This is a genomic window from Mesobacillus boroniphilus, assembly GCF_018424685.1.
Lineage (GTDB): Bacteria > Bacillota > Bacilli > Bacillales > Cytobacillaceae > Mesobacillus > Mesobacillus boroniphilus_A.
The window spans coordinates 288,358-1,211,103 of the sequence record NZ_QTKX01000001.1; the positions used below are offsets into that span (position 1 = coordinate 288,358).

Genomic DNA, 922,746 nt, shown 5'->3' on the forward strand with positions numbered 1-922,746 from the left:
CGACACTTCGGACTGGATGAATAAAGTTACTTTCTCAGGGTCAATCCCTGAAGCGATATACAATGCAGCAAGACTCTTGATATTTTTGCGAAGCTGTATACGGTCCTGCGGAACGGTGATCGCGTGCTGGTCTACAATACAGAAGTAACAGTTATATTCATCCTGCAGTTCTGTAAATTGCTTCATTGCGCCGATATAATTGCCAAGTGTAATTGTGCCGCTCGGCTGGATGCCAGAAAAAATAGTCTCCATAATAAATTCCTCCTATAAGTATATATATTGTGCTCATTTTGCTTGAAGATGTTTGCATGAAAATAAACTAACACCGCAGTAAGAAGACAAAAGAACACAAAAAAGACCATTCGTCCCTAATTTGTAGGGACGAATGGTCCGTGTTGCCACCCTAATTACTCACGAATGAGTCACTCTGCCCATGCCAGTGAAGCATGGATTCCTTTAACGCAGGATTACGTCTGGATTTACTTAAGTTCAAACCAGAAGCTCAAAAGTCCATTCCAAATGCCAGGCTGTTTGTTTCCACCAACCACAAACTCTCTGAAAGCCTTGAACAATTGTACTACTCTTCATCATTGCTTTTAAAGTTTTATTAAAAATGATTATAAATCAAATCCTCAAAGATAAGCAAGAATAACAGGAGGGTTTTTACAAATAATAAACGTACAGTGCAGCAAGCATCAGGATAAAGTCTAACAGTCCAACCATAAGAAGAGGGTTCGCATTGAGGGTGACCAGTTCGGATAAAGGCGTCATCTCATCAAAGGACTTTTTCTTCTCTCCTTCTTCTTTGCCAGCAAAAACGATCCTGAATGAATAAGAAATTGCATCAAAGAAACCTGAATTGACCGTATAGACGATAAGTGATGAAAAAAGCAGGATGCTTGCAATGTAAAAAGAAATATTTATATAACTGAGCAAAGTTATGCTCTGCTGATAGACAAGAGAGAGGATAAAAACCAGTACTTGTGAACCTAAAAATCCATAAGAAATTTTCCCAAATCTATTACGCATTTTTCTAAATCTCCCTTATATTGTTATTTCATGAAAGTAATTTATTGAATAAACCTTCGAAAAAAAACAAATATTACAACAGATTACTCCTTGATTTTGCTTGAGAAAGGCTTATAAGTCACCATTATACCACAAATCAAGAAGGGAATTTATTACTATTGTTTCAAAGTTGTAAATTTTTCTCGCAAAAATATTGAACATTTAAATTAATCTATGTATAATAGGGAATGTAAAAAGTTTTCAGAAAACATTAATAAAGAGGGGGCATAACTTTGAAAAAGTCAAAATTTTCATTGCTATTGATTTTGACTCTAGTATTCTCGTTAATCCTGTCTGCTTGTAGCGGCGGAGATAACAATGCTGGAGAAGAAAAGCCAGAAGATGGCGAAGGTACAACTGGCGAAACTGCTAACGTACCACAAGAATTAAGAATGTTGGATTCTTCTGAAATCCCAACAATGGACACAGTCCTAGCTGAAGGTTCTACAAGTTTCACTTACATAAACAACGTAGGTGAGGGTCTATACCGCCTTGACCAGAACCACAAGCCAGTTCCTGCACTTGCAGATGGCGAACCTGAAATCTCTGATGATAACCTTGTTTACACTTTCAAGCTTATCGATTCAAAATGGTCTAATGGCGAGGCTGTAACAGCTCACGATTTCGTGTATGCTTGGCAGCGTGCAATTGACCCTGCAACTGGTTCTCCTTACGGCCCTTACATGATGGGCGGAAAAATCAAGGGTGCTGCAGAAATCACAGAACTTGGTGCTGCTAAGAAAGAATACGACCTAAACACACTTGGCGTTAAAGCAATTGACGACAAGACTTTGGAAGTAACTCTTGAAAAGCCAATCGCTTACTGGCAAGACCTTTTCGCTTTCCCAACATTCTATCCTCAAAACCAGAAGTTTGTTGAAGAAAAGGGCGAAGCTTTCGCAAGCAATGCTGAAAACTTACTTTACAACGGTCCATTCGTAATGGAAAAATGGGAAGGTACTGACGCTACTGAGTGGGTACTTGCTAAAAACCCTGATTACCACAATGCTGACCAGGTTACACTTGAAAAGATCACTGTAAACGTCGTTAAAGATTCTAACTCTGCTGTAAACGCATTTGAAGCAGGCGAGACAGACATGACTGGATTGCTTTCTTCTGATATCGTTCCTTCATACGAAGGTGACGAGCGTATGCTTAGCTGGATGGAAGCTGTAGTATTCTGGATCAAAATGAACCAAAAGAACGAAGCACTTGCTAACGTGAACATCCGTAAAGCAATCGCAATGGGCTTCAACAAAGAAGACCTTACTAACAGCATCCTGAACAACGGTTCAGTAGCTGCTAACTACTTCGTACCAAAAGATTTCGTAACTCTTGATGGAGAAGATTTCCGTGAAAAGAATGGCGATATTATCTCTTTCAATGCTGAAGAAGCTAAGAAATATTGGGAGCAAGGTCTAAAGGAACTAGGTGTAGATAAGTTAGAACTTCGCTACCTTGGTGGAGACACTGAAGCAGCTAAGAAAACTGATGCTTACATCAAGAACCAATTAGAAACAAACCTTCCTGGCTTGACTATCAACCTTGAAAGTGTTCCTTTCGCAGTACGTCTAGAGCGTGACAACGCTATGGATTACGATCTTCAATTCGCAGGATGGGGTCCTGACTATGGTAACGCATTGTCGTTCACTGACCTTTGGATCACTGACGGCGGAAGTAACAGAATGGGTTACTCAAATAAGCAATACGATCAGTTGATTAAAGATGCTCAAGGCAAACTTGCTACTGATGAAAAAGCTCAGTGGGAAGCACAGCAAGAAGCTGAAAGAATCATGCTTGAAGAAGATGCTGGTCTAGCACCTGTATACCAACGTGCTGCTAACATCCTTCTTAACCCGAATGTTAAAGGACTTGCGATCTACAACTACGGTCCTGACTACTCATTCCAGTGGGTAACAATCGAAGGCGAAGAATAATAACTAAAGCAGTTTCTTATTTCAGAGTGTAATAATTCTGAGGGTAGAAAGAGAGTATATGTACATATACTCTCTTTTTCCCTGTAAAGCATTTGTCGAACAATAGGGAAAATTGAAATAATACAGGAGGTGCACCCATATGGCAAAATACCTGTTAAAAAGGGTACTTTACATGTTTTTGACTCTTTTCATCATTGCGTCCCTTACATTTTTCTTAATGAAAATTATTCCTGGTACGCCTTTTGCAAGTGCGAATAAATTGGGGCCTGCACAAATGGAAATCATGAAGGCGAAATATGGACTCGACCAGCCGGTACCTGTACAATATGCTAAGTACATTGGCAACTTGTTACAAGGGGATCTCGGTATTTCCTTCCAGTTCAATAACACACCGGTTACAGACCTGATGTTCAAACGGTTAGGGCCATCTATGCAACTAGGTGCCCAGGCGATGTTACTCGGAACGATAGTAGGAATTGTGCTTGGGATATTAGCTGCTTTAAGGCAGAACTCATGGGTCGATTATAGTTCTACTTTTGTCGCAGTATTAGGTAAGTCAATTCCTAACTTCGTATTTGCAGGATTGCTCCAATATTTTGTCGGAGTTAAATTGGGCTGGTTCCCAGTTCTTTTCTGGCGTGGATTTGAGTATACAGTTCTGCCTACTATTGCTCTCGCAATGCTTCCGATTGCCATTGCTGCCCGTTTTATGAGAACGGAAATGATTGAAGTATTAGGGTCAGACTATATCATGCTGGCTAAGGCAAAAGGTGCAAGTTTCTTCGAGATTGCATTTAAGCATGCTTTAAGAAATGCATTAATCCCATTGGTAACGGTTTTAGGACCATTGGCCATTTCATTGATGACAGGTTCATTAGTTATTGAGAAGATTTTTGCGATCCCTGGTCTTGGTGAACAGTTCGTAAAATCTATTACAGTAAATGATTACCCTGTAATTATGGGAACAACCATTTTATTTGCTGCATTATTTGTAGTTATCATCCTAGTTGTGGATATTCTTTATGGAATTATCGATCCACGTATCAGGCTGTCTGGAGGTAATAAGTAATGGCTGATTTTGAATCAAACATTCCAAAAGATCGTTTTAGGCCTGCAGAAATAGATTCGGCTAAAAGCGAGGAAATTAACAGGCCAAGCTTAACCTTCTGGCAGGATGCTTGGATGCGTGTACGTAAAAACAAAGGTGCCCTTGTAAGCTTAATTATTATGGCAATAGTGATCTTAATGGCTTTCCTTGGTCCATTGATCAGTGGAAAAGAATTTGATACTCAAAAAGTAGCACATAATAATTTACCTCCTAAAATACAGGGGCTTGAAAACATCAGCTGGCTTCCGTTTGATGGTATGAAGACCAACAAGGCCGGTAAAGAAATCGATATGTATGAAGTCAAAAAAGTTGATGAATACTATTGGTTTGGTACGGATGCGCTTGGACGTGACTTATTTACACGTGTATGGAAAGGTACTCAAATTTCACTTTATATTGCTTTTCTAGCGGCAGTGATTGATATGATCATTGGTGTTGCGTACGGTGCCATTTCAGGATACTATGGCGGACGATTGGATAATGTCATGCAAAGGATCACTGAAATCCTTGTAGGTATACCTCTAATGATCGTTGTTATCTTAATGATCCTTGTCTTGCAGCCAGGTATTATTTCCATTACCGTAGCCCTGACAATAACAGGTTGGGTAGGTATGGCCCGTGTTGTACGTGCCCAGACTCTTAAGCTTAAGGAACAGGAGTTTGTACTTGCATCTAAAACTCTCGGTAACAGTAACGGCAAAATCATATCTAAACACTTATTGCCAAACCTTGCTGGTGTCATTATTATCAATACAATGTTCACAATCCCAAATGCAGTATTCTTTGAAGCATTCTTGAGCTTTATCGGTCTTGGTCTTCAGGATCCATATGCATCGTTGGGTACATTGATTGATGAAGGTTTTAAAGTGCTAAGATTACACCCACATGAGATGATAATTCCAGCTGTTATCATCAGTATCATCATGATAACGTTCAATATGCTGGCAGACGGATTGCGCGATGCGCTTGATCCGAAAATGCGCGATTAAAGGGCAGGTGAATGTATTATGGAAAATATTTTAGAAGTTAAGGATTTAAATATCTCCTTCCACACATTCGCGGGCGAAGTTAAAGCAATCCGCGGTGTCAACTTTGATTTGAAAAAGGGAGAAACCCTTGCAATAGTTGGAGAGTCGGGATCAGGAAAATCAGTAACGACTAAAGCAATCATGAGATTGCTGCCTCCAGGAAATTCCGAAATCAAACAGGGTGAAATATTGTTTGAAGGTAAAGACTTAGCAAAATTGACCGACAAGCAAATGCAGAAAATCCGCGGGCAGGATATTTCGATGATTTTCCAGGATCCAATGACCTCTTTAAATCCAACAATGGCTGTTGGAAAGCAGATCATGGAACCTTTGATCAAGCACCAAAATATGAGTAAATCAGCGGCAAAAGAGCGTGCGGTTCAGCTGTTGAAGCTGGTAGGTATCCCGAAACCTGAATTACGTATCAAGCAATACCCGCACCAATTTTCAGGCGGTATGAGACAGAGGGTTGTTATCGCGATTGCTTTGGCATGTAATCCAAAGGTTCTTATTGCTGATGAACCGACAACAGCATTGGATGTAACAATCCAGGCGCAGATTTTGGAATTGATGAAAGATTTGCAGAAAAAAATTGACACTTCAATCATTTTCATTACTCATGACCTTGGTGTGGTTGCTAACGTAGCTGACCGTGTTGCTGTAATGTATGGTGGTAAAATTGTTGAAATCGGTACGGTGGATGAAGTCTTCTACAATCCGCAACATCCGTATACTTGGGGATTGATCAGCTCAATGCCAAGCCTTGATGCTAAAGAAGAAGAACTTTACGCAATTCCTGGTACACCGCCAAACTTATTGCATCCGCCAAAAGGTGATGCTTTTGCGCCTCGTAATGAATTTGCAATGGAAATCGACCTAGAAGAACAGCCTCCAATGTTTAAAGTGTCTGATACACATTATGCTGCTACATGGCTGTTGCATCCAGATGCTCCTAAGGTAGAACCACCGGAAGCTGTGAAGAGCAGAATGCGCAAATTCTTGGACACGAAATAACTGTAGGAGGAGGACTGGCTGATGGAAAATAGAGAAAAGCTTCTTGAAATAAAGAATCTGAAGCAATACTTCAATATGGGTCAACCGAATGAAGTAAAAGCGATTGACGGAATTACTTTTGATATCTTTAAAGGAGAAACTCTTGGATTGGTTGGAGAATCAGGATGTGGAAAGTCCACGACTGGCCGAACAATCATCAGGCTTTATGAAGCGACAGATGGAGATGTCCTTTACAAGGGAGAAAACGTACACGGCAAGAAGAACAAAAAAGATCTGAAGAAATTCAACAGAAGTATGCAAATGATTTTCCAGGATCCTTATGCTTCCTTGAACCCAAGGATGAAAGTATCCGATGTTATTGCTGAAGGCATCGATATTCACGGCCTGGCAAAAAGCAAGCAAGAAAGAATGGAAATGGTATATGAACTGCTAGAAACAGTTGGCTTAAATAGAGAACACGCCAACCGTTATCCTCATGAGTTTTCAGGTGGACAAAGGCAGCGTATCGGGATTGCACGTGCCCTTGCCGTGCAGCCGGAATTTATTATCGCAGACGAACCAATTTCCGCTCTAGACGTTTCCATCCAGGCGCAGGTTGTCAACCTGATGAAGAAACTGCAGCGTGAAAAAGGTTTAACATACTTGTTTATCGCGCATGACCTTTCAATGGTAAAATATATCAGTGACCGAATTGGGGTAATGTACTTCGGAAAGCTGGTTGAGTTAACTACTGCAGAAGAACTATACAAAAATCCGCTTCATCCATACACTCAATCCTTGCTTTCAGCGATTCCGCTTCCAGATCCTGAATCTGAGCGCACACGCCGACGTAAAACTTACGATCCAAATGTGCATCAGTATGCAGACGGTGAAGAAGTGAAAATGCGTGAAGTAGCTCCGGGGCACTATGTCTATTGCTCTGAAAAGGAAATGAAGCAATATCAGCAGCAATATGTAAAATAACTTTAACGATCTCTTATTTTGAGATCGTTTTTTCTTTTTTCTTGAATAGTTAATTTGGGAAATAAAGGTTATTTAAGTTGGAGGGAATAAATTCCAAATAAAAAAATTAATCTATAATATCTAAATCTGTCGAAAGTGGGTAAAATAGATTTATAGATAATAATATTAAATGATAGCTACTACTTTGAGTGAGCATATTTTTTGAAAGGAGAGGTGTTTGTGCAGTTTAAAAAAATCGCAGCAGCAGCATTATTGGCTGCCTCTTTTTCGCAAGCAGGAGGTACAGGATTTGCAGAATCAAAAGCACTAGAAACAGAGAAACTCCCGATCAGGGAACATCAATCATTGGTTAGGGAAGTACCTGAGCAGATGCCAAGATTCAAATTTGATTCAGGTTATACATTTGAATATCCTGATGCTGTAAGGGGAATTTATGTTACTGGGAACTCAGCAGGAGGAGAAAGGTTTAATAGTCTTACCAAACTAATTGATGAGACCGATTTAAATGCAATGGTTATCGATATAAAAGAAGACCATGGATATCTTACATATAAACCAGATGAAAATTCTCCTTTTAAAGATATCGGAAAGCCTTATATTAAAGATCCCGAAAAGTTGTTAAAGACTTTGGAAGAAAAACAGATTTATCCTATCGCAAGGGTAGTAGTTTTTAAAGATACAGCTCTTGCAAACAAGAAGCCGGAATGGTCATATAAAGATGGGAATCAGGTTTGGAAAAATGGCAGAGGTGAATCGTTCGTAAATCCATTCATAAAAGAAGTATGGGATTACAATGTACAGATTGCAATCGAAGCTGCAAAGATGGGTTTCCAGGAAATCCAGTTCGATTACGTCCGTTTCCCTGAGGGATTTGAAAAGAGGGATGCTACACTTCAATATTCCATGGGGGACTATAAGGATGTAGAAATGGATAATGTACAAAAACGGGTCAAAGCGGTTACTGATTTCGTGGCCTATGCTCGGAAAGAACTAAAGCCATACGACGTAAAAGTATCAGTGGATATCTTTGGATATACAGCAACACTTCCTGAAGCTCCAGGAATAGGACAGAACTTCTCGAAAATCTCCGAGAATGTTGATGTTATATCTTCAATGATTTATCCAAGCCATTGGACTTCGTATTTTGGGATTGCCAGGCCTGACACAGAGCCATACCGTCTCGTTGAGGAATACGCAAAAATGGAAAAACAAAAACTTGCTGAATTAAAGACGCCGCCTGTATCACGTCCTTGGCTGCAGGATTTCACAGCATCCTGGTTAGGCAGTGGAAACTACCTTGTATATGGAAAAAAGGAAGTCGAAGATCAAATCAGGGCATTAAAGGATCAAGGGATAAACGAATATTTATTGTGGAATGCAAGCAACAGATACTCACCCAATGTTGATTACACACCATAATTTAAAAAAGCCTGAAATGAGCAAAGTCATTTCAGGCTTTTTCATATCATTAGATTATCAATATGAAAATAAGTTATAATAATAGATGGGATGTGGATTACTTCTTGCTGCCGCCAACATTTTTCCAACCAGTTTGTAAACTAGTTGATTGATCGACGAATTCATTTCTTTTATTTCCACTAAAGAACCTGGTTCCTAATCCATTGGTAATTACACCAATTGTTGCGGTAATACCCACGATCAGTAAAGCAACGATAGTCAAATCCATTATGTAACCGCCCATGATAAACCTCCACCTTTTTTTTCACTTAGTCTAGAAAGTGACATTGTGATAAATATAATTCATGATCCCCGTATATCTTTATTTTAAAAGAATTGCCGGTGTATTAAAAGAACTTTATAAAGAAAAAATAATACAAGTATTTAGATCATGTTTATATAAGAAAAGCTGGGTGCTTATCGGGATGGAATAAAATTGAAAAGGAGATAAGCAATGCATTGGTATGAAAAATTAAATCAGTATTTCCCGATTGAGGAAATGAAATCAAAGGAACATATGGAGACGCTTTTAAAGGAACGTCCGGAAATTTATCATAAGGATGAAGGACCAGGCCATGTCCTTATGTATGTTGAAACAGATGATTTTGTTTTCATCGATTACCTTTTTGTTGCTAAGTCGACGCGAGGACAGGGACTTGGCCATAAATTGATCGAGAAGCTTAAGCAAAAAGGCAAGCCGATTATCCTTGAAGTTGAACCAGTTAATTATGAGGATACAGATACTGAAAAACGCCTTCGCTTTTACAAGCGGGAAGGCTTCGAGCATGCCAGGACAATAGGTTACAGACGTCGGTCGCTGGCAACGAAGGAAATTAATGAGATGGAAATTCTTTACTGGTCACCAGACGAGGCTTCTGAAGATTTAGTATATGAAGCGATGAAGAAGACCTACAATATGATTCATACTTATAAAGACGAAAAGTTTTATGGGGAATCATACCAACCAGTTGATGAAGTATTAACTGTGGAAGAGAAACGGGATGATTTACTCCAGGATATCTAATTCACGAGCGCAACCAGTGTTTCTAAATTGGTTGCGTTTTCATTTTTGTTGGTTTAATTGAGAATAAAACTTTTTTAAATATTTAGGTTTAAGTTTTGCGCACCCGGGTAAATATAATTAAGTTATGAAATTGAAACTCTTACGGACACACCTAGATGGAATTGTACGAATATTTATATAGATTGGATCAGAGGGTGATGAAAAATAATAAATTTCATTGAAACTTTTTTCAATTTCGTTCGTTATATATAGAGAAGAGTAAAATATCCTTACATAACTACCCGGAATAATTTATGAAAAGGGATACCTTTTATTTAATCCTTGGTGTATAATAAACAATATGAATTATAAAATTAAACTTATTATTATTTAAGAAATGACAGCTCATTCGCAGCAAATAATATATAAGTAAATCTAAGGGAGTGTGAATTACCAATGGTCACTTTATACACTTCACCAAGTTGTACCTCTTGCAGAAAGGCAAAGTCATGGCTTGAAGAACATGAGATTCCATATTCGGAAAGAAACATATTCTCAGAGCCTTTATCTATTGATGAAATAAAGGAAATTCTTCGTATGACCGAAGATGGTACGGATGAAATCATTTCTACCCGATCGAAGACTTTCCAAAAGCTTGATGTGAATTTAGAAAACATGCCTCTACAAGAACTTTATGAGGTTATCAAAGAAAATCCAGGCTTGCTTCGCCGTCCGATCATCATTGATGAAAAGCGCCTGCAGGTTGGATACAATGAAGATGAAATCAGACGCTTCCTGCCACGAAAAGTGCGTACTTTCCAATTGCGCGAGGCTCAGCGTTTAGTAAATTAAACTTAAACTTTATTGCTATAAGAGCTCCCTTTTGGGGGCTTTTTTTTCATGGAAGAATCCCCCTAATGTTCGACTGGCCGTGCAGACAAATTGAACTATTGGTGCTTTTCTGCTAAAATGTAAAGAATACTTTAAATTTTATAGTATGTTAAAGACCAATTACTTTTGGGGTAACTTGATCGATTGTAGTTGAAGGGACGAGAACCTGCGACAAAAGCAGCGCATTCATACGATCCCCGCATCATGTTCAACAGTAAGTCCACTTAGACAAACTCATTCATTAGCCTTTTATAAAAATGGGTGTATATTTTGTTTCCAAAATGGCTTAATATAACATAAAATGAAAGTACAAGATTCTTTATTTCTTTTTACACAGTCCCTTTGTAAATCAAGGTGATTTGGGCTTATTTATTAAGGGTAAATGATAAAGACCAACTGCTTTTTTGGGGGTATTTAGTCCCTTCAAATCTTTGCCTGGAAGGGAGAGAAAGCGAATGGAAATCGAGCGTATTAATGAAAATACGGTTAAGTTCTATATTTCATATATGGACATAGAGGAGCGCGGGTTTGACCGGGAGGAAATCTGGTATAACCGTGATCGCAGTGAAGAGCTTTTCTGGGAGATGATGGATGAAGTCCACGCCGAGGAAGAGTTTGCAGTGGAAGGTCCCTTATGGATCCAGGTTCAGGCTCTGGAAAAAGGTCTGGAGGTTTTAGTGACAAAGGCACAGTTATCGAAGGACGGTCCCAAGTTTGAACTGCCGCTTCCAAACGATAAACTAAAGGATCTGCCAGTCGATGAACGGATTGAAGAGCTGCTTGACCATCAATTCAACCCAAAAGGGATTGATGACGATGATTCTGCCTTCGAGGATGATTTAGAATTCCTGCTGTATTTCAAGGATTTCGAAGATGTCATCGCACTTTCAAAACGTCCGGGACTCGACAAAGTAAAAACAAGTTTATACAGCAATGAAGACAAGTATTACTTATACATTGAGTTCCCTGAGCAGGATTTTGAAGATGAAGAGGAAATTGACAATATACTAAGCGTTCTTCTAGAGTATGGGCAGGAGTCGACAGTTACGATTCACCGTCTCGATGAATACGGTAATAAGATTATTGGAGAAGATGTGTTTAGTGTCATAAGAAAACATTTTTCATGATTGCAGGCCGATTTCAGAGATGAAATCGGCTTTTTTAATCCAGCTCCAGCACTTGTCGGGGCGCTAGTGCTTTTTTGATATAATTTGTATGAATCCCTTTACTTAATAGAAACGTATATATAACGATAGTTCCCAACCCTGATTAAATGAAAAATCCAGAGAGAGAAAACAGGTGGTAACAATGAAGAACACAGTGCAGATCATAACGTTTTTATTAATCCTGGCAGGCATCTATTATTTGTTTTATGAAAAACTGGATGCAGCTTATCTTGGATATATCAGTATATTTATGTCGCTCACAGTCATCTTTATCAGCTTTGTGATATTTCTCGAGAATCGCCATCCAGCCCAGACATTGACCTGGATCGTCGTACTTGGCGGCTTTCCGGTTGTGGGTTTTATTTTTTATCTCTTATTCGGCAGGAATAAACGAAAAGAAAAGATGTTCCGGCATAAATACTTTCTAGATAAAAAAGCTTTTTCAAAAATTGAAGGGGACTCGGAAAGGGTCAACAAGGCAAGGATGCTCGATATGGAAGAGGACCATCGTCGCTTGTTCACCCTTGCCCAGAAGCTCGGGAACAGCCCTATATCCTTTGCTACCTCCACAAAGGTGCTGACAAATGGTGATGAGACATTTAGCCATATTCTTAGAGAGCTAAAAAAAGCTGCCCACCACATACACATGGAATATTACATTGTCCGTCATGATGAAATCGGTGAAGAAATTAAGGATGTCTTAATCAGCAAAGCAAGAAAAGGAGTAAGGGTCAGGTTCCTGTATGACTCTGTTGGTTCCTGGAAACTCTCGAAAAAATATATTTCTGATCTGAGTGAAGCGGGGGTAGAAGTGGTTGAATTTGGTCCTGTCCGCCTGCCGTTCCTGAACAGTAAGTTCAATTTCAGGAATCACAGAAAAATCATTGTCATTGATGGGACCGTTGGTTTTGTCGGTGGCCTGAATATTGGCGATGAATACCTTGGCAGGGACAAAGGCTTCGGTTTTTGGCGAGACACGCATCTAATGGCAAAAGGAGAAGCAGTAAGGAGCCTGCAGCTGATCTTCCTTCAAGATTGGTACTACATGACGAATAAAAGCTTTTTGACCTCGGATTATCTCTCGCCAGCCCTGCAGGATAACACTCATGGTGGGGTGCAAATGATTGCCGGAGGACCTGACAATGAATGGAGTGTCATAAAGAATATTTTCTTTTCGATGATTTCTTCAGCTGATAAGTCTGTTTGGATTGCGTCGCCTTATTTCATCCCTGATGAAGACATTTTCAGCGCAATTAAAGTTGCGGCCCTCAGTGGCTTGGATGTCAGGCTCCTTGTACCAAAGCGGCCAGATAAAAAAATCGTGTTCTTTGCTTCGAGGTCATATTTTCCTGAGCTGCTCGAAGCTGGTGTGAAGATTTATGAATACGAAAAGGGCTTCATGCACAGCAAAATCGTCATTGTCGACAGCGAGCTGGCTTCAATCGGGACATCAAATATGGATATGAGAAGTTTCCATTTGAATTTCGAAGTTAACGCCTTCCTTTATAAAACCAGCAGCACTGCGAAACTTGTGAAAGAATACGAAAATGATGTCCTCGACTCAACAGAGATTGTCATGGATGATTTTAGTAAACGCCACATTGGCTACAGACTTCTCGAATCCACGTCGAGACTCCTTTCGCCAATGCTCTAGAAGCCCGGACCCAAATCCGGGTTTTTCTTATTGTTTAGGAAATTATAAAATTATCTAGTTGTGGATAACTACATGTAGGGGGTCTTATCCAGCTCCAGCTTCAGCGCCTAGCCCCTCGAGTTGCTTGTCTAGCTGCGGCTCCTAACTCCTCGAGACGCTTCGGAGTTGGGCAGTCGCCTCCGCATTTCGATTTGTCTAGTTTCGCCTCCTAGAAACTCCGAAACTTCAACTCCGTCGGCAGAAGCAAAAAGCGCTTCTTTGTCGGAGTCTCCACTTTCTGCGTTTCTGGGCAGTCGGCTATACATTTCAATTTCGGTCAGCCCAATGAAGTCAAAGAACGACTTCACCGGCCGGCCCTCCGTGGCACACGATGTGCTAGACCCGCCAGCCACAGGACAAGGAAAGCTTCGAAGCGATTCATCGCACGACCAAAAGCGTTAGCTTTTGGGAGGTCGTGGCGCTATAAGGCGGGCAGCGCTTGTCGGGGCTGAACGAAGCGCTTGCGATTTTTGTTCTTATATGTGAACGTTTTATAAACTTTTTTCTATAAAAAAGGTATTAACTCAATTGGCTCGAATATTTCATGGTGAAAGGAGGCGCAAAGAATGTGCTAGTTGCGAATAAAAGCGATGGTGAAAGATTATCACTTGGTGAAAGGTGGGAAAAAAATGATTTAATTGAGATCAGGTTGAGAGAAAAATTCCACTGTCCGGAATGCGGTGAAGAAGTGGTCATGAAACTAGGGAGCAAGAAGATTTGGCACTTTTCCCATTTGGCAGGAGGCAGCTGTCAATTTGAGTATGACCGTGAATCTGAATATCATCTATCCGGTAAGCTAAAGCTTTATAATTGGCTGAAGAGGCAAGGAATCAATCCTAAACTTGAACACTTTGACCAACAAATGAAGCAGAAACCGGACATTGCTTTCGAGTTTCAGAATAAAAAATACGCGATTGAATTCCAATGTTCAGTCATACCCGCAGAGATTTTCGAAAAAAGAACCCAAACCTATTTTGATCATGGAGTCATTCCAATTTGGGTTGCTGCAGAGAGCCTGATTAAGCGTAAAACGAATCATGTTGCATCAATCAATAACTTCCTCTATCTTTTCATTCGGCGACCCGGGGACTCGTGGAATATTCCGGCTTTTTGCCCGATTACCGACCAATTCATAAATCTGCATGGAGCCATTCCAATCACTTCTAGAAAGACAATCACAAATTTTGAAGTACAGTCTCTAAATCAGTTATCAGTAGAGGAGCTTCTGAACCCAACTGAGAAGCCGTTCGCCTTCTTGAAGACCTGGCAAACTGAAAACCAAAGACTGAAGTCACGCTACTTAACTTCTCCTAGAGCATGGCAAAATCCATTCCTAAAAGAACTCTATAGAAATCACCTCAGTCTTCTTACACTTCCATCCGAAATTGGCCTGCCTGTCCACTCGAGTCCTAATATCGAAACACCTTCATTCATCTGGCAGACATATCTTTACCTCGATGTATTCCGGCAATATCAAAAGGGGGATATCATATATTATTCAAGGATCCGGTCAGCCTTTGATAAGCGTTTAAGAAGGAGAGAAATCAAACTTCGAATCTTGCCTGTTGCTGGGCAAAGAGACCATTGGTACGCTCTTGCAGAGTACGTATTTCTTTTAACAAAGGTGTCATACTTGGAAAGAATTGACTCAGGTACAGTGAAAGTGCTCAGGGAAATCATTATCCCAAATTCAATTGACGAACAAATCATTGCAGAAGCCAACTTTTTCACCAAGTATCAAAATGAAATTACAGAATCAATATTCCAATAACATGAAATGTGAAATACCTGCGTAAAATAAGGTAGTTACAATGGAGCCATTCAAAATGAAAAACTTTTTCCTTATTTAATTTTATTGAAGGAAATAAGAAAACATTAGCGAATATATGTTACTAGAAAAGTTTTTCGAATTCCGAAATGTTGTAAGGAGGATCATATGTCAAACGAATCTGCAGTAAAAAAATTACCAGCAAGGGATGAGGCTGCCACAGAGAATACGTGGAGACTTGAGGATATTTTTGCGAATGATGAGCAATGGGAAAAAGAATTTAATGAAGTTAAAGGCTTAATCCCTTCTGTTCAGGAGTATCAGGGCAAGCTTGGTGAAAGTGCTGAACAACTATATACCGCACTCCAATTGCAGGATAAATTGCTTGAGCGTCTTGGAAGGCTTTATACATACGCACATATGCGCTATGACCAGGATACAACGAACTCCTACTATCAGGGTCTTGATGACCGCATCAAGAATCTGTATTCTCAAGCGGCAAGCGGGCTTGCCTACATCGTACCAGAAATTCTCGCTGTTGATGAAGAGAAAATAAAAGGCTTCTTGAATGAAAAAGAAGAGTTGAAGCTTTATGAACATGCATTGGAGGAAATCAACCTTCAGCGTCCGCATGTCCTATCCGCTGAAGAGGAAGCGCTTCTCGCTCAGGCTTCAGAGGTCATGAGCTCACCTTCCAATACATTTGGTATGCTAAACAATGCTGATTTAGAATTCCCTTCAATCAAGGACGAGAACGGAGAAGAAGTGGAAATCACACATGGCCGCTACATCCGGTTCCTTGAAAGCGAGGATCGCAGGGTTCGTGAGGATGCTTTCAAAGCTGTTTACAAAACATATGGCAGCTTTAAAAATACCTTCGCCAGCACGTTGAGCGGAAATATCAAAAAAGATAATTTCAATGCAAGGATTCGCAAATATGACTCTGCAAGGCATGCCGCACTTGCTGCGAATAATATTCCTGAAAGTGTCTATGAGAACCTTGTGAATACTGTGAATGACAATTTGCACCTGCTGCACAGATATGTAAAGCTGCGCAGGAAGGTATTAGGTCTGGAAAAGCTTCATATGTATGACCTATATACACCATTAGTGAAAAATGTGAAAATGGAAATCCCATATGAGGAAGCTAAAGAGTATGTCCTAAAAGGCTTAGCGCCACTTGGAGAGGAATATAATCATGTTCTTCAAGAGGGCTTTGAAAATCGTTGGGTAGATGTATATGAGAATAAAGGAAAGCGCAGCGGAGCATATTCTTCAGGTGCGTATGGCACAAATCCGTATATCCTGATGAACTGGCAAGACAATGTAAATAACTTGTTTACACTGGCTCACGAGTTCGGACATTCCGTGCACAGCTACTACACAAGAAAGACACAGCCATATCCATACGGCAACTACTCGATTTTCGTTGCTGAAGTGGCGTCTACTTGCAATGAGGCGTTACTGAATGACTATATGTTAAAAACAATTGATGATGAGCAGAAGCGTCTGTATCTTTTGAATCATTACCTTGAAGGCTTCAGGGGAACCGTATTCAGACAGACGATGTTCGCTGAATTTGAACATATGATTCACCAAAAGGCACAGAATAACGAAGCATTAACAGCTGATTCACTGACAAAGGACTACTACGAGCTCAACAAAAAGTATTTCGGTGAAGAGGATATCATGATTGATGAAGAAATCGGTCTTGAATGGTCAAGAATACCGCATTTCTACTACAATTATTATGTATACCAATATGCGACTGGCTTCAGTGCGGCGACTGCGTTGAGCAAACAAATCCTTGAAGAAGGGCAGCCGGCTGTTGAACGATATATTGATTTCTTAAAATCAGGCAGCTCAGATTATCCAATCGAAGTACTGAAAAAAGCAGGCGTCGATATGACAAGTTCGAAACCAATCGAGGAAGCATTGAAAGTCTTCGAAGAAAAGCTAAACGAAATGGAAGCATTGCTTTCATAAAATAACGAAACCGGCCGAAGAGTTTGCGGCCGGTTTTTTACCTGCTAAAACTACCAAAAGTCAAAAACGACTCATAGGCTTAGTAGCCTCTTTGAAAGGAGCCTTAAAAGCCTTTGAACTTTTTTCGGTGATTTAAATATATCAGTAAAATAAATAATGCCAGAAACAGGATAGGGGATGTAAGATACAAGGGTAAGATATGCATTAATCCTAAAATATGAAGAATAAATGAAAAAAGTATGAACAGCGCCATAAGGGAAAGACCTATTTTATCCAATTGAATCACTCCGTATAGCTTTATAATTCATTTATATGCTTCAGTCCAGGCATTCATGAATGGGATTTGACAATATTGTGAAATAACACACAAGGATATTGTGATAGGGAGCATGGATATGATATATTTATGTCGTGAAGTTGATCACAAGCAAACATTTACCCCTTTGTTTGACCGTGAAAAATTTCTCCCATCCCCTTTGTTCGTATAAAAAATAGTGAAAAGGCCTTGCAGTTGGAGAGCTGCAAGGCCTTTTTCTGTGTATCGACGCATAATCCTTACATAATTAGGTGAAAAACAGAGGAAGAAGTGATGAAAACTAAGTATATCGACCACTTTACAAGATATATTGGCGAATACTTAATTTTTTCGACCACATTTCGAATTATATTGGCGAATTTTTAATTTTATCGACCACTTTTTCTATTATTTCGACCAAGCTCATTTTAATGTTCTTTATTTAATCCAGTTTCGAAACTAGGGGACGCCTTCAAATAAAAAAACCGTGCAAATGCACGGTCATCCTTCAAGATATCGCCAGAACACCCCATATTTAGCGGGGATTTGTTCGACTTTTTGTTTTAGCATTAATTTCTTTAATTCCTTCTCGGCCTGTTGAACAGTCATGTCATATACAACGGCGACTTCCTTAGAGGCAACCATTTTGTACTGTTTCAGAAATTGTTCAATGATCGGCGGCTTGGTCGCTTCAGGTTTTTCCTGCAGCATTTCTTCAAGAATCTGGACGTATACCTCATATGGGTAAAGACCGGTAATCTTAATGCCTTCCTCTTCAACATTCGCGTTAAAAAAGACGAATGTCGGGATTTCCTGGACATCCATTTCATTCGTTATTTTTAAATCGCACTGAAATGCTTTTGCGGCTGTTTCAGAATGAATGTCGGTTACGAATTCCTCTACGTCTAATCCGACGCTTCTTGCGCAATTCTTTAACACCTCGAAGTTCGAGACATTCTGTTTTTCAAGAAATAGGACTTCTTGAAGCTTTCTCAAGAATCTGATGCCTTTCTTTCTCCCCTGAAGCTCAGCTGATTTTATAGCAATTGAAGCCAAATAGGGGGATGACACTGGGTTTTCAAACCACAGTGATCCGTCACATGACATTCCTGTTCTGCTCGCTGTTTTTTCCCAAAGCTCCGCAATCGTTTCATAACGCTTTTTTCTGCTCATGTTCAATGTGGCAAGTTTCCCGCTTAAAACATGGCGAATAGAAAAATAATTGCCATATTCGATTTGGAGCTTTTTGATGATTGGTTCTAGTGCCCAGCATTCCGGACAGAGCGGGTCGACAAACATATAAATTTCTATAGGTTTTTTATCTAAGCTATGGCAAAACTCTGATAGGTCATAGCTCAAAAGGTTTTCCCGACTCAGTTTCATGTGTTATCACCAGTTTCATCATCTGGTGTATTGATCATATGCTGGGCGGTCAGATAAAGTCTTGCGTAAAAATCTTCCCTTACAGGTCCATCCAGCCCCACTTCATCCATGGCCTCAGCCATACAGGCAAGCCAGGCTGTCGCCCTGACCGGCGTGATTTCGAACGGCAAATGTCTTGCGCGGAGCATAGGATGGCCATGTTCATTGGTATATAAGGGTGGACCTCCTAAATATTGAGTTAAAAACTGCTTTTGTTTTCGCGCAGTTTCTGTTAAGTCATCCGGGAATATAGGAGCAAGATCAGGATGCATTCCAACGCGGTGGTAAAAAGCATCAACCAGCCGGTGAAGTGTCCCTTCGCCAATGGCTTCGAATGGTAAGGTCTTATTCTCAACCATATTGATAACTCCTTTTAAAATAGATTTTAGAAATTTCATTCTGCTTTGATAGTTATGCTATTTATTGTAGCAATGCTAAATTTATATCTCAAACAAATCGTCTTGAGTTCTATAAAAACTGGCTAATTAGTGATTGCTTTACTAATGTACACAAAAAGGCCGCCTGTTACCACTGACAGGCGGTCAAAACCAATGGGAATATTATCCTTTTAAAGCTGCCTTTTATCCGTAAAAGACATCCGTGACTTTCCGTACATAGTTTTGCGTTTCTTTAAATGGAGGGATTCCCCCATATTTGTCTACATTTCCCGGTCCAGCATTATATGCTGCAAGCGCGAGCTCTATATTATTGTCATACCTGTCGAGCATTTGACGAAGGTATTTACTTCCTGCGAGTATATTCTCCGCTGGATCAAATGCATTTTTAACGCCGAGGCCCCTGGCTGTCGCAGGCATCAATTGCATCAGCCCTGAAGCACCTGCATGGCTTACGGCATTTGGATTAAAATTCGATTCCTTTTGAATGACAGACTTAATGAGCTTGGCTGGAATATTGAAAATGGCAGCAGCCTTATCAATTATACCATCAAAATCAGCATTGCTTTTGGCAGCCACTTTCGTCAGTTGAATAGGCGGCAACATTTGCCCAATGTTCTGTTTTGCTAAATCAAAATTGTTAACTGCAATTTGCGCGTTGTCAAATAACTCTTCCAGCCTTGTTGCAGTGGCACCAAGAGCATTGCTTTGGTCACTAAGGATGCCAGAAAGTATTTCCTGAAAAAGGCCGTTTCCAGATTGGCTGGTTGGCTGGTTGAAGTTTTGAAGTGCCTGCAATTCAAGCATGACTTTTAACTGGTCAACATTCATCATGATTCTCCTGCCTGGTCTATTCTTGTAAAAGGTTATATTTTGCAGCGTAAAATCTTTTAATTTTATTATCGGTCGGTCTAATAGGGATTTTTAGGTCTTCCAATAATTTGGTGAAAACCTTATATCCTGCTGACTCATTCGTCACTTCATATTCTAGCTCATAATCTTCTGCATTTAAATAGTAACTATGGTCCAGAACAAGCAATCCTTCTTTGTACTCAACTTCGGCGCGCACGGTGGTGAGAGACCCGAAGTATTGTAAAGGCTCTGTATCTTCGATTAAACTTCCAACAGCGTCTTTTACTTCACCTTCTGGCAGCTTCCCGGTTGACAAAGCTTCCTCAGTCTGGCTAGTCGTTATCATCTGGTTCGTTTCTAGCAAACCCAGTTCGGCAGGCTGCTTTAAAGTCATTTCAAACTGGGATTCTTTTTCCCTGATTCGCAAAGCAGAACCATGATCCTTCAAGGTGAAGGAATTCGTATCAAAATAATGATTAATCTGTTTTTTGAATTGCTCTGGCTCGATTTTAAAGTATTTTTCAAGGAAGTGGAATTCTTCCTCTGTCAGCATGTTCTTGAATTCGATTTCGATATTCTGGCTCACATCTGTCCGCCCTTTCCAATAAGCTGATCTTATTATCTCGTTAAATCATGTTGGCTTCAATCCTTAGTAGAAAATGGTTCGATATGATAAAATAAAAAAGATTATGGAGGTTGAAGAAATGAGCCAAAAAATTTTAATTACAGATGCAAAAATAGAAAATAATGAGTTACTTCTGTCTACAGACATAGAGACAGACCTTGGAGATTTTGCCGCAACAGGGCAAATGCTTGTTGATTCCGATCAATTATCTTTTATTTATATTGTTGATAAAGAAGATGGATATCAGTATGTCACCATTCCAGTGGACACTTGGAGTGTTATTCAGGAAGGTCTCCAGGCTGGAATAGAAACGTTTTTAACAAATGATGGAGGCAAACTTAAATTGGAAAGCTTCCATGGTGAAATGGAATATTTGATTGCGAATATAACTGGCAACAGCAATTATGGAGAGGAAATGGTCACGAAAGTGGAACAGGTTTTTATCGCACCCTCTGCTTAGGCTTTCGTGAATAGAACCGGATGGGGTGACTGATGTGAAACACTGGGATCAATTTTTAGAACCTTATAAGCACGCTGTTGAAGAATTGAAGGTAAAGCTAAAGGGAATCAGGAGCCAATATGAACTCCATTCCGACCATTCCCCGATTGAATTTGTCACTGGGAGGGTAAAGCCTATAGCGAGCATTCTTGATAAGGCTCATCAAAAAGGCATTTCACTTGATAAGCTCGAATCAGAAATGCAGGATATTGCCGGCTTGAGGATCATGTGCCAGTTCGTGGATGACATCAAGACAGTGGTTGAATTATTGAGGAGCCGGAATGATTTTGAGATTGTCGAGGAGAGGGATTATATCTCGCATAAAAAAGCGAGCGGCTACCGCTCCTATCATGTCGTAATCCGCTATCCAGTCCAGACAATCCGGGGTGAAAGAAAGATACTGGCAGAAATCCAGATTAGAACATTGGCGATGAATTTCTGGGCAACAGTGGAGCATTCGCTGAATTATAAATATAAAGGGCTTTTTCCTGAGGACATTAAAATCAGGCTTCAGCGCGCAGCCGAGGCCGCATTCAGGCTCGATGAAGAAATGTCGACAATCAGGGGAGAAATCCAGGATGCTCAGGCTTTTTTTACAAGGAAAAAAGAAATGCAGCAGGATGGAAAGAAATAGTTTAAATCCGAAATGCAGGGGTGTTTGATTATATGAAATTTGCGATCACTTCAAAAGGGGATTCCAGGTCCAATACATTAATGCATAAAATGAGGACATATCTTTTGGACTTTGATTTACAATATGATGAAGACCAGCCCGATCTTTGTATCTCAGTGGGAGGAGATGGCACGCTTTTGTATGCCTTCCATAGATACAGCAGCAGGCTGGACAAAACAGCATTCATTGGAGTACATACCGGGCACCTTGGCTTTTATGCTGACTGGGTTCCTGAAGAAATTGAAAAGCTTGTCATTGCCGTGGCCAAAACACCATATCAGGTGATTGAATATCCGCTGCTTGAGGTAATCATCAGGTACCAGCATGGCGGCAGAGAAACAAGGTATCTCGCCCTGAATGAATCGACAGTCAAATCTGTTGAGGGCACCCTTGTCATGGATGTTGAAATCAGAGGCCAGCATTTTGAACGCTTCCGTGGAGATGGTTTATGTGTATCCACGCCATCAGGAAGCACAGCCTACAATAAAGCATTAGGCGGTGCGATTCTGCACCCGTCACTAAGAGCTATCCAGGTTGCGGAGATGGCATCCATCAACAACCGCGTCTTCCGGACAGTGGGATCGCCGTTGATCCTTCCTGATCATCATACCTGTACACTAAAACCGGTTAATAGACCCGATTTCCAGGTGACGGTTGACCATTTGACACTTCTGCATAAGGACGTTAAATCAATCCAATTCCGGGTTGCGGATGAAAAGATCCGATTCGCACGCTTTAGGCCATTCCCATTCTGGAAAAGGGTACATGATTCGTTTATTTCTGACAGTGACTAAAGAGCAGCTCAAGTAGCTAAAATGTTAAGAAACCAGCGTTTTAATAGACATTTCGGAGATGAAGAGCGTCTAAAATGTCTAAGAATCAGCGTTTAATAGACATTTTCGAGGTGGATATCGTCTAAAATGTCTAAGAACAAGCGATTAATAGACATTTAGGAGATGGATATCGTCTAAAATGTCTAAGAACAAGCGATTAATAGACATTTCGGGGATGGAGAGCGCCTAAAATGTCTAAGAACAAGCGATTAATAGACATTTCGGAGATGGTTATCGTCTAAAATGTCTAAGAACCAGCGATTAATAGACATTTTGGAGATGGATATCGTCTAAAATGTCTAAGAACCAGCGTTTAATAGACATTTCGGGGATGGAGAGCGCCTAAAATGTCTAAGAACAAGCGATTAATAGACATTTTGGAGATGGATATCGTCTAAAATGTCTAAGAACAAGCGATTAATAGACATTTTGGAGATGAAGAGCGTCTAAAATGTCTAAGAACCAGCGATTAATGGACATTTTGGAGACAGAATAAGGCCAAAATGTCAGAGATCTAGGGTGCAGATAGTGTTTCAATACTGGGGACACAATGTATTGAAGAGCAAGAAAACAAGGCAGACCAATATATTCCATATTCTGATTTTTATTGAAAGTATTTTTTAAAAGAAATGAGAACGACAGGAGTCGCTAATATGGCGAAAAACTTCACATTGGAATTTACAGCTGAGGCAGCTGACCAGGGCAAAATGGTTAGAGAATACCTCAAGGAAAAGGAAATTTCCAAATCAGCGCTTACTGACATAAAGTTCAAGGGCGGTTTTATTTCAGTGAACAGCCAGGAGGTAAATGTCAGGTACATACTGGATAACGGAGATCATGTCAGAGTGGAATTTCCTCTTGAAGTACCATCTGAGGGTTTGATGGGGGAGGAAATCCCGCTTTCGATTGTTTATGAGGATGATTATTTACTGGTGGTCAATAAACCATCAGGAATGAATACGATTCCATCGAGGGAGCATCCACACGGCAGCTTGGCGAACGGGCTTATCGGTTATTATGAAAGCAGAGGTATATCCGCAACGACCCATATTGTCACCAGACTTGACAGGGATACATCCGGTCTTGTGCTGATAGCGAAACACAGCCATGTCCATCATTTATTCAGCAAGCAGCAAAAATCCGGCGGTGTTAAGCGGAGTTATGAAGCATTAGCTGAAGGTACGGTACATGAGAATGAAGGTAAAATCGAAGAGCCGATTGCCAGAAAACATGACAGCATCATCGAAAGGGAAGTTAACCACGAGGGCCAATACGCCTGTACATTGTTTGAGGTAAAGAAGCGATATGGTGATTTTACACATATTAAACTGAGACTTCTAACAGGCAGGACCCATCAAATCAGAGTGCACACCAGTTATATAGGGCATCCTCTGCTGGGTGATACTTTATATGGCGGTACAAAAGACAAGATTTCCAGACAAGCTTTGCATTGCCGGGAACTAACCTTTTTCCATTCTTTTTTGCAAAAAGAATTACATTTCACAGCAAGCCTTCCAGAGGATATGAAGGAAGTGCTTGAGAAAGGCAGGTCGTTTTAAACGATTTGCCTTTTTACATTTCTCTCAGATTTTTCATTTTATATTTCCCCAGCCAAATACAAAACATAAGGAAGTAATAAATGAAATCTCAAGGAGGAAAGAACAGTTGAGCATATATAAACATGGAAAAATAATTACTTTATCAGCTGTCATGTTGTTAGGCCTTGCAGCCTGCAATAACAATAATGATGAAGCGATGGATTTACGTGACAACAGAATGACAACCCTTGGAAATGACCGAACAGGTTATTGGGACAATGACGCAAATAGAATGAAGCAACAAAAACGCAGAGCAGAAATAAATGCAGCTAAAAGAAATACTCTAAATGGCGAGGATGCAACAAGTGAAATAATGCAAATGCCAAATGGTAAAGGATTTATCACAATCGACCCGAACTCTTATAGCACGGGAATACCTAGTTCGAAATATCCTCATATGGAAATGAACAAGGGAAGGCTGAAATTGACGGAGGAGCAGCAAGCTGATCTAGATAAAATGCTTGCGGAATTACAACGCCGTACTGGTGTCGACATACCAGAATTGAACCAGGGAGCTGCACCTGCACCTGCACCTAACCAGGGAGCGGCGCCAGCCCCAGCCCCTACACCAAGAGCAGTTCCAGCACCTGATAAAGATACAGTCCCGGCACCTGAGCAGGGAGCAGCTCCGGCACCGGAAAGAGAAGCAGCTCCGGCACCAACTCAGGAGGCTGCACCAGCACCAGAGCAAAAAGCTACTCCGACTGGTACTGAAATCAGTGCTTTTGAAGCTAGGGTGATTGACTTAACGAATGAACAGCGCAGGAAAAATGGATTGGGAAATCTCCAGCCAGATACAGCGTTAAGCAATGTGGCACAGGAAAAATCGAATGATATGCAAGCTAAAAATTACTTTTCACATACAAGCCCGACATATGGTTCGCCGTTTGATATGATGAGGGATTTTGGAGTTTCTTACAAGTCTGCCGGTGAGAACATCGCCATGGGTCAGCGAAGTGCTGAGGAAGTTGTAAACGCATGGATGAACAGCGAAGGCCATAGAAAGAACATTTTGAGTCCTAACTTCACACATATCGGTGTTGGGCATACAAGTGAAGGGAACTATTGGACCCAAATGTTTATCAGCAAGTAACAGGAAAAAAGCTAACCAATTGGTTAGCTTTTTTCGATTTAGGGGTACTATTCTATCTCCCGAAATTTTTCAGGTACATATGGCATCGATGAAGGAACAGATACCAGCTCTATTTCTGGATATCGTAAAGCTGTCAATGCTCCTCCAAACACAGCTCCTGTATCTATATTGTAAGTATTATTAAGGACTCTTGGTTCTTTAACCGGTGTATGCCCATAAACAATGATTGTATTTCCTTGATAATTCCTCGCCCAATCACGTCTTACGGGTGTTCCATCTGCATTGTTTTGGCCGGTGATGTCACCGTAAAGGACAAAAGTTTTAACTTTTGAATTGTTTTTTCCTATGTAATCTTCACGGATACCTGCGTGTGCTATTACAAGTTTTCCCTGGTCGAGAACATGATATAAAGGAGCTGACTCATATAAGCCAACGAATTTGTCACGGAAAGAATCCTTTTGTGCCTGATTCAGAGACAAAAATTCAGAAACAGTCGTTTCGAGGCCATGTTTCGTTTGCACTTTGTTTCCTAGCAGGTACCGGTACAGTTTATTACAGTGGTTTCCTGGAACATAGAATGCAAACTTCCTATTCCTGACTAATTCCCAGACCAGTTCCGTTGTCTTTAGTGATTCTGGCCCTCGATCAGTCAAATCTCCGACAAAAGCAAGCTGCCTGCCATCAGGGTGAACAGGGACTCCGGAATTCCAATTGTAGCCTAATTTTCCGGTGAGTTCTTCAAATTCTGCGTAACAGCCATGGATATCTCCAATGATATCTATGTTCATATTGGGTCCTCCTTTTTATGTTATTCTTCCCGAAGTGGGAAAAAAAGAAAAGTTTAAATTGAAAAAGGGAATGTTATATAGAAGAGATTTTGTTCTTTGCCTATAAAGAAAGGCTGGATAAAAGTTACTACAATCAGAAGGTTCATCAATATGTTTACACTGAAAAAGAGAAGATAAAAGACAAAGAAATCAATAAATGCTAGTATAATGGAATGTACATAGAAGAAAGGGGGTAAGGTGGATGTCTGAAGAACGTCAAGAATCGGCATCTAAGCAGCAAATTAATACTGAGCTGCTGATGGAAGCACTTTACTCTGAGAAAATTGATGATTTCCGTGATGAATTTTTAGAGTTGCATCCGTACGACCAGGCAGCTTTTTTCGGTGAACTGAATGATGAAGAGCGCGCGAAAGTGTATAACTTCTTGTCACCTGAAGAAATGGCCGACTTATTTGAGAATCTGGAATCAGATGAAGAGGATTTTAAAGATGTACTCGCCCAAATGAATCCTAATTATGCTGCAGATATGCTATCAAATATGTATGCTGATGACGCGGTCGATGTCCTGAATGAGCTTGATAAAGACCAGGTCGTCAGTTATTTGACGATCATGGATGAAGAAGCAGCACAGGAAATCAAGGACTTGCTTCATTATGAGGAATACACAGCCGGTAGTATCATGACGACAGAATTCATTGCGATTTCTGCCAACCAGACTGTCAGGTCGGCTATGTATATCTTAAAAAAAGAAGCGCCCCAGGCGGAAACAATTTATTATATTTTTGTTGTCGATGAAGATAAAAGACTTGCGGGTGTTATTTCATTGCGTGACCTGATTGTTGCTGATGATGAAACAATGATTGCTGAGGTTATGAATGACCGTGTTGTATCCGTTTCTGTTGGAGAGGATCAGGAAGAGATCGCCCGGATGATGAGAGATTATAACTTCCTCGCTCTTCCGGTCGTCGATTTTCAAAACCATCTTCTCGGTATTATCACTGTGGATGACATCATGGACGTTATGGAAGAAGAGGCGTCAGATGACTATTCAAAGCTAGCTGGTATTGCTGATCTTGATACAGTAGACAGAAACCCGCTTGCGGCTGCGAAAAAGAGGCTTCCATGGCTGATTATCCTTCTCTTTTTGGGCATGTTCACAGCAAGCTTGATTGGAAGGTTTGAGGAAACATTGAATAAAGTAGCGATATTAGCGGTTTTCATTCCGCTGATCGCCGGAATGGCAGGAAATACGGGTACTCAGGCTCTTGCCGTAGCCGTCAGAGGGATTGCGACAGGTGACCTTGAAAAAGAAAGCAAAGTGAGCATTATCCTCAGGGAAGCTGGAACTGGCTTTATAACAGGAGCGATATGCGGAATTTTGGTCACTTTCATCGTTTATTTTTGGCAGGGAGAGCTATTTCTAGGCGTTCTAGTCGGAATATCAATTTTTATTACGTTAATCATCGCCACACTTGCCGGTTCATTGGTACCTTTGATCATGCACAGGTTAAAAATTGACCCGGCTGTAGCATCCGGCCCGTTTATCACTACTATAAATGATATTATTAGTATCTTAGTTTATTTTGGAATTGCTACTGCTTTCATGAGTTATCTTACTAAATAAAGGAGGGATGAGGATGGAACATCATGCTTCGATTACTTCGCTTGTAATCGTCATTATAGTTGCATTTTTAACACCAATTTTACTTCACCGTTTAAAATTGAATTTCATACCAGTCGTCGTTGCCGAAATCATCATGGGTTTGATCATCGGTAAAAGCGGCTTCAATATTGTACATGAAGATGCTTGGCTTGGAACCCTGTCTACATTAGGCTTCTTGTTCCTGATGTTCTTGAGTGGACTGGAAATCGACTTCTCAGCTTTTTCGGGAAACAAGAAGACCAATAATAAGAAGGCAAATGATAAAAAGGAACCAAATACATTTGTAGTTGCTTCCATTATCTTTGTTGGCATATTCATTGTATCATTGGGATTATCCTATTTATTTGTACTTGCTGGCTTCATTGAGAACGTCTTTTTGATGACATTGATCATTTCGACGATTTCTTTGGGTGTCGTCGTCCCTACTTTGAAGGATGCCCATTTAATGAAGACGAATATTGGGCAGACGATCTTATTGGTTGCGGTTATCGCAGATTTGGCAACAATGATCCTGCTAGCAGTCTTTGTCTCTCTTTATGACGGAGGAGAAGGAAATACATGGCTGCTGTTAGTGTTGTTCGCAGCAGGAGTTGGCTTGTACTTTATCGGGCGGGTCTTCAAAAATAGGACCTTCATCGATGCGCTATCCACTGGAACCACGCAAATTGGTACTCGTGCCGTATTTGCGCTGATCATTCTTCTGGTTGCCATCTCTGAAACAGTAGGTGCCGAAAATATCCTTGGCGCTTTCCTGGCAGGTGTGCTTGTTTCATTGCTCGCCCCCGACCAGGAAATGGTCCATAAACTTGATTCATTCGGCTATGGATTCCTTATTCCGATTTTCTTCGTTATGGTTGGTGTGGAACTTGATATCTGGTCCTTGTTCAGTGAGAAAAAACTGCTAATGTTGATTCCGCTGTTACTCCTGGCACTATTTTTATCAAAACTGATTCCAGTCTATCTGTTGAAAAAATGGTATGACACAAAAACAGTTTTGGCAGCAGGCTTTCTGCTGACATCTACACTTTCATTGGTTATTGCGGCCGCTACAATCGGTGAACGTATGGAAATGATTACACCGCAGATGAGCGGGACATTAATATTAGTTGCAGTAATTTCGAGTGTTTTGACACCGATTTTATTTAAGAAGCTGTTTCCGGAGGAAAAGGCAGAGGAAGTTAAAGTCAAGGTGGCATTCATTGGTGCCAATCAGATGACGCTTCCTGTCTCTCGAGCGCTGCAATCCTCCTTGTATGAGCCCGTTATTTTTCATACGAAACAGGAAAAAGCAGAAAAACAGATTGCTGACTCAGTCTTTGATATCATTGAAATGGAAAATTACGATATTGAAACCCTGGAAAAGCATGAGGTCTATAATGCCGATATCATCGTGATATCCACCGGGGATCCAGATTTGAACTCTACGATTGCTGTTAGTGCGAAAGAACAAGGAATCGAGCGTGTCATCGCCAGGATCGAAAGTCCGGATCTTGCCGAACAAGCCCAGGAAGAGGGTATTGAAGTATTCTCTGTCCTTCGTTCAACTGAATCACTGCTTCGAGCAATGATTGAATCGCCTGGAGTCATGACCATCCTGACCAACCAGGAAAATTCACTCCATGAAATCAGGATGCTTAATGATCACTTTGACGGTATGAGCCTAAGACGCTTCCCATTCACCGGGGATGTCATTTTTGTCCGTATTCTGCGTGAGAATGAATCGATTGTGCCTCACGGAGATACAGAGTTAAAGCTGAATGACCGTTTGATTGTGACCGGATCAAAAGAATATGTAGATGAATTGAAACGGGAGCTTGAATTCTGTTTCTGGTGTTAATTAAAAGTAAACCCGCCTTCCCGGCGGGTTTTTCTTTTCAAATTTAAAAATATAGTGTAGAATTAGCACTAGGTACTAATAACTTGTATTAACATTGGGGGAACGGTAAAAAATGACTCTTTCATTGAACGGAAAAACATACGTAGTAATGGGTGTTGCCAATAAACGAAGCATTGCCTGGGGAATTGCACAGTCACTTCACAATGCAGGAGCAAATTTAATTTTCACTTATGCAGGAGAGCGCCTGGAGAAAAGTGTCCGCGAGCTTGCTGAATCATTGGATCAAAACTATTTAGTATTGCCATGCGATGTTACGAGCGATGAAGATGTCGCAAAATGCTTCAAAGAGGTAAAAGAAGCTGTTGGCACAATTTCTGGCGTTGCCCACTGTATCGCATTTGCGAACAAAGAGGAACTCCAGGGAGACTATATGAATGTAACACGCGAAGGATTCCTGTTAGCTCATAATATCAGCGCCTACTCACTGACTGCTGTTGCGAAGGAAGCGAAGGAACTGATGCAAGAAGGCGGAAGTATTGTTACTTTGACTTACCTTGGAGGAGAACGGGCGATTCCGAATTATAATGTCATGGGAGTTGCAAAAGCATCCCTGGATGCAAGCGTCCGCTACCTTGCAGCTGACCTGGGGAAGGATAATATCCGCGTGAACTCAATTTCAGCCGGACCAATCCGTACTCTTTCTGCGAAAGGTGTAAGTGACTTTAATTCAATCTTGAGGGAAATCGAAGAAAGAGCTCCGCTGCGCCGCAATACCACACCTGAAGAAGTCGGTGACACAGCAGTATTCCTGTTCAGTGACATGTCACGAGGCATTACTGGCGAAAATATCCACGTTGACTCTGGGTTCCATATTTTATAGCATCAAGGCCCGCACATTTGCGGGCTTTTTCTTTTTGGGTTACCTAAATTGATTATTGTTTTTCATATAAGTCTTTTTTTATATATTTTTAAAATTCGCGGCTTTTTTCAAGGATATACCCGAAGATCTAAAAAATTAGCAAAAGCCTTACCTACAAGCTGTTTTTATTTTGATGGAGAAACCAATAAAGATTACGAAATCATACTTTGGTAAAAAGGCACCTACTTTTAGGCAAACGCATAAACATAAAAAGAGTGAAGTAATGGAGGTGCCATATGGGAAGGAAACGCAATCGGAAACAATCACCTTTGTTTTACATTAATCAACCAAATATTGAATTTCCTCAGCCTAATATGCAAAAAAGTTTTAACTATAAGGATGATGAGATTGTTGAAGATGAAGTATTGCCTGAAGACAACATCGTAACCGACGAAGTAGAAGGCCATGCGGAATCCGCAGAAATAATCGAAAATGAAGAGGTTAAAAAGAAAAAGAACTTTCATGATTATACCATTGAAGAAAAGATTAGACATTTAAAGCTTGTCCCTGCCGCTGTAGCGAAGTTGAAATATGAATTCGTTACGGTTGGAAGAACGTACAAAGGGTATTTTATGTCAATGGAAGGCGGAGCATTGATGATCCATTCGATCAGTCCGCGAAAGAAAAGTGTCAGTATCCCAGTAGAAGATTTGGTTGATATAAAAAGGCTTGGATTGTAAGGAAAGGCTTACCATCCTGGTAAGCCCCTTTCTTACATGATTATTCTGCTGAAGATGGACCTGGAAGACTAGATAAAGGCAATGCAGCTACTGGATCTAAGCATGTTACTGCACAGAAGCAATCAAGGTCAACTGTTAAGCAAATTCCAGTTCTGAAGAATTCATTGCGGGAGCCGCCAGTTTGAAGCTGATCGCATGGATCATCAAACCTTTTGCCTCTGTCCCCACGTGTAGTCAGCAATTCGATTTTAGCGCAGCAATCGGAATCTACAGAAGTTACCCTGAAGAAGAATGATTTAAAGCAATCTAGTCTTGTGCCTTCGCTGTTTGGCCTGATACGTGTACCAAAGCCTTCAAAAGGTACGCAGTCTCCACAGTAAAGAATTAGTGGAATTGTATCTAAATCGTTCGTTGGTGTTTGTGCGCCTGCAAGTAGCTCTCGAATCGACCTGTCGCAGCTAACGTCGCAATCAGTATCCACGCCATCTACTTCGTCTTGTGCGTCCGCAACTGCTCTCAGTACTTCACATACACAGTTGTCGTCATCACGATTTCTACCTTTGCAACCCATAAAATATTCATCTCCTTTTAGTTGATATGACCTATTGTCCTTAATAGAATATGAATCGCCCTCCCAATGGTGTGGGTGTTTGTCTAATTTTGAACAGGATTCCCATAAAAAAATGATGACAGGAGCGGACAGGCTCAAGCCTATACATAGGTATTTATCATGCATAAAATGAAATGAATCAAACTGGGAGGTGTAAAGATTGGAGAATTGGCTAGATTTATTCCTTCTTGTTTTTGCAAGCTTTCGTCTGACCAGGCTGATTGTGTACGATACAATAACTGAATTCCTGCGTGAACCTTTCCATGAAACGATTATTGAAACGCTTGAGGATGGAAGTACGGAAACTTATATAGAAATAAAGGGAGATGGGCTCAGGTATTGGATTGGCGAGCTATTAAGCTGCCACTGGTGCACTGGTATTTGGTCAGCTTCTTTCCTGTATGCTGGCTTTGCATTGTTACCGAAGCTAGCAATGCCAGTCATCACTGTGCTGGCAATCGCAGGAATCGCCTCGGTTATCCAGCATCATTTTATAAAAGACTGACATATAAACTTAGTGAGTCCGTCCAGAACCCCTTCGGATTCTTGTTCATAAACTATCGTATGGACTCTTTAATGAAGGGGTTGTAATAATGGAGGAAAAACAAAAAACGAAAAGCACCAAGGGTTCAACTGTATCCAAAAGTAATGCCGCAACCCGCCGAGTGCGAAAAAAACGTGGCTGTGGCTGCGGTAAAAAGAAAAAACAAGCATAAAAGCAGCGTCTGCCAAACTTTATTGGCAGGCGTTATTTTTTTTTGTAGATTACGTTGAATGGGGAATTCTATAGAGACCAATGAGGATGGTTTTTGAGATGGAAGTACTTAAAAAATCTTATTATGGCTATCAAAGCTTTTTAGCGCAAAGACGGCTCAAAAGCTATTTGCATTAACTGGAAATAAAACTCACTCTAAAAAATTCATAAATTGGGTTTTAAACGTGGAAAATAATTTTATCAGATGAACCATAGGAAGGGATTAATGATGAATATGAAACATGCTGTAAAGATTTTGGCGATTATAATTTTGCTAGGCAGTGGTACTGCTGGCTGCACTTCTTTTGGTAAAACTTCTCCGGAGAGCAGAGCATCGATGATTCAGTCAGTCAATCCTGATCCAGGAGCGACAAATGATTTGGATGAAAAGGATCTCAAACTGGCTAAGAAGGTCAAGAAGGATATCGCTGCACTTGATGAAATATATGATGTTGCGGTCATTGTAGGGAAAAAAGAAATATTAGTTGCATATAAGGTCAAGCATTTGAAGCGCTTCGGCATGAAGCGCATCGAGAAAGAAATCAATAAGAAACTTGAAAAGAATTACCCTGATGATGACTTCATTGTTTCTAGTGATTATAAGATTTTTATTGAGGCGGTAGAGCTTCGGGAGAGAATGAAAGACCCGTCCTTTCCGGATAAGAAAGCAGAGGAACAATTACAGCGGATTATATCGTTGAAAAAAGAGTTGACTTAAGAAAGGATGGGTGAAATGGGGGATAAACAAAAGCAAAAGATGACACCTGAGCAGCAACAGTATCAGCAGCTCGAACAGAAACATGAGCTTAAACGTCCGGTAGTAAAAAATTGCATCAAAGCATTTTTGGTTGGTGGATTGATTTGTACGATTGGTCAGGCAATAACCTACTTTTATATATATTTTTTTAATTTTACTGAACAAACAGCTGGTAATCCGACAGTTGCTACGATGATTTTCATTTCCATGCTGTTGACAGGATTTGGTGTTTATGACCGTATCGGTCAATTCGCAGGGGCGGGAAGTGCCGTACCGGTGACTGGCTTTGGAAACTCCGTTATCTCGGCAGCGATTGAACACCGAACTGAAGGCTTTGTCCTAGGTGTCGGTGGAAATATGTTTAAACTGGCAGGGACAGTAATCTTATTTGGTGTCTTTTCAGCTTTTGTCGTCGCACTCGTAAAAACTTTGTTGACGATGATGGGGGTGCTGTAAATGTTGATTGGAAAGCAATCATGGCAATTTGCGAACCGGCCAGTTATCGAATCATGGGGCTCATCCGGTGGTCCTTTTGAAGCTGAGGGAAAACTCTCTGCTGACTTTGATGTCCTTCATGACGATTTGTGGATGGGGGAAGATTCATACGAGAAAGCACATAGAGTTTTACTGGAAGAGGCAATCAAATCTGCGTTGCATAAAGGAAATTTCAATAAAGAGGATATGCAATTCATGCTTGCAGGGGATTTAATAAACCAGATCACGCCGACCAGTTTTGCTGCAAGGACGATGGAAATTCCTTATTTTGGCATCTTCGGTGCTTGCTCTACCTCAATGGAGGGCCTTGCGCTTGCATCATTTATTGTGAACTACCAGGGAGCAAAGAAAACTTTAACCGGTGCATCAAGTCACAATTCGGCGGCAGAAAAACAATTCCGCTACCCGACGGAATATGGCGGTCAAAAACCACCAACAGCGCAGTGGACTGTAACCGGAGCAGGAGCTGCCGTTTTAACAGACAACTCCAATAAACAGGGGAAAATCGTAACCACCTCTGCCACTATTGGGAAAGTAGTAGATATGGGGATAACAGATCCCTTTAATATGGGCGGGGCTATGGCACCTGCAGCTGCTGATACGATTATTTCTCACTTTAAAGATTTGGGTCGAGAACCGTCTTATTATGATTTAGTTGTCACAGGCGACCTTGGAAGGATTGGGCAGGCTACTACATACGAGCTTTTGCAGCAGTCCGGACTGGATATAAGGAAGGAACAATTTCAGGATTGTGGTTTGATGATTTATAACGATGACCAGCCAGTCCAATCTGGAGGCAGCGGAGCAGGATGTTCGGCTTCCGTTCTATACGGGCATTTATTAAATCAAATGCAAAAGGGTCTCTATAAAAAAATACTTGTTGTTGCGACAGGAGCTTTGTTATCACCACTTTCATTCCAGCAAAATGAAACCATTCCATGTATAGCCCACGCTGTTTCAATTGAAATGAACTAGAAAGGAGGAATCGCTTTGCTACCAATGTTTTTCTGGGCTTTTGTTATCGGAGGCTTGATCTGTGTATTCGGCCAGTTGATGTTTGACATTGCGAAATTGACACCAGGGCACACGATGAGTCTGCTTGTTGTTATTGGAGCTGTCCTTGATGGTTTTGGACTTTATGAACCTTTAATTGATTTTGCAGGAGCAGGTGCTACGATTCCAATCACAAGCTTTGGCAATTCGCTCGTTCACGGAGCGCTTCAGGAAGCTGAGCAGCATGGGCTGGTAGGTGTACTGACAGGGATGTTCGAAATCACGAGTTCCGGTATGTCGGCTGCTGTAATCTTCGGCTTTATCGGCGCTCTTATCTTTAAGCCAAAAGGTTGATTCTGTGTCTCAAGGGATGATCTAATGCCGGATATTCTTGGAACCATCATACGCTCCATCTTGCTGATCATAGGCTTATTCATCATTACAAAGCTTCTTGGGAAAAAGCAGTTATCCAGCCTGTCATTTTTTGAATATATCGTTGGAATCACTGTGGGCGACATAGCCGGTACTTTAGCGATGGATCCTGATTTGAGCTTGAGGGATGGAATTGCCAGCCTGATTGTCTGGTCATTTGTCCCTTTGGCGATTTCAACAATATCCTTAAGAAGCAGAGCATTTCGCAAAATAGTTGAGGGTAAACCAACTACCTTCATTGAAAATGGTAATATTCTCGAAAAGAATATGCGAAAAGAGAAATACAGCATAGATGAACTCCTGGAACAACTCCGCAAGAAGAGTGTATTCAAGGTAGCTGATGTTGAGTTTGCTTCGCTTGATTCGAATGGAGAATTGAGTGTTTTATTGAAGAAAGCTAAACAGCCTGTAAAGTATGAAGATATCGGAATTGAAATGGAAGAAGAGTCTGCCTCGGTGTCCGTTTTGATAGACGGTAAAATAATCGAGGAAAACCTTAGTCGGGCTGGTCTCGATAGAAATGCACTGATTGAAAAAATCCATGATAAAGGGTACAAGCTGCAGCAAGTTTTTTATGCAGAAGCGGATTCAAACGGAAACCTCAGTGTTGATCTGTATGATGAACATATTTCCTCCCATTTCCCAGACTTTGATAATATTTAACCCATGAATTATAAATGGGTGGGGGCTCGCCCATACATTTTCGATGTGCCTCACATATATTGCTATTGAGTAATAAAAAGTGAGGTGAAGAAGAATGGGCTACGGTTATGGTGGCTTTTGCGGCGGCGGCTACGGCTACGGCGGTGGCGGCTATTACGGCTCCACTTTCGTATTGATCGTCGTATTGTTCATTTTGTTGATTATTGTAGGAGCAAGCTTCTACAACTAAGAGAAAAGCAGAAAAAGCTGTTCCATTCGGAACAGCTTTTTCTGGCTTTTATAAGAAAGCATAAACTTTTTGCACCAAGATTAGTGTCTAGCTCCAGCGCCTAGCCAGATTTCATCGCTGTGAAAGCTTCTGCGAGTATCTCGCGAGAAGCGTCAGCTTCGAGCAGCTCGAGTCGCTTGTCTAGCTTCGGCTCCTAACTCCTCGAGAAGCTTCGGTTCTGCCAATGAAGTGAAAGAACGACTTCACTGTCAGGCCCTCCAGCGCTTGTCGGGGCTGACCAAGGCACTTGCGCTTTTCTTATTTTACGAGCTCTCTTTCACCATTTCCAGCATCCTTCATACAATAGAGTAGTTAAAGAAGGAGGCGTGATTTATATGGATAATAATTTCTTCAAGAATATAGAAAAAAAGACTGGCGTAAATATGAATGATGTATTTGAGTTAGCGAATTCATTACAAAATGCGAACTTTAAAGATGAGCAAACTGTAAGAGGCGTTATCCGCCGTGTTTCAAAAATGGCTAACAAGCCAGTAAGTAAAGAAATGGAAGACAAGATAGTAGAATCCATTGTTAAGGATGGAAAGCAGCTCGACTTTGGCCAGATTTCTAAAATGATTAACAAGAAGTAATTCTTGAATGCCAAATCAGGACCTGAGTTTATATTCCCAGGTCCTGATTTGGCATCTTTCTTTTTATATTGGATAAAAAACGGGAAGGATTAGCTTTTCTTCCACGTCTTCTTTGGGGAACGGAAATGAACAAGTTCTTTTCTGCCCTTGTCACTGCTACATAGAGTAGTCGGCGTTCTTCTTCGAGAGGCTGGAGGTCTCCATTACGATAAGCATCCAAGGCATATTCATGAGGGAGGCTTCCGTCTACGGTACCGGTTATATAGACATTTCTATATTCTAGTCCCTTGGATCGATGAATCGTACTGAGAGTAATGGCGTCAGTAAGATTCCTGCTGCTTCGTTTAATTTCCAGGTTCATGGCTGCCATATGGTCAGCGTGCTCAAGGAATTCTTTAACGGATTTAAAATTGCGCGCCGCCACTTTTAAATCCCGGATGTCATCCGATCCCTTTTCAAGCTGGTTGCCTTCATTTCCGCGCTTTTTGATAAAGTCCTGATATCCAAGATCCTTTTCGACTATATCAATCGCCGTAATTGGTGATAGAGATGACAGAGAGCGTACAATCGGAATGAGTTTTTTTAGTTTTTGTTCCTGGAAGGCAAAGCCGGTTTTTACATGAGTAAGTGCTTCAAGCATAGAACAATCGTTCAGGATGCTATTCGCCTGTAAATCTCGGAAAACCGACTGCTTTAAAAAGAGTGATGGAAGTATATTTTTGATTGCCTCAGGATCATCTGGATTCATACTTAGCCGCAAAAATGCCAGCATTCCTTTTACCATGAAACGCTCATAAAATGACTCAATATCCTGATCAAGACGGAAGGGCAAGCTTGAATTGGCTAGCCTCTCGAATACTGCGCGGCTAGCTGCGTTAGTCCTGAACAGGATGGTGAAATCACCCGGGCGTTCCCCATGTTCGATCCGCTCTTTTATATCTGTCAGAATCATCGTGGCCTCTTCTTCTTCATCATAAGGATGGAAGATAATCGGCGGGCACTCACCGGAAAATTGAGCTCGCATTTCTTTTTCATGACGAGTGAGATTGGCTGAGATTAAAGTGTTTGCTGTTTCGACAATCTCATGCGGCGATCGGTAATTTTGGTTCAAAATGATTAAATTAGTATGTTGAAAGTCTGTCTTAAACTTGAACAGGTAGGCAGGGTCGCTGCCTCTGAATGAATAAATCGACTGGTCGTCATCGCCAACGGCGCAAACATTTCCATGCTTGTCAGATAGCATTTTCATAAGTTCGTATTGAACTTTATTTATATCCTGGAACTCGTCGATTAAAAAATAGTGAAAACGATTTTGATAGTTTTTCAGTATTTCAGGCTTTTCCTTAAAAAGCTTATAGCAGCCGAGAAGCATATCGTCAAAATCGAATAAATTTTGCTTGTCTTTAGCAGCTTCATAGTCTTTATATAGCAAAGCCACCTTTTCTTCCCATGGAGATTCTGGCTTAACTTCATGTGGCATGACCATGGTGTTTTTCCATAAACCGATTTGCTGGAGAGCTAGGTCATAAGCAAACTCTTTGTCATCAAGCTGGAGTTTTCGGCCAGCCTCCTTTAAAATCTGTTCCCTCTGCCATTCTTTTTTCATAAGCTTGTCAGATGACCAAGTTTCACGTTCGTGAAAACAAAGGATTCGGTAGAAGATGCTATGGAAGGTGCCAGCGATCAGCTGATTGACCTTAGCGGGGGACATGCCCGGGTATAGGCCAATCCGCTTCTTCATCTCAGCGGCAGCCTTCGCTGTGAAGGTAACAAGCATGATAGAACCTGGATCAATTTTCTTCTCTTCAATCATGAAGGCGGTTCTCGCGGTCAGCACTCTCGTCTTTCCACTTCCAGCACCTGCCAAAATCAATAGTGGTCCTTCTGTAGAAACAACAGCTTTTTCCTGGTTGCCATCAAAATGGATCCCAGCTTCTTTAAGCTGTTTTAAATAGTTTAACTTTACCCCTGGCTTGGCCGGTGGGAGCGGAGTAAAAGGTGAAGGGATTTTTACTTCCCGAGGAAATACAAACTTTTCTTCTATTTCAGCTTCAGCCGTAATGGAGCGGGACTTCGGGATACGGAAGCCGTTTCGTTCGATATATTCTGCCTTATCGGAAGGCTGAACTGAAGGTGAGGATTCATTTTGTTCATTGCAATCTTCTTTTGCGGAAAGATGATGGTAGAAATGGGGCTTGTCCTTGATGCCGAGGTAAAGACGTACAGGTCCTCCGCATACAGAGCAGGTAAGCATTCCTTTTTTTCCATCATCATAGAGCTTTTGATAATCCTCACGGTTATATTGATCAAGGCTTATTATCTGATGATTACACTTGGCTGTTTTCATGTTTTCCCTCATCTCCGACCAAAAATAGCACAATCTTTATCATACCAGAATAGGATTTTTAACAAAAGGTGTTTTCTGCTCCATTAATCACTTTGCGAATTCTTATTTCAATGATTGATTCGAGGAAAAATTTATTCATTAGTAGTTTTATACGGTCATAAACAGGGAAAAGGAAAAGAAGAATATTGTGAGAATATAAATAATATTACTTGGGGGATATCAAAATGGGATACATTCTTCCAGTGACAAATTATCAATATATACAATATGCTGAGCGTGAAATTGGGACCGATTATGATCCATTTATGATTCAAAAAGTTAACAGGATTCGAAAAGAAGATCCGGTGGAAAAGGGACAGGAACAACAAGAACAAGCAGTAGGACCCCTGCAAAAGCGGAAGGACCAACAGCCTGTCGCACGCATGCAGCTAGCGGTTTCTGATACAAGCTTCTCTAATACGGATCGGATTTATAAGAAAAAGGTGAATCCTTTAGTGGTCAGCCAGGCATATGCTGAATTAACAGGAAAAGGAAGGCACTACAGTGAGTCAATTTAAACTCAGCTGTAGTGCTTTTTTGATATTAAAAAAACTCCACTCATATAAGAATGGAGTTTCTTCTTTAAATTCAGATGGATTTTTTCATCGTTTTATGCGGAATACCGGCATCCAGGAATTCTTCTGATACTGTTTCATATCCTAGCTTGCTGTAAAATGGGATGGCATGTGTCTGTGCGTTCAATTTCAAGGTTGATATGCCTTGTGACTTGGCATAATCCTCGATTTTATTCATGACGGCTACACCAGCACCGGTTTTGCGGTTCTCTTTTAAAACGCAAATCCTTTCTACCTTGCCAATCCCGTCCAATACACGAAATCTCCCTGCGCCAGCTGCTTTTCCATCATCATATAACACAAAATGGACAGAATCAGATTCGAATTGGTCAATTTCTTCTTCTTCAGGAACATTCTGCTCATGAATGAAAACAGTCTTGCGTACCTCGAAGGCGTCTGCTAATTCTTGTTCGTTGTTTACAATTTTCACTTCCACGTTTAATTATTCCTTTCCAAGCCTGAATGTTTCATATACTGTCCACGAACCATTATCCAGCTGGTACAGTAAGTGGATCCTGTCGGCTGTATCCTCAAATTGCACTTTTGTCATCCTTAATGAACCATATACATCAGAATGTTCATCGTCTGACATTTTCTGACCGACCGTGATATGTGGCACAAAGTTATACTCTTGATTTCCGTCAAATGTTGCATTTAGCTCATTATGAAGCTTTTCCAACTCTTCTGGTGAATCAACCTTCAAGTAGATTACGTTGTTAACGGGCTTAAAGGAACCAATCTTAGTGATCTTGATGTTGACTGGTTTGAAATTCCTGGCGATTGAATCGAGTTTATTCGCAATTTCCTTGATTTCTTCCTCTGTTGCTTCAAAGGGTGACTTTAAAGTTACATGAGGAGGGATCAACGCATAGTGAGGATCATAGCGCCTTCTCATTGAATTTGCAAAATCCTGGATTTTCTTTGATGGAAAAATGACAATACCGAATTTCATCTCAATACCCCCGTTTCATTAGTTTGGTGCATAACGATTAACTGAGATTACCTATATTATGATTTACCATTCATTATAACAAATTTTCTAAATATATAATATAAAGAAGCATATATTATGAAAACACTTGTCTTATTGCCCGTTTGAGGTCTGGCTGCCAATAAGTCCATGTATGGTTGCCGTTGAACTCATCATAAAAATAACCATAGCCTCTTTCTTTGAAAATCTTCGAAAGCTCCCGGTTAGGCGTTAAAAAGTCTTTGTTTTTGGAAGAGGCCGTTTTTACGACAGTTTCTTGATCTCCAACAGTATGGTAAATATGGAGCAATTCAGGTTGACGGAAGTCCTTCACTGCCGAAAATACTTCCTCATTTACATAAGGTGACTGAAGCAGTACTTTTCCAAATGTGTGCGGATACTGAAGCGCTGCTAGCAAGGAAACTGTAGCTGCGAGTGAATCGCCAATCAGTGCGCGGCCCATTCCCATTTGATAGGTAGGATATTGTTCGTCTAAATATGGTACAAGCTCATGAGCCAGAAAACGAATATAGGCTTGGTGCTGCTCTCCTTTTGGATGATACTTGCGCCTTCTATCCTCGACAGATTCATATGGTATTCCTACGATGATGACGTTTTCAATTTCCTTTTTGCCAAGGAGCTCGTCTGCAATTCTTCCGATACGGCCCAATTGGAAATAGTCCCTGCCATCCTGTGCGATAAGTAATGAATATTTATATAATGGAGAATAGTTGGCAGGTAAGTATACCAGCATGGTCACTTCTTCTCCAAGTTCCTTGCTTTGAAGTGTGATTTCTTCAATTTTGCCCATCGGAAAATCCATTAATTTACCTCCATATCTTTATACAAGGCTCTTTCCGCAAACTTTGTTGTTTGCACAACTTACCCGGTACAGAAGCTCCTCGAAAAGAGATCCGAACCTTTTAGGAATGCAGGGAAGTACAGGTAAGAAGACAACATTCACTGCGAAGAGAGCCTGATATTATTATCTTCTTTTGCCATCAAAATGATTTTAGCATATGTATTTTGAAAAATCTTTTATGGCAATCTATTTGTATCGGAAAAGAAAGATGGTGAGTAAGTAACATGTTTGACAATTGCGTGAAGTCTTATGGTAAGATTATGTGGAACAATTCTATTTCTATAAGGGGGATTTTTGATGAAAAAAAGAAAGTTTCTTTTGTTCACAGCCTTGATGCTGGTTCTTTCAATGGTACTGGCTGCATGTGGCGGAGGCGGCTCTGACGAAAAGGGCGGCGAAGAAGGACAAACTGAAGAAAAACCAAAATACATGAGCATCCTTACTGGCGGTACAGGTGGTACATACTTCCCATTGGGCGGATCATTTGCCAAAATTGTCTCTGATGCTACAGGCGTTAGCACAAATGCTGAAACAACAGGAGCTTCTGCAGAAAACATGCAGAGCATTAAGGACAATAAAGGTGAAATCGCATTCACCCAAACTGACATTGCTTCCTACGCAACAGAAGGAAAGTTAATGTTTGATGGAAACAAAATTGATAATATCAAAGCAATCGGAACATTGTATCCTGAAACGATCCAAATCGTAACAACAGAAAACTCAGGAATCAAATCAGTAGAAGATCTTAAAGGCAAAAAGGTCTCAATCGGTGCACCAGGTTCAGGTACGGCAGCGAATGCTGAACAAATTCTTGAAGTTCACGGTCTTTCACTTGATGATATCCAAAAGCAGGACCTGAGCTTTGATGAGTCAGTAAACGGTATCAAAGATGGCAACATCGATGCGGCTTTCGTAACAGCCGGAACACCTACAGCTGCTGTAGAAGAGCTTTCCGCAACAGAAAAGGTTGTTATTGTACCAATTGAAGCTGACAAAGCTGAAGAGCTTATCGCAAAGTATCCATACTATGCAAAAGAAGCAGTTCCTTCTGGAACATATAAACTGGGTTCTGACGTGCCAACAGTTGCAGTTCTTGCGATGCTTGTCGTAAAAGCTGATTTATCTGACGAGCTCGTTTATGACATTACAAAGTCAATTTTTGAGAATCTTGATCAGGTAACACATGCTAAAGCTAAGCAAATCAAGCCTGAAAATGCACTTAACGGTGTGGGCATTGACGTCCACCCAGGTGCCCAGAAGTACTATGATGAAAAAGGTATCAAGGCAGCTCAGTAATAATATGAACATGGCCGGACAATGTCCAATGAGGGCAATGTCCGGTCAATCATCTTTTCACAAAAAGCTGAAGAGGCTGACCACACGGGTGAGAACCCAGGCAGGATAGACCGAACTTCCAACCGGTCTATTTTTTACTGTTATAAGAAGACGCGTTATGCTTTCTCACCGACGATTCATAACGCATTGTCTGTTAAGGGGAGTAAGAAAAGAGCCAAGGCTGTCAGGATACATTAGGCACGTTAACTACAAATAGAAACAATCAATGCGCAAACATTAGAAAGTACTCCATCGGAGAAATTGGACAGGCGAGGCAAGTGTTATGAAAATAAACTGGATTAAATCAAAATTCTTCGTTCTGTTAACCCTCATCATTTTTTTATCAATGATCGTAATCAATATCCCTTACAAACAAGCTCTAGTTTTTCTTACACCTGAAAATAATGATATACTCTGCTATGTACCAATTAATGCAGGGGAAACCTTTAAAATAAAGTATAAGCATTCAATCCATCTGTCGGATGTAATTGAAAGCTACAAAGTTACTGAAACCCATAAAATCAGACAATACGAATTGGAGTATGAAGATTTTGCTATCGGTATGCCATCAGAAATTGCAGATGGTGAGAACTTTGAAATGAAGGATGGCAAGTACTATATAACAAATATGACCAGGGAATTTGCACAATTTGATTTGCGGCTGGGCCAAGTCCGGGCAAACCACACCCTGATTTATGAAGACATAACGTACCCGTTGTCAAAGTCGATTGAGCCAGGCTCACGGGTGCGGATAAAGATTGAGGCAATTAGTTTATTGAAGCAATTGGAAGGAGTGAATATCCTTGACGACAAATGAAGAAATGGTATCTCAAGAAAAACAACAAGAGCTTCTGGAGAAATATGATCCTGAGGCCGCAACTAGAAAATTGGCAGGCAAGATGGGATGGGTTGTTTTCTTCGGGCTTCTGGCTTTCTCAGTATTCCAGCTATACACCTCTATATTTGGGATACTAACTGCCCAACTGCAGCGTTCTATCCACCTGGGATTCGCTCTGGCACTGATCTTCTTGCTGTTTCCGGCAAGGAAGAAGAATCTTAAGGAAAAAAAGGTGGCATGGTACGATCTCCTATTGGCTGTGATTGCTGTTGCTGTCGGAGCCTATTGGCCATTGATGATCGACGAACTCGTTAATCGTGTCGGCCGTTTGACACCAACAGATTTCTACATTGGTATTGCCGCTATCCTCCTGGTCCTGGAAGCGACAAGAAGGACGGTTGGCTTGCCGATCATGATTATTGCAGGTTTATTCATGGCTTATGCCCTTTATGGACCTTATATGCCAGGATTCTTGGCGCACAGGGGTCTCGACCTGGAATCACTCGTCCAAACAATGTTCTTTACGACTGAGGGGATTTTAGGAACTCCTCTAGGTGTATCGTCAACATTCATATTCCTGTTCCTGTTGTTCGGTGCATTCCTTGTAAAAACGGGTGTGGGTCAATATTTCAATGACCTCGCAGTAGCCGTTGCGGGCAAAAGTACTGGTGGACCAGCCAAGGTTGCAATTTTTTCCAGCGCCCTGCAAGGAACAATCAGTGGAAGCTCAGTGGCTAACGTAGTTACATCGGGTTCATTTACGATCCCGATGATGAAAAAGCTTGGCTACCGCAAAGAATTCGCGGGTGCCGTAGAAGCTGCGGCATCAACTGGAGGGCAGCTAATGCCTCCAATCATGGGAGCGGCAGCATTCCTGATGGTTGAATTCATCGGCGGCGGAATAACTTATTGGGATATTGCCAAGGCAGCGACCATTCCGGCATTATTATATTTTACTGGTATCTGGATCATGACGCACTTTGAGGCGAAAAGGATCGGCCTGAGAGGTTTATCCGATGAAGAAATGCCTAATCGAAAAGAAGTACTTAAAAAGATTTATCTGCTCTTGCCTATCCTGATTGTTATTATATTGATGGTAAGCGGTATGAGTATCATGCGTGCTGCATTATGGTCAATTCTATCGACCGTCATTGTCAGTGCGTTCAGTAAAGAAACGAGAATCGGGTTCAAAGACGCGATCGATGCACTTGTTGATGGTGCGAGGACAGCCCTTGGAGTAGCGGCAGCTACAGCTGCTGCAGGTATCATTGTTGGAGTAGTTACTAAGACTGGCCTTGGCTTGAAGCTTGCAAATGGCTTGCTCGATCTTTCAGGAGGTTACTTGATTCCAACTTTGATGTTGACGATGCTTGCAGCAATCGTTTTAGGCATGGGTTCGCCAACCACGGCTAACTATGTTATCACATCAACAATCGCTGCACCGGCGATTATCCTGTTGGGTGTTCCAGATTTATCGGCTCACTTATTTGTTTTCTATTTCGGTATTATTGCGGATATCACGCCTCCGGTTGCGCTGGCGGCATTTGCGGCGGCAGGAGTTTCCGGTGGGGAACCGCTGCGTACTGGTGTGAATTCGGCCAAGCTGGCGATCGCCGCTTTTATCATACCTTATATGTTCGTGTTATCTCCTGAACTCCTGATGATCAATACAACCTGGACAGAATTAATTTGGGTGGTATTCACAGCTATTTCAGGTATGCTGGCAATTGGTGCTGGCATAATCGGTTACTGGCTGAGGAAATTGTACTGGTGGGAAAGAGTGCTGGGAATTGTAGGAGGTATTATGCTGATTTACCCAGAGGGTATGACAGACATAATCGGTCTCGGTCTTTTTGTCCTGCTTGTTGCACTTCAATTGATGATCAAGGATAAAGAATCAGTGAAACCAAAGGCAGCAAATTAATAAAATGTAAAAGGAGTCCTTACTAAAGGGCTTCTTTTTTTAGCTTGATTTAAGAAGCTTGCGTTTTTCAGGCATAACTGAAAGTATGTTTTCCTTTTTGAACAGGCGGTCTGCTTTTCTGAGAAAACAGAAAGCTTTAAAATAACGTTCATGCATTTCTTTTACGATAATCCGCCGTTGGGTAATTTGGTTATTTGCTGCAAGATAAATCATCTCCACAGGAAGGTTTTCACTAAGCGATTTTTCCAGAAGGGCATTCATGCGCTCTCACTCCTTATATTTTCTAATCTTATTATACCCGAACATTAGTTCTTTATTCAATCTTTTTTAGAACGTTTGTTCGTGATCTTGCGAAGAGAAATATGGTATAATTTAGAAAGGAGGTGTAATGATGGAGAATGAATTGCTTAAGGTTTTTGATCAACAGGGAAACTGGATAGGAATCGAAACGAGGTCGGAAGTACATAAAGCAGGACATTGGCATGAAACCTTTCATTGCTGGTTAACAGAGAGGATAGGCAACAAGGACTATCTTTTCTTTCAAGTCCGCAGTTCAGTTAAGAATGATTATCCCAATCTGTTGGATATTACGGCAGCGGGGCATATTCTTGCAAATGAAAGTCATGTGGATGGCTTAAGAGAAGTGAAAGAGGAGCTTGGGATTGACTTGGCCCTGGAGGATTTGCATTCGTTAGGGATTATCAAAGATTCATTGAACAGTCCTGGATTCATCGATAACGAATTATGTCATGTTTTTTTGTATGATCAACATCAATCTTTCGATAATTACAGTCTGCAAACAGAAGAGGTCTCGGGGATCATGATGGCAGAACTGACTGATTTTGAAAATTTATGGTTTGGTAAGGTACAGAAAGTAATAGTAGAAGGTTTTCTGGTAAGCGGGGATAATGAAAAGAAATTACATAGCATGATTGTGACCAAGAATGATTTTGTTCCTCATGAAAATACATATATAGAAAGTGTAATTGAGGCAATTAAAAAATTATAGATTAGGATATTTTTGCACGAAAATTATATTGACATTACAATCATTCCGGTATATATTAATAAATGTCCTCGTTAAAAACAGGACAAACTGGATAACGATTCCTTAGCTCAGCTGGGAGAGCGCTACCTTGACAGGGTAGAGGTCGCTGGTTCGAACCCAGTAGGAATCATACTAAAAAGCTTCAATCCTTTTCATAAGGATTGAAGCTTTTTTTGTTTGTTGAATAGTTATTGTTTCACATCAAATTTTGGCGGTATTTGCTTATTGAGCATTACCGCTTGTGGTGTATCAAAAAGATTAGCGGGCAGGTACTGTCTTTCTTGAGTGATTGGCTCATTTATTAAATAAAACTGCAATAGAATGGAAGAGGAACTTTTTATTTTATATAAATTACACTTCTTATCTAGACCTTAAGAAAAAAGGGGGAAGGGACAATATTCTTTTTTAATAGAAAAGTAATGTCGTCTATTGAAGTACTAAAAGAAAGTTTGCTGAGAAAGCAAAAAGTGACATTGGCTAAAAACCCCTCTGAAACAGAGAGAAAAATCATACAAGAGATCAAGTTTAAAACCGAGGAACTAAACAAGAACAATATTACTAGAACGAAAGCGTATCTTGATTTTTATAAAAAGCACCCGGAAATCCAGTGGGCTTTCCTGGCCCATATGGTCTCCCGGAATGGCGGATGGAACATGACGGATTTAAAAGCAGAGCTTTTAACAAGGCTGTTATCTAAAAAAGAAAAAAGCTCCTTTTTTTCATTCCTGGAACGAGGGAATTGGCTTATTTTCCATGATGCCTATCCACAGCTGCTGATTTATGAAGAAAGTGTTAAAAGGAAAAAACCGTTATTCAGGCTGCTTCCCCACTTTAATGTTTCCATCTTTATTGAGACGATTTGGGAATATTACTGGAAATCTTCAAATTCATCTCTGCTCACAATTGGCCTGATTATCAATGAACAGAACTATATCGAAAATAGAGTCATTCAAAATCAGAACTATATCAAAGATGTATTCAGTACCCTGGAGTTTGAACTACAGGATTTTTTGTCCTTCAATCAAATTCTTTTCCCCTACAATGACTATGGTGTGACTAAACTGGCTGGCCAGACAGTGAACCAGTTTGAATCATTGGACGAACGAATCCAATTAGGAAAGAGACTTTATGCCATCCTTTTTGATAAAGAGATATTGAATAAGGTAGAAGAGTGGGCAATGGCACATCCTCATTCGGGTTCAAGAAAAGATTACTGGCCTCATATATTTAACGATGTGCATGAGGGAATCCCAGGGCTGAAATATCAAATTAAATTGAGTTCATGTAAGCTAAAACCCGGGGCAAGAAAGATCTATAGCCCTACACTTCAAAATGTATGGAAAAACGTTAAACATCCTGAAGCCGAGGGAGGGGAATGGTTTAGTGATTTTAATGTATTGGAGTATCTTGACGGGTTAGATGATCCTTCGATTGGAAATATTGAATTTGACTATTGTCAAACACTTGAGAGGTTAGAGCTTGCTGCTTTTGCGAAAAAGATTATTTCGATTCTTGATTAAAACATTAAAATAGTAATTAATGATATAGGCTGATATTTCTAAATGGGATATAGGTATGACATAGAAAGGATAGGGAATAGACCCTATCCTTTTTCATTGTTTAGGAAATTATAAAATTATCTAGTTGTGGATAACTACATGTATGGGGTCTTAATCCAGCTCCAGCGCCTAGCCCCTCGAGTCGCTTCGGTGTCCTGCCAATGAAGTCAAAGAACGACTTGACCGTCAGGCCCTCCGTGGCACACGATGTTCAAAACCCGCCAGCCATAGGACTAGGAATGCATCGGAGCGATTCATCGCACGACCGAAAGCGAGGACGTGGCGCTATAAGGCCGGCAGCGCTTGTCGGCGCTGAACGAGGCGCTTGCGCTTTTTGTTCTTACTTATATTCTTTTAAGGTGATTGATCGAAAGAAATAACCTGAAAACTAATAAATTTGATTTTTTAATATTTTCAAACTATTTTGTTGATTCGCACATATTTTAATGATTAAATATATTTAAGTATGACACATATCAGATATGTGATATCTGATGAGGAGGGGGTGATGTTGTGAAGGTAGAGAAGATTTTAAATAAAAAAGTGTCTGAGTCGGTTACGGAGCAAATCGAGAAAATGATTGAAGCAGGGACATTTCTTCCAGGAGAAAAACTTCCGTCTGTCCGTGAACTTTGTGACATGTTCGGAGTTGGGCGTTCAGCGGTACGGGACGCTATTACCACCCTGAAAGGGAAGGGTGCCGTTACCGTGAAGCAGGGGGAAGGTACCTACATATGCAAGTTCGATTCCGGAAGGTTATTTAACAACCATCTTTTGCTTCCTAGTTCAGAAGACATCAGCCAGCTTTTTCAGGTCAGGAAATTGCTTGAGCCTGGTATCGCAGAAATTGCTGCGGAGAATCGTTCCGAGGCTGATTTGGAGCTGATGGATGCGTTGCTTTCTGGAGGCGATGATAATAGCTGGGAGGCTGATTATAATTTCCATCTGGCCATAGCCAGAGCTGCCGGTAATGAAATCCTTATCCAACTCCTGGAATTCATTTCAGCATCCATGCAAAAAACGATGATCGGATTTCATCAATTTATTAAAGAGGACAGGGAAGTTTTTGAAGAGATCACCGACCAGCACAACCGGATTTATCAAATGCTTCAAAATAAAAAGCCTGCAATGGCAAAGCAATTGATGCAGGAACATCTTGATTATGTAGAAGATTTACTTAAAACAAGTTCGGTTTTAAATGCTTAAAATACAAATTTCTTTGTTTCTTAATTAGAAACAGTTGGAGGGCTGCCATGATTACCGCCGGGCTTTTAACGGAGATAAAAACTTTTTTTCCTGAAACTCAAATATTGGAATCTGGAGACGATAAGAATCCTTTTGGTAATGGAGGGGTGTTAACGGTATTTCCGAATACTGAGGAGGAAATTGCGAATCTATTAAAATATGCCAATGAAACAGGCAAAAAAGTAAACGTCATTGGCGGAGGAACAAAAAGAGGTTATGGGGGAACAACCGAAAGTGCTGATCTTCTGTTGTCACTGTCAAACTACAAAGGCATTGTCGAGCATGTTCCCGGGGATATGACGCTTACAGTTAAACCGGGTACTCCCTTTAAGGAAATCCAGGATTACCTGCTGGAATTCAGTCAAAAGATCGCCCTTGATCCATTTCTCCCTGCCAAGGCGTCAATTGGAGGAATTATTTCAGCAAATGACAGCGGTCCAAAACGTCTTGGTTATGGATCGGCTCGTGATGCAGTTATTGGACTGAGGCTTGTTTATCCCGACGGCACTGTCATCCGATCAGGAGGAAAAGTAGTAAAGAATGTTGCAGGCTATGATATGAACAAGTTGTATATCGGGGCAATGGGTACTCTGGGTGTAATCTCTGAAATCACATTAAAGCTTCGACCTATAGCAAAATATGAAAGCCTTTTACTTCTTAAGTTTCCTGAAGAAAGTCTCGAAGATGCAAGGACTTTTGCAGTAAAACTCCTGGATACCGTAATTGAACCAGTTGCTCTGGAGCTGATCAATCCATCCTTATCAGCAAAACTCTTAAATGAAAAGGTTTACACACTTGCGGTCAGCTTTGAGGATGTGGAAAACTCCGTAAAGTACCAGGAAGACTTTTTCCAAAAGCTTAAGCCGTATGGAATCAGGCTCGACATTCTCCATAATGAAGAGGCAAAATCATTCTGGAATGAATTTTATGAAAATGCGCCAAGCAGTGCAGTGAATAAAGATGAAAATCAAACAGAAGCAATATTGAAGGTTGGCACTGTGAATATGAATGTTATCAAAATATTGCAAGAGTGTCAGGTCATTCAGGATTCCCATAATCTCCTGATAGAAGCACATGGCGGCTTGGGGCATGGACTGAGCCAGGTGGTGCTGAGGGGAGCAGAGGAAGATATTCCTTCTGCAATCCATTCATTAAGGGACAAAGCGGAAGAACTTGACGGATATGCTGTAGTTAAGCATCTGCCTCTTGAACTGCGCAAAAAGGTAAATGTATGGGGAGAAAAGCAGGCACACCAGTTTATTCTGGATGGAATCAAAACAAAGGTTGATCCAAATCGAGTCCTGAATCCTGGACGATTTGTTGGGGGGATATAATCGTGAGTTTAAGAGAGATAGACTTAAAGCAGGAGCCTGCATGCGAATCTAAAACTTTAGGAAATTATCTTTGGAGCGACCTGCCAGATGAAAATAAATGGGCTGACTGTGTCCATTGCGGCATGTGCCTGGAATCTTGCCCAACTTATGAAATTACCGGGCAGGAGCAGCATTCACCTCGAGGAAGGGTGCACTTGATCAAATCGGTTGCTGAAGGAAAGTTGACAGTGAATGAACAATTTATGGATCCTGTGTTTGCCTGTCTTGACTGTCGTGCCTGTACAACTGCTTGTCCAGCTGATGTCAATGTCGGAGGCCTGATTGAAGAAGCCCGTGGGCAAATTCGCCAGGCTATGCCATTGGATGGCTGGAAGGGTGCTGTGAGCAAGATGTTCCTTCAAGAGCTGTTCCCGCATCAAAATCGCCTGAATTCATTAGGAAGCATGCTGAAATTTTACCAAAAGAGCGGGATCCAGAAGGCTGTCAGGAAAACTGGGCTGATCAATATTATGCCAAAGCACCTGGTTGAAATGGAAGCAATCATGCCTGAGGTCAATGAACCTGTTCGTAAAAAATATAAGAATGTAGATGTGATCAAGGCAAAAACAGAGACAAAACAAGCAGTTGCGATGCTGACTGGCTGTGTAATGGACGTCATGTTCAGTGATGTCAATGAAGCAACCATTAATGTATTGACTCGCAATGGCAACGATGTCATCATCCCCCGGAATCAAACTTGCTGCGGGGCACTGCATGTCCATGCTGGTGACAGGGAAACAGGAAGGAAGCTTGCAAGGAAAAATATTGAAGCATTTAAGGATGCTGATAAAATCATTGTTAACGCGGCTGGATGCGGAAGTATGCTGAAGGAATACCATGAACTGTTCCGTGACGATCCCGAGTGGCATGACAGGGCTTTAGAATTCTCCCGAAAGGTAGAAGACATTTCTAAATACCTCCATGACACTGGATATGAAAAGCCGAAAGCCGAAATGAACGTCAGGATGACTTATCATGATGCATGCCACCTGGCCCATGGACAGGGGATACGTCAGGAACCGCGTGATATTCTTTTGGATATCCCAGGGGTTGAAATGGTGCATATGCCTAACTCTGACCGCTGCTGCGGAAGTGCGGGGATTTATAATATAACAAACCCTGATATGGCCGGTGCTGTCCTTGATAGTAAAATGGAGAATGTACCGGAAGATGTTGAAATGATCTCGATGGGCAATCCAGGATGTATGCTTCAGATGGCAGTAGGAGTGCAGAAGCATGGAAGAAACCAAAAAGTTGTCCATACGATTCAGCTGCTTGATTGGGCGTATCAAAAAGAAGACAGCCTGAAGGAGGAAAAGTGATGGCAAGGAAAGGCATTCAATCGAAGGATCCTCACGTTCTGAATCTCGCTAAAATCGTTGGCTATGACCCGGTCCGCAAGTCTATTCTTTATGAGAAGGAAGACCTTCTCGCCTATGATTGTGACGGTTTTACCCTCCATAAGCATCTGCCAAGGATGGTCGTTTTTCCGAAGAATACAGCTGAAGTCGCTGCAATCGTTAAATATTGCCATGAAAATGACCTTCCATTTCTTGCAAGAGGAGCAGGAACCGGTCTGAGCGGGGGAGCAATTCCGCTGAATAGAGAGGTCATCATCAGTATGGTCCGGATGAAAAAGCTTTTGAGTGTGGATTTTGAAAACAGGCGTGCAGTTGTGGAACCTGGTTTTGTCAATCTTAAGCTCACCAACTCCATTTCAGATAAAGGATATTACTATGCTCCGGATCCATCCAGCCAGTATTGCTGCACAATCGGCGGCAATGTAGCTGAAAACGCGGGAGGGGCTCACTGTCTGAAATATGGTGTAACGACTAACCATATTCTTGGACTTGAGGTCGTACTGCCCAATGGGGATATTACAGAAATTGGAAAAAATGGTGTCCCTGATCTGCCTGGCTATGACCTGCTTGGTTTATTGACAGGCTCTGAAGGCACATTAGGCATCGTTACAAAAATAACGGTGAGGATCTTAAAGAATCCTGAAGGGAAGCAAACCGTGCTGGCCTATTTTGACAAAGTAGCAGATGGCAGTAAAGCAGTGTCAGACATTATTTCAGCTGGAATTGTTCCCGCTGCTCTGGAGATGATGGATAAAACCGCAATTGAAGGAGTCGAAGCAGCCGCATTTCCTGTCGGACATCCAAAGGACATAGAGGCTGTGCTACTGATAGAAGTTGACGGTATTGCTGCTGGACTTGATGAACAAATCAACCAGATCCTGAAGGTGTGCAATAACAACAATGTCCGTGAAGTAAAAGCGGCCCAGAGTGAACAAGAAAGGGCTAGATGGTGGGCCAACCGGAAAACGGGATTTGGGGCTATGGGTGCAATATCACCTGATTATTTAGTACAGGATGGTGTAATTCCAAGAAGCAGACTCCCCGAGGTTTTAAAGCGGATCAATGAAATAAGTGAAGAATTTGGGCTGAGAATCGCCAATATTTTTCATGCGGGGGATGGCAATCTGCATCCGCTTGTTCTGTTTGATGCTAGAAAACCAGGGGAATCAGAGAGAGCTCTTGAAGCTGGGAGCCTGTGTTTAAAGGTATGTGCAGATGTCGGGGGAACGATAACCGGTGAACATGGAGTGGGGATTGAGAAAAGGGAAGAAATGCGATTTGTATTCACAGATGAGGAGATCCTGGCGCAAACAGAAATCAGACAGGTATTCAATCCTAAAAATCTATTGAATGCAGGCAAACTTTTTCCATCTCCGGGACGTTGTGTGGAAGTAAAGAAGGAAATTGCCGCGGCTTCAATATTATAAATATCAGAAAAATTATAAATAAAAAAATATTCATAAAATAGTTTGAAAAATCATCAAAATTCATGCTATGATTTTTTTAAAGAAATTTTGAAACAGCGTTTCGTAATAAGAAACAACACTCGAATTAGAAAAGGTAAAGGGAGGAAAGAAATCTCATGGCAGACTATGTAAAAGCGGGTAACTTACAGGTAGCAGCAGAACTCTATGAATTTATCAATTCAGAGGTTCTTCCAGGAACAGAGGTGGATCAGGAACAATTCTGGTCTGGTTTGGGCAGCTTAGTTCAGGATCTGGCTCCCCGAAATAAGGAGCTTTTGAAAGTACGCGATGAAATCCAGGATAAATTGAATGAATGGCATCGGGAAAACAATGATAATGTCAATTTTGAACAGTACAAATCGTTCCTAACTGAAATCGGTTACCTGGAGCCGGAATCAGAAGATTATCAGGTTACAACAGAAGCGGTTGATGAAGAGGTTGCTTTCCAGGCCGGTCCGCAGCTAGTAGTCCCGGTAAATAACGCGCGCTATGCGATCAATGCAGCAAATGCGCGTTGGGGAAGTCTGTATGATGCACTTTATGGCACTGATGCCATCAGCGAAGAAAATGGAGCTGAAAAAGGCCTTGGTTACAACCCGGTTCGCGGTGATAAAGTTATCGCCTATGGCAGGAATTTTCTTGACCAGGCTGCTCCATTAGCTGAAGGCTCCCATAAAGACGCGGTGAAATATGCCATTGTCGATGGAAAGCTTGCTGCTACTCTGGCCGATGGTACTACCACTGGTTTAAAGGAAGAGGGAAAATTGGCCGGTTACCAGGGAGATGCAGAAAAGCCAAAGGCAGTATTGCTTAAAAATAACCGTTTGCATTTTGAAATCCAGATTGATCAGAACCATCCGATTGGCAAGTCTGATAAGGCTGGGGTAAAAGATATCCTCCTTGAAGCAGCACTGACAACAATCATGGACTGCGAGGACTCCGTGGCAGCAGTTGATGCCGAGGATAAAGTTGTCGTTTACCGTAACTGGCTGGGATTGCAGAAGGGCGATCTTACTGCGGCATTTAACAAGAACAGCCGCAGTATGACCAGGACAATGAATCCTGATCGCCAGTACAAAGCTCCTAATGGAGAAGAATTTACTCTTAATGGCCGATCAGTTATGTTTGTGCGCAATGTGGGCCACCTGATGACGAGCAATGCTATCCTTGACGCTGAAGGAAATGAGGTTCCAGAAGGAATTCTTGATACAGTGTTTACAAGCTTGATCGCAAAGCATTCCGTTATTGGAAATACAAATTACCAGAATTCCTCCAAGGGTTCAGTCTATATTGTAAAACCAAAGATGCACGGTTCAACGGAAGTTGCATTTGCTAATGAGTTGTTTGACCGGACAGAGGATTTAGTCGGTTTGGAGCGCCATACTCTTAAAATTGGTGTAATGGATGAAGAACGCCGAACAACTCTTAACCTTAAAGCTTGTATCCGTGAGGTAAAAGACAGGGTTGTATTCATAAACACTGGATTCCTGGACCGTACTGGAGATGAGATGCATACTTCAATGGAAGCCGGCCCAATGGTCCGCAAAAATGATATGAAATCATCCGTATGGCTCCAGGCTTATGAAAAGTCCAATGTTGCAACAGGCCTTGATGTTGGATTCCAGGGACATGCTCAAATCGGAAAAGGAATGTGGGCAATGCCTGATTTAATGGGACCAATGCTTGAGCAAAAGATTGGCCACTTAGAGGCGGGAGCCAATACGGCATGGGTGCCATCTCCAACTGCTGCGACATTGCACGCACTGCACTACCACCAGGTTGATGTGTTTGAAGTACAGAATGAGCTGGCAGGCGAATCAAAGGATTACCGGGATGAAATTCTTCAAATCCCTGTTGCTGAAAACCCGCAGTGGACGGAAGAGGAAATCCAGGAAGAGCTTGATAATAATGCACAGGGAATCCTCGGTTATGTAGTCCGCTGGGTGGAGTCGGGAATCGGCTGCTCCAAGGTTCCTGACATCAACGATGTAGGGTTGATGGAAGACAGAGCAACATTAAGGATTTCCAGCCAGCATATGGCAAACTGGCTTCACCATGGAGTTTGTACAAAAGAGCAAGTGATGGAGACTTTAAAGCGAATGGCAAAAGTTGTTGATAAGCAAAATGAACTGGATCCTTCCTATCGTCCAATGGCTGAGGATTTTGACAACTCGGTAGCCTTCCAGGCTGCGTGCGACCTAGTCTTCCTCGGTTATGAGCAGCCAAATGGCTATACAGAACCAATCCTTCATCGCCGTCGACAGGAAGCGAAAGCGAAGTATGCTGTGAAAAACTAAATCCATTTCACAGGGGCATTCTAATTCGAATTAGAGTGCCCCTGTATCAATATTAAAAGTGCAGACCAATTTACGAGCCTGGCAAGAAATAAAAACTATGGCTGACATACATAACTAGATATTTTTGAATTGCAGAAAGGAGCAGTATTATGAAATTCGCTAGATTTACAGTTGATGAAAAGGTTTATTCAGGTGTCGTTACGAATGATGGCATTCAGGTAGTTTCGGGAGATATTTTTGGGAACTGGGATTATACAGGAGATGTCTTTTCAAGCGAAGAGGTCAAGTTCCTTTCTCCACTTGTTCCCAACCAAATAATTGGAATTGGAGCCAATTTTGTCGCAAATAAAGAGGATCTCCCAGCTGACCTCCCAGAAATTCCTGTGTTCTTCTTTAAACCAGTTTCTTCTGTCATTGGTACAGAAGAAGAAATTGTGATACCAGCAGGCACTGAGCAGGTGAAATTTGAATCTGAACTTGCCGTCGTGATTGGAAAGGAAGCAAAAGATGTTCCAGAATCAGAAGTTTTGGACTATGTGTTTGGATATACCATCGGCAATGATGTAACAGCCCCGAGCTTTTTCCATCAGGATGGGCATTGGACAATTGGCAAATCCTTTGATACCTTTACGCCTTTAGGACCTGTGATCGAAACTGAACTGGATCCTTTCAATATAAAAGTAAAGGCAAAATTGAACGGAACCGAAAAGCAAAACAGTCCTACTGAATTGATGATCGTTCCAATTCGTAAAATGATTTCTTATTTGACTAAGGTAATGACCCTTAAGCCAGGGGATGTAATCCTCACTGGCAGCCCTGTTGGTGCAGAGTTGGTGGGAGCAGAAGATGTAATTGAGTGCAAGATTGATGAGATAGGGACGCTTAAAAATATTTTTACAATTGTGAAGGAAAAAACAACTGCCAGCTGATCAAGCCGCAAAATTCAAGGGGCAGCAGTACATGAGGTGAGTGAAATGGAAAGGGAAAATGTTGTTAAATCAGTTAGCCGGGCACTGGATATCATTCAATTGGTCAGTTTGAAAAAAGGCGGATTGGGAGTAACAGAGATTTCAAAACAAATAGACATTAATAAAAGCTCTGTTTACAGAATACTGTCAACTCTTGCCCAATATGGTTATATAGAACAAGATGATGCGACAGGCCGTTATAAGCTGGGGTATAAATTTCTCGAAATCAGTTCTAAACTCCTTGATTCCATCGATTTAAGAGCAGAAGCAAGAACATTCCTCCAGGAGCTAGAGAATGAGACAAATGAAGTAATCCATCTTGTCGTATATGATCAGGGAGAGGTCGTCTATATTGAGAAACTGGAAGGAACTGAGACATTAAGGATGCACTCGAAAGTTGGAAAGCGGGCACCTATGCACTGTACATCCGTAGGAAAAGCAATCCTTGCTTATCAGCCCTCTGCCGTCGTCCATGAAATTATTGATCGTAAAGGTATGCCCATGCATACTGATAAAACGATTACTGATAAAGATATCTTGTTCGAGGAACTGATTCGAGTCCGACAATCGGGATATGCATTGGACCTCGAAGAAAATGAAAGTGGAATCACCTGTATTGCCGCCCCTATTTTCGATCATCTTGGAAAAGTAGTAGCTGCCGTCAGCATTTCAGGACCGTCAATCCGGATGACCCAGGAAAGACTTCAGCAGCTGAAACAGAAAATGGTGAATGTGGGATTACAGATTTCTTCAAGGCTTGGCTACTCAAAACAAAATCAACTGAATTAAGAAAAAGTATGAAAAAATTTGTTCGACATTATATCGGGCAAATTTTTTTTGTTTTTTCCCATATAAAACCGTGTATGTGATTTCACTTGAAGCATAAAAAAACCATCCAGACTTCTCACTGCTTGATTTTTGTATAAAAAACTAATATCCAGCTAATTTTGGCAAATGAAACCTGATGATTGAGAAAGGCTGCAAAATTTCTTTTATTAATATAATAATCTAAATTTTCTTAAAATTGTTGAAAATCCTGCTAGATAGTTTGTATAATAAGTAATAGGTGTTATATAACATAAATCTTATAGTTATATAACAATGTTGCGTCATCCGCAACGAAGGAATTTATCGTTTTTTATTATCAAACAAAAGGGAGATGGTTTTTGGTGAGTACTGGAATGTTAGCGTTTTTATCCCTTCTGCCGATTCTCGCGGTAGGAATTTTCCTGGTCGGGCTAAGATGGCCAGCAAGCAAAGCAATGCCAATTTCTTATCTGGTGGCAATTGGCCTTGCATTATTCGTATGGAAGGTACCTGGTGCCAATGTTGCTGCCGCCTCGGTTCACGGCTTGATTGTAGCAGGAACTCTTCTTTACATTATTTTCGGAGCGATATTGCTGTTGAACACTTTACAGGAAAGCGGCGGGATTAAAACAATCCGTCAGGGATTCACTGACATTTCAGCGGACAGAAGGATACAGGTGATCATTGTAGCCTGGTTGTTTGGTTCATTTATAGAAGGTTCAGCAGGATTCGGGACTCCTGCAGCAGTGGCTGTACCTTTGCTGGTCGGGCTGGGGTTCCCGGCTATGGCGGCAGTAGTGGCTGGTATGGTCATCCAGAGTACACCAGTCTCATTTGGTGCAGTCGGGACACCAATGCTAGTAGGCGTTTTCTCAGGATTATCCGCCGATACCGGAATTACAAATGATTTCCTGGGTCTTGTCGATGTCATTGCCGTAAAAGTTGCTCTTCTTCATATGATTGCTGGAACTTTAGTACCATTGTTTGTTGTTGCTCTAATGACAAGGTATTTTGGGAAAAATAAATCGTTCTCTGAAGGAATCAAGGTCTGGAAATTTGCACTATTCGCTTCCTTTGCTATGACGATTCCATATATTATTGTCGCAAACATTCTTGGACCAGAATTCCCATCCATGATTGGCGGCCTGGTAGGGTTGGTGATTGTCATTTTTGCGGCTAAGAAAGGATTCTTGATGCCGCCGAAGGAAGAAGTATGGGATTTTGAAGAAAAATCGAAGTGGAATCCTGAATGGATCGGAAATCTTGAAATAAAGGATATTACGCATAAGAGCGGCAGCATGAGCATGTTGCGTGCATGGACACCATATGTGCTCGTAGGTGTACTGTTAATCCTTACAAGGCTCAATTCACTTCCGTTTTCAGGTTGGTTTAAAGCATGGACCGTATCGCTTGAAAACATATTTGGCTCTGGTATTAGCTCCAGTTTCCAGCCACTATACTTGCCGGGAACCATTTTCATAATGGTATCCTTGATCACTTATTTCCTGCATGGAATGAATGCAAGCGCATACAAGAGGGCATGGGCCCTATCTGGCAAAACAATGATCGCTGCTTCAACAGCCCTTATTTTTACCGTGCCAATGGTCCAGGTTTTCTTAAATACCGGTGGCGGTGCTGCTGGTTTTGATAAGATGCCGATTGAACTTGCAAACGGAGTAGCTGCCCTGGCAGGGGATAATTGGCCACTGTTCTCGACCTTCATAGGAGGCATGGGGGCTTTTATCGCCGGCAGCAATACCGTCAGCAATATGATGTTCTCTCTTTTTCAATATAATGTTGGTTCGAACATAGGTGTGGATCCTACCTGGATTGTTGCTCTCCAGGCTGTTGGAGGCGCAGCTGGAAACATGATCTGTGTGCATAACGTTGTTGCCGCTTCCGCAGTCGTTGGTTTAGTAGGAAAAGAAGGTGCTGTAATAAGGAAAACGCTCTTCCCATTTACTTATTACGCATTGCTTACTGGTTCTGTTGGCTACTCTATCGTATGGTATTCACAGAAAGGCATCTTCAACATCGGCTCCTATATTGCCGTTGCCATTGCTGTTGCTGCCGTATACATCATTGCTACTAATAATAGAAGGTCTGGGCTCCTGATTCCGGAAACACCGCCGGTGGTTAAACAATAACCCAGAGAAAACAAAAAAATTAAAGAAAAGATGGGAAGCTGTACATTACTGTGCAGCTTTTTCATTTTTGTATATTTTAATTATAAAAATCATTAAAAAGTTATATTACTTATGATTTCGTCGTTAATATATTTTAACAGTACATATAAACTCTACAATTGTTACATGAAAAGGCATCAACAAAAAAGAAACAGCCTATATCAATGCTGTTTCTCCTTGTTGATTATTATTGGCTTGAATTTATGGATTCTGATGTTGTCCGTTGTGATTTGTATTATGAATAAAATCATCGAGCCAAGCTTTTCCTAAATGGGTTCCTGTCAGCAGATAAGTTGATAGCAAGATAAAGGCAAGAACCGGTTTTACGAAGTCTTTTAAGGATTTAGCGTAAGATGACGTTTGCTGCAAAATTTTAAATAGAAATATGGTGGAAATTGAAATTGTTAAAAAGATATTGATCAGGACCAGCGATTTTTCAGGTGGCAGCATTTCCCCAAGCATTGCCCCCATCATGCCACCCATAATACCGGACATAAGACCTTCGATTGCACCAGCAGCACTGAATAAAGCCCCCATTATTAAGCCAGCTGCTGCCCCTGTCAGCATTGATAGGGTGGTAGACAGAAATAAATCTCCTTGAAAAACGGCTCCAAGTAAAATGCCGCAAGTTAACCCAATGTTCATTCCCAGATACATTGAGGTAATCATCCCATTCATAACTGTCATATCCGCCTTGTGACGAAGAACCTGAACGATAGAAATGAGAATAACTGCAGCAAGGGTGAAAAAGACATAAGCATTGTACAAAAACATGGTTATCCTCCTTTTCTCCATCATATGAAAATGGTGGACAAACCATGCAGCCTGGCTGGATTTTGCAGTAAGTGTGAAGTTAGATTTCAAAAGGTAAGCATCAAGAGGGATATAGAGTTAAGTTGGGACCAGTACAAGAGGTGTAACTTTACATACTGCTTTGTACCGGCCTTTTTTCAGCCTGTAATCAACTGCCAACTACGTTTACCCTTGATTAAAAAGGGTACGAACATAAGAGAGGCGCAGAAAAATTTGATCACAGGAGGTAATGATATGGAAAAAAACAAAGCTCCTAACAAAGGATTGAATACTGAACAAAATAATGGTTTGACGGATACTCAGGAAGTCCTCTATGCGAAGGATTTTACTCGGGCAGTAAAAGCTGAAAACAAGCATAAAGAAGAAAATGAAAATAAAGGTAAGTAACTCCTTGATAAGGTGGTCAATTTAGACCGCCTTTTTTGGTTATTTTCAGTTTTGATACCTACTAATTTCCTAATGTTTATGTGTAAATACAGCGGGTAAGGGTTCTATGTAGGACAAAGTTCATCCCTTTTGTTTTTAGTATGCCTCTTCACACATTATTTCCTGTAACTCAATATTCCCGACTTCGAGGTATTTTGTCAGGTGATGTGACTAGAAAGGTGTAGAGAAGGAAAAGGAGATTATTCATTTACAAAGAGTGAAAAAATCAGAATGGAGGTAATAGTCTATGGAAAAGACAATCGTTGGAGGAGTATTCAGAGATTCAGAAGAAGCAGTTGGGGCGATTAAGAGACTTAAAGACATGGGGTTCGACACGAATGATTTATCAATCCTGGCGAAGGATGATGATAAATTAGAGGATATCGAAAACGAAACTGATGTTGAAGTAGTCGGAGATGACTCAGACCGTGGTGAAAATGCTGGCAAGGGTGCCGGAATTGGCGCAGGAACTGGTGGTGTGCTCGGTGGAATTGCTGGTTTGATTGCCGAAATCGGTCTCCTTACCATACCAGGAATTGGAGTCCTTGCTGCTGCAGGACCGCTCGCAACTACATTAAGCGGGGCCGCTATCGGTGCTGCTGGAGGCGGAATTGTCGGTGCATTGACGGGTGCAGGAGTAACAGATGATGACGCCAGGGAATATGAGAGGTACTTGAAGGAAGGCAATATCCTGGTGCTTGTTGAGGTGGATGATGAAAAAAGAGAAGATATCCATAGGACATTTAGGGACTCTCATTCATTAAACACTGACATGTATGTGACTTCCTAAACTTTAAAGGCAAGAGGCATTCCTTTGGATAAAGGAATGCCTCTTTTTAAATAGAAAAGCATCTGTACAAAAGAACAAAGGCTTTCCTTATTCTAGTTATCCGGTAAGCTTAGGCCATTTCCTATAGCGTAAAACATGGTAAATGGATAGTCCGTCACTGTAATTTCCGTTCCCATAATCGACAGGAACTAATGAAAAAGTTGCCAGCCAGACGGAAAAGTAGGAAAAACGGACAAATATTATGTGAGGTTCTAAAACCCCTTGTGAGATAAGCAGGTTTAGCAGCAAGACTGATCCAAGGTTAAATATCACTCCTCCTGCATGGACCAGGAAGTGGGTAAGGCGATTGTTCCATTTTAATTGCTCATACTCACAAAAAGCGTCTAAAAAATACATGCTATTTAAACTGAAGGGCCCCTTCTTGAAAATGTTTTTTCCACGGCCAAGAGAAAAACTGAATTTTCCTCCAAACATCCATGCGAAAAAGGAGTGGCCCATTTCATGTACAAGAGAAACAACTGGATAAATAAACAAAAGGGCCAAAAGAAAACCCAAAAAATCTGAAAAGCCGAACATAATTTAGAGACCTCCTTGCTTACTAAGATTAATTAACTATTCAATGTACAAGTTTTACCCAAGACTAGCTGGACTAAACGAGCATGGAAGTTGTAAAAAATGACACAATTTCCTTAAATCTTAAAAAATCACATTCTATGAAAGGAAAGGTGAGAAATGGATAACCGTAAAGATAGAAACTTTAAGTCCGTGGTTTTGACCGGAGTTGTCGGATTGATGATCGGAGCCATTCTGATGTTATTGATTGACCCGTTTTCTCCTGGAAAAGGATTTCTTTCAAAGGAGAATGCCGATGAAAAGATTACGATGAAAGCAAATGCAGATGAGGGAGAGGAAGAGCCATCAATAAAGGAAGCGGTTGCTGAAAGCATAAATACCGTTGTAAGTGTTGTTAAATATGAGGGTGGAAATATGTGGGAAGGTGCAGAGCCTGAAAAAGCTGGTTCTGGCTCAGGTGTTATTTATAAAAAAGAAAATGATAAAGCCTATATTGTAACGAACCATCACGTCATTTCCGGGGCTAGCCAAATCGAAATAAGTCTTGAAGATGAAACAAAGCTCGAGGCTAAACTGCTCGGCTCCGATCCATTGCTTGATCTGGCCGTTTTGGAAGTAGATGGAGGGGAAATTGAAAAGGTTATTGAAATTGGGGATTCAAGTAAATTGGAACCGGGTGCCACGGCTATTGCAATAGGGAATCCACTAGGCTTTTTACACGGTACAATTACAGCGGGAGTGGTCAGTTCACCGGACAGAGTTATGCCAGTTGATATTAACCAGGATGGAAGTATTGATTGGCAATCTGAAGTCATTCAAACAGATGCTTCCATTAATCCTGGGAACAGTGGTGGAGCACTGATCAATATCCATGGCGAACTGATTGGCATCAATTCTTCAAAAATTGCTCAGGAAGCAGTCGAAGGAATTGGGTTTTCGATTCCAATAGACGTAGCTATGCCGATTTTACAGGATTTGCAAGAGCATGGAGAAGTTCTTCGTCCATATATAGGAATCGTCCCCATTTCATTGACTGACATTCCTTCACAGTATTACAGTCAGACCTTGAATCTTCCAGAGGGAATTGAAGATGGAGTCGTCATAAGAGAAATTGTTTCTACCTCCCCTGCAGGCATGGCTGGTTTAAAGCAGTACGATGTTATTACGAAGCTTGATGATACAGAGATTAAAACTGGGGGAGAATTAAGGAAGTTCTTATATACAGAGAAAGAGATTGGTGACGACGTTGTAGTAACCTTTTACCGGAATGGAAAAGAGGAAACTGCAACTTTAACATTACAGGAGGACTTTGCACAAAATAATTAAGCAAATAAATGTTTACTCTTCTATGCCCATTCTTAAAAGCGCCAAGCTGGCGTTTTTTTGTTTTGGGAAATATAAAATTGGTTATGGTGCGGATGACTAAATTGACGCAGTGATAATCAATCTCCAATGCCTATTTCCTTGGTTCCTTCCATTGATACTGAGTTTTTAAATTGCTTCTTCAATTCTAATGAAAACGCCTATACGTTTCTTCCATGTAAGAATAGGATAATATTGTACTTTTATAGGCAGGAGGGGAGAAAATGTCCCGTGATAGAAAAGGTAAAGTCATTCATGTAGATAAACTTACAATCCATGCAAAAGAGGTTGAAATCATTAATGAAAGGTCCAGGGACCGCCATGATAGAAGAAGGAATCCTTGGGATTTCTTTGGTCCGAGGAGAAGAGAAGACAGACATGAACGAAAAAGAGAACATCATGAAGAGTCAGAAGACAGGCATAAAGAGGAAAGTAGTGACAGAGATAGAGGGCCCAGGTGGGTTTAAATTGTAAGGGCAGGATTCTCTAAGAGTCTTTTAAATGGTGTAATATGCAGATGCTTTCGGAAATTGAACTCTGGTTAATGGAATAAAGGTTAATAAAACAGGAAAACGCCGTTACGGCGTTTTTTTGTTGAGTAAATATTTTGTATACCAAAAACTTTCACTGCATAAATCACTGTTATTGATTCATAACTGAACACACTGTATTTTTTTATTCAGATTGAACCGCATTTAGTTCTTATCAGCAACATAAAAATGATAAGAGACAAAATTGCCATAGCAAGGGAGGCCTAGGGATGAGTTTGTGGGAACAAAGGCTTATGATCCCGGATAGTAAAAAAGCGAAATACAAGCAAGTACAAGGTGGCCGTTATTTTAAATTGACAGCGCAGCCTGGGCATCAGATGGTTTTGAAGGATGTTACTCTGGATATCCTTGTTTACAATGGATCTTCACCTGGACCTGTAATTATTGTGAACGAAGGGGATATAGTATATATAGAAGTAGAAAATCAATTAAGTGAAAAAACTGCCCTCCATGTACACGGACTTTCAAAAGCGAACGTCATGGATGGAATGCCTGATATAGAGCCTAGCCCATTTATTGAACCAGGAAAATCCTTTACGTATGAATTTCTTGCCTGGCAGAGCGGAAGCTTTTTCTATCATTCATCAAATCCGCTACAGGAAAGCAATGGATTGATTGGAGGATTCATTGTCCTGCCAAAGAACCAGATTGAAGTTCCATACCGTGACTATTTATTGTTTATACAGCAGTGGGAAATTGATCAGCCTCCTGTTGGCAAAATAGAAACTGGGGTATTCAAGCCAAAGAACTTTAACAGGAACCCCAATTTTTTTACGATCAACGGAAAATGTTTTCCTGAAACATCACCACTGACAACAAGGTATGGAGAACGTGTAAGGGTGAGATTGATCAATAATTCGAACATGTCGCATACTATGCATATTCACGGACATGATTTTGCAATTGTTGCAGAAGACGCGTTTCAGAGAAAGAAACGGATGATGGATACAATTAACCTGCCATCAGGCAAACGATTTGATATAGAGTTTCTGTCAGCAAATCCAGGGGTTTGGCCAGTGAACGGAACGAAGCCTTTTCATAAAACTAATAATGGTGTTTCACCAGGCGGTATGCTTACCCGTTTAATCTATAATTGAAAAAAATTTTACATGCTATCATACAAACAAATAATTGATTAAAAGAAAAATAGTCACTTAAGAATGAATGATAAAAATTACGTAACGGACAAACAGAAGCCAGTATGCAGGAAAAGTGGCCGATAGACCAAACTATCCATATGTAAACTCATAAACTAGAAACTTCATTATATATATAAACAGCTTGCAGACTGTTATTGTCTGCAAGCTGTTTCATTTCATTACCCTTTATGCTGGAGCATCAAGTTCGTCTTCTTCAATTCGTTTTTCGTGGTGCTCCACGTCTTTGCGTGCGTTGAAGCGATCCGCTTTCTCTAGTGTTACTGTGATGTTGAAGTCCGGAATTCCGGCGTACTTTTCATATCGTCCTCTTGGCAGCAAGAAGTTTCCTTCAGGGAAGTGGACTTGAACGTTGCCTCGTGAAATGTCCACGAATTTAGCTCTGCCCTGAAAAACACCGAAGCCGTTGTAAAGAACAATTCCTTCGCCTTCGGCAATGCTAAGGTCTTGTGCGTCTTCTGCATTCATCAGGACATCATACCGTCCAGCACCATTAAGTGGGTCGACCTCATGATAAACCATGGAATTGAACTGTTTTCCACGTCGGGATGTAACGATGAATTGTCCTTCCTTTTTTCCCAGATCTGGAATATCAACAGAAATCAGGTTTCCTCTTCCGTCCGGTGTAGGGCAGATACCATCTTCACAAAGCCATGCTCCCCCCCACTGGAAAACGTCTCCTGCCTTTTTAAGGTGTTGAATTCCGTCATAATTAGGGTTGGCTAATGCGATTTCATTGCGGATTTCCTGTGCGTCTTTGAAATCGACTAAATGAGCTGCTTCTGGCTTTACTCGTTTAGCTAAATCAATATAGATTTTCCATTCTGCCCTTGCTTCTTCAACCATGTTTCTATTTCCTTCAATTTCCGGGCTGAAATATACCATTCGTTCAGTAGAAGTTGATGTGCCGCCGCCTTCCTGCTCATAACGAGTCTTCGCAGGGAGAACAATGACGGCTTCCTTCGCATCAACTAGTGTTGAAGTATTGAGAATGATATCCTGGTGAACACGGATATCCAATTCAGACAATGCTTTTTCTACGAAATTAGGGTCTGGCATCGTTTCAAGGAAATTTCCGCCCGATAGATAGTACATTTTAATTTTGCGTTCATGTTCTTCAGGAAGCAAAATATTCTCCAGCGTTACTCCGACTATGTCTCCTTGCCAATTTGGAAGTTCGAATCCCCATAGATCTTCGATACGCTTAATATTTTCTCCATAAAAATCTCCGCCTGGAAGAACGAAAGGATCAGCACCCATTTCGCCGCTGCCCTGAACAGAGGAATGGCCGCGGAATGGCATAAGGCCTGCGTACTTTCGGCCGAGGTGTCCGCGCAGCAGTGCAAGATTTGCCACTTGTGAAATATTGTCTGTTGCGAATGAATGCATCGTTAAACCCAGAGCCCAGGCATAAACAGCGTTTTTACTATTGGCGAGCAATTGCGCCAGTTCAATTATGCGCTCTTTAGAAATACCAGAGGAAGCAACAATATCTTCCCATGCTTGCTCCTGAACCTTAGTTATTAATTCTTCATATCCATTTACATGTTCATTTACAAACTCATGGTTAATAGCTGAACCGTGCCTGATTTCTTCCATATCAAACCAGTGCTTCATGATTCCATGCATAAAAGCTATGTCGCCGCCGATATTAACCTGGTAGAAATCATCGGCGATTTTCGTACCAAAAAGAGCAGATTCGGGATTTGAAGGAATCCAGTACTCATCCATTGCCGGTTCTTTATACGGGTTTACGACAATGATTTTTGTTCCCTTTTTCTTTGCTTCAAGCATGTACTTAGATGAAACAGGGGAGCTGTTCGATGCTACACTGCCCCAGAACAACAAGACATCAGTGCCAATCCAGTCCTGGTAATTTGAAGTAGAAGCCCCAACGCCAATCGAACGTTTTAGAGCTGTTTTAGAAGGTGAATGGCAAATCCGGCTGGCATTGTCAATATTGTTTGTACCAAGAAAACGTGAGACTTTTCCCGCTACATAGTAAGATTCATTTGTAATCCCGCGGCTTGTCAGGTAAAAAGCGTACTGTTTTGGATCCAGCTTTTTCATTTTCTCAGCGATCATATCCATTGCATCATCCCAGGTAAGGCGAGAAAACTTCCGCTCACCCTTTCTGCGGATCATTGGATAAGGGATACGTCCCAATTTACGAAGCTGAGTGCTGTCATATTTCCTTAGTTCATCTATATCAGCATGAAGAATTTCCGGTTTTATTGCACCGGCAGTATTCAGCCTGAGAACATTCAATCTTGTTGTGCAAATATGGGGACCTGTCAAAGTCTGGTCATGAAGCCCGGATACACCTAACGCACAACCATCACATACTCCTTTAGTCAGGATGTTGGTGGCATAGCCGAAGTTATCCCTATTGTCCCAAAGGGTTTTCATAGTATCTCTTATATGTTTGGGCTTCACCTTGCCAAGCCCAAATGGAATTGGACTCACCCAATGTTTTGGAGCGGGCATAGCCGATTTTTTCTGAGGTCCTGGATGTTTAGTTTTTCCCAATTTGAAACACTCCCATTTATAACAATCTTTAAGTCTATAAAAAAAACCACCGTGAACCTGAAGCAGATGCTTCAGGTTTTAACGGTGGTTAGTCTTTAGCAGGTTCGCTGCCAAGTGCCATACCTTATTGACTGCTGAATTTTGCTTGAATATCCTCATCAAAAACGAAGATGGACATTCCAAAATCACGGTCAATATCTATATCTACAAATAGTTCAACAAAATTACAGCCGAGGAATTCCTCCATCTCAACCGGAGGGTTTTTCCGGTACATTTCTTTCACCATTTCAGTTCTGGCCGCTCTTAATGCCTGTTTTCCTTCATTTGCAGAAGCTATAAATTTTTCAACTGGTGAAAGATTCCCTTCCATTTCGCATATTGCCCACTGTTTGCAGAAGGTAGTGGTTATTTTGCTTGGTCCTTTACCCATATGCTTCTTCCGAAAGGATCGCACCAAATTGCTGAACTCAGCCTCGTATTTATTCATGATATCCTCCTGTCATCTATACAGGTTATAAGATGATTGGTATTTTACCATACGATGAGGCAATTAAAAAGAATTAACCAGCTAAACTTTCATTCGCTTCATTTTGTTTTCGGAGTCTATGGATGTCACGGCGAATTAAAATGGAAACCACGAGTGCGACTACGAAAAGTCCGCTAAAGAAAGTTAGGCTTGTTCCATAGCTACCAGTTGTATCTTTCATCCATGCTGCGAACATTGGTCCTGCCAGGCCTGCTGCTGCCCATGCAGTCAGGATATATCCGTGAATCGCACCGAGCTGCTTCGTTCCAAACATGTCACCGATGAATGCAGGGATTGATGCAAAGCCACCTCCATACATTGTATAGACTACTGCCAGCATAACCTGGAATAGAAAAGCTTCTTTCGTATGCGGCAGCAGCATGAACAATACAATCTGTGTCGCGAAGAAAATTGTGTATGTGTTAGGGCGGCCAATATAGTCAGATATCGATGCCCATGCGATCCGGCCAAAGCCGTTGAATAGACCTAATACTCCAACCAGTGCAGCTGCCTCTGCAGTCGAAAGACCAATACTTTCTTCCGCTAGCGGTTTTGCAGCTGAAAGGATGGCGATACCGCAAGTAACATTAATGAATAGCATGATCCATAAATAGTAAAAACGTGAAGTCTTTATTGCTTCATTGGCTGTCAGCTGAGAAAGGTCTTTCTTAACTTTCACTTTTCCTGATTCAGTTTTTTCCTTAAAGCCTTTTGGAGCCCAATCAACTGGCGGCCTTTCAAGGTACAGTGATGATAGTGTCATGATAATAAAATAAGCCGCACCTAGAATGTAAAACGTATTGGCAGTTCCAACAGATTTAATCAATGAATCCATTATTGGGCTGCTGATCGCTGCTGCGAATCCAAAGCCCATAATGGCAAGTCCTGTGGCAAGTCCACGTCTGTCTGGGAACCACTTTACTAAAGTGGAAACCGGGGCTATATAACCTACTCCCAGGCCAATTCCGCCTAGAACACCATAAGTAATATACAATAATGGCAATGAACCAAGGCTGACCGCCAGTCCTGAGCCTAAAATACCTGCTCCAAAAAAGGCTGCTGCCAGGAGTCCAGCCTTTCTTGGGCCGTGTTTTTCAACAAAATGCCCAAGGAACGCTGCGGATAATCCTAAAAATAAAATGGCAAGGCTAAATGTAAATTGTACTTGCTTGGATGTCCAACCGAACTCCTCGATTAATGGATTCGTAAAGTTGCTCCAGGCATATACCGACCCAATGGAAATATGGATTCCCACTGCTGAGGCTGCAATAAGCCATCGATTCTTCGTTTTTTTCATGCTTTTTCCCCTTTACTTTGTTTGTTTTTCCATATGACCAATGACTACAACAATGAAGTGGATGGAATCTTTTAAACTGCAAATAGTATGATTCCAAGCTCGATATGTATACTGTGGCTGTTCCCGTTCTTTCTGAAGAAACAGAAAACCGCCAATCTTTCCAAGCCCGAACCAAAAAATCAGGGCTTTGAGAGAAAAATTGACGGTTAGTACTAAGCAGGTATCGCTACTTACGGACCAACAGTTAATCGCTTACATTTCCGTTACACCTTAACCGACGACAGGATCGCTATCTCGAATCAAAATGTGACAGAATAGTGAACTTCGGGAAAATTTTATCACTTTAGAACTGCAGATGCAATATATTTAAGGCTGATAAATTAATTTTACACTATGAGCATGTTGTAAATTTTTCTTGAGAAAAAGAAAAGAGTGTGTTTAGATTTTAAGTATTCTCAAAATCTAAAATTTCAGGTGACGACTATGTTGGAAAATATGAGTGATAAATATACCATAACAAAATATCAGGATGGACAATTCCTGGATGTAGAGGATGTCATCGTAAATGAATTCCCGTTGACAATCTATGTAAACGACATGGAGTTTGCAACAATGGTGTGTACTCCCACACATTTTGAGGAAATGGTTGTCGGTTTTCTGGCATCCGAAGGGGTTATCCGTTCTTACAATGACGTCCATTCACTTAGCATTGATGAAAGCAGAGGTTATGCTTATGTAATGCTAAAAGTAAATATGACGACAAACCAGGAGTATTATTCCAAACGCTTTATCGGTTCATGCTGCGGGAAAAGCCGGCAATTTTATTTTCATAATGATGCCAGAACTGCTAAAACCTCGATGTCTAAAACGACTATAACAGCAACTCAGAGTATTGAGCTCATGAACCAGATGCAAAACAGCTCCCAGGTGTTTCTTGAAACAGGGGGCGTGCATAATGCAGCTCTTTGTTCACCTGAAGAAATGATAGCCGTACGCACAGATATTGGACGCCATAATGCACTCGATAAGTTATATGGATATAGTATTCTGAATAGGGTGCCTGTAAGAAATAAAATCATAGTATTTAGTGGAAGGATTTCTTCAGAAGTACTATTAAAAGCTGCGAAGATTGGGGTAGGAATCGTCCTGTCCAAATCAGCGCCAACGGACCTTGCAATCAAACTGGCTAAGGATTTAAATATTACCGCTGTAGGCTTTATCCGTGGGAATTCCTTTAATGTGTATTCATGTCCTGAGAGAATTATTGATTAAGGGTTTTGTAAATACATTCAATGATAAGATTTATTTTTAAAATATAGTATTATTTTTTATAAGTTTTTTACTAGACCAAACATACTAAAAGTCAGCATCCATTTATGGATCCTGGCTTTTTCTAATATAACGTATTATTTCCGCATAACTTGTCACATAAACAAGAATCAGGAGCATCTGCTAGCATGTGGCGGGAAAAGAGAGGCTCAGTAAGCTGAATGAACGAGATGCGAATATATGCTATGATTTCATGAATTATCAGATAATTTGAATTTTGAAAGAATATTACAGGATTGTTACAATTATATTCGTAAATATATTTCGGTGTATTGAGATTCACAAAGCCGGAAGGGAAATAAGAACTATTTTTAAAATAGTAGTTTACTATACACGGAAAGCGGGTATAAGTATTTTGGGTCTAATGTTACGGTTTTTTCATAACTTAGTTATGATAGCTGTTTAACAGAATAAATATTTTAGAAAATAAAGATTATGAGGGGGAGTTTTAAACAGTGAAGAAAATTTTATCATTATTCATTTTAATGGTGACCATGATAGGTCTCCTGGCTGCTTGTGGCAGCGATGAAAAAACATCTGGCAGTGAAGGCGGCATGGATTTGGCAGAGGAAGGCAAGTTCACTTTTGCTTCATCTGGTGAGTTCAAGCCATTTAGCGTAACAAATGGTGAAGGCGAGATGACAGGTTTTGACATCGATGTTGCCGAAGCAGTGGCAAAGGAGTTGGGACTGGAGCCAAATCAGAAGAAATTTAAGTTTGCTAGTATTGTAGAAGGTGTTAAGTCAGGGCGCTTCGATGCTGCTGTTGCCAGCCATACCATTAATGATGATCGCAAGAAGCATGTAGATTTTTCTACTCCATACTACTATTCTGGACCGCAAATTTTTGTAAGACCTGACAGCGATATCGAGAAACTTGCAGATTTAGAAGGACTGGAAGTTGCTGTATCAAAAGGTTCGACTTATGCAAAAACTGCTGAAGAAGTGACAGATAATATTGTGCTTTATGACAGTGACGTAACTGCTTTAGAAGCGTTGGCCAATGGAAGGCACGACGCTGTTATAACGGACTTTATTACAGGAAAAGAAGCGATTGGCGCGGGTTTGGAGATTGAAGGTAAAGAGCTCCTTGGCCGAAGCGAACAAGCAATTGCCGTAGCCAAAGACAACGATGAACTACTGAAAAAAATCAACGAGGCATTGAAAACGTTAAGAGAGAATGGAACGTTGAAAGAAATCAGTGAAAATTATTTCGGTGAAGATATCACAGTCAATCCGGAGGAATAAGTTGTCAATTGGAAGCGAATGTGCGGTATGACTGCACATTCGTTTCTGCTTAAAATGCTGTTTTAGTTTGATTAAGCAGCGATCTTTACGATTAGAGCGAATAAGAGCCCACAGGGAGTTGAATGAATATTGCCAAGTCTATCGCATGTTATAGAAGTCTTTTTTGACAGTTATGATATTTTCCTCAAAGGCATGCTGCTGACCTTGCAAGTTACAGCAGTATCAATTTTGATTGCTATTTTTATAGGTTTATTTTTTGCTTTTCTAAAAATATCTGGTATTAGAATCTTGGAATGGATTGCAAATGCCTATATTTATTTGGTCAGAGGAACCCCGTTGATCGTCCAAATCTTCATCTTTTACTTTGGAATGACTAATTTGAATATCTCCGCGTTCTGGTCTGTAGCACTCGGACTTGCTTTTCATAACGGTGCCTATATTGCGGAAATCTTCCGGGGAACCATCCAGTCGATCGACAAGGGCCAAATGGAAGCCGGCCGTTCTCTTGGTATGAGCAGGACCCTAACAATGCGAAGAATTATCCTTCCACAAGCATTCCGTCGTGCACTGCCTCCACTTGGGAATCAATTCATCATTGGTCTCAAGGATTCTTCCCTAGCAGCTTTCATTGGTATGTATGAATTATTCAATGTTGCGACAACAAAAGGAGCAAACAATTTTGATAATATGACGTATCTGCTGATCGTAGCTGTTTATTATCTATTCCTTGTTTACTTGATATCTGCTTTGGTTGGACTGCTTGAGAAGAAATTATCCGTAAGTGATTAAGGGGGAATTTGTTTTGGACGGAAGAGATATGATCAATGTTAAGAAACTGAATAAATCATTTGGCGACCTTCATGTATTGAAGGACGTTGATATAACAGTAAAAGAAAGCGACGTGGTCTGCTTGATTGGTGCAAGTGGATCTGGTAAAAGTACATTGCTGCGTTGCTTGAATTTCTTGGAAATAAACGATAATGGACAAATTATAATTGAAGGCGAAGAAATAAAAGCTGATACTCACGATTTGAACGAAGTGCGCCAGAAGATCGGCATGGTTTTCCAGCACTTCAACTTATTTCCTCACAAAAATGTGATTGAGAATATTATTGAGGCACCTGTCCATGTAAAGGGTGTCAGTAAGGCCCAGGCCATTGAAGAAGCAAGGGAGCTTCTTGCAAAGGTAGGGCTATCAGATAAAGAAAAGGTCTATCCATCGAAGCTTTCCGGCGGACAGAAGCAGCGGGTTGCAATAGCGAGAGCGCTGGCGATGAAGCCTGACATTATGCTGTTCGATGAACCAACATCTGCACTTGACCCCGAGCTGGTTGGAGAAGTACTTGCAACGATGAAGGAACTTGCGGAAGAGGGCATGACCATGGTGGTCGTGACACATGAAATGGGCTTTGCGCGTGAGGTTGCTGACTGGGTCGTATACATGCATGGAGGCCGGATTGTGGAAGTAGGCCATCCGGATGATATCTTTGAAAATCCAGTTGAAGAACGTACGCGTGAATTTTTAAGCAAAACTTTTTAATGAATGGACGCTTAGGTTCTCTAAGCGTTCATTTTTTAGCTTTATCGGACCTAGTGTTCTTTAGATGGAAATGGGATGTTAAAAAAATGTTTCACCATGGATAATAGAGGGAAAAAGATTGCAGAATAATTACATGGAAGAATGTCTATATTCACCATTCTCCTAATATATTCCTTTAGACCTGAGGCAATTGGAGTTTTTATACATAACTGAAAAATTACATATTTCTTGGAGGCTGACATGATCAAAAATATATTATCAAACTTTGTTTTTTCAGTGTCAGCTGCGGTGATTTTGTTGTTCGTCGTAGTTGGAGCCATTATGCCAAAGAAGTTTGGTGCGGTGGCTGGAGAGTTGTTTGGTTTTACAACAGTTAATTTTGGTTGGTTCTACTTGCTTGCAGTATTTATTATTGTGCTTTTCTTAATAGGACTAGCAGTAAGTAAATATGGAGCCATCCGGCTTGGCGGTGAAGGGGAACGACCTGAATTTTCCTTTTTTACCTGGATTGGAATGCTCTTTTCAGCAGGGTTTGGAGCCGGACTAGTATTCTGGGGAATCGCAGAGCCGATGAGTCATTTCTTCAACACTCCATTCGCCAATATCGAAGGAGAATCAAGGAGTGCTGCAAGAGTCGCAATGGGCTACTCCTTCTTCCACTGGGGGGTCAGCCAATGGTCTGTTTTTGCGATTGTTGGGTTAGTGATTGGGTTCCTTCAGTTCCGTAAACAAAAAAATGGTCTGGTATCTACAGCACTTGAGCCGATTACAGGTACAAAACCTGCAGTGAAAAACACAATTGATACACTTGCGGTCGTTGCAACTGTCATGGGGATCGCAACATCTGTCGGACTTGGTGTCCTGCAAATGAATGGCGGCCTTAATGCAGTTTTCGGTACCGGAAACTCTATCGCCATTCAAATGATCATTATTTTGGTGATCTTCATTGCCTATATGATTTCTTCTTCAACCGGGCTTGATAAAGGGATTGCGATGTTGAGCAACCTGAATCTTGGAATAGCCATTGTTCTCTTGTTATTCGTTTTGATTGCCGGGCCAACTGTTTTTATTATGGAAAGCTTCACGCTCGCGATTGGGGATTATTTTGCCAACTTCATTCAATACAGCTTAAGGCTGCAGCCATACCAGGAAGGAACCTGGACAAGAGATTGGACAATCTTTTACTGGGCATGGGCGATTGCCTGGTCTCCATTTGTTGGGGCATTCGTTGCCCGCGTATCGAAGGGCAGGACGATAAGGGAATTTATTTTTGGCGTCATGGTCATTCCGCCGGTGATTGCTTGTCTCTGGATTGCCGCATTTGGTGGAACGGCTTTATGGAATGATTTGAATTATGATTCAGGGATTGCTGAGGCAGTAAACGCTGATTTAACATCTGCTTTATTCAAAACTTATGAAGTGTTGCCATTGACTGAAATTCTATCAATATTATCCATCGTTTTGATTTTCACATTCCTGGTAACGTCAGCGGATTCAGCAACCTATATACTGGCGAGCATGACGACTTCCGGAAGTTTGAACCCGCCAAGATTTGCAAAAATTGTTTGGGGTTCGCTAATGGCAGCTATTTCTGCAGTCTTGCTATACGCAGGCGGCCTTGAGGCTTTGCAGACAGCATCGCTGATTGCTGCACTTCCTTTCACAGTCTTGCTGCTGCTATTAATGTTCGCGATTCTTAAGCTCTTGAAAAAAGAACCGCTGCCAATCAGGCCGGCAGACTTAAGACGTTTCAGGAGATTAGAGAAAGCGGCAAGTAATGAGCCGAAGAAAAATTAAAAATAACATGAATTTGTTAAAAAAACGCTGCCCTGTTGCAGCGTTTTTTTAGTGTTTGTGGCTTTTAAACAAAAATACAAGGTTTTTTTATCCAAATCTGCTTAGCTGTAGAGTTGTTAAGGTAGCAGGAATGACTTCAAAACTATTCGATGTATTTGGGGAAGTAACAGCATACTAATGGATTATAACTTTAAAAGTATTGTTTCTTTACCGATAACATATTTATACAAAGGAGGAAGATGAATGGAATTAACGATTTCGCAAATTAAAAAGAAGTCTCTGGCGTCTTTAAAAGGAAAATGGGGCATGGGTGTCGGGCTTACCTTAATTGTCTTTCTGATTACGACAATTGTGCCGACGATTGTAGAAGTGTTTTTAAGTGGCGGATTTTCCGTGTGGATTGACCAAACCGAACCTCCATTAATTGCCGACATGGTTAATCTGTTGATCTCGTTTTTGTTCATCCCAATGACAGTTGCCAGCTACTGGTTCTACCTGGTCATTGCCAGATGGAATGATCCCAAAATCTCAGATGTCTTTGCAGTATACAAAGAATGGGAGCTATCACTTAAGCTTATCGGAACATCTATCCTTGTTGGGATCTTCACGATACTATGGTCATTATTATTGATTATACCAGGCATTATCAAGGGGATTTCCTACTCACAAGTGTTCTTCCTGCTGAGGGATAATCCGCAGCTCTCTGCCCTTGAGGCAATCACAGAAAGTAAAATCAGAATGAAGGGCTATAAATGGAAATACTTCCTTTTGAACCTCAGCTTCATAGGCTGGGCGTTCATTGCCATTTTTACATTCGGAATTGGTTTCTTGTGGCTGACTCCGTACATAAGTACAGCAAATGCGACCTTTTATAATGAGTTAATCGCGCCACAGGACAATGAAGATGCAGAGACTCCAGACTTGGAGTTATAAAAAGTAACAGCATCAGCTTTTTTGGCTGGGCTGTTATTTTTTTGCTCCTTTTATAAGAATGGTTAGCGAAAACAAAGTGTACGAAAAAAAGGATAATCGTGGAAAATAGCGAATAGTATTACTTCTAGTCCACATAAGAAATGAGGGGAAGTATGGGATTCAATCGTTCTACACTATTTTTGATTGATCAGAAAGAGGGGTTCACGCTGACCTTCGGCCATTTGGTGTCAATGATGAACTATGCGCGGTCCACAACTTTGGAAGCAGTGGAGGGACTTACAATTGAGGAGCTTGATTTCCTTGTCCATGATGAAGCAAACACAATTGGTATGCTCCTTGGCCATATGGCTGCTGTTGAAAAAATCTATCAAATTATTACTTTTGAGAGAAGGAATCCAACAGAAGAAGAGGAAGAGGCATTAGGAGCAGGACTTGAACTCGGTGAAAAAGGAAAAGCAGCATTCAAAGGATTCCCATTAGAGTACTATCTTGGCGAACTTCAGGATGTCAGAGAGAATACGTTTCAAAAATTTCATACCCTGACTGATGAATGGTTGTTTGAGCAAACGAATTGGTGGTGGAACGAGCAGGGTAACAATTATTTCAAGTGGTTCCATGTGCTTGAAGATGAACTAAACCACCGGGGACAGATCAGAATGATAAAGAAGATTTATAGCAAGGAGAAGAGTGGTTTAGTAAAATAAGAAGACTCACATTTGTGAGTTTTTCTTTATATTGATTGAATTATCAGAAAATAATATAATGAAAGTAATACTAAGAAATGGAGGTGTGGTAATGAATAAACAATACAAAGAGTTTTTCTTTTTTCCGGATATTAGTATATTAATAGTACTCATTATCTCCGGAGCTGGTTTTTCCATATGGAGAGGTCCGACGATGTTTACAGCTATATTTTTCCTGGTGGGTATGATAACTTTTGCGTTTAGCGAATATTTGACACACCGTTTCTTTTTCCATCTGAAAGCACCGAAGAATCCATTGTTCCTAAAATTTATGAAGAGAATCCACTATGATCACCATTCTGACCCCAACGATCTCAAACTTTTGTTCCTGCCTTTGTGGTACAGCCTTCCTAATTTTTTTGTTCTGTCCTTACTATTTTACTTATTAACTAATAATCTGAATTTTACATTTGCTTTTGGAACCGGTCTCATGTCTATGTTGTTGGTCTATGAATGGAAGCATTATGTTGCCCATCGGCCAATCAAACCTAAGACCAAATTCGGTCGCTGGGTTAAAAAGGTCCATATCCTTCATCATTATAAGAATGAAAACTTCTGGTATGGAGTCAGCACACCATTTGCGGACTATCTATTCGGGACTTTTAGAAATGAGAAGGATGTAGAAACGAGCAAATCAGCGAAGGATTTGGAAAAGCGAGCATTATAACATCATGCCTGTTTCCTTTTGTAGGGAACAGGCTTTTCATTGTTTTGGTCGGAATAAAGAAAAAAGGAAGATTCAGCTATTTTTCTACAAATTTTTAAAAGTTTTGAAACTTATTTCCAAATTAATCGTATTACTATCAAGAAATAAATGGAATAAGGGAGGGTGCTTGTTTCGATTTTAGCAAGGGGTGATGGAAATGGAGCTGTTTGGCATGCCATTAGAAACGATGTATCTTTATGGATTGGTAGTTTCGGGTGCTGTCACGATTCTATATTTATTTTTTGGTGACGTACTTGAAGGAATTACGGAAGCTATACCTTTTGTTAATCCAACCTTGATTTTTTCTTTTGTGACAATTTTTTCAGCTGGAGGGTATTTAGGGGAAACTTTCACGAAACTCCAAAGTGTGTTGATTGCTGGTGCTTCAGCTATTATTGCTCTTATTCTTGTAACTTTATTGAATGTATTTGTGTTGATTCCCTTATCCAACGCCGAGGAGTCGCTTGTTTATAAAGAAAGTGACTTGCGAGGAAGGATCGGAACCGTTATCACTGGGATTCCGGTCGACGGGTATGGAGAGGTCCTGATTGAGAATATTAGCGGCCGTATTTCAAAACCAGCAGCCAGTTTTACAAAATCCGAAATTCCATATGGAAAAAAAGTTCTCGTCATTGATGTAGAGAATGGAGTACTGCAAGTTAAGTTGTATGAAGAACTAGAAACTTATATTTAGGGGGAAAAGGTATGGATCTTATGTTTATTGTTATTGGTTTTGTTGTATTTCTTATCATCGCATTAATCGCTGTGTTCATAACCAAATACAAGACGGCCGGTCCGGACGAAGCTTTGATTGTTACTGGCAGCTTCCTGGGCAGCCGCAATGTTCATACGGATGAATCGAACAACAAGATAAAAATCATTCGTGGAGGCGGTACGTTCATCTTTCCTGTATTCCAGCAATCCCGTCCACTCAGTCTCCTCTCAAGCAAGCTTGAAGTCACTACACCTGAAGTATACACAGAACAGGGTGTGCCAGTCATGGCAGATGGAACGGCAATCATCAAAATCGGCGGATCCATCAGTGAAATTGCCACTGCTGCTGAGCAATTCCTTGGTAAGACGAAGGAAGATCGCGAAAATGAAGCAAAAGAAGTGCTCGAAGGTCATTTGCGTTCCATTTTAGGATCGATGACTGTAGAAGAAATCTATAAAAACCGTGATAAGTTCTCTCAAGAAGTTCAGCGTGTTGCTTCACAGGACCTGGCAAAAATGGGACTTGTCATAGTGTCATTTACGATCAAGGATGTCCGTGATAAAAATGGATACCTTGATTCCCTTGGTAAACCGAGAATTGCCCAGGTAAAGCGTGATGCTGATATCGCGACAGCTGACGCGGAAAAAGAGACACGCATTAAGAAAGCTGAAGCGGATAAAGAAGCGAAGAAAGCTGAATTTGAGCGTGCGACTGAAATCGCCGAGGCTGAGAAAATCAATGGCTTGAAAATGGCTGAATTCAGACGTGAACAGGATATTGCGAAGGCACGTGCCGACCAGGCATACGATCTTGAAAATGCACGGGCTCAGCAAGAAGTAACCGAGCAGGAAATGCAGGTCAAGATCATCGAGCGCCAAAAGCAAATCGAGCTTGAGGAAAAAGAAATCCTGCGCCGCGAACGCCAGTATGACTCCGAAGTCAAGAAAAAAGCTGATGCAGACCGATACTCTGTTGAGCAATCCGCAGCTGCAGACAAAGCCAAGCAAATCGCTGAAGCAGATGCGAATAAATACCGAATTGAAGCGATGGCACGTGCCGAAGCAGAGAGAATCCGCATGGATGGACTTGCAAAAGCTGAAGCAGAGCGGGCACAGGGTGAAACAGAAGCTGAAATCATCCGCCTGAAAGGTATCGCTGAAGCAGAGGCGAAAGAAAAGATTGCCGAAGCGTTCGAACAGTTCGGTCAGGCCGCTATCCTCGATATGATTGTAAAAATGCTTCCTGAATACGCGAAGCAGGTAGCAGCGCCACTTGGCAATATCGATAAGATAACCGTTGTCGACACAGGCGGGAGTGATGCCAATGGAGGAGCAAACAAGGTAACCGGCTATGCAACTAATCTGATGTCAACGCTTCAGGAATCACTAAAAGCATCATCTGGCATTGATGTAAAAGAACTGATCGAGAACTTCTCAGGAAAAGCCAATGTAAGACACAGTATCGATGCATTGGCAGACGGAATTCGTGAGAACAAGACTGAAAACAGAGTTGAAGCTATGCTAAAGCAGGAAGAATAGGAAGAAAAACCGCCTGGGGCTTTGTCTCCAGGCGGTTTTATGCATTTAAATTCAGGGTGTAAAACTACGATTGAGACTGCGGCCGATTAAGGAGTTGAACGATTTCTAACACCTTTTAGCTTGAAATTTAACGATTGAAAAAGCCTTTTTAACTTGAAATGTTAACGATTGATATGGCTTGAAATCTGGAAGTATACGTGGATTCCTACACCGAACCTAGAAAGGCAACAGTGAAAGTTAACAAAATATTCACAAAAACAGAATGCTGTTTGGATTAGAATAATCTTAAAGAAAGGGAGTGTACTATGTTACTTAAAAAAAGAACTGAATCAAAGGAATTAATAGCACTGCGCTACTTGAACAAACGAATGGAGTTGAGCCCAAAGGATAAATTTCATCTTACGAATTTGGAAAAGGGGTATAGAGGGGAGATTGAATTTGACCGGCTGACTGAAAACCTCTCAGAGGAAAGGTATATTATAGATGACCTCCTACTTCAAGTGAATAATTCTTATTTCCAAATTGATAAGGTAATAATCTCTGGGGGATTGATTCATCTATTGGATGTAAAATATAACGAAGGTGATTATTACCTGGAATCAGACAAGTTCTACTCCGTGACGAGCGGCCGAGAGTTCAAAAATCCAGTTATACAATTAAAGAGAAGCGAGACGCTCTTTCGCCAGCTGCTTCAAAACCTCAAATTAAATTACCTCGTCCAGGCTTCAGTCGTTTTTAACAACCCAGAGTTCACACTTTACCAAGCCCGGATGGACCAGCCACTCATTTTACCAACCCAAATCAATCGCTTTTTAAAAGAACTTAACGAAACACCTTCTAAGATGGACGAGAACCATAAATTACTCGCCCAAAAATTGCTTTCATTGCACCACGAAAAAAATCCATTTACCACTCTGCCTGCATATGGTTATGACCAATTGGTAAAGGGTATGAATTGCAGGGCTTGTGGGTCGTTTAATACCTCCATTGAAATGCGGCATTTAGTCTGCGGCAAGTGTGGAAACTCCGAACTAGTAGAACAAGCAATAGTAAAGAATATAGAAGAATTCAGGCTATTGTTTCCTGAGAGAAAAATAATTACACAAAGCATCTACGAATGGTGCAACATGGCTATAAATAAAAGAAGGATAACCAGAGTGTTCAAGAAGTACTATAAAGCAGTCGGAAACACTTCGGATACTTATTACGAATGAAATATGAATGGTCTTTCTGTGCTCTTAAAGGCAATCAAGCAATACAGAGGATGGGATCAGGTTTGGACAAGACATGCATCAGAGCTACGATTTTGTCTGAAGTAGGTGTAGGTTCGGACAAAACAAGTAAGCAAAGAGTTAGTTTTGTCTGAAGTAGGTGCAAGTTCGGACAAAACCGGGAAGCAGAGCGCCAATTTTGTCCGAAGTAGGTGCAGATTCGGACAAAACAAGGAATCGCAGTAACAGTTTTGTCTGAAGTAGGTGTAGGTTCGGACAAAACAAGTAAGCAAAGAGTCAGTTTTGTCTGAAGTAGGTGCAGGTTCGGACAAAACCGGGAAGCAGAGCGTCAATTTTGTCCGAAGTAGATGCAAGTTCGGACAAAACAAGGAATCGCAATAACAGTTTTGTCTGAAGTAGGTGCAGGTTCGGACAAAACAAGGAATCGCAATAACAGTTTTGTCTGAAGTAGGTGCAGGTTCGGACAAAACCGGGAAGCAGAGCGTCAATTTTGTCAAAAGTAGGTGCAAGTTCGGACAAAACCGGGAAGCAGAGCGTCAATTTTGTCTGAAGTAGGTGCAGGTTCGGACAAAACCGGGAAGCAGAGCGTCAATTTTGTCCGAAGTAGGTGTAGGTTCGGACAAAACCGGGAAGCACAGCTTCAGTTTTGTCTGAAGTAGGTGCAGGTTCGGACAAAACCGGGAAGCAAAGCGTCAGTTTTGTCTGAAGTAGGTGCAGGTTCGGACAAAACCGGGAAGCAGAGCGTCAATTTTGTCCGAAGTAGGTGCAAGTTCGGACAAAACAAGGAAGCTTAGTCGAAAATTTGTTCAAATCCATCCAAGCCTTTCACTCCCGCAGGATCTAGTTGAATAACAGATAATAATAATGCCTGAGCTCAAAACAAGCTCAGGCGAAAACTTAATTATTCTTTTAAATCAGGCTTAAGGTATGTTTTGAAATAATCTTTTGCCTGAGGGTGCCCTGCTTTTTCAAATATTTCGACTAAATCGTGTCCAGATGCGTTCTTATTCTTATACTCATTGACATATTGCTTCAATGCTTTTCGAACTTTCCCAGCCTTGACAAGATAATCCAGTTCCATATACATATTTGAACCATGCAAATTCATCATGATAATATAATCATTTATATTTTTAAATTCACTTATAGGGCTGCTTAAGAACTGGCCTTCTCTTTGAATTCTTGATATTTCTTCCTGCTGTTTTAATTGTTCTTCTGCAGAGCTTTTAGCCGTATATCCTTTTTCTCCCATATATGTCTTCAAGGAATAGATTGCTAGACTTTCATTAACCCATGGTTCCTTATATCCCTGGCTTCCGACCATGCCTGACAGCCACTGGCGGATCACGCCATCTGCCATGCTGAGAGAACCAAAGTTATTATCTGAAAAATTATAACTAGGTGAGAAGATCATTCCCTGGTAAGCCATTTGTGGATTTCCTTCAGCGGTACGGATAATATCCAGTTCTTTATAAGGTAAAGCAGTACCATAGAACTCAGTAAAGAATTCAATAGATTGACCGGCCCCCATAGCATTGCTGTGTGCTTTCTCTTCCTTATCAGTGGCAGGGCGATACCATACGTTCACTTCAGTATCATCCTTTGTCATGAACTTTTGCATTTGATAATACTGTTTATCCAAAAGGACGAGGGCAAAATCGCGCACGTTTTCCACCTTGGCATTGTATTCCGTGGTTTCGCCTTGAGTCTCTACAATGGCATGTGATTCTTCAGCATTCGATAGGATCTCGAACTTAGAAGCAGCTTTAATGGTTACGTCATAATTTGCTGTTTCACTGTAAAACGGGAAGCCGATTGGTGAATAGGGATCAAGGTTCCAGCCATTTTTATCATATACAGCCTGTTTTGGAAGGAAGTTACCTAGCCATACTGCTGCATAATCATAGCTTGCATTACTATAATTCGTAGGCAGCTGGAAATTGAACTGAAGGTCAAGCTCAGCCGTTGCCTCCTTTTCCCAATCTTTCATTTGAATTTCTAAAATAGTTCCATCCACCTTGAAATCAGCTTTCTTGTTATTCACTTTGATTTCCTGGATATCGATCCAGCCTGGTACAGGTGATGGTCCACGAACAAATTCCCATTCCGGTCCATCAATTGGTTCTTTAAACTGGTTAGGGTACAAATGGAAATAGATTTTATCCTGATCGGTTTCAGTTGTATTTGTTGTTGAAACATGGAGGCTGCCCTTCAATGTTGCATCAGCATCCTGATAAGTCAGGTCAGCTTTATATATGACAGGCACATGCTCCTTGTTAGTAAAACTGTAACTAAAGAAGTCTTTATCCTCTTTTGATTCAGCAGAGGCCTCTACACTTTTTTCGGTTTTCTCTTTTGAGTCAGCTTTTTCATTCTCGCGATATTCTGCATATGAAAAAATACCGGCCCATAATACGATTGAAACCGTCAATATTGATGTGAAAACCGGCTTACTGTTGTCTTGAATATATTCAGCAGCCTTCACGACCACCTTTTCAACACTGCGATATATGCTGCAGCGAGTCAAATAACCTCGTACCGTCCTGAGTTTTTCGCGCATAAAATCACTAGTATATACCTTCTTTTCATGTTCCACTGGCGGCTGCTCCTGCAGGCCCATTAATACAAAACTCCTTGAAAGGCTTGCATTTTCCTTAGCATCATGAACTTCAGCGGTATTACCCCTATGTTTTACTGGCACCATTCCAGCGATCTGGTCCTCGACCCCTTTCTTCATCCAATTCACGACGATTGCAATGAATGCGATGAGCAGGATAGGACTGTAGAACATCCACGGCGCACGTCTTATCAGCCAGAAGTTCTGGCCGGCCATCCCTGCAAGTTCATTCGTGATTGTTCGGTATATCATCCGTGGTGTATCGGTCAGCGCTGTGGGATGAGGTCCGCCTAAGTACAAGGTAAAGATTCCAAGGAATGTTAATAGCTGCAATACTGATAAAACCTGCTGGGTTGTCAGTAAAAGTAAATGTGATTTGATATTTGGCCAGACATGTCTGACCAAAGTATGGAACTTGCTAGCACCCATCAGTTTTGAACTCAGAACGTACGGCTGTTTCTCTATTTCACCCATGATATCGAGGATGAAGTAATAGACTCCTGGCAGCCCGATTAATAGCAGAACTAGAATCTGGTATTCTAATATGACTTTTGCAGAAATTCCTACAGGTACTGCTGCTGCCGGGATGATCAAAATGATCCCAACCAGCAATGGGGGGATATACCGAAATGGCCAAAAGAAAGCGCTGAAATATTGCTTAAGGCCTGGATACCATAATGTCGTCAGCAGCGCCAGCAATGTCCCAGCCAAAAGGCGGGCAAGAGTGATTCCTAATACTGCTCCAAGGGTGTATTTAACACCGACAAGTATCAGGTTCACCATACTTCGAGCACCCAAATCTGTTCCAAGTGGGAATGTTAAGGATGGTGGAGCAGGTGGAGCTGCGACAAATTTGCCGTTTTCATCAAAAATCAATAGTTCGTTGCTCTCTGGTATAGGCTCCGTGAACCAGCTCACCACGAACAATAGAATAAGGATCGTTGCTCCGACTATTATATTCCGGTATTTTAGGTTGTTAATATATCTAAGTAAAGCTTTGAATCTTTGAAATAAGTATTTAGCCATAATGGCCAAACCGTTTTTTATCTTCTGAAAAGTTAACTTTCTAGTTTCCCTCGCAACCCAGGCTATCCCAATTTTTAAATTTTTATAGTTGATATATATAATAATAATTGTAATCAGCCCAATTGCAGTTGCGAAAATACTCCTTACTCTACTCATATATCGATCCCCCGAGCGATTCCGGCCTTTTTACCGTAAAAAGTGACTAATCTCTCCACAATGATGACTGGCATCATAAAGACTCCTACATAAAACAAAATTTTAGCCGGAGACACCCCGTGTGTCAGTAATAGCTTGTAGAGTTCCTGTATATACCCATCAAGGACAAACATGTGTTCAACGAGCACCAAGTTTGTCAAAACCAGGAAGATGATGGTTTTGAAGTGTATGAAAACAACCGGTATTATATTTCGGGTTAAATGGATAAATAGGAGCTGAATTTTCGATAGCCCTTTTGCCTGACCTAAGAGGATGTAATGTTTTTCGTATTCTTCCTCCATCACTTTTATCAGGAATTGTGCAAAAAACAGTAATGGAAGGATAGAGTTAATGATCATTGGGAAAATCAGCGGTTCTTTCCCGGCTAGCCCATACATTGTAACGAGGCGAAGATTAAATTCTCTGTAAATAGTGAACAAAAGCATCTGCATCATGAAAATAATGAGTAAATTAGGTAATCCCTCAAAAAAATTCAAGACATGTTTTACCTTTGTTCTTTGTTTATAAGGAAGGTTCATAAATAGATAGGCAATTAAGCTTCCTATAAAAACAGTGAACAATAGACTGACAAAAATAATTTCAAGCGAGTATGTATAACGATCGATGACAGTTTCCTGGTTCCAGCTTTCGAAAAAATTCCAGCTAGAAGGTTCGAAAAATTGTGCAGCTGTCGCTGCCAAAGCTTTAAAAAATGCGGCCAGTTTGAAGCCAAGATGCTCACTTCCCTCCACTCTGAATGCGAAAAGGCGAGGGAATGCCATAAAAAATAGCAGACCTGCAACAGAGGTCAAAAACAAAAATGTGTAATGAATGAACTTTTTCATATGCTCTCCTTTGGAAAATTTTTCTTTATTCAAGCTTTGACGTAGTAAGATTACAAAAGGTTTCAAGAATTTAGAAATATTTTTTAATAATTTTGTGATAATTGAAAAAATAATGTAATATAGTTTATAATAAACCGACTAGATAGTTTATTTAAAAGGAGGAAGTGACATGGAACAAAAGGTTATGAACCAAGCGATCATTTCTGCACTGGAAAAATTCACAGAATTAGATGAAAAAATCTCGCATTTTAATAGTATTTTAGGCTTGCTGAGCTGGGACCAAAAAGTAATTGCCCCAAAGAAGGGCCGGTCGATTTTTGCAAAAGCAAACGGAACACTTAGAACGGAAGCGTTCAAACTATCAGTATCAGAGGAAATGGGGGAGCTGCTCAGCATACTCTCTTCTAAAGAATCCGAGGACTACCTCGATGATGAAGCAAAGGCCAAGGTCCGGGAACGCAACAAGTTTTATCATCGTTCAAAGAGAATTCCTGCTGATATGATCAAGGAGTTTTCAGTGCTAACATCTCAGGCAAATGATGCCTGGGAAGATGCGAAGGAGACAAATGACTTCGAGAGATACCTTCCATATTTAGAGAAGATTGTGGATTTTAAGAGAAAGGCTATAGAAATTTACGGTTATGAAAACCATCCTTATGATGCACTGCTGGACGAATTCGAGCCAGGACTGACAGTAGAAAAGCTGGATCCTTTGTTTGTTAAACTAAGAGAATCCAGTTCGGAATTGCTTAGAAGAATTCAAAGTTCCTCCTACAAACCGGCTGCGGAAATATTTGATCAGCCATATTCAGTAAATCAGCAAAAAGAATTTAATCGTTATATTCTCCCATTGATTGGTTTTGATATGGAAGCTGGAAGGCTTGATGAAACGGTCCATCCATTTGCTCAGACTGTTAATACTAGGGATGTCAGGATTACGACCAGGTACTTAGAAAATAATGTCCGTTCGGCTATTTTCGGTACGATTCATGAAGCCGGCCATGGGATTTATGAGCAAAATATTGACCCGAAGTTCGAGGGTTCAGTCCTTCAGGAAGGAGCATCCTTTGGGATTCATGAATCACAATCCCGCTTCCTCGAAAACATGGTGGGGCGCAGCGAGCAATTTTGGAAGTACTTTTATCCGAAACTGCAGGAGCACTTCCCTGATCAGCTCGGAAATTTGGAGCTGGACGAATTCTACCGTGCTATCAATGCTGTACAGCCGTCATTCATCCGCGTGGAAGCAGATGAACTAACCTATAATCTGCATATTATGGTTCGATACGAAATTGAGAAGGCATTAATTGCCGGGGAAATTGAAGCAAAGGATCTGCCAGGGATTTGGAACGCGAAAATGAATGAATATTTAGGAATTACACCTTCCAATAACAGTGAGGGCGTCCTGCAGGATATTCACTGGTCATTCGGAGGATTTGGCTATTTCCCGTCATATTCTCTTGGGAATTTGTATGCAGCTCAGATTTTGCATAAAATTCAGCAGGATGTTCCTGAATTCTACGATAGTATCGAACAAGGAAATTTTGCGGTGATCCAAAATTGGCTTAAGGAAAACATCCATCAATATGGAATGTTGTATACACCGAACGAGCTGGTTGTTAAGGCTACCGGTGAAGAACTGAATGCTGACTACTTAGTCCAATACCTTGAAAAAAAGTATAGCAAGATATACAAACTCTAGAAAAAGAGGTAGTATGAATGGCTCCAATTGTTTCGGAAGAATACAAAGAAAAGAAGCGGCAGGAAATCTTGCAGAGTGCACATGCATGTTTTGCGAAAAAGGGATTTGAAGCATCTACTGTTGATGATATTGTTGCGCACTCTGGACTGAGTAAAGGGGCAATCTATAATTACTTCAAAAGCAAGGATGAAATCTATCTGGCCCTGATGGAACGCCAGACTAAAGAGTCAGGAACAAAATTCACGGAGGCAATCTCAGAGCGGCAAACAGCTTTGGATAAGCTCGATTACTTGATCAATGCTTATCTGGATAACGATCCAAATGACGAAGAGAACAAGGACCTTGCTCTCGTTCATTTCGAGTTCAGGCTATATTCTACCCGCAATCCTGAATTGAAGAGCACGCTGACTAAACGTTATAAAGATTTCTTTGTTAAATTGTTAGCAGGAATCATTAAAGAAGGTCAGGAAGCAGGAGAATTCAAAAATCAACTCGATCCTGGCACATATGCGGATATCTTTTGGGCGATGGTAAATGGTGTCACATTGCAGGCAACCATAATTGAGAAATATCAATATAAAGCCATTTTAAAAGAAATGCAAACGATGTTCGTTGAAAAATTAAAGGCATAAACAACAAAACCAGTGGGGAAAGTCTCACTGGTTTTTTGTATTAATTTTGTTTAGGTTTTATACAATGGTATAATGAGCGGTACGGAAGAATTTAAAAATGCTGGAGGCACTATGCTAACTTTTGAAGAAAAACTTGTAATTATTGAATCATTTCCTGAGCTTGAACGAAAAAATGTATCTTTAGGTCGTGTTAACTTCCATTTTGAAGATAGTATTTATGAAAAGAAAAATGTTGTTTATCATCTGCATCCAAATGGAAACGGATTTGTTTATGCAGAATTTTTAGGAGGCTATGACATCGATTCAAAGGGTATGGTAAATATCCGCGATTTTTCTGCGGAAGAACTTAGGACTGTCATCAGACAAGCCATTGAGTCTCTTTCACCAAATACCACTCTTGAATCTGCTATCATAGAAGATCATGAGGAAGAGCGCTGGGTTAACTTGGAAAACCATACTCTCATCCTCGTAAGCGAAGACGATATGTGGAATGTGTATGCAGGTTTGAATCTTGATGGGACATTTCTGTCCTATAATGAAGCTAAGCAATATCTAGAAGAAGAAGGATTCAGGAAGAGATAAGAAAAAGGATGCCATTGCAGCATCCTTTTTCTTTGTCCAATTTTCTTGAGTCATCCTAGATGGGTATAGTGTGTTTGCGTTTCTTACAGTTTGAAATTGCCTGTCAATTTCTCCAACTCCAATGCTGTCTGCTGGAGGATCTTTGTTGTTTCATTAACATTCTCCGCGACTGTCAGCTGCTCCTGTGTGGACTGATCTGCCTGGCCTGTGCCTGCCGCAATCTGCTGGGAAGCCTGTGAGACTGTATCAAGGGAGTTTGTTATTTGTTCAATGGCGATAACCTGCTGTTCAATGGCAGAAGCAATATTATTTGAGTTATCTTCGATTTCCAGTGTTGTTTCATAGATTTCATTAAGTGTGTTTTTTGCGTTCAAAGAAAGATCTTTATTGTATTGTACCGCTTCTCTTGTCTTTGTGATGTAGTCTACGGCATTACGGGTATTCTGGACATTTTCATTTACGATAGTAATAATAGTGGAAGCCGATTTCGCGCTTTCTTCGGCCAGTTTCCTCACTTCATTTGCTACAACAGCAAACCCTTTTCCATGCTCACCAGCCCTTGCTGCTTCGATGGCCGCGTTCAATGCTAACAGATTTGTCTGGTCAGAGATCGTATTGATGATTTTGACGAATTGTGTGATTTTGTCTGATTGCTTTTCAAGCACATTAATAATGTCAGCCAGCTGGTTCGTATTCTCATCCACAGCTTCAAGGCCGGAAAGCATTTCGTCGATTCTCACAGTTCCTTGTTTTGAAGTAATGGTGGAATTTTTAGCAATGTAGCTTGCCTGCTGTGCGGAAGCATTGATTTCTTCGATACCTGCATTGATTTCTTCCAATGTTGCCTGCATTTCTTCAATATTGGCGTTCTGCTCCTGCGTGCTTGCTGCTGCCTGCTGGTTAGCTGCAGTCAGCTCCCTGATTGCTTCAACAGAACTGGATGCCACTTTGGACAAGCCAACAGTTTCACTCGATACTTCCCTGGAGCTTGTTTGCACCTGTGAAACTAAAGTTCTAAGGGAAGCAGCCATCGTATTGATGCTTTCTGCCAATGCTCCGACTTCATCTTTTGTTTTAACCGTAATGTCTTTTTGAGATAAGTCCCCTTTTGCAATGTTTGCGGTAATATCCCTGATTTTATTCAATGGCTTGATTAGCCTGGAAACAAGGAAATACATTGCTGCACTTGATAGGGACAGGATAATTAGTGCTAAAATCCAAATGCCCGCAACTTCAGCATTAATCTTTTTATTAACTTGGGATACATCAAAGTCGACTCCGTAAAGGGCGATTGTTTTTCCGGCCATATCGGTAATTGGCGCAAATCCTGTCATTTTATCGCCATTATTCGATTCGTATATTTCAGTAGTTGTCCTTTTGTTTTCTTTAAAAGCTTCTAACGCAGCACGGTCAAAGGCATTGCCGCCCGAATAAGATGATCCATATGTTAGTTCCTTCGTCATCATGGCAGAACTCATTGTAGGGATTGTTAGTTTTTCTCCATCCAATGTAATCAAATAAAGGTTATGTATTAATGGGTTCTCTTTTAAAATTTGATCCATTTGTTTCTGGAGCGAGGTAATACCTGGATTATTTTTTGAAGGGTTCGCAATAATTGTTTTCGCTTTCCCCGCAGAAATCTGATCCGATAACAAGCTTGAAATCGTATTCAGCTCCGCTTCCATCGATTCTAGATTGCTAGTCCTGATGGTGTATTGAGCATAGATTGTTGTAGCCAATGCAAGGAGAAGCATTGAGATTATGCTTAAAGATACAACCTTTAGTTTTAGACTCATATTTCTGTTGGAATTTTTTTTGCTTGATTTCTTTTTTGTCACTGTTTTTTTGGCAATGCTCTTTTTCTTAGTGAAAAGCAATTTGTCCACTCCCTCTGTTCTTCATAGGCGATAAATTTTTTCGAGAACAATAATAACCCTGTAGGAAACCTTCAAGAATTGGATCTAATGCCTGAATATTGTTCTCATATTATTGTTATTTTCGGCAATTTTCAAAATTAGTTAAGGAAAAAGTACTATATTAGTCGTTTATTTTTTATTGACAGAGGTCCGGAGCTTATATATATTTAAGGTAATTAAATATTCTCTTTTTAAAGGGGAGTAGCTGCTACAATAAAGTCGTCATTCCGAGATGAAAGTCTCCGGCTTTATTGGCAACGTGGACGTTGTTAGCAAGACCTTTGCTGTTTTGATAAAGGTCTTTTTCTATGTCATTTTAGGCCTTTACCATGATGGTAAGGGTCTTTTCTTTTGGCCATGCGAAGGGGTATTTGGTTGACCAATCAATGGTTAGGAGGAAAAGAAAATGGATCTGACATTATTTTTAGAATATGGCTGGGTACTTCTTGTGCTTGTAGTGATGGAGGGACTTTTGGCAGCGGACAATGCATTGGTGCTTGCAATTATGGTGAAGCACCTTCCTGAGGACAAACGCAAAAAGGCTTTATTTTATGGATTGGCTGGGGCATTTGTGTTTCGTTTAACATCCCTTTTTGTGATTTCCTTCCTGGTCGATGTATGGCAAGTTCAGGCAATTGGGGCATTATACCTGCTCTTGATGTCTGTGAACCACATCATCAGAAAACTTGCTCTCAGGGATAAAAGAGAAGGTCAAGAACAAATACTGACCAAAGAAAATAAGAAGAAAAGCGGTTTTTGGATGACTGTCCTGAAAGTAGAAGTTGCTGACATTGCTTTTGCAGTCGATTCTATCCTTGCAGCAGTAGCACTGGCTGTTGTATTGCCCGAAACTCCTCTTCCAGACATGGGTGGGATGGACGGGGGACAATTCCTTGTCATTTTCGCAGGCGGGATGATTGGCTTGATTATTATGCGATTCGCTGCAAATATGTTCGTGGACTTGCTTGAAAGAAGGCCAGGTCTGGAAATCGCCGCGTTTGGTATTGTCGGCTGGGTAGGGGTAAAACTGGCTATTTTAACGATATCCCATCCAGCGTTAGGTATCTTGAATCCCGAATTCTCCCACTCAACAGAATGGAAACTCACATTCTATGCAGTGCTTGTGGGAATTGCCGCGGCAGGCTGGTTCCTGTCCACTGAAAAGACTGGGGAAACTGCCAAAAAGGTATCATGATGAAATGAGCTCTGAAGTATAACACATCTGCATCATTGTGCAGATGTGTTGTACTTCAGTTTTTTATTGAATCATTGGAACGTTTACAGCCAAAGTGAATGTCTGTTCACGGAAATTCCTTCGACAGATGCCACGGAGGCCATCAAGAATAAAGCTACAAGTGTATTCGAAAAGCAATAACCAATGCGAAAGTAGTCTGTATTTTGATATATTCTTGTTCGGCTACCAATAATAAGTGTGGATTGATTCACGTTTTTCCTCTATTATGCGTTAGCTATTTATTATAAGGGTATAATTTAAAAAATGGACAAAATCATGGTGCTGAAGGAACATTCCTTTGATCATCATTCCATTTTAATGGAGTAAATGTTTTCTAGGAGGTGACTGCCTTACGAATGTAGGGCTTGCCCATTGATTATGACTAATTTGCTTTTAGTAGCTTTATTAATCGCATTAACGGGTTTTTTCGTAGCGACAGAGTTTGCCATCGTAAAGGTGAGGAGTTCGAGAATTGACCAGCTTATCGCTGAAGGAAAGAAAGGAGCACATTCCGCGAAGCACGTGGTCACACATCTCGATGAATATCTCTCGGCCTGCCAGCTTGGCATTACAATAACAGCTCTCGGCCTGGGCTGGCTCGGGGAACCGACGGTTGAAGAGATGCTCCACCCTGTTTTTGAGAGCTTTCATCTTAATACGTCATTATCCAGTATATTATCGTTCGGAATCGCCTTTGCTTCGATCACTTTTTTGCATGTGGTAGTTGGGGAGTTGGCTCCAAAAACAGTCGCAATCCAAAAAGCAGAAGCAATCACCCTTGCTTTTTCAAAGCCAATCATCTGGTTTTATAAGATTATGTACCCTTTCATTTGGGTGTTGAACGGTTCAGCCAGGCTTCTTGTCGGCTTGTTTGGTTTAAAGTCTGCATCTGAACATGAGATTGCCCATTCCGAAGAAGAACTTCGCATTCTTTTATCAGAGAGCTTTGAAAGCGGTGAGATCAATCAAAATGAACTAAACTATGTGAATAATATATTTGAGTTTGATGAGCGAATTGCCAAAGAAATTATGGTGCCACGAACCGAGACTGTCACCTTCGATATTTCAGATGATATTGAAACGATTATTGATGTGATCCAAAAAGAGAAATATACACGGTATCCAGTGATTGATGGCGAGAAGGACAATATAGTAGGGATGATCAATATCAAGGAAATACTCACTGCTAAACTGACACAGAAGGATCTTCAAAAAGAGTCGATCTTGTCTTCATTTATTAAGCCTGTCATCAGAGTCATCGAAACGATTCCAATCCATGATTTGCTCGTCAAAATGCAGAAAGAGCGCATCCATATGGCTATCTTGATTGATGAATATGGTGGAACATCCGGACTTGTGACTGTAGAGGACATTCTTGAAGAAATCGTCGGAGACATCCGTGATGAGTTTGATGTGGACGAAATCGCCGAAATCAGGAAAGTAAATGAAAACCACTATCTGTTCAGCTCGAGAGTATTAATAGATGAAGTAAATGACCTGTTAGGCATCCATATATCTGAAGAAGACGTAGATACTATAGGTGGATGGTTCATGACAAAGAACATTGATGCCAAGATTGGTGATGAAATTGAAGAAGAAGGCTATGTTTTTAAGATTATCGAAATCGACGAATACCATATTGCCTATTTAGAGGTTATAAAAATAGACGAAGACTGAAAGCCGGACTAATTCCGGCTTTTTCTTTTGTAACATAAAAGTGTGGCTTATTTTGGCAAGTTCTAAATAGTTTGAGTGTGTGTCCATGCCGGGTAAGAATACACTACCGGGGTAACCGGATGAACCATACAATGGAATGGAGGGATTTTTAATGGCTAAAAAAGTAGTTGGCGTTTATGATAATCAAACAGAACTAATTGAAGCAATTGAAGAACATAAAAACCAGGGATATGCTGTTCAGGATTTCTCAATCATTGGTGATACGAACGATGTTACTACTGCACTTGAAAGCAGAACGGGTGTAACGACTGAAAATTTAGGAACGGATAATGATGTTCATAAGGAAGGCGGATTCTGGCAAAGCCTGATGACAGCTTTTGACGCAGACAGAAATCTGGGGGGCAATGAGCCGTCAATTTCCGATCGTCTGGTTGGTGTTGGCTTATCAGATGACGCGGCAAGTGAATATGAAGAGGATGTTCGAAATGGACGCATCATTCTTTTAGCTGAAAAGACTGTATCTGGATTTGATGCAGAAGGAACAGGCTATGTTACCGATACATCCGTAACAGGAACTTATGATGATACTGATGAGCAGACATTGAGGTTGAGAGAAGAGGGGCTTGATGCATCCAAGGAAAGGGTACAGGCAGGTGATGTAGAAGTCCACGATTCACTTAAGAATTCATCTGACCAAGACCGTGACGGTTTCAAAAATCCGTCTGGTGCATATCGTGACGGTTATAAGGATAGATAAAAATATCCTTGAAAATAAGAAAAGACGCCCATAAGGCGTCTTTTCTGCGTATTGAGGCGACTGACTGCACGCCACATCGTACATTTCCATAAAGGAGTGTCAGTCGACTTACACAATTCAGCTCATCGCTTGATTAATATAACACTTTGAAGAAGTATTAGCAAGAGAAATTTGCTGGAGGATTCTTCATGTTTCATGTTCTGCTTTTGCCGGGTAAAACAGTGGAAACAGTTATGGAAGGGACACACAACATGAAGAAAAATACAGCACTTGCTATTTTTATTTTAATTATAATCTCCATACTAGCTGCTTTCAGTTTATTTGACAAAGAGAAAGAGGATAAGCTGGTTGTAGCATTGGGTGACTCGCTTACATACGGGTATGGTGATGAAAACGGTTCCGGTTATATTGATACGCTTAAAACAAGATTGAACAAACAAAATAGTGAGGACTACAATTTTGCCAATGAAGCTATATATGGCCTTGAATCATCCGGAATCCTTACTCAGTTATCTAATATCATGGTGAGTAGTAAGCTCAATGATGCTGATTATTTTATTCTTTTCATTGGTACGAATGATTTGATCAATAGTAACGGAGGAAATTTAAAGAACCTGCAGCATGGTAAAATAGAAAGAGGACAAGAAGTTTATTTACAAAACCTGAGAGCAATCATTGATACTTTAAGGGAAAGAAACAATGAAGCGCCAATCCTGCTGCTGGGGATGTATAACCCCTATCCATACAGCGAAAGAATTGAATTTTTAATCCATGAATGGAACAATGAAATCATAAATACTATAAAAGAGGAAAAACAAATAGTTTTTATTCCAACTAATGACCTGTTTAAAGGCAAAGGCAAACAGGAGTATTTCAGCGACTCGCTTCATTTGAATGATAAAGGGTACAACCTAATCGCTGACCGCATTTTAGAAAAATATAAGTTCAACTAAGGAAATACACCTGGCGAAGATCATGTGCCAGGTTTTTTGGGGTTTTCATGAAACCAAGTATGTAGTGAATTCGTTATATATTAGACTAATAGAATAGCTGAAAGGAATTTTAATGTGAAAAATAAGCTTTTTGGGAACGCGTTCATCACTTTTTTGCTGATTTTGGTTGCGCTCCTGCTTTATTATCAATTCCTTACCAAGCCTGAAATTAATGAAAATGTTCCTTTGCCGCAGGACCTTCATCCAGTTGTCAAGAAGAATAAGGATGTGCTGATTCAGAGGGCAGCAGAGAGAGGGATCAGGGTCTTGGTGACTGATGGGTTCCGGAGTTTTGAAGAACAGAATCAGTTATATGAAAAGGGAAGGTCAAAAGAGGGTCAAATAGTCACACACGCTAAAGGCGGGGAGTCTTACCATAATTTTGGTCTGGCAATCGATTTCGCTTTATTGAATAAACAAGGAGAAGCCCTATGGGACACTACTTATGACGGGAATGGCAATGGTAAATCAGATTGGATGGAGATAGTAAGCATTGCTAAGGAGCTTGGATTTACTTGGGGAGGTGACTGGAACCACTTTAAGGATTATCCACACCTGGAAATGCGGTTTGGCCTGACAATCAATGACTTGAAACGTGGAAAGCGTCCACCGGAAGAAGCGCTGACAGCATCACAAAATTAGAAAAAGCATCGGGGCATTTGGGGCTCCGATGCTTTTTAGGGTTGTAATGATATGTCGAAAAGCAACAAGCAAGGAGAAAAGTAATTATTTTTGTTTGGAAATAGCCAACTCTGAATGTGGCTTGCCAACCTTAAGGAATTGCTTGATGACCAGTCCAGGTCCGCCGAGAACGAAAAGGTAACGAGCTTCGATTACCTGCTTCATTAAGGCAGCGAATAAACCGTTGATTTTCAAACCGAAGACTTTTCCCACGGCTGCTTTGTTACCGATGGAAGCAACTGTACCTTTGTGGTGGTATTCGAATGTTTTCAGCTGTTCACCTCTCAAGCTGGCAACTATATTTGGTCCACAAACCTCTGCCTGTTGAATGGCGACCTGTGCAGTCGGAGGGAGTGGGGTTCCTTCATCTTTCATGAACAACGCCGCGTCCCCGATGCAAAAGACATTTTCCATTCCTTTTACCCTCAAAAACTTATCAATCAAGATGCGGCCCTTCGAAATTGGCAAATCCATTTTTTCAAGGAGGGTATTCCCACGGACACCGCCAGACCATATCAATGTCCTTAACTGAAGTTCTTCGCCGTTGTCCAATATGATGGAAGTTGGAGAACATTCAAGTATCTTCGTTGAGGTCATCAGCTCAACGCCATTCTTTTTTAAATAGCTTTCTGTAAAGTGTATGGCCTCCTTGTCAAATCCTGGGAGAACAGTTGCTGAGGCTTCTATATTGATAATTCTTGTCGCCGATACAGGTATATCATATTGGAGGCAAAGCTTTGGCATCGCTTCTATAAGTTCGCCAATCATTTCAATTCCAGTAAAGCCGGCACCGGCTACAGCAAATGTCAATCTTGAAGGGTCAAGATCCTCCTTATAGGCAGCGAACTGCCTGAGTATATGATTGTATATTGCCTTCGTGCTCCTGAAACTTTTAATTTTAAAAGCATTTTCTTCAACTCCAGGAATGCCGAACGTACTCACATCAAAACCAAGACCAATCATCAGGTAGTCATAATCAATAATTTCACCAGACTCAAGGAAAACTTTCTTTGCAGTATTGTCTACGCCTTGTACAGTTCCTTTTTTGAATTGTATTTTATCTGTCTTAAGAAGTTCAGGTATATGTAGGGTGATTTTTTCATCTGAGGCAGTACCCGCACCAGTCTTATGAAGTTGAGTAGATATATAGTGATAATCATGTTTATTGATCAAAGTAACTTCAGCTTCGCCGTTACGTAAAGTTTTTTCAAGCTGACGGCTAGTTATGAGCCCGCCATATCCCGCACCTAAAATAATTATTTTTGGAGTTTGCATTGTTATTCCTTCTTTCTGACTGTTTATTGTGCAATCATTCACATACTTGTGTAAAAAAATAAATAATTCCATTGTAGATTTTATGAAACTTATTGTGAAATATTTCACAAATATTATCTACCAATAGATTACGATATTAATATATTTATATCAATACGTATTTTCGATTTAAATTCAACAAATGTTTGACAAAACATTAAATTAAATTCCGATAGAGAGGAGATGGAATAGTTCCATCTCCTGCTAGTACTTATAGGTTCAATGTTTCTGGCTCGCCGTTATCATTCATCAACCGAATCGTTTCGGGATTTATTTCAAGAATAATGTAATCAGGATCATTAGAACTCTTGATCCATTTCTCCATCTTGTTGTTCCAGAATTTATCCTTAAGGGACTGATCTTCCCGAATTGAAGCTTTTCCCTGTACCTCAATATAGGCATCACCCATTCCCTCTCCTTCATATCCGAGCAGGATATGGACATAAGGATTCCTTTTAATTTCATCCGCCTTATACGTTTCCTTGCTTGTGGGTGTGTAAAATGTCAAATCCTCACTGAAAAAGGTCATGTATCGAGAGTGCGGCTTATTCCCCACTACTGTCGCCAGCGTGCCAACCTTTGATTCACCGAGAACCTGAGTGATTTTTTCTTTTAAGTTTTGATTATCCATATAGATTCCTCCTTTTTTTGTACTTGTTTTTAATATTCTCTTTCTAAGACTTCATAAACCAAAAAAGCCCTGGGATTCCCAGGGCAGTTGTTATAACTCGTTGTCGATATCTACATTGTACTTCTTTTCGCTTGAAGATGAATCCTTTGAGTGATGGCCATCCTTTTCTTCATGTTTTTCCTGGTTAAGGTCCTCCATCGGAATCGGATCCACAGTCAATTCACTTTTAAATTTGTCATGGAGACTTTTCGTCCTCGTTTCATATTGCTCAGGATTGTCCATGTTTTGAGTATTATCAACTGGAATGTTTTTTTTATTTTCTTTTCCCATGATCCTCACCCTCTCCGTATTTTTAAAAAGGTATTTCAACTCATGACTTATTTATCAATATTTGACTCTTCCTGAGGTTTTACCGGATCTCTTTGAGGCTCGATATCCTTGTTGTGTGCCTTTTTTTTCTCCTGTTCAACTGAGCCATCGTTATTATTTTGATTTTTTTCTGGCATGATAAAACCTCCTTATCGCTTTGATAATAATAAAAATACCCCTTTATAGATAATTAAAACAATCATACTATGCCCCTATTTGCTTTATAGGCAAAATAAACTCAAAGGACGAAAGGAGTATATGCAGCCACGCGGAATCCCTGCAGGCTGCCAATGTGCTTGAGCCAATATTATTTCAAAATCCAGTCCAATGTCTTTTCAGCCATTCACCTTCATATAGTTAGAATGTATGTTTAACTAACGGAATATGGAGGGGGAGTGTGATGATTATCATCCGGTTTCCAGATGTGGCAAGCGGCCAGACGCTGCAGAATCTGTCTGGGAAACAGAAGGAAATATATGATCAACTAGACAATAGCCTAACGATGTTCGAGTATGACACAACCTTTCAGCTCCTTTTTGAAATAAAGCTTCGTGAAAATGTCATTGAAGCAGCATTGAGACTTAAAGATTCAGGAGCTGCCTTTACTTCCTTCAAGTATTCGAAGTTCAATCCTATATATTGGACGAAGGTGCCAAGTGGTTATCTTTTGAAGCCGAATGTCATTCCATCTGAGGCCATCACCGATATTTATGAAAATGGGCAGGAGTATGCTTTCGAGTGCTCCACGGCAATGGTTATCATTTTTTACAAAGCTGTTCTGGATTCAATCAGGTTGTCGGATTTCAACTATTTGTTCAGGGGGCTGCTCGTTTGGAATTGGAATTACGACCCAGATTTGGCCATCATCACTTTAGAAGGGAGTGAGTTTATCCCCGGCGATGTGGTCTACTTCATGAACCCGGATTTTGATAAGCCAATCTGGCGAGGAGAAAATGCAGTCGTACTTGGAAATGGATTATATTATGGACATGGCATAGGGATTGGTACAGCTGAGGAAATGATCAATGCACTGAATACGCTTCGAAAAAAAGGCTCAACTACCTCGGCATTCATGCTTCAGCAGCATAGCAGGCTGAATTTTAAATATTTGTCCCAATTTTCTAAGCGATAAAAAAAAATAGTAAAAGGCTGGCTAAATTGCTGGTCTTTTTTTCTATTTCTTTTTACTCATTTTTAAAAAAAGTAAATCTTGTATCATTTACGAGGCATAGTTTTAAAAAATGGGGGAATATAAAAAGAGACATATTATATACATTTCTAATTCCGGACGTGGAATTTATAGGCATGTTAAAAAGGGAGTTTTGGAAATGAGATTAACCAAGGTGCTTGAAGCACTCGGCGGCGGTTTGAAAAAATACATGAATGATGCTGATCCTGAATTGACTGGAATCCAGATGGATTCACGTAAAGTGAAGCCAGGAGATTTATTTGTAGCGATTACTGGCTTCCAGATAGATGGACACATGTTTATTAATGAAGCCATAGACAATGGTGCTTCAGCAGTTATAGGGGAAAATGAACTTGAACTTGCAATCCCTTATATTCAGGTATTCGACAGCAGGCTGGCACTCGGAAGGGCAGCGAGCGCATTTTATCAACACCCGTCGAGGAAGCATACGGTGATTGGCATTACAGGTACAAATGGGAAAACGACCGTTTCATATATACTAAAACACATTCTTGAGCATGCGGGCAGAAGCTGCTCTTTGCTGGGGACTGTGTCTTATATTATAAATAATGAGGTGTACAAGCCTTCCAACACCACTCCGGATGCTTTACAAATACAGGAGTTGGTTTCGAAAAGCAATGACGAGTTTGTTGTGCTGGAGGTGTCATCACATGCCCTGAAGCAATACAGAATTGAAGGGCTTGAGCTGGATTATGGGTTGTTCACGAATTTATCCCATGACCACCTCGATTACCATCCGACCATTGATGATTATTTCGAGGCAAAAACATTGATGTATAATTACATGAAAAAAGAGGGTTCGGCAGTTGTCAGCAGGTTGGGCGAATGGGGAGACAAGCTGACAAGTATATTAAGAGCTAAAGAAATACCGGTCTATTCAATTGGTTATGATGACTTGCATGATTTGAAAATTGAGGACATTAAATTGAATGGAGAAACCAGGTTTGACATCAAAATGGGGGGGATCACTTATTCTTTGACTTTCCCATCACCTGGTCTCCACAATGTCTATAACGCTGCAATGGCCTTTTTGACAGCTGTGAAAATCGGCATCAGTCCTGATTTGATTGCTGAGGCACTAAAAACCTTCCCAGGCGTGCCTGGAAGGTTCGAAATGATCTCCCATCCTGAAGGTGCTACTTTCATTGTCGATTATGCACATACAAAGGATGCGATTGAATACTGCCTGCAAGCAGCACAAGAGCATGAAGCAGTTAATATAAAGCATATATTCGGCTTCCGTGGAGAGCGAGACAAGACAAAAAGAGTGCATATGATCAAAGCGTCGGCCTCAATGAGTGATGAATTCACTTTGACCTTTGATGACCTGAACGGAATATCCGAAGAAGAGATGGCCAATGAATTAAAGGAACTGAATGAACGATATGGCATGAATAAAGGAAAAGTCATTACAGACAGGACCCTGGCAATTAGATATGCATGGGAAAACGCCAGGAGCGGGGAGTGGATCCTCATCACTGGAAAAGGACCAGAGGAGTATCAGTCCATGTATGAACTTCCTACATCATCAGATAAAGAAACATTGTTATATTTACAAAAAATGCAGAACAAGGAAAAGGTTATTGGTTGAATGTAAAGCAGGCTGGATAACAAGCAGCCTGTTTTTTTTCAGGGGAATTAACAATTACCCACCTGTCGTAAACTGACACAAATTATCCTTTTAATAATGACAATAATATGAAATGTGAAGTGCGTCACTCCAACATTTTTCCGGCATCTCTTATGATATAAGTAAGCAAGACAATTGACCTGACTACTGAGGGAGGAGGTACTCAATATGGATAAAAAAGAAATTTATAAAATGCTTGAAGAAGTAGAAGAACCACTGCTTGGAGTCGATATTGTGAACCTTGGCCTCGTATATGAAGTCTGTGTCAAGGATGATAAAGATGTCGAAATCGTTATGACTACGAGGAATGAAGATTGCATGCTTGCTGATTATATTGCCCTCTCTGCCCGTGAACATCTGGCTGGACAGATAAGTAATCTCGAGCATATTGATATTAAAATAGTCTCAGCTCCCAAATGGACAAAAGACCGCATGTCCATGTACGCAAAATATTTACTGGACCTGTAACTACCTATAGAATAAAGGTAAAGACTGTGCCACTGCCGCAGTCTTTTTCTAATGTATAATCGCCCAAACACGAAAAACATCCTTGGAATTTTTCCCATACCCTAATATAATCTTACGTTTAACCGAATTGTCTTTTAGAATAGAGGTTGGGGGAAACTGGAGGCAATTAGAATGGTATATAAAAAAATAGCTGGAATCAGCATGTGGCAGTTGAACAGGACTTTGAAAAAGCTGGCTTTCGCAAGAATGGAATTGGAAAAACAAATGCGGAAGGAATTGATTGTGGTTCTGCTCGAGCCGAAAAAAGAAAAAGTTCTTGCGACTGCGGAAGAGAAAAAAGAATTCGAGCAAGCGGTTCAGAAATTAAGCGGTTTTGAAACATTAAAACTATGTCTGCTGGAAGATTGCAAACCAGTGTATATGGAAAAAGTGAACAATAATGGTGTATCAAGATGGCTGGAAATCCCAGTCAAGCCATTGATTACATATGAATTTCTAAATGAAAACCAAGCAAGTCAGGTAAAAATAGGATAGGCCAAGCTGAGAAGAAGAGGACCAATTATGGTTCTCTTTTTTTTTGTGAGCTTTCCATTTTGTCCAGCACGTTCTTCTTTCTATATAAAGTATAAACTTTTTACACTTAGTTCAGTGTCTAGCTCCAGCGCTTGTAGGGGCTGATCAAGGCGTTTGCGCTATTCAGATTTGGGCTAGTATTTTTTTCGGTGTTTAATTGCACAAATGTCCCGAGCTGAATAGGATATAGGGACACAAAAAAAGGAGGTTGTTACGATGTCTGAAGGATGCGGCTATGGCGGCGGTTTCGCCCTGCTTGTAGTATTGTTCATTCTTTTAATCATAATCGGAGCGTCTTGGGGTTTCGGTTACTAAACTTCAAATAAGAAGACTTCATTAGGAGGTTTTATCATGTACGGATACGGCGGATGCTGTGGATATGGCGGTTACGGTGTAGGGGGAGCTGGATACGGCAGCGGTTTTGTCTTGATCGTTGTGTTGTTTATTCTCTTGATCATCGTCGGCTGCGCATGCTATCGCTAATGACACCATGGATAGAGGCTGTCTCAAAAGGTCATTGTATTGACCATTTGACAGCCTCTTTTTCTGTAACTTTCAAAAACAAGCTCAATGTATACTCGAACTAACCGATCTGACCGTTCGTATATTGGTTATTAGTTTATCCTTAAGATCACTATACTCCGTTATTAATCTCCTGAAGAAACTTCTGGTTAGTCAAATAGGACGATGAAAAAAAAAAGAATTTTTGTTATTTTTAAATAAATTGAAAATATTCCGAAAATAGTGATTCTTTTTTTGTGCTCGTTCGTCTAACTGTCTGTAAAAGGGGGGAGAATTTTGAGCGATCACTACAGCATTCATTTCCAGAAGGTATACGAGGAATACAGTGACAAGGTTTATGGCTATCTCCTGTTATTGACAGGAAAGAAGGAAGTCGCGGAGGATTTAACCCAGGAAACTTTTTTAAGAGTGTACAAGCATATCCATCAGTTCAACGGTGATTCACAAATTTTCACATGGCTAGTAAAAATCGCACGGAATGTTGCAATCGACCACTTAAGAAGAGGAAGGCGGCTGCGTTTTTTTTCATTGGATAAGTATGTCATCGAATCATCTCAGCCATCTCCGGTAGAGATCATTGTAAAAGGTGAGAAGACCTCACTTCTTTATAAAGGAATCAAAACACTGAAGCTAAACTACCAGGAGGTATTGATTTTAAGGAAAATTAAAGAATTTTCGATTAAGGAAACTGCATTGATCCTTGGCTGGAGCGAAAGTAAAGTGAAGATTACCACTTCCCGGGCAATGGCTGCCTTAAAAAAAGAGTTGAAGAGAAGAGGGGAAATAATTGAAGAAATCATTTGAACTAGAAGGTAGCTTCAGGAGACTTAGCCAAATTCCACGTTCTGAAATCCAAAAGCGAAAAACCTATAATTCAATCATCCAGACCGGAAGGCCAGAGAGGCCGATTCGCTACATATTAAGAAATTGGACAGGCAGTCTCCTAACGTTTGTGATGATATTGGTTTGTGCAGCATACCTTTTAACAGTAATCAAAAGTCCTTCCCATGAGGGGCTAGCCGCTCTCAATCCATCAGAGGTATTTGCCGAAAGTGAAATTGTCATTACGTATTTCACTAAATCTGATTCAGCGGACCACTTTAACCTTCACTCGAACTTGACAAGAAAAGGGATTTCCATCATTGATGAACCAAGTTGGCTGGGGATTATGAATAAAACTGTCAACGGCCTAAACAATGTGAAGAATGCACCGGAGATGGAAGGTGCCTATGATCTATTGTTAATCTATGAGGGCAGGAAACCAGATAAATGTAAGTTATGGGTTAACGATAATAATGTATATATCAAAAGATTGAAAGAACAACGGGTATATAAAGTAGAGGCAAGTAAAGCTGCCAAGGTGATCGCCATGATTGAAGATATGGAAAAACAGGTTCAATTTTGAACCTGTTTTTTTGTAACTTTTTATACTATCTTTAAAAAAACTTCAGAAATCATTTAGTCGTTGACGGGTGTGATAAGTATATGTTTGTACGTATTAAACAACTCTTTAAGGGTACGGTCCAGACGCAATGGCATTATCTGATGGGAATGTCAGTCACAGTTTTATTGCCAGCCATTTTTTTCTTCTTTTCTAAAAAACACTTTATTGTAGGCTAGAATATCCAATTGGTTATTAAAGGTTAATAGACACAGAAAAAAGGATGCCGATCTCAGCATCCTTTTTTATTGTTTTTTAATTCATGACTGGACAGGTTGTCAACCACACGCCAGATACGCAGGTTCTATATCCATTATGGTATACATACTTGGTACATTGCCAGCATGTATACCCTTCTGGATTAACCCCGGTTTTATCCTGATAATCCTCGACAGGACTGGCGTTCCTATTTTGATTTTGTGAAGAAGAGGCAATGACAGAACCAGAGAAAACGAGCAATAATACAAAAGTCAACATGAATAGTTTTTGCATGATTCATCCCCCTTTTTTTAAAAGAAATATCGTAATAGCAAACTTTGTAAAAATTTACTATTTATTATAAGTTACGGAATGGCCCATGGAATTAGAATAGGACAAATTGTTTATTACGTAAAAGCCCTCTTTAGTACTAAGAGAAGTGCTCGAGTTTTCCCAACAAAAAAGCCCGTTAAATTTCGGGCTGATTCGGGCTTTGCGTATCTTTTTTGAATGGAGATTCTTCTGTAATCGTATTGCTAGCTCCGTGATTTTCCTTCCAGTTTCGGAATCTTTCCAAGTCAACTGTGATTTGTTTTAAAACAAAACCAATTACGGCCGCATCATCGACGATCCCCAGCCCAATGAGGAAATCTGGAACTAAATCGATGGGGGACACGAAGTAAATAATCGAAGCGATGATGGTAACAATTGATCTTGTTGGGATTTTTCGATATTCTCCCCGGCGCCAGGCACCAACTAATTCAAACAGTAGCTGAAGATTGTCCCAAATATCTCCTAGTGAACCTTTATGATCATCCGCCTTTTTGCTGGCATCCTTCAATAAAATATCAGTTTTCTCAGGTCTTTTTATATACTCTTTTGCCTTGGTTTCAAACTTTTTATAACCTTCTTCGAGTTTCTTTGTGCCTAACATTCCAAACACCCTTCCTGCTAAAATTCCTTATCTCTTATTTTTACCCTTGCACTTCTTTTAACAAAACATCACTAACAACTGGTAAATTTTTATCCTAATAGACAACACTATTCAAAAGCCGGTTTGAAATCAGTGGTTTTGGGAATTTTAAAGGGTGATTAAAAACAGTTGACTAATCATGTATATACAAGTAAAATGAAAACGTACACAACATGTATATACAAGTGTTTCGGGTTGGAAGTTAATCTTTTTTTTATAATGAATGAAAACGGTAACAGGAGGAGAGTAATTATGGATCGACAAGCAGTTGAACAAATTGTTGAAGCTGTTGGAGGTAAAGAAAACATTGCCGCTGCCACCCATTGTGTTACAAGGCTGCGTTTTGCCTTGAAGGATGAAGGTAAAGTTGATAAGGAAAAGCTGGAGAATATTGATCTTGTAAAGGGATCGTTTTCTGCAAACGGCCAATATCAGGTAGTTATTGGACAGGGTCTGGTTGATAAGGTATACGCAGAAATGGTTGCGATTACTGGAATTGGTGAAGCGTCAAAAGAAGAAATCAAGAGTGCTGCAGCGCAAAACTTGAATCCTCTTCAAAGGGCAATCAAGACGCTGGCAGATATCTTTATTCCAATCCTGCCTGCAATTGTTACTGCCGGTTTGCTCATGGGTATCAATAATATCCTGACTGGAAAGGACATCTTCTTTGAAGGACAGGCATTGATTGATGTTTATACTGGCTGGGCAGATTTTGCCAGCATCATTAATTTAATTGCAAATACAGCCTTCGTGTTTCTGCCAGGTTTGATTGGTTGGAGTGCGGTTAATAAATTCGGCGGAAGCCCGCTTCTTGGTATTGTTCTCGGACTCATGCTTGTGCATCCGGATTTACTGAATGCATGGGGCTATGGTGCAGCCCAGCAGGAGGGTGGAATCCCTACTTGGAATTTATTCGGTTTAACAGTTGAAAAAGTTGGCTATCAAGGGCAAGTCTTACCTATATTGATTGCTTCATATGTCCTTGCAAAAATTGAAATTTTCCTGAGGAAGCGCATTCCAGATTCAATTCAATTGTTGACTGTTGCGCCAATTTCTTTGTTAGTAACAGGATTCCTTGCTTTCATCGTCATCGGGCCCATTACGTTTATGATTGGAAATGTAATTACCGATGGTGTGGTCGGGATTTTTGATGCAGCACCAGCAATTGGCGGGTTATTATATGGTGCTATGTATGCTCCACTAGTGATTACAGGTATGCATCATACTTTCCTTGCTGTCGATTTACAATTGATTGGTACAATCGGAGGCACTTTCCTTTGGCCGATGCTTGCGCTGTCAAATATCGCTCAAGGATCAGCTGCATTTGCAATGATGTTTGCAGAGAAGAACAATGAAAAACTAAAAGGTCTTTCTTTAACATCTGCGATTTCAGCATGGCTTGGTATAACTGAACCAGCGATGTTCGGAGTTAACCTACGCTATAAGTATCCATTCATAGCAGCAATCATTGGGTCTGCTATCGGTGGGGTTATTCTTACCCTGCGTGGAGTTATGGCGACATCAATTGGTGTAGGTGGTTTGCCAGGATTTTTATCTATCTATACCGAATATTGGGGAACGTTCTTCATCGGGATGGGAATCGCGCTTGTCGTACCATTCGTACTGACATTCATTATGGCTAAGACAAGAAAGAACAAAGAGTCTAATCGCAACTAGAGAGTAAATCCTGATGGAGGTGGATGTTTTATATGACTGAACCATGGTGGAAAAAGTCGGTTGTCTATCAAATCTATCCAAAGAGTTTTTATGATACAACTGGCAATGGAACAGGCGACCTACCAGGGATTATCGCCAAGCTTGATTATTTGAAAGAGCTGGGAGTGGACGTAATATGGCTAACGCCTGTTTATGATTCACCGCAGCGAGATAATGGGTACGATATTAGAGATTATTATCATATTTATGAAGAGTACGGCACGATGGAAGACTTCGATTGTCTGCTTGAGGAATCACATTCACGCGGTATCAAGATTATCATGGATTTAGTTGTGAACCACTCATCAATTGAGCATGAGTGGTTCCAGGATGCCCTGAAATCAAAGGATAGTCGTTACCGAAACTATTATATTTGGAAAGATCCTAAGGAAGACGGAAGTGCTCCGACTAATTGGGAATCCAAATTCGGCGGGAATGCATGGAAGTATGATGAGGCTACAGGACAATACTACCTTCATTTGTTCGATGTGACCCAGGCCGATTTAAACTGGGAAAATGAACAGCTCCGCAATGATGTATATGAGATGATGCATTATTGGTTCAAGAAAGGTATTGATGGCTTCAGGCTTGATGTCATCAACTTGATTTCAAAGGATCAGGACTTCCCTGATGACGATGGAACTGTACCACCTGGTGACGGTCGCAAGTTTTACACGGATGGGCCTAAAATCCATGAGTATTTGCAGGAGATGAATCGTAAAGTCCTTTCTAAATATGACAGCATGACGGTTGGTGAGATGTCTTCAACTACCATTGAAAACTGCATCAAATACTCGAATCCAGAGCGGGACGAATTAAGCATGACATTTAACTTCCATCATTTAAAGGTCGATTATGAAAATGGTGACAAGTGGACTCTTGCAGATTTTGATTTCCTTGCCCTTAAACGAATATTATCTTTATGGCAGGTTGAAATGCATAAGGGCGGGGGATGGAACGCTTTGTTCTGGTGCAATCATGACCAGCCGAGGGTCGTTTCACGATATGGAAATGATGGTGAGTACCACCGGGAATCGGCGAAAATGCTGGGTACTGCAGTCCACATGATGCAGGGGACACCTTATATTTATCAGGGCGAAGAAATCGGTATGACCAATCCTTATTTTGAAAGAATCGAGGATTATCGCGATGTTGAATCCTTGAATATCTATAAAATCAAAATGGAAGAAGGCATGTCTGAGGAGGAAATCCTGAAGATTCTACAGAGCAAGTCACGTGATAACTCCAGAACGCCTGTCCAGTGGAATGCAGAAAAGCATGCAGGATTTACAAGCGGGACTCCATGGATTAATGTTGCGAGGAATTATCAGACTGTAAATGTTGAAAATGCACTCGCTGATGAAAACTCAGTTTTCTATCATTATAAAAAGCTCATTCAACTGAGGAAACAGTATGACATTATTACCTATGGCGATTACCAGCTAATCCTTGAAGAACATCCTGACTTATTTACATATATTAGGAATGGGCAGGATGAAAAGCTGCTTGTCGTAAATAATTTTTATGGGAAAAACACTGTGTTTGAATTGCCTGAGTCTGTTCAGCTTCAGGACTATAAGGCTGAAATCCTGCTTTCCAATTATGAAGATGCTGCTGCAGATGTATCGAGGATCACTCTGCGCCCTTATGAATCGATTGTCTATCATTTAACTAAATAAATCGTTGGTGGAGGCCAGAGAGCCTCCACTTTTTTTGAAGGATTTGGAAATTGAAGAGATTAAGGGTGATGCCGTAGAGATTATCTTCAAATCCGTAGAGATTAAGAGTGAATTCATAGAGATTAACTGTAATTTCATTGAAATTAACACCAAATTTATAGAGATTAACAAAGGTTACATAGCGATTTAGGTACAAAACGTTCATGATTTCATCGGTTTCGTAGAGATCAACTTGCTCCTTAACTTTTACCAGTGTGCTACTGCATGTTTGATGGCCTTTTCGTGGTGGAAAAAGTAAATATACTAATCCAAAACGAAATGAGGTCTTCAAAATGATTCCGATTCAATCTAATATAGACGGCAAAGAGCTTACTGTAGGTGAATTGAAGCAAAAGCTTGGGCCGCTTGGCTTCAATGTCAACGGTCAGTGGGAATATGACCATGCATATATTGACTACAAGATGAACGATGACCATGGTGACCGCCAGTACGTACGGATTCCATTCAAGTCGACTGGTGGACCATTGGATGATGATGGCACATTCATTCAGATTGGGACGCCATTCCTGCTTGATCATCAATTCCAGACAGATGTTGATGAGGAAGGAAATATCGGAGCATTGACCGGTTCTTTTGACCAATTTAAATCGCCTGCAGACAAGGACGCTCCATTCCCAAAGGGACTAGTGGAAAGAGGTAAGTCACTGATCAATAAGGCAGAGCGTGCATTGACTACATGATGGTAAAGTATTGACAGCTTCCAGTACATAGGAAGCTGTTTTGTTTGGAGCAATTTTTTCAGGGTAATCGATGCAGAACGTTATTTTCCTGACGTCTAGTTACTATGAAAAAAATGATATACTGGTTATCAAAAGTTACGATTCGGAGCGTGAAGATTGCCATGGAATATAAATTATATTATCAGGATGCATACTTAAAAAAATTTTCTGCAGAACTGGTTATTCAAAAGGTAGACGAGTCTGGGAGTATATATGCAATCCTTTCACAGACTGCTTTTTACCCGACAGGTGGGGGGCAGCCATTCGATACTGGATTTTTAAATGGCATTGAAGTAGTTGATGTTGAGGAGGTTGGCGGTGAGATTCGCCATTACATAAAGGAAGAATTGACGGAAGGCACTCGTATCGAAGGGACGATTGACTGGGAACGCCGATTTGACCATATGCAGCAGCACGCTGGACAGCATATTCTTTCCGCTGCGTTCGAGGAGATGTATGGATACAAAACGGTCAGCTTCCATCTTGGGAAAGATACACTGACAATCGATTTGGACACAGATAATCTTTGTGCTGATGAGGCTATAAAGGTGGAGGAGCTTGCTAACCAGGTGATTCTCGAAAACCACCCAATCATCACTAAATGGGTTGATGAAGAGGAATTAAAGCAATACAGGCTCAGGAAAGAGCTATCCGTGTCAAATAACATCAGGCTCGTCATAATACCAGACTTTGACTACAATGGCTGCGGTGGAACGCATCCATACAGCACTGCTGAAGTTGGCTCACTGAAAATCCTGGGATGGGAAAGGCAAAAGAAAATGGTGCGTGTCGAGTTTGTTTGCGGGCAAAGGGTGCTGAATAAGCTTGGCCAAAAGCATGAAGCCATCAAGAAACTCACAGCCCTGCTGAATGCACCAGAACAGGATATGGGTGCAGCAGTAAATAGACTACTTGTCCAAAAGAAAGAACTAGAAAAATCAATTGAAGAGATGAAGGATCAATTATTAAATTTTGAAGCAGCCGAGATTATTGGATCTGGAAAGAACAAAATAGTCACTCGAGTATTTCAGGATAGGAGTATCCAGGAACTTCAAAAGCTTGCCAGGCTGATGGTTTCGAATGCTGAAGATAAGATATTCTTGCTTGCCTCAGAAAATGGGGACAAGCTGCAATTCGTTTTTGCAAAAGGTAAGAATGAAGAAGGCAACTTGAAGGAATGGTCAAAACATGCTCTATCCATCATTGACGGTAAGGGCGGAGGCAACGAAACGCTTGTACAGGGTGGAGGCAGATTGATTTCAGGTGAGGAATTCATCCAGGCGATTTCCGAAATTATCCAGTAATTTGACTGCAAGATTCAAAACAGAGACATCTTTAAGGTAAAAAGTTCTAGTGCTTAAGAGGTGATTTTATCAAAAAAACTGGGGTTTTGATTGTTCTTTTCAAAAAAAATGAAAAAACACCGACTTATAACCTAATTTTTACAGTTTGATTGGTTACAAATGAAAGTTTTACCATTTAAAAATAGGTTTAACTCCCTCATAATGGAATTCAACCAGAGAAATAGGGGGAATCAGAATGTTTGAAGTTGAAAGAGGATCTGTAGAAGAGGCAATCATGATCCTGCAAAATCTCGGTCTTAAAGTGAATGAATACGAGAAGACGAATTCAATGATTCCGGTAGAAAAATATAAAGAGTTATTGGAATTCACAATTGCTGTAGCAAGGAAAACGAATGATATTACTTTAACAATAGATGAAATGATGGATGATATAGAAACGAGAATGTAAATGGATACGGAAAGAGCAGCCAGATGAACTGATGGCTGCTCTTTTTGCTTGGATGGTCAGAAACCAATTTGTCTTGCGCTTGTCGGGGCTGACCAAGGCGCTTACGCTTTTCTTCCTTTATTGAGTTTTATCGATATATTCGAACAGGAAGGATTGTCCGTTTCGGTAAAAACGTGGATCGTAGACTCCTAATCTATCTCCATCGTCAACGATCACGACAAATGGTGACCATTCAGTAAGCGTCTTAGCTTCAGGTTTCTCGGAGAATAAAACATTAAGATCCGCATTTTCGGCGGAAGTAAGCTCAGCTTGAAGCTTTCTTTCTATGAATAGATTATCCTGAAAAATTTTGACTTCACTGTCATTTTTTGCGATTACCGTATATGTCCATGGAATGAAGCCTGCCGAAAGGGCAATCTGCTCATAATCGTCCTCATATTGATTATAAACCATCCAGCCTTGGACACTCTGGATAATGACATGCAGAGCAATGAAAATCCATGCAAGTTTGAAATAGGATGGACTTTTTACTTTATTAAACTTTGAAGCAACAAACGCTGTTCCGAGGATCACCCAGAATACGAAATCAATGATGGGGATTGTCCCAAATGTGATTCTTATATTGGAAAATGGCTCGAGATAGCCGGTTCCCCAGGCGTTGAATAAATCACTTGTATTATGGATGATCACCGCCAGCCAGCCAAGGAAGAATAGTTTTGCATCTTTTACTTTAAATAGAAGGAAAGATAGTAAAATAAATAAAGCGGCCCATAATGGCGTCAGGAATATCGAATGGGTGATGCCGCGGTGCCACATCTGGTAAAGACCTTCACTATCCCAGAGTTGTGAAATGACATCGATGTCCGGGATCTGGCTTGCGCCGACCGCGGTGAGTAAATAAGCACGTTTCTGCGTTTTTTTCATATGTTTTTTATCAACGGCGCCATATAAGGCTAAACCGAAAAGCGTATGCGTAACTGAATCCATGCAGCACCTCCTGAAATACATTATAATCTCAACAGGAAATAATTTAAAAGTCCTGATATGCAATTGCAGGATTGCAAACTTACCGCTAGAAAGATAAGATTAACTTTGTAGTAGAGAAAGTATAAATTTACACTTCGAGAATTGTCCAGCTCCAGCGCCTAGCCAGTTTTCATCCTTGGGTTGGCTTCCTCGAGTATCTTGCGAGAAGCGTTAGCTTTGAGCAGCTCGAGACGTTTCGGTCCGCCCAATGAAGTCAAAGAGCGACTTCACAGGTCAGCCCTCCAACGCTTGTCGGGGCTGACCAAGGCGCTTGCGCTTTTCTATGAGGAATTTTGCCTTTAAACAGAAAGGAAACATTTAATGATGAAAAAATTAAAAGATGAAGTACAATCGCGAAGGACATTTGCGATTATTTCCCACCCGGATGCCGGGAAAACGACACTAACGGAAAAGCTATTGCTCTTCGGCGGCGCTATCCGTGATGCTGGTACGGTAAAAGCGAAAAAGACAGGGAAGTTTGCGACGAGTGACTGGATGGAAATCGAGAAGCAGCGTGGAATATCCGTTACTTCCAGTGTCATGCAATTCGATTATGATGGGGTGAAGGTGAATATTCTTGATACACCAGGCCACCAGGATTTCTCTGAGGACACCTACAGAACATTAACTGCGGTCGACAGCGCCGTGATGATCATAGACTCAGCAAAAGGTATCGAGGACCAGACTTTAAAGCTTTTCAAAGTTTGCCGCATGAGAGGAATTCCGATCTTTACCTTTATCAACAAACTTGACCGCCAGGGGAAAGCACCTCTTGAGCTGCTGGCTGAATTGGAAGAGGTACTTGGAATTGAATCGTATCCAATGAACTGGCCGATTGGCATGGGTAAGGAGTTCCTTGGAATCTATGACCGATTCAACAACCGGATTGAACAGTTTCGTGTTGATGAAGACAAACGCTTTGTTCCATTGAACGAAGAAGGAGAAATCGAGGGTGAGCATTCTCTGAAAGAGTCTTCATTATACGACCAGACTTTAGAAGAAATCATGCTGTTGGATGAAGCGGGAAATGAATTCTCAAAAGAACGGATTTCAGATGGAACATTGACACCTGTATTTTTTGGAAGCGCCTTGACGACTTTCGGTGTACAGACTTTCCTTGATTCATACCTGCAATTTGCGCCGGCACCACAGCCGAGGAATTCGACAGCAGGGGAAATTGATCCCCATTCAGAGGAGTTTTCTGGTTTTATCTTTAAAATCCAGGCGAATATGAACCCGGCCCATCGTGACAGAATTGCCTTCCTCCGCATCTGCTCAGGCAAGTTTGAGCGAGGCATGACCGTCCAGCTTAGCCGTACAGGGAAATCAATGAAACTTGCACAGTCTACGCAATTCATGGCTGATGATCGCAGTACTGTTGAGGAAGCTGTAGCAGGTGACATCATCGGGCTTTACGATCCGGGCACATACCAGATTGGTGATACGATTGTTTCCGGCAAGGAAGGATACCAATATGAAAAGCTTCCACAATTCACACCAGAACTTTTCGTAAGGGTTTCAGCAAAGAACGTTATGAAACAAAAGCACTTCCATAAAGGAATCCAGCAGCTTGTCCAGGAGGGAGCCATCCAGCTATTCAAGACATTGAAGACGGAAGAGTACCTTCTTGGTGCTGTAGGTCAGCTCCAGTTCGAAGTATTCGAAGCAAGGATGCGCAATGAATATAATGTAGAAGTCCTTATGGAAAGACAGGGCTCCAAGATTGCCCGCTGGATCGAAGGTGACGATGTAAACGAAAACCTGTCCAGCTCCAGGAGCCTTCTTGTCACTGACCGTTATGACAAAAAAGTATTCTTATTCGAAAATGAATTTGCCTTAAGATGGTTCCAGGACAAGAATCCAGAAGTAAAACTTTATAATCCTATGGATGCTTCATAAAAGCTAGGGCCGGTATTGTTGAATACCGGCTCTTTTTGTATGGTTATGGATTTGTGAGATATTGGTATCAGATAATAAGTAAGGTGCTCGAAGAAAGACAGTGAACATAGCAAAGTTTCACTTTATAAAGTATTATCTATTGACATTTTCTAAAACAGATACTATATTAATATTATTCTATAACGCTTTTATGCATAAAAGCGTTTAAGTATAAAAGTTAAGTATAAAGTGCCGGCAGAAATTAGTAGAATCTCCATGAGCAGCACAAAGAAACTGGATGGTTGCTGAAAATCCAGGCAATGGCTGATTTGAATTACACCTGTCGCATATAGGCACTGTTAATGAAGTGGGCAGATATTATTGTTTGCCAATTAGGGTGGTACCGCGGAGCTCCTTCGTCCCTAGACTCAGAGGAGCTTTTTGTATTTTACTACTAATTGGGGGAATCATCATGTTAAACCAAAGCCAATCAACCACGCTGAAAACTTCTGAGGCTGCTGCTGTTATATTATTGCTTCTGACGGGAATCGGTTATGGCATGATAAAACTAGAACTAATGCCACACATTCCGGTCGTGATAGGAATCGGGTCATTGATAATTTATGGATTGCTGAAAAAAATCAAGATGGCTGAGCTTGAACAAAGTATGGTTGACGGTGCCAAGGCTGGCCTTGGAGCGGTGCTGATTTTTTTCTTTATTGGGATGCTGGTCAGCAGCTGGATTGCTGCCGGGACCATTCCTACTTTGATCTATTTCGCATTTGATTTAGTGACTGGTAAATGGTTTTATGCGATTGTCTTTATCGTCACATCTGTTGTTGGGCTAAGCATTGGCAGTTCACTGACTACCTCCGCTGTGATCGGTGTAGCATTCATCGCGGTTAGTGAAACGCTAGGATTCTCATTGGCAATCACGGCCGGGGCGGTAGTTTCGGGAGCATTCCTTGGTGATAAAATGTCACCGCTCTCGGATACAACAGTCCTGGCGTCTTCTACTGTAAAAGTAGACCTATTTGAACATATTAAAAATATGTCCTGGACAACGATACCTGCGTTCTTCATTTCACTCGTCATGTTTGCCGCCTTGTCGCCAGAACTGAGTTCAGCTGACTTCACAAAACTTGGAAACTTGCAGAATACTCTCGTGGAGTTGAATCTTGTACACTGGTACTCGCTCATTCCGCTTGCTGTCATTGCGATACTTGCAGTGAAAAAAGTGTCTTCTATTTTGACACTTGGAGCGGGAACGCTCTCCGCGATGGCAATCAGCATGATGGTTGTCCCGCAAAAGGACTGGGGCCAGCTACCGGGAATTTTATATTCAGGCTATGTTTCTGAGAGCGGCAATGAGCAGCTGGATTCCCTGTTGACCCGCGGAGGCCTTGAGAGCATGTTTTTTTCAGTCTCGCTCGTACTCCTTGCTTTAAGCATGGGCGGATTGTTATTCAAGCTTGGTGTTCTTCCGGCTTTATTGCGAGGGCTTGCCAGCAGTCTGGAAAAGGTGCCTGTTCTGGTTGGATCGACAGCTTTATCTGCGATTGGGATTAACTTTTTGATCGGTGAGCAATATCTTTCAATTCTTATAACAGGTAACACATTTGCAGGCCACTTCGAAAAAGCTGGACTGCATCCAAAAAATCTCTCTCGTGTCCTGGAGGATGCCGGGACAGTACTTAATCCACTTGTTCCCTGGAGTGTGTGCGGCGTTTTCCTTAGCAGCGTCCTTGGAGTCAGCACAATGGATTATGTACCATTTGCGTTCTTTTGTCTGCTGTCACCGGTATTGACACTGGCAGCAGGATTTACTGGAATAACCTTAACGAAGACAGGGAAAAATGCGGTGGCATAAGCTGCCGCTTTTTTTGTATTTTTACTGATTTTGATTATGTGCCCGAAACCTCAAAAATACATCTAAGTTGGGGCACATTACCCTATAAATAAAATGGGTGGTAATGTTAATACCTAAAAGTTTCAATAATCATTTGTTTCCGATAAAATGAAAGGTATGCTCATGGGATACAAATGTTAAAAATTGTTCCTTAAAATTGCATACTGGATAGTTGAATAATCCATGGTGCTTCACTATATTAATGATTGTACAGTAATAAACGTCCGGTCAGTCACTGTGTTTTATCGCCGAAAGGAGTTAGCGTATGAAAATCAGCAATTTTTCGATCAGAAGGCCTGTTTTTACATTAGTGACCATGTTCTTGGTCCTGATTCTTGGGGTTGTTTCATTGATGAGGATTCCTTTGAAACTGATTCCAGATATAAATCCTCCTGTTGGGGTAGTTGTGACCAATTACCAGGGAGCGAGTCCAGAGGAAGTCGTCGAAAAGGTGACCAAGCCACTTGAAGCTAATTTGGCTACTCTGCCAGGGATCAAGACGATGACGTCTACCTCACAGGAGGGGGCCAACCTTATCCTGATGCAATTTTCCTGGACAACCAATATTGATGATATCCAGGATGAAGTCATCCAAAGGCTGGATATGACGCCTATACCGGACGACGCGAATAAGCCGAGATTCATGAAGTTTGATCCGTCTCAATTTCCGGTCATCCAGCTATCATTAAGCTCTGGGCAGGATGAATCTGCGCTAAGGGAGCTGGCGGAAGAGCTAGAACTCGAGCTCACCAAGGTTGAAGGTGTAGCAAGTGTCAATTTATCCGGTACTTCCGTGCAGGAAGTAAGGGTTGAACTCGACCAGGATAAACTTAGAAGCTATAAACTGAGCCAGTCTGATATTGTGGACTTGATCAGGGCTAACGATGTGTCGATGCCAGGTGATACGATCTTGACGGATGGCAAAGAACTGACCACCAGAATCATCAGTACTTTGGATTCATTAGATACGTTGAAAAATCTGACAGTATTCAATAATCCCGTGACAAAGCAAAAGGTCACATTAAAGGATGTTGGAAAAGTTGAACTGCAGAAACAGGATGATCATACAATTACGAGGACGAACCAGACTCCTTCCGTCCTGTTGAGTGTCCTTCAGCAATCCGATGCCAACACTGCAGAAGTTTCTGAAGCTTTTCTCGAAGAGTTGGAGGTATTGCTTGAAAGGGACAAATACGCTGGGATAGAGTCGGAGGTACTCTTTGACCAAGGTGACTACATAAAAATGGCAATCGGCAATATTTCAAGCTCCCTGATTATCGGGGGATTGCTTGCGATGGCCGTTCTGTTCTTTTTCCTTAGAAATGTGAAGAGTCCGCTCATCATCGGAATTGCTATTCCGTATTCCGTCATCTTCACCTTCGTATTGATGTTCTTTGCTGATTTTACTTTGAATATCATGACACTTGGCGGGCTGGCACTTGGAATCGGGATGCTGGTTGATAACGCCATTGTCGTCATTGAAAATATTTATCGCCATCTTTCAATGGGCAAAGACTCTAAAACCGCTGCAAGGGATGGAGCTAAGGAAGTAGGAGCTGCCATTACTGCTTCAACTTTGACGACTGTAGCAGTGTTTTTGCCGGTTGTCTTCATCTCAGGTATCATCGGCGAGCTGTTTACAGAGTTTGCATTGACGATTTCATTCAGTTTGTTTGCTTCATTAGTGGTTGCATTAACCGTTGTTCCAATGTTAGCCAGCAGACTGTTGAAAGCTCCTAAGAAAAATATCGAAGCGAGAAGACAGCGTTCTGGCTCAATGAGAGGGTTGGAAAAATCGATCAGATGGGCACTTCGCCATCGATTCATTGTCATATTGATCACTTTACTGATGCTTGCTGGAGGCGGTTATGGCGTGACAACCGTGGGTACCCAGTTTATTCCTCCTACGGATGAAGGATTCTTCAGCATCAGGGTGAATCTCGAAAATGGAGCCGCTCTATCAGAAACTCAAAAAGTCATGGCTGCACTCGAAGATAAATTGAAAGGTGAAGAAAATGTCGATGTATATGTAAGCTTGGTTGGCACTACTCAAGAGGCTTCATTCAGGGGCACGACGAATGCCAATATCGGGGAACTATATGTAAAGATGGATGAGCTTGAAGAACGGGAAATCAGTACCTTCCAGTTTGTCGATGATGTAAAAAAAGAACTGGAACAAGCTGCGGAAAGTGCAAACAGTAGTGCTGAACTAAGTTTTAATATGCAGTCCACATCCGGGTCTGCTCCGAACACACTGACTTTCAACGTTCGCGACTCCAGTGAAAAACGGCTAAATGAGTCAGTTGATCAAATATATGATTCACTGAGGGAGCTCGAGGATGTTAATGAGCTGACTACAAGCCAGAATGAAACAGTCGAGGAAATCCAGATAACGGTTGACAGGGATAAAGCACTGACCCAGGGACTAGCGCCAGCGCAAATTGCCATGATTGTCAATAACGTGACAAGAGGGAATATGGCGACACAAATGCCTGGTGAAGATGGTGAAATTCTTGGTGTATATGTAGAATATGATAGTGAAGTAACGAAAAATATTGATGAGCTGAAACAGCTGTTAATCAAGAAGCCTGATGGTAACTTTGTCACTCTCGGCCAAGTTGCCAATATTGAGACCGGCAGCGGTCCTGTCAAAATTCAGCGAATCAATCAACAGGGTGCAGTTGAATTCACGATGAAATACAAATCCTCAACGAACCTTGGTGATATATCCAAGAAGGTGGATGAGAAGATAGAAGAGCTTGATTTACCAGAGGAAACTGAAGTTATATTCAGTGGAGACAGAGAACTGCTCGAATCATCAATTGATGATCTTGTATTGGCATTCGTTCTGGCTATCATCTTGATTTATCTCGTAATGGCGGCCCAGTTCGAGTCATTGAAGTATCCATTTGTCATCATGTTCACGGTCCCGTTGATGGTAATCGGTGTCGCACTGGCACTGACGGCAACGGGAACACCAGTCAGCTTGACAGTGGTTATCGGCATCATTGTGCTTGCGGGTATCGTTGTTAACAATGCAATTGTGATTGTCGACTATATCAACCAGAAGAAAGAGCGCGGTTTGATTCCACACGAAGCCATTGTCCTTTCGGTAAAAGACAGGGCACGCCCTATCTTGATGACGGCGCTGACGACCATTCTTGGGCTTCTCCCGCTTGCGCTTGGCGTCGGAGAAGGAACTGAAATCAACCAGCCAATGGGAATTACGGTCATTGGCGGCCTGATTAGCAGTACATTCCTCACCCTGTTTGTCATTCCGGTGGTTTATAGTTTCTTTGACAGGGATTATCGAAGGAGAAATAAAATGTATGCAACACCAGATGGACATCTTGTACCGGCTTATCTGCTACAAGAGCATTCAGAATCAGAATATGGAACCTTAGGTGAAGAGGGGCCGACTACCTTTCAAAGGGGAAAATACACTAAAGAAGAAATGGCCGGCATGTTAGAAGAGCTCCTTCGCCAAATAAAAAGCGAAGAAGATTCAAATCAAGATTTTAAAAGACGAAGGTAATTGCGAGATGCTTGGCTAAGATTAGCAAGCATCTTTTTTTCGAATAAGAGGGCTCCATGAAAAGAGAGGGGGTTTTCTTTGGGTAGTTCACACAGTATTTATTGTATTTTTCAGAATTATCAGCAAAATAATTGCCCTTGGAAGCGCTTATCGTTAAAATATAGCTAATTAACGGTGAGGAGGACATTAATGGAGTACGGATACTTTTTTACAGGATTTCCTGGATTCATCAGCAACCAATTGATTCGAGAAGTTTTGCGCAAAAATGATGGCAAAGGAAAATTTCATGTATTGGTACTGCCAAATATGGTTGAAAAGGCAGAGACTGAGAGAGTGGCAATCATTCAGGATTTTAGCCTGGATGAAAGTCAGTTTGAGATTATAAAAGGGGATATTACGTTTTCTGGCCTGGCGATTGACCAAGAAAAGCAAGCTCAGCTTGAGTCAGCAGTAACACATATCTTCCACCTGGCAGCTATATATGACCTCGCGGTTCCAAAGGGAATTGCGTACCGTGTAAATGTGGATGGAACCAGGAACGTGAATGAATGGGTGAAGACCTTAAAGAATCTCAAGCGCTATACGTACTTCAGCACCGGATATGTTGCCGGCAAAAGGGAAGGTATATTGTATGAGGATGAATTAATCAAGCCCCCCGGTTTCAAAAACTACTATGAAGAGACTAAATATGAAGCCGAAGTCCTTGTAGATGCATTGAAATCTGAGGTTCCTGTCACTATCATCCGGCCAGGAATCGTGAAGGGGCATTCAACAACAGGGGAAACCATCAAGTTTGATGGACCGTATTTCATCATGAATTTTATCGACCGCCTTAGCTTCATGCCATTCTTGCCAAAGCTCGGCAAAGGAGATACTGTTGTCAATCTTGTGCCAGTGGATTATATTATTGAGGCAACAACCTATTTGTCATTTTCAGATAAAGGGGCAGGGAAAACATATCATCTTACAGACCCTAAACCATACAAGGTGTCTGAGCTTTATGAAATGATGATGTACGAATTATTGAAGAAGCAGCCAAAAGGTGCTGTACCATTGGTGCTGGCAAAAGGAGGACTCAATTTCCGGGTGATCCGGCGGTATCTTGGGGTCGAAAAAGAAGCGCTTGATTATTTTACATGGAGAGGCAGTTTCGATTCATCCCAGGCACAGGACGACCTAAAGGATTCAGGAATCAATTGCCCGGATTTCAAAGAAGGGATTGCAGCAATGGCGGCTTTCTACCGAGAGAACAAACATAAAACTCAATACCAAATCGACATAATATAAAAACTCAATTTTTTTGGCAGGTGAATGAACGTGCATTCAGTTGAAGAAGTAAGAAAGATGTCTGTTGTGGCACCAGCGACAGGAGAGGTTATTGCCGAGATTGAAGAAACTCCTGTCCATGAGGTTCCAGTCTTCTACCAGAAGGCTAGGGAGGGTTTTGAAAATTGGAGCGGCCTTACCATCTCTGAACGTAGCGGATATTTAAAGAAGCTAAAGCAGCTGATGGTCGATGAAATGGACCAAATTGCCAAGGTCATATCAGATGATACAGGCAAGGTGTTAACCGAGTCCATTGTGGCCGATATCATGCCGACACTTGATGCAATCGATCATATTATCAGTCATGCAGAAAAGGTTCTTAGCAGGAAAAAAGTAAAAACACCTTTATTGCTAATCGGCAAAAAATCCTTTATTGAATATATGCCGCGTGGTGTTGTCCTTGTAATATCTCCCTGGAATTACCCTCTGCAGCTGGCGATGGTCCCGATGATCAGTGCTCTGGCAGGAGGCAATTCTGTAATTTTGAAGCCATCAGAAGTAACCCCGCTTGTTGGAAAGTGCATTGAGGACTTGTTCCGTCGCTCAGGCTTCCCGGAAGGAACAGTCCAGATCGCGCATGGCGGCAAAGAAGTTGGTGCTGCTTTTACTTCAGGTAAGCCAGATTACATCTTTTTTACAGGCTCGGTACGTACAGGGAAAATCATCCAGCAGCAGGCTGCGAAAGATTTGATTCCGACAACTCTCGAGCTTGGCGGTAAGGACCCGATGATTGTTTTTGAAGATGCAAACCTCGATAGAGCAGTGAAAGCAGCTGCCTGGGGTGCTTTTACAAACAGCGGTCAGGTTTGCATGAGTGCTGAACGGTTATATGTGGAACGGTCAATATATAGCAAGTTACTTGAAAAATTGAAAGAAGAAGTCAATTCTCTTCAGTTGGGGAACGATATTGATTCAGATGTCGGGTCAATGACTTTTCCAGCCCAGAAAGACGTGGTGAAAGCTCAGCTCGATGAAGCACTTGAACGGGGAGCGAAATTGGAGACTGGGCTGAAGCCTTCTGATTGGAAGGGAGATATGTTCCTGCCGCTTACAGTCATTACTGGAGTAGAGCAAGATATGAAAATCATCCAAGAGGAATCCTTTGGCCCGTTGCTCCCAGTTGTCCCATTCGATACGGAAGAGGAAGCAATTGCCTATGCTAATGGAACCGTGTTTGGACTAAATGCAAGTGTCTGGACCAGTGATAAAGCTAAGGCTCGTCGTGTCGCTTCCAGACTAGTGTCAGGAGCTGTCGTCATCAATGATGTGCTCATTACAGTTGCTAACCATGGTCTTCCATTTGGAGGGACCAAGGAAAGCGGAATTGGCAGATATCATTCTGAGGCGGGATTAAGAATCTTTTGTCATGAAAAAGCAATCATGGAAGACATGGGTTTCATGAATTCCGAAATTCAATGGTACCCTTATAAAGGCAAATATCCATTGTTTTTGAATTTATTCAAAAGCTATTTTGCCGACAAAAGAGATTGGATCACTTTTGCGAAAAACTATATCGCCCTTTTAAAGAGCAACAAATAATTACAGCCGTCTCGTTACTCGGGGCGGTTTTCTTTTGGAGCTAGTTTAACAGAAGGAGAAGTGCTATCTTTTCCGTGGTTATGATTTTAGTTGATAACAGGATCATATTTTCACGAAATAAATTTAACAATTAACTGGAAAAATGATAATTCAAAGCACAATTTGGACAATCTAAAACAAGTAGCAAGATGTACAGGGATTTTTAAACCATCGAACTATTAAGGTGTCCTTTTAATACTGTTGAAAATTCAGCATTAAAAATAGCACCAACAATATGACTAAAGGATGAAACATGACGTGGCGATAAAAAAGAAATTAACCAAACTAGAAGCGGTAATGTGGAGCATCGCACTGCCAGGGTTTGCCCAGTTACTGACGGGAAACCTTGTAAAGGGGATATTTTTTGTCATACTGGAGTTCCTTGTTAACGTTAATAGTAATTTTAACAAAGGAATAATGTATAGCTTCCTTGGTGAGACAGAAAAGGCTATGTATGTCCTGGACTATCAGTGGCTGATGTTTTATCCATGTTTATATATGTTCGCCATGTGGGATGCATATAGGAGCGTCATGCCTGAAGGAGAAAAAATCACCTTCTTGCCTTTTGTTTTTTCTGCCTATTTCGTAACTGTTGGTTTGATGATATCCCCAAAGGTTAAAATATTTGGTGTATTTCCAGGACCAGTTTTCCTTCCAATGCTTTTTGTCATTCCCGGAATGCTTACCGGATTCCTGATCAGGAAGTTATTGCTTAAGTTTTATTACCACTAGAATTCAGGGGTTAACCTATACATAGGCTTAACAATGAGCCCTTTCTGCTGGGAGTACTCATATGTGTGAATTTCAACAGGAATAATTAATAACTACATTACAATTTATTGGTAATAAAAGGTTAAATGAGAAAGGTTTTATTTGTTCAAATGGTAATTGCTTGATTTTTAATGTTTTTAATAACTAAAATCCCTTACAAAACCTTATATAACAACAATCTTCTTCATACTTCGGTCATATTTTGACTGAAGCTTTTTTATTTTTTCCCAAAAAACCCCCATAACATAGTAAGCACATACGTAACCATTTAGTGATTAAAGCGGCCGCTCCTAAAAACATACGAGGTGAACTGAGAATGAAGAAACTTTCTAACCAAGAGATGAAAAAAATCGCTAAGAGTACATTGGCTCTAGTGCTTGCTGGAACATTTACATTTTCGCCAGTTGCAATGGCGGAAGAGAACAATTCTGAGATCGAAACTGTAGAGTTGCAAAATGTCAGCACTGAAGAGATTGAAGAAGTAAAGACACAGGTCGATGAGCTTGAAGAAACGAATCCATCTTTGATTCCTGGTGACTTCTTCTACTTTGCTAAAATCGCACTGGAGAAAATAAGGCTTGCTTTTACAATTGATGATGCTAAAGAAGCAGAATTACTTGCTACATATGCAGCAGAACGCCTTCAAGAGGCAAGTGCTTTGTTCGCTGAGGGTAACGAAGAAGAAGCCCTTAAAGTAATCGAAGCTGCTGTTGAATACATGGAATCTTCACAGGAAATTGTAGATGAGGAAGTATCAAAGGAAGAAGAAACAAACACTGAAGATGGAGCAACCACTGATGAAGACACAGAAGGAACAGATTCAGAAGAGTCAACTGAAACTGGTGAAGAGCCTGCCGATGATTTAGTCGCTGAAGAGCCAAGTGATCTAGACGGGGAAGAAGAGTCAGTGGAAGAAGAAGTTGAAGGTGAAGATCCTTTCGAAGAGATTGAAGGAATGCTCAGGCAGAATATCGTTGCATTGAAAGCTGCTATGGAACACGTTGGCAATGACAATGCGAGAGCACAGCTTCAAAAGAACATTGATAAAACATACGCTAAGATGGCAAAGAAATTAGCTAAATTAGAAGAAAAATATGCTGAGGAGCCTGTTGAGGAAGAGGAAAATACTGAAACAACTGAGCCAGTTGAATTAGAACCAGTAGTTGAATCAGACCTCTTGCCTGCAGATGAAACAGCTGAAGTGCCTGAAGAAACAATGCCTGCAGATGATGATACAACGGTTGTTCCAGCAGTAGTTTCAGTAAAGGCAGAAAAAGAAAAAGCTAAGCAAGAACGCAAGGAAGCTAAACAGCAAAAGAAAGAAGAAAAACAACAGGCTAAGCAGGATAAGAAAGAACAGAAATCAAACAAGCATGGAAATAAAGGCAATGGAAATGGCAACGGAAAAGGTAACGATAAAAACTAATGCAAAATGAACAATAGACTCGAAAAGGTAGCCGTAATTGGCTATCTTTTCACTGCCTAACCACAGAAAGAGAATTTGACAGTCTATGATATAATGTGGGAAGAAAAGAGGTGAGGCTATTGCTAAGTTTATTGTTCATGGCAAAGAAAAAGCGCAGGCCACTGGAAGAAACCGTAGAAAAAATCCACCAGGGGGATGCTGCTTTAAGAGAAGAATTGATTGATTCTTACAAGCCATTTATCGCGAAGACTGTTTCGTCTGTCTGCAAGAGATACATACATGAGTCTGACGATGAATTTAGCATTGGCCTCATCGCATTTAACGAGGCAATTCAGAAATATTCATCTGAAAAAGGAAATTCTTTATTAAGCTTTGCAGAAGTCATGATCAAGCGAAGGGTGATTGATTATATCCGCCAGCAAAGCCGGAATCAAAACCTGAGCTTCCACATCTCAAATGACCCGACTGAGGAAGAACAACAGCGGTCGACTATTGAAGATGAGCTATCTCTAGATGAGTTCAGAAAAAAAACAGAACAGGAACTTAGAAGAGAAGAAATCATGCAATTCCAAGCGGTATTGAAAGAATTTGACCTATCTTTCCAGGATTTGCTCGAGCAGTCGCCTAAGCATGCAGATGCTCGTAAAAACGCAATGCTTGTTGCAAAATCAATGGTTGAAGACGAGGAATTGAAGAATTTCCTTCTCGATAAAAAACGCTTGCCAATCAAGCAATTAGAAGACATGGTCAAAGTCAGCAGAAAAACCATAGAGAGAAACAGAAAATATATTATTGCTATCGCACTTATATTAATTGGGGATTATGTCTATTTAAAGGATTATATTAAAGGGGTGTTAGAGACATGAGAAAAGGGGTTATCCTTGAAATCAATGATCTTTACCTAACATTGTTGACCCCCGAAGGCGAGTTTTTGCGAGCCCGAAAGCATCAACAAGATTATCAGTTAGGAGAAGAAATTCATTTTTTTCCCGAAACAGAAACTGTTAAAAGAAAGAAATTCAATTTATCGTTTTTAAATAGCTTCAAGGCAAGGACTATTGCACTTGCTGCAGCATTTATGCTGATCATGTCTGCGCTTCTTCCGGCCTACCACGACGGACAGGTTTACGCGTATATGTCTATTGATGTGAACCCTAGCATTGAACTGGCAGTAAACGATGATTTAAAGGTCCTTCAAATGATAGGCTATAACCCTGAAGGGGAAGAAATCATTGGTGAAATAAAGGGCTGGAAAAAAAGAGATGCAGCCGTGGTCGCAGAGATGATCATTGAGGAAATCGAGGAAGAAGGTTTCTTAAAAGAAAAAAATGACATTGTCATCGCAACTGTCCACAATAAACAGGCAAAAGAATCAGTAGATCAAAAACTAGAAAAAAAGATATCTGAAATTAAAAAATCAACACAAATGGAAGACCTGAATGTTAAAGTGATGGAAGCAACAATGGAAGACAGGGAGAAGGCACAAAAGCAGGGTGTTACTACTGGTGTATACAAAGAAAAGCAAAAGGATATGCCGAAGCCTGCAGAAAAGCCGGTTGAAAAGAACAAAAAAGCCAACCCAGAACCTGCAAAGAAAGATCCTGCTCCAGCAGTTGTTCCACAGCCTGAAAAGAAGGAACCACCAGGTCAGGAAAAGAAAAATAATCCTGCAATTCCAGAAGGAAATCCGAACAAGTCGGATACACAGGCACCTAAAAAAGGCAATGGGAATAAAAATTCTGGTTATAACAGTAATAGCCAGGGTAACAACAAACATGCTTATAAAGGCAATAAAAACAGTCAAGACCGACACCAATATAAAAATGGAAAAAAGTCTAACACTCAGCAAGGCCCAAAAAGTGACAGCAGGGGACAAGCTGAGAAAAACAAAGACAATCGCAGAAGTATGAAATAGCTAATTTTAAAAGTCCGGAACCTACATCCGGACTTTTTTCCATGTTCATATTCAATTGTTTGTTTGATAATGGATATCCTAAATACGATAACCAATATTCTTGTACATTATTGCTGATTTTGCCCAGATAGCTGTGCCTGAGCCTGTTGGACAAGGCGTTTTGTGATCTCTCCGCCTACTGAACCATTTGCTCTGGAAACCGTATCTGAACCGAGGTTAACTCCGAATTCCTGAGCAATTTCATATTTAACCTGGTCCATGAACTGTTCCACTCCAGGAACCAGCAATTTATTTGAATTTCGAGCCATTATTATCAACTCCTTTGATGGTATACAGAGAGAAATTTTCTCTGTATAGATAGTTTGAACAATGCAGGCAAGTTCATGAGTGGTAATCTTTTATCCATTTGGATAATGTTTACCGTATAGTATCGGGAGAAACTGCAAGAAAGTACTTTATTAATCAGATGATATTCTTTATCATAGGTATGTATATGATTCAGGGCTGAAAGGAAGCAATTATGTGGATTAATATTAGAAGAAGGTTAGACAAATTATCTCCTGCGCAAATTATCGTTGCGTATTATTTGATTGCGGTAGTAGTCTCGATGAGCTTATTAAGTTTACCTATTGCCATACAGCCCGGGGCAAAATGGTCTTTCATGGATGCGTTATTCACTGCCGCAAGTGCCGTAAGTGTTACCGGTCTTTCAGTAATAACGGTACGGGATACATTCACTGTGCCGGGAATCTTTATCCTTATGTTTGTCCTGCAGTTCGGCGGGATTGGTGTCATGGCACTTGGAACCTTCTTCTGGTTGATCATACGGAAGAAGATTGGACTTAAGGAACGCAGATTAATCATGATGGACCAGAACCAGACCTCGATGTCAGGCCTCGTCAAAATGCTAAAAGAAATTCTTGTGATCATTGTCATTATTGAAATAATTGGTGCGCTGCTATTAGGATTATATTTTTTACAATACTTCCCGACATGGCAGGAAGCTTTTCTCCATGGTTTGTTTGCATCTGTTAGTGCTACAACCAATGGAGGGTTTGATATTACCGGAGCCTCATTGATTCCATATGCACAGGATTATTTTGTGGTTACAATCAATATACTCCTGATTACACTTGGTGCAATTGGATTCCCTGTATTGGTTGAGTTGAAAAGTTTCATTTTTAGGAGAAAAAAGAGTGCTCCATTTCATTTTTCACTATTCCTAAAAATCACGACTCTAATGTTTCTCGTTCTCCTGATTTTTGGAACTGTTTCTATTTGGGCTTTGGAATATAATCATTTTTTCTCTGATAAATCGTTGCTGGATTCTTTCTTTTATGCGTTTTTCCAATCCACGACAACCAGAAGTGGTGGTTTGTCGACAATGGATGTAAATGATTTTACAGATCCGACACTGTTCCTGATGGCAGCTTTGATGTTTATTGGAGCTTCTCCAAGCTCTGTCGGCGGAGGAATCCGTACAACAACCTTTGCGCTGAATCTCTTATTCCTCTACCATTTTGCACGCGGAAGAAGAGCGGTAAAAATTTTCAACAGAGAACTGCACCAGGATGATGTTATAAAATCTCTGGTTATTTCAATTATGGCTGTGCTAATATGTTTCCTCGCCGTCATTATCCTAATGGTGACAGAGAATCAATCACTATTGGCCATTATTTTTGAAGTTGCTTCTGCATTTGGTACAACAGGCTTATCCATGGGAATCACCCCAGATCTTTCGACTGTCGGTAAAATGGTCTTAATCATCCTGATGTTCATCGGAAGAGTTGGAGTTATATCCTTCCTGTTGATTATTGGCGGAAAAACAGAGAAAGAAAGCATCCATTATCCAAAAGAGCGTGTAATAATAGGCTGATGGTTGATATCAAAAAAATCCGGGAAATCCCGGATTTTTTTGTTCTTCTTTAAAAATGCTTCGAAGAATGTCCCATCTCTATAGATTGTAGTCGCCCACCATGGTGATTATGTTGTCTTAGTCCTGGCCTTTGCTTGCATCTTTTGTAGGGTGCATGAATGGATAGGCTTGCGGTTTTCTCTTTTCCTCAAGAAGTTCCCTGTTTTCAGCAGTATTCCATCCTATATCGTTCGTCGGGTGCACCCATTCATCACCGGCCATTACTGCTGGATCCGTATCATCGGTCCATTTTTCCAGCGGTGAGTTTTCTGATTCATAAAGACTGTCTCCAATGATGACGCCATGCTCATTTTTGAATGGAGCTTTCATTTCGATACCTGTATCCTTGAAGCTGGGAGCGTTAATTTGGTGAGGCAGGGTTTCCTCAATATCTATTGGTTTTAGCTCCCGTTCTTTTTTTGTCATTGCAGCTCCTCCTTTTTAATTTATTTTTTGTTTGATGCCGTTTTTTATAAGACAGTTCATTTTGTAAAATTAGGTAATCAAATCAGTACATAGCAAATCGCCGATTGAAAAAAATAGTAGTATGGAGGTGGTTAGAATGGCTAAACGGAAGGCAGAAAGAAATGCTTTGGCTAAATATACAAACACACCTAAGAAAAATCTTCAGGAAAGCGAATTTTCTGCAGAATTTGCCCATGGGGAAGATCCAGGCAAATTTGCAAACAGAAATTCAAAGCAGGGCAGGAAAGGAAGATCGTGATGAAAAAGCATGAAGGTCGGCACCAAAAGCCAATGAACGTTGAATTTGGCATGGAATTTGGCGATATAAATGCTGTTAAGTTTCATGAAATCCCTTTTAGTGGGAAAAAAGCGAAAAGCAAAGCTGATAAAGAGTGTAAATAACATTAAGTAGAGTCAAAAAAAAAGCCGGCTGTATTAAGCCGGCTTTACATCTTGCGCTTTAAAAGTGAAAAATTGAGGGCGATCCAATTTAGAATCAAAATAAACAAGCATATAAGAAGGGGAGTGCTCAATTTCTCCATCTTCAATAAACTTTTCCAAATCAATAGTTATATCTTCAAGCAGCGTATGCTTATATAATTCTTTTTCACTAATGTTCAATTCGGAGTACTGATGGCCAAGGACCTCAGGATTATGAATGATGCCACGGTACAATTCAGAACGTTCCTGTTTGTCCAAACTAAGTTCCCACCAGGGCTTTCGCGGCTTGTATTTCATGCTTGCAAGGTAATCATACTTCATCAAGCTCTCAATTCCTTCTAGATTTTCCACACCTATTTCCTGCAGGAAATGGAATAGCCTCTTGAATAAGTCTTCGAGCTGATGGCCAATTCGAGACCAGCCCCTCATCTCCCAATAAGAGCCGAAATCCTGGAAGAAATCAAATGGTGATGGGAATACCTTTGTGACTAGATATTCAACGGTTCGATCCATCCTGTGGTCATTCCAATATTTTTCGAGTACATCTTCAACCTGCTTGATCTTGATGATGTCGTTGAAATCGAGGACATTATTCCCAAGGATTTCATATGGAGAATGATCCATATATACATAATTTTGCTGGTCAGCTCTCAGTCTCAATCCCGTCCCTCTGAGCATCTTCAGGAAGCCAAGCTGCAATTCTTCAGGCCGCATTGCAAATACATCATTAAATGTTTTTTTGAACGATTGATAATCTTCTTCTGGTAAACCGGCAATTAAGTCAAGGTGCTGGTCAATCTTGCCCCCTTCCTTAACCATTGTGACAGTCCGCTTTAGCTTATCGAAATTCTGTTTTCTCATGACCAACTCATTTGTATAATCATTGGTCGACTGAACCCCAATTTCAAAGCGGAACAATCCGGCAGGCGCTTCCTGGTTCAGGAATTCAATAACCTCAGGACGCATGATATCGGCTGTGATTTCGAATTGGAACACCGTGCCAGGCAGGTGCTCATCAATCAAGAACCGGAACATTTCCATTGCATAGCTCCGGCTGATATTAAACGTCCTGTCGACGAATTTAATGGTCTTTGCCCCATTCGCCATTAAATAACGTATATCGTCCTTGATTTTCTCCCTGTCAAAGTAACGGACACCTACTTCAATGGAGGAGAGGCAAAACTGGCAGCTAAAGGGGCAGCCGCGGCTTGTCTCAAGATAAGTTACCCTCTTGGAGAGATGGGGTAGGTCTTCTTCAAAACGATATGGAGATGGAAGCTCTTTCAACTCCAACTTATTCCGTTGGGGATTCATTCGGATGCTCTCGTCTTTTCGATAGGCTATCCCGGGGACTTCTGAAAAGTCAGTTCCTGAAGCTAGTGCAGAAAGAAGCTGCTTGAATGTCTGTTCACCTTCACCGATGACGATAAAATCAAACTCTGGCACTTCCTGCATCCAATCCTGAACGTCATAAGTAACCTCTGGGCCCCCTACAATAATTTTAATTTCAGGGTTGATTTTTTTAATCATCTTGATGACTTTAATTGTTTCTTCAATATTCCAAATGTAGCAGCTGAATCCAATGACATCAGGTTGCTTTTGAACCAAATCAGATACAATATTGATTGCGGGGTCTTTGATTGTATACTCAACGAGCTTGACATCAAACTCTGGATTAGCATATGCCTTAAGATATCTGATCGCAAGATTGGTGTGTATATATTTCGCGTTTAGCGTTGTTAAAACTATGTTCATTGAAAAAATCTCCTTTGTATAAATCCAGCAGCAAATCAACTTTTAATTATATCTCAGTTTGGACAAAAAAGACAGCTTGAATGCAGTTGAAGAAAAAGGAAAAGAGGCTGTTTAAAAAGTAGCTTTTCAAACAGCCTTGTTTTTTCTTGTTAAATGGCATTGTTGATTTCCTCTCCACTTACTTCGCTTTCCTGGGAAGAATTTTGTAAAAGCCCAATTGCCGGCTTTTACAAAATTCTTCCTAGGGCGTGCCGGGGAGCCTCCTCGAAATTGCCCACGCACGATGGAAATGCGTTAGCATTATCGGAGGAGTCTTCGTGCCTTCCGCTTGAGCCAACATAAAGTGAGTCACTTAATATAGGGCATAGAAAAAGAGACTGTTTGGTAATTTGTATACCTTTTAACAGTCTCTTTTTAGTCTACAATGCTATTTGTCTAACTACTCAACAGCTTTCTTCTATAAAACCTCAGGATGGCTGTGAAGCGGGTTTTAAGGCGGTTGATCCGTGAGGTTTTAAACTCGATTAACGGTTGTGCTATTGCTGCTGCGTACTTGCTGGACAACAGGAAAGTGAGCAGCAGTGCGATGACTGCAAGCAAAAGGATTCGTTCAGGACTATGGAAGAAGTTCTGAACTTCGCTTTCGCGGAAGGTTCGTACAAAAAAGCCGTGCAGCAGATATACGTAAAGTGTATTTTTTCCAAGGTCTGTAAAGAAATATTGCTTCTTAGGAACAATTGTCAAGAAGCTGAACACCATCAGCAAGCTTAATAAGTAAAAGCCCAAACGAGTGAACATGCTTGATAATGAAGCTGCTTCCATCAATGAGTAAGGTTTAGAACCAAGAAGCCATTTATAGTCTATATCTGGATTAAAATAGAATCCTAAAAATACTATTGCGAAGCTTAACAGTGCTCCAACCTTGAAGGCTGGACTTGTCAATGTTTTTATATGGTCCTTCGTCAAATGGTACCCGAGCAGGAACAACGGAAAGAAGACAAATGTCCTTGAAAGGCTCAGATAGTTGGATATCCAGTCTACATACCCGACACCTAATCCCAATCCAAAAGCAATCAGCAGTCCAGCCGGTGCGTTAAGTTTTGTAAAAGCAATCAGCATAACGTTCCAGCAGAATAAACTGATCAAAAACCATAGAGACCAATGCGGGTTCAGTGGATCCATAGTAAAAGTGGACTTGCTGTAAAGGAAATAATAGAAAATAGAATAGATCAACTGAAAAATAAAGTATGGCAGAATTAACTTTTTGGCAATTTTCATTACATAGCCTTTTTTATTGAAGCCTCTCGCAAAAAATCCAGAAACCAGGATGAAGGCAGGCATATGGAATGTATAAATGACTTTATAAACATTATAAATCATTTCATTGTCTTCAATGAACGAGCGCAAAAGATGGCCAAATACGACGAAAAAAATCAAGATGAACTTGGCATTGTCAAAGTAGTAATCTCGTTGTTTCATATTTCCTCCCTTAATTAGAGACCCCCAAAATACTAACCCTTTTATACCCCAACTAGGATAAATACAAACTAGGCTAATTGCTCAAAATTAAGGAACTAGTTCCTGATTAAGAAAAAAACGCTTCTGTACTAATACAAATTTATCTCTGTTATATAAAAGTATTTCATTATAAAATACGGCTTAACTAGAATATTTTTGGGCGTGTTCCAATAAAAAAGTTCAAATGTTTGATATATGTCACAGCTTAATGATCGTAAAGTCTATAAAATTATTAGTGGGGAATGTTTAAATTCAATTACCTTTTAACTAAATTGGGGAGGGAGATTATGTCTATCTTACCGAAAAAGAATGAATTAGGATTTTATGAGATACGACTTGAATCGATTGGAGGGCTTGGCGCAAACCTTGCAGGGAAGATGCTTGCGGAAGCAGGTGTTCTTGGCCTCGGGTTGAATGGTTCCAACTTTTCTTCTTATGGATCGGAGAAAAAAGGATCGCCGGTGAAAAGCTTTGTCCGTTTCTGTGAACCTGATACTGAAATCAGGGTCCACAGTCCAATAGAAGAACCGCATGTTGTCGGCGTATTTCATGAGGCACTTTATAAAATGGTCGATGTAGTAAGTGGTTTGCGTCCAGATGGAATCCTACTGGTGAATTCGACGAGAGATTTTGATGACATCAAAAAAAATCTTCATCTGGAGCATGGGACACTGGCAATTGTTGATGCGCTATCCATCGCTGTTGAGGAAAAAACGAAAGTAAATACTGCGATGCTTGGTGCATTATACCGTATTATTGATTTCCTCGATCCCGAAGCGATGAAAAATGTTATCCGCAAAACTTTTGAAAAGAAATATCCTCATTTAGTTGAGCCGAATATCAGAACGTTCGAGAGAGGCTACAATGACGTTCAATTTAAAACATACGCACCAGAAGAAGGGGCTCAGGGCAAGGAATTCAAGCGTCCAATGCCGCTTCTAGGATATGAAACACAGGAAATCGGCGGAGTGATTACTGCCCAGGCAAATAGCATCCTCAAGGATTTAAGCGGTTCGAGACAGGGATTCCTGCCTCAATTCAATCAGCAGGACTGCATCAACTGCGCCGCATGTGATACTGCATGTCCTGATTATTGCTTTGTATGGGAAGAAGGAGAGGACAAACGCGGCAGAAAGCAAATGTTCCTAAAGGGAATCGATTATCAATATTGCAAAGGCTGCCTGAAGTGTGTAGAGGCATGTCCAACTTCTGCGTTGAGCGAGCTGAGGGAAATGATCGGCTATGCTGAGGAGAATCAAGTAAAACATAACTATCCTTATGTGACTGGAGGGGTTTCTTAATGTCCATTCTTGAAGAAAACGTGAAGGCAATGAGTACAGCAGAACAGGTGACAACCTTTGAATCCGGAAATGAAATGGCGGCGATGGCTGCAGCTCAGATCAATTATCATATCATGGGCTATTTTCCGATTACCCCTTCTACAGAAGTAGCACAGTATCTGGATATGATGAAATCCAGGGGAGAGCATGATATCAAACTGATCCCTGCTGATGGAGAACATGGTTCCGCAGGTATCTGCTATGGTGCAGCGGCAACCGGAGCCCGCGTGTTCAACGCAACGAGCGCGAACGGGTTGATGTATATGCTGGAGCAGCTTCCAGTCCAATCGGGAACACGATATCCAATGGTCTTGAACCTGGTAACACGTTCAATCAGCGGTCCGCTTGATATCCGCGGCGACCACTCAGATTTGTATTTTGCGTTAAACACAGGATGGGTGATCCTCACTGCCAGGACACCGCAGGCTGTTTACGATATGAACATTATGGCACTGAAAATAGCTGAACACTCAGATGTGCGGCTGCCTGTCATGGTTGCTTATGATGGCTTCTTTACATCCCACCAAAAGCGCAAAGTGAACTATTTTAGTGATCGGGCTGTAGTCCAGAGATTTGTTGGCGAGGCACCGACTGAATATAATTTTGCCAGGGACCCAAAGAAACCGTTGACAATCGGAGCACATATGAATGGCGACGATTTGATCAACAACCACTTCCAGCAATCGGAAGCGATGTATAGAGCGAAAGATGTTTATAAAGAAGTGGCAGCAGAATATGCAAAACTATCAGGACGAAACTATGATATTCTTGACCTTTATCAAATGGAAGATGCTGACGTCGCGCTGTTCCTGTTGAACTCAGCAGCAGAATCTGCCAAGGATGTTGTAGACAGACTTCGTGAGAAGGGAATCAAGGCTGGTGTCATCAGTCCTAACATCATCCGCCCATTCCCTGCACAGGAAATCAGGGAAGCACTGAAAAATGTAAAATCAATTCTTGTAGGTGAGCGTGCTGATTCCTACGGTGGACATGGACCTAACCTGACGCACGAAATTAAATCTGCGCTACAGGAAGACAAGAATAATGCTACAATCGTCCAAAGCAGGGTGTTTGGACTTGGCGGCAAAGACTTTTATGCGGATGATGCTGAAGCATTTTTTGGCATGGCGATAGACGCTATGGAGAAAGGATACGCAGAAAAGCCATTCGACTACTACGGACATGTTGCTGGCGATCCAGAAATAGCATTGAAGCAGGTCATTGAGCCACAGCATGGTGATGTCTATAATTCAGGACTTATCCAGGTAACAAGAGATGAAGAAAAGAATAAACTGAATGTAAAAATTCCGCCTTTGAGAGCCTTAACTACAAAGCCGAAACGAATTGCATCAGGCCATGGCGCATGTCCTGGCTGTGGAATCTTCGGCGGACTGGAGCTATTCTTTAAAGGAATTGAAGGAGATCTCGTCATTCTTTTCCAAACGGGCTGCGCGTACGTTGTTACAACAGCGTATCCTCATACATCCCATAAGCAGACGACGATCCATAACTTGTTCCAGAATGGTGCGGCAACATTATCAGGAACGCTCGAAGCATTCCTTGAACTGAAACGCCGCGGTGAAATCGAAGTGTCAGCAGATGCAACCTTCGTAATGGTAACCGGCGATGGCGGTATGGACATTGGAATGGGATCGGCTATCGGTACGGCACTTCGCGGACACAAGCTGATCATGCTTGAATACGATAACGAGGGGTATATGAATACCGGTTCCCAGCTTTCATACTCCACTCCTTTTGGGCACATGACGAGTACATCAAACGTAGGCAAGGCACAAAAGGGTAAGACTTTCCACCATAAAGATACAGTCCAGATCATGGCTTCTACCAATATTCCTTATGTATTCACAGGAACGGAAGCATTCCCGCAGGACCTTGTTAAAAAGGCAGCGAAGGCACAGTGGTATGCGCAAAATGTAGGGACTGTATACGGCAAGCTTCTGATAACATGCCCACTCAACTGGAAATCGGAAGACCGCTTTGGCCAGACCATTGTCGAGGCAGCTGTGAATTCGAACTTCTTCCCGCTTTATGAAGTAGAACAAGGAATTACGAACATCACATACGATCCAGAAGCGAAAAGCAAGAAGATTCCATTGGCAGATTGGCTGAAATTCATGGGTAAAACCAAGCATTTATTAAAAGAAGAAAATAAGGATATGCTAGTGGAATTTGAAGAAGAAGTCGAGAAAAGGTGGCAGCGCCTAAAGGCTAAGCACGAAAACGAGTATTTATAAGACAAGAGAAGCCAGGAAAACGAATCCCTGGCTTCTTTTTTGATGGCAGTTGTTTTAAGTTATCCAGGAAATAATCGCGGTTTTGAAGGAATTTCCACCTTTCATGTAGAAAACACTAGAAAAATGGGAATCCGACAAGGAGGCTTTTTGGTGAGTAGTGCTAACATGGCAGATGAGATTCAGGCACTGAAAGATAAATTAGCCGCTTTAGAACGAGAAAATTCCTCTTTAAAAGAGTGGAAGGATAAGCATCAACGGGCAGCCAATGACTTTTCTGTTCAAATTCCCGCTGACGGCCCAGCAACAAATTTTGATGAAAGATTCATTGAAGACCAGGGTTTATTAAAAAACTTATTCCTAGAAACACTCGATGGGATAGTGTTTTGGGGCAAGTGTGGAAAAATCATTGCTGCAAATGAAGCAACCTGCAAGATTTTCGGACTTACTCATGAGGAAATGTTACAGCATAAAATTTCTGACTTCATTTATCAAAAAGATGAGAAATATAGCGAGATGAAACAAATTATCTATGAAAAAGGTGCGTTGCGTGAGGAAGCGTTTTTTCTGCTGCCAAATGGGGAGAAGAGACTGCTCGAATTTACTGTCAAGCTCAATGCTGGGGACGGCTATCATATGACAATTGTCCGTGACGCAAGTGACCGTTACCATATGGAACAACAGCTCCGGAAGAGTGAAGAACGATTCAGGAGAATTTTTGAAGGTTCGATTGAGGGAATGATTCTTTGGGATGAAAATTGCAAAAACTATGAAATTAACCCCTCTGGAATGGCGAAACTTGAGTTGGAGCCGGAAGACCTTGAGGAGAGGAACTTTCGGAAGCTTTTCATGAATCTTGGGCTTGCAGAAGAACTAATCGAAGAAAAGCTGCAAGCACTGCTTCGGAAAGGGAGGCTGGACGGAAGGATTACCATTCCATATGAAGAAGGCAGGATGAAGCATTTTGAATACAGTGTCAAACATCAATTGGTCGATAGCTTGAATCTGATTGTTTTCAAGAATATCACCGAAAAAATAGAGATGGAAGCCCAGCTGCATAAATCAGATACGCTTAATTTGCTTGGGGAGCTTGCAGCGGGCATTGCCCATGAAATCCGCAACCCAATGACCGCGCTAAAAGGTTTCATCCAGTTGCTCGAAAACAGTACAGGTGATGCTTATTCATTATATTTCCAGGTAATCAAGACTGAACTTCAAAGGATTGACTCGATCATCAACGAGTTTCTGATTTTGGCCAAACCTCAGTCTATAAAATATGAATATACCGATATTTCAAAGATCATGAATGAAACTGCTGCCCTCCTTACTGCCCAGGCAGTGCTCCATGATGTGCAGATCAAAACCATTTATGACGATGATTTGCCAGAGCTTATGTGCGAACCTAATCAATTAAAAAAGGTTTTTATCAATATTATAAAAAACGCGATAGAAGTCATGCCAAAAGGTGGCTTCGTGACTGCGACGGTCGGTCAAGCACCCGGGAACAGATTACATATCTGCATCAAGGATGAAGGCGAAGGAATACCTGCAGATAAGGTAAAAAAGCTTGGGGAACCTTTTTACACCACTAAGGAAAGGGGAACAGGCCTGGGGCTGATGGTTAGCTTTAAAATCATTGAAGAACACGGTGGCACAATCGAAATAGAGAGTGAAGTAGGGCACGGAACGATCTTCCATATTTATTTGCCAATAACCAAGGAAACGTCTGATTGAAATCCAATCAGGCGTTTTATTTCGTTAAAAGCAAGAGACGCTAACCCTTTCGGAGAGAGTGATTATTTAAAAATAAATAAATTTGCAAATTTCCCCCTTTAAAAATAATGCGGAATGAATTATATTAGATATATACCTAATTAGATAATCATTAAATTAAATGGAGTGGTTTTATGCAACTGGACAGAATAGTCGCTTTCCATAAAGCGATGGGGGACCCAACAAGGATAAGGATTGTGGCGTTACTAGCCAATGGGCCGCTTCATGGACAGGCGATTGCAGGAAAGCTGGGCCTTACGCCTCCAACGATCACACATCATATCAAGAAATTGCGGGATATCAATGTCATCTACGAGCGCAGGGACAAGAATACAATTTACTTTCACTTAAATGAGTCAGTAATCAAGCAACAGGCGAAGACGCTTGGGAAGTTAATCGAGAAAAAGGAAGGGGAGATGGAAGCGATGATTGAACAAAATATCGAAAGGCAAAAGGTTATTGAGAATTTCTTGACGAAAGATGGTAAATTAAAGAATATTCCGGCACAACGAAAGAAGAAGCTGATGGTATTCGAATACATGGTTCGAGGCTTGAAAGCCGGGAAAAAATATCCGGAAAAGGAACTAAACGAATATATCACGAAGTTCCATGAGGACTATGCGACAATCAGAAGAGAATTTATCATTAATCACTACATGTATCGTGAAAATGGGATTTATGAATTGAACCCTGAAGAGATGTGGGCAAAACCAGAATGATTTATTATGAACAGAAAAACCGCCTCAGACATTGTCTCTGGGCGGTTTTCTTGTTGATTAGAAAATTAAAAAATAATCTCATTGTGATAACTATAATTAATTTTCTTAATCCAGCTCCAGCGCCTAGCCCCTCGATCGCTTGTTTAGTTTCTGGTCAGTCGGCTATACTTTTCGATTTCGGTCCCCCCAATGAAGTCAAAGACCGACTTCACCGGTCGACCCTCTAAGGCACAGGACGTGCATACCCGCCAGCCACACGATGTGGCGTTTTAGGCGGGCAGCACTTGTCGGGGCTCAACGAGGCGCTTGCGTTTTTTGTTCTTAATACAATTCAGGCCGGCGGTCGGCGAAGATTGGAATTTTGCCTCTTGCTTCCTTAACTTCCTCAAGATCGATTTCTGCCAGGAGGATTTCTTCTTCTTCTCCACCCTCTGCAATCACGTCTCCCCATGGCCCGATGACCATGGAATGGCCAGCGAATTTATTGTTAGGGTCTGAGCCAGCACGGTTACAGGCTATTACAAAGCATTGGTTCTCAATCGCTCGGGCGATGAGCAATGCTCGCCAATGTTCTAAACGCTGGATTGGCCATTCAGCGACAACAAACATCGCTTCAACATCATGTAGTGCATGGGCACGGACCCATTCCGGGAACCGGATATCATAGCAGATCAGCCCGGCAAATTTGTGGCCTTCCAAAGAAAATAACCCTTTTTCCTTTCCAGCAGCAAGATACAGATGCTCATCCATGAGCTTGAACAAGTGAAGCTTGCTGTATATTCCTGCCTGCTCACCATTTTTGTCGAAAACAAGCAGTGTATTTTCAATGCCTGCTTCTGTTTTATTGGCAACAGAACCACCTATAAAATGGGAATTGTATTTCACGGCTGCATCCTTGAGAAACACTTTGGCTTCTTGTGCTTTTTCATCTGCAGTGTTTTTTAAATTCTCCAGATCATATCCGGTAGTCCAGAGCTCGGGAAGTACTATGATATCATGCTTTTGAGCATTTGCCTGGTCGATCAGTTCAGACGCTTTTTTGTAATTTTGCTCAGGATTCCCAAAAGCAATGTCCATTTGCAGGCATGCTATTTTAAATTTCATTATTCATCACCGCCATACTTTCTGAAAATTATATCTTTACAAGTTACTATTTACGTTATATCATTTGTGACTAGAATTTCAAATTAAAATTTTTAAATACTAATATATTTCCTAAGCAGGTGAGAACATGGAATTCGCACAATCAGATTTACTGAAAAGCCTGCCCAAGCAGTTTTTTGCTTCACTCGTTCAAAAAGTGGGCGCGTATACTGAAAAAGGGGCAGACATTATAAACCTGGGACAGGGAAATCCTGACCAACCAACTCCACAGCACATTGTTGAAAAGTTAAAGCAAGCTGCGGATAACCCTATTAATCATAAGTATTCACCTTTCAGAGGATTGCGCTCGTTAAAAGAAGCTGCAGCAGCATTTTATAAAAGGCAGTATGGAGTCGATCTCGATCCAGAAGAAGAAATTGCCATCCTATTCGGGGGCAAGGCTGGCCTGGTAGAAATACCTCAATGCCTGTTGAACCCTGGAGACTCGATTCTTGTTCCTGATCCCGGCTACCCTGACTACTGGTCTGGAGTCGAACTGGCAAAGGCTAGGATGGTTACCATGCCACTCCGAGAAGAGAATGGCTTTCTGCCCGATTATACTGAATTAAGTGCGGGGGAATTGGATAAAGCAAAGCTGATGTTCCTGAACTACCCTAATAATCCTACAGGTGCAGTTGCCGACAAAGAATTTTTTGATCGGACAATCGAGCTGGCTCGAAAAAATGAGATTTGTGTAGTACACGATTTTGCCTATGGAGCAATTGGCTTTGACGGGAACCAGCCACAAAGCTTTTTACAGTCAAAAGGTGCTAAGGACGTAGGAATCGAGATTTATACTCTGTCAAAAACGTATAATATGGCTGGATGGCGTGTTGGGTTTGCTGCAGGGAACAAGAGTGTGATTGCTGCGATCAACTTGCTTCAAGACCATATGTATGTCAGCTTGTTTGGTGCAGTCCAGGAGGCGGCAGCAGAGGCTCTGTTAGGATCGCAGGAATGCGTTGCTGAGTTAAATGATCTATATGAATCGAGAAGAAATATACTCATTGACGGTCTTACGAATATTGGCTGGCAGGTGACTGCTCCGAAAGGCTCATTTTTTGCCTGGCTGAATGTGCCTGAACCGTTCACTTCGGTGGAGTTCGCGGATTTCTTGCTTGAAAAAGCACATATAGCTGTTGCGCCAGGTGTAGGGTTTGGTGAACATGGTGAGGGTTTTGTAAGGGTTGGCTTATTGACTTCCGAGGAGAGATTGTATGAGGCAGTAAGTAGAATTGAAAGCTTGGGAATTTTCAAAAAATAGTTGACATTGATTTATGAACCTGACATAATCCTAATTAACAAATTTACTTTAACCAATTAAATAACTTGATTAAATTATTTTCTTATCAAGAGCAGGCGGAGGGACGAGCCCGATGAAGCCCGGCAACCGATCCAGCATTTAGCTGGGCACGGTGCTAATTCTTGCAGCGAAAGCTGAAAGATGAGAAGAGTTTAGTGTATTTTCTAACCTCTTCTTTGTGAAGAGGTTTTTTTATTATTTTTTGCACTTTGATTAATGTCTAGCTCCAGCGCCTAGCCCCTCGAGTCGCTTGTCTAGCTGCGGCTCCTAACTCCTCGAGACGCTTCGGTCCTGCCAATGAAGTCAAAGACCGACTTCACTGGTCGGCCCTCCGTGGCACACGATGTGCTAGACCCGCCAGCCACACGACGTGGCGTTTTAGGCGGGCAACGATTGTCGGGGCTGGACAAGGCGCTTGCGCTTTTCTAACAGAAAGGGATTGATCTTAATGAGTGAAATTACAGCGACATATATAGTCCATGATGCTAAACATAACCCGGAGAAAAAAGCAGAGGGAATCGCCCTTGGATTGACAGTGGGATCCTGGACTGACTTGCCTGAACTGGACCAAAAACAATTAAAAAAACATAAGGGGAGAGTTGTATCTGTAGAAGGTTCAAGCCTGGACAGCAATTCAGAGACGGTGGCAACAATCAAAATCGCTTATCCTGCCCTCAATTTTTCACCAGACCTGCCGGCAATTTTAACAACGGTATTTGGAAAACTTTCGCTTGATGGCAAGGTTAAATTGGTCGACCTTGAATTTGGAGAAGAATTAAAAAAAGAATTCCCTGGTCCCCGCTTTGGAATTGAAGGAATCAGGAAAAAGCTTGGTGTACACGACCGGCCATTGCTTATGAGTATCTTCAAGGGTGTCATCGGACGTGATATGGACTTTCTGTTAAAACAGCTGAAAGAACAGAGCCTCGGAGGAGTTGACCTGATCAAGGATGACGAAATCCTTTTTGAAAATGAGCTTACTCCTTTCGAAAAGAGGATCGCTCTTGGGAAACAGGTTCTGGATGAAGTCTATGAATCTACTGGACACAGAACCTTATATGCTGCCAACCTGACAGGAAGAACATCACAGTTGAGGGACAAAGCGAGAAAAGCGGCTGAACTTGGAGCCGACGCATTTTTGTTCAATGTATTTGCCTATGGCTTGGATGTTTTGCAGGAACTTAGGGAAGATGACGAAATCGGCATTCCAATCATGGCTCACCCTGCAGTAAGTGGCGCGCTTACATCGGCAGATGAATATGGTTTTTCACATTCCTTGCTTCTGGGAAAATTACTCCGTTATGCCGGAGCAGACTTCTCGCTGTTTCCGTCACCTTATGGAAGTGTTGCGCTCGAAAAGCAGCAGGCAATATCAATAGCTGAGGCACTGACTGCTGAGGATCAATTTAAAAGGACTTTCCCAGTTCCATCAGCAGGCATACATCCTGGAATGGTCCCGCTGCTTGTAAAAGATTTCGGAGTAGATTCTATTATTAATGCAGGTGGAGGCGTTCATGGCCATCCTGGTGGAGCCAAGGGCGGTGGCAAGGCATTCAGGCAGGCAATTGAAACAGTGCTTCAAGGAAAATCACTTGAAGAAGGCGCCCTTGAGCATGATGAGTTAAAGACTGCTATAAGTCTTTGGGGTTCGGCTGAGGCGGTGGCAAAGTGAGGCAGCCAGTGATTTTTTGCGACTTTGATGGAACAGTGACCGAAAAGGACAATATCATTGCAATCATGAATGAATTTGGGCCTGAAGGCTGGGACGGATTAAAAGAAGCAGTTCTTAACCGCACCATTTCTATAAGGGAAGGGGTAGGGAAAATGTTTTCCCTCCTTCCAGTCACCTCGAAGAAAGAAATCGTTGAGTTTGCGGTCCGGAATGCGAGGATTCGCCATGGTTTTCAGGAATTCCTGGATTATGCCAGCAAGGAAGGAATACCAGTATACATCGTAAGCGGCGGCATTGATTTTTTCATAGAACCTATCATTCAACAATTTGGCCCAATAGATGGCGTTTACTGTAACAGTTCTGATTTTTCTGGAAAAACAATAAAAATTGAGTGGCCAAACAGCTGCGATGATCAATGTTCAAATGATTGCGGCTGCTGCAAACCATCAATCATGAGAAAGCTGGAACAAACTGGAGCTTATAAAATCGTCATCGGTGACTCCGTGACGGATCTTGAAGCGGCAAAAAAAGCAGATTTTGTGCTGGCTAGAGATTACTTGAAAGATAAATGTGAAGAGTGGGAGATTCCACATAGACCATTTGAAACTTTTTACGACTGTATTGAAGCTCTTAAAACTGAGACAGGGGTGAAGGGATGAGCATTTTAGAATCGAAGTGGGAAGAACTGGCGGATGTAAAGGCCGAACTGGCAGAGCGTGATTGGTTCATGGGAACTAGCGGCAACCTTGCGATTAAAGTGAAAAGCGACCCGGTGCAATTCCTTGTGACGGCAAGTGGAAAGGATAAGCGGAAAAGAACTGATGAAGACTTTTTGCTTGTTGACCAATACGGCCGGCCGGTGGAGGAAACACATCTGAAGCCTTCTGCCGAAACACTGCTCCATGTCGAGGTATACAAGAAGACAAATGCTGGATGCAGCCTCCATGTCCATACGATTGATAACAATGTCATCTCCGAAGTCTATGGAGACAGGGGCGAGGTGCAATTCCAGGGACAGGAATTAATTAAGGCTTTCAATATTTGGGAGGAAGATGCCGTCCTCAAAATTCCCATTATTCCAAATTATGCGCATATCCCAAGCCTTGCTAAGTCATTCTCAGAGCACGTAAAAGGGGATACTGGCGCAGTCCTTATCCGTAACCATGGCATTACAGTCTGGGGCAGGAACGCATTTGAAGCTAAAAAAATTCTCGAAGCTACTGAGTTTTTATTCCGTTACCAGTTAAGATTACTCGAGCACAAGCCATTCCAATTGTTCAAGGTAGTTTAACTCAGGATCTTTAGAGCAGATTCCATTTGGTAAATAATACACATTTTAAAAAAGGAGAGATTCACATGGCATTTATCGTAAAGCAAAACACACAGGAGAGAATCGTTGATGAGCAGCAGGTAGAAGCTTTTCTGAACGCACAGGAAGTTATCTATGAAAAGTGGGAGATCAATAAGCTGCCAGCAAACCTTCAGGAAAAGTTCCTGTTAACTGACGAGGAAAAACAGCAAATCCTTGAAGCGTTCAAAACGGAGATTGAACACATTTCCGCACGCAGAGGCTACAAGGCCCAGGACGTCATTTCATTATCAGACAATACACCGAACCTTGACCAGTTGCTTGCGAATTTCAAGCAGGAACACCATCACACGGATGATGAAGTAAGATTCATTGTCAGCGGCCATGGAGTATTTGTCATTCAGGGCAAGGACGGAGAGTTTTTTGAAGTATTCCTTAATCCAGGAGACCTGATCTCTGTTCCTGAAAACACTCGTCACTACTTCACGCTTCAGGATGACCGCCAGGTAGTTGCGGTAAGAATTTTCGTTACAACTGAGGGCTGGGTGCCAATTTACGAAGAGGAAAAAGTCAGCCAGTAAGCATCACAGATCGCAAACTTTGTCGAAGAAAAAAATTTTTGCTATGAAAATTGTCTTATTTTGCGATACTATTTACAATCAAACAAGCATTTGCAATAATTCTCAAGTAAACTTTTATTTGTTTAAGGAATTAAAGTAGTAGAGGAGATATGGAAGTGTATCAATCGCAAAATGCTTTGTTGAAGGAAATTGATCGCGTTAGGGAATTGATGGTGGCTGCTGCTATGGAAACTGGATACACGAGTGACGAAACAATCTATCGAAGCCAGGAACTAGACCGTCTCATCTATGAATATCAAACTTTATGCAAAGAGACAGAAATACAGCGTCAAAAAGCAAAGGTTTTATTTAGACAAATGATTCTGCTCACAAAGAAACAATATATCTTATCACTTGCATAATTTTTCAATCGTACGTTTGGATAAATAAGCCACTGCCTGAAAATCGGCGGTGGCTACATTGTTTCTAAAGGAAGAACAATGAATAACAGGCTGACTATAAAGAAATAGGTGGCAGACCTTTCATTACCGTCCCCATTCCACCTGCCCATTGGGCTGCTGCCCTTCATTTTCCTGGAGGTGGAAGTGTTCTGTGAAAAAAAGAATAAATTCCCCATATGTCCTAATCCAATCAACAGTACCCAGAGGAAGCTCCCCGATCATAAAGCACCAAAGTTCTTTCCAACTCCTGCCGAGGCAGTTGTACTTAATTTTAACAATTTGCTCAAATTTTCACGAGAATACAACTTTGTGTGATTTTTATCATATTTTTATATGCTTATTTTATATATTTTTAACATAGATAGGTTTTTATCATCATTTTGCTAACGCACCCCAACAAGTTTACTTCAACTACATTACCATTTTATACATTAGTTTATTTTTGTTCATGAATGTTTTAACCTCATTTTTTACAAACCTTTGTTATCTACTTTTTTAATTGTTGGTACTATGCTTGTAATGCGATTCATATATCGTACTACATAGCATTTTATTTATATAAGGCTGTGTGAAAAGTATTTGACTGGATGGAACTCCAAAAAAAGTCATATTAGCCTTTATTGAAGCTGTTTTCACCATACACGTTTTCTGAAAGGGCAATTGCAATCTAATCAGGAGGATTTTCTTGGTATCAAAAATTCCTTCCTTATTATATTTCCCATCTTTTATGGAAAACGGTTTTTAAACGAAAACAGCTAAAAGTAACCGCTTACAAGTTAATAGTTTTTCATTTTGAGGAGGGGAAAAGAGAGTATGCACATTGTCGTATGTGTCAAGCAAGTGCCCGATACAAAGATCATCAAAATCAATCCTAAGACTAATACTCTGGACAGGCGAAGCGCACCAGCAATTTTGAACCCTTATGATGCTCACGCCGTACAGGAAGCAGTCAAGATCAGGAACAAAACAGGCGGAACGATTTCTGTTCTTTCAATGGGACCGCCACAGGCTGTAGCTGTTATTAAGAAAAGTGTTGAAATTGGCGCAAATCAGGGATACCTGATTTCAGACAGGGCGTTTGCGGGTGCAGATACCCTGGCTACAAGCTATGCGCTCTCCAAAGCGCTGGAAAAAATATCGAAGGATAATCCGATAGACCTGGTCATCTGCGGTAAGCATGCGATTGATGGTGACACAGGACAGGTAGGACCTGGAATTGCACGCAGGCTTGATATACCGCCAATTACGAATGTTATTGAAGTTTCAGAGGTTAATAAAGAAGAGAAATATGTTCATATCAAACGTAAGCAAATAGATGGATACGAGGTTCTTCAATCACAGCTTCCTTGCTTACTGACTGTCGAAAAGGAGATTAATGACATAGAGTATGCGCCGCTTACAAATATGATCAATGCAGCACGATATGAGCCGGTCATCTGGTCTGTGAACGATCTTGAGGATGTTGATAAGACCCAGCTGGGATTAAAAGGATCTCCAACGATTGTCGGCAAGATGTTCAGTCCGCCAAAGCTTGAAGGCGGAAAGAGAATTGAAGGCAACCCTGATTCTCAAGTAGAACAGCTTATGGGAATTTTAATGGAAAGAAAAGATTTATTGAAATTAAAAACAGCCAACTCTTGATTCCGATAATAAAGGGGGAATAACAGAATGGAAGAAAACCAGGGCGTCTGGGTATTCATTGAAGTAAATGATGGAACGATTGAAGGGGTTTCACTGGAATTGCTAGGTGCGGGAAGAAAGCTTGCAGACAAGCTGGAAGTGCCGCTTTCCGGAGTGATGCTCGGGCAAGGCGTCATGCCTTTAGCTAATGAAGTTATCTATGCTGGTGCAGATCAAGTATATGTCGTTGATCATCCGGTCCTTAAGAATTACCGGACTGAATCATATATGAAGGGTGTCTGTGTACTGGCTGAAAAATATAAACCGGAAATCTTCCTTTATGGAGCAACACCAAATGGAAAAGACCTGGCGAGTGCTGTTGCAACGGATTTAAGTACAGGTTTGACAGCAGACACGACGATGCTCGATGTCGATGTTGAGAAAAGATTGCTAGAGGCAAGCCGTCCTGCGTTTGGCGGAAATATAATGGCAACCATTCTATGTAAGAAACACAGGCCGCAAATGGCAACGGTAAGGCCTAAGGTGATGAAAGCCCTCGAACCAGATGAAGGCAGGAAGGGAATCATCATTGAAGAAGAGTTAGAACTTCGGGAAGAAGATATGCGTACAAAAGTGCTTAGAATTGTGAAGGATGTAACAAAAAAAGCAAGCCTTGCAGAAGCCCATGTCATCGTGGCCGGCGGAAAAGGATTAGGCGACATCCAGGGATTCCAGCTAATTCATGAGTTAGCGGAAGTAATTGGTGCTAGTGTCGGGGGCACAAGGGATGTCGTTGAGGCAGGATGGCTGAAGCATGAGCAGCAAATCGGCCAGACTGGCGAGACCGTCACTCCGAAAATCTATTTTGCCATTGGCATCTCAGGGGCAATCCAGCATGTAGAAGGAATGAAGAATTCTGAATTGATCATCGCAATCAACAAGGATGCGAATGCTCCAATTTTCGATGTTGCCACATATGGCATTGTCGGCGATGCAATGGAAATTGTGCCGAAACTAATTAAGCAGTTCAAAGAGCTCAGCAAAGAGAAGGGCGGGGAAATGAGCTATGTCTGAAAAATTTGATGTAATCGTCGTAGGAGCCGGCCCTGCTGGAACTTCATGTGCCTACAACTGTGCCAAAAACGGACTAAAAGTAATGTTGATCGAGCGCGGTGAATACCCAGGCTCAAAGAATGTGATGGGTGGAGTCCTTTACCGCAAACAGATGGAGGACATCATTCCTGAGTTTTGGAAGGAAGCGCCTTTGGAGCGGCCTGTAGTTGAACAGCGATTCTGGATGATGGATAAAGAATCAGTTGTCCAGTTAGGTTACAAAGGTCTTGAATGGGCAGCTGAACCATATAATAACTTTACAGTACTGCGTGCGCATTTTGACCAATGGTTCGCACAAAAAGCAGTTGAACAAGGTGCATTATTGATAAATGAAACGGTTGTCACTGAATGTATCGTAGAAAATGGCAAGGTTGTAGGTGTGCGTACCGATCGCCCTGATGGAGAAGCATTTGCAGACGTTGTCGTGCTTGCAGACGGAGTGAACTCGCTGCTTTCCAAGCAGCTTGGCTTCCACAGGGAATTCCGTCCTGATGAAGTTGCCCTGACGGTTATGGAAGTCATCAATCTGCCGAAGGACAAAATCAATGAACGCTTCAATCTCGAAGGAAATCACGGAACAACGATTGAGATTTTTGGTGATTCAACCAAGGGCAATCTTGGTACTGCCTTCCTTTATACAAACAAAGAAAGCTTGAACATCGGAGTTGGAACCACACTATCAAGCATGATCAAAGCCAAGTTAAAGCCATATGAGCTGCTTGATTACTTGAAGAAACATCCAATGGTCCGTCCTTATCTCGAGGGAGGGGAATCAGCAGAGTACCTGGCTCACTTGATACCTGAAGGAGGATTCCATTCCGTTCCGAGAGTTGCGGGCAATGGTGTGCTTGTAGTAGGAGATGCTGCCCAGCTAGTCAATGCCATTCACCGTGAGGGCTCTAACATGGCGATGGCTTCGGGACAAATGGCTGCAGAAGCAATCGTTGAGGCCAAAAAAGATGGCGACTTCAGTGAGAGAAGCCTGAATCGCTATAAGGAAGCATTATTCGGAAGCTTCATCATTAAGGACCTTGAAAAATATAAGGATGCAGCACATACATTTGAGACCTATCCACAATACTTCAAGGAATACCTGCCAATGATGAACAAAGCAATGAGCAAGTTCTTTACAGTTGATGGAACACCGAAGAGGGAAAAGCAAAAGGAAATCATGCGCAGCGTAACGGCCGAAAAAGGAACCTTTAAGGTTATGCAAGACATCTATCGTGCCTGGAAGGCGGTGAAATAATGTCAACGACAAACATCGAGGAAAAACAATTTCTTTTAAGGTTTAAGTGTGACACGAAATCGCATCTGACAGTTTTGGACCATGACGTCTGCATGACTCAGTGCCCTGACAAACTCTGTACCGTATTTTGCCCGGCTGAAGTATACAAGTGGGAAGGAAAGAGAATGCAGGTAGGCTATGAAGGCTGTCATGAATGCGGCAGCTGCCGGATCGGCTGCCCTTACCAGAATATCAAATGGGAATATCCAAAAGGCGGACACGGAATCGTATTCAGGCTAGCTTAATAGTTAGAAGGTGGGACTGGCGGACATAAATTGTTCGTCGGTCTTTTTTCTGCTTTAAAGGGCCGAATAATTGAATCAAAGAGGATAAGGGTAAATGAAGCCTGATTAAATTGCTTCAAGTGCTGTGAAGAGGCAAAAGGGTCATTTAATTATTTTTATATCCTGTAATGGACTTGAATGAGGATGAAAGGGAAGGTACTTTTAGCAAGATATAAACAAATATTCTATATTCATCATATGTAAGTTAATTCACAAATGGGTTCAAAAAAGGGTGGAGCTATCAAGAGAGGGATAAATGAGGGGGATTAACTGATTTTTTCTTTCTGGCGCACTGCGTGAAGCTGGTCACTGCGGATCTCTTTTTCTATATTCCGCGCTGCCTCAACAGCTTCATCAAACCGGTCATACAGAGTGGATGCATATACTGGTTTGTCAGCATCATAGATTCCAGAAGAATCTGCCTTGTAAATAGTTACGTTCCAATGGTAAAATTCCCGGCCATCTTCCTGGTGCCCCTGAAGACCAATCAATAAATGGGTATGCAGAATGTCAGGCTGTATATCGAGGAAGGCTTTCTTGTCACTGAGTCCTGCTGGCACAAGTGACTTTTCGTAAAAATCTCGATACAAATTATTTTGCAATGTAAACTCACTCCTTTTACATTAAGCTATAAATTCATTATATGTAAGGTTTTAGAATATTTGAAGGCTAATTGTTAAAATTTTTAGAAATTTTAACAAAGTGTCATTTTTTCTTCACATTTTCTCAAATTAATTAAAATTGTGATGCCTATCACAACCAGGGATACGATCGCTTTTTATAATTAAATTATCAAAACATATAGGAGGCCGATTTAAGATGACAGGCTGTATGAGTGGTATTAACCAGGATTCAAGTTTTACATTAAGTGCAGGTCTTCAACAACTTAAAAATGAACATCCAGCTTTATTGGAGATGCTTTCGACCCTTTTGGATATTTCATTGAAAATTGAGGAAGGGGAGCAAATGGAGGAGAATTTCTCGAAGCTGAGAGAGAGGGTCATTGAGTTCTTGGCTGAGCTTGAGCCCCATTCTGAGCGAGAGGAAGGCGTATTGTTTGAGATGATGGCTTCCTATATTGGAAGGGAGATGGGGCCAATTGCAGTTATGGAATACGAACATGACCAGGCAAAACGATTCATTGGAACCTTCCTCCATAACACCAAAGATGGCACGACAGGTTTTACAAATGAGAAAATGATCGAAAATGCACAAATGATAAAAAATGCAAACTACACTTTGGTGAGCCACTTCGCTAAAGAAGAAAGCATTCTTTTCCCAATGGCAGAGAATATGTTCAGCGAGGAAGAAAAACAGGAGCTGGCAGCACGTATAAAACTAATTTAATAGTGACTAAAAAGGGTGAAGCCATCAAAGCTTCACCCTTCCTATATATAGATTAAGCTTCTGTGATGGTAACAAGCTTAATGTCTTTTGTATCGAATTTATAAAAAACATTATCTTCTCCAGTGAATTCGATCTGGCCCTCTTGATCTTTGGCATCCTGGATAGCTTCTGAAATGTCTTCTACCTCGATTGGTCGTGACACTTTAAAATCTTTTTCAAAAAAATAATTAATCTTATACTTAGACATGATGATCTCCCTTCTTTTTATCCTCACTATCTTTCTTTCCTTATGAGGAGGATGTCTAAACATAAAAATGTAAATGGAATATTTTTATTGTCTGACAAGCGCTTAATTGTTCCATTCAGCAAGTTTTTCATCTGTTGGAAGGAACATGGTCAGTATTCCGAGCAAGGGGAGGAATCCGACACTGATGATCATCATTGGCAATCCAATCAAGTCAGCAAGATATCCGAGTCCGACAGACCCAATGGCACCCATCCCGAATGCGAGGCCTACTGTCAGGCCAGCCATCGTACCGATTTTACCCGGAACAAGCTCCTGGGCATATACAACTGTAACTGAAAAACTCGACATCAGGATAAAGCCGCTTACCGTCAGCAGGAGAAATGCACCGGCTGCCGGAACAAATGGAATAATTGCTGACAAAGGCGCAGTCGCGATCATTGAAAGAAAAATGATATTTTTCTTTCCAAAACGATCAGCGAGCGGGCCGCCGAAGAAAGTTCCGAACGCGCCAGCGACGAGGAACGCAAACAAAAACATTTGAGCTTCTTTAATCGATAAGCCATATTTGTCGATTGCATAAAATGCGTAGAAATTCGTCATACCCGAAATATACCAGGACCGGGCAAAAATCAGGAATAAAATGAGAATAAGGGCGATTTTGATATTTTTCGATATTCCCTTGTTTACCTGTTTGCTAGCTTGCTTCGCTTTGGCCGCTATCTTGTCATAATCCAGTTTCTGGCTATACCAGGAAGCGATATATAGTAGCAATCCCACGGCAACAGCTGCGACAAGTGTGAACCAGACTGCCCCGAACTGTCCTAATGGTACGAGTATAAGGGCTGTGATCAACGGTGCAAGTGCCTGCCCTGAATTGCCTCCGACCTGGTAAATGGACTGTGCCAATCCCCTGCGTGGGCCGGCTGCCATATAGGCTACACGGGATCCTTCTGGATGGAAAACAGCTGAACCAAGACCGATGAATAAAACTGAAAGAATAACAAACCCAAAACTCGAAGCGAATGCGAGACCGAGAACACCGAACATTGTCGAGGTCAAACCTAGCGGCAGGGCATAAGGCATTGGTTTTTTGTCAGTTGCCATTCCAATTAAAGGCTGAAGAATGGAAGAAACGATATTTAAAGAAAAGGCGATCATCCCTAGTTGGGTGAATGAAAGACCCATCGATTTTTCAAGAATTGGGAACATGGCAGGAATGACGGATTGAATGGAATCATTCAATAAATGTACTAACCCGATGATGAAGAGTATTTTATACGCTGTATCGTTTTGATTCTGCGGTTTCGCTCTAACGGCGGCAGCTGATTGGTTCATGAATGTCTCCTTCTAAAATTATTTCGGTTTTCTACATATCATTTTACAAAAAAAGTCACGAGATAAAAATAGCTTTTCTAATGAAATATAAGGTCTGGTATAATTTAAGAAAATACAGACTATTTCGAAGGGGGAGACGAATCAGTATGGAAAAAGCTGTGGAGACATTGCTGACACAGGAATTGTTAGATGAATTCCTAGAGCGTTTCAGCTTAGAGAGGGAAGTTAAAAAACTTGGTGACTTTGAAAATTATGTTTTTGAAACTTCTAAAAATGGCCAGCCGTATATATTGCGGCTTACCCATAGTTCCCACCGAAACAAAGAAGAAATTTTATCAGAGTTGGACTGGATGAGGCATTTAAACAAAAAAGGTTTATCAGTACCTGAGGTCTTTTCATCCGAAAGCGGTCTTTTCGTGGAAGAAATTCCTGCATCTGATGAGAGTATGTTTTATGGATGCTTAACTGCAAAAGCGAACGGGACAGCCATCAGTGTCCGTTCTGAACTATTCAATAGAGAACTGTTCAGTAAATGGGGAGAAACAACTGGAAGAATGCATTGCGCCACAAAATCTTATAAGCCATCTGAAGGCATAAAAAAGCGCGGCAGCTGGGACGAGGACGAACTGCTCAATGTTGAAAAGTATTATCCTTCCGAGGAGAGGCAATTAGTAGAAAACGCGAAAGAAGTGATTGCCACGATTTCCGCCCTTCCGAAAAACATGGATAATTATGGCGTTATCCATACGGATATCCATTCCGGGAATTTCTTTTATGATGGAGAACAGATTCACGTTTTCGACTTCGACGATGCGAGTTATCATTGGTTCGCTTCAGATATTGCGATACCCTTGTACTACTCAATCATTTATCGAATCCCTGCCAGCGAGGAAGCAGAGCGATATCGCTTTGGCCAGTTGTTTCTGGATGCTTTTATTGAAGGATATCAACAAGCGAATCAGCTGCCAGAAGGCTGGAAGGAGCACGTTCCGTTGTTCTTGATGCTCCGGGATATTGTCCTGTACGCAGTATTGCATAAAAAAATCGCCCCAGAGGATCGGGACGAAAAATTACAGGCAATGATGGAAGAAATCGCAGACAGAATCAGGAACAAACGGCCGATAATGAATATTGGTTAACCACTTCTATTATTTTTTTTATAGAAGGTATAAAGTAAAAAGGTACCACTTAAAAGGAGAGCTACCATCAAGAAGAAAAAAAAGAAACCAATTTCATCGATTAGCGTGCTCAAATAGGCAATCAGAGCAATATCTGTGATTACCGAGATCATGAGGAAGTAACGGATGTATTGTGGGTACATGAACTTTCACCTGCTTTTATTTTTTATTATGTTTGTTTAAGGAATATATAATGCAAAAAACACCAGAGCAATTGCTGCTGGTGTTTTTGTTTTGAAGTAGGGATTATATAATTTAGCTTGAGAAATGCCCAGCTCCAGCACCTAGCCAGTTTTCATCCCTGGGTTGGCTTCCCCGAGTATCTTGCGAGAAGCGTCAGCTTTGAGCAGCTCGAGTCGCTTGTAGCGCTTGTCGGGGCTGACCAAGGCGCTGCTGCTTTCTTATTACCAACCGCGGCTGGCACCGCCGCCTCCGGAAGATCCATCGCCGCCTCCTCGAGGTCCACCTCCACGGCCGCCTCTCGACATGATTGATAACAAGAGGTAGGTTAGGGTGCCCCCGAAGAACATAAAATCGAGGACCACCACGCCGATTACAATGATGATGAGCAGCCAGGATGGTATTGGAAAGTCCTGCTGCTGGTCATCACGCGGAGCACTCCCGAATTCATTTGTAGCTGATACCTCGTTAGCAAGCGCTTGATACGTATTCATGACAGCAAGGCTAGGCTGGCCATTTTGCAGATGAGGAATGGCATATTCATCAAGGATTCTCCCTGCTTTGCCGTCGGGAATGACTCCCTCAAGTCCATAGCCGACTTCAATCCTGATTTTTTTCTCCTGCATAGCTATTATAAGCAGCACGCCATTATCATTCTCTTCCGTTCCAAGTCCAAATTTACGGTAAGCTTCGACGGAGTATTCCTCTATGCTTGACTCACCGATCGAGTCGACGGTAAGGACAGCAATCTGTGTGGTAGTCTGGTTGTCAATTGAACTTCCGATATTTTTTAATTGGATTTCCTCGTTCTCGCTTAAAACATTGGCGAAATCCTGTACATATATATCCCCAACTGGTGCAGGTATCTCATTTGGTGCGGCGATTGCCCCGGTGGGAAGCAGCAATAGCAGGATGCCAAGTATTGCTGCCAGGCCAGGGAATCTGTTCTGGCTCATCATCAGCCACCGAAATCTACCTCAGGGGCTTCCTGTGCCTGAGGGTCCGCTTGGAAGTAATCTTTTTCGTCAAAACCTGTTATGTTGGCGATAATGGCACCTGGAAATTGCTTCACTTTCCTATTATAAACGGATACCTGATCATTATAATCCTTCCTCGCTACTGCCAATCTGTTCTCTGTCCCCGCAAGCTCATCCATCAGTTGAGTGAACTGCCTGTCCGCTTTCAGGTTCGGGTAATTCTCGACAACCACAAGCAAGCGGCTTAATGCGCTAGACAACTCGGCATTTGCTGTAGCCTGTTCTTCTGGTGTGTTCGCTCCGGCCAATCTTGCACGAGCATCTGAAATGGATTGTATGACCTCTTTTTCATGTGCTGCATAGCCCTTGACTGAATTGACAAGGTTCGGGATGAGGTCGAGTCTTCTCTGAAGCTGGTTCTCTACCTGGGCATATGCCTGATTGACATTCTCCTCTTCGGCAACGAAGTTATTATAGCTGCCAACTCCCATCATGATGAAAATTCCAATTATGACTAATAAACCGATAACAATTCCTAAACCTTTTTTCATTATAGACACTCCTAATTTCATTGTGGTTTGTTGATGCCCGTATTTTTCCCTTAATTTAGATTGATTTAAACTTAGTGTAGATGACATTTTCTTGCTGGCGTTGTTTTTAAAAAAGGATGACAGATTCTACGGAAAGACTTTAAATAGTTTTTCTTATAAAATTAAGGGAAATACTGATAAAAACAACAAATTCAGATATACTCTAGTTATGGATTAGTCGTTTAAGGTAAAGGAATGAAAATTGTATGAACAATGAGAGAGAAAAATCTTTAAAGTTATTTATTGTATTGTCCAGAGCATACAGGGCTGTTAATGAAAAGGTGAACAAAGTCATCCAAAGAAATGGACTCAACCCGACTGAATTTGCTGTTCTAGAGCTTCTATACCACAAAGGTGAGCAGCCATTGCAGCAAATCGGGGGTAAGATTTTACTAGCAAGCGGAAGTATTACCTATGTAGTCGATAAGCTTGAAGAAAAGGGTTATTTAAATCGAGTAGCCTGCCCAAAAGACCGAAGGGTGACATATGCGAAAATTTCTGATGATGGAAAAAAGTTGATAGAAGAAATTTTTCCTGAACACAGCGCCCTTATCCATGAACTTATGGACAGCCTGAATGATGATGAAAAAGATGCAGCGATCGAATTGCTAAAAAAGTTGGGTCTTTCTGTAAGCAAATATTAAAAAACGGCAAATGCCGTTTTTTTATTTTTACGGAAAAGTTAATGAAAAGAGCTAGTAATAAAAAGGGAAAAAGGGAATAACCGTAGAATAGGAAAGGGATGGGGATAAACATACATCCCTTATAAAGATAAAGGGGGCAATACCATGAAATTTGAGCAATATACATATACGCGTCCGAATTTGGAGGAGGTCACTGCCAAGTTCGATAAGCTGCTTGAACAATTCAAAAATGCTGGCTCTGTTGAGGAGCAAAGCATAGCAATGAATGGAATCAATGATTTGCGTAATGATGTTGGCACCATGTTCAACCTTTGCTATATCCGCCATTCAATCGATACCGAGGATGAATTCTATAAACAAGAGCAGGATTTCCTGGATGAACTGGCGCCAGAGGTAGAAGGTTTGGTAACAAAATATTATGAAGCACTTGTTACATCTCAATACCGTAATGACCTTGAAGCGAAATGGGGACGTCAGCTATTTGCGCTGGCTGACGCTCAATTAAAACAATTTTCACCAGAAATCGTTCCATTGATGCAGAAGGAAAATAAACTTTCTACTGAATATACAAAGCTTGTTGCTTCGGCAAAAATCATGTTTGAAGGTGAAGAGCGGACGCTTGCGCAGCTTGACCCTTTTACCGAGTCTAAAGACCGTGAAACGAGAAAGAAAGCAAGTGAAGCAAAATTCGCGTTCTTCTCTGAGCACGGAGAAGAGTTTGACCGCATTTATGATGAGCTTGTAAAAGTCAGGACAGAAATGGCCCACAAGCTTGGCTACAGCAACTTTGTAGAGTTGGCATACTACCGCATGTTCCGTACTGACTATGACAGCAGCATGGTAGCAGCCTTCAGGGATCAGGTCCACAAATACATTGTACCGGTTGCAACAAAGCTTAAGGAACGACAGAAGAACCGTATCGGTACAGAAGAGTTAAAATACTATGATGAGCCATTCGGATTCAAAACCGGAAATGCAGCACCAAAGGGAACTCCTGAGTGGATCATTGAAAACGGTCAGAAAATGTATGATGAGCTGTCCCCTGAGACAGGTGGATTTTTCCGTTACATGAATGAAAACAACCTGATGGACCTGGTTGCGAAGAAAGGTAAAGCTGGCGGAGGATATTGCACATACATTGAAAATTATAAGTCACCATTCATCTTCTCCAATTTTAACGGAACCTCAGGTGATATTGATGTCCTGACGCATGAAGCGGGGCACGCCTTCCAGGTATATTCAAGCCGTCATTTTGAAATTCCAGAATATAATTGGCCTACTTATGAGGCTTGCGAAATCCATTCGATGAGCATGGAATTCTTCACATGGCCATGGATGGAGCTATTCTTTAAAGAAGATACAGATAAATATAAATTCTCACATCTAAGCAGTGGCTTGCTATTCATGCCATACGGAGTTTCAGTTGACGAATTCCAACACTGGGTTTATGAAAATCCTGAAGCCACTCCAGCAGAACGAAAGCAGCAATGGCGAGAAATCGAAAAGAAGTATCTTCCGCATAAAGACTATGATGGAAATACTTATTTAGAGGAAGGCGGATTCTGGCAGCGTCAGGGCCATATCTACAATTCACCTTTCTACTACATCGATTACACGCTTGCACAAATTTGCGCATTCCAATTCTGGAAGCGTTCAAGAGAAAATCAGGAAGAAGCATGGAAAGATTATGCGAACCTGTGCAAGCTAGGAGGAAGCATGGCTTTCACTGACCTAGTCAAGGAAGCAAACCTTATTTCCCCATTTGAAGAAGGCTGTGTCCAGTCAGTGATTGGTGAGATTGAGAGCTGGCTTGATTCCGTCGACGATACCAAGTTGTAAATTGGAAAAGCGAAGTTCGTGCGCTTTGCTACAGACTGCAGACAAACTTGATGAAAATCCAGTTTGTCTGCAGTTTTTTGTTTGAAAAAATTAAATTTCCCGTCTTGGACCTGGTTGCATTAACAGAAAAAGCACGGGACAATTTAAAACGGGAAAAATTTGCATATCCCGAAAATAGGAACGTGATCTCGTAACGGTAAAAGGAAAGCCCCTGCATTGCCCGTAAATAACGTGATGATCAAAAAATGGTAAATGGAGCTATTATCTCCTCCGAAACATCCTGAAAAAACCTTGCACGTGTTTTTGATCTCTATTCAAATTAAAAAAAGCCCGCAGTTTCATGCGGGCTTCATCTTACCTACTGCGTTCCTTTCTCACCTGTCTGAAGAAAAACACTTCATAAATAACCGGAATCAAGATCAAAGTTAATAAAGTTGAGGAGGTAAGTCCTCCGATTACGGTTACTGCCAGCCCTTTTGAAATCAAAGTGCCTGCTGAAGTGGTAAGCGCCAGTGGGATCAATGCAGCGATTGTCGCAAAGGCTGTCATCAGGATTGGACGCAGTCTCGTGATTCCTGCTTCAATCAGTGCCTCACGTATAGGCATGGCTTTTTCTGTACGGTTCTGGCCAATTCGGTCGACCATGACAATCGCGTTGGTCGTAACGATCCCAATCAGCATCAGCAGTCCAATCATTACGCTTACTGACATTGGTTCATCGGCAATCCACAGTCCGAGCAGGGAGCCGATTGGCACGAAAATCAAGGATGACAGGATAATAAACGGAATCCGAGCCTGACCGAATGTAATTAGCATGGTCAAATAGACAAGTCCGATGGCCACAATCATCGCAATGCCTAGCTGTGTAAATGTTTCAACAGTCTCATCACTGCCGCCACCGCCTTCAAGGGAAACACCTTCAGGCAGTTCAATGTCATTTTGGACACCATCTATAACGGCGTTCGAAACTGTTCTAATATCATTCGAATCAATTTGGGCTGTAACTCGGGCAAATATCTTTCCATCTAACTTCTGGATGGAGGTGAATGCTTCCGTTTCAGTGATACTGGCGATCTCAGTAATCCCAACAGGTCCTTGTTGAGTGAAGATCACCGTGCTTTTTAAATCCTCGATTGTTTCGGACTTTTCATCATAGGTTATGGAAATACGTCGTTCTTCATCGCCCAGTTTCATTGAGCCAGCGTCAACGGGTTTTGTTTTATCGGCGATGGTACCAAGAATTTGAAAACCGGATATCCCTAATTGAGCAGATTTTTCGGAGTTGATATCTACAATCACTTGCTTTTGCTTCTCGGAAAAATTATTAGAAACATATTTTAGGTCTGCCTGCTTCATCATGTAAGCTTCTACGCTGGCAGCCGCGTCTTGCAATGCAGCCAGGTCAGTAGAGTACAAGTCGATGTTGACATTATTATTTGATGGCGGTCCGCCTGTAGATTGCTCCTGGATACCGAGTTTGGCATCTGGCTCTATTGATAGAACGATATTTTCCATTTCTTTTTCAAGCTTAGGTATAAACTCGGATACACTTACACCATCTCCGAGACTGATAAAATAGTTCGCCTGGTTCTGGCGTTTGAGACCGGTCTGGAAATCCCGGCTGCCGATTCCAACAGTAACATCATTGATTTCTTTTTGCTCTGCGAACATGTTCTCGACCTTCAAAGAGACTTCATTCGTCTTTTCGAGTGAAGTAGAAGATGGAAGCTGGAAAGTAGCGACTAGCAGCTTTTGTTCTTCATTAGGAATGAAGGTGAAGCCAAGACCTTTGACAAGGAATCCTGAACCTGCTAACAGGGCAATGGAAAGAAAAATGACCAGAGCTTTGTGGTTCAGGGACCATTTTATTGAAGATGCATATGCTCTTTGAAGCACACCTTCTTTTTCTTCCTTCGGCACTTTCTTGAATGAGAATTTTGCCAGGATTGGAACGATAGTAACGGCTACAATTAATGATGCAAGCAAAGAAAATACAATTGTTAGAGCAAAAGGAAGGAAGAATTCCCCGGTAATTCCCCCGACAAGTCCTAACGGTAAAAATACAACAACCGTGGTTATGGTTGATGATGTGATCGCCTTCAGGATTTCCTTCGTGGAATCCTGTATTAAATCATCCGTCATGTCCTTATTTGTTTTCCGGACTCTGCGGAAAATATTCTCAATAACAACGATACTATCATCCACCACCCGGCCAACTGCAACAGCCATACCGCCAAGTGTCATGATGTTCAATGATATATCCAGCTGATTCAAAAAGATTGATGAAATCAATAGCGAAAGCGGAATCGATACAATCGCGATAATCGTCGCCCTAAAGTTCCTCAAGAAAATAAGTACAGCGATCGAAGCGAATAGGGCTCCGAGCAGTCCTTCCTTTACCAGGGTATTTACCGATTTTTCAATACCTTCCGCAGAATCAAAACCAATTGCGTACTCAAGGCGGTCGTCAAAACTGTTTATGACAGCCAAAACCTTATCAGCAACTTCAACCGTATTTGCATCCTGCTTTTTTGTGATGGCCATCGATAAAGATTCTTTCTTGTTGTAGCGTGTGATTTCCGGCTTTTCGGTAACAACTTCAATCGATGCAATATCCCCGAGTTTAACTGGTGGTGCATCCTTCGCGAAATTCGACTGCATCACAAGGTTCTCGAGTTCATCGATTTCTTCAATTTTTTCCTGGACTCTTACAGGCACCTGGATTTCGTTTTCATTCAAGTTGCCAGCAGGAAAGCTGAATTTCTTGGCATTAATGCTTTCTTTAATGTCATTTAAACTAAGGGCAAGCTGCGAAGCCTTTTCCTCATCCACAGTGATTTGGAGGATATCCTCGGTCATACCGCCAACTGAAACACTGTTTATTCCCTGGATTTTATTCAGCTCCGGTATGATTTCTTCGTTCACAAGCTGTTCCAGATCCTGATCACCTTTTGCAAAGAGGGAAATATTAAAGATCGGGAATGTGCCAAAAGAGAATCGATTAATATTTGTTTCTACATTTTCTGGCAGTCCTGCCTCCTTGATGAAGGTATTGACCTGCTGTTCAGCATCGTCCAGTTCAGCATCAAAAGGAAATTCAAGGTTGATGATGGCGATGCTTTCAAATGATGAACTCTGGATTTTCTTGAGTCCATCAATTCCCTTGAATTTGGTTTCTAGCTTTTCCGTCACTTGTTCATTGATATCCTGAGGCGATGCCCCGGGATATATGACTTCAACAGAAAGCTGCGGGAACTCGATATTCGGTAATAAATCGACCTTCAGGCGAGTGAAGGAATACAGTCCGCCAAGTATCAATAAAAAAGAGATAATAAAAACAGCAAAAGCATTTTTAAGACTGAATCTTGTCAAAAAACCCATTAGGTTTACCTCATTTCTTTAAAAAGTTATGCTTTTATTCTATATGTCTTCTATGTACATTTCATTTTTAAACTGTAAAAATTTTATTAGATTATCACATTGCCTGTTGGGTTATGAACAAAGCTTCATCAATAAGACTTTTGAACTGGGAATGCAAAGGTAGATGTGCAGCCAACAAAGGTGAAAAGGGCAAAAAAAAAGGTCGGATTCACTCCGAACCTTCAAAGTTATTATTTTCGCGTAATGATGATTACATCATTTTCGATAACTGCTTTTAATTCAGCTGCATCCGGTTCTTCAAGGATAAAGTCCGCGATGGAATCTTCGAGTTGTTCCTGGATGGAGCGGCGAAGAGGGCGTGCACCAAATGCAGGGTGGTATCCTAGCTCAGCAAGCTTTTCCTTTACTTCAGCTTCAACTTCTAGGCTGATGTTCTGCTCTGAAAGTGTGTCCTTCAGTTCAGCAAGCATCAAGTCAACAATTTGAAGAAGATGTCTTTTTTCAAGTGCCTTGAACTCGATGATGCTGTCGAAGCGATTTAGGAATTCTGGCTTGAAGAAGCCTCCCAGGGAATCAAGGATACTTGATTCGTTGACAGCTGTGCTCTGATTGAATCCTACCTTAATTGTTTTATGTCCGACTCCAGCATTGCTTGTCATGATGATAACAGTGTCCTTGAAGCTTACAGTGCGGCCCTGGCTATCAGTCAGGCGGCCATCCTCAAGAATTTGCAGGAACATATGCTGGACGTCTGGGTGTGCCTTCTCGATTTCATCCAGCAGAATGATGCTGTAAGGATTCCGCCTTACTTTTTCGGTCAGTTGACCTGCTTCATCGTGACCTACATAACCAGGAGGTGAACCGATCAACTTGGATACACTGTGCTTTTCCATGTATTCACTCATGTCAAGACGGACCATTGAATCTTTCGAGCCAAACAGCTCTTCCGCCAGTGTCCTTGTTAATTCTGTCTTACCGACACCTGTTGGACCGACGAATAGGAATGATCCAATCGGACGGTTTTTTGATTTCAGTCCAGCACGGCTGCGGCGGATTGCCTTGGCTACTTTCTGTACAGCATCATCCTGTCCGATTACCTTGCCATTAAGGTTCGCGACAAGATTCTTCATCCTTACTTGTTCGTCCTCCTGAAGTTTGCCCACAGGAATTCCTGTCTTCTGTTCGATGATTTCCTGGATATGCAGGACTGTTACAAAAGGAGGTGCTGCATTGCCATTTTCATTTAATGCTTTTTCCAGCTTTGCTTCCTCGTCACGAAGCTTTGCAGCTGTTTCATAGTCTTCCTGCTTCAATGCCTCTTCCTTTTCCTTTGCGATTTCAGCAAGGCGGCTTTCGGCATCATTTTTATTTGTATAATCAGAAACCAGGTTAAGCTTAGAACCAGCTTCATCCATTAAATCAATCGCTTTGTCAGGAAGGAAGCGATCCTGGATATAACGGTGTGAGAGCTGGACACATGCCTTTATCGTTTCTTCCGGAAAGGAAACCTGATGGAAATCTTCGTACTTCGATTGAATTCCCTTCAGGATTTCGACAGCCTCGTCCACTGTTGGTTCGATGACATTTACTGGCTGGAAGCGTCTCTCGAGCGCCGCATCTTTTTCAATTTGACGATATTCCTTCAGAGTTGTTGCACCGACTACCTGAAGCTCACCTCGGGCAAGTGCTGGCTTCAGGATATTACCTGCATCCATGGAACCTTCTGCAGAGCCAGCACCAACAAGCTGATGGATTTCATCAATGAACAAAATGATATTTTTGCGGGCCTGTAATTCAGAAATCAGTTGTTTCATTCTCTCCTCAAATTGGCCGCGAATTCCTGTATTGGAAACCATCGAAGCAACATCTAAAAGATAAACTTCCTTGTTCTTCAGTTTATCAGGGACAGCATCCTCAATAATCTTTAGAGCGAGTCCTTCAGCAATGGCTGTCTTACCTACTCCAGGTTCCCCGATCAGCACAGGATTATTTTTATTCCTCCTATTTAATATCTCGATTACTCGTTTGATTTCTTCGTCTCGTCCAATTACAGGATCAATCAAACCGGTCTTTGCAATTTGGGTCAAGTTTCTCCCATATTGATCGATGAAGCCATTTCTTCCACCAGCAGTTTTCTTAACAGCAGCCGGGCGATGATTAGGTTCTTGATTATTCATATTGCTTGAAAACTGTTTGAACATATCATTAAAAGGCGAGCCACCTAAGCCGGAAAATCCAGACATCGGGCTGCCAAAGGAAGCACCTAATTTTTCTTTTTCTGTTTGGTAGCAATCTTCGCAGAGCATTAAATGCTTCTGATTACCGTTTAAATTTACTCTCAACTGGATATTTGCGTGTTTTTCCTGGCAATTTTGGCAAAGCATTTAAATTCCTCCTTCAAAAATGTAATTTCCATTTAAAATGATCAAAGATTTTTCTTTTGACCTTGACTATCTTTGATCAATTTGAATTTATTATACTTTGACCTAATTTGACTTTCAAGAAGTTTGATTATGGTAATTTTTTGAAATTGTGGTGTTTGAATTACCTTTTAAAAAAAGCTCGTCATGGTTTGTCTATCCTTACATATATTGAGAAGGAGGGAGGGGAACGCTTTGAAGACAAATTGGGGTGCTGCCTTTCAAATCGCTGCTGTTTATGTTGGTACTGTTGTGGGAGCCGGCTTTGCGACCGGGAGGGAAATCGTCGAATTCTTTTCCCGCTTTGGAATATTTGGATTGATTGGGGTTTTCATGGCGGGTTACATTCTTACATATTTGGGTGCAAAATTGATGCGTATTGCAGCGGCAATCGGGGCCCGTTCATATGAAGAAATGAATGTACATTTATTTGGGAAGTTTTTTGGCAGGATCATCAATATTATGATGCTGTTTATGCTGCTAGGGGTTTGTGCCGTTATGCTTTCGGGTGCAGGGGCAGTTTTCGAGGAGCAGCTTGGATTGACAAAATCGCTGGGAATCTTTATCACGATTGCATTGTCACTTGCCGTTATGGTTGTCGGTTTAAAGGGCGTATTTGCTGTCAACACCTTTGTCGTGCCGATGATGATCTTGTTCAGTCTGATCTTATTTTTCCTTTCCGTTAAGTTGCCTGGATTCATTGAACAGGTCGTTTTTATTCCATATGCAGAGGATGGCTGGAAGGCCGTAATCGGACCATTTTCATATACAGCCCTAAACCTGTCGCTTGCCCAGGCAGTGCTTGTTCCTGTTGCAGCAGAGATGAAAGACGATAATACTGTAAAATGGGGAGGAATCCTCGGCGGGATTGCGCTGACTTTAATCCTGCTTTCAAGCCATTTGACCTTAATCATGCTCCCAGGATTCGAAACTTTTGAAATACCGATGGCAGTCGTTATGAAGCAGCTAGCTGCAGGACTTTACTGGATTTTTGTCCTGATTGTATATGGTGAAATATTCACATCTGTAATCGGCAATATTTTTGGCCTTGAAAGGCAGATTCAAAAATATGTCAAGCTGCCAAGCCTACTCGTCGTCTCACTGCTCTTCTTAATTTGTTATTTCATCAGCTTGATCGATTATGGAACACTTCTTTCAATCTTGTACCCAGTTTTTGGCTATATCAGTTTAATCTTTATAGTGTTGTTATGGATGAAACCAGTTAATGAGAATAAATAAAAAAGAAGGGGGGAAGCCCCTTCTTTATTTATTCTCTTTCATGATCGTTTTGGCCATTTCCAGGAATGCGTTGCGATGGTCAGCATCTTCTTTTGTGAATAGAGTCAGTTTTAAAGGTTGTTCCTGATTTTTAATTAAATAAGTTGTTACGATGTCTGATCCGCTTTGAGTTTCCATAGCCCATGCATTGTTGAAGAATGGGTCTTCAGGTTTTTGGGCTTCTTTTACTTCAGGACCTACAGCTGCTAGCTGAGCTTTTGAATTCTCTTCGACTAACGCCCATTCCGCGTCAGCTGGCAGTAATTCTATCCGCATAAACACACTGTCGTCTTCAGTCCACATCAATACATCCTTGTTAGGTTCCTCTGCTGACAATTCATATTCCGGTAAAACATACATAGAGTAATTTTGATTATCATTGTATTTCAAAAAAGCAGTTTGTTCCTTTTGTTCGCCTTTTATTGTATAGGCGATGTTTTGTTCCATTATGCGGATTAATCCCTCTTCATTACTTTTTTCTTGGTCCGTTGTCTTTTGATCTTCTTCATTTTTTTCTGGCGCAGCAGCCGGCTGGGCTGCAGGTGCCTTATCTGTCGGTTTGGATTCTTCTTGAGAACCACAGCCTGCAATGATTAGTGCTGAAAATCCGATTACCGCAAAAGGTTTCGCTAATTTGTTCATGCCTAATTGCCCCCTGTTATTTCGATTGGTGATTTCTACATTTTTAGACGGAATAGATTAATGAAAGTTACAGTACTTGCCGCTTTTACAAAATATCATGGACAGGCAGATAGGACAATAATGAAAATGACCCATAAGCCAATGATCGGCATGGGTCACTTTGAGTTGGAATTCTAATTATTTGCAATTTAGCTAAGAGGAAGAAAAACAAATAGTAATAAATCAAAGACGATGTGAGAGACAATAACGAGTGGCATGCTCCGTTTCCATGCATATAAAATACTCCACGACAGCCCTGCGATAATTGCAGCCAACACGAGAATGAACTCTCCAGAATAGAGATGGACAGAAGCATATAAAATAACAGAAAGACCAATCGAAATTTTCACACTAAAGTATTTGCTGAGTCGTTTTTGGATAAATCCTCGCCAAAAGATTTCTTCACCAGGTGCAAGTATTAACACCAAGACGAGATAATGCCAGAATAAGTCAGGTGAGAATCTGCTGTATAGACGCGAGATTTGGTTGGCGAAGGGTAAATTGAGCACCTCGATCAGGAAGCTCCCAAGCCAAAAGAGGCCAAACAAACCGAGACCCGAAGCAACCCCTAGCGTTAAGTAAGAGAGTGTTGAGGTATTGTCCTCGATTTCTTCGTGTATGATGGAGTAACTAATCAGAACCAGCATCGAAGCTGTGAATATATACCAGAATACGTCTTTATCCTCGAAGGTAAAAAATAGTAGTAGATGCGCGATCAAAATACCAAGAATTAATCTGCGATCCGCTATCCAATTCTTCATTTTTCATATAACCCCTTTCCAGAAACAAAATTTATTGTACCAAATAATTCATTAAAATTGTAAGGAAATGATTTCTTCCAGATGGGGCATGGTAATAATGAACGAAAATTTGAATGGAGGGAAGATCATGTCAGAATCAAAGCGCGAGAGGGAGCGTAATTGGACTGTCCGAAAACAGGATCAGCATCCGCATGGAAAAGTAAAATCCTTTAAAGAACTTGCTGGCAAGGAAAATAAAGAATAAAGAAGAAAAAGCAGCTTAGGCTGCTTTTCTCTTCTTGGCTTTCATATATTAATAGGCTGTTTCTTTAACAATTTTATAGTTTTTATGATTGATGACAGTGCGTTGATCGAGCTCCAAATCCCGGAAATTGTTCATATATGTCAAATCAACAATAACTGAGTTTTCATTGACTTTTTCTACGACACCTTGCAATCCTGCTTTGAATTCGATTACATTTCCAACTTCGGCTTTCTTCAAATAAACTCGCTCCTTCGTTATATTTCGAATTACTAACATTTTGCCTTAATTTTCACCTAGCGTAAAGGAAAATCAGTATTAAATTTCAAATGTTCACGAAACTTTCATTTTATAAAAGTTAGAAAATTCAATTTATATAACCTATTATATAGAAAAATTACATGTGCATCCAGATAAAATTTAAAATGTTTTCCATTTACAAATTTAGAAACATGGGAAAGAAAAATAATTGGAATTTGCAAATTGATTAATAGGAGATAAAATAGTTTTAGTTTATGAAACAAGGGGTGGTTATTTTGGATAAAGAACAGGCTGTCCGAATGCTGGAAAGTTTGAAAAATAAAGAAGTAGAAGAAATCTTTGTCGCGAAACAGGATTTTATGGATTTTCGTGAATTGTTGGTAGTAAGGCAAGATTTTAAGCACATCAGGGGTATCGCTCAAAGAGGTGGCGATGTCATCTTTAGATATATGGATGAAGCGAGGAGTTAAATTCAAAAAAAACTAACGGCTAGGGTAAATTTTTACTATCCCTATTAGTGGAATAGTAGTAAAATATTAACACAGACTGATGAGGTGATTCGTTGATGGAAACTTTGTGCCCTGAAAAGATAATGGTAGAAATCGAACACAAACGGAGAGAAATGATTTCAGCCGCTAAGGAAACAGGTTTTCTAAGCGTACAAACCATATCAGCCAGCCAGGAGCTTGATAAGCTTTTAAATATTATTCAGGAAGAACTGCATGTTTTTCAAAAAAAATTTCCGGGGGAGCACTAAAAAGTGTTCCTTTTTATTTGGATAAAATTGGTTGAAAATTCACATTTTTACTTTCGGGTGTTAAACTTTTCATAAGTCTTTTAAAGAAGGCAGTTTTTGCTTTGATTTGTTGCTTTTCGAACATGAACTTTTTACCACATTATTAAAGGTATCGGGGCTCTTTTCGAGAAGGCTACTGAACAAGGGCTGCAATCCTACTCGTAAAAACCCAGGTGCCGGCTTTTACTTTTCGTTGAAAAAGCAACGAAGTTTATGAAAAGAGCGTTACAAAAAGAAGACATGAGTTCATTCGCAATGGGGGAAAGAGAAATGGAAATAGTAAACAAACTAGAGCAGCTAAAAGAAGAAATTAGGAAAAATGTGGTTGGGCGTGATCATGAGGTAGAGATGATGGTCATAGCTCTATTGAATAATGGCCATATTCTCATGGAAAGCGTGCCAGGAACGGGGAAAACATTGCTTGCTAAAACATTTGCCAGGACGATAAGCGGTCATTTCTCAAGAATCCAATTCACACCGGACGTTTTGCCTAGTGATATTACAGGGATCCAGTTTTTTAATCCAAAACTTCAGGAGTTCGAATTAAAACCGGGTCCAATTGTCACCAATATTCTTCTGGCAGATGAAATCAACCGTGCAACACCAAGAACCCAGTCAAGCCTGCTGGAGGCAATGGAGGAACATCAGGTAACCATCGATGGCCATTCGATTTCCTTAAAATCGCCTTTCCTCGTTATTGCAACCCAGAATCCTGTAGAATCACAGCAGGGGACATTCCAGCTTCCGGTCGCACAGATGGACCGTTTCTTTATTAAGTTGGCTCTTGGGTATCCAGAAATAAATGAAGAGAGGGAAATGATAAAAAAACATAGATTTGGAACTGTAGTGTCAGAAGTCAACTCCGTTATAAGCGAAGAGGATATCAATTCTTTAAAGCAGGAACTCAGGAATGTGAAGTTAACTAAAGTGGTTGAAGAGTATCTATTGCAAATCACCCGGAAAACAAGGAAACATTCTTCAATAGAATTAGGGATTAGTCCTAGGGGAACGCTTGCTTTAGTGAAGGCTGCACAAGGAAGAGCCCTCATAAAAGGGCGTAGCTATGTTGTTCCAAATGATGTGAAAGAGATGGCCCCCTTCGTGTTAGGACACAGGATTTATTTGTCTGCGGAGGCTTCGCTGACATTGACACCAGAAAAAGTAATTGAGGATTTGCTGGAATCCATTCCGCTTCCGGTAGAATTCGAGGTTTAAGCCAATGCAATGGAAAAAAATCGTCATTGAGGACCGCTTTCTATCCATATTGGCCTTTCTAGGTATCCTATTACTGATTGCGAGTTTTTACATGAATTCCTTGCTGATGTTTGGAACTGGCCTGATGATCATTTTTATTGCAGCTGGGAATTCCTACTATCTGAAACATATTGGTGAAGGCTTGTTTTTCGATAATGACCGTAAGCGTAATCGGTTTTTCATCGGAGACAAAGGGGAGTGGTGCCTTCAGTTTCTCAATCAAGGCCTTCCAATTATGAAAGGCAATCTCTCCATCTATTTTGATAATGCGGTTGTCCCGGTTTCTGGCGAGTATCATATTCATTCTTCAAGAGTTGATGTCAGCCTGCCGTTCTCGTTGGGACAAAAAGAAAAAATCAACATCAATATTCCTTTTGTCGCTGAAAAGCGAGGATCATCAAAAATAAGAAAAATGGAGCTCCATATCCCGCATTTCTTTGGATTCGGAGATACGATTCTTGAGTTTACAGACGTTATCAATATAGAGGCATTAGTCTATCCAAGGGCTATTTCAGTGCGTAATATCGATAAACATAAGTCAGTTAAGCCTGGCCACAGCCCGTCCTTTTTCTCTGTGTTTGAAGATAATATGGGGCCAATCGGAACAAGAGATTATCTGCCGACAGACAGCTTCAACAGGATCGACTGGAATGCAAGTGCAAGGAAAATGACCTTGCAGACGAAGGAATATGAACGGATCAATGAGGCAGGTGCTGTTTTGTTCATTAATGTTACTGACGGGTATTCAGTGACTAGCAATCTGGAATTTTTGATGAGCAGCACAGCAGAAATGGCCTACTTTTTTCATGGGAGGAATATTCCCTTCTCGCTCTGCATGAATATCAGGTCTGCTGGCTTTACACCATTTACTTATCTGCCATTAGGGTCTGGCAAAGACCATCTTCAGAAGCTGCTTGATTTACTGGCAATAGCAGATTTCCATTCACCAACGATTCCTCATGAACAGCTGCTGTTTTTTTACAAACTGCATTTACCGATTGCCCCTACCATGATACATGCTGGAATCCGTACAAAAGGAGCAGATGGATATATCCAAGAATGGATTAGAGAAGGAGTTCAGGTATTCGAGCTGCAAATAGATAATGAACATGCTTTCCTGGAGCCAATGAAAATTATGTTGAAGGATGTGGCGGGCAAATGAAAAACAGAGTCTTAAATGTCTTTTTTCGCTTTTATATAGAATGGACCTTTGCAAGTCTCATTCTTGTGATATTTCATTTGCTATCTTCACAGGTAATGCCTTTACTTGCAGCCATGGGAATAGCTGCTGCAGCCTCTATGCTTTTTACGGTTTTATTGGAGCTGAAACCACATCTTGCAAAACCATTGTATTTTCTGGTGATCATGCCTCTTCTCTTCGTGGCAGGCAACTTGAGCAATCTAGAGATTTTTTATTTAGGGATTATGGCAATATTGATTTTTTCGAGGGTGCTTAAGTTCCATCAGGATTCTACAAGTCATTCAGAAAGTGTTTGGCTTGTCGTCACATTTCTGATCGGGGTTTTCGTTTCACCGCTTGCTTATTTTTATGGCGAGTCATACTTAATTCAAATCGTGTTCCTTTTAATCTTTCAGCTGCTGTTTGTATTATCGGGGCAATTTTTGCTGAAGTGGATGGATATTAAACTGGGTTCCAAAAAAAGATTTGTTGTCACCTACTCAAAGCTGCTGGGGTTTATTTTGCTCCTGGTTGCGGTATTAACGTTTGGAAGAGATCTACTGAAGCAAATTTTCTTTATTGTCCTCCAAGTGATAGGGTGGATGCTCTCTCTTCTGTTATATCCTTTTTTTGCCTGGATTGCTTCTCCAGCTATGCAAGCACGGGCCAACAAAGTATTCTCTGGGCAATTGCCCAATATGGAGAATGACATACCTTTTGAACAGTCCAGGCAGGTTTTCGATCCGGATTTTTGGGGACCTATTCTGTTTGTAATAATAATTGGACTTGCTTTTTACTTAATTTATAAAAAAACCAATTTATTTAGCAGGCAGACAAAGGAAGAAGCAGTACAGGCAGGGTTTTTCACCACCACCTCCATTGATGGTCCAGCAAACAGTGGCCATCTCACAAGAAGGCGGACAGTAGTACCAAGCAACCTTATAAGGAAGGAAATTTTCCAGCTTGAAAAATATGCCTATAAAAAGGAGCTGGGACGGCTTAACCATGAAGATGTCAAGGAATGGTTCGAAAGACTCGGCATCCATTATGAGCCACGTACCATCCAGACCTACGAAAGGGTTCGATATGGCGAGCATTTGGATGAAAATATTGATAGCTGGTTTAAGGATGAAATCAAAACAATAAAAAAACAGTTCAACGCACTGGAAAAATTACGGAAGGAAGAGAGCAAAACAGGATTGAAGGATAACATAAAGAATATCTTCAGACGATAAAATAACCTCTTGTCACAATTTCGATAAAATGAAAACGTTTTACTAAAAAAAAATGCTCTAAACCTTTAAAAATCAATGTTTTTTCATTGTCTAACCCTATCCAAAATGCTATTCTTTTGTGTGGGATGCCAATCCGAATTTCTTCGGAAATGATTGGAAACAATATATGGTGTGAAAGAACAATACAAATGGGTAAAATACAAATATCATTTTAGCTAGGCCTGAGTTTTGACCTTTCGCTGAATTGAACCATTTAGTTTGGAAGGCATCATGTATGGTCATCTTAATCATCTATTTAAAAGGAGAATGATATAGTATGGTACAAAAACAATTCAAGGTTGTTGCTGAAACAGGAATTCACGCACGCCCTGCTACGATGCTTGTACAAGCTGCTAGCAAGTTCGATTCAGAAATCCACTTAGAATATAAAGAAAAAAAGGTAAACCTTAAGTCAATCATGGGTGTAATGTCATTAGGTATCGGCCAGGGAGCAGAAATCACGATCATCGCTGAAGGAAGCGACGAGCAGGATGCTCTTAACACACTAGAAGAAGCTCTTAAAAAAGAAGGTTTAGCTGAATAATGGGCTTTCTCCAGGGAATTGCCGCTTCAAACGGCATTGCGATCGCGAAAGCCTATAAGCTTGTCGAACCAGATTTTTCTTTTGAAAAAAGAACAATCGATGCTCCAACTGATGAAATTGCGCGTTTCCAGTCAGCGCTTCAGACTTCAAAAGCTGAGCTTGAAAAAATCCGTGATCATGCCGGAACGGCTTTAGGTGCTGATAAAGCAGCGATTTTTGATGCTCATCTTCTAGTATTGAGCGATCCAGAATTAATTTCACCCATTGAAGATAAAATCAAAACTGAAAATGTCAATGCGGAACATGCATTGAAAGAAACGGCTGATATGTTCATCGGCATGTTCGAGTCGATGGACAATGAATATATGAAAGAGCGTGCAGCAGATATCCGCGACGTGACGAAGCGTGTATTGGCCAACCTGTTGGGAATCCAGATCCCGAATCCTAGCATGATCGCGGAAGAAGTAGTCATCGTGGCAGAGGATTTGACTCCTTCAGATACTGCTCAATTGAATCGCCAATTTGTAAAGGGCTTTACTACGAATATTGGGGGACGCACTTCCCATTCTGCAATCATGGCACGATCAATGGAAATTCCTGCAGTGGTAGGGACCAAGGCAGCTACAGAAGAAATCAACAACGGTGATATCGTTGTTGTTGATGGATTGAAAGGTGAAGTGCACTTCAATCCGACTCCTGAAGTGCTTGAAGCCTTTAAGAAGACTCAGGAAGATTTCGAAAAACAAAAAGCTGAATGGGCTAAGCTAGTTAATGAAAAATCTGTAACAGCAGATGGCCACCACGTAGAGCTTGCTGCCAATATTGGAACGCCTAAGGATTTAAAAGGTGTAGTTGAGAATGGCGGCGAGGGAGTAGGCCTTTACCGTACAGAATTCCTTTATATGGACAGGGACCAGCTTCCTACAGAAGAGGAACAATATACAGCTTATAAGGCAGTGCTTGAAGGCATGGAAGGCAAGCCAGTCGTTGTCCGTACATTGGATATAGGCGGAGATAAAGAGCTTCCATATTTAAACCTGCCTAAAGAAATGAATCCGTTCCTTGGCTTCAGGGCAATCCGCCTTTGCCTTGAGGAAGTGGATATTTTCCGCACACAATTGCGCGCTCTTTTACGTGCCAGTGTGCATGGCAACCTGAAGGTTATGTTCCCAATGATCGCTACTCTTAATGAGTTCAGGGAAGCAAAAGCGATGCTTGAAGAAGAAAAAGCGAAGTTAATTGAGGAAGGCATCGAGGTTGCTGAGCATATCGAACTCGGCATCATGGTTGAGATTCCTTCCACTGCAGTCCTAGCAGACCAATTCGCAAAGGAAGTCGACTTCTTCAGCATCGGAACAAATGACTTGATTCAATACACAATGGCAGCGGACAGGATGAATCAGCAAGTATCATACTTGTACCAGCCATACAACCCATCAATCCTTCGCCTTGTAAAAATGGTCATTGATGCAGCTCATAAAGAAGGCAAGTGGGCTGGAATGTGCGGAGAAATGGCCGGAGACGAAACGGCGATACCAATCCTGCTTGGCCTTGGCCTTGACGAGTTCTCCATGAGTGCGTCTTCAATCCTGAAAGCACGCTCACTGATCAGGAACTTAAACAAAGCAGATATGGAAAAACTGGCTTCAAGCGTGCTGAATATGAGCACAACAGAAGAAGTGGTAGAAGCAGTAAACCAGGCAATTTCTTTGTAACATAATTGTAATATAAAAAATGTTTTAACCTATATAGAGCGGGTATAGATGAGTAAGCACTTTGGTTAGACTGAAAGTAAGCTAATCATTCTCATTTTCCCCCAGATTTGGCCGGCTGTTCATCAGCCGGCATTTTTTTGTGCTTAAAAGCCTTTAAGTGCAATCTAAAAAGGTTGGGAAGTACAGGAGAAATATGAGAAGCTGTCAGAAGAAAGAGCAACTTCGGACAGGTTCAGAAAGTCCTCATTACGGCCCTCTTAAGGCTGTAGAATACAAAAAGCTGCCGGAAAGGCAGCTTCTATACTTTAAAAGGATTCTTCCATTCCATCAGCATCCCATAATTCAAGGATTCCTCATCCTCAAGATAGTTTGCTACAGGTTTGACCGGTGTTCGTCCGCATCGCAGCAAAAAGGAAACAACTGGGTCCTTCAAAGCACCTTCTAGCACCTTGTCTACATACTGGTCAATGGACATGACATTGGAGTGTATTTGATATCCTGGCATCCGGCCACCACCCAATAGTCTTTCGAGCCTTAATTGCACGACCGTCTCATACATAGCTTGCATCATCCATTTTCCAAGACCAAGCTTGCGATAAGCGGGACTTATGCAAATGTCGACAATGTAAAGGGTATTGCCTTCCGGATCATGATTCCTTATATACCCATTATCCGTTATTTCAGCCCAGGAATGGTCCTCGTCGTCATTTTCTAAATGAACAACCAATCCAGTAATTGAACCAGCAATCCTGCTGTCGATTTCCACACAGAGCGCACCTTCCGGAAATAAACTTATATGGTTGGTCAGCTGTTCGGCATTCCACAAGAGTTCTTCAGGAAACGGAGGCGGGAAGGACTCTTTCTGTACCTGGATCAACTGGTCAAAATCATCTTTTGTGTAGTTTCGGATGATCGCTTTTACCGGTTTGTTGCTGTCATAAACATATAGCTCTTTATAAAACATATCCGCACCTCAATAATACAGTATAGAAAAAGTATATAAAGATTTCCAGCGCAACGTCAAATCATTAAACGCAAGAAAAGTATGTTCTTCACTGGATATACGAGTTGCATCCCTTTCCAGGTTAAGACTAACTCGATATTATAGGTTTGGGATCAATACAGTCAGGGTAAACTATTGATGCGCATAGAATGGTAGATCGTTCTGGAGGCCGAGGAGTAAACTCTCGGCCTTTTCTTATGGATAATGTTAAAATAAATCTAAAATCTATAAGGGGAGAAGGAATACATATGCTGTCTAAAGAAGATACGGTAATCGGTTTTATTGGTACTGGAGTTATGGGAAAAAGTATGGCAGGCCATCTGCTAGATGCAGGTTACCAGCTAACCGTATATACACGAACACAGGAAAAGGCTGCGGATTTGCTAGAAAAGGGAGCAGTATGGTCAGATTCACCGCATGATGTAGCACAGAAGGCAGATGTGATTTTTACAATCGTTGGCTATCCTTCAGATGTGGAAGAAGTGTATCTTGGGGAAGATGGCATCATTGCCAATGCCAAGCCAGGCAGTTATTTAATTGATATGACCACTTCGACTCCGTCCCTTGCCCAAAAGATTTATGAACAGGCAAAAGAGAAAGGGATTCATGCAATTGATGCGCCTGTTTCCGGTGGGGATGTCGGTGCCCGTGAAGCAAGGCTTGCAATCATGGCAGGTGGCGATGATGAGGCTTTTCTTCAAGTAGAACCCCTGCTTAATATCCTTGGAACGAATATTGTTCACCAGGGTAAGGCTGGTGCTGGGCAGCATACGAAAATGTGTAACCAGATTGCGATTGCTTCCAATATGATCGGTGTATGCGAAGCGATTATCTATGCAGAAAAAGCTGGCCTTGATCCGGAATCCGTATTGAAGAGCATCTCTTCGGGTGCAGCAGGCAGCTGGTCGCTTTCCAACCTTGCACCAAGGATGATTGATGGCAATTTTGAGCCCGGATTTTACATCAAGCACTTTATCAAGGACATGAAAATCGCCCTGGACGAAGCGAAACGGATGGATATGGAAGTGCCAGGACTTTCTTTGGCATTGTCGTTATACGAGCAAATTGCCAACAAAGGCGAAGAAAACAGCGGTACACAGGCATTATATAAGTACTGGAAACAATCATAATATTTTCTAGTCATAGACTCCCCTCCCGGAAAAAATACTAAAACCTAAAGGAGGGGATTTCTATGGCTAAAAGGACGAAAAAGAACGACCCGCAGCAAAAGAACAAAAAGGGTTTTGACTCTGCTGTAATTGATTCTGAGTTCTCACATGAAATTGGCAGTGCAGCAACGAATAAGATCCATAAGGATAAGGCAAAAAAAGAGAAAGCTCCTAAGAATAACGGAAAATACAAGGGATAATAAAAAGCCGTTCCTGATGAGGGACGGCTTTCCAATTTAATTCCGCAAATAACTTTCCAAACGGTCGAGCCCTTCTTTTAGTGTATTCATCGAGTACGCATATGAAAGCCGGAAATATCCCTCTCCAAAGTCAGAGAAAGCACTTCCTGGAACCACAGCAAGTTTTACTTCATTTACTAATTCCATGCAAAAATCAAATGATGATATATTGGATGTTGGAATTTTGACAAAAAAGTAAAACGCGCCATCAGGCTTGATTACATCAAGTCCCATAGAATGGAGTCTGTTAAAGACATAATCCCGTCTTGAAGCATACTCCTGCTTCATTGGCAATGCGTCATCAATCCCGGCTGTCAAAGCCTCTAAAGCAGCCATTTGTGAAATAGAAGTCGCACACGTCACATTATATTGATGCACTTTCAGAATATGTTTCGCAAGATATTCAGGCGCAAATAGCATCCCTATTCGCCATCCAGTCATCGAGTGGGATTTGGAAAGTCCGTTAATGACAATTGTTTTTTCCTTCATGAACTGGGCAATTGAGACATGCTTCTGCTCATAAACAAGCTCACTGTAGATTTCATCCGCCAGGACAAAGATTTCCTTATCCTTAAGCAGCTGGGCTATTTCTTTCAGTTCTTCCTCATTTAAACTAACCCCGGTAGGATTTGAAGGATATGGGAGGACGATACACCTCGTTTTATCCGTAATCAGGCTTTCGATCAACCCTGCGGTCATCCTGAATTGTGTATTCCTGATGTCCGCATAGACTGGTGTAGCACCGCAAAGTTTGATAATTGGTTCATACCCTGGGTAAACAGGACCTGGGATGATAACTTCACATCCTTCTTCGAGAATGGTCCTAAAAGTAATGTCAATAGCCTCGCTTGCGCCTACTGTAATAATGACTTCATTATCCGCTGAATAATCAACATTATATTTTTTTTTGTAAAAATCTGCAGAAGCTTTCCTTAGCTGTATTAGTCCGGCGTTATGTGTATATGTAGTGATGTTCTGATCGATTGCTTTCTTGCCAGCTTCTTTGACATGTTCCGGTGTCGGAAAGTCAGGCTGGCCTATGGTCAAGGAAACCATGTCTTTTACATCTGCGACCATATTAAAGAATTTCCTGATTCCCGAGATTTCTATATTTTTCACCCTATTGTTAATTAAATGCTCCACGTCTTTCATCCCTCCGATTGAATATCACCATTTTACCATGCTGAAGCGAAAAGGTGTAAAAATCGTCTGCTCAAAAAATGAAGGTTATTTTCATTAAAGAGCGAATATTTATTATGATTGAAAAGTAAAGGGGAGAGTCTATTGAATCTGGAACAAATGAAACAGCATTATACAGAGTTTGATGTTTGGGTAAAATCCTTGAGAGATATTACAGATACCGAGTGGCAAATGCCTTTAGGTGAAGGTAAGTGGTCAGTTGCAGCAGTCGTTGCGCACCTGTTATTTTGGGATAAATATTCACTTGAAGAAAGGTTCCCATACTTTAAGGAAGGAGCTGTACTGCCTTCCTATCCTGATTTCCAGGGAGTCAACGACCGTGCTCGTGAATATGCGGAAAAGACAGCAACAAAAGATCAAGTGCTCGATGAACTGCTGGTGATTCGTAAAGAGTACCGAAAAATGCTTGATCAAATGGACAGTGATAAGCTGGCTGTTTCATTTAATATTTCCGATAACCACATGACGGTTGGAGCATATCTAATCGATTTTATCCAGCACGACCTTCATCATCAAAAGCAAGTAGGTACGGCATTAGGCAGGACATTGGTTAAATGATTTAGAGAAGTGAACCGAGAGCTTTCGGTTTGCTTTTTTATTTGGGCTATTATTTTAATTACATAAGTTCAATCTAACTACGCACCGAGATTCTCACACCTTCATCTAAACAGTTTAAATAATCCTGCCGATAAGAGGTATATAGTCCTAATTTTATAAAGAGAAGGTAGAAAATTATGAATGATAGCAGTATTCTATTAGAATCAGGCACGAATGAACTGGAAATTGTCGAGTTCGGCATTGGCGAGAATAAATTCGCGATAAATGTCATGAAAGTGAAAGAAATCCTCAATCCTGTACCGGTAGTGGCAATCCCGAACGCCCATCCATTTGTTGAGGGAATTATGGAACTAAGGGGAGAAGTGCTGCCAGTCATCAATGTAGCGGCCGCGCTAGGGCTTCAGGAATCGACAAATCCACAGCTTGATAAGTTCATCGTCGCGGAATTCAATCAGCTGAAAACGGTGTTCCATGTCCATATGGTTACGCAAATCCATCGCATCTCCTGGGCTCAAATTGAGAAGCCGTCAGATATGTATCAGGGACAGGAGAGCCAAATTATCGGAGTAATCAAGCTAGGAGGAGAAATGGTACTTTTCCTGGACTTTGAAAAAATCCTTCTTGAGATCAATCCTGAGTCTGGAATCAAAGTTAGCGATGTCAAGAAACTTGGTCCCAGGGAACGTTCCACGAAAAGAATCGTCATTGCGGAAGACTCTGCAATGTTAAGGAAAATGCTTCATGATACTTTGAGCGAAGCAGGATTCCAGTACCTTGAATTCTTTGAGAATGGCCAGGATTCCATAACCTACCTTGAACACCTGGCAGAGAATGTTGATGTTTTTTCAGAGTCAGTACAGCTTGTGATCACAGACATTGAAATGCCGCAGATGGATGGACATCATCTGACAAAGAGGATAAAAGAACATCCGGTTCTCGGAAGACTTCCTGTTATCATTTTTTCATCTTTAATCACGAATGAACTACGGCATAAGGGCAGTGTCGTAGGTGCCGATGCCCAGATCAGCAAGCCAGAGATTAGTGAATTGGTCCTGAAGATAGACGAATTGATTTTATAGTCAAAAAAACTGCAACCAAAAAAGAAAGCTGATTTTCAGCTTTCTTTTTGAGATAAGAGAGATTGAATTTCACTTAGAGAAATGTCTAGCTCCAGCGACTAGCCCCTCGAGACGCTTCGGTCATGCCAATGAAGTCAAAGAACGACTTCACTGGCATGACCTCTGAGGCACAGGACGTGCAGACCCGACAGCCACAGGACGTGGCGTTTTTGTCGGGCAGCGCTTGTCGAGGCTGACCAAGGCGCTTGCGCATTTCTTTTAAGGGTATCGTTCTCCAAGTTTCTTGAATACAGGTTTAGCATATTTCCTTGTCTTGCCTGCTCCGGAGGTCTCGTTGGATTCTTTCAATCCTGTGTAGGCTGACAATAACCTTTTAGCGTTGGTCAATGAAATGGTAGCCCTTGGATTCCTCACTGACTGATCGAGTTTTCCTAAATGGGGAAGCTGTTCGAAGTCCTGTTTAGTCGGCGGGATGTGGAATGTGTAATCACCGCAAACCACTAGTACGTCTGATTGCTGCTGGCTGTTTCTCGGATTATTTGAGAAATGGAGTCCAGTTTTTTTAGCTTTACCTTCCCGTAGCATTTTTTTTATCGCATCATGTTTTAACTGATATAAAAATTTCGGATTTGGAGCAGTCTTGGCATGACGGTTCACAGTGAAGATTGCTTGTGAGAGGTTCTCGATCGTTGGACGGAGTGGGGGGATCTTGTTCCTTTCATTATTCAATGGATAGGCTCCTTTCATTATTACGGCATTTGTTAAACCTATTTTCATTATACCCTTAATTTGGCTGATTGAGAAATAGAAGCCTTTTAATGGGGGACTATCTTGTGATTGTGACTCTCGTTCCGTTAGGTACTTGCCGTGCCAACTCAAGAACATCTTTGTTATGCATCCGGATGCATCCCTTCGAAACGGCCTTGCCAATCGACGCAGGGTTGTTTGTTCCATGAATGCCATATCCGAGTTTTGATAGCGACAGCCACATAGAGCCGTATGGTCCGCCGGGATTAGGTTCTCTGTTCACAATCACATATTCGCCAACCGGGGTTTGAGTTAGCATTTTCCCGATGCCTACAGGATAGGATTTTATCAGCCTGCCGGATTGAAAAAGTGTTAGCCTTTTGCTGCCCAATGAAACCGAAATCGAGTAGGGGATAGAAGCAGGGTCGGGAAGTCCCGGAATTGCGATTCGCTGGCCAGGATAGATAAGTGCTGGATTTGTGATACCAGGATTGGCCGTCAGGATTTGTTGAAGCGACCTGCGATAGTTAGCAGAAATCACTGCTAGCGTTTCGCCTCTTTTTACAATATGATACATCGAATCTCCTCCTCTAATGCAGTGTATGCTGGGTGATTGGGGAGGGCTCCATTCGAGTGTTAATTGTCGTTTTTTAGCGAAAAATTGTAAATTTTTAAAAAATAGTATCGTTTTTCCTTATTTTAAAGGGTAAAATAGGTACATAAAACTAGTTCGCAGTCATGAACCAGGTACTATTGTACTTCTGGAATGAGGATGGTTTGATGAATCAGATGAAGCAAACAAGAATAGCTAAAAGAAGAAGAGGCGTCTCTGCTTCGAAAAAAATAGAACAGATGATTTCAGATATCATCTTTAAACATGTGAAGGATCTTGTTTTTATCATGCAAGTCGAACCGGGTTACCAATTCCGTTATTTATTTGCCAATGAGAACGGCCTGCTCCATGCGGGGATGGCTGGTAGTGATATCGGAAGGACGATGGAAGAGGTTTTACCTCAAAAACATCTTAATCCTTTGAAACAACAATATATTAAGGCAGTGAAAGAGGGAGTGGAAGTTGCTTTCCTTGATGAAGTAGACATGGAAAATGACAATCAGGTTCTTGGAGAGACACTTCTGACCCCAGTCAAGGATGAAGACGGGGAAGTTCAATATGTTGTAGCGGTAACCAGGGATATGACAGAAAATTTCAAAGAAAAGATTAGATTGATTGATAGCGAGCAACGGTATCGTTCACTTATTGACCATAATCTGGATGCTGTTTTTTCAATTGATTTAAAGGGGAAGATCCTTGATGTCAACCCGGCGGCCCATTTATTGACAGGCTATACGGTCAAGCAGCTTAAATCAAGGAAAATCACTAGCTTGATATGTGAAAGTGACCTGCTGCTTTTTCAGGAAGTCTTATCTGATACGAAATTGGGTAATGCAAAGGAATCGCTCGATTGTCGGTTCATGCACAGAAATGGAAAGTTCCTGACGGTCCATCTGAAGACGATCCCCATTGTGATCCATTCTGAAATAAAGGGTATGTATTTCATTATCCGTGATCTTTCTGAGCAGGCAAAAAACACAGAACTGATCAAGTACATGGCCTTCCATGACCAGCTGACAGGATTGCGCAACAGACGCGCGCTCCTTGATCAACTGGATAGTCTTGTCAAAAATGAAAAGAAGCAAAAAGCCGAATTTGCCCTTTTGTTTCTTGATATAGATCGTTTCAAGTATTTGAATGATACACTTGGACATCTTGTTGGTGACCAGATTTTGAAGCAAGTAGCCGATCGATTGATCGACATCCAGAAAGAAAACTGTACGGTTTACAGACAGGGAGGCGATGAATTTATCATTCTCCTTGAAAAAACAGGCAGGCATAGTGCAGGAGAGTTTGCGCAAAAAGTATTATACAGGTTCAATGAATCTTTTTATTTTAATTCCCAGGAATATTATATTACACCAAGTATTGGAATAAGTATTTTCCCTAATGATGGGAAGGATGCTGAAACATTGATTAAACATGCTGATGAAGCTTTATATAGCGTGAAAGAAAAAGGAAAGGCCCATTATCAATTTTATCGCTCTGACATGCAGTCAACCGGGATAAATATCATTGCACTCGAGGCTCATTTGCGAAAAGCAATCGAACGCGACGAACTAGAACTCTATTATCAGCCACAGATCAATTTGCTTACCAATGAAACATCAAGCTTCGAAGCATTGCTGCGATGGAACAACAGCGAATTAGGCTTTATTTCACCAGCCGAATTCATCCCGCTGGCAGAGGACACTGGATTGATTATCCCGATTGGCAACTGGGTAATTGACGGAGCATGCCGACAAATAAAGGAATGGACGGAGAAGACAGGGAAGCCAATCAGGATAGCGATCAATATTTCTCCTAAGCAATTCATGCAATTAGATTTAGTACGGATCATCAAGAGTTCGATAGAAAAGTATAATATTGACCCATCTCTTCTGGAAATCGAAATTACCGAGGGTGCAATGCAAGATACAAAAGAGACGATCCCAATCCTGAAACGGTTGAAGGACTTAGGTATCCAAATCTCTGTAGATGATTTTGGAACTGGATACTCATCGCTTAGTTATTTGAAACAGTTTCCTATCGATGTGTTGAAAATTGATCAAAGTTTTATAAGAGATATAAAGTACAACGGCAAGGATGCCGCAATCATTACAACGATCATCCACTTGGGCAACAGTCTTGGAATGGAAGTGATTGCGGAGGGCGTCGAGGAACAGAGCCAGGTTGATTTCCTGACAAATGCCGATTGCGAAAAAGCGCAGGGGTACTTTTTTGCCAGACCATTAAGGGCACAGGAAGCAGAGGAAAAGTTCATCCTGAAAAGAAAAACAAGCAGCTGATCAGCTGCTTGTTTTTTCATTTTTTAAGGTGAAAATCGCAAGCTCAGGCTGGGATAAAAACCTGAAAGGAAGCCTGGTAGTTCCAAGGCCGCGATTCACGTATAGGGTTAGACCGCTGTTGCGGCCAACTGTATAGAAGCCCTCCATATATTTTTCGGCAAAAGGAGGAGTTACCAATGGTCCATAAAAGGGAATCTGGATTTGACCGCCATGGCTATGTCCGCTCAGCTGCAATTGAATCGGATATAGTGCAGCTTCTTCTGCTTTGTCAGGGGCATGGGATAAAAGGATGGTATATGAGTTATTTGGTACTTCGGCCATAGACGCGTTCAGGTCAGGCTTACCGAGCATAGCATCATCTATTCCAGCAATCCATATCGAACTGCCATCGAGTAGCTTGATGTTAGCTGAGGTGTTCAATAATAAAGAGAATCCTGATTGTTCCATTATCTGCTTAAAAAGATCGGATCCGTATCCACCATGGTCATGATTTCCGTATACGGCAAACTTTCCAAGAGGCGCATTCAAGTTGCTCAACATGGAAATAAGCTTGTTTTTTTCGGTGAAGTGTCTGGGGTCATCTAGTAAATCACCTGTAAAAACAATCAGGTCGGGATTCAGTTTATTGATTTGGGATATCAATTGCTTTAGCTGTTCCATCGTGTATTGGAATCCGATATGGGTATCGCTGAACTGAATGAGTTTCACTCCATTAAAACCAGATGGCAACGCCGCATTTTTAATAGTGTGACGGGTGATATCAAGCATGCGGGGTTCGACTTCACGTGCATAAAAATAGCCCCCTGTGCCGAGTCCACCAACAGTCAATAAAGTTCCAACTGCCCTTTTAATAAAAGTCCTCCGAGTGATTTGTTCAGACATGAAAAATACCAACCTATCTCCGAATTTTCTCTACTATACTAGCAAACAAACAAGGAAAATAGAAGTGCCATTTTAGGGAAAGGTCCTTATGCATGATGATTAAGTGTTTTTAATTAATGACAGAAGGGAAGAGAAATGAAACATGACAAACCCTTTATAGGTGAATGAAATTGAGGTGTTGTTGATGGAGGATTATGATATTAGAATGGAAATGATTTTTATTCCGGCAAAAAATGGGTATATAAAGGTTTTTGTTTATGGTTTTAATCATTTAGGAACGTGGGGGAATGCAGTAGCTGTCTTTAATGGTGTAAGTGCGACCGCAAAAGGGTTCAATAAGAAAAGGACAATTGTCAATTCGCTTGCCAAGCTTCACAGATCACTTGTGAAAAAGCGGAGAGAAAAATAATAGGTATTTTACAAATTAATCGTTGCTTTTTCCGAACATGCCGGTATTTGCTTTCTTTCGACTCTTGGGTAGAAGGATGTTGAAAAGATGTGAAAAGGTTCTATAAGCCCTAAATTGTACTTACAGATTAAATAAAAAGACAAGGCCGGAATAAACTCCAGCCTTATCCCATATTTTAACGGTAACTGACTGCTCTCGATTGCATCGCTTTCCAGGTTTCTATAAAGCGAGTCTTGTTCACTGGCACTTGTTTTCGGCCAGATAGGGGGTCATTCAGGTAGACTGTGGTTTCATTGAAACCGACCAGGACTACTGCATGTAAGTCTAGTGGCGTTTTGATGACCTCATTGCCATGCGTCCAGGATTCCCAGCGATTGGGCAGGCGATAGTCGCCTGTGGTCCATACAACTGCTGGATAACCAGCAGATACATGGTCCAGTACTGCGTCAAAATCCTTTCCGGTCAAATTGACGGCCCTGCCTGGTAAATAACGATTGATCAGATCAATCATTGGTTTATCGAAGACTGCATAGCCTGCGCGTTTTCCGGTCATATCTCCAACAAAACCTTCAACTGGGTTACCCCAGCTCAAAATATCACCATTTGCAGATCTTTTCAAAGGATCATTATCTTTTTTTATTTCCTTGAAAAGCTTCATTTTATCAGTATCAGCTCCGGCATATTTTAGCATCATTGCCAGGCTGGTTACTTCACATCCATATTTTAATTCTGGATTTTGTTTAATCAAGGGTACGTTCAGTAATGCCTCGCTTTTACGTTGTTGGTGTTGTTCTTGTTTCTGATTAGAGTTTGGGACCGCCATTTCCTGAAATTGCTCAGGACTTTCATTCATAATGATTGGTTCATTATTGGTTCTCTGAGTTTGTGCTTCATTTTCGGCGGGCGAGCCGTGGCTGCATCCAAGCAATGGAAGAAGAATGCCAATGAAATGCCACGTTTTCATGTCATCATCCTTCCATAAGCCTATATTTATTTTTAGTCACTGTGAGGATTTTATGATATGAGGAAAATGGAAACAGTGTAACTGAGGGAATAATCATATTATGGTAAAATCATTCATATCACATTTAATGGGTAGAAAAATGATTATTAATGGTATTCGGCTGCAATAACATTTTGAAGGGAGGCTTTAGATTGAATTGGATGCTCTGGATATTTTAACCGACCTTGAACATGTCGTTCCTTTTTTTCAGCCGATTTTTAATGCAGAGGAGCATAAAATAATTGGGTATGAAATTTTAGGAAGGTATATAAACGGAATTGATGATATAAGTCTCGGGCCTTTTTTTCAGGATGATACCATCCCGGAAGAGTATCGGATTGAAGTGGATAATGTCGTATTCAACAAAGCGATGGAAGTTGCCTCTCATTCAGGAGAACAGGATCTTTTATGGTTTGTTAACAGAGATGCAGGATTGTTGATGATGGATGATGGAGAAGGATTTTTGCAACTGATCATTTCTTTCCAGGAAAAAGGGATCAATCCTGAGCACATTGTTCTTGAAATTTCTGACCGCAACGAACATAGCATAGAGCATCTAATCAACTACTACAAATCCTTTGGAATTAAAATCGCGATGGATAAGGTCGGCAGTGAAAGCAGCAATTTTGAGCGAATAGCGGGTATTGAACCTGAAATCCTGAAAATTGATATGTCTTCGCTAAGATCCAATAACGCAGGCCCTGCTTACATAGATGTCCTCCATTCCTTATCAATACTTGCCCGCAAAATAGGTGCAACCCTATTGTTTGAAAATATCGAAACCCCCTACCAGCTTCAGTTTGCCTGGAAGAATGGAGGCAGGTTTTATCAAGGATTTTATCTGAAGAAACCTCAAAAGGAATTAGTGGAAAAAGATATCCTGAAGGAAAAATTAAAGTTAGAAATTCATGGATTCATCTTATCCGAGAAGAAACGAATTCAATCTTTTTTTGACTTGAGAATCGAGTTGCACACAAAGTTCCAGGAACTGATAACCCGGAATAAAAAGGGACAAAATCCAAGTGAGTTCCTCCTCTCTATTGGAGAAAGCGTTAATGGGATTGCATTCCGGATGTATATATGTGACGAAGATGGATTCCAACTATCACCAAACCTTTATAAATCAGGAGATCAGTGGCTTCTCCAGCCAAAATACGAGGGCAAGAATTGGAGTTGGCGCCCGTATTTCCTCGAGAACATCATCAGAATGAGAACAGGAAAAAAAGGGATTCTGTCAGACCGCTACAGTGATATTGAAACAGGGGAGGTCATCCGGACGTTTTCGCTGCCTTTGAATGAAGCAAAATTTTTATTTGTAGATTTAAGCGCGTCTTTTCTCAATGAACGTGAAGGGTTATTTTAACAAGCGGAAAAGCGCATAGGAAGGCCAAATATGTACAATTTATAGATACAGCCTTCTATAAAGGGGGATTTCACATGAGTATCTATATGACAATGCTTTTATTGGCAGGCGCAGGGGTGCTGGTTGCTGGCCTTTTCTATACCTGGTCTTTCGGGAAGGGACAGAAAAGGGCTCATGGCAATTTGGATTCCCAGATCCCTGGTGCAGTACAGGAGCACGCTTATATCCGCAACCCGGTTTTTTTGACATATATAATCGTTCTTTCCATTGCCCTGTTGTTTGTCGTTTATTTTGCGGTGACCACAGGGACCAGATATTAACCTCCGAAACGGGGGTTATTTTTTTCGGTGAAAAGGCTCCCTGATAAAACTACAATTTTTTTAACATTTGCGTTAGTTCGAGTCAGATAAGGGTAAATTGATATTGTAAAACAAGTTTTGTGTCAGATGCTGAAGTTATTTTACGAATGAATTTCGTAATCAAATAGGGTAAATGTTGGTAGAATTGTATTTACTAGTCATCATGGAGGAGGGGGAGAAAATGGACAAGCGGTTAAAGCTATTATTTTTGTTTTTATCATTTTTGTTATTTTTGGTACCGGCCAATGCATATGCCAAGTCAGGTTTGGATGGCAGGGAAGACGTTTTCACATTCCTCGAAAAAGCGTTTGACTCACAGGTTTCCTTAAGTGAAAAAGGTAGGACTATGAAGGAAATTGAAGGAGTACTGGATCCTTATTTTACAGAAGGCTATAAAGCCCGATTCATTGAAGAGAATGTTGTAGGGCAGGAAAATGAATATCAAACTTATGGAACCGACTTCGCGCCATATTTTATTCCGTTTTACGCTTTTTCAGAAAAGACGAAAGTGGTGGAAATGGAGAACGAAATATATGTAGTCGAGTTTTTCCCTGGCAATGCTGAAGGTCCTGTAAGTTATGAAGACCATTATGAAGGCTTGAAGCTTGTTAATGAGGATGGTAACTGGAAGGTAGCTGATTACCTTTATGATCAGGTTCCACAGGAAGTAATCAATAAAGCCTATCCGGAAAAAGCGAAGGAGCAGCAACAGGCTGTAAATCCTGAAGAAAAGTCGATGATCGGAAAAATAGTATTTGGCCCGAATTTCTCAACCCTGAAGACGTTCATGGAGTTAGGTGTAATCTTCAAGAATGAGAACAGGACATTATTATTCGGGTTATTATAAAAAGTATTAAGCGTGAAATCCGAAATGAGATTTCACGCTTTAATTTTTATTCTTTGATATCCAATACCTTTTTCAACCTCTCAAGGTCAAAGCCTGTGATGACTTCTTCTCCAATCACGATCGTTGGTGTGGAATAGGAGTTGTAAGTGTTCGTAAGCTCCTGCCTGCTTTGTTCATCTTCGTTGATGTTTTTCTCTGTATAGGAAAAGCCGAATTCATTTAGGAACATTTTAATGATTTTGCAGGGAGGGCATTCGTTCTGGGTGTAAACAATAATGTCGTTCATTTTAATGGGTTCCTCCGGTAGTCTTATTCAAATAATGAGCTAGTCCCATGGCACTGACATTTACATCAAGATATAGCAGCTCATATATCGGATGCGTATCTGGCAGTCCTTGCTGGGTCAAGTGAATTTTAATTTTATCATAAAGTTTCTGTGTAATGTGCTCAACTTGTTTGCCTTCATGCTTTTCCTCTAAAACGACCTGTTTTGCTTCTTCAATGAAAACTTTAAGCCAACTCTCCACTTGCCTGAAAGCTTCAGACGGGTTTTCAGACATGCCATAATGTCCAAAATAAATTCGCTCTAACCCTAGCTCCTTAAAACGACTCATTGAATGAAGCATCTTTTCTGGGTCAAACTGGTTTGGCGATGTCGTAGGAAGGTAAAATTCAATGCCTTCGCGGTCGAGCTGCGGATAAAAGATTCCAGCAGTGTCACCAGAGAAAATGCCGTTAGTGAGCGGGTGGTAGATGCTGAAGTGGTGGTTGGCATGGCCTGGCGTATCTAAAAATTTTAGTGTAAGCTTCTCACTAATTTTCAGTGTGCCGCCTTCACCTTGTATCATAAGGCGTTCCTCGGGGATTTCAACGATTGGGTCGAATAGTTGCGAAAACTTATCGCCATATACAGCTTTTGCACCCATAATCAATCTTGATGGATCAGCTAGATGTCTGGCACCCTTTGGATGTACAACTACTTTCGCATTTGGGCAATGCTGTAGCATCAAGCCCGCCCCTCCCGCATGGTCGAGGTGTATATGTGTCACGATTATGTATGAGATATCGGCCGGAGATACACCAAGTGTTTTTAAGCCTTCAAGGATATAGGGAATGGAGGGGCTTGCGGATGTTTCTATAAGCGTCACCTTTTCTTCCGTTAAAACATATGTACCGGTGCGTTCCGCCATATTTAAATCAAAATCATCGATAAGAAAGACATTTTCGGATAGTTGTACTGGTTTTTTCAAAAAATCACTCCTTTTCAAAGCTTTTACTTGTACATCGTCTGACAATATTTTATTCTGTTAATATTGACATGTAAAGAATTATGTATAGAAAATTCTGAAATCATTTTACATGGATATAAATATGCCAATTGCAAAATCTATTTATAAGTTATTGGTTTTTGTTTTGAAAGGAGAGGGAGCAATGTCACAGCTTCAAGGAATTATCACTCGATTAAAGAATCTGCAAGAGCAGTCCAATGGAGGAGAACCTGCTCAACGCTTTTTTGAAGTGAATGGTGAGCGTAAGTGCCAGGTTACATACCATCCAAAAACTGAAACATACGAATTGGAAATATACAATGACAAAGAAAAGCCTAAGAAATATCAATTCGACAACATTGATATGATTACAATCGAGATCTTTGATCTTATTCAGTAATTAACAATGAAAAATGGGACCCATCTGTGGTCCTTTTTTATATCCATGTTTTTGGGAGAACTAAATAAAAGCCTCTTTATACATTTTGTGATAAAATGTAATGGAAAGAAATCCATTTTAGGGAGTTTTCGCCATGATTAGTCTTTACAGCGGTGAGTTTTTGGAAGTGTCGATTCGCGACCTGATGATCCCTTCTGAGCGCGTAGCCCACGTCCAAGTTGGCAATAGCCTGGAGCATGCTCTTCTTGTTTTAACAAAGAGCGGGTATACTGCAATTCCTGTACTTGATCCTCATTATCGTTTAATGGGTTTAATCAGTACACCTATCATAATGGATTCAATTCTCGGCCTGGAAAGAATCGAGTTTGAGCAGCTTGAGAAGAAACGAGTCGAAGAAGCCATGAATATGAAAATACCAAGAGTCAACATCCACTCAACTCTTCAATCCTCCTTAGACCTTCTTGTAGATCACCCATTTCTCTGTATAGAAGATGACTCAGGTTTCTTTGAGGGTATTCTGACAAGACGGACCGTATTGCTGAAATTGACCAAGCAAGTAAAAAGGTATAATAAGAAATAGTATGCATAACGCAGCTCCCGGATACGGGGGCTGAATTTTTTACTTCTCTAGAGGTGTGTTATGGGACAAGCCGAACAAAAAATGAACAAGAGGAAAACGAAACGCTCTTTTGTCTTGGCAACGGTCATGCTCGCCATGTTTATGGGAGCTGTTGAAGGGACGATCGTTTCTACTGCTATGCCAGCAATCGTCGGCGATCTGGGTGGTTTTGCGTTATACAGCTGGGTTTTCTCTGCCTATTTGCTTATGAATGCAGTTACAGTTCTTATTTATGGGAAATTATCCGATTTATTTGGCAGGAAACCGATATTAACATTTGGGATTATCGTTTTCTTGATTGGTTCGATCTTATCCGGGACGGCTGAAACGATGGAAATGCTGATTTTATACCGGTTCATCCAGGGGTTTGGAGCCGGTGCCGTCATGCCGATTGCCACTACAATTGTAGGGGATATCTATTCAAGGGAAGAAAGGGCGAAGATACAGGGGTATCTCTCCAGTGTATGGGGGATTTCAGCTATATCGGGACCGGCACTTGGTGGTTTGCTAGTAGAATATGCAAGCTGGAGATATGTCTTCTGGATCAATGTTCCACTCGGTATCCTTGCAATCGCAGGTCTTTGGCTTTATCTTCATGAAGATATTGAGAAAAAGAAGCATAAGATTGACTATCATGGAGCAGTGCTCCTTACTGTGGCGATAAGTTCACTGATGATTGTCCTGGTCGAAGCGGGAGCAAATTGGGCGTGGACATCTCCAAAAACGATCGGCCTGATCAGCTTGAGTGTCCTGACCTTGATCCTCTTTATTTTTCAAGAGAGAAGGGCAGAAGAGCCGATGATGCCATTTAATATTTGGCGTGAACGGTCAATATTCATTGCGAATATGACTTCCTTGACAACCGGTGTCATGCTGATTGGTATCTCAAGCTTTTTGCCTGCATTTGTACAGGGAGTCATGGAGAGGTCTCCGATTGTGGCTGGTTTCACCTTGACGGCCATGTCAATAGGATGGCCAATAGCAGCGGCTGTCAGCGGTCGCCTGCTCTTGAGAATCGGCTATCGCAAGACTTCTTTGTTTGGGGGTGCAGCATTGATTATCGGCAGTATCCTGTTCGTCACCCTGACGCCTGAAGCAGGTCCATTATGGGCTGCAGCAGGATCGTTTTTCGTTGGAGTGGGGATGGGTCTTACTAGTACGGCATTCATTGTTTCTATCCAAAGTACAGTTGCCTGGCAGCAAAGAGGGATTGCAACCGCAGCCAATATGTTCATGAGAAACCTGGGCAATACAGTGGGAGCTGCCTTGCTCGGTGGAGTGCTTAACAGCAGCATCCTGAGCTATATGAAAAAGAATGGAGCAACAGACCAGGATCTCACGATTGATACAGCGAATGTTCTGCTCAATGAATCAGAGCGAATGAAGCTTCCCGCAGATTTGAAGACAATCCTTCAAGATGCGTTAACAAATGCACTTCATTCGGTTTACATTGTCGTTTTCATTTTTGCTATTGTCAGTTTGCTGTTCATCTTATTCTTGCCTAAAAAGGAAACTGCAGAGTAATCTGCAGTTTTTTATCATAATGTAATTGGTGAAGTTTTCATTTATAATATAAGAAAAACTTATTAAGAGGTTCAGTTATGTCATCTATTTCTGAGTTTCATTTGTTATCTGTGCTGGCGCAGGAAATGAATATGAGGAAGGCCGCGGAGAGATTATTTGTATCCCAGCCTGCTTTGTCCCAGCGGCTGCAATCAATCGAGAAGGATTGGGGTACCAAGCTTTTTCTCCGTTCCCAAAAAGGGCTGACTTTAACACCTGCAGGAGAAGTCGTAATCCAATTTGTCAATGAGACTATTGCCAGAGAGGAAAAAGCTAGGGAATCAATTCATGCATTAAATTCAGAGGTGTATGGAACCCTTAAAATAGCTGTTGCTTCTATTGTCGGTCAAAACTGGCTCCCTCAGGTTTTGAAGAAATACGTAAGCCGTTACCCCCAGGCGAAAATTTCGCTTGTTACAGGGTGGAGCAGTGAAATATCAAAGGCACTATATGAAGATCAAGTGCACATCGGAATCATCAGAGGCACACCAGACTGGAAGGGTGTCAAAATCCACTTATTCAAGGACAGTCTGTATTTGGTTGACACGGAAATAACAAGTCCTGAACAAGTGTTGGATACAGACCGGCCGTTTATCCAGTTTAAAAGTGATTCGAATTACTACCAGGAAATCCAGGATTGGTGGTTACGGCAATTCCAGACAGCGCCAAAAAGGACAATAATCGTAGACCAGATTGAAACTTGCAAACAAATGACTTTCAACGGAATTGGCTACGCAATCCTCCCGGCAATAACACTGAATGGAGCGGAGAAAGATATCTTTAAAGTCCCGCTGCATGATGAAAATAATGAACCACTGGGCAGGGACACCTGGCTTCTTGGCTATGAATCAGCTTTCCAGTTAAAACAAGTACAAGCTTTCATAGAGATCGTCAAAGAACATATAGTCGAGACCAAAAAATCATAAAAGTAGTTTTTCTTGTTTTAAAAACTTTTGTTTGATAAAGTAATTTTTAGAAAAGGCTATTTCCGTGCAGTCGCTTTAGTACATTAACTCTGTATAAAAGTAACTTGATAGCGGAAATAGACTGCGATCACATACATAATTGGAGGTAAAGTATATGAAAATGATGGATGCTAACGAAATTATTTCGTTTATTCAAAATAGCAAAAAAGCCACTCCGGTAAAGGTTTATATTAAGGGTGACCTGGAAGGAATCGATTTTGGCGAGAATACGAAGACGTTCATCTCAGGCAATACAGGCGTTATTTTCGGCGAGTGGGCTGAAATCAATCCTGCAATCGAAGCAAACCAGGCTAAAATTGAAGAGTATGTCGTAGAGAACGACCGCAGAAATTCGGCTATCCCATTACTGGACATGAAGAATATCAAAGCACGCATTGAACCAGGTGCGATCATCAGGGACCAGGTAGAAATCGGTGATAATGCTGTTATTATGATGGGGGCTTCAATTAATATCGGCGCTGTTGTAGGCGAGGGTACTATGATTGACATGAACGTTGTACTAGGCGGACGTGCAACAGTCGGAAAGAACTGCCACATCGGTGCAGGTTCTGTACTTGCTGGTGTTATCGAGCCACCTTCAGCGAAGCCAGTCGTAGTTGAGGATGATGTAGTAATCGGAGCGAACGCTGTTGTCCTTGAAGGCGTTACAGTTGGGAAGGGTGCAGTTGTTGCTGCAGGCGCTATTGTCATCGACGATGTACCTCCTTATACAGTGGTAGCTGGAACACCAGCACGCGTCATCAAGGAAATCGATGAAAAAACAAAATCAAAAACCGAAATCAAGCAGGAGCTTCGCCAGCTTTAATAGCAAGAAACATAAAGCGCAAGCGCCTCGTTCAGCCCCGACAAGCGCTGGAGCGCCGACCAGTGAAGTCGCTCTTTGACTTCATTGGGCGGACCGAAACCGAAATGTATAGCCGACTGCCCGGAAACGCAGAAACTGGAGACTCCGACAAAGAAGCGCTTTTTGCTTCTGACGGCGGAGTTGAAGTTTCGGAGTTTCTAGGAGGCGAAACTAGACAAATCGAAATGCGGAGGCGACTGTCCAACTCCGACAAGCGCTGGAGGGTCTGCCAGTGAAGTCGGTCTTTGACTTCATTGGCAGGACCGAAGCGTCTCGAGGAGTTAGGAGCCGCAGCTAGACAAGCGACTCGAGCTGCTCAAAGCTAACGCTTCTCGCAAGATACTCCAGGAAGCCTTTTCAGGATGAAAACTGGCTAGGCGCTGAGCTGGATTAAGACCACTACCTGTAGTTATCTACAACTAAATCATTTTAATATTTCCTAAACAGCAAGAAAGCGTGGATATTAGGTCCGCGCTTTCTTTTATAAGGAGAGAATTCTATGGATTTTAATACTTTTATTAAAATTAGAAGAGATTTGCACCAGATTCCTGAACTTGGTTTCAAGGAGTTCAAAACGCAGGCCTATCTTCTTGATTATTTAAGCAGTCTCCCTCAGGACCGCCTGGAAATCAAGACATGGAAGACTGGGATCTTTGTCAAGATCAAGGGAAGTAATCCAAAGAAGACGATTGGTTACAGGGCAGACATCGACGGTCTTCCAATCACAGAGGCAACTGGTTTAGAATTCAAATCCCTTCATGAAGGACAGATGCATGCATGTGGGCATGATTTTCATATGTCCATCGCACTAGGGTTGATTTCATACTTCGTTGCTCACCCAATTGAAGATCATTTGCTGTTCATTTTCCAGCCTGCTGAGGAAGGACCGGGTGGTGCAGAACCCTTGCTTAAGACAGCTATCATGGAGGAATGGAAGCCTGATATGATTATTGCTTTGCATATTGCTCCCGAGTATCCGGTTGGCACGATTGCAACAAGAGAAGGACTTCTTTTCGCCAATACTTCCGAACTGTTCATTGACCTTGAGGGGAAGGGCGGGCATGCAGCTTATCCGCACCAAACAAATGATATGGTCGTTGCAGCATGTGCTCTTGTAAATCAACTACAGTCTGTTGTTTCAAGGAATATAGACCCTCTAGACAGTGCCGTTATCACGATTGGCAAGATAACCGGAGGAACCGTACAAAACATCATCGCAGAAACATCAAGACTTGAAGGTACCATTCGCACACTGTCTGTTGAATCGATGGCGAAAGTGAAAGAGAGGATTGAGGCACTGGTCAAGGGAGTCGAAGTAGGATATCAATGCAGGACTTCGATTGACTATGGGGCGATGTACCACCAAGTTTATAATAATGAAGAACTGGCACGTGATTTTATCGCCTTTGCTGAGAAAAAGGGAAATATCGACGTGATTGTTTGTAAAGAAGCAATGACTGGAGAAGACTTTGGTTATATGCTTAAAGAGATTCCTGGCTTCATGTTCTGGCTCGGTGTTAATTCTGAACATGGGCTACATCATGCCAAACTGAACCCGGATGAGAATGCCATCAAGACCGCCGTTGATTTATTGACTAAGTATATTGAATACAAAAGTAATTGAACCACAACCCTATCCATCTGACTTTCGTTTTGTTTTATAATGGACATTACTGCAGAGAGGTGTTCGAATTGAGACTACGTGAACCTTTACCCGAAATGCATGGTGCTACTGAGTGGCTGAATGGTGAAGTTAAGAGAGAACAACTGGTCGGTGAAAAGCCGACACTGATCCATTTTTGGTCCATCAGCTGTCATCTTTGCAAGGTAGCGATGCCAATGGTGAATGAACTCCGCGACAATTACAAAGATAAACTGAATGTTGTTTCTGTCCATATGCCCCGTTCAGAAAAGGACCTGAATATGGATGAAATCAAACAAGTGGCAGCAGAACACAGCATCTCCCAGCCCATTTTCATTGATAATGAACATGATTTGACGGATGCTTTTGAAAATCAATATGTCCCAGCTTATTACCTTTTTGATCATAACGGTTTGTTAAGGCATTTTCAGGCTGGAGGAAGCGGATTGAAGATGCTTGAAAAGCGTGTGAATCGAGTGCTGGAAGAAATCGAAAAGGACCATTAATCCCTCTTTATTTGAGCCGTCTAACAGACACTTTTTATCCATACAGGCACGAGTTTGTCCGATAGAGTCCTTCTATCGGACATTTTTCTTTAATGCGATCACGAGTTTGTCCGATAGAGCCCTTCTAACGGCCACATTTCTTTAATGCGATCACGAGTTTGTCCGATAAAGCCCTTCTAACGGCCATTTTACATCAATACGAGCATTCGATAATATCCGATTTTCAGAATCCTATTCTACATTATTTCCACATCAGTCAAAGTATACGATATCTATGCCACTTCTCATCTTTGTATTTAAAATCAGACAATTCATATAACCGAAAAAATAAAAAAATTCCTGAAAAAGGCTGGAAAAATATTTCGAAAGTCGATATATTATTGTATACGTGCCTTTTATTTTTTTCTAAGGTTTTCCAAAGGGGGGAAATGAATGGAGACATTCAAAAAATTAAAGGAATATTATTGGCCTTTTAAAAATTACTTTATATGGTCAATATTATTTATGTTGATTGTAACGGCAATCACAGTAGTTTATCCGATGATTCTGCAGCTTACTATTGACGAAGCCGTCATCGGAGGACGGTATGAGCTGATTCCGGTTCTAGCTGCCGGATTTGTGGGATCCATGGTCGTGAAAGGTATCTGTACCTACATTTATCAATATACAGGGGATCTGTTCGGGATACATTCTGTCTATAAGTTAAGAAACTCGCTTTATGAAAAGCTTCAGTTTCTTTCTTTCCGATATTATGACAATGCGAAGACTGGTGATTTAATGTCGAGGCTTACTGCAGATGTAGAAGGCTTCCGTTTTTTCCTAAGCTTTGGCTTCTCTGAGTTAATTCGCTTTGTCCTCTTAATTGGCATTAGTTTTTCTGTTATGTTCTATTATTCTATTTCATTGACTCTTGTGACTCTCGCGACGCTGCCTTTCCTTGCTGTAGTCGTGTATAAGTTTGACAGGGCAGTTCATCCAGCGTTCAGGGGGATCCGGAAATCGTTTGGAAAACTGAATACGAAGGTTCAGGAGAATATCAGCGGGATCAACACTGTAAAATCTCTTTCACGCGAAGATTATGAAATTGGCAGATTCAATGCATCGAATGGAAATTATAAAGATCAATATTTATTCACATCGGAAATTTGGGCGAAGTATTTTCCGTTAATGGAGTTTTTGGGGAATTTAAGTGTCGTCCTGCTTTTAGGTTATGGTGGTTTCCTTGTCATGAATGAATCTTTGCTCCCAGGAGAGCTGGTGGCTTTTTACAGCCTTGTATGGTACATCATGTGGCCAATCATGAACCTCGGATTCGTTGTGAATCTATTTTCCCAATCCAAAGCATCAGGAGAAAGATTAATAGAAATTCTTGAGGCCGATGAAGAGATTGAAGAGAAGAGTGGGGCCCTGAAAATTGAAAAGCTTTCAGGTGACGTAGAATTCAATAATGTAACTCTCCGGTATGGAGATGATGAAAATGAAGCTTTATATAATATTACCTTTAAAGCACAACCTGGACAGACAATTGGGCTGATTGGTTCGACTGGTTCAGGAAAAACAAGCATTACACAGCTGATGACAAGGTTTTATGAGCCAGTTGATGGCCAAGTCTTGGTTGATGGCCTGGATATAAAGGATTATTCAATTCGCTCACTTCGCAGCAATATAGGAATTGTCCTTCAGGAATCTTTCTTATTTTCTTCCTCAATCAAAGCGAATATCTCTTATGGAAATCCAGAAGCAACGATGGAGGAAATCATCGCTGCCGCAAAACGCGCTCAAGCACATAGTTTTATTATGGAGCTGCCGGATGGATACGATACGATTCTTGGAGAAAGAGGAATGGGCCTGTCTGGAGGCCAAAAGCAAAGAATCGCGATTGCCAGGGCGATTTGTGTCAATCCAAGCATTTTAATCCTTGATGATGCTACAAGTGCAGTAGATATGGAAACTGAATTCAAGATCCAACAAGCGTTACTGGAAGTCATGAAGGGACGGACGACCTTCATCATCGCACACCGTATTTCTTCCCTTAAGCATGCAGATGAGATTCTCGTACTTGAAAATGGGTCAATTGTTGAGCGAGGAACTCATGAACAACTGATTAAGAATGGCGGAACATATCAAAAAATCTATGATATACAATTTAAAGACCGCCAAAAGGTATCCCAAACTGGCTGATATGTAAATCCAAATATTTGATATCTGTTCGTCATTTTGGTTATAGCACCAGTTATCTACAATGTACAGGGGGGAAGGTTTTGAGTAAGAAAAGAAACTCTCAAGTTTTGAAAAGGTTCCATTATTCTACTGACCAGATTATTGACAAACCTTTTAACTGGAAACAGATGGTAAGACTTTTCGGTTATATGCTTCCATACAAGAAAAAGCTCGTTCCGCTGTCGATTGCTATGGTATTAATCACGACAGCAGTAAGGCTGGCAATCCCAATTTTAATTGGGATTTACACGCTTGACAGAGCTGTTAAAAACAAAGACGCCACCATGCTTTTATGGCTCGTCGCGATCATAGGAGGGTTATATACAGCTTCCTATATCGCAAATATTTTCAGAATCCGATGGATGAACCAATTGGGCCAAAATGTCATATATGATTTGCGCAAGCACTTATTCACCCATGTGCAAAATCTTTCTCATCGCTTTTTTGACCAGCGTTCAGCTGGTTCCATACTCGTGCGGATCATGAATGATATCAATTCCCTCCAGGAATTGTTCACCAACGGTGTCATCAACTTATTGATGGACATCGTTCTGCTGGTCGGTATCTTTTTTATCTTGTTCTCGCTAAGTCCGCAGCTTACACTTGCAATCATGATTATATTACCGATCATGTTCTTGATCTCAACAAAGCTGAGGAAAAACATCAGACGCTCCTGGCAGGATGTGCGCATGAAGCAATCCAAGTTAAATTCCCACCTGAATGAAAGTATCCAGGGAATTAGGGTTACACAATCTTTTACGCAGGAAAAGGAAAATATGGCGTTTTTTGATGGGGTCAACGATGAGACCTTCCAGAGCTGGAAGTCAGCTTCACAGAAAAATGCGATGTTCCGTCCGATGGTTGAATTGACCAATGCACTTGGAACAGCTGTCTTGATTTGGTATGGAGCGAGTTTAATCCAAAATGGAACGATCTCTATTGGTGTATTCGTCTCATTTGCCTTTTATCTTGGTATGTTCTGGGAACCGATTTCAAGGCTGGGTCAGGTGTACAATCAGTTATTGATGGGGATGGCTTCATCGGAACGTATCTTTGAGTTTCTTGATGAGAAGCCCATCGTTTCTGAGGCTGATCATCCGGTCGAACTGGAGGATATGCGAGGAGAAGTCAAATTTGAAAAAGTGGTCTTTTCATATGATGACAAGCGAACGGCGCTTAAAGGGATCAGCCTTGAAATGAAGGCTGGCCAGACAGTTGCCCTCGTTGGTCATACTGGATCTGGTAAGACGACAATCGCCAATTTAATCAGCAGGTTCTATGATCCCACATCCGGAAGGGTATTGGTTGACGATCATGACCTAAAAGAAGTTTCAATAGGCAGTCTAAGGCAGCATATTAGTATTGTCTTGCAGGATACCTTTATTTTTTCTGGAACTATTTACGATAATATTCTTTTTGGAAGGCCGGATGCGACAGAGGAAGAAGTGATGGCTGCTGCTGAAGCTGTAGGGGCAGCCGAGTTCATAAAGAAGCTGCCTAATGGTTATCAAACAGAGGTGGAAGAGAGGGGAAATATCCTTTCAGTCGGTGAAAGACAGCTTCTCTCATTCGCAAGGGCATTGCTGGCCAATCCAAGAATCCTGATCATGGATGAAGCAACGGCAAGTATCGATACAGAAACAGAAATGAAAATCCAAAAGGCCCTGAAGACCCTGTTAAAAGGCAGAACGGCAATCATCATTGCCCACAGACTGTCGACCATCAGGGAAGCGGATAACATCTTTGTGCTCGAGAATGGAATGATCATCGAGAAAGGCAATCATCAACAGCTGATGCAACTCGAGGGTGAATACCACGACCTTGTCAAAGCGCAATTCAATATGCTTGATGCAGTGTAGAAAGCCTTCTTCGTGAAGGCTTTTTTATATCCTAAGATTAACCGTACCAGAATCATGGTGATAGAAAATGTGAACATAGTCCGAAATAAAAGCAGATATGCTGTTCGGTTACAAGAAGATAGAGCATATGGCCGAAAAGGGAGTGCTTGTGCTTATCTCAGCAATCTGTAACTTTTTAACAAACTAACCGTCAAATTCATAAATAGAAGTGTTTCAAGGGGGCTTTTCATTGTTGAAAAAAATGATTTTCATGAGTCTTTTGTTCGTTCTTATTCTTGCAGGCTGCAGCGGAGGCATGTCACAGGATGAAAGTAAAATGAGTGCTGATGGTGATAGCAATACTAGCATGGAAAATGTTAGTCATGATGAAGTTGGTTTTTCAGAGGATAATAGTGCTGGAGAAGAATCAAAAGAAGAGGGTCAAGCCAGCCAAGAGATAGATGAATCAGCTTCTCAGCGGATGGTCATCTATAATGCTGAAATGGATATCAGAGTGGAGAGCTTTGAAAAAGCGCGCAATGCTCTTGAGAATAAAGCAAAAGAGTACAAGGGATATATTGTACAATCTAATTCAAATCGTTATGATGGCGAACAGCAAAGTGGCACAATGACGTTCAGGATTCCCCAGGAGCATTTTCATGCGTTCCTGAATGATGCTGAGGGTCTTTCAGTGCAAGTTAATAATCGGCACGTAAGCGGGCAGGACGTTACAGAGGAGTATGTTGACCTGGAATCTCGATTGAAATCAAAGAAGGCTGTCGAAGCGAGGCTGCTGGATTTCATGAAGCAGGCGCAAAAAACTGAGGATCTTTTGAAGATTTCATCTGATTTAGCAGATGTCCAGGAACAGATTGAACAAATTGCGGGCAGGAAGAAGTTCCTCGAAAACCAGACAGCACTTTCGACTGTAACAATCTCCCTGCAAGAAAATGAAGTGCCAGTCCCGAAAATAGATAATGACAGCTTGAACACCTGGCAGAAGATAAAAAAGCAATTTGCTGATAACATCAACATCTTGCTGGCAGCAGGTTCAGGTATCATAGTATTCCTGATTGGCAATCTCCCTATCCTCTTATTAGTAGGTGCGATTGTGGCTGCCATCATATACTTTGTTAGAAAGAAGGCAGGGCCAAGACAAAATAACAATATTGATTCCAATAGCTAACAAAAAACCGTTGCGATTGTCGCAACGGTTTTTCACTTATACTTCCATAATGATCGGCAGGATCATTGGACGTCGTTTTGTTTTTTCATAAAGGAAAGGTGCAAGAGTATCAGTGATTTCGTTTTTAATTTCTGACCACTGAGTCGTTTTTCGTTCCATCACTTTATTCAAGTGTTTATTGATTAAACTCTGGGCATCGTTGATCAAATCACCGGACTCTCTCATGTAGACAAATCCGCGTGAGATCAGGTCTGGGCCAGCTGCAATCTTGAATTCCTTCATATTGATGCTTACAACTACAACAACAAGGCCTTCCTCGGAAAGGATTCGGCGGTCACGAAGAACAATGTTCCCTATATCGCCAACTCCGCTTCCATCAATGTAAACATTGCCGGAAGGAATTTTGCCAGCTACGCCAACTTCATTATCACCCAGAGCAAGTACTTCGCCGTTATCCATGATAAAGCAGTTCTCTTCAGGAACTCCACAATCGGTAGCGAGTTTCGTATGCATCTTTTGCATGCGGTACTCACCATGGATTGGCATAAAGTATTTCGGTTTGATGAGGCGAAGCATCAATTTCTGTTCTTCCTGACCACCGTGGCCTGAAGTATGGATGTCATTCAATGATCCGTGGATAACATCAGCACCTGCTCGGGAAAGCATGTTGATTGTCCTGTTAACGCTGATGGTGTTACCCGGGATCGGAGAAGACGAGAATACAACTGTATCGCCTGGCTGAATTTGGATTTGGCGGTGTGTACCGTTCGCAATCCTTGATAACGCAGCCATTGGCTCGCCCTGGCTTCCAGTACAAAGGATTGTAACCTGGTTGGCAGGGAGTCTGTTGATTTGCTGCGCTTCAATGAATGTATCCTTTGGCGCAGTGATATAACCTAGGTCTTGTCCGATATTGATAGCTGATTCCATGCTTCGGCCGAATACGGCAACTTTTCTGCCGTTTGCGACTGCTGCTTCCACAACCTGCTGCAAGCGATGGATATTGGAAGCGAAGGTAGCAAAGATGATCCGTCCATCCACTTTTCGGAAAATATCATGAATGCTCTCGCCAACACGGCGCTCAGACATTGTGAAATGTGGAACCTCGGCATTTGTGCTGTCCGATAGCAAACAAAGGACACCTTCTTTGCCGATTTCAGCCATTTTAGTTAAATTGGCTGGTTCGCCAACAGGCGTAAAGTCAAATTTAAAATCGCCAGTGTGGACGACTTGCCCAGGAGGCGTTTTCACGACAACACCATATGAATCAGGAATACTGTGTGTAGTCCTGAAGAAAGTGACTGATGTCTTACGGAATTTGATGATATCTTCTTCTTTAATTTCAATCAGTTTTGCTTTTCGCAACAGTCCATGCTCTTCAAGCTTGTTTTTGATCAGGCCAAGTGCTAGCTTGCCGCCGTAGATCGGAACATTGATTTCACGCAGCAGATAAGGAATGCCGCCGATGTGGTCTTCGTGGCCATGGGTAATGAAAAGGCCTTTGATTTTGTCTTCATTTTTTACCAGGTACGAATAGTCAGGGATAACATAATCGATGCCGAGCAATTCATCCTCTGGGAATTTTATGCCGGCATCAATCAAGATGATTTCATCCTGGAACTGCACCCCATAGGTGTTCTTACCGATTTCGCCTAATCCACCGAGCGCGAAAACGGCTGTTTGGTCATTTTTAACGAATTTCATAAATTATTCGATCTCCAATACTTCAAAGTCTTCTTTTTGCTTCTCGTACTCAAAATAGTTACCCTCAACTGCCTCGACATATTCAATATTATATTGGCGGTCAGCTATTTTTGTCCGTACATCTCTTTCAGAGTCAGCTTCTACATAAATGGTTTGCGTTTTTTCGCGAACTGGTACTTGCTTGTTTGATTCCTGGAAGTAAACTTTAAAAATCATTAAAAATCTCTCTCCTTAAATTAACTTTTTCTTTATAGGCAATTTCCGATCAAACGCTTTGCAGATTTATGCGATTCCCTGTCTGATAAATTCCAAAGGTAGACGAACTCAAATAAGTAGGTAAAGCATAATTCTGTCAAAACAATATTCGAAATCAGCCAAATATAAAAATTAACAATGTTACCATTGTTATTATCCATCGTTCCATGTTTTCCGCTATTAACCAATTTACAATAAGGAAGGAGCCCTTCGCAAGTTTGAAGGGCTCAAAAAGTTAAGCGATTGTTTTTTTTCGAAGCAAATCTTTCCACTGTTTTAAAAGCTTCTTTCTTAGCTTCTTTAACATAGTGGATCATCTCCTTAGTTCTTATTTTAAACTATCCTTGTCCAAAGTAAAGTAAACAAGGAAAAGTTTAGCAAAGATTATTTTTCAAATTCCTATCTTTTTGTTTATATTATATGATGAAATAGCAAATTTTTTCATGGTTATTGATGGAATGACATAAATTGTCATATGTTTGACACAGAATTTCTTTTCTAATTTCTGTACACGCACCTATGAATTTGATAGACTACCGTGATTACATATAAAAAGCAAGGCTGATATCCAATGTTAATTGAGATAGCAATAGCGTATGGAAATATTTTCTCAACAAAATAAAATATACTTTCAAGAATAGCATCAAAGGAGAGAATCATGAGTAAAATCGTATTTTTTGATATTGATGGTACATTGCTGGACCATGATAAAAACCTGCCGTCGTCTGCAAAAGAGGCAATTAAAGCATTGAAGGAAAACAGTGTGTTCGTCGCCATTGCTACAGGAAGGGCTCCGTTCATGTTCGAAAGCCTTAGAAAAGAGCTGGACATTGATTCTTTTGTGAGCTTTAACGGACAATATGTTGTATTCGAAGGGGAGCCAATCTATAAGAATCCTTTGAACAATGATAAGATAGAAAAACTTTATTTAGAAGCATCTGATAAGGAACATCCAGTCGTTTTTATGAACCATATGACCATGAAATCATCAGTGAAGCACCACAGTTTTATCGAAAAGAGTCTTGGCGGACTGAAGTTTGCCCACCCTGAACATGACAATCGATTTTATGTAGACCGAGACCTCTACCAAACACTCTTGTTCTGTGAGGAAGGGCAGGAAAAGTATTATAGGGAAACCTACCCAGAATTTAACTTTATCAGGTGGCATCCATACTCTGTTGATATTCTGCCAGCAGGAGGGTCTAAAGCAGAAGGAATCAAGAAGATGGTGGACCGATTAGGTTTCAAACCGGAAGATGTATATGCTTTTGGTGATGGGTTGAATGATCTTGAGATGATTCAAGCAGTCGGCACGGGGGTTGCCATGGGCAATGCCGTACCAGAACTTAAGGAGCTGGCCAATAAGGTTACCCGAGATGTAGCTGACGACGGAATCTGGCATGGATTGAAAGAGTTGAAATTGATTTAGATCATTGCAATTCGAGAGTAAATGAAACAGGTTTGATGTGATATACCTGATGATGTTCTGTAGTGGTAGTTATTATGACAGGATGAATAAGAAAAACGGAAAAGCTGTCAAGATTACGCCTGAATTATGCCAGCTTCAAGCTTATTGATAGAGAAGTTGTCAAGAATACATCGGAATTATGACAGGTTGGAGGGGTAAACTGGAAAAGCTGTCAAGATTACGCTGGAATTATGACAGCTTCAAGCCTATTGATAGAGAAGCTGTCAAGAAAAGACCGGAATTTAGACAGGTTTGGCCGTAAAAGGCGAAAAGCTGTCAAGAAAAGGCTGTAATTCAGACACCTTGACTGTGAAAAGGAGAAAAGCTGTCAAGAAAAGACTGTAATTCAGACACCTTGGCTGTGAAAAGGAGAAAAGCTGTCAAGAAAACATCGGAATTCAGACAGGTTTACATGGTGAAAGTGGAATCCTGTCATAATTGAACTCCGATTTAGCCAAAGCATACAATATTACTAACGTAGTTAAAGCCACAAAAAAGCCGAATCATTCAGATTCGGCTTTTATCTTTCAACTGGTTTTGCATCGGGAACTTCGGCGAATGGATCTTGTTTATTAATGTGGTCGTAAAACATAATGCCATTCAGATGATCGATTTCGTGCTGGAAAACAATCGCTGGCAAGCCTTTCAAGCGAAGCTTTACTTCGTTTCCTTCAAGATTTACTCCTTTGACCGTTATTCTTGCATATCTCGGCACAAAACCTGGGATCGATTCATCAACTGACAGGCATCCTTCACCGGCTGCGAGGTAGGAACGTTCAACTGAATGGCTGATAATTTTTGGGTTGAAGAGGGCTTGGCTTAGTAGATTATCTTTTTCATCAGTAACATGAACAGCAATCATTCTTTTTGAAACATTTATTTGTGGTGCAGCAAGACCGATTCCAGGACGAAGTCCATGTTTTTGGGCAATCTCAGGGTCCTGGCTGTTTTTAACATATTCAATCAGGTTTTCAAGTACTGCCTTATCTTCCTGTGAAGGGGGCATTGGAACTTCTTCCGCGACTTTTCGGAGCACGGGATGTCCATCACGGACGATATCATTCATCGTCAACATAAACTTCACCTCTAGTATGTAATAATGTTAAGTCTAACAAATGAACAGTAAAAAGTTAACTAGAAAATGTTTAAAAGAGAGAGGTGTTTACCTCCCTCTTTCTCTCCCTTTAAAACTTCCAGCAGGCGCAGCCAACAATGATCAGAAGGATGAACAACACGACAATCAAAGCGAATCCATTGCCATACCCTGCTCCTGCAACCGGATAACCACATCCATATCCGTAACCGTGCATCAGGAAACCTCCTCAATTGTGTTTTTCGCCCGTTAATCGGTCGATTGCTATAGCCTATGCACAAGAAAATATTAAGTGTAGGCGTAAGCCTAGAGCATAAACACACTGGGGAATGAATATATTTAGGGAAAGGACAAGCATTTACCACTCCGATATGAACAATTAATTCCGCAAAATTTCATATCTATTGTCAAATCTCGCCGCAATCGCTATAGTAAAATTGGTATCAATGAGGAGGTTATTATTTTGTCCATTTTTAAAAAAATAAGTTTAGCTATTATAATGATGGCTGGAGTTTTAAGTCTAGCTGGGTGTCTGGACAAGCAATCACCAGAGGAAAAAATGTTTGAAGCACTTGAGAAGGTCGTTTCAATTGAAAAAGGGTTCGAGGATCAGCAGGATCCGCTTGTAGAGCTGGAAAAGAAGGAAAAGGAAATATATGAGCAAATCATTTCACTCGGAATGAAGGAATATGACCAAATTGTTAAGCTGGCAGATGAGGCATTGGCTATAGCTGACAAACGTGCAGAACATATTGATAAGGAAAAAGAAAGTATAGATGAATCCGAAAAAGAGTTTGGGAATGTGGACAAGATCATCGACGAAATAGATGACCCTAAACTGAAGAAGCAGGCAACTGAACTGCAGGCGACTATGAAAGAAAGATATGAAATCCATGATAAGCTTTACAAAAACTACAAACAAGGTCTTCAATTTGACAAAGAGCTTTATGAAATGCTTAAAGATAAGGAATTAAGCTTTGAAAAACTCGAAGAACAAATCAATAAAGTAAATGAAGTGTATGAAACTGTATTGAATAATAATCAGGAATTCAATGAAAAGACTGACCAGTATAATCAAGAAAAAATGAATTTTTACAAAAAAGCTGGTATAGAAGTTAGCTCGGAAAAGGAAAAGTAATAAGTGTGATGTAAGCCGCTTTTGTAAAAGCGGCTTTTTGTTTTGCTTTTGAGAGGAACGCCCCCTGCGGAGAGGGAAACCTGCTAAAGGTTTATATCAATGCCAAATGCCTTCTTAAGCCATATAAATACCGTTTTACAGAACTAATACAGTTTGAATTAAAAGCAATTTATTATAGTACAGTAATTAATAAACAGTAATACAGTTGCTTTTTTGAGATAATAACATACCGATAGTGAATAAAATTAAAAAAGATGAAACATAGTATTTGACGGACATATTTTCGTGATGTAAACTAAAAAACGAATGAGTGAATTGTATTAATCTATTTTTGTTTTTTATTGATACAGCATTTTTGATACAAGAATGGAGAAATAAAAGTTTTTTTATAGTAAATCTGTGGAAAACTAAAGAATGGTGTGTTCATAAGTGTTCAGTGCAAAAGTTTTTTTGAAAAACCTTCCTGAATCATTCATGATCGGCCAAGAAAACAATTCAGCTCTGACATGTATTTAGAAACCCGGGGAAGTTTATCCTGATATTGGGTAACCTATTTTTGTATATTCAATTAAAATTTATGAAGCATGAAAGGAAGAGGTGGCTCTGATGGCATCTAAAACAAAAAACAACACTGTTGATGCAATGAAGCAGCTCGAAAAGATTGAAAGCCAATTTGAAATGTTCCAGATTTTGAATGAAGAGGGCGAAGTCGTAAATGAAGCGGCAATGCCTGAGCTTTCAGACGAGCAATTACAAGAATTAATGAAGCGTATGGTTTATACAAGGATTCTGGATCAGCGTTCAATTTCATTGAACCGCCAGGGACGCCTAGGATTCTATGCTCCTACAGCAGGACAGGAAGCTTCCCAGCTTGCATCTCAATTTGCACTTGAGAAAGAAGACTTTATCCTTCCAGGATATCGTGATGTTCCCCAAATGATTTGGCACGGACTTCCACTTACGCAAGCATTCTTATTCTCACGCGGGCACTTCAAGGGTAATCAAATACCTGAAGGTGTAAATGTAATCTCACCACAAATCATCATTGGTGCTCAGTACATCCAGGCTGCAGGTGTAGCGCTTGGAATGAAGAAGCGCGGAACGCAGGCAGTAGCTGTTACTTACACAGGTGATGGCGGTTCATCTCAAGGTGACTTCTATGAAGGAATCAACTTTGCAGGTGCATACAAAGCGCCGGCAATCTTCTTCGTTCAGAACAACCGTTTCGCGATTTCTACTCCAGTTGAAAAGCAAACTGCTGCTCAGACAATTGCTCAAAAAGCTGTTGCTGCTGGTATTCCTGGTATTCAGGTTGACGGTATGGACCCGCTTGCAGTTTACGCAGTTACTCTTGAAGCACGTAAGCGCGCAGTTAACGGAGAAGGCCCAACATTGATCGAAACAATGACTTACCGTTACGGTCCACATACAATGGCTGGTGATGATCCAACTCGTTACCGTACATCTGATCTGGACAATGAATGGGAAAAGAAAGATCCATTAGTACGTTTCCGTAAGTTCTTGGAAAAGAAAAACCTATGGACTGAAGATATGGAAAACGAAACAATCGAAAAAGCAAAAGAAGAAATCAAAAACGCTATCAAAGAAGCGGATGATACTCCTAAGCAAAAAGTAACTGACCTTATGGAAATCATGTATGAAGAAATGCCAGACTACTTAAAAGAACAGTATGAAATATATAAAGAGAAGGAGTCGAAGTAAGCCATGGCTCAAATGACAATGATTCAAGCAATTACAGACGCTCTTCGCGTAGAGATGAAGAACGATCCAAACGTACTTGTATTCGGGGAAGACGTAGGCGTTAACGGCGGTGTATTCCGTGCGACTGAAGGCCTTCAAAATGAATTTGGAGAAGACCGTGTATTTGATACACCGCTAGCAGAATCCGGAATTGGCGGATTGGCGATTGGTCTTGCGCTTCAAGGTTACCGTCCTGTTCCTGAAATCCAATTCTTCGGCTTTGTTTTCGAAGTAATGGATTCTATTGCAGGGCAAATGGCTCGTATGCGCTACCGTTCAGGCGGCCGCTACAGCTCACCAGTAACAATCCGTTCACCATTTGGCGGTGGCGTACATACTCCAGAGATGCACGCTGACAGCCTTGAAGGAATGGTTGCACAGCAGCCGGGCCTAAAGGTCGTTATCCCATCAACTCCATATGATGCAAAAGGATTACTGATTTCATCCATCCGTGATAACGATCCAGTCATTTTCCTTGAGCACATGAAGCTTTACCGCTCTTTCCGTCAGGAAGTACCGGAAGAAGAATACACAATTCCGCTAGGAAAAGCAGATGTTAAGCGTGAAGGAAAAGACCTGTCCATTATTACTTATGGTGCAATGGTTCACGAATCATTAAAAGCAGCTGAAGAGCTTGAAAAAGACGGATACTCTGTAGAAGTAATCGACTTAAGAACAGTAATGCCTTTCGACATTGAAACAATCATTGCTTCTGTTGAAAAAACAGGAAGAGCAATTGTTGTGCAGGAAGCTCAAAAACAGGCTGGTATGGCTGGACAGATTGTTGCAGAAATCAACGATCGTGCAATCCTTAGCCTTGAGGCACCAGTATTGCGTGTAGCAGCTCCAGATACAGTTTTTGCATTCTCTCAAGCAGAATCTGTTTGGCTGCCTAACTACAAAGATGTAATTGCAACAGCTAAAAAAGTACTTACATTCTAATTAAATGCTGAAATTATAAAGTTTGAAAAAACTTAGGAGGGTGAATTCCATTGGCATTCCAATTTAAGCTGCCAGACATCGGTGAAGGTATTCACGAAGGTGAAATAGTCAAGTGGTTCGTGAAGCCTGGCGAAAAAGTTCAGGAAGACGATGTACTTTGCGAAGTGCAAAATGACAAAGCGGTTGTTGAAATTCCTTCACCTGTCGCTGGTACAGTCGAAGAAGTTTTAGTAGAAGAAGGAACAGTAGCAACAGTAGGACAGGTTCTTGTAACGTTCGATGCTCCTGGCTACGAGCACCTTAAATTCAAAGGTGAAGAAGAGGATGCTCCTGCTGAGCAGCCTAAACAGGAAAAGACAGAAGCACAGGTTCAGTCTACAATGGAATCTGGTCAAAAAATTGAAAAAGAAGCAGCAGATGCTCCTGCTCCTGCAGGTCAGACTGGTGCTGGCGCAGCGGCTGCACCACAAGCTGAGGTTGATCCTGACCGCCGAATCGTCGCAATGCCATCAGTCCGTAAGTACGCGCGTGAAAAAGGCGTTGATATCCGTCAGGTTGCTGGTTCAGGCAAGAATGGCCGCATCGTTAAAGATGATATCGACAACTTCCTAAGCGGAGGCGCTCCTGCAGCGGCTGCACCGCAAGCAGATCAAGCTCAGGCAGCTCAAGCTGAAGCTGAAGAGGCACCAAAAGCCGCAGCGGCTCAGGCTATTCCAGAAGGACAATATCCTGAAACGCGCGAAAAAATGAGCGGAATCAGAAAAGCAATCGCTAAGGCAATGGTTAACTCCAAGCATACAGCTCCACACGTTACTTTGATGGACGAAGTAGACGTAACGAAGCTTGTCGCACATCGCAAGAAGTTCAAAGAAGTTGCTGCAGAAAAAGGAATCAAGCTTACATTCCTTCCTTATGTGGTAAAAGCATTAACAAGCGCATTGCGTGAATACCCAGCGTTGAACACATCTCTTGATGATGCAACAAGCGAAATCGTTCACAAGCACTATTATAATATTGGTATTGCAGCAGACACAGAAAAAGGCCTGCTTGTACCAGTTGTAAAAGACGCTGACCGTAAATCTGTGTTCTCTATCTCTAATGAGATCAATGAACTTGCAGGCAAAGCTCGTGATGGCAAGCTTGCGCCAGATGAAATGAAGGGTGCTTCTTGCACAATCACGAACATCGGATCTGCTGGCGGACAATGGTTCACACCAGTTATCAACCATCCAGAAGTAGCGATCCTGGGAATTGGCCGAATTGCTGAAAAGCCAGTAGTTAAAGAGGGGGAAATTGTAGCTGCTCCTGTACTAGCGCTTTCTCTAAGCTTCGACCACCGCATGATCGACGGCGCTACTGCACAGCACGCTTTGAATCACATCAAGCGCCTTTTGAACGATCCAGAACTATTGTTAATGGAGGGGTAATAAATGGTAGTAGGAGATTTTCCAATCGAAACTGATACTCTTGTCATTGGTGCCGGACCTGGCGGATACGTGGCAGCGATTCGCGCTGCCCAGCTAGGTCAAAAAGTAACAATCGTAGAAAAAGCAACTCTTGGCGGAGTGTGCCTGAACGTGGGATGTATTCCTTCAAAAGCTTTGATCTCAGCAGGTCACAGGTACGAAAACGCTTTGCACTCTGAAGACATGGGTATCAAAGCGGAAAACGTAACGCTTGATTTCTCTAAAGTTCAGGAGTTTAAGGCTGGAGTAGTCAAAAAATTGACTGGCGGAGTCGAAGGTCTATTGAAGGGTAACAAAATCGATATCGTAAGTGGTGAAGCTTATTTTGTCGATTCCAATACGATTCGTGTAATGGATGAAAATTCAGCCCAGACATATACTTTCAAAAATGCGATCATCGCTACTGGATCTCGTCCAATCGAGATTCCAGCGTTCAAATACTCCAAGCGCGTGCTTGATTCTACTGGAGCACTTAATCTTCAAGAGCTTCCAGAGAGCATTGTTGTTATTGGTGGCGGGTACATTGGTACGGAGCTAGGTGGAGCATACGCAAGCTTTGGAACTAAAGTAACCATTCTTGAAGGTGCAGACGAAATCCTTAATGGATTCGAAAAGCAGATGTCAGCTCTAGTAAAACGCAACCTGAAGAAGAAGGGTGCAGAAATCATTACTAAGGCACTTGCTAAAGGTGTCGAAGAAACTGACTCTGGCGTCACTGTTAAGTATGAAGCAAACGGTGAAGAGAAGAAAATCGAAGCAGACTACGTGTTTGTAATGGTAGGGAGAAAGCCTAACACTGACGAACTAGGCCTTGAGCAAGTTGGCATCGAGATGTCTGACCGTGGCGTTATCAAAATTGACAAACAGTGCCGCACAAATGTAAGCAATATCTATGCGATTGGTGACATTGTCGAAGGACCGCCATTAGCCCACAAAGCATCATACGAAGGTAAAATTGCTGCTGAAGCAATCGCTGGACATCCTTCAGAAATCGACTACCTGGCAATTCCAGCAGTTGTATTCTCTGATCCAGAATTAGCGTCAGTTGGCTACTCTGAAAAGGAAGCGAAAGATGCAGGCATCGATATCACAGCATCTAAATTCCCGTTTGCTGCAAATGGCCGTGCACTATCACTTAACCAGACAGACGGCTTCTTGAAGCTAATCACGCGCAAAGAAGATGATATTGTAATCGGTGCACAAATCGCTGGCCCGAATGCTTCTGATATGATCGCAGAGCTTGGTCTTGCAATTGAAGCAGGCATGACTGCTGAAGACCTGGCAATGACAATCCATGCTCACCCAACACTTGGTGAGATTACGATGGAGGCTGCAGAGGTAGCACTTGGAAATCCAATTCATATCGTAAAATAAATTAAAAAATCCTTTCCTGATTAGATGGAAAGGATTTTTTTATTCATTATTCAGAGCAGCCGATAGAGGTTCAATAATTTGTTCCTTCGATACATTGCCATTCACATTGGCAAGGACCTGATCCTGATGGATAATCAGGATTGCCGGGAATTGTTTAACCTTAAAAAGATCGTAGTATTTATTGGCGTTAGCTGCAGGAATGACAACAATATTATCAAAAGCGGCAGGATATTCTTTCTTTAATTCTATAATGGCATCATAGTAGGATGCTTCTTGTTTATAGTTTTCATCATCTGAAAAGAAAACGACTTGTTTTATATCTTCATTAAGCTCCAATTCATCTGAATCGTTGACTGGGTTGCATGAAGCCGTAAGGAATAGGAACGTAGCGACAAAAACAAAAGACAAACTTTTCATTTATCTTTGCCTCACTTTTTTTCGGAATGTTGTTTTACTATGAGTAACAGGTTGTCCATATTCTATCACAGTAATTTCCAAAAGAATGGAATGTTATTGAATTGTTACATAAATGAAAAATATCCTCACCAACCGGACATATACTAGTAAAAAGATTTGAATGTTTATTCTATCGTGACATGGGAAAAAGATAATTTAGATATGGTGGTGGAGGATTTGAAGGTGTATGCAGTTTTGCTGCTTCAATTAATTATCTGGAGTGGATATACCTTAATAGAATGGCTATCCAAACACGATCATCCAATTTATAATGGTATTATGTTCTTGGTATTTTTCTATTTAGCCATAATAATAGGCAATATTATTATGAAGTCGGCAAGGAAAACCTTTTTTATAACGATTTTGAGCCTTGCCATTTATGGATCGTTTCATATGACAATGTCTTTTATTTCTTTTATTTGGATTTCCTGAAATACTGAGAATGTAAAATATTTAAGCCATCAACTTTTTCATCAAAGATTTACTAGCAGGAGGGGAAAGTCTTGAAAAGAACATTTTTGTTAGCGATTGCAGTGTCATTGATTTTAGCAGGTTGCGGAGCTAAAGAAGAATCACAGAAGTCAAATGGCACAAGTGATGAAGGAAAAGAACAAGTCCATAAAGAGGAGGAAACTACTGAGGAGAAGCCGAAAACAGATGCTGCACAAGGAGCGGAGGAACCAGCTGAAGATGAAGTAAAGAGCGAAGAAGTAGTACAAGCGTCACCTCAGTATAAAATGAGCGGCGATTTTTCTATCCAAAATATCGACAACCCAGATGAAAAAATAGTTTTATTGACCATTGACGATGCACCGGACAAAAATGCACTTGATATGGCTAAAACGTTAAAAGAGTTAAATGTAAAAGCCATCTTTTTTGTGAATGGCCATTTCCTTGACACTCCTGAAGAAGGGGAAATCCTGAAGCAGATTCACAAAATGGGCTTTCCGATTGGGAACCATACATATAATCACAAATCTTTGAGAGACTTAACAGAGGAAGAACAAAGGAAAGAGATTGTTGACCTTAATGACAGGGTGGAGGAACTCATTGGCGAAAGGCCGCAATTTTTCAGGGCTCCGTTCGGTATGAATACGGATTACAGCAAACAACTGGCAGCGGATGAAAAAATGCTGCTAATGAATTGGACCTACGGTTATGATTGGGAGAAAGATTATCAATCAAAGGAAGCTCTTGCGGACATTATGGTGAATACGCCCTTACTCCGAAATGGGGCGAATTTGCTGATGCATGACAGGAAGTGGACAAGTGAAGCACTAGGGGATATCGTAAAAGGCCTGCAAAATAAAGGTTATAAAATCGTTGATCCAACTCAAATCGAAACTCCAGCAAATAAAGAAACGGCTGCTCAATAGCAGCCGTTTTTGATGTTTTAAAAAGTCAATCGGTGCGAACTATTTGAGTTCCGTATGCTGCGGAACCAGGAAAGTGTTTTTAGAGCGAAAATGTCTTTATTTGCGTGGATAGAAATACATAACCCTTCCATTGAATAAATGAAGCTCGCCCTGCAATTTTTTACCGATGAATTTACTGAATTCATTTGCTTTTCCCTTGTCCCCGGCTGTAGCTGTTGGAGGAAGGGTGATTTGTATGTATGATTGCTCGCGTTCTGTACCTTCTTCATCGACAACTTTTTCTTTATCAACGCCAATTAGAATTGCATTATAACGGTCTTGGGATGATTGCAGATAAAACCATGTGCCTTTCCCATCCTCTTTTTCCTTGAGGTCATAAGGAAATGCGGAATTTTCATAATTCCAATCAACCTGGTCACCTGTTTTAGCCGTTATTTCCTTATAGTAATTAAATAAATCCTTTAGTTCTTCGGTGGAAATGGCTTGCTGAGATGATGATGGAACAAGTTTGATATAAGCATTACTAGACATCGTCCAATCCCCTTTTCCTATCTATTCTTCATCATTTTATCACTCCTGAAAAAGCATTGACAATAGAATAAGTGCTTTTTAGCTTCTTACGCGCTTGCCTTTTTGACATAAATAAATTATAATAATATTCTAAATATTAAATTAAAAAAGGAGGAGGCATATGGAACTATTCGAAAAGCTTTATGATGAGCACGAAAAGGTTCACGTCAGGTTTGTGGGGTTCACTACTTATGATACTCGTTATGACTTTGGGATCGTGTCTACAAATATGTTTTTCGGAAAACCTCTTGTAGTCTGCATGCAGACGGGGCGTTCAGCACTCCTCGACCCTAAGGACATAGAAGACGTAGAATATTTGCAGAAAGCATTCCATATTACAGAAGTCCGGCAGGCTGAGGACCTTGCATTATTTTTCAATGAAGAATTGCCAACAGCCCCGTTCCAGACTCAATATGAATAAGCGGGAGACGAGAGCAGGCCAAAAAGGCCTGTTTTTTGGTTTGCGGTAATTACTTGAGGAAAAGTTCTTAATGGGCATCTACAAAATAACTCTCACCTAAAAAGTGTCATACTAATTGTTTGTATAACATATATTGTGGGTACATATAACATAAATTACCTCATAAAAAAATAAAAGTGTTATACAGTTTAGGCTTGAAATCTAAATAGTGTTATATTATTATAGACTTAGATATTGATAAAGCGCTTTCAAAAATCAAAACGAAAAGGAGTTTGAAAATATGGGCACAATCGTTTGTCAAACTTGCAATGCTACAATTGACCATTTCGAAGATGAGAAAGTAACGGTATTATATTCAAAAAAATGCAACTGCTGCGACCATGAAGGTGCAGAAGAAAGATAAGAATAGATAAAAGGGCATGCATACTGCATGCCCTTCTTTTTTACAAGATAAGAAAGTGTAGATTTTCACTTCGAGAATTGTCTAGCTCCAGCGCCTAGCCCCTCGAGTCGCTTGTCTAGCTGCGGCTCCTAACTCCTCGAGACGCTTCGGTCCTGCCAATGAAGTCAAAGACCGACTTCACTGGCAAGCCCTCCAGCGCTTGTCGGAGTTGGGCAGTCGCCTCCGCATTTCGATTTGTCTAGTGTCGCCTCCTAGAAACTCCGAAATTTCAACTCCACCGGCAGAAGCAAAAAGCGCTTCTTTGTCGGAGTCTCCAGTTTCTGCGTTTCTGGGCAGTCGGCTATACATTTCAGTTGAGGTCCGCCCAGTGAAGTCAAAGAACGACTTCACTGGGCGGACCTCCGTGGCACACGATGTGCTAGACCCGCCAGCCACAGGACGTGGCGCTTTCAGGCGGGCAGCGCTTGTCGGGCTCACCAAGGCGGTTGCGCTTTTCTTATCTGATTGCTTTGTGTTCTTTTATCACCCTGAATGATTTCATTTCATCATCTTCTGGTCCTTGTACAGGAAGGCCGGCTTCCATATTGGTCTTGATATATACAAGGTTTTCTTCTGTGATGATTTCTCCTGGTATGAAAATTGGAATTCCAGGTGGATATACCATAACGAATTCTGCAATGATCCGTCCCTCTGATTCTTCGACAGGCACCACTTCAGTATCTGCGTAGAAAGCATCCCTAGGTGTCAACGCCAATAATGGAATGTCCGGTAGCATAACTTCAGCATGTACTTTCTCTGCAAGATGATGGAATTCTTTTGAAAGTTCACGTAAGGCCTGAACAAGAATTTCAGCTTCCTTTTGAGTGTCACCAGGGGTGATGATGCAAAGGATATTGTACAAATCTGAAAGTTCAACTTCGATATTGTATTTCTCGCGAAGCCATTTTTCGACCTCATATCCAGTAATATTTAAATCTTTAATGCTTATTAGTACTTTTGTTGGGTCAAAGTCATAAGTAGCGTTCGTACCCAGCAAGTCTTCTCCTGGACAGTAAAGATGCTCGATGTCATTGACTTGACCACGGATCCATTTTGCCAATTTAATGGTGCGGTCGATGATTTCTCTTCCTTCAATAGACAGCCTTCTTCTTGCAGTATCCAGTGATGCGAGCAAGAGGTATGAAGTAGAGGTAGTTGTCAGCATGCTGATGATTGATTGTACGCGTTTTGAAGATACCAAACCTTCTTTTACATTCAGGATCGAGCTTTGTGTCATTGATCCGCCAAGCTTATGAACGCTCGTTGCTGCCATGTCAGCACCAGCCTGCATTGCTGAAAGCGGGAGGTCTTCATGGAAGTGGATATGGACGCCATGCGCTTCATCAACCAGGACTGGAACATCGTATGAGTGGGCAATCTCAACGATTTTTTTCAGGTCAGCTGCAAAGCCGAAATACGTTGGGTTGATTACAAGCAGACCTTTTGCATCTGGATGCTGTTCAAGAGCCTTCTCGACGGAATCAGTTGAGATGCCGTGAGAAATTCCGAGCTTTTTATCAATTTCAGGGTGGATAAAGATTGGAATGGCACCTGAAAAAACAATAGCCGACATAATCGATTTATGCACGTTCCTTGGAACGATGATCTTGTCCCCAGGTCCGCACACAGTCATGATCATCGTCATGATCGCGCCGCTCGTTCCCTGTACAGAGAAGAAAGTATGATCTGCACCAAATGCTTCAGCGGCAAGTTCCTGGGCTTGCTTAATGATGCCCTTAGGGGAATGCAGGTCATCGAGAGGCCCGATGTTGATCAAATCGATGGATAATGCATTATCACCTATGAACTCTCTGAATTCTGGATCAATCCCGCTACCTTTTTTATGGCCGGGAATATGGAACTGAATCGGATTCTTTTCTGCGTGCTTTAATAGGCTGGTAAACAATGGTGTTTCTTTTTGTGACAATGGATGATCACACCTCTTTATGTTATTGGATTTCCTTGTTTATAGGTTATGATTAGCTTTTGAAAAAATAAAACACATGCATTATAGCACTAATCAAGGTGTTTGCAAAGAAAATCAGAATATCAAGAATAACGTGATACGAAATTTTTGGAAACAGGAAAAAGAGCTGTGATAATAGAAGTAATATTAATGAAACAATTATGAGGGGGATGAGAATATGAACTGGAATACAGATGTAACGAACCTTTTAGGGATACAATATCCGATAGTCCAGGGAGGCCTTGCTTATCTGGCATATTCCGAACTTGCTGCTGCTGTATCGAATGCAGGGGGATTAGGCCAGATCACAGCAATGTCACTTCCTGATACTGAGACATTAAGAAAAGAAATACATAAAGTGAGAGAGCTGACTGACAAGCCATTCGGAGTCAATTTTGCCATCGGGCAGCATGGCAGGCCTTTTTCTCATTATCTGGATGTAGCTATTGAAGAAAATGTTCCTGTTATTTCGATGACAGGGGGAAACCCGGCACCGATTTTTGAACAGTTAAAAGGCACAAATGTTAAAAAGCTTGTTCTTGTCGCAGCGAAAAGGCAGGCCCAGAAAGCAGAGGAGCTGGGAGCGGATGCAGTCATGGTTGTCGGCCAGGAAGGCGGAGGACATTTAGGAAAGAGTGATATAGGAACAATGGTGCTCATTCCCTCAGTAGTAGATTCAGTGAATATCCCTGTTATTGCTTCAGGAGGAATCGGCGATGGCAGAGGCTTGATGGCAGCGTTGAGCCTGGGAGCACAAGGGATAGAAATGGGTACACGCTTCATCGCAACCAAAGAATGCGTCCATGCGAACGAGCTTTACAAGCAGAAGCTTGTTGAAGGTACGGAAAATGATACCACAGTAATAAAAAGAACACTCGGGATGCCGGCAAGGGCAATTGCCAATCCATTGACAGAAAAAATCCTCGAAATAGAGAAGCAAGGTGGCGGTTATGAAGATTTAAAAGAGTTGATCAGCGGAACAGCTAACCGCAAGTATATTTATGAAGGCGATGATGAAAACGGGTTTGGCTGGGCTGGCCAAGTGATGGGATTAATAAAGGACTCTCCAACAGTAGCTGAGCTATTTGAAAGAATCATCAACGAAGCTGAAGAAATAAGAACAAACTGGGGAAGATGAAGCCCTGATTTCTTGCACTCAATAATAAATAGCGGTAAAATCGATTAACATACAAGGAATGCACGGGATCAGATGGTTTCTGGCATTGCATAAAAAGCAGGTGAAAGCATGGAATACCAATATCCAATAGACTATACATGGTCAACAGATGAAATTGTTGACGTCATTCACTTTTATGAATGTATTGAAAAAGCATATGAAAAAGGCATCGATCGAGATTCATTACTTAACGCGTATAGGCGTTTTAAAGAAATAGTGCCAGGAAAAGCCCAGGAAAAAACACTATTCAATGAATTTGAAGAAGTGAGCGGCTGCGTACCTTACCAGGCAGTAAAAGCAATCAAAGAAACCGGGTCAGGTGAAAAGATAAAAGTAGTTCAGAAAAGAAAAAATTAGATCAAAATAAATATGAAGAAAGAGCCCATGCAAAAAGGGCTCTTTCTTTTGTCCGGCTCCGGCTCCTATTTTCTCGAGACGCTTGTCTAGTGTCGCCTCCTAGAAACATCGGAAACTGGACAGTCGGCTATACTTTTCGGTTTCGGTCCTGCCCATGAAGTCAAAGAGCGACTTCACTGTCAGGCCCTCCGTGGCACACGATGTGCTAGACCCGCCAGCCACACGATGTGGCGTTTTCAGGCGGGCAGCGCTTGTCGGAAATGGGCAGTCGCCTATGCACTTAATGGTTTATGCTAATTTATATAAGGGTAATATTTCTCTAAATACAAAATCAATTTTAGAAAGCATTTCATCACCGCTTAGTTTGACGGCTTCCTCACGAGGGATGTTCAGACCGCACAGGATTTCAGCTTTTTTCACGGTTTGAAGGCGCTTGAACATCGAAAGAAGGTCTTCCTTGGAAAGCTCACTTTGAATAGTGGCTTCAGGCTTCATATGATCGATGGACCAGTAGAAATCCTTCGGAGTACGTTTGTAGATGGAATCGATGTTTTCTTCTAGTTTTTTACCAATCGCTTCCTTCTCAGGTGCTTCGTATATAACAGCAAACCAGATAAAGACATGGGTCTCCCACAATCCGATCTGAAAATGAGGGAGCATCTTATAGCCTCTTGGGTTGCTGGCGAACGCTACCCACGTATCTTTTGGCGGATTCTTCGTCCTCCTGGCGTGTTTTGCAACATGGTAATGCATCTCATCGCCGGCAATGCTAGAAAGCGTTGGAGCGAAGTGCTGGCCGAGGTCTTCCAGTTTAGGGCGGATCTGGGATTTTAAGGCCTCCATTCGTTCATCAAGACCATCTATTTTGAAAACATCGAAATCTGCTTGTTCAAATCCTGAAAATGACAATATAAAAACCTCCTAGTGCTTTGTCAAATATTGTAGCAAAATCATTATAAAAAAAGAAGCGACAAGCATTTTACCGAGTCATGGGTATACGCACAAATTTGTACCACTGCCAAATGGAAATTCATACACTAAATAAAAAAACAGAAATTTATAGAGGAGTGTAAATTAATGAAACAACTTATAAACTCAACAAGGAAAAGAAATGGTGAGCTCCAAAGAACTGCTGTACTGCGTTTGGAAATGGATTACGAATTAGCCACCCTTTTTGACGCGATGACGGAGTCTGATAAACCAAAAATGAAAGAATGTAAACAGAAACTCGAAAGAATTCGACAAGAATTATTACGTTTAAAAGCTCTGTAATAATTATAATGCTCTCGGAAAGAAGAAGGTAAGGAATGATGATGACAATAATGGAAAACTGCAGTAATCAAGACGCTTGACGAACTCCTGTAAAGCTGATGGGGTTCGTTTTTTATTTCCAGCTTAGCTCTAAATGCCCAAAATGGTATTAACCTTATGAATGTGGTCATTTAACATCTTGAGAATATTTGCATGTTATGGAGATGACAGGGGGAATCCTAATACTTGATGAAAATGAATATAATCCGATAAGCTTAAGTAGATTCCTAAAGCTTGATTGATCGTAAAAATCTATGAACGGGGGGAAGCTGAATGGAATATAATTTGAAAGAAATTGATACATACGCGAAAAGCTGGATAAAAGAGGCTGGTGAAAATATCAGGGCTTCTTTTCCAAAAACATTAAATGTCACGTCAAAATCAAATCCCAATGACCTGGTAACAGATATAGATAAAGGGACAGAGCAATATTTTATCAAAAAAATCAAAGGTGCTTTTCCTGATCATCGAATCATGGGTGAGGAAGGGTATGGAGACGAAGTGACATCTTTATCAGGTGTTGTTTGGATCATAGATCCAATCGATGGAACAATGAATTTTGTTCACCAACAGCGGAACTTCGCAATCTCAATCGGTATTTATATTGATGGAGAAGGTATGATAGGACTTATTTATGATGTGGTACACGATGAACTTTATCATTGCATAAAAGGGAAGGGAGTTTATTTAAACGAAAAATCAATCCCTCAACTTACAGAAGCCAAGGTAAGTGAAGCGATTCTTGCTCTCAATGCTACTTGGGTAGCCCCTAATAAACGGATAGATCACGAATTACTCATACCCCTTGTAAAAGCCGTGAGAGGAACTCGTTCCTATGGTTCAGCGGCTATGGAAATGGTGTATGTCGCAACGGGGAGAATAGATGCTTATATGACTCCAAGGCTTGCACCGTGGGATATCGCTGCCGGTATCATCATGATCAAGGAACTTGGTGGTGAAACTACGGATCTAAGGGGAGGAGAACTGGATATGCTCCAGCAGAGTTCTTTATTTGTATCTAAGCCAGGCCTGCATGGTGATATACTCAAGAATTACCTTAAAGATGGAAAATGGTAACTTTAACTTGGAGAAGATTTCAAAGCACTGATCTCCTGTTTTTCCATGGTCTTATATCCGAAAGTGTTAAGTGGAGTAAAAATGAGCTGAGAGGCTTGTCCTTAGAAGAGTATATTGCGCAATATACTGACTTGCCAGGTGAATGGAGGATATGGGAGCAGGGAGAAGGTCCTGTGGCGGTATCTTATCATGTGGAATCGGCTCCTTCCAATCAAAAGCCGTGGGTTGGCACCATATTGGTAAAAGCGGATGAAAGACGGCGAGGAATCGCTTTAGCCATTTTGAACCATCTTTCCAATGAATTTGAATTGAACGGGCAAAGGGCACTTTTTGCCGCTGTTCCCTTCGATGAATATGAGTGGTCAAACTTCCTAACAGACTGCGGGTTTGAACAATTCAAAACAGAAGAAAACGAAGGTGAAACCTTTTTGATAATGGTCCGCCCTTTCGAATGACCGGCTGGTAATCCAGCCGGTTTTACTGTTGAGAAATCAAAAATTCCGGTTCTGCATTGCCCTAAAAAAAGATTTAAGCACACGTTGAGTCTAAAGCTCGCCTGCTTCCCTCATCTTTTTTTTCTTCTTAAATCCAAATCCCATAACAAACACAAGGGCGATGATGCATGCGATAGCGCCAGCGACACTTCTTTCTCCAATGGCGATTCCAATACCAATCATGCATGAAGCTGCTGCAAATGCGAAAAATAATAATGGCCATTTTATTTGCTTCAAGGTGATTCCCCCCATTCGACATTTGGTGCAAATTATAATATATTTAATTGTACATTAAAATGCTTATAGGTTTCCACACTAATTATGGTATAATATATAAGTTGTGTAAAAAGCCAATAGATAAATTACGATATTAAAGGCAGGGTGACTTTTTTGAAATTAAGAGAAGATATTAGAAATATAGCGATTATTGCCCACGTTGACCACGGTAAAACGACTTTGGTTGACCAGCTTCTGAAGCAATCAGGCACATTCCGTATAAATGAGCATGTGGAAGAGCGCGCAATGGATTCAAACGATTTGGAAAGAGAACGAGGAATTACGATCCTCGCGAAAAATACAGCTATTTCTTATAACGATACACGTATCAACATTCTTGATACTCCTGGCCACGCTGACTTTGGCGGCGAAGTTGAGCGTATCATGAAAATGGTTGACGGCGTATTGCTCGTTGTTGACGCGTATGAAGGCTGCATGCCGCAAACACGCTTTGTTTTGAAGAAAGCTCTTGAACAGCATTTAACACCAATTGTTGTCGTCAATAAGATTGACCGAGACTTTGCTCGTCCTTCTGAAGTAGTTGATGAAGTCCTAGACTTGTTCATCGAACTAGGAGCAGATGAGGATCAGCTTGAGTTCCCAGTTGTATATGCATCTGCTATCAACGGAACAGCAAGCATGGACCCTGAAAAACAGGATGAGAACATGCAGGCATTGTACGAGTCCATCATTGAAAATATCCCGGCACCAGTTGATAACAGAGAAGAGCCTTTACAATTCCAGGTTGCCCTTCTTGATTACAATGACTATGTTGGCAGAATCGGAATCGGACGTGTTTTCCGCGGTACGATGAAGGTAGGCCAGCAAGTAGCGTTGATGAAGCTTGACGGCTCTGTAAAACAATTCCGAGTAACTAAGATCTTTGGTTTCTTCGGTTTGAAGCGCCAGGAAGTACAAGAAGCACATGCAGGGGACCTAATTGCTTTATCAGGAATGGAAGATATCAATGTCGGTGAAACTGTATGTCCATTTGACCAGCAGGATCCACTGCCGGTTTTACGTATTGATGAGCCAACACTACAAATGACATTCTTGGTCAATAACAGCCCATTCGCAGGCCGTGAGGGTAAATACCTGACTGCAAGGAAAATCGAAGAGAGACTTCGTGCACAGCTTCAAACTGACGTTAGTCTAAGAGTAGACAATACTGACTCACCTGATGAATGGATCGTTTCAGGACGTGGAGAACTTCACTTGTCTATCTTGATTGAAAACATGCGCCGTGAAGGGTATGAGCTTCAGGTGTCAAAACCTGAAGTTATCGTAAGGGAAATAGATGGAGTAAGAAGTGAACCGGTTGAACGAGTTCAAATCGATGTTCCTGAAGAACACACAGGATCAATCATGGAATCGATCGGCGCACGTAAAGGCGAAATGCTAGATATGATTAACAATGGAAGCGGCCAGGTTCGATTGATTTTCAACGTGCCGGCACGTGGACTTATTGGATACACAACAGAATTTTTAACATTGACTCGCGGATATGGTATCATTAACCATACATTCGACAGCTACCAGCCAATGCTTCAAGGCCAGGTAGGCGGACGCCGCCAGGGTGTTCTAGTATCAATGGAATCCGGAAAGGCATCTACTTATGGAATCATGCAGGTAGAAGACCGCGGAACAATCTTCGTTGAGCCTGGAACTGAAATTTATGAGGGTATGATTGTCGGCGAGCACACTCGTGAAAATGATATTACTGTCAATATCACGAAGGTAAAGGCAGCAACTAATATCCGTTCTGCAAATAAGGACCAGACATCTGTCATCAAGAAGCCAAGAATCATGACTCTGGAAGAATCATTAGAATACTTGAACGATGACGAGTATTGTGAAGTAACACCAGAATCAATCAGACTCCGTAAAAAGATTCTTGATAAGAATGAGCGTGAAAGAATGGCGAAAAAGAAAAAATTCGCTGAAGCTTAATTAAGTAGGGGGAAGAAGTATGGATGTAAGCCAAAGATTATCATTTTTTGCAGCATTATTCAGGGTAGATGAGCACCCAACGGTTGGCATGTGGATGCTATACCTAACGATTGCCGCTATGAGCATCCTTGTTTATAAACTTGGGTTTGCACAGAAGCTGCCATTGCTGAAAAATATCGTTATCTATGCGTTTCTATTGCTTGGCTCTACAGTCCTAACCTTCCTTGCTATTTTCCTTCCCATCACGGAAGGACTTGTGGTCGCTGCACTCATCCTGATCATTTACAAGCTCAGGTTGCGACAACATAAAAAAGCAGAAGCAAATGTCAAATAGGAGTTGGCGATATGAAATCACTCCAAGATGCAATTTATAATTGGCTGACAATCAAAATTGTCAGCGACGCTCGGCCAGAAGATACAGCTGCTCAAGATACTACACAATTATTTGAACAAATTCTTGCCGATGAACATAATGTTGAATCAAAAGAATTAAAACGGGATGCACTTATGTATTATGTCACAGTCGTTCAGGAAGGGAATTCTAAAGAATACCGTTTCCCCCGCGACCTGATTGAAGTCATGCTTGACCAAATCAGGCAAGAACCAGACAAATACGTGAACTATCCAGAAGAAGATTAAAAAACTCCGCCCATTGTTGGGCGGAGTTTTTGCTGTTGTTTCATGGTAATTTGGCTTGTCAAAATGATACTTGGATTTAGACAGGTATGGGGCGGAAGGCAGAAAAGCTGCGGTTATTGTGACAGGTTTCAGGCTACAGAGCTCAAAGCTGTCAAGAAAGCGAGATTATTGTGACAGGTTTCAGGCTACAGAGCTCAAAGCTGTCAAGAAAGCGAGATTATTGTGACGGGTTTCAGGCTGCAGAGCCCAAAGCTGTCAAGAAAATGCGATTATTGTGACAGGTTTCAGGTCGCAGGGCCCAAAGCTGTCAAGAAAATGCGATTATTGTGACAGGTTTCAGGCTGCAGAGCCCAAAGCTGTCAAGAAAATGCGATTATTGTGACAGGTTTCAGGCTGCAGAGCCCAAAGCTGTCAAGAAAGTGTGGTTATTGTGACAGGTTTCAGGCTGCAGAGCCCAAAGCTGTCAAGAAAGTGCGATTATTGTGACAGGTTTCAGGTTGCAGAGCCCAAAGCTGTCAAGAAAGTGTGGTTATTATGACAGGTTTCAGGTCGCATGGGCCAAAGCACAAAAGCTGTCAAAAAAAGCCCCGTATTCAGACAGGTTTGAGGAGGAAACCCCAAAAGCTGTCTGAATCAGCCCTAGATTTCGTTCTAAACTTTATCTATCTAGAAGGGCAAATTCTAATCACCAATCATCCTTCTGAACGCGGGAACGGTATAGCTTGAAATTCCCTGTGGCTATCCGGTTGTTCGTTTTATCGGCAATTCGTTCATTACATGGTTCACACATATATGTATGGATCGGCCGGTTTCTAAGCCGCTTAGCCTGAAGGGTATCACTGTTAATATTTTCGATTTTGTCGCACAATACACATTTGACTCTCATTCTTACACCTCTTATCAATAATTATCATACATAGCCTGATTGAGATTGGATTATATTATAGTATATCATTGTTTCCAGCCTAAGCAGGAAAAATCATTTGATTTGCCCTGCTTAAAGAATTCGTAGTACTATTATGATAGTTTAAGGAGGGTGAATATGGCAAATCAAGTAGAACCTAAACTAATCAAACCATTGTTTGATGAACTGCAAAAAGAGCGTTTTGTCACATTGGCGACAGTGGACCACGAAACAGGAGGCCCGAATGTCAGTGCGATTTCCTGGGTGCTTGCAAAGGATGAGGATACCGTTTATTTTGCAGTGGATAACCGTTCTCGAATCATCGAGAATATCAAGACCAATGACAAAGCAGTAATCAACCTAATCGCAAATGAATCTACATATTCAATCAGCGGGACGGCCGGCGTCAAGCAGGAAAAACTTGAAGGTGTACCTTTGAAGTTAGCGTTAGTCGAAATTAAAATCAGCGAAGTAAGGGACGTTATGTTCTATGGATCAAAAATCGTTGCTGAACCTCAATATGACAAGACATATGATAAAGATGCAGCAGCGCGTCTTGATAAGCAGGTAATGGATGCAATGAGAAAAGCTTAGTCAATTGACTAAGCTTTTCTTGTTATTTATGATAGTTGGATTGTTGTTCCTGGTCCTTCTCTAGTTGTTTTTGTTCTTCCTTGTTAAGCTTTTTCTTTGGATCTTCAGTCGGGCTCTCAGTCTGCGGTTCAATCATGTCTGCGGGAACCTCTGGCATGCCTCTTCCGGTTATATCTGAAAGCTCATTCATAATACCCTGGATTGGCTGCCCGTTTTGAATATCCTCTGATATCTCCCTTAATCTTGCTGTGATATCAGGATCCGCTACCACGACTGCACGTGCACCGTGTGGGTCCTTTTTTAACGCTTCCGCCACCGTATATTTCACAGTGTCTACCTCAGACCTCTCCATCTTATCATTTACGTCGATACCCACAATTGCATAGCGACCAACGACTACAGCAGCAGCGTCATCAACATTCGGGATATGAGTAGTCAAGTTTACAAGATGGCGGGAAATCTTCTGTCCAGATTGGCGGTCAACTTCTTCAATCGTACTATTCTGGACCTTGACCTTATGATCTTCGTCAGCTTTATTTGCGTTGTTCTGACCATTGCACGCAGTCAATAGCAATACAAACGAAATTGCAGCAACCAATCTTATCATTAATGAACCCCTCCGGTTATTTATTAGTTGAAATCCTTTGAACAACTAGGAATGTTATATAAAAAAAGAAATGCTCAAAGGTTATTGTGCAAAATATCTTCTATCTTTATTCAAAAAGTCATATATTTTACCAAAGTCCCGGCCGAGGCTGCCAAGTTGGCCAGAGTCGAGATCAATAAGGCGGGAGGCATCAATTTGAGTAAAATATACGTACTGGATACAAACGTCTTACTACAGGATCCGCATGCGATTTTTTCCTTTCAAGACAATGAAGTTGTCATACCTGCTGTAGTTCTGGAGGAAGTGGATTCAAAGAAAAGGTATATGGATGAGATTGGTCGCAACGCACGCCAGGTTTCACGGCTTATAGACGGCATGAGAGAGACAGGGAAGCTGCATGAAAAAATCAACCTTGAGGGTGGTGGGACTCTCAGAATTGAGCTGAATCATCGATCCTTCCATCAACTTCAGGAAATCTTTGTTGAAAAAACAAATGATAATCGAATACTGGCGGTAGCTAAGAACTTGAGTCTTGAAGAAGAAACGAAAGAAAATGGGCGTTCGGTAATCCTTGTCAGTAAGGACGCTCTGGTCCGTGTAAAAGCAGATGCGATCGGGCTGATCGCTGAAGATTTTTTAAGTGACAGGGTTGTGGAAATTAACCATCTGTATTCTGGTTATGCAGAAGTGTATATAGAAATAGAAGAACTCAATCGTTTTTATGAAAGAGGAGAACTTAACATCTCTGATTTAAAGGGTCAAAACTTTTTTTACCCAAATCAGTTTGTGATCATGAAGGATATTCTCGGCAGTTCTGCATCCGCAATAGGTATGGTCGATACAAAAAATAAAAAAGTGAAAAAGCTTGTCTTTGAACATGAGGGAAAGCACACATGGGGAATCAAGCCAAGAAATGTACAGCAAATTATGGCGATGGAACTTCTTTTGCGACAAGACATGCCTCTGATCACACTGATAGGTCGTGCAGGAACAGGGAAAACATTGCTCGCTCTAGCATCAGGGCTTCTTCAGACCGAGGACTTAGGCGTTTTTAAAAAGCTGCTTGTAGCAAGGCCGATTGTGCCAGTAGGAAAGGATTTGGGCTTTTTGCCTGGGGAAAAGCAGGAAAAGCTCAGACCATGGATGCAGCCTATATATGATAACCTTGAGTTCCTTTTCAATACAAAAAAACCAGGAGAACTTGATGCCATACTGGCAGGGATGGGTTCAATCGAAGTAGAAGCATTAACTTATATAAGGGGAAGGAGCATCCCGGAGCAATTCATTATCATTGATGAAGCACAGAACCTGACAAAGCATGAGGTCAAAACAATTCTGACGAGGGTAGGGGAACGCAGTAAGATTGTCTTGATGGGTGACCCCGATCAGATTGACCACCCATACCTGGATGCCTACAATAATGGCCTGACGTATGTGGTTGAAAAGTTCAAAGACCAGCAGATTGCGGGTCATGTCCAGCTCGTTAAAGGAGAAAGGTCACCTCTTGCCCAACTCGCTGCTGACCTTCTAAATTAAAGATCGCACTCTGCAATCTTAGATGTTAGATAGTCAAAAACAAACGGGTAAAAGGTAAAATAAATAACGGGCATCCACCTGGATGCCCGTTGGCAAGAGCTTACATATTATTCGACCGTAAATCCGGTAACATTTTTGATAGGATTATCCTTATTAGAACCATCATGGTAATATACATGCAGCGGTCCGTCCTCTTTTAATGGTTTGCCGTCCTTCGAAAAACCGAGGATGAGTCCAGAAGCTTCTTCGAGGGAAAGTGACACCTGGTCATTTTCACCGTATTCAATCACAACATTCTTCGCAGTCGGTTCTGGTTCTGCATTAACAAGAAATGGCTTGAATGGTATGCCAAAAGTGCCAGTCAGGATTTTTTCCTTCTCGAACTTCACTTCTGTTTTAAGAGTTGGGGGATAAACTGCACCCTCCATGATTTCGCGGTCCCAATGTTTTGAGACAGACTTCGTATACTCTTCCAGGGCATCTTCGCTCTCATGGTCTCCGCTGAAATATGTATTCAAGTCTACTTTGCGATCGTCGAAAATCCAAACGCCCGGATCCAAAGTGATCTTGTATTTGACGTTACCTTTGATAGGAATGATTGTCTCCATAAGTTCCTCCTGCATTTTTTCTTATATTATTTATTCAGTATATCGATAATTTTGTGAGTTGTCATTTCAACTCATCTAAGCGCACCAACCATTAATTTCTGCATCCTTAATATTCTTGCTTTTTTGTCCACTTAAGGGTAAAATTTAAAGATAGGATTGGGTAATCGCTCGGAAACGGGGGGATCAAGTTGGCGTCTGATATGATAATCAACCATCAGGAAAAAGCCCATGCCTTGTTAAAGGCTGACGCTGATAAAATTTTAAAGCTGATCAAAGTGCAAATGGATAACCTGACAATGCCTCAATGCCCTCTTTATGAAGAGGTTTTAGATACGCAAATGTTTGGATTATCAAGAGAGATAGATTTTGCAGTAAGACTCGGCTTAATCGAAGAATCAGATGGAAAAGTAATTCTAGACCAATTGGAGCAAGAGCTTTCCATATTGCATGAAGCTTCGTTAAAAAAATAAATCCTAAAAACTCAAACAGTCCTAAACGATTGTTTGAGTTTTTTTGTGAGGCTCTTTTGGTGAATTTTGATACTTTCACAAGCTCTTTAATACTTTTCCAGTTCAGGAGTTTCCTTAAAAAGAGCACCCTTGCCTTTTAGAATCCAGATGCAAATTGTTATGACAGGCAATGGTCAATGGAAAAGACTGCATTACACTTCTATGACAATATATTAAGAATTCCATAACTTTTCCTTAAACAAAGGCAGGATATTTCAACTTATAGTAGAATAGATTAAACAACTTAGAAGATGGGGAAGAGACGATGTTTAAAAAAATACTGAAATCCTATGACTATTCATTGATCATTGTTGTTGCGCTCTTGTGCTTGTTTGGCCTTGTCATGGTTTACAGTGCCAGCATGGTCACCTGGCATGGAGTAGATAGCGATTTCTTTTATGACAAACAAAAATTCAATTTGGTAGCGGCACTGTTTGTATTTATTCTGGCGGCCTTATTTCCTTACAAAGCAATGAAAAGCACCAAAATCTTGCTTCCTATGGTGATATTAACACTGTCAGGCCTCTTGATATTATTCGTCGTCGGTAAAGTAGCGGGTAATGCCCTTAGCTGGATAGAAGTAGGGGCTAGAAGCATTCAGCCATCGGAGCTTGCAAAACTGAGTGTCATTATATATCTATCAGCCGTGTATGCAAAAAAACAATCATACATAAATGAATTCAATAAAGGTGTATTGCCGCCTCTACTATTCCTAGTAATGGTATTTTTCCTTATCGCACTTCAGCCGGATTTCGGCACAGCAGGTATTATCATGCTGATTGCTGCAGCTATCATTCTATCTTCAGGCATGAACTTTAAAAATATCATGAAGCTGGTCATGATCGTGGCGATTTTATTGGTGCCTGTTTCGCTTATATTGAAAGATGAAGTGTTTTCCGAGAGGCGCTTAGAGCGTATTACGTCATATAGCAATCCATTCGATGACGAACAAAAATCCGGCTATCAATTAGCCAATGCCTATTATGCAATTGGCTCAGGAGGACTTACAGGGCTTGGACTGGGACAAAGTAATCAAAAACTGGGGTATCTTCCTGAAGCACACACGGACTTCATCATCGCAGTCATCTCTGAGGAGTTGGGGATTTTCGGTGTAGGGTTTGTATTGTTGAGTCTGGCGTTCATCGTCCTAAAAGGGATACATATAGGGCTTAAGTGCAAGGATCCTTTTGGCAGTTTGCTAGCAATTGGGATTGCCAGTATGATTGGTATTCAGTCGTTTGTCAATCTGGGCGGAGCTTCAGGAGTCATTCCTTTGACAGGTGTTCCATTGCCTTTTGTGAGTTATGGAGGTTCCTCATTGCTCCAGCTCGCGATCGCGACCGGGATACTGGTGAATGTTTCGATGTTTGTTAAATATGAAGAGAAGTATAAGAAGGAAAAGGCAGTCCAGCCTAAGCCTCCAAAAGCTGTAGTAAACCAAAATTCGTTTAAGTTCAGGTCTTAATTATAGAGAAGATAAAAAGCTGCAGCGTCTGCTGCAGCTTTTTATTTTACCGTTGCCGGAGAAAGGTCTACGGGTTTAGGGTTTTTAACTCTTGCGGCATTCTTCTTGCTCCTGGAAACTAAAAGGATAAAGTAGCTGAATACACCAAACAGAACAGAAATGAAGAAAGCGTGTCCCAGGGCAATGTACAGATTAAGTCTTGTGAAGATGATCAATGCACCAGCAATGACTTGCAGTGACACAAGGATCATTGATATGATCCATCCCCAGTATAGTACTCTTTCATGCTTGTAATGCTTGACCGCAATGTAGGTAACATATGCGATCCAAATAAATATGAAACCTGCTGCAGCCCTATGTCCCATCTGAACCCATTCGTAAATGTTGGTAGGAAGGAAGGAGCCGCCATTTGTACATAATGGCCAGTCTTTACAAACCAGGCTGGCATTCATATGTCGCACAAGAGCGCCAGTATAAACGACAATATAGCTGTATACGGAAAGTCCAATAATATGAAACTTCATTCTTTTATCTATCACTAATTTTTCAGCCTGGAATTTTTTATCCACTTCAAAAATAAGCAAGGTCAATAAAAGTACAGCGGCAAATGAGATGAGTGAAATGCCGAAGTGAAGTGCCAGGACAAAATCAGATTGTCCCCAAACTACTGCGGCAGCGCCTATCAATGCCTGTAGAACAAGGAAGAAAAAAGATAAAACAGCCAAGAACTTCGTTTCGCGTATATGCCCAATAGCCTTCCATGTCCAAATGGATAAGATAAGTACCATAATGCCTACGCTGCCCGACACTAACCTGTGGGCAAGTTCAATTACCAATTCGGGAGTTATATCCGTGGGAACGAATTCTCCATTACAAAGGGGCCAGGACTTGCCGCAGCCCATTCCGGAATCAGTTTTAGTAACCAACGCTCCTCCGAGCAAAACAAAAAGCATTCCAATCGTGGTTAAAACAGCAAGCCACTTAAGGGAACGGTTCATGATCATCACCTGCTTATTCAAAGTTCGATAAGTTGTCAAATAATAAACTTGACATGTATAATAGAAAAAGCTTGTAGAAAAGAAAAAAATTCTATCCCTATAATAACGAATTTTGGCGAAAAAGGATAGAAAACAATACTTAAGATACTACACAATAATAGATAATATTTCAATACTTACTATTATAGTTGGACAACAACCGGTTTTATAGGTAAAATGCTCATGGCAGCAATAAGTCCAAATAAATTACGAGCTTACATACCAGGAATTTTACAGACATGAAAATATTATCCAAGAATATGTATATTTGAAAAAAAGATGACCCCCAAACAATCTACTAATATCAAGTCAAAATTCCTTGCAATAAAAATGAACTTTATGGATAATGGCGGTAAGACACAAATTAGTCAAATTTTGTTCAAAAAAAATTCACAAAAAAGTTGTGAAGTGTGATTTAATATACAACGTAGGCTTTATTTTTCTACACAAATATTTAACAGCCTTAACACGTTGAGAATAGTGAAAATTATCGGGAATATAAAGTACAATTACACTTCTTTTTTTTGTTAAAATTTCGTCTTTGGAATTTTGAAGGAAAAGGGATGAAGGAGGATATGGATGTCTAATTCAAAAGCTTTATCAGAAGCTGTATTAGAGAACGGACAGCCTGCAGTCGTGGAGAAGACGCTAATGAAAGATTTTCTTGCACTCATTAAAATAGGAATAGTAAATTCCAATGCGATGACAACTTTTACTGGATTATGGCTCGCGCTTCATTTTGGCGGAGCGCGCTTCCTGGATAATATTGATTTGATTCTTGCTACATTGATAGGTTCATCATTGATTGTTGCGGGCTCATGCAGCCTGAATAACTACATCGATCGGGACATTGACCATCTAATGGAGCGAACAAAAGACAGACCGACTGTAACAGGAAAAGTCCAGCCAGGTAAAGTGGCCTTGATGAGTTTCCTGCTGATCGGGATAGGCACCGCATTTCTGCTTACAACTACCGTCACAGCTGCTGTAATCGGTTTGTTCGGGGTTTTTAGTTATGTTGTTCTATATACATTGTGGTCAAAACGTCAATATGTTTCGAATACAATTGTCGGCAGTATCTCAGGAGCAGTTCCACCGCTAATCGGATGGGCTGCAGTGGACGCTAACCTGGACGTAATGGCATGGATGCTGTTTGCCATCGTTTTTGTTTGGCAGCCCCCTCATTTCTATGCTCTGGCAATGAGAAGGGTAGAGGAATACCGGGCAGCTGGTATACCGATGCTTCCTGTCGTAAAAGGTTTCAAAGCGACGAAGAGATCGATTTTCCTATGGATAACAGCCTTGCTGCCGTTACCATTCTTCCTGCCTGAGCTTGGAATGACGTTCATGATTCTGGCAACGATCCTGAATATTGGATGGCTTGTTTTGGGAATCTACCTTGAAAAGCTTAAAGATGATATGAAATGGGCAAAACTGATGTTTGTATATTCTTTACAATACTTAACTGTCATGTTTGTCGCTATGGTAATTGTCACACTTATCTAACCTTTGTTAGGAGATTCACTCTTTGTTGAGAGAGGATTTTTCCATATATTTTACAACCAAATTTATAAGATTTTTTACGAAAGAGGGGTTTAATTAAGCTATGAAGATGCTTGCTAAATGGCGTCTGCTGTCATTGTTCACATTGATGGCATTAGTCTTGTCCGGCTGTGGTGAGCCATACCTGTCTACATTAAGACCTGCAGGTGAAGTTGCTCAATCCCAGTATGAACTTATGTTGTTGAGCACGGCGATTATGGTGGGAGTAATTGCTGTCGTCACAATCATTTTTATTTATGTCATTATGAAGTTCCGCAGGAAGAATGACAACGAAATTCCGAAGCAGGTCGAGGGAAGCCACAAGCTCGAGATCCTTTGGACTGTTATTCCGATCTTATTGCTTCTAATTCTTGCTGTTCCTACAGTAGCAGCAACATTTAAGTTGGCAGATGTTTCCCCTATGGAAAAGAAAAACGCTGAAGGAAAGACTGATGCGCTTGTAATCAACGTGCGCGCGAATCTTTACTGGTGGGAATTTGAGTATCCAAATGAAGAAATCATCACTAGCCAGGATTTAGTAGTCCCTACTGATGAAAAGGTTTACTTTAACCTTAAGGCTTCTGATGTAAAACACTCTTTCTGGATTCCTTCTGTTGGAGGAAAGATGGATACAAATACCGATAACATCAATAAATTCTGGCTTGAGTTTGACAGTAAAGGTGCTGACGAAGCTGGCGGACTTTTCTACGGAAAATGTGCTGAGCTTTGCGGACCTTCACACGCATTGATGGACTTCAAAGTAAAGGCTTTACCACGCGCTGAATTCGATCAATGGGTAGCAGGTATGCAGGGAGTCAAAGAACCTGTTAAGGCAGAAACTGCAACTGCGCAGCAAGGACAGGAAATCTTCAATAACAGCTGTATCGGATGTCATGCCGTAACTCCGGCAAACACGGCTCCTGAAGCAGCTCGTGTTGGTCCTAACTTGACAAACTTCGGCGATCGTTCACGTGTTGCTGGTGTTATGGATATGTCAGAAGAAAACATCAAAAAGTGGCTGGAAGACCCAGAAGCATATAAGCCTGCCAACAAGATGACTGGCAAGTATGCTGAGCTTTCAGAAGAAGAACTAGATGCATTAACAGAATATCTGATGGGCTTGAAAGTCCAGAAATAAAAGGGGATTTGTTTGAAAGGGAGGTAAAACTGTGAGTACCTATGCTCAGAAAAAGGGATTTGGCGCAACTTTATGGGACTACCTGACAACGGTTGACCATAAAAAAATCGCAATCCTTTATCTTATTGCTGGCGGATTCTTCTTCATCCTAGGTGGACTTGAAGCTTTGTTCATCCGTATTCAGCTAGCTGTACCTAACAATGATTTCGTAAGCGCAGGTTTCTACAATGAAATCTTGACGATGCATGGAACAACGATGATATTCCTTGCAGCGATGCCGCTTGTATTTGCATTCATGAATGCTGTAATGCCACTCCAGATTGGTGCACGTGACGTCGCGTTCCCATTCTTGAACTCTTTAGGATTTTGGTTATTCTTCTTTGGTGGAGTATTCCTTAACCTTTCATGGTTCCTGGGTGGAGCTCCAGATGCTGGTTGGACGTCTTACGCTTCTCTTGCAATAGCGTCTGAAACGCATGGTATCGATTTTTATGCACTTGGTTTGCAGATTTCGGGTGCGGGTACACTAATCGGGGGGATTAACTTCCTCGTAACGATCGTTAACATGCGTGCCCCGGGAATGACTTATATGAGAATGCCGATGTTCACTTGGGCAACATTCGTAACATCAGCTCTTATCCTGTTTGCGTTCCCTCCACTGACTGTTGGTCTTTTCTTAATGATTTTTGACCGTATGTTTGGTTCTAATTTCTTTGATGTATCAAATGGAGGTAACACAATTATCTGGGAACATCTTTTCTGGATCTTTGGTCACCCGGAAGTTTATATCTTGATCTTACCGGCATTCGGTATTTTCTCAGAAATCTTTGCGATTTTCTCTAGAAAACGTCTTTTCGGTTACTCATCCATGGTATTCGCGACTGTATTGATCGGTTTCCTTGGATTCATGGTATGGGCACACCATATGTTCACAACTGGTCTTGGACCGATCGCAAACGCGATTTTCGCAGTAGCTACAATGGCAATTGCCGTTCCTACAGGTATCAAGATTTTCAACTGGATGTTCACAATGTGGGGTGGAAGCATCAAGTTCACAACTCCGATGCTTTGGGCAGTAGCCTTCATTCCTTCATTCGTAGCCGGTGGTGTAACTGGTGTCATGCTGGCATCCGCTGCTGCAGACTATCAGTATCATGACAGCTATTTCGTTGTTGCTCACTTCCACTACGTTATCGTTGGTGGTGTAGTATTCGCACTATTTGCAGGTGCACACCTGTACTGGCCAAAAATGTTTGGCACAATGCTGAATGAAACTCTTGGTAAAGTTACGTTCTGGTTATTCCTGATTGGTTTCCACCTGACGTTCTTCATCCAGCACTTCCTTGGATTGATGGGGATGCCTCGTCGTATCTTTACATTCCTGCCTGGACAGGGACTTGAAACTGGAAACTTGATCAGTTCAATCGGTGCGATTTTCATGGCAATTGCTACAATCGTTCTATTAATTAACGTAATCATGACACAAGTTAAAAACGAAAAAGTCGGAAATGATCCATGGGGTGACGGCCGTACACTAGAGTGGGCGATTGCATCTCCGCCGCCTTTCTACAACTTCAAGCAGCTTCCTCTTGTACGCGGACTGGATGCTTACTGGCTGGAGAAAATGGAAGGCAAGAATGAAATGACGCCTGCAGAACCACTTGGCGATATCCATATGCCGAATAACTCTTTCATTCCTTTCGTTATCTCACTTGGTCTTTTTATCGCAGCATTTGGTGCAATGTACCGTGCTGATACAAGCTGGGGACTGCTAGTCTTGATCCTCGGTATGGCAGTAACTTTAGGAGCAATGTTCGTACGTTCTATTAAAGATGATCATGGATTCCATATTCATAAAGAAGACTTAATGGACGATGATAATGATAAGGGGGCAAAGGCATAATGCAAGCTGAAGAAAAATTCACTTATGAAACATGGCCTGCGGAGCCTGAAAAAGCAACCCTCGAAGCAAAGAACAAGTTTTTGGGCTTCTGGTTCTTCCTTGGCGGAGAGACAGTATTGTTTGCGACTCTGTTCGCAACATATCTTGCACTAAAAGATAAGGTTCCTAGTGCTGACCATGCACTTGCCAAGGATATCTTTGAAATACCGCTGGCTTTTGCAGCGACTATGCTTCTTTTAACAAGTTCTTTGACAAGTGTATATGCTATGTACCATATGAAGAACTTTAACTTTAAAAAGATGCAGCTTTGGCTTGGATTGACAGTAGCTCTTGGTGCTGCTTTCCTTGCGCTTGAAATTTACGAGTTCAATCACTATGTACATGAGTTTCACCATACGTTTACAAGCAGTGCTTTTGGTTCCGCCTTCTACACGCTTGTAGGCTTCCATGGTGCTCACGTTGCATTCGGTTTGGCTTGGATCATTACGTTGATGGTCCGTAACTCCAAACGTGGGTTGAATCTGTACAACGCTCCTAAGTTTTATGTTGCCAGCCTTTACTGGCACTTCATTGACGTTGTATGGGTATTCATCTTCACGGTTGTATATCTAATGGGAATGGTGGGATAAACTGATGGCTAATCAACAACCAAGTTCAGGGAACCCAAGAGTAGACGTTGAATATCGTCGCAAGAAGAGCGCCGAAGAGATGAGATACCAAATCGTTTCCTTTGCATTGATGATTTTCTTGACACTCGTTGCCTTTGTTGCAGTTGGATATGAAGGATTTTCAGGCTGGTTCACAGTTCCGTTCATCCTTCTGCTTGCTGTGATCCAGGTAATCTTCCAGCTTTACTATTTCATGCATATGAGTCATAAAGGGCATGAAGCACCTGCATTGTTCCTTTATTCTGGTGTCGTTGTAGGAGCTGTAACAGTCCTGGCTTTCACAACAATTATCTGGTGGTAATATATAATGACTTAAAGAAAAAATCGGCTATAAGCCGATTTTTTCTATGTAAGCGAGTATACTAACATTTAATGGCAGAGTCATTTTATTGATGTGCCATACCTTTGGAAGTATAATGAGAGTAAAGTTCTTAAACAGGACGGGGTGAATAACGATGCTAACGCTTGAAATATTTGGGTTCAGAGCCCTATGGAGCCCGGTATATTTTCTTTTGATGGCAGCACTGCTAGTTGCTTATTTTTTGATTGTCTACAAATACTATAATCGTTTTAAAAATGGGGAACCCGCGACGAGAAAGCAGGCGGTTTACTTTACATCCGCAATTCTAGTACTGTATATCATTAAAGGTTCGCCTGTGGATCTAATGGCGCATATAACCTTTTATATGCATATGATCCAAATGTCAGTCCTATATCTTGTTGTTCCGCCATTATTGATTTTCGGCTTTCCTAATTGGCTTTGGAGATCGTTACTATCACTTCCGATAGTCGATCCACTATTTCGCTTTTTCACGAAGCCGCTTATTGCCTTGATCATGTTTAATGGAATATTCTCTATTTACCATATCCCGCTGATTTTTGATGTTGTTAAAACAGATATGTGGCTGCATGCAGGATATACATCGGTGCTATTTATACTCGCGATGTTCATGTGGTGGCCTCTTGTCAATAAATTGGAAGAGTATCAGACATTATCCGGTGTTAAAAAGATGGGGTATATTTTTGCTGATGGTGTGCTAATCACACCAGCGTGCGCATTAATCATCTTTGCCGATACACCAATGTACGCAACTTTTTCCGACCCGAATGCGTGGGGCGAAGCTTTGAAATTATGTGTACCGCCTACGATGCTTTCGAGCTTGAATCTCAGCGGTCCTGAAACCTTCAGTTCTATTTCGCTATTGCATGATCAGCAGCTTGGAGGAGTAATCATGAAAGTCATTCAGGAAATCGTCTATGGTATCTTCCTGGGATATGCTTTCTTCCAATGGTTCAGAAATGAAGAGGATCATCAAGCTGAACAAGATGCGATCAATCTTGCGAGCGCACCCCAGCCAATTAAGTAATAACGAATTGCAAAAGCTTCCTTATCGGGAAGCTTTTATTGTTGTTTAATATCGTTTACACTCCACCAAAAAAATTATTATTTATCAGCAATCAAAGATTGAAAAAAAGAGACAGGTCACCTACAATTAACTTTATGGAGAAATAATGATTGAGAGGTACATATATATGTCAAACTTACCGATTCTGCCGACAATCAGCACTACATTTATCGTTTTAAGTGCGATTACCGTGGCAATTGGCTGGGCCCAGATAAAACAAAGAAAGATTGAAAAGCATCGCAAGACCATGACACTGGCTGGTATATTCGCCATCATATTCTTTGTGATCTATGCATCAAGAACGATTTTCATTGGAAATACATCATTTGGTGGACCTGACGATATCAAGATTTACTATACGCTGTTCTTAATCTTCCATATCACACTTGCGACTATTGGTGCTGTCCTTGGAATTATCTCGCTTTACACAGGATATAAGAACAAGCTTGAGCGTCATCGCAAACTTGGACCTATCACCAGTGTTACCTGGTTCTTTACTGGCATCACGGGTGTTGCAGTTTACCTGCTTCTTTATGTGTTCTATAAAGGCGGGGAAACAACTTCAGTCATCAAGGCCATACTCGGAACATAGCAGACTTTGAAACATTGCTTATAGCAATGTTTTTTTTTATTTCTTGAAGGTATTCTCGCTTTAACAGACGAATTTATTAGGTTGTAAAAAGGGGGGATTTACTTGGATATTAAAGTTTTATCAGAAGAACATTTTCTGGAGTCAATGAATTTATCAATGTATGCTTTTCAGTATAAAGTGGCGGAAAGTGATATTCCAAAAAGGATGGAAACCCTTAAGAAACATCGCTTGCTAGGGATTTTTGAAGGGGAAGAGCTTGCTTCCAAATTGCATATTCTTTCTTTGAATGTGAAGCTAGGTCAACAGGATTGGAAAATGGGTGGTATTGCCGGAGTCGCTACCTATCCAGAGCATAGACGTAAAGGGCATGTTAATGCCTTAATGAAAAGGGCACTGGAGGATATGAATCAAAGTGGGAATATTGTTTCTTTCCTTCATCCATTTCAGATCGATTTCTATAGAAGGTTTGGCTGGGAGATCATTTCAGACAACAGGAAGATTACTATCGAAAAAATAGATTTAAAACCAGTAGATATACAATCGGGAAATATTAAAAGACATACAGAGAAGAATCACTCATTGGATATTGAGAGGGTCTATGAGAAATATGCAGCAATGCATAGCGCGATGTTAGCAAGAGATTCGGAATGGTGGCGTACAAGTATATACGGTGAACAAACAGCTGCTGTTTATTATGATTCAAAAAATGAAGCGACAGGATACGTGTTATATGAGATTAAAGATAATGTAATGAAGGTTGAGGAATACGTTTCTTTAACCCATGAATCCAGAAAAGGACTGTGGAATTTTATTTGCCAGCATGATTCAATGGTAGATCGAGTGGAAGTGCTTTTATCAGTCCATGACCTATTCCCGTACTTTTTAAAGGAGCCTAAGCTCAAGACTGAAGTTTATCCTTATTTTATGGGCAGAATTGTCAATGTTGAGAAAGCATTATCTAGCTATCCTTTAAACACCAGCACTGATGGGAAAAATATGTTTCTACATCTGGATGATGCAGCTGCTCCATGGAATACAGGGACATATATAATGGGGCAGGAAGGAGTTACATTTCATCCTGTGAAAGATGGTAGTACCTGTGTAACTGCTCCAAAGCGCGGACTGCAATTGAACATCAACACTTTAACGGCCATGTTATTCGGCTATAAACGCCCTCTTGAATTATTTGAGTTAGAACTGCTCAAGGGAGACATCAATGAGGTCATGGAGCTAGAGCATGCAATTCCAGTATTCAAACCATTTTTCTATGATTTCTTTTAATTTGTATACAGCAACAACAAAACCCGGGTGCAGTTCACCCGGGTTTTGTTGCTTTTATTATAAACTTTTTGCACAAATAGATTAGTGTCTGACTCCAGCGCTTAGCTTTTTTTATCACTGAAAGTGCTCCTTGAGTATCTTGCGATCAGTGTTAGCTTTGGGCAGTTCGAGACGCTTCTTATCTAAATTTAAATTTTGAATTTAAATTTAATGATTCCAGCTTCTTTGGCTGAATTGAATCCAATCAAGAGCAATGGTCCTATGACAAAGCCCATAAAGCCGAATAGCTTCAGTCCAAGATACATGGCAATCAGTGTAGATAGCGGGGAAAGGCCTATATGGCTGCCCATCACCTTAGGCTCGACTGTACGCCTGATAATCAGCAAAATAACTGCCAGAACCGCCAACTGGGTTCCAAGGGCAATATTACCTGTTGCTAGATGGAAGATTGACCATGGCGCCAATATGACGATTGAGCCAATCAACGGGATAAAATCAATCAGCCAGATAACCGCCGACATAACAATTGCATATTCTGGCGTGATGAAAAGCAATCCAATTAGGGCAACGATAAAAATGATCACACTTACTAGAAATTGTGCTTTCAAGAAACCAAACACAACATAAGAAAGCCGTGAAGTCATGAAGTGTACTTTGTCTGCTGTTCTCTCTGTTAAATGGCTGTATACACTCTGTCTTAGAGATGGCAGCTCCAGCAAGAAAAGAAACAAGGCAATCAAATAGACAAGGAAGCTGATCAGGAAGTTCGGGATGTAGGTCAGCAGTGCTTTCAAATTATCTATATTGATCAATGCGATCATGTCATTCTTGAGTTTATTCAGAAATTCCTCTGCCCGGTTGCTGATTTCGGTTACAACTTCCCTCGGTAGGTCGTTGGCAGCTTCAACAAAACTATTTTCGGCCTTATACCAGGCATTTGTAATTTCATTTATATAGACTGGAGTATTATCAATCAAGTCAATTGCCTCGGTGATTGCCGTCGTAGTCAGGAAATAGCCTGCGACCATGATGAGCAATACAAACAGGAGGAAAATTGCCAATACTGCCAGGCGCCGTCCAATCTTGAATCTTTTCTGGAAGTAAACTACTGCAGGTTCAAGAAAAAGGGCGGTAATCAAAGCAGCAATTAATGGGATGGATACCGGAAGGATAATGTAAAGAATTGCTGCAACGATGATGGTGATTAATGCAATAATGATAGTTCGTTTAGTAAAAATACCGGACAAGTGAAACTCCTTTCTATACTCCCCGAAGAGTATATACCTTTAAAAAGCATTTATTAAGGGCAGTTAAGCCTTATTATCTCAAAAAGCGCAAAAAATTCCTTAACAATTAAATTATAGTACGCATTTAATATAAGAAACAACAAAAATCAGTTATTACCCATGTCTTTTTGTAAACTTTGCTGATTTTAAAGCTGACGGATTCACTTCAATAACGATAGATCGCTACTATTCCATCTCTATGTATGCTTATGAACATCTGGTTCCGCAACCTTATCATTTAGGGGTGAGGCAATGAAGAAGTCAGGAAAAATCATGCCTCAGCAATATAGAGAGGTATGCCGTGCAGTCTGTGCGATTGTCAATGCCAATATAAATGAAAACCGCACTTTTCAACAGTCCAGGTTAAAAAACAGGATCTCTCGATTACGAAGAAATTCGTTTGCTGATAATGGAGTGATTGTTGAACTTGACCAGGGTTACGTGAAAATCAAAGTATACGTTGACACTATAGTTGGGGAGTACTCTATCCTTTTTAATGCAATAGAGCTTCAGAAAAACATAGAAGAGGAGATTGTGCTGTTTACTTCTATATTACCGAAAAAGATTGATGTCATCATAACGGGCATTCATGTAAAAAAGACGCAATGAATGCGTCTTTTTAATGAAAATAAGTAAGTATCAAATTCACTTCAAAAATTGTCCAGCTCCAGCGCCTAGCCAGTTTTCATCCCTAGATTGGCTTCCTCGATTATCTTGCGAGAAGCGTCAGCTTTGAGCAGCTCGAGTCGCTTGTCTAGTGTCGCCTCCTAGAAAATCCGAAATTTCAACTCCGCCGGCAGAAGCAAAAAGCGCTTCTGCCGGCGGAGCTGACCGAGGCGCTTACGCTTTTCTAATTTAAATTGCGAATTTCTCTACTTCTGCTTTCACTTCGTTTAAAAGCTTTTCGCTCTGGCTGACAATTGCTTTCGGGAATTGCTCACCTTCACCATATTCAACGCCATGCGGATAATAATGCTTGCCTAACAAAGGTGTCATCAACTGAATGATCGCTTTGTGTGCGCCAACATCACCCTCGTGGACATGACCCTGTACACGCAGATAAAATGTGCCTTCTTTAACCACAGTCTTTTTGTCATAAGTTACTCTCTCATAATCCCATTGTCCTTCACGTACCAGACCATGCTCTAACATAACCTCATCAAGACGGTTCAAGTCCGCCTTCAGGTTTTCAATACCTGTATTTTCGAATTTCATCCTTTTCCCTCCTAAAAACACACTGCAGTAATATCGCCTAAAATAGATTATATCTCAAATTTAATAATAGTAAAAATATGCTTAAGTTGCAATGAATATAAAATTGAATTTCTCTGCTTACATACAAGAAAAACTGATGACAAAATAAGATTTATGTAATTGAGGGCATAATTAGCATGAGACAGGCAACCCTAGTTGTGAGTAGGCAAGCTTTGATTCATAAGGAGGAAATGAAAGTGCGTAAAATCCGTGATATCATGACTAGCGATGTGGAAACCTGTACTTTACTGGACAATGTATTCGAAGTGGCGGTCAAAATGAAGGAATGGAATGTCGGATCCATCCCTATCGTTGACAAGGATAAGCTCGTAGGAATGATTACCGACCGGGATATTGTCATTAGAGGGATAGCAGAAAAACATCCACCATCTTCAAAGGTAGAAACGGTTATGAGTGACCATCTCGTTACAGCAACACCGGATATGTCCACTAAAGATGCAACCAGGCTTATGGCAGAGCAGCAAATAAGAAGGCTGCCAGTAGTAGAAGACGATAAATTAGTAGGAATCGTAGCGCTTGGTGACTTTGCTGTAAATGAAATGACAGACGAACAAGCACAGCACGCCCTATCAGAAATCTCTGAGCCAGGGAATCACATGCAATAGTCTTAGGCACTCATAATGGGTGCCTTTTGTCATTAATCTTCCGAATGTTTCTTGAACCTTTCTCTGAACAGGTTGTTGTTTGATTTTACAATAAGCAAACCGTATGTTAAAAGTATGTTAACCATAGAAATGCAAGAAGAATGTCAATCGTGTTGAAGGTCATAAATTTTTTTGAGTCGTATGGAACACTTCTATTAAAAAGAACTCTATAAATGATATAATAATTTCAAAAATCACTCATATAGTGATAGAGAGATAATAGTGTCTTTTGAATCACATAAGTGTGGCTAGCAATACAGTCAATGAAGGGGGGATCTACCTGCGAACTATTGTAAGGATATTAATGTTTGCCGCAATCTTTTTACTTATTGGTTTATACATGGGTTATAACAAGGAAGATAATGACGAAATGGTAATCGAACAGACGTCTACTCCTAAAGTAGATGACTCCCTCGAAAAGGATATCAATCAACAAAGTATCAGTGAGGGAATTGAACAGCCTGCACAAGGTGTAGGTTCCCTATTAGGAAAAGATATTGATTCTCTTAAGGAGACCTTAGGTGAACCATCCAGGGTTGATCTTTCAGCTTATGGTTTCCATTGGTGGATTTTTAACAATGACATTGACCAATATATCCAGGCTGGTGTCTTGGATGGCAAGGTCGTGACGGCTTACGGCATTGGGCCTTCAGTAAATGTACAGCCATTTGAAATTGGTCAGCCGATTGAAGAAATCTTTTCAATGAACGTGATAGAGCCGGATGTGACGTTTGAATATAATGGGAGCTCCTACAAGTTCGAGCTTTCCGAGCAGGATATGAACACCCGTCCCATTATCAAAATGGGTGAGTACTTTGTTCAGCTCTATATTGATAAATTCACTAGTTCTGTCTCGAGCATCCGGTATATGGACAAAGAAACGATCGTCAAGCAGCGTCCATATGAAATGGTCTACAGAGGGACTCTGATAGAACCGCCTGTATTATCAGAAGGGGATTGGGTCAGGATTGAGGCTGGTCTCGAAAAACAGATTCTGGACATCACTAATGCGATCAGATTAAGACATGAGCTGCCAACGCTTGAGTGGGATGAAAAAACGGCAGAAGTTGCGTATGCCCATAGTAAGGATATGGCCATTGAAGACTATTTTTCGCATGAGTCGGAAAAATTCGGGGATTTATCGGAAAGGTTAAAAGCAGCAGAGATCTTGTATCAAGTGGCTGGCGAAAACATCGCTGCTAACTATACTGATGGACCAGCAGTTGTCGAAGGCTGGCTGAATAGTGAATCCCACCGTGAGGCGCTATTGAATGAGGAGTTTTCGCATCTTGGAGTAGGGGTTTACCAAAGGCATTATACCCAGAACTTTTTGAGATTGTGGGAACAAGAACAGTAATTGCTATTTTACATTTATTTATTAGGCTCATTTCTCAGACTTTGTTGCTATTGACTACAAAATAGGAGTGAATGAACTATTTTTCTACTCAAAGTAGCCTCATGTTTTGAGAAAACAGCTTGCAAACTTAATACCGAAATACAAAATTCGTACTATTTCGTTAAAATCGGCTTTAGGATTTTAACAACAATATTTACGAAAACAGCCATTTATTATTTACAGCGAAGGAGCATGCACCAAGAGGTCATGCTCCTTCGTTTTGCTTGATTACCCTGTTGACTGAAAAGAAACCCTGCTTCCAGTTGCCGTAAAGATGTACCATTTCTCCTTCGTTGAAAAGGGGAGGAACTATCTCTTTTCTCAATGGCGTCACTTTTTTTACGGTCAACTCCTTTAATCCAGTGTTGATTTTCAAGACGGTTATATGATTATAGCGATGATAGTAAAATCGCTCTTTGTATTCATTAACCTCCATGATTTTTCCGCTCACGATCGCTTCCTCAGGAATATTTTCAAGTTTGATCCATTCCTGAAAATTCGCCTGCATTTCTTTTTTCGTCAACCAATAAAAATAGGCAAGGACAATCGGTATCGCAATTGCTGTAACCATACATGATCACCTTATTTATGCTGTTTTTTTACAACGAAAAAGCTTCCGGAAGAATGAGCGATTTTTTTTCCATCAGACCTGAATACATCAGCTTCAAGGACAACGGTACTTCTACCTTTATGAATCAGCGTAGCTTTACAATGGAGATTGTCGCCGATACCTGGCGCTAGATAATGGATGTTTATTTGTGACGTGACCGCTGCATAACCTTCTGGCAGCAGTTTATTCGCAAGTGTTCCCATTGCCGTGTCGAGTATCGTGGCAGTAAAGCCGCCATGGACTATGCCAAGGGTATTGTCGAGTACATTTGTAATCGGAATATCAATTTCGCAGGTTTCATGATCGAGTCTCCTATCCATATGAAGAAGTCCATCGATATACGTACTGTTTTTCCCGCTTAGTTTATTTTTAACCCCAGATAGCACCGTTTTGAGATCTTCAAGTTCCTGCTCGCCTGAGAGCGAGACGCATTCGTCTAAAAGCTGTTGCAATTCTTTTTCCACTATATTAATACCTCTTTCTGAATGGCTCTTTTCCTAAAATTCCGAATGAAAATCACTATTTTAAAAAAGCCATCTTATAATCTGTTTTTTATTTTAACACTTTAAAAAATTAAGATGAAGTTTTAAAGTATAGAGAAATCCATAAGTTTATTTATAAGATGGATGTGAAAGCAACATAGAATCAGAAGGTTGCTGTTAGAACAATAATTTATCATGGATCCCTTTCACCAATAATGATAATTTTCATAAGCTATTATAGGCATTTGTTACACTGTGAGGTGAAAGTATGGCCAAAAAGAAACTTCATCCCTCTGTTGAAAAGTTCAAGGAATTTGTGAAAGCCCACCCCGAGCTCGTGCAGGAAGTCAGGAAGGGGAATACGAGCTGGCAGGAAATGTACGAAGATTGGTACCTGCTCGGTGAGGATGATCCAAAATGGAATAATAAAAGCCAAAATGACAAGGACGAAAAAAGCGAAGAAAAGGAAAAGAAAACGGATTGGTTAGGAACGATAATGGGTGCTGTTAAAAATATGGATCCCGAGCAGATGCAAGGACAGATCCATAATATAAGCCAGGCACTCGGAGCGATCCAGGGTGTGCTTTCTCAGTTTCAGGGAAGCAAAGGCGGACAGCAGGCATCTAAAGGTTCAGGCCCTGCACATCCTTTCTCATTCAGGCAGGATTAGATTGGAGGCTAACAATGCGTAAAGATGTCATGGAGCAATTACGATCAAATAAAGAATTGATAGAGTTCGTCCGAGCCCAGCCTAACTGGTACAGGAAGCTGAGCAGGGATCCCAGGGATATTTATTCTGCACAGATTGCCGCGCTGCACCATTTTGAAAAAACCATCCCGCATAAGGTTCAAAAATTCTCAAACAATGTCCAGATGGCATCGATGATGATGCATATGTTCTCGAGCATGAATTCCAAATCATGACAAAGCTTTCTTCTGAATGAGGAAAGCTTTGCTTGCTTAGAGAATTGGATTCAGCAGGCATGCCAGGCTTTCAGGTGATGCTAGCCCGGAAAGTTTAGCTTTTCTGGCAGTTTCATGGTAAAATGATGTTCGGAGGTGAGCCAGCATTGCTTGCTGTTACATCAGAAAGAGTCTTATTGTTGGAAGAAGCTGAACAGTTAGTCAGCATGATTTTACAATCTGATATTGCCGAATGTTATCGGGAATGTTTATATAATGTTAAAAATAATCCGGAGACACAGAGGAAGGTTCGTGAATTTGTGGACATGAAGGAACGCTACGAAGAGGTCCAGCGTTTCGGAAAGTACCATCCAGACTACAAGGAAGTCATGGGCCAAATCCGGATTGTTAAAAGAGAGCTGGACATGGATGAGGTAATTGCCGAATTCAAGAAAGCGGAAAATGACTTACAGAGCCTGCTTGATGAGGTTAGTGTGATCATCGGCAGATCCGTTTCAGAGAGCGTGAAAGTCCCTACCGGGAATCCTTTCTTCGAAAGCTCTTGCGGAGGCGGTTGCGGCAGCGGAGGAAGCTGTGGGTGCTCTGCGTAGATTATCACCAGAAAGCATGGGTAACCCATGCTTTTTTATTATGATTCTGGCCCTGTATGATCCCAATGTAGGTTTTAGAATGGGTTAAATGGGATTGATTATTGAAAAAACTGTTTTTTGTATGCTAGACTAGTACAAAGCAAACGTTTACCGAAGGGGAAAAGAATATGATAGGACAGAGGCAAGGTATCATCGTCTGGCTGTATTCATTAAAGCAAGCCAAGATGCTCAGAAGATTTGGAAATGTTCATTTTGTCTCGAAAAAATTGAAATATGCAGTCATATACTGCAATCTCGATGAGGCAGAGACGCTGATGGATAAAATCAGTTCATATTCGTTTGTTAAAAAGGTGGAACCTTCCTATAAACCATTCTTAAAAATGGAATTCGAAAACTCTTCCCCTGATAAGGCAAAAGAATATGATTATAAGATGGGAATATAGAACCGTTCTTGAATAGCTTATTGTTAGAAGAAAAGGTGAGGGGAATCCTCACCTTTTTTGCGTTATTGAAGCGGTGGTATATAGTGGTTCAGCCTTAAAATGCCAATAAGGTGTTGATAGTACAGTTCTTTTTCGGCGAACATCGTCGAAGGTTTGGCATCAAATTCAATGATGGTTTTTCCCAGTTCAGCAGCCAATTCTGCAAACATGTCGAAGCGTTTGTTTTTCAAGACATGAGGATTTGGAACGCCCTCCCTGCATACATAGAGTGCCTGGAATTTCCCAGGGTCGGTTGGCTTGAGCACAACGACAAGGGAACTTACATCCTTTTCATTTATTTTTGTATGGATTGCCATCAAGTGCATCAACCGTTGCTGGTTTGCCCTTGCAGTTTCTATCAATTCGTAAAGATCCGAATATCCTTCTCCAAGCTCGATAAAACGCTGAATCAATCTGAATTACCCCTTCCAACTTATCATTCCATCATACTTTAACATTTGTAGTCAAAAATTTGAAGTGTTTGTCAGGCTCGATTCTTTCATACAATTTTTAAATTTTTTCTTACTCTTCTCCTTTGTTTTTGCTATTTTATTAGTAGTAGAGATTGGAGAGTAGTTAAATGAAGAAAGTGTCTTTCCTGATGACCACAGGATTATTCATAATTATATTTGCAGCCATCATTTGGCAATGGAGTGCTTTTTTGGATAAAAAAGGAAGAATAGCCGAATCAAGGCGAGATACATCTATCGTTGCTACGGTGAAGGTTGAACAGAACCAGCTTCATGTAAAGCAGACCTTTGATGGTCTTGATATGGACCGACAATACCATGCAGTCATCCCGGCACAGGCTACAGAGGTCAAGTGCACCGATGGAGAAGGGAATCCGTGTTATGGTGGATATGAACAATTGCCAAAAGGGGAAAAAATGCATTTTGAGTTCACTATTAAATCTGGACCAGGGCTTGCCTTGCTCTTAAATGATTGGTTGATTGTACTGAAGGATGCAACGATCAACAAGACGCGTTTAGAGATTATAGACCAATACTACAGCAGAGGCACATGGGTTGCCGGGGTGCCATTGAAAGGCTATAAGCAAACGGAGTTACTGCACTATTATGTTTTTGAAGGAGTGAATTCTACCCCTTCACTATATTGGCAGGATAAGTCCCTGATTAAATTAACTGGGCAAAAAGGAATTGATTATTATACCACTCAGAAGGAACAGATCATTTACGAGTTTGACAGTCTTAAGTTCTTTTCCGACAAACATTTATCTGTAGTCATCACTGATGGCCAAAGGACTGTCCGCGGTAACGGGCTCCTGCTGGCAGGAAACAAGCTGACCGACAAGGAACTTGAGCAGCAATTGGTCTTAGCCTATTTTTCATCGAAGTTTGGAGCAGACATGGGTAAAGAAAACTGGATTCTTGAGGCATTGGCTTCACTGGTTACAAAGCAGGAACCAGTAAATGCAAAAAGCAGGGCGATGGTCGAGGAGTTGGTGAAAACTATGACTTCAGAAGAAATAACTGCTTTTATTAACTATTTTTCCGAAGAGAGTAATCTCGGTGGCAACACGCTTGATGAGTATTTGTCATCCATCAAAGGGATGAACACAAATTTCTTCTCAATGAACAGCCAAAAAGGTCCAGGAGTTTTTCCATTGCTTTTTAAAGACGCAAGGAGCGTCATAGTGAATGGAGATGAAAAGAATGAGCTGGCTGCTGTCATCAAAGGCGATCAATACCTGTTCCCTTTAGTGCCGACTATGGATGCTTTAGGCTATCAAATCAAATTAGGACCTGAATTTACAACATTAGAAATTTCATCTGCCAGCAACACTTACTACTTCAACATAAAGAATAAAACATTCGTTCATGATGGCCAAAGCTTCGGGCTCCTTGAAAACCCATTTCAGAACCTGAATGGTGAATGGTATTTGGAAAAGCACTGGTTAAATGCGATTTTTAAAGTTCAAGTTTCGGAAAATGAAGAAAGGTTTATTCTTGAATCATAAAACGTCATTTCGGAGGCAAGAACAAAAAGCGCAAGCGCCTCGAGGGGCTAGGCGCCGGAGCTGGATTAAGACCCCATACATGTAGATATCCACAACTACATAATTTTATAATTTCCTAAACAAAAAAAAGCCCTGCAGTTTTCTGCAGGGTCCTTCTATATCCCTTCAACAGGATAGAAGGCAAAGGGAGAGGAGAAACCGGAGGAAGAACTTATGGGGAAACGTAAGTCTTCTCCGCGGTTGGCAACAACATCCTCAAATTGATGTTGTTAATCATCATTATTTCCACATTAGGAAGGGATATACACTTATTTGGTTAATTTTTTATATGTGTGGTAGGATAAGGGAGTAATTTACATACTATTGAAAAGCTACATGATTGAGGAGTACATAATATGAGAGTTGTATCAGGTGATTTGAAGGGCCGCGCTTTGAAAGCGGTACCTGGAACGTCAACGCGACCTACCACTGATAAAGTAAAGGAAGCGCTGTTCAATATGATTGGGCCGTATTTTACAGAAGGATTGGGCCTGGATTTATTTGCTGGAAGCGGAGGTCTTGGAATCGAAGCGCTAAGCAGGGGTCTGGATAAAGTTATTTTTGTCGACCGTGAAGGAAAGGCGATTCATATCATAAATGAAAACCTTAAATCCTGCGGTTTGGAAGAAAAGGCAGAAGTATACCGTAATGATGCTGTCAGAGCGTTGAAGGCAATTCAAAAAAGAGACCTTAAGTTCGATTATATATTCTTGGACCCGCCATATAAAAAACAGCAGCTGGTCAAGCTGCTGGAGATGATTGATAAAGAGAACCTTGTTCAACATGATGGTCTGATCGTCTGCGAGCATGCAAGTGATATCAATCTGCCAGAAAAGGTAGGAGGACTTGTGCAGACGAGAAGCGAAAAATACGGAATTATAGGAATTACTCTTTATAAAGTTGATGCAGAAGATGAGGGGGAAGTATAAGTGGGAAGTGTTGCTGTATGTCCAGGCAGTTTCGATCCGATTACATTGGGGCATTTGGATATCATCACAAGGGCAGCAAAGGTATTCGATGAGCTTTATGTAGTTGTTTTAAATAATTCTTCTAAGAAACCCTTGTTTTCGGTAGAAGAAAGAATTGAACTTATTGAACAGGTAACAAAGATCATTCCGAATGTAAAGGTAGATTCATTTCAGGGCTTGCTGGTTGATTATGCTGAGAGTGTCAACGCCAACGCCATAGTCAGGGGTTTGCGGGCCGTTTCGGACTTTGAATATGAAATGCAAATCACATCAATGAACAGGGTGTTGAATGATAGAATTGAGACTTTCTTCATTATGACAAACAACCAGTACTCATTCTTAAGTTCAAGTATCGTTAAAGAGGTTGCAAAATATGATGGGAAAATTTCTGAATTAGTTCCGCGTGAAGTCGAAGAGGCATTACTCAAAAAATTCAATAACGAAGAAGAAAAATAGCGGGCATAAATTTGCCCGTTATTTTTCTTTCAATATCCGATTTCCAAGTAACCATACATAAATGAGCAAACTCCCGATGGTAATAAGCGGACCGGCCGTGGTGAGCATGTTATGCGCGTCTGCCAGGCGATTTCCTTCAGAAGTAAGATATTCCATTACAGGCAGGGCATTTGATGGCTGGCCATCTTCAAAAAAGCGCTCATAAACCGGCTTCCATAAAATGAATGCATAGAATGCTGCAAAGATTCCATGAAATATTCTTGCGAAAAAGAAAGGCTGGAAGCGAATGTCTGTCTGGGCAAGAATACTGGCAACCTGGGCCTGGACGCTAAACCCGCTGAATGCGAGGATGAAGCTGGTGATGACAGCCTGATGCATCAAAGTAGCTTCCTGGATCTGGCTGGTCATCTGGCTGCCGAGAGTGATTTCGAATAGGCCTGAAATGAATGGCAAGCTCAAGCTTTCTGTCATGCCGAGCATCACCAGCAAGATTTCAAGGAATTCAGCCAGGAAGGCGGTAATGTGAAGGTGGAATAATAGTTTGTTAATAACTGAGAATAAGATAATGAAACCGCCAATCATCAACAAGGTCTGGATGGAAGACATAACAGCGTCACCCAGCAGTTTTCCTATCGGACGGTTGTCTTTTATCCTTGTCCTATGCAAAGCGGCAAACGCATCCCTGATCGTGAGGTTTCGTTCCTTTTCCTTTGTTGTATTTTCCTCACTTCTACCGTAGAACCTCATTATCAATCCAACGCTGATGTTTCCAAGGTAATGGGCTAGTGCCAGAATAACACCGAGCTGAACATTATAGAAGAACCCAACTGATACTGCGCCAAAAATGAATAGCGGGTTGGATGAATTAGTAAACGAAACAAGTCTTTCAGCTTCAATTTTTGACAGCTGCCCTTCCTGTCGCATTCTGGCGGTCAGCTTTGCTCCTGCGGGGAAGCCGGAAGCCATGCCCATTGCCCAGACAAAACCACCAACACCTGGTACTCTGAACAGTGGCCTCATCAAAGGTTCCAACAAAACACCAATGAAACGGACGACACCGAATCCAATCAGCATTTCTGAAACGATGAAAAAAGGAAGGAGCGAGGGAAAGACAATTTCCCACCACATATTCAAGCCTCTTATCGAAGCATCAAAGGATTGCTGGGGAAAAGAAATGAGTGAAGCAGCCAGTAAAGTGACGGAGGCTGCAAGGAAAAGTGTTTTCATTTTCGATTTAAGCACCTAATATCCTCCTTCCTGCGGTCTTGCTGTGAAACTGTTTTAATCAATGGTAAAATAGAAGGAAACTCACCAGAGGAGGGGCATCTTCCATTCAAGGTCCATTTATATGTACTTTCCGGACCGGATGTATAAAGCCCTATTGATCCTGATTATTAATTTCCTATGCATTCTAACTATTTTTATTTCGTTATGAAAATTGGCTGTGTTCGCATTGATTTTTTGCTTTTTTGAAACGTGCTTGCGTCAGCATTCGTATATGCAACGGGCTCTAATCAATTCAGGCCTCGTACTGCTAATGCTGGTTTCATGATCAAAAAAAAGTTTGCGAAAAGCCTAAAAAATACATAAATAATGGTTAGTTGTCAGCCTTGTCCTCATATAAATCAATATACTCGCTGAACTCCAAATTAGACCAAGTTTAGTCTGTATCGAAAAAATCATGGTTTTAAGGGAGGAAAAAGCTTTGGCAAGTCCAAAGATAGGTTTAGCTCTTGGATCAGGTGGAGCACGAGGATTTGCACATCTGGGTGTCATAAAAGTTCTCACAGATGAAGGCATTCCGATTGATTTGATAGCCGGAAGCAGCATGGGGGCACTTGTGGCTTCATTTTACGGTGCAGGCCTTGACGTGGATCGGCTTTATAAACTATCGCGTGTGTTCAAACGGAAATATTATCTGGACTTTACGGTCCCTAAGATGGGGTTTATCGCCGGGAAAAGGGTTAAGGAGCTCATCAGGATTTTTACCCATGGTAAAATGATCGAAGAACTGGATATCCCGATTGGCATTGTTGCAACAGACCTGATGTCAGGGGAGAAGGTCGTTTTCAAAAAAGGCCCAGTGGCGGAAGCTGTAAGGGCTAGCATTGCTATACCGGGTATTTTTGTTCCGGAAAAGCTAGATGGAAGATTGTTTGTCGATGGCGGAGTTGTTGACCGGATCCCCGTTTCTGTTGCCAAGGAGATGGGAGCAGATATAGTCATCGCAGTGGATGTATCCAGCGTTAAGAAAAACGAGGATGTTACCTCGATTTTTGATGTAATCATGCAGAGTATCGATATCATGCAAATGGAGCTTGTCGCTAATCGGGAGGTTGCATCGGATATAATGCTCAGGCCGCCAGTTGATATGTTTAATTCAAAAGCATTCACCAATATAGAAGAAATCATTGCAATCGGTGAAGAAGAAGCTAAAAAGCACATCGATAAGATAAAAAAGTGCATTGAACAATGGAAGGAGCCACAAACAGAATGAGCAGAAAGAAGTCTATAGCTCTGTCTATATTGGCAGCTATTTTATTAATGGCTAGCGCTCTTTATTACTTGCCTTACTATGTTACAAAACCAGGGATGGCAAAGGAGCTGGAACCGATTGTCGAGGTTGAGGACGGTTATGATGAAGAAGGGAGCTTCATGCTTACGACCGTCAGGATGGGAAGAGCGAATATATATGCCTATATCATTGCCAAGCTGAGCAAATATCAGGAAATCTATCCTGTAGAAGATATAAGGGCAGAGAATGAATCTGATGAAGAATACAATATTCGCCAGCTGCACATGATGGATAACTCAAAAACATCGGCAATAGAGGTTGCTTATAACAAAGCAGGAAAACCAGTTGATTACACCTATAAAGGAGTTTATGTGTTAAGGACAATGGAAGGGATGCCGGCTGAGGGCAAACTTATGCCAGGCGATCTAGTTTTCCAGGTGGATGGCAATGCATTTGAATCATCTGATGAGTTCATAGAATATATCAGTTCTAAAAAGCCAGGGGATACAGTCGAGCTTTCCTATAAACGGAATGGCAAAACAAATTCAGTAAAAGTCCCGCTAAAGGCGCTTGAAGATGGAAGTGACCGACCGGTAGTAGGAATACAGCTTGTGGATGACAAAGAAATAGACGTGGAGCCTGACGTAACGGTCCAATCCGATGAAATAGGTGGTCCATCGGCTGGGCTTATGTTCTCACTGGAAATCTACAATCAATTGATTGAGGAAGATTTGACAAAAGGATATGAAATAGCCGGTACAGGGACAATGAGTCCTAATGGAACGGTGGGAAGAATTGGCGGGATCCAACAGAAAGTGGTTGCTGCAGATAAGGCAGGCGCAGAAATATTCTTTGCTCCGTTTGAAAGAGGTGCCAAGGGATCGAACTATGAAGAGGCACTTATCGCCGCTAAAGATATTGATACAAAAATGAAAATAGTCCCTGTGGATACTTTTGATGAAGCTGTATCCTACCTGGAGAATCTAAAAGAAAAATCAAGCTGAACCAGCTTGATTTTTCTTTTTTAATGTAATTTTATTTCAAAACCTTTGGCGCAGGTTTTCATGAATTTAACATGATTGGCGGCCGGGCGAATTCTTCCGCGAGCAGCTGTTCTTGTCCTTTAGCAGTTTGGCCGAGAGCATAAATCCTTGATGCTTTGATATCCAGGTCTATATCAGGGTCTGAAAAAGCAGAAAGCTTTGACACTAGTGGCAGATTGAAATCCTTTTTCTTATAGTTCAAGTAGGAGCGCCCTTTTTCCGTCGCCCCTAATAACTTCAAATAATTCACTGTTTTTTGGCTCTTTTTCATGGTGTCTTTGCTCGTATTGGTTAAAATATGAAGACAGACTCTCTGCAGTCTTGTCCATGTGTAACGCTTGGTTTTAATGGATTCCATGAATTGCTGGAAGGAGCCTGAGGAACCTGCAGCGGCAAGCAATCGGTTCTCCAGTCCTTCTTCGACTTCATAGAATTCCTTTATTTCTGATGGAGTGCTTTGAAGCAATTTATATTTCAATAAAGGCCAGTAATCTTCCCATGAATGAAATCCGCCATATTGATCTCTGTAGTTTATTAGCTGTGTGTATGTTGTTTCTGGTACGTATTGCTTAATCGACTCTATTTCTCCTGCCGCTCCGAATAATGCCTTGCGTATGCTCGTGGCACTGGCAATGGTGGCTGAAGCAAAATGTTCATCATGGTAGCCGGCGTTCTTCCTTGTGATCGTTTCAGCTTTCATAGAACTTTTTTGCCTGATGATCGCCTGTATGTAATGAAGTCCGAGGATGTTATTCGGCCTTGAAATATCGATGAAGCTTTCAGATGGAGCAAGAGAGTGGAAGCTAAGGGCAATTGATTTGGGATAACTATAGCCTTCCCCAGTATAAGATTTTATTTTTTCCTGGAATACTTCATTGTTATCTTCAAGAAAGGCAATCGTTTTATTGAATGCTTCCAACTCTCCGGATTCGCTGCCGAAACAAAGAGTATCGCAACCAGCGGCAGAAAGAATTGATACTGCCCCTTCTGCAAAAGTTTCAGCATGCTGTGTCGCAAAACGGTAGGGAAGCTCAAACACGATATCAACGCCTGCTTCGAGAGCCATCTTTGTCCTTGCCCATTTTGAGACAAGTGCTGGCTCACCGCGCTGCAGGAAATTCCCGCTCATCGCTGCAATCGAAATATCTGCACCAGTTTGTTCTTTCGCCTGTTGCAGGTGATATAAATGGCCATTATGGAAAGGATTATATTCAACAACAACGCCAACAGCTTTCATTCTTGTACTCCTTCATGTTAAGATGGATATTGCATTGTTTTGAAGTTTAATTTAATGTATATATGTAAATTATAGTGTAAAGAAAAAATATTGACAAATGATTACGCGAAGGGCTATAATTACCTTTGTTGCCTTGGGGTGATTCTATGAAATGGACAATAAGTCAGATACAAAAACATCGAAACAAGGACTTTCTAATCGACGAGTTTGTCCGAATGGACTCGATTAAGGAAACAGAACCGACAATCCGTGAGGTATCTCCCATCCATCTAACTGGTAGGGCGGATATCAGTGCCACAAGAGTGACATTCCATATCCGGATTGAAGGACATCTAATCCTGCCTTGTTCACGGACACTGGTTGATGTAAAATATCCAATTGATGTGGAAACAACTGAAACTTTCATGTTAAACAGCCACGAATATGAGGCTGACGAGGAAGTTCATCAAGTAACAGGCGATGTCATTGATCTTGAACCCATCATCCGGGAGATCTTGCTAGTGGAAGTTCCGATGCAAGTATTCTGTGATGATAGCGCTGGTCAAGAAGGCGCACCCCAGTCAGGTAAGGATTGGGAAGTAATCGAGGAACAGGAGAAATCCGAAAAACTTGATCCCCGACTTGCCGGACTTGCAAAATTCTTTGAGGACTCTAAGGATTCCTCTGACTAATCGATTAAAAAAGAGCGTGGAGGTCCAGAAAAGGACTGGCCTTCATAAACTTTCTTATTCCTTTTAAGGAGGTGGGAAGAATGGCTGTACCATTTAGAAGAACGTCTAAAACTGCGAAAAGAAAACGCCGTACTCATTTTAAATTACAAGTTCCGGGTATGGTAGCATGCCCTAACTGCGGTGAAATGAAACTTGCTCACCGTGTGTGCAAAGCTTGCGGAACATACAAAGGAAAAGAAGTTGTAAACGACTAATTTTCTCTAAGGAAAAGCACAGGATGCATCTGCATCCCTGTGCTTTTTTTCTTTTACTCGAATTTCATCAATTTATCCTCCAGCAGGAAGGGTGAAAAGTGTCCCGCGGAGCCTACTTAAAAACCTGATTTTAATCACTTCAGAGACTCCAGCACTTTTTAAATGTACTGAACATTGATAAAATTTAGTGGACGAGAATCTTAGGAGGCAAACAATGGATCCATACATAATTACAAAAGAAAAAGATGGAGTGCTGCTTTTTACGATCAACAGGCCTGACAGGAGAAATGCCATAAACTATGAAGTGATGTCGGGACTTGAAAAAGCAATTGATATGGCTGCTGAAAATGATGTCAAAGTCTTTGCTATTACCGGGGCAGGGGACCAGGCATTTTGTTCCGGTGGAGATTTATCGGCGTTTCATCGTTTAAAAACAGAGGAAGAGGCCTATGGGATGCTATCCAGGATGGCTGGTATTTTATATAAGCTCTTAGTCCTCCCTAAACCTACGATTGCCATTCTTAATGGTTCTGCTGTAGGTGGAGGGTGTGAGATTGCTTCTGCTTGCGACTTCAGGATTGGAAGAGAAGGGATGAAAGCGGGATTTGTCCAGGGGAACCTCGCCATTACGACAGGATGGGGAGGGGGTTCCATTCTCTTAGAGAAAATTCCACAGAATATTGCGATGAAAATGCTGCTTGATGCAAAAATATACACTGCCGAAGAACTCAGGGGATTTGGATTCATCCACTATATTTATAAAAATCATCCGATAGATGCCTGTCTCTCATTTATGAAAGGAAGCTTGAATAAAGAGTCACCTGTATTAGAAGCCTATAAATCATTATTGAATAAAAAATGGGAGCTTTTATCAATGAGAGAACGGATGGGAGAAGAAGCGGCAAGATGTGCTGTGTTGTGGGAGGATGACGCTCACCACAAAAAAGTGGACGAATTCATGAATAAAAAAAAATAAAATAATTAGCAGGGTATTAGGCGATATCAGTCTATCTTTCCTATTAGATGCATATGAATGAATAAAAAACAATAGGAGGGATTTTCTGATGCCATTAACCCGTCAGGATGCCTGGTCACAGGATGAAGATTTATTGCTTGCTGAAGTTGTATTGCGCAATATCCGCGAAGGCGGTACACAATTGAAAGCATTTGAAGAGGTAGGAAAGCAGCTTTCGAGAACTGCTGCAGCTTGTGGTTTCCGCTGGAATTCATATGTAAGGAAACAATATAAATCTGGTATTGAGCTGGCGAAAAAGCAACGGAAGGAATCGAAAAAACAGACGAAGTCACAGGAGAAGGCAGAAGAAGTTGCACCGCCAGTGAGTGAAGCGCCAAACATGGCTCCAGAACAAGAAGAGAAGCGATCAAACCTAAATATTGAAGCAGTAAAACAATATCTTGATGACCTCTATGAAAAAGCGGGTGATGCAAACAACCAGGATGTGCAAAAAGAAAAAATCCGCGGGCTGGAAAAACAAATCTATTACTTGTCTGCCGAAAATGAAAAATTAGAAACACAATTGCGTTCGATGGAGGAAGACTATCGTGCTTTGATTGACATCATGGAGCGCGCGAAAAAAAGAGTAGGCCCTAGAGACGAGAACCAACAGCAAAAAATGAACTTCCAGGTAGAAGGAAAAGGAAATCTGGAAAAGGTAAAAAAATAGGCAATAAACAGCGCCTGCCGGACTGGCAGGCGCGCTTGCTCTTTTCTTAATTATTGCAGCTGTTCAGTTACACCTGCAGGATACCAGACAAGCGGATTCTCGCCACGGTCTCTCTCAACATCATATTGAACTGGCGTAAAGTCCATTTTTGCCCAGAAGTCCTGAGACTTTACTCTAGGATTCGTTTTGATCGGCAGGCCAAAACTTTTCGCGAATTCAACAAGCGCTCTACCGTAGCCCTTGCCCTGGTAATTTGGAAGTACTTCTAACTTCCAAAGTTCCAGATAATCCTGGGGAGGCTCGAAATAGCGGTCAAACTGCTTCTTGACCTGGTAAAGGCTCATACGCGCAACAAGCTTGTCGCCGAAATAGATCCCGTAGAATGGAGAATCACTATCATTTTCAACAATGTTTGCTTCCAAATCCTCAAGCATCGAAAGCTCCTGATGGCCATACTCTTTGAATTTCTTGAATTCTTCTAAAGTCTTATAATTGATTTTCAGTTTTTCCACCTTATTCACCATAAAACAATCCCCCAATCAAGCCGCCAATAATTCTTTGGATATTGCTCTTATCGAAAGCCCTGTTCTGTCAAACCATCATTAAAATCTCAATCTGGATTTTAACGAGCATCTCCAGCGAAATAGAGTTTGATGGGTTTAAAAGAAACAATTCATTCGAATGTAGCAATATTTATATACCCGAAAATTGGAATATTTAAAGGCAGCTGAATATATTTGTTTTTTATAGCCTATTTTTATTATATTATAAAAACATGAAAAATTCTGCATTTGAATTTTAGAAAGCGGTTCCAATTTTTGCAGGAAATACACAGAATATTGTAGAATTTTATATAGTGAGCGTATTTTTTACGGGAAAGGGGAAAGAGCGTGCAAAAAATATTAATTGCAAACAGAGGGGAAATTGCGCTTCGCATTATCCGAACTTGTCGTGAACTTGGGGTTAAAACAGTAGCTGTCTATTCTGATGCTGATAAAGAGCTGCCTTTTGTAAAAGAAGCTGACAGCGCTTACAGGATTGGCGAGCCGCCTGTTCAAAAATCATATCTCAATACTGATGAAATTTTAAGAATCGCAAAGGAAGAAAATGTGGATGGCATCCATCCTGGATATGGCTTTTTATCGGAAAACGCAGAGTTTGCCCGTAAAGTGAAGGACGCGGGCTTGACTTTCATTGGTCCTGCTCCGGATACGATTGAAAAAATGGGAGATAAAATTGTCGCCAGAACGACGATGGAAGAAGCGGGTGTTCCTGTCGTGCCGGGCAGTGATCAGGGGTTGAATACATTGGAGGATGCTGTCAAGCTTGCCGATGAAATCGGCTACCCAGTCATGCTTAAGGCAAGCGGGGGCGGAGGCGGCATTGGCATGGTCCTTTGTGAAAATGAGCAAGCGCTCGCTAAGAATTTTGACTCTACTAAGGGCAGGGCAAAGGCTTACTTTGGCTCGGATGAAGTATTCATAGAAAAATACATCAAAAATGCCCGGCATGTCGAGGTGCAAATTTTTGGCGATTCCCATGGCAACCATGTACATATGTTTGAACGTGATTGCTCAATTCAGCGCCGCCACCAAAAAGTGATTGAGGAGGCACCTTCGCCATTCTTGAAAGAAGAAGCTAGGCAGAAGATGTATGATACCGCTGTAAAAGCTGCTAAGGCTGTGGATTATGTGAATGCGGGAACTGTGGAATTCATTGTGGATGGGAACGAAAACTTCTATTTCCTTGAAATGAACACAAGACTGCAGGTCGAACATCCAGTCACAGAAACCATTACAGGCCTGGATCTAGTTAAGTGGCAAATCCTTGTCGCCCGCGGTGAACAATTGCCGTTGCTCCAGGATGAAATCGAAAAGAAGGGCTGGGCGATTGAATTCCGTTTGTATGCGGAGGACCCAGTAAGGTTCCTGCCTTCACCTGGTAAGATCAGTGAGTTTTCATGGCTAGAGGCAGAAGGCGTTCGAGTTGATTCTGGTTATGAATCCGGTTCGACTGTGACTCCTTTTTATGACCCTATGGTCTCCAAATGCATAGTAGGAGGCAGTACTAGGGAAGAAGCAATCCAGCTTGCGCAAGAGTTTTTTGCAACGTTGAAACTCGAAGGCATCAAATCCAATGCCCCGTTGTTTGCAGAAATATTAAGTGAAGAGGGCTTCAGATCCGGCAACTATACGACAGCCTATTTAACAGAAAGAAAATTGGCATCCAAATAGAGGAGGAAGAGAACATGAAAGAAATTACAGCAAATATGGCAGGTACAGTACTTAATGTGATGGTTGCAGTTGGAGATACGGTATCAGAGGGGCAAGAAGTCCTTATGCTTGAATCGATGAAAATGGAAATCCCAGTTGAAAGCCAAGGGGCTGGAAACGTTGCTGAAGTGAAGGTGAACATCGGTGACTTTGTAAACGAAGGCGATGTCCTGCTTGTACTAGAATAATAGATTTTAAGGAGGAGAAGAATGACTACCGCAAAGACTTTAACTGATACATTACAGGAAAAAGTTCAACAAATCGAAGCTGGCGGACAACAGAAATACCATGACAAGCTGGCTGAGCAAAATAAATTGTTTGTGCGTGAGCGCTTGAATCTATTATTTGACGACGGAGTCTATGAGGAAGATGGCAAATTCGCCAATTTCCAGGCTGGTGACCTTCCGGCAGATGGTGTCGTTACGGCAATTGGCAAAATCGGCGGGCAAACAGTATGTGTCATGGCGAATGATTCAACAGTAAAAGCTGGTTCTTGGGGGGCCAGGACTGTTGAGAAGATTATCAGGATCCAGGAAACAGCTGAAAAACTTAAGGTTCCTTTGTTGTATCTTGTCGATTCAGCGGGTGCGCGAATTACAGACCAGCTTGATATGTTCCCTAACAGAAGGGGAGCAGGCAAGATTTTTTATAATCAGGTGAAATTGTCCGGCGTTATCCCGCAAATCTGCCTTCTATTCGGGCCTTCCGCAGCCGGCGGGGCGTATATTCCTGCTTTCTGCGATATCGTCATCATGGTTGACCAAAATGCTTCGATGTATCTAGGATCTCCAAGGATGGCGGAAAAGGTAATCGGCGAGAAAGTAACGCTAGAGGAAATGGGCGGAGCCCGCATGCATTGCTCTGTCAGTGGTGTAGGCGACATGCTCGTATATAGCGAGGAAGAAGCCATTGAATCGGCGAGGCGCTATTTAAGCTATTTCCCTGCAAATTTCCAATCGAAGACAGAATTGATTGAAGGAGTGGCACCTAAGGCTGGAAGAAGTCTTGAAGAGATTGTTCCGGTGAACCAAAACGCTCCATTTGATATGTATGAAGGCATTGATGCCCTGATCGACGAAGGAAGTTTCTTTGAAATCAAAAAGCTGTTTGCTCCTGAAATCATCACTGGGCTTGCACGAATAGATGGCAGGGCAGTTGGAATCATTGCCAACCAGCCGAAGGTGAAGGGTGGAGTATTGTTCGTGGACTCTGCCGATAAGGCTGCTAAATTCATCACGCTCTGTGATGCCTTCCATATCCCATTGCTATTCCTTGCAGACGTACCGGGATTCATGATTGGTACGAAGGTTGAGAGAGCGGGGATTATCCGTCATGGAGCAAAGCTCATTGCCGCGATGAGCTCAGCTACCGTACCGAAAATATCTGTAGTTGTCCGAAAGGCATATGGAGCTGGCTTGTACGCAATGGCAGGCCCGGCATTCGAACCAGATTGCTGTATCGCCCTGCCGACTGCGCAGATCGCCGTAATGGGTCCGGAAGCTGCGGTTAACGCAGTATACTCCAACAAAATCAACCAAATTGAAGACCCTAAAGAGAAAATCGCTTTTGTCCAGGAGAAGCACCAGGAGTATAAAGAAAGTATCGACATCTATAAGCTCGCTTCCGAACTGATCGTAGATGACATTGTTGCAGCCAACGACCTGAGGAATGCACTGATAGACCGATTCAAGCTATACGAAACAAAAGATATGGAATTCAGTGTCAGGAAACACCCTGTATATCCTGTATAAAATCAAAACGGAGATCCTATTGGATCTCCGTTTCATTTTTACTGTGCAAATATGTATGCTAAATCTAAAGTTCTATTAAATTTAATTGAAATAACCATAATCCCTTCTTCCTAATAAAGCATTGTTTCTGCTAAAATATTACTAAAGTCATTATAGTATTGGTGTCTAATATAAAAGGTTTTCCAGAAGATGCATGAATGTCCTTTATAATTTTTAAAAGGGCAAGATGAGGGGTTTTTATGAAAATAGGAATAATCGGCGGCGGTTCAATAGGTTTATTATTCTCTTATTACCTAAGCTTGCGCAATGAGGTTTCTATATACACAAGGACACAGGATCAAGCAGACTTAATTAACGAACATGGTCTTCATCTTGTAAAAGGTGGAATAGAGCAGGCTCCTGTCCTGGTAACTGCTGCCCCAATCCAGGAATGGTCGGGGAATGAAGATTTAACAGTCGTTGCGGTGAAGCAATACCAGCTCGCTGATTTAATAACTGAGATAAAAGTTAAAGCCAAAGGACCCATCCTTTTTCTCCAAAATGGATATGGCCATATCAAACTGCTCTCAGAATTGGCAACAACAGAAGTTTATGTCGGATCTATTGAACACGGAGCGGTAAGAGAGAATGGCTATACAGTTCAACATAATGGTATAGGCGTTACCAGAACTGCGGTATTTAAAGGAGAAGCTGGCCTTCTTAGAGAAATAACTACTAATGCTCCTTCTGGTTTTCCATTTTTCCTTGAATCGGACTTCAAGGAGATGCTAATCAAAAAATTGGTGGTTAATTCAGTTATCAATCCGTTGACAGCAATTCTCAAAGTTAAAAATGGTGAACTGATCCACAATCCATTTTTCTTTGAAATTTTTAAGCAACTGTTTCAAGAATGTGCTCATGTACTTGAACTGCCTAATCAGGAACAGTACTTCCAAAACCTTATGACAGTTTGCGAAAAAACGGCAAATAACCATTCATCCATGTATAAGGATATTGAAAATGGCAGACAAACTGAAATTGACGCCATCCTCGGGTATTTGCTCGAATTATCTAGAAGCAAAAATATAAAAGCTCCATTAATACATAATTATTATCAATGCATCAAGGGGAAGGAGCACGAAAGGGAGGGAGCATGATGCCGGGATTCTTCTCCGCACTTGTTGCCACATTGATCACAGTTCCAATGATTGGCTACCTCGCTGTGTTCATCATCAGTAAGCAAATTACAGGCAACCATCGGCGTTCGGTTAATATGGCAATTGACTTCAGCACTTTTTTGCTGGTGCTGTCTGTCCATTTTTTGATCATCACCATCTGGGAAAGGTCCTTCCTGTGGCTGATTTTGATCATCTTGTTTGGACTTGCGGCAATATTTGTATGGATTCACTGGAAATATAAAGAGGAAATCGTCTTGCCAAAGGTATTTAAGGGATTTTGGCGCTTCAATTTCCTAATCTTCTTTTCTGCCTACATCGTTCTTGTGTTATATGGTTTGTTTATGCGCCTGACATTCCTGTTTGCTTAGCATAGTGTTGGACCGCCTTCTTGGAGGTCCAGCATTTTTTATTGTTTGCCAGGAAATTAGTAAATTCTGTCCTTGTGTAGAATTTTTTGAGGTAAATAGAGTACGTATGTTAAGGGAACATTTTGATGGTCTTAAGAAGAGGTACTGTACTTTATATTTTAGAGGGGTCAATTAGGCGATTGGTTTAAAGACCAGACGTCTAAGTGCTTGAATGCTTCCTTTATTCAGACAGGTTTAAAGGAGAAGAGGCCAAAGCTGTCAAGAATCCTTTGTTATTCAGACAGGTTTAAAGGAAAAGAAGCCAAAGCTGTCAAGAATCCTTTGTTATTCAGACAGGTTTGAAGGAAAAGAGGCCAAAGCTGTCAAGAATCCTTTGTTATTCAGACAGGTTTAAAGGAGAAGAGGTCAAAGCTGTCAAGAATCCTTTGTTATTCAGACAGGTTTTAAGGAAAAGAAGCCAAAGCTGTCAAGAATCCTTTGTTATTCAGACAGGTTTAAAGGAAAAGAAGCCAAAGCTGTCAAGAATCCTTTGTTATTCAGACAGGTTTAAAGGAAAAGAAGCCAAAGCTGTCAAGAACCCCACTATGTTCTTTGGTTAACGTTCTGGCAAAAAGGAAAGCCAGAGGCGATCTGTTCTTTTAGGTATATAATTGGTGTTTGTGCATAGGAAAGTGCAAGTTTGTTCACAAGTTTATTAAGAAAATCTTGATTTTAGAAATTTCGTAAGGCAAAGTTTTTTTCATTTCATTTAAATCAATGCTATACTCATAACAGTAAAAATCGCTTACGAGAAAGGAAGTACAAGTTAATGGAGATGTTGAATCTCTCTCTTCCGGCAGCGAACCGGTTTGCGACAGATTATCTAGCTGGGAGCCCTGGATTGCAGAGCTTCTTTCATTATAATTTTATAAACGAAAACTCTTATATTCATCGTCTTGATGAATTGAACAATAGAAGCTTTATGAGGAATGAGCTTGCAGACCATATTCAATCATTCATGTCTCGTTATGCCAAGTCTGACAAAATCACTGAAAATATCGATAAGCTGAGAAAAGAAAATAGCGTCGCGGTCATCGGAGGACAGCAGGCAGGTATTCTGACTGGACCGCTATATACGATCCATAAAGTGATTTCGATTATCAAGTTTGCTGAACAAAAAGAGGCGGAGCTCGGAGTTCCAGTTGTCCCCGTATTCTGGATTGCCGGGGAAGATCATGACTACCAGGAAGTTAACCATGTGTATGTCATGAAGGACAATAAGAAGGAAAAGTGGGTTTATCCTGAAAGGAATCTAGAGAAAAAAATGATTTCTGAAGTGTGTATCAATCGGGATCTTTGCTATTCCTGGGTCGAAGAAATCATTGAAACATACGGTGAGACAAAGCACACGAAAGAAGTATTGGCATTTGCCCTTGAATCATTGAAGACAGCCGAATCCTTCGTTGATTTTTTTGCAACGATTATCATGGAGCTTTTCAAGGATTCAGGCTTGCTGATTGTGGATTCCGGCAATAAAGAGCTGCGCAAGCTGGAAAAAGAATATTTCATCAATCAAATAAAAAACCATCGTGAAATCACGTCTGCTGTTCTCGGTCAGCAAGAACAGACGAGTACGGCAGGCTTTGCGAATATGATTGATATAAACGAGAATGCGGCGAATCTCTTCTTTTACGATGAAAAAGTGAATGAGCGGATTTTGCTCCAATTTGACCCACAAAGTGGAGGGTTTGCAGGTAAGAATGGAGAAATTAGCTTTACATATGATGAGCTGGTGGAGATTGCGAACGAATATCCTGAAAAGCTTAGCAATAATGTGGTTACTCGTCCGTTAATGCAGGAGTGGCTATTCCCAACACTTGCGTTCATTGGCGGTCCGGGAGAAATTGCCTATTGGGCCGAGTTGAAAAATGTTTTCGAACATTTCGGTCTCAAAATGCCTCCACTTGTACCTAGACTTAACATTACACTGCTCGAAAGGTCAATTGAGTCTGATCTAGAAGAACTGAACCTTGATTTGAAAGAGGTTTTGATTTCAGGCACTAGCGGACATGAGCTGAAATTTATCGATTCTCTTAAAGATCGTGAAGTAGAAGAACTTTTCGAGAATGTAAAGTCAATGCTGGCAGATCAATATAAAGTCATCCGTGAAAAATCAAACGGAATCGACCCTGTACTGATGCCAATGCTGCAAAAGAACGAATCCATCCTGATAAAGCAAGTTGAATTCATGGAGGATAAAATCGTAGAGGCAATCTGCTGTAAGCATGACCATATCCTGAGAAAATTCACAAGAGTAGAAAATGCGCTAAGGCCGGGAGGGTCTCCGCAGGAAAGAGTTTGGAATCCATTCTACTATTTGAATAAGTACGGTTTGGATTTGATACCAGAATTACTAAAGCTTCATTATGAATTTGATGGAACCCACAAAATTATAAAGATGTAACTCTACAGGCTTCATCCTAAAAGGATGGAGCTTTTTTCTTTGGAGAATAAATTACTTACCTTTGCATTGCCGAAAAGCAGGAAAAAAAAGAATTACGGTAAAAGCAACTTTTTTGAAATGAAAGAAATTCATGGAAATGTATATTTCCGGCAGGAATTCATGGGAGTGGGGAGAATATTTAAAATAAGGTGGTGAAAAGTGGGGGAATGTGGTACATTGTATTTAGAAAGTGGGGGTAGTGGCATGTTCATGGGTGAATACCATCATAATGTTGATAGCAAAGGCCGATTGATCATCCCTGCCAAGGTCCGTGAAAATCTGGGAGAGATGTTCATTCTTACCCGTGGACTTGACCAGTGTTTATTTGGTTATCCCGTTTCTGAATGGTCAGTAATTGAAGAAAAGCTAAAAGGACTTCCGCTGACTAAAAAAGATGCAAGAGCATTTACCCGTTTTTTCTTTTCGGGTGCTACCGAGAGTGAAATTGACAAACAGGGAAGAGTCAATATTCCTTCCCCGCTAATGCAGTACGCCAAGCTTGAGAAAGAATGTGTGATTTTAGGTGTTTCCAATCGAATTGAAATTTGGAGCAAAGCCATCTGGGAAGAATATTTCGCAGAATCTGAGGAATCTTTTGCTGAAATTGCGGAAAATATGATTGGATTTGATATTTAAGGGTAACATTATTCTGATATAATATTACCTGCTCCTCGATTGGAAAGGTGGATCATGATGTTCAAACATACAACAGTTTTACTGGAAGAAACAGTAGACGGGCTCAATATCAAGCCTGACGGTACATACGTGGATTGCACTCTCGGTGGCGCAGGCCACAGTGAATTAATTTTGTCCAAGCTTTCAGAAGAAGGAAAGCTATATGCGTTTGACCAGGACGATGTCGCAATTGCGAATGCAAAAGAAAAACTTGCAGCTTATGGCGATAGGCTGACAATCATTAAAAGTAACTTTCTTTATCTGAAGGAAGAGCTTGAAAAACATGGTGTAACTGAGGTTGACGGTGTCCTTTATGACCTTGGAGTCTCATCTCCGCAGCTGGACACTCCTGAACGAGGTTTCAGCTACCATCATGATGCTCCGCTTGATATGCGGATGGACCAGGATGCACCCTTGTCCGCTTACGATGTCATTAATGAATGGCCATATGAAAAATTGGTCAAAATCTTCTTCCGGTACGGGGAAGAGAAATTCTCAAAGCAAATTGCCCGAAAGATTGAGGCAGCAAGAGAAAGTAATCCGATTCAAACCACTGGTGAACTTGTCGAGTTGATCAAGGATGCGATTCCTGCACCTGCAAGGAGAAAAGGCGGTCATCCAGCTAAGAGGGTATTCCAAGCGGTGAGAATCGCTGTTAATGATGAACTTGGTGTATTTGAAAAATCACTCGAACAGGCGATTGACCTACTTGCTATAGGTGGAAGGATTAGTGTTATCACCTTCCATTCACTGGAGGACAGGATCTGTAAGGTAACCTTGAAAAAAGCGAGCGAAACACCGCCGCTACCTCCAGGATTGCCAATCATACCTGAAGAATACCAGCCGAAGCTGAAGCTGGTCACTAGAAAGCCAATTTTGCCTTCAGAGGAAGAGCTAGAGTTCAATAACAGGGCAAGATCGGCAAAACTGCGTATCGCTGAAAAAGTAAAAAAATAAAAAAATATAAAATATAATTTTCAGGAGGGAAAATGATGAGCAATCTGGCTAGAAAATTGCAGCAAGAACAGCAGCAACGCACTGTTCAGGCACCGGCAAAAGCGCCTGCGAAACGCAATTCGATACTGACGCCCGGCGAAAAAATCCTGATGTTTGTTTTCGGGGCAATTGTTTGCTTCGGCGCTACATTCATGGTTTCAAAACAGGCAGCCATTTACGAAGTCAACAAAGAAATCCAAATCATTGAAGGCAATATTCAGGAGCAGCAAAAGATTAACAGTGACCTTGAAATCCAGATTAGCGAATTAAGTACCTATGAAAGAATTAAGAAGGTAACAGAAAAGCTCGGTTTAACATTGAATGAAGACAATGTTAAAGGTGTGGAAAACTGATGATCAAGAAACAGCCAAATATGAATGCAGGAGCAGCGGTATTATTCGTAATATTCAGCCTGCTCTTTTTTATCTTGATTTTCAGGTTCATTTCAATCCAGGTAACTGGAGAGGTACACGGACAAGCCCTGGCTGCAAGGGCGCAGCAAAAGTACTCGAATGAAAAAGTAATCGAGGCGACAAGAGGAACGATTTTTGACCGTAAAGGCGAGGTTGTTGCTGAGGATACTACGGCCTATACGCTTGTCGCAATCCTTAATGATTCAGTGACTACGAATAAAAAGAAGCCAAAGCATGTAAACGATCCTGCGAAAACCGCAGCAGTCCTTGCGAAATATATCGATATGAGTGAGTCTGATATTTATAAAAGACTTACGAAAAAAGGAGCTTGGCAGGTTGAATTCGGAAAAGCCGGCCGCGATATTTCCCATCAAGCCAAACGGGAAATCGAAGAGGAGAAGCTCCCTGGAATTACTTTTTCACGAGATTCAAAGAGATTTTATCCGAACGGTGTATTTTCATCCCATTTAGTGGGCTTTGTGGAGAGGGAAGAAACAGGGGACAAGAAAACAGTTACTTCCGGCCAGCTCGGGATTGAAAAAACACTTAATGATGTATTGACTGGTAAAAATGGTTCTCTTTCATTTGAAAGTGATTTATGGGGCTTCCTTTTACCTGATGCAGAGAAAAAAGTCAGCCCTGCCAAAGATGGCAGCAACGTGTTTTTAACAATTGATAAAAAAATCCAAACATTCGTGGAGGATGCGGTCGATCGTGTAGACAAGGAATATAAGCCTAAGAAAATCATTGCAGTCGTTGCTGATCCGAAGACTGGTGATATCCTTGCTATGGCACAGCGTCCGAGCTTCCACCCGACGACAAGAGATGGGCTGGATAACAGCTGGCATAATGAGGTGGTCGAAACACCAATCGAGCCAGGATCGACGATGAAAATTTTCACGCTTGCAGCGGCAATTGAGGAGAACAAATGGACTCCGAATGAGTGGTATAAATCTGGTTCCTATAAAGTTACCGAAAATTCCAAGCCGATACGCGACCATAACGGCAGTGGCTGGGGCTCAATTACCTATCTTGAAGGAATACAGCGTTCCTCGAACGTAGCAGTGGCAAAGCTAGTAAATGAAAAAATCGGTACTGAAAAATTCAGGGAGTACCTAACTGATTTTGGCTTTGACCAGCCTACAGGCATTGACCTTCCAAACGAAGCAGCTGGAACTATTGTCTATAGATGGCCAATTGAAAAAATCACGACATCGTATGGACAGGGATCGACTATAACGCCAATTCAGCTGATCCAGGCAGCTACAGCAGTAGCTAATGATGGGAAAATGATGAAACCGAGAGTGATCGATAAGATTGTCGATCCAAATACAGGTGATGTTATTAAGCAAGAGGAGCCAAAGTCTGTTGGCCAGCCTATATCTGCTGAGACAGCGAAGCAAGTGCGAGATGTATTGGGGACAGTTGTAACTGGAGAGCATGGGACAGGGAAGTCATATGCAATCGATGGCTACGAGGTTGCTGGTAAAACAGGTACTGCGAACATAACAGCGAACGGCAGTTATTTGGATGGAGCTAGCGATTATCTGTTTTCATTCCTTGGGATGGCTCCAAAAGATGACCCTAAACTGATTGTCTATGTCGCGGTTCAGCAGCCGGAAATAGACCATTACTTTAAAGGCTCTATTCCCACTTCAATGATTTTCAAATCAGTGATGAAGAGCAGTCTTCAATATTTGAATATCAAACCTGCCTCTATGGAAAAGGCGGATTCCAGTCCGGTTCCTGATGTAACTGGCATGAATGCATCAGAAGCAAAGGAGCTGCTTGATTCAAAAGGGTTTAAGACAGTAATAATCGGGGACGGAAACCAGGTGGAGGAGCAGCTGCCAAGGTCAGAAATAATGGCTCTTGAAGGAGAAAAAGTTTTTATCAGGGCATCTGGAGTTATGACATACCCAGACATGACAGACTGGTCACTAAGGGATGTCATGAAGCTGGCGCAAATAGCAGGGATTAAGCTAAACAAAGCCGGCAGCGGTTATGTCACAAAACAAAGCCTAAAGCCAGGGGTGCCAATCAATGAAGGAGAAAATCTGATTGTCGAGCTGGAAACCCCGCTGCAACAATTTGAGAAATCCTTGAAAACAGAGGAAGAAAATGAAGAAACAGAGGAAGTTGGCGGTTGAGCCCTTCCTCTGTTTTTTTGTGGTTCCTAATATTTTGGTTGAAGCAGTCCAAAATTCGGACAAAATCGCAGTAGGAGCTCCTCGTTTTGTCCGAAGTAGCATAAGGTTCGGACAAAAACCCAGTCGGGGCTCCTCGTTTTGTCCAAACTAGCATTAGGTTCAGACAAAAACGGAGTCCGATCTCCTCATTTTGTCTGAAGTAACATCAGGTTCGGACAAAATCACAGTCAAATTTCCTCGTTTTGTCCGAAGTAACATCAGGTTCAGACAAAATCCCAGTAGGATTTCCTCGTTTTGTCCGAAATAGGATTAGGTTCGGACAAAATCCCAGACGGAGCTCCTCGTTTTGTCCGAAATAGGATTAGGTTCGGACAAAATCCCAGACGGAGCTCCTCCTTTTGTCCGAAGTAGGATAAGGTTCGGACAAAATCCCAGACGGGGCTCCTCGTTTTGTCCGAAGTAGGATCAGGTTCGGACAAAATCCCGGACGGGGCTCCTCGTTTTGTCCGAAGTAGGATTAGGTTCGGACAAAATCCCAGACGGAGCTCCTCGTGTTGTCCGAAGTAGGATCAGGTTCGGACAAAATCCCAGATGGGGCTCCTCGTTTTGTCCGAAGTAGCATCAGGTTCGGACAAAAACGCAGTCGGATCTCCTCGTTTTGTCCGAAGTAGCATAAGGTTCGGACAAAAACCCAGTCGGGGCTCCTCGTTTTGTCCAAACTAGCATTAGGTTCAGAAAATCCAAGTTGGATCTCCTTGTTTTGTCAGTAGTAACTTCACGTTCAGACATTCCCCCTGAAGATATACGAACCAGACGAACCAGACGAAGCTCCGGGTCCTCAACAAACCTCAGCTTGTCTCCACTTCTTGTTATATTCGAATTCGTACAAGCATATATTTGAACGAGTGTCTGAGAGTATCTTAGTTTACTATTGGAACAACTATAGAGGGAGGTTCGTTCAATATATGCGTGTATCAAATGTGACGGTCAGAAAGAGGCTGGCTCTCGTTCTGGTGGTTGGAATTTTGGTGTTTTTCATCATAGATGTCCGGCTTGGTTATGTGCAATTTATGCTGGGGGATTTTTTGACAGGGAAGGCAAAGGATTCATGGAGCAGGAACGTACCATTTGAACCGCAGCGAGGGGAAATAACGGACAGAAATGGTGTGGCGCTTGCCACGAATATTAGTGCACCGACTGTTTATGTAGTGCCGCGCCAGGTGGAGGATCCTGAAGCTGCTGCGGCAATATTGGCGAAGGCTTTAAATATGTCTAAAGAGAAGGCCTACCAACATATTACGAAAAAAGCAATGATTGAGAGAATTCCTGAGGGCAGAAAAATTTCTCACGAGAAAGCTAAGGAAATCAGGGCTCTGGATATCAAGGGTGTATACATTGGCGAGGATTCAAAGCGCCACTATCCTTATGGAAGCTATTTGTCGCATGTGCTTGGATTCGCAGGTATTGACAATCAAGGATTGATGGGGTTGGAGCTCTATTATGACAAGGAACTAAAAGGGCAAAAGGGCTCTGTTCAATTTTATGCGGATGCAAAACAGCAGCGGATGAACAATATGGCTGATGATTATGAACCTCCTGTGGACGGGCTTGATTTAAAGCTGACGATCGACAGCAGGGTACAGACCATCGTCGAGCGGGAGCTGGATATTGCCCAGGCAAAATATAATCCAGATGGCATCATTGCGATCGCCATGAATCCGAATACCGGAGAAATCCTCGCAATGTCTAGCAGGCCTGACTTTGATCCGGCTAACTTCCGTAATGTAGCACCAGAAGTTTACAACCGGAACCTGCCGATTTGGAGCACGTATGAACCAGGTTCTACTTTCAAAATTGTTACTCTCGCCGCTGCGCTTCAGGAAGAAAAGGTGGACCTTGAAAAAGATCACTTCCATGACTCTGGTTCTGTTGAAGTGGCTGGAGCGAGAATCAGATGTTGGAAAAAGGGAGGACATGGGAGTCAGTCTTTTCTTGAAGTTGTTGAGAATTCCTGCAACCCCGGCTTTGTTGAACTTGGGGATAGGTTAGGCAAGGAAAATCTTTTTAAATATGTGAAAGACTTCGGCTTTGGCGAGAAAACTGGCATTGACCTTCAAGGGGAAGGCAAAGGGATTTTGTTCAACCTGGACAGAGTCGGTCCGATTGAACAGGCAACAACGGCTTTTGGGCAGGGTGTTTCTGTTACACCGATCCAGCAGGTCGCTGCGGTTTCAGCAGCAGTAAATGGTGGAATACTTTATACACCATATATTGCTAAAGAACTGATTGACCCGGTTACTGGAGAGGTCGTCATGAAGAAATCACCACAGGCTAAAAGAAGGGTCATCTCTGAAGAAACTTCAGAAGAAATCAGGCATGCGCTTGAAAGTGTCGTAGCTAAAGGTTCAGGTAAAAATGCTTATGTAGACTCATACAGGGTTGGCGGCAAAACTGGTACTGCCCAGAAGGCAAAGGATGGCCGCTACCTCGAAAATAACCATATCGTTTCTTTCATAGGTTTTGCACCTGCGGATGATCCTCAAATTGTTATCTATGTCGCCGTTGACAATCCGAAGGGAACAGTACAGTTCGGTGGGGTAGTGGCAGCTCCTATCGTCGGCGATATAATGGAAGATAGCCTGCGCGCGATGGAGGTTCCTCCACGGAAAGACCAGATTGAAAAAGAGATGACATGGCTGGATACACCAATGGTGGAGGTCCCTGACCTGATCGGTTTATCCAAACAGGAACTCAGGCAGCAATTGATCAATTTCAAGCTTGATATTGCAGGCGATGGCGAGAAAGTTGTCAAACAGCTTCCTTCACCAGGGGTGAAAATTAAGGAAGGTTCAACCATTAGGGTTTATATGAACGATTAACCCAATCTGGACTTCAAGATTGTAAATGAAATATAAGCTTATGGTGAGCAAGAGGCGGCAGGATAATTATCCGCCGCCTGCTTAGTCTGTTGGCCATTTCTCTTGTTGAGCAGAAACCCAATCTTACTCATGCAAAAAGGGCTTGCTCTTTTCATCTCAACAATGGCTAATTTCAGCCTAATCATGTAAAATAAGAGTCGCCATGTTGTTTGAGAGGATTTGATATTTATGAAATTACACGAATTGATTGGTTACTTGCACCCGTTCGTGGATTATAAGGGAGAAAATCCCGAAATTACTTCAATTGAAAATGATAACCGCAGAGTGACTCCTGGAAGTTTATTCATATGCATAAAAGGTTATACAGTTGATGGTCACGATTTTGCTGGTTCAGCCGTGAAAAATGGAGCAGCAGCCGTTCTGGCCGAACGAGAACTGCCTGTGAATGTCCCTGTAATTGTTGTCAAGGACACGGTGCGGGCAATGGCTGTGCTTGCTGATGCATTTTACGGCCAGCCTAGCCAGAAGCTTCATATGGTTGGAATCACAGGTACGAACGGTAAAACTACGACCAGCCTTATTATTGAACAAATTTTCAAGGATGCTGGACAGAAGACCGGACTGATTGGAACGATGTACACAAAGATCGGCGAGCAAATCTTTGAAGTGAAGAATACGACACCGGAGAGCCTGACCCTTCAAAAAACGTTCAAGAGAATGGTTGACGAACAGGTTGATACAGCTGTAATGGAAGTATCGTCACATGCTCTGGTTTATGGACGTGTCCATGGTACGGATTACAATGTTGCTGTTTTCACGAACCTGACGCAGGACCATCTGGACTACCATAAGACGATGGAAGAATACAGGAAAGCAAAGGGGCTTTTGTTTTCACAGCTCGGAAATGCCTTCAACCATGAAAACCCGAAATTTGCAGTCCTGAATTCAGATGATCCGGCAAGTGATGAATACGCCATGCTTACAACTGCCCATATATTAACTTACGGCATTGATAACCATGCTGACCTGCAGGCAATCAACATTGCGATGACAGCTAGTGGGACATCATTTGATTTGGTCAGTCCGTTTGGCGTAAAAAAGGTAAACATACAGTTAATCGGTAAGTTCAGCATCTATAATGTACTAGCGAGCATTGGTGCTGCCCTCGTGTCCGGCTTATCTTTAGATGATATCATCGCCTCTGTAGAAAGTGTTAAGGGAGTTTCGGGAAGGTTTGAAGTAGTCGATGCAGGACAGGATTTCTCTGTGATTGTTGACTATGCCCATACCCCGGACAGCCTTGAGAATGTCCTGAAGACAATACAGCAATTTGCCCAGGAAAGGGTTTTTTGTGTAGTTGGCTGCGGCGGCGACCGTGATCGTACGAAGCGTCCGCTTATGGCGAAAATCGCCTGTGAATATTCTACAGATGCCATCTTCACCTCGGATAACCCAAGAAGTGAGGATCCGGCAGAAATCATCAAGGATATGGAAGAAGGAGTAAAAGGTGAAGTTTATACTTCGATTATCGACAGGAAGGAAGCTATCCAGCATGCCGTGAAAAATGCGAAGTCGGGGGATGTGATCCTGATTGCTGGGAAGGGCCACGAAACATACCAGCAAATTGGTGATAGGACCTTTGACTTTGATGACCGGATTGTGGCACGCGAGGCGATAGAGGAGAGGTAATATGCTGACATACCAGGATGTTTCAAGTCTATTTTCAAGAACAACTGGAATCAAGGATGAGAATATCCGCTTCCATACTGTAAGCAGTCTGGCTGGCGACAAACAGCCTAAAGGGCTGTTTGTCCCGGTATCGACTGATTCCGGCCATTTGCAAGAAGCAATTTCGAATGGTGCTGTGGCAGCTGTTTGGCCTGAAGACGAGCAGGTGCCGGCATACGCGCCAAACCACTTCCCGATTTTTTACACAAAAGATAATTTGAAAGGCTTAGAGAAAATTATGAACTCATACTATGATCACTTATCACAACACGAAGACATCAACGAAAGAACGAAATTCATTTTCCTAAACAAAGAACTTCTTAATGAAGCTGATGAAACATATGATATAGCTGTGATGGCCGAAAACATCAATGGTTTTGGCAACAATCAGAATAAGGCAGGTGAGGAGTAGAATGCTGGAGCAAGTTATCTTTTTCACAATCTTGATGGGTTTTCTTATTACTGTACTGCTTTCTCCAGTGTTTATTCCTTTCTTGAGAAGGCTTAAATTTGGCCAGAGCATTAGGGATGAAGGTCCAAAATCACATCAGAAGAAAACAGGGACACCGACAATGGGCGGTGTCATGATCTTAATATCAATTACGGTAACGACCCTTGTCATGACCGGAAAGTTTTCCCAGCCTTCTGTTGAAACGTATCTGTTGTTATTTGTTACGTTAGGGTTCGGGTTACTCGGTTTTATGGATGATTTCATCAAGGTTGTAATGAAGCGAAATCTTGGTTTGACTTCTAAGCAAAAGCTGCTAGGCCAAATTATTGTTTCCGTCATTTTTTATTTCATATTCAAGCAAAGTGAATTTTCAACTGAGATCAGCATCCCGTTAACGGATATTTCTTTTGATCTTGGATGGGGATATGCGCTGTTCATTATTTTCTGGATGGTCGGCTTTTCGAATGCTGTTAACCTGACGGACGGGCTTGACGGGCTGGTTTCCGGTACTGCTGCTATTGCATTTGGTGCATTTGCCGTTCTCGCCTGGAGCCAATCTCAATATGAGCTTTCGATTTTTTCAGTTGCGGTAGTTGGCGCTGTTTTAGGATTTCTTGTATTTAATGCACATCCTGCAAAAGTGTTCATGGGAGACACTGGTTCCCTCGCTCTTGGAGGTGCGATTGCCACTGTCGCGATCCTGGCAAAACTTGAAATTATCCTGATCATCATTGGCGGAATTTTTGTCATTGAAACATTATCCGTTATCCTTCAGGTAATTTCATTCAAAACTACCGGGAAGAGAATTTTCAGGATGAGTCCGCTTCACCACCACTATGAATTGATTGGCTGGTCGGAATGGCGGGTTGTTGTCACATTCTGGACTGTTGGCCTTCTTTTCGCGATTCTTGGAATTTATATTGAGGTGTGGATTTAGATGAAAGATATTAAAACATATCAACATAAAAAAATACTTGTACTTGGCCTTGCTAAGAGTGGAGTCAGTGCGGCTGCTCTACTACATAAATTAGGGGCTTTTGTAACTGTCAACGACAGCAAGCCTCTCTCTGAAAATCCCGAAGCGCAAGGATTGCTTGAGCAGGGAATCAAGGTTGTTTGTGGAAGCCACCCGATCGAATTGATGGATGAAGGCTTTGAATTGGTCGTCAAGAACCCTGGGATTCCCTACTTTAATCCAATGATTCAAAAGGCGTTTGAAAAGAAAATTCCGGTCATTACTGAGGTAGAACTTGCATATCAGATTTCTGATGCACCGCTTGTTGGCATAACAGGAACAAACGGCAAGACAACTACTACAACGTTAATATTCGAAATGCTTGAGGCAGGGAACAGGCATCCATTGATTGCAGGTAATATCGGTACGGTAGCATCAGGAGTTGCTCAGGAAGCAACCGTTGAAAATACGATCGTTATTGAACTGTCATCTTTTCAATTGATGGGAATCGACCAATTTAAGCCACGGATTGCAATTATCACCAATCTGTACGATGCTCATTTGGATTATCACGGTACGCGGAACGAATATATCTCTGCGAAGGCACTGATCACGAAGAACCAGACGGAAGAGGATTATCTGATTGTGAATGCGGATCAGGATGAGGTCCTGGAGATTGCACGCAATTCACATGCTCAAATCGTCCCTTTTTCAACAAAAAAGGTTTTGGACAGTGGGGCATATGTGAAAGACGGTTGGGTTTGCTTTAACAGTGAGCAGATTATTGAAACGAAGGATATTGTCCTGCCGGGCAAACATAATCTGGAGAATATTTTATCAGCCGTTGCGGCGACGCTGCTTTCAGGTGCGGATAAAGAGGCCATCGTTAAGGTGCTTACTACCTTTGCAGGTGTTCGGCACAGGCTTCAGTATGTGGGCACTATTGATGAGCGTAAATTTTATAATGACTCAAAAGCAACGAATATTTTGGCTACTGAAAATGCCCTGGCTGCATTCGACGCAGCGATCGTATTGCTAGCTGGCGGTCTTGACAGGGGCAATTCCTTTGATGAGCTCGTTCCTTCACTAAAAAATGTGAAGACATTGATTACCTTTGGAGAGACAGCTGAAAAAGTTGGACAGGCTGGACATGATGCAGGAATAAAAACGATTTTGCGGGCCGATAATGTTGAAAAGGCCGTTCCCGTGGCATTTGAACATTCAGAACCCGGTGATGTTATCCTGCTGTCTCCTGCATGTGCGAGCTGGGATCAGTACAAAACTTTTGAGGTCAGGGGAGACATGTTTATCGAGGCCGTGCATAAGCTTAAGTAAGGGCTTGTCTTGAACAACATGACTCAGGTTGCTTGGCCTCAGGTGCAGGCTGGATGGGAAGCGGCATATGAGCCCTAAATCATACAGCCGAGGTGTATTGCTTTGCCAACGAAAAAATCTACTCCAGACATATTTCTTATGATAGTAACATTTACGCTTTTGGCAGTGGGCTTAATCATGGTCTATAGCGCAAGTGCTGTCTGGGCGGACTATAAGTTTAATGATTCCTTCTTCTTTGCTAAACGGCAAATGCTGTTTGCCGTCGTCGGTATCATCGCGATGTTTTTCATCATGAATATTGACTATTGGACATGGAGGACATGGGCGAAAGTCATATTGATTATTTGTTTTGTTTTGTTGATCCTTGTTTTGATTCCTGGAATCGGGAATGTGCGGAATGGATCAAGAAGCTGGATAGGAGTTGGAGCCTTCTCTGTACAGCCATCTGAGTTCATGAAGATTGCGATGATTGCCTTCCTCGCGAAGTTTTTGTCAGAGAACCAGAAGGCGATCACTACATTTAAAAAGGGACTATTTCCTTCTTTAGGACTTGTGTTTTTGGCATTTGGCCTGATTATGCTGCAGCCTGATTTAGGCACAGGAACAGTAATGGTTGGCACTTCTGTTGTCATCATCTTTATTGCTGGAGCCAGGATAAGTCATTTTGTCGGCCTCGGACTGCTAGGGGTCGCCGGATTTGTCGGCCTGATTATTTCCGCACCATACAGGATGAAACGAATCACATCGTTTCTTGACCCATGGGAGGATCCTCTCGGAAGCGGGTTCCAAATGATCCAATCGCTGTATGCGATCGGCCCGGGAGGATTATTCGGTCTTGGCCTCGGACAAAGCAGGCAAAAGTTTTTTTATTTACCCGAACCCCAAACAGACTTTATATTCGCTATTCTCGCTGAGGAGCTCGGATTCATTGGTGGTTCATTAATCCTTCTTTTATTCTCCTTGCTGCTTTGGAGGGGGATAAGGATTGCGCTTGGGGCTCCCGATTTATTCGGAACCTTCCTTGCCACTGGGATCATCGCGATGATCGCCATTCAGGTGATGATCAATATCGGTGTTGTCACTGGCCTTATGCCTGTTACTGGTATAACGCTCCCATTCCTGAGCTACGGTGGGTCATCCCTGACGTTGATGCTGATGGCTGTCGGAGTGTTGTTGAATATCAGTCGCCACTCGAGGTATTAAACTGTTGTAAAAACAAAGGCCCTGACATCAGGGCCTTTTGTTTTTAATGTTTTTTTCTACTGTGGGATTTGATCTAAAAAAGGAGCCGGAAATTCGGACATGATCTATGAATATGTTAGGAATATGGCTATGTTCATGCTATATTACATTTAAATAACAATATCTTTAAAAACCGTTCTGAAGTTTAGAATATAGTAGAATAGGGTAAAACCGGGGAGTGCCTTTTTAATAGGCTACTTTCACCCATCAAAATTCACATCACGCATCTGGAAAGACCTAGGTGAGTGAAGCGCATGCGTGATGGACGCGATTAAATAATACTGTTTTCGGATTGAATATTGCTTTACGAACAGGTATTTTTACTCGCATTAGTAAAGGCATAGGGGCTCTTTTCGAGGAGACTTCGGAAGATGATTGCGTTAGTACTCGTAAAAACCCAGTTGCCGGTTTTTACTTTTCGTGGAGAAAGTAACAAAGTTAACGAAAAGAGCCTTAAAAAAGAGATAAGTTGCTGAGGTGTGGAAAAATGAAGATTGCAGTTAGCGGCGGCGGTACAGGCGGACACATATACCCTGCGCTCGCACTAATAAGGGAAATTCAAAAAAAGGATGAAAATGTCGAGTTTCTCTACATAGGGACAGAAAAAGGGCTCGAAAGCAAGCTTGTGCCCAGGGAAAACATCCCGTTTAAATCCATACATATTACAGGGTTCAAACGTAAGATATCATTTGAAAACGTAAAAACAATTCTGCGATTTCTTAAAGGTGTCAGGGACAGTAAAAAAATGCTCAAGGAGTTCAAGCCAGATGTAGTCATTGGTACGGGAGGCTATGTTTGCGGACCGGTGGTCTATGCAGCTGCGAAAATGGGCATACCTACAGTTGTCCATGAACAAAACAGCGTTCCAGGTTTGACGAATAAATTCTTGAGCCGTTATGTTGATAAAATCGCGATTTGCTTCGAGGAAGCAAAGGGATTCTTCCCTGAGCAAAAGGTCGTGCTAACTGGTAACCCAAGAGCGTCCGAAGTGTTGGGACAGGATGGAATAAAAGGCAGATTGTCTGCCGGCCTTAAGCTTAAAATCCCGACTGTACTTATTTTTGGCGGAAGCAGGGGTGCCAGGCCAATTAATGAAGCAGTCATTAAAAGTCTGACTGAATTAAGCGGCAAACCATATCAAGTTCTATATGTTACGGGCGACGTTCATTTTGAAGATGTCCAGAAGGAAGTTGAGCTTGTTGGAAATCCGGAAAATGTCATCATCAAACCATTCATACACAATATGCCAGAGGTGTTAGCCGGGGTGGATTTAACGGTAGCAAGGGCAGGAGCGACTACACTAGCTGAACTTACTTCATTGGGAATCCCGAGCATATTGATTCCGAGCCCATATGTAACCGATAATCATCAAGAAAAAAACGCGCGGGCATTAAGTGATAACGGAGCAGCACGGCTGCTTCTTGAAAAAGATCTTACAGGGCCGAAGTTAGTTGAAAGTATTGATCACATTTTGGGGAACGAAGAGAAGCTGGCCGATATGAAAAAGGCCGCGAAAAGACTAGGTATCCCTGACGCTGCCCAGAGACTGTACCGTCTCATGGAGGAATTGGCGAAAAAGTAGCCTATAGGCATGCAGCTGCATAAAATGGTCAAAATAGCTGTATCGTGAAAGGAAGGTAATTATGAAGGATCTAGCTAGCAAACTTAGAGAATTGAGCATCGGTTCGGTTAAGGAAAATGAACCGCTGGCAAACCACACATCGATGAAAATAGGCGGACCTGCTGACATACTTATTGAACCTTCATCAATAGAAAATCTAAGAAAAGCCGTTGAAGTCATTAAAGATTCTGGTGTTAAATGGACCGTGATAGGCAGAGGGTCAAATCTCCTCGTTTCAGATAAAGGTATTGAAGGTGTTGTGATTAAACTGGGTTCCGGGCTTGATGATTTGGAGATTGATGGTACAAGAGTGACTTCTGGTGGAGGTCTTTCACTGGTCAACTTTGCTATCACTATTAGCCGCAAAGGACTTTCAGGGCTTGAATTCGCAGGTGGAATTCCTGGATCGATTGGCGGCGCGGTTTATATGAACGCAGGGGCCCATGGATCAGATATCTCACAAATCCTGGAGAAAGCCTATGTACTCTTTGCAGATGGCACTCTTGAGTGGCTCTCAAATGAAGAAATGAAATTCTCTTATCGGACATCGGTCCTCCAGAAAGAACGGCCAGGGATTGTCGTAGGAGCCATCTTCCAGCTTAAAGAAGGCAATAAGGATGAAATTGTGGCGGAGCTTCAAAAAAACAAGGATTATCGAAAAGAAACCCAACCATATAACTTTCCAAGCTGCGGCAGTGTCTTCAGGAATCCCCTGCCCAATTATGCTGGGAATTTAATCGAAAAATCAGGCTTAAAAGGCCATCAAATCGGAGGAGCGCAAATTTCGGAGCTTCATGCAAACTTCATTGTGAACAAAGGAAATGCAAAAGCTGAGGATGTGCTCGGTCTGATTCAGCATGTAAAGGATACTGTCCTCGATTTACATGGTGTGAAAATGGAGACAGAGGTAGAAATTATAGGACGAAAATAGCAGGAAAGTGGTTCAAGCTGTAAAATTTTGTGATATAATAATTCATTAGATTAGGATGCTGGCCTGATAAGAAACGGCATGACAATTTCTCATGCCGTAGGTTCTTCTCTTATAATGTGCTGCTGTACATACCTTGTTTTTTTGAATTAATGGGGAGCTTCTAATCTAAAATTATTATAACGATGGCTTTGACCTGCAAGATCAAGAAAAAAGATGTTATTCTTATTGGAAATGGGTTCAGCCGATAAAGAGGGGATTGAAAATGGACAAGAGGAAAATCGTCTCAATTGAAGATCGGATTCCAAAGTTAAAACATCAAAGGCGCAAGAAAGCCAATCGCAGGCTTATCATGCTTCTGGCTTTGTTTTTTATATTAATAGCCGGTGTTATCTATTTTCAGTCACCGCTTAGCAAGGTGAAAGAAATTACTGTTACAGGAAATGAATCCTATTCTTACGAGCATATCGTTGAAAAGAGCGGGCTCAGCTTTGAGTCAAATGTGTGGAAAGTCAGCAAAGGCGAAGTTGAAGAAAATCTGGAGAAAATCCAGGAAATCAAGAAAGCTACTGTGACCGTAAGGCTTCCAAACACGGTCGGCATTAAGCTTGAAGAATATCGCAGGCTTGCCTACATTTCAAAGGGAAAGAATTTTTACCCGGTCCTTGAAAATGGGAATATCCTTGGTGAAAAGCAGATTGATGAAATTCCAGTCAACGCGCCAATCTTAATAGGCTTTAAAGAAGGTAAGGTCCTGGATGAAATGATCGCTTCACTAGAGGAATTGCCTGAAGTGGTCATCAATTCGATCTCTGAAATACATTCACAGCCTGTTAAAACGGATAAATATCTTATTAAGCTGTATATGAATGACGGTTTCGAAGTAAATGCTACTCTCAGGACTTTTTCTGATAAAATGGCACATTATCCTTCAATTGTCAGCCAGCTTGACCCTTCCAAAAAGGGTGTGATCGATTTAGAGGTTGGCTCTTATTTTAAAGCATATGAAGCAGAGGAAGCTGAGGAAGTTGAAATTGAAAAAGAAAGTGAACAGTAATCGTGTAATTCTTTCAATCGTTTTCCTAGTGCTCGGCTTCATGGTCGCTTTTTCATTCCGTGTCACACAGGACGAGAGTGACAAAAGCCAGGGCTTAACAGACAGGCAGTGGGAGAAGCATTTAAGCCTTAGGAACGATTTAATAGAACAGGAAGAAACAAACCGAGAGCTCCAGAAAGAGTTGAATGCCAAGCAGGAAAAGGTAAGGGAAATCGAATCCAGCTTTTCCAAAGAAGCCCAGGTTTTCTTTAACATGGCTGAGGATGCTGAGAAGTACCGTATGTTCCTCGGCAAGGTGGAGGTCAGGGGTAAAGGTGTAAAAGTGACTCTTGCTGATGGAGAGTACGATCCTGATGAAGAAAATATCAATAATTATCTAGTCCATGAGCATCATGTTTTCAAGGTGATAAATGAACTGTACATTTCAGGAGCTGCCGCTATCGCTGTGAACGGGCAGCGAATTGCACACAATTCCTATATATTGTGTACTGGCCCTGTCATTACTGTTGATGGCTACCAGCATCCTGCCCCATTTGAAATCACTGCTATTGGCGACCCCGATGTTCTTTCCTCCGCTCTCAATATTACCGGTGGGGTAAAAGATCAGCTTGTGAATGACCAGATTGTTTTTTCGTTAGAAGAAAAGGAAGATATTAAAATGGATCCGATTTTGGGAAAATGATGACGGCCATCGTTTTACTTTCATCATACAAATGCCGTAAAAAGTAAATGTTTTAATAGGCTGTTTAGATTGGGATAGAAAATACCCCACCAGAAATGGCCTAATAGAAAGCAAGGTGAATGCATTGGGCCAACCAAGGAATCTCAGCTTCAGCATGATAGCTGCTATCATTGGATTAATGGTCGCCATTCAGTTTCAAACCGTCAGTGAACCGGAAGTCAGGGATACACGAGACACTTGGCAGCTTCGGGAGGATTTAATGAAGGAGAAGGAACTACAATCCAAGCTGCTTCTGGAAATCAGGTCTAACGAAGAAAAAATTGCAAAGTATGAAACTGAGCGGCAGCACAGCAAGGAAGAGGTGCTGCGAGAAACACTCGCTGAATTAAAGGATGAGGCTGGATTGAAAGAGGTCACAGGACCAGGCATAACTCTCTCGATTGAACCTGCTTTCAACCTGATTGTCGAAGGTGACAATCCGCCTTCGGTTTCTCCAGACATGCTTAAAAGGCTATTGAATGAATTGAACTTGTATGGCGCAAAGCATGTATCCGTTGATGGCGAGAGGGTCATCAATACTACGGTCATCAGGGATATAAACAGGGTGACAAAAATCAATGGCCATTCTTTAAATCGTTTTCCTATTGAAGTTCGGGTCATTACGGAAAATGGAGAAGCAGCCGAAAAATTATACAATCGTATGAAGGTTTCCACGGTTGCCGAGGATTTTTTCATCGATAATCTGGAAGTGAAAGTAAACAGGCCTGAGAGCATGCTGGTTGTACCGGCTTATCAAGATACAATCAGGATCAGGTACATGGAACCCGTTAAAACAGACAAAGGGGGAGGCAACGGATAATGTGGCTTCCAATCATGGGGTTGGTCATCGGTGTCATCATTGGGCTATTGACCGATATCCGAATTCCTGAAGAATATTCGAATTATTTATCAATTGCGATCCTTGCAGCCCTCGATACATTGTTCGGCGGGATCCGCGCCCAGCTGCAAAATATTTATGATGAAAAAGTTTTTGTATCTGGATTCTTTTTTAATATAGTATTAGCAGCAAGTTTAGCTTTTCTAGGTGTCCATCTTGGTGTAGACTTGTATTTAGCAGCAGTTTTTGCCTTTGGAGTAAGACTGTTCCAGAATATAGCCGTCATCAGAAGAATAATATTGACAAAATGGTCAACGACAAGTGAAAAGTAGAAAAAAAAATGATATTTTAAAAGGGAAATATTTAATTGTGACGAATAAAGTAATGTAATTAAAAAATGAAACGCAATTAGATAGTGGCTAGAAGTTGTTGTTCAAACACTAGGAATTGTTGAAGGAGGTGCCACAGAATGAACAGCAATGATATATATGTCAGTCTTGACATCGGTACATCCAGTGTGAAGGTAATCATTGGAGAAATGGTCAACGACACTTTAAATATAATTGGTGTTGGCAATGTAAAGTCCGAAGGGTTAAGAAAGGGCTCCATTGTTGATATAGATGAAACCGTTCATTCTATTAAAAGGGCAATTGAACAAGCTGAAAGAATGATAGGTTTAAAGATTAACCAGGTGATTGTGGGTGTCACCGGCAATCATGTTTCCCTGTTGCCATGCCATGGCGTGGTTGCAGTTTCCAGCGACAATCGCGAGATTACGAACGAGGACGTAGCGAGAGTCATTGATGCTGCACAGGTGGTATCGATTCCGCCTGAGCGAGAGATAATAGACGTGATTCCAAAGCAATTTATTGTGGACGGTCTTGATGAGATCAATGATCCAAGAGGCATGATCGGTGTCAGGCTTGAAATGGAAGGAACGATCATTACCGGATCGAAGACTATCTTACATAATACTCTTCGTTGTGTTGAGCGTGCTGGACTTGAAATCGTGGATATTGGCCTACAGCCGCTTGCTGCGGGAGCATTCGCGCTATCAAAGGATGAAAAGAATATGGGTGTCGCGATGATTGATATCGGTGGCGGTTCATCTACGCTCGCTGTTTTTGAGAACGGACACTTAAGAGGTACATCTGTCATTCCGGTTGGAGGAGACCATATCACTAAGGACTTATCAATCGGTTTGCGCACGACAACTGAAGAAGCGGATAAATTGAAATTGAAGCATGGACATGCCTTTTATGACCATGCATCGGAAGAAGAAGTATTCGAGGTTTCAATCATCGGCAGCGACCAGCAGCAGCAGTTCAATCAGCTGGAAGTAGCCGATATCATTGAGGCAAGAATGGAAGAAATTTTCTCCCTTGTCCAGGATGAGTTAAAACATATGAACATAAGGGACCTGCCAGGCGGTTTTGTCCTGACAGGTGGAACAGCCAATATGCAAGGTGTTCTGGAGCTTGCCCAGGATATTTTCCAAAGCAGGGTAAGAATCGCCATTCCGGATTATATCGGTGTAAGGGAACCACAGTTCACGACTGCAGTCGGCTTAATCCAATTTGCTTATAAAAACGCAAAATTAAAAGGAAAGAAAATGGAAGCAGCTTTTAGTGAATTAGAACCGAAAGAAAAGAGAGTTCAAAAACAGCCGCATCCAAAATCGAAGCCTGAGAAACAGCCTGAAGAAAAAGTCACCTCAAGAATGAAGAAATTTCTTGGCTACTTTTTTGAATAATCAGAGCTAACAGGATATCGGCGAATTAGGAGGATTTGTCATGTTGGAATTTGATACGAATTTAGATTCACTTGCTACTATAAAAGTTATCGGTGTTGGCGGCGGCGGAAATAATGCGGTTAACCGAATGATCGAACACGGCGTACAAGGTGTGGAATTCATCGCGGTCAACACAGACGCACAAGCATTGAACCTTTCAAAAGCTGAAATCAGAATGCAAATCGGTGCGAAACTAACACGCGGTCTTGGCGCTGGTGCTAATCCAGAGGTCGGGAAAAAAGCGGCCGAAGAAAGCAAAGAACAAATTGAAGAAGTGCTAAAAGGCGCTGACATGGTATTCGTTACAGCCGGTATGGGCGGAGGAACGGGTACTGGTGCAGCTCCAGTTATCGCTCAAATCGCCAAAGATCTTGGTGCATTAACAGTGGGTGTAGTTACACGTCCATTTACATTTGAGGGACGAAAGCGTGCTGGACAAGCTGGCGGTGGTATCTCTGCAATGAAGGAAGCAGTAGATACTTTGATTGTCATTCCTAACGACCGTTTGCTTGAGATTGTCGACAAGAGTACTCCGATGCTTGAAGCATTCCGTGAAGCGGATAATGTTCTGCGTCAGGGTGTCCAGGGTATTTCAGACTTAATCGCTACACCTGGTTTGATCAACCTTGACTTCGCTGACGTAAAGACAATCATGTCAAATAAAGGATCAGCCTTGATGGGCATTGGGGTAGCATCAGGTGAAAATCGTGCTACTGAAGCAGCCAAAAAAGCTATTTCATCTCCATTGCTTGAAACATCTCTTGATGGAGCGCAAGGTGTCCTGATGAACATTACTGGGGGCACGAATTTAAGCCTTTATGAAGTTCAGGAAGCTGCTGATATTGTTGCTTCTGCTTCAGACCAGGATGTCAACATGATCTTCGGTTCCGTTATCAATGAGAATTTAAAAGATGAAATTATCGTTACGGTGATTGCGACAGGCTTCAATGAGGAAGTCGTTCAGCCTAAGCCAACAAGACCAGGTTTTGGAGGACAGCAAAAGCCTGGCATGGGTGCGATCAAGCGCGAACAGCCTAAACGTGAAGAACTCCAGCAGGAAGCACCTAGAAGCAATCAGTCACCACAGGGTGAGGATGCTCTTGATATCCCAACATTCCTGCGCAATCGAAACAGAAGACGTTAATTTATACTTCAAAAGGGCATAGCCGAAATGGCTATGCCCTTTTTATGTTGTCTTTAATAATCTATTAAAAGTGCAAGGTTTTTTAATTTAGCTTTTAAAAAATAATGTGGACTACTATTAATCCAGCATCATACTATTCACAGAGTAAATAATCTGAAAATTGACAAAATCCGAAGGGAAAAGTGAAAATCTCTGTTGTTTTGTTGCCAGAATATGACACACTTCATAGGCCAATGACGATATACTTTTCCGTAACGGAATGATAGAGCAAGAAAGAAACAGGTTATCACTTACTCGATAAGTGGTTGCAAACCTTGCTCGGCGTCAGGTTGTCTTTTACCATCCAATGCTATTTGGTGGTTTGACAGATTGAATCCTGAAAGCCGTATGGCATGCTGAGCCTTTCAAGCAAGAAGGATGCTGGAATCTGAATCTGTGTCTGGCTGCACGATCAGCGGTCAAACAAGGCGCTTGCGAATTCTGTACCTGTATAAGCGTATAGAGTTTATACACTTAGATTAGTGTCTAGCTCCAGCGCCTAGCCCCTCTAGAGGTTTCGGTCCGCCCAATGAAGTCAAAGAACGACTTCACTGGTCGGCCCTCTGAGGCACAGGACGTGCAGACCCGCCAGTCACAGGATGTGGCGTATTAGGTGGGCAACGCTTGTCGGGGCTGACCAAGGCGCTTGCGCTTTTCTTAGGGGGATGAGAGGTGAAGGTCTATCTGGATGTCATCTGGGCATTGAATCTATTATTCGATACGTTCCTTCTGTACTTGACCGCCATCATCCTGAAAAGGCAGGTTAAGCTTTGGCGGCTTAGTATGGGAGGGGCCATAGGTTCCTTGCTCATTATATTAGCAATTACTCCGTTTCATGCTGTAGCGGGTCACCCAGCAGGGAAACTGTTCTTTTCAATATTGATGGTCCTGGCAGCTTTTGGCTATAAAAGATTCCGTTTTTTCATCAAGGCACTCATGACTTTTTATGTAACAACCTTCCTGCTCGGTGGCACTTTGACAGGAGTACATTATTTTATCCAATTTGATATGGACCTGGCATCGAATGTTGCAATGAACCATATTAAGGGGTTTGGCGATCCAATCAGCTGGCTGTTTGTATTGCTGGGGTTTCCGCTCGCCTGGCATTTTTCAAAGAGAAACATTGAACAATTCGAAATGACAAAGATTCAATATGAATCACTGGCAGATGTTGAAGTGCAGTTCATGAAGATGGATTTCAACATTAAAGGATTGATCGACAGCGGCAACCAGTTATATGATCCTATTTCAAAAATGCCAGTCATGATTCTATCCATTGCAAATTGTTTGGACAGTATCCCAAGTGAAATTAAAAGGATTGCGGAAAATCCTGATTGTGTTCTGTCAGGTGATGGGAATTTTTCACCTCAGATGGAAAATCGGATGAGGATCATTCCATGCAAGGTTGTCGGACAAGAGCATCAGTTAATAATTGCCTTCAGTCCTGACAAGATCAAAATCACCACCGACGAAGGAATCTATATTGCTGAAAAGGGGTTAATATCTTTTACGGCACAGGAATTATCGGCTGATGGCAGTTTTCAATGTATTATCCACCCGAAAATGATGGCAGGAATGGCAAAATCAGAGCGGGCGGTGAAGGTAAGCTAATATTACTATACTCAGAAATACATAATTTAGAAGGAGGACAATCAATGAAAAATTTACGGCTTCGGATATCCTATTACTGGTATAAATTATTAATGAAACTAGGCTTGAAAACAGATGAAATATATTATATCGGCGGTAGCGAAGCGTTGCCACCTCCTTTAACGAAAGAAGAGGAAGAAGTGCTGCTGAACAAACTTCCAAATGGGGATAAAGCCGCGAGGTCAATACTCATCGAAAGGAATTTGAGACTCGTTGTCTACATCGCGCGAAAATTCGAAAACACGGGCATTAACATTGAAGACTTAATCAGTATCGGAACAATCGGTTTAATTAAAGCAGTCAATACCTTTAATCCTGAGAAGAAAATCAAACTGGCGACCTATGCTTCCAGATGTATTGAAAATGAAATCCTGATGTATCTGCGAAGGAATAATAAACTGCGGTCGGAAGTTTCCTTTGATGAACCTCTAAATATTGATTGGGATGGAAATGAACTGCTTTTGTCCGATGTTCTTGGAACCGATGACGATATTATCACAAAGGACCTTGAGTCCAATGTAGATAAAAAATTGCTGGTTAAAGCGCTGCAGCAACTATCTGACCGTGAAAAGCAAATCATGGAATTGCGTTTCGGCCTAGGCAGCGGTGAGGAAAAGACACAAAAGGATGTGGCGGATATGCTAGGCATTTCTCAGTCTTACATTTCACGCCTTGAAAAAAGAATCATCAAACGTTTGCGTAAAGAATTCAATAAAATGGTATAGCAGAAAAATTTCCTGAAAAAAATTTTTTCTCATTGATAACATTGATAATTTGCGGTTTAACTGGCTGATTCTTCCTGAAACAAGTTTAGGCTACAGGTAAATAGTGCATATTTTTCCTTCTTGCGGAGATACTGATTTTTGACAGCAGCTCCTGTGAGGAGGGAAAAGATTGACACGAAACAAAGTTGAAATTTGCGGTGTTGATACATCAAAGCTTCCCGTTCTTAAAAACGAGGAAATGAGAAAACTTTTTAGAGAAATGCAAAGCGGTGACATCACAGCAAGAGAGAAACTTGTGAATGGGAACCTAAGGCTTGTTTTAAGTGTAATCCAGCGTTTTAACAACCGGGGCGAGTTTGTTGACGACCTTTTTCAGGTCGGATGTATAGGCCTTATGAAATCCATTGATAATTTCGATCTTGGACAAAATGTTAAGTTTTCCACCTATGCCGTACCGATGATCATCGGCGAAATTAGACGGTATTTAAGAGATAATAACCCAATAAGAGTCTCCCGATCATTAAGGGATATAGCCTACAAGGCCCTGCAAGTTCGAGAAAAGCTGATGAGTGAGGCATCAAGGGAGCCGACCGCAGAGGAAATTGCCAAGGTGCTCGAAGTGCCCCACGAAGAAATTGTCTTTGCCCTGGACGCAATACAGGATCCAGTCTCCTTGTTTGAACCGATTTATAATGATGGCGGAGATCCAATCTATGTGATGGACCAGCTAAGTGATGAACGGAACAAGGATACAAACTGGATAGAAGAAATCGCCCTAAAGGAAGGCATGAGACGTCTTAATGAGCGGGAAAAGCTGATTTTAAGGAAGAGATTCTTCCAGGGTAAGACACAAATGGAGGTAGCCGATGAAATCGGCATCTCACAAGCGCAGGTGTCCCGTCTTGAAAAAGCGGCCATCAAACAAATGAATAAAAATATCCAAAGCTAAGCTGCCTTCCGGGCAGCTTTTTCATTTGCAATATTCTGGGTCAGTACCTTGACATGATTCTAACCGGACAAAATCGTATAATGCAGGATTGACTGAAGTAATTCATACATCCGTTTCCCCTTCATATATTGTATATAAGGGCTATATTAGCCAAAGTGAAATCCGGAGGGATCTATATGGTTAAGGTGACTGAATTTCAAGTTAAAGATGTCGTGAATGTTTCGGATGGAAAAAGGCTTGGGAATATAGAGGATTTTGAGATCAATTTAAATACCGGTAAAATCGAAGCAGTTGTGATTGGAAGTTCAGGTAAGGTGCTTGGATTCTTCGGAAAGGAAGATGAGGTTGTGATTCCCTGGAGAAATATCCTGAAAATAGGCGAGGATGTCATATTAGTCCGGTATAAAGACAGCGGGGAATATCTCGAGGACAAGGACAGTGATGAGTAACATCGTAATGCTGTTGTATTGCGGCTTGTATGTGATAAACTAGACAAAAAAGTGTGAGGTATAAATTAATGGAGCCATTCATCCTAGAAAGTAAGGAATATTTTAGAATAAAAGAGTGGATGGAGCGTTATCCTGGACTTGAAGTTGGGTTCACGACCAAGAATGGTGGTGTGAGCCAGCAGTATGCTTTTTCGGGTTTGAACTTCGGTTTTCATGTTGGAGACGAGCAGAATGCTGTTTGCGAAAATCGTCTCCTGCTGGCCGATAAGATCTCATTTCCTCTTTCTAGCTGGGTTGGAGCGGAACAAACCCATGATATCCGTATTGCCAAGATCGGGAAGTCTGATCAAGGAAGAGGCTCTGCTTCTTATGATTCTTCTTTTTCAGGAACGGATGGGTTTTTGACAGATGAGCAAGGGATTTTGCTGACGCTTTGTTTTGCAGACTGTGTACCGCTTTATTTTATTGAACCGGAGACAAGATTAATCGGTGTCGCCCATGCTGGCTGGAAAGGCACTGTTCATGGCATTGCAGCCGAGATGGTCAGCAGCTTTCAGCAAAATGGGGCAAAAATAGAAAAAATTTCTGCCATTATTGGCCCATCAATATGCAAAAAATGTTATATTGTTGATGAGAGAGTCGTCAATTTAGTGAAAAATATACTAGATGGTGTCGATATATTACCATATAATCAAGTTAGTGAAGGTCAATATTCTCTCGATTTAAAGGAATTGAACCGTCAGATCCTGTTAAAAGCAGGTGTGGGAGACGGGAATATACATGTGACCGATTATTGCACTAGCTGCCATAATGAGCACTTCTATTCTCATAGACGGGATAAGGGTAATGCAGGCCGAATGATGGCTTATATTGGCTGGAAGGAGGATAGCCATCCATAATGAATGTCAGAGAAAATCTGGAGGTTATCCAGAGTCAAATTGCAGATGCCTGTAAAAAAGTCGGACGCAATCCAGAAGAGGTCAAGATCATTGCGGTTACTAAATATGTTTCACCAGAGCGGGCCCAGGAAGCCATCGATGCTGGTGTCATCCATCTTGGTGAAAACCGGGATGAAGGACTGCTTCATAAAATTGGCCAAATAGAGGACAAGCCGGTCTGGCATTTTATCGGGACGCTGCAAACGAGAAAAGTCAAAAACATCATCGGGCATGTTACATATATTCATTCATTGGACAGGCTTTCACTTGCGAAGGAGATCAACAAGCGATCCGATTCAAAGGTGAGATGTCTTATCCAGGTCAATGCATCCGGCGAAGAAAGCAAGCATGGATTAAGACCGGATGATGTCATAGGTTTTGTACAAGAGCTGCGTCAGTTTCCTAATATTGAAATCAGCGGATTGATGACGATGGCTCCTTTTACGGAGGATGAGCAATTGATCAGGGATTGTTTCATGACAATGAAAAGGCTGCAAGTAGATATACAATCGCTTGAGTATGATTATGCACCATGTAATGAACTGTCAATGGGAATGTCAAATGATTTTCAAATAGCTGTTGAAGAAGGCTCAACAATGGTGCGTATTGGCACTGCCTTGGTAGGCAACGAATCGGAGGTGCAATAATATGAGCTTAAAATCAAAAATTAAGACATTTTTTTTCCTGGAAGATGAATATGACTATAATGATGAGGAAATGCTCGAGGAAGAAACTGAACCTTTCAAGCCCAACAAACAGCCTGTCCAGCAAAAGCAGAATGTGGTAAGCCTGCAGAGTGTACAAAAGTCTTCCAAGGTGATCCTGATGGAGCCAAGAATGTATGCAGAAGCACAGGATATTGCTGACCACTTAAAAAATCGCCGGGCAGTTGTTGTGAATCTGCAACGTATCGAACAGGATCAGGCAAGGCGTATTGTAGATTTCCTCAGTGGAACAGTGTATGCGATCAGCGGGGACATCCAGCGGATCGGCATGAATATCTTCTTATGTACCCCGGATAATGTGGAAGTCACAGGAAATATTTCTGAGCTTATGCAGGAGCGGGATTACCAAGAGTCGAGGTGGTAGATTAAATGGAATTAGTAATAGGTTTAATAGCTCAGTTAGTCGGTCTTTATCAGTGGGCCCTGATTATTTATATTTTCATGTCATGGTTCCCTAATGCCAGAGAAACGACAATCGGCCAATTTTTAGCACGTATTTGCGAACCTTTCCTGGAGCCTTTCCGCCGGATTGTTCCTTCGATCGGCATGATTGATATTTCACCAATCGTTGCATTCCTTGTATTGCGTTTTGCTGTCAGCGGATTGTATCAGCTGGCTGCTTGGTTTTAATAAAGTCAATTCTTGCCTTGCAGGGTCTGGATCAGACCCTGCTTATTTTCTATCAATGTTTTTAAGCAGGCTCTTTTCGTAAAATGTGTTGCTTTCTTAACCAAAAGTAAAATCCGGCACCTGGGTTTTTACGAATGTGAACGTAATCCTTGTTCAGAAGTCTCCTCGAGAAGAGCCCCGATACCGTTAACTATGCGGGAACAAGTACAAGTTCGAAACACAACAATCATGCGAAAACAGCCTAAGTGTAAAAGGAGAGCAAAATGAGTATCTATCAGCATTTCCGTCCTGAGGAACGTGAATTTATCGACCAGGTCATTAATTGGAAAGAATATGTTGAACAAAACTATGCTCCAAAATTGACTGATTTTTTAGATCCGAGGGAGCAGCAAATATTATCCACAGTCATCGGCAAGCATGCTGATGTAAAATGGGAGTTTTTTGGCGGAGCAAAAGGTACCGAGAGAAAGCGGGCATTGCTATTTCCTGAGTATCTGGAAGCTAAAGAAGAGGATTTCCAAATAAAGCTCTTTGGAATCGATTATGCAAAGAAGTTTGTGAATATTGAACACCGTCAAGTTTTGGGCAGCTTAATGTCCCTTGGTTTGAAGCGTGGGAAATTTGGAGATATCCTGATTGATGGCGATGTGGTTCAATTTTTCGCAGCTGAGGAAATCGCCGATTACATCCGGCTTCAATTAGAATCGATTGGCAAGGCATCAATTGGCTTGTCAGAACTTCCATTTGAAAATGCAGTCGCGATTGCTGAGGAATGGAATGAAATGAACACTACAGTCTCTTCACTGCGCCTAGATACCGTCATGTCTGCGCTATTCAATCTTTCAAGACAAAAATCCCAGCTGCTCATTCAGCACGGCCAAGTAAAAGTCAATTGGACAGCGATTGAAAATACTGCATTTGAATGCGGCGAAGGCGATGTCATCTCCGCACGTGGATACGGGCGTGCGAAAATGATCACAATTGAAGGAAAAACAAAAAAAGATAAATATCGAGTTATTGCCGGAAGAAAAAAATAATTATATAGTAATAGAAGAAGGATTTTTAGTTTATTTGTCGAATCATTGCTTTAAGTACATAAAGGATTATAACTTAATGGGAGGTGGCGTCATGCCTTTAACGCCGTTAGATATACACAACAAAGAATTCAATAAGGGATTTCGCGGGTATGATGAAGATGAAGTGAATGAGTTTCTTGATAATGTGATCAAGGACTACGAACTAATTATCCGAGAGAAAAAAGAGCTTGAAGAAAAGCTGAATGAAATGAATTCAAGGCTTGGTCATTTTACGAATATTGAAGAAACACTTAATAAATCAATTGTGATTGCTCAGGAAGCTGGGGAAGAAGTCCGCCGCAATGCGCAAAAGGAAGCGAAGCTGATTATCAAGGAAGCGGAAAAGAACGCCGACAGGATCATCAATGAATCCTTATCCAAGGCACGTAAAATTGCTTTGGAAATCGAAGAGTTAAAGAAGCAGTCTAAAGTATTCAGGACAAGATTCAAGATGCTGATCGAAGCGCAGCTTGATATGCTGAACACCGATGATTGGGATCATCTGCTTGAATATGAATTGGATTCAACAGAATTGAAGGCTTCAGCTAGGGAAGAAGAAGATTCACTGGCTTGACGGAGACACGTTCTTTCGCATATAATTTCATAACAAAGTGCAATACATGACAGAAACGGTGACAGGGACAGTATGGCGTTCCAGTTGCTTGCTTTTCAGCGAATTGGGGATGGTGGAAGCCCATTGCAAGCGGATAGCCAGAAAATCACCCTATAGTTCCGAGCTGAACATCCGGAAAGGATAATTAAGCGCAGGCGTGACATTCGCGTTAAGAATGCTAAGAGGACAGGATGATTAATATCTTGTCTATTTAGGGTGGTACCGCGGGATTAAACAACCTTCTCGTCCCTTTTCAGGGATGAGGAGGTTTTTTTTATTTCCATGATCCGTGTATCTCATGATTGCAACGGTTAATTTAGGAGGATCAATTTAATGGAGTACAAAGACACTTTACTCATGCCGAAAACCGAGTTTCCGATGCGCGGAAATCTTCCGAACAGGGAACCGGAAATCCAGGCCAAATGGGAAGAAATGAGCATCTACGAAAAAGTTCAGAAACACACAGAAGGGCGTCCGCTTTTCATCCTTCATGATGGACCTCCATATGCTAATGGAGACATCCATATGGGGCATGCACTTAATAAAATTCTCAAAGATTTTATCGTCCGTTATAAATCAATGAGCGGTTTCTGCTCTCCGTATGTTCCAGGCTGGGACACACATGGTTTGCCAATCGAGCAGGCACTCACGAACAAAGGTGTAAAACGCAAGGAAATGACGGTCGCTGAGTTCAGGAAGCTTTGTGAAGAGTATGCTTACGAGCAAATCAACAATCAGCGCGAACAATTCAAGCGTTTAGGTGTAAGAGGTGACTGGGAAAACCCGTACATCACACTGAAACCTGAGTATGAGGCACAGCAAATCAAAGTATTTGGCGACATGGCCAAAAAGGGATACATCTACAAGGGCAAAAAGCCTGTTTACTGGTCACCGTCAAGTGAATCTGCACTTGCAGAAGCTGAGATCGAGTATCAGGATAAGCGTTCTGCATCTATCTATGTTGGCTTCCCTGTTAAAGATGGCAAAGGAGTTCTTGATCAGGATGTTGAAATCATCATCTGGACGACAACTCCATGGACGATTCCTGCCAACCTTGGAATTTCCGTCCATCCTGATTTGATTTACGTTGTGGTAGAAGCTGGCGGAAGGAAATTCCTTGTTGCTGAAGAACTTCTTGAAGCAGTTACGAATGAAATCGGCTGGGAAAATACTTCAACAGTTAAGAAAGTTGCAGGTAAAGAGCTTGAAGGTGTCCTTGCAAAACATCCATTATACGGCCGTGATTCACTAGTTATGCTTGGCGAGCACGTTACGACAGATGCTGGTACAGGATGCGTGCACACTGCTCCAGGACACGGGGAAGATGACTTCCGTGTCGGCCAGAAATACGGCCTTGAAGTTTTATGTCCTGTCGATGATAAGGGTGTTATGACATCTGAAGCAGAAGGCTTTGAAGGATTGTTCTATGATCAGGCAAACAAGCCAATCACAGAAAAGCTTGAGGAAGCTGGTGCTTTACTGAAGCTAAGCTTCATCACACACTCATATCCGCATGACTGGAGAACGAAGAAACCTGTTATCTTCCGTGCTACTGCGCAATGGTTCGCATCCATCAAGGATTTTCGCGGTGAATTGCTAAAAGCTGTTGAAGAAACAAAATGGGTGCCAGCATGGGGAGAAACAAGACTATTCAATATGGTCCGTGACCGCGGTGACTGGTGTATTTCCCGCCAGCGTGCATGGGGTGTTCCAATTCCGGTATTCTTCGCTGAGAATGGAGAAGAAATCATCACGGATGAAACCATCGAGCATGTTTCTAACCTATTCCGTGAGCACGGCTCAAATATCTGGTTTGAAAAAGAAGCAAAGGAATTGCTTCCTGATGGCTTCAGCCATCCTGGCAGCCCTAACGGCAATTTTACAAAAGAAACAGATATCATGGATGTTTGGTTCGACTCTGGATCATCCCACCAGGCGGTGCTTGTAGAGCGTGATGACCTCCAGCGTCCTGCAGACTTGTATCTTGAAGGTTCCGACCAGTATCGGGGCTGGTTCAACTCTTCCTTGTCCACTGCAGTCGCAGTAACAGGCAAGGCGCCTTACAAAGGAGTACTCAGCCATGGTTTCGCACTTGATGGAGAAGGCCGCAAGATGAGTAAATCAATCGGTAACGTTGTCGTTCCTGCGAAGGTCATGAACCAGTTGGGTGCTGACATCCTCCGTTTATGGGTAGCATCTGTTGACTATCAATCAGATGTGCGTGTTTCAGACGCAATCCTTAAGCAGGTTGCCGAAGTTTACCGTAAAATCCGTAACACGTTCAGATTCTTACTTGGCAATCTTTCTGATTTCAACCCTGCAACAGATTCAGTGCCATTTGAGCAGCTCCGCGAAGTTGACCAGTTCATGCTCGTAAAGCTGAATAAATTGATCAAATATGTACGCAATGCTTACGACAATTATGAATTTGCAGGCGTCTACCACGCGGTCAATAACTTCTGTACTCTTGATTTAAGTGCATTCTATCTGGATTTTGCAAAGGATGTCTTATATATCGAAGCTGCAGACAACTCAGAGCGCCGCGCAATCCAGACAGTATTGCACGAGAGTCTGCTTGCATTGGTTAAGCTGACTGCACCGATTCTTTCTCATACAGCAGATGAGGTTTGGGCATTCATTCCTTCAGCTAACGAAGACAGTGTCCAGCTGACTGATATGCCTGAAGCGAAGGAAATCGCAAATTCAGAAGCACTTGAAACTAAGTGGAATGCGTTCATGAAGCTTCGTGACGATGTCCTGAAGGCTCTTGAAGAAGCAAGGAACGAGAAAGTCATCGGTAAGTCGCTGACTGCGAAGGTTTCATTATACGTAAACGACAGCACAAAAGAACTTCTGGATTCAATCTCTGAAAACTTAAGCCAGCTGTTCATTGTTTCAGGCTTCGAAGTGGCGGGAAGCTATGACCAAGCTCCAGACGATGCGATCAAGTTTGACAGTGCAGCGATTGTTGTTACAAAAGCTGAAGGTGAAACATGTGAAAGATGCTGGGTTGTTACACCAGAAGTCGGCAAAGTTGAAGAACATCCAACACTATGTGAACGATGTGCAACTGTGGTAAAAGAGAATTACTAAAATGCAAAATGAAACTCCGGGTTTATGCCCGGAGTTTTTTCTATGTGTGCCAATTATCATCGAGGTTGGGAAATCCTGCAGTACATGTAAAAAGTTTAGCTGATTCAGCAAATTTTTGCGGGAAATAATAGCTGTAAACAGGAACGGGGGCAGATACATGGAAGGTAATCTTGATTACATTTACAATGAGCTCCGCGAAACGAGAACAGAATTGTTAGCGTACCTGAATCACGGCAATAAAGATGAGAGGATTTTGCAATACATTGTTGATGAACTAAGCGATATAGAAACAGCATTGGAGAAAATGGAATATGGTGAGTATGGTAAATGTGAAATATCTGGAGAATACCTGCCATACGAGTTTTTGCAGACCATCCCAACAGCAAGGTCAGCGAGTGAATTGGGGCAAATAGAACAATACTGCCGAAAACCGATTTATTCGTGAGTTATGCTGTTATTTCGGTATGGAGGATTTAAAAAGAGATCTCGAATAAATTCTTTATGATGCTGAGGATTGGATTAACTGGAAAAAATCATTGGAAATTTCCAAGTCGCCAATAAAAATGGATTTTCGCCAATAAACAGCTCATTATCGCCAATTAAATAAAATTATTGCCAATAAAATTTGAAAATCGCGAATAAAAAATATTTTTTCGCCAATAAACAATTTTAACACTTCAATTTATGCTAAAATCATCACCCAAAACCGCTGATTTTAATTGAAATTTCTCTGTTATTAGCTGTTTTACCACCTTTCAAAGTCAGTAACATCACTAAAACTTATAATATCTGTCGTTTTTTTAAAAATTAACCTGAATGGACAATTTTCAATTGGAGATTTGTCCAGTTTCCGCACCTAGCTCCTTGAAACGCTTCGGCCCTGCTCTGAAGTCACCTGTTAGGCCCTCCAGCGCTTGTCAGGGCTGATTAGGCGCTTGCGCTTTTCCTGATATGTGCTAAAATTCAAAGGTAATGAATGTTGTGGATGTGGAGGTTACCTTTGTGTTTTATTACATAATTGCGCTGTTTGTTATCTTGCTTGACCAGCTTACTAAATGGTTTATTGTTAAAAACATGGAGCTTGGAGAGAGCATAAAGGTCATAGAGAACTTTTTGTATATCACTTCGCACCGCAACCGTGGTGCTGCTTGGGGAATTCTGCAGGGACAAATGTGGTTCTTCTATGTCATTACCATCATAGTGATTATTGGCCTTGTCATTTATATTCAAAAGGCAGCTAAAGGTAAGCTGCTGCTAGGTGTTTCGCTTGGTTTTATGCTGGGCGGGGCGATTGGGAATTTTATCGACAGGGTATACCGAAAAGAAGTGGTGGATTTCATCAACACATATATTTTCGGATACGATTTCCCTATCTTCAATATCGCGGATTCTGCGCTGGTGATCGGTGTAGGATTGTTGATGATTGACATGATCAGGGAAGAGAGAGAGGCGAAAAGAAAAGCTTATGGAGAAAATGGAACACATCATCAGTGAGGAACAGGCTGGTGACAGAATAGATAAAGTAGTTTCGACACTTGATGCAGAATGGTCGAGGAGCCAGGTGCAGCAATGGATCAAGGATGGCAACGTTCTTGTTAATGGAGCTAAAATTAAAACAAATTATAAATGCAGCTTGAATGACAAGCTTGAAATCAACATTCCAGAGCCTGAAGTGTTAGATGTAATTGCTGAGGAAATGGACCTTGAGATTTTTTATGAGGACGCAGATGTTCTTGTTGTGAACAAGCCTAAGGGAATGGTCGTCCATCCTGCACCAGGACATATGACAGGGACGCTTGTTAACGGTTTGATGGCGCATTGCAAGGATTTGTCAGGCATTAATGGCGTGCTCCGTCCAGGTATCGTTCATAGGATTGATAAGGACACATCTGGACTTTTGATGGTAGCTAAAAATGATATGTCACACGAAAGCCTGGTGAACCAGCTAGTAGCCAAAACAGTTACTCGCAAGTACAGTGCGCTCGTACATGGAAATATCCAGCATGATCATGGTACAATCGACGCTCCGCTTGGACGTGACCAGAAAGACCGCCAGAGTATGACAGTAGTTGATAATGGCAAAAATGCTGTCACACATTTTAATGTTATCGATCGTTTTAAGGACTTTACATTTGTTGAGTGTCAGCTTGAAACAGGCAGGACACACCAAATTCGTGTTCATATGAAATACATCGGCTATCCGCTGGCCGGAGACCCAAAATACGGTCCGAAAAAGACTCTTGATATTGGCGGACAGGCATTGCATGCTGGTGTGCTTGGTTTTGAGCACCCAAGGACAGGGGAGTATCTCGAGTTTGAAGCTCCGCTGCCCGAGTATTTCGTAAAGCTTTTAAATGATTTAAGAGAAAATCGTTGACAAAGTTCAACATGTATTTTAAGATGACTATAGTTTAATAAGTCCTTTAAAGACAGTCCCGTGAGGCTGAGAAGGAAACGGATTTGCAACAGGCATATTTTGTATGCCCTGCTGCATACTAACACCACACGTTTACCCTCTTGCCGAATCAGGTAAGAGGGTTTTTTAATGGTCCGTTTTCAAACCATAGACAGAGAAGGAGTGAAAACAAATGGCTGAAAAAGCGGTTGTGCTCGACAACCAGGGAATCCGCAGGGCACTGACGAGGATTGCCCATGAAATCATTGAAAGAAACAAGGGGATCGAAGACTGCGTGCTGGTCGGTATCCGCACCAGAGGAATTTATATCGCCAAAAGGCTGGCGGAAAGAATCCGCGAAATCGAAGGAGCGGAAATGCCAGTAGGAGAGCTGGATATCACCCTGTATCGCGATGACTTGACGAAGAAGACGAATGACCAGGAGCCGGAGGTAAAAGGCTCGGATATTCCAGTCGACATCTCGAATAAAAAGGTGATCCTGGTAGATGATGTCCTTTATACAGGCAGGACAGTCCGTGCAGGTATGGATGCTTTGATTGATATCGGCCGGCCGGCGACAATCCAGCTTGCAGTACTGGTCGACAGAGGACACAGGGAGCTGCCGATCCGGGCAGACTTTGTAGGGAAGAACATCCCGACATCAAGCTCGGAACGAATCGTCGTTGAACTGCAGGAAGTAGATGAAGAAGAACGCGTAACCATTTTTGAAAAATAAATAGTGCCCTTTTAATAGCAGTCCAGAGAGGCTGAAAAGGGGGGAGCGCATGGCTGATGGCTTTGTGCGGGCTTTTTACACCCAAACCCTCTTTGCACCTTCTGGCAAAGAGGGTTTTTGTTTTAGATAAAGAGAGGGGAATATAAATGAACAAGCCAATCCTAGATATTAAAGATGTACCATCACCATTCCAATGGTTCACACTTAGTCTTCAGCACTTATTCGCCATGTTTGGCGCGACAATCCTTGTACCTTACCTGGTCGGCTTAAGCCCGGCAATCGCTTTGATATCAAGCGGACTTGGGACGATAGCTTTCCTGATCATCACAAAATTCCAGGTTCCAGCTTACCTTGGATCATCCTTCGCTTTCATTGCTCCTGTCATAGCAGCCAAAGCGGGCGGCGGACCGGGTGCCGCGATGATCGGGACATTCCTTGCCGGACTTGTTTATGGAGTTGTAGCCCTAATCATCAAGAAGGCAGGCTACCGCTGGATCATGCGCCTGCTGCCACCAGTCGTAGTCGGCCCAGTCATCATTGTAATCGGACTGTCACTGGCAGGAACAGCGGTCAGCATGGCGATGAATGTCCCTGGAACTACTGAGTACAGCTTGATTCATTTCTCAGCGGCTTTAGTAACGCTAGCAGCTACAATTGTCTTCTCGATATATGGTAAGGGAATGCTCAGCATGGTACCAATCCTTGCTGGAATCATTGTCGGATATCTATACTCAATGGCAATAGGCATTGTAGATTTCAGCGGAGTCAGAGAAGCAGATATTTTTGAGATGCCGGACTTTATCTTCCCATTCGTTCATTACAATGTAAGTATCAGCTGGGAAATCGTCATGCTGATGGTTCCAGTAGCAATCGTTACATTGTCAGAGCATATCGGCCACCAGCTTGTACTGAGCAAGGTTGTCGGCAGAGACTATATTAAAGAGCCGGGCCTTCATCGCTCCATCATGGGTGACGGAATGGCCACGATGATTTCAGGCTTGATTGGCGGACCGCCAAAGACAACTTACGGTGAAAACATCGGTGTCCTAGCAATTACTAGAGTATATAGCGTGTATGTCCTGCTTGGAGCAGCCATCATCGCGACAGTATTCGGATTCATCGGTAAAATTACGGCATTGATCAGCTCTATCCCAACACCGGTTATGGGCGGCGTCTCAATCCTGTTGTTCGGAATCATCGCTTCATCAGGTTTGAGAATGCTTGTTGACAGCAAAATCGACTTTGGCAATACAAGAAACCTTGTCGTCTCATCGGTTATCCTGGTAATTGGGATTGGCGGAGCATTCATTAAGTTAAATGAAAACTTTGAAATACATGGCATGGCTTTAGCAGCCTTAATTGGTGTCATCCTGAACCTCGTCCTGCCTGGACGCCCGGAAATTGAAGAAGATATGTTTGAAGAGGAAACTGAAAATAAAACTGAGCAAAAGAACGATGTAGCATAGTACCACCTTTTAATAAAGTCCAGAGAGGCTTAGAAGGGTGTTATGAGCGAACCGGCCTATTCAAGATGCATGCAAACCCGAGAATTCAGGGTTTATGCCTGCCGGCAAGCTCATAATTAAGCACCCTGTTGAACAGAAAACAGGGTGCTTTTTTTCTTGCAAAATAGAAGGGAGGATATGTCATGAAATGGGATTTACTGACGACATCACAGCTTAGTACAAAGGAAATACAGGGAATTATTCTATCTGCCAGTGGATTTGCCAGTGGGAAGACCTGGCAGCCGAAAGAAAAGCTTTTCATCAGCAATTTATTTTACGAACCAAGCACTAGGACAAAATCCAGCTTTGAAATGGCTGAACGAAAGCTGGGACTTGAGGTAATCCCGTTCGAGGTCCAGACATCCAGTGTACTGAAAGGTGAGACATTGTACGACACTGTAAAAACACTCGAAGCGATCGGCACCGACGCAATCGTCATCAGGCATAGTGCAGACAGTTATTTTTCTGAACTTGAAAAAGGCATTAGGATTCCAATCATCAATGCCGGCGACGGAAAAGGACATCATCCAACTCAATCATTGCTTGACCTAATGACAATCCAGCAAGAATTCGGAAGTTTTACCGGGCTTACTGTCACGATCATCGGTGATATCCTCCATAGCCGTGTTGCGAGGTCTAATGCTGATGCACTCGTGAGACTGGGAGCAACAGTGATTTTTTCAGGACCTGAGGATTGGGTGGATCAAAATCAGCTTCCTGCTGGCAGCTGCTATATGTCAGTAGACGAGGCGGTCGAGTTGGCAGATGTAGTCATGCTCCTTCGTGTCCAGCATGAACGACATGATGGCAAGCTCCTGTTTGATAATAACGAGTACCACCGAAACTATGGATTAACGCTTGAAAGAGAACGGCTGATGAAAAAGGGAAGTATCATCCTCCATCCTGCACCAGTCAACCGTGGCGTCGAAATCGCAGATGAACTAGTTGAAAGTCCAAAATCACGGATTTTCAAACAAATGGAAAATGGTGTGTACATTAGAATGGCAGTGTTAAAAAGAGCACTTGAAAATAGGAACGGAGGAATGAAAAATGACAATGTTGATCAAAAATGGCAGATTGCTTACTGAAACAGGATTTGAAGTAACAGATATTTTTATAGAAGACGGAAAAATTGCTGGGATCGGATCTGGATTATCAACTGATGCTGAGCAAGTTATTGATGCTGAAGGAAAGCTGGTTGCACCAGGCTTTGTAGACCTGCATGTCCACTTGCGCGAACCAGGCGGGGAGAAAAAAGAAACGATTGCTACTGGTACGCTCGCCGCAGCAAGGGGCGGATTTACTACAGTTGCAGCAATGCCGAATACTAGACCTGTTCCGGATTCAAAAGAACAAATGGAATGGCTTCAGAAAAAAATACAGGAAACAGCTTCAGTAAGAGTTCTGCCATATGCGTCGATTACAGTACGTGAACTAGGCCAGGAGCTGACGAATTTTGCAGATTTGAAAGAATCCGGAGCTTTCGCCCTGACTGATGACGGTGTGGGAGTCCAGTCAGCCGGAATGATGCTTGAGGCAATGAAAAGGGCTGCACAGCTTGATATGGCAATCGTCGCTCATTGCGAAGACAACACATTGATCAATAAAGGTTCTCTCCATGAGGGAAGAAAAGCTGCTGAACTGGGAATCAACGGTATCCCGTCAGTGTGTGAATCTGTACATATAGCAAGGGACATCCTGCTCGCGGAAGAGGCAGACTGCCACTACCATGTCTGCCATATCAGCACGAAAGAATCGGTCAGAGCAGTCCGGGACGCCAAGAGATATGGCATAAAGGTCACAGCAGAGGTTACACCGCATCATTTACTTTTAAATGAAGATGACATAACCGAAAATGATGCCAACTATAAAATGAATCCACCGCTAAGAAGCAAGGCAGACCAGGAGGCATTGATCGAAGGGCTGCTGGACGGGACAATCGATTTTATCGCCACTGACCACGCACCGCATACAATCGAGGAGAAAGCAGAAGGAATCCAGCTAGCACCTTTTGGGATTGTCGGACTTGAGACAGCATTCCCGCTCTTATATACACATTTGGTCAAAACAGACATCATTACCTTAGAACAGTTGCTTGAGTTTTTGACAGTCAAACCCGCGAAATCATTCGGACTGCCTTATGGAGAACTAAAGGCTGGTGCACCAGCAGATGTCGTATTGATTGATCTTGATGAAGAAAAAGAAATCAATCCAGATGAATTTTTATCAAAAGGAAAAAATACACCATTTGCAGGCTGGAGCTGCAAGGGATGGCCTGTGCTGACGATTGTTGAAGGAAAAATTGTCTGGGAAAAGGGAGTTGTGACGGCATGAAAAAACAGTTGATCTTGGAAGACGGCACGGTATTTATTGGAGAAGGCTTTGGCAGTGAAACGGCGACGATGGGGGAAGTGGTTTTCAACACAGGAATGACTGGATACCAGGAAATCCTGTCAGATCCATCCTACTGCGGACAAATTGTGACACTGACATATCCGCTAATTGGGAATTATGGAATCAACAGGGATGATTTTGAATCGATCAGTCCTGCTGTCCATGGTCTCGTCGTAAAGGAAAATGCTGAATTTCCATCCAACTGGCGCTCAGAACTTTCTTTGGATGCTTATCTTAAAATGAAAAACATTCCGGGAATCGCTGGAATCGATACTAGAAAGCTGACAAAAATCATTCGTAAGCATGGAACCTTGAAGGGTACAATTTGCGGGATCGAAGAAAATCCCGAGGGAATTATTGAAGCTCTTAAAAACAAAACCCTGCCAAACAATCAGGTCATGCAAGTATCTACGAAAACAGCTTATCCGAGTCCAGGTCGCGGCCACAGGGTGGTCCTGGTCGATTTTGGCCTGAAGCATGGGATTTTGAGAGAGCTGAATGACAGGAACTGTGATGTCATTGTCGTCCCTTACAATACGACTGCCCAAGAAATTCTTAGCCTCAGTCCTGATGGGATCATGCTATCAAATGGACCTGGGGACCCGAAAGATGTTCCCGAAGCAATCGAAATGATCAAAGGTTTGCTAGGCAAGGTTCCTTTGTTCGGGATCTGTCTCGGCCATCAGCTGTTCGCACTCGCCTGTGGTGCAAATACAGAGAAAATGAAATTCGGGCATCGCGGCTCAAACCATCCCGTAAAGGATTTACGAACAGGGAAAGTAGCGCTGACCTCGCAAAACCATGGATATACCGTTACTGAAGGCTCTGTCTCAGGGACCGAGCTTGAGGTTACGCATATAGCATTGAATGATGGAACGATTGAGGGTCTTGCCCATAAAACGGCTGCAGCATTCACTGTCCAATATCACCCGGAAGCATCACCAGGACCAGAAGATGCGAACGGTTTATTCAACCAATTCCTTGAGCTAGTTGAAGCAGAAAAAAAGGAGGCTGTCACAAATGCCAAAGCGTAAAGATGTTAACAGTATATTAGTCATTGGGTCAGGCCCAATCATCATCGGCCAGGCGGCAGAATTCGATTATGCAGGAACACAGGCATGCATCGCGCTGCGTGAAGAAGGCTATAAGGTGATCCTCGTTAACTCGAATCCTGCAACCATCATGACTGACACGGAAATCGCAGATGTCGTATATATAGAACCTCTTACCCTTGAGTTTGTGGCAAGGATCATCCGAAAGGAGCGTCCGGATGCCATCCTTCCTACTCTGGGTGGACAAACAGGATTGAACCTGGCTGTTGAACTTGCCAAAGCAGGAGTATTGGAGGAATGCGACGTCGAAATCCTCGGTACAAAGCTTGATGCAATCAACCAGGCAGAAGACAGGGAGCTGTTCAGAAGCCTTATGAATGAGCTTGGCCAGCCTGTCCCTGACAGCGACATCATCCACAACCTTGAAGAGGCCTATACATTTGTGGAGAGAGTCGGATATCCAGTGATTGTCCGCCCTGCATTTACGATGGGAGGAACCGGCGGCGGGATCTGCAGCAACGAGAAAGAGTTGATTGAGATTGTTACAAGCGGTATTAAAAACAGTCCAGTCGGTCAATGCTTGCTAGAAAAAAGTATTGCCGGGTTCAAGGAAATTGAATATGAAGTCATGCGTGACAGCAATGACAACGCCATTGTAGTCTGCAATATGGAAAACTTTGATCCGGTCGGTGTCCATACAGGAGATTCCATCGTAGTGGCGCCGAGCCAGACATTGAGTGACCGGGAATATCAGCTGCTAAGGAATGCCAGCCTGAAAATCATCAGGGCCCTAAAAATCGAAGGCGGCTGCAATGTTCAGCTTGCGCTCGATCCAGACAGCTTTAACTATTATGTAATCGAAGTAAATCCGCGTGTCAGCCGTTCCTCAGCGTTAGCTTCAAAAGCGACAGGATACCCAATTGCCAAGCTTGCAGCGAAAATCGCTGTAGGATTGACTCTTGATGAAATGCTGAATCCGGTTACGGGAAAAACATATGCCTGCTTCGAGCCTGCTCTTGATTATGTTGTAACAAAAATCCCGCGCTGGCCATTTGACAAGTTCGAATCCGCGAACCGTACACTTGGAACACAAATGAAAGCAACCGGTGAAGTTATGGCAATTGGGCGTACTTTTGAAGAGTCACTGCTAAAAGCGATTCGTTCGTTAGAAGCCGATGTGATCCACCTGTCATTGAATAACCAAAGCGAAATCGATGATGAATTGCTTGAAAAGAGAATTCGCAAAGCTGGTGACGAGAGATTATTTTACCTAGCAGAGGCAATCAGAAGAGGCATTTCGATTGGAACTCTACACACCTGGAGCAGGATCGATTTATTCTTCCTTCATAAATTAGAGAGATTAATAGCCTTTGAGCAAGAGATTGCTGATAAGAAGTTTGACTTTGAAACAGCCAAGTCAGCAAAGAGAAAAGGGTTTGCCGATAAAGTTATAGCCAATCTTTGGAATGTGCAAGAACAGGAAGTATACCAGTGGAGGCTCGAGAACAGTCTGATCCCTGTATTTAAGACGGTCGATACTTGTGCCGCTGAGTTCGAATCAGAAACGCCATACTTCTATAGCACATATGAAGAAGAAAATGAATCAGTAGTGACAGAAAGAAAAAGCGTCATTGTACTGGGCTCTGGGCCAATCAGGATCGGACAGGGAATCGAGTTCGATTACGCAACCGTTCATTCCGTAAAAGCCATCAAAGAAGCAGGTTACGAGGCGATCATCGTCAATAACAATCCTGAAACAGTCTCTACCGATTTTAGCATTTCTGATAAATTGTACTTCGAACCGTTAACGATTGAGGATGTCATGAACATTATCAATCTTGAAAAGCCAATTGGTGCAGTAGTTCAATTCGGCGGGCAAACTGCGATAAACCTCGCTTCAAAGCTTGTTGACAGGGGAGTGAAAATCCTGGGAACAAGTCTTGAAGATCTGGATCGAGCTGAGGACCGCGACAAGTTTGAGCATGCACTATCCGACCTCCAAATCCCGCTGCCAAAGGGAAGTACAGCAAAATCAGTGCAAGAAGCAGCGTTGATAGCATCAGAAATCGGCTACCCCGTCCTGGTACGTCCATCCTATGTACTCGGGGGCAGGGCCATGGAGATTGTCTATAAGGAAGAAGAACTTCTGCACTATATGAAAAATGCCGTAAAAGTGAATCCGGAATATCCTGTGCTGATCGACCGATATCTGACAGGGAAAGAAGTAGAGGTCGATGCGATTTCCGATGGCGAAAATGTATTAATACCGGGAATCATGGAGCATATCGAAAGAGCAGGGGTCCATTCGGGAGATTCAATTGGTGTGTATCCACCTCAAAGTCTCAGCGAGGAAGTAAAACAAAAGCTCGTAAACTATACGATCGATCTGGCTAGAGGATTGAACATTGTCGGGTTGCTTAATATTCAGTATGTCATTGCAAATGAAGAAGTCTATGTGCTCGAAGTGAACCCGCGCTCCAGCCGCACAGTGCCTTTCCTGAGCAAGATCACGAATGTTCCGATGGCAAAAATTGCGACAAAGGTGATCCTTGGCCAAAGCTTGAAAGCACAGGGATATGAAACAGGTTTGGTTCCTGAACAAGAGGGAGTCTATGTTAAAGTACCAGTCTTCTCTTTTGAAAAATTGCGCCGGGTAGACATTACGCTCGGACCAGAAATGAAATCCACCGGGGAAGTTATGGGGAAGGATACGACACTTGAGAAAGCCTTGTATAAAGGGATGATAGCTGCTGGTATGAAAATTAAGGAATTCGGCACCGTCCTCCTTACAGTTGCAGATAAGGATAAAGAAGAAACTTTGGCACTTGCGAAGAGATTCTCGAACATTGGCTATCAATTGATGGCGACTGAAGGTACAGCCAAATACCTGGAGACTGCCGGCATTAAGGTGAAAACTGTCGGAAAGATCGGCTCTGAAGGCCCGAATTTGATTGATGTGATCCGAAAAGGGGAAGCACAGATGGTCATCAATACGCTGACAAAAGGCAAACAGCCAGAACGTGATGGATTCAGGATCCGCCGTGAATCTGTGGAAAATGGTGTGCCATGCCTGACTTCACTGGATACAGCTAAAGCGATATTAAGAGTCATTGAATCTATGACATTTTCAGCGGATGCCCTCAAGCCGATGGCGCAGGCCAAAGAAGGTGTGCTTATATGATCAGGCAGGAAAACTGCAGGATAGTCAGCAACAGACAAATTGCAGATAACATTTTTGAACTAGTTCTGGACGGTGATCTTTCCGCTGAAATGACACAGGCCGGTCAGTTTGTCCATGTGAAGGTGGCAGACGGATTCGACCCGCTGTTGCGCAGGCCGATCAGCATCGCATCTATCAATGATGGATCATTCACAATTATTTACCGAAGGCAGGGAAAAGGCACTTCCCTGCTTGCCGATAAATCAACAGGAATTACGGTCGATGTCCTGGGACCGCTGGGCAACGGCTTTCCGGTAGATGAAGCAAAGCCGGGACAGACAGCTGTCCTGGTTGGCGGTGGCGTCGGTGTTCCTCCCATGTATGAGCTGGCTAAGCAGCTGGCCCGTAAAGGAGTGAACGTCGTTAGCATTATCGGATTCCAGTCATTTAGCGCTGTTTTTTACGAAAAAGAGCTAGCTGAATTAGGGGAAGTTTATGTGGCCACTGTAGACGGATCATATGGAAGAAAAGGATTTGTCACTGATATTCTTGATGGTTTAGCGGTCCAAGCGGATATTGTCTTTGCTTGCGGCCCGACTCCAATGCTGCGGGCAATCGAGAATGGAAATTATGCACCGAAAACCTATTTGTCGCTAGAAGAGCGGATGGGATGCGGAATTGGCGCTTGCTTTGCATGTGTCTGCCATACGCAAGATGACCCAAAAGGCTTCTCATATAAAAAGGTCTGCAGCGATGGACCAGTTTTCCAGGCAGGGGAGGTTGTCATATGAGTTTGCTATCGATCCAGCTGCCAGGGCTCAATTTGAAGAACCCTGTAATGCCGGCTTCAGGTTGCTTTGGTTTTGGGCGAGAGTTCAGCCAATTATATGATTTGAGTAGGCTTGGGGCAATCATGGTAAAAGCGACAACTCCAGAACCACGATTCGGAAATCCCACTCCAAGGGTTGCCGAGACGTCCGGCGGGATGTTGAATGCGATTGGCCTGCAAAACCCTGGACTTGAGAAAGTCTTCAATGAAGAGCTTCCATGGCTTGAGCAGTTTGATGTGCCAATCATTGCGAACATTGCTGGTTCAACGGAGGATGATTACGTAAAGGTAGCAGAACAATTGTCTAAGGCTCCGAATGTCCATGCACTTGAATTGAACATTTCCTGTCCTAATGTAAAAACAGGCGGGATTGCATTTGGTACGGATCCGGAGATGGCCAAGGCGCTGACAAGAAAGGTAAAAGAAGTATCTGAAGTGCCTGTATATGTAAAACTTTCTCCGAATGTTACAGACATTGTAAATATCGCCAGGGCAGTTGAGGATGGCGGTGCAGATGGCCTTACGATGATCAACACTTTACTTGGCATGAGAATCGACCTTATGACAGGGCAGCCGATTCTAGCGAATAAAACCGGCGGATTGTCTGGCCCTTCCGTAAAGCCGGTTGCCATCAGGATGATCTATGAAGTCAGCCAGCGCGTATCCATTCCAATAATCGGCATGGGGGGAATACAGTCAGCAGAAGATGTCATCGAGTTTTTCCTTGCCGGTGCGAGTGCTGCTGCTGTAGGAACACAAAACTTTGTAGATCCATATATTTGTCCCAAAATCATAGATGAATTGCCGGAAATAATAGCTAAGCTCGGGGCAGACCATATTTCGGAATTAACGGGAAGGAGCTGGAAGAAGAATGAAAGACTCGCTTATTATCGCCCTTGATTTTCCTGGGAAAAACCAGGTCGTGGAGTTCCTGAAGCCATTTGAGCAGGAACAGTTATTTGTGAAGGTCGGGATGGAGCTCTTCTATTCGGAAGGACCGGCCATTATCGAGGAGTTGAAAAAGCAAGGACACCAAATCTTCCTGGATTTGAAGCTCCACGATATCCCCAATACTGTAAAGAGCTCAATGAAGGTGCTCGCCGGACTGGGATGTGACCTTGTCAATGTACATGCTGCTGGAGGATCTGAGATGATGAGCGCTGCAATAGAGGGCCTGGAATCAGGCACAGCATTTGGACAACAAAGACCTTACTGCATTGCAGTTACCCAGCTCACCAGTACATCTGAAATTCAGGTTAAACAGGAACAACAAATTGGAGTAGGCTTGCAGGAATCGGTATTGAATTATGCGAAACTAGCACAAAGTTCTGGTCTCGATGGGGTGGTTTGTTCCCCGCATGAAGCTGGATTGATTCATGAGCGGTTAGGACCGGATTTTATCACGGTCACCCCGGGCATTCGTCCAGCGGAAAGTGCTCTTCAGGACCAGAAGCGGACAGCAACGCCTGAATTTGCAAGAACGCAAGGTGTATCCGCAATCGTTGTCGGCAGACCGATTACACGTGCTTCAAATCCCCTCGAGAGCTATTTGGCGATCAAAAATGAATGGAAGGGTGTATATCAATGAAAAAAGAAGTAGCAGAAGCATTGCTTGAGATCGAAGCCGTCAGCCTTCAGCCAGAAAATCCATTTACGTGGTCATCTGGATTGAAGTCACCGATATATTGCGACAACCGCCTGACTCTTTCATACCCCGCAGTTCGCAGGAAAGTTGCCGAGGGACTGAAAAACTTGATTTCCGAGCATTTTCCTGAGGCAGAAATGGTCGCCGGTACGGCTACCGCCGGAATCCCGCATGCTGCATGGGTAAGCGAACTACTTGATTTGCCAATGAGCTATGTTCGCTCGAAAGCAAAGGGACACGGAAAAGGGAATCAGATTGAAGGAAAGGTGACCGAAGGCCAGAAGGTTGTCGTGGTTGAAGATCTAATCTCAACTGGAGGAAGCGTCATTGAGGCAGTCCAGGCGTTACGCGAAGCAGGGTGCGATGTAGTCGGGGTTGTAGCGATTTTTACATATGAAATGGAAAAAGGGATACAGCAGTTGGACTCAGCAAATATTTCCGCGTATTCCCTGACCGACTTTACGACTCTTGCAAACCTAGCAGAGGAAAAAGGACTGATCACGAAGGAAAATCTTTACAGCCTGGCAGAATGGCGGAAAAATCCATCTGAATGGGGAACCTCTAAAAATAAATGATCAAAAGCAGCCAATTGGCTGCTTTTTGTATTTTAGAAAAATATGGTTATTATCTCTTGAAATGTGATGGAATAAACTGGTGGGATTTTCTGATAATAACAGGGTGCTAAATTGAAGAATTTATTCGGGATTATTGCAATCATGGCTGGTTTTAGTCTTTTAAGTACTTTTGTCGTTCCAGGTTTAGAAGAAATGTTACAAACCAAGAAGGCTGCGAAACATGTGTTGAAAAATTTGAAGGAACAAAATTACGAAGCAGCATTTGAGGGGATTCATTTTTACGATGTAGCATCTGATTTACCTTCAACCATCCCCTATGAAGAGGGAAAAGGAATCTGGAGCGAGCGGGTGCGGTCTTTAAAAGAGAACGGCACTTATATGGTTGATTACAAAAATCTGTATGTGGAGCTGGATGATACATACCCGGTAGGAAAAGTTGATTTCGTGGTGATGATCAATAGTGAGGAAAAATATATCAGAGATGTCTCCCTATGGTTTGGTTATCATGACAGAAAGTGGGGGCTGGGGAATTTACACCACTATACAGAAATGGAACAAGAGGAAGAATGGGAAAAAGCCCTGAGTGGAAACCTTGCCAAAACAGCAGAATCAGAGATGAGTAGAAGCGTATTCTCAACAGGGTACGCTTTTTCTATCTCGGTGAATAGAATAAACAAAGTTTAAAAACTTATACAGGCAAACCAATTGGCATCCTACTCTATAAGTGTGTTTCAATATAAATATAGACTTTTTCGTATTGCTTGTTTGAAACTGTGAGGCCTTCGGGGCTCATTTTCTCCAGGTTCACAATGCTAAAAGCTAGTGATAATAAAGTAACGGTTTAATTTAAGTAAAGGCAGCAATATTTTTAAAAAAATATATAGTAGGGGGGATAGACTATTGGAACAGGTCATTCAGTTGCTAAAAAACATTGATACGAGTCTCCACTACTATATTAATGAGTTTGGGGCAGCCATTTATATACTATTGTTTTTGATGGTTTACTTTAAAACGGCTTTTGTAATCCTGACATTTTTGCCGGGGGATTCAATGGTCTTCGCAAGCGGCACTCTGGCGGCTACCGGAGATCTGGATTTTAAAAGCTTGTTTATGCTTTTTGTGGCTGCAACTGTATTGGGTGACAGTCAGAATTTCTTCATTGGCAAGCAGCTCGGGAAGTTAAATTCGGAAAACCATTTTCTATACCGTTTAACATCAGATAAATCGATCGGCAAGGCTAAGGATTTTTTATCTGACTATGGAAGGATAGCCATTACCTCCTCACGGTTTGTCCCGCTCATGAGAACCTCTGTCCCATTTGTTTCAGGATATACTGGATATGAATTTAGAACATTCTTAAGCTACAACCTTATTGGAGGACTAATCTGGACGACATTCTGGCTGACAACAGGTTTTATCCTCGGAAATATTCCTTGGGTAGAGGAGAATTTATTCTTTACGCTGATGATGGTCTCTTCAGCGGCATTCATACCCGCTATCATCGGCTTTGTAAAACAGTATAAAAAGAAAAAAGAGGCATTAGCCTGAACCATAAGAGATATAATCGCAGCTGTCAGATAAATGTAGAACCCCGCCGGAAGAATACCGGCGGGGTTCTTAATGTTACTGTTTCAATTTCAGTATTATGTCTTCGTCCGGCGTGACGTAAACGGTCTGCTGCTGTTCGTAAATTACGAACCCAGGCTTTGCACCGGCTGGCTTCTTCACATGACGCACCTTGGTGAAGTCGACAGGAACGGAGCTGGAATTCCTTGCTTTGCTGAAATAAGCCGCAATCTGGGCTGCTTCTAGAATTGTTTCTTCCGATGGCTCCTTGCTGCGGATGACCACATGCGATCCCGGAATATCTTTTGTATGGAGCCATATTTCATCTCGTGCCGCTACCTTGTTTGTTAGGTAATCATTTTGTTTATTATTTTTCCCGACGAGGATTTCTGTATCATCGGAAGAGCGGTATTTTTCAAGCAGCGGCTTTAGGTTTTGCTTGTTTTTATTTCCTTTTTTCTGACGGGCTCTGATATAACCGCCCTCAATCAATTCTTCCCTGATTTCCTCAATATCCTTAGGTGAAGCAGCCTCAACCTGCTGGAGGAGAGAATCGAAGTAGGATACCTCAGCTTTGGCTATTTCAATTTGTTCTTTTACAATATTGACGGAGTTCTTGGCCTTTTGATATCTGGTAAAGTATCTTTGGGCATTTTCCGAAGGTGTTTTCCGCGGCTCCAGCGGAATTGTGATCGAAGCACCGTCTTCATCATAATAATTAACAACGGTAATTTCCTTCATGCCCTTTTTGACCTTATAAATGTTAGCAGTCAGCAGCTCTCCATATAATTGGAACTGTTCAGCCATTTTCGCATCTTCAAGAGTCGTTTCAAGCTTTTTGATCTTCTTCTCATTCTTCTCTTTTTCATTAGCTATCAGACGCTCAAGGTCATTTCCCTGCTGCTTGACTCGATCACGTTCGGCTTTGCCAAAATAAAAACGGTCGAGCAGGCTGCTCAGGGAATCGAAGGATTTTGCTTCACCCTGCAAATATTCAAGCGGCATCAGGTAAAATGCTTCTTTATTGCTGCCATTTGTGATCGAAGGTTTGTAGTTATGTTCCCTGAGCTGACTCATCACAGAAATGAAGGCCGTTGGAATGGTCGTGCGATTTGCAAGGCCAGCTTTAAAGACTATTTCCCTGGCCAATACTGGTGACACTCCCGCAAAATTTGAAACTAGCTGCTTATCGATTTTGCCTGCGTTAAAATCGATTAGCCTTAACACATCTTCTTCTTGAGCCTCAAACGGGTTCATTTTTTCCTGTTGGGGAGGCATCACATACTCTTGCCCAGGCATGATCGCCCTGTGCGTATTCACGGCAAATGAAACATGCTTGATGCTGTCAAGAATCATGTTCCTGTTTTTATCGACGATGATAATATTACTGTGCCGTCCCATGATTTCAACAATCAGCTGTTTGTAGGATATATCGCCGATTTCATTTCTTCCTTTTACTTCAAAAATAATCATCCGGTCAAGGCCGGCCTGTTTGATGTCTTCTATAATGAACCCTTCAAGGTGCTTGCGCAGAAGCATACAGAACATTGGCGGTTCATTAGGATTATCGTATTGCTCGTTTGTGATCTGGACCCTGGCGTAGCTTGGGTGAGCAGACAAAAGGAGTTTATGGTTAACACCGTTTGCCCTTACAGCCAGGATAATCTCATTTTTATAAGGCTGGTGTATTTTATTGATTCGTCCTCCCTTAAGGAGAGAATTTAGTTCGTTCGTAATGGCTCTCGTAAACAATCCGTCAAATGACATTTGAAATACATCCTTTTCTATTTATCTCTCGGGCAATTGTGTATGACTGCCTCCGCTTTTCTTAATAATCCAGCTCCTCACTGTCAGGCCATCCAGCGCTTGTCGGAGTTGGACAGTCGCCTCCGCTTTTCTCTGTCCAGCTTCAGCGCCTAGCCCCTCGAGACGCTTGTCTAGTGTCGCCTCCTAGAAACTCCGAAACTTCAACTCCGCCGGCAGAAGCAAAAAGCGCTTCTTTGTCGGAGTCTCCAGTTTCTGCGTTTCTGGACAGTCGGCTATACTTTTCGATTTCGGTCCTGCCAATGAAGTCAAAGAGCGACTTCACCGGTCGGCCCTCCAGCGCTTGTCGGGGCTGACCAAGGCCCCTCCGCTTTTATATTATCCAGCTGCGGCTCCTAACTCCTCGAGACGCTTCGGTCCTGCCAATGAAGTCAAAGAACGACTTCACTGTCAGGCCCTCCAGCGCTTGTCGGAGTTGGACAGTCGCCTCCGCTTTTATATCTATAAACATCTTATCATTTTTTTGGACAGGGCTGAATAAGCTTTCTTTAGAGTAGGACAAACAAGGAGGAAGTGTGATGGCCCCATGAAGTTCCATGAGATGAATGAAAATGAAATAGCTAGTGCCTTAAGAACAGATTTTACAGAAGGATTGGAAGAAAAGGAAGTAAAACGCAGACATGAACAGCATGGATATAATGCATTGGCCGAGGGGGAGAAACAATCGGCCCTGTTATTATTCTTCAGCCAGTTCAAGGATTTCATGGTACTGGTTCTTCTTGCAGCAACATTGATATCCGGCCTTCTCGGTGAAATGGTTGATGCGATCGCCATCATAGCCATTGTTCTCGTAAATGGAATTCTAGGATTTTTCCAGGAGAGGAAGGCGGAAAAATCACTTGATGCCCTGAAAGAGCTTTCCGCTCCGCAAGTTCATGCTTTGCGTGATGGAGAGTGGTCCAAGATTCCTTCAAAGGATGTCGTGCCAGGCGATATCCTTAAATTTACAAGCGGAGACAGAATCGGTGCGGATATCCGCTTGATCGAATCCAGAAGTCTTGAAATTGAAGAATCAGCACTAACGGGAGAGTCTGTTCCAGTACAAAAAAATACAAGTCCGTTGAGGATTCCTAACCCGGGACTGGGCGATATGGAAAATATGGCGTTCATGGGCACGATGGTTACAAGGGGAAGTGGCACTGGTGTTGTCGTTGCTACGGGAATGAAAACAGCAATGGGCCAGATCGCTGACTTGCTGCAAACGGCTGATACACAGGAAACACCTCTGCAGCGCAGACTTGAACAGCTAGGTAAAATTCTGATTACAGCGGCTCTTTTCTTAACATTATTGGTAGTAGGAATTGGCGTTCTTCAGGGGCATGATTTATATACAATGTTCCTGGCAGGAGTCAGTTTGGCAGTAGCTGCCATCCCGGAAGGCCTTCCGGCGATCGTAACCGTAGCATTGTCACTTGGTGTCCAAAGAATGATCAGGAAGAATGCGATCGTCCGGAAGCTGCCGGCAGTGGAGACTCTGGGCTGTGCATCTGTCATTTGTTCTGATAAAACAGGCACGTTGACGCAAAACAAAATGACGGTCACCCATCTGTGGAGCGGCAATAAAACTTGGACTGTCGATGGTGTAGGATACTCACCAACAGGGTTGTTCTTTCATAAAGATAAAAGCGTGGACCCGCAAAATGAAAAATCACTGCAGCAGCTGCTGACATTTGGTATGCTTTGCAACCACGCTGAAATGATTGAAAAAGAGGGTGAGTACACAATAGATGGTGACCCTACTGAGGGTGCCCTTCTGGTTGCAGCAATGAAAGCTGGCTACAGGAGAGAGAACTTACTCAACCAGTTCGAAATTGTTAATGAGTTCCCATTCGATTCCAAGCGGAAAATGATGAGCATGATCGTGAAAGATAAAACTGGACGGAAATTCGCTGTTGTAAAAGGCGCACCGGATGTCCTGATTGGATTAAGTGATTCAATACTTTGGGAGGATAGACAACAGCACCTGACAAAGGATTTGACTGCCAAAGTCCAGGGTGCGATTAACGAGCTGGCAGGCAACGCATTGAGAACCATAGCGATTGCCTTCAAACCCATCTCGCAAAACACAGTAGTCCTTCATGAGAACGAAGCGGAAAAAGGCCTGACTTTCATCGGATTGCAGGGTATGATCGACCCGCCGCGTCCTGAAGTGAAGACAGCTGTTAAAGAATGTCGCGATGCAGGGATCAAAACAGTGATGATTACTGGTGATCATGTAATAACCGCTAAGGCGATTGCAAAGCAGTTAGGTATTTTGACCAAAGATAGCAAGGTATTGGATGGAAAGGCATTATCAGAGATGTCCGTTTCGGAGCTGGAAGCTCTCGTCGATGATGTCTCGGTTTTTGCCAGAGTTTCTCCTGAACATAAGCTTAAGATTGTTAAGGCTTTGCAAAACAGAGGACATATCGTCGCCATGACAGGCGATGGCGTAAACGATGCGCCGGCCATTAAAGCTGCGGATATTGGGGTGGCAATGGGGATTACAGGTACAGATGTAGCGAAGGAAGCCTCTTCCCTCGTGCTTCTGGATGATAACTTTGCCACTATTAAAGCAGCCATCAAAGAAGGCCGGAATATCTATGAAAATATCAGAAAGTTCATCAGGTATCTCCTTGCTTCCAATGTTGGGGAGATTTTGGTCATGCTATTCGCGATGATACTGGGTTTACCTCTACCGCTTGTACCTATCCAAATTCTGTGGGTGAACCTGGTAACAGATGGACTGCCTGCGATGGCTCTAGGGCTTGACCAGCCTGAGGAAAATGTGATGAAAAGAGCGCCGCGCCATCCTAAGGAGGGGGTATTTGCCCGTGGGTTAGGATGGAAAGTCGTATCAAGAGGTTTCTTGATTGGATTGATAACTTTATTCGCATTCTTGATCGTCTATAATAGAAATCCGGATGACTTGGTATATGCCCAGACGATTGCATTTACTACACTCGTGATGGCCCAGCTGATCCACGTATTCGACTGCCGAAGCGAAAAATCAATCTTCGCCCGCAACCCGTTTGAAAATAAATATTTAGTTTGGGCCGTCATCTCATCGTTGGTCATGGTCCTTGCCGTTATTTATTCACCTGTCTTGCAGCCGATATTCCATACAGTTCCAATACTGGCGATTGATTGGTTATTAATCCTTGGTTTATCGGCAATTCCTACATTTTTGCTTGCGGGAACATTTTTTGCAAGAAAAACAAAGAGAAATATGATATAATCCGTTAGGTAATAGAGAAAGCTCTATTGCCTTTCTTTTTTTTAGTAAGGCTCTTTCGTAATCTTTCTTGCATTCACTGCTGAAAAGTTTTATGAAAAGCAATACGTTCCTAGGCTCGGAAGTTCCTTTCGAGGTGATAGGCAGAGTGCAAGATCATGAAATAGAGATAACATAAATGAATAAGCCTGTTCCACGGGTCTACAGGAAACTCGACTTTTTAGAAAGAATGGATGTGTCTGAAATGGTCGTCAGTATGACTGGGTTTGGAAGGAGCAGGGCTGAATCAGAGAGGTTCAGTGTCACAGTCGAGGTAAAAACGGTCAATCACCGTTTTTGTGAATTCCATATTCGCATGCCCCGGCAGCTCCTGAAAATGGAAGAAAAAATAAAAAAGAAACTCGGCGAACATATAAAAAGAGGGAGAGTCGAAGTATTTGTAACTTTGGAGGGCGAAGGCATAGTTAGTCGAAGTGTACATATTGACTGGGAAGCCCTGGACGAATTAGTCCATCACATAACTGAAATTAAAAACAGGTACAGCATAACGGGTGATATTGAGCTCCGCGATATTGTCAGCAGGGAAGAAATCATTCATATTGAGGAAATAGAAGCTGAAAATGATGAGCTTGAGCTTCTTGTCCTTTCTGCCGTTGAGGATGCAGGCAACCAGCTGGTCCATATGCGCAAGCTGGAGGGATCAGCTCTTGAAAAGGATGTGTTGCAGCATATCCAGCAGCTAAAAGAAAACATTGCGAGTGTGAACAAGCTGGCGCCGGATGTTGTAGAGCAGTACCGCGATAGGCTTAGCAAGAAAATGGCTGAATTAATGGATAGCCAGGCAAATGAAGACAGAATCTTCACCGAGGTTGCCTTCTTTGCAGATAAAGCTGATATTAGTGAAGAGATTGCCAGACTTGAGAGCCATGTAAGTCAATTTAAAGAAATTTTGAAGGCGAATGAGCCTCTCGGCAGGAAACTCGATTTTCTGCTTCAGGAAATGAATCGCGAGGTCAACACGATCGGTTCCAAGGCGAATGATTCAAGAATTGCCAGGGAAGTTGTCGAAATGAAAAGCCTCCTGGAAAAGGTTAAGGAACAAGTACAAAATATTGAGTAGTGTTTAGAAAGGGTCTTAAAAGGCCAAAATAAATAACTGATGATTGGGGGACCATCATGGCAATAAAGCTTATAAATATAGGCTTCGGCAATATTGTTTCAGCCAACAGGATCATTTCGATCGTAAGTCCTGAATCAGCTCCGATAAAACGGATCATCCAGGACGCACGCGACCGTGGGTCACTAATAGATGCTACATACGGAAGAAGGACAAGGGCAGTCATCGTCATGGACAGCGACCATGTCATTCTCTCTGCGGTACAGCCAGAAACGGTAGCTCACCGCCTGAATGACCGTGATGATATTATTGATGAAGGGTAGGACTATTTAATGCAGGAAAAAGGATTGTTGATTGTTCTTTCAGGACCATCAGGGGTTGGCAAAGGAACGGTCCGGAAAGAATTATTTTCCCAGCCGGATACAGCTTTTGAATATTCCGTGTCCGCGACAACGAGGCTGCCGCGTGAAGGGGAGCAAAACGGAGTAGATTATTTCTTCAAGACCAGGGAAGAATTTGAAGAAATGATCAAACAGGACCAATTGCTAGAGTATGCAGAGTTTGTTGGCAATTACTATGGGACTCCAGTTGAGTACGTACGCGCAACGCTCGATGCAGGAAGGGATGTTTTCCTTGAGATTGAAGTTCAAGGAGCAAGCCAGGTAAGGAAGAAATTCCCGGAGGGGCTATTCATTTTCCTAGCGCCACCTAGCCTTTCAGAGCTTGAAAACCGGATCGTGACACGTGGCACAGAAACGGAAGAAATCATCAAAGGCAGGATGAAAGCTGCAAGAGAAGAACTTGAAATGATGGAATTATATGATTATGTGGTTGAAAACGACCATATTGAAAACGCAGCCGACCGAGTTAAGTCAATCGTTGTGGCGGAACACTGCCGCAGGGAACGAGTTCAACATCGTTATAAAAAAATGCTGGAGGTAGAATAAATGCTTAATCCTTCTATTGACTCTTTAATGACAAAAATTGATTCAAAATATTCCTTAGTATCGGTTGCAGCAAAGCGCGCGCGCAGCATGCAGGTCCACATGGATGCTAAATTAGATAAGTATGTTTCCCATAAATTTGTTGGCAAGGCACTTGAAGAAATCAATGCAGAAAAGCTTCACTTCAAGACAGCAGGAAGCCATGAAGAGTTAAATATCAACGAATAACACCGCGATAACAACCTATTTATTGGGTTGTTATTTTTTTATAGGTGCATAGACCATGTTGTAGGGTTTCAAAATGACTTATCAGGGCTAGACCACCTCTTCGGGCATTTAAAACTTTTCTATGTAACCTTATAAATTAAAGGCTGTGTTATGACTTACTTTTATATTTATAACCTGTTGATTGGAGTGGAAGGCGCGCAGACTCCTCCGAAAATGCTATCGCATTTCCATCGTGCGTGGGTAAATTCGAGGAAGCAATTCAATGTCCTGCGGGATTAACTGGACAGGTGAGACCCCGCAGGAGTGAAACGACGAGGAGGCTCAGCGCCAGTCCCGCGGAAAGCGGAGTACCTGGAACGGAAATCAACAGTCTAAATTAACACAGCCCATTGAGATACTGTGTTAGTCCATAAAGGTCAAATTAAAGTAGCTACTTTGCCTATTTCATGCTTAATCTGTGAAAAAATGTTATAGTTCAATCATAATGATAGTTTGTTGTAAAATGGGGGTTCTCTGACATGCTGAACGGTAAAAAAATTCTATTGTGCGTGACCGGTGGGATCGCTGTATATAAGGGTGCTGCGCTGACGAGCAAGTTGACACAGGCAGGCGCGGAAGTGAAGGTAATCCTGAGTGATTCCGCAGCTAAATTCGTAACTCCGCTCACTTTTCAGGCATTGTCCAGAAGTGAAGTTTATACAGATACATTCGATGAAAAAAATCCTGAAAATATAGCCCATATCCATTTAGCTGATTGGGCTGATTTGATTATAGTTGCTCCGGCAACAGCCAACATCATTGGCAAACTTGCTAACGGGATTGCTGATAATATGATTTCTACTACACTCCTGGCAGCGACTGCACCTGTATGGGTTGCACCAGCGATGAATGTACATATGTATCAACACCCTGCTGTCCAGAAAAACATGGAAACACTCAGGAGCTTCGGTTATGAATTTATTGAACCGGGAGAAGGGTATTTAGCCTGTGGATACACAGGTAAGGGCCGTCTTGAGGAACCGGAGACAATCGTGGAGCTTGCTGGCCAGTTTTTCAATAAACAGGACGGGGAACTTTCGGGGAAAACTTTCTTGATTACTGCCGGGCCTACGAGGGAAAAAATCGATCCTGTCCGCTTCCTCACCAATCATTCAACTGGCAAGATGGGGTATGCGTTAGCAGGGGAAGCTGTGAAAATGGGGGCAAGAGTGGTCCTTGTTTCGGGGCCGGTCAACCTTGAACCTCCAAGTGGAGCTGAATTGATCAAAGTAGAAAGTGCTGAGGAAATGTACCAGGCTGCCCTGGGACATTTCGGGGAAGCTGATGTCCTTATTGGAACCGCGGCGGTTGCGGATTACCGGCCGAAGTATATATATGAAGAGAAAATGAAGAAAAAAGAAGGCGACCAGGCTCTAGAGCTTGAAAGAACGAAGGATATTCTTTTCGAGCTTGGACAAAAAAAGAAGGGCCAGGTTATTGTAGGGTTCGCAGCCGAAACTAATGATGTCGAAAACCATGCGAAGGGCAAACTTGCCAGAAAAAACGCAGACATGATTGTGGCGAATAACGTCAAGCAGGAAGGGGCTGGCTTTGGCGCAGATACGAATATTGTTACCATTTACAAAAAGGATGGTACAATCATCGAACTGCCTTTGATGTCAAAATCAGATGTAGCCAGAAATATTCTTACCGAAGTTGTCCAGTGGTTAAAAAAGGATGAAAGCTTATGAATATAGCAAGCGTTATTGTCGATGTGCCTGCAAAGCAAACTGACAAAACCTTTGACTATAAAATCCCAGAAAAATTCAAAGAAGTGATTAAGCCTGGGACGAGGGTTATCGTTCCATTTGGTCCAAGAAAAATCCAGGGTTTTGTCAGGGGTCTTAAGGAAAAGTCGAGCTTTTCTAAGTTGCGGTCAATCATCGAACCACTTGATTTGACGCCGGTATTGAATGAGGAACTTCTCCAACTGGGTGACTGGCTGACTGAGCATACATTAAGCTATAAAATCTCCTCTTACCAGGTGATGCTCCCAGCAGCATTGAAGGCTAAATATGAAAAGAAAATTGTCCTTGCTAAAGGAATAGAGATAACCGACCTTCCCGGAAATTTACTGGAGTTATTTAGGGAAAATAGTGAAATGAAATGGGAGGATGCCGTTTCAAAAGGGCTTGTCCAGCAACTTCAAAAGGAGGCGGCGTCCGGAAGGGTTGAGGTTGTTTACCAGGTGAAGGACAGGGTGCGCAAAAAACTGCTCAAGCATGTTTCCCCAGTCATTGGTCATGATCAACTGAAGGAGGCAAGGGACAAGCTTCCATCACAGGCGTCAGGGCAGCAATCTGTGCTTGATTTTTTTCTTGAACATCCTGAGCCTGTAGAACAGAGGCTGATCCTCTCCACTCTCGGAATCTCACAGGCATCAATTCAATCACTTGTTAAGAAAGGTTTAATAAGAGTTGAAGAGATAGAGGTTTACAGAGACCCATATGCAGAACGGGAATTTGAACGAAAAATGGCTCTGGAACTGACAAATGAGCAAGAAAAAGCTATTAGCCCAATCCTTTCTGCAATTGAAAAGGATTTGCATGAAGTCTTCCTATTATATGGTGTCACAGGCAGCGGAAAGACTGAAATCTATTTGCAGTCCATCCAGCAGGTCTTGAGTAAAGGAAAGGAAGCGATTGTGCTTGTGCCGGAAATCTCATTAACTCCACAAATGGTCACGCGCTTCAAGGAGCGATTTGGTGATTTGGTGGCTGTCATGCATAGCGGTTTATCTGCGGGGGAGAAGTATGATGAATGGCGAAAAATCCAGCGCAAGGAAGTAAAAGTGGTCGTAGGAGCCAGGTCAGCGATTTTTGCTCCATTCGAGAATATCGGGATCATCATCATCGATGAAGAGCATGAAACGAGCTACAAGCAAGAAGAGAACCCAAGATACCATGCAAGGGACGTGGCGATCCAGCGGGCTAAAACAAATGCTTGTCCAGTCGTCCTCGGCAGTGCTACCCCTTCACTCGAATCATTTGCCCGGGCGCAAAAAGGAAGGTATACTTTGTTGTCTCTGCCAAAGCGGATGAACAATCAGGCGCTGCCAACTGTTGAAATCGTCGACATGCGAGAGGAATTGCGAACAGGAAACCGCTCTATGTTTTCGGTAAAGCTGTTTGAAAAGATAAAAGACAGGCTGGAGAAAAAAGAGCAGACCGTCCTGTTTTTAAATAAACGTGGGCATTCATCTTTTGTGATGTGCCGTGATTGCGGATATGTCATGAACTGTCCGCATTGCGATATTACGCTGACATACCACCGTTATAATGAGCAAATGAAATGCCATTATTGCGGTTATGAAGACAGGGTGCCAACAATATGTCCTGAATGCAATAGTGAGCATATCCGCTATTTCGGGACCGGGACTCAAAAGGTTGAGGAAGAATTGTTGAAATTAATTCCTGAGGCGAGAATCATCAGGATGGATGTCGATACAACGGGCAGGAAAGGTTCACATGAAAAGTTACTGACCGCTTTTCAGGAGGGCCAGGCGGACATATTACTCGGAACGCAAATGATTGCGAAAGGGTTGGATTTTCCAAACATTACATTAGTAGGTGTCCTGTCAGCTGACACAATGTTGAACCTGCCCGATTTCCGTTCTTCGGAAAAAACATTCCAGCTTTTGACGCAGGTAAGCGGAAGGGCTGGAAGGCACAAGCTCCCTGGAGAGGTAGTAATCCAGACTTATACTCCAGAGCATTACAGTGTTGAGCTTGCCGGGACACAGGATTACGACCGCTTTTACCAGCAGGAGATGCTGATGCGGAAGGTTCACCAGTATCCGCCATTTTACTATCTTTCCCTGGTAACAGTCAGCCATGAAGAATTGATGAAAGTAGTTTCAGTTACCGAAAAGATTGCAAAATACATTTCATCGAGGCTCTCGAATGAAGCAGTTGTACTGGGGCCAGTAGCATCGCCAATCCCGCGGATCAACGATAGATATCGTTATCAATGTCTGATAAAATACAAAAAGGAACCAGAACTGAAAAATGCCCTTAAAACAATTCTGGATCATTACCAGCAGGAAACAGGGACAGGAGGATTGCAGATTTCTGTAGACCTTAACCCTTATATCCTAATGTAATGATAATTTTCAAGGCGGGCTGGTTTTCGAAATGATCTCTTCTTTCTGAAGAGGCTCTTGCAAAGCTTCGGAGCTCTTTTCGAGGAGGCTTCTGGAACTGTAAAGCCTTGTGAATGCAACAAAGTTTACGAAACGAGTCTTGAGGAAAGTTTATGAAAAAAGAAGATTGAACAAGCTAATACTAATATTTAAATGGATTTATTGGAGGATTTATTTTGGCAGTAAGAAAAATAGTAACTTACCCAGCGGACATTTTGGAGCAAGAATGCGAAAAGGTAACAGTTTTTGATAAAAAACTGGCAAAGCTGCTGGATGACATGTATGATACAATGATTGAATTTGATGGTGTTGGCCTGGCTGCTCCTCAAATAGATATAAAGAAGCAAATTGCGATTGTAGATATCGATGATGAGCACGGTACGATTGAATTGATCAACCCGGTGATTCTCGAAACTCGCGGTGAGCAGACTGGTCCTGAAGGATGCTTAAGTTTCCCGGGATTATACGGAGAGGTCACTCGCCCGAATTATGTGAAGGTAAAAGCTCAGAATCGCAAAGGTAAGAGCTATGAATTAGAAGCAGAAGAGTTTTTAGCACGAGCGATCCTACATGAAATTGACCACTTACACGGGGTGTTATTTACCACCAAGGTGACAAGGTATATCGAAGAAGCTGATTTAGAGGAGTTGAACCAGGAATGACAAGAATCGTATTTATGGGGACTCCGGACTTTTCTGTCCCGGTTTTGAGGAGATTGGTCGATGAAGGGTATGACGTCATAGGAGTTGTAACCCAGCCTGACCGACCAGTTGGCAGAAAGCGGGTCCTTACTCCGCCTCCTGTAAAAGCAGAAGCGCTGAAACTTGGCATCCCGGTTTATCAGCCGGAGAAAATCCGACAGCAGGAGGAACTGGATAAAATCCTGGCCCTTGAACCGGATTTAATTGTCACTGCCGCGTTTGGACAAATTTTACCAAACCAACTTCTCGAGGCACCTAAGTTTGGCTGCATCAATGTCCATGCATCCCTACTGCCAGAGCTGCGGGGTGGAGCTCCCATTCACTACGCCATTATTGAAGGCAAAGAAAAAACAGGGATAACCATTATGTATATGGTGGAAAAGCTGGACGCTGGCGATATCCTGACTCAGATCGAAGTGCCAATTAGCGAAACAGATACAGTTGGATCCTTACATGATAAAATGAGCGCTGCTGGTGCAGACCTCTTGTCAGAGACGGTTCCAAAGCTGTTAAAAGGTGAAATCACTCCTGTTCCACAAAACAATGAAGAAGCAACATTTGCATGGAACATCAAGCGCGAACAGGAGAAAATCGATTGGAACAGAACTGGCGCTGAGATATATAACCATATCCGTGGCATGAATCCTTGGCCTGTTGCCTATACCACTATGGATGGATCGGTAATGAAGCTATGGAGTGCCGAAAAGGCAAGCTATAAAGGAAGCGAACAACCTGGTATGATCTTGAAAATTGAAGAAGATGGTCTAATTGTTGCCACTGGTGATGAAACCGCAATAAAAATCACAGAACTTCAGCCGGCAGGCAAGAAAAAGATGGATGCGAAGCAATTCTTGCTAGGGGCAGGGGCAAACTTAGTACCAGGCGTTAGGTTAGGAGACACCAATGAGTAAAAAGAAAAATGTAAGGGATACAGCATTGCAGCTCCTGGAAACAATTGAAAAGAATCAGGCCTACAGCAATCTGCTCTTGAACAGTGCGATTGATAAAAATGAAATCAGTCAGATTGACGTAGGGTTGTTGACAGAGTTGGTATATGGCACGCTTCAGCGGAAAATGACCATCGATTTTTACCTAAAGCCTTTTATCGAGAAAAACAAAAAGCTTCAAAGCTGGGTCATCAATCTGCTTCGCATGACCGTTTATCAGATGGTTTACTTAGATAAAATCCCGGAAAGAGCGGCTATATTTGAAGCAGTGGAAATCGCAAAACGCAGGGGGCATAAGGGTATTGCCAGTCTTGTTAATGGTGTGCTAAGGAGCATTCAGCGAAATGGATTACCTTCACTTGATTCTATCGAGGATCCTGCTGAAAGAATTTCCATTGAGACTAGCCATCCATTGTGGCTTGTAAGAAGGTGGGTAAACCAATTCGGGGTGGAAAAGACACTGGAAATGTGTGAAGTGAATTTAACAGCACCGCTGCAGACAGGCAGGGTCAATTTGACGAGAATCTCCCGTGATGAGTGCCTGGCGCTTTTGGAGGAAGAAGGTTTTGAAGTAGAACCTAGTCCCATCCTTCCCGAAGCAGTCAAGTGTCTGCGAGGCAATCTTGCATCATCTAAAGCTTTCAAGTATGGTTTGTTGACGATCCAGGATGAGAGCTCCATGCTGGTTGCCCATGCACTAGGCATCAAAGAAGAAGAGGTTATTCTTGATGCATGTGCAGCACCAGGAGGGAAGACTACCCATATCGCCGAAAAGCTTGGAAATAGCGGGAAGGTGTTATCACTCGACCTCCATGAGCACAAGGTGAAGCTGATCTCTGAGAATGCTGAGCGCCTGGGCCTCGAAAATATCGAAGCTCAAAAAATGGACAGCCGCCAGGCAGCCACCCAATTTGAAAAAGAATCAATAGACCGGGTCTTGCTGGATGCTCCGTGCTCTGGCCTTGGAGTGATGAGACGAAAGCCTGATATGAAGTATACTAAGAAAGAACAGGATTTATCACAGCTGCAAACCATTCAGCTAAGCCTGCTGGAATCAGTCGCCCCACTCTTGAAAGCTAGGGGTACACTGGTATATAGCACATGCACGGTAGACCGTGAAGAAAACCAGGAAGTAATCGAAAAATTTTTACGCGAGCATCCGGAATTCGAAGGAGATACAACATTTGCAAAAAGAATGCCAGAGGCAATCAAACCATTGATCAATGGCTTTGATGTGCAAATTCTTCCGCAGGACATTGGCTCTGATGGGTTTTATATTGCTTGTTTAAGAAAGAAGGTGGAATAACATGGAACAAGAAAACACAACTAGAAATTCAGCAACCCAGGATTCAGCAAAAAAGTCCATTTATTCACTTCAGCTTGAAGAAATAAAGGATTGGCTGAAGGAACAAGGAGAAAAACCATTCAGGGCAGAACAAATTTTTGACTGGCTCTACCAAAAAAGAGCAACCTCTTTTGAAGAGATGTCTAATTTGTCAAAGCCTTTGAGGGACAAGCTAGACGAGCATTTTGTCCTGACAACCCTGAGTACAATCATACAGCAGACTTCATCTGACGGAACAATCAAGTTCTTATTTGAAATGCATGACGGTATGTCTATTGAAACGGTTCTTATGAGACATGAATACGGAAACTCTGTCTGTGTAACTACACAGGTTGGCTGCAGGATCGGCTGTACTTTCTGTGCTTCAACCCTTGGCGGTTTAAAGAGGAATCTGGAAGCAGGAGAAATTGTGGCTCAGGTCGTAAAAGTACAACAGGCACTAGACGAGACAGAAGAGAGAGTAAGCTCAATTGTTATCATGGGAATCGGTGAACCATTTGACAACTATGACAATATGCTTTCATTCCTGAAAATTATGAACCATGAAAAAGGCTTGAATATTGGCGCACGTCATATTACCGTTTCTACAAGCGGCATCATCCCTAAGATCTATCAATTTGCGGATGAAAATATGCAAATAAACTTTGCGATTTCCTTGCATGCACCAAACACTGAGTTGCGCAGCAGGCTGATGCCAATCAACCGCGCATACAAGCTTCCTGATTTAATGGATTCAGTCCGTTATTATGTGAACAAGACAGGAAGAAGAATCAGCTTTGAATATGGTCTGTTCGGTGGTGTCAATGATCAGGTTGAGCACGCTGAAGAGCTTGCGCAACTGGTTAAAGGACTGAAGTGCCATATCAATTTGATTCCGGTCAACTATGTACCTGAACGTGATTACGTAAGGACACCAAAGAGCCAGATCTTCAAGTTCGAACGTACTCTTCGCGACCGTGGAGTGAATGTGACAATCAGAAGAGAACAAGGGCATGACATTGAAGCAGCTTGCGGACAACTTCGGGCGAAAGAAAGAAAAGAAGAGACGAGGTGACAAGATGAAAGCTGTTTTCATGACAGACAGGGGAAAAGTCCGCCTGCATAATGAAGACAATGGCGGCATCTTTGTAAATCCTCACGGTCAGCGCCTTGCCATCGTAGCAGATGGCATGGGCGGACACCGTGCAGGGGATGTTGCCAGTGAAATGACAATTAAACATCTGAAGGACCTTTGGGGAAATTCAACGCAGATACATACAGCAGAAGAAGCAGAAAAATGGATGGAAGAAGCGGTTTTGCAAGTCAATAAAGAAATTTTTGATCATTCTTTGAAAAATACAGAATGTGAAGGTATGGGCACAACAATAGTTGCTGCCATCTGTACGAACCTGTTCGCAACCATCGTAAATATAGGTGACAGCCGTTGTTACTTATTAAACGAAACGGGATTTAAACAGTTGACGGAGGATCACTCTCTTGTTAACGAACTCGTTCGTTCTGGGCAAATTTCCAAGGAAGATGCAGAGCATCACCCACGGAAAAATGTCCTGTTAAGGGCTCTTGGAACTGAAGAGTCGGTTGAAATGGATGTTAAAACAATCATCTTTGAAGAGGAAGATATATTGTTGCTTTGTTCAGATGGACTTTCCAATAAAGTAAGCCAGGAAGAAATGGAAAGCATTATTAATAACAAAGAAATGTCCCATGAAGATAAGGCGGCAGAATTTATCAAAAGGGCAAACGAATACGGCGGCGAAGATAATATAACTCTTGCTATCGTCGAATACCAGGAATTCAACGAGGGCAGGTGAAGAATATGATTATCGGAAAAAGAATCAGCGGGCGTTATAAAATCAAGGACATGATCGGCGGGGGAGGCATGGCAAATGTCTATCTGGCTCGAGACATGATCCTCGACAGGGATGTCGCGGTCAAGATGCTTCGTCTTGATTTTGCCAATGATGATGAATTTATCCGCAGGTTCCACAGGGAGGCGCAATCTGCAACTAGCCTTGCCCATCCGAATATCGTCAGTATATATGATGTCGGTGAAGAGGATGGACTATACTATATTGTGATGGAATACGTTGATGGCCAGACGTTAAAGCAATACATACAGCAGCATGCCCCAGTCCCGGTTGAAGAAGCCTTGGACATCATGAAACAGCTGACATCTGCTATCTCGCATGCCCATCATAACCATATTGTACATCGCGATATCAAGCCGCATAATATCCTGGTTGATAGCAATGGAACCGTAAAAATTACCGACTTTGGCATTGCAATGGCCCTGAGTGCGACAAGTATCACTCAAACGAATTCAGTGCTGGGCTCTGTTCATTATCTTTCTCCTGAACAGGCAAGAGGAGGCATGGCGAACAAAAAATCGGATATTTATTCGATTGGGATTGTCATGTTCGAATTGCTTACAGGCAGGCTTCCTTTTTCAGGTGAATCCGCCGTTTCCATCGCGCTTAAGCATTTACAATCAGAGACTCCTTCATTAAAAAGATGGAATCCGCACATTCCCCAGAGCGTGGAAAATATTGTGCTCAAGGCAACTGCGAAGGATCCTTTCCATCGCTATGACAATGTCGATGAAATGGAAGAAGACCTGCGTACGGCGCTTGAGACTAAGCGTTTGAATGAAGGCAAATTTGTCATACCAGAAGACGATGAAGCAACAAAAGCGATACCAATTATAACCAATGACCGGCCTTATCATAATCTTGACGAAACAATCGTACGGAAAGACGCTCCTGGTTCACACGAACAAACTCCAAAGGCAAAGCCTGAGAAGAAGAAGAAAAAGAAATGGCCAGTCATTTTGACAATTTTGTTTTTGTTGATCCTGACTGCGGGAATAGTAATGGTGACAATGGGACCTGACTTATTCGGCCCGAAGGAAAAGGAAGTGCCTGATGTAAGCGGCATGGAAGTAGAAGAAGCAGTCGCACAACTCATGTCTGCTGGCTTCATCACTGGAGACATAAAAGAAATCAGTGATGAAGAAGTCGAAGAAGGAAATGTCATCCGTACCAATCCGACGGCCGGAAAGATGATCAAAGAAGGCAATGAAATCGACTTGTATATCAGTGCCGGTAAAGAAAAAGTGGAATTATCGGATTATACCGACAGGATGTACGATGATGTCGTCAGGCTGCTAGAAGGAAAGGGTTTCAAGGATTTCAAAAAAATCGAAGAGCACGATGATAGTGAGGCGGGTACGATCCTTGAACAAGATCCACCTGGAGGAGAATCCGTCATTCCAGGGGATACAACTTTGGAATTTAAGGTTAGCAAAGGGCCTGAATTAGTAACTCTGGGTGATTTAACCGAATACAACCAGAGAAACCTTGATCTTTATGCTGACACCACTGGGCTTGTAATTGAAAGTACTGAGGAGTTTCATGATACAATCCCCGCAGGATTGGTTATCTCCCAAAAACCTGAAGCAGGAACTGAACTGAAAAAGGGCAGTAAAGTAAATGTTGTCCTTTCAAAAGGAAAAGAACCAGTCCCGAAAGAAGTATCACGTGAAATTACCGTAACATATCAGCCTAAAGAAGAAGGAGTACCGCAGGAAATCAAGATCTACATGAGTGACCTAAATCACAATGGGGAAACTCCTGTAGACACAATTGAAATCACAGAGGACGAACTAATAATTCTTGATTTTCTAATTGCGCCTGGTAAACAGGCTGAATATAGAATTATGCGGGATGGAGAAATCTTTGATAGTGGCAGTGTCGATTATCCAGAAGACTAACAGACAGGGAGTGTTGCTATGCCTGAGGGCAAAATTATCAAGGCGCTGAGCGGTTTTTATTATGTTGCGAATGACGATGGGGTTGTTCAATGCCGCGGCCGAGGTGTTTTCCGCAAAAACAAGGTAACACCGCTTGTAGGTGATGAGGTCGTTTTTCAGGCTGAAAATGATACGGAAGGCTATATCATGGAAGTCAAACGCCGGAAGAATGAGTTAGTTCGACCTCCAATCGCGAATGTAGACCAGGCAATCCTTGTTTTTTCAGCTGTAGAACCCGACTTCAGCTCAGCCCTGCTCGACCGGTTCCTGGTCCTTGTTGAATATAATCATATCGAGCCACTCATCTGCATTACGAAAATGGATTTAACAAATGAAGAGCAAAAGTCCCGACTTGAAGAATATGCAGAGGATTATCGGAAAGCAGGCTATGAGGTTATTTTTACTTCATCTGAAACTTCAGAGGGTCTTGAAAAATTAAGACCCCATATTGAGGGGAAGATCTCTGTGTTTGCTGGACAATCTGGAGTCGGGAAGTCATCATTGCTCAATGCGATCCGTCCAGATCTAGAATTGAAAACCGATGATATTTCCTCGCATCTTGGCAGGGGCAAGCATACAACAAGACATGTCGAGCTGATTACAATTAATAATGGACTTGTTGCCGACACGCCTGGTTTCAGTTCCCTGGAATTTACCGAAATCGAAGCGGAAGAGCTGAACTCCTGCTTCCCGGATATTGCTGAAATCAGTGAGGATTGCAAGTTCCGCGGATGTCTCCACATGGCTGAGCCTAAATGTGCGGTCAAGGCAGCAGTCGAATCAGATTCTTTGCCTGAGTACAGGTATAAGCATTACAAAGACTTTTTGTTAGAAATCAAAGATAGAAAGCCGAGGTACTGATATATGGTAAAGATAGCACCTTCAATCTTATCAGCCGACTTTGCCCGCCTGGGGGAAGAAATCAAAGATGTCGAGCGAGGTGGGGCTGATTATATTCACGTGGATGTAATGGATGGGCATTTCGTGCCGAATATTACGATTGGCCCATTGATTGTCGAGGCAATCAGGCCAGTAACGAAGCTTCCGCTTGATGTTCACCTGATGATCGAGAACCCGGACCAATATATTGAAGCTTTCGCAAATGCAGGTGCTGATTACATCACGGTCCACGTGGAAGCAAGCAGGCACCTGCACAGGACAATCCAGCTAATTAAGTCTACTGGTGTAAAGGCTGGAGTTGTCCTGAATCCTGCAACTCCTGTGGACAGCCTGAAGCATATCATCGAGGATGTGGATATGGTGCTGCTTATGTCTGTCAATCCGGGCTTTGGCGGCCAAAAATTCATTTCCTCGGTACTTCCGAAAATCAGGCAGGTAAAAGAGCTGGCAGATTCACTGAATCCAGGACTTGAAATCGAGATTGATGGCGGAGTGAACGAAGAGACTGCCAAGCTTTGTGTTGAAGCAGGGGCGACTGTACTCGTTGCGGGTTCAGCTGTTTTCAATAAGGAAGACAGAGGAGCTGCTATCGCAAGCTTAAGACAATAAAAGAAATGCACAAGCGCCTTGGTCAGCACCTGCAAGCGCTGAAGCGGGACAATTCTCGAAGTGAATTTAAACATTCTTATCCTCAAATAAAGCCAGCCGTAACAGCGGCTGGCTTTATTTAGCTTTTAACAAAATCTAATTCGCTGAATTTTGAAAAGGAGATCGTCTTCATGAAAATACATTTAGTAGCAGGAGGACCGTCAAACCTGATACCTGATTTTCATTTGTATGATGGAAGCAATATAATCTGGATTGGGATAGATAGAGGTGTATTCTATTTACTGAAAGCAGGAGTCAAGCCAGCAGCAGCTTTCGGAGACTTTGATTCCGTTTCAGAAGCAGAGATGGCAGAAATTGAAGAGGTCGTTACAGACCTTAAAAAATTCAAGCCGGAAAAAGATGAAACAGATATGGAACTAGCTTTAAACTGGGCTCTCGAACAGGAAGCAGAGTCAATCACCATTTTTGGTGCTACCGGTGGACGTCTCGACCATTTGATGGCAAATATCCAGCTCCTGGTCAAACCTCTGAAACAGGAGAATAATCTACATATCGAAATCATTGATGCAAAAAATATTTTATATGTTAAAAAACCAGGCACCTACAACATTGAGCATATGCAGGATTTTAAATATATTTCGTTCCTCCCTGTAACACCAGCAGTCTCCGGAATGACATTAGAAAATTTTAAATACCCATTAAATGACTGTCATATTCCTATGGGATCGACACTATGTATTAGTAATGAACTTATTAGAGGTCATGGTACTTTTTCATTTTGCGAAGGCATATTATTAGTTGTAAGGAGCAAGGATTGAAAGGTCTTCTATTGAGCTCTATTCATGAATTTGATTTCACGGGTTCAAATGAAAGGAGCAATATTTGCATACACACGAATATACTATACAGAAGCAGATAGAAGACTGGTTTTCGAGAGATGGTGAGGAGGGACGGTATGAGATTTTATACAATCAAACTACCTAGGTTTTTAGGTGGCCTCGTACGGGCGATGTTAGGTGCATTTAAAAAGGAATAGAACCGTTAACAAAGAATAAGTAAAGATGGAAAGAGTATATGAAAGCTCTTTGGCACCCTGGAAACGGGGTGCTATTATTTTGTCGTCAATTGGGAAGAATGAGCATGAGGGTGAATTAAAACCCGTTAAAAATAAAAAAGGCACCCTCATGGATGCCGTGCAGTTTCCTGCCGGCCACTGGAGCCAGGCAGAAGGTCTGCGACTTTTTTTAATTAAACGCGCTCAACTTTACCTGATCTTAGAGCTCTTGTAGATACCCAAACACGCTTAGGCTTACCGTCTACAAGAATACGAACTTTTTGAAGGTTAGCACCCCATGTACGCTTGTTAGCGTTCATTGCGTGAGAGCGTGCGTTACCAGAACGAGTTGATTTACCAGTTACTACACATTTACGTGGCATATGATTTCCCTCCTAACTGACAAAAGCTGATACTATTTTTTGCTGCAATTAGTTGCATATCGTCAGAACTGCGAATTAATCAGGATAACCTTTTCTCTGACATACTTTAATAATTTATCATAGAAATTTCCCATTTGCAATAGTTCTGGCGAAAGCTATAAAGAAAAAAACCTTGACATATAGTTGAGATTCTTGCTGAATAATAAAGGGAAGCGCAGAATAACTTTAAAAATTGATTGGCTTATAGTAAAATAACTGTAGCATTACGCTATTTTTCCAAAGGGGGAACGAATCATGTCCATCGAGCTAAAAACGAAGTACGGACAAATTGATATATCAAATGATGTCATTGCAACGATTGCAGGCGGCGCAGCTGTCGATTGTTATGGTATTGTCGGGATGGCTTCAAAGAATCAGATCAAGGACGGATTAACAGATATTTTGCGCAGGGAGAATTTCACGCGCGGAGTAATCGTTCGCCAGGAAAACGAAGAAGTACATATCGATATGTATATTATTGTGAGCTATGGGACGAAAATTTCCGAGGTTGCCCACAATGTCCAGTCAAAGGTAAAATACACTCTTGATAAAACTGTAGGGCTGGCAGTTGACTCGGTCAATATTTACGTTCAGGGAGTTCGTGTAACGAACCCGTAAGAGGAGGAAAGATTTGTGTCTATTAATGTTCTAGACGGAAAACGTTTTGCGGAAATGGTCATCCAGGGCGCCAACCATTTGGCGGCGAATGCCAAGTATGTCGACGCGCTGAACGTCTTCCCTGTTCCTGATGGTGATACAGGAACGAATATGAATTTATCCATGACTTCCGGAGCAAAGGAAGTTAAGAACAATGTACAGGAACATATCGGGAAGGTTGGTTCCGCGCTTGCCAAAGGCTTGCTTATGGGGGCCAGAGGAAACTCTGGAGTTATCCTTTCCCAATTATTCCGTGGTTTTGCAAAAGCAATCGAAAATAAGCCAACTGTGAACTCTGTAGAGTTTGCCGCTGCGTTGAATGCAGGTGTTGAAACAGCTTATAAGGCTGTCATGAAACCTGTGGAAGGCACCATTTTAACGGTAGCAAAGGATGCTGCCAAGCATGCCGTAGCTGTTGCCAAAACCCATGAAAGTCTTATTGGCTTAATGGAAGAAGTGCTAAAAGAAGCGAAGGCGTCATTAAACCGCACCCCTGACTTGCTTCCTGTCCTAAAGGAAGTTGGAGTAGTCGACAGTGGCGGACAGGGCCTTGTATTTGTATATGAAGGCTTCCTTGCAGAATTAAAGGGCGAAAAGCTTCCTGACTCCCCGTCTGCAATGCCCAACATGAATGAGCTTGTGAGCGCAGAGCACCATAAGAGCGTTCAGAGCCACATGAATACTGAGGATATCGAATTCGGCTATTGTACTGAATTCATGGTTAGGCTTGAAGGAAAAGAAGCATTCTCTGAGGAAAATTTCCGTCAGGACTTGAGCAACTATGGAGATTCTCTTCTTGTCATTTCTGACGATGAGGTCGTAAAGGTACATATCCACTCAGAACAGCCTGGCGAAGTTCTGACTTATGGACAAAAATATGGAAACCTCATCAATATGAAAATTGAGAACATGCGCCAGCAGCATACGGATATTGTCGGCGAACCAACTACCCCTCTTCGAACACAGGCTAATGAGCCAAAGAAAGAAAAGCGGGAATACGGAATCGTCGCTGTCTCAATGGGTTCTGGTATCGCTGAGCTTTTCCGCAGCATCGGTGCCAATGCGGTGATCGAAGGCGGGCAGACAATGAATCCAAGCACAGAGGATATCATTAAGGCGATCAAAGAAGTAAACGCGCGCAAGGTAATCATCCTGCCGAATAATAAAAACATCATCATGGCTGCTGAACAGGCTGCAGAGGTAGCGGAGGAAGAAGTAGTAGTAATCCCTTCGAAGACCGTGCCTCAGGGAATGACAGCATTGCTTTCATTCAACCCAGGAGCTGAACCTTCTGATAATAAAGACGCAATGACCGAAGCGATGCAACATGTGAAAACTGGACAGCTGACATATGCAGTCCGTGACACAAGCATCGATGGACTGGAAATTTCCACTGGAGATTTCATGGGAATTTCCGATGGGAAGATCATCCTGAAGGACCAGGATAAAGTCAAGGCAGCTAAGGGCCTATTGGACCAAATGCTGGATGAAGACTCAGAAATCCTGACGATTCTTAAGGGAGAAGACGCTTCAGATGAAGATGTCGATTCAATCGTCGAGTTTGTTGAAAGTAATTACGGCGATGTAGAAGTTGAAGTCCATAATGGGGAACAGCCTCTATATGCCTTTATCTTCGCGATTGAATAAATTTTCCGGCAGTGCTGATTCTTCTGCTGGACAAATAAAATCGTAAATATGATACTAAGAAATAGAAGGGGATTCCCCTTCTATTTCGTTTTGTATAAAAGGGATTTTCCCCATTTTTATATAAAGAGCTCTGTTATATGTGAAAAGTTAAACGTAAGAGTCTTTGCATTGCCCCAAAATAAGCTGCACAGGCGAAAAGGGTAAAAGCAGATGGTCTGCATTGCCTGAAAATAAGCTGCACAGGTGAAAAAGGGGAAAAGCAGTACTCTGATTAGAACCAGCGAAAGGAGGGGTAGCGGCTACACCGACTGGCCGGGAGCTGGGGGCCAGGATATTCGGCATACCGCTTGATAAACGTGAATGATCATCTAATGCAACCAGTTACAGCAGTTAAAGGAATCGGTAATGAAATGGCGGAGACACTGGCAGACATGCACATCTGGACTGTTGGTGACCTGCTCGAATATTTCCCATACCGTTATGAAGATTATCGTCTAAAGGATCTGGCAGAAGTGAAGCATGACGAGAGAGTCACGGTTGAGGGGAAGGTTCACAGTGAACCTTCTGTTGTATATTATGGCCGTAAAAAGAACCGTCTTACAGTCAGACTGCTTGTTGGCCGATACTTGATCATTGCCACATTCTTTAACCAGCCTTATTTAAAACAAAAAATAACTGTCGGCGAATCTATCACTGTTACTGGCAAATGGGATCAGCATAGACAGACGATTACGGCCACTCAAATGTCATTGGGAGAGCATGCGAAGAGCCAGGATTTTGAACCGGTTTATGCGGTTAAAGGAAAAATGACTGTGAAAACAATCAGAAGGCTGATCAAGCAAGCATTTTCTCAATTTGGCCATCAAATAGAGGAGATTCTCCCATCAGAGCTTCTTAAGAAATATAAGTTGCTGAATCGCAGAGAAGCTTTGAAAATCATGCATCTTCCGGCAGGCTCAGATGAGATGAAGCAGGCGAGAAGGAGATTTGTTTATGAGGAGTTTCTCTTATTCCAACTGAAAATGCAGTCATTGAGGAAGATGGAACGTGAACAGAGCCCGGGAATTGCCATTGCATATAAATTGGATAAACTAAAGGCGTTCATCACCGGGCTGCCGTTTCCGTTAACAGGGGCACAAAAGCGAGTGGTAAATGAAATCCTTGGTGATATGAAGTCGCCTTACCGAATGAATCGTCTTCTCCAAGGGGATGTGGGATCAGGTAAAACAGTAGTTGCGGCGATAGCGCTTTATGCTGCAAAGACCGCTGGGTACCAAGGCGCACTAATGGTACCGACCGAAATTCTGGCAGAACAGCACTCGCAGTCATTGACACAATTGCTTGAGCCATTTGGTATTACAGTTGCTCTCCTAACAAGCTCTGTTAAAGGCAAGCGAAGAAAAGGCATGCTTGAACAGTTAAAACATGGTGAAATTGACGTATTGATTGGAACGCATGCTTTGATCCAAGATGAAGTGGATTTTAACAATCTGGGACTCGTTATCACGGATGAACAGCATCGTTTTGGAGTTGAGCAAAGACGAGTGCTTAGGGAAAAAGGGGAAAACCCAGATGTCTTGTTCATGACCGCGACTCCAATACCAAGAACTCTAGCAATCACGGTATTCGGTGAAATGGATGTCTCTGTGATCGACGAAATGCCAGCTGGCCGTAAAACGATCGAAACTTATTGGGCCAAACATGAAATGCTTGAGCGAGTGCTTGCATTTATGGAAAAAGAGCTCGCAAAAGGAAGACAGGCCTATGTGATATGTCCCCTTATTGAGGAGTCAGATAAGCTGGACGTCCAGAATGCAATCGATGTGCATAGTACATTAAGTTTCTATTTTAAAGGCCGTTACAATGTCGGGCTTATGCACGGACGCCTTCATTCCGATGAGAAAGACCAGGTCATGAAAGCTTTTAGTGAAAATGAAGTGCAAGTCCTTGTTTCGACTACAGTTGTCGAGGTAGGAGTAAATGTCCCAAATGCGACGGTAATGCTTATTTATGATGCGGAGAGATTTGGTCTCGCCCAACTACACCAATTAAGAGGCAGGGTCGGTCGTGGCAGTGACCAATCGTACTGTATATTACTTGCAGACCCTAAAAGCGAAGTAGGGAAAGAACGAATGAAAATAATGTCCGAAACGAATGATGGGTTTGTTCTTAGTGAAAAGGATTTAGAGCTGCGCGGTCCAGGAGACTTCTTTGGGAAAAAGCAAAGCGGCCTGCCTGAATTCAAGGTGGCAGATATGGTCCATGACTACCGTGCGTTAGAAACAGCAAGGAATGATGCGACCTTGCTGGTCCAATCAGAAGCTTTCTGGCAAGGTGAAAAATATAGATTATTGCGCGAGTACCTACAGGAAACGGGTGCTCTTGCCAATGAAAAACTGGATTGATCTTACTGAATCTAATTACTATTACAAGATTCATAGAATGGACGGGAGCAGATTCAGTTGTGAGTCTGCTTTCGTTTTTTTAGGGAATAAGAAAGTAATAACTATTTGCATTAAGGTTAGTGTCTTGCTCCCTCGCTAGTCGGGGCTGACCAAGGCGCTTGGCTTTTCTATTTTTATTCTTGCAATCTTTTTTTATTATATATATACTACTATTAGTACCTAGTCTTAATAGCTCGGGCGGTGTTAAGTTAATGAAACGCAACAAAAGAGAACGGCAGTCGATGTTGACTGAGACGATAAAAGAAAACCCTTTTATAACGGATGAGGAACTGGCTGATAAATTTGCCGTCAGCATCCAGACAATAAGGTTGGACAGATTGGAATTATCAATTCCCGAACTTAGGGAAAGAATTAAGAACGTGGCGGAAAAGCGTTTTGAGGATGAAGTCCGTTCATTGCCGCTTGAAGAAGTAATTGGAGAAATCATCGATATCGAACTTGACCAAAGTGCTATATCAATACTTGATATAAAAAGAGAACATGTATTTAAACGAAATAAAATCGCCAGGGGGCACCATTTATTCGCGCAGGCGAATTCATTGGCGGTTGCAGTCATAAATGATGAACTGGCATTGACAGCTAAAGCGAATATCCAATTCACAAGATCGGTAAAAGAAGGTGAACGGGTTATCGCCAAAGCGAGAGTCAAAAAGATCGATAATAACAATGGGCGGACGCATGTAGAAGTAATGAGTTATGTGAACAATGAGCTTGTTTTTAAAGGCGAATTTGAAATGTACCGTTCAAAAAATGAAAAGTAAGGGATGAATAGCGATGAGGCTGGCAGTAGATGCGATGGGCGGAGACAATGCACCAAAAGAAATCGTCCTCGGAGCAATGAAAGCAATCGAAAAATATAATGACATACATATCGTTCTTGTCGGCAACGAGAGTAAAATCAGGGAGTACCTGACGAATGAAGAAAGGATTGAGATCATTCATACAGAAGAAGTGATCCTCGGGACGGACGAACCTGTCAGAGCAGTCCGCCGTAAGAAAACAGCATCAATGGTTCTTGCAGCACAACTAGTTGCAGACGGAAAAGCGGATGGCTGCATTTCTGCCGGCAATACAGGAGCGTTGATGGCTGCAGGATTGTTCGTGGTTGGAAGAATAGAAGGGATTGAAAGGCCAGCCCTTGCACCGACTCTCCCAACAATTGGAGGAGAAGGCTTCCTGCTGCTGGATGTCGGAGCTAATGCTGATGCCAAGCCTGAACATCTCGTCCAATATGCAATCATGGGCTCGATATACAGCGAAAAAGCTAGAGGAATCACAAGTCCACGGGTTGGCTTATTGAACATTGGGACTGAAGAGAAGAAGGGCAATGAGCTTGTAAGGAACACCTATGAATTATTGAAGGATGCAGACATCAACTTCGTTGGCAATGTTGAATCAAGGGACTTGCTTGATGGAGTTGCGGACGTCATAGTGGCAGATGGCTTTACCGGGAATATGGTTCTGAAGACAATCGAAGGAACAGCGATGTCGGTGTTTAAAATGCTTAAAACAGCTTTGACTTCCAGCTTTAAAAGCAAGATGGCTGCTGCTGTTCTAAAGCCCGACCTGGCTGTGCTCAAAAATAAGATGGATTACACAGAATATGGCGGTGCGGGTTTATTCGGACTAAAAGCTCCAGTAATCAAAGCTCATGGATCGTCTGATGCGAATGCTGTTTTTAATTCGATCCGACAGGCGAGGGAAATGGTTGAGAAAGACGTTTCCGGTACAATTAAAACTGCCGTAGAAAAAAGAGACAGTGTAACACAATAGAAGATATAAATGAACATAAAATAACAAGTTAAAGGAGAATCTTTCATGGGGAAAATCGCGTTTTTGTTTCCAGGACAGGGGTCACAGACAGTTGGGATGGGGCAGGCACTTGCGGATTCAGAGCAATCAGTCTCAGAAACTTTCAAAAAAGCGGACGAGGTCCTGGGTGAAAGCTTAAGCTCCCTGATTTTTGAGGGACCTCAAGAAAAGCTGACGCTCACGACAAATGCTCAGCCTGCTCTTTTGACAACAAGTGTCGCGATCTTGAATTATTTCAGCCAGTTTGGGATCAGGCCGGATTTTACAGCAGGCCATAGTCTTGGTGAATATTCTGCACTGGTTGCTTCGGGGGCTATCTCGTTTGAAGACGCTGTGTATGCCGTACGAAAACGTGGTGAATTCATGGAAGAAGCTGTACCGAATGGAGAAGGAACAATGGCGGCTGTACTAGGCATGGATCGCCAAAAGCTCTTGGATGTAACTGAAACTGTATCAGCTGGCGGAAAACCGGTTCAGCTCGCTAACTTGAATTGTCCTGGACAAATCGTGATTTCTGGTTCAAAAGGTGGAGTGGAAGAAGCTTCTGTAAAAGCAAAGGAAGCTGGGGCCAAACGGGTTATCCCGCTGGATGTCAGCGGTCCGTTCCATTCATCACTGATGAAGCCAGCAGCTGAAAGATTTGAAGCTATACTGGACAAAATTGAAATAAAGGATGGTGCTGTCCCGGTGATTGGAAATGTAACTGCTGAACCGATGACAGAAGCCTCCGAATTCAAAAAAAGACTAGTGGAGCAGCTCTATTCTCCAGTGTTGTGGGAGGATTCGGTTTCAAAAATGTTGGAACTCGGCGTTGATACATTTATAGAAATCGGCCCGGGTAAAGTTTTGTCAGGACTGGTTAAGAAAGTTGACCGCTCTGCAAAAACATTTGCAATATTTGATGCGGAAACTTGTGCAGCAGCTGTTGCTGCTCTGAAGGAGGAAAAGGAATGAAACTAGAAGGTAAGGTTGCACTGGTAACTGGTGCCTCACGTGGGATTGGACGCGAAATCGCTTTTGAACTTGCCAGGGAGGGCGCGTCAGTGGCTGTTAATTATGCAGGCAGCGAAGCCAAAGCGCTTGAAGTAGTAGATGAGATCAAAGCGATGGGCCGGGATGCCTTTGCAATCCAGGCAGATGTCTCCAACTCTGACTCAGTCAATGATATGGTCAAAGGAACGATTGAACGTTTCGGTAAGCTTGACATACTTGTTAACAATGCGGGGATAACAAAAGACAACCTATTGATGAGGATGAAAGAGTCTGAATGGGATGATGTCATCAATATCAATCTAAAAGGTGTCTTCCTGTGTACGAAAGCTGTTACAAGACAAATGATGAAGCAGAGAAGCGGCAGAATCATCAATATCTCTTCAATTGTAGGCGTCAGTGGGAATCCCGGACAGGCAAACTATGTTGCTGCAAAATCCGGAGTGATCGGGCTTACAAAAACATCCGCAAAGGAACTATCGTCAAGAGGCATTACCGTGAACGCAGTGGCTCCAGGCTTTATTACGACAGACATGACCGATAAGTTAAACGAGGAAGTAAAAACGGAAATGCTGAAGCAAATACCGTTAGCCCGTTTCGGAGAGCCAAAGGATATTGCAAGAACCGTCGTCTTCTTATCCTCCGAAGACAGTGCATATATGACTGGCCAAACCCTGCACGTTGATGGCGGCATGGTGATGTAGTAAGATTCAATGATATATCCGAAACTCTGTTGATCGGAATTAAAGAATTTTTCCTGGTTAAAAAATTATCCCAGCCATTTATTAATTAAATAAAATCAACTATAATGGCTTGAGGGGAGGTGAACAAGCATGGCAGACGTTTTAGAACGCGTAACAAAAATTATTGTTGACCGTTTGGGAGTAGATGAATCTCAAGTAACTTTAGAAGCATCTTTTAAAGATGATCTTGGTGCTGATTCCCTTGATGTTGTTGAATTGGTTATGGAACTAGAAGACGAGTTCGATATGGAAATTTCTGATGATGACGCTGAAAAAATCGGTACAGTTGGTGACGCTGTTAACTACATAAATAGCCAAAAGTAATTGTTCGATTTACTAAGAAGCTCCGTTTTTATAAACGGGGCTTTCTTCTGTAAAGAAAAGCTATTGTTCTTTCTTTTAGTCAGTGTAAAAACAGGTGGTTGATTTGCGTTCCAGGCGCTTTGCGATCTAATAATCTTTAACAAAGCCTTATTTAATATGTAATCTGCTGGAATTAAACCAAGTTTTTTTGCTTTATATACGTTATTTTTTGTAAACTGTTAGTAGTTTGTATTGTTTTGCGAATGGTACGATCGTTGAAATCTGCAATTCATGCAATCACAGCTTTAAATTATAAGCAAGGTGGAATAAATCATGCGCAACAATGGAAGAGAAAGAGAAAAAAAGAATATCCGCGCTAAGGAGCAGAAATTCAAAGAATTCCAGGACAATATTGGTATTCATTTTGATAGTGATAAGCTTTTAAAACAGGCTTTTACACATTCATCCTATGTGAATGAGCATCGCAGGAAGCCCCATGAAGATAATGAGAGGCTTGAGTTTCTTGGTGACGCTGTTTTGGAACTGACTGTATCCCAATTCTTGTATAAAAAGTATCCGATGATGAGCGAGGGAGAGCTTACAAAGCTGCGCGCAGCTGTAGTTTGCGAGCCATCGCTGGTATCTTTTGCAAATGAACTTTCCTTTGGTGAACTCGTTTTGCTTGGCAAGGGAGAAGAAATGACAGGCGGAAGGACAAGGCCTGCTCTTTTGGCAGATGTATTCGAGGCTTTCATTGGTGCCTTATACTTGGATAAAGGGATTGAAACAGTCACTACATTCCTAGAAGAAATTGTGTTCCCAAAAATCAATGCCGGTGCTTTTTCTCATGTGATGGATTTTAAGAGCCAGCTTCAGGAACTCGTACAGCGTGATGGTGCAGGTACGCTCGAATACCGGATTATGAAGGAAATTGGTCCTGCGCACAGCCGGGAATTTGAATCCCGTGTCTACTTAAATGGACAAGAATTAGGAACTGGCACGGGTCGCTCCAAGAAGGAAGCTGAGCAGCACGCCGCCCAGATGGCACTTGAAAAATTGAAGTCCCATATGGAAGCGAACCTTGAAACGGACGATAAATAGTACTGTTTTTGCAAACGAAGATACATCTAAATATCAGAACTGTCTAGCTCCAGCGCCTAGACCCTCGAGTCGCTTCGGGTCCGCCCAATGAAGTCAAAGAACGACTTCACGGGTCGGCCCTCTGAGGCACAGGACGTGCAGCCCCGCCAGCCACACGAAGTGGCATTTTAGGCGGGCGGCGCTTGTCGGGGCTGACCAAGGCGCTTGCGCTTTTCTTGTCATCTTAGAAATAGTTTAACTGGAAAGGGAGAGCCATATTGTTTTTAAAACGATTAGATGTGGTCGGCTTTAAATCGTTTGCCGAGAGGATTTCAGTAGAATTCGTTCCGGGTGTGACCGCTGTCGTAGGTCCCAATGGAAGCGGGAAAAGTAATATTACTGATTCTATCCGCTGGGTTCTAGGGGAACAATCAGCCAAGTCGCTCCGTGGCTCGAAAATGGAAGATATCATTTTTGCCGGAAGTGATTCGCGGAAGCCGCTGAATTTTGCAGAAGTTACATTAACTCTTGATAACGAAGATCAATCATTGCCGCTTGATTACAATGAAGTGAGCGTGACCAGACGTGTCTACCGTTCAGGTGACAGTGAATATTTGATTAACAAACAGAATTGCAGACTTAAGGATATTGTCGATTTATTCATGGACTCCGGACTCGGACGTGAAGCTTTCTCCATTATCAGCCAGGGCAGGGTTGAGGAAATCCTCAACAGCAAGCCTGAGGATCGCAGGACGATATTTGAAGAAGCTGCAGGTGTCCTTAAGTATAAATCACGTAAGAAGAAAGCAGAGAACAAGCTTTTTGAAACGCAGGAGAACTTGAATCGTGTAACGGACATCATTCATGAGTTAGAAGGTCAGGTAGAGCCGCTGAAGATCCAGGCTTCGATTGCAAAGGATTATCTACAGCAAAAGGAAGAGCTTGAACAGATTGAAGTAGCACTGACTGCTTATGAAATTGAAGACCTGCATGGCAGATGGGAACAGCTGTCCAAGCAGCTTGAACAGCATAAAGAAGATGAAATCAAGCAGTCTGCTGTCCTTCAGAAAAAAGAAGCAGAAATTGAAAAAATGAGGGACCAGCTTGCTGCTCTGGATGAATCGGTCAGCGACCTGCAGAACGTGCTTTTGCATGCCAGTGAGGAGCTTGAAAAGCTGGAAGGAAGAAGAGAGGTTCTCAAGGAACGAAAGAAGAACGCTTCGCAAAATAAAGGACAGCTTGAAAAGAATATAGAGGAATTGTCATCTTCTATTGCCATGCTGGATAACCAGAAGGCTGAGTACGAAGAATCTGTTTCAGTATTAGCAGCAGAAGCTTCAGCTCTCCAGAAAGTGCTTCAGCAGAAACAAGAACAGTTAAAGCTATACAGCGAAGATGTCGAGCATAGGATTGATTCAATCAAGAGCGACTACATTGAAGTACTGAACGAACAGGCCGGCGCCAAAAATGAGAAAATCTATATTGAGCAGCAGCTGCAGCAGCAAGCCGCCAAAGGGTCCAGGCTGGACAATGACAATGATCGTTTTGTCTCGATTCGTGATGAAATCAATGAGAGAAAAGCGGAAATCGAGAAAAAGGTCGCCTCTTCGCAGCAGGAACTGGAAGATCAGGCAAGAATCTATTTTGAAGAACAAAAGAGGTTTGAATCTTTAAGGAATAATTACGAGAAGCAAGAGAAAACACTTTATCAGGCTTATCAGTACCTGCAGCAAGCTAAGTCAAAGAAGGAAATGCTTGAAGAAATGGAAGAGGATTATTCGGGCTTTTTCCAGGGCGTAAAAGAAGTGCTGAAAGCCAGGGACACCCTCCTTCAAGGAATTGAGGGAGCGATTGCTGAACTAATCAATGTTCCTAAACAATATGAAATGGCGATTGAAACAGCTCTTGGAGGCGCAATGCAGCATATTGTTGTCCAAAATGAGGAGAATGCTAGAGCAGCAATCCAGTTTTTGAAGCAAAAGTCTTACGGCAGGGCAACATTCTTGCCCCTCAGCATCATTAAAGGGAAATATCTCGCTTCCTCACAGCTCGCGCTTCTTTCGGGGAACAGTGCGTATATCGGCACTGCTGCTGATTTGATTCAATTCGATCAAAAGTATGCTGAAGTCGTAAAAAGCTTGCTTGGCAATGTTGTGATTGCCAGGGATTTAAAGGGTGCCAATGAAATTGCCAAAATGCTGCAATACCGCAGCAGGATCGTCACACTTGATGGTGATGTGGTCAACCCTGGTGGGTCGATGACTGGAGGAGCCGTAAAACAAAAATCGAGTTCATTGCTCAGCCGTAAGGGCGAATTAGAGGATTTAACAAATAAGCTTACTGATATGGAAGAAAAGACAAGCCTTCTTGAATCGAAAGTGAAATCATTGAAGGCCGAAACACAAGCGAGTGAAGCAAGGATGGAAGAGCTTCGAAAAACAGGAGAAGAGCTTCGTTTTGAGCAGCAGAGCCTGAAGGGTGACCTTAGGGAGGTTGAGCTGGAGCAGAAAAATATCAATGAACGCTTGTCTGTATACGATTCTGAAAAGACCCAGCTCGACTCAGACAAGGAAAAGCTTGAATCCAGATTGGTTGAACTCGACGGCTTATTGGCTAAATACCGGCAGGATCTCGTTCAATTTGATAAAGAAATAGAACGCTTGACGGAGCTAAAGAACTCAAATTCTACTTCTAAGGATGCGCTTATTTCTGAGATCAGTGATTTGAAAATCAGCCTGGCGTCCAAAAAAGAACAGCTTTCCCATGTGAAGGAAAAGCTGGATTCAGCTGTTTTACAAGCAGAGGAGCAATCCAAGAAATTGGATATCCTGAAAGAAGATTTATCTCTTCTTTCCTCTGAAATGACCGATAGTTCCTCCGGGGAAACGCACCTGGAGGAAGCTGCAAAAAGAAAGCTGCAGGACAAAAATGAAACACTTAAGCTGATTTCTTCAAGGAGGCATGAACGCCTTGAACTTCAGAATAAACTTGAAGACCACGAGTTAGAATCGAAGGAATTAAGGAGACTGCTTAAGGGCATCAATGAAGTGCTGAAGGATGAAGAAGTAAAGTTGAACAGGCTTGATGTTGAATTGGACAATAAGCTTGCCCATCTTCGCGAGGAATACCTGCTCTCATATGAAGCTGCTAAGGAGCAGTATCCATTGACAATCCCTGCTGATGAGGCGAGAAGAAGAGTAAAACTTATCAAAATGGCGATTGAGGAACTGGGAACGGTAAACCTTGGCGCGATTGAAGAATACGAGCGTGTTTCAGAGCGTTATGATTTCCTGTTGGAGCAGAAGAATGACCTCCAGGAAGCAAAGGACACATTATTCCTTGTTATCGATGAAATGGACCACGAAATGAAAAAACGCTTTGAACATACCTTCACCGCCATCCGCTCACACTTTGAGTCTGTCTTCCAGGCATTGTTTGGCGGCGGCAGAGCAGATTTAAGGCTGACACAGCCAGAAGACCTGTTGAACACCGGGGTCGAAATTGTCGCCCAGCCACCCGGGAAGAAGCTGCAAAACCTCGGGCTATTATCCGGCGGTGAGCGAGCATTGACCGCAATTGCTCTGTTGTTTTCCATCCTTAAAGTCCGTCCAGTACCATTCTGTATCCTGGATGAGGTGGAAGCTGCATTGGATGAAGCCAATGTATATCGTTTCGCTCAATACCTAAAGAAATATCGTGATGAAACACAATTTATTGTCATCACACATCGCAAAGGTACAATGGAGGAAGCGGATGTCCTCTATGGTGTAACCATGCAGGAGTCAGGAGTATCCAAGCTGGTATCTGTCCGGCTTGAGGATTCAAAAGAACTAGTAAAAGCTTAAGAAAAGTGCAATTACCTCGTTCCGCCTCGAGGAGTTAAGCCGTTTCTGGTCAATACTCGAAGCGAAGCGGAACGAGATAATATTGAAATGAAGTAGGAAGGCGATGGGACTGTGAGTTTTTTTAAGAAATTAAAAGAAAAATTTACGACGCAGACTGAAAGTGTCACAGAGAAATTCAAAGATGGGTTGACGAAAACAAGGGATAATTTCTCTAACAAAGTAAATGATCTCGTTTCACGTTACCGTAAAGTGGATGAAGAGTTTTTCGAAGAACTTGAAGAGATTTTAATTCAGGCGGATGTCGGATTTGAGACAGTCATGGAATTGATCGAGGAGTTAAAGAAGGAAGTTAAACGGCGCAACATCCAGGACACGAAAGACGTTCAAGCTGTTATTTCTGAAAAGCTGGTTGATATCTATGAGGACGGCTCCGGTGATGATTCGTTCAAACTGAACATTCAAGAAGGTGAGCTGACAATTATATTATTCGTTGGTGTTAATGGTGTCGGCAAAACAACGACTATTGGTAAATTAGCCCATAAATTCAAGAGTGAAGGAAAGAACGTCCTTCTTGCGGCAGGAGATACATTCCGCGCTGGTGCAATCGAACAGCTTGAAGTCTGGGGGGAGCGCGTTGGTGTCGACGTCATAAAGCAAGCAGAAGGTTCAGACCCCGCTGCCGTCATGTATGATGCTGTCCAGTCTGCAAAATCGCGAAAGGCAGATATCCTGATTTGCGATACTGCGGGCAGATTGCAAAACAAGGTCAACCTCATGAAAGAGCTAGAAAAGGTAAAGCGTGTTATCGAACGCGAGGTGCCGGAAGCCCCGCATGAAGTCCTGCTTGTGCTTGATGCGACGACTGGACAGAACGCCTTGATCCAGGCTAAAACCTTTAAAGAAGCAACTGACGTTAGCGGCATCGTCCTGACGAAACTCGATGGAACGGCGAAGGGCGGAATCGTACTTGCAATCCGCAATGAGCTGAACATTCCCGTTAAATTTGTAGGACTAGGCGAAAAAATGGATGATCTTCAGGAATTCGATCCTGAAAGGTATGTTTATGGACTGTTCGCTGACCTGGTCGAAGAAGAGGAAGCAACGGAAGAATCTTGATATACCAACAAATTGCTGTAAAGAACTTTTCTTGACAGGAAAGATGATCGTGTGTAAAATCTTAATGTAAAGGTATTTCACTTAACATGGGGGAATCGAAATGCTTGAGAAAACGAACCGCATGAATTATTTGTATGACTTTTATCAGGCATTGCTTACTCCAAAACAAAGCAGTTATATGGCTCTATACTATCTTGATGACTATTCGCTCGGGGAAATTGCTGAAGAATATGATGTTAGCCGTCAGGCTGTATACGACAACATCAAGCGTACGGAAGCGATGCTCGAGGAGTACGAAGAGAAGCTATTGTTGTTCGAAAAATTCCAGAAAAGAAGTAAGCTGATTTCAAAAATGAAAGAGCTTGTGGAAAATGGAGAGAACAACCAAGACTTAAATGAAATGATAGCCGAGCTTGAGAAATTAGACTAGGGAGGCACATGATATGGCATTTGAAGGATTGGCCGACCGACTGCAAAATACGATGCAAAAAATCCGCGGAAAAGGCAAGGTTTCAGAAGCGGATGTAAAAGAAATGATGCGAGAGGTCCGTCTGGCTCTACTTGAGGCTGACGTTAACTTTAAAGTTGTAAAAGACTTCGTAAAGAAAGTCACTGAAAGGGCAGTTGGCCAGGAGGTTGTAAAAAGCCTGACACCGGGCCAGCAGGTCATTAAGGTTGTTAAAGAAGAACTTACCGAGTTGATGGGCGGTGAGCAAAGCAAGATTGCTGCCGCAAATCGCCCGCCGACAGTCATCATGATGGTCGGACTTCAAGGGGCAGGTAAAACGACAACAACCGGAAAGCTTGCAAATCTCCTTCGTAAAAAATACAACCGTAAGCCCTTGCTTGTAGCGGCGGATATTTATCGTCCAGCTGCCATCAAACAGCTTGAGACGCTCGGCAAGCAATTGAGTATGCCGGTTTTCTCACTGGGAGATCAGGTCAGCCCTGTTGAAATCGCAAAGCAGGCAATTGCCAAGGCGAAGGAAGACCATAATGACTATGTTCTGATAGATACTGCTGGTCGTCTTCATGTTGACGAAAACTTGATGGATGAGCTTAAGCAGATTAAAGAGCTCTCAAAACCTGATGAAATCTTCCTTGTCGTCGACGCGATGACAGGCCAAGATGCTGTCAATGTTGCCCAGAGCTTCAATGAACAGCTAGGCTTGACTGGTGTCGTCCTGACTAAGCTTGACGGTGATACACGAGGCGGTGCCGCTCTATCTATCCGCGCTGTAACCAATACCCCGATCAAATTTGTCGGTCTTGGTGAAAAGCTTGATGCTCTAGAGGCATTCCACCCTGAAAGAATGGCATCAAGAATTCTGGGAATGGGTGACGTCCTTACTCTGATTGAGAAGGCCCAGGCAAACGTCGATGAAGAAAAGGCGAAAGAGCTCGAGAAGAAAATGCGTACAGCATCATTTACCCTTGATGACTTCCTGGACCAGCTTGGCCAGGTGAGGAAGATGGGACCATTGGATGAAATCCTGAAAATGATGCCGGGTGCGAATAAAATCAAGGGCATGAACAATCTTCAAATCGATGAAAAGCAAATCTCGCATGTTGAGGCGATCATTCAGTCGATGACGGCTAACGAAAAGACTCATCCGGAAATCATCAACGCCAACAGGCGGAAAAGAATTGCGAAGGGAAGCGGTACATCCATCCAGGAAGTCAACCGTCTGCTTAAGCAGTTTGAAGACATGAAAAAGATGATGAAACAGATGACGAACATGCAGCAAAAAGGCAAGAAAAAAGGCGGTTTCAAGTTGCCGTTCAACCCTTTTTAACTTGTAAATTCAGGAATTTTCAGTCTGTAAAGAAAAAACCCTTTACAAGCTGTTTTCAATTTGATATTATTCTATCTTGTGTGAAACTATTCGGAGGTGCTTATTTAAAATGGCAGTAAAAATTCGTTTAAAGCGTATGGGAGCTAAAAAGTCTCCTTTCTATCGTATTGTAGTAGCTGATTCCCGTTCACCACGTGACGGCCGTTTCATCGAGTCTGTAGGAACTTACAACCCAGTTGCTCAACCTGCACAGGTTGAACTTAACGAAGAGTTGGTTCTTAAGTGGTTGAACGACGGTGCAAAACCATCTGATACAGTGCGTAACTTGTTCTCTAAGCAAGGTATCATGGAAAAATTCCACAACTCAAAGCTTAGCAAGTAATTGTGGACACGCCCATGAAAGAATTAATCGAGACGATCGTGAAGCCACTTGTTGATTTTCCTGAAGATGTCCATGTAAATGAACATGAAGAGGATCAGCGCGTAACCTATAAGCTTTCCGTCAACAAAAGTGATATGGGCAAAGTAATTGGAAAGCAGGGGCGCGTTGCAAAGGCGATTCGAACAGTAGTCTATGCAGCAGGCTCATCACAGCAAAAGAAGATTTTCTTGGAAATCGTCGAATAATAACAATCAGCTGCGTAAGCAGAATGTAGATCATTCTATAAATGATTGTGCTTAAAAGGGAGGGGTAACCCTCCTTTTTTCTATTTGCAGAAATTAATGTATAATAGATACTTGATATAATGATAAATTATTTAGACACCATTGTTGTTTGTAATAAGCCCTGAAAGGGTCTGAAGAACGAGTCCTAGGCTCTGGAATACAAGCCCTGAAATGGCCTGGAAAATAATGCTGTGATAAGGTTGGCTTTAAGGAGGAAATGCTTTGAAGGTACTGCAAACAATCATTGTCAAACAGGTACTGACAGAAGAAAGCAAGGAAAGAATCCACCAAAAATATCACTCCAGAAAGCTTCAGCTGCAGAAGGAATGCGATCAACTAAGATTTGAATTGAAGAAGCTAGAAAAATCCAGGAAGTTTCCGCCTGAAACATTGAAGAAGCATTTTGAACAAGAAATAAAAGTTCATAAAGAAAAAATTAAGCTTCTGGATTTTCAAATAGAACAACTACATATTCTTCCGCTTGGGAGTGAAATTAAAGAAACGGAGTTGGAAGGAATCGTCGAAGTAAGTGTTGGCGACCAATGGGATGAGTTTCTTTCGTCAAAGACTATTATTGTAAAAGATGGCATCGTGGCCGAAATTCGCGAGAGGTGATTGAGCAATGGAAAAGTATTTTAATGTCGGAAAAATAGTAAATACACATGGCATTCGCGGGGAAGTGAGGGTGATATCAAGGACTGACTTTCCTGAAGAACGTTATAAGATAGGGAATTCTTTATTTTTATCTATGCCAGGTACAAAGGATCCGGAGGAATTGGTAGTGAAAAGCCATAGGACCCATAAGAATTTCAATCTTCTGACCTTTGAAGGCTTCGACAATGTCAACCAGGTAGAAAGAATGAAGGGTGGCATCCTCAAGGTTCCAGATACACAGCGCGGCAAACTAGAGGAAGGCGAGTTCTATTTCCAGGATATTATCGGCTGCAACATGGTTACGGCAGAAGGTGAAGAACTTGGCAAGGTAATCGAAATCTTGACTCCAGGTGCCAATGATGTATGGGTTGTAAAGGGGGCCAACGGCAAGGAACTCCTGATTCCTTATATTGAAGACATAGTGAAAAAAGTAGACGTTAAAGAGAAAATTATTGTAATTGAGCCGATGGAAGGGCTTCTGTCATGATGAATATTGATGTCCTGTCTATTTTTCCAGAAATGTTTGAGGGTGTATTTGGCCATTCAATCCTGAAAAAGGCTGCTGAAAAAGGAGCTGCCGAATACAATGTCGTCAATTTCCGGGACTTTGCCGATAACAAGCATCAAACAGTGGATGACTATCCATATGGCGGAGGCGCTGGCATGGTGTTAAAACCACAGCCGATTTTCGATGCCGTATCTGATTTAAAGGAGCGCGCAAAAAGCACTTCACCAAGAGTAATCCTCATGTGCCCTCAGGGTGAACGGTATACACAGAAGAAAGCTGAAGAGCTGGCCAGGGAAGAGCATTTGATTTTTATCTGCGGCCATTATGAGGGATATGATGAGCGGATCCGTGAACATGTCATCACCGATGAGATTTCAATCGGAGATTATGTCCTGACCGGCGGGGAACTTGGAGCGATGGTTGTCATCGACAGTGTCGTGCGCTTGCTTCCCGGTGTACTGGGCAGTGAAGAGTCGCATATCCAGGATTCCTTTAGTACTGGCCTGCTCGAGCATCCACACTATACAAGACCGGCTGAATTTCGCGGATTGAAGGTCCCGGATGTTTTGGTCTCTGGGAACCATAAGCTGATTGATGAATGGCGGATGAAAGAAAGTCTAAGAAGAACCCTGCAGCGTAGACCTGATCTTCTCGAAGAAGCAGAGCTGACAGAGCAGCAAAAAAAATGGCTGGAAGAACTGATAAAACTTAATGAATAATATTGCAGTCAGGCCCTGTTTATGTTAAGATACTTCTTGTGGCTAAAAGCAAACGTGCTGAATGTCACTTATAACAATGTTCCGCTGCAACGAAAGTGTGCAAGAGCATTCGTGGGAGGAGTTGAATACGATGCAACAATTAATCGAAGAAATCACAAAAGCACAACTTCGCACTGATCTTCCATCTTTCCGTCCTGGTGACACTGTACGTGTACACGTTAAGGTTGTTGAAGGAACTCGCGAACGTATCCAGTTGTTTGAAGGTGTAGTGATTAAGCGTCGTGGTGGTGGAATCAGCGAAACTTTTACAGTACGTAAAGTTTCTTACGGAGTAGGCGTTGAGCGTGCTTTCCCTGTTCACACACCAAAAATTGCGAAGCTTGAAGTCATCCGCCGCGGTAAAGTCCGCCGTGCGAAACTTTACTACCTACGTAACCTACGTGGTAAGAAAGCTCGTATCAAAGAAATTCGATAAGAATGAATGTCAAAAAGGAGCTTGCCTAGCCAAGCTCCTTTTTCATTCAAATTCTTTTCCTGGCGAAATGCTAATAAATATAAGAGTGGAACTATTATTAAATTTATTTTAAAAATCATCGCCCATCGTGTTTATCTTGTCTGACTTATGTAAAATAAAGTTATGTACTCAAAACAACATTTATTTTGGAATGGTGGGAAAAGAATGGCCGAAAAAAAGAAGAATGAACTATGGGAATGGACGAAGGCACTTCTGATTGCTGTCGTACTGGCAGCAGTTATTCGATACTTTTTATTTGCGCCAATAGTGGTAGACGGTTTATCCATGATGCCTACGCTCCATGACCAGGACAGGATGATCGTGAACAAGCTAAGCTATAAAATTGGGGAGCCAGAAAGATTTGATATCATCGTCTTTCATGCACCCGAGAACAAAGATTACATAAAAAGAGTAATCGGCCTTCCAGGCGATAAAGTAGAATATAAAAATGACATGCTATATGTGAATGGGAAAGCATACGAGGAACCGTACTTGGAAGAATATAAAAAACAGGTGATTGATGGGCCGCTAACAGATCCTTTTACGCTTGAAGAGAAGATCGGCAGGGAGACTGTTCCAGAGGGCCACCTTTTCGTTATGGGCGATAATCGCCGTTTCAGCAAGGATAGCCGCCACATTGGCACCGTGCCTTTTGAAGAGGTGCTTGGCAAGACCAGCATCATCTATTGGCCTATTGAGGATATCCGTACTATAGACTAGGAAACGACAAGATCCCAACAGGCATATGGGAGATTGCAAAACAGATAGGAGGTGGCTGCTTTGACGATCCAATGGTTTCCAGGCCATATGGCGAAGGCTCGCAGAGAGGTCACGGAAAAATTAAAGCTCGTGGATGTTATCTTTGAATTGGTTGACGCACGGATACCGTATTCGTCCAGAAATCCAATGATTGATGAGATCATTCAGCACAAACCAAGAATTGTTTTACTGAATAAAGCGGATATGGCGGATAAAGCTGTTACAGAACAATGGCTGCGTTTCTACCGTGAAAAAGGAATTACTGCACTTGCGATCAACTCGCAAGCCGGAACTGGCTTAAAGCAAATAGTCCAGGAGTCCAAGGTCCTTCTAAAAGACAAGTTTGACCGCCTGAAATCAAAAGGTGTAAAGCCAAGGGCAATCCGGGCAATGATTGTCGGCATCCCCAACGCTGGCAAATCGACCTTAATAAACAGGCTTGCCGGTAAAAATATCGCCCAGACCGGGAACAGGCCCGGCGTGACTAAATCCCAGCAATGGATCAAAGTCGGCAAGGAGTTAGAACTCCTCGATACTCCCGGAATCCTTTGGCCGAAGTTTGAGGACCAGGAAGTAGGAACGAAGCTTGCTGTTACAGGGGCAATCAAAGATACGATCCTTAATCTTCAGGATCTGGCCGTATATGCTTTGAGATTTTTAGAAAAGCATTATCCAGAACGCCTTCAGGAGAGATATAAGCTATCCGAGCTGCCAGAGGAAATCGTGGAGCTTTTTGATCAGATTGGCGATTTTCGCGGCTGCAGGATGCCTGGTGGATACGTTGATTATGACAAAGTCGCAGAGCTTGTAATCAGGGAAATACGGACAGAAAAACTAGGTCCGCTATCTTTTGAACGACCTGGAGATTTAACCTCTGTAGAAGAAATAGAAAGTAACACCTAAAAATAAAGGTCCTGAGTCCAGGGCCTTTATTTTTGGTTTTATTTGCCGATACATAATAAAGAAGTATTTTAGGAGAAATTTTATGAAGAAATATACAATTGATGAAATTGAACAGCAGCTTTTCGGGAAAGAAGAAGTAAACAAAGAATTCTTGAATGTCTTAAAAGGTGACAGCCGTAAGGGCGTACAAAAGCTTGTCTTGAAATGGGAAAGGCAGGAAGAGCTAAAGAAACAAGCCCATGAGCAATTCGTCAACATGACTTCATTTGAGAGGGAATACCGATCTGAAGGGTTCCTAAAAATTGCCGGGATTGATGAGGCTGGACGAGGACCGTTAGCTGGACCGGTAGTTGCAGGGGCAGTCATCCTGCCAGAGAACTTTTATCTTCCAGGCCTGAATGATTCTAAAAAACTTGCAGAATCAAAAAGGGATGAATATTTTGAGGTCATTATGGTTGAAGCCCTGGCTGTAGGAGTCGGAATAATCAGCGCTGCGGAAATAGATGAAATCAATATTCTCCAGGCCAGCAAAAAAGCGATGCTTTCCGCTGTGAATCAATTAAAGGTCACTCCCGATTTTCTTTTGATTGATGCCGTTAAACTGGACACACCATATCCGTTTGAAGCGCTGATCAAAGGTGATTCTAGAAGCATATCGATCGCGGCAGCTTCCATTATTGCCAAAGTAACGAGGGACAGGCTGATGAAGGAACTCAGTCTCGAATATCCTCAATATGGATTCGGGGCAAATATGGGATATGGAACCGCGGAACACTTGAAAGCGATAAAGGAGCATGGTGTCACAACTCATCACAGGAAGACATTCGCTCCCGTAAGAGAGTGTATTCAGTAGAACTTGGTAAAGCAGGTGAACCATGGAAACAGGAGCGCTGCAAGGCTTATTTAACCAAAAAACAACACAGCAGATAAAAACAGCTGAATTTCGGCCTGGACAAATCATCAATGGGAAAATCCTGAAGCTGTACCCTGAACAAGTAGCTGAAGTGCAAATTGGGAACCAAAAAATGATTGCGCAATTAGAAGCACCATTGTCAGCAAATGAACGGTACTGGTTCCAGGTCCAGCCTGGAGAAGGTAAGGTGCATTTAAAGGTAATTGGTTCAGGTACCGAGGATAAGGTCCAGCTGGGAAGCCTGGCAAAGATCCTAGGAGAATTTTCGATGCAGCCGACAAAGGAAAACCTTGAACTGGTCCGCTTTTTTATCAAGGAGCAGCTTCCTGTAAATCGTGAACTTCTAAAGCAGGCGTCAGAGTGGTTAAGTATGGTGGATTCCCGCAGCGCTGGCCAGGATGCATTAAAAATGATTCTGACTAGAGGCATTCCCGTTACACAGACCGCATTTGAGGCCCTCTATACCACCACAAAAGAGCAATCTTTGGTCCTGCTGATGGAGAAGCTTGAAAAGGCTTTAGACCCCTCGTCGAATTCAAATGCAGGTGCAAGTCTCAAAAAACTTTTGAATGAACTGCTGCCATCCAATAAAATAACGACTTCTGAAGCAGCCTTGAATAATTTAACAGCAATATGGCTTAAACGAGACGGGCAGGAAAGTCAAGCGGCACTGGACCTGCTTAAACAGTTTGGTGCGATTACATCAAAAGGCAGTGAAAGCATTGTTTTGCAACAGATGATGGCTAAGCTGCAACACTTAGGCACAGTCGGAGAAGAACTGCCTGAAGGCCTGAATATCGCCAAAAAGCTCATTACCCTCATAGGCAATGGCGACAGTTCTACCGCCAGACAGGTTATTTCAAGCTTCATTCCTGAAAAAACATTCCCTGCTAATGAGCTGGTAGAATCACTTAAATTGTTATTCTACCGAACTGCTGGAAAAGAAGCGGAGGTACAGCAAGGACTCCAGGCTTTTAAACTGCTAATGTCGATAGCAAGTGATGGAGAGTCTCTGTCCACCTTGCTGGGAGAAAAGGATACATGGCGACAAGCTGGATTGGAATTGCTTAAGGCTGTGGGCCAGCCTCAGCCTCTACCTGGCAATTTAACAAGCCTTCATGCACAGCTGCTGTCAGAAGCAGTCGGCAAAGCAGATCAGCCAGCCTTACTTCAGGAAGCTGGCGACGCACTACTAACGGATATAAGGATTAAGAGATTCCTATCAGCTCTGGGACTGTCTTACGAACAACAGCTTGGGGAAGTTTTAAAAGATGGTGAGATTGGCAAGGCCCAAGTATCAGAGACACTTAAATCCCTTGTACTGCGATTGTTGAACGAGAACCCTCCTCCTGCTGTCAAAGAAGCTTCAGAGCTGTTATTGAACAAACTCACCGGTTTCCAGCTGCTTTCGCAGGAAGCGGGTCCGATCCAGCAGCTCGTCGTGCAAATCCCCTTTGTGTTGGGGGGGGGAACGAATGAACTTACGATGCAATGGAGCGGGAAGAAGACCGAAGACGGCAAAATAGACGCTGATTTTTGCCGTGTGCTCTTTTACCTTAAACTTGAACATCTGAATGATGTAATTGTCGATATGCAAGTGCAGAATCGCGTCATGAGTGTCCAGATCTTTAATGAAAATCCCACTTTGAGAAAAATGGCAGAACAAATGACGCCGGTATTGAAAAGGAAATTGGCGGAAATTGACTATCACCTGTCATCGGTTCACTTCCATGTCCCTGGACAATCCCAGTCTGGTCGAAACCAGCGCACCCTGGCAGATTTATATAGCCAAAAAGAATATAGTGGAGTGGATATTAAAATATGAAACCACCTAAGCATACAAGAAAATCGGCTATAGCTCTGGGTTATAACGCTGGAAGTATGGACGCTCCTAAAGTGATGGCGAAAGGTAAGGGTCTCGTTGCTGAACAAATCATTGAAAAAGCGAAGGATCATGATATTCCCATTCAGGAAGACCCTTCACTCGTTGAAGTCTTGAGCCAGCTGGAATTAAATGAGCGAATACCAGAAGAATTGTACCAAGCAGTAGCCGAAGTATTTTCCTTTGTCTATCATTTGGATAAACAAGCAGGTGGACAAAAATAATATTTTCACAATGAAAACTAAGAGAATGAATATAGCTTTTTTAGCAGGATTTTTCACTGTCAAAGCCGGGAAACGCAATCATCCCGGCATTTTCTATTGGTGAGCATTTCCTTAGATATTTTTTTGCAATATTTAAAATGGCGAAATATTTAAATCATAAAGGTAGACAATCAATAGTTCATTATATAAAATGAAAGCGCAGTCTATTTTTTAAAAAATTAAATGAATTATATTTTCTACTTAGGGAAATGAATTGGTGCAGCTTATCGTTAGGCGATTCTGTATTAATGTTCGTTTTTCTAATAGATAGGAGGATGGGAAATGAATGTCCATGAGTATCAAGGAAAAGAAATCCTCAGAAAATATGGGGTAAAAGTACCGAATGGGAAGGTTGCTTTTACAGTTGATGAAGCTGTTGAAGCAGCTAAAGAGCTTGGTACGTCTGTTGTTGTCGTAAAAGCTCAAATCCATGCTGGCGGAAGGGGTAAAGCCGGCGGAGTCAAGGTGGCAAAGAACCTTGATGAAGTACGTACATATGCTTCTGAGATTTTAGGTAAGACACTGGTTACTCACCAGACTGGTCCAGAAGGCAAGGAAGTAAAGCGCCTGCTTATCGAAGAAGGCTGCGATATCAAGAAAGAATACTATATCGGTCTTGTTCTTGATCGCGCTACTTCTCGCGTTGTCCTAATGGCTTCTGAAGAAGGCGGAACGGAAATCGAAGAAGTGGCAGAAGCAACTCCTGAAAAGATTTTCAAAGAAGAAATTGATCCTGTAGTCGGCTTGATGCCATACCAGGCTCGCCGTGTTGCATTCAATATCAATATCCCGAAAGAACTAGTGAACCAGGCTGTTAAGTTCATGATGAGCCTTTACACAGCTTATATCGAAAAGGATTGCTCCATCGCCGAAATCAACCCGCTTGTTGTAACGGGTGACGGTCAGGTAATGGCACTTGATGCGAAATTGAATTTCGATACAAACGCATTATACCGTCAAAAGAATATCGTAGAATACCGTGATTTAGAAGAGGAAGATCCGAAGGAAATCGAAGCATCGAAGTATGATCTGAGCTATATTTCTTTAGATGGAAACATTGGCTGCATGGTTAACGGTGCCGGTCTTGCGATGGCAACTATGGACATCGTGAAGCATTACGGCGGAGATCCCGCAAACTTCCTTGATGTTGGGGGCGGTGCTACTGCTGAGAAAGTAACGGAAGCATTCAAAATCATCCTTTCAGATCCAAACGTTAAAGGTATCTTTGTTAATATCTTCGGCGGCATCATGAAGTGTGACGTTATTGCAACTGGTGTTGTGGAAGCTGCAAAGCAGGTAGGCTTGCAGGTACCGCTTGTTGTTCGTCTTGAAGGTACTAACGTTGATCTTGGAAAACAGATTCTTAATGAGTCTGGCTTGAATATCATTGCTGCTGAATCAATGGCAGACGGCGCTGAAAAAATCGTTTCATTAGTTAAGTAGGATCGAAAGGAGAGAATTTGACGTGAGCGTATTCATTAATAAAGATACAAAGGTTATTGTTCAAGGGATTACGGGTTCTACTGCCCTTTTCCATACAAAACAAATGCTTGAATATGGTACAAAAATTGTTGGAGGAACATCTCCAGGCAAGGGCGGTACAGAAGTAGAAGGCGTTCCTGTATTCAACACAGTACAAGAAGCTGTTGATGCAACAGGCGCAAATGCGACAGTAATCTATGTACCAGCACCATTTGCTGCAGATGCTATTGTCGAAGCTGTCGATGCAGAGCTTGATTTGGCAATTTGTATCACTGAGCATATCCCAGTATTGGATATGGTCAAGGTTAAGCGCTACATGGAAGGAAAGAAGACTCGCCTTGTTGGTCCTAACTGCCCGGGCGTTATCACTCCTGAAGAGTGCAAGATCGGTATCATGCCTGGATATATCCATACAAAAGGCCATGTTGGCGTTGTATCCCGTTCTGGAACGCTGACATACGAAGCGGTACACCAGTTGACACAAGCTGGTATCGGCCAGTCTACAGCTGTGGGAATCGGCGGAGACCCAGTTAACGGCACAAACTTTATCGATGTCCTGAAGGCATTCAATGAAGATCCAGAAACATATGCTGTCATCATGATTGGTGAAATCGGCGGTACGGCTGAAGAAGAAGCAGCAGAGTGGGTCAAGGCAAACATGACTAAACCTGTTGTTGGCTTCATCGGCGGAAGAACTGCACCTCCTGGAAAGCGCATGGGCCACGCTGGTGCGATCATTTCAGGCGGCAAAGGTACAGCAGACGAAAAGATCCGCGTAATGAATGAGTGCGGCATCCAGGTTGCTGAAACCCCATCCGTAATGGGCGAAACGCTGATCCGCGTTTTAAAGGAACAAGACATGTACGACAAGTGCAAAACACACTAAAACATTCAATCAGACAGTCCCTCTTAACAGAGGGGCTGTTTATTAATCCCAGGGGGAAGCCAATGGATGAATTAAAAAAGAAACTGATACAGCTTGTCCATAGCAGGCATGCGAGCTGGAAAGCAATTTACTCAATACTCAAAGCAAATGCTGCAATAAGTAATAATGAAGCTGCAAAGTATTCCTCTATCAACCCACACGCGGAACGACCCATCAGAGACCTTCAATTTATTTCCATCGACAAACTACTCAATGACTACACCTCACAGAATATTCACCTTATCACCATTTTTGACGACGACTACCCAAGCAGGCTCAAGACAATCTATCAGCCTCCATGGATTCTATTTGCCAAGGGGGATCTATCATTGTTAAAGAACAGAAAAAGCCTTGCTGTCGTTGGCTCTCGGAATGCCACAACATATGGCATGGGAGCGATTAACTTTTTATTTCCCTCATTAATAGAAAAGAACATTCTGATTGTAAGTGGTCTCGCAAGGGGGATCGATGCCCATGCCCATAAAGCAGCCATTAAAATGGGCGGGAAGACAATCGGGGTCATAGCTGGCGGGTTTCACAATCTATATCCTAAGGAAAATGTTAAATTGGCCGAGTACATGATGGAAAAACAACTGTTAATATCTGAATATCCGCCAGCGACTATGCCGGCGAAATGGCAATTTCCGATGCGAAACAGGATTATTAGCGGTCTATCAGAGGGTACACTTGTAATTGAAGCCAGGAAAAAGAGCGGTTCATTGATCACAGCGGATTTTGCATTGAATGAAGGCAGGGATGTATTTGCCATCCCCGGAAGCATTTTGACTCCTGATTCCGATGGCGTCCATTATTTAATCCAGCAAGGAGCCAAGCTGGTTAAAAGTTCAGAAGATATTTTAGAGGAACTTGGCATGTAATGTGGAATAATATTGTGATAACTGTATAAAATGCAAAAAAGCAGGACAGAAAATGAATTGACATAAATTTTTCAAATGCCGTTTATTTAGGCTTTTTTCGTAAACTTTGTTCTTTTCTCACCGAAAACGAAAACTGTCTTAATTAAAGGAGATTGAAAGACTGAGAATATAGGTAGAATCTCAGTTGCTTCAAACATTGAATATGGTTGTGTGGAGCTAGAAAAAGTTTTGAAAATATACTTTTTTAGCATGTTATTTATATTTGAATTAAAATTTGCATCAAAAAGGTTGAAATAATTTTCAATCTGTTATACATTTTGCATCAGGTATTTTAAAATCCCTAAGTTAGATGAAACCGTTTACTTTGAGGATTAATTTGACAAGTTTATGATATGTTGATAATAATTAATGTAATTTTATACCTCTAAGGAGGACAATTGGATGTCGGAATTTTTAGTGATCGTCGAATCGCCTGCAAAGGCTAAGACGATTGAGCGTTATCTTGGAAAAAAATATAAAGTGAAAGCCTCTATGGGGCATTTGATAGATTTGCCTAAGAGTCAGATGGGAATTGATACGAAAAATAATTATATCCCTAAGTACATAACGATCCGGGGTAAGGGTCCAGTACTTAAGGAATTGAAATCTGCCGCTAAAAAGGCAAAGAAAGTCTATCTCGCGGCTGACCCCGACAGAGAAGGGGAAGCGATTGCTTGGCATTTGGCCCAAAGTCTCGATGTTGATGTACATTCGGATTGCAGGGTTGTATTCAATGAGATTACCAAAGATGCCATCAAGGAATCTTTTAAACATCCCCGGGCGATCAATATGGACCTCGTGGATGCCCAGCAGGCACGTCGTGCACTAGACAGACTGGTAGGATATAATATCAGTCCGCTACTTTGGAAGAAGGTCAAGAAGGGGTTGAGTGCAGGGCGCGTACAATCTGTTGCCTTAAGGATGATTATTGATCGTGAGAAGGAAATCGCTGCTTTTGTTCCAGAAGAATATTGGACAATCGGTGCGGAATTCCTGAAAGGCAAAAATTCTTTTGAAGCTTCTTTTTACGGAATTGGCAAAGAAAAAGCCGAGTTGAAATCAGAAGATGATGTCAAAAACATCCTTAAACAAGTAAAGGGCAACAAATTCACTGTTGAGACGGTGACGAAGAAAGAACGGAAACGTAATCCTGCACCACCATTCATAACTTCTTCATTGCAGCAGGAGGCAGCGCGAAAGCTAAACTTCCGTGCCAAAAAGACAATGATGCTTGCCCAGCAGCTGTATGAAGGTATCGACCTCGGAAAAGAAGGCACAGTTGGTTTGATCACGTATATGAGAACGGACTCTACGAGGATTTCTGAAGTAGCACAAGGGGAAGCAAAGGAATATATCACTACTGAGTATGGAGAAAAGTTCATACAGACAGAGGCCAGAAAAGACAAGAAGCAATCCAATGCACAGGATGCTCATGAAGCAATACGGCCAACTAGTACAATGAAGGTCCCTGAAAAGATAAAGGAATTCCTCTCCAGGGATCAATACAGGCTTTATAAACTTATATGGGAACGGTTCGTCGCAAGCCAGATGGCGTCTGCGATCATGGATACGATGAGTGTTGATTTAAAGAACGGGGAAGTTACTTTCCGTGCGACAGGCTCAAAGGTTAAATTCCCGGGGTTCATGAAGGTTTATGTAGAAGGTACAGATGACCAGGTGGAAGAAAAGGATAAATTCCTTCCTGATTTAAAGGAAGGTGACGAGGTCACGAAGAAAGATATCGAACCGAAGCAGCACTTTACACAGCCGCCTCCAAGATACACAGAAGCAAGGCTTGTCAGAACGCTTGAAGAAATGGGGATTGGCCGGCCATCAACATACGCTCCTACCCTGGATACAATCCAGAAAAGAGGCTATGTATCACTTGATAATAAGCGATTCGTGCCTACAGAGCTTGGCGAAGTAATCCATGAGTTGATGCTGGAATTCTTCCCTGAAATCCTTGACCTCGAGTTCACCGTCAAAATGGAGCAGAACCTCGATAATATCGAGGAGGGAAAAATCAATTGGGTAAAAGTCATTGATGAATTTTACCGTGGATTTGAAAAAAATCTTGAAGTTGCTGAAAAAGAAATGCAAGAAATCGAAATCAAGGATGAACCTGCCGGTGAGGATTGTGAACATTGTGGTTCACCTATGGTATTTAAAATGGGCCGCTACGGCAAATTCATGGCCTGCAGCAATTTCCCGGACTGCAGGAACACGAAAGCAATCGTTAAAGAGATTGGGGTTAAATGTCCTAAATGTGAAGAAGGCAATATCATCGAGCGGAAGAGCAAGAAGCGCCGGATTTTTTACGGATGCGACCGCTTCCCTGAGTGCGATTTCCTGTCATGGGATAAACCACTTGCACGGAAATGCCCTAAATGCGAAAATATGCTAGTTGAAAAGAAGCTTAAAAAGGGCGTCCAGGTTCAGTGTACGGAATGCGACTATAAAGAGGAACCACAAAGCTAGAGTGAGCCTAAGGCTCACTCTTTATGTTTGTAAAGGTGTTGCCGGGGCTGATCAAGGCGCTTGCGCTTTTCTTTGTCCAGCTCCAGCGCCTAGCCAGTTTTCATCCTGAGTTACCTTCTTCGAGTATCTTGTGAGAAGCGTTAGCTTTGAGCAGCTCGAGACGCTTGTCTAGTGTCGCCTCCTAGAAACTCCGAAACTTCAACTCCGCCGGCAGAAGCAAAAAGCGCTTCTTTGTCGGAGTCTCCAGTTTCTGCGTTTCTGGACAGTCGGCTATTCTTTTCGGTTTCGGTCCTGCCAATGAAGTCAAAGAACGACTTCACTGTCAGGCCCTCCGTGGCACACGATGTGCTAGACCCGCCAGCCACAGGACGTGGGGCTTTAAGGCGGGCAGCGCTTGTCGGGCTGATCAGGCGCTTGCGCTTTTCTTTGTCCAGCTCCAGCGCCTAGCCCCTCGAGACGCTTCGGTCCTGCCAATGAAGTCAAAGAACGACTTCACTGTCAGGCCCTCCAGCGCTTGTCGGGGCTGATCAAGGCGCATGCGCTTTTCTTATTTTGAAACTTTTTTCTTTTCTTTTCGTAAAGTAGAGTGCAAAATGATACAAGTATAAGGGTAAAGTAAGTAATATTGATTGTGGAATGGCTAGACTAATTAAATTTGCGTTTTCATTAGCGTCTCTTTTAGGAAGAAAAATGATAAAGTGAAGAAGTTTAAGGAATTCGCTTATATAATAGAAGATTTATGTGAATGCAGATGGTATAATAAATCTTTTGAAACGGCTGTCTACTTAGAATTTCATTAATTTTTATAGCTACTGGAGGAAATAGATATGACTGAAGCTACAGTAAATGTCGTTGGTGCTGGTTTGGCCGGAAGTGAAGCTGCATGGCAGCTTGCCGAAAGAGGCATCAAGGTAAACTTATATGAGATGAGGCCGGTAAAGCAAACACCGGCACACCATACAGATAAATTCGCTGAACTGGTTTGCAGCAACTCTTTGCGTGCTAATACGTTAACAAATGCTGTTGGTGTATTAAAAGAAGAAATGAGAAAGCTTGATTCTGTCATCATTGGGGCTGCGGACGCATGTGCTGTACCGGCAGGCGGAGCTCTAGCAGTAGATCGACATGAGTTTGCGGCACATGTTACGAGCCGCGTGAAGGATCATCCTAATGTTACTGTATTCAATGAAGAAATTACTGAAATTCCACAAGGACCGACCATCATTGCCACGGGGCCATTGACAAGCCAGGCGCTATCCCAGCAATTGAAGGATCTTACAGGAGAAGAATATTTATATTTTTATGACGCGGCAGCTCCTATTATTGAGAAAGAAAGCATCGACATGGATAAGGTCTATCTGAAATCTCGATATGACAAAGGAGAAGCAGCATACCTTAACTGTCCGATGACTGAGGAAGAATTCGACCGTTTTTATGACGCTTTGATCTCTGCTGAGACAGTTCCGCTAAAGGAATTTGAAAAAGAAATCTTCTTTGAGGGTTGTATGCCAATCGAGGTAATGGGCCAAAGAGGAAGGAAGACAATGCTTTTCGGTCCGATGAAGCCGGTTGGGCTCGAGGATCCTAGAACAGGAAAGCGCCCTTATGCTGTAGTGCAGCTTCGCCAGGATGATGCAGCTGGAACACTTTATAATATTGTTGGCTTCCAGACTCATCTGAAATGGGGACCACAAAAGGAAGTTATTCAACTGATTCCTGGATTGGAAAACGCTGAAATCGTACGCTACGGTGTTATGCATCGTAATACCTTTATCAACTCACCTAAGGTTTTAAAAGCAACATATCAATTCAAGAATAGAGAAGATTTATTCTTTGCTGGACAAATGACAGGTGTTGAAGGCTATGTTGAATCTGCAGCCAGCGGCCTGGTTGCTGGAATCAATGCAGCACGTCTTGTAAAAGGTGAAGAGCCAGTAGAATTCCCGTATGAAACAGCAATGGGCAGCATGGCCAGATATATTACAACTACAAACGCTAAAAACTTCCAGCCGATGAATGCAAATTTCGGACTTTTCCCTGATCTTCCTGAGAAAATCAAGGGTAAGCAGGAACGTAATGAGAAACATGCTTCCAGAGCATTGGAAACAATTCAGAAATTTGTGAAAAATTTGTAATTTTTATTGCGAGGGCTATATAAATATGATACTATTTAGTAGCCCTTGTGAGGTGACAAGATGGAAGCAAATGTGAACAATTCTTTAAAATTATTTATAGAATATTTACAAATTGAAAAAAATTACTCACAATATACTATTGAACATTATCAACATGATATTAGGGAATTTTTTCTGTTCATGTCTGAACAAGGCCTGGCCAGTCTGGATGATATTGAGTATGCTGATACAAGGATTTACCTCACGAAATTATTTGACCAGCAACTCTCCAGAAAGTCAGTTGCCCGCAGGATTTCATGTATGCGCAGCTTTTATAAGTTCTTGCTTCGTGAAAAAATGGTAGAAGATAATCCTTTTTCCCTCGTATCTATCCCGAAACTGGAAAAGCGGTTGCCAGATTTTTTTTATGAAGAAGAACTTTCCCAGCTATTTAAAGCATGCGAAACCGAAACTGCAATCGGAAAAAGGAACAAGGCCCTTTTGGAATTGCTTTACGCTACAGGAATACGTGTAGGTGAGTGCTGTAAGATCCAGCTGAAGGATATTGATTTATCTCTATCTACAGTTTTAATTCATGGAAAAAGGAAAAAGGATAGATATGTGCCTTTCGGAAGTTTTGCTCAAGATGCGATTGAGGACTACATAAAAAATGGAAGACCAGACCTTCTGAAAACTAAGGACGATCATGGTCATTTATTTGTAAATTTCCGGGGTGGGCCTCTCACGGACAGAGGAATCAGGGAAATCCTGAATAAACTGATTGAAAAATCTGCCTTGACCGGGAAGATCCATCCGCATAAACTGCGCCATTCCTTTGCCACACACATGATGAGCAATGGAGCAGATATGAGGACTGTCCAAGAACTCATGGGTCATGCGTTCCTGTCTTCAACGCAAGTATATACCCACGTTACGAAAGAGCACTTGCGCAATATTTATATGTCACATCATCCGAGGGCTTAAGCCAAAAGGAGGACGAAGGAATGTCAGAATTCCATGCAACAACGATATTTGCTGTTCAACATAAAGGCCAATGCGCAATGTCAGGCGATGGCCAGGTGACCTTCGGGAATGCTGTAGTGATGAAACACACAGCGAAGAAAGTCCGAAAGTTGTTTAATGGTAAAGTAATTGCAGGATTTGCCGGTTCTGTCGCAGATGCGTTCACCCTGTTTGAAATGTTCGAAGGCAAGCTCGAGGAATACAATGGTAATCTCCAAAGAGCAGCAGTCGAACTTGCAAAGCAATGGAGAAGTGATAAAGTCCTTAGAAAGCTTGAGGCGATGCTGATTGTATTGAATGAGACTGATATGCTTTTGATTTCCGGAACAGGGGAAGTCATTGAGCCAGATGATGGCATTCTGGCGATTGGTTCTGGAGGGAATTATGCTTTGTCTGCCGGCCGTGCATTAAAGCAATATGCTGGAGAACATTTAACAGCAAAAGAAATCGCGAAGTCATCATTGGAAATTGCTGCTGACATTTGTGTTTACACAAACCACAATATTATCGTGGAAGAACTGTAACGGAAAAGGAGTGTTGAATGTGAAACAAACGACAAATTTAACTCCAAGGCAGATCGTCGAAAAGCTCGACCAGTATATTATCGGTCAAAAGGATGCTAAAAAAGCTGTTGCAGTTGCTCTCAGAAACAGATATCGCCGCGGCTTACTCTCTGAAAATATCCGGGATGAAATCATTCCTAAAAACATTCTGATGATTGGACCTACTGGCGTAGGTAAAACGGAGATTGCCAGAAGGATGGCTAAGTTAGTTGGCGCTCCTTTCGTCAAAGTTGAAGCGACCAAGTTCACCGAAGTGGGTTATGTTGGCCGTGATGTTGAATCCATGGTGCGGGATCTTGTTGAAACCTCTATCAGGCTTGTGAAAGAGGAGAAAATGGAACGTGTTAAGGAACCGGCCGAAGAAAATGCAAATCGCCGTCTGGTTGAATTACTTGTCCCTTCAGCGAAAAAATCCGTCAATTACAAAAATCCACTGGAAATGTTGTTCGGTGGAAGCCAACAGCAGCCTGAACAAGAGACGAATCAATCAGAAGACTTAGGATTATTCGAAAAGCGTAAAATCATCAAGCAAAGGCTCGAACAAGGTGAGCTTGAGGATGAGCTGGTAACCGTCGAAGTTGATGAGCAGGCACCTTCAATGTTCGATATGCTACAGGGCTCTGGAATGGAACAGATGGGAATGAACATGCAGGATGCTTTAAGTGGCTTGGTGCCCAAGAAGCGCAAGAAACGAAAGCTGACTGTACGGGAGGCCAGGAAAGTATTAATCAATGAAGAGGCCCAAAAGCTGATTGATATGGATGAAGTGACTCAGGAAGCTACTTCCCGTGCCGAGCAGGCAGGTATCATTTTCATTGATGAAATTGACAAGATTGCCAGCAAAAATTCCGGGGGATCCAGTGCGGATGTATCACGTGAGGGTGTTCAGAGAGACATACTTCCGGTTGTGGAAGGATCCACTGTTAACACGAAGTACGGCCCCGTTAAAACAGACCATATCTTATTTGTAGCTGCAGGTGCTTTCCATATGGCAAAGCCTTCTGATCTGATACCTGAATTGCAAGGGCGCTTCCCAATCAGGGTAGAGCTTACTAAGCTGACTGTTGAAGACTTTTACAGGATTCTTGTTGAGCCTGATAACGCTCTTACTAAGCAATATGAAGCTTTATTGGAAACAGAAGGTATACAAATTGAATTTTCTGACGATGCTATTCGTAAGATAGCTGAAGTCGCTTATGACGTGAATCAGAATACGGATAATATCGGAGCGCGAAGGCTACAGACCATTCTCGAGAAGCTGTTGGAAGACCTCAGCTTTGAAGCTCCAGACATCAGCCTGGAGAAGGTAGCGATTACTCCGCAATATGTAGAAGAAAAGCTAGGGGCTATCTCAAGAAACAAAGATTTAAGCCAATTCATACTATAATGGTTTATCGTTTTAATGCATACTCAATAGGGTAGACAAATAAAGGCTGCCTATTGTGCTGAAGTATTGAAACTAGCCAGATTTTTAAAATAAATGTATTTGTGTTTGAAGCAAATAGGAGGAAGAAACAATGGACTTACTATCAAAAACTAGAAAAATTAATGCACTGCTCCAAAAAGCTGCCGGCAAACCGGTAAATTTCAAAGAAATGTCAGAGACACTAAGTGAAGTAATCGAAGCGAACATCTTTGTTGTTAGCCGCAGAGGGAAGCTATTAGGCGTAGGAATCAATCAGCAAATTGAAAACGAGCGTATGGTAAAAATGCTCGAAGACCGCCAATTCCCTGAAGAATATACAAAGAATCTTTTCAATATCCAGGAGACATCACCGAACCTAGATGTTGACAGTGAGTACACAGCATTCCCTGTTGAAAACAAAGAACTTTTCAAAAACGGGTTAACAACAATCGTGCCAATCATCGGCGGCGGTGAGCGTTTAGGAACATTGATTCTAGCCCGTCTTGAGGAACAATTTCACGACGATGATCTTATTCTTGCTGAATATGGCGCAACTGTTGTAGGAATGGAAATCCTTCGTGAAAAGGCAGAAGAGATTGAGGATGAAGCACGCAGTAAAGCTGTAGTACAAATGGCAATCAGTTCTCTATCCTACAGTGAACTTGAAGCAATCGAGCACATCTTCGAAGAACTTAACGGAAAAGAAGGCTTGCTTGTTGCTTCCAAAATCGCTGACAGAGTCGGCATCACTCGTTCCGTAATCGTAAACGCACTACGTAAGTTGGAAAGTGCAGGCGTAATCGAGTCCCGTTCCCTTGGCATGAAAGGAACTTATATCAAGGTATTAAATGACAAGTTCCTATTTGAACTCGAAAAGCTTAAAAGCAACTAAATAAAAAAAATCCGCTGATCTTCAGCGGATTTTTTTGTTGTTTCGGGTATTCTCAATTTTGCTCGAAAGCATTTGAGCTGAGTTAATTAGCGATAGTTCAAGATTACAACAAGTTAATGTTACAAAAATATTGCGGTTTTTTTACAGACTCTCCAATTATTAAATCAAAGCATTGAATTGTTTATAAGTAAAAAATGGAAAAAGGTTGATTAGACATAGGTAATTTAACCTTAGGTGAGTTTAAAGATACCTAAGTTTATAATTCTTTTTTCCTATATTTTTTTTAATGCTTTACAAAAAATTGGGGTTAATTATAAGAAATACAAAAATAAGTAAAATGATAGGCCTTTTATACCATTTTGAAAAATGAGCAATATGCATGATAAAAATTAACTGAAAGTACATAGACAGATTATTTCAGATTCTTTACAATTAGGAATATAATGACGAAATTCAGCAAGGAATTACAAAATCCAGCAAAATAATCCAATGTGGCAATTGCGAGGTGCAAAAATTGAAGTTGTTTTCAAACACTGTATCAACCCTCGAACATGCGTTGAACTATTCTTCTGCAAAACAAAAAGTCATAGCGCAGAATATCGCGAATGTTGATACGCCGAATTATAAAGCGAAGGATGTGTCCTTTAAGGCTGTGTTCCAGGGTGTGATGGGGCAATCCTTTCAAGCGAATAGATCTGATGTCCGGCATTATGATTTCAGCAGCAGGGCGAGTCGTTTGCCTGGAGCCGTTAGTAATCCGAAAGTGAATTATAACGAGAATGGGAATAGTGTAGATTTGGATAAAGAAATGGCCGACCTGGCTACAAACCAAATTTACTATAATGCGCTGACTGAGAGGATTAATGGAAAATTCAACTCTCTCCAAACAGTCATTAGGGGAGGTAAGTAAGAATGACCATGTTTCATAGCATGAACACGACAGCATCTGCGTTGACTGCCCAACGCCTCAGGATGGATGTCATTTCTTCCAACATGGCGAATGTAGATTCGACAAGAGGGATAAATGGTGAGCCATACCGCAGGAAAATGGTCGTCCTCGAACCTAAGGAAGGCAACTTTTCTTCATTCCTAAATAAAGCAATGGGGAAAACAGACGGTGCAGGGGCCGGAAATGGCGTTAAAGTATCCAGAATAGTCGAGGACAGGGAAAATCCTCTTAAAATGGTATTTGATCCTGAACATCCTGATGCTAATCAAGAAGGATATGTTGCTTACCCCAATGTTGATCCATTAAGGGAAATGGTTGATTTGATAAGCGCGACTCGATCTTATGAAGCAAATGTCACGGTTTTCAACGCTTCCAAGGGCATGATGATGAAAGCCCTTGAAATAGGAAAATAAGGAGATTACTAAATGAACTCAGCTGGGATCAATTCTGTTAGTCAACTGGTCAGACCGTTTGAAACAAAAGTGTCTACTCCCACACCTACACCATACGAAGCGCAAAAGAGTTTTTCGTCCGTACTTAAGCAGTCTATTGAAAATTTAAATAAAACTCAGCTTCAGTCAGATGCAATGACAGTAAAACTAGCTCGTGGGGAAAATATTGACCTCCATCAGGTGATGATTGCGAGCCAAAAGGCGAGCATTACACTGCAGGCTACAATGGAAGTCAGGAATAAAGTGGTTGAAGCATATCAGGAAATGATGAGAATGCAAGTTTAATAATATTAGCTAAAAACTAAGATGATCGGTTATTAGCTGTATAAAAAGAAGAGACTTAATAACCGGGGGATTGAAATGAAAGAAACCGTTCAAAAGTATATACATACAATGAAGGATTTCTGGCAAGGGCGTACCAGAAAGCAAAAAATCAGTCTTGGTGCGTCTGTTTTCTTTGTTTTGACAGTTGCCGTCCTTACAGCCTTTTTTACATCGAGGACATCCCTTGAGCCGCTTTATAGCAATCTTTCACCAGCCGAGACGGGAAGCATAAAAGAGAGTCTTGATGCAAGGGGGATAAAATCTGAAATTGCCGACGGAGGAAATACCATCCTGGTGCCGAAAGAATCGGTTGATAGCTTGAAAGTAGAATTGGCAGCAGAAGGAATTCCTAAATCAGGAAGTATCGATTACTCATTTTTTAGCCAAAATGCCGGCCTTGGCATGACAGATAATGAATTTAATGTTCTAAAGCTAGACGCAATGCAAACAGAGCTCGCTAATTTAATGAAAGGGATAGATGGAGTCAATGATGCGAAGGTAATGATCAACCTACCTGAAAAAGGGATATTTGTTAATGACAGTTCAGAGCAGGGTTCAGCCTCAATTGTTTTAAACACAAGTCCAGGCTATCAATTTAAGGAAGATCAAATAAATGCTTTATACCATTTAGTGGCTAAAAGTGTGCCTAACCTTCCTACAGATAATATCGTCATCATGAATCAATATTTTGAGTACTTTGATCTAAAAAATGAAAAAAATTCCAGTGGAGCTTCCTTTGCATCTCAGCATCAGATCAAACAGCAAATTGAGAGAGATGTACAAAGACAGGTTCAAAATATGCTTGGCACTCTAATGGGGCATGACAAAGTAGTTGTTTCCGTTACCGCCGATATAGACTTTACCCAGGAAAACAGAGAAGAAAACATCGTTGAGCCTGTTGATAAAGAAAATATGGAAGGAATCGCAATCAGCGCACAACGGATCACTGAAACATTCACTGGGAATGCAGGTCAGGCTGGTGGAATACCTGAAGGAGGAAACCCTGGTGAAACTACTGGGTCTCAATACCTTGAGGGAGCGAATGGAAACGGGGATTATGAGAGGGTCGAAGAAACAATAAACAATGAGGTCAGCAGAATTCGTAAGGAAATAACCGAAAGCCCATACAAGGTAAGAGACCTTGGGATTCAGGTAATGGTTGAACCGCCAACCCCAGATGACCGTAATTCACTGCCTCAGGAACGTGTAGAGGATATTACAAAAATTCTCGGTACCATCGTCCGAACAACAATTGATAAAGAATCGTTAGGCACCGAACTGACAGATGAAGTCATCGAAAATAAGGTCGTTGTATCCGTGCAGCCATTCAATGGAAAGGTTACATTCGAAAGCCAGGTTGTAGAAAAACTGCCTTGGTGGATATACCTTGTTGGCGGATTATTGATCGCAGGGATTGTAGTGCTATTGCTTCTTTTCATGAGAACCAGAAAGAATGAAGTTGAAGAAGAGTATGTTATGGAAGAAAAATATGAGCCAATTCGCATTCCGGATGTGAACAAAGAATTTGAGACGGAAAGTTCCATGAAGAAAAAGCAACTGGAAAAAATGGCGAAAGAAAAGCCTGAAGATTTCGCTAAGCTACTGCGCTCATGGATTTCTGAGGATTAGGAGGGGGACTTATGGTAAGGAAAGACCAGAAAGAATTAACTGGAAAGCAAAAGGCAGCAATCCTCCTGATCTCACTCGGGCCAGATGTTTCAGCCTCTGTCTATAAGCATCTAAGTGAAGAGGAAATTGAGAAGCTTACGCTTGAAATATCAGGAGTCAAAAAAGTGGACTCCCTCGCAAAAGAAGAGATTTTAGAGGAATTTCACAATATTGCACTCGCGCAGGATTATATCACTCAAGGCGGTATAGGGTATGCCAAAACAGTGCTGGAAAAAGCGCTTGGCACCGACCAGGCGGCCGTGATCATAAATAGGTTAACATCGTCTTTGCAAGTAAGGCCATTTGATTTTGCGCGAAAAGCGGATGCTGGACAAATTCTCAACTTCATTCAAAATGAGCATCCACAAACAATTGCACTTATACTTTCTTATTTAGATTCGGCACAAGCCGGCCAGATTTTATCTGAACTGCCGCAAGAGGTCCAGGCTGATATTGCACGGCGTATCGCGGTGATGGACAGTACATCGCCGGAAATCATCAATGAGGTAGAACAGATTCTTGAAAGAAAGCTATCAGCTACTGTTACTCAGGACTATACGCAAACTGGCGGTATTGAGGCTGTTGTTGATGTATTGAACGGAGTGGACCGTGCAACCGAGCGCACGATACTGGATGCATTGGAAATTCAGGATCCTGAACTTGCTGAGGAAATCAAAAAGCGGATGTTCGTATTTGAAGATATTGTCACACTAGATAACCGTGCAATCCAGCGAGTGATAAGAGATTGTGAAAACGAAGATCTCATGCTTGCTCTTAAAGTTTCAAGTGATGAAGTGAAAGAAATTGTCTTTAAAAATATGTCTAAGCGTATGGTAGAAACCTTCCAGGATGAGATGGAATTTATGGGTCCTGTAAGGCTGCGTGATGTAGAGGAAGCACAGTCAAGGATTGTAGCCATTATCCGCCGTCTGGAAGAAGCAGGCGAAATCGTCATTGCCCGTGGCGGAGGAGATGATATCATTGTCTAGGCTTATCAAATCACAATTCACCAGTACTCTGCCTACAGAAAAGAAGGTCATCTCTATCCGGCTGTTAGAAGCATCAAATCAACAAGAGGTTCCACAAGTCTTCACTCATACTGAAGATGAAAGAAGGAGAATCTTGGACGAAGCTGCGATAGAAGCAGATAACATGTTGTCAAGGGCCAGGGAGGAAGCGGAGCAAATCCGTCAGCAAATTCATCTGGAAAAGCAAGAATGGGAGCATGAAAGATCTTTATTAGCAGAAGAATCCAGGCAGCTAGGCTTTGAGCAAGGCTATCAAGAAGGCCGAAATCAGGGTTACGAAGAGTACCGGCAAACAATCATGTTTGCTCAAGAAACAGTTGATGCGGCGAAACGGGATTACCAGAGTCATATTGACTCATCAGAAAAGGTCATTCTTGATATCGGAGTGAAAATCGCAGGAAAAATACTAGGGGAGAAACTAGCTGCAGATGAGGGGTTTCTTACCCTGGTAAAAAGAGCGTTAAAGAACTCCAGGGATTATAAGGATATTCAATTGCACGTACACCCTAAACACTACCAGGACCTGCTCGCCCAAAAAGAAGAATTGATTGCCATCTTTCCAAAGGATATTGATTTCTATATCTACCCGGATGACGAGCTTGAGGAGACATCTTGTATTATAGAATCTGAAAATGGCAGGGTCGACGCAAGTGTAGACAGCCAATTGGAAGAAATCAAAAATAAGCTGTTTGAAATGCTGGAGAGTGAACAATAGTGAAGGCCGAGGATTTAATAGAACATGTCGATTTTTTGGATAGTTTTAAGCGGTATGGACGTGTTAAAAGAGTTGTTGGCTTGATGATTGAGTCCCAAGGACCTGAAAGTTCAATAGGGGATGTGTGCTTTATTCACGTAGGTACTAAGAAAAAGCGGAAAATCCAGGCGGAAGTTGTCGGTTTTAAAGATGAAAACGTCATTTTGATGCCGTATACATCTCTTCATGATATATCACCTGGAAGTCTCGTTGAAACGACAATGAAACCGCTTGAAATCAAAGCAGGACCGGGTTTGATCGGGAAAGTCGTTGATTCGTTAGGTAATCCATTGGATCATTCCAGCCTGCCAAAAGGATTGGCGTCAGTTCCTACAGAACAAGATCCACCCAACCCTTTGAGCAGACCGCCAATCTCAGAACCGATAGAAGTTGGAGTCAGGATGATTGACAGCCTGCTGACAGTTGGCAGCGGCCAGCGTGTTGGGATATTTGCTGGAAGTGGTGTCGGGAAGAGTACTTTGCTGGGAATGATTGCGCGAAATACAACTGCAGATCTAAATGTCATCGGGCTGATTGGTGAGCGGGGGCGTGAAGTCAGAGAGTTCATAGAACGTGATTTAGGCCCTGAAGGATTAAAGCGTTCAATCGTGGTTGTCGCAACATCAGACCAGCCTGCATTAATGAGGATCAAAGGAGCTTATACAGCAACAGCCATTGCAGAGTATTTCCGTGATAAAGGATTGAATGTCATGCTGATGATGGATTCTGTTACACGAGTAGCTATGGCGCAACGTGAAGTAGGTCTGGCAGTTGGAGAACCTCCAACAACGAAAGGTTACACACCTTCAGTGTTCGCCATCCTATCGAGGCTTCTTGAAAGGACTGGGACGAATGAATTTGGATCCATAACAGGCTTCTATACTGTCCTTGTTGATGGAGATGACATGAATGAGCCTATTGCTGACACAGTGCGAGGAATCCTTGATGGTCACTTTGTATTAGACAGGGATCTTGCCAATAAAGGCCAGTACCCTGCAGTGAACGTATTAAAAAGCATCAGCCGGATCATGAACAATATTGTCAGTGATGATCATGTTAAAGCGGCTGAGAGATTAAGAGAATTATTAAGCACTTATATTAATTCAGAGGATTTAATTAATATTGGGGCATATAAAAAAGGCACATCTGCCGAGATTGATGAAGCCATTATGAGATACCCTCATATACTTAATTTCTTAAAACAAGGTACTAATGAGAAAGTCTCAATTAATGAGAGTGTTCAGGCGTTATTGCAGTTAGTAAGGAAAGGTTGATGGTTCTATGCGGTATCAATACAAGTTTGATAAGATCCTTTCACTCAAGTCGAGAGAAAAGGACGAAGCTCAAGTCGTATACCAGGATTCGGTCAAAAAATTCGAAGAGGCTGCCGACAGACTCTATCATCTATTGAAGAAAAAAGAGGACCTTGAGAGTTTCCAATCAGACCGGCTGCTAGGTGGTTTGCCAGTCCAGGAGATACGACACCATCAACAGTTTATCGGCAATCTTGAAAAATCGATTGCCCACTATCAAAAAGTCGTCATGAATGCGAGAAACATCATGAATTATCAACAAGTGCAGCTGATGGAAAAAAATCAGGAAGTAAAAAAGTATGAAAAAATCAAAGAGAAAGACCATCTTCAATTTCTGGCAGATGCAAAGTATGCAGAAAGCAGGATGATGGACGAAGTCTCGATTCAGCAATATATGAACCGGGAAATTAGGTGATCGAATGGCACAGAGCTTGGAGGAAAAAGAAAGTCAGGATGTAAATAAGTTTCAGTGGTTTTTGTACGTGATCGCAATACCAACCTTGTTTGCGATTGTTATTGCTTTGGTTGCGCTTTCGTTTCTGGGGATTAATATTTTTGAAACAGCAAAGGAAATCGGCGGGAAAGTGCCCGTCATTTCTCAGTACGTAAAGGAAGAAAGGCAGCCATCCATAGAAGAATTTGAAAAAGATATCATCAGCCTGGAAGCAGAAATTAAAGACCGAGAAGCAAAAATGGAACAACTGCAGTCTAAAATTGACAGCAAGGATACTCTGCTTAAACGGATGGAGCTGGAAAAAACACAGCTGCAAGCACAAATAGAGGAATTGACTGCTATCCAGGAAGAAAACAAGCGAGCCTTCCGGGAAATCGTCAAAACCTATGAAACGATGTCAGCAAAGAGTGCCGCTCCAATCATTTCAAAAATGGACACGGATGAAGCGGTGAAGATTCTGACAAACATTAAGCCAGAATCACTTGCTGCCATAATGGAAAAGCTACCAGCCGAAGAAGCGGCAAAATATACAGAATTATTGACAAACGAAACGAACGGGAATTAGTCTAACGAGAATCTGAGAGGAGGTGAATAAATGGAAATAGGGGGTCTTGGATTTTTTAATACCGTTGCCGCTGGACAACAGAAAGTATCCGGAAAGACAGGAAATGAAGGAAGTTTTGCCGGGTTGTTGTCAACAGTCTTAGCTGGAAAAGCAGCCCCAATTGATACGAGTGTAACTGCTCAAGGCAATAAAAACCTGGAAAGTCTAGGTGCTTTGGCAGAAATCATTAACGTAAAGGACCTTTTAGATCTGGAAGATGGAGTAAAGATGCTGGATGTATTGAATTCAGACTCTGGGAATCTATTAAGTAAGGCATTATCTCATTTTGGAATTAATAATGAAGAAATGCAGCTTTTCATTCAAAAGTGGTCCGGTACTGATGAAGGAGATTTAGCGAATGCATCTGAAGATGAACTACTGGCTTCTTTAGCGGCAATCCTAACTGGAATCGCCAACCAACCCGGAAATGAGTTATTAGTGAAGCTAGAACAAAAGGATGTGCAAGCATTAAAGGCATTAAAGCTATTTGAACTAATGACCAGATATGCTGATGGACAGGATTTTAAGAACTCTGATTCTATTAAGGAATCGATGAAAAATCTTGGTGAAGCATTAAAGAACCTTATAGAAACAAATAAAGCTAATTCTAATGCGGAATATTTACAAAAACGGTTTACCCAGTTAGCCGGCGACCTAAACCTTGCAAGCTCAAAAAAAATAACTTTTCAAGAGAATAGCTCGGGTTTAAAGACAGACGGTCCAGCAGGAGCAGTTGCTTATCTGCCACAGATGACAAAGGCTGAACAGTTGATGTTATCGATGAATAGTCCGGAAAGGCCAGTTTCACCTGAACAATTAATGAAGCAATTTGAATCGATTCTTTCAAAATCGCAATTTATGAACAGTGGGGGAACACAAAAATTATTCATCAAATTATTCCCTGAGCACCTGGGCAGCATCCGGATAGAGCTTTTCCAGAGGGACCAAACGATGATGGCCAGAATCATAACTACCTCCGGTACAGCTAAGGAAACGCTGGAATCCCAAATCAATGGTCTCAAACAAGCATTTGCAGCGCAAAACCTTTCAGTAGACAGGATTGAAGTGACTCAGCAGCAGGCCCAGCAAGAGCGATTCCTGAATAGGGATTCCGGGCAGCAGGAGAGGCAGCCAGACAGAGGGCAGCACGAAAAGAAAGAAGAAAAAGGCGATTTTAACCTTACCTTCGAAGAAGCACTGCTAAATACTGAAGTATAGGAGATAGACAATGGTGAATACGATTAACTCTTCTTATCTGCTGTCGAATCTTCAAAAGGGCAGGAAAGCCGGTTCAGACATTCTTGGGAAAGATGATTTTTTAAAAATCCTGATGACCCAGCTCCAGAACCAGGATCCTTTGAATCCGATGCAGGATAAAGATTTTATAGCCCAAATGGCAACATTTTCGACACTTGAGCAAATCACTAATATGGGGAAATCAATCGACCGATTTGTACAGGCTGAACAGCAAAATAAAATGATTTCCTACAGCCAGTTTGTGGGCAAGGAAATTACCTGGCATAAGATTGATGCTGCAAATGGCCAGGAAACGATTCAACAAGGAACTGGAAAGGTAGCCTCTGTCCAGTTTAAGGAAGATACCGTTTCATTTATTCTTGAGGATGGCACTGTCCTGGAACCTGCGAATATTTCACAGATCAATGAGCTATCAAGTGAAAATCATATGTTGCAGGCGAGCATGTTAATTGGGAAAACAATTACCTATCTTGATGAAAATAAACAAGAAAAATCAGCTAATGTCCTGTCTGTTTCATTTAAGAATGGTAAAACATCCTATTTACTAGATGATGAGAATAATACGAGCATCATTTCTTCACAGATAACCAAAATTCAATAGCGTAAGGAAGTGATGTAATGGATAAAACAAATTTTCGTCCAATTCATTCACTGCCTGTTAACAGGACTCACCAAAAACCTGTGAAAGCCAACAAGTTAACGCAAACACCTTTTTCCTTGCAATTGCAAAGTGCAATCCAATCAAAGAGTGGACTAACAATTAGTAAGCATGCTACGGAACGACTGGAGCAGCGTGGAATTAACATTTCCCAGGAGCGCTGGAACAGGATTGAGGAAAAAGTTAGTCAGGCCAAGGCAAAGGGCGTGAGTGATTCGCTAGTTCTGCTGAATGACGCGGCGCTGATTGTCAGTGCAAAAAACAACACGGTCATTACAGCTATGGGAAGACAGGAAGCAGCGGAACAAATTTTCAACAATATAAATGGAACGATTGTTATGGAAAATTAAATTGAAAAGGCTGGACCTTTACGGAGGCCTGGGCTGTGGACCGATTGAAGCAGCCCCAAAATCGAAAGGAGTTTTAAAAGATGCTTCGTTCAATGTACTCAGGAATCAGTGGAATGAAAAACTTCCAAACAAAACTTGACGTAATCGGCAACAATATTGCCAATGTAAATACATACGGTTTCAAAAAGGGCCGTGTTACTTTTAAGGATACTATGAATCAAACCATCTCTGGAGCAAGTGCTGCTACAGAGAACAAGGGCGGAAAGAACCCGATGCAGGTAGGTCTGGGCTCCACAATTGCGACCATCGATATGATTGACACTCAATCAAGCTTGCAAACTACCGGACGCGCGCTGGACCTTGCCATTTCAGGCGATGGCTATTTTGTTGTAAAACAAGGGCAATCCCAGATGTATACACGTGCTGGAAACTTCTATCTGGATGATAACGGGACACTTGTTACGGGTGATGGATTGAAAGTTCAATCCTATAATCAAATCGGTCAGTTAGAAGATATAACTGTTAACGTTAATGCATTGTTGCCTGCGAAGCAGACGACTGAATTAGTAATGAAGGGTAACCTTCCGAAGGACGCGAAGGGCAATTCAGAATTACTTCAGCAAATCAAGGTAGTGGATGATCAAGGTATTGAGCACGTAATCGATTTGAAAATCTCGCCTGTGGATGCTTCTAATGGCTCTTGGAAGTTAGCTTTTACTGACAAGTCAATCACTGTTGATTCTAACAACCCAAATGCAAATGTTGTTGAGCAAACAATTACAATTCCGGATTATAACCCTGCCAATCCGCCTGCAGATTTGTCTATCACCCTTAAGGTTAATGACGGGAGTAATGGTGTAAGGAACCTAACTGTACAAATGCCAATTAAGGAGTTAACTAAAGAAGGCGGCAGCATGGACGCGAACGCTTACCCTGACGGCAACACCCAAGGAGCACTTGAAAGCTTCAACATTGGGTCAACTGGTGAAATCAATGGAGTCTTTTCAAATGGTCTAGTATTGACGCTTGGACAGCTTGCGCTTGCTAAATTCAGCAATCCATCAGGGCTTTCCAAGATAGGGAATAACACTTTCCAGGAGTCAGTCAACTCGGGTACAGCCAATATCAATGTTCCTGGGGAAGGAAGGGGATCCATTGCGGCTGGAGCACTTGAAATGTCCAATGTAGACCTTTCAGAAGAGTTCACCGAAATGATCACGGCTCAGCGTGGTTTCCAGGCAAATACCAGAATCATTACAACATCTGATGAAATCCTCCAGGAGCTCGTAAACTTAAAACGATAGACTAGGAGAGGAGCAGGGCTGAAAGGATAATCCTTTTAGCCCCTGTGAATTAGTGTGATTAAAGTAACTAAATTAAACGGTAAATCATTTAGAATTAATTCATTATTTATTGAAGTGGTTGAATCTTTCCCGGACACAACGATTACATTAACCAATGGGCGAAAGTATGTCGTCAGGGAAAGTGAAGATGAAGTGAGCAAATTAATCCAGGAATTTTATCAGAGTGTCGGCCTTCTTGGAGGGCGAGTGTTGGAGGAACTGAATCATGAAGAATAATAAGCTGGTAATGATTATGTCGGTCATGCTGGTAGCCATATTGCTCGTGGGAACGATAGCAGTCGTAGCGGTTATGAAGCTTACGGCTGAGGATGATGAAAAAGAACCAAGCATCGATGAGGTGTTGGAAGCTTCTGTAGACATTCCCGAGGTTACGACGAACTTGGCATCAAATGATTTTATAAAGATTTCATTTAAGATTGAAACAGACGGCAAAAAAGCAAAAGAAGAGTTGCAAAAGAGAGATTTCCAGGTGAAAAATCTGATTATTTATGAACTATCCGAGAAAAAGGCTGAAGAGCTGCAAGGCAAGGAAGGCAAGATGAACCTTGAAGAAACCCTGAAAGCGAAGTTGAATGACCTGATGCTTGATGGAAAAATCAAAAAGGTCTACATAACAGGTTCTCTCCTCCAATAACAGAATGAAATAAACTACCGTAACCTTATGGAGGTGAAGAGCATGTCGGGAGAGGTATTATCGCAAAGCGAAATTGATGCTTTGTTATCAGCTTTATCAACAGGGGAAATGGATGCGGATGAATTAAAGAAGGAGCAAGTAGAGAAAAGGGTTAAAGTATATGATTTTAGAAGAGCTTTGCGTTTCTCGAAGGACCAAATCCGCAGCCTTACCCGAATTCATGAAAACTTTGCCAGGCTATTGACTACTTTTTTCTCCGCCCAGTTAAGGACATATGTCAATATTACTGTAGCGTCAGCTGACCAGATCCCTTATGAGGAATTTATCCGGTCCATTCCAAAGATGACAATATTGAATGTATTTGATGTAGAACCACTAGAGGGCAGGATCCTGATGGAGGTCAACCCGAACATTGCATACGCCATGATGGACAGGCTGCTTGGAGGGAAAGGGGCAAGCCATAATAAAGTTGATAGCTTGACGGAAATCGAAACAAGGATCATGTCCAATATGTTTGAGAAAGCTTTTGAGAACTTTAGGGAGGCGTGGGGTTCAATATCCGATATCGATCCGCAGTTATCCGAATTTGAAATTAATCCTCAGTTTTTGCAAATGGTTTCGCCTAATGAGACCGTCGTAGTAATTTCATTGAACACTACAATCGGAGAAGCAAGCGGAATGATCAATATATGCATACCGCATGTAGTCCTGGAGCCGATCATCCCTAAATTGTCAGTGAAATATTGGATGCAATCCGATAAGAAGCAAAGCTTGCCTATTGAAAATGCAGTATTGCAAAGTGAAATTCAGAAGGCTGATGTTTCAATTACCGCTGAAATAGGTTCAGCTGAAATATCTATTCAGGACTTTTTGATGCTGGAGATTGGCGATGTAATTGAATTGAATCAGCAGATTGATCAACCATTACTGCTAAAAGTCGGAGATATCCCTAAATTTGTAGGACAGCCAGGGAAAATTAACAAGAAGTTAGCCATTCAAGTGTTTGATACATTTACGGGGGGAGACGATGATGGTGAGCGATGACATGTTATCACAAGATGAAATTGATGCGCTTCTTAGAGGAACCTCTGATGAAGCGGAAGAAATAGAAACAGAAAGTACAATTAACGTAGATGACTATTTTTCTTTTATGGAAAGAGATGCATTAGGAGAAATTGGTAATATATCGTTTGGCAGTTCAGCTACCGCGCTATCAACTTTATTGAACCAGAAGGTAGAAATTAATACCCCTACGGTTACAGCTGTTCACAGGTCAAAACTTGAAGATGCTTTTCCAGATCCTTATGTGGCAGTGCAGGTTTACTATACCGAAGGATTTACCGGCAGCAATATGCTTGTTATACAGCAAAATGATGCAGCGATTATCGCCGATTTAATGCTTGGAGGCGATGGATTAAACCCAAGAGATTTACTTGATGAAATCCAACTGAGCGCAGTACAAGAGGCAATGAACCAGATGATGGGTTCCGCGGCAACCTCGATGTCGACTGTATTTAGCAAACGAGTCGATATTTCACCGCCAAATATCAATCTGTTGAATGTCGCTGAAGGAGAAGGAACTGAATCGATCCCAGAAGATGATATTTTGGTGAAGGTATCATTCTCGTTAAAGATTGGCACTTTAATAGATTCTAATATTATGCAACTTTTGCCAGTCAGTTTCGCTAAAAGTCTGGTTGATGAATTGTTGAATCCCGGAGGAGCACAGGTCACAGTAGCTGAAACAGCACCCGAAACCCAAACGCAACCTATCTCACAAGGCAGTCAGACTGAATCTAATCTTTCAAATGCAGCACAAGAGCATTCGAACTACGCTCAATCACAGCCGATGCAGCAGCCACAATATCAGGTCCAGCAGGAGCCAGCTTTTTATCAGCCACAAACCAATCATGGCGTTCAACAAGGATATGGCTATTCACAGCCGATACAGTCAGGGCCACAGCATTTTGGCAATGTGATGACAGGTGCCCAGCCAACGGTTCAACCAGCAGTGTTTTCCAGCTTTGAGACATCGCAGCCACAGCATGCGGAGACAAAGAACCTCGATATGCTGCTTGATATCCCGCTCCAGGTGACAGTTGAACTAGGCAGGACGAAACGTTCAGTTAGAGACATCCTTGAGCTAGGATCGGGTTCAATCATTGAACTAGACAAACTTGCTGGGGAACCAGTCGATATTCTAGTTAACAATCGATTGATTGCCCAGGGAGAAGTGGTTGTTATTGATGAGAATTTTGGTGTCCGTGTTACGGATATCATCAGCCAGAGCGATCGTATTAAAAAATTAAAATAATCTTCAGGGGGAATTCCAATGGCGAACAAGATTTTAGTCGTAGACGATGCGGCTTTCATGAGAATGATGATTAAGGACATTTTGACAAAAAACGGCTTCGAAGTCGTCGCAGAGGCAGCTGACGGTGCGCAGGCACTTGAAAAATATAAAGAATTCCAGCCTGATCTTGTCACAATGGATATTACAATGCCAGAAATGGACGGCATCACTTCCTTAAAAGAAATCAAAAAAATCAACCCGAACGCAAAGGTTATCATGTGTTCAGCAATGGGCCAGCAAGCGATGGTCATCGATGCAATCCAGGCTGGTGCCAAAGATTTCATCGTGAAACCTTTCCAGGCAGACCGCGTTATTGAAGCGATTTCTAAAACACTAGCTTAGTTAACTTTTATCAATTAGAGGGTGCGGCAATTGTTAAGATTTATCCGAACTGCCTCGACAATTCTTTTCTTATTAGCTGCTCTGTTCAGTCCAATTGGCATGGCGAGCGCAGAGCAGCTAAATAAAAGTGTAAAGGATTGCTTGAAAGATCAATCGTGTGATGATGGACAGGCAGATAAGACAACAAACATATCAGACGATGAAAAATCCTCCCAGGTAGGAGTCACTTTCCTGGATTTTATCAGGATGATCCTTGCTACTGCCTTTGTGGCAGCATTAATCTATTTCCTCCTCAAATTCATCAATAAGAAGAGCATGTCATATAAAAGCTCTCAGCTTGTCGAGAATCTTGGAGGCACTAGCCTTGGCGCCAACAGGTCAGTCCAGATCGTTAAAGCAGGCAACAAGCTGCTCATTGTTGGTGTAGGTGAAAATATCCAGCTATTAAAAGAAATAGATGACCCAGAAGAGTACAGCCAAGTTATCCAGGAATATAACAATAAAATGGAGCAGCTTGTACAGCCAAGCGATTTTGTGACAAAGTTGCTTAAAAGAGCGAAAAAAGATGGCGGCAATCAGCGTTCCGAATTTTCCTCGCTGCTGAGGAATCAGCTGAATGATATGGCGAGCGGAAGAAAGAAAATGCTTGAGGAGATACAAAAGAAAGGGTCAGAAAAAGATGAATGAGTTTATGGAGTTTTTCAACAGCAGTGCTCCTGAGAGTGTATCGACATCCGTAAAGCTGATGCTCCTGCTGACTGTACTTTCGATTGCGCCAGGCATCTTGATTTTAATGACTAGTTTTACAAGGATCATCATCGTTCTTTCCTTTGTCAGAACGGCGCTTGCAACACAGCAAATGCCGCCTAACCAAGTGTTGGTCGGGCTTGCGATGTTCCTGTCATTCTTCATCATGGCACCTACTTTCCATGAAGTGAATGAACAAGCCCTGACGCCTTTATTTAATGAAGAAATCAATTTGGAGCAAGCTTATGAAAGGGCATCAATCCCTTTTAAGGAATTCATGAGCGCGCATACGAGGCAGAAGGATTTAGCGTTATTTCTTGAATATTCAAAGGCTGAGACTCCTGAAACGGTTCAGGATATACCTTTGACAGCTCTCGTTCCGGCTTTTGCAATCAGTGAAATCAAAACCGCTTTCCAAATCGGGTTTATGATTTTCATCCCTTTTCTGGTAATTGATATGGTAGTGGCAAGTGTCCTGATGTCGATGGGTATGATGATGCTGCCGCCAGTCATGATTTCACTGCCATTTAAGATTTTGCTTTTTGTCATGGTAGATGGATGGTATTTAGTCGTGAAATCATTATTACAAAGTTTTTAAGCAGGTGAATGAAAATGACATCAGAAGCGGTTATCTCTATAGCTGAACGAGGAATTTATACAGTTTTAATGATTTCAGGGCCTTTGCTTGTATTGGCGCTGGTAGTTGGTTTGATCGTCAGTATTTTTCAGGCAACTACGCAAATTCAGGAACAGACACTGGCTTTCGTTCCAAAGATTGTGGCCGTTCTGGTCGGAGTCGTATTCTTTGGTCCTTGGATGTTAAGTTATATGCTGAGCTATGCGACTGAAATATTTTCAAATCTTACAAGGTTTGTAGGCTGATGAGATGCTAGATTTCATTCCTTCGTTTCCGGCATTCCTGCTGATTTTTGTTAGGGTGACGTCCTTTTTCTTGATGATGCCTTTATTTTCTTATCGGACGATCCCAGCATCACATAAAGTAGGGCTTGGATTCATGCTTTCTATCATCATGTATACTGCGGTAGGAGCCCCAGAAATCGCAATAGATAGTACGTATTTCCTGCTGGTTATCAAGGAAGCAATGGTTGGTTTATTCATTGGCTTCATTGCTGCGTTGATGATGGCAGCCATACAGATTGCCGGGGGATTCATTGATTTTCAGATGGGGTTTGCGATTGCGAATGTCATAGATCCACAGACAGGGGCACAGAGCCCGTTGATGGGACAGTATTTATATACGATCGCTCTTTTGTTCCTCCTGACAGTCAACGGCCATCATTTATTGATGGACGGAATATTTTACAGTTATGATTTTATCCCGATCGATCAGGTGATGATTCCGTTTGGGAACGAGAACATTGCCGAATTTATTATTCTATCTTTCAACAAAATGTTCATTATAGCCTTCCAGATGTCCATGCCGGTGGTCGGCAGCTTGTTCCTGGTCGATGTTGCGCTGGGGATCGTAGCAAGGACCGTCCCGCAATTAAATATATTCGTTGTTGGTCTGCCGGTTAAAATCGGTGTCAGTTTTCTTGTACTTATTGCAGTAATGGGCGTGCTGATAATGGTTATATCGGATCTGTTTTCCACCACTCTAGCGACAATGAGGGGATTGATGGAATTGATCGGAGGAGCTTAAATGGGATTTTTAAGGTTAGATCTGCAGTTTTTTGCAGGCGAGAAAACAGAAAAAGCGACTCCTAAAAAGAAGCAGGACGCACGAAAAAAAGGGCAGGTTGCCAAAAGTCAGGATGTCAATACAGCCATTGTCCTTCTCGCTGTGTTTTTGTTTTTGATGTTTTTTGGCAGTGTGATGATGGATAGACTCATCGGAGTCCTTAGACATTCCTTGCAAAACTATATGTTCATGGATTTGACAGCGAATAACATCGAGTCCATTGTGATTGAAATATTGGGTGAACTAGTCATTTTCCTTGGTCCGGTTATGATCGTTGCGTTGATTGCAGGGGTGGCTGCGAACTATGTCCAAGTCGGCTTTATGTTTTCTACAGAAGCAATACAAATGAAACTTGAGAAAATAAATCCGATCAGCGGCTTCAAGAGGATTTTTTCAATGAGGGCGATTGTTGAATTGCTAAAATCAATCCTAAAAATCACCTTCGTAGGTGTGATCGCTTTCTCAGTCCTGTGGTTGAGATTAGACGAAGTCTTGCTGCTCGCTAATAAGAGTGTTGGTGCTGCACTTGCGACCATAGCAGGGCTAACGCTTCAAATGGGCCTTTTTGCTTCCGGAGCATTGCTATTTTTATCATTATTGGACTATTTGTACCAAAAATATGATTTTGAGAAAAGTATCCGTATGTCAAAGCAAGACTTGAAAGATGAGTATAAAAACATCGAAGGTGACCCTCTGATCAAGTCTAAAATCAAGCAGAAGCAAAGAGAGATGGCAATGCGGCGGATGATGCAAGAAGTGCCAAAAGCGGATGTAGTCATAACGAACCCGACTCATTTCGCGATCGCCTTAAAGTATGATGAACAGAAGGCCGATGCTCCGATTGTCGTAGCCAAAGGTGTCGATTTCGTTGCACAGAAGATTAAGTTGATTGCCAAGGAAAACGATATTATATCTGTCGAGAACCGTCCTCTCGCAAGGGCTTTATACAGCCAGGCTGAAATAGGCGATGCCATTCCAGAAGAATTTTTCAAAGTGGTGGCAGAAATCCTGGCCTATGTATATCAAACAAAAAATAAAGTGCTGTAATTCTTAGGTATGCAGTGTTTAGGAGAGAAGTACTATGTCAGCAAGAGACCTGTCTGTCCTGCTTAGTGTCATATTAATCGTAGCCATGTTGATCATTCCTTTTCCGCCATGGCTGTTAAGTGTACTAATCATGGTAAACATCTCAATTGCACTTCTGGTGCTGTTGAACACAATGAATATGACCGAGCCGCTCCAGTTTTCTGTTTTTCCTTCACTGCTGCTGTTGTTAACTTTATTCAGGCTTGGCCTGAATGTATCGACAACACGTTCAATCTTGTCAAAAGGTGAAGCTGGAGGGGTGGTTGAAACCTTCGGTACCTTTGTTGTCGGAGGGAATGTTGTTGTCGGGATGGTCGTGTTCCTGATCTTGATCATTATCCAATTCATCGTCATTACGAAAGGTTCCGAGCGTGTATCAGAAGTTGCAGCGAGGTTTACACTTGATGCGATGCCTGGAAAGCAAATGAGTATCGATGCTGATTTGAATGCCGGGATGATTTCCGAACAGCAGGCGCGTGAACGACGTGAAAAAGTAAGTCGGGAAGCCGATTTTTACGGAGCTATGGACGGTGCGAGCAAATTCGTGAAAGGGGATGCGATAGCGGGAATCATCATCGTTCTGATCAACTTAATCTTCGGGATTGTCATCGGCATGACTCAATTGGGGTTAAGCATTGGAGATTCAGCTGAAAAATTTTCGCTATTGACAGTAGGAGATGGGATTGTCAGTCAAATACCGGCACTTCTGATCTCAACAGCAACGGGTATCGTGGTTACTCGAGCTGCTTCTGACGGCAACCTTGGAATTGACATTACTTCACAGTTGCTGGCTTATCCAAAAATGCTTTATGTCGGAGCAGGAACGATTTTCCTGCTGGGTTTGTTTACACCAATCCACGATATGCTTACGATTCCAATCGCTGCACTAATGGCTTTTGGCGCCTATTCCTTCTCCCGTGTTCCAGAGCCGGATAAGCAGCAGCTGCAGGAAATGGAAGAGGACATCCAGATGGACGAGATGAAGAGTCCTGAAAGTGTTGTCAATCTATTGAATGTTGATCCGATTGAGTTTGAATTCGGGTATGGTTTAATCCCTCTCGCAGACGCAAATCAGGGAGGGGACCTTCTTGACCGGATTGTCATGATAAGAAGGCAGCTGGCCATTGAGCTGGGACTGGTTATTCCGGTTGTTAGGATCAGGGACAATATCCAGCTACAACCCAATGAATACAGATTGAAAATCAAAGGGAATGAAATGGCCAGGGGAGAATTGCTTCTCGATCATTATCTGGCAATGAGTCCAGGAATTGATGATGATTCTATCGAAGGAATCGATACGATCGAACCAAGTTTCGGTTTACCTGCCAAATGGATCACGGAAGAAATGAAGGAACAGGCAGAAATCTTTGGCTATACCGTTGTCGATCCACCTTCGGTTGTTTCGACCCATATTACTGAAGTGATCAAGGCTAATGCACATGAGCTACTGGGAAGACAGGAAACAAAGCAGCTGATAGATCACCTTCGTGAAAGCTATCCAATCCTTGTCGAGGAAGCGACACCTAATCCATTATCAGTTGGTGAAATTCAAAAAGTACTTGGCAAGCTGCTTAAGGAGAATGTATCAATCAGGAATCTGCCGATCATTTTCGAAACTCTTGCTGATTACGGAAAAGTAACAACAGATACAGACATCCTTGCTGAATACGTTCGCCAGGCACTTGCAAGGCAAATCACGAACCAGTATTCGCGAAATGGAGAAACCTTGAAGGTAATTACATTATCGGGAAGGGTAGAAAAGGTGGTTGCGGAAGGTGTACAGCAAACCGAACATGGCAACTACTTATCACTTGACCCGGCAGTTTCTCAGGGGATATTGGAATCTGTGGCAAACCAGGTAGAGCAATTGAGCATAATGGAACAAACACCGATTATATTATGCTCACCTGCGGTCAGGATGTATGTGCGCCAGTTGACGGAAAGGTATTTTGCGCAAATCCCTGTATTATCTTATAACGAACTCGAAGCAAATGTCGAAGTCCAAAGTGTCGGGGTGGTGAATGTAGAATGAAAGTGAAAAAGTATACAGCTTCATCCATGCCGGAAGCGATGAAACTCGTCAGGGGGGAACTGGGCAGTGATGCAGTAATCCTGAATTCTCGTGTCGTGCAGACAGGTGGGTTCATGGGCTTTTTTAAGAAGAATAGCATTGAGGTAATCGCTGCCATTGACCCAGATACCGAAGTAAGTCCAAAGCCTGCCGGAATTGATAAAAATGATAAATATATTCATCCTGCTATGAATGGTAATGAATCTAAAAAGGATTCACCAACTGTACGGTTGAAACCTATTGTGGAAACACCACGAAAAGCCGACAGTGACCTTTTAAAAGAAATTTCACAGCTGAAGGAACTGCTAAAGGGATCAGCAAAAACCGAAGGAGTCTCTTTGCCGGAGCCAGTCAGCAGGCAAATCCAATACCTGGGGGATCAGGAAATAGACCAGGTGATCATTGATGAATTGGCTGCAGTCCTTCTTGAAAAATGGTATCTCGGAGGAGCGGCCGCAAGTGATGAAGAAATCACCGAATGGATTGCAGCAGCTTTTGAACAAAGGCTATCTCCTCTTTCATTCGGAGGGGTCACTTTTACAAAGAAATTTGTCAATGTCATTGGACCGACAGGAGTAGGGAAAACGACAACACTGGCAAAGGTTGCTGCTGATTGTGTATTGAAGCACCAGAAAAAGGTCGCTTTTATTACGACAGACACCTATCGAATTGCGGCAATTGAGCAGTTGAAAACATATGCAAAAATTCTCGATGTCCCAATTGAAGTTTGCTACAACATGGATGATTTCAAGGCTGCAACAGATAAATTTTCTGAGTATGACCTTGTCTTCATTGATACAGCTGGACGGAATTTCAGAAATCAAAAATATGTAAACGATTTGAAAAGTGTGATTGATTTTGGAAAGGACATGGAAACGTATCTTGTCCTCGCATTAACGTCAAAACAAAAAGATATGGAAGAAATCCGGAAGCAATTTTCGCTGATTCATATTGATCAATTCATTTTTACTAAATTGGATGAAACTGCGATTTACGGCTCTATGATCAATATGGCAATAAAGTTCTCGACTGGAATTGCCTATTTGACAAATGGACAAGACGTGCCAGATGACCTGATCGAGGCCAATCCAGAAAAAATCGCAAATTCGATCCTTGGAGTCAGCACCTATGAATGACCAGGCAGAAAAATTAAGAAACCGACTTAAAATGAACACACCGGCCAATGAAGCGAAAACACTTGCAGTGGTCAGCGGGAAAGGTGGGGTCGGGAAATCAAATTTTTCACTTAACTTCTCGATTTCCCTGGCTAAAAAAGGCTTTAAGGTATTGTTGTTTGATCTTGATATCGGAATGGGGAATATCGAGATCTTAATGGGTAAACATTCTTCGCTCTCCATTGCCGACTTTCTTTCAGGCAAATCCTCGATGGAAGAAGTTATTTTTCAGGGTCCGCACGGCGTCGAGTATATTTCAGGCGGTACAGGCTTAAGCCAATTAGTCAGGATGGACCGTAATAGCGTCGAATATTTTACCTCAAGCTTAAGTGAAGTACTAAGAAAGTATGATTATCTTATTTTCGATATGGGAGCCGGATTGAACGAGGAAACTTTATCGATCCTTCTGTCTGTAAACGAGATATTCGTCATCACAACGACAGAACCAACTTCATTGATGGATGCGTACGCCACTATGAAATACATCCACCTTGCAGATTCAGAATTGCCTTTCTATTTAGTAGTCAACAGGGCTGGTTCTGTCAAGGAGGGCAATGACACGATGGCAAGGCTTGAGGATGTTCTTGTGAAATTTTTAGGCAGGACGCCTACCAAGCTTGGAATGCTCCCAGATGATAAAACTGTCCAGGAAGCCGTAAAACGCCAGATCCCTTTTACAATGTTCAATGAGAGGTCACAAGCTTCCAAAGGAATGGCAGCAATTATCGAAAAATATATCAATAAAGAGAGCTACAATGCCGAAAAGAGAGATAATAGGAGTTTTACAGCAAGATTGAAGCAATTCCTTTTCGAAAGGTAGTGGTCGAGTGGCAAAAATCAGAGTTCTCATCGTAGACGATTCGGCTTTCATGCGTAAGCTGATCAACGACTTTCTATCAGAACACCCAGAGATTGAAGTGATTGGCACGGCTCGAAACGGGGAGGACGCCATAAAAAAATGGCGGGAATTACGTCCTGATGTCCTAACACTTGATGTTGAAATGCCCAAATTAAACGGATTAGAAGTTTTGAAGTTGATCATGCAGGAACAACCGCTTCCTGTTGTTATGCTTTCAAGCACCACGAAAGAAGGTGCAGAAACGACACTGCAGGCGATTCAGGCGGGAGCTGTGGATTTTGTAGCAAAGCCGTCAGGGGCCATTTCTATTGATTTACATAAAATAAAAACGGAGTTAATCCAGAAAGTTTTATCTGCAAGCAAAGCTAACTTAACCAAAATAAACATTTTGGAAGATTCAAAATCAGTTGGTAAGAAACTGGACAAGTCAGTAGATTCAGAGATAAAGCCAGCAGGGAATGTAACAACCAGGGGATTTACCCGTGAATCCAAAAAGATTGTCTGCATAGGAACTTCTACCGGGGGCCCAAGGGCATTGCAGCAGGTCATCACTTCATTGCCGAAAAATATAGATGTACCTGTCCTTGTCGTCCAGCATATGCCGCCTGGTTTTACAAAATCACTTGCTAATCGACTGGATTCTTTAAGCGATATCAGTGTCAAGGAAGCGGAAGATGGTGAGATTTTACAAAAAGGAACTGCTTACATAGCTCCAGGTGGATTTCACTTGAAGGTTAAGAGTTTAGGTTCAACGCTTGCAATCAATCTTAGCCAATCGCCGCCTCGTAATGGGCATCGTCCTTCCGTTGATGTGATGTTCGAGTCCATCAGTACGATCAAGAACTACTCTAAAATTGCTGTCATCATGACAGGAATGGGGTCAGATGGTTCCAAAGGACTTGTTGAAATGAAAAAAAATGGCATAGTTAAAGCGATTGCCGAATCGCAGGATACATCAATTGTTTTCGGGATGCCGAAAGCAGCAATAGCAACGAACATGGTTGATGAGGTAGCGAATGTAGAAAACATCGCGCAAACAATCATGAATTATATTTAAGGCCGGAGGTGCTGTGCACATGGAATTGAATCAATATCTTGAAGTCTTTATAGAAGAAAGTAAAGAACATTTACAGGCCTGTAATGAACAATTGTTGGAATTAGAAAAGAATCCACAGGATTTATCGATCATTAATGAAATTTTCAGGTCAGCCCATACTCTTAAAGGGATGTCAGCGACAATGGGTTATGAAGATCTGGCAAGCCTTACTCATCAAATGGAAAATGTACTTGATGCGATAAGGAATAACAGATTGGCAACAACACCTGAAATACTTGATGTTATTTTCATGGCCGTTGATCACCTTGAGGATATGGTTCAGTCGATCGCGGCTGGCGGCGATGGTAAAAAGGACGTAACTGAAACAGTCGAAAAGTTAAAATTGATTGAAAAAGGGGAATCTTTGTCAGGATCCGCTGATAAGGAAGTTGCAGCTACAGCCGCTTTAGAAGCCAAACAACAATCCCATTACGATGAATTTGAACTGACCGTTTTAAAGCAGTCGAAAGAACAAGGATTCGGTGTTTATGAAATTGGGATCGCTTTGCGTGAAGATTGCTTACTAAAAGCTGCACGAGTCTATATGGTTTTTGAGGTACTGGAGCAGATTGGTGAAGTAATCAAAGCAAACCCTTCAGTAGAGCAACTAGAGGAAGAACAATTTGACGATGAATTTACTGTAACCATTGTCTCCAAAGAGGAACCAGAGGATATTAAAGGCAAGATCATGAAAGTGTCTGAAGTTGTGAAAACTGACTTAAGGTCATTTGATTTTGATGAAGAAAGTAATGATACGTATAGTGAAGTTTTGGCAAATTCAAACGCCCAGGTAGAAGCTAATACTCCTGCCTCCGAACAATCCCAATCGATTGGTACTGAAGTATCGCAGGTTAATGATAAAAAAGGCAATGTCAAACAGCAAACGAATAACAGCAAAACGATTAGGGTAAATATCGAACGTTTAGATATTTTAATGAATTTATTTGAAGAGCTTGTAATCGACCGGGGGCGACTAGAGCAAATTTCCAAAGATCTGGACAATGGCGAACTTACTGAAACGGTCGAGAGAATGTCAAGGATCTCCGGTGACCTGCAAAATATCATCTTGAATATGCGGATGGTCCAGGTAGAGACGGTATTCAATCGCTTCCCTAGAATGATTCGTCAGTTAGCGAGAGATTTAAATAAAAAGATCAACCTCGAAATCGTAGGTGCTGAAACCGAATTGGATCGAACGGTAATTGATGAAATCGGTGATCCGCTTGTGCATTTATTGAGAAATTCAGTTGACCATGGCATTGAATCACCTGAAGTGCGGAAGGCAAAGGGCAAGAATGAAGAGGGTACTGTGGTACTTCGCGCTTTCCATAGTGGAAATCATGTGTTCATTGAAATTGAGGATGATGGTGCTGGAATCAGCAGGGATAAGGTCTTGAAAAAGGCAATCAGTAAAGGAATCATTACCGAACAATCCGCAGCTGGTTTTACTGATAAGCAAGCGTATGAATTAATCCTTTCATCTGGGTTCTCTACCGCTGAGAAAATATCTGATATTTCCGGACGCGGAGTAGGGTTGGATGTTGTAAAGAATACGATCGAGTCATTGGGAGGCTCAATCTCTATTGATTCAAAAGAAAATGAGGGAACAATTTTCTCAATCCAGCTTCCACTGACATTATCGATCATTTCTGTAATGTTAGTCGAAATCCAGAAAGAAAAATTCGCTATTCCTTTGTCATCGATCATTGAGACAGCAATAATCAAGGACACTGACATCATGAATGCTCATAATCAAAAGGTGATTGATTTTAGAGGCAAAGTTGTGCCGCTACTGTTCTTAAAGGATATCTTCGAGGTACCGTCAGAGCCCGATGAAGATCAATTCCACTCCGTGATAATCGTTCGAAAAGGAGATAAGATGGCTGGTTTGATTGTAGACTCATTCATCGGACAGCAAGAAGTAGTCCTTAAATCATTAGGAAATTATTTAACGAATGTATTTGCGATTTCGGGAGCTACAATCCTGGGAGATGGCCAGGTAGCTTTGATTGTGGATTGCAATGCCTTAATTAAATAGATTCCTGCTTAATCGAATGACGATGATATTTTAGGAGTGATGAAAATGGCTGAAAATTCGGTTTCAGACTTGAAAGTAATCGTGTTCCAGTTGAATGATAAAGAGTATGGTGTTCCTGTAAGCCAGGTTAAATCTATTGAAAAAATCATGCATATCACAAGGGTCCCCCATACAAATCCTTTTGTTAAAGGGGTGATGAACCTACGAGGAGTGGTTACTCCTCTCTTGGATTTACGTGTAAGGTTTGGCATGGGAGAACAAGCATACTCCGAAGGAACACGTGTAATTATTGTTTCCGTAGAAGATAAAGAAGTAGGATTGATTGTAGATGGGGCAAATGATGTCATTGATATCCCAACTAGCATGATTGAACCACCGCCTGAGGTCGTTGGTATAGCAGCTGAAGGTTTTATTGATGGTGTAGCCAATTTGGATAAGAGGTTATTGATTTTAATAGATTTGAACAAAATCCTTGAGTCCGATGAAGTTAAAGCTTTGTAAGTGAAGGGAATAAAACTATGACTTTTCTAAAAAGTATTTCGGACGTTCACCTTGATATATTAAAAGAGGTAGGAAATATTGGAGCAGGACATGCTGCAACGGCTTTATCAACTTTATTGAATAAAAAAATCGATATGAAAGTGCCCAGTGTCAGGGTAGTATCCTTTGATGAAGTGATGGACCTGGCCGGTGGAGCCGACAATGTGGTAGCAAGTGTTTTCCTTAGGATAGAGGGAGATGCTCCAGGGAGCATGTTTTTTATCCTTCCGCTTCCCCAGGCGGAGAAATATATCGGCCAACTTACAAAAAACTACTCATTCTCGTTTTCTGAAGAACCGGATAATGAACTGGCATTGTCCGCTCTTCAGGAATTAGGCAATATTTTATCAGGGTCATATCTATCTTCTCTTTCGGATTTCACAAAACTGAGCCTGTATCCATCTGTTCCCGCTTTAAGTATAGACATGGTAGGAGCAGTTATCAGTTTCGGACTGCTGGAATTGTCGCAGGTGAGTGATTATGCAATCGTGATTGATACGGCATTGGATGAAGAAGATGCTCAATTGCCTGACAGTGTTAATGGCCATTTCTTTTTATTGCCAGACCCGGATTCATTCCATATCATTTTTTCTGCACTAGGAGTAAGGGTTGATGCATAAAACAGCAGAAATCATCAAAGTTGGCATTGCCGATATGAATATGGTTAAGGTTCCGGATTTAATACGGACCACAGGCCTTGGTTCCTGTGTTGGTGTGGTATTGTATGATCAGGCGAGAGAAATGGCGGGCATGGCGCATGTCATGCTGCCAGACTCTTCATTATCCCGCGCAGAGCCACTGAATAAGGCGAAATTCGCTAATACTGCCATTAAGGAACTATTAAATGCCTTGATAAAAGCAGGAGCTAGACCTTCGGGAATAAAAGCGAAGATTGCTGGCGGTGCACAAATGTTCCAGTTTTCCGGAAGCAGTGACATGATGAGAATTGGGCCAAGGAATGTGGAAGCAGTTTTACACGAATTGAAGGAACTCAGGATTCCAGTTATCGCCCAGGATGTAGGAGGGAATAGCGGAAGGACAATTGAGTTCGACCCAAAAACCGGTTTTATGCAAATCAGGACTGTTAATAAAGGGAATAGTGAAATTTAATTAATTGATTATAAATAGCTTCAGAGAATAATGCGTAATGCGCGTGAGGAGGATTACAATGGTACGAGGATCTACTTCGGAAGAACAGGTAACATGGGATAAATGGGTACAGTTCCGTGATCCGGATGCAGGTAATTTACTGATAAAAAAATATATGCCACTTGTTTCCTACCATGTGCAAAGAATTTCAGTTAGTCTTCCGAAAAGTGTGTCTAGAGATGATCTAAGAAGTCTTGGAATGATTGGTTTATATGATGCTCTAGAAAAATTCGATCCAAACAGGGATCTGAAATTTGATACATATTCTTCTTTTAGAATTCGCGGAGCGATTTTAGATGGATTAAGAAAGGAAGACTGGCTGCCAAGAAGTACCCGGGAAAAAGCAAAGAAGATTGATGCAGCGGTTGAGAGACTGGAACAGCGATTTATGAGAAATGCGACCATCGAAGAAATTGCCAGCGAACTAAATATGGATGAAACCGAAATTTACACAACAATAAATGAACATTTTTTTGCGAATGTACTATCCATAGATGAACATCCAATCGAAAATGATGACCGTGATAACCAATCATTCGTAATCAAGGATGAAAAAGCTGAAATTCCTGAAGATAAACTGTTAAAGTCTGAAATGCTGGAAGAGATAGCTGAAAAAGTCTCAAAATTAAATGAAAAAGAACAACTCGTTTTGAGTTTGTTTTATAAAGAAGAATTAACGTTAACCGAGATTGGACAAGTCATGAATTTATCTACCTCAAGGATCTCGCAGATTCATTCAAAAGCGATTTTTAAACTGAGAAAATGGCTAGAGACAGCCTAACAGAAGGTAGGAGATCAACTTGGCGACGGAGTACAAGGTGAGGTTATCCCAGGACAGGCATACTGCTGAATTGATTGTAGATTCCGAAAATAAGGAATTAGCTTTTTCTGAAGAAGAATTAATGAAGATTTTAGAAGAAGAAAAAATTGTATACGGCGTTAAACGGGATGTTTTGGCGCAAATCTTGGAAAATCCTAATTCCTTCGAATTCCCAGTCACAATAGCTGTTGGGGAGGCAAAAGTGGATGGTGCAGATTCATATTTGCGGAACGAACTCCAACAAGACGGCCTTCATGACCATAAAGTTTTTAATTTTCGTTCTGTTATCCAAATTCCTTCTGTAAGAAAGGGCCAGTTGCTGGCTTCTGTAGTTCCGCCAATGAATGGAACACAGGGGACAGATGTCACGGGGAGGGTAATACCGGCAAAGCCAGGGCGTCCACTCAGGGTAAAGCCGGGGAATAATGTAATGTTTGAATCCGGACAGTTCTATGCAACATGCGATGGGAAGGTAAGTATTACAGATAAATCCATCTCGGTCAATCCTGTATTCGAGGTCAAAGGAGATCTTGATTTAAGGACGGGGAACATTGATTTTGTTGGAAATATCGCCATTAAAGGCAATGTGCCAAGTGGGTATGAATTGACAGCTGGTGGAGACATCATAGTGGATGGACTTGTTGAAGCAGCCAACCTCCATGCAGAAGGCAATATCATCATCAAAGGCGGTGTAGCCGGAGCGATGAAGGGGAAGGTTACTGCTGGAGGAAATGTACTGGCGAATTACCTAAACCAGGCCAATGTAAAAGCAGGGCAGGATATTATCGTGAAGACATCCATTTTGCACAGTAAACTGACTGCTGCCGGAAATGTAGATTGCCGTACAGCAACAATCATCGGGGGAACTATCTCTGCTGGGCGCAATATTTCCGTCAAAGAATTAGGCAATGAGCTTTTTACTAAAACAGAATTAGCGGTTGGCTGGGATCCAATGCTGGAAAGTGCTGAACTTGAAACTCTTCAATCCATAGAAACAGCTAAAGCCAATATTCGCAAACTCACGGAAATAGAAGTGAAGCTTGCTGAAATTGGCAAGAGGGCAGGTTCCCTTACAATTGAACAACAGCAAATGATTTCTAAGCAGCGAAAAACAAGGCGGAATTTTGAAACTAGTTTATCGGAATTGTTGGCTGAACTTGAGTTTCTTCAAATTGAAAAACAGGAAAGATTACACTCATCCTTATTTGTATTTGAAAAAGTATTCCCGAATACAAAGGTGTTTTTTGGAAAGTATGCGTTCATGACAAACCAGCATTACAAAAAAGTGAGTTTTTTTCTCGAAAATAGTGAGATTTCGATTGGTCCAATCATTGATACTGAAAGTCCACTAGTTAGGAAGTGACATGATGAGCCTCAAAGCAATCGAAATGCAGATTGCGCTTCCGAGGACACATGATGCCGGCAAAATTCAGGAACAACTTCAGCAGCGGGGACAGAATCTTCAGGAGCATGCGGCACAAAGTGTGACAAAGGAAGATGATTTAAAGCGCAAGACCGTGGTTAAAAATAACCAAAAGCAAGAAGCCCGCCTGAATCAGGAGGGCAGCCAATCAGGCCACCAGCAGCAAAATGGCAGGGGAAATCATACGAATAAGGAAGACCAACCTGCACAGCCACACCACCCGTATAAAGGGAAGGTGATTGATTACAGCGGATAGAGGGATGTTATGACCACTTTTCTACTACTCTTAAGCCTCATATTAAACGCGGCAGCAATCTTCGCAATCATCCTATTATATTTACGACAAAATCGGCTTGTAGAAGCAGAGAAAAAGCAGGGGAAAATCATTAATGAAATTGAAGAGATATTTTCAGCATACCTCTTTGAATTAAAAGAGGAAAATGATAAATTCCTTGAATTGATGACTAAAACAAAATTCCAAAAGCAACAGGGCAATATTGAATCAACTGCTATCGATGCAGCAGGTGAGGAGACGGAAACAGACTCCGGTCATATAACCCAGGCCAAACAGCAAAATCGACTTGGTAAAGGCATTTCCTATCATACTGCCAAGAAGGCGTACCAGCAAAATCGTGAAGCAGTCCCACCTGATTTACATTTGCCAGAGGATGATAAAATTGATATCGATTCACAGCTAAATCCCGTCGAACCAAATCAATTAAGTTTTATTGATCAGGTTTTACACATGAAGAAACAGGGATTGACGATCGAAGAAATTGCAAGGGATCTGGATAAAGGGAAAACGGAGATAGAACTTTTGCTTAAATTTCGGCAAAATACGCAAGAATAACTTGAATGTAAGTTTTATTTATGCTATATTATCTCATGGTGTTAATACACACGTTCATTGATTTGGCCAGATGGTGCTGTTTTGTCAGTTCCTGGCTGAAGATGATTTGGACGGAGGAAATCAAAACCATTAGGAGGAAACACAATGTCAGTAATTTCTATGAAGCAACTGCTTGAAGCTGGTGTACACTTCGGTCACCAGACTCGCCGTTGGAACCCTAAGATGAAGAAGTATATCTTCACTGAGCGTAACGGCATCTACATCATCGACCTTCAAAAGACTGTTAAGAAGGTAGAAGAAGCATACAACTACGTGAAAGAGCTTGCTGGTAACGGCGGTACTGTTCTTTTCGTAGGTACTAAGAAACAAGCTCAAGATTCTGTTAAAGAAGAAGCAGCTCGTTCTGGTATGTACTATGTTAACCAACGCTGGTTGGGTGGTACTCTAACTAACTTCGAAACAATCCAAAAGCGTATCTCTCGTCTTAAGAACATCGAAAGAATGTCTGAAGACGGAACTTTTGAAGTGCTTCCTAAGAAAGAAGTAGTTCAATTGAAGAAAGAGCAAGAGCGTTTAGAAAAGTTCTTGGGCGGAATCAAGGACATGAAGGGCCTTCCAGATGCTCTTTTCATCATTGACCCACGCAAAGAGCGCATCGCTGTTGCTGAAGCTCGCAAATTGAACATTCCTATCGTTGGAATCGTTGATACAAACTGTGATCCAGACGAAATCGACGTAGTTATCCCTGCGAACGATGACGCGATCCGCGCAGTTAAATTGCTAACTTCTAAAATGGCTGACGCTATTATTGAAGCTAAGCAAGGCGAAGAAACTACAGAAGCTGTAGAAGCTTAATTTAAAATAAGGTGATATAGGGAAGCACCCTTTATCACCTTTTTTTAAGACTTATAATCCATATAAGTTCCATTGGGGTTTATATTGGCGAAATCAAGTTAAAATAAAGTATAGTTACATATAACCAAGATTTTAGGAGGAATTTCATTATGGCAATTACTGCACAAATGGTTAAAGAATTGCGCGAAAAAACTGGCGCTGGTATGATGGATTGCAAAAAAGCACTTCAAGAAACAAATGGAGATATGGACCAGGCAATCGATTTCCTTCGTGAAAAAGGTATTGCGAAAGCTGCTAAGAAAGCTGACCGCATCGCTGCTGAAGGTACAACTTACATTCTTGCAGAGGGTAATGAAGCTGTAATCCTTGAAGTTAACTCTGAAACAGACTTCGTAGCAAAGAACGAAGGCTTCCAGGTTCTTGTTAAGGAAATCGCAGAGCACCTGCTAAAAAACAAGCCGGCATCTGTTGAAGAAGCTAACGCTCAAACAATGGTAAATGGCGAAACTGTAGAAACTCGCATCAACAATGCAATTGCTAAAATCGGTGAGAAGCTTTCACTTCGCCGCTTCGAAGTAAAAACTAAAACTGATAACGATGCATTCGGTGCTTATCTTCACATGGGCGGACGCATTGGCGTTCTTTCAGTTCTTGAAGGAACAACAGACGAAGCTGCTGCTAAAGACGTTTCCATGCACATTGCTGCATTGAACCCTAAATATGTATCACGCGACGAAGTATCTCAAGAAGAAGTTGAGCATGAGCGTGAAATCCTTACTCAACAAGCTCTTAATGAAGGTAAGCCAGAAAATATCGTTGCTAAAATGGTTGAAGGCCGCCTAAGCAAATATTTCGAAGATGTTTGTGTACTTGACCAGCCATTCGTTAAGAATCCTGATCAAAAAGTACGCCAGTTTGTTGAATCAAAAGGCGGAACACTTCGTGAGTTTACTCGTTACGAAGTAGGCGAAGGAATCGAAAAGCGTGAAGATAACTTTGCTGAAGAAGTAATGAACCAAGTAAACAAGAAATAATTTTTTACTAGCCTATGTAATTGCAGGGAACACTCTAGTGTTCCCTGTTTTTGGACATAGCTTTAATTAGGCTTTTCCCGATAGCATACTTGCTCTCGCGAAGCCTTAAATTACATATGGAGGTACCCTATGACGAGCCCTAAATACAAAAGAGTTGTTTTAAAGTTAAGTGGAGAAGCATTAGCCGGAGAACAAGGATTTGGCATCAATCCGTCGGTAATCAAAAATGTTGCAGACCAGGTGAAAGAGATTGCAGAACTGGATGTGGAAGTCGCTGTTGTTGTAGGCGGAGGAAATATCTGGAGAGGCAAAATCGGTGAAGAAATGGGAATGGACAGAGCGACGGCAGACTACATGGGCATGCTCGCTACCGTCATGAATTCCCTGTCATTGCAGGACAGTCTGGAACAAGCGGGAATCGAGACAAGGGTTCAAACTTCCATCGAAATGCGCCAGGTGGCGGAGCCATACATTAGAAGAAGGGCGATCAGACACCTGGAGAAGAAGCGCGTCGTCATTTTTGCAGCCGGAACAGGAAATCCGTACTTCTCAACGGATACTACAGCTGCATTGCGTGCTGCTGAGATTGAAGCAGATGTAATCCTTATGGCAAAGAATAACGTGGATGGCGTATACTCTGCAGACCCGCGAGTTGACAAAAACGCAACTAAATATGATGAACTCTCATACCTGGATGTGTTGAAGGAAGGTCTTGCTGTCATGGACTCAACAGCTTCATCCCTGTGTATGGACAATGATATCCCGTTAATTGTATTCTCTATTATGGAAAAAGGTAATATTAAACGTGCAGTAATGGGTGAAACAATCGGAACAATCGTGAGGGGGAAAAACTAATGGCAAAACAAGCAATTGCTAATGCAAAAGAAAGAATGACAAAAGCGATCCAAGCTTATACACGCGAACTTGCCAGCATCCGTGCAGGAAGAGCAAGCGCTTCTCTTTTAGACAGAGTACAGGTGGATTATTATGGAGCACCAACTCCAGTCAATCAACTTGCTGGTATTTCTGTACCTGAAGCGCGTCTTTTAGTCATCCAGCCATATGATAAGTCAATTCTTGGTGAAATTGAAAAAGCAATCTTAAAGTCTGATCTTGGCCTTAATCCTTCAAACGATGGTTCAATCCTCAGAATCGCGATTCCTCAATTGACTGAGGAGCGACGCAAGGAACTTGCAAAGCAAGTTAAAAAGGAAGCTGAAGAAGCAAAAATCGCTGTCCGTAATATTCGTCGCGATGGCAACGAAGATCTGAAGAAGCTAGAGAAAAACGGAGAAATCACAGAAGATGACCTCCGTGGATATTCTGACGATATTCAAAAGCTTACTGATGAACACATTGCAAAGATCGATCAGATTACAAAAGATAAAGAAAAAGAAATCATGGAAGTGTAACGACTTCTACGTAGTCACATCGAAAACCCTCTGTTTTCCAGGGGGTTTTTTCTCTATACATATAATGGGCAGATAAAATGGCATTGAATTTTTATTTGGCTGTGTTAAAGCTTATTGCTGTTTTTTAAGTCCTGTTGACTGGAGTGGAAGGCGCGCAGACTCCTCCGAAAATGCTACCGCATTTTTAACGTGCGTAGGCAGTTTCGGGGGAGCTCATTCAATGTCCTGCGGGATCAGCTGGACAGGTGAGACCCCGCAGGAGCTTGCTCCGAGGAGGCTCAACGCCAGCCCCGAGGAAGAATTTGCTTTGAGAAAGCCGGCAGTTGGGCTTTTTCATAATTCTTCCCGCGGAAAGCCAAGCGCCTGGAACGGAAATCAACAGCCTAGGTTAACACAGCTTTAATTTAAACAAGGAGTTTACGAAAACAGCCTGAATGATAGAATATAATAATATTGGCTGTTGTATTCTGTTTTATTTTTAAACAGCATATTTTGTATATAAGGTTTCTTTAGTTTAGGAGCAGGCTGGAATTTTAGAATATTAATGTGTGGTCCAATGGTTTATAGAGATATCTTTTTTCTTTTTTGGTATGATAGTGGCATATGGAATTGAAAGAGAGAAGAACAGGATTACTCTATCGCTTTTAATGAGCAGTCCAGCTTCAGCACCAAACGAATCCCAGGCATAGTCCGTCTGGATTAATGACTCATTGGAGCTAAAGATAATCTTTTGGGGGAGCTGTCCGAATGTTAAATAAAATGAATCCGTGGAAGAAGGATCAAAATCCTTCCAGTTTCCGAGATCGCGTACTTCAAATTAAAGACCATGAAGTCCCTTCTCATGTTGCCATTATTATGGATGGTAACGGGCGCTGGGCTAAAAAACGTGCTTTGCCCCGGGTTGCTGGCCATCATGAAGGCATGAAGGTTGTCCGCAAAATAACCAAGCTAGCCAATGAACTTGGTGTCAAGACGCTTACTGTTTATGCTTTTTCTACAGAGAACTGGAAAAGACCCAAAATGGAAGTTGATTTTCTGATGAAGCTGCCAGAAGAATTCCTTGGCACATTCCTTCCTGAACTAATTGAAGAAAATGTCCGGGTCGAGATGATTGGATATATGGATAAGCTTCCGGAGCATACCAAAAGGGCAGTAGGAAAAGCGATGGAAGATACGAAGGATAATACCGGCCTTGTCTTGAACTTTGCCCTTAACTATGGGAGCCGGGCAGAAATCATTGACGGTGTTAAAAGAGTCATGGATGACGTGAAAAATGGTAAAATGACCGAAAGTGAGTTGACTGAAGAAGTCTTTTCTTCTTACTTAATGACAAAGGAATTAGAGGATCCTGACTTATTAATCAGGACAAGTGGTGAAATCCGCTTAAGCAATTTTATGCTTTGGCAGCTGGCTTACACGGAGTTCTGGTTTACTGATGTACTGTGGCCGGATTTTGATGAAGAACATTTTGTCGAAGCAATTGAAGCATTCCAGGGCCGACAACGGCGTTTTGGAGGAGTATAAAAAAGGTGTGAATAAATAGATGAAGCAAAGAATCATTACAGCAGTCGTAGCAGCAGCTGTTTTTCTTCCAATCGTTATTTTTGGAGGCTGGCCATTTATTGCAATGGTTTACCTAATAGCTTCCGTTGCTTTATATGAAGCACTCAAGATGAAGCAATTGAAGCTTTTCTCCGTTCCGGGGATTCTTTCGTTGTTATTATTGTGGGTTTTCTTGATTCCCGAACAATATAGTGACTTTCTAAATGAGTTTTATTATACAAAACTTGAGCTTTTCTTTCTTGGAGTGCTTTTATTTCTGACTTATACCGTCATAACTAAAAATCGCTTCACTTTTGAGGACGTTGCTTTTTCAATCATGTCCACACTTTATGTTGGACTTGGTTTTTATTTCTTCATTGAAACTAGAGAAGCAAGCCTGATTTATGTTTTTTATTCACTATTCATTATATGGGCTACCGATTCAGGTGCATATTTTATCGGACGGGCAATTGGAAAACATAAGCTTTGGCCTGAAATCAGTCCGAACAAGACAACAGAGGGCTTTTTTGGCGGTGTTATTTCTGCCCTTGTAGTTGCTGCACTGTTCAGTGTGTTCGGAGATATGAAAGTGCCAGCCGTCTTACTGCTTATGGCGACTGCATTTTTGTCTGTGTTTGGCCAAATAGGAGACCTTGTCGAGTCAGCACTTAAACGACATTTTAATGTTAAGGATTCAGGGAACATACTTCCAGGCCATGGAGGCATGCTTGACCGCTTTGACAGCCTGTTGTTTGTCTGGCCGTTAATCCACCTGTTCCATTTGTTATAATGGAGCCAAGTAATTATTCGAAAGGCTATAACTTGAACGCAACCATTGATTTTGATTATACCGGGTACGTACTGTTTCCCGTTGGAGATATTAGGAGTGAAATTTGTGAAAAGAATCAGCTTGTTAGGAGCTACAGGATCGATTGGAATCCAAACGCTTGATGTTATCAGGGAGCATCCTGAAGAATTCAAGCTTGTATCGATGTCTGCTGGTAAAAACGTGGAACTTACCAGGAAGATCATAACTGAATTTCTGCCTGAACTGGTATCTGTCCAGGAGAAAGACGATGCTGAAAGGTTAAAGTCAGATTTTCCACAGGTAAAGATCTTATATGGCCAAGAAGGCCTCGAGGAAGCCGCAGTTTTTCATAAGGCGGATATCCTTGTAAATGCAGTACTCGGAAGTGTTGGTCTCGGTCCGACATTGGGAGCGATTAGATCCGGTAAGACGATTGCGATTGCGAATAAGGAAACGCTTGTAACTGCAGGCCATATCGTTATGGAAGAGGCAAAGCGTCATAACGTGGCCATCCTTCCTGTTGACAGTGAGCATTCTGCGATCTTTCAGGCCTTGCAAGGTGAGAGGGAAAAAAATATTGAGAGGCTGATCCTCACGGCATCAGGAGGAAGCTTCAGAGATAGAACGAGGGAAGAACTGCAGGGTGTTACCAAAGCAGATGCATTGAACCACCCAAACTGGTCGATGGGGGCTAAAATTACGGTTGATTCTGCAACAATGATGAATAAAGGACTAGAAGTCATTGAAGCACATTGGTTGTTCTCTCTCCCATATGACGATATTTCTGTCATTCTCCATCGCGAAAGCATCATTCATTCGATGGTAGAATTTCATGACACAAGTATCATGGCCCAGCTGGGAACACCAGATATGAAAGTGCCAATTCAATACGCTCTTACATACCCAGACAGACTCCCGTTAGTATCAGGTAAAAGACTGAACCTGGCAGAAGTTGGACGGCTTCATTTTACAGAAATGGATTTCGCCCGGTTTCGCTGCCTGAAGTTTGCTTATGATGCTGGCCGGGCAGGAGGCACTTTGCCGGCGGTCATGAATGCTGCAAATGAAGCAGCAGTAGCCGCCTTTTTGGACGACAGAATCACTTTCCTCCAAATTGAAGACTTGATAGAGAAATCAATGGAAAACCATAGCATCATAGAAAAACCTGACCTTGAAACGATTCAAGAGGTTGACAAAGAGACAAGAAGATATGTAAAGTCACTACTATAAATTTAAGTCTCAAAAGTGGATTCTTATCCTATTAAAAGGTGGTTAGAAAATTTGAATACAGTTATTGCCTTTATCGTCATTTTTGGCGCCCTGGTATTCTTTCATGAACTTGGGCACTTGATTTTCGCCAAACGTGCAGGTATCCTCTGCCGTGAATTTGCAATTGGATTCGGTCCAAAGGTCTTTTCTTTTAAGAAAAATGAAACGACTTATACCATCCGCCTCCTGCCAATTGGAGGGTTTGTCAGAATGGCTGGCGAAGATCCTGAAATGATTGAGATCAAGCCAGGGCATAGAGTGGGTTTGCTTTTTAATAAGAGTGAAGAAGTTCAAAAAATCATTCTTAATAATAAGGAAAAGTATCCTAACGCACGAATAGTTGAAGTGGAAAGAGCTGATATTGAACACGAGCTTTTTGTTAAAGGTTATGAAGAAGGGGAGGATGACAGCCAACTGACATCCTTCCCAATAAGTAAGACAGCAGTTCTTGTCGAGAACGGGGTGGAAACGCAGATTGCTCCATTTGACAGGCAATTCGGTTCCAAAACGCTTGGCCAAAGAACAATGGCAATCTTCGCTGGACCTATGATGAATTTTATCCTGGCGATGGTTATTTTCATCATCCTTGCCATTTTCCAGGGTATCCCTTCAAATGAACCAGTATTAGGGAAGCTGACTCCAGACGGAAGTGCCCTTAAGGCAGGTTTGCAAGAAGGTGACGTTGTTAATAGCATTGAGGGATCAGAAGTCTCAAGCTGGCAGGATGTTGTTGAAATCATCCGCAAGAATCCGGGTAATGAGCTTGATTTCTCAATTGTCCGTGAAGGTCAGAATATGGAGCTGCCAGTTACACCTGAAGTAAAGGACGTTGAAGGGGAAAAAATCGGATTGATTGGCGTTTACAGCCCTGTAGAAAAATCGCCATTAAAATCGATTTCCTACGGTGTGAAGGAAACGTATTTCTGGACGAAAGAAATATTTTCTATGCTTGGAAAATTGCTGACCGGCCAATTTTCGATAGATGCATTATCAGGGCCAGTGGGCATTTATGTCTCCACTGATACGGTTGCAAAATCCGGTATCTTCTATCTAATGAAATGGGCCGCGATCCTAAGCATCAACCTGGGAATTATGAACCTCCTGCCATTCCCGGCACTTGATGGAGGCAGGTTGACCTTCTTTGCGGTTGAAGCGCTTAGAGGAAAACCAATCGACAAGCAAAAAGAAGGAATGGTCCACTTTATTGGTTTCGCATTATTAATGCTGCTGATGCTGGTGGTCACATGGAATGATATTCAGAGGTTTTTCCTGTAAGCTATCTTAACCTCACTGACGCATTTAACTTCCTGCCCGGGCCGTACCGGGCAGGAACATTTTTTCAAAAAACATGAAATAATCCTAATGAGGTGTTAATCAATGAAGCAAAGTATGTCGCTTATTCCTACTTTAAGAGAAGTACCATCGGATGCAGAAGTCAAAAGCCATCAGCTATTGCTAAGGGCTGGATTCATCCGCCAAAACGCAAGCGGTGTTTATACATACATGCCTTTAGGGCGCAAGGTTCTGCAAAAAGTCGAGGCAATCATCAGAGAAGAGATGAACAATGCTGGTGCTGCTGAGTTATTCATGCCAGCTCTCCAGCAAGCAGAACTATGGCAGGAATCAGGCCGCTGGTATTCATATGGTCCGGAGCTTATGAGACTAAAAGACAGGCACGACCGTGAGTTCGCCCTTGGCGCAACACATGAAGAGGTCATCACAAGCATTGTCCGTGATGAAGTAAAATCTTATAAACGACTTCCACTGACGCTTTATCAAATCCAGACGAAATTCCGTGATGAAAAACGTCCAAGGTTTGGTCTCCTTCGCGGACGTGAATTCATCATGAAGGACGCATATTCCTTCCATGCGACACAAGAGAGCCTTGATGAGGTTTATGCACGTATTTTCCAGGCTTACTCCAATGTATTTAAGCGATGTGGCCTGAACTTCCGTGCTGTTATCGCCGATTCGGGTGCAATGGGAGGAAAGGATACCCATGAATTCATGGTCCTTTCTGATATTGGCGAAGATACAATTGCATATTCCGATACGTCTGAATATGCAGCCAATATCGAAATGGCACCAGTTACTGCTGTTTATGAGAAGAGCAGTGAACCTGCAAAGGAACTCGAAAAAGTGCACACTGAGAACAAGAAGACAATCGATGAAGTTTCTACCTTCCTTAATGTAGAGGCTAAAGATTGCATCAAATCTTTGCTTTTCAAAGTGGATGATCGCTATGTTCTTGTTTTAGTTCGTGGTGACCATGAAGTGAATGATATTAAAGTGAAAAATCACTTTGAGGCTTCAGTTGTTGAACTGGCCGATACAAAGACAACGAAAGAGGTTCTTGGCTGCTCAGTTGGTTCTCTTGGGCCGGTCGGAGTAGATGCCGTTGAGGTTGTTGCAGACAATGCCATTCAGTCGATAGTCAATGGAGTCTGCGGAGCGAATGAAGAAGATTACCATTATAAGAATGTAAATCCTGAACGTGATTTTAAAGTAACTTCATTTACAGACCTGCGCTTCATCAAAGAAGGAGATCCTTCTCCAGATGGCGAGGGAACAATTGTCTTCGCAAAAGGGATTGAAGTCGGACATGTGTTCAAGCTTGGCACCAGATACAGCGAGGCAATGAATGCTGAGATCCTTGATGAGAATGGAAGAACAAAGCCAATGATCATGGGGTGCTACGGAATTGGCGTTTCACGTACAATGGCCGCTGTTGCAGAGCAATTCAATGATGAAAACGGCCTTGTATGGCCGACCAACATTTCACCATTTGATGTCCATCTCATTGCAGTGAACATGAAAGACAGCGCACAGGCAGAATTGGCCCAGGAGCTATACACAAGCCTGCAGGCATCAGGAATGGAAGTACTCCTTGATGATCGCCAGGAAAGACCTGGAGTGAAATTTGCAGATTCAGACCTGATTGGTTTGCCTGTAAGAGTTACAGTCGGCAAGAAAGCCGGAGAAGGAATCGTCGAGGTCAAAATCCGTAAAACTGGCGAAATGCAGGAAGTACAAAAAGATGATTTGGCGGAAACTTTGAAAAATATCTTGAAAGAACTATAATCAGACAGCGGATCCTTTTACTAGGGTCCGCTTTTTATCGATTTTGAATTACTCCCGAGTTATGGTTCTGATTAGGATGATAATGTGCCCATAAACAAGAATTTCTCCGAGTAATCGTCACATCCAGAAATAGTGTTACAGGCGTCTATTTATCGTGTTAGTCTGGTTCTCAAAACTGGCCAAAAATTCACTGGAACAATAAGAATTCTATTCATAATGCAGTACCAAAATGGTAATATCAAACACAGGCAACGGAACATTCATTTTATGTTATAATAACCTTTGCCATTAAACACCTATTGATACGATTAGACAAACGGGCAATTTCGCCCGATAGATAGAAATAAAGCTTTTTAGATGGGAGAGAAATAACCATGGGTGATCTTTCTTCAGGGAAAAAAGAAAGGTTTCAGCTCCTGCTGCAGCAGCTGCAGCTAACAGAAGATGCAATTGTCACTCATTTTCAAAATGCTGAAATTGACAGGGTAGTGATTGAAAAACAAGCAAGGAAATGGCATTTCTTTTTCCAGTTTGAAAGAATCATTCCTTGTCAGGTGTATAACACATTCGTTGGCAAGCTGGATCAGACTTTCTCACATATTGCGAAAATATCATACTCAGTAAAAGTACGTGAACAGGCAATCAGTGATCAGGAAATTCTTGATTATTGGAAGTCGTGCATTAAAGAAATAGATGGCATCGCTCCTCCATTGCTAAAGCTCCTAAATGAACAAGTACCGCAAATCCAGGGAACAAAAATCACTTTAACTGCAAGAAATGAAGCTGAAGGACTTGCAATTAAGCGCAAATATGGGGGCATTATTGCTGAGATTTACCAGAGCTTAGGATTTCCTTTACTGACGGTTGATACGGTCGTAAGTCAGGAAAGTTCTTCAGATGAATATGAAAAATTCATGAAGGCAAAAGAGAAGGAAGACCAGGAACGCGGTCTGATGGCGATGATTGAGATGCAAAAGAAGGAAGCTGAAAAAGCCCAGGGAGATGGACCGCCGCAGGATGGGCCAGTTAATATTGGGCTTACGATCAAGGACGATGCTGACTTCCGCAAACTTGAAGACATAGTTGATGAAGAACGCCGGGTAGCCGTTGAGGGTTATGTATTCTTTGCCGAAACAAAAGAACTTCGCAGCGGCAGGACGCTTTTGACTTTCAAGATTACCGATTACACAAGCTCTATCATGGTGAAAATGTTCTCGCGCGATAAAGAAGACGCAGCTATTTACCAGCGCGTTTCAAAAGGAATGTGGCTAAAGGTAAGAGGAAGCATCCAGAATGACACATTTGTCCGCGATCTTGTCATGATTGGAAATGACGTGAATGAAATCAAACCCAAGGGAAGAATTGATTCAGCGCCTGAAGGCGAAAAAAGAGTCGAGCTTCACCTCCATACACCAATGAGCCAGATGGATGCCGTGACTCCTGTCAGCGCATTGGTTGCCCAGGCAGCAAAGTGGGGTCACAAAGCTGTGGCCATCACAGATCACGCAGTCGTGCAATCCTATCCCGAAGCCTTTGGGGCAGGAAAGAAAAATGATATTAAGATCCTATACGGTGTAGAAATAAACCTTGTTGATGATGGTGTGCCGATTGCCTATAATGACGCGCACAGATTGCTGGCCGATGATACGTATGTCGTATTTGACGTTGAAACAACAGGTCTGTCAGCTGTATACGATACAATCATTGAACTTGCAGCTGTAAAAATCCGCGGCGGTGAGATCATCGACCGGTTCGAGTCATTCGCAAATCCGCATCATCGTTTGTCAGCTACGACAATCAATCTAACCGGGATTACGGATGATATGGTACGCAATGCTCCCGAGGTTAGTGAAGTGCTGCAAAAGTTCCATGAATGGACAGGCGACTGTGTCTTGGTTGCCCATAACGCTTCATTCGATATGGGATTCCTGAATGTCGGTTATAAAAAAATGGGTATTGGAAAAGCAACGAATCCGGTTATCGATACTTTGGAGCTTGGCCGCTTCCTGTATCCAGACATGAAAAACCATAGATTGAATACATTAGCTAAGAAATTCGATATCGAATTAACTCAGCACCACCGAGCTATATATGATGCCGAAGCTACCGGCTATCTAATGGTAAAAATGCTTAAGGATGCATCCGAAAAAGGTCTGGAATACCACGATCAGCTCAATGACAATATGGGCCAGGGTAAAGCATTCCAGAGAGCGCGTCCTTATCATGCTACCTTGCTGGCTAAAAACGAAGTCGGTATGAAAAACATCTTCAAGCTTGTATCTATTTCTCATATTGACTACTTCTACAGGGTGCCGCGGATTCCCCGCTCACTTTTAAATAAACATCGAGAAGGAATCCTGATTGGTTCCGGATGTGACAAAGGTGAAGTTTTTGAGGGCATGATGCAAAAAGGACCTGAAGAGGTCGAAGAAGCAGCACAGTTCTATGACTATCTGGAAGTCCATCCTAAGGCTGTTTATGCACACTTGCTGGAGCTGGAACTAGTGCGGGATCAGAAGGCACTTGAGGATATCATTAACAATATAGTCAAGCTAGGTGAGAAGCTGGACTTGCCTGTAGTTGCTACAGGAAATGTCCACTACTTGAATGAAAATGATAAAATATACCGCAAAATCCTGGTCAACTCCCAGGGCGGAGCCAACCCGCTGAATCGTCATGAGCTTCCAGACGTGCATTTCAGGACAACGAATGAAATGCTCGACGCCTTTAAGTTTTTGGGAGAGGCAAAGGCGAAAGAGATTGTTGTAGAAAATACAAACAAGGTTGCTGATATGATTGATGTCATCAAGCCGATCAAAGATGATCTCTATACGCCTAAAATCGAAGGCGCCGATGAAGAAATGCGCAGCATGAGCTATGGAATGGCCCGCAGTATCTATGGGGATGACCTTCCTGAAATCGTTGAGGCGCGTCTTGAAAAAGAATTGAAAAGTATCATAGATAACGGGTTTGCCGTTATCTATCTGATTTCTCATAAACTTGTTAAAAAGTCACTGGATGATGGCTATCTAGTAGGTTCACGTGGATCGGTAGGATCTTCCTTCGTAGCGACGATGACGGAAATCACCGAGGTCAATCCTCTTCCGCCGCACTATGTATGCCCTAAATGTAAAAAGTCAGAGTTCTTCAATGATGGATCAGTCGGTTCAGGGTTTGACCTTCCCGACAAGGACTGTCCGGATTGCGGAATTAAATATAAAAAAGACGGCCATGATATTCCCTTCGAGACCTTCCTTGGTTTCAAAGGGGACAAGGTTCCCGATATCGATTTGAACTTCTCGGGCGAATATCAGCCACGGGCTCATAACTATACAAAAGTATTGTTCGGTGAGGAATATGTTTACCGCGCGGGAACGATTGGTACTGTCGCAGATAAGACGGCCTATGGGTATGTAAAAGGCTACCAGGGTGACAATAACCTGCAGCTTCGCGGTGCGGAAATTGACCGTCTTGCATCTGGCTGCACCGGCGTAAAAAGGACAACTGGCCAGCACCCCGGTGGAATCATCGTTGTTCCGGATTACATGGATATTTTTGATTTTTCGCCAATCCAGTTTCCGGCAGATAGCAGCACATCCGAATGGAAAACAACACATTTTGATTTCCATTCGATTCACGATAATTTGTTGAAGCTGGATATTCTGGGGCACGATGACCCAACTGTGATCAGGATGCTTCAGGATTTAAGCGGCATCGACCCTAAGACAATTCCAACTGATGATCCTGAAGTCATGAAGATTTTCAGCGGCACAGTACCACTGGGTGTGACCGAAGCACAAATCATGTCGAAGACGGGTTCGCTGGGGATTCCGGAATTCGGTACGCGCTTTGTACGTCAGATGCTTGAGGATACGAAGCCGACGACATTCTCAGAACTTGTACAGATTTCAGGCCTTTCCCATGGTACGGATGTATGGCTGGGAAATGCGCAGGAATTGATCCATAACAATATCTGTAACCTCAGCGAAGTAATCGGCTGCCGTGATGATATCATGGTATACCTGATTTACCAGGGACTTGAGCCGGCATTCGCTTTTAAGATCATGGAATCAGTCCGTAAAGGTAAAGGCCTGACGGATGAAATGGAAGAAGAAATGCGCAAGAATAAGGTGCCGGAATGGTATATCGATTCTTGTAAAAAGATCAAGTACATGTTCCCTAAAGCCCATGCCGCTGCCTACGTTTTAATGGCTGTCAGGATTGCATATTTCAAAGTGCACCATCCGCTCATGTATTATGCAGCATACTTCACGGTCAGGGCAGATGACTTCGATGTAGATGCAATGGTCCGTGGTTCAGAGAGCATCCGGGCGGTGATTGAGGAAATCAACGCTAAGGGGCTTGAGGCTTCGACAAAAGAGAAGAATTTGATGACCGTCATGGAACTCGCACTTGAAATGTGCGAGCGTGGATTTGGATTTGCAAAAGTTGATCTATATAAATCGAGCGCGTCAGAATTCATCATCGAGGGCGATAAACTGATCCCGCCGTTTAATGCGATACCTGGACTCGGAACTAACGCGGCGATTAATATCGTTAAAGCCCGTGGAGAAGGAGAATTCCTGTCTAAGGAAGACCTGCAGCAGCGCGGTAAGATCTCCAAAACTATTCTTGAATACCTAGACAACCATGGCTGCCTTGAGGGTATGCCAGACCAGAACCAGTTATCATTGTTCTAATTTAGCTTTTTGGAAAGGTAAGCTATAACTGCCGTTTGTTTGCAATAAATATCTGGTTATGTTATATTTTTATTGGAAATACTAAGGATATCTCTGGCAGATGAGAGTGGGGCAACCCGCTCTTTCTTGTTTGTTAAGCACTTTTACGGGGATAAAAACCAAATAGTGATGAAGTAATGAGGTTGTGTCAAAGGAGGGATTTTATGAGCAAGGTTACCGAAGTTGTGGAAGAGCTAGTAACTCCCATCTTAAATGAAAACGAACTAGAATTGGTAGACATCGAATATGTCAAAGAAGGAAAGAACTGGTTCCTGCGCGTATACATTGATAAGGACAACGGAATTGATATCGAAGAATGCGGCATCGTCAGTGAGCGCCTTAGCGAAAAGCTCGATGCCATTGATCCAATCCCGCATAACTACTTTTTGGAAGTCTCCTCACCAGGTGCAGAACGTCCGCTAAAAAAGGAGAAAGATTATCAAAAAGCAATTGGCAAGAATGTCTTCATTAAGACCTATGAACCAATCGATGGGGAAAAGGCTTTTGAAGGGGTCTTAACTGATTACAATGGGGAAACTGTCACTGTTGATGTGAAGATTAAAACTCGCAAGAAAACAGTCGTTATCCCATTTGATAAGATTGCCAGCGCGAGACTCGCTGTCACTTTTTCATAATCTGTCCAGAAAATATCTTCAGTTAATTAATCAAAGGATCGTTTCGGACCTGTTGTTGGGCAAAAGCTCAAGCATGCTTAAACATAATCCTCCCCTTGGTGGCAGATGAAAACGTTTAAGGTTTGAGCTGGTGGACAGAGTGCAGAGTTTCGAAAAGAGCCTTACAAAGTAGGGTAGTAAAAAAGGGGGATTTATATCTCATGAGCAGCGAATTGATGGATGCTCTTACGATTCTTGAAAAAGAAAAAGGAATTTCCAGGGACGTCTTAATTGATGCAATCGAGGCAGCGCTTATTTCAGCGTATCGCCGTAACTTTAACCAGGCGCAAAACGTCCGTATTGATTTAAACCTTGGCAATGGTTCCATGCGCGTTTTTGCGAGGAAGGAAGTAGTCGATGAAGTTTTCGATCCGCGTTTGGAAATCTCTTTAGAAGAGGCACAGAAAATTAATCCGAATTACGTGGTTGAAGATGTCGTTGAACTTGAAGTCACGCCTAAGGATTTCGGAAGGATTGCTGCGCAGACTGCCAAGCAGGTAGTTACTCAGCGTGTCCGTGAAGCAGAAAGAGGAATCATCTATTCTGAGTTCATTGATCGTGAAGAAGATATCATGACAGGTATCGTTCAGCGTCAGGATCCTAAGTTCATCTATGTAAGCCTGGGGAAAATCGAGGCGATCCTGCCAGCAAATGAACAGATGCCGAACGAACATTATAAGCCTCATGACCGCATCAAAGTATTTATCACCAAGGTTGAAAAAACCACTAAAGGTCCACAAATCTTCGTTTCCAGAACCCATCCGGGACTGTTAAAGAGACTTTTTGAGATTGAAGTTCCTGAAATTTATGATGGAACTGTTGAAATTAAATCAGTGGCGCGTGAAGCAGGGGACCGCTCTAAGATCTCTGTTCACTCAGACAATCAAGAAGTGGATCCAGTTGGTTCATGTGTTGGACCTCGTGGTACTCGTGTCCAGGCTGTTGTCAATGAGCTTAAGGGTGAAAAAATCGATATCGTGAAATGGTCTGAAGACCCAGTCGTATTTGTTGCCAATGCGTTAAGCCCATCGAAGGTTCTTGATGTAATAGTCAACGAAGAAGAAAAAGCAACTACGGTCATTGTTCCTGATTACCAGCTGTCGCTTGCTATCGGAAAGCGCGGGCAAAATGCGCGTCTTGCTGCTAAATTGACTGGTTGGAAGATTGACATCAAAGCAGAAACTGAGGCAAGGGAGTCCGGGATTTATCCTCGTGACAACGAGCCGCTATTAACTGCAGATGACGATTTTGAAGATGAAGACATCGATTAAGGTGAGGTGAATGATCGTGAACAGCCGCAAAAAGGTTCCTATGCGAAAATGTGTCGCTACCGGTGAAATGAGACCGAAAAAAGAACTAGTTCGCATCGTTCGCTCCAAGGAAGGGGAAGTCTCCATCGACCTGACAGGCAAAAAATCAGGCCGAGGCGCTTATCTTTCTAAAGATAAAGAAGCAGTGCAATTAGCAAAGAAACGAAATATATTGTCCAAACAGCTTGAAACTCAAGTGGACGATGCAATATACGATGAGTTGAATGACCTCATCGAAAAGGAGAGCAGACTATCCTGATGAACTCAAATCAATGGATGTCATTGCTTGGCTTAGCCAATCGAGCACGGAAAATTATTTCAGGGGAAGAGCTTTCCGTCAAAGAAATCAGAAGCGGGAAGGCGAAGCTCATTTTGCTTTCTGCGGATGCATCCGCAAATACTACAAAAAAGATTACCGACAAGTGCAAATCCTATAATGTGCCTTACAAAGTAGTCCCGGACCGGTACCAGCTTGGCCAGGCGATTGGCAAGGAAGCACGTGTTGTAGTAGCCCTGTTGGACGAGGGTTTTGCAAAAAAACTGTTGACGTTGCTCGATTAATTCTAGCGGGGGTGAAGATATGAGTAAAACACGCGTTTACGAATATGCAAAGAAGCATAATTTATCGAGTAAAGACGTGATTATAAAATTAAAAGAAATGAATATTGAGGTTTCTAACCACATGACTGCCATGGAAGATGACACTGTGAAGAAACTTGACGCTGTCTATAATAAAAAGGAAGATAAGCCTCAAGCGCAGGCAAAGCCGCAGCAGCAGAGCCAGCAAAAGGCTTCACAGGGACAGAAGCAAGCCCAGAACCGCAATCAAGGCCAAAAGCCTAACCAGGGCCAGAATCGCAATCAATCCCAAAACCAGCAAAAAAGCAACCAGGGACAGCCAAAAGCCCAGCTAAAGACAACAGCGAGTGCTTTTTCGGACGATGAGCGCCGTGCAACAACTCCTGAAAAGGTAAAAACTTCAGCAGTTGCTAAAAAGCCTGGGAACTCCCAGCCTTTCAACAAAAATAACAAGAACAAGCAAAATAAGAACAGAAACCAGCAAAACCAGAATAAAGGCAGGCAAAACCAGCAGCAGGCTCCACAGCAGCCGAAAAAGGTTAAAGAGCTTCCATCAAAGATCACTTTCAGTGAATCCTTGACAGTAGCTGAACTAGCGAAAAAGCTTAATCGTGAGCCGTCAGAAATCATCAAGAAGCTATTTATGCTTGGCGTCATGGCTACAATCAACCAAGACCTTGATAAGGATGCAATTGAACTGATTGCAACTGATTATGGTGTTGAAGTGGAAGAAGAAATCAAGATTGACGCAACTGACCTTGAGGTTTACTTTACAGAAGATGATGATGCATCATTGGTTGAAAGACCGTCAGTTGTTACGATTATGGGTCACGTTGACCATGGTAAAACAACCCTGCTTGATTCAATCCGCAACACGAAGGTGACTGCAGGAGAAGCAGGCGGCATCACTCAGCACATCGGTGCTTACCAAGTTGAAGATAACGGCAAAAAAATAACTTTCCTCGATACACCTGGTCACGCAGCGTTCACAACTATGCGTGCTCGTGGAGCAAAGATTACCGATATCACAATCCTTGTTGTAGCTGCGGATGATGGTGTCAAGCCACAGACAGTAGAAGCATTGAACCATGCTAAAGCTGCTGAGGTACCGATCATTGTTGCAGTAAACAAAATGGATAAACCGACTGCAAATCCTGATCGTGTTATGCAGGAATTGACAGAGTATGGACTTGTTCCGGAAGCATGGGGCGGCGAAACTATTTTTGTTCCGATCTCCGCGCTTACCGGTGAAGGCATCGACAGCTTGCTTGAAATGATCTTGCTGGTTGGTGAAGTGGAAGAATACAAAGCTAATCCAAACAGAAACGCAATTGGTACTGTTATTGAAGCACAGCTTGACAAAGGCCGTGGATCTGTTGCCACATTGCTTGTACAGAACGGTACATTGAAAATTGGTGATCCGATTGTTGTCGGAAACACATTCGGCCGTGTCCGTGCGATGGTAAATGATTTAGGACGCCGCGTTAAAGAAGCTGGCCCATCAGCACCAGTTGAAATTACTGGTCTTAATGATGTTCCACAAGCTGGTGACCGTTTTGTTGTATTTGAAGACGAGAAAACAGCCCGCCAGGTTGGAGAAATCCGTTCACAGCAGGCTGTACAGGCACAAAGAAGCGAAAAAACGCGCGTCAGCCTTGATACTTTGTTTGAACATATGAAACAAGGGGAAATGAAAGACCTAAATCTAATTATTAAAGCCGACGTCCAAGGTTCAGTTGAAGCACTTGCAGCAGCATTGCAAAAACTGGATGTGGAAGGTGTAAATGTAAGAATCATTCACACTGGTGTTGGTGCGATCAATGAGTCTGACATCACACTTGCGGCAGCTTCTAATGGTATCGTCATCGGTTTCAACGTCCGTCCGGACAATAATGCGAAGCGCGCTGCGGAGTCAGAGAGCGTCGATATCCGACTGCACCGTATTATTTACAAAGTGATTGAAGAGATTGAATCAGCAATGAAGGGCATGCTTGATCCGGTTTATGCCGAAAAAGTCATCGGTCAGGCTGAAGTCCGCCAGACCTTTAAGGTATCGAAAATTGGGACGATTGCCGGTTCATATGTTACTGATGGAAAAATCACCCGTGACAGTGGCGTTCGTTTGATCCGTGACGGAGTCGTCATCTTTGAAGGAGAAGTCGATGCGTTAAAACGCTTCAAGGATGATGCCAAGGAAGTAGCGCAGGGCTATGAATGCGGTATTACCATTAAAAACTTCAAAGACGTCAAGGAAGGCGACGTTATTGAAGCATATATCATGGAAGAAGTGGAACGTTAATGGTAGTAGGCTTAGCAGCCTGTGAGTGCATCATCTATGATGCTCATTCTCTAAAAGAAAAGAGAGCTGTCCTGCAGCGGATTATCACAAGGCTGAAGCAAAAGTATAATGTCTCAGTTTCTGAAGTGGACCATCACGATGCTTGGCAGCGGACAACTATTGCAGTTGCAGCCGTCTCAGCATCGAAGGTGTCAACTGAAAGAGAGCTTCAGAACGTCTTGAAAATGATCGATTCTTTTCCAGAGATCGAACGTACCATCACCGAAATAGAATGGCTTTGATAGAACGAGGTGATTGAAAATGGGTCATAGAGTAAATCGTGTTGGCGAACAAATGAAGAAAGAAATAGGCGATATCATCAGCCGTAAAATCAAGGATCCGCGAGTAGGTTTCGTAACAGTAACGGATGTCGAGGTTACAGGGGATCTTCAGCAGGCAAAGGTGTATATCTCTGTTTTAGGCGACGAACAACAGAGGGAAGACACTCTTAAAGGATTAGCGAAGGCCAAGGGCTTCATCAGGACAGAAATTGGTCAGCGAATCCGCCTGAGAAAGACTCCTGAACTGATCTTTGAATTTGATGAAACGATGGCTTATGGTAATCGTATCAATTCGCTAATCCATGAGCTGCATAGGGATGAGCAGCCTGGAGAAGAAGAGCAAGAAAAGGACAATGATTAAACGGGTAGACATAGGTGTCTGAACCGTTGATCTTGATATGAAAAATGGATAGACACTTTTGTCTATCCATTTTTTTCGATAATCTGAAATTGGTAACATCATTGAAACCTCTAATACATAAAGGAATCGAGGGGGAAAGGAAATGGAAGGGATTCTACCTCTTTTTAAACCAGCAGGGATGACTTCGCATGATTGTGTGTTTAAACTCAGGAAACTGTTAAGAACGAAGAAGGTGGGGCATACAGGCACTCTTGATCCAGATGTGACTGGAGTGTTGCCAATCTGTGTTGGCAAGGCGACAAAAATTGCCGAATACATTACTGATGCCGGAAAAGCATATGAGGGGGAAGTCACCCTTGGATTCACGACCACCACGGAAGATGCTTCAGGTGAGAAGGTCGAGGAAAAACAAGTAGACAGGATAATAACAAGAGGTGAGATCGAACAGATCCTACAGTCGCTGGTGGGGGAAATTGAACAAACACCTCCAATGTATTCAGCTGTAAAAGTAAATGGGAAAAAACTATATGAATACGCGAGACAAGGAATCGAAGTTGAAAGACCAACCAGGAAGGTCACTATTTATAGCATAGAGCTTCTTGATGGCAGAGATTCATTTGAAGGTGAGAAGGTAAGCTTTAAATTCAGGGTGTCGTGCAGCAAGGGGACATACATTCGGACATTGGCAGTGATGATTGGGGAGAAATTAGGTTATCCCGCGCATATGTCTTCCCTTGTGAGAATCCAATCCGCTGATTTCTCTATTGAAGACTGCTATACATTTGAACAGCTTGAGGAATTCGCCGGGGAAGGCAATCTGGAAGCAGCCCTGCACCCATTGGAAGCTGGTATTTCTTATTTGCCGAAATTTCGCATTAATGATACAGTAGCAGAGAAAGTGAAAAATGGGGCACTGCTTAATATCCCTGAGGATTTCAAGGGGTATGACGGTGCTATCGTAGTAGAAACAGAAGACGGAAAAGCGCTCGCGATCTACAGGGCACACCCAACCAAATTTGGGATGATGAAACCTGACAAAGTTCTGAGAAATGAGCAATAAGACTAATTGTTGCTAATATATACAAATAAGCGATTATTGCAATACATTCTTGATAAATGAGCAGCTGGGTCAGAAAAGGTGAGTAATATCGTGGAATTGATTAAGCTAAACCATCCTCATGAATATAGAAGAGAAGATTTTCCGGCGCTGGCTATGGCTCTGGGCTATTTTGACGGAGTGCATTTAGGGCACCAGCAGGTCATCAAGGAAGCAAAAAAAGAGGCTGAAGCCAAAGGCCTGAAGAGTGCGGTCATGACATTTGACCCTCATCCTTCTGTGGTTCTTGGTAAGAGCGTTCAACACATGGAATATATAACACCCTTAGAAGATAAAGCTCGAATAATCGAGGGGATGGGTGTGGATTACTTATTTGTAGTCAACTTCTCAATCGATTTCTCAAGTCTTTTGCCTCAGGAATTTGTCGACCAATATATCATCGGTTTGAATGTACACCATGTCGTTGCAGGATTTGATTATTCTTACGGTAAAATGGGAAAAGGGAATATGGAGACAATACAGTTCCATTCGAGAGGAAAGTTCGATTTTACCGTAGTATCAAAACTGTCCACTCAAGAAGAAGAAAAGGTTAGCTCTACCTTGATCCGTGCCTTTTTAAGAGACGGAAAAGTGGATGAGATGCCAGGTTTGCTAGGGAGATTTTATACGACACAGGGAACAGTTATAAATGGAGAACGCCGAGGGCGTACAATTGGTTTTCCGACAGCGAATGTAAGGGTCGAGGACCAATATATTCTCCCTCCAACTGGAGTTTACGCGGTAAAGATTCAGGTTGAAGGAGAATGGCATGAAGGTGTCTGCAATGTCGGATACAAACCAACCTTCCACAAGGAGAAAAAGGACAAACCTACGGTGGAAGTCCACATTTTCAATTTCAACAAAGAAATCTACGGGAAATCAGCAGCGATAGAGTGGCACCTGCGCCTGAGAAGTGAGCGGAAATTCGAGGGAATACAACAGCTTGTTTCCCAAATCGAAAAAGATAAGCAAGAAGCAGTGCTGCACTTTGAAAAAAACAAGGGTTAGACTTGCTTTTTGTCGTAAAAAGATGTATTCTTATTAACGTATCAAAAAAGAACCTTTGCTTGGCAAGTCGAGTCACCGACGCTTGCTCGGTAACAGGGGATTACTAATTGGAGGTGAAACGGATGGCAATCACAAAAGAACGTAAAAACGAACTTATCAACGAATTCAAGACTCACGAAAGTGATACTGGATCTCCAGAAGTTCAAATCGCTGTCCTTACTGCAGAAATCAACACATTGAACGACCACTTGCGCGTTCACAAGAAGGACCACCACTCACGTCGCGGTCTTTTGAAAATGGTAGGTAAGCGTCGTAACCTTTTGACTTACCTTCGTAACAAGGACGTTGCTCGTTACCGCGAGTTAATCAACAAGCTTGGTCTACGTAGATAGTCTGTAAAAGCGGGATTTATCCCGCTTTTTTATTAGGTAAAATTTTTGTGTGTACATAACATTATAATGATATTAAGCGCTGTGTTTTGGCGCATACTATAACATAAAAGTCTTCTCCTGAAGCAGGACAGGCAATTCAAAACGATGTCCGGTTAACCAGACTCGTCTTATGTGTTTTAATCTCTTTTATAAAGGTATATTTGTTATAAGACAGGCAATGGTGCTGTTTTTAAATAATTTTCCCAGATAGTAATTCTGGATGGATTTTCATGGTAGAGAGGGGCTTAAATGTATGGAACAAGAAAAACAAAGTTTTTCCTTTGACTGGGCAGGCCGTAAGCTGACAGTCGAAATAGGGCAGCTTGCTAAGCAGGCAAATGGAGCTGTACTTGTCCGTTACGGTGATACAGCTGTACTAAGTACTGCAACTGCTTCAAAAGAACCGAAGAATTTAGACTTTTTCCCGCTAACAGTAAATTATGAAGAAAGATTATATGCTGTCGGTAAAATCCCAGGCGGATTTATTAAGCGTGAAGGACGTCCAAGTGAGAAAGCTATCCTTGCCAGCCGCTTGATTGACCGTCCAATCCGTCCGTTATTCGCTGATGGTTTCCGTAATGATGTCCAAGTAATCAGCATCGTCATGAGTGTTGATCAAAATTGTTCATCTGAAATGGCTGCAATGTTTGGTTCATCACTGGCTCTATGTGTATCCGATATTCCGTTTGAGGGTCCAATCGCTGGTGTGACAGTTGGAAGAATTGATGGGAAATTCATCATAAATCCATCTGTTGAAGAAACAGAAAAGAGCGATATGCACCTAGTCGTTGCTGGTACTATGGATGCAATCAACATGGTTGAAGCCGGTGCTGATGAGGTTCCTGAAGAAGTAATGCTTGAAGCAATCATGTTCGGACATGACGAAATCAAGCGCCTGATTGCTTTCCAACAGGAAATCGTTGCACAAGTTGGTAAAGAGAAGCGTGAAATCACTCTTTTTGAACTTGATAAAGAACTAGAAGCGGAAGTTCGCGGTATTTGTGAACAAGACATGCTTGCTGCCATCCAGGTACAAGAAAAGCATGCACGCGAAGACGCAATTAAAGAAGTGAAAAATTCCGTTGTTGTTCGATACGAAGAGCAGGAAGCGGATGCAGACAAGCTTAAAATGGTGAAACAAATCCTTGACAAAATCGTAAAAGGCGAAGTCCGCAGATTGATTACTGAAGATAAAGTCCGACCAGACGGACGTAAATTAGAAGAAATCCGCCCGCTTTCATCTGAGGTTGGAATGTTGCCAAGGACACATGGTTCTGGTTTGTTCACAAGGGGACAAACGCAGGCACTAAGCATCTGTACACTTGGTGCAATGGGCGATGTCCAGATTCTGGATGGCCTTGGAATCGAAGAAGAAAAACGTTTCATGCACCATTATAATTTCCCATTATTCTCTGTTGGTGAAACAGGACCGATCCGCGGACCTGGCCGACGTGAAATCGGGCACGGTGCATTGGGTGAACGTGCACTTGAACCTGTGATCCCTAATGAAAAGGACTTCCCATATACTGTCCGCCTTGTATCAGAAGTACTTGAATCAAACGGTTCTACTTCACAGGCAAGTATTTGTGCGAGTACATTAGCCTTAATGGATGCTGGTGTTCCTATTAAAGCACCGGTTGCGGGTATTGCTATGGGTCTTATTAAATCGGGTGAGCACTATTCCATCCTGACTGATATTCAGGGAATGGAAGATCACCTTGGTGATATGGACTTTAAAGTGGCTGGAACAGCAAAAGGTGTTACGGCATTGCAGATGGATATCAAGATTGAAGGGTTATCTCGTCAAATTCTTGAAGAAGCCTTGCAGCAGGCACAAATAGGTCGTATGCAAATCCTTGAATCAATGCTTGCAACTATCAAGGAACCAAGAGAACAACTGTCACAATATGCTCCGAAAATCATTACGATGTGGATCAAGCCGGATAAAATTCGCGATGTCATTGGACCAAGCGGTAAACAAATCAATAAAATTATTGAAGAAACTGGCGTTAAGATTGATATCGAACAAGATGGTACGGTGTTTATTGGTTCAGTAGACGAAGAAATGATCCAAAGGGCCAAGAAAATCATCGAAGATATCGTCCGTGAAGTCGAAGTCGGAGAGATGTATCTTGGTAAAGTCCGCCGCATAGAAAAGTTCGGTGCCTTTGTTGAAATCTTCCCAGGTAAAGATGGTTTAGTCCATATTTCCGAGCTCGCTGAAGAACGAGTTGGAAAAGTTGAGGATGTACTGAAACTGGGAGATGAACTTCTAGTCAAGGTCACTGAAATCGACAAGCAAGGAAGAGTCAATCTTTCACGCAAGGCAGTATTAAAAGAACAGCGGGAAAAAGCTGAAAAACAATCTTAAATATAGAAATGCGGAAGCGCCTTGGTCAGCCCCGACAAGTGCTGGAGGGCCTGCCAGTGAAGTCGTTCTTTGACTTCAGTAGCATGACCGAAGCGTCTCGAGGGGCTAGGCGCTGCAGCAGGAGACAAATCTTAGTACAAAGAATTTATACTTTCTTATAAGTCATTCTAAGGCCGGGGGCATTCCCCGGCCTTTTTATATTTCTTGCTAAGGATCGTTCAGCACCTCAAGAATCAGCATCCCCGGCCACATATCCTGCACTTGCCAGAATAATGCAGCACCCACCTCTTTTCTTGAATGTTCACCATTGTCTTCCGTTCTACCTTGTCCTTCTGTTTCATAAAGTAAAATAAGGCCCATTTCGTTCATACGATAAAAATCATTTTTCAAAGCCATTTTTATAATGAGGCCTTAACAGTAGAGGAGGCACATTAAATGAAAAAGTTCGTATTAATTTCTGTCTTGCTGATTGCAGCCTGGACCATGGTGAATAATCCATTCTCCCATACATATGTAACAGAACTTAAAACCGATACACTGGCCGTGTCAGGGAATGAGAATTCGTTGATGTCAGAAATTGAAATGAAAGCAAAAGAATATGAAGTCGAACCTTCCGATGCCAGGAAAGATCCGGTCTGGAAGGTAGTTCCCGGCTACAACGGCCTTAAAGTAGATGTTAAAAAGTCATTTAGCAAGATGGAGAAGGAAGGCAAATTCGATCCGGAAAAGCTAGTCTTCAAGCAGGTGTCACCTCAAGTCCATCTAAGTGATTTGCCGCCAATGGCCATCTATAAAGGACATCCTGAAAAGCCGATGGTAAGCTTTATTATCAATGTAGCATGGGGAAATGAATACTTGTCAGGGATGCTGGCGACTTTGAAGAAACATAATGTGACCGCAAGTTTTTTCCTTGAAGGCAGATGGGTAAAGAATAATCCAGGGATGGCGAAAATGATTGCAGACGCAGGTCATGAGATAGGAAACCATTCATTTACGCATCCTAACATGAAACAACTTTCTGCTCCAAAAATCAATGAAGAAATTCGAAGGACAAATGAAGTTATTGAAGCAGTGACCGGTGTGAAAACGAAATGGTTTGCTCCTCCAAGCGGATACTACAAGGATGAAGTGGTTGAAATTGCGGCAGCCCAAAAATTAGGAACTGTCATGTGGAGTGTTGATACAATTGATTGGCAGAAGCCCACTCCAGATGAACTGATCAACAGGGTAATGGGGAAGGTTCATAATGGTGCGATGATCTTAATGCATCCAACAGAGTCGACAGCTGCGTCGCTAGACCAATTGATCACCCAGATAAAGGATAAAAATTTGCAAATTGGAACTGTAACAAATTTGTTAAGTGAAAACCGGATCGTATCTTCAAAAAAAATGAAAGAATAGCATTGTGTTTGGAAAAAGTAAGTTAAATGGACTATACTAAGTAAATGCAGTAATTTTAGCAGCAGGTTCCAGAGGAGGAATATAATGATAAAGAAATATACATGCCAAAACGGTGTAAGAATTGTACTAGAACAAATCCCAACTGTCCGTTCGGTCGCAATCGGAGTATGGATTGGAACGGGCTCACGTAATGAAAACCCAGAGAATAATGGGATTTCCCATTTCCTTGAGCATATGTTCTTCAAGGGCACCAAAACAAGGACTGCTAGAGAAATTGCAGAGTCCTTTGACAGCATTGGCGGCCAGGTGAATGCATTCACTTCCAAGGAATATACCTGCTATTACGCTAAGGTGTTAGATAATCATGCACAATACGCACTGGAAGTTCTAGCTGATATGTTCTTCCATTCTACCTTTGATTCTGAGGAGCTGAATAAAGAGAAGAACGTTGTGAATGAAGAAATCAAGATGTATGAAGATACTCCAGATGATATCGTCCACGACTTGCTTAGCCAGGCTGTTTACGGCGACCATCCACTTGCATACCCAATCCTTGGTACGGAAGAAACGCTTCAAAGTTTTACTGGGGAAAAATTGGAGCAATATATGCATGATACTTACAGACCGGAAAATGTGGTCATTTCCATCGCTGGAAACGTACCAGAATCTTTCATTAAAAATGCAGAAGAATTCTTTGGTTCATACGAAGCGAGCAAGGAAAAGGTGGATGATCTGAAACCCGAGTTCCATGCAACAAAGGCTTCCCGGAAAAAAGAAACTGAACAAGCACACCTTTGCCTTGGGTTCGAAGGATTGCAGATTGGCCACTCAGACGTCTATAGTCTGATCGTATTGAACAATGTACTGGGGGGCAGCATGAGCAGCAGATTGTTCCAGGAGGTACGTGAACAGCGCGGACTTGCTTATTCTGTATTTTCCTATCACTCCGCTTATAAGGATAGCGGGATGGTGACAATTTATGGAGGGACCGGAGCAAATCAGCTGAACGTTTTATATGAAACAATCCAGGACACACTGGACAAACTACGTGCAGAAGGAATTACGGAGAAAGAACTCAATAACAGTAAAGAACAACTTAAAGGCAGCCTAATGCTAAGTCTTGAGAGCACAAACAGCCGTATGAGCAGAAACGGAAAAAATGAACTTCTGCTTAAAAGGCATCGCTCCCTTGATGAAATAGTCGAACAGATCGACCAGGTAACAAAGGATAGCGTCGACGGCATGGCCAATAAGATCTTCACAGACAAATACTCAGTTTCGTTGATCAGTCCAAATGGCGAACTGCCAAATTTATAATATCGTCCCTTCGACAGCAGTTTCCATGTGAAACTGCTTTTTTTTATAAGGTTTATAAAGACTATTCAGTCAAACAGACTGGGCGAGAAGTAGAATGACGAGCGGGTTCTTGACAGCTTGGGAGCCAACACCAGAAAAGCAGTCCCAAAAATGAAGGAATCTTGACAGGTTTGGCGTCAACACCAGAAAAGCTGTCAAAATAACGACAGAATCTTGACAGGTTTGTCGCCAACATCAGAAAAGCTGTCACAAAAACGAAGGAATCTTGACAGGTTTGGCGTCAACACCAGAAAAGCTGTCAAAATAACGACAGAATCTTGACAGGTTTGTCGCCAACATCAGAAAAGCTGTCAAAATAACGACAGAATCTTGACAGGTTTGTCGCCAACATCAGAAAAGCTGTCACAAAAACGAAGGAATCTTGACAGCTTTGGCGTCAACACCAGAAAAGCTGTCAAAATAACGACAGAATCTTGACAGGTTTGTCGCCAACATCAGAAAAGCTGTCCAAAAAACGAAGGAATCTTGACAGCTTTGGCATCCACTCGAGAAAAGCTGTCCAAATAATGAGCAAACCTTGACAACAATTCCGCCTTTTTTCACGGATATGTATTCTAAAAAGCCTCCCAGATTGATACATATAGTATAAGGACAAAGTGACAGGGGAGGGCATCATGAAACTAAGTGAACTTGGTGGAAAAGAAATCGTCGACGTAAAGAGGGCAGAAAGATTGGGCGTTCTTGGACAGACAGATTTGGAAATCAATGAAAGGACGGGACAAATAGAAGCTTTGATTATTCCGTCATTAAAATGGTTCGGCCTCCGCAAACAATCCGGTGAAGTAAGAGTTCCGTGGAAACACATCAAAAAAATAGGTTCAGACATGATTATCATCGACATCCCAGATGATGAAGAGTAAAAGCGGGCATAAAGCCGGCTTTATTTTTTTGCAGCAAGGTGTTAGTCACTTGCTGCTATAACAGGGATTTCCAGCGCTGGCCACATTGCCAGCGCTTTTCTTTTATGGAAAACTCACCTATTCCAAGTCTGATACATATGATGTTGAAGTAGTTCAAATTGAATGAAATTTATATTCCAGGATTAATGGAAAAGAAGGTGATTGTTCTCATGCTGACAGGAATGCAAATCGCGGTTATCGGCGGTGATGCGAGACAGCTGGAGATTATTCGCAAGCTGACAGAGCTTGATGCAAAGCTTTCTTTAATAGGCTTCGAGCAGTTGGACCATGCTTTTACAGGTGCCTCAAAAGAAAAGATAGATGAAGTTGATTTTTCCGCCCAGGATGCTTTGATCCTGCCTGTGCCAGGAACTAGTCTGGAGGGTCAGGTAGAAACCATTTTCTCGAATGAAAAAGTAGTTCTTATTAAAGAAATGCTTGAAAAGACACCTGAACATTGCACAGTTTATTCAGGCATCAGTAATCCGTATTTGACCGGTATTACCAAGCAAGCAAACAGAAAACTCGTACAGCTATTCGCTCGTGATGATGTTGCAATATATAACTCGATCCCGACGGTCGAAGGAACGATCATGATGGCGATCCAACATACGGATTTCACCATCCACGGCTCAAAGGTAGCTGTTCTCGGTCTGGGCAGAGTTGGGATGAGTGTCGCGAGAACCTTCCAAGCCCTTGGAGCAAAAGTGAAGGTCGGAGCCAGGAAAAGTGAACACATTGCAAGGATTACGGAAATGGGATTAGAGTCATTCCATTTATCCGATATAGGCAAAGCGGTCTCAGATTCCGATATTTGCATCAATACGATTCCTCATCAAATCGTTACTGCCTCCGTCATTTCGAGGATGCCTGCCCATACTTTGATCATTGACCTTGCATCCAAACCAGGTGGAACGGATTTTCGCTATGCGGAAAAACGTGGAATCAAAGCCTTGCTTGCACCTGGATTGCCAGGAATCGTTGCCCCGAAAACAGCGGGACAAATTTTGGCGAACGTTCTTTCTCAGCTGCTTATGGAAGACTTTATAAACCGAAAGGAGAAAGAAGTATGAGTTTAAAGGGGAAGAAGATAGGATTTGGATTAACAGGCTCACATTGTACGTATGACGCTGTGTTTCCGGAAATTGAAAAGTTAGTGAATGCAGGCGCTGAAGTTCTGCCGGTTGTCACATTCACTGTTAAAAATACAGAAACACGTTTTGGAAAAGGTGAAGATTGGGTACAGCGGATTGAAGAGCTCACAGGAAATAAAGTGATTGATTCGATTGTAAAGGCAGAACCTTTAGGTCCAAAAATCCCGCTTGATTGCATGGTCATTGCGCCGCTGACAGGGAACTCCATGAGCAAGTTTGCAAATGCAATGACTGATTCACCAGTTTTGATGGCCGCGAAAGCTACATTAAGGAACCAAAAGCCAGTTGTCCTTGGCATTTCCACGAACGATGCTTTAGGGCTGAACGGCGTTAATCTTATGAGACTAATGGCGACCAAGAATATCTACATGATTCCTTTTGGCCAGGACGATCCAGTAAAAAAGCCGAATTCTATGGTTGCGAGAATGGAGATGCTTTCCGAAACAGTCCTTGAAGCAATGAATGGAAAGCAGCTACAGCCAGTATTAGTCGAACGCTACAAGGATAATTAAGGCTTAAATCCAGGCTCTTTTCCAAATCTTGTTTCTTGCATGGGCAGATTCAGTGGCAACTTCGAAAAGAGCCGGAAACTTATCCGGGTCATGATCATGGGTGTGTCCGGAGCAACAATCAATGCGAAAACAGTCTTTTTACCATAAAAACGAACACGAATACAGCGTATTTTTAATTTGGAAATGCTTTTCTCCGGCAGTGAAGCAAAATGTTTCTTTTCTTAATGATTGATTATGATAAAATATAGGATAATATACTAGGCGGTTATTTAGTGTCTAGCTTCAGCGCCTAGCCCCTCGAGTCGCTTGTCTAGTTTCGCCTCCTAGAAACTCCGAAACTTCAACTCCGCCGACAGAAGCAAAAAGCGCTTCTTTGTCGGAGTCTCCAGTTTCTGCGTTTCTGGGCAGTCGGCTACACATTTCGATTTCGGTCCGCTCAAGTGAAGTCAAAGAGCGACTTCACTGGTCGGACCTCCAGCGCTAGTCGGGGCTGTTCAAGGCGCTTGCGCTTTTCTTATACACCGCCGTTTTATACTTATGGTTCAAACACCCCAAGCTAAAAGCTGGGATATTAAAACGATAATGGTAGTGGAAGGGGAAACAGCAATGTCAGAGAGAAAAGGTTACCGTGTAGCAGTAGTTGGAGCAACAGGAGCAGTAGGACAGCAGATGATCCAGACGCTCGAAAACAGGGACTTCCCTGTGTCGGAGCTATTATTGCTGTCATCATCAAGATCAGCTGGTACAAAGGTTGAATATAAAGGAAAAGAGATAACGGTACAGGAAGCCAAGCCAGAAAGCTTTGAAGGGGTGGATATCGCCCTGTTCAGCGCAGGAGGAAGTGTTTCCAAGGAGCTGGCACCAGAAGCAGTCAAACGCGGAGCCATCGTTGTCGATAACACAAGTGCATTCCGTATGGATGAGAATACTCCACTTGTCGTGCCTGAAGTAAATGAGGAGGATCTGCATTCGCACAATGGAATTATCGCTAATCCGAACTGCTCAACGATCCAGATGGTCGTAGCATTGGAGCCATTACGGAAAAAATTCGGTCTGGAAAAAATTATCGTATCGACCTACCAGGCAGTTTCAGGTGCAGGGGCAGCAGCTGTCGAGGAGCTGGAGGAACAGACTCAGGCAATCCTGAACGGAGAAGAATACGAACCAAAAATCCTTCCAGTCAAGTCAGCAGATAAGCACTACCAGATTGCATTTAATGCCATTCCACAGATCGATACATTCGTAGATAATGGTTTTACGTATGAAGAAATGAAGATGATCAATGAAACGAAGAAAATCATGCACATGCCTGGACTGCAGGTTGCCGCGACATGTGTTCGTCTGCCGGTTGGCACGGGCCATTCAGAGTCAGTGTATATTGAAATTGGCCAGGACGGTGTTTCCGCAGCTGAAGTAAAGGAACTATTGGCTGATGCACCAGGTGTTGTCCTTCAGGATGATCCTGATCAGCAGCTGTATCCAATGCCTGCATTCTGCGTTGGCAAAAACGATGTATTCGTAGGCAGAATCAGGAAAGATATTGATAACGACAAGGGCTTTCATATGTGGGTCGTTTCTGACAACTTGTTAAAAGGTGCTGCATGGAACTCAGTCCAAATTGCTGAAAGTCTTGTGAAGCTTGGGTTAGTAAAATAAAAGCACAATTGATTTAATGACAGAATCTCTGAGGTGTTACGATGAAAATAATCGTTCAAAAATTTGGCGGTACATCTGTCCGGGATGAACAAAGCCGCAGCCATGCGATGAACCATATTAAGAAGGCGATCGCTGATGGGTATAAAGCCGTTGTGGTCGTCTCTGCGATGGGCAGGAAGGGAGACCCGTACGCTACTGACACGCTCCTAGGTTTGCTGGGAGGAAGTGACAGCAAAATCAGCAAGCGGGAGCATGATCTCCTTCTATCGTGCGGAGAAACGATTTCCAGTGTCGTTTTTACCAATATGCTCCTTGAAAATGGCTTAAATGCGACTGCCCTTACAGGTGCCCAGGCGGGATTCAGGACAAATAGCGAGCATACGAACGCCAGGATACTTGATATGAAGTGCGACCGATTGCTGCGAGAACTGGATCAGGTCGACGTGGTCGTCGTGGCTGGCTTTCAGGGTGCTGCTAAAAATGGGGACGTGACAACAATTGGCAGGGGTGGCAGTGACACATCGGCTGCAGCGCTTGGCGCAGCGTTAAACGCGGAATGGATTGACATCTTTACCGATGTCGAGGGAATCATGACTGCTGATCCAAGGATCGCAGAAAACGCAAGGCCACTTTCCGTGGTCACTTATACCGAAGTTTGCAATATGGCTTACCAGGGGGCGAAGGTAATCCATCCTCGCGCCGTTGAGATAGCCATGCAGGCAAAGGTTCCGATCAGAATCAGGTCCACTTATTCAGAAGGCCTTGGCACGTTGGTTACTACCCTTAATCGTGAAAATAAAGGAACTGACATCAAGGAACGACCTGTAACAGGAATAGCGCATGTTTCAAATGTAAGCCAAATCAAGGTTTTTGCAAAAAAAGACCAATACAATCTCCAGTCTGAAGTTTTCAAGGCTATGGCTAATGAAAACATCAGCGTAGATTTTATCAATATTTCTCCAAATGGAGTGGTCTACACTGTCTTAGACGAAATGACGGACCGGGCAGTAAAAGTATTGGAAGGATTGGGACACACTCCGCAAATTGAGAGACATTGCGCGAAGGTCTCCGTTGTCGGAGCAGGAATGGCAGGAGTCCCAGGTGTAACCTCAAAAATAGTTACAGCTTTATCTGAAAAAGGCATCCGCATCCTTCAGTCCGCTGATAGCCATACAACCATTTGGGTATTAGTCAAACAAGAAGATTTAGGAAAGTCAGTTAATGCATTGCATGATGCCTTTCAGCTTGAAGTGGAAACAGCAGATTTCGAGCGTCAAGATATTTAAAAAGAATTATGCTTCCCAGCCGCAGCTGACGGAAGCCTTTCAGAAGAGGAGTGAACAGGAATGGTTCAATTCGGAAGAGTATCCACAGCAATGGTGACGCCATTTGATCACAAAGGTCACATTGATTTCGCTAAAACAACCCAGCTAGTAAACCATTTGATTGATAACGGGACTGACTCGCTTGTTGTTGCAGGAACAACAGGTGAATCCCCAACTCTATCTAAAGAGGAGAAAATCGCATTATTCCAGCATGTCGTGAAGGTTGTAGACAAGAGGGTGCCAGTCATTGCGGGAACAGGCAGCAACAACACATATGCTACCATCGAACTGACAAAAAAAGCAGAAGAGATTGGTGTAGACGCAATCATGATTGTAGCACCATACTACAATAAGCCAAATCAGGAAGGTCTTTATCAGCACTTTAAGGCAGCTGCTGAAGCTACCACACTGCCAGTAATGGTGTACAACATTCCGGGAAGGTCTGTAATCAACATCCTGCCAGAAACAGTCATTAAGCTTGCTGAAATTCCGAACATTGTAGCTGTTAAGGAAGCGAGCGGCGACCTGAATGCCATGACTAAGATCATCGCAAATACACCAGACGATTTCCTCCTATACAGTGGAGACGACGGATTGACGCTGCCGGTTCTTGCAATCGGCGGTACTGGAATTGTATCTGTAGCATCACATGTAATCGGCAATGAAATGCAAGCAATGGTCGATGCATTCTTCAGCGGAAGGAATGCGGACGCTGCAAAACTGCACCAACACCTGCTTCCAATCATGCAAGGACTCTTCGCGGCTCCAAGCCCGGCACCTGTCAAAACAGCATTGCAGCTAAAAGGACTCGATGTCGGCTCCGTACGTTTGCCAATGGTGCCACTGACCGAACAAGAAAGAACAGAAGTAGCTAAACTATTCAAATAAATTATCAGGCCAACCCGAGGGTTGGCCTTTCTTATGTAAAAAAGTAAGGTGATCACTGGGGGGGCCTAGCGAAATGTCGTGCTTCTTGGACATTTTTAATGAATCTGTGCTCTGAAATGTCTATATAATACGGTTTCTTAGACGTTTTGAAGGGAATCGCGCTCTGAAATGTCCATTAAGCACTTATTCTTAGACCAAGGGGATAAAAGCAGATCATCTGAAAAGTTTTGAGTTACTGTCGGCTTTTGGTATTAAGTTGTAAAGGTTTTCTGTCATCAAGTATAATAATAGAAAATGGTCACGGTCGGAGACATATCAATTTAGGAGGAGCGTAGACTTGAATACGAAGAAAAATGAAAATATAAGAATCATCGCACTTGGTGGAGTAGGGGAAATCGGTAAGAATATGTACGTCACCGAAGTGGACGGTGATATTTTTGTGGTTGACGCTGGATTGATGTTCCCTGAGGATGAGATGCTGGGAATCGATATTGTCATTCCGGACTTTTCCTATTTAACTTCAAATAGCGAAAGGGTAAAGGCAATTCTTCTGACTCATGGACACGAAGACCATATTGGTGCATTAACTTATGTGTTGCGAAAAATCAATGTCCCGGTTTACGGAACAAAGCTTACTATTGCCCTGGCGAAGGAGAAAATGAAAGAACAGGAATTCTCTGGTTCAGTTGACTTTCGTGAAATAAATGCAGATTCTGTATTGAATTTTGATACGGTATCTGTCTCCTTTTTCAAGACCAATCACAGTATTCCTGATTCAGTAGGAATCAGCATCAATACTTCAGAGGGCGCAATCATACATACAGGAGATTTTAAATTCGACCAGGCTGCTTCACCTCTATACAAGCCTGAAATTGGCAAGATGGCTGCAATTGGGGAAAAAGGTGTACTTTGCTTGCTTTCTGACAGTACAGAGGCAGAAAGACCGGGGTATACTCCATCTGAATCAACCGTCGTTACTGAACTTTCTAATGTCTTTTATAATGCACCGGGCAGGATTATTGCGGCCTGCTTTGCCTCTGATTTAAACAGGATCCAGCATCTCTTTGACAGTGCGGCGGCAAATGGCCGCAAAGTCGCGGTGGTAGGAAAAAGCCTGAAACGTGTATTTGATATAGCATTACAACTCGGCTATTTACAGGTTATTGATGACTTGATTATATCGGTAAACAATTTAAAGAATTTCGAAGATAATCAGGTTGTTATTTTAACGACAGGCAGTCAGGGCGAGCCGATTGAAGCTCTGCAGAAAATGGCTAAACAAGCACATCCACAGGTGAATATCCAGGAAGGAGACACAGTCTTGTTTGCTGCTTCCCCACTAAGGGGAAGTGAAGTTTTTATTTATAAGACGATGGATATGCTTTACCGAGCCGGTGCAAATGTTGTATCAAGCAAAAAAAGTGTCCAGGTTTCAAGCCATGGAAGTCAGGAAGAATTAAAATTCATGATCAATCTGATGAATCCGAAATTCTTCATTCCTGTTCATGGCGAATACAAAATGCTGAAGGCTCACAAAAAGTTAGCTCAATCATGCGGGATTGCGGAGGAGAATATTTTCATCCCCGACCGTGGTGACGTGATTGAAATTTCTGGCGGAATACTAAAGTCCACAGAGAAGGTACCGGCCGGGAATACATTGATTGACGGAATCGGGGTCGGAGATGTAGGCAATATTGTTCTTCGTGACCGAAGACTGCTTTCGCAGGACGGTGTTTTAATTGTAGTTGTCACACTGAATAAAGCAGACAGAAAAATTGCCGCCGGCCCAGAACTTATATCGCGCGGTTTCGTCTATGTACGTGAATCAGAAAAATTGATGTTGGATTCATCTACCCTTGTAAGAGAAATCGTAGAAAAAAATGCACATAAAGAGTCATTCGATTGGAATAGTTTAAAACAAGACATCCGGGATTCATTGAACCAATATTTATTTGAAAAAACAAAACGCCGCCCAATGATCATGCCGATCATAATGGAGGTTAAATAATAACGAAAAAGTACTGGCTATTGCCAGTACTTTTTGTTTTTGTTTAGGAAATTATAAAATTATATATTTGTGGATAACTAATTGTAGGGGGTCTTAATCCAGCTCCAGCGCCTAGCCCCTCGAGTCGCTTCGGTCCACCCAATGAAGTCAAAGAACGACTTCACCGGCCGGACCTCCGTGGCACACGATGTGCTAGACCCGCCAGCCACAGGACGTGGCGCTATAAGGCGGGCAGCGCTTGTCGGGGCTGAACGAGGCGCTTGCGCTTTTTGTTCTCCTTTCTCGTTCAAACACTTAAAGTCACTCCCCAGTCTGGAATGAAATTGGGGATGATGTTCATACTAAAGTTATCATGCCTGAAGGGAGCATATAAGGATGGATAAGGATATGAATAAAATCAGTTCAGAAAGCCAGGAAGGCCAGCAAGAGGATAAGGAGAACAAACCATCTGGTCTTCTTGAGAAAATCCAGCAGCTAGGACAGACGAATGTACCACAACTGTCTCAGGATTCGAAAATCCATTGTTTGACGATTGTTGGTCAAATCGAAGGGCATATGCAGCTTCCGCCTCATAATAAAACGACAAAATATGAACATTTGATTCCGCAAATTGTCGCCATTGAACAAAACCAGAATATTGAAGGCTTACTTGTCATCTTGAATACAGTTGGCGGGGATGTGGAGGCAGGACTGGCAATTTCAGAGATGCTGGCGTCACTCTCAAAGCCGACAGTTTCAATCGTCCTGGGAGGCGGCCATTCCATAGGAGTGCCTATTGCGGTTTCCTGTGATTATTCGTTCATTGCGGAGACAGCCACAATGACTATTCATCCGATCAGGTTGACTGGACTCGTCATCGGCGTTCCACAAACATTTGAATATCTCGATAAAATGCAGGAAAGAGTCGTTAATTTTGTTACGAAGCACTCTAATATTGCAGAAGAAACATTCAAAGAGCTGATGTTTGCCAAAGGGAACCTGACAAGGGACATCGGAACGAACGTTGTCGGCCATGATGCAGTGGAAACCGGTCTTATCCATGAAGTCGGCGGCATAGGACAGGCGATGAGGAAGTTAAATGAATTAATAGATATGAATAAACAAAAGTCTGAAGTGATTGTCCAATGATCCTTTATACTATGATGCCACATGAACAGGTTTTCCCGCCAAGCGAAGAGGGAGCCGTCAACCAGGTTATGATAAGCTATAACGGAATCCCAATCATGGCAGAATGGACCGAGAATCACGAGTATCGGGTAGTCAGGGTAATGAGTACCGATCCCAACCATTACATGGAACCTTCATGTTTACCGGGTTCAACAATTTCACTATCTTAGTTAAGCTCTTTACGTACAACTTTACTGCGCAGTAAAAAGTAAATCGGCATGCGGTTTTTACGAATTACCATTACGTAATTTTGAAAAGAGCACAGAACCGATTTAAAAACGATTGTGCCGTTTCAGCTGGCAAATATGATATAATATGGATACACTCAGCATTGGCAGCCGAATAGGGCTGCTTTTCTTCTTACTGAAGTTTGAGAACAGGACTCTTTGTTTATGCTGATAGTGAAGCTATAAATATTCAGGTGATAAAATGGCCAAAAAGAAAAGACGGCAATCGAGAAAGAAGAGTACATTGAAAACAACAGTTCAATATGAACTTGCCGGGTTAGCACTGCTTGCATTGGCCATCATAGCGATGGCGGATTTGGGTGCTGTAGGAAGGGCGGTCGTGATGTTTTTCCGCTTTTTCTTCGGGGAATGGTATATGCTCAGCCTGGTAGGGCTGGTCGTGTTCAGTATTTATATTATGTGGAAACGCAGTCTCCCATTTATATTCCATACCAAACTGCTTGGTACATATCTGATTGTGGGTGCAATCTTGTTATTAAGCCACGTGACGTTATTCGAACTGTTATCCAATGGAGGCAAGTTCGAGGATCCAAGTGTCATTAAAAATACATTTGATTTATATGTCATGGAGGCAAAAGGAGAGACAAGCACGACAGACCTTGGAGGCGGGATGATCGGGGCTGTGATGTTTGCACTGTTTTACTTTTTGTTTGATGCTGCTGGTTCACAGTTGATTGCCTTTCTGTTAATCATCATTGGCGCCATTCTCGTTACAGGGAAAACCTTTAGTGAAGTTGCTGGGAAAATCATTGCGCCGATCGGCTGTTTTATCAAAGACCAATGGATTTCATTCATTGAAGATCTTAGGCAATGGAAAGAAGATCAACAGCATAAAAAGGCAGAGAAACTACAGTCTAAGCAGGCAAAAACAGAGAGCAACCAGACAGTTTCGCAGGAAGCGCCAGTTGAAAAAACAATTGACCTTACTGAGGAGCCAGCTCCTGAGCCAATTATATCCAGCTTTGCGGAGAGAGCGTATGCAAACTCTGCCGAAGCACAACCACAGCAGTCGGAGAAGAAGGCTGAAACTGCAACGGACACCCAAGCTGATGGGGAAGAATTGCCACAGAACATTACTTTTACGGAAGTAGAGAATACCTCATATGAGCTGCCGCCAATCGATATACTGAAGCTGCCGAATAAAACCGACCAGAGCGGAGAATATGAAATGATCCATGCCAATGCAGCCAAGCTTGAACGTACTTTCCACAGCTTTGGCGTAAAGGCAAGGGTTACCCAGGTTCATCTTGGACCTGCTGTTACGAAATATGAAGTCCACCCTGACGTAGGTGTCAAGGTCAGCAGAATTGTAAGTTTGAACGATGATCTGGCCTTAGCTTTGGCTGCGAAGGATATCAGGATTGAAGCCCCTATTCCCGGAAAGTCAGCCATTGGAATAGAAGTGCCCAATTCCGAGGTGGCAATGGTATCTTTACGGGAAGTTATTGAATCAAAGCAGCACAACAAGCCAGGTTCAAAACTGCAAATTGGGTTAGGACGCGATATTACCGGTGAAGCAGTGCTTGCAGAATTAAATAAAATGCCCCACCTTCTTGTTGCCGGTGCTACGGGAAGCGGTAAGAGTGTATGCATTAACGGGATTATCACTAGTATACTCATGAAGGCGAAGCCTCATGAAGTTAAACTGATGATGATCGACCCGAAAATGGTTGAACTGAATGTTTATAATGGGGTACCACATCTGCTGGCTCCTGTTGTGACGGATGCGAAGAAAGCATCCCAGGCACTCAAAAAAGTGGTCAGTGAGATGGAGAGGCGCTATGAGCTTTTCTCACACACTGGAACAAGGAACATTGAAGGCTATAATGAATATATTAAGAGATATAATAGCGAGGAAGAAGCGAACCAGCCTCTTCTTCCATTTATTGTCGTAATCGTGGATGAGCTGGCCGACTTAATGATGGTCGCATCCTCTGATGTTGAAGATTCAATCACCAGACTGGCTCAGATGGCCCGTGCTGCGGGTATCCATCTGATCATCGCTACGCAGAGGCCGTCTGTTGATGTCATAACAGGGGTAATCAAAGCGAATATTCCTTCAAGAATTGCATTTGCAGTTTCTTCGATGACAGATTCACGGACTATTCTTGATATGGGCGGCGCCGAGAAGCTGCTGGGAAGAGGGGACATGCTGTTCCTGCCAGTCGGTGCATCCAAGCCGGTCAGGGTGCAGGGAGCTTTCCTTTCGGATGAAGAGGTTGAAGAGGTTGTAAACTACGTAATTGGCCAACAGAAGGCACAGTATCAGGAGGAAATGATTCCTGAAGATGTACCTGAGAACACGTCAGAGGTAGAGGATGAATTGTACGGTGATGCTGTAGATCTTGTGGTGGAAATGCAAACAGCTTCTGTATCAATGCTGCAAAGAAGATTCAGGATTGGATATTCACGGGCTGCAAGACTGATTGATGAAATGGAGCTAAGGGGAGTCGTTGGGCCTTATGAAGGAAGTAAACCAAGGACCGTCCTCGTGGCTAAGTCAGAAGAGGCATAAATAAACATGTTTGAAACGAGACAAAAGCCGGGTGGTCACATCCGGCTTTTGCTTTTTATATAGTACAATTCTCCTGTCCGGGAATAATAATGTCATACTATTAAAACCGCTTACAAAAAACTATTATACCAAAAATATAGGTTTTTCGTCCCGGAATTAATGACAATTTTGGACTTTCTAGCTTTTTTCGACAAAATGTTGAAACAGTATTTATTTATCTTTAAAAAAGTGTTATAGTATTTTCGATTAGTAGGAATGCTATACATCAGATGTCTGATGTCTTGAGCAAAAAGGTTGGAGGAACGCCTCATGTCGATCAAGTCAGATAACCGGCACCTGTATTTACAAGTAATCGATCACCTGAAGCAGGACATTCAAAAGGGTGTTTATAAAGAAAGAGAGAAATTGCCCTCAGAATTTGACCTCGCTAAACAGCTTGGCGTAAGCAGAGCTACACTAAGAGAGGCATTGCGGATTCTTGAAGAAGAAAACGTCATCATCCGCCGTCATGGAGTAGGAACATTTGTGAATGCCAAACCTCTGTTTTCGTCAGGAATCGAGCAACTGAACAGTGTGACGGGAATGATTGAGCAGGCGGGGATGAAGCCTGGGACAATCTTTTTAAACTCAATGACTACTGGACCTACCGAAGAGGATATCCGCCGTTTCTCATGCTCTATTGATGATGAAATCACCCTCGTTGAAAGAGTGCGGACTGCAAATGGAGAACCCGTTGTCTATTGTTTAGACAAAATTCCGGGAAACATCTTGCCTAGCGACTTTTCCCATGAAGATGAATCATTGCTTCATCTGATTGAGGCCAAGTCCAATCGGAAAGTAACCTATGCAGTTGCCCAGATTGAGCCAATTGGCTATCACGAGAAAATTTCACCCATCTTAGAATGTGATCCAGAAACTGCCCTGCTCGTATTGAAGCAGATGCATTTCGATGAAAACGATGTGCCAATTCTTTATTCGGTAAACTACTTTAAAGCCGACAAGTTCAGTTTTCATGTCCTAAGAAAAAGAGTTTAATTTTTTTAGTGAAATGAAAACGCTAACTAATAGGCTTTTCAGAACATTCCTGCGAAATCCAACAAACATTCTCTGGGGGGTACAAACCTTGAAAAAGCGTAAATTTGGTTTGGTAATGTCATTGCTTTTAGCTGCAGGCACGATGCTGGCAGGTTGCGGAAGTGATGAAGGTAATGGCGATAGCGACAAAAAGTCAGACTTAAAAGTAGGTATGGTCACTGACGCTGGTACAATTGATGACAAATCATTCAACCAAGGTACATGGGAAGGTATCCTTAAGGCTGAAGACGAATTCGGCGTAAAGACAAAGTACCTAAAGCCAGCAGGAACTACTGAAGCAGAATACTTAAAAGAAATTGGTAACTTATACGATGCAGAATATAAGTTCATCGTTACACCGGGCTTTAAATTCGAAACAGCTGTTTTCCAAGCCCAAGATAAATATGAAGATGCTAAATTTGTCATCCTTGATGGAAATCCGCACAGTGGAGACTACAACCCTGTTGTTAAGGATAACACTGTAGCTGTATTCTTCGCTGAGCACGAATCAGGATTCCTTGCGGGTGTTGCGGCAGCGCTTGAATTAAAAGAGGGCGAAGCTGGATTCATCGGCGGTATGGAAATCCCTGCTGTACAAAAGTTCAACTGGGGCTTCCAGCAAGGGCTTAAATATGCAAATGAAAACCTTGACACTAACGTAACAATCAAAGCTGAAAACGTAGTTTACCAAGGATCATTTGATAACGCTGCTGCTGGTGGACAGATTGCTGCTCAATTCTATGATCGTGGCGTAGATGTAATCTTCACTGCTGCTGGTGGTGTAGGTGTCGGTGCGATCAACGAAGCTAAGAACCGTGCTAAGGCTGGAGAAAACGTCTGGATCGTTGGTGTTGACGTAGACCAGTATGAAGATGGTAAATACGAAGGCGACAAGTCAGTCATTCTTACTTCTGCTATGAAGAAGCTTGACCAAGTTTCTTACGATATGGTTCAGGCAGAGTTAGACGGTAAATTCCCTGGAGGACAAACATTGATTTTCGATGCTAAGAATGATGGTATCGGCCTTCCTGAGAAGAACCCTAACCTGAGCGATGAAACAACAAGCAAAGTTAAAGAAGTATACGAGCAAATTAAATCTGAAGAAATCAAGGTCTCTGCTGAACAAGGAGATTTATTCAAGTAAAATAGTGCAAAAGAGACGGTCTCTTCCGTCTCTTTTGTCTATCAAACTCGATACGGAAAATATTAGAAATTATAGAATATGCATTTAGCTATTTTCCGGTTTCGATATAAAAATGTACAGCTCCAGAGCCTGGCTTCCAAACAATCGGCCTTCCAAAGGAAGTTGTTGCACCACTTCCCTGGGCACACACGGCCTATCCTTGTGAAGCTGACCAAGGCGCTTACGCTATTCTTAATAGGTATAGAGTCTAAAAAAAAGGTGAGTGCTACTATGAGTTATGTAGTTGAGATGTTGAATATCCGGAAAGAGTTCCCGGGTATTGTAGCCAACGATAATGTTACCCTTACACTAAAAAAAGGGGAAATACATGCACTATTAGGTGAAAACGGTGCAGGGAAGTCTACCTTGATGGGTGTCCTGTTCGGCATGTACCAGCCTGAAAGAGGCTTAATAAAAGTAGATGGCAAAGAAGTGAAGATCACAAATCCTAACGTTGCCAACCGTTTAGGAATCGGGATGGTGCATCAGCACTTTAAGCTAGTTGAAAATTTTACTGTTACAGAAAACATCATCCTGGGCAGTGAGCCACTTAAGGGCATGGTGCTTGATATTGATAAAGCTGCAAAGAGAATTGAAGAGTTATCAAAGCATTACGGATTGAATGTAGACCCTCATGCCAAAATTGAAGATATTTCAGTGGGTATGCAGCAAAGGGTAGAGATTTTGAAGATGCTTTATCGTGAAGCAGAAGTCTTGATACTGGATGAACCAACTGCTGTTCTGACACCAGCAGAAATCGATGAATTAATGAAGATCATGCGTAATCTTATTAAAGAAGGTAAGTCTATTATTATTATCACTCATAAATTGAAAGAAATTAAGGCTGTTGCTGACCGTTGTACGGTAATTCGCCGTGGCAAAGGCATCGGCACTGTTAATGTGGCAGAAGCAAGTGAGGCAAGCCTTGCTGAAATGATGGTCGGACGTCATGTCTCTTTTAAAGTGGATAAGAAAGAAAGTACTCCTGGTGAGGTAGTACTTAAAATAGATTCTTTGTCAGTTAAAAATAATAGAAAAGTATTAGGCTTGAAGGATTTTTCACTGGAAGTCCGAGAGGGTGAAATTGTCGGTATTGCCGGGGTTGAAGGCAACGGCCAGACTGAGCTAGTGGAAGCAATCACTGGTTTAAGAAAAGCAGAGTCTGGTTCAGTCCTTATTTATGGTGAGGAAATCATCGACCTTCCAATCCGTCAGAGAAATGAAAAGGGAATCAGCCATATACCTGAAGACAGGCATAAACGTGGTCTTGTACTGGATTATACGCTCCAATCAAACATGGTTTTGCAAATTTACAACAAAAAGCCTTTCTCTAAGAATGGACTACTGAATGTACCAGCAATGAAATCGTATGCACAAAATATTCTGACGAACTTTGATGTGCGTTCAGGTGAAGGCACTGCATCGATTGCCAGGACTCTTTCGGGTGGTAACCAGCAAAAAGCAATCATTGGAAGAGAGTTGGAACTGGATCCTAAGCTCTTGATTGCAGTTCAGCCAACACGCGGTCTTGATGTTGGATCGATCGAATACATCCATAAAAGAATTATTGAACACCGTGATAAAGGTAACGCAGTATTGTTAATTTCATTGGAACTTGATGAGGTTCTGCAGCTCTCAGACCGCATAGCCATCGTAAATAATGGTGAGCTTGTAGGCGAGGTAAACGCTGCTGAAACAGATGAAAATGAAGTTGGTCTTATGATGGCAGGCGTGGGTAAGGAGAGAAGCATATGAGAAATACCATCGTATCTTTAATATCCATTATTTTAGGTTTGGTGGCCGGAGGGATTTTGATGCTTTTCATCGGAAGCAATCCGATTGAAGGCTACTCTTATTTGCTGCAGGGAGCATTGAAAAACCTAGAGCGTATCGGTAATACTTTGGCAACAGCAACTCCGCTTGTATTCACTGGCTTGTCTGTCGCTTTTGCTTTCCGTACAGGTCTTTTTAACATTGGGGCATCAGGACAGATGCTAGTTGGGGGCCTTGCTGCGACAGCAGTCGCCTTGACTTTCGATTTATCCAGGCCAATCCTTCTTTTGGTTATGGTCCTTGCAGGCCTGGTCGCTGGTGCCTTATGGGCTTTCATTCCCGGTTTGCTAAAAGCAAAGTTCAATGTTCATGAAGTTGTTTCGACAATCATGATGAACTGGATCGCCTACTGGACGATTTACTATATTGTACCTGGGTATTTCAAGGGAGAATTTCTTGAGACAGAATCTAAGAAACTGGCAGAAACAGATACTTTAAGAGCTCCATTCCTGACAGAGATGTTTGATGGATCTTATATTAACTTAGGTCTGTTCCTTGCAGTCATTGCAGTAATCATTATTGCCTTCATCATCGATAAGACGACTTTGGGATTCGAGTTGAAGGCAGTTGGGTTTAACAGATTTGCTGCGGAATATGCAGGTATGAAAGTTAACCGTAACATCATATTATCCATGTTGATTTCAGGTGCACTTGCTGGTGTCGGCGGGGTAGCATTGTACACAGGAAATGCTTCAAGCATTCAAATTGGTATTCTGCCTGCACAGGGTTACGATGGCATCGCGGTCGCTCTTCTCGGTGCAAATCATCCGGTAGGTGTATTCTTTGCAGCGGTACTGTTTGGGATTTTATACTCTGGTACGGGATTCATGAATGCCATGACTGAAATTCCACCTGAATTGGCGAATACAATTATCGCGATCATCATTTATTTTGCTGCGACAAGTGTTATGATTGAACGTCTTCTGAATAAATTCAAGGCGAGAAAATCAAACAAAGAAGATAAAAGTGGTCCTGTAGTCGAGAAGGGAGATTCATAAGATGTGGTCAATAATAGAACAAATTTTTCCTTACGCGATTATCTTTACAATTCCTCTTCTTATTACGGCACTAGGCGGACTTTTTAGTGAAAGAAGCGGTATTGTTAACATTGCCCTTGAGGGATTGATGGTCATTGGTGCCTTCTCTGGCGCTCTATCCATCCATTACATGAGCGGCGTATTGGACAACCACACATTGGTGCTCTGGCTTGGACTGCTAGCTGCTGTACTTGCCGGTATGCTTTTCTCTATCTTGCATGCGTTTGCGAGCATTAATCTGAATGCCAACCAAATCATCAGTGGTACGGCAATCAATTTGATTGCCACTGCACTGACCGTGTTCCTTGCACGGAATATCACTGGAAGTGGCAACATCCGGATCTCAAGCGGTTTTTCACCGTCAAATGTTCCTTTTCTTTCTGATATTCCAGTGATCGGAGATTTGTTTTTTACAAAAACGTATCCAACAACCTGGTTTGTATTAGCTATTCTTTTCGTAAGTTCATTCATTTTATATAAAACAAGGTTTGGACTTCGTTTACGATCTTGTGGTGAATATCCTCAAGCTGCTGAAGCAGCAGGGATCAATGTCAGGAGAGTCCGTTACAGCGGGGTACTAATCTCTGGAGCTTTCGCCGGATTGGGCGGAGCCTTGATTATCGTCACACAGTCAGGTGAATTCACAGGGACCGTTGCAGGTCTGGGCTTCCTTGCCCTGGCTTCCTTGATTTTCGGTCAGTGGAAACCGCTTGGTGTGCTGGCAGCGACATTCTTCTTTGGATTTGCCAGTACGATTGCAAACGTGTCTCAAGTAATTCCTGAGTTGGCTGTTATTCCGCCAATCTTGTTGAAAATTTTCCCTTATGTAGTGACACTTATCGCACTCGTTATCTTCTCTAAGTCATCACAAGCACCAAAGGCTGTCGGAGAAACTTTTGATAGTGGAAAACGCTAAGCTTGTATACTGTTAAAAGAGGTGCCTACAATCAGGTACCTCTTTTATTGTCTTTTCGTATTTCTCCATTTTATTGATGATCAATTTTCGGATAAAATATCTGAAGAAATTAAATATTCTTTTTAGAATAAATCTTCCATATGTGTTAATATAAAGGAAAAGTTTGTTAAAAATAATATCGTCAAGAGGGCATGAATATGAAGCTATCATTATATTTGGACGATCGTGAAACGGAAAAAATCTTTTCTTATTTACGCTGGATATTCTTGTTGGTAGGGATTCTAGTATTCTATTTTCCCCCTCTGGCGGACAGGCTTAATTTTACCGAGGAAACTTTTCCCTTATTGCTGTCAATAGGATTTGTCTACATGACCGTCACTCAGGTTGCTTTGCTTAAAATGTCAGCGGGAAACGAGTATTTCAATTTACTTACGAAGGCCGGCATCGTTTTCGATTATATTGCGTTAATGTGGCTGCTTGCCTTGACAAATGGAGTCATGTCCCCGCTTTTTCCGATTGCTTATTTGGTCGTAATGCATGCGACGATTTACTGGCGGACGAAAGGGGCCATTTTGTCCTCGATTTCGTTGACAGCAGGATACTCAGCTATTTTTGCCTTACAGGCCCAATTTGATTTTAATACAACATTTGTCTTTATTTTAAATCTCGTTTTTATATGGATCATCGGTGTGTTTGGATCGTTACTCGTGATACGGGAAAGGAAGCATCTGAAACAAAAAGAAATTTTTCATGAGCTGATGTTCACGGACTATTTAACAGGCTTATACAATCATCGGCATTTCCAGGAACAGCTAAGAATTATGACATGTGAACGGCAAAATTTCTTGCTGGTTATGGGTGATATCGATCACTTTAAACAAATTAATGACCAGTTTGGTCATTTGACTGGAGATGAAATTCTTAAAAAAATAGGAAGGATTTTTCGGGATTTGGCCGATGAATATGATGCACAGGCTTTCCGTTATGGTGGTGAAGAATTTGCTTTTCTATTGCCGGCCATCGAGGAAACCAGGCAAATTCGCTTTTTTGATGACCTTTATGCGAGGATATCTTCTGAAAAATTCACCGAAGATTGCATCATTGTCACAATGAGCTTTGGGATTGCTGCTTCAAAAGGTGGAGCTTTGCCAGATAAACTTCTTGGCTACACAGACCAGCTTTTGTACAGCGCAAAGGCAAACGGAAAAAACCAGGCTAAATTTGAAACTGGTTATACATATTCTTTTTCGAAAGCGAAAGAAGAAATTGCCGCTTCCAGCGAATAAAAGCTTCCCATATGGGAAGCTTTTGCCGTATGAGCTGCCAATTCCTTGAATTAGCCTGAAGGTGAAAGGTATAGTTAGAGTATATTTATTGGAATATTAAATATAGACTTCACAACGTATACATAATAAAGAAGGGATGTTTTATTTTCATCAATGTGTGAAGAAGAATGATTATAAGCAAGTCCTGGTGTTATAAACAAAGGAGGATTTCAATGGCTGTCATTTCAGAAACGATCAAGGATATGAAAGGCTACAAGCTCCATATTGTCAAAACTGAAAAATTCAAGACGAATACTATTGTTTGGAAGATGAAGGCTCCTCTTACCAGTGAGGATGTCACAAAACGGGCACTCCTTCCTTACGTGCTGCAAAGCAGCTCCAAGGCTTACCCTTCCACTTCGAAGTTTCGTTCCTATCTTGATGAGCTTTACGGTGCTAATTTATATGTAGATGTTTCGAAAAAGGGAGAATATCAGGTCCTCAGTTTTTCATTGGAAATCGCAAATGAAAAATTTTTAAGCGATCATGACCCTTTACTGAAAAAAGGAATGCAATTTATGGCAGAGATTTTGGTGAATCCTCTGGCAGAGAATGAAGCTTTTGAAAAAGAGACTGTCGAAAAGGAAAAACGCACATTAAAACAGCGGATCCAGGCGGTCTATGATGATAAGATGCGATATTCCAATTTCAGGCTTGTCCAGGAAATGTGCAAGGATGAACCCTATGCACTCCATGTCAATGGCGAGATTGAGGATATTCCGCAAATCGATGAGAAGAATCTCTATGAGTACTATAAAAAAGCCTTTGCAGAAGATGAGCTTGACTTGTTCATTATCGGAGATGTGGAAGAGGCAGAAGTCCAGTCGATTGCCCAAGATCTCCTGCAATTTGACCAGCGCACGCCAAAACTTATTGAGGCTGCTCCCAGGGATGCTCATGTCGAAGAGAAAACCGTCAAAGATCATGAGGATGTCAAACAAGGTAAGTTAAATATAGGGTACAGAACAAATGTACTGTATGGTGATAAGGATTATTATGCACTGCAGGTCTTCAATGGGATTTTCGGAGGTTTTTCACATTCCAAGCTATTTTTGAATGTCCGGGAGAAAAATAGCCTTGCCTACTATGTTGCAAGCCGTCTTGAAAGCCACAAAGGGTTGATGATGGTAATGTCCGGCATTGAATTCGAAAATTTCGAACTGGCTGTAAAAATAATTCGTGAACAAATGGAAGCGATGCAAGCTGGCGATTTTACCGATCAGGAAATCGATCAGACAAAAGCTGTTATTGAAAACCAAATGCTTGAAACAATGGATACAGCAAGAGGGATGGTCGAGGTCCTATATCATAATGTGGTTTCAAGACAAAATGTCAGCCTCGATGACTGGCTTGAGGGCATGAGCAAAACCACAAAAAAAGAAATCGTTGATGTGGCCAAAAAGGTTCAGCTTGATACGGTCTACTTCTTAACTGGATTGGAGGCGGACAAATAATGGAGAAGATCACTTTTGAACAGCTTCAGGAAGAAATGTACTACGAAAAGCTGAATAATGGGCTCGATGTATACATTCTTCCAAAAAAAGGCTTCAATAAAACATATGCTACGTTTACAACGAAATACGGGTCGATCGATAATCACTTCCTTCCACCGGGAAAGGATGAATATGTGAAGGTACCCGACGGCATCGCCCATTTCCTTGAGCATAAATTGTTTGAAAAGGAAGATGGGGACGTGTTCCAGCAGTTCAGCAAGCAGGGTGCTTCTGCGAACGCATTCACATCTTTCACTAGGACAGCTTATTTGTTCTCCAGTACATCTAATGTAGACAAAAACCTGGAAACACTGATCGACTTCGTTCAGGAACCGTATTTTACCGAGAAAACAGTTGAAAAGGAAAAGGGAATCATCGGGCAGGAGATCACCATGTACGATGACAATCCTGATTGGAGACTGTATTTTGGCCTGATACAGAATATGTATAAGAACCACCCGGTAAGCATAGATATCGCGGGTACAATCGAGTCGATTTCTCATATTACGAAAGATATGCTGTATGAGTGCTATGAAACCTTTTACCATCCAAGCAATATGTTATTCTTCGTAGTTGGTCCAGTTAATCCTGAAGAAATCATGGGCTTGATAAAAGATAACCAGGGGAAGAAGGAATACAAAAACAAACCTGAAATCAAGCGGATATTTGAAGAGGAACAGGCTGGAGTAGCTGAAAAGAAACAGGTCCTTAAAATGAATGTCCAGACGTCCAAGTGCCTTTTTGGAATCAAGGCGGCTGACCCAACTGAGTCGGGCAAAGAATTGTTGAAAAAAGAGCTGTCTATCAATGTAATGCTTGATATTCTCTTTGGTAAAAGTTCTGAGAACTACACCGAGTTATATGGCTCGGGGCTAATCGATGATACATTTTCTTATGATTATACCGAAGAACAGGGCTTTGGGTTTGCTATGGTTGGCGGAGATACGAATGAGCCTGATGAACTCGCCAGCAAGCTTGAAGCAATGCTAATGGATGCAAAAGCGGGCAAAGGATTGACAGATGACAATCTTGAAAGGACGAAAAAGAAAAAAATAGGAGCCTTCCTCAGGGCTGTTAATTCACCGGAATATATAGCTAATCAGTTTACACGCTACGCATTTAACGATATGGATTTATTTGATGTTGTTCCGGTACTTGAAAGCCTTAAGCTAGACGATCTCAAGCAGGCAGCAAATAAGTTGATTGCCGAAGAACGGTTCACAGTTTGCCAGGTGATCCCAAAGGATAAGCAATAACGCACCTCCTTTTAATGTATGCGCCGGTACTTGCCGGCGCATTATTTGATGAAGGTTATTGGAGAGGATAAAAACCATGAAAAAATTTGCGCTCGTAACTGGAGCGAGTGGAGCAATAGGTAAGGCGATTTCCATGAAGCTTGCATCAGCAGGTTATTCGCTATATTTGCACTTTAACCAGAACGAAAAAGGAATAGAAGAAGTTGTCCGGCAAATTGGCCAGTTTGGTGGTGAATATATACCGATCAAGGCAAACCTGGCATCTAAGTCAGGTTACATGGAATTGGCCGCAAATATCTTTTCTCTTGATGCAATTGTACATAATGCAGGCAATGCCTTATATGGTCTTCTTGAGGATTTAGAGGAAGTGGATGCAGAGGAACTCATACAGATTCACATTACGTCCCCCTTGATGCTTACGAAAAAGCTTATTCCTAAATTACGGCAAAAAGAAAGAGGGAGTATTGTGATAGTGTCATCGATCTGGGGACAGACAGGCGCATCATATGAAGTAGCCTATTCGACTGTGAAAGGCGCTCAAATAGCCTTCGCTAAAGCACTGAGCAAAGAGTTGGCAATTTCCAATATAAGGGTGAACGCCGTAGCGCCAGGTGCCATTCAAACCCCCATGGTTGAAGGTTTTTCCCAGGAGGAAATCGAGACCATCGCCGAAGATATTCCATCAGGCCGTCTGGGAACAGCTGAAGAAGTAGCAAATGGTGTGGAGTTCCTATTATCTGAAAAATCCTCCTATATAACCGGACAGGTACTGGCGGTGAATGGTGGCTGGTTAACTTGATGTACATGTGACAATTTTTCAAAACATGTACTGAAATGAATAATAATCTTCATACGTATGCAAAATAACCTTGTACTATTTTAGACAAGGAGGTTGTCAATATGTCTGTATTGGATAATTGGAATCAGTGGAAGGATTTCTTGGGAGACCGCCTTCATCAGGCGCAGGACCAGGGAATGAATAAAGAAGTAATGGGAGACCTTGCCTACCAAATCGGGGACTATCTTGCTAAGAATGTCGATCCTAAAAATGAGCAGGAAAGAGTCCTTGCAGATCTTTGGTCAGTTGCAAGCCCTGACGAACAGCATGCCATCGCAACAATGATGGTTAAACTCGTTCAAAACAACGGCGCTAATCAATAAGTAAGTTTTGAGAGGGGACTTCCAGATTCCTCTCTTTTTTTATTGTCCCTTCCTTGAAATAGACACATAAACACGGCTTTTTTTACTTTTAACTTCTGGCTTGTTTTTCCTTTCATCTTCCTTGAAAATCATATAATATAGTAGCTAGATATTTGATGTCAAAATGTGTCGCAATCAAGTGACCTTATAGCAGAGGAGGAGAACGATGGAAAAGAAAGAATGGTACTTGGAATATGAAATTGTGATTAACCGTCCAGGACTGCTAGGTGATATATCCTCTTTGCTTGGTATGCTGTCAATCAATATTGTTACGATCAATGGAGTCGATGAAGGTAGGCGTGGTCTGTTGATCCTTGCGAAAGATGATGACCAAATTGAGAGATTAGAGTCAATTTTGAATACAATGGATACAATAAGGGTAATTAAAATCCGTGAACCTAAGCTTCGTGACCGGATGGCGGTCAGACACGGCAGGTACATACAGCGTGATGCAGATGATAAAAAAACATTCCGGTTTGTGAGGGATGAGCTTGGACTACTTGTAGATTTTATGGCAGAATTGTTTAAGCAGGAGGGGCACAAGCTGATCGGGATCCGCGGGATGCCGCGAGTTGGCAAGACAGAATCAGTCGTGGCTTCAAGTGTTTGTGCAAATAAACGCTGGCTGTTTGTTTCTTCAACATTATTGAAACAGACAATCCGTAACCAATTGATCGAAGATGAATACAACGCTGAAAATCTATTTATAATTGACGGGATCGTTTCCACAAGGAGGGCAAATGAAAAGCACTGGCAGCTTGTCAGGGAAATCATGCGCCTGCCTGCGGTGAAAGTTGTTGAACATCCAGATATTTTTGTCCAAAACACAGAATATACAATGGATGATTTTGATTATATTATCGAACTGCGTAATAATCCTGATGAAGAAATCGTTTATGACATGGTTCAGAAGAATCACATGTTCACCGATTCTGATTTTGGAGGATTTGATTTTTAACAGTATTGGAAGGTGTTATCGTGACTGAGTTAGGAAATTTATTAAAGGAAGCACGTGAAGCTAAGGGCCTCAGCCTGGACGAACTGCAGTCCATCACGAAAATACAGAAGCGCTACCTTCTTGGTATTGAAGAGGGCAATTACTCTATGATGCCAGGTAAGTTTTATGTCCGCGCATTCATTAAACAATATGCTGAAGCTGTTAGTCTTGATCCAGAACAGCTTTTTGAGCAGCACAAAAACGAAATCCCATCTACATACAACGAAGAGCTGCCTGAGCAGCTTTCCCGTGTCCAGTCGAGGAAAAGTATCTCTCCTGACACTTCTAAAGTCTTGGATATACTTCCTAAAATTTTGATTGGTGTTTTCATTATTGCTTCTATTGCCCTGGTTTGGTATCTAATTGTCAAGAGTGCCGGCGATGAAACTGAACAGCCTGCAAATACTGATAAAGGGCAAACAAGCTTTGAAGAGACTGAAGAGTTTGCAGATGATAGTGGTGAAGAGGATACAGGCGAGGAAGAAGATGCTGCTGAAGAGGAACCGGCTGAAGAAGAAGCCGAGCCTGAAACTCCTGCACAGGAGCTTACAGTTTCCTCCAATAGCGGCAGCAACACGGTATATGAACTCAAGAATGCGGATCAATTTGTCATTAAGATTGTATCACTAGGACAGACATGGGTTGGTCTTTCAAATGGCTCAGGAAAATCCATATTTCAGGAAACCCTTGTTAAAGGGGAGAATGAAAGCCGCACTGAGGACTTATCAAACGAGACCCAGGCAGTAATAAATATTGGACGGGCACCTGATACCGAAATCTATGTAAATGACCAAAAGCTTGAATATGCAGTACCGCCCGAAGAAGATATGACCCAAGTGATTACGATTAAGTTTGTTAAATAAGTCTAAGAAAGAATTGCTAAAATGCCCGTATGGACTTTTGTTTATACGGGCTAAAATTATAAAAGGCATATTTAATGATGATTTTCACATATTGGATATAATGAAAGAAGTCAGATTAATGGCTTTGTAATTTTTCATCTGGAGGAAAAGTATATGAACTTGCCAAATAAAATTACGGTTTCACGAATATTATTGATTCCGTTATTCATGATCATTATGATTGTCCCATTTTCATGGGGGGAAATCGCCTTACTTGGTACAACCATGCCGGTCACTCATTTTGTGGGAGCGCTAATATATATTTTTGCGTCTGTGACAGACTGGGTTGACGGTTATCTGGCACGAAAGCACAATTTAGTTACGAATCTTGGGAAGTTCCTCGATCCGCTTGCGGATAAACTGCTTGTCTCTTCTGCGCTGATTGTGTTGGTTGAACTGGGGTATGCCCCTGCGTGGATCGTCATTATTATTATCAGCCGGGAGTTTGCTGTGACAGGACTTCGTTTACTGCTTGCAGGCGGTGGTGAGGTAGTTGCAGCAAAAATGCCTGGCAAAATTAAAATGTGGGCACAAACAGTGGCGATTTCCGCCCTGTTGCTGCACAATATCATTTTTGAAGCATTCTCGATCCCGTTTGCAGATATTGCATTATGGGTGGCGATGTTCTTTACAATCTGGTCTGGATGGGATTACTTCGCTAAAAACAAGCAAGTGTTCAGTAATTCCAAATAATTGATTTTGTCAGGGGGACAAGAAATGAATGCCGAAATCATTGCTGTGGGATCTGAATTGCTCCTTGGGCAAATCGTCAATACAAACGCCAGATTCCTTTCCCGGCAGCTTGCCGACCTGGGAATCAATGTTTTCTATCATACGGTCGTCGGGGATAATCCTGATAGGTTAAAGAACGCTATGGGAATTGCCCGGGAACGTGCAGAACTGATTATTTTCACGGGCGGATTGGGTCCGACTAAAGATGACCTGACAAAAGATACAATTGCTGCGCAGCTTGGAAAGCAGCTTGTTCTTGATGAAGAAGCGATGACGTCCATCGAATTGTATTTTGAAAAAACGAACAGGGTAATGACTGAGAATAACAGGAAGCAGGCACTGGTGATTGAGGGCTCAACTGTTCTGAAAAATGATCATGGCATGGCCCCGGGTATGTTCCTGGCAACTGCCGACAACAAGTACATGCTTCTGCCGGGACCTCCTTCTGAGATGGAGCCAATGTTCTTGAAATACGGCCAGGCGGCTATTTCAGGCATGTCCGGTAATCAGGCAAAAATTGAATCGAGAGTCTTGCGTTTTTTCGGAATCGGCGAGGCGGCCCTTGAAACGAAAATTGAAGATTTGATTGACCAGCAAAGCAATCCAACCATCGCCCCACTTGCTGGTGATGGGGAAGTTACACTAAGGCTTACAGCCAGGGACGATGACAATGGTACTGCTCAAGCATTGATTGATAAAGTGGAAGCGGAAATCATGGACAGAGTCGGTGAGTATTTTTATGGTTATGACGAAACCTCTTTAATGCTGGAACTTTCGAAACTATTGAAAATCAAAAACTTGACCCTATCAGCTGCTGAAAGCTTGACAGGCGGAATGTTCCAGCAGGAATTGACTTCTGTCTCCGGTGCTAGCAGCCTTTTCAAAGGCGGCTTAGTTTGTTACTCGAATGAAGCCAAGATAGGACTTGTTAAGGTGAATCCGGAAACAATTGAGAAGTATGGGGCTGTAAGCGGTGAATGTGCGGAAGAGCTGGCAATGAATGCTGCAGCGCTTACCAACTCTGATATCGGCATCAGCTTTAGCGGAGTGGCTGGTCCCGACAGCCTAGAAGGACATCCACCAGGCACGGTCTTTATTGGAATCCACGTAAAAGGCCTGCCAGTCCATTCAGAAAAACTAACCCTCAGCGGCTCCCGTACCGCTATCAGGAAAAGGGCAGTAAAGTTTGGCTGCCAGATCATAATTAATAGATTATCAGAAACACGGAAGTGATATACTTCCGTGTTTTTTTGCCAGTATAGGTCTGGATGAAAAGCATATTGTTTGTAATGAAATAGGCAGATTCCTTGCCAAAATAGCATTCTAACGGGGATATATCATAAGAAAACTGATGAAAAACACATCGAAAATTCATTTTTAACGAATTTTCCCTTACGAAAAAAAACGAATAAATGTTCGATTTTTTGTTGGACAAACCGCCTGGAAAAAGGTATAGTAATAGTAGGTTTTAAATAAGAGATTTGCGGGCAGGCGGGATGCCAGTTCGTTTTTATATAAAAGGAGGAAAATTGAGTGAGTGATCGTCAAGCTGCGTTAGATATGGCTTTAAAACAAATTGAAAAGCAATTTGGTAAAGGATCGGTTATGAAATTAGGGGAGAAGACAGACACTAAAATATCTACTTCTCCAAGTGGTTCCCTTGCACTGGATGCTGCACTGGGAATAGGCGGATATCCTCGCGGACGTGTTATTGAAATCTACGGACCTGAAAGTTCAGGTAAGACAACTGTTGCGCTTCATGCAATTGCAGAAGTACAGGCTAATGGCGGCCAGGCGGCATTCATTGACGCTGAACACGCTCTGGATCCTGTATATGCACAGAAGCTTGGAGTTAATATCGATGAGCTGCTTCTTTCGCAGCCAGACACGGGAGAACAAGCTCTGGAAATCGCAGAAGCGCTAGTGCGAAGTGGAGCAATTGACATTATTGTTGTTGACTCCGTTGCAGCTCTTGTTCCGAAGGCTGAAATTGAAGGCGAGATGGGTGATGCTCACGTTGGTCTTCAGGCTCGTTTGATGTCTCAGGCATTGCGTAAGCTTTCTGGTGCGATCAACAAGTCCAAGACTATTGCGATTTTCATTAACCAGATTCGTGAAAAAGTCGGCGTTATGTTCGGTAACCCTGAAACAACACCTGGCGGTCGCGCTTTGAAATTCTATTCAAGCGTACGTCTTGAAGTGCGCCGTGCTGAAACATTGAAGCAGGGCAATGATATGGTTGGTAACAAAACAAGGATCAAAGTTGTCAAGAACAAGGTTGCGCCTCCGTTCCGTACAGCTGAAGTGGATATCATGTACGGTGAAGGGATATCCCAAGAGGGGGAAATCATCGACATGGGATCAGATCTTGATATCGTCGATAAGAGCGGTTCCTGGTATTCCTATAGTGGTGAGCGTCTTGGACAGGGAAGGGAAAACGCAAAGATGTTCCTTAAAGAAAACCCGTCCATCCGTCTTGAAATCAAGCAAAAGATCCGTAACCATTACGGCCTTGATGGCGAATTCACGGTAACGGAAACTGATGAAGACCAGGAAGAACTTAAATTGGATTAATAGGTTATCTATGTTTATCGTCAAGGTCTCCTGAAATCAGGAGGCCTTGTTTGTGTATATTCACTCTTAAAAGTAAGAATTGAATGAATAATTAATCAAACCAATAGAATCCACGTGGGACAAACCCTTGACAATAAAATTTGGCAGCTTTACAATTAAAAATGTATATTTTACATTTTCATGGTATTAAAAACGTTTAAAAGCATTTGAGCTGTATATTGATGCTTGTAACAATGTACATGCCGACACTTTAAAAAACGTAACACAAGTTCATAGCAAGAGGAGGTGAAAATGATGGATCTAATTATTTCAATCATCTCCATTTTGCTTGGCCTATTCGTCGGTGCAGTTGTTGGCTATTTTTATCGTAAATCCGTTGCGGAAGCAAAAATTGCAGGTGCCAAAAACGCCGCAGAACAGATTGTTGACGATGCGAAGCGTGAAGCAGAGGCTATGAAAAAGGAGGCCCTGCTGGAGGCTAAGGATGAAAATCACAAACTGCGTACTGAAGCAGAGCGTGAGGTTCGTGAACGAAGAAATGAACTGCAAAAACAAGAAAATCGTTTATTGCAAAAAGAGGAGAATCTTGATCGCAAAGATGAGTCGTTGAACAAACGTGAAAATCTTTTAGAGAAAAAAGATGACGCTCTTTCCAAAAGACAACAGCATATTGAAGAGATGGAAAGCAAAGTGGACGAGATGGTACGAAATCAGCAGACTGAACTAGAACGCATCTCGGGCTTAACGCGTGATGAGGCTAAATCCATCATTTTGGAGCGTACTGAGCAAGAACTTGCTCACGACATTGCACTAATGATTAAGGAAAACGAAAACAGGGCGAAAGAAGAATCCGATAAGAAAGCAAAAGAAGTACTTTCACTAGCCATTCAAAGATGTGCAGCAGATCATGTTGCTGAAACGACTGTATCAGTCGTAAATCTTCCGAATGATGAAATGAAAGGACGCATTATCGGACGTGAGGGACGGAATATCCGCACCCTGGAAACGTTGACGGGAATTGATCTCATTATTGATGACACTCCGGAAGCGGTTATCCTTTCTGGATTTGACCCAATCAGACGTGAAACAGCCCGTCTAGCTCTAGACAAGCTTGTCCAGGATGGACGTATTCATCCGGCTCGAATTGAAGAAATGGTTGAGAAAGCGCGCCGTGAAGTTGATGAACATATTCGTGAGGTTGGGGAACAGACTACCTTCGAAGTGGGAGTTCACGGACTGCATCCAGATCTTATCAAAATTCTTGGCCGCTTGAAGTATCGTACAAGCTACGGACAGAATGTTCTTAAGCATTCAATGGAAGTAGCCCAATTGTCCGGATTGCTTGCTGCAGAGCTAGGTGAAGATGAAACATTAGCTCGCCGCGCAGGACTCCTGCATGATATCGGAAAGGCGATCGACCATGAGGTAGAAGGCAGCCACGTTGAAATCGGCGTTGAGCTGGCTACGAAGTATAAGGAACATCCTGTTGTGATCAACAGTATTGCTTCCCACCATGGTGATACTGAGCCGACTTCGATCATTGCAGTACTTGTTGCTGCTGCTGATGCATTGTCAGCTGCAAGGCCTGGTGCTCGCAGCGAAGCGCTTGAAAACTATATCCGCCGTCTCGAAAGGCTGGAAGAGATTTCAGAATCCTATGAAGGAGTCGAAAAATCATTCGCTATTCAGGCGGGTAGAGAAATCAGGATCATGGTTAAGCCAGATCAAATCGATGACTTGCAGGCACACCGCCTCGCACGAGATATTCGCAAGAAAATCGAGGAAGAACTCGATTATCCTGGACATATCAAGGTTACAGTCATCCGTGAGACACGGGCAGTTGAATATGCAAAATAAAGCGGTGCTTAGGCGCCGCTTTTTATTTTGGTTTAAGAAGAAAAACTCAAAATTAGGAAGAACGGGAGATTTTAAGAAATAACGCGGAGATTTCGACGTATTACCGGCAGATAATTCTGTGTCATCGAGAGATTAACAACAATTTCTGGGAGGTTAGCTTCTTTTTACGGAGAATAAATTTTCCGAAAGTAATAATATCATGAAAATCTGAAGGAATTACATGTGAAAGACGCCGATAAGTATCTGGTTATGTCCAAAACACACTTTGGCAATAATTTAATGAATTTTTAAATAGGCAATATAGTATGATACAATTTCACATATACAACATAAATTTAAGACAGGAAAGTGAATCCAATGAGAATTTTATTCGTAGGGGATGTTGTAGGTTCCCCAGGCAGGGATATGGTTACGGAATACCTGCCAAAGTTAAAGGGAAAATATCGTCCGACTGTTACGATCATAAATGGTGAGAATGCTGCGAGCGGCAAAGGAATAACGGAAAAGATTTATCGTCAGTTTCTTGAGCAAGGCGCCCAGGCGGTAACTCTAGGCAACCATGCGTGGGATAATCGCGATATTTTTGAATTCATCGATAACGCTAAATATTTGGTCAGGCCCGCGAATTTTCCTGAAGAAGTACCCGGAAAAGGGATTGTCTATTTAAAGATCAACCAGGAAGAGCTGGCAATTATCAACTTACAGGGACGGACTTTCTTGACACCAATTGATTGTCCATTTAAGAAAGCGGACGAATTGATCGAAGAAGCGAGGAAACGTACTTCATTGATTTTCGTCGATTTTCATGCAGAGGCAACTAGCGAAAAGCAGGCCATGGGCTGGTATCTTGATGGTAGAGTTTCCGCTGTCGTCGGAACGCATACTCACGTCCAGACAGCGGATGAGAGGATTTTGCCCTCTGGTACAGCTTATCTTACTGACGTTGGAATGACCGGGCCGTATGATGGAATATTGGGAGTAGAAAAAGAAGCAGTACTTAGAAGGTTCTTGACAAGTCTCCCAACTCGATTTGAAGTGGCCAAGGATGGAAGGAATCAGCTCTCTGCTGTATTGATAGACTTGGACAAAAAGACCGGTAAAGCGGTGAAAATCCAGAAAATCCTCGTTAATGAAGACCATCCTTTTTATGAATAGTACGTCGAGCACTTGCATTAAAGCAAAAAGCATTGTCTGGACAGACAATGCTTTTTTTTAGTGATGGTCATATGTAGGCTTCCTCCTGAATATAGTAGCAGTGGAACAGACTAACCTGGATGTCCACATAAGGCGTCCAGGACGGGATAAAATAAGGAGGAGCCAGGCATGGATATATTAAAAGTTTCAGCAAAATCTAATCCTAATTCTGTAGCTGGTGCGCTTGCTGGAGTACTGCGCGAAAGAGGGGGCGCAGAAATTCAGGCTATCGGGGCGGGTGCATTGAATCAGGCCGTTAAGGCAGTAGCGATCGCAAGAGGGTTCGTAGCACCTAGCGGAGTCGATTTAATTTGCATCCCGGCATTTACTGATATCCTGATTGATGGCGAAGAACGGACGGCCATTAAATTGATTGTTGAACCCCGGTGAAAGTGGCGGCATCACGCCTATAGATAGATTATAGTTTTTAAGAATCTGTAAGGATCACTTTCAGCCTGTTTGCTATTGCAAGCAGGTTTCTTTTATTTTATGGAGTATTATGAATGTAACGAGGAGGTATTTTTGTGAAAATCTATGACACTCATTGTGATGTTCTTTATAAGTTATTCATGGATCCGACGCTTGATTTCACCAACTCCCCTGAATTGCAGGTCAATCTTGAACGTCTGAAGGCATCGACCACCAAAGTCCAATTATTTGCCATCTATGTACCTGAATCAGTTCACCCTGATTTGAAATTTGAAGCAGCACTGCGAATGGCGGATTTATTTTATGAAAAAGTTTTAAAGCCTCATCCTCAAATAAAGCTAGTTAGAGACAAGATGGACATTGACCAGCTCGCAGATGATGAATTTGGTGCAGTACTGACTCTGGAAGGTTGTGATGCGATTGGACAGGATTTATTGAAATTGCGCACTTTGCTGAGACTGGGAGTACGTTCAGTAGGATTAACATGGAACTATGGAAATTATGTGGCTGATGGTGCCCTTGAGGAACGGGGAGCAGGTCTTTCAAGATTTGGTCGTCAGGTTGTCCAGCTCCTGAATGAAACTAGAACAATTTGCGATGTCTCACACTTATCTGAACAGGGCTTCTGGGATGTAATGGAAGCGGCTGACCATGTATTTGCTTCCCACTCAAACTGTTATTCGCTTTGCCCTCATCCCCGCAATCTTAGGGATAGACAAATCAGAGCGCTGATTGAGCGCGATTCACTCATTGGAGTTACCTTTGTGCCAGAATTCTTATCAGGTAAAAAGGAATCTGCATCAATCGATGATGTCATCCGCCATCTTGAGCACATTTGTTCTCTTGGAGGAGAAAATCATGTGGGCTTTGGCTCAGACTTTGATGGAATTAAATTTACGGTGAATAACCTCGGTGGTAACGAACAATATGAAAACCTTTGGAATGAATTACAAAAATATTATTCTGATATACAAGTGCATAAGTTCCTATATGAGAATATGGCTTCCCGACTGCCTGTTCAAAGTTGCTGAATTCTTGGGGATGGCCAATCCCTTACCATGAATCGAAGGGTTTCGGGGTAAGAAACTTATAATATTTTAATAAATAAAAAAATATTCATATTTTCGTCAATAATTATTCTGAAAGGGTTGCTTTTTTTTTCACATAGGTCTAGAATTGTAAGCGTTTAGTACCATCCATTTGCTAGATTTCAGCAATAAAAGCAGGACATAAACCGCTTAATTCTAGTGAATTACTTGGAAAAGTGCTACACTTAATAACGAAGCGTTTTTACATATTTTTTTACGTATCTAAAGGGGTGTAAGAGATGATCAATCAACTTTCATGGAAAGTTGGCGGACAGCAGGGAGAAGGAATTGAATCTACCGGGGAAATTTTCTCTATTGCATTGAACCGTCTAGGCTACTACTTGTATGGCTACCGTCACTTTTCATCACGTATCAAGGGCGGACATACAAATAACAAGATTCGAGTGAGCACTACAGAGGTTCGATCTATTTCTGACGATTTAGATATTCTTGTAGCTTTCGACCAGGAAACAATCGATGTAAACTACAAAGAATTGCATGAGAACGGCGTCATTATTGCTGATGCTAAGTTTGACCCAAAGAAGCCTGAGGATACTCAAGCTTCGATGTATGCGGTTCCATTTACGGAAATGGCTACTGAACTGGGAACATCTCTTATGAAAAATATGGTTGCCATCGGTGCGACTAGTGCAGTTTTAGACTTGGATATCCAAGTTTTTGAAGAAGTCGTCCAGGAGATTTTTGGACGCAAAGGACAACAAGTTGTCGATAAAAATATGGAAGCCATCAAAGCTGGCTACGAATATACGAAAGAACAATTAGGCGGCGCTGACACAATGCAGCTCGAAAAAGCTGATGGCCAGAAACGCCTGTTCATGATTGGAAATGATGCAATCGCTCTTGGAGCAGTAGCTGCAGGATGCCGTTTCATGGCTGCATACCCAATCACTCCTGCTTCAGAAATCATGGAATACCTAATCAAGAAACTTCCTGCTCTTGGCGGAACAGTTATCCAGACTGAAGATGAAATTGCAGCTGTCACAATGACAATCGGCGCTAACTATGCAGGTGTACGTGCCATTACTGCTTCTGCTGGACCTGGTCTATCATTGAAGATGGAAGCAATCGGTCTTTCAGGTATCACTGAAACACCGCTTGTCATTGTTGATACACAGCGTGGCGGCCCATCAACCGGCCTTCCTACTAAACAGGAACAGTCAGATCTAATGGCAATGATTTATGGAACGCACGGTGAGATTCCTAAAATTGTCTTTGCTCCAAGTACTGTACAGGAAGCATTCTACGATGCGGCTGAAGCATTTAACCTTGCTGAAGAATATCAGTGCCCGGTTATTATGCTGACTGACCTGCAGTTATCGTTAGGAAAGCAGACAGTTGAACCGCTTGAGTTTGATAAAGTAGAAATCCGTCGTGGTAAATTAGCTACAGAAGCACTTCCTGAAATTGATAATAAGGGTTACTTCAAGCGTTATGAAGTGACTGAAGATGGTGTTTCACCACGTGTTATCCCAGGAATGAAGAACGGTATCCACCATGTTACTGGTGTAGAACATGATGAAACTGGAAAACCTTCAGAATCTGCTGCGAACCGCATTGCCCAGATGGATAAGCGCTTCCGCAAAATCAGCAATCTGAAGTTCAATACGCCAATCCATAAGAATGCTCCGCATGAGGAAGCTGATCTGTTAATCGTAGGTTTCAACTCAACAAGAGGTGCAATCGAAGAGGCAATGGGAAGACTTGAGAAGGATGGCTTGAAAGTAAACCACGCACATGTGCGCCTGGTACATCCATTCCCGGCTGATGAGATGATGCAGCTTGTAAAATCTGCAAAGAAAGTTGCAGTTATTGAAAACAATGCGACAGGACAGCTGGCAAACATCATGAAGATGAATGTCGGAAGTCATGAGAAGATCCACAAGATCCTCAAGTATGACGGAAATCCATTCTTGCCGCAGGAAGTCCACACAAAATGCAAGGAGTTGTTCTAGGATGGCGACTTTTAAAGAATTTCGCAATAATGTAAAACCAAACTGGTGCCCTGGCTGCGGCGACTTCTCTGTACAGGCGGCCATGCAGCGTGCTGCTGCCAATGTTGGTTTAGAACCTGAAGATCTGGCTGTAATCTCTGGTATCGGCTGTTCAGGCCGTATCTCTGGATATATCAATTCTTATGGTTTCCACGGAATCCATGGCCGTGCGCTTCCTATTGCGCAGGGTGTAAAGATGGCTAACCGTGATTTAACCGTTATTGCTTCCGGCGGTGATGGTGACGGATTCGCGATCGGAATGGGACATACAGTCCATGCGATCCGCCGTAACATCAATATTACTTACATTGTTATGGACAACCAGATATATGGTTTGACAAAGGGACAAACTTCCCCGCGTTCAGCTGCTGGTTTCAAAACAAAATCAACTCCAGCGGGTTCTATTGAGCAAGCTATTTCCCCAATGGAATTGGCATTGACAGCTGGTGCTACATTCGTGGCACAAAGCTTCTCAACAGACCTAAAAGACTTGACTGCGCTTATCGAAGCAGGAATCAAGCATGAAGGTTTCTCACTGATCAACGTATTCAGCCCTTGTGTAACATACAACAAGGTAAACACATACGATTGGTTCAAAGAAAACCTGACAAAGCTTAGCGACATTGAAGGATATGATCCATCAAACCGTGAAGCGGCAATGCAGACATTAATGCAGAACAACGGTCTTGTTACTGGATTAATCTATCAAAATACAGAGCGTAAATCTTATCAGGAGCTAGTAAGCGGTTATTCAGAGACTCCGCTGTCACAAGCAGACCTGAAACTGGATCAAGCTCATTTTGATAAATTAGTTGCTGAATTCATGTAAATAAAGTCTGGGAATCAGACCGGAATGCAATAAAACCCCAATCGTCTCAGATTGGGGTTTTATTATTCTTATTTGGTAGAAATAGTGATAAGCATCACTACGATAAAACAATCTTTAAGGTAATATAAATTTCTAAGTCGGCTTTTTTCACCAAGAAAGCTGTATTTCCAGTGCCTGCTATTGTTTTCATTGATTGAAGAGTTTATACTATTATAATGTGTATATTTAATATTTTCAGGGTGAAATATAGCCCTTTTAGAAGTAGAAAGCAGAACTGTTTGTGTAACTAGCACCGGCACCAGGCTCCATCGATCTGCCTGCTCGCTTTCTAATGAAAGGAGATCTATAATGAACGAGAATCAACGCTTGGAAGGACAGCAAGTACAAACTGAAAATTCTTCGGACAAAAAATCCAGCAAGGATTACAGCAAGTACTTTGAAACAGTATATACTGCTCCATCTCTGAAGGATGCAAAAAAACGCGGCAAGGAAGAAGTCAAGTACCATAAAGACTTCGATCTCCCTGAAGAATTCCTTGGTATGGGGCAGGGCCGCAAATTCTACATCCGCACTTATGGCTGCCAGATGAATGAGCACGACACAGAAGTCATGGCTGGAATTTTCCTTGGTCTCGGCTATGAACCTACTGACAGTGTCGAAGACGCGAATGTCATCCTATTAAATACTTGCGCGATTAGGGAAAATGCTGAAAACAAGGTGTTTGGAGAACTTGGACATTTGAAGCACCTAAAAAGAGAAAAGCCAGATCTTCTATTGGGTGTCTGCGGATGCATGTCCCAGGAAGAATCTGTCGTTAACAAAATTTTGAAAACGTACAACCAGGTTGATATGATCTTTGGTACTCATAATATCCATCGCCTGCCACATATCCTTCAAGAAGCATACATGTCCAAAGAAATGGTCGTAGAAGTGTGGTCTAAAGAAGGAGACGTAATCGAAAACCTTCCGAAGGTGCGCAGAGGCAATATTAAAGCATGGGTAAACATTATGTATGGCTGTGACAAATTCTGCACATATTGTATCGTTCCTTATACACGAGGCAAAGAGCGCAGCCGCCGTCCAGATGATATCATTCAGGAAGTCCGTCAGCTTGCTGCCCAGGGCTATCAGGAAATTACCCTGCTTGGACAGAATGTAAACGCGTATGGAAAAGACTTTACAGATATCAAGTATGGTCTAGGGGACTTGATGGATGAAATCAGCAAAATCGATATCCCTCGTATCCGTTTTACTACTAGCCACCCGCGAGACTTTGATGATCACTTGATTCAAGTGCTGGCAAAAGGCGGAAACCTGATGGACCACATTCATCTTCCAGTCCAATCAGGTTCAACTGATATATTGAAAATCATGGCCCGGAAATACACTCGGGAACAATATCTCGAACTGGTACGCAAGATCAAAGCGGCCATTCCGAATGTTACATTGACAACGGATATTATCGTAGGGTACCCGAATGAAACGGATGAGCAATTTGAGGACACAATGTCACTTGTTCGTGAGGTTGGCTATGAATCAGCTTATACGTTCATTTACTCCCCAAGGGAGGGAACACCTGCCGCTAAAATGCAGGATAATGTTCCAATGGAAGTGAAGAAAGAACGCCTTCAGCGCCTGAACGCACTTGTGAATGAGCAATCAGCCCAGTCTATGAAGAAGTATCAGGATCAGATTGTGGAGGTCCTGGTTGAAGGTGAAAGCAAAAACAATCCTGATGTTCTTGCTGGTTACACAAGCAAGTTGAAACTTGTCAATTTTGTTGGACCTAAAACGGCAATTGGCAAAATCGTCAAGGTAAAGATTACAGATGCAAAGACATGGTCTTTAAACGGGGAAATGGTAGAAGAAATCGAACCAGTTGAGGTGAAGTAAGTTGGCAAAATACAATAAAGATGACATTATCGAGCGCTCAAGAGAAATCGCAAGAATGATTGCGGAAACAGAGGAAGTTGACTTCTTTAAGCGTGCAGAAGCACAAATCCATGAGAATGAAAAAGTGAAAACACTTATTTCTTCTATTAAAGGTCTTCAAAAACAGGCTGTTAACTTTCAGCATTATGGAAAGACAGAAGCGTTGAAGAAGACTGAAGCAAAAATTGCATCTTTTGAACAGCAGCTTGATGAAATCCCTGTAGTCCAGGAATTCAAGCAATCGCAAATCGATGTTAATGAATTGCTTCAGCTAGTGGCTACAACGATTTCCAATACGGTTACAGATGAAGTAGTCGCATCAACTGGTGGAGATATACTTCGCGGTGAAACAGGAGCATCTTTGAAAAACGGCGAAAGCTGCCACACACATAACCATTAATAATTGATTAGTAAATGGCACCTGTCAAATAGCAGGTGCCATTTTTTTATTTTATTTTAAACTTTGCCTGGCCATTGAAGTCCAAAATTTCAGTTAACCAACTCAAGTATCTCCCACTTGCCTGTCACTTAAAAGCTAAACATTTCTTAATCACCCATCAACTTTCATCAATCGGGAACATTCAGGGCATATGGGCATACAATGAACTATGCCTAAGTTTTTACCAGCGGTTCTAAAATTAATCGCACACTAGTCTAATATCACGCATAGGATGAATTGAAAAAGATTGAGGAGGTTTCGCTCGCAATGGGAGATTACAGAGAGATTATTACGAAAGCCGTCGTAGCGAAGGGACGCAAATTCACGCAGTCCAATCATACGATCAACCCAGCGCATCATCCGAGCAGCATTCTGGGCGCTTGGGTAATAAACCATAAGTATAAGGCAAAAAAGGTAGGTAAAGTGGTTGAAGTAAACGGGTCTTACGAAGCCAACATCTGGTACTCCTTTGATGATAATACAAAAACAGAAGTAGTGACGGAGAAAGTAACTTACTGCGATGTCATCAAGCTGAAGTACCGTGACCCTGATTGCATGGATGACCATGATGTCCATGTCGAGGTTCTGCAGCAGCCTAACTGCATAGAAGCGGTCATTTCGCCTAATGGCAACAAAATCATCGTTCACGTCGAGAGGGAATTCCTTGTGGAAGTCATTGGTGAAACAAAGGTATGTGTTGTCACTCATCCAGGCGGATGCGACTGCGATGATGATGAGTGGGGCCATGGCATCGATGATGACGAATTCGAAGACTTGAATCCAGACTTCCTTCTGGGAGAAGAAGAATAATATCGAACTAGGAAGCTTTCACTTCCTAGTTTTTTTTGTATTTGAACAAGGGGAAGGCACCGGTCTGGAAGCTGTTTACGTATCTGCAGCGTCTATGGAACTAATGCCTCATTCTGTTACAGGAAAAAATTAGGTTTCTCAAGTCTTTTGCAAATTTCACATTCATTTGTTTCTTCCCAAGAGTAGAAACTGCTTCTGCAGGTAGTGCATTCATTTTGATGCACCTGATAGGCAACTTCACGAACCTTGTGGATACTTTGAGCAAGCTGGATTCCACTGTACTGACAAATGTCCACGCAGAGGTTGCAGCGGCAACAATTCTTTTCATCAATTTTAAGTGTATCATGCTCCAGTGTGAAGATGTGGGAAGGGCAAATGTTAAAGCAAGCCTCACATAATGTGCATTTCTCCTCAATGATCCTTACCTCATGGAACGACCAATCGTGATAAAGGCTAGAAGACTTAAAGCTCCCTTCGTTGAACCTCCACTTTACTGGCGTAACGGAAGACAGAATGGTTTTTTTGCTATCCATTGAGAGTTTTGTGAAAAAACCACGTCTTGACAGCTTAGGTTGGGCATCTTCCTTAAGAGAAATGTTCTCGGCTGTCAATATAGGATCAAGTTCCATCACGTTCAGAATCTCATTTGCTTTGCCAACGCGTCTTCCTAACTCCTCGTTAACAGATGCCTTTTGAATAAAACGGACCCCTTTTTTATGGAAATAAAGCAGTTCCATGAAGCTTGGGAGTGGGGAATCATCTTGTAATAAAAGATAATCCTGTATGACCTTCCTTGCTGGCGCCTGTCCTTTTATTGCCTGCTGCGGACAGACTGTTATGCAAACACCGCAAAGTGAGCATGCCTGATCATCTAGCTGTAAATTTCCTTCTTCAAGAATTAGTGCTCCTTGTGGACATTCATCCATGCAAGCTGTACATGTACTCAAGGGACTTTTCTTTTTTGAACAGGCTTCCGATATTTCAAGTTCATAGCTTAAGCTTTCGAGCCAATTGGTTAGCAGCGACATAATAGGTCACCTCAGGTAATGATTGTTCATATACTTCCATTTTACGATTAAAGTTTCTAAAAACATGCGAGTTTGCTGGATTTTCAAACATATTTAAAGGAATGTTCACAATTCCAGAATGGGTGAAACCGTATTAAAGCCCGTATTTCAGGTGTTTCTTAATAGTCTTTAATTATTTGCTCAAAAAACATCGACTAAATTAGGTGAAACCCTTCACATACTCCGGGGGGATTATCCACAGAATGTATATTGTTTCACAAACATCGTTGCAATATAGTGAAGTTGTAATCGAAAGGTGGTGAATCTCGGTGATTGGATTGGAAAATAAAACAGAATGTTCGAATGTTTTTATGGTCCTTGCAGATTTATATAAACTTCCTACTATAGAGATCTGGGATGAGATTAAGCAGCAGGATCTTCTGAAGAAGCTGGAAAAATCGGTCAACGAACTTTATAGTGTCGGTTTTTCAATAGAGGAAGTCTTGCCTGAAAACTATGCTGAATTTCAAGAATTATACTTGAACTCTATTGGAAGCACGCAAATGCATGCTGCACTTCCGATTGAATCTTTATATAAACCGTGGACACAGGATGAAACGTGCACTCTTCCCTTTGCTCGGGACAAAGGTTATATCCTGGGTGATTCGGCGTTACATATCAATTACCTGTTAGAAAAGCTAAAGATTGATATTCCTATTGAATTACAGAGCATGCCTGACCATTTAGCAATCCTGCTGGAATTGCTGGCCTATTTCATTGAGCATGCACCTGAGCATTTTACGGCTGAATTTATGGATGATCATTACGATTGGCTGGAAGAATTCGAATCGAAGCTTTTGGAAGTAACAGAGCATCAATTTTATCAGAGATTGACAAGACTATTGATCGGGACTGTCAAGGCACATCGAAATAATTACCTGTAAGGCTTCAAATCTTGAAGGTGGTGATGCTTTTAGTGATGGACAATCTTTTGAAAAAAACTATATTAAGAGATTCCATTTCAGGAATCGGAACATTACGGAAGTGTCAAAGAGCTTTACTTTTTAGCAGTATTGGAAGAAGCATCATTTATCGAAAAGTGCCTGGCGTATTCACTAAAGGCATAAAAAATGAAGATTTTTAATCGGTCTGGAGTAAAAGGAGGGCTAGTGAAAATGGTGGATACAAAACTATCACGTCGGGGCTTCATTAAAGCCTCTGCCGCAACTGCTGCTTTGGCATCAGCGGGAACAGTAGGCTTTAATGAATGGTTCAAAGAATATGTAAAAGCAGGCTCAAACGCAGAAATCAAGGAAATTCCTAGTACATGCAATGCATGTTCAAGTAAGTGCGGAATGATTGGCCATGTCAAAAACGGCCGTTTATGGAAGCTGACGGGACACCCTGATCACCCATATTCGAAAGGGAAGCTATGTGCCAGAGGGCATGGTTATGCTACAGTTGTTTATTCCAAGGATAGGCTGACACAGCCTTTAAAACGGGTTGGCGAAAAGAAATTTGAGCCGATCACATGGGAACAAGCTTATGAGGAGATTTCTGGAAAATTGAATGAAATCATAAAAGAACATGGTCCTCAGGCAGTGGCGCTTACAGAAGATCCACGCGCTTCAGGGAAGTTCTATTCTCCTCGATTCATTAATGCTCTCGGGTCATCAAACTACTTTACACACCATGTTGTTTGTTCTAACTCGAGGGATGCAGGCTTTATGCATACGGTCGGGGTATCGTCTACAAGTGCAGATATCAGCAATGCAAAATACATCATGTTCATCGGCAGGAGCTATGGAGATGGAATCCGTCCTAGTTCCGTACAATCTTTGGCAGCCGCAAAAGATAATGGAGCCAAGATTATCATTGTCGATCCGCGTTTGAACAATACAGGCAACCTGGCAACCGAATGGCTTGCAATCCGTCCGGGTACAGATCTTGCATTAGTGCTGGCAATGTCCCAAGTATTGATAAAAGAAAACCTTCATGACACGGAATTCATTAAAAACTACACTGTTGGTTTTGATGAATACGCGAAGGAACTGAAAAAATACACACCAGAATGGGCTGAAAAAATCACGGGTATACCTGCAGACTCAATCACACGGATTGCCATTGATATGGGCAAAGCCAAACCGAAGGCGTTGATCGAGCAATCGTGGAGAGGTGCATTCGGCTGTAACTATGAGAATAGTACAGAAACTGGCCGTGCGGTAGCGATGTTCAATGCTTTACTAGGAAACTATCAGCAAAAAGGCGGTAGTATTTTTGGAACTAAACCTCATCTGGGCAACTTAGATGAAGGGAAACATGCAAACCCAAAAGATCCAGATGCTCCAAAGGCAGGTAAAAAGGAATTTCCGCTTGCTTATCACAGTCACGGTGTAGCAACAATGGTGGCAAAGGAAGCGCTTGAAGGAAAAATGAAGGCGGCAATTTATTATCATTCCAATGCAGCGCTTGGCTACGGAAATCCCAAAGTAATGAAGGAAGCTCTTTCTAAAATGGACCTTGTTGTGGCGATAGATGTACAAATGTCCGAAACGGCCCGGCTGGCTCATTATGTCCTTCCGGAAGTGACGTATATTGAACGTGATGAGGTAATTGAAGGTTTATCAGGAAAGATACCTGGAATCGCCCTTCGTCAGCAGATGGTAGACAAGGTACATCCAGAAACAAAGCCAATCCATGAAATCTATACTGAGTTAGCTAAAGTCTGCGGTGTTGGGCAATATTTCAACTTCTCACTTGATGAACTGAACGAGGCAATGCTCGCTCCTACCAGCATAACTTATAAGCAGCTGAGGGAAAAAGGAACCATCATGTTCCCGAATGATGAAATTAAACTCGGAGAAGTGCCGAAATTGAAAACTCCAACAGGAAAAGTAGAATTTTGCAGTGAAACATATAAAGAAGCAGGCTTTAATCCGATAGTCGAATGGATTGAGCCGAAGGTAAGCCCGGCAGACGATTCATTCCGTCTGATCACTGGCAAGCAGGCGATCCACAGCCATACTCAAACGGCGAATATACCAATCTTGATGCAGATAACAAAAGATTATGATTTAGAGAGAATCTGGATCAACCCTGCTCGAGCTAAAGCGCTGGGAATTAAGGATGGCGATTTGGTTGAATTGAAATCAAGTGAAGCAACCAGCAAGATACGAGTGAAAGTTACCGAAAGAATCCACCCAGAGGCAATTTTTGTTCCGAGCCACTACGGCATAACGTCTAAAGATTTGAAGACAGGATACGGTGTTGGCTTTGGATATATGGAGCATGTTCCATTTGATTTTGAAAAATGGAGTGGAGCTGGAAATATTCATGAGGTAATCGTTAAGGTTAGGAAGGTGAAAGGCTGATGGCACGCTATGGAATGGTAATAGACACACGAAAATGCGTCGGCTGTTATGCTTGTCGGGTAAGCTGCCAAATGCAGAATGAGCTTCCGGTAGAAGAGTCTTATATTAAATTTTATGAAAAAGAGACAGGGGTTTTCCCGAACGTCAAGAATGAAATCATCCCTGTACAATGCCAGCACTGTGAGGATGCACCATGTGTGAGTGTCTGCCCGACAAAGGCAACATACACGACAAAAGAAGGCATCGTGCTAGTAGACGCAGATAAGTGTATCGGCTGCAAGTATTGTATGGTAGCTTGCCATTATGGCGCAAGAACGCAAGATCATAATACCGGGGTAGTTGAAAAATGCCGCTTCTGCGCTGAGCTTGTGGCAGAAGGTAAACAGCCGGCATGTGTCAGCACATGCATCAGCAATGCCCGCATATTCGGTGACCTTGATGATCCGAACAGTGAAGTTTCAAAAGCAATCGTTAAGATGAATGCCCAGCCTTTAAGGCCGGACTTAGGCAAGGCAAAAATTTATTACGTGAGGTGATTATAATGGTTTGGGGAACAATTATCGCTGCCTATTTATTCCTTGCTGGACTTAGTGCCGGTGCGTTTTTAACATCTTCCTACGCAGCAAGGAAATATCCTGATGCCAAAATAGTCAGGATTGTCGGAAGGCTAATCAGCCCGATTCTTATGGGGATTGGACTATTACTTCTTATTGTTGATGCAGAAGCAGGTCTGAAGGATCCTTTACGTTTCATCTATTTGTTTACCAATTTCAGTTCTGTCATGACAATCGGTACTTATTTCATCAGTTTTTTCATGATGGCTGCAGCCTACATAGCTTTAATGGAATTGTTGAAAAAAGATATTAATAAAATGCTGGAGTATGTCGGCATCGTTTTAGCAGTAGCTACAGCCATTTACACTGGCTTCCTGATTGGAGTTATCGGAGCGGTCCCATTATGGAATACAGCAATTTTGCCAATCCTGTTCGTCGTGTCGGCATTCTCAACAGGAATTGCCGGCACAATGCTCGTGTCAGCCTTTGTGGATAAAAAAGTGATCCATCATGTGATATCCATCAAAAAATTCCACTTAACATTGCTGATTTCCGAAGTTTTCCTGATTTTCACGATGTTCCTGATCACTTCATCTACAAATGAGTCAGCAGCCCAATCTGTTTCGATGCTTCTTTCTGGAGAGTACAGTGGTTTATTCTGGCTGGGACTGGTTGTTGTGGGATTGATCGTTCCAATCGCAATCGAGGCTCTTGAATTATGGAATGCAAAAAAACTTCACCAAACACCGGCAGGATTGGAAGTAGCCGCTTCAGGCTCACACGGAATCGCCGCAACTATGATCACTGAAAGTGCCGTACTGGCAGGCGGTTTCATTCTCCGCTATCTGTTACTTGCAGCAGCAGTTCCGGTAATTTTTATATAAATATTTTGCAAGAAGACCTGGACTAAAATCGTCCAGGTCTTTTATGCATCAATGGAGCCATTGCGCTTTTTCTTTATTTTCAATATGATCTGAATGGCTATATTGCCAACAGCCAAAAGCAGCATGGGAAGGTTCGGTCGGTTGCGGTATAGGCCTCGTTTCATTGACCATGCTAAAAGTTGAATCAGTGAAGGTTCAGCTTTTAACATGGTAAAATGGTATTTGTATGGGTTGGACTGGACAGAATTCATTGAACAGATCACAATCTTATTGAATTTTAATGACTTTTTTTAGACTGAAGGGATGTATAAATGATAACTTTTGGTGAAATGGAATCAGGAGTAAGCTATACCCAGAGGCAGGGTGTGTATGGAATCATTTATAATGAACATGAGAATTTGATTGCCTTAGTTAAGACAGATGATGGGAAGTATTTCCTTCCTGGCGGCGGCTTGGAAGGAAGCGAGAGTCATTATGATTGTCTAGTCAGGGAAGGCATTGAAGAAATGGGAAAGCTTCTAGAAATCGGAGAATGGATCGGGAGAGCACAGCGGTATTTTTACTCAGAGAACGATCGTGAATATTATCTCGCGGACGGGCATTTTTATTTTGCCAGCATAGTTGGAAAGGCTGGAGAACCTATAGGAGCTGACCATCAACTCAAGTGGCTTAAAACTGGGGCAGCTGTGAAAAAAATATTTCATGAGCATCAAAGCTGGGCTATTCAAAGGGCTATGGCAATGATTGAAAATAATTGAGTGAATATAAGATGAAAATTTTTCTTCCTGCTTAATGAGAAAATGAAAAGGGATTTTTGTACAAGTGTAATTGAATGAAATTATCTATACTTGTTGAGGAAATCAAATGAACCAAAATACCTCTTCTCTTTCTCTCCTGCTTAATGATAATGTAAGCATAATCACATTCCTCATTATTAATTTGTTTGACAAGAGGTATAAAGGGGAAAATATTTCTTAGAATAGTTAAAAATAATGAGGGCGATTATGATTAACAACTTTGAATATTTGATCTTTCACGAAGAACTAAGAAGACTTCATAAAGAGTACCAGCGTTGTGAAGATGCCACTATAAAAAAGTCTATAACAAAGGATATCGAGCTTATAGAGAATGCACTGGAAGCAATTTGAATAAGTAAATTAAGCAGGAGATTTTATATGAATAAACAATTAACCGATCCAGAATTCCTTACTTTTTGTGAAACCGCTTTGCCAATTGAAGTGGTAGAAAAATTCACCGATAATAATATCCGCGGTCTTGAGAAAATTGCACTCAGGTCGATTTCAACCCGAAACAAACTCCCGGCCAATGTAGTCAATCTTTTGGTTGCCTATTTCTTCAGCCACTACGGTAATCAGGTATATAATCGCAATGACCTGGCACGTTTATATGATTACTGGGCATCAAAGGATGTCAGGACAATGACTCAGGCAATCGAAATGACCAATGAAGATATTGAGGCAGTTCTCAAAACTTTGAAATGATAGTATTACTTTAGAACAGGCTGAGCTCAGCCTGTTTTTTTATGAAGGAATAACCTTTGTATTATCGAATAGTTAAATAAAATAATGGAAAGCGGGTGTCATAGTTGCTGGAAGATGCTCAGGTAAGAATTGCTGTAAAAGAAGACGGAGAAAAGATTATGGAGATGCTGAAAAATGCAGCAATGTGGATGCAAGAAAATAGCATCAATCAATGGCAATATCTATTGAATGGCGGCGATGATAAGGAAATTCTGAACTCTATAACACTAAACGAAACATTCATTGTCATGAATGATGAAGAACTAATCGCTACGTTCACCCTCTCGGCAAGGCAAAGTGATTGGGATAAGCATATTTTTGGTGAGGATCCTGAAGGAGATTCAGTGTATCTGCATAGGCTGGCTTTAAAACCAGTACATATTGGCAAAGGTCTCGGAAAAGAGATATTGGAATGGATTAAGGAGAACATTTCAACAGACAAAACATATCTAAAATTAGACTGTGTTGCAGACAATAGCAAACTGAATAAATTCTATTTGGTCAGTGGATTTCACTACGTCGGTGAAACAGATCAACACAGTAAATATCAAAAAAAGTTATTTGCTTAATACGGCCCTTAGTCGGGTCTTTTTTTATGACAAAAAACTAGAGATTTCACTTAATGTTAATAAACATGCAGGGGTACCAGCTAGAATATGGGTTAAAATGGAGTTACGAAGAAGAGGTGTTTTAGCGAGGGATTAGTTTATGGTTGTCCGAACAGAATTTTTAGCAGAAATTGTTGACCATCTGCCTGAGGGCATGATTGTTATGGATAAGAATCGGATGATTCATTATCTCAATGAAAAGGCAGTCGACATGACTGGTTGGAAGTTAGGCGAGAAAGTGCCCTACTGTACTTATTGTCAGGAAAGAGAGCTAGACGAGGATGAGAATCGCTGTATTTTAACTTCTGATGAACCGATTCCTTCTTTCAACTCCCACTTGGCAGTATATGAAGGACTTGAAGAGTTTGAAATGTCTTTAAAAAAAATGACAATATTGGAAGAAGTATATTATGTTCTCAGGATACGGCCCCCTGTCCAGAATGAAAATAGCGAGCGGGCACGATTCCACGAGCTGCTTGTACAGGAAACGCTGCTCGCACAAGAGGCAGAGCGTAAAAGGATTGCCATGGAACTGCATGATCATATCGGACAAAGTGTTTATAGCATATTCCTTGGCCTCGAAGTAATTAAACAGAACATTAGCGAAGATAAATATCAAAATCATGTCACCAACATGGTCAATGTCATGGAAAAAACACTTGAAGATATTAAGCGCCTGACCAAAAGCCTCAGACCTGAAATTGTTTATGACATTGGTTTGGAAAAGTCGCTTCGGCAAGCAGTAAAGGACTGGAGAAAGCTATACCAGATAGACATCTTTTTGGAGATGGAGCTCGATATGGAACAGAAACTGGATCCAGAAAAAGAACTTCATCTGTTCAGGATCATCCAGGAAAGTATCACAAATTCGGTTCGCCATGGGAAAGCAACCTATTTCTCCATTCATTTAAAGACTTACTATCAATATATCTTTTTTCAGTTATACGACAATGGAAATGGCTTTATTTCAAGTGGGTGTAAAACGAAAGGGCTCGGGTTGAAGCATATGTATGAGCGCTGCAAGATGCTTGATGGTGACATCAAGTGGATTAGCAAGGAAGGCGGCCCTACTCGGGTGGAAGGGTTTGTATCTTTAACAAACGCGGAGAGGGTGAGGAAAGATGAACCTAATGATCATCGATGATCATGAAATTGTCCGGGATGGGCTAAGCATGCTTTTGCAGCAATCTTTTTGCATTGATGGAAGGATTTGTGCCTGTGATGGCTATGAGGCTGTTAAAGCTGCGGCGGAATTCCCCGCCGACCTGGTACTGCTGGACCTTTCAATGCCGGGGGGGCTGGATGGAATGACGACATTGGAAAGGCTGCGGAAACTTCTCCCAGATGCTAAAATAGTCATTTTCTCAATGCACGATGATATAGGGTATCAAAAGAAGGCTTATGAGGCAGGTGCTGACGGCTATTTAATCAAGCAGCTGAAGCGGGATGATCTCATCCAATCATTGGACAAAATCTTAGCGAACCAGAAAGTGTTCGATACACATATATGGGAAGATGATTCGGAGGGTGACCAAGTCAATCTTGCCGACCTCCCGATCACCAAGCGGGAAAAGGAAGTTTTCATCCTAACCGTTAAAGGATATTCCCAAAAGGATATCGCTGAAAGGCTTGATATTTCAGTCAAAACAGTTGAAAACCATAGGCAGAAAATCGGTGAGAAGCTAGGAACCCACAAACGATATGAATGGGTCGAAACAGCACGGAAATATAATGTATTTCAACCTTAGAAGCAGGACAGACAATGTCTTGCTTTTTTGTTTAAGGTTTGGCCAGGGAATCCAGACGGGAATTATCTGACTTTTAATCCATTAGAATCTTTTCTAAATATTTTCATATATTAATTGGAATTTATTTCTTGAGACGTTATTTTTTGAGATAATAAAATAATTATAGGTCGAAAGTAGGTGTTTTGATTGGGAGTCTTGGAAGTGAAGCAATTGAGTAAGAGGTTTAAAGAGTTTGATGCAGTTAAGAGTGTTTCTTTTTCCGTTCGAAAGGGGGAGTCGTTTGGTCTTCTTGGACCAAATGGTGCTGGAAAGACAACGACAATCCAGATGGTTTCCGGGTTATATCCACCTAGTTCAGGAAGCATTGAAATTGCGGGTATTGATATGGTCAGGCAGCCAAAGAAGGCACAAGGGCTTTTAGGGATAGTTCCACAGGAAATCGCACTTTATCAAACAATGAGTGCGAGGGAAAACCTGTCATTCTGGGGAAGAATGTACGGTTTAAAGGGAAATCACTTACAAAAAAGAATCAACGAAGTACTTGAAATCATTGGGCTGGCTGATCGGGGCAAGGACAAAGTACAGACGTTCTCAGGAGGTATGAAGCGGAGGGTCAATATTGGTGCTGCCATTTTACATAGACCAGAATTATTAATCATGGATGAACCGACAGTAGGTATCGATCCACAATCGAGGAGTCACATTCTTGAAACAGTGAAAAGGCTCAATGAGGCAGGGATGACCATTATATACACAAGCCACTATATGGAAGAAGTAGAGTATTTATGTGAAAAAATTGGCATTATGGATCATGGTGAATTCATTACCACAGGTACTATCTCGGAATTAAGGGAAACAATTGGTGACCGTTCTCGTATTGTCATGAAATTCGCCGATGCATATCAGCCCGATGGCATAATAGACATTCTATCTGCTGGGATTCCTGAAAAGGACTTGCTAATAAAGGAAAATGAGCTTGCCGTTTTCCATCAGGAGCCACAAATTATTCTAAGTGAACTAATTCAGTCAGTTACAGGAGCCGGTTATGAAATCACATCAGTTGAAATAGTGGAACCCAATCTTGAAAGTGTGTTCCTCCATCTTACTGGCAGAAGCTTAAGGGATTAAGGAGGTTAAGAAAATGGGGTTTTGGTGGCTTGCATTGAAGGATGCCCTCATTATCGGACGAGATCGAAAAGCCTTATTGACACTTATTTTCATGCCAATCCTATTAATCGGGATCCTGGGGGCAGCTTTTGGAAATATGATGGGCGAAGAAGTAACATCTTCAATAAAAAAATTCAAGATCGGAGTTGTCAATCTTGATGAAGCTGACCTTGGTAGTGCCCTGGAAGAAGAGGTATTCATGAATGGTCTGCCAGAACTCATATCTGCGGAGTCAATGACGGAACAGCAACTCGAAGATCAATTAAAGCAGCAAGCAATTTCAACAGGAGTCATTATTCCGCGTGAGTTTTCGGATCATATCATTTTAGGTGAAGATTCTGAGATTGAAATCATCTCCCTTCCTTCCGCATCTATCCAGTCTTCGATAGTCGAGAATGTGGTGCTTCAATTTACACAAACAGCATACGTAAATGTCGTAGCGATGCAAGTAGCAGGACCCTCAAACATGGGTAATGATATACCAGCAATGGCTGATATATCGACGGATTTTGACCTGGTTGAAGAAGTAGCGGTAAAGCAGGACCAGAAGCCTGTTGGGTCCTTTCAATATTATGCTGCCGGAATGGGTGTCATGTTTTTGCTGATGACGGTTATTACCGGGGTAAGTGCGATGATTGAAGAAAAGGAGCAGGATGTATACGAACGACTGCTTGTATCCAAACTGTCAAATCATCATTATTTGTTTGGGAAATTCATCGGTTTGCTTTTTATGTCATCGATTCAATTTCTTATCATCATCCTTGGTACCCGATATTTATACGGTGTCCAATGGGGGGAATCAATGGCAGGAGTCGCTGTTGTAGGTTTTTCTTTTGTCTTTAGTGTTTGTGGACTTGGAGTGCTCCTTGGTTCACTGGTCAAAACCGAGAAAACATTCAATGTTGCTGGCATGCTGGGAACGCAAATAATGGCAGCGGTTGGAGGGAGCATGGTACCTTTATATATTTTTCCGGACTGGTTGAATTCAGTCGTAAAAATCCTTCCCAATGCCCTGGCGCTCCAAACTCTTTTAGAATTGATGTCCGGCAGTAACGTGTCAGAGGTAATAATGGAAGCAGGCATTTTAATCGCAATTGGTGTCAGTTCACTTGCCATTTCAATGGCAGCCTTTTCTGCGGCAAGGAGGGGTTTGCATGCGTAAAATTACTTCCATCGCTATGTTGCACTTGAAAACCTTATTTGTAACCCCATCAGCTATTGTGTTGATGTTCGTCATGCCTGTCATGTTCAGTATAATTTTTGGAGGTATTGGCTCAGGTTCATCACAAAGTAAGCCAGTCGTTTTGATGGTGGCACCAAAGGATGAAACAGGTGAAAATGTTAAAAAGTTATTGTCCTCGAACAGTCAGTATTCATGGCGTCAATCCGATGAAAAACAGGCAAGAGAGTTAATTGAAAATCAAGAAGCTCTTGCCGCGGTGCTTATCGAAGATTCAATCGTGGAAAATCATCAAAAATCAAAGCCGCTTTTGCAGGTCATAGTCCAAAGGAAAACACAGGAATATTTAGCGCTGAGCAGTTATGTTGAAGGGGTGGGAAGAACACTCGACCAAGCCTTAAAACTAAATCCTGGTCAAGATGCAAATATGTTTAATGCAATACTTGAACAAATAGCAAAACGTGAAACAATGGATGTTAAAAGGGAAGTAATCCAAAAAAAAGGGACGAATGCCGGATCCGTCGGCATGCTTGCGATAGGCTTTACAATCATGTTTATGATGTTCGGGATTTCAGGAGCCGCCTCTGCCATCCTTGATGAAAAAACGGGGGGAACCTGGCAGCGGCTGCTTACTTCGCCAATAACAAAAGCACAGGTGATGTTTGGATATTTGCTATCTTATTTCTTGATGGGCGTAATCCAATTATCTGTTTTAATGGTTGTCATGAAATTGATTTATGGTTCTACCTGGGGTAAATTGGTTTATTTCATTCCATTCGCAGTGCTTGTGATCATAACGATTGTCGGGTTTGGGCTGATGATGGCCAGCATCGTGAAGACTAGACAACAATCAGGTGCCTTAAGTTCAGTGCTGATTGTAAGTACTTGTATGCTTGGAGGCGTATATTGGCCACTGGAGATTGTTCCTGAATTTATGCAGTATATTGGCAAAGCTGTACCACAAAGTTGGATGATCACCGGATTCAGAGAAATAGTCAGTGGAAGTCTTTATATGCCTGCCATTCTGAACTCTACTCTTGTCCTGTTAATGTTCAGCTTACTATTCTTTACAATCGGTTTGAAAAAAATAAAATACAATTAAAGTTTACCAGTCCACCTTTGGACTGGTAATTCTTTTTAAGGGGATTCTATCGAAAATTATAATTTGTCGAGTTATAATAGATATTTAGAGTAAGAGTCGAAAGATGATTCTTGAATTGACCGAACATGAAAGTATGAAGCTATTAGGATAAAAGCAGAAGCATTGCTTACCCGAAAAAGAGAAATTGTAGTAAAGAGATTACAAAGCGGGCGGCTGCTCGAACATAAAAAAGTAATCAAAGGGGAGAGGCAGAATCTTTGCACTACCCTAACAATAAAGTAAAGTGAAATTTGGAGGATAATATGGCTGCATATACCCCTATGATCAAGCAATACCTGCAAGTGAAGGCGGATTACCAGGATGCCTTTCTATTTTTCCGTTTGGGAGATTTTTATGAAATGTTCTTCGAGGATGCGCTAAAGGCGTCCCAGGAGCTGGAAATAACACTTACAAGCAGGGAGGGCGGCGGCGAGGAACGGATTCCGATGTGCGGTGTTCCTTACCATTCCGCTCCTAACTACATTGAACAGCTGATTAACAAAGGCTATAAAGTTGCAATTTGTGAACAAACTGAAGATCCTAAGACTGCTAAAGGTGTCGTTAAGCGAGAAGTTGTCCAGCTTATCACTCCAGGAACAGTAATGGAAGGCCGGGGGCTCTTAGAAAAAGAAAATAATTTTATCGCTACTGTTTCAGTTTTCCCTGGAAACACTTATGGATTCGCCTGCAGTGACTTATCGACTGGGGAAAGCAGAGCGACAATAGTTAACGGCAGTATCGAAGAGCTTATTAACGAATTATCGATTTCTGGAGCAAAGGAAGTTGTCATCGAAAGCTCGCTTTCGCCCGAAATCGAGAAAAAGCTGAAGGAGCGTTCCATTCTGGCTCTTTCTATTGAGGATAACACCGAAATGAATGAAAGCTTTTCAGAACTATTTGCGGACTTGGAAAACGATCAGTTGAAAATCGCAGTTTCAAGATTATTCAACTATTTATACAGGACTCAAAAACGCAGTCTGGATCATTTGCAAAAGGTATCTGTCTACAAGGTCCAGCAGTATATGAAAATCGATTATTTTTCCAAGCGCAATCTTGAACTGACAGAGACAATAAGATCTACAGCGAAAAAAGGAACACTTTTATGGCTGCTTGATGAGACGATGACCGCAATGGGCGGCAGGATGCTGAAGCAATGGATTAACAGACCGCTGATTGACAAAGCTGATATCAGCCGTCGTCAGGACTTGGTACAGCTTTTTGTCGGACAGTTTTTTGAACGCCAGGAATTGCGGGAAAAGTTGAAAGAGGTGTACGATCTTGAACGTTTGGCTGGAAGAGTTGCTTTTGGCAATTTGAACCCAAGAGATTTGATGCAGCTAAAAAGGTCTTTATTACAAGTACCCTCTCTAAAGCATATTTTGGAGAGTCTTCCCAATGAGGAAGCAGCCCGCATGGCAGATCGACTTGATCCTTGCGAGGAGGCAGCGGACCTGCTTGAACAGGCAATCGTGGATAACCCTCCGATTTCTGTCAAGGAAGGGAATATCATCCGTGATGGCTACGATCATCAGCTTGACCAGTACCGCGATGCCAGCCGGAACGGTAAGACGTGGATTGCCAAATTAGAGCGTGAAGAGCGCGAGAAAACAGGGATAAAATCCTTGAAGATTGGCTATAACCGAGTTTTTGGCTACTATATTGAAGTAACGAAGGCGAACTTGCATCTTTTGCAGGAAGGCCAGTATGACCGGAAGCAAACACTTTCGAACGCAGAGCGGTTTATCACGCCTGAGCTGAAGGAAAAGGAAGATTTGATCCTTGCTGCTGAGGAAAAAAGCGTCGAGCTTGAATATCAGCTGTTTACCGGAATCCGCGAGACGATTAAAGAATATATTCCTAGATTCCAGGGGCTTGCCAGGGCCCTTAGTGAGCTCGATGTAATCCTTGGGTTTGCAGAGCTTAGTGAACAGCGCCATTATGTAAGGCCTGCGTTCTCAGCTGAAAGGAAAATCGTCCTGAAGGATGGGCGCCATCCAGTTGTCGAAAAAGTGATGGATGCTCAGGAATACGTGCCAAATGATTGTTATATGGACAACGAGCGCGAAGTTCTGCTGATTACTGGTCCAAATATGTCTGGTAAAAGCACATATATGCGCCAGGTTGCCTTGACAGCAATCATGGCTCAAATCGGCTGTTTCGTACCAGCGACTGACGCGGTAATGCCGATATTCGACCAAGTTTTCACGAGGATTGGCGCGGCAGATGATTTGGTTTCCGGACAAAGTACTTTCATGGTCGAAATGCTGGAGGCAAAGAACGCCATTACCAATGCAACGAAGAATAGTTTGATCCTTTTTGATGAAATCGGCCGGGGCACCTCCACTTATGACGGCATGGCACTCGCCCAGGCAATGATTGAATATATCCATGATAAAATTAGCGCAAAGACGCTGTTTTCGACTCACTATCACGAAATGACTTCACTGGAAAATGAATTGCAAAAATTAAAGAATGTACATGTCAGCGCTGTTGAGCAAAACGGAAAAGTCGTCTTTCTTCATAAAATCAGGGAGGGTGCAGCGGATAAGAGTTACGGCATCCATGTTGCCCAGCTTGCTGAATTACCGGCAGACCTGATAGAACGCGCTGCAGAAATTTTGCAAATACTTGAGCAAACAGACACACAGGTTACATCTGGACTTAATAGTCAGCAGAGCTTAGACACTGTTCGGGAAACATTACACAATGATCAAGACAAACTAAGCGCTCTTCAATCCGCAGAAACAGCAGCTGCTGCTCAGTTATCATTTTTTGATGAGGAGCATGAACAGAAGAAAACTAGTGGTGCAAGCAAAAAGGAGAAGCAGGTTCTTGAAAAGTTAAACGGACTTGAAATCCTTGATATGACTCCTTTGCAGGCCATGAATATGCTTTATGAGTTACAAAAGAAGCTACGCAAGTAAGATTCTTTAAACCCTAAATGGGTCAGGAACAGGGAAAATGGGCTATAGAAAAATTTATAAGCCCGAAATGAGAGAAGGTCAAGAAGAAGGGCCCATAGAAAGATTCTATAAGCCCAAAATGAAGGAAGATCGAGAAAAAGGTTTCATAGAAAGAAATATGATTGCAAAACCCCACATTACTTACGAATGACTAAAAGCTGGAGGTGACGGAATGGCGAAAATTATTCAACTCGACGATGCCTTATCAAATAAGATTGCTGCCGGTGAGGTAGTTGAACGGCCGGCATCTGTTGTTAAGGAATTGCTAGAGAACGCAATTGATGCTAACAGTACCGTGATTGAGATTGATCTTGAAGAAGCTGGACTTGCCCGGATTAGAATCACAGACAATGGAGACGGCATTGAGGAAGATGATGTTCTCGTCGCCTTCCAGCGGCATGCCACTAGCAAAATCAAGAATGAAAACGATCTGTTCCGGATCAGGACTCTCGGGTTCAGGGGTGAGGCGCTGCCGAGTATCGCCTCTGTTTCAAGGCTTGAAATGAAAACATCGACAGGAATCGAAGGCAATAAAGTGGTCATCGAAGGCGGCAAGGTCGAGTCAGTTGAGAAAGCCGATAGCCGTAAAGGAACGGATATCAGTATTTCAGACCTGTTTTTTAATACTCCGGCACGCCTTAAATATATGAAGACTATTCATACCGAACTTGGCAATATTACGGATGTCGTAAACCGCCTGGCGCTGGCTAATCCTGATATCTCCTTCAGGCTTGTCCATAATGGACGCCAGCTTTTAAAGACGACAGGAAATGGGGACGTCCGACAGGTGCTTGCTGCCATTTACGGTATAAATATGGTCAAATCAATGATTCCTATTTCTGGAGAATCACTGGATTATAAAATTAGCGGCTATATATCAATGCCGGAAATCACAAGGGCATCACGCAACTATATTTCGACAATGATTAATGGCCGTTTTATCAAAAATTATGCTCTGGTAAAAGCAATACAGGAAGGCTACCATACATTGCTCCCTATCGGCAGGTATCCGGTTGTCCTTCTAAATATTGAAATGGACCCGCTTCTTATTGATGTGAACGTCCATCCTTCAAAAATGGAGGTACGATTGAGCAAGGAGCAGGAGTTGAATGAGCTTGTCTCAAGTACCATAAAGAATGCTTTTAAAACGAAGGAATTGATTCCGGCGGGGATGGTCACTCAGAAACAGGAAAAATCCAAATCAGAACAAACTTTCATGGAGCTGGACCATTTGCCTGAAGCCCGGGAGAAGTCTTCTATTATCCAATCGCCTATCGAGCGTAGGCCATTTGTAGAGGAAAAAGCAGTTGAACTAAGCAGGAGTTATAAAGCTGCTGAACTGCAAAATGCTTCTCAGCAGGAAGTTCCTGACTGGAGAAATGCCTTTGTAGCTCAGGAAAACCCGGTTTTCGAGTCAACTGCACCTGCCTCTGAAGAGATAGTTGTACAAACTGAAGAAGAGATAATCGAGCCAGCCACTTCCCCTGCAGCTCATGAACCAGCTGCAGAAGTGCAGGCTTCTCGGGTTCCTCCTCTTTATCCAATTGGGCAGATGCACGGAACTTATATTCTCGCTCAGAATGACCGTGGTTTATATATAATTGACCAGCATGCCGCCCAGGAGAGAATCAAATATGAGTACTTCAGGGACAAAGTTGGTGAAGTCGCAACCGAGCTTCAAGAATTACTTATGCCAATCACTCTGGAATATTCAGCCGATGAGTGTATAAAGATTAACGAGTACAAGCATGAGCTTGAGAACGTGGGTGTCTTCCTCGAGCCGTTTGGATATAATACCTTCATCGTCCGATCACATCCGCAATGGTTTCCTCACGGTGAGGAAAAAGAACTGATTGAAGACATGATTGAACAGCTCCTGCTGATGAAAAAGGTAGACATTAAAAAGCTAAGAGAGGAAGCGGCAATCATGATGAGCTGCAAGGCATCCATCAAAGCGAATCATCATTTGCGACATGATGAAATACAGGCTTTGCTTGATGAATTGCGACGATCATCAGATCCCTTCACATGTCCACATGGCCGGCCGATCATTGTCCATTACTCCACTTACGAAATGGAGAAAATGTTCAAACGGGTAATGTGATAAGAAAAGCGCAAGCGCCTTGGTCAGCCCCTACAAGCGCTGCCCGCCTATAACGCCACGTCCTGTGGCTGGCGGGTCTAGCACATCGTGTGCCTCGGAGGGCCGACAAGTGAAGTCGTTTTTTTGACTTCATTGGCGGACCGAAACCGAAAAGTTTAGCCGACTGTCCAGAAACGTAGAAACTGGAGACTCAGACAAAGAAGCGCTTTTTGCTTCTGCCGGCGGAGTTGAAGTTTCGGAGTTTCTAGGAGGCGACACTAGACAAGCGGCTCGAGGGGCTAGGCGCTGGAGCTAGACAATTCTTGAAGTGAAAATTCATACTCTCTTATTCTATGAGAAGAAACAGTGTTCCCAATTGGGAGCACTTTTTTTATGATTGCATTGAAAAATTTACTTCAGTTGGATAAAAATTCTTTTATTTTTAATTACTATGGTGTAAAATTACACTAATAGGAAAAATATTAAATACCATGATAAATTCATTAAATTGGTTATTGGCTCTTATAATATTCAAAAGGGGGCGATAAATTGTTCGTTTTCTCATTATTGTTTTCCATTCTGCCTGTAGTTGTATTGATATTTATTGTAGCTTTTGCAGTGAAAAATAAAGAGCAAGGGGGAGAGAAAGTGGTCAGACATTTATATACTTATCTAGTATTGTTTGCTACATTGATGATGGTTATTGGAGGAGGGGTTTCAATTTTCATGGCGACAGCGGATCTTGTCAGCCCAACTGGTTATTATCAAAGCTTTACAGAATATAAACAGAATATGTTACATGGGAAGATTGAAGGTTCAAACACAGAGATGAACGAGGAAGAACTGCGCAGCAGTTATGATATGTATATAAGCGAAGAAAAAGATAGACAAAAGAATCGCGCCATAAACCAGATTATCAAGAGTTTGGGCTTCATTGTGATTCCGTTACCGGTATTCCTTTACTTTAACAGGTTGAGGAAACAGTATAAAGAGTAAGAGAGGGCACTATTTTCTGATAAGTCGTTCCGATAATGTGCGCAAAAATATGTAAAAAACACCTTAATTAGAGATAATCACATAGCAGGTGAATTAACATAAAAAAACGCTTACCCAAGCGTTTTTTTATGTTGACCTTTTTTAAGTTAGGCTCTTTTCTCAAACTTTGTTGCTATTGACTACAAAATAGGAGTGAATGAACTATTTTTCTTATCAAAGCATTCCCTTTTTATGAGAAAAGAGCATGCAAACTTAATACCGAACTACAAAATAGCATTATATTGCGTTAAAATCGGCATTAGGATTTTAACAACAATCTTTACGAAAACAGCCTTAAGTTATAACCCATTAGGCTCTAATTTCATTAATGCACCAAAATATTGTTGAGCTGTGGTAAAACTAATGAAGGCACAAAGCTCACTAATTTCATTCTCAGGAAAATAATCGTTTAATATTTCAAAAGCGAAATCTGGAACCATGCCTTTGGGGTAATTCAAAAATACTTCCGCGAACCCTACTGCAACAGATGTTCTTTCATCGAACGCATCAAGCTCAGGCTTTCCTTTTGCTTTACAATACTCACATCCATTGCTTTGTGCCAATGTTCTTCTAACTTGCTCTTTTAATTTTGACGACAATAGACCGTCTTGTTCTAATACTTCACCTAAATCAGACCAGGCCTCCATAACTTTTGTATTATGACCCAACAGCTTTTGAAAAGGTGTTTTCCCGAAGTTTGATTGAATGATTCTTGCCATTAACATTACCTCCTTGATATATTAAATATAAAGGATAAAGTTTATGAATCACATTAAATTAAAAATCATTTTTCGTTATATTATTTAAATTATTAACAAAAAAGAGAGGAATACCTTTAAAATGAAAATAGATAATATTGATAAAAAAATCATAGTTGAATTATCTGAAAATAGTCGTTTATCAATGAGTGAACTTGGAAGAAGAATTAATTTATCCTCTCCATCCGTAACTGAACGAGTAAGACGGATGGAGTCATTTAGAATAATAAAAAAGTATACTTTAGAAGTTGACTACGAAAAATTTGGTTTACCTATTCAATGTATAATTGAAGCAACAGTCAAAAATGGGGACTATAAACGATTTAAGAATTTCATAGAAAGTCTTCTTAATGTTGATTTTTGTTACCGAATAGCCGGTAATGCTTGCTTTATGCTTAAAATGCAGTTTGAAAATTTTTCTAAAGCAGAAGAGTTCATTGATACTATAAACCCATATGCTTCAACTGTTACACATTTTATCTTTTCAGAAGTCCAGACAAGTTTAAAAGTTGATTCAGAGTGACCTATTCTTTAAAAAACTAGTCCAAGGAATAAGACAGAAAAAAGATCGCCGATAAAAACAGGCGATCTTTTTAAATATTAATTTTATTTTACAGCTGGTTGAAGTTTATGGATGTATTGCAGTGCCTTACCGGTTCCGATTGCTACTGATTCCAGCGGATTGGGTGCGATGTGTACTGGAACGACCATCTCGCTGCCAAGCCAATCCTGCATGCCATTGAGCAATGCTCCTCCACCAGAAAGGATTACGCCGCGGTCTACGATATCGCCGCTCAGTTCTGCAGGACAGTCTTCGAGAGTTGCACGGATTGCTTCCATGATATGAAGAAGAGATTCCTTGATTGCGTCCCTGATTTCATAAGAATTGAGGGTAACAGTCTTAGGAAGGCCAGTCACAAGGTCACGGCCACGGATATCCAATTCCATCATTTCATGGTCAACAAGCGCGTAACCAATCTCCATCTTGATTTTTTCAGCCGTTCTTTCACCGATGAGGACATTGTATTCTTTACGTACATATTGAACGATGTCTTCATCCAATCTGTCGCCTGCGATTCGAATAGAATGGCAAGCAACAACGCCGCCGTATGAGATGATTGCGACTTCAGTTGTTCCGCCGCCGATATCAACAACAACGTTTGCTACTGGTTCATCAACAGGGAGGCCAGCACCAATTGCTGCAGCAACCGGCTCCTCGATTAGATGTACTTTTTTTGCGCCAGCATTTCTGACTGCATCCTGGATCGCACGGCGTTCTACACTTGTTGAACCAGAAGGAGTGCAGACAACGACATCAGGCTTACGGAGAGCAAAGCCGCCTTTTTTGGAAGCCTTTTTCATAATTTGCTTGAGCATTTCAGTAGTCACGTCAAAATCGGCGATAACCCCATCCTTCAATGGACGAATCGCAACAATCTTTCCAGGGGTCTTCCCTATCATTTCCTTCGCTTCCTTGCCGACAGCAAGGACATTTTTCGTTTCAGTATCAATTGCTACAACTGAAGGTTCGTTCAGAGCGATTCCTTTATTTTTACTATATACAAGTGTGTTAGCTGTACCTAAATCAATTCCTATTTCTGTAGTTGATAACATTGTATGTTCACCCAGTTCTCTGTAAATTGTAAATCCATCATAGACTTCTATTAAACTATCATGATTTTGGGGGTGAAAGGGCTTTTGTTACGGAAACGTTATCTAACTGTAAAAGTTAAGGAAAATTATTTCAAAAAATGATATAGGAGAATAACACTTGTAAAAAAGGGGTATAATGCATAGATGTTCAACTGCTTTCTATTTAATGGTAAGATAAATTTAAGATGTCAGATGTAAAGTGGCTGACACCCTCTAGGAAAAGGCAGTGTGAAACTTGTTGGAACAAAAACAGAAATTGATTGTGTTAATTGGGCCGACTGCAGTTGGCAAAACGAAGCTTAGCATTGAACTTGCGAAAAAATTTAATGGTGAAATCATCAGCGGGGACTCCATGCAAATTTATAAAGGGATGGATATTGGAACCGCGAAAATCACCCAGGAAGAGATGGAGGGTATTCCCCACCATTTAATTGATATCAAAGAGCCTGATGAAAACTTTTCAACCGCAGAATTCCAGGAGCTTGTCCGGAAGAAAATTGGTGAAATCAGTTCTCGTGGGAAGATGCCGATGATTGTCGGCGGTACAGGATTGTACATCCAGTCAGTGATCTTTGATTATCATTTCACGGAAGCACCTTCTGATCCATCTTTCAGACGCAGCCTGGAGCAAGCCGCAGAGGTAAACGGCCAGGAGTTTTTACATGCAAAATTGAAAGATGTCGACCCCGAAAGCGCATCAAGAATCCATCCTAACAATGTTCGGCGTGTCATCAGGGCGCTCGAAATCATTCATTGTACGGGCAAAACTGCTGGAGAATTGCAGGAGAACCAATCACCCGAACTTTTGTATGATACAGCACTAATTGGTCTGACAATGGACAGAGAGATGCTATACAACCGAATCAATTTTCGTGTAGACCTAATGATGGAGTCGGGGCTCCTTGATGAGGTTAAGTACTTTTATGAAAAGGGCCTAAGAGACTGCCAATCCATTCAGGCAATTGGCTACAAAGAGCTTTACGACTACTTTGAGGGCAAGGTTGACCTTGAGCAAGCAATCGAAAATTTAAAACAAAATTCCCGGCGATATGCAAAAAGGCAGCTAACATGGTTTCGAAACAAGATGAATGTGGAATGGTTTGATATGTCAGAGTCTAAAGACGCTGAAAAAAATTTCGCTGAAATTTCAGTGTTCATTGAAGGAAAGCTCGAGATAAAAGCGAATACATAATAATAGAGATAAAAGAGGAGGATCCGCCCATGAAACAAGTGAACATTCAGGACCAGTATTTAAACCAGCTACGCAAGGACAATATCAATGTGACCGTCTTCTTATTGAACGGATTTCAATTGAGAGGCCAGATTAAAGGATTTGATAACTTTACCGTGCTTTTCGAATCCGAAGGGAAACAGCAGCTTGTGTATAAGCATGCCATCTCAACATTCGCGCCGCAAAAGAATGTCCAGATCGATTTCGAGGGGCAAGCTTAATTAAATAATGACGAAGGAAACCCGCCTAGTGCGGGTTTTTTCTTTTGATAAGGCTCTTTTCGTAAACTTTGTTGTTTTCACATCCTGTTTACTGGATTTCAGTTCAGAACCATACCTGGAGTAAAAATAGAATTTTATGCACATGGTCAGCAAATTTTAGGAGTTATAAATTGAACCGATCCCTACTTTTAAACGTGAAATGTTTATTTTAAAAATGAATTTCCCCCTCTTTGAATACATATAAATATAGAAGTTTATTTCTTGGGAAACCGCATATTGTGACAAAAATAAAAAACTCTGCTGGAGTTTGTCGTACACAAGCGGGCCCTGCCATAGCTTGAATCCCCCATAGATCTATTTGTCCTACGTATTATGCATGAAGTTATAGGCAAATATCACAAATACAGCTATGATGCGTATACTGTTTCCAGAATGAGAGGTGAAATCTTTGGACCAACCGCTTCGAAAGAAAAACAACGGTCAAATCAGCATTGTTTTGAATGCACAGCAAAGGAAGACGTTGACAAAGGAATTGCCTGAGTCGCAGCTGGTTCCAAAGTCAATCCCGCAGGAGCATGCAGCTTTAAAGGAAATTGAGGAAGAGCTCGGAGCACTTGTAGGCATGGAAGAAATGAAAAGGATGATCAAAGAGATTTATGCCTGGATCTATGTGAACAAAAAACGGGAAGAAATGGGCCTGAAAGCTGGAAAACAGGCTCTTCACATGATGTTTAAGGGCAATCCGGGAACGGGAAAGACAACGGTCGCCAGGATTATCGGGAAGCTCTTCCTTAAGATGAATGTCCTTTCAAAAGGACACTTGATCGAAGCAGAGAGAGCTGACCTTGTCGGTGAATATATTGGCCATACCGCGCAGAAAACGCGCGATTTAATAAAAAAAGCAATGGGAGGCATCCTGTTCATTGATGAAGCCTATTCCCTCGGCCGGGGAGGAGAAAAGGATTTCGGCAAGGAAGCGATTGATACCCTGGTTAAACATATGGAGGATAAGCAGCATGAGTTTATCTTAATCCTTGCTGGGTATTCCAGAGAAATGGAGTTTTTCCTGACTCTGAACCCTGGACTTCATTCAAGGTTTCCGCTCGTAATCGATTTTCCTGACTATTCAATAGACCAGCTTATGGAAATCGGCCAGCGAATGCTGAGGGAAAGAGAATATAGCCTTAGCCACGAGGCAGAACGAAAATTGCGGGAGCACCTTGTTAATGTAAAATCAACACTCGGTGCCGCGGCTTTCTCGAATGGGCGCTATGTCCGAAACGTTATTGAGAAATCTATCCGGGCACAGGCAATGCGGCTGTTAATGCAAAATCAATATGATCGACATGAACTAATGACACTGCGCAGCAATGACCTCGTTTTTTCCGATGATAACAAGGGGAAATAATGTCAGCAGCTTTGTTGACATTATTTTTCGCATTTGATAATATACCCATAAGGGTATATTAAAGCTAACTACTGGGGGAATTTAAAATGAACGATATTACAGTTACACTACAAATACTTGTCCTTACTGCACAATGCTGAAGAACTTTCTCGACGATAAAGGAGTCGCATATAAAGAAGTGAATGTACAGCAAGATCCAATCGCAGCACAAAGGCTGGTTAATGCAACAGGCCAAATGGGTGTGCCTCAGTCAAACGTAAACGGAAACTGGGTATTAGGCTTCGATCCAAATTCAGTCATGTCATTCTTAAAATAGTTCCAGAGGATTCCAGTATTACTGGAATCCTTATTTTTTTGCTGAAATCCCGCCTGACTCGCCTTCGAAAGAAATGTCCTCATCTCTTATTGAATAGTCTCTTAACCACACAAGCTTGCCAATAGGCTTTACAAGTTGAGGCTGGCAATCACCATAGCCTAAGGTGGTGAGGAATTGTAAAGGTTCCGATGATATTTAGGTTTAAAGAGTGCAAATATTGGGTAAAAGATTGAGGTTTCCCTTAAGTATTCTGGAAATACTAATCACTATGGAAATTGGGAGCTTAACAATTATATAGATAAAGAAGGAGCTATTAATTATGGGGAATGAGTATAACTATGATATTGCAGGTTATGATTTTGGCTGGGATGTAAAATCAGGAAAGTTCACGTTCGAAGGCCAGGATGCTGTGCTTTTTTGGATCTCTTCAGCGATGAAGACGTTTTTCGATACGATTGAAGAGATTTCTGGCGAAGAGGCCTCAAACCTGGTTTTTGAATCCTCTGGGTTTCGTCAGGGACTGGTAGTCGGGCAGTATTTCGAAAAAATGAAGGAAGTCAGCGTAGCCGAAGCTGCTTACATGATCACAAATACATATGCAACCGCCGGCTGGGGGTTGACGGTTATAAATGATTTGGACTTTGAAACGAAAACATTTACGGTATTTATGAAGGACAGCTGGGAGCATAAAGTGAATGTTGCCCAGGGTAAGAAAAAGGGAGGGAGTTTCCTGCCCGCGCATTATGCTGGAGTTTTTTCGGGACTGTTCGGAACAAATATTTGGTATAAGATCAAGCAGCATCAGTTGGAAGGACACGAATACAGCGTGATTGAGTACTTCCCTTCTGATGTCACAATCGCCGATAATATCCACCAGCTGGCACGAAAGAAAGAGTCAGAACAAATCAGGAAGCTTGAAGGTCTGGTTGAGGAAAAAACAGCCGAATTAAAGGAGCTGGTCAATAAACTTTCCTCTCCAATCATCCCGGTTCTCGAGGGAATCGTCGTCGTTCCCTTGATCGGAAAATATGAGGAAGACAGAGCAGATCAGCTGATTGTAAACACCCTGAATCGCCTGCCATCCTATAAAGCCAGCTATCTCGTTTTGGATTTGACAGGCATGGACCAGGAAATCGGTCGGCATGCGGTCAGTCTGATTGAAAAGATTGGTTCAGCAGCAAGGCTTATCGGGACAAAAACAATACTTGTCGGGATTTCATCCACTCTTGGGATCGAAATCACCCAATCCAATATCAACCTATCGAAATTTGACTGTTTCCAAACACTCCAACATGGCATCCATTATGCAATTGGGCAAATGGGTAGGAAGATTATATAGATTGGAAAATAAAAAGCAGAGCTGAATCATGATGAATGAATCAGCTCTGCTTTGTGCGTTACTAGTGTACTCTTAGCTTACGGACTGGCAAATGCCATTTGTAAGTATATGAAAGTACGCGAAGTGCTGTAATGACCCCAAAGAGTCCATAAAGCTCGACAGCTTTGTTGGCCATCCCAAGGCCAATGACAAGACCGGCAAGAACGGCCCAGACAGCATAGATTTCGGCCTTTAATACTAATGGTTTTCTGCCGGCGAGCAGGTCACGGATCATTCCGCCGCCGCTTCCGGTCAACACAGCAGCTACAATGACTGCGCTTATTGGATGGTCCATATTTGATGCGTAAATCGCGCCCTGGATCGCAAACGCTGCAAGCCCGATGGCGTCAAAGAAGTTGCCCCATCGCTGCCAGTGTTTTAAAAGGTTGCTAGGAAACAAAAAAACGATTGTGATTGAGAGCAAGGCCAAATTGAAGAATAAACCCTGGTCCCAAAGTGCTGATACCGGGACCCCGATAAGGAGGTTACGGATTGCCCCGCCGCCAAAGGCTGTAACAATTCCTAATATATAAACTCCGAAGATATCAAATTCCTCTTCCATTGCGATGATAGCACCGCTGATCGCGAATGCTACTGTTCCAATCATGCTGAGAACTTCCCATGTCATCCTGTATTTCTCCTCTTGTTAAAATGTTCTTTGAATACTAAAATAGGAAAATGCAAACATATTGATTTTATCACGTTTGTTTCAATTTACAACCACTTTTACCCTGACTTTCAAGATTTTTGTTTGCGGCTTTATTTTGGTATGATGTCTTTAGCTATATATATGGAAAGAAGGGTGTTATTTGGAACAGGAAAACGTATTTGAAAAAGTGATTCTTGTTGGCTGCCAGACGAATGAAGAAGAGGATCTTCGTTTTCAATATTCGATGGAAGAACTGGAATCGCTTACGGAAACGGCAAAGGGAAATATCCTGATGCAGGTTGTCCAAAAGCGGCCAAAGGTCCATCCTGCTACATACATTGGCAAAGGGAAGGTGGAAGAGCTTCAAGCACTTGAGGAGGAGCTCGAGCCAGACTTAATTATCTTCAATGATGAACTGTCACCAAGCCAAAACCGCAATCTTTCTGCCGGCTTAAAGGCCAGGGTTATCGACCGTACACAGCTGATTCTCGATATATTCGCTCAAAGGGCTCGGTCCAAAGAAGGCAAGCTCCAGGTTGAACTTGCTCAGCTTCAGTACCTGCTGCCGCGCCTCGGCGGAAAAGGGATCGAGATGTCACGCCTGGGTGCCGGAATCGGGACAAGAGGACCTGGTGAAACAAAGCTGGAGTCAGATCGCCGGCATATCCGGAAACGGATTGACGATATTAAAACGCAATTGTCAGTCATCGTTCAGCACCGTGACCGCTATCGGGAACGCCGGAAGAAGAACAAGACGTTCCAGATTGCTTTAGTCGGTTACACGAACGCAGGAAAATCCACGCTGTTTAACCGGTTAACACAAGCAGAGTCATTTGAAGAAAATCAGTTATTCGCTACCCTGGACCCAATGACAAGGAAAGCGATTTTACCTAGTGGCTTTACGGCTCTTCTGACAGATACAGTCGGTTTCATCCAGGACTTGCCGACAACATTGATCGCCGCTTTTCGTTCGACACTGGAGGAAGTCCGGGAGGCGGATTTGCTTTTGCATGTAGTGGATATGTCGAATGAGGATTATTTTTCTCACGAACAGACTGTCAATAAATTGCTGGAGGACCTTGAAGTCCACCAAATCCCACAGATTACCGTCTATAATAAGCGGGACATCGCACATCAGGATTTTGTGCCAAACGCCCAAAATGAAACAGCGTTTATAAGCGCGTTCAATGAAGAAGACCGCAGGAATCTCCTTTTAAAAATCGAACAGTCAATCATTGGAATGATGGAGTCCTTCCACGTACTGGTACCGTCCGATGAAGGAAAGCTTTTGGTACAACTTAAAAATGAAACCATCCTGCGCGAGCTAGCTTTTGACGAAGAAAAGCAAGGCTACATTTGTAAAGGTTACTCTTTGACTGACCATCAAATTACCGGCCAGCTGAAACGATTTTCGGTATAATTAGATTTTTTATAAAGATAGGAGAGCAACATGTTTACACAATTAAAAAACGGGCAGAAGCTGCAGCCGCTTGTAAGCAAAATTGAGCAGCAAATTGCACATGTGCACAAGAAAATCGATGAACGGATTGATTCAAACCAGTTCAGAGTATTGCAGAGTTTCCAGAAACATCGAGTGAGTGATTCTCATTTCATCCCGACCACCGGTTACGGATACGACGATGCTGGAAGGGAAACACTCGAAAAAATCTACGCCGAGGTGTTTGGAGCTGAAGCCGGACTAGTTCGGCCGCAAATCATTTCGGGAACTCATGCGATTTCCATCGCGCTCTTTGGGATCCTTCGACCTGGAGATGAGCTGTTATACATCACGGGAAAACCTTATGACACGCTTGAAGAGATTGTCGGGATACGCGGAACCGGAAACGGATCGTTGAAGGAATTTGGAATCTCTTATAATACTGTGGACCTTACAGAAAAGGGAGAAATCGATTGGAGTGCCGTCGAAAAAGCAATCAAGCCTGAAACCAAAATGATCGGCATCCAGCGCTCAAAAGGGTATGCGACGAGACCGTCTTTCACTGTTGAACAAATCGGTGAAATGGTGAAGTTTGTAAAAGAAATCAAATCCGATGTCATTGTTTTTGTTGACAACTGTTACGGTGAGTTTGTTGAGGAGCTTGAACCTTGCCACGTTGGTGCTGATTTAATGGCTGGCTCTTTGATTAAAAATCCTGGCGGTGGTATTGCCAAGACAGGCGGATACATCGTAGGCAAGGAACAATATGTAGAGTCATGTTCCTACCGGATGACATCCCCGGGAATCGGGGCAGAAGCCGGCGCTTCATTATATTCATTGCAGGAAATGTACCAGGGATTCTTCATGGCACCGCATATTGTCGCACAGGCCTTGAAGGGTGCTGTTTTCACAGCCGCAATGCTAGATCGTTTAGGAATGAATTCTTCGCCTAAATGGAATGCAGAACGAACGGATCTAATCCAGGCGGTCCAATTCGACGACCGAGATAAGATGGTTGCTTTTTGCCAGGCGATTCAATATGCATCCCCAATCAATTCTCATGTAACGGCACATCCTGCTTACATGCCTGGATATGAAGACGATGTGATTATGGCTGCTGGTACATTCATCCAGGGAGCGAGTATTGAATTGACCGCAGACGGACCGATCAGACCGCCTTATGTCGCGTATGTTCAGGGTGGCTTAACCTATTCCCATGTGAAGATGGCCGTATGTATTGCACTCGATTCTTTAATCGAAAAAGGTTTAATTCTTTTAAAATAGGTAAATATACAACAGGACGCTTGCTAAATAAGTCCTGTTCTTTTTTTATGAAATTCCATGTCAGATAATCTAACATATGTTTGACAACATATCTTACATTGAATATAATAAGAGTATCTTAAAAGGGAAGGAGGAGAAATCATAATGGGCGGAAGTGAAATTCGCCGGAATATGCCACTCTTTAGCATCGGGATTGTCATGCAGCTGACAGACTTAACCGCAAGGCAGATTCGGTACTATGAAGAGCATGAATTGATTTCTCCGGCAAGAACAGAGGGCAATAAACGACTCTTTTCCTTAAATGATATTGACAAGCTCCTCGAGATCAAAGACTTGATCGACCAGGGAGTCAACATGGCAGGCATCAAGAAGATTTTCAATGTACAACAGCAAGCAGACATAAGTGCTGCTGAGAAAAAACAAGCTGAAAAAACGAGAGGAGATCTTTCCGATGCAGATTTGAGAAAATTACTTCGTAAAGAGCTTCTCCAGGCAGGTCGCTTCAACCGGTCAACCGATCGCGGCGACATGTCGAGATTTTTTCACTAAGACTTCACGAGACTATCAATTAATTAAAAATGTTTAAAATTTTAGGAGGAAATTCAGGATGGCAAAAAAGTTCACTAAAGAAGACATTATCCGCTTATCAAAAGAAGAAAATGTAAAATTCATTCGTCTGCAGTTCACTGACATTTTAGGAACAATCAAGAACGTTGAAATTCCAATCAGCCAGCTTGAAAAAGCGCTTGATAATAAAATGATGTTCGACGGATCTTCAATTGAAGGCTTCGTTCGTATCGAAGAATCTGATATGTACCTGATCCCTGATTTGGACACATGGGTAATCTTCCCTTGGACAGCTGAAAAAGGAAAGGTTGCACGTTTGATCTGTGATATTAATAATGCTGATGGCACACCATTTGCTGGTGACCCGCGTGGTAACCTGAAGCGTGTCCTAAAGGAAATGGAAGAGCTAGGCTTCACCAACTTCAACCTTGGACCAGAACCGGAATTCTTCCTGTTCAAGCTGGATGTGAACGGGGAGCCAACACTTGAATTGAATGACAACGGTGGTTATTTCGACCTTGCGCCAACAGACCTTGGTGAAAACTGCCGACGCGATATCGTGCTTGAACTTGAGGAAATGGGCTTCGAAATCGAAGCATCCCACCACGAGGTTGCTCCTGGACAGCACGAAATCGACTTCAAATATGCTGATGCTTTGACAGCTTGTGACCAAATCCAGACTTTCAAGCTTGTTGTAAAAACTATTGCACGTAAGCACGGCTTGCACGCTACATTCATGCCGAAGCCTCTGTTCGGTGTTAACGGCTCAGGAATGCACTGCAACATGTCATTGTTCCGCAACGGTGAGAACTCATTCTATGATCCATCCGATAAGAAACTTGAGCTAAGCGAAACTGCATACCAGTTCATCGCTGGAACGCTTAAGCACGCATCTGGATTTACAGCTGTAACAAACCCAACTGTAAACTCTTATAAGCGTCTAGTACCTGGCTATGAAGCACCTTGCTACGTTGCTTGGTCTGCAAAGAACCGTTCACCATTGATCCGTATCCCTGCATCACGTGGCATGAGCACGCGTGTTGAAGTCCGCAGCGTAGACCCTGCAGCGAACCCATACCTTGCAATGGCAGTATTGCTTGCAGCAGGTCTTGACGGAATCAAGAATAAATTGACTCCTCCTGCATCAGTAGACCGCAACATCTACGTGATGAACAAGGAAGAGCGTGTTGAAGAAGGAATCGATGATCTGCCACCAACATTGGCAGCAGCTCTGGACCAGCTGAAAAAGAGCGAAGTAATCAGCGCGGCACTAGGCGATCACATCCTTGAACACTTCATCGAAGCAAAAGAAATCGAATGGGATATGTTCCGCACTCAAGTTCATCCATGGGAACGCGAACAGTATATGAGCATGTATTAATTGAAAAGAAATGGCCTCTTGATCCTATCAAGGGGTCTTTTTTATGGGTGAAGAGTGAAAGCCAGGAAGAAATCACTGGATTAAAGTTAATTCAGCCTGTTTCATCCTTTTATCACTACGAACGATTACATTATCATTCTTAAATGGTCGATCATCACTACACTTTTATGTTAATCACTTCGATCTTGACCATCATCACTACGAAATCCACGTTAATCACTACTTTTCCCATCCTCTGGCAAAATTTCATCAATAAAAATTAAAATTTTCAGAAAAATAATTGACTTTTTCCTATATACACGGTATCTTTGTTTTAAAATATATAACACAAATATTGTGTTACGGTAATTTAACGTTATATAACTAAAATTTTATGTATTGTGGGGGGCGAAATCTTGATTTTACATGAAATTGAAACAAAGAGCCGCGAGTACATTGAAGAACTCCAGCTTCAAAGGCTTAAGGTCGTTGTTGAAAAAGTCGCTCAGAGGGTGCCGTTATACCGTGAGAAATTCGAGAAAACCAATTTTTCTCCTGAAATGCTCATTAGTCTGGCTGACTTGGAAGCGCTTCCTTTTACAGAGAAGCAGGATCTTCGTGACAATTATCCATTTGGATTATTCGCAGTTCCTCAAAGTGATCTGGTCAGGGTCCATGCTTCATCTGGAACAAGCGGCAAACCGACAGTCGTAGGCTACACGCAAAATGATATCGAGATGTGGGGAGAGATTGTTGCAAGAGCGATCGCCCTAGCTGGAGGAGAACCGGGCAAGTTCCTCCATAATGCTTATGGTTACGGACTTTTTACCGGCGGACTGGGGCTCCATTATGGAAGTGAAAAGCTTGGGATGGTAACTGTTCCGGTATCTGGCGGTAATACCCAGAGGCAAATTATGTTGATCGAAGATTTTAAGCCTGAAGTCATTTGCGGCACTCCTTCTTACATTTTGAATATCGCTGAAACGATGGAGGAAATGGGTAAGGACCCTCGTCAAACCTCATTGAAATACGGGATTTTCGGTGCAGAACCATGGTCTGAAGAAATGAGGAAGACGCTAGAGGAGAAATTCAATATCAAAGCATGCGATATTTACGGCCTGAGCGAAGTAATCGGACCGGGAGTTGCTAATGAATGTCACGAAGCACAAGCGGGACTGCATGTTGCCGAAGACCATTTCTATGTCGAAGTAATCGATCCGGAAACAATGAAGCCGGTTCCTGATGGGGAAGAAGGGGAGCTCGTCTTCACTAGCCTTACGAAGGAAGCATTTCCGGTCATTCGCTACAGGACAGGGGATATTGCTTCATTGACGAGGGAGAAATGTAGCTGTGGGCGGACAACAGTGAGAATGTCGCGCGTCAAGGGCAGGATCGATGACATGCTGATCATCAACGGAGTCAACGTTTTTCCGTCACAGATTGAACACTGCCTGTTGGCAGTTCCTGAGCTTGCACCACATTATCAAATTCAAATTTTACAGAAACGAACGTTAAAGGTACTTGAGCTGCATGTTGAGATGAAAGAGGAATACTTTACGATGATCGGTGAGGATCCGATTTCTGATTCTGTATACCAGCTTGAAAAAGGAATTCAATCATTGCTAAAGAGCCAATGCCTGATTTCGATGGAGGTGCGTGTACACCGACCGAAGACTATTCCGCGCTCCGAAGGGAAAGCAGTACGGATTATCGATAAAACTAAGGAACCAATTGGATCCTAAACATAAGGAGGTAAGGCAGCATGGAAAATACATTGTCCTTCGATCAACTGACTGAAGAAGCTAAATACGAGCACTTCATGAAGCGGATTGAAGCTGGTGAGAAGATTGAGGCAGATGACTGGATGCCGGAGGACTATCGGGTGACACTGATCAAGCTGATTTCGATGCACGGCATCAGTGAAATAATGGGCGCCCTGCCAGAAAAGGAGTGGGTTCCAAAAGCCCCTTCGCTGAGAAGGAAGCTAGGTATCATGGCAAAGGTCCAGGATGAAATGGGGCACGGGCAGTTGCTGTTAAGGGTAGCAGAGGATTTGATGAAGCCTCTTGGGAAATCAAGAGAGAATATCATTCAGGATCTTCTATCTGGTGATCTGAAATTCCACAACGTCTTCCATATGGAGGCGAAAACATGGGGGGACGCTGGATTGATTGGCTGGCTCGTTGACGGAGCTGCCATTATCACACAGACGAATATGCTTGATGCCTCATATGGACCATACGCAAGAGCATTGAAACGCATCTGTGCTGAGGAAGTTTTCCACGCCCAGCACGGTGAGGCCATTATCATGGCGCTTGCAGAGGGAACGGAAGAGCAAAAAGCGATGATCCAGGACTCGCTTGACCGCTGGTGGGAGGCGCTGTTGATGTTCTTTGGACCGGGGGATGCCTCGACAACAGGAGCCTCCAAGCAGGACACGACGATTAAATACAATATCAGGACAAAAACAAATGAGGAGCTGCGCCAGGACTTTTTCACGAAATATATCCCTAGGGTTTTATCGCTTGGCTTGAAGCTGCCGGATGAAACAATGCATTTTGACAAGGAAACTGGCATGTGGCAATACAAGCAGCCTGACTGGAGCAAATTTAAGCAAATCATCAAGAACAATGGACCCAAATCCCGTGAGCGCCTGAGATTGAGAGAGATTTCCTACACCAACAACAAGTGGGTCATTGACGCATTGAGCGTAAAAAAATAAAAGATACAAGTGGCAGGTCATCTCGCCCTGATACTTTAAAGGAAAGGAGAGAAAGTCATGTCTGGGAATGGATTTTACCAGGAATTTGAGGTATTCAGCAAACGGACAGATACTTCACCGATGCAGTACCAGTTTTCATTGCTGGCTCCGAACCATGAGCTTGCACTTATAATGGCTCAGGAAAACTTCATGCGCCGGGAACCGGTTGCCGATATATGGGTCGTCAAGCGCGACGATGTCAGAAAGATGTCTTTGGAAGAGCGCCAGACTTTGCAAAGACTGGACAACAAGGATTATCGCAACACGAAGGGTTACGGCTATTTGAAGAAGAAATGGCGCCATTATGAGCAGGAAATGCTCGATGAAAAAGAGATTTTATCTTGGGGAGGGAAGCAGGAGAGATGAGATATGGACTTGAGGACGCTTTGAAAAATGAAGCATATCGCACTGCCGTCACTGAGCTCCTGTTCCAGCTTGCAGATGATGATTTCATTCTCGCATATCGCGGATCAGAGTGGCTTGGGCTCGCACCTCATATTGAAGAGGATGTTGCGTTCTCGTCGATCAGCCAGGATACGATGGGCCATGCCGCGATGTACTACCAGCTCCTTCACGACCTGGGCGCCGGTGATTCTGATGAGCTTGCACATGCCAGGCCGGCAGGAGAGCGGAAGAATGCGATCTTACTGGAGAAGGTGAACGGCCCGGGAACGTATTTGACGGAGCCGCATTATGATTGGGCTTTTGCCGTAGTGAGAAACTATTTTTACGCCCAGGCTAAGAAAGTAAAGATTGAATCACTGAAGAATTCATCATACCAGCCATTGGCCGAGGCGGCTGTTAAAGTGAATATGGAACTTTACTACCATCTGCTTCACTGGAAAACCTGGTTCTCACAGCTTGTGAGTGCTGGCGGAGAAGCAAGGACGAGAATGGAAGCTGCGATTGAAAATGCTTACGTTGAACTCGGAGGATTGTTTACTTTTGGGGATAAGGGAAATGAATTCACAAATCATAATTTGATAGATTCAGAGGAAGCTTTGCGAACAAGATGGGTACAAATGATGTCCCCGGTATTTGCATCCCTGAGCCTTGAGCTGCCAGAAAAATTTGGCATGAAGAGCGGAAATGGACGAAATGGCGAACATACATCTGATTTGCAGACTGCCCTTGATACATTAGGCGAGGTCTATAACTTCGATCCGGCAGCGAGCTGGTGATGCTTGATGCTGAGAGATAAAATCATCGAAGCCCTGCAAACTGTTAAAGACCCTGAGATCGACAGTGTATCGATTATTGAACTCGGCATGCTTGATGAACTCGAAATCCATCCGGATGGAGTCTTGATCAAGCTATTGCCGACCTTCATGGGCTGCCCAGCGCTGGATATCATCAAAAACAATGTTGTCAAGGCAGTATCATCCATTGACGAAGTTGAAAAAGTCGATGTGAAATTCATCTTCCATCCGCCATGGACGTCAGATCGGGTAACTGAATTGGGCAGGGAAAAGCTGAAGGAATTCGGGATCGCCCCACCGCCAAGGCATATTGCTGAAACTGGCGAGTGGCAGGCGGATTGCCCATACTGCGGCTCCACGTATACGACGATGGAGAACCTTTTTGGACCCACTGCGTGCCGAAGCATTCTATACTGCAAGGCCTGCAAAAATCCATTCGAGGCAATGAAACCGGTATCAACCTTGATGTGACTAATTATTTTTCTTAGACATATCAATTGATTAATAGCTTCACGATACAAAGCATATATTCTATTTGGCAACAAATCTATCTACTAAGGGAGAGATTTTTAATGGTAAAACTAATCGCAATTTACAAGCATCCACAGGACAAAGAGGCATTTGACAAGCACTATTTTGAAACGCATGCTCCACTTACAGCGAAAATTCCAGGACTTCGCAAAATGGAAGTGACACGCATCGTCGGGAGCCCAATGGGTGGAGAAGGCAAATATTATTTAATGTGCGAAATGTACTATGACGATCATGAAGCATTAAAAGCTGGGATGAAATCTGCTGAAGGTAAAGCTTCTGGGAAGGATGTTATGAGCTTTGCAGGTGATCTGGTCACGATGATGATCGGTGAAGAAGTGAATGAATAAAAACTATGAAATGATTGAAACAACTGTAAAAGGTCAAATTGGATTAATCGAGCTAAATCGCCCGAAGGTCCTGAATGCCCTGAACAGACAAATGGTTTCTGAGGTGCTATCCGCTATGGAAGCATATGACCAGGACGCTGACATTAAAGTGATTGTCCTCGCAGGCAAGGGCCGGGCGTTTGCTGCAGGCGCGGATATCGATGAAATGATGGACGCGGACGCGATCTCAATGGAAACGTTGAACCAGTTCACTGATTGGGACCGACTTGCCTGGATCAAGAAGCCGGTTATCGGGGCGGTGCATGGATTTGCCTTGGGCGGTGCATTTGAACTGGCGCTATGCTGCGATATGCTGTTCGCTGCCGAAAATGCGGAATTCGGGTTCCCAGAAGTCAATCTTGGCGTCATGCCGGGAGCAGGCGGTACGCAGAGGCTGACAAAGCTCGTCGGCAAAACGAAGGCGATGGAATGGATCCTCAGCGGCAAGCGCATCTCTGCAAAAGAAGCCCTTCACTACGGGATCATCAATTCTACTTTTGCCGAGGAAGTACTAATGGAGGAAACGCTCAAATTCGCAGACACAATCGCGAGCCAGGCTCCGGTAGCAGTAAGGCTCATCAAGGAATCAGTTTTGAAAGCGGTTGATTATCCTTTATATGAAGGAATGCAATATGAGCGCAAGAATTTCTATATGCTTTTTGCGACAGAAGACCAGAAGGAAGGCATGAGGGCTTTCAAGGAGAAACGGAAGCCAGAATTTAAAGGGAAATAAGGGGGTACATAGCTGTGTTTGAAACCGTTTTATATGAAGTGCGGAATCAGGTAGCCTACATTACCCTGAACCGTCCTGATAAATTGAATGCCTTCACCGAGCAATTGAATAAGGAAATCCAGAGTGCGATTAAGTCTGCTTCCCGCGACAAAGAGGTAAGAGCCTTGGTCATCACCGGCGCAGGGCGGGCCTTTTGTTCGGGAGAGGATTTGGCAGGAGTTTCAGAGGAAATGGACCATGGGGAGGTCCTTCGCAAACGCTATAATCCAATGCTGCTTGAACTTGACCGTTGTGAAAAGCCAGTGATTGCCGCTGTGAATGGAGTGGCGGCAGGAGCTGGTATGAGCCTTGCGCTTGCCTGTGATTTCCGGATCGCATCAGAGAAAGCGAGTTTTGTAGAAGCTTTCATCCATGTCGGTCTTGTGCCTGATGCCGGGAATCTGTATTATCTTCCACGAATTATTGGCCACGCGAAAGCGATGGAGCTTGCTGTGTTTGGGGAGAAAATACCTGCAGAAAAGGCAAAGGAACTTGGTCTAATTACGGAAGTCTACTCATTGGATAACTGGAACGAAAATGTCGCTGCATTTGCAGAAAGACTTGCCACTATGCCAACGAAGGCAATCGGACTAATCAAGCGGAACCTGAAAGCCAGCTGGCATTCAAATTTCGAAGACTATCTGGAGAGAGATGCCCAGAGCCAGCGAATTGCCGGGCAGACTGCCGACCATAAGGAAGGCGTTCAGGCTTTCATGGATAAAAGGAAACCGGTTTTCAAGGGGCAATAGGCAAAAGAATCAATCTACTAAAAGGAGATGTTACGCGTGACAACAGTTAAAGAACAAAAATTCGAATCAATGGCAGTAAAACGCGAGACATATCAGCTGATCATCAATGGAGGTCGCCAGGACAGCGCTAATGGCGAAACTTATAAAGTATTTAACCCGGCAACAGGCGAAGAAGTTGCAACAGTTGCGAAAGCTTCAAAGGAAGACGCAGAACTTGCAATACAAGCGGCAAGAAATGCTTTTGATTTTGGGAAGTGGCGTCACTTCCCGGTGAACAAGCGGTCCCGTACCCTGAATAAGATCGCTTCAATCATGCGCTCTCGTTTCAATGAGCTAGTAGAATTGGAGATTCTTGATACAGGTAAATCTTTGGCTGCAGCACAGGGACAGGTGATGCAGGCAATCGAGGACTTTGAATTTTACGCAGGAGCGATTGTCAGCCACCGCGGTGCTGTGAACAGCATGCCTGGCGCATTCCAGAATATTACGGAGAAAGAGCCAGTAGGAGTATGTGCCCAAATCATTCCGTGGAATTATCCGATGATGATGGCAGCATGGAAGATCGCACCGGCGATTGCAGTCGGCTGCTCCGTTATTGTAAAACCAGCTTCATTGACACCATTGACTGCTATTGTACTTGGTGAGATTTGTATTGAAGCAGGCGTACCAGAAGGAGTAGTAAACGTCATCCCTGGTTCTGGTTCGGTAGTCGGCAACTATCTTGTTGAACATGAAAAAGTAGACAAAGTTGCTTTCACAGGCTCAACTCCGATCGGCAAGGATATCATGGCGAGAGCTTCTCAGACACTAAAGCGTGTAACACTTGAGCTGGGCGGAAAGTCACCAAGCATTGTTTTCAACGATGCAGATATTGATGCTGCGGTAGATGGCTCATTGTTCGGTATCTTCTATAATACTGGCCAATCATGTGAAGCCCGTTCTCGATTGTATGTCCATGAGGATGTTTACGATGAATTCATCGAGAAGTTCGTGGCAAAAACAAAGCAACTGAAGCTAGGCAACCCATTTGATAAAGAAACACATGTAGGTGCTGTCATCAGCCAGGATCAGATGAATGTAATCGACGGCTATGTAAAATCCGCTGTTGAAGATGGAGCAGAAGTTTTAACAGGCGGAAAGGCTGCTAATCTGGAAGGCTATGAGAATGGCTACTGGTATGAGCCTACAATCATCGCTGAAACTAATCACAGCATGAAAGCTGTAAAAGAAGAAATCTTCGGCCCGGTCGTCGTGGTCATGAAGTTCAAGGATGAAAAGGAAGCTGTCAAGCTTGCCAATGACAGTGAATATGGACTTGGGTCTGCCATCTGGACGAAAGATTACGGCCGTGCGACCAGAGTTTCCAAGCAAATCCAGGCAGGAATCGTCATGATCAACTGCCCATTCTCAGCATTCCCTGGCACACCATTCGGGGGTTATAAGCAATCCGGTTTTGGACGTGAACTCTGCATCGAAACACTAGATTTATATACAGAAACTAAGAGTATCGTCTCTTATTACGGCAGCCGCCCGCTTAACCCGTTTAACGTATAAAAAAGAGGCGAGCACTCCTCGATTCGGGTGCTCGCCTTTCAGTTTTGTAAGGTGAAAAAGTGAAAATTAACTTAGAATTGTCCAGCTCCAGCGCTTGTCGGGGCTGAGCAAGGCGCTTGCGCATTTCTAATGAAAGGGAGGAACTTATAATGAAGAAACTCGTTGTAATCGGTTCAGGCGTCATGGGCAGAGGGATTGCCTATGTTAGCAGCCTGGGCGGTTTTGATACGGTACTGATTGATGTTGATGAAAAACAACTTCTTAACGCCGAACAGGAAATCAACAGCATTTTTGAAAAAGGGATTGCCAGAGGCAAAATCATGTTAGAAGACGCAGAATTGGCGAAATCGAGACTCAATTATTCGAATTTCCTCGCTGATAATGTGAAGGATGCTGATCTGGTCATCGAAGCAGTTCCTGAAAAAATAGATATCAAGAAAACGATTTTTGAAGTAATTGACCAGCATGCACCTGAACATTGCCTGTTTGCGTCCAATACATCGACAATGAGCCCTACTGAAATTGCCTCTTTTACAAAGCGACCTGAGCAGGTCATCGCCATGCACTTCTTCAACCCTGTCCATAAGATGCCGCTCGTTGAAATCATTCGCGGTCTGGAAACAAGCGATGAAACAGCTGAAGAAATCCGGAAGGCCGCAATCCAAATGGGCAAGGAAACCGTCATCGTTAACGAATTCCCTGGTTTTGTGACAAGCCGGATCAGCGCGCTTGTCGGTAATGAGGCATTTTACATGCTGCAGGAAGGCGTAGGGACTGCGGAAGAAATCGATAAAGCGATCAAGCTTGGACTGAATTATCCGATGGGCCCATTCGAGTTGGGAGACCTTGTTGGACTGGATACCAGGCTGAATAATTTGAAATATTTGCATGAAAAGCTGGGGGAAAAATATCGCCCTGCTCCATTGCTTGAACAATATGTAAAAGCAGGCCGCCTCGGCAGGAAGACCGGACGCGGTGTGTATGATTATCGAGAGTCACTTACCACAAAATAAAGGAGGATGGCAATGAAAGAAGTTGTAATTGTCGATGCAGTCAGGACCCCGATTGGGAGATACAATGGCAGCCTCCGCCATATCCGACCGGATGATTTAGGCGCGGTTGTCATCAAGGCATTGGTTGAGCGCAATCCAGGTTTGCCGCCATCTGAAATTGAAGAGGTAGTTCTAGGAAATGCGAACCAGGCTGGCGAAGACAATCGGAATGTCGCAAGGATGTCTGGACTTTTGGCTGGACTGCCGGTCGAGGTGGCTGGTACAACAATCAACCGTCTATGCGGATCTGGCCTCGATGCCGTCAATTATGCGGCAAGGGCAATTTTAGCGGGTGAAGGCGATATCTTTATCGCAGGTGGCACTGAAAGCATGACAAGGGCGCCATTCGTGATGGCAAAGCCTAACGCGGAATTCCCGCGCGGCAATATGGAAATGTTCGATACAACCATTGGCTGGCGTTTTGTGAACAGCAAGCTGAAGGAAATGTACGGAACAGACAGCATGCCTGAGACGGCCGAGAACGTGGCGAAAAAGTTTGCCATCACCAGGGAAGCCCAGGATGAATTTGCTGCGGAAAGCCAGCTTCGCTCACAAAAAGCAGTGGAAGCCGGGCGTTTTGAAAATGAAATCGTTCCAGTCATTTATGAAGATAAAAAGGGTAATAAGACAGTAATTGATCGAGACGAACATCCACGGCCAGGTACTACAGTCGAAAAGCTGGCAAAACTGAAGCCTTTATTCACGGATGGAACTGTTACAGCAGGCAATGCTTCGGGAGTGAATGATGGTGCATCCGCACTGCTGCTGATGAGCCGTGAAAAGGCGGAGGAGCTTGGACTAAAGCCGCTGGCGAAATATATTGTGTCAGCGACAGCAGGACTGGAACCGTCCATCATGGGCATGGGGCCTGTTTACGCAGTTCAGAAGGCTCTGAAGCGTTCAAATCTCTCTGTTGAGGATATGGACTTGATTGAATTGAACGAGGCGTTCGCAGCCCAATCACTAGGTTGCATCCAGGAGCTGGGACTTGATCAGGCAAAGGTGAATGTCAATGGCGGAGCAATTGCATTTGGACATCCGCTAGGGGCAAGCGGCGCGAGGATTTTGACAACCCTTTTATATGAAATGAAAAAGCGGAATTCCAAGTATGGACTTGCGACCATGTGTGTAGGTGTCGGCCAGGGAATTGCCACGATTATCGAGAATATAGGAGAGAGATAAATGAACAACATTAAATTCCAGAAAGAGCAGCATATCGCATATGTGACGATTGACCGTCAGGAGTCGCTGAACTGTTTCAATTATGAAACACTTCAGGAGTTAGGCGATTTAGTAGACAGGCTGCATACAGATACAGACGTAAGAGTGGTCATTTTTACCGGAGCAGGGGAAAAAGCCTTCAGCGCAGGTGCGGACTTGAAAGAAAGAAAGCATCTTAGTGACGCCGATGTGCGCCGTAACGTCAAGAAAATCCGGGATGTTTTCAGTGCAATTGCCGAATTGCCTCAGCCGACGATTGCTGCCGTGAACGGCTTTGCTTTTGGCGGCGGGTTTGAACTTATGCTTGCCTGTGACTTTAAAATTGCTGCTGATAGCGCCTTAATGGGGATGACAGAGGTGAGCTGGGGCATCATTCCAGGTGCAGGCGGAACTCAGCGTCTATCAAGGTTGGTTGGGGATATGAAAGCGAAGGAATTAATTCTTACAGCAAGAAAAATCTCTGCTGAAAAGGCTTATGAGCTGGGAATTCTCACTGGCGTTGAATCGAAGGAGAATGTCATCAATGCCAGCAAGGAGCTTGCAAAAGAAATTCTGCAGAATGCTCCAATTGCTGTTAGGCAGGCTAAGTATGCAATCCAGCATGGCAGCAGCACAGACCTGCAAACAGGGCTGGCAATTGAATCTAAAGCTTATGAGGTTACTATTCCTACAAAGGATCGCCTGGAAGCATTGAATGCATTCAGTGAAAAACGCAAGCCAGTTTTTACAGCCCAATAAATCCATAGGGAGAAATCCCTATGGTTTTTTCACATTTTAAGAAAAAGTTTTTGCAAAATAATGATAATACTGTAATATATTCTATAACGGTTTTATTACGTACAACAAAAACGGATGAGGATGACAGAAGCTTGAATACAAGATCAATGATTTTTACCTTATACGGTGATTATATCTCCCATTATGGAAGCAAGATTTGGATTGGCAGCCTGATCCGGCTGCTGAATGAATTTGGCCACAATGACCAGTCAGTGAGAGCGGCGATTTCACGCATGAATAAGCAGGGCTGGGTCCAGGCTGAAAAAATCGGGAATAAGAGCTATTATTCGCTGACGCCTCGAGGTCAAAAGAGGATTGATGAGGCAGGCAAGCGTATTTTTAAATTGAAGCCTGAAGACTGGGACGGCAAGTGGAGAATCCTGATGTATACGATTCCTGAGGAAATCCGCAATGTCCGAGACGAGCTTCGGAAGGAACTGATCTGGAGCGGCTTCGGATCGATGTCGAACAGCTTCTGGATTTCGGCCAATAATCTCGAGAGACAGGTAAGGGACCTGATCGAAAAATATGAAATCGAACAATATGTCGATTTCTTTGTTGCCGAATACAAAGGCCCGCATGAAAATCAGCGCCTCGTTGAAAAAAGCTGGGACCTGCAGGACATCAATGCGAAATACCAGGAATTCATCAGTGAGTACAGCCAGAAATACATCATCGATAAAAACAAAATCCAAAAGGGAAGCATGACTGATGCCGAATGCTTCGTGGAACGTACAAAGCTGGTGCATGAATACAGGAAGTTCCTCTTCTTTGACCCAGGACTGCCTGAAGAACTTTTACCTGAAAAATGGCTGGGAAGCCACGCCGCCGCATTATTCAGCGAATACTATAAAGAACTCGCAGAACCAGCATCCCGCTTCTTTGAGTCCGTCTTCAAAGAAGGAAACGAAATCAAGCATAAAGACGTGGACTATAACGTAATGGACCACCCGTATATATTAGAATAGTCGCAAGCCATCCTTGACCAGCCTTGGATGGCTTTCTTCTATAATTATCGGAGGAGCAGGAGGGGGAAACCATTGAAAGTGGCCGTGTTCGGACAGGTTTGGAGGGAAAAGGGGAAAAGCTGTCCGAAAGCCCGCTTCGATTTGTGCGACGAACATCGTAATATCTTCCATTACGGAAATCTAGGAGGGTTAACATGAAAGTACGCGATAGAGGGATTGTGGTTGGCAGGATGTCCCCCGGGACCAATAACTGTCTAACCGATGTGCCGGGTGTAAAGGTCGGCCATGTAACATTGGATTTTCCGCTGGATGACAAAGGCGAGGAGTATGCCTGTACTGGGGTGACGGCAATCCTGCCGCATGGCGGAAATTTGTTCAAAGAGAAGGTTACAGCCGCTAGCTACGTCCTTAATGGCTTTGGAAAAACGACTGGTCTCGTCCAGGTGAACGAACTCGGAACGATCGAGGCTCCAATTATGCTGACTAATACATTTGCGGTACCCGCTGTTACCCAGGGTACGCTGGAATACATGCTTGCTGAAAATGAAGAGATTGGAGAGACGACGGGTACCATTAATATTGTCGTCGGTGAATGCAATGACAGCTACTTAAACTCGATTCGGCATTTTCCTTTAAGACCTGAACAAGCAATACAAGCGATTAAAACAGCTTCAGAGCGGCCGGCAGTTGAAGGTGCAATCGGAGCGGGAAAAGGTATGGTTTGCTTCGGTCATAAAGGCGGCATTGGAACAGCCTCAAGGATTATAAATGGCGCAACACCTTATACGATTGGCTGTCTCGTGCTCAGCAACTTCGGTAAAAAAGAGGAGTTCATGGCAGAAAGATATGGGATTGATTCAATAAAATCAGGAATATCCGAGACAGCAGATGGTTCCATCATCATCATCCTTGCCACAAATGCCCTGTTGAGTGATCGCCAGCTGTTGCGGCTGGCAAAGAGATCTGGAATCGGCCTCGGCCGGACAGGCAGTCATTTCAGCAATGGAAGCGGTGATATTGTGATTGCTTTTTCAACTGCCAATCAAACAACCCATTATTCGGACGAATCAGTTCAAACAAGCAGCCGGATTAGGGATGACCATCCAGTGATGAACGAGCTCTTCACTGCAGCAGCAGAATCAGCCGAGGAAGCAATCCTGAATTCATTATCGCAGGCAGAAACTACTAAAGGGAGAAAAGGCAGAGTGGTTGAGGCTTACCCTTTTTTGTAGGCAATTATAAAAGAAATGTGATAAGTTTAAAAAAACAAAACTTGGAAGGGAAGAGATACATATGCGTGACAAAGAAACATTGAAGCAGGAGATTCTTGACGCTTTCCGTTATAGGCATGCCACAAAGGAATTTGACCCGAACAAAAAGATTCCAGAGGAAGACTTCCGTTTTATCCTGGAGACCGGCCAGCTATCGCCAAGTTCTTTTGGGTTTGAACCATGGCGCTTTCTTGTTGTCCAGAGTGAAGAGCTCCGCGAGAAAGTTAAGAATACCGCCTGGGGAGCGTTTGGCAAGCTTCCGGAAGCAAGTCATTTTGTGATTATCCTTGCGAGGACAAAAGTTGATACAAAATATGACTCTGAATATCTGCAGGATCATTTTAGAAATAAGAAGAAAATGCCTGAGGACTTCATGGCTAATTACCTTAAACGAATCGAGGAATTCCAGAAGTCTGATTTTAATCTGCTCGAGGGAGACCGTCCGCTATTTGATTGGGCATGCAAGCAAACTTATATCGTCCTTGCCAATATGATGACGGCAGCAGCACAAATTGGGATTGATTCATGCCCAATTGAAGGTTTCAATTTCGAAAAAATGAATAAACTTCTCGCAGATGAGGGTTTGCTGGACGATGGCCATTTCGGAATTTCCGTCATGTGTGCGTTCGGCTATCGTGTAAAAGAACCGAATCCAAAGACAAGAAGACCATTAGATGACATAGTTAAATGGGTATAGGGATTGAACCATTAATAAACAAAGAGCCAGGCGACTGCCTGGCTCTCGCCATTTATTTGATGCCTTTTAAAGTTTCCCGGTATTCCTTTCCCTTTTGAACATATGTATCGATTGATAACTGGATCAGTTCAAGATCCTTGTCGCCGATTCCCCTTACGACTTTTCCGGGTGCTCCAACAACAAGGGAGCGAGGTGGTATTTTCTTGCCCGCGGGAATCAAAGTATTCGCCCCGATAATGCATTCCTCACCGATTTCTGCTCCATCAAGGATTGTAGAGCCCATTCCGATTATGCATCTTTTCTTAATAGTGCACCCATGAAGGATCGCATTGTGTCCGACCGTGACTTCATCTTCAATGACAAGCGGTGAACCCTCATAAAGATGGCAAGTGACGTTATCCTGGATACTGCAGCTCTCTCCTATGGTTATCGTATCCTCATCCCCACGCAAAACTGCATTGAACCACACGCTGGAATTTTTGCCGATTTTCACGTCACCGATGATGTAGCTCCCGGGTGCCTGGAAAACTGTTTCATCAATGACAGGTTTTTTCTCTAAATAACTTAGAATCAATGAAAAAATCCCCCTTTTCAATTGTCATAATTTTAGAACTAGTATAACATTAATTTAACGAAGGGGGAATTTTTGTGAATGGGATTACTTCTGTTCTGGGCATAAAATATCCAATCATCCAGGGTGGAATGGGGAACATCAGCAATGCTGTTTTAACAGCTGCTGTATCCGAAGCGGGCGGCCTTGGCACAATTGGTGCCGGAACGATGCATGCTGAAGAAGTGGAGCAAATTATTCTTGAAACAAAATTGAGGACATTAAAGCCTTTTTCGGTGAATGTGGCATTGAGTGTTTCGCCGAATGTGGTGGAAATCTTGCGCCTGGCTGTTAAGCACAAGGTTCAAGTAGTAACATTATCAGCGGGTAATCCTGCACCTTTCATTCCCAAGCTAAAAGAGGCTGGAATCAAGATTATTACCGTTGTAGCGTCTGTAAAGCAAGCCAAAAAAGCGGAAGCTGCAGGTGCTGATCTTTTAGTGGCTGAGGGATATGAAGCTGCCGGAATTAACTCGAACCTGGAAACGACGACATTGGCGCTTATTCCTCAGATTGTCGCCCAGGTAAACATACCGGTTGTAGCAGCGGGAGGAATTGGTGACGGAAAGGGTCTTGCAGCCATGCTTGCACTTGGAGCCAGCGGTGTACAGATGGGCACGAGGTTCATCGCCACAAGGGAAGCTCCATTCCATGAAAACTACAAGCAAAAGCTTTTGCAGGCAAGCGACCATGAAACGGTCATAGTCGGCAGGTCTGTTGGAAGAATACGCAGGCTGCTGAATACTTCTTATGCAGACAAACTGCTTGAAGCAGAAAAGAAGGGGATTACCCCAGAAGAATTTGCCGAACTGACGAATGAGGATATACATAAAAAAGGTGCGCTGGAGGGAAGCGAAGAAAACGGATTTATGAATGGAGGCCAGGTGGCGGGTCTGGTTTCTGATATCCCGTCGGTACAGGAATTACTTGATCGAATGGTTAAAGAAGCGAAGGATCGACTGAGAATCGTGGAACTTTTACTATAATACATGCAAAGTATGCTTCATATGGGAGCATACTTTTTAATTTATATTTGAAAAATTGCTTTTTGATTTGAGGGCTATACTAGAAGTTTTTGAAAGGATAAGTACAACAGAAGCCATTAAATGCTGCAATTAACAGCCACTTTCGTGCATAAAAGCGAAAAAGTTTTATTATTTCTAAAAAACATCTTGATAGTTTGCTAAAGTGATGGTTTAATAATTAGAAATCATAACATACTAAATTTTCGGAATTTTATTGACTTTAAATTATAGCTGGTGTTAATATAACGTTATATTTACGGTGTCTATAGTGAATATCATACTTTTTGGAATCGCTTTCAAAATCTGACATCCAGTATCTTTGCCAACTGGCTAACAATTTCAAAATGGGTGCGTTCCGGCTGATTGCAAGTTTAAGTCTACATATGTTTACTGCCGGTTTATAAATAATCAAGGGGGATTTTTATGAAAAAATCAGTAAAAGCTATTTCTCTTGTTCTCGCCAGTGCCTTGCTAATGGCTGGCTGCGGAGGAAATGAAGCATCAAATGGTTCATCTGACAAAGATCAGTACAAGATCGGCTTAACTCAATTTGCGGAGCATCCATCGCTTGATGCCGCAACTGAGGGCTTTAAGAAAGCTCTCGAGGACAAAGGATTCAAAGAGGGAGACAATGTAACGTATGACTTCCAGAACGCACAGGCTGACATGAATAACACAGCAAGTATTGCGAACAATTTTGTAGGTGACAAGGTCGACCTCATCTTCGCTAACGCTACTCCAAGTGCTGTAGCTGCACTTAATGCAACAAAGGACATCCCAATCATCTTCACTTCGGTGACAGACCCTGTCGGAGCAGGACTTGTTGAAGCATTCGATAAACCTGGCGACAATATCACTGGTACTACCGACAACCATCCAGATGCTACAAAAAAGACAATCGACTTTATGACGAATGAAGTTGGTGCCAAGAAGATTGGCGTGATCTACAACGCTGGTGAACAGAATTCAGAGGTCCAGCTAAAGGAAGTAAAGAAGCTTGCGGAAGCGAATGGGGCTAAGGTGGTCGAAGCATCCATTTCTACCTCGGCTGAAGTAAAACAGGCTGCCGAATCCCTGGTGGGCCGCGTTGATGCCATCTATGTACCTACGGATAATACAGTCGTTTCTGCACTTGAGTCTGTCATTTCTGTAGCCAATGGTAAAAAGATCCCCTTATTTGTAGGTGAGCTTGATTCCATGAAGCGCGGGGCAGTTGCAGCGAGCGGATTCAATTATTACGACATTGGTTACCAGTCAGGCTTGATGGCTGCAGAAATTTTATCAGGCAACAAGAAAGCCTCTGAAATCCCGGTAGAACTTCCTAAATCAATGACACTGACAATCAATAAAAAGGCCGCTGAGGAACAGGGCGTTGAGGTCAAGGAAGAATGGGGAGAGGACGCAGAGTTCTACGAAGAATAAGAGAAAGGATGATTCAACTTGTTTACTTCAATATTTGGAGCATTTGAGTCTGGCATAATCTATGCCATCATGGCTCTGGGCGTATATTTATCCTTTCGGGTACTCGACTTTCCAGATCTAACGGTCGACGGCAGTTTTGTAACCGGAGCTGCTGTTGCCGCCATCATGATTGTGAATGGAGCAAATCCCTTTACAGCGACAATGATTGCACTTGTTGCCGGTTTCATTGCTGGCTGTCTGACAGGCCTAATCCATACAGTTGGCAAGGTTAATGCACTTTTATCGGGCATCCTGATGATGATTGCCTTGTATTCTATAAATCTAAGGATCATGGGTAAATCGAATGTGCCGCTGTTGAATACTGAAACTGCGATGACCGGAGTAAGAGACTTTTTCGAAAAAACTGGAATCGACGCATTCTTAAATGGTATTTTGACCGCTGTAGGACTGGGGGACAGCCTACCGAGAACATGGGGGATTCTGCTTTTCATGATTGTCGTGACACTGGCAATCAAATTCCTTACGGATGCGTTCCTTAAGACCGAACTTGGACTTGCAATCCGGGCAACCGGGGATAACAAAAGAATGATCCGCAGTTTCTCTTCCAATACGAATCTGATGATTATCCTTGGCCTTGGCCTATCGAATGCGATGGTAGCTTTTTCTGGGGCTTTGATCGCCCAGCAGGGTGGTTTTGCTGATGTCGGCATGGGTATCGGAATGATCATTATTGGCCTTGCTTCCGTTATTATCGGGGAGGCGCTGTTTGGTACAAAATCGATTGCTAGAACCACTCTTGCTGTTATTGGAGGATCGATTATCTATCGAATCGTTGTCACACTGGCACTAAGGGTCGAGTTCCTCGAACCAGGCGACATGAAGCTGATAACCGCTGTGATCGTGATTCTGGCACTGACTGCACCGAAAATGATAGAAAGCTATAAAGAGAAAAAACGGAAGGTTAAAAGACAGCTTGAAAACATGCAGATGGCAGCTGTTTCTTCTGAAGGAAAGGGTGAGACTGGTGCTGCACTTAAATCAGATTCATAGAGTCTTCAATGAGGGTACTCCAGATGAGAAAATCGCCCTGGATAATATTAATCTTACACTGGATAAGGGAGACTTTGTTACAGTCATCGGCAGTAACGGTGCCGGAAAGTCAACATTAATGAACATTATTTCCGGTGTAATGATTCCTGACCACGGCCAGGTGGAACTGGACGGTAAGGATGTAACCTACATGTCTGAATACAACCGCTCAAAAATGATCGGTCGTGTCTTTCAGGATCCGATGGCCGGCACCGCTCCGAGTATGACAATTGAAGAAAACCTTGCGATTGCCTATTCAAGGAACAAGCGCCGCACGCTTCGCCTTGGCGTTACGAAAAAACGTCGGGAGCTTTTCCAGGAAGTGCTTGAGTCACTTCACCTCGGTCTTGAAAATCGCCTCAACGCCAAGGTTGGATTGTTATCTGGCGGAGAACGGCAAGCATTATCCCTGCTGATGGCCACATTCACGGAACCATCCATCCTTTTATTGGATGAGCATACCGCGGCACTTGATCCTGCACGTGCCGAGTTAATTACCAATTTAACAAAAGAAATCGTCGATAAATACCATCTAACTACACTGATGGTCACACATAACATGCAGCAGGCACTCGACCTCGGAAACAGGCTGATCATGATGGACAAAGGCCAGATCATCCTCGAAGTAAATGAAGAACAAAAAGCAAAACTGACAATCGAAGACCTGCTTAATGAATTCCAGCGAATCCGCGGAACAAAAATGGCAAGCGACAGGGCTTTATTAAGCTAGACCAAAAACAACCAGCTAAAAATAGCTGGTTGTATTTTTATTGTAGAAGAAAGAGATTTATTGATTGTGAGAAGGGAATATAAACTGTTTTGTTAAGAGAAGGAGATTTCCTGGTTGAATAAATATTTTTCTTAGGTTCCAATTTGATATTAATAAGACTTTTTTCTAAGAAATTGTGATTTTTAGAATAGATTTTCAAAACAATCGTTAACAAGGAGGTTGATTGGAACGGAAGGGGCGAGACTCCTCGAAAATGCTAACGCATTTTCTTCGTGCGTGGGCAGGTTAACGGATGCTCAATCAATGTCCTGCGGATCAGCGGGACAGGTGAGACCCCGCTGGGGCTTTAGCGCTGAGGAGGCTTACCGCACGCCTCAACGAAGAATTTCATTTTTTAAAAAGCCGGCAGTTGGGCTTTTTCATAATTCTTCCCAGCGGAAAGCGAAGCATCCTGGAGTGGAAATCAACCGGTCAATATAGCAAAGGCTTTCTTAAATGGTTTTTTTCAGCAGCTTATACGAGATTTTGTAATAACAGTGAGATTGCTGAGTTTTTTCTCCTGAATGGAATTAAACCAATATTAAAAAATAAATATTATATCAAAATTACTTTTAAGAAAATACCAAAATTTCTTACAATTTATTGACCATTTATTTAACGGAATGTTATGATAACGTTAAATAAACGTTATACATATTTGCAACTTGGAAAGGTGGGATATGATGCGAGATGGCTTAATAGCTGGGCGTACAGCCTCCATCGATGTCATTGTTACACCAGATATGTTTGCCAGCTTTGATGGGAAAGTCGTCCATCCAGTATACTCAACTGTTTCGATGGTGTATCACATGGAATGGGTATCCCGGCAAATTATAGTTCCTTTTTTAGAGGATCATGAAGAAGGTATGGGTGGTGCGGTGACAGTTAAGCATATTGCTCCATGTATCGAAGGAGCCGAGGTAACCGTAACAGCAACCGTCACAGGTCTCCAAGCCAATACCATTCTTACTAATGTAAGGGCAGAAAGTAAGGGGCGTCTTGTAGGAGTGGGGGAAGTCAAACAAGTAGTCCTTCCTAAAGAGAGGATAACTGAATTACTTACAGGCAGCTAAAAATTTTTGCGCAAAAATGTAAGCGCTAACATGGTTTAACGGAATAAAGGAGGAAAGAACAATGGATATGTTTGAACAAATTCGTGAGCACGAGCAGGTAGTATTTTGTAATGATGAAGCAACTGGATTAAAGGCGATTATTGCAATTCATAGTACCCGGTTGGGACCAGCTTTGGGCGGGTGCCGTATGTATCCTTATAAATCAGTTGACGATGCACTAGAAGATGTACTGCGACTTTCAAAAGGGATGACGTATAAATGCGCTGCGGCGGATGTAGATTTCGGTGGAGGAAAGGCTGTCATCATTGGTGACCCTACAAAGGATAAGAGCCCTGAATTGTTCAGAGCATTTGGCCAGTTTGTTGAGTCGATCCAGGGCCGTTTTTATACAGGAACAGACATGGGGACGGATCCGGAAGACTTTGTCCACGCACTAAAAGAAACGAATTGCATCGTTGGCGTAGATGAAGTGTATGGCGGAAGCGGAGACTCTTCAGTACCAACTGCTCAGGGCGTCATCTTTGGATTGCAGGCAACAAGCAAAGCTCTTTGGGATACGGATGATTTGTCCGGGAAATCCTATGCGATCCAGGGGCTGGGGAAGGTAGGCTACAAGGTAGCAGAGTATCTTCTGGAAAATGGTGCAGATCTATATGTAACAGATATCAATCAAAATGCGATCGCCCAAATTGTCAAGAAAGCGGAGGAAATGGGAGCAGGAATCAAGGTCGTAAACAGCGACGAAATTTATTCACAGCCTGCCGACATTTTCATCCCGTGCGCAATGGGCGGAATCATTAACGATGACACAATTCCTCAACTCCAGGTAAAAGCAGTGGCCGGTTCTGCGAACAATCAGCTCAGGGAAGAACGCCATGGCCACATCCTTCAGGAAAAAGGAATCCTTTATGCGCCTGATTACATCGTCAATGCTGGAGGATTGATCCAGGTGGCGGATGAGCTGTACTCACCAAACAAGGAACGAGTCTTGATGAAGACGAAGGCAATCTATAATTCTCTTTTAAATATATACAGGCAGGCAGAGCGAGAGGGAATCACGACAGTTGAAGCTGCGAATAAATTTTGCGAAAACCGGATCGAAGCCAGAACAAGACGCAATAGCTTTTTCTCACATATGAAGCGTCCAAAATGGGCAGTGAGGATGTAATAGAATCATAGACTATTAAAAAAGGGTGAGCCGATGGAAAAGGACTTTCCGATTTTTCAAGTGATGGACCAAAATGGAAACATTGTGTCTGAGGAACATAAGAATTTGGTGACCGAAGAGAGAGTGAAGAAGTTTTATTCGGAAATGGTAAGGATCCGGACGCTGGACAGGAAATCTATCAGTCTCCAGCGGCAAGGGCGTATCGGGACGTATGCTCCATTTGAAGGGCAGGAGGCTTCCCAGGTTGGAACAGCCCTTGCGCTCGAAGGTGAAGACTGGATGTTCCCGACGTACCGCGATCACGGTGCTGCAATGGTGTTCGGCCACTCCCTGAGGAATATTTTACTGTTCTGGAACGGACGAAATGAAGGATGTGTCCCGCCGGATGGTAAAAAAATCTTCCCGCCAGCCATCCCGATTGCAACCCAGATTCCACACGCTGCGGGTGCAGCTTTTGCTGAAAAGCAAAAAGGAACAAAGAATGCGGCCATTTGTTATTTCGGTGATGGTGCGACCTCGGAAGGAGATTTTCATGAGGGCTTGAATTTTGCCAGCGTCTTCAAATCCCCGGTCGTATATTTTTGCCAGAATAATCAATTCGCAATTTCAGTACCAATCAGCAAACAGATGAATTCCGCAACAATTGCACAAAAAGCTCTTGCGTATGATATTCCGGGTGTGAGAATTGATGGCAACGATATTTTTGCCGTTTTTGCTGAAACGGAAAAGGCGCTTAAACGTGCCCGCAATGGCGAAGGCCCGACTCTGATTGAAGCGATGACCTGGCGGTATGGATCACATACAACTGCTGATGACGCTTCAAAATATCGTGACCAGGGTGAAAGTGCGCTTAAGCGATTGGAAACAGACCCTTTGCTAAGGCTGGAACGCTGGCTGAAAAACGAAGGGCTTTATGATGAAGCATGGGTGAAGGAAATAGAAGAGCAAGCAGCTGCTGAAATTGATGCAGCTGTACAGGAAATGGAAAAATTCCCTAAAGCTGATCCGGCAGTGATCTTTGATTACGTTTTCGAAAAGCCTACATGGACAATCGAGAAGCAAAAGCGGGAATACCTTGAGCTGATCGGAGGTGAAGTGTGATGAAAACGGCAGTACAGACAAAGACTTTGACGCTCGTCCAGGCTATTACCGATGGACTCGATACGATGCTCAGTGAAAGCAAGGAAGTCATCCTCCTTGGTGAAGATATCGGAAAAAATGGCGGGGTATTCCGCGCAACTGATGGTCTTCAGGAGAAATATGGGGAGGACCGTGTGATAGACACTCCTTTAAGTGAAGCAGGTTTTGTAGGTGCAGCGATCGGCATGGCAGTGAACGGATTCCGGCCAGTTGTGGAAATCCAGTTCCTGGGCTTCATTTATCCTGCCTATGAACAAATCATGACACACGCCTCAAGACTTCGGATGAGGACGTTGGGGCACTATACCGTACCTATGGTAATCCGCGCTCCTTATGGCGCCGGTGTACGCGCACCTGAAATCCATTGTGACAGTACGGAATCACTTTTTACCCATATGCCAGGAATGAAGGTAGTCTGTCCTTCAAATGCCTATGACGCAAAAGGCCTGATGATCGCTGCTATTGAAGATCCCGATCCTGTCCTTTTTTTAGAGCCAATGAGAAGTTATCGTTCCTCACGCGGTGAGGTTCCGGAAGGGAAGTATACAGTTGAAATTGGAAAAGGAAAGAAATTGACCGAAGGTGACGATGTGACGGTCATTGCCTGGGGTGCGATGGTTCCGGTAGCCATGAAGGCTGCAGAAGATATGAAGCAGAAGGGTATTAATTGTGAGGTTCTTGATTTGCGGACACTGTATCCGATTGACAAAGACCTCGTCATTGAGTCAGTCCAGAAAACCGGACGGACGGTGATTGTCCATGAAGCCCATGCAACGGGAGGTACTGGCAGTGATTTGATATCCCTGATCAATGATGAAGCATTCCTTTACCAAAAGGCTCCGGCTGAAAGAGTTACAGGCTATGACACGCCTGTGCCGTATTTTGGATTTGAAGATCATTATCTGCCGACCCCGAAAAGAGTCGCAGCTGCAATTGAGAAAGTAATGAAGTTTTAGGAGGCGTGCCGATGGTTGAAGTAAAGCTCCACGACATTGGGGAAGGCATGACCGAAGCGGACATCAATTGTTACCTGGTGAAGCCAGGGGATTTCGTCAAGGCTGATGATCCATTGGTAGAAGTCCAGACAGACAAGATGACCGCAGAGATTCCCGCTCCCCGTTCAGGTGTAATAAAAGAATTGCTGTTAACCCCGGGGCAAACTGTAAAGGTAGGAACCACTTTGCTCATCATGGAGGATAGTTCCGGAGGAAGTAAAACTGTTGAGCTTCAGAAGGTGGCTGAAGCTGTAAATTCAGAAGCACCACAAGCGGATGCTGCAGTAGTTGTATTGGACAGACCTGCTGAAGTCAAGGTACCTGTAGGTGTTAGTGCGCGACTGGGGCGAATCCTCGCTTCTCCTTATACAAGGAAAGTTGCCCGGGAAAATGCCGTCAACATTATGGAAGTCAAAGGAACTGGACCAGCAGGCCGGATTACCGAAGAAGATATATTGGCCTTTGTTAAATTAAGAGATCATGGGGGTGCGAGCACTTCGGAAGCAGGCTCTGAACAGCAGGTTCCGAACATTTCGAAATATGCTTCCGAACAAGAGGTTCCGAACGTTTCGCAACGTGCTTCCGAATCGAAGGCTCCGAACGTTTCGGAAGTGGGTTCCGAAGTAAAGACTGCGGCTGGACATGAAACAGTGGGCAAATCTCAGGATATATTGCCATTTCGCGGCCGCCGCAAGCAGATTGCTAAAAAGATGGTCCAATCCATATATACCATCCCTCATTGTACTCACTTTGAGGAAATTGATGTTAGCGAATTGATTGCTTTGCGAGAAGAGATCAAGGCTTCCGGAAACTCTATTTCTGCGACTGCCTTCTTCATCAAAGCTCTTTCGATTGGGTTAAAAGAATTCCCGGTCTTCAATGCAAAGCTTGATGAAGAAAATGAAAGCATCCAGCTGTTACGTGAGCATCATATTGGAATTGCCGTGGACACTCCAGAGGGACTGATCGTGCCGGTGATCAGAAATGTTGAACAGAAGAACTTAAAGCAAATCCATGATGAAATGAAGCGTCTGACAAAGCTTGCCCTTGATGACAAGCTTACGGTCCAGGATATATCGGGCGGTACATTCACTATTAGCAATGTCGGTCCGTTGGGCGGCAGTATTGGAGCAACACCAATCATCCAGCACCCGCAGACAGCGCTCGTTTCCTTCCATAAAACAAAGAAACGTCCAGTTGCTACGGATCAAGATGAAATTGTCATCCGGTCCATCATGAATCTTTCAATGGCGTTTGACCATAGAGTTGCAGATGGGGCTACTGCAGTTGCTTTTACAAACCGTTTCGCACAGCTGATAGAGAATCCAAAATTGATGCTGTTGGAATTGATGTAATTTTGTATTAAAAAGCCAACCGGTATAAAGCCGGTTCAATTGGTATTAAAATGCTGCCAACCGGTATTAAAACCGGTTCAACTGGTATTAAAATGCTGCCAATTGGTATTAAATTCGATTCAACGGGCATTTAAAATGTGCAGCTGGTATTTAATCAGGTTCGGCTCATATTCTACTTTTTATATTGATAAGAACAGATTCTTTACCACACAAAAGCATTATAGCTTTACATCACGCTCTTGAGAGGGCAGTGGTAGTTACTATAAAATAATTTTAAATATTATAAATATTCTTATCAGGAGGTTTTACAATGCAAGAGAAAGTTATGGTATCTGGCCAAACGACTGAGGATTTTTTTCCGGTTCAAGATGTTGACTATTTAGAGCTTTACGTAGGGAACGCTAAACAGGCTTCTCACTTTTTCCAGACTGCTTTTGGCTTTAAGGTAGTAGCATATTCGGGTCTTGAAACAGGGAACCGTGAAACTACATCCTATGTGCTTCAGCAGCGTAAAATCCGACTTGTTGTGACTGGAACATACAACGATTCTTCTCGTGTAGCCCAGTTTGTCAAGACTCACGGCGATGGCGTCAAGGATATCGCGCTGGCAGTCGATGATGTCGAGAAGGCATACGAGGGAGCGGTCAAGCGAGGCGCAATCGAAATCCAGCCGCCGCATGAGGTTTCTGATGAGAATGGTACCTTAAAGAAGGCCGTCATCGGTACATATGGAGATACAATCCATACACTGGTTGAAAGAAAAAATTATAAAGGCCTTTTCATGCCAGGCTTTGTTGAGCTCGAAACGACTGTTCCTGTGAATGACGCAGGTTTCATTGGCATCGACCATGTTGTCGGCAATGTTGAGAGAATGGAAGAGTGGGTTAATTATTATGCGAATGTCATGGGCTTCAAGGAAATGAAGCACTTCACGGATAAGGATATCGTGACTGAGTATTCAGCGTTGATGTCTAAAGTGATGCACAATGGCGGCCGCATAAAGTTCCCAATAAATGAGCCGGCAGAAGGAAAGCGCAAGTCACAGATCCAGGAATATCTTGAATTCTACAACGGACCAGGCGTACAGCACCTTGCGATTTTAACAGAGGATATTTGCAGCACAGTAGCACAACTTCGTGAAAATGGAGTGGAATTCCTGAGCACACCGGATTCATACTATGAAATGCTATCAGACCGTGTTGGCGAAATTGACGAAGAAATCGATAAATTAAAAGAGCTTAGCATTCTAGTAGACCGTGACGATGAAGGTTATCTGCTGCAAATCTTCACGAAGCCAATCGTAGACCGCCCGACGCTATTCATCGAAATCATCCAGCGAAAAGGCGCAAGAGGTTTTGGTGAAGGAAACTTCAAGGCTCTATTCGAATCAATCGAGCGTGAACAGGAAAGACGCGGCAACCTTTAATAGCCGGGACGGAAGGGGGCGATATGCTCCCTTTTGTCATAAACGGCTTCTTAGAAGTGGGGGAAGAACATGAATATAAAAGCAAGAGCGGAACTTGAAGGAATCACACCATATGCCCTCGGCCAGACAATTGAGGAAATCAAGGAAAAGTATGGGATCAAAACAGTAAGGAAACTTTCGGATAACGAAAATGTATACGGCACTTCACCAGGGGTCAGAGATGCGATCATGAAGGCATCTGCCAATCTCCCATTCTATCCGGACGGAATGACCTCAGGAATCGTTGAGAGGTTGTCCTCGCATTATGAATTGGACGAGAAGCAATTTCTTGTTTCGAACGGTTCAGAGGAAATCATTCGCCTGTTGACAAGGGCGTACATTGATAAAAATGATGAAGCGGTTATGGCTGAGGTAACTTTCCCTCGCTATAAAACAAATGTGCTGATCGAGGGGGGCAGAGCTATCACTGTGCCGATGGTTGAAGGAAGGCATGATCTCAAAAAAATGCAGGAAGCAATCAACGAAAAAACGAAAATGGTATTCGTGTGCAATCCGAACAATCCAACCGGGACGATTGTCGCCAAACAAGAACTGCTTTCGTTTATCGACCATGTGCCTTCGAATGTGCTGATCATCATGGATGAAGCTTATTTTGAGTATGCAGATTCTGAGGAATACATTGATACGATGTCGTTGCTTGAGCAATACAAGAACATTGTTATCCTCAGGACTTTTTCAAAAATATATGGGCTTGCCAGCCTGCGTGTTGGCTATGGCATCATGCATGAGGCCATTGCCAAGGAGTTACACAAAGTCAGGGATGTGTTCAACGTGAACCAGCTTGCACAGGCGGCAGCGGTGGCTGCGCTGGAAGACCAGGCTTTTGTGAATGACTGTGCAGCAAAAAATAGTGCGGAGAGGGAATTTCTGAGTTCAAAATTCAAAGAATTGGAGATTGATAGTTTCCCATCGCAATCCAACTTTTTGTATGCTTTCACGAACAGACCGGTTATCCAGAAGCTGACGGAAAATGGTGTGCTTGTCAGACAGATGCAGCTTTCGGGCTACAAGGAAGCGTTCCGGATCACATTAGGAACGCGTGAAGACCATCAATTCATTTTACAAATCGTCAGTCAGCTTTTTCATGAAAGGGCGGTGTAAGCCTTGGAAATCAAAACAGAATCGCTTGAATGGAGAGACGCTTACAAGCTCTTGCAAGGCTCAGTCCTGCCGCGGCCAATCGCCTTTGTTTCCAGCCAGGATGAAAACGGGAACGCCAATTTGGCTCCATTCAGTTTCTTTACCGTTATCAGTGCGAATCCGATGATGGTGTGCTTTTCGCCAATGAGAAGAGGGACTGATGGCGCGAAAAAGGATACGCTGAAAAATATTGAAAGTACAAAGGAATTTGTCATCAATATTGTCAGTGAGGAGTTCGTCCAACAGATGAATGACTGCGCCACTGAATTTGCGTCAGATGTCGATGAATTTGAAGCTTCAGGCCTGAACAAAGTTGACAGTGTATCTGTTAAGCCGTCACGAGTCAAGGAGTCGAAGGTTCATCTTGAGTGTGTACTGGATCAAGTCCTGCACTTTGGCGGAGAAGAAGCTGGAGCCGGCAGCCTTGTCATTGGCAAGGTTGTTCATGTCCATGTTGAAGACGATTTGTATGAAAATGGCCGCATCAATTCGGAAAAGCTCAATCCGGTTGGCAGGCTGGCAGGAGCGACTTACACTCTGCCGCTGGCAAAAACCTTTGAGCTGCAAAGGAAATAGGTGATCACATGAAATTCATTACGTTTACAAAAAAGGACGGAACAGTGAGTGCTGGCTGGATTAACTCCAGTAATATGGCGGTCGATATGCATGAAGCCTCGAACGGGACATTGCCTGACAATATGTTGGCATTCATCGAAAACCACGAAGCATTCATAGAGTATATCGAAAAGAATAAAGGTTTGATAGAGACAGGTAATGGTTCCTATCCTTTAAATGAAGTCAGCATGAACGCGCCATTGCCAAATCCGAAGAGTGTCCGTGATTTTTACGCATTTGAGCAGCATGTAAAAACGGCACGTGAAAACCGAGGACTTGAAATGATACCTGAATGGTATGAGTTCCCAGTGTTCTACTTCACCAACCATCTTGCCATCAAGGGTCCTGAAGAAGACATCAGGCGGCCACAGGCTTGTGAGTGGATGGATTATGAACTGGAAATTGCCTGTGTCATCGGCAAGGAAGGACGTAATATCAAGACGGCGGATGCCGAACAGCATATTTTCGGCTTTTTTATCATGAATGACTGGAGTGCGCGCGACCTTCAGAGGCAGGAAATGAAGGTCGGACTTGGTCCGGCGAAGGGCAAGGATTTCGCGACTTCATTCGGCCCGTACCTGGTCACTAAAGATGAGGTGGAATCCCTCAGAGTGGAGAAAGGCTATGACCTTGAAATGATTGCCCGTGTAAACGGCAGGGAGCTTTCGAAGGGGAATATGAAGGATCTTTATTACTCATTCGGAGAAATGATCGAACGGGCATCAGCGGGTACGACACTGTATCCGGGTGAAGTCATCGGCTCAGGAACAGTCGGAACAGGCTGCATCCTCGAGCTTGGTACAGATGTCCATCGCTGGCTTGAGCCTGGCGACGAAGTGGAACTTGAGATTACGGGGCTCGGCGTCCTGAAAAATAAAATTATAGAAGAGTAGAAAGAAGGTGTATTCATGTATTACCGCCAGCTGGGAGAAATCCCGAAGAAACGCCATACAATTTTTAAAAAGGAAGATGGTTCGCTCTTCCGTGAGCAGGTGATGGGAACGAAGGGCTTTTCAGGCACACAGTCGATTCTATATCACCATCATATGCCGACGGAAGTCGTGAAAAGTGAATTGATCGGCAGCTATCTGCCTGAATATGAGGAACAGGACTCACTGAACCATAGACACTTCCTGACCGACCAGATTACGAAAACCGGTGATGCCTTAAGCGGAAGAGATTATATCCTTGGTAATGACGATCTTTTGATTGGATTTGCGAATATTACTGAACCGATGAAGCAATTTTACCGAAATGGTGATGGAGACGAGATGTTCTTTTTCCATCATGGCTCGGGCAAAGTGGAGACGATGTTTGGTACTTTGACTTACCGTCCTGGTGATTATGTCGTGATTCCGATCGGCACAATTTACAGGGTTGTGCCTGACGACTCTGAAATGACAAAGGCGTTGATTGTTGAATCGTTCAGCCAGATTACGACCCCGCGTCGTTATCGCAATGAATATGGACAGCTGCTCGAGCACAGCCCATTCTGTGAACGCGATATTCGCGGTCCCGAGTCTCTGGAAACCTTCTCTGAAAAAGGAGAGCACGAGGTCATCACGAAGACGCGCGGCCATCTACACCGCCATGTATTGAACCATCACCCGCTCGATGTTGTTGGCTGGGATGGCTATCTGTACCCATGGGCCTTCAATATCGAAGACTTTGAGCCAATCACGGGCCGGATCCATCAGCCGCCGCCAGTGCATCAGACGTTCGAAGGCCATAATTATGTAGTGTGTTCCTTCGTGCCAAGGCTTTACGATTACCATCCTGAAGCGATTCCGGCACCATATTACCATAGCAACGTTAACAGTGACGAACTGCTGTATTATGTGGAAGGCAATTTCATGAGCCGCAAAGGAATCAAGGAAGGTTCGATTACATTGCATCCAAGCGGAATCCCGCACGGACCACATCCAGGCAAAACAGAAGCAAGCATTGGCAAAAAAGAAACACTTGAGCTTGCAGTCATGATCGATACATTCCGACCGCTGAAGACGGTGAAGAAAGCCAAGGATATCGAAGACAATCAGTATATGTATACATGGATTGAGAAATAAAGTGAGAAGGCCAATTCGCGAAAGAGCGGGTTGGTCTTTTTAGATTGAGGGAGGGGTAAGTGAACTGGAAAAAAACGCGGATTTTTTCCAGTTCGCCAATAAAAACGTATTTTCGCCAATAAATAAGTGGATATCGCCAATAAAATTATATTTTCGCCAATAAAGTTGTGAACTTCACCAATAAAAAGAAATTTTCGCCAATAAAAGTTTGAACCTCGTCAGCAAAGACAAATTTTTCGGCAATAAGTAAGGGTAGCTGAATAAAAAATACTGAATTTAATAAATAAAATTCAAAAAGCCTGCTTAGTGAATGCAAATCTGCTCTCCAGAACTAAATAATCGGTTAAAAATAGGCAATACTAACAAAATCGATTACGGATTAGGAGGATATGACGTGACTTTATCTATATTCGCCTTGGGCGGCATTAATGAAATCGGAAAAAACATGTATGTTGTCCAGTATGAGGACGATATTTTTGTGATTGACTGTGGAGGGAAGTTTCCGGATGAGAGTTTGTTGGGGATTGATTTGATTATCCCGGAAATGACTTACCTTGAAGAAAATAGAGAAAAAATCAGAGGGTTGATTGTGACCCATGGACACGAGGACCATATTGGCGGTGTCCCATATTTCTTCAAAAAGCTAAATGCGCCAGTTTATGCGACAGATTTTACTCTTGGTTTAATTGAATTGAAACTAAGTGAGCACAAGCTCCTTAGAGGGACTGAGCTAAACAAAATCAATTCAGATTCAGAATTGGATTTTGGCAAGATCAAGGTTTCTTTTTTCAAAGTAAGTCACAGCATCCCGGATTGTCTTGGAATTGTACTCCATACTCCTGAGGGGGCTGTCGTCCATACTGGAGACTTCAAATTCGACCTAACACCTGCAAATGACGAGCAATCAGAAATCCATAAGATGGCTAGGATCGGTACTGAAGGGGTCATGGCCCTATTATCGGAGAGCACGAATGCTGAGCGTACTGGCTTGACACCATCAGAGCGAATGGTAGCAAGTCATCTTGAAGAAGCCTTCATGAAAGCGGAAGGGAAAATTTTTGTTTCAACATTTGCCTCTAACGTCAACCGGGTTCAGCAGGTTGTCGAGGCAGCAATCAAAACGGACAGGAAGCTTGCATTACTTGGCAGGAGTATGGTGAACGTAGTAGACGTGGCTATAGAACGAGGTTATTTGAATGTTCCCGAAGGAATGTTGATACAACCAAATGTTGTTGACCAACTGGATCCTCACAAAGTTGCTATTCTTTGTACTGGCAGCCAGGGAGAGCCAATGGCCGCGCTTTCCCGCCTCTCAACAGGAAATTATCGAGATGTTTCGATTTATCCTGGAGATACAGTCATCATGGCAGCTTCCCCGATTCCAGGGAATGAAAAAGATGTTTCCAAGATTATCGATAATTTGTTTAAGCTTGGCGCGAAAGTTATATACGGCACTGGCAGCACAACTGGCATGCATGTTTCCGGCCATGGTTACCAGGAAGACCTCAAGCTGATGCTGACCTTGATGAAGCCTAAGTATTTCATCCCGATTCACGGGGAATACAGGATGCTGTATCACCACCGCTTGCTTGCGGAATCTGTTGGTGTAGAAAAAGGAAATACATTCATCGTTAAAAATGGTGATATTGTTGACATTGAAAATGGTGAAGCACGTCAGACACGAAATATTCCAGCAGGTGATACGTATGTAGATGGCGTAAGTGTCGGGGATGTCGGCGAAATCGTCCTTAGGGACAGAAAGCAGCTATCCGAGGATGGAATGCTAGTCATTGTCCTGACATTAAGCAAAGCCGAACGAAAAATCATTTCCGGACCGGATACTATTTCACGGGGGTTTGTTTTTGTGAAAAACTCCGAGGACCTGATGAGAGATGTAAACAATCTTGTTACGAAAACAGTGACCGAACTTCAAGAAGACAATGTACATCGCTGGAATGTCATAAAGCAGGGAATCAAAAAAGCAGTTGGTCAGCACATCTTCCAAAAGACAAGAAGAAGGCCGATGATCTTACCGATTATTATTGAGATTTAATTTACATAGTGGACCAGGTACTATACTTAGTGCCTGGTCCATTCTGTTGACATGACACTAAAAGGTGTTATATGTTTATGAAGTGACACCAATTAGTGTTATTACATAATGGAGGCTAAAAACATGGATACACAAAGAGAAATCCGAAAAACAATCGTCTTAAATGCGCCAATTGAAAAAGTATGGAAAGCAGTCTCAACATCAGAAGGTATCGAAGCCTGGTGGATGCCAAATACCTTTGAAGCCGAACTTGGCAAGGAGTTCATTCTACACGCAGGCCCATTTGGTGACTCACCATGCAAAGTTACAGAATTGGACCCGCCGAATCGTCTTGGCTTTGATTGGGGGAAGGATTGGCACCTTGTATTTGAATTAATAGAGCTGGATGGCAGCACTGAGTTCACTTTAATACACTCTGGATGGGATCCTGAAAAGGTCACTGAATTTGGACAGCCTCATACTATTATCCAGGGAATCATGGATAAAGGATGGGATAAAATCGTTAACGAAGCACTGCCATCCTATATCGAGGGTTAACATGCAATCCTCTACAGCGAGATATGATGTGTTCCAAGCTGTTGCAGATCCAACTCGCCGAAAAATACTTAAGCTGCTTGCTGACAAGGAGATGCCGATTGCGTCCATAACTGAGAAATTTCCGATTACCAGGACAGCCGTCAATAAGCATTTATTTGTGTTATCAGAAGCAGGTCTGGTTTCGAGTAAAAAAATTGGACGTGAAACTCGTTATGCATTACAGCCAGAGCCGCTTCAGGAATTGCAGAAATGGCTTTCATTTTTCGAGATATATTGGGATAACAAACTATCTGCACTTAAAAATTTCGTGGAATCGGATGATGAATAGCTGACAAAACATAAAAAGCATGGAGCTTTCTCCATGCTTTTTACATTCCTGCTTAACAAATGAGTCCATAACGTCTACACTAATAATTATCGATTAATTGCATCTTCGAGGAGGGAACAGGCCATGGATATTAAACTAAATCAAAAAGCCATCAAGGATTTATGCGGAACTGTTTCCTTCAAACGAGGAGATGCGTTTTACCGTGCGGATAAAGTCGAGTTTACAGACTACAATGAGAAGCGGGTGAATGCAACCGTGACAGGGGCGGATGTATTCCATGTCACTGTTACCGAAACTGGGGACAGACGTTTCACAACTGAGTGTACATGTCCAAAGCTTGCGTCTGTCAAACATGAGTGCCAGCATGTGGCCGCGGTCTTGCTGGCGCTTTTGGATAAGCAAAAGCAGGGGACATCAACTGCGATAAAAAATAATGATCAATTGGGAGATGGTCTGGCTGAAGGACTGCTGACTATTTTCAGTGAAGGACCTCGTAGGACAAGCGGTCACCAGCTTCACTTTGAAACAAGGAAGATACTGAACACTGTGTTCAACATCGAGCCGATTGAAATCAGTAATGATCAAATGATGCTGGGTGTTTCGATGAGTATCGGTCCGATCGAAATCGAAGATATTTCGAGATTCCTGATGAGTGTGGCAAACAGGGAGTCCGCATCGCTATCAGATTTGTTCACCTATAATCCAAAGCATCATTGTTTTCAAAATGATATCGACTCAATCATTAAAATACTTATCCAAATCGTCCAGGACTCAGATCTAGTATTCAAGAACGATCATGATACCTCAACCTTGGTTATTCCGCCATCCTTTTGGCAGCAGCTATTGGCGCTGCTGGAAAAGGTTCCGGATGTGAAGTTGAAGGAGGAGGGAAAGGTCACTGGTCCGTTTTCTGTTTTGAACGAAAGACTTCCGCTTTTGTTCAATTTTGAAAAAATCACTGAGAAGGACTATGCGTTAAAAATTGCTGGTATATCTGATTTGATCGTTCTTCATAAATATGACCTCGTTTGGTCGAATGCCCAATTGATCCAGCTCAGCACCGAGGATTGCAGCAGGTTATTTGAACTGAAAAATATGCTTGCTCAATCCAAAACGGATAACATCCCGATTTTACAGGATCAAATGGGTTTCTTTGTGGAAAAAGTCGTGCCAGGCCTGCGACGTATTGGGGAAGTTCTAATAGATGGCGATATAACGAAGCAATTTTTAACAGAACCATTGACCGCAAAGCTATATCTTGATCGCGTAAATAACCGATTGCTGGCCGGGGTCGAGTTCCAGTATGGAAAAATCGTTTTCAATCCGCTCGAGGACAGGGAACCGAAAGTGAATTCGCTGTTAATCAGGGACATGGTCAAGGAGGACCTGATTCTGGAGTTGCTAGATGAAGGTTCATTTGGGAAAACGGATGGCGGATATTTTTTGCATAATGAAGAGCTGGAATATGAATTTCTGTATCATGTCATGCCAAAGCTGCAAAAGCTTATACAAATATATGCTACAACAGCTGTCAGGAATCGGATTTTCAGGGAGCCGGCTCGACCGCAAATACGTGTCAAGGTGAAAAAAGAGCGGACAAACTGGCTTGAATTCAAGTTTGAAATGGATGGGATTCCTGAAAAACATATCCGGGATATCCTTGAAGCGCTTGAGGAAAAACGGAAGTATTATCGTTTACGCAATGGGGCGCTAATGTCACTGGAAACGAAGGAATGGGAAGAAATCCATCGCTTCTTGAAGGCAGGGCCAATTCAGGATGAAGATTTGGAGAAAGGGTTGAATGTTCCGATTGTCCGAGGGATACAAATGCTAGAATCATTTGAGGATGGATCCGTCCTTCGATTAGAGGATTCCTTCCGGAGTTTCCTTGAAGAAATTAGCACACCTGGAAAAGTAAAGTTCGATGTTCCTGATAGATTGGTGTCAATATTACGTGAATACCAGAAACAGGGTTACCAATGGATGAAAACTCTTGCAAGTTACGGATTTGGCGGAATTCTGGCAGATGATATGGGTCTTGGTAAAACACTGCAAAGTATCACCTATATTGCTTCAGAGCTTTCCGATGTGAGGGAAAGACAACGGCCCATCCTGATTGTTTGTCCTTCGTCTCTAGTTTATAACTGGCTTAGTGAATTCATGAAATTTACTCCTGAGATTCAGGCAGTCATCATCGACGGCAATAAGGCGGAGCGGTCCAAACTGCTAAATGATGTTTCGGGTATTGATGTGGTCATTACCTCTTACATGCTTCTGCGCAGGGATATTCACCTGTACGAAAAAATTAAATTTCACACAGTCTTTTTCGATGAAGCGCAGGCTTTTAAAAATCCGCTGACTCAAACAGCAAAAGCGGTAATGAATATACAGGCTGACCACCGGTTCGCGTTGACGGGTACGCCGATTGAAAACTCGATAGAAGAGTTATGGTCTATTTTTCGGGTGGTGTTACCTGAGTTATTCCAGGGATTGAAGGAATATAGTAATCTGACAAGCAAGACCATCGCCAGGAGGGTCCGTCCATTTTTACTGCGAAGGCTAAAGGAAGAAGTGCTTTGGGAGCTGCCGGAAAAAATTGAATCAATCGATAGAGTTGAATTGTTGCCTGAACAGAAAAAGCTTTATGCTACGTACCTAGCGAAGCTGCGCCACCAGACCTTAAAGCAGCTGGATAAGAATACGATCAGGAAAAACCGAATCAAGATCCTGGCTGGCCTGACGAGATTAAGGCAAATATGCTGCCATCCCGCCTTGTTTGTAGATGGATATCAGGGCAGCTCGGCTAAATTTGAACAATTGAAACAAATTATCGAGGAGTCCAGGTTTGCTGGCAGAAGGGTGCTCATTTTTTCCCAGTTCACGAAAATGCTCGACTTGATTGGCAGGGAGTTAGCTTACGAGGGCATTCCGTTCTTTTATCTAGACGGACAGACACCTGCTGAAGAACGTGTGCAAACATGCGAAAAGTTTAATGCGGGAGAACGGGATTTTTTCCTGATTTCCTTAAAAGCCGGAGGCACAGGTTTAAACTTAACAGGAGCAGATACAGTCATCCTTTATGATCTATGGTGGAATCCGGCCGTCGAGGAGCAGGCAGCGGACCGTGCCCACCGAATGGGACAGAAAAATAAAGTCCAGGTTATTAAATTGATTGCCAGGGGAACAATCGAAGAGAAAATGAACGAGCTTCAGGATAAAAAGCGGAATATGATTGAAGAAATTATCGAAGAAAAAGGCTCAGCCTCCCTTACAGAGGAAGATATCCGGGAAATCCTGATGATCTAGCATCACTAGAGCCTTATGGAGTAAATCGACGCATAGCTTCTGCTTGATCTTAACGAGAGAGTGAATTAAGCAGGTAAAAGCCCCTTTGTCATAAACAAAGGGGCTTTAAAGAGTTTATCTTTTGAATTCACTATCAAGGAAGGACTTCAGTGTTTGCTGAAGTGTTCCTCTTGTTTCTGCCTTTTGTTCAAAGTTGATTCCTGAATGGATCATCTTAGTAACAAGTTCAGGGCGCATTCCAGTTATAACAGCCTTTGATCCCATCATTGAAACACCATTCAACACTTTCTGGAAATGGTCAATCACATTCAATTCCATGTCAGCAATTCCTGATAAGTCCAAAATTAGAGTTTGAACCTTCAATCTTGATATATCCATTAGAACCTTTTCTTCAATAATCAGCATTCTGTATTCGTCTATCATGCCGATCAAAGGCAAGACAGCGACAGATGCACTGACGGGGATGATTGGAACAGACAAGTGTTCAACTAATTTTCTCTGCGAGTTGAGGAGTTCTTCCCTGTACTTGGTGTAAGTTAAGAAAAACGTATTCAGGAATTGGTCGACCTGGTCATTAATCTTTTTCTCAAGCGGAAAAAAGTCGTCTCGGTCAGAGTAACTATTATTCGACTGGTCGAATTCGTATAAAAAGTGCCACAAAGTTCTTCTGATTGCTTGTATCCACTCCAATTTAAAAGCAACTGTCAATGAATGTTCTGCCCAGGCCACTCCTTCTTGCTCAGCAAAGGCAATTAGTTCCTCTTCTTGCTGCTCCACTATGTAGACAATTAATTTTTCAGCGTTCTTTAAAAGGTCGATATTCCCTTTTTGGAGAATCTCATGAATTTTAGACGCAACATTGACCGCCTCTGATAATAACTTTTTCTCAAAAAGCTCCCGATTAGCTTTGATGAACTCAGTCACTTCATCTCTTTGCTCAAAAGTTGCTTCCATCTTTTGTACACTCCCCGGCTATATTCTTAAATTTATTTAACAATATCCAGATAGGAGAAAGTCTCCTTAACTTAAATTTAGCAAACTATGAATGCAAACTCAATTAATCCAATGTCAGTCAACTTGAAATTCATATTTTTTGAAGGAAATATGCTCTGAAAACCGAAATAATTATCTAGATTACGTTTTAATGATCTTAGTTTTGCAAGCTTGAGGGGGAAAAACAATGGGTTGGTTAATCATTGTCATCGTTGCTTACTTACCGATATTTTATCGGATTCATCGCCGCCTGGATTTTCTGGAAAAAGAGGTTGAGCGATTAAGCAAAGAAAAGGAATAGAAGCTAATAATGATGAGGAAGGACAGGCATGTATGAAGCTATTAACGAAGCCTTTTGGTTTTTTTTCAAAAGAAGTCAATTCAGTGCTATTTTTGAAAAAATAAACTTGATCAATGAAAATGGGGGAGTGATTTAACTTGAAACAAGAACAAGAGATGATAAACCAGCTTCTTGAATGGGCCCGGCAAAATGAAAATATCCGGTCTGTGCTGATGACAAGTTCTCGTGCAAACCCACATGCATTCACTGATCTGTTCACCGATTATGACTTCGAAATTTTCGTGAAGGATTTAGATGGTTTTACCAGGGACGATGGATGGCTGAATCAATTTGGTACTCTCATAAAGAAAGTTGTTTTGCAGGATGGAAACTGGCGCACGAGACTCGTCCTTTATGAAGACGGCACTAAAATTGATTTTCAGGTATCGACGGTTGAATTTATTAAACACCTGGGTGCAATGACTGAGCTGCCTGAAAGATACGACAATGGCTATAAAGTTTTATTGGATAAGGATGAAATCACTAAAGGGATACCGGCTCCTTCTTACAAGGCATACATAACAAAAAAGCCGTCTGCGGAAATGTTTGCTGATATCATCAACAGTTTTTGGGGAGATACCGCATACGTAGCGAATAGCCTTTGGCGTGACGAATTGTATTTTGCAAAATACATGCTTGATAATGTCCTCCGATTCAATTACCTGCAGCCGGTTATCGAATGGTACATCGGTGTCAAGTATGATTGGAGCGTCAATCCTAATAAATATGGCCGATGGTTCAAGCGTTATCTCGACAGTGATACATGGACGGAGCTGGAAGGGACTTATGCTGGTGCAGGAATTGAGGAAAACTGGGAAGCCCTTTACAGGACTGCAGACCTGTTCAGCGGCCTGGCACAGGATGTCGGGAAGAGTCTGCATTATCCATACCCTTTTGAGTATGAGCAAAAGATGAGGAAGTATTTATTAAAGGTAATGAGTTTGCCGCAGGATGCGAAAAGCTTTACATAGTATAAAAGACTGCCCTTTCAGGAGGCAGTCTTTTAGGAAAGTTAAAATTCAAAGTAAATCTTCTCCTCGAGGCCAGTTTTGGCTGATATAAATTTTCCCTCCTCGAAGTTTTCCAAATCTGGTTCCATGAAGACCAATTCAAAATTGCCGGTTAAAGCTGAATAAATCATAACTGCTTGTTTATCCCCAGTAATATCAGATGCAGCTGGAAAATGGACTTGATTCAGCTGCTCGAATGAAGGAACATGGCGATTGTGGTCGAAGCTTTCAAGCTCACCGTTCCTGGCATTTAGATTAAAATACGTTTCAGTTTCAAAAGGTGTATATAAAGAATATCCTTGAACTTTTGGCACCGCTTTGAAGCTATAAACCTTGTATCTTGAATCATTTGCAGAAGAGTTAAAATTAAAGCCTAAAGAAACGACTTCAAGATTTATATCTTTACCATAAATTTTTTCTAAATAAAACCTGGCTTTTTTCTCGGCTTCTTCCTGATCCATGATTGGCCCATTTGTTAATGGTCCAGTATCCCCAACATAATTAGTGATTTGGCCGGTGACTGCATCGATATCTCCTCCAAATCCATTTCTATTTTCAAAATGGTAGACATACATTGCATTGACCGGGCTTTCTTTTTCCAATTCAATTTCATCTCGATCAATAACCAGAGCGTCGGCAATTCGGTTCTTCAACTCCGACTCCCTCATAGGCTGAATTCGATCAGGCATTTTATGAAAACGAGTATAGCTGTAGCTCAATAAATTGACATTCTCATAAAATTTATCCATCTTTTTTACATCCAGAATGTGGAGATATGAGCTGTATCCATGGTGAGTTTTTTCATAATCCTCTATAAAATCCTGTCTGTGATTTTGAAAATAGTCCTTAAGCGCATGGAATGCTGATTCATCCGTTTCAGACCATCTGCCCAGGTTGTACCGGATTTTCATCACTTCAAGCATAGCGTTCAGTCTTTGAGTATTTAGGCTAAGGGAGAACTCTGTTGACTTTTTTTGATACTCCTCGATGAAATTCAGATTATCTTTAAGCATAATGTTATATTCTAAAAAGCGACTAATCTCCATTTCAATGGGTTGTAAGCTGATCTGTTCTTTATTTTTCACCATATCGTCCATCCGATCCATTAATTGTAACGCATCATAATATCCATCAGTAGCCATGAACAATTGTTCCCGCTTATTGATGTAATCTGTAAATACCATTGAAAAAAGAATTCCGGCAAGAACAACAGAAATAAGCCTCAGGCGGTTAAGCTTCATTTTCAAAATGATTTTTTCATCAAGGGATTTGGATACAGTCGGCTCTTCCATTTCGGTTATATGGACCGTCTTTTCCCCTGTCTCATAAAACTTCCTGCATGCCTCACATTCCATCAGATGCTCATCAATTGCTGTTTTTACCGACGAAGTTAAGTCATTTTCTATATATAACGGATACAGATCCTGGACTACTTCATGCTCCAATTTCATTCTCCATCCTCCAAATTCCTGTAGATTTCCTTGAACTTCTTTCGGGCCCGGTACAAGCCAACCTTCACCTGGCCGATCGTTTCGTTTGTGACGGTAGCAACTTCCTCATAAGTAAGGTCATTCACATCCCGTAAAATGATATAGGTTCTGTAATTTTCAGGCAGCTGCAGCAAGGTCAGCTCAATTGCATTTTGGTCATCTGAACGTTTGAATTGGTCCAGCTTCTGCGTTATATACTGGTCCATCATATCTGTTTGAAACTCCATGTTGTTTTGTTTTTTCTTGCTGTGATTGATATAAGTATTCCTTGCTATTCTAAAAAGCCAGGTTTTTAAAGAGGACTCCCCACGGAAGCTGGCCAGTGACTGGAAAGCCTTCAAAAAAGTGTCCTGAGTCAGGTCTTCGGCAATATGTTGACTTAACGTTGAACGGTAAAGGTACAGGAAAATCGCATTCTTGTATTTTTCGTATAAATCAATCCTTGGGTCCGACATTCCATCCCCCTCTCTTTGGTAAGCATAGACAGTTGAAACGAATAAAAGTTACACGTAGATTTCAGAAAATTTTATAAAAAAGGGTAATATCTTATTGGTTAATGGTAAAATTAGCTAAAATAATCATTATTAATAACATCGGTTAAGATTTATATTTTTGTAGATTAAAAGGAGTTCTATTATGGGGTTAACTTTAAAACTGATTACAAAGGACAATTGGGAGGAGGCAATCCAGCTAACAGTTAAAGAAGGCCAAAAACACTTCATGGCATTTAATCTGTATTCTATATGTCCGTCATCAGGTTTATGATGGACAGAAATGAACGAAATCTAGGGGAATATGTCCGTCATAAGGTCTATGATGGACAGAAATGAAAGAAAACTAGGGGAAAGTGTCCGTCATCGGGGCTATGACGGACAGTAAAGGAAGAAAACAAGGGAAAAATGTCGGTCATCTGGGTTATAACGGACAGAATTAAACGAAAACTAGGAAAAAATGTCCGTAATCTGGGCTATGACGGACAGTAATGAAAGAAAACAAGGGAAAAGTGTCCGTCATCAGATTTATGACGGACAGAAATGAACGAAAACAAGGGGAAAATGTCCGTCATCAGGGTTATGACGGACAGAAATGAAGGAAAACTAAGGGAAAGTGTCCGTCATCGGGGCTATGACGGACAGAAATACATAAAAATGTATCCTTAACGAGGTAATGAAATGCAAACAAAAGATTTCGAACTTGAATTGAATACACCTTATTCGCTGAATTAAATGATTTTTATTCAGAATGTCTATTTAAATCAAAATGGGAATCAGGATGATCGGTTGTTATTTCCTTATTAAAATTCGAGTACATGGCTTGAAGTTGAGCATTTCGCTGCAGTGTTTAAGGAAGTGTGGGAGACTTTGCTTCAAAAAAACCAAAATAAGAGATTCGACCATAATGGCATTCTGACTAAATGAGAAGGCACTGTTTCAAAGATTATTTGCAGCAACGGAAGCTGGAATATTTGGATATAAAGAGAGTTCAAAGGCCTCCCTGCCATGGTGGGATAGGCTGGCCGGGAAATTGGCGGTTGAACGGGTTTTTGACGATGAAACTATGAATAAGATATACCAGGAGCTGGCAAACTCTGTCACAACAACTTCTGAAAATAGGCTGGTCATTGATTTGTTGTATGACCGCCCGGATTTAAGTGATTTTTGCCAGCAGTCCTGGTATTTAACCTTGCCGATTGAAGATGTATTTTTAAAAAAACGAAGAACGCATATAATTGAACTTATGCGTAATTCATGAAATTAGCTATCCGCTGGTTTTTGTCCAAATTTGCGGAATGAAATGATTCTCGTCACTACACTTGTCATTGATCCAAGAATTGCACTTCCAACGATATCAAATGGGTAGTGGTGTCCAACCCAGATTCTCGAAAATCCTGTTAGAGCAGACATCCACATCATAATCGTGCCCAGGGTTCTGTGAAACATCAAAACAGTAGTTGAAGCAGCGAAAGCAAGTATCGTATGTTTGCTCGGAAAGGATGAATCCATCTTTGAGGGAATAAGGATTCCAACTCGCCGTTTCTTGAAGGGACGAGGTCTAAAATAAAATAAGTGGATGAAGAAGTGGGCAATAAAGCTGATGAGAACCGCCATGCCCGTTTCAAGTGCAATTCTTTTGTTAAATCGATTTTTGAAGAGCATATATACAATAATCAATAGGTAAGCATAGCGTACTCGATTCGATATAAGGATCATTAGTTGATCCATTGGAGAGAACCGTCCTGAAAGTCTGTTGATTAGCCGGAAAAGTTTAAGGTCCATCATGTTTCTCCTCAATGTTTTAATCTTACTTTTCCCTGAGTGATTCGAAAAATGTATGGAAAAAGGAGAGGATACAGGAATGGAAGCAAAGCTGGTTAACAAAGAAGCATTTAAGGCTGTAGGAGCTAAATGGGTAGGAACTTTTGAACAAGCAGCTAAGGATGATATAAAGATTTTTCATAAGGAGTTTTTAAAAAGGAAGACTGAATTAAAAAGTGCTTTAAATCCTGAGAACATTTTTGGACTTTCCTATCACATCACACAAAATGGCTTTACATATTATCTGGCCCTTGAAGTGGAAGATGGGACGGCTATCCCTGAAGAAATGGAGCTTATTACGGTTCCAGCCTGTACATTTGCCTGTATCGAGTATAAAGGGAAAGCGGTACATGAAGCTTATACAAACTTGTACACCTGGATCAAAGAAAACGGATATACATTGACCCAAAATGGTTTAGAACATCTGGAAGAGTATCCAGGAAGCTTTGATCCTGTGAATGATGTGCCTGAATTGAAAATCCATATACCGATTATGATTTAAAAAGGGATTTTATAATGAAGGGTTACGTTTGAGGATGAAGAGGAGTCGAGCTTAAAATTTCCCAAGTTCATTTTTATCAAAAAAAAACAAGCACTTTGGAAGCTGCTTGACCAATGGCGTTAGCAAACTTCTTTCTCTTAGGCTGAGGTGTTGGTTTTTTCATTTGCCAATATCCTCCCCACCCGGGTTACTGCTACCTATTCGAAATAATTCAAGTCCTCTTAGTAAGGCATCACCCCCGAAACCAGCCATGATGGACATTAAAAATACTCTTAACAGCGAATCTGCCTCTGATGAGACTACTAATAGTGCGGCGGCTAATGAACCGGTGAGAATTTCTTCAAAGAAACCAAGGTAGATGAATTTTTTTGTCCTTCGGGGCATTATGATCTTGCCTCGTTTTCTCACATGCGCTGTCAGTCCAACAAATCCACCGATGATCATTGCGAAAATAATGTTTTCTAACAATTTCATCACTCTCCTAAAGTCAAGATTTTTGTTGGTCGACCATGGGTAACTCTAGGTGTATTACTATTATACAAGTAGTAATGATGGAAAAGCATGCGTAAATTTATCGAATTTTCAGTAAATTTAAATAGTATAAACTATGTGTAACTTTTTGGTAAAAATTAATATTTGGGATCTTTAAAAAAAGTTACAGGTCTTTAGTCTTAAAGAATGGATTCAGATGTGTGTATTCGAATTAGAGAAAAACAATTGAAAGGGAGATCGTAGATGTTGTTTTTAATGTGGAAGACGCTGTATACATTGACGGAAAGTGGCTAGTCATTGACAGGAGTTCCAAAGGGAACATGCCGGTGGGCTTCTTTCGCTTGTCGGAGGTACGGTTGATAACGAGGGAATTTCTAAATAACAAAAAGCTCAAATGATGCCGCCTTTACGAGGTGGTATTATTTTTACCTGAAAAAGGGAATTTGTGTCGATTCAGCGAATAAGTAAATATATTTTTCAACTTTGAAATGTGAGGTTGCATAATGGAAGAAGTAGAAAAGATATTGACACAAATTAAGTCGTCTGTACTTCAAAATAAACGCATTATTTTAGGGATAGATGGGCTTAGCAGGTCAGGGAAAACGACTTTTGTGAAGAGATTCGCCTCAACGCTTTCGAAAAAAGGAATTGAAAGTACGGTTATTCACTTAGACGACCATATTGTAGCACGGTCGAAAAGGTACAACACGGGCCAAGAAGAATGGCGGGAGTATTATTACTTACAGTGGGATGTAGAGTCGATTAAGAAATCTTTGTTTGATAAACTAATCCACTCAAATGAAATCGAGCTCCCATTTTATGATAATGACAGGGATCAACATGTTTATAAAAACCTGAAGTTAGCAGGCAAAAACGTTTTTGTTGTTGAAGGGATTTTCCTCCAGAGAGCAGAATGGGAACCATTTTTTGATTATACGGTTTTTATTGACTGTCCACGGGATATAAGGTTTGCGCGGGAAAGCAGTCAAACTCAGCAGAACATCGAAAAGTTCGAAAAAAGATATTGGAAAGCGGAGGACTATTACATGGAAAAGCTTCGACCGATAGAACAAGCCGATATAGTCATCCCATATTTTCAATTGATTAAGGATTTACAATAAACAGTAGGTGATGAGAATTGAATTGGAAAAGGTTAATAAGCTTTGGCAGGAATAAGGAAAACGAATTTAAAATGGACCAAAGCGGAATTTCACAAGAGGTACTGACAATTGTAAAAGGAAATACAAATGGCAGGTTGCTGCCTTTTTATAAAAAGGATATGTATACAGAGAAATCTGCTGAAGTTGCGGGAATTTGTGTGGAAGTAAAACCGGAAGAAGCGGATCAACTGGTTTTAACACTAAGGGAGGAACTTGAGCCGGTAAACTATTTAGCCTTTATTTGCGATTCTGATCGGGAAAAAATCGGCATTATCCCTGGATCAGAACAGTTTGATATCCTTAAACTCCAGCAGACGAATGGGGACAATTACGATATAAGCAACGAGAGGGTTATTTCTAAGCTAAAGGAATGGAATAGAAGCTATCCGTTCATCATCATCGGCGCGGATTATGATTGGGTGGAAGCGAATTTTGAAGTTTTTCCTGAAGGAGACGATCTAAAAGAATTTGTAAAAAAAATCTATAAATTCTGTCCTGATATCGTGGAACAGGGATCAGGAAGCATCAATGGTTTAATTGAAGAAATGAGAGAAACAAGGAAATTATACTTATGGTGGGACTAATATGGTTAATAAAGTTCTGCGACACAGCGTATTGCTGATATCCATTTTTATCGGTTGGGTTGGGGTGACAATTACTCCTCTCTTCGATTCCGTCACTGTCAATTCGGATTATGATCTTACCAAGCATAGACTTGGGAGGCCATTGCCATTCATTGAACAGCATACCTCGTTGACTCCAATGGAGGACGCCTATCCGTTCAAGCTGGGATTGGTTAGTCCGCAAGAGCATCCTACTACTTTATTGATAGGGAATTATTTATGCCTTGTCGTGGCAGCTGTGTTTGCTGTTTATATGAGTCTATTTAGTTTACAGTTTTTATATAAAAGGATTCGGTGATGTTTGATGTCTAATGATCTATCTATGAAATTTAGAAGATTTGCGATTCATGAATGCAGGGAATCAAGTCCGTTATATGAATTTCTTTCTTTGAAAATAGCTGAAGATGCAGAGATGATCGAATTGATATCTTCAGCCAAGAAGGGTCAACCTGTGCCCAATTTGTTTTTCGGTGCTGTTCACTATTTATTATTGAAAGGGAAAAAGCACACACTAAGAAAATTTTATCCAAACATAACTAATAATCCAGAGAAAGCTGCAAGTGCATATCCAGCTTTCGTGGATTTCTGCCAGAAATATTCTGGTGAAATTATTGATTTGTTAACAAGTAAAATCGTGCAGACTAACGAGGTCAGAAGGTGTTCATATCTTTATCCTGTATTCAGTCACATTTTTCAAATGACTAAAAAACCATTGGCTTTAATCGAAATCGGAACTAGTGCAGGCTTGCAACTATTCGTTGAAAAATACAGTTATTTTTATGGAACTGGAGAGGTTTATGGAAATCCCAATTCGGAAGTTCATCTTACCTCAGTAATTAAAGGGGGAAAGATGCCATTGCGACAAATGAAGCAGCCAGAAGTAGCAACAAGATTCGGAATCGACCTGCATATAAATGATGTTAGAAATACAGAGGACTATACATGGCTAAAGGCATTAATCTGGCCTGAACACCATGAAAGACGGGAGTTATTTGAAAAAGCGGCAAGCTATGTAAGCAATCAAACATTAAGTTTAATAGAGGGGGATGGAGTCGAAATGCTCCACTCCCTGGCAAGCGAAATCCCAGAAGAACAAGTGATCTGTGTATTTCATACCCATGTTGCCAATCAAATGTCCGTCGAAACAAAGGAGAAGCTTTTGGAGCAAATAAAAGAAATTGGTGAACAAAGGCCGATTTTTCATATATACAATAATATTTTTGATGCAAGACTCCACCTTGATTATTATCTCGAGGGAAAAGAAAGCTTGAACACAATCGGTGATACCGAGGGGCATGGCCGGTGGTTCAGGTTGGATTTATAAAATATTAAATTTTCCAGATTAGGGTGACAAGAATGGATTATGATTCGTTTTTTATTGATTATATTTTTATGTCTGTAGTCATATTGTATTCAATTTATCATTTGTTTATAAGTAAGTCCGACTTGGAAGAAGATATAACAGAAAACATGAAGGCTCGTTCAATTGCCAACGTAATTCGTTATTTGATGTTCCTGGCTTTTAATTGTAGTTTTGCCCAATTGGTTTTCGACATTGACTGGTTGTTATGGATTAGTTTTTTTTCAGTAATTGCTCTATGGATTCTTCTGGTTGAGCATAAATTTAACTTTTCGTATTATATTTTTATCTCTTTATTGTTTTTAGTGTTTTTAGTAGTGGGTGTACCGACCCATAATCACTCATTTTTGGATTATATCAGCGATCAAACAGAATACGAATGTTTAAGAATTGAATGTGTGAAAGTCTCTGAGGTTGTTGTTGAAGATGAATTGAAAACGGAGATAAAAATATTTTCAATTCAAGATTATTCATATGATTGGTATCTGCTTTATGGAAAAGGAGCGCTGACTCTAAAAGATGAAGTTGGCAATGTAAAGAAATTCAGTGGGATTAATATTGGGGGCCTTTGGCTGCTGGATAAATAACCATGATCAGGAGTGGGAATATGATTAGCGAGGATAAGAGATTACTAGCTGAAAGATGGTTCGGTGAATATTTTACACAGGGGAATCTCGGTGTGATTAAAGAACTGACGACAGAGGACTTTGTATATCATTCGAGAAATGGAGAAAACAGCCGCGAATCGATGGTTGAATTCATGAAGTGGTACCGATCCGTTTTCTATGACGATGAATGGGTGCTGGAGGATTTGATTGAACAGGGCAATAAACTAGTAGTACGTTACACCGGCTGGATGACATATAAAGGAGGCTGGTTTGATATCCCGTCAGAAAATCAACGTGTAAGAGAGACGGGAATCATGATTTTTCTATTCGATGGCAGCAAAGTGAAAGAAATGTGGTGTGAGAATAGTGATGCTGCGATTCTTTATGATTTGGGTGCTTTGAAGAAAAATACTCATGAAGTTTTTTAGGAGGGAGATTATATGGCAGGAACAATATTCTGGCTGTTGGTAGTGGTATCCGGCATCCTATTTACTTATGGTTTGTTCAGTAAATCATGGAAGCATCTTCTTATAAGTGGAATGGCAGTAGCCCTGCCGGCCCTGTATTTTCTCGGAGCGGAAAATGGTTTCAGGCTGTTAGCTCTTGTTCCATTGCTCCCCTTTGGCTTGGGTTATTTTTTTGCGTATCAGAAGAAGAAAAGCAGATAATGGGCAGCACAATTTCACTTACAGAACACATTTATTATACGGAGGAGAACATGGAAATTCGATTAGCCAATAATGGGGATATTGATCAGTTAATAAAGATGAGATGGGACTTTACGCTCGAAGATTACCCTGAAATGGGGGACGGAGTGGAATATAGTTCCTTTGAAAAAGAATGCAGAGGGTTCCTGGAAACTGCGATGGACAGTCGGCAATGGTTTATTTGGATTGGGGAGATAAATGGGGAAATCGTTTCCCATATTTACATTGAATTGATCAATAAGGTTCCTCGCCCAGGCAGGGTTACAAATCCGTTTGCATATATGACCAATGTATTTACTGTTCCCGAATACAGAGGAAAAGGGACTGGCAGCAAGTTGCTATCACTAGTAAATGAATGGGCTGAAGAAAAGAAATTCGAATTCATCATCGTTTGGCCCAGCGATGCAAGTGTGGAATTTTACGGAAGAAACGGCTACACCCTTTGTAAAGAGCCAATGGAAAAGCATTTTTAATGTTGATGTTCAAAGTGGTAAGAGTGAATTTTCGGAATATTTGAAACATTCTTCCCTGACATACGTATTTACTTATATATTGGGAAAAGGAGGAAGAGGTGATGGCGCGATTAAGCTTCAATACAGATAATACATCTAATATTATCCTCGTAACAGCAATTATTTTAATGATCAGCAGTTTGTTCATGCCTCTCGTTTTTGTTTATTTTATACAGGATTATCTTTACCTGACAGCAGAAAAATGGTTCTATGTAGCACCACCGTCTGCTTATATAATTTTTATGATTGGCATGCTTTGGATCGCATTAACCTTATTTCTGTATTTATTCATTAAGTGGAAGTCCGACTGGAAAGGTTTCAAATGGGCTACACTTTTTGTACTGTTAGGAAGCATCCCCTTCTTCATGTTCGGCGTGTCAAACTATTATTACCTTGATGATCAGGGAATGCACTTTAATGATTATAAAACTTACAATACTATTAACTCCTATTATTGGGAGGATATTAAAGAAGCGAAAGAGATTTTCGTGAAGAGCAATGGAGTAACCGTAGTCGACCATTTAAATCTGGTAACAAAAGATGGGGAAGTTATCGAACTGCCTTATAACAGCAAGGTGAGTAATAATAAATTCAAAATCATGGAGAAACTGCAGGAATACAATGTTCCCTTAACTAATAATATGGGAGATTTATATGAATGATCTTAAGTTAAAAAGAAAATATGGTGACCGGGCAGACTGGCTTCGTGTGGTTCAAAGAGAATTCATTCAGGATTTCTTTGATGAAGAAGGATTTAAAGGTTACGTTACCTTATTAATGGTGATCAAAATAACTGAACCCTTATATGTCCTATATAGGGATAAAAGGGTCTGTATAGTCGACGAAGGCTATACCTGGCTGCAGCATTTTCCAGAAGGAGCACGTCATTCGGTTACTACCATGTTTAATTCTAAAGGGGAAGTTGTGCAATGGTATATCGACATTTGCCTTCAAAATGGGATTGATAATGGCCGCCCGTGGATGGATGATCTATTTTTGGACATTATTATACTTCCTACTGGCGAAGTCTTTAATAAGGATACCGAGGAACTAGAGTTGGCATTATCCTCTGGCATTATTGCTGAGGAACAATTTAATATCGCAATCTCTGAGGCTGATACTATAAAGAAACAGATTGAGGCGAATGAATTTGACCTGCTGCATTTAACTAAGATACATAAAGAGCGTTTGGAACTACAAATGAGCAGTCGACAATTTTGAGGGAGTTAAATGTGTTTATTAAAATATATAGTTACCATATAAAGTCGGATAAATTACAGGATTACCTAGAAATTCAGGAAGAAGCAGATCGGATTTATTCTATATACACAGACAGTAAAATACTTCATCTTCAAAGCAAGGATGATGAAACAAAATGGGTCGAGATACAAATTTATAAGACCGAGCAATTCTACTATGAAACCATTCAAATCATAGACCAACAGCCAGAAATTCAGGTTTTATACAAACGATTTCTTGAAGTAATCATCTCGCATGAGGAAATTTCAGAAGATAACTACCAACTGATTGATATTAAAGGCGGTAAACAGGATTGGGGATTGCGATGAGAAAACTTTCTATAGGGCTACTTGTGCTTTTAATTTTCATTGCAGGTTGTAATAGCAGTTTTGAACCTGAACTCACAAGAATAGATGTGCAAAAAAATTTAGAAGATGGCGAAAAAGATGGTGAAGAAAGAATCATTGCCGCAAAGGAGAAACTGCAAACTATCGAAAAAGCATTTGATAAAATCAAATGGTCACCAAATACGGAACCTGAAATGGCAAGGAAAGAAGATGTAATTGCCATTTTCTTCATCCAGGAAGAGAAGAATATGCCTGAAAGTTTATATGAATACCGGATTTGGTTTGAAGGAGAGACTGCCACCATTATCAGCAACAAAGAAAATGAAGGGTATGGCAGGTTAACAGATGAAGCTAAGGTTCGTATATTAGAATCAGAATTATTGCAAGAGGAATAAATGATCTAGGAACATAACAAGCTTAATGGCATTTGGACTTCCGAACGGCCTTTCTACAGTGACGGTTATCTCTGACTGATTTGAGAAAATAACGAAGGGAGTAGCACTCAAAGTGCATCTCCCTTTTCTTCATGTCTGACTTTGCCTTTTCTGATATCCAGATTTCCATTAACCTCTTTGTTCTCAGATTGAAAATTAATGATGTAAGTTCCTTCTCCAGGGTAATAGCCGCCATTGGTCAAAATGAATTCATAATCTGGATATCGTTTCTCAAGATAATCATTGGCAAGCTTATTAGCCTCTGATCTTGAAATTGGATTTCCATTAAAAAAAAAGTAAATGAAACCTCCTGCAACCAGAACAAATGAAATAATTAAAAGCTTCTTCTTCATTTTTACACCTTCTTATTTTAAGACTTAATTTCATTATATTCTCTTTTTGTGTAAAATTACACTATTTTTTTGAAAATAAAAAGTGCCTTTCTACGGCACTTTCAAGATACTGCACTAAATGCTGGAGGGTATTCAATTTTTCCAGGAATATCAGCTAAGGAACATATTTCTAATTCCAAAGCCATAAAAACCTCATCTGGCACAGGGAAAGGAGGTGCTATGTCAAATTGGCTGGCTGGAGAAAAGCCAAAGCGAGGGTAAAAATCAGGGTGTCCAAGAACGAAAACATGTTTATATCCCAAAGCTTTGCACACTCTTAAGCCTTCAGTTACGAGGGCTGACCCAATTCCGCTATTTTGATAGTCAGGCTTCACTGCCATTGGAGCAAGACCTAAAGTAGGGACAGTACCTTGCGCGGTAACAAGGTTGATGATACTAAAAAGGATATGTCCGATGATTTCGCCGTCACGATTAACTGCTACCAGGCTTAATTCAGGGATGAATTGTTCAGACCCCCTAATAAGTTCAACCAAACGGGCTTCATTTTCTCCTTTATCAAAAGCCAATAGATTTATTTCCCTAATTCCTGATAAATCGCTAGTATTTTCCGGGCGAATGATATAATTATCGCTTTTCATATTTCTTGTATTCCCTCCATACCAGGTTTGATGTTCTAGAATCCGAATTGGTAAATTCACTATAATATCGTCTTTCACTTTCGCCAGGTATTGAGTCTACTTCATTTAACAATGAAATAAGAAATTCTCTATCCTTGTTGATTCGTTTTTCGTTTTCCTTAGAGTCCTTGCCGCTCTTCATATTAATGGCTAATTGGCGATATTGGTCTGTAAGGGAATCTAATACCGGGCCAATCATCGATATTTTTCCTGCCATCATATGATATTTTCTGCTTAAAAGAGTCAACTCTCCCAGATGACTGGCAAAAGTGAATTCACCATCCTCTTCCTGCAATATCTTAATCCAAAGAGCTGGATCACCATCATTTTCAAGTGCAAATATTGAATCGCGTACAGTCCGCTGAAAATCAGATCCTATTTTCATCTCTAGGTCAGCGATTTTGTTATATTGATAAATAGAGAGAAAAATCAGTGCAGCGATAACGAAAATGCTTATGTAAGTTAAATTTTTTGAATCCATAAAACATCTCCTTAGGAAAGTTTCTGAATTAATTTTAGCAGAAAATACCAAAAAAAGTGATCGGTTTTTTTTATCGAAATTAATTCGTTTCAATTCTTTCACTTTGAGCACTATTTTCTGTTATGATAAAAGTTGGCTTTTTTGCCGGAATCAATTATTGAGGAGAACCTGAATGACAAATAAACTTCCATTTACCATTACCAAAAATGACACGTTCTTTGATTTATTAGGGGATTATATTGGTGATGTCTTTTACGATATATTGCCTGAAAAAGGCTATGAGCTACGTGATGAACAAATTTATATGGCCTTCCAAGTGGAGCAGGCCTTCAAGAATAAAGGAATCGTTTTTGCCGAAGCAGGTGTGGGAACCGGTAAGACTTTTGTCTATCTGATTTATGCGATTCTGTATGCGCGCTATATGGGAAAGCCTGCAATAGTATCTTGCTCGGATGAAACATTGATTGAACAGCTGGTAAAAGAGGGCGGAGATATCGAAAAGCTCGAAAAGGCATTGGGATTGAAGGTCGACGTCCGCCTGGCGAAAGCAAGAGAACAGTATGTTTGTGTGAAGAAGCTTGATGACCTGTCAAACACATCGAGCGATAAAGAAATCCTTGATGTCCATGACCAGCTGCCGGATTTCATCTTTGATGAAGGAATTTCATTAAATGCGTTCACTCGCTATGGAGACCGAAAGGAATACCCGTGGGTCACGAATGAACAATGGTCCTCAATGGCCTGGGACCCTCTTCAGCAATGCTCAACATGCAGCTGGCGCCATCGATGCGGCCAGACTCTGAACCGTGATTACTATCGTCATGCCGGCGATTTGATTATTTGCTCCCATGACTTTTATATGGAGCATGTCTGGACGAAAGAATCCCGAAAACGAGAAGGGCAAATGCCATTGCTCCCAGAAGCAAGTACCGTGATTTTTGATGAGGGTCACTTGCTTGAGTTCGCAGCGCAAAAGGGATTAACATACAGGTTCAACTCACAAACTTTGACAACTGTCCTGACCGGATATATGCACCAGGACGTCCGAGAGGAATCTCTTTATTTAATTGAGGATATAATAGAGCTTCATGATGCCTGGTTTGACCTTTTGGCCGATAACTCTACAGCCGTTGAAGGTTCAAATCGGAAAGAAGTTGCAATGCTTCCTGAAATCAGGAAAACAGCAGAAGTGCTGGAGAAAAAGGTTACCGATTTAATGGACCAACTAGTCTTTGACGCAGAAATGTTCCTGATTGACGAATACCATTTGAAAATCATGGAAGAATATCTCGAATTTTTTGCATATGGTCTTTCAATTTTCTTGAAGAATGATGAAGGAATTTTCTGGCTTGAAGAGAATGAAGTACAAACTTCACTTGTCATCATGCCACGTCTAGTTGAGGATATATTGAAAAAAGAAGTGTTTTCCCAAAACATCCCGTTTGTGTTTTCTTCAGCTACCTTGTCTCAAGCTGGAGATTTCAGCTATATAGCGAAAAACCTAGGGATCGAGAAATACTCCTCGTTTACTGTAGCGTCCCCATTTGATTATGAAGAGCAAATGAAATTGGTGGCACACATTGAGGATGAAGAAATGGTTAAATGGGCCCAAATAGGGGATGACCTTAGAAGCAGTAATGGCAGCTCGCTTGTTCTGTTCTCTTCTATGCAGGAAATGGAACGATTCCGAGCATGGAGTGAAAAACAAGAATGGAGTTTTCCTATCCTGTTTGAAGGAGACCGTGAAATCAGTGAAACCGTAAAGGGATTCCAGAATGATATCGAAACTGTCCTATGTTCCTACAGTTTATGGGAAGGTTTGGACGTACCTGGAAAGTCACTGGTTCAAGTCATCATCTCGTCATTGCCGTTCCCGCCGCATGACCCTGTATTCCAGGCGAAACGAAAGCATGCGGACCATCCAGCTGCTGAAGTGGATATACCTTATATGCTGCTTCGACTAAGACAGGGAATGGGCCGTTTGATAAGAAGCAACCAGGATAGCGGGACAGTGCATTTATGGCTTACCCAAAATCAAAAAGCTGAGTACTATGAAGAGTTAAAAGGTGTTCTGCCTGTTCAAGCTATTCAGTGGAAATAGACAAATCCCGAAAGGACTGAACCTTTCGGGATTTTTTTTGTTAAATATTAGTCTCTGCAACCGCACTTTCTATGGCGGCGGCGGTCTCGATCGTCATCCCGATCATCCCGAGCGCCCGCTACTAAATCCTCGATTAAACAACGGCGCACAGCGCGGCAGAGGTCATCAAAATCAACAGTTGCCCTGACTCTGTCTCTGTCCCGGCTAGGGAAAAATACGCCTGCTACATCATTGTTATTACGATTGTATCCCATTAGAAACTCAACTCCTTTCCATCATGAAAGATACTTACAGAATATCTTATGTGGAAATGGACAAGTTGTTAGGGTCTCTACCTATTTATTTCATAAATGTGCTAGTCTCCTATAAGTGCAGATAAAAAAGTTTAATAGATAAAAAAAAAGCAAGCGAGTCCGCTTGCTTTAATGCATATGCCGGTATACACCGATGACTTTACCAAGTATGGATACGTTACGAAGGATGATTGGATCCATAGTAGAGTTTTCCGGCTGTAGCCTGAAATAATCCTTTTCCTTGAAGAAACGCTTAACTGTTGCTTCATCATCTTCTGTCATCGCTACAACAATGTCTCCGTTATTAGCCGTTTTTTGCTGTTTAACAATTACATAGTCGCCATCGAGGATGCCTGCTTCAATCATACTGTCACCCATGATTTCCAGCATGAAAACCTGCTCATCATGTGGAACAAGGCGGTCTGGAAGAGGGAAGTACTCTTCTACATTTTCAATGGCCGTAATCGGCATACCGGCTGTTACTTTACCAACAACAGGTACATTCACCACATTATATTTAGGGATGCGGCTTTCATCTTCTATTTCCAGAATTTCTATTGCACGCGGCTTGGTGGGATCGCGTCGAATCAAGCCTTTGCTCTCAAGCCTTGCAAGGTGTCCATGCACAGTGGAGCTTGAAGCAAGTCCGACAGCTTCGCCTATTTCGCGTACGGATGGTGGATACCCTTTTTTCTTGACTTCGCCTTTTATGAATTCAAATATATCTTGTTGCCGCTTAGATAACTTTGTCATATTCACGCACCTCGTATATTTTCTTGTCCTAATTATACCATGTCTTTTCTACAGATACAAACATAAGTTCGAATTTTTGAGTTGACACGAAACAAATGTTCGATTTATAATAAAATTAATTAATCGAACATACATTCGTTAAGGGGTGCCGTAAATGAAAAAACTATGGGAAAACTATTCATATGCAATGATTCTGCTTGCTGTCAGCTTAATCTTTTCATTCGTAGCAAAAGCTCATTTAAATAACGAAGATGCATACATAACTGTTACTATAGAAGAAGGACAATCACTATGGGAGATTGCTGAAACATTTGCCAGTGAACATAATCTTTCTGAAAATGAATTCGTTAGCTGGGTAGAAAAGGAAAACGGAATTATTGGGGAAATGGTATTTCCGGGAGATGAGCTGGTAATCCCTGTTATAGCGGAACAGGTTGAACCTACTCAGATCGCGGGAGCGGAAAGATAGATTGGAATGGAATAAGGTGACAACATGAAAGCAATTATTTATTGCCGCGTAAGTACAACGAAGGAAACACAGGAAACTTCGCTGGCCAGGCAGGAAGAAGAGTTGCTGCGTCTGGCAAGCAATTATGGTTTTGAAGTAGCTTCTATTATTAAAGAACAAGCGAGTGGTTACGACCTTGAAAGGGAAGGGATCCTTGAACTGCTGGAATTGATCAAGGACAAGAAGATTGGAGCCCTGCTCATCCAGGATGAAACGAGACTTGGTAGAGGCAATGCCAAGGTCGCGATTCTTCATTGTATCCTAAAAGATAATGTGAAATTATACAGTGTCTCCCACAGTGGAGAGCTCCAGCTTTCTGATTCAGATTCCATGGTGCTCCAAATTGTCAGTATGGTGGAAGAGTATCAGAGGAAAATTCATAATATTAAGATCAAGCGTGGTATGAAACGAGCGATTGAGCATGGATACAAGCCACAGCGTAATCTGAAAAATCAAGGTGAGCATTCCGGTCGGGACCGGAAAGAGATGCCGATTGAGGAAATCGTCAAGCTGAGGAATAATGGATTGACCTTTGCTGAAATAGCTGCAACACTAAGGGGTTTTGGGTATAACGTATCCAAAGCAACGGTAAACCGGAGATATCTTGAGTACATAGAGCAAGAAGAATAAAGAAGCTCTATTCTTGTAAAATCGCTAAAATTTTAGTAAGATGACATTTGACGTAATTTTTTACAAAGGAGCTTTACAATGCTATCAAGTGATAAAATTGCTAGAATTAATGAACTGGCAAGGAAAGCAAAATCATCTAAGTTGACCGAAGAAGAAGCAAAGGAACAGACGAAGCTACGCGCGGAATATCTACAGTCTTTCCGGTCTTCTATGCTTAATACACTTAAAGGTGTTACCATTGTGGATCCTGAAGGCAACGATGTTACGCCTGAAAAGCTTAAGGAAGAAAAAACGAAGAATAAGCTTCATTAAATATATGCTAATTTGGAATACATGCGATATGTATTCCATTTTTATTTTGTTTAATATGATAAAAAAACTAGTTTTTCTATACTGAAGAGCAGAGAAATTAACTATATGGTAAAAGAAGATTGTTTTATCTTTCTATATATGTGGAATCAAAATTAGGCAGGGTGTTAAGGTAGTTCTGGCTTCGAACTACTATTATAGAAATTCTATGATATTGCTTATTGATTTTCACCCACAATAGGGTGCATTTACATAACAACTGCAAGTTTGTGTCAAAATAAATAACAATACGGCCTTTTCTGTCTCCTTCAGGCACAATTTGTTGTATAATAATTTCTCTCGCTATAATATTAAGGATGTAGCTAGTACCTATAGAAAGGATGTATTTAATGTTTAAAGAAATTGATATGCTTTCAATTGATTCCATTCGTACCTTATCAATTGATGCAATTGAAAAGGCAAATTCCGGCCACCCAGGCATGCCGATGGGGGCAGCTCCAATGGCTTACACATTGTGGACTCGTTACATGAATATCAACCCTAAGAACCCAGAATGGTTTAACCGTGACCGTTTTGTATTGTCTGCTGGACATGGTTCAATGTTGCTATACAGCTTGCTGCACCTTGCAGGTTATGATTTAACAATGGATGATATTAAACAGTTCCGCCAGTGGGGAAGTAAGACTCCAGGACACCCTGAGTTTGGCCACACTGCTGGTGTAGACGCAACAACTGGACCGCTTGGCCAGGGAATTGCCATGGCAGTCGGTATGGCAATGGCTGAACGTCACCTTGCTGCTGTCTACAACAAGGAAAATTATAACCTCGTTGATCACTATACATACAGCATTTGCGGTGATGGCGATCTAATGGAGGGTGTATCTGCTGAAGCGGCATCACTGGCAGCCCACCTGAAGCTTGGCAGAATGATCGTTCTTTATGATTCAAATGATATTTCTTTGGATGGCGATCTCGATAAGTCATTCTCCGAAAGTGTTGAAGGACGCTTCAAGTCATATGGCTGGCAATACATTCGCGTCGAAGACGGCAACAACCTTGAAGAAATCGCAAAAGCAATTGAAGAAGCGAAAACGGATGAAGACCGTCCAACAATGATTGAAGTCAAGACGATCATCGGATATGGTTCACCTAACCTTTCTGGTAAATCAGATGTTCACGGTGCTCCACTTGGTGCTGATGAATTGAAGCTTACTAAGGAAGCTTATAAGTGGACTTTTGAAGAAGACTTCCATGTGCCAGGAGAAGTTTATGATCACTTCAAACAGCAAATCGCTGACAAAGGTGAACAAACAGAACAGGCTTGGAACGAGCTGTTTGAAAAATATAAGAGTGAATATCCTGAGCTAGGAGCCCAGCTTGAAAAAGCCATGAAGGGTGAATTAGTTGAAGGATGGGATAAAGACATCCCTGTATACGAAGAAGGAAAGAGCCTTGCGAGCCGTGCTTCATCTGGAGAAGCACTTAATGAAATCGCCAAAAACCTTCCTTACTTGATTGGTGGATCGGCTGACCTTGCAGGCTCAAACAAAACCATGATCAAGGGGTCAGGTGACTTCTTCCCGGGTTCATTTGAAGGCCGCAACATTTGGTTCGGTGTTCGTGAATTCGCTATGGGTGCTGCGATGAACGGTATGGCGCTTCACGGTGGAGTAAAGGTATTTGGTGGAACATTCTTCGTGTTCTCCGACTACTTAAAGCCAGCAATCAGACTTGCTGCACTAATGGGCTTGCCTGTAACATACGTATTCACACACGATAGCATTGCAGTAGGGGAAGATGGTCCTACACACGAACCAGTTGAGCAGCTTGCGGGACTTCGCGCTATGCCGAACCTGTCAGTTATCCGTCCTGCAGATGGAAACGAAACAGCGGCAGCATGGAAGCTTTCAATTGAATCATCTAAGACGCCTACAGCTCTTGTGTTGACTCGCCAAAATCTGCCGACAATCAAAAATACTGATAAGAACGCGTACGAAGGCGTATCTAAAGGTGCTTACGTTATTTCTCCAGCTGGAAAAGAAAATGCAGATGCATTGCTTCTTGCAGCAGGTTCAGAAGTCGGCCTTGCAGTGAAAGCACAAGAGGCTCTAGCATCTGAAGGCATCGAAGTTGCAGTTGTGAGCATGCCTTCATGGGATCGCTTTGAACAGCAGTCTAAGGAATATAAAGAAAGTGTTATTCCTAAGTCTGTCAAGAAGCGCTTAGGAATCGAAATGGGCTCTTCACTTGGCTGGCACCGTTATGTTGGTGACGAGGGTGAAGTACTTGCGATCGATACATTTGGTGCATCAGCTCCAGGAGAAAAGATTTTGGAAGAGTACGGTTTCTCCGTTAACAATGTAGTCGCTCGCGTAAAAGCATTGATTGAGCAAAACTAATATTCATTTTAAATGACGAGTATGGGATTGGATTCCGTACTCGTTTTTTTGTTTTTTACATAAGGAAGAGCAGTTTCCGTTTTAATTAATCGATTGTTTTCCCTAGTATTAGCCGCCTGCTGAAGGGAGTAAATGATAAAAAAATTTAAAATTGCAACCTAATCGGTGTTTTTGTCGCCTATCATATAGAAATAATCAAGGAGGTGCTGCTGATGGATCGGTCGGAGCTAATTCAAAGGATTCGCAATGGAGAGGATTCTGCATTTGCTGAACTTGTAAATCCACTAATAGAAAAGAGCTACAGGACGAGTTACAGTATTGTCAGGTCTAAGGAGCAGGCGGAGGAAGTTGTCCAGAATGCAATGATTGAAGCATATCAAAATATAATGGCCGGAAAAGAAATCACCTATTTTACAACTTGGTTTTATAAGTTGGTTTCTCATCGCTCCATTGATTTTTTAAGGAAAAATGGAAGATTAAAAGAGACTATGGGCGAGTTGGAATACATAAAGGACAGGAGAGAAGTTCTTGATACGGTCATACGAGAGGAAACCGACCTTGAAATAAAACAGGGAATAGATTCCCTTAAGAACGCTGATTACCGGAATATCCTTCTCCTTTATTATTATCAGGATTTTTCTATCCAGGAGGTTAGCGAAATGCTCGGAATAAAGACTTCAACTGTGAAATCCCATCTGCGACGAGCAAGGCATGCATTAAAGGAAAAGTTGTTGGAAAGTCAAATCATAGGGGTGAATGTGTAATGAAGTTGGACGACGTAATAAAAAAAGAGATAGAAGAGGATATGAAGAAAATTCAGGCTCCATCTTCACTTTATGATTTTGCAAAGAATATTAAGAATGAAGTGAATTCTGAAGAAAAACCTGTATTAAAGAGAAGGTTCACAAAAGAATCTCAATTCGTTGCAGCGGCTGTTATTGGATTTGGTGTTATAACAGCATCAGCCTTCTTTAATCCGTCAGTTGCAGAAATGGCATCGAAAATTCCGTATCTAGGACAGGTATTTAAGTCTAAATCTATAGATGTCATGCTATGGGAAGCGTTAGAAAAAGAAGGCTATCAAAAGTTTTCGCTCGGTATGACTCCAGGAGAAGTTGTGAAAATCGAGGTATTGGTAGAAGGTTCTGAAACAGATGCAGATCGTGAACGGGAAAACATCACCGGCATTGCAAAAGAGGTTCTTCATAGTAAAGGATACGACTCCTACGAAATCAAAGTAGGATCTTATAAACCAGAATATATACCCCTGACAGAAGAAGAAATTAAGATGGAAGAGCTTGGCGGTAAGCTTGATGAGGAGCTCAAAAAGGCGGGCTATAAGATTATCAATGTCAATCCTTTTAATGAAACGATTGAAGTAGCCATCCCAATGACTGAAAAAAGAAGTGAAGAAATTTTAAAAGCCACCCGCAGCCTTGCAAAAGCGAATGGTTCTGAAAAAGAAGTGGAAGTAACAAAAGTCGACCTCGAGAAAAAAGAACGCGAAGGTTTATGGATGGATTATTTAAGAAGCATCCACGAGGGACTTGCGCTGAAAAAAGAGTATAAGGTCTCTGGTTATGGATATTCATATAAACAAAATACATTAAAAATGATCATTAAAACAAGCATGAAACCAGGGGATGGAAAATCCGAAGAGACAGTTCGAAAAATAAGGACTGAAATCACTCAGTTTATTGAAAGTGAGAGAAAGAATTCAGTAGTTAAAGATGATGAATATGAGATTGTCATCAGGGATAAAAGTGGGAATGACTTTCCATTTTAATGTATTAGAAGGCTACTTAACATCATAAAGAAATTGATTTTAAAAAGCGGGGCAATACTCCGCTTTTTTTGTATAAAGCCAGGTTAATTTCTCATCCAAGAGGAAAAGATAGATTATTGTTTTGTAATGTAAAATGTGGTAAAATATATATGAGAACAAATGTTCTATTTTGAAGAAGGGGTGTCGACATGATAATAGGGATTGTTCCTTATCTAGTAACAAATGGAAATGGCCAGGAGGCAGTGGAGTTTTATAAAAACGCATTTGGTGCAGAGGTCATCAGTTTGCAAACATTTGGGGAGATGCCTCCCAATCCAGAGTATCCGCTACCTGAAGAAGCAAAAGATCGGGTCCTTAATGCTCAATTAAAAATTGGCAACGCCAGTTTAATGTTATCGGATACTTTTCCTGGCCATCCATATCAGCTTGGATCCCAGGTAACAATCGCAATTTTGGTAAATGATGTAGCAGAAGCAAAAGAAATTTTTGAAAAGCTGCAGGTGGATGGAAAGGTTACAATGCCTATGCAGGAAACCTTCTGGAGCCCTGCTTATGGCCAGGTAACTGATAAATTTGGCGTGGGGTGGCAACTGTCAACAGAGAGTGAAAAATAAATTTCAAAGGCCAGACTTTTCCGTGTAGTCTGGCCTTTGAATCATAATGAATCACGAATAACTCCAAGCCTTCTTGTTCATTGAATTTTTTGCGTGAAGCTGTATGATGTTTAATAGCTTCTAATCCACTCATCTTTCCACATCCTTTCTACGATACCACCATTAATAAATCCACCTTTTCTTTCGAATCAACGAACAATTCAATTAACAATACTTAACCATTCTTTAAGCCACTTTTTTAAATACCCGATTAATATTCTAAGTAAAAACTTATCACAAAACGGTTTTTTCAATTACTTTTCATTAATATAAAGATTTTGGAAAAGCTATTAAAAAATACCTGGGGTGTATTTAATGCATTTTATTTATAATGGCTTGTTTCTTATTGCGGGAATTATATGGGGTGATTGGAAGCGGTGGCGTGATTATTATCCTACGATCCTTTATTATTTTATCGGAGATTTATTAAATTTTGCTTTACTTTACAATTTCTCCATGTGGACCTATCAAGAGACAATTTTGGGTGAGGAAATCCTTAGGAATCATACAATCATTTCCCTTATGATCATGGTTATTGTGTATCCTTCAACCATCCTGATATACCTCGGCAGATTTCCACAAACGAGGTGGAAGAAGCTAGCGTGGGTTTCCTTTTGGGCATTCCTTTATACATTCGTTGAGTTCATCAATGAAAAGTATTTAAATTTAATAAATCATCACCATGGCTGGAACATAGGTTGGTCCCTTTTGTTCAACTTCGTTATGTTTTCATTGCTGAGAATTCATTTCAAAAATCCTTTTTTAGCATGGGGCTTGTCAATACCGTGGGTAATCTATTTACTGAACGCCTTTAATGTTCCGATTGAAAGGATGAAATAAGCTGCCTCGGATCTCTATGGAAATATTAACAAACAAGTTATGATATGTTTAAACTCCCATCCAATCTTCCATACGATTGTAAAATTGCAGCTAAACTGGGACAAATAAGAGTGAAAATAAAATAAAACGGGAAAAGCAAAAAGGATATATATGATGAAAGGGATGTAAGAGATGAGAGAATGCTTTGAGGGAAAGGTAGTTATCGTGACGGGAGGCTCAAATGGGATTGGCAAAGGAATAGCAAAGGCATTTGTTAAGGAAAAGGCCATTGTTTGCATTGCCGATGTAGATGAGGAAAAGGGCAAAGAAGTTATCCGGCTGCTGGAAGGCATGGATGGTCAAGCTGCCTTTTATAAAACAGACGTTAGGAAAGAAGAAGATATTTTAAAACTAGTAGAAGGTGTAATTAACGATTTCGGCAAAATTGATATTTTAATCAATAATGCAGGGGTTTCTAGGTTCAAGCCTCTATTTGAACTGACAACTGCCGAGTGGGAGGATGTTGTGTTCACAAACTTAAGGAGTGTATTCATCGGTTCGCGTGAAGCTGCCCGGAGAATGAAATCAGGAGGCCGGATTATCAATATTGCTTCAACAAGAGCAACAATGTCTGAGCCGAACTCAGAAGCATATGCTTCTTCCAAAGGCGGGATCGTTGCATTGACCCATGCCCTGGCAGCTTCACTTCAAAAGAAGGGGATCACGGTCAACTCGATAAGTCCTGGCTGGATCCAAACAGAGGATTATGACGAGCTCAGGGAGAAGGATCATCTTCAGCATTGGTCCAATCGTGTCGGGAAACCTGAAGATATAGCAAAAGCGTGCCTCTATTTAGCTGACCCAGGTAACGATTTTATTAATGGACAGGATCTGGTCATTGATGGCGGCATGACACGTAAAATGATCTATGAAGAATAATTAAAAGAAAGGGAGCTGCGAAAATGATTGCGGTTCCCTTTCAACTTTCAAAAATTTTTTATAAAATAAGAGGAAAGAGTACGCAGTTTGGGAGAGAAGTCATGGGGAATTACACGAAAAAAAAACCCAAAAAGAAAAAGCAAGTACAGAGAAACTTCAATCTGACCCTCTTAATGTTTATTGCCTTTATTGGTTTTTTTCTGCTTGATAGATTCCTGGAGTTATATAATCAGAGTTTCAACAAAATTAATGTTAGTGTGAATAGTTCAATCGGAGAAGTTGCCCAGTATACTCCGATGATTGAGGAAGAATTGAAAAAGGTTGGCCTGGACGGACACACCGTCACAGTCGCGGCTTTGATGATGCAAGAAAGCAGGGGGAAGGGCGGCGACCCGATGCAAGCGTCTGAATCTGCCGGCCTGGCACCAAATACTATTCAGGATCCTGAACAAAGTGTCCAACAGGGTGTAAAGTATTTCCACAGAGTTGTGGAGTATGGTGATAAAATGCAAGTTGATTTTCCCACAGTCATACAGTCATACAACATGGGAATTGGCTATATTGATTTTGTAGCTAAAAACGGAGGGAAGCACAGCGAGGAGCTAGCAAAGAAATTTTCAATGATCCAGGTTAAGAAAAATCCACAAACATATGACTGCGGCGGCGATAAAAACAATTTCCGCTATCCATATTGTTATGGTGATTTTACTTATAGCACAAAGGTCGCAAAACATATGGAATCAATCACGGTCAGTAATCCTTTAAGCGAGGCAGGTACAAAGAGTTCTTTTTAAATTGTATATATGATAACCAAACAAAACATCCGAATTTTGGGTGTTTTTTTGTTTGTAAAATTTTCTCGAGTACAGCAGGAAAAAAGAATTAACATGGTAAATATATTAGTAATAAATACCCATACTAAAATTCAGGAGGTGTGTATTAATGTTTGAATATGGCAAGGACATTCCACTGGACGGTGCAGCTGTAAATCAGGCAGCTCAAAAAGGAAATACTGAAGAACAGGAGATCTCGGAAGTTGCTGTTTTCAGCTTCGACCATCGTAAGGACATTCCATTGGACGGAGTAAAATAGTTCAGTAAAAAAAGCCTGAAAACAGGCTTTTTTTATTGCTTTAAAATTGTTTTGCCAGTTCGTTCGCTCGCTGAATAGCTTGTTGTTTAATGTCCTGTGCTTTATCAGGCGCAGCTGCCATACCTTCTACCGCCAAGGTTTCAACATCTGTCACACCCATAAAGGCAAGAACTGCACGAAGATACCGATCACCAAATTCCAAATCTTTAGCTGGTCCCTCTGAGTACACACCGCCGCGTGCCTGGATATGTAGCGCTTTTTTACCGCCAAGCAATCCAACCGGGCCTTCAGCAGTGTATTTAAAAGTTTTTCCGGCAATTGCAATATTGTCAATATAAGCTTTCATTTTTGGCGGGAAGCTGAAGTTCCATAAAGGAGTCGCAAAAATATATTTGTCTCCAGAAATGAATTGGTCTGTAAGATTATTAATTGCACTTACTTTTTGTTTTTCATCGTCGCTAAGCTGATCGAATGCTGATCCTTGCTGTAGTTTGCCCCAGCCGCTGAAAACATCTGTATCAATGAACGGTACGTCCATTTTATAAAGGTCAAGTCTTATAACTTCATCGTTCGGATTGTTTTCTCTGTAAGCTTTGATGAATTCTTCCCCAACTGATAGACTGAATGATTCCTCTACTGGTTTAGGATTCGCTGTAATGTAAAGTACTGTAGCCATGCATAGTCATCCTTTCTATTTCTGATTAACATTGATATATTCCCCTGATTACAAAACAGTATTCCTTTTCTGGGACAGAAATTTGTCAAACTTCTAATTTCGTGACAACTGAATCCTAGAAATTTTGATGAAAAAGTAAGAAAGTTTTGAATTCGACATAATTAGTGGATTTTTTCGGCATCTTTAGACAAACGCAGACCGAACGTTTTCCTATAATAAAGACAAAAGCTTGTTTGCAGAGGAGGGGATCAGATGAGATCCTACCAGCTATATCTAATAGAAGATGAATTTGCCTCCCATTATTTCGGAAGAGAACGGATGTTTTATCAATTATTTTTGGAATATAGTCAAGCAAACGATGATTTAAAGTCTATTATCGCTAAGCAAGTCAAGTTCGTTACGAAATCCATTCCTGTGCTTCGCATTCATCAGCTCCTGCATCAACAGCTTTCCAAGGCAAAAGGATTCCATGTTGAGAACGGCACATATATTTTTGAAAATAACATAAATAAAAGTTCGGCGACCCTTAGAGTACATGAGAGATGGATGGAGTTAGATTCCCATGGGCAAGTCGACGCGGAGACTGTCTTTTTTGAAATCCTCCGGAAATGTGAATCTTCATTCCTGGCTATCGACCTTGAATCAAACAAATACGGGTGGCTGAAGCCGATTAAAGAACGAATATATGTATAATGAAGGTTGATGTACTTATTGCTGATTGTTTTTAATGCATGATTGCGAAGGAGATGCAAAAATTTTTCAAAATGAGTTGATTTAATAGAGAAAAAAACCAACAGATATTGTATAATAGCTGTTGGTTTAGTACACTGTATGTTAGACAACATGAAGGAGGAAGTTTTATGTGGGATCTAATTCTAGTTGGTATACTGGCATTGGTTGTCGGTGTAGCGCTAGGATTTTTCATTGCTCGTAAATACATGGAGAGCTACTTAAAGAAAAATCCGCCAATCAACGAACAAATGCTTAAAATGATGATGATGCAGATGGGTATGAAACCATCGCAGAAGAAAATCAATCAAATGATGTCAGCAATGAACAAGCAGACAGGGAAATAATAAAGGACAAGCACTCATTCTTAACGATGGGTGCTTTTCTTTTTTTGAATCTTTTAATGGACATAATGAAACGTGGATTTGGCCAAAATGTCTAGGAAAAAAGTTTTAATGGACATTTCAAAGTTTGGATGGCATCAAAATGTCTAAGCAGAAGGGTTTAATGGACATTTCGAAGTTTGGGTGGCATCAAAATGTCTAAGAAAAAGGGTTTAATGGACATTTCGAAGTTTGGGTGGCATCAAAATGTCTAAGAAAAAGGGTTTAATGGACATTTCGAAGTTTGGGTGGCATCAAAATGTCTAAGAAAAAGGGTTTAATGGACATTTTGACGTTTGGGTGGCATCAAAATGTCTAAGAAAAAAGGTTTAATGGACATTTCGAAGTTTGGGTGGCATCAAAATGTCTAAGAAAAAGGGTTTAATGGACATTTTGAAGCTTAAATGGTATCGAAATGTCTAAGAAAGGTGCTTTAATGGACATTTTGAAGTTTAAATGAGATCGAAATGTCTAAGAAAAGTGTCTAAATGGACATTTTGAAGCTTGTATGTGATCAGAATGTCTAAGAAAAGTGTATCATGGAAATTTTGAAGAGTGGATGGACTTAGTATGCCAAGAAGCAAGGTTTGGTTTCATATATTTTATTGATTTGCATAATACTCATTTACCGTCCATGCAATTGACTGGTCTACAAAAATAACGCCTTAGATGGCGTTATTTTTGTTTGCTTGATTTGTCTGCTTCCTTATTTTTAGTGCCTTGCTGGAAGATGGAATCGAAAAATTCGTCTGCTGTTTCCATTACACCACCGTGAAGCTGACCGTCTGCACCAACTTTGTTTTTATCGCCTTTAACTGGATTATGGATTCTTGCCATAGTATGCTCACCTCCTTTAATTAGGCTTTGTCATCATAGTCCAAAATAACCGGCTAAGAGGATTTGTTAAACTTTGGCAGGACATCTGTTAGTCCACCAAGAATAATAAGACCTAAGCAATTTTTTTAAAGGGGATTATTAATATGTACCAATATTTCAACGGACTTGTTATACGGGAAGGTACGGAAGGGATATCGGCGGAGAAGGTCGAGAAGCTTTTTGAAGATGCGGGCTGGGTGCGGAACACTCCAGATTGGCAAAAGGAGAAGTTTTCGCTGATATTCAAAAATTCTACCTGGGCATTTACCGTATGGGATCAAAATGAAATGGTCGGGATGGTCAGAGTTATCTCTGATCAGATTATGGCAGCGAACATTATGGACCTGGCCGTCTTATCGGAATATCGCGGTAAGGGAATTGGCCAGAAGCTTGTGCAGCTTTGTGTACAAAAGCTTCCTCATGGAGACTGGTTTGCCCATACTTCTGCCAACAATTTTAACTTCTATGAAAAATGCGGTTTTGAGGTAAAGGATCTTTCGCAAAATGGTACGTGCGCGTATTATGGGTATATCCAGGCCCGTAAAGATGGGCAAAGATAGGGGTGCAGAAATTGAATCAACATGAATTTGATGCAGTCATCAAGCAGCCAGCGGCTATTAGGTAGGAATACTTCATCAAAAAGGCAGCAGATTATGAAGAGGTTTGGGGACTATATAACGACGGCTGGGCAACTGCTCAAGATGACATGGGCAATACACTGCTCCCATTCTTTCCTAATGAGAAGTTCGCAGAAACCTTTGCGAAAAAAGAGTGGGAAGGCTTTAGGCCAAAAAGAATTGATATGGATTACTTTCTCGAAAACTGGCTTCCAGGAATGAGGTCTGACGGGTTCAAGCCTTCCATTTTTCCAACGGACACAGATACTGCTGTAATGGAAGTGGACACACTGCAGGAAGACTTGGAGGCTGAGATAGAGAAGTATTAATTTGATTTTATATGATATTCAAATTATACCCATTGTGGTATAATTGGATTATCTATGATTTATGAAAGAGAGAGCTGAATAATGTCACGTCAATCTGAAGATGCAGCTGTGCTGGAAAGCCAACCCGAGTGGCTGCAAGCTTATGTAGAATCACCTGAAAAGCAAAAAGCGTTATATAAAAGGACTTTATTAATAGTTGTATTATCCCAGATTTTTGGAGGAGCTGGACTTGCTGCTGGGATTACTGTGGGGGCACTCTTGGCTAAAGACATGCTTGGCACGGATATTGTTGCTGGTCTGCCCATAGCCCTGTTCACCTTGGGATCTGCTGGGGCGGCTCTCGTTGTCGGACGCCTTTCACAACGCTATGGCAGGCGTGCAGGCCTTGCTTCGGGATTTTTAACAGGCGGAATTGGCGCCATTGGGGTAATCATCGCTGCGGTAACGGATAATATCTTTCTGCTCTTTGCGGCGCTTTTGATATACGGTGCTGGAAGCGCGACAAATTTACAGGCACGGTATGCTGGCACGGATTTAGCCAGTGCGAAACAACGGGCAACGGCTGTTAGTATTGCCATGGTTTCAACGACATTTGGTGCAGTAGCTGGTCCTAACCTTGTTGAAGCAATGGGTGAATTTGCTCTGTCAATAGGGGTTCCAGCTTTATCTGGCCCATTCATTCTCGCGGCCGCAGCTTATATCGTTGCTGGATTAGTGTTATTGATTTTCCTCCGTCCAGATCCATTTGTCGTCGCCAGAGCCATTGCAGTGGCAGAACGGAATGCTAAAGTCAGTTCCCCTGATTATGTAGAGGAAGAACTCGTTACGGATAAGCGAGGTATCGGAGTTGCAGCCCTTATTATGGTCCTCACTCAAATGGTGATGGTTGCGATCATGACGATGACTCCGGTGCATATGGGCAGTCATGGACATGACTTAAGCGCAGTAGGCATGGTAATTGGATTCCATATCGGCGCCATGTATCTCCCGTCTTTGTTGACGGGTGTGCTTGTTGATAAAATCGGGCGTGCGACGATGGCGGTCGCTTCTGGGGTTACACTGCTGGCTTCCGGAGTTATGGCTGCTGTTGGGCCGGGTGAATCAATGCTTTGGATCACTCTTGCACTTATTCTACTTGGTCTCGGCTGGAACTTTGGCCTGATCAGTGGAACAGCCCTGCTTGTAGATGCAACAAATCCGAATAACCGAGCAAAAATGCAGGGTACAGTTGATGTTATGGTTGCTTTATCGGGAGCCTCTGGCGGTATGCTTTCCGGCATGGTTGTTGCTAATTCAAGCTTTGCCTTCCTTTCGATGGCTGGAGGAGTACTATCCTTAGTGTTAATACCATTTGTGATATGGTCAAATAAAAAGTAACTTTTTTGAGTCTGGATATCCCAGGCTCTTTTTTCTATTTGCAGGTTTTTAGCTTTCCTTTGTAGAACTTAATTTGATAAAACTTTTGCAGAAAGAGATGGATTAGATGGGTAAATTAGTGTTGCTGAGTGATTTAAAGATTAATCATCCCGCTTTAACTACCAAAATCAAGGAATTAATATCTCCGAAACCTTTTAAACTTGCTTATATCCCGTCGCGAACAGATAAAGAAAGATGGTATTTTGAAAAAGCCAAGCCAGAGTTTACGGCTATAGGTGTTACTGACTTCTTTTATTTTGACATCGATGAGGAGTTCGAGTCCTCACAGCTGGAGGAGTTTAACAGCTGTGATGGCATTTTTCTTTCAGGGGGAAATACATATCAATTTTTGAAAAACCTGAAGGAAAGGAACATCGTCAGCTTAATAAAAGAAATGGTTCAAGAAGGAAAACCGTTAATCGGTGTTAGTGCAGGAAGCATCATCATGTCCAAATCAATCAAGATTGCCGGATTCCATGATCAAAACGAAGTTCAGTTAACTGACTTAAATGGATTAGAACTGGTAGATTTTGAGTTCATGCCACATTGGAACAGAGAAAAAGATCAGCTGGATGCGCTTTTAGAATATTCTCTACTCCAGGAAGAATGCATTTTTACATGTCATGACGGCGATGGAATTGTCATTGATGGAGAAAAGATCGAGTTTTATGGAGGTATAAAAGAAATCCGAAAAGGTGAATTGTTATAAATTTAAAATAGGGTATGCTATCAATGCTCTAACGGACAAACCGAAGACGGAAACCGGAAAAAGTGTCCGATAGAAAGGCTCTAACGGACAAACCGAAGGCAGAAACCGGAAAAAGTGTCCGATAGAAGGGCTCTAACCGACAAACCGAAGACGGAAACTGGAAAAAGTGTCCGATAGAAAGGCTCTATCGGACAAACAGAGGCGGAGATTGAAATAAATGTACCATAGGATTCTATACTATATAAGCCTTTTTATTTTTGAAACTACGTCCTTCGGGCTGAAAGGCTTCAAAATGTAATCGCTGGCCCCTAATTCTTCTCCTCGTTTAAGGTCATGAGCTTCCCCCTTAGCAGAAAGCATGATCACAGGTGTGGCTTTGGTTTTCCTGATTTCCTCCAGGACTGAAAAACCATCTCTTTCAGGCATTAAAATGTCTAGGATGATGACGTCAAAGGAATCCTGCAGCGCTTTCTCCAAAGCTTCTTCGCCATTGTCTGCAACTTCAACATCTAAGGCTTCCCTTTCTAAGTACATCTTTAATAAATGGCTAATTCTTTTTTCATCCTCAGCAACTAGCACTCGTTTTCTCATGTTTCCCCCCTGAAAAATCTTTTGTTTAAAGCAAGTATACACTATTGCTGCGTTGTTTTCTTCTATGCCTAGAGAATTTAACCACGATAAAATAAATTGATTTCGAAAATTGATTGTGCTAATATGTGACCTATAATATTTTAATTCATACTATACATATAGGAATTATAATAATTAAAAGTGGGTGAAGAAAAATGGGCAGAGAATTTATCCCCTTGTTTGATGAATGGGCAGAGTTTTACGACGAAACGGTAGCCGGGGATGACGCTGAATATAAAGAAGTTTTTGAAAAATATGATGATATTTTAGATATAGTAGCAAAAAAGTCAAAGGGTACCGTCCTTGAATTTGGGGTTGGTACAGGAAACCTCACCGAAAAGCTAATCGGCCTGGGCAGAGAGGTATATGCTGTTGAGCCTTCAAAACTGATGAGGGAAAAAACGAAAGCTCGGTTCATGAATCTAAACTTATATGATGGAGATTTTATTCAATTCCCCAATCCTCCTGGAAAAGTAGATTCAATTGTCAGCACCTATGCATTTCACCATTTAACTGATGATGAAAAGGATTCAGCGATAAAGCTGTACAGTGACATGTTAGAAGAAGGCGGAAAGATTGTTTTTGCTGATACGGCTTTTTTAGATGAAAAAGACCGTCAGGAACGGCATAGGATAGTAAAGGGACAAGGGTATGAGAATCTTCTTCAAGACCTGCAGAGTGAGTACTATACGACTCTTGATGTATTGAAGGTGATTTTTGAGAGACATGGTTTCCAGGTTAAGTTTGAAAAGTTAAACACCTATGTTTGGCTGATGGAAGCTGTGAAAGAAAAGAAAAATTAAGATAGCATGGGAGAGTGGCACTATGAGAGTTGGTATTATCGGTGCAATGGATGAAGAAGTCGATTTGCTTCGCAACAAACTGCAAGACAGGGAAAATACGTATCTTGCAGGAAGCGAATTTTATCAAGGGAAGATTGGTAGCTTGCAAGTAGTGCTGCTGAAGTCAGGAATCGGCAAAGTAAATGCCGCAATGGGGACAGCGATCCTGATAGATAAATTCCAGCCGGATATCATCATCAATACAGGTTCTGCAGGCGGATTCCATAGAGAACTTAATGTAGGTGACGTCGTTATTTCCACTGAAGTAAGACATCATGATGTTGATGTGACGATTTTTGGCTACGAATATGGCCAGGTGCCAAGAATGCCGGCATATTTTGCCCCTGATGACAATCTTGTAAGCATCGCGGTAAAGAGTGCTGAAAAGATTAATGACATCCAAGTCGTTAAAGGCTTAATCGCATCTGGTGATTCCTTTATGAATGACCCGAAGAGGGTAGAATTCATCAGAACCAAGCTTCCTAATTTGTATGCTGCGGAAATGGAAGCAGCAGCAATCGCACAGGTTGCCTGCCAATTTGGCATACCGTTTGTCATTATCAGGTCGCTCTCCGATATTGCTGGAAAGGACTCGAATATCTCATTCGACCAATTCCTTGCGACAGCCGCAAAAAACTCTGCAGAATTGATATTACTAATGTTAGAGGAGCTGAAAAAGTAATGGTTAAGAAAATGAATGTTGAAAGCTTTAATTTGGACCACACAAAAGTTGCTGCACCATATGTAAGGCTAGCTGGTACAACACAAGGAGCTAATGGGGATGTCATCCATAAATATGATATCCGTTTTTGCCAGCCGAACAAGGAGCATATGGAGATGCCTGGCCTTCATTCACTTGAACATCTCATGGCTGAAAATATCCGCAATCACCATGCTAGTGTTGTAGATATCAGTCCGATGGGATGCCAAACTGGATTTTATCTCTCTGTGATCAATCATGATGATTACGACAACATCCTGGAAGTACTGGAAAAAACATTGACTGATGTGCTTGAAGCAGATGAAGTACCAGCGTGCAACGAAATCCAGTGTGGATGGGCTGCAAGCCATAGTCTTGAGGGAGCAAAAGAAATTGCGGCAAAAATGTTGGAAAAGAAAGGCGAATGGCGCCAAGTTTTTGCTGAATAAGGAGAGTTAATGCAATGACGGTTTACCGCAGTATCCATGAACTTATTGGACATACACCAATGATTGAACTTACACAATTCCAATTGCCTAACGATGTCCGTCTGTTCGCAAAATTGGAATATCTCAATCCAGGCGGCAGTATTAAGGACCGGCTAGGGGTTGAGTTAATCGACAAGGCATTCCGCACAGGGAAATTAGCAGCAGGAGGAACAGTGATTGAACCAACTGCCGGAAATACTGGGATTGGGCTGGCACTTGCAGCAATCAACAAAGGAATTGATGTTATCTTTGTTGTTCCGGAAAAATTCAGCATTGAAAAGCAGTCGATCATGAAGGCGCTCGGAGCAACAATCATTCATACTCCTACTTCCGAGGGGATGGAAGGAGCAATTCGTAAAACAGGACAATTGCTTACTGAAATTCCAAATTCCTATTCGCCGTCGCAATTCTCCAATTCCGCCAACCCAGAAACCTACTATAAAACATTGGGACCTGAGATTTGGGGAGACCTGGATGGTGAGATTGATATTTTCATAGCCGGTGCTGGTACAGGCGGAACATTCATGGGTACGGCAAGGTTTTTAAAAGAGAAAAATCCAAAGATTAAAACCGTCATTGTTGAACCAGAAGGATCAATCCTTAACGGAGGCAAGTCTGGTCCTCATAAAACGGAGGGAATCGGAATGGAATTTCTTCCCGTTTATATGGACGCAGCCTATTTTGACACGATCCATACGATTTCAGATATAGATGCATTTGACCGTGTGAAGGAACTCGCGGCTAGAGAGGGTATACTTGCTGCAAGCTCATCTGGCGCAGCTCTTCACGCAGCCTTACTAGAAGCTCGAAAAGCCCCTCCTGGCGCAAAAATCGTGACAGTATTTCCAGATGGCAGCGAGCGTTATTTAAGCAAAAAAATCTACGAGGGGGGAATTTAAATGAAACGCAAAACGAAATTAATCCACGGTGGTATTCCCGGCGATAAAACGACGGGCGCTGTTTCGTTTCCTATTTATCAGGTAAGTACTTACAAGCAAGAGGATGTTGGCGTCCATAAAGGTTATGAATATTCACGAACAGGAAACCCGACGAGGTTTGCTCTGGAAGAGTTAATTAAAGACCTGGAAGAGGGAAAACGAGGTTTTGCCTTTGGTTCAGGGATGGCGGCGATCACTGCTGTCATGATGTTATTCAGCACCGGAGACCACATCATCCTGACAGATGACGTATATGGTGGTACCTACCGGGTTATGAACAAGGTACTTAACCGGATCGGAATTGAATCTACATTTGTAGACACAACAGATCTTGAAGCGGTAAAAGCGGCAATTCAGCCAAATACAAAAGCTTTGTATATCGAGACACCAACAAATCCGCTTTTAAAGGTAACGGACATTAAGGCATGTGCAGAGCTGGCGAAAGAAAATGACTTGCTCACAATTGTGGACAATACCTTCAGCACACCATACTGGCAGACACCGTTGACTCAGGGTGCCGATATGGTCCTTCATTCTGCAACGAAATACCTAGGTGGCCACAGCGATGTAGTGGCGGGATTGGTCGTCGTCAATGATGAACAGCTTGCAGATGATCTTCATTTTGTCCAGAACTCCACCGGAGGGATTTTAGGGCCACAGGATTCCTGGTTATTAGTGAGGGGAATTAAAACTTTGGGTCTTAGGATGGAAGCCCACGAGGCGAACACCCAAAAGATCGTCGAGTTTCTCAAGGATCAAAAGAGTGTGGAGAAAATTTATTATCCAGGTCTCGAATCTCACCCTCAGCATGCAATTGCAAAGGAACAGGCTGGCGGATTCGGAGGCATGGTGAGCTTTGATGTGGGCAGTGCTGATAAAGCGGCTGAGGTGTTGAATAAGGTTAAATATTTCACGCTCGCTGAAAGTCTTGGAGCAGTCGAGAGCTTAATCTCTCTTCCAGCAAAAATGACTCATGCATCCATACCGGCTGAGCGCCGAGCTGAGCTTGGAATTACGGACGGGTTAATCAGGATCTCGGTCGGAATTGAAGATGTGGAGGATTTGATTGAGGATCTGAAGCAGGCATTGCAATAGAAGGCTTGAACAAATTGGCGCCCGAAAATCCGTGATTTATGAAAAACAGGTCACCAATAGAATGTAAATAGGCACCGGAATTCAACCGGTGCCTTAATTTTTTGCCCAAAAATGTTATCAAAACTCTTAAGAAGCCTTCTGCTCAGTAAAAGAAGCATGCTGGGCTGCTTTGTTATTTTTAAAAACATTGAATACCAGATTCAATAAGATGGCAGTTAAGCTGCCGGCAACAATTCCGTTGTCTGTCAGGATTCGGATGCTTGTAGGCATTTGTGCGAATAATTCCGGTACGGCTGTCACACCGAGTCCCATTCCGACAGAGCATGCAATGATCAAAAGATTTTCCTGCGATGAGAACTCTACCGCGCTGAGCATCTTGATTCCATATGCGACAACCATGCCGAACATGGCAACCATTGCTCCTCCTAAGACAGGAGTCGGGATAATCGTAGTCAGGGCACCAATTTTCGGTACAAGCCCAAGCAATACAAGGAATGCACCTGCCGTGTATATGACATTCTTTGTTTTGACTCCGGATAACTGAAGTAGTCCAACGTTTTGCGAATAAGTGGTATAAGGAAAAGCATTAAACAATGCTCCGAGGATAATCGCAAGTCCTTCCGCGCGGTATCCATTTTCCAGATCCTTCTCTTCAATCTTTTCTTCACAAATATTTCCAAGCGCAAAGTAAACTCCTGTAGATTCTACCAGACTGACCATCGCTACGAGAATCATCGTCAGGATGGCTGATACTTCAAAAGTTGGAAGGCCGAAATAGAATGGAGCTGGCATATGAAGCCAGGAAGCCTCCCCAACAGCCTCGAAATTAACCATTCCCATAAAATAAGCCACGATGGTTCCCCCAGCCAATCCCAACAGAATCGCAATGGCACGGACGAATCCTTTAAAGAAACGGAATAACACAATAATGAACAGCAATGTGCCAAATGCAAGTCCGATATTTGTAAGAGAACCAAAGTCAGGGCTGCCCAGTCCGCCAGCCATGTTATTCATTGCAACCGGGATTAAAGTGATACCGATTATTGTTACAACAGACCCAGTCACAACCGGAGGGAAAAACCTGACAAGCTTTCCAAAGAATTTTGAAATAGCGACGACGAATATACCCGAAACAAGGATTGAGCCATAGATGGCGGAGATGCCATATTGTCCGCCGATCGCGATCATCGGTCCTACGGCAGTGAACGTACAACCTAGAACCACAGGAAGGCCGATTCCAAAGAATTTATTTCGCCATACTTGAAGAAGAGTTGCGATACCACACATGAAAATATCAATCGAAACTAAATAGGTTAACTGTTCTCCTGTTAAACCGAGTGCTGCTCCGACAATTAACGGAACAATTACCGCTCCTGCGTACATCGCCAGTACATGCTGGATTCCTAATGAAGCAATTTTTAAAGGGTTCTGTTTCATCGCGTCAATTCCACCTTTGTCTCAGTTGTTTGTTGTTCAAAGCTGACTATGCCATCTTCAAGGGAGCTTATAGTAGCCAATGATTCGACCGTGTAGCCCTTATCTCTAAGAAGAGAGCCGCCATCCTGAAATCCTTTTTCGATCACAATTCCGATTCCTGCAATTGATGCTTTCGCCTTGCTGGCTATTTCTGCAAGACCAAGTGCGGCTTGTCCGTTGGCAAGGAAGTCATCAATAATCAACACCTTATCGTTTTCTGTCAGGTATTGATTTGAAACGGAAATCTCACTTGTTTCCTCCTTGGTAAAAGAGTAGACAGAGGCTGTAATCAGATTATTTACGAGAGTAAGAGATTTTCTTTTCCTTGCAAAAACAACTGGTACATTCAGCTGAAGACCTGCCATAACAGCAGGAGCAATTCCGGACGATTCAATCGTCAGTATTTTGGTGATTCCGCTATCGGCAAACCGCTGAGCAAATTCCTTCCCGATTTCAAGCATAAGCTGCGGATCAATCTGGTGATTTAGGAATGAGTCAACCTTAAGTACAGATGATGACAGGACGCTTCCTTCTTTTTTAATTTTTTCAATAAGCAGTTCCATTGTATTCCTCCTCTGATAGTGAGGGCTGTAAAATATAAAAAAGCCCAAAGCCATGCATTCACATCATAAAATGAGTGAAGCAATGGCCTTGGGCTAATACACAAGCTGCGGGCAAATAGAGGTTAGATCGACCCCTGCATTGCTCACTCATAGTCGGATCATTTACGGTAATCCGGTAGAAACTTGCGGGCCATATCCCCGCGATTATATGAGTGAATGATTAATTTATAGATTATTATATCATTATTTTACTTTCATTCAACTAATAATACGAAAAAACCGAACGAAATAATTTGTATAGGTCTAAATATTCGTATTTGTAGGGTTTTTAATAAAAATAAATGATATTACTAATAGAAAAAATCTTCCCCATTTTACAAATATTTGATAAACTATTTAAGCATTTGAGGGGTTTGGGGGATATACATATGAGCGTGTTCAAGGATTTATTATGGTATTTCAAGTCGGAGAAAAAGGCTTATTTGACCGGGATTTTCCTGCTTTTATTTGTGGCGATGCTCCAGCTTGTCCCACCGCGAGTCATTGGGATTATAGTAGATGAAATTACCAATGGGACGCTTACGGCGGGAAAACTTTGGAAATGGGTTTTTGTATTAGCAGCTACAGGACTGGCGATGTATTCACTTCGTTATTATTGGAGAATCATGATTTTTGGTTCTGCGGTAAAACTGTCGCGATTATTAAGGAATCGGCTTTATGCCCATTTTACTAGTATGTCGCAGTCTTTTTACCAGAAAAGAAGGACAGGGGATTTGATGGCCCATGCCACTAATGACCTTTCTGCGATCCAGCAGACAGCAGGTGCCGGTGTCCTGACGTTTGTTGACTCTGTCTCAACCGGAGGCTTCGTTATCATCGCGATGGCAGCGACAATTAGCTGGAAGCTGACTTTGATCGCTTTGATTCCAATGCCGTTCATGGCTTTGCTGACAAGTTGGTACGGGACGATGCTTCATAAAAGGTTCCATAAGGCTCAGGAAGCTTTTTCGGATTTGAATGACAAGACACAGGAAAGCATCACTGGTATCAAAGTCATTAAAACATTTGGCCAGGAAAAAGAAGATATTGAGGATTTTCGCAAACAGTCTGAGGATGTTGTGAAAAAGAACATTTCTGTCGCGAAGGTCGACGCATTATTCGACCCGACGATTTCCATCATTGTTGGCATATCGTTTTTCTTATCGATTGCTTATGGGGCAAGGTATGTGTTGAACGGGGAACTGACAATTGGACAGCTGGTATCTTTCACATCATATCTTGGCTTGCTGGTTTGGCCAATGCTTGCGTTCGGCTGGTTTTTCAATATTGTTGAACGTGGTAGGGCTTCATATGACCGCGTTTCAGCATTACTTGAGGAAAAAATCGATATTCAGGACAAACCAGATGCCCTGGACATTGTCCCAAATGGCGATATTCAGTATGATATTAAATCGTTTACCTATCCAAGTGACCATGAACCGATATTAAAGGATATTAAATTTGGGCTTGGGAAGGGGAAGACGCTTGGAATCGTCGGAAAAACAGGAGCCGGTAAAACGACTCTATTGAAGCTGTTGATCCGTGAATTTGACCTTTCTGATGGAAGCATCAGCATTGGCAGCAGGAACATTCAGGACTACAAGATGGATCGTTTAAGACAGGCAATTGGATACGTTCCACAGGATCATTTTCTTTTCTCGGCGACTGTTCAGGAGAACATAGCTTTCGCGAATCCTTCTGCCGATAAGGAGGTCATCTATAGTTCAGCTAAAGTGGCGAACATCCATGATGACATTCTTGAATTTACAGATGGCTATCAAACCGTTGTCGGGGAGCGCGGGGTTTCACTCTCAGGCGGACAGAAGCAGCGTATTTCGATTGCCCGCGCATTGGTGATGAATCCAGAAATCCTTATCCTGGACGATTCCCTTTCGGCGGTCGATGCGAAGACCGAGGAACAGATCTTATCAGCATTGAAAGATAATCGAAAAGACAAGACAACAATTATTACTGCTCATCGGTTAAGCGCCATTCACCACGCTGATCTGATCGTTGTTCTTGAAGATGGACGGATTGCTGAACGAGGTACCCACGACCAACTGATGGAGCATGACGGCTGGTACAAGGATATGTATTTAAGGCAGCAGCTTGAAGAGCTTGTTGAGCAGGGAGGATGACCAATGGAAAAAACGCCTGTACTAAACGCTAAAGAGCAGCGTTCCGTTCTGTTCCGGCTACTTGCGTATGCAAAGCCTCATTTAAAAATGATTTTTGTAGCATTTGGATTCCTGCTGCTCGCCACTGTTGGGGATGTGATCGGACCGATCTTGGTGAAAATTTTTATTGATGATTATTTGAGGGAAGGCTACTTGCCTTTTGAGCCGCTTTTGATGCTCGGGGCTGCTTATATCGGAATCCAGATACTCAATGTGCTCGTGTCCTATTTTCAGCTTCTGAAGTTCCAGGAAATTGCGCTGAAAATCATCCAGCAAATGAGGATTGATGTCTTTACAAAGGTGCAGCAGCTTGGATTGAAATATTTTGATAAAACGCCTGCCGGCTCACTTGTATCGAGAGTGACAAATGATACCGAGGCAATCAAAGATATGTTCGTCAGCGTGATTGCGACTTTTATCCAAAGCGGCTTCTTGCTGTTCGGAATCTTTGTCGCAATGTTCATCCTGAATGTGAAACTGGCTTTATTCACGATGCTTATTTTACCGTTCATTGTGTTCATCATGAGCTTGTACCGAAAGCTAAGCTCAAGGTTTTACCAGGATATGCGTGAACGCCTGAGCCAACTGAATGCGAAGCTCAGTGAATCACTCCAGGGTATGTCGATTATCCAGATGTTCCGACAGGAAGAAAGGCTGAAGAGGGAATTCGGCGAAATCAACGACAAGCACTTTGAGGCAGGCATGAAAAACATCAAGGCAGATGGGCTCCTGTTACGACCGGCCGTTGATCTGGTCTATATTTTAGCGTTAATCATCGTCCTCAGCTTTTTTGGGATTAGTTCTTTTGATAGTCCAATTGAGATTGGTGTGCTATATGCATTCATCAATTACCTGGATCGTTTTTTCGAGCCTGTGAACAATATGATGATGCGACTTTCCATGTACCAGCAGGCGATTGTCGCTGCATCACGTGTTTTCAAACTGCTTGATGAAGCTGAGCTTGCTCCGGCACAGACTGGAACAGAGGCTGATAGAATCAATGAAGGAAAAATAGAATTCAAGGATGTTAGTTTCTCCTATGATGGCAAAAGAGATGTATTGAAAAATATCAGTTTCACAGTGAAACCCGGAGAAACTCTTGCTTTTGTCGGCCACACCGGAAGCGGAAAGAGTTCTATCATCAACCTTTTGATGCGCTTTTATGAGTTCAAGCGCGGCGACATTTTGATAGATGATCATTCGATAAAAAATTACCCGGTAAAAGAGCTGCGTGATAAAATGGGGCTGGTACTTCAGGATCCATTTTTGTTCTACGGAACAGTCGGCGATAATATCAAGCTGCACAATAGCGCCTTGACGGAAAAAGATATTAAGAGGGCAGCTGAATTTGTCCAGGCAGATTCCTTCATTGAAAAGCTTGAAGATGGATATTCTCAAAAAGTAACAGAGCGAGGCTCCACTTTTTCAAGCGGACAGAGGCAGCTGATTGCATTTGCGAGGACGATTGCAGCAAATCCGAAAATCCTTGTGCTGGATGAAGCGACTGCAAATATTGATACGGAAACCGAAGAGGCTATCCAGACTGCACTCGCCAGGATGCGCAAAGGCAGGACAACGATTGCCATTGCCCATAGGCTGTCGACCATCCAAGATGCAGACCAGATCATCGTTCTCCATCATGGAGAAATAGTTGAACGCGGAACACATCAGGAACTGCTTTCACAACAGGGACTTTACCATAAGATGTATCTCCTGCAGAATGGTTCAGTAGAACGATTGGAAGATGTTGTTGGATAAAAAGAAAAGCGGAAGCGCCTTGGTAAGGCCCGACAAGCGCTGCCCGACAAGAACGCCACGTCCTTTGGCTGTCGGGTCTATCACGTCCTGTGCCTCGGAGGACCTGACAGTGAAGTCGTTCTTTGACTTCATTGACAGGACCGAAACCGAAAAGTTTAGCCGACTGTCCAGAAACGTAGAAACTGGAGACTCCGACAAAGAAGCGCTTTTTGCTTCTGCCGGCGGAGTTGAAGTTTCGGAGTTTCTAGGAGGCGACACTAGACAAGCGACTCGAGGGATTAGGCGCTGGAGCTGGACAATTCACGAAGTGAAAATTTATACTTTCTAGTCCATTAAAAAACAGCTATAACGCTTATGGCGTTTAGCTGTTTTTAATGGGCTGCTATCTTTTTTATGTAGACGCGGTTATATTCATTTAATAGTTCATCAAGTTCCTGGCTATAGTGGATGGCAATTGTAGAATTCAGGCCGTTCTTGGAAGCGATTTGTATCAGCTCTTCTCGTTTCTTTTCAATGAGGGTAATCAGTTGCTCTTTAGACAATGTGAAAATCCTTTCTTGTTTTATCTCTCGGCAGTATATCAATATATTTATGTAAAATCGTTATAAATATAGAAATTATTACAAGTGCTATATTAGTATATAGCATTTACTGCCAAATTTCAAAAGAAACATTTGTAAAATATTTTCCTGTAAAAATTATACACCATAGTTAATTACCCAGTTTTTAAAAAGTTAAACACCTTTTTTATAGAAATTAATAAATTGTTCACAGTTAAACTATAATAATAGTAAATGGTTTTGTTAGAATGGGAATATCGTATATGGACTGGAGATGGAATTATGACAGATATAAATATATTCATTGCTATGGGAGCGGGATTCCTTAGCTTTATTTCTCCGTGCTGCTTGCCGCTTTATCCGGCATTTTTATCTTATATTACAGGGATGTCTGTCGGAGAACTAAAAAGCGAAAATGCAATGCTCCAAAAGCGCAGTCTGCTCCATACACTGTTTTTCTTGCTGGGCTTTTCGGTGATTTTCATTGCAATTGGTTTTGGGACCTCTTTCGTAGGCCAATTTTTCATGCAGTACCAGGATCTCATCCGTCAGCTGGGTGCAATCTTTATTGTGGCCTTCGGGTTGATGGTGATTGGCTTCTTTAAGCCTGAGTTTTTGATGAAAGACAGGAAAATAGAATTCAAGAACCGTCCATCAGGTTATTTTGGATCGTCGTTGATTGGCATGGCCTTTGCGGCTGGCTGGACACCATGTACTGGTCCAATCCTCGCATCGGTCATCCTGCTTGCGAGCTCAAACCCTGGTTCAGGAATGCTTTATATGATCGCATATACACTTGGTTTTGCGATTCCGTTTTTCATTCTTTCATTCTTTATCGGAAAAATGCAGTGGATCCGCAAGCATAATGTGAAAATTGTTAAAATCGGCGGCTATATCATGATACTAGTCGGAATCATGTTGTTCTTCGACTGGATGACGAAGCTGATTTCGATTCTATCAATGTTTTTTGGCGATTTTACAGGATTTTAACAAAGGCACAACTGAATGCAAGTAAGCTGAGCTTTTAAAAGGGTTTTAGGTCTCTTTTCTTTGAAGGATGTCTTTGAGAACTAGCAGCGAAATTTATGAAAAGAGGCTTTAAAACGATATAAACTTCGAATTCTTTAGGGGCTTTATGACCATATATAGCATTATTTTCATAAGGTATTTTTTCCAGGTGAGAATTTTGTCGGTGTCTTTACATTGAAAATAATGGTTAAATATAGTTATATAGTAATTAAGGGTAAATTTAACAGATTAATATATTGTTGTGATTGTCGGGGAGGATACAGCGATGGCCAGAATTTTGATAGTTGACGACGCAAAATTTATGAGAATCACCTTAACCAATATTCTGAAGAAAGCGAATCACGAAATAGTAGGGGAAGCTGAAAATGGACGTGAAGCAGTCGCGCTGTATCGCGAACTGAAGCCCGATCTTGTGACAATGGATATCACGATGCCAGAAATGAGCGGATTGGATGCCGTAAAAGAAATCAAAAAGGATTTCAAGGATGCAAAAATCATCATGTGCTCAGCAATGGGCCAGCAGAAAATGGTGGTTGATGCAATCGAGGCCGGAGCGAAGGATTTTATCGTAAAGCCATTCGATGATTCACAGGTAGTCGATTCTGTATCAAGAGTATTAAGATAAAAAACAGCCATTTAAGCCTATCTTAAATGGCTTATTTTCATTATAATAATGTGGAAAACTATAAATAAGGGATGAAATATAGAATGAATTATGTTCTGGCGTCAACAGTTGGGGCAATTGGAATGGCCATCTTTGTAACATTCATGAGGATGAAGGCTGCCAAAAAACCAGCTTCTGCCAAGAAAATTATCTTACCGCCAATTTTCATGAGCACCGGTGCGCTCATGTTCATCTTTCCAATGTTCCGGGTGCACTTTTTACAAATCATAGAGGCACTCACAGTAGGAATGCTATTCTCAATCCTGCTCATAAAGACCTCGGAATTCGAAGTCAGAGATCAAGAAATCTTTCTCAAGAGGTCCAAGGCGTTTGTGTTCATTTTAATCGGTCTGTTGATCGTACGTGTAATAGCAAAACTGGTGCTGAGCAGCTCAATCGATGTCGGAGAGCTAAGCGGCATGTTCTGGATTCTTGCATTTGGAATGATTGTTCCATGGCGAGTGGCAATGTATTTGCAGTTTAAAAAGCTTCATAATGAGTTGAATATTGGCTCTGAAAAAACGAATATAGATTAATCTGAATCCCCTTGCTATTTGGCGAGGGGATTTTTCTAGTTAATTCGTACTATATTGAAAATTATGGATATAAATGTATTTTATGGAATGATATGATGGGAATAGTAGATCATCAAAATAGAATGCAGGTGCCAGATGACAACAATCACGTTAAAAAAGGCCCCGGTAAAGTTACTTTTAAGGGGAGAGTTAATAAAAAAAGTCAAATTAACAAAATCCCAATTGACAGTATATTTGAATGAAGGAATGCCTCATTATTTGATTGGCAACGAATACAGATTCTTAGAAGGTGAAGTGAAAGAATGGCTAAGAACATACACACCTTCTCAGGACCGTTTAGAAAGGGAGTTTCGTGACAAAAGAGGCCGATCGCTGAAAGAGTATGTAACTGAGGATATCATTCTATCAACCTTAAGAATTCAAAAGGACCGATTGACGAACTTGAAGAAAAATGGGCTCCCATTTCAACGGGTAGGTGAGAAGCATTTTTACCATGTCCAGGATATTCTCGAGTTTTCCCGTAAAGGAGAAAAGCAGGTCGTAGAGCCGGTTTTGAAAAACATGCTAATGCCGTTAGTCGAGAAAGTTCCCGCTGATGTACCAATCATGATTGTCGATGGCTCCTATAATTTCAATAATGCCACGGCAGGTACCGGAGTCGTGCTCGTCACGAACAGAGAAGCAGCGGCCGGTTATTCAACAGTGAGGAAATTTGATACTCGAAAAACAATTGTGTGTGAATTGCTAGCGATCCTCGATGCTTTAAAGCTGATGAAAAAGAAGAAATTTAAGAAAGCGATAATTATAACTGATCAAAAAGTCTGGACTTCAAGTTTTTCTATTGATTTGAAAACGTACCAAGGACCCGTTAAGCAGTACATAAATGATTTGAATCAAAAATGGAACCATTATAAAGGAAAAGTTGAAATTAGGTTTGTCGGAGAATTGAATGATGGAAAGAATAATCCGCTATACAAAAAAGCTCATGATCTTAGCCAGGAGCATAAGAATAGCGTTGTGGAAGGCCTGAAATTTTAATAGCTTGAGCAAAATCCAGTTGGAGAGAGGGGGAAGTTAAAGTGTTAAATATCCAGGCTGTTTTTATCGACAGGGATGGGACTCTCGGTGGAAGTGATAAAGTTATTTATCCGGGGGATTTTGAGTTATACCCTGGTGTCCAGGAATCAATCAAGCTATTAAAGGACAACAATATATTAGTCTATTCGTTTACAAACCAGCCAGGGATTGCGAATGGAGAAGCTGCCGTTGGCCAGTTTGAGACTGAGTTGAAATCATTTGGTTTCGATAAGGCATACATTTGTCCTCATCGCCATGATGGAGGCTGCTCGTGCAGGAAACCCTCTGCAGGCTTGTTGGAAAAGGCTGCGGAAGAAAATGAACTTGATTTGAGACAGTGTGTTGTAATTGGAGATCGGTGGACGGATATGCTGGCTGGTAATGAAGTTGGCTGCTTGAAGATTTTGGTAAAAACGGGCAGCGGCCAGGAAGCTTATGATAAATACATAAATAAGCAGTATTTTGGCCGATGGGGAGAAATACAGCTGGATTTTTTTGCAAGTGATTTAAACGAGGCAATTAGCTGGCTGATGAGGAGGGAGTAATGAAGTGACGATTATAATAACCATCGTTTTATTGACATTCATGTTTGATTACACAAAGTTCAGGCAGCAAAATGAGAAAATGATTGAACAAAACGAAAAAATGATTTCTTTGCTTGAGGAGCTGACGAAAAGAGAGAAGAATGAGTAGACCGAGTGTAAGACTGTGGGTAACGATTTTCATCATCATACTAATCATATTTTTAATCAGTATTTTCGGCCTCATCAAGGCGTTCCAAAAGGAATTGAATACAAGGACAGGAGAGAATGCCACCTTTCTTACGACAGCCAAATCTGTTTTCACTTTTAATTATGACAGTGAGTTAGAGAAGAAACTTAAAGCTGAAAGTATGAAACACGGGTATGAACATGTATCAATTTACTTTCAGGAAGAGAATGAAAAGTTGATTCCATTGACAGTTGAGACGCTGGAATGGGGAGAGGAAGTCTCAAGTAAAATTCTTGGTCGATATGAACAGAAACCTTTTGATTTGATTTTTATGGATAGAGATAACTTGGACAAGCTTTCTAATATAGATGGTGTATCAGGCTTCTATTCTCATTTTGATAAAGTGGCAGGAGTCCATGTCCTTCCTGAAGATGTAGAAAGTATTTTAGAAGAGCTTGAAACACCGCTTTATTTTTTTCAAAGAATGATTTTGCATGAATACGCACATTACGCTACCTTTAGAAAAAAAGATGAGGCGGAAATATATGGTGATTCGTTTCCATCATGGTTCATTGAAGGGATTGCAGAATATGTTGCGTATGATCAGACAGAGGTCCTTTTTGATATAAATCAATACGAGATCCTGCCTCTAGAGAGCATCAGTTGGGGAGATGATTGGAAGAAAGCTCGCAGGATTGAAACTGCAGATCCATATATGCAAAGTTACTTTACGGTGAATTACTTGATTCAGGTATATGGTGAAAATATTGTCGTGGAATTGATGGATAAGATGCAGGAAACTGAAGGGTTTTATACAGCTTTGGAACAACTTACGGGAAAGACCATCTCGGAATTCGAACAAGAAGTACTTGAATATTATCAATGAATGAACTTTATGAAAGGTGGCGTTTGTTATGGAACAGGCTGGAAAGGTCATAAGAAAAATAATAGAGAACATCGTGGTCTAGATTAAGATGGAGTGCTCGATGTTCTTGAATAATTGGAGGAGCATTCATGTTGAATAAACAAGGGTTTAATTTGTGGGCAGATGGCTATGACGAAACAGTATAGGTTAGTGAAGAAAATGGAGTATATCCATTTGCTGGCTATAGGGCAATCTTGAATAGTATTTTTAATGAAGTGATGCAAAGAGAAAATTCAAGAGTTTTGGATATTGGTTTTGGTACAGGAGTTCTGTCCGCCAGGCTGTACGAAAATGGGCATAATATTGATGGAATTGATTTTTCACAGAGAATGATTCAATTGGCTCAGCATAAAATGCCAAATGCCAATTTAATAGAATGGGATATTGCCAATGGCATGCCCAAAGAATTAAAGATGAAAAAGTATGATTACATTGTAAGCACCTACACATTACACCATCTTAACGACGAAGATAAAGTATTTTTTATAAAGGGATTACTGCCACTGCTTACAGAGGGCGGCAAGATCCTTATTGGGGACATCGCCTTTCAAACCAGGCAGGAGCTCGAAACTTGTAAAAATGAAAGCAAAGAATTTTGGGATGATGATGAATTTTATTTTGTTTTTGATGAGATACGTTCTGTGTTGGAGGGGTACTGTAAACTGGAATTTCTGCCTATTTCCCATTGTGGCGGAGTGATAGAAATGACAAAGAAAAAATGAAATTAGCACTGCTTTTTTAAGGCAGTGCTAATTTAATCTTTGTAATGGAGGAAAATTACCTGTAAGAGGCATAATTCACACTTGCAGGATTTGAATATTGATGTTGAGAAACACATAAAGGGGCAATAATAGTGTCTTATCAATCGATTAAAAGAGCTTTGAAGGCTTACGGGGTTGGACAGAAATCAATTACAATAAAACAAGAACTTTCTAGCTGGAGTACGGATTTGCATTATAAAATCGAGGCAGATGGTAAAACATATTCGGCGAGATTCTTGAAAGAAAACAGGTCTCCGAACAATGTCTTTGGAGAAATAACGGATGAAATTTTAACTGAACAAACAAAGTTTTGCCGTTTCCTGCTCGATCATGATGTTCCCTTCATGAGAAATGTACCGGCTTTAAATGGCGAGCCATACACCATTGTCAGCCGGGAAGGGGAACACTACCGCTTTATCATGTTTGAATGGATAGAAGGTCAGCATCTTACTCATAGTGATAAGGATATGGCCTGGAAATTCGGATATATGGCCAGGAGGTTTCATGACATTTCCGCTACATATAAGAGTGCTGTTTTTCCAAAAAAATCACACTTAATTGGATATCAACAATTTTCTGACCAGATTGGGGCGAAAATCCATTCTACTGAAATGCAGGATAAGAGTGAACTACAGGATTACCTGGAACTAGCAAACAATCATATTGCAACTGCAAAGACAAATAGAATGGACTATATTGTACAATCAGACTTAAATCCTATGAATGTATTATGGGATGAAAACAGAAACATTGTGGGGATTGTAGACTTTGAATCAATCGGATATGGAGATCGTATAGAGGGCTTGGCCTGGCTTATAAAATGGTATACCCGGACAGAGGGGATTAACTCTATGGAGATGTCATCAGAAGTCGCAAAATCTTTATTGGATGGATATGGTGCTTTTGATTTTCTTGGAATTGACGCCCATGAACGTCTGGCGTCACTACTATGGCTTTCGGGATGTTTGAACTGGAATTTTGTCAAAACTACATTAACCATTCTGGACACCCACAACGTTGAATCGCTCAATGCTCATTTGCATGCATACAAAATCAGAGGAGAAAAGTTAATATCTCTTTTACCGAAAGCGTTTCTAAATGTATAAAAGAAACGCTTTTTTCTTTCAGGTAAAAGAAGGAAGTAGACTGGATTTGTCGAATTCTGTTTATCTAGAAAATATTTACTTTTTCGGAGGGAATATGGGGTACATAGAGGATTTGCGGAAGGATATTGGTCACCAGCCTCTAATCTTGGTAGGAGTTGCGGTGGCAGTGATCAATGAAGCGGGGGAGTTTTTACTTCAGAAACGGCGTGATGGCCAGTGGGGTGTTCCGGGTGGGTTTATTGAGTTAGGAGAATCTACTGAGGAAGCTGGCAGAAGGGAAGTATTCGAGGAAACTGGGCTGGAAATTGGAAAGCTAGATTTGATTGGCGTTTTTTCAGGTAAACAGCATCATGTCAAACTGCCAAATGGGGATGAATTTTATCCAGTTACTGTTGCCTATGTATCAAAAGAAATCCTTGGTGGAGTACTCAGAGCAGATGGCACGGAAACAACAGAGGCTCGGTTTTTTAGCGTGAGTGAATTGCCCGACCAGCTTAACCCATTAATAAAAAATCTTTTGAAGCAATATAAAGTATCGGTATAAGGACTCCTATATATTCAATAGAATAAAGAGAAGTTAGCTAGTTTATGAGGAGGGCGAACAATGGATGCGACGTTTTACATAGAAAAAACGGTGTTTAATTATCGCGTAGCGGCGGTTATGATCGTGGACAACCATGTCCTTATACACAAACAGACAAAGGACGAGCACTGGGCAATGCCAGGAGGACGGGTCGAGCTCCTGGAGGATTCATTATCAAGTGTTGTCAGAGAAGTAAAAGAAGAGTTAGGAATAGATGTAAAGGTGGACAGACTGCTCTGGTTTACAGAGAACTTCTTTGACTACAACAATAAAAATTATCATGAAATCGGTCTGTACTATCAAGTATCTCCTCTAAATGGCAGTTTCAATTTCCACAATGAAGAGTTCTTTGGAGAAGAGGGTGAGCGGTTGGTCTATCAGTGGGTGCCAATCAACAATCTTGAAAAAATCAAGCTCTATCCCGAGTTCATCAGAACATCCTTAAATCAATTACCTGATGCTCCGCAGCATCTAATAGTTCATAAATATAGTAATTGAGGACAAGGTAATGCCTTTTGAAGTATGTTACAGAGTGCATTCCCTAATGTCAGGTTTTAAGAAGCCTTGGTATATAGCAGGTGGATGGGCAATCGACCTTTATATGTCGTGATCCCTATAGCTATTTTCTGGCATTATACTTCTGCACTATATCTATCAAACCATCAATTCCTCGTTGTTTTACCTCATGATTATGAGGTTTGTCCAAAAGGTTAGCAGGCAATCTTCAGATGTTGTCTATCTGAAGATTAGTATCGCACATTCACCAGTTAAATCTCCTGTTATTTCTTGTTCCGTTGTTATAGAGGAGATCAGATGTTAAAAAAACACCTACAGGCGGAATAGCTCCTGTGTTGATTGGCGGACCGGTCAACTCTGTATTAGTAGTAGCGATCCAGTTTCCTGCTTCGCCCGCTTGTAACGATGGAGGCTTCATCAGGAACTTGCCGTTTAACACCAAATGCCGGACTTTGATCCCTGCGTCATCATAAATCGCCAATTGTCCTGCAAATGAAGCATAGGGTGTATCGAAGCGGATAGATTTTGCATTCTCATCCCAGGTTCCCTGGATAGGAATGGGATTCCCCCGAAAATTAGCGGTTCCAGTCAAGGTATTCCCTGAGATGGAATTGATAGTGATTGTCCCTCTGACAATCGGTCTCCCGGCAATTTCCGCGTCAATTCCCCAGAGTGAAGGAACCGGCAAACTTTGCGTCGCATTCTGTTTAGTGTGCAACATAATCTCTCCTTATTTTATAAATAAAGGGTTTCAACCTATTAAAGAGTATATGCAGAAATCATCTAAATGGGGAATGAAGGTGATTGGTTAGGAGGATGATGACTTGAAAATTGATTTTCAACATTATTGCTGCATTCCTGAAAAGGATATTTTAGAAGGATTTTTAAAAGTGCACCGAAATATTTTCGGCACGGCTGATGATTTAACAGAAAAAATACACAATAAACTAAATCTGCTGTTCACCGGTGCATGTGCAGAATTCAAAGTGATTGGTTACAAAATAGGATATGAACTCACTAATGAAAAGTTTTACAGCTGGCTTGGGGGAGTACATCCTGAATATCGCAATTTAGGTATAGCCTCCACGTTAATGGATATTCAACATCGCTATTTGAAAAAAGAAGGATACGAAGCGGTGCAAACAAAGACACTGAATAAATGGCGCAGTATGTTAATTTTAAACATCAAAAGCGGCTTTGACATTATAGAAACATACATTGACTCGCATGGGAAGTTGAAGATAGTTTTAGAAAAGGAATTAAGTAATGAGGAGAAAAGATGAAGAATCACATCAACTATAAACTTTGGACTGTGTGCATGATTCAAGATGAAGACAATGTCTTACTTATCGACCGGCAGCATGATCATTTCAAAGGGTATATTCCTCCAGGCGGTAAAGTCGACTTCCCGGAAAGTATCGTGGAAAGTGCGATTAGAGAGGTAAAAGAGGAAACAGGTCTGGAAGTCTGGAATTTAAAGTATAAAGGTCTATATGAATATGTAAATCCTGTCACCATGGACCGTTATATGATTTTTAACTATATTACCAGTGATTTTAAAGGTGAACTACTGAAAAATGGGCCAGAAGGAAGAGCGGTTTGGGTTAACATGGAAGAGGCCTATCACCTTCCTATGCAGGAATCAATCAGAAGAAGGTTTCCATTGTTTTTTCAGGAGGGAACGTTCGAGATCCAGGTTACATGGGATCATGAAGAGAATAAAGAGAGAAATGTTGCGATTAAAAATACATAAATTACTGGTGTTCATTTTAGGAGAGTTCATTATGTCAATTGTTGAAAAAGAAATCGTGTCTCTGGTATTTTACAAGCCGGAATATAAAGTGATGCTGTCGAATTACAGTTTGTCTGTGGAGCAGCAAAGGTATACAGCATTCCCAGTAGATGCCCTACACAAATGCGAGTCAGAGCCAGACAGGCATCCAATTGTCATTTTATATGGTAAACAGCCTGCAGGTTTTTTTGTACTCCATGGCTGGGAAGGCGTTAAAGACCTTAGTAATAATAAAGATGCAATATTATTACGTGCTTACTCAATTAATGCTGAGTACCAGGGAAAAGGTATTGCTTCACAATCTATAAGGCTATTGAGCTCATTTGTGAAAGAGCATTTTGCAGTTGTAAATGAAATCATTTTGGCTGTGAATCATGCAAATATAATTGCCCAAACCGTCTATAAGAAAGGCGGCTTCGTGGATAAGGGCATCCGTGCAATGGGAAGAGAGGGAGAAATGTATATTTATCATTTGGATGTTTAGTTTAGAGAGGCACCGACAGTTTAATGTTTGTGAAGAAGGAAAGGGGATTCAATTATGCCTGAAGTAAAGCAGTTACCGGAAATGAAGTTGGTGGGGATCCGGGTGTTGTGTCCTGGTGACCAGTATATCATCGAGATCCCGAAAGCTTCGAAGCGGTTAAGCGAACGAATAGATGAAATTGCGAATGTGGTGAATCCAGCTTTGCAGTATGGAGCTTTTGTTGTCGAACATAGCTCTAACGAGGAAGATGGATATTGGGTATGTGTTGAAGTAACAGAATTTGGAGGAATCCCTGATGACATGGTTGCCCTAACCATACCTGCTCAAATGTACGCAGTTTCCAGACATATAGGAGCCAATGATAAAATCAGACAGGCATATAACGAGCTGCATCAATGGATTGAAGCTAACGGATATCAGAGATTAACGGCTAAATGGCATTTGGAGGCCTTTCATGAATGGTCTGATCCTGCCAATATAGATGTGGAACTTTTGGATACAGTAGCTTTTGAAGTGTGAAAATGGAAGAATTTGAAACTTTGTATCATCCTCATTCGTAAAGATAAATACAAATAGATATATACAGGGGGAGGATGCATGATGGTAGAAACACAGGGTGATTTTCTGTTTTCTATTGGCCCTATTTTTATAGGAGCGGTATTTATTTTGGTTTTTGGAGTAATTATATTTACTATTATTCAAGGCATTGGGACCTGGAGTAAGAATAACCAGTCACCTCGCGTGAATACAAATGCAAAGGTCGTCACGAAAAGAACAAGTGTGCGCGGAGGTGGAGAAACTAGAGCGCGAAGCATTTATTTTGTGACATTTGAATTGGACAGCGGCGACAGACTCGAACTTCAAGTTGATGGCCAGGAATATGGGCAGCTGGTTGAAGGAGATCATGGCGACCTCAACTTTCAAGGAACGCGCTATTTGGGATTTACAAGACGTGCCAATTAGAGCTAGCAGACCAAATCATTTTTGATTTGGTCTTTTTGCTTTTATTGACTGTTTATTTCCTCGTCCAGAGAATTTAGAAATCATTAAAATGCAACAATATGATTCCTTTATATATCCTGACATGAATGTTCCTCCTCAATGTAAGCTTCTTGAATGAAATTTAATCAAATATGGAGGTAAGGGGGATAATACATATATAAGATAAAAAAGAAGGTGAGATCTTGCCTCGTAAGTCAGCAGCAAATCCAGAAGATAATGAAATAAAAGAAATAGAATCAATTCAAGATAATAAAAATGATGAAATAGAAAATTTAAATCGCTTGCTAGCCGCTGTTCTTAACTACCTTTCTGATGATGAAGTGGAAGTCATTGATATTGAGTATTTGTTGGAGAATACCGAAGGATTGCGCGAATGGTGGAATCAATATCGGGAGAGGAATAGAAAAAAGATCGAAGAGGAAATAACCAAGGCACTTGGAGATCTTTCAATCGAGGAATTGGAGAACCTGAGAGAGAAAATCAAAGGAAATGAAAAAGAATGAAGGGTTTTGCTTATGATCGGACTTCTATTATCAGTTTTGGTTTTTAACCTGATTGCCTTCAAGATTAATAAAAGACTGCTCCCAAGTCAGATTGTGCAGATTTGGACATTCACGATTGCATTCCAGATGCTCTTTGATTTCATCGTGGAATTCAAGTACCAGAGTTATTGGTATTTTTCACAGGGATTTGAATGGGTGGGCCTGATTCCCAGGACTGTATTGATTCCCCCAGTAAATATAATTTTTTTGAATTTATATCCTTTTGAAAAGAGAGTATTAAAGAAAATTTCATTCTTATTTTTCTTTGTTATTTTAATTTTAATATATGAGCTCTTAGCCATGCTGCCAGCGCCATGGGGTTATTTTCACTATGGATGGTGGGAAATTTGGTATTCTGCCATCGTCGACCCTATCATCTTAATATGTTTATTAGGTTTTTATAAATGGATTGATTGGCTTGATCGTAAACCAGCTATTATCAAAGACTAAGGGAAGGTGGTAAACAGAATGTTTTGGGTGCCATATCTCGCTCTGCTCATTAACCTTCTAATTATTTGGTTTATGCCGAAGCGTCTCACAAATAGAGAAATATACACTTCCTGGGCTGTAATTGCATTAATCAACTTAAGTACTGATATCCTTTTAGATCTATACTTTAATCTTTACGAATTGGGTGGTCCCGGAGTCCAGATTCGAGTGCATTTCATAGAGATAACACTTGGAGCGTCTTTTGGCATCATATTTCTTAATTTCATGCCAAGAAAGATTTCTGCATTTGTTTTTTATATGGCAGGCTGGTTAGTTATTTCAATCCTTTTCGAGCTGCTGATGGTTAAAGTGGGATTTATTCACTATACTGGCTGGAAAATATGGTATTCTGTTCCTTATTACATAGCAGCCTTCTCTTTTGTCAGGTGGCATTTGTATTTCATAAGGAAAGACTTTTAAGAGGCTATTTTAAAACCGTATGGATTTATTCTTGCGGTTTTTTCTATTTTTAATATGGAAGGATAGCAATAACTTATCCAGATCGCATCTGTTTTTGGAAAAAATAGTTATCTAGGAAGGTGTAAAGAGAGAAATAGAGAATTTTTAATAGAGAGGTGAAGGTTGTGAACAATCAATTAATCCGAGTGGGTACGATTTACATTCCTGTAAAGGATCCAGCGAGTTCATCAGAATGGTATAAGGGAAAATTAGGTGCCAAGTTAAATTACCTGGATGATGAAAAAGCTATTTTAAATTTGGCGGACATTAGTCTATTTTTGGTTAAGGCAGTGGGTCAGACTTCTAACTTCTTTGATGTAAATGGTGCGGAACGGTTCATACTTACATACGAGGTGGATGGTTTGGAGGCACTTGCTTCCATTCATGCCGATTTTAGAGAACGAGGAATTAAAGTCGGTGAGATTGAAAACAGGGGTCATGCTGGCAGGAATTTTGTATTTAGCGATCCAGATGGCAATAAATTCGATGTCTGGAGTGAGTTGAGCGATGAATTTAAGCGTAGCTAAGGCTGACTTACAAATAAAGGCTCATTTTAATTTGTGATTGAAAGGAGATTGGCAAATTTGATTTTTATTAATCAATTAGAACAGGCAATAGCCAGCAAAGAAAAAGAGTTAATGAGTTTAAAGCAGGAGCTCGCGGCGTTAAGAAAACAGCTTCCTTCATTTGTAGTTGAAGATTATCAATTAACGAATACAAAAGGTAAAAATGTTTTATTGAGTGAGCTTTTTGGAGGAAAAAATGAATTGATTGTTATACATAATATGGGGAAATCCTGTTCTTATTGTACTCTGTGGGCTGATGGATTCAGCGGGTTTACCGAACATCTTGAGAACAAGGCAGCATTTGTCTTAACCAGTCCGGACGATTTCCAAACACTATCTGACTTTTCAAATGAACGCGGCTGGACGTTCAAAAGCGTTTCAACGAAAGGGACAACTTTTAAAGAAGATCTTGGATTTAAAAGTAAAGAAGGTTTTCGGCCTGGAGTTTCTATTTTGTTAAAAGAAGAGGATGGAACCATTAAACATTACACAAAAGCTGCCTTCGGACCAGGGGACGATTATTGCAGCATCTGGGCCCTGTTTGAATTGTTGCCGGAAGGAAGCGGAGATTGGGGACCGAAACATAGATATGAGGAATAGTCAGGCTTTCTTTAAGGATGTTCTTGGCGAGATCAATAAGATTGAAAAAATTCCTGAGCAAGGCTGCACTTCGGAAGTTAGCATGATTGTCACCGAAGACAACACTTACATCCTGAAAAGTGCTTTTAAGGAAAGATATCGAGAGTGGCTAAAGATGGAGGCAGAGGTCCTTGAGAGTTTGTCTTTTCAAAGTTCAATATCAGTTCCCAGGTTTTATGGATTCACTGAAGATGAGCATGCAAGCCATTTGCTGATGTCTTTTGAGGAAGGGATTACTTTGACTGCTGCATTAAGAAATGCGGTGACAAATCAGGAGAAACGGAGATTAATCCGAAGTTTTGGCCAGTTTATTATGCAGCTCCATGAGCAAGAGCATGTCTTCAAAGCAGATTCTGACTGGTTAGAAACCCAGCTGAAAAGAGCTCGCATATACGCTGAATCAGGTCAAGCAGATGGCAGCTTAGAATTATTGGAACAGTTGATAGCGAATAAACCCAAGCGTGTAAAACAAACGATGATCCATGGTGATTGCACAACAGATAATGTGCTGGTGATTGATGGGGAAGTCCGTATGTTCATTGATGTAGCTGGAATGACATTTGGCGATCCCCGTTATGATGAGGCTTTGGCCATACGAAAGTTCAGACACAATCCAGAATGGCTGGCTTCGTTTTATGAAGGTTATTCTCGACACAGGGTTACGGATGAAGAATTCAGTTATTTTGAAGAAGGTTTATATGAGTTTTTTTAGGAGGCTTAAAAATGTGCCAGGTTGTGAGAAGAGAATTCAAAGTGATTGCTGAGAAACATAGAGGGCTTTACCAAGATTTTGCCAAGCTAGTTCCCAAGGCAGCGCATCAATTTTTACAGAGGGCGTCAAATCTTGAAGGGACTGAAGTTACAGTATATGAGCCTAAAGCGAGTGAGAGCCATACCGAGGGGACTTTTTATGTAGGATTTTTGGTCAATGATGAGTTGGATACCTTACCTGAAGGGGCGGAATTTCTCGATATTCAGCATGCATACGGAATGATCAGAGGAAAAGGGACCGAGATGGGTAACTTATATTCAACGCTGGATCAATGGATTGATGAAGAGGGCTATGCAAGGGATACTTTGAAGAATTTTATTTTAGAAACCTACCATCCAGTGGAAAATGACGTGGAGGAAGTAGAAATATTTATTCCTATTAAAGCTTAGTGCAACGTTTTTTCGTTGTCTTTTGTATTGATTATGGTAATATATTAAAGATTTGTCTTTCTTTAGAAAGTGGAGGGGATAGGATGGAGTTCAGAGGTGCTTCTGTTTATGACGAAGGAGAATTTTACAACAATTATACGAAGCGGAGAAACCGCCCGGAAAGTCCAAACAATCTCATTGAAAAGCCGATTTTGCTAGAGATGGTTGGGAATGTGGCTGGAAAGAGGATTCTGGATCTAGGATGCGGTGATGCCGAAATTGGGGCTGAGCTTTTAAAACAAGGCGGAGCTTCTTATCTTGGAGTGGAAGGCTCGAAAAATATGACTCTAGCTGCAGCCGAAAATCTGGAAAGAACTACTGGCAAAGTTTTGCACTCTTCGATGGAAGAATGGCAGCCACAGCCAGAACAATACGATCTTGTCCTTTCTCGTTTTGCCCTCCATTATTTAGCAGACTTAAGGAGTGTTTTCACAAAGGTTCATGACTCACTGGTGCCTGGCGGGAAGTTTATATTCAGCGTTCAGCACCCCGTTCTCACTTCCTCCACGAAAAGTGCAGAAGGTTCGGGCAATAGAACAGATTGGGTGGTGGATGATTATTTTAACCAGGGTGAACGGTCAGAGCCGTGGATCGGAAAAAAAGTAATTAAACATCACAGGACAATCGAAGAATACTTCCAACTCTTGTTGCAAGCCGGTTTCGCGGTGGATGACCTTAGAGAAGGCACGCCAAGAGCGGAAAACTTCTTCAGCCAGGAAGAATATGAGCGTCGGATGAGAATTCCGCTGGTATTGATGATTTCTGGTACGAAGCGAGGGGAATGACAAACTAGATGGAAATTCGATTAGCAAAGGCAGAGGATATAAAGGATATAGTGTCTATATTGCAACGCTGAATCTGGTAGACACTATCTTAGCTACATATTAATAGAAAATACGGTAAAAAGTTTACAGAAAAGCCGTATTTCTTTTAATACAGCTTTATAATACTGTGTTAAAGTATAGATGTAAGGGAACTCACAATATAAGGAGTGTTGGCGATGGTTAAAAAAGTCATCATAAATTTCTTATTGGTATGTGCCCACTTCTATCTGCTATAACAAAAGTTAAAAAAGTCTTAACAAAATGAGGCAATGAACTTTATTTTACTCTTTTAAAATATATACTAGGCAGGATAGCAAGTGTGGCTATCATAGCAACCGGCGAAGGTGGGGCCGGTTGCTTATTTTTTTGAGGTTTTATGATTATTGAAGGTTTTTCTTAGACATTTTAGAGAGGAGACAATCTCAAAATGTCTAAGAAAGTGGTTTTAATAGACATTTCAGAGAGAACCCATGTTCAAAATGTCTAAGAAAGTGATTTTAATAGACATTTCAGAGAGAATTCATCTTCAAAATGTCTAAGAAAGTGGTTTTAATAGACATTTCAGAGAGAATTCATCTTCAAAATGTCTAAGAAAGTGGTTTTAATAGACATTTCAGAGAGAACTCATCTTCAAAATGTCTAAGAAAGTGGTTTTAATAGACATTTCAGAGAGAACTCATCTTCAAAATGTCTAAGAAAATTGATTATTATACATTTTAGAGAGTAATCTTCATCCTTATGTCCAAAAAAATAGCTTAATATAAGCATTTCTAAGTATAGGTGCCCCTAAATGTATGGCAAGAACGATTGTTTTTTATCTTGTATAGGTTCGCCCTTTTTTTGTTTCCGAAAAAGTGAAATGTTTTGCTAGTATTCTACTAATTCTTTTGCCATCAGTGATTATACTGCACCATTCTTGGATAGCAGGTGTAGTTATTGGCCGATCTGGAAAAAGTAATTGAATTTCATTAATACTCCTAAGGACAGCAAGTTCTACTTTTTCACTATGTCCACATTCTTTACATAATAATTTTTGTCCTACCGCCTCTACCGAAAACGACTCACACTCATTACACGTAATACCTTTCTTAAGTTCGTCGTATTGAATGGAAGGTAGTTTATTGTAGGATGTCTCAATCTGATGGAGGGAGGCGAGTTTGGTTGCGAGTTTGTAATGGCTGCTGGATACTTTTCCCGGCTGGTTATTGAGGTTATCGAGGAGTCGTTTTAACTGGGTGGGGAAAATGAATGGGAGGTCTGGGTGTGCGTTATACAGGGTGAATTCGGGATTAATAAAAACGACTGAACCTTGTATTTTAAAGTTGTAGCCTATTTGATTCAATAGTTTCTTAAAAAGCAGCTTAGTGCGGTTAATTTGATCGAGGGGATTCTTGATTGATACTCCGGTTGATATTGAGGTTAGAGCTTCTTGTTTGTATAGGTAATCTCCCTGGTTAGTCTTTATTTCAAATAGATATAATGTGCCGGCAAATATAATAAGAGTATCGATTTGAAAGGTTGTTTTTTCTACTTCGAGCAGTAAATCGTTCAGGATTAAACAGCTGCTTGTCAGTTTTTCTGTCATGGCATCAAATTGTAATTCCCCCTTATATCCCTTTTCGAGGTGTGAAAGATACCTTTTTTCCTCCTCTGTTAACTCAAGTCTTTTATTTAAGATTCTTAGCTTTGATAAGATAGTAGGTTCAGTCCGCTCCTTAAAAGCCACAGGCATCTTCCTTCCAACAGTAGTCTACTTAATCATACTATTTTACCGAAATAAAATTTTAGAATTTTTTGTGAATTGTGGCAAGCTTGCTTGAATACAATGATAAAACCACTTGATTCAGTTAGGAGGAGTCGAGATGTCATTGAAGGTTTATGCCATTATACTGAAAACTGCGGGTCTTGCCGTTTTCCTTGTGCCAATGTTCATGAAGGGGATGGGATATATTGCGACCATTTCGCCAACGGTCATGTTTAGTTTAATCGCCATTGGAGTGGTTTTATTGATTGTCGGAAATGTGTTTGAGGCAAAGGCTATGCGGTCCGGCGCTTATGTTAGACGGAGAGGGTTTAGAAAATGAGGAACGAGTTTCAGATGCTGAAACTCGTTATTTTTTTAACGAAAGGATGAACCAAACAAGTAAGTAGAGATACCCAGCAATTGTGAAAATAGCCCATAGTGCTCCTTGCTTGAATTCCCTCGCTAAAAATTCAAATTCATTCATCTCCAAAGGCCTGCCGATACTATTCATGAGACTGACCATAGGCACCGAAATAATGATGAGGATCGCAATCATGGCCAGAGGAATCTGTTTTTTCTTTATAACGCTATAAATAGCCCTCACAAAGATAGTCATTAACAACAAATAATAGATGATCCAAAAAAAGACTTCATTCATAAAAGTAACCTCCCTAAGAAATTCTATCATTTTTTTATCTCGAATGCCTGTTAGAATGTGGTAAAATTGCTTGAGGGGTGAGTATTTTGGTAGTAATTAATATTTGGTTAACTGTCATTCTGGCGGTTGCCTTCTTAGCGGCGGTAGGGGCTTGGCTGAACACAAGAATCATTTTAAAAGAATTGGATAAAATCAAAGCCCATCTAGGGATTAAGGAAGAGCGGGCTCCATCAGTATTTGACAATGACCTTGATAAAGAATAAAGAACAGGGTGGAAAACAGTGACGAAAATACATATAATTGGCGGGCCTGGAAGCGGAAAATCATACATTGCTGCGAAACTCTCAAAAATGCTGGGACTGCCTAAGCATGAATTGGACAACTTCTTTTGGGATCAAGAGTCCGAGTATTTCGGTTCGCAAACCCCTCCTGTAAAGAGGGCGGAAAATCTGACAAGGGTGCTAAGGCAGGAAAAATGGATCATCGAGGGAGTATATCATAGCTGGCTTGAGGAAAGTTTCCGGCAGGCAGATTATATATTCGTGCTTAAAACGAATGTCTATGTGCGTGACTGGAGAATCGTGAAAAGGTTTGTGCTCAGAAAAGTCAAGCTGGCTTCTTCTCCGCGAAAAGAAAATCTAAAGATGCTGATCGACTTGCTAAAATGGAACCATCAATATGATGGTGACAATCTGGTAAAGGCAATCAAGCTGATGAAGCCGTTCAAAGATAAGGTCATCATTCTGACTACAAATGACGATGTATTCAAGCTTTTTAAAAAGCGGAAAAAGTCAGTGGGCAAGTAATGAAAAAAACTGCCTTAACAAAAGGCAGTTTTAGAACAAACTCTCATATGGTGCGGTGCTGATTTGCTTTTCAGCAAGCCGCTTTCGTAAAAATTTATGGTCACGTTTCGGTGTGGCAAGAATATAGCCCCGAATGACAAGCTCCTGAGTGATCTTGTCTGCCTTTTCGTTCAGCGCAATCTCACCAATCTTACCTGCGATCTTGTGTCTCGCCACATCTCTGAACAATTCAGGAACTGGACTCACCAAATCCTCAAGCAATGCCTTTTGGTCATCCGGCCACAAATGCCGAGTTTGATTCACATAATACTCTTCCCAGTCCATATCTGATTTGCCATCGTCCTTCGGCAGCTTTTTCAAAAACTTGCGGAACATAAAATATCCGCCGATTGCAAATAAACCTACCAACACAACGACCCAAAACAAAATAAATAACAAAAACCAACCTTCAAGCTGATACATAACCCTTCACCCACGCATTTCTAATATCTTTTCTTATTATAGTACCAGCCATCAACGGAAGACAAGTCTTGTGACAATTTGAGTAACTCTCTTGTAAAATAACCAGCTTCTAAGTATAATAGACCTTGTTCTCAAAAATGGGGCTGAATGGGGTACTGGTGTCCCCCACGGTCTTCAAAACCGCTTGTGACCTGCGTGCCAGGTCAGGTGGGTTCGATTCCCACGCAGTCCCGCCAAAAACGTTGATGTATTAAGCTCTTTAGCGATTTGGTTATAAATTGGAAATTGTATAATTCCCCCCATAGACAGTGTGGGGTAGAAAAAATAGACCGTGTGACCTCCTTTGCTTATGTTTGGGTAATCCCTACATATTAAAGGAGGTTTTTTGTATGGCTGAACAGAGGAAAAGGAAAAAACGCAGTAACACGGAGTACATTCATCGAAAAGGATCTTAAAAAATTCATCTTACGGAATGAATCTTATGGTCATGTTAGAATTCCTAATGCGCGCAAAAGACTGGAATGGCTGCGCGAGCGTCGGTAAAAGATCAGAGAACCAACGTTCAAATACTTTTGATTGTTTTTAAAAGATCGATACCCGGATATCCAATATGCTGAAGAAATTATAATGAGTTTTATGAAGATAGGTATATTTATTAATATTAATCAATTAAAAGAGCATATGAATCTCTAGATATATTAATATCCTCACTTTCCTTTTGGTCAATGACAATATTTTATTAATTGTTTAATTTTTAGAAAAATGAGAATGTTTTATTGAGTTTTTGTAAAAAAAATGATTTAATTAAACTAATTGGTTGGTTCACTGGGCCAGTATTGTTTAATGATAAAGGGGGAGTAAAAAATGAAGGTACTTATAACTGAAGTTATATGGGATCAAGGTATTACAACATTACAGGAAGAAGGTATTGAGGTTTATTATGATAAAGACCTGTGGGCAAAGAGGGAAACCTTATTAGAAATTGTAAAAGACTTTGATGCTATAATTGTTAGGAATCAGACAAAAGTTGATCAAGAGTTATTGATTGAATGCACTAAACTTAAAGTTATAGGACGTTTAGGGGTTGGATTGGATAATATAGATGTAGTTAAAGCAAAAGAAAAAGGAATCCATGTCGTTATGGCTCGGCATGCAAACGCCACGTCTGTAGCAGAATATGTTATGGCTGCTATCTTGAGTGCAAAGAGACCTATTCATGAAGCAAATGAAGATGTGAAAAACGGGTACTGGGATAGAAGAAAACATACAGGAGAGGAATTGTATCAAAAAACGATTGGATTAATTGGTTTAGGTGAGATTGCCCATCGAGTTGCAAAAAGAGCGACAGCTTTTGGAATGGAGGTAATTGGATACGACCCATTTATTACCGAATATGATCATATTGTGGCTGAAACGGGCGTTCGTATAAAAAGTTCCTTAGATGAGATATTAGTTAATTCCGATTTTATTTCTATTCATGTTCCTCTAACCCCCTCAACAAAAGATTTGATATCTACTCAACAACTGAAATCCATGAAGCCTTCTGCTTTTTTAATTAACACTTCTAGAGGAGGAATTATAGATGAAAAGGCTCTTTGTGATTCACTAATGAATCATGAAATTGCCGGTGTGTTCCTTGATGTATTAGAGTCAGAACCTGTTGATCCATCGAATAAACTTTTGGATTTTAAAAATGCAATATTTTCACCACATATTGCAGGTCTTACAACTGAATCACAAATACGTATTTCGCTACTTGTTGCCAAAGAAGTCGGGAAATTGCTAAAAGGACAAAAATCACTTTGTGTGGTTTAGTTTGAGGAGGAATCGAATTGGAAGATTTTCAGTTAGACAGAAAAGGGATTACAGAAAAAGTAAGTGACCATATTAAACTTATGATTCAGGACGGAAGATTCAAAGTAAATGAGAAACTCCCAAGTGAGAGGGAGATGGCCGTCAAATTGAAAGTTAGTCGAAATACTGTTAGAGAAGCCTATAAAATTTTGGAGGCGTATGGTTATCTAACCATTAAACATGGAACTGGGATTTTTGTTGCTTCTGAAGAGCAGCAGATCAAAAAGATGACGTCTTTCTTTTTTGTAAAGACTGATCAAATCAAAGACCTATTTGCAATACGTAGAATACTTGAGGTAAATGCTGTTGCTTGGGCTATAGAAAATGCTTCTTTAGAACAAATGGAAAAACTAACGGCGATTGTTGAAAAAGCAAAGGTAGCAGCAAAAATAGACAATAATTCTGAAGAACTTGCTCGCCTTGATCATGAGTTTCATGTAACACTTGCAAACATGTCTCAAAATACAGTTTTAATTCATATTATGCAGAATTTAATTGACTTACTAGAGGAATCTCGTATGCAGGTAATTCAAATTCCTGATAGACCTATTAAATCAGTTAGTGAGCATCTAGATATTGTAAATGCAATTAAGAAAAAAGACGTTTCTTTAGCACAGGATTGTATGTCGAAACACTTAGATAGTGTTGAAAACTCAGTATTACAAAATCTGAAAATAAAGGAAAATAAACAATGAATCTAATTGATGCAGATGAACTAAAAGTATTCGCTGGAAAGGTTTTAGAAAAGGCAGGCGTTAATAGTGAAAACGCACAGAATGTGGCAGATGCTCTAATTAGGGCCAATCTAGAAGGTGTTGACAGTCATGGTATAAGCAGATTAGCTATTTATACGGAACGTCTTATTGAAAAACGTATTAATCCAAAGCCCAATATTTTATTTGAAGAAAGAGGCACTTCCATTTTAACTGTAGACGGCGATAATGGATTAGGGCATGCTGTAAGTTCTCAAGCGATTAAAAAAGGCATAAATATGGCGAAACAAAGTGGGATGGTAGGAATTAGTATCAAAAATAGTAATCATTTTGGTACAGCTTCTTATTATTGTCAAATGGCATGTGACCATAACCTGGCAGCCATGGCATTCACTAATTCTCCTCCGGGAATTGCTCCGTGGGGAGGTAGAAAAGCCTTTTATGGGACCAATCCAATTGCTTTTGGATTTCCTACAGGGAACAGCATTCCTGTTATTATTGACCTATCGACAAGTATAGCTGCAAGAGGGAAAATAATTTTAGCTGATAAACAGGGAGAATCTATTCCAGACGGATGGGCGATGGATGAAAACGGAGAAATGACAAATGACCCTAGTGAGGCGTTAAAAGGAGCTGTTCTTCCGTTTGGTGGAGCTAAAGGGTCCGCTCTAGCATTAGCAGTCGAGGTTTTAGCTGGTGTCCTTACTGGTGCAGCATTTGGACCACATGTAAATAGTATCTATCAAGATACTAATAAAAGCCCTGCGAATGTTGGTCATTTTTTTATTCTTATTGATATTGAAAAATTTATGCCTTTTGAACAATTCACTTACTCCATGAATGAACTATTAAAAGAAATGAAACAGATTCCAAAAGCACAAGGTATTGAAGAAATACGTTACCCAGGTGAGAGAAGGAATCAGGAATTTGAAAAAAGGATAACGGAAGGTATACCTATTTCAGCCAATGTTCAGGAAGAGTTAATAAGGCTTGGAGATAAGTTTGATATTTCATTTCCAAAACCTCAATATTCTACCACTATTTAAATAGAAATGGATACAAAAAAAGCTCAGGATCACTGGAAACAGATAGCCTGAGTTTTTTCGTTTTAAATAAGGCAATAGATCATCTAAGGTTAATTTAGACAAAAAAGGACACCTCTCCGATAAGATCTATATACATGCAGTATACAAAGATCAGAAGAAAGAGAGGTGACCTTGATTCATAATAAAAATTCAGTTTCTAATTGCTATAATTATTAATATAAAAATCAGGCACTTCTATATAGTTTAGTAATTACAAATTCACGATGTCCTAGAGCTTCTGCGCATGTTAAGCGGCCATTTACTGTACGATACAGGCATTCCATGAGAGAGTCTCCAGCTTCTGGTAACGAGATTTCTCTAGAAAGCAACCCTTTGACATCAACATCGATATGCTCACTCATTGTTTCTGCTGTAATTGGATTTGCTGTAATTTTAATAACAGGTTCAATCGGATTGCCAATAATGTTTCCTTGGCCGGTAGGGAAGAAATGAACTACTGCCCCGGCTGCAGCCATTAAGGTTATACATTCCGCAGCTGCCGATGAAGTATCCATAAAGTATAAACCATTCCCATCTTCAGGAGCTTCTGCTGGATCCAAAACCCCAATTACTTCCTTCGTGCCAGTTTTTGCAATATTTCCTAAAGCCTTTTCTTCAATTGTAGAAAGACCGCCGGCGATATTTCCTTGTGTTGGCTGTGAGCCTAATAAGTCAACGCCTTTAGATTTAATTTCACCAACATAATCATTATAAATATTCATAAATTTAGTTTTTAATGCTGGAGTAGCCATACGTTCAGCAATGAGATGCTCTCCTCCAGTCAGTTCGGAGGTTTCACCAAAGAATACTGTGGCACCAGCATCAATTAATCGGTCAACTGCTTGGGAAACAGTTGGACAAGATCCCATTCCTGTAGTCGTATCTGATTCTCCACATTTAATGCTTACTGTGAGTTCATGTAATCCAATAGGCTCACGTTGAAGTTCTGAAGCCCATTGTATATATTCTTTTGCTTTCCATGAAGCGTTACGGACTGTTTCGATATCTCCATTACGCTCAATGTAGAAGTATGAAACAGGTTTACCGGTTTTTGCAATTCCATCCGCAATTTTCTTTGTCCAATTTTCCTCAATGCCTATTACAACGACTGCTGCCACATTTGGATTTGAACCAATACCAATCATAGTCCTAAAAAAGAGGTCTAGATCTGGCCCGTATTGAAGTCTTCCATAAGCATGAGGTAAGGCTAGAGTTCCTTTTACATTATTTGCTACAGCTTCACAAGCTGCATTTGAAATGTCGTCTACAGGTAAGATGACTACATGATTTCGAACTCCGACGTTTCCATTTTCTCTACGATAACCAAATAATTGATTTTCCATTGTTACCACCTCGCCGTTTTAATATTGTGAGTATGAACATAATCTCCAACTTGCCATTCAGTTGTTGTTACACCTATTGGAACTCCATACTTTAAAACAGGTTCATTAACCCCCATTTGAACCAGAGCAACTTTGTGGCCTAATGGGATATCTCCTTTTGCTACTACTTCCGTTTCAGAGTTATCATCCATATAAACCCCGATAATTGTTTCGCCTTTTTGGATATCGCTAGTAGCAACACCCACATGATCACCCTTGTGATGGATTAAAAACTTATGCACTGCTACTCTTTGTTCTTTTTCGCTTGTTGCTACAGGTTGATTAACGTTCCCCATTTTCTTCAACTCCTTCTTTAAAATGTGTAATAGGTTAGGTGACCCAACCAATTTATAACTTATTTTATCACCACTTTTCAAAAAATCAACCTATAATTCTGAAAATTTTAATAAATAAAAAAATAAATACTCTAAATATATTGAATTTTAGATAAATAGGTGTTTTAATAAAAATATCACTGGTTGGGTCACTATGCCATTAACCAAAATAGTTACAAAATTTTCTTGTATATTTTTTTAAAAAAAGAATGATTAAATTTATGCTGGTAAGTAACGAGTTAACTAATTGGATGAAAATGGAGGGTAATCGGGTATGAACAATGTTGAAGTTACTGTGATGCGTTTTGATCCACAAAACGATGAACATCCTAGATATGAAACCTTTCAAATTGAAGCGAAAAAAAATATGACGGTATTGGATAGCTTATTCTTAATTGTGGAAGACCAGGATTCTTCTCTTTCGTTTCGCTGTGCATGTAGATTGGGAATGTGCGGATCTTGCGGAATGGTAATTAACGGTCGCGGTCGTCTCGCATGTAGAACTAAAATTGAACATTTAGGTGAGAGAATACTAGTTCAACCTATGAGGAACATGGAAGTAATTAAGGATGTTGCTGTCAATATGGATAAATTCTTTAAAAATTGGGAGAAGGTGAAACCCTATTTTGTACCAAAAGAGGAAACGGAGGAATTTGCAATTATTCCTCCATCATCAGGTCGGCGTGAACTTATCGATGAAAATCAGGATTGTATCACTTGCGGTTTGTGCTTCCAATCTTGTGATTCAGTCTCTATGAGGGAAGATGAATTTATTGGTCCAGCAGCATTAAATCGTGCCTATAATTTAATCGCCGATGAAAGAGACGGTGCAAGAGCTGAGAGAATGGATATGGTTACTGAAACAGATGGGGCATTTGGTTGTCGTACGTTTGGTGCTTGTGTTGAAGTTTGTCCCAAAGGAATTAAGCCAATGGTTACAATACAAAAAATAAAGATGAAAAAATTGAAAAGAGCTATAGGTTTAAAGTGGTAATTTAATAAGAAAATAAAAAAGAGGTGGTAAGAGCATGGCGGTTAGTAGTTTACAAACGAATAACAATGTACGGGAAGTAAAAATTAAACAACGTCCGTTCGTCGGATACATTGCATGGTTAGTTCAAAGGATTACAGCATTGATCTTACTATTTTGTTTACCTTTAAAAATCTATAGTGGCTATGCGATGATAGGCAAGCTTCCAGGTATCGGTATTTTTTCTACATTGCACTTAAACGCTGTATTGGATGCATTCTTAATTTTTGCTTTAATTTTCCATGCTTTATATGGATTAAGGGTGATATTAATCGACATTGGGATTGTTAAAGACAACAGAAGTGTATTTACAACCTTTACCGTTCTTGGTGCCGTTTTATGTGCATTTATGTTTTATTTCATTGTTTCTTAACATTATAAAAGTTTAATAAACTTCAATCAAAAGAAGGTGAACTAGATGGAACATGTGGAAGTAGATTTGCTTATCTTAGGGAGTGGCGGTGCGGGTTTATTTGCAGCCCATCATGCAGCAAATCAAAATCCGAATTTGAAAATTATCGTATCAGCTAAAGGGTTAGTTGGGAAAAGTGGATGTACTCGTATGGTTCAAGGCGGATATAATGTCGTTCTCCATCCCGACGATTCATTTGAAAAACACTTTAAGGACACGATTAAAGGTGGGGGTGGAATCAATAATCAAGAGATGGCCTGGACTCTAGTAAAAGATGCACCTAAAAGGATAAGAGAGTTAGAAACGAAAATGGGCGTGTTTTTTGATAGAAACGAAGATGGAACTGTTCACCAGAAACCTTTTGCCGGGCAAACGTTTGACCGAACGGTTCATAAAGGAGATTTGACAGGAATTGAAATTATTTCGCGAATGCGTGATCAGCTTTATGCCAAACCGAATGTAATTACTTGGGATGAAGTAAGGGCAATTGATTTGCTACTTGATGAAGAAAAACGTAGGGTTGCAGGGTGTTTAATGTTAAATATGAGGACCGGCGAATTTATAGTTGTTCATTGTAAAGCAATCATTGTAGGTACTGGTGGAGCTGCAACAATGTACAAGATCGCTACACCTAGCCTTGAAAAATCAGGAGATGGAATGGCCATGTGTTACCGGGCAGGTGCGGAGTTTCTTGACATGGAAATGATGCAGTTCCATCCTACAGGCCTTCTTGCTGAGAATTCAAGATTAAATGGAGGTGTTTTGGAAGAAGGCTTACGCGGAGCGGGAGGATATTTAATCAATTCGCTTGGAGAAAGATTCATGAAAAATTATGACCCAGAACGTATGGAGCGATCGACACGCGATCGGGTTTCGCGGGCCGCCTATATGGAAATAATGGCAGGACGCGGTACACCGCTCGGAGGTGTTTTTATTGATGTCTCTCATCTTGGAAAGGAAAATGTTCTAAAAATGTTCCCAGGCATGGTTGAACGTTGTAGAGATGTTGGCCGAGATTTAAGTGTCGAACCAGTAGAAATCTCTCCAGCAGCTCACTTTCATATGGGCGGAGTTAAGGTTACAACAGATTGTGAATCGAATATTGACGGGTTATTTGTAGCAGGTGAAGACGCTGGTGGCGTCCATGGAGCAAACAGATTAGGCGGAAATGGCGTTTGTGACTCAACTGTTTTTGGTGCAAGAGCGGGAGATGCAGCAGTTGCCTATATTAATAATACAAGTTCTATTTTGAAAGTATCTGATATACAGGTTCTTTCAGTTATAGAAGAACTTATAGAACCATTTAGAAGAGACGATGGGGAAAACCCTTTCTACATTAGAAATGACTTGAAAAATATAATGTGGGAAAAAGTGGGTTTGGTCCGAAATGGGAAAGACTTGGAGACGGCCATGAGTGAACTTAGGTTATTGGAAAAACGAATCAATCAAGTTTCTGTTAAAGGATCACGAAAATATAATCTTACATGGCAGGAATTCTTAAATGTGCGAAATTTAGTAACAATCGCCAAAATGGTCACAGCCAGTGCATTGATACGAACGGAAAGCAGAGGTTCCCATTATAGAGAAGACTATCCCGAAAGCAATGATAAACAATGGTTGAGCAATATATACGTTATAAAAAAGGATGAAGGCGAACCTCAATATAGAGTGGAAGAAACTAAACAAACTCGTATAAATATAGAGGAAATTGAAGGGTATAAGGTTGTAGCTTCAAAATAAATATTGGGAGTGGATTCTATGACAGTTGTTGATTACGCTGCAGATTATAAGAGTGTTTGGGAAGTCGATAACAAATTTTATAAAAGTGTAGAGGAAAGCTGTAAAACACTTTATATTGAATCTCTTAAGGATTTACCGCCAGACGTTAGAACGGCCTTGGAAAGAGCCCATTCAAAAGAAGAACTAGCAAGCGGAAAAGAGATTCTAGCAACACTTATAAAGACCGTTTCCACGGCCGATAATCAAAAGCTGTTAATTTGCCAAGATACTGGTATTCCTGTGTATTTTGTAAAAGTAGGAAATCAAGTCCGCTTTGATGGTGTAAGGTTAGAAAAAGCCATTAGAAGAGGAACCGAACGGGCAACCCTAGAGCATCCCCTAAGGAGTAGTATTGTTAATACATTAACAAGAAAAAATCATGGTACCTCTACCGGAAATCAGGTCCCTATTATCCACTATGAATTTATTGAAGGGGATAAAATAGAAATTCTGATTGTTCCTAAAGGATCTGGTTCTGAAAATATGAGTTATCTTAAAATGTTAACACCTGCAGCAGGTATTGAAGGAATAAAAAAATATATATTAGAATGTGTATTTGAATCTGGTGCAAACCCTTGTCCTCCTACTATTGTGGGTATTGGGCTCGGAGGAACGGCAGATAAATGTGCAGCGCTGGCAAAAAAAGCGGCAGCACGAGAAGTAGGTTCCCCTAATCCGGATCCTGATGTTAGGAAATTAGAAGAAGAGCTGTACATCTTAATCAATAAATTGGGTCTAGGCGCTCAGGGTCTAGGGGGAAGCACGACTGCATTGGCAGTTCACATTGAAGTAGCTGACACTCATATGACATGTAACCCTGTTGCTGTAAATATGATGTGCTGGCCAGCGAGAAGAATGAGAGCAACCTTTAAACAACAGGAAGAACCTGAAATTTCTTACTAGATATAAAAATAAACTTAAATCCACCTAATAAAGGTATGGTGAGTTGAAGCAAATTCGAAGTCTGAGGGTAGTAAGCTTATATTGTCGGAGGTTTTATAAATGAGTAATGAGGTTCAAATAAATCATGCCACAGTCTTCCAAAACAAAGTTCTATACTTGGCTAGGTCAAAGAACCTCCCAGGTATTAGTCTGACGATTATTGTTGGACTAATTGCCCATTCATTGGGGAAGGATTACCCCCTTATAGGGGGAGCTGTAATAGCGATAGTTCTGGGTATCCTGATTAGGCAGTTCCTGGGTGTTCCAGAGGTATTTTCTGCTGGGATTTCCTATACCTTAAAAAATTTGTTAAAATTTGCTATTATTCTTCTTGGCTTTAGCTTTAGTTTTTTAGATATTTTTCGACTTGGATTAAATACTATTTTTATTGTTTTAGTCGCAGTATTTTTAGGTATTTTCTTAACCTATTTAATAGCGAGGTTATTTAAGCTAAAAGGGAATATCCCCTTGTTGATAAGTTTAGGAACAGGAATTTGTGGTGCCACAGCTATTGCAACAACGGGACCTATCATTAAAGCAAAAGATGAAGATATCGTCTATGCGGTAAATACAATCTTTGCCTTTAATATTTTAGCAGTACTTGTATATCCTGTAGTGGGTCATTTACTTTCCATGCCGGATAATCAATTTGGTGCGTGGGCAGGCACAGCTATTCACGATACTTCATCTGTGGTTGCGGCTGGATATAGTTACAGCAATCAAGCAGGGGATGCATCAGTTGTTGTAAAATTAATTAGAACATTGATGCTTGTACCAATTGCTGTCCTACTATCAATATATATAACTCTTAAAAACACTACATCCTATCAAGGCGAGAAAAGAGTAAAAATTAGTAAGATATTTCCATTCTTTATTCTGTTTTTTGCTAGTGCAGCTGCGTTAAATACAATATTCCCCTTATCAGCAAGTTTTATAGAACCCACTACTTTTGTTGCTAAGTTTATAATTCTAATGGTCATGGCAAGTGTTGGTCTTGGAACCGATATGAGAAAGATTAAATCAGTTGGTTTTCAACCTTTAATTGTTGGGCTAATATCATCCATAATAATGGGATCAATAAGCTTATTGCTAATTTTAATCCTGTTTTAATCACAATTTCTGATTGAGTTTTAAATACACCAATAAAAACCAGAATACCATCCTTCAAGGTTTAATTTAGGGGATATTATCTAAGTTGGAGAATCTTTTATAAGTCTATTAATAATGCAGGAGGGGAATTATGGCTCATTATCGTTTAAAAGCTCCATTGACTGATGAAGATATCAACCAATTATATGCAGGGGATACTGTTACATTAGATGGCACAATTTTTGGTATACGAGATGCTAATTTAATTCGTCTTTTTGATAAAAAGGTTGATTTGCCAATAGATCTTGTACCACAGTTAAATGGGTCAATCGGTATTCATACAGCCCCTGGAGTTAGAAAGTTAGAGGATGGGACATATGAAAAGGTCAGTATTGGTACCACCACAAGCTATCGTATGGACCGTTTCACTAGAGGACTAATGAAAGAGTATGGTATGAAGGTAATTATAGGTAAAGGAGGATTACTTGAGGACGGTAGTAAAGCTTGTGTAGATCTTAAAGGTTGCTATTTTACAATCCTTGGAGGTTCCGCAGCTTTAGAGACTACACAAGTAGAAGAAATCGAAGATGTTTGGTGGGAGGACCTTATGCCTGAAGCGATATGGAAATTCAGGGTGAAGGATTTTGGACCTTTGATTGTTTCTATAGACTCACATGGGAATAATAAATATACAGATATAAAAAAAGTTGCGAGGGCAAATCTGGATAATATCTTAAGCCAAATCTAATATTCCAGCCCAAAAGAAGGTTATAGATTTAACTGTAAAGGCAAGAGACCCTTTAAATAGGAGCTTGCCTTTTATTATATTCCTTAATATGAAAAACATTAATCGAGGGAGGTGTAGTATGGAGAATTGGATTCTTCTTTTTATGATTGTTCTTATGTCTTCATTATTACAAACAAGCACTGGCTATGGCTTTTCCCTAGTGAGTACACCTTTTTTATTTTTAATATATCCAGTACATACAGCCATTCAAATAAATATTATTCTTTCCCTATGTCTTTCGATATTTATGATTATTAAAATTAGGAAAGAGATAGAAAAACCATTGTTAATTAGATTAATTAAAGGAAGTAGTGTAGGAGTTGTCTTAGGAATACCTTTATACCTTTATATAAATGTTGAGTTCTTAAAGATTGTTGTTGGTGTACTTATCCTTATTTTCACGGTATTGCTGATCTTAAAATTCACAATAATTCAAACGAAGAAGCGTGATCTATTGATTGGCGGATTATCGGGGTTTCTGACGACCAGCTTAGGAATACCTGGCCCTCCTTTATTAATTTATTTTTCCGGAGAGATAATGGAAAAAACAAGCTTTCGGAATACGCCATTATCATATAATCTTTTTGTATATTCCATTAGTTTAATCCTGCAATTATTATTTGGTGGTACAAGTAAAGAGGTTTGGACCTCTTCGCTATTTTCCATTCCTGCTCTTTTTATGGGTATACTTCTCGGACAATTTTTATTTGCACGAATCAGCCAAAGGACTTTTCGAGTAACAACATATCTAATCCTGCTATTCACCGGTGGGTATTTAATAATATCATTTTTAGTTATCTAAGAGGTTAATCTTATACTTGATTAAAAAAACAGAAACACGCAAATACCTGTTATAGGTTTGCGTGTTTTGGTGTGTAAGTGTATCTTGGATAAGTTACAATATCAAATTGAATATATCATAAAATAGTTTAACACTTATGATAAGTATGGAATATGCAGCAATCCTTTTCAACGTTAATGAGTTTAACCCTTTTGTTATCCGTCCTCCTAATTGTGCTCCTAAGGTACCTCCTATAATGAGGGTGAAGCCATAACCAAGAGGTATAGTACTAATACTCAGTTTGCTGATTAGACTTCCAGCTGCCAATAGAAAGCAAATAATAAGACTAGAACCGATCGCTTTCTTTATAGGCAGCTTATAAATGAAAATTAATAAAGGCACAATCAGGAAACCTGCAGCAATGCCTACTAATCCACCAGAAATGCCTATCGCTAAACCCGCAATGATTGTTAGTGTAGATGATAGAGATGTGAATTTAAATGGTGTAGCGTCTTCAATCATAGTGGATTTATATGGTATCTGCATAATGATCGCAGCTAAAACAGCAAGGGAAGCGAAAACAATACGTAATGTAAAGTCCGAAGAAAAGGATGCCAAAAATACTCCAATCATTCCACCTAAAAAGGCAGAAAGGCCCATAAATAAAGCTATATTCCATACGACAAGTTTTGATTGGATATAATATAATCCGCCCGAGAGTGTGGAAAAAAAGGTTTGCATGATAGCTAAACTAGCAATCATGCTCATCGGAAGAGTTCTACCTGTAAAAAGCGGAAGTATTAGCATCAAAGTAAAGACTAAGATAATTCCTCCGCCAATTGATAATAAACCCGTAATAAGACCGGATAGGATTCCTATTAACAACATAGTTATATACATTTTACGCTAACCTTAAATAAGAATACCAGCTGGTACTGGTACCCTTAAAAAGACGTTGAAGGTGCCATAAAGTATTACCATCACAAGACACGAAAGAAGCAGGGGCTTCAAATATCCAAATAACCCTTGTTTTTCGTCTCTTAAATAGACGCTTATGAGTGTTAGAAAAATAGCACTAGTCACGTAAAAACCTATTATAGGTATGAGAATGGTGTAGAGAATCAAAGCAGTAATGCTGATCCATCTTCTTTTGGGATTACTAATTGCTTCTGCATTCTCACTTTTGTCTATATCCTCATAATTTTTATAAAAAATTACTTTTAACAGTAGTATTACTCCTAATAATGAAAAAATGAAAATAACAACTTTTGGGAAAATATCTGCAGGAGATGTAAGTGTTTTTGTATTTACATAAAATAAAGCACTAATAGCCAAAACAATGATTGAAACAATTAAATCTTTCTTTCTTTCACTTTGCATACAACCACCTTCCCTTCATTTCTTGATATCGATGTTTTTATTTTGTTTGAACGTCCTTTTTTCAAGTTGGGATAAAAGTATAGGAGTTACTATGGATAACCCTGTCAAAATTATTAATGTAATAGTGATTGGGCTAGTGAAAAAAATTGTAGCTAGACTAGTACCCGTTTGTGCAACAAGATTTGCTTGGACAAATCCATTCTCAGCAATAACACCTAAGATTAGCCCTAACACAATAGGAGCGGGTAACACATCAAACTTCATTGAAAAATATCCCAAAATGCCACAGGCTAACATTACAAAAACATCTAAGATGCTGTTTCGAATTGAGTATGATCCGATAACCGCTAAAACTGCAATAATGGGAGCTAAATAATGAAGGGGTACTGCTATTGTCTTTACAAAAAACCTTGTTCCAATAAGGCCTAAAATTAGGAGTAAAACATTTGCTACAATCAATCCCATCATGAAGGTGTACGCAATTTCACTGGATTCTGTAAATAATTTTGAACCAGGGGTTAAACCATGAATTAATAATCCCCCTAAAAGAACGGCTGCCACAGGGCTGCCTGGTATTCCTAATGTTAATAAAGGGATAAGAGAGGAACTAACTGTTGAACTATTAGCAGACTCGCTTGTAACGACACCATCAAAATGGCCTTTTCCAAATTCCTTCGGTGTTTTTGAAAAGCGCTTTGATTCATTGTAAGCAACAAATCCGGCAACATTGCCTCCTGCGCCTGGTAATATACCTATAATGGTTCCAATTAATGAACTTCTTAATAAAACGACAGGTCTTTTGAGTGTTTCTATTATCGTTTTTTTGTAGATTCCTTTCCGTTCTGTATAGGAGGCAATGTATTTATCGTTTTTTTCCATCATATTAAGGACCTGAGGGATTGAAAAGAAGCCTATCATTGCTGGGAGAAGGTTAATCCCTTCAATTAATTTATCAAAACCAAAAGTAAATCTAGGGTATCCAGAAACAGGATCCAATCCTATTAAAGCTAGCAAAAGACCAAACGCTCCGCCGATAAGTCCCTTAGTAATGGATTTTCCTGCTAAACTCCCGATTATAGTTAAACCGAAAACAGCGAGCCAAAAGTTCTCTGCAGGTCCAAAGCCTAATGCAAAGTTTGCAAGAGGAGAGGCCAAAAAGATTAAAAATAGTGTACCAATAATACCACCTATAACAGAGGCTACGAGTGCGGCAATTAAGGCTCTATCTGCTTCTCCTTTTAAAGTTAAGGGATACCCATCAAAAGTGGTTGCAACTGCAGCAGGTGTCCCTGGTGTATTAATAAGTATTGCTGAATTCGCTCCACCAAACATGGATCCCACATATAATGACCCTAATGCTAATAATCCGGTGGCTGGATGCATCCCAAATGTTATTGGAACAAGCAAGGCAACTCCCATAGTTGCTGACAGACCAGGAAGCGTCCCGACAATAATTCCAGCTATAACACACAGCGCCATGATCGTTAAGTTTTGATAACCCAGGCTTTGTGTTAATCCATTAAGAATTTCTGAAGCCATTGAAACCCCCCCTTTTAAGAATATAAAATTTCATACTTCAAGGAAAAAATTAACGGATCCCTTTTATCTTGAGGTACCATATCTCTAGTTAAAGGCTCTGTTAGATAAAATTGATCCGTTATATTAAATTGTTAAGGTCATGTCCCGATATTATTTATTTAAAAGCTCAAATTCCTCAAGAAGTTTTTCAGCCTCTACTTTTTCTTGACTAATAATTTCTGCCCATTCTTCACCTGATAAAAATCCATCTACTAAACCAGCCTTTTTCATCTTTTCCTGATATTCAGGTAGCTTAGTAATTTGCTCTAAAGCTTTAAATATTTTTTCTTGGTATTCTTTTGGGGTTCCCTTAGGGAGTGCTAAACCTCGGTCAATAGCAGCTACTATATCGATGCCTTGCTCCTTAAAAGTAGGAACATCTGGTAGCCATTCATGCCTTTCTTCTGTTCCGATTGCTAAAATTTTGAACTGACTCCGATCTTTGGTAACATCCCCGACATTCCCAACAATTGCATCAATATGGCCTCCTAGTAATTGTGATACTTGATCGGCAGATCCGGGAAGTGGAACAGTAGTCACTTTTACTCCGGCAGCACTCATAAACTTTAGTGCTGTTAAATGATCACCTGTTAGATGTCCTGTCAATCCAACAGAAAGACTCCCAGGCTTATCCTTTAACTTTTGTATAAACTGATCAAGTGTTTTAATCTCACTGTCTGCTTTTACTGCTATAACTTGAGGGTCATGTACAAGACGAGCCAAAATCTCAAATTGATCTGTTTGATATTGTGTTGGTTTTCCCAAGGGTTGTAAAATAATATGAGGTGTGTTGATAGAACCCATCGTATAACCATTAGGTTTTGCCTTTGCTAACTCCGCAAAACCTACCTCTCCACCTGCACCAGGCTTATACTCAATCACCATACTCTTTGGAAAATAATCTTTCCAAAACTTTTCAATAATTCTTTGATTTGTATCGGTTGTGCCTCCTGGACTAAAAGGAACAATATTTCGAATGTCTTGTTTTGGATATCCTTCATCAGCACTAACCTTAGGGGGCTCAGTTGCAGAGTTTTTTACAGATGAAGAACAACCTGTAATTAGAAGTGCTGAAAAAATCAGGGTAAAGATGAAAGTTATTTTCCTCATATTATCCTCCTCTAATTTTACATTAATATGGAACTTTTCAATTGATGGTAATTCTTTTGGAAACTGTCCGATCCCCCCCTTAATGTAAACGTTATCATTCTTTTGAGTAAAAAAATCACTTAAAACAACTTAAAACAAGGGTGAATAGTGAAAAAGTAGTTATTGACTCAGTGACCCAACCAGTTGTAATTATTAAATCATGATTTTTGTAAATATTCAATATATTTAGAATAATTTTTTTTGCTTTTTTTTGCAATATGATTAATGTCCCAGGTTTATACTCTTTTTATTTAGATCTTTATTGAATGAAGGGTAGTATAGTTTAATAAGCATTTATGTTGTAATGTTATAATCATATGTATTAAATTAAGCGAAAAGTTTCATATATCTGAAGTAGAGAGTGGATTGTCTTGTGTATATGTCTGTCCTGAATGTGGAGATTCTCTTATTGCTGGAAATGGAGTACAAAAGAAGAACCATTAATATTTCAGTACTTCAAAGTGGATCAGGTACCAGAAAAACAGGTGTCGGCAAGCTTCAAAACCGCTTGTAACCTGCGTTTCAGGTCAGGTGGGTTCGATTCCCACATAATCCCGCCAATATACATAAATTAGTAGCCGCTCAGAATACTGGCGGTTTTTTTGTGTGAAGAAACCAGTGTAACTTGGAAATATGAAGTGCCTTTTTCATTTTAGGAGCATAAGATACGTCCCTGTGCTTCTGCTGACAAAACTTTTATGCAATTTTTTCTCCTCACGCCTCTATAAACAATTAGCCATAATAGTAAAAATCGTGCGTTTTTAGAAAGTAATCATGGAGAACAAAGTGGGGTTTGAAGAGTTAGTCTATTTAGTTATGGCAACTCAATGTGATAGTAAGCAATACCTTCGGAATCTAATGCATCTAGACTGCCTTTATGATGGCTGAAATTTAAAATGAAAATATATAGTAATTCGGTGCCGAGTTAGGTGCCCATTTTAAAAATTTAATGATATTGCATAACACTCTAGATAACAGAAACCTTATTCTATAGTACTTTTAAGGCTTCTTTTTTTACTAGAAATTACATACTGTATAGAACTTCAAAACCGCTTGTGACCTGCGTGCCAGGTCAGGTGGGTTCGATTCCCACGCAGTCCCGCCATAATACATTAATTAGTAACCGCTCAGCATTCTGGGCGGTTTTTTTGTATTTGAAATTGATAGTGGAAGGTCCTTATCAAAATAGAAGATTAAAGCCCTCTCATAGCGATAATTAAGGCAGCGTTTAATAGTTAATGTAAAGTAAACTCACCCAAACTTATGTGTTGTCACCACGCGTATTGTGAAGCTGTTGCGAAGATTGTACTTGTATAGATTTTGAACCATTAACCTGTGGTGGATAAGACTTTTTATCATATGGATTTACTCTATTATAGGTTATTTCGACTCTGGAATGAGACGCAAGAACCGTCCCCAGGTCTCAAACAATTGACTTCATGACAATTTCTCCTTTTGGTTTAATACTAATTCAATTATCTTACAAATTTCACCACAGGACAAACAAACATTCCCTGAAATATATTCGTTTAGACTTCAAAATGAGGTAAAATAAGGAAAAGAGTAATTCAAAGGGTTGGTGCTAATGCCAAAGAGATTCCTGTGTCTAATACATAAAGAAATAATTAGGGAAGGACTTGACGACTCGGGGACTAAGATCGTTCCATATTGTACTCACTGTGATTGTCAAAGGGAAATTGATCAGATCACAATTATGAAAGAACATGAATATCAGAGTGAATTTCAAAAGTATAAAAGTCAATTGCAAAGACCAAGTTTGCGAAAGGACTTACTAGGTTATTTGGTTGGCTTATTTTTTGTTGGTTTAGGGATAACAAATACAGTTAATTCGGAAAGTATATTCCTTACTTTAATTGGAGTTTTTGTAATACTGATAGGTTTTCTTTTCTTTTTTATCACATATACCTATAAGCCAGAAGAACCAAAGAAACCTAATAAACCTTCGATTGACGATTTATATTATAGCAAAAAGGAACATTTTGACCCATTGCAATCCGAAGTTAATCAATACAAAGCAAAATTGAAAATTCATTATAATAATCAAACAATCATAGTACATGAAATGGTTGAAATAGACAATATGGACGGCTTTGAATTTGAGAAATACATTGCCGAACTACTAAAAAATTTAGAATTTGGCAGAGCAATTGTAACTAAAAAAAGTGGGGACTTTGGAGCTGACATTATTGTATTTGACAAGAATCATGAAAAAGTTGCAGTTCAATGTAAACGATATGGAATAAAAAATCTTGTTGGAGTTGACGCTCTACAACAAATACATTCAGCTATGGGATACTTTGATTGTCAAAAAGCAATGGTTATAACTAACTCGAATTTCTCTAAACCAGCTTATCAAATGGCTCAGAAACTCGAAGTTGAATTATGGAACAGAAAAACACTAAAAGAAAAAATAGCAAGTCTCAAAAAGGAAAATTGGAATGACTATCTCGATATGTTTTATCTCGCTCCAATTCGTAATGTTCCTCTTGAAGATGGCAAGATCATGTATGTATAAAAAGACAATGTGTATATATGTAAAAAAAGGGAAGCTGAAAGCAGCTATTCCTTTTATTACTGTTGATATTCATTTTTAATATTGTTTCGGAGTTGATTGAGACAATTTCTCTATAATTGATTGAATGAATTGGGGGTTGTTTGTAATTGCCTCAATAATATTCTGTTGTTGGACTGGAGCTTGCTGTACAGGTGCATTAGAAAGCTCAACACCAAAGTATTTATTAACAAGAGTTTGTTTGACTTCTTTTTGTTTCTCTGGTTCTAAGTCCTTTAGATAAGGGTCTAATGAAGCAAGCTCTAATTCTATTTTTCTATTACGTCTTTCTTCATTTCTATGGTTTGTTGCTTGTTTTGCACAATAGGTGAAAAGTGTCAAACCGATACCAGTTAAGACGATTCTGCTAATAAGAGTTGTCCAATCAAATGCTCCTTCATGCAATAAAAGGAATTTGACTCCTAAAATAATTACTCCAATCATAGAAACAATCGAAGCAAAATTCCACCAGAAAGCTTTTTTACCTTCGTTATTGGCAATTTTTTGATAACCATGAGCAAGACCATTCATACTAATAATTCCAATGATTTTTTCTGCTTCTTTGTTCATTGCGTTTATTTGGTCAAGTTCAGCTTGAGCTTTTGTTCTGAAGTCGTCAGTTATTGCTTTGAATTGATCTGCTTGATCGATTATTTGTTGTTTGAACTTATGTTCATAAGTTTCAAGAGTATCATTGAAGTCAACTTCACTTTCCTTTATAAATGTATGGAATAGTTCATTTCGTGAAGTTTGAGTTTGTAAAAATTGACCTTGAAAATCGTTTACTATGGTATCAATTCTGTTTTTTTGACTTTCAATTGAAGTGGTCAGGTCATTCAACTTTTCAGTGTTTTTATTCAATGCTGTCGAGACTTCTGTTGCTTCTTTTTCTAGGTTTGATAAATGTTGACCAACTGACTGTCGAAACTTTATAACTGAACTTCTTACTCCTTCAATTTCTTCTGGAGTTTTTGTAACCGATACTTGAGGGAAGTAAAGTAACAAGGTTTCAAGGTAACTCAATACATTAGTTAAATGACCTTCGTTTCTATAATTCTTATAATTAGTGATTTCACTTAAGACTTGAGATATAGGACTGTTAATATTATCCATTGTACTAGTTGGGACTAACCACGGGTCTGCTTTATCTAGAGCTTCCTTCAGAAAGTCAAATGTTGAACTAATACGTCCTAACATTTGCAACGTTCTGCTGGATAAATCAGAGGTGTCAATTTCATTTAAAGTTTGAATAACTCTTTCCATATTTGTATATGCAGCATGACCAGTCGTTCGTTCTTCTAACGCTATTTGCATAATAGGTATTCCTCCCTTGCATATCAACAATATTATAGAAATTATACAACAAGGTTCGATAAGAATGGGCAAATTTTTACAATTAATTATCGTTCAATGAAATTGGAGAGTGAGCTTATAAATAATTGACGTTGATATCCAAATATCGTAATATGATTCCGTAAGGTTCTGAACGAGTCCGTGTGGTTCTTGATAATAAAACCGAGTGACCATACAGCTCAAACACTTGATATGAATGAGTTCTTCTGGGTTGATTTAGGGAAGACAGTCTTCAAAACCGCTTGTGACCTGCGTGCCAGGTTAGCTGGGTTCGATTCCCAGGCGGTCCCGCCAAAATACATAAATTAGTAAGCGCTCAGCATGCTGGGCGGTTTTTTTGTGTGAAGGATCCTTGATTTAAGGATACTTGGAAAGGTAAAGTACCTCTTCTACTTGGAAGCAAAAGGTACGTCCCTCTGTTTCTTTATAGTATAATAGAAGGAATTCATAAAATATTGCTAATGTTTTATTTTATTCTTAGAAAGGGGTACAATAATGCAATTTTTCTTTGACCACCTTGTTTGGTTCTTTAAGAAACCAGAGAAAGGAATTTCACCCTTAAAAGAAAGAGGACTTCATGTTGTTAAGGGTGGCCGTCATGAGTCTTGGGGAACATATAATACCCTATCTTATTTTGGCTTAAGTTATATTGAATTTTTAGGAATTGATAATCTATCAATAGCTGAACAGCATGATGAAAATCGATTGATTACGCACATCGTTAAACAGTTAGCAAAAGAAAATCGGGAAGGTCCTGCGAAAGTAGCGATCCGAACAAATCAAATAGAAGAACTAGCAATAAAACTCAAGGCAGAAGGACTTACAGTATATGGGCCGCTAAATGGGGAGAGAGTTCGTGCTGATGGTCAAGTAATCAGGTGGTCATTGTTATTCCCTGAATACGCGGGAAAAAAGATTTCTTTACCGTTTTTTATTCAATGGGAAAAATCAGATGAAGAAAGGTATTCGGAATTAGAAGAACAAGGAGTCATAGGGTCACACATAGTTGGTCAACCAAAATTAGAAAGTATTGGATTTGTGGTAGATGATTTGGATAAAACACTAGATATTTGGAGTAAATTGTTTGGCCTTACACAAGGAGAAGAGTATATCGATACGGAACTCAATGCCCGTTGCAGAAGTTTAAAATTGAACAGAACTAATTTATTGTTTTTTACACCAATTGGAGATGGACCGGCTGCTAAAGTGCTAAAAGAAAAAGGGGAGACTCCTTTTTTAGTGAATCTGATTGACACTAATCAAAGTCACTTTTTTGAAATGCTGGATGGTTATTGGAGGTTCCGGTAATTTATTAAAATAACTATTTACAGGTTAAGATTGAATAGAATCCTTACTCAGTAACCGCTCAGTAAGCTGGGCGTTTTTTTTGTGTCTAGATAATATCTTTACTGGGTGGGTACAGGTCTCAATTAGTAAAGGAACAATCTAATTAGAAAAAAATTAAGATTAAGATTTTCTAATTATAGATGATAAGTATAGAATGGTAAGACTCCTTTGGAACCGCAATAAAATTTATATTTCGAATAACGAAGTTTTTTCTGAAGTTAAAAGGAGATTGTCCCACTATGTCGAAATAGTTTCTTTACACGAAATTTTTCACTACATAAGGAGGATTCTTTCATGCAGTTTAACGATTATCCATATACAAGACCAAATATTGAAGAGGTGGAGGGGAACTTTAATCAATTGCTAGAGAGGTTCCAATCTGCTGAGTCCTTTGAGGTTCAGGACGGAGTAATGAAAGAGATCAATGAGTTGCGCTCTGAGTTTGAAAGCATGAGGCAAATTGTCCAAATCCGTCAGACGATTGATACAACGGATGAGTTCTATAAGAAAGAAAAGGATTTTTTCAATGAAGTGGGACCAGCCTATAAGGGTCTGATCACAAAATATTACGAGGCACTTACAGGTTCTAAATTCCGCTCTCAGTTAGAAGAAAAGTGGGGCAAACAGCTATTCTTATTAGCTGACAGTCAATTAAAGACGTTCTCTCCTGATGTGTTGAAAGATATGCAGGAAGAAAACAAACTAGTTAGTGAGTATGTTGATTTACTTGCTTCAGCTAAAATCCCGTTTGATGGAGATGTGAAAAATCTTGCTCAGTTAGTTCCTTATCAACAATCCCCTGACCGTACCATTAGGAAGGAATCCAATGAAGCGAAGTACAACTTTTTCGTTGAGCATGCGGATCAATTAGATGATTTATACGATAAGCTAGTAAAAATACGTACTAGTATTGCTAAGAAGCTAGGATTCTCTTCTTTTACAGAGTTAGCATATGCTCGGCTTTCTCGCACTGATTATGATGCTGAAATGGTAGCAAAGTTCCGTGACCAGGTGAAGGAGTACATCGTTCCTTTAGCTACGAAGCTAAAACAAAGGCAGCAGGAACGTATTGGTGTTGAAACGTTTAAATATTACGATGACAGCTTCAGCTTTAAGACAGGAAATCCTGATCCTAAAGGAGATGCGGAGTGGATTGTCGATCAAGCGAAGAAAATGTACGAGGAAATGTCTCCTGAAACGAATGAGTTTTACACTTATATGGTAGAAAACAACCTAATGGACCTATTAAGTAAAGCAGGTAAGGCTGGTGGCGGATACTGCACCTATATTAGTAAACATAAGTCACCATACATTTTCGCAAACTTTAATGGAACAAAAGGCGATGTTCGTGTATTAAAGCATGAAGTAGGACATGCGTTCCAAGTATTTGAAAGTCGTGTGTTTGAAGTACCTGAGTACGGGTTCCCTACACTAGAAGCGTGCGAAATCCACTCGATGAGTATGGAATTCTTTGCTTGGCCTTGGATGGATCTTTTCTTCGAGGAAGATACGGATAAGTACAAGTTCTCTCATTTAAGTGAAGCGGTCTTGTTCATTCCTTATGGTGTAGCAGTCGATGAATTCCAGCATTTTGTGTATGCCAACCCAGAAGCAACTCCAGCTGAGCGCAAGCAAGCTTGGAGAGAAATCGAGAAGAAATACCTGCCACATCGCAATTATGAAGGAAATGACTTCCTGGAAAACGGTGGTTTCTGGCAACAGCAGGGACATATTTACAAAGTTCCTTTCTACTATATCGATTACACACTAGCTCAAATTTGTGCGTTGCAATTCTGGAAACGTACGCAGGAAAATACAGAGGATGCGTGGAAAGATTACCTGCACCTATGTAAGCAGGGTGGAAGCCAATCATTCACAGAGCTTGTCAAAGAAGCGAACTTAATTTCTCCATTTGAAGATGGATGTGTGAAATCTGTGATTGATGAGATTGAAGCTTATTTGAATACAGTTGATGATAAGGCTCTTTAATGCAGGTGCCAGCAAAATTCAAAACAGCTTGTGATCTGCGTGCCAGGTCAGGTGGGTCGATTCCCACGCAGTTCCGCCAAAAAGGTAATGTAGCTAGCTATTCTTTATTGAACCTATAAGGTATATATAATAGACCATATGACCTCCTATGCTTATGCTTGGGTTTTCCCCGCATATCATAGGAGGTTTTTAGTATGGCTAAATAAAGATAGAAAGGAATTTAATTGTAACACAGCGAACATTCATAGAAGAGGAAAAGCAAGCAGGATTCAACTTCTAAAAAGATTTAGTGAAGTTGTTTACACCTCATTATGTAAAAAGACCTTAAAGCTTACGCAAGAGTACATTGTTTAAATACTAAGGAGGCTGATGGATTGAAAATCAGAGAAATGAAATACGGAGAAATAGAGACTGTTAGGAATCTAAGATTGGAAAGTTATCAAGAGTATAGACAATTTGTTTCAAAAGAGCATTGGGAAGTATTGAAAAATACACTTATTTCCGATAATGATTTAAAAAATAATGCAAAAATATATACGGCTGAACTGGACGGTCAAATTGTAGGCAGTGTCGTTTTGTTTCCACCATCCATTCAAGCTTATGATTGGAACAAAAACGTTCAAGAGTATCCAGAAATACGTATGCTTGCGGTTAAACCTGGGACACGTGGCAAAGGAATTGGGGGAGCATTAGTCGAACATTGTGTTAAAGTTTCTAAAGATGAAAATAACTCACATATTGGACTACACACAGCTTCTTTCATGAAAAAGGCATTAGCTCTTTATGTAAGTATGGGTTTTGAACGAGTACCTGAACTTGATTTAGAACCTATGAATGATGGAATTATTGTAAAAGCCTTCATTATGGATTTGAACAAGAACACTTAGTGAGGTTCATTTCTTATTTTAGATTCATGCCATATTATTAATTTCTTACTATCTGATCCTACAACTCAGGGATATATTGTAACTGGGTGGAACAAATTGGTGCCATGCTTTGTGCCAAATTGATGTTATAAATCACATGCAAACACAATTAACCATGAAAGTTTGCTTTGACAATTATTTAGAATTATCAAGTCACTGGAAAAACAGTTGTCGGCAAATAAAAAAGGTTTCGACCTACGTGCAAGGTCAGGTGGGTTCGATTCCCACCGAATCCCGCCAAATACATAAATTAGTAACCGCTCAGAATGCTGGGCGGTTTTTATTAAGCTAATGACAGTTGGCTATGCGAAGTGCCTTTCGTCTTTTAAGAAGCGAAAGGTAGCTGTGCTTCATTAAATGGCTACAGAGCATTTTGGACAGAACTTACCAAGAGAGCACATATACTTGAGATGTTTCTTGATTAGTTAATTTCATGTATTTTACCTGAAGCTTCTCATAAGGTGAGCAACCTAAAGGGAAGCTTCTTTTTTTATTGTTGCCATGCCGAGGAAAAAACGAATTAAAATAAAAAGACGAACAATACAAATCTTGTTCGTCTAAAGTGTAATCTTCAACCTTGAATTTTAGAATTTTGATTTCTGCCTGTCTTTGCAACTCTCATCGTTTCTTTAATATATTCCGCTGATTGATGCAGCCATTCAAGTTCTTGGGGGTCGAGAGCAATTTCTAATTGTTTTTCTACTCCATTTCTCCCGATGATACATGGCATACTTAATGCAACATCTCTATCATATCCATATTGTCCGTGTAATGTTGTGGATACCGGATAAACACTGCGTTCATCCAGCATAACCGCCTTTGCTAGTGTAATAGCAGCTTGTGCAACACCCGCATTTGTCCACCCTTTTCCATTTAAAACATCAAAGGCTGCCTTTACAACTTGTTTTTTCAAACCGTCCCGACTTAATGGTTCTTTTCCTTGAAAAACTTTGTCCAATTCTCTTTCACCAAATCCTTGCAAACTTAAGCGGCTTAATACTGGGAAAGCTGTATGCCCGTGTTCGCCCATCATATAACCTGTTACACTTTTTGGATCAATGTCATAATTAGTAGCAATTATTTTACGAAGTCTTGCAGAATCAAGCATAGTTCCGGTGCCGAATATGCGCCCCTTCGGATAGTCAAATTCATTTTCTGCTATGTACAACATGGTATCTAACGGATTTGTTATTAGAATAATGATTGCATCTTTCGTATATTTAGTAATTCCTGTCATAACTTCACGAATTACCTCAGAATTGACAACAGCTAATTGTGCCCTGTCCGGCATCGCATCTTCATCACTTTTTATCATGCTGGGACCAGCAGCACAGATAATCACATCTGCATCCATACATTCGGAATAATCTCCAGCATGGACTGTTGTATTTGACATATATGTTAGAGCGGTTGCATGTTCTTGATCAAGAGCTTCGCCGTAAGCAACATCCTTATCTATATCAATGACAGCTATTTCCGCAAAAAGTCCTAATTTCATGGCATCTGCCAGAACATAAGAACCAACATGGCCTACTCCTACAACAACTAACTTATTTTTTTTCATGGTTTCCCCCCTGATCAATTGATATCTATATTTTAACATAATTAAGAAAATACTGAATATTTTAATCAGGTTTTTGCGCCGTTCTTAAAATCTGTATAAAGATTCTTGTTAGGGTACATGGAGTTTATCGGTTTTGTTTGAATATGTCATTCTTTTCAGTAGGACATTGGATTACGAATCTACATTATTGTAAACCAATATTGTGACGTTTTCTCCGTACATTCGTCTATTTATAAAAGGATGCGATTTTTATCCAAAATAGGTGAAATTATTGAATGGATGTGAGGGACAAATGAAAAGAATGTCAAAATTCCTTTTTTATTTTATTTTAATCCTTTTGCTAGCTTCCTGTAATACGGAAGTTAACGAAAATGGTAGCCCTAATGCCAATGGAGAATCTCAATCAACAAGTAAAGAAAACCCTCAACCTAATGTAAAAGGTGTGGAGGATGTTGATGTCTTGAATACTCATGGAAGCATTGATGGGATTGAAAGGATGCAACGTTTCTATGAAGATATGAAGAGTGGGCTGCCATCTGATTTACGTATCGTTTTCTACACGATTGAAGGGGATCCAATTGTAAAGGATTTGAAATTCAATGGGGAATCTCTTGAGGTGAAGAATGATACCACTCGTGATGCATATGGTAGTGGGGGAATTCAAACGATTACCTGTGGCCAACTGATTGAAGAAGTGAATCCTACCAATACCTCCTACATAGCAACTGAATGTAAAGAGATTCCATACGGGATGGAAGAGATTTTACAAATTCAATACAACATGAGTCAACAGGATCTGTTTGAAATCGACCTAAAGTATGGTGAGAACCTAGAGAACGAAATAAATACGAAAACTGTCGAGATCAAAAAAGAAGACGGTACGACTGAACCGCTTCATATGGCTGAAAATGTTAAGCAAGAGCTGTATAAAATGCTAGTCTTCGCAAATTACTTGGATGAAAAAGACTTCGTTACATCATGTGATCGCCCTAACGCCATAAAATACAATTTAATGGTGTATATAAATGGAGGGAAGCGGGAAATTAGCTGGAAGGATTGTGACGAGAGCCTGGATGGGCTGAAGTTTACAAAGATTGCAAATTACATCATCACGGAATCTGAGCAGCCACAAAAGGAAAAGCCAGAAGTAATCGTTCAAGGCTATGTGCTTGAACGGAAAAATAACACTCTGTTAATAGGGGAAGAATTAAACAAGCTTGACTATGAGTGGATGAAAGACGAAATAAAGCAGATGGACATGAATTCATTTATATTTGATTTTACCGAACTAGAAGGAGTTCCTCTTGAAGAGTTCCAACTTGGTGATAAAATCCGAGCAACGATAGACGGCAGCATCAGCGGATCGAAGCCAGGAAGAGCCAAAGTGAAAGACATTAAGAAAATTGAGTAATGGTGATGTAGGATTACGGGTTCTTTTTGGTTTTGGAGTAGATAAAGCTAATTAGCAACTAATAATAGCAATAGTTTTGAAACTAAATTAGCGATAAACAAAGCGATGGTCTTAATCTTTAGTAGTTCAGTTAATAATTTTAAAAAAATATCTTAACCATTTCCAAAAGCAATACAAAGATCAATTTATTAATAAATGCCTTGCTACCATTACAGAGCAAGGCATTATTCTTAGCTGGATGGTAATAACCTGAACTGCTTTTAATCTTTATCTAAAAAAGCCTTAAGGTCGTCCTTGCTTTGATCAAAATCCACTTCCAACACTTCGCCAATTTCTTCTTGCCGCATATTTACATAGCTGCCATCCTGCGGTATCCGTATTGTTTGCATTTCTCCGGCCTTATTAGTCAATACGTCTTTTCCAATGGCTAAAAGGGTGGTTGAGTCGATACTTGTATCAACGTAAGTATGTAATAGATCCAACAGTTCAGGAAGCTTGGTCACGCTATTAAGACTTACCGACTCTTCCTTTAATTTTGAAACTACTTCTTGCTGTCTTTGAACTCGTCCGAAGTCGCTTAAACGGTCCTGGCGGAAACGGACATATCCTAAGAGCTCTTCGCCATGAAGCTGTTGGGTTCCTTTTTCCAATGTCATTCCAATCCCATCTGACATTTCATATGGTATGTCTACCTTTATGCCGTTTGGCACTAAGAGGTCGACTGCTTTTACGAAGCCTTTAAAATCAACGATTGCATAATGATGTATGTCTAACCCGAAATTCATTTTTATTGTTTGTCTCAATAATTCGGTTCCACCCAGGGAATACGCTGCATTTAATTTTTGCTTCCCATGGCCAGGTATGGAGACATACATATCCCTCATTAGTGAAATAAGTTTTACATTGTTAGATTGAGGATTGTAATGTGCAACCATGATTGTATCCGTTCGGGCTTGTTTTTCACCGCGTGAGTCACTTCCTAGTAAAAGAACGTTCACTTCCTCTTTAGTATCCTTCTCTCCTTGAAACGGCTCTGCTTCAGCTTTTTTAAATGGTTGATTTATTGCTTTATAAGTTCCTTCTATGTACTGAAAAATCGTAAACATACCAACCATAAAGATCCCAAGTATAAGCAGCGCACCAAAAACTCTGACCCATCTCACTTTTCTCTTTTTTACTGCCATTTTAACAACACCTATTCCATCCTTATAATGAAGTAGTCATTATCCCATAGTTAGATTTCAATCTTGGTGATATTTGATTACAATTGTTTAAAAATCTGCTGACAAACAGTTTAGTTGCTGTAATACATATAAAAATCCGGTTCCCAGGCGGATTTGTAATCACTCAAGTGTAACTTTTCTCCACAAAACAGGGCTTTGTCTATAAGCGTCAACCAAGCCTTTTTCTTTGATGAATTTTTTTCCAACAGCTTTAAAAGGCAGTGTGACTTGGAGGTTATTCTTGAAGGGTGTATACGATAGGGATACGGTATGTTGATCAAGCCATTCTGCATGGATGGATTGGTTATCAGCAAATGAAAATTTCTGCGGAAAGCCATTTCGGTAAAAATAATGCTCCTGTGCTTTTGGTGTTCCTGGATCGTTGAGGCAAATATACAATGATAGGTTGTCGCAGAATTTTAATAGATTTAAGTGGAAGGACAACAACTCGTTTTTTTTGATTCCTAATTCCTTGAGCAACTCCTGCTGTCTTTGTTTTTCTTCGTTCCAAAAATTCTTCCCGATCGTGCTTGTGGCGTCCTTCAGGAATGATGCGTAGTGTAGGCTGCACAGGAGGCCGGCGTATGGATCCATTTGAGCGATCTCGTCAATTCCTTTTGTGTAAAAGGCAAGTTTCGGGCTTCCTGGGTAATCCATAAAGGAGTATGGCTGCTGGGTCTGTTCATTCCATAAGGGATCTTTGTCTGGCTCAATCCAGCACCGGTCGTGTTCCCGCACGGCGAGGACCACCGAATTTTTCCTCTCTTTTCCGAGAAAATAATCATCTCTCCAATTTTGTGCTGCATCATGCGAAACCTTGGCATGGTCGTGCTGGGCCACCATAACGAATTCGTGTTCCCTTTCATGGATGATCATTTCTTTACACTCCTTTGTTAGTTAGCATATTTTAATAGGTAGGTATATGCTAGAATTTAGTATTTTTAGTCATTCATAAAAAATGTTATAATTTCCTGGTTAGGAAGTAGGTGTTCAGTATGCAAAATACGGCTATCAGTCGTTTTCGTTTGATGGGTTTGCTTGAAGGTGGATCGTTGTTGGTGCTTGTGTTCATTGCGATGCCGCTTAAGTATTTGGCTGGTTTTCCCGAGGCTGTTAGGTTCGTAGGTTCTTTGCACGGTTTTTTATTTGTTTTATATGTGCTTATGCTTATATATACGACATTTAAGGTCCGATGGTCGTTTTTATGGGCAGTTAGTGCGTTTACAGTTGCGTTCATTCCTTTTGGCAATATGGTTTTGGACCGCTTTTTACGGCGGACTTTTTCAGTAAAGGAAGTTTCATAAATGAATGTAATCCAAAAGCTTTTTTCAAAAAAAAAGAAAGCGAAGGTTGAATTCTGTCAGCGTAATTTGGAGCAGTTTTTACAGGAAGAGAATTATGCTGCCTATAATGAGTTCTTAAGCCGCAAAAATATTGTGCATAAGGAATTCGAATGTCAGAGCAGGTGCAAGGAATGCAGAATGTCCCCGTATGCAATGGTAAATGGCGATTTTGTAACCGCTGAGAATTCTGAAGAGTTACTTAAAAAAATGGCTGAATATATAGATTAAAAAAAAGCATCAATCACGATGCTTTTTTATATGCCAAAAAATTATTGGTTGTTAGGTGGGCCTTCTCCGCCGGGAAAAATAAAAGACTTGTCGTGCATGGCCTGGTCTTGTTCAATTCGGTGATTTTCCGAATCAAGCTTCGGGTGACCAGTTCCTTTCTTTCGATCCATATAAATAGCAAGGGGAACCAAAATAATTAACGGGGAAAACAATGCTAACCACATCATGTTCATTTCTCCTTTCGTCTATAACCAGTCAATGTAAAGGTTCAGGATAAAATGATAATTACAACTAGAGAAATAATATTGATCAATAAAGGGGAGCGCTCTTTTTCACTTTTCTTACTGACTTTCTCCTGATACTTCTTTTGGTTTTCTTATTGTTTGAAAATTGCCCTTTATAAAGAATCCCCCTTTAAGTTGATTTTAACATAAATATCCATATGAAATGGGGTAGTTTTAAAAATCCTTCTTGAAACATATTTGTTTAATAGAAGGAGTTGATTCAAATGAATTTTGAAATGCAAAAAGCCAACCTGCTGGCAGAGAATATAAAAGGTTTTGCGGAGTTTGTCCAGAAATGTTATGACAACAAATCTAGTTTAATTCTAGATCATGATAAACTGTACCAGGTTAAGCTTTGGGTGGAGGAATATAAATTTCACTCGCTCGCTGAAGAGATTTCGAGAATCAACATGTTTGAGTGGGATGAAAAATACACCTTTTTGTTGGTGGAGCGATTTTGGAAAGGTCTGAGGATCATTGATGATTATGTTGAATATTATCATTCAGACTTGTTTATCCTGACAGCGAGAATCCATACACTTAAAAATTTGAGTGCACTTTTTTCGCTGACTATTTGATTTTTGCTGTGAAAAAGGAGACACCATTCAAAAACTGATATGTTAAATTTGTAACAAAGGTTACGATAAAAGCTTATCACGTAATAATAAATACAGTTTTTTCCCTTGTTGGTATAAGTTAAAGTTTCAACCAATGATTCACTAGTGTGATATGATTGTAAGCCTGTTAGCCTATTATAGGGCCTGTTTAGTCTAATAAACCAACAGGAGGTTTACAATGAAAAAAATTATTATGTTAGTTGCCATACTTACTTTAGTGATTGGTTCATATACTGTTTATGCTGAAACGACTAAGAGCAATCAGGATGCTGAAACATTAAAAACTAAAAAAGTAGATGTTGATACGAAGGAATCTTCTGTCACAGATAAACGCTTCATTAAGGAAGAAGAAGTTAGGCTTCTTGCCCGCCTGGTCCATGCGGAAGCAAAAGGTGAGCCTTATGAAGGAAAAGTTGCCGTTGCCGAAGTCGTACTGAACCGAGTGGAGCACGAACAATTTCCTGATACGGTTAAAGAAGTCATTTATCAAAGAAACGCATTCCAACCGGTCCAAAACGGTGCAATTAATAAACCGGCAAGTGAAGAAGCAATCAAAGCAGTTGAAGATGCTCTTGAAAATGAGAATAACATAGACTGTTTATACTTCTATAACCCGGAGACTGCAACAAGCCAGTGGATCTTCACTCGTGATGTTGTGAAAACCATTGGGAAACATGCATTTGCTATCTAAAAGCGCGAACAGCATAAAAGCTGCGCGCTTTTTTGCGTTTAAAGGGGAAGTTACGAAATTTTAGCGGAAAATAAACGATTGCTCAGCACATCCGCCACATTATTATCATTGTTAATCCTGAAGAAATTATTATAAAATAGAACTTACCAATTAGTGGAACATGAGGTGGTCAAGTGAAGAAGTATTCGGTTAAGCTAACACTGATTTTTTCAGTGCTCTCATTAATATTAATGCTGTTTGGTCTTGTATGGACGATTCAGAATCAATTTCTTAGCAATGGAGCGTCGGGAGCTATCGAGCAGGCAAATCCAGTTGAAGATAACACGGAAAAAGACGGCAAGGTGGTAGTTGCTCTTGGAGATTCATTGACCCGTGGTACAGGGGATGATACAGGAAAAGGCTATATTGGCTACCTGGTTGATGAGCTAGAGGATAAATCAAAAGAGAAAATCACGATACATAACTTCGGGGTTAAAGGTTACCGTTCGAATCAGCTATTAGACCAGCTGAAACAAGCCGAGATCCAGAGGAAGATTCAGAGCGCTGACTACATCCTGATTACAATTGGCGGGAATGATTTGTTCCAGAGTGGACAAGCGTTCTTGCAAATGGATGAGAAGCAAATAGCTCAGGCGAAGGAAAGTTACTTGAAAAACCTTGAATCCATTCTAAAAGAGTTAAGGACTATGAATGACTTAGCTGTCATTTTTCATATTGGACTATATAATCCGTTCATTGATTTGAATGATTCTGAGCTGACAACGAAAATCGTCCGTGATTGGAATTACGATACGAATAAATTGCTGGACCAGAATGAGAAGGCCGTTTATGTGCCGACTTTTGACTTATTCCAGCTTAGTGTGAACGATTATTTGTACACAGATAAATTCCACCCGAATGCTGAAGGCTACAGGCTGATCGCAGAGCGGGTCGCTTCTTTGATTACATGGTAAGGGGGGGAGAACGATGAGTGAGATCACGCTCTCTGTTAAAGGGCTGAGAAAGACAATTGGCAAAAAAGAAATCATCAAAGGGATCGACTTTGAATTGAAAAGAGGAGAAGTTTTTGGCTTTCTTGGTCCGAACGGTGCTGGTAAAACTACGACCATCAGGATGCTGGTCGGTTTAATTAAACCTAGTTCGGGAACAATCGAAATCGGCGGCTACAATGTCAGGAAGAATTTTACAAAAGCAATGGCGCAAATGGGCTGTATTGTTGAAAATCCTGAGTTGTATTCCTATCTGACAGGCTGGGAAAATCTCGAGCACTTTGCGAGGATGCTTCCTGAAGTTGACGGGACGTATATGAATTATGTGGTGGACCTTGTGCGATTGGAGGAACGTATTCATGATCCTGTCAGGACGTATTCTCTTGGAATGCGGCAGCGTCTTGGGATTGCCCAGGCTTTGCTGGGAAAACCAAAGGTCCTGATTTTGGACGAGCCGACGAATGGGCTGGATCCGATGGGAATAAGGGAGATGCGGAATTTCATCCGTTATCTCGCCGAAGAGGAAGGATTGACTGTTCTAGTATCAAGCCATTTGCTGAGCGAAATTCAGCTAATGTGTGATAGGGTCGCGATCATTTCGAAAGGTTCAGTTATAAAAGTGGATTATGTTGAAAATCTTTTGGCACTCCAGGAGAAAGTCATCTGGCATGCCGAACCGCATGATACTGCGAAAGAGATTTTAGGTGGAGTGACCACGGTCCTGGAAGAGGCAGATGGAGCTTTGATTACTCCTTATATAGAAAACGAAGCAGCTACGTGGAACCGGATGCTGGTGGAAAAGGGAGTCAAGGTGAATGGAATGAACAGAAAATTGCCTGCACTTGAAGACCTTTTCCTTGAACTGACTGGGGGTGAGTCAATTGATTAACCTGGTTAGGAATGAAATGCTAAAGATTGTCCGCAAAAAAAGGATCCTGATCGTGGCTGGGATCATCGCTGTGCTTGTCGCACTTTTTACATATTCACAATACAGGGAAATTGAAAGAAGGCTTGAGCGGTTTGGGGATGTTGATTGGCGAACGACCCTGCAGCAGCAAATCATCGATACCCAAAACAGGATCACGAGCAGCGGGATTTCAGATGAGTGGAAAAGTGAGCTGCAGCTTCGCATCCAGCAGCAACAATACTACCTTGATAACAATGTGAATCCGATGGAGCCTGGTGCGCCAAGCTTTGCGAGGGTATTTGCGGAGCACTCGATTAATTTGTTTTTGCCATTGATGATTATGGTGGTAGCTGCGGATATTGTATCATCAGAACGAAGTGCCGGAACGGTAAAATTATTGCTGACTAGGCCGGTGAAGCGCTGGAAGATCTTGATGAGTAAATACATCTCTCTGATTTTATCAGTATCGATCATTGTCGTGTTGTTTGGAGTGCTGTCCTATTTGATATCCGGCCTTATTTTTGGCTATCAAGGCTGGTCAGCCCCTGTCATAACTGGATTTAACGTCGAAGGGAATGAACTCAATACGAATGCAGTCCAGATGATTCCCCAATGGCAGTACTTATTAATGGAGTTCAGCCTGGTGTGGTTTGTAGCCCTGATTGTCGGAACGATCACATTCATGCTTTCGGTTCTGATACGGAATACGCCAGCCGGAATGGGCGTCATGCTCGCCGCGCTGATTTCAGGAGCCATCCTCAGCAATATGGTTTCATCCTGGGAATCGGCAAAATATCTGTTCATGATCAATTTGAATCTGACAGGCTACCTTTCTGGCCAGGCGCCGCCGATTGAAGGGATGACACTAGGGTTTTCGCTTGTGGTGTTGGCTCTATGGGGATTGGCTGCCTTGATTGTTTCGTTTGCTGTGTTTATCAGGCAGGATATATATTAAAATGATAAAACCCTGGACAATTTTGGTCAGGGTTTTGACGATTCTATAGGTTTTCAGGAGGTTGATTCGGCTGATAGAGAGATATATTAACGGTTGTGGCCTTTTATTTAACGATTGGAGAAGTTTTATTACCGGTTGAAAGGTTTTTGGATGTTAAGAAAAAATGAGTAATGGTTAAGTAAGTTAATTTTAAATGTCACGGATTTAATACTAGTTGGAAGAAATATAATACTAGTTGTCGCGGATATAATACCAGATGAAACAAGATACCAGTTGCAAAGGATAATACTTGTTTGGCACGAAAAAGGGTGATAGTGAAACCTTTATGCTAAAAAAACGTATTTAAAACCGAGGTGAAGGCCATGTTCAAAAACAGGCCACAGTGCTCGGTATGCAATAAAGAAATTCAAGCCAATGAAGAGATCTTTGTTAAAATGAGGTACCCGGAAGCGAAGGGCATGACTGAGATCAAAGCATTTATACAGTATCAGGGTAAAATAATTTGTGAAGAGTGCAATAAGTAGTAATCTTACGGGAGGAACCTGAAATGTTTGTAGAAAAACGGTCAGAAAAGAGAAGGAAAAAGAAACAGGAAGGCAGCTATACTTTTTGGGACTTCGTTTTTGATGTTTTATTCTGGATTCCGGAATTGATCATTCTTCCGTTCCGGCTGTTTTTCTATTTAATAAGGTTCCTAGCGAGATCTATATTTGATGGCATTTAAAAATCCTGCGAATTCTCAATCGCAGGATTTTTAATTATTATAGCTTCCTCACCCTAAAGTTATTGTGCAGCACTGGCCAGTTTTTCGGGAAGGATGGTCCGAGTACCCAGTAGCTTACGCCTCGCAAACCATACTCTTTTACAGTATCATACTTGGACTGAACGCTCCTTGCATCTTCGTACCAGACTTCATGCTGCTGGCCGTCTGCGTCGGTGTAGCGGAAAAATGGTGATTGGTACGTATCATGGAATTGGATATTTACTCCCTGTTGTGCAGCGAGCTCTACTGCTCCTTTTGGGCTGACAGTTCGAGCATAGGTTCCTTGCACCCATGGAATGCGCCAGTCTCTGCCATATAAAGGGACACCCATCAAGATTTTATCGCGCGGAATGGCTGTGACGGCATAGTCCAACACTTTCCTTACTTCATTTATCGGTGCGATTGCCCATGGCCTGCCGCCGGACCAGCCCCATTCATATGTCATAATCACTACAAAATCGACAATTTCCCCGTGTGCTTCGTAATCGTGTGCTTCATAAAGCAGTCCTTCCTGATCGGCTCTTTGTTTTGGAGCCAGTGCAGTCGAGACCGTATAGCCTTGGGGATGCATGAGGGCAACAGCTTTTCGTAAAAAGTTGTTATAGTTTTCGCGGTCTTCTGGATAGACATATTCAAAATCGATATTCAAGCCGGTATAGCCTCTTTCCTTCATTTTAGCGAGGATATTGTTCAACAATGTGTCCTGAACGGCTGGATTACGAAGGATGGCGGCTGCCCGATCCGAACTGAACGAGCCATCCGCTTCATTTGTGAGTGTAAACAATGGTGAGGTGTTGGTCATGGTCGCAGCTTGTAGAACATTCGAATCCTGTAGGTTCAGAAGTGACCCATCTTCACCCATCCTATATGAAAAAGGAGCAAGATACGTAAAATGGTGTCCCCGTGACAGAACATCACTTCTTCCTGATTCACTCATCCTTGTTATATAGGCATTTACTTCAATTACTGGCTTTGAAGGCGCTGGTATTCTTAAAACACGCCCTGGATAAATGAGTGAAGGATTCGATATCCCATTAGCTTCTGTGATTTGATTAATACTGACTCCGTAACGCTGCGCAATTGCCCATAAGGTTTCTCCTGATCGAACGGTGTGGCTCAAGTAAGGCATCTGAAGCATTTGACCAACAAAAATCAGCGAAGGGTCCGCGATATTGTTATAGCGTGCCAGCTCCTGTACGGTCACTCCGTAGCGAGAGGCAATTCCCCATAAACTATCACCCTGCTGTACGACATACTCCCGATTGATTTCCGGTATCACAAGTGACTGTCCAACCACTAGAACATTGGGATTATCCATTTCATTAGCTAAAATAATCTGGTTAATGGTAGTTTGGTAGCCTTGTGAAATGCCCCACAGTGTGTCACCCGATCTTACGACATGTATTTTCATTTAAAATCATCCTCCAAGTTATGGTCCCTTTTATCATGATATGCCGGCAAAAGATGTCCTATCTGCAAATGATTTCTTTCAGAATATTTAGAATAAGTGTATATATTTTAGAAAATACCGATATAATAGATAGAAAAACTATAAAGATAAAAGGGGAAAATGGTATGGTTACGTACGGCACTTTTTTACTTTTAGTAGAAGAGGCGGAGAAGTTGAACTGCAAGGTGATTTATGACTCTAAGAAAAAAATCAATTTTAATCCAAACATGTCCATAACGATTCCATTATCGACCACACTGGAAAATGTATATGCCTTTGCTCACGAGATTGGACATTGTATTGATTTTGTCAATGACGAACTCGACTATGAGAAATGGCTGAATGATTGGTCTTATCGAATAACGGCTGAAATGAGCGCATGGGTCCATGCCTATAAAATACTGAAGAGGTTGAATGTGCCATTAGACGGGTGGAAGGATCATGTAGATTCCAAGCTCTCGACTTATTTTAAATACCATGAAGTGATTGCATAGACTGGCTCAAAGAGCTGGTCTTTTTATGTGAAAATAAATTGTTTACGAACGCTTGTTCGGGATATAATAAATGAAAATACTCCCGAAAGGATGGTCAGCATGAGAATACGAGACCGAGGAAAACTGAAATTCATGCCTGCTCATTTTATGCCAGAGCATCGTGCATTATTGAGAGAGCTTGCAAGGGATGAGCTTCGGCAGCCGAAGCCGTTGCTCGATGAATACGAAATCCAGGAGATGGAGAATCGGATTTGCTACGCCATGGAATTTACATATCCAGTAAAAATCACTAAGTGGGATGATGGATTTACATATGAAGAAAAAGGACATGTCCATTACCTTGATCCAATCAGGAAGGAAGTACGGATGGTAGCTGAAGATGGGAGTGCAATGTCAATGAAGTTCGAGGATATTGTCGCTGTGGATGTGGAAAAGGTGAGATAGAAAAGTTTTAGGTACCAATAGTTTGAGTTTAAAAGGAGGTTGTCGCCACTTTTTGGGGTAGAATATCAGAGTTAGAAAGGTTCAAAGGATAGATAGGTCTCTCCGGTATGGGAAAGCATATTTTTTAGGAGTGAACATAATGAATGAAAAACAAATGGTTGGCGAGAAAGCTGTTGAGTACATAAAAGATGGAATGGTAGTTGGTCTGGGAACAGGATCGACCGCTTATTATACAATCACAAAATTAGGCGAGTTAGTGAGAAACGGGTTTAACATCAAAGGAATCCCGACATCGGAGCAAACTGCCGCGCTAGCTGTGGAGCAGGGAATTACACTGGTGGATTTTAAAGATGTGAATCAGATTGATGTCGCAATTGATGGAGCGGATGAGTTTGACGCTGATTTGAACTTGATAAAAGGTGGGGGAGGAGCGCTCTTAAGGGAAAAAATCATCGCTAATGCGGCCTCTATCTTCATTGTCATAGCAGATTCATCCAAAGGAGCGAAGAAATTGGGAGCATTCCCGCTGCCGGTTGAGATTGTAACGTTTGGAGCCGATATGACAACTAAGAAGATCGCCGAGCTTGGCTGTGAACCGAAATTAAGACTAACTGGAAACCAGCCATTCATCACAGACAACGGAAATTATATTCTCGACTGCGATTTTAAACACATAGAATCGCCTAAGGAGATGGAATTGCAGCTGAATAAGATTCCGGGAGTGGTTGAAAACGGATTATTTGTGAATATGGCTGATAGGCTGATCACAATTGAAAATGGTGAGCTGGTTGAAAAAACAAAATAAATTTTTAACGGTGCTTCTGGATGAAGTACCGTTTTTCTCTTTAGGTAAAGGGGAATTGTGCCAGGTTATCGAAATACAATGTAGACGATTGTTTGAAGGAGCTGTCTGAATTGAAGGATTACAAAATAAAAACTTATGAAGAAGCGATTCAGGTCATTGATGAAGTGGGCTTCCTCCCGCTTGCGCCTTTGGTACCTGATTTCCCGGCGTTGAATACCATTACTGCTCCTGAGTCCTGGCATACAGATACAGAATTTGATCCATGGATTTGGCGAACAAGGTTCTCTGTTGATGGTGTCGCTGGGTATGGGAAATTCATGAAGAAAAAGTCCATCCTGATTTCGCGTGATTTCCTGCCATATTTTAAGACGGTTCTAGGCAGTTATGAAACAGTTGAAGAACGATATCAAAAAGGCACTCTATCAAGAGAAGCATTGAGCCTTTACCGAATCATTAATGAAGAAGGGCTCATTGATACAAGAGAGTTGAGGACTCAGGCGGGGTTAAGGGATAAAGAGCATAAAAAGGTGTTCGACAATGCTTTATTGGAACTGCAGGGAACGATGGATATTGTCATTTCGGGAATCAAGGAAAAAATAAACTCGGAAGGCGATAAGAATGGTTGGAGCAGCACGGCCTTTGAAACATACGATTCTTGGGCAAGCCGTAATAAAATCGAAACCATCGCTATAGAAAAGAAAAAGGCAAGAGAATACCTTTTGAATCATTTTCAAGGTGTTGCTAGTGAAAACGCCGTAAAGAGGCTGGAGAAAATACTGGGGGATTAAGAATGGAGAACAAAGCATTAGTGATTATTGATGTTCAAAACGGGATGTTCCTTGAAGGAGAAGAAGTTTTCAATGGTAAAGGGCTGCTGCAAGGTATTAAGGCACTGATTAAACAGGCACGTTTAGCCAATATGCCAGTCGTATATATCCAACACAATGAATCAGGTGGATATCCTTTGGAAAACGGGACATATGGTTGGGAGATCCATTCAGAAATTAGCCCGGAAGCGGGAGATATAATTGTTCAAAAAACGTCACCTGACTCCTTTTTAAAAACAAGCCTAGACCAGGAGTTAAAAGAAAAGGGGATCGAACACCTCTATCTCGTCGGTATCCAAACTGAAATTTGTGTGGATACAACAATCAGAAGCGCATTCAGCAAGGGGTATCAGGTTACTTTGGTTTCCGATTTACATAGCACATGGCCTGGAAATGAAATAACAGCCCAGCAAATCATCAGCCATCACAACGGGGTGTTGCGCTGGTTTGCTGACGTGAAGTCTAGCGATGAGATTAGGTTAAGCGCGAAAGCCTAGGAATCTGTTTATGAATTAGCTGAACACACTGAAGCTTAGAGAATTATAATATCTCTAAGCTATTTATATAGAAAAATCATAAAGGGAATTGCGTCCCTTAAGCAGAATATATTTCTCTAAAAGGGAGGGGCCGTTGTGGAAAAATCAAATCTTCATCCATTTATGTTTATCGTGCTTGTCGTTGTTACTACATTTCTCATGGGCTCTTCTTTTACCGTCGGAAAGATTGGTTTGAATTATGTCTCTCCATTGTTATTGGTTGGTTTAAGATTCACGATAGCCGGTTTGCTTATGGCGATACTTGTTAGGAAAAGAATTAAGCCGGATAAGCTGGCTGATTGGGGAAGGATTTTCATCATTGGTTTGATGCAAACAGCAGGCGTCATGGGCTGTATCTTCCTCAGTTTACGGACGATCACGGCAGGTGAGTCCTCAATTTTAACCTTTACCAATCCATTAATGGTAGTGATGATGGGTACCGTATTCCTTGGGATTCGTTACAGGTTCCTTCAATGGGTTGGCGCGATAGTAGGGTTTATCGGTGTGTTCATCACACTAGGTTTTCACTTGCAGCTGACAGTTGGTACACTTTTCGGTCTGGGGGCTGCTGTGTTTTGGTCCATTGGGACAATCCTGATCAAACAATGGGGCAGCCGCTTTAATGTCTGGGTGCTGACAGCTTATCAAATGCTCTTTGGAGGCATTATCCTTTTATTGATGGGTCTTACGCTGGAATCCCCGAAGCTGATGATAACCCCGATTTCGGCATCGATTATTTTATGGCTTGCGGTCATGGCTTCAATCGTTCAGTTTGCGATTTGGTTTTATCTGATCAATCAAGGTGACCCAGGCAAAACAAGTGCCTTCCTGTTCCTGGCACCTTTTTTCGGCGTGCTTACCGGCTGGGTCCTGCTGGGTGAGGTAGTGGAATGGTATGTCTACGCGGGTGGGGCGCTGATTTTTACAGGGATTTTCCTGGTTAACTGGACTTTTAAGGAGAGAGCCCGATTGTCACTACGAGAGAGTGGATAACAAGACTTGAAACGAACCAAAGGGAAAGTGGGAAAACGGGAGAGGATTAGTAGCTAAACTTCGCTTGGGGGATGTTGCCCAAGCTTTTTTATTATATATTTCAAACTAGTCGCGCCGTGGTATAATTTGGGAAATAAGGTTAATTTAATCCTACTAAGCTGGCGAAGGAGCCTTTTCCATGAAGAGAACTGGTCTTTGTTTACTAACTTTATTTTCACTTGTGCTCATGGGTTTTGATGAAAGGAATATGGAAAATCGTGCTCCAGCTGAAGTGGAGAGGTTTGCCGAACAAAATTATAGAGATTTTATCCTTAATATTATTAATGACAGCAATGCTGATACGTTTAATTTCACAAAGGGTGACCAGGAAGTGACAATCGGAAGGGTCATTCCTGTAAATAGGTTGGTGATAGACAGGCAACTGAATATCACGGTTGAACCTCCTGGTGAATGGGTTGTACCTGTATATCAAAGTGGTGCAGTGAAAAATGTTGTTAATATTTGGGAACCTTTTGAAGGAAAATATGAGATTGCCGGTATTGGCTATCCATATTGGTTAACATATAGTATCGTACAAATGGAGCAAGATGAATATTATATTCACAATATGCAATATGATTTGGAGTTTGCTTATTCACCTTCAAAAAATAGAGTGCGACCATTGGGAGATAGCTCAATCAGGTCTTTTAACGACAATGGTCTTGATCCGAATGGAATTACGAAGACAGAATTTATAGCCTTCGTTAAGCAGCACCTGAAAAATACTTATCCTAATCAATTTAATGAGGGAAATAAGGAAAGCGAAAGTTGGTTTGCATATATATTTGGAGGGATTGTGGTACTCTTACTTATTTCAGGGTTCTTTTTCCTAAAAAGGCAAAAGCGCTCGATGAAAGGGTAGGATCAATAAACTTCAGCATATACTGAAATCATCGTAAGAAAAATCTTTTTATAAGGCCGTATCTTTCTTCTCCCCCAAACCGTTTAAGGGGCAGAGAGGTTCAAAGGAGTGAACAGGATGTCTATCGATAAACTCAGGAGTTTGAATAGAGCAGAGGATTCCGTGATCATGATGCACTATAAAAGTCTGCAGCAGTATTGCCGTTTTCTTACGAAGAGCAGTTGGGACGGCGACGACCTGGTTCAGGAAGTAACGGTAAAGGCGATTCGCCATTATGAACCGTCACAAATCAGCTCGGCTTTACTGAAAAAAATCGCTTATCACCAATGGGTGGATACTATCAGGAAGCAAAGCCGGGAGATAACAGGGATTCCAGAAAATCTTGCATCATTCACTCATGGGAGCGTAAGGGATACAGTCGAGATGGTACTGTCTAAATTGACGCCGAAGCAGGCAGTGATCTTTATCCTTAAGGAAGCGTTTCGCTTTCAATCACGCGAGATTGCCGAGCTGCTGGATTCAACTGAAATGGCCGTTAAAGCAGCGCTCTATCGTGCCAGGAAAAGGCTCGAGCGGGAAGGAAGCCTGCGTGAAGTGGATCAGGAACTGAACGAGGAAGAAGAAAAGCTATTGTCTGACTTGCTTTGCGAATCGCTTCAGACTGAGGATCCGACTGTGTTGCTTGAGAATATCCAGAAAATCCCGTCACTTGCTCCATGTTCACCGGAAATGTCTCTGCACTCCCGTTCACCTCTCTCTACTTTCAAAATGGCTGCGTAAGCAGGAAAGGGAGGACCAAAGTGAGTACAATTCCTTATGTAATCGAACAATCCAACCGGGGAGAGCGTTCATACGATATTTATTCCCGTCTTTTAAAAGACCGCATTATCATGCTTGGAGATGAAATCAATGACCAGGTGGCAAACAGCGTTATTGCTCAGCTTTTATTCCTTGAAGCTGATAATCCTGAAAAGGATATCTCCATCTATATTAATAGTCCTGGAGGTTCAACCACAGCGGGCTTTGCGATTTTTGATACGATGGAATACATCAAGCCCGATATCAGCACAATCTGTATCGGAATGGCCGCATCATTTGGAGCCATGCTGTTGCTTGCCGGTACCAAAGGGAAGAGATTCGCACTGCCAAACAGTGAAATCATGATACACCAGCCTCTGGGAGGTGCAAGGGGCCAGGCGACGGAGATTGAAATATCCGCTAAAAGAATCCTGAAGCTGCGTGATCATGTGAATCAGATTATATCCGAGAGAACTGGCCAACCGGTGGAAAAAATCGAAAAGGATACCGATCGGGATTATTTCATGAGTGCCCAGGAAGCTTTGGAGTACGGGATTATTGATAAGATTATTACACGGACATAGTGAAGGGCTGCCTTGGCAGCTCTTTTTATTTTGGGAAAATTACACAGAATTGGTTAAAAAGCTAGAGGGTTTTCACAATCCATAATCGAATTTAAATGAATAGGTCTATTAAAAAATTATGCCATGTACACTCTAATTTCAAATGGCATTGAATAAAGTATTAATAAGAACAACTTTTCTTTCGGTAACTAGAAGAGCATAAGAATGCTCCTCTTTTACAAATAATCAGAATAATCAAACGAAGGAGGAATTCATGTGCAGAACACCCCACAATTGAAGCCTGGCAAACAGCCGGAAATACCATCATCAACTGTAAGTAAGATGAAGTTCTTCATATTTAGTGCGATTGGCATCTTCATGTTTTTTGTTCCAATCACTGTTGGTGAAAAATCATCAATACCGCTCGACCACTTAGTTACTTGGATCAATACCACTTTTTCTGCAGCCGCTCCGTATTATGCATTTATTGTTATTTTATTGGGGGCCATTTATCCGTTTTACAGAAAAACGTGGAACAAGAATCCGGCGACTATCGTTTTTTCTTTGTTAAAAGTACTTGGCGTTGTCGTAGCGTTAATGCTGCTGACTAAAGTTGGGCCAGCATGGCTATTTAAACCAAACATGGGACCATTCCTGTATGAAAAGTTGGTTATACCGGTTGGTGTCCTCGTACCAATTGGCTCTGTATTTTTAGCAATGCTGGTAGGCTACGGTCTGCTAGAATTCCTTGGTGTATTGTTGCAGCCTATAATGCGACCTGTATGGAAGACACCAGGAAGGGCTGCGATTGATGCCGTAGCTTCCTTTGTAGGAAGCTATTCAATCGGCCTTCTGATTACCAATCGCGTGTTCAAGGAAGGTAAGTATACTATAAAAGAAGCCACCATTATCGCAACAGGTTTCTCGACTGTTTCTGTTACATTTATGATTGTTGTCGCAAAAACTTTAGGATTAATGGAAGTGTGGAACACGTATTTCTGGACAACGCTTTTAGTTACGTTTCTTGTAACCGCTATCACGGTGAGGTTGCGCCCTTTGCGAACGGTTAGTGATGAATATTATGAGGGCAAAGGAGTACCTGAAGAACCGGTGAAGGAACATCGCTTGAAAACGGCATGGGCTGGTGCTATGAGCGCATCGAACAAGGCGCCTGCACTTGGAAAAAACATTTTGGATAACTTGCGGGATGGACTCATTATGACGATGGGAATTTTGCCGTCGATTCTTTCTGTAGGATTGTTAGGGCTCGTATTAGCGGAATTCACCCCAGTGTTCGATATTATTGGCTATATTTTCTACCCATTTACATTAATCCTCCAGATTCCAGAGCCAATGCTGGCAGCTAAGGCATCCGCAATCGAAATTGCTGAAATGTTCCTGCCTGCCTTGCTTGTAACAGAAGCCCCCATGATCACAAAGTTTGTCATCGGTGTTGTTTCTGTGTCAGCTATTATCTTTTTCTCTGCGCTGATTCCAAGCATTATGTCGACAGAAATACCCATCAGCCTGCGAAAATTGGTAGTCATCTGGGTTCAGAGGACTATCCTAACTCTCATCATTGTAGCGCCAATCGCACATCTATTGTTTTGATATGGAAGTTACTTAATGAGCTGCTAAAGCAGCTCATTTTTTTATTTTTTACTAGAATTGAAAAAGGGACCCTGATATAATCGAATTTATATTTTAAAAGTTCTAACAATTTACAGCGTTAAAGAAATAAACAGTAAAGGGGAATTCCCATGAATCTCTACGGATCGGAAAAGATTAGAAAAATGACTTCAAGTATTTTTCAGGAAGTGGTAGACCGTAAGCAGACTGCCTTAATGAAAGGGAAAGATGTGATCGACCTGAGTATAGGGAGTCCGGATTTTTCGCCGCCTCCTTTTGTCATTGATGAGCTTGTAAAGTATTCACTGGATCCAGGGAAATATGGATACACGCTAAAGGGAATAAGTGAATTTAATGAGGCAGTTAAATATTTTTACCAGCAGCGTTATTCGGTTGAACTTGAAGCTGAAACCGAAGTCCTGCAGCTAATGGGCTCTCAGGATGGTCTTGCCCATCTTGCTACTGCAATCATTGATCCTGGTGATTATGTACTTGTTCCAGATCCAGGTTATCCAATCTATGAAGCTAGCGTAACAATTGCAGGCGGAACTATTTATCCAATGCCTTTGCTGGAGGGAAATAATTTCCTGCCGCAGCTTAATGATATTCCTCTTGAAATTTTACAAAAGACGAAGATGATAATCTTGAGCTATCCTGGAAATCCAGTCACCGCACTGGCAGATCGCAGCTTTTTTGAAGAGGTGGTTCAGTTCGCCAGAATACATAACATCTTGGTCGTACATGACTTCGCCTATTCTGAATTGATTTATGATAATAACCCGCAAATAAGCTTCTTATCTGTACCCGGTGCAAAGGAGGTCGGAGTAGAGTTCAACTCACTCTCCAAAACTTTCAATATGGCAGGCTGCCGCATTGGCTATGTTGCCGGGAATTCTCAAGTTATTAATCTTCTTGCCTCATTTAAATCACATATCGATTATGGAATTTTCTATCCAATTCAAAAAGCAGCAATTGCTGCATTGACTTCTGATTATTCTTTCCTGAAGGATCAGCTAAAACAGTATGAAGTTCGGCGAGATGCTTTAGTATCCGGGTTTCGGAATAGCGGATGGCAAGTGGCCAATTCTCCGGCAACGATGTTTGTGTGGGCTAAAATTCCGACCGGCTGGAAATCCCGTGATTTTGCCTTCAAGCTGATTGATGAGGAAGGGATTGTCGTGGTTCCTGGTGATGCTTTTGGCAAACAAGGAGAAGGGTATGTGAGAATTGCTATGGTTCAGCCTCCAGAAAGGCTGACGGAGGCCTCACAGAGGGTCAATAAATTTCTGTCGGGATTTCCACTAGGAATATAAAAAATGTTTCGATAAACGAATTGACTTTTGGATGAATTTAGAATATTATCACTTTAATAAATTAAAATTAATATATGATATCTTCTTATCAAGAGAGGTGGAGGGAAAGGCCCTGCGAAACCTCGGCAACAGGTTCTGAACGAATACTGTGCCAATTCCTGCGGACAATTTTGTCTGAAAGATGAGAAGAGAGTATTCTAAGGCTCTCTTCTTAAAGAAGGGAGCTTTTTATGTTAGGAGGCTTATTTATGAGCCTCTAATGTTTTTTTATAAAACCGACTTATCAGGTTGGTTAAGTTGTGATTAAATAAGAAGTGGAGAGATTGAGATGAAATATGGATTTTGGCTGCCGATTTTTGGCGGATGGCTTAGGAATGCAGAGGATGAAAACATGCCGCCTACCTTTGATTATGCAAAGCAGGTGATTCAATCAGCAGAAAAATGGGGCTATTCAACCACTTTGATAGCAGAGTTATATCTGAATGATATCAAAGGTCCTGAGCATGACTCCCTTGAAGCTTGGACTACAGCTGCTGCTCTGGCTTCTGTAACTGAAAAAATCGAGATCATGGCTGCTGTAAGGCCAGGTTTCCATAATCCTGCAGTAACAGCAAAGATGGCAGCAAACATAGATCAAATCAGCAACGGTCGTTTTACTCTTAATGTAGTTTCAGCATGGTGGGAGGAAGAGGCACGCCAGTACGGCGGGATTTTTACCGAACATGATGAAAGATATGAACGGACTACAGAGTTCATTGATTTACTCAAGGGACTATGGAGTGAAGATAGCTTCTCTTATGAAGGTAAGTTTTACGATTTGAAGGACACGAAGCTGTTTCCGAAACCAGTCCAGCGCCCGAATCCGATTTTATACGCCGGCGGAGAAAGCGAGAAAGGGAAGCAGACGATTATAGAAAAATGCGATGCCTATGTCATGCATGGCGGGACAGTAAAAGAAATACAGCGGAAAATAACGGATATGATTACACGCAGGGCATCAACTCCAAATCCAGAACTATCAGTGTTCGGAATGGCTGCTTATGTCATTTGCCGGGATACAGAGGAGGAAGCCATTGCTGAATTGGGGCGTATCACGGATGTTAAAGAATCCAGTGCATATGCAGGTTTTAAAGATTTTACGAGTAAGTCTCAGCTTGAACAGCAGATTCACCTCCAAGATTATTCTGTATCGAACCGTGGATTGCGGCCGAATTTAGTCGGTACACCAGAGCAAATCGCCGAGCGGATTTTACAGTATGAAGAAGCAGGTTTAGGCTTGCTATTACTGCAATTCTCCCCGCAGCTCGAGGAAATGGAACGCTTTGCTAGTCAGGTAATGCCGCTTGTTGAGGCAAAAAGGAAGCAAGTGAGTGTTTGATAAAATTTAGACTATGGAGATGAAGAAATAATGAGTAAAGTATACATTATCCATGAAAATAGCGAATGGACAGTCCATTTGACAAGGCGGCTGGAAGAGCTGGGAGTTCCATTTGAAGAATGGCATCTTGACGAGGGGCTCCTTGATTTATCAAAGGAACCACCTGAGGGGATTTTTTATAGCAGAATGAGTGCTTCTTCTCATACAAGAGGACATCGCTTCGCCCCTGAATATACGGCACAGGTTTTATCATGGCTGGAAACCCATGGAAGGAAGGTGTATAACGGATCCCGGGCGTTGGAACTGGAGGTAAGCAAGGTTAAGCAATATCTTGAGCTGAACAAGCATGGTGTAAGGACTCCGAGGACAATTGCGGCTGTCGGGAAAAAACAGCTATTAGATGCTGCGAAGGAATTTGACGGGAAAGCATTTATAACTAAGCATAATCGCGCTGGAAAAGGTCTTGGGGTTCAGCTGTTTCAATCGATTGAAGCACTGAAGTCATATGTTGATGGACCTTCTTTTGAAGAACCGGTTGATGGTGTGACGCTGATCCAGGAATATGTCCAGTCCCCGGAAAGCTATATTACAAGATGCGAATTTGTCGGCGGAGAGTTTATTTATGCGGTGAGAGTTGATACATCTGAAGGGTTTGAATTGTGCCCGGCTGATGCCTGCAAAATCGGAGACCTTTTCTGCCCTGTTGGGGAAGAAGTTGAAGAAAAGCCGAAATTCCTGGTTATCGATGGATTCGACGACCCAATCATTGAAAAATATAAGAGAGTACTAGAAGTAAATAATATAAATGTTGCTGGTATTGAATTCATCAGAAATGAATCAGGGGAAATTTTCACTTACGATATCAATACAAATACAAATTATAATTCAGATGCTGAAGCAAAAGCAGGGAAATTTGGCATGCTCGAGCTGGCAAAGTTTTTAGGAGAAGAGCTGGCTGTAGAGTATGGGACAGTGACAAGATGACATGAATGTTTTGGGAAATATTTGAAACTTATCAAGGGTTCTTCCGTATTAAAACATAAAGGGGGAGAACAGATGAAAAAGTTATCTTTTATTCCTATAGTCCTTGTATTATTGCTTTTCGGCTGCCAGCAAAAACAAAACGATGCGCTCGATACAAGCAAACTAGAGAGAGTTGAACAAACTGGGAATGCCACCGAGGAACAGTTGAAAAGTATTCCCATCCAATATAATGTACCATCTCTAAAATTGGGCTTAGAAGCATTGCCATTTGAATTAAACCCACCTAAGGATTTTCCTTTTGAGGCAATGCCGCTAAAGATGACCATTGAAGATTTTAAGCACGATGGGAAAGAGTTAGTAGTCAATTTTAACAGTTTTTCAAAAAATAAAGAGGATAACATCATTTTCATGATTACTGTCCATAATTTTGAAGTAGAGTATGGTGGACCATTAGGGGAGGAAGTTCAATTATCTGATGGGACGGTGGGGAATTATCATGAAGGCTCTCTTATTTTTACAAAAGAGGGAATTTATTATATGCTTGGATACAGTAATCCTGACATCACCTCTATTCAGTTGAAGAAAGATATAATAGCATTGGCCAATCAAATGTTATAAGAGTGAGAAGAACGCAACTGGGGTTGCGTTCTTTTTAGTGTTTGAAGTATTAAGCCAAGACTTGAGGTTTTAAGATGTGTTCAATCTCCTGTCGTGTTTGCAGACCGATGTTTAAAAACAGCAGTCGGAAATAAAGTGACTTTATGAATTGATTTAAATTAGTGTTCATCCTGAAGTAGTAGGGGGTATAGCCAGTTGTATTCTTTATCTCTGTTACGTTGTTTGATAGATTCACAATCCACTCTTTTAATAGATTTTCATCCATCCCTTTTTCTAACAGGGCTATGACAGCATAGATTAGCCGCTCATCTTCTTCATCAATATAGGCTGTGTCTTTTAAGATACAACTTCCGACCGTAGTAAGACATTCGCTTGCTAAAGCCAGATCAAATAACGGATGCTTGATTGCCTCGGCCAATAAATCTGCTCCATGTGCTACAGAGTGGGCCCAGCCTTTATCCTCGACATATCCTCGGGTATCTTCTTCTTTTTGTAAGTATAGAATGCTGCTCTCTATGGCTTTAAGGGCCATCTCTTCCGAAAGAAATCGTTCTTCACGATCCCTATCTAAAATAAGAGCTATCACCAGTGTTGAAAATGCCCTCGTGAATACCGAATCCTCATTCATCGAGCCAATCCCTATAAATAAATGATTTTGGTCAAGGCAGGTTTGGATTAAATATTCCATTTGTTGATGATTCAAATAACCATCTTTCGTTAAATGATAAAACGAACTATAAATCAGTTTGTCCCTTAATACTGGGTCAGTTGAGCCAATATGTTGAACCATCTGTATAATAAGTTGATCGAGATCCTTGCTTTTAATAGTTTCAGGTTTTTGAAAATCTAATTCTTTTAATTCATTCTTTAATTGCTCAGCAGCCATCAAAATTTCACACCCTTGGAGTTGGATTTATATTGATTTTAGCATATTTTTCCTTTTTAAAATATTGCATGCCAACCAATTGTTCAGAGTAAATTTTTCTAATTTGCCACAAACTATTCATGGTGATTTTGATGAAAAAAATACTCCATTTCATAATATGGTCCGGCTGCATCATTCTATTGTCTTTTGCATATGAAGATTACCTCTATTCTCAATTTAAGGTGAATTCTGCACAAGGAATTGTTGAGGATAAAGGGGTAGGTACAACAACCAGGAATATATACGGAAATTTTACAGAGGAACGAGAGTACTGGATTCAGCTTAATGGGGAAAAAATTGTGGTGACCAGATCAATTTTTGCGGATGCGCAACGGCACAGGCAAATCAAGCTTATGAGAACTCAGCATGGCATGGTGATGGAATAAAAAGATGGTCCGCATTGGAACCATCTTTTTTACCACGTATCGCCGCGCTCTTTTTTCAGTTCTTTCATTTTATCTGTCCATTCATCGACTCGTTGCCTGATTTCCTTGCTTTCGGTATCTGCTTTTTCGCGATTGGTTTTGGACATGGCATAATGCAGTTCCTTCATGGCTTCACTTCGTTCAAAGCCCCAATCTCTTAGTTCCGAATATTGTTCATCGGTGATCCAGCCATTCTCTGACATGATGGCGGCTGCGTCGATAAGACGGTGGGCCTCTTTTCTCCCGACGGTCCATAATTCAAGAGGGTACTTATCTGCGCTTTTATATTCCTCGACCATGTCCCATCCGTCTGGTGCCATCGTAAATGCAAACGCCAGGTCAAGTGTGGAAGGGAGCCACTCGTACTGGATTGTATTTTTCAATTCCTCAGGGTTGTTGGCTTTGAAGTATTCGCCGTTTCCGGCTTCAGCAACTGCTTTTAACTGATTCTCTGTTTTACTGTCTACATCAAACCCGATGATGTTTACTGAACTATCAGCGTTCTTTGCTATCAAATCCTTGCTGGCCTGGATAGGATCGCCATCACATGTTTCAGCGCCATCGCTGACAATGTAGATTGTTGTATTTCCATCATAGCCGCCGCTAATCTCTCCGGCCTTTTGGATCGCACTAGCAAGAGGAGTCCAGCCCTTGCTTTCAAAAGAATGGACCGCTCCATGGAAATCTTCTTTTTCGTATTTGCCCATTGGATAGACCTCTTCGATTCCTGTGCAGGATACTACTTTATCTGCATCTGAATCGGAGCCTTTGTGTCCGTAAACTACAAGTGAGACTTCACTTGACTGGCCGATCGTTTTCGCGAAGCTTTTTACGGCATCTTTTGCAATCTCCATTTTGACACTGCCGCCCGCCTGTTGAAGCATGCTTGAGCTTGCATCCAGAAGAATGATTGCTCTTTCAGAGGTTTTTGTTTCCTCTTCTCCTTCAGCTTTGGTCGGGTCTGGCAGGTAAGGCTCTTCAAAATGAGGTTCATAGGCGTTTGCATTTCCGATAATTTCTTTATAATGCGGACTGGCTAGCATGTAAACAAGGCCTTTTTTAATCGTTTCTAAATCATCAGTTTCTTTAGCAAGTTCATCGAGTTTTACCGGCAGCTTGTTTTTTAGCTGAAGGTCCAGTTCAGGTGTATTGAAACCAATATCTTCTATGTCCTTTTCATAACTCAGGTCACCCATCATCGAGCCAGGCTCAAGGCCAATCAAACTTTCCTCTGTAACCTCTAAACTTATATTCTTCAGATGGTCAATTTTACTCTGCTTTGTTTCTTCCTTTTTAACATCCTCTTTAGGCGGAGTTTCGGCTACGACTTCTTTTTCCGGTTCATCACCGCTGCAAGCAGAAAGGACAAGTGAAGTGATTAAAAATAATAACAGCGAATATCGTTTCACAAAAATCCTCCTCTTCGCGTTTTCGCTATGTAAAAACATCTTCATAGAGTTTACCATGATTAGCGAACAGATTTGAAGTGATTTCCATGATGCAAAGTGTAAAAAGCCTTGAACTGACAAAGAATGTGGAGTAAGTAAGGAGGAAATAGGATGAAGAATTTGCTTGAGCTGCCTGCGCTGCTTCTTTTGGATGTTCAAAAAGGCTTCGACGATTCTTATTGGGGTACTCGGAACAACAGCGAAGCCGAGGCAAACATGGCCCGGCTTTTAACAGAATGGAGGTACAGGAAGGGACATGTCATTTACACGAAGCATCTGTCCATTGACCCAGCGTCTCCTTTGCATCATCGAAACAAATTAGGTACTGAATTTAAGGAAATCATCCAGCCTATCGATGGGGAAATCATTTTTACGAAAAATGTGAATAGCGGTTTCATTGGAACGGAGTTGGAGTCATACTTAAAGCAAAAACAGATTAAAACAGTTGTGATAACCGGGTTATCGACTCAGCATTGCGTTTCCACAACGACGCGAATGAGCGGTAATCTTGGCTTCAATACCTTCCTGGTGTCTGACGCGATTGCTGCATTTGAAATCATGGACCATAATGGAGTTCGCCATTCAGCGGATTCGATTCAGGAACACGAACTGGCAATGCTGCAAAAAGAGTTCGCCACCATCATCACCACCGATGAGATCATTAGCCAGTTGAACCAAGAGTAAAGCGCAGGAGCCTGTATCCTGCGCTTTATTTATCGATGCCAAGGAATTTAAGCACTCTATGGTAGGGGCACTTACTTAAAGATGTATCATCATCCCGGAGAAAATACTGCCGCCATTCAAAATTATCCTCCGATCCGTATGTGTTCAGGTCAGGGTGGATTGAAATGCTGTCATATTTAGAAAGCCTTTCTCTCACATGAGCCTTAATCCTCCTGGCATAACTTTGTGACTTGTTAAATTCCTGAAGGACCCATCTAGGTGTGATGGCTAGCATCATGACGTCAAAATGTCTGCTTTTCCTGTTTTTATGTGCAGGGGTAGCGCAATACATAAAGTATTTTTCACCATGAAAACAAAATTCCCAAATTGGATCATGCGGGTCTGTAGGAATATCCTCGGGCCAATCGAACTTATCTAAGGAACTTAGACCATTTAAATGGTTCCAGAATAACTGTTCAAATTCTTCTACGGTATTATCATTCATAGATTCTGGTGTTTCATAAAATACAATCAATGATGTGTAATTGCCAATCTTACTTGACAACTCTGTATAGCTTGTCAAAAGGCTGGAAAGCTCTGTTAAGGTAGAGTTTTCTCTTGGATCACCCACAAATCCATAACGAAGCTGATTTTTAGAAAAGCCAATCGTTGCCGGTATGCAGGGAAAAGGCTTTTCCTTATCACTCATTTTAGCCAAGAATTTATCTAGTGCACGTTTTTCCCATTCTTGCATCTGATCCCGAGGTGAGGAACCATGTGTATACAAGCCATTCATCATAGTCACCTCCAATAGCTTCTACAATATATTCAAAGCCTGGAGGATAGGATAGATGTCCCGGGACAAATGGGCAGCAACCCAGAAATATGAATTTAATCTTAATAATAATTGAAATATTCAGTTAAATTTATTATAATTTTCATAGTGGTAATAGTAATACCTATAAGGGTATTACTATTGATTATCAATAATAATGGGGGAAGGTGTACGAGGTGAAATATACAGTTGTAATCGTCGGTGGAGGCTCTGCTGGTATTTCTGTGGCGGCCCGGCTTGTAAAAGGGTCACCGGACTTAAAAGGGAAGATTGTGATTTTGGACCCAGCGAAAAAGCATTATTATCAGCCACTCTGGACCCTGGCAGGCGCTGGCGCAGTTAAAAAGGAAGTAACAGAAAGGGATCAGCAATCACTCATTCCCGATGGTGTCGACTTGATTCAAGATGCCGTTACATCAATCGATCCTGATTCAAACTCTCTGACGACAGACAGCGGCACAGAAATGAATTATGACTATCTTGTCATGGCGGCTGGCATCCAGATTAACTGGGACAAGATCAAAGGGTTAAAAGAAGCAATTGGCAAGAATGGTGTCTGCAGCAATTATTCATATAATTATGTTGACTCCACCTGGGAAAGCATTCAAAACTTTAAGGGCGGAAACGCCATTTTCACCCACCCAAACACGCCGATAAAATGTGGCGGCGCACCTCAGAAAATCATGTACCTCGCAGACGATGCCTTCAGAAAAGCAGGTGTCAGAGACAAAAGCCAGATTATTTTCGCCTCTGCATCTGACAGTATTTTTGCAGTGAAGAAATACGCGAATACACTGGAACAAGTCATCACGAGAAAAGAGATTACCCCTAAATATAAAATGAACTTGATCGAAGTTGACTCAGCCAACAAGCTTGCAGTCTTTGAAAATTCAGGAACAGGAGAGACTGAAAAAATTTCTTACAATATGCTGCATGTAGTCCCGCCAATGTCGGCACCTGATTTCATCGCAAAGAGTAAGCTTGCCGATGCAGGCGGCTGGGTTGATGTGGATTCGTCAACACTCCAGTCCAGGAAGTATCCAAATGTTTTCGGGGTCGGAGATTGTGCAAACCTGCCAACCTCCAAAACAGGCGCGGCAATCAGGAAGCAGGCACCAGTCGCAGCAGGGAACTTATTAAGCCATATGAAAAACCAACCGCTGAAGTACCGATATGATGGATATACTTCTTGTCCGCTCATTACCGGCTACAACAAGCTGGTGTTGGCTGAATTCCTCTATGAAAATAAACCAGCTGAGACCTTCCCGTTCGATCAATCAAAAGAACGTTTCAGCATGTATATACTGAAGAAAAATATTCTCCCTGTCATGTATTGGAAAGGAATGTTGAAGGGGATTATGTAAAAAAAGTTCTAAAGCCTACAGTCTTAAAATATCGGCTGTCGGCTTTTTTGTTTCATTTTAACCAAAGAGAATAAATGTTAGTATAAAGGTAGGCATAGTAAGGAGGGATGTTCCATGCATCCTGTCATCTTATTTGACGGAGTCTGCAACTTTTGTGATGCCAGCGTCCAATTTATTCTGAATCGTGATTCAAAGGAAACGTTCTACTTCGCCTCGCTGCAGAGTGAAGGCGGACAGGGACTGCTAAAGAAGTATAAAGTGCGAGACGATGTGGACAGCATGATTTTGATCGAGAATGATAAGGTTTATTATAAATCGTCCGCTGCCCTGAGGATTAGCCGTCATTTGCGTGGGGCATGGAAGCTTCTTTATGTGTTCATGATCGTTCCAGCTCCAATCAGGAATATTGTGTATGATATTATCGCCAGGAATCGATACAAATGGTTTGGTCAGAAGGAAAGCTGTATGCTGCCACCGCCAAATGTGCGGAAGCGATTTTTATAAGTGAAAAACGGAAAAGCTGGCAGCCAGCTTTTCAGTTTTTTAGTTAGTGAAAGTAGATTCAGATTAACAGTATAAAGAGTTCCGGCAATGCCTAATGCTGCAAGCGGTAAAGGCTCGCCAGTCCGTGTTGGTTTTAAAGGTTTTAGTTGAGTTTGACTATTCATTCATCCGCCATCTTCAGTTTTTTAAGAGCATGACAAATATTTACCCAAAGACACAGCGCGGTAAAAAAATCGATGTGCAGAAGGGGGTGAAAGTAAAGAATAGAAAAGTCTGCAATCTATTTATGGATAAATTTTGTTAATTATATGCTACTATAATATTTAATTAGATAGATTAGGAACATTACATTTTACAAAACAAACAACCTATAGGAGCGTTCGCGATGGTACGTTTAAAAGGAATACTTATGATTGTCATTGGTGCCATGCTTTGGGGGATGACTGGGTCGATTACGGAGTGGGTGCTCGCTAACACAGAATTATCGGTTCCTTTTATCCTGACGATTCGGATGATTATTGCCGGAAGCAGCATCCTGGCGTTCCTGGCAATTAAAAAAGAGGATATTTTTACAGTTGTGAAAACACCATACTGGCGGAATCAACTAATCATATTCAGCATTCTTGGGATGGTAGGGTTACAGTACACTTTTACGATGGCCATCGAGGCGAGTAATGCTGTAGTTGCAACATTGCTGCAATTCTCTGCTCCAATATTTATTGTCCTCTATGTTTCTTTTAATCATAAAAAATGGCCGCCACGTTATCAGATGATAGGGATCGCTGGTACATTGGCCGGGCTGTACCTGTTGTTGACAAATGGTTCAATTAGCAGTTTGTTGGTTAGTCCAACCGCCTTGCTATGGGGAGTGGCGGTGGGTCTAACATTTGCTTTCTATACACTTTATCCGGCTCGCTTAATGAAGGAATGGAGCGTATTGGCGATCGTAGGCTGGAGTATGTTGTTCGGCGGGATTGTTCTTGGAGCAGTCACCCGAGTTTGGATGAGCAACGAATGGCTCATTATTGCACAGCCTAAGATGATTTTTATCATGGCCATCTTGATTTTCTTTGGCACATTGGCGTTCCTGCTATTCTTAAGCAGCATGAACTATATTACGGCAGTCGAAACTAGCATACTTTCAAGTGTTGAGCCATTAACCGTTATGGTGATTTCAGTTATATGGTTCGATACCATGCTACAAAGCGTGCAGCTGATGGGTGCCATGATCATGCTCTTATTCGTAACCTGGCTATCGATTGGTGATAAGAAGGTGTCAGTTGAAGCTCAGGTTGTTAAGCAGAATAATAGTTAATCACTAGAGTCGCCAATTTTTGGCGGCTCTTTTTTTAGTGGACTGGGTTTGAATCCTTTGACAGTGCAATACTTCTGACAGGTCTGCATGGAAACGGTGGAAAGTTGTCCGAACCCAAAGTAACTTCGGACAGGTTTAGAGGAACCCGACAGAAAGTTGTCCGAACCCAAAGTAACTTCGGACAGGTTTAGAGGAACCCGACAGAAAGCTGTCAGAAGAAAGAGCAAGTTCGGACAGGTTTGGAGGAAACCAGTGGAAAGCTGTCAGAAGAAAGAGCAAGTTCGGACAGGTTTGGAGGAAATCGGTGAAAAGCTGTCAGAAGAAAGAGCGACTTCTGACAGGTTTGAAGGAAACAAATGGAAAGCTGTCAGAAGAAAGAGCGACTTCGGACAGGTTTGGAGGAAATCGACGGAAAGCTGTCAGAAGAAAGAGCGACTTCGGACAGGTTTGGAGGAAATCGGCGGAAAGCTGTCAGAAGAAAGAGCGACTTCGGACAGGTTTGGAGGAAATCGGCGGAAAGCTGTCAGAAGAAAGAGCGACTTCGGACAGGTTTGGAGGAAACCAACGGAAAGCTGTCAGAAGTCAGTGCAAGTTAGGACAGGTTTGGAAGAAACCAGCGAAAAGTTGTCAGAACCAAGCGCACGCTCGGAATTTTTTACGTCTTAATCAAAAAACTCCATATGTCCTTTTTCTTGTTTGTAATAATCAATTCTATCTTTTAAAGTTCCTGTATGAAACTCGAATTTATGCCCATCTGGGTCCGTGAAATATATAGACTTTTTATCTTTTTCATTTCTTAGGCGGCCTGGTAAAAAGTTCACCTCCAAAACTTTCAGCTTGTTATACATAGTCTCAAACTCTACTTCATCAATTGAAAAAGCTATATGTGTATATGATTGATGTATTTCTTGACGTGGTATGTCTTTCTCAACATTAAGGGCAAGCCAAATACCATTTAAATCAAAGTAAGCGGTAGTTTTACCTTTCACTAACAATTTTGCATCAAATACATTTTTGTAAAAATCAATCGATTTCTCCAAATCAGAAACAGAAAATAATAAATGGTTTATTCCCTTTATCGACAGTATTCTCACCTCAAGGATTATATTTTTTGTAAGGGGCTACTCATTAATTTTCACCAGTAGATAGAATCCTAAGTAATCTTATAAATAAGATACCAGAAAAAACAAATTCCAAGACATTTTTAACAAAAAATCATTTCAGAAGCCATCCCAAAAATGAAGGATTTTCAAATTACATGTGGAAATTAAAGGAAGCGAAAGGGGAGCCAAAAAATGATTATTAAAAGAAAAACTTATAGAATCAAGGATGAAAAATTGAATGAGATCAACCATTTCTTTCATACCTGTGTATTTCCAAGTCATGTTAAAAATGGTGCTAAATTAATAGGCCGGTGGGTGAATGACAATAAGGACGAAATTCTGGTTATATAGGAATACAGCAGCCAGGACCATTTTGAAAGGATTGAAAGTCTACTTAAAAATAGTGAACAGTACCAGATAGGAATGAAAGAGTTAGACGAATTTTACATAGAATCCGATCAAGATTTCTTGTCTTCAACTGCTCCTTATCCTGCGGCATATCATCCACCTAAACATATAATGTCTGTTAGTGGATATATCACAAATAAGGACGGAGAATTACTTCTTGTAAGGAATTTTCATCGTTCAGACACTATGGAAATGCCGGGTGGCCAGGTAGAAGAAGGAGAAACATTAGAAGAAGCTATTCATCGTGAGATATTTGAAGAGACTGGAATAAAGGTGGACTTACTTGGTATAACAGGTATCTATCAAAACATGACGAGAGGGGTAACATGTGTAGTCTTCAAAGGCGAGTATCAGTCAGGTGAAGTTAGGACAGCTGAGCATGAAACATCGGAAGTCGTTTTTACTAAAATAACGAAAGACAACATAGAACAATTTATTACGAGGGAACAATTTAGAAACAGGGCTCTGGATGCAATGGATGCGAACTACATTCCTTATGAAGCATTTGAATCCAGACCATACAATCTAATCAGTAGATTTGAAGTAAAAAAAGAGTAGTTAACCAATTTCTTTAATGAGACATTTCCAATACAAAGTTATATAAAAAATATAGGATGTGATTCATATGAAAGCAGTTCTTTTTGACTTTGATGGCACTCTTGCTGATACATTGCCTGTGTGATTCTTGGCGTTTGAAGCTGTGTTCAGGGAATTTGACGATCGCGAGGTTACATCAGGAGAAATTAAGGCAATGTTTGGTCCTTCAGAGACTGGCATTATCCGTGAGAATCTTAAGAATAACAATCATGAAAAAGCCATTGAGTTATATTATGAAATTTATAGGGACCAACATGATAATATGGTAAAAAAAAATGAAGCAATACACACCTTACTTAGACAGTTAAAAACAAGTGGATATAAACTGGGGATAGTGACCGAAAAAGCAAGGAGAAGTATGGACTTATCTCTAGATTCCTTAGAGTTAAATAACATTTTTGATGTTATTGTTACGGGTGATGACGTTGAGTTACCAAAACCCGATCCAGAAGGAATTAATAAAGCATTAGAAGAACTGGGCCTCTCAAACAAAGAGGCAATCTTCCTGGGAGATAGTGACGCTGATATATTGGCCGGTAAACAAGCGAGTGTATATACAATTGGAGTACACTGGTTGCCAAATTTCCAGACAATTGAGTTTAGTATTCAACCAGATGAAGTATTTAGTGATATAAGTGAATTCTTACCATCCTTTCTAGAAACAAAAGTGTAAAAATGATCAGCTGCCAATTTGGCAGCTTTCTTTTTGTACTCAAGTTTATTTTTCCCAAACAGGAGGTTTCTGTTAAACGGAGTTTAAGGGTATATTAGAGACTGTGGATGGATTATTTTTAGGTAAAAACATTTAAGAATTTCTTTCGATAAGTTTTGATTGTTAGAATTAATACTACATATTAGAGGAGAGTAAAATGTCTGTTAAAATCACACCTAAGGGAGAGCAACTGATTCTTCAACAAATAGCGAATTTGGAACAAGAGTTAAAGCAAGTGCGGATTGATAAGAATATTGCATTCCATGCTTGTGGGGATGATAAGATAGCTAATCCTAATTTTCATAAATTAGAGCAAGATGAACGTGTGTTAGTGGAACGAATTCAGGATATTCAGCATGCGTATAAGACTGCAGAATTTATTAAGGTTGATGCGCGTAATACAGAAATAGTTGAAATAGGCTCGATCGTGAAGTGTGTGTTTGAGTACACTGATTTTACGGAAGAAGAAGTATATGAAATTGTCGGATACGGTGAGTCGAATATAGACGAGAACAAAATTTTCTATGATTCACCAGTTGCAAAGAAGTTAATAGGCTTAAAAATTGGTGATGAAACTGTATTGTCAGTACCTTCTGGAAAAGTGAAATGCAAGGTTTTGAAGATGTATAGCAGATGGGATGAAGTAGAGTCCAGATAAAGGATTCTATGCTGAATGAACATCGGCGCACTATACAGGTTGGAAACTTATAGCGATAACAAGTGCTAGCTGAATTGGTGCATTAATCCAAGAAGGATTAGTGCTATTTCTTGTTGAATTAGATTAATAATCGTAGTAAAGGGGACATTCCGACATGGATTTAAACGTACATATAAGACAGTTAGAGGAGAATTTATTAAAGCCCGAAGTACGTTCATCAAGAACAGAGCTTGAAAAATTATTGGCTGATGATTTCTTTGAAATCGGTAGTTCGGGAAGGGTTTTGTATAAGGGTGAAGTTATAGCTGAAGACGGGATAGGAATAGTTAAAATGAAATTGAGTGATTTTGAGATTCACCCTTTATCGGCTGATATTGTGTTGGCCACATACCGAATTTTTAATGAAATTAGTAATCAACATTCCTTGCGCAGCTCAGTATGGAAACAAAATGAGGGTGTATGGAAAATGGTATTTCATCAAGGGACCAAAACTGAAAATTAGGCTTTAGGAATAAATCAATGAAGATGCTAACGAATTTTTGTTTGTCGCTTAATTAGTTTCCAATAATACTAACTAGCGCGTTGATCCAAGGGAGAATTAACGCTTTTTATGTTGAACATACTTATTGAACGCAACAGGGTTATGGGGGATATGATGACTAACTTCAAAAATAAGATTGCCATTATTACAGGAGCAAGTAGTCAAAGTGATATAGGTACAGCAATTTGTCGCAAATTAGCTTCACAGGGGATAAATATTTTCTTTACGCATTGGAATTCGTATCATGACTGGATAGAAGAATTCCAACTAGAGATTGCAAATACAGGGGTCCTTTGTGAAACCTTAAAAATTGATTTATCAAACGCCAATGCTGCATTTGAAATACTTGATACTGTGGAAAGTAAACTCGGTTTTCCATCCATTTTGATTAATAATGCAGCTCATGCAAAGGGTGATGGGTACTTAGTGTTAGATGCTAAAACACTTGATCAACATTATGCAGTTAATATGCGATCTAATTTTCTACTTTGTGTGGAATTTGCTCGTCGTATTAAAAAATCCTCTATAGATACAGGGAGAATAATTAATTTGACATCGGGACAAGATTTGGGGCCGATGCCAGGGGAGTTAGCTTATGCAGCAACCAAGGGTGCCATTTCAGCTTTTACTAGGTCATTATCTCAAGAACTTGCGCCAATAGGAATTACGGTAAATGCTGTAAACCCAGGACCGACAGATTCAACTTGGATGAATGATGAAATAAGAGAATATCTCCTCCCTAAATTCCCAATGGGACGTATAGGGGTACCAGAAGACGTCGCACGTACTATTGCTTTTCTTGCTAGTGATGAAGCGAAATGGATAACGGGACAGGTTATAAATTCAGAGGGTGGATTTATTCGAGGGTAGAACAACAAGCGAAGCAAAAAAGAGAAAGTAGCATTACCAATCAGTATTCATAAATATTATATTCTACTAAATGGTGCATTGATTTAATAAGGAATTTACAATATTGGTTGATTGGTGGTTGATTATAATGAAGAATTGGCAATACACTTTGTATTTGTTTGTGCTCGGTGTTATTTCGTTTATCACAGGCGAAGTCGTAACCTTTGCTATGTTAGGAATTATCTTAGTAACCCTTAATAATATTCATACTACATTGGTAGAGATTTTAAATAACCAAAAGAAAGATAGCTAGACAAAAAGATATTTTATAGCGTCCTTAGTCGATAAACGGATTCTCAATTGTAAAAGTAAAAAGTTCACTTATACAGTAAAGTCATTTTCAAGAATCATTGCTCAGGAAACTCTGTTTAGGGAGGCTAAATATTTTACTTTTTGATGCTTGCTCTATATGCAATTGGTCTTTTAATGTTCGGATCAGCTATATTATTGTTCTTGGGAAAGCATGGGAAAAATTAAAGCAATAATTCTTGGACTTTTTGGTATTTGTATTATGGTATGTACAAATATAATATTTTAACTTTAAAAAATGTTGGCTGCCACAAGGCAGTTTTTTGTATGTACAAGTGGCAGCTTTCCTGTGTTTAAACTAAGTTTGAGAATAATTCACTACCATTTGTGGGGGATTCAAGAAGGATTAAAGTCCATTTTCTTAGAACTCCCTATGAACAAATAAAGCAGAAGAGTTTAAGAAGCAATTTGATGGACTTTACATGGTTTTGCTAAGGAAAATAATGTTAAAATATAATCACTAAGTTATTTTTTGGGAGTGGCTTTTAATGGTGAGATTGGTTGAGGACTTAGCAGGCGCAGTATATGATATTTTAAAATTAATCATAAGGTCGATTAGCTATTTATTTGCAGGAATGATAATTGTAGCAGTTCCAATGTTTGTCATTGTTTGGGTATTCGGTTTATTTCAGTAATCATATTCATACCCATATTCAATTATCGGGAGTAATAAATGAAGGTCTGTCAATTGTTCACCGACTATTGCATTCTTCAACTATTGAAGAAGTAAACTTTAACAAGGGATTTTGTATTTTTATGATAAAACCAATTATAGAAGAGGTAAACTTTTATGTCTATGAGTTTAATAATTATAGGTATTATTATTTTTATATTAGGGCTTTTTACACCAATTAATTTTTTATATACTTTCCCGGTTTCGATTATTGTTTTTGTATTTGGACTAATTCGTATATTGAAGAAGTAATTCAACTTTCGGGTGCGATTTTGCAAGATGGAGATCGCTCTTTTTTTATTAAACTAAACCAGTAGGTTTAAGAAAGATTAGAAAGGGTCAACCCAAACTTTGTTGAATTATAAGGTATTAGAACATTTCAAGGGGAGTTATGTATGGGTTTCTTCAAAACCACTAGAGAATTTATTGATAGTCATTATAAAACGCCAAAAGGAATTATAGGTACATATATTGGTGAAAAAATGGTAAGGCAGCACAAGACTGAAACAAATTGGTCATTAGAGCTAATGAATATTCAACAAGGGGACAGGATTTTAGAGTTAGGGTGTGGGGCAGGATATGCAATTAAATTAATTTTTGAAAAGAATTTAGCTGAAGAAATAGTCGGTTTGGACATTTCTCCAACAATTATTCGATCAGCAAGAATTAGAAACAAAAAGGCAATAAATGAAAAGAGAGTAAAACTAGTAAAAGCAAATTTCAATAAGTTGCCCTTTCATAATGAAAATTTCAATACGGTCTTCAGTATCCAGACTATTTATTTTTGGACTGATATAACTATGACATTATCAGAAATCAATAGGGTTCTAAAGCCAAAAGGAGCTGTAATCCTTACTTTTTCTGACGGGAAAGAAGACGAAACTTGGGAAAGCATAAGAGGTATTATTGAAAATCAAGTAATTCCGTCTATGAAGAATGCAGGATTTAGGGATGTCTCTTTTGCCAGAGGTCCAGATTCAAGAGGGTATCATACCGTTGCAGTTAGGGGAACTAAGAATTAAATTAACCTTTCATACTTTTTTGTTCCACGTTCGGTTGCTTATGTTGAATAAGAATGTTTATATTTTAGATGCAAAAAAACAATAACAGTAATAATAGGCTAACATTATTATTATTGGGGGTGGGAGTATGATATCAAATATAGGTGTATCTGGCTTTGTTTTGGTTTTTAATATTATTTTTCTAATTGTTGGTCTATTTATTTTGTATATAGTAATTTCAACAGCAGTCAAGGAAGGGATTAACAAATCTGTAGTTGGTCATTTTATCGAAAAAAAGTATGGAGACAAAGGCAATGAAAAATCATTTCTTGATAGTGATTTAGATAATGACAAGTAAATTGCTTGTTTCCCTAACGGATGCTTATCTTCAAGAAAGCTAAATAAGGCTTGGAGCTTATTAACCCCAAGCTTATCTGTGCAGCTTTAAGTGCCAAACGGTTTTCTGACCTTGTACTAATTCAACTACTATCACAATTCCAATCAGTCAACAATCAGGTGTAATTAAAGGACTGAATTTAAAACGGGAATTATAAGTTATGACCATCCGAAAAAAGGAAGGCTTTTGTTTATTTAGATTTGACTAAATGATAGTACTCGCGGTCGAAGATTTGGTAATAAATCCATGATGGAACTTTGTCATGATAGGTTTGGACGCTTGCTACGTTTTTCCATTGTGTTTCATGTGCAAGCAGGACTTGTTTGCGTGCAGATGCTTCGGTCGCCATCGGGAAGGCGATGGTTGGTTCTGGCAAGCCTTTATCCCGAGGGTATCGCTCTTTAAAAGTAGGTGAGAGCTTGAGTGCAAGGTTGATCATTGGTTTGGGAAGTGTGGCGAAATAAAGTCGCTTCACAGGAGAATCTTCTTTTTCCATTTCCTCCGTAATGAATTCTTTAGTTAACTTGCTCATCACTACATGGTCGGGATGTCCGTATAAACCGACTACATCATCGTAGGTAAGAACGGTTGTGGGCTTATATTGATCGATTAATTCTCGAATTGTTTGTTTGATCGCCTCATGATCCGCCTCAGCCAGGCCGCTGTCAGGATAATCATAGACTTCCAGATGGTCAATATTTAAGATTTCAGCTGATTTCTCCAATTCTATTGTCCGTGTTTCCCCTAGTTTCTCTTTAGGAACAACTCCTCCAGTACCACCGGCTTCACCTCTAGTAAAAGTAGCGAGCACACTGGTAACATCTTTATTTTTATTTAACTTATGGTACGTTCCGGCGATCATGATTTCATCATCTGGATGAGCAAAGATGGCCATGATCTTCATCGGTGCACCCTCTGGAAAAAGCTCTTCCGAAACATGGACATCCTCATCATTCACATAGAAGTTAGCATACATTACCGCTCCAGTTTATGGCAGCTATAACAGAATAAGAAAAGTTACGCGTCAGCATTTTTCTGGCGCGTTTTTGTCTTATATTAAGTTTGTTATTTTAGATAAAATTATTATGTAAACAAGTGTACGGGTAGAATAAATATCAACTTATTGACTAATATAACAAAAGAAATAAGAAAAGGAGTTTTTCTATGAATTCATATGAAATGACAAATATGATTATTGATGAGGAAGCATATGGTGAGGAACATGTAACTGTTGAACTATTATTTGAGCAACAGAATTATATTATCACTTTTCAAAAATCAGACCTTGAATTGATGAATGCTTGGGTTCTTGAGGATGGTAAAACACTGCCTGCAAACTTGTCTAAGGGTTTAATGGACTCGATAAAAGAAGACATCAAAAAGAAAATCTAGTCGATGACTAGATTTTTCTTATGCTGAGATTCCTGCACAGATCATCCCGCAGTATATCGAGTTTAATTAGTTCCTCCCGGCACCTCTTTGGAAGGCTCTTAGGTGGTTTTTTGAAGCATTTCCTAACTGGGTAAAAACCATTTTTGCATCCTCAGGCAGAGATGGGATCATTTTAAGCTTATCATACATCGCAATGTTATCAATTTCGGCCTGAACTCCTGCGTTAAAAGCATCCTTTAATGTTTCAGGTACTGAAACATATTGTTGTGCATTGTCTTCAGGAAGTTGTTTGTCGTATTTTTGAAATAAAGAAACGAGGGCGCTTATATGTTTCTGCTCTGCTGCCTTGATATTGCTAAATGGTCTGATGTTGCCGAATTTTCCAATGACAGTGTCGTAACGAGCCTGTGCAAGGTATTCGTCCTGGATGGCATATACTAAAGCTTCATCCATTGTAATCGAAGTATCATTCAGTGCACCCTTCGCCCCAAAGTCAGCAGGCACCTCAGTTTGTCCCTGGACAGCTCCGGCTAAACTCATGAATAAAAACAGGCATGCTGCAAATAGAACTAATTTTGATTTCATTGTTGTACACCCCTTATGAAAAATGATCAATCTTATTGTTTTCGTAGAGTGGAATTTGATACGTAAAAATACTTTGGGTTTAATTTGTGAGGATGATTAGATATAATAGACGTAACTTTTCAATAGGAGAGATACAATGCTTTCAAATATAGGATTCCCAGGATTAATCCTGATTCTCGTAATCGCACTGATCATCTTTGGGCCAAACAAACTTCCGGAAATTGGACGAGCGGTCGGCAAGTCGATGAAAGAATTCAAAAATGCGACGAATGGACTCACTGATGATATCAAGAAGGAAATCAGAGAAGACGACGAAGATAAGAAGAGTTAAAAAAAGCTGCCACTGGCAGCTTTTTTTGTTTCATGGGGTTCTTATGGATATCGAGATGGAAATATTAAAAAACTGTGCGTTAATCAATAACTGGACAGCATAGAACACTTATTTTCTAAAATAAATATGAATCGCAGACAACATCATGATCAACCCATTCAATAAATACAGCCCAGTAAAAAACACTGTCAGTATTCCTGCTCCCCATCCCGTGTCATCCCACGTAACACCGAGATAGAGAGTGCTGAAAAAGATTAATGGTGTTGATAGGAGAAAGCACACTCCGGCAATAACACGTCTTTTTATATTCCTCGCTGAATACTTCACTGCAAAATAATTCGCCATTCCAAACAGAGCAATATTCATTAAGAGCGTCAATATCATTCCTGCTGAATCTGGCATTTTATTTCGCTCCTTTCCTTAATTGCTTCATAATAAAGGAAAAGATAAATGAAACAATACTGCACGCGAGTATTCCAGCTGCCAGCATACCGACTCCAATTCCTGACCAGGGGTCTATCGTTGAAGCAACAACGAAGCTGGCTGCAAGTGTGAGCAATCCAATGACAAGGCTGAGGAATGAAGGAAAAAGTACTTTTCCAGGTTTTACGTAAACAGTAATGAGCATGATCAGCACTGTATATAAAAGTCCCATAGTCCAACCGCTGACTAAGGAATCGATTGTCTTCATTACAAAGTTGCTTGCCTTAAGGTCCGGCATATCAAGTGTAACTTCTTTTAGCTTGTTTGTTTCTAGGTCCACAGTCATCAACTTATATTCCTCTGGTTCTTGCGGCCAATTTTTATATTCCAAGAAGAGAATTTCATTTTTCTCGCTAAAAAAGACCGGAGAAACGACAGATGAATTCAAGTCGGTGAGCCTTTTTGTGTCTCCACTTTGCAAATCCTTAAGAAATAAATCGTATTCAAACAGGGAAGAATCGCGTGATTCATTGGCAACCGTTGTGAAAGCAGCCGCATTTCTTTCAGGTGATAGAGTCAGATGAAAGAATTCAGCAGGCATCTCACCGTTAAAATCAGCCGTGTATACTCGTTGATCTTCCAGGTCAAACGTATTCGTATCGTCAAAATCCTTGAAGAGGACTTCCTTTTTGTCAGCAGAAAAAACAAGGCTATCCATCGTATAGAAATCTCTATCAGTCAACTGCTGCATTTCGGTGCCATCAGTTTTTACGGAAAAAAGGTCAAAGCCCTCCTGAGTTTCCCCCTCAGACTTCTGAAACTCTTCTGCAGGCATGCTAGCAAAGAAAATCGTTTCATTGTCATCAGAAAAGACGGCGCCAGAAACGTGCTGTGATTGATCTGAAATTTTTTTAGGATTGGCCCCATCCACATTTGCTATGTAAAGTGACTGAATATCGTTTCTGTCTTGTGATAAATATAAAATCTTGCTGCCATCAGGTGAAAACTGAGGCTTCAAGTGATAAACCTGTTTGGGATTGCTTATTCTTTTAACATCTCTACCGTCCTGTCCGGCTGTATATATTGCTGATATACCGTTATTGAAATAGGAAAAGGCAATGCGCTGATCATCCTCTGAGATAGCTAGCCCGCTTCCAAGACCTGTATAATATTTGTAGGCATCTCGATCTGCCAATAACAAATAGCTAATGCTGAATGCCATCAACAAAGCAACGATAGCAATTGCACCTATTAATGTTTTCTTTCTATTCACTGGTCATCCCCCTTAAAAGATACCGGTTTATTTACCATATATACAATATAGTGTAAAATTACACTAATTAAAAGGGTTTTTTAGGAAAAATATATAAAATTTACATATGGCATTTTCTTACCCTGGTGGGATCAAAAGGGTCACCAAATTAGGAACAATTTGATGAAAAGGAATTCCATGGTTATTCTGAAAAATTTTAAAGGTGTTCATAATTGGACAACTTTAACCATGGTAAAATAAAAAGGAAGGATTGTTGAATACCAGGGGGTGCCGAGATGGATAAAAGGGGTAAATCAGGCAAAAGACATCCATCGAAACGAGTAATCACTGCAAGGAATGAAATGCGGTCTGCCCATTTGTTCCATGAACATGATGAAGACGATCATGACTGGGCAAGGGAAAAGAAACAAAATGTTCATTACCCATCCATTTCGCTTGGACATAACCATGGCAACAAGCAGTCTAAACTTAAAAGAAGGCAAGCTTATAAAAATCATCAAGACTATTATTAATTCTGCCCTTACTTAAGCGGCTGTCAGAGTTGGCAGCTTTTTCTTATTCCTGATATTACTGAGTTACACGCTTCTGGCAGCTTACGCTTATATCGGGCAGAACCTTTCAGAACTAGCCCCATGTTCGGACAGCATTTAGTCTTTAGTCGCAAAACCTGTCCGAGGGTTTGTACATTTTAAAAAAAACTCAAAGGATTTGCATCCTATCTGTCTGGATTTTTTATATAACCTAACCGGTAAAAAGTGGTATAATTGGGAAGTGTGAAAAAAGGACTTGCTTAAAGGGAGGGTCTTCCATTCAGCTCACGCTTTCTGCCATTGCCTTTTTAACAATAGTTTTCCTAAGCATTTTCATAATAAGAACTAAAGCCAAAAGGGAACTGAGAGCGATTGTAGGCTTGATTTTCTTATCAACTTCCTCTGTAGGGATTGCCTTGGTGTTAAGTTCGATGTATTCCCTGTTGTTTTATGGATTGCAGTTAATATTGTTGCTGATGGCCATAATCCTAGCGTTGAAGGAACAGAAAAAACAAAAAGAAAAAGAAGTTTAATGTAGAAGGTCAACGACATTTATATGACTCACAGATGTTTACCAGAACAGTACCCATTGCAAACAAAACGGACAAGCTAGTCTGTTTATTTTTTGATTCTGAAAAAAACAAAAATGTTGAATATTTTCCTGAAAAAATATAGAGTATTATAGTCTCTACCATTAATTTATTGGTAAGTTTATCTATTGCTTTTATATGGTATATGGTAATAGTTAAATGATGTAGACATAGAATGACACTCAGTTAAATAAGCAATATTCATGTGGATTGTGCGAGGCTTAATGGGTAATTCTATTGTTAATGAGACATTTACATAAGAGTTGTGGAAGAGGAAGGAGAGAGGTTGATGGAATCAATTTGGCTTGAATATGCCTGGGCATTGTTGATATTGATCGGTCTTGAAGGATTGCTATCGGCTGACAATGCTCTTGTACTGGCTATCATAGCGAAACATTTACCTGATGACCAGAAGAAAAAGGCGATTAGTTATGGAATATTGATGGCGTTTGTTTTTAGATTTGGGGCACTTTTTGCTATTTCCTTCATTGCAAATGTCTGGCAGGTTCAGGCAATCGGTGCAGCCTACCTACTATATCTGGGACTGAAGCATGTCATCCAGGCTAAGTTTGGTAAGGAAAATGAAAATATCCATAAGGAAGATGAGAAGGAAGCAAGAGGAATGGGCTTCTGGCCGACTGTTGGGAAAATCGGTTTAGCAGACCTTGCGTTTGCGATTGATTCAATTCTTGCTGCTGTTGCTCTTGCCCTTGGACTGCCAGACTCACCGCTAGGAGATTTCGGCGGCATGGATGGTGGGAAATTTATCGTTGTCGTGCTTGGAGGAATTGCCGGTCTGATCTTAATAAAATACGCGGCTACCTGGTTTGTTAAGCTGCTTGATCAGCGACCAGCATTGGAAACAACTGCCTACGCAATCGTGGCGTGGGTCGGTGTAAAGCTTGCAGTCATTACCCTTGCTCATGAAGAAATTGCAATCTTAGACCATGATTTTCCACATAGTACACTCTGGACAACAATATTCTATGGGGTATTGGTAGCAATAGCCCTTATCGGATGGTTTGCTCCAGCGAAAAAAACTAAGGGTGAAGGCAACTCTTTATAATTAATGATGCAAAAAGTGCGTGTAATCCGAAAATGGATTGCCGCACTTTTTTTGTTGTTTCAATAATCCTGAATCTTCTGAAAGTTTATCTGTTCTTCCGCGTGGAATAGTCATTTATAAGGATAAGTTGATAATCCCTCGTAAAGGAGTGTTGATATGAAAGCAGCAGAATTAATGATTAAATGTCTGGAACGTGAGGGTGTTGAATATATATTCGGTGTTCCTGGAGAGGAAAACCTTGATATTATGGACGCTCTCCTTGATTCGAGTATTGAATTCGTAGTAACTAGGCATGAAACCAATGCCGCTTTTATGGCGGGAACATATGGAAGACTAACCGGTAAGCCAGGGGTATGCCTTGCGACTCTTGGACCAGGAGCGACCAATCTTTTAACAGGGGTAGCCAACTCAAATATGGACCACAGTCCGATCGTTGCGATCACAGGACAGGCAGGGTTGGATCGCCAGCATAAAATTTCCCACCAATATTATGATCTGGTTTCCATCTTTGAACCGGTAACGAAGTGGAATACCCAGGTGAAAAAAGCGGAAATCATTCCCGAGGTTGTCCGAAAAGCATTTGATGTAGCACAAGGGGATAAGCCTGGAGCCACTCATATAGACTTGCCGGAGGATATTGCCGCAATGGAAGTGGATGGAAATCCTCTGGACATCAGTGAACCGACAACCATGGAAGCAGGGGATCGTGTCATCAAGGAGGCAGCTAAGCTTATTGAAAAGGCAAAACATCCGTTGATCCTTGCTGGAATGGGTGTTGAAAGGGGACAAGCTGAAGAAAGTCTAAGAGTTTTTGCGGAAAAAGCAGATCTCCCCGTCGTTCATACGTTCATGGGGAAAGGAGCGATTTCCTGGAAAAATGATTTAAGTCTATTAACTGCTGGTATCAGCGGCAAGGACTATATTACATGTGGATTTGCACAGTCTGACTTGATCATTGCGATCGGTTTTGACATGGCTGAATATCCTCCAAAAAACTGGAATCCTGATGGAGAAAGCCCTATTTTACACATCGATACAACAGAAGCCGAAACAGATGCCAATTATCCTGTTAAACATAGCGTGATTGGAGATATAAATGAAAACCTTAAGCAATTGGAGAAGGTCATCTCATCAATGGAAAGGGATAACAAGTGGGTAGCAGAAGTCAGAGAAAAAACGCTGAATGAATTCCAGTCTTATGCTGATGATACAAGTTTTCCGGTCAAACCGCAGAAAATCATTCATGACCTCAGGGATGTGATGAACGATGAGGATATTGTAATCTCGGATGTCGGGGCCCATAAAATGTGGATGGCGAGAATGTACCATACTTTTAAACCAAACACCTGCCTGATTTCTAACGGTTTGGCTTCAATGGGTATAGCAGTCCCAGCCGCAATCTCTGCAAAAATGATCCATCCTGAACGGAATGTTGTTGCGGTAGTTGGCGACGGAGCCTTCCAAATGTCCAGTGCAGAACTTGAGACGGCAATGAGATTGAATCTGCCAATTATTATCCTCTTATGGCGAGATGGCGGGTACGGCCTGATTGAATGGAAGCAGATGAAGGAGTTTAACAGGCCATCGAATATCAAGTTCGGGAATCCTGATTTTATCCAGCTTGCAAAATCATACGGTTTCGAAGCGATTGGGATAGAAGAAGGAGGAGAGCTGAAGGATGCCATCAAGAAAGCGGCCGAATTGAATAAACCAGTTTTAATTGATTGCCCTGTGGACTATAGCGAAAACATGAAGCTGACCGAAAAGCTGGGTGAAATCTTATGCTAGGAACAGGAGGGAAAGTGATGAAAATTGCTTCAATCATCAACGGTGCTGAAAGGATAGATGGCAGCGGTGAAAAGATGGAAGTGAGGAATCCATACAGCGGCGAACTGGTTGCTGAGATGTTCCTTGCTGATGAAAAGGAAATGGAAGAGGCGATCGAGAACAGCCGCCAGACTTTCCAGCAAAAGATGAAGACGATGCCGGCACACGAGCGGGCTGATATTCTTCTTAGGGCATCCGAACTTTTGGAAGAAAAGAAAGAGGAGTTTGCCGAAATCATTGCAATGGAAGCGGGAAAGCCGCTGAAGCATAGCCGGGCAGAGATTATGCGATCAATCCAAATCCTTCGATTCTCAAGCGAACTGTCTAAACATACGGCAGGGGAAGTGGTACCAATGGATGCAGCTCTCCGCGGGGATAACCGAATGGGCATGGTGAAGCGGGTGCCAATGGGGGTAATTGGTGCAATCACACCGTTTAACTTCCCGTTGAATTTATCACTTCATAAGATTGCCCCTGCAATCGCCGCTGGGAATACAGTTATTTTTAAGCCTGCTGAGAAAACGCCTGTATCAGCATATATGCTTGCGAAGCTCTTCAAGGATGCAGGATTGCCCGACGGAGCGCTGAACCTGGTCCTTAGCACCGGTAAAACGGCAGGAACCACTCTCGTCCCGCATAAGGATGTACCAAAGATCACCTTTACCGGCAGTTTGACAGTCGGGAAAATCATTCGCGATACAGCCGGTTTTAAAAAGGTTACAATGGAGCTCGGTTCAAATTCGCCGAATATCGTCTTTGAGGATGCCGATATTGATGATGCTGTAGATAGGCTGGTCAACGCAGCCTTCGGGTATTCAGGCCAGGTATGTGTTTCCGCCCAAAGAATTTATGTCCAGCAAGGTATTTATGACGAGTTCCTCAAGAAGTACATTGAAGCAACGAATCAAATGAAAATCGGCGACCCGCTGGAAGAGGAAACGGATTTTGGTCCGATGATTGATGAAAACGCGGCAAAAAGAATCCAGGAATGGGTGGAAGAAGCAAGAGACCAGGGAGCTACTGTTGAAACTGGTGGCGAAAGAAAGGGAACGATGATGCACCCGACGATCATCACAAATGTAAAAAAGGACATGAAAGTCGTTAGGGAAGAAGCCTTTGCTCCTATTGTTACCGTGATTCCGTTTAAAACGGAAGAAGAAGCGGTTGAAAATACAAATGACTCCATCTATGGACTTCAGGCAGGCGTATTTACGAAAGATATCAGCCGCGCTTATCGAGTCGCAGACAGCCTCGAAATGGGAGGCGTCTGGATCAACGACTCATCCGTATACCGTCAGGACAATTACCCATATGGCGGCGTGAAACTAAGCGGACTAGGCAGAGAAGGCGTCAAGTATGCGATGGAAGAAATGACTGAGATGAAGTTTATTGGGGCTAGATTATAAAAGTAAAAGACCACTTTCCAGGGATGGGAAGTGGTCTTTTTAATGTGATGTAAAACAGTATGACAGGTCAATATAGATACCCATTAAAACTATATTATTTATAATCTCACTTACTTTCCCAGCCAGTCTTTCAATTGAACGAAACTTTCCTTCGCATCTTTATAACCAACTTCGTACAATTGAGTCAGTTTTTCGGGATTGCGCTCAACTCTTCCTACTTTCAAATCCTTTGATGGTCTAATGACGAAGACTTCTTTTTTAGCTTCAAGTTCTTCGATGTAGTCCAGCGTTTCGTTATACAGCTTATAGCGTTTTTCGAGCACGGTGTGCAGCCCTTTGAACTCCTTATACACATATCGTGGCAGCCAGGACAGGGAAGATTTTTTCTTACGATATCCTTTTGGTTTCGTCAGAACAATTACGCTTCTTTCAACCCCATCAGCCAGCGCTTTCCTAACTGGAATAGGGTCCGCAATGCCGCCATCCATCAGCGTTCGGCCCTGGAACTCGATGGCCGGTGCCATGAAAGGTAGTGTACTGGAAGCTCTGATGATTTTCAGGAAGTCCTTAGGAACATCATTTTTATCAAAATAAACTGGTTCGCCTGTGATACAATCAGTCGTGCCAACAAGAAACTTTTCCTCAGCGCTGTTGAAAGTTTCAAAATCAAACGGAACGAGCTCATTTGGAAGCTTATCAAAAATGAAATCCATCCCGAATAATTCTTTTTTTAATAATAAATTCCGGTAAGAAATATAATCCCGGTGTTTTACATAATCAATCGTGACTTGCTTGTTCCGGCCCGGCTGCCTGGCAACATAGGAAGATCCCTGGCATGCACCTGCAGATACCCCGATGACATACGGGAAAAATAAGTCATTTTCTAAAAAACACTCCAGCACTCCGGCAGTGTAGACACCTCTCATGCCTCCACCCTCAAGGATCAAACCACTGCTAAACACTCGTACTCCCCCTTAATATCTATTTCTATCAGTCTCATGTTGTTTTCTATAAAAATAGTCTATCACAGAGTATGCAAATTTTTACAAGTTATGATTGTGAAAAAACAATTTCTCGGACGGCCACCTTAGAGATAAAGAGAAAAGGAGCTGTAATATTTTATTAGTAAAATAAACTCGGAGAACAGAAGGTAATCGCCCATTCCCTTGATAGAAGCAAAAAACAGGATTCAACCAAGATCCAATCAGAGGGAGTTCTAATGATTCGTATTTTTAGACCGATTAGTCCTCCAGTAAATGATGTATCATTCTTGGAGTATTCTCGAAAAATTGCTTCATCATCCGATAATGATTCGTTTCATCCAGTTCTCTTTTAAAAATACCTTCCTCACTGAATTCAAAAATCGCTGAATCTGGATAGGCCATAATGATCGGAGTCTAACCTTTGAAACATCATTAACGGCATGTATGAACATCGCAATAAATACGATGGCGACTGGGATGATAAGAAGTTCCATTGATCTTGCCTCCGCTCCTGGCGTGATTTTTCTCCCTTATATCTCTTTTAATGAGTACATAAAAAATATTTAATCAACTTACTGGTTAGGCTAGTTTTCCACCTACTATAAGAATACCTCCTATCCTGTTTTTTTTCAGTAAAATAGGGAAAAACATAGGTATCCCGGTACTTCTTTTTTGCATAAATTTAGCAAAACTGGGATAATACAATATAGGGTATTGAGAAATTAAAAGGAGGCAATAAGAATGAACGATATCACTGTTTACACAACGAATACTTGACCTTACTGCACAATGATGAAACAATTCCTTGAGGGTCAAGGATTAAACTACAAAGAAGTTAATGTACAACATGATCAAGCTGCTGCACAAAAGCTGGTTGAAGAGACAGGTCAGATGGGTGTGCCACAAACGAAGGTTAATGGCAACTGGGTTCTTGGTTTTGACCCGGATACGCTGATGCAGTATGTAAATAAATAATTTTTATCTTAAAAAGAGGCTTAGGCCTCTTTTTTATTTGCCATTTTTTCGAGTAGACTTTCAGAGAATGTTGAAGCCCGAAGTTTCAGTGAGAAGAAGGAATTCCATTGTTTTTGTGGAAATATAATCCACATAACCATTGGGAGAGGAGCAGGTATATGGTAAAAGAGCGGAATGAAATTTGGGATTGGGTGAAGGCATTTCTTATTGCAATAGTATTGGCTTTTGTCGTTCGGGTTTTTTTAATGACCCCGATTGAGGTAAAGGGTGCTTCAATGGAGCCGACCTTGCATAGCCAGGAGAGGATGTTCGTTACGAAAATTGGCGAACCAAAACGATTTGATATCGTTGTTTTCCATGGAACCGAGGACAAGGATTATATCAAGCGGGTCATCGGGCTTCCTGGTGACCGGGTTGAATACAAGGATGACGTGCTTTATATAAATGGAAAGCCATATGAAGAACCATATTTGGATGAGAGCAAGAAGCTCATCTCTAGTGGCCAACTAACAGGTTCGTTTACTTTAAGCGAGACGCCAGTTGGCAGTGACGCTGTTCCAGAAGGTCATATTTTTGTACTGGGAGATAACAGAAGGTGGAGCAGAGACAGCCGCCATTTTGGCGCTGTTCCTATAGAAAGTATAGTAGGAACAACAAAGTTTGTTTTTTACCCGTTGAAAGAAATGAAAATTATTGGTGAATAACCCCAGCTTCCTTAAGCGCGTTGATCAGTTGGATCAACGCGTTTTTTAACCAGGAGTTCTTAACCATGTTTTTGACTGTGCATATAAACATAAATCTTTTCCGCAATGAAACTGAAAATCAGACCAATAATTAAAGGAATCATAGACCCCCCAGATATGTAGAAACCCTCGGCATCAGCAGAATATTCGTAATAAAACATTAACCAGCGAATGGTAAAAATATGTCCGATTAAGAAGAGCAAACCTGTCGTTAAAAAAAGCGTTCCAAGAGTAACAACCAAGCTTTTAAAAGTCATTCGAACACCTCCTGGTTTGTATACGTTTTACATTCGGAGAAGTTTCGATTTTTTGATGGTCCTCAAAATAGACATGTTTACCCTCCCGAATTCAGTTAAATGAATAAATAAACGAATAATAAGGAGCAGTAGATGGGAAAGACGTCGAAGATTTGTTGTTTCAGGAAGAGATTGCTGAAAGCCCTGAATGAAATCTGGGCTGCTAAGTAGCCAAAAGACATTTCTGTTGACACTTTTATTGCCAGGCAATCACACCTTGTAAAACACTTTCTGTAATAACAAAAAAACTCAAATGATTTTTCCGTACCTCTTTAAGGAGCTGGTGCTATTTAGGAGCATGCCAAAGATTATTTAGCAGATTAACCTTGGAGTGGATAGAGAGATTTGCTATAATTAATAAAAAAAAACGACCGATAGGTAGGTAAAAATGAAATCGCTGGACCGTATAAATCAAGAAGCACTGATTTTGTTTGCAGAAAAGGGCTATTATGGTACCTCGCTCTCGATGATTGCAAATGCTGTAGGCATACGAAAGTCTTCTATTTATGCACATTATAATAGCAAGGATGAATTATTTATCGCGGTGGTTCAATTTGTCGCGGGATTATATAAAGCAAAACTGGAGCAATTTTTCGCTGTCTTAAAGGAAGTAGATCATCCAGTGGAACATCAACTTTACCATGTATTACGCTGGTACATGCAACTTTGGGTTGACAAGAAAAACGCGACAAAATTTTGGAGAAGGATTGGGCTTTTTCCACCTGAGCACCTGGAAAATGAAATTAAAAGAATTTCGGCCGAAACAGTGGCACAGAGTTTTCACAAAGAGCTTGCTGACATATTTAGAAAAGGAGTTGAGAACGGGGAACTAAGAAATGTTCCATCAGAGAAACTAGTGGCTCTTTTTCAAATATTGATAGATGGAATTCTAACAGCAATACTATTAAATGATTACCAAGAAACTACTGAACTGATTCAGGATGGTTGGCATCATTTTTGGTCGGGAATCAAGGCAGCAGATATAAGACAGACCAATACGGGGGAAATAAAAAATGTCTAGTGTGGTTCAATCTGAAATATTACTTTCGACAATGTTAAACTCGGTAACTGAGGCAGCTATGGCGCTGGACCCACAATACAATGTAATCTTTATAAATGATATGGCAAAAGAGATTCTAGGTGTTGACGGTGACAATGTAATAGGAAGAAGCGCTTACGATGTTTGGCCAGATGCTCCAGATGATGTCCGTTTTGTTGAAAAAACAGTTAGGGATAAAGAAGAATATTATGTAAAGGCTATGCCTTATAAATGGGGAAAATATAATAAATATTTAGATATACGTACATCCATTATAGAACATGAAGCAGAATTTCTGGGTGCAGCGGTGTTTTTCATGGATGTTACAGATACTATTTCCATACAAAGTGAATTAAGTGACCGGATTGAGGAATTATCCGCTACGCTTATTCCACTTAAAAATAAGGTCGCCCTACTTCCAATTTATTGGGTCCCAGGGCAGTCAGGATTGAAACTTGAACGGACGCTGAAACAAGTGACTGAAAAAACCGTTAAATCATTAATCATTGATTTATCGACAGTCAGAGACCCTGATTTTGAGTTTATTGAATCCCTAAAGAAAGCAAAACAAGCCCTTGGGTTGCTTGGAGTAGAAGTCTTAATAAGCGGTGTACGACCGGAGCTAGCAAGAAAATGGGTGGAAACCGAAACGGCTTATGACGACTTTAAGTTTATAAACAATGTCAGTACAGGACTGAATACATTTATAGATTAATATACTGTAAAAGCGCAAGGATCGAATCTTGTGCTTTTTTCTTTATTCATGCTGTTTTTGTTCTTTAAAAGGCTCACTCCCCAGTCTATTGATGAGAATTTGACTAAGAGCTAAAATTTTAAGAGTAGACAGATTAGTCGAAAGGTAGTTATTGTTTCGATTCTCATCACAAAAATTAAATGATGCAAATAATCCAGAAATAAATCTTACTCAGAAATGAAACCTTAAAGTTAATATATCGTAAAAATAGTAAAATATTAGAAGGTGTGCATTTATATGGATTTTTTGAATTGGTATGACTTTCTAGGCCCCACAACTCCTGCGGCAGCTATTTTCTTTGGAATTATTATTACAATCATTGTTTCTTTGACCGTTTGGTTGGATTCGAAAAAGTTAAGAACTGCAGGAATCGCGGCTTTGACTGGCATTTGTGTGACGTTGGTTGGTGTATTTGTATTGAATACTGCGGGATTCTATGGGTAGACTTTCATAGTTCTAGGTGAGGGATTTGGATGTCTTTGAGAGTATCATTTGTTCCTTAAAAAAGTAAGGATCATAACTGAATTTATCCATCATCAAAATGAAAATAATGAGTATACAATTGTGGAATATTTCCCTTGTGAGGTCGATACCAAGCAAAACATCCTTTTTTTATAAAAATGTCCATCCTTCTTTTTTCTATGTATAGGTACGTGAGCTGCCAGTGTCCTGGCAGCTTATTTTGTTATTACACGTGTTTATTTATTTCAGCGTCTTCTAAAATAGGCTTTTATATGAGTGACAATGCCCATCCCGTTTACATAAATTGTTGGGGAGTATTCTTATAAATTAGTGTATTTGCCTTATATACAGAATTTTTTCATGGAAAGCTCGACTTTTTCTTGCTTCCTGATTTGTGGCCCTTGTTAATTTGTAGAGGAGGATATACAGATGATGAATGATTTTCAAAATGAACTGCAAACGCTGAATGTTGAGGATTTCCATGCAACACAGCCGGTTAGTTGGGATCAAAGCCAGTACTATAATAATACTGGGGATGACCGGATCTTCCTTGGCTTTGGTGGGTTTGGGCGCTGCTTTAGCTGTTTTAGTTGTTTTAGTTGCTTTAACTGCTTCAGCTGCTTTAATTGCTTTAATTGCTTTAATTGCTTTAGTTGCAGCAGATGCAGCCGTTGCAGCAACTGCGGTCGATGTGGTGGTCGATGCGGCGGCGGTGGTCGGTGTGGCGGTGGCGGCCGTTGCGGCGGTCGTTGAGATTGGAGAGAGAGTTAAGAATAATGAAAGTTCAGTATTGATATGTGTAGAGCCCCTGCAGAAGTTCATGCAGGGGTTTTCTTCTTGGAAGATGAGACATACGGGACAAAATGGGATACATACGATGATAATGACAGTCAATAAAAGGAGAGTAAATGGCAATTATGCCTGAGGAGGATTGAAATGGTAAAATTGGACCCTACTATGCGGTTGAAGGTGAAGAGGGATACGTTTTATCTCCCTGAACCAAACAGGGGTGTATATTTAAGGAACAATTCAGTGTCTTTCCGCCTCGAAGGAACCGGGGTAGAAAAATGGGTTGAAAAGCTGTTGCCGATGTTAAACGGTGAGCATTCGCTGGAGAAATTGACGGACGGCTTGCCTGGACCATATAGGGACCGTGTATTTGAAATTGCTGAAGTTCTATATCGAAATGGGTTTGTCAGGGATGTAAGCCAGGATGGTACTCACGATTTATCAGAAAATATACTTAAAAAATATGCTGCACAAATAGAGTTTGCTGATAATCTGGCTGGTTCCGGTGCTTACCGGTTTGAGGCTTTCCGACATGCCAATGTGCTGGCAGTTGGTTCTGGGCCCATTTTAAATTCCTTGGTTTCGTCGTTGCTGCAATCCGGTCTGCCTAAGCTGAACGTTTTGATAACAGACGAAGTACCGAACAACAAAAAAAGGCTAAGTGAGATTGTGGGCCATGCCCGTAAAACAGATCCTGAAGTGGAATTGGAGGTAATAGAACTAAAGGATGAAGGCTGGAGGGAGGTTTTGCAGCCTTTTGATACTGTCCTTTACGTATCCCAAAAAGGAAACCTGGAAGAATTAAAGCGCCTTCAATCTGTTTGCAGACAGGAGAAGATAGCGTTTATTCCGGCTATACTACTAAAACAGATCGGGATAGCAGGACCATTATTTGTGCCGGATTCTGACGTTTGCTGGGAGTCAGCATGGCGGCGATTGCATTCCTCTGTTTTGGAAAAAGAACAGCAAGTACCTGCATCATCTGCCACAACTGGCGCATTGTTAGCCAACATGATCGCATTTGAATTATTTAAAGAGGCAACGGGCGTCTCGAAAGGTACACAGCGAAACCGCATCTATTTACTTAACTTAGAGACTCTCGAAGGGAGCTGGCATTCTTTTTTGCCTCATCCCCTGGAGACTGATGTGCCAACAGCTGAAAGGATAGAAAATCTTGAAAGCCGGCTAGAACGGGAAGTAAAAAGAACAGAACTGGAAAAACAACTACAATCTTTCATTCTGCTAACATCGAAGGAAACCGGGATTTTTCACCAGTGGGAGGAGGGCGAGTTAAAACAGCTTCCCCTGGCTCAGTGCCGGGTTCAGGCAGTGGACCCTCTGTCAGAGGGTCCAGCTGAATTGTTGGGAGAGAGGATATGTTCTGGTTTCACACATGAGGAGGCACGAAGGGAAGCGGCCCTTGCTGGAGTTGAATCCTATGCTTCACGATTGGCGAGTTTGTTTGAGTGGGATGACTTTCTGGGAGTGGGAGCTGGTGAGACATTTCAGGAAGCGGTTAGCCGAGGCTTGCAAAAATGTTTGGTTGAGCAGCTTGGCCAGCAAAGACAACAACATAAGCAGTACATTTCCTTATTGGAGTTCGAGGCAATAGAGGATGAACGGTGCCGCTTCTACTTTGAAGCTCTAACGACGATGCAGGGAAAACCCATCATTGGATTGGGAAATGATATCTCAGGTTTTCCTTCAATATGGGTAGGTACCGGCAGCGGATGGTATGGAAATACAGATTTGAACAGAACCTTGGCGCTAAGAGGGGCTTTACAGCAAGCATTGTTAAAATATCAAAACGATACAGAACCAAATCACACAGTATTTCTGGATAAATCAGCTGTTCAGCTTGATGAAACGGTAAAGCAAAGACTAATCATTCCGTCCTATGAAGAAAGAATACAGCCGGATACCGTGAAGGAAGCAGTGGAAATCCTAAAAAGGAACGGAAAGCGGTTATCCGTACACGAATTAAAGCTTGAACCGGTTTTTAACGAGGAACTAGAAGGGGTGTTTGGTGTATTGCTGCGAGAGGAGGGATTACAATGATTTCTTTCGTAGTGATCATCGGTGCAGGAAGGCTGGCAGATCGTGTAAGTGAAGAGTTATCAGCCAGGCATCAAGTATTTAGAAGGGCTGACTTTGAAAATGGTATTCCTGAAAATGCTGAGCTGATGCTGGTACTTGACGATTCCTGGAACCCCAGTGCACACAAAAGGGCAGAGGAAATCATGAAAATGCATGGTACTCCCTGGATGAGAGGCTATGCTTCGTTTGGTGAGGGTGTGATAGGTCCACTGGTCCGCCCGAATATTCTTGGGTGTTCACATTGTGCAGATCTGAGACTTCTATTAGGCGGGCAGGAACGAAGTGAAATGCAGGAGATCCAGCAAAAACTTTTGACCGACGGTGGAATGCGGGCTGACACGTGGGCTTCCGATACTGGGTTTTTACAAATGGCTCAAATAATTGCGGCAGAGACAAACAGGATTCTTGAGAGGAAGGAAGCATATACACAAGGGCGGATGTTTTTAACCGACCTAAAAACTCTTAATGGCTCATGGCATCCCTTCTTGCCAGATTCTTTATGTCCGGTTTGCAGTAATATTCCTGATGATTCAGCTTCCCTGGCGGAGATTTCCCTGCAGCCAAGTCCGAAGATCAGCGCAGGGAGCTACCGTTGCAATCCACTAGAAGAGTTAAAGAGGGTGCTAGCAAAGGACTATCTGGATAATCGGACAGGACTTTTCAATAACAAAATGTATGATCTTATCACTCCCTTCGCTGATGCAAGTGTCAATCTGCCGATGGTCTCAGGAGGAAATGAGGGAACTGCGGGTCGAACACATTGTTACGCAGAAAGCGAATTGACAGCGATTCTTGAGGGCCTTGAGCGTCATTGCGGTCTTGAGCCGCGGGGTAAACGAACTGTCATCCATGACTGTTATCGGAATCTGGAGGGGCAGGCGCTCAACCCACTGAAAGTAGGAGTACACGCTGATGAGGAGTATGGAAAGCCTGGTTTTCCATTTCAAAAATTTGACCCTGAACGACCGATGGATTGGGTTTGGGGTTACTCTTTAATCGAAGAGCGTCCCATTCTCGTTCCAGAGCTTCTCTCTTATTATAGTTTAGGCTGTAGTTCTGCTGGCTTTGTCTATGAAACCTCAAATGGCTGCGCACTCGGCGGGAGCAGGGAGGAGGCCATTTTTTATGGCATCATGGAAGTAGTTGAACGCGATTCATTCCTGATGACCTGGTATGCGAAGCTAAAATTGCCGCGTCTTGATCCTCTATCAGCCGACGATGAGGAATTGAACTTAATGGTTGAGCGTATGCGCGCGGTTGCCGGTTATGATCTGTATTTGTATAACGCTACAATGGAGCATGGGATTCCGAGCGTCTGGGCGATGGCAAAAAACAGGAAGGATCATGGATTAAATATCATCTGTGCCGCAGGAGCCCATCTTGATCCGATAAAGGCTGCAAAAAGTGCTATCCAGGAGCTCGCAGGGATGATGCTGAATCTTGATGGGAAATTTGAAGCGAATAAAGAGAAGTATATAGAAATGCTAGAGAATCACCAATTTGTAAGGGAGATGGATGATCACGGGATGCTATACGGGTTGCCTCAGGCAGAGGAGCGTTTTCGATTTTTGCTCGATGATAGTCGGCCGTTGCAAAGCTTTAATAATGAATTCAAATGGAGATCGAACCACCAGGATCTCACCGATGATCTCAAGGATATCCTCGAGGGATTTCGTCGATTGGACCTTGACGTCATTGTGGTTGACCAGACGACACCGGAGACGAGGAAAAATGAGCTTTATTGTGTAAAAGTATTGATTCCAGGAATGCTGCCAATGACATTCGGATACCACCTGACCCGGCTGAAAGGGTTAGACAGGGTACTCCAAGTCCCGTTGAAACTTGGCTATGTGAAAGAGCCATTGACGTTTGAAGAACTCAATCACTGTCCGCATCCGTTCCCATAGGAGGTAGGAGGATGAGTCTCGAGGAATTTTTGCATAATCTTCAATTTGATATTGACCGCGCCAATCAGCCAAACTTGGAAACCGACTGGGAGGATGCGCCTTATGCCTACAAGCTGTACCGTAACCAACCAGTGGTGCCCCTGTCTTTAGAGGTTCCACTGACTCTTGAGAAAATACAACCGCCAACTAAGCCTGATATTCATAGAGTCGGCCATTTTCTCTGGTACGTTTATGGAATCACACAGGTAAGCCAGTCCGTTTTTTCAACTGAACTCTCAGAGGAAGAATCCTACACTATGAATTCCTACCGTAGGTTTGCTCCCTCTGGCGGTGCATTGTATCCAAACGAGCTGTACATCTATTTAAAGATAGAAGGATTGCCAGATGGAGTGTACCATTATGACCCCGCGCACCACCGTCTCGTTTTGCTGCGGGCAGGGAACTTCGATTCATATGTTTCAGATGCTCTAGTCAACCGGAGTGAAATTTCATCCTGCTTTGGCGTCGCCTTTGTATCCACGATGTTTTGGAAAAACTACTTTAAATACAATAACTTCTCCTATCGCCTCCAAGGACTTGACGCTGGAGTCCTGATGGGGCAGCTGCTGGAAACTGCTAAGCGTTTTGGTTTCGCTGCCGGAGTATACTTTCAATATTTAGATTCGGCAATCAATCATCTTCTCGGTTTGTCTGAACATGAGGAGAGTGTATATTCGGTTATTCCACTGTCCGTGGAACCCACAAACTGGTCCAGAAGCAGAGATGTTAATATAACAGCCGCTGAATTGAAACTTGATTTGGAGCCAATCAGCTGTGAATATTTGGAGCGGTCCCAAAGGATTCTAGAGTTTCCTAGGTTAATAGCTCTGAATGAAGCATCCATGCTGGAATCAACCTCTTCATTTAACAGGATACAAAGCCTGCAGAGTGGGAGCTTTGATGGTGTGAAGATAAATCTTCCAGAATGCAAACCGTTGGCATATGATCTGGCTGAGGCCAGCAAAAATCGTTTTTCTCCCGATATCGACTTTGTTATGCGCAAGGTAAGTCAGCAGCAGCTGGCCGTTCTGCTGAATGAGTCGATGTCTGCATTCTCTTACCGGAATGATTTGGATGATGTCCGCTTGAACAATGAATCTCGGGTTACAATCTATGGGTGCCTTTATAATGTTGAGGGTATCCCAGATGGAGCCTACCATTACGACCATACCGAACATGCATTACGGGAAATCAATAAGGGGGATCACCGGCTCACTTTACAAGCCGGATTGTCTCTCGACAATGTGAACCTGCTGCAGGTACCGCTTTGTTTGCACGTCGTGGGAAATAAGGATTTCTATTTGAATGAATTAGGGTACAGAGGCTATCGAATTTTACAAATGGAGGCAGGGATGCTCGTTCAAAGCTTACTCACAACAGCGTCTGCTATTGGGTTAGGTGGGCATCCACTTCTTGGGTTCGATACAAACTTAGCTGATGATATTTACAGCATGAGGGAAAAAACCAGCTTGATCCAGATACCCATCGGTCCCTATCGCCCGAGGCCATGGTTAAAAGGAAGTTTGCATAGCTAGTTTTACAGAATATATTAAGAGATTTTATGATACAAACGAGCAGGGGAGAAATCACCTGCTCTTGTTTTTTTTAAAAATTTAAAAAAGAAACCTCAGGGCTCCTTTTTTACATACCATCCAACACTCTTAAAAAACTATTTAGACAATAATCAAAGTCCTTATATAATAGAGGATCTTAAAGGTTTGCTTTCTTTTGGATTAGCTATTTTTCCTTTTCTAACTTTTCAATCAGAGATTCAACGGTTTTTATAATTGTTTCATTACTTACGTCTCGGCCTAATACAGCACTTGCCCTCTTTATCAAATCTTCTTTATTAATAGTCATGCTTTTAACCTTCCCATTTTTATAAGTTGTAGTTTAATACAATGTTTATATTATCGGTAGAATTGACTAATCATTTAACGCAAGAGAGAGAATTTGTATGAGAATATCCACTTATATGTGGTGAATTAAACCTCCAGTCAGTAGTTACTGCTTTTCCATTTTTATAAGATAAAGAAGGGAATTTTATCCTTAATAAGGAATTAGAACAAGAAAGTTTTTATTAGTCAAATGGATGGACTTGTAGAACAAACAAAGCAGGTTAGGGCGTACTTTTTAGTTGAACGTGTTATAGAACAAATGCGTTAGTTCAAAAGTTTTTCCGTCTGAATGATAAATTCGTTTATGGCTACATTTTTTGAAGGAATAAAAATACTCCTTTTGCATTTTGTATGAATACAATCGTAATATTTATTCTAATTTCTGGCGAAGGAAAGCTAAGGAATATTAACTTTAACTCATTGCTGCAAACAAAAAACGCTTAGATATTTTTTAAATGATATCTAAACGTTTTTTGCTAATTCCTTTGCTAAAGAACTTGATATTTATATAGTTAATTAATGTTTCTCCCTCTTAAGCGAAAGAATTATTCTCACGCGAAGGGGTTTTTTACTAATTCGTTAATTGTCTTCCTGGAGAGTGGATTTATCTTGTAAAGGCAGAGTAATCGTAACGGTCGTTCCTTCGTTAACGATGCTGCAGAAGTCGATTTTGCCGCCGTGGTTTTTAATGATTTTCTGGCAAATCATTAAGCCTAGTCCGGTTCCTTTTTCCTTTGTGCTATAGAACGGCTCGCCTAATTTATTCAGCCGGTCTTCTGGAATTCCACTTCCCTGATCCGTTACCTGTATTGAAGCTAGGCTTGTTACTTTGGATATGGCAACTAGAATTTCGCCGCCTTTTGTCATCGCCTCTATAGAATTTTGAATTAAGTTGATTAATACCTGCTTTATTTTATCAGGCTCGCAATCTATATAAATACTAGGTGAGTCAGTTTTAATCTTAATAAATGCATCTGATAGTGTTGCTTGGGGATTCAGCAAATTAACAACGCCGTTAACGAGAGAAATCAAATCTACATTTGATAGATTTGATGCCTGAGGTTTGGCAAGGACGAGCAAGTCTCCAACTATAGACTCAATACGGGCAAGCTCATCGAGGATTATATCAGCATAATCTTCTGCTCCTTCTGCCGGGTGCTCACTCAAAAGCTGGGTAAATCCTTTTATAGCAGTCAACGGATTCCTGATTTCATGAGCAATTCCAGCTGCCATTTGGCCAATTACAGAAAGTTTTTCAGCTACCTGCAGCTGGTCCTCGGTTTTCCTTTGTTCAGTAATATCCTTAATGATGATAAGGGAAACGGCCCTGTTCTTGAAGACTGTCGGAATAAGTTGCATCTCGGCTCTCTTTGAATCATTATCTTTTCGGATTAAACTGATTTCAAGGTCACTGGAGTCTCTAGAATCCAGGCTTTCTTTCAGCAGTTTAAAGTCCTGTGGATCAGTATAATCATACAAAGACGTACCAATTATTTCTTCGAAACTAGTTGCGCCCATCAATTTTTTTCCCTGCTCATTAATGTAAGTCCATACTCCGTTTTTTGTAATAATCCCCATTGTATCTTTGGAATGTTCAAGGAATAACCGATCTCTTTTTTGATGTTCCTTTAGTTTTTCCTCTCGATTAACGCGATTTGTAACATCTCTTGATACGAGAACTGTTTCAGTATTTCTAGGACCTTTCGTTCTGCTCGATTCTAGCCATAAATAATCGCCTTCTTTTCTCCTGAAACGAAACAGAATTTCTCCAGACTGGCAAGAAAAAAAGTATTGTTCCAACTTTTCCTGGTCCAATGGATGGCAAAAGCTAAAAATGGTTTGATCGTGCAGCTCGGCTGATGTGTAACCAAAAAGAGTCTCACAGGAAGGTGCCGCATATGTAAATCTTCCATCTAGTGAATGAGTGGAGAGAAAATCCTTTGCGTTGATCAGTGCTAAGCTTATATCATGTATATCTTTTATATCTGGGGCATAGGCTTGGTGAGTTTCTTCTTTAATCATAAAAAAGCCTCCCTTACAATTAATAGCTGTATAATATTTGAATCGATTGAAATCCTCTCTCTATTTTACTAGACGAGAGAGAAGAGGAACGAATATAATTTCAGTTTTTTAAAAATTAGAACTTTTATCCTGTTTTAATAAGTGAGTCTTCTATATGTATGAAGGGGGAACGGTTGTGGATGAAACATCAGGAGAGATCTGGAAGAGGGCATAAATGAGAAATCGAAGGACATGAATAATACCATTGAATTGGAGTATTCTGCACATCAAAAAAACAGGGTATACCCCTGATTTTCTTGCTTTGTATTTGAAAAGACAATCTGTGTGTATGGAAGCCTGCAGTAAATCAGTTTAATAGCGGGAGCCGGTTCCAGTCCCTCAAGGCCGAGAAATGCCAATAGCAGTCTATATTCCCTTTTTCTTCTTTTCAACATTTTTAATTGATTCCCCATTAGCGATATTAAACAATATGCTTTTAGGTTCATAAATTTTCTGGGAAGGCCATAATCCATGGTGGCCAGAAAATATATAACTGACTACACAGGCCACAAAAAAGTATTCTACTCCCTTACCGTCAAACATTTCCAATGCCAGCAGGAAAGCTGCTACAGGAGTATTTGATGCGGCGCTAAAAGCAGCAATCAACCCCAATGCAGCTAAAAAGGAAATAGGCAGATTTATAAATGTGTGCAAGGCATTGCCTAATGTCGCACCCATGAAAAATATCGGGATTGCTTCTCCGCCAACAAAGCCGGTTCCTAGAGTAACCGCAGTGAAAATCAATTTCCCTAGGAAGGCAAAGGGAGGAACTTCTTCTGTAAAAGACTGTTCTAACATCTGTAAGCTGCGGCCGTTGTAATCTTGTGAACCAACTATCACCGTTAATACTATAATGATAATTCCTCCAAAGAAGGCCCTTTTCATATGGTTCTTTTTGAAGATTTTTTCCGTTGTATTTTGTATACCATGTCTTAACTGGCAGTATGAAATACTTAATAGACTAAAAATAATTGATAGAAGGATGACTTTTAAAAAAGTAAGAAGAGATAATTCAGGAACTGTTTGAATAATGAACTCTTCGTGTTTATGTCCCCAGGCTGCTGTCGTGACGTAGTGGCCAACATAGCTAGCCACAAGACATGGGACAAGCGCTGCAAATTTCATCTTTCCCAATGCAGCCATTTCCATACCAAATACAGCACCTGTGATCGGAGTTCCAAATGCAGATCCAAACCCGGCACTTATCCCGCTCATGATAAAAATTTTCTTGTCAAGTATGAGTGCCTTGAAAAAGTTATTCACTGCTTCGGCTACACTTGCGCCCATTTGGACAGCTGCGCCTTCCCTTCCGGTGGATCCGCCAAAAAAGACTGTAATAAATGTTGCAACATAGACGATAGGTCCCATTCTCCGAAGAACTTTTTTCTTTCCATGTACAGCGTCAATTACCAGGTTATTTAGCTCAGCTGCATCATTTAATGTGTTATCTAGAAATACCTTTCCATAGTTCATATATAGGTATCCGATGATAATTCCACCAAGAGGAAGAAGGAATATAAGCCATCCGCTTTTTTCCCGTACATCCCCAAGGTAATCGTTTGCCTCTACCAGGAAAGTCGTTGCAGAACCAACAACTAGTCCAATAATCGCTCCGAAAAATACCCATTGACTTAGAAGCGAAAAAACTCTCTTATACTTTTGCAACATATTCATTCTAACGTTACCTCATTTCAACTCTTCGGGATGCTCTTTAATATGCTTTTGATTCTTAATCTCTTTAAAAATATTATCCGAGCTGTTTGATTGTGCAGGCTGGAGGTTCACTGCTGGCTTCGTTTGGGCAGCTTCTATCAACGTTATCAGCATTTGAATGTCCTCTTTAGTTGCGTATTGTTTTTCAGGCTTTAACATATATCCTAACTGGCCATTTGATTCAATCGTCGCCCATTTTAAGTCACTGAAATTTTGAATACTTTGCTGTCTCAACCTTACCTCAAGCATATCAACTGTTAATCGAAGCTTTTTTAAATTGCTTTCATTTAGTTGGCCATTCTCAACCACAAGAAGTGACTTTCCGTAAATAAAGGTCTCTAGAGCATCATATTTCAGAACGATATATTCTATAAAAATAAGAGTGGTGACCATTAAGAATGTTATAACCATGGTAATCCATATGTTTCGCTCACTCACCGGCTGAATAATCAATGAACCAACTGCGATCATCATGACAGTCTGTGCTACCGTTAGCTGTGAAATTGATTTTCTTCCAGCTAAGCGCAAAATCAGCACTCCTCCAATGACAATCACAACAGATTTCCATATAAAATTTAAATCCAAAACATTCACCACCCTATAAAAGCAATCAATAAGTATGTTGCTAAAAAATGTTAATTATTATTCGTGTTAGAACGTTGTGGACCAGAACTTAATAAATTTACGGAGTTACTGAGAGGGAGGGAAGAGCCGAATCAAACCTTGCAGAAAGAAAAAGGGGGGGAATTGTTCTTACACTAATTTGGAAAGGAAAGAGGAAAAGGCTAAACCAGGGAAAATCTTGGTTTAGCCTTTTTATTTATATTATCGAATTTGGAAATATAGGGAGAGTCTATGATGACCAATATCAAAGATAAAGACTAGCAATTCCGCCTAACAGTAGAAGAATGGTACCTGTTAATAAAGCTATTTTTGTTGAACGATTTGATTTATGGAAAATCCTTAAGAACATCCGTCAACACCTCACTTACAATATTTCAGCTAATTTAAATACGATTATTGAATGGAAAAGTTTCAGATATTACAGAAATGTGCTCCTTATTCAGCATTCCAAAGTGAAAAAAATAAGGATGGTTCCGTTTCGGAAACCATCCATGTTTGTAGCCCATTATTCTCCGTCAAGCATTCTGAAGACTCCGCCAAGGACACTGCCTTCGCCTTTGTTTTGTCCTCCACCTTGTGGAGCAGCAGCAAATACTCTGCTGGCAAGGCGGCTGAATGGAAGTGATTGAATCCAAACAGTACCTGGTCCTCTAAGTGTCGCGAAGAAAAGTCCTTCTCCGCCAAATAAGGCTGTTTTAATTCCCTTTACCATTTCGATGTCATAATTTACTTCGCTGGTCATTGCAACAAGGCAGCCAGTGTCCACTTTGATGACTTCTCCTGGTTGAAGTTCTCTTTTATGTATCGTTCCTCCGGCGTGGACAAATGCCATCCCGTCACCTTCGAGTTTCTGCATGATGAAGCCCTCTCCACCGAAGAAACCAGCTCCAAGCTTCCTTTGGAATTCAATCCCGACTGAAACGCCCTTGGCCGCAGCCAGGAAAGCGTCCTTTTGGCAGATAATCTTTCCGCCATTTTGACTTAAATCCATTGGAATGATCTTACCAGGGTAAGGGGATGCGAAGGATACATGCTTTTTATCTTGGCCAGTATTGGTGAATGTGGTCATGAAAAGGCTTTCGCCCGTCAATAATCGTTTTCCTGCTCCAAACAGCTTTCCAACCAAACCGCCGCCGCTTCCGGATCCATCGCCAAAAATCGTTTCCATTTCAATGTGCTGATCCATCATCATCAGACTGCCAGCTTCAGCGACTACGGTTTCACTCGGATCCAGCTCAACCTCGACAAATTGCATGTCATCGCCATAAATTTTATAATCAATTTCATGATTTCTCACAGCTTTTCCCTCCAAACAACAAATTAGCTTTTCATTTTTATTTTACACTTTATATTTGCTGATGCAGAATTTTTTTAGTTAGATTATGAGTATTCCTAAAGCCTAAGTAGGGGCAGATACATGGTGAAAAATGGTCACTAGAAAGATTCTATAAGCCCAAATTCGAGAAGCGAACTTGAAAAGGTCACATAGAAAATTTCTATAAGCCTGGATTTAATTCTCATTATCGTCCATAATAACACCTTCATCAAATGGAATCTCTCGACGTTGGGTGACACCGTATTTTTTATAGGTAATCCTTAATAGATGAATATCATTTTCGGGAGTCGTACCATTGTATTGGACAGCTAATATCAAGTAAACGTCCTTGTCGACCTGGTGATTTTTAACATCTATGAGATCCTCGGGTAGTCCTTCTTGTAGTACGGATTCCTCATCCAGACCTTTTATATTTTTTGTTTTTGCTATATAGGGTTTAATCCTGAATTCATCATCATCTTTGGCGACAATTGTTCCATCTTTCTTAATGAATTCAACTTTTTCTAGGGTTGGTTTCCCGATGCCTTCCCAGGTAAGGTCATAGCCCAAATAGAATGTACTTCCGTCCTTGTAATGGTCGTACCCCATGACAGTATGGCTCCATTTTGTGAAATCTCCATCACGGCTGACATAGTCAAATGTCAAAAAGGGTGCAATGCATACAATAATAATCATCAACATGATAACAATTAATCTCTTCATAAAAAGCCCCCTAAGCAATCCTCAAATTCAAATTAAATATATTTTCACAGTATTAAAATATGTCTTGAAAAGCCTGAAGTAACAATGGTTGATATTATTTTCTCCATCTTTCCAGAATTCTCCTTCTTCATAAAAAATAATATAGAAGAGCTTCAGCCAATATGGTAAGATTTTCTTTAAAAATAATTAGAAAGTTGTGTAAGCATATGATTGAAAGTTTCCTAGTGTCATTATTTGGAGAAGAAAGGGAAATTAGAGTCTATTTGCCTTCAAATGGGCAGGACAAGAAATATCCCGTTCTTTACATGCATGATGGACAGAATGTGTTTGGAAATGAAGAGGCGATTGGCGGTGTTGCACTGGAACTGGATAAATATTTGGAAAAGAACGATATGGAGCTCATCGTCGTGGCGATTGATCAGAAGCCAGGGGAGCGAGTGAATGAATATTGTCCATGGATAAATGGTGAATACACAACAAAGCTTCTGGGCAAACCGAGTTCTGAAGGCGGGAAAGGCAAGGAATATGTGGAGTTCATTGTGAACGAATTGAAACCTCTCATAGACTTGAAGTATAGTACGGATCCCGGTGAAACCTATATGGCCGGTATCTCATTGGGTGCATTAGTCACAACATATGCTGCATGCACTTATCCTCATATTTTTAAAAGAATAGCAGGACTTTCATCCGGTTTTTACCGTAATCAGGAGGAAATTGAGCAGTTGTTGAAAACTGCAGATTTATCTCAACTGGAAAAAATATATTTGGATTGCGGTACAAAAGAAGGAGGCGAGAAACTCGCCAAGCCATTCCTGGAGACGAATAAAGCCGTCTTTGAGATTATCAGACAGAAAGGAATCGCAGCAGAACTAAAAGTCGTTGAAGGAGCAGAACATAATTATCAAACCTTCAAAAAACGGATACCAGAGGTTATATCTTATTTATTATCATAAGCAAAATGGGGAGGTTCTTTTGCTTTTTCTGTTAAAGGGCAGAAGGCAGTGGGAGTCCTGCATTTTTTTGAATTATTTGGAAACATATTCATCCATTTTACGTCTGATTGTAAAAGGGGTGTAATTATTATGAACTATATTTTTATGGTGCTCATTATTTCTGGGGTTTTCCTAGTAGGCTGTTCGAATAATGGATTGTCAGGGGCTGAGCCACCAGGAGCTTTTGTTAAAATTGGAAATGAAAAATTCGAAACGGATTTAGGTACTTATTGCTGGAAAGCTACTTGTGTTGATACCGCTGGACCAGTCGAGCGTTTAGAAGGCAAAGAACCCATAATCGTAAAAAAGGGGGAAACAATCTCATTCGAAATGGATTATGACCCAAAGCCGAATGAAATCCACTTAATCCAATATAATGATAATCAAGAAAAAGAAGTTATGGTCACTGATAACAAAATATCAGCACCAACTGAGCCAGGGATTTATTATTATTCCTATGGCGTATGGTGGATGGATGAAAAAGAGGCACACGTATCACATGGAGATGCTTTTTATGCGTTTGTGTTAGAGGTAAAGTAAAGTCTGAAGCCAATGTCTACTGTTTTTATTGAAAAGAATTCGCTCTGTTTTTTCTTAATTTTGTGATAAATTAATATTTATGGGGGTCGGATATATTGATAAAAGAAAAACTGCAGGGTTTAGCTATTATTAACGCCTTATTAGCTTTACTGGGAATTATTTTAATTGCGTTTAGCGTAGATTTCGGGACATCTAAAGCAGACTCCTGGTTAGCCAGTCGGGGTGGAGCGGACACAGCCTATTACCATCTTATTGTTGAGAGTTACATTAATAATTTTCTGGTAAGCGGAGGTATTTTATTAGGTTTCGGATTAATTAGTTCTACCCTTGTTTATTATAAAATTTATAGTTCTAAGGGTTAAGATTTAGCGAGGCACATATAAAATAGGGGAAGATGATCCATGTTTGGTATTAGTAATTTCGAAGTGTTTTTGGCAACAGCGATCCTGCTCAATTTAACACCTGGTACAGATACGATGTACATCGTGAGCAGAAGTATTTCTCAAGGCAGGACAGCAGGGATTTACTCCGCTTTTGGAATTTCTTCTGGAATCGTTGTCCATACACTCCTTGCAGCTTTCGGATTATCAGTCATATTGACGCAATCCACCTTTTTGTTTAATGCTGTTAAAATTGCTGGAGCCATTTATTTGGCATATCTGGGGATTCAGATGTTAATGGCAAAAAGCAATGCAAATGAACAAAAAACCATGCCAATCCAAAGCAATAAAAAGATCTTTTTACAAGGAATGATCACGAATGTAACCAATCCAAAGGTGGCTTTGTTTTTCCTTGCATTTCTTCCGCAATTCATTCACGCTGATGCAGGTGTTGCAAGTCCAATACCCTTCATCATTCTAGGGATGACCTTCACTCTGACCGGCGGAGTCTGGTGTCTGTTGACTGCCTATTTTTCCTCGATGGCAACATCAAGGCTGAGAAAAAATGCTAGAGCCGGGACGGTCTTAAACAGACTGACAGGTATTGTTTTTATCGGAATGGGCATCAAACTGCTTAACACGAAAGTTGCATCATAAAAAGGGAAACGGTGGAGCTTGGACATAGTGCCAGGCTCTATTTGGTATTATAGTAGATAATAAGAATCGAAAGCAGGAGAGAATAATGGGAGAAGCACTGGAAACATTCCGAAAGCGGATGAACAAAATCAAGGAAGATATCTTTATTATAGCTGAGGCATACAAACACCCAGACACACCTTTTTATATAAAGCTATTCGCAATAATTGTTGTCGCCTATGCTTTCAGTCCGATTGATTTAATTCCTGACTTTATACCAATCCTAGGTTATCTGGACGACCTCATCCTTGTTCCACTGGGAATCGCTATCCTATTAAAATTAATACCAGATCATATCATTCAGTATTCACGTGAAAAAGTGGCTGCATCTGGAAAGGTTAAACATAAGAATTGGATAGCAGGAACGATCATCGTCTTGCTCTGGGCTCTCATGTTATATTGGATGGTTGATTTTCTTGTTAAGTAAACTGATAAAAAGCAAAAAGAACGTTTCTTCATAGCGGCAACTTTTCTTTCTTGAGGTACCTGGCAGATTACCTGAAGAGGATGCTGTTAAAAGATTGGAATAGAAGGTGGAAGAACGGGACTATAAAATTAGATTATTGTGTTTTGAAAAATTTGATTAAGTGATTCAGGGTAAAAACCCGATGTACGTGAAATACAGTTTGTAAGGAATACTAGAAATTTAACTAAAATAAAAAGGAACTCAATTAGAAACTATTCTGCCCTTTCATACGTATAGAAAATGTTACATAATTACATTCAAGTGGAGGGAGAGGCTTAATGAACAAGAAAATCAAAGGTCAGAGTAAAGAATCTGAAGATGGTTGGAATCGAACCTTTTTTGGAAGTCCTACACTTGGTGGTTTTGTTGTCGTAGGAATCATAATTGCTTTTATTGTTTTTAACATTATTTTTAATTAGCAGGTTAGGTGAAAATACGATCACTGCCGAACTGGAATTGTTTTGCTCCATTAAGTGACATGACAAATAGGCAAAGAATAAGAATCTTTACCTATTAAATGCACTTAAAATGAATTAGTATTTTTTATATCTTATATAATCAAAGTTTGAGGTGGGAACCTGTTTTATAATCTTACCTTTTTCATCCCTATGAACTTCATATTCCCTGTAAGTTTCAACGATATATCCGTCCACTTCATTGTCTTGATCCTTCTCATGTACGTACTCCAATTCGGGTATAATCGTTTCTAAAATTTCATCGGTTGTTTCTGGATCAACAATTGCACCGGTTTCTAAAGAATCAATGTCAGAGTTTTTCTGAGAAATTTGAGGACTGTTATAGACCAAATAAATACAGAGTAGCAGTAAACCTGATAACCCGATCATTTGTTTCAATATAATTTGCTCCTTTTGTTGAAGTTACAATTAATCAATATGCTTGTCCGGTGATTAATATAACTATGTAGTAGTCAGTACCAGAAAGTTTATAAAAGGAAGTGAAATATCACTTGGGGTAGAAGGAGAAATGAATAATGAAAAATATAGATTTAAAACTGTTTAAAATACCTTTTGGCTTTTTCCTAATAGGGGTCTTGTTTTTAATAATTGGAGCTAGTGGAGAGAAAAATGCCATTAATTTCTCAAGACCCTCAAATGCAGATTCGTGGTCAACTTCATTGAGCTTAATAAATGCTTTCACATATGTTCCAATGATTATAGGAGTGAGCTTTTTAATCTTATTCATAAGCACTTTTTCAATAACGTATTTTCATTGGCAAAATAAGCAGTAAAATGCTTTTAACTGATAAAGATATCAGGAGACCATTTGGGAATGTATAAAAGAGGAGGAATGTGCATGGAATATAAAGAACATGACAGAACAACAGGTATTCTGTTAATTATATTGACAATCTTATTGGCAGTCTCAGCAGTAGTGTTCTATCCGATTTTACGCATGTTTCCTCATTGGAATATTTGGCTTTTCATATATGGCTCAATTCAAATAGGATTTATACTACTATTCATTTCTGGGGTTAGATCTATCGTAAAAAGAATCAAGGTGTTTTTGGTCTTTGTTAACTCTATTTGTGTAATTCTTAACTCGGTTTTAATATATTACTATTTATTTCCTCGTAGTATTGCTTGAAGCACTTATAAAGTATTGGTACTATCTAGAGTTTACTTTTTTGTTGAGTTAACGAAGTAGGAAATAGTGTTATATATTTATGAAATATAAATTATGTTCTCTATAGGAGAGATTTTATGTCAAAGTATGTTAGCGTTTTCTTGTTAACTCTAATGCTAAGTCTAATTTTCTTCTTTATATTTGGTTCTTTCTTTATGGGCGGTGGCGATCCCGCAGAAGAAATGTTATTAACAATAGGAACAATAATTATCATTCTTCTTTCATTTCTAATATCACAGATCAACTATTTAATCGATTTGATTAAAAAGAAACGCTGACTCCTTATTTAACACATTGCTGCATTGTGCCTTGAACGAATTACATTCTCTGTTGTAGAACATTTTCACAAACTCAGGCTAGTTGTAGAAAAATTGCAGGGAGGGAAAAAAACTGTTTATTGGTCGTACTTTATATTTATTGGGGATGGCTTTTGTTTTCTTTAGTATATTGGGAATTATTATGGTTCCTTTATCAGATGGTGGTGGAGATATTTCTCTTCCGATATTTGCTTTGCTGAATGGATTAATTGCAATGGGTGTTGGAGAAATTGTTATAGATTTAAATCATCGGCGAAGGGTTGAAAAGATGGACAAAGAATAGGGACTGTCTATTCTCTGTCCTTTTGACTTGCGGACCAGTTTACAAAAAAAGTTGAAGTCGCATTGAATATTTAAGCCTTGGAGGTAAAAAAAATGTACGAATATAAATTTGTAGAGACTTCTCTCGGGGGATTTTTTTCTTCACCAACACATAGGGAAACCATTAGTGAATATGCAGCTGATGGATGGAGGTTAGTACAAGTTTTACCTTTAGCGTATAATGGACACGGAAAACCCACTTCTTATGAAATTATCTTCGAAAGACCAGTACTGGATTAATTTGTCATTTCCTGCCATTTTATCTGGTCATGAGGAACGAAATCTGCAATGAATAACTGTCTATACACCGAGGGGCTTTCATATTTATCACTAAATGAAAATACAGTCGAGATCGCAAAAGAAGTAGGTATTGTAGAAGTCAAACGGGACAAGAAAAAAAGAGGTTTCCTAAATGTTTACGAAAGTATTCTAAAAGCAATGGACAAAGGAAGGATAGGTTTCAAACGGATATATGTAAGATCTTAAAATTCAGCTTCGCATATGGGTGTCGATCCAAGAGGGATTGACGCTCTTTTTGTTAGAGTTACTTAACTAACGATGCAGTAATCTTTAATAATACCGTTGAAGATATAGTATAAATAACTTTCACCATGAGAAACTACAAAGTAAAACAAGGTGGGATTATTTTTGATAAGTAAAGTTGTGCTTTGGACAATACTTATTGCTCCATGGTTCACATTATTTTTATTAAAAAGGGAAGATGTTAAACGGTTCATGCCTGTGGCGATATTAGCTTCATTTTTAATGGTTCTTTACAATTTGATAGCTTACAATCAAAACCACTGGATAATTAAAGTGTCAATTTTACCATGGTTAAAGCCTGCTTTTGCTTCAGGTATATTGGGTGCTTTTTTGGTTGTAACCATATGGATTTTTTACTTTACATACGGAAAATTCTGGATTTATTTAGTAACTAATATTGTATCGGATTTTATGTTCGCTATTTTCCCATTGCATTATTTACTTCAGGAAAAATTAGGGATATATCAATTGGTTAACATAACTCCTTGGGGCCGTTTTGGTATTTTCGTCACACTTTCAATTGTTATTTATGGTTACCATTTCTGGCTAGAGGAAGTGTTTAAGCTCACTACTAAAGAAAGGGCACGAACATAATAATTTGCTTTATACACAGGTATTAAAACCTATCATTTGCTTACAAATTAATTTATTTGTTTTGTTAAACTTTAGGGTAGCTTAAGTTCTAGAAGATTGAGAAAACATAATAAATCAGAGAAATGGCATGCCAAAACTGATAGTCAGTTTACACGCCATTTTCTTTGTCATTTATTAAAAAGTTGTGGCAGGTTAGAAGGTTTTCCTTAAATTCTTCACTTACCCTTTCTGAATCGTAGGCACAAACGGAAAGAAGTTTTGTTTCGGTCACAATAACATCAGCTTCTCTTTCAGAAGCCACTAGTTTTTTGCTTACCTCCCACTCATCCCTCCATTCTACATGTGCCCAGCTTCGGATAACTAAAGCGAGTTCTGAATATCCTTCAATTAAGTTAGGGAGGAAATTGAAAATAGAATTAAGCCTAAAGTCTCCTTGGGCATAATAAAAGTCGAAATTATTGATGAACTTTACTTTTTCTAAACGACTATCATTCAACAACACTGTTAGTCTTTTTTTTATCAATGGTGCAATTCGGTCATTTTCTACGATAATGGAATATTCATCCCGTTCTAATCCGGAAAGAACAAAGTCAACCACATTAGAAATATAAAGGTCCTGATTTTGGAAAAAATATACCCCATGTCCCCTGGATAGGTTTGCAAGTTCATTAACTTCTTTTAAATGGGCACTTTCCAAATTATCCCCCCTGTTAAATTGTAGACATATAACACACTATCATCAAAGTTTAACATACTCTGATATTCTTTTGGGTTCATATTCCAAAATCCCCCTGTGAGGAAAACGTTAATTAAGCTACTGAGCTGCAATCATCAAAAGTTTTAGTGAAAAATGAAAATGGGAAGGTTTAATTGTCACCGTGGTGAACAAAAAAACCTTCCCATTCTTATCCTTATTTCTTAAACTTCTCAGGGAACTGCTTCACAACTGCATCAGAAATTGCATCGGCCATCATGATGATATGGGTTATTCCGTCATCAATTGAAACAATTCGTGCTTGCCAATCTTTTTTCAAGCTTGCAGTTAAGTCATCTGCCACCAATTCCAGATGCGTGTACATTAACTTTTTTACTTCTTCATTTTTTAAGTTAGGGTTGGCGCTGCTGAGGAAGGCTGCGATATCGTCTGCATTTCTGTACCATTCCTTGTTTAGCTGATCCAGCTTGGCTTTATCTTCACTTTTAGCTGCTTCAACAATTCCGCCGGCAATGACAATATGCTCCTTAAGCAAATCCGTAAGTTTGTTTCCGGCTTCCTCTCCGTATACAGGTTTGATTGCATTTCCGATATCCTCCTGGTTTTTCAGGAGTCTCTCAAGCACCTCTTTTTGATCCTCCGCACCTGCTGTTGTTGCGCTTGTGATATAGTTGCTTGTCCATAATACATGGTCAACCCATAGTCTGCGGAAAGCATTTTCGAACTTTACCTCAGATTGGGTAATACATTTGTGCTGTGGTTTGGCGTAGGCAGGGGCTGATCCGGCCATCATATTCAGCGGCAATAATAAAATAAAACCCATCAACAATAATTTTTTCATTGTACCTTCTCCTTCTTGGGGTAGTAACATCCTCCTTTATTATTTATACATGGCATTACTTTTATCCAAGAGATAGTACAAAACCAAAAGACCGCCAAATGGCGGCCTTTGTGCTAATTATCTAATGTAATCTGCTAAGATCAAAATACTGGACAGTCTTCCCATCACGGTCGAACTGGATGATCAGCTCGTGCTTGTTAAATTGATAGATGAATTGTCCGCATGTCGCGCTTTCGTAGCAAGAGACATTCTTGACATCATTTGGGTATCCATAGACATTGATAACCTGGCTTTTTTCTTTTGGAAGGGAGCCAAGCTTTAAATATTCCGGATAGACTTGAAGTCCGAATACTGATCCATTTTCCATGTTGAAATTCACGCGAACTCCTGCACCTTCTCCATTATAATAAAGCGACCTGATATTCAACTGGTCTTCGGTTTTCACCGGCTTCCCGAATTGCTGCAGGAGCTGGCTGTATGTGAAACCAACGTGGACATCAAGAACATGAAGATTCTTACTCGTTACAATATAGGCATCAGTGATTCCGTTTTTACGCAACAGCTTTTTTTGCTTCTCCGCATTTACTTTTTTCGAAAAAACACCAGCCTGGATGCAGTAATAAGTTTTATTGTAAATAACCTTTGTAATGACGGTCGCTTCAATTCCTTTCTTTTTCAGATTAGCGATTTGCTTCGTTGCATTATCTTTCTTGGAAAAAGAACCCGCTACAACTGCATACATCGGTTCCGATTCTGTCAGGCCAGGGAGGAGCAGTTTTTGGCCAATATAGATGGTGTTGTTCTTTAACCCATTGAAATCCTTTAATTCCTGGACAGTCAGGTTGTGCTTTTTAGAAAGGCTGTATAATGTATCCCCCTTTTTAACAGTGACATCGTGATCATCTGCATAACCAAAACCATTGGTGAAAAAGAGTAATGAAATCATCAACAAGACACTCAACCCAAGCTGCAATAAACGTTTTATCTTATTCATTTTTTATCACCTCAAATAGTTTGACGAGATGATTACGGCAGAGTTTCGAAGGGATAAGCCCAATTTTGAGTGATTGGATAAATGGGTCCTGAAAGTGGAGGAGGCCTTGAAACAACTATTGACATATCGAACTGTAACGTTTAAGATTACAGTATTAATATTTTTTAATTTTATTGTTTTCCAACTGTAATTTTTATTTTTACAGTTAAACGAAGGAGCTGTGGATCAATGGTAACTTTATATATCACTTCAAGCTGTGCTTCATGCAGGAAAGCAAAAGCCTGGCTGCAAGAACATCAGATTGATTTTATCGAAAGAAATATCGTATCTGAGCCACTCACTGTAGATGAAATCAAATCGATTCTTCGGCTGACAGAGGATGGAACGGAAGATATTATTTCTACAAACTCTAAAACTTACAAGCAGTTGGATGTGGACATTGACTCTCTTCCGCTGAATCAATTATATGATCTAATCATAAAAAATCCTCAAATACTGCGCCGCCCAATCATCCAGGACCATAAACGATTGCAGGTTGGGTATAATGAAGAGGAAATCCGCAGTTTCTTGCCGCGCAAGCTACGTACATTTACTGGCTTTGAGCTGGATAGCATTGCGAATTAGTTATAATAAAATCAGCTTAAAGGCTGGTTGGTATGTAGCATTTTACAGAACAAATAGTTACCTTTGTTAGGAGGCAGGCAATGAACAGCGATTTTACCCTTGCCATTCACAGTTTAACCTTACTTGCACTGCAGCCGGACAGAATGTCTACAAGCGAAGCCATTTCAGAGAGCGCAGGGGTTCACCCCGTACGGATCCGCAAAGTGCTGGGCTTGTTAAAAAAACATGGATTTATCAAATCAAAAGAAGGAACCGGCGGCGGATTCATTTTTGCATTGGATTTAAATGAAGTAAACCTCTGGGATATATACAAGCTGACCTCGGAAGGTGCACTGCAGCCAAAGTGTCCTGACTCCAATGAAAAATGCTTGGTCGGAGCGAACATGCACAAAGTCCTGTTTGCCATTTTCATAGGTGCCGAGGAACATTTGGGAAAATATTTAAAGCACTATTCCATCAAGGAAATAGTTGACCTGGTAAAAGAAACGAATTGTGACTAAGGAGAAATTGACGTCTTCTTAGTTGGTAAATGTAATGAAAATTATTACAGATTAAAATGAATGAGGTGACTTATATGTTGTCCAATAATAACACGATTTTAAGAGTAGGCGATTGGATTAAGGGGAAATCCCGTAATGGAGAATTATTCATCGGATATATAGAGTCACTTGATATTTTGGATGAAAAGGTTAATGCAACAATCACATCAAGTGATGATGAATCCATGGTAGGCAAAACCATTCCGATAACAACAAACGGAGTGAAAAAACTGCCTGACCCGAAAGTGAAAAACAAAAAACAAATACAATATCTAATTGATTTGGCGCTGGCCACTGGAGATGAAGAATGGTTCATGGAGCTTTCTGAAAAGCTGAACTCGATGAGGGAGCTCGTCAAAGGTGTGTAAAAATGAAGACGGTCCTCCTTTTTTAAGGGGGACCGTCTTTTTGCTATTTCATTCCAAGTGCTTTTTTAGTAGCTGGCCCGGCAACACCGTCAACCTTGAGTTTCTTCGCTTTTTGGAATTTCTTTACGGCCGCTTCTGTAGCTGGACCGAATACACCGTCGATTCCTTTTGTGTTGTAGCCCCTGTTTGTCAGGGCCTGCTGAAGCTGCTTCACTTCAACTCCTCGCATGCCTTTTTTAAGAACAGTGCTTGTTGGTGCAGCGATCACGGGAACGGCAGCCTGGCCTGTAACCTTATATCCGTTAGCGGATGCGATTGCGTTAAAGGATTTTTTTGACGTGGTGATGACAACCGGAGTATTTACCTTCACCTGATCATAGAGCCACTGTACCTCGTTATCGTACATCCGGACGCAGCCGGCACTAACATATCCGCCGATTGATTTAGGATTATTGTTGCCGTGGATCGCATAAGTTGTTCCCCATGTTCCTCGCGCATTTATGCCGAGCCATCTGTCGCCAAGCGGATTCCTTGAGTCACCACCAGGGATATTCCCGCTGTAATAAGGGCGATTCTTGATTTTGTTAACGATTTTGAACTTGCCCTCGGGCGTATAAGAAGCTTTCCGCCCAGTTCCCACCTTAAACGTTTTTACCAGTTTATTATTTTTGTAATAAGCCAGTTGATTGTTAGACTTATTGATGATAATCATGTCTCCGCCAGCAGCCTCTGCAGGTGCCTCAAAGAACAACAGCGATACTAGAAGCATTATCGAAAGCAGCAACTTTTTCATTCGCCAACCCCCTTGATTTCATTTGCAGGCCTATCTCCCTAAAGCGGTCTACGGCCGTGCAATTGGTATACGTATTTACACTCTTATTAACGATTTTTTCTCATAAAAGTTACATATTTTACCGTTATATGGCAGCAGATTGTTTCTTGGTTTTATGACAAAAAAATCGAATTTATGTCGTTTTATGGTGGTTTTTTTATAAAATAGAGGTTCAACTTTCGTGATTTTTCCCATAATGGTAGGGAAGGAGTGGGAGTGTTGAATCATTACTTATCAATTGCAGTAGAGTTAACGAGCGGCTTTGTATTTTTATTTATCATGACGAAACTACAAGGGAAAACGCAGTTCTCTCAAATAACACCGTTTGATTTTATTTCCGCAATTATTCTTGGTGAGCTTGTAGGAAATGCCATTTATGACCATGAAGTAAAGATCGGCGAAATCGCCTTTGCCGTTGCCTTGTGGGGAGTGCTTGTTTATGTTACAGAAATGGTTACACAAAAGTTCCTCGGTTCACGGAAGCTGCTGGAGGGGGAGCCTAACATTGTGGTGCGAAAAGGAAAGATTAAATTCGAGGCTTTGAAAAGAGCAAAGCTGGATATCAATCAGCTGCAGAGTCTTGTCAGGCAGCAAGGCTACTTTTCACTTCGCGAAGTAGAATATGCAATCATCGAAACGAATGGAATGGTCAGTGTCCTGCCAAAAGCGGATTATGACACTCCTAAAAATAGTGATATGAAAATCAAAGCAGATGATCCAAACTTGCCAATCAACATGATCCTGGATGGGGAAGTAGTTCGCGAAAACCTAAAAGAAGCCGGTTTCAACGAGCAGTGGCTGAAAAATGAATTAGAGAAACAGAAAATCCATCATTTTGAGGATGTGCTTTTTGCGGAATGGATGGAGAATGAACCACTCTTTGTGTTGGAATATGAGAAGAAGGCGAATGCATAGTCAAACTTAGTTGATCAATTCTTTTTGCAGCACAATTTTAACCAATTATATGTCCTGAATTAGCGAACAGGGAATATAATCGTGGCAACAGGATAAAACATAATAACTAGGAAAAAAACAGCTGAACCGAAAAAGAATCGAGGTTCAGCTGTTTGGTTATAAAGGAAGACGGGTTCGAAAAAAGCTGCTGGCATAAAGTTCGGTTGCAGAAACGTTGGAGCCGCAGCTGAAATATGTTGCTGGCACGAAGAACGGTGGCAGAACGAGGGAAGCCGTGCCCAAAAATCGGTGCTGATACCCAATTTAGCATTTCTCTACGTGAAACAATATTCTTGTTTAAATAGGATTAATATCTTTCCCCCGGCTTTGAAGATACAAAAAAGCATTTGTCCCCCAATAGGCTAGAATCGCAAGACTGATTTGAAGAAGGTAAATATGAAACAAATTCATTCCTTTATAAAGGATTAACAATCCAAATTGTTCCCACCCAGCAGCGGTAAGGGTTCCAACTACAGCGAACAAAAGCGTGACAAGATAAAAATTGCGGTTATGACGAATTGAATATTGATAGGCAGCCATAAAGATAATAGGTACCAATACCCCATCAACCGGAATGCTTACTGGAACATAAGGAATAAGATGGTATGGGTGATCCCAAATATTGTTCCGGGTAAAGTAGATATCAAGATACACAAGAAACATATGGTAGGTATAACCAAAGAAAGAAATTTGGAAGATGCGTTTTCGATCGATGAATATCAAAGTAAGTGCAAGTGGAATCACGAAAAAAAACACATTCGCCCAAAACTGCCACGTGCCGAAGTGACCAAATGATCTCCAAAACTCAAGCGTCAGATCCATAATCTTATCATCATATCGATCAATGTCTTTTATCATAGATACTTTTGACATTATTAACACCTCATTTACCAGTTATCGGTATTATGTCACAGAATAAAAACTTCTACTCAAATTGAAAATGGTGGTTAACATCATCAAATTTCAGTAACATTCAAGACATTAAGGTTGGAAAATAAAAGATATGAATGATAGACATTTTAAAAAATATAGGTTGTTTTTATTCTGGAGCTACTTCAATCGTTTTTTCTGTATGGTCATGTATATTGCCTTTTTCTACATGAATTTTCACAATGAAATGCCCTTTCGCAGGGAAGGTGTAATCAGCGGAATAAGTGCCAGATGAAACTTCCTTCGCGTCTATGAACTGATGTGTTGTTTCGTTCTCTTCCCAGATTTCAAAACGGACATTCGCCCCGGAAATAATATGTTCCTCCTGAGCAATCTTGACGGTGAGCTCAGCTGGTTGATTGCTTTTTATGGTCGAAGGTGTATGAAATTCGAATGCAACTTCGCTATTGTGATGGTCATTATGTTCGAGATTGGAATGTTGACCCTCGGTACCATTTTCCTCATCAGTAGTTTGGTCGTGTGCTAATTCGTCACCTTCTACAATTACTTCTTTCTTTGGCATGCTGTGCATCCGGTTTGCCGTTGTGTGAGCCACAATGGTATAACTACCGCCTTCGTTAAAGGTTTTCTTGATGGAATAGGTACCGTCTTTTTCGTTATGTGCCGGGATCATTTCATGGTCTTTCTGGCCTGATTTACCAATTTCAAATTTTACCTCATCTGCATCTTTGACTTTTTTCTCTCCCTGAATTACCTCTGCTTTGATTGTAATCTCCTGATTTGTCTCGATTTTTTCAGGCGTGATAATCGATACCTCTAATAGTTCAGGAACCTTCTCAATCGACTCTTCTTCCGCATCCTGACCTGCAGAACACGCTGTTAACAGAACCATGACTATAATAAAAAAGAACATTATTTTCTTCATAAATACTAAACTCCATTCGTCAATTTTATTTCTCAACAATCATAAAGTGCAAATGTGATAAATGTATGAAAATCTGCCGCGGGATAAATTTTTTTGGTTAGTTACTAATTGAACGGGAAAATTAATCAGGGTGATGTTAATGTACAAGAAGATTTTCCACTTGTTTATATTAAGTATCTTAATATTTGCGATGAAAATCGAAACTGCGAATGCAGGTCATGATATGCCAAAACCATTGAAAGAAACCTTCCGTGAGATTGGATATAAAACAGTTGAAGAGGCAGTGCAAGAATTTGAACTGCACATTTGAAATTACCTTTGAGAGTTCCGCCTATAGACTTTACCCATCATTTTGGAAGGTGTAATGATTTAGATGGGGAAGTAAATGACTCTTTAGAAATTCAGTTTATAAATGAAAACTCGGCTGAACGCCACTATAAAATTGATGTTCGTCCTGTTGACTACAAGATTCCGATGAAGGCTAAAAACATCTATAGGCTAAAGAACGGTCACGATGCTCTATATACAAATGTTCCAGGCTTTAACCTGTTTGTCTTTGAAAATGACGGCTGGCAATATATCCTCAGCATTGATAAAAGAGTATCCGATCAGGTGACGCCAGAAGTATTCGTTGAGATAGCGAATTCTATAGGTGTTTCGTTTGAATGAATAAGGAGTTGAACCAAATGAATATGATGGTTCAGCTTTTTTAGGTTTGGAAGCGGTGTTATTTAAAACGAAGAAATCTGATTACTAGGTAAGATACCGATTTTAGTTGTAAAGAAACTCATATTTAATAGTTATAAGGTGTTTAGATTGGTAGAAGTAAAAAAGGGTCACTTTGCTTTTTCCCAGGTAACAAAAAAGGATTTGGCAGAATTTAAAGCGAAATAAGTTGTTAGTTTTACTAGTATTTATGAGAGTAATTTGGGAGGGGCTATCGTTGCCTATATTATTGGTTTTCTAGGTGTCCAAAACGTTTTTTTGATAGGCTTAAGCACCGCTATTTCGAAGGTTTTCAAATTTGAGAAAGGGTTATCTGCTACATTCAAAAACAGTGTGGTATTAATCAATTCCGGCAATTTCGGATTGCCTGTCAGCCAACTTGTTTTTCAGGATAATTCATTGGGTTTATCGATTCAGATTGTGGTGATGATCTTTCAAAATCTGCTTACCTACACTTATGGAATATTTAATTCAGTAACAGCACAGAGTAAAGGGTTCCAGGCGTTGAAAATCTTTTTCAAGAATCCGGTGATCTACGCTTTATTGTTGGGGGTTTTCTTCAGGGCAACATCGATAAAAATTCCGGAATTTATCTGGACGCCAATAGAAAATACATCTAATGCTTTTTTGGCATTCGCGCTCATTACACTAGGGGCGCAGAGTGCTTACATAAAATTTCATCAACTATCAACTCCACTGGTACTGACTCTTATAGGCACGCTAGTAGTGGCACCTTCAATTGCTTTTGTCAGCATTTTTATTCTAGGCTTAGAAGGTACAGTTGCACAGGCGCTTTTCATCGCAAGCTCGTTCCCGACTTCAAGAAATAGTTCCCTCCTGACCCTGGAATATGGAAACCATCCCGAATATGCTGCCCAGGCTGTTCTATTAACAACTATATTCAGCATGTTGACAGTGACTACTGTTATATATCTATCTAATATTTTATTTTGAATACAAGTAAATCTTTTCTTGTTAGGTAATTAAGCCATTAGCTGGAAGCTAAATCATAATAGCGTTGATAAAATTTGAGCATCCGATGAAAAAGTTATGCAACCGGAAATAAAAGTAGTGAAACCGGAAATAAAAGTGGTGAAACCGTAGATAAAAGTGATGCAACCGTAGATAAAAGTGATGCAACCATAGATAAAAGTCGTGTAACCGGAGATGAAAATGATGCAACCGTATAATAAACGAGTAAAACTTGGAATAAAAGTCTTCAAACCGGGATTCAAACTCAAAAAAGGGGATTATATTTAGAGAAGTGGTTTCAAATCTTTTAAACTGGTAATCAATCTGTCCCAACTGGTATTAAAATTGGGCTCACTGGAATTATATTTGGGCCAACTGGTATTAAAATCGTGTTAACTGGTATTAAAACTGTTGCAACTGGTACTAAATACTGATAAAGCCGGTATTTAAACTCTCTCTGTCTCTAAACACGGCCCTATAAAATAAAAGAAGCTGAACCAACATCATGCTGGTTCAGCTTCTTTCATTTTTCACCATGGAAAATCAATTTTCTCTGCCAATTCCGGAAAATCAATGAACGGGTTGCGGTTTCCCTGGATATAGTAGATGGCCTGATTGCGGTGTTGTTCGTAAAGGGTCGGCGGGAATTCTTCATTCCAGCGGGCGAGCAGCGGGATATCGACTTTCTTTTTGAATTCGTTCTTAACTCTTCTGGGATATCTAAGGAAAAAGTAGAGCATTGCCCGGGCAGATGCTCCTTTGCCATGTTCGGGTTCGAACTCGAAGCCTGATTTGACTCCGCAATTGTTCTGAATGGGTTCATCGTCCGATTCAGGATTGTAGAAATCAAAATCGGCAAATGGGTAGTTTGAACGGGAGATATTGCAATCGGGTTCGCAGACAAACAGGTGGTGAAGGTCACCTTTCATCGGCTCGGCACCTTCGAACCAGGACTGCGGAACAATATGCTCGGTGTTCATCTTGAAATGATCCTCAAACACCTTTAGTTCCTTGATTGAATCAAAACCATTCACCTGAATCTTCCTTGATCTCCGTCTGAACTCATCATATTTTTCCCTAAGTGTTTCGTTATCCTCAATCAACAGTGACTCGGGATCTTTCATCTGGCTAGAATAGATACTCTTCGCGGAACCATCGGGATATAAATCCACCCATGTGTACAGATATAAATCCTTTGCCAGGAAGTAGGGGAGCTGATTTTTATGTGACTGGTATACGATAGTATGGAATTTATAAAAGAGCGCAAGACCTGATAAATCTAAATCCTGGGCGCCACGGTAGTATTTCTTGATATCCAGCCCATCCTGTTCTGGATCATAGTAGAGTTGCTGGTTACTCTGGATGTTGCGACGGTTTTCCTTCAGGATGGTCAGCAGCTTTTTCAGATCGAGCGAATCATACTTATGGTCCCAGCGGTCATTCTGACGTTGCTGTTTTTTATATTTGGACATACCGAACTCCTCATTGGTGTCGTCATATAACTATTTTACCCCTTAATGGTTTGTCCTTCAAAGTCTTGAATGGGAAAGGTGATAAGTCGAACAAAGAGAATTCAGTGGAAAAGCCAGTTCAGTCCTAAATGGAATTCTCCTTCAATTTTAATCCTAAAATCACTTAATCAGCTCAAGAAGCATTTCCTTGTTTCGCTCTGAAAATACTTTGTTATGGGAAGAAACCATGGCTGACTGCGAAGCTGCCGGTTCTATGAACTGCTTTGCCTTATTAACTGCGTTGGCTGCATCCTGGAAGGTCCCCGCAATCAAATTCAATTTTCCTTCATGCTTTAAAATATCCCCAGCTGCAAATAAGCCGGGCACTGAGGTTTGGCTTGTTGGTGTTCCGTCTATGTAAAAGTCTTCAATCATCTTCGGTTCAAGCTCACTATTTTGGAGCAAGGATGCGTCCTGGTCAAAACCGTGGTTGACGAGTACATCGTCTACAGGCAGGCGAAGGACTTCACCAGTTTTCTGATTGGTTATTTCAACATCGGCAATAGTTGTTCGGTTTTGGTCAGCAATTAAATTGGTAATGCTTGAATGGAACAAACATTCCACAGAACTGTTCATCATTTGGGTCACTTGAGATTCATGTCCACTGAAGCAGTCTCTCCTGTGAACCAAATAAATCTTTTTAGCAACGGGCTCGAGCGCGTTTGCCCAATCAATCGCCGAATTGCCTCCACCCGAAATGACAACCGTTCTATCCTTAAAATATTTGAGAGAATTGACCATATAGTGAAGGTTGGATAACTCAAATTTTTCCGCACCTTCAATATTGAGCTTTTGCGGTTTCAGGATCCCACTTCCAATAGCCACAATGACAGATTTTGAATAGTGAATCTCTCCAGAAGCTCCTTTTAGTAAAAATAAATCCCGTTCCTTGCTGATGGATTCGATTTTTTCATTCAACACTACCTCAGGGCTGAACGTCATCGCCTGCTCCTTTAATTGTTTGATTAAATTCGCTCCTGTAATAGGGCCAACGCCGCCCACATCCCAGATCACCTTTTCTGGATAAACATGAATCTTCCCGCCAAGATCGTGCTGCGCTTCAATTATTTTTGTTTTCATCTCTCGAAGGCCTGCATAAAAGGCAGAATATAGTCCAGCAGGTCCGCCTCCAATAATCGTAATGTCATAGATTTCAATGTTTTCCATCGGAAACACTCCTCGAATGTATTGTACGAAACCTTAATGTATACGGTAACAAAATGAAGAAAAATGAAATTTTCACAAATCTGTCATTGACTGAATAAAATTATAGCTTTATAGTATTCATTGTAACCGACACTGATAATCATTATCAATGAGAAAATGAAAAACTTTGGAGGGATGATGAATGGTTCGATTATACACAGACCAATTGAATGTGGGATACGGGGAACGCACAATTGTGAATGACCTGACTTTAGAGATCCCCGATCAGCAAATCACGATTATCATCGGCCCGAACGGCTGCGGAAAATCGACTTTGCTTAAATCGATGTCACGAATCATTCCCCATCAGTCTGGCTCTATTTTCCTGGATGGTGCGAGTATCTCTAAAGAAGATACAAAGAGTCTGGCACGAAAGATGGCAATTCTTCCACAAACACCTGAAAGTGCAGCCGGCCTGACTGTAGGGGAATTGGTGTCATATGGACGCTTTCCTTATCAAAAGGGTTTTGGGAGGCTGACGAAGAAGGATCTGGAAGTCATTAACTGGGCTCTCGAAGTGACGGGGACGGCGAGTTACAAATACGAGCCTGTCGATTCCCTGTCCGGCGGGCAGAGGCAACGTGTGTGGATCGCACTCGCACTCGCGCAGGAAACGGAAATGATATTCCTAGATGAACCAACGACCTATCTGGACATGGCGCATCAGCTTGAGATTCTCGAGCTACTGCAAAAATTGAACAGGGAGCAAGGCAGGACGATCGTGATGGTTCTTCATGACTTAAACCATGCTGCAAGATTTGCCGATCACCTGGTTGCCTTGAAAGCGGGAAGCATCGTGAAAACCGGGTTGAGTGAAGAGGTCATCAATAAGGAAGTGCTCAGAGAAGTTTTTCAAATTGACGCTGAAATCGGGAGAGATCCACGTACAAATAAACCGATTTGCATCACGTACAACTTACTTAAAGGAGAAGAAGAAAATGAAGAAATTACTTATGCCATTCCTGCTTATGCTGGTGCTTGTTCTTAGCGCTTGTGGAGGCGGAGAGAAAACAGAAAAATCAAGCGAAGAAAAGAAAGAAGATACACCAGAAACAATCACTTATCAATCTGAAAATGGTGCTGTAGAAGTACCTGCAAATCCAGAAAGAGTCATTGTTCTCTCTTCTTTTGCTGGAAATGTGATGGCCCTCGATGTGAACATTGTTGGAGTGGATGCCTGGTCAAAAATGAATCCACGTTTTGAAAAATTGCAGGGCGTCGAAGAAGTGACAGATGAAAACCTGGAGAAGATCATTGAATTAAATCCAGACCTGATCATTGGTCTATCTAATATCAAAAATGTCGATAAGCTAAATGAAATCGCGCCGACTGTGACCTTTACATACGGAAAGCTCGGTTACCTGGAGCAGCACCTGGAAATCGGCAAGGTGTTAAATAAAGAAAAAGAAGCTCAAGAGTGGATTGAGAACTTCAAGGCAGACTCTAAAGCTGCTGGCGAAGAAATCAAAGCAAAAATTGGTGCAGACGCAACGGTTTCTGTTATCGAAAACTTCGACAAGGAATTGTACGTATTTGGCGACAACTGGGCTAGGGGAACGGAAATTCTTTATCAGGAAATGGGTTTGAATATGCCTGAAAAAGTGAAGGATGCAGCTCTTGAACCTGGTTACTATGCGATTTCCCCGGAAGTACTGTCTGAATACGCTGGTGACTATGTTGTTTTCAGCAAGAATGCAGAGGGAGATACTTCCTTCCAGCAAACCGAGACTTATAAGAATATCCCTGCCGTAAAGAATGACCGTGTATTCGAGGTAAATGCGAAGGAATTCTATTTCAATGATCCTCTTACACTCGAATATCAGCTGGAATTCTTTAAAAAATCGTTCTTGAACCAATAATAAGTAGCAGGAGGAATCTTTAGGGATTCCTCTTCTTGCTGGATAGGAAATGGTTAAAATGATTCAGTTGGGAATAACGATATGGGGTATCTTAATACAGCTCCAGCGCCTAGCCCCTCAAGTCGCTTGTCTAGCTGTGGCTCCTAACTCCTCGAGACGCTTCGGTCCTGCCAATGAAGTCAAAGACCGACTTCACTGGTCAGCCCTCCGAGGCACACGATGTGCTAGACCCGCCAGCCACAGGACGTGGCGTTATAGGCGGGCAGCGCGTGTCGGGGCTGAACGAGGCGCTTACGCTTTTTAATTCTATCAGAAAGATGAGATGCTTATGATCAACCAAAACAGCTCGCTCTCCATGCTTATTAAGTTCGCTGCCGGAATCATCGTATTGTTCGGCAGTTTCATGGCGGCAATGATCTTTGGAGCTGCAGATACGACCATAAAGGAAATCTGGCTTACACTTACTTCAACATCTAAAACAGATACAATTACCATGATCAGGGAAATCCGGCTTCCAAGGGAAGTTGCCGCTATTTTCGTCGGGGCTGCCCTTTCGGTAGCTGGTGCGATCATGCAGGGGTTGACGAGAAATCCGCTTGCTGACCCGGGACTGCTTGGGCTGACTGCCGGTGCCAATGCTGCACTGGCTTTGATTATGGCGCTTAGTCCTGCGGCCGGTTACCTTGTCATAACCATTGCTTGTTTTATCGGCGCTGGCGTCGGTGTAGTCCTTGTTTTTGGAATTGGTGCACTAAAGAAGGGTGGATTTTCGCCATTGCGAATCGTCCTGGCAGGAGCCGCTGTTTCGGCCTTTTTGTTTGCGGTAGCGGAAGGAATCGGTCTGTATTTTAAAATTTCAAAGGATGTCTCGATGTGGACAGCCGGGGGACTGATGGGGACTTCATGGACGCAGCTGAAAATCATTGTGCCATTCATCCTGGTGGGGATTTTAATTGCTTTTTACTTATCAAGGCAATTGACGATTTTGAGCTTGAGTGAAGAAGTAGCAGTAGGACTTGGCCAAAAGACGAACTTGATTAAATTAGTATTATTCATCGTTATTGTTTTACTGGCAGGCTCTTCTGTCGCACTAGTTGGGAACATGGCTTTTATCGGGCTGATGGTTCCGCATATCGTCAGGATGATCGTCGGTACTGATTATCGATTCGTCCTGCCGATGTCAGCCTTATTCGGTGCCTCGTTCATGCTGATCGCAGATACATTAGGGCGAACAATCAACGCTCCTTATGAAACGCCGATCTATGCAATCATTTCAATGCTCGGGCTGCCGTTCTTCCTGTTCATTGTCCGTAAAGGAGGGAAGAGCTTCACATGATTCATCCGTCCATCATTAAAAAACAAAGAATAATCGTTGCCACTTTATTCGTTTTAATTATATTCACCATTGCTGCCAGCCTAGGACTAGGCTATTCTTCCGTTTCGTATGACCGGATTTTGCCGACGATATTCGGCAATGGCACTTTTAAAGAAGAGTTTGTCTTGTTTGAGATCAGACTGCCGAGAATTATCGTGACGCTGCTGGCCGGTATGGCACTTGCGATGTCAGGGGCGATTTTGCAGGGATTGACCAGGAATGACTTGGCAGACCCAGGAATCATCGGGATTAACTCCGGAGCAGGCTTAGGAATTGCCGTGTTCTTTCTCTTCTTCCCAATAGATGCCGCTTCGTTTGCGTATATGCTGCCACTGGTCGCGTTCGCTAGTGCTCTGTTGACCGCGGTTCTTATTTATTTATTTTCTTACCAAAAGGGAATCGGACTACAGCCTGTCAGATTGATTCTTGTCGGGATCGGATTTTCGATGGCACTGTCCGGTGCAATGATTGTTATCATTTCCGCGGCAGAAAGGCAAAAAGTGGACTTCATCGCCCGCTGGCTTGCAGGAAATATTTGGGGAACAGACTGGCCGTTCATTACTGCACTTTTACCATGGCTCTTGATCCTGGTACCTTTTACGCTTTATAAGGCCAATCGTTTAAACCTTCTGAGCTTAAGCGACCCAGTCGCGATCGGTGTCGGAGTCTCGATTGAAAAAGAAAGAATTGTCCTGCTATTGACAGCTGTTGCATTAGCCGCGTCGGCTGTTTCGGTAACAGGCGGTATTGCCTTTATCGGATTAATGGCCCCGCATCTTGCAAAAGCACTGATAGGTCCGCGGAACCAGCTGTTTCTTCCAATCGCTGTTTTGATCGGCGGCTGGCTCTTGCTGTTCGCAGACACCATCGGCCGCAATCTCCTTGAACCAGAAGGAATCCCCGCAGGAATCATGACCGCGTTGATAGGTGCCCCGTACTTTGTGTATTTGCTTTTAAAAAAATAGGTGGCTGGGACTTGTGCTAAACCGTCCCGTTTTGGCGTGGAAACTAGACTTTTCACGCCATTGACGTCTATACGAAAGGGATTTAAGGGAAAATTGTGGTTTAAGCTTTTGACTATGTACCCTTAATTCTTCATAAATAGGTGAGTGGAACATGGAAAAGTAACGTTTTTGAACAGATGGCCAAAAGATATGATACAGATGAAAGAATGGAATTGGCTAAAGTGTTCTTTAAGGAAGTAAGATCAGAATTTCAAAATAGTGAATCAAATTCCTTAATAGACTATGGAAGTGGTACTGGTCTAATTAGTTTAGAAGTATCAGATTTAGTTGATTCGATCTTGCTAGTAGATTCATCAGAAACAAATGTTGGAGGCTGCAAAAGCTAAGATTTTTTAATAAAGGAATAGTATAAAGTACGGTGAATAACTGTCTGTTCAACTGATAAATGATGCGTTAATCCAGGTAGGATTAGGCGCCTTTTTTAATTCCTTATTGAGCAAGCGGAACAGGTTAGTTTGAGAAAAGTTCACATTTACAAGAAGGTATAGAGTAAGCGGAATGGTAAAATTAAGAAAAAACGGGTGGTAGTATGGATTATAAGTTCTTACCAACAAATAGATTAATTTGGTCCATTTCCTTTTTACTAATGATTATTCTACTTGCAGGTTGCAGCGATGAAAAACCATATGAAATCACTAAATCTGAAAGTAATGTAACCGAACTGGATGATCGACTACAATTAGAATTTGAATACGAAATCAGCAATCATAGTGATGAAGATTATTATTTTTCACTGGTTTTCCCATACTACATTCAAAGGTCGCTTATTACCGATTATGGAATAGTAAGGTTGCCCGCAAATACCTCGACTACTGGAGTAGCCGTTATAAGTGTTAAAAACTCAGGAGCGGAATTGACAGAAGAAACAGTTGAGTTAATAAAGAATGGAAAACTTCCTTTTGTAGAACAAATTTTAATTGGAAATACAATTAGTTTAAACCCTTAAATTTCTATGAAGCTAATAGAGAACAGGCAGAAGCCCAGATTGACGCAATTGCCATTGAGGTAGGGAAGTGGTTAGAGAAACACTCTAGCTTTTTTAATAAGATGGAGCGGTTATTCTTTAATTCCTGTGAGGGTTCTAACTCTTTTAGCCCAGGACCTTAAAAACTATATGAAATTAATAGGTCATAAAAAATTAGAGAATAAAACAGCGGAGATAATGGTGTTAAATCCGAAGAGCGTTTCAACTGGGTTAGTAGTTGGATTTGTACTCACAACATTAGTTTATTTTAGATTTATAAGCAAAATTAAAATGCAATTGACTTAGCTGATGATAATTCGACAGACACGTGTGATACTTCAAGAAGAAGATTGCTCCTTTTGTTGAAATAAAAAGCAGGTTTATGGAAGAAGGAATCCAAATAACCGACTCTAACGGATACTATTAACCATAGAAATTTAATATCAAGGGAGCTAAAAATGAAGTATTTTTGTGAACAGGAAGATTCCTACAAGTTAAAGGTCGAAGGTGATGTCGGAGCAGACCCTATATGGTGTAGTCATTGCGGCTGTAATTTTGATTTAGATGATATACCGATCTCAAAAAATTTAAAAAGAGAATTGAGCGATTGGGCAAAAAATACGGTGAATGGATTAAATGGGATTTAGATCAAATAACTGAAAATGGTGTTGTAATAGAAGAAGAACATAATAGACAAGGTGCTTATTTAACTGAAAAAGTTAGGTTAGAGCTTAGCGATAAATATAGAATAAAGTTTTCACCTTCGACAATGGGAAGAAGTTATGCAAATTATAAACGCTTTGATAGCAATTAAGGTGCGGCCTGTGTGGGTAACACTCTTTTTTCTTAATGAGGGAGATAGTAAAGGAAGGTAATTTGATGAGGTACAATAATAAATCTCATTATATATAAGTTTGTGCTATGGGTTTCTCGATTTGTAATAAATAAAAAATGATGACTAAAAAAATTCTTTATTTGAATCCTTTTGAGTCATCATTTACTTCTACTAACAGTGTGGAAAGTTAAATTGGTACAATTTGACCTCTAATCTCACCTGCTGGATTTTGTTCAGTATGTGCATTAACATAAGTTAATTCTTTTTCCATGAATTTTATTAAATCTTCTACAGTTTCTATACCTACGTCATTTTTTACTATATCGTCATCCGTAATAATTCCTGTAACAGCACCTCTTCTTGTCGTAATACCATTTTGTTCCTCAAGGGTTTCTAAGTCAGCACCAAAAAAGAAATACTATTACCGGTCCATTAACACCACGTTTACCAAAGTGGATATGTGCTTGAACAAAGTTTTTAATGTCTTCAACTTCTAGTGCAAACTTTATCTTAGTTCTATTTCTATTAGCTACAAATTTTGCAAACCCAAAAGCATTAGTTTTTACAGGAGGGACTTCATTTTTACCTTTTAATCTTGCTTTAAAGAATTTCAGCATGTCAATCACCGCTCTTTCATGTATTTAATACAGTTTATGAAAGGTGATTTTGATTTGTATAGGTTCGGTAACTATAAAACAAGTATGGATAGCAGAAAGAAGAGTAAGGAGTGAAATCTGACAGAAACAAAACTTAGGGTAATGCTGTGCCTTAAAAAGGTAGTGAGACCAAATATCTGGCGCAAGATCATGTGCCCAAAACAAGGAAAGAAGGACTTATTAGCAATCCGCCGAATACAAAAAGGGAAAATTAGTGTATCAGGTAGGGATAACATCTCGGACAAAAAGCCTATCAATGACACAATAGAACATATGAGTAAGATTGAAGGGTACCTGACTGATGCAGAACTGAATAAATTACCGGTACCTTTAAGATATTTTGGCCACTTATATTTGGTTACTTTTCTCTATCGATACTATTTATCATAATCGCCAAATTGTTTACCTAATCGTTGGTTTCCATTGCAGGCAGCATAAGAAATTTTGGTTTATTGGGCTTTTTATGGAGGACTGGTACTATTCTCACAGCTAGGACAGAACCAGTAAATTGGAATATTGCATTCGTTTCAGATAAGATTGAACTAAGTCATATACTTAGGGGAGAATGGGAATGGCCAATTCTAACTATCAGGTTAAAGTTGATAAAAATGAGTTTGTTTGGAATAGCCAGGAAGGAGAACTGACTTTTGATGGAGCTCCTGCACTGCTTTTTTGGGATTCAGCGATCGAGCTGTTTTTAAAAACGATTGAAGAAATTTCCGGAAGCGATGTCTCAAAGACAGTCTATGAAGTGACCGGATTTCGGATGGGACATCTTGTAAGCTCTTATTATGAAGGCAGAAGCGATGTGGTTCAGCTTTTGAGTGAATATAGTGATATCTACAAGAAGGCCGGCTGGGGAGTTTTTGAGATTCATGAGTACTCTTTTGAAGAGAAAAGGGCTGTCGTGAGAATCCGAAACAGCTGGGAACACCGTATTTTCAAGCTTGCTGATAAGAATGAAGCAGGGGTGCTGCTGCCGAGCCATTGGGCAGGGATTTTTAGTGGTCTATTCAAACAGGATATGTGGTATAAGATGGTGAAGAGCCAGCTTGAAGGACATGATTACGATGAAATTGAAATTTTCCCATCGACTATGACAATCTCTCACAATATTCATGAACTAGCTAGAAAGAAAGAACAAGAAAGTATCCTGGAATTGGAAAAGAAGGTGAAGGAACGGACGGAAGAGCTCAATTCTTTGGTTCAGGAGCTATCCTCACCAGTTATCCCAGTTCTTAATGGCATACTCGTTATCCCCTTGATTGGAGCATACAACGATGAACGGATTAGCAACTTGATGGAAAAAGCCTTGGTTGAACTCACCAGGCGCAAGGCTAAATACCTATTAATCGATTTAACAGGAATCAAGCATGTCGATTCATACACCATCCATGGCATTCAAAAATTGATCCAATCCATCCGTCTGATTGGAGGACAATGCTTTATTGTCGGCGTGTCAGCTGAACTGAGCATTCAAATCCTTAATTCAAATGTGAACCTTAAAGGAATCCAATCGTTCTCAAGCCTGCAGCAAGGCGTGGAATTCGCCATCCAGCAGAATGGGTATGAATTGGTTAAAAAGAAATAATTATAAGGCTAAACCGGGAATTCCAGGTCCAGCCTATTTCTTGTTAGTTTTCTGCAACATCTGCAAAGTATAACGATTTTCTTTGATTCGATGCCATTTTTAGAAACGTAACATGGTAGTAGAGTAGAAGTATTTCGAACAACTTTCTGATCTTGTTTCTCACTACTTCTCTCATTATGTAATAACAGCCAATGAAATGTACCATTCTTGACAAAGTTTTTACCACTGAATGACATAAAATGTACTAATGAATGACAGAAAAAATATAACATAACTGGAGGTTAAAAATGGTCATACAATCTAATATGTCTCCTAAAGCAATTGTTGAAGTGTGGGAGATTACAGCACCTATTTTGGCAGAATTTAATGTACCCTTAACTAATAAGTCATTAGAAAGCATTGTTGAATCTGAGATTCTTCCTAAACTTCTTAATAAATTAAATGCTGCTGTCGAAAGTTCAACGGCTACTTGTGTAGAAGGTGGTTGACAAATCCCATCCTCAAGGGAGTAGGTTACTCCATTTAATAAGATTACTGCGAAGTCAATATTCCATAATGGGGCACGTTTGTGGAAGATCAGTAGCCAAACTTCTCACTAAAAACACGGGGGATGAGGCTTTTTACCTTTCCAAATCCTTAACCTTTTAAATCTGCACTTTCCTGACTTTACCGATCGGTAAAGTAAGTGGGTATAAATGGTAAATGCAATAGAAAATAACTAGTGGAAAATAGGAGCAAAGGGACTTATCCTTTGCTTTTTTTTTTTGCCGGGAGAATGCTGAAGAAGAGACCGTTCTCTTTCAAGGAAGCATTGGGGTGATGATACTCCTACTGAAATTTTGTTTAGAAGTATAATGAATGTCCCTATTTCTCCTTTTAACAGTGAAACATGGTATAATACTAAAAAGAAAAAAGGGGACCATTTATAGGAGTTGAAAAGTTGAATCCAATTGATAGATTTTCTAAATACCTGATCGAGCATTCAGAAACAATCAGCAGAGAAATTATTGATTATAATTTGAAAAAACTCGATATAGAATTGCCTGCTGAAATCATTTCAGATTCCATCAAGACAAACACGGAATTCCTAAAATTCGTTGGTGAGACACTTAATCTTTCAAAAGAGACGGTGACGGAGAAGTTTATTAAGTGGCATGAACAAAAGCAGCTGAAACAAAAGCAATTTAAATACGCAACTGAAGAACTTGAGAGCATCATGAAGCCATATGCGGAAACTCGCCTGCAGCTTATCGAAATGCTGACGAAGGTATCGATTGGCGAGGGCCTTTCCACGGAAGAAGTAGTATTTTTCAATAACCGGATTAGCTACTTGCTGGATTTGAGCATCACCCAAACGGTTATCGAGCGCGAAAAACAATCGAATGAGCTGAACAAAAAGAACGAAAAAATCATCACCGAGTTATCCTCGCCAATCGTACCAATTGAAAAAGACATGGCCATTCTTCCGCTGGTCGGCGAATTCGATTTCGAACGCAGCGACCATATCATGACCCATGTCATTCCGAAAATCAGTGAGCTGAGAATTAGGACACTGATCATCGATTTTTCTGGAATTGCGACAATCGATGGGGAGATTGCGGCGCGGATCTTCAATATCCATAAAGTATTGAACCTCATCGGAATTGAGACGTTGCTGACAGGAATAAGAGCAGATCTTGCGATTGATGTCATCAATACAGGAATCGATTTTTCAAAATTGAACACATTTGGAACCGTGCAACAGGCAATTTTGGCCTACGGGAAATAGCATTGGAAGAGAGAACGGCAGTTGATCACTGCCGTTTTTTTGTTTGCGGCATTTTCAAAAGGGGAAATTCTATAATGAAGATTGGAGAAGGGAGGAACAAAGGTTACATGATAGAAAACAACATAAAGGCAAAAAACGTAATCCTTCCAATCCTTTTGGTTGCAATGGGCTTAGGAACATCAATTGCCTTTCTATACTTATTCACAGAGCTGGCTGAAGAAATGCTGGAATCCGAGGTTAAGAGTTTTGATGGCAGCATCATTCAATTCTTCTATCAAATTAATACAGACACATTGGATGTAATCCTGTTCTTTTTCACCGAATTGGGTTCCCTATGGTTCCTGACCATTTTTTCACTCATCATCATTTCCATACTTTGGTTTAAAAAGAAAGATAAATGGAGCATCCTCTTTTTCATCATTGGTATCGGGGGAGGAGGTCTCCTGACAAAGCTTTTGAAATACTACTATGGAAGGGAACGGCCTTCAATTGATGAAACAATCGATGCGATCGGCTACAGCTTTCCAAGCGGCCACTCGATGGGTTCCCTGATTTTTTACGGGTTCCTGAGTTATTTCTTATTTCGTTCTAGCATCAGAAAGAAATTGAAATGGGCCGCTCTGTTTATATGTGGTGTGTTGATCTTTTTCATTGGAATCAGCAGGATCTATCTTGGAGCACATTATCCGAGTGACGTTATCGCCGGTTATCTGGCAGGAAGCATCTGGCTCATCCTCTGTATCCTTGCATTAGAATACGTGAAGTGGAGAAGCGCCTCATCAATAAAGCCCATCAAAGCATTCAAAGACTTTATCGCGCACCAAATGAAAGGGTAAGAGAAGAAATGGGCGCGTACCCGGCTAAGTCCCTTTGCTTTTTCAGCATTTCATGATCGTCCTCCGGATTGCTATATTTCAAACTTTACTTCAACAGCATTTGTTTTCAGCTTTATAACTTGGCCTATTAATTGCGCCTTTAGTTTTATCATAGAAGCCAATTCATTAAAAAATGAGCCAGTCCCAATACACGGGGCTGGCCATTTTCTTTACTCTGAGTAGTTATCTTATTATAAAAATCATTCCTGTAATTAGTAATAATTTTATTATTGCCTATAAATAAATAAACATTAATATTTAATAAAAATTTATTGATAATCGATAAATCATGTGATAAATTCAAATTAACAAAAAATGACTGAGGTGCTGTTAATGAAACGTGTGTCTACGCTCTCTTTAAAGATAGCCGTTATCCTTATTGGGATACTGAGTATGGTTTTGTGTATATTATGGTTGCCTGAGATAGCTGCAAGAGATGCAGCAATGCATCCAGAGACGGCCTACTTACAATACCCCTTTTTAATAGGTGCATATATCACTGTAATACCGTTTTTCGTTGCCTTGTTCCAGGCTTTAAAACTTTTAAACTATATTGACCAGAACAACGCTTTCTCGGAATTATCTGTTTTAGCTTTGAAGTATATAAAATACTGTGCCATCACCATCAGTACCCTGGCTGTTGCAGAAATAATATCTGGTATTATATTGTTCGCAGGTGAAGGCGAAGACATAACGGGTTTTATCAGCTTGGGATTCATGTTCACTTTTGCTTCAATGGTGATAGGAGTCTTTGCTGCTGTTCTTCAAAAACTTTTAAAAGATGCCATTGATATAAAAGCAGAAAATGATTTAACGGTCTGAGGTGAATGACATGGCAATGATCTTCAATGTGTGACTTTGAGCTAGCGAAAAGGAAAATGAGTGTCACTGAGCTCTCTGAAAGGGTTGGGGTAACAAGGGTTGATTTTTCAATATTTATAATTGGAAAGGATTCGATTATCCAACTTTAGATGAGAGTTCTAATACTTTAGAATGTCAGCCCAGAGATATTTTAGAATTTCGTAGTTATGAAGATGCTCAAGATTAATAAAGCAGGAGTATTTGGAGGCGCAAAATTATGGGACCATTAAAACAACTCGTTCATTTTGGTTGGGAGCAGGCTCTATCTTGTTTATTTCCTGTCGTTATATTTGCCTCTTTAGCTGTTACACAAATCATACCAGCTCCTATTCTGCCTCGGTATGACTGGCTGCTTATGATCTGCCTTTTTATGCAATGGTGGATGGTACGTTTGGGGTTTGAAACGAGGGATGAACTTAAGGTAATAACATTGTTCCATGTTATTGGACTTGCGCTAGAAATTTTCAAGGTGCATATGGGCTCCTGGTCCTACCCGGAGGAGGGATATTTTAAAATTTTTGGAGTGCCTTTGTATAGCGGATTCATGTATGCAAGTGTAGCCAGTTATCTTTGCCAGGCGTGGAGGAGGTTGAAGGTTGGACTAGTTAAGTTTCCACCATTTTCGGTAGTTGTACCTCTCGCTGCAGCAATATATTTGAATTTTTTTACCCACCATTTTTGGATTGACATTCGTTGGTGGTTATCAGGACTTGTAATTATCGTCTTCTGGCAATCCTGGGTTACATACGAGATTAATGAAACTAGATACCGAATGCCACTCTCACTATCATTTGTGCTCATTGGATTTTTTATATGGATAGCTGAAAATATCGCAACTTACTTTGGAGCCTGGAAATATCCAAACCAAACCGATGCATGGAGCCTCGTTCATCCAGGAAAGGTGAGTTCATGGCTCTTACTAGTGATTGTCAGCTTTCTTATAGTAGCGACGTTAAAGAAGGTTAAGGGAAAAGGTTCAATTATAGATGAATCTTTGTCCCACTCAAAACCGACCGGATTGAGTACAAAATTATAGGGGGGAAGAGCTTGGGAATCGATTTGAACTAAGCTTGAGAGAGATAAATGAAAGACCAGCCCCAGAAGCGAGGGGACGTACCCTTTGATTCTTTTTTTTGGGGGTAAAACTGAAATGATGACTATTATTTCGGGGATCATTGGAATTAGTGTAAAACCTCCTAGTATTGTGTTTGGAAGCATAAGATCCATCCCTATGCTTTGGGTTAAAGAGGCTTGCAACCTATGAAAGTTTATATTTCTTCAAAAGGGGAAAGAAAGAAAGGAAGGAACATACATCATAGAATAGGAGATGATAGAAGATGAAACTCAAAAATTTACTTTTGTCTATCCCACTCGGTGCAGGAATCATTTTGGCCGGTTGTTCAGCTGATGAAGAGCCGCCACCGGAAGATGAAAATAACATGGAAAACATGGAAGAGCAGGAAGATAACCAAGAACCAGATATAACTGAAGAGCCTAGTGAAGAAAAACCTGATGAAGAAGAACCAGATTTAGATGAAGAGCCTAGTGAAGAAGAATCTGGTGAAGATGAACTTGACTTAGATGGAGACTCTAGTGAAGAAAATAACAACTAATAGTGCGGAAAACGCCTGTAGATTATACAGGCGTTTTTTAGTGTTATTAATGCTCTTTGACCTTTCAAATGACACAAAAAACAAGCAGATTAACTAAACTATTCTGCTTGTTTTTTCTGCCTATTCCATCCATCATTTAGAGTGAATTTTTAAGCTTGCTGCTCCTTAAAATAAACAGCCAGCATTGCAAAAATATTCATCGCCGAAACCAGGTAAACAATAACGTCTGGTGTCATTTAGTAATTTTAATGATGATTTTAGTAGCCACCGTAACCACCGCCGTAGCCTCCTCCAATATATGAAGCTCCAATGATGATCAGGAGGATGAACAATACAACAACCAACGCGAAACCGCCGCCATAACCTGCTCCGTCTGACATTCAATAACCCCCCTTCAATTCCATAATATTAATGTATGCTTGAAACGATATTGTGGAAGGGCATGCATTGAGGTGAATAATTTTTTTCGGACTTGTTCATTCAAATAAACACGTGGCTGAGCAGTTCATTGCCTTGCTGAACTTGTTCGGAAGCGAGACAGTGCTAAAAGGAATACGGGCAGATCATGCAATTGATGCCAGCGATACAGGAATCGATTTTTCGAAGATTGGAGAGGGAGGGCACGAAGGGTACATGACTGCTTAATACTAAAGAAAGAGCAAAGGGTCCTTCCCTTGCTTCGGACGGGACGGACCTTTGCATCGCTGATGGTTACTTCTGAAGCAATGAATATGATGATCAGTTTTGCAACCTTAAACATTGCAGTAGTCGCGATAGGTATTTCTGCAAACAAAAAGAAATGACCTACCCTGCATCGCCCAATGTTTGAGTAGATCATTTCTTATTCATTCAAATGGCCGCTGTACTTCAAGCAGCTTGCTGTAAATATATGGACTTTACATTTGTATTATAAACATTTTTAAACCGAAAAGTAAATATTATAATCTTTGTAATACAGCCGCGGTTATTCGCTAAGGTTAACTACTTCTTTCTATAAAGAAGGTAACGACAAGGAATAGGATAAAGGCAAACAACAGCAATGATCCGCCAACGATAAACAGTACCGTCACCAAGGTTTCGTCCATGTTAAATGGGTTAAGGTTATATAACCACATCCCGATGGTGAGTCCCAGTGCGCCTGCCATGCCGGTGATGCTGTGAATGGCTACTAGTTTCTTATATCTGATTTCATAGTTTTTGTAAAAGATTCCCCAGGCAAATACGGATAACCAGCCGACTAAAAGGATATGGGCGTGGATTGGGCGCAGAGCATAATCCATTTGGCCGGCCATTTGCGAGCCCATAAAAGTGCCTATAAGTCCAAAAATAGCTGAAAATCTGATTAGCCTAATACTCCAAGTTTGTTCCATTTCTTTATTCCTCCAGTTGTTTTTCTATAGGGAGCTTTAAAGTAAAAGTCGTCCCTGATTGAATCTCGCTCTCCACTTCAATGTTTCCGTTGTGCAGTTCAATAATATGTTTGACAATCGACAGGCCCAGGCCGGTTCCATCCTTCTTGCGTGCAGCATCGACCCGGTAGAAACGTTCGAAAACCTTTGAGGCTTGCTTCTCGTTCATTCCGATTCCGGTATCCTTGAAGGTGATAATTGTGTATTGTTCAGAAAGGTTAATCTGGATATAAATGCTGCCGCCGGTTTGATTATATTTAATCGCGTTCGTCAGCAGGTTGTCCCAGACTGTCATCAAAAGCTCAGGATCAGCGAGAATCGGGGCAGGGGGGAGATGGTACGAAATTTCAATCTCCTTTTCCTCGAGGCGCCATTGATGCCTTCTTACCGTTTCTTTGATTTGTGTGTCAATCCTTGTGACCGAGAGCTTCATCGGGTAGGATTTCTGATCCAGGGAGGTAAGAAGCAGCAATTGCTTCGTCAAGTTGGACAGCCTCTTGGATTCCTGGTCAATGATCTCAACATACTCCTGATGCTCTTCGTCGAGCTCCTGTGTTTTCAATAGTTCTGCGTATCCCTGAATATTCATCAATGGTGATTGAAAGTCATGGGATACATTATTGATGAAGGATTTCCTGGCTTCATCATTATGCTGCAATTGAGTCTGCATGATGCTGAAGCTTTCGGCAAGCTGGCCGATTTCATCCTTCCGATGGATGTTCAAAGGGAAGTTGAAATTTTCACGTGTGATTTCCCTTGTCGCTTCTGTCAGCTTTGTAATTGGCTGGATCAGGTGTTTGGCGAACCAGATGACGCCGCTGATACTGACAATTGAGATGGCCACAAAGAACCAGGCGAAAATGACATGGACATCAGAAAATAGCATTTTGTTATTGGGGCGAAGGTATAGGCCATAATCCTGATCGTCAATTGTAAAAGGAACCCCAACTGTATTATCAAGCTCATTCGAAAAATGGCTCATCATCATCCATGGAGAATGAGAATTATCCATTCCATGATAGACCTCTTTACCATCAATAACTTTCATTGCCTCATCGGGTAGATTCTTTTTCGAAAAATCTTCGCCAAAAAAGAATTCCTCTCCATTTTCACTTAAAACATAGATTTGATAACCTACTTTACTTATCGAGTCAAGATAGGCTTTGAAGCTTAAATGGGTGGTAGAATGCATTTGCTCAAGACTCGAGGCTACCTCTTCGGCAATTTTTACATTCTGTTGATCGATCCTTTCTCTTGTAGAAGTCATATAGACCCAGTTTGCAAGAACGAAGGCAATCATAATGCTGATTCCGAGGATGAGAAGTGTTGCGTTGATGAATTTCCTGTACAATGTCTTCATTTCAAATCCTCAAGTCTGTAACCAATTCCGCGGATGGTCTGGATTTCCACTGAGGCTTGATGCTTCCTCAGGCGTTCCCGGATCCTGTTAATGTGAGTGTTGAGCGTTTGTTCGCTACCCTCATAGTCGGCTCCCCAGGCCTGTTCAATCAAGATCGCGCGGGGAGTGGTTTTATTCAACCGTGATGCCAGAATGGTAAGAAGCTCAAATTCCTTCAGCGGGAAGAGAATCGTCTCTTGATTGATCTCCACTTCAAAGCTGTTCCGGTCAATCTTCATGTTCCCGGCAGAGATGATAGAATCAATAGCACGCTGCATTCTTCTCAATACAACAGCAACCCTGAATAAGAGCTCCTTTACTTCGAAAGGCTTCACAATATAGTCTTCGGAACCTGACAGGAAGCCTTCTTCCTTATCGCTCAGCTGGCCTTTTGCGGTGAGGAGGATCACGGGAATCTCCCAATCATCAGTCAGGATTTTAGTCAGCTCGAAGCCATTCATTCCAGGCATCATCACATCGACAATCGCCAGGTCGACATTTTGTTTTTCGAGCAAGGATAAAGCCTCCTCGGCATCATCAGCTTTGAATACCTGATATCCTTCCTGGGTTAGATGGATGGTCACCAGTCTTTGAATATTTACATCATCATCAACTACCAAGATTCTCATTGTTTATGCCTCCTTTTAAGGAAGGGGAGAGGAGGCCTCTCCTTCCTTATTGCATACTGGTTTGTTTATCTTTTTCAAAGAAAAGGATTAGTGCCGGTAAAAGCATGCCGCGGACGAGGAAGGTGTCAATCAGGATGCCGACAGCTACCATGAATCCGAAGATGAACAGGTCGGCGATTGGCATCGTTGTCAGTGCAGCGAATGTTGCTGCCAAAATGACGCCTGCGGACGAAATCACTCCACCCGTGTTGCGGATCGCAATTTCCAGGGCATCCTTCACTTTATGGTTCTTTCTTTCCTCGATAAATCGGGAAGCCAGAATAATATTATAATCGATTCCCAGGGCGACAAGGAATATAAAAGCATATACCGGTACACGGGTACTGATGGCTTCAAAGCCGAACAGCACGTCAATCAGGAATACTCCCAGCCCAAGCGCAGATACATACGAAAGCAAAATTGTTGCCATCATATAAATGGACATTTTCAAGCTGCGCGTCAAGACAACGAGCAATCCAAGAATCAGCGCTGTTTCCAGCAAAACGATTTTGATGATGTCGCTATTATTGACTTCGCGCTCATCCACCAGCTTCGGAGTAATGCCGCTGAAATAAGAATCAGCCTTCATCCCCAGATCATCAAGCGTTTCAGGAGTCTCATCCCGCAACTTTTCCATATAATCCATCGCTTCAACAGAGTAGGGATTCATTGCAAGAGCAATGCTGAATTTTGCCGCCTGGCCATCTTCGGTTAATCCCGCCGGACGGATCGAAGCGATTTCTTTTTCTTCGTTCAGCCTTTCCGTAATTTCCATTATATTTTCTTCCGTTAACTGATTGTCGCTTTCAATTAACAGTGTGGTAGGGGCAAGTTCACCCTTATCATATCTCTGTTCCACTATTTCATAGCCCACTCGTGAAGGCAAATCTTCCGGGAAGCTTTTCACCATGTCGAATTCATACTGAAGATTGAAGATGTTCAACGCGGATAGCACCAGCATGACAGCGACCACTCCACCGGAAAGGGCAGGCTTGTTGACAACGAATTTTGCAATTGGTCCCCAGACGCCATGCTTAACTTCGGTTTCAACACCATACTTAGGCACCTTCGGCCAGAACGCCTTGCGTCCGAATAAGGTGAATAATGCAGGCACCAGGGTCACGGATGCAAGCATAATGAAGAACATTGCCGTTCCGAAAATCGGAGCAAAGTTCTGATAATCGCGGAAATCAGCGAATAGAAGCACAAGCATCGCAGCCAGCACGGTTCCTCCGGCAAAAAAGACAGGCTCACCTGTCGCACGCATCGCATGCTTCATTGCATCGAATTTATTTTCGTAATGGTTCAGCTCCTCGCGGAAACGGGAGAAGACAAACAGTGAATAGTCAATGACGGCCGCAAACAAAAGAATGCCCATGATCGAAGTAGTCTGATTGTTGATCTCCAGTCCGCCAGCTCCCAAAAATGCAACACTCTGGTTCACAACCTGGTAGACGATACCCGTTGCAACAAGAGGAATGATGGCAAGCAGCGGCGAACGATAGATGACAATCAGCAGGACAAGGATAATTCCGACCGTTGCCAATAATAGAACGAAATCCGCCCGCTCAAAAAGCTTGATGGTATCACCGGAAATCCCCGCAGGACCCGTGATATAAAAGGATGTACTCTCAAGCTTGTCAGCAATGCCTGTGCCAATTTCCGTTGCCCGGTCATTGATTTCAGCATACTCATCATTCCCGAGTCCATGTTCAAGTTCCATTGGGACAATCATCGTTGATTGATCCTCGGATATAAAGCCACTCAGCGCTTGTGGCGGAAGGGAACGAGTATCTACGATATTTCTTATTCCTTCAATATTCTCTAAAATGATTCCATCAAGGATTTGATTCACTTCGTCTAGATTAATGTCGCCATTCTCGTTATGGAAAACGAGAATACCGGGAGTACCCTGTTCATTCGGGAAAAATTTCTCCGTTTTATTTTGCGCGATGATGGACTTTGCCTCATCAGGCAGCGATTGAAAATTGTTTATTTTGTAATCGCCGAGCTGCGGACCTGCGCTCAAACCAAGCATCAGCACCAGCCAGGCGATAATCGTGATCCACATACCGCGTTTCGTTGAAACCCAGTCTGTGATGAAAAAAAGCATTTTCTTCATTAATATTGCCTCCTATGTTCGTTACTAAAATCTAATCGTTATCTTCAGCACTCTTTCCGAGGACATCATGCAACTTAGTACAAAATTTAGAATGAGCCCTGAACAATGAACATCATATACTATGAAAATAAACACAACCTCAACTTTCAGTTACAAATCGCAAGAGGAATTTAACAAGCAAACAGAGAATGGTTAGTAAGGCATGTAAAACAGGAGGCAGTGCATGGATTTCTTCGATAAATTAGAAAGCAAAAAAATACAAGTCAGCAAGACTGAAGACTTCGGTCATGATTTAAGACAACAGTGGGAGGCTGCCTTTGCGTCACATTTAAGTGTTAAGGAAAAAAGGCAGATATTTCTTCATGATAAAGGCGGAGCAAGCGGCTTTCTTTGGCATGTATTCAGTTATGAAAAAAGAAAATGTGAGAAGGAAGAACAAGCGGAGGTGGCATTCGACAAACAGTACAAAGATACTTGCATAATTTTCTTCCAGCATTCTGATGAGGTATGGCTCGTAGAGGATGCAACGGAATTGAAAGCTCGAGACCTATTGATGACTGATGGTGAGTATGCGGATCTATATGTTGTCGATTGTGACTATAAATGGACATTTGTCGTCACCCATGAGCAAGGATGGATTGGTCCGTTTTTTTGCAGGAAGGGGGAATAGGTATGTTCATAAGAAAACTAGTCTCCGCATTAGGCGCAACAATGATGATGGTGATGTTGTTCTCGATTCTGGATCAATCGGGGTTAGGGTTATTTTTAGGAATGTATATCCTGCCGATTATCCTAATCTATGGAATTCCATCTTCGATTTTATCTGATGTTCTCACGCGTAGGACAAGGGGGGTAACAAGAATGGCAGCTGCAGGATTCCTACATGTGTTCCTCGGAGCGTTATTTGTTGCAGTACCAACTTTCATATTTGATACGGAACAGGGTAACTGGCTCACGAATGTAAGGAATAATGGCTTCTTCTTTTTCAGTGCTGCTGTTTCTGCTGGCATCTTCTGGTGCTTTGATGAAGGGTTGAAAAGTAAGTGGTTTACAGGCTTAAGACGAAAATGTCTTGCTTGTTTTAAAAGGATTGGGGATATGAGAATCTAGCCAGAAGCAGGGATCACAGCCTCTGCTTCTTCTTGCGTCGGATGAGCATTAATTATATACATAGATCACAAAAATATTTATCTAGTTCGGTGAAATAACCAAAAACACCGACCCTTATCATAGAGTCAGTGTGTCTGGATTTTCATTGGATTATTTCCGCAAAATCTTTTCCATCGCCTTTCCCCTCGCCAACTCATCAATCAGCTTGTCCAAGTAGCGAATTTCCTTCATAGTTGGTTCTTCAATGTCTTCCACTCGGATACCGCAGATTACACCTTTGATCAAAGCCCTCGAAGGATTCAGTTGGGGAGCTTCCGCAAAGAAAGTCTCAAAGTCTGTCTTTTTTTCCAGATGTGCTTCTAACTCTTCCTGGCTATAACCTGTCAACCAGCGGATAATTTCATCGACTTCTGTTTTCGTACGTCCTTTTTTCTCGGCCTTCGTCACATAATGTGGATAGACACTTGCGAAACTCATTGTATAGATTTTATGTTTGCCCAAGATACATCGTCCCTTATATGGTTTTCTTCATTATAGTACGAAAGAGAGACCGGTTCAAACTAGATAACTGTCTAGGAATAACAGCTTTAGGGCTGAATTTTATTAGAAAAATCAAAGGATATTGACCAAAAGGGAAAGAATAATATAAGCATGTAACATAGTAAAACGGAAGAAAAGGAGTGTGGTTTATGGCTGAAACAAGGCTTACCAACAATGGGAAAAAATATTCTAAATCCTTTTCCAGAGAAGTCACTTTCTTGCGTTTGCTCCGCTTTGGATTCTTACTATCCCTTTCCTTAATAGTAGTGTACATCTATTATCTTCATCTTATAGGCAACCTTCAACAAACGCTTCTAGATATCTGGACTACCCATCAGAAGGTCATTATATCCCTTTCGATTCTCATTACATATTCAACGATTATTTTTCAATTGGGTGTTTGGAGAGGGAGGAAAAGGTAGAGCAAAATAGGTTATTAATGAATGGAAGCAGGCTATAATATAATCTGCTTTATTTTTTTTGGATGAGCTGTCCAAATGGAGGTGGCACCAAATCCTTACACCTTTTATAGACATAAATGTTATACTCAAATCCTAATATAATAGAAGAAAATGATCGGTCAGAACGTTTGTCATATAGAGCAAAGGAGTCAACAGTATGGCCAATGTACATATATTTACGAAGAGAGAGGAAATCGCAAACGCAATTATCCATGGAATCGGGGGATTATTAAGCATCGCTGCCCTCGTCATCCTGATTGTATTTGCTTCACTGTACGGAACAGCGTGGCATGTCGTGAGTTTCACCTTATTCGGGGCTACCATGGTCCTGTTATATACATCATCAACCCTAGTCCACAGCTTTCCACCCGGAAAAGCAAAGGATGTTTTTGAAATTATGGATCACTCATCCATCTACTTCTTCATAGCCGGCACCTATACACCATTCCTATTCATCGCCGTAAAAGGTGCACTAGGATGGACACTGTTCGGAATCGTGTGGGGACTTTCCATCGCAGGAACGGTATTCAAATCCTTGTTCGTCAAACGTTTCTTGAACACATCTACAATGTTATATGTCGTAATGGGCTGGCTCATCGTATTTGCCTGGGGACCACTGACACAGAATGTATCCTCACAAGGACTGCTATTCCTTGTGATCGGAGGAGTCTTGTATACAGTAGGAGCCATTTTTTATGTATGGCGTGGCTTTCACTATCACCATGCCATATGGCACTTATTTGTCATCGCTGCATCGATTATGCACTTTTTTGCGGTATTGACATTGTTGCCTTAAAACTAGATAAATTTCGATTAAGTTCGGAGGGGCTTTGTATGTTTACTGCAGAGGTTAGAAGGCCGAAAACTGAGGATAGTGAACAGCTGAAAAATTTTTTTAGAACAGTTATTACAGATACGTTCATTAATGAAGGCATTGGTGATCAAATAAATGATATGAATGAGGAAATTGACGTAAAAAAAAGATATTTAGAAAGTGATTTTGAAAGCAATGGTGAGATGAGATATTTTTTAATTGCTTTATATGGAGAAAAAATTATTGGTTCAATTGAATATGGCCAAGCAAATGAAATCATAAGAAATTGTACAAATAATGCTTATGAAGGTCTTGTGGAGATAGGTACAGTATTTGTTCATCCTGACCACCAAAGGAAAGGTGTAGGGAATTTACTATTGAAAGCAATGTATGCTACATTGCGAAAAAAAGGAATAGAAGAATTTTGCTTAGATAGTGGATATAAAAGTGCACAATCCATCTGGAAAAAGAAATTTGGAGAACCTGATATTCTATTAAAGGATTATTGGGGCAAAAATTTTGATCATATGATTTGGAAAGTGAAAATCAGCGAAATAGAATAGGGTTTTCTTTTGGGGTCGGCTGCCAATCATTTTGGCAGCCGACTCCTTTGCTTCTTCTTAAAAGTGGATTTTCTTTTCGGGTATTTTAACAAGAGTGGTAAGAGTAATCACTTCGTGCACATACACTCAGTATTAACTGTCTTTATGAGGTGGCTCATCGTATTTGCCTGGGGACCAGTGCAGCAAATGTATCAGCAAAAGGACTGCAATTCCTGGTCATCGGATGAGTCTTGCATACAGTAGAAGCCAATTTTTTATGTATGGGCGGGTTTCAGTATCACCTTGCCTAATGGCATTCTCTTAATGTGCAGCATGATGTGGAGCTCCTTCTTTTGCTCTTGTCTGGAAGCAGAAGGTACATCCCCACTTTTCCACTTACTCAGTTGTCAGTCCATACCACTAAATATTGAAACGTCTCTATAACTTGGATAATTATGCTAAAATCAAATATAGATATCTTTGTTATCTTGTTTTTTCAAGAAAGTTGACTGAGGGGAATGAAATACATGATAAATAAAATATTTGATTTGGAGTTTGCTTACCTTGATACCTTTACTGCTCGTCATGACAGGGAGTGGGGTTTTCTATTTTTAAATGAGGACCAGCCTGCATATTATGATGCGAATCATGCCCATATTCGCAAATTAGTTGATCATCCTGAAAATGTTGTTGATGAAGTCATTTCCTTTTATAGAGCAAAGAACATTATTCCGAGATTTTACATATACACTCCAGATCAACAACCTGATCTGTTAAGTGAATTAAAATTAAAAGAGTTTGGATATGAGGAATTACCAAGTCCTGTACAATTATGGGATCAAAAAGTGATTAACCTGGAAAGAAATGATGCTATATCGATTGAAGAAGTTACGGAAGCAAACTATCAAGAAGCATTAGAAATCGAATGCAGCATCAAAGAAATCGGCGGCCGTGAAGTTCGAGAAAAAGCCTTAAAGGAAGAGTTTGATAATCCTGCATATCAACACTTTTTATTAAGGTACAATGGTGTCGCCTGTTCCACCGCCTGTATCTTTGCTCATGGCAGCCAAGCACGAATGGAGAGTGTAGCTACACTAGAGGAATACCGAGGAAAAGGATTGATTGGCTACATTATTCAACATATTCAACAACAAGTACAAAAACAGGGGTTTGAAAACCTATGGGTGTTTCCTATAAATGAACAGGTTGAAAAGGTATACAATCGCTATGGGTTTGAAACGGTCATGACACTAACGACAGGCCATGCCTTTTTAGGCGGAAAAAGTATTACCGAAATTCAAAATCGTTGAAGCTAATCATGACCTTAGTCGCGTAAGGTTCCTGCGAAAAAAACTACCCTGTATCGCCCAAATGTTTGCGTAGATCATTTATTAATCAACTTATGGCCGCTGCATTTTAAGGATGTTGCTGTGCATTGAGTTTCCGGTAGTAGCCAGGGACATAAGGGCCTTTTAAGCCATTTCAATCATTACAATAAGAAGTAATAATATCCCTAGAAAACAACTAGTTGTCCCAAAGCATGAAGCAATGCGTTCAATTTGCCATCCAGCTGAATGGGTATGAATTGGTTTAAAAAATAATTTAACCATATGGCTGAACAGGGAAATGCCTGGTCAGCCCTTTTTCTGTTTTTATCAATAATCAACATCTTCTAGGCTTGAAGGATTTCCTTATTTGAGTAATGTTTTTCTAGTTTCAGGACATATGTCCTTCCCGTATCCTCCCGTTCTGTCATTTAATTGATTTATACATCAAGGATGGGGGAGAAAAGAATGAAAGGTTTTATTTTTGCTTTTTTAGGAGGAGCTTTTATCACTCTTCAGGGAGTGGCTAATTCAAAAATCAGCCAGGATATTGGAACATGGCAGACGGCTGCAGTTACCCAATTTACTGGATTTTTAGCTGCTTTGTTTATCTTGATGTTTGCCGTAAAAGGAAAATGGCAAGTGCTGAGTAAGGTAAAGCCGCTTTATTTAATTGGCGGCACGTTTGGAGCCATCGTTGTGTTCGGAAATGTGACCGCGATCCTTTATATCGGCGTTACTTTAACTGTGTCTGCCATGCTGATCTCACAGCTTGGGATGACGTTCCTGATTGACAGGAATGGATGGTTCGGTGTTAAGAAGCAAAAAATGAAGGTACCGCAGCTGATTGGGATTACAATGATGGTAGCAGGTGTCATGATCCTCGGTTTGTAACTGAGCTGTTAACATGATAAAAAAGGCAGGGAATGCTTATGAAAGAAATAACAGCATTTGAAGAGATAGAAGCGTATTTGCAATCTCACAAGATCGAATCTTTATTTAATGAGGATATAATTCCTTATTTATCCCTATATGAATTTGAAAAAGGGGAGCAGATCTGTTCCCAGGGTGAGGCTGTCGAGTATCTATATATACTTGTTAAGGGGAAAGTGAAGATTTTCACCACTTCAGAAGAGGGGAAGACATTGATCCTTTCATTTAAAACCCCGCTTGAAGTCATTGGGGATATTGAATATGTCCAGGAGATTGACACGATCAATACGGTTGAGGCCGTTTCTCCTGTCGTGATGATCGGAGTCCGGCAAAGTGTGGTGCGCAGATTTTTAAAAGACCACTCTCCATTCCTGCAATTCTTGCTTAAAATCATTACAAGGAAATTCTATATCAAATCCCAGTTCATGCGCCATAACATCATGTATCCCGTAGAGACCCGATTAGCCAGCTATCTCGTATCTGTCGCCTATGATGAAAATGAAGCGCTGGTCAATGGGAAAGTAAGCACATCAAATCTCACTGACATCGCCAATTTAATCGGAACAAGCTACAGGCATCTTAACCGGGTGATAAAGGAATTCTGTTTGAATGGATTGGTGGAACGCGACAAAGGTGCCATCCTCATCAAGGATTTGGAAGGACTCAAGCTGGTCGCCAAGGAAAATCTGTATGAGTAAGAAAACGGAGGTAATTGTATGGTACTTGGATTATTAAGTGCAGTCATGGCTGGCACGCTAGTCGGCCTACAGAATATTTTCAACAGCAAGGTCAATGAAAAAGCGGGTTCATGGACGACCACGACATTAGTATTGGGGTTAGGCTTTCTGGCATCCTTCATTCTCGGACTCTTCTTTGAAGGCAGCCAATTATTCAATTTACAAAAAATGGAATGGTGGTACTGGATCAGCGGATTGATCGGAATCGGTGTCATTACTGGTATCGTGCAGGGCATAAGGTATCTGGGGCCGACCTTTGCGATTTCCATCGTATTGACCTCACAGCTCGCATTTGCAGTATTATTTGATTCACTAGGTTGGATGGGGCTTGAGAAGGTTCCTTTCACCATGAAACAACTTCTGGGTGTAGTGGTCATTCTAGGTGGAGTGATTGTTTTTAAGTGGAGTGAAGGACGGGAAGATAACGTAAAAGTTGAAGCTTCCCGGCTTGATCAAAAAGCAGGAGTATCATAATAGATAAGGAAAACATTTAACGGCAGTTTCAATGACTGCCGTTTTTGATTTTATGTTTTGAATCACATTTTGTCTATGAAAATGATGTGAGATTGAATCAGTATGTCATCATTGATCATCAAGGAGAAGCCTTTCCGAAATTGGTTCAAGGGATTTACGAAGGAAACAATCATCCATGAGCTGAAAGTGGCTGGATTTCACAGCTTTGAAATCTACGCTGATGTGCTGTCACGACCTATTTAATACGACAGCCAGGCCACAATGAACCATTGCAACATTTTATATAATAATAAAAACCTATTGACTTTTATCTGAAATTTCCGCATAATTCATATCAATCACAATAAATCGACATATTTCGACAACAAGGGGGAGACAGCATGGATTTCATACACAACATCGTCAATGATTTGAACAACATTCTTTGGTCCTATCTATTAATTGGACTATTACTGGGGTTAGGATTGTATTTCACGATTCGTATGAAGCTTGTCCAGATTTTGAAGATCAAGGAAATGTTTAATGTACTAAAGGACCGAAATGAAGGGATTTCTGATTCTGATCAGAAATCCATAACATCTCTACAGGCGTTTTTCATTGGCGCGGCAACAAGAATCGGCACTGGAAATGTGGCAGGAGTAGCCATGGCGATTGCTGTAGGCGGTCCAGGGGCTGTATTCTGGATGTGGATTGTGGCCATTCTTGGCGGAGCAAGTGCTTTTGTCGAAAGCACATTAGCCCAAATCTACAAAGTGAAGGATAAAGAAGGCTTCAAAGGTGGACCAGCTTACTATATGCGCAAGCAGCTCGGCTCTAAATGGCTAAGCTCCATGTTCGCACTTGGGATTATCCTTTCTTTTGGATTAACGTTTAATGCTGTTCAAAGTAATACAATCACTGCGGCATTCACAAATTCTTTCAAACTAGATGGTTCAATTGTCGGAGTCATTTTGGTTCTATTGACAGCGCTCATCATTTTTGGTGGTGTCCATCGCATTGCGAAGTTTTCAGCAATCGTTGTTCCAATCATGGCTGGATTCTATATTCTGCTTGCAGCCTATGTCGTTTTAACGAACCTTTCAGCTGTTCCAGCTGTTTTTGCCTTAATCGTGAAGAGTGCATTCGGAATGGAACAAGTAATGGGCGGTGGTATTGGTGCTGCAATCATGATGGGGGTCAAGCGAGGTCTGTTTTCAAATGAAGCTGGAATGGGGAGCGCACCGAACGCAGCAGCAACTGCGGTTGTGTCACACCCAGCAAAACAAGGATTTGTCCAAGCCCTTGGGGTTTTCTTTGATACTTTGATTGTCTGTACCGCGACTGCCTTTATCATTCTTTTATCAGATTCATACACAACTGGCCTTCAAGGAGTAGAGTTAACTCAGGCTTCAATGGCTGAACACTTTGGAAGCTGGGCAAGCACTTTCCTGGCAATCGCCATTTTTATGTTTGCCTTCAGCTCAATTATCGGCAGCTACTATTATGGTGAAACAAACATTGAGTTTGTTCATAAGAGCAAGCTGGCATTGCTAGTTTATCGAATTCTGGCGCTTGGTATGGTCATGTTCGGATCTGTTGCAAACCTGCAATTCGTGTGGGACTTCGCAGACTTGGCAATGGCCGTTATGGCATTAACGAACCTGGTAGCCATCGCACTACTTGGAAAGTATGCATTCAAAACGCTCGATCATTATTTAGAGCAAAGAAAACAAGGTTTAGACCCAGTATTCTATGCGGATGATATCGAAGGGTTAAAAGGAGTAGAAAGCTGGCCATTGCGCGAGGAAAAAAAGGTAAGGAAGATCAGTTAATAATCATATTCACAAATCAAATCTTTTTAAAGAATAAATAATTGATCAAATGAAAAAGGAGCATATCAACATGATATGCTCCTTTCTTTGTTTTAAATTCTTTTACAAGGTAAAGTCATAAATAAAAGACTCATTATATAATATAGTGGAAGAAATGGAATAAGAAATTTGTAGAACCAGAAATTTTATTAGAGGATTATTGGAGTAAAGATTTAGATAATATTATTTGAAGAGTGAAGGTCAGCGAAATAAATGAATCAGCTCCAGACTGATATCACTGATTTTGTTGATTAGAATTGAGTGAAAAGCTTGCTAAGAAGTTCTCGATAATAACTTGATAGAATCGTAAGAAGAAAGAGGCGTGATCGATGGAAGAGATAAGAGTTGCCCCAGAACCTGATCGGTATTCAAATGATTCATCATTGTGAAAAAGTATCCTGGCAGCAATTACGACCAATCTATCCTCATCACCACCCATTGGGATAGTCATTGATTTGTTCCAACTCCAAAGAGAAACTGGAGAACATCATTCAAACATGCAACCTGGAAGGATTCTACTGTAATGAGAAATCTACTGTATTGAGAAAACGGGGATTTATCAGAGTGTGAGTAATGTGAAAAGAAATGAGTAAGATTATTAAAAGGGAATTGGGCATAAATTAAGTAAAGAGAATCAAACCTGCGGCAGCAATTAGACTGTCGCTTTTTTTGTGTTTTAGAAATAATATTGTATGAGAGAAACAAATGATCATTATAATGCTGGTCAATCTTTTTCCAGAGGTATCTAATGGTCTTAAAAAGGAGTATTACCGTTGGAAGAAAAACAGACCATTTAAAAATGTTTTTCAATACCGTTTGAGACGAGTCCTTGAAGGATTACAGATCTTTTTATGGAATTTAAATAGGGACCTTATAATATACGCTGATTCACATAGAGTTATTGAAAAAAATGAAATCAAAATAATCACAACTGCCATTCAATGGAGGCTTGTCATGAATAATGAAAGTATAGTAGATGTAAAAGGATTGAAAAAACGATACGGCAGCTTTACGGCTGTTAAAGGAGTTTCTTTTCAGGTCAAAAAAGGAGAAATTTTCGGCCTGCTTGGTCCGAATGGTGCTGGCAAAACGACCACGATTGAGATGTTAGTCGGCCTGAGAAAGCCAGAAGAAGGAACGGCAACATTATCGGGCTTCGATGTGATAAAAGAAGTGAACAAAGTCAAAGAAGTGATCGGTGTACAGCTTCAGTCGACGTCCTTGTTCGAATTGTTAAAAGTAGAAGAAATCCTGAATTTGTATGGAAGCTTTTATCCGACTCACGTGGATATCGATGGATTAATAGGCGATATGCTGCTGACAGAGAAGAGGAAGGATCGAATCAAAGGACTATCGGGTGGACAAAAGCAGCGTCTTGCTATTGCATTAGCTCTTATCCACGACCCGGACATCGTGTTTCTCGATGAGCCAACAACTGGTCTTGATCCGCAGGCAAGAAGGACTCTTTGGGACATCGTCCTCCGGTTGAAAGAGCGAGGAAAAACTATCATTCTCTCGACGCATTACATGGATGAAGCCCATGTGCTCTGTGACCGCATTGGCATCATGGACCAGGGTGAACTTATCGCACTTGACACACCAACGAATCTCGTGAAAAAACTGCAGTCCACAAGCTCAGTGGAATTCCATTTAAGCAATCCACCAGAGCAAGACTGGTTTATGAAAATGGATGGAGTAGAGGAAGTATCGATCAAAGACAACTTTGTCCAGTTGTATACGGACGATGTTCAAGTCACCTTGACCTCCTTGATTCATGCATCTGCAGAACATCAGTTCAAAATTGAGGATTTACAAACTAGATCAGCGACATTAGAGGATGTATTCATCCATATGACTGGAAGGAGCATCAGGGAATCATGAGAGCTTATTGGCAACTAACGCTGGCACAATTACGGATTTTCTCACGAAACAAACAGGTTTTGTTTTTCACCTTACTTTTTCCGATCATTCTGATGCTGGCCCTTGGAACTTTTGCCGGAAATGACAGCAATCTATCTTTATCAGTTGGCCTTATTGACCTCGATCAAACAGCTGCTTCAAAGAAATTAACAGAACGTTTTTACAAAAATGAGGGGCTTGAGGCGAAAAAGTTCAAAAGTGTCAAAAGCGGGAAAGAAGCCCTGAAAAATGGAGACATCCAGCTGTTCATGGAAATTCCAAAAGGATACGAAGCAAAACTGGAGGAGCATAATGAGACCTCAACTCTTCCTGTCTATTATAATGAAAAAAACCTCACAACCTCAGAGCTCGGCCTAACAGTTGTTAACGGAATCATTGATCAATACAGCAAGGATCTCACAGACTACAAGCCGGTCGTAACGATTGAAAAAGTGGGAATAGAAGCGCTGACCATCCGATATGTGGATTTCCTTGTTCCAGGAATCGTCGCCATGATGATCATGAGCAACAACATGAACGGAGTCGCAGGCCAAATTTCTGCCTGGCGTGAAAGAGGAATTTTGCGAAGAATGCAAGGAACGAGACTGAAAGCCTCCACCTTCATCGCCGCACAAATCACCGCCCGCCTGCTGCTCAATGGAACGCAGGCACTGCTCGTCGTCCTTATCGCCCATTTCGTCTTTAGCATTCATGTGGCTGGTTCCTGGCTTGCCTTGATCTTCTTCATCATCCTTGGCACACTAGCTTTCATGGCACTCGGTTTCATTATCGCCGGAATCGCTAAAAATCCGGAAAGCGCAGGACCGATTGCCGGATTCATTACGTTCCCGATGCTGTTCCTCGGAGGAGTCTTCTTTCCGATTAACAATATGCCCGACATCATCCAGCCAATCGTGAAAATCCTGCCAATCGCCCATTTGAGCTCTGCATTGAGGGAGACGATGAACCTCGGTACACCATTCCTTCAATTAGGGACAGAAACACTTATCCTTGGTGGTTGGTTAATTGGCGGCTTTATTGTGGCAAGTTATGTGTTTAAGTGGGAGTAGGACAGTGAATTGTTTTTTTGTGAAAAGAGTGGGTATCACTATTAAAATGCAAATGGCAGCAGTTTGTCATCACTGGGAGCTAAGGGGATGTTCCCATGCTTCGCGATAGAATAAGGGTTCTAATCAAGGAGGGATAAACTTTTATTTCTTCATTTGATGTTTGGAGCTGATCGTATGGAAGAAAGGGTTCAAGCTAAACAACAAAGCTGACCCTTAATAAAATTTAATTTGAACTGAGCGACAGCTATAGTCTGTCGCTTTTTTGTTGTTCTGGATCAATTTTGCGCTAGGGAAACAAATGGTCATTATAGTGCGTGGTCAACACTTTTCCGTAGGTATCTAATGGTTTTAAAAAGGAGAAACCGCCTTGGAAGAGAAACAGGCCATTAAATTCGGCCACAAACTAAAAATGTTACGCAAAAAACAATTCCTAAGCCAAGAAGATTTAGCAGAATTGAGCAAGCTCGATCGAAAATACATAAGCAATTTAGAAAGAGATGCATCTAGTCCAACACTTGATAAATTGTACAAACTAGCCGCAGCATTCAGCATAACATTTTTTGGAACTGAGTCAGGAAATTAATGAAGTAGCAGAAAACCAAAATTACCTTATCAGGGAAACAAAAGAAGCAGAAGAAATAAAGGCTATGCAAAAAAATAAGAAGCGATAGATCCCTATCCCACTGGAGGTAACTATGCAGACAGTAGATTTTGTTGAAAGAAAAGTATCTCGATTTATAAATGAGTATAATGATGAGATTGAGATGGGAATCATTAAATATCAGGATCATTATAAAGTAGTTGTGACTATATGCCAGGAAGAACCACCGTTTAAGGACTTTATTGGAATTGGCATAGATAGGCGGAGGGGGAGGAGAGCGGCTAGGAAAGCTTTAAAAGGTTTATATTTGGAAGCGTATAGTGAGGAATAGAAGCACTGGCCTATTGTGAATGAAAACAAAATTATTAGTGTCTCACTTGCATAAAAATGTGAGCCTTATCCATTGACGGAAAAGGCTCTTTTAGTGGTGACCAAAGAACAGATTAAATTGCTACTCCGCTTCCCGAATGAGACGCAAGAACCGTCCCCATGTCTCCCCCTCTGAAATAACTCTGTATTACTTAATGGAAAAGTTACCAGAGTACAAAATTTAAAAAACTGATTTATGATCAGTGTCTTAAGTTTGACACCATTAGTTCTTTGCTTTCACTGTTATTGGGTAGAACAGAATTTTGATTTAATAAAGTGAATAGATTTTCACCTTTAACAGTATATCCTATAAATTCTTCTTCATTTACCTTTATTAGGACCACTATATCTCCACAATACTCTTCGGAAAAATAAGGAATGTTTTTCCCAATGTGAGTAAGTTTGTAATTGAGGTTTTTTTTATTACCATTCCATTTCACTTTACTATGAGTTAACTCTTCTAATTGCTCCCAATAAATCTTAATACATTTCTCCTTACTTTCCCCAATAATACCAGGAGTTTGAAAAAATAAGTGCCATGCATCATTACTAATAGTTATACTTCCAGAACGAGTTAGAGATGCTTTAAAATCATCTGAAGAAATAATTTTTATATAAAAGTCTTTATAAAAATCAATCCGGTTAATTACTTCATTAAGATAATTTTCATCAACTAATAAGCCTCTATAGTAATTTGGATTATGTCGTTCTTCTTTTAACGCATGAAGCATTTTTTGTGCAATTTTCTTTACTACAGGTACCGCCACCGAGTTACCTAGCTGTTTATAGGCTGCCCAATCAGAATCTGCAATTTTAAATGAATCAGGGAAACCTTGAAGTTTTGCACACTCTCTTGGAGTAAGCCGTCGAGGGTTTTTATTTTCTCCCTGGCTAATTAGGATTTCAGAGCCATCCTTATAATACCTAGCAGATAAGGTTCGCGAATAACTAGATGGATCAGCAAGCCCAAATCCAAACCCATTTCCTTTTTCTTTATGTTTTTGTGCATAGCTTTGAAGATAGTTCCATAATTTATCTGACAAAGTATATTTTTCTTCGACTTCTTTTTCTAAGATGTCATTTAATACAGGCCCTTTTGTTGGAAGGGTTGGGAATTGAAATTCAATGTTTTTTTTGAATCCAACAATGTAGATTCTTTCTCGGTGTTGTGGCAGAACTCCTTTAGCATCGATAACTTTTGTATAAACTCTATAGCCTAATTCTCTCTCTAAAGTTCTCATTATTACTTTAAAAGTTTTACCGTTATCATGCGACTTTAAATTTTTGACATTTTCCAATAAAAAAGCTTTAGGGCGTTTTTCTTTTATTATTCTTTTTATATCAAAGAAAAGAGTTCCCTGAGTTTCATCTTCAAATCCGTGCTTTACACCTAATGCATTTTTTTTTGAAACACCTGCTAAACTAAATGGCTGGCATGGAAATCCAGCCAATAAAATATCATGGTCTGGAATATCTTTCTCATGTATTTTTGTTATATCTCCATAAGGTCTTTCACCGAAATTTTTTTCATATACATCTTGTGCTTTAGAATCCCATTCTGAAGAAAAAACACATTCACCACCCAATTCTTGAAAAGCTAGCCTTATTCCTCCTATTCCAGCAAATAAATCGATAAATTTAAACATTCATATTGCCTCCAGATTGGATCTTATAAAAGAATTATCATAACAATCTATTATAGCATAGAAACTATTCGAACTTACGTTTGTTTTTCGTAACTAGGTTACCAAAAATAAAAAAATTGCAGACTATGGTAAACATTGAAAATAAAAATAAAAAAATAGATAGAGTGTTTAATGACTCTTTCTATTTTTAAATTGGTAATGATAAAAATTAAACACTTCGGTACTTAAAAGTAGTCCCAATCCTTTCAAGAGGCCCAAATAAAGAGAGTAAATTCTCCTCTAGCTTGCCGCCTTCTTGGATAATTATTATATTAATTTCTCCATCACTTTGCAATGAGACTATAAGTAAATCACCTTGATTTGCATTATCCATAACATAATTACTCTTAAAATAAAGTCTATATTCAGTTCTACTTGGATGAGCTTCTCTTGCGTCATACCAAGTAATAGAACCAGTTGTTGATATTTCACTTCCGTCTCTATCATGGTAAGTAAATTTTACACTTTGGTTATTAATTCTAATATCTCCAAGTAGTTTTCTGAGATCCCGGTTCCCATTTAATTCATGTTGATTTGAGGTTCTCTTATCGACTTCAACTTTACTTAAGCGTTTAATTACTAAACCGATTAGTTTTGAGTTAAAGATTTTATGCATAATTACCTCCTATAAGGGTTCAAGATAATGTAAAATATATATATATAAATCAATCATAATGAAATAGTAATTATTTTACAAACGAATTATGTCATTAAACAAGGTGAGGAAGTTGAAAACAGTTGCTGTTTATTATATGGAGAATAAGGGTTTATCTACGCGCATAGCATTGAATAACATGAAGGATAAAGTTAAAAATGAAAATTGGATAATCAGAGGGGTATTTATTGACAAAATGAACGAATATGAGGCTTTAATGCACGTTTTAACGAATGAGTTTTCTAAAATTGATATATTATATATATATACTTTAGACTCAATAAAAGATGATTTTTATTGGGATATTTTATTGGAATCAACACGTGTGGACAGTGTCCAAATTATAGAGTATAAATAATAAAAAAGTCATCTGGCAGATGGCTTTTTGTGTTATTAAACAAGAATTTTTGATTTTAGAAGCTGTCGACTTGCATTTACATATATAGTAAAATTAATAGATATATATTATTTATTATAAACTATTGAAAATGTAGGAAGGCGATAAACAATGATAAAGGAAGAAAATTTTGAAATAGCTGAACCTAAAGCTAGCTCATTGATTCATTCAATAAGATCATTTGGTTATGATTTATCAACAGCTATCGCAGATATAATTGATAATAGTATAACTGCAAGAGCAAAAAATATTTGGATTGACTTTAACTGGAATGGACAGGATTCCTGGATATCTATTAAAGATGATGGAATAGGAATGAATGAAGAAGAATTAATTAATTCCATGATCTTGGGTTCCAAAAATCCCTTAGAAGAAAGAGCAAAAAATGACCTTGGTAGATTTGGATTAGGATTAAAGACTGCAACATTTTCTCAATGTAAAAAGTTAACTGTTATTACTAAATCTTCAAATGACGATGTTTACGAAAGGTGTTGGGACCTAGATTATATAACAAAAACTGCTCAGTGGAGACTACTCAAAAAAGGTTCTGACTTAGTTAACCATGAAACGTTAAATAATCTTGAGAATGGAACAGTTGTTATATGGGAGAAGCTTGATAGAATTATTGATCAAGAAGTTGAAGTAGAAGATAATAGAGCACATGATGTGTTTTTAAATAATGCTGCCGCAGTGAAAAAACACTTAGCAATGGTTTTTCATAGATTTTTGGAAGGTCCAAACAATATAAAAATATGGTTTAACAATAGATTACTAGAACCATGGAATCCATTTGCCATTGCTATCCAAGCAACAGAGTTGCTTACTATAGAACCCTTATTCGTTAATAGAAAAAGAATAGAAGTAAGACCATATGTTTTACCTCATCATTCTAAGTTAACGACACAAGAACATGAAAAACTCGCAGGTATAAATGGTTGGAATGCTCATCAGGGTTTTTATGTGTATAGAAATAAAAGGATGTTAGTTGCTGGAGACTGGTTAGGTTTAGGCTTTCAGAAAGAGGAACATTATAAGCTTGCGAGAATTCTTATTGATATTCCTAATGATCTAGATGAAGAATGGTCTATAGATGTCAAAAAGTCTAAAGCTCGTCCTCCCCATAACTTACGGCAGGACCTGAAAAGGATTGCAAAAATCACTAGAGAAAGAGCTTCAAATATCTATAGACATAGAGGGAAAATTGTATCACGAAATATTGATATGGATTTTACGTATGTTTGGGAACAAAGCCTTAAACATGGTAAATATTCTTATCAAATTAATCGAGAGCACACCCTAATAAAAAGTCTAATGAAAAACGTTAGTATAAAGTCTGATTTAAGTGCATTGTTAAAACTCCTTGAAGAGACAATCCCAATTCCTACAATTATTATGAATTATTCTGAGCAACCAGATAACCTAAAAGGTCCATTTGAAGATGCACCACCAAAGGAACTAATTACTGTGTTAGAAAGAAATATAGATTCCTTATTAAAACAAGGAAATAATTTAAATGAAATAAAACAAAGGTTATTGCATATGGAACCTTTTGACCTTTATCCGGAGCTAGTTGTATCTTGTTGTGAAGCTAAATTGGAGGTTTAAAATGAATATAAATGAAATAGCGATTAAGCAAGTTATGAACTTAATAAGGCATGTAGAACCAATTACATTAGAAGTTATAAAAAATAGTGTGACGCCAGTAGTACAAATGTTAGAAAATTTTTATCCAGGCCAAAAAATTGATCAGGAAAAGCTCTACCGGGATATATTAAACATTACTAATGTTTACGTTGCAAGCGAAACAGAGCTAAGAGATGATTCAGACCATGTAGAATGGCTTCATGATAGAAAGAGCGAAATAAAATGGAAGTTTTGGAACAGATATAAACATTATTTAGAAGATGTTAAATCATTTTCACCTTTGGTTGTCACGAGGCTAAATGCATTGACTGATAACATTTTAGGAAAGTTAGAAGATCCCGAACGGCAGGGGAAATGGGATAGAAGAGGAATGGTTGTTGGTTATGTGCAATCAGGTAAGACATTAAATTATACTGGCTTAATATGTAAAGCTGCTGATGCAGGCTACAAACTTATTGTTGTTTTAGCAGGGATGCATAACGATTTACGTAGTCAAACACAGGTAAGATTAGACCAGGATTTTTTGGGTTACGATACTAGGTTAAATAGGGAATATAACAACACTAATAGAAAGATTGGTGTTGGTAATTTAATAGAACATGGAGAACTAGTTGTGCACTCACTAACAAGTAGTGCTGATAATGGAGATTATAGAACTCAAGTTGCAAGGAATGTTGGATTTATGCTGGGGGGGGACCCTGTAATTCTGGTAGTGAAGAAAAATGCTTCTGTATTAAAGAACTTACTAAGATGGATACAGAGTGATGGCCGAGTGGATCCGGAAACTGGAGAAGTAACTAGAGAGAATATCCCCTTATTGTTAATAGATGATGAAGCTGATAATGCCTCTGTCGATGGAAAACAAGGGAAACGAGATGAGTATGGAAATCTCGTTGACGAAGAAAGTGATCCAACAACAATAAATAGACTTATAAGACAACTCTTAAAAACTTTTCAAAAAAGTTCCTACGTAGGCTATACTGCGACTCCATTTGCCAATATATTCATATATCCTCCAGATGAAAGTGAAAATATTAAAAAGTTTGGAGAAGATCTATTTCCGAGAAGTTTCATAATAAACTTGCCACCTCCTTCAAACTATGTCGGACCTGTACAGGTATTCGGTCTTGAGGAGGATGATGACCTGGGGTTAGATGAGCAAAAGAGCTTGCCGATTGTAAAAGTTGTTGATGATTATGATCATTTTATACCTGATAAACATAAAAAAGATGTAATAATTCCTGATTTACCACCATCGTTAAAGAAAGCAATTAAAGTTTTTATTCTATCATGTGCAGCGAGAATGGCTAGGGGTCAAATTAATGATCACAAATCAATGCTCATTCATGTTACAAGATTTACAGCAGTTCAGAATCAAATAAAAGATCTTGTCCTTCAAGAGCATACCCGAATCCTGAACTTAATTGAATTTGAAGGTGAAAATAAAGAGAGTCCGGCTGTAAAAGAGTTAAGAAATCTCTGGGATTCTGAGTTTAAAGAAACAACACGAAAAGTTAAAGAGCTTTGGGATGATGCTTCCATTACAAATATAGAATGGGAAGAGGTTAAATCATATTTATTTGAAGCTGCAATGAAAATTCAAATTAAGGAGATAAATGGTTCTGCTAAGGATGTATTAGATTACAGAGACCACCCTAAAGGTATGAGCGTTATTGCAATAGGAGGGGATAAGTTATCTCGAGGTATTACCTTAGAAGGGTTAAGCGTTAGTTATTACCTAAGAGCGTCTAAAATGTATGATACTCTTATGCAAATGGGAAGATGGTTTGGATATCGACCAGGCTATCTAGATTTATGTAGACTATATACCAGTGAAGAATTGGTAGGTTGGTACAAACATATTGCAATGGCAAATGAGGAGTTGAGAAAAGAATTTGATTTTATGGCTGCAACTGGCGGTACTCCGCTAGACTACGGTCTCCGTGTTAGAACGCATCCTGATGGTTTGCAAATAACAGCATCCAATAAATTAAACAATGGAACAAAAATGGCGGTATCCTTTTCTGGGGGACTTAGCGAAACTGTAGTGTTTCATAAAAGTAAAGAAAAAATAGAAAAAAACTTTAAAGTTCTTGAAAAAATGATACATGACCTTGGTGCAGAGTCAAAGTATGAAGGCTCCTATGTTTGGGAGCATGTAAGCACGGATAAAGTAGTGGAGTTTTTAGAAGGGTATACAACACACCCATTCTCAAGAAAGGCAGAGACTAGCACTCTAATAAAGTATATTAACAATTTAGTAAATGAAGGAGAACTTCAAAATTGGACTATAGTTTTGCTTTCTAGCAAAACACCAAGAAACAAATTTAAAATCGGCGGTAAAGAAATTGGATTAATTCAACGACAAGATGACAGCGAACATGATACAAACAAATGGATGTTAGCTAAAGGTCGATTATTAAGCCCGAAAGATGAATATAGGTATGATTTAAACGATGATCAAATAAAAGAAGCCTTAGTACGGACTGTTCAATCATGGCAAAATAATCCTAAGAAAAGAAGTAAAGAGGCACCAAAAGTTCCAAGTGGTCCATATATCAGAAGTGTAAGACCGGTACAGAATGGACTATTACTAATATATCCTTTAGATAATAAAGAGTTATTACATGTTACAGATAAACCTATTGTGGGATTCTCCATCAGTTTTCCAAAGAGTAATAGAGCAAAAGAAGTAGAATATATAGTAGATACAAGATATTGGAGAAATATTTATGGAGAAGATTGATCCGTCAATAATTTGGGGTGAACTTGAAAAACATAGCTTCGGTTTAAATAATGGGGTAATAAAAAGACTTATTATCCCGTCTTTTAAATATAGAATATACTTAGCTCTAGAAGTTGACACTAATAAAAGAGCTTTTATTTTGGAAGCACCATACAAGTTTTTTAGAAACTTAGGACCTTTGCCACAAACCATGGGATTTGATGCAGTTACTCGCCAGTTAGGTGATGAGGAAGAAAATAATCTTTCATTAATTCTTTTAGTAAAGAATCGGAATTTCATAGATATCTTTAATTCATTAGTAAAAGACGTTATTGAAAACATTACAGTTTGTAAATCGGGAAAAATTGTAGAAGTACTAATTGGCAGATTGATTAGATGGCAAAAATTTTTGGATGAAGAAAAAGTAAACAAGCTGGATGGCACCAGCCAGAGAGGATTGTTTGGTGAGTTATTATTTATAAAAAGGTTGATTGAAAAATCAAAACTAGATCCTAATTATATTATAAAATCTTGGACTGGACCCGAAATGTCTGTTAATGATTTCAATTTTTGGGATTGTTCAGTAGAAATAAAAACTTCAATCTCAAAACAACATCAAAAAATTAATATCGCAAATGAAAGACAACTAGATGATAGCCATATTAGTAAATTATTCTTATGTCATTATTCTCTAGATAATCAATCCTTAGCAGGACAAACTTTAAATGATTTAATAAGTGATGTAAGAAATTTACTTGATACCAATTCTGCTGTGTTATATGAGTTTGAAAACAAATTAAAAGATGCCGGTTATTTTGATTTTCACTACAAAGAATATGAAATGCCTTATTATAGTATAAGAGAAACGAATTTTTTCAATATAGTTGAGGGGTTCCCAAGAATTATTGAAAAAGATTTAATAGACGGTGTAGGAGATATTCGTTATACCATCTCACTTGCAGCTTGTAGAGATTTTTTGACAGAAGAAGATATAGTTGTCAAAGCAATAAGGAGTTATCGTAATGAATAATGGATTGTTAGAATTTGCCGAAAACTTTCAACAACAAATCATCAGTATGGCACAACTAGAAGGTGAAGAAAGTTTCCGAGAAGATCTATTAACCGAATTGTTTATTGATTATCTATGTGATCTAAGTGAACTGGATGATGGTAGCATCTGTTCATATAGGGGCCGAGGAATGCAGGTTAACGGATTTAGTTTTTCAGAAGAGATAAATAAAATGTACCTATTTGTCTCTGGATATCTTGCTTATTCCCCTCCTGAAACAGTACGTAAAAGTGATGTCGAGTCAGCTTTTAAAAGGAGTGTAAATTTCCTTGTTAAATCATTAAAAGGTTTACATTTATCTATGGAAGAAGCCTCGCCTGCTTTTGACCTTGCATTACAAATGTTTGAGATAAAAGAAAGTCTCTCAAAAGTTGAGATTATCTATCTAACAGACGGATTAGTTCGATCTAATGTATATGATGAGATCCTAATAAATGAAAATATAACAGTAACTTTTCAGGTATGGGATATCGAAAGATTATACAGATCATGGAGTTCCGGAAAGCAGAGAGAAATAATTGAAGTAGACCTAAAGAAGTTTGGGAATAGTATTAAATGTCTCCCTATGCCTGAAGAAAATCCAGATTATAAAACATACCTTGCTATTTTTCCTGGGCAAGTACTAGTTAACATCTATGGAGAATATGGACCGAGATTATTAGAAAGGAATGTAAGGTCTTTTCTCCAAGCCCGAGGAAATGTAAATAAAGGTATTAGAAACACTATAAAAAACGAACCACATATGTTCCTTGCTTATAATAATGGATTATCTGCAGTTGCTGAAAGTCTAGAATACAAAGCCTTTGATAATGGGATTATTGAGCTCTGCAAAATTAAAGACTTGCAAATTGTGAACGGTGGACAGACAACTGCTTCAATATATAATTCATATAAAAAGGACAATGCTCACTTAGCTGAACTCTATGTACAAGTGAAATTAACTGTTATCAATGATCCACAAAAAGTAGATAGTATAGTCCCAAAAATATCAGAATATGCAAATAACCAGAATAAGATTCAAGGTGCAGATTTTTCTGCCAATGATCCATTCCATGTGAAAGTTGAATCTCTATCAAGAACAGTTTGGGCACCACCAGTTGATGGTTCCCAGAGGCAAACAAAATGGTTTTATGAGCGAGCCAGGGGTCAATATATGGATGAGAAAGGTAGAGCAAGTACACCAGGACAGAAGAAACAATTTGAGTCGTTAAATCCCAAAAATCAATTATTCACAAAAACCGATTTAGCTAAGTATGAAAATACTTGGAATCAATTACCCCACATTGTGAGTAGAGGTGCTCAGAAGAATTTTAATGAATTTACTATTCTAATTAATGAGAATAGCGATAAAGTTAATCCAGATAAAAAGTATTTTGAAGACTTGATAGCAAAAGCGATTCTTTTTAAGAGGACAGAAAAATTAGTACAAGAACAAAAGTATGGTGGATATCGTGCTAATATTGTTACATATACAATTGCATGGTTATCTTATAAAACAAATAAGAAGATTGATTTATCAAAAATTTGGAGAGAACAAGGATTATCGAAGGGTTTAGAAGAAGCCATTATAACAGTCTCGCGAAATGTTCACCAACACATAATTAAGGCTCCTGGAAATGGGAATATTACAGAGTGGTGTAAAAAAGAAGAATGTTGGAACATATTTAAAACAGGAAATATACCTTTAGAAGATTTTAACATAGAATTAATTGGGGATAAATTTAATGAAGGATCTACGGATGATTTTGTTGGTGATATAATAAATGAGATCTCTTGTGTTTCTGCGCAGACTTGGTTTGATATTGCAGCATGGAGTAAGGAATCAAATAAATTATTGCCATGGCAGAGAAGTTTAGCATTTAGCTTAGGAAGGCTTAATAAGCAAGGGAAGAAGCCTACCGAGAAGCAAGCAATTCAAGGGAAGAGAATTTTGACAGAAATTGAAACAATGGATTATCGGATATTGTAAGATGATATTTAAATGCTTTTGATAATGATTTCGATTTTTATCGGAATCTTTTTTTTATACTCAAACAAAAACTAATTGTTTATAGATATATATTATGGGGAAAATACTAACTGTTTTAATATTATTTAAAAAAGGAATGTGTTGTGTACTTTGAATATAAATTTTGATGAAGAAAGAGTTAATGACTTTAGATTACTAATCTTAAAATGGGGACATCAGAATTATGCCGCATATCCTTGGAGACACACAAAAAATAAATGGCACGCTTTAGTAGCAGAAATTATGCTGCAGAGAACCAATGCAGATCAAGTTGTACCTGTTTATGAATCCTTTGTGGAAATGTATCCTTCACCAGAAGATCTATTAATGGAAATAGAAACAAATATCTTTAAATCCCTCGGTTTACATTGGAGAGAAGAGATACTCCATTCTCTTGCAAGGGAAATTTATAAGCTGGGCTATATACCAGAAGATAAAAAATCCCTACTAAAATTACCAGGTGTTGGCGACTATATTTCTGCTGCCTTCCGTTCTTTTCATCTAAATATTAGAGATGTAATCATTGATAGCAATGTTGTCCGACTGTATGGCAGGTTTTTTGGTTTTGAAACGGTCCCTGAGACTAGGAGGAAAAAGTGGTTTAAAGAACTTGCAGAAGAAATTACTCCAAATACCAACCATAAAGAATATAATTATGCCATCTTGGACTTTACGAGAAATATATGTAAACCCAGTCCCTTACATAAAGAATGTGTACTAAGTGATTTATGTTGTTATGCGATGAAAAACATTGATAGTAGATACTAGAAACCTCATAAATACTCACAAAAACTGTCGAAATTTGGTATAATATTTGAAGATATACCAATAAAAGTCTGGGTGAGTGGGAATGAAAAAAGAAATTATAAATCAAGAACAGAATATATTGGATAAAACCGTAAGTGAAATTGACGGAATAATTAAATCATTAGGCGATGAGTTAAAAAATAATACGACTAAAGATGTTTTACTTGAAAGAACGAATAGAAGGTTTATTAATGATTATCTGGATGCACGTAAAAACCCTTATTTTGGCCGTATTGATACATATGAAGATGGCAAGCGGGAAACTTTTTATATCGGTTATACAAGTGTTGCAAAAGATAAAAACCAGGACATAATTTATAGTTGGAAATCATCTGTTGGTGATCTTTTTGCCCAATTTCATGGTGGAGACGGGAATATTGTAATAGATAGAGGGCAAAAAGAAAAATATGATTTTAATGTCCTTTTAAAGCGATCACTCTTGATTGAAAAATTAAAGGTGAAAAAATATTCGGATACTGTTAGTGAGCAGGCCAGAGAAGAGCTAGGCACAGAGGAAGATAGTGTCTTATTCGATGATTTTCTGATGGATATATTAGATGGAAGAAATAATGAAACACAGTTAAAAGATATTGTCATGACTATCCAGAAGGAACAAAACGAAATTATAAGATTATCGATTGACAATTCAATCATCGTTCAAGGAGTGGCTGGAAGCGGTAAATCTTCTATTGCCTTAACACGTATTTCTTATTTGTTGACACGGTATAAAGAAAAGCTAACACCCGCAGATATAGGTATACTTGCACCTAATGAGATGTTTATCAGTTATATACAATCGGTTATGCCGACGCTTGAGATTGAAGATATTCCTCAGTTTACTTTTAAAACGCTTTCAAAATCTATCTTAAAAAACCTTGATATTGATAGTTTAACAGATCCAATTAATTCCCTGAGTGGATTAATTAATGGTGATCCGGCTGATATTAACAATTTTAAATCGTCCTTCGAATTTAAAACTAAAATTGATTTATACCTTGAAGAGTTTAAAAACCAGTTCGTTCATAATATCAAGGAGTTTAGATATTTTGACACGATCAGTAATACAGAAATTATATTGTCGCGTGATCAAATTATAAATCGTTATGAGGACCTTAGTTACCTATCTTTAGTAAAGAGGAATCAAGAGATCCTAAGATATATTGAAAAGTGGGTTGATTCACTTTTACAATCAAAACAGGAGGAACTTAAAAAGGAGTTTGAAACCGTAACAAACACAATGTTTAATGGTATACCTAAAACTGGTTCCTTAAGGAAGCAAGCCTATGAGTCCATAGAAAAAGTATATTCATACAGACAAAAACAGTTAAGAGATGAACTTAATCAAAAGTGGAAAGAGTATAAAAGCTCTTGGGAGACTTTTGATGTTTATTCATTATATAAGAGGATACTTATTCTGGAAAATTTATACCATGGTAAAGTCACTACTGTGACTGCATTTAAAAAACATTTGGAATACGATGACCTTGCACCATTAATGTATCTGGAGATTTTATTGAACGGTGAAAGTAAACAATATCAGCATCTTGTTGTTGATGAATCTCAGGATTTGAGCCCTTTCCAAATTTTTGTTTTAAAACTTCTATCTAAGTCTATGACTTTGCTGGGAGACGTTACACAAAACATTTATGTTGAAAAGGGGATCAATGATTGGTCATATTTAATAGAAAATGTATTTTTTAATGATAAAGTAAGATTGATAGAGATTAATACCAGCTATAGATCAACTAATCCTATAATGGAAGGTGCCAATTTAATTGCTAGGAATGCAAATTTAAATGCTCCAAAAATTATTCCAATCGGAAGAAAAGGGGATAAAATTGCAATTGAAAAGATATACGACCCAATTCGATTACTGGAAAACATTATAGAGACAATAAAATCTTTACAAAAGCAAGGCTTTAAGAAAATAGCTGTTGTCCATAAGGATTTAAGAAAATCTGTTTCTCTACATGAAAGATTAGTAAAACAATTTTCCAGTATTCAATTGGTCACTAACTCAAACCAAATAGTTAATAAGGATGTAATAATTATTCCTTCTTTCTTAACTAAAGGGCTGGAGTTTGATGCAGTAATCATACCAAACGCCTCTGATAGAAACTATGGGGAGAATGAACTTGATGCTAAGCTTTTGTTTGTTTCGTTAACCAGAGCTCAACATTATGTGAAGTTATTTTACCATCAAGAATTAACGACTTTGTTGAATGGAATTGAGATTCCTAAAGTTGAACGGGAAGAAGAAGATTATTCATTCCTATAGATAGGAATATGAAAAGATATTACACAGACATAGAGCAATCAGGGGGAATACAGTGTGGAACAAACTATGAATAACGTACAAGTCATTGACTTTACAGTTACAAACGGGGTTCTATCAGAAGTAATTGAAGAAAAAGATCAAAAAATTAATTATTATAAATTCACCGCTTTATGTACCGACATTCAGCCGACCAGTAAAGAAGCGAACCCACGGAAACAGGATATATCAAAGAAGAATAAAGTAGCTTCCAAAATAAGAGAGACTCTGTTGAATCCTGATATTTCATTTCACACTCGAAATAAAGGCATAACTTATTTTGCAGATAGATTGGAAGTAGAATACAACAGTAATGGTTCATGCACTGTCAGGATCTATTTTACAGATCCATCATCACAGGGAAGTGTTGATGGAGGACACACTGAAATGGTTATTCTTGATGAGGCGGGTAATTATCCGGAATGGAAAAAAGTTAATATAGAAGTTATGACTGGGATAAAAAGCCCATTTACTCATGTTTCAATTGCGGAGTCCAGGAACACCGGAGCTTCCGTGACAGCAGAAACTTTGGATGAGCTTAGTGGTATGCATGGAATACTAAAAGATCACCTTCAGGAAACTCCATATGAAGACAGGGTTTCATTTAAGCAAAATGAAGATAAAGAAGACGGTAAAGACCTGACTATTACATTAATTAAAAAACTGTATGAAACTTTTAACATTAGAGATTATGCTGATAAGGATCCTAAAGGTGTATATAGTTCTAACCAAGGAGTAATTACCAAGTATCGGAAAGAGTATGATGCACACGGAACTTCAACAGATAACGTGTATGAAAAGTTAAAGTATGTATCCAGTGACATTTTCAAACTTACCAATTACATTCATGAAAATTTCAAGGATCTATACAACAGGTATGGCAAAGGAAACTATCTTGCGAATAAATGTGCTGACTATAAAGATGGATCCCGAAAAGAATTAGTACTTTTTGGTGAGCCAGAACAATATTTGGACTATAAAGTTCCAAATGGCTTGCTATTCTTGGCTTTATCAGGCTTCCGACAGTTTTTAAAAGAAAACGAAGAAGGTTATTACGAATGGAAGTTCGACATATTTGAAGAAGATAAAATTAAGGGGCTTTTGGAAGTTGTATTCCAGGTATTGGCTTCTGGAATGAGAGATAATGATAATAACCCTCAGAGTGTCGGAAAAAATGCAATGGTCTGGCAGGTAATGAGAACTCAGGTCTTTATGAAGGCATATATGAATCAGTGGGTTAAATAATTAATTTAGAGAAATTGCAAAAAAAGAGATAACCTCTAAAGCCCTTGTACTCTTGCAAGGGTTTTATTTGTATAAGTAAGGCAGTTTTTGAAAGAGAGTGAAAATACTTTGATAAATAAAGATACTTTTGTTGAATGGCTAAAAACCTCTACTAATATTAATCCATATACTATAGGGCGATATTCACAAGCTATAGACACAATATCTTCAGAACTAGGAGACTATGGATTAAATAGAATTAATTTATATACTCTTACCAACACAACCATTATTGATGCTATCATCCAAAATCCTGAGTTTAAAAAGAAAAATGAAAAGGGACATAGAATGTATAGTGCTGCTTTAAGTCATTTTAAAAAATATATTGAGCATTACTATACTACTGAGTTACAAGCAAACCTACCAGGAGGACCAGGTACTGTGACTAAAGAAGATACAATATTAATAAAAATAGGAGTTTCTTATAAAGAGGGTATGACACCGGAAGAGTTATACCATGCAACAAGTGTTAGCTGGGTAATTGGTGAAAATAGACTGCGCTCTGGAGAGATTGAATATTATTGTGCTGTTTTTAATAATGAAATTAAAGAAGTTTATCATTTTACCGGGTATGAGAAGGATACTCATCCTGATAACATCGGCCGTTTTATATTGTTTGGTGAAATTGCAGAAGAATCAATACGATCTAAGGTTCTTAACCTTAACGTAAGAGATATACATAAAGGATCAGGTAATCCAATTAAATATGTAAAGATGGATAACTTATTGACACGAGCAAATAACAATCCTCAAACCCCAAAGGATGAGAATCCAATAATAAATCAAAATATGATTAAATTACTATTTAAGAGGTTGGCAAACGAAAAAAACGAAATTAGAACACTGAGCACGAATAAACCTAACTGGATCACAAAAATAGATGAATCTGGATTATTTGTGGAAACAGAAACATCTAGAGTAGAGGTTTCACGCGGGGAAAAGAACAAACCTTATGCTTTTATATCTTATGATTTCTTACTGGCAGCCTGGGAAGAATTATTAAAAGTAAGGAAGGCTTCATCAAGTGACTTTATTGAGACCAAGGGCCGGTCTCGCTTTGTCATGGCATTTTTTAATGAATTACCCTTTGTTGAAAAAGTCCTAATAGATAATGCTCCTTATATCAGATTTAATGAATTTACTACAGATCAGCTTCCAGAAGCGAATTTGGAACAAACCTTGGAGCTTTTGAATGAAATCATAAATCAAGATCTAGACCCTAAATTAATCTCGCAAAAATATAATGATGATTCAATAAAACGTCTAAAACTCCGTGCAAGACAGGGATTAAAAATCCTTGGATTTTTAAATGAAGAATACAGGATTCAAAAAAGTATATGGGACCAGTATATTAATTCTGATGACAAAATTGAGTTTCTATCAAAGAGGATATTGCAGCATTCCTACTTCTCAGTAATTTATCAATGCCTTTCACTCCTAAATGGAGTCGAAAAGGCAGATAAGTTTTCTTTCCTAACTGAAATTGGAATGTTAATCGTGAGAAACTCAATGGGCACGAATTTAATGGTACAATCTGTTGCCCAGTACAGGACGAGAAACATGTTAAATTGGCTAAAAGAAACAGGATTGGTGGATGAGGAGTGGAATGTTTTGAGAAATAATAGTATAAATCAGAATTATACTACATCTTCAATTGCCAGTATGGTGAGAGAAAACTTGCCAATCTACGGAATTATTGAACACATAAATAGATATATCGCTGGAAAGGGTTTCTATTACGAAAAAGACGAAATCATTAATCTCTTCTTATCCCTAAAAACCAAACCATTCGTCATTATCTCAGGTATTTCCGGAACAGGGAAAACCAAAATTGTTCAATGGTTTGCTGAGAGTGTTGGAGCGACTGAAAAAAATGGTCAATTTAGTTTAATCCCGATCCGTCCAGACTGGAATGATGGTTCTGATTTATTGGGATATGTTGATATCAAAGGTGAGTTTAAAGAAGGTCCTTTAACGAAGGTAATTATGAACGCTCACCTGAATCCTGATATGCCTTATTTTGTTCTTCTAGATGAGATGAACCTGGCGCGTGTTGAGTATTATTTTAGTGATATTTTAAGTGTGATGGAGAGTCGCAAGTGGGAGAATGGTGAGATTGTTTCTTCTACTCTTCTCTCAAGTGATGTTTATGGGAAGGGCCTTACTCTTCCAAACAATCTTTATATTATCGGAACGGTTAATATGGATGAAACGACGCATCCATTCAGCAAAAAGGTATTGGATCGGGCAAATACGATTGAGTTTAATCGTGTTAATCTTGGTAACCTGGCGTTTTTAACAGAGCTTGAAGAAGATGAGCCGAAAGTCATCGGTCAAGATCGTTTTGCTTCTAAGTATCTTCATTTGAAGGATGTATATAAAGAAAAAAAAGAAATAGTGACCAGGACTACAGATGAACTGGTTAAGATCAATGAATCGCTCCAGTTGATTAATGCCCATGTTGGTTACCGTGTCCGGGATGAGATTTGTTTTTATCTGGCTTATAATGAAGAATCTAATTTAATGAAGTTCGAAAATGCATTTGATCACTGCATTTTGCAGAAAATCCTCCCTCGAATTGCAGGCAGCGACACTCGAGTGGAACAATTGCTGAGGGGACTCTTTAGTCAATTTACGAATCAAGAGTATGAAGAGGATGGACAAATTGACATTCAAAATGCCAAGTATCCGCGAAGCGCAGCAAAAGTTGCTGAAATGCTGGGGAGGTTAAGAAACGATGGCTTTACTTCCTTCTGGATCTCGTGATGATGTTGAATTAGTTAAAATTGAGACTGAGGATCTTTCATTAGTGATAAAGGGAAAACCTTATCATGATCGGTATGAGGGGTTACGGCAATATAAGGCTATGGACCGTCATGATGTAATGTACTTTAATGCTGTTAGTGATTCCATCCAGGATGAAAAGATTTATGATATCTCCATTCAAGAGTTGGTAAACCCAACAATCCAAAGGCCAATCTTCTTTGAAAATGGGGTCTATCAGCTGATCGTCGTTCCAAAGGATGATCGGGAGTTCACTTTTTATCATGAATATCCTCTTATCAGACAAGCCGTCTCACCGGTGCCTATTGGCAGCCAATCTATTTTAATGGGGAACCTGCAGTTTCAAAATGAGGTGGGTTTCACTACGTTCGAGATAAGAGCTGATGGTAAAACAGTACTAGAAGTCACTCTGGAAATCTTCCCTGTTAAGCTTGATTATAAAAAGGATTACCAAAAGCTTTTAGAGGAAGTAAACGATGAAATTTATAACCTGGCTTTTCACTTTATCCGAAAAACGTATTTAGGTGCCAGGCTAAGGCTGGAGGGAAATCCGTCAAAAGCGGAATTTTACCGGCTGATCAGTGAGCATTTTCATCAATTTCTCCAGGCCGTTGCGAGAATCGAATTTCAACCTCATCATAAATTGGAGAAGACATATGAAAAAGCACGCGGGGACCAGCTGAGGAAGCAAGACTCTGTCAGCAGGAACTTTTTGCGTAAGCGTGCGAATGTTTTTGTCGGTGTAACAAAGGGGATTGATGTCCGTGGCAGGACGGTCATGCCTTCTGAAGGGTTAAAAATCAAAAAAGAGCTTACATATGATACTTTGGAGAATCGCTATGTTAAGTGGATGATTGAGCGGATTAAACAAAAGCTTGATGATTTATTGGACTCTATTGTGAGCAAAAACAGATGGACTAGAGAGAAGCCAGATTATGACTTAGTTGAGAAAATAGAATCGATGTCCAAACAGTTAAAGTCAAAGCTGAGCAGTCCATTTTGGAAGTCCATTGGAAAACTAGATCGATCGGTGATGAGTCTGGTCTTGCAAATGGCACCCGGTTATCGGGATGCTTTTCAGATTTATTTAACCGTGTCCAAAGGATTGATGCTGCAAGGGAAGCTGTACCGAATGTCGGTGAAGGATGTTGCCACTCTCTATGAATACTGGACTTTTTTAAAGCTGGGACAGATTCTTGGCCGTAAGTATAAGCTTATTAGCCAGGATATTGTTCAGGTTAACAGGAAAGGACTGTTTGTGAATCTGGAAGCAAATAAGACGGCAAGAAGAATATTCAGACACCCTGTAACGAATGAAGAGATCATTTTAGCGTATCAAAAACGGGAAAGCAGCTTGCCGACTGTTTCGCAAATACCTGATACGATGCTGTGTATTGAGAAAAAGGGAAAGGGCTACAAATACCATTATATTTTTGATGCTAAGTATAGAATTGATTATGCTCAGGAAGACAGCTATTATCAGAAGCGGTATAAAACGCCTGGTCCGATGGAAGATGATATCAATACGATGCATCGCTATCGGGATTCGATTGTTGCGACAAATGGGGGTCCATTTGAGAGAACCGCTTTTGGAGCTTATGTGTTATTCCCATGGTTTGATGAAACCGTCTATGAAGAGCACCATTTTTACAAGAGCATTGATAAAGTGAACATAGGCGGGTTGCCTTTCCTGCCGAATGCTACGAATATGGTTGAGCGGTTTGTAGAAAGATTGATTGACAAAAGCCCTGAGGAGATTCAACGGGAGGGCATCCTGCCAAGGGGTGCTCATGAAGAATGGAAATCGAGCTTGGATCAAATGGTGATGGTGGGGCTTGTTTCCGATCAAGAGAGTTATGATAAATTCAGCAAGGAAGCCTATTATCAAATTCCTGTAAAGCAATTAAGAAAAGGCTGGCAGGAAGTTGAGTATATAGCCTTGTATGTTAAAAATAGCTTAAATACTGATAATGGCGTTCAGCTTTATGCAAAGATTAATAATGTCATGCCTTATCATGATGGTGATGATGAATATATGCGTTTTAATGTTGCTGCCTGGTCAAAGTTGAAGCAGAGCATAAGGCCTGTAAATTATGGTATATCAAACTATGTGATGACGACCTTAAATAATCTAAAGGAAGCGCAGGAACTTCCTGAATTATTTATGAAGTCCAAGGAAGAGATGGCGATTTGGCGTATGCTTAGAAGGGTGTCTGATCAAATTAGGATTGACCTGGATCATGAGAATCTTGATCATGCTTCTAGAATATCGGAGTATAATATTAAAAATATCAAAGTGATTATGGATAAGCAGGAGAGGGGAATTCGGTTCATTCAAGATAACGCAGAAGAAGCAGTTTCTATTGATCAATTAGAGAAAAATCCTTCAGGGGTGTTTAAAAAAATGATGGGGATGCTTCAACAATAGAGAGATTTCAAAGGCAGACTAGTTGGTCTGCCTTTTGCTGTTTCTTTAATCTTTTTATGTAATTTCTATCCGTGATTCGGTTTGCACACTTTGCATGGTCTAACGGATGTATCGTTTAGCTCTTCAAGGTGTTCCAGAGGCCGATAGTATCCGTTCTTCTCTTGATTAATGATCACTTTCAATTCGTAATTCTTTTTTGTGATATAGGAGCAGCTTGTCTTATGGAGCTTGTTTCCATTAGCGCTGTCATAAACGATTACATATTCATATTTCAGTATTTCCGCAAACATCTTTATAGCCATAAATAACACTCACCTTTTTCTATGAATATATCACTTGAAGTGCTGAAATGGTATAATTTAACTAAAATACATTCTGAATTGAGGGAAAAAGACATGGCTTATTTTAATCAGGAAAAATTTGATTTGCCAAGAAACTTAAGAGGAAGAAGTATTCACCTTAATGTCATTCCAACTGTGTCCAACTTGAAGAATTTGATTGATAAATTGATTTTAGTTGATGGTGATGTGAGTCAATTAAAGCAATGGGAAAAAAGAAGTTATTCAGCTTATCAGATTAGTAAAATCAAAAGAGAAGTGATGAATGCTCCAACAAAGGATAGCAGGACGAACCTAGTGAAACAACATATTTTAAACCAGGACCCTAACGATTTAGGTGCTAGCTGTATTGATATTTATTTGGTTGCCTATGTTGCAGAGAACGTTAAACCAGGAAAACAAGCATTTAAAGAATATGTGATGAATCACGGGATTACTGATAAGTCGAACTCGGCTCAGGCCATTTGGCAGGTAGGAAAAGGGGATGGAACCTACCTGGGAGTTTTACATGAAGATGGTTCAGTCCGAGATTGGGATTTTTTCAGGAAGTGGGTAAATGGTCTAAGTATGGGCAAGTCAAAGGTATATAACAAGCTAGTCCGAGACCGTATACCTGAAATCATTCACCGGTCAGGAAAATCATTTAACACGAGAAAACTAGCATATGAAGAATATATAAAAGAGCTAAAAAATAAAGCATTTGAGGAACTGAATGAGTACACCCAGAGTAACAACAGTCAAGAAGCAGCTGAAGAACTGGCGGATTTGTTTGAAGTAATGCATTCATTAGCAGAAATCCATGGTTATACATTTGATCAAATTGAGGAAATACGTCAACGCAAAGCAGAGGTTAGAGGCGGGTTTAGGGAAAGGATTTATTTGATTGATGTTGAGGAGTAGTTAAAGACAATTAGGGAGAAAAAATGATGGATAAAAAGACATTTAAGATAACCTTTAATAGATTGCTGGAAGCTTCAGTGGATGGACTAACAAATGAACAAAAGATCAAGTATATGAAGAAATGGATTAGAGATCACGAGAAGATGGAAGAAAGCACAACAAACAAATCTATTTCGCTGCCTGACTCTATATATGTTGAAAGTTCTGAGAAGATAGGTGAATTGGTAAGAACAAAATTAGCGCAAATAATACGTAACCAATTACTAAGTCCAGAAAAGGTACGAGTTTTACAGGATGCAAAACACTGCAAGAATTTATTCGACATTAATCATCCGATGCTTAAAAAGGTTACATATGACCGTCCACTAATTGAACAAAGAACTGTGAACGGATATTTCCGTTATTGGGCAAAGCGGTTACTATACATAAGGAAAAATATCTTGTCTGTAATGATTGGTATGAGAGAAACAAACCCAAGTTTATTATGTGGGTAAAAAACTTTTAGTGAGAGAATATTTACTTTTAGTCTTCCTTTTTGAAGGCTATTTTTCTTGTATTAACTTTTCTACAGTTGGAATATCAGCAGGAGCCCATACCAGGGATAAAAGGTTTTCTCTTCGTAACCATATTAACTTCGAGTGTTCAGTAGCTGTTGGTGTTCTATGAACAATTTTAGCCCTTATTGAAATCAAGTAAACAATAAAAGTTTCGTATTCATGAACAATATCCATGTAAGGATTTGTATCTGTGCTAATTTGGCAATTTATTTCTTCAGATATCTCTCTTTTGAGAGCGGAAAAAAACATCTTCATTCTCCTCCACTTTACCACCAGGAAATTCCCACATATTCGGCAAAGACATAGAATGTGATCTAAGAGCACATAAGATTTCACCTTTCTCATTTTCAATAACCGCAGCTACTACCTTAACATGTTTTTTCATTTCTTCTCCTCCACAAATTTTTCGTAGTTAATGATATCAGAAGCGCAGCTCAATACAAAATATGGATTCGTTGCTAAATGTAAATTACTTCTATTTCGTGTTACTCAATATGTTAAAATAATTTATAGTGTGAATATAATGCTTATATAGAGAACATATAATATTACATTAGAGTTGTTGAAGGGAAATTGGGGGGTTAACAATGAATACTTATTGGAACTTTCCAGCTGCTACTGGTGGGTTAATCAATTCAATAAATAATGCCGGTCTTGAGACTTTCAGAGGGAATGCTTTGGAATCATTGACCAGGGAGGTTTGCCAGAACTCCCTTGATGCGGTAAAGGATACAAAGAGTCCTGTCATTGTGGAGTTTTCGCAATTCCAGATGAATACTAATGACTTTCCTGAGAAGGAAGAGCTTGTTGAGGTATTCCATAAATGTGAAGCTACTTGGAGTGGCAGGAATAAGAAAAGTGAAGATTTTATCGAAAACGCTTTAAATCTGCTAGGCACAGACAAAATTAACTTTCTTAGAATTAGTGACTTTAATACTAAAGGGCTTGAGGGAGCACGTGATGGTGAAATCGGCAGTCCATGGAGCTCATTAGTCAAAGAAGCAGGATCATCTAATAAAGGTGAAAGCTCTGGCGGAAGCTTCGGTATAGGGAAATCTGCTCCTTTCCTGAATTCGAATCTAAGGACACTTTTTTATTCATCTAATGATATTACTGGATATGAATCTTATATTGGCGTAGCCAACATCATGTCCTTCGAGAAAAACGAAAATCAAATTACATTAGGTAACGGTTACTTTACACACAATGAAAAATCCCTTGCCATTCCTGGATCCTTCCAGCTTGATCCTCAATTTATTCGTAAAGAGACCGGTACGGATATTTATGTGTCTGCATTCGAACCTGTTGGGGATTGGGAAAGTGAAGTGAAAAAATCTGTTTTACATAATTTTTTCATTACTATTTTTCAAAAGAAATTGGTCGTCAGAATTAATGATTTTGAAATCACTCATGAAAATCTCGGACAGTTGATTCATGACCTGGAGAGCAGTGAGGAGAACGAGATTCTGAAAAACTATTTCAATCTCCTAAACTCTGATAAAACGATAAAACTAAAATACCCTGCAAAACAATATAAGAATGGTATTTCATTTGAAGAGGGCGAAGCAGAACTGCTTTTGTTCAAAGGAGAAGATTTGAATCGACGTGTGTTAATGACGAGAAAAACGGGCATGCGTCTGTTCGAGCAAAAGAATATTAGTGGGAGCATTTCTTTTACGGGTATCCTGATGATCACTGGTAACCATATGAACAACATTTTTAAGCAAATGGAGAACCCTGCTCATAATGAATGGGCTCCTGAAAGATATGAGAAGGATCCGAAATTGGCTAAAAAGATTTATTCTGATTTGAGGAGCTATATAAGAAAGACGGTCAACGAGCTATTCCAGGAGAAAATTACAGATAGCATGGATGCGGTTGGATTAAGTGATTTCCTGCCAAATAAAAATTTGCTTTCAGACAGTGGCAAGAATAAGACCGAATCCTTAACATCTTCGATTAAATCGCTTGTTTCTAAAAAGAAGAAGGAAGACCCTCTGAAAAAGACTGTTACAAAGGGTGAGCAAGAGCAAGAAATAGAGGAACAGTTAAAAGGTGAATTCGGTATTACGCCGACAGGAGATCAGGGTGGAAACGGGACTGGTCAACATAGTGGAGGCGGAGATGCTGGTGGCGGCTCAACTGAAACCGGTGAGAATAACAAACTGGATGAAAATGATTCAGGAGATCAAGACAAAAAGAGAGAACGTAAGCCAAGCAAGAAGCCGGTCCAAATGCAACAAAGGTATGCATGTGTTGATAAGAATGATGGGAAATACCGATTCATGGTCACTCCTCAAAAATCGCTGACAAGCGGTCGCCTGGTATTTAAGGTTATGGGGGAACAAAGTGATTATGATCTTCCAATCAAAAAGGCGGCAACGGATAACTCGGAGGTTTTAGTAGAGAAATATACTGCTAATACTATCTATTTGCAATCTCTTAAAGCGAATAAAAGCTTTATGCTTGATGTGGAAATTGACTACTCGGATTACTGTGTAATGGAGGTGGAGCTGTATGAAAATTAGTAGTGCATATCCATATCCTGTGCTTTATATGAATAATGATGATTATATAGATTCCATTTTTTCAACAGGAATTGAAGTGGCTGAGTCATTTGGTGAAGTGAAAATTAACGCCCATTTCCAGCTGGACAACAATGGGGTTAAAGAGTTAATTCAACAACAGAAAGCAGTTTTCTTAATCCATGTTGAGTGCGGTCAAACCAGTTTTCGACAAGTATATGAATCTTTCCATGATTCATTGGAAATTTCGATTCCTTCGAGTAATTTAAGAGGAAAAATCCAAATTCACTCTTTTATCATCGCTAAAGATAGAATCACGGATTATACCAATAATTCATTGAGCGACTGGTACAAAGGCTTTCCGATTACGTTTGAGAAAGGGAATTTCATTGGAATTGGCGAGGCGATTGAAACGACATTGTTTGAGGATAATGCGGAGCTATTAAATTTACCTTCTATTATTACAGTGAGTAAATCTCAAAAGAAAGAGTTTATGGAAGTAGATTTAAATTCGAACAATATAACAATTGCACTCCCGGAGTATGAATATAATCAATATGCTGGAAATGCTAATTCTCGATTGAAAAATACTATCTTGTCAGCGGTTTTTATGCCAGCTTTGGTATATATTTTTTCTAAAATCAAAGATAGCCAAGGGGACTTTGAAGAATACACATGGTACCAGGTGCTAGATAAAATCTTCGATGAAAACAATCATAAACTCGAGGACGTTGGTTCTGATACTTTTTCTGCATTGAAGGCTGCTCAAATGGTCTTGAGAAAACCATTGAAAACCAGCTTTGAAGAGATTGAAAAACTCAACCATGCGGAGGAATGACATTGAAACTTAAATTTATCTCAGACGAAACTTTAATGGATTTAAGGACGAATTATGATGCCTATAAAGAAAACTATTATAAAAAGAATCATCATTGGTTCGATGAATATTTTAAAGTAGAGGGAAGAGGAATAGAGTCTAGTATTTCTTTCGAAATGCCTATAATGAATTTAGATGAAGATTATTCAGTAAGTGACAAAGAGAATGTCAAAGTAGTCTATGAGGCATTAAAGCATTTAACAGTATCACAAGCCACCCAGGAAAGACTTTGGTCAGGATTGGCACACCTGCAGTTTAGAGATTTCGCCTTTTATCGGCTGAAGAATGAATTGCAGAGTGGAAATGATATACGAATCAATACCGCTATGTTCTTCAAAAACGGCAATAAAAGATCACTGTTCGTTCATATCCTGGCACGCTTATGGTGGGTTGGATATATGACATACGATGAATCCAATAGAGAAAATCCTTATTGGCTGACAGACTTCTTTTGTGAAAAGGACTTCTCAGCAAGAAGTGTCGTGTTCTTTTCGAGCAACTTCACATCAAATCCGAACATCACAAAAGGAATACTAAAATCAATAATAAAATTGCAGAACAAAGGCATCAGCATAAAGCGAGATCATTTCGTTCAGGCCAACAAGTATTTGAACGTGGTTGGCGGAGCTATGATTCTGGATATGCTGACGACCGATGAAGTCGAGAATATGATAGATAAGTATTTAGCTAAGTACTATGGGATTGAAGTGGAGCAGCCTGTGTAAAACATAAAGCATACCAATAGGGTATGCTTTATGTTTATAAACTACTCTAACATTATAAAAGTTCAATTGATTGGCTATTTTTTTCTGATCGAATTAACTTGTTATGCAACAAAGATTCAACTAATAATACAGTCTCAAATGTTGCTAAATAATCAACCGTTTCAAAGTCAGTATGCTCATTTTGATATCCGGCTGACAGGTTGACAGAGGGGATGTCATAATTGGCAAACACTTTAGCATCGCTGATTCCTCCTGGGGTTACTTGCCAATCTTCAATGCCTGACAGTTTTCCTGCCTGTTCAAACAGCCTACCGAATTCATCAGGGCAGAAAGGAAATCCGGCATTTGAAGTAACGATATCTCTGTTGCCTCTTCGATCAATAACAATCGCTGCATCAACATCCTCGATAAAATCCATGTCTATTCCACTTGAGCCGCGGCATCCAATCTCTTCTTCAACCGTAAAAGCCACTTTTATAGTTCCGTTGAAATTTGTCTTTCGTACTCTATTTAATATCGAAAGTATAGATACAATTCCTGCACGGTCATCTGCCCCAAGAATTCCTTCTGAGCTTCTTAAGATGGTGCCTTCCTCGATTATTTTTCGATCAGGGACAATCTCTTCTACTGTATCCATATGAGCCGAAAGAAGGATGGTTGGACCGGTTCCACACTCCATAAAGCCGAGAAGGTTTCCTTTTTTATCGATAAACGTGTGGTCTACAAGGCGGTTTAATTTATTTCTTAATATTAAACGAATTGCTCTTTCGTCTGTACTTGCTCCAGGAATGTTAAGCCATTCAATTAACTGAGTTTTAAAATTTTCTGCTTGCAGATTTTTAAGGTAGCCGGGATTATTATAAACTTGATATAAATTTTCAGCCATCTCAAGAAGTAGCATCTGATTATCTTGCGGATAAGCAAGGCGAACATTCTTACCGTCAATTCTGCAATTCACACTAGCCGGGACGGCAGCTTTTATGATTTCAATCTGCTTGCTGTTCGGGAATTTTTTTAGAAAAATATGTGCAGGTCGGTTACCATGGCCATCACAAGAACCAAAGGTATGAATACCTACCTCGTTTAACCAGCGAACGATGCCACGAATGTAAGGATCAAAATCAGTCAGCGGCAAATCTCCTCCCAGCGGATCGACCAGCATTCCTGGACCAGGTGATTTTATTTCTCGGCTAGCCTCATGAATTGAGTTCATCATTGTTAAGTCATTCTCCAATGAACTAGGGTCCTCCAAAAGTCGGATTAATATTTGTGCAGCAATTCCTTGAGATGAGCCAATGCCATCTTCCTTTTGCAAACCATGTCTTGCTAACAGAATGTTATTTTTCATACAAAATCAGCTCCCTTTGTTTTGGTAAGCTAAGTTTAGCAAGCGTAGTGTGACACGGTGTCACAGTTCAAAAGAAGGATTTTTGAATATATAGTGGAATTTCATATATATTGAGGTGATTCGCAGTGAGCGTAGGTGAGAGGGATTTTTATCCCGCCAAGGAAGAAAGTCGCTTAAAGGACGAATTAGGGGAAGCAAGGAAGAATAGGGATAGAACTAATGTTAACTTAATTGAGAAAAAACTCGTGAAGCTGTATGTCTCTCAGGCTGAATATTTTAAGATGGCGGAAAAGCCTGATCCGTACATTGCGGAGAAATATCTGCAAAAAGCACTCCGCATTCAGGCTGATCATCCTGTTGCAAATTATCGGCTGGGGTTTTTATATTATCGAAACAAGGAATATGCAAAAGCCATTTTTCATTTTGAAAAAGCACTTGATGGCTCAGATGTAGAAGGTTTAAATGACACACAAACCCTTCTTACAAATATGTTTATGGTGAATTGCGGTATTCGAATTGCTAAAGAATCTATTTTAGAAGTTCGAAGTATTGAGGAGAACCTGTACTCTGATTTGGAAAAAGATAGGATAGATAAATATAGAAAAGAAGTTTTGGTGTTAGAAGAAGATATTTTTGAGAGAATGTTTTACAAAAAAAATGTGGATGGAATGGAAAACAGAATTAGCGAAATCGAATTTTCGTCATATCAACCCTTAGGCAAAGAAATATTATTGAAAATATCAGATCAAGGAAGGGAATTGATTCTTCCAGGTAGTTTCAGAATGAGTCTGAGCCCTGTAGCATTTTATATTTTCTATGCGTTACTAACCACAGACCATTTTTTAACTTATCGAGACATAATAGGGAAAATTAGAACATGGAGTGAGTTGGAAGTTAAAGAGGATAATATACGTCAAATAATTAGTCGATTCTCCAGGAACATTCCAACGTGGAATGAATACTTTCATTCTGCGAGTGTAATGAACCCCGAAACTAATAGACAGGTAGCTGCAAATAAGTTAGCTGAAAGTGTTAAAACCTGTATCTTATGCAGAGGGGATGAGGTTCTGCCAGGGGAGTATTAATGGTGAAATGGGAAGTGAATGGGCATACCTTGTGCTTCTTTTTGCACTTCTTATTGAATAGGTTAGTAGCTGAATAATGGTATTAATAGTTCCAGCATTTATTAAATTGTATGTAGGTGGTGACATTTATTGGATAAAGTGGAATTGCTGAATTTAGTGCCTAAGTTTTTAACATTTTACCTTCTGGCAACTAAACCTGATATTGATGAAGAACAAAGATGGGCTCTTTGGAAGGAGAATTATAATTTTGCAGCGGTTCCTCCTGGAGACGATGGAAAAAAGATGGCCAGAAATCTGCTGGATACCGCTTGGGAAAGGTATGCTGATCATTTATCATTTATTGAGGATTGGACTCCCAATGAGGAGAAAGTTAGAAATTACCTGACAAAAGTTAAAGCATTGCTTGGTTATGATGAGCAGATTGATTTAGTCGTCGTTTATTTCGTTGGGGGATTTGAAAATAACCCTTTTGTTGCTCCTTTTGATCAGAAACGTATGGCACTTTGTCTGCCAATTGAGAACGGGGATTCAGATATCTTTCTTTCACATGAACTGACACATATAGTCCATACACAAACGGCGAACCTGACAGGTGAGTGGGAACGAACAATTGCATCTACTATTTTGCAGGAAGGGTTAGCAACCCAGGTAAGCAAATCTTTAGTTCCAGGGCATCCAGATGAACAATATATTGAGCGTGAAAAAGGTTGGCTTCAATCTTGTAAAGAAAACCGAACGGAAATCCTAAACGGGATTTTTCCTTTTTTAGAAGATGCGTCTTCAAAAGCGGTAACAATGTTCACGTTTGGGAATGGAACCACCAATCATGAAAGAGAAGCATACTACGTTGGTTGGGAAGTGGTTCATTTCCTTTTGGGTCAAGGAGTAACTTTTAAGGAGATGGCTAGTGTCCAAGAAAGGGATATTCCGAAATACTTGCGAAACATCTATCCAATGCTGTTGAGCTAGATTGGAAGCACGAGGGACCTGGCCTGTTCTTAATCATTTCATTAAATATTTATTGGAGTAAACTGATTAATCAATGTACTGCTGAGTAAATTGATTAATAACATTCTGGATTTCACTCATTTTTTATGGGAGATATGGAACAAGTGGACCTTATTTTGATCCTTACGCTTTTCTGCTAAACAGGAGTCCCTTTCTTATCAAAGGTTAAAGTTTTCTTTGCAGGGAGACAATAAAAGAAAGACACCTCGCATCCAGAATATATCATCAGGAAGAGGTGTCTTTTTTTTAGTAACCCAAAAAGCTATTCAGGAGACTAAGCGAAAATAACTTTAGTGATCAAAAATAAAACTGATGGTGCCATTAGGCAGCCCAAGCCTGTATAAAAGGTGGCAGTTACAGCTCCATATGGAACCAGTTTTGGATCTGTAGCGGCCAGACCACCGGCCACTCCGCTAGTTGTTCCCATGATTCCGCCGTAAACCATGGCGGTACGAGGGTTGTTCAAACCAATATATTTCGCGATAAAAGGAGTACCAATCATCGTCAAAATGGATTTAACAAGTCCGGCTGCAATACTAAGTGTGATTACTTCAGAGCTTGCACCTAATGCAGTTCCTGTTACAGGGCCAACTATGTACGTTGCTGTCCCGGCCCCAATGGTCGTTAGGCTAACTGCGTCTCGATATCCAAACGCAAGGGCTACTATTACTCCTACAACAAAGGAGAGAACGACTCCAACAAACAGGGATAATACTCCGTTGAAGCCTGCCTTTTTGATTTCGCTGAAGTTTGCTCCAAAGGCTGTTGCAACAATGGCGAAGTCACGGAGCATCCCGCCGCCCATGAGCCCAATTCCTGTGAACATGCTCAGGTCTGCGAGCCCTTTTTCTCCTCCTGAAACAATTCCGCCTACATAAGCGAGCAATAGGCCAAGGGCAATAGCAATTGCCGAACCATGTATACGGCCTTTCGTCAATTTATCAGAGAGAAAATAAGAGATATACATTGTTAAACCTACAATCGCAAATGCAAGAATCAAGCCATTTTTCGCAAATAGATTACCTGCTATTTCCAACACTCTGATCACCCCCTATAATGCTGCCTTCAATACTCTCATTTACAGAACCGCCTTTGCTTAAAAGGGGAACAACTGCCCAACTGATCACAACAGCTGCAACACCTGCGATAATGGCAAGTATTCCGCCATCGAGAGCCCCAGCCACATTCTGCTGGGCGGACATAGCAATGACTATCGGAATGTACATGCCGCTCCAAAATGCAACGCCCTCCTGGGTTTGCTTGTTTAATTTGTCTTTCTTTTTTAGATACTCAACCAGGAGAATAAGAAACAGCATGGCAAAGCCAACACCGCCGACATTGGAGTCTATCCCAAGGATCAGACCTAGAAGATCTCCGAAAAATACTCCTGATAAAAAGCAGATGGCAAGCAAAGCGACTCCAAAAATGACCATAACATATCCCCTTTTCAATTTTTTAACCAGAGACTAAGGAAACAGACAGAAAAAACCTGGGGTCTAGACTAAGATGGAGTGTTAACTAATAAGAAAGCGCTTGCAAAAACTGGAATCTACAGTCGACTGTATTCTTAGAACTCATAATAAATCGCCTGAAAAGCAAAGTCAAATAGTTTTTTAAATTTTCTTAAAATATTGAATTGTTGAAAATGAGACGCTATAATTAAAATCGACAGTCGACCAAATTTTTTTAAAGAAGGAGACAGTGTCATGAATTCATCAAAAATTAATCAGAACGCCTTATCAAATCACATCGCTGAACATATTACAGAGCAAATCATAAAAGGAGAGCTGGGACCTGGAGAAAAACTGGTAGAACATATTTATGCAGAAGAATATGGAACTAGCAGGGCTCCTGTAAGGGAGGCAATCTACCTTTTATCAATTGAGGGGCTTGTGGAAAGGATTCCACGAAAAGGGGCAGTAGTCAAGGAATACACCGAGAATGAGATTTATGATCTCCTTGAAGTCCGCAATATGCTTGAATCAATGGCAATCGAACGGATCAGGAGAAACGGGATAGAAGAAGAAGGCATTCAAAAAATGTCTGCACTTCTCGAACAAATGAAAACCAGCACAGAAATCCATCAGTACACTCATTTGAATCACACTTTCCATATGACACTTGTGGAAATGAGCAAAAGTGAAACGATTAAAACAATGTATACCCGATTGGGCTGGCCGCTCCTAAGAATCCAGAGTATCTCATTCACAAATCAAGGAAACATCGAAAAATCAATAAGAGAGCACGAAATGTTGGTCGAACTGTTGCATGACGAAAAAATTTCCGATGCCGCAGACCTTCTGGCTCGCCATAACCAGGATGTTATTATCAGCATGCAGAAAAAACTAGGTAAATAGGCTAATGGGGTGAGAAATATGAAAATAGCATACTTATTTCCCGGCCAAGGTTCGCAAAAGCCGTGGATGCTGCATACACTTCCGAAACACCCCGCGGTTCAACAGGTGTTGAATGAAGCAAGGGAAATCCTGGACGGAGAAATCGATTGCCTGGATTCAAAGGAATCCCTTGAATCGACTGTAGCTGTTCAGCTTTCTCTTCTTATCGCCTCGGTTGCTGTTGCAAGAGCATTTGAATCCGAGGGTGTCAGACCTGATATAGTGGCCGGCCATTCTGTTGGCGCGTTTAGTGCCGCTGTCACCAGCAAGACCATTGAATTTGCAGATGCGCTCAAACTAGTCAGGCTAAGAGGCCGGTTAATGGAGCAGGCTTTTCCATCCGGTTACGGAATGGGAGTAGTGACAGGAACTGATGCGCGAACTGTAAAAGAGATTACAGCTTCTTGTTTTACTGAAAAGGATCCTGTTTATGCTGCGAATATTAATGCTTCAGATCAAATAACCGTTTCCGGTTCGCTGGAGGGAATAAACAGGGTCATTGATCAGGCAAGGAAAAAAGGCGCCAGAACAGCTGAACTGCTTAATGTCAGCATTCCATCACATTGTCCCATTCTCGAAACTGTTTCGCATGCCCTGGAAGAAGAACTTTCAGGAATTCATATGCATTCCCCGGAGGTTCCCTATGCATGCAACCGGACGGCCAGGCTTCTAAGATCTGCTGAACAAATAAGGGACGATCTGGCATTCAATGTATCTCATCCAGTGAAATGGCATGATATTTCCACCATCCTTTGCGAATTTGGAACACGGCTATTTATTGAAATGCCTCCAGGGAATGTTCTTACAACTTTAGCAAAAAGAGCATTGCCTGGTGCACGTTCAGTTTCAGTTGAAGAAAATGGATTTAAAAATTGTTTGTTTTTAGGTAAACGTTACACTTCCATACAGTCTTAGATTTATTAATCGAAAAATGAAAGGGGTTGCAACAATGCAGGCTATTAAACAACGTTCATGGAAAACTCGATTAGAAGCGAAAGAAAAAAGGATCGAAAACTTGAAAAATATTACATCCAGCCGAATCATTCCGACAGACAAAATCGTCGAGGCTCTGGAACAATTAATCATGCCTGGTGACCGAGTCGTCCTGGAGGGAAACAATCAAAAGCAGGCTTCCTTCCTATCAACTGCCCTTGCCATGGTAAGTCCTCAAAAAGTGCACGATTTACATATGATTATGTCGAGTATCTCCCGGCCGGAGCATTTGGATTTGTTTGAGTCGGGTATTGCAAAAAAAGTGGATTTTTCATATGCAGGCCCCCAGAGCCTTAGAATTGCCCAGATGCTTGAAGATGGAAAACTTACCATGGGAGAAATTCATACGTACGTTGAGCTGTATGGGAGGCTGTTTGTCGACTTGATTCCCTCGGTTGCATTGGTTGCGGCGGATAAGGCTGACGCATCGGGGAATTTATACACCGGTCCGAATACTGAGGAAACTCCGACACTCGTGGAAGCAACAGCCTTCCGTGATGGGATCGTCATTGCCCAGGTCAATGAACTGGTTGATGAACTGCCACGTGTCGATATACCTGGTTCCTGGGTCGACTTTGTCGTCGTAGCCGACAAGCCGTACCAGCTTGAGCCACTTTTCACCAGGGACCCGAGACATATTTCGGATATTCAAATACTCCAGGCAATGATGGTGATCCGCGGTATTTATGAAAAGCATCAAGTGCAATCGCTTAATCACGGAATTGGCTATAATACGGCTGCAATTGAACTTCTTTTACCGACGTATGGTGAATCCCTTGGACTAAAGGGTAAAATCTGCAAACACTGGACATTAAATCCCCATCCAACGCTAATCCCTGCGATTGAGAGCGGGTGGGTAGAGAGCGTACATTGCTTTGGCGGGGAAGTCGGAATGGAAAAGTATGTTGCGGCAAGGAGAGATGTGTTTTTCACAGGACATGACGGAAGCTTGCGTTCAAATCGGACTTTATGCCAGTTAGCCGGACAATATGCCGTCGATCTGTTTGTCGGCTCCAGTCTGCAAATAGATGGTGCGGGAAATTCTTCGACCGTAACGAGCGGTAGGCTTGCAGGCTTCGGAGGCGCGCCAAATATGGGACATGATCCAGGCGGAAGACGCCATTCCTCCCAAGCGTGGCTCGACATGATGACGAGCGATGATCCACTGGCACGAGGGAGAAAACTGGTTGTCCAGGTAGTTGAGACATTCCAGAACGGCAACAAACCAGTGTTTGTTGAGTCATTGGACGCTGTGAATGTGAAGAAAGACGCAGCACTGGCAACTGCACCTGTGATGATTTATGGAGAAGATGTCACTCATATTGTCACAGAGGAAGGAATTGCCTACTTATATAAAGCAAGCAGTATGGAGGAGCGACGCCAGGCAATTGCGGCAATTGCGGGTGTCACCCCGATTGGCCTTGAACATAATCCTAAAAAAACAGACAAGTTAAGAAGAGAAGGATTGGTTGCCCTGCCTGAAGATCTGGGAATCAGAAGAACGGATGCAACGCGATCCTTGCTTGCCGCAAAAAATGTTGAAGAGCTTGTGGAATGGTCGGAGGGATTGTATGAGCCACCTGCTAAATTCAGAAGCTGGTAAGAGAGACTCAGGAATGTTTTTGGAGAAACAGGAATTCAGTCTGCATCTTGCAAACTTGGCTGTCAAATCGCTTATAGAAGAAGCTGAGCTAACTCCTAAACCAGGACTTGTCGATAAAGATAATTCCGGCTCACATTCTGATATGACATTTAAAACGATGATTCAATCAGCAGAAGCCTTGGAGCCAACCTTCAGGGGGATTGCAGAGGCAAGCTTTAAACATGATCTCTCACAGGAACTTCGGGAAGAAATTGCTGCAATCGGACGTCGGGGAGAATTTGAAATGTTAGAGGCTACAGGAGGCATCAACACGCATAAAGGGGCAATATGGGCACTTGGCCTGCTTGTCTCGAGTATAGCAATGAATCCTGACGGTTCTTCGCTCAACAAGATCGCTTTCACTGCGGGAGAGCTTGCCCGCTTTTCAGACAGGAATCTGACTGAACAGATGACAAATGGGAAGCGCGCGAAGGATAGATACGGGGTAAATGGTGCAAAGGGTGAGGCCCAGCAGGGTTTTCCTCATTTAATCAAAGTCGCATTGCCCGAGCTGTTTACCTCGAGAAACAGAGGTATCGAGGAGAATCATTGCAGGATAAACGCTCTGGTCGCACTGATGGCGAGTGTTGATGATACGTGCATTTTACATCGCGGAGGCGCTGAGGCGCTGAGCTGTACTAAGAGTCTTGCCGCGGAAATCCTGGCTTCTGGCGGCGTATCGACTAAGCAAGGGTGGAAGCTTTTAGGAAGGCTTGACCAATCCATGCGCAAGTACAATGCTTCCCCGGGCGGTAGTGCAGACTTGCTTGCTGCAGCACTATTCCTTGATTTTTTTCAACAAAGCAGGACTCAAATGACTCAAAAGCAGCAACTGCTTTTAAATTATTAAACGGAGGACTGGCACATGGAAAAATTAAATTTTAAATATCCTGCATCAAAATTCCTTCAGACTCAGGCACATATTGGTGTCGTCGGTTCAGGTGATCTTGAAATCGTTATAGATCCATCTGATCGCGGGTTTGCTGAGGTGACTGTAAGGACAGGGACTACAGGTTTTAACGAAACATGGAAGAGGGTCCTGGAGAGGTTTTTTGCCCAGAATGACGTTTCGGCAAGCATCTTGATCAACGATTTCGGTGCAACTCCTGGGGTCGTCTCATTGAGATTGGCACAAGCTTTGGAGGTGGCTCATGATGCTGGATACATTAAAAAATAGCTTCACTGAATGTGGAGGTCGTGAACGGGCCCGTCTGTTATTGACTCCCAATACTTTTAGAGAACTGCTTGATCCATTTTCCGGAATTGAGTCTCCCCACCTGGAACCCCAGGGCATTGTACCGCAAAGTGATGATGGCGTTATCATTGCCCGTGGAGAATTGAACAATCATTCTTTGCTTGTAATTTCAATAGAAGGGAAATTTCAGGGCGGTGGAATTGGTGAAGTCTCAGGGGCTAAGATTGCAGGAGCACTTGAGCTTGCATTGGAGGAAAATAAATCGGGGAATAGCTTATATCCAGTATTAATATTTGACACTGGCGGAGTCAGGCTTCAGGAAGCAAACTATGGATTACTGTCTATAGCTGAAATTGGTGCGGCTATTGTTGCACTAAGGGAATATGTTCCTGTGATTGGAATCATTCCCGGAAAAATCGGAGCCTTTGGCGGCATGTCAATAACAGCTGGATTGTGCAGCAAGATCATCATGACCCGTGAAGCTCGATTAGGATTAAATGGGCCGGAAGTAATCGAGCAGGAAGCAGGAATAGAGGAATTTGACTCGATGGACCGCCAGCTGATCTGGAATACTATAGGCGGCAAGCAGAGGGAAGCAGCCGGTTTTGCTGATTACCTTGTTGAGGATGATATCAAGAGCATCCAGCAATCTATCATCCAAGCTATCTCACTGGGCAAGGATGATACACCAAAAAGTGCACAGGTTGATCGATATCTCTCCTTCTTAGAAGCTGTTAATACCACTGAAACTTTAACACCTGAAAATGCACGACAGCTTTGGAATCAGTCAGAAGGGGCGATTCAGAAGTTAAAGGTTCCTTGCTATGATGAAAGTCCAGTCCATGGACAATTATCAAGAGGACATAAATGGTTTAAGCAGTTAACTGCAGGTGCTGAGAACATCGGGGAAATACCATCAGTGCTTTGTGCTGATTCGGTTATCGGAAATCGGGCTGCGCGCTTCCTGGCAATAGTACCCGATGAAACGAGCCGCTTTCCAAGAGCAAGGTCTGGTGAATTTGGTATTGAACAAGGATGGATGCTTGCAAAGCATATACGTGAAGTGATCGAAGAAGATCGGTTTAAAGAGAAGAGGGCAATAATCGCTGTTGTCGATGTGCCAAGCCAGGCATATGGATACAGAGAAGAACTGTTAGGAATCCACCAGGCATGTGCAGCAGCCGTCGATGCTTATGCAACAGCAAGATTAGCAGGGCATCCCGTCATTGCATTCATTCCTGGAAAGGCAATATCAGGCGCTTTTCTATCACATGGATTGCAGGCAAACAGGCTGATTGCTCTAGATGACGAGGGTGTCAATGTTCATGTGATGTCAAAGCAATCAGCAGCCCGGATCACGATGCGAACGATTGAGGAGCTTGAAGAAGCAACAAAAAAGGTACCTGCGATGGCTTATGACATACGTTCCTTTGAAAAACTCGGTGCTCTTCATAGTCTGCTGGATGGAGTAAATGCCGATGAACCAGCAGAAGAAGACATTTTAAGGGTTTTCAGTAAGTTAACAGAAGCTATTGAGGACATAGAAAACAAACAGAGAGATTTAAGCAGCAGACTTACTTCTGCTTTTGCCAGACAAGGCGGAAGGGAAGCCTCCATATTGGTGAGAGAGAAGCTGGCTGAGCAATGGAACTAGAAACACATGACTTGCTGGAGATCGATAAAAAGGATTTAATAAGCCATACAGAGATTCCGGAATGGGCGGTCCATTCACTTGAAAATACTCCATTTGTCGTGGTTCGCCGTGTCCATGCACCAGAGGGACAGGTAGCCGTTGGGATAAGAGGGAGAAATAGAAATCAAAGATTTGGCGCATTCCTTGAAGAAAGAAAAGTGATTCGGCAAATTAAACCAGAACAACTCACATCAAAGAAAATGTGGGAGGATAAGCAGGCTGATGTTTTCTCAGCTCTAGACATGGCAGCATCTATTTTTCGAAATTACGAGATCTCCTGGGGACCGGGGGGCAGCGTTGGATTCGAGCTTGCCAGCGGTGTGGTAACAGTCACATCCGAAAGTGACTTAGACCTTATAATCCGGGCACACCAACCACTTCCAATAGCAGATGCTGTCGCTATGGTTGAAAGGCTGGAAAGAAGTAATGTAAGAATCGATGTCCAAGTTGAAACACCAGCTGGCGGTTTTTCTTTAAAGGAGTATACTAGGGATTCAGGTTCCTTCCTTTTAAAAACAAAAATTGGACCGAAATTAACCAGAAATCCTTGGAATGAGGAAGTTAAAAAATTTTAATTTTATAGAAAAATTTACTTTAGAAGCGCAGGGGGAGTATATAACGTACCTTGCGCTTTTTTCTTTTCTAATAAAGAATGGAGAAATAATTTGCTGTAATAATGAAAGGTAAGCGATGTTCATGTCGAATTTTTACTAACGGTGAATGATTTAGTGCTTTCTTTTTTAATGATGAGTTTGGGAGAGTATAGGGGATACCTCCTGGTTTTTCTGCATATATATGTGTGATAAAAATATATGGTCATCTAATCCTTTGAAGGTGAGAAGATTTATGTATATACCCAAACATTTTAAAATCGATGATATGGAACAGATATATGAGTTTATTGAAAAGTATAGTTTTGTAACTCTATACTCGACACATATGGGAGAACCTTATGCAACTCATTTGCCGCTGATTCTAAAGAAAGATGAAAATGCTTTATATGGCCATTTTGCCAGGGCTAATGGGCAGTGGAAGGATATTGGGAATCAATTGGCTCTTGTGGTTTTCCAGGGTCCTCACTGTTATATTTCACCTTCTTGGTATGAAACAACTAATGCGGTGCCTACGTGGAATTATGTGTCCGTCCATGTATACGGGAAAGTGGACATAATTGAAGATGAAAAGGTACTATTTGATTCCTTGGATGAGATGGTCACTAAATATGAAAAGCCAGATAGTCCTTACAATTTGAAAAAGGTAGACACCGACTATATTGAAGGATTGAGTAAGGGCATTGTTGCGTTTAAAATAGCCATTACTAAAATTGAGGCAAAGGCTAAACTAAGTCAAAATCATTCACTGGAAAGGCAAGAGATAATTATTCAAAATCTAGAAAAAATTGCAGGTCAAGATCATTTAGAAGTAGCGACCCTAATGAAGAAAAATCGCTAAAAATCTGCTGAGTGGAAAATTAAAACAGACAGTAGCTATAAACTGTACCCTGTCTGTTTTTTTCAAAGCTTTCTAGAAAATGAAAAAATCACAAAATTGTACTTAAGGAATTAAATTTTAGCTAATTTATACAAATTATTACTTCTATCGACAGTAATTGTGTATAATTGGATTCAGCGGAAAATTTAATACATAAAGAATTTGGTGTCTTCTAAACGAGTTAGTAGTTTAGAGACTTAATAGGGAAGTTGGTGAAATTCCAACGCGGTCCCGCCACTGTAACTGGGAGCTTCAAGCTTGATGCCACTGTACTTTTTGTATGGGAAGGCGCTTGATAGCAATGACCAGAAGCCAGGAGACCTGCCTGATTCTTCGCGCCACAACCTACGAGGATAGGAGGTGTTTGGGAACGATTCTGGCTTTTTATAGGAAGAACCGGCACAAACATCTCCATGGGTAAAATGGAGGTGTTTTTTTAGTTTCATAGACATGTTTTTTGTTGTGCAAAGAATTTGAGTACAAACCTTAAAAAGATAATTCGGAGGAATGACAAATGAAGAAGTTGAATGCATTTTTATTTGCTTTATTGTTAACGATTGGTGCTTTGGCTGGTTGCGGCAGCAATGCTGACCAGTCAAACGCGGAGGAGACAAAGAAAACTGAGACGGCCCAGCAGGCAGAAGCGAAATTCCCTGTCACCATTAAGGATGGAACAGGGCAGGAAGTGACCATTGAATCGAAACCAGAAAAAATCGTTTCCCTGATTCCAAGCAATACGGAAATTGCCTACGGATTGGGTCTGGATGAACAGATTGTCGGAGTTTCTGAATTTGATAATTTCCCTGAAGAAGTGGCCGAGAAAGAGAAGATTGGCGGCATGGAGTTCAATCTCGAGAAAATCATTTCTTTAAAGCCTGATTTGGTTCTTGCCCATGCTTCTAGTGCGCATTCGTCTGAAGCTGGACTTCAGCAGCTTAAAGATACAGGAATTACTGTGCTTGTCGTTAATGACGCGACAACTTTCGATGAAGTATATGAATCAATCAGCATGATTGGTACAGCGTCAGGTCAAAAGGAAAAAGCCGATGTTATGATAGCGGACATGAAGAAAAAAATTGAAGAGATCAAAACAAAAGCACAGGAAATAAAAGAGGAAGACAGAAAATCAGTATTTGTTGAAGTATCGCCTGCGCCTGAAGTTTATGCAGCTGGCAAGAATACCTTCATTGACGAAATGCTGCAGATCATTAATGCGGAAAACACTGTTACAGAAGAGGGATGGCCTAAGCTGGATTCAGAGGCCATTATTAAAAGAAATCCTGAGGTAATTATCACGACGCACGGTTATTATACACCTGAGCCGGTGAAAAATGTAACAAGCCGTGAAGGCTGGGACAAGATTACGGCGGTCAAGGAAAACCGCGTAGTCGATGTTCATTCAGACAAGGTGACGCGAACTGGCCCGAGGCTGACAGAAGGAGTAGAAGAGCTTGCAAAAGCGGTTTACCCGGATGTTTTTAAATAATAAGGTGAACTCTCATAACTTGCAGACAAGCATTCAAAAACAGATTCATTCCAAGGTAGCCGCACAGGAAATGAGAAGAGTTCCTGCAGCTTGCTCAGACGATGCAGAACAAGTGGAAATAGGAGAAAGCCATCTCAAAATGACGGGAGATTTCGTTGTCCTGAATTCTCCTATTCCATTAAAAACGATGTCTTCGGGAGTTGTCGGAGCGGGAACCGGCTGGTACAGGACCTTCGTGAACCGGCATGTGGACAAGGGTTATGATTGCAGTGACCACCGGAAAGAAATGATCCATTATCTGAAGGGACAGGGATTCGAGCCTGGTGAAACGGTTGGGATGATGACTGCCGTGATGCTGGAGGATGTATGTTATAAGCAATATCAGGAAGAAGGGTTCTCAGTCTTTATTGTTGTTACGGCAGGTACCGGAAATGCGGTGGACGCCTCAAAAAGCAGCGAGTATTATTCAGATGACATGTCACCAGGAACCATTAATATATGGATTTTCATCAGCGGGGAACTGACCGAGGAAGCTTTCATCCAGAGTATTATGACGGCTACTGAAGCGAAGACAAAGACCCTGCATGATTTGGAAATCAGGGACCGCTTGTCAGGAACGGTGGCCACAGGTACTTCCACGGACAGCATTCTGATTGCATCCACCCACTGCGGGCAAAAGCTGGATTACGCCGGCACGATTACTCCTCTGGGGAGGATCATAGGCAAGGGAGTGCATGAATGTACAGCAGAAGCAATCAGGAACAGCAAGAAAAGGGTGAAGATATGATTCTGAACCATCTTATCGCCGTGACACTTGCTGTCATCCTTGATTGGTTTGTTGGTGATCCGCCAGACTGGCCGCATCCGGTGAAATGGATGGGAACACTAATCTTCAAGTTAGACAGGCGATTGAATAGAGGCAGCGGCAGAAAAGCTAAAGGAGTGGCAATGGCCGCTGCCGTCCTTCTGATTGTCGGAAGCATCGCCCTCCTGGTTACATCGTTATTTTACACCCTGCATCCATTAGCGGGAATCCTCATGGAAGCTGTGCTGATTTCCACTGCCATTGCCCAAAAAAGCCTGAAGGAAGCAGGGCTATCGGTCTATTATCCACTTTTAGAAAATGATTTGGAAGAGGCTAGGCATAAGCTCTCCTGGATTGTTGGCCGCGACACAGAGCGGCTTAAGGAACCGGAAATTGTCCGTGCTGCTGTCGAAACGGTAGCCGAAAACACGAGCGATGGCATTACCGCCCCGATTTTCTGGGCAGTGATTGGAGGAGCTCCGTTTGCGCTTTTGTATCGGGCAATCAATACCTGTGATTCGATGGTCGGTTATAAAAGTGAAAAGTATTTTGATTTTGGCTGGGCATCAGCGATACTAGATGATCTGGTAAATTGGGTGCCAAGCAGGATTACTTCATTTTGTATGATCACTGCGAATCGCCCGCTTTTTACCACAAGAATGGCCGCCTTGAAGATGGTCAGGCGCGATGCCAAAGAGCACCCGAGCCCAAACAGCGGATGGGGAGAGGCTGCTGTGGCTGCCATACTGGGTGTCCAGCTCGGAGGCATAAATTATTATAAAGGTGTCATTTCTGAACGCGCCACGATGGGTGAACCACTTGTTACCCTTGAGAAAAATCATATTGTAGCAGCAAACAAAATTGTCACATCAACTGTTCCGCTCTTTTTAGCAGTGCTGTGGCTTGGGGGGATTCTCTATGAAATGGCCGTCTCATGGTGCCAATCCACACTTTTTATATGAAGCAATGAATCTGCCAGTTCCAAAAGAAAAACTGGATTTCAGTGCCAATATTAATCCACTCGGTCCGCCTCCTGTGTTGAAAGAGAATTGGGGCAAGCTCCTTGAGGCGGTTACTGAATATCCAGATCCACACGGAACAATTCTGAAAAGAAAGATCGCCGAAAGGGAAGGATTGCAGGAAAGCAATGTTCTCCTTGGGAATGGGGCTGCTGAAGTCATTTCACTGATTGGCCGGATGCTAGCTGGAAATCAGGCGGTGATTGTCCAGCCTGCTTTTTCGGAATATGAAGAAGCATGCAGGGTAAGTGGCTGTCAGGTACAGTATCACCAGATTCCAGATACCTGGGCATGGATGGATGATGATTTAGATGCAAAGCTAAAGAAAGCAGATGCTTTATTTCTTTGCAATCCCAGTAATCCCACCGGCGCTTACTATTCAAAGTCCATTATTCTCCATTTGCTGGAGAAGTGCAGAAGCCAACAATGCTTGCTGATTGTAGATGAGGCGTTTTACGACTTCCTTGCAGACTACGAATCTATCAGCCAATGCATAAATGAATACCCGAATTTACTTATCATCAGATCGATGACAAAAATGTTTGCTATACCTGGCCTGAGGCTTGGCTATTTGCTTGCAGATCCAGCTGTCATCAGGAAGATTGCGGCTTTCCAGCCACACTGGAGCACAAATGGAATTGCATTGAAGGCAGGTGAATTGTGCCTCGAGAGTGAATCTTACATAAAAGAAACCATTACCTTAATCGAACAGGAAAGACAGCGTCTTTTCCTTTTTTATCAAAGCCGGGAAATGCTGGTTTCTCCATCCAGGATTAATTTTTATCTACTTAAGGACCCGACTCTTAGTAACCAGTATTCTTTCCTGCAATACCTGCTTAACAGAGGCATCATCGCAAGGCATACAGTGAACTTTCCTGGGCTTGAAGGGGAATGGCTGAGATTTGCCATTAAGGGACCGGGTGATAACGACAAGTTGATGGAGGCGGTGGACGGATGGCTGGACAGTCGTCTTTAATTTTTATCAGCGGCGGTGTCCGGAGCGGGAAAAGTTCTTTTGCTGAAATCCTTGCAGGCAAATGGGAAGCTGAATATTCCGGCCAGCTGCACTATGTCGCTGCAGGGCAGCCAAGTGATCACGAAATGAATGCGAGAATCATGCGCCACCAACATGACCGTGAACTCAGAGGGTTAGATTGGAGAACCTGGGAAATCCCCAGGAATCTTTCCCCGCTTTCAATGGTTCTGACAAGAAATGATATCGTCCTGCTGGATTGTCTGACAACACTGTTGAATAATGAGTTTTTTTATAAAGAGGGGCAGTGGGAAACTAATGACTTCCCGAAAATGATCGTTACAAAGCTCATGAATGAGCTGAAACAAGTCGCTCAGCAAACAAGGGCTTTTATCGTTGTCAGCAATGAGGTCCTTGGTGAAGCGATAGCGGATGATCGGCTTGTATATACCTATTCAAAGGTTTTGGGCGAGCTTCACCAAGCTCTAGTAAAAGAGGCAGATTATGCTTATTTGGTTGAAACTGGGGTGCCGATTATGATGAAGGGAGAGGGTTCTCCATGAAAGGAATAATGGTTCTTGGTACAGCATCTGATGTGGGGAAAAGTCTGATTGCCACAGCCATCTGCCGGGCCTATGCAAATGAGGGTGTTAGGGTAGTTCCGTTTAAGTCGCAAAATATGTCTAACAACTCGTACGTGACATCTGATGGAAAAGAAATCGGCAGAGCCCAGGGAATCCAGGCAGAGGCAGCAAGGACAGAGGCTACGGTTTGGATGAATCCGATTCTCCTAAAGCCGAGGTCCGACCAGGAAGCGGAAGTGATTCTATTTGGGAAAGCGACTAATTCCTTGTCAGGAAAGGCATACAGGGATATTTTTTACGAAAGGGGACTTGAAGCAATCCGTTCCGCTTTTGAAAAGCTTGGCGAGGATTACGAAATGATTGTAATGGAGGGTGCTGGCAGCCCTGTAGAAATCAATTTGAAAGACCGTGAGCTTGTCAACATGAAGGTAGCGGAAATCGCCGATGTACCGGCCGTACTGGTTGCGGATATTGACAGAGGCGGGGTATTTGCCAGCATTATCGGTACTTTGGAGCTAATGTCCCCCGAAGAAAAACTGCGGATAAAAGGTTTGATCATCAATAAATTCCGCGGTGACCAATCCTTGTTCGAGGATGGAATTAAGTGGCTGGAATCAAGGACTGGGGTTCCTGTTCTCGGTGTCCTCCCATTTCTAGAAAACCATATGATTGATGGAGAGGATTCCTTATCAATCCCCGTATCCACATACAGGGCGGGAATTGAAATTGCCGTGGTCAAGCCACCATACATTTCAAACTATAGTGATGTGGAGCCTTTCTATCATGAGCATGACGTGTCGGTACGCTGGGTCGGTTCGCTTGCGGAAATCGGTGAACCTGATGCCGTCATCCTTCCTGGCACAAAAAGCACAATCAAGGACCTTCAATATTTAAAAAAGTCCGGGATTGGCAGCTGGCTCCGTGATTATGCTGACAATGGTGGTATTATCGTCGGGATTTGCGGAGGCTATCAAATGCTTGGCGAGAAGCTTATTGACCCGTTTGGGAGTGATACTGGAACTGCTTCCTCCGAGGAAGATGGATTCGGGATCATTCCGGCTATCACCACCTTTTCAAAGGATAAAACAACCATAAGGACAGAAGGTGAGCTACTTCAGGACATAGGAACGGCTCTGACGGTCAAAGGTTATGAAATTCATCTTGGCGAAACTGAAATCAGAGGACGCCAGCCGTTTCTGTTGTTGCATAATGGCAGTCAGGAAGGGTTTTATGGGAAGGATGGGCGCATCATCGGTACTTATTTGCATCATCTTTTTCACAATGATGAATGGAGAAATCACTGGCTGAATTGCATCCGCAAAGGCAAGGGATTGCCAGTGCGAAACCCGGTGTATATCAGCAGACTGAAGGACCAGAAGTACGATGAACTGGCAGGCCATCTTATGAAATATCTCGACTGGGACAAGCTGAAGGAAATTTCGGAACAGTGGAGAAGCAGCCATGAGATGGTTTAAGGGTCTCCTGATTAACCTGCAATTCTTCTCGACGATCCCGATTCCGTTTGAATTCCCGATGGATCGAAAGCATCTCGAAAGAGCTATCCAGACATTTCCTTTACTTGGGCTCCTGCATGGAGGCATTTATGCAAGTATCCTTTATGCGATTGTCGAGTGGACCCCGTTTTCAGCTCTGACCGCTGCTTTTGTATTATGGCTTGCTCCGATTCTTTTAACCGGAGGGATCCATCTTGACGGCTGGATTGATACAAGTGATGCTTTTTTCTCCTATCGTGATAAAGAAAAACGATTAGAAATTATGAAAGATCCTAGAACAGGGGCATTTGGTGTCTTGTCTATCCTTGTGCTGTTAAGTGCGAAATTTTTCTTTCTTTATGAAATTACCGTCATGTTGCAGAGTGCTACCTACTTGCTAGCAGCCGCTATTCCTTTTCTAAGCAGAATGGTGATGGGGGTTCTGCTCGTTACGGTCAGTCCTGCAAAAAACGAAGGGTTGGGATCATTGTTTAAAAATGCTTCATCAAAAAGGACGTTATGGATTTACCCTTTTTACCTTCTTGGTTTTGGCGTGGTACTGTTTTATAACGACTTTTATATTGGCATGGCCAGCTATCTCCTTGCAGTCATTCTCATTGTACTGTTCCTTAAGAAGAAAACCATCGAGTGGTTTGGAGGAATGACTGGGGATACGCTTGGAGCCAGTGTCGAATTGACGGAGGTTTTACTGTGGATGACAATGTGGCTATTGCATTATTACGCCATGGGATGACAGAGGAAAATAAACGTAAGGCATATCTTGGATGGACAGATTCACCTTTGGTGGCTGAACAGGTTTTTGCAGAGGTCCCTGACAGCTTTGAACAGATTTTTACTAGTGATCTAGGCAGGTGCAGGGAAACTGCTTATAACCTGTTTCCTAAAAGATCACCAGAAATTGTGCATGAACTACGGGAAATGAATTTTGGAGATTGGGAAGTAAAAACCTATGAACAGCTGAAGAATCAGGACCTGTATAACAATTGGCTTTCTGAACCTTTTAAGGTATCTCCTCCAAACGGGGAATCCTTTGATGAATTTAGCCACCGAGTGGAAAACGCCTGGAAAAAAATCACTCTTAATATGATTGAAGGTAGAATTAAAACAGCTGCAGTCGTTACTCATGGAGGAGTAATCCGTTATTTATTGACCATGTATGCCCCTGAAGTGAGAGGTTTTTGGGAATGGAGCACCCCGTATGGCCGCGGCTATCAATTAATCTGGAGCAGAGAGGGGTTAAGGAGGGGAGAACGTTGCATTTCGTTACAGGAGGTGCCTTTAATGGCAAATCAAACTGGGTCAGGAAGCAATATCATTTAGATGACCATGAGCATTCGTGGTATTCATCCTATAAAGAGGACGAAATCCCGGTGCTGAATAGCCAGAAAATCACCATTTTGGAAGGTGTCGAAGTGTGGGTTCGACAAGTGACTCGGAGTATACCAGCCGATGAGAGTCGTGAAAAATGGCAGTCGCTTGTTCGGGAGTGGCTTAAATGGGAAAGTGAGGACCGACAGCGGAAACTGGTGCTGATCGGGAGTGACATCTCGAAAGGGATTGTCCCCATAGCAGCTGAAGATCGATTGTGGCGCGACACTACAGGATGGGTTTACCAGGATCTAGTATCTGCTGCTGAACGGGTTGACGTAATATGGTATGGAATCAGTCAAACACTAAAATAAAGGGGAATGGACATGAGACTATATACGAGAACAGGCGATAAAGGGAAAACAAGCATTATCGGAGGCCGGGTCGAAAAAGATGATATTCGTGTCGAAGCATACGGTACTGTGGATGAAGTGAACTGCTTTGTCGGTCAAGCGGTTACCCAGCTGGATCCAGAGATTTTTGCAGATATCCTTAGTGACCTTGAAAAAATCCAGCATGAGCTGTTCGACTGCGGAGGGGATTTAGCAAATGTAACGAAGAACAGGGAGCTAAAACTGACAAAGGAATCAGTTGAGTACCTTGAAAAGAAAATCGATGAGCTGATAGTGGAAGCTCCGAAGCTCGAGAGATTTATATTACCGGGAGGAGCCCCTGCTGCCGCTTCAATCCATTTGGCCCGCACGGTCACAAGAAGGGCTGAAAGATTAGTAGTTTCTTTGGTGAAAACTGACCCGGAAATTCCGGAAACGGCTATGCAATTTTTGAATAGATTGTCCGATTATTTCTTTGCTCTTGCCAGGGTGATCAATTACAGACTCAATCTGCAGGATGTGGGATATGTACGAAGTGCTAAAGTGTTCAGGGAAGGTAAACGCAAGGAGGAAACGCAGGGTGAAGAATAGGAAACTATCCTGGTTTGCCATGTTCACCGCTCTTTCAGCTGCAGGCGCTTTCATCAAGATTCCTGCAGTTATTGGAAGTGTGGCTTTAGATTCCTTGCCTGCCTTGCTGGCAGCAGGACTTTTAGGAGGACCTGCAGGAGCAGCTGTCGGCGGAATCGGTCATTTGCTATCTGCGATGGCTGCTGGAATGCCGCTCGGGCCTTTTCATTTCCTGGTTGCTGGAGAAATGGCCTTGCTTGTTTATCTATTCGGCGTATTATATAAAAATGGCAAACGCTGGTCAGCAGGCGCACTTTTTATCATGGGAAATAGCTTCGCCGCACCGCTGCCCTTCATTATTATAATGGGAAAATCTTTTTACATAGCCATTGTGCCATCATTGTTTCTCGGTTCAGTTTTAAATACAATCCTTGCTTATGTTGTTTTGCCAAGGGTCGCGAGAGCTCTTGGCCACAAACTTCCATTTTCGGGACATGCATAAGCGAAACTAAAGACTGAATCGCTGGGAGGGAACATGCAAGTGAGAGATCTTTTATTGATTCCTTTAACGGAAAAAGAAAACCTTGTGATAGCAAGTGACAACAGCGGCAGCATTGGGATGAAGGATGGTGACGAGGTACAGGTTCCGTATAAAACCGTCGCCTACTATTCATTCAGAGTGGCTGTCATGGAGTGCATAAGTGCCGGTGCAGAACCTTTTGCGGTGGTGGTCCAGAACTTCTGCGGTGATGAAGTCTGGGCAGAACTTTTACAAGGCATTGAAAAGGGAATGCGTGATCTTGGAAAGATGGACATCAAAATTACAGGGAGCACGGAAAGCAATTTTGCGTTAAACCAATCCGCTATTGGTATTTCGGTACTGGCAAAAAGAATGGCAAATAAAAAAATCGATACGCTGACTTATGACACACAAACCTGCATTGCTGTCATTGGCTCCCCGCTGGTAGGGCAAGAGGTAATGGCAAAGGAAGAACAGGTGGTGCCAATGTCTGTTTTTAGACAGGTTTGCGCTTTGGAAGGTGTAGTAACGATTCCTGTTGGTTCCAAGGGAATTCTGCATGAGCTGAATACTCTGTTTGAGAATACCTCATTTACTGAAGAGAATGTGGATTCAACACTTCCGCTATTAAAATCTTCTGGTCCATCGACCTGCTTCGTTGCGGTTTTTCCGAAAGAAATCCTGCATAAAATAAAAGCAGTTTGCAGCGGCTATTTTCATGAAATTAACTACACGGGGTGACACATGCTTCATTTATATGTAATCAGACATGGCGAAACAGAATGGAATAAAGAAAAAAGAAGCCAGGGCCGCCTGGACTCTTCACTTACTGATAAAGGGAAAGAAGATGCCCGCTCACTGGGAGCCAGGCTACAGGACACGGAGTTCCGCCAGATTATTTCATCTCCAAGCGGAAGAACATTGGAAACAGCCAGGCTGGTAAAAGGGGAACGGACGATTCCCATTTTAACCGACGAAAGACTAATGGAAATCGACTTGGGAGCGTGGCAGGGAAAAACAGAGAACGAAATTAAATCCCTGTACCCCGAAGAATTCGACGCATACTGGAACGAGCCTGAAGTCTATAAAAGCGTTGGAGGGGAAACCTTATTACAGGTACAGCAAAGGCTGCTAGTGTTTTTTGAGAATCTGGAGAAGACCGTGACAGATGGCAATGTCCTGATTGTTACACATGGCGTTGTGATTAAAACTTTATACTTGTTGTGTCGGGATTCCTCCTTAAAACACTTATGGGAGCCGCCATTCATCCACGGTACAAGCTTAACGATTGTAACCCTGGATTCCGGAAAAAAAGAGCTTCTTCTTGAAGCCTGTGTTTCGCATTGTTCCTGATTACAAAATGTACATAGACCATTAGAAATAATTCGCATGAAATTCATTGTATATTGGTACCCATAAAAATGATTCCTTTTCTTAACGATATGGGAGTAAAAGAAAAAGAGGTGGACCAATGAATGACCGATTAAGAAGTGACTTAATCCAATATCAAAAAGCACATCAAAATAAATGGAACCAGTTACTTCACTACTTGGCTTTTTTGTTCGCTTTTATTGCCTGGCTATTCTTGCTCATAAATATATATTTAACTATTATCTTTGCTGTAATCCATTATGTTTTCTCATGGGTAGGCCACTTTTATTTTGAAAAAAATAAGCCTGCTTCATTTAAACATCCTTTAATAGGGTTTTATGCGGGGTTTATTTGGTTTTTTATGAGAAATTTTGAACTTATTACAGGAAAGAAGGTATTACCAAGAAATTAAATAGTAAAAAAGGAAAATGAAACTTTATAATTACAAAAGGTCTCATCAGATATAATCTGTTGAGACCAGCCGCTGTTGCCATCGTTTTTTCCACAGACTAACAGATAATTAATCATTAACTGAAGAGCTGCTCACCAGTGCTCTAAATACATTCCTTATTCAACATGTCCTCTAATTGTCTTAATACAAATGTCTCTCGCTTCAACCAGCTGTTTTGCTCATATCTTTCAATTAATTTTTCATTTTGATTAATGGCATCCTCCAGTGAAACCCATTTTGGAGTGAAATCTAGTATCGCCTCGTATTCATCCAATTGTTGAGCGAGTTTTTCTTCTGTTGCCAATTTACAAAGGTAATAGTGTGAAGTCATTTGAAAAACTGCATTGGTAATATACTCGTCCATTCTTCTTTCAATGACTGTGCCGAACTTGTTATTGACAATACAATGAATATAACCGGTTTCTTCTCTCACTTCTCGTTTTAGACATTCCTCATGGCTTTCGTTTATTTCTAATCCACCTCCGGGAAATTTAAAATCTCCTCTATTGGATTGAACTAGCAGAATACGGTTATTAGCCATAATGATTGCTCTGACTGCTATTCTCTCAATGGTTCTCTCAAAGTTTTTTTGTATCGGTTCGTCTACTATCATATTAAAATTCATGTTTTACACCTTTTCACAATTTAGGATTTTAGATTGTTAATGGCTACAGACACCAGTTGGAGGACATTATTAATATCAATACGGGAAAAATAAGATTTCATTCGTGATCTACCTATAATAGTTAAATGTTTCCAATATTAGAATATCATATTTAACTCTTGTATGTATTTAACTTTTAGCCCCTTTATCCTCTGTTTGTGGTAAGTATTTTTTACCTTATTCTTTGCGCAAAATTTAAATGTCTGATACGATTTAATCGTACACGATATATTTAAAATTCTGAGGAGGAAACTATAAATGAAAACTGTTTACGATTTTACAGTGAAGAAGACAAATGGCCAGGAGCAATCTTTAAGTGATTATGAAGGAAAACCAATGTTGATTGTCAATACTGCTAGTAAGTGCGGTTTGACTCCTCAATTTAAAGGGCTTCAAGAACTGTATGATCAATATCAGGAGCGAGGATTGGAGATTCTGGGATTCCCTTGCGGACAGTTCAACAATCAGGAGTATGAAAATATTGATGAGACGACTGAGTTTTGCCAGTTGAATTATGGTGTGTCTTTCCCGATGTTTGCGAAAATTAATGTGAACGGTGCAGAAGCAGATCCTCTTTTTACATTCTTGAAAGAACAAAAAGGGGGACTCCTTACGAAGGATATAAAGTGGAATTTCACGAAGTTCCTTGTTGATGGCAATGGGCAGGTGGTTAAGCGTTATGCTCCGACTACTGAGCCAGAAAAAATCAAGATTGATCTTGATCAATTACTATAAGCATTGTGAAGGATGAGTCACTTGGACGATTTTTTAACGTTGGAAAACCAGCTGTGTTTTGCTGTCTATGATGCAGGAAGCCAGTTTAACAAACTGTATACAAAAGCACTCGATGGCTTCGGGTTGACCTATCCGCAATATTTGGTCCTGTTAGCGTTGTGGGAGAAGGATGGGCTTTCTGCTAAAGAGCTAGGCGAAAGGCTGAACCTCGGCACGGGAACCTTAACCCCGATGATCAAGAGAATGGAAGCCAATGGGTGGCTGAAGCGGGAGCGTTCGACTGTAGATGAAAGGAAAGTCTGTATTAGCCTTCTTCCCAAAGCCTTAAAACAAAAAGAAGCAATTGTGCAAAAAATTGCCACAGAATTGAAGCTCTGCAATATTGAATATGAAGAGTACGAGCAATTGATGAAACAGTTAAGCATATTGCGGAAAAAAATGAATGCTTATAACCGGTTATAAGAAGTGCATGGAAGACACAAACACCATCAGAGTGTCAAGAAAAAGAGCAGTATTTAAACGTACAAAACGTTAAATACTGCTCTTTTCGTATACAAATAATCATACTTTACCCGTTTGGTTGTTCGCCGGAAATTAAAGCCCATGCGGAAACTGGTTAAGGCGTATCGTTTCATTAACATCAAGAGCATATACAAGCAGCTTTTTACATAGCCTAACAGGATCAACCAGTGGCTGGCTGGGGAAGTACCAGAGGAGTGGCCTGATATTTGTTTATCAACTGAAAAAATGGTGGACGAAGGGAAACTTTTTTATGAAGATGCTACTCCGTTTCTGATTATGAAGAGCTAATTCTAGACTTTCAGACGAACAATTCGATTAATCACATCGTGATTGATGAGGCACAGGATTACTCACCTTTTCAATTCAAATTTTTGAAGCGTTTGTTTCCAGCGGCAAGGATGACTGTGCTGGGCGACTTTAATCAGGCGATCTTTGCCCATGCCAGCGAAACGGGTGATTTTCACACACTTACAAGTCCGTACGGACCAAATGAAACAGAAGTGATCAACATTGCACGGAGCGCTACCGGTCCACAAAACCGATCATCGAATTTACTAGAGGGCTCGCTGCTAATGGAGAAGGGATTATCCCTTTTGAACGCGAGGGCGAACTTCCAGTGCTGACGCAATTGGCAGATCACCAAGTACTCCACAGCTTCATTGCCTTCAAAGTCGCGGAATTGCGAGGTCATGGTTACCGTAGTATTGCAATCATTTGTAAATCTGCTGAGGAAAGTTTAAGAGCATACAAGTCGCTGTCCGGCATTGATGGAATTAAACTCATAAAGAGCGGTTCGATTGAATATGAACAAGGGGTAGTGGTGATTCCATCGTATCTGTCCAAAGGGATCGAATTTGATGGAGTCATCATTTATGATGCATCGGAGGATGTATATGGAGATGAGAGCCTGAGAAGGGTTTTCTATACTGCCTGCACCAGAGCAATGCATCAGTTACAGCTATACAGCGTAGGAGAACCCAGCCCGTTTTTGCGAGATGTTTTGCGGGAAGAACTCATCCAGGACTAATATAGCGAGGGGAGGTACACTTTTTACAGACAAAAGAAATTCTATTGCGTTCTCATGGACTGAGATGGTGATTATTGATCACCATCTATTTATCTAAAGGAAAATGTTCCCTCAACCTTTGATTGTGCTAAAATAAGAATATATGTTCGTGTGTCGGGGGTGCCTATTCTGCTGAGAAACAAAGAAGATGTTCAAAAGTTAATCCAAAACGATGAATCAATGATGGAGATTATACGAGCTGCAAGAAAACTGGATTTGCCTGACTGGTGGATTTGTGCTGGGTTTGTGCGCTCGAAAATCTGGGATACATTGCACGGGTTTAAGCTTCGAACTTTGACTCCTGATGTAGATGTTATTTATTTTGACTCCTCAAATATTGATGAAGACTATGAAAAGGTATTAGAGACAAAGTTGAAACGCCTATTGCCTGATATTCCATGGTCCGTTAAAAACCAGGCAAGGATGCATGTTGTCAATCAGATTCCTCCTTATACTTCATCTGAAGATGCGATTTCCAAGTTCCCGGAGACTGCAACGGCTCTTGGTGTGAAGCTGGACAAGGAAAATCATTTGGTTCTTACTGCTCCTTGTGGAATAGACGATGCCGTTAACTTGGAATTGAAACCGACACCTTTTTTTAGCGAAACAACAGAACGTGCTGCCATTTATGAGTCACGGTTGGTTAAAAAGAATTGGAAAGAGATTTGGCCACTGATCAAGGTCCATCACATCAGGAATTATACAGAATGATGCATTTATTTTGACCGACAAAGAAAAATGCTAGCCTATTCTTTAAAACCCCATCTCCATTAGCTCGCTGAAATAAATCTCCTGAAACTTTTTATTGAGAATTCCAGTGTAGTAGGCTGCGGGATTTTTCACCTGCACAGTTGATTTCATTTTACGGACTAGCTGCCTGAAAGAATCGAGGGAGACGGACAGAATGGTATCTGTCTCGTTCTCCTGGTTGTTCTTATAAGCTGCGATTTTTGTCATTCTCCAGAATTCTTCGATAGCCTTTGCACTTGGGAAGAAGTATTTTGCCAATTCGATAAAGGATTTTGGGATTCTGTCGCTTACGAATAGATGCTCTTCTGTTGGCATGGTGATTTTTTGACGGTCGGCAGTTTCTTCACGTTTATTATTAATAATAGTTTTAGTTTTAGAAGGAATGATAGTTTTATTATGGTGGTTCATTTTTTCCTTCCTGGGTGGTTCACCGTTGGGAAAACGATTGAAAACATAGAGATTACTGGATTGTGAACCGTTATTACGTTCAGTTTCATACACAGTAAAAATTCCGAGATTGCTAGCTTTGATGATCATTCTTTTGAAAGTGGAACGGGAAATGCCAAGTTCGTTGTATTCTTCATGGATAGCCTTTAGCACGGTCCCGATTTTCGCATTGCTTACACCCGGGATTTTGGCCGCAAATCTGGCTAGCCTCTTAAGTCCTACTAATTCTCCCTTAGAAAAATCATGCTTGAATACAGCCAGCCACATCTCCAAATGGTGATTGAATTCCTTCAGCGAACAGAACTGCGAATATTTTTCAAAACCTTCAATGACCCCTGATTTAATTGTCATTATTTTGCACCGCCCTTTCACTGTCTATATATCGATGAACAGGCGAAAAGGACAGGGTGGGGAGGGGATTATTTTGTCTGAATTGTGACAAATTTGGTGCTAGGATTGTGGATTAAGTATATGAAAAGAGAATCTATGTTTTCAAAATATACATATGGTAAAATTAGGTTATTAATTGTTGGGAAGTGGTGCTGATTTGGAATTGATAACTCTTAACCTATTATTTATAGCCTTTTTTATTTTCATCATCCATTCAATTGAAACCCTTGCTTATGCAGTTAGATTGTCAGGAGCTAGAGTTAAAATGATTGCGTCGGCTTTATCGCTTTTTAACATTATGGTCATTGTTTCAAGACTTGCCAATATGATGCAGCAACCGTTCACAGGCAGTCTGATCGATAATGCTCCGATAGAGAATACCTTGGAGTTTGTAGAAACTCAATTTCGCATAGTTATAGGGGCATCAACATTGGGAACGGCTTTCGGAATGATCCTGCTGCCCACATTTATAGCTTTATTTTCGCGAGCAATCGTCTATTTATCAGAAGAGAAAGGATCCGTACCCTCTTTTATGAAACGAATTCTTTCAATAAAATACATCAAGCGCGGGTTAACACATTTGACACTGCCTAGGTTTACTTACTTAAAGGACACAAATATTAAAGATATACCGGTAAGGCTTTTTATTGTGAATATGTTCATCACTGCCATCTACACGATCGGTGTTTTGTCTGCGCTTTTTGCGTCTCTGCTAGCGCCTGAAAGAGCTATAACCTCTACAATGGCTTCAGGCTTGATTAATGGGATTGCAACAATCCTATTGGTTATCTTTATCGATCCCAAGCTATCCGTCATGGCCGACGATGTAGTCAATCAAAGGGGAAGCTACAATAAACTGAAAAGCATGTCTCTCATGATGGTCACTTCCAGATTATTCGGCACGCTCTTAGCACAAGCACTGTTCATTTGGGGTGCAAAGTATATTGCCTGGTTTACGAAGTTCATTGTTTAATGCTAAGTATAAGAGGGCTGCTGAAGGAAAATCGACTACTTTTCCGAATATATCAACCACATTTAGGACTTTATTGACCAACTACACATCAAAGCTTGGGCAATACACATCGGGCTTCAACAATTACTACCACAAATTCCGCTTCAAGAATTTTAATCTGAGCATCGACATTAAGAGGATTATTAGTTCAAAATAGCTTACTTCAATTTTGCCGATTAGTTATAAAAAATTGAATTAACACTATGTTTCAGGAGAGAGACAGAAATTTAAAGATGCACTATAATAATACCCAAGGAGGTAAAAAGGAGTGGAAAAACAAATACTAGATATATTAATGTCAATGCAAAAAGATCTCAGCGACGTAAAAAATGATTTAGCAAAAGTTCAAAAAGATCTCAATGAAGTAAAGACGGACGTTCAAGAAGTAAAAACAACGGTTGATCGTATTGAAATGGCTCAAACTGAAGATGTAATTGCAAATCTAGAAGTGAATAAAAAGAAAACAGATTTTGAAATTTGATTATTTGAATAACAGATTAACGGAAATGGACAAGCGCGTATATGTTTTAGAAAAAAATGAATTAAATTCGTCGAAGGAGTAATTAGTGTCATTTTGCTAAATTAAAAATTTCATACAGACCATGATTCCATTGTTAATCTGGAACAAGATCAATTGAACGGGAGGGAAATCTATGGATCAGATACTAAAACAAATATTGAATGAAATGAAAGTTATGCGTGCAGACGTCAGTAATCTGAAAGACATGCGTGTAGACATCAATGAGCTGAAGGACATGCGTGCGGATATCAATGAACTGAAAAATATGCGTGAATATATGAAAGATTTAAAAGGTATGCGTGCAGACTTAAATGATTTGAAAGAATGTCAGAAAAGACTCGAAATCGGTCAAGAAAAATTACAAAAGAATCTTATCGCTAGCCTGGGGTTGTACACAGGCAAAATTGTTGAACATCTTGATGCTAAAACTGAAGTTTTAAACAAACGAGTCTATTAAGTAGAAACTGAGATTGAACGACTGAACAGACAGTAAGGTATTTTAAACTGCTACTGTTTTTTTGGTTATTTTTCCAAAAACTATATGCACTTTTGTTTGAGAACTCATCTTCATTTTCTTCATACCTTCTCCGATTTTAAGTCCTCTAGATAGAATTTCCATGACCCAAAACCACAAACTCTTCTTGTACTCAACCAAATCTATACTACTTTCATCTTTCATTTCACAAGTTGGTTCAAAGTCCTTATCTTACACTATGAAAAATAGATTTCTCTTTTAACCTATACACCCCATCTGAACAGAATTTTATATGTAACCGTGTTCTAATATATTGACCAATGAGGTGAAGCCGGATGGAAGAAACTTTGAAACTAATTCAAATTGAATTAAAAGAACTGAAAGAGGGACACGACCATCTGAAAGAAGAATTCCTAGAATTCAAAGAGGGACAGGATGGACTGAAAATAGGGTTCCTAGAACTGAAATAGGGACAAGAAGAACTGAAAGATGGACAACTTTAATTTAAAAAAGATGTTTCGATTATAAAAGATACTCTTATCAATTGGTTTGAACCATATTTTGAACACATTGAGAAGTATATAGATTTTCCTACTGTCGTTGTTCCTGAATAACTAGTTTAGTGCTGGCAGTTTGTTTTATTTTGATCATTCAGGGAATAGTGAAGAAAAGATTTATTATCTTAAGGAGGAATTCACTATGCCTTATGAATCATTAAATGAACTGCCAGATTCAGTTAAGGATAATTTGCCGCACCATGCCCAGGAGATTTTTAAGGAGGCGTTCAACTCAGCTTCAGAGCAGTATGATGAAGAAGAAACTGCCTATAAGGTGGCTTGGAGTGCTGTTAAAAATGATTATGAAAAGAATGATGATGGTGAATGGGTAAGTAAAGAAGGTTAATAGAAATATCGGTTCTGAATACGATTATAAATATATATTACACTGCTTGATAGCTGGCCAATTCTTAATAGGATTGGCTTTTTTGCTATTTAAGAGTATAGAAGAAAGTTCTTAAAATTACCTAAAAGTCAAAACAAAGGTATCACAGCATGGGTTCATTTGATTTTACGGGCAAATGGCTCAACCTTAAGCCTGCTTTTATTCAATTGTGAAAAGGGTATACATATTAAAAACCTTACAAAAGAAAGAGGGGAGATTGATGTCAAATTCAAATGTGATCCAGACGACTCTAAGAGGGAAGGAGCTTCTGTCCAATCCTTTTCTGAATAAAGGTACAGCTTTTACGAAAAAGGAGCGGGAAGAGCTCGGACTTGAAGGTTTATTGCCGCCTCAAGTGCTAACGCTCGATGAACAAGTGAGAAGGGTTTATGACCAATATTCTATCCGCACTACCAATTTGTTCAAGAATGGTCTTCTGTATGACTTGTATAACCGCAATGTTGTGCTGTTTTATCGGCTGCTTAAGGATCATTTGAGTGAAATGCTTCCTATCGTCTATACTCCAACGGTTGGGGAGGCCATCGAGCAATATTCTCAGGTTTATCGTCGGCCTGGCGGACTGTATTTATCCATCGATGACCAGGAGGGGATTGAAACGGCATTTAAAAACCTTGGGCATGCTAAAAACGGGATCGATTTGATTGTCGTTACCGATTCGGAAAGCATCCTCGGCATCGGGGACCAGGGAATTGGGGGCATCAATATTTCAATTGGTAAGCTTGCCGTTTATACAGCTGCTGCAGGCATTAATCCGAGCAGGGTCCTGCCAGTGGTGCTGGATGTTGGAACGAACAACAAGGCTTTGGCCGAAAATCCGTTTTATATTGGAAATGAATTCCCGCGGGTCCGTGGTGAGCGTTATGACGAGTTCATAGATGCGTTCGTCACTGCCGCACGTAAATTTTTCCCGGATGTCCTGCTGCACTGGGAAGACCTAGGTAATGTCAATGCCCGGAAGATCATGGAGAGGTATGGTAATCAGATTCTTACTTTTAATGATGATATTCAGGGGACGGGCGCTGTCACACTTGGGGCTGTTAAGTCTGCCCTGAAAATGACAGGCGGAGCTTTGAAGGAGCAACGGATTGTTGTCTTTGGCCCTGGAGCTGCAGGCATTGGAAACGCCGATCAGATGGTGGATGCCATGGTTTCTGAAGGATTATCAAAAGAAGAAGCCTATGACCAGTTCTGGGCGGTTGATTACAGGGGTCTTTTAACAGAAGACCACGAAGATGTTCTTGAATTCCAAAAACCATATGTCCGCAGTTCTGAGGAAGTGGAAGGCTGGGAACGGAATGAAGAGGACATTATTCCCTTGTTGGAAGTAGTCAGAAGGGTGAAACCGACGATACTTATCGGTACATCGGGACAAGCCGGAGCCTTCTCGAAGGAAATTATTAAAGAGATGGCAACGCATACAGAGCGCCCGATCATCATGCCCATGTCCAATCCGACACCACTGGCAGAGGCCGTCCCGGCTGATTTGATTGAATGGACAGAAGGGAGGGCCCTGGTGGCAACGGGGAGCCCGTTTGAGGATGTTGAATACAATGAAGTTTCCTATGAGATCGGCCAGGCCAACAATGCCTTTATTTTCCCGGGTCTTGGGCTTGGCGCCATCGTGGCAAAAGCAGAAATCATCTCAAAAGGAATGTTCACCGCAGCCGCAAATGCTGTTTCTGATATGTGCTGCAATGATAAGCCTGGCGCATCTCTCCTGCCCCACATCGACAAGTTGCAGGTAGTATCTGAAAAAGTCGCAATTGAAGTCATTCAGGCTGCCATTTCTGAAGGTGTTGCCAGGGCAGATATTACTGATGTTGAGGAGGCAGTGGCAGAGGCAATGTGGAAGCCGGAGTATAGGGAGATTAGAAGTGTAAGAATCTGATAGGAAAGAACGATCCGCTGCTTCTCGGAATTGAAGGAGAAGTTGCTTGTGATGTCAACTTTTTTTCTCAGTATTTAAAAAGTGCCTGAAATGAAGATTGCTGATCTCGGAATAAAAATTAGAAAAGGGAAATCAAACACAAGGGTATCGAGGGTCTCTTTTGGAGTGCAAAATCATAAATAACAGTACAAATAACTTAGTGAAATGCATGGTGATTAGCAATTAAATCATCATGTATTTTCTATTCCTAATATTATCCTGGATGATTCAAAGTTGAGGTTGCTTCCATAGATGTGGTTACACATCCAGCTATTCAAACTCGCTATCAAGCTTATCTGGAGTTTAAGGGAGAGGTAAATTACATTGAATATATTACGAACCCCGAGTTCAAAATCAAACACCAGACATGGATATCGAAGCAGACTGTTTTTCCATTATGATACTGCCAAAAATAAGCAAGGGGGAGGTTTATGAAATAAAAAAGAGAAACCTAATTGTATAAAAAGAAAAATATATAATTTGATAAAATCCGCCTATTATCAATCCAGTATGTTATACTGAAAACAAACCTTTTTATCTTTAAATCTTTTTACATTACCAGTTCCATCTCCCTACTCAAACCTTGAGTAGGGTTTTTTTATTGAGAATTATATTAGGGAATATAAAAAAACAGGCTCTATATATAGAGCCTGTTTGTACAATCGATTTAAGATTAAGCCTTTTGAACGTTAGCAGCTTGAGCTCCACGAGCACCTTGCTCAACGTCAAACGTTACTTTTTGACCTTCGTCTAAAGATTTGAAACCCTCACTTTGGATAGCAGAGAAGTGTACGAATACGTCGTCTCCATTTTCACGTTCGATGAAGCCGAAGCCTTTTTCTGCATTAAACCATTTAACTGTACCTTGTTCCATTGTTGTTGCCTCCTAGTGCGTTATCGCACAACTTATTACTATCCTTGCCCAAAGTGATCATCAAGACGAAAAGTTGATACTTATACTATCCTTTACACCGAACAAAAATAATTCTTATTCATCATAACAAGAAACGAAAGATATAGCAAATCTTTATGGCCTTATCTTGAATAGTCCATTTATATTTAAGCTGACCATGCAAAGTTGCTTTAATGGTTCTTGAACGAACAGATGCTTTAATCCAGGACGGATTAACACTTTTTTGAATATATCCTCATCAACAAAACGAAGCTGTATAGTTGAACAAGGTATGTTAAGACCATTGATGTTAGAAGGGATTAATGCTCTTTTTATTGAATACTACTAGTAATCCGAAGGTGTTTAAAACAGTAGTTTAAATGAGCCGTATCTTAGTAACTGCAGTTTTTTCTTTTTTATTTACTTAGAATAAAAAATTTGGATGTTTAAACAAAGAGGAGAGTCAATATGGAAATAGTATATTTTGCAGGTGGATGTTTATGGGGAGTACAAGCTTTTGTAAAAACCTTACCTGGAGTTAAGTTTACAGAAGCGGGAAGAGCTAATGGAACAAGTCAAACACTTGATGGGGATTATGATGGCTACGCCGAATGTGTAAAAACAGGATTTGATCCAAAGGTTGTAACGATCATGGAATTAATGGGATATTTTTTTGAAATTATAGATCCGTACAGTTTGAATAAACAAGGACAGGATGTTGGCAAGAAATACAGAACTGGAGTATATAGTGAAAAACCTGAACACTTAATAGAGGCGAAGGCGTTTCTTAGTGAGAGAAATGATTATGACCTAATAGTTGTTGAAGTATTACCTCTTACAAACTATGTGAGAAGTGCAGAAGAACATCAAGATAGGTTAGCTAGATGTCCAAATGATTATTGTCATATTCCAGAAGAAATATTAAGTAAATATAAGTAAGGGAGAATATTAAAAGAAGGTGTATGGACTCTATGTTTTACTATCTAAAAAGGGGAACAGAACTGCTTAATCATTTTCAACACTCTGGTGCATTTATCTCTCAACATGACGACATTCAAGCCTAAAATGGCTACTAGTGAAATACTGAGAAAACCAGAGAAATCGGGTGTTTTGACTTCTTTTATTGTGGAAGTTTAATGAGGAGGTTATTTCAATACAAGTAAATGAGCAGATGATGGACTCCCTGGTGAATAAGCAATTGCTGAAGGGCAGGAGCAGGGGATTGATTCCCTGAAGAATTCACCGGTATCAAGGACCTGGAAAATAATCCTTTTATGGGCTCTTTGGCGAGCTCCTGAAAAAGAAAAATTAGCAAACGGCCTGCAAGCTTATCCTTGCAGGCAGCATTCTTTTGCGAAGGAATGAAAAGCCCTTATTGGCTGTTGCACTCATTATTTGCCTGAACTGCTATCTTCCGCTAAAGCGTTATCGCAGTCAGGCGTGATGAAATACTTCATGGGCAACACTTGCTCATAGTAGTTCCCACCTGCATCTTTGTATACGATTTTTACTTCAGTATATGCAGTCTCTTCCGAAAATGAAGTTAGTCCCAGGACGAGACTCCTTTCTTCCCCAGGCTTTACTACCGCCCCCACAGCCGGTATCCGGCTATCCCACTTATTTGGCAATTGGAATTCATTTTCATTTGGAGGCCATCCATCCCGTATCCCAATCAATAGCTCTCCAGGAACATTTTCCACCAGGACTGAGTCGAGTTTGGTCATGCCCTTATCACCTGTTAATTCAACCTTAGTAATCGTGATTTCTTTGTTTCCCTGATGTTTGAAAAGTTCACCTACCGTCATCTTGATGCCGGATTCCCGTTCAGCGCAGATCTTCATATATTCATCACTAAAGAACAGGGAGTCCCCTTGCACACTCCTCGTCATATAGAAACCCGTGCCCATGACCGTGACAATTACCGAGAGAATTAGTATCTTTGCGTATCTCATGGCGCCCGCATGACCAGGCGGCCAGGAGAGTTCTCTGGATAGCCGTTGACCCCGCAAAGCCTTCCTGCAGAAACAAACGTCCAATTGACCTTTGCATTAGTGGCGTAGCCGGTCCGCGCGGACAGATCGATACCGATGACTGGCTTAATGCTTACTCCATTTGTCCATTTGGTTGCAGTTGTGGTGGACTTTTCACCAGATGTGTTCGAGGACCAAGGCCGGCAATAGGATGTTGAGCTTGGAAGGGTCGCGGTTTGGGTAGTCGCTGAAAGAAGATGCTGTACCGGCCTTGCCTCGTAAAAATGGATGAGTGTGCCGTCCATTGGCTGCGTGATACAGTACTTGGCATAGGAATACTGGGTATTTAAGTATAAGGAAGTGGCTGCCTTATACTCTCCCCATCCCACACTCTGGCTTCTGGATTTGGATAGTTCCCCTCCGGAAGAATATGTTCCGTAACTTCCCGACCAGGAAAACCCTACTCCAAGAGAACTTTCAGCAGAGGTTGTATAAGTAAACTTCATATTTTTTCCGCTAGTGGCGGTATGGATGGTGCCTACTGTCACTGTCTGGGGGCCCAAATCCTTAATGTACTTGACACTGCCAGGCCAATTGCGATTGCATTCTGCGGGAATGCTTGTTGCCTGGATTTCATTGAAGACAGCGGCATATTCACCGGCTTCCGCCTCCGATTGCGCACTATCTTCCTTCCTGTCTTCAAATTCAGTTCCTGCCAGCTTTGTCCGGGACGGATTATTAATTTCCAAGTCGACATACATCGGCTTTTTGACTTTACCTGTCTTCCGGTCGACCTGGGCGACGCTGAAAGCATTCTCCCGGGCCTCTTCCACCTGGACGATACTAAAACTGTTTGTTACAATCCCTGTTTTAGTCATCGCGACTACATCTACATCTATATTCCCATTGGCAGAACGAAGACGGTCCATGTTGACCTTGGGATCGACTATCAGCTTAAAACTGCCGTCCGGCCTGGTGACGGTCTTGGCAAGCGGCGTCAGTTCAAAAGACTCACCTTCTTCCAGGGCTGCAAGCATTTCGGCACTTGGCCAGGCCTGTAAATGAACGATTGCACCGGCAGCGGGTTTTTGTCTTCCCTTTTGCAAGACTTTTCCTGAAACAACCACGTCACCTTCAAGAGAATGCGAATCAGCCAAAGCCGAAAGCCAGTCATTGGCGGCCTTGCTTTGCGGGCTTGCAGAATTGGCTTCGGCAAAAGGAGTTCCCAGCAATAAAAGCGAGCATGCTAGGGCGAATAGTTTTTTCTTCACGGGCGTTGCCTCCATTTCAATGATTTTTTGAAAACGAGGATCTTTCCGGTTTGAACGGATTTTGCGGGCAGAAACATGAAGTGATTGGTTAGCACTGAACAGAGGATGATTGCAGGGAATTCACGCTAGCTTTAAGTATAAGGATATCTTCGTCCATGACTCAACCTATTTCCTTTATTTGTAATGTACACCTTGCATTTCCACGATACCACCAATTGTAATCTTATGTAAAATCGGAAATTCGCATAGATTGTACCCTCTTCCGAAATTTTCCTAACACTTTGCACGCAGCTTCGTTGGCTGCAAACACCTTTTCCTGCCGGCAGGGCCAAAAAACATCTATCTGGAGAAGGTAGCCTTTTATTTTTTCCCAATCTTCCAAGTGGAAAAGGGCCAAAGAGATTTTAATTTTCGAAGTAATTAAACTATCGATTTAGGTTAGCTCAAGAAGTAACTGTTAATATATAGGGTACTTTGATATTCTAAGTTTAATGTTGATGAACGAAATGAGTTGAGTGAAAGTGAAAGAATTTACGATTGCTGGTAAACAGGGGTTTGTACGCATTGAATTAAATGAAGTCTTTGGTTTCCCTGATCAAACAAGTTATTTGGGTGGGTATGATGTCCATGGGAAGATCGAATTGAAGAGTGGCAACTATTTTGTAAAAGATGCTGATCTATGGTTTTCAACAGGACAGGTTTATAAGTTCTTTTTAGAGTTGCAAAAATGTTATAACGATTTACAAGGCAGTGCTATATTTTCAGATTCTGAGAATGCTCTTAAAATTAACCTTAACTTTAACAAACTTGGACAGATAAGTATTGAGGGATATTTTCAGGAAATACCATCCGAGGAAAATACACTTCAATTTGAATTTGAAAGTGAACAGAGTTATTTGGGAGCTACCCTACAACAATTAAATTCTATCTTCGAGCAATATGGTGGGTTAAAGGGTAAAAGTTAGGATTTTGTTAACGTGCTAACGGGTGGCGATGACTAAGGAAGTGTGTCTGCTTCGTGGAGCTTGTTAAGGTACATAAGAAGCAGGTTAACTCAAGAAGCGAATAGGTTAGCATGTATTATAAAAATGACTGCTAAGTTCCTAGATATATTTGGAGAAATCTTAATGAAGAAGGTTCGAGATGAAGCAAGTGATCAATGGGAAATGACCATCCAAGTAAAAATGAAGAGTGAAGAAAGCCAAAATATACATAACCTAATAACTTCGAGCGGTCAAGGTGAGTTAATCAATGATCTAGTACCTAAAATTGTCGATAACACCATACATCATTTGTTGTGGGCTTTAGAACAAGAGTAAGCCCTATAGATGTAAGCATATTTAACGGTAACAAACTTGTAAGTATTAAAGAAATCAGTGACGGTTTAGCTGGAGAACTGTATACAGAAGATGGTTGGATAAACCGGTTCAGTAACAAGGTCAAGTCATAAAAGTGGCACCTTTTCTTGTTACGCTAACGAAGCAGGTTAGTGCAACAAGAACTATTGTATTTTATGGTGAATTTAAACAGGGGGAAGGTACTTATGAAAAGAACTTTATTGTTTTTTATACTATTTATTTTTACTTTTACAACTTCCGTTCAAGCATTAAGTTGGGCTTATCCTTTTGTCGTTTGGAATGGTAACGTTTATGAAGTAAAAGAAGAAAAGGTTTTATCTAATCAAATTGGAAAGGAAATTGGAGAAGTTAAAACAAAACCAAATGATATGACTGGAGATTACTACGGAGATGTCTCAAATGCTTATCCTAAAGGGACGAAGTATTTTGAAATAAATAATATATCAACTAAAAATGCAATAGCTGTTGAAGTAGGAGACAACGAGTGGCAAAAAGCTGTATATGTCCATCAGGCACCTTTTCATTGGATGGATATATTCACAAAAATCCTACCTACCCTAATTTTAATAGCAATCATAATTATTATTTTAATACGCTTTAAAAAACGAAAAAATAATTAAATATATATTCTTTCATTAACGGGGGCTTTTGCACAAGAAGAGGAGATCAGTTGATAGTGGAAGAATTGTTTGTTGCAGCTTGGACACGTTAAACGAAAATAGAAAACATCCGAAATTTGATCGGATGTTTAATAAACTTAGATTAGCTTAGCCATATAATACTCATCGATATATTGATTTTCAACAATGAGGGAGTGCTTTTTAGTCCCTTCTATTTCGAATCCCATTTTTTTATAAAGGGCTAAACCTGCTTCATTATGACACATCACAGTAAGTTCAAGTCGATGTATGTTGTTGGCGTGGGACCATTGTTCGAGTTCATGAAAAAATTTTGTTCCAATCCCTCGACCTGTGAATTCTTTGAGAATTCCAGTAACAATATATGCACTGTGACGTACCCTATTAAAGCTTTCTCTTATAGCGGAGAGGTAACCAACAATATTTCCTTCTATTTCGCATACTAGGATTATTGATAAATCGTCTTCAATAATATTTTTTATGTACTCATACTGTTTATCAAAAGTGGTTGTTCGCTCTTCTGGCTCGAGCATCATAAAGTTGGATTCGGTATCCAACTTTTTGCAAAGGTTAAGAAATTTCTCCGTGTCAGATATTCTTATAGCTCTAATTATCAAAATAATTCTCCTCATAATAATATTCAATTGAATTATAGATTACAAAGGGTGGGGTGTGCAATTGGTATTACAGTGTACATCTTAATGTAATACTTTCTTATTGAACAAACGGGTGCTTTAGTAGAACAAGGACTGTCATTTAAATCCGAACCTCTTGGTGTGCATTAAGACACTTAGACGCAACTGGGATCTCCCTGTTGCATCTTTTTTGTTCAAAATAATTCTATACCCATCTAATTTAACGAAGTATTAACAACCGTTATAGCATATATACTATCAGCGTGAGAGCGTGAGAATGAACATTTTCACTTTGCTAATTGGTATGCTAATTATAGTGCGAATAATGCCAAAAAATAATGATATTCCATCAAAAAGTAGCATGCTAAATCATAGCCGATTTTGCATGCTATTTGTGTTGTTTTTTTCATTTTGCACTCCAAAAGAGATTTAAAAACGATGCAGAATAGAGAAAGAAGGAAATTTACTGGTACATGTTGAATGGATAAGAAGGAAACTGATGGTTTTAATTGGGACTCTTGTTGGAAATTCCAAATAAAGTAACAAATTTTTATCTCCAGGGGGAAAGTAAATGATCCAGAGGCTTGGGAATGCACCGTACTTACTTTTAGTTGGAGCTGCTTTTTTCTGGGGTGGCAATGCGGTTGCTGGCAAGTTTCTTGCTGGTTCGCTGCCGCCGGTGACGATTTCCTTCACCCGTTTGGGGATAGGTGTTCTGATCATGTCCCCGGTTATTATCAAGCTGTTCAAACATGAAAGGGAAGCATTAAAAGAGCATTTCAAGCTGCTTTTATTCTTGGCTGTAACCGGGGTGATTGGTTTTAATCTGCTGATTTATTGGGCGCTCAATTACACGACGGCAATTAACGCGACGCTTTTGAACAGCACTAGTCCATTATTCATTTTCCTTTTGTCGGCGCTATTGATTGGTGAAAAGATGGCATTAAAGTACTGGGTGTCCATGGCGATATCGGTGATTGGGGTGCTTTTTGTTATCACACAGGGTTCGTTTGAAAGAGTGCTTGATTTGCAGTTTAATATCGGTGACTTGATCATGGTGCTGGCAGTAATTTCATGGGCTTTATACTCGATTTATATTAAGAAGATTTCCGGGAAGCTGCCTTCGCTGGCGGTTTTCGGTTACACGCTCGCAATTGGTTTTATCGTGATGATACCTGCGGTCGCAATCGAGTTGTCGATTGTCCCAATCGGTGAGGTGAAACTTGCTGATTTAAGTGCTCTTTTATATATTGGAATCTTTCCATCAATCTGTTCTTTTTTATTGTGGAATCGTGCGGTTGCCATGATTGGGCCATCGAAAGCATCAATTTCTCTAAACCTTATCCCAGTTTTTGGTGCAATTGCAGCGTTTTTTATCCTTGGTGAGGTGATTACCATTCCGCAAATCATTGGCGGGTGCCTGGTTTTTATCGGGGTGTTCATTACTTCTTTAACGAAAAAGAAATCGGTACAATTAGCAGAAGAGGCATAGGATTTTCGGGAGATTATATTTAGAAAGATAATAGCAGCTAGTGCTGGATTAGTAATTTTAAAAATAAAACCAGAGTTAGTGAGACAGCGAATCAGTTCCGCTGTCTTTTTTTAATTGTTTAGGAAATTATAAAATTATTTAGTTGTGGATAACTACATGTAGGGGGTCTTAATCCAGCTCCAGCGCCTAGCCCCTCGAGTCGCTTCGGTCCACCCAATGAAGTCAAAGAACGACTTCACCGGCCGGCCCTCCGTGGCACACGATGTGCTAGACCCGCCAGCCACAGGACAAGGAAGGCTTCGAAGCGATTCATCGCACGACCGAAAGCGGTAGCTTTTGGGAGGACGTGGCGCTATAAGGCGGGCAGCGCTTGTCGGGGCTGAAAGAGGCGCTTGCGCTTTTCGGTCTGTCCCTTGAGATTTCTTAATCTATTGATAACCTTCTTGTAGATTGCAGGTATAAAGACTTATTATAGCACTTGTCTATTATTGTCAAAACATTCATACTTTTTACACTATTAAACTGTTGCTAATTTATTTTATCCTTTATTTAGCGTCCCGAAAGGTATAAAAAGGAGGGGAAGTAGTTCAGGGGCGACGACTTTTATGGAAGGGGTACATAAATTGGTAAAAAGATTAATGAAAATCGTAATGGCTGCCTTGATCTTCATACTTGCATTTGGCTCGACATCATTTGCAGCACTCCAGCCAGGAGGGCCATCCACGAATGGCAATACAAATATTAACAGTACCCTCTCTTACGCAGACGTTGTCAAGATCCTTGAAGACATCGAGAGAAGTAGCAAAGTAAAGGTTGAGGTATCAACACTTGATGAATATGGAAAGTCAGAACAGGGCAGAAGCATTTATGTCGCAAAAGTGGGAACAGGCCCACAAAAAATTTGGATTCAGGCCCAAATACACGGAAACGAGAAATTGGTTACCGAAGCAGCACTCCAGCTTTTAAAAATGTATGCGAATAGCGGCGAGAAAGATGTGGAGAGAGTTCTTGAAGAAGCAACACTCTATTTCATCCCAATGTACAATCCGGATGGAGCAGAAATGAACATTCGACATACCAGGCTTTCTGATAGCGGTAAATTAATTGACTTAAACCGTGATTGGACTGCTAAAGGTTTTGAAGCTGTTGAATCTAAGGTAGTCTATGCATACTGGGCGGACGTGAACCCAGATTTCGCAATCGACCTTCACCATCAAGGACTTAAGCAAGTCTATGGAACAAATGAATCTACTTCTTTTTCACTTGGAATCTCACTTGCTCCGGATGGGCCAACCCTGCCTAGTACCGGCTATAATGAGATCACCAAGCAGATGATGGCTTATGTCTATGATGAGATGAAGGATTATGGCTATACACATATTGACCGTTACCAGGTCGGCGTAAATAGAGAAGAAGAATTTGGCTACGATATCGATATCAGGGGTGGTGTTGTTTCGGCCATGATGATGGGGCTGAACTACAACAATCTGAATCCTGAAGGGCATAGCCATCCAGCAGTATTCTTTGAAACAAAAGGAAATTCTACTGAAGGAAGCCTTGGCCAAAAATCAAATGGCTACCTGACAAAGCAGAATTATCTTGCGTTGAAGTCGTTGGTACACGGTTATGTAACTGGTGAAGTGGGAAATGTGAACCCAGATGACTGGTATAACATCCCGCATTACCCTCTGGCAGGGTACTTGACTGATTACAATGGGATTGTACCTGTAGGATCAGACAGCGGTTACTAATTGATTTTAAAAGGGAGTGTCTCAAGACGATTGAGACATTCTCTTTTTTTATATCCCTGCATTTTTGTAAGCGAGATTGATATAAAAGGAAATTTCCCTATTGAGGCGAATTTATTAGGTATTGTATAGGTACTATTTGAAATTAGTTTAAAGTATATAAGCATAGAAGGAGGCTGTGATGGAAAATTTGAAGCCTATTAAAAGAAGCCCTATGAGGATTTATCTTGGGAAAAAATATTATCGTTCAAAAAGGTATTTTGATTGGTTCTTTGGGAATAGGAGATTTTCTTTGAAAAAAGAAGATATTCCGATGAGACATTTGGTATTTACCCATCAAACTTTACTACTTCGAGAATTGAAAGACGTTGACATGTGGTTACAGCATAATAAGGTGAAGAATCTTAAAATCGCCACCCAAAATCTAAATAAAGTAATAATCAGGCCTGGAGAAACCTTCTCTTATTGGCGGTTGCTTGGAAATACCACAAAGAGCAAAGGGTATGTAGACGGTATGATCCTCCATTATGGGAAGGTTACAACAGGCGTAGGTGGGGGCTTATGTCAACTATCGAACTTGATTTATTGGATGACTTTACACACTCCATTAACCATTACTGAAAGATATCGACATAGCTATGATGTTTTTCCGGATTCCAAAAGAAGTCAGCCCTTTGGCAGTGGAGCCACTTGTGCTTATAATTATCTAGACTTACAAATTAAAAATGAAACGAATAAAACTTATCAATTAGTTGTTTATTTAAATGATACTCATTTAGTTGGTGAATGGAGGTCCGAATCCCCGCCAATCCATACTTATGAAGTTTATGAACGTGAACATTTAATCACTCGAGAGTATTGGGGAGGATATGTAAGGCATAATCGAATTCACCGAAAAATATTTAACAATGATAAAATACAAATTGATGATGAGTTCATTACTGAAAATCACGCTATTATGATGTATGAACCTTTGCTGGAGCAACAAACTGAGAAAGAGAAAGTGTTTAGTTAATTTGCTTATATTTAATGGGTTACATAAGGTTTGAAAAGGTTTAGGTCGTTGAGTAAGAGATTTGTATAATGAAATTAAATTGAGTTTGATTAGGAGGATTACATATGTACAAAGAAGGGTTTGTGCCGGTTACCGGCGGGAGAGTCTGGTATGAAATTTACAATAAGGATGCAGAAGGGACTCCTGTCGTTATTTTACATGGAGGGCCTGGGTCTTCAACTTATTCATTGAAAGGGTTGAAGGCGCTTGGCAAGGATCGCCCGGTTGTCATGTATGATCAGCTTGGCTGCGGGAAATCTGACCGTCCGGATGATCTCACGCTTTGGAATATCGACCGTTTTGTTGAGGAGCTTGGCCAGGTTAGGGAGGCGTTAGAACTTGATGAGGTACATATTCTTGGCCATTCATGGGGGACTACTCTTGCGGCAGCCTATGCGCTGACAAAGCCAGATGGTGTCAAGAGCGTGATTTTTTCAAGTCCGTGTTTGAGTGCGCCGATGTGGGAAGAGGATCAGAAGCGGAATATTGCCAAGCTTCCCGCCGAGGTGCAGGAGACGATATTGCGCTGCGAGGAAAGCGGAGAGACGGATTCCGAAGAATTCAAGGCAGCGATCAAGGAGTTCAACAAGGAGTTTGTTTTCCGAGGGGAGCCAGATTTGGAATGGTTGAAGGCTGGAGCCGGTATGAAGAACCCTGTTGTTTATGAAACGATGTGGGGACCTTCTGAATTTACGGTGAAGGGAAATCTTAAGACTTTCGATTGCACACCGCAGCTGGGTGAGATTGAGTGCCCGACGCTTTATACTTGTGGCCGGTTTGATGAGGCGACACCTGAATCGACTGAGTATTATGCTAGGTTGACGCCACGATCTGAGCTTCATGTTTTTGAAAAAAGTGCTCATATGCCGTATATGGAAGAACCGGATGAGTATCTTCAGGTGATTGGCGACTTTCTTCAAAAAGTCAATCGTTAGGTGTGACTTTTGCTATACTCCCTTGTGAAACCTTTATGCTATGTTAACATTGTTAATTAAGCATAAAGGAGTTTTTTTCATGAGCTGTGGATGTTCTAGACTAGAAGATGGCAAAGCAATTGTTGACCATGTGAAGAGCAAGGGTAAGGAAAAGATAAAGCCACGGGTTGCCCATCAGATCGCTTGCGAATGCGGTGAAATGTTCACGATGGAAACCGTCATCACTAACTGCCCAAGCTGCGGCATGACTTATGGCGTCACACCATGCAGTTCTGGGGATATTAATAAGGTCAAGGCTGCAGGAATTCAATATGCATAATGAAAAAATCTCTCGAGATGTCGAGGGATTTTTTTGTTTGGATCTCCGAAGGGAGTGGGCAGATTTAAAATTTAGGTTTTTTGTGAGGGAGGAGTATGATTTGTGGAATGGAATTTAATAAATTTAACTGCAATTGATGGGTAGGTGATGCTCCTCCCATCAATTGCTTCAAATTGAAGGATTTAAATCGCCGCACCAGATTCCTCTACAGGTCCAAATTGAGTTTTAAATACGGTATGCTTTTTACCAAGTTCATTGGTAACTATATAAGTCGTTTCAAGCTCTCGATCGACATCATATTTCTCGCCTACTTTGAATTCTAATTCTAAACCTTCGTTATTGATGCAAATGACTTTTTGCATATTTTTCCTCCTGGGAAATGTATTCTTGTTTTATATAGTTTCGTATGGAGGGTATTTTTTATGTCTTTTTTTTAGGGTGGATGAGTGTTTGTAACTCAAATGAAAAATTGGAAAATATAGCTCGTAATTTCCAGTTTGCGAAAAAAATAATGATTTTCGCCAATAAAATAAGATTTTCGCCATTAAAAATAAAATATCGCCAATAAAACGATATTTTCGCCAATATAATGTTTAGCCCCTTAAATAGTTGCCTTCCAATTTTCGGTTGAAGCTAAAAATAGTCAATTATTATGATAAAATCATAGAATACTACAATCGGGGGACCATTTCATGAATTTGAATACATATTTTTATCAGTTTTTAGAGCCGATTTCAAAGGAATTAGCATTGTTAGCGAAGGAATTGGAGAATAGTATCTTTTCCAGCCCAAGAACGATGCTTACTCATTCGCGGGTGTTCATTGAAAATATTCTGCAGCAGGTGACGAAAGAAGAAGGGATACCAGAGGATGCTCGGACTGGTTTGAAGGAACGGCTTGATCTGCTCAATGAACAAGGTTATTTGATTCCTGAGATTCGCGATGCGCTGCATTTGGTGCGGAGAATGGGGAACCAGGCGGCACATGATGTGCGGATGTTCCGCTTTTCCGAGGCGCTTTTATCATGGGAAGCCTTGTATAGCATTGTCAAATGGTATGTTGAGGTATACGGTCCAGTGGATGTGACGGTGCCTGAATATCAGGATCCTTCTCCACAGGCAGAAAGAGTGTTTGATATGTCCGAGCTTGAGGTCAGGTTGAAAGGATTGGAGGATCTATTGAAAAATCCTCCTCTGCAACAGGCTGAAACTCTGGCAAAGGAAGAAGTGGCAGTGGCTGTTTCTGCTCCTGCTGTTGAGGTTCAGGAGACACCAGGATTTACGCCAATCCGAACGATTACTTACAAAGGAAGATCTCTTGATATTCCTTATTTCTTGCGGGATGCGTTTCTTTTGCCGCAGCGATTTGATAAATCGGAAACTTTCCTGATTCGTCTTGGTGCTGAACAGGAAGCACGGATCATGAGTGAGCTGCCTGGCAATCTCGAAGGTCTGCACAAGAATGTGAAGCGTTATAATGAAAAAAATGATGAGCAGTTTTTCGAAGAGCTTGGAACCTTTATTGAAGAGGAGAAAGTTCGCAGGCATCTGACATTGAAGCGTCAGGGGGAGCTGTTCTTCTTTTACAAAGCGAGTCATATTATTGTGACGGAAGAACTGAAAAAGGTTGCGCTAACTGCTGAGGAATTCACGGGTATTCCAAGCTTATTAAGGCAGTTGAATGAAGACCAAATCTACACAGTCGGCCAGCTTCCAATGGAGCTTGTGATTTTAGCGAAGTATGACAATGTTGGCGTAGGGACTGTTGAGAAACTGTTCGACCAGCTGAAGGCAAAGGTAACGCACAAAGCTGTCCAGGCTGATGACGATACTTCAACAGAACGAAAAAGCTTCAAGAAATGGGAATCCTTATATGTAAAAGTAAAGCTGAATGGCGTTGAATCTATAATTGAAGGTTCTAGCGTTCCGACGATTTGGAAGGAAGCGTTGAAGTGGATCGAGGACAATCGTCTGCCTCTGCACGAGATGATAAAAGCGGGAATCGTACTTGGATCTACCGATAATGGTAAGCGTTATGCCATTGCGCTGCAACCTATCCACCCGGATCAAAGGCCATTTACACAGCTTCATACCTATCAATCTCAAATTACAGGTGAAGTATATTATCTTGAAACGAAGATCAATCCTAAGTCTGGGCTTGAGACACTGGGTAAAGTTATGACTAGATTGGGTGTTGGGGTGGATATCCCATTATTGAAGGGTGAATAGAAACGACAGAATGCCGTGGTGTCGCCACGGCATTTTCTGTCGTTTTTAAATAGGTTACTTCCTCTTCTGGGCTTTCAACTTGTTCATTTCGAGTTCAGCAGCGTATTCTTCCTGCGATTTCCCTTGCTTGAAACTCTCAGATTGGATTTTCCTGAACTTGTTGTCATTTTGATTCGGCATGCAAACACCTCCTTTGAACATGAGTATTTTGTTCAAAGTGTTGAGGATTATACTGCCTAGTAATTGATCACTTGGCAAGATAGGAATACAAAATCTAATAGGGTAAATTTCTCATAATTCTATATTATTTTGCTATTCCGGATATAATGAAAGCGCTTTACATGTGAAACTATTCACAAGTATAATAAGAGTGTAAATAATTATTAACCATTTCCGGGAGGAATCATGATGTTAACAGACATTATCTATGAATTCAAAAACTGGTTGCTAGGAGACTCTGTGCCAAAGGTCGGAAATGAAGAATTTGAAAGAATTGAATCAAAGCATACAAGGGTACACCACGACGAAGATATATATGAAATCATTCGAGTGCATTAAAAAAGTTTTTAAAAGCAAATTAATAATATCATAACAATCAACAGTCCGATTCTAAGTGAGTTGGACTGTTTTTATATTGTTGCAGAAAAATTTATGTTTATATTAATGTCTGTTTGTTATATGCTAATAATTCATTATGTTTGGTTTTTACTAAAGAAAAATGGATAAAACTAAACAAGGAACGTACAAGAAGATGGAGTTGATTTTTTGAGTAAAGCTAAGGGTAAGAGCGGAACGGGCAGAGGTACGGGTAAGAAAGGCTGGAATCGCTGGCAAGCAAGTGCGAATAAAGCAAAGAGTGCCAAACCGTATAAAAGTAAAGGTGTTAAACATCGGGATGCTTCAAAAGATGATATCTCTGAAAAATAATTGTTGCTGCTATCATGATGCGTTGATCCGGAAATGGATTAACGCTTTTTTGTACTTTTGCAACTCTAATTCAATAAAATAATTATAATTTTTAATAAAAATTTATTGTAAATCGATAAATAAAATGATAAATTCAAATTGACAATAAATGAATGAGGTGCTTGTTATGAAAAGAAGTTCAACACTCTTTTTAAAGGTAGCTGTTATTTTGATTGGCCTTCCGGTTCTGGCTTTGTGTTTGTTTTTATTGCCTCAGATCGCGTCTGAAGCGAATGAAGCAGCGGAAAGAGGGTCAGATTTGGCTTTTGTGGTATACGGCATATTAATGGTTATGTATGTTGCGGCGGTTCCATTTTACTTCGCACTGTATCAATCATTTACCCTTTTAACTTATATTGACAAGAACCAGGCATTCTCTGACTTATCTGTAAAAGCTTTAAAGAAAATCAAAAATAGTGCCATCATTATCAGCGGCTTGTATGTGGTTGCCATCCCATTCGTCTATATTTTAGCGGAGGTGGATGATGCACCGGGCCTCATCCTCATTGGAATGGGAATGATTTTTGCTCCATTGGTGATTGCTGTCTTCGCTGCAGTCCTACAGCGACTTTTACAAGAAGCCATCGATATTAAAGAAGAAAACGACTTAATAGTCTGAGGTGAAAATAATGGCAATTATAATCAATATTGATGTGATGTTGGCAAAAAGGAAAATGAGTGTAACGGAACTTTCGGATAGAGTTGGAATCACAATGGCTAACCTTTCTATTTTGAAAAATGGAAAAGCCAAAGCAATCAGGCTGTCAACACTAGAGGCTATTTGCAAAGCATTAGAATGCCAGCCCGGGGATATTTTGGAGTATAAAAGTGATGAAGAATATTAAATCATTTTAGTATACGTTAAAATTTTGCGTTGATCCAAAAGGGTTGGCGCTTTTTTTGTGGAATTACTAAAATGAACAAAAGCGCCACTGTCAGTGATAACAATGATTTAAAACAATTGGTAGGCTTTTAACTGGTTATAATCTCGTCCGCGAACTTTTTCAAGAGGTGAGGAATTTTGCTGAAAATATTAAAGGTTAGCTTCTTTTTGGTGGTTGGCAGCTATACAATATTGCTTCTTTTCTCTTATCTCCTCAGTGGAAGATTAGATGCAAGTATTATAGGAATGTGGGGATTATTAATAGGGTTTTCACTGTTAATTGCAGCGTTACCCTTTCACAAAATAGTTTTCTTTGGAGGAAGAGGAATCATGGGTGCCCAATCACCAGAAATACCGCATGATGAACATCTCCACCATAAGGTATACAAAGAATATGAAAAAGAACGGAAAGCTGAAAGCCCTAAAACCAGACAGCACCAAGATGTCCTCTCGATAACAGGAATAGCTATTATCTTGATTGCTGTCTTTATGGTTTAATTGAAGATTTGAAAAAAGGTCAAGACTTTCTTGTTATGATTTAAAGAGTTATTTTAAAAAAGAGGGTTATTGACATAACTTAGCATAACCGCTAAAATATTTTAAAATTCCAAATAATATAAGCGTTGATGAGAAGAGTAGTTAAGCATGGATATTTTCAGAGAGCTCCTGGCTGCTGGAAGGGAGTAATATCTAGCTTATTGAATAAAGTCTCGGAGCATCTTACCAATCTAATGAGCAATTAGGGATCGTAAGACGGGTTCTTCCGATAAAAAGATAGGGTATGAACGTATCCGAAGAGGTTGGTTTGGCGACAAATCAACAAACTGAGGTGGTACCACGGAAGTTATAACTCTCGTCCTCAAGATTCATTTCTTGGGGGTGAGAGTTTTTTTATTGCATTTTAGATGGAGAGGAGAAATAAGATGAAAAACCCTATATTATTAGATATTCCATCCCAGTTAGATACAGAAAGATTAATACTACGTGCGCCAAATCGAACTGGTGACGGAAGTATTGTTAACCAGGCAATAAGAGATTCATTTAGTGAATTAAAAGCGTGGCTTCCATTTGCACAAAAGCTTCCCGAAGTTGAGGAAACCGAAATTAACCTGAGGAAAGCACATATTAACTTTTTAAAAAGAGAAAGCTTTCGATTTCTAATTTTTAAAAAAGAGACGAATGAATTCATTGGAAGTGTCAGCCTTCAAGGGATCGACTGGGCCATCCCAAAATGTGAAATTGGATATTGGATCAATACGAAGTTTAGCGGCAGTGGATATATGACTGAAGCGGTAAAGGCATTAACTAATTTCGGACTAAATCATCTAAAATTCAATAGAATTGAAATTAGATGTGAATCTACCAACCTGAAAAGTCGGGCAATCCCCGAAAAGCTTGGATTTGAATTAGAAGGTGTTTTACGAAATGATGATTTATCAGCAGATGGCAGCAAGCTGACTGATACTTGTTTCTATTCGATCATTTTATAAGGTACAGGTGCATGGATCCAGGAAGGATTCATGGTCCTTTTTGTTGAACTTCTTACTTAGAGAAAGGTGTTAGTAGAAAAAGGTGCAGATTGTCATGAATAAACAATTATTCCTGAAAGTAATTAAAAACCTAAATCATTGTAAATAAAACCATGCAACAGTTTGATCCTGTTGGCATGGTTTTATTAGTTTTAATCTGGAGTATCTTTTCAGCTAGTGCTGGATTTGTTTCCACTCATTTATTCCTGCATCAAGCAATGTCGCTTGAAAACCCCTGGATTTTAACAGCTCAACTGCTTCAGTAGCGTAGACACAATAGGGCCCGCGGCAGTATGCCACATTTCAACTGTTTACAGGTACATTAAGCGATAAGATTGGCAGAAAGGTTCTGATCACTAATGGCATTTGGGCACAAGCCGCAGCACTGTGGCTGATACTGGCCGCAAATCAGTATTCCTTGTGGATTTTAGGTGCTCTTATATTAAGCCTAGGCACCGCAATGGTTTATCCAACCTTGCAAGCGGCGATCAGTGATGTTGCTGAGCCAGACTGGAGAGCTCCATCAATGGGCGTATACCACTTCTGGCGTGATAGCAGTTATGCTTTTGGTGCATTGATGGCTGGAATTATTGCCGACCTTCTAGGGGTCAATTGGGCAATAGGTGTGGTTGCTTACTTCCATTTATAGCAGGAGTACTTTCAAAAATGCGGTTGAAGGAAACGATAAAAATATGATTGGGGTGGTGCATCACCTTATATGGGTGGTGCACTTTTTTTATTAAGACATATACAAGGAGTTTGAGTTAGATTTGTAGAACTATTCTTATATAAAATTTTGATAGATTTAGTTATAGCACGCAGTACATGAAGCTATAACAAAGAAATTTTAATAATGGTAACGTGGTTATTATTAGATAGGGGATGAACTTAAAATGAAGTGGAAATTAAGAATACCAATGATGCTTTTTATTTTCGGTTTAGTTTCAGGTATTTATCAGTATTACCCTAATATAATTGTCTTTAAAGAAAATTACCTTCTAAATAGTCTCCAGTTCCTAGCCTCAATAGGAATTCCAATTTATATTCTTGAAAAGACACAAATTAATGAGAAGCAAGTAAACTTCTTGTTTGGTATTTTATTAATATTTTCAGGCGTTATAATCGATTACTTAATGATTTAATTTGAAATGAAGCTGGAGGTATGTAAATGCCACAAGAATTAATTAGATTTATTGTAATCGGTTCCATCATTGGATATTTTGTAGGCATGCTTTCAGAACAACCCGGTATTGGAGGGTTATTAGGAGCAATACTGGCCGTCCTAATAGCAATCTATATACAAATTAATAATCATCACGATGGATCCGAAAATTCTTAGACTGAATAAAGACCTGAGCAATCAAGTAAATACTGAAGAAAAAGAAGGCTATATGAAAAGAATTATAGATATTGTGATTTAATGTACCTTTCTTTCATGAGAGTAAAGCTTGCGGTGGAAAAATGTCAAACTTCCTCTGAAGGATTTTTAGGTACAGACAAATTTTATTGTGCTAGGGGGGAAGGTGATTAAAATCAGAAACTTTTTAATTGTGATTAGTCATTACTTTCTTTGGGGAATTGTTGATTTTATACCTTTTTCGTGGGGATGGGCTTATAGTACGGCATCAAATATTTATTACTTCGCACTTTTAATTTCAGCAGTTATCTTTACTTATATCTTTATTAAAAAGAAAAGGTTTATTTCTTTTGCATTTTTATTAGTCTACTCTTTGGCCATGGCATTGAGTTTATTAGCAAGCATACGAGGTCTTTGAATTTAAAGTTGTTGTTTAAAAAACTGATAATTTCCTCATATTTACTTGGGGGATTTATTCCTAAAGGACATTTCAACTAAAAATAAGCTGAATAGTAAAATAAAAAGCTTGCGAAATGAATCTTAATAGGTGGGTAATTATGAGAAAAAAGAAGTTATTTATCGGTGCTCTTTTGGTGATTGCATCGTTAATTATGATGGGAAGAGACTATTATTTGGCAAAAGAGGATAAACCACCTAACTTTTCCATTCTTAGTAATGTTTATAAAGACGGGGGAACAAAAGTTTATACAGGCTTAGGCTACAAAGTAATTGATTATAATCAAATTGATGGGCGTAAAGATGTAGTATTTGTCCCTTTTTATGTAGATGCCTGGGTAATAAAATAACAGGTACAGTAGTAGCATTTAATCCGTTTAATAAGGGTATTATTTATTTTATTACCTGGTGCTAACATCCGAATATTTTTCATTCTAGCTAATACGATGGGTGATAGTCCTCCGTTGTTATATTAAACGACGGGGGCACTACTTGAATAATTCAAAGAAAGGAGAATGTCTTTGAAGAAACGGATATTTAGTACCGATAATCTTAATGCTCTTAATAATAGGTATCTATCACGATGCTCGAACTTTTGATATTGATCAATCTAATTTACCTGTCAATGAACAATTAGCGATTACAATATCTCAGCGGTACCTTGCAGGTTATTGGACACACCCAGTTAAGCTACATTTAACACCATATGAGATGAAAAATATGAAAGAAACACCTGAGACTTATGTTGTGGATATAATCGATGAAAGGGATACACCCTTTTGTAAGGGGTATCAAGTTGTTGTTGAGAAGGATAATGGGAAAGTTGCTTTTAATAGTATTGGATGGTGTAAACGGCGAGGAATTGAGAAAAATGCTTTATTTCTGGAAGAAAATCTAGCCAGGTTAAAAAATTTTTTACAGTAAAGCCATGGGCGATCATACACACTGTTCTTCTTAATCAGTATGACATATTAAAAAATGCAATTAGTATGCACTTAAACTAATGTTAGCGTTGATCTGAAACCACAAAAATTTTCAGCTCAGAGATGAATCGAATAGATAGTACTTGAGTTAAGATTATGTATTTAATGGCTGCCAGGAAGGATTCTATCCTTTCTGGTATTTTCATTGATATCTTACAAAGTGAATAGTAATGACTGTACATCTTTTAACATTATGTATAATGCAAACAGGAAAAGGAAATTGTAAAATAAACATAAGTTTCTAAATGTTCAGAAAAATATTTAGAGGAGGGTTACTTGTACATAGGATATTAACTCTCAAGAAAATTGTCCTTTCACCACGAGTATTGTAAGCGCTTACAAAAAACGACAAATATTTATTTTTATATAAGAGGGGGATTTAAAAATGTCGGACACTGTAAAAATAGGACTCATCCAGGCTTCCAACGATGTGGATGGAAACGAACCGGTTGAGGTTCATAAGCAAAAGGCGATTGAAAAGCATCTTCGCCTGGTCAGGGAAGCTAAGGATAAAGGTGCGCAAATCATCTGTCTTCAAGAGATTTTCTATGGGCCATATTTCTGCTCAGAACAGAATTCAAAGTGGTATGACGCTGCGGAAGAGATTCCGAATGGACCGACGACTAAGCTGTTCCAGGAGCTGGCTAAGGAGTTGGGCGTTGTCATTGTACTGCCTATTTACGAGAGAGAAGGAATCGCTACCTACTATAATACTGCGGCGGTAATCGATGCGGACGGCTCGTATCTCGGAAAATACCGGAAGCAGCATATCCCGCATGTAGGGGTTGGCGACCAGGGCTGCGGCTTCTGGGAGAAATACTATTTCAAGCCTGGAAATCTTGGCTATCCGGTTTTCGACACGGCCTTCGCGAAGGTAGGAGTCTATATTTGCTACGACCGACATTTCCCTGAGGGTGCGAGATTACTAGGATTGAAGGGCGCCGAAGTGGTCTTGAATCCTTCTGCCACTGTTGCAGGTCTTTCTGAATACCTATGGAAGCTGGAGCAGCCTGCTCATGCGGTCGCGAATGGATATTATGTCGGCGCGATCAACCGTGTAGGTGTTGAAGGACCTTGGAATATGGGCGAGTTTTACGGACAGTCTTACCTTGTCGACCCGAGGGGCAACTTTGTCGCGATGGGAAGCCGGGACAAGGATGAAGTCATCATTGGAGAAATGAATAAGAAATTGATCAGGGAAGTACGTGATACATGGCAGTTCTACCGTGACCGCCGTCCGGAAACGTATGAGGAGATGACGGCACTTTTACCATAACAATCAAGACAACAGTAAGGGCTTTACATTGGCAGAAGGTAAAGCCCTCTTTCTGTAGGATTTTCTAAAAAGGAGGTTGTTTGAGTGAGCAAAGGTAATGTCTCGAAAATTTCTTATGAAGATTTGCAGGTGAATTTTCATGAAGTGCATCCAGGCCTGACGAATCAGGAAGCTATAGAGGAATCGAATCGCTGCTTGTATTGCTATGACGCTCCTTGCATCCAGGCCTGTCCGACGGGGATTGATATCCCGACCTTTATTAAAAAGATTGCTTCTGGTAATCTGAAGGGCTCGGCGAAAACGATCATGACCGCGAACCCGATTGGTGCAAGCTGTTCCCGTGTCTGTCCAACAGAGGAGCTATGTGAGGGGGCATGTGTGCTCAACGATTCGACAAAACCAATCATGATTGGAAACCTGCAGCGTTATGCGACGGACTGGGCAATCAAAAATGATCAGGTGCTATTCCAGGCTGGAGAGAAGAATGGAAAGAAGGTTGCGGTTGTTGGCGGCGGTCCTGCCGGATTGTCGGCTGCAAGGGAGCTTGCTTTACTTGGATATGACGTGACAATTTTTGAGGCGGAGGATAAAGCAGGAGGATTGAACACCTATGGGATTGTTTCTTTCAGGCTTCCGCAGAATATTTCCTTCTGGGAAGTAAATCAGGTTGAAAGCCTTGATGTCAAAATCCGTACGAATACAAGAGTAGGTGCCGATATTTCTGTTGAAGAAATCATGGACCAGCATGACATCGTCATTTTAGCTGTCGGAATGTCAAAAGTTCCTGAACTCGGGATCGATGGTGAAGACCTGGATGGAGTGTATGATGCGATTGAGTTCGTCAAGGCAACAAAAACGAAACCAATTGACAGTCAATTTTTAGGAAAAAAAGCCGTTGTAATTGGTGCTGGGAACACAGCGATCGATGGTGCGACTTGTTCGGTCCGACTTGGGTCGGAAAATGTGAAAATCCTTTACCGCCGTACGCTAGAAGAAATGACGGCATACGATTTTGAATATGAATTCGCCAAGCAGGATGGCGTGGAATTCCGCTGGCTTACTGCACCGGTGAAAATCATTGGCGATGAAAATGGAAAGGTCAAGGCGATTGAGTGCGTGAAGATGGTACTCGGTGAACCAGGTGAAGATGGCCGCAGGCGCCCGGTTGCCCTCGAAGGATCGGAGTTCATATTAGAAGTGGATGCGGTCATTAAAGCGATTGGCCAATCAAGATATGTCGATCTGCTCGAACAATTTGAATTGGAGCATAGCGGCGGTGTCGTCAAGATTAATCCGCAAACGTATCAAACCTCTAACCAAAAAGTGTTCGCCTGTGGTGATGTCATTTTTGGGAAAGGACAGGGTGAAGCCATGGTCGTTTCAGCAGCTCAGCAAGGAAAGGATACGGCTTACGCAATTCATCAGCTCGTATCGAGCACAGTTCCGGAAACAGCCTAATAGACAAAGGGAGGTAAGAGTATGGCAGATTTACGTATCAATTTGGCGGGAATCCAGTCACCGAATCCGTTTTGGTTAGCTTCTGCTCCTCCAACCAATTCGGGCTACCAGGTTCAGCGTGCCTTTGAAGCAGGGTGGGGCGGCGCTGTCTGGAAGACACTGGGAGATCCAATTCTGAACGTTTCTTCCCGCTTTGCGGCGGTTAGCTTCAACGGCCAGAGAGTGGCGGGCTTCAACAATATTGAATTGATCACCGACCGTCCACTTGAGGTTAATTTAAAAGAAATTTATGAAACGAAGAAGAAGTTTCCTAACCATGCGATCATCGCGTCTTTGATGGTCGAGCCTAAGCAGGAAAAATGGCATGAGATTGTGAAGCGAGTGGAGGATGTAGGTGTCGACGGGCTCGAACTGAACTTTGGCTGTCCGCACGGAATGGCGGAGCGGGGAATGGGTGCTGCATCCGGCCAGGTGCCTGAGCTTGTCCAGAAGCAGACTTACTGGGTAAAGGAAGTCGCCAAGACTCCGGTTATCGTTAAGCTAACACCAAATATCACGGATATCACGGTAACGGCTGAGGCAGCTGTCGAAGGTGGAGCCGACGCGATCAGCATGATCAACACGATCAACAGCCTAGCAGCAGTCGATATCCATACATGGGATACCGTTCCGCATGTTGGCGGTAAAGGAGCGCACGGCGGTTATTGCGGTCCAGCTGTAAAGCCGATCGCCCTTCATATGGTCGGAGATTGTGCTCGAAATCCACGGATCAATGTCCCTATTTCCGGAATCGGCGGTATTTCCAACTGGGAGAATGCGGTTGAATTTATGCTTATGGGTGCTACAGGAGTCCAGGTTTGTACCGCAGCGATGCACCATGGCTTCCGGATTGTGGAAGATATGATTGAAGGGTTGAACAATTATCTTGATGAAAAGGGAATTGCTTCTGTATCAGAGCTTGTAGGTAAGTCTGTCCAGAAATACTCTGACTGGGGTGACCTTGACCTGAACTACAAGGTCGTTGCACGAATCAATAATGAGACGTGTATTAACTGCAATAAGTGCCATATTGCCTGTGAGGATACCTCTCATCAGTGCATTGATATGCTCAAGGACGACAATGGAACCAGCTACCTAAAGGTGCGAGAAGAGGATTGTGTCGGCTGTAACCTCTGCTCGATCGTCTGCCCGGTTGATGGAGCGATCGACATGGTCGCGTTGAAGAGTGAGCTGCCGCCAATGACTTGGAATGAACGCCAGGCAGCACTTGGTGTGCTGGCTTGCGGAGTGGATCCGGTTACAAAGTGATCCATTGCCTAAAGAATGCAGATGAGCTGGCGAAAAGGACTGAACCGTGATTTGAGTGCCTAAAGAGTGTTGGTGAGATGGAGAAAGGTAACGAAACCAGGATTTGAGTACCCGAATAGTGCAGGTGAGCCAGAGAAAAGGAACGGTACCATGATTTCCTTGCCCGTATAGTGCTCGAGAGTCAGCAAAAGGGAACGGAATCCGGATTCTGATGCCCGAAAACAGTCTCAAGGACCAATAATGAATATAACTGAGCTACTAATTCCCACTACACCTTTCTTTTGAGGAGGAAAATTGATGAAAAAAGTGATAAAGAATGGAATCATCGTGACCGCAACGGATACATTCCAGGCGGATGTGTTGATTGAAAAAGGTGTGATCAGCATGATTGCTGACAATATTGATGTCCAGGGGGCAGAGGTCGTTGATGCGACTGGATGCTATCTTTTCCCGGGCGGTGTTGACCCACATACTCATTTTGAGATGCCTTTTGGAGGAACGGTTTCGAAGGATGATTTTGAAACAGGATCGATTGCAGCAGCCTTTGGCGGGACGACAACTGTCATTGATTTTTGCTTGACTGAAAAAGGGGTCCCTTTGCAAAATGCCATCAATACCTGGCACGCAAAGTCGAAAGAGAAGTCGGTCATTGATTATGGCTTCCACTTGATGATTGGTGAAATCAATGACGCGGTCCTTAACCAGCTTCCTGCTGTCATTGATGAGGAGGGCATCACCTCATTCAAGGTTTTTATGGCGTATAAGAATGTGCTGCAGGCTGATGATGAAACGCTGTTTAAGACATTGCTGGCTGCTAAGGACCTGGGTGCCCTTGTCATGGTCCATGCAGAGAATGGCGATGTCATTGAGTATTTAACAAAGCAGGCACTGGCCGAGGGCAATACTGACCCGATTTACCATGCCCTAACGAGACCAGCTGAGGTGGAGGGAGAAGCAACTGAACGAGCCTCGACTTTCACTGGACTTGCGAACTCCCAGCTTTATGTCGTTCACGTATCATGCGCAGATGCAGCCAGAAAAATTGCAGAAGCGAGGAATAAGGGGATTAATGTGTGGGGTGAAACGTGCCCGCAGTATTTGGTCTTAGATCAGTCGTATCTGGAAAAGCCAGACTTTGAAGGCGCAAAGTATGTTTGGTCACCGCCGCTGCGTGAAAAGTGGAACCAGGAAGTTCTTTGGAACGCGTTAAAGACTGGCCAGCTGCAAACAGTCGGCTCTGATCAATGCTCGTTCGATTTCAAAGGTCAAAAGGAGCTGGGTCGTGGTGACTTCTCTAAGATCCCAAATGGAGGGCCAATTGTCGAAGACCGCGTATCGATTCTTTTCTCTGAGGGTGTGCTGAAGGGAAGAATTTCACTCAACCAATTTGTTGATGTCACCTCTACAAGGGCGGCAAAGCTGTTCGGCCTGTATCCAAAGAAAGGAACGATTTCTGTTGGAGCGGATGCTGACATCGTGGTATTTGATCCAACTGTGGAGAGGACAATTTCGGCTGAGACCCATCATATGGCAGTTGATTATAGTGCGTTTGAAGGAATGAAGGTCACGGGTGAGCCTGTATCGGTGCTATCTCGTGGAGAATTCGTCATTCGGGATAAAACCTTCGTTGGAAAGCCAGGTGCAGGCCAGTACCTGAAGCGCGCTAAATATGGAGAAAACCAAGCGAATCTTACGAAGGAATCTCTCACTCTATAACTCGCAAGACACCCTGCAATAAATTTTTACTATCTCATACCAGCCAGTTCTACTAACCGCAGCGAGGGGGGATTCTCTCGCTGCTGGTTATTCTATTATAGATCCTGTCGCTGTTAAAGGAGGTGTACTTGAAGAATAATCATGAATTGGTTGATATCCCTTTGACTTTTGAATTCAGAAAATTAAGTAAATTTTACGTGGGGGTGTCTGAATGAGTAAAAAAGATAGTTACTTAAAGTCGCCTGACTTATTGCCAATCTCCCATGGCGACAGGAAAATTAGTGCCTTTGGTTTTGCAGTTATCTGGGTTGGCATGGCAGTTGTTTTGGCTGCGTTTGCGATTGGCGGCTCCGGGATCCAAAGCTTGCCTCTAGGCTGGGTGATCGTGGCTACGCTAGTTGGTTCAGTGGCAATTGGCATTTTCATGACAATCATCGGGGATATCGGTGTTGAACACGGACTATCGTTTCCCGTCTATATGCGGGCACCATTTGGGACGTTCGGGACTCATATACCATCGCTGGTCCGCGGAATCACTGCTTCCTGCTGGTTTGGAATCAACACTTATTTCGGAGCAACAGCCATTAATGGAATCTTGAATTTATTGTATGGCTTTGATAACTGGTTCATCTGCTTCGTATTGTTCGCAACGGTACAGCTGGTGAATACTGCGCTCGGCATCAAGGCGGTTGAGCGTTTCGCCGACCTGGCAGCGCCAATCATCATCATTATTTCTTCCTGGATGTACGTTGCATTGTCAGATAAAGCACTGGCTGAAGGAAGAGATATTTGGGTATGGGTGGAAAGTCCGGTGACAGGAGGGGCCGCGTTTACAGCCTTCATGGTTGTAGTCATGGCCAATATGGGATTCTGGGCAACACTTGCTGCAGATATGCCATCATTATCGAGATTTTTCAAAGCGCCAAAAAATGAACGAAACTGGCTTAAGCGCAATAAAGCACAAATCGCCGGCAGTATCGTCGCAATGCCGCTTGTCAATACATTCATGGTTATCATCGGTGCCGTTTCTTATGTGGCCGTCCTGAATTATGATCCTGTTGTCGGTCTCCAGCAGGCGGCAAGCGGTTTTATTTTAGGCGTGCTATTGCTGATGATTGTGCTGGCGCAATGGTCAACCAATACTTCCGCCAATGTCATTCCTGCCGCAACGATTTTCTCCAATGTCGGCGGTCCAAAGATTCCTTTCTGGGTGGGGGTAATCATGGCCGGTGTTGTTGGGATCTTAGTCCAGCCATGGAGTCTTTTTGGCATTATCATTCCGGCCTTGCTAGTCATCGGCGGAATCTTGTCGGCAATCGTTGGGATCTTGTTCACGGATTATTACATCCTTCGTAAGAGGCGTGTAAATGTCCAGGATCTGTATGAGGAGCATGGACAATTCAGATACATGAATGGCTTCAACATGGCAGGATTGATTGCATGGGTTGTCGGCGGGGCTGCTGCTTATCTGATGCCATCCTACTCGTTCCTTGTTGGCTTTGCCGTTGGGGGAATTGCCTACTATGTACTGGCCAAATATTGGTGGTTTGAGAAATACAAGCAGGCTGAAATCGAGGATCCAAGTGATGAAAAATACCTCGGTATAACAGTGGGCCGTGATTGGACCATCGACGAAGGTGTTGAAAGCGCCGTAGTTCCCGAAGCGACGAATCCTATTAACACTTAAACGGAAGGAGCGTGCAATCTTTGTCAGAGTACCAGGATTTTTTACAGGAGAGAGACCGGCTTGATTTTATGGTTCAGCAAGGGTACAGAATCAAAAAAGTAACCGAGAATTTAAGCGGGGCTTTTGTAGAGTTTGAAAATGGCGAGGGCGAGAATGAAACGCTGAAGATCCTTACTCCGGATGCGCGAAAGTATTTTTCAGTCCTTTTATTGAAGCAGCAAAAGGCAGGAGCCTAAAATGGAATGGAAGGTTGAGCAATGGAATATGTTTTAAGGTGCCGGGACAATGTTTTTCCTTGTGAAGTGACAATCGATGACGACAATGGCCGGTACATGATCAAGAAAGCAGATTCAAGTGGCGAGGTGTTCAACTCTTCGGCCGAGTTGGTTCATTGGATTTTAGACAATTGGGAGATCGAAGATTTTTATGATCAAATGCAGTTTGAACAAATGCTCCGTGAGATACAGGAAGGACACATTGCATAATTTACGTATGGTGTAGGAGGACTTTTACAGAAGAGTCCTCTTTTTTATTCATTTTCTATTGATAAGACAGTTCCCGAAGCTTCTTTTTGAAAAAATGGAACACTAAAATTAATGCAAGAGCTGCCAGCGGATAAACGGGAATGGAATAGTAAAACTTCCAGCCGGTATAAATCAACGCTTTATTTTTAACACATATCCACTCGTAAAATAGAGAAAAAACTGTCCATGCAAAAATGTACCAAACCGTCTTCTTCCCATTTAGTTCGAATTTGTCGTATATATACAAGAACAATAACGATGAACATGGATACATTAAAAAATGGAATAATGCTCCAGAAAGCTCGTAGGTTGGGTTGTCTCCAAAATAATAAACTTTAAAAGGAGTCGCAATCAAAAAGTAGTCAATGCTGGAAACCAGGAAAATGTTATACATCCAAATTAAAATGACAAGTACTGGAGAAAAATATTTACGAATAGGCAAGTACAAAAATAAAGCCGTAAACGAAGAAATGATAAAGAACCATTCATTCCAGTCAAACGTTACATTCATTTGTCTTCGCCACCTCGATATAATAAAATGCGAAATATCTTCATAAAACCAATCAGCAATAGCAACCCGGAAAACCAGATCGCTGGTGACCACCATAACTGCCAATTCCTATGAATCAAAACACCTAAAAAGTGATTCAGCCATTCTATATTGGTTAAAATAGCCACAAATACCGTCATCAACAAAAATTTCTTAACCAAATTATTCGCTGTTAAATAATAATCTAAAAATAACACCATGATTAAAGGGTAGAGATTGATTCGGCTGATGAAATGCGAAAACTCAAAAGACAGTTTTTCAGGAATATAGAGATTTTTAAAATTCATATAGAACAAGGCAGAGAAGTTTTGGGCCACATAAGAAGCAAGAAACCAATATGCTATTATTTCAAGGATGTGCAGCTGCTTCTTTTTCCTCATAAAAAAAATAATAGCAATTCCGTTCATCAATATATAAATGAATAAAACCATTGCATGATCTCCTCTAGTTGCTGGCTCGATGAGTGCCGTTATTTTATTATTCTTCCCAAGGGCTATTTTATAATGAATAAATTCTTAAAAGTTTTCGATTTGCGAACTATTTAAGTCTCATGTATTCTCCGTCTTCAACGAGGTTGAAAATTTATGTCCGTAAAATTGTTCATTTGAATTATTCGAAATATACAGAAAACGACACAAATTGCATTTTGGTTCTTTTATAGTAGGGGATATCCTAATTAAAAAGGAGATTTTGCTTTGAAATCTTATATCTCAGTAAAAGACCTTTTGCAAAGAAAGCACTTCGAAAATATTGAAGTTGTCGCTGGGCATGATGGACTGGCCAGGATTGTTAAATGGGTTCATGTTGTTGATGTGACGAAGATCAGGAATCTTTTGAATGGAAATGAACTGATTTTATCGACAGGCCTTGCCTGGAAGGAGGACAAAGTGTCATTCCTTTCGGTTGTCGAGCAGTTAATTGAATCGCAAGCAGCGGGACTATGTATTGAAATAGGTACTTATTCATCTTATTTGCCGCAGGAAATCATTGATCTTGCCAACGGGCATCATTTCCCGATCATCCTCTTTAAGCAAGAGGTCCCGTTTGTCGAAATAACCCAGGATATCCATACTCTCCTTATCAATCACCAATATCAAATGATTTCAGACTTAGAAGGCTATTCACAGGCCTTGAATAAGAAGCTTTTAACGATTGAAGATCATAATGAAATCCTCACTTTTATCCATCAATATTTAAATATTCAAGTCGTCACAATCTTTGGCAATCATGATATTCAATTCACGCCGAAAGTAAGCGCGAAGGAACAGGATGAACTATTAAACATCATTGAGAATCACGCATTGGCTTCCCCCTCTCCTGTAGTTGCAAGCATGCCGATTCAACTGCTTGGTGACAGCAAAGCGGAGCTGATTATCCTTTCCAGGGACAGGCAAATCACTGACTTTGACCAGCTGATCCTCGACCGGACGGCTACAGCACTCGCCCAGTTTCTTTTACGGAAGCATTATGTCGAGGAAAAGAGGCACGCGGAAGAAACGGAATGGCTGATGAGCTGGCTTGAGGGTGAGTATAGTGAGGAGTCCATTCAGGAATATCTTGCATATCATACACCTGCGGTTAAACCAAAGGGGGCTTTTGTCTGCTTGTGCAGGCTGGACCCATTTGAGCATTATTCCAACGTTGACTTAACATATTTTAAGCTCTATACGAGGACGGTTTTTGAGCAGCAAGGCTTCACTCTGTTTTCAATAGAAAAAAGAGACTATTTAATCTTTATTTTTCTCAATAAAAGGAACACTGGAACCTGGAAGCAGCGAATGAAAGAAGGAATCCAAAAACTCCTGCAAAATGACACTAAAATCGCCAAAAACAAATCAACGCCAGTTCTCGGAATCGGAAAGTATGTGGAGGAGTTAAAGAATATTCCTTTCAGTTACCAAACTGCCATGGAAACAATCCGGATCCAGAAACGCTGCAGCCAGCATGAGGGCAGTTACTTTTACGACGACTTACATATTTTCAGGCTCATTTCCCATCTCCACAAGCATCTGGATTTGAAGGAAATTATCGATGAATATCTAGAGCCGGTGATCAACTATGATAAAAAATACAACGGAAAGCTGATGGAAACGCTGAAAACGTATTTGGCGTGCAATGGCTCAAAGCAGGAAACCGCGAAGCGCCTTTATGTAGTCCGTCAAACGCTATACCACCGGATTGAAAAACTAGAAAAACTGCTCGGAAAGGATTTTATGAACCATGAAAAGCGGCTCGCGATCGAATTCATGCTGCATTCCTATGAATTCTTGCTGTCCTCCAAGCAGGTAAAAGGGGCCGAACAGGAATCATTGTAGGTTATGTAGGATGGGTCTTTCCAGCCTTTTGAGGAAAAGAAGTGATTTCCTAAGTTTTTTTTGGTTTGTTAGTTTTACAGCTGTAAATTGCCGTTAGATACTTGTAACGTTTTATTTTTATAAGGATGATTGGGCTTTGCTAAGAGGTGCAAAGACAAAAATAAGGAGTCTGATTTAGCTATTAAATCAGACTCTTTTGATGCTTTCACTCTTAGATGTATTCGTCTCGATTTGCTTTCTCAATATTGAACCTAACATAACAATCGTATATTGTTGTATTCAGCAATATGGTTCATCAACTTAAACCATTAAACTGATTATTGGAGGCATTTTACTGAATGAATAAACAGGACCAACTAAAATTGATCAAAGAGGATTTTTTAAATTGTCAAAAAGTACTATTGGCAATTGGTGATGAAACACGTCAATCGATCTTGTTAGTCCTAATGGGGACGGATTGTCAAACAGGATTACGTGTGGGCGAAATCACTGAACAAACACATCTTTCTCGACCTGCTGTATCCCATCACCTTAAGGTTTTACGAGATGCCGGTGTTATTTTAATGCGTAAAGAAGGTACAAAAAACTTTTATTATATTAATGTACGTACAGAATTAGGTTTATTAAGAACGCTTGTGTTAGATATTGATAAGTTCATGCAGAACTTTTATTCAAATGATGGAATATAAACAGACATAATTTGGAGGTATAGGCTATGAGAGCAATGGTTATTGACAGGTATGGGAAAGTACCAATGCGTTTGGCAGAAATGCCCACACCTGAAATTGGTGAATATGAGGTACTCGCAGAAATTCATGCAGCTAGTATCAATCCTGTTGATTTTAAGATACGCGATGGGAAAGTGAAATTGTTAGTTAAATATAAAATGCCTCTCATCTTAGGGAATGACTTTTCTGGTGTCGTTGCAAAGGTTGGCGCAAAAGTGACTCGTTTCAAAGTTGGTGACGAAATATATGCACGTCCACGTAAAAGTAAAATCGGTACTTTTGCTGAATATATAGCTATTCATGAAGATGACATCGCCTTAAAGCCTAAAAATTTAAGCTTTGAAGAAGCAGCATCGATCCCACTGGTTGGGTTAACTTCCTATCAAGCCCTAATAGACAATTTGCAATTACAAAAGGGACAAAAGGTTTTCATTCAAGCTGGGGCTGGTGGTGTAGGTACCTTTGCTATTCAACTGGCCAAATTAATGGGTGCCACTGTTGCAACGACTGCCAGTGAAGCTGGTGAGAATTTAGTAAAATCACTTGGTGCAGATGAAATTATAAATTACAAGACAGAAAAATTCGAAGAGATACTGACAAACTATGATGCCGTATTTGATACACTTGGGGGCGAGATACTCGAAAAATCATTTGAAGTGATAAAAAGCGGAGGGAAAATTGTTTCCGTTTCGGGATTACCGAATGCTCGTTTTGGCAAAGAATATGGTTCTGGATTTTTTAAAACGCTGTTGTTTTCAGCAGCAAGTCATAAACTTACTGCGCTTGAAAAAAAGCATAATGTTCAATATACATTTTTGTTTATGAAGCCAAGTGGAGAACAATTACGTATAATCGCAAATTTCATTGAGACTGGTAAAATCAAACCTATAATTGATAGAGTTTTTCCTTTTGAAAATGCTCAAGAAGCTATAGAATATGCAGAGTCTGGTAGGACTAAAGGGAAAATAATATTGAAAATCAAATAGTAATGAAACGAAGCAAAAAAATAAACTGATAATACTCCTTGGAAAAACAATTTAATAGCATAAGAATATCCATTTTAATCTATCTTTTTATATTTTGCTGTTCAACTAACGGTGCAGGTTAGTTTAACAAGATACATAAAAATTTGAAGTATAACCGAATTAAATAATTGTCCTTGAGAGGTAACCTATGATAGAAAACTTTAGGTGGGAGAATCAAAACAAGTTTTTTACTTGGAGTTCTCAAATGAAAGAATTTAAAAAGGAATATAGAAGTAGTATAGAGAGTGTTATAAAGTTACTGGATAGTTCGGGTTTTGCTGTAGTTTTATCACACTTAGATTACGGAAAACGTAATGCATTTATATTGAATGCAGACGGAAGGGAACGTTTCAATTTTAGTATACCTACGGAAATTAGAGATGCTATATGCTTCCATGAGATCTACTATCTTAACGGAGTGCTTATAGCAATTGTTGCTACTCGAAGTGTGGATTACGCTTGTGTTATTGATCCAAACTCAGGTAATCTTACTAAATTCTATGAAACAAGATAACATAATTAATCTTACATAAAGGGAAGAATGGTGTATTAATCCAGAAGGATTTTCACGACTTATTGAGCTAAAGGGGCAGTTTAGTTTAACAAGCTGATAACATAAGCCGCAAAAAAAATAGTCACATGTGGTAATATAATAAAAATATAACCATTCGAATATTTTATGAGAGGCGATTAAAATGAAGGTGGAAATAAACTACTCCCCTCCCGAAACAATAATAACTGTACCGAGTCCAGAAGCCACTTATCCTTTTGAGATTAACGGTGAGTTGCAAAATGTCGTAGATTTTTCTTGTTATATTGATGGTGAATATACAAATGCTCATGAAGAATTCTTTTGCCATTGGATGGAGAGCCCGAATTATTATCCTATTTATTCACTTGCGGAAATCTATGATTTTCAACAAGCGGAGTACGAATATATGTTTAAGATGCAAAATATAGAGTTCAATTATATGAAGGGGAGTCGTAAAGATACCTTTTTTGTAAAGGCAATTATCTGTAGCCAGAAGCAATTTAAAGAATATTATCCTTACTTGCACGCGAATGGGAGTATGTTGAACCTATCATTATGGTCCTTAAAACAAGATGTATTCAGACTAGAGGAAAGGGAATGTGAGTCACCTTATCCTGTAAAAAGGACTAAAAATAACCGAACCAGGCTCGTTAAACTAAAATGGATAGCCAATACCCCGATAGCAACTTTAAATGAAAACACCACGTTGTTTTGGGTAGGGTATGATGGCGATTATATTACCGCATTCTCAAATGATGGACATTTTTCAACAATAGAAACTCTCCAAAAAATAATGCCAGAAAAGGTCGAGCTGGTGACTGATTATGAGTGGGAGTAATGTTCCCCCATTGTTGCACTAACGGATTTAGGAGTTCTAGATCGTGCAGCCAACCAGGCAGAATTTCGTTATTGAGCTAACGAAGCAGTTATGTGGAAGAAGAAACTGTTAAAATAGCCTTAAGTAGGGTGGTAATTTCGGTATGCAAAAAATCAAATTATTCTTAAGCTATCAATGCTATCCCATATGGATTTATGATGATAAAGGAGAGTTATTAAATAACGATTTAGTTAATGAATTAGAAAAAGAAGTTTATATTGTAAATGAATTAAATTCTATACAAACCATTTATGATAGTCTGTTTGTCGATGATGGAAAAACGTTAGAATATATAGGCTTCTCGAGTGATGTGGATAGGACTAGCTTTCAAGAGAAAATAAATAAAATTAATCATCTTATTCAAATAACACTTCATGGGAAATACATTATAGAAGATGAAATTGAATTTTAAAAAGCTATCGTTTTTTATGGGTGCGTAATCCAAGAAGGATTGGCGGCCTTTTTTGGTGAATGCCTTATTGAACAAACGATGCAGTTTAGTGGAAGAAGAAGTGATAAAATATATTGTAGTTAATTGGATGTAGGTGAAGTGAAATGTTAAGGGAAAAAAGTGGAAAGATTAACGAGATAGTTTACAATAACACAGCTTACTATAACGGTAAATATAGATATTTCCCAACGATTACGGATTTGAAGGGTATTTTAGATGAAATTATTAGCTCTAATTCAACTACCGATTATATAAGAATTACACCATTTTATATAAATGAATTATTGGATAGGCAAATCGAGTTTGAAGAATATATATTTTTCATAGAATGCAGAGATTGGTTTGACGAGAAAGTTCAGAAGGAACACATTATTGAATGCCTTGATGTTCCAGATACACCAAGAACACTTAAGGATTTTAGGTTAGGTTCAATATTATATCCTTTATGTCAAAATGAAGATGTAGAGACATTTAGAAATGCTCTTGTTAAATATAAGGAGAGTTTAAGAGAACTTCTACCAATTATGATGGAAATTGCAAAATCAGAAATGGAATTAACAGCAGACCATTTACCTTTCGGATATTTCTGCTTTGAAGTTCATAGTGGGTAAAATAATCGTTGTTGTGCTAACGGGTGCGTTGATCCAGGGAGGATTAACCGCCTTTTTTGTTGAATTCCTTATTGAACAAACGGAGCAGGATAGTTCAACAAGAACATGAAAAAAGGATGTTAAACATGAATAGTGAAATGTTTAGAAAAGCATTTGAGAAGGTTGACAAATCAAACCTATCCAAAGTTAATTTTAATTCAAGAACTACTAAATTTTTTGAGGATTATCACATTTCCGAAGAAATAACTTCATTATTGCAGAAACTGTACAATTTAATCACGTAAGGTTTGATAGTGTAAATGTAATGCCTGAAAATAACTTATACGAGGAGCATAAGCGTTGTATAGATAATGGCTTGTTTATTATTGGATACGGCCTAAATGGAGACCCAATTGTACTAGATTTAAATACTAACGAAATAGGCTATGTTTTTCATGATGAATTGTGGGAAGATGAAGAGATAAACCCAAGGGAAATTTATATTAGCTTAGAATGCTCATTACCAGAATTCTATTTTAATTCTGTTACGATTGATAATTACCCTGTTGATGGTACTGAAGCTGAACGCTATATGGATAAGAAAGTTATAGATTAGCTTATTGAGCTAACGATGCAGTAATGTTGAAGAAGGGTTTGTTTGAACACTATTAGATCATCCAGGTGTTAAATTTTTTCAAAAATCTGAAACCTATCTTGATAAAAAACGTAAATGTAAATAATTACAAAATTAAGGGTGGTTTTTTTATAAGTGTTCTTAAGGAGGGACTATTCGATTAATGAAAGGAAATTCAAAAAAAACAACTCGTAATGTAATTGTTATGATTACAAATGATTTTATTGCAACAGTAGGAAATTCTATTTTTTCCATTCTAGTAATGTGGTATATATTCGAGCAAAGTGGATCAGCTCTTTATACTGCAATAGCTGGATCGTTTATTCACATAACCAATTTCTTAATTGGTCCAGTTGCAGGAGTTTTTGTTGACAGAAGCAAATATCCAATACGGATCTTATCTTTTGCATTATTGACTAACGCATTTCTTTTACTGTTTCTTGGTTTCGGGATTCAAATATTCTCGGATTGGAAAGCATTGGCGTTACTTTTAGTGATTATGTTCTTACGAGATGCATCCTACGCTTTTACAACTCCTGCTGAAACGAAAATCATTCCTAATTTGGTTCCTGAAAAACAAATTTCAACTCTTTATGGTTATCGTACATCATCAACTCAATTGTCAGGTTTACTTGGAAACGCACTTTCAGGGTTTGTGATTCTAATGTTTGGTATTACAGGAGCGATTTATCTTAACTCCGTTACCTTCTTTATTTCAGCCTTTATTTTAGGAATGCTTATCCCCCTTAAAGAATTTACAGGAAAAAATAAAAGTGATATTAGAGTAGGTTTTAATAAAAATATTAAATCAATTATTCAGGAAATCCGTGATGGAGTAATAGTAATCTATAAGCACGAAAAATTGAGAACAATTGTAATGATCACAATGATGATGAATGTAGCATCTCTTGTAGGACCATTATATGTCGTTTACATAAATGATCACCTTCAGGAAGGAGCCGAAGCTTATGGAATTCTTCAAGCTGTAGGATTAATTGGCGGGGTTTCCGCTGGTATAGCCAACAGGTTTGTGAATAAAAAAATGAAACCCTCAATGCAGATCGTAGTTTTCTATTTTATTACTGGATGTCTATTTGCATTACTTGGCTGGATGAGTAGCATTCAGTTTGTATTACCCATAGTTTTTTTTCTGACTTTTTCATTATCGCTGGCAAGCATATCACTTTATTCAGTGACTATTTTATTAATCCCTGAGGAATATCGAGGAAGGATTTCTGCCACCATTCAAGCTTTAAGTGTAATGGTGATTCCAATCTCAAATATTCTAGGGGGGATATTTGCAGATATTATTGCTGTAGAAAATGTGTTTAAATTCGCCGGGGTTTGGGTTGTGTTCGTTAGTTATTTATGTTTTAGGAATAGAAACATCTATAATCATTCAGAAAATACAAATGAGGCTGCATCCCTTTAATAGAAATAACTTTATAAAAATACTTAAGTAAAGAGAGCAAGAGTTCTTAATCATAGTTTGAGGCGATATCCCGTTATTCGACTAAAGATGCAGTAATGTTGAACAAGGGTTAATGCGTTTTTACAGATGGGAGATTGTAGATGAAGAAGTTATTAGTCCCTATTTTTATTGTTTTTTTAACGATTGGTTATATCTATCAACAGAATCCTATGGTTACAGGAGAAGCTATAGTCCACTCAGTTGAACTTATGCAAAACCCATCAGAAGAATGGGTAGGTTCCATTTCCCCGATGGATTTGAATGAGTTAAAAGGACTACCACCTGATAACGTTAAAACAATACTTAATACAAGGGAGGGGCTTTGGTATAAACTCTTAAATAGAAAGCAATGGGAGGTCACAATAAAATTTAAAGGGAACGAACCAACTGTTGTTTTTGATGCAACTACTGGTAAATTGATTGACCTTTATGGACCTTTGAATTAAATATACGCTTGTTCAACTATTGAGGCAGGTTTGTTGAAGAAGAAATGATAAAAGGAGATTACTGAATGTGGAGTATATTTATGTTGAATGGATACATGACTTTACTGATGAACCTATTATCTTAATTTCTGAATTAGATGATAATCGATACGAAACAAGGAAAATTGAAATATACAAAGATGGTCAAGTTGGTTTTGCGTATAACGATGTTGAAGTGCTGAAGACAGGGTTAGGAATTGAACCAGTACCTAGCATTGATCAGATTGCATCAGAATCAGAATTTTCACCTAAAGAAATTACTAAAGAGGACTTTGAAAAGTTCTGGAATGATAAAGTGTTGCCTCTTCTTTAATGCCTTTCTAGAAGGGGTGAAGCTTATTTCTTCTTCAAGTAAAGATGCAGTTATGTAGAAGATAGAGAGTGGTAAATAAGGATTGGACTTTAAGGAGACTTAGTATGGAATTACTATATGGCATAATTTTTTTATTTATATTTTATCTAATTATTAAAACAGCCGTTACAAAAGGTATAGATGACTCAAGGGTAATACAGGAATTGAAGAAAGAGATTAAAGAGTTAAAAAAAAAAAGTCTGAAGAATAAAACGAGGAAGAATCTAAACACATCATAAATAGGAAAGCGTAATTCGGTAAGAAAATGGTTTAATTTCAGGCTTCCGTGTCAAGTAACGTTATTTTCTTATTGAACAAACGATGCAGGTTAGTTAAAGAAGGAATAACGTTTAAAATTATAGAGTTTATCTAAAAACAAAGAGAAAAGAAAAGGAGTAAGTTATGAGAGATTTATTAGGATACTTTCTTATTGCACAAGCGATTATCACTGGTGTTATTGTTTATTCCATTCAACAATTATCAGATTCCATTAAAGAATCAGCTGCTTGGATTGCGAATCCAAATGGATCCTTAGGATGGGGTTCGGATTTGCCTACATTTGTTTTATGGTCACTAATAGTTGTTGCAGGATTAGGGATATTCTTAGTAGTAAAGAAGAAAAGTGATTGATAAGCCTTTAGAAGTAAGTGCATTGATCTAGTAAGGATTAATGCTTTTTTTGTAGAGTGCTTGTTAAACAAACGAAGCAGGATAGTTCAATAAGAAATCACAAAAGTAATGAGCATTTACTATAAAATAAGATTAAACGGAGGTTGAGATGCGAAAAGTTTATTTAGATAGAACAGAATTAACTGGAGCCATAAATGTAAATTTAAAAGATACTGAGCTTATACCAGCAGGTACTACAATTTATCCTATGAGTGTTTTTCATAAAAATGAGGAGTATCAAAAATATGCTAATGATTATGATATTCAATTTATCTTTGACGATGATATTCCACTTTTAGAATTTTATACGGTACCATATGTAGATATTATGGCAAAAGATAGTAAAGGTGGTTTTATCGGAACTGTTGGTCAACAATGTGATTTGAAAAGTGACGCACCAATTTGTTATATCAATAGGCATTTAGAGTGCTTGATAATTTCTGAAAACGGAGAAGATTTTCTGAGTAATATAGGAACCTGGCAAGACAACTTGAAACCCTATGATAAAATTACGGTTTATCGTTCGAAAGCAGAAGCGGAAATGGAACTAGAGTTTATCGATTTGTCTGTTTGAGAGTCCTCCATCATTATAAATTCATATTGAACGGGAGCGTTGATCCAGGAAGGATTAAACGCCTTTTTTGTTGAACTACTTATTAAACAAACGATGCAGGTTAGTGCAACAAGAACTATTGTATTTTATGGTGAATTTAAACAGGGGGAAGGTACTTATGAAAAGAACTTTATTGTTTTTTATACTATTTATTTTTACTTTTACAACTTCCGTTCAAGCATTAAGTTGGGCTTATCCTTTTGTCGTTTGGAATGGTAACGTTTATGAAGTAAAAGAAGAAAAGGTTTTATCTAATCAAATTGGAAAGGAAATTGGAGAAGTTAAAACAAAACCAAATGATATGACTGGAGATTACTACGGAGATGTCTCAAATGCTTATCCTAAAGGGACGAAGTATTTTGAAATAAATAATATATCAACTAAAAATGCAATAGCTGTTGAAGTAGGAGACAACGAGTGGCAAAAAGCTGTATATGTCCATCAGGCACCTTTTCATTGGATGGATATATTCACAAAAATCCTACCTACCCTAATTTTAATAGCAATCATAATTATTATTTTAATACGCTTTAAAAAACGAAAAAATAATTAAATATATATTCTTTCATTAACGGGGGCTTTTGCACAAGAAGAGGAGATCAGTTGATAGTGGAAGAATTGTTTGTTGCAGCTTGGACACGTTAAACGAAAATAGAAAACATCCGAAATTTGATCGGATGTTTAATAAACTTAGATTAGCTTAGCCATATAATACTCATCGATATATTGATTTTCAACAATGAGGGAGTGCTTTTTAGTCCCTTCTATTTCGAATCCCATTTTTTTATAAAGGGCTAAACCTGCTTCATTATGACACATCACAGTAAGTTCAAGTCGATGTATGTTGTTGGCGTGGGACCATTGTTCGAGTTCATGAAAAAATTTTGTTCCAATCCCTCGACCTGTGAATTCTTTGAGAATTCCAGTAACAATATATGCACTGTGACGTACCCTATTAAAGCTTTCTCTTATAGCGGAGAGGTAACCAACAATATTTCCTTCTATTTCGCATATTAGGATTATTGATAAATCGTCTTCAATAATATTTTTTATGTACTCATACTGTTTATCAAAAGTGGTTGTTCGCTCTTCTGGCTCGAGCATCATAAAGTTGGATTCGGTATCCAACTTTTTGCAAAGGTTAAGAAATTTCTCCGTGTCAGATATTCTTATAGCTCTAATTATCAAAATAATTCTCCTCATAATAATATTCAATTGAATTATAGATTACAAAGGGTGGGGTGTGCAATTGGTATTACAGTGTACATCTTAATGTAATACTTTCTTATTGAACAAACGGGTGCTTTTGTTGAAGAAGAAAAAAATAAAACTGGAAATCGCTCAATTCACACTAGGGAATTGGGCTTTTTTTATTCCAAAAAACCGACCGAAGAAATGGTTGACTATTTTGGTGTTTATTTATAGTGCTAATTATTTGACTTTTTCAAGGTTTATATGCTGCTCCAATTTGTCCTCTAAACGATGATTTGTCCCTCACAACGGCACCCGTATGGTTTTTGTGGAGAACCTTTTCATTATGTGAAATATCCTGTCTCTGTTATTTTACATTATGTCTAATGAAAGCTTGTTGAAAATCAAAGATAATCTATTTATAGGATAAGTTTTTTAAAAATTTAGAAAAAATGAAGGAGGCTTCGAAAGTATGACGGTGATAAAAAATGAAACGGCTGTTTTGAAGAACTATATCAATGGGGAATGGGTGGATGCGCAGACTACCGAAACGCTTGATGTTCCAAACCCGGCAACAGGGAAGGTGCTTGCTGCGGTTCCTGTTTCTTCAAAAGCCGATGTAGAGCTTGCTGTAAGAGCTGCGAAGGAAGCATTCAAAACATGGAAGAATACTCCGGTGCCAAAGAGGGCGCGAATTTTATATAAATACCATCACCTGTTGACTGAAAACCATGAAAAGCTGGCCAAGCTAATCGTCAAGGAGAATGGCAAGGCGTTTAAGGAGGCACATGGAGAGGTACAGCGGGGAATCGAGTGTGTGGAGTTTGCGGCTGGTGCCCCAACGTTAATGATGGGGGAAAGCCTTTCCAATATCGCGGAGGATATCGACTCGGAAATGTTCCGTTACCCGCTTGGTGTTGTCGGCGGTATTACTCCGTTTAACTTTCCAATGATGGTGCCTTTGTGGATGTTCCCGCTGGCGATCGCCTGTGGTAATACATTTGTGCTGAAGCCGTCTGAACGTACTCCCCTTTTGGCAAATGAATTGGTCGAACTGTTTACTGAAGCTGGTGCACCAAAGGGTGTTTTGAATATTGTTCATGGCGCCCATGATGTCGTGAATGGATTACTGGACCACGAGGATGTTAAGGCGATCTCGTTTGTTGGCTCTCAGCCTGTTGCCAAGTATGTGTATGAAAGGGCCGCAGCTAAAGGGAAGCGTGTGCAGGCTTTATCCGGTGCGAAAAACCACCATATTGTCATGCCGGATGCAGATATGGAAAAGGCGGTCTCCCATATCATCAGTTCAGCTTATGGGAGCGCGGGGCAGCGCTGCATGGCGTGCAGTGCCGTCGTTGTTGTAGGGGATGGAGATCAGTTTGTCCAGTCGTTAAAACAGAAGGCAGACGAGCTGGTGATTGGTAATGGCCTGGACGATGAGGTGCTTCTCACCCCGGTAATCCGTGAATCCCATCGCGAAAAGGTATTGGGCTATATCGAAAAAGGTGTGGAAGAAGGTGCATCATTGCTTCTGGATGGCAGGAATGCACTGGATGAGTTCAAGGACGGAACTTTCCTCGGGCCTACGATTTTTGACTATGTGAAACCGGAAATGACGATTGCAAAAGATGAGATTTTTGCGCCAGTATTAAGCTTGCTGAGAGCGGAGGATTTGGATGAAGCACTTGAATATCTTCGAAAATCCCGTTTCGGAAATGGTGCGACCATTTATTCGAAGGATGCAAAAGCCATACGACAGTTCCGAGAAGAAGCAGATGCAGGAATGCTGGGAGTCAATGTTGGCGTTCCGGCAACCATGGCCTTCTTCCCATTCTCCGGCTGGAAGGATTCCTTCTACGGAGACCTTCACGTGAATGGAAAAGATGGGGTCAACTTCTTTACACGCAAAAAGATGATCACGTCCCGTTTCGATTATTAGAAGAAGGATGAAAGATTAGGAGGTGGGAAGACATGACAAAGATTAAACAAGGTGAAGACTTTTTGACTAAGGATCGCGATTACGTCTGGCATTCCATGAAGCCTTATAGCCCGGATAGTACCTTGATTGCCGAGAAGGCAGAGGGCTCATGGGTGACGGACCATAAAGGCAAAAGATATCTGGACGGAATGGCTGGCCTGTGGTGTGTGAATGTTGGCTATGGAAGGACAGAGCTTGCGGATGCTGCTTATGAGCAGCTGAAGCAAATGGCTTACTTTCCGCTCAGCCAGAGCCACATTCCCGCGATTAAACTCGCGGAAAAGCTGAATGAGCTCCTTGGTGATGAATACGTCATTTTCTTTTCCAATAGTGGCTCGGAAGCGAATGAGACTGCATTTAAACTGGTAAGGCAGTATCATCAGCAAAAAGGTGAATATGGCAGGTACAAGTTCATTTCCCGATATCGGGCTTATCATGGGAATTCGATGGGATCCCTGGCAGCTACTGGCCAGGCCCAGCGTAAATATAAATACGAGCCACTGGCTCCTGGTTTCCTGCATGTAACGCCGCCTGATTTATACCGCGGTGCAGACAATAAGGACACGGAAGCTGCTGAGCTGGAGTCTGTCAAGGATATAGACCGGGTGATGACGTGGGAGCTGAGCGAGACGATTGCCGGTGTAATCATGGAACCAATCATCACAGGAGGCGGTGTCATCGTACCTCCGGACCAATATATGAAGGGTGTCAAAGAGGTATGTGAAAAGCATGGTGCCCTGTTGATTGCTGACGAGGTCATCTGCGGATTCGGCCGGACCGGGAAACCTTTTGGCTTCATGAATTACGGAGTAAAACCGGATATCATCACGATGGCAAAAGGAATCACCAGTGCATACCTGCCATTGTCCGCCACAGCGGTTCGCAAGGATATCTACGAAGCTTTTAAAGGAACAGAGGAATACGATTATTTCCGCCATGTAAACACATTTGGAGGAAACCCGGCGGCATGTGCCCTGGCATTGAAGAACCTCGAAATCATGGAAAAAGAACAGCTTTTTGATCGTTCCGCTGAGTTAGGCGAATATTTAAAGCAAAGCCTTGCTGAAAAGCTGAAGGACCACCCGCTTGTAGGAGATGTGAGAGGAAAGGGACTGCTCGTCGGGATTGAGCTGGTCAGTGATAAGGATTCGAAGGAACCGCTCAGAACAGAGCTTGTTAATAAAGTCATTGGCGGCTGTAAGGAAAAGGGGCTCATAATTGGCAAAAACGGCGCCACGGTGGCCGGCTACAATAATGTATTGACCCTCTCTCCACCGCTGAATATAGAAATGAAAGATCTCGATTTTATCATACAGACACTGACTGAAGAGCTGAAGGCGATACTGTAAAAATAATCACCTATAACACTCGTAATCCCTTTGGGGTTACGGGTGTTTTACACAATTTACTTTTTTATCAGAAAGATAGAGGTATATAAGGGCAAGTATTTGGATCATCAAAAACAAAAATGCTATTTGGAATTACCAGTATTGTACAAACCTACCCAGCATAAAAGGAGGGGATTTACCATGTCTTTGCAAACTTTAACCATTAACAAGCAGCGGTTGGAACAGCGAATCAATCAGCTTGCGGAAATAGGAAAAATTGGCGAGACTGGCGTCTGCAGGTTGACTCTATCGAAGGAGGACAGGCAAGGAGTAGAAAAGGTGAAGGGATGGATGGAGGAAGCAGGACTGACAGCTAGAATTGATCACTTTGGCAATTTGATCGGCCGGCTTGAAGGTGAAAATCCAGAGGCGTCTATTTTAATGCTTGGTTCCCATATTGATTCACAGCCCTATGGAGGAAGGTTTGACGGCGTCATCGGCGTACTTGGCGCGCTGGAAGCCGTACAGACGATGAAGGAGAACGACATTGCACCTAAAATGCCGATTGAGGTGGTCGCTTTCAGCGATGAGGAAGGCTGCCGGTTCAATAAAGGATTGTTCGGGGTCAGGGGAATTCTTGGCAAGCTTGAAGAGGGTGAACTGGAGCGGACGGACAAAGACGGGATTACACGGCGACAGGCACTCATCGAATTTGGCTGTGATCCTGACAAGCTGAAGGAATCTGAATATCCAGAGGGAAGCATTGCTTCGTTTCTGGAAATGCACATTGAACAGGGGCCTGTACTTGAGAAGAACAATTTGCCGGTTGGCATTGTCACCGGGATTTCTGGTCCTCTATGGCTGACGGTTGAGTTGGAGGGTTTTGCGGGCCATGCTGGTTCTGTTCCTATGCCTATGAGGCAGGATGCGCTTGTAGGGGCTGCTAAAGTGATCATTGCCCTTAACGAACTGGCCAGTGAAGATCTTGACGCGCCTACGGTTGGGACTGTCGGCAGTCTGAAAATCTTTCCTGATTCACGCAATATTATCCCTGAAAAAGTGACATTCACAGTAGATTTAAGAGATATCGATATTGATAGAAGGCACCGGATAGAAGAAAGATTACGAACCCGAATTTCCGAGATAACCGAACAGCACGATTTAACATACAAGATTTCAGAGGATACGAACAGTGAACCGCGATACTGCTCAGAGGACATCATGAACGTCATGAGGGAGGAAAGCAGAAAAATTGGGCTAGAGACGATAGAGTTGATGAGCGGTCCGTTCCATGATTCGCTCGCCATGTCATACGTGTGCGATTATGGGATGATCTTTGTCCGCTGCCAGGACGGAATCAGCCATAATCCAAAGGAGTATTCAACCTTTGAGGATATTTCACTCGGTGCTGAATTGCTTTATCGAACAGCTGTGAGGATGGCAGAAGAAAAATAAATGATTGAGGAGATGAGACGAATTGAGCAAAACGAGGTTTAACACGTTGTATATCGTGGTTGCACTAATTCCATTCTTGATGCTCGTGTTCCCGATTTTTGAAATCGCAAACCGGGCAACGCCAATTGTTTTCGGCTTACCTTTTTCTTTTTTCTGGGTGATCCTGTGGATTGTCATTACATTTGTTGCATTGGTTATTTTATATCGGTTTGATCCAGACCAGGACGAGGAGGAGGATGTGTAATGCCGGATTGGCAAATAGCTCTTATTATGATGATCTTATATCTTGTCATCGCTCTTTTTGTTGGCGTCATGGCTGGAAGAGGCAGGGATGGCAGTTCGCTGGATGAATTTGCAGTTGCGGGCGGTAAGCTAGGTTTGTTTGTCATGTGGTTCTTAATGGGCGGAGCCGTCTTCAGTGCATTCTCGTTTTTGGGCGCACCAGGCTGGGCCTACTCCAAGGGAGCTCCTGCCTTATACATCATTACTTACACGGCATTTGCCATCTTGCCATGGTATATCATTGGCCCTAAAATTGGAAAAATCGGCAAAAAGCATCGCCTTTATACAGTGGCAGGATTCCTGAAAGGCAGATTCAAGAGTCCGGCTTTAGCTGTTCTTGTTGGATTAATTGCACTTTTTGCTTCAATTCAATACCTGGCTACACAAATGTCGGGAATGGCGATAATTTTTAACATTATGACAGAGGGTCGCATTCCTTTCTGGCTGGGTGCCCTTGTTTCCTATGGTATCGTTGTTGTGTATGTCGCGACAGGCGGATTGCGTGCTGCTGCCTGGTCTGATGTGTTCCAGGGTTTGCTGATGATTCTCATCTCCTGGATAGTCGGGCTGACGATTGTTTATCAGCTGCATGGCGGGACGACGGAGATGTTCGCTGCCATCGCCAGGGAAACTCCTGAGTTCCTTCAGATAGGAAAAGAAGGATCTTCCATGGGCACAGTTGCATACACGTCAACAATCTTGGTGTCAGTTATCGGATTCTTGATGTGGCCTCATCTATTTTCTAAGTCATATGCATCAAATCCGAGGACGATTAAAAAGACGGTTCTAGCATATCCAGTTTTTGCGTTGTTCCTGATACCGCTTTTATTGGTGGGATTTGCGGCAAAAGGTGTCGTCGACTCAGGTCAGCTACAAAGTGCCGACCAGATTTTACCGTATTTAATCACGACCGTCATGAATTTGCCTGGCTGGCTATATGGACTTGTCGGTGCAGGGGCGCTTGCAGCAGCGATGTCTACAGCTGATGCGATTACGCACAGTGCTTCTTTGGAAGTGACAGACGGGGTGGTCAAATCCATCTGGAAGGACCTGTCTGATAAAAAAACACTTCTGATCATGCGAATCGGCGTCTTCGTGATTGGAGCCCTGGCTTACTATATAACCGTCTTTGGAGGGCAAGGCTTAATCGCATTACTTTTAGGTGCGTACGGATCTATTGTACAATTTGCGCCTGGAGTGTATAGTGCGCTGTTCTGGAGAAGGGCGACGGCGCAGGGGGTTGTTTCTGGCTTGATTGTTGGTACGTTGGTGAATTATTACTTCCAGCTTGTTGCTGATTCTACACCGTTTGGGATTCATGCAGGTATTCTCGGCTTAATTTCCAACATTATCATTATGGTAACAGTCAGCTATTTGACAAAGCCACAGGCAAAAGAGGATGTCAATCGTTACGTGGATGTAGCGTAATATAAAATAAAAAATCGTCAGGCTTAGTCTGGCGATTTTTTCATAAAAGGAAGGAGAAGAACATGAAGGCAGATTATCTATTCATGAATGGCGAAGTCATTACAGTTGATGAACAGAATACAGTGGCTGAAGCAGTGGCGGTGAAAGGAAATCGAATTCTTGCGGTCGGTACATCGGATGAGATGGGGAAATATACAGCAGAGGCAACAAAGATTATCGATCTGAATGGCAAAACACTTATGCCGGGAATCATTGATGCACATATTCATTTGACCATTTACGGGACGAATCTCTTAGGAGTAAGCTGTATCGAACACCATATCCAATCATTGGAAGACCTGTTTGTTGACTTGCGAAAAAAGGTCAACGAAACACAAAAGGGTCAATGGGTTCGAGCATGGGGTTTTAAGGAATCCAATCTAAAGGAGAAACGTTACCCAACAAAGGAAGAACTGGATGGGATTTCAACGGATCATCCAATTGTCATCATCCGAACATGCAACCACACATGTGTAGTCAACAGCAAGGCTTTGGAAATAGCGAAAATTGATGAAAATACCCCTGATCCAGAAGGCGGCATCATTGAAAGGAATACAGATGGAACCTTAACCGGACGGATGATTGAAAACGCCCACATGCAAGTATTCCAACACGCAAGTTATACGAATGAGGAAATACGGAAGGGAATGAAGCTTGCTTCAGAAGAATTCATAAAGGCAGGGATCACGAGCATTCATGATGCGGGCGGATATGGGGAAGGCTCGGAAACGATCCGGATCATGCAACAAGCGGTTAAAGCACAAGAGGTAAAGGTCCGGATATATGCAATGGTAGGATCTTTGACGAATTCCCATGAGTTTGTCAAGAAGATGGTCGATGCCGGGCCAATTACAGGCCTCGGGGATGACCATTTTAAAATAGGGCCAGCGAAGCTTTTTACAGATGGCAGCAGTGTTGGACCGACAATTGCTACTCGAGAAGGATATACACACAGCCCTGACGATAACGGAATTATTTATTACAGCCAGGAGGAATTAAATCGAATTTTGGGAGAGGCTCATGAAAAAGGCTTTCAGTTGACGGCCCATGCCCAGGGTGACCGGGCAATCGAAATGCTGCTGAACTGTTATGAGGCTGCCCTGGACAGCCACCCTCGTCAGGATCATCGGCACCGGATTGAGCATGCAGGTATCTCTTCACCTGATCTGCAGGATAGAATGAAAAAGCTGGGTGTTGTAGTAACTCCGAACCCCGTCTTTATATATGCGAATGGAGACAAATATCTTGAATACTACGGAGAACGTGTAGAAGTCATGTATCCTGCCCGTGATTTTATCGAAAAAGGAATTGTAGCCGCATTTGGCTCCGATGCACCGGTCACCTATCTCGATCCTCTTTTGGGCATCCATGCAGCAATTAACAGGGAATCAATGGACAAACAAGCCGTGGGGAAGAATCAATGCATCGGAATCATGGAAGCGATCAGGGCTTATACCTGGAATGGGGCTTATGCGAGTTTTGAAGAAAAGATCAAGGGCAGTATCGAGGCGGGTAAACTAGCAGATTTGGTCGTGCTCGATTCAAGCATATTGAATCAGGAGCAACACAAGATTAAAGAGTTGAAGGTAGTGTTGACGATGATTGATGGAAAGGTATTATATAATCCTGAAAACCATACGAGCAATGACTTGAAGATGAAAGTTAAAGTTTAATAGAAAAGTGTTCGAGAAAGTAATGAACCGAGAAGAAGTCTTCTTACTTATAGAAGGCTTTTTTTGATAATTTACTTGAAAATCGATTGATGAATAATGTAATAGCCCAATTTTACTTAATTTTTTTATTAAGAATTTAACGCTTTTTACTAGGAAATTTATCTTTATTTTGCCTTTACTTTCCACTAGTTTTGTATTTTAATTGTTATATAGTTTAGAATATTATTATTTTTCTAAAAAATAAAGGGGGTTAAGAGAGTGAAAAAGCAATTTAGAAGATTTGCTCAGTTTACAGCTTTATCAAGTCTGTTATTGCTGTCGGCTTGTGGAGGTGCCCAGTCTTCTGGGGAGAAGGAGGCTAAGGGGGCAGGTGGAAAAGTAACAGCTGATATTGGGGTCATTTCTTACATCAGCGGACCTGGAGCCGCGTATGGTGAAGCAATTACGAATGGGCTCAAGCTAGCAAATGAAGAAATCAATAAAAAGGGAGAAGTAGAGATCAACCTTGTCATAGAGGATTCGGCAGGCAAGCAGGACCAGGCATTAACCGCTGCCCAGAAATTGATGAATTCCAAAAATGTCACGGCTATTATCGGGCCTACTCTAAGTACAGAGATGAACGTTGTTGGTCCCGAGGCAGATCTAAACGGGGTGCCAATTATGGGTACATCTACTACTGCTGAAGGGATTCCGCAAATTGGCGAATATGTATTCCGAAACTCGCTGCCTGAAGCATTGGCTATTCCAGCATCGATCGATAAAGCGATTGAGAAATATGATGCTAAAAAAGTAGCTATTTTATATGGAAATGATGATGTGTTTACGAAGTCAGGATTCGATACGATGAAAAAGGCCGCTGAAGAGAAGGGGCTTGAAATCTTGACGATTGAAACCTTCCAAAAAGGCCAGTCCGACTATAATGCACAATTAACAAAGATTAAAAGTCTGAAACCTGATCTTATCCTGGCTTCAGCTCTTTATAACGAAGGTGCAGTCATTATGGACCAGGCACGCAAAATGGGGATTGATGTTCCATTTGTCGGGGGGAATGGTTTCAACTCTCCTGAAGTAATCAAGATTGCCGGTGATGCTGCCGACGGCTTGATTGTGGCAACTCCATGGTATGGAGATAAAGACGATCAAAAAGTCCAGGACTTCGTGAAAAAATATGAAGAAAAATACAGCAAAAAGCCTGATCAGTTTGCTGCACAGGCGTATGACGCTCTCTATATCATGGCTGAAGCGTTAAAGAAGGCCGGAGAGGCAGACCGGGATGCGGTTCGTGACGCATTAGCGGAAACTAAAGATTTTCAGGGAATCTTAGGCAGCTTTTCCTTCGATAAGGACGGCGATGTTGTAATGGAGCCTACTGTCCTAGTAATTGACGAAGGCAAGTTCACGGTGTTTGAATAGTCAGGCCCGCAATCCATCAGCGGAATACTCCGCTGGTGGAAATTTCTTTTAAATAAGGCTCTTTTCTTAAACTTTGTTGCTATTGACCACAAAATAGGAGTGAATGAACTATTTTTCTTCTCAAAGAAGACTCTTGTTATGAGAAAAGAGCATGCAAACTTAATACCGAACTACAAAATGGCTTTATATCCCGTATAAATCGGCTTTAGGATTTTAACAACAATTCTTACGAAAACAACCTTAAATAAAGAATCAGAAGGTGAGATGCCATGTTAATCGAACAGTTAATCAACGGAATAACCCTGGGCAGCATATATGCCATTGTGGCACTCGGCTTTACACTCGTTTTTGGGGTGCTTGGTATCATAAATATGGCCCATGGTGAAATTTTCATGTTTGGAGCTTTCATTGGTGTAATTGTAACTTCAACTTTCAAAGGACCTCTATGGCTTGCTTTCGCAGCCGCTGTTTTGGTGACTGGGATCATGGGATATTTGCTGGAGCGCTTTGCATTAAGACCGCTCCGAAATAAACAAGGAGTTTCACACCTTGCCCCTTTAATCAGTACCATTGGTGTTTCCATCCTGCTTGAAAACTTATCCCATCATTTATTTGGGGCAGGAAACCATCCGTTCAATAATGCTTTTGCGGAAATCAGCTTCCAGATTGGATCGATCACAGTGTATCTGGTGCAAATTGTCATTTTTATGATTTCTGTTATTTTAATGTATTCACTATCGTATTGGCTAGGGAAAACAAAAGCTGGCAAAGCACTAAGGGCCACTGCAGAGAACCTTGAAACGGCCAGCCTTCTAGGAGTCGATACGAAAAAGACAATCACCATGACAGTGATTATTGCTTCGGCTATGGGGGGAATTGCAGGAATCCTTGTCGGAATGGCATTTAACTCGGTCACTCCTCAAATGGGTCTGTCTATTGGCTTAAAGGGGCTCGCTATCATCATTCTCGGTGGAATGGGGAATGTCAAGGGTGCAATGGCGGGCGGCCTGATCCTTGGATTGGCGGAAACCTTCATTGTGGTGTATGGAAACTCAGGCTACCGGGATGCGATTGCGTTTGTGGCAATCATTGTCATTCTCCTTGTTAGGCCGCAAGGATTATTCGGCCAAAAAATTTCGGCATAAGAAGGTGAACCAATGCTTGGAGAACTTATCAATCCATACTATTTACAGGTCGCTTCATTTATTTTGATCAATGTCATACTAGGCATAAGCATTTTTATAACACTTTCTACAGGCCAGCTTTCACTTGCCAATGCCGGGTTCATGGGAATAGGTGCTTATACTTCGGCGCTTCTGACGCTAAATTTCGATTTTCCAATCTTGATTGGAATTTTAGCTGGGACACTAATGGCTGGATTGTTCGGCATTGTTATCGGCATTCCGACTCTGAGGCTTCAGGGAGTTTATTTGGCCATCGTGACTCTTGGATTTGGGGAAGTCCTCCGTGTTGTTTTAGTAAACTGGGAGTCTTTGACTAAGGGATCGATTGGTTTATCTGGCATTCCTCATCTTGGACGAGAAATTCTGAGGAATTTTAAGGAATTTGGTTTCGAACCGGGTGTTATGGGATTGCAAAATAACCAATTCATTTTTTTAATGGTTTTTCTGCTCTTATTGTTTATTGTAATTGGGATTATATGGTTTTTCAGAAGGCAAACCAACTCTCGAGTTGGACGGGCATTTGCAGCGATCAAACTGGATGAAAAGGCAGCTGAATCAATGGGCATCAATATCACTTATTATAAAGTGCTTGCTTTTACACAAGGAGCTTTGCTTTCCGGGTTTGCCGGCGCCTTGTATGCCCACGTTCTGGCCTACATCAGTCCGGCTGACTTTGCTTACCACAGGGCGGTTGAGATTTTGATTTTTGCTGTGTTTGGTGGCAGCGAGGTCATTTGGGGGCCGGTATTTGGAGCATTATTTTTAACAGTAATGCCTGAGGTGCTTCGCTTTATCAGTGAGTATCGTTATATGATTTACGGTTTGATCATCCTCGTGATGATGGCAGTCCGCCCTCAGGGACTCATTGACGTACATCTTTTGAACTGGCTGAAGTTGAAAACGAAGAAAAGGGGGAAAGAGCATGGTACTGCAAATCAAAAAAGTGCATAAAAATTTTGGCGGAATAAGCGCAGTTTCCGATGTCTCCTTTTCAATCAACAAAGGTGAAATCTTCGGGCTGATCGGCCCCAATGGAGCAGGGAAAACGACGATGTTCAATTTAGTCACCTCAATGTTTCCGCTAACTTCAGGGGAAATTGTTTTTAACGGGGAGAATATCAACGGACTCAAGCCGCACCTTATCACAAAAAAGGGGATATGCCGTACGTTTCAAAATATCCGTCTTTTCCCTCAGATGACAGCCGAAGAAAACGTTATGGTAGGAGAGCACTGCCGGAGCAAGTCGGGCGTTATCAGCAGTGTCTTCAGAACAAAAGCACAACGCCAGGAAGAGCAGCACATTCGAGGCAGAGCCAATGAATTGCTCGACTTTGTCGGCCTGTCTGGTTACGGTGAGGAAATAGCAGACAGCCTGGCTTACGGACAGCAAAGAAGGCTGGAAATTGCCAGAGCGCTGGCAAGTGATCCCCAATTGCTGCTGCTTGATGAACCAGCAGCTGGGATGAACGAAACAGAAACTAGCAGTTTGTTTGAGCTGATAAAAAAAATCCAGGCTAAAGGGGTTACTGTCCTGTTGATCGAGCATGATATGCCGCTGGTGATGAATTTGTGTGACCGGATTGCGGTGCTTAACTTTGGCCGCAAAATTGCCGAGGGCACTCCTGCTGAGATACAGAATAACCCTGACGTCATCGAGGCTTACCTCGGCAGCGAGGAGGATGAAATATATGCTTAAGGTTCAGGGGATATCTACATCCTATGGGAAAATCAATGTGCTAAAGAATATTAGTCTTGAGGTTGAGGAAGGGAGCATTGTTACCATTCTAGGAGCAAATGGTGCCGGTAAATCCACCACAATGAAAACGATCTGCGGCCTTCTAAAGCCGAAGGAGGGAAAGGTTGAATTTCTGGGAGAGGATATAACAGGAAGACGGCCGGATCAGCTGGTTCGAACGGGAATCGCACTTGTGCCTGAAGGAAGGCAAATTCTTTCAGGTATGACCGTGCTTGAAAATCTTGAAATGGGTGCTTATCATAGAAAGGATAATGATATTAAACACGATATCGAAAAAGTGATGGAGAGATTCCCGATTCTTAAGGAAAGGAATCAGCAATTGGGAGGGACTCTCTCAGGAGGACAACAGCAAATGCTTGCCATCGCGAGGGCGCTCTTGAGCAGGCCGAAGCTTTTATTGCTTGATGAACCTTCAATGGGCCTTGCACCACTTGTTGTAGCCGACATTTTCAAAATCATCAAGGAGATCAACGAAGCAGGGACAACCGTTCTCCTAGTGGAGCAGAATGCGAGACAGGCTCTCCGTGTTTCTGACTATGGATATGTACTTGAAACAGGAAAAATTATCGCAGAAGGAAAATCCAATGACCTTTTGACCGACCCAAGAATTATGGAAGCATACCTTGGGCGGAAATCAAGTTAACGGAAAAGATTGTGGTGATGGCGGGGAGGTACCCTGTGCTTCCCTGACGAAGATTTTTTATGAAATTATTATGGTACATAAATAATACTGATACAAAGGAGAGCGTTGAAATTTTCAACGCTCTTTTAAATGAGGTCAAATTCTGAGCCTTCAGGATATAAAACAATATATTTTTCATTTTCAGGGTTTAGATAAGCAATCTTTGCACCTTCAAGTAAATCGTTTATTTTTAGTTCATCTATTACTGTTTGCCCAGCCTTTTCAACATCTACAACATAATTAAAAATATTGGCTGTTCCGCTGCCGATATCCCCGCCATCACATGAGCCATTTCCTGTCCAACCCAAACATTCGTTCATAAGGTCTTCAACGATGTGTCTTTTTTGAAGAGCTGTTTGCATTTCGTTTTCGGAATAGCTATATTGAATCACCAGTTCAGTTAATTCTTCTTCATCCAACTGGTTAAATCCTTCAGCTATTTTTACTTCAGCTAGTTCATTCATAACTTTTTCAGCTTTTTTTAATAATGGTAATTTCATTTCTTCTGTCTTACCCATATCCCCAACAGTACCGTAGTGGATCATCAGCGCTCTGCCATCTTTCCATACTTCCCAATAAAACGTTTTGTTTTCTGCTTGTTTCAATAACTTAATCATGACAAACCCACCTTCATTCATATTAGGTAGATTATATAATGAAATTTCATATATTGTTAGTTATTGAGAGAGGGGAGCTACAAGGCACTTACCATATTAAACTCAATGGTAGGTGGATCCGTTTCTATATTACCAATTTGTTCAGGAGATGCGATTATGAATGATAAGGATTTTGTCTGCAAAGAATGCGGGCATACGGAGAGCAAAGTAGGCAGAATTGGGTATTACGGTTGCCATAAGGTAAACCGCCTGGGGTCAAGGCTTTTAAGATGGGAACATTGATGCTGATTATCTCCTGTACGCAATGCTGTGAAGTCGCGTCCATGAGAATTGAGAATCCGGATTCTTTATAGGGGAAATTATTTCTCGGGAAAGCGCAGGATTAGACTTTATTTTTGGTTTTTGTCAAACTTTGATAGCTAGTGCCGAAATGTGATGTGATTGTGGGTTTTCCAGTATAACCCGGAAATAAAGGACCGGTATGGTGTCCTTTTGAGCGAATTTTGTCGAGCAAAAGAGAGGGGTTTTTCCTAGACATATGGACGTAATTTTGTTTAAGTTTTCAGTATAGATAGAAATTTCAAAAAGAGTGGGAGTGGGTATTTTGATTCAATTCAAGAAGTCGGATGTAGAAAACTTTTATCGTACCTTCAATATTCAGGCATTTACCGTCAGTCCGGACGAAAAGCAGTTAGTTATCAGCACGAATTTGTCAGGTAAATACAATCTTTGGGCGATGGACTTGCCGAACCAGTATCCATATCCGCTTACATTTGTTGACCAGGCCTGCCAGGCTTTACGATATTCTCATGATGGCAGCTTTATGGTTGTCGGTTTTGATAACGATGGTGATGAAAATGGGCAATTATATGCACTTCCGCCAGCAGGAGGCGAGCTAGTCCCGCTTCGTACGGCTGAAGGGCATCGTCATATGCATCCTTTACTATCTAAGGATGATCAAAGATTGTTCTATACGTCTACTAAAGGTAATGAGACCTTCCTGAATATTTATCGTTATGACCTGGAAGCGAATGAAGAGAGTATCGTTGTTGAAGGGGAAGGAGCAGCTTGCTTCTTAGTTGCTGTTGATGAAGATGAGAATAATTTTGCCTATGTGAAACAATATGCGAATACATACGCTCCTGGATTTTTGTATCAGCATGGAAAGTCATACTCCCTGACTCCGGAAACAGATGAGCAATTTACGGTTGGTGAAGGAGTTTTTGTTGGGAACGAGTATTATTTTGTTACTACTTTTGGTGAGGACTTCGATTACCTTGCGAAATTTAATCTTGAAACATATGAATTCACAAAGGTACTTTCGATTGAAAAAGAAGAGTTCGGCCCTGTTCGCTATGACAAGAGTACAAATAGCCTTTATTTTGTTACTTCAAAGGGCGTGAATGATTATTTATATCAATATGATTTAGCTGCCGGAACATATAAAAACATGAATTTACCTGCTTCTATTATTCAAGGTGGAACTGTCGCAAAAAGCGGGAATGTATACATTTTAGCCGGATCAGCGACTAAGCCTAATAATGTTTTTATGATGGAAGCTGGAAGTGACGAATGGAAGCAGCTGACGAACCTTGCTGTTCCTGGTGTGAAGGAAGAGGAGCTTGTCCAACCTGATGTCCTGACATACCCTTCTTATGATGGCATGATGATGGAAGCTTTATTTTTCAAAGCTAAGGAAGATGTGAGTAATGGTCATGTCATCCATTGGCCGCATGGGGGACCGCAGGCGGCCGAACGAAAGTTTTTCCGTGCAATGTTCCAATCCCTCGTAAACAGAGGGTACAGCATTTTTGCGCCGAATTTCCGGGGATCAACTGGTTACGGGCTGGAGTTTACGAAAATGGTTGAGGGTAACTGGGGTGAAGGGCCTCGTCTTGATAATATTGCTGGACTCGAATACCTTTACGAAAATGGATTGGCTGACAGGGATAAAACATTATTGATGGGTGGTAGCTTTGGCGGGTATATGGCACTGCTATTGCATGGCCGTCATCCTGAATACTTCAAGGCAGTCGTCGATATTTTCGGACCATCGAATCTATTCTCATTCATTGAATCCGTACCCGAGCACTGGAAACCAATTATGAATCAGTGGGTAGGCGATCCGGTCAAGGACTTCGATAAGCTGACAGAGTTTTCGCCAATCACGTATTTAGACAATATGACGAAACCCATGCTGATCATCCAGGGTGCAAACGATCCGCGTGTTGTGAAGCAGGAATCAGATCAAATCGTCAAAGCTCTTCGGGATAAAGGGCGTGATGTGAAATACCTGGTACTTGAAGATGAAGGCCACGGCTTCTCAAAAAAGGAAAACGAGATTCTTGTGAACCGTACGATTCTTGAATTCTTTGATCAATTTGTTGAAGCGAAGGTATTAGCAGAGTAAATTGAAGCTTCGTTAGTAAAAAAACTCCCCTCCTGCAGGAAAGATTTCCTGCAGGAGGGGAGTTTTTGTTTTATATAGCCCATGAAAAGATTGCATAAAGAATGACCAAAGAAAATTAAGAGTTTTTTTGTTGAATTTTCATATTCAAAATAGTTTGCGCTAGTATAAATAAGCTTGGGTACCAATACTTTTTTTGTTTTAGGATATCCTTGTTATTTTATTCTTAGCTAAAAGTTGCTCTAAATCATAGTCCATAGAAAAAATGGAACTTTGCTTCAATGTGTTTATAAAAAGATCTTTTACCTTTTCAGATGAAACTCTTAAGTTTTCAACTGTTACCTCTCCTGAATATGTAGAAAGGTATGCTTTTATAAAAGAAGGGTTAAGAGTTTCATAACCTTTAAACTGATGAAGTTTTTTGTCCTCATTTAATGCTTGTACGATAAGGGTATAGTCTCTCATATCTTCGAGCATTTTTAGTGCATAGATTAAGTTGTTTCGCTTCAATTCTTTCTCTAATGCTAAAGCGCAATAAACAAACTCAAATGCCACGTCAATTCCTACATTATACTTAACCGGTTTGTTTTCGAAGATTTCTTTTTCAGTTTCCATCTTCTCGGTTACAAACCCAGTTTTATCAACAATGACTTTCCATAACGGCGATTTTACTGATAAAAATTCTCTTGGGACAATAGAAACATTGAATTCCAGTCCATTTTGCATGATGGCAATCAAAAGAAAAATGTCTTTGCTGAATGCTTTTTCTTTGATGTAGCTTGGATTAAAATCACTTAGGGTTTCACGAACAAAATCTCTTATTTTTTCAGCATCTTCGATTTTAAAGGTAGCAACCATTAAGTCAATATCAGAGTGTTCATCTTTATAACCAATTACTCCAGATCCTAATTGAATGATTCCTTCCACTAAATCGGAAGACTTGATTTCTCTTATGGCTTTTTCAAAATAAGTGTTTCTTTCTTCGGAAGTATACATATTTGAACTCTCCTAAATTGATTATTTTTAACATCTTAGCATAAAATGACAATTAACTTTGGTTTTTTTATGGAAAAAGGAGGAAGGGGATTTCATGATTAAGATGATGTGAGATAGGGAAAATACATTCTGGTATGAACAAAGGAGGTATTTTCAATGGCAAAAGTTTTAGCAGTATTATCAAGTGGTTATAAGGATGAAGAAAACAATTATGAAACAGGCTGGTGGGGAGAGGAATTATTCGCACCGATGCAGCTCCTTGAACAGGCTGGCCATCAAGTTGATTTGGCATCGCCGCTTGGAGGCAAGCCGGTTATCGATAAAATGAGCATTAGTGAAGAATACGATCCGAAAGGTACTTATAAAGAGCTTTATGAGTCCGGAAAAGCGGATGATACGATGGAGCTTTCTGATGTAAATCCTGACGAATACGATGTCGTGCTCATTGTTGGCGGGCATGGTGCAATGTATGACCTGGCGAAGGATCAGGATTTGCATACGATCATGAACAAAATTTACGATGGAGGCGGAATTGTCGCAGCGGAATGCCATGGTCCTGCACCGCTGGTGTTTGCGAAGCGTCCAAATGGTGAAAGCTTTATTGCTGGTAAAAAAGTGACAGGTTATCCAGATGAAATGGAGCCAGAAGGTTTGTTAGATATCCTGCCGTTCAGCCTGGAGCAGGAAATGAGAAAGATCAGCAATTATGAGCAGGGAAATCTAGAAAAAACAGGACATGCTGTATGGGCAGACGAGCAGCTTGTTACAAGCCGCGATCCATTTTCATCTAAGTTGATGGGAGAAGAGTTGGTTAAGGCGTTGGAGAAAAAGGGGAAGAATTAAGTGATCTGAAAATGCTCAACTAGGAAACAAAAAACTCTATTAGACGATTAAAAACAACAGGGTGTCCCAAGTTATTTTTTGGGCCACCCTTATTACTACAATCTATAAGCACCTTCACATGTATTAGCAATTGGTTCATAATAACAGTGTTGTTTATATTGCCCAGTAAAAGGTTGATTGTACCAGGTAGGTGGACAGGGAGCATATGGATTAAAGTACCAAAGAGCATACTTGGAAGGGTGTTGCCACCAATAATCCAAGGTTTGTTTTGCTAATTTTTTTTCTGCACTTCTTGCCCGGTTATAAAAAACATTGCCCTTTTGAACTGCTTCAAATGAATAATTTCCTCCTTGAATTTGAAAAATCACGTCTCTTATAGACCTTAAATCTTTAAAATCCAGACAATTCGCTTTAAGTCGATTTACAACTACATTACCAACCATTAGCATTCCCAGCGGACCTTCCCCTTCAGCCTCTGCCCTCATCATCCTGGCAACTAGTGCAACGTCACTGTCTGTATATTTTACCCTTGGCATTTTTATCACCTCTAAGAAAATTGTATTAAAAACAGCTTGTAAAAATGTTAACAGGTTCGCAACAGGGAGAAATAACGAGAAAGATCGTTGAGAATAAGGGGTAGATGATTTCCGTTCTAACAATGAGTTTCAACCAAACGACGCCAAAACACTGGAAAACTGGAGATTCGGCTACAACAGGAGACAAGCTGTGCCTTAATTCAAGGGAAATAGAAATTTAAGTCGTAATAAGAGCCAGGCTGTGACCGAAATCGGAGAGAAAGTGGAAGTACGGTCGCAACACGAACCATGCTGCGACCGAAATCGCAGGAATCGTAGGAATTCGGTGGGAACACGTACCATGCATTGGCCGAAGTGTAAGAGAATCACGAATCACGGGCACATATTCCAAAAACATGTGGCAGTATAGGAGATTAAGCTCTTCTATTCAATCCCTTCATCCTTTAAAAGCGCCGAATTGGCGGATGTGTTCAAGCTTTGGGTCGACGCCCACAGGTTTCCGAGGAATCTTGGCATCATCTGCTGGGATGGCAGGACACCGTACCTTGAGAAATAGACAAAGAGCTTCAAATAAGTACGAGCATTCCCTGGTAGATGAATTTCTTTTGCATAATGCTCGTTTTCTGTCACTGTTGCAAAGGATCGGGTCTCGAAGCCTGAAATAAAGCGAGTTTTCTCGCCCTTGTACTCATTATCGATGAAATAGATTTTCTTAATGATCGTTGGGTCGTCAGTGCCATCGTAATTGGCCAGCCGTGCATGATTAAAAGCTGAAACAGAATCTAGCTTAGGAACAAGGGAAAGCACATGGCCGTATGCTTTATCATGCCCTTCATAAAATGGTTTAATATCCAAATTGTCCATTAAATCAATCAGCTTTAGCTTTTCTTCTTTTAAATAAGGAGGACGAAAAATCTGCCTCGTAAGCTTCAATTCATCAAGCGAGTTACACTCAATTGAAGTGAAGAAGTACCACTGGCCGTTATCATCGAGGCTAATATCATAGGATTGCCCGTCCTTTTCCAATATGTAATCCTTAAAGCGATCCTCTTTATCAAATGTGAAATCCCGCTCCGATTCCTTACCTGGCTTGAAGCCAAAAGGAGATTCAATTGGGACAGCAATCTCTGAAAATAATTTACTTTCCATTTTCCAACACACCTTTTTAAAGTCCAATATACATACAGATTACCCATTATTCTTTAAATGAACACTTAGAAAGGGGGGCTTTGCCGATGAAGAGATGGTTAAGATTTATAACGCTGTTCACAATCGTGCTTGCAGGCTGTGAAGAAGAGGAGCAAACTCAATTAGAAAAAAATAAAAACAATGAACCTCCTGAGTATATCCAGGATCCTGAAGATATCGTCGATATGCACGAGGACATTAAGAATCTAAATAAATTTTATGCATTTGTGGATCACTTTGAACAAGGGGAGAAAGACAAAATCAGGATAGTCAGTTATACGACGGAGGGTGCACCTATGCTGCACGACTTGGAGTTCGACGGGACAGCCATTCATTCAACCTACGATTCTACCAGGGACGGTTTCGGGCCTGGTAGTATTGAAGAAGATAGCTGCGACGAGATTTCAGTAGTGAATGCAGTCACACGCACTGAGTATATATTGGAGGGATGCAGCAACCAGGAGGATAAGGAACTGATTATGCTGGTGGTTGAAGAATAACATTAAAAAATAGAATACTGTTTATTAACAAAAAAGGAGGAATACCGCTTGTAATAATAGAAATTATTTATGTAAATATCAGTTGCACCTAAGTTCCATGAAAAATCTTTAGGAACTTTGAAAAGAAGAAATTTGATAAGGAGCGAATGAATTCATGATAAGTAAAATCGGTCAAATCATGTTGTACGTAAATGATCAAGATGCTGCTATTAAGTTTTGGACAGAAAAATTGGGTTTTGCAGTTAAAGCGGAGGAAGATAATGGGCAGGGATTGAGATGGATTGAAATTGCTCCAAGCTTTGATTCTGAAACAAGTATCGTACTGCACAATAAAGATTTCGTCGCGAAAATGTCGCCTGAACTCAATCTTGGTACCCCTTCATTACTGTTTTACTCTGATAATCTTGAGGAATTCAGAAGCGATTTATCAAATAAAAATGTTGTGGTCGGGGAAATTGTGGAGATGCCTTCCGGAAAAGTATTTAACTTTGCAGATGATGAAGAAAATTACTTTGCTGTTATGGAAAAATGAAAATCGTAAAGAACCACTGTGCCGTTTTCATCAAGTAGAAAGCGGTTTTTTGTTTGGCACTTTATTTTACCAAAGGCTTATGGAAAAAGAAGGAATATGTCATTTTGTATCGAATGATAAAACACAGTAGTAATGGATGAAATTAGGAGAATTATCGTTTCTTATACCATGATAGAATACTAACGCGAATACTTGCTTCGTTTAATGGAGGATATTATGAACACTTTTATATATATGGTGAGGCACGGCGAATCTCCAAAAATAGGAGACGAAAGAACAAGAGGGTTAACTGAAAGGGGAGTTTAGACTCAAAGCTTATAGCTGATTTGTTAAAATCGGAGCAAATTGACGCTGTGATTTCAAGTCCGTATAGACGTTCGCTTTTAACTGTCCAGCAGTTAGCGGACGACATAGGGAAGGGAATTATGGAGTTCGAGGAACTTAGAGAGAGAGTCTTTTCTCCTGATGGTAATAGAATACCTGACAATGAGTTATTACCTATATTAAAAAAGTCCTTTATTGACGAAAAATATGCATTAATCGGAGCAGAATCTAATGCAGATTGCCAGAAACGGGCTATAAAAATCTTAAAGGAAACTATGATTTCATTTAAAGGAAAAAAAGTGGTTGTAGGGACTCATGGTGCTGTCATGACCTTAATGATGGCTTATTACGACAAAAATTGCGGCTTGGAATTTTTACTCAAAACGTCTAAACCAGATATATACAGAATGGAGTTCGATGGTGAGAGATTAATTGAGATTAAAAGACAGTGGAATAAAGATTAGTATTGTAGTTTGTACTTTTTTGTCATAGAAAACGAGTATTAACCAGCTGACTTAATACTCGAATTCACTTTGGATTACAAACTATTAAAGAAAGTATTGTTTATACATAAAAAAGTTGGCTATTACTGATCCAATTAAATAGAGAATCGATCCGTAAAACGCATATGACGGAGAAAATTTTTCAGGTGATTGGTTCATCTTAATGCCAGTTTGACCCTGGACCTGCATATCAATACTGCGGCTTGTAACTCCTCCGGATGAGCTGAAAAAATAAATGATGAATACACTGGCCAATCCCACAAAAACTGAAACTTCTATAAAACTAAAATTAGTAATAATCGTTACTCCAAAGTTGATTAATCCGATGATTATCAAAGTAGCTATAAAGCTTAACATTTTACCGATTGTGATTACCCCCTTTGAAGTAGTTACGATTTACCAAAAGGAAAAGTTTCAATTTTTTGTAAAATCATAAGATACTAGCTGAAAAAGGGGGCACCATTTTGAAAAGGCTTGCGATTATTACTGTGGGCAAAACTCACAGCGGAAAGACTACATTCGCGCGTGCTTTGGAAAAAGAGTTATATAACTCTATGGTCATTGACCAGGACAACCACGCGGAATTCATTAATACTTATTATAAAAACTTACAACAAGTACACGGACCTAATATTCTGAAGTACGCTATATCCAGGTTGATTGTCAATTATGCAATTGAGCAGACTGATTGTCACCTTATCCTTTGCAATTCGAATCGAAGTCGAAAAGATCGATCTTACCTTATTGAGGAGTTGTTTCCGAAAGATAAATTTATACATATAATTGTCCATTTTGATATTCTGTACCATGTTCTTCAAGCTCGAGTTACTGAAAGTCAACGTAGTACGAATATATTCAGAGGTGCCTATACTAATTTTGCAGAGGTGTTAAATAGGCAGCAGGCAGATTCTTTAAAAGAGGATGTAATCGATCCAGTGGAAGAGGAAGCCGAGCACTTATTTGTGATTAAAGATAACGCAGAAGCTGAAGCTGTTATATTGGAGATTTTACGAATAGCACGACATTAAAGCGTTGGAAATTAATCGAAGTAAAGAATTACCGATGACGTACTGTCAATAAACTTTTAGTAAAGAGGAGGTGTTTTATTGGAAAAGAAATTTGTATATTATTTCTTGTCACTTATTTTTTTTATAGGTTATGTATTAATATTTGATTATTTCTTTAAATATGTTGAAATGATGTTTGTGCCTTACACACTGCTTTTATTCGTTTTCCAAATAGGCTTTTCCATTGTCATCCTCTTTCCTGCTTCGGTCGTAACCACTAATAAAATATTTGATATCATTCGAGGTTCTTAGATTAGATTTATAAACAAACGCCAATGACATAAGAAAAGCTAACACGACATTAAAATCCGTATTAGCTTCAATCATATTTATTTTCCATCATATCCAAAATTCATATGTTGATAGCGGCCTTTAATAATTTGGTAAATGCCGTATAAAATTAATCCCACTGCCACAATTGCCAGCAGAACCTGTCCGAACGGCTGGTTTGCTAATTCTGTTAAAGCACCGCCCAGTCCTTTTGATTCATTCGGATTATGTGTGTAGGCTGTGCGGATGAAGAAAAAACCAACCATACTTAGTACAATCCCTCGTGAAATCAAGCCAATCTTACCTGACAGTCGTGCGATTTTCAGTTCCTTATCATTCATTTCATATGTTTTGAATTTAGACATGAATTTCTCTTTTAGCCCACTATAAATTTCGAAAACACCATATCCAATAATAATTGCTCCGACCATTCCGACTAACCATATGCCAAATGGTTGTTCCATTAACTTAGCGGAAATGGTTTCCTCCGAATTTCCACTACCAGCGGAACCAGTGTTACTAGCTAATTTTATTGCACCAAATGCTAAATTCGAATAAATGAATCCACTGATGAAATAACCAGTCCTTTTTGCCAGCCCTTTAGCATCAGTTCCTTCATTTTCCGGATCCTTAATTGCTTTGATAAAATCCCACAAAATGTAACCGATTAAGCCAATTCCGATGATCCATAATGCAACTTCACCAAATGGCATTTCAGCGATTGATTGGAGAGCACCTGATGCACCGGTCGTGTCACCGCTTGGGCCGAATGCGGCTAAAGCTGCGAGTATCCCAATCATTCCGTACACAATTCCCTTGGCAACATAACCGAAACGACCAAACCGGCGCACCCATGGTTTCACTTCTCTCATTTTATCTTTAATTTCTACACTTGTCGGTGAATTCATATAATGTACACTTCCTCTACAGGTCTCTTATTGAAACAAGTTCCCTGTTTACCTAAAAAAGAAACAACTATAAGCATCAACCTGTTGACAAAGTCCAGAAAAATAGAAATTCCCATAATGTGTCCTCCGTAAATTGCACTTAAATGTTATTATTTGTTTTTTTCGTTTCAAATATTTGTTAGATAAAAATACTTTAAGAAGTGAATGATAAGAAGTGTGAACTTTGAAATTTGTATTTTTCACCATTTTTTGTAAATGATAAGAGAAAATATCTGAGGGGGCTGAATTCATATGGTAGAACACTTGCCTAAAATAACATCTGCTGAGATATCTATGTTGTGGAGTGCTTATATAAGTGACACCATGTCAATTTGCATCCTCAAACATTTTTTGCATACATGCGAAGATCAGGACGTCAAGCCTATACTTGAACTTGCCCTTAGCTACTCTAAGGACCATGAGGGAAAAATATCGGATTTATTTGAAAAAGAGGGAATTCCTCTGCCTGAAGGTTTTGGAGATCAGGATGTAAACTTGAAAGCAAAAAAGCTTTTTTCAGATGTAACATACATGCGTTACCTACACCACATGGCGAGAACAGGGTTGAATTCTTTCAGCCTTGCTAAGTCAATTTCCGCTCGGAAAGATATCCGGTCATTATTCAAGGAGTTCTTACATCAAGCAGAAGAGTTGTACGACCGAAATACAGAAATGATGCAGGAGAAAGGGGTTTTCATCCGCTCCCCTTACATTGATTATCCGGAAAAGGTAGAATATGTTACAGATAGGAAATTCCTTGGAGGCCTTATTGGTCACCGCAGACCGCTCCTTGCGTTAGAAATTGCTCATTTAGGGATTAATATTGAAGTAGCAAATGTGGCCAAGACTCTCCTTTTAGGATTTAGCCAGGTTGCCCAGTCCCAAAAGCTTAGTGACTACTTTAAAACTGGGTATGAATTAGGAAAAGATTTAGTTGAAGATTTAATGATCAAACTAAAAGAAGATGATAATTCCTATCCCTCCACATGGGATTCTACAATCACCAAAAGCACGGAAGCCCCATTTTCGGATAAATTAATGTTATTTCATACGAATGCACAAAGTGCCATCGGATTAGGAGACTTTGGTCTTGCAATTTCGGCATCACTCCGGAAAGATTTGACCGTTCTTTATGAAGGGTATATTCTCCGGTTAGGCTCATTTACAGAAGATGGAGCGACACTCTTGATTGAACATGGCTGGTTTGAAAAACCTCCCCAATCAATTGATAGAGAAAAAATCAGAAACCAAAGGTAATAGTGGGGCAGCTGCAGTAGCTTCAATAACACTTCCGAAAGACTTTCAATACAAAGCCTTTTGTTCATCTAATAAGAAACAGATCGAATAGTATTGTTTCAAATGGGTGCTTTTATAAAAAGAAAAGTGCATTGATGAGAGAACGATCAATGCACCTGGGAGGTAGGGAGCTACACAAATGATAAGTTTTTTTTGTTCGTTACTTATAACGACAAATGATGTCTATTTCTTTTTCTGGCGATAGAGATCAAAGGTTTTATACCCTTGTGATAAGATATCGACCATTATTGATTGGCGATTATCACGTGTTTTTTGTTGTTTAGCAGAAAAAATATAACGAGCCCAATCTTTTTGATAACCTGGTGTTAGTTCCTTATAAAATCTTAGCTCGTCGGGATGATCCGATAGCAGCTTTTCAATATCTTTTACTTTATCCTCATAATCTGCTACACACTGACTTGCTGCGGCACTCTTCTTTGCTTTCTTTTTTTCACGCTTTAATCCAATTACAGTAAATACCTCATCCATGCTCAACATTCGCGAAAATTTGATATCGCTGTCTTCCACATACCCGTCTTCGCCAACTTTCATTGCAGGAAAGATTTCATCCCTGTGAATGAAAGTTTCATACACCTTATTTCCTTTCTTGGGATATGCAAAAAATAAGTACCCTTTTTCTTGTAATTTTTGCTTATTGATGATGGTTTGAGTGTACTCAGCCATTTGCTCAAGAGTTTCTACAAAGATGAAAATCGCATCATGGTTTTCAGACAATACGGTTTTATAGCCATTAAACAAATCATAACCATTTGGTTGATTAAGTACGGCCAGATTTTCATACTTCTCGAGATTTAGTTTATTTATAATTGACATATTCATCTACCTCTTTAAAAAGAATCTACCTCACTAATCATACAAGGTTCATCTTGAAGAATCCAATATATTTATGATTATTCCCATCCTCTTCAGGTGACGGAATTGTAGGCTGATCATTTGTTGAATATGCTATACTTTAGATACTTAGAGCAAACTGATTATTCAGTCTTGCTCTTTTTTTCATGGGAATCGAAAATTCAATGAAACGTTTTACATATCCTGTTTGTCTAACAGTGGAAGAAGGGAGGGGCACTGGTTTGGCAGAGATCAAGAAGGTACGCCGTGCAATTAATGGGAACAAGAAGGCTTTCCAAGAATTGATGGAGGAAGAGAAAGTCAGGCTATATAAAATAGCTTATGTTTATATGAAAAATGAAGCTGATGCGCTGGAGGTTTTTCATGAAACAGTTTATAAGGCGCTGGTGTCTATTGGTAATTTGAAGGAGGAGCGCTACTTCTCTACGTGGATCACGCGGATTCTCATCAATAATGCGGTTGATCTTTTACGAAAAAAGAAAAGGGTCATACCGATGGAACGGAATACGCTGGAAAATAAGGCAGCTCATTATTTCGAGACTGAACGCCATCCGGAACTGCTTGAGGCAGTGATGGAGCTGGATGAAAAGTATAAGGAAGTATTGATTCTGCGATTTTATCGGGATTTGTCAGTGAAGGAAATTGCAGAAATCTTAGATTGTCCTGAAGGTACGCTAAAAACGAAAATCCACCGCGGAGTGGGTTTATTAAGAAATAAGTTAAAGGAGGATTGTGTGAATGAGTAACCAATTCCCGGATTTGAAGAGTGAAATGGATCAAATATCGGTGCCAGTGGAAAAGCTGGATGCGATTATTGCCAAGACGGTTAATGACACGAAAGTGAAAAAGCCTAAAAAACGTGTTATCTTCTATTCCATGAGTGCTGCGGTTGTCGGTTTCGGCTTGTTTGTCGGCTCGGCGATGGTTTCTCCTGCCATGGCGAAGGTCGCATCGAATATTCCTGTCGTTGGTACTTTTTTCAATGATGTAGGAGATGAGGGGCTAAAGATAGCCGGGAAAAAAGGATTAACACAGGTTATCGATCAGACGGCAAAAGATAATGGAATTACGCTGACAATTAATGAAGTTTTTTACGATGGCACCCGTTTGACATTAGGATACACACAGGAATCACTATTGCCTTTGGGTGAGCTCGAGCGTCCTGCGATAAAAGTGGACGGCAAGGAAATCAATTTCAGCTCCGGATATTCCGGTGAATATGTGACACCACAAAGATACAAGGGCGTAGTTGATATTACGCCGACTGAAGAGCTGCCTGAAGAATTCGAAATGAATGTTCGAATTGATGCGGTAGGACTCGTACCAGGCTATTGGTCGTACCAGTTCTCTGTCAGACAATCTAATGATGTGACAGTCATCAGACCTACCGTGATAAAAAAGCTTGAGGGTGCTGAAATCAGTGTGAATTCATTGAAGATTGGACCTGCTGGCACGGATTTGAATGTAAACGTTATTGCCGAAACTGAAATACTGGACCCTTACAGCCTGGATTTTTACCTGATTGACGACAAAGGGAATGTCATAAATCCCCTAAAGGGAAGCGGTTATGGAGACACAGTCGCTGGAAAAGAGCATGCAACCTTGCAAAGGCTTTATGAGCCCCTTGATGAGGGAGTGCGGAGCGTTAAAGTCATCCCTTATGTTTTAACATTTCCACAGGGAGATCTTAAAGAAGAATCTGTTAGTCTCGATGGAATTGAATTGCCTTTTACCATGAGCCAGGGTGAATTTGGGGACTTGATTATAACGGATATCAAGTATTCCGAGAACCGCGCAGTCGTGTACTTTGAAGTGAAAAGTGAGGCTGTAATTGATAATCGGACATCCGTGAATCCTGTTTGGATCGAGGATGAAAATGGAAAAAGGTTAATTGTCGATGAAAAACCATTTGCCGAACGAATCAAGGATAATCGTTTTAAACATGAGTTCGAAACAGGAAAGAAGAAGGGGTTGAAGCTGAAGACTCATCACCAGCCTATGCCGGAAATATTTGAAGGATTTGAGATTGAAATCCCCTAAAACGCATTTTGAGGCCAGTAACAAGAAAAGGACGCATACATTCAGTATGCGTCCTTTTCTTCATTAAATTGGTTAGGAATTGGATCCAGAGTTTTTCTGTGTTGGGGAATTTGAGAAAGCAATTCCAGTTTTATTTATAACTTGCAGCAGTCCATTTATATGTTACTCATGTGATGAAGTTACTACGAAGGTAAAATTGTATTTTAAAATACATGTTCAACCTCAATAAACGGATTAATATATTGTATCGTACCTGGAATTCCTTTGAATGAGGTGAATCATGTATTTCTTGAAATCAATTTCAGATGATGTCCAGCTTGCCCAATTAGAATTTGGTAAACATCACAAAACGAAGAGGCTTATTTTTGGATCCGTGCTCGCCTGTATGGCTGCTGTATTTCAGGCAGCGGGGGGCTATTTACCGGGAATCGGGTATTTGATCAGCCCATTAGCCACTCTGCCCATTTTGATTTGTGCAATGTTTTCCCTTCCGATTGGAGTATTGTCTTATATTCTTACTATTATATTGCTGATTATTGTGGAGCCAAGCGAACTAATCGTGTTTCCTTTTACAACAGGATTATTAGGTCTTGGAATAGGTGTTGGTTTTTCCTTTTTAAGAAAGAGACTAAGCATCATTTCTGTTGGTGCAATTTCCTTATTGATTGGTATCATGATTTTAATATATGTTTTCCGCTTCCCAATTCTTGGTCCGACCTTATCGGGTTCCATTTCATTCCTTACAACTGTGAGTATTTCTTCATTTGCTTTCTTTTATAGCGTGTTATGGGTTGAGATCGGATTATTCTTTTTTAAAAGATTACGGCCCATTGCGACATAGTGAGCCCATAGTAATTCCCATAAAAAAACAAACAAGGGAGGGCTCTCTTGTTTATCTTATATTTTGATTCAATTAGTATTATCGAACGATTTCAAAAACAGTACCCTGGTTGAAATCTGCTACTTTCATCGAGCCGTAAACCCCTAAATATAGCCTGGACTGATCCTGGTTGGTCCCCAAACTAACATAATAGGCAGATTGTGAGCCGAAATTATATTCCGTTTCAATAACACTGAAATCGTTCAGTTTACCATCTGTTCTTAACCTGGTATAAGCTAAAAATCCTCTGCCAGGACCCTGCCTTTTTTCCTTCCTGGCAAGATCGGTAAACACCACGGTTCCCGTTAAATCCGGGATTCCATTCCCGACATATGGCTGAACTCCTGTAAGTGCTGTTCCTCCGAATCTATCAGATCGAGGTTCATCATGAAAATAACTCGTTAAAGGCAGAATACGCCTAACTGAAGATTTTACTGCTTCATTATAAAAGGCAATAGTTTTTTCATCCAGTGTCGAATTTTCCGAGCAGTCCCTTATCATCGAAGTAGGGAAAGCACCTTCCCACCCTCGCCAGCCCAAGTTAATAAACCCATCCTGATTTGGTTCAATTCCCATCGAATAAGCTTGAATAAGCTGCGTAACCGGTATTGGTTTATATTGAATGAATGAAAAAATCGACTCAACCAAATGCTGACCGACATTTCCAGCATACTTGATATACTGGTTATATAACCTTTGAAATGAGATGCCTGGAATATTCCGAACCCCTTTGGCAATGACCGTAAGAGTTTCCTGAATAGGTAAGGGAAGTTCATTAAAACGGGTCACTGCCGGTGGATTATGGATAAATGTATTATTGTTTGTATCAATTTCAATGATTTTTCCGGCAATTTCCATATCATCCTGGCTCAAATTAAATGGATCATAGCCGGATCCACCATCTCCAGTTGTTAAAACAAGTTTTCTGTTTCAGGTGAAAAGTTTAAGCTATTGACTCCATTATGATTGGAAAAGGGTCTTCTTAAGTTAAGCAATGTCCGACGTCTTTGAGGCTGGCCATTCGATTTCAAAATCCATTCTTCAACTGTATCAATATGATCATATTGATTTTCTCTATTCTGCCATTTTAGATTTAAGGTTTTCGGATCACACGGGTCAGGCTTAAAAGAGTCAGCAGGAGCACCCGGCCCCTGTGTTCCAGCTACAGAATAATGAAGGTAAAAAAGACCGTTATAATTAAACCCTGGATGAAATGCAAGTCCTAACAATCCCCGTTCATCATATCCGCCACTAGTTTCACCTAACTTTATGATTCGCGGGCGAATATCAAAAAAAGTCTTAATAACACCGTTTCTTATGTAAAAGATTTCTCCAACCTGAGTTACAATAAATAAACTTTCAATTGAGTCGCCCGGAAGTATAGCAGTTTTCAAAACAGTGGGTAAATTGATTTTGCTGACAATGGGCCGTAAACCAACCTTAACTTTCTTCACCTGATTTTACCCTCCTTGTTTATGGTTTTCTTTTATAAGAATATGATTGGAACTATTTTATAAGTACCACTCCAGGATGAGGGTATATTTGATAATAAATGATGTGTGCAACTGCATCCGTTATTTTAATGGAAAATTCTGCTGATTTTATCCTGATAAAAATTTATACTAGAAAAAGAGAGTTTTAGATAATGAGGAGTTCTGATTATGTACAAAATCATGCTTATTGAAGATGATCCGCAGCTTTGTGGACTTATCAAGGAAAATTTGGAGCGGTATGGGTATAATGTGGCTTTGCCGTCTAATTTTATGAATATAGAAGAAGAGTTTCTGACAATTGATCCAGATCTTGTTTTGTTGGATATTAATCTGCCATATTATGATGGCTATTATTTATGCAGGAGTTTCAGACAGAAATCCACTATACCGATCCTGATGATTTCGGCTAGAAGCCAGGAGATGGACCAGATCATGGCGATCGAACTCGGAGCAGATGATTTCATTACGAAGCCATTTACGTTCGACATGCTACAGTCCAAAGTAAAAGCTACAATCAGACGGGTGTACGGGGAATATGCTTTCAAGGATGAGAAAAACTCCTGTGTAGGTCCATTATGCCTGAAAGAAAAGACATTGAGCCTGGAATACATGGACACCAAAGTCGAGCTTTCTAAGAACGTCTTTAAGCTAATGAAAAAATTGATGGAGAACGCGAATTCATTTATCTCCAGAGAAGAGTTGATTGAAGAAGTTTGGGATTCGGTTACCTTCGTCGATGATAATACACTTACAGTCAATATGACGAGGATTAAACAAACTCTGTCAGAGATGGGACTAAAGGATTTGATCAAAAGCAAAAGAGGAGTAGGATACATGCTGCAGTATCCTGCGGTTGATTGACATGCTTAATGCTTTCTTAAAAGATCGATTGCTGCTTATTTTACTTTACATATTGAATTTGACCTGCATTTTATTGTTTTTCTATCTTAGTGTGCCGGCGGATACTGAGTTTTTTTATCCATTGTCAATCGGACTATTTTTGCTGCTGATTTTTTTACTTATTGATTGGTTGAAATTTTACCCGGCCTACAGAGCAGCTGCTCAGCAGATTAGGGGTCACGACGTCGAGCTGCAGGCCCATACGGAGGAACAGAAGGTTTTTAAGCAATTATTAGAGAAGGCAGTTAGTGAACAATCTCAAAAATATAACAATTTGAAAGAGCAAAATATGGAGAGACTCTACTTTCTGTCCCATTGGATGCACCACTTAAAGACTCCCGTTTCAGTGATCGAGCTGATTATCAATAATGAAGAAAAGTCACAGGTGCTGGAAAAAATCCAAAAGGAAAATAAAAGGATGCATTCTTCGATTGAACAAGGGCTTACGATGATTCGTATGGATAGCTTTGAAAATGACTTTGAACTCAAGTCTGTAGACGTACTCGCTACTTTACGGAAGCTTATTAATGGGAGGAAGAGGGAGTGGATATATAATTCTATTTTTCCCACAATCGATTTTGAGGAGGAGAATGCACTAATCATCACGGATCCGAAATGGAATGAGATATTAATCGAGCAAATTATTTCCAACGCTATCAAATATTCAAGTGTGAAGGAAGGAAGCAAGAAGCTAGTTTTTAAGGTTGAAAGGGTTGGCGAACATATCCACCTATCAGTCATAGACGAGGGGGTAGGCATTCCCGAATATGATCTTGAGCGAGTTTTCCAGCCATTTTTCACAGGGGAAAACGGAAGAAGGCATTCAGACTCAACCGGTATAGGGCTTTATCTCAGCAAAAGAATCGCTGATCAAATAGGGGCATCAATTGAGATCAAATCTTGGATAGATAAAGGAACAACTGTCAAAATCAAATGGTTAGCTGGAAAAAAGCCATGATCCTTTTCTGATACCTTACAAAAGTGTAAGGTATTTTTTGGCTTTGTCGATGGCTGATTTGATTAGAGTGACTTAATATGAAGTTATAAAAGATTAGGTGTACGAGGAGCCGCTTGAGACAAAATATCGGGAAATAGTCGTGAGAATGTCTGAACCTGGGCCTACTTCGGACGAAAACCAAAGGGAGGAAAAAGAATGGCTATTTTGGAAGCTAATAATATCGTGAAAGTATATGGTAGTTCGAGCGGAGAAGGTTCGACAACAGCACTTGACGGAGTCAGTCTTTCTGTGAAAGAATGGGAGTTCGTCGCCATCATGGGACCATCGGGCAGTGGGAAAACCACGTTGCTGAATATTCTTAGTGGTATTGACCAGCCTACTTCTGGTGGAGTGTCGATCGCTGGTCAGGAAATAAGCGAGATGGCAGGAGATGAGCTTGCACTGTTCCGCCGTAAACAGTTCGGTTTTGTATTTCAGGAATTCAATCTTTTAGACAGCTTGACAGTAAAAGAAAATATAATGCTGCCAATGGTACTAGAAAAGAAACGGGTTACCGAAATGGAAAAGAAAGTCCAAGATCTGGCTAAGCTTTTTGACATAGAAATCATCCTGGGAAAATACCCCTACCATATATCTGGCGGCCAACAGCAGCGAACTGCGGTCAGCCGGGCACTCGTAAATGACCCTGGAATCATTTTTGCCGATGAGCCGACGGGAAATCTTGATTCTAAATCCTCTGCGGTCATTATGGAATGCTTTGAAAAAATCGTTGAAGAGCTTGCGACAACGGTCTTGCTTGTTACGCATGATGTTTTTGCAGCCAGCTATTGTCATAAAGTTGTTTTTATTAAAGACGGAAAGATACATTCTAGCATTGTTAAAAAAGGGACCAAGAAGGAGTTCCTGGACCGAATCATGGATCATCTCGCTGTCTTGGGTGGAAGAACCTATGACATTTAATCAAGTAGTCTGGAAGATGGCGAAGGTTGATTACAAGAAATATATCTTTTATTATCTCTGCAACAGTTTTGCCGTGATGTTCTTCTTTATGTTCTCAACTGTTTATTTTAACAGCAGGGTCGAGCAAGGGAAGAAACTGGAGAGTCTTCAGGATGCGCTATCCATTCCGGGAGCTGCACTGATTATATTTACGGTTTTCTTCATCAGCTATGCCCACAATATTTTTATGAAAAAGAGAAGAAGCGAGTTTGGCCTTTTCTTGACCTTGGGCATGGCTAGGCGGGATCTTATCAAATTGCTTGTCCTGGAAAATGGAGTGATCGCCACCCTATCCATTCTTTCTGGCCTTCTGGCTGGCGCGGTATTCTCGAGACTGTTTTTCATGCTGTTAATGAACCTTATTGACATAAAGGAAGTTTCATTCCATTTTTCTGCAAAAATGTTTTTTTACACAATCGGTGCTTTCTTGGCCGTTTTTTTGCTGGCTGTCGGAAAATCGCTGTTCCAGACACTTAGAAGCACTGTGGTCCTTAGCATGAAAAGCAACAGGTTTGCAGAAACGCTTAAAATGAAAAGTCCTCTTTTGGGTGCATTAGGGCTACTGGTGATGGTCGGATCACTCTTTATTCTTTATTTTACCTATGAGGATTCTTCTGGCGCATTCCTTCCGCTTTGGACACTGGCTATGTTTCTGGGCCTTTATATTTCCCTTAACCAATCTGCCAGTTTTCTAATCCATCTAACTAAAAAATTACCAGGATTTTATTATCGCAGATTGCTTTTCCTGAGCAGCCTGGACTATAAGTTTAAACAGATGACTTCCATAGTCATGCTTGTGACGGTAATGATCATGATTACAATCTTTTACAGCACACTATTATTGACATTTTACAAGGCTTCAGAAAAAGACGCAGTAAACAATAATCCGTATGATGTCGCTTTTTATCAGACTGATACGAAAAATACCATTAGCCTTCAAGAGCTAAATGATGTACTTGATGTAAAGGAACAAATTACTATTCCAATTTTAAATTATTATGAAAAACTTGAATATGTCGATGGCTATCAATCTTATGATTTTATGTCACTAGAAGATTTCAACACATTGACTTTGCAACACTATAAGTTGGGGGATAACGAATTCCTTTTCTTTCTAAACTCTGAGCCTGAATATGCCAATTTTGATGTCGCCAAATCGATAAATCTGTCTGCAGGGAATGAAGAGTCAACTTTTAAAATGAAGGATAAAGTGTCGGAAAGAGCCATCAATCTGCTGCCAAACGCATATGAATTCATTGTCGTAAACCCAGAAGTATTCGAGGATTTGAAGGCGGGCGTTAATGGATACACGTTAAATCTTCAATTAATCAATTTAGAAGATTGGAAAACAAGCAAAAATGGTGTTGAGCGATTACAAGAAAAATTGCGAACTGGTAATCAGGAGACGGCCCAAATGGATTACCCCGATCTGGAGTTTACTGCAGAGGAAGAATTGTTTCGAGTTGCCTCCAAAATGGGAGATTATCACCAGAATAAATCGACAAATGGAATGATGTTCTATGTTACAACATTTTTAAGCATCATGTTCTTTCTGGGAACCTTTGTCCTTCTTTATCTCAATCTTTTTTCCGAAGTGGATACTGAAAAAGAAAAGTACAGGAAATTATATAAGATAGGCATGACTTCAAGAGAAGTAAAGGCAAACGTAACAAGGGAATTACGGACAATCTTCTTCGTTCCAACGCTGCTGGGAACGACGCTGGCCTTCCTCTACATCGTTATTTTGTCCACGGATGTCGGAGGACTCATGAACAATCCAGATCTGCTGAACCACTTCATTATGATAGCCGGAATATACCTGGTCATACAGGTTGGATCATTCTTTTTTGCAAGGAAGAAGATGTTAATGCAGTTATTTCATTAAGAAAAACTTATCCGCTTTCCATAAAGGAAGGCGGTTAATTTTTCTACCATAATCGACAGCTTTATTTTATAATTTGAAAAAGGAGGTGAGAAAAATGTCAGAGGAAAGATTCGACCGTTTAGAAGGTATGATGTCTCAGTTGATTACAATGCTCGGCAATATGCATAAGGCAATTAATGGTATGCAAACTACATTGGATGGAATGCAAACGAGAATGGATGGTATGCAAACTACAATGGATGGTATGCAAACTACAATGGATGGTATGCAAACTACAATGGATGGTATGCAAACTGTTCAAATTGAACATGGCAAAAAGTTTGATGCCATTGATTTAAGATTGGACAATTTGGAAACAAAATTAGACAAAATGGAAACAAAGTTGGACAAAATGGAAACCAAAAATGATTTAAGGCACCATGAAGTGTTGAATCAAATCAAAAGATTAGAAAAAGACCAGGACTTCATCTGGGAAAAGGCAGTCCGAAATGAGTGAGAACTTGAGATTATGAAAAGAACTTTGGAATCGTAATCTGTCCTTCATTTGCTGCCAAGCTCACCTGTTTTCCGCAGGCTTGGCTAACTTAGTAGTTACCACCAGATGGCTCACCATCGAACTTCTCCAGCAACTCGATTATTCGTTTGTAGCTCAACTTGAATCTCCGAATTCTTATTCAGCTGATAAACCCATTTAAACAAGAAGACAAATGAAACCAGTATCAAGCGGCAAAATGTCAATTAAACTCTACAACAATCACACTCCAAAATAGCAATTTCTTTAACTGCACCCATCATTCTCTATTTTTGCGCATAGATACTCCAAAAATGGTACAATTATCATAATTATTAGGAAAATCACCAATTAAATAGAGGAAGGTGATTATATGCATTTTCTTCGTTACCAGTGGGAGCCTTACTTGTCGTATGGGCAGCTGTTTGAGTTTGAAAAGAACAAAGTTGTCTATCTTCAAGGGGAGGCGGGCAGAGGAATCTATTATTTGAAGCAGGGGGAAATTAAGATTACGCTGTTGTCGGACAAGGGTGATGAGCGCATTATTAATATGGTTCCTCCAGGGATGCTTTTTGGTGAGCATGGTGTTCATGGTGAGCCTTATTTAACGAGCGGAACGACAACTTGTTCATCAACAATCTACTATTTTTCAGATGATGTAATTGCCTCAATTTGTAAGGACCATCCTGAAGCGGCGGGGATTTATACCGACTCGTTAATCTATAAATTCAGGACTCTTGCTGAAATCATTGCTCATCTGGACAGTCCGGTAGAGCAGCAAATGGCATTTTATTTGCTTAAGCTTGTTCAGGAGAACGGGAACGCCTCGATGAACCAGACGGCCTTCTCTAAGTACATCGGCACGTCCCGAATCACCGTGAACAAGATTATTCAAAAATGGAAGCAAAAGGGGTACATAGAACTTCATAAGCGTGAAATTATTATCATTGATTTTGATAAAATCAGGGAGATTGCCAATAATCCACATGTGAATTAACCAACCAGGTTTCTTAGGAAATCTGGTTTTTTTATGAAGTATTTTCTGTTGTCAATCTCGATAATGCCAGCTTCCTGCCATTGTTTGAGCACTTTATAGACAGTGATTCTTGTGAGCCCGGTGCAGCAGGCAAGGTCTTGCTGAGATATAGGAATCTCGTAATTCTTGAATTCATCACAGATGTTGTGGAGTAATACGGCTAGCTTTTGTTCGGATGTAAGCGCATTCAAATTTATCCGATCTAAAAGAATTTTCATTTTGTGGATGACACTTTTCGAAAAAAGTTTGAAGAGTTCTGGGTTGGTGATCATCAGTTTTCGGAATTCGTCTGCCGAAAAGTGATAAACTACGGAGTCTTTTACTGCGATTGCGGTTGTGAAATGAGTTTTCTGGTCGAGTGACTGCACACCTAAGAGCTGGTTCGGGATGACAATGTTCAGCATATTTTCTTTTCCGGCTGCTGATTCTGTCACGATTCGTACAAGGCCCTTGTGCAGGTAATAAAAACCTTCTCCCATTTCTCCCTGTTTATAAATGCATTCCTTCTTTTTGAAAAACTGGCGAGTGCCGTATTTCAAATAATTCTCCCAATGGAAGACTTCTTCATAAACCGTAACCATACCATAACCTCCCTATGAGTGAAGTTGATATCTAACATTATCATAGGGGAAATAATAAAATAATTCTACAATTTATTAGATAATTTAGACTTTTAAGAAAACTATTTTCTGAAAAACGTTAAATAGGCTACAGTTACGTTTGAAATTTAGTATTACAATTCATTATGAATTTTCAATTAATTTTTTCAGGAGGGTGAATATGGGAATTAGGACTGGGGCTCAATATATCGAAGCGGTTAAAGCACGTAAACCTGAGGTTTGGCTTTCTGGTAAAAGGATCGAGAATTTATTTGAGGAGCCGGTGTTTAAGCAGCCGATCCTTGAAATCGCAAAGCTGTATGACATGCAGCATGATCCTGAATTCCAGGATAAAATTACTCACGTTTGTGAGGAAACCGGTGAGCGAGTGAATAATGCATTCCTCGTACCGAAATGCTATGAAGATTTAGTCAAGCGTCGCAATGTTTTTGAGGCGTTTGCAAAGGCAACATTCGGTCTCATGGGAAGGACTCCGGATTTCTTGAACGTCGTTGTGACATCCATGTACTACAATTCTTGGTTCTTTGAAAAATACAATAAAAATTGGGCAGAGAATGTCCGTAACTATTATAAATACATGCGTGACAATGACATCTTCTTAACCCACGCGATCATCAACCCGCAAAATGACCGCAGCAAGACTTCACATGAGCAGAAGGACACGTACACTCACCTAGGTGCAGTGAAGGAAACACCAGACGGTTTGGTCGTAAGGGGAGCGAAAATGCTTGCAACGCTGGCTCCGGTGACAGATGAGGTAATCATCTACTCTTTCCCTGGATTCGCACCTGGTGATGAAAAGTACGCCCTGGCCTTTGCGATTCCAATTGACACTCCTGGACTCCGCATTATTTGTCGCGAGCCGATGCAGGATGGACAGCGCTCATTCTTCGATCATCCACTAGCTTCAAGATTCGAAGAAATGGATGCCTTGCTTGTATTTGATGATGTGGTCGTTCCTTGGGATCGCGTATTCCTATATAACAATGTCGAGGCGGCAAATAAGCTCTATCCAATGACAGGTGCTGGACAGCAGCCGGCACACCAATCAGGTGTAAGGGGTCTCGTAAAATTGGAATTCGCAACACAAGTGGCGATGAAGGTTGCCGATACAATCGGTGTGGATGGATACTTGAATGTTCAGGATCAGCTTGGTGAGCTTGCACAATCACTTGAGTCCATCCGGGCTTTACTGAAAGTTGCAGAATACGAGCACACAATGACAGAGCATGGGGAAGCGATGCCGGCTTATGTGCCACTTGAGACAATTCGCGGATTACTGCCAAAAATGTACCCGCGCGCCATTGAAGTCATTCAGATTGTCGGTGCAGGCGGCTTGCTGATGTCTCCAACAGGTGCAGATTTTGAAAGTGAAGAATTAAGAGGTTCGATTGATAACTACTATGTTGGCCGAGAAGGAATTTCTTCATTGGAACGTGTCAGCATATTCAAATTAGCCTGGGACCTATGCGGAGAGGCGTTCGGACAGCGTCTGTTGCAGTATGAGCGCTACTACACAGGAGATCCAATTCGTAAGCGTGGAATTTTTTATAACAACTATAAGCGCCAAACACCACTAACGATGGTTGATGAGGCGTTGAAGGGCGCACAGCTTGATAATAAGGAAGCACTTACAAACTAGCCTGTAGGAGGAGAAGGACGAATGAAAACACATATTTATTCTTCATTGGAACTGCCTCAATCAATCGTGGCGATTGGAGCCTTTGACGGAGTCCATCGGGGACACCAAACGGTAATCCGGCAGGCAGTACAGCGAGGAAGGAAACTGAAGGTTCCGAGTGTGGTGTTTACATTCGATCCTCCACCGCGGGTGTTTTTTCAAGGAGCAAGGATGCTGACCACAGTCGACGAAAAGCTGGCGAAAATCGAGAAACTCGGTGCTAAACATGCTGTAGTTGCAAGATTTGATAAGGTGTATGCCGGACGGAGTGCTTACGAGTTCATCGACTGCCTGGCGAAACTTAACCCGGTTGAAATTATGGTTGGAGGAGATTTTCGTTTTGGCAAAGATCGGATTGGTGACATCTGTCTCCTCGAAAAATATTTCAAGGTGCGCGTCACTCAGCCAGTCTGCTGCTCTGAAGGCAGTATCATTTCTTCCAGCAGGATTCGCCAATTGATATCTGAAGGTGAGATTCATATCTCCAATTCATTACTCGGCTGGCCAGCAGGAAAGTAGTTTTATATTTTTCAAGAATAGGAGGGATACTGCATGAAATTGCTTGGGATTTCAGGCACAATCATCGGAGCGAAAACAGGCATTGTTGTCCGTAAAGTGCTTGATGATGTGAAGAAGAAATATCCTGACATCGAGGTGGAAATGCTCGATATGATGGATTACGACGTCGAGTTTTGTGACGGTCGACCGCCAGAGAAATATTCAGTTGATACAAGAGCTGTGATAGAAAAAGTCTCTTCTGCCGATTTTTATGTGATCGGTACACCTATTTTTCAGGGGTCCATTCCCGGGGTGTTGAAGAATCTGTTTGATCTCATTCATCCTGATGCATTCAGGAATAAGGTGATGGGATTCGTCGCAAATGGCGGGACATATCAGCATTTCCTGGTCATTGAAAACCAGCTTAAGCCAATTGCTGGTTATTTCAGGGCATTCGTAGCACCTAGCTATGTGTACGCCAATTACGACCACTTCAACCGCGAAAATGAAATCGTAGATGAAGATTTGCTGAACCGGATTTCAAGTTTGGCAGATGAAGTGGTTCATATGCAGAAGTCATTGAAAGGCAATACCGCAGAGGTTACGGACTGATTTCTTAAAACATGCCAAGGGTTAATTATACAAGAATCGAAGGGAGACGAGAAAATATGAAAAGCCAATTTGTTCCTATCAATCTTATGAAATTTATTGAGGAAAACCGCGATCAACTGAAGCCACCGGTCAATAACAAGGTCATCTGGAAGGATGCAGAGCTGATGGTGATGCTTTTGGGCGGTCCGAACAAGAGACGGGATTTCCACGTTGATCCGTCTGAGGAAATCTTTTACCAGATCCAGGGGAGCTGCTATGTTGAAGTCATCAATGCTGAAGGTAAGCGTGAAGTCGTTGAAGTAAAGGAAGGCGAAATGTTCCATCTCCCTCCGAATGTGCCGCATTCTCCTCATCGTGTAGCTGACACAATTGGCCTGGTAATCGAGCGTAATCGAGCGCAAGGTGAACTTGAGGATTTCGTTTGGTTCTGTGACAACTGTGATGCTGAAATGCATCGTGCCACGATCCAGTTGACAAATATCGAAAAGCAGGTAAAGGAAGCAATCACAAGCTTCAACGGAAATGAAGAGCTGCGCAAATGCAACAACTGTGGACATATGATGCCGCCAGAAGCGAGTGAATGGAAATGCGAGTAGACTTCCATACTCATATCATTCCTGAAAATTTCAGTGAATTGACGAAGCGTTTCGGCGGGGAAAAATGGCCGACTCTTGAGCGTACATGTGCTTGCGGTGCCAATATCATGATTGCCGGCAAGGTGTTTCGTGAAGTGACCGACCAGGTGTGGAGCGCTGAGAAGCGGATCAACGATATGGAGCGGGAAGGCGTCGATATGCAGGTGCTTTCCCCGATCCCTGTGACGTTTTCATACTGGGCACCCGCAGAAGATGCGGAAATTTTAGCACGTGTCCAGAATGATTTCATTGCGGATTTGGTTAATCAGTACCCGACAAAATTCATCGGTCTTGGTGCTGTTCCTCTGCAAAATGTTGATGTCGCAATCCGTGAAATGGATCGTTGTAAGCATGAATTAGGCTTGAGCGGGATTGAGATTGGCACGAATGTAAATGGCGTGAATCTCGATGACCCCCGGTTTATTGAGTTCTTTGAAATGGCGGAGAAATGGGAAGTTCCATTGTTCATCCATCCTTGGGAGACGCTTGGAAAAGAACGTATGCCGCGCCACAACCTGATGTACACAGTGGGAATGCCGAGTGAAACAGCGCTGGCTGGAGCAAGTTTGATCCTTGGCGGGATTATGGATAAGTTCCCTAAACTGAAGATTTGTCTGGCTCACGGTGGTGGAGCGCTTCCTTATTTGCTCCCACGTCTTGACCAAGGCTGGAAGGTATGGCCGCATTTGCGTCTTTTGGATAAGCCGCCAAGCTATTACGCTAAGCAATTTTACTATGATTCGCTTGTAAATGAGCCGGTAAATTTGAATTATTTAGTTCAAAATTTTGGTCATGAGCGGATCATCATGGGTTCTGATTATCCATTCTTGCTGAGGGAGGTTCCTCCTGGAAAGGTAATTGACGATACTGTCGGATTATCAAAGGAACAGACCGAAGCGATGCTCGGTAAAAATGCTCTCAGGTTCTTGAACATTCCGGTAAAGGTGGGGAGTTGATTTTATGGAAAAGGCCTTAGTTACACCAGAAGAGCGTTTGAAAGAGTTAGGTCTGACCTTGCCAGCTCCCCGCCAGTCGGCTGGGAATTATGTAAGCTGTGTAAGGACTGGCAACTTGATCTTCACATCGGGACAGGGAACGAATGAATATCGTGGTCGGCTTGGCGAGGATGTCACGATCGAGGTTGGCTACGATGCGGCAAGGCAGTGCATGCTGAACTTACTGACGGTGCTGAAGCAGGAATTAGGCGAACTTAGTAAAGTAAAGCGTGTGGTAAAAGTCCTTGGCTTCGTGAATAGTTCACCTGATTTTACCGATCAGCCGAAGGTCATGAATGGCGCATCTGACCTGCTCGTACAGGTGTTCGGTGAACGTGGAAAGCACGGAAGGTCTGCTGTCGGCATGGCACAGCTTCCGTTGAATAACGCAGTGGAGGTCGAAATGGTCGTTGAAGTTGAGGATGAGGAGGTTGGATTAGGATGAATCTGGCTCAACCACAGGCAATAAAAGATGCAAAGCTATTTATTAATGGTGAATATCGTGATGCGATGTCCGGGGAGACATTTGATACGATTGACCCTTCGACTAACAAGAAGCTGGCCTCCGTCGCAAAGGCTGGTGTCGAGGATGCGAAGCTGGCGATTGATGTTGCTCAGAAGACGTTTGAAAGTGGTATCTGGAGTGAAATGCCAGTTGCCGAACGAACTAAGATCCTGGTCAGGATGTCCGATCTTGTCATGGAAAAGGTTGATGAGCTGGCGTTTGTAGAGACACTTGATGTCGGAAAGCCAATTAAGGAAAGCAGAGGGTTTGATATCCCCCGTGCCGCTGCAAACCTGCGCTTTTTTGCCGAAATGGCGAACTACATTAACCATGAACATTATGATCAGTCTCGATATATGTCTTATTCCAAATACGCGCCGGCTGGTGTGACCAGCTTGATCATTCCATGGAACCTTCCGTTCATGCAGATGACTTGGAAAGCATCGGCTGCGATGGCGGCAGGCAATACGGTTGTGGTAAAGCCGGCTTCATATACACCATTGAGTGCGGTGATGCTCGGCGAAATTGCCAATGAAGCTGGATTGCCGCCAGGTGTGCTGAATATAATCACGGGTCCTGGCGGTACCGCAGGAACAGAGATGACTCGTAACCCATCAGTGCGGAGGATTTCCTTTGTCGGCGACAGTACGACAGGCCGCACGGTGATGCAAAACGCGGCTTCACAGCTGATTCCAGTTTCACTTGAGCTTGGCGGGAAGTCTGCCAATATCGTGTTCGAGGATGCGAATCTCGATGAAGCAGTTGCTGGATCGATTGAAGCCATTTTCAGGAACCAGGGAGAGATTTGTCTTGCAGGTTCTAGATTATTGGTGCAGGAGAGCATTTACGATCAATTCATGGAAAAATTCGTTGAAGCAGCTCGTGCTTTAAAGGTCGGAAATCCACTTGACCAGGAGACGGATATGGGAGCTCTTGTTTCAAAGGGGCATTTGGAAACCGTCGATGAGTACGTCCAGATTGGCTTGGCTGAAGGTGCGAAGCTTGCAACAGGCGGGAAGCGTATTGCTAGTCTTGGAAAGGGCAACTTCTACGAGCCTACTGTTTTTTACGATGTGGATAATAAGATGCGCGTTGCACAGGAAGAAATTTTCGGCCCGGTACTTGTTGTGATTCCATTTAAAACAGAAGAAGACGCTGTTAGGATTGCAAACGATTCGATGTATGGATTGGCTGGCGTCGTCTGGACGAATGACCTGCGACGTGCCCATCGTGTGGCTGCTAAAGTGAATACGGGCTTGTTGTGGATCAACTGCTGGTATTACCGTGACCTGCGCACACCTTTTGGCGGATCAAAAGCAAGCGGCATCGGACGCGAAGGCGGCAGGCACAGCTTCGAGTTTTATACCGAAGCGAAGACGATTACGATGAAGCTTTAAAAATAAGGGGCATTTTTTTTCAAAGTAATTCGTCTGGATAAAAATTGACCAACCAGAGGTATATTTGCTCAAACCGGAGAAAAAAGCTGTCAAACCGGAGATATATTTGCTCCAACTGGAGAAAAAAGCTGCCAAACCGGAGATATATTTGCTCCAACCAGATAATAAGGCAGTTTATCCATGAATATATAAGCCCGAACTCGGAATAAGAAGTTCAACGGGGTATATCTTAGGCCCAAACGGTGAAATGGCAGTCCAACTGGTATTAAAAGTCTTCCAACTGGTATTAAATCGAGAATAACTAGTATTAAAACTAGCTGAACTGGTATTAAATCCATTTCAACTGGTATTATCGCTAAATGAGTGATGAGCTCATTTGTTCTATAAACCATTTTTAAAAGAAAAGGAGGGTGATTTCATGAACGCAACGATTGAAAACATCGCCGATACGCTTCTTGAGGCGGAAAAAAGCAAAAGTGCTATACCTCCGCTAACAGCACAGTATGAAAACCTTAATGTAACGGATGCTTACAATGTCCAACTTGAAGTTTTAAAGAGAAAGCTCAGCCAAGGAAGGACGGTTATTGGCAAAAAGGTAGGCCTTACGAGTGTAGCAATGCAGAAGATGCTTGGAGTAGATGAGCCTGATTATGGTCATTTGCTTGATGATATGAAGGTTGAAAATGGAGCTACAGTGAAGGTAAGTGACCTTCTCAGCCCAAAAATCGAGGCAGAAATTGGCTTCATACTAGGAGAAGACCTAAAAGGACCTAATGTGACCTTCCTCGATGTCCTGATGGCGACCAAATCTTTGGTACCAACGCTTGAAATCATCGACAGCCGGATTGCAGATTGGAAAATTGGTCTCATTGATACGGTTGCAGACAATGGATCTTCAGCAATGGTTGTTGTTGGAGAGCAAATGACAGACATAAATGGAATTGACCTTCGCAGTGTAGGTATGACGCTATCTAAAAATGGTGAAATGGTTGCGACCGGCTCGGGTGCAGCTGCACTTGGCCATCCGGCACATGCGATTGCCTGGCTGGCAAATAAACTGCATGAGTTCGGAATTACGCTAAAAGCTGGGGAATTGATTTTACCAGGAGCGCTTTCTGCTGCGATTGCAGTTGAAGCAGGAGACACGGTATCAGCTCAGTTCGGTCCGGCTGGATCAGTATCGGTCACTTTTGAGTAGGGGGTGTGTAGATTGGCAAAAATCAAAGCAGCTATCATTGGTTCTGGCAATATCGGAACGGATCTTATGTATAAGCTTGAAAGAAGTGATGTCATCGAGCTGACAGCGATGATTGGAATCGATCCGGAATCCGATGGCCTTAAGCGGGCGAAGGAAAAGGGGTATCTGGCGTTCCATAACGGAATCGATGCATTGAAGGACAATCCTGATCTGGCGGACATCGTGTTTGATGCGACTTCAGCAAAGACGCATGTAAGGCACGCGAAGGTCTTAGCAGAACTGGGAAAGCTTGCAATAGATCTGACACCAGCTGCCAGAGGGCCATTTGTATCTCCAGCTGTTAAAACAGATACTTATCTGGATGAAAAAAACGTCAATATGATTACGTGCGGCGGCCAGGCGACAATTCCGATCGTCCATGCGATTAACTCGGCAGCTGATGTCAGCTATGCGGAGATCGTAGCTACTATTTCATCCAGGAGTGCAGGCCCAGGAACTCGCGCAAACATAGATGAGTTCACGATTACGACGCGTAGAGGAATTGAAGAAGTAGGGGGAGCCGACAAGGGGAAGGCCCTCATAATCCTTAATCCGGCCGAGCCTCCTATTCTGATGCGGGACACGATCTATTGTGAAGTGAAAAATATGGACGAAGGTGCGATCACGAAATCAATCGAGCAGATGATTGAAACGGTGAGGCAATATGTGCCTGGCTACCGCCTCAAGCAGGATCCATTATTTGATGGAAATAAAGTGACTGTTTTCATAGAGGTTGAGGGTGCCGGGGACTACTTCCCTGTTTACGCAGGGAACCTGGATATCATGACAGCGGCGGCAACCCGGGTCGCTGAGGATTTTGCGGTCCATATGCTTGAAAAGCAGAGTGTGTAATCGAAAGGCTAGGTGAAGGAATTGAATCGCAAAAGTGATAAGCCGATCAAGATCACAGAAGTTTGCTTGCGTGACGGAAGCCATGTCATGCAGCACCAATATACAGAAGACCAGGTCCGCCGCGTGGCACGTGAGCTTGATGAGGCGGGAATGCACTATATCGAAGTAAGCCATGGTGACGGACTGGGAGGCTCCACGCTTCAGTATGGAAAATCGCTCGTAGATGAGATGAAGCTGATTGAAGCAGCGGTTGATGAGTGTCAAAACTCAAAGGTAGCTGTCCTCCTTTTACCAGGAATCGGGACTGTCAATGAACTGAAGCAGGCACATGGACTAGGAGCAAGTCTTGTCCGTGTGGCGACCCATGTAACGGAAGCGGACGTTTCCGCACAGCATATCAGCATGGCCCGAGAGCTTGGTATGGAGACACTCGGATTCCTGATGATGGCCCATATGGCTCCGACTGAAAAATTGGTCGAGCAGGCGAAGCTAATGGAAAGCTACGGTGCACAGGCTGTCTATGTGACGGACTCTGCAGGAGCACTTTTACCGCATGAAGTAAAAGATAGAATTGCTGCTCTTCGAGACTCGTTGTCTATCGAAGTAGGATTTCATGCCCATAATAATCTATCATTAGCGGTTGCCAATACACTGGCTGCGATTGAAGAAGGCGCGACAAGGATCGATGGCAGCATCCGCTGTCTCGGTGCGGGTGCAGGGAATGCGCAAACGGAGGTTCTTTTATCCGTATTGGATCGAATGGGAGTTAACTTAGGAATCGATATTTATAAAATGATGGACCTGGCTGAGAATACGGTTGGTCCAATGATCCCGAGACCTCAGGAAATTAATAGAGGCAGCCTAGTGCTAGGTTACGCCGGAGTGTATTCAAGCTTCCTATTGCATGCTGAGCGTGCCAGCCAGAGATTCGGAATCGATTCAAGGGATATTTTGATAGAGTTGGGTAAACGGAAGGTTGTGGGCGGCCAGGAGGACATGATTCTTGATGTGGCTGCAGAACTGGCAAAAGCCCGGAAGCTGGAGGTGTAAGAATGACTATTACAAAAGGTGTTGACCTCGAAATTGTGGAATATTTGTATTCTGCTGAAAAAGAGCGTCGTGAAGTTGTAAAAGTAACAGACCGTTATCCTGAAATGAGCTTTGCTGACGCTTATTCTATCCAGGAAAAATTGATTGAGAGACGCGAAAAGGATGGCGCTCGGAAAATTGGCTTGAAGCTTGGATTGACAAGCAAGGCGAAGCAGCAAATGATGGGTGTCCATGAAGCGATTTATGGGTATCTGACAGATGATATGCTCGCTTTGGAATGGGAACCTCTTGATTTTACATCTTTCATCCATCCAAAAGCGGAACCTGAAATCGCGTTTTTTATAGAAGAGGATTTACAGGGGACAAACGTAACGGCTGAGGATGTACTGCGCGTAACAAAATTCGTGGCACCGGCAATCGAGATCATCGACAGTCGCTATTTAAACTTCAAGTTCACACTGGCTGATGTGATTGCGGATAACTGCTCTTCGTCAAAATTCTTAATCGGCAGCAAGTGGATGTCACCAAACGAATTGGACTTAGGGCAGCTAGGTATGGTGATGTCGAAAAACGGACAGGTGGTCCAAACTGGATCCAGTGCTGCGGTACTAGGACACCCGGCAACATCGGTCGCATGGGCAGTCAATAAGCTTGGTGAAGTTGGAAAAGGGATTAAAAAGGGAGACGTCATTTTAAGCGGGGCAGTATCAGAGGCGGTCACTTTCGAGCCAAATGATAATTTCGTCGTACAATTCGCAGAGCTTGGCAGTGTTTCTTTCACATGTAAATCTAGCACTTAGTTATCAAGACTAAGTGCTTTCTTTTTAAGTTTAGAATATTCGAAATATAAAGATAAAATTTACATTCTATGTTAACCACTTTACACTTTTGCTAGTAAAAAGTGATTATAATCACAGTTAGAGACAGGTTGGGAAATTTTTATGATAGCGTTTTCAAAAAGAAAAAAAGGGGTGCGAGAAATGAAAAAGTTTAAAAAGATTGGGCTTACACTATTAATCTTTGTGCTAATTTTGACGACTGCGGCTTGCAGCAGCGAGACGGATGCCAAGCCTAAATCAGGTTCGGGTGAAAAGTACTCATTCAAGCTTGCGCATATTACCCCGACGGATCATATGTGGCATAAGGCTGCAGAGAAGTTTAAAGAAGAATTGGATAAGCGTTCTGATGGCAGGATGCAGGTAGAAATCTATCCTGCGAGCCAGCTTGGTACTGAAGCAGATATGGTACAGCAGATTTCTTCCGGTTCAGTTGATTTTGGATTCATTACGGCTGCCTACTTGAGCTCTCGTGCACCTGCCTTTACAGCATGGTTCTCACCATACGCGTTCAAGGACTTGGAAGCTGCGAATGCTGCACGTGATACAGAAGTAGCGAAGAAAATCCTCGGAACTTTGGATGGCCAGGGAATCAAAGGATTGGATTACTTGTTTGCAGGGAACCGCGTGATGCTTTTCAAGGATAAGGAAGTAAAGAAGCCAGAAGATATGAAGGGTCTGGCATTCCGCGTTACTCCTAGTCCACCGCTTCAGGATTTCTACAAATCAATGGGTGCTTCACCTGAATCATTGCCACTTCCAGAAGTATACGCAGCAATCCAGACTGGCGTTATCGATGGAATGGATATGGACCTAGATGCATCAATCACAAATAAGTACCATGAAGTTGCAAAATATGGCGCTGTAACGAACCACATGGTATGGCCAGCTGTGGCATTGATGAACAAAGATAAATACGGAAAAATGTCAGATGACGATAAAAAAATCATTGATGAGTCCATTAAAGCAGCTGCTGAGTATGCGGTAAAAACTCGTTCCGCTCAGGAAGAGGAGTTCAAGAAGACGCTTAGCGATGCTGGGATGAAGATTTATGAAATCGATCAGGAATTATTTGAACCATATATTAAGCAATTCGATGAAAAATATGGACCAACTGATCCGCTCATCCAGGAATTCATCGATACATTCCGCAAATAACCTATTGGAGGGAAATGCGTGAAATATGTCAGCAATATGGTAGCCAGTTTCGAAAAGAAACTGGCTATTATCCTCATGTTCGCAATGGCTGTGATTGTCGCTGCTGCAGTCGTTTTTCGCTATGTATTCAAAGAACCGTTGTTTTGGGCAAGTGAAGTATCGGTTTTTTTGCTGATATACATAACATTCATCGGCGGCAGCCTCGGTCTCAAATATAAGACACAGGCGGCAGTCACACTAGTAACGGATTATCTTCCGGAAAAAGTCAATAAATGGGTGGGAGTCCTGGCCCATGTTTTCATGCTCTTATTCATGTCAATTCTATTATTCTATTGTTTTACCTGGATTGCTTCCCCATCGGTCGCGATTCAAAAATCGAGTGCGATCCTGCTGCCAATGTGGATCCCTTATGCAATCCTGCCGATTGGATTGCTGTTCGCAACGATTCATTTATTAAACAATATGTTAGAAATTATCAAGAATCAACATATTGATAGCGATATGGTTTCTAATCTCCATGCTGCTGCAAAGGAGAGTGAAGAAGAATGATGGCTCTAGTTATTATAGCGTTCGTTGTATTTTTGCTGATGGGCATTCCTATCTCTCTAGTTCTCGGAATGACGACAATCGTCTATTTTCTGGTGACTGGTAATACGGTCCTGCTGGAATCTACTCCACAGCGTCTGTATTCCGGAATGGAGAACTTTGGCTTGCTGGCGATTCCCTTATTCATGCTAACAGGGGAATTGATGAATAGCGGCGGGATTACAAATAGACTAGTTGTTTTTGCAAGAGTGCTGGTTGGCCATGTTCGTGGAGGGCTCGCCTATGTAACTGTTATAGCGAATATGTTTCTGGCATCGATTTTAGGGTCGGCGAATGCGCAGGCGGCAATGATGAGTAAGGTCATGGTTCCCGAGATGGAGAAGGAAGGATATAGCCGTGAATTTTCGTCTGCCCTTACGCTTGCAAGCTCGATCGTTGCCCCAATCATCCCACCAAGCATGATTTTTATCATTTATGGAACATTGTCTGGAACGTCCATTGGCGGCTTGTTTATGGCAGGGATTATTCCCGGTACGATTTTTGGAATAGGGTTTGTGGCGTTGATTGCCTATTTGGGCTACAAGCATAATTTTCCGCGCAGTAAAAGAGCCAGCTTTTCGGAAATCTGGAGTTCGTTTGTAAAAGTGCTTCCGGCTATTTTAGTGCCATTTGTAATTACAGTCGGAATACTAAGTGGTGCGTTTACTGCGACAGAATCTGCAGCAGTCGCAAGTGTAATCGCATTCGTTGTCGGAATGTTTTTCTACAGGGAATTGAAGTGGAGAAGCCTGCCGATGATCCTGGTGAACACGGTCATCGGTACTGCCACTGTGACATTCTTGATTGCAATGGCCAACTTATTTGGCTGGTTGATTGCCTTTGAACAGATTCCGCAATTAATTGCGAATTCGATGCTGTCAATTTCTGATAATCCATTTGTATTCCTGCTTCTGGTTAACATCTTCTTGTTGATTATCGGAACGTTATTAGATGGAATCGCCGCATTGATTATTCTCGTTCCTGTTTTCATGCCTCTGGTGACAGGATTTAATATCGACCCGATTCATTTCGGTGTTATCATCTGTATAAACCTGACAATTGGACTACTGACACCACCGGTAGGAACAGGACTGTTTATCGTTTCCTCCATAGCCGAGGTCAAATTCGAACGGCTGATCAAAGCCGTTATGCCAATGCTTCTTATCGGTATCGCCATGCTATTCATCGTTACCTACTGGGATCAAACAACCCTGTTCATCCCAAGGTTACTAGGATTCTAATTTAGGTTGTGCCTGTCTCCACCCAGAAATTGTAGAAAAGGAGAGGTTGTTTTGCCGATTATTCAGGTTCAGGTTCTCGAGGGCCGTAGTGATGAGAAGATCAAAGAATTGATTGCCGGAATTACGGATACAGCGGTTCGGACACTTGAAGTGAAGCCTGAGCAGGTTCGTGTCATTGTCCAGACAGTTCCCCATAAATATTGGGGTGTTGGAGGAGTGACGAAGGATGAAGAAAAATCCCAACTCTAATATAAGAGTTGGGATTTTTTAGTAAAATATTAAAAGGATTTTGTATTTTAGAAGCGAATAGATAAAAAGGTTAGCACTTATTTAATAGGAATAATTGGTGAATTAAATGGTGAAATCAACTGAGCAAATCCTAGTTGTTTCAAAAATAATTGAATACATGAGAAATATATCACCGAGGAAGCCACATTTTAATGAAATGGAGTGATGTTGATGTTAAACAAAGTATGCGTTTTAACGATTAAGGTTGATGACATGCAAAAAGCTCTTGAATTTTATACGAAGGTACTAGATTTCGAAGTGTCCAAGCATTATGGGGAAAATATCGTTTCACTTGTACATAACGAAATTCCAATTGTCCTGGAAAAATCAGATGATCGAAGCAATGCAGTCGGCCAGAATGTTTTATTAGGTATTCTTTCCGAAAACCTTGATGAGGATGTTACCCGACTTCGCGATAGGGGAGCTAAAATCTTATTTGATGAATCTAAGCCATGTCCCCCTGGTAGATACAACATGATTGCAGATCCTTTTGGCAATAAACTGGAGCTCGTTGAATTTTCGAATTTTAATTAACGTCTGTATTAAATATGCTTGTTAAGCTCCCTTTTTCGGTGATAGACGAAAGGGTAACAGCCTTTTAGCAGGAGCCTCTGCATAATCCTTATACGAATCTCCATTATTGCGTCCTTTTAAGTTTTCCATGTTAAAATGATAGGATAGTACAACATCGGGAGGACGCAGTTTTGAATAAGGAATTATATAAGGAAGCAGAGGACTTCATACTCAGTTGTCATCAAGAATTGCAAAAAACGGAGCAGGAGATGATTAATAGGCTAGAACAGGTTAAAGGTGAAATCAATAAGACAGGTACTTATATACATACATATGAAGAACTGGAGCACGGTGCAAAAATGGCGTGGAGGAACAGCAATCGCTGTATTGGTCGTTTATTCTGGGAAAGCTTGACTGTCTTTGACCGTCGGTGTTTAACGAAAGAGACCGAAATTAAGGATGCCCTGTTCCATCATATCGAATATGCGACAAATGAAGGGAAGATTCGGCCGTCCATTTCGATTTTCAGGCAAAAAAGAGGAGATCAAGAAATTCGGATTTGGAACCATCAGCTGATCCGTTATGCCGGCTATGAAACAGAGCATGGTATTTTAGGCGATCCTCATTCGCTTGATTTTACGAAAAAATGTGAGGAAATGGGCTGGAAAGGTGAAGGAACCAGATTTGATGTGCTCCCGCTGGTGATTCAGGTTGATGGAAAGGAGCCTGAGCTTTTTGAAATCGATAAAAAAATGGTGTTGGAGGTTCCTTTGCGACATCCAGAATACTCTTGGTTTGAGGAGTTGGAATTAAAATGGTATGCAGTCCCGTTCATCGCTGACATGATGCTGGAAATAGGAGGTATCAAGTATACTGCAGCACCTTTTAATGGCTGGTATATGGGTACAGAAATCGGTGCCCGAAATCTTGCTGATGAATTCCGCTATGACCTTTTGCCTTCGGTCGCTGAGCATATGGGCTTAAACTTGAAGAAAAACAGTACTCTTTGGAAGGATCGTGCTCTTATAGAGTTGAACACGAGCGTACTGCATTCATTTAACGAAGACAGGATCGCCATCGTGGACCATCATACGGCAGCGTCGCAATTCAAAGTTTTTGAGGAGAAGGAGGAGGCTGCTGATCGAACTGTAACGGGAGATTGGACTTGGCTGATTCCACCTGTTTCTCCAGCTTCTACCCATATTTTTCATAAGACTTATGAAAACAAAATAATGAGTCCGAATTATTTTTATCAGGAGAAACCTTTCTAATGGAAACACCACCCGGATTGGGTGGTGTCTTGTTTATTGTGCTGGATCTTTCCCTTTAGCAATATCCGCAGCGTATGGAATGATTCCTTCTGCTTCGACACCGAATGTATCGATTTGCTGCGAATGGAGAACAGTGCCATCCTTATCAAGAACAGCGAAGCCTCGTACTGCTATTGGTGCCTCAGGATCCAACATGTTTGTCTTTTTGATTAATTTCAATTTCTCATCTGAGATAACTGGATAATCAAGTCCCAACTCATCTTTCATAGCTTTATGTTCCTCAACGGAAGATGCGCTAACCGCGTAAATATTGCCAGGGAACTGGCTGAATGAATCTTTTCGGCTCTGCAGCTCGACCAGCTGCGATTTACAGAAGTCTCAACCAACTCCGGTAAAAAAGAATATTAGCGCAGGCTCTTCCATATTTTCAAAGGATACTTCCTCACCGTTTTCATCTGGAAGGGAAAGGCCATTTGATTCAGGTTGATCCCCAGAACATCCACTAAGGAAAGCGCCGATCATTAATAACAGGATAATAAAAATAGATTTTTTCATGGTGCACCTCCTTATGTATATCTTCAGTATATATGGTTTTGCTGAAATCTCATTATATCATTTATAGAGAATTATTATAGAATGCGCAGCTGCTCCTCCTAAATTCCTATTTTCAGTAAAAAGAAGCCTTCCATTTAGTTAAAATTCAGAAAATATGTTAGAGTTGTATTTAGTAACAGGTCATAATATCTAGTATTTAATATGGAGGGACTACATTGCTGACGAATCATCTGGATTTTCGGCTGGAACCAAGGATTAGGGAGCTTTATGAGGAGCATAAGAAGCGGGCGGAAAAAATCGATTGGGGCTATCATGAATTTTTGCCATGGGATAAAGCAATGGATTTCAAGCGAGTGCCATGGCATGAAAGCCAGGTTACGCTGCCTGCACCAGTGATTACTGCGATAGAAACAGCATTATTAACAGAAGTGAATCTTCCATGGTTTACTTCTTACCTGGATCAGACTTTTAAAGGTTCATTGTCGGTGATCAAGGATTTTGTCCATACATGGACAGCTGAAGAAGATCAGCACTCCAATTTGCTGGAGACATATCTGCTAATCACGAGGAATGTTGAGCCGATGCGTCTTCATCAATTACATAAAATGACGCTTGAGAATGGGTGGGATCCTGATTTTCATACACCATTCGAGACAATGGTCTACACCTCGATGCAAGAGCTGGCGACGATGGTGTTTTACAATAATGTCGCAAAGGTAGCAGGCCCGCATGATCGTGAATTGGCCACGCTTCTCCGCCGGCTTGCAAAGGATGAGACGCTTCACTACGCATTTTATCGTGATGTCATCAAATACCACCTCGAATTAGAGCCAAATTATTGCTACTACTTGGGCAATGTGATCATGAACTTCAAAATGCCAGGTGCCGTCATGCCGGATTTTGAAGACCGGATGGCCATCATCGCTAAAGAGGCGAATTATGGGCCACTGGAGTATTTCGATCAAGTTCTCGATGTAATCGTTGATTATTGGGATATCGAGAATCTAAGGCCGATCGCACCAGAAGCTGAAAAGGCCAGGCTGGAAATCTTAAATTATCATGCGCGCTTGAAAAGGGTTAGGGAGAGGTTTTATAAAAATAAGTAGGAAGAATGGAACCAGCAATGAGGGTATGCTGGTTCCATTTTTATTTACAGGGAGAAAGCCATAAAGGAATTTCTCAATTTTTATAGAAATGGTTATGGAAGACTTATATAAAAAGGAGATTCTATGAAAAAGGGAACGCTATTATTTATTGGCGGCTTGATCATGTATATGGCAGGCATCTATTTATCTACCATTTGGACAGTTGCTGGTTCGGCTATTGGTGTTTTGGGCGGAATGATGATGGGAGCCAGTACTTATTTTTATGTAATGAATAATAAAAGACAATCATAGATTACTTCAAATCCTCGTAATGTTCGTTGAACACTTTAAAAAGCCTTTCGTCGCCGCCTCGGTCGGGGTGGAGGGCTTTAAGCAGTTTTTTGAATTCTTTTTTGAGTACCAGGCTGCTGGAATTTTGGCTAAGACCTAACAGCTTTTCCAGTTGGGACGGGTTAGCATTTGCCGCTTCAATCTGGCTGTTAAGCATTTTTTTCAATGTGCGAACCTTGGATTGTTCAATATGCAGCCTTGTATTTAAGAGATCCAGCTGTTGGGTCAGGCGGCTGTTTTCATGACTGGCCTGATCAAGCTGTGCGGATAGTGCTTCGGTATGTTTTTGGATGATGAAGTCTGTCAGGTCTTTTTGGTTGATTTTATATGTAAGGTTTCTTCTCTGGTTCAATACAGCATTTATTTGACCGCCTTCAATCCAATCCAGGACGTCTTGCTCGTTTGCAACAATGCCCGAAGAAGTTAGTTGTTCAGCAGCTTCCTTTATAGTTAGCATCTCATTCACTCTCTTTATCAAAAAAAAATTTTCAGACAAATCTATCATACCATTGAATTTTTGCAGGAAAAGAACAGAAGTATGACATTGTGTTACATACAAATTCTCATATGAAAATATGATGAATTAATCGGTACTTATTTTGAAAAGGCAGGTGTAAAAAATGGTGTTAAACATGAATGAAGCATTTGAAATCCTTGAGCGGACGCCTAAAACCCTAGAAGCTTTATTATCAGGTTTATCAGAAGGCTGGGTGACGAGCAATGAAGGGGAAGGAACCTGGAATCCTTCTGAAGTAATCGGACATCTCATCGATGGAGAAAAATACAATTGGATTCCGAGACTTAAGATCATGTTGACGGAAACAGAAGAAAAAAATTTCCCGGTTTTTGACCGTTTTTCCCATTTAAAGGATTATGCGTGTCTGTCGATTGAGGATAAACTTGATGAATTTTCTTCATTGAGGAAGGAGAATATCAAGAAGCTGAAGGAACTTATCGTTGAGGAGAGGCAGTTTGAATTGACGGGAGTCCATCCAGAATACGGGGAAGTAGAGGCAAGACAGCTAATCGCAACATGGGCAGTCCATGATTTAACGCACTTAGCTCAAATAACCAGAGTTTTAGCTAAAAGATACACAAAAGAGGTTGGACCGTGGAAAGGTTACCTCGGAATTTTGAATAAATAATTTGTAAGTTTTCATTTGTAAGTGCTCAAAATTAAGCCCCTGCGAATTTCACAGGGGCACTTCTTTATCTTATCGCACCGTGCGGCAAAACCGCATGCACACCTTTAACACCGTTTACTACCTGTGTAACTCTCAAATCGACTGTCACACTGGCCAGAGCGAGGGCCTCTGTGCGTTCGATTCCATGTAGTTCTTGCAAAAGTGAAACCATCTCATCCAATGCCTGTCCGGCAGCCAGGTTAAGGTCTTCATTAAAGCCAAAAGTTATCCATCCCGCTGGCGTGTTTGCCCGCGGCATTTTTAGCTGAAGATCATCTCTGATTGTCAAGGTGATATCGACCAGATCCATCGGGCACTCGATTGCTGTGCCGGAAACTTCTCCGTCGCCTTGTGCAGCGTGCCCGTCACCAATTGAGAACAATGCTCCGTCAACTGAAATCGGCAGGTATAAGGTGCTGCCTCTGCCAAGCTCTTTGCAATCGATATTCCCGCCGCAATAACGGGGAGGAGAGGTGTGGTGGACACCAGGTTCTGCAGGTGCGACTCCCATCAAGCCGATGAATGGATTAAGCGTGACACTCACCGGCCGTGAACCAACTTCGGTCGTTGCAGTCATAGTGTCACGATCCAATTCCCAGTCAAGGCGAATTCTTTCAGATTCGGTCAAACCGACTGCATCGTTTTGCCAGCTTTTCTTGCCGCCTGCCCAATTTGTGCCATACCATCCGGGCACCACATCATTCAATTTCACTTCAAGTACCATGCCTGTTTTTGCCCCAGTGACTTCAATTGGTCCAATCATCGGGTGGAGGGGAGTTTCTTCTTTTACCGCAGATTCGAAAAATTTTCTTTCTATGCCTTTTGTTTCCGAATATCCCCATTCAATATCGGGTGTCTGCATGCGAATGCTGTCCCCAGAATTCACTGTTAGGATTGGCTTATATTCACTGCTGAAAGAACCGTGCAGGTTTTCGGATTTCAAATCAATTTTATGAATCATGGGTGCAACTCCTTATGCAATTTCGTTTTTTACTATCTTTGCTGTTTGCTTCTTTTTAAAAAGCCGCGGGTTTGTTCCAATATAAACACCGGATAACACGAGGGCTGCTCCGATCGCGTGGGCGGCTGTGAAATTTTCACCTAAAAACAAAGTAGCCATAATAACTGCAGATACCGGCATTACATTTATGAAAATGGAGGCCTTCGCAGCGCCAATTTCTTTGATTCCATTATAGTACATGACGAACGAAACTACCGTAACCAAAACACTCATATGAATAATCGCAACCCATGTTGTACCTGTTGCCAGCTGGACATCCTGCCAGGTTGTTTCAGCAAGAACAAACGGCAGCAGGAAAAGTGTACCGAAAGCCACAGCGTAGGTCGTAGACTCAACCGAGCTGAACTTTTTCAGAACAATCTTACCAACGACACTGTATAATGCCCAGCTGATGACTGCGCCCATAAGAACAAAGTCGATTGGTTCAAATCCAAGGCTGAACAAGCTCAGCAAATGTCCATCGGTAATGATAAAAAAGGCCCCAGAAAGTGCGATTGCCAATCCTATAATATTGTTTCGGGTGATCGTTTCTTTTAAGAATAGAGCCGATAAAAGCACGATCAACACCGGATTGGAGGCGATGAACAGAGAGCTTTTGATAACAGGGGCATGTTTGCTGGCAAGGAAAAAGAAGATATTATAGAGGGCTATTCCTGTCATGCCAAGTACTGCAAACAAACCATAATCCTTTAAATTTGGTTTTTGACGGTTTTTCTCCATTACAAACATCAAAGGGAAGAGCAGAATTGCAGCTCCAAAGAATCTGAAGAAAGCTACCGTAGCCGGTTCAAAACTTTGGACCGCAAATTTCCCGGCAATGAAAGCACTGCCCCATGTTGACGTAGCAAAGGTCAACATCCCATATGTAAGCCATAATTTTTTGTTCATTGCATTCCCTTCATTCTTTTAAATTATTTAAATAGTATTGTAGCATCTTTTTCGAAAAGCGAAATAGAATTTTGAAAATACATGCAAAAAGAATTTTCCTCCAGTTAATGTACCAATAACTGGAATTTAGTGGTAAAATAACTCATGAAGGAGTGAGTTTATGTCAGGATTAAAATTCCTACTGCTTTTTATCGCAATCATCGCAATAGTAGCCGTATCAAAGTTCGTTTTAAGGAAAGTTTTTAATATAAAAAAAGTGAAAAAGAAGGCATTTTCGCATAATCATATTAATAGCACTCATCGGAAAGTGGATTGGGCTGTTCGAATTACCGCGTTAACCGTGTATTTAATTTTAGCGTATCAATTATACTTTCATGAGTTTTCTATTAATCTTCTTTTATTCATTATGACTTTAATTATTACTTCAGAAAATTTTGTCCGTGCATTTTTTGAATGGAAGTTTTCAACGGACCCAAAGCAATCGATCCTATCCCTTGCTGAGGGGATCATACTTATTACAATTGTGCTGATGGTCATTCAGTTTGATGTTTTGACATTATTATTTCAGTAATCGAAGGAGGAAGCAGCGATGAAAAGAAGAAAGATTTCACTTTCACTGATCTTCCTTTTACTTGTATCTTTTATAGGAATTATGTATACATTATTAAATCGACCTGAAAAGATGTATACAAGCACCACCATGATGATGACCATTGAAGAAAAGGAACACTACATAGAACCGGGTAAATACCAAAAAATGTGGGTAATGGGCACGAATGCGAATGACCCTGACAAAAACAAAGAACGGTTCAAGGTTATGATTGGGGATTCCAGGATTTACAACCTGCTGGAAGAAGGGAAGGAATATTTCGTTACCTTTCAAGGAGTCAAAAAAAATGAAGAGAGCGAATATATCTTTACATTTAGCCAAATAGGCAATCCGGAGGGAACCCAAATGAGTGGAGATGGAATAATAGAAGAGTAGGAGTTGGAAGTCCACTATGTTAAAGAACAAAAGATTTTTGATTGTAGCCGTCATTTTTTTCTTTCTATCGATTGCACTCAACTTTCCTTTCCCTCACGAATATCCTATTGGACAGGAATTGAGTTCAGCTTTGAATTTTCCAATCAAAACTATTAATGGTGTTAATTATATCGGGATCACAGGTCTGGTTTTATTCGGCATTAGCTTATTTTTCCTCGTGAAATCGCTAGAAAAATTCCATCTCCGTATGGTCTTAATCGCTTTTTTAATGGTGGTCTTCCTGCCGATGGAAATGGTAAGTGCATATCAGAAAACGTTTGCGACAGGTATAAACGCCGTCGAGTACGAGAGAAAGAGCAGCATGTGCCTATTCGAGATGAAAGACGAAATCACACTATACGCTAACTGCCAGCTCCCATTTGAAAATCACAGCAATCAAGCAGTCCAATTCAACATCGAATTCTATGAAAAATACCTATTCGAAGATGATTATCCGATGCTATCTCTCTTGAATGATGGAGGCCCATATGAAGTCATTCTTCATGGAAAAGAGAGAAAAGTAGTCACAATTGAGACTGAGATTGACTTATCCAAATCAGGAAGAGGTTCATTGAGCGGGGAAGCCTGGGGGGTCAATATTAAGATTAAAGATGGGGATAGGGTCAGGAAATTATAATGTAAAACGTTGGGTGAAGAATGCCTAATAGTTATAAGGAATGCCAGGTGTTATGCTCCTGGCATTTTATTCATTGTCTTATCATGGTGGAATGTAAATTTGTTCTTTCCTGACCTTTTCGATGTATAGAGTGCTTCATCGGCATAGCTTATAACAGTAAATGGGTCTTGATCGTGGGCGGGCCAATTAGCGATACCGATACTGCATCCGACATAGATTTCGGTATCTACCATATCATAAGGCTTGTTTACGTTTTGAATCAGCTTATTAGCAATTTTTGAAATAAATAATTCCGGAGTGTCATTGGCTACTTCAACAATAACAAGGAATTCATCTCCACCAAGCCTGAAGATTTTATCTTCTTTACGAATGCTTTCTATTAATCTAAATGCTACTTCCTTTAGCAGCTCGTCACCAGTATGATGACCATAAAGGTCATTAACATTTTTAAAGCCATCCAAATCTAAATATAAAAAGGAAAGCTGATTTTTAGCAAAAACGGCCTCCTTAATAAAGTGATCAAGGGCAACGCGGTTCCCAAGTCCAGTAAGGAGGTCATTGTGCGCTAGTGTTTCCATTTTCCCTAAGTTTGATTCTGTAATAACCAAGGAGTCCACAAGCTCCCCAAGAGAACCTGAGAGAACTTCGAGATCTTTAATACCTTTAATATATGGGATATGTACTTTATCACCCAATCTTAGGCTATGGGCAGCTTTTGAAATTTTCCTTAAAGGGTTCGTAATAAAACCTGCGAGCACCCAGCCAATCAAAGCAAAGAATATAGCGGCCATCGTCCCGAGTTTCAATATATAAGACTTTAAGCTCTCAACGGGAGCGAATGCATTTTCTTCAGGTATGCGGACAATAACCGTCCAGCCAAGCCCATCATAATCATTATACCCATCACCAATTGCAAACCCTGATAAGTAGTTTTTTCCGTCAGGCCATTTCTCGACTAGCCAGCTATTTTCTCCCTTCCTTGCATTTTGTAGACTATTAATCTTAAGCGGCATGCCAATCATATTTTTAGGACCAAGAAGGACAGTATCGTCACTTTTGCTCACGATGAAGATTTCCGCTCCAGTCAATTCATCCTTTAGTGGCTCAACAATTTCATCCTGCATCTGTTTAGACCACTCCCAGCTAAGGTGGGCTGCCAAAATACCAGTCAGATTTCCGTTTTCATCAACTATCGGCTTACTGATGTCAACGAATTGTATCGGTTCTCCCGTAGGATTAGGCAGCAAATTCGCAAGCAGGACGGCATTATGGACATCACCAATGAAAAGCCCTTTTTTTCCCTCCAGGTAAACTGGACGTTTTGAAATATCTGATCCTACCAAAATCTTGTCTGTTGCTGCAAGTACTTCTCCGTCTTCATCCGTCAGTCCAATCCACGAAAAGACGGGAACGCTTGCCTTAAGTTGGTCTAGCAGTATTTGTGCATTTCCAATGTTACCAGCGTTTTTAATATCGTCAATTTGACTTAAAACCTCTACCTCTCCAATTCGTGACCACATAAATGAATCTAGTTTATCAGCCATATGAAAAGCGGTTGTTGATAAACTGTTTCCTATTTCTCTTTTAATTATATCTCCTGAATGCTTGCTAATCGTTATACTTAACAGCATCGCAAGGGCAATAATGATCACCCCAAAAGTTAATGCAACATAAGTTCGAAGGTTAATCTTCACTCGATAAAATCCTTTCTAATACCAAAACTAAAAATCCTCTACCTAGATATTTCGACATATTTTTCGTTTTTTCAAGACTCAATATCAAAAAAATATATTTTCATGAGAAACAAAAGACAAAGTCAGCTGCAAAATTAGGCAGTGAAAGGAACAAAGTTTTAAAAAAAGAGCCTTTAATTATCAGGGAAAACAGGAATTACAATCTACTTACGCGAATAGCTAGGGAAGAGAGTGGGAATTCTCAAAACAGATTTGTACTACAGGAGTTGTTGTGGATGAAGAAGGCGTGGCTAGCAGGATTGTTGTCAGGTATGGCTCTTGGCCTGTTCTTAGGTGTAATTGAATACGTTTTTAATATAAAAGTGTATACATTATTGGTGAATGTAGATTATGTTCCTGTTTTAAAGGAGTTCGCTTTACCAGGAATAGTTGAGTTTGGCTTACACTTGATCATTTCCGTTGCTCTCGCGGCTGGAGTTGAGTTTTACGCTACGAAAAGGGAGATAGAATTGGAAAGTAAATTTCGTTTAATTTTCATGATCAGCTTAATCATTGGTCTGGCCCTTTATCCAACAACTGTCTTGTCAAATAGGACACCGCCGATCTCCAGTCTATACTCATTCGTATTTTGGATGCTTGGCCATGGCCTGTATGGTCTAATCCTTGGATTGTTGTTAACCCCTGCGAAGAAGAGAGGAAGTTTGCCAAGAAAGTACTTTTATGTTCTGTCGACTCTGATCTTAGCTATAACATTCCTTGCCAGGTGGGATGATAACCGTGAGAAGAACTTAACGGAAGTCCTTGATTCCAAACAAATCGAAAGAGTCTTGTTTACACAACGGTCTTTAGAGAATGATATGGGACAATACAATCGAAAATTATCCGATAAAGATGCCATTGAAGAACTGATCAGCTTTTTAAGTCAATACAAAGTTATTAAGGTAGGAGACCGGAACTTCCATTCCGAATATCCTGAAGAACAATTCCAATTTCTACTGAAGTATAAAGACAACCGAATTACGATGCCAGCGTTGATTGAGAGGAATGTTTTACTAAATGACATGTATCAGTATAAGATCACAAACGGCCCTTTTGATTATGAATGGATGGAAGATTTTTTAAAAAGGAAGGGAGAAGAATTGTAACTAAATGGTTCATTACACATTTAGTTGAAACCTTTTTTCACTTCTGATGCGTATTTCAAATGATCTAATCTTTTGACTTAAGGTGCGTTAAATAAACCGTATTCCCACTAAAATAAATAAAATGATAGTGACTTTTATTAAGGAATCTGTTCACTTAAAGGTGAAAGTGTGGATCGATGAGATGGGATAATCAACCACAAAACCGTGTCAGAATAAACCGCAGACGCAGTCAGCCAGACGAGCAGTAATAAGAATATAGTCAGAACAATGTCATTATTTTCACCTTATTAAAAGCTCAGGATATCCCTGAGCTTTTAATAATGCTTGGTTGAACGAATAATGCATAAATGAAGGTTCATTTAGGATTACGGCAAATAAACGCTTTTAAAAGGCGTTTATTTATCTGTACCTTCAATGAGTATATAAATCTCGGCAAAATGCCCTATTAATCTTTTGAATCTACCTTCCTATCAACTTCCTTAATTACTTCCATATAAAAACTGATCGCATTCAGGTAGTTGTCAATACTAATATGCTCGTTCGTTCCATGCATCCTGTTAAGATCCTCCGATGTCAGCTGGACAGGGAGGAACCGGTACGTGTTTTCGGCGATGCTGTCGTAATGTTTGGCATCAGAACCTGCAAACATCAGATAGGGGGCTATGACCGCTTCGTCATAAACATTTTTCGCGCTTTGCTGGATCGATCTGAAATGCCAGCTGTCAACATTAGATACTCCAGAAGCCTCTGAGCCTTCAATTGTCACTTTGATTGCATCGTCGTCAATCGTTTCTTCTATAAATTCCTTCACTTCCTCCAACGAATCACCCGGCATAAGGCGTAAGTTGATGATGGCCGAAGCTTTCTCTGGAAGGGCGTTGTACTGCTCGCCGGCATGGAAAATCGTTGGTGCAATCGTCGTCCTGATCAGCGCGGCAGAAGCGGGCTGCTGCAGAAGGATTTTTTCAATGATTGGTTCGAAAATAAACTTGTTGGCAAAGACATATCTCATGGCAAAGCTCATTTCAGGAGCTACAAACTCAAATAAATCCTCACCTGGCCCTTTCAGGTCGGCAGGGAACTGGGTTTCTTCCAGCTTAGCGATCGCGCTGGCAATCCTGCCAATATTGGTCCGGTCCTTTGGCTGTGAAGAATGGCCGCCGCTTCCTTCAATTGAAAGCTCTGCTGTCGCTGACCCTTTCTCGGAAACCCCAACAACACCGACGGGCTGCTCGACACCCGGAACCATGTTTTCGACGATGGCTCCTCCTTCATCTAAAACGAAGTCAAACTTGACGCCTCTTTCTTTAAGTGAACTCACAATCTTGCTGGCACCCTCATCACCGCCGATTTCTTCATCATGCCCGAACATTAGATAGATGTCTCGTGAAGGCTGATAACCTTCTGTAAGCATGTGTTCTGCAGCTTCAAGAATCCCAATCACACCAACTTTGTCATCCAGTGTACCGCGACCCCAAATCTTTCCGTCTGCGACAGCCCCGCTAAAAGGGTCTTGTTCCCAGTTTTCTTCCGTGCCTTCAAGGACGGGTACAACATCGTAATGGCTTGTCAAACCAATAGGATTTTTCGTGGAGTCTGTTCCATTCCATTTATACACAAGCGCATAGCCATTCACTTTTTCAAGCTCCAGCTCTTTATGTACCATAGGAAAGCTCTTTTCTAAAAAGGAAATGAAGCGGTCGAATTCCATCATGTCCATTTTGCTGCGGTCCTGATAGGAAATCGTTTTAAATTGAACCGCTTTTGAAAGGGTATTGATCGCATGGTCTTCTTTAATAGTGCCATTAAAGTGTTTAGGTGAGGGCTGTCGGGATTCCAAGGTGAGGGTATTGATCATGGTGGCAACGATAAATATAAGAAGCAGGCTGCTAATTATTATTAAGAAAAGCTTTAGTTTGTTCATAGATTATTAGAGAACCTCCATTCATTTTTTCAAAAAAAGCCCCCGGTTTCCCAGAGGCCGTTGTTTAGGCAATTTCAGGTGCTTGAGGCTGAGCTTCAGGTTCTGGAACAAAAGCCAGAATGATCATGCCAATAACAAAAAGGATCACGAGGCTGAAAACGCCCATGCTCGAATTCCCTGTAAGCTGTGCTGTAAGACCGACCATAAGAGGCCCCATGATTGAAGCGAATTTACCGAAGATGTTATAGAATCCGAAAAACTCATTCGCATTCGCTTTAGGCACCAATTTTGCAAAATAAGATCGGCTTAATGCCTGAATACCGCCCTGGGACGTAGCAACAAGCATTGCCAGGATCCAGAAGTCCGTCGTTGTTTCCAGGAAGTAAGCGTAAATACAAACAAAGATATAAACAATAATTCCGACATAAAGCATTTTTTTACCGGTAAAACGCTCGGATAATTTTCCGAATAAAATTGCGAACGGCCAGGCGACGACCTGGGTGGCAAAAAGGATGATTAATAGGTTAGTAGAGCTGATCCCTAAATCGGTTCCATAGGCTGTAGACATCGTGATGATTGTTCCTACACCGTCAATGTAAAAGAAATAAGCTAATAAGAATAGAAATAATGCCCTATATTTTCGGATTTCCTTAAAGGTTTTTCCTAGACGTCTAAAGCTTTGGAGAACCAATTGCGGTTCGCGCTCAATGAAATGCTTTTGATGTACATTTTTAAACATGGGGATGGAGAAAAGTCCCCACCAAATGGCGGTAATGATAAAAGCTGTCTGGCTGGCTAAGGTCATTGAAATTGGCAGGACCTTTGTCTGGGCTAAAATAATGATTGCGATACTGATGATGAATGGAATCGTACTCCCGATGTAGCCCATCCCGTATCCGCGCGCTGAAACTCTGTCCATGCGTTCATCCGTTGTCACATCAACGATGAAGGCATCGTAGAAAACGTTGGAGCCTGTCGATCCGAGCACGGCAAGGGTGTAGACGACAAGCAGCATCAGCCAGTTACCGCTCGGCACGAAAGCAAGACCCGCTGTAAAAGTGATTCCAAGAGTAAAGAATATCGTGAAGAAACGCTTTTTCATGCCTTGATAATCCGCAATGGTTCCAAGTATCGGCCCGATCAATGCCAGAATGAAGGTGGCGATGGCAATTGTGTAACCCAAATAGGCGGTCGAATTTGACAGGCTCACGCCAGCATCGGTTGCAGAAGCTTTATAAAAGAGCGGGAATACAGCCGTCGAAATGATAATCGAATAAGCCGAGCTGGCCCAGTCATAACGAATCCAGCTGCTCTCTTCCTTCGTAAAACCTTTCATCATTTTGCCCCCAATAAGATTGTATTTTTGTCTATTAAGTTGAACCATACATACTCAAAGTTTAAAAAAGTGTCTCAAGCGGTAATAAAATTGCTGCAACCGGGGATAAAAGCGTCCCAACCGGTAAAAAAACTTCTCTGAACCTGAAATAAAGCTTTCCCAATAGTGTATAACTGTCTTAACCGGTAAAATAACTCTTCCAACTGGTAATATAATTCGCTTCGAGCCCTCCAAAGACCTTCTTTCCTAGTTCTAAATATCCAAAATCCCTTCAATGATGGAGCCATCTGTATCTCCCAAGTCAAGACCCAGCAGGCGGGCAAAGGTTGGACCTTCGTCTACGAGGTGCATTGACTTGATGGAGATTCCTGGACGAATGCCTTTTCCAGCTGCGAAGAAAACGGTGTGATATCCCTCTTTTTCAGGGGAGTATCCATGGCAGGCAAAGGTGTATTTTTTAGTCCTGGCATCCTGTTCGGTTACTTCTTCGATGTAGTCACCTTCAATTGCATCGCTAAAATAAAATCCTCTAGCGGCTTCCAGCATCCTGAAGGCAGTTCCGTCAGCTCCTTTTGCGTTAGCCTCGGAACCAGTGATGGCTGCTTCAATACCGTTGCTGCCGTCCTTTAAAAGCTCAACTAAGATATTTGTAACGGTATTTTTAGTGGCATCATCTTTTTGACCTTTTAGATAGACATAGGCTGATCCGTCACAACTCTTGCAATAGGCTTTCCAGTCGGTTACTTTACCTGAAGCATTGGTTTGGATAAGTCCTCGTTCTTTAAATAATACGTTTAATTTCACCACTTTAGACTCATCAAGTGCACTGTGATCACCAAGAATGGCAACCGTTGTATTCTCAGCAATGCCTGCTTCTTTGAGTGCTTCCATGATTCTTCCAAGTCTCTTGTCATGGCGGTGAAGTGCGGCCAGTGCTTCTTCTGATGAAAAACCGTGCATATGGCGCTGGGAGTCCAGATCGACAAAATGAATCAACATCAATTCTGGCTTCCTCGTTTTGATGGTTTCCACTGTTGATTCAAGAACGAAGTCGTCGAGCTCCGGCTGGCTCAATCCATTTCTGATATGACCGAATTTAGCGTTCATTTCGAGCTGGTATCGAGGACTCCCATTGGAAAGCGAAACGGGAATCTGATGATGCCAGGGCCTGTTCGCAAAAATTTCTGGCATATTGTAATCGATATCGGCTTTTGCCGTCACCGGCCATAATAATGCTGCGGTTTTCATGCCCGCCTTTTTTGCCTCATCATAAAGGGTTGTCCCTTTTATATGGCGGCGGTGCCAGTACCAGTCTGGTGAAATTCTGCCAGGCTGGATAAATGTATTGTTGACAATACCGTGCCGATTAGGGAAATTACCCGTCACGATAGTCGCATGGCAAGGGTATGTAACAGAAGGATAGATCGTTTCTACCTGTGTACAGAAAGAACTATTCTCTATAAAAGCCTTAAAATTTGGCAGCTCCCTGAGCAATGGAACATCATGCTCAGAAAGACAGTCAAAAGATATGACTATTAAGTGGTCTGTCAATCGTGTCATAATAGCCTCCAAGTGTTGTTTATATAATAAATATAGCAGAATATTTTGGGAAAAATAATCAAGTTTGCCATTTTCCTTAGGAAGGATTTACTGAGCCATTAAAGAAGTAATTAAGTATCTGAAAAACTGGAGGCAGATTAAGATGGATTTAATCGACAAAGCATTGCAAATTGCTTCAATGGCACATGAGGGACAATATCGCAAAAATACAATAATACCGTATATTGCTCACCCGGTGGCAGTAGGGATGATTTTACAAAAAGCGGGATACCGCAAAGAAGTGGTTGCAGCCGGAATCCTGCATGACACAGTTGAAGACACCGATTTAACAATGGAAGATATAGAGCAGGAGTTTGGAAAAGAAATCGCAACAATCGTTGAAGGGTGCTCTGAGCCAGACAAGTCTCTTTCCTGGGAAGAACGCAAAGAGCACACAATTGAGTTTTTGAAAACTGCATCCGAAGAAATCCGCGTGGTAGCTTGTGCGGACAAATTACATAATGTCAGGTCAATTCACCAGGACGTCGAAGAATCCGGCGAGGAAGTCTGGAAAAGATTCAGACGCGGAAAAAAGCAACAGGAATGGTATTACAGGAATGTTGTGGAAAGCCTTGGCTATGCCACGAAGTTTCCGCTGCTGGCAAAACTTGAAAAGGAAATAGATCGTTTATTTGAAAAAGAAGAAATCAACTACAACGAATCCGACTTTTCGATAACAGAAGACGCTGGCTTGGACAAGGATGACATTCTGGACAGGAAACATCCTAACCGGAAATAAGACTACAGTTGTGCTGCCATATGGGGAAGGTACGGAGATAATCTAATGGTTTTTTAAAAGAAGAATTTAGGAGGGAGAAAATTTGAAATCACCACTTTATAATAAAATAAACAATGTTTTTATCCATGTGAGCAATTTGAAACAATCCGCAGAATGGTATTCGAACTTGCTGGGGATACCATTTGATGGCCAAAAGATAAAATCACCAGTCCATAACATTCCTGTTACATCTGAAACAGGATTGACCTTGGACGATCACACCTTTGACCCAGGCTTTAATTTAAAGCCCTCCGGCCATGTGTTGTTTAATTTTCTTGTAGATGATGTTGATGAAGCCTATGACTTTGTAAAATCAAATGGAATTATAATAACTAAAGAAATTGAGCGGATTGGCGATTTTGCCTACTTCAATTTCCAGGATCCGGACGGGAATGTATTAATGATTTGTAACTGTTAAGCGGTATTGGTGACCTAAAAACGGTGGAATTCAATTTTAAGGTAACCAACAGGCGGTATTGGTGACCTAAAAATGCAGAGATTATAATTAAAGGGAACCAATAAGCATCATTGGTGACCTAAAAGAGCCAAAACTAAAATGATAGGTAACCAATAATCTGAGGTCAAGGTTCAACTACCCATAAATGGTTTTTATTTCCGGGATTTACCCGTATCATCCCTGGGTAAAGAAAGGTAATTCTTAAGAAGGGGTGATAAAGATGAAGACGAATGTGAAAATGTCAAAAGAAGAGCTATTTAATCAAATCCAGAATAGTGATGGCAACTTAAGAATTTCGTCTGTGTCCTCAGTTGAAGAAGGGGAAGAAGTAATCGCCCTGGCTAAACACCTTGAACTTGAAGGTAAAATCGTACTATTAGAATACTGTTTGGATAAGAAGCCATTGGCTGTTTCCTTGAAAACAAAAAAACCTGACTAAGAATATAAATTCAATTGGCGAGCCGCTTTTATAAGCGGTTCGCCTTTTTATTTGTGATAAAAATAGGTAAAAGGAATCAAAAAAAACAAAGAAATCGTTTTCTTTCTAAAATTATAAAATTTACAATTGACTGAATATTATATCTATATTATTATCGTACCTAATACTTTTTTCTTTCGCAAAGCGAAGCGTTTAAGTGAAAAAGAAAATGGGGGGATTCATGATGTCACAGATGTTAGCTTTAGTTATTGTGGTTTTCATTTTATTAGTGGGGGATTTAGTTGCTGTAAGGACGAAGGCATGGATTCCTTCCATGTTCGTTTCAGCTGTATTGTTCCTGATTGGGTATTGGACGTTTTTCCCGAAAGAAATTGTAGCACTTGCTGGTGTGCCATCAGCAGTTGCTGTCATGATGATGTATTTATTAATAACGAATATGGGTACATTGCTATCTATCCAAGAATTGAAAAACCAATGGAAAACAATTGTCATTGCGCTATCAGGTATTTTAGGAATAGTAGCTGTACTATTGAGTGTCGGTACTCTCATTTTTGGATTCCAGACAATGGTTGTTGCCGTACCGCCTTTGGTTGGTGGAGTCGTTTCCGCTTTGATCATGTCTGAAGGTGCAAAGGAAGCGGGTCTTGCAACACTGTCGGTATTCGCTATTGTTATTTATGTGATGCAGGGTTTTGCGGGTTACCCATTAACATCACTCGTTCTGAAAAAAGAAGGCAAGAAACTTTTAAAGCAATATCGAGAGGGCAGCCTTGCTGCAAATGAAGTGGCTGCAACTGTAGAAGCTGCCGCGCCACCTGTTGAATTAAAGCTTTTTAAAAACCTGCCAGAAAAATATAATACTGAATTCTTTAAGTTTTTCAGGCTGTCACTGGTCGCTTATCTGGCTTACCTAACATCAACTCTTCTGGCTCCAGTCGTATCTGTAAGCCCGTTCGTACTTGCACTATTATTTGGTGTTATCGCGACAAGCGTAGGCTTCCTGGAAAAGCAGGCCCTGCAAAAGGCCAATGGATTTGGGATCGCAATTCTCGTTTTGATGTTATTCATTTTCGATGGGTTGAAGCAGGCTACACCAGGAATGCTTGTAGAAATCATTGTTCCACTAATTAGTGCGATTGTCCTTGGAATCACGGGAATGTACATCTTCTCATTTGTTGTTGGCAAAATTTTAAAGGTAAGCAAGGAAATGGCCTTTGCTGTATCACTGACGGCGCTTTACGGTTTCCCGGCAGATTATATCATCACCAATGAAGTGATCAATTCTTTAACAGAGGACGAAAAAGAAAGAGAAGCGCTGACCAGTCATATGCTACCACCAATGCTTGTGGGTGGGTTCGTGACCGTCACAATTGTTTCGGTCGTACTCGCCGGTATCTTTGTCGGATTCTTGTAAGAAAAGAGGGGAATAAGATTGCTAGATTTAAAGGAACGCATTGAACAGCATATCGCTCAAATTAGTGAGTACACAGCGACTCCCGGAAAAGGGACGACAAGGCTGACCTACAGCCAGGAGGATTTAAAGACCCGCAATTATATAAAAGGAAAAATGAGTGAGTATGGGCTGCAGGTTAGAGAAGACGGCTTCGGCAATATTTTTGGCAAACTGAAAGGTAGCTTGAAAGACGCACCGAGCGTGATGGTCGGGTCGCATTTTGACTCCGTCCCTCACGGCGGCTCCTATGATGGACCTGCTGGAGTTGTTGCCGCTCTAGAGGTAGCAGGGCTCTTTGCTAAAAATAACTTGAGCCCCAAGTATCCTCTCGAAGTCGTTGCCATGGTAGAAGAAGAAGGCGCAAGGTTTGGCGGAGGGCTGATGGGATCCCGAGGGATGGTCGGTTTGCTGAGTGAAGAGGATTTTAATAATCTGAGAGACTCAAACGGTGTTTCCACAGTGGAAGCAATGGCTGAAATTGGGCTTGACTCATCACTTCCGAAAAAAAGAGATCCGAAAACGATGAAGGCTTTCCTCGAGTTACATATTGAACAAGGTCCTATTTTAGAAGAAAAAGAGATTCCGATTGGAGTTGTCGAGGCGATTGTTGGACTGACTCAGCTGGAAGTCACTGTAAAAGGGCAGGCAGGGCACGCAGGTACCACCCCGATGGACCGCCGGGCAGATGCTCTGGTAGCCGCAGCGAATATAATCGCTCGCTTACCAGATCTTGCTGCAGAGGAAGGAACAGGAACGGTCATTACCACCGGTCGCTTAAATGTTTACCCGAATGGGGCGAATGTCATTCCTGATCAGGTAGTTTTCTCGGTTGATATTCGCTCAGGAAAGGAAGAACACGTCCTGAATGTCATCGAGAAAACAAAGAATCTAGTTCATTTTTTTAGTAAAAATGGAATCGAAACAACGATTGATCAGCTTTTATATATCCAGCCGAAAGAACTGAATCAAGGTATCCGCTCTCTTTTAAAAGAGAAAAGCGAAGTGTTGGAAATCCCGTATTGTTCGATCAATAGCGGAGCCGGTCACGATGCGATGGTTTTATCCGATTACACAGACGTTGGAATGCTGTTCATTCCAAGTAAGGATGGACTAAGTCATTGTCCGGAAGAATGGTCAGATTCAGAAGACATAGCTAAAGCTGTTCAAATTTTTTACGAAACAGCTAAGAGTTTAACGGAGGCGGATTGATGATTAACGAGGGATTAAAAGAAGCTATTAAGGAATACAAGGATGAATTAACAGAGCTGCGCAGGCAGCTTCACAGCGACCCGGAGCTTTCTTGGGAGGAATATAGAACAACCAATTTTGTTTGTGAATATCTAGATCAATTAGGAGTTAGGTATAGAAGAACAGAACCAACAGGTGTGATTGCTGAAATCAAGGGCGGCAAGCCAGGCAAGACTGTCGCCTTGAGGGGGGATATGGATGCTCTTTCCGTCGAGGAACTAAACAAGGACCTGCCTTACGCTTCAAACGACGAGGGGAAAATGCATGCTTGCGGGCATGATGCCCATACTGCCATGCTGATGGTCGCGGCGAAGGCATTAAATGAAATCAAGGAAGAGCTGCCAGGAAATGTTCGCTTATTGTTCCAGCCAGCTGAAGAAGTAGCAGAAGGGGCCAGAGCTCTGGTAAAACAGGGAGCTGTTGAAGGAGTTGATAACGTATTTGGCATCCACATCTGGTCGCAAATGCCGACGCATAAGGTGAGCTGCACTCCCGGACCATCCTTTGCCTCGGCTGATTTGTTCAAGGTCACTTTTAAAGGAAAAGGCGGTCACGGAGCGATTCCCCAGGATTGTATTGACACCGCGATCGTTGCTTCATCCTTTGTCATGAATGTCCAATCCGTGGTGTCGAGATCCATTGATCCACAACAAGGCGCCGTTCTTACAGTCGGGAAAATGGTGGTAGGCACACGTTTCAATGTCATTGCCGAAAACGCGGTAATCGAAGGAACAGTCCGCTGCTTCAACCCGGCAACACGTGACCATATTGAAAAACAGCTAACACATTATGCTGAAAATGTAGCGGCAATTTACGGAGCTACGGCAAAAGTAGAATATACACGTGGGACACAGGCAGTCATCAACGATGAGGAAAGTGCAGAGCTTGTTCAGCAGGTGGCATCCGAGGCATTCGGAGAGGATGTAATCTATCATGAAAAGCCAACAATGGGTGGAGAAGATTTTAGTTTCTACCTTGATGAAGTCCCAGGCAGTTTTGCTCTTGTAGGCAGCGGCAATCCGGAAAAAGATACTGAGTGGGCACACCATCACGGAAATTTCAATATCGATGAAGAAGCACTAACAACGGGTTCTGAGCTTTATGCACAGTATGCCTGGGCTTATTTGAACAGGAACTGATAAAAGTGGAGAACCCTTTGGGCTCTCCACTTTTTATTACCTCTTTTTCTTTTTTCCCGGATCGGCAGCTTGCGCCTGTTTCGTCTTCGACTCCAATGTCAGCTGCACATGATAAGTCTGTTCATCAACTGCCAACACACTAGTAACTTTCCCCTTACGTCCCTTGATTTTAAAGTCCTCCCCAACAGAAGGAACCTGCTGGCGCAACTGATTCAAAAGCTCCGTTCTGTTTTCGAAAAAATGAACAACAAACATAGCAAATCACCTTTTTCTATATAGTATTAGTTTTCCTATCACTAAGATATTGATGGGTTACTAGGTTTAGAACTGATTAATAGAAGGAATTTTAGTAGGGTTGATTTATTGTGCAGCGGGGAAAAATTTTTAATGAGTACTTAAGAAGTGTGTAATGTAGATATGGTTTTAGACAGCTTTTGGCGTGGGAGTGAAAAGCTGTCTAAATTAAGAAGGGATTCTGACAGGCTTGAGGGGTAGCAGGTGAAAAGCTGACAAGAAAAAGCCGGATTCGTGACAGCTTCGGAACCAACAGATGAAAAGCTGTCAAGAAACAGACGGAATCGTGACAGCTTCGGGACCATCAAGCGAAAAGCTGTCAAGAAAAAGCCGGATTCATGACAGCTTCGAGGCCATCAAGCGAAAAGCTGTCAAGAAAGAGCCGGAATCGTGACAGCTTCGGGGCCATCAAGCGAAAAGCTGTCAAGAAAGAGCCGGAATCGTGACAGCTTCGGGGCCATCAAGCGAAAAGCTGTCAAGAAAGAGCCGGAATCGTGACAGCTTCGGGGCCATCAAGCGAAAAGCTGTCAAGAAACAGCCGGAATCTTGACAGCTTCGAGGCCATCACGCGAAAAGCTGTCAAGAAAAAAACGGATTCATGACAGCTTCGTCACCATCAAGCGAAAAGCTGTCAAGAAACAGCCGGCATTATGACAGGTTTGGGACCACTAGGAGAAGAGCTGTAATCAAGACCACTTGTCGATTTGATGGGCTATACTAGCTGGGGATGTATCGATATGGTCAATATGTCAACTGGCGAATTCTCAAAACGGTACGGATATATCTATGTTGACAAACATGATGACGGCACCGGTACACTAGAACGGAAAAGAAAGAAGTCATTCTTCTGGTATAAAGATGTGATTGAAACCAACGGAGAAAAGTTATAAAAGACTTAAGAAGGGCTGCCAGCTAAGTTGGCAGCTCTTTTACATAGAAGAAATATTTAACAATAAAAGGGAAAACAGAGATTTTGTCGAATAATACCTTGTTAAATGTTTTCATTCAAAAGGGGAATGAATGTGAAAATCGACGACAAAACATTAGAGTATGTTAAAGTCCTACCCATGGTTGTAATAGCGATTAGTTCAGCATTCATCGCTTTATGGCTAAGCCAGATTCTTCAAATGCTTGAGGTCTTAGGTGGAAATCTGGGTGGGATATCAGAAACTTTATTTCAGATATCAGAGAAAAACTAAGGAGGAAAACTGATGTTTCTATATAAAATAGATGAGCAATTATCACTAAAGCTAACGGAAGTATCTGATGCGGATCGACTATTTGAACTAACTGAAAAAGCACGAGATTATTTAAAAGAGTGGCTACCGTGGCTGGATTTTACAACGGACGTTCAAGATACTAGAGAATTTTTAAAAGGCACGATGAAAGGTTACGCAGAAAATAAAAGCATGACGACCGTTATTTTATACGAGGGAAAAATTGTCGGAATTGCAGGTTTCAACAGTATTAACTGGTCAAACAAAACTGCATACATAGGATATTGGCTTGGGCATGAATACCAGGGGAAAGGGATCATGACCAAAGTAGCCAGGGCATTGGCTGATTACGCCTTTAACCATTTGAAACTGAACAAAGTTGAAATCAGAGCTGCAGAGGAAAATAAAAAGAGCAGGGGGATTCCTGAAAGATTAGGATTCATAGAAGAAGGCAAAATCAGACAAGCAGAATGGTTATATGATCACTATGTAGATCATATTGTTTATGGGGTTTTAGCAGAAGAATGGAACGATAATATAACCAGGTAATAGGTGGGGGAAACATGTTTTTTCAAAACGGCAGTTTATCGGTTCGTAGGTTAAAAGAACAAGATAAATACCTATTAGCAAAATGGCTATCTACTCCGGTGGTTCTTAAATATTATGAAGGAAGGGATAATCCCTTTGATTTAGATAAAGTCGACAGCGTTTTTTACGCTTCGGAAGACGATGAAGTTAAATGCATTATTGAGTATGAAGGTAAACCAATTGGCTATATTCAATATTATGAATTGGATGAGGCAGCTAAAAAAGAGTATGGATACGAGAGCGGAAAAATTTTTGGAACTGATCAGTTTATCGGGGAAGTCGGTTATTGGAATAGAGGCATAGGAACTTTACTAGTTACATCAATGACGGACTTTCTTTTTAAACACATGAAAGCCGACAAAAGTGTCTTGGATCCGCAAGTTTGGAATGAACGTGCAATCAAATGCTATGAAAAGTGCGGTTTCAATAAAGTTAAACTCCTGCCAAAACACGAACTTCATGAAGGGAAATTTCGAGATTGTTGGTTGATTGAATCTAATAAATAAAAGGAAGTGAATAAACGATTCCAAAAATGCACCCATGCTTTATGTTAATAGAAAGTTAGGATATGAACAAAAACCAGGAATTCCCGGCTTAACAAAGCAAATCGCTGAATAATTCATTTGAAGTGGGGCCAATTTTAATTTAAGGGGTTTTGGGACTTTATGGACAGATTATTAAACAGCATAGTAGATTACGTAAATGGCGTGGATAACAGAATCACTATCGGGATTTCTGGTCATGGTGCATCAGGTAAGACTACGTTTGCGCAACAACTATTATCCGTGCTTGGACAAAACGAGGTTAATTATATCAATACAGATCCCTATATAATAGGCTCTAATCTCAGGAAGTACACTGTCATCGACTATACATATAAAAATGAAGTGCACCAGGATAAAATGACTGCATGCCATCCTGCGGCTCATAATACTATGGCCCTGGAGAGAGACGTTAAAATGATAAGGGATGGACTGGATTTTAATACTATTAATAATAGTTATTCTGAGAGCAAGTTAATCTCTTCCAAAAATAAAATAAGTATTGTCGAAGGCATGAGTGTGGCCTTTACCGATCCAGATTTGTATGATTTAAAAGTTTACTTATATACAGATGGAGAAACTGAGTTGGCGAGGAGAAGTGTGCGTGATGTTTCTGAAAGAGGAACGGATCTTAACTATCTAAAGAAAAGTCATGAAGAACGAAGAATTCAATATGAACTCTTCATGCACCCTACCCATCAGAATTTTGATATCGTTTTAAAAAACTCGAATGAAGAGTATTTCATTGAAAAAAGTTGTTTTTAATAGGGTGCAGTATAGGGGGATTTGTATGTTCTTTGATGCAAAAAATAAAACAATTACGACTAAAAGACTAGTACTTCGGATGTTTGAGCATTCGGACGCCGAAGAAGTTGCCAGGCTTTGTAATAATTACAATATTTATAAAAATACTTTGTACCTGCCTTATCCATACTCAATAGAAGATGCTTTATTATGGATAGAAAGCCATCTTGATAATTATGAAGCTCAAAAATCATACGAGTTAGCTGTAACCGATAAGAAAAGTGGGCAATTATTCGGAGCTATAGCCTTATCCAACAACCAAAGGTTCAAACATGGTGAAATTGCCTACTGGATTGGTGAAGAATTTTGGGGAAGAGGATATGCTACAGAGGCAGCGGAGGCGATCGTGCAATTTGCTTTTAGTGAAAAGAACTACCATAAAGTTTTTGCTCGATGCTTTCATTCCAATCCAGCTTCAGGAAGAGTATTGCAAAAGTTAGGGATGACAGAAGAAGGAGTATTAATTGATCATGTCATAAAAGGAAATCGGTATGAAGATTTAGTTCATTTTGGAATGATTAATAAAATGGGGTCATAAAAAATGCTCAAGACCTGAGCATTTTTTTTATAGATAAATATGTAGTAACTGGCAAACTGTCATTCTATGAAACTTTTTCCAAACTAGTACGTAATAAATAGGAAGCCTCCTTATTATTGGAGGATTTTTCTTCACCTGGATTTGTCGAATCAAAGCATAATTTGTAATTTTGCCGATGATATAGGAGGTTAGATAATAAATGGACAAGCAGGAAAAAGTCATTTCTAAGCTTGATGAACTATTGACTGAATTGAGGGCAGGGAGGGCGGAGAGCTCTGCATCTCTTGCTGTTCATCCAGTGAGGTCACCAAAACTTAGTATAATTAGCAGGATAATAATAATTTTACTTTTCATTTCAGCTGCAGTAAGTGCAGGTGTCTGGTATGTCAAAGGCAGCACTGGCAAGGCTGAATCTACTGTTTTTATTGAACAAGTACATGGATTGGCAACACTGGCAACAGCTGAAGCTCATGTAAAGGTCATTCTTGAGCAGGAAGATAACGAGTTATTCGGGGAGAAAATTAACTTCAATATACCTGGGACAAAACGGGAACTATTATTAATCGTTCCGGCAACTGTGATAGCGGGTGTTGATTTGCAAGATATCGATCAAGCAAACATGAAGGTAGATGAAGAGAATAAAGTAGTTGAGATTGTTTTGCCAAAGGCAGAATTTGTTCAACAGCCGTCAATTAAAATGGACGAGGTGAGGACATTTTCGGATGAAGGACTTTTGCGTGGAAAGCTCAATTGGGATCAAGGCTTCGATTTGGCAGCTCTCGCCCAGGAAAAAATTATGCAGGAAGCAATTGATGCAGGGATTTTACAAAAAGCTGAAGAAAATGCTGAAACGGTGCTAAAGGAATTTTTCGGGCATTTAGGATACAAGGTCATTATTAATAGATTGTAATAATGTTATGTAAACTTGTGAATGTTAAAATTAAATAACCTGAAAGATATCACTTGAATTATCTGGGTTTTAGATCCTCTTTTAAAATTAAATCGTCATTCTTAAATATTTTCACCTAACTTGTAAATATTATAAATGAATGCAGGTGTTTCATTGGACGTGTTGAATTCTGGTTAGCAAGTCGCTACAGAACTTAGCCATTTGACAAATTACTAAAATGAGGTGAAATGGATGAGAATTTGCGAAGTGTGTGGACGGAAGGATGTTTCAGAAAACAAGGAAGAAAAGCTTTTCCAACCCGTTAGGCTTCATGTATGCGAGAGCTGCAGGCAAGACCGTAAAATGACTCCACTAGGTGATTGGGCTTTTTAAATGAATCCAGGCGCAGGCCTGGATTTTTTTTATTTTAGGAATATGGCTCTCAAATTCGAGAGCCTAGTGTTCATCCAAACCGTCAATAGAGACAAGCTGTCTTTCTTCATGTGCTCCTCTGGGCGAAATGACCGCCATACTTGAAGTAGAGTCGATGCTTTCAATCCAGATCGGGACCCCGTGGTAATGAACAGAAATTTCGTTTTCCGCTGATAATATTTCTTTTACTCGTTGTAAATCCATATTACTCTCACCTCATTTTTAAAATATCCTTAGATTGAAACAGATATGTATGTGGAGAGTTTTAAAAATGATATAGTTCCTCGATAAAAAATGCATAAATTCATGATATAAATTTTTTATAAATAGGAGGGATAGCTACCATGAAACTAAACCGTAGATTTTTAATGGTATTTGTATCAATTACCACAGCATTATTTTTAACAGCTTGC

954 protein-coding genes, 2 tRNA genes, 11 pseudogenes, 4 riboswitches and 3 other annotated features (2 of these 974 cut by a window edge) are annotated in these 922,746 nt (G+C 41.2%); of the genes and pseudogenes, 780 read left to right on the forward strand and 187 right to left on the reverse strand.

Annotation, left to right across the window (positions count from 1 at the left end):
* On the reverse strand, window positions 1–255 hold the 5' portion of the coding sequence (gene trpS / locus DYI25_RS01430) for a tryptophan--tRNA ligase (protein WP_213369323.1). It extends 738 nt beyond the left edge of the window; the window shows 255 of its 993 coding nt (coding positions 1–255); its start codon is at window positions 253–255; the stop codon falls past the left edge of the window.
* 119 nt (window positions 256–374) lie between these two features.
* Window positions 375–600, reverse strand: a binding site (T-box leader).
* A 63-nt stretch (window positions 601–663) separates the two neighbouring features.
* Window positions 664–1,029 carry a DUF3899 domain-containing protein gene (locus DYI25_RS01435; RefSeq protein WP_213366148.1) on the reverse strand — a complete coding sequence of 122 codons (366 nt, stop codon included), beginning with the start codon at window positions 1,027–1,029 and terminating at the stop codon, window positions 664–666.
* A 272-nt stretch (window positions 1,030–1,301) separates the two neighbouring features.
* Here DYI25_RS01435 and DYI25_RS01440 point away from each other — a divergent pair, with 272 nt between their 5' ends.
* The 6 genes from DYI25_RS01440 (at window position 1,302) to DYI25_RS01465 (ending at window position 8,537) form a co-directional block, all read left to right on the forward strand.
* Window positions 1,302–3,005 (forward strand): peptide ABC transporter substrate-binding protein, encoded by a 1,704-nt coding sequence (locus tag DYI25_RS01440; RefSeq protein WP_213366151.1) that lies wholly within the window; start codon window positions 1,302–1,304, stop codon window positions 3,003–3,005.
* 139 nt (window positions 3,006–3,144) lie between these two features.
* Window positions 3,145–4,074: an oligopeptide ABC transporter permease gene (gene opp3b, locus DYI25_RS01445; RefSeq protein ID WP_213366154.1), complete on the forward strand. Its 930-nt coding sequence runs from the start codon at window positions 3,145–3,147 to the stop codon at window positions 4,072–4,074.
* On the forward strand, window positions 4,074–5,102 hold the full coding sequence (opp3C, locus tag DYI25_RS01450; protein ID WP_213366157.1) for an oligopeptide ABC transporter permease: 1,029 nt from the start codon (window positions 4,074–4,076) through the stop codon (window positions 5,100–5,102). The genes opp3b and opp3C overlap by 1 nt, the downstream gene beginning before the upstream one ends.
* Window positions 5,103–5,120: 18 nt before the next feature.
* A complete protein-coding gene (locus DYI25_RS01455) occupies window positions 5,121–6,155 on the forward strand; it encodes an ABC transporter ATP-binding protein (RefSeq protein ID WP_213366160.1) in 1,035 nt (344 codons plus the stop codon).
* Window positions 6,156–6,176: 21 nt separating this feature from the next.
* Window positions 6,177–7,118 carry an ABC transporter ATP-binding protein gene (locus DYI25_RS01460; RefSeq protein ID WP_213366163.1) on the forward strand — a complete coding sequence of 314 codons (942 nt, stop codon included), beginning with the start codon at window positions 6,177–6,179 and terminating at the stop codon, window positions 7,116–7,118.
* 219 nt (window positions 7,119–7,337) lie between these two features.
* Window positions 7,338–8,537: a putative glycoside hydrolase gene (locus tag DYI25_RS01465; protein ID WP_342032462.1), complete on the forward strand. Its 1,200-nt coding sequence runs from the start codon at window positions 7,338–7,340 to the stop codon at window positions 8,535–8,537.
* 97 nt (window positions 8,538–8,634) lie between these two features.
* Here DYI25_RS01465 and DYI25_RS01470 read toward each other — a convergent pair whose 3' ends face one another.
* Complete coding sequence (locus DYI25_RS01470) at window positions 8,635–8,820, reverse strand: hypothetical protein (protein ID WP_213366166.1); 186 nt, start codon at window positions 8,818–8,820, stop codon at window positions 8,635–8,637.
* A 210-nt stretch (window positions 8,821–9,030) separates the two neighbouring features.
* Between DYI25_RS01470 and DYI25_RS01475 the strand changes: the two genes are divergently transcribed.
* The 4 genes from DYI25_RS01475 to cls all read left to right on the forward strand — a co-directional run bounded on the left by DYI25_RS01475 (window position 9,031) and on the right by cls (window position 13,290).
* Window positions 9,031–9,600 (forward strand): GNAT family N-acetyltransferase, encoded by a 570-nt coding sequence (locus DYI25_RS01475; RefSeq protein WP_213366168.1) that lies wholly within the window; start codon window positions 9,031–9,033, stop codon window positions 9,598–9,600.
* Window positions 9,601–10,035: 435 nt separating this feature from the next.
* Window positions 10,036–10,431, forward strand: coding sequence for a transcriptional regulator SpxA (gene spxA / locus DYI25_RS01480; protein WP_213366171.1), 396 nt, complete (start codon window positions 10,036–10,038; stop codon window positions 10,429–10,431).
* Window positions 10,432–10,925: 494 nt separating this feature from the next.
* Window positions 10,926–11,597 (forward strand): adaptor protein MecA, encoded by a 672-nt coding sequence (gene mecA, locus DYI25_RS01485; protein WP_213366174.1) that lies wholly within the window; start codon window positions 10,926–10,928, stop codon window positions 11,595–11,597.
* 181 nt (window positions 11,598–11,778) lie between these two features.
* On the forward strand, window positions 11,779–13,290 hold the full coding sequence (gene cls / locus DYI25_RS01490) for a cardiolipin synthase (protein ID WP_213366177.1): 1,512 nt from the start codon (window positions 11,779–11,781) through the stop codon (window positions 13,288–13,290).
* 128 nt (window positions 13,291–13,418) lie between these two features.
* Here cls and DYI25_RS01495 read toward each other — a convergent pair whose 3' ends face one another.
* Window positions 13,419–13,637, reverse strand: coding sequence for a hypothetical protein (locus tag DYI25_RS01495; protein WP_213366180.1), 219 nt, complete (start codon window positions 13,635–13,637; stop codon window positions 13,419–13,421).
* 260 nt (window positions 13,638–13,897) lie between these two features.
* Here DYI25_RS01495 and DYI25_RS01500 point away from each other — a divergent pair, with 260 nt between their 5' ends.
* Both DYI25_RS01500 and pepF read left to right on the forward strand, forming a co-directional pair.
* The gene (locus DYI25_RS01500) at window positions 13,898–15,100 is read left to right on the forward strand and encodes a competence protein CoiA (protein WP_213366183.1); all 1,203 of its coding nucleotides are present in this window, start codon (window positions 13,898–13,900) and stop codon (window positions 15,098–15,100) included.
* Window positions 15,101–15,265: 165 nt separating this feature from the next.
* Window positions 15,266–17,083 carry an oligoendopeptidase F gene (gene pepF, locus DYI25_RS01505; protein WP_213366185.1) on the forward strand — a complete coding sequence of 606 codons (1,818 nt, stop codon included), beginning with the start codon at window positions 15,266–15,268 and terminating at the stop codon, window positions 17,081–17,083.
* A 796-nt stretch (window positions 17,084–17,879) separates the two neighbouring features.
* On the opposite strand, the gene DYI25_RS01510 is transcribed toward pepF, so the two are convergent.
* From DYI25_RS01510 to DYI25_RS01525, 4 genes are all read right to left on the reverse strand, one after another.
* Complete coding sequence (locus DYI25_RS01510) at window positions 17,880–18,761, reverse strand: ClpXP adapter SpxH family protein (RefSeq protein ID WP_213366188.1); 882 nt, start codon at window positions 18,759–18,761, stop codon at window positions 17,880–17,882.
* Window positions 18,758–19,159 (reverse strand): globin, encoded by a 402-nt coding sequence (locus tag DYI25_RS01515; RefSeq protein WP_213366191.1) that lies wholly within the window; start codon window positions 19,157–19,159, stop codon window positions 18,758–18,760. Before DYI25_RS01515 ends, DYI25_RS01510 begins: the two co-directional genes overlap by 4 nt.
* A 222-nt stretch (window positions 19,160–19,381) precedes the next feature.
* Window positions 19,382–20,026 (reverse strand): lytic transglycosylase domain-containing protein, encoded by a 645-nt coding sequence (locus DYI25_RS01520; protein ID WP_213369327.1) that lies wholly within the window; start codon window positions 20,024–20,026, stop codon window positions 19,382–19,384.
* Window positions 20,027–20,045: 19 nt separating this feature from the next.
* Window positions 20,046–20,633, reverse strand: a complete 588-nt coding sequence (locus tag DYI25_RS01525; protein ID WP_213366194.1) for a CYTH domain-containing protein — start codon at window positions 20,631–20,633, stop codon at window positions 20,046–20,048.
* Between the two features lie 118 nt (window positions 20,634–20,751).
* Between DYI25_RS01525 and DYI25_RS01530 the strand changes: the two genes are divergently transcribed.
* The 5 genes from DYI25_RS01530 (at window position 20,752) to DYI25_RS01550 (ending at window position 25,368) form a co-directional block, all read left to right on the forward strand.
* A complete protein-coding gene (locus DYI25_RS01530; RefSeq protein ID WP_213366197.1) occupies window positions 20,752–21,132 on the forward strand; it encodes a hypothetical protein in 381 nt (126 codons plus the stop codon).
* A 34-nt stretch (window positions 21,133–21,166) separates the two neighbouring features.
* Entirely contained in the window at window positions 21,167–21,805 is a 639-nt protein-coding gene (locus tag DYI25_RS01535) for a GTP pyrophosphokinase (protein ID WP_192472293.1), read from the forward strand.
* 32 nt (window positions 21,806–21,837) lie between these two features.
* The gene (locus DYI25_RS01540) at window positions 21,838–22,638 is read left to right on the forward strand and encodes an NAD kinase (protein WP_213366200.1); all 801 of its coding nucleotides are present in this window, start codon (window positions 21,838–21,840) and stop codon (window positions 22,636–22,638) included.
* A gap of 692 nt (window positions 22,639–23,330) precedes the next feature.
* The gene (locus tag DYI25_RS01545) at window positions 23,331–24,236 is read left to right on the forward strand and encodes an RluA family pseudouridine synthase (protein ID WP_213366203.1); all 906 of its coding nucleotides are present in this window, start codon (window positions 23,331–23,333) and stop codon (window positions 24,234–24,236) included.
* A gap of 106 nt (window positions 24,237–24,342) precedes the next feature.
* Entirely contained in the window at window positions 24,343–25,368 is a 1,026-nt protein-coding gene (locus DYI25_RS01550; protein ID WP_249745208.1) for a CAP domain-containing protein, read from the forward strand.
* 47 nt (window positions 25,369–25,415) lie between these two features.
* Here the strand turns inward: DYI25_RS01550 and prpE are convergent, their stop codons facing one another.
* Complete coding sequence (gene prpE / locus DYI25_RS01555; protein ID WP_213366206.1) at window positions 25,416–26,156, reverse strand: bis(5'-nucleosyl)-tetraphosphatase PrpE; 741 nt, start codon at window positions 26,154–26,156, stop codon at window positions 25,416–25,418.
* A 298-nt stretch (window positions 26,157–26,454) separates the two neighbouring features.
* On the opposite strand from prpE, the gene mgtE reads away from it, so the two are divergent.
* The 4 genes from mgtE to DYI25_RS01575 all read left to right on the forward strand — a co-directional run bounded on the left by mgtE (window position 26,455) and on the right by DYI25_RS01575 (window position 31,255).
* Complete coding sequence (mgtE, locus tag DYI25_RS01560) at window positions 26,455–27,780, forward strand: magnesium transporter (protein ID WP_425374507.1); 1,326 nt, start codon at window positions 26,455–26,457, stop codon at window positions 27,778–27,780.
* A gap of 13 nt (window positions 27,781–27,793) precedes the next feature.
* Window positions 27,794–29,656, forward strand: coding sequence for a monovalent cation:proton antiporter family protein (locus DYI25_RS01565; RefSeq protein WP_213366212.1), 1,863 nt, complete (start codon window positions 27,794–27,796; stop codon window positions 29,654–29,656).
* A gap of 112 nt (window positions 29,657–29,768) precedes the next feature.
* Window positions 29,769–30,536: an enoyl-ACP reductase FabI gene (gene fabI, locus DYI25_RS01570; RefSeq protein WP_213366215.1), complete on the forward strand. Its 768-nt coding sequence runs from the start codon at window positions 29,769–29,771 to the stop codon at window positions 30,534–30,536.
* Between the two features lie 275 nt (window positions 30,537–30,811).
* Entirely contained in the window at window positions 30,812–31,255 is a 444-nt protein-coding gene (locus tag DYI25_RS01575; protein WP_213366218.1) for a CotO family spore coat protein, read from the forward strand.
* Between the two features lie 40 nt (window positions 31,256–31,295).
* Here DYI25_RS01575 and DYI25_RS01580 read toward each other — a convergent pair whose 3' ends face one another.
* A complete protein-coding gene (locus DYI25_RS01580) occupies window positions 31,296–31,826 on the reverse strand; it encodes a CotY/CotZ family spore coat protein (RefSeq protein ID WP_213366221.1) in 531 nt (176 codons plus the stop codon).
* Window positions 31,827–32,025: 199 nt separating this feature from the next.
* Between DYI25_RS01580 and DYI25_RS01585 the strand changes: the two genes are divergently transcribed.
* From DYI25_RS01585 to DYI25_RS01620, 9 genes are all read left to right on the forward strand, one after another.
* Complete coding sequence (locus DYI25_RS01585; RefSeq protein WP_213366225.1) at window positions 32,026–32,370, forward strand: DUF1360 domain-containing protein; 345 nt, start codon at window positions 32,026–32,028, stop codon at window positions 32,368–32,370.
* 88 nt (window positions 32,371–32,458) lie between these two features.
* Window positions 32,459–32,581 carry a hypothetical protein gene (locus DYI25_RS22535; protein WP_274609481.1) on the forward strand — a complete coding sequence of 41 codons (123 nt, stop codon included), beginning with the start codon at window positions 32,459–32,461 and terminating at the stop codon, window positions 32,579–32,581.
* A 264-nt stretch (window positions 32,582–32,845) separates the two neighbouring features.
* Entirely contained in the window at window positions 32,846–33,337 is a 492-nt protein-coding gene (locus tag DYI25_RS01590) for a YhcN/YlaJ family sporulation lipoprotein (protein WP_249745209.1), read from the forward strand.
* Between the two features lie 15 nt (window positions 33,338–33,352).
* Entirely contained in the window at window positions 33,353–33,832 is a 480-nt protein-coding gene (spoVAC, locus tag DYI25_RS01595; RefSeq protein WP_213366228.1) for a stage V sporulation protein AC, read from the forward strand.
* Window positions 33,833–34,846, forward strand: a complete 1,014-nt coding sequence (spoVAD, locus tag DYI25_RS01600; RefSeq protein WP_213366232.1) for a stage V sporulation protein AD — start codon at window positions 33,833–33,835, stop codon at window positions 34,844–34,846. It abuts the gene before it with no gap.
* Window positions 34,847–34,861: 15 nt separating this feature from the next.
* Window positions 34,862–35,218: a stage V sporulation protein AE gene (spoVAE, locus tag DYI25_RS01605; protein ID WP_213366235.1), complete on the forward strand. Its 357-nt coding sequence runs from the start codon at window positions 34,862–34,864 to the stop codon at window positions 35,216–35,218.
* Window positions 35,219–35,242: 24 nt separating this feature from the next.
* Window positions 35,243–35,959 carry a DUF421 domain-containing protein gene (locus DYI25_RS01610; protein WP_213366238.1) on the forward strand — a complete coding sequence of 239 codons (717 nt, stop codon included), beginning with the start codon at window positions 35,243–35,245 and terminating at the stop codon, window positions 35,957–35,959.
* A 94-nt stretch (window positions 35,960–36,053) separates the two neighbouring features.
* Window positions 36,054–36,188 carry a YjcZ family sporulation protein gene (locus tag DYI25_RS01615; RefSeq protein WP_167833794.1) on the forward strand — a complete coding sequence of 45 codons (135 nt, stop codon included), beginning with the start codon at window positions 36,054–36,056 and terminating at the stop codon, window positions 36,186–36,188.
* Between the two features lie 374 nt (window positions 36,189–36,562).
* Window positions 36,563–36,817, forward strand: coding sequence for a stage VI sporulation protein F (locus tag DYI25_RS01620; RefSeq protein WP_023615234.1), 255 nt, complete (start codon window positions 36,563–36,565; stop codon window positions 36,815–36,817).
* A gap of 28 nt (window positions 36,818–36,845) precedes the next feature.
* Here DYI25_RS01620 and DYI25_RS01625 read toward each other — a convergent pair whose 3' ends face one another.
* Window positions 36,846–39,164, reverse strand: a complete 2,319-nt coding sequence (locus DYI25_RS01625; protein ID WP_213366240.1) for a UvrD-helicase domain-containing protein — start codon at window positions 39,162–39,164, stop codon at window positions 36,846–36,848.
* 224 nt (window positions 39,165–39,388) lie between these two features.
* Between DYI25_RS01625 and DYI25_RS01630 the strand changes: the two genes are divergently transcribed.
* Entirely contained in the window at window positions 39,389–39,721 is a 333-nt protein-coding gene (locus DYI25_RS01630; protein ID WP_213366243.1) for a hypothetical protein, read from the forward strand.
* Between the two features lie 70 nt (window positions 39,722–39,791).
* On the opposite strand, the gene DYI25_RS01635 is transcribed toward DYI25_RS01630, so the two are convergent.
* The 3 genes from DYI25_RS01635 to DYI25_RS01645 form a co-directional block, all read right to left on the reverse strand.
* Complete coding sequence (locus tag DYI25_RS01635; RefSeq protein ID WP_213366246.1) at window positions 39,792–40,214, reverse strand: GNAT family N-acetyltransferase; 423 nt, start codon at window positions 40,212–40,214, stop codon at window positions 39,792–39,794.
* Window positions 40,215–40,220: 6 nt separating this feature from the next.
* Window positions 40,221–40,730: a YjcG family protein gene (locus tag DYI25_RS01640; RefSeq protein WP_213366249.1), complete on the reverse strand. Its 510-nt coding sequence runs from the start codon at window positions 40,728–40,730 to the stop codon at window positions 40,221–40,223.
* Between the two features lie 115 nt (window positions 40,731–40,845).
* Window positions 40,846–41,571 carry an alpha/beta hydrolase gene (locus DYI25_RS01645; RefSeq protein ID WP_213366252.1) on the reverse strand — a complete coding sequence of 242 codons (726 nt, stop codon included), beginning with the start codon at window positions 41,569–41,571 and terminating at the stop codon, window positions 40,846–40,848.
* A 336-nt stretch (window positions 41,572–41,907) separates the two neighbouring features.
* Here DYI25_RS01645 and DYI25_RS01650 point away from each other — a divergent pair, with 336 nt between their 5' ends.
* The 3 genes from DYI25_RS01650 (at window position 41,908) to DYI25_RS01660 (ending at window position 45,707) form a co-directional block, all read left to right on the forward strand.
* A complete protein-coding gene (locus DYI25_RS01650; RefSeq protein ID WP_213366255.1) occupies window positions 41,908–42,906 on the forward strand; it encodes a TAXI family TRAP transporter solute-binding subunit in 999 nt (332 codons plus the stop codon).
* Window positions 42,907–43,228: 322 nt separating this feature from the next.
* The gene (locus tag DYI25_RS01655; RefSeq protein WP_213366258.1) at window positions 43,229–43,762 is read left to right on the forward strand and encodes a DUF1850 domain-containing protein; all 534 of its coding nucleotides are present in this window, start codon (window positions 43,229–43,231) and stop codon (window positions 43,760–43,762) included.
* Window positions 43,763–43,766: 4 nt separating this feature from the next.
* Window positions 43,767–45,707, forward strand: a complete 1,941-nt coding sequence (locus DYI25_RS01660; protein ID WP_213369333.1) for a TRAP transporter permease — start codon at window positions 43,767–43,769, stop codon at window positions 45,705–45,707.
* A 39-nt stretch (window positions 45,708–45,746) separates the two neighbouring features.
* Here the strand turns inward: DYI25_RS01660 and DYI25_RS01665 are convergent, their stop codons facing one another.
* Window positions 45,747–45,968, reverse strand: a complete 222-nt coding sequence (locus DYI25_RS01665; RefSeq protein WP_213366261.1) for a hypothetical protein — start codon at window positions 45,966–45,968, stop codon at window positions 45,747–45,749.
* Window positions 45,969–46,095: 127 nt separating this feature from the next.
* Between DYI25_RS01665 and DYI25_RS01670 the strand changes: the two genes are divergently transcribed.
* The 11 genes from DYI25_RS01670 to DYI25_RS01720 all read left to right on the forward strand — a co-directional run bounded on the left by DYI25_RS01670 (window position 46,096) and on the right by DYI25_RS01720 (window position 59,978).
* On the forward strand, window positions 46,096–46,716 hold the full coding sequence (locus DYI25_RS01670) for an NUDIX hydrolase (protein ID WP_249745210.1): 621 nt from the start codon (window positions 46,096–46,098) through the stop codon (window positions 46,714–46,716).
* 96 nt (window positions 46,717–46,812) lie between these two features.
* A tRNA-Val gene (locus tag DYI25_RS01675) sits at window positions 46,813–46,885 on the forward strand.
* 289 nt (window positions 46,886–47,174) lie between these two features.
* Window positions 47,175–48,275 (forward strand): DUF2515 domain-containing protein, encoded by a 1,101-nt coding sequence (locus DYI25_RS01680; protein ID WP_213366264.1) that lies wholly within the window; start codon window positions 47,175–47,177, stop codon window positions 48,273–48,275.
* A 552-nt stretch (window positions 48,276–48,827) separates the two neighbouring features.
* Window positions 48,828–49,520, forward strand: a complete 693-nt coding sequence (locus DYI25_RS22710) for a FadR/GntR family transcriptional regulator (protein WP_213366267.1) — start codon at window positions 48,828–48,830, stop codon at window positions 49,518–49,520.
* A gap of 47 nt (window positions 49,521–49,567) precedes the next feature.
* Window positions 49,568–50,893, forward strand: a complete 1,326-nt coding sequence (locus DYI25_RS01690; protein WP_213366270.1) for an FAD-binding oxidoreductase — start codon at window positions 49,568–49,570, stop codon at window positions 50,891–50,893.
* A gap of 2 nt (window positions 50,894–50,895) precedes the next feature.
* Window positions 50,896–52,254: a (Fe-S)-binding protein gene (locus tag DYI25_RS01695; RefSeq protein ID WP_213366273.1), complete on the forward strand. Its 1,359-nt coding sequence runs from the start codon at window positions 50,896–50,898 to the stop codon at window positions 52,252–52,254.
* The gene (locus DYI25_RS01700; protein ID WP_213366277.1) at window positions 52,254–53,720 is read left to right on the forward strand and encodes an FAD-linked oxidase C-terminal domain-containing protein; all 1,467 of its coding nucleotides are present in this window, start codon (window positions 52,254–52,256) and stop codon (window positions 53,718–53,720) included. Before DYI25_RS01695 ends, DYI25_RS01700 begins: the two co-directional genes overlap by 1 nt.
* 155 nt (window positions 53,721–53,875) lie before the next feature.
* Window positions 53,876–56,056, forward strand: coding sequence for a malate synthase G (locus DYI25_RS01705; protein ID WP_213366280.1), 2,181 nt, complete (start codon window positions 53,876–53,878; stop codon window positions 56,054–56,056).
* 149 nt (window positions 56,057–56,205) lie between these two features.
* A complete protein-coding gene (locus tag DYI25_RS01710; protein WP_213366283.1) occupies window positions 56,206–56,985 on the forward strand; it encodes a fumarylacetoacetate hydrolase family protein in 780 nt (259 codons plus the stop codon).
* A 45-nt stretch (window positions 56,986–57,030) separates the two neighbouring features.
* Entirely contained in the window at window positions 57,031–57,813 is a 783-nt protein-coding gene (locus tag DYI25_RS01715) for an IclR family transcriptional regulator (RefSeq protein WP_213366286.1), read from the forward strand.
* Between the two features lie 380 nt (window positions 57,814–58,193).
* Window positions 58,194–59,978 (forward strand): L-lactate permease, encoded by a 1,785-nt coding sequence (locus DYI25_RS01720; protein WP_213366289.1) that lies wholly within the window; start codon window positions 58,194–58,196, stop codon window positions 59,976–59,978.
* 240 nt (window positions 59,979–60,218) lie between these two features.
* Here the strand turns inward: DYI25_RS01720 and DYI25_RS01725 are convergent, their stop codons facing one another.
* Window positions 60,219–60,791, reverse strand: coding sequence for a hypothetical protein (locus DYI25_RS01725; RefSeq protein WP_213366291.1), 573 nt, complete (start codon window positions 60,789–60,791; stop codon window positions 60,219–60,221).
* Between the two features lie 273 nt (window positions 60,792–61,064).
* Between DYI25_RS01725 and DYI25_RS01730 the strand changes: the two genes are divergently transcribed.
* The 5 genes from DYI25_RS01730 to DYI25_RS01750 all read left to right on the forward strand — a co-directional run bounded on the left by DYI25_RS01730 (window position 61,065) and on the right by DYI25_RS01750 (window position 65,629).
* A complete protein-coding gene (locus tag DYI25_RS01730; protein ID WP_213366294.1) occupies window positions 61,065–61,217 on the forward strand; it encodes a YfhE family protein in 153 nt (50 codons plus the stop codon).
* 286 nt (window positions 61,218–61,503) lie between these two features.
* Complete coding sequence (locus DYI25_RS01735; protein ID WP_213366297.1) at window positions 61,504–62,046, forward strand: general stress protein; 543 nt, start codon at window positions 61,504–61,506, stop codon at window positions 62,044–62,046.
* A 732-nt stretch (window positions 62,047–62,778) separates the two neighbouring features.
* Window positions 62,779–63,945 (forward strand): S1C family serine protease, encoded by a 1,167-nt coding sequence (locus DYI25_RS01740; protein WP_213366300.1) that lies wholly within the window; start codon window positions 62,779–62,781, stop codon window positions 63,943–63,945.
* A 260-nt stretch (window positions 63,946–64,205) separates the two neighbouring features.
* Window positions 64,206–64,448 carry a hypothetical protein gene (locus DYI25_RS01745; RefSeq protein WP_213366303.1) on the forward strand — a complete coding sequence of 81 codons (243 nt, stop codon included), beginning with the start codon at window positions 64,206–64,208 and terminating at the stop codon, window positions 64,446–64,448.
* A 293-nt stretch (window positions 64,449–64,741) separates the two neighbouring features.
* A complete protein-coding gene (locus DYI25_RS01750; RefSeq protein WP_213366306.1) occupies window positions 64,742–65,629 on the forward strand; it encodes a multicopper oxidase family protein in 888 nt (295 codons plus the stop codon).
* A gap of 228 nt (window positions 65,630–65,857) precedes the next feature.
* Here the strand turns inward: DYI25_RS01750 and DYI25_RS01755 are convergent, their stop codons facing one another.
* The 3 genes from DYI25_RS01755 to DYI25_RS01765 all read right to left on the reverse strand — a co-directional run bounded on the left by DYI25_RS01755 (window position 65,858) and on the right by DYI25_RS01765 (window position 70,041).
* The gene (locus tag DYI25_RS01755) at window positions 65,858–68,218 is read right to left on the reverse strand and encodes an FdhF/YdeP family oxidoreductase (protein WP_213366309.1); all 2,361 of its coding nucleotides are present in this window, start codon (window positions 68,216–68,218) and stop codon (window positions 65,858–65,860) included.
* Between the two features lie 124 nt (window positions 68,219–68,342).
* The gene (locus DYI25_RS01760; RefSeq protein ID WP_213366312.1) at window positions 68,343–68,705 is read right to left on the reverse strand and encodes a DUF2294 domain-containing protein; all 363 of its coding nucleotides are present in this window, start codon (window positions 68,703–68,705) and stop codon (window positions 68,343–68,345) included.
* A gap of 73 nt (window positions 68,706–68,778) precedes the next feature.
* On the reverse strand, window positions 68,779–70,041 hold the full coding sequence (locus tag DYI25_RS01765; RefSeq protein ID WP_213366315.1) for an L-lactate MFS transporter: 1,263 nt from the start codon (window positions 70,039–70,041) through the stop codon (window positions 68,779–68,781).
* 483 nt (window positions 70,042–70,524) lie between these two features.
* Between DYI25_RS01765 and fdhD the strand changes: the two genes are divergently transcribed.
* From fdhD to DYI25_RS01820, 11 genes are all read left to right on the forward strand, one after another.
* Entirely contained in the window at window positions 70,525–71,313 is a 789-nt protein-coding gene (gene fdhD, locus DYI25_RS01770) for a formate dehydrogenase accessory sulfurtransferase FdhD (RefSeq protein WP_213366318.1), read from the forward strand.
* Window positions 71,314–71,855: 542 nt separating this feature from the next.
* The gene (locus DYI25_RS01775; protein WP_213369335.1) at window positions 71,856–72,617 is read left to right on the forward strand and encodes a transporter substrate-binding domain-containing protein; all 762 of its coding nucleotides are present in this window, start codon (window positions 71,856–71,858) and stop codon (window positions 72,615–72,617) included.
* Window positions 72,618–72,746: 129 nt separating this feature from the next.
* On the forward strand, window positions 72,747–73,406 hold the full coding sequence (locus DYI25_RS01780) for an amino acid ABC transporter permease (protein WP_213366321.1): 660 nt from the start codon (window positions 72,747–72,749) through the stop codon (window positions 73,404–73,406).
* 28 nt (window positions 73,407–73,434) lie between these two features.
* Window positions 73,435–74,157, forward strand: a complete 723-nt coding sequence (locus DYI25_RS01785) for an amino acid ABC transporter ATP-binding protein (RefSeq protein WP_213369336.1) — start codon at window positions 73,435–73,437, stop codon at window positions 74,155–74,157.
* 240 nt (window positions 74,158–74,397) lie between these two features.
* The gene (locus tag DYI25_RS01790) at window positions 74,398–75,954 is read left to right on the forward strand and encodes a BCCT family transporter (RefSeq protein ID WP_213366324.1); all 1,557 of its coding nucleotides are present in this window, start codon (window positions 74,398–74,400) and stop codon (window positions 75,952–75,954) included.
* A gap of 243 nt (window positions 75,955–76,197) precedes the next feature.
* Window positions 76,198–76,887, forward strand: coding sequence for a DUF975 family protein (locus tag DYI25_RS01795; RefSeq protein ID WP_213366327.1), 690 nt, complete (start codon window positions 76,198–76,200; stop codon window positions 76,885–76,887).
* A 152-nt stretch (window positions 76,888–77,039) separates the two neighbouring features.
* The gene (locus DYI25_RS01800; RefSeq protein WP_249745211.1) at window positions 77,040–77,591 is read left to right on the forward strand and encodes a DinB family protein; all 552 of its coding nucleotides are present in this window, start codon (window positions 77,040–77,042) and stop codon (window positions 77,589–77,591) included.
* A gap of 91 nt (window positions 77,592–77,682) precedes the next feature.
* Window positions 77,683–78,297 (forward strand): sterol desaturase family protein, encoded by a 615-nt coding sequence (locus DYI25_RS01805; RefSeq protein WP_213366330.1) that lies wholly within the window; start codon window positions 77,683–77,685, stop codon window positions 78,295–78,297.
* A 196-nt stretch (window positions 78,298–78,493) separates the two neighbouring features.
* Window positions 78,494–79,030 carry a hypothetical protein gene (locus DYI25_RS01810; protein WP_213366333.1) on the forward strand — a complete coding sequence of 179 codons (537 nt, stop codon included), beginning with the start codon at window positions 78,494–78,496 and terminating at the stop codon, window positions 79,028–79,030.
* Between the two features lie 11 nt (window positions 79,031–79,041).
* Window positions 79,042–80,589 (forward strand): flotillin family protein, encoded by a 1,548-nt coding sequence (locus tag DYI25_RS01815; RefSeq protein WP_213366336.1) that lies wholly within the window; start codon window positions 79,042–79,044, stop codon window positions 80,587–80,589.
* Window positions 80,590–80,894: 305 nt separating this feature from the next.
* Window positions 80,895–81,803: a nuclease-related domain-containing protein gene (locus tag DYI25_RS01820; protein WP_213366338.1), complete on the forward strand. Its 909-nt coding sequence runs from the start codon at window positions 80,895–80,897 to the stop codon at window positions 81,801–81,803.
* 919 nt (window positions 81,804–82,722) lie between these two features.
* Here the strand turns inward: DYI25_RS01820 and DYI25_RS01825 are convergent.
* Both DYI25_RS01825 and DYI25_RS01830 read right to left on the reverse strand, forming a co-directional pair.
* Window positions 82,723–85,620 carry a M1 family aminopeptidase gene (locus tag DYI25_RS01825; RefSeq protein ID WP_213366340.1) on the reverse strand — a complete coding sequence of 966 codons (2,898 nt, stop codon included), beginning with the start codon at window positions 85,618–85,620 and terminating at the stop codon, window positions 82,723–82,725.
* Window positions 85,617–86,504 carry an ABC transporter permease gene (locus tag DYI25_RS01830; protein WP_213366343.1) on the reverse strand — a complete coding sequence of 296 codons (888 nt, stop codon included), beginning with the start codon at window positions 86,502–86,504 and terminating at the stop codon, window positions 85,617–85,619. The genes DYI25_RS01825 and DYI25_RS01830 overlap by 4 nt, the downstream gene beginning before the upstream one ends.
* A gap of 169 nt (window positions 86,505–86,673) precedes the next feature.
* On the opposite strand from DYI25_RS01830, the gene DYI25_RS01835 reads away from it, so the two are divergent.
* From DYI25_RS01835 to DYI25_RS01845, 3 genes are all read left to right on the forward strand, one after another.
* A complete protein-coding gene (locus DYI25_RS01835; protein WP_274609483.1) occupies window positions 86,674–88,206 on the forward strand; it encodes a carboxypeptidase M32 in 1,533 nt (510 codons plus the stop codon).
* Between the two features lie 17 nt (window positions 88,207–88,223).
* Window positions 88,224–88,838 (forward strand): TetR/AcrR family transcriptional regulator, encoded by a 615-nt coding sequence (locus tag DYI25_RS01840; RefSeq protein ID WP_213366346.1) that lies wholly within the window; start codon window positions 88,224–88,226, stop codon window positions 88,836–88,838.
* A 111-nt stretch (window positions 88,839–88,949) separates the two neighbouring features.
* Window positions 88,950–89,420 (forward strand): hypothetical protein, encoded by a 471-nt coding sequence (locus DYI25_RS01845; RefSeq protein ID WP_213366348.1) that lies wholly within the window; start codon window positions 88,950–88,952, stop codon window positions 89,418–89,420.
* 83 nt (window positions 89,421–89,503) lie between these two features.
* On the opposite strand, the gene DYI25_RS01850 is transcribed toward DYI25_RS01845, so the two are convergent.
* Window positions 89,504–91,297, reverse strand: a complete 1,794-nt coding sequence (locus tag DYI25_RS01850) for a methyl-accepting chemotaxis protein (RefSeq protein WP_213366351.1) — start codon at window positions 91,295–91,297, stop codon at window positions 89,504–89,506.
* A 445-nt stretch (window positions 91,298–91,742) separates the two neighbouring features.
* Here DYI25_RS01850 and DYI25_RS01855 point away from each other — a divergent pair, with 445 nt between their 5' ends.
* The 5 genes from DYI25_RS01855 to DYI25_RS01875 all read left to right on the forward strand — a co-directional run bounded on the left by DYI25_RS01855 (window position 91,743) and on the right by DYI25_RS01875 (window position 96,638).
* Window positions 91,743–92,531 (forward strand): TerC family protein, encoded by a 789-nt coding sequence (locus DYI25_RS01855; protein ID WP_213366354.1) that lies wholly within the window; start codon window positions 91,743–91,745, stop codon window positions 92,529–92,531.
* A gap of 411 nt (window positions 92,532–92,942) precedes the next feature.
* A complete protein-coding gene (locus DYI25_RS01860) occupies window positions 92,943–94,247 on the forward strand; it encodes a hemolysin family protein (RefSeq protein WP_213366367.1) in 1,305 nt (434 codons plus the stop codon).
* Window positions 94,248–94,398: 151 nt separating this feature from the next.
* A complete protein-coding gene (locus DYI25_RS01865) occupies window positions 94,399–95,004 on the forward strand; it encodes a general stress protein (RefSeq protein ID WP_213366370.1) in 606 nt (201 codons plus the stop codon).
* Window positions 95,005–95,192: 188 nt separating this feature from the next.
* The gene (locus tag DYI25_RS01870) at window positions 95,193–95,957 is read left to right on the forward strand and encodes a GDSL-type esterase/lipase family protein (protein ID WP_213366372.1); all 765 of its coding nucleotides are present in this window, start codon (window positions 95,193–95,195) and stop codon (window positions 95,955–95,957) included.
* A gap of 114 nt (window positions 95,958–96,071) precedes the next feature.
* On the forward strand, window positions 96,072–96,638 hold the full coding sequence (locus DYI25_RS01875) for a M15 family metallopeptidase (protein ID WP_213366375.1): 567 nt from the start codon (window positions 96,072–96,074) through the stop codon (window positions 96,636–96,638).
* A gap of 84 nt (window positions 96,639–96,722) precedes the next feature.
* Here DYI25_RS01875 and DYI25_RS01880 read toward each other — a convergent pair whose 3' ends face one another.
* The 4 genes from DYI25_RS01880 to DYI25_RS01895 form a co-directional block, all read right to left on the reverse strand.
* Window positions 96,723–97,952 (reverse strand): NAD(P)/FAD-dependent oxidoreductase, encoded by a 1,230-nt coding sequence (locus DYI25_RS01880; RefSeq protein ID WP_213366377.1) that lies wholly within the window; start codon window positions 97,950–97,952, stop codon window positions 96,723–96,725.
* A 250-nt stretch (window positions 97,953–98,202) separates the two neighbouring features.
* A complete protein-coding gene (locus tag DYI25_RS01885) occupies window positions 98,203–98,622 on the reverse strand; it encodes a pyridoxamine 5'-phosphate oxidase family protein (RefSeq protein ID WP_213366380.1) in 420 nt (139 codons plus the stop codon).
* A gap of 90 nt (window positions 98,623–98,712) precedes the next feature.
* Entirely contained in the window at window positions 98,713–98,952 is a 240-nt protein-coding gene (locus tag DYI25_RS01890) for a hypothetical protein (RefSeq protein ID WP_213366384.1), read from the reverse strand.
* Window positions 98,953–98,999: 47 nt separating this feature from the next.
* Window positions 99,000–99,128: a 3-methyladenine DNA glycosylase gene (locus tag DYI25_RS01895; protein ID WP_213366387.1), complete on the reverse strand. Its 129-nt coding sequence runs from the start codon at window positions 99,126–99,128 to the stop codon at window positions 99,000–99,002.
* Between the two features lie 263 nt (window positions 99,129–99,391).
* Here DYI25_RS01895 and DYI25_RS01900 point away from each other — a divergent pair, with 263 nt between their 5' ends.
* From DYI25_RS01900 to DYI25_RS01935, 8 genes are all read left to right on the forward strand, one after another.
* Window positions 99,392–100,123 carry a protein-glutamine gamma-glutamyltransferase gene (locus DYI25_RS01900; RefSeq protein ID WP_213366390.1) on the forward strand — a complete coding sequence of 244 codons (732 nt, stop codon included), beginning with the start codon at window positions 99,392–99,394 and terminating at the stop codon, window positions 100,121–100,123.
* Between the two features lie 196 nt (window positions 100,124–100,319).
* On the forward strand, window positions 100,320–101,792 hold the full coding sequence (locus tag DYI25_RS01905) for a UDP-N-acetylmuramoyl-L-alanyl-D-glutamate--2,6-diaminopimelate ligase (protein WP_213366393.1): 1,473 nt from the start codon (window positions 100,320–100,322) through the stop codon (window positions 101,790–101,792).
* Window positions 101,793–101,999: 207 nt separating this feature from the next.
* Window positions 102,000–102,299 carry a metal-sulfur cluster assembly factor gene (locus DYI25_RS01910; RefSeq protein WP_213366397.1) on the forward strand — a complete coding sequence of 100 codons (300 nt, stop codon included), beginning with the start codon at window positions 102,000–102,002 and terminating at the stop codon, window positions 102,297–102,299.
* Window positions 102,300–102,470: 171 nt separating this feature from the next.
* Window positions 102,471–102,833, forward strand: coding sequence for a hypothetical protein (locus DYI25_RS01915; RefSeq protein WP_213366400.1), 363 nt, complete (start codon window positions 102,471–102,473; stop codon window positions 102,831–102,833).
* 255 nt (window positions 102,834–103,088) lie between these two features.
* The gene (locus DYI25_RS01920; protein WP_023615168.1) at window positions 103,089–103,187 is read left to right on the forward strand and encodes a YjcZ family sporulation protein; all 99 of its coding nucleotides are present in this window, start codon (window positions 103,089–103,091) and stop codon (window positions 103,185–103,187) included.
* Window positions 103,188–103,223: 36 nt separating this feature from the next.
* On the forward strand, window positions 103,224–103,355 hold the full coding sequence (locus tag DYI25_RS01925; protein ID WP_213366403.1) for a YjcZ family sporulation protein: 132 nt from the start codon (window positions 103,224–103,226) through the stop codon (window positions 103,353–103,355).
* A gap of 315 nt (window positions 103,356–103,670) precedes the next feature.
* On the forward strand, window positions 103,671–104,198 hold the full coding sequence (locus tag DYI25_RS01930; protein ID WP_213366406.1) for an RNA polymerase sigma factor: 528 nt from the start codon (window positions 103,671–103,673) through the stop codon (window positions 104,196–104,198).
* The gene (locus tag DYI25_RS01935) at window positions 104,182–104,799 is read left to right on the forward strand and encodes a hypothetical protein (RefSeq protein WP_213366409.1); all 618 of its coding nucleotides are present in this window, start codon (window positions 104,182–104,184) and stop codon (window positions 104,797–104,799) included. The genes DYI25_RS01930 and DYI25_RS01935 overlap by 17 nt, the downstream gene beginning before the upstream one ends.
* A 291-nt stretch (window positions 104,800–105,090) precedes the next feature.
* Here the strand turns inward: DYI25_RS01935 and DYI25_RS01940 are convergent, their stop codons facing one another.
* Window positions 105,091–105,327 (reverse strand): hypothetical protein, encoded by a 237-nt coding sequence (locus tag DYI25_RS01940; protein ID WP_213366411.1) that lies wholly within the window; start codon window positions 105,325–105,327, stop codon window positions 105,091–105,093.
* Window positions 105,328–105,502: 175 nt separating this feature from the next.
* Window positions 105,503–105,967 (reverse strand): YkvA family protein, encoded by a 465-nt coding sequence (locus DYI25_RS01945; protein WP_213366414.1) that lies wholly within the window; start codon window positions 105,965–105,967, stop codon window positions 105,503–105,505.
* A 291-nt stretch (window positions 105,968–106,258) separates the two neighbouring features.
* On the opposite strand from DYI25_RS01945, the gene treP reads away from it, so the two are divergent.
* The 5 genes from treP (at window position 106,259) to DYI25_RS01970 (ending at window position 111,932) form a co-directional block, all read left to right on the forward strand.
* A complete protein-coding gene (gene treP / locus DYI25_RS01950; protein ID WP_213366417.1) occupies window positions 106,259–107,683 on the forward strand; it encodes a PTS system trehalose-specific EIIBC component in 1,425 nt (474 codons plus the stop codon).
* 32 nt (window positions 107,684–107,715) lie between these two features.
* Complete coding sequence (gene treC / locus DYI25_RS01955; RefSeq protein WP_213366420.1) at window positions 107,716–109,401, forward strand: alpha,alpha-phosphotrehalase; 1,686 nt, start codon at window positions 107,716–107,718, stop codon at window positions 109,399–109,401.
* Window positions 109,402–109,733: 332 nt separating this feature from the next.
* A complete protein-coding gene (locus DYI25_RS01960; RefSeq protein ID WP_213366423.1) occupies window positions 109,734–110,141 on the forward strand; it encodes a YugN family protein in 408 nt (135 codons plus the stop codon).
* Window positions 110,142–110,302: 161 nt separating this feature from the next.
* Complete coding sequence (locus DYI25_RS01965; RefSeq protein ID WP_213366427.1) at window positions 110,303–111,484, forward strand: alanyl-tRNA editing protein; 1,182 nt, start codon at window positions 110,303–110,305, stop codon at window positions 111,482–111,484.
* 235 nt (window positions 111,485–111,719) lie between these two features.
* Entirely contained in the window at window positions 111,720–111,932 is a 213-nt protein-coding gene (locus DYI25_RS01970) for a hypothetical protein (RefSeq protein ID WP_213366430.1), read from the forward strand.
* Window positions 111,933–112,049: 117 nt separating this feature from the next.
* Here DYI25_RS01970 and DYI25_RS01975 read toward each other — a convergent pair whose 3' ends face one another.
* Window positions 112,050–112,919 carry a metal-dependent hydrolase gene (locus DYI25_RS01975; protein WP_213366433.1) on the reverse strand — a complete coding sequence of 290 codons (870 nt, stop codon included), beginning with the start codon at window positions 112,917–112,919 and terminating at the stop codon, window positions 112,050–112,052.
* A 363-nt stretch (window positions 112,920–113,282) separates the two neighbouring features.
* On the opposite strand from DYI25_RS01975, the gene DYI25_RS01980 reads away from it, so the two are divergent.
* The 9 genes from DYI25_RS01980 to DYI25_RS02020 all read left to right on the forward strand — a co-directional run bounded on the left by DYI25_RS01980 (window position 113,283) and on the right by DYI25_RS02020 (window position 127,296).
* On the forward strand, window positions 113,283–114,857 hold the full coding sequence (locus tag DYI25_RS01980; RefSeq protein WP_342032504.1) for a peptide chain release factor 3: 1,575 nt from the start codon (window positions 113,283–113,285) through the stop codon (window positions 114,855–114,857).
* A gap of 451 nt (window positions 114,858–115,308) precedes the next feature.
* Complete coding sequence (locus tag DYI25_RS01985) at window positions 115,309–116,706, forward strand: Na+/H+ antiporter NhaC family protein (RefSeq protein WP_213366440.1); 1,398 nt, start codon at window positions 115,309–115,311, stop codon at window positions 116,704–116,706.
* Window positions 116,707–117,010: 304 nt separating this feature from the next.
* Entirely contained in the window at window positions 117,011–120,280 is a 3,270-nt protein-coding gene (locus DYI25_RS01990; protein ID WP_213366443.1) for an efflux RND transporter permease subunit, read from the forward strand.
* A gap of 189 nt (window positions 120,281–120,469) precedes the next feature.
* Window positions 120,470–121,567, forward strand: coding sequence for an SDR family oxidoreductase (locus DYI25_RS01995; protein WP_213366446.1), 1,098 nt, complete (start codon window positions 120,470–120,472; stop codon window positions 121,565–121,567).
* Between the two features lie 30 nt (window positions 121,568–121,597).
* Window positions 121,598–123,145, forward strand: a complete 1,548-nt coding sequence (locus tag DYI25_RS02000) for an aldehyde dehydrogenase family protein (protein WP_342032464.1) — start codon at window positions 121,598–121,600, stop codon at window positions 123,143–123,145.
* A gap of 336 nt (window positions 123,146–123,481) precedes the next feature.
* Window positions 123,482–123,916: a hypothetical protein gene (locus tag DYI25_RS02005; RefSeq protein WP_249745340.1), complete on the forward strand. Its 435-nt coding sequence runs from the start codon at window positions 123,482–123,484 to the stop codon at window positions 123,914–123,916.
* Window positions 123,917–124,271: 355 nt separating this feature from the next.
* Entirely contained in the window at window positions 124,272–125,381 is a 1,110-nt protein-coding gene (locus tag DYI25_RS02010) for a DUF5667 domain-containing protein (protein WP_213366455.1), read from the forward strand.
* Window positions 125,382–125,500: 119 nt separating this feature from the next.
* Window positions 125,501–126,247: an RNA polymerase sigma factor SigI gene (gene sigI / locus DYI25_RS02015; protein WP_213366458.1), complete on the forward strand. Its 747-nt coding sequence runs from the start codon at window positions 125,501–125,503 to the stop codon at window positions 126,245–126,247.
* Entirely contained in the window at window positions 126,244–127,296 is a 1,053-nt protein-coding gene (locus DYI25_RS02020) for an anti-sigma factor domain-containing protein (RefSeq protein WP_213366461.1), read from the forward strand. The genes sigI and DYI25_RS02020 overlap by 4 nt, the downstream gene beginning before the upstream one ends.
* 107 nt (window positions 127,297–127,403) lie before the next feature.
* Here DYI25_RS02020 and DYI25_RS02025 read toward each other — a convergent pair whose 3' ends face one another.
* A complete protein-coding gene (locus DYI25_RS02025; protein ID WP_023615143.1) occupies window positions 127,404–127,604 on the reverse strand; it encodes an alpha/beta-type small acid-soluble spore protein in 201 nt (66 codons plus the stop codon).
* A 212-nt stretch (window positions 127,605–127,816) separates the two neighbouring features.
* On the opposite strand from DYI25_RS02025, the gene DYI25_RS02030 reads away from it, so the two are divergent.
* Entirely contained in the window at window positions 127,817–129,172 is a 1,356-nt protein-coding gene (locus DYI25_RS02030; protein ID WP_213366464.1) for a TrkH family potassium uptake protein, read from the forward strand.
* Between the two features lie 117 nt (window positions 129,173–129,289).
* On the opposite strand, the gene DYI25_RS02035 is transcribed toward DYI25_RS02030, so the two are convergent.
* Entirely contained in the window at window positions 129,290–129,637 is a 348-nt protein-coding gene (locus DYI25_RS02035) for a DUF3905 domain-containing protein (protein WP_213366467.1), read from the reverse strand.
* A 136-nt stretch (window positions 129,638–129,773) separates the two neighbouring features.
* On the opposite strand from DYI25_RS02035, the gene DYI25_RS02040 reads away from it, so the two are divergent.
* Both DYI25_RS02040 and DYI25_RS02045 read left to right on the forward strand, forming a co-directional pair.
* Window positions 129,774–129,935: a hypothetical protein gene (locus tag DYI25_RS02040; protein WP_023615140.1), complete on the forward strand. Its 162-nt coding sequence runs from the start codon at window positions 129,774–129,776 to the stop codon at window positions 129,933–129,935.
* On the forward strand, window positions 129,935–130,078 hold the full coding sequence (locus DYI25_RS02045) for a hypothetical protein (protein WP_213366470.1): 144 nt from the start codon (window positions 129,935–129,937) through the stop codon (window positions 130,076–130,078). The genes DYI25_RS02040 and DYI25_RS02045 overlap by 1 nt, the downstream gene beginning before the upstream one ends.
* A 33-nt stretch (window positions 130,079–130,111) precedes the next feature.
* On the opposite strand, the gene DYI25_RS02050 is transcribed toward DYI25_RS02045, so the two are convergent.
* Entirely contained in the window at window positions 130,112–131,872 is a 1,761-nt protein-coding gene (locus DYI25_RS02050) for a B12-binding domain-containing radical SAM protein (protein ID WP_213366473.1), read from the reverse strand.
* A 435-nt stretch (window positions 131,873–132,307) separates the two neighbouring features.
* Window positions 132,308–133,351 carry an acyltransferase family protein gene (locus DYI25_RS02055; RefSeq protein ID WP_213366476.1) on the reverse strand — a complete coding sequence of 348 codons (1,044 nt, stop codon included), beginning with the start codon at window positions 133,349–133,351 and terminating at the stop codon, window positions 132,308–132,310.
* Window positions 133,352–133,677: 326 nt separating this feature from the next.
* Here DYI25_RS02055 and DYI25_RS02060 point away from each other — a divergent pair, with 326 nt between their 5' ends.
* From DYI25_RS02060 to DYI25_RS02075, 4 genes are all read left to right on the forward strand, one after another.
* Window positions 133,678–134,691: a 2-oxoacid:acceptor oxidoreductase family protein gene (locus DYI25_RS02060; protein WP_213366479.1), complete on the forward strand. Its 1,014-nt coding sequence runs from the start codon at window positions 133,678–133,680 to the stop codon at window positions 134,689–134,691.
* Window positions 134,691–136,985: a thiamine pyrophosphate-dependent enzyme gene (locus tag DYI25_RS02065; RefSeq protein ID WP_213366482.1), complete on the forward strand. Its 2,295-nt coding sequence runs from the start codon at window positions 134,691–134,693 to the stop codon at window positions 136,983–136,985. Before DYI25_RS02060 ends, DYI25_RS02065 begins: the two co-directional genes overlap by 1 nt.
* A gap of 150 nt (window positions 136,986–137,135) precedes the next feature.
* The gene (locus DYI25_RS02070) at window positions 137,136–138,716 is read left to right on the forward strand and encodes a PAS domain-containing sensor histidine kinase (protein WP_213366485.1); all 1,581 of its coding nucleotides are present in this window, start codon (window positions 137,136–137,138) and stop codon (window positions 138,714–138,716) included.
* A 173-nt stretch (window positions 138,717–138,889) separates the two neighbouring features.
* Window positions 138,890–139,474, forward strand: coding sequence for a metalloregulator ArsR/SmtB family transcription factor (locus DYI25_RS02075; RefSeq protein WP_213366487.1), 585 nt, complete (start codon window positions 138,890–138,892; stop codon window positions 139,472–139,474).
* Window positions 139,475–139,795: 321 nt separating this feature from the next.
* Here the strand turns inward: DYI25_RS02075 and DYI25_RS02080 are convergent, their stop codons facing one another.
* Window positions 139,796–140,578: a carbon-nitrogen family hydrolase gene (locus DYI25_RS02080; protein WP_213366490.1), complete on the reverse strand. Its 783-nt coding sequence runs from the start codon at window positions 140,576–140,578 to the stop codon at window positions 139,796–139,798.
* A gap of 127 nt (window positions 140,579–140,705) precedes the next feature.
* Between DYI25_RS02080 and DYI25_RS02085 the strand changes: the two genes are divergently transcribed.
* The 10 genes from DYI25_RS02085 (at window position 140,706) to DYI25_RS02130 (ending at window position 150,188) form a co-directional block, all read left to right on the forward strand.
* A complete protein-coding gene (locus tag DYI25_RS02085; RefSeq protein WP_213366493.1) occupies window positions 140,706–141,881 on the forward strand; it encodes a pyridoxal phosphate-dependent aminotransferase in 1,176 nt (391 codons plus the stop codon).
* A gap of 79 nt (window positions 141,882–141,960) precedes the next feature.
* Window positions 141,961–142,068, forward strand: a riboswitch (SAM riboswitch).
* Between the two features lie 300 nt (window positions 142,069–142,368).
* Complete coding sequence (gene mtnW, locus DYI25_RS02090) at window positions 142,369–143,592, forward strand: 2,3-diketo-5-methylthiopentyl-1-phosphate enolase (protein ID WP_213366496.1); 1,224 nt, start codon at window positions 142,369–142,371, stop codon at window positions 143,590–143,592.
* Window positions 143,589–144,251, forward strand: coding sequence for a 2-hydroxy-3-keto-5-methylthiopentenyl-1-phosphate phosphatase (locus tag DYI25_RS02095; RefSeq protein WP_213366499.1), 663 nt, complete (start codon window positions 143,589–143,591; stop codon window positions 144,249–144,251). The genes mtnW and DYI25_RS02095 overlap by 4 nt, the downstream gene beginning before the upstream one ends.
* The gene (locus DYI25_RS02100) at window positions 144,248–144,883 is read left to right on the forward strand and encodes a methylthioribulose 1-phosphate dehydratase (RefSeq protein ID WP_213366503.1); all 636 of its coding nucleotides are present in this window, start codon (window positions 144,248–144,250) and stop codon (window positions 144,881–144,883) included. Before DYI25_RS02095 ends, DYI25_RS02100 begins: the two co-directional genes overlap by 4 nt.
* A gap of 65 nt (window positions 144,884–144,948) precedes the next feature.
* Window positions 144,949–145,482, forward strand: a complete 534-nt coding sequence (locus DYI25_RS02105; protein ID WP_213366506.1) for a 1,2-dihydroxy-3-keto-5-methylthiopentene dioxygenase — start codon at window positions 144,949–144,951, stop codon at window positions 145,480–145,482.
* Between the two features lie 155 nt (window positions 145,483–145,637).
* Window positions 145,638–145,883: an aspartyl-phosphate phosphatase Spo0E family protein gene (locus DYI25_RS02110; protein WP_342032465.1), complete on the forward strand. Its 246-nt coding sequence runs from the start codon at window positions 145,638–145,640 to the stop codon at window positions 145,881–145,883.
* Between the two features lie 852 nt (window positions 145,884–146,735).
* Complete coding sequence (locus DYI25_RS02115) at window positions 146,736–147,563, forward strand: electron transfer flavoprotein subunit beta/FixA family protein (protein WP_213366512.1); 828 nt, start codon at window positions 146,736–146,738, stop codon at window positions 147,561–147,563.
* Window positions 147,564–147,590: 27 nt separating this feature from the next.
* Window positions 147,591–148,616 carry an electron transfer flavoprotein subunit alpha/FixB family protein gene (locus DYI25_RS02120; protein ID WP_213366514.1) on the forward strand — a complete coding sequence of 342 codons (1,026 nt, stop codon included), beginning with the start codon at window positions 147,591–147,593 and terminating at the stop codon, window positions 148,614–148,616.
* Complete coding sequence (locus DYI25_RS02125; RefSeq protein WP_213366516.1) at window positions 148,609–149,904, forward strand: FAD-dependent oxidoreductase; 1,296 nt, start codon at window positions 148,609–148,611, stop codon at window positions 149,902–149,904. Before DYI25_RS02120 ends, DYI25_RS02125 begins: the two co-directional genes overlap by 8 nt.
* On the forward strand, window positions 149,904–150,188 hold the full coding sequence (locus DYI25_RS02130; RefSeq protein ID WP_023615122.1) for a ferredoxin family protein: 285 nt from the start codon (window positions 149,904–149,906) through the stop codon (window positions 150,186–150,188). Before DYI25_RS02125 ends, DYI25_RS02130 begins: the two co-directional genes overlap by 1 nt.
* Before the next feature lie 305 nt (window positions 150,189–150,493).
* On the opposite strand, the gene DYI25_RS02135 is transcribed toward DYI25_RS02130, so the two are convergent.
* A complete protein-coding gene (locus DYI25_RS02135) occupies window positions 150,494–150,829 on the reverse strand; it encodes a hypothetical protein (protein ID WP_213366518.1) in 336 nt (111 codons plus the stop codon).
* A 217-nt stretch (window positions 150,830–151,046) separates the two neighbouring features.
* Here DYI25_RS02135 and DYI25_RS02140 point away from each other — a divergent pair, with 217 nt between their 5' ends.
* The gene (locus DYI25_RS02140) at window positions 151,047–151,574 is read left to right on the forward strand and encodes a hemerythrin domain-containing protein (RefSeq protein ID WP_213366520.1); all 528 of its coding nucleotides are present in this window, start codon (window positions 151,047–151,049) and stop codon (window positions 151,572–151,574) included.
* Between the two features lie 52 nt (window positions 151,575–151,626).
* Here DYI25_RS02140 and DYI25_RS02145 read toward each other — a convergent pair whose 3' ends face one another.
* Together DYI25_RS02145 and DYI25_RS02150 are read right to left on the reverse strand one after the other, a co-directional pair.
* Window positions 151,627–151,821: a hypothetical protein gene (locus DYI25_RS02145; RefSeq protein WP_213366522.1), complete on the reverse strand. Its 195-nt coding sequence runs from the start codon at window positions 151,819–151,821 to the stop codon at window positions 151,627–151,629.
* 102 nt (window positions 151,822–151,923) lie between these two features.
* A complete protein-coding gene (locus DYI25_RS02150; RefSeq protein WP_213366524.1) occupies window positions 151,924–153,156 on the reverse strand; it encodes an MFS transporter in 1,233 nt (410 codons plus the stop codon).
* A 146-nt stretch (window positions 153,157–153,302) separates the two neighbouring features.
* On the opposite strand from DYI25_RS02150, the gene DYI25_RS02155 reads away from it, so the two are divergent.
* Window positions 153,303–154,295: a phosphotransferase enzyme family protein gene (locus tag DYI25_RS02155; RefSeq protein WP_213366526.1), complete on the forward strand. Its 993-nt coding sequence runs from the start codon at window positions 153,303–153,305 to the stop codon at window positions 154,293–154,295.
* 443 nt (window positions 154,296–154,738) lie between these two features.
* On the opposite strand, the gene DYI25_RS02160 is transcribed toward DYI25_RS02155, so the two are convergent.
* Together DYI25_RS02160 and DYI25_RS02165 are read right to left on the reverse strand one after the other, a co-directional pair.
* Window positions 154,739–155,470 carry a TPM domain-containing protein gene (locus DYI25_RS02160; RefSeq protein WP_342032466.1) on the reverse strand — a complete coding sequence of 244 codons (732 nt, stop codon included), beginning with the start codon at window positions 155,468–155,470 and terminating at the stop codon, window positions 154,739–154,741.
* 2 nt (window positions 155,471–155,472) lie between these two features.
* The gene (locus DYI25_RS02165; RefSeq protein WP_213366533.1) at window positions 155,473–156,042 is read right to left on the reverse strand and encodes a LemA family protein; all 570 of its coding nucleotides are present in this window, start codon (window positions 156,040–156,042) and stop codon (window positions 155,473–155,475) included.
* 245 nt (window positions 156,043–156,287) lie between these two features.
* Between DYI25_RS02165 and DYI25_RS02170 the strand changes: the two genes are divergently transcribed.
* Both DYI25_RS02170 and DYI25_RS02175 read left to right on the forward strand, forming a co-directional pair.
* Window positions 156,288–156,725, forward strand: a complete 438-nt coding sequence (locus tag DYI25_RS02170) for a MarR family winged helix-turn-helix transcriptional regulator (protein ID WP_213366536.1) — start codon at window positions 156,288–156,290, stop codon at window positions 156,723–156,725.
* A gap of 144 nt (window positions 156,726–156,869) precedes the next feature.
* Complete coding sequence (locus tag DYI25_RS02175; protein ID WP_213366539.1) at window positions 156,870–158,564, forward strand: M3 family oligoendopeptidase; 1,695 nt, start codon at window positions 156,870–156,872, stop codon at window positions 158,562–158,564.
* A 354-nt stretch (window positions 158,565–158,918) separates the two neighbouring features.
* Here DYI25_RS02175 and DYI25_RS02180 read toward each other — a convergent pair whose 3' ends face one another.
* A complete protein-coding gene (locus DYI25_RS02180; protein ID WP_213366542.1) occupies window positions 158,919–161,945 on the reverse strand; it encodes an efflux RND transporter permease subunit in 3,027 nt (1,008 codons plus the stop codon).
* Between the two features lie 230 nt (window positions 161,946–162,175).
* Window positions 162,176–164,329, reverse strand: a complete 2,154-nt coding sequence (locus DYI25_RS02185; RefSeq protein WP_213366545.1) for an ATP-dependent Clp protease ATP-binding subunit — start codon at window positions 164,327–164,329, stop codon at window positions 162,176–162,178.
* 231 nt (window positions 164,330–164,560) lie between these two features.
* On the opposite strand from DYI25_RS02185, the gene DYI25_RS02190 reads away from it, so the two are divergent.
* Window positions 164,561–165,604, forward strand: a complete 1,044-nt coding sequence (locus DYI25_RS02190) for a YkvI family membrane protein (protein WP_213366548.1) — start codon at window positions 164,561–164,563, stop codon at window positions 165,602–165,604.
* Between the two features lie 24 nt (window positions 165,605–165,628).
* Here the strand turns inward: DYI25_RS02190 and DYI25_RS02195 are convergent, their stop codons facing one another.
* Together DYI25_RS02195 and DYI25_RS02200 are read right to left on the reverse strand one after the other, a co-directional pair.
* A complete protein-coding gene (locus DYI25_RS02195; protein ID WP_213366552.1) occupies window positions 165,629–166,285 on the reverse strand; it encodes a hypothetical protein in 657 nt (218 codons plus the stop codon).
* Between the two features lie 188 nt (window positions 166,286–166,473).
* Complete coding sequence (locus DYI25_RS02200; protein WP_213366555.1) at window positions 166,474–167,085, reverse strand: CPBP family intramembrane glutamic endopeptidase; 612 nt, start codon at window positions 167,083–167,085, stop codon at window positions 166,474–166,476.
* A 127-nt stretch (window positions 167,086–167,212) separates the two neighbouring features.
* Between DYI25_RS02200 and DYI25_RS22360 the strand changes: the two genes are divergently transcribed.
* Window positions 167,213–167,329: a DUF6254 family protein gene (locus DYI25_RS22360; RefSeq protein ID WP_225650320.1), complete on the forward strand. Its 117-nt coding sequence runs from the start codon at window positions 167,213–167,215 to the stop codon at window positions 167,327–167,329.
* A 48-nt stretch (window positions 167,330–167,377) separates the two neighbouring features.
* Here the strand turns inward: DYI25_RS22360 and DYI25_RS02205 are convergent, their stop codons facing one another.
* A complete protein-coding gene (locus tag DYI25_RS02205; RefSeq protein ID WP_213366558.1) occupies window positions 167,378–167,566 on the reverse strand; it encodes a YkvS family protein in 189 nt (62 codons plus the stop codon).
* Between the two features lie 296 nt (window positions 167,567–167,862).
* Here DYI25_RS02205 and DYI25_RS02210 point away from each other — a divergent pair, with 296 nt between their 5' ends.
* The 7 genes from DYI25_RS02210 to ptsP all read left to right on the forward strand — a co-directional run bounded on the left by DYI25_RS02210 (window position 167,863) and on the right by ptsP (window position 174,350).
* The gene (locus DYI25_RS02210) at window positions 167,863–168,057 is read left to right on the forward strand and encodes a hypothetical protein (RefSeq protein WP_213366561.1); all 195 of its coding nucleotides are present in this window, start codon (window positions 167,863–167,865) and stop codon (window positions 168,055–168,057) included.
* Window positions 168,058–168,152: 95 nt separating this feature from the next.
* Window positions 168,153–168,344 carry an aspartyl-phosphate phosphatase Spo0E family protein gene (locus DYI25_RS02215; protein ID WP_249745212.1) on the forward strand — a complete coding sequence of 64 codons (192 nt, stop codon included), beginning with the start codon at window positions 168,153–168,155 and terminating at the stop codon, window positions 168,342–168,344.
* Window positions 168,345–168,653: 309 nt separating this feature from the next.
* On the forward strand, window positions 168,654–169,598 hold the full coding sequence (locus DYI25_RS02220) for an AAA family ATPase (protein WP_213366564.1): 945 nt from the start codon (window positions 168,654–168,656) through the stop codon (window positions 169,596–169,598).
* 4 nt (window positions 169,599–169,602) lie between these two features.
* Window positions 169,603–170,799, forward strand: coding sequence for a DUF58 domain-containing protein (locus DYI25_RS02225; protein WP_213366567.1), 1,197 nt, complete (start codon window positions 169,603–169,605; stop codon window positions 170,797–170,799).
* On the forward strand, window positions 170,796–172,052 hold the full coding sequence (locus DYI25_RS02230; protein ID WP_213366570.1) for a hypothetical protein: 1,257 nt from the start codon (window positions 170,796–170,798) through the stop codon (window positions 172,050–172,052). Before DYI25_RS02225 ends, DYI25_RS02230 begins: the two co-directional genes overlap by 4 nt.
* A 316-nt stretch (window positions 172,053–172,368) precedes the next feature.
* Complete coding sequence (locus DYI25_RS02235; RefSeq protein ID WP_213366573.1) at window positions 172,369–172,635, forward strand: phosphocarrier protein HPr; 267 nt, start codon at window positions 172,369–172,371, stop codon at window positions 172,633–172,635.
* Window positions 172,635–174,350, forward strand: a complete 1,716-nt coding sequence (gene ptsP / locus DYI25_RS02240) for a phosphoenolpyruvate--protein phosphotransferase (RefSeq protein ID WP_213366575.1) — start codon at window positions 172,635–172,637, stop codon at window positions 174,348–174,350. Before DYI25_RS02235 ends, ptsP begins: the two co-directional genes overlap by 1 nt.
* A 298-nt stretch (window positions 174,351–174,648) precedes the next feature.
* On the opposite strand, the gene DYI25_RS02245 is transcribed toward ptsP, so the two are convergent.
* A complete protein-coding gene (locus DYI25_RS02245; protein WP_213366578.1) occupies window positions 174,649–175,314 on the reverse strand; it encodes a GNAT family N-acetyltransferase in 666 nt (221 codons plus the stop codon).
* Between the two features lie 287 nt (window positions 175,315–175,601).
* Between DYI25_RS02245 and DYI25_RS02250 the strand changes: the two genes are divergently transcribed.
* The gene (locus tag DYI25_RS02250) at window positions 175,602–176,483 is read left to right on the forward strand and encodes an NAD(P)-dependent oxidoreductase (RefSeq protein ID WP_213366580.1); all 882 of its coding nucleotides are present in this window, start codon (window positions 175,602–175,604) and stop codon (window positions 176,481–176,483) included.
* A gap of 62 nt (window positions 176,484–176,545) precedes the next feature.
* Entirely contained in the window at window positions 176,546–176,722 is a 177-nt protein-coding gene (locus tag DYI25_RS02255) for a hypothetical protein (protein WP_167831916.1), read from the forward strand.
* Window positions 176,723–176,758: 36 nt separating this feature from the next.
* On the opposite strand, the gene DYI25_RS02260 is transcribed toward DYI25_RS02255, so the two are convergent.
* Window positions 176,759–177,904, reverse strand: a complete 1,146-nt coding sequence (locus DYI25_RS02260) for an aminotransferase A (RefSeq protein ID WP_213366582.1) — start codon at window positions 177,902–177,904, stop codon at window positions 176,759–176,761.
* 141 nt (window positions 177,905–178,045) lie between these two features.
* Here DYI25_RS02260 and DYI25_RS02265 point away from each other — a divergent pair, with 141 nt between their 5' ends.
* Entirely contained in the window at window positions 178,046–178,519 is a 474-nt protein-coding gene (locus DYI25_RS02265) for a DinB family protein (RefSeq protein ID WP_249745213.1), read from the forward strand.
* A 176-nt stretch (window positions 178,520–178,695) separates the two neighbouring features.
* Complete coding sequence (locus DYI25_RS02270; protein ID WP_213366584.1) at window positions 178,696–179,598, forward strand: chemotaxis protein; 903 nt, start codon at window positions 178,696–178,698, stop codon at window positions 179,596–179,598.
* A 258-nt stretch (window positions 179,599–179,856) separates the two neighbouring features.
* On the opposite strand, the gene DYI25_RS02275 is transcribed toward DYI25_RS02270, so the two are convergent.
* Window positions 179,857–180,345 (reverse strand): YkyB family protein, encoded by a 489-nt coding sequence (locus tag DYI25_RS02275; protein ID WP_213369345.1) that lies wholly within the window; start codon window positions 180,343–180,345, stop codon window positions 179,857–179,859.
* A gap of 79 nt (window positions 180,346–180,424) precedes the next feature.
* Window positions 180,425–180,922 (reverse strand): L,D-transpeptidase family protein, encoded by a 498-nt coding sequence (locus tag DYI25_RS02280; protein WP_213366586.1) that lies wholly within the window; start codon window positions 180,920–180,922, stop codon window positions 180,425–180,427.
* A gap of 203 nt (window positions 180,923–181,125) precedes the next feature.
* Here DYI25_RS02280 and DYI25_RS02285 point away from each other — a divergent pair, with 203 nt between their 5' ends.
* Window positions 181,126–183,246, forward strand: a complete 2,121-nt coding sequence (locus DYI25_RS02285; RefSeq protein ID WP_249745215.1) for an EAL domain-containing protein — start codon at window positions 181,126–181,128, stop codon at window positions 183,244–183,246.
* Here the strand turns inward: DYI25_RS02285 and DYI25_RS02290 are convergent, their stop codons facing one another.
* A complete protein-coding gene (locus tag DYI25_RS02290; protein WP_213366589.1) occupies window positions 183,247–184,128 on the reverse strand; it encodes a metallophosphoesterase in 882 nt (293 codons plus the stop codon).
* A 184-nt stretch (window positions 184,129–184,312) separates the two neighbouring features.
* Here DYI25_RS02290 and DYI25_RS02295 point away from each other — a divergent pair, with 184 nt between their 5' ends.
* Window positions 184,313–184,537: a hypothetical protein gene (locus DYI25_RS02295; RefSeq protein ID WP_213366591.1), complete on the forward strand. Its 225-nt coding sequence runs from the start codon at window positions 184,313–184,315 to the stop codon at window positions 184,535–184,537.
* A gap of 175 nt (window positions 184,538–184,712) precedes the next feature.
* Here DYI25_RS02295 and DYI25_RS02300 read toward each other — a convergent pair whose 3' ends face one another.
* On the reverse strand, window positions 184,713–185,501 hold the full coding sequence (locus DYI25_RS02300; protein WP_213366593.1) for a C39 family peptidase: 789 nt from the start codon (window positions 185,499–185,501) through the stop codon (window positions 184,713–184,715).
* A gap of 196 nt (window positions 185,502–185,697) precedes the next feature.
* Between DYI25_RS02300 and DYI25_RS02305 the strand changes: the two genes are divergently transcribed.
* From DYI25_RS02305 to DYI25_RS02315, 3 genes are all read left to right on the forward strand, one after another.
* Window positions 185,698–186,903 (forward strand): EAL domain-containing protein, encoded by a 1,206-nt coding sequence (locus DYI25_RS02305; RefSeq protein WP_213366594.1) that lies wholly within the window; start codon window positions 185,698–185,700, stop codon window positions 186,901–186,903.
* A 74-nt stretch (window positions 186,904–186,977) separates the two neighbouring features.
* Entirely contained in the window at window positions 186,978–187,223 is a 246-nt protein-coding gene (locus DYI25_RS02310; RefSeq protein WP_213366595.1) for a hypothetical protein, read from the forward strand.
* A gap of 220 nt (window positions 187,224–187,443) precedes the next feature.
* The gene (locus DYI25_RS02315) at window positions 187,444–188,109 is read left to right on the forward strand and encodes a DUF3993 domain-containing protein (protein ID WP_213366598.1); all 666 of its coding nucleotides are present in this window, start codon (window positions 187,444–187,446) and stop codon (window positions 188,107–188,109) included.
* Between the two features lie 46 nt (window positions 188,110–188,155).
* On the opposite strand, the gene DYI25_RS02320 is transcribed toward DYI25_RS02315, so the two are convergent.
* Window positions 188,156–188,395, reverse strand: coding sequence for a glutaredoxin family protein (locus tag DYI25_RS02320; protein WP_213366600.1), 240 nt, complete (start codon window positions 188,393–188,395; stop codon window positions 188,156–188,158).
* A gap of 1 nt (window position 188,396) precedes the next feature.
* Window positions 188,397–189,359 (reverse strand): MBL fold metallo-hydrolase, encoded by a 963-nt coding sequence (locus tag DYI25_RS02325; RefSeq protein WP_213366602.1) that lies wholly within the window; start codon window positions 189,357–189,359, stop codon window positions 188,397–188,399.
* A 181-nt stretch (window positions 189,360–189,540) separates the two neighbouring features.
* On the opposite strand from DYI25_RS02325, the gene DYI25_RS02330 reads away from it, so the two are divergent.
* From DYI25_RS02330 to DYI25_RS02380, 11 genes are all read left to right on the forward strand, one after another.
* Window positions 189,541–189,777 carry a YkuJ family protein gene (locus tag DYI25_RS02330; RefSeq protein ID WP_023627836.1) on the forward strand — a complete coding sequence of 79 codons (237 nt, stop codon included), beginning with the start codon at window positions 189,541–189,543 and terminating at the stop codon, window positions 189,775–189,777.
* Between the two features lie 133 nt (window positions 189,778–189,910).
* The gene (gene cbpB / locus DYI25_RS02335; protein ID WP_213366604.1) at window positions 189,911–190,357 is read left to right on the forward strand and encodes a cyclic-di-AMP-binding protein CbpB; all 447 of its coding nucleotides are present in this window, start codon (window positions 189,911–189,913) and stop codon (window positions 190,355–190,357) included.
* Between the two features lie 60 nt (window positions 190,358–190,417).
* On the forward strand, window positions 190,418–191,920 hold the full coding sequence (locus DYI25_RS02340; protein WP_213366606.1) for an MDR family MFS transporter: 1,503 nt from the start codon (window positions 190,418–190,420) through the stop codon (window positions 191,918–191,920).
* A 77-nt stretch (window positions 191,921–191,997) separates the two neighbouring features.
* On the forward strand, window positions 191,998–192,885 hold the full coding sequence (locus tag DYI25_RS02345) for a LysR family transcriptional regulator (RefSeq protein WP_213366608.1): 888 nt from the start codon (window positions 191,998–192,000) through the stop codon (window positions 192,883–192,885).
* 154 nt (window positions 192,886–193,039) lie between these two features.
* Window positions 193,040–193,750: a 2,3,4,5-tetrahydropyridine-2,6-dicarboxylate N-acetyltransferase gene (gene dapD / locus DYI25_RS02350; protein WP_213366610.1), complete on the forward strand. Its 711-nt coding sequence runs from the start codon at window positions 193,040–193,042 to the stop codon at window positions 193,748–193,750.
* Window positions 193,751–193,812: 62 nt separating this feature from the next.
* Window positions 193,813–194,025 carry a hypothetical protein gene (locus DYI25_RS02355; RefSeq protein WP_213366612.1) on the forward strand — a complete coding sequence of 71 codons (213 nt, stop codon included), beginning with the start codon at window positions 193,813–193,815 and terminating at the stop codon, window positions 194,023–194,025.
* A gap of 263 nt (window positions 194,026–194,288) precedes the next feature.
* A complete protein-coding gene (locus DYI25_RS02360) occupies window positions 194,289–195,413 on the forward strand; it encodes an N-acetyldiaminopimelate deacetylase (RefSeq protein WP_213366614.1) in 1,125 nt (374 codons plus the stop codon).
* 68 nt (window positions 195,414–195,481) lie between these two features.
* Entirely contained in the window at window positions 195,482–195,937 is a 456-nt protein-coding gene (locus DYI25_RS02365; protein ID WP_213366616.1) for a TlpA family protein disulfide reductase, read from the forward strand.
* A gap of 432 nt (window positions 195,938–196,369) precedes the next feature.
* Window positions 196,370–198,118 (forward strand): ABC transporter ATP-binding protein, encoded by a 1,749-nt coding sequence (locus DYI25_RS02370; RefSeq protein ID WP_213366618.1) that lies wholly within the window; start codon window positions 196,370–196,372, stop codon window positions 198,116–198,118.
* Between the two features lie 80 nt (window positions 198,119–198,198).
* Complete coding sequence (locus tag DYI25_RS02375; protein WP_249745216.1) at window positions 198,199–200,016, forward strand: ABC transporter ATP-binding protein; 1,818 nt, start codon at window positions 198,199–198,201, stop codon at window positions 200,014–200,016.
* Window positions 200,017–200,245: 229 nt separating this feature from the next.
* Window positions 200,246–201,181: a DUF4349 domain-containing protein gene (locus DYI25_RS02380; RefSeq protein WP_249745217.1), complete on the forward strand. Its 936-nt coding sequence runs from the start codon at window positions 200,246–200,248 to the stop codon at window positions 201,179–201,181.
* Window positions 201,182–201,217: 36 nt separating this feature from the next.
* On the opposite strand, the gene rnjA is transcribed toward DYI25_RS02380, so the two are convergent.
* Together rnjA and DYI25_RS02390 are read right to left on the reverse strand one after the other, a co-directional pair.
* The gene (gene rnjA, locus DYI25_RS02385; RefSeq protein WP_213366620.1) at window positions 201,218–202,885 is read right to left on the reverse strand and encodes a ribonuclease J1; all 1,668 of its coding nucleotides are present in this window, start codon (window positions 202,883–202,885) and stop codon (window positions 201,218–201,220) included.
* 3 nt (window positions 202,886–202,888) lie between these two features.
* On the reverse strand, window positions 202,889–203,101 hold the full coding sequence (locus tag DYI25_RS02390) for a DNA-dependent RNA polymerase subunit epsilon (RefSeq protein ID WP_213366622.1): 213 nt from the start codon (window positions 203,099–203,101) through the stop codon (window positions 202,889–202,891).
* Between the two features lie 697 nt (window positions 203,102–203,798).
* Between DYI25_RS02390 and DYI25_RS02395 the strand changes: the two genes are divergently transcribed.
* Window positions 203,799–204,569, forward strand: a complete 771-nt coding sequence (locus tag DYI25_RS02395) for a Cof-type HAD-IIB family hydrolase (protein ID WP_213366624.1) — start codon at window positions 203,799–203,801, stop codon at window positions 204,567–204,569.
* 559 nt (window positions 204,570–205,128) lie between these two features.
* On the opposite strand, the gene def (DYI25_RS02400) is transcribed toward DYI25_RS02395, so the two are convergent.
* Together def (DYI25_RS02400) and DYI25_RS02405 are read right to left on the reverse strand one after the other, a co-directional pair.
* A complete protein-coding gene (gene def, locus DYI25_RS02400) occupies window positions 205,129–205,683 on the reverse strand; it encodes a peptide deformylase (protein ID WP_213366626.1) in 555 nt (184 codons plus the stop codon).
* A 109-nt stretch (window positions 205,684–205,792) separates the two neighbouring features.
* Complete coding sequence (locus tag DYI25_RS02405) at window positions 205,793–205,918, reverse strand: YjcZ family sporulation protein (RefSeq protein ID WP_084135439.1); 126 nt, start codon at window positions 205,916–205,918, stop codon at window positions 205,793–205,795.
* Window positions 205,919–206,164: 246 nt separating this feature from the next.
* On the opposite strand from DYI25_RS02405, the gene DYI25_RS02410 reads away from it, so the two are divergent.
* The 5 genes from DYI25_RS02410 (at window position 206,165) to lpdA (ending at window position 212,382) form a co-directional block, all read left to right on the forward strand.
* Window positions 206,165–206,839, forward strand: a complete 675-nt coding sequence (locus DYI25_RS02410; protein ID WP_249745218.1) for a YkyA family protein — start codon at window positions 206,165–206,167, stop codon at window positions 206,837–206,839.
* Between the two features lie 606 nt (window positions 206,840–207,445).
* Window positions 207,446–208,561 (forward strand): pyruvate dehydrogenase (acetyl-transferring) E1 component subunit alpha, encoded by a 1,116-nt coding sequence (pdhA, locus tag DYI25_RS02415; RefSeq protein ID WP_213366628.1) that lies wholly within the window; start codon window positions 207,446–207,448, stop codon window positions 208,559–208,561.
* A gap of 3 nt (window positions 208,562–208,564) precedes the next feature.
* Complete coding sequence (locus DYI25_RS02420; protein ID WP_213366630.1) at window positions 208,565–209,542, forward strand: alpha-ketoacid dehydrogenase subunit beta; 978 nt, start codon at window positions 208,565–208,567, stop codon at window positions 209,540–209,542.
* 50 nt (window positions 209,543–209,592) lie between these two features.
* On the forward strand, window positions 209,593–210,969 hold the full coding sequence (locus DYI25_RS02425; RefSeq protein WP_213366632.1) for a dihydrolipoamide acetyltransferase family protein: 1,377 nt from the start codon (window positions 209,593–209,595) through the stop codon (window positions 210,967–210,969).
* A 3-nt stretch (window positions 210,970–210,972) separates the two neighbouring features.
* Window positions 210,973–212,382, forward strand: a complete 1,410-nt coding sequence (gene lpdA, locus DYI25_RS02430) for a dihydrolipoyl dehydrogenase (protein ID WP_213366634.1) — start codon at window positions 210,973–210,975, stop codon at window positions 212,380–212,382.
* Between the two features lie 39 nt (window positions 212,383–212,421).
* On the opposite strand, the gene DYI25_RS02435 is transcribed toward lpdA, so the two are convergent.
* A complete protein-coding gene (locus tag DYI25_RS02435) occupies window positions 212,422–212,799 on the reverse strand; it encodes a small peptidoglycan-associated lipoprotein (RefSeq protein WP_213366636.1) in 378 nt (125 codons plus the stop codon).
* 542 nt (window positions 212,800–213,341) lie between these two features.
* On the opposite strand from DYI25_RS02435, the gene DYI25_RS02440 reads away from it, so the two are divergent.
* Window positions 213,342–214,214 (forward strand): polysaccharide deacetylase family protein, encoded by an 873-nt coding sequence (locus DYI25_RS02440; protein WP_249745219.1) that lies wholly within the window; start codon window positions 213,342–213,344, stop codon window positions 214,212–214,214.
* A 96-nt stretch (window positions 214,215–214,310) separates the two neighbouring features.
* Here DYI25_RS02440 and DYI25_RS02445 read toward each other — a convergent pair whose 3' ends face one another.
* Window positions 214,311–214,745, reverse strand: coding sequence for a DUF1885 family protein (locus DYI25_RS02445; protein WP_213366638.1), 435 nt, complete (start codon window positions 214,743–214,745; stop codon window positions 214,311–214,313).
* Window positions 214,746–214,905: 160 nt separating this feature from the next.
* On the opposite strand from DYI25_RS02445, the gene DYI25_RS02450 reads away from it, so the two are divergent.
* Together DYI25_RS02450 and DYI25_RS02455 are read left to right on the forward strand one after the other, a co-directional pair.
* The gene (locus DYI25_RS02450) at window positions 214,906–215,205 is read left to right on the forward strand and encodes a DUF3055 domain-containing protein (RefSeq protein WP_213366641.1); all 300 of its coding nucleotides are present in this window, start codon (window positions 214,906–214,908) and stop codon (window positions 215,203–215,205) included.
* A 280-nt stretch (window positions 215,206–215,485) separates the two neighbouring features.
* Window positions 215,486–215,608 carry a GapA-binding peptide SR1P gene (locus DYI25_RS02455; protein WP_023615067.1) on the forward strand — a complete coding sequence of 41 codons (123 nt, stop codon included), beginning with the start codon at window positions 215,486–215,488 and terminating at the stop codon, window positions 215,606–215,608.
* A gap of 177 nt (window positions 215,609–215,785) precedes the next feature.
* Here the strand turns inward: DYI25_RS02455 and DYI25_RS02460 are convergent, their stop codons facing one another.
* Together DYI25_RS02460 and DYI25_RS02465 are read right to left on the reverse strand one after the other, a co-directional pair.
* Window positions 215,786–215,998: a hypothetical protein gene (locus DYI25_RS02460; RefSeq protein ID WP_213366643.1), complete on the reverse strand. Its 213-nt coding sequence runs from the start codon at window positions 215,996–215,998 to the stop codon at window positions 215,786–215,788.
* A 106-nt stretch (window positions 215,999–216,104) separates the two neighbouring features.
* The gene (locus DYI25_RS02465; RefSeq protein WP_213366645.1) at window positions 216,105–217,574 is read right to left on the reverse strand and encodes an aminotransferase class I/II-fold pyridoxal phosphate-dependent enzyme; all 1,470 of its coding nucleotides are present in this window, start codon (window positions 217,572–217,574) and stop codon (window positions 216,105–216,107) included.
* A gap of 217 nt (window positions 217,575–217,791) precedes the next feature.
* Here DYI25_RS02465 and DYI25_RS02470 point away from each other — a divergent pair, with 217 nt between their 5' ends.
* Together DYI25_RS02470 and DYI25_RS02475 are read left to right on the forward strand one after the other, a co-directional pair.
* Window positions 217,792–218,751, forward strand: coding sequence for an NAD(P)H-dependent flavin oxidoreductase (locus tag DYI25_RS02470; RefSeq protein WP_213366647.1), 960 nt, complete (start codon window positions 217,792–217,794; stop codon window positions 218,749–218,751).
* 108 nt (window positions 218,752–218,859) lie between these two features.
* Window positions 218,860–219,147, forward strand: a complete 288-nt coding sequence (locus tag DYI25_RS02475) for a UPF0223 family protein (protein WP_213366649.1) — start codon at window positions 218,860–218,862, stop codon at window positions 219,145–219,147.
* A gap of 288 nt (window positions 219,148–219,435) precedes the next feature.
* Here DYI25_RS02475 and DYI25_RS02480 read toward each other — a convergent pair whose 3' ends face one another.
* On the reverse strand, window positions 219,436–220,056 hold the full coding sequence (locus tag DYI25_RS02480) for a YktB family protein (RefSeq protein WP_213366651.1): 621 nt from the start codon (window positions 220,054–220,056) through the stop codon (window positions 219,436–219,438).
* 168 nt (window positions 220,057–220,224) lie between these two features.
* On the opposite strand from DYI25_RS02480, the gene DYI25_RS02485 reads away from it, so the two are divergent.
* The 3 genes from DYI25_RS02485 (at window position 220,225) to DYI25_RS02495 (ending at window position 221,990) form a co-directional block, all read left to right on the forward strand.
* On the forward strand, window positions 220,225–220,419 hold the full coding sequence (locus tag DYI25_RS02485) for a hypothetical protein (protein ID WP_079508291.1): 195 nt from the start codon (window positions 220,225–220,227) through the stop codon (window positions 220,417–220,419).
* Window positions 220,420–220,731: 312 nt separating this feature from the next.
* Window positions 220,732–221,535: an inositol monophosphatase family protein gene (locus tag DYI25_RS02490; protein ID WP_213366654.1), complete on the forward strand. Its 804-nt coding sequence runs from the start codon at window positions 220,732–220,734 to the stop codon at window positions 221,533–221,535.
* A 95-nt stretch (window positions 221,536–221,630) separates the two neighbouring features.
* Window positions 221,631–221,990, forward strand: a complete 360-nt coding sequence (locus tag DYI25_RS02495; protein ID WP_213366656.1) for a GNAT family N-acetyltransferase — start codon at window positions 221,631–221,633, stop codon at window positions 221,988–221,990.
* Between the two features lie 90 nt (window positions 221,991–222,080).
* Here DYI25_RS02495 and DYI25_RS02500 read toward each other — a convergent pair whose 3' ends face one another.
* Window positions 222,081–222,266 carry a YlaF family protein gene (locus DYI25_RS02500; protein ID WP_213366658.1) on the reverse strand — a complete coding sequence of 62 codons (186 nt, stop codon included), beginning with the start codon at window positions 222,264–222,266 and terminating at the stop codon, window positions 222,081–222,083.
* A 153-nt stretch (window positions 222,267–222,419) separates the two neighbouring features.
* Between DYI25_RS02500 and typA the strand changes: the two genes are divergently transcribed.
* Genes typA through DYI25_RS02515 form a run of 3 tightly spaced genes read left to right on the forward strand, consistent with a single transcriptional unit; the run spans window position 222,420 to window position 224,894 of the window.
* Window positions 222,420–224,255 (forward strand): translational GTPase TypA, encoded by a 1,836-nt coding sequence (typA, locus tag DYI25_RS02505; protein WP_213366660.1) that lies wholly within the window; start codon window positions 222,420–222,422, stop codon window positions 224,253–224,255.
* Window positions 224,256–224,274: 19 nt separating this feature from the next.
* Window positions 224,275–224,589 (forward strand): YlaH-like family protein, encoded by a 315-nt coding sequence (locus DYI25_RS02510; RefSeq protein WP_213366662.1) that lies wholly within the window; start codon window positions 224,275–224,277, stop codon window positions 224,587–224,589.
* A gap of 11 nt (window positions 224,590–224,600) precedes the next feature.
* On the forward strand, window positions 224,601–224,894 hold the full coding sequence (locus tag DYI25_RS02515; protein WP_213366665.1) for a hypothetical protein: 294 nt from the start codon (window positions 224,601–224,603) through the stop codon (window positions 224,892–224,894).
* Window positions 224,895–225,579: 685 nt separating this feature from the next.
* Here the strand turns inward: DYI25_RS02515 and DYI25_RS02520 are convergent.
* Window positions 225,580–225,780 carry a YlaI family protein gene (locus tag DYI25_RS02520; protein WP_213366667.1) on the reverse strand — a complete coding sequence of 67 codons (201 nt, stop codon included), beginning with the start codon at window positions 225,778–225,780 and terminating at the stop codon, window positions 225,580–225,582.
* Window positions 225,781–225,936: 156 nt separating this feature from the next.
* On the opposite strand from DYI25_RS02520, the gene DYI25_RS02525 reads away from it, so the two are divergent.
* Window positions 225,937–226,392 carry a pyridoxamine 5'-phosphate oxidase family protein gene (locus tag DYI25_RS02525; RefSeq protein ID WP_213366669.1) on the forward strand — a complete coding sequence of 152 codons (456 nt, stop codon included), beginning with the start codon at window positions 225,937–225,939 and terminating at the stop codon, window positions 226,390–226,392.
* A 22-nt stretch (window positions 226,393–226,414) separates the two neighbouring features.
* Here DYI25_RS02525 and DYI25_RS02530 read toward each other — a convergent pair whose 3' ends face one another.
* Entirely contained in the window at window positions 226,415–226,999 is a 585-nt protein-coding gene (locus tag DYI25_RS02530; protein ID WP_213366671.1) for a YhcN/YlaJ family sporulation lipoprotein, read from the reverse strand.
* A 195-nt stretch (window positions 227,000–227,194) separates the two neighbouring features.
* Here DYI25_RS02530 and DYI25_RS02535 point away from each other — a divergent pair, with 195 nt between their 5' ends.
* A complete protein-coding gene (locus tag DYI25_RS02535; protein WP_249745220.1) occupies window positions 227,195–228,535 on the forward strand; it encodes a PhoH family protein in 1,341 nt (446 codons plus the stop codon).
* A gap of 107 nt (window positions 228,536–228,642) precedes the next feature.
* Here DYI25_RS02535 and DYI25_RS02540 read toward each other — a convergent pair whose 3' ends face one another.
* Window positions 228,643–229,143 carry a peptidyl-prolyl cis-trans isomerase gene (locus DYI25_RS02540; RefSeq protein WP_213366675.1) on the reverse strand — a complete coding sequence of 167 codons (501 nt, stop codon included), beginning with the start codon at window positions 229,141–229,143 and terminating at the stop codon, window positions 228,643–228,645.
* A 188-nt stretch (window positions 229,144–229,331) separates the two neighbouring features.
* On the opposite strand from DYI25_RS02540, the gene DYI25_RS02545 reads away from it, so the two are divergent.
* A complete protein-coding gene (locus DYI25_RS02545; RefSeq protein WP_041965554.1) occupies window positions 229,332–229,613 on the forward strand; it encodes a YlaN family protein in 282 nt (93 codons plus the stop codon).
* 304 nt (window positions 229,614–229,917) lie between these two features.
* Window positions 229,918–231,117 (forward strand): FtsW/RodA/SpoVE family cell cycle protein, encoded by a 1,200-nt coding sequence (locus tag DYI25_RS02550; RefSeq protein WP_213366677.1) that lies wholly within the window; start codon window positions 229,918–229,920, stop codon window positions 231,115–231,117.
* 41 nt (window positions 231,118–231,158) lie between these two features.
* Here the strand turns inward: DYI25_RS02550 and DYI25_RS02555 are convergent, their stop codons facing one another.
* Window positions 231,159–232,115 (reverse strand): COX15/CtaA family protein, encoded by a 957-nt coding sequence (locus DYI25_RS02555; RefSeq protein ID WP_213366679.1) that lies wholly within the window; start codon window positions 232,113–232,115, stop codon window positions 231,159–231,161.
* Window positions 232,116–232,733: 618 nt separating this feature from the next.
* Between DYI25_RS02555 and cyoE the strand changes: the two genes are divergently transcribed.
* The 8 genes from cyoE to DYI25_RS02595 all read left to right on the forward strand — a co-directional run bounded on the left by cyoE (window position 232,734) and on the right by DYI25_RS02595 (window position 240,684).
* On the forward strand, window positions 232,734–233,660 hold the full coding sequence (cyoE, locus tag DYI25_RS02560) for a heme o synthase (protein ID WP_213366682.1): 927 nt from the start codon (window positions 232,734–232,736) through the stop codon (window positions 233,658–233,660).
* Between the two features lie 100 nt (window positions 233,661–233,760).
* Window positions 233,761–234,834 (forward strand): cytochrome c oxidase subunit II, encoded by a 1,074-nt coding sequence (gene coxB, locus DYI25_RS02565; protein WP_213366684.1) that lies wholly within the window; start codon window positions 233,761–233,763, stop codon window positions 234,832–234,834.
* Between the two features lie 31 nt (window positions 234,835–234,865).
* Entirely contained in the window at window positions 234,866–236,737 is a 1,872-nt protein-coding gene (gene ctaD / locus DYI25_RS02570; protein WP_213366686.1) for a cytochrome c oxidase subunit I, read from the forward strand.
* Window positions 236,737–237,366, forward strand: coding sequence for a cytochrome (ubi)quinol oxidase subunit III (locus DYI25_RS02575; protein ID WP_213366688.1), 630 nt, complete (start codon window positions 236,737–236,739; stop codon window positions 237,364–237,366). Before ctaD ends, DYI25_RS02575 begins: the two co-directional genes overlap by 1 nt.
* A gap of 4 nt (window positions 237,367–237,370) precedes the next feature.
* The gene (gene ctaF / locus DYI25_RS02580; RefSeq protein ID WP_102262072.1) at window positions 237,371–237,706 is read left to right on the forward strand and encodes a cytochrome c oxidase subunit IVB; all 336 of its coding nucleotides are present in this window, start codon (window positions 237,371–237,373) and stop codon (window positions 237,704–237,706) included.
* Window positions 237,707–237,860: 154 nt separating this feature from the next.
* Window positions 237,861–238,772: a cytochrome c oxidase assembly factor CtaG gene (ctaG, locus tag DYI25_RS02585; protein ID WP_213366691.1), complete on the forward strand. Its 912-nt coding sequence runs from the start codon at window positions 237,861–237,863 to the stop codon at window positions 238,770–238,772.
* A gap of 166 nt (window positions 238,773–238,938) precedes the next feature.
* Complete coding sequence (locus DYI25_RS02590) at window positions 238,939–239,403, forward strand: DUF420 domain-containing protein (protein ID WP_213366693.1); 465 nt, start codon at window positions 238,939–238,941, stop codon at window positions 239,401–239,403.
* A 102-nt stretch (window positions 239,404–239,505) separates the two neighbouring features.
* Window positions 239,506–240,684 carry a GNAT family N-acetyltransferase gene (locus tag DYI25_RS02595; protein ID WP_213366695.1) on the forward strand — a complete coding sequence of 393 codons (1,179 nt, stop codon included), beginning with the start codon at window positions 239,506–239,508 and terminating at the stop codon, window positions 240,682–240,684.
* Window positions 240,685–240,872: 188 nt separating this feature from the next.
* Here DYI25_RS02595 and ytvI read toward each other — a convergent pair whose 3' ends face one another.
* On the reverse strand, window positions 240,873–241,931 hold the full coding sequence (ytvI, locus tag DYI25_RS02600; protein WP_213366697.1) for a sporulation integral membrane protein YtvI: 1,059 nt from the start codon (window positions 241,929–241,931) through the stop codon (window positions 240,873–240,875).
* A 291-nt stretch (window positions 241,932–242,222) separates the two neighbouring features.
* On the opposite strand from ytvI, the gene DYI25_RS02605 reads away from it, so the two are divergent.
* A complete protein-coding gene (locus DYI25_RS02605; protein ID WP_213366699.1) occupies window positions 242,223–242,579 on the forward strand; it encodes a hypothetical protein in 357 nt (118 codons plus the stop codon).
* A gap of 246 nt (window positions 242,580–242,825) precedes the next feature.
* Here the strand turns inward: DYI25_RS02605 and DYI25_RS02610 are convergent, their stop codons facing one another.
* Window positions 242,826–243,185 (reverse strand): YugN family protein, encoded by a 360-nt coding sequence (locus tag DYI25_RS02610; protein ID WP_213366701.1) that lies wholly within the window; start codon window positions 243,183–243,185, stop codon window positions 242,826–242,828.
* Between the two features lie 236 nt (window positions 243,186–243,421).
* Here DYI25_RS02610 and DYI25_RS02615 point away from each other — a divergent pair, with 236 nt between their 5' ends.
* Window positions 243,422–243,850, forward strand: a complete 429-nt coding sequence (locus DYI25_RS02615; protein WP_213366703.1) for a CBS domain-containing protein — start codon at window positions 243,422–243,424, stop codon at window positions 243,848–243,850.
* Window positions 243,851–244,169: 319 nt separating this feature from the next.
* Window positions 244,170–245,246, forward strand: coding sequence for a CAP domain-containing protein (locus DYI25_RS02620; protein WP_425374508.1), 1,077 nt, complete (start codon window positions 244,170–244,172; stop codon window positions 245,244–245,246).
* 244 nt (window positions 245,247–245,490) lie between these two features.
* On the opposite strand, the gene DYI25_RS02625 is transcribed toward DYI25_RS02620, so the two are convergent.
* On the reverse strand, window positions 245,491–245,856 hold the full coding sequence (locus tag DYI25_RS02625) for a hypothetical protein (RefSeq protein ID WP_213366705.1): 366 nt from the start codon (window positions 245,854–245,856) through the stop codon (window positions 245,491–245,493).
* An 11-nt stretch (window positions 245,857–245,867) separates the two neighbouring features.
* Entirely contained in the window at window positions 245,868–246,359 is a 492-nt protein-coding gene (locus DYI25_RS02630) for a PaaI family thioesterase (RefSeq protein ID WP_213366707.1), read from the reverse strand.
* 286 nt (window positions 246,360–246,645) lie between these two features.
* On the opposite strand from DYI25_RS02630, the gene DYI25_RS02635 reads away from it, so the two are divergent.
* The 4 genes from DYI25_RS02635 to DYI25_RS02650 all read left to right on the forward strand — a co-directional run bounded on the left by DYI25_RS02635 (window position 246,646) and on the right by DYI25_RS02650 (window position 248,334).
* Window positions 246,646–247,047: a YlbD family protein gene (locus DYI25_RS02635; RefSeq protein WP_213366709.1), complete on the forward strand. Its 402-nt coding sequence runs from the start codon at window positions 246,646–246,648 to the stop codon at window positions 247,045–247,047.
* A 14-nt stretch (window positions 247,048–247,061) separates the two neighbouring features.
* Complete coding sequence (locus tag DYI25_RS02640; RefSeq protein ID WP_213366711.1) at window positions 247,062–247,301, forward strand: YlbE-like family protein; 240 nt, start codon at window positions 247,062–247,064, stop codon at window positions 247,299–247,301.
* Between the two features lie 122 nt (window positions 247,302–247,423).
* Window positions 247,424–247,891, forward strand: a complete 468-nt coding sequence (locus tag DYI25_RS02645) for a YlbF family regulator (RefSeq protein ID WP_274609484.1) — start codon at window positions 247,424–247,426, stop codon at window positions 247,889–247,891.
* A 167-nt stretch (window positions 247,892–248,058) separates the two neighbouring features.
* The gene (locus tag DYI25_RS02650; RefSeq protein WP_213366713.1) at window positions 248,059–248,334 is read left to right on the forward strand and encodes a YlbG family protein; all 276 of its coding nucleotides are present in this window, start codon (window positions 248,059–248,061) and stop codon (window positions 248,332–248,334) included.
* 62 nt (window positions 248,335–248,396) lie between these two features.
* Here the strand turns inward: DYI25_RS02650 and DYI25_RS02655 are convergent, their stop codons facing one another.
* Window positions 248,397–248,786, reverse strand: a complete 390-nt coding sequence (locus DYI25_RS02655; RefSeq protein ID WP_213366715.1) for a DUF7147 family protein — start codon at window positions 248,784–248,786, stop codon at window positions 248,397–248,399.
* Window positions 248,787–248,953: 167 nt separating this feature from the next.
* Between DYI25_RS02655 and DYI25_RS02660 the strand changes: the two genes are divergently transcribed.
* From DYI25_RS02660 to coaD, 3 genes are all read left to right on the forward strand, one after another.
* A complete protein-coding gene (locus tag DYI25_RS02660) occupies window positions 248,954–250,351 on the forward strand; it encodes a stalk domain-containing protein (RefSeq protein ID WP_213366717.1) in 1,398 nt (465 codons plus the stop codon).
* 395 nt (window positions 250,352–250,746) lie between these two features.
* Window positions 250,747–251,319 (forward strand): 16S rRNA (guanine(966)-N(2))-methyltransferase RsmD, encoded by a 573-nt coding sequence (gene rsmD / locus DYI25_RS02665; RefSeq protein WP_213366719.1) that lies wholly within the window; start codon window positions 250,747–250,749, stop codon window positions 251,317–251,319.
* Window positions 251,320–251,814, forward strand: coding sequence for a pantetheine-phosphate adenylyltransferase (gene coaD / locus DYI25_RS02670; protein WP_213366721.1), 495 nt, complete (start codon window positions 251,320–251,322; stop codon window positions 251,812–251,814).
* An 18-nt stretch (window positions 251,815–251,832) separates the two neighbouring features.
* On the opposite strand, the gene ylbJ is transcribed toward coaD, so the two are convergent.
* Window positions 251,833–253,056, reverse strand: coding sequence for a sporulation integral membrane protein YlbJ (gene ylbJ / locus DYI25_RS02675; protein WP_213366723.1), 1,224 nt, complete (start codon window positions 253,054–253,056; stop codon window positions 251,833–251,835).
* Window positions 253,057–253,495: 439 nt separating this feature from the next.
* Between ylbJ and DYI25_RS02680 the strand changes: the two genes are divergently transcribed.
* Window positions 253,496–254,311, forward strand: coding sequence for a patatin-like phospholipase family protein (locus DYI25_RS02680; RefSeq protein WP_213366725.1), 816 nt, complete (start codon window positions 253,496–253,498; stop codon window positions 254,309–254,311).
* Window positions 254,308–255,333, forward strand: coding sequence for a SepM family pheromone-processing serine protease (locus DYI25_RS02685; RefSeq protein ID WP_213366727.1), 1,026 nt, complete (start codon window positions 254,308–254,310; stop codon window positions 255,331–255,333). Before DYI25_RS02680 ends, DYI25_RS02685 begins: the two co-directional genes overlap by 4 nt.
* 58 nt (window positions 255,334–255,391) lie before the next feature.
* Here DYI25_RS02685 and DYI25_RS02690 read toward each other — a convergent pair whose 3' ends face one another.
* Entirely contained in the window at window positions 255,392–256,609 is a 1,218-nt protein-coding gene (locus tag DYI25_RS02690) for a nucleotidyltransferase (RefSeq protein ID WP_213366729.1), read from the reverse strand.
* A gap of 146 nt (window positions 256,610–256,755) precedes the next feature.
* Here DYI25_RS02690 and DYI25_RS02695 point away from each other — a divergent pair, with 146 nt between their 5' ends.
* The 4 genes from DYI25_RS02695 to DYI25_RS02710 all read left to right on the forward strand — a co-directional run bounded on the left by DYI25_RS02695 (window position 256,756) and on the right by DYI25_RS02710 (window position 259,219).
* Window positions 256,756–257,280, forward strand: a complete 525-nt coding sequence (locus tag DYI25_RS02695; protein WP_213366731.1) for a YceD family protein — start codon at window positions 256,756–256,758, stop codon at window positions 257,278–257,280.
* A gap of 80 nt (window positions 257,281–257,360) precedes the next feature.
* Window positions 257,361–257,534, forward strand: coding sequence for a 50S ribosomal protein L32 (gene rpmF, locus DYI25_RS02700; protein WP_023615018.1), 174 nt, complete (start codon window positions 257,361–257,363; stop codon window positions 257,532–257,534).
* 214 nt (window positions 257,535–257,748) lie between these two features.
* The gene (locus DYI25_RS02705; protein WP_213366733.1) at window positions 257,749–258,510 is read left to right on the forward strand and encodes an enoyl-CoA hydratase/isomerase family protein; all 762 of its coding nucleotides are present in this window, start codon (window positions 257,749–257,751) and stop codon (window positions 258,508–258,510) included.
* Between the two features lie 88 nt (window positions 258,511–258,598).
* Complete coding sequence (locus DYI25_RS02710; protein WP_213366735.1) at window positions 258,599–259,219, forward strand: RsfA family transcriptional regulator; 621 nt, start codon at window positions 258,599–258,601, stop codon at window positions 259,217–259,219.
* Window positions 259,220–259,269: 50 nt separating this feature from the next.
* On the opposite strand, the gene DYI25_RS02715 is transcribed toward DYI25_RS02710, so the two are convergent.
* Complete coding sequence (locus tag DYI25_RS02715; protein ID WP_213366737.1) at window positions 259,270–259,743, reverse strand: N-acetyltransferase; 474 nt, start codon at window positions 259,741–259,743, stop codon at window positions 259,270–259,272.
* 366 nt (window positions 259,744–260,109) lie between these two features.
* Between DYI25_RS02715 and DYI25_RS02720 the strand changes: the two genes are divergently transcribed.
* The 50 genes from DYI25_RS02720 to DYI25_RS02965 all read left to right on the forward strand — a co-directional run bounded on the left by DYI25_RS02720 (window position 260,110) and on the right by DYI25_RS02965 (window position 314,901).
* Window positions 260,110–261,453: an acetyl-CoA carboxylase biotin carboxylase subunit gene (locus tag DYI25_RS02720; protein WP_213366739.1), complete on the forward strand. Its 1,344-nt coding sequence runs from the start codon at window positions 260,110–260,112 to the stop codon at window positions 261,451–261,453.
* A 14-nt stretch (window positions 261,454–261,467) separates the two neighbouring features.
* The gene (locus DYI25_RS02725) at window positions 261,468–261,680 is read left to right on the forward strand and encodes an acetyl-CoA carboxylase biotin carboxyl carrier protein subunit (RefSeq protein ID WP_213366741.1); all 213 of its coding nucleotides are present in this window, start codon (window positions 261,468–261,470) and stop codon (window positions 261,678–261,680) included.
* 21 nt (window positions 261,681–261,701) lie between these two features.
* Complete coding sequence (locus DYI25_RS02730; RefSeq protein ID WP_213366742.1) at window positions 261,702–263,243, forward strand: acyl-CoA carboxylase subunit beta; 1,542 nt, start codon at window positions 261,702–261,704, stop codon at window positions 263,241–263,243.
* Window positions 263,244–263,482: 239 nt separating this feature from the next.
* Entirely contained in the window at window positions 263,483–264,379 is an 897-nt protein-coding gene (locus DYI25_RS02735; protein WP_213366744.1) for a 2-dehydropantoate 2-reductase, read from the forward strand.
* Entirely contained in the window at window positions 264,376–264,768 is a 393-nt protein-coding gene (locus DYI25_RS02740; RefSeq protein WP_342032467.1) for a DUF3397 domain-containing protein, read from the forward strand. The genes DYI25_RS02735 and DYI25_RS02740 overlap by 4 nt, the downstream gene beginning before the upstream one ends.
* 808 nt (window positions 264,769–265,576) lie before the next feature.
* Window positions 265,577–267,211, forward strand: coding sequence for a bacillithiol biosynthesis cysteine-adding enzyme BshC (bshC, locus tag DYI25_RS02745; RefSeq protein ID WP_213366746.1), 1,635 nt, complete (start codon window positions 265,577–265,579; stop codon window positions 267,209–267,211).
* A 243-nt stretch (window positions 267,212–267,454) separates the two neighbouring features.
* Window positions 267,455–267,886: a division/cell wall cluster transcriptional repressor MraZ gene (mraZ, locus tag DYI25_RS02750; RefSeq protein ID WP_102262102.1), complete on the forward strand. Its 432-nt coding sequence runs from the start codon at window positions 267,455–267,457 to the stop codon at window positions 267,884–267,886.
* Window positions 267,887–267,943: 57 nt separating this feature from the next.
* Window positions 267,944–268,882 carry a 16S rRNA (cytosine(1402)-N(4))-methyltransferase RsmH gene (gene rsmH / locus DYI25_RS02755; RefSeq protein ID WP_213369360.1) on the forward strand — a complete coding sequence of 313 codons (939 nt, stop codon included), beginning with the start codon at window positions 267,944–267,946 and terminating at the stop codon, window positions 268,880–268,882.
* Between the two features lie 32 nt (window positions 268,883–268,914).
* Window positions 268,915–269,274, forward strand: coding sequence for a cell division protein FtsL (gene ftsL / locus DYI25_RS02760; protein WP_342032468.1), 360 nt, complete (start codon window positions 268,915–268,917; stop codon window positions 269,272–269,274).
* A complete protein-coding gene (locus tag DYI25_RS02765; RefSeq protein ID WP_213366748.1) occupies window positions 269,274–271,484 on the forward strand; it encodes a penicillin-binding protein in 2,211 nt (736 codons plus the stop codon). Before ftsL ends, DYI25_RS02765 begins: the two co-directional genes overlap by 1 nt.
* 965 nt (window positions 271,485–272,449) lie before the next feature.
* Window positions 272,450–274,363 (forward strand): stage V sporulation protein D, encoded by a 1,914-nt coding sequence (locus DYI25_RS02770; protein WP_213366750.1) that lies wholly within the window; start codon window positions 272,450–272,452, stop codon window positions 274,361–274,363.
* Between the two features lie 228 nt (window positions 274,364–274,591).
* Entirely contained in the window at window positions 274,592–276,052 is a 1,461-nt protein-coding gene (locus DYI25_RS02775) for a UDP-N-acetylmuramoyl-L-alanyl-D-glutamate--2,6-diaminopimelate ligase (RefSeq protein WP_213366752.1), read from the forward strand.
* A 1-nt stretch (window position 276,053) separates the two neighbouring features.
* Window positions 276,054–276,503 carry a hypothetical protein gene (locus DYI25_RS02780; RefSeq protein ID WP_213366755.1) on the forward strand — a complete coding sequence of 150 codons (450 nt, stop codon included), beginning with the start codon at window positions 276,054–276,056 and terminating at the stop codon, window positions 276,501–276,503.
* 1 nt (window position 276,504) lies between these two features.
* Window positions 276,505–277,479: a phospho-N-acetylmuramoyl-pentapeptide-transferase gene (gene mraY, locus DYI25_RS02785; RefSeq protein ID WP_213366757.1), complete on the forward strand. Its 975-nt coding sequence runs from the start codon at window positions 276,505–276,507 to the stop codon at window positions 277,477–277,479.
* The gene (gene murD, locus DYI25_RS02790) at window positions 277,480–278,832 is read left to right on the forward strand and encodes a UDP-N-acetylmuramoyl-L-alanine--D-glutamate ligase (protein WP_213366759.1); all 1,353 of its coding nucleotides are present in this window, start codon (window positions 277,480–277,482) and stop codon (window positions 278,830–278,832) included.
* 102 nt (window positions 278,833–278,934) lie between these two features.
* On the forward strand, window positions 278,935–280,035 hold the full coding sequence (gene spoVE, locus DYI25_RS02795; protein WP_213366761.1) for a stage V sporulation protein E: 1,101 nt from the start codon (window positions 278,935–278,937) through the stop codon (window positions 280,033–280,035).
* 526 nt (window positions 280,036–280,561) lie between these two features.
* Window positions 280,562–281,656 carry an undecaprenyldiphospho-muramoylpentapeptide beta-N-acetylglucosaminyltransferase gene (murG, locus tag DYI25_RS02800; RefSeq protein WP_213366763.1) on the forward strand — a complete coding sequence of 365 codons (1,095 nt, stop codon included), beginning with the start codon at window positions 280,562–280,564 and terminating at the stop codon, window positions 281,654–281,656.
* Window positions 281,657–281,717: 61 nt separating this feature from the next.
* On the forward strand, window positions 281,718–282,626 hold the full coding sequence (gene murB / locus DYI25_RS02805) for a UDP-N-acetylmuramate dehydrogenase (protein WP_213366765.1): 909 nt from the start codon (window positions 281,718–281,720) through the stop codon (window positions 282,624–282,626).
* Between the two features lie 262 nt (window positions 282,627–282,888).
* On the forward strand, window positions 282,889–283,680 hold the full coding sequence (locus DYI25_RS02810) for a cell division protein FtsQ/DivIB (protein WP_213366768.1): 792 nt from the start codon (window positions 282,889–282,891) through the stop codon (window positions 283,678–283,680).
* Window positions 283,628–284,362, forward strand: coding sequence for a DUF881 domain-containing protein (locus DYI25_RS02815; protein WP_213369362.1), 735 nt, complete (start codon window positions 283,628–283,630; stop codon window positions 284,360–284,362). The genes DYI25_RS02810 and DYI25_RS02815 overlap by 53 nt, the downstream gene beginning before the upstream one ends.
* Window positions 284,363–284,486: 124 nt before the next feature.
* Window positions 284,487–285,221, forward strand: a complete 735-nt coding sequence (locus tag DYI25_RS02820; protein WP_249745222.1) for a DUF881 domain-containing protein — start codon at window positions 284,487–284,489, stop codon at window positions 285,219–285,221.
* The gene (locus DYI25_RS02825; RefSeq protein ID WP_023614986.1) at window positions 285,221–285,571 is read left to right on the forward strand and encodes a small basic family protein; all 351 of its coding nucleotides are present in this window, start codon (window positions 285,221–285,223) and stop codon (window positions 285,569–285,571) included. The genes DYI25_RS02820 and DYI25_RS02825 overlap by 1 nt, the downstream gene beginning before the upstream one ends.
* 137 nt (window positions 285,572–285,708) lie before the next feature.
* On the forward strand, window positions 285,709–286,992 hold the full coding sequence (ftsA, locus tag DYI25_RS02830; protein WP_213366770.1) for a cell division protein FtsA: 1,284 nt from the start codon (window positions 285,709–285,711) through the stop codon (window positions 286,990–286,992).
* A 40-nt stretch (window positions 286,993–287,032) separates the two neighbouring features.
* Window positions 287,033–288,175: a cell division protein FtsZ gene (ftsZ, locus tag DYI25_RS02835; RefSeq protein ID WP_213366772.1), complete on the forward strand. Its 1,143-nt coding sequence runs from the start codon at window positions 287,033–287,035 to the stop codon at window positions 288,173–288,175.
* Between the two features lie 711 nt (window positions 288,176–288,886).
* On the forward strand, window positions 288,887–289,825 hold the full coding sequence (gene spoIIGA / locus DYI25_RS02840) for a sigma-E processing peptidase SpoIIGA (protein ID WP_213366774.1): 939 nt from the start codon (window positions 288,887–288,889) through the stop codon (window positions 289,823–289,825).
* Window positions 289,826–289,869: 44 nt separating this feature from the next.
* Window positions 289,870–290,589: an RNA polymerase sporulation sigma factor SigE gene (gene sigE / locus DYI25_RS02845; protein WP_041966016.1), complete on the forward strand. Its 720-nt coding sequence runs from the start codon at window positions 289,870–289,872 to the stop codon at window positions 290,587–290,589.
* Between the two features lie 169 nt (window positions 290,590–290,758).
* Window positions 290,759–291,538, forward strand: a complete 780-nt coding sequence (gene sigG, locus DYI25_RS02850; RefSeq protein ID WP_144474803.1) for an RNA polymerase sporulation sigma factor SigG — start codon at window positions 290,759–290,761, stop codon at window positions 291,536–291,538.
* A 176-nt stretch (window positions 291,539–291,714) separates the two neighbouring features.
* Window positions 291,715–291,987: a YlmC/YmxH family sporulation protein gene (locus DYI25_RS02855; RefSeq protein ID WP_213366776.1), complete on the forward strand. Its 273-nt coding sequence runs from the start codon at window positions 291,715–291,717 to the stop codon at window positions 291,985–291,987.
* Window positions 291,988–292,055: 68 nt separating this feature from the next.
* Window positions 292,056–292,886, forward strand: a complete 831-nt coding sequence (gene pgeF / locus DYI25_RS02860; protein WP_213366778.1) for a peptidoglycan editing factor PgeF — start codon at window positions 292,056–292,058, stop codon at window positions 292,884–292,886.
* Window positions 292,886–293,572, forward strand: a complete 687-nt coding sequence (locus DYI25_RS02865; protein WP_213366780.1) for a YggS family pyridoxal phosphate-dependent enzyme — start codon at window positions 292,886–292,888, stop codon at window positions 293,570–293,572. The genes pgeF and DYI25_RS02865 overlap by 1 nt, the downstream gene beginning before the upstream one ends.
* Before the next feature lies 1 nt (window position 293,573).
* A complete protein-coding gene (locus DYI25_RS02870) occupies window positions 293,574–294,014 on the forward strand; it encodes a cell division protein SepF (RefSeq protein ID WP_213366782.1) in 441 nt (146 codons plus the stop codon).
* 5 nt (window positions 294,015–294,019) lie between these two features.
* Window positions 294,020–294,280: a YggT family protein gene (locus DYI25_RS02875; RefSeq protein WP_213366784.1), complete on the forward strand. Its 261-nt coding sequence runs from the start codon at window positions 294,020–294,022 to the stop codon at window positions 294,278–294,280.
* A gap of 263 nt (window positions 294,281–294,543) precedes the next feature.
* A complete protein-coding gene (locus tag DYI25_RS02880; protein ID WP_213366786.1) occupies window positions 294,544–295,317 on the forward strand; it encodes an RNA-binding protein in 774 nt (257 codons plus the stop codon).
* Window positions 295,318–295,408: 91 nt separating this feature from the next.
* Window positions 295,409–295,930, forward strand: a complete 522-nt coding sequence (locus tag DYI25_RS02885; protein WP_213366788.1) for a DivIVA domain-containing protein — start codon at window positions 295,409–295,411, stop codon at window positions 295,928–295,930.
* A gap of 49 nt (window positions 295,931–295,979) precedes the next feature.
* Window positions 295,980–296,223 (forward strand) — a binding site (T-box leader).
* A gap of 79 nt (window positions 296,224–296,302) precedes the next feature.
* Complete coding sequence (gene ileS / locus DYI25_RS02890) at window positions 296,303–299,062, forward strand: isoleucine--tRNA ligase (protein WP_213366790.1); 2,760 nt, start codon at window positions 296,303–296,305, stop codon at window positions 299,060–299,062.
* Window positions 299,063–299,219: 157 nt separating this feature from the next.
* Window positions 299,220–299,507 (forward strand): hypothetical protein, encoded by a 288-nt coding sequence (locus tag DYI25_RS02895; RefSeq protein WP_213366792.1) that lies wholly within the window; start codon window positions 299,220–299,222, stop codon window positions 299,505–299,507.
* A gap of 557 nt (window positions 299,508–300,064) precedes the next feature.
* Window positions 300,065–300,556, forward strand: a complete 492-nt coding sequence (gene lspA / locus DYI25_RS02900; protein ID WP_213366794.1) for a signal peptidase II — start codon at window positions 300,065–300,067, stop codon at window positions 300,554–300,556.
* Window positions 300,528–301,439: an RluA family pseudouridine synthase gene (locus DYI25_RS02905; RefSeq protein WP_213366796.1), complete on the forward strand. Its 912-nt coding sequence runs from the start codon at window positions 300,528–300,530 to the stop codon at window positions 301,437–301,439. Before lspA ends, DYI25_RS02905 begins: the two co-directional genes overlap by 29 nt.
* A gap of 211 nt (window positions 301,440–301,650) precedes the next feature.
* Window positions 301,651–302,193 carry a bifunctional pyr operon transcriptional regulator/uracil phosphoribosyltransferase PyrR gene (gene pyrR / locus DYI25_RS02910; RefSeq protein ID WP_213366798.1) on the forward strand — a complete coding sequence of 181 codons (543 nt, stop codon included), beginning with the start codon at window positions 301,651–301,653 and terminating at the stop codon, window positions 302,191–302,193.
* Window positions 302,194–302,339: 146 nt separating this feature from the next.
* Window positions 302,340–303,659 carry a solute carrier family 23 protein gene (locus DYI25_RS02915; RefSeq protein ID WP_213366800.1) on the forward strand — a complete coding sequence of 440 codons (1,320 nt, stop codon included), beginning with the start codon at window positions 302,340–302,342 and terminating at the stop codon, window positions 303,657–303,659.
* A 182-nt stretch (window positions 303,660–303,841) separates the two neighbouring features.
* Window positions 303,842–304,786: an aspartate carbamoyltransferase catalytic subunit gene (locus tag DYI25_RS02920; RefSeq protein WP_213366802.1), complete on the forward strand. Its 945-nt coding sequence runs from the start codon at window positions 303,842–303,844 to the stop codon at window positions 304,784–304,786.
* Window positions 304,749–306,032: a dihydroorotase gene (locus DYI25_RS02925; RefSeq protein ID WP_213366804.1), complete on the forward strand. Its 1,284-nt coding sequence runs from the start codon at window positions 304,749–304,751 to the stop codon at window positions 306,030–306,032. The genes DYI25_RS02920 and DYI25_RS02925 overlap by 38 nt, the downstream gene beginning before the upstream one ends.
* Window positions 306,029–307,126: a carbamoyl phosphate synthase small subunit gene (locus DYI25_RS02930; protein WP_213366806.1), complete on the forward strand. Its 1,098-nt coding sequence runs from the start codon at window positions 306,029–306,031 to the stop codon at window positions 307,124–307,126. Before DYI25_RS02925 ends, DYI25_RS02930 begins: the two co-directional genes overlap by 4 nt.
* Window positions 307,113–310,325, forward strand: a complete 3,213-nt coding sequence (gene carB, locus DYI25_RS02935; RefSeq protein WP_213366808.1) for a carbamoyl-phosphate synthase large subunit — start codon at window positions 307,113–307,115, stop codon at window positions 310,323–310,325. The genes DYI25_RS02930 and carB overlap by 14 nt, the downstream gene beginning before the upstream one ends.
* Window positions 310,325–311,095 carry a dihydroorotate dehydrogenase electron transfer subunit gene (locus tag DYI25_RS02940; protein ID WP_342032505.1) on the forward strand — a complete coding sequence of 257 codons (771 nt, stop codon included), beginning with the start codon at window positions 310,325–310,327 and terminating at the stop codon, window positions 311,093–311,095. Before carB ends, DYI25_RS02940 begins: the two co-directional genes overlap by 1 nt.
* Complete coding sequence (locus DYI25_RS02945) at window positions 311,092–312,033, forward strand: dihydroorotate dehydrogenase (protein ID WP_213366812.1); 942 nt, start codon at window positions 311,092–311,094, stop codon at window positions 312,031–312,033. Before DYI25_RS02940 ends, DYI25_RS02945 begins: the two co-directional genes overlap by 4 nt.
* Window positions 312,005–312,721, forward strand: coding sequence for an orotidine-5'-phosphate decarboxylase (gene pyrF / locus DYI25_RS02950; RefSeq protein ID WP_213366814.1), 717 nt, complete (start codon window positions 312,005–312,007; stop codon window positions 312,719–312,721). Before DYI25_RS02945 ends, pyrF begins: the two co-directional genes overlap by 29 nt.
* Complete coding sequence (pyrE, locus tag DYI25_RS02955; protein ID WP_213366816.1) at window positions 312,718–313,353, forward strand: orotate phosphoribosyltransferase; 636 nt, start codon at window positions 312,718–312,720, stop codon at window positions 313,351–313,353. The genes pyrF and pyrE overlap by 4 nt, the downstream gene beginning before the upstream one ends.
* 111 nt (window positions 313,354–313,464) lie before the next feature.
* The gene (locus DYI25_RS02960) at window positions 313,465–314,037 is read left to right on the forward strand and encodes a hypothetical protein (protein WP_213366819.1); all 573 of its coding nucleotides are present in this window, start codon (window positions 313,465–313,467) and stop codon (window positions 314,035–314,037) included.
* 216 nt (window positions 314,038–314,253) lie between these two features.
* Window positions 314,254–314,901, forward strand: a complete 648-nt coding sequence (locus DYI25_RS02965; protein ID WP_249745224.1) for a DedA family protein — start codon at window positions 314,254–314,256, stop codon at window positions 314,899–314,901.
* A gap of 75 nt (window positions 314,902–314,976) precedes the next feature.
* Here the strand turns inward: DYI25_RS02965 and DYI25_RS02970 are convergent, their stop codons facing one another.
* Window positions 314,977–316,686 (reverse strand): Rqc2 family fibronectin-binding protein, encoded by a 1,710-nt coding sequence (locus DYI25_RS02970; protein WP_213366821.1) that lies wholly within the window; start codon window positions 316,684–316,686, stop codon window positions 314,977–314,979.
* Window positions 316,687–316,828: 142 nt separating this feature from the next.
* Window positions 316,829–317,008 carry a hypothetical protein gene (locus DYI25_RS02975; protein ID WP_213366823.1) on the reverse strand — a complete coding sequence of 60 codons (180 nt, stop codon included), beginning with the start codon at window positions 317,006–317,008 and terminating at the stop codon, window positions 316,829–316,831.
* 261 nt (window positions 317,009–317,269) lie between these two features.
* On the opposite strand from DYI25_RS02975, the gene DYI25_RS02980 reads away from it, so the two are divergent.
* From DYI25_RS02980 to spoVM, 17 genes are all read left to right on the forward strand, one after another.
* Entirely contained in the window at window positions 317,270–319,960 is a 2,691-nt protein-coding gene (locus tag DYI25_RS02980; RefSeq protein WP_213366825.1) for a calcium-translocating P-type ATPase, SERCA-type, read from the forward strand.
* Window positions 319,961–320,201: 241 nt separating this feature from the next.
* The gene (locus DYI25_RS02985) at window positions 320,202–321,077 is read left to right on the forward strand and encodes a YicC/YloC family endoribonuclease (RefSeq protein WP_213369368.1); all 876 of its coding nucleotides are present in this window, start codon (window positions 320,202–320,204) and stop codon (window positions 321,075–321,077) included.
* Window positions 321,078–321,133: 56 nt separating this feature from the next.
* Window positions 321,134–321,397, forward strand: coding sequence for an extracellular matrix/biofilm regulator RemA (gene remA, locus DYI25_RS02990; RefSeq protein WP_023614949.1), 264 nt, complete (start codon window positions 321,134–321,136; stop codon window positions 321,395–321,397).
* 9 nt (window positions 321,398–321,406) lie between these two features.
* On the forward strand, window positions 321,407–322,021 hold the full coding sequence (gmk, locus tag DYI25_RS02995) for a guanylate kinase (protein WP_213366826.1): 615 nt from the start codon (window positions 321,407–321,409) through the stop codon (window positions 322,019–322,021).
* Window positions 322,022–322,246, forward strand: coding sequence for a DNA-directed RNA polymerase subunit omega (gene rpoZ, locus DYI25_RS03000; protein WP_041965989.1), 225 nt, complete (start codon window positions 322,022–322,024; stop codon window positions 322,244–322,246).
* Window positions 322,247–322,764: 518 nt separating this feature from the next.
* Window positions 322,765–323,976, forward strand: coding sequence for a bifunctional phosphopantothenoylcysteine decarboxylase/phosphopantothenate--cysteine ligase CoaBC (gene coaBC, locus DYI25_RS03005; RefSeq protein ID WP_213366829.1), 1,212 nt, complete (start codon window positions 322,765–322,767; stop codon window positions 323,974–323,976).
* Window positions 323,973–326,387, forward strand: a complete 2,415-nt coding sequence (gene priA / locus DYI25_RS03010) for a primosomal protein N' (protein WP_213366831.1) — start codon at window positions 323,973–323,975, stop codon at window positions 326,385–326,387. Before coaBC ends, priA begins: the two co-directional genes overlap by 4 nt.
* 215 nt (window positions 326,388–326,602) lie before the next feature.
* On the forward strand, window positions 326,603–327,088 hold the full coding sequence (gene def / locus DYI25_RS03015; RefSeq protein WP_213366833.1) for a peptide deformylase: 486 nt from the start codon (window positions 326,603–326,605) through the stop codon (window positions 327,086–327,088).
* Window positions 327,085–328,038, forward strand: coding sequence for a methionyl-tRNA formyltransferase (gene fmt / locus DYI25_RS03020; RefSeq protein WP_213366835.1), 954 nt, complete (start codon window positions 327,085–327,087; stop codon window positions 328,036–328,038). Before def (DYI25_RS03015) ends, fmt begins: the two co-directional genes overlap by 4 nt.
* Complete coding sequence (gene rsmB, locus DYI25_RS03025) at window positions 328,031–329,380, forward strand: 16S rRNA (cytosine(967)-C(5))-methyltransferase RsmB (RefSeq protein WP_213366837.1); 1,350 nt, start codon at window positions 328,031–328,033, stop codon at window positions 329,378–329,380. The genes fmt and rsmB overlap by 8 nt, the downstream gene beginning before the upstream one ends.
* A 1-nt stretch (window position 329,381) precedes the next feature.
* Window positions 329,382–330,473, forward strand: a complete 1,092-nt coding sequence (rlmN, locus tag DYI25_RS03030) for a 23S rRNA (adenine(2503)-C(2))-methyltransferase RlmN (protein ID WP_213366839.1) — start codon at window positions 329,382–329,384, stop codon at window positions 330,471–330,473.
* Window positions 330,474–330,477: 4 nt separating this feature from the next.
* A complete protein-coding gene (locus DYI25_RS03035; RefSeq protein WP_213369370.1) occupies window positions 330,478–331,230 on the forward strand; it encodes a Stp1/IreP family PP2C-type Ser/Thr phosphatase in 753 nt (250 codons plus the stop codon).
* A 5-nt stretch (window positions 331,231–331,235) separates the two neighbouring features.
* Window positions 331,236–333,188: a Stk1 family PASTA domain-containing Ser/Thr kinase gene (gene pknB, locus DYI25_RS03040; RefSeq protein WP_213366841.1), complete on the forward strand. Its 1,953-nt coding sequence runs from the start codon at window positions 331,236–331,238 to the stop codon at window positions 333,186–333,188.
* An 18-nt stretch (window positions 333,189–333,206) separates the two neighbouring features.
* Complete coding sequence (gene rsgA, locus DYI25_RS03045; protein WP_213366843.1) at window positions 333,207–334,088, forward strand: ribosome small subunit-dependent GTPase A; 882 nt, start codon at window positions 333,207–333,209, stop codon at window positions 334,086–334,088.
* A gap of 3 nt (window positions 334,089–334,091) precedes the next feature.
* Complete coding sequence (rpe, locus tag DYI25_RS03050) at window positions 334,092–334,736, forward strand: ribulose-phosphate 3-epimerase (RefSeq protein ID WP_213366845.1); 645 nt, start codon at window positions 334,092–334,094, stop codon at window positions 334,734–334,736.
* Between the two features lie 170 nt (window positions 334,737–334,906).
* A complete protein-coding gene (locus tag DYI25_RS03055; RefSeq protein ID WP_213366847.1) occupies window positions 334,907–335,554 on the forward strand; it encodes a thiamine diphosphokinase in 648 nt (215 codons plus the stop codon).
* A gap of 137 nt (window positions 335,555–335,691) precedes the next feature.
* Window positions 335,692–335,772: a stage V sporulation protein SpoVM gene (gene spoVM, locus DYI25_RS03060; protein WP_210363964.1), complete on the forward strand. Its 81-nt coding sequence runs from the start codon at window positions 335,692–335,694 to the stop codon at window positions 335,770–335,772.
* A 212-nt stretch (window positions 335,773–335,984) separates the two neighbouring features.
* On the opposite strand, the gene rpmB is transcribed toward spoVM, so the two are convergent.
* Window positions 335,985–336,173, reverse strand: a complete 189-nt coding sequence (gene rpmB / locus DYI25_RS03065) for a 50S ribosomal protein L28 (RefSeq protein ID WP_213366849.1) — start codon at window positions 336,171–336,173, stop codon at window positions 335,985–335,987.
* A gap of 294 nt (window positions 336,174–336,467) precedes the next feature.
* Between rpmB and DYI25_RS03070 the strand changes: the two genes are divergently transcribed.
* From DYI25_RS03070 to topA, 28 genes are all read left to right on the forward strand, one after another.
* A complete protein-coding gene (locus DYI25_RS03070; protein WP_041965977.1) occupies window positions 336,468–336,830 on the forward strand; it encodes an Asp23/Gls24 family envelope stress response protein in 363 nt (120 codons plus the stop codon).
* A gap of 15 nt (window positions 336,831–336,845) precedes the next feature.
* Window positions 336,846–338,516 carry a DAK2 domain-containing protein gene (locus tag DYI25_RS03075; RefSeq protein WP_213366851.1) on the forward strand — a complete coding sequence of 557 codons (1,671 nt, stop codon included), beginning with the start codon at window positions 336,846–336,848 and terminating at the stop codon, window positions 338,514–338,516.
* Window positions 338,517–338,872: 356 nt separating this feature from the next.
* Window positions 338,873–340,921 carry an ATP-dependent DNA helicase RecG gene (recG, locus tag DYI25_RS03080; RefSeq protein WP_213366853.1) on the forward strand — a complete coding sequence of 683 codons (2,049 nt, stop codon included), beginning with the start codon at window positions 338,873–338,875 and terminating at the stop codon, window positions 340,919–340,921.
* A gap of 251 nt (window positions 340,922–341,172) precedes the next feature.
* The gene (gene fapR / locus DYI25_RS03085) at window positions 341,173–341,742 is read left to right on the forward strand and encodes a transcription factor FapR (RefSeq protein WP_213366855.1); all 570 of its coding nucleotides are present in this window, start codon (window positions 341,173–341,175) and stop codon (window positions 341,740–341,742) included.
* Between the two features lie 13 nt (window positions 341,743–341,755).
* Complete coding sequence (gene plsX / locus DYI25_RS03090) at window positions 341,756–342,754, forward strand: phosphate acyltransferase PlsX (protein ID WP_213366857.1); 999 nt, start codon at window positions 341,756–341,758, stop codon at window positions 342,752–342,754.
* A 45-nt stretch (window positions 342,755–342,799) separates the two neighbouring features.
* The gene (gene fabD, locus DYI25_RS03095) at window positions 342,800–343,747 is read left to right on the forward strand and encodes an ACP S-malonyltransferase (RefSeq protein ID WP_213366859.1); all 948 of its coding nucleotides are present in this window, start codon (window positions 342,800–342,802) and stop codon (window positions 343,745–343,747) included.
* Window positions 343,744–344,487, forward strand: coding sequence for a 3-oxoacyl-[acyl-carrier-protein] reductase (fabG, locus tag DYI25_RS03100; protein ID WP_213366861.1), 744 nt, complete (start codon window positions 343,744–343,746; stop codon window positions 344,485–344,487). Before fabD ends, fabG begins: the two co-directional genes overlap by 4 nt.
* 129 nt (window positions 344,488–344,616) lie before the next feature.
* Window positions 344,617–344,850, forward strand: coding sequence for an acyl carrier protein (locus DYI25_RS03105; protein ID WP_167831778.1), 234 nt, complete (start codon window positions 344,617–344,619; stop codon window positions 344,848–344,850).
* A 312-nt stretch (window positions 344,851–345,162) separates the two neighbouring features.
* Window positions 345,163–345,930, forward strand: coding sequence for a ribonuclease III (gene rnc / locus DYI25_RS03110; RefSeq protein WP_213366864.1), 768 nt, complete (start codon window positions 345,163–345,165; stop codon window positions 345,928–345,930).
* A gap of 257 nt (window positions 345,931–346,187) precedes the next feature.
* Window positions 346,188–349,754 (forward strand): chromosome segregation protein SMC, encoded by a 3,567-nt coding sequence (gene smc / locus DYI25_RS03115; protein ID WP_213366865.1) that lies wholly within the window; start codon window positions 346,188–346,190, stop codon window positions 349,752–349,754.
* A 111-nt stretch (window positions 349,755–349,865) separates the two neighbouring features.
* Entirely contained in the window at window positions 349,866–350,870 is a 1,005-nt protein-coding gene (gene ftsY / locus DYI25_RS03120) for a signal recognition particle-docking protein FtsY (RefSeq protein ID WP_213366867.1), read from the forward strand.
* Window positions 350,871–350,970: 100 nt separating this feature from the next.
* A complete protein-coding gene (locus tag DYI25_RS03125) occupies window positions 350,971–351,300 on the forward strand; it encodes a putative DNA-binding protein (RefSeq protein WP_213366869.1) in 330 nt (109 codons plus the stop codon).
* 13 nt (window positions 351,301–351,313) lie between these two features.
* Window positions 351,314–352,666 (forward strand): signal recognition particle protein, encoded by a 1,353-nt coding sequence (gene ffh, locus DYI25_RS03130; RefSeq protein WP_213366870.1) that lies wholly within the window; start codon window positions 351,314–351,316, stop codon window positions 352,664–352,666.
* Window positions 352,667–352,775: 109 nt separating this feature from the next.
* Complete coding sequence (rpsP, locus tag DYI25_RS03135) at window positions 352,776–353,048, forward strand: 30S ribosomal protein S16 (RefSeq protein ID WP_079508405.1); 273 nt, start codon at window positions 352,776–352,778, stop codon at window positions 353,046–353,048.
* Window positions 353,049–353,062: 14 nt separating this feature from the next.
* On the forward strand, window positions 353,063–353,293 hold the full coding sequence (locus DYI25_RS03140) for a KH domain-containing protein (protein ID WP_023614919.1): 231 nt from the start codon (window positions 353,063–353,065) through the stop codon (window positions 353,291–353,293).
* Between the two features lie 261 nt (window positions 353,294–353,554).
* Window positions 353,555–353,947 carry a YlqD family protein gene (locus tag DYI25_RS03145; RefSeq protein ID WP_213366872.1) on the forward strand — a complete coding sequence of 131 codons (393 nt, stop codon included), beginning with the start codon at window positions 353,555–353,557 and terminating at the stop codon, window positions 353,945–353,947.
* A 7-nt stretch (window positions 353,948–353,954) separates the two neighbouring features.
* The gene (rimM, locus tag DYI25_RS03150; RefSeq protein WP_213366874.1) at window positions 353,955–354,473 is read left to right on the forward strand and encodes a ribosome maturation factor RimM; all 519 of its coding nucleotides are present in this window, start codon (window positions 353,955–353,957) and stop codon (window positions 354,471–354,473) included.
* Complete coding sequence (trmD, locus tag DYI25_RS03155; protein WP_213369372.1) at window positions 354,473–355,213, forward strand: tRNA (guanosine(37)-N1)-methyltransferase TrmD; 741 nt, start codon at window positions 354,473–354,475, stop codon at window positions 355,211–355,213. Before rimM ends, trmD begins: the two co-directional genes overlap by 1 nt.
* Window positions 355,214–355,343: 130 nt before the next feature.
* A complete protein-coding gene (gene rplS, locus DYI25_RS03160; RefSeq protein WP_207498457.1) occupies window positions 355,344–355,688 on the forward strand; it encodes a 50S ribosomal protein L19 in 345 nt (114 codons plus the stop codon).
* A 204-nt stretch (window positions 355,689–355,892) separates the two neighbouring features.
* A complete protein-coding gene (gene lepB, locus DYI25_RS03165; protein WP_213366876.1) occupies window positions 355,893–356,447 on the forward strand; it encodes a signal peptidase I in 555 nt (184 codons plus the stop codon).
* Window positions 356,448–356,507: 60 nt separating this feature from the next.
* Window positions 356,508–357,389, forward strand: a complete 882-nt coding sequence (ylqF, locus tag DYI25_RS03170) for a ribosome biogenesis GTPase YlqF (protein ID WP_213366878.1) — start codon at window positions 356,508–356,510, stop codon at window positions 357,387–357,389.
* Window positions 357,390–357,471: 82 nt separating this feature from the next.
* The gene (locus tag DYI25_RS03175) at window positions 357,472–358,242 is read left to right on the forward strand and encodes a ribonuclease HII (protein ID WP_213366880.1); all 771 of its coding nucleotides are present in this window, start codon (window positions 357,472–357,474) and stop codon (window positions 358,240–358,242) included.
* 22 nt (window positions 358,243–358,264) lie between these two features.
* The gene (locus tag DYI25_RS03180; protein WP_213366883.1) at window positions 358,265–360,127 is read left to right on the forward strand and encodes a hypothetical protein; all 1,863 of its coding nucleotides are present in this window, start codon (window positions 358,265–358,267) and stop codon (window positions 360,125–360,127) included.
* Window positions 360,124–360,408, forward strand: a complete 285-nt coding sequence (locus DYI25_RS03185; protein ID WP_213366885.1) for an EscU/YscU/HrcU family type III secretion system export apparatus switch protein — start codon at window positions 360,124–360,126, stop codon at window positions 360,406–360,408. Before DYI25_RS03180 ends, DYI25_RS03185 begins: the two co-directional genes overlap by 4 nt.
* 321 nt (window positions 360,409–360,729) lie before the next feature.
* Entirely contained in the window at window positions 360,730–361,890 is a 1,161-nt protein-coding gene (gene sucC, locus DYI25_RS03190) for an ADP-forming succinate--CoA ligase subunit beta (RefSeq protein ID WP_213366887.1), read from the forward strand.
* A 22-nt stretch (window positions 361,891–361,912) separates the two neighbouring features.
* Complete coding sequence (sucD, locus tag DYI25_RS03195) at window positions 361,913–362,815, forward strand: succinate--CoA ligase subunit alpha (protein WP_213366889.1); 903 nt, start codon at window positions 361,913–361,915, stop codon at window positions 362,813–362,815.
* A 62-nt stretch (window positions 362,816–362,877) separates the two neighbouring features.
* Window positions 362,878–363,732: a DNA-processing protein DprA gene (dprA, locus tag DYI25_RS03200; protein WP_213366891.1), complete on the forward strand. Its 855-nt coding sequence runs from the start codon at window positions 362,878–362,880 to the stop codon at window positions 363,730–363,732.
* Between the two features lie 441 nt (window positions 363,733–364,173).
* Complete coding sequence (gene topA, locus DYI25_RS03205; protein ID WP_213366893.1) at window positions 364,174–366,249, forward strand: type I DNA topoisomerase; 2,076 nt, start codon at window positions 364,174–364,176, stop codon at window positions 366,247–366,249.
* A gap of 140 nt (window positions 366,250–366,389) precedes the next feature.
* On the opposite strand, the gene DYI25_RS03210 is transcribed toward topA, so the two are convergent.
* On the reverse strand, window positions 366,390–366,569 hold the full coding sequence (locus DYI25_RS03210) for a hypothetical protein (protein ID WP_213366895.1): 180 nt from the start codon (window positions 366,567–366,569) through the stop codon (window positions 366,390–366,392).
* A 507-nt stretch (window positions 366,570–367,076) separates the two neighbouring features.
* Here DYI25_RS03210 and trmFO point away from each other — a divergent pair.
* The 62 genes from trmFO (at window position 367,077) to pnp (ending at window position 427,495) form a co-directional block, all read left to right on the forward strand.
* Window positions 367,077–368,384, forward strand: a complete 1,308-nt coding sequence (trmFO, locus tag DYI25_RS03215; RefSeq protein ID WP_213366897.1) for an FADH(2)-oxidizing methylenetetrahydrofolate--tRNA-(uracil(54)-C(5))-methyltransferase TrmFO — start codon at window positions 367,077–367,079, stop codon at window positions 368,382–368,384.
* A gap of 60 nt (window positions 368,385–368,444) precedes the next feature.
* Window positions 368,445–369,347: a tyrosine recombinase XerC gene (gene xerC, locus DYI25_RS03220; protein WP_213366899.1), complete on the forward strand. Its 903-nt coding sequence runs from the start codon at window positions 368,445–368,447 to the stop codon at window positions 369,345–369,347.
* A 20-nt stretch (window positions 369,348–369,367) separates the two neighbouring features.
* Window positions 369,368–369,910: an ATP-dependent protease subunit HslV gene (hslV, locus tag DYI25_RS03225; RefSeq protein ID WP_041964480.1), complete on the forward strand. Its 543-nt coding sequence runs from the start codon at window positions 369,368–369,370 to the stop codon at window positions 369,908–369,910.
* A gap of 19 nt (window positions 369,911–369,929) precedes the next feature.
* Window positions 369,930–371,336 (forward strand): HslU--HslV peptidase ATPase subunit, encoded by a 1,407-nt coding sequence (gene hslU, locus DYI25_RS03230; protein ID WP_213366901.1) that lies wholly within the window; start codon window positions 369,930–369,932, stop codon window positions 371,334–371,336.
* A gap of 130 nt (window positions 371,337–371,466) precedes the next feature.
* A complete protein-coding gene (codY, locus tag DYI25_RS03235) occupies window positions 371,467–372,246 on the forward strand; it encodes a GTP-sensing pleiotropic transcriptional regulator CodY (RefSeq protein ID WP_167831756.1) in 780 nt (259 codons plus the stop codon).
* Between the two features lie 514 nt (window positions 372,247–372,760).
* Window positions 372,761–373,156, forward strand: a complete 396-nt coding sequence (gene flgB, locus DYI25_RS03240; protein ID WP_213366903.1) for a flagellar basal body rod protein FlgB — start codon at window positions 372,761–372,763, stop codon at window positions 373,154–373,156.
* A gap of 2 nt (window positions 373,157–373,158) precedes the next feature.
* The gene (gene flgC / locus DYI25_RS03245; protein WP_213366906.1) at window positions 373,159–373,608 is read left to right on the forward strand and encodes a flagellar basal body rod protein FlgC; all 450 of its coding nucleotides are present in this window, start codon (window positions 373,159–373,161) and stop codon (window positions 373,606–373,608) included.
* A gap of 12 nt (window positions 373,609–373,620) precedes the next feature.
* Window positions 373,621–373,932 carry a flagellar hook-basal body complex protein FliE gene (gene fliE / locus DYI25_RS03250; protein WP_213366907.1) on the forward strand — a complete coding sequence of 104 codons (312 nt, stop codon included), beginning with the start codon at window positions 373,621–373,623 and terminating at the stop codon, window positions 373,930–373,932.
* A 75-nt stretch (window positions 373,933–374,007) separates the two neighbouring features.
* Window positions 374,008–375,600: a flagellar basal-body MS-ring/collar protein FliF gene (gene fliF / locus DYI25_RS03255; protein WP_213366909.1), complete on the forward strand. Its 1,593-nt coding sequence runs from the start codon at window positions 374,008–374,010 to the stop codon at window positions 375,598–375,600.
* A gap of 11 nt (window positions 375,601–375,611) precedes the next feature.
* Window positions 375,612–376,628 carry a flagellar motor switch protein FliG gene (gene fliG, locus DYI25_RS03260; protein ID WP_213366911.1) on the forward strand — a complete coding sequence of 339 codons (1,017 nt, stop codon included), beginning with the start codon at window positions 375,612–375,614 and terminating at the stop codon, window positions 376,626–376,628.
* Window positions 376,612–377,382, forward strand: a complete 771-nt coding sequence (fliH, locus tag DYI25_RS03265; protein WP_213366913.1) for a flagellar assembly protein FliH — start codon at window positions 376,612–376,614, stop codon at window positions 377,380–377,382. The genes fliG and fliH overlap by 17 nt, the downstream gene beginning before the upstream one ends.
* Window positions 377,382–378,695, forward strand: coding sequence for a flagellar protein export ATPase FliI (gene fliI, locus DYI25_RS03270; RefSeq protein ID WP_213366915.1), 1,314 nt, complete (start codon window positions 377,382–377,384; stop codon window positions 378,693–378,695). Before fliH ends, fliI begins: the two co-directional genes overlap by 1 nt.
* Window positions 378,696–378,702: 7 nt before the next feature.
* A complete protein-coding gene (fliJ, locus tag DYI25_RS03275; protein ID WP_213366917.1) occupies window positions 378,703–379,149 on the forward strand; it encodes a flagellar export protein FliJ in 447 nt (148 codons plus the stop codon).
* 4 nt (window positions 379,150–379,153) lie between these two features.
* A complete protein-coding gene (locus DYI25_RS03280; RefSeq protein WP_213366919.1) occupies window positions 379,154–379,753 on the forward strand; it encodes a MotE family protein in 600 nt (199 codons plus the stop codon).
* A gap of 30 nt (window positions 379,754–379,783) precedes the next feature.
* The gene (locus tag DYI25_RS03285) at window positions 379,784–381,010 is read left to right on the forward strand and encodes a flagellar hook-length control protein FliK (RefSeq protein ID WP_213366921.1); all 1,227 of its coding nucleotides are present in this window, start codon (window positions 379,784–379,786) and stop codon (window positions 381,008–381,010) included.
* 10 nt (window positions 381,011–381,020) lie between these two features.
* Window positions 381,021–381,650, forward strand: coding sequence for a flagellar hook assembly protein FlgD (gene flgD, locus DYI25_RS03290; RefSeq protein ID WP_213366923.1), 630 nt, complete (start codon window positions 381,021–381,023; stop codon window positions 381,648–381,650).
* A gap of 17 nt (window positions 381,651–381,667) precedes the next feature.
* The gene (locus DYI25_RS03295; RefSeq protein ID WP_213366925.1) at window positions 381,668–382,057 is read left to right on the forward strand and encodes a TIGR02530 family flagellar biosynthesis protein; all 390 of its coding nucleotides are present in this window, start codon (window positions 381,668–381,670) and stop codon (window positions 382,055–382,057) included.
* An 80-nt stretch (window positions 382,058–382,137) separates the two neighbouring features.
* The gene (locus DYI25_RS03300; protein ID WP_213366927.1) at window positions 382,138–383,361 is read left to right on the forward strand and encodes a flagellar hook protein FlgE; all 1,224 of its coding nucleotides are present in this window, start codon (window positions 382,138–382,140) and stop codon (window positions 383,359–383,361) included.
* 54 nt (window positions 383,362–383,415) lie between these two features.
* A complete protein-coding gene (locus DYI25_RS03305; RefSeq protein WP_213366929.1) occupies window positions 383,416–383,637 on the forward strand; it encodes a flagellar FlbD family protein in 222 nt (73 codons plus the stop codon).
* Window positions 383,627–384,055, forward strand: a complete 429-nt coding sequence (fliL, locus tag DYI25_RS03310) for a flagellar basal body-associated protein FliL (protein ID WP_213366931.1) — start codon at window positions 383,627–383,629, stop codon at window positions 384,053–384,055. Before DYI25_RS03305 ends, fliL begins: the two co-directional genes overlap by 11 nt.
* Window positions 384,056–384,097: 42 nt before the next feature.
* Window positions 384,098–385,099, forward strand: coding sequence for a flagellar motor switch protein FliM (fliM, locus tag DYI25_RS03315; protein WP_213366933.1), 1,002 nt, complete (start codon window positions 384,098–384,100; stop codon window positions 385,097–385,099).
* Entirely contained in the window at window positions 385,086–386,369 is a 1,284-nt protein-coding gene (gene fliY, locus DYI25_RS03320) for a flagellar motor switch phosphatase FliY (protein WP_213369374.1), read from the forward strand. The genes fliM and fliY overlap by 14 nt, the downstream gene beginning before the upstream one ends.
* An 18-nt stretch (window positions 386,370–386,387) precedes the next feature.
* The gene (locus tag DYI25_RS03325; RefSeq protein ID WP_023614882.1) at window positions 386,388–386,750 is read left to right on the forward strand and encodes a response regulator; all 363 of its coding nucleotides are present in this window, start codon (window positions 386,388–386,390) and stop codon (window positions 386,748–386,750) included.
* A 21-nt stretch (window positions 386,751–386,771) separates the two neighbouring features.
* Entirely contained in the window at window positions 386,772–387,437 is a 666-nt protein-coding gene (locus tag DYI25_RS03330; RefSeq protein ID WP_425374478.1) for a flagellar biosynthetic protein FliO, read from the forward strand.
* Window positions 387,430–388,095: a flagellar type III secretion system pore protein FliP gene (fliP, locus tag DYI25_RS03335; protein ID WP_213366935.1), complete on the forward strand. Its 666-nt coding sequence runs from the start codon at window positions 387,430–387,432 to the stop codon at window positions 388,093–388,095. Before DYI25_RS03330 ends, fliP begins: the two co-directional genes overlap by 8 nt.
* Window positions 388,096–388,109: 14 nt before the next feature.
* Window positions 388,110–388,379, forward strand: a complete 270-nt coding sequence (gene fliQ, locus DYI25_RS03340) for a flagellar biosynthesis protein FliQ (RefSeq protein ID WP_213366937.1) — start codon at window positions 388,110–388,112, stop codon at window positions 388,377–388,379.
* Between the two features lie 4 nt (window positions 388,380–388,383).
* Complete coding sequence (gene fliR, locus DYI25_RS03345; RefSeq protein ID WP_213366939.1) at window positions 388,384–389,160, forward strand: flagellar biosynthetic protein FliR; 777 nt, start codon at window positions 388,384–388,386, stop codon at window positions 389,158–389,160.
* On the forward strand, window positions 389,161–390,246 hold the full coding sequence (gene flhB / locus DYI25_RS03350; protein ID WP_213366941.1) for a flagellar biosynthesis protein FlhB: 1,086 nt from the start codon (window positions 389,161–389,163) through the stop codon (window positions 390,244–390,246). It abuts the gene before it with no gap.
* A 34-nt stretch (window positions 390,247–390,280) separates the two neighbouring features.
* On the forward strand, window positions 390,281–392,317 hold the full coding sequence (gene flhA, locus DYI25_RS03355) for a flagellar biosynthesis protein FlhA (protein WP_213366943.1): 2,037 nt from the start codon (window positions 390,281–390,283) through the stop codon (window positions 392,315–392,317).
* Window positions 392,314–393,492, forward strand: coding sequence for a flagellar biosynthesis protein FlhF (gene flhF, locus DYI25_RS03360; protein ID WP_213366945.1), 1,179 nt, complete (start codon window positions 392,314–392,316; stop codon window positions 393,490–393,492). Before flhA ends, flhF begins: the two co-directional genes overlap by 4 nt.
* On the forward strand, window positions 393,485–394,351 hold the full coding sequence (locus DYI25_RS03365) for a MinD/ParA family protein (protein WP_213366947.1): 867 nt from the start codon (window positions 393,485–393,487) through the stop codon (window positions 394,349–394,351). Before flhF ends, DYI25_RS03365 begins: the two co-directional genes overlap by 8 nt.
* Before the next feature lie 7 nt (window positions 394,352–394,358).
* Window positions 394,359–395,447 (forward strand): protein-glutamate methylesterase/protein-glutamine glutaminase, encoded by a 1,089-nt coding sequence (locus DYI25_RS03370; protein ID WP_213366949.1) that lies wholly within the window; start codon window positions 394,359–394,361, stop codon window positions 395,445–395,447.
* A gap of 19 nt (window positions 395,448–395,466) precedes the next feature.
* Entirely contained in the window at window positions 395,467–397,524 is a 2,058-nt protein-coding gene (locus tag DYI25_RS03375) for a chemotaxis protein CheA (protein ID WP_213366951.1), read from the forward strand.
* Between the two features lie 45 nt (window positions 397,525–397,569).
* Complete coding sequence (locus tag DYI25_RS03380; RefSeq protein WP_213366953.1) at window positions 397,570–398,025, forward strand: chemotaxis protein CheW; 456 nt, start codon at window positions 397,570–397,572, stop codon at window positions 398,023–398,025.
* Window positions 398,026–398,042: 17 nt separating this feature from the next.
* On the forward strand, window positions 398,043–398,684 hold the full coding sequence (locus DYI25_RS03385) for a chemotaxis protein CheC (protein WP_213366955.1): 642 nt from the start codon (window positions 398,043–398,045) through the stop codon (window positions 398,682–398,684).
* Window positions 398,677–399,174: a chemotaxis protein CheD gene (locus DYI25_RS03390; protein WP_213366957.1), complete on the forward strand. Its 498-nt coding sequence runs from the start codon at window positions 398,677–398,679 to the stop codon at window positions 399,172–399,174. The genes DYI25_RS03385 and DYI25_RS03390 overlap by 8 nt, the downstream gene beginning before the upstream one ends.
* A 58-nt stretch (window positions 399,175–399,232) precedes the next feature.
* Window positions 399,233–399,994, forward strand: coding sequence for a FliA/WhiG family RNA polymerase sigma factor (locus tag DYI25_RS03395; protein WP_213366959.1), 762 nt, complete (start codon window positions 399,233–399,235; stop codon window positions 399,992–399,994).
* 19 nt (window positions 399,995–400,013) lie between these two features.
* On the forward strand, window positions 400,014–401,396 hold the full coding sequence (locus DYI25_RS03400) for a DUF342 domain-containing protein (RefSeq protein ID WP_213366961.1): 1,383 nt from the start codon (window positions 400,014–400,016) through the stop codon (window positions 401,394–401,396).
* Window position 401,397: 1 nt separating this feature from the next.
* Window positions 401,398–401,712: a hypothetical protein gene (locus DYI25_RS03405; protein ID WP_249745228.1), complete on the forward strand. Its 315-nt coding sequence runs from the start codon at window positions 401,398–401,400 to the stop codon at window positions 401,710–401,712.
* 9 nt (window positions 401,713–401,721) lie between these two features.
* Window positions 401,722–402,306, forward strand: coding sequence for a hypothetical protein (locus DYI25_RS03410; RefSeq protein WP_213366963.1), 585 nt, complete (start codon window positions 401,722–401,724; stop codon window positions 402,304–402,306).
* A gap of 144 nt (window positions 402,307–402,450) precedes the next feature.
* Window positions 402,451–403,161: a 30S ribosomal protein S2 gene (gene rpsB / locus DYI25_RS03415; RefSeq protein WP_041967225.1), complete on the forward strand. Its 711-nt coding sequence runs from the start codon at window positions 402,451–402,453 to the stop codon at window positions 403,159–403,161.
* A 149-nt stretch (window positions 403,162–403,310) separates the two neighbouring features.
* Window positions 403,311–404,195, forward strand: a complete 885-nt coding sequence (tsf, locus tag DYI25_RS03420; protein ID WP_213366965.1) for a translation elongation factor Ts — start codon at window positions 403,311–403,313, stop codon at window positions 404,193–404,195.
* 129 nt (window positions 404,196–404,324) lie between these two features.
* Window positions 404,325–405,050, forward strand: a complete 726-nt coding sequence (pyrH, locus tag DYI25_RS03425; protein ID WP_102262217.1) for a UMP kinase — start codon at window positions 404,325–404,327, stop codon at window positions 405,048–405,050.
* Window positions 405,050–405,607: a ribosome recycling factor gene (frr, locus tag DYI25_RS03430; RefSeq protein ID WP_213366967.1), complete on the forward strand. Its 558-nt coding sequence runs from the start codon at window positions 405,050–405,052 to the stop codon at window positions 405,605–405,607. Before pyrH ends, frr begins: the two co-directional genes overlap by 1 nt.
* Window positions 405,608–405,827: 220 nt before the next feature.
* A complete protein-coding gene (locus tag DYI25_RS03435) occupies window positions 405,828–406,010 on the forward strand; it encodes a hypothetical protein (RefSeq protein ID WP_213366969.1) in 183 nt (60 codons plus the stop codon).
* Window positions 406,011–406,354: 344 nt separating this feature from the next.
* On the forward strand, window positions 406,355–407,131 hold the full coding sequence (locus DYI25_RS03440) for an isoprenyl transferase (protein WP_213366971.1): 777 nt from the start codon (window positions 406,355–406,357) through the stop codon (window positions 407,129–407,131).
* A 19-nt stretch (window positions 407,132–407,150) separates the two neighbouring features.
* The gene (locus DYI25_RS03445; RefSeq protein WP_213366973.1) at window positions 407,151–407,939 is read left to right on the forward strand and encodes a phosphatidate cytidylyltransferase; all 789 of its coding nucleotides are present in this window, start codon (window positions 407,151–407,153) and stop codon (window positions 407,937–407,939) included.
* Between the two features lie 105 nt (window positions 407,940–408,044).
* Window positions 408,045–409,187: a 1-deoxy-D-xylulose-5-phosphate reductoisomerase gene (gene dxr, locus DYI25_RS03450; RefSeq protein ID WP_213366975.1), complete on the forward strand. Its 1,143-nt coding sequence runs from the start codon at window positions 408,045–408,047 to the stop codon at window positions 409,185–409,187.
* 51 nt (window positions 409,188–409,238) lie between these two features.
* Window positions 409,239–410,501, forward strand: a complete 1,263-nt coding sequence (gene rseP, locus DYI25_RS03455) for an RIP metalloprotease RseP (RefSeq protein ID WP_213366977.1) — start codon at window positions 409,239–409,241, stop codon at window positions 410,499–410,501.
* Between the two features lie 102 nt (window positions 410,502–410,603).
* Window positions 410,604–412,307: a proline--tRNA ligase gene (locus DYI25_RS03460; protein WP_213366979.1), complete on the forward strand. Its 1,704-nt coding sequence runs from the start codon at window positions 410,604–410,606 to the stop codon at window positions 412,305–412,307.
* A 374-nt stretch (window positions 412,308–412,681) separates the two neighbouring features.
* Entirely contained in the window at window positions 412,682–417,007 is a 4,326-nt protein-coding gene (locus DYI25_RS03465) for a PolC-type DNA polymerase III (protein WP_213366981.1), read from the forward strand.
* A 203-nt stretch (window positions 417,008–417,210) separates the two neighbouring features.
* The gene (gene rimP / locus DYI25_RS03470) at window positions 417,211–417,681 is read left to right on the forward strand and encodes a ribosome maturation factor RimP (RefSeq protein ID WP_102262225.1); all 471 of its coding nucleotides are present in this window, start codon (window positions 417,211–417,213) and stop codon (window positions 417,679–417,681) included.
* A gap of 200 nt (window positions 417,682–417,881) precedes the next feature.
* Window positions 417,882–418,991, forward strand: coding sequence for a transcription termination factor NusA (nusA, locus tag DYI25_RS03475; RefSeq protein ID WP_213366983.1), 1,110 nt, complete (start codon window positions 417,882–417,884; stop codon window positions 418,989–418,991).
* A gap of 16 nt (window positions 418,992–419,007) precedes the next feature.
* Window positions 419,008–419,289, forward strand: coding sequence for an RNase P modulator RnpM (gene rnpM / locus DYI25_RS03480; RefSeq protein WP_102265029.1), 282 nt, complete (start codon window positions 419,008–419,010; stop codon window positions 419,287–419,289).
* A complete protein-coding gene (locus DYI25_RS03485) occupies window positions 419,289–419,591 on the forward strand; it encodes a YlxQ family RNA-binding protein (RefSeq protein WP_041967213.1) in 303 nt (100 codons plus the stop codon). Before rnpM ends, DYI25_RS03485 begins: the two co-directional genes overlap by 1 nt.
* 19 nt (window positions 419,592–419,610) lie before the next feature.
* Window positions 419,611–421,908 (forward strand): translation initiation factor IF-2, encoded by a 2,298-nt coding sequence (infB, locus tag DYI25_RS03490; RefSeq protein ID WP_213366985.1) that lies wholly within the window; start codon window positions 419,611–419,613, stop codon window positions 421,906–421,908.
* Entirely contained in the window at window positions 421,908–422,189 is a 282-nt protein-coding gene (locus DYI25_RS03495; protein WP_213366987.1) for a DUF503 domain-containing protein, read from the forward strand. The genes infB and DYI25_RS03495 overlap by 1 nt, the downstream gene beginning before the upstream one ends.
* Window positions 422,190–422,208: 19 nt before the next feature.
* Entirely contained in the window at window positions 422,209–422,589 is a 381-nt protein-coding gene (gene rbfA, locus DYI25_RS03500; RefSeq protein ID WP_041967210.1) for a 30S ribosome-binding factor RbfA, read from the forward strand.
* 142 nt (window positions 422,590–422,731) lie between these two features.
* Complete coding sequence (truB, locus tag DYI25_RS03505; protein ID WP_213366989.1) at window positions 422,732–423,649, forward strand: tRNA pseudouridine(55) synthase TruB; 918 nt, start codon at window positions 422,732–422,734, stop codon at window positions 423,647–423,649.
* A gap of 90 nt (window positions 423,650–423,739) precedes the next feature.
* On the forward strand, window positions 423,740–424,693 hold the full coding sequence (gene ribF, locus DYI25_RS03510; protein WP_213366991.1) for a bifunctional riboflavin kinase/FAD synthetase: 954 nt from the start codon (window positions 423,740–423,742) through the stop codon (window positions 424,691–424,693).
* Window positions 424,694–424,815: 122 nt separating this feature from the next.
* Entirely contained in the window at window positions 424,816–425,085 is a 270-nt protein-coding gene (gene rpsO, locus DYI25_RS03515; protein WP_023614845.1) for a 30S ribosomal protein S15, read from the forward strand.
* A 292-nt stretch (window positions 425,086–425,377) separates the two neighbouring features.
* Entirely contained in the window at window positions 425,378–427,495 is a 2,118-nt protein-coding gene (gene pnp / locus DYI25_RS03520) for a polyribonucleotide nucleotidyltransferase (RefSeq protein ID WP_213366993.1), read from the forward strand.
* A gap of 207 nt (window positions 427,496–427,702) precedes the next feature.
* Here pnp and DYI25_RS03525 read toward each other — a convergent pair whose 3' ends face one another.
* Window positions 427,703–427,891 (reverse strand): hypothetical protein, encoded by a 189-nt coding sequence (locus tag DYI25_RS03525; RefSeq protein WP_213366995.1) that lies wholly within the window; start codon window positions 427,889–427,891, stop codon window positions 427,703–427,705.
* A gap of 39 nt (window positions 427,892–427,930) precedes the next feature.
* Here DYI25_RS03525 and DYI25_RS03530 point away from each other — a divergent pair, with 39 nt between their 5' ends.
* The 36 genes from DYI25_RS03530 to DYI25_RS03705 all read left to right on the forward strand — a co-directional run bounded on the left by DYI25_RS03530 (window position 427,931) and on the right by DYI25_RS03705 (window position 469,757).
* Window positions 427,931–428,896 (forward strand): polysaccharide deacetylase family protein, encoded by a 966-nt coding sequence (locus tag DYI25_RS03530; protein ID WP_213366996.1) that lies wholly within the window; start codon window positions 427,931–427,933, stop codon window positions 428,894–428,896.
* Window positions 428,897–428,980: 84 nt separating this feature from the next.
* Window positions 428,981–430,213, forward strand: coding sequence for a M16 family metallopeptidase (locus tag DYI25_RS03535; protein ID WP_213366998.1), 1,233 nt, complete (start codon window positions 428,981–428,983; stop codon window positions 430,211–430,213).
* 674 nt (window positions 430,214–430,887) lie between these two features.
* Window positions 430,888–431,133 (forward strand): YlmC/YmxH family sporulation protein, encoded by a 246-nt coding sequence (locus DYI25_RS03540; RefSeq protein ID WP_023614840.1) that lies wholly within the window; start codon window positions 430,888–430,890, stop codon window positions 431,131–431,133.
* 209 nt (window positions 431,134–431,342) lie between these two features.
* Complete coding sequence (gene dpaA / locus DYI25_RS03545; protein ID WP_213369380.1) at window positions 431,343–432,245, forward strand: dipicolinic acid synthetase subunit A; 903 nt, start codon at window positions 431,343–431,345, stop codon at window positions 432,243–432,245.
* Window positions 432,242–432,838, forward strand: a complete 597-nt coding sequence (locus tag DYI25_RS03550) for a dipicolinate synthase subunit B (protein WP_213367001.1) — start codon at window positions 432,242–432,244, stop codon at window positions 432,836–432,838. The genes dpaA and DYI25_RS03550 overlap by 4 nt, the downstream gene beginning before the upstream one ends.
* 606 nt (window positions 432,839–433,444) lie before the next feature.
* Complete coding sequence (asd, locus tag DYI25_RS03555) at window positions 433,445–434,494, forward strand: aspartate-semialdehyde dehydrogenase (RefSeq protein WP_213367003.1); 1,050 nt, start codon at window positions 433,445–433,447, stop codon at window positions 434,492–434,494.
* A 41-nt stretch (window positions 434,495–434,535) separates the two neighbouring features.
* Window positions 434,536–435,780: an aspartate kinase gene (gene dapG / locus DYI25_RS03560; RefSeq protein WP_213367005.1), complete on the forward strand. Its 1,245-nt coding sequence runs from the start codon at window positions 434,536–434,538 to the stop codon at window positions 435,778–435,780.
* A gap of 60 nt (window positions 435,781–435,840) precedes the next feature.
* A complete protein-coding gene (dapA, locus tag DYI25_RS03565) occupies window positions 435,841–436,707 on the forward strand; it encodes a 4-hydroxy-tetrahydrodipicolinate synthase (protein ID WP_213367007.1) in 867 nt (288 codons plus the stop codon).
* A gap of 337 nt (window positions 436,708–437,044) precedes the next feature.
* Complete coding sequence (locus DYI25_RS03570; RefSeq protein ID WP_213367009.1) at window positions 437,045–438,715, forward strand: ribonuclease J; 1,671 nt, start codon at window positions 437,045–437,047, stop codon at window positions 438,713–438,715.
* A gap of 387 nt (window positions 438,716–439,102) precedes the next feature.
* Window positions 439,103–439,843 (forward strand): ClpP family protease, encoded by a 741-nt coding sequence (locus DYI25_RS03575; RefSeq protein WP_425374509.1) that lies wholly within the window; start codon window positions 439,103–439,105, stop codon window positions 439,841–439,843.
* Window positions 439,840–440,052, forward strand: a complete 213-nt coding sequence (locus DYI25_RS03580; RefSeq protein ID WP_213367013.1) for a YlzJ-like family protein — start codon at window positions 439,840–439,842, stop codon at window positions 440,050–440,052. Before DYI25_RS03575 ends, DYI25_RS03580 begins: the two co-directional genes overlap by 4 nt.
* Window positions 440,053–440,311: 259 nt before the next feature.
* Window positions 440,312–442,645, forward strand: a complete 2,334-nt coding sequence (locus DYI25_RS03585; protein ID WP_213367015.1) for a DNA translocase FtsK — start codon at window positions 440,312–440,314, stop codon at window positions 442,643–442,645.
* Between the two features lie 309 nt (window positions 442,646–442,954).
* Window positions 442,955–443,680 carry a GntR family transcriptional regulator gene (locus tag DYI25_RS03590; RefSeq protein ID WP_213367017.1) on the forward strand — a complete coding sequence of 242 codons (726 nt, stop codon included), beginning with the start codon at window positions 442,955–442,957 and terminating at the stop codon, window positions 443,678–443,680.
* An 88-nt stretch (window positions 443,681–443,768) separates the two neighbouring features.
* Window positions 443,769–444,863: a BMP family lipoprotein gene (locus DYI25_RS03595; RefSeq protein WP_249745229.1), complete on the forward strand. Its 1,095-nt coding sequence runs from the start codon at window positions 443,769–443,771 to the stop codon at window positions 444,861–444,863.
* A gap of 270 nt (window positions 444,864–445,133) precedes the next feature.
* Entirely contained in the window at window positions 445,134–446,657 is a 1,524-nt protein-coding gene (locus DYI25_RS03600; RefSeq protein WP_213367019.1) for an ABC transporter ATP-binding protein, read from the forward strand.
* Window positions 446,654–447,733 (forward strand): ABC transporter permease, encoded by a 1,080-nt coding sequence (locus tag DYI25_RS03605; RefSeq protein ID WP_213367021.1) that lies wholly within the window; start codon window positions 446,654–446,656, stop codon window positions 447,731–447,733. The genes DYI25_RS03600 and DYI25_RS03605 overlap by 4 nt, the downstream gene beginning before the upstream one ends.
* A gap of 1 nt (window position 447,734) precedes the next feature.
* Window positions 447,735–448,688, forward strand: a complete 954-nt coding sequence (locus DYI25_RS03610; protein WP_213367023.1) for an ABC transporter permease — start codon at window positions 447,735–447,737, stop codon at window positions 448,686–448,688.
* Between the two features lie 197 nt (window positions 448,689–448,885).
* Window positions 448,886–449,974, forward strand: a complete 1,089-nt coding sequence (locus tag DYI25_RS03615) for a GGDEF domain-containing protein (protein WP_213367025.1) — start codon at window positions 448,886–448,888, stop codon at window positions 449,972–449,974.
* 212 nt (window positions 449,975–450,186) lie between these two features.
* Window positions 450,187–451,467: an EF-P 5-aminopentanol modification-associated protein YfmF gene (gene yfmF / locus DYI25_RS03620; RefSeq protein ID WP_213367027.1), complete on the forward strand. Its 1,281-nt coding sequence runs from the start codon at window positions 450,187–450,189 to the stop codon at window positions 451,465–451,467.
* Window positions 451,467–452,762, forward strand: a complete 1,296-nt coding sequence (gene yfmH, locus DYI25_RS03625; protein WP_213367029.1) for an EF-P 5-aminopentanol modification-associated protein YfmH — start codon at window positions 451,467–451,469, stop codon at window positions 452,760–452,762. Before yfmF ends, yfmH begins: the two co-directional genes overlap by 1 nt.
* A gap of 76 nt (window positions 452,763–452,838) precedes the next feature.
* Complete coding sequence (gene ymfI / locus DYI25_RS03630; RefSeq protein WP_213367031.1) at window positions 452,839–453,561, forward strand: elongation factor P 5-aminopentanone reductase; 723 nt, start codon at window positions 452,839–452,841, stop codon at window positions 453,559–453,561.
* A 101-nt stretch (window positions 453,562–453,662) separates the two neighbouring features.
* Entirely contained in the window at window positions 453,663–453,923 is a 261-nt protein-coding gene (locus DYI25_RS03635; protein ID WP_167832871.1) for a DUF3243 domain-containing protein, read from the forward strand.
* A gap of 205 nt (window positions 453,924–454,128) precedes the next feature.
* The gene (locus tag DYI25_RS03640; RefSeq protein ID WP_041966667.1) at window positions 454,129–454,920 is read left to right on the forward strand and encodes a DUF3388 domain-containing protein; all 792 of its coding nucleotides are present in this window, start codon (window positions 454,129–454,131) and stop codon (window positions 454,918–454,920) included.
* Between the two features lie 20 nt (window positions 454,921–454,940).
* The gene (locus DYI25_RS03645) at window positions 454,941–455,822 is read left to right on the forward strand and encodes a RodZ domain-containing protein (protein ID WP_213367033.1); all 882 of its coding nucleotides are present in this window, start codon (window positions 454,941–454,943) and stop codon (window positions 455,820–455,822) included.
* Window positions 455,823–455,975: 153 nt separating this feature from the next.
* Window positions 455,976–456,554 (forward strand): CDP-diacylglycerol--glycerol-3-phosphate 3-phosphatidyltransferase, encoded by a 579-nt coding sequence (gene pgsA / locus DYI25_RS03650; RefSeq protein WP_213367035.1) that lies wholly within the window; start codon window positions 455,976–455,978, stop codon window positions 456,552–456,554.
* 24 nt (window positions 456,555–456,578) lie between these two features.
* Window positions 456,579–457,826, forward strand: coding sequence for a competence/damage-inducible protein A (locus DYI25_RS03655; protein WP_213367037.1), 1,248 nt, complete (start codon window positions 456,579–456,581; stop codon window positions 457,824–457,826).
* 300 nt (window positions 457,827–458,126) lie between these two features.
* Window positions 458,127–459,167: a recombinase RecA gene (gene recA, locus DYI25_RS03660; protein ID WP_213367039.1), complete on the forward strand. Its 1,041-nt coding sequence runs from the start codon at window positions 458,127–458,129 to the stop codon at window positions 459,165–459,167.
* 294 nt (window positions 459,168–459,461) lie between these two features.
* Entirely contained in the window at window positions 459,462–461,024 is a 1,563-nt protein-coding gene (gene rny, locus DYI25_RS03665) for a ribonuclease Y (protein ID WP_213369385.1), read from the forward strand.
* Between the two features lie 357 nt (window positions 461,025–461,381).
* Complete coding sequence (locus DYI25_RS03670) at window positions 461,382–462,179, forward strand: TIGR00282 family metallophosphoesterase (RefSeq protein ID WP_213367041.1); 798 nt, start codon at window positions 461,382–461,384, stop codon at window positions 462,177–462,179.
* A 168-nt stretch (window positions 462,180–462,347) separates the two neighbouring features.
* Window positions 462,348–462,608, forward strand: coding sequence for a stage V sporulation protein SpoVS (gene spoVS / locus DYI25_RS03675; protein WP_079508506.1), 261 nt, complete (start codon window positions 462,348–462,350; stop codon window positions 462,606–462,608).
* A gap of 134 nt (window positions 462,609–462,742) precedes the next feature.
* Window positions 462,743–463,678: a dipeptidase gene (locus DYI25_RS03680; RefSeq protein ID WP_213367043.1), complete on the forward strand. Its 936-nt coding sequence runs from the start codon at window positions 462,743–462,745 to the stop codon at window positions 463,676–463,678.
* A gap of 296 nt (window positions 463,679–463,974) precedes the next feature.
* Window positions 463,975–465,708 carry a 2-oxoacid:acceptor oxidoreductase subunit alpha gene (locus DYI25_RS03685; RefSeq protein ID WP_213367045.1) on the forward strand — a complete coding sequence of 578 codons (1,734 nt, stop codon included), beginning with the start codon at window positions 463,975–463,977 and terminating at the stop codon, window positions 465,706–465,708.
* Between the two features lies 1 nt (window position 465,709).
* The gene (locus DYI25_RS03690) at window positions 465,710–466,576 is read left to right on the forward strand and encodes a 2-oxoacid:ferredoxin oxidoreductase subunit beta (protein ID WP_213367047.1); all 867 of its coding nucleotides are present in this window, start codon (window positions 465,710–465,712) and stop codon (window positions 466,574–466,576) included.
* A gap of 348 nt (window positions 466,577–466,924) precedes the next feature.
* A complete protein-coding gene (gene miaB / locus DYI25_RS03695; protein WP_213367049.1) occupies window positions 466,925–468,469 on the forward strand; it encodes a tRNA (N6-isopentenyl adenosine(37)-C2)-methylthiotransferase MiaB in 1,545 nt (514 codons plus the stop codon).
* 1 nt (window position 468,470) lies between these two features.
* On the forward strand, window positions 468,471–468,908 hold the full coding sequence (locus tag DYI25_RS03700; protein WP_213367051.1) for a RicAFT regulatory complex protein RicA family protein: 438 nt from the start codon (window positions 468,471–468,473) through the stop codon (window positions 468,906–468,908).
* Window positions 468,909–469,214: 306 nt separating this feature from the next.
* A complete protein-coding gene (locus DYI25_RS03705; RefSeq protein WP_213367053.1) occupies window positions 469,215–469,757 on the forward strand; it encodes an outer spore coat protein CotE in 543 nt (180 codons plus the stop codon).
* Between the two features lie 116 nt (window positions 469,758–469,873).
* Here DYI25_RS03705 and DYI25_RS03710 read toward each other — a convergent pair whose 3' ends face one another.
* Window positions 469,874–470,785 carry a 4Fe-4S binding protein gene (locus tag DYI25_RS03710; RefSeq protein ID WP_213367054.1) on the reverse strand — a complete coding sequence of 304 codons (912 nt, stop codon included), beginning with the start codon at window positions 470,783–470,785 and terminating at the stop codon, window positions 469,874–469,876.
* 308 nt (window positions 470,786–471,093) lie between these two features.
* Here DYI25_RS03710 and DYI25_RS03715 point away from each other — a divergent pair, with 308 nt between their 5' ends.
* From DYI25_RS03715 to DYI25_RS03790, 16 genes are all read left to right on the forward strand, one after another.
* Window positions 471,094–471,708 (forward strand): molecular chaperone TorD family protein, encoded by a 615-nt coding sequence (locus DYI25_RS03715; RefSeq protein WP_213367056.1) that lies wholly within the window; start codon window positions 471,094–471,096, stop codon window positions 471,706–471,708.
* Window positions 471,709–471,939: 231 nt separating this feature from the next.
* Complete coding sequence (locus DYI25_RS03720) at window positions 471,940–474,135, forward strand: molybdopterin-containing oxidoreductase family protein (RefSeq protein ID WP_213367058.1); 2,196 nt, start codon at window positions 471,940–471,942, stop codon at window positions 474,133–474,135.
* Window positions 474,135–474,671 (forward strand): 4Fe-4S dicluster domain-containing protein, encoded by a 537-nt coding sequence (locus DYI25_RS03725; protein ID WP_041966653.1) that lies wholly within the window; start codon window positions 474,135–474,137, stop codon window positions 474,669–474,671. The genes DYI25_RS03720 and DYI25_RS03725 overlap by 1 nt, the downstream gene beginning before the upstream one ends.
* Before the next feature lie 5 nt (window positions 474,672–474,676).
* Window positions 474,677–475,573: an NrfD/PsrC family molybdoenzyme membrane anchor subunit gene (nrfD, locus tag DYI25_RS03730; protein ID WP_213367060.1), complete on the forward strand. Its 897-nt coding sequence runs from the start codon at window positions 474,677–474,679 to the stop codon at window positions 475,571–475,573.
* A gap of 311 nt (window positions 475,574–475,884) precedes the next feature.
* Entirely contained in the window at window positions 475,885–476,331 is a 447-nt protein-coding gene (locus DYI25_RS03735) for an NUDIX domain-containing protein (RefSeq protein ID WP_213367062.1), read from the forward strand.
* 246 nt (window positions 476,332–476,577) lie between these two features.
* A complete protein-coding gene (locus DYI25_RS03740; RefSeq protein ID WP_213367065.1) occupies window positions 476,578–476,721 on the forward strand; it encodes a hypothetical protein in 144 nt (47 codons plus the stop codon).
* Between the two features lie 27 nt (window positions 476,722–476,748).
* Window positions 476,749–477,075 (forward strand): hypothetical protein, encoded by a 327-nt coding sequence (locus DYI25_RS03745; RefSeq protein ID WP_213367067.1) that lies wholly within the window; start codon window positions 476,749–476,751, stop codon window positions 477,073–477,075.
* Between the two features lie 104 nt (window positions 477,076–477,179).
* Window positions 477,180–477,683 (forward strand): GNAT family N-acetyltransferase, encoded by a 504-nt coding sequence (locus DYI25_RS03750; RefSeq protein ID WP_249745231.1) that lies wholly within the window; start codon window positions 477,180–477,182, stop codon window positions 477,681–477,683.
* 139 nt (window positions 477,684–477,822) lie between these two features.
* The gene (locus DYI25_RS03755) at window positions 477,823–478,866 is read left to right on the forward strand and encodes a histidine kinase (protein WP_213367069.1); all 1,044 of its coding nucleotides are present in this window, start codon (window positions 477,823–477,825) and stop codon (window positions 478,864–478,866) included.
* On the forward strand, window positions 478,844–479,470 hold the full coding sequence (locus DYI25_RS03760; protein WP_213367071.1) for a response regulator transcription factor: 627 nt from the start codon (window positions 478,844–478,846) through the stop codon (window positions 479,468–479,470). The genes DYI25_RS03755 and DYI25_RS03760 overlap by 23 nt, the downstream gene beginning before the upstream one ends.
* Before the next feature lie 195 nt (window positions 479,471–479,665).
* Entirely contained in the window at window positions 479,666–480,598 is a 933-nt protein-coding gene (locus DYI25_RS03765; RefSeq protein WP_425374510.1) for an ATP-binding cassette domain-containing protein, read from the forward strand.
* A 13-nt stretch (window positions 480,599–480,611) separates the two neighbouring features.
* Window positions 480,612–481,799, forward strand: coding sequence for an ABC transporter permease (locus tag DYI25_RS03770; protein ID WP_213367075.1), 1,188 nt, complete (start codon window positions 480,612–480,614; stop codon window positions 481,797–481,799).
* On the forward strand, window positions 481,792–482,919 hold the full coding sequence (locus DYI25_RS03775) for an ABC transporter permease (RefSeq protein ID WP_213367077.1): 1,128 nt from the start codon (window positions 481,792–481,794) through the stop codon (window positions 482,917–482,919). The genes DYI25_RS03770 and DYI25_RS03775 overlap by 8 nt, the downstream gene beginning before the upstream one ends.
* A gap of 302 nt (window positions 482,920–483,221) precedes the next feature.
* Window positions 483,222–485,882, forward strand: coding sequence for a DNA mismatch repair protein MutS (gene mutS / locus DYI25_RS03780; RefSeq protein WP_213367080.1), 2,661 nt, complete (start codon window positions 483,222–483,224; stop codon window positions 485,880–485,882).
* A 211-nt stretch (window positions 485,883–486,093) separates the two neighbouring features.
* On the forward strand, window positions 486,094–488,025 hold the full coding sequence (gene mutL, locus DYI25_RS03785) for a DNA mismatch repair endonuclease MutL (protein WP_213367082.1): 1,932 nt from the start codon (window positions 486,094–486,096) through the stop codon (window positions 488,023–488,025).
* A gap of 528 nt (window positions 488,026–488,553) precedes the next feature.
* Window positions 488,554–489,000, forward strand: coding sequence for a hypothetical protein (locus DYI25_RS03790; RefSeq protein ID WP_213367084.1), 447 nt, complete (start codon window positions 488,554–488,556; stop codon window positions 488,998–489,000).
* 338 nt (window positions 489,001–489,338) lie between these two features.
* Here the strand turns inward: DYI25_RS03790 and DYI25_RS03795 are convergent, their stop codons facing one another.
* On the reverse strand, window positions 489,339–489,758 hold the full coding sequence (locus tag DYI25_RS03795) for a carboxymuconolactone decarboxylase family protein (RefSeq protein ID WP_213367086.1): 420 nt from the start codon (window positions 489,756–489,758) through the stop codon (window positions 489,339–489,341).
* Window positions 489,759–489,879: 121 nt separating this feature from the next.
* On the opposite strand from DYI25_RS03795, the gene DYI25_RS03800 reads away from it, so the two are divergent.
* Window positions 489,880–490,320, forward strand: coding sequence for an Lrp/AsnC family transcriptional regulator (locus DYI25_RS03800; protein WP_213367089.1), 441 nt, complete (start codon window positions 489,880–489,882; stop codon window positions 490,318–490,320).
* A gap of 83 nt (window positions 490,321–490,403) precedes the next feature.
* Here DYI25_RS03800 and mreBH read toward each other — a convergent pair whose 3' ends face one another.
* Window positions 490,404–491,411 carry a rod-share determining protein MreBH gene (mreBH, locus tag DYI25_RS03805; protein WP_213367091.1) on the reverse strand — a complete coding sequence of 336 codons (1,008 nt, stop codon included), beginning with the start codon at window positions 491,409–491,411 and terminating at the stop codon, window positions 490,404–490,406.
* Window positions 491,412–491,688: 277 nt separating this feature from the next.
* Between mreBH and miaA the strand changes: the two genes are divergently transcribed.
* From miaA to DYI25_RS03830, 5 genes are all read left to right on the forward strand, one after another.
* Complete coding sequence (gene miaA, locus DYI25_RS03810; RefSeq protein ID WP_213369389.1) at window positions 491,689–492,642, forward strand: tRNA (adenosine(37)-N6)-dimethylallyltransferase MiaA; 954 nt, start codon at window positions 491,689–491,691, stop codon at window positions 492,640–492,642.
* A gap of 29 nt (window positions 492,643–492,671) precedes the next feature.
* Window positions 492,672–492,902, forward strand: coding sequence for an RNA chaperone Hfq (hfq, locus tag DYI25_RS03815; RefSeq protein WP_041966638.1), 231 nt, complete (start codon window positions 492,672–492,674; stop codon window positions 492,900–492,902).
* A 448-nt stretch (window positions 492,903–493,350) separates the two neighbouring features.
* Window positions 493,351–494,310: a stage V sporulation protein K gene (gene spoVK, locus DYI25_RS03820; RefSeq protein ID WP_213367093.1), complete on the forward strand. Its 960-nt coding sequence runs from the start codon at window positions 493,351–493,353 to the stop codon at window positions 494,308–494,310.
* A 133-nt stretch (window positions 494,311–494,443) separates the two neighbouring features.
* Entirely contained in the window at window positions 494,444–494,626 is a 183-nt protein-coding gene (locus DYI25_RS03825) for a glutaredoxin domain-containing protein (RefSeq protein ID WP_213367095.1), read from the forward strand.
* 319 nt (window positions 494,627–494,945) lie between these two features.
* Window positions 494,946–495,965, forward strand: coding sequence for an STAS domain-containing protein (locus tag DYI25_RS03830; protein ID WP_213367097.1), 1,020 nt, complete (start codon window positions 494,946–494,948; stop codon window positions 495,963–495,965).
* Window positions 495,966–496,026: 61 nt separating this feature from the next.
* Here DYI25_RS03830 and DYI25_RS03835 read toward each other — a convergent pair whose 3' ends face one another.
* The gene (locus DYI25_RS03835) at window positions 496,027–496,632 is read right to left on the reverse strand and encodes a trimeric intracellular cation channel family protein (protein ID WP_213367099.1); all 606 of its coding nucleotides are present in this window, start codon (window positions 496,630–496,632) and stop codon (window positions 496,027–496,029) included.
* A gap of 181 nt (window positions 496,633–496,813) precedes the next feature.
* Between DYI25_RS03835 and hflX the strand changes: the two genes are divergently transcribed.
* The 19 genes from hflX to DYI25_RS03930 all read left to right on the forward strand — a co-directional run bounded on the left by hflX (window position 496,814) and on the right by DYI25_RS03930 (window position 515,243).
* On the forward strand, window positions 496,814–498,073 hold the full coding sequence (gene hflX, locus DYI25_RS03840) for a GTPase HflX (RefSeq protein WP_213367101.1): 1,260 nt from the start codon (window positions 496,814–496,816) through the stop codon (window positions 498,071–498,073).
* 30 nt (window positions 498,074–498,103) lie between these two features.
* Window positions 498,104–499,375: an aminotransferase class I/II-fold pyridoxal phosphate-dependent enzyme gene (locus DYI25_RS03845; RefSeq protein ID WP_213367103.1), complete on the forward strand. Its 1,272-nt coding sequence runs from the start codon at window positions 498,104–498,106 to the stop codon at window positions 499,373–499,375.
* 144 nt (window positions 499,376–499,519) lie between these two features.
* On the forward strand, window positions 499,520–499,924 hold the full coding sequence (locus DYI25_RS03850) for a MerR family transcriptional regulator (RefSeq protein WP_213367105.1): 405 nt from the start codon (window positions 499,520–499,522) through the stop codon (window positions 499,922–499,924).
* Between the two features lie 58 nt (window positions 499,925–499,982).
* The gene (gene glnA / locus DYI25_RS03855; RefSeq protein ID WP_213367107.1) at window positions 499,983–501,323 is read left to right on the forward strand and encodes a type I glutamate--ammonia ligase; all 1,341 of its coding nucleotides are present in this window, start codon (window positions 499,983–499,985) and stop codon (window positions 501,321–501,323) included.
* A 395-nt stretch (window positions 501,324–501,718) separates the two neighbouring features.
* A complete protein-coding gene (locus DYI25_RS03860; RefSeq protein ID WP_213367109.1) occupies window positions 501,719–503,044 on the forward strand; it encodes a phenylacetate--CoA ligase family protein in 1,326 nt (441 codons plus the stop codon).
* A gap of 20 nt (window positions 503,045–503,064) precedes the next feature.
* On the forward strand, window positions 503,065–504,024 hold the full coding sequence (gene paaA / locus DYI25_RS03865; protein WP_213367111.1) for a 1,2-phenylacetyl-CoA epoxidase subunit PaaA: 960 nt from the start codon (window positions 503,065–503,067) through the stop codon (window positions 504,022–504,024).
* 57 nt (window positions 504,025–504,081) lie between these two features.
* Entirely contained in the window at window positions 504,082–504,429 is a 348-nt protein-coding gene (paaB, locus tag DYI25_RS03870; protein WP_213367113.1) for a 1,2-phenylacetyl-CoA epoxidase subunit PaaB, read from the forward strand.
* Entirely contained in the window at window positions 504,426–505,244 is an 819-nt protein-coding gene (gene paaC, locus DYI25_RS03875) for a 1,2-phenylacetyl-CoA epoxidase subunit PaaC (protein ID WP_213369391.1), read from the forward strand. The genes paaB and paaC overlap by 4 nt, the downstream gene beginning before the upstream one ends.
* Before the next feature lie 6 nt (window positions 505,245–505,250).
* Window positions 505,251–505,733 (forward strand): 1,2-phenylacetyl-CoA epoxidase subunit PaaD, encoded by a 483-nt coding sequence (paaD, locus tag DYI25_RS03880; protein ID WP_213367115.1) that lies wholly within the window; start codon window positions 505,251–505,253, stop codon window positions 505,731–505,733.
* A 101-nt stretch (window positions 505,734–505,834) separates the two neighbouring features.
* Complete coding sequence (locus tag DYI25_RS03885; RefSeq protein ID WP_041966625.1) at window positions 505,835–506,143, forward strand: EthD family reductase; 309 nt, start codon at window positions 505,835–505,837, stop codon at window positions 506,141–506,143.
* Window positions 506,136–506,915: an enoyl-CoA hydratase-related protein gene (locus DYI25_RS03890; protein WP_213367117.1), complete on the forward strand. Its 780-nt coding sequence runs from the start codon at window positions 506,136–506,138 to the stop codon at window positions 506,913–506,915. Before DYI25_RS03885 ends, DYI25_RS03890 begins: the two co-directional genes overlap by 8 nt.
* A 14-nt stretch (window positions 506,916–506,929) precedes the next feature.
* Window positions 506,930–507,703: an enoyl-CoA hydratase-related protein gene (locus DYI25_RS03895; protein WP_213367120.1), complete on the forward strand. Its 774-nt coding sequence runs from the start codon at window positions 506,930–506,932 to the stop codon at window positions 507,701–507,703.
* A gap of 36 nt (window positions 507,704–507,739) precedes the next feature.
* Window positions 507,740–509,257, forward strand: a complete 1,518-nt coding sequence (locus DYI25_RS03900; protein ID WP_213367122.1) for an aldehyde dehydrogenase family protein — start codon at window positions 507,740–507,742, stop codon at window positions 509,255–509,257.
* A gap of 149 nt (window positions 509,258–509,406) precedes the next feature.
* Entirely contained in the window at window positions 509,407–510,270 is an 864-nt protein-coding gene (locus tag DYI25_RS03905; protein ID WP_249745233.1) for a 3-hydroxyacyl-CoA dehydrogenase, read from the forward strand.
* A 12-nt stretch (window positions 510,271–510,282) separates the two neighbouring features.
* Window positions 510,283–511,491: a 3-oxoadipyl-CoA thiolase gene (gene pcaF / locus DYI25_RS03910; protein ID WP_213367124.1), complete on the forward strand. Its 1,209-nt coding sequence runs from the start codon at window positions 510,283–510,285 to the stop codon at window positions 511,489–511,491.
* A complete protein-coding gene (locus DYI25_RS03915) occupies window positions 511,492–512,268 on the forward strand; it encodes an enoyl-CoA hydratase-related protein (RefSeq protein WP_213367126.1) in 777 nt (258 codons plus the stop codon).
* Between the two features lie 131 nt (window positions 512,269–512,399).
* Window positions 512,400–513,275, forward strand: a complete 876-nt coding sequence (paaX, locus tag DYI25_RS03920) for a phenylacetic acid degradation operon negative regulatory protein PaaX (protein ID WP_213367128.1) — start codon at window positions 512,400–512,402, stop codon at window positions 513,273–513,275.
* A 194-nt stretch (window positions 513,276–513,469) separates the two neighbouring features.
* Window positions 513,470–514,507: a P1 family peptidase gene (locus tag DYI25_RS03925; RefSeq protein WP_213367130.1), complete on the forward strand. Its 1,038-nt coding sequence runs from the start codon at window positions 513,470–513,472 to the stop codon at window positions 514,505–514,507.
* Window positions 514,508–514,568: 61 nt separating this feature from the next.
* Window positions 514,569–515,243: an NAD(P)H-dependent oxidoreductase gene (locus DYI25_RS03930; RefSeq protein ID WP_213367132.1), complete on the forward strand. Its 675-nt coding sequence runs from the start codon at window positions 514,569–514,571 to the stop codon at window positions 515,241–515,243.
* 52 nt (window positions 515,244–515,295) lie between these two features.
* Here DYI25_RS03930 and DYI25_RS03935 read toward each other — a convergent pair whose 3' ends face one another.
* On the reverse strand, window positions 515,296–515,817 hold the full coding sequence (locus DYI25_RS03935; protein WP_213367134.1) for a gamma carbonic anhydrase family protein: 522 nt from the start codon (window positions 515,815–515,817) through the stop codon (window positions 515,296–515,298).
* A 74-nt stretch (window positions 515,818–515,891) separates the two neighbouring features.
* On the opposite strand from DYI25_RS03935, the gene DYI25_RS03940 reads away from it, so the two are divergent.
* The 18 genes from DYI25_RS03940 (at window position 515,892) to DYI25_RS04025 (ending at window position 537,420) form a co-directional block, all read left to right on the forward strand.
* Window positions 515,892–516,839, forward strand: coding sequence for an NAD(P)H-dependent flavin oxidoreductase (locus DYI25_RS03940; protein ID WP_213367135.1), 948 nt, complete (start codon window positions 515,892–515,894; stop codon window positions 516,837–516,839).
* A 462-nt stretch (window positions 516,840–517,301) separates the two neighbouring features.
* Window positions 517,302–518,300: an ABC transporter substrate-binding protein gene (locus DYI25_RS03945; RefSeq protein ID WP_213367136.1), complete on the forward strand. Its 999-nt coding sequence runs from the start codon at window positions 517,302–517,304 to the stop codon at window positions 518,298–518,300.
* Window positions 518,301–518,318: 18 nt separating this feature from the next.
* The gene (locus DYI25_RS03950; protein WP_213367137.1) at window positions 518,319–519,350 is read left to right on the forward strand and encodes an ABC transporter permease; all 1,032 of its coding nucleotides are present in this window, start codon (window positions 518,319–518,321) and stop codon (window positions 519,348–519,350) included.
* Window positions 519,325–520,119, forward strand: a complete 795-nt coding sequence (locus DYI25_RS03955) for an ABC transporter ATP-binding protein (protein WP_213367138.1) — start codon at window positions 519,325–519,327, stop codon at window positions 520,117–520,119. The genes DYI25_RS03950 and DYI25_RS03955 overlap by 26 nt, the downstream gene beginning before the upstream one ends.
* A gap of 719 nt (window positions 520,120–520,838) precedes the next feature.
* A complete protein-coding gene (locus tag DYI25_RS03960) occupies window positions 520,839–521,231 on the forward strand; it encodes a thioesterase family protein (protein ID WP_425374481.1) in 393 nt (130 codons plus the stop codon).
* 61 nt (window positions 521,232–521,292) lie between these two features.
* Window positions 521,293–522,399 carry a Leu/Phe/Val dehydrogenase gene (locus DYI25_RS03965; RefSeq protein WP_213367140.1) on the forward strand — a complete coding sequence of 369 codons (1,107 nt, stop codon included), beginning with the start codon at window positions 521,293–521,295 and terminating at the stop codon, window positions 522,397–522,399.
* Between the two features lie 33 nt (window positions 522,400–522,432).
* Entirely contained in the window at window positions 522,433–523,500 is a 1,068-nt protein-coding gene (pdhA, locus tag DYI25_RS03970; protein WP_213367142.1) for a pyruvate dehydrogenase (acetyl-transferring) E1 component subunit alpha, read from the forward strand.
* Entirely contained in the window at window positions 523,500–524,495 is a 996-nt protein-coding gene (locus DYI25_RS03975) for an alpha-ketoacid dehydrogenase subunit beta (RefSeq protein WP_213367144.1), read from the forward strand. Before pdhA (DYI25_RS03970) ends, DYI25_RS03975 begins: the two co-directional genes overlap by 1 nt.
* An 11-nt stretch (window positions 524,496–524,506) precedes the next feature.
* Window positions 524,507–525,889: a dihydrolipoamide acetyltransferase family protein gene (locus DYI25_RS03980; RefSeq protein ID WP_213367146.1), complete on the forward strand. Its 1,383-nt coding sequence runs from the start codon at window positions 524,507–524,509 to the stop codon at window positions 525,887–525,889.
* Between the two features lie 310 nt (window positions 525,890–526,199).
* A complete protein-coding gene (gene hppD / locus DYI25_RS03985; RefSeq protein ID WP_213367148.1) occupies window positions 526,200–527,315 on the forward strand; it encodes a 4-hydroxyphenylpyruvate dioxygenase in 1,116 nt (371 codons plus the stop codon).
* A 69-nt stretch (window positions 527,316–527,384) separates the two neighbouring features.
* The gene (gene hisC, locus DYI25_RS03990) at window positions 527,385–528,476 is read left to right on the forward strand and encodes a histidinol-phosphate transaminase (protein WP_213367150.1); all 1,092 of its coding nucleotides are present in this window, start codon (window positions 527,385–527,387) and stop codon (window positions 528,474–528,476) included.
* 3 nt (window positions 528,477–528,479) lie between these two features.
* On the forward strand, window positions 528,480–529,091 hold the full coding sequence (locus tag DYI25_RS03995) for a flavin reductase family protein (protein ID WP_213367152.1): 612 nt from the start codon (window positions 528,480–528,482) through the stop codon (window positions 529,089–529,091).
* 8 nt (window positions 529,092–529,099) lie between these two features.
* Complete coding sequence (locus DYI25_RS04000; RefSeq protein ID WP_213367154.1) at window positions 529,100–530,023, forward strand: fumarylacetoacetate hydrolase family protein; 924 nt, start codon at window positions 529,100–529,102, stop codon at window positions 530,021–530,023.
* Window positions 530,024–530,038: 15 nt separating this feature from the next.
* Complete coding sequence (locus DYI25_RS04005) at window positions 530,039–531,196, forward strand: homogentisate 1,2-dioxygenase (RefSeq protein WP_213367156.1); 1,158 nt, start codon at window positions 530,039–530,041, stop codon at window positions 531,194–531,196.
* 445 nt (window positions 531,197–531,641) lie between these two features.
* Window positions 531,642–533,249, forward strand: a complete 1,608-nt coding sequence (locus DYI25_RS04010; protein ID WP_249745361.1) for a ribonuclease J — start codon at window positions 531,642–531,644, stop codon at window positions 533,247–533,249.
* A 108-nt stretch (window positions 533,250–533,357) separates the two neighbouring features.
* Window positions 533,358–533,786: an SRPBCC family protein gene (locus DYI25_RS04015; RefSeq protein WP_213367160.1), complete on the forward strand. Its 429-nt coding sequence runs from the start codon at window positions 533,358–533,360 to the stop codon at window positions 533,784–533,786.
* A 1-nt stretch (window position 533,787) separates the two neighbouring features.
* Complete coding sequence (locus tag DYI25_RS04020; RefSeq protein WP_213367162.1) at window positions 533,788–534,114, forward strand: ArsR/SmtB family transcription factor; 327 nt, start codon at window positions 533,788–533,790, stop codon at window positions 534,112–534,114.
* A 123-nt stretch (window positions 534,115–534,237) separates the two neighbouring features.
* A complete protein-coding gene (locus tag DYI25_RS04025) occupies window positions 534,238–537,420 on the forward strand; it encodes a DEAD/DEAH box helicase (protein WP_213367164.1) in 3,183 nt (1,060 codons plus the stop codon).
* A 114-nt stretch (window positions 537,421–537,534) separates the two neighbouring features.
* Here DYI25_RS04025 and DYI25_RS04030 read toward each other — a convergent pair whose 3' ends face one another.
* Complete coding sequence (locus tag DYI25_RS04030; RefSeq protein WP_213367166.1) at window positions 537,535–538,374, reverse strand: STAS domain-containing protein; 840 nt, start codon at window positions 538,372–538,374, stop codon at window positions 537,535–537,537.
* A 477-nt stretch (window positions 538,375–538,851) separates the two neighbouring features.
* Between DYI25_RS04030 and DYI25_RS04035 the strand changes: the two genes are divergently transcribed.
* Window positions 538,852–539,724 carry an aminoglycoside 6-adenylyltransferase gene (locus tag DYI25_RS04035; protein ID WP_213367167.1) on the forward strand — a complete coding sequence of 291 codons (873 nt, stop codon included), beginning with the start codon at window positions 538,852–538,854 and terminating at the stop codon, window positions 539,722–539,724.
* 41 nt (window positions 539,725–539,765) lie between these two features.
* Here DYI25_RS04035 and DYI25_RS04040 read toward each other — a convergent pair whose 3' ends face one another.
* Entirely contained in the window at window positions 539,766–541,214 is a 1,449-nt protein-coding gene (locus DYI25_RS04040) for a zf-HC2 domain-containing protein (protein ID WP_213367168.1), read from the reverse strand.
* The gene (locus tag DYI25_RS04045; protein WP_213367169.1) at window positions 541,211–541,708 is read right to left on the reverse strand and encodes an RNA polymerase sigma factor; all 498 of its coding nucleotides are present in this window, start codon (window positions 541,706–541,708) and stop codon (window positions 541,211–541,213) included. Before DYI25_RS04045 ends, DYI25_RS04040 begins: the two co-directional genes overlap by 4 nt.
* 181 nt (window positions 541,709–541,889) lie before the next feature.
* Between DYI25_RS04045 and DYI25_RS22785 the strand changes: the two are divergent.
* The 3 genes and pseudogenes from DYI25_RS22785 to DYI25_RS04050 all read left to right on the forward strand — a co-directional run.
* Window positions 541,890–541,997, forward strand: a pseudogene (locus tag DYI25_RS22785) (GNAT family N-acetyltransferase); the annotation flags it as partial.
* A 290-nt stretch (window positions 541,998–542,287) separates the two neighbouring features.
* The gene (locus DYI25_RS22545; RefSeq protein ID WP_274609485.1) at window positions 542,288–542,413 is read left to right on the forward strand and encodes a hypothetical protein; all 126 of its coding nucleotides are present in this window, start codon (window positions 542,288–542,290) and stop codon (window positions 542,411–542,413) included.
* 364 nt (window positions 542,414–542,777) lie between these two features.
* Window positions 542,778–543,005, forward strand: a complete 228-nt coding sequence (locus tag DYI25_RS04050; protein WP_213367170.1) for a hypothetical protein — start codon at window positions 542,778–542,780, stop codon at window positions 543,003–543,005.
* Window positions 543,006–543,007: 2 nt separating this feature from the next.
* Here the strand turns inward: DYI25_RS04050 and DYI25_RS04055 are convergent, their stop codons facing one another.
* The gene (locus DYI25_RS04055; RefSeq protein ID WP_249745235.1) at window positions 543,008–543,532 is read right to left on the reverse strand and encodes an undecaprenyl-diphosphatase; all 525 of its coding nucleotides are present in this window, start codon (window positions 543,530–543,532) and stop codon (window positions 543,008–543,010) included.
* Between the two features lie 76 nt (window positions 543,533–543,608).
* Here DYI25_RS04055 and DYI25_RS04060 point away from each other — a divergent pair, with 76 nt between their 5' ends.
* Window positions 543,609–544,070 (forward strand): GyrI-like domain-containing protein, encoded by a 462-nt coding sequence (locus DYI25_RS04060; RefSeq protein WP_213367171.1) that lies wholly within the window; start codon window positions 543,609–543,611, stop codon window positions 544,068–544,070.
* 159 nt (window positions 544,071–544,229) lie between these two features.
* On the opposite strand, the gene DYI25_RS04065 is transcribed toward DYI25_RS04060, so the two are convergent.
* Window positions 544,230–544,538 carry a DUF4257 domain-containing protein gene (locus DYI25_RS04065; protein ID WP_213367172.1) on the reverse strand — a complete coding sequence of 103 codons (309 nt, stop codon included), beginning with the start codon at window positions 544,536–544,538 and terminating at the stop codon, window positions 544,230–544,232.
* 527 nt (window positions 544,539–545,065) lie between these two features.
* On the opposite strand from DYI25_RS04065, the gene DYI25_RS04070 reads away from it, so the two are divergent.
* From DYI25_RS04070 to DYI25_RS04125, 12 genes are all read left to right on the forward strand, one after another.
* Window positions 545,066–545,683: a kinase gene (locus tag DYI25_RS04070; protein ID WP_213367173.1), complete on the forward strand. Its 618-nt coding sequence runs from the start codon at window positions 545,066–545,068 to the stop codon at window positions 545,681–545,683.
* 17 nt (window positions 545,684–545,700) lie between these two features.
* The gene (locus DYI25_RS04075; RefSeq protein WP_213367174.1) at window positions 545,701–546,306 is read left to right on the forward strand and encodes a DUF4253 domain-containing protein; all 606 of its coding nucleotides are present in this window, start codon (window positions 545,701–545,703) and stop codon (window positions 546,304–546,306) included.
* Window position 546,307: 1 nt separating this feature from the next.
* The gene (locus DYI25_RS04080; protein WP_213367175.1) at window positions 546,308–546,643 is read left to right on the forward strand and encodes a hypothetical protein; all 336 of its coding nucleotides are present in this window, start codon (window positions 546,308–546,310) and stop codon (window positions 546,641–546,643) included.
* 6 nt (window positions 546,644–546,649) lie between these two features.
* On the forward strand, window positions 546,650–547,669 hold the full coding sequence (locus tag DYI25_RS04085; protein WP_213367176.1) for a DUF2332 domain-containing protein: 1,020 nt from the start codon (window positions 546,650–546,652) through the stop codon (window positions 547,667–547,669).
* A 32-nt stretch (window positions 547,670–547,701) separates the two neighbouring features.
* Window positions 547,702–548,292, forward strand: coding sequence for a hypothetical protein (locus DYI25_RS04090; protein ID WP_213367177.1), 591 nt, complete (start codon window positions 547,702–547,704; stop codon window positions 548,290–548,292).
* Window positions 548,293–548,312: 20 nt separating this feature from the next.
* Complete coding sequence (locus tag DYI25_RS04095) at window positions 548,313–548,741, forward strand: ester cyclase (protein WP_213367178.1); 429 nt, start codon at window positions 548,313–548,315, stop codon at window positions 548,739–548,741.
* A gap of 12 nt (window positions 548,742–548,753) precedes the next feature.
* Window positions 548,754–548,981 carry a hypothetical protein gene (locus DYI25_RS04100; RefSeq protein ID WP_213367179.1) on the forward strand — a complete coding sequence of 76 codons (228 nt, stop codon included), beginning with the start codon at window positions 548,754–548,756 and terminating at the stop codon, window positions 548,979–548,981.
* Between the two features lie 50 nt (window positions 548,982–549,031).
* On the forward strand, window positions 549,032–549,493 hold the full coding sequence (locus tag DYI25_RS04105) for a GNAT family N-acetyltransferase (protein WP_213367180.1): 462 nt from the start codon (window positions 549,032–549,034) through the stop codon (window positions 549,491–549,493).
* Window positions 549,494–549,594: 101 nt separating this feature from the next.
* Window positions 549,595–550,194 carry a hypothetical protein gene (locus DYI25_RS04110; protein ID WP_213367181.1) on the forward strand — a complete coding sequence of 200 codons (600 nt, stop codon included), beginning with the start codon at window positions 549,595–549,597 and terminating at the stop codon, window positions 550,192–550,194.
* On the forward strand, window positions 550,187–550,753 hold the full coding sequence (locus DYI25_RS04115; RefSeq protein WP_213367182.1) for a DUF402 domain-containing protein: 567 nt from the start codon (window positions 550,187–550,189) through the stop codon (window positions 550,751–550,753). Before DYI25_RS04110 ends, DYI25_RS04115 begins: the two co-directional genes overlap by 8 nt.
* Window positions 550,754–550,764: 11 nt before the next feature.
* Complete coding sequence (locus DYI25_RS04120) at window positions 550,765–551,100, forward strand: hypothetical protein (protein ID WP_213367183.1); 336 nt, start codon at window positions 550,765–550,767, stop codon at window positions 551,098–551,100.
* A complete protein-coding gene (locus DYI25_RS04125; protein ID WP_213367184.1) occupies window positions 551,085–551,513 on the forward strand; it encodes a hypothetical protein in 429 nt (142 codons plus the stop codon). Before DYI25_RS04120 ends, DYI25_RS04125 begins: the two co-directional genes overlap by 16 nt.
* Window positions 551,514–551,620: 107 nt before the next feature.
* Here the strand turns inward: DYI25_RS04125 and DYI25_RS04130 are convergent, their stop codons facing one another.
* The 3 genes from DYI25_RS04130 to DYI25_RS04140 form a co-directional block, all read right to left on the reverse strand.
* Window positions 551,621–551,905 carry a hypothetical protein gene (locus DYI25_RS04130; protein WP_213367185.1) on the reverse strand — a complete coding sequence of 95 codons (285 nt, stop codon included), beginning with the start codon at window positions 551,903–551,905 and terminating at the stop codon, window positions 551,621–551,623.
* Between the two features lie 101 nt (window positions 551,906–552,006).
* On the reverse strand, window positions 552,007–552,543 hold the full coding sequence (locus tag DYI25_RS04135; protein ID WP_213367186.1) for a GNAT family N-acetyltransferase: 537 nt from the start codon (window positions 552,541–552,543) through the stop codon (window positions 552,007–552,009).
* Window positions 552,530–553,063 (reverse strand): hypothetical protein, encoded by a 534-nt coding sequence (locus DYI25_RS04140; protein ID WP_213367187.1) that lies wholly within the window; start codon window positions 553,061–553,063, stop codon window positions 552,530–552,532. Before DYI25_RS04140 ends, DYI25_RS04135 begins: the two co-directional genes overlap by 14 nt.
* A 172-nt stretch (window positions 553,064–553,235) precedes the next feature.
* Here DYI25_RS04140 and DYI25_RS04145 point away from each other — a divergent pair, with 172 nt between their 5' ends.
* Window positions 553,236–555,164 (forward strand): ATP-dependent DNA helicase, encoded by a 1,929-nt coding sequence (locus tag DYI25_RS04145; protein WP_213367188.1) that lies wholly within the window; start codon window positions 553,236–553,238, stop codon window positions 555,162–555,164.
* 47 nt (window positions 555,165–555,211) lie between these two features.
* On the opposite strand, the gene DYI25_RS04150 is transcribed toward DYI25_RS04145, so the two are convergent.
* Both DYI25_RS04150 and lexA read right to left on the reverse strand, forming a co-directional pair.
* A complete protein-coding gene (locus tag DYI25_RS04150) occupies window positions 555,212–555,418 on the reverse strand; it encodes a hypothetical protein (RefSeq protein WP_213367189.1) in 207 nt (68 codons plus the stop codon).
* Window positions 555,419–555,586: 168 nt separating this feature from the next.
* Window positions 555,587–556,210, reverse strand: coding sequence for a transcriptional repressor LexA (gene lexA / locus DYI25_RS04155; RefSeq protein WP_213367190.1), 624 nt, complete (start codon window positions 556,208–556,210; stop codon window positions 555,587–555,589).
* A 154-nt stretch (window positions 556,211–556,364) separates the two neighbouring features.
* On the opposite strand from lexA, the gene yneA reads away from it, so the two are divergent.
* From yneA to DYI25_RS04210, 11 genes are all read left to right on the forward strand, one after another.
* A complete protein-coding gene (gene yneA, locus DYI25_RS04160; protein WP_213367191.1) occupies window positions 556,365–556,679 on the forward strand; it encodes a cell division suppressor protein YneA in 315 nt (104 codons plus the stop codon).
* Window positions 556,680–556,703: 24 nt separating this feature from the next.
* Window positions 556,704–557,348 carry a YneB family resolvase-like protein gene (locus DYI25_RS04165; protein WP_213367192.1) on the forward strand — a complete coding sequence of 215 codons (645 nt, stop codon included), beginning with the start codon at window positions 556,704–556,706 and terminating at the stop codon, window positions 557,346–557,348.
* A gap of 78 nt (window positions 557,349–557,426) precedes the next feature.
* Complete coding sequence (locus DYI25_RS04170; RefSeq protein ID WP_213367193.1) at window positions 557,427–557,660, forward strand: DUF896 domain-containing protein; 234 nt, start codon at window positions 557,427–557,429, stop codon at window positions 557,658–557,660.
* Between the two features lie 386 nt (window positions 557,661–558,046).
* Window positions 558,047–560,056: a transketolase gene (gene tkt / locus DYI25_RS04175; RefSeq protein ID WP_213367194.1), complete on the forward strand. Its 2,010-nt coding sequence runs from the start codon at window positions 558,047–558,049 to the stop codon at window positions 560,054–560,056.
* 212 nt (window positions 560,057–560,268) lie between these two features.
* Window positions 560,269–560,820 (forward strand): RNA polymerase sigma factor, encoded by a 552-nt coding sequence (locus DYI25_RS04180; RefSeq protein ID WP_213367195.1) that lies wholly within the window; start codon window positions 560,269–560,271, stop codon window positions 560,818–560,820.
* On the forward strand, window positions 560,820–561,842 hold the full coding sequence (locus DYI25_RS04185) for a hypothetical protein (RefSeq protein ID WP_213367196.1): 1,023 nt from the start codon (window positions 560,820–560,822) through the stop codon (window positions 561,840–561,842). The genes DYI25_RS04180 and DYI25_RS04185 overlap by 1 nt, the downstream gene beginning before the upstream one ends.
* Before the next feature lie 188 nt (window positions 561,843–562,030).
* Window positions 562,031–562,456 carry a VOC family protein gene (locus tag DYI25_RS04190; protein WP_213367197.1) on the forward strand — a complete coding sequence of 142 codons (426 nt, stop codon included), beginning with the start codon at window positions 562,031–562,033 and terminating at the stop codon, window positions 562,454–562,456.
* A gap of 354 nt (window positions 562,457–562,810) precedes the next feature.
* Window positions 562,811–563,335: a CBO0543 family protein gene (locus DYI25_RS04195; protein ID WP_213367198.1), complete on the forward strand. Its 525-nt coding sequence runs from the start codon at window positions 562,811–562,813 to the stop codon at window positions 563,333–563,335.
* A 171-nt stretch (window positions 563,336–563,506) separates the two neighbouring features.
* Window positions 563,507–564,253, forward strand: a complete 747-nt coding sequence (locus tag DYI25_RS04200) for an SDR family NAD(P)-dependent oxidoreductase (RefSeq protein ID WP_213367199.1) — start codon at window positions 563,507–563,509, stop codon at window positions 564,251–564,253.
* A 101-nt stretch (window positions 564,254–564,354) separates the two neighbouring features.
* A complete protein-coding gene (locus DYI25_RS04205; protein ID WP_249745236.1) occupies window positions 564,355–565,047 on the forward strand; it encodes a lysozyme family protein in 693 nt (230 codons plus the stop codon).
* 148 nt (window positions 565,048–565,195) lie between these two features.
* Window positions 565,196–565,345 (forward strand): hypothetical protein, encoded by a 150-nt coding sequence (locus DYI25_RS04210; protein WP_213367200.1) that lies wholly within the window; start codon window positions 565,196–565,198, stop codon window positions 565,343–565,345.
* A gap of 40 nt (window positions 565,346–565,385) precedes the next feature.
* On the opposite strand, the gene DYI25_RS04215 is transcribed toward DYI25_RS04210, so the two are convergent.
* A complete protein-coding gene (locus DYI25_RS04215; RefSeq protein ID WP_213367201.1) occupies window positions 565,386–566,021 on the reverse strand; it encodes an FMN-dependent NADH-azoreductase in 636 nt (211 codons plus the stop codon).
* Between the two features lie 252 nt (window positions 566,022–566,273).
* Between DYI25_RS04215 and sirA the strand changes: the two genes are divergently transcribed.
* Together sirA and DYI25_RS04225 are read left to right on the forward strand one after the other, a co-directional pair.
* A complete protein-coding gene (gene sirA, locus DYI25_RS04220) occupies window positions 566,274–566,714 on the forward strand; it encodes a sporulation inhibitor of replication protein SirA (RefSeq protein WP_213367202.1) in 441 nt (146 codons plus the stop codon).
* 167 nt (window positions 566,715–566,881) lie between these two features.
* A complete protein-coding gene (locus DYI25_RS04225) occupies window positions 566,882–567,097 on the forward strand; it encodes a YneF family protein (protein WP_041966564.1) in 216 nt (71 codons plus the stop codon).
* A 711-nt stretch (window positions 567,098–567,808) separates the two neighbouring features.
* Here DYI25_RS04225 and DYI25_RS04230 read toward each other — a convergent pair.
* Window positions 567,809–567,970 (reverse strand): hypothetical protein, encoded by a 162-nt coding sequence (locus DYI25_RS04230; RefSeq protein WP_213367203.1) that lies wholly within the window; start codon window positions 567,968–567,970, stop codon window positions 567,809–567,811.
* A 143-nt stretch (window positions 567,971–568,113) separates the two neighbouring features.
* Here DYI25_RS04230 and DYI25_RS04235 point away from each other — a divergent pair, with 143 nt between their 5' ends.
* From DYI25_RS04235 to DYI25_RS04250, 4 genes are all read left to right on the forward strand, one after another.
* Entirely contained in the window at window positions 568,114–568,569 is a 456-nt protein-coding gene (locus DYI25_RS04235; RefSeq protein ID WP_213367204.1) for a GNAT family N-acetyltransferase, read from the forward strand.
* Window positions 568,570–568,643: 74 nt separating this feature from the next.
* The gene (locus DYI25_RS04240) at window positions 568,644–568,955 is read left to right on the forward strand and encodes a DUF2750 domain-containing protein (protein ID WP_342032506.1); all 312 of its coding nucleotides are present in this window, start codon (window positions 568,644–568,646) and stop codon (window positions 568,953–568,955) included.
* An 81-nt stretch (window positions 568,956–569,036) separates the two neighbouring features.
* Window positions 569,037–570,332: an MFS transporter gene (locus DYI25_RS04245; protein WP_213367205.1), complete on the forward strand. Its 1,296-nt coding sequence runs from the start codon at window positions 569,037–569,039 to the stop codon at window positions 570,330–570,332.
* Between the two features lie 106 nt (window positions 570,333–570,438).
* Window positions 570,439–571,080: a Type 1 glutamine amidotransferase-like domain-containing protein gene (locus DYI25_RS04250; RefSeq protein ID WP_213367206.1), complete on the forward strand. Its 642-nt coding sequence runs from the start codon at window positions 570,439–570,441 to the stop codon at window positions 571,078–571,080.
* Between the two features lie 237 nt (window positions 571,081–571,317).
* Here DYI25_RS04250 and DYI25_RS04255 read toward each other — a convergent pair whose 3' ends face one another.
* Window positions 571,318–571,671 carry a response regulator transcription factor gene (locus DYI25_RS04255; protein ID WP_213367207.1) on the reverse strand — a complete coding sequence of 118 codons (354 nt, stop codon included), beginning with the start codon at window positions 571,669–571,671 and terminating at the stop codon, window positions 571,318–571,320.
* A 194-nt stretch (window positions 571,672–571,865) separates the two neighbouring features.
* Here DYI25_RS04255 and DYI25_RS04260 point away from each other — a divergent pair, with 194 nt between their 5' ends.
* Genes DYI25_RS04260 through DYI25_RS04280 form a run of 5 tightly spaced genes read left to right on the forward strand, consistent with a single transcriptional unit; the run spans window position 571,866 to window position 575,773 of the window.
* Window positions 571,866–572,513, forward strand: a complete 648-nt coding sequence (locus DYI25_RS04260) for a class I SAM-dependent DNA methyltransferase (RefSeq protein WP_213367208.1) — start codon at window positions 571,866–571,868, stop codon at window positions 572,511–572,513.
* Window positions 572,514–572,535: 22 nt separating this feature from the next.
* Window positions 572,536–573,234: a 5'-methylthioadenosine/S-adenosylhomocysteine nucleosidase gene (gene mtnN, locus DYI25_RS04265; RefSeq protein WP_213367209.1), complete on the forward strand. Its 699-nt coding sequence runs from the start codon at window positions 572,536–572,538 to the stop codon at window positions 573,232–573,234.
* Window positions 573,234–573,701, forward strand: a complete 468-nt coding sequence (locus DYI25_RS04270) for an S-ribosylhomocysteine lyase (protein ID WP_213367210.1) — start codon at window positions 573,234–573,236, stop codon at window positions 573,699–573,701. The genes mtnN and DYI25_RS04270 overlap by 1 nt, the downstream gene beginning before the upstream one ends.
* 14 nt (window positions 573,702–573,715) lie before the next feature.
* Window positions 573,716–574,639, forward strand: a complete 924-nt coding sequence (locus DYI25_RS04275) for a PLP-dependent cysteine synthase family protein (protein ID WP_213367211.1) — start codon at window positions 573,716–573,718, stop codon at window positions 574,637–574,639.
* Window positions 574,640–575,773, forward strand: a complete 1,134-nt coding sequence (locus tag DYI25_RS04280) for a bifunctional cystathionine gamma-lyase/homocysteine desulfhydrase (RefSeq protein WP_213367212.1) — start codon at window positions 574,640–574,642, stop codon at window positions 575,771–575,773. It begins immediately after the preceding gene.
* A gap of 126 nt (window positions 575,774–575,899) precedes the next feature.
* Here the strand turns inward: DYI25_RS04280 and DYI25_RS04285 are convergent, their stop codons facing one another.
* On the reverse strand, window positions 575,900–577,210 hold the full coding sequence (locus DYI25_RS04285) for a nucleobase:cation symporter-2 family protein (protein WP_213367213.1): 1,311 nt from the start codon (window positions 577,208–577,210) through the stop codon (window positions 575,900–575,902).
* On the reverse strand, window positions 577,207–577,812 hold the full coding sequence (locus DYI25_RS04290; protein ID WP_213367214.1) for a xanthine phosphoribosyltransferase: 606 nt from the start codon (window positions 577,810–577,812) through the stop codon (window positions 577,207–577,209). The genes DYI25_RS04285 and DYI25_RS04290 overlap by 4 nt, the downstream gene beginning before the upstream one ends.
* 130 nt (window positions 577,813–577,942) lie before the next feature.
* A riboswitch (purine riboswitch) is annotated at window positions 577,943–578,044 on the reverse strand.
* A gap of 196 nt (window positions 578,045–578,240) precedes the next feature.
* On the opposite strand from DYI25_RS04290, the gene DYI25_RS04295 reads away from it, so the two are divergent.
* From DYI25_RS04295 to DYI25_RS04305, 3 genes are all read left to right on the forward strand, one after another.
* Window positions 578,241–579,989, forward strand: coding sequence for an ABC transporter ATP-binding protein (locus DYI25_RS04295; RefSeq protein ID WP_213367215.1), 1,749 nt, complete (start codon window positions 578,241–578,243; stop codon window positions 579,987–579,989).
* Between the two features lie 3 nt (window positions 579,990–579,992).
* A complete protein-coding gene (locus DYI25_RS04300; RefSeq protein WP_213367216.1) occupies window positions 579,993–581,786 on the forward strand; it encodes an ABC transporter ATP-binding protein in 1,794 nt (597 codons plus the stop codon).
* Window positions 581,787–581,895: 109 nt separating this feature from the next.
* Window positions 581,896–582,114 carry a hypothetical protein gene (locus tag DYI25_RS04305; RefSeq protein WP_213367217.1) on the forward strand — a complete coding sequence of 73 codons (219 nt, stop codon included), beginning with the start codon at window positions 581,896–581,898 and terminating at the stop codon, window positions 582,112–582,114.
* A gap of 43 nt (window positions 582,115–582,157) precedes the next feature.
* On the opposite strand, the gene DYI25_RS04310 is transcribed toward DYI25_RS04305, so the two are convergent.
* The gene (locus DYI25_RS04310; RefSeq protein WP_102262370.1) at window positions 582,158–582,328 is read right to left on the reverse strand and encodes an aspartyl-phosphate phosphatase Spo0E family protein; all 171 of its coding nucleotides are present in this window, start codon (window positions 582,326–582,328) and stop codon (window positions 582,158–582,160) included.
* A 300-nt stretch (window positions 582,329–582,628) separates the two neighbouring features.
* On the opposite strand from DYI25_RS04310, the gene DYI25_RS04315 reads away from it, so the two are divergent.
* From DYI25_RS04315 to DYI25_RS04365, 11 genes are all read left to right on the forward strand, one after another.
* A complete protein-coding gene (locus DYI25_RS04315) occupies window positions 582,629–583,336 on the forward strand; it encodes a cytochrome c biogenesis CcdA family protein (protein ID WP_213367218.1) in 708 nt (235 codons plus the stop codon).
* A gap of 304 nt (window positions 583,337–583,640) precedes the next feature.
* Window positions 583,641–584,000 carry a response regulator gene (locus DYI25_RS04320; protein ID WP_167832996.1) on the forward strand — a complete coding sequence of 120 codons (360 nt, stop codon included), beginning with the start codon at window positions 583,641–583,643 and terminating at the stop codon, window positions 583,998–584,000.
* A gap of 83 nt (window positions 584,001–584,083) precedes the next feature.
* Window positions 584,084–584,575, forward strand: a complete 492-nt coding sequence (locus DYI25_RS04325; RefSeq protein WP_213367219.1) for a CcdC family protein — start codon at window positions 584,084–584,086, stop codon at window positions 584,573–584,575.
* A gap of 135 nt (window positions 584,576–584,710) precedes the next feature.
* Window positions 584,711–585,613: a reverse transcriptase-like protein gene (locus tag DYI25_RS04330; protein ID WP_213367220.1), complete on the forward strand. Its 903-nt coding sequence runs from the start codon at window positions 584,711–584,713 to the stop codon at window positions 585,611–585,613.
* Between the two features lie 41 nt (window positions 585,614–585,654).
* On the forward strand, window positions 585,655–586,197 hold the full coding sequence (locus DYI25_RS04335) for an HAD-IIIA family hydrolase (protein ID WP_213367221.1): 543 nt from the start codon (window positions 585,655–585,657) through the stop codon (window positions 586,195–586,197).
* Between the two features lie 4 nt (window positions 586,198–586,201).
* The gene (locus DYI25_RS04340) at window positions 586,202–586,345 is read left to right on the forward strand and encodes a hypothetical protein (protein ID WP_213367222.1); all 144 of its coding nucleotides are present in this window, start codon (window positions 586,202–586,204) and stop codon (window positions 586,343–586,345) included.
* Window positions 586,338–587,249, forward strand: a complete 912-nt coding sequence (locus DYI25_RS04345) for a hypothetical protein (protein WP_213367223.1) — start codon at window positions 586,338–586,340, stop codon at window positions 587,247–587,249. Before DYI25_RS04340 ends, DYI25_RS04345 begins: the two co-directional genes overlap by 8 nt.
* A gap of 233 nt (window positions 587,250–587,482) precedes the next feature.
* Window positions 587,483–588,010: a class I SAM-dependent methyltransferase gene (locus DYI25_RS04350; protein WP_249745237.1), complete on the forward strand. Its 528-nt coding sequence runs from the start codon at window positions 587,483–587,485 to the stop codon at window positions 588,008–588,010.
* Window positions 588,011–588,141: 131 nt separating this feature from the next.
* Complete coding sequence (locus tag DYI25_RS04355; protein WP_342032470.1) at window positions 588,142–589,155, forward strand: phosphotransferase enzyme family protein; 1,014 nt, start codon at window positions 588,142–588,144, stop codon at window positions 589,153–589,155.
* Between the two features lie 94 nt (window positions 589,156–589,249).
* Window positions 589,250–589,699, forward strand: a complete 450-nt coding sequence (locus tag DYI25_RS04360; protein ID WP_213367224.1) for an NUDIX hydrolase — start codon at window positions 589,250–589,252, stop codon at window positions 589,697–589,699.
* A 60-nt stretch (window positions 589,700–589,759) separates the two neighbouring features.
* Entirely contained in the window at window positions 589,760–590,236 is a 477-nt protein-coding gene (locus tag DYI25_RS04365; protein ID WP_213367225.1) for an NUDIX hydrolase, read from the forward strand.
* 262 nt (window positions 590,237–590,498) lie between these two features.
* Here the strand turns inward: DYI25_RS04365 and DYI25_RS04370 are convergent, their stop codons facing one another.
* Entirely contained in the window at window positions 590,499–590,975 is a 477-nt protein-coding gene (locus DYI25_RS04370; protein ID WP_213367226.1) for a hypothetical protein, read from the reverse strand.
* Between the two features lie 103 nt (window positions 590,976–591,078).
* Here DYI25_RS04370 and DYI25_RS04375 point away from each other — a divergent pair, with 103 nt between their 5' ends.
* From DYI25_RS04375 to DYI25_RS04435, 13 genes are all read left to right on the forward strand, one after another.
* Window positions 591,079–591,537, forward strand: coding sequence for a GNAT family N-acetyltransferase (locus DYI25_RS04375; RefSeq protein ID WP_249745238.1), 459 nt, complete (start codon window positions 591,079–591,081; stop codon window positions 591,535–591,537).
* Window positions 591,534–592,007: an 8-oxo-dGTP diphosphatase gene (locus DYI25_RS04380; RefSeq protein WP_213367227.1), complete on the forward strand. Its 474-nt coding sequence runs from the start codon at window positions 591,534–591,536 to the stop codon at window positions 592,005–592,007. The genes DYI25_RS04375 and DYI25_RS04380 overlap by 4 nt, the downstream gene beginning before the upstream one ends.
* A gap of 31 nt (window positions 592,008–592,038) precedes the next feature.
* Window positions 592,039–592,530 carry a GNAT family N-acetyltransferase gene (locus tag DYI25_RS04385; protein WP_213367228.1) on the forward strand — a complete coding sequence of 164 codons (492 nt, stop codon included), beginning with the start codon at window positions 592,039–592,041 and terminating at the stop codon, window positions 592,528–592,530.
* Between the two features lie 54 nt (window positions 592,531–592,584).
* Window positions 592,585–593,049, forward strand: coding sequence for a GyrI-like domain-containing protein (locus DYI25_RS04390; protein WP_213367229.1), 465 nt, complete (start codon window positions 592,585–592,587; stop codon window positions 593,047–593,049).
* 78 nt (window positions 593,050–593,127) lie between these two features.
* A complete protein-coding gene (locus tag DYI25_RS04395; RefSeq protein WP_213367230.1) occupies window positions 593,128–593,493 on the forward strand; it encodes a DUF2500 domain-containing protein in 366 nt (121 codons plus the stop codon).
* Window positions 593,494–593,714: 221 nt separating this feature from the next.
* Entirely contained in the window at window positions 593,715–594,035 is a 321-nt protein-coding gene (locus tag DYI25_RS04400; protein WP_213367231.1) for a hypothetical protein, read from the forward strand.
* A 12-nt stretch (window positions 594,036–594,047) separates the two neighbouring features.
* Window positions 594,048–594,524, forward strand: coding sequence for a hypothetical protein (locus DYI25_RS04405; protein ID WP_213367232.1), 477 nt, complete (start codon window positions 594,048–594,050; stop codon window positions 594,522–594,524).
* A gap of 18 nt (window positions 594,525–594,542) precedes the next feature.
* Entirely contained in the window at window positions 594,543–594,983 is a 441-nt protein-coding gene (locus tag DYI25_RS04410; RefSeq protein WP_213367233.1) for a hypothetical protein, read from the forward strand.
* A gap of 164 nt (window positions 594,984–595,147) precedes the next feature.
* On the forward strand, window positions 595,148–595,549 hold the full coding sequence (locus DYI25_RS04415) for a VOC family protein (protein WP_213367234.1): 402 nt from the start codon (window positions 595,148–595,150) through the stop codon (window positions 595,547–595,549).
* A gap of 57 nt (window positions 595,550–595,606) precedes the next feature.
* Window positions 595,607–596,188, forward strand: a complete 582-nt coding sequence (locus tag DYI25_RS04420; protein WP_213367235.1) for a DUF899 family protein — start codon at window positions 595,607–595,609, stop codon at window positions 596,186–596,188.
* A complete protein-coding gene (locus DYI25_RS04425) occupies window positions 596,178–596,939 on the forward strand; it encodes a phosphotransferase family protein (protein WP_213367236.1) in 762 nt (253 codons plus the stop codon). The genes DYI25_RS04420 and DYI25_RS04425 overlap by 11 nt, the downstream gene beginning before the upstream one ends.
* An 11-nt stretch (window positions 596,940–596,950) precedes the next feature.
* Window positions 596,951–597,388 carry a GyrI-like domain-containing protein gene (locus DYI25_RS04430; protein WP_213367237.1) on the forward strand — a complete coding sequence of 146 codons (438 nt, stop codon included), beginning with the start codon at window positions 596,951–596,953 and terminating at the stop codon, window positions 597,386–597,388.
* An 83-nt stretch (window positions 597,389–597,471) separates the two neighbouring features.
* Window positions 597,472–598,212, forward strand: coding sequence for a class I SAM-dependent methyltransferase (locus DYI25_RS04435; RefSeq protein ID WP_213367238.1), 741 nt, complete (start codon window positions 597,472–597,474; stop codon window positions 598,210–598,212).
* 853 nt (window positions 598,213–599,065) lie between these two features.
* On the opposite strand, the gene DYI25_RS04440 is transcribed toward DYI25_RS04435, so the two are convergent.
* Window positions 599,066–599,977 (reverse strand): nuclease-related domain-containing protein, encoded by a 912-nt coding sequence (locus tag DYI25_RS04440; RefSeq protein ID WP_342032471.1) that lies wholly within the window; start codon window positions 599,975–599,977, stop codon window positions 599,066–599,068.
* A 136-nt stretch (window positions 599,978–600,113) separates the two neighbouring features.
* Between DYI25_RS04440 and DYI25_RS04445 the strand changes: the two genes are divergently transcribed.
* Complete coding sequence (locus DYI25_RS04445; RefSeq protein WP_213367240.1) at window positions 600,114–600,335, forward strand: hypothetical protein; 222 nt, start codon at window positions 600,114–600,116, stop codon at window positions 600,333–600,335.
* A gap of 27 nt (window positions 600,336–600,362) precedes the next feature.
* Here the strand turns inward: DYI25_RS04445 and DYI25_RS04450 are convergent, their stop codons facing one another.
* A complete protein-coding gene (locus DYI25_RS04450) occupies window positions 600,363–600,653 on the reverse strand; it encodes a hypothetical protein (protein ID WP_213367241.1) in 291 nt (96 codons plus the stop codon).
* An 86-nt stretch (window positions 600,654–600,739) separates the two neighbouring features.
* Here DYI25_RS04450 and DYI25_RS04455 point away from each other — a divergent pair, with 86 nt between their 5' ends.
* Together DYI25_RS04455 and DYI25_RS04460 are read left to right on the forward strand one after the other, a co-directional pair.
* Window positions 600,740–600,916: a hypothetical protein gene (locus tag DYI25_RS04455; protein ID WP_213367242.1), complete on the forward strand. Its 177-nt coding sequence runs from the start codon at window positions 600,740–600,742 to the stop codon at window positions 600,914–600,916.
* Window positions 600,917–600,934: 18 nt separating this feature from the next.
* Entirely contained in the window at window positions 600,935–601,459 is a 525-nt protein-coding gene (locus tag DYI25_RS04460) for a hypothetical protein (RefSeq protein WP_213367243.1), read from the forward strand.
* Window positions 601,460–601,489: 30 nt separating this feature from the next.
* Here DYI25_RS04460 and DYI25_RS04465 read toward each other — a convergent pair whose 3' ends face one another.
* Window positions 601,490–601,921: a DUF2621 domain-containing protein gene (locus tag DYI25_RS04465; RefSeq protein WP_213367244.1), complete on the reverse strand. Its 432-nt coding sequence runs from the start codon at window positions 601,919–601,921 to the stop codon at window positions 601,490–601,492.
* A gap of 139 nt (window positions 601,922–602,060) precedes the next feature.
* Here DYI25_RS04465 and DYI25_RS04470 point away from each other — a divergent pair.
* From DYI25_RS04470 to DYI25_RS04485, 4 genes are all read left to right on the forward strand, one after another.
* Window positions 602,061–602,157: transfer RNA gene (locus DYI25_RS04470), tRNA-Sec, on the forward strand.
* 628 nt (window positions 602,158–602,785) lie between these two features.
* Window positions 602,786–603,736: a hydroxyacid dehydrogenase gene (locus DYI25_RS04475; RefSeq protein WP_213367245.1), complete on the forward strand. Its 951-nt coding sequence runs from the start codon at window positions 602,786–602,788 to the stop codon at window positions 603,734–603,736.
* Between the two features lie 17 nt (window positions 603,737–603,753).
* On the forward strand, window positions 603,754–604,470 hold the full coding sequence (locus DYI25_RS04480) for a FadR/GntR family transcriptional regulator (protein WP_249745239.1): 717 nt from the start codon (window positions 603,754–603,756) through the stop codon (window positions 604,468–604,470).
* Window positions 604,467–605,534 (forward strand): Ldh family oxidoreductase, encoded by a 1,068-nt coding sequence (locus DYI25_RS04485; RefSeq protein ID WP_213367246.1) that lies wholly within the window; start codon window positions 604,467–604,469, stop codon window positions 605,532–605,534. Before DYI25_RS04480 ends, DYI25_RS04485 begins: the two co-directional genes overlap by 4 nt.
* Window positions 605,535–605,758: 224 nt before the next feature.
* Here DYI25_RS04485 and DYI25_RS04490 read toward each other — a convergent pair whose 3' ends face one another.
* Window positions 605,759–606,916 (reverse strand): UxaA family hydrolase, encoded by a 1,158-nt coding sequence (locus DYI25_RS04490; RefSeq protein WP_213367247.1) that lies wholly within the window; start codon window positions 606,914–606,916, stop codon window positions 605,759–605,761.
* Between the two features lie 2 nt (window positions 606,917–606,918).
* The gene (locus DYI25_RS04495) at window positions 606,919–607,251 is read right to left on the reverse strand and encodes a UxaA family hydrolase (RefSeq protein WP_213367248.1); all 333 of its coding nucleotides are present in this window, start codon (window positions 607,249–607,251) and stop codon (window positions 606,919–606,921) included.
* Window positions 607,252–607,564: 313 nt separating this feature from the next.
* On the opposite strand from DYI25_RS04495, the gene DYI25_RS04500 reads away from it, so the two are divergent.
* The 7 genes from DYI25_RS04500 (at window position 607,565) to DYI25_RS04530 (ending at window position 614,131) form a co-directional block, all read left to right on the forward strand.
* Window positions 607,565–608,284, forward strand: coding sequence for a succinate dehydrogenase/fumarate reductase iron-sulfur subunit (locus DYI25_RS04500; RefSeq protein ID WP_213367249.1), 720 nt, complete (start codon window positions 607,565–607,567; stop codon window positions 608,282–608,284).
* A 34-nt stretch (window positions 608,285–608,318) separates the two neighbouring features.
* Complete coding sequence (locus DYI25_RS04505) at window positions 608,319–608,693, forward strand: hypothetical protein (protein ID WP_213367250.1); 375 nt, start codon at window positions 608,319–608,321, stop codon at window positions 608,691–608,693.
* Window positions 608,694–608,738: 45 nt separating this feature from the next.
* Window positions 608,739–610,472, forward strand: coding sequence for an FAD-binding protein (locus DYI25_RS04510; protein WP_213367251.1), 1,734 nt, complete (start codon window positions 608,739–608,741; stop codon window positions 610,470–610,472).
* Between the two features lie 18 nt (window positions 610,473–610,490).
* Complete coding sequence (locus DYI25_RS04515; protein ID WP_213367252.1) at window positions 610,491–611,414, forward strand: fumarate hydratase; 924 nt, start codon at window positions 610,491–610,493, stop codon at window positions 611,412–611,414.
* Between the two features lie 99 nt (window positions 611,415–611,513).
* Window positions 611,514–612,563 (forward strand): YeiH family protein, encoded by a 1,050-nt coding sequence (locus tag DYI25_RS04520; protein WP_213367253.1) that lies wholly within the window; start codon window positions 611,514–611,516, stop codon window positions 612,561–612,563.
* A 130-nt stretch (window positions 612,564–612,693) separates the two neighbouring features.
* Window positions 612,694–613,290: a FumA C-terminus/TtdB family hydratase beta subunit gene (locus DYI25_RS04525; RefSeq protein WP_213367254.1), complete on the forward strand. Its 597-nt coding sequence runs from the start codon at window positions 612,694–612,696 to the stop codon at window positions 613,288–613,290.
* A gap of 118 nt (window positions 613,291–613,408) precedes the next feature.
* Entirely contained in the window at window positions 613,409–614,131 is a 723-nt protein-coding gene (locus tag DYI25_RS04530; protein WP_213367255.1) for a sulfite exporter TauE/SafE family protein, read from the forward strand.
* Between the two features lie 93 nt (window positions 614,132–614,224).
* Here DYI25_RS04530 and DYI25_RS04535 read toward each other — a convergent pair whose 3' ends face one another.
* The 4 genes from DYI25_RS04535 to DYI25_RS04550 form a co-directional block, all read right to left on the reverse strand.
* Window positions 614,225–615,010 (reverse strand): sulfite exporter TauE/SafE family protein, encoded by a 786-nt coding sequence (locus DYI25_RS04535; protein WP_213367256.1) that lies wholly within the window; start codon window positions 615,008–615,010, stop codon window positions 614,225–614,227.
* A gap of 12 nt (window positions 615,011–615,022) precedes the next feature.
* Complete coding sequence (locus tag DYI25_RS04540; protein WP_213367257.1) at window positions 615,023–615,490, reverse strand: tripartite tricarboxylate transporter TctB family protein; 468 nt, start codon at window positions 615,488–615,490, stop codon at window positions 615,023–615,025.
* Between the two features lie 15 nt (window positions 615,491–615,505).
* The gene (locus DYI25_RS04545; RefSeq protein WP_213367258.1) at window positions 615,506–617,029 is read right to left on the reverse strand and encodes a tripartite tricarboxylate transporter permease; all 1,524 of its coding nucleotides are present in this window, start codon (window positions 617,027–617,029) and stop codon (window positions 615,506–615,508) included.
* A 150-nt stretch (window positions 617,030–617,179) separates the two neighbouring features.
* Window positions 617,180–618,178 (reverse strand): tripartite tricarboxylate transporter substrate binding protein, encoded by a 999-nt coding sequence (locus DYI25_RS04550; protein WP_213367259.1) that lies wholly within the window; start codon window positions 618,176–618,178, stop codon window positions 617,180–617,182.
* A gap of 1,753 nt (window positions 618,179–619,931) precedes the next feature.
* Here DYI25_RS04550 and DYI25_RS04555 point away from each other — a divergent pair.
* On the forward strand, window positions 619,932–620,753 hold the full coding sequence (locus tag DYI25_RS04555; protein WP_213367260.1) for a restriction endonuclease: 822 nt from the start codon (window positions 619,932–619,934) through the stop codon (window positions 620,751–620,753).
* 75 nt (window positions 620,754–620,828) lie between these two features.
* On the opposite strand, the gene DYI25_RS04560 is transcribed toward DYI25_RS04555, so the two are convergent.
* Complete coding sequence (locus DYI25_RS04560) at window positions 620,829–622,103, reverse strand: hypothetical protein (RefSeq protein ID WP_213367261.1); 1,275 nt, start codon at window positions 622,101–622,103, stop codon at window positions 620,829–620,831.
* Window positions 622,104–622,637: 534 nt separating this feature from the next.
* Here DYI25_RS04560 and DYI25_RS04565 point away from each other — a divergent pair.
* The 3 genes from DYI25_RS04565 to DYI25_RS04575 all read left to right on the forward strand — a co-directional run bounded on the left by DYI25_RS04565 (window position 622,638) and on the right by DYI25_RS04575 (window position 626,365).
* Window positions 622,638–623,450 (forward strand): VOC family protein, encoded by an 813-nt coding sequence (locus DYI25_RS04565; RefSeq protein WP_213367262.1) that lies wholly within the window; start codon window positions 622,638–622,640, stop codon window positions 623,448–623,450.
* Window positions 623,451–623,783: 333 nt separating this feature from the next.
* Window positions 623,784–625,478 carry a M3 family oligoendopeptidase gene (locus DYI25_RS04570; RefSeq protein WP_213367263.1) on the forward strand — a complete coding sequence of 565 codons (1,695 nt, stop codon included), beginning with the start codon at window positions 623,784–623,786 and terminating at the stop codon, window positions 625,476–625,478.
* A 374-nt stretch (window positions 625,479–625,852) separates the two neighbouring features.
* On the forward strand, window positions 625,853–626,365 hold the full coding sequence (locus DYI25_RS04575) for a GNAT family N-acetyltransferase (RefSeq protein WP_249745240.1): 513 nt from the start codon (window positions 625,853–625,855) through the stop codon (window positions 626,363–626,365).
* Window positions 626,366–626,975: 610 nt separating this feature from the next.
* Here DYI25_RS04575 and DYI25_RS04580 read toward each other — a convergent pair.
* Entirely contained in the window at window positions 626,976–627,968 is a 993-nt protein-coding gene (locus DYI25_RS04580; protein ID WP_213367264.1) for an L-lactate dehydrogenase, read from the reverse strand.
* A gap of 292 nt (window positions 627,969–628,260) precedes the next feature.
* On the opposite strand from DYI25_RS04580, the gene DYI25_RS04585 reads away from it, so the two are divergent.
* Complete coding sequence (locus DYI25_RS04585) at window positions 628,261–629,379, forward strand: DUF4362 domain-containing protein (protein WP_213367265.1); 1,119 nt, start codon at window positions 628,261–628,263, stop codon at window positions 629,377–629,379.
* 260 nt (window positions 629,380–629,639) lie between these two features.
* Here DYI25_RS04585 and DYI25_RS04590 read toward each other — a convergent pair whose 3' ends face one another.
* A complete protein-coding gene (locus DYI25_RS04590; protein WP_213367266.1) occupies window positions 629,640–630,563 on the reverse strand; it encodes an LCP family protein in 924 nt (307 codons plus the stop codon).
* A gap of 159 nt (window positions 630,564–630,722) precedes the next feature.
* Window positions 630,723–631,478 (reverse strand): DUF3891 family protein, encoded by a 756-nt coding sequence (locus tag DYI25_RS04595; protein ID WP_213367267.1) that lies wholly within the window; start codon window positions 631,476–631,478, stop codon window positions 630,723–630,725.
* A gap of 119 nt (window positions 631,479–631,597) precedes the next feature.
* On the opposite strand from DYI25_RS04595, the gene DYI25_RS04600 reads away from it, so the two are divergent.
* Window positions 631,598–631,906: a DUF3817 domain-containing protein gene (locus DYI25_RS04600; RefSeq protein WP_213367268.1), complete on the forward strand. Its 309-nt coding sequence runs from the start codon at window positions 631,598–631,600 to the stop codon at window positions 631,904–631,906.
* Window positions 631,907–632,173: a DUF1450 domain-containing protein gene (locus DYI25_RS04605; RefSeq protein ID WP_213367269.1), complete on the forward strand. Its 267-nt coding sequence runs from the start codon at window positions 631,907–631,909 to the stop codon at window positions 632,171–632,173.
* A gap of 41 nt (window positions 632,174–632,214) precedes the next feature.
* Here the strand turns inward: DYI25_RS04605 and DYI25_RS04610 are convergent, their stop codons facing one another.
* Window positions 632,215–632,400, reverse strand: coding sequence for a hypothetical protein (locus tag DYI25_RS04610; protein WP_213367270.1), 186 nt, complete (start codon window positions 632,398–632,400; stop codon window positions 632,215–632,217).
* A 281-nt stretch (window positions 632,401–632,681) separates the two neighbouring features.
* Between DYI25_RS04610 and DYI25_RS04615 the strand changes: the two genes are divergently transcribed.
* From DYI25_RS04615 to DYI25_RS04640, 6 genes are all read left to right on the forward strand, one after another.
* Entirely contained in the window at window positions 632,682–633,035 is a 354-nt protein-coding gene (locus DYI25_RS04615; RefSeq protein WP_213367271.1) for a hypothetical protein, read from the forward strand.
* 217 nt (window positions 633,036–633,252) lie between these two features.
* Entirely contained in the window at window positions 633,253–633,765 is a 513-nt protein-coding gene (locus tag DYI25_RS04620) for a cell wall hydrolase (protein ID WP_213367272.1), read from the forward strand.
* Between the two features lie 173 nt (window positions 633,766–633,938).
* Window positions 633,939–634,718, forward strand: coding sequence for an SGNH/GDSL hydrolase family protein (locus DYI25_RS04625; RefSeq protein WP_213367273.1), 780 nt, complete (start codon window positions 633,939–633,941; stop codon window positions 634,716–634,718).
* Window positions 634,719–634,731: 13 nt separating this feature from the next.
* Window positions 634,732–635,643 (forward strand): ABC transporter ATP-binding protein, encoded by a 912-nt coding sequence (locus tag DYI25_RS04630; protein ID WP_213367274.1) that lies wholly within the window; start codon window positions 634,732–634,734, stop codon window positions 635,641–635,643.
* Window positions 635,636–636,616, forward strand: a complete 981-nt coding sequence (locus DYI25_RS04635; protein WP_213367275.1) for an ABC transporter permease subunit — start codon at window positions 635,636–635,638, stop codon at window positions 636,614–636,616. Before DYI25_RS04630 ends, DYI25_RS04635 begins: the two co-directional genes overlap by 8 nt.
* A gap of 547 nt (window positions 636,617–637,163) precedes the next feature.
* Window positions 637,164–637,340, forward strand: a complete 177-nt coding sequence (locus DYI25_RS04640; RefSeq protein ID WP_213367276.1) for a hypothetical protein — start codon at window positions 637,164–637,166, stop codon at window positions 637,338–637,340.
* Between the two features lie 37 nt (window positions 637,341–637,377).
* Here DYI25_RS04640 and DYI25_RS04645 read toward each other — a convergent pair whose 3' ends face one another.
* The gene (locus DYI25_RS04645; protein WP_213367277.1) at window positions 637,378–638,790 is read right to left on the reverse strand and encodes a LysM peptidoglycan-binding domain-containing protein; all 1,413 of its coding nucleotides are present in this window, start codon (window positions 638,788–638,790) and stop codon (window positions 637,378–637,380) included.
* 164 nt (window positions 638,791–638,954) lie between these two features.
* Here DYI25_RS04645 and DYI25_RS04650 point away from each other — a divergent pair, with 164 nt between their 5' ends.
* From DYI25_RS04650 to DYI25_RS04715, 14 genes are all read left to right on the forward strand, one after another.
* Complete coding sequence (locus tag DYI25_RS04650) at window positions 638,955–639,323, forward strand: hypothetical protein (RefSeq protein ID WP_213367278.1); 369 nt, start codon at window positions 638,955–638,957, stop codon at window positions 639,321–639,323.
* 99 nt (window positions 639,324–639,422) lie between these two features.
* Window positions 639,423–639,767 carry a YolD-like family protein gene (locus DYI25_RS04655; RefSeq protein ID WP_213367279.1) on the forward strand — a complete coding sequence of 115 codons (345 nt, stop codon included), beginning with the start codon at window positions 639,423–639,425 and terminating at the stop codon, window positions 639,765–639,767.
* Between the two features lie 139 nt (window positions 639,768–639,906).
* A complete protein-coding gene (gene rpiA / locus DYI25_RS04660; protein WP_213367280.1) occupies window positions 639,907–640,572 on the forward strand; it encodes a ribose-5-phosphate isomerase RpiA in 666 nt (221 codons plus the stop codon).
* A 110-nt stretch (window positions 640,573–640,682) separates the two neighbouring features.
* Window positions 640,683–641,360 (forward strand): AlkZ-related protein, encoded by a 678-nt coding sequence (locus tag DYI25_RS04665; RefSeq protein ID WP_213367281.1) that lies wholly within the window; start codon window positions 640,683–640,685, stop codon window positions 641,358–641,360.
* A gap of 2 nt (window positions 641,361–641,362) precedes the next feature.
* Complete coding sequence (locus DYI25_RS04670) at window positions 641,363–641,896, forward strand: cysteine hydrolase family protein (RefSeq protein ID WP_213367282.1); 534 nt, start codon at window positions 641,363–641,365, stop codon at window positions 641,894–641,896.
* Window positions 641,897–642,058: 162 nt separating this feature from the next.
* Window positions 642,059–642,928 (forward strand): DMT family transporter, encoded by an 870-nt coding sequence (locus DYI25_RS04675; RefSeq protein WP_213369404.1) that lies wholly within the window; start codon window positions 642,059–642,061, stop codon window positions 642,926–642,928.
* Between the two features lie 178 nt (window positions 642,929–643,106).
* A complete protein-coding gene (locus DYI25_RS04680; protein WP_213367283.1) occupies window positions 643,107–643,829 on the forward strand; it encodes a hypothetical protein in 723 nt (240 codons plus the stop codon).
* Between the two features lie 117 nt (window positions 643,830–643,946).
* Window positions 643,947–644,609, forward strand: a complete 663-nt coding sequence (locus DYI25_RS04685) for a sigma-70 family RNA polymerase sigma factor (RefSeq protein WP_213367284.1) — start codon at window positions 643,947–643,949, stop codon at window positions 644,607–644,609.
* Between the two features lie 20 nt (window positions 644,610–644,629).
* Window positions 644,630–645,211, forward strand: coding sequence for an ATP-dependent Clp endopeptidase proteolytic subunit ClpP (gene clpP / locus DYI25_RS04690; RefSeq protein ID WP_102262435.1), 582 nt, complete (start codon window positions 644,630–644,632; stop codon window positions 645,209–645,211).
* A 321-nt stretch (window positions 645,212–645,532) separates the two neighbouring features.
* A complete protein-coding gene (locus DYI25_RS04695) occupies window positions 645,533–646,801 on the forward strand; it encodes a YjiH family protein (RefSeq protein ID WP_213369405.1) in 1,269 nt (422 codons plus the stop codon).
* A 149-nt stretch (window positions 646,802–646,950) separates the two neighbouring features.
* Window positions 646,951–648,132 carry an LL-diaminopimelate aminotransferase gene (locus DYI25_RS04700; RefSeq protein ID WP_213367286.1) on the forward strand — a complete coding sequence of 394 codons (1,182 nt, stop codon included), beginning with the start codon at window positions 646,951–646,953 and terminating at the stop codon, window positions 648,130–648,132.
* Window positions 648,133–648,214: 82 nt separating this feature from the next.
* Window positions 648,215–648,320, forward strand: a riboswitch (SAM riboswitch).
* A 140-nt stretch (window positions 648,321–648,460) separates the two neighbouring features.
* Window positions 648,461–649,510 (forward strand): LLM class flavin-dependent oxidoreductase, encoded by a 1,050-nt coding sequence (locus tag DYI25_RS04705; protein ID WP_213367287.1) that lies wholly within the window; start codon window positions 648,461–648,463, stop codon window positions 649,508–649,510.
* A gap of 30 nt (window positions 649,511–649,540) precedes the next feature.
* Entirely contained in the window at window positions 649,541–650,494 is a 954-nt protein-coding gene (locus DYI25_RS04710) for an ATP-grasp domain-containing protein (protein WP_213367288.1), read from the forward strand.
* Window positions 650,495–650,566: 72 nt separating this feature from the next.
* Entirely contained in the window at window positions 650,567–651,112 is a 546-nt protein-coding gene (locus DYI25_RS04715; protein ID WP_213367289.1) for a hypothetical protein, read from the forward strand.
* A 49-nt stretch (window positions 651,113–651,161) separates the two neighbouring features.
* Here DYI25_RS04715 and DYI25_RS04720 read toward each other — a convergent pair whose 3' ends face one another.
* Window positions 651,162–651,998 carry a DUF2785 domain-containing protein gene (locus tag DYI25_RS04720; RefSeq protein WP_213367290.1) on the reverse strand — a complete coding sequence of 279 codons (837 nt, stop codon included), beginning with the start codon at window positions 651,996–651,998 and terminating at the stop codon, window positions 651,162–651,164.
* A gap of 131 nt (window positions 651,999–652,129) precedes the next feature.
* Between DYI25_RS04720 and DYI25_RS04725 the strand changes: the two genes are divergently transcribed.
* Window positions 652,130–652,423 (forward strand): hypothetical protein, encoded by a 294-nt coding sequence (locus DYI25_RS04725; RefSeq protein ID WP_213367291.1) that lies wholly within the window; start codon window positions 652,130–652,132, stop codon window positions 652,421–652,423.
* A gap of 29 nt (window positions 652,424–652,452) precedes the next feature.
* Here DYI25_RS04725 and DYI25_RS04730 read toward each other — a convergent pair whose 3' ends face one another.
* Window positions 652,453–653,871, reverse strand: a complete 1,419-nt coding sequence (locus tag DYI25_RS04730) for a vWA domain-containing protein (RefSeq protein WP_342032472.1) — start codon at window positions 653,869–653,871, stop codon at window positions 652,453–652,455.
* A 150-nt stretch (window positions 653,872–654,021) separates the two neighbouring features.
* Between DYI25_RS04730 and DYI25_RS04735 the strand changes: the two genes are divergently transcribed.
* The gene (locus DYI25_RS04735; RefSeq protein ID WP_213367292.1) at window positions 654,022–654,594 is read left to right on the forward strand and encodes a cysteine hydrolase family protein; all 573 of its coding nucleotides are present in this window, start codon (window positions 654,022–654,024) and stop codon (window positions 654,592–654,594) included.
* A gap of 25 nt (window positions 654,595–654,619) precedes the next feature.
* Here the strand turns inward: DYI25_RS04735 and DYI25_RS04740 are convergent, their stop codons facing one another.
* The gene (locus tag DYI25_RS04740) at window positions 654,620–655,369 is read right to left on the reverse strand and encodes a YqcI/YcgG family protein (RefSeq protein WP_213369407.1); all 750 of its coding nucleotides are present in this window, start codon (window positions 655,367–655,369) and stop codon (window positions 654,620–654,622) included.
* Between the two features lie 206 nt (window positions 655,370–655,575).
* On the opposite strand from DYI25_RS04740, the gene DYI25_RS04745 reads away from it, so the two are divergent.
* The 4 genes from DYI25_RS04745 to DYI25_RS04760 all read left to right on the forward strand — a co-directional run bounded on the left by DYI25_RS04745 (window position 655,576) and on the right by DYI25_RS04760 (window position 659,257).
* Window positions 655,576–656,772 carry an NAD(P)/FAD-dependent oxidoreductase gene (locus DYI25_RS04745; RefSeq protein ID WP_213367293.1) on the forward strand — a complete coding sequence of 399 codons (1,197 nt, stop codon included), beginning with the start codon at window positions 655,576–655,578 and terminating at the stop codon, window positions 656,770–656,772.
* A gap of 114 nt (window positions 656,773–656,886) precedes the next feature.
* Complete coding sequence (locus tag DYI25_RS04750) at window positions 656,887–657,276, forward strand: thiol-disulfide oxidoreductase DCC family protein (RefSeq protein WP_213367294.1); 390 nt, start codon at window positions 656,887–656,889, stop codon at window positions 657,274–657,276.
* Between the two features lie 385 nt (window positions 657,277–657,661).
* Window positions 657,662–658,591, forward strand: a complete 930-nt coding sequence (locus DYI25_RS04755; RefSeq protein ID WP_213367295.1) for a DMT family transporter — start codon at window positions 657,662–657,664, stop codon at window positions 658,589–658,591.
* Between the two features lie 252 nt (window positions 658,592–658,843).
* Window positions 658,844–659,257, forward strand: a complete 414-nt coding sequence (locus tag DYI25_RS04760) for a hypothetical protein (protein WP_213367296.1) — start codon at window positions 658,844–658,846, stop codon at window positions 659,255–659,257.
* Here the strand turns inward: DYI25_RS04760 and fosM are convergent.
* Window positions 659,254–659,676: a FosM family fosfomycin resistance protein gene (gene fosM, locus DYI25_RS04765; protein ID WP_213369408.1), complete on the reverse strand. Its 423-nt coding sequence runs from the start codon at window positions 659,674–659,676 to the stop codon at window positions 659,254–659,256. The two genes, DYI25_RS04760 and fosM, sit on opposite strands and share 4 nt — an antisense overlap.
* Before the next feature lie 441 nt (window positions 659,677–660,117).
* On the opposite strand from fosM, the gene DYI25_RS04770 reads away from it, so the two are divergent.
* From DYI25_RS04770 to DYI25_RS04805, 8 genes are all read left to right on the forward strand, one after another.
* Window positions 660,118–660,660, forward strand: coding sequence for an NUDIX hydrolase (locus tag DYI25_RS04770; protein WP_213367297.1), 543 nt, complete (start codon window positions 660,118–660,120; stop codon window positions 660,658–660,660).
* Window positions 660,661–660,787: 127 nt separating this feature from the next.
* A complete protein-coding gene (locus tag DYI25_RS04775) occupies window positions 660,788–661,372 on the forward strand; it encodes an HAD family hydrolase (RefSeq protein WP_249745242.1) in 585 nt (194 codons plus the stop codon).
* A 196-nt stretch (window positions 661,373–661,568) separates the two neighbouring features.
* On the forward strand, window positions 661,569–662,069 hold the full coding sequence (locus tag DYI25_RS04780; protein ID WP_213367298.1) for a GreA/GreB family elongation factor: 501 nt from the start codon (window positions 661,569–661,571) through the stop codon (window positions 662,067–662,069).
* Window positions 662,070–662,223: 154 nt separating this feature from the next.
* Complete coding sequence (locus DYI25_RS04785) at window positions 662,224–662,571, forward strand: DUF4440 domain-containing protein (RefSeq protein WP_213367299.1); 348 nt, start codon at window positions 662,224–662,226, stop codon at window positions 662,569–662,571.
* Between the two features lie 153 nt (window positions 662,572–662,724).
* The gene (locus DYI25_RS04790; protein ID WP_213369409.1) at window positions 662,725–663,480 is read left to right on the forward strand and encodes an SDR family oxidoreductase; all 756 of its coding nucleotides are present in this window, start codon (window positions 662,725–662,727) and stop codon (window positions 663,478–663,480) included.
* Between the two features lie 836 nt (window positions 663,481–664,316).
* On the forward strand, window positions 664,317–664,463 hold the full coding sequence (locus DYI25_RS04795; RefSeq protein WP_213367300.1) for a hypothetical protein: 147 nt from the start codon (window positions 664,317–664,319) through the stop codon (window positions 664,461–664,463).
* Window positions 664,464–664,896: 433 nt separating this feature from the next.
* Entirely contained in the window at window positions 664,897–665,523 is a 627-nt protein-coding gene (locus DYI25_RS04800) for a class I SAM-dependent methyltransferase (RefSeq protein WP_213367301.1), read from the forward strand.
* 127 nt (window positions 665,524–665,650) lie between these two features.
* Complete coding sequence (locus DYI25_RS04805; protein WP_213367302.1) at window positions 665,651–665,860, forward strand: hypothetical protein; 210 nt, start codon at window positions 665,651–665,653, stop codon at window positions 665,858–665,860.
* Between the two features lie 229 nt (window positions 665,861–666,089).
* On the opposite strand, the gene DYI25_RS04810 is transcribed toward DYI25_RS04805, so the two are convergent.
* Window positions 666,090–666,875, reverse strand: coding sequence for a PIG-L deacetylase family protein (locus DYI25_RS04810; protein WP_213367303.1), 786 nt, complete (start codon window positions 666,873–666,875; stop codon window positions 666,090–666,092).
* Between the two features lie 188 nt (window positions 666,876–667,063).
* Here DYI25_RS04810 and DYI25_RS04815 point away from each other — a divergent pair, with 188 nt between their 5' ends.
* Complete coding sequence (locus tag DYI25_RS04815; protein WP_213367304.1) at window positions 667,064–667,291, forward strand: hypothetical protein; 228 nt, start codon at window positions 667,064–667,066, stop codon at window positions 667,289–667,291.
* Between the two features lie 66 nt (window positions 667,292–667,357).
* Here the strand turns inward: DYI25_RS04815 and DYI25_RS04820 are convergent, their stop codons facing one another.
* Window positions 667,358–667,876, reverse strand: coding sequence for a ferritin-like domain-containing protein (locus DYI25_RS04820; RefSeq protein WP_249745243.1), 519 nt, complete (start codon window positions 667,874–667,876; stop codon window positions 667,358–667,360).
* A gap of 136 nt (window positions 667,877–668,012) precedes the next feature.
* Between DYI25_RS04820 and tatA the strand changes: the two genes are divergently transcribed.
* Entirely contained in the window at window positions 668,013–668,207 is a 195-nt protein-coding gene (tatA, locus tag DYI25_RS04825; RefSeq protein WP_213367305.1) for a twin-arginine translocase TatA/TatE family subunit, read from the forward strand.
* Between the two features lie 108 nt (window positions 668,208–668,315).
* On the opposite strand, the gene DYI25_RS04830 is transcribed toward tatA, so the two are convergent.
* A complete protein-coding gene (locus DYI25_RS04830; protein WP_213367306.1) occupies window positions 668,316–668,609 on the reverse strand; it encodes a hypothetical protein in 294 nt (97 codons plus the stop codon).
* Window position 668,610: 1 nt separating this feature from the next.
* Entirely contained in the window at window positions 668,611–669,903 is a 1,293-nt protein-coding gene (locus tag DYI25_RS04835) for a TolB family protein (protein WP_213367307.1), read from the reverse strand.
* Window positions 669,904–670,178: 275 nt separating this feature from the next.
* Between DYI25_RS04835 and DYI25_RS04840 the strand changes: the two genes are divergently transcribed.
* The 4 genes from DYI25_RS04840 (at window position 670,179) to DYI25_RS04855 (ending at window position 675,322) form a co-directional block, all read left to right on the forward strand.
* Window positions 670,179–670,415, forward strand: coding sequence for a hypothetical protein (locus tag DYI25_RS04840; protein WP_213367308.1), 237 nt, complete (start codon window positions 670,179–670,181; stop codon window positions 670,413–670,415).
* Window positions 670,416–671,312: 897 nt separating this feature from the next.
* Window positions 671,313–672,089 (forward strand): TerC family protein, encoded by a 777-nt coding sequence (locus tag DYI25_RS04845; protein WP_213367309.1) that lies wholly within the window; start codon window positions 671,313–671,315, stop codon window positions 672,087–672,089.
* A 156-nt stretch (window positions 672,090–672,245) separates the two neighbouring features.
* Window positions 672,246–673,877, forward strand: a complete 1,632-nt coding sequence (locus DYI25_RS04850; RefSeq protein WP_213367310.1) for an acetolactate synthase large subunit — start codon at window positions 672,246–672,248, stop codon at window positions 673,875–673,877.
* Between the two features lie 17 nt (window positions 673,878–673,894).
* Window positions 673,895–675,322 carry an aldehyde dehydrogenase family protein gene (locus DYI25_RS04855; RefSeq protein ID WP_213367311.1) on the forward strand — a complete coding sequence of 476 codons (1,428 nt, stop codon included), beginning with the start codon at window positions 673,895–673,897 and terminating at the stop codon, window positions 675,320–675,322.
* Window positions 675,323–675,432: 110 nt separating this feature from the next.
* Here DYI25_RS04855 and DYI25_RS04860 read toward each other — a convergent pair whose 3' ends face one another.
* Together DYI25_RS04860 and DYI25_RS04865 are read right to left on the reverse strand one after the other, a co-directional pair.
* The gene (locus DYI25_RS04860) at window positions 675,433–676,284 is read right to left on the reverse strand and encodes a patatin-like phospholipase family protein (RefSeq protein ID WP_213367312.1); all 852 of its coding nucleotides are present in this window, start codon (window positions 676,282–676,284) and stop codon (window positions 675,433–675,435) included.
* A gap of 335 nt (window positions 676,285–676,619) precedes the next feature.
* The gene (locus DYI25_RS04865; protein WP_213367313.1) at window positions 676,620–676,799 is read right to left on the reverse strand and encodes a hypothetical protein; all 180 of its coding nucleotides are present in this window, start codon (window positions 676,797–676,799) and stop codon (window positions 676,620–676,622) included.
* Between the two features lie 247 nt (window positions 676,800–677,046).
* Between DYI25_RS04865 and DYI25_RS04870 the strand changes: the two genes are divergently transcribed.
* Window positions 677,047–677,280: a glutaredoxin family protein gene (locus DYI25_RS04870; RefSeq protein ID WP_213367314.1), complete on the forward strand. Its 234-nt coding sequence runs from the start codon at window positions 677,047–677,049 to the stop codon at window positions 677,278–677,280.
* Between the two features lie 158 nt (window positions 677,281–677,438).
* Window positions 677,439–677,984 carry a signal peptidase I gene (gene lepB, locus DYI25_RS04875; RefSeq protein WP_213367315.1) on the forward strand — a complete coding sequence of 182 codons (546 nt, stop codon included), beginning with the start codon at window positions 677,439–677,441 and terminating at the stop codon, window positions 677,982–677,984.
* 59 nt (window positions 677,985–678,043) lie between these two features.
* Here the strand turns inward: lepB (DYI25_RS04875) and DYI25_RS04880 are convergent, their stop codons facing one another.
* Window positions 678,044–678,280, reverse strand: coding sequence for a hypothetical protein (locus tag DYI25_RS04880; RefSeq protein WP_213367316.1), 237 nt, complete (start codon window positions 678,278–678,280; stop codon window positions 678,044–678,046).
* Between the two features lie 427 nt (window positions 678,281–678,707).
* Between DYI25_RS04880 and DYI25_RS04885 the strand changes: the two genes are divergently transcribed.
* The 7 genes from DYI25_RS04885 to DYI25_RS04915 all read left to right on the forward strand — a co-directional run bounded on the left by DYI25_RS04885 (window position 678,708) and on the right by DYI25_RS04915 (window position 686,941).
* Window positions 678,708–679,340, forward strand: coding sequence for a TetR/AcrR family transcriptional regulator (locus DYI25_RS04885; protein WP_213367317.1), 633 nt, complete (start codon window positions 678,708–678,710; stop codon window positions 679,338–679,340).
* Window positions 679,333–680,073: a PAS domain S-box protein gene (locus DYI25_RS04890; protein WP_213367318.1), complete on the forward strand. Its 741-nt coding sequence runs from the start codon at window positions 679,333–679,335 to the stop codon at window positions 680,071–680,073. Before DYI25_RS04885 ends, DYI25_RS04890 begins: the two co-directional genes overlap by 8 nt.
* 276 nt (window positions 680,074–680,349) lie before the next feature.
* Window positions 680,350–680,556 carry a hypothetical protein gene (locus tag DYI25_RS04895; RefSeq protein ID WP_213367319.1) on the forward strand — a complete coding sequence of 69 codons (207 nt, stop codon included), beginning with the start codon at window positions 680,350–680,352 and terminating at the stop codon, window positions 680,554–680,556.
* 450 nt (window positions 680,557–681,006) lie between these two features.
* Window positions 681,007–681,327: a heterocycloanthracin/sonorensin family bacteriocin gene (locus DYI25_RS04900; RefSeq protein ID WP_213369413.1), complete on the forward strand. Its 321-nt coding sequence runs from the start codon at window positions 681,007–681,009 to the stop codon at window positions 681,325–681,327.
* A 183-nt stretch (window positions 681,328–681,510) separates the two neighbouring features.
* Complete coding sequence (locus DYI25_RS04905) at window positions 681,511–683,421, forward strand: putative thiazole-containing bacteriocin maturation protein (RefSeq protein WP_213367320.1); 1,911 nt, start codon at window positions 681,511–681,513, stop codon at window positions 683,419–683,421.
* Window positions 683,418–685,367: a TOMM precursor leader peptide-binding protein gene (locus DYI25_RS04910; RefSeq protein WP_213367321.1), complete on the forward strand. Its 1,950-nt coding sequence runs from the start codon at window positions 683,418–683,420 to the stop codon at window positions 685,365–685,367. Before DYI25_RS04905 ends, DYI25_RS04910 begins: the two co-directional genes overlap by 4 nt.
* Window positions 685,368–685,378: 11 nt before the next feature.
* On the forward strand, window positions 685,379–686,941 hold the full coding sequence (locus DYI25_RS04915; protein WP_213367322.1) for a SagB family peptide dehydrogenase: 1,563 nt from the start codon (window positions 685,379–685,381) through the stop codon (window positions 686,939–686,941).
* A 202-nt stretch (window positions 686,942–687,143) separates the two neighbouring features.
* On the opposite strand, the gene DYI25_RS22550 is transcribed toward DYI25_RS04915, so the two are convergent.
* The 6 genes from DYI25_RS22550 to DYI25_RS04940 form a co-directional block, all read right to left on the reverse strand.
* On the reverse strand, window positions 687,144–687,266 hold the full coding sequence (locus DYI25_RS22550; protein ID WP_274609486.1) for a hypothetical protein: 123 nt from the start codon (window positions 687,264–687,266) through the stop codon (window positions 687,144–687,146).
* 617 nt (window positions 687,267–687,883) lie between these two features.
* The gene (locus tag DYI25_RS04920; protein WP_213367323.1) at window positions 687,884–689,326 is read right to left on the reverse strand and encodes an ATP-binding protein; all 1,443 of its coding nucleotides are present in this window, start codon (window positions 689,324–689,326) and stop codon (window positions 687,884–687,886) included.
* 405 nt (window positions 689,327–689,731) lie between these two features.
* Window positions 689,732–691,039 carry a chloride channel protein gene (locus DYI25_RS04925; protein ID WP_249745244.1) on the reverse strand — a complete coding sequence of 436 codons (1,308 nt, stop codon included), beginning with the start codon at window positions 691,037–691,039 and terminating at the stop codon, window positions 689,732–689,734.
* A gap of 12 nt (window positions 691,040–691,051) precedes the next feature.
* Window positions 691,052–691,672 carry a DUF421 domain-containing protein gene (locus DYI25_RS04930; RefSeq protein ID WP_342032474.1) on the reverse strand — a complete coding sequence of 207 codons (621 nt, stop codon included), beginning with the start codon at window positions 691,670–691,672 and terminating at the stop codon, window positions 691,052–691,054.
* Window positions 691,673–692,207: 535 nt separating this feature from the next.
* A complete protein-coding gene (locus tag DYI25_RS04935; protein WP_213367325.1) occupies window positions 692,208–692,999 on the reverse strand; it encodes a TIGR00266 family protein in 792 nt (263 codons plus the stop codon).
* Window positions 693,000–693,212: 213 nt separating this feature from the next.
* Window positions 693,213–693,740, reverse strand: coding sequence for a hypothetical protein (locus DYI25_RS04940; protein WP_213367326.1), 528 nt, complete (start codon window positions 693,738–693,740; stop codon window positions 693,213–693,215).
* Window positions 693,741–693,946: 206 nt separating this feature from the next.
* Between DYI25_RS04940 and DYI25_RS04945 the strand changes: the two genes are divergently transcribed.
* The 6 genes from DYI25_RS04945 to DYI25_RS04970 all read left to right on the forward strand — a co-directional run bounded on the left by DYI25_RS04945 (window position 693,947) and on the right by DYI25_RS04970 (window position 697,233).
* Window positions 693,947–694,693, forward strand: coding sequence for an alpha/beta hydrolase (locus DYI25_RS04945; RefSeq protein WP_213367327.1), 747 nt, complete (start codon window positions 693,947–693,949; stop codon window positions 694,691–694,693).
* A gap of 129 nt (window positions 694,694–694,822) precedes the next feature.
* Window positions 694,823–695,272 (forward strand): hypothetical protein, encoded by a 450-nt coding sequence (locus DYI25_RS04950; protein ID WP_213367328.1) that lies wholly within the window; start codon window positions 694,823–694,825, stop codon window positions 695,270–695,272.
* Window positions 695,273–695,367: 95 nt separating this feature from the next.
* Window positions 695,368–695,634, forward strand: coding sequence for a hypothetical protein (locus DYI25_RS04955; protein WP_213367329.1), 267 nt, complete (start codon window positions 695,368–695,370; stop codon window positions 695,632–695,634).
* Window positions 695,635–695,673: 39 nt separating this feature from the next.
* A complete protein-coding gene (locus DYI25_RS04960) occupies window positions 695,674–696,309 on the forward strand; it encodes a LysE family translocator (protein WP_213367330.1) in 636 nt (211 codons plus the stop codon).
* An 85-nt stretch (window positions 696,310–696,394) separates the two neighbouring features.
* Window positions 696,395–696,775: a YkvA family protein gene (locus DYI25_RS04965; protein WP_213367331.1), complete on the forward strand. Its 381-nt coding sequence runs from the start codon at window positions 696,395–696,397 to the stop codon at window positions 696,773–696,775.
* A 317-nt stretch (window positions 696,776–697,092) separates the two neighbouring features.
* Window positions 697,093–697,233: a hypothetical protein gene (locus tag DYI25_RS04970; protein ID WP_213367332.1), complete on the forward strand. Its 141-nt coding sequence runs from the start codon at window positions 697,093–697,095 to the stop codon at window positions 697,231–697,233.
* Window positions 697,234–697,347: 114 nt separating this feature from the next.
* Here the strand turns inward: DYI25_RS04970 and DYI25_RS04975 are convergent, their stop codons facing one another.
* The gene (locus DYI25_RS04975) at window positions 697,348–697,668 is read right to left on the reverse strand and encodes a hypothetical protein (RefSeq protein ID WP_213367333.1); all 321 of its coding nucleotides are present in this window, start codon (window positions 697,666–697,668) and stop codon (window positions 697,348–697,350) included.
* A 137-nt stretch (window positions 697,669–697,805) separates the two neighbouring features.
* On the opposite strand from DYI25_RS04975, the gene DYI25_RS04980 reads away from it, so the two are divergent.
* The 5 genes and pseudogenes from DYI25_RS04980 to DYI25_RS04995 all read left to right on the forward strand — a co-directional run bounded on the left by DYI25_RS04980 (window position 697,806) and on the right by DYI25_RS04995 (window position 700,233).
* A complete protein-coding gene (locus DYI25_RS04980; protein WP_213367334.1) occupies window positions 697,806–698,063 on the forward strand; it encodes a hypothetical protein in 258 nt (85 codons plus the stop codon).
* An 818-nt stretch (window positions 698,064–698,881) separates the two neighbouring features.
* Window positions 698,882–699,058 carry a hypothetical protein gene (locus tag DYI25_RS04985; protein WP_213367335.1) on the forward strand — a complete coding sequence of 59 codons (177 nt, stop codon included), beginning with the start codon at window positions 698,882–698,884 and terminating at the stop codon, window positions 699,056–699,058.
* Window positions 699,059–699,150: 92 nt separating this feature from the next.
* Window positions 699,151–699,336 carry a DUF4177 domain-containing protein gene (locus tag DYI25_RS04990; protein ID WP_213367336.1) on the forward strand — a complete coding sequence of 62 codons (186 nt, stop codon included), beginning with the start codon at window positions 699,151–699,153 and terminating at the stop codon, window positions 699,334–699,336.
* A 36-nt stretch (window positions 699,337–699,372) separates the two neighbouring features.
* Window positions 699,373–699,582: pseudogene (locus tag DYI25_RS22375) on the forward strand (DNA alkylation repair protein); the annotation flags it as partial.
* Between the two features lie 162 nt (window positions 699,583–699,744).
* Window positions 699,745–700,233 (forward strand): hypothetical protein, encoded by a 489-nt coding sequence (locus DYI25_RS04995; protein WP_213367337.1) that lies wholly within the window; start codon window positions 699,745–699,747, stop codon window positions 700,231–700,233.
* Between the two features lie 148 nt (window positions 700,234–700,381).
* Here DYI25_RS04995 and DYI25_RS05000 read toward each other — a convergent pair whose 3' ends face one another.
* The 3 genes from DYI25_RS05000 to DYI25_RS05010 all read right to left on the reverse strand — a co-directional run bounded on the left by DYI25_RS05000 (window position 700,382) and on the right by DYI25_RS05010 (window position 702,783).
* The gene (locus DYI25_RS05000; RefSeq protein ID WP_213367338.1) at window positions 700,382–700,930 is read right to left on the reverse strand and encodes an MEDS domain-containing protein; all 549 of its coding nucleotides are present in this window, start codon (window positions 700,928–700,930) and stop codon (window positions 700,382–700,384) included.
* A gap of 214 nt (window positions 700,931–701,144) precedes the next feature.
* A complete protein-coding gene (locus DYI25_RS05005; RefSeq protein WP_213367339.1) occupies window positions 701,145–701,789 on the reverse strand; it encodes a glycosyltransferase in 645 nt (214 codons plus the stop codon).
* A 121-nt stretch (window positions 701,790–701,910) separates the two neighbouring features.
* Complete coding sequence (locus DYI25_RS05010; protein WP_213367340.1) at window positions 701,911–702,783, reverse strand: LysM peptidoglycan-binding domain-containing protein; 873 nt, start codon at window positions 702,781–702,783, stop codon at window positions 701,911–701,913.
* A gap of 228 nt (window positions 702,784–703,011) precedes the next feature.
* Between DYI25_RS05010 and spxA (DYI25_RS05015) the strand changes: the two genes are divergently transcribed.
* The 3 genes from spxA (DYI25_RS05015) to DYI25_RS05025 all read left to right on the forward strand — a co-directional run bounded on the left by spxA (DYI25_RS05015) (window position 703,012) and on the right by DYI25_RS05025 (window position 704,314).
* Complete coding sequence (gene spxA / locus DYI25_RS05015) at window positions 703,012–703,407, forward strand: transcriptional regulator SpxA (RefSeq protein ID WP_213367341.1); 396 nt, start codon at window positions 703,012–703,014, stop codon at window positions 703,405–703,407.
* 80 nt (window positions 703,408–703,487) lie between these two features.
* Window positions 703,488–703,907 carry an RrF2 family transcriptional regulator gene (locus tag DYI25_RS05020; protein WP_213367342.1) on the forward strand — a complete coding sequence of 140 codons (420 nt, stop codon included), beginning with the start codon at window positions 703,488–703,490 and terminating at the stop codon, window positions 703,905–703,907.
* A gap of 74 nt (window positions 703,908–703,981) precedes the next feature.
* The gene (locus DYI25_RS05025) at window positions 703,982–704,314 is read left to right on the forward strand and encodes an IDEAL domain-containing protein (protein ID WP_213367343.1); all 333 of its coding nucleotides are present in this window, start codon (window positions 703,982–703,984) and stop codon (window positions 704,312–704,314) included.
* A 43-nt stretch (window positions 704,315–704,357) separates the two neighbouring features.
* Here DYI25_RS05025 and DYI25_RS05030 read toward each other — a convergent pair whose 3' ends face one another.
* A complete protein-coding gene (locus tag DYI25_RS05030) occupies window positions 704,358–705,107 on the reverse strand; it encodes a L,D-transpeptidase family protein (protein WP_213367344.1) in 750 nt (249 codons plus the stop codon).
* A 258-nt stretch (window positions 705,108–705,365) separates the two neighbouring features.
* Between DYI25_RS05030 and DYI25_RS05035 the strand changes: the two genes are divergently transcribed.
* Window positions 705,366–706,061 (forward strand): DUF421 domain-containing protein, encoded by a 696-nt coding sequence (locus tag DYI25_RS05035; RefSeq protein WP_213367345.1) that lies wholly within the window; start codon window positions 705,366–705,368, stop codon window positions 706,059–706,061.
* Window positions 706,062–706,397: 336 nt separating this feature from the next.
* Here DYI25_RS05035 and DYI25_RS05040 read toward each other — a convergent pair whose 3' ends face one another.
* Together DYI25_RS05040 and DYI25_RS05045 are read right to left on the reverse strand one after the other, a co-directional pair.
* On the reverse strand, window positions 706,398–706,973 hold the full coding sequence (locus DYI25_RS05040) for a CBO0543 family protein (RefSeq protein ID WP_213367346.1): 576 nt from the start codon (window positions 706,971–706,973) through the stop codon (window positions 706,398–706,400).
* Between the two features lie 166 nt (window positions 706,974–707,139).
* Entirely contained in the window at window positions 707,140–707,916 is a 777-nt protein-coding gene (locus tag DYI25_RS05045) for a FixH family protein (RefSeq protein WP_213367347.1), read from the reverse strand.
* A gap of 139 nt (window positions 707,917–708,055) precedes the next feature.
* Between DYI25_RS05045 and DYI25_RS22380 the strand changes: the two genes are divergently transcribed.
* From DYI25_RS22380 to DYI25_RS05055, 3 genes are all read left to right on the forward strand, one after another.
* Entirely contained in the window at window positions 708,056–708,226 is a 171-nt protein-coding gene (locus tag DYI25_RS22380) for a hypothetical protein (RefSeq protein WP_249745245.1), read from the forward strand.
* A complete protein-coding gene (locus DYI25_RS05050; RefSeq protein WP_249745246.1) occupies window positions 708,223–708,585 on the forward strand; it encodes a hypothetical protein in 363 nt (120 codons plus the stop codon). Before DYI25_RS22380 ends, DYI25_RS05050 begins: the two co-directional genes overlap by 4 nt.
* A 258-nt stretch (window positions 708,586–708,843) precedes the next feature.
* Entirely contained in the window at window positions 708,844–709,596 is a 753-nt protein-coding gene (locus DYI25_RS05055; RefSeq protein ID WP_342032475.1) for an AEC family transporter, read from the forward strand.
* Between the two features lie 548 nt (window positions 709,597–710,144).
* Here DYI25_RS05055 and DYI25_RS05060 read toward each other — a convergent pair.
* Complete coding sequence (locus DYI25_RS05060; RefSeq protein WP_213367348.1) at window positions 710,145–711,086, reverse strand: endonuclease I family protein; 942 nt, start codon at window positions 711,084–711,086, stop codon at window positions 710,145–710,147.
* A 159-nt stretch (window positions 711,087–711,245) separates the two neighbouring features.
* Window positions 711,246–712,292 carry an NAD(P)/FAD-dependent oxidoreductase gene (locus DYI25_RS05065; protein ID WP_213367349.1) on the reverse strand — a complete coding sequence of 349 codons (1,047 nt, stop codon included), beginning with the start codon at window positions 712,290–712,292 and terminating at the stop codon, window positions 711,246–711,248.
* 181 nt (window positions 712,293–712,473) lie between these two features.
* On the opposite strand from DYI25_RS05065, the gene DYI25_RS05070 reads away from it, so the two are divergent.
* The 7 genes and pseudogenes from DYI25_RS05070 (at window position 712,474) to DYI25_RS22390 (ending at window position 718,368) form a co-directional block, all read left to right on the forward strand.
* Window positions 712,474–713,319, forward strand: coding sequence for an ABC transporter ATP-binding protein (locus DYI25_RS05070; protein WP_213367350.1), 846 nt, complete (start codon window positions 712,474–712,476; stop codon window positions 713,317–713,319).
* Window positions 713,270–714,190, forward strand: coding sequence for an iron-hydroxamate ABC transporter substrate-binding protein (locus DYI25_RS05075; protein ID WP_213367351.1), 921 nt, complete (start codon window positions 713,270–713,272; stop codon window positions 714,188–714,190). Before DYI25_RS05070 ends, DYI25_RS05075 begins: the two co-directional genes overlap by 50 nt.
* A gap of 328 nt (window positions 714,191–714,518) precedes the next feature.
* Window positions 714,519–715,526 (forward strand): FecCD family ABC transporter permease, encoded by a 1,008-nt coding sequence (locus DYI25_RS05080; protein ID WP_213367352.1) that lies wholly within the window; start codon window positions 714,519–714,521, stop codon window positions 715,524–715,526.
* Window positions 715,523–716,530: a FecCD family ABC transporter permease gene (locus DYI25_RS05085; RefSeq protein WP_213367353.1), complete on the forward strand. Its 1,008-nt coding sequence runs from the start codon at window positions 715,523–715,525 to the stop codon at window positions 716,528–716,530. The genes DYI25_RS05080 and DYI25_RS05085 overlap by 4 nt, the downstream gene beginning before the upstream one ends.
* Before the next feature lie 176 nt (window positions 716,531–716,706).
* Window positions 716,707–716,920 (forward strand): annotated as a pseudogene (locus DYI25_RS22385) (hypothetical protein); the annotation flags it as partial.
* Window positions 716,921–717,119: 199 nt separating this feature from the next.
* A complete protein-coding gene (locus DYI25_RS05090; RefSeq protein ID WP_213367354.1) occupies window positions 717,120–717,536 on the forward strand; it encodes a hypothetical protein in 417 nt (138 codons plus the stop codon).
* A 625-nt stretch (window positions 717,537–718,161) separates the two neighbouring features.
* Window positions 718,162–718,368, forward strand: coding sequence for a hypothetical protein (locus DYI25_RS22390; RefSeq protein ID WP_249745248.1), 207 nt, complete (start codon window positions 718,162–718,164; stop codon window positions 718,366–718,368).
* A gap of 208 nt (window positions 718,369–718,576) precedes the next feature.
* Here DYI25_RS22390 and DYI25_RS22715 read toward each other — a convergent pair whose 3' ends face one another.
* Window positions 718,577–718,660 carry a CHRD domain-containing protein gene (locus tag DYI25_RS22715; RefSeq protein ID WP_342032507.1) on the reverse strand — a complete coding sequence of 28 codons (84 nt, stop codon included), beginning with the start codon at window positions 718,658–718,660 and terminating at the stop codon, window positions 718,577–718,579.
* 127 nt (window positions 718,661–718,787) lie between these two features.
* Window positions 718,788–719,006 (reverse strand): CHRD domain-containing protein, encoded by a 219-nt coding sequence (locus DYI25_RS22555; protein ID WP_274609488.1) that lies wholly within the window; start codon window positions 719,004–719,006, stop codon window positions 718,788–718,790.
* Window positions 719,007–719,616: 610 nt separating this feature from the next.
* Between DYI25_RS22555 and DYI25_RS05105 the strand changes: the two genes are divergently transcribed.
* From DYI25_RS05105 to DYI25_RS05135, 8 genes and pseudogenes are all read left to right on the forward strand, one after another.
* Entirely contained in the window at window positions 719,617–720,636 is a 1,020-nt protein-coding gene (locus DYI25_RS05105) for an STAS domain-containing protein (protein WP_213367355.1), read from the forward strand.
* 287 nt (window positions 720,637–720,923) lie between these two features.
* The gene (locus DYI25_RS05110; RefSeq protein ID WP_213367356.1) at window positions 720,924–721,124 is read left to right on the forward strand and encodes a hypothetical protein; all 201 of its coding nucleotides are present in this window, start codon (window positions 720,924–720,926) and stop codon (window positions 721,122–721,124) included.
* Window positions 721,125–721,576: 452 nt separating this feature from the next.
* Entirely contained in the window at window positions 721,577–722,404 is an 828-nt protein-coding gene (locus tag DYI25_RS05115) for an STAS domain-containing protein (RefSeq protein WP_213367357.1), read from the forward strand.
* Between the two features lie 74 nt (window positions 722,405–722,478).
* Window positions 722,479–723,240 carry a phosphatase PAP2 family protein gene (locus DYI25_RS05120; RefSeq protein ID WP_249745249.1) on the forward strand — a complete coding sequence of 254 codons (762 nt, stop codon included), beginning with the start codon at window positions 722,479–722,481 and terminating at the stop codon, window positions 723,238–723,240.
* Between the two features lie 372 nt (window positions 723,241–723,612).
* A complete protein-coding gene (locus DYI25_RS05125; RefSeq protein ID WP_213367358.1) occupies window positions 723,613–724,101 on the forward strand; it encodes a DUF2975 domain-containing protein in 489 nt (162 codons plus the stop codon).
* 10 nt (window positions 724,102–724,111) lie between these two features.
* Window positions 724,112–724,327, forward strand: a pseudogene (locus DYI25_RS22395) (helix-turn-helix domain-containing protein).
* Window positions 724,328–724,357: 30 nt separating this feature from the next.
* Window positions 724,358–725,176, forward strand: coding sequence for a DUF817 domain-containing protein (locus DYI25_RS05130; protein ID WP_213367359.1), 819 nt, complete (start codon window positions 724,358–724,360; stop codon window positions 725,174–725,176).
* A 301-nt stretch (window positions 725,177–725,477) separates the two neighbouring features.
* The gene (locus DYI25_RS05135; protein WP_213367360.1) at window positions 725,478–725,753 is read left to right on the forward strand and encodes a hypothetical protein; all 276 of its coding nucleotides are present in this window, start codon (window positions 725,478–725,480) and stop codon (window positions 725,751–725,753) included.
* 257 nt (window positions 725,754–726,010) lie between these two features.
* Here the strand turns inward: DYI25_RS05135 and DYI25_RS05140 are convergent, their stop codons facing one another.
* Window positions 726,011–726,133 (reverse strand): YjcZ family sporulation protein, encoded by a 123-nt coding sequence (locus DYI25_RS05140; RefSeq protein WP_213367361.1) that lies wholly within the window; start codon window positions 726,131–726,133, stop codon window positions 726,011–726,013.
* Window positions 726,134–726,266: 133 nt separating this feature from the next.
* On the opposite strand from DYI25_RS05140, the gene DYI25_RS22560 reads away from it, so the two are divergent.
* Entirely contained in the window at window positions 726,267–726,398 is a 132-nt protein-coding gene (locus tag DYI25_RS22560; protein ID WP_274609489.1) for a hypothetical protein, read from the forward strand.
* Between the two features lie 332 nt (window positions 726,399–726,730).
* On the opposite strand, the gene DYI25_RS05145 is transcribed toward DYI25_RS22560, so the two are convergent.
* From DYI25_RS05145 to DYI25_RS05160, 4 genes are read right to left on the reverse strand one after another with little or no spacing between them, the layout of a single operon-like run.
* Window positions 726,731–727,123, reverse strand: coding sequence for a hypothetical protein (locus DYI25_RS05145; RefSeq protein ID WP_213367362.1), 393 nt, complete (start codon window positions 727,121–727,123; stop codon window positions 726,731–726,733).
* A gap of 4 nt (window positions 727,124–727,127) precedes the next feature.
* Window positions 727,128–728,522 carry a sensor histidine kinase gene (locus tag DYI25_RS05150; protein ID WP_213367363.1) on the reverse strand — a complete coding sequence of 465 codons (1,395 nt, stop codon included), beginning with the start codon at window positions 728,520–728,522 and terminating at the stop codon, window positions 727,128–727,130.
* Entirely contained in the window at window positions 728,519–729,190 is a 672-nt protein-coding gene (locus DYI25_RS05155) for a response regulator transcription factor (RefSeq protein ID WP_213367364.1), read from the reverse strand. Before DYI25_RS05155 ends, DYI25_RS05150 begins: the two co-directional genes overlap by 4 nt.
* A gap of 46 nt (window positions 729,191–729,236) precedes the next feature.
* Window positions 729,237–731,351, reverse strand: coding sequence for an MMPL family transporter (locus DYI25_RS05160; protein WP_213367365.1), 2,115 nt, complete (start codon window positions 731,349–731,351; stop codon window positions 729,237–729,239).
* A 223-nt stretch (window positions 731,352–731,574) separates the two neighbouring features.
* On the opposite strand from DYI25_RS05160, the gene DYI25_RS05165 reads away from it, so the two are divergent.
* Together DYI25_RS05165 and DYI25_RS05170 are read left to right on the forward strand one after the other, a co-directional pair.
* Window positions 731,575–732,021, forward strand: a complete 447-nt coding sequence (locus DYI25_RS05165) for a DUF4275 family protein (RefSeq protein WP_213367366.1) — start codon at window positions 731,575–731,577, stop codon at window positions 732,019–732,021.
* 2 nt (window positions 732,022–732,023) lie between these two features.
* On the forward strand, window positions 732,024–732,461 hold the full coding sequence (locus DYI25_RS05170) for a hypothetical protein (RefSeq protein ID WP_213367367.1): 438 nt from the start codon (window positions 732,024–732,026) through the stop codon (window positions 732,459–732,461).
* 150 nt (window positions 732,462–732,611) lie between these two features.
* On the opposite strand, the gene DYI25_RS05175 is transcribed toward DYI25_RS05170, so the two are convergent.
* Window positions 732,612–732,962 carry a DUF2200 domain-containing protein gene (locus tag DYI25_RS05175; RefSeq protein ID WP_213367368.1) on the reverse strand — a complete coding sequence of 117 codons (351 nt, stop codon included), beginning with the start codon at window positions 732,960–732,962 and terminating at the stop codon, window positions 732,612–732,614.
* Between the two features lie 657 nt (window positions 732,963–733,619).
* On the opposite strand from DYI25_RS05175, the gene trhA reads away from it, so the two are divergent.
* The 12 genes from trhA (at window position 733,620) to DYI25_RS05235 (ending at window position 744,038) form a co-directional block, all read left to right on the forward strand.
* On the forward strand, window positions 733,620–734,258 hold the full coding sequence (gene trhA, locus DYI25_RS05180; RefSeq protein WP_213367369.1) for a PAQR family membrane homeostasis protein TrhA: 639 nt from the start codon (window positions 733,620–733,622) through the stop codon (window positions 734,256–734,258).
* A 38-nt stretch (window positions 734,259–734,296) separates the two neighbouring features.
* Window positions 734,297–734,839: a GNAT family N-acetyltransferase gene (locus DYI25_RS05185; RefSeq protein ID WP_213367370.1), complete on the forward strand. Its 543-nt coding sequence runs from the start codon at window positions 734,297–734,299 to the stop codon at window positions 734,837–734,839.
* A gap of 506 nt (window positions 734,840–735,345) precedes the next feature.
* The gene (locus DYI25_RS05190; RefSeq protein WP_213367371.1) at window positions 735,346–736,128 is read left to right on the forward strand and encodes a GNAT family N-acetyltransferase; all 783 of its coding nucleotides are present in this window, start codon (window positions 735,346–735,348) and stop codon (window positions 736,126–736,128) included.
* Window positions 736,129–736,611: 483 nt separating this feature from the next.
* Window positions 736,612–737,037: a DMT family transporter gene (locus DYI25_RS05195; protein WP_213367372.1), complete on the forward strand. Its 426-nt coding sequence runs from the start codon at window positions 736,612–736,614 to the stop codon at window positions 737,035–737,037.
* Window positions 737,038–737,075: 38 nt separating this feature from the next.
* Window positions 737,076–737,774 (forward strand): Crp/Fnr family transcriptional regulator, encoded by a 699-nt coding sequence (locus DYI25_RS05200; RefSeq protein ID WP_213367373.1) that lies wholly within the window; start codon window positions 737,076–737,078, stop codon window positions 737,772–737,774.
* 18 nt (window positions 737,775–737,792) lie between these two features.
* The gene (locus tag DYI25_RS05205; protein ID WP_213367374.1) at window positions 737,793–738,287 is read left to right on the forward strand and encodes a DMT family transporter; all 495 of its coding nucleotides are present in this window, start codon (window positions 737,793–737,795) and stop codon (window positions 738,285–738,287) included.
* A gap of 102 nt (window positions 738,288–738,389) precedes the next feature.
* On the forward strand, window positions 738,390–738,530 hold the full coding sequence (locus DYI25_RS05210; protein WP_213367375.1) for a hypothetical protein: 141 nt from the start codon (window positions 738,390–738,392) through the stop codon (window positions 738,528–738,530).
* 137 nt (window positions 738,531–738,667) lie between these two features.
* Window positions 738,668–740,098, forward strand: coding sequence for an alanine/glycine:cation symporter family protein (locus DYI25_RS05215; protein ID WP_213367376.1), 1,431 nt, complete (start codon window positions 738,668–738,670; stop codon window positions 740,096–740,098).
* 993 nt (window positions 740,099–741,091) lie between these two features.
* Entirely contained in the window at window positions 741,092–742,018 is a 927-nt protein-coding gene (locus DYI25_RS05220) for an ABC transporter ATP-binding protein (RefSeq protein WP_213367377.1), read from the forward strand.
* A complete protein-coding gene (locus DYI25_RS05225) occupies window positions 742,015–743,106 on the forward strand; it encodes an ABC transporter permease (protein ID WP_213367378.1) in 1,092 nt (363 codons plus the stop codon). Before DYI25_RS05220 ends, DYI25_RS05225 begins: the two co-directional genes overlap by 4 nt.
* 367 nt (window positions 743,107–743,473) lie before the next feature.
* Entirely contained in the window at window positions 743,474–743,689 is a 216-nt protein-coding gene (locus DYI25_RS05230; RefSeq protein WP_213367379.1) for a helix-turn-helix domain-containing protein, read from the forward strand.
* Between the two features lie 112 nt (window positions 743,690–743,801).
* A complete protein-coding gene (locus DYI25_RS05235) occupies window positions 743,802–744,038 on the forward strand; it encodes a hypothetical protein (RefSeq protein WP_213367380.1) in 237 nt (78 codons plus the stop codon).
* Between the two features lie 238 nt (window positions 744,039–744,276).
* On the opposite strand, the gene dcm is transcribed toward DYI25_RS05235, so the two are convergent.
* Together dcm and DYI25_RS05245 are read right to left on the reverse strand one after the other, a co-directional pair.
* Window positions 744,277–745,722, reverse strand: a complete 1,446-nt coding sequence (gene dcm, locus DYI25_RS05240) for a DNA (cytosine-5-)-methyltransferase (RefSeq protein WP_213367381.1) — start codon at window positions 745,720–745,722, stop codon at window positions 744,277–744,279.
* Between the two features lie 208 nt (window positions 745,723–745,930).
* Window positions 745,931–746,377: a hypothetical protein gene (locus tag DYI25_RS05245; protein WP_213367382.1), complete on the reverse strand. Its 447-nt coding sequence runs from the start codon at window positions 746,375–746,377 to the stop codon at window positions 745,931–745,933.
* A 112-nt stretch (window positions 746,378–746,489) separates the two neighbouring features.
* Between DYI25_RS05245 and DYI25_RS05250 the strand changes: the two genes are divergently transcribed.
* The 10 genes from DYI25_RS05250 to DYI25_RS05295 all read left to right on the forward strand — a co-directional run bounded on the left by DYI25_RS05250 (window position 746,490) and on the right by DYI25_RS05295 (window position 763,876).
* Window positions 746,490–746,774, forward strand: coding sequence for a hypothetical protein (locus tag DYI25_RS05250; RefSeq protein WP_213367383.1), 285 nt, complete (start codon window positions 746,490–746,492; stop codon window positions 746,772–746,774).
* Window positions 746,775–746,924: 150 nt separating this feature from the next.
* On the forward strand, window positions 746,925–748,418 hold the full coding sequence (locus tag DYI25_RS05255) for an ATP-binding protein (protein ID WP_213367384.1): 1,494 nt from the start codon (window positions 746,925–746,927) through the stop codon (window positions 748,416–748,418).
* 1 nt (window position 748,419) lies between these two features.
* On the forward strand, window positions 748,420–751,203 hold the full coding sequence (locus DYI25_RS05260; protein ID WP_213367385.1) for a Z1 domain-containing protein: 2,784 nt from the start codon (window positions 748,420–748,422) through the stop codon (window positions 751,201–751,203).
* Window positions 751,190–752,212 carry a PD-(D/E)XK motif protein gene (locus DYI25_RS05265; protein WP_213367386.1) on the forward strand — a complete coding sequence of 341 codons (1,023 nt, stop codon included), beginning with the start codon at window positions 751,190–751,192 and terminating at the stop codon, window positions 752,210–752,212. Before DYI25_RS05260 ends, DYI25_RS05265 begins: the two co-directional genes overlap by 14 nt.
* Window positions 752,205–754,220, forward strand: a complete 2,016-nt coding sequence (locus tag DYI25_RS05270; RefSeq protein WP_213367387.1) for an AIPR family protein — start codon at window positions 752,205–752,207, stop codon at window positions 754,218–754,220. The genes DYI25_RS05265 and DYI25_RS05270 overlap by 8 nt, the downstream gene beginning before the upstream one ends.
* Window positions 754,221–754,370: 150 nt before the next feature.
* Window positions 754,371–755,027, forward strand: coding sequence for a hypothetical protein (locus DYI25_RS05275; protein WP_213367388.1), 657 nt, complete (start codon window positions 754,371–754,373; stop codon window positions 755,025–755,027).
* 82 nt (window positions 755,028–755,109) lie between these two features.
* Entirely contained in the window at window positions 755,110–757,344 is a 2,235-nt protein-coding gene (locus DYI25_RS05280; RefSeq protein ID WP_213367389.1) for a HelD family protein, read from the forward strand.
* 54 nt (window positions 757,345–757,398) lie between these two features.
* Entirely contained in the window at window positions 757,399–758,625 is a 1,227-nt protein-coding gene (locus DYI25_RS05285) for an AIPR family protein (RefSeq protein ID WP_342032476.1), read from the forward strand.
* Between the two features lie 87 nt (window positions 758,626–758,712).
* A complete protein-coding gene (locus DYI25_RS05290) occupies window positions 758,713–761,430 on the forward strand; it encodes a hypothetical protein (RefSeq protein WP_425374487.1) in 2,718 nt (905 codons plus the stop codon).
* Complete coding sequence (locus DYI25_RS05295) at window positions 761,402–763,876, forward strand: restriction endonuclease-like protein (RefSeq protein WP_213367390.1); 2,475 nt, start codon at window positions 761,402–761,404, stop codon at window positions 763,874–763,876. Before DYI25_RS05290 ends, DYI25_RS05295 begins: the two co-directional genes overlap by 29 nt.
* Window positions 763,877–763,941: 65 nt before the next feature.
* On the opposite strand, the gene DYI25_RS05300 is transcribed toward DYI25_RS05295, so the two are convergent.
* Entirely contained in the window at window positions 763,942–764,178 is a 237-nt protein-coding gene (locus tag DYI25_RS05300; RefSeq protein WP_213367391.1) for a hypothetical protein, read from the reverse strand.
* A 603-nt stretch (window positions 764,179–764,781) separates the two neighbouring features.
* Between DYI25_RS05300 and DYI25_RS05305 the strand changes: the two genes are divergently transcribed.
* On the forward strand, window positions 764,782–765,114 hold the full coding sequence (locus tag DYI25_RS05305) for a nucleoside triphosphate pyrophosphohydrolase (RefSeq protein WP_213369426.1): 333 nt from the start codon (window positions 764,782–764,784) through the stop codon (window positions 765,112–765,114).
* A gap of 23 nt (window positions 765,115–765,137) precedes the next feature.
* Window positions 765,138–765,608 carry a hypothetical protein gene (locus DYI25_RS05310; protein ID WP_213367392.1) on the forward strand — a complete coding sequence of 157 codons (471 nt, stop codon included), beginning with the start codon at window positions 765,138–765,140 and terminating at the stop codon, window positions 765,606–765,608.
* A gap of 48 nt (window positions 765,609–765,656) precedes the next feature.
* On the opposite strand, the pseudogene DYI25_RS05315 reads toward DYI25_RS05310, so the two are convergent.
* A pseudogene (locus DYI25_RS05315) lies at window positions 765,657–766,056 on the reverse strand ((deoxy)nucleoside triphosphate pyrophosphohydrolase).
* A gap of 202 nt (window positions 766,057–766,258) precedes the next feature.
* Here DYI25_RS05315 and DYI25_RS05320 point away from each other — a divergent pair.
* From DYI25_RS05320 to DYI25_RS22400, 3 genes are read left to right on the forward strand one after another with little or no spacing between them, the layout of a single operon-like run.
* Window positions 766,259–768,199 carry a hypothetical protein gene (locus tag DYI25_RS05320; RefSeq protein WP_213367393.1) on the forward strand — a complete coding sequence of 647 codons (1,941 nt, stop codon included), beginning with the start codon at window positions 766,259–766,261 and terminating at the stop codon, window positions 768,197–768,199.
* A complete protein-coding gene (locus DYI25_RS05325; RefSeq protein ID WP_213367394.1) occupies window positions 768,189–769,034 on the forward strand; it encodes a hypothetical protein in 846 nt (281 codons plus the stop codon). Before DYI25_RS05320 ends, DYI25_RS05325 begins: the two co-directional genes overlap by 11 nt.
* Window positions 769,035–769,036: 2 nt before the next feature.
* Window positions 769,037–769,798, forward strand: a complete 762-nt coding sequence (locus DYI25_RS22400; RefSeq protein WP_249745250.1) for a DUF6339 family protein — start codon at window positions 769,037–769,039, stop codon at window positions 769,796–769,798.
* A 52-nt stretch (window positions 769,799–769,850) separates the two neighbouring features.
* On the opposite strand, the gene DYI25_RS05335 is transcribed toward DYI25_RS22400, so the two are convergent.
* Window positions 769,851–771,146, reverse strand: a complete 1,296-nt coding sequence (locus DYI25_RS05335; protein ID WP_213367395.1) for a M20/M25/M40 family metallo-hydrolase — start codon at window positions 771,144–771,146, stop codon at window positions 769,851–769,853.
* 125 nt (window positions 771,147–771,271) lie between these two features.
* Between DYI25_RS05335 and DYI25_RS05340 the strand changes: the two genes are divergently transcribed.
* On the forward strand, window positions 771,272–772,231 hold the full coding sequence (locus DYI25_RS05340) for a tetratricopeptide repeat protein (protein ID WP_213367396.1): 960 nt from the start codon (window positions 771,272–771,274) through the stop codon (window positions 772,229–772,231).
* 129 nt (window positions 772,232–772,360) lie between these two features.
* On the forward strand, window positions 772,361–773,200 hold the full coding sequence (locus tag DYI25_RS05345) for a hypothetical protein (RefSeq protein ID WP_213367397.1): 840 nt from the start codon (window positions 772,361–772,363) through the stop codon (window positions 773,198–773,200).
* A gap of 313 nt (window positions 773,201–773,513) precedes the next feature.
* Here DYI25_RS05345 and madM read toward each other — a convergent pair whose 3' ends face one another.
* Complete coding sequence (gene madM / locus DYI25_RS05350) at window positions 773,514–774,278, reverse strand: malonate transporter subunit MadM (RefSeq protein WP_213367398.1); 765 nt, start codon at window positions 774,276–774,278, stop codon at window positions 773,514–773,516.
* Window positions 774,259–774,672 carry a malonate transporter subunit MadL gene (gene madL, locus DYI25_RS05355; protein WP_213367399.1) on the reverse strand — a complete coding sequence of 138 codons (414 nt, stop codon included), beginning with the start codon at window positions 774,670–774,672 and terminating at the stop codon, window positions 774,259–774,261. Before madL ends, madM begins: the two co-directional genes overlap by 20 nt.
* 273 nt (window positions 774,673–774,945) lie before the next feature.
* Here madL and DYI25_RS05360 point away from each other — a divergent pair, with 273 nt between their 5' ends.
* The 22 genes from DYI25_RS05360 (at window position 774,946) to DYI25_RS05465 (ending at window position 793,603) form a co-directional block, all read left to right on the forward strand.
* Complete coding sequence (locus DYI25_RS05360) at window positions 774,946–775,596, forward strand: GntR family transcriptional regulator (protein ID WP_213367400.1); 651 nt, start codon at window positions 774,946–774,948, stop codon at window positions 775,594–775,596.
* A gap of 18 nt (window positions 775,597–775,614) precedes the next feature.
* Complete coding sequence (gene mdcH / locus DYI25_RS05365) at window positions 775,615–776,550, forward strand: malonate decarboxylase subunit epsilon (RefSeq protein ID WP_213367401.1); 936 nt, start codon at window positions 775,615–775,617, stop codon at window positions 776,548–776,550.
* Between the two features lie 34 nt (window positions 776,551–776,584).
* A complete protein-coding gene (gene mdcA, locus DYI25_RS05370) occupies window positions 776,585–778,231 on the forward strand; it encodes a malonate decarboxylase subunit alpha (protein ID WP_213367402.1) in 1,647 nt (548 codons plus the stop codon).
* Window positions 778,200–779,120 (forward strand): triphosphoribosyl-dephospho-CoA synthase, encoded by a 921-nt coding sequence (locus tag DYI25_RS05375; RefSeq protein WP_249745251.1) that lies wholly within the window; start codon window positions 778,200–778,202, stop codon window positions 779,118–779,120. The genes mdcA and DYI25_RS05375 overlap by 32 nt, the downstream gene beginning before the upstream one ends.
* A gap of 15 nt (window positions 779,121–779,135) precedes the next feature.
* Window positions 779,136–779,447: a malonate decarboxylase subunit delta gene (locus DYI25_RS05380; RefSeq protein WP_213367403.1), complete on the forward strand. Its 312-nt coding sequence runs from the start codon at window positions 779,136–779,138 to the stop codon at window positions 779,445–779,447.
* Window positions 779,425–781,119, forward strand: coding sequence for a biotin-independent malonate decarboxylase subunit beta (mdcD, locus tag DYI25_RS05385; protein WP_213369432.1), 1,695 nt, complete (start codon window positions 779,425–779,427; stop codon window positions 781,117–781,119). The genes DYI25_RS05380 and mdcD overlap by 23 nt, the downstream gene beginning before the upstream one ends.
* The gene (locus DYI25_RS05390) at window positions 781,110–781,733 is read left to right on the forward strand and encodes a malonate decarboxylase holo-ACP synthase (RefSeq protein WP_213367404.1); all 624 of its coding nucleotides are present in this window, start codon (window positions 781,110–781,112) and stop codon (window positions 781,731–781,733) included. The genes mdcD and DYI25_RS05390 overlap by 10 nt, the downstream gene beginning before the upstream one ends.
* A gap of 271 nt (window positions 781,734–782,004) precedes the next feature.
* Window positions 782,005–782,610, forward strand: a complete 606-nt coding sequence (locus DYI25_RS05395; protein ID WP_213367405.1) for an FMN-binding negative transcriptional regulator — start codon at window positions 782,005–782,007, stop codon at window positions 782,608–782,610.
* 185 nt (window positions 782,611–782,795) lie between these two features.
* A riboswitch (cobalamin riboswitch) is annotated at window positions 782,796–782,992 on the forward strand.
* Between the two features lie 171 nt (window positions 782,993–783,163).
* A complete protein-coding gene (locus tag DYI25_RS05400; RefSeq protein ID WP_213367406.1) occupies window positions 783,164–784,135 on the forward strand; it encodes an ABC transporter substrate-binding protein in 972 nt (323 codons plus the stop codon).
* Window positions 784,122–784,922, forward strand: a complete 801-nt coding sequence (locus DYI25_RS05405; RefSeq protein ID WP_213367407.1) for an adenosylcobinamide amidohydrolase — start codon at window positions 784,122–784,124, stop codon at window positions 784,920–784,922. Before DYI25_RS05400 ends, DYI25_RS05405 begins: the two co-directional genes overlap by 14 nt.
* Entirely contained in the window at window positions 784,919–785,902 is a 984-nt protein-coding gene (gene cbiB, locus DYI25_RS05410) for an adenosylcobinamide-phosphate synthase CbiB (protein ID WP_213369434.1), read from the forward strand. The genes DYI25_RS05405 and cbiB overlap by 4 nt, the downstream gene beginning before the upstream one ends.
* Window positions 785,859–786,935, forward strand: coding sequence for a threonine-phosphate decarboxylase CobD (gene cobD, locus DYI25_RS05415; protein WP_213367408.1), 1,077 nt, complete (start codon window positions 785,859–785,861; stop codon window positions 786,933–786,935). The genes cbiB and cobD overlap by 44 nt, the downstream gene beginning before the upstream one ends.
* Window positions 786,914–787,495, forward strand: coding sequence for a bifunctional adenosylcobinamide kinase/adenosylcobinamide-phosphate guanylyltransferase (locus tag DYI25_RS05420; RefSeq protein WP_213367409.1), 582 nt, complete (start codon window positions 786,914–786,916; stop codon window positions 787,493–787,495). The genes cobD and DYI25_RS05420 overlap by 22 nt, the downstream gene beginning before the upstream one ends.
* Complete coding sequence (locus DYI25_RS05425) at window positions 787,492–788,991, forward strand: cobyric acid synthase (RefSeq protein WP_213367410.1); 1,500 nt, start codon at window positions 787,492–787,494, stop codon at window positions 788,989–788,991. The genes DYI25_RS05420 and DYI25_RS05425 overlap by 4 nt, the downstream gene beginning before the upstream one ends.
* Window positions 788,978–789,763 (forward strand): adenosylcobinamide-GDP ribazoletransferase, encoded by a 786-nt coding sequence (gene cobS, locus DYI25_RS05430; protein ID WP_213367411.1) that lies wholly within the window; start codon window positions 788,978–788,980, stop codon window positions 789,761–789,763. The genes DYI25_RS05425 and cobS overlap by 14 nt, the downstream gene beginning before the upstream one ends.
* Entirely contained in the window at window positions 789,721–790,350 is a 630-nt protein-coding gene (locus tag DYI25_RS05435) for a histidine phosphatase family protein (RefSeq protein WP_213367412.1), read from the forward strand. The genes cobS and DYI25_RS05435 overlap by 43 nt, the downstream gene beginning before the upstream one ends.
* Window positions 790,284–790,712, forward strand: a complete 429-nt coding sequence (locus DYI25_RS05440; RefSeq protein ID WP_213367413.1) for a bifunctional adenosylcobinamide kinase/adenosylcobinamide-phosphate guanylyltransferase — start codon at window positions 790,284–790,286, stop codon at window positions 790,710–790,712. Before DYI25_RS05435 ends, DYI25_RS05440 begins: the two co-directional genes overlap by 67 nt.
* Window positions 790,713–790,724: 12 nt before the next feature.
* Entirely contained in the window at window positions 790,725–791,321 is a 597-nt protein-coding gene (locus DYI25_RS05445; RefSeq protein WP_213367414.1) for a cob(I)yrinic acid a,c-diamide adenosyltransferase, read from the forward strand.
* Entirely contained in the window at window positions 791,311–791,802 is a 492-nt protein-coding gene (locus DYI25_RS05450) for an ECF transporter S component (RefSeq protein ID WP_342032477.1), read from the forward strand. Before DYI25_RS05445 ends, DYI25_RS05450 begins: the two co-directional genes overlap by 11 nt.
* Before the next feature lie 33 nt (window positions 791,803–791,835).
* On the forward strand, window positions 791,836–792,561 hold the full coding sequence (locus DYI25_RS05455; protein ID WP_249745252.1) for an ATP-binding protein: 726 nt from the start codon (window positions 791,836–791,838) through the stop codon (window positions 792,559–792,561).
* A gap of 3 nt (window positions 792,562–792,564) precedes the next feature.
* The gene (locus tag DYI25_RS05460) at window positions 792,565–793,173 is read left to right on the forward strand and encodes a histidine phosphatase family protein (protein WP_213367416.1); all 609 of its coding nucleotides are present in this window, start codon (window positions 792,565–792,567) and stop codon (window positions 793,171–793,173) included.
* Between the two features lie 118 nt (window positions 793,174–793,291).
* Complete coding sequence (locus DYI25_RS05465) at window positions 793,292–793,603, forward strand: DUF962 domain-containing protein (RefSeq protein ID WP_213367417.1); 312 nt, start codon at window positions 793,292–793,294, stop codon at window positions 793,601–793,603.
* A gap of 142 nt (window positions 793,604–793,745) precedes the next feature.
* Here the strand turns inward: DYI25_RS05465 and DYI25_RS05470 are convergent, their stop codons facing one another.
* On the reverse strand, window positions 793,746–794,267 hold the full coding sequence (locus DYI25_RS05470; protein ID WP_213367418.1) for an NUDIX hydrolase: 522 nt from the start codon (window positions 794,265–794,267) through the stop codon (window positions 793,746–793,748).
* Window positions 794,268–794,564: 297 nt separating this feature from the next.
* On the opposite strand from DYI25_RS05470, the gene DYI25_RS05475 reads away from it, so the two are divergent.
* The 4 genes and pseudogenes from DYI25_RS05475 (at window position 794,565) to DYI25_RS05490 (ending at window position 797,340) form a co-directional block, all read left to right on the forward strand.
* Complete coding sequence (locus DYI25_RS05475) at window positions 794,565–795,041, forward strand: glutathione peroxidase (RefSeq protein ID WP_213367419.1); 477 nt, start codon at window positions 794,565–794,567, stop codon at window positions 795,039–795,041.
* A gap of 21 nt (window positions 795,042–795,062) precedes the next feature.
* On the forward strand, window positions 795,063–795,503 hold the full coding sequence (locus DYI25_RS05480) for a MarR family winged helix-turn-helix transcriptional regulator (RefSeq protein WP_249745253.1): 441 nt from the start codon (window positions 795,063–795,065) through the stop codon (window positions 795,501–795,503).
* Window positions 795,504–795,614: 111 nt separating this feature from the next.
* Window positions 795,615–796,590 (forward strand): annotated as a pseudogene (locus DYI25_RS05485) (UvrD-helicase domain-containing protein); the annotation flags it as partial.
* Window positions 796,591–796,809: 219 nt separating this feature from the next.
* Window positions 796,810–797,340 carry a nucleotidyltransferase family protein gene (locus DYI25_RS05490; RefSeq protein WP_213367421.1) on the forward strand — a complete coding sequence of 177 codons (531 nt, stop codon included), beginning with the start codon at window positions 796,810–796,812 and terminating at the stop codon, window positions 797,338–797,340.
* A gap of 42 nt (window positions 797,341–797,382) precedes the next feature.
* Here DYI25_RS05490 and DYI25_RS05495 read toward each other — a convergent pair whose 3' ends face one another.
* Window positions 797,383–798,177, reverse strand: a complete 795-nt coding sequence (locus DYI25_RS05495) for a hypothetical protein (RefSeq protein WP_213367422.1) — start codon at window positions 798,175–798,177, stop codon at window positions 797,383–797,385.
* A gap of 196 nt (window positions 798,178–798,373) precedes the next feature.
* Here DYI25_RS05495 and DYI25_RS05500 point away from each other — a divergent pair, with 196 nt between their 5' ends.
* The 6 genes from DYI25_RS05500 (at window position 798,374) to DYI25_RS05520 (ending at window position 803,074) form a co-directional block, all read left to right on the forward strand.
* A complete protein-coding gene (locus tag DYI25_RS05500; protein WP_213367423.1) occupies window positions 798,374–799,189 on the forward strand; it encodes a lipid II flippase Amj family protein in 816 nt (271 codons plus the stop codon).
* A 307-nt stretch (window positions 799,190–799,496) separates the two neighbouring features.
* Window positions 799,497–799,709: a hypothetical protein gene (locus DYI25_RS05505; RefSeq protein ID WP_213367424.1), complete on the forward strand. Its 213-nt coding sequence runs from the start codon at window positions 799,497–799,499 to the stop codon at window positions 799,707–799,709.
* 172 nt (window positions 799,710–799,881) lie between these two features.
* Window positions 799,882–800,205 carry a hypothetical protein gene (locus DYI25_RS05510; RefSeq protein WP_213367425.1) on the forward strand — a complete coding sequence of 108 codons (324 nt, stop codon included), beginning with the start codon at window positions 799,882–799,884 and terminating at the stop codon, window positions 800,203–800,205.
* Window positions 800,206–800,558: 353 nt separating this feature from the next.
* A complete protein-coding gene (locus DYI25_RS22565) occupies window positions 800,559–800,693 on the forward strand; it encodes a hypothetical protein (RefSeq protein ID WP_274609490.1) in 135 nt (44 codons plus the stop codon).
* A gap of 229 nt (window positions 800,694–800,922) precedes the next feature.
* A complete protein-coding gene (locus DYI25_RS05515) occupies window positions 800,923–801,126 on the forward strand; it encodes a ChaB family protein (RefSeq protein ID WP_213367426.1) in 204 nt (67 codons plus the stop codon).
* Window positions 801,127–801,385: 259 nt separating this feature from the next.
* On the forward strand, window positions 801,386–803,074 hold the full coding sequence (locus DYI25_RS05520) for an NAD-dependent malic enzyme (RefSeq protein ID WP_213367427.1): 1,689 nt from the start codon (window positions 801,386–801,388) through the stop codon (window positions 803,072–803,074).
* Window positions 803,075–803,786: 712 nt separating this feature from the next.
* Here DYI25_RS05520 and cspC read toward each other — a convergent pair.
* Window positions 803,787–803,987 (reverse strand): cold shock protein CspC, encoded by a 201-nt coding sequence (gene cspC, locus DYI25_RS05525; RefSeq protein WP_010331195.1) that lies wholly within the window; start codon window positions 803,985–803,987, stop codon window positions 803,787–803,789.
* Between the two features lie 486 nt (window positions 803,988–804,473).
* Between cspC and DYI25_RS05530 the strand changes: the two genes are divergently transcribed.
* Complete coding sequence (locus tag DYI25_RS05530) at window positions 804,474–804,944, forward strand: peptide-methionine (S)-S-oxide reductase (protein WP_213367428.1); 471 nt, start codon at window positions 804,474–804,476, stop codon at window positions 804,942–804,944.
* Window positions 804,945–805,396: 452 nt separating this feature from the next.
* On the opposite strand, the gene DYI25_RS05535 is transcribed toward DYI25_RS05530, so the two are convergent.
* Together DYI25_RS05535 and DYI25_RS05540 are read right to left on the reverse strand one after the other, a co-directional pair.
* Window positions 805,397–805,957, reverse strand: a complete 561-nt coding sequence (locus tag DYI25_RS05535) for a hypothetical protein (RefSeq protein ID WP_213367429.1) — start codon at window positions 805,955–805,957, stop codon at window positions 805,397–805,399.
* A complete protein-coding gene (locus tag DYI25_RS05540) occupies window positions 805,954–807,246 on the reverse strand; it encodes a hypothetical protein (protein WP_213367430.1) in 1,293 nt (430 codons plus the stop codon). Before DYI25_RS05540 ends, DYI25_RS05535 begins: the two co-directional genes overlap by 4 nt.
* A 521-nt stretch (window positions 807,247–807,767) precedes the next feature.
* On the opposite strand from DYI25_RS05540, the gene DYI25_RS05545 reads away from it, so the two are divergent.
* From DYI25_RS05545 to DYI25_RS05555, 3 genes are all read left to right on the forward strand, one after another.
* On the forward strand, window positions 807,768–808,211 hold the full coding sequence (locus DYI25_RS05545; RefSeq protein WP_213367431.1) for a WapI family immunity protein: 444 nt from the start codon (window positions 807,768–807,770) through the stop codon (window positions 808,209–808,211).
* 162 nt (window positions 808,212–808,373) lie between these two features.
* Window positions 808,374–808,565: a hypothetical protein gene (locus DYI25_RS22405; RefSeq protein WP_249745254.1), complete on the forward strand. Its 192-nt coding sequence runs from the start codon at window positions 808,374–808,376 to the stop codon at window positions 808,563–808,565.
* A gap of 224 nt (window positions 808,566–808,789) precedes the next feature.
* Window positions 808,790–809,224 (forward strand): hypothetical protein, encoded by a 435-nt coding sequence (locus DYI25_RS05555; RefSeq protein WP_213367432.1) that lies wholly within the window; start codon window positions 808,790–808,792, stop codon window positions 809,222–809,224.
* Window positions 809,225–809,361: 137 nt separating this feature from the next.
* On the opposite strand, the gene DYI25_RS05560 is transcribed toward DYI25_RS05555, so the two are convergent.
* Window positions 809,362–809,859, reverse strand: coding sequence for a GNAT family N-acetyltransferase (locus DYI25_RS05560; RefSeq protein ID WP_249745255.1), 498 nt, complete (start codon window positions 809,857–809,859; stop codon window positions 809,362–809,364).
* A gap of 589 nt (window positions 809,860–810,448) precedes the next feature.
* Here DYI25_RS05560 and DYI25_RS05565 point away from each other — a divergent pair.
* From DYI25_RS05565 to DYI25_RS05585, 5 genes are all read left to right on the forward strand, one after another.
* Complete coding sequence (locus DYI25_RS05565) at window positions 810,449–811,369, forward strand: DMT family transporter (RefSeq protein WP_213367434.1); 921 nt, start codon at window positions 810,449–810,451, stop codon at window positions 811,367–811,369.
* Window positions 811,370–811,992: 623 nt separating this feature from the next.
* A complete protein-coding gene (locus DYI25_RS05570; RefSeq protein WP_249745256.1) occupies window positions 811,993–813,120 on the forward strand; it encodes a M14 family zinc carboxypeptidase in 1,128 nt (375 codons plus the stop codon).
* 178 nt (window positions 813,121–813,298) lie between these two features.
* Window positions 813,299–814,132: a VanW family protein gene (locus DYI25_RS05575; protein ID WP_213367435.1), complete on the forward strand. Its 834-nt coding sequence runs from the start codon at window positions 813,299–813,301 to the stop codon at window positions 814,130–814,132.
* 104 nt (window positions 814,133–814,236) lie between these two features.
* Complete coding sequence (locus tag DYI25_RS05580) at window positions 814,237–815,106, forward strand: proline iminopeptidase-family hydrolase (protein WP_213367436.1); 870 nt, start codon at window positions 814,237–814,239, stop codon at window positions 815,104–815,106.
* A gap of 79 nt (window positions 815,107–815,185) precedes the next feature.
* A complete protein-coding gene (locus DYI25_RS05585) occupies window positions 815,186–815,425 on the forward strand; it encodes a hypothetical protein (protein ID WP_167830621.1) in 240 nt (79 codons plus the stop codon).
* 182 nt (window positions 815,426–815,607) lie between these two features.
* Here DYI25_RS05585 and DYI25_RS05590 read toward each other — a convergent pair whose 3' ends face one another.
* Window positions 815,608–815,787, reverse strand: coding sequence for a hypothetical protein (locus DYI25_RS05590; RefSeq protein ID WP_213367437.1), 180 nt, complete (start codon window positions 815,785–815,787; stop codon window positions 815,608–815,610).
* Between the two features lie 330 nt (window positions 815,788–816,117).
* On the opposite strand from DYI25_RS05590, the gene DYI25_RS05595 reads away from it, so the two are divergent.
* Window positions 816,118–817,653 (forward strand): DUF4145 domain-containing protein, encoded by a 1,536-nt coding sequence (locus DYI25_RS05595; RefSeq protein ID WP_249745257.1) that lies wholly within the window; start codon window positions 816,118–816,120, stop codon window positions 817,651–817,653.
* Window positions 817,654–817,707: 54 nt separating this feature from the next.
* On the opposite strand, the gene DYI25_RS22570 is transcribed toward DYI25_RS05595, so the two are convergent.
* Window positions 817,708–817,833, reverse strand: coding sequence for a hypothetical protein (locus DYI25_RS22570; RefSeq protein WP_023614463.1), 126 nt, complete (start codon window positions 817,831–817,833; stop codon window positions 817,708–817,710).
* A 225-nt stretch (window positions 817,834–818,058) separates the two neighbouring features.
* Between DYI25_RS22570 and DYI25_RS05600 the strand changes: the two genes are divergently transcribed.
* The 19 genes and pseudogenes from DYI25_RS05600 (at window position 818,059) to DYI25_RS05690 (ending at window position 831,757) form a co-directional block, all read left to right on the forward strand.
* The gene (locus DYI25_RS05600; RefSeq protein ID WP_213367438.1) at window positions 818,059–818,211 is read left to right on the forward strand and encodes a hypothetical protein; all 153 of its coding nucleotides are present in this window, start codon (window positions 818,059–818,061) and stop codon (window positions 818,209–818,211) included.
* Between the two features lie 207 nt (window positions 818,212–818,418).
* The gene (locus tag DYI25_RS05605; protein ID WP_213367439.1) at window positions 818,419–818,580 is read left to right on the forward strand and encodes a DUF3934 domain-containing protein; all 162 of its coding nucleotides are present in this window, start codon (window positions 818,419–818,421) and stop codon (window positions 818,578–818,580) included.
* Between the two features lie 166 nt (window positions 818,581–818,746).
* Complete coding sequence (locus DYI25_RS05610; RefSeq protein ID WP_213367440.1) at window positions 818,747–819,238, forward strand: DUF2975 domain-containing protein; 492 nt, start codon at window positions 818,747–818,749, stop codon at window positions 819,236–819,238.
* A 10-nt stretch (window positions 819,239–819,248) separates the two neighbouring features.
* A complete protein-coding gene (locus tag DYI25_RS05615) occupies window positions 819,249–819,464 on the forward strand; it encodes a helix-turn-helix domain-containing protein (RefSeq protein ID WP_213367441.1) in 216 nt (71 codons plus the stop codon).
* Between the two features lie 176 nt (window positions 819,465–819,640).
* Window positions 819,641–820,000 carry a hypothetical protein gene (locus tag DYI25_RS05620; RefSeq protein WP_213367442.1) on the forward strand — a complete coding sequence of 120 codons (360 nt, stop codon included), beginning with the start codon at window positions 819,641–819,643 and terminating at the stop codon, window positions 819,998–820,000.
* 116 nt (window positions 820,001–820,116) lie between these two features.
* Window positions 820,117–820,366: a binding site (T-box leader), on the forward strand.
* Between the two features lie 59 nt (window positions 820,367–820,425).
* Window positions 820,426–820,992 carry a GNAT family N-acetyltransferase gene (locus tag DYI25_RS05625; protein WP_213367443.1) on the forward strand — a complete coding sequence of 189 codons (567 nt, stop codon included), beginning with the start codon at window positions 820,426–820,428 and terminating at the stop codon, window positions 820,990–820,992.
* A 322-nt stretch (window positions 820,993–821,314) separates the two neighbouring features.
* Window positions 821,315–821,727, forward strand: a pseudogene (locus DYI25_RS05630) (MFS transporter); the annotation flags it as partial.
* A gap of 197 nt (window positions 821,728–821,924) precedes the next feature.
* Window positions 821,925–822,173, forward strand: coding sequence for a hypothetical protein (locus DYI25_RS05635; protein ID WP_213367444.1), 249 nt, complete (start codon window positions 821,925–821,927; stop codon window positions 822,171–822,173).
* Window positions 822,174–822,199: 26 nt separating this feature from the next.
* Window positions 822,200–822,370, forward strand: coding sequence for a hypothetical protein (locus DYI25_RS05640; protein ID WP_213367445.1), 171 nt, complete (start codon window positions 822,200–822,202; stop codon window positions 822,368–822,370).
* 184 nt (window positions 822,371–822,554) lie between these two features.
* The gene (locus DYI25_RS05645) at window positions 822,555–822,806 is read left to right on the forward strand and encodes a hypothetical protein (RefSeq protein WP_213367446.1); all 252 of its coding nucleotides are present in this window, start codon (window positions 822,555–822,557) and stop codon (window positions 822,804–822,806) included.
* 139 nt (window positions 822,807–822,945) lie between these two features.
* Window positions 822,946–823,194 (forward strand): hypothetical protein, encoded by a 249-nt coding sequence (locus DYI25_RS05650; protein WP_213367447.1) that lies wholly within the window; start codon window positions 822,946–822,948, stop codon window positions 823,192–823,194.
* 370 nt (window positions 823,195–823,564) lie between these two features.
* Window positions 823,565–823,768: a hypothetical protein gene (locus DYI25_RS22410; RefSeq protein WP_249745258.1), complete on the forward strand. Its 204-nt coding sequence runs from the start codon at window positions 823,565–823,567 to the stop codon at window positions 823,766–823,768.
* 444 nt (window positions 823,769–824,212) lie between these two features.
* Window positions 824,213–825,103, forward strand: coding sequence for a nitrilase-related carbon-nitrogen hydrolase (locus tag DYI25_RS05660; RefSeq protein ID WP_213367448.1), 891 nt, complete (start codon window positions 824,213–824,215; stop codon window positions 825,101–825,103).
* Window positions 825,104–825,187: 84 nt separating this feature from the next.
* Window positions 825,188–826,561, forward strand: coding sequence for an NAD(P)-dependent oxidoreductase (locus DYI25_RS05665; RefSeq protein ID WP_213367449.1), 1,374 nt, complete (start codon window positions 825,188–825,190; stop codon window positions 826,559–826,561).
* 21 nt (window positions 826,562–826,582) lie between these two features.
* The gene (gene preA, locus DYI25_RS05670) at window positions 826,583–827,869 is read left to right on the forward strand and encodes an NAD-dependent dihydropyrimidine dehydrogenase subunit PreA (RefSeq protein WP_213367450.1); all 1,287 of its coding nucleotides are present in this window, start codon (window positions 826,583–826,585) and stop codon (window positions 827,867–827,869) included.
* 297 nt (window positions 827,870–828,166) lie between these two features.
* The gene (gene hydA / locus DYI25_RS05675; RefSeq protein ID WP_213367451.1) at window positions 828,167–829,585 is read left to right on the forward strand and encodes a dihydropyrimidinase; all 1,419 of its coding nucleotides are present in this window, start codon (window positions 828,167–828,169) and stop codon (window positions 829,583–829,585) included.
* A gap of 211 nt (window positions 829,586–829,796) precedes the next feature.
* The gene (locus DYI25_RS05680) at window positions 829,797–831,272 is read left to right on the forward strand and encodes an NCS1 family transporter (protein WP_213367452.1); all 1,476 of its coding nucleotides are present in this window, start codon (window positions 829,797–829,799) and stop codon (window positions 831,270–831,272) included.
* Between the two features lie 20 nt (window positions 831,273–831,292).
* Window positions 831,293–831,508, forward strand: coding sequence for a hypothetical protein (locus DYI25_RS05685; RefSeq protein ID WP_213367453.1), 216 nt, complete (start codon window positions 831,293–831,295; stop codon window positions 831,506–831,508).
* A 21-nt stretch (window positions 831,509–831,529) separates the two neighbouring features.
* The gene (locus tag DYI25_RS05690) at window positions 831,530–831,757 is read left to right on the forward strand and encodes a hypothetical protein (RefSeq protein WP_213367454.1); all 228 of its coding nucleotides are present in this window, start codon (window positions 831,530–831,532) and stop codon (window positions 831,755–831,757) included.
* A 55-nt stretch (window positions 831,758–831,812) separates the two neighbouring features.
* Here DYI25_RS05690 and DYI25_RS05695 read toward each other — a convergent pair whose 3' ends face one another.
* Both DYI25_RS05695 and DYI25_RS05700 read right to left on the reverse strand, forming a co-directional pair.
* The gene (locus DYI25_RS05695; RefSeq protein ID WP_213367455.1) at window positions 831,813–832,307 is read right to left on the reverse strand and encodes a hypothetical protein; all 495 of its coding nucleotides are present in this window, start codon (window positions 832,305–832,307) and stop codon (window positions 831,813–831,815) included.
* Complete coding sequence (locus tag DYI25_RS05700; RefSeq protein ID WP_213367456.1) at window positions 832,304–832,777, reverse strand: hypothetical protein; 474 nt, start codon at window positions 832,775–832,777, stop codon at window positions 832,304–832,306. The genes DYI25_RS05695 and DYI25_RS05700 overlap by 4 nt, the downstream gene beginning before the upstream one ends.
* Before the next feature lie 264 nt (window positions 832,778–833,041).
* Between DYI25_RS05700 and DYI25_RS05705 the strand changes: the two genes are divergently transcribed.
* The 14 genes from DYI25_RS05705 to DYI25_RS05770 all read left to right on the forward strand — a co-directional run bounded on the left by DYI25_RS05705 (window position 833,042) and on the right by DYI25_RS05770 (window position 843,641).
* Window positions 833,042–834,661 carry a PucR family transcriptional regulator gene (locus DYI25_RS05705; protein ID WP_213367457.1) on the forward strand — a complete coding sequence of 540 codons (1,620 nt, stop codon included), beginning with the start codon at window positions 833,042–833,044 and terminating at the stop codon, window positions 834,659–834,661.
* A gap of 338 nt (window positions 834,662–834,999) precedes the next feature.
* Window positions 835,000–835,350 carry an ArsR/SmtB family transcription factor gene (locus DYI25_RS05710; protein WP_213367458.1) on the forward strand — a complete coding sequence of 117 codons (351 nt, stop codon included), beginning with the start codon at window positions 835,000–835,002 and terminating at the stop codon, window positions 835,348–835,350.
* 26 nt (window positions 835,351–835,376) lie between these two features.
* Window positions 835,377–836,375: an NADP-dependent oxidoreductase gene (locus DYI25_RS05715; RefSeq protein ID WP_213367459.1), complete on the forward strand. Its 999-nt coding sequence runs from the start codon at window positions 835,377–835,379 to the stop codon at window positions 836,373–836,375.
* 244 nt (window positions 836,376–836,619) lie between these two features.
* Complete coding sequence (locus DYI25_RS05720) at window positions 836,620–836,928, forward strand: hypothetical protein (protein ID WP_213367460.1); 309 nt, start codon at window positions 836,620–836,622, stop codon at window positions 836,926–836,928.
* A 181-nt stretch (window positions 836,929–837,109) separates the two neighbouring features.
* Window positions 837,110–837,784 (forward strand): hypothetical protein, encoded by a 675-nt coding sequence (locus DYI25_RS05725; RefSeq protein WP_213367461.1) that lies wholly within the window; start codon window positions 837,110–837,112, stop codon window positions 837,782–837,784.
* Window positions 837,785–837,926: 142 nt separating this feature from the next.
* Window positions 837,927–838,235, forward strand: coding sequence for a hypothetical protein (locus tag DYI25_RS05730; protein WP_213367462.1), 309 nt, complete (start codon window positions 837,927–837,929; stop codon window positions 838,233–838,235).
* Between the two features lie 143 nt (window positions 838,236–838,378).
* Window positions 838,379–838,885 carry a hypothetical protein gene (locus DYI25_RS05735; protein ID WP_213367463.1) on the forward strand — a complete coding sequence of 169 codons (507 nt, stop codon included), beginning with the start codon at window positions 838,379–838,381 and terminating at the stop codon, window positions 838,883–838,885.
* A 304-nt stretch (window positions 838,886–839,189) separates the two neighbouring features.
* Window positions 839,190–839,480 (forward strand): hypothetical protein, encoded by a 291-nt coding sequence (locus tag DYI25_RS05740; protein WP_213367464.1) that lies wholly within the window; start codon window positions 839,190–839,192, stop codon window positions 839,478–839,480.
* Between the two features lie 181 nt (window positions 839,481–839,661).
* Window positions 839,662–840,930, forward strand: coding sequence for an MFS transporter (locus DYI25_RS05745; protein ID WP_213367465.1), 1,269 nt, complete (start codon window positions 839,662–839,664; stop codon window positions 840,928–840,930).
* A gap of 140 nt (window positions 840,931–841,070) precedes the next feature.
* Window positions 841,071–841,415: a hypothetical protein gene (locus DYI25_RS05750; protein WP_213367466.1), complete on the forward strand. Its 345-nt coding sequence runs from the start codon at window positions 841,071–841,073 to the stop codon at window positions 841,413–841,415.
* Between the two features lie 67 nt (window positions 841,416–841,482).
* A complete protein-coding gene (locus DYI25_RS05755) occupies window positions 841,483–841,767 on the forward strand; it encodes a DUF6881 domain-containing protein (protein ID WP_342032478.1) in 285 nt (94 codons plus the stop codon).
* Between the two features lie 441 nt (window positions 841,768–842,208).
* The gene (locus tag DYI25_RS05760) at window positions 842,209–842,436 is read left to right on the forward strand and encodes a hypothetical protein (protein ID WP_213367467.1); all 228 of its coding nucleotides are present in this window, start codon (window positions 842,209–842,211) and stop codon (window positions 842,434–842,436) included.
* A gap of 148 nt (window positions 842,437–842,584) precedes the next feature.
* Window positions 842,585–843,049 carry a hypothetical protein gene (locus tag DYI25_RS05765; RefSeq protein ID WP_213367468.1) on the forward strand — a complete coding sequence of 155 codons (465 nt, stop codon included), beginning with the start codon at window positions 842,585–842,587 and terminating at the stop codon, window positions 843,047–843,049.
* A gap of 157 nt (window positions 843,050–843,206) precedes the next feature.
* The gene (locus DYI25_RS05770; RefSeq protein ID WP_213367432.1) at window positions 843,207–843,641 is read left to right on the forward strand and encodes a hypothetical protein; all 435 of its coding nucleotides are present in this window, start codon (window positions 843,207–843,209) and stop codon (window positions 843,639–843,641) included.
* A 137-nt stretch (window positions 843,642–843,778) separates the two neighbouring features.
* Here the strand turns inward: DYI25_RS05770 and DYI25_RS05775 are convergent, their stop codons facing one another.
* The gene (locus tag DYI25_RS05775; RefSeq protein WP_249745259.1) at window positions 843,779–844,276 is read right to left on the reverse strand and encodes a GNAT family N-acetyltransferase; all 498 of its coding nucleotides are present in this window, start codon (window positions 844,274–844,276) and stop codon (window positions 843,779–843,781) included.
* 475 nt (window positions 844,277–844,751) lie between these two features.
* On the opposite strand from DYI25_RS05775, the gene DYI25_RS05780 reads away from it, so the two are divergent.
* The 11 genes from DYI25_RS05780 to DYI25_RS05830 all read left to right on the forward strand — a co-directional run bounded on the left by DYI25_RS05780 (window position 844,752) and on the right by DYI25_RS05830 (window position 857,458).
* Entirely contained in the window at window positions 844,752–846,218 is a 1,467-nt protein-coding gene (locus tag DYI25_RS05780) for a CoA-acylating methylmalonate-semialdehyde dehydrogenase (protein WP_213367470.1), read from the forward strand.
* Between the two features lie 32 nt (window positions 846,219–846,250).
* Entirely contained in the window at window positions 846,251–847,606 is a 1,356-nt protein-coding gene (locus tag DYI25_RS05785) for an aspartate aminotransferase family protein (protein WP_213367471.1), read from the forward strand.
* 180 nt (window positions 847,607–847,786) lie between these two features.
* The gene (locus DYI25_RS05790) at window positions 847,787–849,040 is read left to right on the forward strand and encodes a M20 family metallo-hydrolase (protein WP_213367472.1); all 1,254 of its coding nucleotides are present in this window, start codon (window positions 847,787–847,789) and stop codon (window positions 849,038–849,040) included.
* A gap of 22 nt (window positions 849,041–849,062) precedes the next feature.
* Entirely contained in the window at window positions 849,063–849,284 is a 222-nt protein-coding gene (locus DYI25_RS05795; protein WP_213367473.1) for a DUF3311 domain-containing protein, read from the forward strand.
* On the forward strand, window positions 849,284–850,750 hold the full coding sequence (locus DYI25_RS05800) for a sodium:solute symporter family protein (RefSeq protein ID WP_213367474.1): 1,467 nt from the start codon (window positions 849,284–849,286) through the stop codon (window positions 850,748–850,750). The genes DYI25_RS05795 and DYI25_RS05800 overlap by 1 nt, the downstream gene beginning before the upstream one ends.
* Window positions 850,751–850,812: 62 nt before the next feature.
* The gene (locus tag DYI25_RS05805) at window positions 850,813–852,462 is read left to right on the forward strand and encodes an amidohydrolase (protein ID WP_213367475.1); all 1,650 of its coding nucleotides are present in this window, start codon (window positions 850,813–850,815) and stop codon (window positions 852,460–852,462) included.
* A 258-nt stretch (window positions 852,463–852,720) separates the two neighbouring features.
* A complete protein-coding gene (locus tag DYI25_RS05810) occupies window positions 852,721–853,875 on the forward strand; it encodes an ABC transporter substrate-binding protein (protein ID WP_213367476.1) in 1,155 nt (384 codons plus the stop codon).
* A 269-nt stretch (window positions 853,876–854,144) separates the two neighbouring features.
* Complete coding sequence (locus DYI25_RS05815) at window positions 854,145–855,020, forward strand: branched-chain amino acid ABC transporter permease (RefSeq protein ID WP_213367477.1); 876 nt, start codon at window positions 854,145–854,147, stop codon at window positions 855,018–855,020.
* 12 nt (window positions 855,021–855,032) lie between these two features.
* Window positions 855,033–856,010: a branched-chain amino acid ABC transporter permease gene (locus DYI25_RS05820; protein ID WP_213367478.1), complete on the forward strand. Its 978-nt coding sequence runs from the start codon at window positions 855,033–855,035 to the stop codon at window positions 856,008–856,010.
* Complete coding sequence (locus DYI25_RS05825) at window positions 855,982–856,755, forward strand: ABC transporter ATP-binding protein (protein WP_213367479.1); 774 nt, start codon at window positions 855,982–855,984, stop codon at window positions 856,753–856,755. The genes DYI25_RS05820 and DYI25_RS05825 overlap by 29 nt, the downstream gene beginning before the upstream one ends.
* The gene (locus tag DYI25_RS05830) at window positions 856,748–857,458 is read left to right on the forward strand and encodes an ABC transporter ATP-binding protein (RefSeq protein ID WP_213367480.1); all 711 of its coding nucleotides are present in this window, start codon (window positions 856,748–856,750) and stop codon (window positions 857,456–857,458) included. Before DYI25_RS05825 ends, DYI25_RS05830 begins: the two co-directional genes overlap by 8 nt.
* Before the next feature lie 125 nt (window positions 857,459–857,583).
* Here the strand turns inward: DYI25_RS05830 and DYI25_RS05835 are convergent, their stop codons facing one another.
* Complete coding sequence (locus tag DYI25_RS05835) at window positions 857,584–858,114, reverse strand: hypothetical protein (protein ID WP_213367481.1); 531 nt, start codon at window positions 858,112–858,114, stop codon at window positions 857,584–857,586.
* Window positions 858,115–858,718: 604 nt separating this feature from the next.
* Between DYI25_RS05835 and DYI25_RS05840 the strand changes: the two genes are divergently transcribed.
* Window positions 858,719–860,524 (forward strand): S9 family peptidase, encoded by a 1,806-nt coding sequence (locus DYI25_RS05840; protein ID WP_213367482.1) that lies wholly within the window; start codon window positions 858,719–858,721, stop codon window positions 860,522–860,524.
* Between the two features lie 198 nt (window positions 860,525–860,722).
* Here DYI25_RS05840 and DYI25_RS05845 read toward each other — a convergent pair whose 3' ends face one another.
* Window positions 860,723–861,517 (reverse strand): aminoglycoside 6-adenylyltransferase, encoded by a 795-nt coding sequence (locus DYI25_RS05845; RefSeq protein WP_213367483.1) that lies wholly within the window; start codon window positions 861,515–861,517, stop codon window positions 860,723–860,725.
* A gap of 156 nt (window positions 861,518–861,673) precedes the next feature.
* Between DYI25_RS05845 and DYI25_RS05850 the strand changes: the two genes are divergently transcribed.
* Window positions 861,674–862,360 carry a type 1 glutamine amidotransferase domain-containing protein gene (locus DYI25_RS05850; RefSeq protein WP_213367484.1) on the forward strand — a complete coding sequence of 229 codons (687 nt, stop codon included), beginning with the start codon at window positions 861,674–861,676 and terminating at the stop codon, window positions 862,358–862,360.
* Window positions 862,361–862,455: 95 nt separating this feature from the next.
* Here the strand turns inward: DYI25_RS05850 and DYI25_RS05855 are convergent, their stop codons facing one another.
* On the reverse strand, window positions 862,456–862,896 hold the full coding sequence (locus DYI25_RS05855; protein ID WP_213369439.1) for a cell wall hydrolase: 441 nt from the start codon (window positions 862,894–862,896) through the stop codon (window positions 862,456–862,458).
* Window positions 862,897–863,319: 423 nt separating this feature from the next.
* Window positions 863,320–864,045 carry a hypothetical protein gene (locus DYI25_RS05860; RefSeq protein WP_213367485.1) on the reverse strand — a complete coding sequence of 242 codons (726 nt, stop codon included), beginning with the start codon at window positions 864,043–864,045 and terminating at the stop codon, window positions 863,320–863,322.
* Window positions 864,046–864,131: 86 nt separating this feature from the next.
* Here DYI25_RS05860 and DYI25_RS05865 point away from each other — a divergent pair, with 86 nt between their 5' ends.
* From DYI25_RS05865 to DYI25_RS05885, 5 genes and pseudogenes are all read left to right on the forward strand, one after another.
* Entirely contained in the window at window positions 864,132–864,584 is a 453-nt protein-coding gene (locus tag DYI25_RS05865) for a DUF4362 domain-containing protein (protein WP_249745260.1), read from the forward strand.
* A 154-nt stretch (window positions 864,585–864,738) separates the two neighbouring features.
* A complete protein-coding gene (locus tag DYI25_RS05870; protein WP_213367486.1) occupies window positions 864,739–865,116 on the forward strand; it encodes a VOC family protein in 378 nt (125 codons plus the stop codon).
* A 216-nt stretch (window positions 865,117–865,332) separates the two neighbouring features.
* Window positions 865,333–865,904, forward strand: a pseudogene (locus DYI25_RS05875) (histidine phosphatase family protein).
* A 503-nt stretch (window positions 865,905–866,407) separates the two neighbouring features.
* Window positions 866,408–866,971 carry an AAA family ATPase gene (locus DYI25_RS05880; RefSeq protein ID WP_213367487.1) on the forward strand — a complete coding sequence of 188 codons (564 nt, stop codon included), beginning with the start codon at window positions 866,408–866,410 and terminating at the stop codon, window positions 866,969–866,971.
* Window positions 866,972–867,049: 78 nt separating this feature from the next.
* Entirely contained in the window at window positions 867,050–867,262 is a 213-nt protein-coding gene (locus DYI25_RS05885) for a hypothetical protein (protein ID WP_213367488.1), read from the forward strand.
* 77 nt (window positions 867,263–867,339) lie between these two features.
* Here the strand turns inward: DYI25_RS05885 and DYI25_RS05890 are convergent, their stop codons facing one another.
* Window positions 867,340–868,188, reverse strand: coding sequence for a DUF1206 domain-containing protein (locus tag DYI25_RS05890; protein WP_213367489.1), 849 nt, complete (start codon window positions 868,186–868,188; stop codon window positions 867,340–867,342).
* A gap of 291 nt (window positions 868,189–868,479) precedes the next feature.
* Between DYI25_RS05890 and DYI25_RS05895 the strand changes: the two genes are divergently transcribed.
* Window positions 868,480–869,484, forward strand: a complete 1,005-nt coding sequence (locus DYI25_RS05895) for a DUF3231 family protein (RefSeq protein ID WP_213367490.1) — start codon at window positions 868,480–868,482, stop codon at window positions 869,482–869,484.
* Between the two features lie 222 nt (window positions 869,485–869,706).
* Here DYI25_RS05895 and DYI25_RS05900 read toward each other — a convergent pair whose 3' ends face one another.
* Window positions 869,707–870,357 carry a YdeI/OmpD-associated family protein gene (locus DYI25_RS05900; protein ID WP_213367491.1) on the reverse strand — a complete coding sequence of 217 codons (651 nt, stop codon included), beginning with the start codon at window positions 870,355–870,357 and terminating at the stop codon, window positions 869,707–869,709.
* Window positions 870,358–870,617: 260 nt separating this feature from the next.
* Between DYI25_RS05900 and DYI25_RS05905 the strand changes: the two genes are divergently transcribed.
* The 3 genes from DYI25_RS05905 (at window position 870,618) to DYI25_RS05915 (ending at window position 873,277) form a co-directional block, all read left to right on the forward strand.
* Entirely contained in the window at window positions 870,618–871,142 is a 525-nt protein-coding gene (locus DYI25_RS05905) for a sigma-70 family RNA polymerase sigma factor (protein WP_249745261.1), read from the forward strand.
* A complete protein-coding gene (locus DYI25_RS05910) occupies window positions 871,135–872,436 on the forward strand; it encodes a DUF4179 domain-containing protein (protein WP_213367493.1) in 1,302 nt (433 codons plus the stop codon). The genes DYI25_RS05905 and DYI25_RS05910 overlap by 8 nt, the downstream gene beginning before the upstream one ends.
* Window positions 872,437–872,716: 280 nt before the next feature.
* Entirely contained in the window at window positions 872,717–873,277 is a 561-nt protein-coding gene (locus DYI25_RS05915; RefSeq protein ID WP_213367494.1) for a hypothetical protein, read from the forward strand.
* Window positions 873,278–873,355: 78 nt separating this feature from the next.
* Here DYI25_RS05915 and DYI25_RS05920 read toward each other — a convergent pair.
* A pseudogene (locus tag DYI25_RS05920) lies at window positions 873,356–874,770 on the reverse strand (PQQ-dependent sugar dehydrogenase).
* 207 nt (window positions 874,771–874,977) lie between these two features.
* Here DYI25_RS05920 and DYI25_RS05925 point away from each other — a divergent pair.
* The 6 genes from DYI25_RS05925 (at window position 874,978) to DYI25_RS05950 (ending at window position 881,059) form a co-directional block, all read left to right on the forward strand.
* Window positions 874,978–875,670, forward strand: coding sequence for a response regulator transcription factor (locus DYI25_RS05925; protein ID WP_213367495.1), 693 nt, complete (start codon window positions 874,978–874,980; stop codon window positions 875,668–875,670).
* A 1-nt stretch (window position 875,671) separates the two neighbouring features.
* The gene (locus DYI25_RS05930) at window positions 875,672–876,667 is read left to right on the forward strand and encodes a sensor histidine kinase (protein WP_213367496.1); all 996 of its coding nucleotides are present in this window, start codon (window positions 875,672–875,674) and stop codon (window positions 876,665–876,667) included.
* 195 nt (window positions 876,668–876,862) lie between these two features.
* Window positions 876,863–877,627 (forward strand): ABC transporter ATP-binding protein, encoded by a 765-nt coding sequence (locus DYI25_RS05935; RefSeq protein ID WP_213367497.1) that lies wholly within the window; start codon window positions 876,863–876,865, stop codon window positions 877,625–877,627.
* Window positions 877,617–879,551, forward strand: coding sequence for an FtsX-like permease family protein (locus DYI25_RS05940; protein ID WP_213367498.1), 1,935 nt, complete (start codon window positions 877,617–877,619; stop codon window positions 879,549–879,551). The genes DYI25_RS05935 and DYI25_RS05940 overlap by 11 nt, the downstream gene beginning before the upstream one ends.
* 94 nt (window positions 879,552–879,645) lie before the next feature.
* Entirely contained in the window at window positions 879,646–880,047 is a 402-nt protein-coding gene (locus DYI25_RS05945) for a hypothetical protein (protein ID WP_213367499.1), read from the forward strand.
* Between the two features lie 388 nt (window positions 880,048–880,435).
* Window positions 880,436–881,059: a Crp/Fnr family transcriptional regulator gene (locus DYI25_RS05950; protein ID WP_213367500.1), complete on the forward strand. Its 624-nt coding sequence runs from the start codon at window positions 880,436–880,438 to the stop codon at window positions 881,057–881,059.
* On the opposite strand, the gene DYI25_RS05955 is transcribed toward DYI25_RS05950, so the two are convergent.
* Window positions 881,056–881,679, reverse strand: coding sequence for a Crp/Fnr family transcriptional regulator (locus tag DYI25_RS05955; RefSeq protein WP_213367501.1), 624 nt, complete (start codon window positions 881,677–881,679; stop codon window positions 881,056–881,058). The genes DYI25_RS05950 and DYI25_RS05955 overlap by 4 nt on opposite strands.
* 199 nt (window positions 881,680–881,878) lie before the next feature.
* Between DYI25_RS05955 and DYI25_RS05960 the strand changes: the two genes are divergently transcribed.
* From DYI25_RS05960 to DYI25_RS06040, 17 genes are all read left to right on the forward strand, one after another.
* Window positions 881,879–883,360: a 4-hydroxyphenylacetate 3-hydroxylase family protein gene (locus tag DYI25_RS05960; RefSeq protein ID WP_213367502.1), complete on the forward strand. Its 1,482-nt coding sequence runs from the start codon at window positions 881,879–881,881 to the stop codon at window positions 883,358–883,360.
* A 21-nt stretch (window positions 883,361–883,381) separates the two neighbouring features.
* Window positions 883,382–883,918 carry an FAD synthetase gene (locus DYI25_RS05965; RefSeq protein ID WP_213367503.1) on the forward strand — a complete coding sequence of 179 codons (537 nt, stop codon included), beginning with the start codon at window positions 883,382–883,384 and terminating at the stop codon, window positions 883,916–883,918.
* 33 nt (window positions 883,919–883,951) lie between these two features.
* Window positions 883,952–884,509 (forward strand): NADPH-dependent FMN reductase, encoded by a 558-nt coding sequence (locus DYI25_RS05970; protein ID WP_213367504.1) that lies wholly within the window; start codon window positions 883,952–883,954, stop codon window positions 884,507–884,509.
* 56 nt (window positions 884,510–884,565) lie between these two features.
* A complete protein-coding gene (locus tag DYI25_RS05975) occupies window positions 884,566–885,105 on the forward strand; it encodes a 3-hydroxyanthranilate 3,4-dioxygenase (RefSeq protein ID WP_213367505.1) in 540 nt (179 codons plus the stop codon).
* Entirely contained in the window at window positions 885,090–886,100 is a 1,011-nt protein-coding gene (locus DYI25_RS05980) for an amidohydrolase family protein (RefSeq protein ID WP_213367506.1), read from the forward strand. Before DYI25_RS05975 ends, DYI25_RS05980 begins: the two co-directional genes overlap by 16 nt.
* 4 nt (window positions 886,101–886,104) lie before the next feature.
* Window positions 886,105–886,584: a RidA family protein gene (locus DYI25_RS05985; RefSeq protein ID WP_041965099.1), complete on the forward strand. Its 480-nt coding sequence runs from the start codon at window positions 886,105–886,107 to the stop codon at window positions 886,582–886,584.
* A complete protein-coding gene (locus tag DYI25_RS05990; RefSeq protein ID WP_213367507.1) occupies window positions 886,581–888,041 on the forward strand; it encodes an aldehyde dehydrogenase in 1,461 nt (486 codons plus the stop codon). Before DYI25_RS05985 ends, DYI25_RS05990 begins: the two co-directional genes overlap by 4 nt.
* A 418-nt stretch (window positions 888,042–888,459) precedes the next feature.
* The gene (locus DYI25_RS05995; protein WP_213367508.1) at window positions 888,460–889,239 is read left to right on the forward strand and encodes a 2-keto-4-pentenoate hydratase; all 780 of its coding nucleotides are present in this window, start codon (window positions 888,460–888,462) and stop codon (window positions 889,237–889,239) included.
* Window positions 889,240–889,251: 12 nt separating this feature from the next.
* A complete protein-coding gene (locus tag DYI25_RS06000; RefSeq protein ID WP_213367509.1) occupies window positions 889,252–890,130 on the forward strand; it encodes an acetaldehyde dehydrogenase (acetylating) in 879 nt (292 codons plus the stop codon).
* Between the two features lie 21 nt (window positions 890,131–890,151).
* Window positions 890,152–891,180 (forward strand): 4-hydroxy-2-oxovalerate aldolase, encoded by a 1,029-nt coding sequence (dmpG, locus tag DYI25_RS06005; protein WP_213367510.1) that lies wholly within the window; start codon window positions 890,152–890,154, stop codon window positions 891,178–891,180.
* 2 nt (window positions 891,181–891,182) lie between these two features.
* Complete coding sequence (locus DYI25_RS06010) at window positions 891,183–891,980, forward strand: 2-keto-4-pentenoate hydratase (RefSeq protein ID WP_213367511.1); 798 nt, start codon at window positions 891,183–891,185, stop codon at window positions 891,978–891,980.
* A gap of 180 nt (window positions 891,981–892,160) precedes the next feature.
* Window positions 892,161–893,174 carry a TRAP transporter substrate-binding protein gene (locus DYI25_RS06015; RefSeq protein WP_213367512.1) on the forward strand — a complete coding sequence of 338 codons (1,014 nt, stop codon included), beginning with the start codon at window positions 892,161–892,163 and terminating at the stop codon, window positions 893,172–893,174.
* 18 nt (window positions 893,175–893,192) lie between these two features.
* Window positions 893,193–893,723, forward strand: a complete 531-nt coding sequence (locus DYI25_RS06020) for a TRAP transporter small permease (protein ID WP_213367513.1) — start codon at window positions 893,193–893,195, stop codon at window positions 893,721–893,723.
* Window positions 893,720–895,000, forward strand: a complete 1,281-nt coding sequence (locus tag DYI25_RS06025; RefSeq protein ID WP_213367514.1) for a TRAP transporter large permease — start codon at window positions 893,720–893,722, stop codon at window positions 894,998–895,000. Before DYI25_RS06020 ends, DYI25_RS06025 begins: the two co-directional genes overlap by 4 nt.
* 51 nt (window positions 895,001–895,051) lie before the next feature.
* The gene (locus DYI25_RS06030) at window positions 895,052–895,249 is read left to right on the forward strand and encodes a 2-hydroxymuconate tautomerase family protein (RefSeq protein WP_213367515.1); all 198 of its coding nucleotides are present in this window, start codon (window positions 895,052–895,054) and stop codon (window positions 895,247–895,249) included.
* A 210-nt stretch (window positions 895,250–895,459) separates the two neighbouring features.
* Entirely contained in the window at window positions 895,460–895,822 is a 363-nt protein-coding gene (locus DYI25_RS06035) for a VOC family protein (protein ID WP_249745262.1), read from the forward strand.
* Window positions 895,823–895,992: 170 nt separating this feature from the next.
* Entirely contained in the window at window positions 895,993–897,072 is a 1,080-nt protein-coding gene (locus DYI25_RS06040) for a nitric oxide synthase oxygenase (RefSeq protein WP_213367517.1), read from the forward strand.
* Window positions 897,073–897,105: 33 nt separating this feature from the next.
* On the opposite strand, the pseudogene DYI25_RS06045 reads toward DYI25_RS06040, so the two are convergent.
* Together DYI25_RS06045 and DYI25_RS06050 are read right to left on the reverse strand one after the other, a co-directional pair.
* Window positions 897,106–897,435: pseudogene (locus tag DYI25_RS06045) on the reverse strand (redoxin domain-containing protein); the annotation flags it as partial.
* Window positions 897,436–897,450: 15 nt separating this feature from the next.
* Window positions 897,451–897,627: a hypothetical protein gene (locus tag DYI25_RS06050; protein ID WP_213367518.1), complete on the reverse strand. Its 177-nt coding sequence runs from the start codon at window positions 897,625–897,627 to the stop codon at window positions 897,451–897,453.
* A 215-nt stretch (window positions 897,628–897,842) separates the two neighbouring features.
* Between DYI25_RS06050 and DYI25_RS06055 the strand changes: the two genes are divergently transcribed.
* Both DYI25_RS06055 and DYI25_RS06060 read left to right on the forward strand, forming a co-directional pair.
* Window positions 897,843–898,733, forward strand: a complete 891-nt coding sequence (locus DYI25_RS06055; protein ID WP_213367519.1) for an acyl-ACP desaturase — start codon at window positions 897,843–897,845, stop codon at window positions 898,731–898,733.
* Between the two features lie 123 nt (window positions 898,734–898,856).
* Window positions 898,857–899,024 (forward strand): hypothetical protein, encoded by a 168-nt coding sequence (locus DYI25_RS06060; protein ID WP_213367520.1) that lies wholly within the window; start codon window positions 898,857–898,859, stop codon window positions 899,022–899,024.
* Between the two features lies 1 nt (window position 899,025).
* On the opposite strand, the gene DYI25_RS06065 is transcribed toward DYI25_RS06060, so the two are convergent.
* Window positions 899,026–899,520, reverse strand: a complete 495-nt coding sequence (locus tag DYI25_RS06065) for a J domain-containing protein (protein ID WP_213367521.1) — start codon at window positions 899,518–899,520, stop codon at window positions 899,026–899,028.
* A gap of 163 nt (window positions 899,521–899,683) precedes the next feature.
* Here DYI25_RS06065 and DYI25_RS06070 point away from each other — a divergent pair, with 163 nt between their 5' ends.
* Complete coding sequence (locus DYI25_RS06070; protein ID WP_213367522.1) at window positions 899,684–900,208, forward strand: DinB family protein; 525 nt, start codon at window positions 899,684–899,686, stop codon at window positions 900,206–900,208.
* A 64-nt stretch (window positions 900,209–900,272) separates the two neighbouring features.
* On the opposite strand, the gene DYI25_RS06075 is transcribed toward DYI25_RS06070, so the two are convergent.
* Window positions 900,273–901,208, reverse strand: coding sequence for an acetamidase/formamidase family protein (locus tag DYI25_RS06075; protein ID WP_213367523.1), 936 nt, complete (start codon window positions 901,206–901,208; stop codon window positions 900,273–900,275).
* A 12-nt stretch (window positions 901,209–901,220) separates the two neighbouring features.
* Window positions 901,221–902,156 (reverse strand): DMT family transporter, encoded by a 936-nt coding sequence (locus tag DYI25_RS06080; protein ID WP_249745263.1) that lies wholly within the window; start codon window positions 902,154–902,156, stop codon window positions 901,221–901,223.
* Window positions 902,157–902,316: 160 nt separating this feature from the next.
* On the opposite strand from DYI25_RS06080, the gene DYI25_RS06085 reads away from it, so the two are divergent.
* From DYI25_RS06085 to DYI25_RS06095, 3 genes are read left to right on the forward strand one after another with little or no spacing between them, the layout of a single operon-like run.
* A complete protein-coding gene (locus tag DYI25_RS06085) occupies window positions 902,317–902,727 on the forward strand; it encodes a DUF4181 domain-containing protein (protein WP_213367524.1) in 411 nt (136 codons plus the stop codon).
* Window positions 902,728–902,745: 18 nt separating this feature from the next.
* Window positions 902,746–903,141 (forward strand): hypothetical protein, encoded by a 396-nt coding sequence (locus DYI25_RS06090; RefSeq protein WP_213367525.1) that lies wholly within the window; start codon window positions 902,746–902,748, stop codon window positions 903,139–903,141.
* A 16-nt stretch (window positions 903,142–903,157) separates the two neighbouring features.
* Window positions 903,158–903,817 (forward strand): hypothetical protein, encoded by a 660-nt coding sequence (locus DYI25_RS06095; RefSeq protein ID WP_213367526.1) that lies wholly within the window; start codon window positions 903,158–903,160, stop codon window positions 903,815–903,817.
* A gap of 50 nt (window positions 903,818–903,867) precedes the next feature.
* On the opposite strand, the gene DYI25_RS06100 is transcribed toward DYI25_RS06095, so the two are convergent.
* Window positions 903,868–905,511, reverse strand: coding sequence for a sensor domain-containing diguanylate cyclase (locus tag DYI25_RS06100; protein ID WP_342032479.1), 1,644 nt, complete (start codon window positions 905,509–905,511; stop codon window positions 903,868–903,870).
* A gap of 275 nt (window positions 905,512–905,786) precedes the next feature.
* Between DYI25_RS06100 and DYI25_RS06105 the strand changes: the two genes are divergently transcribed.
* Window positions 905,787–906,656 carry a hypothetical protein gene (locus DYI25_RS06105; protein WP_213367527.1) on the forward strand — a complete coding sequence of 290 codons (870 nt, stop codon included), beginning with the start codon at window positions 905,787–905,789 and terminating at the stop codon, window positions 906,654–906,656.
* Window positions 906,657–907,101: 445 nt separating this feature from the next.
* Here the strand turns inward: DYI25_RS06105 and DYI25_RS06110 are convergent, their stop codons facing one another.
* The 3 genes from DYI25_RS06110 to DYI25_RS06120 all read right to left on the reverse strand — a co-directional run bounded on the left by DYI25_RS06110 (window position 907,102) and on the right by DYI25_RS06120 (window position 911,476).
* Window positions 907,102–908,580 carry a M20 family peptidase gene (locus DYI25_RS06110; protein ID WP_213367528.1) on the reverse strand — a complete coding sequence of 493 codons (1,479 nt, stop codon included), beginning with the start codon at window positions 908,578–908,580 and terminating at the stop codon, window positions 907,102–907,104.
* 64 nt (window positions 908,581–908,644) lie between these two features.
* Complete coding sequence (locus DYI25_RS06115; protein WP_249745264.1) at window positions 908,645–909,919, reverse strand: MFS transporter; 1,275 nt, start codon at window positions 909,917–909,919, stop codon at window positions 908,645–908,647.
* A 249-nt stretch (window positions 909,920–910,168) separates the two neighbouring features.
* Entirely contained in the window at window positions 910,169–911,476 is a 1,308-nt protein-coding gene (locus DYI25_RS06120; RefSeq protein ID WP_213367529.1) for an ectonucleotide pyrophosphatase/phosphodiesterase, read from the reverse strand.
* A gap of 142 nt (window positions 911,477–911,618) precedes the next feature.
* On the opposite strand from DYI25_RS06120, the gene DYI25_RS06125 reads away from it, so the two are divergent.
* The 6 genes from DYI25_RS06125 (at window position 911,619) to DYI25_RS06150 (ending at window position 917,029) form a co-directional block, all read left to right on the forward strand.
* The gene (locus DYI25_RS06125; protein WP_213367530.1) at window positions 911,619–912,254 is read left to right on the forward strand and encodes an HD domain-containing protein; all 636 of its coding nucleotides are present in this window, start codon (window positions 911,619–911,621) and stop codon (window positions 912,252–912,254) included.
* Between the two features lie 82 nt (window positions 912,255–912,336).
* On the forward strand, window positions 912,337–912,711 hold the full coding sequence (locus DYI25_RS06130) for a VOC family protein (protein WP_213367531.1): 375 nt from the start codon (window positions 912,337–912,339) through the stop codon (window positions 912,709–912,711).
* A gap of 259 nt (window positions 912,712–912,970) precedes the next feature.
* Complete coding sequence (locus DYI25_RS06135; RefSeq protein WP_213367532.1) at window positions 912,971–913,189, forward strand: hypothetical protein; 219 nt, start codon at window positions 912,971–912,973, stop codon at window positions 913,187–913,189.
* 223 nt (window positions 913,190–913,412) lie between these two features.
* Complete coding sequence (locus DYI25_RS06140; protein ID WP_213367533.1) at window positions 913,413–914,603, forward strand: hypothetical protein; 1,191 nt, start codon at window positions 913,413–913,415, stop codon at window positions 914,601–914,603.
* A gap of 18 nt (window positions 914,604–914,621) precedes the next feature.
* A complete protein-coding gene (locus tag DYI25_RS06145; RefSeq protein WP_213367534.1) occupies window positions 914,622–915,851 on the forward strand; it encodes a Zn-dependent hydrolase in 1,230 nt (409 codons plus the stop codon).
* The gene (locus DYI25_RS06150) at window positions 915,851–917,029 is read left to right on the forward strand and encodes a M20 family metallopeptidase (protein ID WP_213367535.1); all 1,179 of its coding nucleotides are present in this window, start codon (window positions 915,851–915,853) and stop codon (window positions 917,027–917,029) included. Before DYI25_RS06145 ends, DYI25_RS06150 begins: the two co-directional genes overlap by 1 nt.
* Window positions 917,030–917,065: 36 nt before the next feature.
* On the opposite strand, the gene DYI25_RS06155 is transcribed toward DYI25_RS06150, so the two are convergent.
* Window positions 917,066–917,284, reverse strand: coding sequence for a hypothetical protein (locus DYI25_RS06155; protein ID WP_213367536.1), 219 nt, complete (start codon window positions 917,282–917,284; stop codon window positions 917,066–917,068).
* A gap of 737 nt (window positions 917,285–918,021) precedes the next feature.
* Here DYI25_RS06155 and DYI25_RS06160 point away from each other — a divergent pair.
* The 6 genes and pseudogenes from DYI25_RS06160 to DYI25_RS06185 form a co-directional block, all read left to right on the forward strand.
* Window positions 918,022–918,213, forward strand: a pseudogene (locus tag DYI25_RS06160) (family 1 glycosylhydrolase); the annotation flags it as partial.
* A 321-nt stretch (window positions 918,214–918,534) separates the two neighbouring features.
* Window positions 918,535–919,089 (forward strand): GNAT family N-acetyltransferase, encoded by a 555-nt coding sequence (locus DYI25_RS06165; protein WP_213367537.1) that lies wholly within the window; start codon window positions 918,535–918,537, stop codon window positions 919,087–919,089.
* 14 nt (window positions 919,090–919,103) lie between these two features.
* Window positions 919,104–919,634, forward strand: a complete 531-nt coding sequence (locus tag DYI25_RS06170; protein ID WP_213367538.1) for a GNAT family N-acetyltransferase — start codon at window positions 919,104–919,106, stop codon at window positions 919,632–919,634.
* Window positions 919,635–919,793: 159 nt separating this feature from the next.
* Window positions 919,794–920,435 (forward strand): uridine kinase family protein, encoded by a 642-nt coding sequence (locus DYI25_RS06175; protein WP_213367539.1) that lies wholly within the window; start codon window positions 919,794–919,796, stop codon window positions 920,433–920,435.
* A 25-nt stretch (window positions 920,436–920,460) separates the two neighbouring features.
* A complete protein-coding gene (locus tag DYI25_RS06180) occupies window positions 920,461–921,012 on the forward strand; it encodes a GNAT family N-acetyltransferase (RefSeq protein ID WP_213367540.1) in 552 nt (183 codons plus the stop codon).
* A 199-nt stretch (window positions 921,013–921,211) separates the two neighbouring features.
* The gene (locus DYI25_RS06185) at window positions 921,212–921,922 is read left to right on the forward strand and encodes a DUF4230 domain-containing protein (RefSeq protein ID WP_213367541.1); all 711 of its coding nucleotides are present in this window, start codon (window positions 921,212–921,214) and stop codon (window positions 921,920–921,922) included.
* Window positions 921,923–922,357: 435 nt separating this feature from the next.
* Here DYI25_RS06185 and DYI25_RS06190 read toward each other — a convergent pair whose 3' ends face one another.
* Window positions 922,358–922,537, reverse strand: coding sequence for an H-type small acid-soluble spore protein (locus tag DYI25_RS06190; protein WP_213367542.1), 180 nt, complete (start codon window positions 922,535–922,537; stop codon window positions 922,358–922,360).
* A 140-nt stretch (window positions 922,538–922,677) separates the two neighbouring features.
* Here DYI25_RS06190 and DYI25_RS06195 point away from each other — a divergent pair, with 140 nt between their 5' ends.
* Window positions 922,678–922,746: the 5' end (the start) of a YdhK family protein gene (locus DYI25_RS06195; RefSeq protein WP_213367543.1), read on the forward strand. The gene runs 489 nt beyond the window's last position; only the first 69 of its 558 coding nucleotides appear in the window; the start codon lies at window positions 922,678–922,680; its stop codon lies off the right edge, out of view.

Coding starts and splice junctions, on each gene's coding strand:
- DYI25_RS01435 (WP_213366148.1), bottom strand. CDS start 1,029: ATGCGTAATAGATTTGGGAAAATTTCTTATGGATTTTTAGGTTCACAA.
- opp3b (WP_213366154.1), top strand. CDS start 3,145: ATGGCAAAATACCTGTTAAAAAGGGTACTTTACATGTTTTTGACTCTT.
- opp3C (WP_213366157.1), top strand. CDS start 4,074: ATGGCTGATTTTGAATCAAACATTCCAAAAGATCGTTTTAGGCCTGCA.
- DYI25_RS01455 (WP_213366160.1), top strand. CDS start 5,121: ATGGAAAATATTTTAGAAGTTAAGGATTTAAATATCTCCTTCCACACA.
- DYI25_RS01460 (WP_213366163.1), top strand. CDS start 6,177: ATGGAAAATAGAGAAAAGCTTCTTGAAATAAAGAATCTGAAGCAATAC.
- DYI25_RS01470 (WP_213366166.1), bottom strand. CDS start 8,820: ATGGGCGGTTACATAATGGATTTGACTATCGTTGCTTTACTGATCGTG.
- DYI25_RS01475 (WP_213366168.1), top strand. CDS start 9,031: ATGCATTGGTATGAAAAATTAAATCAGTATTTCCCGATTGAGGAAATG.
- spxA (WP_213366171.1), top strand. CDS start 10,036: ATGGTCACTTTATACACTTCACCAAGTTGTACCTCTTGCAGAAAGGCA.
- mecA (WP_213366174.1), top strand. CDS start 10,926: ATGGAAATCGAGCGTATTAATGAAAATACGGTTAAGTTCTATATTTCA.
- cls (WP_213366177.1), top strand. CDS start 11,779: ATGAAGAACACAGTGCAGATCATAACGTTTTTATTAATCCTGGCAGGC.
- pepF (WP_213366185.1), top strand. CDS start 15,266: ATGTCAAACGAATCTGCAGTAAAAAAATTACCAGCAAGGGATGAGGCT.
- DYI25_RS01510 (WP_213366188.1), bottom strand. CDS start 18,761: ATGAAACTGAGTCGGGAAAACCTTTTGAGCTATGACCTATCAGAGTTT.
- DYI25_RS01515 (WP_213366191.1), bottom strand. CDS start 19,159: ATGGTTGAGAATAAGACCTTACCATTCGAAGCCATTGGCGAAGGGACA.
- DYI25_RS01520 (WP_213369327.1), bottom strand. CDS start 20,026: ATGAATGTTGACCAGTTAAAAGTCATGCTTGAATTGCAGGCACTTCAA.
- DYI25_RS01530 (WP_213366197.1), top strand. CDS start 20,752: ATGAGCCAAAAAATTTTAATTACAGATGCAAAAATAGAAAATAATGAG.
- DYI25_RS01540 (WP_213366200.1), top strand. CDS start 21,838: ATGAAATTTGCGATCACTTCAAAAGGGGATTCCAGGTCCAATACATTA.
- DYI25_RS01545 (WP_213366203.1), top strand. CDS start 23,331: ATGGCGAAAAACTTCACATTGGAATTTACAGCTGAGGCAGCTGACCAG.
- prpE (WP_213366206.1), bottom strand. CDS start 26,156: ATGAACATAGATATCATTGGAGATATCCATGGCTGTTACGCAGAATTT.
- mgtE (WP_425374507.1), top strand. CDS start 26,455: ATGGAAGCACTTTACTCTGAGAAAATTGATGATTTCCGTGATGAATTT.
- DYI25_RS01565 (WP_213366212.1), top strand. CDS start 27,794: ATGGAACATCATGCTTCGATTACTTCGCTTGTAATCGTCATTATAGTT.
- fabI (WP_213366215.1), top strand. CDS start 29,769: ATGACTCTTTCATTGAACGGAAAAACATACGTAGTAATGGGTGTTGCC.
- DYI25_RS01575 (WP_213366218.1), top strand. CDS start 30,812: ATGGGAAGGAAACGCAATCGGAAACAATCACCTTTGTTTTACATTAAT.
- DYI25_RS01580 (WP_213366221.1), bottom strand. CDS start 31,826: ATGGGTTGCAAAGGTAGAAATCGTGATGACGACAACTGTGTATGTGAA.
- DYI25_RS22535 (WP_274609481.1), top strand. CDS start 32,459: ATGGAGGAAAAACAAAAAACGAAAAGCACCAAGGGTTCAACTGTATCC.
- DYI25_RS01590 (WP_249745209.1), top strand. CDS start 32,846: ATGATGAATATGAAACATGCTGTAAAGATTTTGGCGATTATAATTTTG.
- spoVAC (WP_213366228.1), top strand. CDS start 33,353: ATGGGGGATAAACAAAAGCAAAAGATGACACCTGAGCAGCAACAGTAT.
- spoVAD (WP_213366232.1), top strand. CDS start 33,833: ATGTTGATTGGAAAGCAATCATGGCAATTTGCGAACCGGCCAGTTATC.
- DYI25_RS01610 (WP_213366238.1), top strand. CDS start 35,243: ATGCCGGATATTCTTGGAACCATCATACGCTCCATCTTGCTGATCATA.
- DYI25_RS01615 (WP_167833794.1), top strand. CDS start 36,054: ATGGGCTACGGTTATGGTGGCTTTTGCGGCGGCGGCTACGGCTACGGC.
- DYI25_RS01620 (WP_023615234.1), top strand. CDS start 36,563: ATGGATAATAATTTCTTCAAGAATATAGAAAAAAAGACTGGCGTAAAT.
- DYI25_RS01625 (WP_213366240.1), bottom strand. CDS start 39,164: ATGAAAACAGCCAAGTGTAATCATCAGATAATAAGCCTTGATCAATAT.
- DYI25_RS01630 (WP_213366243.1), top strand. CDS start 39,389: ATGGGATACATTCTTCCAGTGACAAATTATCAATATATACAATATGCT.
- DYI25_RS01640 (WP_213366249.1), bottom strand. CDS start 40,730: ATGAAATTCGGTATTGTCATTTTTCCATCAAAGAAAATCCAGGATTTT.
- DYI25_RS01645 (WP_213366252.1), bottom strand. CDS start 41,571: ATGGATTTTCCGATGGGCAAAATTGAAGAAATCACACTTCAAAGCAAG.
- DYI25_RS01650 (WP_213366255.1), top strand. CDS start 41,908: ATGAAAAAAAGAAAGTTTCTTTTGTTCACAGCCTTGATGCTGGTTCTT.
- DYI25_RS01655 (WP_213366258.1), top strand. CDS start 43,229: ATGAAAATAAACTGGATTAAATCAAAATTCTTCGTTCTGTTAACCCTC.
- DYI25_RS01660 (WP_213369333.1), top strand. CDS start 43,767: ATGGTATCTCAAGAAAAACAACAAGAGCTTCTGGAGAAATATGATCCT.
- DYI25_RS01665 (WP_213366261.1), bottom strand. CDS start 45,968: ATGAATGCCCTTCTGGAAAAATCGCTTAGTGAAAACCTTCCTGTGGAG.
- DYI25_RS01670 (WP_249745210.1), top strand. CDS start 46,096: ATGATGGAGAATGAATTGCTTAAGGTTTTTGATCAACAGGGAAACTGG.
- DYI25_RS01680 (WP_213366264.1), top strand. CDS start 47,175: ATGTCGTCTATTGAAGTACTAAAAGAAAGTTTGCTGAGAAAGCAAAAA.
- DYI25_RS01690 (WP_213366270.1), top strand. CDS start 49,568: ATGATTACCGCCGGGCTTTTAACGGAGATAAAAACTTTTTTTCCTGAA.
- DYI25_RS01700 (WP_213366277.1), top strand. CDS start 52,254: ATGGCAAGGAAAGGCATTCAATCGAAGGATCCTCACGTTCTGAATCTC.
- DYI25_RS01705 (WP_213366280.1), top strand. CDS start 53,876: ATGGCAGACTATGTAAAAGCGGGTAACTTACAGGTAGCAGCAGAACTC.
- DYI25_RS01710 (WP_213366283.1), top strand. CDS start 56,206: ATGAAATTCGCTAGATTTACAGTTGATGAAAAGGTTTATTCAGGTGTC.
- DYI25_RS01715 (WP_213366286.1), top strand. CDS start 57,031: ATGGAAAGGGAAAATGTTGTTAAATCAGTTAGCCGGGCACTGGATATC.
- DYI25_RS01725 (WP_213366291.1), bottom strand. CDS start 60,791: ATGTTTTTGTACAATGCTTATGTCTTTTTCACCCTTGCTGCAGTTATT.
- DYI25_RS01730 (WP_213366294.1), top strand. CDS start 61,065: ATGGAAAAAAACAAAGCTCCTAACAAAGGATTGAATACTGAACAAAAT.
- DYI25_RS01735 (WP_213366297.1), top strand. CDS start 61,504: ATGGAAAAGACAATCGTTGGAGGAGTATTCAGAGATTCAGAAGAAGCA.
- DYI25_RS01740 (WP_213366300.1), top strand. CDS start 62,779: ATGGATAACCGTAAAGATAGAAACTTTAAGTCCGTGGTTTTGACCGGA.
- DYI25_RS01745 (WP_213366303.1), top strand. CDS start 64,206: ATGTCCCGTGATAGAAAAGGTAAAGTCATTCATGTAGATAAACTTACA.
- DYI25_RS01750 (WP_213366306.1), top strand. CDS start 64,742: ATGAGTTTGTGGGAACAAAGGCTTATGATCCCGGATAGTAAAAAAGCG.
- DYI25_RS01760 (WP_213366312.1), bottom strand. CDS start 68,705: ATGAATAAATACGAGGCTGAGTTCAGCAATTTGGTGCGATCCTTTCGG.
- DYI25_RS01765 (WP_213366315.1), bottom strand. CDS start 70,041: ATGAAAAAAACGAAGAATCGATGGCTTATTGCAGCCTCAGCAGTGGGA.
- fdhD (WP_213366318.1), top strand. CDS start 70,525: ATGTTGGAAAATATGAGTGATAAATATACCATAACAAAATATCAGGAT.
- DYI25_RS01775 (WP_213369335.1), top strand. CDS start 71,856: ATGGTGACCATGATAGGTCTCCTGGCTGCTTGTGGCAGCGATGAAAAA.
- DYI25_RS01785 (WP_213369336.1), top strand. CDS start 73,435: ATGATCAATGTTAAGAAACTGAATAAATCATTTGGCGACCTTCATGTA.
- DYI25_RS01790 (WP_213366324.1), top strand. CDS start 74,398: ATGATCAAAAATATATTATCAAACTTTGTTTTTTCAGTGTCAGCTGCG.
- DYI25_RS01795 (WP_213366327.1), top strand. CDS start 76,198: ATGGAATTAACGATTTCGCAAATTAAAAAGAAGTCTCTGGCGTCTTTA.
- DYI25_RS01800 (WP_249745211.1), top strand. CDS start 77,040: ATGGGATTCAATCGTTCTACACTATTTTTGATTGATCAGAAAGAGGGG.
- DYI25_RS01805 (WP_213366330.1), top strand. CDS start 77,683: ATGAATAAACAATACAAAGAGTTTTTCTTTTTTCCGGATATTAGTATA.
- DYI25_RS01810 (WP_213366333.1), top strand. CDS start 78,494: ATGGAGCTGTTTGGCATGCCATTAGAAACGATGTATCTTTATGGATTG.
- DYI25_RS01815 (WP_213366336.1), top strand. CDS start 79,042: ATGGATCTTATGTTTATTGTTATTGGTTTTGTTGTATTTCTTATCATC.
- DYI25_RS01820 (WP_213366338.1), top strand. CDS start 80,895: ATGTTACTTAAAAAAAGAACTGAATCAAAGGAATTAATAGCACTGCGC.
- DYI25_RS01825 (WP_213366340.1), bottom strand. CDS start 85,620: ATGAGTAGAGTAAGGAGTATTTTCGCAACTGCAATTGGGCTGATTACA.
- DYI25_RS01830 (WP_213366343.1), bottom strand. CDS start 86,504: ATGAAAAAGTTCATTCATTACACATTTTTGTTTTTGACCTCTGTTGCA.
- DYI25_RS01835 (WP_274609483.1), top strand. CDS start 86,674: ATGGAACAAAAGGTTATGAACCAAGCGATCATTTCTGCACTGGAAAAA.
- DYI25_RS01840 (WP_213366346.1), top strand. CDS start 88,224: ATGGCTCCAATTGTTTCGGAAGAATACAAAGAAAAGAAGCGGCAGGAA.
- DYI25_RS01845 (WP_213366348.1), top strand. CDS start 88,950: ATGCTAACTTTTGAAGAAAAACTTGTAATTATTGAATCATTTCCTGAG.
- DYI25_RS01855 (WP_213366354.1), top strand. CDS start 91,743: ATGGATCTGACATTATTTTTAGAATATGGCTGGGTACTTCTTGTGCTT.
- DYI25_RS01865 (WP_213366370.1), top strand. CDS start 94,399: ATGGCTAAAAAAGTAGTTGGCGTTTATGATAATCAAACAGAACTAATT.
- DYI25_RS01870 (WP_213366372.1), top strand. CDS start 95,193: ATGTTTCATGTTCTGCTTTTGCCGGGTAAAACAGTGGAAACAGTTATG.
- DYI25_RS01880 (WP_213366377.1), bottom strand. CDS start 97,952: ATGCAAACTCCAAAAATAATTATTTTAGGTGCGGGATATGGCGGGCTC.
- DYI25_RS01885 (WP_213366380.1), bottom strand. CDS start 98,622: ATGGATAATCAAAACTTAAAAGAAAAAATCACTCAGGTTCTCGGTGAA.
- DYI25_RS01890 (WP_213366384.1), bottom strand. CDS start 98,952: ATGGGAAAAGAAAATAAAAAAAACATTCCAGTTGATAATACTCAAAAC.
- DYI25_RS01895 (WP_213366387.1), bottom strand. CDS start 99,128: ATGCCAGAAAAAAATCAAAATAATAACGATGGCTCAGTTGAACAGGAG.
- DYI25_RS01900 (WP_213366390.1), top strand. CDS start 99,392: ATGATTATCATCCGGTTTCCAGATGTGGCAAGCGGCCAGACGCTGCAG.
- DYI25_RS01905 (WP_213366393.1), top strand. CDS start 100,320: ATGAGATTAACCAAGGTGCTTGAAGCACTCGGCGGCGGTTTGAAAAAA.
- DYI25_RS01910 (WP_213366397.1), top strand. CDS start 102,000: ATGGATAAAAAAGAAATTTATAAAATGCTTGAAGAAGTAGAAGAACCA.
- DYI25_RS01915 (WP_213366400.1), top strand. CDS start 102,471: ATGGTATATAAAAAAATAGCTGGAATCAGCATGTGGCAGTTGAACAGG.
- DYI25_RS01920 (WP_023615168.1), top strand. CDS start 103,089: ATGTCTGAAGGATGCGGCTATGGCGGCGGTTTCGCCCTGCTTGTAGTA.
- DYI25_RS01925 (WP_213366403.1), top strand. CDS start 103,224: ATGTACGGATACGGCGGATGCTGTGGATATGGCGGTTACGGTGTAGGG.
- DYI25_RS01940 (WP_213366411.1), bottom strand. CDS start 105,327: ATGCAAAAACTATTCATGTTGACTTTTGTATTATTGCTCGTTTTCTCT.
- DYI25_RS01945 (WP_213366414.1), bottom strand. CDS start 105,967: ATGTTAGGCACAAAGAAACTCGAAGAAGGTTATAAAAAGTTTGAAACC.
- treP (WP_213366417.1), top strand. CDS start 106,259: ATGGATCGACAAGCAGTTGAACAAATTGTTGAAGCTGTTGGAGGTAAA.
- treC (WP_213366420.1), top strand. CDS start 107,716: ATGACTGAACCATGGTGGAAAAAGTCGGTTGTCTATCAAATCTATCCA.
- DYI25_RS01960 (WP_213366423.1), top strand. CDS start 109,734: ATGATTCCGATTCAATCTAATATAGACGGCAAAGAGCTTACTGTAGGT.
- DYI25_RS01965 (WP_213366427.1), top strand. CDS start 110,303: ATGGAATATAAATTATATTATCAGGATGCATACTTAAAAAAATTTTCT.
- DYI25_RS01970 (WP_213366430.1), top strand. CDS start 111,720: ATGTTTGAAGTTGAAAGAGGATCTGTAGAAGAGGCAATCATGATCCTG.
- DYI25_RS01975 (WP_213366433.1), bottom strand. CDS start 112,919: ATGGATTCAGTTACGCATACGCTTTTCGGTTTAGCCTTATATGGCGCC.
- DYI25_RS01980 (WP_342032504.1), top strand. CDS start 113,283: ATGAAAAAATTAAAAGATGAAGTACAATCGCGAAGGACATTTGCGATT.
- DYI25_RS01985 (WP_213366440.1), top strand. CDS start 115,309: ATGTTAAACCAAAGCCAATCAACCACGCTGAAAACTTCTGAGGCTGCT.
- DYI25_RS01990 (WP_213366443.1), top strand. CDS start 117,011: ATGAAAATCAGCAATTTTTCGATCAGAAGGCCTGTTTTTACATTAGTG.
- DYI25_RS01995 (WP_213366446.1), top strand. CDS start 120,470: ATGGAGTACGGATACTTTTTTACAGGATTTCCTGGATTCATCAGCAAC.
- DYI25_RS02005 (WP_249745340.1), top strand. CDS start 123,482: ATGTGGAGCATCGCACTGCCAGGGTTTGCCCAGTTACTGACGGGAAAC.
- DYI25_RS02010 (WP_213366455.1), top strand. CDS start 124,272: ATGAAGAAACTTTCTAACCAAGAGATGAAAAAAATCGCTAAGAGTACA.
- DYI25_RS02020 (WP_213366461.1), top strand. CDS start 126,244: ATGAGAAAAGGGGTTATCCTTGAAATCAATGATCTTTACCTAACATTG.
- DYI25_RS02025 (WP_023615143.1), bottom strand. CDS start 127,604: ATGGCTCGAAATTCAAATAAATTGCTGGTTCCTGGAGTGGAACAGTTC.
- DYI25_RS02030 (WP_213366464.1), top strand. CDS start 127,817: ATGTGGATTAATATTAGAAGAAGGTTAGACAAATTATCTCCTGCGCAA.
- DYI25_RS02035 (WP_213366467.1), bottom strand. CDS start 129,637: ATGACAAAAAAAGAACGGGAGCTAAAACCAATAGATATTGAGGAAACC.
- DYI25_RS02040 (WP_023615140.1), top strand. CDS start 129,774: ATGGCTAAACGGAAGGCAGAAAGAAATGCTTTGGCTAAATATACAAAC.
- DYI25_RS02045 (WP_213366470.1), top strand. CDS start 129,935: ATGAAAAAGCATGAAGGTCGGCACCAAAAGCCAATGAACGTTGAATTT.
- DYI25_RS02050 (WP_213366473.1), bottom strand. CDS start 131,872: ATGAACATAGTTTTAACAACGCTAAACGCGAAATATATACACACCAAT.
- DYI25_RS02055 (WP_213366476.1), bottom strand. CDS start 133,351: ATGAAACAACGAGATTACTACTTTGACAATGCCAAGTTCATCTTGATT.
- DYI25_RS02060 (WP_213366479.1), top strand. CDS start 133,678: ATGTCTATCTTACCGAAAAAGAATGAATTAGGATTTTATGAGATACGA.
- DYI25_RS02065 (WP_213366482.1), top strand. CDS start 134,691: ATGTCCATTCTTGAAGAAAACGTGAAGGCAATGAGTACAGCAGAACAG.
- DYI25_RS02075 (WP_213366487.1), top strand. CDS start 138,890: ATGCAACTGGACAGAATAGTCGCTTTCCATAAAGCGATGGGGGACCCA.
- DYI25_RS02080 (WP_213366490.1), bottom strand. CDS start 140,578: ATGAAATTTAAAATAGCATGCCTGCAAATGGACATTGCTTTTGGGAAT.
- DYI25_RS02085 (WP_213366493.1), top strand. CDS start 140,706: ATGGAATTCGCACAATCAGATTTACTGAAAAGCCTGCCCAAGCAGTTT.
- mtnW (WP_213366496.1), top strand. CDS start 142,369: ATGAGTGAAATTACAGCGACATATATAGTCCATGATGCTAAACATAAC.
- DYI25_RS02100 (WP_213366503.1), top strand. CDS start 144,248: ATGAGCATTTTAGAATCGAAGTGGGAAGAACTGGCGGATGTAAAGGCC.
- DYI25_RS02105 (WP_213366506.1), top strand. CDS start 144,949: ATGGCATTTATCGTAAAGCAAAACACACAGGAGAGAATCGTTGATGAG.
- DYI25_RS02115 (WP_213366512.1), top strand. CDS start 146,736: ATGCACATTGTCGTATGTGTCAAGCAAGTGCCCGATACAAAGATCATC.
- DYI25_RS02120 (WP_213366514.1), top strand. CDS start 147,591: ATGGAAGAAAACCAGGGCGTCTGGGTATTCATTGAAGTAAATGATGGA.
- DYI25_RS02125 (WP_213366516.1), top strand. CDS start 148,609: ATGTCTGAAAAATTTGATGTAATCGTCGTAGGAGCCGGCCCTGCTGGA.
- DYI25_RS02130 (WP_023615122.1), top strand. CDS start 149,904: ATGTCAACGACAAACATCGAGGAAAAACAATTTCTTTTAAGGTTTAAG.
- DYI25_RS02140 (WP_213366520.1), top strand. CDS start 151,047: ATGACAGGCTGTATGAGTGGTATTAACCAGGATTCAAGTTTTACATTA.
- DYI25_RS02145 (WP_213366522.1), bottom strand. CDS start 151,821: ATGTCTAAGTATAAGATTAATTATTTTTTTGAAAAAGATTTTAAAGTG.
- DYI25_RS02150 (WP_213366524.1), bottom strand. CDS start 153,156: ATGAACCAATCAGCTGCCGCCGTTAGAGCGAAACCGCAGAATCAAAAC.
- DYI25_RS02155 (WP_213366526.1), top strand. CDS start 153,303: ATGGAAAAAGCTGTGGAGACATTGCTGACACAGGAATTGTTAGATGAA.
- DYI25_RS02160 (WP_342032466.1), bottom strand. CDS start 155,470: ATGAGCCAGAACAGATTCCCTGGCCTGGCAGCAATACTTGGCATCCTG.
- DYI25_RS02165 (WP_213366533.1), bottom strand. CDS start 156,042: ATGAAAAAAGGTTTAGGAATTGTTATCGGTTTATTAGTCATAATTGGA.
- DYI25_RS02170 (WP_213366536.1), top strand. CDS start 156,288: ATGAACAATGAGAGAGAAAAATCTTTAAAGTTATTTATTGTATTGTCC.
- DYI25_RS02175 (WP_213366539.1), top strand. CDS start 156,870: ATGAAATTTGAGCAATATACATATACGCGTCCGAATTTGGAGGAGGTC.
- DYI25_RS02180 (WP_213366542.1), bottom strand. CDS start 161,945: ATGGGTTTTTTGACAAGATTCAGTCTTAAAAATGCTTTTGCTGTTTTT.
- DYI25_RS02185 (WP_213366545.1), bottom strand. CDS start 164,329: ATGCTTTGCCAAAATTGCCAGGAAAAACACGCAAATATCCAGTTGAGA.
- DYI25_RS02195 (WP_213366552.1), bottom strand. CDS start 166,285: ATGAACAAATTAGCGAAACCTTTTGCGGTAATCGGATTTTCAGCACTA.
- DYI25_RS02200 (WP_213366555.1), bottom strand. CDS start 167,085: ATGAAGAATTGGATAGCGGATCGCAGATTAATTCTTGGTATTTTGATC.
- DYI25_RS22360 (WP_225650320.1), top strand. CDS start 167,213: ATGTCAGAATCAAAGCGCGAGAGGGAGCGTAATTGGACTGTCCGAAAA.
- DYI25_RS02215 (WP_249745212.1), top strand. CDS start 168,153: ATGGAAACTTTGTGCCCTGAAAAGATAATGGTAGAAATCGAACACAAA.
- DYI25_RS02220 (WP_213366564.1), top strand. CDS start 168,654: ATGGAAATAGTAAACAAACTAGAGCAGCTAAAAGAAGAAATTAGGAAA.
- DYI25_RS02225 (WP_213366567.1), top strand. CDS start 169,603: ATGCAATGGAAAAAAATCGTCATTGAGGACCGCTTTCTATCCATATTG.
- DYI25_RS02230 (WP_213366570.1), top strand. CDS start 170,796: ATGAAAAACAGAGTCTTAAATGTCTTTTTTCGCTTTTATATAGAATGG.
- DYI25_RS02235 (WP_213366573.1), top strand. CDS start 172,369: ATGGTACAAAAACAATTCAAGGTTGTTGCTGAAACAGGAATTCACGCA.
- ptsP (WP_213366575.1), top strand. CDS start 172,635: ATGGGCTTTCTCCAGGGAATTGCCGCTTCAAACGGCATTGCGATCGCG.
- DYI25_RS02245 (WP_213366578.1), bottom strand. CDS start 175,314: ATGTTTTATAAAGAGCTATATGTTTATGACAGCAACAAACCGGTAAAA.
- DYI25_RS02250 (WP_213366580.1), top strand. CDS start 175,602: ATGCTGTCTAAAGAAGATACGGTAATCGGTTTTATTGGTACTGGAGTT.
- DYI25_RS02255 (WP_167831916.1), top strand. CDS start 176,546: ATGGCTAAAAGGACGAAAAAGAACGACCCGCAGCAAAAGAACAAAAAG.
- DYI25_RS02270 (WP_213366584.1), top strand. CDS start 178,696: ATGAATGATAGCAGTATTCTATTAGAATCAGGCACGAATGAACTGGAA.
- DYI25_RS02275 (WP_213369345.1), bottom strand. CDS start 180,345: ATGAAAGGAGCCTATCCATTGAATAATGAAAGGAACAAGATCCCCCCA.
- DYI25_RS02280 (WP_213366586.1), bottom strand. CDS start 180,922: ATGTATCATATTGTAAAAAGAGGCGAAACGCTAGCAGTGATTTCTGCT.
- DYI25_RS02285 (WP_249745215.1), top strand. CDS start 181,126: ATGAATCAGATGAAGCAAACAAGAATAGCTAAAAGAAGAAGAGGCGTC.
- DYI25_RS02290 (WP_213366589.1), bottom strand. CDS start 184,128: ATGTCTGAACAAATCACTCGGAGGACTTTTATTAAAAGGGCAGTTGGA.
- DYI25_RS02295 (WP_213366591.1), top strand. CDS start 184,313: ATGGAGGATTATGATATTAGAATGGAAATGATTTTTATTCCGGCAAAA.
- DYI25_RS02300 (WP_213366593.1), bottom strand. CDS start 185,501: ATGAAAACGTGGCATTTCATTGGCATTCTTCTTCCATTGCTTGGATGC.
- DYI25_RS02310 (WP_213366595.1), top strand. CDS start 186,978: ATGAGTATCTATATGACAATGCTTTTATTGGCAGGCGCAGGGGTGCTG.
- DYI25_RS02315 (WP_213366598.1), top strand. CDS start 187,444: ATGGACAAGCGGTTAAAGCTATTATTTTTGTTTTTATCATTTTTGTTA.
- DYI25_RS02320 (WP_213366600.1), bottom strand. CDS start 188,395: ATGAACGACATTATTGTTTACACCCAGAACGAATGCCCTCCCTGCAAA.
- DYI25_RS02330 (WP_023627836.1), top strand. CDS start 189,541: ATGTCACAGCTTCAAGGAATTATCACTCGATTAAAGAATCTGCAAGAG.
- cbpB (WP_213366604.1), top strand. CDS start 189,911: ATGATTAGTCTTTACAGCGGTGAGTTTTTGGAAGTGTCGATTCGCGAC.
- DYI25_RS02340 (WP_213366606.1), top strand. CDS start 190,418: ATGGGACAAGCCGAACAAAAAATGAACAAGAGGAAAACGAAACGCTCT.
- DYI25_RS02345 (WP_213366608.1), top strand. CDS start 191,998: ATGTCATCTATTTCTGAGTTTCATTTGTTATCTGTGCTGGCGCAGGAA.
- dapD (WP_213366610.1), top strand. CDS start 193,040: ATGAAAATGATGGATGCTAACGAAATTATTTCGTTTATTCAAAATAGC.
- DYI25_RS02360 (WP_213366614.1), top strand. CDS start 194,289: ATGGATTTTAATACTTTTATTAAAATTAGAAGAGATTTGCACCAGATT.
- DYI25_RS02370 (WP_213366618.1), top strand. CDS start 196,370: ATGGAGACATTCAAAAAATTAAAGGAATATTATTGGCCTTTTAAAAAT.
- rnjA (WP_213366620.1), bottom strand. CDS start 202,885: ATGAAATTCGTTAAAAATGACCAAACAGCCGTTTTCGCGCTCGGTGGA.
- DYI25_RS02390 (WP_213366622.1), bottom strand. CDS start 203,101: ATGATTTTTAAAGTTTACTTCCAGGAATCAAACAAGCAAGTACCAGTT.
- DYI25_RS02395 (WP_213366624.1), top strand. CDS start 203,799: ATGAGTAAAATCGTATTTTTTGATATTGATGGTACATTGCTGGACCAT.
- def (WP_213366626.1), bottom strand. CDS start 205,683: ATGTTGACGATGAATGATATCGTCCGTGATGGACATCCCGTGCTCCGA.
- DYI25_RS02405 (WP_084135439.1), bottom strand. CDS start 205,918: ATGCACGGTTACGGATATGGATGTGGTTATCCGGTTGCAGGAGCAGGG.
- pdhA (WP_213366628.1), top strand. CDS start 207,446: ATGGCATCTAAAACAAAAAACAACACTGTTGATGCAATGAAGCAGCTC.
- DYI25_RS02420 (WP_213366630.1), top strand. CDS start 208,565: ATGGCTCAAATGACAATGATTCAAGCAATTACAGACGCTCTTCGCGTA.
- lpdA (WP_213366634.1), top strand. CDS start 210,973: ATGGTAGTAGGAGATTTTCCAATCGAAACTGATACTCTTGTCATTGGT.
- DYI25_RS02435 (WP_213366636.1), bottom strand. CDS start 212,799: ATGAAAAGTTTGTCTTTTGTTTTTGTCGCTACGTTCCTATTCCTTACG.
- DYI25_RS02445 (WP_213366638.1), bottom strand. CDS start 214,745: ATGTCTAGTAATGCTTATATCAAACTTGTTCCATCATCATCTCAGCAA.
- DYI25_RS02450 (WP_213366641.1), top strand. CDS start 214,906: ATGGAACTATTCGAAAAGCTTTATGATGAGCACGAAAAGGTTCACGTC.
- DYI25_RS02455 (WP_023615067.1), top strand. CDS start 215,486: ATGGGCACAATCGTTTGTCAAACTTGCAATGCTACAATTGACCATTTC.
- DYI25_RS02470 (WP_213366647.1), top strand. CDS start 217,792: ATGAACTGGAATACAGATGTAACGAACCTTTTAGGGATACAATATCCG.
- DYI25_RS02475 (WP_213366649.1), top strand. CDS start 218,860: ATGGAATACCAATATCCAATAGACTATACATGGTCAACAGATGAAATT.
- DYI25_RS02485 (WP_079508291.1), top strand. CDS start 220,225: ATGAAACAACTTATAAACTCAACAAGGAAAAGAAATGGTGAGCTCCAA.
- DYI25_RS02490 (WP_213366654.1), top strand. CDS start 220,732: ATGGAATATAATTTGAAAGAAATTGATACATACGCGAAAAGCTGGATA.
- DYI25_RS02510 (WP_213366662.1), top strand. CDS start 224,275: ATGGATGTAAGCCAAAGATTATCATTTTTTGCAGCATTATTCAGGGTA.
- DYI25_RS02515 (WP_213366665.1), top strand. CDS start 224,601: ATGAAATCACTCCAAGATGCAATTTATAATTGGCTGACAATCAAAATT.
- DYI25_RS02520 (WP_213366667.1), bottom strand. CDS start 225,780: ATGAGAGTCAAATGTGTATTGTGCGACAAAATCGAAAATATTAACAGT.
- DYI25_RS02525 (WP_213366669.1), top strand. CDS start 225,937: ATGGCAAATCAAGTAGAACCTAAACTAATCAAACCATTGTTTGATGAA.
- DYI25_RS02530 (WP_213366671.1), bottom strand. CDS start 226,999: ATGATAAGATTGGTTGCTGCAATTTCGTTTGTATTGCTATTGACTGCG.
- DYI25_RS02540 (WP_213366675.1), bottom strand. CDS start 229,143: ATGGAGACAATCATTCCTATCAAAGGTAACGTCAAATACAAGATCACT.
- DYI25_RS02550 (WP_213366677.1), top strand. CDS start 229,918: ATGTTTAAAAAAATACTGAAATCCTATGACTATTCATTGATCATTGTT.
- DYI25_RS02555 (WP_213366679.1), bottom strand. CDS start 232,115: ATGAACCGTTCCCTTAAGTGGCTTGCTGTTTTAACCACGATTGGAATG.
- cyoE (WP_213366682.1), top strand. CDS start 232,734: ATGTCTAATTCAAAAGCTTTATCAGAAGCTGTATTAGAGAACGGACAG.
- coxB (WP_213366684.1), top strand. CDS start 233,761: ATGAAGATGCTTGCTAAATGGCGTCTGCTGTCATTGTTCACATTGATG.
- DYI25_RS02575 (WP_213366688.1), top strand. CDS start 236,737: ATGCAAGCTGAAGAAAAATTCACTTATGAAACATGGCCTGCGGAGCCT.
- ctaF (WP_102262072.1), top strand. CDS start 237,371: ATGGCTAATCAACAACCAAGTTCAGGGAACCCAAGAGTAGACGTTGAA.
- ctaG (WP_213366691.1), top strand. CDS start 237,861: ATGCTAACGCTTGAAATATTTGGGTTCAGAGCCCTATGGAGCCCGGTA.
- DYI25_RS02590 (WP_213366693.1), top strand. CDS start 238,939: ATGTCAAACTTACCGATTCTGCCGACAATCAGCACTACATTTATCGTT.
- DYI25_RS02605 (WP_213366699.1), top strand. CDS start 242,223: ATGAAGAAGTCAGGAAAAATCATGCCTCAGCAATATAGAGAGGTATGC.
- DYI25_RS02610 (WP_213366701.1), bottom strand. CDS start 243,185: ATGAAATTCGAAAATACAGGTATTGAAAACCTGAAGGCGGACTTGAAC.
- DYI25_RS02625 (WP_213366705.1), bottom strand. CDS start 245,856: ATGGTTACAGCAATTGCGATACCGATTGTCCTTGCCTATTTTTATTGG.
- DYI25_RS02635 (WP_213366709.1), top strand. CDS start 246,646: ATGGCCAAAAAGAAACTTCATCCCTCTGTTGAAAAGTTCAAGGAATTT.
- DYI25_RS02640 (WP_213366711.1), top strand. CDS start 247,062: ATGCGTAAAGATGTCATGGAGCAATTACGATCAAATAAAGAATTGATA.
- DYI25_RS02645 (WP_274609484.1), top strand. CDS start 247,424: ATGATGTTCGGAGGTGAGCCAGCATTGCTTGCTGTTACATCAGAAAGA.
- DYI25_RS02650 (WP_213366713.1), top strand. CDS start 248,059: ATGATAGGACAGAGGCAAGGTATCATCGTCTGGCTGTATTCATTAAAG.
- DYI25_RS02660 (WP_213366717.1), top strand. CDS start 248,954: ATGAAGAAAGTGTCTTTCCTGATGACCACAGGATTATTCATAATTATA.
- rsmD (WP_213366719.1), top strand. CDS start 250,747: ATGAGAGTTGTATCAGGTGATTTGAAGGGCCGCGCTTTGAAAGCGGTA.
- DYI25_RS02680 (WP_213366725.1), top strand. CDS start 253,496: ATGGTTTTAAGGGAGGAAAAAGCTTTGGCAAGTCCAAAGATAGGTTTA.
- DYI25_RS02685 (WP_213366727.1), top strand. CDS start 254,308: ATGAGCAGAAAGAAGTCTATAGCTCTGTCTATATTGGCAGCTATTTTA.
- DYI25_RS02690 (WP_213366729.1), bottom strand. CDS start 256,609: ATGAAAGCTGTTGGCGTTGTTGTTGAATATAATCCTTTCCATAATGGC.
- DYI25_RS02695 (WP_213366731.1), top strand. CDS start 256,756: ATGAAATGGACAATAAGTCAGATACAAAAACATCGAAACAAGGACTTT.
- rpmF (WP_023615018.1), top strand. CDS start 257,361: ATGGCTGTACCATTTAGAAGAACGTCTAAAACTGCGAAAAGAAAACGC.
- DYI25_RS02705 (WP_213366733.1), top strand. CDS start 257,749: ATGGATCCATACATAATTACAAAAGAAAAAGATGGAGTGCTGCTTTTT.
- DYI25_RS02710 (WP_213366735.1), top strand. CDS start 258,599: ATGCCATTAACCCGTCAGGATGCCTGGTCACAGGATGAAGATTTATTG.
- DYI25_RS02715 (WP_213366737.1), bottom strand. CDS start 259,743: ATGGTGAATAAGGTGGAAAAACTGAAAATCAATTATAAGACTTTAGAA.
- DYI25_RS02725 (WP_213366741.1), top strand. CDS start 261,468: ATGAAAGAAATTACAGCAAATATGGCAGGTACAGTACTTAATGTGATG.
- DYI25_RS02730 (WP_213366742.1), top strand. CDS start 261,702: ATGACTACCGCAAAGACTTTAACTGATACATTACAGGAAAAAGTTCAA.
- DYI25_RS02735 (WP_213366744.1), top strand. CDS start 263,483: ATGAAAATAGGAATAATCGGCGGCGGTTCAATAGGTTTATTATTCTCT.
- DYI25_RS02740 (WP_342032467.1), top strand. CDS start 264,376: ATGATGCCGGGATTCTTCTCCGCACTTGTTGCCACATTGATCACAGTT.
- bshC (WP_213366746.1), top strand. CDS start 265,577: ATGGAGATGTTGAATCTCTCTCTTCCGGCAGCGAACCGGTTTGCGACA.
- mraZ (WP_102262102.1), top strand. CDS start 267,455: ATGTTCATGGGTGAATACCATCATAATGTTGATAGCAAAGGCCGATTG.
- rsmH (WP_213369360.1), top strand. CDS start 267,944: ATGTTCAAACATACAACAGTTTTACTGGAAGAAACAGTAGACGGGCTC.
- ftsL (WP_342032468.1), top strand. CDS start 268,915: ATGATGAGCAATCTGGCTAGAAAATTGCAGCAAGAACAGCAGCAACGC.
- DYI25_RS02765 (WP_213366748.1), top strand. CDS start 269,274: ATGATCAAGAAACAGCCAAATATGAATGCAGGAGCAGCGGTATTATTC.
- DYI25_RS02770 (WP_213366750.1), top strand. CDS start 272,450: ATGCGTGTATCAAATGTGACGGTCAGAAAGAGGCTGGCTCTCGTTCTG.
- DYI25_RS02775 (WP_213366752.1), top strand. CDS start 274,592: ATGAAATTACACGAATTGATTGGTTACTTGCACCCGTTCGTGGATTAT.
- DYI25_RS02780 (WP_213366755.1), top strand. CDS start 276,054: ATGCTGACATACCAGGATGTTTCAAGTCTATTTTCAAGAACAACTGGA.
- mraY (WP_213366757.1), top strand. CDS start 276,505: ATGCTGGAGCAAGTTATCTTTTTCACAATCTTGATGGGTTTTCTTATT.
- murD (WP_213366759.1), top strand. CDS start 277,480: ATGAAAGATATTAAAACATATCAACATAAAAAAATACTTGTACTTGGC.
- murG (WP_213366763.1), top strand. CDS start 280,562: ATGAAGATTGCAGTTAGCGGCGGCGGTACAGGCGGACACATATACCCT.
- murB (WP_213366765.1), top strand. CDS start 281,718: ATGAAGGATCTAGCTAGCAAACTTAGAGAATTGAGCATCGGTTCGGTT.
- DYI25_RS02810 (WP_213366768.1), top strand. CDS start 282,889: ATGGACAAGAGGAAAATCGTCTCAATTGAAGATCGGATTCCAAAGTTA.
- DYI25_RS02815 (WP_213369362.1), top strand. CDS start 283,628: ATGAAGCAGAGGAAGCTGAGGAAGTTGAAATTGAAAAAGAAAGTGAAC.
- DYI25_RS02825 (WP_023614986.1), top strand. CDS start 285,221: ATGTGGCTTCCAATCATGGGGTTGGTCATCGGTGTCATCATTGGGCTA.
- ftsA (WP_213366770.1), top strand. CDS start 285,709: ATGAACAGCAATGATATATATGTCAGTCTTGACATCGGTACATCCAGT.
- ftsZ (WP_213366772.1), top strand. CDS start 287,033: ATGTTGGAATTTGATACGAATTTAGATTCACTTGCTACTATAAAAGTT.
- sigE (WP_041966016.1), top strand. CDS start 289,870: ATGAAAAATTTACGGCTTCGGATATCCTATTACTGGTATAAATTATTA.
- DYI25_RS02855 (WP_213366776.1), top strand. CDS start 291,715: ATGGTTAAGGTGACTGAATTTCAAGTTAAAGATGTCGTGAATGTTTCG.
- pgeF (WP_213366778.1), top strand. CDS start 292,056: ATGGAGCCATTCATCCTAGAAAGTAAGGAATATTTTAGAATAAAAGAG.
- DYI25_RS02865 (WP_213366780.1), top strand. CDS start 292,886: ATGAATGTCAGAGAAAATCTGGAGGTTATCCAGAGTCAAATTGCAGAT.
- DYI25_RS02870 (WP_213366782.1), top strand. CDS start 293,574: ATGAGCTTAAAATCAAAAATTAAGACATTTTTTTTCCTGGAAGATGAA.
- DYI25_RS02875 (WP_213366784.1), top strand. CDS start 294,020: ATGGAATTAGTAATAGGTTTAATAGCTCAGTTAGTCGGTCTTTATCAG.
- DYI25_RS02880 (WP_213366786.1), top strand. CDS start 294,544: ATGAGTATCTATCAGCATTTCCGTCCTGAGGAACGTGAATTTATCGAC.
- DYI25_RS02885 (WP_213366788.1), top strand. CDS start 295,409: ATGCCTTTAACGCCGTTAGATATACACAACAAAGAATTCAATAAGGGA.
- ileS (WP_213366790.1), top strand. CDS start 296,303: ATGGAGTACAAAGACACTTTACTCATGCCGAAAACCGAGTTTCCGATG.
- DYI25_RS02895 (WP_213366792.1), top strand. CDS start 299,220: ATGGAAGGTAATCTTGATTACATTTACAATGAGCTCCGCGAAACGAGA.
- DYI25_RS02905 (WP_213366796.1), top strand. CDS start 300,528: ATGGAGAAAATGGAACACATCATCAGTGAGGAACAGGCTGGTGACAGA.
- pyrR (WP_213366798.1), top strand. CDS start 301,651: ATGGCTGAAAAAGCGGTTGTGCTCGACAACCAGGGAATCCGCAGGGCA.
- DYI25_RS02915 (WP_213366800.1), top strand. CDS start 302,340: ATGAACAAGCCAATCCTAGATATTAAAGATGTACCATCACCATTCCAA.
- DYI25_RS02920 (WP_213366802.1), top strand. CDS start 303,842: ATGAAATGGGATTTACTGACGACATCACAGCTTAGTACAAAGGAAATA.
- DYI25_RS02925 (WP_213366804.1), top strand. CDS start 304,749: ATGACAATGTTGATCAAAAATGGCAGATTGCTTACTGAAACAGGATTT.
- DYI25_RS02930 (WP_213366806.1), top strand. CDS start 306,029: ATGAAAAAACAGTTGATCTTGGAAGACGGCACGGTATTTATTGGAGAA.
- carB (WP_213366808.1), top strand. CDS start 307,113: ATGCCAAAGCGTAAAGATGTTAACAGTATATTAGTCATTGGGTCAGGC.
- DYI25_RS02945 (WP_213366812.1), top strand. CDS start 311,092: ATGAGTTTGCTATCGATCCAGCTGCCAGGGCTCAATTTGAAGAACCCT.
- pyrF (WP_213366814.1), top strand. CDS start 312,005: ATGAAAGACTCGCTTATTATCGCCCTTGATTTTCCTGGGAAAAACCAG.
- pyrE (WP_213366816.1), top strand. CDS start 312,718: ATGAAAAAAGAAGTAGCAGAAGCATTGCTTGAGATCGAAGCCGTCAGC.
- DYI25_RS02970 (WP_213366821.1), bottom strand. CDS start 316,686: ATGTCATTTGACGGATTGTTTACGAGAGCCATTACGAACGAACTAAAT.
- DYI25_RS02980 (WP_213366825.1), top strand. CDS start 317,270: ATGAAGTTCCATGAGATGAATGAAAATGAAATAGCTAGTGCCTTAAGA.
- DYI25_RS02985 (WP_213369368.1), top strand. CDS start 320,202: ATGGTCGTCAGTATGACTGGGTTTGGAAGGAGCAGGGCTGAATCAGAG.
- remA (WP_023614949.1), top strand. CDS start 321,134: ATGGCAATAAAGCTTATAAATATAGGCTTCGGCAATATTGTTTCAGCC.
- gmk (WP_213366826.1), top strand. CDS start 321,407: ATGCAGGAAAAAGGATTGTTGATTGTTCTTTCAGGACCATCAGGGGTT.
- rpoZ (WP_041965989.1), top strand. CDS start 322,022: ATGCTTAATCCTTCTATTGACTCTTTAATGACAAAAATTGATTCAAAA.
- coaBC (WP_213366829.1), top strand. CDS start 322,765: ATGCTGAACGGTAAAAAAATTCTATTGTGCGTGACCGGTGGGATCGCT.
- priA (WP_213366831.1), top strand. CDS start 323,973: ATGAATATAGCAAGCGTTATTGTCGATGTGCCTGCAAAGCAAACTGAC.
- fmt (WP_213366835.1), top strand. CDS start 327,085: ATGACAAGAATCGTATTTATGGGGACTCCGGACTTTTCTGTCCCGGTT.
- rsmB (WP_213366837.1), top strand. CDS start 328,031: ATGAGTAAAAAGAAAAATGTAAGGGATACAGCATTGCAGCTCCTGGAA.
- rlmN (WP_213366839.1), top strand. CDS start 329,382: ATGGAACAAGAAAACACAACTAGAAATTCAGCAACCCAGGATTCAGCA.
- DYI25_RS03035 (WP_213369370.1), top strand. CDS start 330,478: ATGAAAGCTGTTTTCATGACAGACAGGGGAAAAGTCCGCCTGCATAAT.
- pknB (WP_213366841.1), top strand. CDS start 331,236: ATGATTATCGGAAAAAGAATCAGCGGGCGTTATAAAATCAAGGACATG.
- rsgA (WP_213366843.1), top strand. CDS start 333,207: ATGCCTGAGGGCAAAATTATCAAGGCGCTGAGCGGTTTTTATTATGTT.
- rpe (WP_213366845.1), top strand. CDS start 334,092: ATGGTAAAGATAGCACCTTCAATCTTATCAGCCGACTTTGCCCGCCTG.
- DYI25_RS03055 (WP_213366847.1), top strand. CDS start 334,907: ATGAAAATACATTTAGTAGCAGGAGGACCGTCAAACCTGATACCTGAT.
- spoVM (WP_210363964.1), top strand. CDS start 335,692: ATGAGATTTTATACAATCAAACTACCTAGGTTTTTAGGTGGCCTCGTA.
- rpmB (WP_213366849.1), bottom strand. CDS start 336,173: ATGCCACGTAAATGTGTAGTAACTGGTAAATCAACTCGTTCTGGTAAC.
- DYI25_RS03070 (WP_041965977.1), top strand. CDS start 336,468: ATGTCCATCGAGCTAAAAACGAAGTACGGACAAATTGATATATCAAAT.
- fapR (WP_213366855.1), top strand. CDS start 341,173: ATGAAACGCAACAAAAGAGAACGGCAGTCGATGTTGACTGAGACGATA.
- plsX (WP_213366857.1), top strand. CDS start 341,756: ATGAGGCTGGCAGTAGATGCGATGGGCGGAGACAATGCACCAAAAGAA.
- fabD (WP_213366859.1), top strand. CDS start 342,800: ATGGGGAAAATCGCGTTTTTGTTTCCAGGACAGGGGTCACAGACAGTT.
- fabG (WP_213366861.1), top strand. CDS start 343,744: ATGAAACTAGAAGGTAAGGTTGCACTGGTAACTGGTGCCTCACGTGGG.
- DYI25_RS03105 (WP_167831778.1), top strand. CDS start 344,617: ATGGCAGACGTTTTAGAACGCGTAACAAAAATTATTGTTGACCGTTTG.
- rnc (WP_213366864.1), top strand. CDS start 345,163: ATGCGCAACAATGGAAGAGAAAGAGAAAAAAAGAATATCCGCGCTAAG.
- DYI25_RS03125 (WP_213366869.1), top strand. CDS start 350,971: ATGCTTGAGAAAACGAACCGCATGAATTATTTGTATGACTTTTATCAG.
- ffh (WP_213366870.1), top strand. CDS start 351,314: ATGGCATTTGAAGGATTGGCCGACCGACTGCAAAATACGATGCAAAAA.
- rpsP (WP_079508405.1), top strand. CDS start 352,776: ATGGCAGTAAAAATTCGTTTAAAGCGTATGGGAGCTAAAAAGTCTCCT.
- DYI25_RS03140 (WP_023614919.1), top strand. CDS start 353,063: ATGAAAGAATTAATCGAGACGATCGTGAAGCCACTTGTTGATTTTCCT.
- rimM (WP_213366874.1), top strand. CDS start 353,955: ATGGAAAAGTATTTTAATGTCGGAAAAATAGTAAATACACATGGCATT.
- trmD (WP_213369372.1), top strand. CDS start 354,473: ATGAATATTGATGTCCTGTCTATTTTTCCAGAAATGTTTGAGGGTGTA.
- rplS (WP_207498457.1), top strand. CDS start 355,344: ATGCAACAATTAATCGAAGAAATCACAAAAGCACAACTTCGCACTGAT.
- lepB (WP_213366876.1), top strand. CDS start 355,893: ATGGCCGAAAAAAAGAAGAATGAACTATGGGAATGGACGAAGGCACTT.
- DYI25_RS03175 (WP_213366880.1), top strand. CDS start 357,472: ATGAAGAAATATACAATTGATGAAATTGAACAGCAGCTTTTCGGGAAA.
- DYI25_RS03180 (WP_213366883.1), top strand. CDS start 358,265: ATGGAAACAGGAGCGCTGCAAGGCTTATTTAACCAAAAAACAACACAG.
- DYI25_RS03185 (WP_213366885.1), top strand. CDS start 360,124: ATGAAACCACCTAAGCATACAAGAAAATCGGCTATAGCTCTGGGTTAT.
- sucC (WP_213366887.1), top strand. CDS start 360,730: ATGAATGTCCATGAGTATCAAGGAAAAGAAATCCTCAGAAAATATGGG.
- dprA (WP_213366891.1), top strand. CDS start 362,878: ATGGATGAATTAAAAAAGAAACTGATACAGCTTGTCCATAGCAGGCAT.
- topA (WP_213366893.1), top strand. CDS start 364,174: ATGTCGGAATTTTTAGTGATCGTCGAATCGCCTGCAAAGGCTAAGACG.
- trmFO (WP_213366897.1), top strand. CDS start 367,077: ATGACTGAAGCTACAGTAAATGTCGTTGGTGCTGGTTTGGCCGGAAGT.
- xerC (WP_213366899.1), top strand. CDS start 368,445: ATGGAAGCAAATGTGAACAATTCTTTAAAATTATTTATAGAATATTTA.
- hslV (WP_041964480.1), top strand. CDS start 369,368: ATGTCAGAATTCCATGCAACAACGATATTTGCTGTTCAACATAAAGGC.
- codY (WP_167831756.1), top strand. CDS start 371,467: ATGGACTTACTATCAAAAACTAGAAAAATTAATGCACTGCTCCAAAAA.
- flgC (WP_213366906.1), top strand. CDS start 373,159: ATGACCATGTTTCATAGCATGAACACGACAGCATCTGCGTTGACTGCC.
- fliE (WP_213366907.1), top strand. CDS start 373,621: ATGAACTCAGCTGGGATCAATTCTGTTAGTCAACTGGTCAGACCGTTT.
- fliF (WP_213366909.1), top strand. CDS start 374,008: ATGAAAGAAACCGTTCAAAAGTATATACATACAATGAAGGATTTCTGG.
- fliG (WP_213366911.1), top strand. CDS start 375,612: ATGGTAAGGAAAGACCAGAAAGAATTAACTGGAAAGCAAAAGGCAGCA.
- fliH (WP_213366913.1), top strand. CDS start 376,612: ATGATATCATTGTCTAGGCTTATCAAATCACAATTCACCAGTACTCTG.
- fliJ (WP_213366917.1), top strand. CDS start 378,703: ATGCGGTATCAATACAAGTTTGATAAGATCCTTTCACTCAAGTCGAGA.
- DYI25_RS03280 (WP_213366919.1), top strand. CDS start 379,154: ATGGCACAGAGCTTGGAGGAAAAAGAAAGTCAGGATGTAAATAAGTTT.
- DYI25_RS03285 (WP_213366921.1), top strand. CDS start 379,784: ATGGAAATAGGGGGTCTTGGATTTTTTAATACCGTTGCCGCTGGACAA.
- flgD (WP_213366923.1), top strand. CDS start 381,021: ATGGTGAATACGATTAACTCTTCTTATCTGCTGTCGAATCTTCAAAAG.
- DYI25_RS03295 (WP_213366925.1), top strand. CDS start 381,668: ATGGATAAAACAAATTTTCGTCCAATTCATTCACTGCCTGTTAACAGG.
- DYI25_RS03300 (WP_213366927.1), top strand. CDS start 382,138: ATGCTTCGTTCAATGTACTCAGGAATCAGTGGAATGAAAAACTTCCAA.
- fliL (WP_213366931.1), top strand. CDS start 383,627: ATGAAGAATAATAAGCTGGTAATGATTATGTCGGTCATGCTGGTAGCC.
- fliM (WP_213366933.1), top strand. CDS start 384,098: ATGTCGGGAGAGGTATTATCGCAAAGCGAAATTGATGCTTTGTTATCA.
- fliY (WP_213369374.1), top strand. CDS start 385,086: ATGGTGAGCGATGACATGTTATCACAAGATGAAATTGATGCGCTTCTT.
- DYI25_RS03325 (WP_023614882.1), top strand. CDS start 386,388: ATGGCGAACAAGATTTTAGTCGTAGACGATGCGGCTTTCATGAGAATG.
- fliP (WP_213366935.1), top strand. CDS start 387,430: ATGAATGAGTTTATGGAGTTTTTCAACAGCAGTGCTCCTGAGAGTGTA.
- fliQ (WP_213366937.1), top strand. CDS start 388,110: ATGACATCAGAAGCGGTTATCTCTATAGCTGAACGAGGAATTTATACA.
- fliR (WP_213366939.1), top strand. CDS start 388,384: ATGCTAGATTTCATTCCTTCGTTTCCGGCATTCCTGCTGATTTTTGTT.
- flhB (WP_213366941.1), top strand. CDS start 389,161: ATGGGATTTTTAAGGTTAGATCTGCAGTTTTTTGCAGGCGAGAAAACA.
- flhA (WP_213366943.1), top strand. CDS start 390,281: ATGTCAGCAAGAGACCTGTCTGTCCTGCTTAGTGTCATATTAATCGTA.
- flhF (WP_213366945.1), top strand. CDS start 392,314: ATGAAAGTGAAAAAGTATACAGCTTCATCCATGCCGGAAGCGATGAAA.
- DYI25_RS03365 (WP_213366947.1), top strand. CDS start 393,485: ATGAATGACCAGGCAGAAAAATTAAGAAACCGACTTAAAATGAACACA.
- DYI25_RS03375 (WP_213366951.1), top strand. CDS start 395,467: ATGGAATTGAATCAATATCTTGAAGTCTTTATAGAAGAAAGTAAAGAA.
- DYI25_RS03380 (WP_213366953.1), top strand. CDS start 397,570: ATGGCTGAAAATTCGGTTTCAGACTTGAAAGTAATCGTGTTCCAGTTG.
- DYI25_RS03385 (WP_213366955.1), top strand. CDS start 398,043: ATGACTTTTCTAAAAAGTATTTCGGACGTTCACCTTGATATATTAAAA.
- DYI25_RS03390 (WP_213366957.1), top strand. CDS start 398,677: ATGCATAAAACAGCAGAAATCATCAAAGTTGGCATTGCCGATATGAAT.
- DYI25_RS03395 (WP_213366959.1), top strand. CDS start 399,233: ATGGTACGAGGATCTACTTCGGAAGAACAGGTAACATGGGATAAATGG.
- DYI25_RS03405 (WP_249745228.1), top strand. CDS start 401,398: ATGATGAGCCTCAAAGCAATCGAAATGCAGATTGCGCTTCCGAGGACA.
- DYI25_RS03410 (WP_213366963.1), top strand. CDS start 401,722: ATGACCACTTTTCTACTACTCTTAAGCCTCATATTAAACGCGGCAGCA.
- rpsB (WP_041967225.1), top strand. CDS start 402,451: ATGTCAGTAATTTCTATGAAGCAACTGCTTGAAGCTGGTGTACACTTC.
- tsf (WP_213366965.1), top strand. CDS start 403,311: ATGGCAATTACTGCACAAATGGTTAAAGAATTGCGCGAAAAAACTGGC.
- pyrH (WP_102262217.1), top strand. CDS start 404,325: ATGACGAGCCCTAAATACAAAAGAGTTGTTTTAAAGTTAAGTGGAGAA.
- frr (WP_213366967.1), top strand. CDS start 405,050: ATGGCAAAACAAGCAATTGCTAATGCAAAAGAAAGAATGACAAAAGCG.
- DYI25_RS03435 (WP_213366969.1), top strand. CDS start 405,828: ATGTCCTGCGGGATCAGCTGGACAGGTGAGACCCCGCAGGAGCTTGCT.
- DYI25_RS03440 (WP_213366971.1), top strand. CDS start 406,355: ATGTTAAATAAAATGAATCCGTGGAAGAAGGATCAAAATCCTTCCAGT.
- DYI25_RS03445 (WP_213366973.1), top strand. CDS start 407,151: ATGAAGCAAAGAATCATTACAGCAGTCGTAGCAGCAGCTGTTTTTCTT.
- DYI25_RS03460 (WP_213366979.1), top strand. CDS start 410,604: ATGAAGCAAAGTATGTCGCTTATTCCTACTTTAAGAGAAGTACCATCG.
- DYI25_RS03465 (WP_213366981.1), top strand. CDS start 412,682: ATGGGTGATCTTTCTTCAGGGAAAAAAGAAAGGTTTCAGCTCCTGCTG.
- rimP (WP_102262225.1), top strand. CDS start 417,211: ATGAGCAAGGTTACCGAAGTTGTGGAAGAGCTAGTAACTCCCATCTTA.
- nusA (WP_213366983.1), top strand. CDS start 417,882: ATGAGCAGCGAATTGATGGATGCTCTTACGATTCTTGAAAAAGAAAAA.
- DYI25_RS03485 (WP_041967213.1), top strand. CDS start 419,289: ATGAACTCAAATCAATGGATGTCATTGCTTGGCTTAGCCAATCGAGCA.
- infB (WP_213366985.1), top strand. CDS start 419,611: ATGAGTAAAACACGCGTTTACGAATATGCAAAGAAGCATAATTTATCG.
- DYI25_RS03495 (WP_213366987.1), top strand. CDS start 421,908: ATGGTAGTAGGCTTAGCAGCCTGTGAGTGCATCATCTATGATGCTCAT.
- rbfA (WP_041967210.1), top strand. CDS start 422,209: ATGGGTCATAGAGTAAATCGTGTTGGCGAACAAATGAAGAAAGAAATA.
- truB (WP_213366989.1), top strand. CDS start 422,732: ATGGAAGGGATTCTACCTCTTTTTAAACCAGCAGGGATGACTTCGCAT.
- rpsO (WP_023614845.1), top strand. CDS start 424,816: ATGGCAATCACAAAAGAACGTAAAAACGAACTTATCAACGAATTCAAG.
- pnp (WP_213366993.1), top strand. CDS start 425,378: ATGGAACAAGAAAAACAAAGTTTTTCCTTTGACTGGGCAGGCCGTAAG.
- DYI25_RS03525 (WP_213366995.1), bottom strand. CDS start 427,891: ATGGCTTTGAAAAATGATTTTTATCGTATGAACGAAATGGGCCTTATT.
- DYI25_RS03530 (WP_213366996.1), top strand. CDS start 427,931: ATGAAAAAGTTCGTATTAATTTCTGTCTTGCTGATTGCAGCCTGGACC.
- DYI25_RS03535 (WP_213366998.1), top strand. CDS start 428,981: ATGATAAAGAAATATACATGCCAAAACGGTGTAAGAATTGTACTAGAA.
- DYI25_RS03540 (WP_023614840.1), top strand. CDS start 430,888: ATGAAACTAAGTGAACTTGGTGGAAAAGAAATCGTCGACGTAAAGAGG.
- dpaA (WP_213369380.1), top strand. CDS start 431,343: ATGCTGACAGGAATGCAAATCGCGGTTATCGGCGGTGATGCGAGACAG.
- DYI25_RS03550 (WP_213367001.1), top strand. CDS start 432,242: ATGAGTTTAAAGGGGAAGAAGATAGGATTTGGATTAACAGGCTCACAT.
- asd (WP_213367003.1), top strand. CDS start 433,445: ATGTCAGAGAGAAAAGGTTACCGTGTAGCAGTAGTTGGAGCAACAGGA.
- dapG (WP_213367005.1), top strand. CDS start 434,536: ATGAAAATAATCGTTCAAAAATTTGGCGGTACATCTGTCCGGGATGAA.
- dapA (WP_213367007.1), top strand. CDS start 435,841: ATGGTTCAATTCGGAAGAGTATCCACAGCAATGGTGACGCCATTTGAT.
- DYI25_RS03575 (WP_425374509.1), top strand. CDS start 439,103: ATGAATAAAATCAGTTCAGAAAGCCAGGAAGGCCAGCAAGAGGATAAG.
- DYI25_RS03580 (WP_213367013.1), top strand. CDS start 439,840: ATGATCCTTTATACTATGATGCCACATGAACAGGTTTTCCCGCCAAGC.
- DYI25_RS03585 (WP_213367015.1), top strand. CDS start 440,312: ATGGCCAAAAAGAAAAGACGGCAATCGAGAAAGAAGAGTACATTGAAA.
- DYI25_RS03590 (WP_213367017.1), top strand. CDS start 442,955: ATGTCGATCAAGTCAGATAACCGGCACCTGTATTTACAAGTAATCGAT.
- DYI25_RS03600 (WP_213367019.1), top strand. CDS start 445,134: ATGAGTTATGTAGTTGAGATGTTGAATATCCGGAAAGAGTTCCCGGGT.
- DYI25_RS03605 (WP_213367021.1), top strand. CDS start 446,654: ATGAGAAATACCATCGTATCTTTAATATCCATTATTTTAGGTTTGGTG.
- DYI25_RS03610 (WP_213367023.1), top strand. CDS start 447,735: ATGTGGTCAATAATAGAACAAATTTTTCCTTACGCGATTATCTTTACA.
- DYI25_RS03615 (WP_213367025.1), top strand. CDS start 448,886: ATGAAGCTATCATTATATTTGGACGATCGTGAAACGGAAAAAATCTTT.
- yfmF (WP_213367027.1), top strand. CDS start 450,187: ATGGCTGTCATTTCAGAAACGATCAAGGATATGAAAGGCTACAAGCTC.
- yfmH (WP_213367029.1), top strand. CDS start 451,467: ATGGAGAAGATCACTTTTGAACAGCTTCAGGAAGAAATGTACTACGAA.
- ymfI (WP_213367031.1), top strand. CDS start 452,839: ATGAAAAAATTTGCGCTCGTAACTGGAGCGAGTGGAGCAATAGGTAAG.
- DYI25_RS03635 (WP_167832871.1), top strand. CDS start 453,663: ATGTCTGTATTGGATAATTGGAATCAGTGGAAGGATTTCTTGGGAGAC.
- DYI25_RS03640 (WP_041966667.1), top strand. CDS start 454,129: ATGGAAAAGAAAGAATGGTACTTGGAATATGAAATTGTGATTAACCGT.
- pgsA (WP_213367035.1), top strand. CDS start 455,976: ATGAACTTGCCAAATAAAATTACGGTTTCACGAATATTATTGATTCCG.
- DYI25_RS03655 (WP_213367037.1), top strand. CDS start 456,579: ATGAATGCCGAAATCATTGCTGTGGGATCTGAATTGCTCCTTGGGCAA.
- rny (WP_213369385.1), top strand. CDS start 459,462: ATGGATCTAATTATTTCAATCATCTCCATTTTGCTTGGCCTATTCGTC.
- DYI25_RS03670 (WP_213367041.1), top strand. CDS start 461,382: ATGAGAATTTTATTCGTAGGGGATGTTGTAGGTTCCCCAGGCAGGGAT.
- spoVS (WP_079508506.1), top strand. CDS start 462,348: ATGGATATATTAAAAGTTTCAGCAAAATCTAATCCTAATTCTGTAGCT.
- DYI25_RS03685 (WP_213367045.1), top strand. CDS start 463,975: ATGATCAATCAACTTTCATGGAAAGTTGGCGGACAGCAGGGAGAAGGA.
- DYI25_RS03690 (WP_213367047.1), top strand. CDS start 465,710: ATGGCGACTTTTAAAGAATTTCGCAATAATGTAAAACCAAACTGGTGC.
- miaB (WP_213367049.1), top strand. CDS start 466,925: ATGAACGAGAATCAACGCTTGGAAGGACAGCAAGTACAAACTGAAAAT.
- DYI25_RS03705 (WP_213367053.1), top strand. CDS start 469,215: ATGGGAGATTACAGAGAGATTATTACGAAAGCCGTCGTAGCGAAGGGA.
- DYI25_RS03710 (WP_213367054.1), bottom strand. CDS start 470,785: ATGTCGCTGCTAACCAATTGGCTCGAAAGCTTAAGCTATGAACTTGAA.
- DYI25_RS03720 (WP_213367058.1), top strand. CDS start 471,940: ATGGTGGATACAAAACTATCACGTCGGGGCTTCATTAAAGCCTCTGCC.
- DYI25_RS03725 (WP_041966653.1), top strand. CDS start 474,135: ATGGCACGCTATGGAATGGTAATAGACACACGAAAATGCGTCGGCTGT.
- nrfD (WP_213367060.1), top strand. CDS start 474,677: ATGGTTTGGGGAACAATTATCGCTGCCTATTTATTCCTTGCTGGACTT.
- DYI25_RS03735 (WP_213367062.1), top strand. CDS start 475,885: ATGATAACTTTTGGTGAAATGGAATCAGGAGTAAGCTATACCCAGAGG.
- DYI25_RS03740 (WP_213367065.1), top strand. CDS start 476,578: ATGATTAACAACTTTGAATATTTGATCTTTCACGAAGAACTAAGAAGA.
- DYI25_RS03745 (WP_213367067.1), top strand. CDS start 476,749: ATGAATAAACAATTAACCGATCCAGAATTCCTTACTTTTTGTGAAACC.
- DYI25_RS03755 (WP_213367069.1), top strand. CDS start 477,823: ATGGTTGTCCGAACAGAATTTTTAGCAGAAATTGTTGACCATCTGCCT.
- DYI25_RS03760 (WP_213367071.1), top strand. CDS start 478,844: ATGAACCTAATGATCATCGATGATCATGAAATTGTCCGGGATGGGCTA.
- DYI25_RS03770 (WP_213367075.1), top strand. CDS start 480,612: ATGGGGTTTTGGTGGCTTGCATTGAAGGATGCCCTCATTATCGGACGA.
- DYI25_RS03775 (WP_213367077.1), top strand. CDS start 481,792: ATGCGTAAAATTACTTCCATCGCTATGTTGCACTTGAAAACCTTATTT.
- mutS (WP_213367080.1), top strand. CDS start 483,222: ATGGCTGCATATACCCCTATGATCAAGCAATACCTGCAAGTGAAGGCG.
- mutL (WP_213367082.1), top strand. CDS start 486,094: ATGGCGAAAATTATTCAACTCGACGATGCCTTATCAAATAAGATTGCT.
- DYI25_RS03795 (WP_213367086.1), bottom strand. CDS start 489,758: ATGGCAAGAATCATTCAATCAAACTTCGGGAAAACACCTTTTCAAAAG.
- DYI25_RS03800 (WP_213367089.1), top strand. CDS start 489,880: ATGAAAATAGATAATATTGATAAAAAAATCATAGTTGAATTATCTGAA.
- mreBH (WP_213367091.1), bottom strand. CDS start 491,411: ATGTTATCAACTACAGAAATAGGAATTGATTTAGGTACAGCTAACACA.
- hfq (WP_041966638.1), top strand. CDS start 492,672: ATGAAACAAGTGAACATTCAGGACCAGTATTTAAACCAGCTACGCAAG.
- DYI25_RS03825 (WP_213367095.1), top strand. CDS start 494,444: ATGCTGAAGAACTTTCTCGACGATAAAGGAGTCGCATATAAAGAAGTG.
- DYI25_RS03830 (WP_213367097.1), top strand. CDS start 494,946: ATGGGGAATGAGTATAACTATGATATTGCAGGTTATGATTTTGGCTGG.
- DYI25_RS03835 (WP_213367099.1), bottom strand. CDS start 496,632: ATGACATGGGAAGTTCTCAGCATGATTGGAACAGTAGCATTCGCGATC.
- DYI25_RS03845 (WP_213367103.1), top strand. CDS start 498,104: ATGTTTACACAATTAAAAAACGGGCAGAAGCTGCAGCCGCTTGTAAGC.
- DYI25_RS03850 (WP_213367105.1), top strand. CDS start 499,520: ATGGGCGGAAGTGAAATTCGCCGGAATATGCCACTCTTTAGCATCGGG.
- glnA (WP_213367107.1), top strand. CDS start 499,983: ATGGCAAAAAAGTTCACTAAAGAAGACATTATCCGCTTATCAAAAGAA.
- paaA (WP_213367111.1), top strand. CDS start 503,065: ATGGAAAATACATTGTCCTTCGATCAACTGACTGAAGAAGCTAAATAC.
- paaB (WP_213367113.1), top strand. CDS start 504,082: ATGTCTGGGAATGGATTTTACCAGGAATTTGAGGTATTCAGCAAACGG.
- paaC (WP_213369391.1), top strand. CDS start 504,426: ATGAGATATGGACTTGAGGACGCTTTGAAAAATGAAGCATATCGCACT.
- paaD (WP_213367115.1), top strand. CDS start 505,251: ATGCTGAGAGATAAAATCATCGAAGCCCTGCAAACTGTTAAAGACCCT.
- DYI25_RS03885 (WP_041966625.1), top strand. CDS start 505,835: ATGGTAAAACTAATCGCAATTTACAAGCATCCACAGGACAAAGAGGCA.
- DYI25_RS03890 (WP_213367117.1), top strand. CDS start 506,136: ATGAATAAAAACTATGAAATGATTGAAACAACTGTAAAAGGTCAAATT.
- DYI25_RS03905 (WP_249745233.1), top strand. CDS start 509,407: ATGAAGAAACTCGTTGTAATCGGTTCAGGCGTCATGGGCAGAGGGATT.
- pcaF (WP_213367124.1), top strand. CDS start 510,283: ATGAAAGAAGTTGTAATTGTCGATGCAGTCAGGACCCCGATTGGGAGA.
- DYI25_RS03915 (WP_213367126.1), top strand. CDS start 511,492: ATGAACAACATTAAATTCCAGAAAGAGCAGCATATCGCATATGTGACG.
- DYI25_RS03925 (WP_213367130.1), top strand. CDS start 513,470: ATGAAAGTACGCGATAGAGGGATTGTGGTTGGCAGGATGTCCCCCGGG.
- DYI25_RS03930 (WP_213367132.1), top strand. CDS start 514,569: ATGCGTGACAAAGAAACATTGAAGCAGGAGATTCTTGACGCTTTCCGT.
- DYI25_RS03945 (WP_213367136.1), top strand. CDS start 517,302: ATGAAAAAATCAGTAAAAGCTATTTCTCTTGTTCTCGCCAGTGCCTTG.
- DYI25_RS03960 (WP_425374481.1), top strand. CDS start 520,839: ATGATGCGAGATGGCTTAATAGCTGGGCGTACAGCCTCCATCGATGTC.
- DYI25_RS03965 (WP_213367140.1), top strand. CDS start 521,293: ATGGATATGTTTGAACAAATTCGTGAGCACGAGCAGGTAGTATTTTGT.
- pdhA (WP_213367142.1), top strand. CDS start 522,433: ATGGAAAAGGACTTTCCGATTTTTCAAGTGATGGACCAAAATGGAAAC.
- DYI25_RS03975 (WP_213367144.1), top strand. CDS start 523,500: ATGAAAACGGCAGTACAGACAAAGACTTTGACGCTCGTCCAGGCTATT.
- DYI25_RS03980 (WP_213367146.1), top strand. CDS start 524,507: ATGGTTGAAGTAAAGCTCCACGACATTGGGGAAGGCATGACCGAAGCG.
- hppD (WP_213367148.1), top strand. CDS start 526,200: ATGCAAGAGAAAGTTATGGTATCTGGCCAAACGACTGAGGATTTTTTT.
- hisC (WP_213367150.1), top strand. CDS start 527,385: ATGAATATAAAAGCAAGAGCGGAACTTGAAGGAATCACACCATATGCC.
- DYI25_RS04000 (WP_213367154.1), top strand. CDS start 529,100: ATGAAATTCATTACGTTTACAAAAAAGGACGGAACAGTGAGTGCTGGC.
- DYI25_RS04005 (WP_213367156.1), top strand. CDS start 530,039: ATGTATTACCGCCAGCTGGGAGAAATCCCGAAGAAACGCCATACAATT.
- DYI25_RS04010 (WP_249745361.1), top strand. CDS start 531,642: ATGTATGTTGTCCAGTATGAGGACGATATTTTTGTGATTGACTGTGGA.
- DYI25_RS04015 (WP_213367160.1), top strand. CDS start 533,358: ATGGAGGCTAAAAACATGGATACACAAAGAGAAATCCGAAAAACAATC.
- DYI25_RS04020 (WP_213367162.1), top strand. CDS start 533,788: ATGCAATCCTCTACAGCGAGATATGATGTGTTCCAAGCTGTTGCAGAT.
- DYI25_RS04025 (WP_213367164.1), top strand. CDS start 534,238: ATGGATATTAAACTAAATCAAAAAGCCATCAAGGATTTATGCGGAACT.
- DYI25_RS04030 (WP_213367166.1), bottom strand. CDS start 538,374: ATGGAAGCAACTTTTGAGCAAAGAGATGAAGTGACTGAGTTCATCAAA.
- DYI25_RS04040 (WP_213367168.1), bottom strand. CDS start 541,214: ATGAAATTGGAGCATGAAGTAGTCCAGGATCTGTATCCGTTATATATA.
- DYI25_RS04045 (WP_213367169.1), bottom strand. CDS start 541,708: ATGTCGGACCCAAGGATTGATTTATACGAAAAATACAAGAATGCGATT.
- DYI25_RS22545 (WP_274609485.1), top strand. CDS start 542,288: ATGAACGAAAACAAGGGGAAAATGTCCGTCATCAGGGTTATGACGGAC.
- DYI25_RS04055 (WP_249745235.1), bottom strand. CDS start 543,532: ATGATGGACCTTAAACTTTTCCGGCTAATCAACAGACTTTCAGGACGG.
- DYI25_RS04060 (WP_213367171.1), top strand. CDS start 543,609: ATGGAAGCAAAGCTGGTTAACAAAGAAGCATTTAAGGCTGTAGGAGCT.
- DYI25_RS04070 (WP_213367173.1), top strand. CDS start 545,066: ATGGAAGAAGTAGAAAAGATATTGACACAAATTAAGTCGTCTGTACTT.
- DYI25_RS04080 (WP_213367175.1), top strand. CDS start 546,308: ATGGTTAATAAAGTTCTGCGACACAGCGTATTGCTGATATCCATTTTT.
- DYI25_RS04085 (WP_213367176.1), top strand. CDS start 546,650: ATGTCTAATGATCTATCTATGAAATTTAGAAGATTTGCGATTCATGAA.
- DYI25_RS04090 (WP_213367177.1), top strand. CDS start 547,702: ATGGATTATGATTCGTTTTTTATTGATTATATTTTTATGTCTGTAGTC.
- DYI25_RS04095 (WP_213367178.1), top strand. CDS start 548,313: ATGATTAGCGAGGATAAGAGATTACTAGCTGAAAGATGGTTCGGTGAA.
- DYI25_RS04100 (WP_213367179.1), top strand. CDS start 548,754: ATGGCAGGAACAATATTCTGGCTGTTGGTAGTGGTATCCGGCATCCTA.
- DYI25_RS04105 (WP_213367180.1), top strand. CDS start 549,032: ATGGAAATTCGATTAGCCAATAATGGGGATATTGATCAGTTAATAAAG.
- DYI25_RS04110 (WP_213367181.1), top strand. CDS start 549,595: ATGGCGCGATTAAGCTTCAATACAGATAATACATCTAATATTATCCTC.
- DYI25_RS04115 (WP_213367182.1), top strand. CDS start 550,187: ATGAATGATCTTAAGTTAAAAAGAAAATATGGTGACCGGGCAGACTGG.
- DYI25_RS04130 (WP_213367185.1), bottom strand. CDS start 551,905: ATGAAGAAGAAGCTTTTAATTATTTCATTTGTTCTGGTTGCAGGAGGT.
- DYI25_RS04135 (WP_213367186.1), bottom strand. CDS start 552,543: ATGAAAAGCGATAATTATATCATTCGCCCGGAAAATACTAGCGATTTA.
- DYI25_RS04140 (WP_213367187.1), bottom strand. CDS start 553,063: ATGGATTCAAAAAATTTAACTTACATAAGCATTTTCGTTATCGCTGCA.
- DYI25_RS04145 (WP_213367188.1), top strand. CDS start 553,236: ATGACAAATAAACTTCCATTTACCATTACCAAAAATGACACGTTCTTT.
- DYI25_RS04150 (WP_213367189.1), bottom strand. CDS start 555,418: ATGGGATACAATCGTAATAACAATGATGTAGCAGGCGTATTTTTCCCT.
- lexA (WP_213367190.1), bottom strand. CDS start 556,210: ATGACAAAGTTATCTAAGCGGCAACAAGATATATTTGAATTCATAAAA.
- yneA (WP_213367191.1), top strand. CDS start 556,365: ATGAAAAAACTATGGGAAAACTATTCATATGCAATGATTCTGCTTGCT.
- DYI25_RS04165 (WP_213367192.1), top strand. CDS start 556,704: ATGAAAGCAATTATTTATTGCCGCGTAAGTACAACGAAGGAAACACAG.
- DYI25_RS04170 (WP_213367193.1), top strand. CDS start 557,427: ATGCTATCAAGTGATAAAATTGCTAGAATTAATGAACTGGCAAGGAAA.
- tkt (WP_213367194.1), top strand. CDS start 558,047: ATGTTTAAAGAAATTGATATGCTTTCAATTGATTCCATTCGTACCTTA.
- DYI25_RS04180 (WP_213367195.1), top strand. CDS start 560,269: ATGGATCGGTCGGAGCTAATTCAAAGGATTCGCAATGGAGAGGATTCT.
- DYI25_RS04185 (WP_213367196.1), top strand. CDS start 560,820: ATGAAGTTGGACGACGTAATAAAAAAAGAGATAGAAGAGGATATGAAG.
- DYI25_RS04190 (WP_213367197.1), top strand. CDS start 562,031: ATGATAATAGGGATTGTTCCTTATCTAGTAACAAATGGAAATGGCCAG.
- DYI25_RS04195 (WP_213367198.1), top strand. CDS start 562,811: ATGCATTTTATTTATAATGGCTTGTTTCTTATTGCGGGAATTATATGG.
- DYI25_RS04200 (WP_213367199.1), top strand. CDS start 563,507: ATGAGAGAATGCTTTGAGGGAAAGGTAGTTATCGTGACGGGAGGCTCA.
- DYI25_RS04205 (WP_249745236.1), top strand. CDS start 564,355: ATGGGGAATTACACGAAAAAAAAACCCAAAAAGAAAAAGCAAGTACAG.
- DYI25_RS04210 (WP_213367200.1), top strand. CDS start 565,196: ATGTTTGAATATGGCAAGGACATTCCACTGGACGGTGCAGCTGTAAAT.
- DYI25_RS04215 (WP_213367201.1), bottom strand. CDS start 566,021: ATGGCTACAGTACTTTACATTACAGCGAATCCTAAACCAGTAGAGGAA.
- sirA (WP_213367202.1), top strand. CDS start 566,274: ATGAGATCCTACCAGCTATATCTAATAGAAGATGAATTTGCCTCCCAT.
- DYI25_RS04225 (WP_041966564.1), top strand. CDS start 566,882: ATGTGGGATCTAATTCTAGTTGGTATACTGGCATTGGTTGTCGGTGTA.
- DYI25_RS04230 (WP_213367203.1), bottom strand. CDS start 567,970: ATGGCAAGAATCCATAATCCAGTTAAAGGCGATAAAAACAAAGTTGGT.
- DYI25_RS04235 (WP_213367204.1), top strand. CDS start 568,114: ATGTACCAATATTTCAACGGACTTGTTATACGGGAAGGTACGGAAGGG.
- DYI25_RS04245 (WP_213367205.1), top strand. CDS start 569,037: ATGTCACGTCAATCTGAAGATGCAGCTGTGCTGGAAAGCCAACCCGAG.
- DYI25_RS04250 (WP_213367206.1), top strand. CDS start 570,439: ATGGGTAAATTAGTGTTGCTGAGTGATTTAAAGATTAATCATCCCGCT.
- DYI25_RS04255 (WP_213367207.1), bottom strand. CDS start 571,671: ATGAGAAAACGAGTGCTAGTTGCTGAGGATGAAAAAAGAATTAGCCAT.
- DYI25_RS04260 (WP_213367208.1), top strand. CDS start 571,866: ATGGGCAGAGAATTTATCCCCTTGTTTGATGAATGGGCAGAGTTTTAC.
- mtnN (WP_213367209.1), top strand. CDS start 572,536: ATGAGAGTTGGTATTATCGGTGCAATGGATGAAGAAGTCGATTTGCTT.
- DYI25_RS04270 (WP_213367210.1), top strand. CDS start 573,234: ATGGTTAAGAAAATGAATGTTGAAAGCTTTAATTTGGACCACACAAAA.
- DYI25_RS04275 (WP_213367211.1), top strand. CDS start 573,716: ATGACGGTTTACCGCAGTATCCATGAACTTATTGGACATACACCAATG.
- DYI25_RS04280 (WP_213367212.1), top strand. CDS start 574,640: ATGAAACGCAAAACGAAATTAATCCACGGTGGTATTCCCGGCGATAAA.
- DYI25_RS04285 (WP_213367213.1), bottom strand. CDS start 577,210: ATGAAACAGAACCCTTTAAAAATTGCTTCATTAGGAATCCAGCATGTA.
- DYI25_RS04290 (WP_213367214.1), bottom strand. CDS start 577,812: ATGGAACTGCTTATTGAAAAAATTAAAAAAGAAGGAAGCGTCCTGTCA.
- DYI25_RS04295 (WP_213367215.1), top strand. CDS start 578,241: ATGAGCGTGTTCAAGGATTTATTATGGTATTTCAAGTCGGAGAAAAAG.
- DYI25_RS04300 (WP_213367216.1), top strand. CDS start 579,993: ATGGAAAAAACGCCTGTACTAAACGCTAAAGAGCAGCGTTCCGTTCTG.
- DYI25_RS04315 (WP_213367218.1), top strand. CDS start 582,629: ATGACAGATATAAATATATTCATTGCTATGGGAGCGGGATTCCTTAGC.
- DYI25_RS04320 (WP_167832996.1), top strand. CDS start 583,641: ATGGCCAGAATTTTGATAGTTGACGACGCAAAATTTATGAGAATCACC.
- DYI25_RS04325 (WP_213367219.1), top strand. CDS start 584,084: ATGAATTATGTTCTGGCGTCAACAGTTGGGGCAATTGGAATGGCCATC.
- DYI25_RS04330 (WP_213367220.1), top strand. CDS start 584,711: ATGACAACAATCACGTTAAAAAAGGCCCCGGTAAAGTTACTTTTAAGG.
- DYI25_RS04345 (WP_213367223.1), top strand. CDS start 586,338: ATGAGTAGACCGAGTGTAAGACTGTGGGTAACGATTTTCATCATCATA.
- DYI25_RS04360 (WP_213367224.1), top strand. CDS start 589,250: ATGGGGTACATAGAGGATTTGCGGAAGGATATTGGTCACCAGCCTCTA.
- DYI25_RS04365 (WP_213367225.1), top strand. CDS start 589,760: ATGGATGCGACGTTTTACATAGAAAAAACGGTGTTTAATTATCGCGTA.
- DYI25_RS04370 (WP_213367226.1), bottom strand. CDS start 590,975: ATGTTGCACACTAAACAGAATGCGACGCAAAGTTTGCCGGTTCCTTCA.
- DYI25_RS04380 (WP_213367227.1), top strand. CDS start 591,534: ATGAAGAATCACATCAACTATAAACTTTGGACTGTGTGCATGATTCAA.
- DYI25_RS04385 (WP_213367228.1), top strand. CDS start 592,039: ATGTCAATTGTTGAAAAAGAAATCGTGTCTCTGGTATTTTACAAGCCG.
- DYI25_RS04390 (WP_213367229.1), top strand. CDS start 592,585: ATGCCTGAAGTAAAGCAGTTACCGGAAATGAAGTTGGTGGGGATCCGG.
- DYI25_RS04395 (WP_213367230.1), top strand. CDS start 593,128: ATGATGGTAGAAACACAGGGTGATTTTCTGTTTTCTATTGGCCCTATT.
- DYI25_RS04405 (WP_213367232.1), top strand. CDS start 594,048: ATGATCGGACTTCTATTATCAGTTTTGGTTTTTAACCTGATTGCCTTC.
- DYI25_RS04410 (WP_213367233.1), top strand. CDS start 594,543: ATGTTTTGGGTGCCATATCTCGCTCTGCTCATTAACCTTCTAATTATT.
- DYI25_RS04425 (WP_213367236.1), top strand. CDS start 596,178: ATGAGGAATAGTCAGGCTTTCTTTAAGGATGTTCTTGGCGAGATCAAT.
- DYI25_RS04430 (WP_213367237.1), top strand. CDS start 596,951: ATGTGCCAGGTTGTGAGAAGAGAATTCAAAGTGATTGCTGAGAAACAT.
- DYI25_RS04435 (WP_213367238.1), top strand. CDS start 597,472: ATGGAGTTCAGAGGTGCTTCTGTTTATGACGAAGGAGAATTTTACAAC.
- DYI25_RS04445 (WP_213367240.1), top strand. CDS start 600,114: ATGTCATTGAAGGTTTATGCCATTATACTGAAAACTGCGGGTCTTGCC.
- DYI25_RS04450 (WP_213367241.1), bottom strand. CDS start 600,653: ATGAATGAAGTCTTTTTTTGGATCATCTATTATTTGTTGTTAATGACT.
- DYI25_RS04465 (WP_213367244.1), bottom strand. CDS start 601,921: ATGTATCAGCTTGAAGGTTGGTTTTTGTTATTTATTTTGTTTTGGGTC.
- DYI25_RS04475 (WP_213367245.1), top strand. CDS start 602,786: ATGAAGGTACTTATAACTGAAGTTATATGGGATCAAGGTATTACAACA.
- DYI25_RS04485 (WP_213367246.1), top strand. CDS start 604,467: ATGAATCTAATTGATGCAGATGAACTAAAAGTATTCGCTGGAAAGGTT.
- DYI25_RS04490 (WP_213367247.1), bottom strand. CDS start 606,916: ATGGAAAATCAATTATTTGGTTATCGTAGAGAAAATGGAAACGTCGGA.
- DYI25_RS04495 (WP_213367248.1), bottom strand. CDS start 607,251: ATGGGGAACGTTAATCAACCTGTAGCAACAAGCGAAAAAGAACAAAGA.
- DYI25_RS04500 (WP_213367249.1), top strand. CDS start 607,565: ATGAACAATGTTGAAGTTACTGTGATGCGTTTTGATCCACAAAACGAT.
- DYI25_RS04505 (WP_213367250.1), top strand. CDS start 608,319: ATGGCGGTTAGTAGTTTACAAACGAATAACAATGTACGGGAAGTAAAA.
- DYI25_RS04510 (WP_213367251.1), top strand. CDS start 608,739: ATGGAACATGTGGAAGTAGATTTGCTTATCTTAGGGAGTGGCGGTGCG.
- DYI25_RS04515 (WP_213367252.1), top strand. CDS start 610,491: ATGACAGTTGTTGATTACGCTGCAGATTATAAGAGTGTTTGGGAAGTC.
- DYI25_RS04520 (WP_213367253.1), top strand. CDS start 611,514: ATGAGTAATGAGGTTCAAATAAATCATGCCACAGTCTTCCAAAACAAA.
- DYI25_RS04525 (WP_213367254.1), top strand. CDS start 612,694: ATGGCTCATTATCGTTTAAAAGCTCCATTGACTGATGAAGATATCAAC.
- DYI25_RS04530 (WP_213367255.1), top strand. CDS start 613,409: ATGGAGAATTGGATTCTTCTTTTTATGATTGTTCTTATGTCTTCATTA.
- DYI25_RS04535 (WP_213367256.1), bottom strand. CDS start 615,010: ATGTATATAACTATGTTGTTAATAGGAATCCTATCCGGTCTTATTACG.
- DYI25_RS04540 (WP_213367257.1), bottom strand. CDS start 615,490: ATGCAAAGTGAAAGAAAGAAAGATTTAATTGTTTCAATCATTGTTTTG.
- DYI25_RS04545 (WP_213367258.1), bottom strand. CDS start 617,029: ATGGCTTCAGAAATTCTTAATGGATTAACACAAAGCCTGGGTTATCAA.
- DYI25_RS04550 (WP_213367259.1), bottom strand. CDS start 618,178: ATGAGGAAAATAACTTTCATCTTTACCCTGATTTTTTCAGCACTTCTA.
- DYI25_RS04555 (WP_213367260.1), top strand. CDS start 619,932: ATGAAAGAACATGAATATCAGAGTGAATTTCAAAAGTATAAAAGTCAA.
- DYI25_RS04560 (WP_213367261.1), bottom strand. CDS start 622,103: ATGCAAATAGCGTTAGAAGAACGAACGACTGGTCATGCTGCATATACA.
- DYI25_RS04565 (WP_213367262.1), top strand. CDS start 622,638: ATGCAATTTTTCTTTGACCACCTTGTTTGGTTCTTTAAGAAACCAGAG.
- DYI25_RS04570 (WP_213367263.1), top strand. CDS start 623,784: ATGCAGTTTAACGATTATCCATATACAAGACCAAATATTGAAGAGGTG.
- DYI25_RS04580 (WP_213367264.1), bottom strand. CDS start 627,968: ATGAAAAAAAATAAGTTAGTTGTTGTAGGAGTAGGCCATGTTGGTTCT.
- DYI25_RS04585 (WP_213367265.1), top strand. CDS start 628,261: ATGAAAAGAATGTCAAAATTCCTTTTTTATTTTATTTTAATCCTTTTG.
- DYI25_RS04590 (WP_213367266.1), bottom strand. CDS start 630,563: ATGGCAGTAAAAAAGAGAAAAGTGAGATGGGTCAGAGTTTTTGGTGCG.
- DYI25_RS04595 (WP_213367267.1), bottom strand. CDS start 631,478: ATGATCATCCATGAAAGGGAACACGAATTCGTTATGGTGGCCCAGCAC.
- DYI25_RS04600 (WP_213367268.1), top strand. CDS start 631,598: ATGCAAAATACGGCTATCAGTCGTTTTCGTTTGATGGGTTTGCTTGAA.
- DYI25_RS04605 (WP_213367269.1), top strand. CDS start 631,907: ATGAATGTAATCCAAAAGCTTTTTTCAAAAAAAAAGAAAGCGAAGGTT.
- DYI25_RS04610 (WP_213367270.1), bottom strand. CDS start 632,400: ATGATGTGGTTAGCATTGTTTTCCCCGTTAATTATTTTGGTTCCCCTT.
- DYI25_RS04615 (WP_213367271.1), top strand. CDS start 632,682: ATGAATTTTGAAATGCAAAAAGCCAACCTGCTGGCAGAGAATATAAAA.
- DYI25_RS04620 (WP_213367272.1), top strand. CDS start 633,253: ATGAAAAAAATTATTATGTTAGTTGCCATACTTACTTTAGTGATTGGT.
- DYI25_RS04630 (WP_213367274.1), top strand. CDS start 634,732: ATGAGTGAGATCACGCTCTCTGTTAAAGGGCTGAGAAAGACAATTGGC.
- DYI25_RS04640 (WP_213367276.1), top strand. CDS start 637,164: ATGTTTGTAGAAAAACGGTCAGAAAAGAGAAGGAAAAAGAAACAGGAA.
- DYI25_RS04645 (WP_213367277.1), bottom strand. CDS start 638,790: ATGAAAATACATGTCGTAAGATCGGGTGACACACTGTGGGGCATTTCA.
- DYI25_RS04650 (WP_213367278.1), top strand. CDS start 638,955: ATGGTTACGTACGGCACTTTTTTACTTTTAGTAGAAGAGGCGGAGAAG.
- DYI25_RS04655 (WP_213367279.1), top strand. CDS start 639,423: ATGAGAATACGAGACCGAGGAAAACTGAAATTCATGCCTGCTCATTTT.
- rpiA (WP_213367280.1), top strand. CDS start 639,907: ATGAATGAAAAACAAATGGTTGGCGAGAAAGCTGTTGAGTACATAAAA.
- DYI25_RS04670 (WP_213367282.1), top strand. CDS start 641,363: ATGGAGAACAAAGCATTAGTGATTATTGATGTTCAAAACGGGATGTTC.
- DYI25_RS04675 (WP_213369404.1), top strand. CDS start 642,059: ATGTTTATCGTGCTTGTCGTTGTTACTACATTTCTCATGGGCTCTTCT.
- DYI25_RS04680 (WP_213367283.1), top strand. CDS start 643,107: ATGAAGAGAACTGGTCTTTGTTTACTAACTTTATTTTCACTTGTGCTC.
- DYI25_RS04685 (WP_213367284.1), top strand. CDS start 643,947: ATGTCTATCGATAAACTCAGGAGTTTGAATAGAGCAGAGGATTCCGTG.
- DYI25_RS04695 (WP_213369405.1), top strand. CDS start 645,533: ATGAAGTTCTTCATATTTAGTGCGATTGGCATCTTCATGTTTTTTGTT.
- DYI25_RS04700 (WP_213367286.1), top strand. CDS start 646,951: ATGAATCTCTACGGATCGGAAAAGATTAGAAAAATGACTTCAAGTATT.
- DYI25_RS04705 (WP_213367287.1), top strand. CDS start 648,461: ATGAAATATGGATTTTGGCTGCCGATTTTTGGCGGATGGCTTAGGAAT.
- DYI25_RS04710 (WP_213367288.1), top strand. CDS start 649,541: ATGAGTAAAGTATACATTATCCATGAAAATAGCGAATGGACAGTCCAT.
- DYI25_RS04715 (WP_213367289.1), top strand. CDS start 650,567: ATGAAAAAGTTATCTTTTATTCCTATAGTCCTTGTATTATTGCTTTTC.
- DYI25_RS04720 (WP_213367290.1), bottom strand. CDS start 651,998: ATGGCTGCTGAGCAATTAAAGAATGAATTAAAAGAATTAGATTTTCAA.
- DYI25_RS04725 (WP_213367291.1), top strand. CDS start 652,130: ATGAAAAAAATACTCCATTTCATAATATGGTCCGGCTGCATCATTCTA.
- DYI25_RS04735 (WP_213367292.1), top strand. CDS start 654,022: ATGAAGAATTTGCTTGAGCTGCCTGCGCTGCTTCTTTTGGATGTTCAA.
- DYI25_RS04740 (WP_213369407.1), bottom strand. CDS start 655,369: ATGAATGGCTTGTATACACATGGTTCCTCACCTCGGGATCAGATGCAA.
- DYI25_RS04750 (WP_213367294.1), top strand. CDS start 656,887: ATGCATCCTGTCATCTTATTTGACGGAGTCTGCAACTTTTGTGATGCC.
- DYI25_RS04755 (WP_213367295.1), top strand. CDS start 657,662: ATGGTACGTTTAAAAGGAATACTTATGATTGTCATTGGTGCCATGCTT.
- DYI25_RS04770 (WP_213367297.1), top strand. CDS start 660,118: ATGAAAGAGTTAGACGAATTTTACATAGAATCCGATCAAGATTTCTTG.
- DYI25_RS04780 (WP_213367298.1), top strand. CDS start 661,569: ATGTCTGTTAAAATCACACCTAAGGGAGAGCAACTGATTCTTCAACAA.
- DYI25_RS04785 (WP_213367299.1), top strand. CDS start 662,224: ATGGATTTAAACGTACATATAAGACAGTTAGAGGAGAATTTATTAAAG.
- DYI25_RS04790 (WP_213369409.1), top strand. CDS start 662,725: ATGACTAACTTCAAAAATAAGATTGCCATTATTACAGGAGCAAGTAGT.
- DYI25_RS04795 (WP_213367300.1), top strand. CDS start 664,317: ATGGTGAGATTGGTTGAGGACTTAGCAGGCGCAGTATATGATATTTTA.
- DYI25_RS04800 (WP_213367301.1), top strand. CDS start 664,897: ATGGGTTTCTTCAAAACCACTAGAGAATTTATTGATAGTCATTATAAA.
- DYI25_RS04805 (WP_213367302.1), top strand. CDS start 665,651: ATGATATCAAATATAGGTGTATCTGGCTTTGTTTTGGTTTTTAATATT.
- DYI25_RS04810 (WP_213367303.1), bottom strand. CDS start 666,875: ATGTATGCTAACTTCTATGTGAATGATGAGGATGTCCATGTTTCGGAA.
- DYI25_RS04815 (WP_213367304.1), top strand. CDS start 667,064: ATGAATTCATATGAAATGACAAATATGATTATTGATGAGGAAGCATAT.
- DYI25_RS04820 (WP_249745243.1), bottom strand. CDS start 667,876: ATGAAATCAAAATTAGTTCTATTTGCAGCATGCCTGTTTTTATTCATG.
- tatA (WP_213367305.1), top strand. CDS start 668,013: ATGCTTTCAAATATAGGATTCCCAGGATTAATCCTGATTCTCGTAATC.
- DYI25_RS04830 (WP_213367306.1), bottom strand. CDS start 668,609: ATGCCAGATTCAGCAGGAATGATATTGACGCTCTTAATGAATATTGCT.
- DYI25_RS04840 (WP_213367308.1), top strand. CDS start 670,179: ATGGATAAAAGGGGTAAATCAGGCAAAAGACATCCATCGAAACGAGTA.
- DYI25_RS04845 (WP_213367309.1), top strand. CDS start 671,313: ATGGAATCAATTTGGCTTGAATATGCCTGGGCATTGTTGATATTGATC.
- DYI25_RS04850 (WP_213367310.1), top strand. CDS start 672,246: ATGAAAGCAGCAGAATTAATGATTAAATGTCTGGAACGTGAGGGTGTT.
- DYI25_RS04855 (WP_213367311.1), top strand. CDS start 673,895: ATGAAAATTGCTTCAATCATCAACGGTGCTGAAAGGATAGATGGCAGC.
- DYI25_RS04865 (WP_213367313.1), bottom strand. CDS start 676,799: ATGGAACTTCTTATCATCCCAGTCGCCATCGTATTTATTGCGATGTTC.
- lepB (WP_213367315.1), top strand. CDS start 677,439: ATGGTAAAAGAGCGGAATGAAATTTGGGATTGGGTGAAGGCATTTCTT.
- DYI25_RS04880 (WP_213367316.1), bottom strand. CDS start 678,280: ATGACTTTTAAAAGCTTGGTTGTTACTCTTGGAACGCTTTTTTTAACG.
- DYI25_RS04885 (WP_213367317.1), top strand. CDS start 678,708: ATGAAATCGCTGGACCGTATAAATCAAGAAGCACTGATTTTGTTTGCA.
- DYI25_RS04890 (WP_213367318.1), top strand. CDS start 679,333: ATGTCTAGTGTGGTTCAATCTGAAATATTACTTTCGACAATGTTAAAC.
- DYI25_RS04895 (WP_213367319.1), top strand. CDS start 680,350: ATGGATTTTTTGAATTGGTATGACTTTCTAGGCCCCACAACTCCTGCG.
- DYI25_RS04900 (WP_213369413.1), top strand. CDS start 681,007: ATGAATGATTTTCAAAATGAACTGCAAACGCTGAATGTTGAGGATTTC.
- DYI25_RS04905 (WP_213367320.1), top strand. CDS start 681,511: ATGGTAAAATTGGACCCTACTATGCGGTTGAAGGTGAAGAGGGATACG.
- DYI25_RS04910 (WP_213367321.1), top strand. CDS start 683,418: ATGATTTCTTTCGTAGTGATCATCGGTGCAGGAAGGCTGGCAGATCGT.
- DYI25_RS04915 (WP_213367322.1), top strand. CDS start 685,379: ATGAGTCTCGAGGAATTTTTGCATAATCTTCAATTTGATATTGACCGC.
- DYI25_RS22550 (WP_274609486.1), bottom strand. CDS start 687,266: ATGACTATTAATAAAGAAGATTTGATAAAGAGGGCAAGTGCTGTATTA.
- DYI25_RS04920 (WP_213367323.1), bottom strand. CDS start 689,326: ATGATTAAAGAAGAAACTCACCAAGCCTATGCCCCAGATATAAAAGAT.
- DYI25_RS04925 (WP_249745244.1), bottom strand. CDS start 691,039: ATGAATATGTTGCAAAAGTATAAGAGAGTTTTTTCGCTTCTAAGTCAA.
- DYI25_RS04940 (WP_213367326.1), bottom strand. CDS start 693,740: ATGAAGAGATTAATTGTTATCATGTTGATGATTATTATTGTATGCATT.
- DYI25_RS04945 (WP_213367327.1), top strand. CDS start 693,947: ATGATTGAAAGTTTCCTAGTGTCATTATTTGGAGAAGAAAGGGAAATT.
- DYI25_RS04950 (WP_213367328.1), top strand. CDS start 694,823: ATGAACTATATTTTTATGGTGCTCATTATTTCTGGGGTTTTCCTAGTA.
- DYI25_RS04960 (WP_213367330.1), top strand. CDS start 695,674: ATGTTTGGTATTAGTAATTTCGAAGTGTTTTTGGCAACAGCGATCCTG.
- DYI25_RS04965 (WP_213367331.1), top strand. CDS start 696,395: ATGGGAGAAGCACTGGAAACATTCCGAAAGCGGATGAACAAAATCAAG.
- DYI25_RS04970 (WP_213367332.1), top strand. CDS start 697,093: ATGAACAAGAAAATCAAAGGTCAGAGTAAAGAATCTGAAGATGGTTGG.
- DYI25_RS04980 (WP_213367334.1), top strand. CDS start 697,806: ATGAAAAATATAGATTTAAAACTGTTTAAAATACCTTTTGGCTTTTTC.
- DYI25_RS04985 (WP_213367335.1), top strand. CDS start 698,882: ATGGCTTTTGTTTTCTTTAGTATATTGGGAATTATTATGGTTCCTTTA.
- DYI25_RS04990 (WP_213367336.1), top strand. CDS start 699,151: ATGTACGAATATAAATTTGTAGAGACTTCTCTCGGGGGATTTTTTTCT.
- DYI25_RS05005 (WP_213367339.1), bottom strand. CDS start 701,789: ATGAAAAAATTATTGTTGATGGGTTTTATTTTATTATTGCCGCTGAAT.
- DYI25_RS05010 (WP_213367340.1), bottom strand. CDS start 702,783: ATGAATAAGATAAAACGTTTATTGCAGCTTGGGTTGAGTGTCTTGTTG.
- spxA (WP_213367341.1), top strand. CDS start 703,012: ATGGTAACTTTATATATCACTTCAAGCTGTGCTTCATGCAGGAAAGCA.
- DYI25_RS05020 (WP_213367342.1), top strand. CDS start 703,488: ATGAACAGCGATTTTACCCTTGCCATTCACAGTTTAACCTTACTTGCA.
- DYI25_RS05025 (WP_213367343.1), top strand. CDS start 703,982: ATGTTGTCCAATAATAACACGATTTTAAGAGTAGGCGATTGGATTAAG.
- DYI25_RS05030 (WP_213367344.1), bottom strand. CDS start 705,107: ATGAAAAAGTTGCTGCTTTCGATAATGCTTCTAGTATCGCTGTTGTTC.
- DYI25_RS05040 (WP_213367346.1), bottom strand. CDS start 706,973: ATGTCAAAAGTATCTATGATAAAAGACATTGATCGATATGATGATAAG.
- DYI25_RS05045 (WP_213367347.1), bottom strand. CDS start 707,916: ATGAAGAAAATAATGTTCTTTTTTATTATAGTCATGGTTCTGTTAACA.
- DYI25_RS22380 (WP_249745245.1), top strand. CDS start 708,056: ATGTACAAGAAGATTTTCCACTTGTTTATATTAAGTATCTTAATATTT.
- DYI25_RS05060 (WP_213367348.1), bottom strand. CDS start 711,086: ATGTCCAAATATAAAAAACAGCAACGTCAGAATGACCGCTGGGACCAT.
- DYI25_RS05065 (WP_213367349.1), bottom strand. CDS start 712,292: ATGGAAAACATTGAAATCTATGACATTACGATTATTGGAGGCGGACCT.
- DYI25_RS05070 (WP_213367350.1), top strand. CDS start 712,474: ATGGTTCGATTATACACAGACCAATTGAATGTGGGATACGGGGAACGC.
- DYI25_RS05075 (WP_213367351.1), top strand. CDS start 713,270: ATGAAGAAATTACTTATGCCATTCCTGCTTATGCTGGTGCTTGTTCTT.
- DYI25_RS05080 (WP_213367352.1), top strand. CDS start 714,519: ATGATCAACCAAAACAGCTCGCTCTCCATGCTTATTAAGTTCGCTGCC.
- DYI25_RS05085 (WP_213367353.1), top strand. CDS start 715,523: ATGATTCATCCGTCCATCATTAAAAAACAAAGAATAATCGTTGCCACT.
- DYI25_RS05090 (WP_213367354.1), top strand. CDS start 717,120: ATGGATTATAAGTTCTTACCAACAAATAGATTAATTTGGTCCATTTCC.
- DYI25_RS22715 (WP_342032507.1), bottom strand. CDS start 718,660: ATGGAAAAAGAATTAACTTATGTTAATGCACATACTGAACAAAATCCA.
- DYI25_RS22555 (WP_274609488.1), bottom strand. CDS start 719,006: ATGCTGAAATTCTTTAAAGCAAGATTAAAAGGTAAAAATGAAGTCCCT.
- DYI25_RS05105 (WP_213367355.1), top strand. CDS start 719,617: ATGGCCAATTCTAACTATCAGGTTAAAGTTGATAAAAATGAGTTTGTT.
- DYI25_RS05110 (WP_213367356.1), top strand. CDS start 720,924: ATGGTCATACAATCTAATATGTCTCCTAAAGCAATTGTTGAAGTGTGG.
- DYI25_RS05120 (WP_249745249.1), top strand. CDS start 722,479: ATGAAGATTGGAGAAGGGAGGAACAAAGGTTACATGATAGAAAACAAC.
- DYI25_RS05125 (WP_213367358.1), top strand. CDS start 723,613: ATGAAACGTGTGTCTACGCTCTCTTTAAAGATAGCCGTTATCCTTATT.
- DYI25_RS05130 (WP_213367359.1), top strand. CDS start 724,358: ATGGGACCATTAAAACAACTCGTTCATTTTGGTTGGGAGCAGGCTCTA.
- DYI25_RS05135 (WP_213367360.1), top strand. CDS start 725,478: ATGAAACTCAAAAATTTACTTTTGTCTATCCCACTCGGTGCAGGAATC.
- DYI25_RS05140 (WP_213367361.1), bottom strand. CDS start 726,133: ATGTCAGACGGAGCAGGTTATGGCGGCGGTTTCGCGTTGGTTGTTGTA.
- DYI25_RS05145 (WP_213367362.1), bottom strand. CDS start 727,123: ATGGAACAAACTTGGAGTATTAGGCTAATCAGATTTTCAGCTATTTTT.
- DYI25_RS05150 (WP_213367363.1), bottom strand. CDS start 728,522: ATGAAGACATTGTACAGGAAATTCATCAACGCAACACTTCTCATCCTC.
- DYI25_RS05155 (WP_213367364.1), bottom strand. CDS start 729,190: ATGAGAATCTTGGTAGTTGATGATGATGTAAATATTCAAAGACTGGTG.
- DYI25_RS05160 (WP_213367365.1), bottom strand. CDS start 731,351: ATGAAGAAAATGCTTTTTTTCATCACAGACTGGGTTTCAACGAAACGC.
- DYI25_RS05165 (WP_213367366.1), top strand. CDS start 731,575: ATGGATTTCTTCGATAAATTAGAAAGCAAAAAAATACAAGTCAGCAAG.
- DYI25_RS05170 (WP_213367367.1), top strand. CDS start 732,024: ATGTTCATAAGAAAACTAGTCTCCGCATTAGGCGCAACAATGATGATG.
- trhA (WP_213367369.1), top strand. CDS start 733,620: ATGGCCAATGTACATATATTTACGAAGAGAGAGGAAATCGCAAACGCA.
- DYI25_RS05185 (WP_213367370.1), top strand. CDS start 734,297: ATGTTTACTGCAGAGGTTAGAAGGCCGAAAACTGAGGATAGTGAACAG.
- DYI25_RS05190 (WP_213367371.1), top strand. CDS start 735,346: ATGATAAATAAAATATTTGATTTGGAGTTTGCTTACCTTGATACCTTT.
- DYI25_RS05195 (WP_213367372.1), top strand. CDS start 736,612: ATGAAAGGTTTTATTTTTGCTTTTTTAGGAGGAGCTTTTATCACTCTT.
- DYI25_RS05200 (WP_213367373.1), top strand. CDS start 737,076: ATGAAAGAAATAACAGCATTTGAAGAGATAGAAGCGTATTTGCAATCT.
- DYI25_RS05205 (WP_213367374.1), top strand. CDS start 737,793: ATGGTACTTGGATTATTAAGTGCAGTCATGGCTGGCACGCTAGTCGGC.
- DYI25_RS05210 (WP_213367375.1), top strand. CDS start 738,390: ATGTCATCATTGATCATCAAGGAGAAGCCTTTCCGAAATTGGTTCAAG.
- DYI25_RS05215 (WP_213367376.1), top strand. CDS start 738,668: ATGGATTTCATACACAACATCGTCAATGATTTGAACAACATTCTTTGG.
- DYI25_RS05220 (WP_213367377.1), top strand. CDS start 741,092: ATGAATAATGAAAGTATAGTAGATGTAAAAGGATTGAAAAAACGATAC.
- DYI25_RS05225 (WP_213367378.1), top strand. CDS start 742,015: ATGAGAGCTTATTGGCAACTAACGCTGGCACAATTACGGATTTTCTCA.
- DYI25_RS05235 (WP_213367380.1), top strand. CDS start 743,802: ATGCAGACAGTAGATTTTGTTGAAAGAAAAGTATCTCGATTTATAAAT.
- dcm (WP_213367381.1), bottom strand. CDS start 745,722: ATGTTTAAATTTATCGATTTATTTGCTGGAATAGGAGGAATAAGGCTA.
- DYI25_RS05245 (WP_213367382.1), bottom strand. CDS start 746,377: ATGCATAAAATCTTTAACTCAAAACTAATCGGTTTAGTAATTAAACGC.
- DYI25_RS05255 (WP_213367384.1), top strand. CDS start 746,925: ATGATAAAGGAAGAAAATTTTGAAATAGCTGAACCTAAAGCTAGCTCA.
- DYI25_RS05260 (WP_213367385.1), top strand. CDS start 748,420: ATGAATATAAATGAAATAGCGATTAAGCAAGTTATGAACTTAATAAGG.
- DYI25_RS05265 (WP_213367386.1), top strand. CDS start 751,190: ATGGAGAAGATTGATCCGTCAATAATTTGGGGTGAACTTGAAAAACAT.
- DYI25_RS05270 (WP_213367387.1), top strand. CDS start 752,205: ATGAATAATGGATTGTTAGAATTTGCCGAAAACTTTCAACAACAAATC.
- DYI25_RS05280 (WP_213367389.1), top strand. CDS start 755,110: ATGAAAAAAGAAATTATAAATCAAGAACAGAATATATTGGATAAAACC.
- DYI25_RS05295 (WP_213367390.1), top strand. CDS start 761,402: ATGGCTTTACTTCCTTCTGGATCTCGTGATGATGTTGAATTAGTTAAA.
- DYI25_RS05300 (WP_213367391.1), bottom strand. CDS start 764,178: ATGGCTATAAAGATGTTTGCGGAAATACTGAAATATGAATATGTAATC.
- DYI25_RS05305 (WP_213369426.1), top strand. CDS start 764,782: ATGGGCAAGTCAAAGGTATATAACAAGCTAGTCCGAGACCGTATACCT.
- DYI25_RS05310 (WP_213367392.1), top strand. CDS start 765,138: ATGATGGATAAAAAGACATTTAAGATAACCTTTAATAGATTGCTGGAA.
- DYI25_RS05320 (WP_213367393.1), top strand. CDS start 766,259: ATGAATACTTATTGGAACTTTCCAGCTGCTACTGGTGGGTTAATCAAT.
- DYI25_RS05325 (WP_213367394.1), top strand. CDS start 768,189: ATGAAAATTAGTAGTGCATATCCATATCCTGTGCTTTATATGAATAAT.
- DYI25_RS05335 (WP_213367395.1), bottom strand. CDS start 771,146: ATGAAAAATAACATTCTGTTAGCAAGACATGGTTTGCAAAAGGAAGAT.
- madL (WP_213367399.1), bottom strand. CDS start 774,672: ATGGTCATTTTTGGAGTCGCTTTGCTTGCCATCTGCTTTTTATCAGGA.
- DYI25_RS05360 (WP_213367400.1), top strand. CDS start 774,946: ATGAATTCATCAAAAATTAATCAGAACGCCTTATCAAATCACATCGCT.
- mdcH (WP_213367401.1), top strand. CDS start 775,615: ATGAAAATAGCATACTTATTTCCCGGCCAAGGTTCGCAAAAGCCGTGG.
- mdcA (WP_213367402.1), top strand. CDS start 776,585: ATGCAGGCTATTAAACAACGTTCATGGAAAACTCGATTAGAAGCGAAA.
- DYI25_RS05375 (WP_249745251.1), top strand. CDS start 778,200: ATGAGCCACCTGCTAAATTCAGAAGCTGGTAAGAGAGACTCAGGAATG.
- DYI25_RS05380 (WP_213367403.1), top strand. CDS start 779,136: ATGGAAAAATTAAATTTTAAATATCCTGCATCAAAATTCCTTCAGACT.
- mdcD (WP_213369432.1), top strand. CDS start 779,425: ATGCTGGATACATTAAAAAATAGCTTCACTGAATGTGGAGGTCGTGAA.
- DYI25_RS05390 (WP_213367404.1), top strand. CDS start 781,110: ATGGAACTAGAAACACATGACTTGCTGGAGATCGATAAAAAGGATTTA.
- DYI25_RS05395 (WP_213367405.1), top strand. CDS start 782,005: ATGTATATACCCAAACATTTTAAAATCGATGATATGGAACAGATATAT.
- DYI25_RS05400 (WP_213367406.1), top strand. CDS start 783,164: ATGAAGAAGTTGAATGCATTTTTATTTGCTTTATTGTTAACGATTGGT.
- DYI25_RS05405 (WP_213367407.1), top strand. CDS start 784,122: ATGTTTTTAAATAATAAGGTGAACTCTCATAACTTGCAGACAAGCATT.
- cbiB (WP_213369434.1), top strand. CDS start 784,919: ATGATTCTGAACCATCTTATCGCCGTGACACTTGCTGTCATCCTTGAT.
- cobD (WP_213367408.1), top strand. CDS start 785,859: ATGAAATGGCCGTCTCATGGTGCCAATCCACACTTTTTATATGAAGCA.
- DYI25_RS05420 (WP_213367409.1), top strand. CDS start 786,914: ATGGCTGGACAGTCGTCTTTAATTTTTATCAGCGGCGGTGTCCGGAGC.
- DYI25_RS05425 (WP_213367410.1), top strand. CDS start 787,492: ATGAAAGGAATAATGGTTCTTGGTACAGCATCTGATGTGGGGAAAAGT.
- cobS (WP_213367411.1), top strand. CDS start 788,978: ATGAGATGGTTTAAGGGTCTCCTGATTAACCTGCAATTCTTCTCGACG.
- DYI25_RS05445 (WP_213367414.1), top strand. CDS start 790,725: ATGAGACTATATACGAGAACAGGCGATAAAGGGAAAACAAGCATTATC.
- DYI25_RS05455 (WP_249745252.1), top strand. CDS start 791,836: ATGCAAGTGAGAGATCTTTTATTGATTCCTTTAACGGAAAAAGAAAAC.
- DYI25_RS05460 (WP_213367416.1), top strand. CDS start 792,565: ATGCTTCATTTATATGTAATCAGACATGGCGAAACAGAATGGAATAAA.
- DYI25_RS05465 (WP_213367417.1), top strand. CDS start 793,292: ATGAATGACCGATTAAGAAGTGACTTAATCCAATATCAAAAAGCACAT.
- DYI25_RS05470 (WP_213367418.1), bottom strand. CDS start 794,267: ATGAATTTTAATATGATAGTAGACGAACCGATACAAAAAAACTTTGAG.
- DYI25_RS05475 (WP_213367419.1), top strand. CDS start 794,565: ATGAAAACTGTTTACGATTTTACAGTGAAGAAGACAAATGGCCAGGAG.
- DYI25_RS05490 (WP_213367421.1), top strand. CDS start 796,810: ATGATGGAGATTATACGAGCTGCAAGAAAACTGGATTTGCCTGACTGG.
- DYI25_RS05495 (WP_213367422.1), bottom strand. CDS start 798,177: ATGACAATTAAATCAGGGGTCATTGAAGGTTTTGAAAAATATTCGCAG.
- DYI25_RS05510 (WP_213367425.1), top strand. CDS start 799,882: ATGGATCAGATACTAAAACAAATATTGAATGAAATGAAAGTTATGCGT.
- DYI25_RS22565 (WP_274609490.1), top strand. CDS start 800,559: ATGGAAGAAACTTTGAAACTAATTCAAATTGAATTAAAAGAACTGAAA.
- DYI25_RS05515 (WP_213367426.1), top strand. CDS start 800,923: ATGCCTTATGAATCATTAAATGAACTGCCAGATTCAGTTAAGGATAAT.
- DYI25_RS05520 (WP_213367427.1), top strand. CDS start 801,386: ATGTCAAATTCAAATGTGATCCAGACGACTCTAAGAGGGAAGGAGCTT.
- cspC (WP_010331195.1), bottom strand. CDS start 803,987: ATGGAACAAGGTACAGTTAAATGGTTTAATGCAGAAAAAGGCTTCGGC.
- DYI25_RS05530 (WP_213367428.1), top strand. CDS start 804,474: ATGGAAATAGTATATTTTGCAGGTGGATGTTTATGGGGAGTACAAGCT.
- DYI25_RS05535 (WP_213367429.1), bottom strand. CDS start 805,957: ATGAGATACGCAAAGATACTAATTCTCTCGGTAATTGTCACGGTCATG.
- DYI25_RS22405 (WP_249745254.1), top strand. CDS start 808,374: ATGAAGAAGGTTCGAGATGAAGCAAGTGATCAATGGGAAATGACCATC.
- DYI25_RS05555 (WP_213367432.1), top strand. CDS start 808,790: ATGAAAAGAACTTTATTGTTTTTTATACTATTTATTTTTACTTTTACA.
- DYI25_RS05565 (WP_213367434.1), top strand. CDS start 810,449: ATGATCCAGAGGCTTGGGAATGCACCGTACTTACTTTTAGTTGGAGCT.
- DYI25_RS05575 (WP_213367435.1), top strand. CDS start 813,299: ATGGAAAATTTGAAGCCTATTAAAAGAAGCCCTATGAGGATTTATCTT.
- DYI25_RS05580 (WP_213367436.1), top strand. CDS start 814,237: ATGTACAAAGAAGGGTTTGTGCCGGTTACCGGCGGGAGAGTCTGGTAT.
- DYI25_RS05585 (WP_167830621.1), top strand. CDS start 815,186: ATGAGCTGTGGATGTTCTAGACTAGAAGATGGCAAAGCAATTGTTGAC.
- DYI25_RS05590 (WP_213367437.1), bottom strand. CDS start 815,787: ATGCAAAAAGTCATTTGCATCAATAACGAAGGTTTAGAATTAGAATTC.
- DYI25_RS05595 (WP_249745257.1), top strand. CDS start 816,118: ATGAATTTGAATACATATTTTTATCAGTTTTTAGAGCCGATTTCAAAG.
- DYI25_RS22570 (WP_023614463.1), bottom strand. CDS start 817,833: ATGCCGAATCAAAATGACAACAAGTTCAGGAAAATCCAATCTGAGAGT.
- DYI25_RS05600 (WP_213367438.1), top strand. CDS start 818,059: ATGATGTTAACAGACATTATCTATGAATTCAAAAACTGGTTGCTAGGA.
- DYI25_RS05610 (WP_213367440.1), top strand. CDS start 818,747: ATGAAAAGAAGTTCAACACTCTTTTTAAAGGTAGCTGTTATTTTGATT.
- DYI25_RS05615 (WP_213367441.1), top strand. CDS start 819,249: ATGGCAATTATAATCAATATTGATGTGATGTTGGCAAAAAGGAAAATG.
- DYI25_RS05625 (WP_213367443.1), top strand. CDS start 820,426: ATGAAAAACCCTATATTATTAGATATTCCATCCCAGTTAGATACAGAA.
- DYI25_RS05635 (WP_213367444.1), top strand. CDS start 821,925: ATGAAGTGGAAATTAAGAATACCAATGATGCTTTTTATTTTCGGTTTA.
- DYI25_RS05640 (WP_213367445.1), top strand. CDS start 822,200: ATGCCACAAGAATTAATTAGATTTATTGTAATCGGTTCCATCATTGGA.
- DYI25_RS05650 (WP_213367447.1), top strand. CDS start 822,946: ATGAGAAAAAAGAAGTTATTTATCGGTGCTCTTTTGGTGATTGCATCG.
- DYI25_RS22410 (WP_249745258.1), top strand. CDS start 823,565: ATGAAAGAAACACCTGAGACTTATGTTGTGGATATAATCGATGAAAGG.
- DYI25_RS05660 (WP_213367448.1), top strand. CDS start 824,213: ATGTCGGACACTGTAAAAATAGGACTCATCCAGGCTTCCAACGATGTG.
- preA (WP_213367450.1), top strand. CDS start 826,583: ATGGCAGATTTACGTATCAATTTGGCGGGAATCCAGTCACCGAATCCG.
- hydA (WP_213367451.1), top strand. CDS start 828,167: ATGAAAAAAGTGATAAAGAATGGAATCATCGTGACCGCAACGGATACA.
- DYI25_RS05680 (WP_213367452.1), top strand. CDS start 829,797: ATGAGTAAAAAAGATAGTTACTTAAAGTCGCCTGACTTATTGCCAATC.
- DYI25_RS05690 (WP_213367454.1), top strand. CDS start 831,530: ATGGAATATGTTTTAAGGTGCCGGGACAATGTTTTTCCTTGTGAAGTG.
- DYI25_RS05695 (WP_213367455.1), bottom strand. CDS start 832,307: ATGAATGTAACGTTTGACTGGAATGAATGGTTCTTTATCATTTCTTCG.
- DYI25_RS05700 (WP_213367456.1), bottom strand. CDS start 832,777: ATGGTTTTATTCATTTATATATTGATGAACGGAATTGCTATTATTTTT.
- DYI25_RS05710 (WP_213367458.1), top strand. CDS start 835,000: ATGAATAAACAGGACCAACTAAAATTGATCAAAGAGGATTTTTTAAAT.
- DYI25_RS05715 (WP_213367459.1), top strand. CDS start 835,377: ATGAGAGCAATGGTTATTGACAGGTATGGGAAAGTACCAATGCGTTTG.
- DYI25_RS05720 (WP_213367460.1), top strand. CDS start 836,620: ATGAAAGAATTTAAAAAGGAATATAGAAGTAGTATAGAGAGTGTTATA.
- DYI25_RS05725 (WP_213367461.1), top strand. CDS start 837,110: ATGAAGGTGGAAATAAACTACTCCCCTCCCGAAACAATAATAACTGTA.
- DYI25_RS05730 (WP_213367462.1), top strand. CDS start 837,927: ATGCAAAAAATCAAATTATTCTTAAGCTATCAATGCTATCCCATATGG.
- DYI25_RS05735 (WP_213367463.1), top strand. CDS start 838,379: ATGTTAAGGGAAAAAAGTGGAAAGATTAACGAGATAGTTTACAATAAC.
- DYI25_RS05740 (WP_213367464.1), top strand. CDS start 839,190: ATGCCTGAAAATAACTTATACGAGGAGCATAAGCGTTGTATAGATAAT.
- DYI25_RS05745 (WP_213367465.1), top strand. CDS start 839,662: ATGAAAGGAAATTCAAAAAAAACAACTCGTAATGTAATTGTTATGATT.
- DYI25_RS05750 (WP_213367466.1), top strand. CDS start 841,071: ATGAAGAAGTTATTAGTCCCTATTTTTATTGTTTTTTTAACGATTGGT.
- DYI25_RS05760 (WP_213367467.1), top strand. CDS start 842,209: ATGAGAGATTTATTAGGATACTTTCTTATTGCACAAGCGATTATCACT.
- DYI25_RS05765 (WP_213367468.1), top strand. CDS start 842,585: ATGCGAAAAGTTTATTTAGATAGAACAGAATTAACTGGAGCCATAAAT.
- DYI25_RS05770 (WP_213367432.1), top strand. CDS start 843,207: ATGAAAAGAACTTTATTGTTTTTTATACTATTTATTTTTACTTTTACA.
- DYI25_RS05780 (WP_213367470.1), top strand. CDS start 844,752: ATGACGGTGATAAAAAATGAAACGGCTGTTTTGAAGAACTATATCAAT.
- DYI25_RS05785 (WP_213367471.1), top strand. CDS start 846,251: ATGACAAAGATTAAACAAGGTGAAGACTTTTTGACTAAGGATCGCGAT.
- DYI25_RS05790 (WP_213367472.1), top strand. CDS start 847,787: ATGTCTTTGCAAACTTTAACCATTAACAAGCAGCGGTTGGAACAGCGA.
- DYI25_RS05800 (WP_213367474.1), top strand. CDS start 849,284: ATGCCGGATTGGCAAATAGCTCTTATTATGATGATCTTATATCTTGTC.
- DYI25_RS05805 (WP_213367475.1), top strand. CDS start 850,813: ATGAAGGCAGATTATCTATTCATGAATGGCGAAGTCATTACAGTTGAT.
- DYI25_RS05815 (WP_213367477.1), top strand. CDS start 854,145: ATGTTAATCGAACAGTTAATCAACGGAATAACCCTGGGCAGCATATAT.
- DYI25_RS05820 (WP_213367478.1), top strand. CDS start 855,033: ATGCTTGGAGAACTTATCAATCCATACTATTTACAGGTCGCTTCATTT.
- DYI25_RS05825 (WP_213367479.1), top strand. CDS start 855,982: ATGGTACTGCAAATCAAAAAAGTGCATAAAAATTTTGGCGGAATAAGC.
- DYI25_RS05830 (WP_213367480.1), top strand. CDS start 856,748: ATGCTTAAGGTTCAGGGGATATCTACATCCTATGGGAAAATCAATGTG.
- DYI25_RS05835 (WP_213367481.1), bottom strand. CDS start 858,114: ATGATTAAGTTATTGAAACAAGCAGAAAACAAAACGTTTTATTGGGAA.
- DYI25_RS05845 (WP_213367483.1), bottom strand. CDS start 861,517: ATGTATACTTCCGAAGAAAGAAACACTTATTTTGAAAAAGCCATAAGA.
- DYI25_RS05850 (WP_213367484.1), top strand. CDS start 861,674: ATGGCAAAAGTTTTAGCAGTATTATCAAGTGGTTATAAGGATGAAGAA.
- DYI25_RS05855 (WP_213369439.1), bottom strand. CDS start 862,896: ATGCCAAGGGTAAAATATACAGACAGTGACGTTGCACTAGTTGCCAGG.
- DYI25_RS05860 (WP_213367485.1), bottom strand. CDS start 864,045: ATGGAAAGTAAATTATTTTCAGAGATTGCTGTCCCAATTGAATCTCCT.
- DYI25_RS05865 (WP_249745260.1), top strand. CDS start 864,132: ATGAAGAGATGGTTAAGATTTATAACGCTGTTCACAATCGTGCTTGCA.
- DYI25_RS05870 (WP_213367486.1), top strand. CDS start 864,739: ATGATAAGTAAAATCGGTCAAATCATGTTGTACGTAAATGATCAAGAT.
- DYI25_RS05890 (WP_213367489.1), bottom strand. CDS start 868,188: ATGAATTCACCGACAAGTGTAGAAATTAAAGATAAAATGAGAGAAGTG.
- DYI25_RS05895 (WP_213367490.1), top strand. CDS start 868,480: ATGGTAGAACACTTGCCTAAAATAACATCTGCTGAGATATCTATGTTG.
- DYI25_RS05900 (WP_213367491.1), bottom strand. CDS start 870,357: ATGTCAATTATAAATAAACTAAATCTCGAGAAGTATGAAAATCTGGCC.
- DYI25_RS05910 (WP_213367493.1), top strand. CDS start 871,135: ATGAGTAACCAATTCCCGGATTTGAAGAGTGAAATGGATCAAATATCG.
- DYI25_RS05915 (WP_213367494.1), top strand. CDS start 872,717: ATGTATTTCTTGAAATCAATTTCAGATGATGTCCAGCTTGCCCAATTA.
- DYI25_RS05925 (WP_213367495.1), top strand. CDS start 874,978: ATGTACAAAATCATGCTTATTGAAGATGATCCGCAGCTTTGTGGACTT.
- DYI25_RS05930 (WP_213367496.1), top strand. CDS start 875,672: ATGCTTAATGCTTTCTTAAAAGATCGATTGCTGCTTATTTTACTTTAC.
- DYI25_RS05935 (WP_213367497.1), top strand. CDS start 876,863: ATGGCTATTTTGGAAGCTAATAATATCGTGAAAGTATATGGTAGTTCG.
- DYI25_RS05940 (WP_213367498.1), top strand. CDS start 877,617: ATGACATTTAATCAAGTAGTCTGGAAGATGGCGAAGGTTGATTACAAG.
- DYI25_RS05945 (WP_213367499.1), top strand. CDS start 879,646: ATGTCAGAGGAAAGATTCGACCGTTTAGAAGGTATGATGTCTCAGTTG.
- DYI25_RS05950 (WP_213367500.1), top strand. CDS start 880,436: ATGCATTTTCTTCGTTACCAGTGGGAGCCTTACTTGTCGTATGGGCAG.
- DYI25_RS05955 (WP_213367501.1), bottom strand. CDS start 881,679: ATGGTTACGGTTTATGAAGAAGTCTTCCATTGGGAGAATTATTTGAAA.
- DYI25_RS05960 (WP_213367502.1), top strand. CDS start 881,879: ATGGGAATTAGGACTGGGGCTCAATATATCGAAGCGGTTAAAGCACGT.
- DYI25_RS05965 (WP_213367503.1), top strand. CDS start 883,382: ATGAAAACACATATTTATTCTTCATTGGAACTGCCTCAATCAATCGTG.
- DYI25_RS05970 (WP_213367504.1), top strand. CDS start 883,952: ATGAAATTGCTTGGGATTTCAGGCACAATCATCGGAGCGAAAACAGGC.
- DYI25_RS05975 (WP_213367505.1), top strand. CDS start 884,566: ATGAAAAGCCAATTTGTTCCTATCAATCTTATGAAATTTATTGAGGAA.
- DYI25_RS05980 (WP_213367506.1), top strand. CDS start 885,090: ATGGAAATGCGAGTAGACTTCCATACTCATATCATTCCTGAAAATTTC.
- DYI25_RS05985 (WP_041965099.1), top strand. CDS start 886,105: ATGGAAAAGGCCTTAGTTACACCAGAAGAGCGTTTGAAAGAGTTAGGT.
- DYI25_RS05990 (WP_213367507.1), top strand. CDS start 886,581: ATGAATCTGGCTCAACCACAGGCAATAAAAGATGCAAAGCTATTTATT.
- DYI25_RS05995 (WP_213367508.1), top strand. CDS start 888,460: ATGAACGCAACGATTGAAAACATCGCCGATACGCTTCTTGAGGCGGAA.
- DYI25_RS06010 (WP_213367511.1), top strand. CDS start 891,183: ATGACTATTACAAAAGGTGTTGACCTCGAAATTGTGGAATATTTGTAT.
- DYI25_RS06015 (WP_213367512.1), top strand. CDS start 892,161: ATGAAAAAGTTTAAAAAGATTGGGCTTACACTATTAATCTTTGTGCTA.
- DYI25_RS06025 (WP_213367514.1), top strand. CDS start 893,720: ATGATGGCTCTAGTTATTATAGCGTTCGTTGTATTTTTGCTGATGGGC.
- DYI25_RS06035 (WP_249745262.1), top strand. CDS start 895,460: ATGTTAAACAAAGTATGCGTTTTAACGATTAAGGTTGATGACATGCAA.
- DYI25_RS06050 (WP_213367518.1), bottom strand. CDS start 897,627: ATGAAAAAATCTATTTTTATTATCCTGTTATTAATGATCGGCGCTTTC.
- DYI25_RS06060 (WP_213367520.1), top strand. CDS start 898,857: ATGAAAAAGGGAACGCTATTATTTATTGGCGGCTTGATCATGTATATG.
- DYI25_RS06065 (WP_213367521.1), bottom strand. CDS start 899,520: ATGCTAACTATAAAGGAAGCTGCTGAACAACTAACTTCTTCGGGCATT.
- DYI25_RS06070 (WP_213367522.1), top strand. CDS start 899,684: ATGGTGTTAAACATGAATGAAGCATTTGAAATCCTTGAGCGGACGCCT.
- DYI25_RS06075 (WP_213367523.1), bottom strand. CDS start 901,208: ATGATTCATAAAATTGATTTGAAATCCGAAAACCTGCACGGTTCTTTC.
- DYI25_RS06080 (WP_249745263.1), bottom strand. CDS start 902,156: ATGAACAAAAAATTATGGCTTACATATGGGATGTTGACCTTTGCTACG.
- DYI25_RS06085 (WP_213367524.1), top strand. CDS start 902,317: ATGTCAGGATTAAAATTCCTACTGCTTTTTATCGCAATCATCGCAATA.
- DYI25_RS06090 (WP_213367525.1), top strand. CDS start 902,746: ATGAAAAGAAGAAAGATTTCACTTTCACTGATCTTCCTTTTACTTGTA.
- DYI25_RS06095 (WP_213367526.1), top strand. CDS start 903,158: ATGTTAAAGAACAAAAGATTTTTGATTGTAGCCGTCATTTTTTTCTTT.
- DYI25_RS06105 (WP_213367527.1), top strand. CDS start 905,787: ATGAAGAAGGCGTGGCTAGCAGGATTGTTGTCAGGTATGGCTCTTGGC.
- DYI25_RS06110 (WP_213367528.1), bottom strand. CDS start 908,580: ATGAACAAACTAAAGCTTTTCTTAATAATAATTAGCAGCCTGCTTCTT.
- DYI25_RS06115 (WP_249745264.1), bottom strand. CDS start 909,919: ATGATGAAAGGTTTTACGAAGGAAGAGAGCAGCTGGATTCGTTATGAC.
- DYI25_RS06120 (WP_213367529.1), bottom strand. CDS start 911,476: ATGACACGATTGACAGACCACTTAATAGTCATATCTTTTGACTGTCTT.
- DYI25_RS06125 (WP_213367530.1), top strand. CDS start 911,619: ATGGATTTAATCGACAAAGCATTGCAAATTGCTTCAATGGCACATGAG.
- DYI25_RS06135 (WP_213367532.1), top strand. CDS start 912,971: ATGAAGACGAATGTGAAAATGTCAAAAGAAGAGCTATTTAATCAAATC.
- DYI25_RS06140 (WP_213367533.1), top strand. CDS start 913,413: ATGTCACAGATGTTAGCTTTAGTTATTGTGGTTTTCATTTTATTAGTG.
- DYI25_RS06150 (WP_213367535.1), top strand. CDS start 915,851: ATGATTAACGAGGGATTAAAAGAAGCTATTAAGGAATACAAGGATGAA.
- DYI25_RS06155 (WP_213367536.1), bottom strand. CDS start 917,284: ATGTTTGTTGTTCATTTTTTCGAAAACAGAACGGAGCTTTTGAATCAG.
- DYI25_RS06165 (WP_213367537.1), top strand. CDS start 918,535: ATGTTTCTATATAAAATAGATGAGCAATTATCACTAAAGCTAACGGAA.
- DYI25_RS06170 (WP_213367538.1), top strand. CDS start 919,104: ATGTTTTTTCAAAACGGCAGTTTATCGGTTCGTAGGTTAAAAGAACAA.
- DYI25_RS06175 (WP_213367539.1), top strand. CDS start 919,794: ATGGACAGATTATTAAACAGCATAGTAGATTACGTAAATGGCGTGGAT.
- DYI25_RS06180 (WP_213367540.1), top strand. CDS start 920,461: ATGTTCTTTGATGCAAAAAATAAAACAATTACGACTAAAAGACTAGTA.
- DYI25_RS06185 (WP_213367541.1), top strand. CDS start 921,212: ATGGACAAGCAGGAAAAAGTCATTTCTAAGCTTGATGAACTATTGACT.
- DYI25_RS06190 (WP_213367542.1), bottom strand. CDS start 922,537: ATGGATTTACAACGAGTAAAAGAAATATTATCAGCGGAAAACGAAATT.